The organism is Vreelandella neptunia (assembly GCF_000712975.1).
In the GTDB taxonomy this organism is placed as follows: domain Bacteria; phylum Pseudomonadota; class Gammaproteobacteria; order Pseudomonadales; family Halomonadaceae; genus Vreelandella; species Vreelandella qaidamensis.
On record NZ_JHQL01000001.1, the window covers coordinates 352,625 to 1,013,351 of the forward strand.

A 660,727-nucleotide genomic window follows, 5' to 3' on the forward strand; every position below is an offset into this window, starting at 1 on the left:
ACAGCGCTCTAAACTGTGCTCGATAATTTTGACCTGATGGCTGTGCTCCAGGTGTTCGGCCAAGCGTTCACCGATATTGCCCCCACCGGCAATCACCACCCGCCGAAAATCCCGTTCAACGCGGCGTAGTTCGCTCATTACCGCGCGAATATCGCGCCGTGCCGCCAGGAAAAACACTTCGTCGTCGGCTTCAATCACCGTATCGCCACGGGGAATGATCGGCCGATTGCGGCGGTAAATCGCGGCGACGCGTGTTTCCACATTGGGCATGTGCTTGGCTAAAAAGGCTAAATCTTGTCCCACCAGTGGGCCACCGTAGAACGCCTTGACCGCCACCAATTGCACCAAACCACCGGCAAACTCCAACACCTGCAGCGCACCGGGGTGCTCAATCAGGCGGCGCACATGATCCGTGACCACTTGTTCAGGGCTGATCAGTACATCAATAGGAATCGCTTCGTGGGCGAATAATCCTTTACGGGTGAGGTAGGCGGTTGAACGTACGCGGGCAATTTTGGTGGGGGTACGAAATAGCGTGTGGGCGACTTGGCAGGCAATCATATTGACTTCGTCGGTGTTGGTCACCGCAATCAACATATCGGCATCTTCACAGCCTGCTTGGCGCAGCACCATAGGATAAGACCCCGCTCCGGTAACGGTGCGTATATCCAGCTTGGTGTGTAATTCGCGTAGCCTAGCTCCGTCAGTATCGACGACGGTAATATCGTTTTCCTCGCGAGCAAGATGCTCCGCTAAGGTGCCGCCGACCTGGCCGGCGCCGAGAATGATGATTTTCATTGCTGAGCATCGGTTCCGTTGTAAGCGCCAGCGCGTTCTCGGCAAGAGATATGTGCGCTGCAATAAAGACGGCGGCCAGTGTAAACCAGCCGCCGTTAAAAAGCAGGTCGGGATTACTCGAGTGTAAAACCGACTTTTATCGTGACCTGCCAGTGAGCTACACGGCCGTCTTCAATATGGCCGCGGGTATCAGTTACTTCGAGCCAGCGCATATGTTTGACGGTTTCAGAGGCTTTGGCGAGGGCATTTTGCACGGCTTCCTCAATACCTTTCTCGGAAGAACCGGTTAGCTCGATATGCTTATAAGTATGATGACTCATATTGCCTCCATCTTTTCGATAAATTCACTGCGTCGCTAGTCAACAAGGCTTAACGAGCAGTAAGTTACGCAACGTGCTTCTCTAGTCTGGCATAAAAAAAGCCATCATGGCCGCTTTGCGCGGGAAACAGTTGGCGGCCTTGGCCACTGGGTTCCCCCCAGGCGACATCGCTTGGGGTGGTAATTTTTGCATCCGGCGTGCGGGCAAGAAACGCATCAATCTGCTCTGCGTTTTCTTCAGGCAGTACCGAACAGGTGGCGTAAAGCAGGGTGCCGCCCGGGCGAAGTAATGTCCAAAGATTATCCAGTAACTGACGCTGCAACTTGGCAAGCTGGCGAATATCCTCTTTACGGCGCAGCTTTTTAATATCGGGATGGCGACGAATAACGCCAGTGCCGGAGCAGGGAGCATCAAGCAAGATAGCGTCAAAAGGTGTGCCGCTCCACCACGCTTGCTGAGTGGCATCGGCGTGCTGGAGCTCTGCTGTTAGCCCTAGGCGGCTCAGCGTATCTTCAACCCGTGCTAAACGTTGGTTGTCACTGTCGATGGCGGTGAGCGCAATATCGAACTGTTCTAACAGATGTGCTGTTTTACCGCCCGGGGCGCAGCAAGCATCCAGTACGTGGGCACCAGGGCGTGGTGCTAGCGCGGGGCCAAGTAGCGCGGCTGAGAGCTGAGCAGCTTCGTCTTGAACGCTGACATGACCCTCTGCAAAGCCGGGAAGTATGGTGACATCACAGGGTGTGTCCAGGGTGATACCATCTGGCGCATGTAAGCATAGGTGTCCACTTAATCCCTGTTCAGTGAGCTGCTGTAAATAGCTTTCACGGTCATTGTGGCGCTGATTAACTCTCAGCGTCATGGGGCCTGGTTCGTTATTCGCTTCCGCAATCGCTCGCCACTGTTCAGGCCAGGCGCTGCGCAACGCGTTGAGTAGCCATGGCGGGTGCTCCAGAGCAACGTTTTCATCGCGGTCGACGATGGCTTGAAGCTCCTCGGCTTCACGCTGGAGGCGACGCAGGCAGCCATTAAGCACCCGGGTGGCCCACTCTTTGCCCAGCAGGCGAGCAGCGCCTGCGGTTTCACCCACCGCGGCGTGGGCGGGAATACGCATGTACAGGAGCTGGTAAATTCCCACCAGTAGCAGTGCATGAACATCACTATCGCGCTTCTTAAAAGGCTGCTTGAGCAGTGCGTGAGCCAATGCTTCCAGGCGCGGGAGGCGTCGGCAGGTGCCGTAGCAAAGCTCTTTTAATAAGCTGCGGTCGCGGGCGATAACGCTATGCTCATCTAACCCAGCGAGTGAGCCTTGATCAGTTAATATCGGCACTAGCGCACGGGCGGCTGCAGCGCGTACTTCCTGGCCACTGCCGCCTTTGGGTGGGCGATTCTGGCTCATTCACTAACTCCTTGATGAGCGGCGGCGTGCCCAAGGCGAGCGCCGACGGTAAGCGGGGTTTGACGGGCGTTAAGCAGGTCGCGCACAGCCATTGCTTTACCACCAGGCAGTTGGGCGCGGCTAACGCACAGCACTTCTTGGCCTTGCTCGCCACAGGCGATGCGCAGGTGATCTTCGCCATGTTCCAGCAGCGTGCCTGGCGGCGAAGCGGGCTGTTCGCCGGGTTCAACGCTGGCCATCAACAAACGTAAGCGATCATTACCTAGCGTGCACCACGCCACAGGCCAGGGGTTAAAGGCGCGGATTTTGCGTGCCAGCCGTTCAGCGGGCTGGTAAAAATCCAGCTCGGCTTCAGCCTTACTGAGTTTGGCAGCGTAGGTAACTCCCTCGTCAGGCTGCGGCGTTGCTGCTAGGTCGTCGCTGTCTAACATGTCGAGCACGTTCACCAGCGCATTCGCCCCTTGAATGGCTAGCCGGTCATGCAAGTCACCGCCCGTGGTGCGGGGAGTGATCGGCGTGCGAACTTCATACAGCATAGCGCCGGTATCTAGGCCCGCATCCATCTGCATAATGGTAACGCCTGATGCGCTATCACCAGCTTCAATGGCCCGCTGGATGGGAGCAGCACCTCGCCAGCGTGGTAGCAGCGACGCGTGCACGTTGATGCAGCCTAAACGGGGAGTATCGAGTACCGCCTGAGGTAGCAGTAACCCATAAGCCACCACGACCATTACGTCGGCATTTAATGCTGCCAGCTCCGCTTGGGCATCAGTGTCTTTTAAACTGACGGGCTGATAGACCGGTAGCCCATGCTCAAGCGCAAGCTGCTTGACGGGGCTGGGGGTGAGTTTGCGCCCGCGGCCTGCGGGGCGGTCTGGTTGGGTATATACCGCTACTACCTGATGCTGACTTTCGAGTACGGCAGCAAGGCTTGAAGCGGCGAAATCAGGCGTGCCAGCAAAAACAACGCGCAACTGTGACATGGTGATGCCTACCTAGCATTGAGTGGAAAAGTGAGGGTGTGGCGCGTAAAAAAATAAAGGCCGACAGCGTCACTCCACACGGTAGTCATTTTCCGTGTGGTCGCAACGTGTCGGCTTGGCCAGCTATTGACACGGCGTAGGTCGGTTTATGCGTCGTGTAATAGTTTGTGGCGTTTCTGCATCTTTTTCATCACACGGTCACGTTTCAAAGGTGATAAATAGTCAACAAATAGCACGCCTTCCAGGTGGTCATACTCATGCTGGATGCAGTGAGCTAATAAACCGTCGGCTTCCAGTTCATAAGGTTCACCGTTACGATCTAGTGCGTTCAGCGTTACTTTTAAATAACGCGGTACTTCCGCGTAGTATTCCGGAATTGATAGGCAACCTTCAGAAAGGGGTTCTTTTTCATCACCAATGGGTTCGTAGCGCGGATTAATAAGCACCAGCGGCTGCGAGTTATCGTCGCTGACATCCATTACTACGACGCGACGATGTACATCGATCTGTGTCGCTGCAAGGCCGATGCCGCGCGCGTCGTACATGGTCTCCAACATATCGTCGACGAGCTGGCGGACCTCATCGTCAACGGTTTCCACCGGTGCGGCCTTGGTGCGCAGACGCTCGTCGGGGAATTCGAGAATAGGAAGTTTGGCCATGGCGTTACAATCACCGTTATGCTGAGTCTTTAATATGAGCAGGCTTTGCCATCTGTGTTGGCAAGCCTAAGTGCTTTACTATCGGCCACTATATCATGCTGTAAGCGTTCCTGGGCACGCACAACGCCATGCAGCTCCCCTCAACGGCTTCACCCATCACTGGCAAGGGAGAACAGGATAGTGGCGAAAAAAATCGTTGCGAAAAGGCTTCTTTATTATAGCGTGTCGTTGGCAAGTTTGACGCTCATGATAACCGCTGCGTTTGCCTGGGAAACACCGCAACGGGTGGTAAAGCTTTCACCTCAGATGCGTACCGTTCCCCAACAAGAGACGATGGCGCCGCTTCCTATGGAGGCAGTCCGGGCATTTTTGCGTGAACACCGAGTAATAGAGCCAGGTGAACCCCCGCAAGAACTGGCTTACGTTGTGGGAGGGGAAAATCAACGATTGATGAGTGGTGCCGGCGATACGTTATATGCGCGGGGAGAGCTGCCTGCCAGAGCACGTTTGGGGGTTTATCGGATGGGTGAGGCGTATGTTTCTGCTACTGGTGCGCCGTTGGGTACGGAGTTAATTAATATTGGTGAAGTGCGCCAGCTCAGCAGTGAAGGCGGAATTGCACGCTTAGAAGTACTCAGTGCTTACCAGGAAGTACGTAACAACGATATTTTGCTACCGCTAGACTCCCTGTGGCCTGACGCTCAGTCGTCAGAAGTTAGCTTTCAGCCTCGTTTACCGTTGAACAATATCGCTGGCCAGATTATTGCGGTACCTGGCGGAGTACGCTTTATTGGACGCTTACAAATAGTGGCACTGGATATCGGTACTCAGAATGGTTTGCAGCCCGGACATGTGCTGCACGTTGGGCAGCAGGGGGAGCTTGTTAATGACCCGCGTACTCAAGAGTTGCTGCAGCTACCCACGACTGATGCAGGCAAGGTAATGATCGTTAAACCCTATAGCCAGATGAGCTATGCCTTGGTGATGCAGGCTTCCAGGGTGCTAGCTGTTGGTGACAAGGTGGGCACGCCAACGCCATAAACGCCACATAATTAAACACCACTCAATTAACAGGAGATGCGAATGGATGCCAAGGAGTGGTTAGTGGTGAATGAGCTTCCTGGTATGGGGGCGCTTCGCACCGCAGCGCTGGTCGCCAAACAGCCGCAATGGCCCCATGGCTGGCTTGCTGGGCTGCCCAGCAACGCCGCTACTGCCCTGAGGCTTTGGTTAACGCAGCCAGATCGCAGCCCGCTGCAGCAGGCAGTCGACCACTCCTTCGCATGGTTAAACGCCGCGCCTAATCGGCATTTACTTCATCGTAATCATCCAGCATGGCCAGAGCTGCTCAACCAATTGCCAGACCCACCTGTAGTGCTGTGGGCACAAGGTGATCTTAGCGCACTAGAGGGCCCAAAGCTTGCCATGGTGGGAACACGACGCCCCACGTCTGAAGGTAGCGGTAATGCTCAGGCGTTTGCTCGAGAACTGGTTAATCGCGGCTGGTGTATTGTCAGTGGCATGGCGCTAGGGGTGGATGGCGTTGCACAGCGCGCCGCGTTAGCGGCCGGTGGGCAATCGATTGCAGTACTTGGCTGCGGCGTTGATGTGATTTACCCGCCAAGCCATCGTGAGTTACATGAACAGCTAAGCAATGTGCCGGGAGGCTTGCTGTTATCAGAACATCCGCCGGGGACTGGCGCTCGACCAGCTTTTTTCCCTCGTCGGAACCGAATTGTGACGGGGCTTGCATTAGGTACGTTAGTGGTCGAAGCGACGGAGAAGAGTGGCTCGTTGGTCAGTGCAAGACTAACGCTGGAGCAAGATCGGGAACTGTTTGCACTACCCGGCTCGTTGCATAATGTACAGGCTCGCGGTTGTCTGCAGTTATTGCGCAGTGGCGCGACGTTGGTACGTCATGTGGACGATATTGTAGACGAATTGCAGCATTGGTCTGAACGCTATATGCCTAGCAGTCCGCGTGCTATCGCTGAAAACACAAGTCTTGACTTGCCTATCGATAACGATGAGCTCAAAGACAATGTACTAAGCGCGCTGGGAGCAACGCCAACGCCCATTGATCTATTGGTTCAGAGTGCGGGCATCACGGTCAGTGAATGTCAGCAGCGATTACTCATGCTGGAGCTTGATGGCAAAGTGGCGCAGCAAGCGGGCGGCTGGGTGCGTTTGACACGCTCATGGTAGGATATAAGTAACCGTTTTTTATATTTTATAGCACTATAAAAGCCAAAGTGATGAGGGGCCGCGTTTGTGACGAGGAGCATCTATGAAATCGGCTGTTGACGTTAAAGAAGCGGTACGTGCTTTGAAAGCGGGTGGCGTTATCGCCTGCCCCACCGAAGCAGTCTGGGGGCTGAGCTGTGACCCCGATAACGATGAAGCGCTAGCGCACCTGATGCGGATGAAGGAGCGTGACCCAGCCAAAGGCGTCATTATCGTTGCTGCAAGTATTCAGCAATTTCAGCCCTGGCTAAACCAACTGCCGCTAGCTTTGCATGCACCCTTAGCCGCCAGTTGGCCCGGCCCTAATACTTGGCTAGTGCCTGACAATGGCCGCAGCCATGGGTTAGTACGCGGAGCCCATCAGAGTGTGGCATTGCGGGTGACCGATCACCCGCTGATGAAGGCTCTCTGTGAGGCCTTTGGTGGCCCGCTCGTCTCTACCTCTGCTAATCGTGCGGGCGATCCTCCCGCCATGAGCGCCGAGGAGGTGTCGACTATTTTTGGTGAAGAGGTTGCCGCGATTGTCGCAGGTGAGCTTGGGGGCAACGCAAAGCCCAGCACCATTAGAGACTTGCTAACCGGCAAAATAATGCGTTCTTAGCGCAGCCTCTTACACTTATCTTTGACCTCTTTGGAGTTACTGTGGCCCACGAGCACCTAGACGACGTTAAACATTACCTTCTGGACCTGCAAGAAAGGTTGTGCGCAGGGCTTGCCGCTGCTGACGGAAAAGCGGCGTTTAAAGAAGATAGCTGGCAGCGTGAAGAAGGCGGCGGCGGGCGTTCGAGAGTCATCGAAGAAGGAGCTGTTTTCGAGAAAGGCGGTGTTAACTTCTCCCATGTTTATGGTGCCCAGCTGCCACCCTCGGCGACAGCGGCACGGCCAGAGCTTGCCGGGCGCAGTTTTCATGCGGTTGGTGTTTCCTGGGTACTCCATCCTGAAAACCCTAATGTGCCGACAAGCCACGGAAATGTGCGTTTTTTTATCGCTGAAAAACAGGGTGAACCACCGGTATGGTGGTTCGGTGGCGGCTTTGATTTAACACCTTATTACCCGGTGTTTGAAGATGTTGTGCATTGGCATCGGGCTGCCCAGGCTGCTTGCCTGCCATTTGGCGAAGACGTTTATCCGCGTTACAAAGCGTGGTGCGACGAGTACTTCTATCTTAAGCATCGCGAAGAAACACGTGGTGTGGGCGGGCTGTTTTTCGATGACTTGAATGAGGGCGGCTTCGACAACTGTTTTGCGTTTCAGCGTGCGATAGGCGACAGCTTTCTAGATGCCTACGTGCCGATTGTGGAACGCCGTAAGGGTGATGCATGGAGCGAAAAAGAGCGTGATTTTCAGTTATATCGTCGTGGTCGGTATGTGGAATTTAACCTAGTGTGGGACAGGGGAACGCTGTTTGGCCTGCAAAGTGGCGGGCGCACTGAGTCTATCTTAATGTCGATGCCGCCGCTGGCCCGCTGGGAGTACGCATTTACACCCCTTGAAGGTAGTCGCGAGGCGCAATTGCATGACTACCTCGTGCCCCGTGACTGGCTTGCTGAGGCCGCTCAGCAAGGTACTGCATAAGGAGCCTGTATGACCGACCGTTACTGTGTGTTTGGTAATCCGATTAAGCACTCTAAGTCGCCGTTAATTCACGAAGAGTTTGCCAACCAAACTCACCAACCCATAACGTACACCGCTGAGCTTGCTCCAGTGGAGGGCTTTGCTAGCGCCTGGCGGGAATTTATGGCAACGGGTGGTCGCGGGGCAAATGTGACCGTACCGTTTAAAGGCGGTGCCTTTGCGCTGTGCGACACCCTAAGCCACCGCGCAAAGCGTGCTCAAGCGGTGAATACGCTGATTGTCGGTGGCAACGGCCGCACTTACGGTGACACCACGGATGGCATTGGGCTGGTGCGTGACCTTGGATACCATCACGTACCTATTAAGGGTAAACGCGTGCTGGTGATCGGTGCAGGTGGTGCAGTGCGAGGCGTGCTTGAACCGCTGCTTGCTGAGCAGCCGCGTGAGGTCGTTATCGTCAACCGAACGGCGGAAAAAGCCGCTCAATTAGCAGAAGCGTTTACCGACTTAGGTACCCTTCATGGCGGTGGGCTTGACACGCTAGAAGGCCAGTTTGATTTGGTGATTAATGGCACCAGCGCCAGTCTTGCTGGTGATTTGCCGCCGTTGCCGGATAGCTTATTTAACCAAGGCGCTTGGGCCTATGACATGATGTATGGCCCGGAGCCCACGGTGTTTTTGCAGTGGGCGGGCCCACGCGGTGCCAAGTTGCTCGATGGCCTGGGTATGCTGGTTGAGCAAGCTGCTGAATCTTTCTTCTTATGGCGTAACGTGCGGCCCGAAACAGCTCCGGTGCGCACACTGTTAAGGCAATCGTTGAACGTCGCCAGCGACTAGCTAGCGTTCGTTTTCATTTGTTCTGAACAGAAGTCAGCAAAAGGCAGCCCTTGCGGCTGCCTTTATTGGTTAATGCTGGTTGTTCTCTCGTGTTTAGCGAGATTTGGTGTAAAAGCCAATCATGCACATCACGAGACCGACTACTGAGAGCAGCATGCCGCCGTTGACCAGTAGCGGAGATCGCTCAAGCCACGACACAAAGGGCTGGGGCGACTCGCTGCATGCACTTGCTAGGTAGTCCCAATGTCCACCTTCAAGCTGACAAGCGCGTACATCACCCAGCTCCCAGAAATAGACGCCGAGTAATACCAGAATCGGCAGGACAAGCAGCAATAAACCAAATCGAATCATTTAAACCTCAATAGTAAGTTGCCTAGGGGCGTGGGCAATTGGGGGTGCGGCCACTGTTACGTGCCTGTTCGTAACTTGCTATGGCGTCATTCATATTGGCTTGTAGCCCTTCAATGCGCTGACCTTCGCTTGGGTGGGTTGACATCCACGCGGGTGGTGAGCCACCACTGGAAGCCCTCTGCATATTTTCCCAAACGGTCACACTTTCACGTGGATCAAAGCCTGCCTGGGCCATTAACTGAAGGCCGATAACGTCAGCCTCACTTTCATGGCGGCGTGAGAAGGGCAGCGCAATGCCATATTGAGCGCCCATGCCCAGCACGCCCATCAGCTGTTGGCCACCTGGGGTTTGCATTCCTGAGGTGCTGGAAAGCACTGATAGGCCAAGTGACGTAGCGCTTTGGGTTGAGGCGCGTTCATTAGCATGATTCGCAATGACGTGACCAATTTCATGGCCGACAACCGAAGCTAGCTGATTTTGATTAGTTGCGATATCAAGCATGCCCGTATTGACGCCCATGTAGCCACCGGGCAAGGCAAAGGCATTAGGTTGCTCAGATTCAAAGACGCGAATTTGCCAATCAAGGTTACGCTGTTCCGCTGGCAACACTTCTACAATGGCATCCGTAATGCACTGTACATAGCGATGACTTGCCTCACCTGCGGTGGGGATATCTTGTTGATACTGCGCAAAGGCTTGCTGACCCATTTGATTGAGCTGATCATCAGAGAGCAGGAGCAGCTGCGAGCGACCGGTAGGAGACGTGGAGCATGCTGCAATAGAAGCACACAGTGCAGTAACAGCCAGTGGGCGAAGCCAACGCATAGACGGTTTCCTTATAGACGAGTAGGGATCCTTGCACACAAGATAACCACTGTCAGTGGTAAATCAATACCTATCATAACGTACTCTGAGGACAATCATGGATGCTGAATTGAGCCAACGCTTAACGCGGTTACTGGACCACGTAGAACATTGGTTACCCCCTGCGCCAATCCAGGTGGATTGGGAAAAGCATGTAGCCGCTATTTGGCAGCGTCATCCATTAGGCGGGCGCTTGGTTCCCGTACCACCGCGAGACATGATGACGCTGGATGACCTGCTAGGCATTGAGCGTCAAAAACTAGCGCTAGTCGATAACACACGTGCTTTTTTACAGGGGTTGCCTGCTAATCATGGCTTGCTATGGGGTTCTCGGGGCAGCGGAAAGTCATCGGTGATTCGCGCGCTGCTTAACTCTTTGGCCAACGATGGACTGCGCTTGATCCAAGTAGATCGCCACGATCTGAGCAGTCTGCCGATGTTAGTCGAACAGTTGCGCAATACACCGCATCGTTTTGTGGTGTATTGCGATGATCTTTCGTTTGAAGGCAATGATGATGCCTACAAAGCGCTAAAAAGCGTGTTAGATGGCGCATTAACAGGGCCACCAGAAAACGTCTTGCTCTACGCTACCTCTAACCGCCGCCATTTATTGCCCGAGTCCATGGACGACAATAGCGGTACGCGTCTTGTGGGTGAAGAACTGCATCACGGTGACGCGGTTGAGGAGAAAATATCATTATCGGATCGCTTTGGCTTATGGTTAGGCTTTCATCCTTTTAGCCAAGCGACTTACTTAGAGGTCTGTGAGCACTGGGTTGCCCGTATTGGTGACAAGCAGGATTGGAGTGATGCCGCACGCGCAGAAGCGGTTCGTTTTGCCACGCTAAGAGGAGGCCGCAGTGGCCGAACGGCTTGGCAGTTTGCAGCCCAGTGGGTGGGCCGCAAACGGCTTCACGAAGGTGGAAGTCGTCAGGCTTAACGCACAGGTGTTAACTGGCCGTCGGCGCCTACGTTCAGGCGAATGGTCGGTGTTAAAAGCCCAGCGGGTAATGTCATGCCCAAGCCGCGCAGGTCTCCCGGTGTGATAGCAAGCTCACTGCCAGGCGGTAGTGAGCCTTGGGTGGCTAACTGACTAGCGAGTTCTAGCATGGGCATCATGCGCTGGGTATCGGTAGTTAGAATGTCAAACGATACCGGTAGACGTAAAGTTGAATCCTGCCCAGATGTGAGCGTTACTTCTTCTTGATATTGGCCCTGTACCGGGTCAATGCCCGGCATGTCTAACATCCAGCGAAAACCTGACATCTCAACCGCAGGCATGCCAGTGGGTAAGCCCAAGCCCATCGCAAGGGTTGCCTGAACGGGTAAGCTGCCAGCGCCTAGGCTAGACGCGAGCAAGCTTGTTAAGTCACTGGTATCAAGCCCTGCTTGAACGCTATAAGGGCCAATGCGCACCTCTTCAATACCCAGTGATGTTACCGCCAAGCGAAAGGCAAATAAGCCTGTTTGGGGTAGGGCAAGACAGCCTGCCAGTAAGCTGGCCAAGAGCAGTAAGAGCAAACCGCGCCCGTGTTTAATTGCGTAGTGCATTAATATCCCTCCTAAGAAGGGCAATAGGTAAGAGAGGCGATTGTCGAAAAGCGCGGCTATTTGAGGGCTCGTGCGGATAACTGTCAAGTTAATTTGTTAGTGGATGGAGCTATCAAACAAAACGCCTGCTGAGGTTAATCAGCAGGCGTTGGGTATAGCATAGTAAGTTGGTATTAACGGCGGCTTTTACGCGCTTCTTTGGTACGGTTAAGTTCGCGTTTTTTGGCTTTCTCTTTATCGCTAGCCCCTGCCATGTGGTCAAACGGGTTACTACCAGAGCGGAATTCAAAGCGCATCGGCGTACCGCGAACCTTTAACACTTTACGGAACGTGTTGGTTAGGTAACGGCGGTAGGCTTCCGGCAGTGATTCAGTCTGGTTGCCGTGCACTACGATGATAGGGGGATTGCTGCCACCTTGGTGAGCCATACGTAGTTTGATACGTCGGCCGTTGACCATGGGCGGTGGGTGTTGGCTGACTGCATCTTGAAGTAGCGTGGTTAACCGGTTGGTCGACCAGTGAGCGTTCGCGGCATCGAAAGCTCGTTCGATCGAAGGATAAAGATCACCCACAGCGGTGCCATGCAGCGCGGAAATAAAATGCATCTCTGCATAGTCGGCAAAGCCCAGGCGGCGCTTAATCTCTGAACGCATTTTCTCCTTCGCGTCGCTTTCCAAGCCATCCCACTTATTGATAGCCAATACTAGTGCTCGGCCAGTGGTCAGCACGTAGTCAAGCAGGTGCATATCTTGCTCAACTAAACCGGTGCGAGCATCAAGCACCATAATCGCCACATGACACTCTTTAATCGCGTCAAGGGTTTTGATGATTGAGAACTTCTCAGCGATTTCGCTCACATTCTTACGTCGCCGAACCCCCGCCGTATCAATTAATACGTAGGGCTTACCACGACGCTCGAAAGGTATTTCAATCGCATCGCGAGTAGTGCCTGCCTCATCAAATACGACAACGCGCTCTTCGCCTAACAGCCGATTAACCAATGTGGACTTACCCACATTGGGACGGCCAATAACACCTATACGAATACCTTTGGTGCCGGTATCCCCAGGAATGCTGGGATCGCGTTCGGGAAATGGCTCCAACACTGTGTCAATGAGCAGTGAAACATTGCGGCCGTGGGCGGCAGCAATCGGCCATGGGTCGCCAAGCCCTAAGGTCCAGAAGTCAGCCATGGCCGAATGCTCTTCCAAACCATCGGTTTTGTTGACCACTAGCCAGGTTTTTTTCTGATTAACGCGCAGATGGTTAGCAATGGCTTCATCGGCCACGTTAAGCCCTGCGCGAGCGTCTACCAGAAACAGTACAATATCGGCTTCATCAATCGCGGCCAGGGACTGCTCGGCCATTGCCGCATCAATCCCTTCTTCGTCACCGCTGATGCCGCCGGTATCAATCACCGTATACGCTTTGCCGCCTAGCATTCCGTTCCCGTATTTACGGTCACGGGTAAGGCCAGGAAAGTCCGCTACGAGCGCATCGCGTGAGCGGGTAAGGCGGTTAAACAACGTCGATTTGCCCACATTGGGCCGACCGACTAAAGCAATGACGGGTGTCATGGAGTTACTTCCAGGGTTTCCAGGCGACCATTATTGGCCTGAACATGAATGGTGCTGCCTTCAGTAGCGGGACGCACGCTGATGCCAGACTTATGTACGCGGGTACGACCGACTAGCGTGCCTTCGCGGGCGTCAAGCAAATGAACATAGCCTTCGAAGTCGCCGACGACCACGCGGCCATCAGCAAACGCGGGTGCTGTTAACCAGCGGTCTTCTAGATCATCGTTACGCCACACTTCCTGGCCGCTGTCGGCATCTAGGCCCACAACGTGGCTATCGTCGGTGACCACAAGCAGAATGTTACCCACCAAAATAGGGGTGTGACGGCTAGATAAATTGCTTTCCCATAGAACGCCACCGCGTGTTGCTTCCAAAGCTACGACGTTGCCGTTGTAACTGGTAACGAAGAGTCGACCATCAGGGGTGACAACAGGCTGACCGGCAAGGTCAACTAACCTATCGACGTCGCTCCGCCCACGGGGAGTGGCAATCTGCAATTCCCACAGCGGCTGGCCATTGCGGTTATCTAACGTGGCGAGTTGCCCGTTAGCAAATCCAACAAAACTCACTGGATCAATGACCATTGGCGTGCCGGTACCGCGCAGGGTAAGCGAAGGCTGCGAGCTGGTATATACCCAGCGCTCTTCGCCACTGGCACGGTCGAGAGCGGTGATTTGTCCGTCAACGCTTTGAACGAGTAGTAACTGTTGATTCGCTTGTGGTGCTGCCAGCACTTCACTGGAAACGCGTGAGCGCCAATTGACACTGCCATCACGCTGATCCAAGGCGATTACTTCACCGTTGCGAGTACCTAAATAAAGCTGACCTGCAATGGCGTTCAGGGCGCTTGAGATAGGCGTATCCAGTTCGATTTCCCATTCGCGATTGCCGTTATCAGCGTTAAACGCGGCTACCACGCCATCAGCATCCGCGGCAAATATGGTCTCGCCTTCGCGAGCCGGGGCTATGGGGTAACGGGCACGACCAAGGCCATCGCCTACGTTTCTACTCCATACGCTTTCAAGCGAAGAGGTTTCTGCAAAACTACGCAGCTCTTTCGGCGTATACGCAGGTTCGCCTTTGCTGGCACAACCTACTAGCAAGGCCAGCGCCACGGCACCAACGGTAAGACGCACCGTTGGCTTAGAAAATAGCAGTTTAGGAAAGCGGGTTGTGATCATTGTGTCACCTCTTCGACGCCGAGATCGTCAAGCTTGAACTGTACGCCGTAGAGTGGCTGGTTCTGGGTTTGAGCCAGTTCTAGCGCAGTTTGCCAAGCGTCTCGCGCTTGCTCTGTTTGGCCTAACGCCGCATAGGCATCACCACGCACATTGGCCTGCTGAGCTGCTAGGGCATCGGTAATCGACTCATCTAATAAACTCAGGGCTGCTTCTGGATTGTCGTTTGCAATCTCAATACGCGCCAACCTCAGCCATGCGAGACTTTGCACATAGCGGCGGGAAGAGTCGCTAGCAACATTCTCAAGCGCACTTTTCGCTGCATCAAGATCGCCCTCTTGAACAGCTAAACGCGCTTCCAGCAGCTGTGCTAATTCTGCGTAGAGGGTGTTGCCATGGTCACTGGTGATTTCATCAATGAGCTCACGGGCATTGGCTAACTGGTCATCTGCCAAAGTGTTACCAGTGGTCATATTGACAAGTTGCTGATAGCGCACGGAGGCGGCTTCTGCTTGGCCTTCTTGATAGTTTTGCCATGCATTCCAGCCAAGTACACCCGCCGCCGCAAGAACAGCCCCTGCTATGAGAGAGGTTCCGTTCTCTTTCCACCAGCGTTTAATTACTTCTAGCTGTTCTTCTTCGCTTCTCAGCTCCGCCACGGGCGGCCTCCTGTTCTTTAGCTCAGCCGCTAAGGCGGCTGGCGAGTGTTCGTCTGCCAACTATATCGACAGTAAGGTTAATGGGACACTAGGTGTTGCAGTGTCGCGGCGAGCTCAGCCTGAGAGACGCGCAACTGTGCGCGATCTTCACGCAGGAACTTAAGCGTTACGGCTTGCTCTGCTAGCTCATCTTCACCCAATAAGACTGCAATAGGTGCGTTGCTTTTATCGGCTTTTTTCATACGGCTTTTGAAACTGCCGCCACCACAGTGCAGCTGCAGCCTAAGGGTTGGCAGCTCACTACGCAGTTCTTCGGCCAGCGTAAGGGCTACAATAGTAGCGTTATCATCCATCGGAAGCAGATAAACATCACAGCCACCTAGCGCTTCTTCTGGCACCAGGTCTAGCGTTTCTAGCAACAATATTAAACGCTCAATACCCATGGCAAAACCAACGGCTGGCGTGGGTTTTCCGCCGAGTTGCTCGACTAGGCCATCGTAGCGACCGCCTGCACATACCGTGCCCTGGCTGCCTAGGGCGGTGGTGGTCCACTCAAATACCGTGCGGCAGTAGTAATCAAGACCCCGTACCAAGCGTGGGTTAACAACATAGCCAATGCCAGCTGCATCCAGCATGGCTTTGAGTTGCTCGAAATGCGTGCGCGACTCCTCGTCCAAATGATCCATTAACTGTGGAGCATTGTTAAGCATGTCCGCCATTGCTGGATTTTTGGAATCCAAAATGCGCAGCGGGTTGCTTGTCAGGCGACGCTTTGAGTCGTCATCAAGAACATCGTGATGCTGTTCAAAATACGCAACGAGTTTATCGCGATAGGCCGCGCGTGCCTCTGAAGAGCCTAGGGAGTTAAGCTCTAGCGTCACGTGTTCTAGCAGGCCAAGCTCTTGCCAAAGACGCGCAGAGAGCAGAATGACTTCGGCATCGATATCCGGTCCATCAAAGCCGTACGTTTCTACGCCTACCTGATGAAATTGGCGATAGCGGCCTTTCTGAGGGCGCTCATGGCGAAACATAGGGCCTTGATACCACAGTCGTTGGGTTTGGTTATGTAGCAAGCCATGTTCCATCGCCGCCCGTACGCAGCTCGCGGTACCTTCAGGGCGCAGCGTTAGGCTGTCACCGTTGCGGTCGTCGAACGTGTACATCTCTTTTTCGACAATATCGGTGACTTCGCCAATTGAGCGAGCAAATAGCGCCGTTTGTTCAACAATGGGCGTACGGATTTCATCAAAGCCGTAACGGTGCATTAGCTGACGCACTTTGGCTTCAAAAAATTGCCAGCGTGGACTCTCGCTAGGCAATAAATCGTTCATACCACGGATAGCCTGGATCTTTTTTGCGACGGACTTGCTCAATGAAAACTCCTTGTATGGGAGACAACGCTGGGGCGGGAAAAGAAAAGTTATGCCCGCCTCCAGGTTGGGTATCGCTTGCTCGGCTTTTTTAAACGCTGCGGGCAATCATGTCGTCTTCTTGCTGCTGTTTTTGGCGCACTTTCTCGCGGATAAGCTTTTCCAGATCATCCACTAAGTGATCATTACGTAGTTTGCTAGCAGGCTTTCCATCGATATATACCAAGTTGGCCGGTGAGCCGCCGGTTAGGCCGATATCGGTTTCTTTCGCTTCACCTGGGCCATTGACGACGCAGCCAATGACTGAGACGTCCAGGGGCGTCATGACGTCTTCCAGCCGTTCTTCTAGCTGGTTCATGGTGCTGATGACATCGAAATTTTGCCGTGAGCAGCTGGGGCAAGCAATAAAGTTAATACCCTTTGCCCGCAGCCTTAGGCTTTTGAGCATGTCAAAGCCAACTTTAATTTCTTCTACCGGATCGGCCGCTAGCGATACGCGAATCGTGTCGCCAATGCCATCCATTAACAGCATGCCAAGACCAATCGACGACTTCACCGTACCAGAGCGTAGGCCGCCTGCTTCGGTAATGCCCAAATGAAGCGGCTGCTCGATACGCGTAGCCAGGTCGCGGTACGCTGCTACTGCCATAAATACATCTGAGGCTTTCACGCTGACTTTAAATTCTTGAAAATCGAGGCGATCCAGGTAATCGATATGGCGCATAGCCGATTCCACCAACGCGGCGGGGGTTGGCTCGCCATACTTTTTCTGTAGATCTTTTTCTAGGGACCCGGCATTGACACCAATACGAATCGGTATGCCATTATCGCGGGCAGCATTAACCACCGCGCGTACTCGATCTTCGCGGCCAATGTTACCTGGGTTAATACGCAAGCAGTCGACACCGAGTTCGGCTACACGTAGGGCAATTTTGTAGTCAAAATGGATGTCTGCCACTAGCGGAACATCGACACGTTGCTTGATTTTGCCGAAGCTTTCAGCGGCATCCATATCAGGTACAGAAACGCGAACGATGTCGGCACCGGCTTTTTCCAACTGCTGAATTTGTGCCACGGTGGCATCAACATCCAGCGTATTCGTGTTGGTCATGCTCTGTACAGCAATCGGCGCATCACCACCGACGGCGACATTGCCAACGTGGATCTGGCGCGAAAAACGGCGTTTAATCGGAGAAGGGGCGTGCATAAGACGGGTCACTCTCCCAGGGTAAAGCGGGCAACATTATTAGCACCGGCGTGTTGGACAAGGTTAACGTCCTCGCCTGCATAGCGCAGTTCTACACCGGTTGCGTTGCCGATAGTTAAACGAAAAGGCGGCTCGCCCTCAACACTTGCTGTGGTGCCAGGGGTTTGCAGTCCGACGAACACCCGCTGGTTATTTGCATCAAAAATTTCAGTCCACGATTGTTCGTTAAACGACAGTTCAAGTAAGTTGAGGTTCGTTGCTGGCGCTGCATCGGACGTATTGTTTTCACTGTCAGCGGCGGCATCCGTTGCTTCTGCTGTTTCGTCTGTAGCGGCAAACTCTGTATCTTCGCTAGGCGCCGGAGTCGATGATTCAGTTTCTGCTGATGGCTCAACAGCTGCCGATACGGCGCTAGCCACTTCCTCATCAATGCCCTCGGAAGAGCTAGTCTGTTCTGCAGGCGTATTATTAGGAAGCTGTGGTGTGGCAACCAGGGGTTGTTCAGGTGTTGCCGTTGCATTGTTAGCTGGCGTGCTCGCGGTGTTACTCCCTTCCTCTAACCCGGGGTTGCTTCCCATGCTGGGTGGTTCACTGCCGCCACGGCTTTGCCACCACATAACGGTGACGGCAATTAAGGCCACAATGACTAATAAAGTAACAAGCTTGAAAAGCCACGCACCAAGACGAGACGGTGGCCGAGTGACTGAAACCGGCGTTACCCGGCGGTCTGGCTCTTTACTACCATGGTTGGCCTGATAGGCCTCAAGCACTAAACCGTCATCCATACCGAGATACTTCGCGTAAGCACGCAAGTAACCCCGGCGGTAAGCAGCGACAGGTATCTCTTCGTAGTTATCTTGCTCTAAACCGTCAACCACCGCTGGGCGCAAATTCAGTGCCCTTGCGGCATCCGTAAGCGGTACGCCAAGTGCTTCACGTTGGCGCGAGAGAAGCTCGCCAGGAGTAGCAGTTGGACTGGCGGTCGTAACATTCTCGTATGACTGTGTATCGCTCATAGCTGAGCATCCTTCAATAATTAGGTGAACAGGGCACCGTTAGTCAATATTCAATAAGCGCTGGTAGTTGGCAGCCGCAGCATGATCACCGCGGGCATGGGCGATATCAATCGCCATTTCCAGCGCTACTGGATCTTGCCCGGCCAGCTGTAAATAGCTCTGCAGCGGCTCCCAAGCTTGACCATAATTGCCCTGTGAAACTTCAAGTTCGGCTAATAATAAATATCCACGCGGGCTACGTGGATCAATGCTGACTGCACGCAGTAAGCGTTTGCGCGCTTCATTAATGTTCTCGGTTGCCAAATAGCACTGTCCTAAATTGGTAAACAGCTGAGCGCGATTGGCATACTGGGCATCCTGAGATGCGGTTTCTAACTGTTCGCAGGCGGCGGTGAACTGCCCCTGCTGATACAAAAACGCCGCATAGTTGTTACGCGCGCGAGTGAAAGAGGGGGCTGACTTAATTGCTTGCTGGAAATAGTGACTCGCAAGCTCATTCTCGTTCTGCTGTTGATAGACCAGTGCAAGCGCCTGAAGTGCCTCGGCATTACGTGGGTTAATTTCAAGTGCACGATCAAGCGCACTGAGCGCGCGGGTAAGATTGTCACGTTCTAGATAAGCTACCCCTAATTGGGTGTAAGCATCTGCCGCGCCATCGTCAGAGGTTGAGAGTGCGTTATCAGTCGTGGCACAGCCAACTAGCAACATACTGCTGGCTAGCACGCACAGCATACAAACCCTAGATGGGTAAAAGCGCCAGCAGTGACTGATCATGTACACCCTCTTGTAGCAACCATTTTGCAGTGAACATCAGACGCGTAGTTATGTGGCAACATTTTTGCGTGTGGCGGTTCGAAAACGTGTCCATCAAAGCGCCGCACTCGACGGAAGTCAAGATAACAACGGTTTAGTCTGCGTCAAGCTGTACGGACTGAATATAGCGTGCACTACGCTTAGTGCGGTCTTTCACACGCCCTACCAACTGGCCACAGGCAGCGTCGATGTCTTCGCCCCTTGTGACACGTACAGTGGCGTTATAACCCAGGTCATATAACCATTGCTGAAAGCGCATCACTTGGTTGCGTGAGGGCTTTTCGTAGCCTGAGTTAGGAAATGGGTTGAATGGTATCAGGTTAATTTTGCAGGGCAGTTCTTTTAACAATGCCGCCAGTTGCTCAGCATGTTCCTGCTGGTCATTTACATCTCTAATGAGCGTGTATTCAATGGTCACCTGGCGATTATCCGGGCATTTCGATAAGTAACGATGACAGGCGTCCAGGAGTGCACGGATATTATATTTACGGTTAATCGGTACCAGCTCGTTGCGTAGCTCGTCGGTGGATGCGTGCAACGAAATGGCTAAGCTAACGTCGATCTCATCGCCAAGCTTATCGATCATCGGCACCACGCCAGATGTGGATAGCGTAACGCGGCGTTTGGAAAGGCCATAGCCGTTGTCGTCTAGCATCAGCTTCATTGCTGGAACGACATTGTCAAAGTTGAGCAGCGGCTCACCCATGCCCATCATGACTACATTCGTCACCGGGCGATTAGCGGTATCGCGGCGCGGGCCAACACTGCGCTGGGCGACCCATACTTGGCCGATAATCTCGGCGGCGGTCAGGTTGCGCTGGAAGCCTTGCTTGCCGGTCGAGCAAAAGCTGCAGTCTAACGAACAGCCTACCTGGGAAGAGACGCATAGCGTCCGGCGCTTGCCATTTTCTGCAGGAATCAGCACCGTTTCTACGTAACTGCCATCTTCGACTTCCAAGACCCACTTGCGTGTGCCGTCGCTGGAAGTGCCTTCGTAAACAACTCCAGGACCACGAATCTCTGCCAACCGAGCTAGTTTTTCACGCAACGGTTTGGAAAGATTCGTCATGGCAGCAAAATCGTCGCTACCTTCCTGATGAATCCACTTCATTAGCTGGGCAGCACGAAACTTCTTTTCGCCGATTGACAAAAAGAAGGCCTCCATCTGCTCACGAGACATGCCCAGCAGATTCTGGCGTTCTGGCGCGTTAGTGGCGGCAGGTTCGCTTTCGGTCGAAGAGAGAGAGGTAGGCGTATGTTGAGCTACGGTAGTGGTCATGGCGGTCAGCGTTCAGAGAAAAGGCGGGGGCTTAGCCCCCGCGAAAATGGCCGGCAACGGATGTTGAATCGGCGGCACGCTTGGTTTAGCGCGGGCAAATTTCGTCGTTACCGAAGAAGTAGCTAATTTCGCGCGCAGCGCTTTCCGGCGAATCAGAACCATGGACAGCGTTTGCGTCGATTGTTTCCGCAAAGTCAGCACGAATAGTGCCCGGTGCTGCTTCTTTCGGGTTAGTCGCACCCATCAAATCGCGGTTTTTAGCAATAGCGCCTTCGCCTTCCAGTACCTGAACAACGACTGGGCCAGACGTCATGAAGCCAACCAGGTCTTTAAAGAAAGGACGCTCTTTATGTTCGGCGTAAAAACCGCCTGCTTTTTCTTCAGAAAGATGAACCATCTTCGCAGCAACAACTTTCAGGCCTGCTTTTTCAAAGCGAGCAATAATGTCGCCAATTGCATTTTTAGCAACGGCATCAGGCTTGATAATAGAAAGAGTACGTTCAATTGCCATGGTGGAATCTCCTTAAGAGGCATAAAGCAGAAGTGCCGCCCCGGAGAGCCGAGGCGGCGCAGGAAAAATGAGTCGGCAGGGCGTTTGCATCACCAATTGCCGAGTGGCCGCGATTATAGCGCCTCAAGGGGGGGATGAATACCGGTGATGCAGCGCTAAACGCTTAGACTGTGAAGCTTTCGCCACAGCCACACTCATCTTTAACGTTGGGATTGTTGAAGCGGAAAAAGCGATTCAGCCCTTCGCTTACATAGTCCACTTCACTGCCGTTGAGTATTTCTAGCGCGTCTGGCGCGATATATACGCAAGCGCCATGCTCTTCAAAGCGAATTTCGTCATCGCTGACGTCATCGGCAAAGTCGAGTACGTAACTATAGCCTGAACAACCGCTAGGTTTAACGGAAACGCGCAGCCCCAGTCCCTGGCCACGCTCATCGAGAACATGGCGAATTTGCTGAGCTGCAGCGGGCGTAATATTGAGAGTTGCCATAGGGGCGTTCTCCTTCAAGAAGTCGGTAGGTTGATTGCCAAGTGTGGCATCAGCCATTTAACGCGTGGATGAGCGAAGACCACTCAATGCATGGCGCAGTAATGTCAGTGCATGATCAATGTCGGCGTCGGTAGTGAAACGCCCGAAACTGAAGCGTAGCGAGGACAGCGCCAGGGCGCGCGGTATACCAATTCCCAATAAAACATAGGATGGGTCGACGCTAGCAGAGTTACAGGCTGACCCAGTTGATACGGCAACATCGCGCAGTGCCATCAGTAGCGATTCACCGTCTACCCCTTTAAATGCCAGATTTAAAATATTGGGAACGGCATTTTCCAGTGGAGAGTTAGCGAAGACACCATCAACGTCCTCTAGCCCTGTCAGGAAGCGCGCCCGTAGCTGGGCAATATGCGCTTGATCCTCCTGATGGTGGTGTTGCATCAGTGCAAACGCTTCACCCATCCCGGCAATTTGATGGGTAGGTAGAGTTCCAGAGCGCATGCCTCGCTCGTGACCGCCACCATGAATAAGGGCTTCTAGGCGTATATCTGGGTGGCGTTTGACATAAAGCGCACCAACCCCTTTAGGACCGTAAGCCTTGTGGGCAGACAGAGACATTAAATCAATCTGCTGCGCTACAACATCTAAAGGAATACGGCCAACAGCTTGGGCCGCATCGGTATGGAAAACAGCGCCAAACTCATGAGTAATCTCTGCCAGCGCAGCAATATCGTTAATGCTACCCAGTTCGTTGTTAACTGCCATTAACGATACCAGTGCCGTATCGTCTCGCATAGCGGCACGCAGCTGCTCAGGCGTTGTACGACCATCGCGCCCTGGCGTAATCCACGTCACCTCAAAACCTTCGATTTCTAAGGCCTTGGCGGTATCAACAACTGCTTTATGCTCAATGGTGGACGTTACCAAGTGCATGCCGCGCTCACGATTGGCACGCATATAGCCAATTAGCGCGAGATTGTTGGCCTCAGTGGCGCCGCTGGTCCAAACGATTTCGCGTGGGTCTGCGCCAACGGTATCCGCGACTTGACGGCGGGCCTGCTCTACTACCTGTTCCGCCTGCCAGCCTAGCATGTGGCTGCGCGAGGCAGGATTGGCGAACAGCTGGTCAACCGTTAAGTAGCGCTGCATGATGTTAGCGACGCGCGTATCGACCGGCGTGGTCGCGGCATAGTCCAAATAAATCGGCAGCGAAGGTGAAGAGGTCATCGTCATAAAGTCCAACGTGCGGTGAAAGCCGTTAAGGGGATGAGGCGAGAATGCCTGCTTCTACGCGCTGCTGTTGCCGAGAGGCAATACGCATAACATCGGGGCGCTGCATCAGCTGTGCAAGGCTTGTGTCATCAAGGAAATTACGAATCTGACTAGACAGCTCACACCATAGGTGGTGAGTGAGGCAGGTGTCGCCTTGTTGGCAGTCTGAAAGCCCTTGGCAGCGTGTTGCATCCACGGTCTCATTAACCGCATCAATCACTTGAGAAACACTGATATCTTCAGGCGGTTTCGCTAGTAAATAGCCGCCACCCGGGCCACGCACGCTGCTGACTAGGCCAGCTCTTCGCAGGCGTGCAAACAGCTGCTCAAGGTAAGAGAGCGAAATTTCCTGACGCTGAGAAATGTCCCCCAAGCTGGTAGGCCCTTGGGGGGTATTTATCGCCAAATCAAGCATGGCGGTAACGGCGTAACGGCCTTTAGTGGTCAAGCGCATGACAGGCACCTCGACGCTGAACCTCAGCGCACTTACGGCAAATGTAGCGCTATTATGGAAATCCTGAGTGCTTTGGTCAACTATTGCGCGATGTCGTTGACTCAGGTGTCGACTCTGATGCTGTGTCAGCCGCTAAAGTGGAGGGTGAGTCCGTAGGTGGATGCGCCGCAGTTTGCTGCGCATTGGCTGTGTCTGTCTCGGTCGTCCTGGTGTTGGTTTGTGGGCTATGGCTATGTTTGCCAACCCCTGGGCAGCCTGTATCGTTTTCATCCAGAATGTCGGCAAAATCTTCATCCCGCAGGGCAGGTAGCTGGCCGTCGCGATAGTTAGCATCGAGTTTGCGCAGTGTTGAACACATGCGCTCAATGCGTTCATCCACAGCGTGCATATGGTCGAGCATGGCCTGCATCGAACGTGCCACAGGGTCGGGCATATCCTGGCTAACACCATAGGCATCAAAGCCAAATTTTTGGCAAATCGCTTCACGGCGAGCAGGATCGATGTCTAATACTTCTTCGCTATCGGGGTCGGCGCGTTTAACGATCTTGCCTGGAATACCAACCACCGTAGCGCCGGATGGAACTTCTTTAGTAACGACAGCATTAGAGCCAATTTTTGCGCCTGCACCAACGGTAAATGGTCCTAGAATCTTCGCACCAGCGCCGACAATCACACCATCTTCCAGCGTAGGGTGACGCTTGCCCTTATTCCAACTGGTGCCACCTAAGGTAACGCCCTGGTAAAGGGTCACGTTGTCGCCAACTAACGCCGTTTCACCAATTACTACGCCCATGCCGTGATCGATAAAGAAGCGGCGGCCAATGGTGGCACCTGGATGAATCTCGATGCCGGTCAGCCAGCGGGAAAATGTCGATAGCGTTCGTGCCAGCCATTTAAGGTTTTTCTTCCACAGCCAGTGGCTGCAGCGATGAAGCAGCAGGGCATGTAGGCCTGGATAGTTGGTCAGCACCTCAAGAAAGTTACGTGCCGCTGGGTCGCGGTCGAATACGCTATTAATGTCTTCACGCAGGCGTTGAAACATGGGTGATCCTTGGGCGTTAAAGGGCGGCAGTCATAAGTTCTTGGAATATGGTTCTTGGAATATGGTTAGCGCAATGCCACGTTTAAAAAACGATGTTGGGGCGCGCTGGGGCGACTTCAAGTTTCGGCAACTCAGGCTGCAGCAGTAGTCAGCGTTATGGCCGATGTTTGTCTGCTGTTTTTTCAGTTGCCGAAAGAATCCCACGTAGAATGTTCATTTCCATTTTTTCTGGACGAGCACGCAGGTAGAGACGACGCAGTCTAGCCATCAGTTGGCGCGGCTGTGCGGGGTCATGAAACTCAATGGCAATTAGCGTGCGTTCTAGGTGTTCAAAGTAGCGTTCTAGTTCGGCATGGGTGACCAACGCATCATCCGGTTCTTCAGTGGTGCTGGCGGTATCCTGTTGGCTTAGCCATGCCATACGGCACTCATAGGCAATCACCTGAACAGCGGCGGCTAGGTTTAGCGAGCTGAAGTCTGCGTTGGTGGGAATATGCACATGGGCGTGGCAACGCTGCAGCTCAGCATTTGTTAAACCGCTGTCCTCGCGGCCAAACACCAGGGCAACGCGAGCGCTATCAGGCTGACATTCATCGGGCAAACGTTCGGCCAACTCACGAGGAGAGATCATTGGCCAGGGCAGCGTGCGCGAGCGGGCGCTAGCACCCACGGCAAGCGTGCAGTCAGCAACGGCGTCTTCTAGGGTAGAGTGAACCGTTGCCTGATGGAGCAGGTGGTCAGCTCCCGAGGCGCGGGAAATGCTGTCTTGGGTAATTACTTCGCAGCGCGGCGCGACCAGGGCTAAATCGGCTAAGCCCATGTTGTGCATGGCGCGGGCGACGCCGCCAATATTACCAGGATGGCTAGTGCCAATAAGAACAATACGAATGCGCTCAAGCATAATGGGCTCGGTAATCAAGTGCGGAAAACGCGCAGTTTAGCATGAGTCGATAGCATGCCCGAGGGGGCTCTGTTAGAATTACGCGCCAAAGCAGTCCTGCCACTGCCTCCGTTCTTTAACATCACTGTGACAAGGCCCGATCATGAATCCTATGGTCCAATTTACGCTGCGCGCTGCGCGTGGCGCTGTTGAACACTTTTTACGTGTTCGTGAACGCATTGAAAATGCTCACGATGAATTTAACCTCGACCGCTTGCTAGAAGATACTGCTCGCAAAGCAGAGGCTACCATTGTTCAGCAGCTGCAGCGCGGGTATCCCCTGCATGGCGTCAGTGGCCGCTATACGCCCCATAAAGCGGGCGAAGGCGAAGGCGCTGATATCGTCTGGAAGATTGAACCAATGCACGGCTATTCCAATTTAGCGGTGGCAGGTAAGGGCTTTGCTCTCTCAGTGGTGTGCCTCGTAAAAGGTCGTCCTGAGCATGCGGTCATTATTTGCCCGTTCGCCGACGATGAATATATTGCTAGCCGCGGTCGCGGTGCGCAGCATAACGATAAGCGCATGCGTGTTAGCAAGCCTACCGCTATTAGCGGTACGCGAATCGCCATGAGCCTGCCGGAAACCTGGTTACGCCCTAGCCATTTGCCAGCTTACCTGACCATTACTCAGCAATTAGCGCCTCAAGTAGAAGCCATATTGGCATCTGGTAGTGGCCTGCTGGATATTTGCGAACTCGCCTGTGGCCGAGTGGACAGTGTGTTTGTGTTGGGCCTTGAAGAGCAGGATATGCAGGTAGGAACGCTATTGCTGAAAGAAGCCGGAGCGCTGATAGGGTCGCCTGATGGCAAACCGACAGTGAATGCTGAAGGTCAGCTGATGGCCGCTGGCCCGCGCCTGTACAAAGCCTTGATTAAACAATTGGCACCGCATTTTTAAGCGTTAAAAAGCGATGTAGTTAATAAATGATGTAGTTAATAAATGATGTAGTTAAAAAGCCCCGCTGGTTTTTCGCCAGCGGGGCTTTTTTGCTTGCCACTTAACGTATTGGCGCGATCAAGCTGCCGTTTAGGGCAGCTCTTCTTCCTCTTCATCCAGCTCTTTCTTAGTGGGTATAAGGTCTTCCCGAGAAAGCTTAAGCGGAATCAGTAGTGCGCCTGAGATATAAATTGATGAGAACGTGCCTACTACGATGCCAATCAGCAGCGCAATGGCGAAGTTCTTAATCATATCGCCGCCCAATAACAGCAGCGCCAGTAGCACCAGCACAGTCGTGCCAGAAGTAGCCAGCGTACGGGACAGCGTGGCATTGATCGCTTCGTTGAAGATTTGCGGCATATCATCAATACGTGATGTGCGAATAGCCTCGCGGATACGGTCATAAACAACAATCGTGTCGTTTAGCGAGTAGCCGATTACCGCCAAAATCGCTGCCAGTACTGTTAAGTCGAAGTCCAGCTGAAACAGCGCAAAGATGCCAACAACGATGATGACATCGTGCAGCAGGGCTAGCAGGGCGCCAATGGCAAACTTGTATTGGAAGCGAAAGGCAACGTAGAGCATCACCACGCCCAGGGCTACCAGCAGGCCTAAGCCGCTCTGGTCACGTAACTGGTCACCCACCTGTGCGCCAACAAACTCGGCCCTTACTAGATTAACGCTATCGCCATTGGCACGAAGCAAGCTGACAACCTCATTGCCGACATCAGCATCGAATGCCTGCTGGAGTCGGATAAGCACTTCGGTTGATGCACCAAACGTTTGTACTGACACATCCTGGAAGCCGCTGTCTTCAAGCAGTTGGCGAATCGCATCTAATGACGGTGCGGCACCATAACGTACTTCCACCAGCGTACCGCCCGTGAAGTCCAGCCCGAGGTTTAATTGCTGAAAAATAATGGCGCCAATTGAGATAATTAGCAGCACGGCAGAGACGACAAACGCAAAGTTGCGCCGCCCCATAAAGTCGATTTGCAGTTGTGATAGGGGTTTCATTACCACCTCTTAAATTCTGGGCTAAGCACGTGGTTCAGATCCATGCTTTTCAAATCTATGCCATTTAGATCCATGTTAAATCCACAGCTTTTTGACGGGCTTGCTGCCATAGGTCAGGTTGACCATGGCGCGCGTTACCAGTAAAGCAGTGAACATGGATGTCAAGATGCCAATAGAGAGCGTAACGGCAAAGCCTTTTACCGGTCCGGTACCAATCGAGAACAGAATTACCGCCACCAGTAGTGTGGTGATATTGGCATCCACGATAGAGGTGAAAGCGCGCTCGTAGCCCGCATGGATTGCCTGCTGTATCGACATGCCATTGCGTAACTCTTCGCGTATGCGCTCGAAGATTAGAACATTGGCATCCACCGCCATCCCCAAGGTAAGCACAATCCCGGCGATACCTGGCAGTGTAAGTGTGGCACCGAGCATCGACATCACCGCAATTAGCAGCGTCAGGTTAAGCGCCAGAGCGATATTGGCGAATATGCCAAACACTTTGTAACGTGCCAGCATAAACAGAACGACCAGCAACAGGCCGATTTGAACCGAGAGCAGACCGCGCTCAATATTTTCAGCACCCAAGCTTGGGCCGATAGTACGTTCTTGTACAAAGTAGATAGGGGCGGCTAGTGAACCAGAGCGCAGCAGAAGAGCAAGCTCAGCAGCTTCAGTCGGCGAGTCTAAACCGGTGATTCGGAAGCTATTGCCCAACGCACTTTGGATGGTTGCAAGGCTGATCAAGCCGCGTTCGGTATAAGGCTCGCGGACAGTGGTTTCTTCGCCCGTTTCGGGGTCGATTTCTACCCGATCTTCGCTTTTATGTTCAATGAATAACACCGCCATATTACGGCCGATATTCGTACGCGTAGCGCGGTTCATAAGCGTACCGCCGGTGCCGTCTAGGTTGATGTTGACCTGGGGGCGGCCATTTTCATCAAAGCTGTTGCTGGCACTGGATACGCTGTCGCCGGTAATAATGACGTCGCGCATCAGCTCCGCTGAGCGTGCTGGGTCGTTACGGAATTCGAAACGCTCGGTTTCTGTATCTGGTGTGTCGTTACGTGCTTCCAGGCGAAACTCTAGATTTGCCGTTGCGCCGACAATGCGCTTGGCAGCGACGGTATCTTGAACGCCGGGCAGCTCAACCACAATTTGGCTAGGGCCTTGGCGTTGAACCATCGGTTCAGCTACGCCCAGTTCATTCACGCGGTTACGTAGCGTGGTGAGGTTTTGATTGATCGCATAGTCTTGAATCTCGCTAACGGTTTGGTCGCTTAGCGTCATAACAAGGCTAGAAGCGCGGCCATCGCCTTCGTTACTATATTCAAAATTAGGGAAGTCGCGACTAATCAAGCGTCGAGCAGTATCACGATCATCTGTACTGCCGAAATCGATTGAGAGTGACCGATCGTTGATGGTGGTATTGCGATAGCGAATACGCTCACCACGCAGCAGCTCACGCATGGCACTAGCATTCACTTCCATACGCTGGGTAAGGGCGGCGTCCATGTCTACTTCAAGTAAGAAGTGCACACCTCCGCGTAAATCGAGGCCCAGCGTCATGGGAGATGCGGAAAAGGCTTGCAGCCAACCAGGGGTGGCGTCAGCAAGGTTGAGTGCAACAGTGGCATCGTTGCCCAATACATCGGAGGCGATATCACGGGCATCTAGCTGGTCATCATCACTCTGTAAACGAATTAGCCATTGGCCATTCGTTTCTTCGATCGCTTTAATGGCGATATTGCTGTCGATGAGTGCTTCTTCAACGCGGGATATTTGCCGTTCATCCAGCGAGTCGCCCTGGGCATCACTAACTTGGATAGCGGGATCTGCGGGGAATAAGTTGGGAAGCGAATAGATAAGGCCAACCACCAGGACGACCAGTATCAGCAGATACTTCCACAGGGGGTAACGGTTGAGCATGCAAGCCCTGCCTTCAATTACAAACGGAATTGCTGTGCACGGACACACCGCGCACAGCAAAGTTCACCATCGTGGCTACCATGTCACCCCTGCCGGGGTGGCTGGCACTGGATCGGCAGGGGGGAATGCAGGCGTTAGATGGACTTAATAGTGCCTTTAGGAAGTACGGCAGCAACGGCATTTTTCTGCACGTTAACTTCGGTGCCTTCAGAAACTTCCAGCGTTAGGAACTCATCATTAACTTTGGTAACACGACCAACAAGACCGCCACCGATGACAACTTCGTCGCCTTTAGCCAAGCCAGAAACCAACTGCTTATGCTGCTTTGCGCGCTTTGCTTGGGGACGCCACAGCAAGAAATAAAAGATCAGTACAAAACCAACCAGCATAACAATTTGCGCGATGCCACCGCCGGCAGCGGCTTCTTGGGCATGGGCTGGTGAGATGAAGAAATCCAGCATTGCAGAGAACTCCTGGGTTAGAAAACTCAATGGGTGAACCGATTAAACCACCCGCCAACGGCGGATGGCGATTAATTCGCTAGGGGAGGCACTGACAGGCCGCGCTGGGCGTAAAAGCCTTCCACAAAGGTCGTCAATGTACCCGCTTCGATTGCCGCGCGCAAATCAGCCATTACCCGCTGGTAGTAGCGTAAGTTATGGATGGTATTGAGCATGGAGCCGAGCATCTCGTTACAACGATCAAGGTGGTGTAAGTAGCCGCGTGAGAAATTCTGACAGGTATAGCAGTCACACTCTTCATCAAGCGGTCGAGTATCAAAGCGGTGTTTGGCATTACGGATCTTAACTGTACCGTCTGAGGTGAACAGGTGGCCGTTGCGCGCATTACGAGTGGGCATCACGCAATCAAACATGTCGACGCCACGTCGCACACCTTCTACCAAGTCCTCTGGCTTGCCAACGCCCATTAGGTAGCGTGGGGTATCGTCTGGCATCCAGGTGGGTAGATAATCGAGTACTTTGATCATCTCTTCTTTGGGCTCGCCCACCGATAGGCCACCAATGGCTAAGCCATCGAAGCCAATATCGAGCAGCCCTTTTAGTGAGCGTTCGCGAAGTTCAGGGTGCATGCCACCTTGAATAATACCGAACAACGCCGAAGGCGAATCACCATGGGCATCGCGGGAGCGTTTTGCCCAGCGCAGCGAAAGCTCCATGGATTTTTCGGCTTCTTCAAAGGTCGCGGGGTATGGGGTGCACTCGTCGAAGATCATCACCACGTCAGAGCCCAACGAGCGCTGCACGGCCATGGACTCTTCCGGCCCCATAAACACCTTGCTACCATCGACTGGTGAGCGGAAATGCACACCCTGCTCGGTGATTTTGCGCATTTCACCCAAGGAAAATACCTGAAAACCGCCTGAGTCGGTCAGGATGGGTTTGTCCCATTGGGCAAAGTCATGCAAATCGCCATGAGCTTCAATGACATCGGTGCCAGGGCGCAGCCATAGGTGAAAGGTATTGCCGAGAATGATTTCTGCGCCAATCTCTTTCACGGAGTCTGGTGTCATGCCCTTCACTGTGCCGTAGGTGCCCACCGGCATAAAGGCGGGAGTTTCCACGGTGCCACGAGGAAAGTGCAGGCGTCCCCGGCGCGCACGGCCATCTTCAGCAAGGCGCTCAAAGCGCATAAAGCATTCGTTTCGCATCTAAAATAACTCGTCAATAATCGGTTAAGGCGCGGGTGTGTGGTGCTTAGCGGGTCAGTAGCATGGCATCGCCGTAGCTAAAAAAGGCGTAGCGCTCGTCTACTGCCGCGCGGTATGCGCGCATCATGTGGTCATAGCCTGCAAACGCGGAGACCAGCATTAGCAGCGTCGACTCAGGTAGATGGAAGTTGGTAATCAAAGCATCCACACAGCGCCATTCGTAGCCAGGGTAGATAAAGATGTCGGTGTCGCCGCTGAACGGAGCGATCTGGCCATCGCTACTTTTCAGGCAAGCGCTTTCTAAGCAGCGCACGCTGGTCGTGCCGACAGCAATGACTCGTTTTCCAGCGGCCTGAGTGTCGCGAAATTGTTGGCAAGCAGCCTCAGAAACCTCAATCCACTCACTATGCATATGGTGTTCGAGAATGTTGTCGACGCGCACTGGCTGAAAGGTGCCTGCGCCAACGTGCAAAGTCACAAACGCGCTGTTAATACCTTTTTCGGCCAAAGCATCCAATAAGGGCTGATCAAAATGAAGCCCTGCGGTGGGCGCCGCAACGGCACCATCGCGACGAGCATATACAGTTTGATAGCGCTCTCGATCACTCAGCTCATCTTCACGGGTAATATACGGCGGTAGCGGCATATGGCCGTGCTTCTCAAGTAGCGCAATCATCGGCGTATCGCCTAGAAAGCGTAGCTCAAACAGCGCATCGCGGCGGCCTTCAACAATGGCATGAATATCGCCTTCAAAGATCAGTTCGGTGCCTGGTTTTGGCGATTTACTCGAACGGATATGCGCTAAACCACGATGGCTGTCCAACGGACGCTCCAGCAGCATTTCTACTTTTCCGCCGCTCGCCTTATGGCCGTGCAAGCGCGCTGGAATGACACGCGTGTCATTGAAGACCAGCAAGTCGCCTGGTTCGAGTAGCTCAAGCAAATCAGGAAACCGGCGATGCTCAAGCGCACCGCTTTTGCCATCCACGCATAGCAAACGACAGTCGCTGCGCTGCTCAGAGGGGTAGCGAGCAATTAGCTCATCAGGTAACTCGAAATGAAAGTCCGCGCGCTGCATGGGAATGGCTCTTTTCAGTGGTCAAACAGGCGGCATAGGATAGCGCTTTAGATAGATAAAGTCAGTCAATGTGATTGACCTGCGAGGTTATCTCCGTATAATGCGCATCCATTGCCGGTGTGGCGGAATTGGTAGACGCAGCGGATTCAAAATCCGCCGCCTTTACGGGTGTGCCAGTTCGAGTCTGGCCACCGGCACCAAATTTTAAGGGCTTAGCGTTTTATCGCTAGGCCCTTTTTTGTGCCTGCTTGTTTGTGCCTGCTTGCGTCGTTTTTCAATCCTCTTTTGCCAGCTTTCAGCTCCCCGTTTTTCAGCTCCCCGTTTTTTCAAGTGTCCACTTTTTGTCCATTGATCTTGTTGCTCGCTACTACGTTTTGTTAATGATGATGTGTCTAATGCTCTGTTACCGCACTTTAACCGGCCTTTTTCAGGGTTTGGTTAACACTTCTTTGTGAAATACTTAAGCCTATTTTTCTAATGCGCTTGATAAGCACGGTGTCTGCAGGCGCGTGGGCGATGAACGCCAACCGGATATAAAAACGATTAGGCGCCAAGCGCCTGCGAACTTTCAGTGGAGAAGTGCTCAATGGCGATACCATCAGCCGATATTCTTAAGTCGACCCAGCCTGGTGTGATGAACGGCCACTTGCTTAATGGCGTCAGGGTGAGTGCGGTTAGCTCTCAGGGCGACTGGGAGGCGTTCGCTGATACCCAGGAGGGTGTGGCACGGATAGAAATACCGGCTGATCCGCAGGCACGTCTTGCTTTCGTTCGGCGTTGGATGGCGAAAAACCAGAAAGTGTTGAAGCGTGGCGGCATGGCGGCAACGCTCGTACTGCCGTTGATGGCTCAGCAGGCGTTGGCTGATGATATGGTCGCCATTAACGACCTGCAAGGGGTGGCTGAGGTGATACGCCAGCCCAATGGCAGCCTGACATTGGTAATGGATAACGGCCAGCGTATTTATCTAGCGGCTGCGGATGTTGCGCTAGAAGGTGGCCGTGTGGTGGTCGAGATCACCGCACTTATGGAAAAATTAGATGCCGACAGCGGCCTTCTTGTGCCGTTAAGCCAGCTGCCCAATGTGCAGACCTGGGAGCTGTTGCCCGATGGCAATGTGATGATTACCCGCGCTGACGGCTCGCTGTTGCTGGTGGAGCGGGGCGCGGTTGTGCAGCAGGGCGATCTTTTACTGATTAGCCCGAGTAGTGCGTTACAGCAAGGTGTTGCAGAAAGTACAGATTTTGGCGCACTGCTATTTGTGCCGAGCGCCTCTTTCTCACCTAGTATGAGCAGCAGTGAAACTACCTCGAGCAGCATAGGCGGTTCAAGCGCTAGCAACACACCGGTTAGCTCGTTTGGTGATATTCCACCTTGGCTGTATCTCGGCGGCGGTGCGCTTGCGTTAGGGGCGGCCGCAGCAGGCGGCGGTGGGGGAGGTGGCGGTGGTTCCAGCCCACAACCAGCGCCAGAGCCTCAGCCAGAACCAGAACCCCAGCCGCCGACCATTAGCGGTTATGTGATTGATGGCTATATTGCCGGTGCCACCGTTACCCGCGCAGTTAATGCCAATCAAGTGGAAACCAATAGCAACGGTTTCTTCAGTGGCCTGCAGGGCAGCGGTATTCTGACTGCCACAGGTGGGGTCGATATTGCCACGGGCCTGCCCTTCAATGGGGTGCTGCGCGCGCCAGAAAACGCCACGGTAATCACGCCGTTGACCACCATGATGGTCCAGCTATCGGCGCAGTTTGATGTCAATGACGCTAACGCCCAGAGCATGATTAAAACCGCGTTAGGCCTGGACGAACGCCTGAACATACTGACCACCGACCCCTTGGCTGAAGCGTCTTCTAGCGTCGATTTGCTTATCGCAGGCATCAAAGTGGCTAGCTTGCTGGCGATGGCTGACAGCGCCGGGATTAGCAGTAGCGATGCGCTGTCACGCTTGGCGAATGCGTTCAATCAAGCCAATGAAACAGGTCGCGAACTCACCAATCAGCAAATGGCCGATGTATTAGGGCTACCTTCTATCACAGGCCAAGTAAAGCAAGCGTTGGATGCTATTGATAACGCGGGCGCAGATGTCAGCCTTGATGCCTATCGAAACGGGGACAACAATCCACTGCGCGATGCTCAGCAGGCCGCCCAAAATCCCAACAGTGATCTTTCTAATACGATTGATGTTCGCGCTGATCTTCCTTATCTCACGCTTCAAACCGCGGTTAATCTTGCGCAACAAGGAGACTTGCCATCGCAGTACTTGGTCAATCCTGGTCAGCCGTTCTCTGCGGGCACCCTAGGACTGACCGTCGCCGCTGACCGTTTAGCATTGGTAGAGAAGATTTTAGCGGGTGATTACGATGTTGGAACGGCGCCTATCGAGCTTTCCGACATTTACACATGGTCAATTCGCGCCAGCGTCGAAGATGTGCTGGTTACCGGTGGTTTGGAGCGTCCTGCCGTTTTAGGCGCGGAACGCGTCACGTTGACGGATGAAACGATTCGACCGGACCAGTTTGCAGACCTGAATACGCTGGATAATTTCGTACTTGGTAACACCGTCGTGCCTTACACGCTAGAACAGGCACTGGAAACGGCAGAAATGCCCGCCAACTACACGTTAGACCCAGCGGTGCCGCTAAATAAAAATGCCCTAAGCCTGCGTGAAGCTGCAGAGCTTATTGATGAAACCCGACTGTTAACGGACCGCGCCCTTAATACCGGTGAGGATGGCTTAAACCGCGAGATGTTGTTGGACTGGACCATTCTCGATAGCTTTGAAAACGTGATTGGCGCTTCCAGCGCCGACCCGCAGCTTAACGAAGCCCGTCGTGTCAGCGTTACGGAAACCGTGATTACCCCTGCGCAATTTAAGCAGCTTGATGCGTTGGACAATTTTGAGTTAGGCGCTACAGCCGTTGGTTATACGTTAGAGGAAGCTCTTGAAGCAGCGCCACTGGCCAGCAACTACCTTATTGATCTTGATGTTCCTCTCGATGTAGGCACCGTGACCGTCGCCCAGGCCGCCTCAGCGTTTGCCGATGTTTCACGGATGTTGGAAGGTGCCAATAATCAGCCGCCGCTGTCGCTATTTCAATGGGCCGTGAGTGATAGCGCCACTGCCATCATTGCGGATCTCAACGATGCCCATGTGACGGGTGCCAACCCCATCACGATCAGTGATCGCTCTCTCACCGTCGATGAGTTTGACCAGCTAAATACGTTGGACAACTTTCAGCTAGGCGACACCGTTGTCGGTTACACCTTGGCGCAAGCTGTCGCGGCCGAGGTGATTGCCGACAACTATGATATTGCCCTTGCGCCGCCCCTTAATGCAGGCAGTGTCAGCGTGTTGGAAGCACAAGAGACGCTTGCCACGGTAGAAAACATTCTGGCTAACGCGCTTAACTCAGACTCGCTTAATGCCGATCAGCTTTTTAACTGGACGGTGCTGGATAGCGCCGATGCGGTTCTTGGCGCGGGCGATGTTGCCCATTTGCTGCGCGCTAATGCCGTCAACGTTAACGACGACATGATTAGCCTGGCGCAGTATAAAGCCCTAACAGGGCTTCAGAGCAGCTACGTACGCACTGGTGAAACCGTCGAGTACACCTTGTCGGAAGCCATTGACGCCGAAGACGTTGGCACGCTGCTCACCAATTACGCGATTAATCCAGAGGTGGTTCGTCTGGGTAGCGAACTCACTGTGGCAGCTGCACGGGAAGACTATGCCCAGATCGAAGGGTTAGTGGCTAACGCTGAAAATAGCGCGGAGCTGCGCGAAGATCTGCCGTTTAGCTGGGAAGTGGTCGATAACGCCAACACCATCATTGGCGATATTGCTGAAGACCACGTAACGCTGGCGGATCAGGTGCGTGTTGCCAATGCAGGGATTAATCAAGCCCAGTACGAACGTTTGGCGGTGCTAGAGAACTTTGAGTTGGCCGACACCGTTGTTCTCTATACCTTAGAAGGTGCTGTTAGTACCGACATCGAGCTGGCGAGCAATTATCAACTTGAGCTAGACGTTTATAACCCTGGAGAGCGTAGCGTTACTGAGGCCAGCGTAGAACTCGCCCGTGTGGAAAATATTATTAGCGGTGCCAATAACGCCGGTGGGCTAGACGCTGACGTGCTGTACAACTGGGTGATTAACGATACCGCTGAGGCGATTTTAGCCGCTGCACAAGGCGCACCGCATATCGCTCGCGCCGATGTGGTTCGTGTTACTGATCAAACGATTACGCTTGACGACTACACGGCGCTGTTATCCATTGAAAGCGATAACGCTGGGTATCAGCGCGGCGACGAGCAGGTGGAATACACGCTAGCGCAGGCATTTAGTGTGGGTGCCGATGATGTCGTGGCGAACTATCTGATCAGCACAGCGTTATTTGCGCCGCAGTCACTGACCGTCGAATCTGCCATTAATGATTTAGCCGCTGTGCGCCAGCTGCTGGATAATGCCGAAAACACGCCGACTCTTACCAATGTCTATACGTGGAGCGTGCTGGATAGCTATGACAATATCCAGTCCCAGCTAAGGGCTGAGTTGCCCGATGGTCTACGCCTTGCTAAAGAAATAAAGGTAATCGATAACGGTGATCCCCTTTCTGCAGAGCAGTATGAAAGTTTGTTGAATAGATTAGATAATTTTGAGTTGGGTGAAATTGTCACTGTCTCTTATGACGATATTAGCGATGCGTTGCGTGCCGAAGAGGCCGATTTACTCGCGCCAGCAGGGCGTTTTAGCCTGAAAGGTCTTGAGCCCTTTACCGCAACGTTAACTGTCGATAAAGCTGCCGTCACTTTAGCAGATATCCGCACGGTGCTGGAAGCCGCTAACGGCCTGGTCAATGATAACCAAACCGTGCAGGCCCTGTTTGACTGGACGGTAAGCGACACGGCTGACAACGTTATTCAAGCGATCAACCAAGACCACGTCACCCTCGCTGACACTGTGGTGATCACCGATGATCACATCACTTATGGGCAATATCAGTCGCTAATAACGCTAGGCAACTATCAGTACGCCAATGGCCCTGTTGAAGTGCGGTACAGCCTGGAAGAAGCACTCCAGGTGATCGACGAAGAGGGTGTTGAAAGCCTTAATAAAGACCCGAATAATAACAGTGTGGGCTATCGCATTGTCGATGATGCCGATGAGGAGCTGTCGGTTGGCACCTTCACCGCGGCAGACGTTAAACCGCTGGTAGATAAGGCGGTATCTGCGCTGGCAAATGCCAATAATGCCCCCACGCCTGATGTAAACACGCTACTGAAGTGGACGGTGGTTGATACGTCAGCGGCCTTGCTTGAAACCCAGGTTGGTACTGCGTTCCCACTGCACATTACCGGTGCAGAGCAGGTGTCGGTGAACAACGATATTCTAACACTTGCCGATTTAAATGATTTATTAGAGCTAGATAATTTTGAACTTGGCGATACGCCGGTGCGGTTTATTTTAACCAGCAACTTAACGCTCAATCAGATTGAAAGCATTGCCAATAGCTACGAAATTACCCCAAGCGGTGTTGAGCTACCAAATTTCTCGCTGGCAACCGTTGAAGATGCACAAGCCCGCTATCAGTCGGTTCAAGCAATTATTGATGGGGCGCTAAACAGCCGCGATGTCAACGTGGAAACTCTTCAGACCTGGAGCATCACCAATGCCCAGGCGACTAATCTATTGGCAGCCAGTGAAGAGGCATGGGTACTGGGTGCGGATACTATTAGCTTGCAGCTGGGAGCCAATGAGCTGCTGACCGCCGAGCAGTACGAAGCGTTCGTTGCGCTAGGCAACGTGACGCTCGATAGCATCGAAGTAGGCTACTCTCTGCAAGATGCGGTTGCCGTCATCAATACGGGAGAGGTACTGCCTGCCAGCACGGAGGAGCGTCCTGGCAGCTATCAAATTTTGGCTGACCAGCCGTTTAATGTCACCCCGTTAACTGTCGCGGAAGGTGAGCAGCTGCTCGCCACTGTTGCTCCTATACTGGCAGATGCCAACAATGCCGCTGAGCTGGAGCGCGACACGCTGCTGAACTGGATCATTGAAGATGATGCCCAGCGGCTTATTGATGCTATCGATAGTGACGTGCTGTTAGCGGCGAACAGTGTGCGCGTTAATACGGATGAGATCAGCTCTCAAGATTTTGAAGTGCTCAGTGAGTTAGACAACTTTGACCAAACAGGGTTAACGGTTTCGTACGCCCTGGGCGATCTGGTGCAGCGCTTCGTCAGCGGAAGAATCATCCCCGAAAATTACGCGTTAGATACCGATCAAACGGCCTTTTTTGATGCAGGGTTGTTAGATGTCCGTGCGGCAGAGCAACTGTTTGACGCCGCCAGCACGCTGCTGGAGGGTGCGGTCAATAGCGATGTGCCGCTCTCTTCGCTCACCACATGGGTAGTCCAGGACACCTACCACAATATCTACACCCTGAATGTGGTGGGCAATGGGGATGAGCCTGCTGAGTTTCTGGTCGATGATGCCGCCAGCATTGTCGTAATTGATGACCCGCTCGAACGTGCTGCCGAGCAGGAGCTAGATATTGCCTTCAAATTTAATGGTAATGGCTACGAGCACCAGCCGGGTGCTGAAGCGGGTGGTAGCGTTGAGCAACTCGCCCAAACCTTTACGGTAGATGGCCAGCCTGGTGGCGAGGTGATGAGCATTACTGACTTCCGTGTTGGTGATGTGCCGGGTGCTGATGAGCTGCGCGTTGAACTGACCGCCGAGGAGTTTGCTGCGCTGCGTGGTGATGGCTCGGGGTTGGTCATCAGCGGTGAAGTGCAGGCGTTAGATATCAACGACGCCTTTGCTGTGTTCACTACCGCTGAGTTCGAAAACGGCGTTGATTGGTTTGATCAGCTAGGCCTTGAAACTGGCGACGTGGTGTATCTCTTAGCGGGCGACGGCAGTACCCAAGATATTGATGACGATGCCCTGCTACAGCGTGTTGAAGCCCTTTCAAACAGTATGTTTGACACTGATACGCTGGCAACGTTTGAAAATATTAATTTGGGTGACTTTGACGACGTTAACTGGAATACCAACTACAACACGTTTGCTTAGGCTGTGTAAGGGCAATATTGGCGTGTGTAGCCACTATTGCCCTCCATCGGTGATGTGTATTGTTTGTACAGCCGTTTTTTCCTGCAAAGAAAGCGTCGGTGCTTTCCTCGCTTTTATAGTGGCAGCCGTTTTATAGTGATCTTGTTAACGTAACGCCGAACGGTACGTCCATGGTTCAGTTTGAGCTGCATAACCGCAATTTAGCCCCGGAGCAGGTGTCCCACGCCCACGACTTTCACCAGTTAATTCTGGCAACGTGTGGCGTGACGGAGCTTGCGATGGAAGGGCAGAGCGAGCGCGTGACGGCGCGTCGTGGCTGTTTGATCCCATCGTCCCGGCACCACGAATACCAAGGTGATGGCAGCAACCGCACGTTGGTGCTGGATATTCCGGTGAAGCACTTGGCGGTTTTAGAAAAAGGTAGTGAAATCGAGCGGCTGTTCGATAAGCCGCGCTTTTTTACCGTGCCCCCGGCGCTTAATCAGCTTACCCATGCGTTGGCGCATCAGTTGGAGCAGTGCCCCGCGCTGCAAAATGAAATTGCTGTGCTGCTGCTTCGGGCGTTGTACATGTACCTTCAAGATGAGCCGAAGCAGGTCGCTGATAAAATTGGCGCTCGCTGTATCAGTGAACGGCTGGATCTAGAACGCTTGGATGCGTGGTTGGATCAGCACTTAGCGGACGATATTCGGGTTGAGCAGTTAGCCGCACTATGTGCGCTAAGCCCTGGTCATTTTCATGCCTGCTTTCGCGAACTAACCGGGGTGACGCCTTTGGCGTATGTACAGCGCAGGCGGCTTGAACATGCCCGTACCCTGGTGCGCCACAGTGCGCTGAGCCTAGGTCATATAGCTATGCTGGTTGGCTTCCGTGATCAAGGCAGTTTTTCACGTGCCTACCGGCGCTACTTTGAAATTGCCCCCTCCTCAGACCGTTAGCCGTCGTTGCAACGTCCACCGCCTACGTATTCATTCTTGCGGAATTTCAGCACTTGCGGGCAAATGTTGCAGAGTTTCGGGCAAGCACATTGCGCATCGTCGTCGTAGTCTCAAGAGGAACCTTACCTTCCTTGGAGAGACCTCATGAGTGTTACCTATCAAGACAGCAATGCCCGTATGAGCCAAGTAGCGATTCATAACGGCACCGTGTATCTCGCCGGCCAAGTACCGAGCGATGCGACCGCTGATATGCGTGGCCAGACCGAGCAAGTACTTGCGCGTATCGATCAGCTGTTAGCCCAAGCAGGTACCTCGAAAGAGCATCTGGTCTCGGCCCAGATTTGGGTCACCAGCATGGCTGAGTTTGATCAAATGAACGCCGCTTGGGATGCTTGGGTAGTGCCTGGCCGTCCGCCGGTGCGTGCAGCCCTCGAAGCGAAGCTTGCTAAGCCGGAATGGAAAGTAGAAATCATGGTCGTTGCTGCGCTGCCGGAGGCTTAATATGCAGGTTGTATCAGCGGCGGAGGTGGAACGCCATCTTGCCTGGAAAGGCTTGATTAAGCGGCTACATACGACCTTTGTGAACGGTGTTGAATCTCCGCCACGCCACCATCACGCCATGCATCGCCCCGACGGTGAAGCCACTATGCTGCTAATGCCTGCTTGGGAAACAGCAGGCTATATTGGCGTCAAAATGGTCAACGTATTTCCACAAAATGCCCAGCATAATATTCCTGCTATTTCAGGTCTTTATTTGCTTAGCGAAGGCAAACATGGGCAGCCGCTGGCCTGTATTGATGGCAGTGAACTAACGCGCCGTCGCACGGCAGCTGCTTCCGCTTTGGCCGCGCAGGCATTAGCTAACGAAGCAGCCGAAACGCTTCTGGTAGTGGGTACTGGCAAGTTAGCCCCTATGGTCATTGAAGCCCATGCCAGCGTGAGGCCTATCAAACGCGTTTTAGTGTGGGGTAGAAACCCTGATAAAGCCTCTGCTATTGCTGAGGAGTATGCCGACCGTTTCGTTACCCAAGCCGTGGGCGATTTGCAAGACGCTGTTGCCCAAGCTGATATCATCAGTTGTGTCACGCTTTCCACCACACCTTTGATTAAAGGCGAGTGGTTAACGCCAGGCACCCATGTTGACCTTATCGGTGCTTTCCGCCCTCAGATGCGCGAAACCGATGCTGAATGCCTGCGCCGCGCTGATGTGTTTGTGGATACCTACGCAGGCGCTAAGGGTGAAGCTGGCGATATTCTTCAAGCGATTGACGAAGGCGTATTCCGTTTTGATGAGATCAAGGCAGAGCTTGCTGAGGTGCTTTCGGGAACTAAGCCGGGTCGTTGCTCTGTAGATGCGATCACGCTGTTTAAATCAGTGGGCGCATCACTTGAAGACTTAGCGGCGGCGATTGAAGTATGGGAGGCTATGACAACAGCATGATTCCCAAGATAAAAAGGCAGGGCTGCGACACATGAAGTGCTTTTACCACCCTGATCAAGACCACCATGCGCCGCCGACCTTTCTGCTGCGCGGTCAGCCGGCACCTTCACCTGAAGGGCCGGTTCGCGCTGAGCTGCTTAGCAAAGGGCTAGCGGCGGCTGGTTTGAGCCTAACGGCACCTAGTGAAACCGACTCGCCGACGCTGCGTAAACGCCTTGAGCAGATTCATACGCCGCGCTATTTACGCTTCTTGGAAACGATTTATGCGCGTTGGCAAGCGCTGCCTAATGCAGCGGCGCTGGTAGCACCTAACGTTCACCCTTGTGGGGGGGCGAGCCACTATCCACGTCACCCTGTTGGCCAGGCGGGCTGGCATTTACACGATATGGCCTGCCCGTTAAGCGACACCAGCTTTAAAGGGGCACTCGCTTCGGCGGCGACTGCCGTGGCGGCAACTGAGGAAGTGATGAGTGGAGCATCGCTCGACTCCCCCTCTCGTGCTTATGCCCTGTGTCGGCCACCAGGACATCATGCAGGGCCAGACAACGCGGGCGGTTTCTGCTTGCTGAATAACGCTGCCTTGGCTGCCAGCGTGCTGCGTGAAAAGTTCGCTAAAGTAGCGATCATTGATGTGGACTTACACCACGGCAATGGCACTCAGGATATTTTCTATTCGCGCGGGGATGTCTGGACCGGCTCTGTACACGTCAATCCCAGTGATTTTTACCCTTTCTTCTGGGGGGGAGTGGATGAAGCCGGTAACGAAGAGGGCAAAGGTGCCAACGTTAATCTACCTTTGCCGTTGGGCAGTGATGGCGAGACCTATCTGAACGCCGTGGCCACTCTGATTGAGCAGCTCAACCGTTACCAGCCTGAAGCGGTGGTGGTGTCCTTGGGGTTGGATGCCCATAAGGATGACCCACTGGCGGGGTTTAACGTCGAAACGGAAGCCTTTGTGGCTCTGGGTGAGCTGTTGAGCGGTTTATCACAGCCCACCGTGGTCATTCAGGAGGGGGGCTATCCAACCGAACATCTCAGCGCTAACCTAGCCGCTTTTATGCGCGGTTATCAGAGAAGTTGAGAGAAGCTCAATGAGTAACACAGGGTTTTACTGGCACGAACGCTGCTTTTGGCACGACCAGGGTGCGATTGGCGTTTTTTCCGCTCCTGGCGAATTTCTGCAGCCGCAGCCTGCATCGGAAAGTCCCGAAAGCAAGCGTCGGCTGAAAAACCTGCTTGAAGTCAGCGGCCTGATAGATGAACTGAAGGTAGTTAAGCCACCCGCTGTTGCACAGGAAGACCTGCTGCGCTTTCACACCCCGCGTTACCTGAAAATGCTGGCGGAAGCCGATGCGAATGGCGGTGGCAACGGCGGTGACTGCGCGCCCTTTACGCCTGGCAGCTGGGCCGCTGCAAAGCATTCAGCGGGGCTTGCTGTGGCAGCGGTAGAAGACGTGGCGCTTGGGCATGTCAATAACGCTTATGCGCTTTGCCGCCCGCCGGGGCATCACGCCGAGGCGGATCAGGGGCGCGGGTTTTGCTTGCTGGGTAATATCCCGGTAGCGGTGATGCGTGCCCGGGCCTTAGGGCAAGTGAAGCGTGTAGCGATTCTTGATTGGGACGTGCACCACGGTAACAGCCAGCAGTCGGCGTTCTACGCTGAGCCTGAGGTGTTTACCATTTCCGTTCATCAAGCCGCGAACTATCCGCTTGATACCGGTAGTTTTGAAGAGCAGGGAGACGGCGAGGGGCTAGGGGCAAATCTCAACCTTCCGCTGCCGCCGGGCTGTGGTTTGGGCGCTTATCGCTATGCGATGGAGTCGCTGGTGTTGCCAGCCCTGGAAGCGTTTAACCCCGATTTAATCGTGGTGGCCTGTGGCTATGATGCTTGTGCCAAAGACCCGCTAGGCACGATGCTGCTCAACAGTGCGGCGTTTGCCGAAATGACCGCACAGCTAAAGGCGCTTGCCGCCCGTTGCTGTCAGGGGAAGCTAGTCTTCGTCCATGAAGGCGGCTACTCAGAAGGCTATGTGCCGCTATGTGGGCACAGCGTTATCCAAACCTTAGCCGGTAGCAGTATTAGTGTACCTGACCCGCAAAACGATGAAATTGCTGCCTGGGGGTATCAGGCCTTACAACCGCACCAGCAGGCGCTTATCGACGGCTGGCGCCAACAGTGGGAGCAATGCACGCAATGACACCGCTTTATGATCGCGATGGTTGGATTTGGCAGGATGGTGAATGGCTGGCTTGGCGGGAGGCCAAGGTTCATGTGTTTACCCATACGCTGCACTACGGAATGGGTTGCTTTGAGGGCGTGCGTGCCTATGAAGGTGAGCAGGGAACGGCGCTGTTTCGGGTAGCTGAGCATACCCGCCGCTTGGCAGAGAGCGCCCACTCCTTAGATATTCCGCTCGCTTTTAGCGAAGAGGCGCTTATCGAGGCCCAGCAGGAGTGCCTGCGTAAAAATCAGCTAACTAACGCTTATCTTAAACCAACAGTGTTTCTTGGCGCGGAAGGCCTTGGCCTGCGAGCCAAAGGATTAAGCACCCATGTGATGATTGCTGCCTGGGATCTTGGGCCGTATCTATCGCCGGAGGCAACCCGCTGTGGGTTACGTGCGCTGACCTCTTCTTGGGCGCGTCACCACGTCAATATCAGTCTGTGTCGTGCCAAGACCAGCGGTCATTATGTGAATTCGATGCTGGCGCTGAATACCGCCGTGAAAGCAGGGTTTGATGAAACCATCATGCTCGATCCGGAAGGCTATGTGGCTGAAGCATCCGCTGCTAATGTGTTCTTATTGCGCGATGGCGTACTGCACACGCCCGAAGTGACGTCCTGCTTGCAGGGCATCACCCGCGACAGTGTGATTCAGTTAGCCCGCGAAGCGCTGGGCATAGAAGTGCGTGAGCGACGCATCACCCGCGATGAGCTGTATACCGCCGATGAGGCATTTTTAACCGGTACCGCTGCGGAAATTCTTCCTCTGCGTGAACTGGATGGCCGCCGCATCGGGGTAAGGGCGGGTGCGCCGGCAGTCGACGCACCGATACCGGACGACAGTGTGACCGCGCGCTTGCAGCGCCTGTATCGCCAAGCAGTACGCGGCGAGCTGGCCGCATTCAAGCACTGGTTAACACCCGCCTAGGTTCGTTCTACCTAACCCGCCCAGTGTTTAAATAATGCCTGACAGCTAGTGCTGTCAGGCATTCTCTTTAATGGCCTGCTCAAGAATCGCCAGCTGCCCTGGTTCCAGAGCATCCGCGACGGCGGTAATGCGTAAGACATGACCAAGTGCTGGGTGAGCGGGGCGTGCGATTAAACGGCCTGCTTCCAGTAGCTCGCGGTTTACCCGCTCGGCCAGTTCGGCAGTTGGTAAGCGAATGCCGATAAAGTTGGTGGCGCTAGGCAGTACGTCGGCACCCAGTGCCTGGAAATAAGCTGCTAACTGTTCCCGCCGTGCTTTCACTTCCGCAACATGCTGGTTAACTTCATCAGGGTGGTCGAGCACGACTTCTGCGGCTGCCTGGGTAAAGGTGGATACCGCGTAGTGAATGCGTACCTTCATCATCAAGGCAAGCACATCAGGGTCAGCAATCGCATAGCCAATGCGTAAGCCTGCTAAGCCGTGGGCTTTTGACAGAGTGCGTAGGCGAATGACACCAGGAAGTGCCTTGGCCGCGAAGTCACTGTTGGCGTCATCACGAAAATCGCCATACGCCTCATCCAGCAGCAGCCAGCAGGTATCCGGCAGTGCGTCGCGCAGCTTGAGAATGGCACTGTCGCTATGCAGGTGGCCGCTAGGGTTATCCGGGTTGGCTAAATAGACCAGCTGGGCATTTTCCTGGTGTGCTGCCGCCGCTAACGCTTCCAAATCAGGGGCCAGTAGGCCAGGGGCTTCAACATAGCTAGGTTCTACTAAGTGGCAACCCTGGCCTTTCGCAAAGTAACCAAAGGTTGGGTAAGTGCCCGCCGTACTAACCACGGTGTCGCCCGGTGTGCAGGTGGTGCGCAGTGCTAACGCAATCAAGCTGTCGGCACCGGCATCCACCAGCAAGTGGTCAAGCGGTATACCTTGCTGGGCGCTTAGTCGCTGACGCACGCCGAGAGCTTCTGCATCGCCGTAGCAATAAACATGCTCGACGACAGCATCGCCAAAATGCTCACGTAGCGCACGATGGGGCATGTCCAGCCCTTCATTAGAGCCCAATCGATGAGGGATCTCGCGGCCAATGCGGCGCTCCAAAACTTTAATCCCAGGAAACGGATTAAGGGGACCGTCACCAGTAAGATGATGGGGGTAGGAGGGCATATTGGTATCCTAAGAGAATAGTGAATATTGTTAGCTCAAAATCTTACCGCGATTAAGCAGCTGGTGCGGGTCAAACGCCTGCTTGAGTGTGTGCATTAATTCAATTTCCGCCTGAGAGCGGCAGGTGCTAAGCCAGGGGCGTTTTTCTAAACCAATGCCATGCTCCGCTGAAACAGAGCCTCCTAGTGCTTTAAGTGGCTCGTAAACCAGTGTTTCTACCGCATGGCGCTCTTCTGGTGCATCGCTGCCAACGCTAACAGAAATATGCAGGTTGCCATCGCCAAGGTGGCCAAATACCACCAAGCGGCCATCTGGCCAGCGTTGTACCAGTTGCTTCTCTAAGGCATCGGTATAGCGCTGCATATCGGCAATGGGCAGGCTGACATCAAAGGTAAAGATGGGTGCCAGCCCCTTGATGAGCCCTTCAATATCTTCTCGTATCGCCCAGAGACCATCGCTTTGTGCGCTTGATTGGGCAATCACCGCATCGACGACTAAGTCTTGTTCAAATGCCTGTTCAAGCGCTGCCCGGAATTGCTCTGCATGGTGGGTTTCATCGTTGCCGAGTGATTCGATAATCACATAAAAGGGGTGTTCTGCTGGGATCGGGGGCGTGTGCCTCGCCAGGGTTTCAGTGAGCAGGCGATAGTGGTTTTGCCACATTACCTCAAACGCACCCAGGCCACCCCCAAGCGCTTTGCCCATATGGCTTAATAGCCCGGTGAGCGCGTCAAACGAGGGGCAGGCCACCAGCGCCGTTTGCTCGCTAGGAGTAGGCGGCTGTAGCCGCAGCACGGCGCGTGTAATAATCCCAAGGGTGCCTTCACTGCCAATAAATAGCTGCTTTAAATCAAACCCTGCATTGTTTTTCAGCATGCGGTTCATGGAGCTGACAACACGCCCGTCGGCCATCACTGCTTCCAGCCCCAGTACTTGCTGGCGCATCATGCCGTAGCGAATCACCCTCACACCGCCAGCATTGGTGGCGATATTGCCGCCAATCGTACAGCTTCCGCGTGCGCCTAAATCCAGCGGGAACTGAAGGCCAACCTCGTTAGCAGCTTCCTGTACCCGCTGAAGTGGCGCTCCGGCTTGCACGGTAATGGTGCCACCGACTTGGTCAATTTCTTCAATAGCGGTCATGCGCTCCAGGGAAATGACCAGCTCCCCTGGGCTAGCCTCCGCGCCATGCACTAAACCGGTTAAGCCGCCGTGGGTTACCACTGGCTGTTTAAGCGCGTGGCATGCCTGCATAACAGCCGCTAACTGTTCGGTATCTGCCGGGCGCACAATGGCGCCTGCCTGGCAGGGCGCACCGGTCATCCAGTCAACACGGCGACTAGTGACATCATTGCCCGTGAGCACATGGGCAGCACCAACAAGTTTACGCAGCGCCTCCAGGGTTATCTGCATGGGTGTTCCTTGGTAAAGAGGTTAACGATTCAGTGATTAGGCGGTAGCCGCCACCGGCGCTTGACGACCAGGAATCGCATCAAGCAGCGACTGGGTATAGGCTTCTTTTGGCTGAAGGAATATTTGTTCAGCGCTGCCTTGCTCAACAATACGGCCATGCTGCATTACCACGATGCGATCGCAAATTTGCGCAGCTACCCGTAAATCGTGGGTAATAAACAGTAGTGAAAGCGAAAGCCGTTGCTTCAGTTCTTCAAGCAGCTCAAGCACCTGGGCTTGAATAGACACATCCAGTGCTGAGACTGCTTCATCTGCCACAATAAGCTCTGGATTTAACGCTAACGCACGGGCAATGCCAATGCGCTGGCGCTGCCCGCCGGAAAACTCATGGGGGTAGCGCTCCACGGCGCTTGCGCCAAGACCCACTAGGTCAAGCAATTCCCCCGCTTGTTTCAGGGCAGTGGCTTTGGGGGTGCCATTGGCCATAGGCCCTTGTGCGATCGCCATGCCGACCCGAGTACGTGGGTTAAGCGAGGCGTAGGGGTCCTGAAAAATCATCTGCACGCGGTGGCGTTCACGACGCAATGCATCGCCCTTTAGCTGTGAAAGATTAACACCATCGAGCAGCAGTTCACCGCTATCTGGATGTTCAAGACGCACCACACAGCGGCCAAGGGTAGATTTCCCCGACCCCGATTCGCCAACAATGCCGATAGTTTCGCCGCGCGCCAAGGTTAGCGAGATATCATCCAGCGCGCGAACTTCGCGGGCCGTTTTAAACCATCCCCCGCGTGAACGAAAGACTTTATTTAGCTGTTTGATCTCTAGCAGTGGGGCCACCTGGCTTGTCTCACGGTGGGGTGGCACAGCATTGCTGGGAATGGCGGCAATCAGTGCTTGTGTATAAGCATTTTGTGGATTTTCCAGCACCTCTTTTGCTTCACCGATTTCGACAATTTTACCATGGCGCATAACACAAACGCGGTTGGCAATTTCAGCCACGACCCCAAAATCATGGGTAATAAACATCACCGCCATACCACGGCGGCGCTGCAGATCACGAATAAGCTCAAGGATTTGGGCCTGGGTAGTCACATCCAGCGCGGTGGTGGGCTCGTCGGCGATTAACAGTACGGGCTCAAGGGCCAATGCCATGGCGATCATGACGCGTTGCCGCTGGCCGCCTGAAAGCTCAAAAGGATAAGCGCTAATGGCTTTTTCTGGCTGCGGGATACCGACTTCAATCAGCAGCTCCAGAGCGCGCGCTTGCCGTTGTTTGGGGGTTAATTGACCGTGTGCTTCGAACACCTCAGCAATTTGGGCACCGACCCGCATTAACGGATTAAGCGCAGTCATCGGTTCCTGAAAAATCATGCCGATTTTAAGGCCGCGCAGGGCGCGATGCTGCTTCTCGGTGAGGGAGATAACGTCTTGTCCCAGAAAGTTGACCTCACCTTGAACGGGGCGAACGCCTTTAGGCAGCAGTCCCATCACAGTGTTAGCAGCCATGGATTTACCTGAGCCGGACTCCCCGACCACGCACATGATTTCGCCGCGATTAACGTCGTAGCTAACGTTTTCCACCGCCAAGGCTCGGTCGGCCCCTTTGGGTAGCGCCACACTTAAGTCACGAATGCTAAGTACTGTTTCAGCTGATGGATGCTCTTTTTTAGAATCGGTAGTGACCGTCATGAAGGGGCTCCTAGCGCTCGCGGGAAAGTTTGGGGTTAAGCGCATCGTCTAGCCCTTCACCGACTAAGTTCAATGCTAGAACGGTGAGCAGAATCGCTACACCAGGAAAGAAGCTCAGCCACCACGCTTGGCGAATAACCGTACGCGCTGCGCCAATCATGTAGCCCCAGGACATCACATTGGGGTCGCCCAAGCCTAAAAACGACAGCGCTGATTCCAGCAAAATAGCGGTAGCGACCATCAACGACGCCAACACAATAATTGGCGACAGCGTGTTAGGCAGAATCTGACGCAAGATAATGGTGCTATTGGTTTGGCCAACCAAGCGAGCCGCTTCAACGTATTCACGGTGCCGCAACGACATAAACTCAGCCCTTACCAAACGGGCAACCGGGGGCCAACTGACCAGCGCAATTGCCAGCACAATGGAGGTGATGCTGGGTTGCATAATTGCCACTAGCACAATTGCCAGGGCAAAGTTGGGGATGGTTTGAAAGAACTCGGTAAAGCGCATGAGTACGTCGTCAATCAGCCCCCCGTAGTAGCCCGCAATCGCTCCCAGCGGCACGCCAATTAGTAGGGCAACGCTAGTGGATACCAAACCAATCAGCAGCGACACCCAGGCTCCATGCATTAACCCTGCAGCCACGTTGCGTCCCATGGTATCGGTGCCCAGCAGAAAACCGTCCTGGGAAAGCGGCGGCAAAAAGGGACGCTGAACCATGCGCCAGGGAGACTCAGGAAATAGCAGCGGAGCAAGAATCGCCATGGCGATAATCAATAGCAGAATGATCAGCCCTACCAGGGCACCACGGTTTTGCGCAAAGCGTGCGAAAAAGCTCATGAGGCCCCCTTAATGCGCGGATCAGCCAGGCGGTAAACCAAGTCGGTAAGAATATTGAAGACAATCACCAACGCCGCTGAGAAGAAGAAAATACCCAGCAACAGGTTGTAGTCACGCTGCTGTAGCGCTTCAAACATCAGTCGCCCAATACCCGGCCAAGCAAATACGGTTTCCGTCAGAATAGCGCCACCAACCATCTGCCCAGCCTGCAAGCCTGCCAGGGTGATAATCGGCAGTAAGGCATTGCGCAGAATGTGTCGGCGCTGAATGACGCTAGGCTTTAAACCCTTCGCACGGGCGGTTTTAACGAAGTCCTGCTGGGCTGCATCGAGCATTGAGGTGCGCGTCATACGGGTATAAATCGCCATAAAAAATAGCGCCAGCGTGGTGGCAGGCAGTATTAAATGCTTGGCGACATCCAGCACAAGCGCAAAGCCAGTGTGGCCCGCGCCAACCGTGTAAAGACCATAAGCGGGCAGCCAACCAAGATAAACAGAAAACACCACCACCGACATCAGTGCTACCCAAAACAAGGGCGTGGCATAAAACACTAAGGCCAGCGCCATAATTAGCGAGCCAGAGGGCTTTTTAACCCGCGCCGCTGCCATGGAACCTGCCACTATGCCGAGCACCAGCGAGAGCACAAACGCCGTGCCGGTTAGCAACAGCGTGGCGGGTAAGCGATCCATAATCAGATCAAAAACAGGTACACCAAGCCGATAGGAGTAACCAAAATCGAGCATGGCAATGCCTGATACGTAACGCCACAGTTGCACATATATCGGCTGATCAAGTCCGAAGCGTTCACGTAACTGGTTGAGAAACTCCTGGTCAGCCGCGCCCGCCTCACCGGCTAAAATCGCCGCAGGGTCTCCGGGGGCCATCTGAATAAGAAAGAAGTTAAAAATAACGATTAAGAACAATACGATAACGGCCTTCAATAGCCGCATCACTATCAAGCGAGCGTAAACCATAGACACCTTCCTGACCGACACCTTCATGACATGGCTGAAGCACCCAGGCAGCTGGCGCTACCTGGGTGGGGCTGTGGCTAAAACTAGCGGTCTAGCCAAGCATCTTTGAAGCCGTCGTTAACACCCACGCCGGAGGTCACGAGGTCTTTTACGTCACAGCGGTAAAGGGTAGGGAAGCCAAGCTCCATCAACCAACCGACAGGCACGTCTTCGTGGAGAATCTCCTGCACTTCACGGTATAGCGCTTCACGCTCTTCATCAGGGAAGGCCGTGGCCGCAGCGTTAAACAGCTCGTCGACCCGCTCGTTTTCGTAGCCTTCTACGTTATTCCAGGGTGAGCCTTTGGCAATATTGTCGGAAAGGTAGGTGCGCGAAATGCCCAGCGCTGGGTCGCCATACTGGAACAGGTAGGTAAAGGCGAGATCGTAATCCCAGTCGCCCAGGCGCTGGTTCCAGCCGCCTACGTCGGTGGCTTGGGTTCTTACGTTAATACCCACTTCACGCAGGTTCTGTTGTACAGCTTCAGCCCAGCGGGTCCACGTTTCGCCGTAAGGAAGTGGCAGAATGGTAATTTCTTCGCCGTCATACTCCATTTCTTCCAACAGCTCACGGGCACGGTCTGGATTGTGATCGTAAGGCTCTAAACCGTCATGTTGGAAACGCGCATTGGAGCCAAAGGCTGAGAGCGGCACATTGCCTAAGCCATTCCACAGCACATCTTTGGCAAATTCACGATCCATGGCATACATCACCGCTTGGCGGAAGCGTTTGTCGGCGGTGGGGCCTTCACGGTTGTTCATCCACAGCATGGCGAAGGGACTGAAATATTCGTGGCCTTCTTCCGTCATGCAGACGTTATCCATGGCGGATAAGCGCGGAATATCGAAGTTCTCAACGGTGCCGCTTGGCAGGACATCGATGGAGCCATTCTCGAAGGCGACAGCGCGGGAGCCGCCGTCTGGAATGATGTGCCAGTTGACGCCGTCTAGATAGGGGAGCCCGTCTTCGTAGTAGTCATCGTTTTTAACCAGCTCAATGACGGTGCCGCGTTCCCAATTAGCAAACTTGAAAGGGCCTGTGCCAATCGGGTGGTCGTTGTGTTCGTTGTTGCGGAAGTCTGTATCCGCGTAAAGGTGTTCAGGCACCATAGTGAAGGTGCCTGCTTCAAAGGAGATCAGGAACGGGCCGAAGGGCTCGATTAAGGTAAATACAACGGTGTGGTCATCCGTTGCTTCGATGCTTTCCACATGTTGTAAAACGGCCCGCGCACTGGGGTTCAGCTCGCGGTGGAAAACATCGGCAGAAAATACCACGTCGTCAGCGGTGAAGGGCTCACCGTCGTGCCAGGTGACGTCTTCACGCAGATGAAAAGTATAGGTGCGGCCATCGTCGCTGACTTCCCATGACTCTGCGAGCTGCGGCATGGGTTCCAGGTCTGTGGTGTAGCGCAGCAGCCCTTCATAGATATTGCCTGCCACGGTGCGTGTAGGGGCGTTTTGCACCATCCCCAACACTAAGCCTGGCGGTTCTGGTTGAATAATGGTGTTAACAGTGCCGCCCTGTTTCGGGTCGTCTGATAGAGCGGCCGACGAAAAAGCGAATGCTGCAGCGGAAATTGCCAAAGCCAGTGGTGTCTTCATGTTTCCTGCTCCTCGGTTATTAGCACGTAATAGATTTACGTTGTCGTTAGGCGAGCGAGGCGTGATACAAAACAGCCCAGTTGTGATTGTTGTGATAGAGCGTTGTTATGAGTTGCCGTTATAAATCGTTGTTGTGGTCGTTAGGCGAGACCTTTTTGAACATAGCAGTGGTTTGTAAAACTGTCGACAGTCGGCAATCGGCCGTCGACAGAATGCTTTTTTGCGTCATACTAAAAATACGTAATACTTAATAAGAGTAGACTCTATGGTCTCTTCCTCAGTGGCTCCCGGTGGCTTTATTCAACAGCAAAACCTTGTTGAGCAGGTGGCTGACTATTTGACGCAAGCGATTATCCAGCAACACTTTTTGCCCGGTGAGCGGCTGTCAGAAGTGCAGCTATCCCGGGATTTAGGCGTCAGCCGCGCACCGGTTCGTGAGGCTGCGCGCTTACTGGAAAGTCGTGGGCTTTTGGTCTCAAAACCAAGGCGAGGTTTTTTTGTCAGAGCGTTGAATGCCGTTGAATTGGAGGATGTCTTCGATCTGCGGCTATGCCTTGAGCGCCATGCTATCCAGCGCTTGTCAGAGCGCTATAGCAGCGAGGCTGAGCGCGCCTTAAAACAGCAGGTAGACACGTTGTGCGAAGCGGCCGCCAGCAATGATGGAACACGTCGCATTGAAGAAGACCTGCAGTTTCATCGGTTAATGCTTCATCATGCAGGCAACGAGCGGCTGCTGAGGGCCTTTGATGGTTTAACCCACGAACTTCGTCTGTGCATTACGCTGATTACCAAAACCCACGAAGCCCCCGATACCATTGCCACTAGCCATTTCCAGCTGCTCGATGCATTGGGTAGCGGCAGCGCCGAGGCTTGCCGTGAGGCGATTGATTACCATATCGGTGTCGCCAGAGACTTCGTAGTGCGCAGTGTGGGCGATTGAACGGCGAAGAAGTAATTGAAGAAGTAATTGAAAAAGTAATTGAAGAAAAAGCTGGAGACGTGTCCGACGTTGATAAATCCTGTGAATGAATAGTTCACATGTGAACAGATGCCGCTTTGCGCTAGGTCTGGCAAGATAGCGTTTTCGGACGTTTGACGATCAAGGACACGGCATGGCGCATTTGCTACGCATCGTTATGATTCACGGCCACTTGTCGGGAGTGGTTGAACTCAATGTGGATGGCCACACCAATATTTGTGGCACCAACGCGTCAGGCAAAACCACGCTTCAGCGGTTAGTGCCGGTGTTTTACGGCGAGCTGCCCAACAAGGTGGTGCCGAAAACCCGCATGAAGTTTGATGCCTTCTATTTGCCCACTCGTCAAAGCTATCTCGTTTACGAATACCGCCGCGAAGCAGGCAATGTTTGCCAAGTAGTTCTGACGCGCAAGCAAGAAGGTGGCGTGGAGTACCGTTTTGTCGGTGCCCCTTATCGGCCAGAAGACTATCTGATCGACACTGAAAAAGGCCCCTTGGCGCTGGAGTACCCACAGTGGTCTAGCGGGCTGCGTAGCAGCGGGATTCCTGTCTCTTCCAAGCTGGGAGCTACCTCCGAGTTTCGCTCGGTGATCCAAAACGACTTCACCCAGCTTCACGGTAATAGCCGCGATGGCTTAAAGCTGCGCCAAATCGCAGCGCAATTTAGCCTAGTTAACCCTGAACGGCGTATCCGTCATATCGAAAAGCTGGTCTCTGCGGTGCATGCGAAAGAGGGCAAGATGGACACCCTCAAAACCATGCTGGCGGCAATTTTCGAAGAGGATGGCGTGGAGCTGCCGGTCACCCGCATTCGCAGTGCCAAAGCGCGGGAGTGGATTGCCCAGATGCGCCAATCCATGCGCCTGGAGCCACTGCAGGCCGCGTTGACCAAACTTGGCGGCATCGACCGCGAACTGGCCCAGCTAGAGACCACGCTTTGGCAGTTGAAGCCCCAGCTAAGCGCCGATCATCAGCAGGCGGAGCAGCGCATTGCGGACCTGGATGGTGAGTTAAACCGCCACCAGCGAGAGTTCCAACAGCGTGAACATGCCTATACCCAGCAGCGCGATGAGCTGAACGACCGCCGCAGTGAAGTCGCAAGCGACTTGCAGCACACTCAGCGCCGCCTGAATGATCTGCAAACTCAGTTCGAGCACTACGCCGATGCTGACATGGCCGGGCTGGAGCGCGATATCAACGCCTTGCCCCAGTGGCGTGAACAGCGTGATCAGCTCCAGCAGCATCTGCATTTTATGCAAGAGGCGATAAAAGAGAGCCAGGCGCGCTTAGATGGCCGGTTACGCGAGCTTTCCGAAATACTTGCCCGCCAAACTCAAGAAAATCAGGAATTGATAGATGCCCTGGTCGAGGAAAAAGCCCAGCGCCGAGAGCGACAGTGGCAAGCCGAACAGCAGCATAACGAGCGCTATCAGCAAGAGCGCCAACGGCTAGAAGGTGAGTATCAAGCGCAGTTAGAACTGGGTGTTGAGCAGCTAGCCGAATTAAAAGCGCAGCTGGCGATGCCCACCCAAACTGCTGAAGAAGTTCAAGAAGCCGAGCTTGCCCAAGCGCGTTTAGACCAAACACAGCAGGAACGCAGCGTCGCCGCCGCCACGTTGGAAGCTCTGCGCCGCGAGCTTGAAAGCCACAAGCGTGAGCGCGATGCCGCCGAGCAGCAGCTGGTGCAGTGTCGTCAGCAGCGCGAGCGGGCCGAACAGCACTGCTACGTGCTCTATCAACAGCGCGACCCAGAGCAGGGCAGCTTGCGCCACTTTTTGCGTTACCACCGGCCTGGCTGGGAACAGCAGCTTGGCAAGGTCATTGCGCCAGAACTGCTTGAACGCCGAGACCTCGCCCCGCAGCTTGCTGAAAGCGCTAGCGGCGACTTGTTCGGGCTAGTGCTGGACCTAAGTGCCATTGCACTGCCGGATTACGCCCAGGACGAAGCCAGTTTGCTGGCGGCGATTGAAGAGGCAGATAGTGTCAAAAAGCGCGCCCAAACGGAGTGTACCGCTGCCGAAAAAGCCCTAAAGCAGCACAACGAACGGGTTCAGCAGGCGGATGAGGCGCAAGATCAGGCGCGGTTGGTCTATCAACGGGCCGAACAGGAAGTGGAGTATGCCCTGGAGGCTCGCCGTCAGCAGCAAGAGCGCCATACCCAGTGCCAGCAGGCACGCCGGGCGGAGCACCAAGCGGCGTTGGCTCGCCAGGAGCAGGCCCAGGCCGGACTGCGCGAAGAGAAACGCCAGTCGCTTGCCGAGCTTGCCGAAACCCATCAGAGCCAGCTGCTGGAGTTAAAAGCCGATGCGCAACACCAGCTGGATAGCCTGGAGGCGCAGCTACGCCAGTACAAGCAGCAGCTCAACGATGCCAACGAGGAACATCAGCGCCAACGCACGGAACTGGAAGAAGCCTTTAGTCAGGAGCTGGCCGACCAGGGCGTAGACCCCGCCAAGCTAAAAGAGACTAAAGAGCGCCTGGCGAACCAGGACGAACGCATTCGTAAGGTCGCCGCTCGCCAGGAAGAGCTCACCGAGTACCAACGTTTTATGCGTGTAGAGTGGAGCCAGCACAAGCCCCAACTGGTGGCTCAGGAAGCGGAGCTTGTGCAGCTTGACCAGCAGTTGAAACGTGAAAAAGCGCGCTTTAAAAACGACTTCCATGCCGCACGCGACGCGCATCAATCAGCGGTTAATGAGCTTAAAATTCAGCGCGCAAATGCCCACAGCAGCGTAGAAGCCCTTAAGCCGCTGCTGACCCAGTTGGAAAGTTTGGACATTGTTTCAGAGGGTGCGCCCTTAGCAGATGTCGTAGGTGACATGGAGGAGCGCATTGAGCGTGCGCGCCAAGCGCTAACCAGTCGCCATCAGCAGCTTGAGCAGCTGCGTCGGGGCTGCCTGGAGGTAGAAAGCCAACTGATTAAAGATGCCAGCAGTGGCTTTGCCGATGCACTGCAAAGCGAACGCGAGAAGCTGCCAAATGACAGCCCGCGACTGGTGTTACCGCTGCTGCGCGACATGCTAAAACTGTTAGAAGATCAACAGCAGCAGCTGATTCAGGAAGGGCGCAACCTAAGCGATGACCTGGATAAATTCTTTATTGTCTTCCGCGACTTAAACCGCCGAATCAGCGCCCAGAGCCGTCGGCTTTCCGACGAAGTGGCGGATGACCTGCGCCTAGAAGGCATCAGCAAAGCGGAAGTGCGCATTCAATCGACGATTGATGAACTGGGCTTTTGGGAGCCTTTAAAGCTGTTCGCCCAGCGCTACAAAGCATGGCGGGAATCCGGCCAGGAGCTGCCCAGTGACGATTACCTTAATGCACTGGCCGATGTGGTTGACCTACTGCGCAGTGACCAGCAGTACAGCTTCGAAAGTCTGCTGCGACTTGAACTGCACCTAAACGAAGGTGGCACTGATCTGGTGATCAAAAACGACCGCCAGCTGTTGGAGTCTTCCAGCCATGGCATGGCTTACCTGATTTTGTGTAAGTTTCTGCTGGCGTTTACGCGGCTGCTGCGGGGGGATGCGCAAATCGCTATCCATTGGCCGATTGATGAAATCGGCACGCTGGCTTATCACAATGTCGAAAAGTTATTTGACGCCTGTGACAGCAACCGCATCCATATTGTCGGTGCTTTCCCCAACCCAGAGTCGGATGTGCTGCTGTTGTTCGCTAATCGCTACCTGATTGAGCGGGACCCTAACCAGCCCAACCAGCGCCTGCTAAAACGTATTGAGCCGCGCCTTAGTCCGCTTGCACAGCGGATCAAGGAGCGTCAGCAAGAGGTGACCGCATGATCGAACACGGCCCGCTACTGGAACGCTTGCTGGCTGGCGAGTTTGTCTGCGCCGTCAGTGATGACAACGCCTTCCGCCATTTGGCAAATGAAGAGACCCGCGACGCGATTGATGACTACCTGCGACCGCTCAACCGCAGGCTGGCGAGCAATGATGAAGGCAGTGTCTACTTTTTAGCCTGGCGACAGCTTAATGAAACCGCTCGGGAGCAGCTATCGCGCCAGCTGAGTGACACGGTCAACAGCCTGTTGCCATTGTTGGAATGGCTGCAGCTAGTTCAAGAAGCGCTAGGCCGTGACACCTTGGCGGCCCCTAGCGATGTGCTCAAGCCCGCTGAGTTCAGCGCTAAGTGCGAAGATAACCAAAGCCTGCGCGAGCGCCTGGAACGGCTAGCCACGGACAGCTTCTTTGGCTCCCAGAGCGACCAGTTAGATGCCCAGGTAAAGCAGCTATTTAAGCGCTTGAAAGAGCATGGCTACTTGCTTCAGCCCCACGCAGAGCGTCAGGTGTTTGTGGTCACCGGTAAAATTGATTACCTGATCGAGGTGGTGCGCTTTATCCGCGATGAGGAAAACTTGCCCATCGACGCGGAGCGGGAAGAGGGTGCCCAGGAGACGCTGCTGTGAGCGAACTGGAAAGCCGCCTACTGAAAACCGGTGCTGAACGGCTGGCGCTGTTGGGCAAGCACGCCGAACGGCTGATGCAGGGCTACACCCGCGATGACGTGCCGTTAGACGGCCTCAACGACAGTGCGCTGCGCAAGCTGTTGGCCGCTCGGGTGTTATGGCGGCCAGATGAGCAGAGCGGGGTAAAGCTCTCTCCCAAGGTGCGCGACCTGATCGCTGAAATGCTCGCCGACGAAACCCGCCGCCATGTAAATGCCGATGTCGCGGAAACTCTTGAGCTAGTGCGCTCGTTGGTGCACAGCTACCGTGAGGCCCGCAGCCAAGGTGAGCATTGGCGACAGGAGCAGCAGCTGCTACGCCTGCGTCAGGAAGTGGACGATCTAAACGGGCGCTTTGCCGATGCTATTGATAGCCTCTGGCAACGACTCAACAGCGATTTCGGCTTTGTTAGCCAGTTGAGCGATAAGATCCGCGAAAACGACCGCGCCCAAAAACAAATTGTTAGGTTGCTGGATGGCCTGGCACTGATTGATTTCGACGAGCTGATTGCGTTAGTTGGTAGCGATGGCAGCCTGCGCAAGCTACTGATCAGCCAGCTACAGCAGCGCTTAAGCCACCATTACACCAGCCTGCGGGAAGTGCAGCGGCGGTTAATTGAGCTAATGGCACGCTTTCGCAAACAGCAGGCACGCAGCCGCCTGATCAGCGGCATGGTCGCGTTTATGCGCGAACATCCAGGCTTTGTGCCGAGTAATTACGCTAAACGCAGCGACGTACCTGCATTATTCAACCACGCTGCGCCGTTACATGCCGCCGCTGCGCCAGCACTAGACCGGGCGCTAGAAAGCCGCGTGCTGGCAGAACTGCTGCATGAATTGCCAACCCCGCGCCATGCTACGCACACCGTCGAGTCGGCAGTGGCTGCGCTCACGCCGGAAGATGACCTTGCCGCTGCTCGCCAGCAGGCGCTTAAACAAGATGTGGAACGCTTTTACCTCGCGGTGTTAGATCAGCCCCCCGCCGAGCCGATTAGCGCCCTCGCTTATCTGTATGACAGTCACCTCGACTGGCCCGATGAAATTTGGCTGTTTCAGGTGATCTCCGAATACCAGGGCTTGCCGCGTAGCGAGCAGCAAGCGTTTCGTCTACACCAAGACGAATCACCGGCCAGCCCATTTAACGATCTGCGCCTGATTCATGACGTCGCACTAGCGGTGGCGATATGACGTTATCAGGCCGCGCCCGTGCCGGGCTCAACAGTGTTGTTCGAGAGCTTAACCGCCAGCCCGTGGTAGAAAAATCCCGAGGCAAATGGGTCGAAGATGTGGTGGCGTGGTGCCGCCAACAAGATATAGATCTGACCAAGCGAATTTCCAATCAAACGCTGCGCTTTGACGCCACCCTAATGGCGCAAATCAACAATATACTGGAGAGTGACCGTTTGGCACCGCTAGGGCGCTCGTTAAGTGGTTTAAGCAGTGCCGCCCAGGCGGCAGAAGGCGTTGAGGAGGATAAAAGCCGCCGCGAAGGCCCACGCGCAAAACGCGTGCTGATCAACTTGTCACCGCAGCCCTCGGCGTGGCTTGCGCCAGAGCCGCGCAGCATTCGCGATGTTGATGTAAGCGGCTTGAAGCTGGCGGTGTTTGGCGCGCTCGTCCAAGTGGAAAACTTGGATAGCTTCTACGTGTTTTCGCCAGAGATAGCAGCGCTTAGCGGTTACGCTAACCCGCTGGTGGTTTACCGGGGCGACAGCCATTACGGTGGCGGCTTTGCCGAACTGAAAAAAGCATGGCGAAAAACCAACCGGCCACACCTCTACGCCGGTGACTTCGACGCCAAAGGCGTGACCCTAGCCCTAGACAGCGACGCGACGCATTTACTACTACCTGGTATCGAATGGCTCGCCCAAAACGTCACGCCACTGCACCAACCCGCTGAACAGCTGCCTTTCCAACGCCGCCTACGCCAGCTGCATCTCACGTTGCCTGACCACCACCCACTACGCCCGTACTTAGCCCTGTTGGAAAAACAGCGCGGGCTAAAACAGCAGTGGTTTGGAGGGGAGTTGGTGTGTGTATCGCTCAGTTAAGGCTGACTGGCATTAACCGATGGGCTGGGTTTTTTGTGTAATAAATGCCTGAAGATGACTCTACCCCAGCCCTCCGAGCCGCCCTCGTCATTCCTGCAGGCCCTCCGAGCCGCCCTCGTCATTCCCGCAGGCCCTTAGCGGGAATCCATGTTGACCTGGGATTTCGAGCTGCTGCAGGTCAAGGTCAAGGTCAAGGTGGATTCCCGATAACCCCACTCGGGAATGACAGTGCGGTGACTCGGAATGAAAGTGCGGTGACTCGGGAATGATGTACGGTGACTAAAAACCATCGGTGTGCTCTGTGCTAGCTGCTACAACTGACATGTTCATCATATTGTACATGTTAAGGTCTAAGGCTATACTTGTCCTGTAAAGCGTACAAGTGGAGGCTCTATGAAAATTGTATCTTTTACAGAGGCAAGAAATAGTTTGAAAGCAGTATTAGATTCCGTTGTTAATGACGCGGATACAGCGGTGATTACTCGCCGTGATTCGGAAGATGCTGTTGTTATGTCGCTAGACTACTACAACAGTCTGATGGAAACGGTGCACTTACTGCGCTCACCGGCGAATGCTGAACATTTGAATCGCTCAATTGAACAGTTCAAAGCAGGTAAGGTAACCCATAGAGACTTAATGGATGAGTAGTCGTTTACTGTCATGGACTGACGAATCCTGGAGCGATTACCTGTATTGGCAAACCCAGGACAAAAAAACGCTGAAACGAATAAACAAGCTTATAAACGACGCTAGACGCTCACCCTTTGAAGGTATTGGTAAACCAGAGCCGTTAAAGGAAAACTTAGCTGGTTTTTGGTCGCGACGTATAGATGATACGAATCGATTAGTCTACGCAGTTGATGATAATGCGATTACGATCATTTCGTGTCGTTATCACTATTAGTTTCGGCCCTTCCACAGGGCAGCTAACAAGTTAGTTACTGCACCGGAAAAATAACTCGCTGGCGCCCATCATTTTCCGGTGAGTAAAGCGTTAGCGCTACTCCAAATCCCGAAAGGGTAAGTTGTTGGCTCAGGCTCGGGTAACTCAAATAATATAGATCTGCTTGTTGCGTGATGCGCAACGCGCTATGATGTGCTGATGATTAAATCATTCCGCCACAAGGGACTCAAGCGGTTCTACGCTAGTGGCAGCACCGCTGGTATACAAGCGGATCATGCCAAGAAATTGCGTATGCAGCTTGCTGCTCTGGACACGGCCGTGTCAGTAGAAGATATGGATATCCCCGGTTTTAGGCTCCACCCGTTGAAGGGGAGAGACAAAGCGCGGTGGTCAATTTGGGTCAACGGAAATTGGCGCATGACGTTCGAATTTCGAGATGGTAATGCGTACATTCTTGATTATGAGGATTATCACTAATGACGATGCATAATCCGCCGCATCCTGGCGAATTTATTCGGGAAGTTTACCTAGAGCCTTTTGGTATTAGCTCCCGTCAGCTTGCTTCCAACTTGGGTGTTTCACCATCCACCTTGTCACGGTTGCTCAAAGGGGATAGTGGCATTAGCCCTGAAATGTCTTTGCGCTTGTCGAAGGTTCTCGGACGTACCCCAGAGAGCTGGCTATTAATGCAGGATATGTATGACCTATGGATGGCTCGCAGCACAATTAATTTGGACGACCTGCAGCCATTGGATTTTGAGGCCGCTTAACGATTGCTACTGTTGTCGTTGGCATCCTGTTGTAAAAAGCTGAGCAACCAAACTTATTGGAAATCTGTATGCCGCCAGACTAGGTTCAGGTTTCTAATAGAGAAAGCACGGACGCGATATGAACCTACTTTTCCTCGGCACCTCCGCAGGCGTGCTCACCAAGCAACGCAACGTCTCCGGCATCGCCTTGCGCGAGAGCAAAGGGAAAGGTTGGTATCTGATCGATTGCGGTGAGGGCACCCAGCATCAGGTGTTGCACACCAAGCTGTCGTTTCATTAACTTTTTTTATGCTGGCTCAGGTGTATAATCTTACCCAATTGCTCGGAGGTGCTCATGAACACAAAGATAGAAGCGTACGGCGTTAAGGCTGTTAAACGTCCTAAAATTGTGGCCAGCAAGAAACTTGATCTCTCCGGTGAGTCTGGCCAGCAAATTGTTAAGTCTGAAACCAAGCTGGTTCTCAGAACGCATAAGCGAACTTTCAAAAAGCTAGCTGATATGTGATGAACCTTATTTTCTTTCCTTTCGAGCGTGTTCTGGAGATAAATATCTTCATCCTTGAGCATGAGCCAGGTATGAAAGGGGCTGCCGATATAAATAAGCTTCAAGGCGCGTTAGGTAGAGTAGACAATGCTATTGCATACTCTGGCTTGGATGACGTTTTCGAGATTGCGGCAAAATATGTAGCATCCATTGCTCTTTCCCACTCTTTACCAGATGCAAACAAGCGAACTGGTTTGGCAGTTGGCCTGGAATATTTGTCTCTTAATGATTTCGAACTTACCGCTGATAATGAGTTATTTGCTGACGCAGTCAAAGACCTGGTGATCGGTGCCATTGATGAGTCCGATTTTGCTGATTTACTCTACGCTCAATATGCTGCAGAGCAAGATAATAAACTATAATAACGGCACCCATTTACCCGCAAGTGGATGACCTGTATCACCGCTACCGGTTTGAGCAACACATGAACCTACTCTTTCTCGGCACCTCCGCCGGTGTGCCCACTAAACAAAGAAACGTCTCTGGGATCGCTTTGCGTGAAAGCAAAGGGAAGGGCTGGTATCTGGTTGATTGTGGTGAGAGCACTCAGCATCAGGTCTTACATACCAAGCTGTCGTTCCATTCGTTGAAAGCCATCTTGATTACCCATGTGCACGGCGACCACTGCTATGGGCTGCCGGGCATTCTGGCGAGTGCCGCCATGGGTGGCCGGAAAGCGCCGCTGACTATTGTTGCGCCCGCAGGTATCCAAACGTGGTTTGAGGCAACCTGTGAGGTGACGCAGCTATGCTTACCTTTCGCCCTGGAGTTTATCGCCTCAGACGATCTGCCAAGCGTTGAGTTTGAGAGCATCGCGGTTGAGACCTTCGGACTTTCACATCGGGTGGCGTCTTATGCCTATGCATTTACGGAGCGAAAGGTTGATGCTGCCCTGGACGTGGATAAGCTAGCGCAAAAGGGGATTCCAAGAGGGCCGTTGTGGGGGCAGTTGAAGCAAGGGGTTGATAGTGAGTTTGCAGGTGAGCAGTTAAAAAGCAATGATTACTTAATTTTTAAGAATAAGCCCAGGAAAGTAGTGATCGCTGGAGACAATGACCAGCCTGACTTATTGAACGAGGCGTGTGCAGAGGCGCAGGTGTTGGTGCATGAGGCCACCTATACCGAAGGGATGGCTGAGAAGGCTGGCGATGTGGGACATAGCTACGCCAAACTTGTTGCTGCTTTTGCCGAATCGATAAAGCTACCTAATTTGGTGCTGACGCACTTCAGCCCTCGTTATCAGCTTAACCCCAGTGCGTCGCCGTCTATCGAGGACATCCGCAAAGAAGCACAAAGCGTCTATTCAGGCTCGCTTTTCTTGGCGCGGGATTTTAGCGAATACACCTTGGAAAAAACGGGCCACTTTTCTGAAATAAAGGGCGAGTAGTGTTTTCTGCGCGTGGTCGTCTGGGCTGGTTACGTTTAGGGGTTTCGTGTTACAAGCCAGTGCTCGGCGCTGTTTGAGCCCCGATGACCGAACCCAGCAAGGAGAGTCCTCATGCAGAAGTTGAGAGTCGATTTGGTGTCCGATGTAGCATGCCCGTGGTGCGCGATCGGCTATCGGCGCTTCGAACAAGCGTTAGAGATACTTGATGGTGAGATCGATGTAGAACTCTTCTGGCAGCCCTTTGAGCTCAACCGGGATATGCCGCCCGAGGGCGAGCCGATCCTAGAGCACTTATGCCGCAAGTATGGCAAGGACGCGGCCAGCATGGAGCAGTCCCAGCGGGAGATTATGGCCGTGGCCGAAGAACTTGGGCTGAATTTCCGTGGTGCACTGGAGCGCCGGGCGAATAATACCTTCGATGCCCATCGTGTGCTTGCATGGGCCGCAACGCAGAACCGAGAGACGGCGCTGCAGTTGGCATTATTTGAGGCCTACTTTGGTGATGCCAAGCGTCCTTCGGATCCAGAGGTGCTACGAGAGAAGGCTATTGAAGTTGGGCTTGATGGTGACGTTGCCGAGGCCATCGCCCGGTCTGATCAGTACGCGGACGACGTTCGAGAGGCAGAGCAGAAATTCATGGAGGCAGGGGTCACTGCCGTGCCGGGGTTTATACTCGATGGACGCTACCTGATTTCTGGCGCCCAGCCAGCCGATGTGCTTGTCGATGCGCTTCGTCAGGTGGCTGAGGAAAACGCGAGCCGTTAATGCCCTACAGCCTCTGGGGCGACTCTAGTAGTGCATCATCATACGCTGGGTGAATGCTCTTCGCTTCCCAGCATTTTTGTCGCTGGCGTGTGGCTAGTCAAACGATTTCAAAACGCTATTTCTTAAGCGCGGGCTCTCAATAAGCCCGCGCGTTACTCACTATTTCAAAAGCTATTTTAAAAGCTATTTCAAAAACTCTCGCAGCGTTTTGCTGGCTTGGTCGATGGCGACGACGCCATCTAAATGGCCGCGGTTGCCTTCCAGGGTTTTAAGCGTTACTTCGGTGCCGTCGGCTTCTATCAGCTCGGCAGTGCGGCGTACGCCTTCGGGGGCGAAGACGAGGTCGTTTTCGCTGTACAGCATCAGCGTTGGGGCGTCGATGGCGGCCAGTCCTTCTTCTAGTGAATCACCGTGGCCCGCCATAAAGAGTTGGTTGGCGCGGACCAGGTAGAGCAGGTGGTTGGCATCGGAAAGTTCAGCGCGGGCGGCGGCGACGTCATCCAGCGTTTGTTCAATGGCGTAGCGGGCGTTGATATCTTGAGCAGGATCGCGCTCTTCGTCAGCCCAGTCGCGGTTGAAGGTTTCGTTGGCCCACTGCCAGTGATTGGCATTGAGGGTGACGAGCTTGAGCGCTTCTTTTAGCCCATCGGTGGGTGGCTCGCCATCGTAGTAATTGCCTTCATTCCAGTTGGCGTCTAAGCGAATGGGCGCTGCCCAGGCGCTAAGCGTTGCCAGTAACCAGGGGTCGGCAACGCCGCCGCCAATAACAGGAATCAGCCTGTCCACTTTGTCAGGGTACGCGCTGGCCCATTCAAACGCTTGAAGCGCCCCCATCGAGGCACCCATGACCGCGTGGAGTGATTCAATGCCCTGGCTCTCTAACAACGCACGCTGTACCTCGACAAAGTCACGGATTGTTACCACAGGAAAGTCCATTCCCCACGGTTCGCCGGTGTCTGGATTAATAGAGGCGGGGCCAGTGGTGGTGACATTGGGGTCGTGGGCGTTGAGGTTCACCAGCGTATCGGACGCAATAATGTAGTACTCGTCGGTATCCAGTGGTTTGCCGGGGCCGATGATGGCATCCCAGTAGCCGGTTGGCTCGCCATCCGGGTCATAACGACCTGCTGCGTGGCTGGTGCCAGAGAAAAAATGGGTAATTAAAATGGCATTGTCACGGGCGTCGTTTAATTCACCGTAGGCTTCCCAACCCACCGCAAGCTCGGGAATTGTTTCGCCGCCTTGAGTGGTGAAGTCTTGCATCTCGAAGGTTTGTTTTTCGACGACGCCATCCCAGGCCAGTAGCGGTGATGCTGCAAGTAACCCGAGGCTAGTGAACGTCACCACGGTCAATAAAGAGTGTCGTTGCTTGAGGGGCATACGCCTTCCTTAAATGAGGGATTGTTATGATTATTGTTGGCAACGGCTGCGTTGCCACCCTCTTAGCGTAGACGGCTTTAGCGCATTTTAAATGGGTTTAGCCCGTTAGCTTGTTGCATCATCATACGTTTGGCGAGCGGTACGCGTTCGGCAAGGTGCAGGCTGAGATCACCCAGCTGGCGTAGCGGTTTTGCGCCGGTAAACAAGTGATGGAAGCTGTCAGTGGCAGCAATCATGGCTTGGTTGGCTAAGCGGCGCTGGCACTCGAAGCGATGCAGGCTAATGTGGTCACCAGGGTCGCGGCCTTTGATGATTAGCTCTGCCAGTGTGTCGGCATCATGCAGGCCAATATTCAGCCCTTGTCCTGCCAGCGGATGCACCACGTGGGCGGCATCGCCAATCAAGGCTAAGCGCTTGCCGATATAGCGTTTAGCGTGCTGGCGTCTAATGGGAAAGCTCGCTTTTGCCACGACTCTTGTTAGCTTGCCAAGCCGCTTAGGAAAGGCGGTTTCAATGGCCGTTTTTAGAGCGTCATTGGATAGCTGTTCACGGGCTTTGGTGGCTTCGTCGCTGTCATACCACACCAGCGATGCACGTTGGCCGGGTAAGGGCAGCATGGCAATCGGGCCAGTGGGGGTGAAACACTGCCAACTAATATCTTGCTGGGGCAGCTCGGTCTCCACGTTAATAATCATCGCCCGCTGATGGTAGTCGTAACTGCTAACGCTAATGCCGGCGAGTTCTCGTAGCGTTGAATGCGCGCCATCAGCGCCCACTATTAATCGGGCGCTTAAGGTTTTGCCATTATCTAGCTCCAGCATGCGGCCGGTGCTGGCGGCCATGGTGCTCAGCGGCGCGCACTGGGTGTAGCAGGTCACGCTGGGAAGATTCTCTAAGCGCTGCCATAACGCATATTGCAGGGTGCGGTTTTCGATAAAAATACCGAAGTCATCCATGCCACTGTCCTGGGCAGAAAATAGCGAATGGCCGGAGCCATCCTGGTTGGCGACATCAATATGGCGAAATGGGCAGCAGCGCTCTTCCGGTAGCTCGGTGCCGCTTGCTTTTACAAACGACAGCGAGCGGGCATTAAGTGAGGAGATACGCAGGTCATAATCGCCGCTGGGCGGGGTGGGGGCGCTGCCGCGTTCTACCAAGCCAACCGATATACCGGCATGGCCTAACCGAGCCGCCAGTGCAGCTCCCACCATGCCACCGCCGACAATGATAATCTCGTGATCCCACTGCATGAGGCACTCCTTACGTTGAATAACGAGGGCATATTGCATGACCCTTTATTGTCATACAGTATCGTTTACTTGTCGCAGTGTTGCATAGGGTGATCCATTGACGCAGGCCGTGGAAATGACAAATAGCATCGCGCAGGCAGGGGAAGCGCTGGCGAGTTTTATTGAGCGCCATCCTAAACTGTGGGTGATTACTGGCGCAGGAGTCAGCACCGACAGCGGCATTCCTGATTACCGTGATGCGGACGGGCAGTGGAAGCGACCGCCGCCGGTACAGCATGGCGATTTTATGGCCTCACTGGCGGTGCGCCAGCGCTATTGGGCGCGGGCGCTTATTGGTTTTAAGGCCATGCGTGAAGCCCAGGTGAGCGGTGCGCATCGTGCACTAGCGGCGCTTGAAACCATGGGCTACGTGGAACTGCTGGTGACACAGAACGTGGACCGTCTGCATCAGCGGGCAGGTTCTAGCAAGGTGATTGATTTGCACGGGCGAGCAGACATGGTGGCGTGCATGACCTGCGGTTACCAACTTATGCGCCATGCTATGCACAGCGAAATGGCTAACATGAATCCCCGTTTTGCAGCGTTAGATGCCCGCCATGCCCCCGACGGCGATGCAGATTTAGAAACCGATTTTTCGACGTTTAAGGTGCTGGACTGCCCACGTTGCCAAGGCATCTTAAAGCCCCAGGTCGTTTATTACGGCGATGTGGTGCCGCCAGCGCGGCGCTTGGCTGCTCAAGCAGGGCTGCAAAACGCCGATGCTGTATTGGCTGTGGGCACCTCGTTGATGGTGTATTCCGGTTACCGCTACTGCCGTGATGCCCACGCCATGGGCTTGCCAGTTGCCTCGCTGTCGTTGGGCGTTACTCGCGCCGATGCGCTCTTAACCCATCAGTGGCGCGCTCCGTTAACGCCAGTGCTAGAGCACGCGGTGGCGTGTTTGAAGCGTGACTAACGCGTTTTCGAGACCCAGGGATTGCCCTCACTCCACAGCCGCCAAGGGGCATCGCGGTCGGTGGGCTGGGCATAATCGATACCCACGCGAGGGCCAGAGGCAACGGCATCGGGAGGAGTGCCCGCTGTTATCCATAGCGCGTTCGGCTGGGTCATATCATGACCATATAGCGTTTTATCAATACGCAGCGCGCGGGTTAGCTTACCGGGGCCATTGGTGAGATTGCGGCCCTTTACATCACGTAGCGCGCGCATGGCCGCTTCGCCTGACACTGGCTCCACCGCACGAATAAGCACCGCGCACGGGTTGCCTTCTGGCTGTGTCACCACGTTCAGCAGCCAGTGCATGCCATACACCAGATACACGTAGGCGTGCCCTGGTGGCCCAAACATGGCCTCCGTTCTCGGCGTTTTGCGCCGATGCGCATGGCAGGCCGAATCTTCAGACCCCCGATAGGCCTCTGTTTCGACAATCTTCGCGATCATCAGCTCACCTTCGTAGTAACGAACCAGTCGGCAACCCAATAGATCCCGAGCGACGGCGAGGGTGTCGCGGTGATAAAAGTCGAGCGGAAGAGGAGGTAACGCCGCTGTGTTAGCGAGTCGATTAACGTCAATTAATGGGTCAGTATGCGCCATGATATCGCCAATTACTTGAGTAAGCTGCTAGGGTATTCGTTAGTCCTTTCTTTTAAAAGCGGAGTCGCCCGTGCTGTCATTTGAACACCAGTTTGCCACGCTTCCCGAGCCACTGTGGATGGCCTGTCAGCCAACGCCAGTGAACCAGCCGACGCTGATTGTATTTAATCAGCGGTTGGCAGAAACGCTAGGAATGGAAGTTAAGCCTGATGATGCCACCCTTGCCCAATGGTTTAGTGGCAACCAACTGCCACCAGGCGCAGAATCGCGGGCGCTAGGTTACGCTGGGCACCAGTTTGGTAACTTTGTGCCGCAACTAGGTGATGGCCGCGCGCTGTTGTTAGGGGAAGTCATCGACCAGCACGGCATACGGCGCGATGTTCAGCTCAAGGGCAGCGGCCGCACGCCCTTTTCCCGCGGTGGTGATGGTCGTTCGCCGTTAGGCCCGGTATTACGTGAGTATTTGGTCAGTGAATTTATGGCTGCAATGGGCGTGCCCACCACCCGTGCGTTAGCCGCTGTTTCGACTGGCGAACGAGTGGTGCGCCAACTGCCTGAACCTGGCGCGGTCTTTACCCGCGTTGCCAGCAGCCATCTTCGTGTAGGCACCTTCCAATTCGCTGCGGTGCGCAGAGATGAAGCTGCCCTGAAGGCGTTGGCCGACCATGTGATTGCTCGCCACTACCCTGAAGCCGCCAGTGCAGACGATCCTTATTTAGCCTTGTTAGAGGCAGTCGTTGCTCGCCAAGCGGCGCTGGTGGCGCGTTGGATGAGCCTTGGCTTTATTCATGGTGTGATGAATACCGATAACTGCAGCATTGCCGGAGAAACCATCGATTACGGCCCCTGTGCCTTTATGGAGCAGTTTGACCCGCAAAAGGTCTTCAGCTCGATTGACCAAGGCAAGCGCTATGCCTTCGACAACCAGCCCGCGATTGCCCAATGGAACCTAGCCCGCTTTGCCGAAACGTTACTGCCGCTGATGCGCGAAGAGGGCGATACCGTGGTAGAGCAGGCCACTGACGCCATTCGTCATTTTGAGTACCTGTTTGATGTGGAGCAGTGCCGTCTGCATGCAGATAAACTCGGCCTTGCTCCAGAAAGCGATCAAGCAGATCCGCTGATGAAAGCGCTAAAGAGCCAGATGCACCAGGGACGGATGGATATGACCGCCACCTTTGATGCGCTGACACATTACGCCAGCACCTCAAGCGAGCTGCATAAAGAGGCACTGTTAGCGCTGACCACCCAGCCCAATGAACTGGCGGCATGGTTGGATCAGTGGCAAGCCGCACAGCTGGCCAGCCAAGGCAGCGAGCGTTTAGACGCCATGCGGCGTGCTAATCCAGTGGTCATTCCCCGCAACCACCGCATTCAGGAAGTTATCGATGCGGCTTACGAGGGCGATTTTGCGCCGTTTCACACCTTGCTTGCTGCGGTCACCCAGCCCTTTGATGAATCCGCAGAAGCACGCCGCCTTGCAGCCCCTGCAACAGAAAACGAACAAGTACTGAGAACGTTTTGTGGCACCTAGTAGCGGCTTTTCCTGTGGTAAACTGTGATTATTTACAGGTAAGGGCGGAGGCAAGGGCAATCTGTGCGCAAAATTATTCATTGCGACTGTGACTGCTTCTACGCAGCGGTTGAAATGCGTGACAACCCGGTGCTTAACGATGTGCCTATTGCGATAGGTGGCAGCGTTGAGCAGCGCGGGGTTGTCGCCACCTGTAACTACCCCGCCCGCGAATTTGGCATCCACTCGGCCATGCCCATGGCCCAGGCGCTCAAACGCTGCCCGCATTTGACCGTGATTCGTGGTGACATGGCCAAATACAAAGCGGTGGCACGCCAGGTGTTTGCGATCTATCGCGATGTGACCGAACTGATCGAGCCGCTCTCGCTAGACGAAGCCTTTTTAGACGTGACCAATGTCACTCTTTGCAACGGTAGCGCCACCCGCATGGCCGAAGCGATTCGTCAGCGGGTGAAGAGCGAAATAGGCATTACCGTCTCGGCAGGTGTCGCACCCAATAAGTTTCTTGCCAAAATTGCCAGTGACTGGCGCAAGCCGGACGGCCTGTTTGTGATCACACCAAACGACATTGATAGCTTTGTGCAGCAACTGCCAGTCAAGAAAATCCACGGGGTAGGGCCGCGCACCGCTGAAAAACTGGCGGGGTTGGGTATCCAAACCTGTGCGGATTTGCGGGCTCGCTCGCTTACCGAGCTGGTCGAACAGTTTGGCCGCTTCGGGCATCGGCTGTTCGAGCTAAGCCATGGGCGCGACGAGCGGCCAGTGAAAACCCATCGCGAGCGAAAATCGATCAGCACTGAGCAAACCTACTCCCAAGACTTGCCGACGCTGGAAGCCTGTCGCCAGCAGTTGCCTGACCTGCTCAGTGACTTAGAGCAGCGCTATGCCAGACTAGACCCAGCGCCCGCCGTGCGCGGGCTAATGGTAAAGGTGAAATTCAACGACTTTACCCAAACCACCGTGGAACACGCCGACCCAGCGCCCAGCCTAGATCAGTTCGAATCCCTGTTAACTATTGGCTGGTTACGAGGGGAGAGGCCGGTTCGGCTCTTAGGCGTGGGCTATCGCTTGGCAGAAGAAGTTACCGCTCAGCAACTCTCACTGTTTTAATTAGCCTGTTAATACTTATGTCGATTGACGCTCATTTAAAGGCGAGTTAAAACAGACGTATGATAGTTTTGTCTACTTGCTAGCTAGTTAGCGTGGATGCTGTTGCCACGCTGCTTTCCTGTCTTCTTACCCTGCGAGCGAACCATGTCTGCCCATGCCACCCAACGCCCTCGTTTAGTGTTCGCCCATGCGAATGGCTTTCCTGGCTTAAGCTATCGCACGCTGCTGGAACCGCTGGCAGAGTCGTTTGACCTTCATCCGCTGGATCGATTGGGTCATCACCCGGATTACCCGGTGAACCATAACTGGGGCAATTTAGTTGATGAACTGCTGAGCTATTTACCTGAAACAGACGCGCCGCTATTGGGCGTTGGTCACTCGTTAGGCGGCACGCTGATGGCGATGGCGGCAGATAAACAGCCAGAACGCTTTTGTGGTGTGATTATGCTTGACCCGCCGTTGATGCTGGGGCCGGATGCCTGGGTGATGAAAGCGGCGAAACGATTCGGTTTTATGGACCGCATCACGCCCGCTGGCAAAACCCAGGGGCGGCGCAGCTTGTGGCCTAGCCGAGAAGCCATGGCTAACTCGCTACGCCGCCGTGGATTATTTCGCCGCTTTACCCCAGAGGCGTTGAACGACTACATTGAAGCAGGCACGCGCTTGCTGGATGACGGTAGTGCTGAGCTAACCTTCGATCCGCGTATTGAGGTGGAGATTTTTCGCCATCTGCCGGATCACCTTTCTGGGTTGCCACGTCGAGTCGGTGTGCCGATCCAGCTAGTGGCAGGGCAAGAGTCGCACTTACTCACCCCCACACGGGTTAAGCGGCTTCAGCGTCGTGGGTTAGCTATCAGCGAGGTTCCTGGTACCCATATGTTCCCTATGGAGCATCCAGATGAAACGCGGGCGGCCATATTAGCGGCGTGGCAGCGTTTTTCACAGGGAGCCAGTAAGCGCGCATAAAGCGCATAAGGAGGCAGAATGTATCTTTCCGTACAGCTAAGCTATTACCCGCTGGCCGATGATTTTAAGCCAGTAGTAAAAGACGTAGTAAAACGTTTGGAAGCCACAGGGTTAGAAGTTCACCCTAATCGAATGAGTACCCAGGTGTTCGGGGAATTCGATGCGGTGATGGCCGCTTTAAGCGATGTCATGAAATGGTCGTTTGAGACTCATGGAAAAGCGGTTTTTACAGCTAATTTCCTTGAAGGCGATCGACGCCCTCGGTAAGTAGAGAGCTGGCATGGCCGAAACAGCTCTAGGCGGGGGCGCTGTAAACCCATCCCTGGGCGCTACTTTTGCCATCCATGGCAAAAGGCCCCCGCTACGAGCTGTTATAGGCCTTTTGAATCAGAGCCCCTTAAACCAGCGATTCCAGGCAGGATTCAATAATATCCAGCCCTTCGTTGAGGACGCTGTCTTCAATCGTGACCGGCATTAAGAAGCGAATCGTATTGCCGTACATGCCGCAAGAGAGCAAGATCAAACCTTCCTCACGGGCTTTTTTACACAGCGCGGCAGCAAGCTCAGCATTGGGCGTGCGATCGGTTTTATTTGAGACTAGCTCGAATGCTGCCATAGCGCTCATGTTGCGCACATGGTCAATGCAATCGAACTTGGTTTGCCACTCACTAAAACGCGCCGCTAGCTTTTCACCCAGCGCTTGGCTTTTTTCAAGAATATTCTCCTCTTCGAACACTTCCATCACGGCCAGCGCTGCGGCACAGGCCGTGGGGCTGCCGGTATAGGTGCCACCCAGAGAGTTGGGGCCAGAAGCATCCATGACCTTGTCGGTGCCAACAATCGCAGAAATGGGCATGCCGTCAGCCATGCTCTTCGCCATGGTCATTATGTCTGGCTCAACGCCGCTGTGCTCAATGGCGAACATTTTACCGGTACGGCCAAAGCCAGACTGCACTTCGTCGATGATCATTAGCATGCCATGCTCATCGCAAATTGCGCGGATTTTCTCAAGAAAGCTCTTGGGCGCGGGATAGAAGCCGCCTTCGCCTAGCACGGGCTCTAAAATAATAGCGGCGGTATCTTTTGGATTGGCGTCAGTTTTTAGGGTCATTTTTAGACCACGAATGGCTTCGTCTTCGCTGACACCGTGGTAGGGCACCGGGTAAGGGGCGCGGAATACCGTGCCAGGCATCGGGCCGAAATCGGTTTGATACGGTGCGACTTTGCCGTTCATGGCCATGGTGTAAAACGTACGTCCGTGATAACCACCATCGAAACAAATAACGTTAGAACGGCCGGTGGCCGCGCGGGCAATTTTAACCGCATTTTCCAGCGCTTCTGCGCCGGAGTTAGCTAGCATGACTTTTGCGTGGCCGCGTACCGGTACAATATGGCTAAGTTTTTCAGCAACCTTCACATAACCTTCATAAGGCATGACGGTCTGGCAGGTGTGCATGACCTTATCCAGCTGGGCTTTCACAGCAGCAACGACTTTCGGGTGACGATGCCCTACGTTCAAAACGCCAATGCCACCTGCGAAGTCGATAAAGCGGTTGCCGTCGGCGTCCCAGATCTCAGCATTTTCAGCACGATCCGCAAAAGCGGTAGCAGGGCTGGCAGCGCCCGCCGCAACGTACTTCTGCTTTAGTTCGTTTAGCTCGGCATTGCTCATGGCTCAACTCCTTTGGGTGTTGGATATTGCTTATAAAAAGTCTGCAGTGACACTGTTCATATGACAGGTTCGGTCTTCATTGTTTCATATTCGTTATATAGACGATAAAACGGGTGTTATGGGTAGTAAATAAAAGACAGTAGGTAGTAGACAGAAGGTTGGTGTTCAGTAGATTGATGTTTCTAAGCCTACACACACCTCTTCTCTTAAGTCTAATAATCGAGAGGTGAGGTCTGGGCCCAAGCAATTAATGGCGGGTTTTGCGTAAAAAAATCCCTGCTGGCGAACAATGCCTGTCCGCGCTAACCACAGGGCTTCTGCATGGGTTTCCACTCCCTCAGCAATCAGTGTCATATTTAATTCTTTGGCTAACAAAACAATCGAGTTAAGCAACGCTTGGCGGCGTGAGTCATGGTCACAGTTCATAACCAGTTCACGGTCAATTTTAAGCTTGTCCGGCGTTAGGTCAGTCAATAAATCAAGATTGGCATAGCCGTTACCAAAGTCATCTAAGGCCGTTTTAAAGCCCATTTCGCGGTACGCTTCGATAATGTTGCGTAGATGTTGGCGATCACGTACGCGCTCGGTTTCGGTGATTTCAAAAACGAGGCGTTCCATTGGCCACCCAACGCGTTGTGAAACTTCGAGGGTCGCTTGAATACAGGCTTCCGGCTCGTAAACAGCATTGGGTAAAAAATTGATTGATAAGTCTGTTTGCATATTTAGTGCGCTTGCCATTTCAATCGCTTTTACTCGGCAAGCTTGGTCAAAGCGGTACATCAAATCATCGGTTACCTGAGAAATAACGCTCCAAGCCGATTCGCCATTAATACCCCGTACGAGCGCTTCATGGGTCGTAACCCGCGCAAGTGATACGTCGACGATCGGCTGGAAAGCCATCGTGAACTCAAAAGGAAGGTCTCCTTCGCAGCGTTTACAACTACCCTCTACCCATGCGCAGTGACCCATGAAATTCCCCCTATCGCCGTGCGCTTAATTATCAGCCTGCCGATCTTTTGAGCTGTCGTCGGTTAATTTGAAACTTTATTTAATTATCTAATTATAGACGAAATCAGTTTAGTCGCTTGTGAACTTTTCGTATAGGTTTTGTATAAAGATTATAGTGAAGCATGCTTAAAGGGCAAAAAAGCGCCTTGTTAGGCGCTTCGATGAGTTATCTGCCGTGCAAACGTGCAAGATTAAATAATGCCTGCTTGGCGCAATGCATGACGTTGTTCGCGAGTAATGCCAAGCTCGTCGAGCACCTGATGGGTGTGCTCTCCCAGAGAAGGAGGGGCCGTTTGGGCACTAATCGATTCACCGTTTATGCGGATTGGGTTCGCTACCAAATCAACCTGGCCTGCTTGGTGGTGAGGGAGCGTTTGCTTTAGGCCGCGGGCTTTAACATGGGGGTCGTCAAAGACGCGATCTAGCGTATTGATAGGGCCACAGGGCACCCCGACATTTTCAAAAGCGGTTAACCACGTATCTGTTTTCTGAGTAGCTAACGCGGCGGCGATAGCAGGAAGCAATTCCTCGCGATGTTTTACACGCGCGCCATTGGTGGCAAATCGCGCGTCTAGCGGTAGGTTTGGCTGGTCAATCACGTGGCAAAAACGCTTAAACTGTTCGTCGTTGCCGACGGCCACGATCATGTGACCATCTGCGGTGGCAAACGCTTGATAAGGCACAATATTGGGGTGCGCATTGCCCATTCGCTCGGGCACGTGACCGGACGTTAAGTAATTGAGAGCTTGGTTTGCCAGTACGCCTACCTGCACATCCATCAGCGCCATGTCAATATGGCATCCAACGTTGCTATCGCGGCGCTGGTAAAGCGCGGCTAGCACTGCATTGGCGGCATATAAGCCAGTGAATATATCGGTAAAAGCCACACCGCTCTTCACGGGGCCACCACCGGGTTCATGGTCAGGTTTGCCGGTTAGGCTCATAATGCCGCCCATGGCTTGAATCATGAAATCATAACCGGCGCGGTGCGCATAAGGGCTTTCCTGGCCAAAGCCGGTGATCGAGCAGTAAATAAGCCGCGGATTCAGCGTCTTTAGGCTGGCGTAATCAAGGCCGTAGCGTTTTAAGCCGCCGACTTTAAAGTTTTCCAGCAGCACGTCAGACTGAGCGGCCAACTGTTTAATAAGCGCTTGCCCTTCGGCCGTTGCCATATCCACGGTAACCGAGCGCTTGCCTCGATTGGCGCACAGGTAGTACGCCGACTCTGAGCTACCAGAGAGCCATGGAGGCCCCCAGTGGCGAGTGTCGTCACCGCTGACAGGGCGCTCTACCTTAATCACGTCGGCCCCCATGTCCGCGAGCATCTGCCCGCACCACGGGCCAGCCAGTACGCGGGAAATGTCGAGTACCTTAATGCCTGCAAGTGGTTTGGTTGCTGTGCTCATCGGGTGCCTCGTTTGCCGTTAGAAAAACGCTTGAATACCGGTTTGGGCGCGGCCAAGAATCAAGGCATGGACATCATGTGTGCCTTCGTAGGTGTTTACTGATTCCAGGTTCACCATATGGCGAATAACGCCATACTCGTCGGAAACGCCGTTACCTCCGTGCATATCCCGTGCGACGCGGGCGATATCCAACGCTTTACCGCAGTTGTTGCGTTTAATCAGCGAGATCATTTCAGGCGCCCAGTTGCCGCTGTCCATCAGGCGGCCTACCTGCAAGGCGGCTTGCAGGCCCAAGGTGATCTCGGTTTGCATATCCGCGAGCTTTTTCTGGATCAGCTGATTAGAGGCTAACGGACGGCCAAACTGTTTGCGGTCTAGCGTGTATTGGCGAGCGGCATGCCAACAGAACTCGGCGGTGCCTAATACGCCCCAGGAAATCCCGTAGCGGGCTTTATTCAAGCAGCCGAAGGGGCCTTTTAAGCCGCTAACGTTAGGCAATAAGTTTTCGTCAGGAATAAAGGCGTTATCCAGTACGATTTCACCGGTAATAGAGGCGCGCAGTGACACTTTGCCTTCAATTTTGGGTGTGCTGAAGCCGTCGGTGCCGCGCTCAACAATAAAGCCTTTAATTTGGTTGTCGTGGGCAGCGGACTTCGCCCACACCACTGCAATGTCAGCAATCGGACTGTTGGTAATCCACATTTTAGCGCCGGTTAAGCGATAGCCACCGTCAACTTTTTCTGCCCGGGTAATCATGGAGCCGGGGTCTGAACCATGGTCTGGTTCGGTTAGACCAAAGCAGCCGACCATTTCACCGCTGGCAAGCTTAGGCAAATATTTGTGCTTCTGCTCTTCAGAGCCATAGGCTTCAATGGGGTACATCACGAGCGATGACTGCACGCTCATAGCCGAACGGTAGCCAGAATCGACGCGCTCTACTTCGCGGGCAATCAAACCGTAGGCTACATGGTTAACGCCTGCGCCGCCGTACTCTGGGGAGACGGTCGCACCCAACAAACCAAGCTCGCCCATCTCATTCATAATCTGACGGTCAAAGCGCTCCTCGCGAAAAGCACTCAGCACACGTGGCTGCAGGTTTTCCTGGCAGTAGTCGTGGGCGGCATCGCGAATTTGGCGCTCTTCGTCGGTAAGCTGGTGCTCAAGGTGTAGCGGGTCATCCCAATTGAAGCGTGTCATGGCGTGAACTCCTCAGGCATTATCATATTGAGTTCAATGTATCGTCGTTCTTATAAAATTTCTACATTTTTTTAAAACGGCGAATTTATTGAATGCCTCGAGCTGTTAGTACGCGGGTAATGATTGGCACTGGGGTCATTAAGTGGTCGCGCATCAGGTTAGCTGCTTGCTCTGTGTCACGGGCTAGGATGACGTCGACTAGGGCAGCATGCTCTTGGCGTTTGGTTTCCAGCGCTTGGGGAGACATCACGGTTTCCTGCAGCCACAGGTGGCGATAGCGCTCAACCTGATTAAACAGCGTATCGCGCATTTGTAGTAGGTGGGGCGAGTTGCAACCGCTGGCAATGGCGGTATGAAACGCTTTATGGCGTGAGTCCCAGCCATCAAGCAGCTCATCAGGTGAGCTCACTTCAGTCACTTTGGAAAGCCTGTGAGCAGTCGCCAACACGTTAGCTTCCCAGTCGTCGTCGCCGCGCTCGATGGCTAAGCGCAAAATCAGGCCCTCTAACTGTGCGCGGGCGTCGTAGATGTCATTGAGTTCAGCCAGTGACATCGGCGCAACACGATAGCCGCGCTGGCTAATCGCAATCACCAAACGGTCGGCGACTAGTTGGGAAAGCGCTTCTCGGAGTGGGCCGGTGCTGACGCCGTAATACTCCTTTAGACGGCTCATCAATAGCTTCTCTTCCGGCGCATAGCGGCCGCGAATAATGTCGTGCTTTAGCGCACCATAAGCGCTGATAGCGAGGTTTGGGCGCGGCGCATCGTGCTCCATGGTATCTCCCTAGGCGAGTGTACCGGGTCAGTATGTTAGACCAATGTAGGGACGTGGCGATCAACGTCGATTAACGGCTATTATCAATAAATTTTGAAAATTTGGCACAGGTAACGTCATTCATGTGGGATTTCATCATTATTGGTGGCGGTATTTTGGGGTTTTCGACCGCTATGCAGCTGCAAAAAGCGTATCCAGAGAAACGTATGCTGGTGCTCGAAAAAGAGTCTGGCCCCGCGCAGCACCAAACGGGTCACAATAGTGGAGTCATTCATGCCGGGGTGTATTACACACCGGGTAGTCTGAAGGCTAAGTTTTGTCTTGAGGGCAACCGCGCGACCCGTGAATTTTGCGATCAGCACAACGTAAAATACGATATCTGCGGCAAATTGTTAGTCGCTACTAATGCCGTTGAGAAACAGCGTATGGAAGCGCTATGGGAGCGAACCGCTGCCAATGGTTTGGAGCGAGAATGGCTAGAGGCTGATGCGCTAAAAGAGCGCGAGCCTAATATCTCTGGGGTAGCGGGTATTTTTGTACCTTCAAGTGGCATCGTCAATTATGCCGAGGTTACTCAAGCGATGGCCGCTGAATTCGAGCGTTTAGGGGGTGAAGTTCATTATGGCAGCTGCGTCACTGGTCTTGATGAGCGTACCAACGATGTCGTGGTGACCACGCAAAATGACACGTTCACCAGCCGTTACTTGGTGTCTTGTTCAGGACTGATGGCTGATCGGGTGATCCGCATGCTGGGGCAAGACCCTGGCTTTACGATTTGTCCGTTTCGCGGCGAATATTACTTGCTGCCAGAGCGCCATAACCGAATTGTTAATCATCTGATTTATCCCATTCCGGATCCTACCATGCCGTTTTTGGGCGTACACCTGACGCGCATGATTGATGGCACGGTGACGGTTGGCCCCAATGCGGTGCTGGCGTTGAAGCGCGAAGGCTACCGTAAACAGGATATGTCGCTGACCGACATGGGTCAGATGTTCACCCATCCGGGCATCTTGAAAGTGTTAGGCAAGCACCTAAAGCCTGGGTTGCTTGAGATGAAAAACTCGCTCTACAAGCGCGGTTATTTGTCTTTAGTGCGCAAGTATTGCCCCAGCCTAACGGCAGAAGACTTAACACCTTATCCTGCGGGGGTGCGGGCTCAGGCGGTGTCGAATGATGGCAAACTGGTGGATGATTTTCTATTTGTTAATACGCGGCGCACCGTCAACGTAGGCAATGCGCCTTCTCCTGCGGCGACCTCGGCGTTACCAATAGGAGCGCATATTGTGGAACAGGTAAAAGGGCTGCTGAGTGAGTAGTGTTGTATGAGTAGTGTTGTATTAGCATCTCACGCTAAAGCCGTGCTAACTTCTTTGCACCGTTTCTACTTGCCGTTTACGGTAACCAGAAGCAGAGGGGCTTGACGCCCCCTTATCGTCAACCCTACTTAATAAGTCCAAAAAGGACGTAGGAAATGCTCATGAGAACTCTAAAATATACAGTGGCAGCATCTATGTTAGCCGTCGCACTGCCCGCCAGTGCGCAGCAGCTCTCTATTGCGACTGGTGGTACCGGCGGGGTTTATTATCCAATCGGCGGTGGCTTTGCTGAAATGATTAATAACCATATTGAAGGCGCTCAGGCGACCGCTGAGGTTACCGGTGCCTCCGTCGAAAATATGGGCCTAATTATGCGTGGCGATGCCGATTTGGCACTCGCGCTCGCGGATACGGTTTATCAGGCTTATAACGGCAGCGGCGACTTTGAAAGTCGCCAGATTGAAAATACCCGCGCGCTGGCGTCTGTTTACCCCAATGCAGTACAGCTAGTGACGCTAGCCGAGTCGGATATCCAAACGATTGCTGATCTTGCCGGTAAGCGCGTTTCTGTTGGTGCGCCGGGTAGTGGTACCGAACTCAATGCGCGTGCCGTACTGGAAGCCAATGGCATTAGCTACGACGACTTTACTCCTCAGCGCCTCAACTTTAACGAAACTGCTGATGCCATTCGTGATGGCGATATCGATGCCGGTTTCTGGAGTGTTGGGCCGCCTACCAGCTCTATCCTAAACCTTGCGGCTACTCGTGATATCCGTCTCATCGGTCTTTCTGATGAAGAAGTTGCCAATGCACAGGAAGCAGAAGCAGTGTTCGCGCCCTATCAGCTGGCAGCGGGTATGTATGACGGCATGGATGAGGCCATTCAGACCATTGGTATTCCCAATGTCTTGGTGGTGAATTCTGATATGGATGAAGAGCTTGCCTATCAGTTGACTCAGCTGCTGTTCGAGAATACTGACGAGCTGATCGCTGTTCATCCTGCTGCCAACGACACCACGATCGAGTTCACCATGAACTCTACGCCAGTGCCGTTACACCCGGGTGCCATCCGCTATTTTGAAGAAGTTGGTGCTGATATTCCCGATCGTCTGCGCCCTTAACGGTTAACGAGTCACGTCGTAAGACATTGCCATAAGGATATTGCCATGCAGTGGCAACAACGACTGATGGTGCTCCTTGTTGCATGTTTAGCGTTCGCCGAAGTGGGGGCTTCCCCCGCTTCGGCGATTGCGTCTATGCGCCTAGTCATTGCGACCGAAGAGGGCGCTACTCTGGTGAATCAAGCAGTGCCTAATGGCGGTCGCTGGTGCCTTCAATGGAAGCACTCTGTTGAGCACTTTACGGTACTTGACTGCTATCGCAATGTGGCTGGCGTGATGCAGCTAGAGCGAAGCCATCAACCGGATTTTGCCGCCGGGCTTGGGCATATCTTTGGCCGTGGGGTGCAGGTGTCAGACGGTGAGGGCGGTTACTGGATTAACGCCATTAATGAGCCAGTTGCCAACAACCGCTATGTGTTAAGAGTGGGCTCCCCTGCGGTTAACCATCAAGTGGTGTGGCCAGGTGATGAACGCTCATCGGTGAGTTTAAGTGAGGTCGCCGCTGGGCAACGTGTCATCCTTCAATTAATTGCCCCCGACGCCGCCCCAAGTGAATAAAAACGACATTAGTTAACGCTTCCGAGGACTTCATGAACGATTCCACTCCACCGCCGGTTGTGATGCCCGGCGCGAATGCGATGCAGCCCCGCATTGTACTGTGGTGTATCACCGCGGTTGCGGTGGGCCTTTCTCTGTTTCAGCTTTACTCTGCGGGAATCCAGCCCCTGGGGCTTTTCTACCAGCGCAGCATCCACTTAGCACTGATTATGCTATTGGCCTTTTTGATGTTTCCAGCGTTTGGGCCGAAGCGGAAGCGCGGTGTTTTAGGTTGGGGGATCGATTGTCTATTTTTAGCCGGCGCGATGATCACCGGTGGTTACTTAGTATTTAATCTAGATGCGATTTTTAGCCGTGCCGGCTTTTGGAACGATACCGATATATTAGTGGCTTGCATTGCCACGGTGACGGTACTTGAGGCAAGCCGTCGTGCCGTTGGGTGTGGTATGACAGTGATTGGCCTGCTTGCCATTATCTACGCGTTTGCAGGACCTCGTGGCGAGCTGCCATGGCTAGGTGAATGGATGCCCGGCATTTTAGAGCATCGCGGCTATACCTTGGAGCGCATTGCAGGACAGCTCTATTTAGGGCAAGAGGGTATCTTTGGTTTGCCGCTGGGTGTTGCGGCAACCTATATTTTTATATTCGTGCTATTTGGGGCTTTTTTAGAAAGCACTGGTGCGGGTAAGTTTTTTATCGATATGGCGTATGCCGCCACGGGTCGCCAACGGGGTGGCCCCGCAAAAGCTGCTGTGCTGGCGTCTGCGGGAATGGGCTCCATTTCAGGTAGTGCGATTGCCAACGTGGTGACCACTGGGGCATTTACCATTCCGCTGATGAAAAAGCTGGGCTATCAGCCGAAGCAGGCGGGTGGGATTGAAGCCGCAGCATCGACCGGTGGGCAAATTATGCCGCCGCTGATGGGCGCAGGTGCCTTCTTAATTGCCGAGTACACCAATACGCCTTATTTAGAAATCGTCAAAATCAGCATTTTGCCAGCGATAATGTACTTTGCGACGGTGTATCTGTTTGTGCATATTATTGCTTTGAAGCAGGGCATGCAGGGGTTAGCAAAAAGTGAGCTGCCGCAGATGCGTCAGGTGATGAAAGATGGCTGGCACTTCCTGCTGCCACTGGCAGTATTGGTGTGGCTGCTGGCAATGAGCATGTCGCCAATGCGCGTGGGTTATTACGCAGTGGTCACCATTATCGCCGTGGCCGTTCTCCGTTATGCACTGTGGTACTTCTTTATTGCCCCCAAGCAAGGGCAGCCAGTCACCGTTAGCCGCACTAAAGGCGTGGTGTGGGCAGGGCTAGTTAAACTGGTTCAAGGCTTAGAGCTTGGCGCGCGTAATGCCGTTGCTGTTTCCATGGCGTGTGCCGTAGCAGGGATTATTGTTGGCGTAGTGGGCCTGACAGGGCTTGGCCTTAAATTCTCCTCCATGATGCTGGCTTTCTCTGGCGGCAACCTAGTGTTGGCGCTAGTGATGGTACTGCTGGCAAGCTTAATTTTGGGGATGGGGTTGCCGGTTACCGCCAGCTATATTGTCTTGATTGTGCTGGTGGGCCCAGCGCTGACCGCTGAATTTGGGGTGCCGCTATTGATCGCCCACTTAGTGGTGTTCTGGTATTCCCAAGATTCTAATGTGACTCCACCTATCGCCCTGGCAGGCTTTGCAGGGGCAGCGATTGCAGGTAGTAAGCCGATGGAGACTGGCTTCCAAGCTTGGAAGTTTGCTAAAGGGCTCTACCTGATTCCGCTGTTTATGGTCTTCAACCCAGAGATCATTGTGGGTGGGCCAGTGTTGGTGGTGGTGTGGAATGCACTGATTGCTATCTTGGCACTGTGCGCGTTTGCTGCAGCACTGGAGGGCTACTTATTCACTAAAATGTCCTTGCTGCCGCGTTTGGCGATTGGTGGCGCTATTGTTGGGGTCTTCTACCCTAGTCTGTTAACTGAAATTGCTGGGGTGGCAATAATGATGGTCGCGATTGGTGCCAATTGGGTCGCCTGCAAGCAAGAGTCTCAGCCAGTGAACGGTTAATCCAATAGCTTTAATACTCACCATGAAAAAGCCCGGCGACCATTAGGCCGCCGGGCTTTAACATTGAGAAGGCTGAGATTAGAAAATTGACTCAGCAGTACCAGATCCCTGAGAACCACTGACTTCTTCTAGTTCACGACTGATACGACGTTGCTGAAAGCCAGGAAGGTGGTCGCGGTGGAAGAGTTCCGAAATGCCTCCCGATTGACCATCCTGCAAGCGGCGGCCAGTGGTTGGGTCGATACGGGCACTGACGATAGTTTCTGGACGTTCGGGTAACGCTGAAGGCGTACCTTCTAATGCATCACCCATAAAATCTACCCAGATAGGAAGAGCGGCATTGGCGCCATACTCAGCAATAGTTTCATTGCTGTCTTTGCCTACCCACACAGTGGTCACTAAGTCGCTGTTAAAGCCAGCGAACCATGCATCACGCTGGCTATTGGTGGTGCCTGTTTTGCCAACAATATCATCGCGGTTCAAGCTTAGTGCGCCTCGTCCTGTGCCCGAGGTAATAACGTCGCGCAGCATGTCGCGCAGAATATAGACAGCCGCAGGATCGGCTACTCGAGGAGCAACAGGGTACTCTTTGCCGTTGATTTCAACAGTTTCTTGCCCTTCAGCACAGCTAGGGCAAGCAACCTGGGGCGTTGCCTCATCCACTAGTTCCTCATCATCGTTACGCGTGACGCGTTCAATGAACCATGGTGCGACCTGGAAGCCGCCGTTGGCAATTACGGAGTAGGCGTTGGTCATTTCCATGGGGGTTAAGGTAGCACTGCCTAAAGCAAGTGACAGCCCACGTGGCAAGCGGCTGGGAGAGAAACCAAACCCTTCTAAATAGCTAATAGTATGGTCTAGACCCATGGCTTGTAGTACACGAATCGTGACTAGGTTGCGCGAACGAGCAAGCGCGGGGCGCAAGCGCATTGGACCTTGGAAATCCCGGCTTGAATTGACCGGACGCCATAAGGAATTACTGCCGTCATCGAGTACAACTGGGGAATCATTAACCACGCTTGCCGCATTCATTTCGCCATTTTCTAGGGCAGCAAGATAGATAAACGGCTTAAAAATAGAGCCTGATTGGCGCTGGGCTTGAACGGCGCGATTGAACTTACTGGCGTTGAAATCAAACCCACCCTGTAAGGCCAAAATAGCGCCGGTGCGAGGATCTTGGGCAACCAAAGAACCTTCGGCATCGGGCCGTTGCGATAGGCGAAGTGTTTCGTCCTGGTTTTCAACCACTCGGATCAGGTCACCACGAACAGCAATCTGCTCTGCGCTACTTGGTTCTGCACCGCGACTGCGTGGGCTTAAATAGGGGCGTGCCCAGCTTAGGCCGCTCCATTCGATTGTACGCAGCTCTCCGCCACGGGTAAGTACCTGCATCTCACGACCACTGCTCTCAACCACAATGGCTGGCTGGAGGAGGCCATAGTTGGGCGTGCGCTCTAACACCTGTAACCAGTTACTAACGTCACCATCCACCCCTTCAACTTGTGTTTGGCTGCGCTCGGCGGCTTGGCGGGCGGTTTCGCGAATTTCGGGTGATTCTGATAATTCTTCCTCTAGCCCGAGGGTAGCGGTTTGCTCTTGAGCTTCAACCAAGCTGGCAGCGATATCCTGCTGTTCTGGCCCACGCCAGCCGTGGCGTAGATCGTATGCCAATAAGCCGTTTGCCAGAGCTTGGTGCGCATAGGGCTGTAGCGTGCTATCAATCGTGGTGTAAATACGATAGCCACCGGTATATGCCGCATCGCCAAAGCGTTCCATAGCAAATTGACGGGCCATTTCTGAAACATAAGCCGCATCTACTTCGGTTTGGGTGTAATGGCGACGTGCAGTAACAGGCTCTTGCACCGCTGCTAGATAAATATCGTTTTCAATAAGACCAAGCTCGCGCATACGGAATAAAATCCAGTTGCGACGAATGAGCGAACGCTCGGAATTAGCTAGCGGGTTAAAAGCGGAAGGCGCTTTAGGAAGACCGGCAATCATGGCCGTTTGAGCTAGCGTTAGCTCTGCCAGCGGCTTGTCGTAATATGTTTCAGAGGCTGCAGCGATGCCATAAGCGCGATTACCGAGGAAGATCTTGTTGACGTAAAGCTCGAAAATCTCCTCTTTATCAAGAATCTGCTCCATTTGCAGAGCCAGAAGAATCTCGCGAATTTTGCGAGTAAACGTCTGGTCAAGCGTCAACATATAGTTGCGCGCAACCTGCATCGTGATGGTCGAGCCGCCGGATTGGATAGTACCGCCACTCTGGGCTAACTCTACCGCCGCCCTTGCAATGCCGCGAGGGTCAACGCCAGCATGATCAAAGTAATTGGCATCTTCCGCTGCGATCAGTGCGTTAATCATGTCCTGGGGAATATCAGCAAAGTCGACAGGCATGCGGCGTTCTTCGCCAAATTCACCAATGAGCTTGCCGTCATTGGTGAAGATGCGAAGCGGTGTATGTAGTTCAAAATCCTGCAGCTGGCGCACATCAGGTAGGCCAGGTGAGAAATAAATAGCAGCACCCACCACTGCCAATACGGTAGCACCAATAAGCGCAACGATCAGTGAAAACAGTGACAGGATGAGGGTTCGAAAAAACGTCATGAACAGAGTACACCCGTGGAAATGAGAATAGACACGGTATCCAAACGACCGTATCACGCAATTGGCTGCCATTATAGGAAGGGGAAGCAGCGGTCACCAGTGTTGATATGCCGTAATGCCATTCGCGTGTGACTGAGGTGAAAATCATGTAATCTCGAAACTTGCACGTTAGGCAGGCGGAGCCGAACCCAAGATGCGCTTACTCACACCCCGTAAAGGGTTGATTGGCGTCGATATTACATCGGCGACCGTCAAGCTGTTAGAGCTCAAACAGTATAACGATAACTATCAAGTAGAAAGCTACGCTGTTCGTCCATTGCCAGAAGGCGCGGTGGTTGAAAGACGCATCCGCGACATTAATGATGTGGCAAATGTGCTTAGGCGTGCTGTGGAGCACGCAAAGCCCTCTACGCGAAAAGCGGCGGTGGCTGTACCAGCGAGTGCCGCTATTACTAAAACACTGACCTTTCCTGCTTCGCTAAGCGAAGAAGAAATTGAAGAGCGAATAATCGCCGAATCTGACCGCCATATTCCTTTTCCGTTCAGCGAAGTGGCATTTGATTTTCAATGCCTCGGTCCCGCTCCTTTTGATGAGGACAAGCAAGAGGTTATTTTAGTGGCGTGTCGCCAACAAGATGTGACCCAGCTTACCGAAACATTAGAACGTGCTGGGCTGGAACCTGCTGCAGTCGACGTAGAAACATTTGCGATGGAGCGTGCGTTGGCCGAGTTACGCCGGCAACTAAACGTCGCAAACGATCCAACTGCGTGTGTGGGGTTAGTTGATATCGGGGCGAATATGAACGCTTTTCACGTGGTACGGGGCGGGCACATTGTGTATAGCCGCGATACCGTGTTTGGTGGACGTCAGTTAACCGATACGATTCGTGAGTATTACCACATGAGCATAGAAGAGGCTGGTTTTGCTAAAAAGCGTGGCGGGCTACCTAGTGATTACCAAGAGAAAGTGCTCACTCCATTTTTAGAGACGGTTGTGCAACAGGTAGGACGGTCATTGCAGCTTTATTATACCGCTGGTCGTCAGCATGAGGTTCAACATATTGTGTTAGCAGGTGGTTGTAGTGTTATTCCGGGCCTTGCAGAGCGTATCGCTGACGATAGTGGTATGTCGGTAACTATCGCTAACCCGTTTCAGCGTATGCGCATCAATAAACGGATTAATAAAGAAGCGTTAAGCAATGACGCACCTGCGATGCTAACGGCGGGCGGATTGGCAATGCGAGTTAGCCAATGAGTATTAATATCAACCTTTTGCCATGGCGTGAAGTACAGCGAGAAAGGCGCACGAAGAAGTTTTACGGCGTTATGTTATTGATGCTAGTGGCAGGTGCAGCGTGTGGGCTAGGCATCTTGCACATATATCAGCAGCAATTGGCTGCTCAGCAACAGCGTAATGCTTATATTTCTACCTATATTGAGCAGCTCAACATTGAAATTTCCGATGTGCAGCGCTATCAGGGTGATACAGAACGTTTAGGCGAGCAGTTAGCGTTGTTTCAAACGCTTAATTCCGAACGTATGAGTACAGTAAGGCTGTTTAATGATATTGCCGCTAGCGTTGCCGATGGTGTGGTGTATCAACGTATGACACGCAGCGGAGAGCTCGTTAGCCTTTCAGCGGTCGCCAGTAATGAGCGTCAAATTTCTGAGCAGTTACGACAAATTGCAGATATGCCTGGGTTGGGTGTACCGCTATTTTCTGAGGTTGCCAGCGGCCAAGATGACACACGGCGTGTTTTTCAGTTTGAAGTGATGCAGCAGCCTCTTAGTGACGCTGTTTCCTTGGAGGCTGCACCATGATGGTTAACCGTGGACAGATTAACCGAGAGTGGCAACGTCTGCGCAATCTTGATTGGCAGACGTTGGATGTTAAAGAAGCCGGCGAGTGGCCCGGGCTGCTGAAAGCTCTACTAGGACTATTTGTTTTTTTAATTTCTTTTTTAGCTATTAATTGGTGGTTCGTGGGCGAGTCGCGTGACTTACTTGCCGCGGAACAGCGTCAAGAAGAGCGACTGTTAGTCGAGTATCGACGCAAAGCCTCTGAAGCTGCCTTTTTGCCAGATATACGTAGTCAGTTGTCGATTCTTGAAGAACAGATGGTGCAGATGCAGGCAATGTTGCCTACCAGCGCAGAAATACCTTCTTTATTAGACAGCATCAGCGACGCTGCCATTGAGAACCGGTTGACCATTGAGACTATTCGTTTAAGGCCTCCGGTGAGCAATACCCACTATATTGAGCACCCTTTCGATATCCAGGTGCGAGGGGGTTACCATGCGTTGGCGCAATTTGTCTCGGATATTAGCGATCTAGCGCGAATTATTACTCAACACGACTTAACACTCTTGCCTGTTGATCAGAGCGGTGACACGCTACGAATGACGCTACTTGCACGCACATATAGCTACAAGACAGTATCGGCAGAAGGGGGCAGCACGCCATGAAGCGCTTGTTATGCCTGCTGCTGTGTAGTGTCGGCTTATCTGGTTGCAGCGATCCTCAATTAGGCCAGCTAGACCAAACACTTTCAGAAATACGCCGTGCTCCTGGTGGGCAAGCGCCGGAGATAGTTAAGAAATTACCAGAGTACCAGTCGCTTGATTACCGTTTTAGCGATGCACGCAGTCCTTTTTTAGCGCCTGAGGGCGTTCGCAAAAATGCGTTGCAGGTGGAGCAGGTCATGAGTGAACTTGCCCCCGATCAACAGCGCACCCAAGAGCCGTTGGAACGTTTTCAGCTTCAGACATTACGCTTAGTCGGTACGCTGCGTATGGGAGGGCAGCAAGTCGCATTAATTGCCCCTCCTGAGGGAGACATTGTTAGCGTACGAGAAGGTAATTATCTAGGCACCAACCATGGTCTTATTAACCAGATTGGCCCACAGGAAATCAGTATTGTTGAACGCGTTTTCAGCCCTCAGCACGGGTGGCAAGAGCGGCAGGCAACGCTCACCCTCGAGGAATAATTTTTTACTTGTTACCGGATATCCCCCTATGGTCGTCACATTTCGCCAAATTTTACTGTTATTGATAGCCTTCGTGCCGTCGCTCGGCATGGCTTCAGTACTTACCGATTTAGATGTGCGCCAAACCAATAACGGTAATGTAGAGTTAGTGTTGCAGTTCAGTGGCGGCGTTGCCCAGCTAAGAGGCTATCGGTTAGACGCACCTCCTCGTCTAGCGCTTGATTTAGCCGATACACAGAGTGCCGTTGCCCAACGCCGTATTGCCGTTAGCCGTGGTGGTGTTGAGCAGGTGACCGTGTTGGAGGGCAGTGGGCGAACGCGTCTCGTGGTTGATTTGAATGAATCCCTTGATTACACCTCTCGTGTAGTCGGAGATCAGCTAAGAGTCACCCTCTCAGGAAACTCCGCGTCTATGCCAGCATCGCAGGCTACTCAGCCGCCCAACCAAGGGCCCCGTGTTGAAAATATTGATTTTCAGCGTGGCGAGAATGGCGCGGGACGTGTTTTGGTGACATTTAATCGCGATGGTGTAGTGACTAACCTGCGTGAAGGGAGCGGAGGCAGTGTATTGGTAGAACTGAGGGACATTGACCTGCCCGGTGCGCTTAACCAAGTTTATGATGTCACCGATTTCGCGACACCCGTTACTCGTATTACTCCCTTTGTTGGGCAGCGTGATGTGCGACTTGAACTGCAAACGAATGGCCCTTACGCGATGATTTCATCGCAAAATGGACGTACGCTGGCAGTTGAGATTCAGCCAGTCAGTCAAGCATCACAGCAGGAGCGAGAGCAACAAGGGGAGTCGTTTACTGGAGAGCGATTAAGCCTTAATTTTCAAGATATTGAAGTACGTGCAGTACTGGCTACCTTGGCAGAGTTTACTGGTCTCAATCTAGTGGCCAGCGATAGCGTTGCTGGTCGTATTACGCTTAATTTGAACGATGTTCCCTGGGATCAAGCATTAGCGCTGATCTTGCAAAGCCAAGGGCTTGCAAGCCGTGAACAGGGTAATGTGATCGTAGTAGCGCCAGCTAGTGAACTGGCGGCGCTTGAACGACAAGAGATAGAAACACGCAACCAGCGCCAAACGTTGGCACCCTTAGTCACTGAATTTATCGAAGTAAAATACGCGCGCGCTGAAGACCTTGCCCAACTGTTGCGTGGTGGTGATGGCTTTGGTCTGTTAACCGATCGAGGGCGAGTTAGTATCGATCAGCGTACCAACACGCTACTGGTACAAGATACCGCAGACCAGGTGCGCGATATTATTCGCACGTTAGATCGCTTGGATGTGGCCGTGAGGCAGGTGCAAATTGAAGCAAGAATTGTTATTGCTCGAGATACCGCCTCACGGGAGCTGGGTATTAACTGGGGGGCGTCAACTACGGGAGGCTTCCAGCAAGATAGCAACGGCGTTTTTGAAAGACGTAATGTAAACCCTAACAGTCTCAATCGAGCCCAAGCGGGTCTGGCGGTTGATTTAGGATCCACGGCAGCGTCCAATACAGGGTTTAGCTTTGGCTATCTTTCTGGTGATATTTTACTGGATTTAGAGCTAAGAGCGCTGGAAAGTGAAGGTAAAAGCCAAACAATTTCTCAGCCCCGAGTGATCACTGCCAACCAACGTACTGCTATTATCCGTCAAGGTGAAGAACGTGCTTTCCAGAGCGTAGATGCTCAGGGAAATCCTGATACAGAGTTTAAGGAGGCCGAGCTTTCCTTGGAAGTAACGCCACAAATCACTCCGGATAACCGCATCATTATGGATTTAGTGATTAAAAACGATAGTTTCCGGGAAAGTGAATTTGGTGGTGAGCCGCCAATTGATACGAACCAAATAGAAACCCAAGTGCTGGTTGATAATGGGCAAACGGTAGTGCTGGGCGGTATTTTGACAACAGAACAGTTGAGCCAAATAGCTAAAACACCGCTGCTTGGGGATATCCCTTTGCTTGGGCGACTGTTTCGCTATACCGAAGAGAGCAATGAAAAGGTAGAGTTATTGGTCTTTATTACTCCACGACTACTTGATGATGGTTTGGCGGTTCGCTGATGCAAGAATTACCCAATATTTTTTTAATTGGCCCCATGGGGGCTGGCAAGAGCACGATAGGTCGCTTGCTCGCGGCTGAATTATCGCGCTCGTTTTTTGACAGCGATCACGCCATACAAGACCGCTGCGGCGCGGATATACCTTGGATTTTTGACGTTGAAGGTGAGCCTGGCTTTCGGCTGCGTGAAAGCCAGATGATTGACGAGCTGACTCAGTTGCCGAACGTGGTGGTAGCGACCGGCGGTGGAGCGGTGCTACGTGAAGAAAATCGCCGTGCTTTACGTGAACGCGGTACCGTCGTTTATTTACTGACCACCGTTGACCAGCAGCTGAAGCGGACTGCCAAAGATCGCAACCGCCCTTTATTACAGTGTGATAATCGTGAGCAAGTACTGAACGATATGTTTGCCACACGGGATCCGCTGTATCGAGCGACCTCCGATATTACGGTGCGAACTGATCGGCGCAGTCCACGTGCGGTGGTCAACGAAATTCTGCGTCGTGTCCATCGTATGGTGGACCCTTTGGAAATTGCGCGGGCCCAAAGCAAAAAGGTATCACAATGACTGAAACAATAAACGCCCAGCGCACACTCACCGTCGCGCTAGGCGAACGTAGCTACCCAATACATATTGGCGTTGGGCTGCTTAAACGTGCCAACGTCTTAGTGCCTTATCTTGCTGGTCAGCAGGTGATGGTTGTGACCAATGAGGCTATCGCACCGCTTTATTTAGAATCGCTTTGCGCCAGCCTACCGGATCATTTAGATGTTCATACCGTGGTGTTACCTGACGGCGAACAGTACAAAAGCATTGAGCAGGTAAGCCGGATTTGGGATGCGCTGTTAGAGGCGGGTTTCAACCGTCGCTGTACGCTGATTGCCTTAGGTGGTGGTGTGATTGGCGATATGGTCGGTTATGCAGCAGCTGCTTATCAGCGTGGCGTTGCTTTTATTCAGGTGCCTACCACGCTACTTTCTCAGGTTGACTCCTCGGTAGGTGGGAAGACCGGCGTTAATCACCCGTTGGGTAAGAATATGATTGGCGCGTTTTGGCAGCCGAAAGCAGTCATCGTTGATATCAATACTTTGACCACACTGCCTAGTCGTGAGCTTTCTGCAGGCTTGGCAGAGGTAATCAAGTACGGGTTAATCCGTGATGAGCGTTTCTTGGGCTGGCTAGAAGAGAATATGCAGGCGCTACGTGGTGTTGAGCCTTCGGTAATTGCTGAAGCGATTGCCCAAAGTTGCCAAATTAAAGCTGACATTGTGGCGGAAGATGAAACTGAGCAGGGCGTTCGTGCGCTGCTAAACCTGGGGCATACCTTTGGGCACGCCATCGAAGCGCATCAGGGTTACGGTAACTGGCTACATGGTGAAGCTGTGGGAGCGGGCATGGCGATGGCGGCAACGCTCTCTCATCAGCTTGGTTGGATTGATAGCAATGCCCTCGCGCGTGCTAAGGCAGTTATTGAAAGCGCCGGATTACCACTGGCGGCACCTGCCGGAATGACAGTAGATGACTTTTTAGCTCGTATGAAGCTGGATAAGAAGAATATTGATTCCCGGCTACGTTTGGTGCTACTCAATGCCCTAGGAGACGCCTGTGTAAGTGATGCCACGCCGCCTGATATGCTGCGTGAGCTACTTCACCACTTTCCGCGCAACTAAATATTAAAGCGTATTGTTAAACGCTATAGGCTGGCAGTATTGATAACTGACATTACTGGTCAAAGGCAGTATTAATAAAAAAAGCTATACGGAAAACCCACCTTCGCGTGGGTTTTTTGTTGCCTGGCTGTCAAGTGAGGATCATTTTGTATGTAATCCGCATGCCTTATGCGCTATCGGCATGGGGTTTTTGAGCGATTTGATACTAAAGTTTAATATTGTGTTGGCATCGTTGAAATAACGTTTTGCTGCATTGCAAGTGGTTGAAGTTAATATATTTTTCCATTAAGTGCGAATGCAAATGCAGGATTTGACGAGGTTTTTTGAAGATTTGCGGGTTCTGGGTGATTGCGCTACACACCGGCAAATCGCTATGCTGGGCGACCATTTCTTAAAGCAGTGAAGGCGAGAAGTGCCTGTTTTCAAGCAGGCAGTGGAATACTAAAAAAAGAAAAACTCGTCAATATATCATCAAAACACTGCTAAAAAAACACACGCTGACTAGAGGCACGCCCATGAATAGAGGTCTTCACCAGCCTGGCGAGTTTCGCGATAACTGCGGCTTTGGCCTTATTGCTCATATGGAAGGGCAGGCCAGCCACGACTTGCTGAAAACGGCTATTGAATCACTTACCTGTATGACCCATCGCGGCGGTATTGCGGCAGATGGCAAAACCGGTGACGGTTGCGGCTTACTGCTGAAAATGCCGGTGCAATTCATGCGTGCTGCCGCGAAGAAGGCGCTTGATGCGGAGCTTGGTGAGCGTTTTGCCGTGGGCGTCATTTTTTTACCAGATGACGATACGCGTGCAGCTCATGCTAAAGAAATCCTTGAGCGCGAGCTAAACAGCCGCGGCTTGGAGATACTGGGCTGGCGCGTAGTGCCCACCGACTCTAGCGTGTGTGGTCCTATGGCGCTGGACTGTCTGCCGCGTATTGAGCAGCTGTTTGTTCAGCCAGCTAGTAGTGGAAATTTAGGCAGTGAACGCTTCGATGTTGATCTGTTTATGGCGCGACGCTATGCAGAGCAAGCGCTACGTAGCGATGAAGACTTTTATGTTGCTTCACTCTCATCAGAGGTTGTTTCCTATAAAGGCCTCGTCATGCCGGAAGATTTGCCGGCGTTCTACAAAGACTTAAATGACCCGAGCCTGGAAACCGCTATTTGCGTGTTCCATCAGCGTTTCTCTACTAACACCGCACCGCGCTGGCCGCTGGCCCAGCCATTCCGCCTGCTAGCGCACAATGGTGAGATCAATACGATTGAAGCCAACCGCGGCTGGGCGAATTCCCGCAAAGCCAATTTCGTTAATGAACGTCTGCCTGATATTGCTGAGCTTGACGAAATCGTCAATACCACTGGCTCAGACTCCTCAAGCATGGATAACATGCTGGAAGTGCTGCTGACTGGTGGTATGGAGCTGCATCGTGCGGTGCGCATGATGGTACCGCCTGCTTGGCAAAACGTTGAGACCATGGACGCTGAACTGCGCGCGTTTTATGAGTATAACTCCATGCACATGGAGCCTTGGGATGGCCCGGCGGGCGTGGTGATGACTGACGGCCGTCAAGCTGTTTGTATGCTCGACCGTAACGGCCTTCGCCCCGCACGTTGGGTGATCACCAAGAATGGTTACATTACGCTAGCGTCTGAAATTGGTACATACGGTTATCGTCCTGAGGATGTTGTCGCTAAAGGCCGCGTTGGCCCAGGCCAAATGCTAGCGGTAGACACTGAAACAGGCGAAGTGTTGCACACCCAGGATATCGATAACCGTCTGAAATCAGCATATCCCTATAAGCGTTGGCTTAAGCAGGAAGCTAATTACCTAGAGTCGGCGCTGACCGAGCTTGCGCGTTTCCAGACGATGGATACCGACGCCCTTAATGTTCAGCAGAAAATGTTCCAGGTGAGCTTTGAAGAGCGTGATCAGGTACTGCGTCCGCTGGCAGAAAGTGGTCAGGAAGCAGTCGGCTCAATGGGTGATGATACGCCTATGGCGGTATTGTCTAGCCGTCCGCGCCTGCTGACGGATTTCTTCCGTCAAAAGTTTGCCCAGGTAACAAACCCGCCGATTGATCCGCTTCGTGAAGCGATTGTTATGTCGCTGGAGACCTGCTGTGGTGCAGAGCTAAATGTCTTTAAGGCAACACCTGAGCATGCTCACCGTTTGATTCTAACGACACCAGTACTGTCGCCGCGTAAGTTCACTGCACTTATTAATCAAGATGACCCTGCTTTTGCCAGCCATACGTTGTCACTTGGCTATGACCCCGAAAGTAGTAGCCTTCAGCAGGCAGTCACTTTGCTTTGCCAAGAGGCAGAAGCGCAGGTAAATGCGGGCAAAGTGATTTTGGTGTTGACCGATGCTGACCTTCCCAAAGGGCAGTTGCCCATCCAGGCGGCTTTAGCGGTAGGAGCCGTTCACTCTCACCTTGGTCGTTTGGCGCTACGTCCCAATGCCAATATCGTGGTGGAAACCGGCTATGCAAGGGATGCCCACCAAATGGCAGTGCTGTTTGGCGTAGGTGCAACGGCGGTCTACCCCTGGCTTGCTTACCAAGTGATGGCTGACATGCACCGCACCGGTGAGCTAACGGGCAACCCAGCTGATTCACGGGAGAATTATCGTAAAGGCCTGCAGAAAGGGCTGTTCAAAATTCTTTCTAAAATGGGAATCTCAACGCTGGCTTCCTATCGTGGCTCTATGTTGTTTGAAGCGGTGGGGCTATCCGATGAGGTTATGAATACCTGCTTTGTCGGTATGGCATCGCGCATTCAAGGTGCTGGTTTTGCTGAGCTTCAGATGCAGCAAGAGCTGCTAGCGAAAGATGCCTGGATTGCCCGCAAAGGCATTTCTCAAGGCGGCATGCTGAAGTATGTCCATGGTTATGAGTACCACGCTTACAATCCAGATGTGGTGAAGTCGCTTCAGGCTGCGGTGCAAGAAGGCAGCTACGCGAAGTGGAAGCAGTTCGCCCGGTTGGTAAATGAACGTCCGGTCGCGACGATTCGTGATTTATTGACACTAAAACCTGCTGCGACGCCTCTTCCATTAGAGGAAGTTGAGCCAGTTGAAGCGCTTATTCCGCGCTTTGACAGTGCAGGTATGTCGTTAGGTGCACTTTCGCCGGAAGCCCATGAAGCGTTAGCCCAAGCAATGAACGAGGCGGGAGGGCGCTCCAACTCAGGCGAAGGCGGCGAAGATCCTGCTCGCTACGGCACTATTCGCAGCTCGAAAATTAAGCAGATTGCGTCTGGCCGCTTTGGTGTTACCCCGGCCTATTTGGTCAATGCAGACGTGTTGCAGATCAAAGTCGCCCAGGGTGCTAAGCCCGGCGAAGGTGGTCAGCTGCCTGGTGGCAAGGTCAACCAGTTAATTGCTCGGCTGCGTTATTCAGTGCCCGGTGTGACGCTTATTTCGCCACCGCCTCACCACGATATCTACTCGATTGAAGATTTGGCGCAGCTGATTTTTGATCTTAAGCAGGTCAACCCAGAGGCACAGGTGTCGGTAAAGCTGGTTTCTGAGCCGGGTATTGGCACCATAGCTACCGGTGTGGCGAAGGCCTATGCGGATCTGATCACCGTTTCCGGTTATGACGGTGGTACTGCGGCAAGCCCCCTAACCTCTATTAAACACGCGGGATCGCCCTGGGAGCTGGGTCTACCCGAGGTTCATCAGGCGCTGCGTATTAACGGTCTGCGTGACAAGATCCGTCTACAGACCGATGGCGGTCTCAAAACCGGTCTTGACGTGGTAAAAGCGGCGATTCTTGGTGCTGAGAGCTTTGGCTTTGGTACTGCGCCGATGGTGGCATTGGGCTGTAAGTACCTGCGTATTTGCCACCTGAATAACTGTGCCACCGGTGTCGCAACACAGGATGACTTTCTGCGCGGCGAGCATTTCCGTGGCACTGTCGATATGGTCAAAAACTACTTCCGCTTTATTGCTGAAGAAGTGCGTGAACTGATGGCAATGCTGGGTGTGCGTCAGTTGACTGATCTGATTGGTCGTACTGACCTGCTGGAAGTGTTAGAAGGCAATACTGCGGCTCAGCGTAAGTTGGATCTAACTCCGCTGCTATCAAACGATTTTGTGCCCGCAGAGGCGCCGCAGTTCTGCACCGTGAGCCGTAATGTGCCCCACGATCCAGGCGCCAAGAACCAGGAAGTGCTGGCCGCGCTAAAAGCAGCCATTGAAAGCCAGTCGGGGGGTGAGTTTGATTTCACTATTACCAACTGTGACCGCAGCGTGGGCGCGTTAACCTCTGGTGCGATTGCTAAACGTTACGGTGAAGATGGCTTGGAGGCAGCGCCAGTCACTGCCCGCTTTACTGGGGTGGCTGGGCAAAGTTTTGGGGTGTGGAATGCTCGTGGCTTAAACCTCTATCTCGAAGGCGATGCCAACGACTACGTCGGCAAAGGCATGAACGGCGGCAGTATTGTGATTGTGCCACCCAAGGTAAGTCAGTTTGAGAGCCACAAAACCGCCATTATTGGCAACACCTGTCTGTATGGCGCGACAGGCGGCACGCTGTTTGCCGCAGGAACTGCCGGTGAGCGTTTTGCGGTGCGTAACTCAGGGGCGACTGCGGTGATTGAAGGCGCAGGTGACCACTGTTGTGAATATATGACTGGTGGGTTGGTCTGCGTACTGGGTGAAACTGGCGTTAACTTTGGCGCGGGCATGACCGGTGGGTTTGCCTATGTATTGGATGAAGACCGTACTTTTGTGGATAAGTACAACCACGAGCTGGTCGAAATCCATCGGGTCAATACTGAAGCGATGGAAGCGTATCGTCGTCATCTACGTGAAATGATTGAAGCCTACGTTGCGGCAACAGGCTCCGCGCGAGGCGCGGCGATTCTGGAAGATTTTGGTGACTACGCGCGCCACTTCTGGCTAGTGAAGCCAAAAGCGGCAAGTTTGGGTAGTTTGCTGAATCAATCTCGGCGTCAGCCGGAATAACCGCCAGAGCCTACGCTTCGAGGAGAGAGATCATGGCTAACCGTTTAAACAACGATTTTCAGTTTGTAGATGTGGGTCGTAAAGACCCACAGAAAAAAGCCGCACATACTCGGTCAAAAGAGTTCGCTGAAATTTACGAACCTTTTAAACCCACTGATGCGGCGAGCCAAGCGCACCGTTGCCTGCACTGTGGCAATCCGTACTGTGAATGGAAGTGCCCAGTACATAACTATATTCCCAACTGGCTTCAGCTGGTGGTGGAAGGCAACATTATTGAAGCGGCTGAGCTGTCACACAAAACCAATTCGCTGCCGGAAGTCTGTGGCCGCGTATGCCCACAAGACCGTCTGTGTGAAGGCGACTGTACGCTGAACGATGGCTTTGGTGCGGTTACTATCGGTTCGGTGGAGAAGTACATTACCGACACGGCGTTTGCGATGGGCTGGCGTCCGGATATGTCTAAGGTGGAGTGGACCGATAAGAAGGTCGCTATCGTCGGTGCGGGGCCCGCAGGTCTTGGTTGCGCTGATATTCTGGCACGCAATGGCGTCAAGCCGGTGGTGTTTGATAAATACCCCGAGATTGGCGGCCTGCTTACTTTCGGTATTCCAGAGTTCAAACTGGAAAAGAACGTGATGGAACGTCGCCGCGCTGTCTTTGAAGAGATGGGTGTCGAGTTTCGTTTGAATACTGAGATTGGCACCGACATCGAATTCGACACGCTGCTGCAGGAATACGATGCTGTTTTTCTAGGGATGGGCACCTATAAGTACATGGAAGGGGGCTTCCCCGGCGAAGATTTGCCTGGCGTGTACAAAGCGCTCGATTTCCTGATCGCTAACGTTAATCGCCGGTTAGGCTTTGAAAAAGATCCTAACGATTTTATCTCGATGGAAGGTAAGCGTGTGGTGGTGCTGGGTGGTGGTGATACTGCCATGGATTGTAATCGCACCTCCATTCGCCAGCGCGCTGATAGCGTGATCTGCGCTTATCGCCGCGATGAAGAGAATATGCCGGGTTCACGCCGTGAAGTTGCCAATGCGCGTGAAGAGGGCGTTGAGTTTCTGTTCAACCGTCAGCCGGTTGCGGTGGTGGGCGAAGAGCAGGTCGAAGGGGTTAAGGTTGTGCGCACCCGTTTGGGTGAGCCCGATGAGAATGGCCGTCGTCGTCCTGAAGTGGTGCCTGGGTCTGAAGAGATCATTGCTGCTGACGCTGTCGTGGTAGCGTTTGGTTTCCAGGCAAGTCCAGCGCCTTGGTTTGATGGTGCCAACATCCAGGTCGATGAGCGTGATCGCGTAAAAGCGCCAGAACACGGCCAGTACGCCTACCAAACCAGCAATGAGAAAATTTTTGCCGGTGGCGATATGGTGCGCGGCTCTGACTTAGTCGTGACCGCAATTTATGAAGGCCGCCAAGCTGCTGAGGGGATTTTGGATTACCTGGGGGTTTGATAGTGAGACTGGGGAAGTAAGTCTTAATAGGGCGACTTTCCCGACTTCAGGCCTTCGCGAGGGCGCTGTGAACCCATCCATGGGCGCTACTTTTGTCATCTGACCGCCATGGATGGCGGAAATGCCGGAGGGGAACATTTTCCGGCCATGACAAAAGACCCTCGCTTAGGTCTGACCTCGGTGTCGCCCATCGAGAGCAGTTCAAATTGAGCCTTTAGGCGTACTCTGCTATTCTGTCATCCCATCCTGGTGTGGCTTTCTGTTACGCCTTTTGATCACGTTTCGACAGGTTTTCCATGACACGATATATCTTCGTGACCGGCGGCGTTGTGTCCTCTCTTGGCAAGGGCATCGCGTCGGCCTCGCTGGCGGCGATTCTAGAGGCCCGCGGCCTTAAGGTCACCATGCTCAAGCTCGACCCCTACATCAACGTGGACCCGGGCACCATGAGTCCTTTCCAGCACGGCGAGGTGTTCGTCACCGAAGATGGCGCCGAGACGGACTTGGACTTAGGGCACTACGAGCGCTTTATTCGCACCAAAATGACCCAAGGTAATAATTTCACCACTGGCCGTGTGTACGAGAGTGTGCTGCGCAAAGAGCGTCGTGGTGATTACCTGGGTGGCACCGTTCAGGTCATCCCGCACATTACCGATGAGATCAAGCAGCGTGTCTATGCCGGCGGTGAAGGCTTTGACGTGGCGCTGGTGGAAATCGGTGGTACGGTAGGTGATATCGAATCGCTACCGTTTCTTGAGTCAATTCGCCAGATTCGCAGTGAGCTTGGCGCCAGCCGGGCGATTTACATGCACCTCACGCTGGTGCCGTATATCAAGACGGCAGGCGAGACTAAGACCAAGCCGACTCAGCACAGCGTTAAAGAGCTACGTTCGATTGGTATCCAGCCGGATATTCTGATCTGCCGTAGTGAAGTAGAGTTGGAAGAGAGCGAGCGCCGCAAAATTGCTCTGTTTACTAACGTAGAAGAGCGTGCGGTGGTACCGCTGCAGGATGCCGATACCATATATCGCATTCCGTTGATGCTGCACGAGCACGGCCTGGACGACATTGTTTGCGACAAGCTGCGTTTGGAAGCCGAGCCTGCGGACCTTTCTGAGTGGGTTAAGGTGCTGGACTCCAAGCTGAACCCGCTGAAGTCGGTAAGCATTGCCATGGTCGGCAAGTACATGGAGCTATTGGATGCTTACAAGTCACTTAACGAAGCGCTCATTCATGCGGGTATTCAAGGGCGTATCAAGGTTAATGTCGACTATATCGACTCTGAAGATATTGAGCACCACGGAACCGAACGGCTCGCTGGCAAAGATGCCATCTTAGTGCCTGGTGGCTTCGGCGAGCGCGGCGTGGAAGGCAAAATTCTTACCGCCCAGTTTGCCCGTGAGAACAACATTCCCTACTTGGGGATTTGTCTGGGCATGCAGGTGGCAGTCATTGAGTTTGCCCGCAACGTAGCTGGCTGGAAAGACGCTAACTCTACCGAATTTACCCACGACACCAAGCACCCCGTAGTGGGCTTGATTACTGAGTGGATTAACGCCGAAGGCAAGATCGAGCTGCGCGATGCTGCCTCTGACTTGGGCGGTACGATGCGTCTAGGTGGGCAGATCTGTCATTTGAAAGCAGGCAGCAAAGCCCGCGAAGCCTATGGCGCTGATGAGATTGTCGAGCGTCACCGCCACCGCTTTGAAGTCAATAACCAGTTTATTGATGAGTTGGAGCAGGCGGGCTTGGTTATTTCAGGCAAGAGCGTTGATCAATCCTTAGTAGAGGTGGTCGAGCTGGCTGATCATCCTTGGTACGTGGCGTGCCAATTCCATCCGGAATTTACTTCAACACCGCGCGATGGGCATCCGCTGTTCTCTGGGTTTGTTAACGCTGCTTTAGAGCACAAAACGGCACGCACGCGCGCCCATACAACGACTCAGGAATAAGGGAGAGCGAATGTCTTCCAAGAGCATGTCTTCGGCGTCTCAATCAGCCCTTCCAGAGCGTCATATTAACGTTGCCGGCCTAACCGCCGGCAATTCTTTGCCGCTAATGTTATTAGGCGGCATGAATGTGCTGGAGTCGGCGGCGCTTGCCGATGAAGTGGCGCAGGCCTATGTGAAGGTGACGCAAAAGCTCGGGATGCCTTATGTTTTTAAGGCAAGCTTTGATAAAGCAAACCGTAGTTCGATCCACTCTTATCGTGGACCAGGCCTAGAAAAAGGTTTGCAGATTTTAGCGGATATTAAAGCGCGCTATAACGTGCCCATTATAACCGACGTTCATGAACCCTGGCAGGCAGCACCTGCGGCGGAAGTTGCTGATATTATTCAGCTGCCAGCGTTTCTTGCCCGTCAGACCGATTTAGTGGTGGCGATGGCCAACACCGGCGCGGCGATTAATATCAAAAAACCGCAGTTTCTAGCACCTCACGAAATGCGCCATATCCTTACCAAATTCCAAGAAGCCGGTAACGATCGCCTGATGCTATGCGAGCGTGGCACTAGCTTCGGCTATAACAATCTTGTAGTGGATATGCTGGGTGTTGGTGATATGAAGCAGACCGGCTATCCGGTGTTTTTCGATGTTACCCATGCCTTACAGCGTCCAGGTGGCCGTGCGGACAGTGCCGATGGCCGCCGTGCCCAAGTAGCCGAACTTGCCCGTGCGGGCGTCGCAGTTGGCTTAGCGGGAATTTTCTTAGAAGCGCATCCAGACCCAGATAACGCTAAGTGCGACGGGCCCTGTGCACTGCCATTGGATCAATTAGAGCCATTTTTGACTCAGCTTTCGCAGTTAGATGCCCTGGTGAAAGGGTTTGCGCCTCTTACCATCCGTTAACCGCGGTAGCAAACTTGGTGTACATTGAACCCCAATCATCCATTAGACTGACAACCAAAGGATACTGTTATGACCAAAATTGTTGAAATCAGCGCGCTAGAAGTGCTTGATTCCCGCGGCAACCCCACAGTTCAGGCTATGGTGCGTCTGGAAAGTGGCGCCGTAGGTGAAGCATGTGCGCCCAGCGGTGCTTCTACTGGCTCCCGCGAAGCGCTTGAGCTGCGCGATGGCGACAAGACACGTTACCTTGGCAAAGGTGTTTTAAAAGCCGTTGAGGCCGTGAATGGCAAAATCAGTGGTGCGTTGTTAGGAATGGATGCGCGTGATCAGCGTGGGCTGGATGACGCAATGTTAGCCCTGGATGGCACTGAAAACAAAGCTAATCTGGGCGCAAATGCCATCCTAGCGGTGTCACTGGCTGCCGCTAAAGCTGCTGCTAACGCTAAAGGTGTGCCGCTTTATGCGCACATTGCCGAACTTTATGGCCAGCCGGGCCAGTACAGCATGCCGGTACCGATGATGAACATTCTTAACGGCGGCGAGCATGCGGATAATAACGTTGATATCCAAGAGTTCATGGTACAGCCAGTAGGTGCGGCAAACTTCCGTGAAGGCCTACGAATGGGCGCGGAAATTTTCCACGCGCTGAAAAAAGTGCTGTCTGCTAAAGGCCTTTCTACGTCTGTGGGTGACGAAGGCGGTTTTGCTCCTAACTTGGCATCTAACGCAGACGCCCTGGCGATCATTAAGCAAGCTGTTGCAGACGCGGGTTATGCCCTGGGTAAAGACGTCACCTTGGCGCTTGATTGTGCTTCTTCTGAGTTCTACAAAGATGGCCAGTACAACTTAAGTGGTGAAGGTAAAAGTTACAATGCCGAAGGTTTTGCCGAGTACCTGGCGGGGCTTTGTGCGGACTATCCGATTGTTTCCATCGAAGATGGTATGGATGAGTCAGACTGGGCGGGCTGGAAAGCACTGACTGACAAGCTGGGCGAGAAAGTACAGCTGGTTGGCGATGATTTATTTGTTACCAATACTAAAATACTCAAACGTGGCATCGACGAACAAATTGGTAACTCAATTCTGATCAAATTCAATCAAATTGGCTCGCTGTCTGAAACACTGGATGCGATCAAAATGGCCCAGGATGCTGGCTTTACAGCCGTCATTTCTCATCGCAGCGGTGAAACTGAAGATACTACGATTGCTGATTTAGCAGTGGGCACTTGTGCAGGCCAAATTAAAACGGGCTCACTATGCCGTTCCGACCGCGTAGCGAAATATAACCGTCTGCTCGTCATCGAAGCCGAATTGGGCAATGTGGTCTACCCTGGCTTGAAAGCTATTAAAGGGCAGTAGGTGGAAATGGGCGTCGGCGTGTAAGAGATATCTCAAAATTTTGTAAGAGATGTCTTACAAATGCCGACGCTAACGACTCAAATGCCTTTTGTGATTTGGGTTTATGTTTTTGATTTTTTTGGTATTTTTAATAACAGGTGAGCCGCAGCGGCTTGCCTGTTGTCGTTTTTGCCCGCTTGAGTTGTGATGGCTTTCTGCCACACTGTATCTAGGACAGGGGAGGCAAGGATGCTTCAGGCAGGATGCAACGGGATGCAGGTCAGATACGCCGGGTGATACAGTGAGGTGAGCCCTGGCAAGGATAGTGTCTGAGGAGTTTGACACAAGGAGTGGTCAGAGGAAGTGCTTGGAGCGGGCGGCCTACGGGCCGCCTTTTTTTGTAGCCTGCTCTTTTTATAGCGCACTTTTTTGTAGTCTATTGTTGCTTGATATACCACCAAAATAAAAAACCAGCGCGAACGCTGGTTTGAAAAGCTGATTTGAAAAAATAGCGCTTGGGGTTAGCGCTCTAGTTTCTCGAGCTTACCCGTTTTGCCATCCCACTCTTCTGCATCAGGCAGCGGATCTTTTTTCTCGGCAATATTTGGCCATACATCGGCCAGTTCCGCATTGATTTCTATAAACTGCTCTTGGCCATCCGGCAGCTCGTCCTCAGAGAAGATAGCTTCGGCGGGGCACTCCGGTTCACACAGGGCGCAGTCAATACACTCGTCTGGATGAATGACCAGGAAGTTGGGGCCTTCGTAGAAGCAGTCGACCGGACAGACTTCCACACAGTCGGTGTATTTGCACTGGATGCAGTTCTCGGTAACGACAAACGTCATCTTGCTATCCCTCTTGCGGGACCGGGTGTGTCCCGGTCGTGGTCAATAGTTAATGGTTATAAATCGATCGTTTTTTATAAGATAAAACAGTATGGGCGACATTCTAGTGGTGCCCTTACGCGGCGGCAAGCGCTCATGACTTTCTGGTCACTCCATCACAGTAGTTCTCGCCACTGATAGAGCAGCGCTAGCGCTTCGCGAGGTGTTAAATCGTCTATATCGGCCTTACCCAGCGCTTCTACCACTGGGTGTGGGGCGCTAGCAAACAGGTCGTTTTGTTGCGGGGTCGTGGGCTTCCCGTTAGGGCGCTGCAATTCAACCACTTCCTTTTTTTCCAAGGCCACTAGCTTTTCACGCGCCCTGTGGATCACATGACTAGGAACCCCCGCCAGCTGTGCCACCTGTAGGCCATAGCTCTGACTGGCTGGGCCAGCCTCAATGCGGTGCATAAATACGATACTGTCGCCATGCTCGGTAGCGGTCAGGTGAATGTTAGCCACGCCTTCGGCCTGTTCCGGTAGCGCGGTCATTTCAAAGTAGTGAGTGGCAAACAGTGTTAGTGCCCGCGCATCAGCTAAGTACTCGGCACTTGCCCAGGCGAGTGAAAGGCCATCAAAGGTGCTGGTGCCACGGCCAATTTCGTCCATTAATACCAGGCTATGTTCAGTCGCGTTGTGCAGAATATTAGCGGTTTCGGTCATTTCGACCATAAACGTAGAGCGACCGCCTGCCAGGTCATCTGACGAGCCAATACGGGTAAAAATACGATCCACAGGTCCTATTTCAGCGCTATCGGCTGGTACAAAGCTGCCGCTATGAGCCAGCAGCGCGATGAGCGCGGTTTGGCGCATATAGGTGGATTTACCGCCCATGTTGGGACCGGTGATAATCAACATGTGCTGCTCAGGCGTTAGTGTGACATCGTTAGGTACAAACGGTGTGTCGCTAACGTGTTCGACGACGGGGTGTCGTCCAGCAGTAATTTTTAGGCCAGTGGCATCGCTGAGCTGGGGCCTTACCCAGTTGAGTGCCTCGGCACGCTCGGCAAAGGCGCAGAGTACGTCAAGTTCAGCTAACGCCCGCGAGGTGTTTTGCAACGCATGAAGCACCGCGTTGAGCTCTCCCATTAAGCGCTCATAAAGCCACTTTTCACGCGTGAGTGCTCTGGACTTGGCCGAGAGTGCTTTGTCTTCAAACTCTTTAAGTTCTGGAATGATAAAGCGTTCAGCGTTTTTCAGCGTTTGACGACGGATATAGTCGGCGGGTGCCTGCTGGGCTTGAGAGCGAGGGAGTTCAATAAAGTAGCCATGAACTCGGTTATAGCCGACTTTTAAATTGGCCAGGCCAGTGCGTTCACGCTCACGCAATTCCAACTGCACTAGGTAATCACCGGCATTTTCAGCCATACCACGGTGTTCATCTAGTTCGGCGTCAAAGCTGTTTGCAATCACGCCGCCATCGCGAATCACCACCGGCGGATTCTCAACCAATGCGCGAGTTAACGTATCCGCTATCTCAGGGTAGGGGCAAATGTGCGGTTTAAGAGCATCTATGGCGCTACCGCTATCAATATCACTTAGTAGTTGCTCAAGTGTGGGTAGAGTTACTAGGGCGTCGCGTAGGCGCGCTAGATCTCGTGGGCGGGCGCTATACAACGCGACGCGGGCTAGGATACGTTCAACATCGCCTACGTCGCTTAATGTCTCACGAAGTGCCATATAGGCGACGTCTATCGAAAGTAACGCCACGCCAGCGTGACGGTTTTCCACGACGTCACGCTGGCGCAGCGGGCGGTTCAGCCAGCGCTTTAATAAACGTGATCCCATCGCGGTGGTGCAGGTGTCTAGCACACTGGCCAGCGTGTTATCGCTGTTGCCACCGAGATTAATATCAATTTCTAGGTTGCGCCGACTGGCCGCGTCAATAACTACGGCTTCATCGCGGTTTTCGACACTAATGGCCGTGACGTGAGGCAGGCGTGAGCGCTGAGTGTCGCGGGCGTAATCGATCAGCACACCCGCAGCGATTAGTGCGGTGGTTAGGTGTGCACAGCCAAAGCCGCGTAAATCCTGAACTTCAAACTGATCGCACAGGCTGCGAGTGGCGCTGTCTAAGTCAAACAACCATTCGCCTTGACGGCGTAGACTGCGCTTTTGAGACCATGCGTCGGGCAGGGTCAAACTTTCGGGTACTAACAGTTCGGCAGGCGATAGGCGGGTTAGCTCTGCCTGCATTTCTGCTTCACTTTCTACTTCAAGGATATTGAAGCGACCGCTGGAAAGTTCCAGCCACGCAAGGCCCCAGCTCTCTTTGCCGGGCGCAACGGCGACCAGCACATTATCGCGGCGGGCATCTAGCAGAGCTTCATCGTGAAGCGTTCCAGGGGTGACGATGCGAACTACTTGCCGGTCAACTGGGCCTTTGCTGGTGGCAGGGTCACCGACTTGCTCGCAGATGGCAACAGACTCACCAGCTGACACTAGACGAGCTAAATAGCCTTCAGCACTATGGTAGGGCACACCTGCCATAGGAATGGGCTTACCACCTGACTGGCCGCGCTGGGTAAGCGTGATATCCAGCAGCATCGAAGCGCGTTTGGCATCATCGAAAAATAGCTCGTAAAAATCCCCCATTCGGTAAAATAGCAGTACCTCAGGGTGATCGCGTTTGATCTTCAGATATTGCGCCATCATGGGCGTGTGAGCGGGGCTGGCCTGTGACATGGGCGTCCTGGTTAAGCGTTGCGCAAGCAGTGTTGGCTTGCGGCATGTTCTTTGGCAGTTACTTTAAGCGATTTCTTTGAGCAATTTCTTTGAGCAATTTCTTTGAGCAATTTCTTTGAGAAAGTTAAACACGGTATTCTACGCTGAACTAAGGTCTCACATGAAGGAGTCACCATGGCACCTAGCGTTTCAAGCCTCAAGAATCTTGACCTATCACTGCTTGCTCAGCGGTTGGGAAAGCTGTGCCAGCAGCTTGGGGTTGACGTTTCCACGGCAGAGTCCTGCACCGGCGGTGGGATTGCCAGCGCGATTACCTCTGTAGCGGGTAGCTCAGCGTATTTTACAGCGGGCTACGTGACCTACTCCAATGCCGCTAAAACGCGTATGTTGAAAGTGCCTGAGGCTGTTATTGAAGCCCATGGCGCAGTCAGCGAACAGGTAGTAAATGCGATGGTTAAAGGCGCTTGTATAGACAGTGGCGCTAGCTTAGCTGTTGCAGTCAGTGGAGTGGCAGGCCCCGATGGTGGTAGCCCAGAGAAGCCTGTGGGTACCGTATGGCTTTCTTGGGGTAGTGCGGAAAGTCAGCAAGCAGCATGCTTCCACTTTTATGGTGATCGGCAGGCCGTGCGCGAGCAGGCCGTGCGTGAAGCATTGGCAGGGCTGGTTGCTCGCTTGATGGCTCAGGCGAAAGACAAGGAAAAGAAATAAACATTAAATATAGTGCTGAGGATTTGTTTAACCGCTAATCTTTGGCATACTACTGGCTAATTATACAGTTTGTAATGAGGAATTTCTGCATGGCTCAGGATGACAACCGCACCAAAGCGCTAAATGCTGCACTTAGCCAAATTGATCGCCAGTTTGGTAAAGGAACTGTTATGCGCCTTGGCGATGCACCGCGCGTGGTGATGCCGTCTGTCTCCACTGGTTCATTGGGGCTTGATATTGCACTTGGCATTGGTGGCCTGCCGTATGGACGCGTATGCGAAATTTTTGGCCCAGAGTCATCAGGTAAAACAACCTTGACCCTGTCAGTTATTGCGCAAGCGCAAAAGCAGGGCAAAGTATGTGCGTTTGTCGATGCAGAGCATGCTCTGGACCCAAGCTATGCAGAAAAGCTCGGTGTTAATCTGGACGACTTGCTGGTTTCCCAGCCTGATACCGGTGAGCAAGCGCTGGAAATTACCGATATGTTGGTACGGTCCGGCGGTGTTGATGTGATTGTGATTGACTCCGTGGCGGCATTAACCCCGCGTGCTGAAATAGAAGGCGAGATGGGCGACTCCCACGTTGGTCTTCAAGCACGCTTAATGTCTCAAGCATTGCGCAAAATTACCGGTAATATTAAAAACGCCAACTGCTTAGTGGTGTTTATTAACCAGATTCGCATGAAAATCGGCGTGATGTTCGGTTCGCCCGAAACGACGACCGGCGGTAACGCGCTTAAATTCTATGCAAGCGTACGTTTAGACATCCGTCGTACCGGCTCTGTAAAATCGGGTGATGAAGTCACGGGTAACGAAACCCGTGTCAAAGTAGTTAAAAACAAGGTTGCCCCCCCCTTCCGTCAGGCGGAGTTCCAGATTCTTTACGGCAAAGGTATTTACCATGCCGGCGAGGTAATCGACCTGGGCGTTCAGTGTGGCTTGGTAGATAAAGCGGGCGCGTGGTACAGCTACAAAGGTAAGAAAATTGGCCAGGGTAAGGCAAACTCGGCGCTATATCTGGAAGAGCATCCTGATATTATGCTTGAGATTGAAACCCAAATTCGCGAACAGTTGTTGGCGAAGCCTGATCCTAAAAAAGAAGAGACAGCGCCCGCGGCAGACGCAGTTGCTGATAGTGATGACGACTTGCTATAAGCTGTTTTAGGATGCTGTTCTCTACACTGAGTGAGCGATATGTTTTCTTCCAGTGGTGAGTTAACGCCACGTGAAGTTGCCGTTCAACTATTAGCTCGGCGCGAGTACTCTCGCGCTGAGCTAACGCGTAAATTGCAGCAAAGATCCTTTCAAGCGGATGCTATTGCTGCTTGTCTAGACGCGTTGCAAGAGCAGAGTTTGCAGTCTGATGAGCGCTTTGCCGAAAGCTTTATACGTTCGCGTATTCTTCGCGGACAAGGTCTTATTCGTATTAAAGGCGAGCTGCGTCAGCGTGGCGTAGATAAAGAAACGTCAGTGACGGCTTTGGAAAACGTAGAAGAGCAAGAAGCTGTGGACTGGTTTGAGTTAGCCCGTGATACCTTGGCTCGACGTTTTACTACACTAGGCGAAACGCCCAAGGATCGTGCTAAGCGTGAGCGCTTTCTTGCCACTCGTGGCTTTGATTTTGAGCAGATACGCTACGCGCTATCCTGCTTGTAATTTCTTTTGGTCAGTCCTTTCTGTCAGTCACTTCCCATTGCTATTTCGCCATCTGTTTTCGTTCTGCCACTAACTGCGGCTTTAGTCGTTTGACAACTGCGTTATAATGCTCCCTTTGCGACCCCAGCGGGTGGCGGCGACAGCGCCCTGGGGCATCATGCTTTCTTGTCACGGATACCCTATGAAAAGCGCAGAGATCAGACAGGCCTTTTTATCTTTTTTTGAAAAGCAGGGGCATACGGTTGTGCCCACTAGCTCTCTTGTGCCGGGCAACGACCCGACACTGCTCTTCACCAATGCAGGCATGGTGCCCTTTAAAGACGTTTTTCTTGGCCGCGACCCGCGTTCCTATGTGCGTGCTACCTCTGCTCAGCGTTGTGTGCGCGCTGGCGGTAAGCACAACGATCTAGATAACGTTGGTTACACCGCGCGTCACCATACGTTTTTCGAAATGTTGGGTAATTTTAGTTTTGGTGATTACTTCAAGCGTGAAGCGATTCGCTTTGCCTGGACATTCCTAACGGAAACGCTAGGCCTGCCCAAAGAGAAACTTTGGGTAACAGTGCATATTAGTGACGACGAAGCAGAGCGCATTTGGAAAGATGAAATCGGCATTGATCCTGAGCGTTTCTCAAAGCTTGATGAAGATAATTTCTGGCAAATGGGTGACACTGGTCCTTGTGGTCCTAGCTCTGAAATCTTTTTCGATCATGGTCCCGACGTATGGGGTGGACCGCCTGGTAGTCCTGAAGAAGATGGCGATCGCTATATCGAAATCTGGAACCTTGTGTTCATGCAGTTCGACCGTGATGCCGCTGGAACATTGAATCCGCTGCCCAAACCTTCCATTGATACGGGGATGGGGCTGGAGCGAGTGGCTGCCGTTATGCAGGGCGTTCACTCCAACTACGAGATTGATCTGTTCCAAAACCTGCTTAAAGCGGCTGCCGAAGCGACCGGTCATGGGGACACTACAACGCCGTCGCTACGCGTTATTGCGGACCATATTCGCTCTTGTGCCTTTTTGATCGCAGACGGCGTATTGCCTTCTAACGAAGGGCGTGGCTATGTGTTGCGCCGTATTATCCGCCGAGCAATTCGCCACGGGCATAAGCTTGGCGCTTCTGAGCCGTTTTTCCATAAGTTGGTAACCGCGCTGGATGCCGAAATGGGTGATGCCTATCCTGAGCTGCGCGATGCCAGCGATCAGATAGGCCGCGTGCTGCTTAAAGAAGAAGAGCAGTTTGCACGCACGCTCGATCACGGTATGGGTTTATTGAATCAAGCGCTTGAAGAGCTGCAAGGTGGCGTGCTGCCAGGCGAAACCGTCTTCAAACTTTACGATACCTACGGTTTCCCCTTCGACTTGACCGCGGATGTTTGTCGCGAGCGCGAAGTTACCTTAGATGAAGCCGGTTTCCAGCGTGAGTTAGAAGCGCAGCGCGAGCGGGCGCGAGCGGCTAGCCAGTTTGGTGCAGACTACAGCGCTGCTATCGAACTGGAAGGCGAAACCCAGTTCACTGGCTACGAGCTCCTGGCTGACCAAGCGACAGTCACTGCCATCGTGGACAGCGAAGGCAATGCATTAGCTGCCTTGGAAGCGGGGCAGAAAGGCACTGTTGTACTGGATCGTACTCCTTTCTATGGCGAATCGGGTGGGCAGGTAGGCGATACTGGTTACTTATACGTTGAGGGCGGTCGCTTCCAGGTCACCGACACACAGAAGCAGCGTGGTCACCACCTTCACCAAGGGATTATGGTAGAGGGCGCGCTGAGCGTTGGCGCAAACGTCCGGGGTGAGGTGGATGCAAGCTTGCGTGGCGCCACCATCCGTAATCACTCAGCGACTCACTTGCTACACAAAGCACTGCGCATGGTGCTGGGTGACCACGTTCAGCAGAAAGGCTCGCTAGTTAATGCTGAGCGTCTGCGCTTCGACTTTAGCCACTTCGAGCCAATGACTGCTGAGCAGTTGGCAGAAGTAGAACGACTGGTAAATGAGCAAATCTTAGCGAATGCTCCGACCAAAACAGAGCAGATGAGCCTAGCAGAAGCGAAAGCTAAAGGGGCGGCTGCGTTGTTTGAGGCAAAATATGCCGATAACGTTCGAGTATTGACCATTGGAGCTGATGACTTCTCTATCGAGCTATGTGGTGGTACCCACGTAAAACGTAGTGGCGATATTGGGTGTTGCCATGTGGTGAGCGAAGTCGGTATCGCTTCCGGCGTGCGTCGTATTGAAGCGATTACCGGTGAGAATGCGCTAACTTATTTCCGTGAGCAGGAGGCCCGTGTTCAACGGTTAGGTGAGCGACTAAAAACCAAACCCGAGCAAGTCGAAGCACGGGTCGAATCACTGGTTGAGCGTAACCGCGCACTGGAAAAAGAGCTTGAGCAACTGAAAGCAAAGCTGGTAAGCGCTGCGGGCAGTGACATGCTTAACCAAGTGCAGGAAATTAATGGTGTTAATTTACTGGTCACCCAGCTTGAGGGTGTTTCCGGTAAAGATTTACGTGGCGTACTTGATCAGTTGAAAAACAAGCTTGGCTCTGGCGTCATCTTGCTTGGAGTTGCGGATGCAGCGGCAGGTAAAGTGAGCCTAATTGCCGGTGTTACCCAAGACTTAGTAGGCCGCGTTAAGGCAGGTGAATTAGTCAATCATGTCGCTTCGCAGGTGGGCGGTAAAGGTGGTGGCCGTCCCGATATGGCTCAAGCGGGGGGCAGTTTACCCGATGCCTTGCCGGCGGCATTAAGCAGTGTGCCGGCTTGGTTGGAAAATACGCTTAGCTAATTAAAAAGGCCGGTGGCACTATCTGTGCTACCGGCCTTTTTGTTAAATAGCAATAACAACACTCACCCTCCATTCCCGAACCTATAGGAAAAAACGGCATATGGCATTATACGTACAGAAGTTCGGCGGCACCTCGGTGGGCTCTGTCGACCGTATCAAGGCCGTGGCGGAAAAGGTTAAAGGCTTTCGCGATCAAGGCCACCAAGTTGTCGTGGTGGTATCAGCGATGAGCGGAGAGACCAACCGCCTGACCGATATGGCAAACGCAATCAATGAAGACCCAGCACCGCGCGAAATGGACATGCTGCTCTCGACCGGTGAGCAGGTGACGATTTCATTGTTGGCAATGGCGCTTCAGCAAATTGGTGTTTCTGCCACTTCCCATACGGGTGCCCAAGTCGGCATTCACACCGATAGCGCTTATACCAAAGCGCGTATTCAGCGCATTGAAACCGATGACCTTAAAGCTGACCTTGATGAAGGTAAAGTGGTAGTAGTCGCTGGGTTCCAAGGCGTTGATGAAGACGGCAATATTACAACGCTTGGGCGTGGTGGCTCAGATACAACAGGTGTTGCGCTTGCTGCAGCGCTAGGTGCTGATGAGTGTCAGATATACACCGACGTGGATGGTGTTTACACCACTGACCCTCGCGTGTGTTCCAAAGCTCAGCGTCTTGAGAGCATTACCGTAGAAGAAATGCTTGAGCTAGCAAGCCTAGGCTCCAAAGTTCTACAGATTCGCGCCGTCGAATTTGCTGGTAAGTACAACGTACCACTTCGCGTGCTGTCGAGCTTTGAAGATGGCCCCGGCACCCTAATTGTTGCAGACGCAGACCAAGACGAGGACTCTATGGAAGAACCGCTAATCTCCGGTATCGCTTTTACTAAAAATGAAGCTAAATTAACCCTGTTGAATACGCCTGATGTGCCGGGTGTGGCGTCGCGTATCCTGGGACCTATCGCCGATGCCAACATCGAAGTCGATATGATTGTTCAAAACGTGGCACCTGCTGGTGATTACACCGACTTCACCTTTACTGTTGCCAAAGGCGATTACAAAGCAACCAAGAAATTGCTTGAAGAAACCGTAATTCCTGATTTGGGTGGCGGCGAGCTACGCGGCGATGACAATATTGCCAAAGTATCGCTTGTAGGGGTTGGTATGCGTTCACATGCCGGTGTTGCCTCTAAAATGTTCCGCGTGCTGGCCGATGAGAACGTCAATATTCGTATGGTTTCTACGTCGGAAATTAAAATTTCCGTCGTTATTGATGAAAAGCATATGGAGCTAGCAGTTAACGCCTTACACAAAGCATTCGGTTTGGATAAGTCTGATATCGAATCTGAATAACAATTAAGCATCAAACCTTCTACGCTGAAGAGTACTTACTGCCGTGTGGTGGTGAGCTTTCTTTCAACGGGAGGTTAAGGTGTCATAGGGGCTTGAGCCATTGGTGGCGGCGACACCATGCCGCATAATAGTGTGGTGTCGCTTTAAGCGGACACATCCCGTTGTATAAAACGTCTGAGAAGGAGATCAGCCATGCTCATCCTAACCCGCCGTGTTGGCGAAACGCTTATGATCGGTGATGAGATCACCGTCACAGTGTTAGGTGTGAAAGGTAATCAAGTCCGTATTGGTGTTAATGCACCAAAAGATGTTTCGGTTCATCGCGAAGAGATCTATCAGCGCATTCAGCGTGAGCGCAATAGCGAAAGCGAATCGGAATAAGTGGCCGTCTGTGTCACGCCCATTACAGGGCGTTTAAGCGGTAGTTGCGGGGCGGTGCGAAAAAAATCTGCATAGGGCTGGACAGCAGTCATTAAAATCGGTAATATTCGCGCCGTGCCGTTGAGGAGAGGTGGCCGAGTGGCTGAAGGCGCTCCCCTGCTAAGGGAGTATAGGGTTTATAGCCCTATCGAGGGTTCGAATCCCTCTCTCTCCGCCAACTGCATATAGCAACATCAATAGATAGCAGTACCAATTTGGATAAGCGCCCGTAGCTCAGCTGGATAGAGTACCTGACTACGAATCAGGGGGTCGGAGGTTCGAATCCTCCCGGGCGCGCCAACTTGCACACCGAAGTTATTGATGTTACTATGTTTTTGCTCACATTGTGTGAAGTTAAAAACTGTTAAGCGCCCGTAGCTCAGCTGGATAGAGTACCTGACTACGAATCAGGGGGTCGGAGGTTCGAATCCTCCCGGGCGCGCCAGATTCGAAAAACCCGCTTTCAATAGAAAGCGGGTTTTCTTGTTTCTAGCCTGACCTTAGTGGCTCGTGCTTGGGTCTTGTGATCGTTTAAAGCGCCCCCGCACACAAGCAGCGGTAGGGCGCTTTTTTTTATGCGCTGGGCGCGCAGTGCAGGATTTATGCGGGCTCGCAGCAGAGAGGTGTGTCGAGAACTAGGCTATTGAGTAGCGTATCAAGTTCCGTAAGACGCTTTAAGCGTTGAAAGTGCTGATTAGCTTCAGTATTGCCTTGGCGCATTTGTGCCAGCCATTGTTTGACTAATGAAACCACCACGCGCTCTGGTAAGTGCTGCCGCTGTAAGTTGGCGTATTGCCTTAGTACGCTGGCGCGCATGGCCCAGGTAGTGTCGGGTAGGCGCTCACCGGTGCGTTGCCAGTGGCGTATCCGAGCAGCAAGCCATGGGTCTGAAAGCGCGCTACGGCCAAGCATGACGTCTTGGCAGCCAGATAATGTACGAGCCTTCCAGTAGTCTTCCAGCGTCCAGATATCGCCATTTGCAACGACAGGAATCGATACATGGCGGCGAACGTTGCCAATCCACTCCCAGTGCGCGGGTGGGCGATAGCCTTCGTCACGCGTACGGCCATGCACAACTAGCTGCGCAGCACCGCCAGCTTCTGTCGCTTGGGCACAGGCCACTGCTAAGCGTCGATCAGAAAAGCCAAGGCGAATTTTAGCCGTGACTGGGATGGCGCCGTCTAGTGCTTCGGCCACTGCCTTAACGGCGGCATAGACGCGCTCTGGCCGGCGTAGCAGTGAGGCACCACCATCATGGCGGTTGACCAATTTGGCAGGGCAGCCAAAGTTTAAGTCAACGCTAATGGCTCCCAGCGATAGCGCTTGCTGCGCATTGCTGGCAAGCGCTGCGGGGTCAGACCCTAAAAGCTGTAAATGCACGGGAACGCCGCTAGGTGTTGCGACGCGGTCTGCTGTCAGTTCTGGGCAGTGTTTATAAAACACGCGGGGAGGGAGGCGTGCATCAACCACCCGGACAAATTCAGTCACTGCCCAATCAAAACCTGACTGTTGAGTCAGCAGATCACGCGTTAGGGCGTCGATGACGCCTTCCATAGGCGCTAGGCCTATCTTGCCTTTATGTAGTAAATTAACAACCATGACTTCCACTATGGCGCGATTGCAATCTATCTTGGATGTGGCAGGTTAGTGTATTAGCCTCACTGCGCCAAGCGCCTTTAGAGGCCATTGGTGTGCCGATAAGCATTTGAAACAAGGGGAATGCGGTATGCAAGAGTCAGAATTGCTCCAAGAAGGGCTAGCTCTTATGGGGTTAGGGATGGGGTTTGTTTTTGTTTTTCTTACGGTTTTGGTAATTAGCGTTACGCTGATGTCAAAACTGATTGGCCGTTTTCAGCCTGCTCCTGTTGCGGCACCAAGCGGTAGAGGTAGCGTAAAATCTTCTGCACAGAATGGTCAGAATGATGAAGTGATGGCAGTGATTAGTGCTGCGGTGCATCGTTATCGTTCTTCACGCCGTAAATAAGCCCCAACTTTTGTAGCTATCCTACCGCTTAGCTAACTATTATTTTGTTAAATTTACTACAAATCCATAACGTAAAAACTGTGAGCCACGACCATGAATGAAACCAAACGTCCTCTGGGAATCACTGATGTTGTCCTTCGCGATGCCCACCAATCGCTGTTTGCTACTCGTTTGCGTCTTGATGACATGCTGCCGATTGCCGAAAAACTCGACAACGTTGGCTACTGGTCATTAGAGACCTGGGGTGGAGCAACGTTTGATTCATGCATTCGCTATTTGGGTGAAGACCCTTGGGAACGTATTCGGGCATTAAAAGAAGCTATGCCGAATACCCCTCAAGCAATGTTGTTGCGCGGCCAAAACTTATTGGGCTATCGCCACTATGCTGATGACGTGGTTGATAAATTTGTAGAGCGCGCTAAGACTAACGGGGTTGATGTGTTCCGCGTGTTTGACGCGATGAATGACCCGCGCAATCTTGAGCGTGCTATTAAAGCGGTTCGCCAAGTAGGTGGACATGCACAAGGCACTATCTCCTATACGGTTAGCCCGGTACATACCCTGGATAGCTGGGTAGAGCTCGCTAAAACCATTGCTGCAATGGGCGCAGATTCACTGGCTATCAAGGATATGGCGGGGCTATTAACGCCGTACGTTGCCTATGATCTTGTAACGCGTTTGAAAAAAGAACTGTCGATTCCTGTGCATTTGCACTGTCACGCTACCACTGGCCTATCCACGTCGACCATTTTGAAGGCAGTAGAAGCAGGTATTGATAACGTCGATACGGCTATCTCTTCTATGTCCATGACATATGGCCACAGCCCGACAGAGTCTGTGGTCGCCATGCTTAAAGATACTGATCGCGATACAGGGCTTGACTTGGAATTATTGGAAGACATCGCCAGCTATTTCCGCGAAGTGCGCAAAAAGTACGCAGCATTCGAGGGCTCGCTGCGCGGTATCGACTCTCGCATTCTGATTGCCCAGGTGCCAGGCGGCATGCTTACCAACATGGAAGGCCAGCTTAAGGAGCAGGGCGCTGGCGATAAGCTTGATGATGTATTGAGTGAAATTCCCCGTGTGCGTGAAGACCTTGGATTTATCCCGCTGGTAACGCCAACTTCACAGATTGTCGGTACCCAAGCGGTAATGAATGTGATGATGGGCGAGCGTTACAAGTCGATCTCCAAAGAAGTGCAGGCACTATTAAAAGGTGAGTATGGCTCCGCGCCCGCGCCGTTTAATGCTGAGCTGCAAAAACGTGTGCTTGAAGGCGGCGAGCCGATCACCTGCCGTCCTGCAGATAACTTGTCGCCAGAAATGGATCGACTAGCTGCTGAGCTTAAGGAGAAGGCCAGTGCAGACAGCATTCGTATTGCTAGCGGCGAGCAGGAAATAGACGACGTATTGACGTACGCATTGTTCCCACAAATTGGTCTGAAATTCCTTAAGAATCGTGACAATCCTGATGCTTTCGAGCCTGTTCCTCAGGCAGCTGAATCGAAAAGCGCTAATGTGCCAGCAAAAGCCGAAAGCAAAGCGCCAGTAGTGTCGAGTGGGCCGGAAACCTACACCGTTAAGCTTAATGGCAAAGCGTTCGTTGTAGAGGTGTCTGAGGGTGGCGAAATAGGCGATGTCCAAGAGCAAGTCGCTACGCCCTCTAAAGAAGCAGAGCCTGTGGCAAGTGGCGAAAGCATCGATGCACCGCTCGCTGGCAATATCTTCAAAGTCAACGTGCGTCCTGGTGACCAAGTGGCGGAAGGCGATGTGGTGATTATTTTGGAAGCCATGAAAATGGAAACCGAAGTGCGCGCCAGCAGTGCCGGTACCGTATCGAAAGTTAACGTCAGCGAGGGTGACAGTGTCGCCGTCGGTGATTCGCTGATCGAGCTTTAAGGGCATTCGGCAATGGATAAGTTAATCACCTTATGGGAAGGCTCAGGGCTTTATAACCTTGAGTTTGGCCAAGCCGTTATGATTTTCGTGGGGCTTGGTCTGCTCTATTTGGCTATTTATAAGAAGTTTGAACCGCTGCTACTGGTGCCAATTGGGTTTGGTGGCATTCTTGCCAATATTCCTGAGGCTGGCTTGGCAATTTCAGCGCTCGATCAGGCGATTGAGGTGGCTAAGCCAGCAGTGCTGCAACAAATGGCCTCTGTGTTAGGCGCCACTCTTGATCCATTGAGCAGTGTGGAAGCCTGGCGGGAATCGCTGAAAACAATTGCCCACGATGCTGCCGCTCCGGATCAGTTGCGTGCAGCAAAAGATATCGCCATGAATGTTGGTTATGGCGATGGCATGCTTTACAGCTTCTATAACGTAGCCATTGCCTCTGGCATTGCCCCGCTGATTATCTTTATGGGCGTAGGGGCAATGACCGACTTTGGGCCATTATTAGCCAATCCGCGTACGCTCTTTTTGGGGGCGGCTGCTCAGTTTGGTATTTTTGCCACATTGTTTGGTGCGGTGGCACTGTCGTCGATCGGAGTGATGGACTTCTCGCTGAATCAAGCGGCGGCAATTGGCATCATCGGTGGTGCAGATGGCCCAACGTCTATTTACGTGTCGAGTGTGTTAGCCCCTGAGCTGCTTGGCGCTATTGCCGTAGCCGCCTATGCCTACATGGCTCTTGTGCCACTGATTCAGCCGCCAATTATGCGCCTGTTGACCACCCAGAAAGAGCGGCAAATCACCATGACGCAGCTGCGTCCGGTATCTAAGCTGGAAAAGATCGTTTTCCCGCTGATGCTGTTAATCTTGGTCGCACTCTTTTTGCCGGATGCAGCGCCACTGTTAGGGATGTTCTGCTTTGGTAATTTGATGCGCGAATGTGGTGTGGTTGAGCGTTTATCGGATACAGCACAAAACGCACTGATCAACATTGTGACCATTATCCTAGGGCTGTCGGTAGGCTCGAAGCTGATGGCCGAAAGCTTTTTAACGTTTGAAACGTTAGGGATCTTAGGCCTGGGTATTGTTGCATTTGGCATTGGTACCGCCGCAGGCGTGTTGATGGCGAAGCTAATGAACCTAGTTAGCAAAATGCCGATTAACCCGCTGATTGGTGCCGCGGGTGTCTCCGCAGTTCCGATGGCTGCGCGAGTGGCTAATAAGGTTGGGTTGGAGTCTAACCCACACAACTTCCTGCTAATGCACGCCATGGGGCCTAATGTGGCAGGTGTTATCGGTTCTGCTGTCGCGGCGGGTGTGATGATTAAATATTTAGGCTAAGACCCGCTAACAGGCATTACGCAGCTATTGTTACGTGATGGTTGGTGACTAAAACGCGGCTTACCGAGCAATTGCTCGCGTAAGCCGCGTTTTTTTGTCGGGTATATCAAGGGCTTTATTAAAGCGTTACTTTTTGAATATCGAGAGCAGTTTTAAGTCGGTTTTCAAGCGTTGCGAGATTGAGGATCTCATCCCTTGGCCAGCCAATCGTGAGGCATACACCAACGCTATCGTACTCTGCTTGTTGAACGGGAACTTTTTGCTCGTCACACCAGGCGCGCGCTACTGCCTCGTGAGCAAAACTAATGCGGAGCTGATAATTATCTCGTTCGACAACTTCGCGTGTGGGTAACGTTTCAATCCCTGCGTTAACCGACTGTGCGTAAGCCCTTGCAAGCCCGCCAGTCCCTAATTTAGTGCCGCCAAAATAGCGGATAACGACGCAGCCTATTTCGCCTATATGGCTACCCTGTAAGGCTTGAAACATGGGCCTGCCCGCAGTACCACCAGGCTCGCCATCATCAGAGAAACCTATATGCGTTTGTTCGCCAGGAGGGCCGGCAATAAAGGCAGTACAGTGATGACTTGCATTGGGATGAGCAGTTCTTGCCTCCTGCAGCAATGCATGAAAATCAGCCGTATTGGGTGCATGACATAGCCAAGTGAGAAAGCGACTTTTTTCAACTTCAATCTCGGCGGTATGCCATGTTCCGGCTGCTAAATCTGGGATCCGATAACGCAAACGTTACTCCTATGGAGATAGCGGCGAAGAATCAGTGGTGCTGAGATTGGTTGGTGTGACGTTCCACGCCCATCACCATCCCTAGCGCTTGAATGTCACCGTTACGTAGAAAGACATCAGGAATAGTCGTATCTGCAGGCCATAAATGAACGCCAAGGCGACTAATAGAAAGTTGTTTTAAGACAATTTCTTGTTGATTAATTATCGCGATGGCGGTTTCTTGGTGGCTTCCTTGCTGATGACAACGAATAATAACGATATCACCATCAAAAAGATTATAGCTATGCATTCTGTTGCCCTGCACGCGAAGTGCATACGTATTGCGTCGTGTAGTGCGGGGAGTGGGAAAAGGTTGGCTAGGCGCGTTTGCCGTTTTTTGAAACAGCGATGGTTGAGTTGTGTTCGAGGGTGTTGGCATTGACATCGTCATGCTGTTCTCTCCAATGCAGCGCCCGCTCCCTAAGCGTATAACTGAGCAGATGGCTGTTTGTTTGAATGGTGTTTTTCCATACAGTGGTTAGAGTATACGCCTGTTTTTGCATACAGTGCTAGTGGTCTGCATTCTCTACTGTTTTTAAGTAAGCGCTATTGGTGATGCGCTGCGACCCCAGGCCGCAGAGACTGACTGGCGAGAAGTGGTCTTTCCGTGTAGAGTTCGACCCAAAATTACTGTGCTTGGAGATATCCTTGAGCCTCTGCCTGCAAGCCCGACAGCTAGCCTGTGAGCGTGATGATCGCTGGCTTTTTGAGGGGCTAGATCTTGATATTAAAAGTGGTGAAATTGTTCGTATCGAAGGCCCGAATGGGAGCGGTAAAACCACATTATTGAAAATTCTTTCAGGCCAGTTAAGCGACTACCATGGCGAGATTTATTGGAATGGCGCTTCAATGCGCGAGGTGCGTGAACATTTTCTCGCCAATCTACTCTATTTAGGACACGCACCGGGCGTAAAAGCGGGCCTTTCTCCGCTAGAAAACTTGGCCTGGTACCAGGCGCTTAGTGGCGATAATGGCAGTGAGACTCAGCGCGAAAAAGCATTAGCTGACGTTGGGTTAGCTGGTTTTGAAGATGTGCCAGCCGGACAGTTATCTGCCGGACAACAACGGCGTGTCGCGTTGGCAAGATTAACGCTAACGAAGCGTGCGCTCTGGGTGCTAGATGAACCTTTTACAGCAATTGATCGCCATGGAGTGGCAGCGCTTGAAGCTCAGCTGGTTGCCCACGCCCAGGCGGGAGGCTGTGTATTAGTGACGACGCATCATGAGTTAACCGCATCATCCGTGCTTAGACGCATTCAACTGGGATAAAAAAGGAGACAGTGTTGTCCAGCTTACACGCTACGACAGGCATCCCAGATATGACGATGCATGCACCAGCCGGCGGTCTAATGGTGGCTATCAGAGCTACCTTTAAGCGTGACTTAACACTTTTACTTCGCCGCCGTGGTGAAGTGCTTAATCCGTTGGTGTTCTTTGCGTTAGTGATTACGCTGTTTCCGATCGGTATTTCACCTGATCCTCAGCTATTGGCAGAAATAGCACCTGGATTGCTGTGGGTCGCGGCGCTGCTGGCAGCCCTGCTGTCTCTGGATAGTCTGTTCAGAAGCGATTACGACGACGGCAGTTTAGAGCAGCTACTGTTAGCCCCTCAGCCACTAGCGGCCCTTAGTCTTGCAAAAGTTGCCGTTCATTGGTTGCTGACCGGTTTGCCTCTCGCACTGATGGCACCAGTTTTAGGCATTATGTTGGCCCTTCCTGCGGGTAGCTACGTGGTTTTGGCGCTATCGCTTGCATTGGGTACCGCAAGCCTCAGCTTGATTGGTGCGATTGGCGCGGCACTGACGGTGGGATTGGCTAGGGGCGGCGTGCTGCTATCACTGCTGGTACTGCCGCTTTATATTCCGGTGCTTATTTTTGGCGCAGGTGCTGTACAGGCCGCTATTGTAGGTGATGGTCTAGCGGCCCATCTTGCTATTTTAGGCGCACTTTTAGCGATTTCGTTAATGCTAGCACCTTGGGCTATTGCCGCCTCGCTACGCATCAGTATCAACGGTTAAAGGACGAAAACACCATGTGGGCCTTTATTAATAAACTGAGATCACCCAAGTGGTTCTACTCGATTAGCGCCAAGCTTCAGCCCTGGTTCTGGGCAGCAGCGTTGCTCCTGTTGGTGGTGGGAACCGTTTGGGGGTTAGTATTCGCTCCTGCAGATTACCAGCAGGGTAATAGCTTTCGGATTATTTATGTGCACGTTCCAGCCGCGTTCTTAGCCCAGTCTATTTTTGTCTCAATGGCAATCTCTGGGCTGGTGTTCATGGTCTGGAAAATCAAAGTAGCCGATATGGCCGCTACCGTCATGGCGCCCTTGGGGGCAGCGATGACATTTGTGTCACTTTTTTCAGGTGCTGTGTGGGGAGTGCCGACTTGGGGCACATGGTGGATGTGGGATGCCCGCTTAACATCCATGCTAATTTTACTGTTTTTGTATTTAGGGGTGATCGCACTTCGCGGTGCTTTTAACAGTCGAGATAGCGGTTCACGGGCAGCTTCAGTATTGGCAATGGTCGGGGTGATTAATATTCCGATTATTAAATATTCAGTTGACTGGTGGTACACCCTGCACCAGCCAGCAACGTTCACGATTACCGGACGCTCAGCAATGCCTATGGAAATGTGGGCACCCTTGCTCATCATGGTACTGGGTTTCTATTGCTTTTTTATTGCGTTGACCCTCATGCGTACCCGTAACGAAATACTGCGTAGAGAGACCAATAAGCGCTGGGTGCAAGCGTTAGTAGAGGAGGTGAAATAATGGCTTTTTCCTCACTCAATGAATTTTTTGCCATGGGCGGCCACGGGCCTTATGTGTGGTCTGCCTGGGGCATTACTGCGTTGTTAATGCTGGTGATAGTTTGGCATGCGCGCCAAGAGCGTAGCCAACTCTTAAAAGGGGTAAAACGCCGTGTACGACGCGAAAACGCCCATCTTAAGGCTGAGCAAGGAAACACCGACACTCACTCCCAGCCTGCGCAAGTACCAGTTAACTCTGCTCAAGGGGACGTCCACAATGACGCCTAAACGTAAACAAAAGCTGTTTGTTATTTTAGGGTTAGTATCATTAACCGCGATTGCCGTGGGTCTAACGCTTTATGCGCTGCGCTCAAATATCAATTTATTTTTTAGCCCAGTACAAATCGCCCAAGGTGATGCTCCCATGGAGCGTCAGATTCGAGCGGGAGGCATGGTGAAAGAAGGGTCTGTTTCTCGCGATTCGGAAAGTCTGGATGTCGAGTTTACCGTGACTGATTACGTCGATGACTTAGAGGTTTATTACAGCGGTATTTTGCCTGATCTTTTCCGCGAGGGGCAGGGCGTGGTCGTGGTGGGTGAACTCCAGGCAGATGGACGTCTATACGCCGATAAAGTCTTAGCCCGCCATGATGAAAACTATATGCCCCCCGAAGTAGCGCAAGCGCTGGAAGAGGCTGGCTACTCCCCGGCGGATTTCCAGGCAAAAGCGGCCGAAGTGGGTAAGCGTCTAGAGCAGCAAGGCACCCCCCAAGCAAGCGACTATTAATGGCTAACGCCAGCATAATACGCTGATGCCCAATGCGAATTCGGAGCGCTTATGTTCATCAAAATGATTCCTGAAATTGGCCACTTTGCTTTAGTCATTGCCCTATTAATGGCAGTGGTTCAGGCGGTGATGCCGCTTGCAGGTGCAGCCACTCGCCGCCCGTTATGGATGGCTTATGGTAAACCTATGGCAACAGGGCAGTTCTTCTTCGTTGCTATTGCTTATTTATGTTTAACCGCTAGTTACATGCTGGATGATTTCAGCGTGGCGAATGTTGCCAATAATTCAAATTCGCTGTTGCCTTGGTATTACAAGTTCAGTGCCGTGTGGGGTAACCATGAGGGGTCGGTGTTGCTATGGAGCTTAATGCTGGCTGGTTGGGGGTATGCTGCGTCGATATTTTCTGGCGATTTGCCCCGCGATATGGTGGCGCGAGTTCAAGGCATCATGGGGATGGTTTGCGTTGGCTTCCTGCTGTTTATCTTAATGACCTCCAATCCCTTCGAACGGCTATTACCGAATATGCCTCAAGACGGGGCAGATCTTAATCCGCTGCTGCAGGACTTCGGTTTGGTGGTGCATCCTCCTATGCTCTATATGGGGTATGTAGGATTCTCGGTGGTATTTGCCTTTGCGATTGCCGCGCTGCTAGGTGGGCGTTTAGACGCTGCCTGGACCCGCTGGGCACGCCCCTGGACCAATGTTGCTTGGGCATTTCTTACTGTAGGCATTGCGCTAGGTAGTTGGTGGGCTTATTACGAGCTTGGCTGGGGCGGCTGGTGGTTCTGGGATCCAGTTGAAAACGCCTCATTGCTGCCCTGGTTAACGGGAACGGCGCTGGTGCACTCGTTGGCGGTCACTGAAAAACGCGGCTCGTTTAAAAGCTGGACGGTGCTGCTGGCTATTTCGACATTCTCACTGTCTCTCATGGGTACGTTCCTGGTGCGCTCTGGCGTGCTGACCTCCGTGCATGCGTTTGCTAACGACCCCTCTCGCGGCTTTTTTATCTTGATGCTGCTGGCAATTACGGTGACGTTATCACTACTGGTGTTTGCGCTGCGTGCTCCCCGAGTGAGCCATAAAGTTGGGTTTAATTGGTTATCTCGTGATTCGTTGTTGTTAGTTAATAATATTTTGCTGGTCATTATGACGGTTACCGTGCTGTTAGGGACGGTCTATCCGCTAATCCTGGACTCGCTTGGATTAGGCAAAATCAGCGTTGGCCCACCGTACTTTAATGCGCTTTTTGTGCCGCTGACGGTACTTATGTGCATGTTCATGGGGCTTGGTCCCATTGCACGCTGGAAAAGCATGAACGCCAATGAGCTGTGGCGTAAGCTGTGGCTGTCTGGTGCGGCAGCATTGCTACTGGGCGTTGCTATGCCTTTGTTATATGGCGGCGAATGGAATCTTTGGGTTTCTTTAGGAATTGTTTCGGCACTTTGGATAGTTCTACCTATCGTACGCGACCTATTCGATAAAACCCGCCATGCTAGCTCCTTTATGGCTGGGCTGCGTAAGCTGTCATTAGCGTATTGGGGCATGATACTTGGGCATGTGGGTATTGCAGTCACCATCGTTGGCGTGGCAGTTGTTTCAAACTACAACATCGAGCGCAATGTGCGTATGTCGCCGGGCACTACGGTTGAGGTGGCAGGCTATCAGTTCACCATGAAGGAATTGACAAGTCGCCGAGGCCCTAACTTCTTGGCTGATACCTCCATCATACAAGTTCAGCGTGGTGAGTCAGGGCGCAGTTTTGTCATGCGTCCAGAAAAGCGGCTTTACTTGGCCACCGGAATGCCAATGACCCAGGTGGCGTTGCGTCCAGGGCTATTCCGTGACCTTTATGTCGCCATGGGAGAAGACCTAGGCGACGGTAGCTACGCCATGCGTGTCCAATATAAACCATTTGTACGTTGGTTATGGTTAGGTGGGTTGTTGATGGCTTTCGGCGGCATCTTGGCGGTACTTGATAAGCGCTACCGTCGCATCGTTGCCCGTAAGGCAGCGACGACAGAGACTGCTGTAACACCAAAGGAAGCTACGGTATGAAGCGTCGGCTGTTGCTTTTACTACTGCCCATTAGCTTTTTGGGAATCGCACTCTTTCTTTACCAGGGGTTGGGGCAAGACCCGTCGCACCGTGATTCAGCGTTAATGGCTAGACCGTTTCCTGCGTTTGAGGCAACGACACTGCGCGATGAGAATCGCCAAGTCGATCAAACGCTGTTGACTGGTGACGTTACCTTGGTAAATGTATGGGGCGAATGGTGTCCTGCTTGTAAACAGGAAATGCCGCAGCTGCTGGAGCTAGCCGACCAAGGAATCCGCATGATCGGCATTAACTATCGGGATACCCGCGAAAAAGGGTTGGAATTCTTGAGCGAGTTCGGAGATCCCTTTGACGTTAATGTGTTTGATCCTGACGGCAGCCTTGGCTTTGATTTGGGGGTTTACGGCGCGCCTGAAACCTTCTTGGTTGATGCTGACGGTATCATTCGCTACCACCACAAAGGTTACGTGTCACCGGAAGATGTTCGTGAACGCATTCTGCCCGAGGTGGAAAAATGGCGCTAATACGCTTAATGCTTACCGTTGCACTGCTGGCACTGACTAGCAGTGCTATGGCTGCTGGCATAGAGATACGTGAGTTTGACGATCCTGTTATGGAGCAGCGTTACCGCGACTTAACGGCTTCAATGCGCTGTCCTTTGTGCGAGAACCAAGCCATTGATGACTCTGATGCGCCAATTTCTGGTGATATGCGTGAACGTGTCTACCAACTGCTCCAAGATGGTCAGTCAGATATCGAGATTGTTAATCACATGGTGCAGCGGTTTGGAGAATACATTCTCTATAACCCGCGTTTAGAAAACCGGACTTATCTGCTGTGGGGGTTGCCGATAGGATTAGTGCTGCTCGGCGCGATTGTCGTCGTGATGATGGTTCGCGCTCGTCGAAACGCCTCAGCAAAAGCGCTTAGCGCCGAAGAACGAGCCCGCCTGGATGCCCTGATTAACCGCGAGAGGTCTTCATGACACCGCTGTGGATTGCAATTGCCTTACTACTTCTTCCTGCTCTTTGGTTATTAGTAGCGCCCATGCGTGAAGCCCGTGCGCTGCGCGACAAGCTCAGTCACTTTGAAGCCAACGATACCGCTGATGAGCAAAACGTCGCAATTTTTAAGCGCCGTTTGGCTTCCTTAGAAGCAGCCCACGAACGTGGTGATATCGATGAAGAGCGCTTTAAAGAAGATCGTTTGGAGCTAGAGCGTAGCCTGTTAGAAGACACCGCTACCCGCACTAAGCGCCCCTTGAAAACGGCAACAGCTGGCAGATTGGTGGTTCCCCTGGTCATGGTGGCCGTCGTGGGTGCGAGCACGTTTTGGTATCAACAAAAGGGTGCGGAAGGAGACTTGACGCTTTACGCTATTCAGCAAGAGGTGCAAAACGACCCTGAAGGCTCACTGGCCATGTACCTTGAACGTATGGAAGCTGAAGCCGAGCGTCAGCCAAATAACCCTAATGTGTGGAGTTCACTGTTCCCACTTTACCGTGAAACCGGTCAGGCTGATAAAGCCGCCGATGCCTTAGAGCGATTAATTGCTATTGAAGGGCGCATTCCTCCATTGCTAGCACAACTTGCTCAGCTTCGCTTTTTTATGGCAGAACGGGAACTGACTCCGGAGGTGCAGTCGTTAGTCGATGAGACGCTAGCGCAAGATCCACGCCAGCCCACAGTGCTCGGTTTGCTTGGTATTCATGCATTTGATAGTGGCAACTACGAAACCGCGATAGACCGCTGGCGTCGCGCTGTAGCCAATATCGAAGACCCTGACACAGCCTCCTCATTGCGTGAAGGTATCCGCGTTGCTCAAGAGCGTTTAGGGATCGCGCCAGAAACGGCCGCCGTTGACGCTGCCCAAAGCCAAGGCGTGCGAGTTACTGTTTCGTTAGACGAAGCACTGGCCGATAATATAAGTGATGATGCCACCGTGTTTATTACCGCCCGGGATACGGAAGGCGAACTGCCGCCACTTGCGGTTATTCGTGGTCAAGTATCTGAACTGCCGATGACGGTTGTGTTGGATGATACTGCGGCTATGTCGCCTGACGCACAGATTTCTCAAGTGCGCGAAGTGCGTCTAATAGTGCGTGTATCATCTTCTGGCCAAGCAACGCCTCAGCCAGGTGATCTTTTCGGAGATGTAGAGAGCGTTAGCGTTGGGCCTATTAGTGAAAATGATGCAACAGCGGTTACTGTTAATCGCATTTTTGAATAAATATCACCACGCAAGCAGTCGTCATAAAGGGTCGCAATGCGCTTAACCTCTATTCGTCTTGTTGGGTTCAAGTCTTTTGTTGATCCGGTGACCGTGCCCTTCGATGGCAACATGACGGCCATCGTTGGGCCAAATGGCTGCGGCAAGTCCAATATCATCGACGCGGTGCGTTGGGTAATGGGGGAGTCTTCCGCCAAAACTCTGCGCGGTGAGTCGATGGCCGATGTTATTTTCAATGGTTCCACCGGCCGTAAGCCGATCAGCCAAGCCTCAATCGAACTCAAATTTGATAACCGTGATGGTGGCATGGGCGGTGTTTACGCCCAGTACGCAGAAATCGCGGTAAAACGCTTAGTCACTCGCGATGGCCAGTCCAATTACTTCTTTAACGGACAAAAGTGTCGTCGGCGAGATATCGCTGATCTGTTTATGGGCACCGGTTTAGGGCCACGCTCTTACGCTATTATCGGCCAGGGGATGATTTCACGGTTAATTGAAGCGCGCCCAGACGATTTGCGTGCCACCCTGGAAGAAGCTGCGGGTATTTCAAAATACAAAGAGCGCCGTAGGGAAACTGAAAATCGCATGCGCCGTACCCAGGAAAATTTGGAACGCCTGGATGATATCCGTGAAGAATTGGACAAACAGCTCGAACGCCTTAAGCGTCAGGCAGAAGCAGCGAAGCGCTACCAAGAGTTAAAACAGCAAGAGTACCGGCTAAAAGGCGAGTTGGCGTTAGTGCGTGGACGCACATTGCGCGCTGAGCAATCTCACCAAGAAAGCCGAGTGCGCGAGCTGGAAATTGCGGTTGAGAAAGACGTATTTGGCGTACGACAGTGTGAAACACGTCTAGAGCAAGCGCGCGAGCAGCACGATGAGCTCGCTGATGTTCTTGATCGCCACCAGCAGCAGTTTTTTGAAACCACTACCCGGATTGCCCGTCTGGAGCAGGATCAGGCGCACCGCCGCAGTCGTGAGGCCCAATTGGCGAGCGATTTAGCAACGGCGCGGCGCGACCTTGATGAGCAGCGCAGAATCAGTGAAGGGGATCAAGAACGACTTGTCGCTATAGAGACCCGTTTAGATGACTTACTTCCAGAGCATGAAGCCCTTGAAGAGCAGTTAGAAGGGCTTGAGCAAACGCTAGCGGATGCCACTCCCGCGCTAGAAGCTGCTGAGCAGCAATGGGCTGATGCAGAAAATCACTGGCGTGATGCCAGTCGAGAAGCAGACCGTAGCCAAGACCAGTTGCGCGATTTAGAGCAACGCATAGCGCGTATGCAGGCAGAAAATCAGCGTCGACGCCAGCAGCGCGGTGAATTAGCAGATATCACTGACCTTCGCAACGAACACGCTGAATGCCAAGCCCTGCGTGAAGAAGCCGAACAGCGCGCTAAAGCGTTTCAAACCGAGCGAGACCAATGGCAGCATCGCTATAGCGATGCCAAAGCCGCTTATCAGCAGGCCACCCATGCTCGTGATCAACAGCGTGCCGTGCTCAGCCAACATCAAGGCGAACTCGCGTCATTAAAGGCGTTAATTGATGCCGCCCTGACAGATCACGACCCTGATCTAGGCGTTGCGTTAGCGGCGCACGGCTTAGCTGATGCGCCACGGCTTGGCGAGGCGATCAGTGTGGCATCTGGCTGGGAGCGAGTAATCTCCTGGTTGCTTGCGCCATGGCTAAACGCCCGCTTAGTACCTGAGAATCAATTAACTGCACTACCTAACGCTCTTGCTACCGACTGGTGCTTAATTGATCAAACTGAGCGGCCTATTTCATCAACACAGCGCTTGAATTCACTGGTGACGGGAGCAGGTGCATTAAGCGAATGGTTAGCAAGTATTCACTTCGTAGAAACGAGCGAAGATGCTGAGGCGCTGTTAGCTAATTTAGCGCTCGGAGAGAGTGTTGTCAGCCGAGAAGGTGTATGGCGTGGGCGGGGCTGGCTGCATCAACAGGCCAATGGTGACGGCGTTGATGCATTGTTGGTTACACGCCGTCGTTTTGATGAATTAGACGCCCGCCTTACACAGGATGAAGACGCGTTAACGTTGCTGGATGAGCAGTGTGAGGCTGCCAGTGAAGCCATTGAAGCGCTAGAGCAAGCCCGCGAACAGCAGGCCGAGCAAGAGCGAGCCCACGCGGCTTCGCTTCAACAGCTGGCGGTAAAAGAGCAGCGACTAGCTCAACGCTTGGAGCATTTAGAGAGTCGTGCCACTGAGCTGGATGATGAGCTCGCCCAGCTACAAGAGGATGAGGCGGAGTTAACACTCACCTTAGAAGAACAGCGTGCCCGTTGGCATACCGCCATGGAGCAGTTGGAAGCCGCTGCCGAAGCCCGTGAAACTAGCGCCGAACATCGCAACTACCAGCGAGAGCAGCGCGACCGGCTAAATCAACAGCACGCTCCTATGAAGGTGCGGCAACAGTCGTTAGCGCTAGAGAGAGAGCGGTTAAAGGCTGAACGGGATAGTCTACGTGCCCAGCAAAATCGCAGTAGCGATAGTGAAGAACGTCTATCGCTACGTATTGCTGAGTTAGAAGAAGCACGGGAAATGCTAGTAGAACCAGACGAATTGGCTGCTGAAGAGTTAGAAGAGTTGCTACACCAGCGCGAGCAGCAGGAGCGGCGTCTTAATGATACCCGTCAGCAGGCTCAGACATTAGCTGAGCAGCTGCGCAACGACGAGCTGGCTCGCCAGCAGCATGAGCGCAACTTAGAACAGAGTCGTGAGCAGTTGCAGCAGCGTCGAATGGATGTTCAAGCGCTGGCGCTTAAAGCGGCTACCCAGGATGAGCAATTGGCAGAGCTAGGCCATGATCCTAATGTGTTGGCCGAGCACTTGCCTAGCGATGCCAGCGAAACTGCTTGGCAAGAGCGATTGGAAAACACGTCAGATAAGATTCGCCGTTTAGGCGCCATTAACCTTGCGGCGATCGAAGAATACGACCAACAGGCGGAGCGGCGTAATTATTTGGAAGCGCAGCATGCTGAGCTTACGGAAGCATTAGAAACCTTAGAGCGGGCGATTAAGCGTATTGACCAGGAAACGCGAGTGCGCTTCCGTGAAACCTTCGAACAAGTTAATACCGGTTTGCAAACGCTTTTCCCTCGGGTATTTGGCGGGGGAGCAGCCTGGTTAACGCTAACCGGGGATGATTTGCTGGAAACCGGTGTAGCCATTATGGCAAGGCCGCCAGGCAAGAAAAATAGCACCATCCACCTGCTGTCGGGCGGTGAAAAGGCGCTAACGGCACTGTCGTTGGTTTTCGCCATTTTTCAGCTCAACCCTGCACCTTTTTGTATGTTGGATGAGGTAGACGCACCGCTAGACGATGCTAACGTTGGCCGCTACGCCAAACTTGTTAAAGAAATGTCGGAAAGCGTTCAGTTTATCTATATCACCCATAACAAAATTGCTATGGAAGCAGCCGAGCGCTTAATGGGGGTTACTATGCAGGAGCCTGGTGTGTCGAGGCTTGTGTCAGTGGGTATAGATGAGGCTGCAGCACTAGTTGATTAAGCGCAGGTCTTGAATGAAGCTTGCTTCTGCTCCTGTTTTTGAAACCTATCCTTGAAAACGGGTGTAGTAACCGCTCCTCTTACAAAATATGAACTTATATTACCTTTAGCCCATGGCTTGTTAAGAATTAAAAGCAATATGCTATAGTCTATTGGTTATTAAATGCTTTTATGATGTTCCACGCTTTTTAGAAATCGATCTTTAGAAATCGTGTTTTAGGAAGCATCATGAAGAGAGCTGTCAGCAGAAATGTGTCGTTTTATTGCGGAAAGTTAAAAAAATAGCCTGCTCTGTATCTGTCGCCTTCATACGCGTAGGTTAAGGGAGGCGTATGCATCGAAAGCACGTGTTAAAAAGTGCACGCAATAAGAAGAATAGCCCTCAGCGAAACGTAAATGATGGCATGATGAAACGTAAATGATGGCATGATAATGCAGATATCGGGACAAATTAGCGTTAAAATGGCACTTTTTACAGGTAATCCAGTCCAAAATTACGCTTGAAGCCAACCAAACGGCATGAATGCGTGAAAATCCACAAAAAGTGGCCCCTTTTGTAGCAACCGCGCTATGCTTGATAGTAGTTAGCTAACATTGGACATGTTACGCCTTCAGGCATCGCACTTTTGCAACCGGTATATTGACCCATGGAATGCTCGACATGGAACTAAGAGAGTGGTTAATCATTCTAGGACTGGCACTGGTATCGCTAATTGTGGTTGATGGTGTGCGCAGGCTCCAGCGCCAACGTCGTGTGCCCCGTCTGGATCAAGCAGTCAACGATTTACCAGCAGCTAAGATCGAAGAATTTAATGATGAGATCAAAGAAGCTGAAATAAACTGGGAGCTGCCCAACGGCGGAGCCCGAGTTATTAAGCCTGCTGATTATAGTAATCTTGGTCAAAAACCCAAGCTAGAGCGCCAGGAGCATCCAGGGCCATCCAGGGTGCTGTCTGATTTTCGCCGTTCTTTTTCAAATTCTGCCAGCTCAGCTAAGTCAAAAGCTAATGCACATTTCTCTTGGTCTCGTAAAAACGAGCCGCGCAAAAATGAGCCTCTCAAACACGAGCAGCCGTCTACTGTCGGGCACTCCACGTCGGCGAAACATTCATCTGTTCAGTTAGATAACGCTTCGGTCGAGCACACGCTGGGCTTGTCTGCTGTTGCTGAACCTGAACGCCGGGAGCCGAGCGTATTTATGGCCGACGAAACCCCTAATGTTAATGTCGAGCCTCAGAAAGCACACACATCAGCTTTCACGGACGCTTCTAATTCTGATAGCTCTGGTTCGGGTATCTCTAGCGCCGATAATGTCTCTAGCGCCGATAATGATAATAGTGAAACGCAGCCAATATCTGAACGGGCCGAGAATTCGCCGCTGGATGCCGGTGACCAAGTGGCTAATGCTGAGAAAAAACAGGCAGCGTCCCCACAAGAAACAGTAACTACTGATCCTCAAATGTCTGAAGAGACGGTGTCAGAGGAAGTAAACAACTCCTCGATGAGTTCGATGAGTGCTGAAGAAACAGCAGTAAAAACCGCGCCAACGGCGGAGCTAAGCGAAGAGCAAGCAGAGCCAACGCTAAGAGTCGAACCGGAAGATGCAGCACATCATGCGTCTGGCGTGCCTAAGCGACGCCAGCTCCGTTCAGACACTGCCGGTGAAGAGAGAGAGTTAGACGATGATGAGGTTGATGAATACCGCTTAGTCGACTTCGAAGGCATTGGACGCTCCTTTAAACGTCGCTTAATTGAGCGCCGTAAAGAAAAAGCGCGTAAGAAAGCCGAAAAAGCTAAACGTGCGGAAGCTCTCGCTAAGCAAAAAGCTGAACGCAAAGCGCTTGAAGCTGAACGTAAGGCGCTTGAAGCGCAACAGCGTCGTGAAGCCAAAGAAGCGGCAGACGCCGAAAAAGCCCGTATTGCCCAAGAGCAAGCAGAAGCGCGAGAGGCGGCTGCGATCGCTGCCGCTGCGGAACGTGAAGCGGCACAACATAGTGAACCGACAGTCTCTACTCGCGACGTTTACGACGATAGTTACGATGATAGTTACCACGATGGTGATAACTATGAAGTTGGCTACGACGATGACGCACCTGAAATAGGGTATCGGGATAATGTTGTTCGTACGCATCCCACATTAGAAAAAGCGTTACGTCACGATGTTAATAGCGAGCGAGCCCGAGATACGCTAACTGACGCTGCTGAAATGGTCGTAATTAGTGTGCTTTCGCGGGAACCTGAAGGGTTTGATGGCGGAAAGCTGCTTGAGCTAATCATGGCCTGTGGCCTTCGTTATAGCCGTGAAATGGGGGTTTTCCATCGTTTTGAAACTGAAAGTTTCGACAGCGAACTACAGTTTTCAATGGTGAATGTCCTTAAACCAGGTACGTTCCCGATTGAAGAAATGGATGAGTTTGTAACCCCTGGTATTACGTTCCTGATGCCACTGCCGGGTGCTGAAGATAGCTCAGCAGCGTTTGAAGCCATGGTTGAAACGGCGATGGTGGTCGTACGCCATATGGGTGGCGAGCTTAAAGATGAGAACCGTAGCGTAATGACGGCACAAACCATTGAATTCGCAAGACAGCGTGTTCATGAGTTTGAGCGTCGTCATCGTCTGCATCGTCAACTTCAAGCGCGTTAAGCAGCACATTACGTTAACACCCGCCTTCCCTAAGAAGGCGGGTGTTTTTGTTACTAAACACCTGTTTTTGTATGCCGGAACAATTGAATGAGTCAGCCTGAAACCATACTGCTAGAAGAGATTAGTCAGCTGCGCGCTGACCTGGATGATGCAAACTACCGCTACTACGTGTTGGACGAGCCAAAGCTGACCGATGCAGATTATGACCGCAAGCTGCAGCGGTTGAAGCAGCTGGAATCTGAATACCCTGAGGTAGTGTCACCTGATTCCCCTACTCAGCGGGTAGGGGCCGCGCCAGCAGAAGGGTTTCCTGAAGTTGCTCATGCGATTCCGATGCTGTCGTTAGATAACGCTTTTAGCCGTGACGACATTACGGCGTTTGCCGAGCGTGTTGCTGAACGCTTGGAGTGTGAGGCTGGGGAGATTGAATTTAGCTGTGAGCCGAAGCTCGACGGTGCTGCAGTCTCGCTAGTGTACGAGCAGGGCGTACTGGTTAGTGGCGCGACCCGTGGCGATGGCCGTACGGGGGAAGGTATTACATCGAATTTGCGAACCTTACGGTCTGTTCCGTTAAAGCTAATGGGTGACAGCATTCCAGCGCTGTTAGAAGTACGTGGCGAAGTCATTATGCGCCACGCGGGTTTTGAAGCGCTCAATGATCGAGCCAGGGAAGAAGGCAGCAAGGTATTCGCTAACCCGCGTAATGCGGCGGCTGGCAGCCTACGTCAGCTTGATCCGCGAATTACCGCAACTCGCCCATTAGAGTTTCATGCTTATCAAGTTGCCCGCATCGATATGATGCATTTGGGTGACGGCGCGCTTAGCAATGACGCAATGACAACCCATAGCCAGCAAATGGAAAAGCTCAAAGCGTGGGGCTTTCGCGCAAGCGCCGAACTTCGGACTGTCAATGGCCCTGAGTTGGTGGCCGATTACTGCGAGCGGCTGGGTGAAAAGCGCGACCAGTTGGGTTACGACATTGATGGCGTCGTGATTAAAGTAAACGACCTACGCCAGCAGCGAGAACTTGGCTTTGTCGCGCGCGCGCCACGCTGGGCGGTAGCGTTTAAGTTTCCTGCCCAGGAAGAAGTCACAACGCTAAACGATGTGGAATTTCAGGTAGGCCGTACCGGTGCAATTACCCCGGTTGCTAGGCTAGCGCCGGTCACTGTTGCCGGTGTGACGGTATCGAACGCTACGCTGCATAATGCCGATGAGATCACTCGCTTAGGTGTGATGATTGGCGATACGGTGGCCATCCGGCGTGCAGGTGACGTGATTCCGCAGGTGGTGCGGGTAGATATCGAAAAGCGTCCGGCCGAGGCGCGAGAAATTATTTTTCCCGACCACTGCCCGGTGTGCGGTTCAGATATTGAACGGCTGGCAGGTGAGGCGGTCGCTCGCTGCTCGGGTGGGCTTTATTGTGCCGCACAGCGCAAAGAGGCCCTGAAGCATTTCGCCAGTCGTAAAGCGTTAGATGTGGATGGATTGGGTGAAAAGCTGATTGAGCAGTTGGTGGATCTGGACTGGGTGAAAACACCGGCGGACTTATTTCACCTATCGGCTGAGCAGCTTCAGGGGCTGCCACGCATGGGTGAAAAGTCCTCGGCCAACTTAGTAAATGCCTTGGGTAAGGCCAAGCACACCACGCTGGCACGCTTCATTTACGCCTTGGGTATTCGGGAAGTAGGTGAAGCCACAGCAGCAAACTTAGCCAGCCACTTTGGCACTCTGCAGACCCTGCAAGAAGCTGATCAAACAGCGCTGGAGGCGGTTAATGATGTTGGCCCGATTGTCGCCGCTCATGTTCACACCTTTTTCCGTCAGCCCCATAACCTAGAAACGCTGAAAGCCTTACTTGATGCAGGTATCACTTGGCAGGAGAGTGAAGTAACGCAAGGCCCAACGCCCTTAGCAGGTCAAACCTGGGTGCTCACTGGTACGATGGACAGTATGACCCGCGATGAAGGAAAAGCGCGGTTACAAGCACTAGGCGCTAAAGTGGCAGGCAGTGTTTCCAAGAAAACCACCTGTCTTGTGGCAGGCGAGGCCGCAGGCAGTAAGTTAACCAAAGCAGAGCAACTGGGCGTTGAAGTGATCGATGAAGCCACCTTTATCGAGCGTCTAGCTGCCTGGGAGCAGAGTGAATGAGCCGTTTTATATGAGCCGTTTTATAGAAGTGCCCGCGCGACTACTACCGCCGGAAACGCTGGATGCGTTGCTTGAAGCATTTGTGACTCGTCAGGGGTATGACACCACTGATACTGGCGCAGGTATGAATGGCTGGGTAGCCGAGCTTAAACAGCAGCTTGAGCGTCACGAGTTGATTATTGCTCACGACCTAGAATTGGAAATGACCGAAGTGATGACCCTCGCCCAGTGGCGCTCCTTTGGGCGAGATCTTGCCGACGATGAGGAAGAGGGCGATTACTGAGCGCGTATTAGTGCACTGATAATTCGTCGTCCTGGATGTAAATGGTCCACTAACGTTAGCTCTAGCGGCATAGGGTCATCACATAGTCGTGAGGCAATGACTTCGGCGCAGAGCGGAGCACTGGAAAGTCCCCGAGAGCCGTGAGCGGTCGATATCCACAGCCCTGAATGGTGCTCACCTTGGGTATCAGGCACGTTAGAAGCATCTTTTTGCAGCGCCACGTAATCCTGTTGCCATGCGTCGGCATGGGGTACTGGCCCGGCGTAGGGGCTTTTGTCAGGGCTGGCTGCCCTTACTGCAGCACGACCTGCTAGCGTGTCAGGGCTCAGCGCCACGCCCGCAGTCTCAAGTGTTGCGACCCATTCAGGCAGTGTTTGGCGTAATTCATCAATATTGCGCTGATGATCTGCTGTTGTAACGTCGCTCGTGGCGTTATTAGGCATAAAGCTGGCCCCAAACGTCAGCACGCCTTCCACTGGCGGCGACACATAGCCGCCCGCGCATACCACACGTTGCGGGCCTTGAACTCCCTCAGGAAGCTTCATTTCGCTTACCTGGCCGCGAACTTGTTGTAATGGAAGCGCTGCCGTTTGTTCAAAGCGGTTAGCTAACGACGCATTGGCCACCACAACGTGATCAGCGGTCAGCGTTTCACTGCTGGCCAATTCAACCTGCCATGCGCTGTCGTGGGGCTGTAGATTGGCTACTTCCCCGTGGTGCAAGGTGATATTCGCATGCTGTAGCAGGTGTTTGCAGAGTAGTTTGGGGCGCACCCAGCCTGCCTGGGGATAAAACAGTCCATGACCCGCAGTGATGGGAAGACCCACCAGCTCACTAAGTGTCTCGCTTTGCGCAGATACCACCGCTTCTGGCAGTGGGTGGCGTGCCATAAAGCGCTGCTGGCGAGTAGCCTCCTTGTCACTTAACGCCAGTTGTACCACGCCACACGGCTGCCACAGCGGCGTTTCCTGTGGTGAGGTGAACGCCTGCTGGCTAAGCCAGCGCTGGCTGTAGAGAAGCCCTGATAAATAGAACCGACTCTGGTGATTCGTTTCCGCTGCTAGCTTTACATACAGCGCTCCCTGGCGATTACCGGAGCCACCTGCGCCAGGAGCATCGCGTTCAATGACCGTTACCTTAATCCCGCGCTTGGCCAACGCCGCTGCTACGCTGCAACCGGCCATGCCCGCCCCAATAACGACCACATGGTTAGCAGGCTTGTCCGTAGGTGGCATAAACCAAGGCGTTGATTGGCGGCGAGTGTCTTTAGGCGGTGTGTCGATATAGCCTGCTAACATTTCCCGCTTCCGCCCAAATCCAGGCACCTTTTGCCAGCTAAACCCCGCTGCTTTTAATCCTCGTTTAACGACACCTGCGCAGGTAAATGTGGCAAAGGTGGCCCCAGGGCGAGAGCGCGCGGCCATAGCGTCGAATAGTTCAGGCTGCCACATTGCTGGGTTTTTAGCAGGCGCGAAGCCATCTAAAAACCAGGCGTCGACTTGGCCGTCTAACAGGTTCAACCGTTCGGTTGTATCGCCAAAGTGCAGGTCGAGGGTTACTCGGTCGCTGAGATGAAGACGATGAATACCGCTGACTGGTTCTGGCCACTGGGCGCATAGCACCTGTGCGTAGTGCGCCAAAGAAGGCCAGGCGTTTAACGCGCGCTCAAGAGACGTCCGATCAAGAGGGTATTTCTCGGTGGATAACAAATGCAGGCGCGCAGTACTCTGTGCGTGCTGTTCAAAACAGGCCCATGCGCACAGCATATTAAGTCCGGTGCCAAAGCCTGTTTCGCCAATCACAAACGCGCGGTGGTGTTGCCAATTCGCAAAGCGCTCGGGGAGGTGATTCGCCCCCAGGAAAACGTGCTCGGTTTCAGCCCGGCCATCTTCCCTAGAAAAATACACATCGTCGAAAGCGTCTGAATGGGGCGACGTCTCGTCCCAAGTGAGTGAAGGGGCGCTTAATGCCAAGAGCGGAGGCAGGTCAGTGGAGCGTTGGGTCACGCGGATATCCCATGGTGTGAAAATGAGTGATATAAATTGGTTAAAAAATGATCAACTTGTTGATGCGGGCATTATCTCTGGCCTAGAGAAAAGCGTCCGCCGAGTTTTCACAGAGTTTTCCACAGGCTCTGTGAAAAAGAAGGCGGACTCTTCACACTCGCCTCAATCGGTCAAGGCATAACTTTTTTAAACGGCTTAACAATTACCTTGGCATAGACCCCTGCAATGATGTATGGATCCGCGTCTGCCCATGCTTGCGCGGCATCAAGGCTTTCAAATTCGGCAACGACCAAGCTGCCGCTAAAGCCCGCATCGCCTGGGTTATCGGTATCTATAGCCGGGTGAGGCCCTGCCAGAACCAAGCGGCCTTCATCACGCAGCTTTTCCAGACGAGCAAGGTGATCCGGGCGTGCCGCCAATCGGCGCTCCAAGCTGTTGGATACATCTTCACTGATAATAGCGTAAAGCATGGGGATAACTCCTTGAGTGCTGGGGCGGTTGTCCAGTGTCGAATTGACCGCGCCCTTGTAAGCGCGCACCATGGCGAGCGCCTGTAGACCGTGAAAGGGAAACAGGATGCCTGTTTGTTCACACCATTTTTATTCACACCTTCCTATTCTGACAAACTCGCCACATGGCGTCATGCTTATGCCCTTACTTCCTGCGAACTATCTTCCTGCAAACGCTCTGCCTCCGGTGTTTGATGTCGACCAGCGATACTCGGTGGATTTACACATGCACTCTACCGCGTCAGACGGCGCGCTAACCCCTACTGAGCTAGTAAAGCTATGTGCTGAGCGTGGCCTTACCCACATGTCGCTGACTGACCATGACACTATGGATGGTGTTGACGAGGCAAGTGCGGCAGCAGAGCAGGCAGGCTTATGCTTGATACCTGGCTGCGAGTTATCTACGCGTTGGCAAGGGATCAATATTCACGTTGTGGCGCTTATGCCCGGCGGCTTGCAAGGGCCTCTGGTAGAGGGGCTTAAGCAGCAGCGCGAAGCACGTATCCAACGCGCTGAGGTGATCGCTGAGCGATTAGAAAAAATGGGCTTACCAAACGCGCTAGAAAAGGCACGCGCCCAGGCAGGCAGCGACCGCCCATTAGGCAGACCCGATTTTGCCCGCGCGCTGGTCGCCGAAGGTGTGGTTGCTGACTGGGCTGGCGCGTTTAAGCGCTATTTAGGCAGTGGTAAAAAAGGCGATGTAAAAGCCCACTGGCCAGAAATCAGTGAAGCAGTGGCCTGGGTGGTTGCCTCTGGCGGCGTGGCGGTGCTGGCGCACCCGTTGCGCTATGGGCTTACCCGGCGCAAGCGAGGTTTGCTGATGGATGCCTTTCAAGCTGCAGGCGGGCAAAGCGCTGAGCTGGTGAGCGGACAGCAAAACCCTGATAGCACCCGTGATCTGGCTCGGCAATTGGTCGAACGCAACTTATACGCCTCTATGGGCAGCGATTTTCATTTTCCTGGCAGCCATGCCGCCCCCGGCAGTATGAGTGTCATACCACGCACTGCTGCGCCGCCAATTTGGCAGCATTCGCGCTTAATTCATTTACGCGATGCACCCAGTGGCATGTTAGGCCCTGGGTCTTAAAGCGCATATCGGCTAACCTTGAAACTAAATGGACAACGATGTGCCCACGGGCAGGAGCAAGTGATGAGTCAATATTTTCAGATTCACCCCGAAAACCCACAGAAACGCTTGATTGATCAAGCCATCGATATCATCCGTAAAGGTGGAGTGGTCGCGTACCCAACGGATTCAGGCTATGCACTGGGCTGTCACTTGGGTGAAAAAAAGGCCATTGAAAAGATCAAGTGGCTGCGCTCGTTAGACGATAAACACAATTTCACACTGATGTGTTCGGATCTTTCCGAGATTGGCACTTACGCTAAAGTGGATAACGCCGTATTTAGGTTGCTCAAGGCTCACACCCCAGGGCCTTATACCTTTATTTTAGATGCCACCACCGAAGTGCCGCGGCTGTTACTGCACCCGAAGCGCCGTTCTATTGGCGTACGCGTGCCCGACCACCGCATTACCCATGCGTTGCTTGCTGCGCTGGGTGAGCCTCTGATGAGCGTGACGTTGATTCCAGTAGGCGATACCTTGCCAATGAGCGACCCTGAAGAGATCCGCGACCGCTTTGGGGCACATCTTGATGCCATTATCGATGGCGGAGCCTGTCACCTTGATCCCACCAGTGTAATTGATCTACGTGAACTGCCACCCAAAATCATACGGGAAGGGCGTGGCGATATTTCGCCGTTTGAGTCTTAACGCTGTTTAGAACCCCGGTCATGAAAGTGGCTTCAACATGCATAAAGAAATCGCTTTAGCCAGTTAATAGACGTTTTCTAGCTAAAGCGATGTTTGCTTCGTGTAAGTGCTTTGCTGTTTGTAAGTGCTTTGTTGTTTGTAAGCGCTTTGCAGCTTGTAAGTGCTTTACTGTTTTAGGCTTTCGTCGTCTTCCCCCGTTTTCGCTGATTTCTTGCGTGGGTCTTCTGTTTCTTCATCCAGCCATGTGCCACAGCGTAGACAATAGCGGGCGCGTTTTTCATGGTGGTCGTGGCCACAGCCGGGGCAAGCTTCTTCTGAGTAGCGGTCTTCGCGGATAGAGCGGATAACCTGGGCGGAAAATACTCCGGTCGGCACTGCAATAATCGAGTACCCGAGCAGCATCAAGATCACCGTGATGGTCTTGCCGACTGAGGTGGCAGGCACAATGTCGCCATAGCCCACCGTGGTCATGCTGACGATTGCCCAGTACATTGACATCGGTATGCTGGTAAAGCCTGCTTCCGGCGACTCGATGGTGTACATCAGCGCCGCAAATAGCATCACCACCATCATAATGCTGCTAAAAAACAACAAAATTTGGCGTAGGCTGCGTTTGAGTGCACTGATGAGCAGATGTGCTTCCCCAACAAACTCCATTAAACGCAGAATACGAAAGATGCGTAAGACACGCAGAATACGAACAATGACGAGCCCGTGAGCGCCGGGTACAAGCAGTACGAGCCAAGTAGGCAAAATGGCTAGCAGGTCAACAATGCCGTAAAAGCTCTTCAAGTATAAGAAAGGGCGCTCTAGGCAGTAAATCCTCACCGCTAGTTCAATCGTAAATAGCAGCGTAAATACCCACTCTACATAGAGAAAAATGTGTCCGTAACGCTCGGAATAACTGTCTACGCTGTCTAGCAAAATGACAGCCACGCTCATTAAAATGGCGATAATTAGCGCAATATCAAAGGCTTTGGCCCCCGGCGTATCGGACTCAAAAATAATATGAAAAAGTCGCGTGCGAAGTCCTTCTGCACCGGGAGTTAATTGAAAACTCATCGCGTCATCCTGAAGTGGGCTAAATGTTTCTAGCGTAGCGTGGTTTGATAGGCGAAGCGATGCGCCAACGTTAACGCAGCAACGCCGTAAGCGGGCGTTGGTTGCCCGTTGTCAGTCAGTGCCGTGGTCAGGGTATGAGCATCGCAGCGGGCGTTTTCATCCAGCTGTGGGTGGGCGGCCAGCGTGGCTAGCGCCTGTTGTGTGATGGTTAGATGCTGTGCAAGCCCACTGTCGTGATAGGCATCCAGCGCCATCGTGGCCCTGTGCAGCCACTGAGCCGGTGTGTCAGCCTCGGGTAGTAACCACTGCTGCGCGCCTAACGCATTTCCACGCGCCGCTTTGCTGGTATCCGAAGGACGCAGCGGCACGCTTTCTGCAAGCACCAAGGCCAGCGACCAAAGCGCCTCTGGTACCCCCGCTTTTAATTCCAGCTCAACTTCACAAATAGTGGCTTGAGCGCCACCGCTGACAATCTCCCCTTCGTCTAGCACTAGCTCGATGTGGCTGTCTAGCCAGTCGATTTGCCAGCTGCGCCGAGTAAAGTCGGTGCGCAGCGCAGGGCGTAGCGCTGATATCGCTGTGCTTAATGAACCTTCAAAAGGCGGCAGGGCAGCCAAACCACGTTGGTCAAGCTGCGCACCAGGGACTTGCCACTCCCACTCTTGTCGGGTGGAAAGGCCACCGCCACCTTTGCCAGCGGTTTTTACCGTTTGTAGCACGCGATCATCTATTTGGCGTAGGCGCACAGCAATTCGTGCTTTTGCCATATCCCCTGCTGGTGTATCGAAATAGGTGTTCGCAAGGTGCTGCTGTTGGGGTGATGTGGCTAGCACGTAGTGACTCAGCAACGCGTTCCGCTGGGCGGGGGCAAGGGCAAGTTTAAGCTCGATTTCTGTTGGTTCAGAAATAGGCGATGAAAAAGCAGTTGAATTTTTCATGACATTAGCCACCTTTTTATCGTGACGTTTCAGTTAAATTTTGATGACATTATGAACTTTTCATGACGGCGGCTGGCGCACTCTTTATACTGGCGCCCGCCATTTCCAGGCTCCCCGAAAACAGGCTAAAGGCTATATGGTTACCCCCAATCCTTTTTCTGCGATGTTTGGCCGCTCGCCATTCCAGCCATTGCTGGCCCACATCGTCAAGGCCAATGAATGTGCCGACCAATTGTTGCCGTTTTTTGAAGCATCGCTTGCTGGCGACTGGGACACTGCATCTGAACTGCGTGAAAACGTCACTCGCTTAGAGCATGACGCCGACACGCTAAAAACAGAGCTACGGCTTAATCTGCCTAACACGATGTTCCTTCCCGTCTCGCGTTCTGATTTGCTCGACCTTATCAGTGTGCAAGACAAGATCGCCAATAAGGTGCGCGACATTACTGGCATTATGCTTGGCCGTAAAATGCGCGTGCCCGATGAGCTGGCTGACCCCATGCGCGATTATATGCGAACCAGCGTAGCTTGCGTGGCTCAGGCGCGTCAGGCGTTAGAAGAGCTGAAAGACCTACTTGAGTCCGGTTTTGGGCGCAATGTGTCTGATGTCATGCAAAAGATGATCCGCGAGCTGCACACCCTTGAACACCAAGCTGACGATCAACAGATCACCATTCGGCGACAGTTGTTTGCGCTTGAGAATCAGCTTCCACCGGTCGACGTGATCTTTCTTTACAAGATTATCGATTGGGTTGGTGAGCTATCCGATCGCGCCGAACGCGTGGGCAGCCGCCTACAGATTTTGACCGCCCGCTAAGGAAATTCCATGCAGATTATTGTCCAGAACAGTGAAATCTTCATTATCCTGGCCTGTGTGTTTGGCTTTTTTATGGCTTGGGGCGTTGGTGCTAACGATGTAGCCAATGCGATGGGGACTTCGGTAGGGTCGAAGGCTATCACCATCAAACAAGCCATTATTATTGCGGTTGTCTTTGAGTTTTTAGGTGCTTGGTTAGCGGGTGGCGAAGTGACCGCAACCATTCGAGGCGGGATGCTTGACCCCGTATTGTTAGCAGATAACCCTCAGCTATTGGTTTACGGCATGCTTTCCGCGCTGCTGGCAGCTGCTATCTGGCTAATGATTGCATCGGCGCGTGGCTGGCCAGTGTCTACTACCCACTCTATCGTAGGCGCTATTGTTGGTTTTGGCGCGGTAGGCCTTGGTGTAGAAGCGGTTGCCTGGGGCAAGGTAGGTCAAATTGCATCTAGCTGGCTTATTTCACCGCTGCTTGCAGGTACGATCGGCTTTGTACTGTTTAAGTCGGTGCATCATCTTATTTTTGAAAATAAAGACCCCTTCAGCGCTGCAAAGCGTTATGTACCAGGGTATATCTTTTTGGTCGGCTTTATCGTTGCGATGGTCACCCTGACCAAGGGCTTAAAGCACATTGGTTTGGACCTAAGCTTTGGTCAAAGCCTGCTGCTTTCTGTTGTCATTGGTATCATCATTATGGCGCTCGGTGTGATCATGGAACGCCGTGTTAAATACGTTCAGAACACCAGCGATCACTTTGGCTACGCCAACGTTGAACGGGTGTTCGGCGTACTAATGATCTTTACGGCCTGTGCGATGGCGTTCGCCCATGGTTCTAACGATGTTGCCAACGCTGTAGGCCCACTGGCAGCAGTCATTAGCGTTGTGCGTAGTGAAGGCGTTATTGATAGCGCGGCGCTTGTGCCTTGGTGGGTGCTGGTGCTGGGTGGCGGCGGCATTGTGGTCGGCCTTGTTACTTACGGCCATAAAGTGATTGCCACCGTAGGTACTGGCATTACTGAGCTTACGCCAAGCCGTGGCTTTGCCGCTACACTGGCTGCCGCGACTACGGTAGTACTGGCATCGGGTACTGGCTTGCCGATTTCAACCACCCATACGCTGGTAGGGGCGATCTTGGGTGTGGGGCTAGCACGCGGTATGGCGGCACTTAATCTGCGTGTTATCGGTACGATTGCGATGTCATGGTTGATCACTTTGCCTGCAGGCGCTGGCTTGGCTATCCTGTTCTTCTTTATGTTTAAAGGCATGTTTGGTTAATGCGGAAGTAAATCCGCCATAGTACGCCCTTGCTCGATGCTAGTTTAGGTCGATAACGCAGCGGCACCTTCACGCAAATTAGCCTGTTTCCGGGTTGATTTGCACAAGAAGGTGCCGCTGTTTTTTGCGCTCTGTTAAAGTAAACGCGGATATTTTCATTTACCTGCTGCCGGAGAGCGGCCCTTGGACACACGCTTCCCTTTTGTTGATTGGTTTCGTAACGCTTCCCCTTACATTAATGCCCACCGGGGACGAACCTTTGTCATCTTAATTGAGGGCGAAGCCATGGCGTCTGGCCGAGGAGAGCAGCTGATACAGGACTTAGCGCTGCTACACACCTTGGGCGTGCGGTTAGTCGTGGTGTTTGGTATTCGACCGCAGGTACACGAAGCGTTGACGACTGCTGGTGTCGAGCCAACACGGGTGGATGGTCGCTGGGTAGCTGACCGAGCGGTGATGGCCCATGTGGAGCAGGTGGCAGCACATCAGCGGCTATGGTTAGAAGCACGGCTTTCTTTAGGCCTGCCTAGCACGCCGCTGCACGGGGTGGAGCTAAGCGTAATTTCTGGCAACTTGGTGACCGCCAAGCCCCTTGGTGTACGTGAAGGCGTCGATTTTGACCACAGCGGTGAAGTGCGTCGTGTGCGCGCGAGTGCCATTGAAGGGCTGCTGGAAAAAGGCTCTCTGGTGTTGCTGCCACCGCTTGGCTTTTCCAGTACGGGTGAAGTGTTTGATTTAGATGCCTCAGAAGTGGCGCAACATGCTGCCGTCGCGTTGAAAGCGGATAAGCTCATTCTATTAGGCGAATCAGAAGGGCTTGAAGACGAGCAGGGCGCACTATTACGCCAGCTTTCTCCGGCAGAAGCCGAACCGCGACTGCAACAGGCGTTGCCGGGTAGTGAGCTGGCCCGCCACTTGAACGCCGCCTGCACAGCGGCCCGAGAAGGGGTGGCGCGCACCCACCTGCTTTCTTGGCGTAACCACGATGCCCTGTTAGGGGAGTTATTCACTCGCGACGGCGTTGGGACCATGATCACCCAGCACCGCTACGAGCAGCTGCGCCCGGCCACATTAAACGATGTCGCTGGTCTGCTAGAGCTGCTGGAGCCGCTTGAGCGACGGGGCATGTTGGTAGCTCGTTCGCGGGAGCGGTTAGAGCACGAAATTGACGATTACATGGTCATTGAACGTGATGGCATGGTGATTGGCTGTGCCGCGCTGCATGTTTTCCCTGACACCACGGTGGGGGAAATGGCCTGTGTCGCCGTGCACGGCAACTATCGCGGCGGTGAGCGCGGCGAGCGCTTGGTGGAAGCATTAGAGCGACGCGCCCGCCAGCGTGGGCTGACCGAAATGTTTGTACTGACGACGCACACGGCCCATTGGTTTGTCGAACATGGTTTCCACTCGGCAAGCTTAGATGACCTACCGCCGTTAAAACGTGAAGCCTATAACCACGCCCGAAAATCCAAGGTGCTGGTCAAGACGCTAACGCGATAGCAAAATGTGGATAGTAGTGTAGTTGTCGCACATGGTTACTACTTAAGTAGAAAGCTAAGAAGGGCGGCTTGGCCGCCCTTTTGATAACTAATGTCTCAGGTATTCAAAATAACGCCGCCGTTTAAGTGCAGCGTCTGACCGCTCATATAAGACGACTCTTCACTGGCAAGATACACATACGCTGGGCCAATTTCACTCGGTTGGCCGGGGCGCTTCATAGGCACTTGCCCGCCAAAATTGGCGACCTTCTCTTCATCAAAGCTGGCGGGAATTAGCGGTGTCCAGATAGGCCCAGGAGCCACGGCATTAACTCGAATACCTCTATCCATTAACGACATCGCCATGGACCGCACAAATCCCTGAATGGCGCCCTTCGTGGCGGTGTAATCAATCAGCGTGTCGTTGCCTTTAAAAGCGTTGATTGAGGAGGTGGAGATAATGGTATCGCCATTGTTTAGGTGAGGCAGCGCCGCTTTAGTGAGGTAAAAATGACTGAACACATTGGTTTGAAACGTGCGCAGTAGCTGGTCATCAGGAATATCCGTGACATCGTCCCAGTCATACTGCTCAGCGGCGTTATGAACCACCACATTGAACTTGCCAAATGCTTGTAGGGTGCGTTCAACAATGTCGCGACAAAAAGCCGGTTCTGCCACATCACCTTGCAGTACCAGGCAGCGTCGTCCTTCTGCTTCTACTAAGCGTTTGGTGTCTTCGGCATCTTTAGGCTCTTTAAGGTGCACGATAACACTATCAGCACCTTCACGGGCGTAATGCACCGCCACAGCTCTACCAATACCGCTGTCGCCACCAGTAATAATGGCAATTTTATCTAACAACTTATCGGCACCGCGATAGCTTTCGCGAATATACTCCGGCGTTGGTTGCATTGCATGTTCAGCGCCAGGCTGTTGATTCTGATGCTGCGGGGGTTGCTGTTGATCGCTCATGTGCGTCCACTCCTTTGTTGGCACAGATGGGTTGGTATTGCTTTTAAAGCTAGCCTATTAAAAAGCTGCGAAATTGAAAGAGCATAAGGGATTACTTATATGTATTTACATTTGCGTGTTTACATTTACGCATTTACATTTTTAAGAGTTTGATGGCTCACCTATAAGGGCTTAATCACGCCATTACTAACGTAGACCAATGACGCAAGGATGGGCAAATGATAGCCAAGAGGTTAGGTAATTAGGTGGTTGGATCGTTAGATAAAAATGCGGATAGTAAACGTTAATAAACTCAGTTTAAATTTTAAATCAGGCATTGTTAATGATGCGCTGCTGTCACAAGTGGCTGTTTTGACGGTTTTATAAACTGAGGCGTGGCGAGATCGGTTGGGGAGAGTAGTGCTGGGCTGTGGCAAGTAAACGACAAGCGACTATAGTGTATAAACCTATTCACATCCCTTGGCACGCAAGGCTGTAGGGCGACTACCAAGCAGGGCTGCCAAGTAGTAGGAGGTAATATGCAACAACCTGATAAAGACGATCAGAAGAAAGATCAGCGCGACGATCACCACGATGATGCCAACCCAATGCCCGACACGCACCATGTCAATCCTGATGGCGATGATAAGCCGTCTCCCAAGAAGTCTACTTCCTAATTGATTGTTTTTACCTATAAAAAGGGTGCTACTAATAAGTGGCACCCTTTTTTATAGGAATAGGTTGTTAATTAATGTCTGTATTTTTAAAAAGTTTTTATTTTAATTTAAATTGCAGGGTTGATTGATATTTGTTTGGTTTTTCAGGTTTATTTGATAATCCGGCTGCTTTAAATTGAAAGCTAAAGGTAGCCCGCTATAGTTTTGGAGGATAGATCATTTTCGAAGAGAGTAAACGACACGGAGGATGTCATTATGACCGAACAAGGAAAGCATCACCCTTCACATGATTACGATTCGCTTAAACAAAAAGGCCAAGAGAGCGCTGCAGAGATAAAAGATGCCGCAGAGCAGCAGGCGGAAAATGCGTTTGCTCAACAGCGCGAGAGCGCAGCCGAACAAACCAAAATAGTAAGTGCTGTGTTCCAGAAGGCTGCGGACGAATTTGATCGCCAGAAACAGCCATTTTGCTCACAGCAGACAAGAAGGCTTGCCCAAAAAGTAGACCGCTTTTCGCAAACGATGCGCGACAAGGATCTGCATGGGCTATGTAAAGAAGCAGAAAACTACGGAAGAAAAGAGCCAGCCCTATTTATCGGTGGCGCTATTGCCGCGGGTTTTTTGGTCACGCGTTTTCTGCGCAGCTCTTCAACCCATTCTGATACAGCTAATTCACATGCTGCTAATAACGGCTCTCAGCATCAAGCCGGCGAACACAATGCTGTGCAGTCAAACCGCGTTTAACGCAGAGCCATAGGCTAAAAATTGTATGCGGGAGATACAGAATGGATTCAGATAGCAAAACGACCGGTTCAGTCGGTTCGCTACTCTCAACGCTACTCAATGAGATAACCGCTTTAGTGCGTGGCGAAGCGGAACTAGCCAAAGCCGAAATGTCTGAAAAGACCCATCAAGCCATGGCGGGTGTTGCGGCAATAGCACTCGCTGGTGCAGTGCTACTTGGTGGTTTTTTAACCCTGCTGGCGGCGGTAGTGCTGCTTTTAAATGAGGTACTGCCTCCGGAAACTAGCCCGTGGATTTCTGCCGTTATTGTAGGTGCTGTTGTTACGCTGATCGGTGCATTAATGCTGAAGGCGGGGCTAAGCAAGGTGAGTGTCCAAGGGCTAATGCCTAATCGCACCATTAATAGTCTGCGTAATGACAAAGCGCTTTCTAAAGAACATCAGCGTCACGTCAAGGAGGAGGTGAAATGAGCGACCATAATCAGCATCGACATCCCGATGATATTGAAAAAGATATTCATCAATCGCGCGAACGGCTTGATTCTACGCTGCATAAAATTGAAGAGCGATTTTCGCCCGATCAACTGCTACACACCACTTATGACTATCTCCGCCAAGGCGGTGCCAACGAGTTTTTTTCCAACCTGGGAACGACCATTAAGCAAAACCCTGTGCCGGTACTGCTCACCGGAGCTGGGCTTGGCTGGTTAATGTTGCGCCAAAGTAACCCACAGGCTGAAACACCGCGCTACGCAACTAATGTTCATGCTACCTCGGAGTCTTTAGAGCAGCCTGCTGCAGTGGCTCAACACTCGTATTCTTCTCAGCCCCCTTATTCTCAGAACCCTTACCCTCAAGGCCCTGAGACTAATCAGGGAGTGGGACACAATCATAATAATGGTGAGCAGGATAATGGCAGCCGAATGCAGCAGGCGAAAGAGAGCGCCCAGCATATTGGCCATAGTGCTAAAGGCGCAGCGCACCATCTAAGCGAAAAAGCCCAACAGAAGGGAGGTCGTATGCACGATTCCATCTCTCATGCCCAACAAGGGGCTCATGAACGCTTTGACCATATAAAGGAGCGTGCCCATCAAGCTAGCAACACCTCATCGGACTTTATTCAAGAGCACCCGGTGGTAGTGGCAGCGCTAGGGTTTGCACTGGGGGCAGCGTTGGCAGGCATTTGCCCATCCACCCGTAAAGAAGATGAATACTTAGGTAAGTATCGCGACCAAGTGGTGAAAAAAGCAGCTGATGCAGGCGAAGAGCAAGTGGATAACGCCCAGCAAGCGATTCATGAAAAAACCGAATCAATAAAGCAGCCTGCCGAAAAGCAAGAGTCGCCATATAGCACGCCTACTGCTGATGAAAGTGCTTCAACCATCAGTGCCTCAAGTACAGGTGCTTTAAATAGCAGTCCTTCAACGGCGAACCCTTCAACGGCGAACCCTTCAACGACGAACCCTTCAACGACAGATGTTACTAGTGGACATACGCCTAGCAAACCTTCTGTGAATGAAGGCGTGGCTACCAATAGGCCAAAGGTGCCAAGCACGCAGCCGGGGCTAGCAGGTTCTAATACGCCTTCTGGGAATATCCAAGGTAATGACACTAACCTACCACCGCGGCCATAACGAAACGCCGCAGACGCGGTAAGCGTGCTGGTTAGAAGCGGCGCTACTTTTTGTAGCGCCGTTTTACTTCCACGTTTAGCCTGCCTTCACCCAGCCGTAGCGAGAGCTTCTGGCCTGGCACGGTGTCTTCTGCCCGACGGATAACATGGCCCTTTTCATCCTGGGCAATGGCATAGCCGCGCCCCAATACTGCAAGCGGGCTGATGGCATTTAGCTCACGGGCAGCACTACTCAAGCGTGCCTGACGTACTTCCAACGCTCGCTGCATAGCGCTGGCTAAACGGCGCTGAAGCTGGCTAATATGCTCTTGTTCTGCACGGTGCAGGCGCGCCATATCTTGGCTGGCTAAGCGCTTGCTTAACTGCGTGACCCGCGCTTGCTGCTGCTGAACGCTTTGCTGCATGGCGCGCTGCAGCCGTTGATAAAGGGCGGTAACGTGTTGCCGCTGGCGGTCAAGCTGTTCGCCAGGATGGCGAAGCCGGGCACGCAAGGTATCCAGCCGTTGGCTATCGCGCTCTAAGCGTGCCTGCATGGCACGACGTAAGCGGTTTTCTAGCTGAGACAATTGGTGCTTTAGCGCTTTTTGGTCAGGCACTAAACGCTCGGCCGCCGCTGACGGGGTAGGGGCACGCATATCCGCAGCGAAATCCGCTAGGGTGACATCCACTTCGTGACCCACCGCTGACATCACCGGCAAACGGGAGTGAAAAATCGCCCGTGCTAGATGCTCGTTATTAAACGCCCACAAATCCTCTAAGCTACCGCCGCCACGGGTGATTAGCACCACGTCCTGGTCAGGGTCTAAGCGTGCCTGTCGGTTTAATAACCCCAGTGCAGAAATCATTGCAGGGGCGGCCTCGGCACCTTGTACGGGCACCGGAATCAACGTGACATCCGCCAGGGGCCAGCGCGCCGCCAGCACCGCCAACACATCGCGAATGGCCGCGCCGCTGGTAGAGCTTAAAATCAAAATCTTGCGGGGCGGAAAGGGCAGTGAACGAGCATTGGCAAACATGCCTTCGCTTTCCAATTGCACTTTTAGGCGCTCATATGCCGCCAGTAGCTCCCCTAAGCCTGCCGCCTGCACGGCCTCGGCAATCAGCTGATAGTCGCCGCGCGGTTCGAACAGCGAGACGCGCCCGCGTAGTTTTACCTGATCGCCATCGCGCATGGGGGCGGCAACAAACCTCGCCCGCTGGCGAAATAGTGCACAGCGAATTTGCGCGCGGTCATCCTTCAACGTGAAGTAAATATGCCCAGAGGCCGGGCGAGAAACGTTCGAAAGCTCGCCTTCCACCCATACCTCACCCATGTTTCGCTCTAGCGCTTTGCGAGCCTTGAGATTGAGTTCGCTGACTGAGAAGATGGCGGTGTTTGAGGCGGTCATGGAGGCAGGTGTCGTCCAACGCTTGCGGTGCGATAGTCAGTGTTAGGGTGCAACCATTAGACAATACGCTAACCTGTCTCAGCAAACGTATTCGCCAGGGTGCTTAGGTTTGCAGCCGTGAGGCGAATGTTCACCGTTTTGTTTTGCATTCGTCATCAAAGTGTCACATAACCGTGCTAAGTTGCTCGCCGACACAAAACTGTCATCAAAACGTCATACATAGATTGTCCACCAACACGGCAGACCACTTATGTCGAATCTCGGACCTTCCACCGATCGTCCTGCTCTTGCTCGCGAGGTGCCGCGTGAGGTGCCCGCGTGGTTACGCGGTATTTATGCCGGCCTGTGCCTGTACCTGTTCCTGGCCGCACTTAACGTGCTGGGCGCGGGCCTGGGTACCTTTGGTAGCGACAGCGACCTTCTGACCCGCGCCTTCGCTTTTGGCGCGAACCCCTTTATTGCCTTGATGGCAGGGGTGTTGGTTACCATGGTCGTGCAGAGCTCGTCGTTCACCTCGGCGCTGATCGTCACCCTGGTGGCTAGCGGCGAGATGACCCTGGGCACTGCTGTTTTTGCCATTATGGGCGCCAATATCGGCACCGCCGTTACCGGTGTCATCGTGGCCCTGGCGAACGTGCGGATCAAGCGCAACTTCCGCCGCTCGTTCACCGCGGCGCTGATGCACGACTTATTCAATATTCTCACGGTTCTGCTGATCTTCCCGGTGGAGTGGCTGACGGGAATGTTCCATGAGAATGGTTACGGCATCTTTACACGGCTAGCCGGTTGGGTAGCGGAGCTGATTGGCTTGGAGGAAGTTGCCAAGCCCAGTAGTCCGATTAAGGTAATCACTGCTCCCATTGTTGATGTCGCTAATTGGCTGGGGGCCTCCCTGATGCCCAGCGTGGCGGCTGCTGGCCTGTTCGTCGCGGGCTTAGGCCTGCTGCTGATGTTCGCAGCGCTGGTCTTTATGGTGAAGAATCTGCGCGGTGCGCTGCTGCGCCATATGGATGGCCTCTTCCGCACCTATTTCTTCCGTACCGATGCGCGGGCCTACGGGGTCGGGGTGGTGTCTACGGTGCTGGTGCAATCGAGTTCTATTACCAGCAGCCTGATGGTGCCCTTGGCGGGAGCGGGCGTGGTGCGCCTACGCCGAGTGCTACCCTTTATGATGGGGGCCAACCTGGGTACCACGATTACCAGCGTACTGGCGGCTACTGCTAATCCTATCGCTGCGGCGATGACGGTGGCGCTGTTTCACGTTATTTTTAACTTAACCGGTACCGCCATCTGGTGGCCGCTACGGGTGATTCCACTGCGCATTGCCACGTGGTATGGCCGCTTGGCTGGTAAGCAGATCCGCTACGCTTTTATGTTCCTGATTGGCGTATTCCTGGTGGTGCCGGTGGTCGGCATTACATTGACCGAATTATTCATGCGCCTGCGCTAAGCGCGGCCAACCGAGGGGTTTCCCATGTTTAAACAGCTTTATAGTGCGCTTACCTCGGAAACCAGCATCGATCAGGCCTACGCAGACCTGACCAAGATGCTGGAGCATGGTGCTTGGATGTTCGCACGTGCCAACGAGGTGCTTTACAGCACAGTGCCTGCCGAAGACGTGCGGCAGCCGCTTTATCAGCGTGATGTGGCGGTCAACGAGCTTGAGCGCTCTATCCGCCGCAAGGTGTTGCGCCATCTGACCGTTAATCCCGGCCACGATGTGGCTATCTGCTTAGCGCTGATGAGTGTTGCAAAAGATGCCGAGCGCATTGGCGATTACTGTAAAAACGTCTTTGAAGTTGGCGCTTTTTACAGTGAAGGCTTTCACGTAGATCATTATCAAAAGCCCTTGGATAAGATCTCCGAGCGTTTATCTGGGCTGTTCAAAGAGCTCATCGCGGCTACACGAGACTCAAACGAAGCCCAAGCTCACCGTATTATCACAGCTACCCGCGACATCGGCGGAATCTGCGATGACCTCATCGAAGCGCTGCTGGGTGAAGAAGAGGCGGTTGAGTTTCATGAGGCCGTGGCGTATTCGCTGTTGGCGCGCCACTACAAGCGGGTTTCTTCCCACTTGGCCAATATTGCCACAGCGGTGACTGGGCGTTTGGAGGATCTGGACTTTCCCAGCGAGGCCGATGACCGCGCGCTAGATTAACGTCGCCTAGGTTGAAAAAGACAAGCAGCTCCCTTTAGTGGTGCTGCTTGTTTTGTATATGCTCCCATCGCATTGCTGGCACACCCCTCCAAACGTTATAATAGCGGATTAACTTTCCACGCCCCACTTCCTCTTCAATCAGGGTGTTGCCGCTATGCTACGTATGGCCCAAGAAGCACTTACGTTCGATGACGTACTCCTCGTTCCCGGCTTCTCCGATGTTCTGCCCAAGGATGTCAGCCTCAAAACCCGCCTGACCCGCAATATTTCACTCAATATCCCGCTGCTTTCCGCTGCAATGGATACCGTTACCGAAGCGCGTCTAGCAATTGCGATGGCTCAGGAAGGCGGCATCGGCATTATCCATAAGAGCATGACCATGAGCCAGCAAGCCGCTGAAGTGCGCAAGGTTAAAAAGCACGAAAGCGTGATTGTAAAAGACCCGGTTACCGTTAGCCCTAAGGCGAAGCTGGATGACCTGCTGGCGATGGCGCGCGAGAACGGCTTCTCTGGCTTCCCCGTCGTAGAAGGCGAAACCCTGGTGGGTATTGTGACCGAGCGTGATATGCGCTTCCAGCCCAACCACGGCGACAGCGTTGCGGACATCATGACTCCCCGCGAGCGGTTGGTGACCGTTAAAGAAGGCACCGACCTTGAAACCAGCAAAGCCAAAATGCGCGAACACCGCATTGAGAAAATGCTGATCGTCGATGACGAGTTCCACCTGCGCGGTTTGGTTACCTTCCAGGATATCGAAAAAGCCCGTACTTACCCGATGGCTGCCAAAGATAGCGATGGTCGCCTGTTGGTGGGTGCTGCCGTTGGTACTGGCCCCGAAACGCCTGATCGCGTTGCTGCCCTGGCCGAAGCCGGTGTGGATGTGATCATTGTTGATACCGCCCACGGTCACTCTAAAGGCGTTATCGATCGCGTGCGCTGGATCAAAGAACACTTCCCGAACATCCAAGTCATTGGCGGCAATATCGCCACCGCCGCTGCCGCCAAAGCGCTGGCCGAAGCGGGCGCAGACGCCGTTAAAGTCGGCATTGGCCCCGGTTCTATCTGCACCACGCGTATTGTGGCAGGCGTTGGCGTTCCGCAAATCACCGCGGTGTCTAACGTGGCAGAAGCGCTGAAAGAGTTTGATATTCCGCTGATCGCCGATGGTGGCATTCGCTTCTCTGGCGACTTAGCCAAAGCCATCGCTGCTGGCGCAAGCGCCGTGATGGTCGGTGGCCTGCTAGCCGGTACCGAAGAAGCGCCGGGTGAAGTCGAGCTTTACCAAGGCCGTACCTATAAAGCCTACCGTGGTATGGGCTCCATGGGTGCCATGTCTCAGAACCAGGGCAGCGCCGACCGCTACTTCCAAGATAAAGCCGAAGGTGCCGAGAAGTTGGTGCCGGAAGGCATTGAAGGCCGCGTACCCTATAAAGGCATGATGGGCGCTATTGTTCACCAGCTGATGGGTGGCCTGCGCGCTTCCATGGGCTACACCGGCTGCCGCGATATTCAAGAAATGCGCACCAAGCCGGAATTTGTACAAATTACCAGCGCTGGCTTTAACGAATCCCACGTTCACAACGTGCAGATCACCAAAGAAGCTCCCAACTACCGGGTGAGCTAACCAGCACGTTTAGTAAAATGGCGCGGCGAGCATTGCAGCTCGCCGCTTGCTTTTTGGCCTTACCAGCGACCCCACACCGCTTAACCGAGACCCCGCCATGAGTGACATTCACGCCCATAAGATCCTGATTCTTGACTTCGGCTCACAGTACACCCAGCTGATCGCCCGCCGTGTACGTGAGATCGGTGTATTCTCCGAAATCCGCGCCTTCGATATCACCGAAGAAGAAATTCGCGAATACAACCCTAACGGCATCATCCTGGCCGGTGGCCCGGAATCCGTGACCGAGTTGGATTCCCCGCGAGCACCGGCGTGCGTGTTCGAAATGGGCCTGCCGGTGTTTGGCATCTGCTACGGCATGCAGACCATGGCCGAGCAGCTTGGCGGCAAAGTGGAAGGTTCCAACCAGCGCGAATTTGGCTACGCCCAGATTCAAATAGATGCTGAAAACGCGCTGTTCAAAGACATTAAAGACCACGTCGACGCCAGCACTGGCAAAGCATTACTTGATGTGTGGATGAGCCACGGCGATAAAGTAGCCCAAGTGCCTGACACCTTCACCGTGACCGCTTCCACGCCGAGCTGCCCAATTGCCGCCATGGCCTGGGAAGAGAAACAGTTCTACGGCGTACAGTTCCACCCGGAAGTAACCCACACCCTGCAAGGCCAGCGCATTCTTGAGCACTTCGTACTGGATATTTGCGGTGCCGAAAAACTCTGGACGCCTGCACAAATCATCGAAGACCAAGTGCAGCGCGTGCGCGAGCAAGTAGGCGACCGCCATGTATTGCTTGGCCTTTCCGGGGGTGTCGACTCCTCGGTTGTGGCGGCGCTGCTGCACAAAGCCATTGGCGACCAGCTGACCTGTGTATTCGTCGATAACGGCCTGCTACGCAAAAACGAAGGCGACCAAGTCATGGAAACCTTCGCCAAGCACATGGGCGTGAAGGTGATTCGTGTCGACGCCGAAGAGCTGTTCCTCGGCAAGCTTGCGAGCGAGAAAGACCCGGAAGCCAAGCGCAAAATTATCGGCAACACCTTTATCGACGTGTTCGATGAAGAAGCCAGCAAAATCGACGGCGTCGACTTCCTGGCCCAGGGCACCATCTACCCGGACGTGATCGAATCCGCGGCCTCTAAAACCGGCAAAGCCCACGTGATCAAATCCCACCACAACGTTGGTGGTCTGCCGGAAACCATGAAGCTCAAGCTGGTCGAGCCGCTGCGCGAACTGTTTAAAGACGAAGTGCGCAAACTCGGCCTCGAACTCGGCCTGCCTTACGATATGGTCTACCGCCACCCGTTCCCTGGCCCCGGCCTGGGCGTGCGTATTCTGGGTGAAGTGAAGAAAGAGTACGCCGATATCCTGCGTGATGCCGACGCCATCTACATCGAAGAACTGCGCGCCGCCGGTTGGTACGAAAAAACCAGCCAAGCCTTCGCCGTGTTCCTACCGGTGAAATCGGTAGGCGTCGTCGGCGACGGCCGCCGCTACGAATGGGTCATCGCGCTACGCGCCGTCGAAACCATCGACTTCATGACCGCCCGCTGGGCGCACCTGCCCTACGAGCTGCTGGAGAAGGTCTCCAACCGTATTATCAATGAGTTGGAAGGCGTCTCGCGGGTGACCTATGATGTGAGTAGTAAGCCGCCTGCTACGATTGAGTGGGAATGATCACACGTTAGGCACTAGCTGGTACTAACTGGCATTAATTTACACTTAAGCCCATGTTTTCATGGGCTTTTTTGTTTTTATGTCTGGCAGTGTTTGGCAACTGATGGCAGCGGGAAGCACCGCTTGAGCGTGGTATCCAAGGTGGTATTATCGAGTCATGATGCCATGAGTGATAGCCGATACCATGCTGCTTGATCCTGTGTGTTCATGGTATCGAAATTATTTAACTATCTGTTTTTATTGATTTAATGGCCTGGTTCTCGGGTGATCTTCCAGCATGGTATTGGAATCGAAGAAGGATAAGACTCTTGCTGACCGATACCAAGCTGCGCAACCTCAAGCCGAGGGATAAACTCTACAAGGTGAATGACCGGGATGGCCTCTACGTGGCCGTCACTCCTGCCGGTTCTATCTCATTCCGTTACAACTACTCGATCAATGGCAGGCAAGAGACAATCACTTTTGGCCGCTATGGCGTTGGGGGTATCACTCTGGCAGAAGCCCGTGAGCGACTTGGTGAAGCCAAGCGTATGGTCGCCGATGGAAAGTCGCCAGCGAAGGAGAAGGCCCGAGACAAGGCGCGTGTTAAAGGGGCTGAAACCTTTGGTGCCTGGGCGGAAAAGTGGCTACGCGGATACCAGATGGCCGACTCTACCCGTGATATGCGCCGCTCGGTTTATACGAGAGAGCTGGAAACGAAATTCGGCAATCAGAAGCTGACCGAAATCACCCACGAGGACTTGCGAGCACTGACCGACGCCATCGTAGAGCGCGGTGCGCCTGCTACGGCGGTTCATGCGCGTGAGATTGTACTCCAGGTATACCGCTGGGCGACTGAGCGAGGCCAGAAGGTTGAGAACCCGGCAGACCTGGTGAGGCCTGCAAGCATTGCCAGGTTTGAGCCGAGAGATCGAACCCTGACGCCCGAAGAAATCAGGATCATGTACCAGTACATGGGGCGTATTGGTACATCACCATCGATCCGGGCAGCGGTAAAGCTGCTGTTGTTGACGATGGTGCGTAAAAGCGAGCTGACGAATGCCACCTGGAGTGAGATCAACTTCAGCGAAGCGCTCTGGACGATCCCCAAAGAACGGATGAAGCGGCGAAACCCTCACCTGGTGTTTCTATCCAGGCAGGCCATGGATATCCTCATCGCTTTGAAGACGTTCTCTGGAGGATCGGAGTATGTTCTGCCGTCACGCTACGATTCTGATGTCCCCATGAGCAGTGCCACGCTGAACCGGGTGATGACGATGACTTACAAGCTGGCTCAGAAAGAAGGGCAGTCCCTTGCCAAGTTTGGGCCCCACGATCTGAGACGTACAGCGAGTACTTTACTCCATGAAGCCGGTTACAACACCGACTGGATAGAGAAATGCCTAGCACATGAGCAAAAAGGCGTAAGGGCAATCTATAACAAAGCCGAATATCGTGAGCAGCGTACAGGCATGTTGCAGGACTGGGCGGATATGATCGACGAATGGACATTATAGCGCTCGAAAGGTCAGCAGGTCGAAACGGGAGGGAGATAAGAATGAATATGGAAGAAGAACGAAAGAAGGCTGCTGCTTCTTTATTGAAGGATATGGAATCCATTGCTGACCGAATGCGTGAGTTGATTGTCAAAATGCCTCCGCATGATTTGCTCGGTTACATCTACGCTCAGCACATGATGAAAACAATGGGAAACCAAATTGGGGGCGAAAAGCAAGGCCAAGAGGATGGCCCAGATGACGTGGTTAATGAAAACCAGTTTTTACTGGAGTATGTTCACGCGGTTCTGGCATCTGATGCCGCACCTGCGGATATGGAATTCGACGAAGCACTGTGCGCTGAGCTGTTTGAACTTGGCCGAAAACTTAGAGAGCAGGCCATGTTCTTTGCTATGGCCACCTCTGCTGATACCAAAGATGGCATCTTCGGTCCTAACACGGCCGACATTGAATTCCGTGCGAAATCCACTTGGGTCATGATACGCGGGAATCGTTATCAAGTTTTGGAGGGCGAGTTCTATCGCTACGTTCTGGCGCCTCACAATGATGTTTTGGAGGAGGTGTACGGCATTGGTGCCACCGATATTGCGGAAGGCTTTCAGGCTATGGCCGACGCCACTCGTTCCGGGCACGCCAACGCAATCATTGAGATGATGAAGCAGTTTGAGGCGGCAAAGGCCTTTTCTATAGAGCAAGGTAAGTCTATGGAAGACGCCATGGAGGCATGGGTTGCAGAAAATGCGGAGCAGTCCAAAGCGGCCCGGGGGGCGATGGAGGATATGTTTCGCGGTGGTATTGCCAATGTAAGCCGTCACACGAAGTTGCCACCGACATTGCTAGCGGACTTATCATACCAGCGTGGAGAAGATACTGAGTTCTTCGCTGCGGGCGATTTTAAGGGGACACCCTTTCGGACACTACCAGCACGTAAGAAACCTCTAATTCAGCTTGGGTCGGACTACTACGCCGTCGACCCCTGTTTTGCTCGCGATGCGGGGTATCGTGCGCTCCTCTTTAACCTCCTTCAGCGAAAGCCGGATTACAAGAAGGCCGTTAAAGATCGGCAGAAAATGATGAGCGAAGCAGCCTTTGCCGACATTCTAGATGCCCAGCTTCCGGGAGCCACAGTTCTCCAAGAGGTTTACTACAAGGATCCTGACAGCAAGCAGTGGTCCGAAAACGACACTCTAATCCTGGTCGATGATGTGCTGTTACTAGTTGAGGCCAAGGCTGGTGCAGCTGCCACCATCGCATCGCCAGCGCTTGATTTTGGTCGCCATGCTCAATCAGTACAGGACTTGGTACTCAAGGCATATAAACAATGTGCGCGCTTCTTCAATTATGTGAATTCGGCGGATGAAGTGTCCCTCTATCACCTCGTGGATGGCAAATACGAAGAGTGTAGCCGTGTGCGTCGCTCTGACTACCGGGTAATGGTGCCGATTGGGTTGACAGTCGAGTCGTTCTCGCCCTTTTCCACGTGCTGTAAAGAATTACCGCAGGTTGAGCCTTTACTTGGAAAGCATGCTTTCATTTCACTGTCCATCGACGATTTGTTTGTGCTCAAGCGACTCTTGCCCACACCCGGGGAGTTCGCCCATTACTTGGAGGTGCGGCAAGCTGTGGCCGGGATACGCGGGGCACATCTCTTCGACGAGTTCGATCACTTGGGTGCTTACCTGAAGAAGAACCGGTTCGATCAGGATATTGTCGAGCAGCTGAAGGAAGAGAAAGCGAACATGCTTATCTGGGATGGCATGAGTGACATCGTCGACAGGAGCTTCGAGGGTGAAGAGTGGGAAAGCAAACCGTTCCCAAGTCAGAAGTTCCCAGAGGAGGTGCTGAAGCTGCTTGGAGCACTCGATAGCACCCGAGCTAGCGGTTGGCTTTCAGCGGAGAGTCATATCCGTGACCTAGGAGAGGAAGGCCGGAATAATCTGGCCAAGATGCTGTCCGACCTTCGAAAAACACTGCTTCAGCATCCCGCTCGTTACTTTGTTCTGGGCGGGGATGGTGTGCCGCTCTTCGTTTGGCTTCAACGGCATGGCCACCCAATTGACTGGACTAAGGTGAACAATAAGGCCAGCGCAGGTGCGTTGAGTGTCAAGGCTACTAACGTCATTGGCGTCGTGGCTGAAGTTAGTGCTGAAGGCACGTATCTCCAGGCGCAGCCTTTCGAAGTCTACATACCGACAGAACGTACGGAAGAAAACGCCCACATTTACGAAGACGCGGCGAGAATGGCTAACCCTGCACGTACAGTCAATCTCAACCGGGAAAAACAACTCTCCCCTAGTCGCAAGAGCAAAAAAATTGGACGTAATGTCCCTTGTCCATGCGGCAGTGGCATGAAATACAAGAGGTGTCATGGTCGGTAAAATGTGCTTTCACGGCTGACTAGAATCAGCTCAGGAGTCCAGATTTTTTAGCGGCTAAAATTCCTGTTGGTATCCCTCTAGCCTCCCAACAGGAATTCTTTACGTATTGTAGCCAACGCTTTAGATACTGCTTGAGGTGTCAGTGGTTGTTGTTTTCTGCTTAGTAGCTTTTTGCCAATTTGAGCTTGAGTGTAGCCATAATGCTGAAGTACCAGCATTTTCTTCTTATTATCTGAGAGCTTAGAGTCGACCATCTTTCGAGCCAGATTGCGAAGCTCCGCTACGTCTGCTGGCTGTAATGTTAAATTCAACATGAATAGGAAGAAATAGTCATCGATTAGTTTGTCTCCTGACATAGCATGAGGCTTAGAACGATGTGCAGACTGATGAGTTAACCTGGAAAGTTCGATATTGAATTGCGCAAGGGAGCGCTTTGCTTGTTTGTAACTTGGGTTCCACTCGTCATTGGTAAGTTTAGGGCGATGTTCTTTGCAGTAATTGTGGCTAAGCTCTAGTTTCTTGTGGTCTATAAGTTCAACCTCGTTTGTTTGTTTCTGCTCGACTGCGAGCATGAATTTTGAGTACTCCGTAAGGCTCCCACAGAATTCACAAAAATTATGTTTTCGTTGTACGTTCAGGTTGACGCCTTTGGTCGCTGTTGATTTCTTCGGAAGCTTACAGGCGCAATCCCAGGTTAATTCGATTAACGATTCAATGGTTGCGACGAAGCACTGATCTCTTTGGGTTTGTTTATCACTTGTCTTTATGAACTGGCGTAGCAGTTGGCGCTGCATGCGCACCATTGCTTCCAGCCCTATCAGCCGGATGATTTCGCTAAATCCAACCCCTGAACCACTGCCCGCAACATAGTTTTTATAACTGTTTGGGAGGGAATCCATGTATTCAGCTATGGCAGGATCGATCAGTTCTTGTATCAGGCGAAGAATGGGGTAGCGCCGAGAGAAGGCAGAGTAAGGTCCCCAACACGTTCTGAATTTGGCGATAGCAAGAGAAACAGGCTGGGCGCAGCCTGGAAGGATGGCTATGTAGTCTCGTCCTAGGTCTAGCCTAGCTTGGTGTTCTGTATCCATAACAACCTTATAGTCCAAAAATAAAGCTTAATCAAGTTGCATTGCTTGGCACGATGAAGCCTCAACAGGTAAATGGAGGTTCAAACGTGAAAACAATGGCAAATAAAGTGCTCATCAATAGGAAACAACTCCTGGAGATGATCCCACTTTCAACCCGCACAATTTATAACCTAGAGCAGCGTGGGGAGTTTCCGAAGCGTATAGCGCTTACAAGCAGAAATGTTGCTTGGGATTTATCGGAAGTTGAAGAATGGATAGAAACGCGTAAAGCGTCTGGAATCCAAGCTACTCGACCTGGCAACACCATAGGGGCCTAACAGCATGGCCATCGAAATTTCATGGCTCGATTTAAGAAGTGCTGTTGAGAACGAGCCGGAACCTCTTGATTTTGTATTTCCTGGTTTCAAAACGGGAACAGTTGGAGCATTGGTAAGTCCTGGTGGAACAGGTAAAACCATGCTTGCTCTACAAGTTGCCGTAACGGTTGCTACCGGTGCGGATCTCCTGAATTTAGCTGATATGGACAGTGCGTGGCGGCTGGTTACTGGTCCAGTGGTATTTTTAACCGGAGAAGATCCTGCAGACGTGTTAGATGGGCGTTTTCACGCTATAGGCCGACACCTCAACACCAGCCAGCGTGAGGCCATGTATAACAACCTAGCGGTTGCTCCTCTGGTCGGTTTTAGTGCCGATATGATGAGCGGAGAGTGGCGGCATTGGATTGAGAACGTGACTCGAGGTGCTCGCCTGGTAGTTATTGATACGTTACGCCGGTTTCATCAGTTGGACGAAAATGACGGGGGCCATATGGCAGGGTTGTTGGCCTACATGGAGCAACTTTGCCGAGCAAATAGAACCAGCGTTTTATTCCTGCACCATACAAATAAAGCCGGTGCGTTTAACAGTGGCGACGCTCAGCAGGCTAGCCGAGGCAGTTCTGTACTCACAGATAACGCCCGCTTTCAAGCGAATTTAATTGGCATGGGGGCGGCAGAAGCCGAAACATGGGGTGTAGACGAAGAATGCCGCCGCCATTTTGTCCGATGGTCCTTCCCTAAGCTTAATTACTCTGCCCCGATCTCTGACCGGTGGTATAGGCGCCACGAGGGCGGTGTGCTCAAACCTGCCGTGTTGGAGAGGCAGCCTAAGGCCAAAGGAGTATTACCGTTCAAGAAATCTAAAGCTGTTATGGAAGGCGCTGATGACAACTGGTAACAAGGTCACTCCAACTAGTACCAGTGCACAGGCAAGAGTGATGCTTTACCAGGCCAGCCAGCGCCCAAGCCTGATGGAGGCCGACTGGATGGAAACATCTTTTGGTCGCTGTCGCATTAAGGGGAGGCTTGGCCAGCGGCACGCAGATGTTGTTGAGGCGATTTTGCACTGTGCCGAACGTCGCCGTGATGTGTCAGATGGTGGTGTGGAGCTTTTGGTAGACCCTGCCAAAGTACGGAAAACCTTGTCAGACAGCCGGTATAGTTCCTCCCAGCTTGAGAAGCTGCTGGCAGAGCTGCGAGCAGCAACCGTAACCATTGAAACGCCACAGTTCGATTTTCCGATAATCGGCGGCTTGATCGATCATGTTATCCCTTCACCTAAGACGCGCCCTGATCCCTTGACGGGAGGAGAGCGGAATCTGTGGAGAGTTCGGCTTGGTATCGCCTTGGTCATGCTATTGGAGCATGACCTTAGTCTGTACTATGATCCCGCCCCCATTGCTCGCTTGCGGCACGGGATTAGTCAGGCGGTCGCTCGACACATATTGACCCACAAGAATGACCCAGCCGGAGGGTGGCATGTTGATACTCTCATTCGAGCAGTCTGTGGTGAAAACATCAATAGTAAGAAGATGCGAAATGGGCGTTCCAGGCTTAGGGAAGATGCGGAAAAATTGCATGAAGTTGGGATAACGATAGATGCTGAGAATAGGATAAAGCGCCTCACACCCGCCCGATAGCGCCTCACACCCGCCCGATGGCGACTCACACCCGCCCGGTAGTGACTCACACCCGCCCGATTTTTTGCTGTTTTGGCAGGATATTCAGGATATCTCAGGATATCCAGCAACCTCCAGCTGGGTGCTGGAGGTTGAATATCTATCGGCCTCCGGCCGATGTTTTAACGCCAAGAGGATGGTCGATTCTGCTTACTCTCCAAGGACGATCACCTTTCCTTGGCGTTCAATCCGTCCGAAGGACGGTCAAAGCCGCCTCACAAGCCCTAGGAACGTCGATCAGAGACTGACAATGGTATCCGAGGAGGGTAGTGCCTGAAGCGCCTCTCTGGGGCGCTCAGGGAGCCGTATCCCATGAGCCAAGATGAGTAGCAACTTAAGCCGGTAGCAGTCTGTAAATGTGTGCAGTTTGTTGTATGTAGTATGTAGTAGCACCATACAACATACTACAACGCTACATTTCCTATTCGCATATACATGTGCTCGAAACCTGTCTGAAGGTGGGCGCGCGGCGCAACAAGAATGCCTCAACTAATACCGACCCCAAACAGTCAATGAAATGGCCGCCAAGTGGGTGGAGTGTTAGGGAAGTCTTTGTAAAGAAAGGCAATGTGTCAGGTGTCCATGTGTTTCATTGACATTTGAGGGGCGGGATTTCAAGCAAGGTAGCCACATGAGGGAACTCACAGGAAAGCTGTGTTTTTGTGTGTAGTGAATGGCGAGGAAAGTAGTCATCTCAAAACGCTGCTAGACCGCTATTTTAGCGCTGTTGAATCGCTATAAGTGCGCTGTCATACCGCTGTAAGTGTCGGTTTACTCGGAAAAACACGGTTTGCACAGGAATAAACAGGTTACAGCACAGAAATGCACATACCGTACGCGCAAGAATCAACGCTGTGGTGCGGGCAAGATAGGTGAAGTAGGCCCACCGACAAGTCGGCGGTTCCTATTTCACTCGCCCTTATTCGCACCGGAGGTGCTCAACGGGAATCTTGTTCTGCGAGGCTACCGGCTGCCGCCGTAGTAGTTATTGACGTAAATATCTCCATGTCAACTTTTATGTCCAATTATTGAGCTTATACGTTATGCATTGAAAGGCACGATAAAGCATTCATTGGTAATGGAGATCAACGTATGCAAAAAGTTAGAAGAAAAAATTTAGCCGCTAAAATTGCTCTGGCCGTCGCTATGACGACCTGCACTTTGCAGCCCGTCTACGCCGGTATTCCAGTAGTTGATGGCACCAACCTATCGCAGAACATCATGTCCGCGATGGAAGCCGTTGCGCAGACGCTAAAGCAGATTCAGGAATATCAAACTCAACTCCAGCAGTACGAAAACCAACTGCAAAACACGATGGCCCCGGCTGCCCATATTTGGGACCAGGCACAGCGCACCATCAACGATCTGAACCAGGCGACCAACACACTCGCCTATTACCAAAATCAGCTTGGCAGCCTCGATGCCTACTTGGGCAAGTTCCAAGACGTGGCCTATTACCGCAGCTCGCCTTGCTTCTCGTCGGCGGGGTGCAGCGATGCCGAACGGGCCGCGATGGCCGAGAACCGCCGCCTGGCGTCTGAATCGCAGAAGAAGGCCAACGATGCACTGTTTAAGGGTTTGGAACAGCAGCAAGACAACTTGGAAGCTGATGCCCGTCAGCTCACCCGCCTGCAATCTGCCGCCCAAGGTGCAGACGGACAACTGGCCGCCATTGGTTACGCCAACCAGCTCGCCAGCCATCAGGCCAACCAGCTCCTGCAAATCCGTAGCTTGCTGATTGCCCAGCAGAATGCCGAAGCGACACGCCTGGCATCTGAACTGGATGACAGTGCCAGAGGGGAGGCCCGGGAAAAGCAGCTTCGCACTTGGGAATACCAACCCAGCTCAGCAGACCGCTACTAAGGAGAGCCGCAATGAAGAAGATTGTCCCACTTGTGGCTGTTGCTGCTGTTTTGCTGACCGGGTGCGAGGACACACCACCGGAACCCAATAAAGCGACCTGCACCGGCAATGCCTATGAACAGGCCCTTTCCGAGATCAGCAGTGAAGCGAAACGCCAGGCGTTTGCTGCCGAGTGCGAATCTTTCCACAAAGCTCAGCAGATGGGTGAATGGGAGTTCAAGCCCAGCTCCCCCGACAGATATTGAGGGAGGGCATCATGAAACGATTTGTCTTTGGCGGATTGGGTGTGATGGCCGCCGTCATGCTGTCCGATACGGCAATGGCTCAGGAGCTGTCCAGCAGCAATATCATGGATGATGTGCTAGACCGTTTCCACGCCGCTGCATCAACATGGGGACCGATCATTGAAGCGGCTGCCACCCGTCTGTTCTGGACGCTGGTTGTAATTTCGATGGTCTGGACGTTCGGCATGATGGCACTGCGCAAGGCCGACATTGGCGAGTTCTTTGCCGAGTTAGTCCGCTTCATCATGTTCACCGGCTTTTTCTGGTGGCTGCTTTCCAATGCCACCCATGGCATGAATATCGCCGGAACCATCATTGCTTCATTGCAGCAACTTGGTGCCGAGGCCGGGGGGCTGGGTAGTAGCACTCTTGGACCATCGAGCATCCTGGATATGGGGTTCGAACTTTACAATAAGACTGTCGAGGCCACTTCAGAGCTAAGCTGGCGACAGTTTCCGACCGCGTTAGTGATGGAACTGATGGCTCTAGCCGTGTTGGTGGTTCTCGCTCTTATTGCCGTTAACCTGCTGCTGCTTTTGGCGGCCAGTTGGATACTTCTTTATGCCGGGGTGTTCTTCCTGGGCTTTGGTGGCTCGCGTTGGACCTCGGACATGGCAATCAACTATTACAAAGCCATTCTTGGTTTGGCGGCACAACTGCTGGCAATGGTGCTGATCGTTGCTATCGGCAGGCAGTTTCTCGTGGACTACCACAGCCAAATGCGGGCGGAGAACATGGCAAGCCAGGAGCTGGCCGTCATGTTCGTTATATCCCTGATCTTGCTGTTCCTGGTGAACAAGATTCCCTCAATGATTTCCGGCCTAGTGACTGGCGGTAGCGTCGGCTCTATGGGGGTTGGCTCCTTTGGTGCCGGTGCTGCCATGGGGGCTGCTATGACAGCGGCCAGTATGGGAGTGGCCGGGGCCAAAATGGCCGGTGCGGCGATGCTGGGAGGTGCGGCGAACACCGTTGGTGGGGCGAGTGCCATCAAAGCCGCCTTTACCAAGGCGCAGTCCAATATGTCCGGGGGAGACATGCCGAGTTTCGGCGGCGGAGGCTCCGGTGATACCGGCGGCGGCTGGGGTGGTAGCGACACTGGCAGCGATAACGTGAGCACAGGTGACACCCCGTTTGCTCAGGCGGCGGGCTTTACCAGTTCTTCACCGTCTGGCGGCTCTGGCTCTTCAGGTGGTGGCTTTGGCCGGACTGCTTCCTTGGTAGCTGGTACGGCGGGTGAGCTGGCTAAAGGGGCTGGGTCCAAGATGGCCGGTAAGTTTCAGGACAAAGTAAACCAGACTGCCGGCGGTCGTTTGGCGTCTTCCATCCGCGAAAGCATGGAGCCGAAAGGCGATAACGATGCCGGGGCGGACAGCACTTCACCGTCGTTCGATAGCGATAGCTTGAGCGGTGGAAACGGCGGCGGCTGGGTAAACCAATCAGGCGGCTTTGATGCTCTGTCCAGCGATGACCAGGACAAGGCCCGCCAATCACACGCTGAGTGGCAAGCACGCGACCCGGATAAGCACACCTTCGACGTTGGGGACTACGTTTCGTATGCCCAGGAACGCCAGCAGGAGCGCAACGAAGAGGTTGCCAGCTTTGTGAACCGAGGCCAGCAGGCCACGTAAGGAGATACCACGATGACACAACGTAATTTCATGGCTGCCCTGGATATGATCGACGAGACCCGGGAGGCCTCCACAGAGACGGCTTTTGTGCCGGTTGTCGAACCAACGACCGAGGGAGAGAAAGACGCTGAGGCGGAGATTACAGCCTTTGTAAACCGCCCGGACCCTACAGGCCGGGTGGAAGCATCGAGCAGCACACGCATTAGCAACGATGCAGGGGCTGGAACTGGGAAAACACCGTTTTCAGAAGCTGCCGGGTTTTCCAGTACCGGGCTTTAAAAGCACACGGGCCGGTGATGCTGCACCGGCCCGCATTTCCACATACCACCTGTCAGAGAGGTGACACATGACAACCACACATAATATCGAAGTTCAGCAAGCAATTCATCAGGCAGCGACCAAGCTGGCCGCCCTGGAGTTCATCGACCAGGAAGCCGCCCGGCAGATTTCGCCCGTTGCGGAGGCGGTCGCCAATATGTTCATGATCCTTTACTACCAGGCTGAAACTGGTCGAGCGACGCCGGAGGACTTCCAGGAGGCATTAGCAACCATCCGGCAGGCGACAAGGAACTAAGGCAAAAGGTGATGAACGATAAGACGAAACGAATAACGAGGAAGAGTAGTACACCTATCAAGGTGTACTGCTTACCCGAGGAAAAAGAACATATCGAGGCGCAAGCAAAGCGAGCAGGAATGAGCGCTGCGCGTTATCTGCGTGAGGTTGGCCAGGGCTATAAGATCAAGGGTGTCGTCGATTGTGAGCAGGTCCGGGAGTTGGCTCGAATCAACGGAGACCTTGGCCGCTTGGGCGGCCTACTGAAGCTATGGCTTACCGATGACGTGCGAACTGCGCAATTCGGCCAGGCAACAATCCTTGCTGTTCTCAGCAAGATCGAGGCAACGCAGGAGGAAATGGGTAAGGTCATGACCAAGGTTGTTATGCCGAGGTCTGAGCCATGACAAGGCTATGATCGCTCCCCTTGTTTTTACGTCGGCGGGCCAGTTCTTCTTTTGCCCAAGCTGAAGACTCCATCATATCCCGCCGAAGTTCCAATTTCTCCTGGTCTGTCAGTCTCTGAACGCCCCGGCTGGCAGCGTCAGCTTCGAGTGGCAAAGCTTCCTTGGTGTAATTACTTGATTCTTCTGGGCTCTTCTTGCTCATTCTTCGCTCCTCTATCCGTCTCTTGATGTATCAATCATAGCGCCTATGAATTAGGAGCAGGTTACTCCGCGATGCTCTCAACTTCCGCTCGCCTGAGCTAGCGAAGGCTGTTAATATTTCCGTTAACTTTTCAATGTTCTGGTTGTGTCAATGAATCAACGCATAGGATACATCCGAGTATCGCCGGATAACCAGCACCTAGACCTCCAGCGTGAGGCCCTCAAGAAGGCAGGGTGTCGCGCGATCTATGAAGAAGCTTTCAGCGGTAATAGTAGAGAGCGCCCAAAGCTTGAACAGTGCCTTAGGGAGTTGCGTGCGGGGGATTCCCTAGTAGTTTGGCGGTTGGATGATCTAGGGCGAAGTTTGTCCGACTTAGTAATGACAGTGGAAAGTCTAGAGCAGCAAGGGGTGGGGTTTGAGAGCATTACCGAGCAGATCGAAACTACCGGTGCAGCAGGAAAAGTAGTTATTCATGTATTTGCTGCACTAGCTGAATTTCGACGTAGCTTGATTCGCAAACAAACGCAGCCTGGTCTTGCTGCAGCACGTGCTAGGGGCCGGGCGGGAGGGCGGAAGCCTAAGCTTGATGATCAGCAAGTTCGGGAGATTGAAGAACTTCTAAGCAACCCTGATATGCGTGTTGCAGACGTAGCTCGTCGTTATGGAGTCTCTCGCACAACGATTTATAAGTATGTTGGAGTCGTTGTGCCTCAGCATTGAAGGGGAGTCCAGTTTCGCTAATGAGTCTCATGGTGCTGTATTTAAATATGTTGAGGCTGTAACGGAGCGCACCACTAGATTCGGGCCTAATTAGTAAAAATTTTATAGGTGGCATTAGTGACAATAATAGAGCGGACCTTTAAAGATATCCCTGATGGGAAGGTTAATGATGCCGACCAACAGTCTTTCTTGGTCAGCCTGGGCTGGTCGCGAGGATATACATGGGATGATTTACTACATTCAAAACGTGTACTGATAATTTCCGAGGCAGGGGCAGGAAAAACCTACGAATGCCGTAAACAGTCGGAGCGCCTTTGGGCCTCGGGAGAATCTGCATTCTTCGTTGAATTGGCCGCGTTGGCAACAGAAGACCTTCGCAGTCTGTTAGATGCAGATGAAGAAGCCCGGCTGGATGGGTGGCTTGCCTCACAGTCTGAGGTGGCGACATTTTTTCTGGACTCGATTGACGAGCTAAAATTGACGATGGGGTCGTTTGAGCGCGCGCTCAAACGACTGAAAAAGTGTATCGGAGGTCAGCTTCATCGGGCGCGCGTCGTCATCACGACACGGCCGATCCCCTTCGACGAACAGCTGGTCCGAAACGTACTGCCTGTTCCTATGTCGCCGTCTTCGGACTCCGATGAAGAAGCATTTGCGAAGATCGCAATGCGTGAGCATCGGGAGCAACACGACAACAGAAGCAAAAATCAATCGCCCGATTGGCGGTCTGTAGCTTTAATGCCGTTGTCGGACGAACAGATCGTCGATTTTTGTCGACACCAGGGAGTGAGCGATCCTGATCTTCTTTTTGAAGACTTACGGCGTCGCAATGCCCTAGAGTTTGCACGTAGGCCTCAGGACCTCATTGAGTTATGCGCGGACTGGCGTGAGCATAAACGCATCCGAACACATCGCGATCAGGTTGCCACGAATGTTCGCGTGAAGTTGCTTCCTCGCGAAGACAGACCTGAACCGGCGGAATTATCTGTCGACAAGGCGATCGAAGGAGCTAGCCGACTCGCGCTTGCAGTTCAGATGACACGTCGTATAACCATTCGTCATAGTGCAGCGTCCGACGCTGTTGACGAGGAGGCAGCTCTTGATCCCGCGATCATCCTATCCGATTGGCAGCCGAACGAACGAAAAGCACTGCTGGAGCGTCCGTTATTTGGCTTCGCTTCTTATGGCCGAGTGCGCTTCCATCATCGCTCTGTTGCCGAGTACCTTGCTGCGGAGCGGCTAATAGCTTTTCGAAGACAAGGCATGCCGTTTCGAGCCCTCAAACGTCTTCTCTTCGCGGAGACAAAAGGTAACACAATCGTTCGCCCGTCCAAGCGACCAGTGGCGGGGTGGCTAGCCTTGCAAGAAGACGGGATATTTGAACTCTTGCGGGACAATGAGCCTGCTGTGCTTCTGGATGAAGGCGACCCAGAGTCGCTAACGCAGGCGCAGCGAAATCAAGCTCTTCACGCCTACGCTAAGCGCTACGGCCCTGGTGGGTGGAGAGGCCTTCAGGTGCCTCACATTCAGGTCCACCGATTTGCATCGAACGAGTTGGCAGAAGAAATCGACAGGATTTGGCGCAGTGGAGTAGAGAATCCGGATGTACGAGAAGTCCTCATCAGCCTTATAGAGGCGGGTCGCATAGAAGCTTGTGCAGACATCGTATTCGATATCACTCAGGACATTGCTGCAACTGCGGTCGAGCGCATAATGGCTATTGACGCTTTAGTAGCCCTTGGTGACGAGAGATTAGGGATAGTTTCTGCCAGGATAGCTGAGGCTGATGATCGCTGGCCTGACAGAGTAGTACGCGGTGCCATACTACGCCTTTTCCCAAAATACATGTCGGTTGAGCAGCTTTGTCGGACCCTTAAATGGATAAAGCGAGAGAAGCGCAATGTAGGCGATCTTAGTTGGCAACTACCACGCCTGATAGCAGGAGCGTCTCTTGATCTCCCTGTCCTTGAGGAACTTCGTGATGGTCTCCTCGCGCTAGTATCAGAGGGGCTTAAATGGCGAAAAGAGTGGCCGCATATTATGAGTGATCGGCCACATCTCAGTGGAGCACTCGCAGCAACATGTGAACGCGGCCTCGATATAAGCCTAGACGACCAGTGGCTGCATGGTGGTGTAATCGCATTGCGATTACACCACCGAGACCATTGCGACGATGAGCCGATCAAATCACTTCGCGAACGGCTGATCAATCTGAAAGCAGTGGACAATGAGCGTCTTTTCTGGGTTGAGGACGCTTTGCTGCAGTCGCTTCATGAAATCAAAGATCCTTGGAGACGGCTCGCAGAGATCACTATTCATGATGGACCAGTTCAGCTAAGACCGGACCGGGATCTGACTTGGGTGAGAGAAGCGCTTGGTGACACGACCCGGGATGCGGGTGAACGCGCAATGCTCTTGGAGGCAGCCATCCGTCTGTCGCCGGATCGTGATACATGGAAAAAACACGTTGAAGGACTTAGGCCTCTAATAGTGGATGAACCTTCATTCGTGCAAAGACTTGACGACTCGCTGAAGCCATCGAAGCACGACAAAGAGCATCGTCGTTGGGAAAAGAAGCAGGCTGAACGAAAGAAGCAAGAAGAGCGGCGAAAGGCCAAGAACCGCGCGAGCTGGGTTCAGTTCTGGCGAGAAGTTGCCAATCAGCCTGAAAACGCATTTTCGACGGAGCAAAGCTGGAACACTGCTTGGAACTTGTGGCGCGCCATGAGTCATGATGGTGAAGACAGTCGATCGTCAGGCTGGAACCGGCGATTCATTGAAGAGCAATTCAATCAAGAAACGGCCGACAAGCTTCGCCGGGTGCTGATGAAGATCTGGCGTGATGACCACCCAACTTTTCCCAGCGAAAGGCCCGAAGGCGAGCGCAATACATTTCTTGTGCGTTGGCAACTTGGTCTGGCCGCGATCTACGCCGAAGCGGAGGCCCCCGACTGGGCAGCTAAACTCGGCGATGCCGAAGCCGAGCTAGCCGCGCGGTACGCTCTGATTGAACTGAACGGCCTGCCTCAGTGGATAGAAGGTCTCGTAGACACGCACCCAAACGCTGTGGACCGGACGCTTGGAAATGAATTGTCGTGGGAGCTGAACCGGCCGTCAGGTGAGCGTGGACATTCGAGCCTACTTCAAGGAATTGATTATGCGCCTGAGAGGGTAGCCAGTTTATTTTTACCACGACTGGAATCCTGGCTAGATGACGGTGGGGACTGGATTAATGGCGCCGATAACACGACCGGAATCACCGAAAGGGTTCGGCAAGTCACACGGGTTATCTTGAAGCATGGCGATGCTGCGGAAATTAAGAGACTTCAAGAACGGGCACTACAAAGATTGGAACAACAATTGCCGTTTTCGCTGCGCCTTGTTTGGTTGTCGACCTTAATGCGAATTGATCCGCAGACGAGTGTCGAAAAGCTGGCGGATCAGATTGAGATAGTTGAACCATCTGAGCGATCAGACGCTGTGACATGGCTGGCCAGCCTCTTTGGTGATCGCCAAGACGGAATTGGTTTGGGTGATGAACGATTCACGCCGCAACTACTGCTGAGGCTTCTTCGTTTGGCCTATCGCCACGTTCGAATCCAAGACGATGCGCACCACGAAGGGTCCTATTCACCGGATACTCGAGACAACGCGGAACAGGCACGCAATAGCATTGTAACGGCATTACTCAACGCGAAAGGCGAGGAGGGCTTTGCTACCAAGCTCGAGATGGCCGCAGACCCTTTGTGCGCTCATTTCAAGGATCGCATTTTGGCTGTGGCAGAAGAGAGTTGGGCGCAAGAGATTGATGCTGAGGTATTTGATGAGGCTCAAGCGGTAGCGCTTGATCGAAGCGGGGAAGCGCCTGCCTCAACGAATGAAGCCATGTTTGCGATTTTGAAGGATAGGCTGTCTGACCTAAACGACCTTCTTCTCCGTGACGCGTCACCGCGAGAGGCTTGGGCAGGGATATCAGATGAGAGGGTCATGCGTCGAGAAATTTCGCGCGAGCTGAGCCATGCCGCGAACTCGATCTACACTGTGGACCAAGAGGCTGTTACAGCTGACGAAAAGGAAACTGATATACGTTTGCGCTCTGTTCTTTCTAAGCATGAAGCTGTGATTGAACTAAAACTTGGTGATGGGCGCACAGCGACAGACTTGCGAGATACAATAGAAAATCAGCTTGTTAGGAAATACATGGCAGCAGAATACAGTAAAGCTGGAGCTTTGCTGGTGACTCTTGCAAAAGACCGTCAATGGCAACATCCAGATGAAAAGCGCATGATCAAAGCGGATGAGTTATTGTCGCTGCTGACTGCAGAGGCTGACAGAGTGCAACAGGCTTTGGGAGGCGGAGCCTATATACATGTACACCTTCTTGATTTGCGTCCTAGGTTGCCTATTGAGTCTCAGGCTAAGCCTTGAATGCTAAGATAGGCTCCGAGTATCGACTTTGTTGCTTAAGTTGGTGATTTCTCGGCGTGGTATTTTTCATGGTCTTTTGATTTTTGTGGTTAGTATCATATTGAAAAATAAACATTTTTTATTTCTATTGATAATCGAGTGGGAGTGATTATTAGATATTGGTTTTTTCAAAAGCCCATCATATGATGGGCTTTTTTAGGGCTAGTAATAATGCTTTTGGGGAAGGTTATGGATAATAGCTGGTTTTTTTATGATGGCAAAGATGAGTATAAAGATCTCACAATAATTAAAGAGGCGAAAGAGTTTTCGCATGTTCATGAACTACAGTTATACGTAATAAATCGTCCTCTGAATGATTCTAAATACTATTATGATTATGATGGTGGTGTTGTTTTTTTGATGCCAGGTTACAGTATAGTCTTTTTAGACTGTGCGGTTAATGCAGAAGATTTTGACTATTTTTATGAAGACTTTATCGAGGATGTTGGTTCGTTAGCAGATAAATATAGACACAGGAAAGCTATAGGACGGCCTCGAGATTGGAAACGGACTGGATTGATTAAGAAAACTACATTGAATGAAATAGATAGTTTTGAAAATCTTTTAGGATTTTCGAGAATTGAAGATAGTGGGGAGGCAAGAAAGTGTGAGCTATTAATCTCCCTTATTACAGGTAGTGTGAATGATATTGATAAAGTAGGTGTTGAACAGCCTCAGTCTACACTTGAAAAAGTTAAGAGAAAGATACTTTTATTTGATGGAGAGCAAACTAGGTTTGTTTACCAGCCGCCTAAAAGTAAAGTGGTTAGAATACAAGGGATGTCTGGTGCAGGTAAAACTGAACTCTTGCTACATAAATTAAAAGAAATTTACGGTTCAGAGGATGAGCCTAAGGTTATGTTTACTTGCCATAATAAAATATTAGCTTCTAGCCTCCGAAATAGGATACCTGAGTTTTTTGACTTTATGAGAGTTGATCAGCAAATTGCTTGGCATGAGCGACTGTGGTGCGTACATGCTTGGGGAAGTCGGAATGATATACATAGTGGTGCATACCGATACATTTGCGCTCATTATGGAGTTGAGTTCTTTCCATTTTCTCCTAGATTTAGCTTTGAGGATGCTTGTGCTCACGCCCTGGAAGCTATCGGTGATAAACCAACAGATGAAAACAAATATGCTTTTGATTTTATGCTAATTGATGAGAGTCAAGATTTTCCAGAGGTTTTTTTTAAATTAGCTGAAAAAGTGACCAAGAAACGAGTATACGTTGCTGGTGATATCTTCCAAAGCATATTTGATAATTATTTAGCTGGCCCTGTAAGGCCTGATTTTCTTCTGAGAAAGTGCTACCGCACAGATCCTCGAACGCTAATGTTTTCCCACGGTCTAGGCACTGGTATGTTTGAAGTCCCTAAGCTGACATGGTTAGAAAAAGATGAATGGGAAGCCTGTGGTTATCAGGTGCAAGAGCTGGAAGGTAAATATCTTTTAAAGAGAGAGCCTGTGCGAAGGTTTGAAGATATAAACGACCAATCAATGCCTAGTGTTGAAATAGTTGAGTGTGGTAGTACTTCAGAATTCCCTGATATGGCTTTGGAAATTGTAAAAATAATTAAAGGAGATCACCCAACAGTAGAGGCAGATGATATAGGCACAATGTTTTATCAACCATCTCAGTATGGTTATAGTGTGGCAGATAGGTTGTCCATGCTATTGTCACGCGAGTTTGAGTGGAAGGTTAATAAAGCATACGAAACTAAGTCTAGGGGGAAGGGGGATTTTTTTATAAGCAATCAAAATAATGTGAAAGGGCTTGAGTTTCCATTTGTAATATGTTTTTTAAGTAATTTTTCTAGAGAGGCTCGTTATAGAAATGCCTTGTATATGATGCTGACTAGATCATTTATTAAGACTTATATAGTCGTTAAAAAGCCTGGAAATGAAGATATTCTTAAAATACTAAAGAGTACACTTTTAGAAATAAATACTCAAGGCCATATGACTGTTTCTATGCCTTCTGATAATGATGAAATGTCCTACGTTAATCCAATAGAGTATGATGCTGACAGCAGTCTCAGTCTTCAAGATATGGTTGAAGATGTTTGCAATAGTCAAGGGATTACAGATAGGTTTACAGTTATGGAGATTAATAAGGTTGCATCTGTACTTTTGCAAGATGACTATGACAGACAGGCAGTCGAGGAAGTAATTGAATCAAATATAAGATTTTTGAGAAAGCAATGAAAAAGAAAGTATACTACTTAGACGAAATGCAAACTAAGTTTTTATTTTCGCCTATCAGGAATAAGAAAGACCTTATCGATGTGTTGTTGCAGGCTGTTAAAGTTATGTTGATCGGTAATGACGCACCTGAAGATAAAGCTGTATCCAAGATGGTGCTAGTTGTTGATAAAATGAGTAGGCTCTTTTTCTGCAGCGATGAGAAGATTTTTTCCATTAATTTTCCTTTTTTGGTTGACTTGAGTAAAGATGGAAGTGCCTGCTTCTATAGTAAGCAAGGTTTTCCTGTAGATAGTCGTGCTACATCTTTATTTATGTCCGTATTTAATGAGCACATATATGGTGTCAGTGATGTTGAAGAATTTGCCTATAGTGTAATAGATGTTAATGAAGAATATAGTGGGCAGTTAAATGATTTTTGGATTTTTTTTAAAGAGGTCGTTTTGTTTGAGGATGGCTATCTGAGATTTGATTATGACACTGAAAGACAGGATGAAAGATTACACCCTTTGTCACATGTTGATGTTTATTACTCAAACTCGAATACTTTTAAGATAGGTTTGTATTCTAGAATCGATTTCGATGGTTTTTTCGATATCATAAACGTTGGCAGTGAAGTTTACTATATGTCTCCTTTTAAGAGTTAATTATCCATATATGGTTTAGATAATGCATAAGCTATGTGGAAAATGGGTGGATGAGTGTCCAAGAGTCCGTGTGGCTATTTACTCAGCAGCAAGTGACTGTCACTAATCTTAGCTGTCTATGTTGTCGATTAAGGCATCCATCGAAAAATCACCCACGAATTCGCCCGCTCGGCCTACCTTGCATTTTGAAGCGCCGCCCCGTGGGTAGTTGGAAACTGAGCTGGATGCCTTTATTACTTGGTTCAACCAGTCGCCTCAGGGGCTCGATGGGCTGGTTCGCTCTGGTATAACCCATCTATGGGTGATTACCTTGCACCCCTTTGATGATGGCAATGGGCGCGTTACCCGCGCGGTGACAGATCGTGCGCTTGCGCATGCAGAGCGTCAATCCGTGCGGTTCTATTCCTTGAGCGCGGCCATTATGGCGCGCCGCCACGCTTACTACGATCATCTCGAAAGCACCCAGAAAGGCGGTCTCGATATTACGCCTTGGCTGTTGTGGTTTCTCGATACGCTAAAAGAGGCGCTTGAGCAGGCGCTGTTAAGAATCGACCGGGTATTAGTTAAGGCTACCTTTTGGCAGCGCCATGCCACCACCGTGCTAAACGAACGGAAAATCAAGGTGCTGAACCGTTTTTTGGATACCGCAGGAGAGGAATTCGCGCAGGGTATCAATGCCCGCAAGTACCAATCGTTGGCTAAGGTGAGCAAAGCCACTGCCACGCGGGATTTGGCAGAACTGGTGGAGAAAGGCTGCCTTTCCAAGCTACCCGGCGGTGGGCGCAGCACGCGCTATACGGTGTTACTTGGGTAAGCTTATGAAGGTACGCAGTAGGTGGTGGGCTTGGTCAGTGAGGCCATGTCGCTTGCAATGAAAATCGACCTATAACAAGTGAATGCCTTTGCCTCACAACACTTTGGATGCTGGTGATTTTTCCGCTGTTGGGAATTGATGCGTTTGAAGCAGCCAGCAGCCAAGCTGCTGCGGCATCTTCAGAGCAAGAAGAGCCGCCACTTACGCTTTATCTCAACGAACGCGGGGTCGAAGATGTTGGCAGAGAAGTCGCCGATGGCTTTGTGGTACTAAAAGGCTCATTAGCTCGTGCTGAAGAGACGGTGTCTATTCACGACTACATGCGCGAGCAGCGTCAGCTTCTACAAGAGCGCGGTGTGATCTCGCCGCTAGATGGAAAGCTGGTATTTACCCAAGATTTCCGCTTTTCATCTCCCTCAACAGCGGCAGGCGTGTTGGTGGGCGGCAGCGCCAACGGTCGACTCGCCTGGAAGGATGCTGATGGCAAAACGCTGAAGGCTATTCAGGACGTACGCTTGGCAAACATTTAAGTATTGGTGGTGCCCATCGGTCAAGCACTCGGCATCTTGGTTGTTGAGTTCAATGATTCTTAAATAAGCTCACTAATAGTGATCAAAATTTATTTCAGGTAAACCTCGTGTTCACTGGACAAGGTTACCCAAAGCCGTAATATGTTCACTATGAGTGAACAAAAACCATCGAAGATAAACCATCTGTTAGCTAGCCTGGAAGATACGGATTTAGTCTCCAGTCGCTGGCTGCAGGCGTATGGCTATTCGAGAAGCCTTGTGGCGCGCTATGTCTCCAGCGGTTGGCTGGTGTCACCAGCGCGTGGCGTCTATCTGAGAAAAGGTGGGCGGCTACAGTGGCAGGGCGTACTGCGAAGCCTGCAAGAGCGTGAGGGCTTGGCGTTATACGTTGGTGGGCGCTTCGCGCTGGCAATGCATGGGTACGAACACTATCTGCGGCTGGGCGAAGCTGCCACGATAACGCTTTACGGGACTACTCGGCCACCAGGTTGGCTGAGCCAGTTGGCTCTGCCTGAGAGATTTGTATTCTGCGGCAAGCCTCCCTTTGTTTGGCCGTTTACTGCAGATTCTCAAAAGGATCACTTACTCGAGCAGGGGCTGAAACGGCAAGAGATGCTTTCTGGTGCGGGAACCATCGTTTGTTCGACACCGGAGCGCGCGATACTGGAACTGTGCGATAGCCCCACCTGCGCGGCGATGGTCTATGAAGCCGATGCGCTTATGCAGAGCTTGGCAACACTGAGCCCAAAGCGCATGACGGCGTTGCTGCGCCATTGCAACAGTATCAAGGCCAAACGCCTGTTTCTCGCCTTGGCGGATCGATACCAGCATGCGTGGTTGCGTCGCCTATCGTTGGATGAGGTGGATCTCGGCAGTGGCAAACGCGTGCTGATACCCGGAGGACGTTTGCACCCGATTTATCAGATCACGCTACCGAGGGACTTGGATGAGCACTTGGGATAAACGCTACACCGACCGCTTACAGCTGCTGGTAGATATTCTCCCGGTGCTGTCACTAGAGCCGCGCTTTGCATTGAAAGGCGGAACGGCGATCAATCTGTTCGAGCATGATCTACCTCGGTTGTCGGTGGATATCGATCTTACCTGGTTGCCGGCCCACGGTTTCGCCGAGGATGCCGCTGCGATTGATAAGGCGCTGACAGCGCTGGCTGATACATTCATTTAAGCAGGGCAGTCGTTAAACTATTTTGGCTCATTCAGGCAGAAAATAAGAAACGATATCCATCTCTTTGTGAGGAATACCAATGATTTCAATACATTCCTGGCCGATTAGATAAAAGATAACGTGCTGGCCCTGAGGGTAGCTGTAATAACCCTCGCTAACATCCGAGCGGTGCTTTCCCAGCTTGGGATTTTTTGTGAGCCAGTGAAACCGTTTTTCAAAATTCTTCAAATAGGTATTTCGTTGGTTCTTGCCCCATTGCCACTCTGTATAGCGGCCGATATTTTTTAAATCGTCTCTTGCTCTCAGCGTGATATGGAAAGTGGGCATCAAGCCTCGCTATCCAAGTCGTTGATTAGGCCATCCATCGAAAAATCATCCACGAATTCACCTGCTCTCGCTTGCTCTGCACCTTGGGCTAAGTGAGTGCGAAGCGCTTCAAGTTTGCTTTTGCGCTCTTCCATTGCACGTAACGCATCACGCACAACCTCACTGGCGGAGCCATAGCGGCCGCTGGCGACCTCGTTTCTGATAAAGACTTCCCAGTGCTCCCCTAGGCTGAGGCTGGTCGTGGCCATTATGGTGTCCTTATTCATAAGTAATAAATATGAATATAGGTACGGTTGGCAAGGTTAGCAAGAGAGGTAATCTCTGTCTGTCAGGCTTGCTGTTCATTTTTACACTTTGGCTCGGGTGAAGCTTTGCATTGTTAGCCCATGAGCCGAATATAAACCGTAATCGGCTCATAATATGATCTGAATAGGCAGGGCAATCGGCTCATTTACCTCTGGGAGCAGCAATATTGACCGCTTTTGGCGTAGGGAGTACACAGGCCGCTATGCGATGACTGATGCCCGAGGTTATCGCCATGGAATATGGTTGGTTGATGGCTTTTAGGGTGCCAGCCTATAGCGACAAAGCTTTAACTATCCGGAAATTCCGGATAGTTCGCCAAGAGGGTAGGCACCAAGTTCAGCGGGAGATTGATCACTACACTCTGGACATGATTATCTCGGTTGGTTATCGGGTGAAACCTCAGCGTGGCGTCCAATTTCGCAAACGGGCCACCCAGGTTCTCAAAGACGGTCTGGTGTAGGGCTATCCCCTCAATCAACGCCGTCTAACCGAAAGTGGTAGATGCGCGGTAGCTCATTTACTTCCAGAAGGCGTATTCCCAATCGCTGCGCGGTACCATGTAGACACTTCCACGCCCGTCTTGCGAGGCTGGCGTTTCACTCCCTGCCTAGGCCTATTTGTCATGACACGTGTTGCTATTTTTGTGGATACCCAGAACGTCTACTACACCGTGCGCGAAGCCTACGGCAAGCACTTTGATTATCGCCGGTTTTGGGCGAAGGTGACGGCGGACCGTGAAGTACTCACTGCCCGCTGCTATGCCATTGATAAGGGCGATGCCAAGCAGCGTGAGTTCCAGAATATCCTCCGCTCGATTGGGTTTGAGGTCAGGCTCAAGCCGTTCATCCAGCGCTCGGATGGTTCTGCCAAGGGCGACTGGGACGTGGGGATCACGCTGGATGCTATCGAGTACGCGGCGAAAGCGGATGTGGTGGTGCTGGTCTCCGGCGATGGCGATTTCGATCTTCTGGCCCAGAAAATCCGTGAAGTACATGGCAAGCGTGTCGAGGTCTATGGCGTGCCCCAGCTCAGCGCAGCCTCTCTCATCAATGCCGCGAGCGAGTTTATTCCCATCGAGCGGGGATTGCTGTTGGGGTGAATGAGAGGGCTGAGCCGAATAAACTTCACGCCTTTTCGATACCATCTACCAAAAAGACGCGGTAATCGGCACCCTGGAAACGGTGCTTACGGGCTTCCTGATAGGCGGGGCTTTCGTACCAGGCGCGGGCGGCGGCCATATCGGGGAAGCGTAGAATCACCGCACCTTCCATGGCGCTACCTTCGAGCACCTCAAACTCACCATAGAAGGCGAGCGGCTGTGGGTCGTGGCCTTCACGGGCGGCTTTGGCCTTTTCGCTGTAGCGTTTCATTTCTTCGTTATCGTGGGTGTGCTCACGGGTCAGTACGATGTAGGCGGGCATGCGGTTCTCCTCGTTGGTATAAAATGCGCTATGCAATCATACCTTTTATTGGTCAGGGGCTGTCCACTTGCTCTCAAAACCTTGCTCTCAAAGCCTTACTCCCGCTCTTACTCCCAAAGCCCCATTAGCAAGCCACCTACCTATTCGATTGCCTTGATAGCATCTGTCGGTATGATGCTTTGGATGTTGTCCATCATTATGCCCCTTTACCATGAGCTTCTATGACTCAATCTAAAACACCTTTCATTGTGGTGCTGAGCTTGGCAATGACCATGATGCTGGGCCCGTTTTCCATGGATACGTACCTGCCAGCCTTTCCGATTATCGGTGAATCACTGGGGGTTTCTCAGCAGGCGGTGTCACTGAGTGTTTCGGTGTATGTCTTCGCGATGGCGTTTGGTCAGTTAATCGGCGGTGCGCTTTCAGACCGTTTCGGGCGCCAGCGGGTGCTGATGAGTGGGCTGGCGATTTTTGCGCTCTCAAGCATTGTGATTGGTATGGCGGATTCCTTAAATACGCTGCTCTGGGGGCGCGCAGTGCAGGCCCTTGGTGCTGGTTCTACCCTGGTATCTGTACCGGCGCTGGTGCGTGACCGGGTGGCGGGCCGTGATGCCGCGAAACTGTTTTCGATGATGGGCTTTATCATGGTGCTGGCGCCAGGTATTGCGCCAAGTGTAGGCAGCGCGATTCTGACGCTAGGCTCCTGGCACACTATCTTTTTCGCTTTGGCGGTCTACGCGTTGCTGCTGGTGCCATTGCTGGTACGGGTACTCTTTACCGGTACGGGCAAGGTGTCTCGCATGAAAAGCCCTAAGATGAGCCTGCTGGCGCGTTATAAATTGGTTCTGTCGACAAAGCCGGCTCTGCCGTTCATCGTTTGGCAGGCTGCCTCATTTTCTACTCTGATGATGTTTATCACCTATGCCTCATTTATTTATCAGGGGCATTTCGGCCAGTCGCCTTCGGCGTTTTCGATGCTGTTTGCAGCGAATATCGTCGCGATGCTTATCTTCAATATTCTCAATCGAATCCTGCTTTCCAGGTTGCCGTCGCTGCGTATTTTGCAGTTGGCAACGGGCTGTCAGGGTATCGGCATACTGCTGCTGGTGATGGCTGCCTTTATGGAGTGGCCGCTGTACGCTTTCCTACCCGCCATGATGTTGACCATCGGCTCGATAGGGGCGATCTCGCCGAATATCCAGGCCTGCTTTTTGGAGTTCTTTCCCACCAGTGGCGGGACGGCCGCAGCACTTTTGGGTGCTGCCCAGTTCGGGGTCGCCGGGCTGCTCAGCGCACTGTCCGCTATGTTGCCGCATACGCTTGAAGCGGTCATTCTAGCCATGGCCGCCTGTGGGCTGGTGGCGTATGTGATGCTTGCCCGTTCTATTATTAAAGGGCGTGCCACTACTGAGGCGCCCTAGGTCAGGCGGCGCGCCCTTGGTAAACGCCTCGTGTTATCCAAAACATAATGACCATGACGTTAGAAAAGGCTGGCTGTAATGAATATAGATCTTTACCAAGTCGATGCGTTTGCCTCTAAACCGTTTGAAGGTAACCCTGCGGCGGTTTGTCCGTTGGAAACGTGGCTAGATGATGGGTTATTGCAGGCGATAGCCACAGAGAACAACCTCTCTGAAACCGCCTTTTTTGTGCCGACTGAATCTGGCTATCAGCTGCGCTGGTTTACCCCTGCGGTAGAAGTGGATTTGTGTGGTCATGCCACGCTGGCGGCGGCGTGGGTGATTTTTAATATGCTGGGCGATAGTGCTGAACTGCTGCAGTTCGAGACCCGCAGCGGCCAGCTTTTAGTGCAGCGTGACGGCTACGAACTGGCAATGGATTTTCCCGCAAAGGTCGTCGAACCTTTAACGATGGAAGCTGAGGTAAAGGCAGCGCTAGGGATTAACGAGATCGAAGAACTGCTGATATCTGACGATATCGTGGTGGTGGTTAACGATGCGCAGTTGATTGAATCGCTAACGCCGGATATGCAGCAATTGAAGCGCCTTCCAGGCCGCGGCATTGTCGTTACTGCGAAAGGCAGCGATGTAGACGTTGTCTCTCGCTGGTTCGGCCCCAACGTAGGTGTGGAAGAAGATCCTGTTACTGGCTCGGCGCATACCTCGCTTGCGCCTTATTGGGCGAAACGGCTGGGTAAGCAGCAGCTTACCGCACGCCAGGGTGGTGCCCGCAAAGGTGCGCTGAGCTGCGAGATAGAAGGCGACCGCGTCATTATCAAAGGCCGCGTTGCGCCTTACTTGAAAGGGGTGATTACGCTGCCACCACAGTGACGTGGCAGGGTAGGCGTCGTCGGTCATTTGCTAATGGGGATTAGCGGGGTCGTCGGCTGGTATAAAGGTCGCAGGCTCAGCCACGGGAGGTAGCTGCTTGTTTTCCAGGGTAGCCAAGGCAATCTTGTAACAATCCTCAATATGGCTGTTGCCCATGTACTTCATGGCAGTAAAGCTAATAGTGCCAGCCACAGCGCTGCCAATGAAGGGAACAAACTTAGTAACCCCTTTGGCGGCGACCTTAACGCCCATCTTGTTCAGCAGCGTTATAATTAGTTTCTTGGTGATGTATTTTCCGGCTAACTTGCTTCCCGTATTGGAAATGGCGGTCATCACAAAGAGTTTGGTTTCGGTATCCAGGCTTTCGATTTGTTCAGGCGACAACCCAAACTGAGCGTTAATTTTGGGAATTATGCGCATTAAGATAGCTACGTCTGAACCGATATCTAGCCCAGGTATAGGAATGACAGCGGTGCCCGCCGAGATTCCCGCGCTTTTGGTCACCATCGAATAGCATGACTTTTTAATAGCGTCGAGTTCTTCCCTTGTCTCAATCATGCGGCATTCCTTTTTTACGATGCTGATATAACCGTAGCCGACGGCTGCGCGAAATTCGATGTTGTGGGGGATGTTGCCAGGTGAGCCCTTATGCTTTCACTGCCCCACATCCCCGTTCAGTGCAGGCGGGTTGGTGGTCATATAGCGTTTGAATGATCTGGCAGTTGGCAGTTTTTCCGCCTCGGCATTGGTGAACCACTTGGCGCAGTTCGCCTGCCAGGGCTTGTAAAGCGGCGATACGCTCTTCTAAGTGTTCTAGGTGGCGGCTGGCGATATCATCGGCGGCGGTGCAGTCGGTATCAGGGTTGTCGGAAAGCGCTAGCAATTCCTGAATGCTGTGCAGGTCTAACCCTAGGCTACGACCATGGCGAATGAAGCCAATGCGTTCTAGCGCGGCCTGATCATACAATCGATAGCCTTGTTCTCCCCGCTGTGGCGGTGCCAGTAATCCCAACTTTTCATAATGGCGAATGCTTTCCGGCGAGCATCCGGTTCGGCTGGCAACTTCCCCAATACGATAGTGGCGTTTCATCGGCTTGACCCTGTAACGATGACAGGGTTTAGGCTAGTCGTTACTTTGATAGTTAACAAGCAGGTAACTGACGATGAAGCTGATCAACGAGCTGTTGAGTATTGCCTTAACCGCTGCCCCTTGGCTGTTACTGGGGTTGGTGATTGCGGGGCTGATTAAGGCGTTGATGCCAGAGCATTTGCTACAGCGTTGGATGGGTGGGCGTGGGCTGGGAAGTATTACCCGAGCGGCGGTGATTGGGATGCCGTTGCCGCTGTGTTCGTGTGGGGCGATTCCTACCGCGCTGGCGCTGCATCGGGGCGGGGCGGGCCGTGGGCCAACCACGTCTTTTTTGATCAGCACCCCAGGCGTGGGGGTAGATTCAATGCTCATCACCAGTGTGCTGTTAGGCCCCCTAATGGCGCTTGCTCGGGTGCTGGGAGCGTTGGTAACCGCGATAGTGACGGGTATTTTAGTGGGCTTTACTGGCCAAACAGGGCTGCCGAAAAACACCCCTGTTAGCAGCTGCTGTGCATCAAAAGGCTGTGACGCTGACGGCGCCAACGCACATGCCTCTGATTCGACGGGGGTGATCGCAGGGTTGAAGTATGCCTTCAGTGATTTATTGGATGATATCAGTCGCTGGATGTTTGCCGGTTTATTGCTAGCAGGGGTGCTGGTGACCTTTGTGCCGCCAGAAACCCTGGTGGGATTTTCAGGTGGTTTGTGGGCGTTACTCCTTATGGCGGTCATCGGCATTCCTTTGTATATCTGTGCTACCGCAGCCACCCCCGTTGCTGCAGGTTTACTATTGGCGGGCATTTCACCAGGAATGGCGCTAGTCTTTCTGCTTGCTGGCCCTGTAACGAGCCTAGCCACCCTGGCTATTCTGCGGCGTGAGTTTGGCAGCCAAGCGTTAGCGGTTTATCTCGTCAGCATTCTGCTGGTGACGGTGTTGATCGGTTGGGTGTTTGATCAAGGACTGGCGATGACAGGGTGGGACCCCGTTCAACAGGCGAGCCAAGTTCAGGAGCTGCTGCCGGTGTGGCTAGAATGGCTGGCTTTAGCAGCACTGGTAGTATTTGCTATTCGCCCTGTTCGTAAGCGGTTGTTCGGGTTTTAGATCGCTGCATTCACTAATAAGTCTTTTGAAGAAATGATCATAAATAGAGCTGAGCTTTACCGGTAGTTAGCCTTAGAAACGCACCTGCGGCAGGGGTTGTCGACCATTAATAGAGTCGTCTGCGTACTGATTTTGCTGGCATCGCTGGTGGCTATTTTGGAAACGGAGCCAATGCTGCGGGCACTTTCACCACGCCTTTTTCTTACCCTAGAAACCGTGTTTGTGGTGATCTTTATCGGCGAGTATTTACTGCGTCTGTATGTTGTCGGTGAAGATCCTCGTTACCGCGGGATAAAAGGCCGGTTGCGCTATGTATTTTCGTTTTGGGCCATGGTGGATTTACTGGCGATTTTGCCGTATTTCCTGGGGTTTATGGTTCAAAACAACGGCTTCTTACTACATATGTTGCGTTTGGCGCTAATGTTGCGACTAACCCGTTTAGGCCGATTCAGCCAGGCTTGGGTAGCGCTGGCAGAGGCGCTGAAATCTCGTTCTCATGAGCTGTGGTTGAGTGCGGGTCTAGCGATGCTATTGCTGTTACTTTCCTCTTTCTGCCTGTATTTAGCAGAAGCCTCTGCCCAACCGGAAGTGTTTGGCAGCGTGCTCCGTGTGCTGTGGTGGAGTGTTACTACGCTGACGACGGTGGGGTATGGCGATATGGTTCCTATCACTGGGTTAGGTAAGTTTTTTGCGGGATTAACGGCGGTGGCGGGCATCGGGATTATCGCGATGCCCACGGGGATTTTGGCGGCGGTATTAAGTGATGCGTTTCAGAAAAATCGCTAGTCTCCGGTGGGAAGTCATCCGCTGAGGCTTTTAGGTGCTATTCCCACGACGAGCGGGGCGTCATGTCGTGGAAAACGTGTTACTAAAACATCCAGGTTGCGCCTAGTAGTGGGCCACTCATCGACACATCAACGCGGGTGCCGTTTTCATCGCGGTCTACTGCTAAGTGCCGAAAGCCTGCTGAAAGGTGAAAAGCATCATTTACCTGGTAGTTCGCCGTGGCGACCGCTTGCCATGTGCTACTGGCATCTATGCCGAAGCCGCCCCCATCAACATGCACTAACGTTGACCACTTAGGTGTCCACGTTGAGCGCAGCCGGGCGGCTAAAAGTGGATCGACCCAGCGTTCCGTGTGACTGGCGCTAATGCCTAAGGCGGGCACGCTCACGTCAGCTTCTATTCGCCAAGCCCGTGCACCCGCTAATAGATCTAGGTATTGGGTCGGGGTGTTGAGCACTTGATAGCCTGCTGCTGCGGTTATCGAACGCTGACGTAGGTTGCCTTCTATCGCAACGCCGGGCTGCAACGTGCTCTCATGGCTCAGTGATGCCCAGGTAATATCTCCAAACAAAACCCAGCGGTCTTTACGGGCGCTACCGGCCATAAAAAAAGCACCTTCTAGGTCACTCAATACATCACTAAAAGAGCGTGAGGTGCTGATGGTTGGGGCGTTGGAGAGTGGCCGGACATCGCCAGCCAGCGCTGTCATCCACACATAGGGGGTTAGCTGGAAACGCCAAGAGTCGTCTTGTGCGTGGGTGTTGGCGGCGAAGCCAGCAGCCATAAAGCCAACTGAGGCAATAAGTAAGCGGGCGTTGGGCATCGTCATTGTCCTAATGAGAGTGTCCTAATGAGAGTGTCTTAATGTTAGCCGTGCCGTTTAACTTTTACCGAGATATGTTCACCGACTCAATCGGTAGCGCAGTTTTGGTAGTGTGCGAGCGACGGGCGGCAGGCGGGTTGCCATGACTAATGCGGCAATGGCGGCATACATGGCCCACTCTTGCATGTCGGCACGTACTACCCAGAAAAAGTGCAGTAACACTAAGCCTAAAATGACATAAGAAAATTTGTGTAGCGGTTTCCAGCGTTTGCCTAAGCGGCGAATTGACCAGCGGTTAGAGGTAGCACCTAATACGGCAAGGCCGATCAGTGCGATCATGCCAACAATGATATAGGGCCGTTTGATCAACTCGCTACCTAGTAGTGCCCAGTTAAGCCCCAGAATAAACAGCGCGTAGCTGAGCATATGCAGGGTGGCATAGGCGAGTGTCCACAGACCAAGTTGACGGCGGATCAATGCAAAGCCTTTCCAGCGGGTGAACTTAGTGAGCGGCGTAAGACTCAGCGTGAGGAGCAGCATACATAGCCCGCCAATGCCGATGTTCAGCAGCAGGTAATTCCCTGGCTCGGGGCCAGCGGCGTTACTGGCTACCTGCCAGCCCCAGAACACCAGCGGCGCGAGCGCCGCCAGGAAAACGCCTATCCGCCACAGTAACCATACCCGTGGTGCTGCCATTAGTAGTACTTCCTTAAATCCATGCCAGCATAGAGCTCGGCGACCTCGTCGGCATAGCCGTTAAACATCTGCGTATCAATGGTATTAGAATTAAACAGGCTGTTGGGTAGACGTCGCTCGGTGGCTTGGCTCCAACGCGGATGGTCAACTTCTGGGTTAACATTGGCATAAAAGCCGTACTCATCAGCGGCGATTTGCTGCCAGGAGTTGACCGGCTGCTCTTCCACCAGTGAGATACGCACAATGGATTTAATGCTCTTGAAGCCATATTTCCAAGGCACTACCAGCCGCAAGGGCGCGCCGTTCTGGTTGGGCAATTCACGGCCATACATGCCCATGGCGAGCAGTGTCAGCGGATTCATGGCCTCATCTAAGCGCAAACCTTCCACGTAAGGCCAATCGATGATCGAGAATGAAGAGCGTTGGCCACGCATCTGCTCTGGGTCGACTAGGGTTTCAAAGCGCACGTACTTGGCTTTGCTGGTGGGGTCGGCACGTCGAATTACCTCCGCAAGGGGGATGCCAAGCCAGGGAATCACCATTGACCACGCCTCTACGCAGCGCAAACGGTAAATACGCTCTTCAAACTGCGAAGGCTTAGCGAAGTCTTCTAGGGCAAAGCGCCCGCCGTTATTCACTTCACCGTCGACTACCACGCTCCATGGCTGGGTTTCCAGGCTGCCTGCATGGCGGGCAGGGTCGCGTTTATCGGTGCCAAACTCAAAAAAGTTGTTGTAGCCGCTGGCATCGTCAAAAGGGGCGATTTTATCTTTATCAGGGTCGTTTGGGGTGATAGCTCGCCACTGGGTGTTGCTAATTTTCTCCCTCAGCCAGACTGGAGCATCGCCTTCCGGCACATCAGAATAATCTTCGTTGGCGCGGACGTGGCCGGAGAGGGCAAGCCCCGCGCCTAGACCCGCCATGCCGCCCATAAAGCGCCGTCGGGAGAGGTAAATAGATTCCGGTGTTACATCGGATTCGTGTAAATCACTCGGTTTGGCAATCTTTATAAGCATGTGGTGTCTCCACTCGCTATGGGGAAGGGGTGTGATGACTCTAGCCAGTTTGCACCAGATTTATCACAACCAGCTCTCTAGGTTATTACGTATTTATAACGTTAGAGTGCGAGGGGCGGTGGGTAACCGTATGCAGAAGGATGCACCGCCAGTGTCCAGGTTCTCGACACTGATATCACCGCCCTGAAGCGTCATGATTCTGCGTGCAATGGCCAGCCCTAATCCTGCATGGCCAGCGCCATCAGAGGTCTCACCACGATAAAACGGGTCAAAGATATGCGGCAGGTCCTGTTCCGAGATGCCTGAGCCGCTGTCTTGTACGCAAACCTGTGGTTTGCCGTCCGTTTGACTAAGCACAACGTCGATGTTGCCGCCAGCGGGGCTGTAGGCAATGGCGTTGCTGATCAAGTTGTCGAGTACGCGTTCGGTCATAGCAAGATCGGCGTAGGCTCTGGGTAACGCTGGATTACCGCTCAACGTTAGCGCTAATTGGTTATCTCTTGCAGTTTGATCGTGCTTCTGCACTACGTCATGTACCAGTTCTGCTAGCGGGAAGGGTTCAGGTACTGGCTGTTTCTCTCTTGCCTCAAGGGCGGCAAGCTCGAAGAGCTCATCCACTAAGCGGCTTAACCGACGGCCTTCTTTGAGGGCAATGTCGAGAAAGCGATCCTGTTCTTGGGGGCTGAGACGATCACGCCTTAATTTCAGGCTTTCGATATAGCCTTGCATGGAGGCAAGCGGGGTTCGCAGGTCGTGGGATACTTGGGCGATCAAGCGACGGCGTTGGGTATCCTTTTCTGTCAGCTGTTCGATCTGGGTGGCAATTCGATGGGCCATGTCGTCGAAGGTAGCGTCCAAATAATCGATCTCATCGCGCACCACGGACTGTTTGTCGTGCCATCTGCTATCGAGCCGGGGCTGGCTCATGTCGCTGTTTTCAAACGCTTCCACTCGGCGTGTTAATGATCTCAGGCGGCGAGTCAGCAGGCGGAAAATAGTCAGCCCTGCGAGCATCGTCACCGTTAGGCTGACTAGCAACGCCCAGGCGCTCATTTCCAGTAGTTTGCCACCACGGGCCATGGTTTCCGCCGTGTCGTACTCTTCACCCCGTAAAACGACATAGAGGTACCCTTCGGGGTTGTCTGCTGTTGGCACCGGGGTAACGGAAAAGACTTTCTGCCGATCGTGACTGCGGGGGGCATCACCAAGTATCGGATAAAGGCTCATGTCATCCACTAGCCTGCGTATGGGAGCCATCGAGACTTGCTTGCGTTTAATCTTCGCTGGGTCTGCTGAATAAGACAGGATGGTGCCATCCAGCCCTAGCAGGTAGATCTCGATGCTGGGATTAATTGCCATGTACAGTGCGAATAGTTCTTCTAGAGCGCTACTATCAAGTTGCCCGTTGCTGACCAGATTTCTGTCTGATACTAGATTTTTGGCTAGATTCTGGTGTAACGCTTGATTGACCGAAGCATTGTATTCGCGCAGCGAATAGAGGCTGATGAAGGTATATAGCAGGCCGACGGCGAGCAATAACAGAAATAAGCCTAAGGCTAGCCGAGTATAGAGTGTTTTCAGCATAACTTATTCGCGGAAGCGATAGCCCACCCCCCAAACGGTTTGGATAAACGCCGGGGCAGCGGGGTCCGCTTCGATCTTGCCCCGTAAGCGATTGATATGGGTATTGACGGTATGTTCGTAACCTTCGTGGCTGTAGCCCCACACGGTATCAAGCAGTTGGGCACGGCTAAATACCCGCCCGGGATGCGTGGCAAAGTGCCATAACAGGTCAAATTCTCGGGCAGTGAGTTCAACAGGCTGGTCTTTTATAAATACCCGCCGACGCAGCGGGTCAATGCGCAGCCTATCGGTGATTAATTCTTGCTGGCTGGGTTCCGCGGCTGAGGAAGATGCCATGGCATCTACGCGTCGGAACAAGGCTTTCACCCTTGCCGATAGTTCAGCCACACTGAAGGGCTTGGTGAGGTAATCATCCGCCCCCATTTCCAGGCCTAGAACCCGATCCAGCTCCGTACTTTTAGCGGTTAGCATCAGTACCGGAACGTAACCTGGGCCAGCGCGGATTTCGCGGCAAATTGACAGCCCGTCCAGGCCGGGCAGCATCAGGTCGAGAACCACAAGGTCGATTCCCCCTTCACGAAAACGCGCAAGCCCGGAATCACCGCGCTCGCAAAGAATAGGGTTCATGCCAAGCTCGGCCACATGCATGCGGACGAGCTCACCAATACCCGGGTTATCTTCAATAATCAATACGTTTCGTGTCATAGGTAGTCGCATTATCTTCTTTTGTGCTTTCGCCTTATGGCTCTAGGCGCTTGGGTACTCGTGATATTTTCCTACTCATTGTTCGGAAGATTCGAGACTATCTTCGATGTACACCATTACGGGGGTGTCACGGGGTGATATAGAGTGTATCGCGCAAAGTTCACAAATGTGTCACGGGGACTCTAACGATAGGGCGATGTCTGCATTAACGCCTCCCCTTATTTCAATAAGTGTGTTTCAGCAAGGAGAGCGCCCATGACGACTACACGCCGTAAACTCATGTCGTTGATTGGGCAGGGGGTGATACCTCCTGAACAAGTGCCGTTAGCGGTTAAAGTGGCAGAACTGCATCCGTCGCCCCACGCTTGGGCGCTATTGATTGATCGACTGCTGCTGTGGCTGGGTAGCTTGGCGCTGGCCTGCGCGGTGCTGTTCTTCGTGGCTTTCAATTGGTCGGACATGGGCCGCCTGCCACGCTTTGCATTAGTGCAGGCCGCATTGGTGTTGGCGGCAGGCGTCGCGGTGTGGGGCAGCACAAGCGTAATGCTTTTTCGCGTGGCGTTAACCGCGGCGTTTCTATTGATAGGAGTACTACTAGCGCTGGTGGGCCAGGTTTACCAAACCGGTGCTGACCCATGGCAGTTGTTTTTCATCTGGGCGCTGCTTACCTTGCCGCTGGTGTGGATAGCACGTTTTGATCCACTTTGGGTGGCGTGGCTAGGGCTTTTAAACCTATCAGTGTGGCTATATAGCAGCACCTGGGGCGGTATTTTAGGCAGTGTGTTCTTTACTGATAACGCCGGCTTATGGGGGCTGGCGCTTATCAACTTAGTGGCACAAACAGTGTGGGAGTGGGGCGTGCAGCGGCGTAAATGGTCAGGCCGCTGGGCGATTTGCTTGCTGGCGCTGGGTAGCGGCGTGCCGCTGACGTTATTGATGATGGCGTGGGTGAGCGGGGAAACGCATTCATTGACACCGATTGTGGCGATATACCCCGTTTGGTTGGCAGTGCTATATGGCGTTTATCGCCAGTGGCGGCTTGAGCTTTTTATGTTGGCCGGTGGCTGCGTATCGGTGATTGCGGTAGTTATATGGCTGCTCGCACGTTACGTACTATGGGAAAGCCAGTGGAGTGAAGGCAGCTTTCTATTGCTGGCAGGCGCTGTCTTTGCCATGGGGGCGGCAGCGGTGGCGTGGTTAAAACGCTTAAACGCTGAGGAGGCGTTATGAGTCAGCCTAGGAGTACGTTAACGCAGCGATTAACTCGGGCTGGCATTTCACTAAATGAGACTTCATCAACAACGCCGCTGGAATCACCCTGGTTTGTGAGGGTTCTGCAGGCGTTTTCCGGCTGGTTAGCAGCGCTATTTCTGTTGGGCTTTATTGCCACGGCAGTAGTGTTTGTACTGGAAAGCACAGGGGCTTCCCTTATTGCAGGCAGCCTGTTGATTGGCGGGGCATTTGCACTACTGTGCGCAGCGCGAAGCGATGTGTTGGAACACATGGCGCTGGCGTTTAGTTTAGCTGGGCAATTATTAGTGGCTTGGCCAGCGGTCGAGATGTGGGGCGTTTCTGCAACTCTATGGTGGGGTTTGCTGGCGCTACAGTGCGCGATGGCGTTGATTATGCCTAGCCAAGTTCACCGCAGTATGTCGGCGTTTTTAGCAAGTTTAGCGTTGACGTTGGCGCTGGCGACCAATGGGTTGGCACCGGTGGCGATTGGCTTAGTGGTGCTGGTGCTGGCACTGCTCTGGTTGAATGAGTATCGTTGGCCTAGGCACATAGGCGCTGTTCAGGCATGGGGGGCTGGCCTGTTAGTGGGACTGTTGGTGCTTCAGGGGGTGGCGTACGCTAACCAATTTAACTGGATCTACGATTCAGACGCTCTCTGGCTCGGCCCATGGCTCGCCAGCTGGCTGGGCACTGCGTTGGTGGCGTTGGCCTTGGTGAGCGTTATTCATCAGGCATTTTGTCAGCATTCTCAGCCTGCCATTGCACAACGCCTGGCGATTTATGTCGCGGTTGCGCTAGTCGCGGTGGTGACTGTTTATGTGCCAGGGCTTGGCGCTGGAGTGGCGGTGCTACTGCTCGGGTTTGCGATAGGCCATCGACCGCTGATGGGAAGCGGTGTGTTGCTGTTACTGATGGCGATTAGCAGTTATTACTATTGGTTGGACGTGACGCTGTTGGTGAAATCACTCATGTTGCTGGCAATGGGGGCGTTTCTGTTAATCATTCGCTGGATATTGAAGCATTGGTTGCTAAACCGCTGGCTAACAGTGCATAAGCCTGCGCCGCTAGGAGATGCTAATGAGCAGTAGCGTTAAGCGAAACCGCTGGATAGTCATTGTTGCCACTGCTGTTGTGCTAGCAGTGGTTAACTGGGCCATTTGGCAAAAAGAGCATCACTTAGCTGAAGGTGAGATTGTTTATTTGGAGCTTGCCCCCGTTGATCCGCGTTCGTTAATGCAGGGCGACTACATGGCGCTCAGCTTTGCGTTGGCTAATCGTATTCGCGTGCAGCGCGCAATTGACCGCCACAAAGAGGTGGCTGAAAACCCTATACAAACGGCAGCCAATGACAGCGTGGTAGTTCGTTTGGATGAATTCTCCATTGCCCACTTCCAGCGTTTGGATGATGGCTCGCCGCTAGGCGATGACGAAAGGCGTTTACGCTATCGACTGCGTCATGGAGATGTACGTTTTGCTACGGATGCGTTTTTTTTCCAAGAAGGGCACGCCGATCGTTTTGAGTCCGCCCGCTACGGTCAGTTCCGAGCCAACGATCACGGCGAGCTGCTGTTAGTAGCACTGTATGATGAGTCGCTAAATCGCTTAGGAGAGATGGAAAGGTGAGACCTGTATTGGCAAAACATCACCTTTCGCAATTAAAAACACCACCTTTCGCAATGAATAGCGAAGACGATCAGGCTGGCATCTGGCCAAAGCGGCCACGATTAACGTCTTCGATTGCTTCAATAATTTCACGTTCGCTGTTCATGACAAACGGGCCGTGACCAACCACTGGCTCATTAAGCGGTTCTCCGCTTAACAGCAATAAGGTGGCATCACTACTGGCGTCAAGCGTAAAGGTTTCACCATCGCGGGATAGTTGGGCTACTTGTGCTTCGCCCACTGCACCTTCGCCATTGATTTGCAGCGTGCCTTTTAGCACGACCAGCAGGGTTGTCCACCCACTTGGCTGTGTTAGCGTGGTTTTACTGCCCTCTTTTAACTGCACATCCCACACGTTCATCGGCGAAAACGTCTGTGCTGGCCCCGAATGGGCGGCGCGGTTGCCATCAATATAGTTACCGGCGATCACGCGCACGCTACCTGCGTGATCAGGTAATGCTGCTACAGGAATCTGGGCATTAAAAATTGCCTGATAGCCTGGCGTAGCCATTTTGTTTTTGGCAGGCAAGTTTACCCATAGCTGCACCATCTCAAGTGTGCCGCCTTGCTCTGTAAACGCGGGCGAATGAAACTCATCGTGCAGAATGCCCGCTCCCGCCGTCATCCACTGTACGTCGCCTGGGCCAATTACGCCGCCTTTGCCCGTCGAGTCTCGGTGCGCCACTTCCCCTTGGTAGACAATCGTGACCGTTTCAAACCCTCGGTGCGGGTGTTGCCCGACACCGCGTGGCCGCGTGGTGGGAGTAAAGTCGGCGGGGCCAGCATAGTCTAGTAGCAAAAAAGGACTTAACTGCTCGGAACGAGGGCCATAGGAGAACAGCGAACGCGCCGGAAAGCCGTCACCAACCCAATGAGGGTGCGGTGCGTTGGTAACACCTACTAACTTTTTCATTGTTTCTCCTCACAGAGTGCGTTGTTGGTTAATAAGGGTACGCGTTAAGGGAAGCAACTAATATTAGGGGAAGCAACTAATAGATAGTGAATCTGAGACGCAGAGTTGCAGTGCTGGAACACTAGGTGCTTGCTTGATTGAAGAACGTAGTCTGTACTTTGGTCAACCACTGACATGGAGGCACTGTGTTCAACGCAGGGCTGGCGGTTTTTGCGCCAGTTGGTGGCTGGTTGTTTGGCTCACTTATTTTAATGACAAGGTTGGTATGAAAAAAAACAGCTCGTGGCCTGTGTGGGCTGTGTTGGTTGTCACTTTGGTGCTTTCCAGCGTCTGCACAGCGCAAACTCAAGGAGATGAGAGCGAGGATAAGCGATGGTTCGCCATTGATTCGCTTAACACAGGGCTAGGCGATGTGCCTGAGGATGTTGGGCGGATGTCGCCACGGGAAATGGTTCGCAGCTTTTTAGCGTTCACCGAAAGCGAGGATTACGCCGCAGCCGCGCATTTGCTTAACCTCAACGATATTGATCCAGGCGAACAGCAGGCTCAGGGCGCCGAGCTTGCTAAACAATTGTCTGAGGTATTAAAACGTGGTGAGTGGTTGGATGCATCTAATATGTCCGGCCGTCAAGACGCGGTGATAGAAGACCCTTCCGGGCAGAACCCCCAGGCAGGAGAGCCGCAGCGCAATATTGAACTAGCAGCCCTAACCGCAGACGACCAAGCCTACGATGTTCGGCTGGGGCGCTACCGCGTGGGTGAAGAAGATCCAGTGTGGTTAGTCATGCCAGAGAGCGTGACGTTTATTCCGACTCTCTACGAAGAGTACGGACCTTCAATGCTGGAACGCTATATTCCCGAACGATTAAAAGCATCGTTTGGCATGCTAAAAATCTGGGAGTGGTTAGCAATCCCGATTTTTTTAATCGCCATTGGTACGGTGGGAGTGGTCACTTATTACTTCGTTGGGCTAGTAGCTCGCATCCTGCCTTCTGGCGTGTCTACTATTTTTGCCGATCAAATTGGCGTGCCCATGGCGATGATTGTTATGTCGCTGGTAACGCAGATGCTGCTGGACTACGTGGTGTCGTTTTCCGCTATTGCGACGACAACGTTCCGCGTGCTGTTGATCTCTATTATGGCCTGGGGTGCAGGTACTATTGCGTTGCGTTTTGTCGATACGATTATGCTGCGTTTAACGCGACGCTTGGTGGGGGAAATTGATGACACGAAGCCCAAAGATCAGCGACGGCTGCTAACCTCGCTATATGCATTGCGCCGCGCCATTATTCTGATCACTGTAACCGGTGTATCTATCTACATCCTAGGCCAAGTTCAGCTTTTCGAAACTCTTGGCTTGTCTATTCTAGCATCTGCCAGCGTATTGGCAGTATTAGTGGGTGTGGCGGGGCAAACGGTTCTTGGCAATATTCTTTCCTCGTTTCAGTTATCGCTTGCCAAGCCTATCCGTATCGGCGACTTGGTGGTCTTTGAAGGAGAGTGGTGTTATGTCGAAGGGATCTTTTATACCTATATTCGACTGAGATCATGGGACGAACGACGCTTGATTGTGCCTGTCACCTACTTCACTTCTAAGCCTTTCGATAACTTGTCAGTGAAGAGCACCAAGCTGTACCGATCCTTGGTGCTGACGCTTCACCTAAGTGCTGATATAGGATTGCTAAGAGATAAATTCCTCGAATTTGCCAAAGAGGAGGAGAACGTTGTTGAACACCATAAGCTGCTCTGTTACGTGACGGCACAAACGGGAACGGCCCAAACCATCACCTGCTATTTAATGACATCTGACCCCATGGCAGGCTGGACCGCTGAGATGAACCTGCGCGAGAAGCTGCTAGCCTTTATCCGCGATAACCATCCAGAGTGGTGGCCAAGAGAAATCATGGTTATCAGCCATGAAGATATTGCACGCGGAGAAGGGCACGGTAAGCGTTCGCGGGAAGCGGATAGTTCTGCTGAAAAACCGTCTGAATAATAGACATTAAGCAGCGGCAAGTGCCGCTGCTTTTATCAGTTCTATCGCTCAGTGTTTAGTTACAAAGTGTCAAAAATCCATCTTCGTCGATAAACCCTTTATCGCCGGTGACGAACCAACGTTGACCGTCGAGTTCTTTAATGGCGGCGGCGGTGCGTTTCGAGTCTTTTAGGTAGCCCTGCGTCAATTGGGGGCCGCTGATCAAAATCATGCCTGCTTCTCCGGTAGGCTGTTCTGCAAAGCTTTCCGGCTCAACGATCTTAACGCTGGTGCCGGGGAGTGGCATGCCCACAGTGCCTGCTTTACTGCCTTGCTGTATTTTCTGGTAATGAGCGCCCAACGAATCCGGCAGGTTGACCGATGCCACCGGAGCGGTTTCAGTTGCCCCATAGCCTGTATATATAGGCTTATGGAATTTATGCGCAAACTCCTTACATGCATTTTCATTTAGGGTATCAGCACTAATAACTACTGCTCGTAGGCTTTCCAGCATGAGTGGGTGCACGTTAGGGTTGTGATTTAAGCGCTGTAGAAAGTCTGATGTACCGAACATCAGGGTGGCTCTGTGCTTGGCGACAGCGCTGGCAATGCCAGGAGTGTCGTTCGGGTCAGCGTGGCAGACCAGCGGCAGGCCTTCGATAAGTGGCATCAACTGGGTAACGGTGAGCCCAAAGGCATGAAACAGAGGCAGCGAGCCCAACACCACATCATCATGTTGGGTGTTAAGCACATCGGAGGTCTGCTTGATATTGGCCATCAGGTTGCGGTGGCTCAGCATGACGCCTTTAGGTTGCCCTTCACTTTTGCCTGAAAACACAATGGCGGCGGTGGTATCGGCATCTCTACTACGGCAGTAAAGGCGCTGAAGTAGCCACGCAGGCAGCAGGCGAACGGCAAGCCAAGTGCTGACGCGTTCATGGCGGTGGATACCGGCTTGCAGGTCTTCCAGGTAAATCGTCTGAGTATTTGCCAGCTGTGAACTGACGTTTAGCCCTTGCTGCTGGAGTTTTTCGACAAAGTGGCGCGAGGTAAACACGGTGTCGATGTTGGCTTGGGTGAGTGCCGCAGACAATAGAGTGTTGTTCGAGGCGTTATTCTGGCTGTCGTTAGGAGTGTCATTGAAACTGTCGTTAACATGATAGTTGAGGTTGATCAGCGTTTTTCCAGCGAGAAGGGTTGCCATAGTGGCCAGTGCACCCACGCTGCTATTGGGCAGCAGTAGGCCCACGTTTTGCTCTGGGGTTAGCGTGTGAATACGCTTTGCAATAAGCAGGCTGGCGGTAAGCGCTTGGCCTGTCGTTAGCGGAGGGCTAAGGGTGTCGGTGAGTGCTTGTGCGCCGAGGTTACGCTTCACGCTACGAATCCAGGCGTCGGGCAGCGAGGGCAGTTCATCAATAGCATGTTGCCACGAGTTGGTGGCTTGTTCGAAGATGCGCCGTTTAAGCACGTCCGCAGGGGTGTCTTTAGGCAGCGGCTTGCCAAATGCAACGACGACTGAACGATGGAGAGGCGCGTTACGCAGCTCTTTGAGTTTGCTAGATGAGCGTGAAAACTGACTGCCCCACAGCCCGCGCAGGTAAAACGGCACAATACGTACCTCTGGGTTTGCCAGCTTACAGGCACGTTCGTAGCCTCGGCGCAGCTCACCTAACTGGCCGTTGCGACTAATCGCGCCTTCGGGGAACAGGCATACCACTTCACCGCTATTCAGCTGTTCGGCAACGGCGGCTAAGGCATTATCGGCACCAGCCCCCCGTTCGATTGGAATACAGCCCAGCGCCTTAAAAAACCAACGTAAGTACCAGCGCTGATAAATATCTTTCAGCATGACAAAGCGCACGGGGCGGGGGCTAGCAATTTGCACCATTGCCCAGTCTACCCAACTGATATGGTTGCCGAGCAGTAGCACGCCGCCTTGAGCGGGTAAATTTTCGAGCCCATGTACATCGACACGGTAGCGGCGGGTTAGCAGAAAACTGAGTAGAAAGCGCACCAGGCTTTGGGGCAGTTTGAAAATGGTGTAACCACCGCCCACCATGGCAACGCTTGCCACGATCAGTAACAGGTAGTGGCTATCCACACCTGCTAAGGCGAACAGCGCAGTGAGCGCCAGAAAGCCCAGCATGGAGAGGTTCTGAATCCAGTTGTTGGCAGCCAGCACAGTGCCTAGCTCATGGTCTGCCGCGTGAAATTGAATCAGTGCATTGAGCGGTACAATGAATAGCCCGCCCATCATGCCAATCAACACAAAGTTCATCGCTTGGCTAATGGGTGTGGTGAGCAGTGGCAGGCACCACAGGCCAACCGCAACGCCGACAGCACCTAATGGAATTAAACCGGTTTCAATGCGGTTACGAGACAGCTTGCTGGCCAGTAATGACCCCAGGGCAATCCCAATACCGCTAGCGGCAAGAATCCCTTGTAGCACTAAGGTGTTATCAATGCTGAGTGCGTCTTTGGCATAGGCGGGAAATGCGGCGAGCAGCACTTGGCCCACCGACCAGAAGGTCGCAAGGCCGATGATTGACAGCCGTAGCACCGGCTGGCGGCCAAGAATGCTCAAATTGTCTTTCAGTGCGCTGCCTTTGATATAGCGTTGCCAAGTGAGCGGGGTCGTCGAGGGCTGCGTGTTATCCAGCTTCAGGCGATAAAGTGCCATCACTTGGATGACGCTGTTCAATACCAGCAGCCAGCCCAGCGGTGCAATGCTGCGCAATAGCTCGCCGGGTGTTTGGGCGCTGGGTAAAATCCAGCTTTCAAACAAGGCGGTAAAGGCCACGGTGCCCGCCAAAATGGCACCAATGGTGATGGCCTGGATAAGCCCATTAGCTTCTGCCAAGCGAGGCTTGCCAAACAGTCCTTTCACCAAGCCATATTTGGCAGGGGAGTAAAAGGCCGACTGAATCGCCAGCACCAGCGTCATGGCAAACGCCAGCCAAAACCAGCCTTGGTAGTAAGCGGCGGTGATGCCCAGTGAAACAGCAACGGCGGCCCAGGCGGAAACCCGTAGAATACGCACTTTGGGGTAGCTATCTGCCACATGGCCTGCTGGGCTAAAGAGTAAAATAAACGGCAAAAGGATAAGCCCGTTGACCAGTGCCGTGAGTACCACCTGGGTTTCACCGTCGTAGCTTTTAAAAATCGTGTTTTGAATAACAATTTTATGCCCTAAATCCACAAAGGCATTTAAGAAAATGGCAATCAGATAGGGCCAGACGCCCGCGATGCGTAGTAAAGGTTGCATGAAATGACGCCTTGTAAACCAGAAGTTAGGGCACTTTCGGTAAATGGAGCTAATGTTGCAACTCTGGTGGTTAAAGTTGTGTTATTTGGGCTTTAAGGTATCGTTATACGCTACTTTATGTGTCTGGAGGTCATGTGTCTCAGACAAGAGCACTTATCGATACCTTAAAGCGTCAGCTGCGTTCCCAGGGTAAAACCTATGCGGATGTGGCGATATGGCTTGAGTTAAGCGAGGCCTCGGTCAAGCGACTGTTCGCTGAACAGCACATCACCTTAGAGCGGTTAGAGTGCATTTGCGACCAGCTTAACCTGGAATTTTCCGAGCTGGTGCAAGCCATGCAAGAAGAAGCGCATCGTTTACAGGAGCTAACCCAGGCGCAAGAGCAGAGCATTGTCGATGACCGTGAGCTGTTTTTGGTCGCTGTGTGTGTGATTAACGGCTATCGGTTTGATGAAATTCATCATCAGTACCAGCTCAGCGAGGCGCAGTGTACTCGCCAGCTGCTGGCGCTAGAGCGACTAAAGTTGATTGACCTGTTGCCGGGTAATCGAATCCGGCGGCGTGTGGCCGCGAATTTTCGCTGGCGCCCTGGGGGGCCTATTCAACGTTTTTTCCAGCAATATATTGCCACGGAGTTTTTTCACTCCCATTTCGATAGTGACGGCGAAAAGCTGATGGTACTGAATGGCTTGCTTTCCCATGCGGGCAATGCGGAATGGCAGCAAACGATGCAGCGGCTGGCGAAAGAATTTCACGCCCTGTGTGAACGGGAAAGCGGGTTGCCCATTCATCAGCGCTTTGGCACTACCTCGGTACTGGCTGTTCGGCAATGGCAGTCAACGCTGTTTAAAGATGTTGCTCGCGGGTCGTACCAGCAAACTAAAAGTCTATAAAAACTGTTTTTATTACCGAATACCTTAAAAGTACACATCTTATGAGCTTACATTGTTATGAATAGCACTCCTTTTCAAGCGCTGGCCTGTCCGCTAGATGGTGAGCCGCTTCATCTGGCAGGCAGTGCTTGGCGCTGCGCTGCTGGGCACAGCTTTGATGTTGCCAAGCAAGGTTACGTCAACTTGCTTCCAGTGCAGCAAAAGCGTTCCACCGACCCCGGCGACAGTAAGCCGATGGTGGCGGCAAGGCAGCGTTTTCTTGAGGCTGGTTATTATCAGCCTATTGCTCAGGCCGTAAGCAAACATCTGTTAAGCCATGCTGAGGTTCGGTCTGCCAGCTCGTTTGGCTGCCTGGATGCTGGCTGCGGTGAAGGCTATTACTTGCGTGAGCTATCCCGTGCTGCATTGAATTCGCGGCCACTGTCACTGGTGGGATTAGATATTTCCAAATGGGCAGTGCTGGCGGCAGCCAAGCAAGACGATAAAAAAATGCCGCATTGTAGTTGGGTCGTTGGTAGTAATGCTCACTTGCCAGTGCAAACGGCAACGCTCGATAGTGTGCTATGTATGTTTGGCTTTCCAGTGCATCACGAATTTGCGCGGGTATTAAAGCCGGGTGGCCTGTTGGTACAGGTTGAAGCATGGGCAGGGCACTTGCGTGAGCTGCGAGAGGTGATTTATCCCACGCTTAAGCCAGACGCGACAAGCGAACGGAAGGTGCCGGAGGGCTTTGTTCAGTTGCAGACGGAATCACTTAGCTATCAAATAGCGTTGGAAGGGCAAGATTCGATTGGTGATTTATTAGCGATGACGCCACATCTATACCGCGCCAGTCAGGAAGGCCGAGCACGTGCAGCGGCGCTGGAGGCGTTAACGCTGACGGTGGATGCCAGGCTAATGATATATGAGCGGTCATAAGGGGCGGGCATAAGAAGGGTAGCAAAAAAGAGAGTGTAAAAAATCTAATCGCACTCTCTCAATTACTCTTTCAATTACATTCTCAAGTACTTTTTCAAGTACTTTTTCAAGTACTTTTTCAAGTACTGTCTCAATGTCACTCTCTTTTATTCTTAACCCATGAACGCAACAAGGCCCGCATAAGCGGGCCTTGTTATCTGAACCGGTTAAGGTTCGAGCAAATTCTTAAACCGTTAAGGCTTAGGACATTTGCTTGATGTTAGAAGCCTGAAGGCCTTTCTTACCCTGGGTAACGTCAAAAGAAACGTTAGCACCTTCTTGAAGGGTTTTGAAACCGTCAGACTGAATTTCAGAGAAATGAGCAAAAAGGTCGTCGCCGCCGTCAGAAGGAGCGATGAAACCAAAACCTTTAGTGTCGTTAAACCATTTAACTGTGCCAGTTGCCATGATGTAGATCCTTTCGCGCTAATGCGCCGTAATAAAATTCCTGGTATTACCCAGATGAAAAGTAGCGGGTGAAACAAGGAATACAATATCAGGCTGCCGAAATAGATCGTACACTTCTGAAACCATGCTGCTTGCTAACCAACTGACGCTACAGTGACATGATTTTTCCTTCGGGTCAAAGCCTTTTATGAATATTTTCTAGAAGCGGTGTCATGGTACGGGCTACTTCCACCCCATTTTCCATGTGCTAGCGTCTTTTAAATCTTGCCATGCAAGAATGATCTCACGGTTGGAATGAATAGCTTCAATGACTACTTCCACAACCTGCTCTTCTTCATTGCGCAGGAGTTTTGTGACGATAAAGTGTTTCTCTTTATGGCGAGGCTGAGTGGCAGTCCATTTGCTGTTGAGAAGTTTGCTAGGGTTGAGGCTATTCACGATGATGCTCCTGTGAGTTGGGGGCTATATGGCGAGTCAGTCTAATATTTATTATTAAAAGTAGTATCTTTAGCAGGGCGTCGTTGAAGCGGTAATTCTGGTGCTACGGCACATTATCAATACAAGGAGAATCCTATGGTTGCCGACTATGAACTGGCCTACCTAAAGCGCGCTGTGGCCTTGGCAGAAGAGGCTTTAAACGCGGGGGATGAGCCATTTGGTAGCGTGCTGGTAAGTGATGAAGGCAAGATACTGGCCGAGGATCGAAATCGCATTGCCGATGGAGATTCTACTCAGCACCCAGAGTTTGCCCTGGCCCGCTGGGCAGCGAATCATATGACGCCTGAAGAGCGTATGAAAGCAACTGTTTACACTTCAGGAGAGCATTGCCCAATGTGTGCGGCGGCCCATGGCTGGGTAGGGCTAGGTCGTATCGTTTATGTCAGTTCTTCTGAACAGTTGGGTGCATGGCTGGCTGAACTTGGCGTAGCGCCACCGCCTGTCGCTCCGCTATCGATTAATGAGGTGGTGCCCGATTTGGCTGTTGATGGCCCAGTGCCTGGGCTGGATGAGCAAGTCCATGCCTTGCATCGCCGTTTGCATGCATAACGTCAGAGCCGAGTTTTGAAGGACAGGGTTTTTATTGGCTGGCAAGGTTCGGTGATAAACGTATGGCCAATAAAGACAAACACCGCCTTGTGCTCGACAAGGCGGTGTTTGTTAAATCGGTGCAAAAAAGAGCACCAGGGTTTCAATGTGTCTAATGTTTCAATATGTCTAATGTTTCAATATGACATAGAAGGCGTGGATGATGCCGGGTACAAAGCCAAACAGCGTCAGAATAATGTTCAGCCAGAAATGTCCTTTGAAACCGACCTCAAAAAACACCCCTAGTGGGGGCAGAATAACGGCAAAGATCATCTTGATCGGGTCAGTTGCGGTAAACGCCATGCAGCCTCCTTTGCTTACACAGTTTATGTATTAACAGAAACATGTTAGTGCTTATATATCAAGCATATAGATATCAACAGCATAGATATCAATCACGGTTTCAATACGGGTTGTTAGCACAGATTCTTTAATATGGGATCTTTAACAACAGTGTCTTGCAACTGCTGGTTCTAGCGTAGTCACAATAATTAGATTTAGCGAATCAATACGATCTAGGTGCAACTTCACCTAGGTACGACTCCATGGTTGCGCTATCGTTCATGTACTTAAGATATATTTACTTAATGTATAGAGCTAGAAAGCCCATCGACTTCAGTTTAGAAGGGACGCCATGAGTTATTATTTAACGCCGTCACTGCTACTTATGAGCGCTGTTTTAGCGCCACCTGTTTGGGCGCAATTACCCGCAGGGGAGGACGCAGTGCTGCCTACCGTAGAAGTAAGTGCCCCGCGTTTAGCCCGCGAGCTATATGCCACGCCTGCGGCAGTTTCTACTTTAGAGGGCGAAGAGATTGCCCAAGGTCAGCAGCGTGTGAGGTTGGATGAGGCGCTTAACCGCGTGCCAGGAGTGTTTTTGCAAAACCGCGATAATTTCGCTCAAGGGCAGCGAATTGCTATTCGCGGCTTTGGCGCGCGTGCGCCCTTTGGGGTGCGTGGGATAACCATCATGGTGGATGGTATTCCTTATACGCTTCCGGATGGACAGGCACAGTTGGATGCCATTGATTTAGATAGTGCCGAGCGCATTGAGGTGATCCGCGGGCCGTCTTCAGTGCTTTATGGCAACGCGGCTGGCGGAGTGATTGATGTGACTACTGCCGATGGGCGTGATAATCCTGGTACACGGCTGCGGATGGGTGCAGGTAGCGATGGCTATCAAAAAGTGGCGCTGCAAAATGGTGGTGTCCAGGGCGATTGGTCGCACCATATTAGTCTGACGGCGCTTAATGTTGATGGCTATCGCGAACAAAGCTCAACCGAGAAGTATTTGCTGAATGCCAAAATACGTCGAGAATTAGGCAGTGAGCGTGCGGTTACCGCGATTATTAATTTACTGGAGAACCCCCGTTCGGAAGATCCCGGTGCACTTAATGCCCGTGAAGTCGCCGCTGGGCGTGATCAAGCAGCGCCCAATTCAATCGCGCTGGATGCAGGACAAAGCGTTGATCAGCAGATGCTTGGCTTGCAGTACGAAGACTTAGCTGCAGGTGATGGCGAACTGTATCTTAAAAGCTTTATTGCTCAGCGTGACTTTGAACAGCAGCTCCCATTTGTGGGCAGTAGTCGTTTGGGTTATCAGCGTGACTATATGGGCGCAAGCGCTGAATACCATCAGGAGGTAGCGTTAGGGAGCCTGCCGCTTAGCTATATTGTAGGCGTTGATGTGGCTCGCCAAGAAGATGAACGTTTTCGTAATGATGTCGATGCCCAGGGGGTTGTTGGCGAGCAGTTAGCGGATGAAACTCAAACTGCGACGTCCGCTGGCGTGTTTGCCCAAGGAGATTTAGCGCTCTCGGAACAGGTCACGCTCTCATTGGGTGCGCGTTTTGATCAGGTGGCGCTAGATGTTGACGATACGTTTCTTGCTGACGGCGATCAAAGTGGAAAACGTACCTTTAACGAATGGAGTGGCTCGGCGGGATTAAGCTACCGTTACCGCCCGCAGCACCAAGCGTATATTGATACTAGTACCGCGTTCGAGACACCTACGTTTGCTGAGTTTGCCAACCCGTCTGGCGGTGGTTTTAATCCTGCCGTTGAACCGCAGAAAGCATGGAACCGCGAAATAGGCTTGCGTGGCTATATTGAGCCATTGGCAATGGATTACGATCTTGCGCTATTTTCGGTCCGCGTTCGTGATGAGCTGGTGCCCTATGATGAAGGTGGCCGTACTTTCTATCAGAATGCAGCTGACACCCAGCGCGATGGTCTTGAGCTAGCGCTGGGTTGGCAGCTTGCCGACCAATGGCGTCTGGATAGCGCTTTAACTCTCGCGCGTTATGAATTCGATAAGTTTGCAACACCTAGCGAGCGTTTTGATGGCAACCGGATCCCTGGGCTGCCAGAGCAGACGTGGGTCAATCAATTAACCTGGGAAAACCTTGATCAGCGTTTTGCCACGTTGGAAACCGAATACATCGGTGATTTAGTGGCGGATAACGCTAATGCGACGGAAGTAGATAGCTATTGGCTGCTTAACCTACGGGTAGGCGATGGCTGGCAGCTAAGCGAGGATACGCGGCTAAGCGCTTATCTTGGTCTGCGCAATCTACTTGATAAAGAACACTACGCCAATGTGCGCTTAAACGGCACGTTTGGCCGCTTTTACGAGCCAGCGCCAGGGCGAAGTGTGTATGGCGGCGTTGAGCTGAGTTTTTAATCAGAGGCTGCCTAGCAAAAAAACGGGCGGCTCATTGAGTCGCCCGTTCTCGTTCGTCATCACGCTAAGTGATGGCTATTCCGGCAAAGCATAGCCAATCACATAGTCACCCACTTTAGTGCCGAAGGTGCCGTGACCACCAGCGGTAACGACCACATACTGGCGGCCGTCTGCACCGGTGTAGGTCATCGGCGTTGCTTGGCCACCAGCGGGCAATCGCGCTTTATAAAGCTCTTCGCCAGTGGTGATGTCGTAGCCGCGCAGATATTGATCCAGGGTGCCGCTTAAGAATGAGACGCCCCCCGCTGTGGTCAGTGGGCCGCCTAAAGCGGGTACCCCGACATTTAATGCGATGGGTAGGTCAAAGGGCATGCTGTCGCGGGTGGTGCCATTGCGGTGCTTCCACACAACCTCGTTACTTTGCAGGTCGATTCCTGCTACATCACCCCAAGAGGGCGCTTGGCAGGGAAGGCCGAGTACTGACAGTAGTGGGCCGAGTTCGACGGCATAAGGTGCGCCTGTGTTGGGCTGTAAGCCTTGCTCGCTAGCTGATCCTTGGCTCTCTTCAACTTCATCGCGTGGGATCAGTTTGGAAACAAACGCCAAGTACTTCGCGCCGGTAAATAGTGCTTGGCGTTCGGGGTCTACCGCTACGCCTCCCCAGTTCATCACGCCAACGTTGCCAGGATAGACAATGCTGCCTTGCAGTGAAGGCGGTGTGTACTGGCCTTCATAGCGCAGCGAGCGGAACTGGATGCGACACATCATCTGATCAAAGGGTGATGCGCCCCACATGTCGCGCTCGGTAAGTGGCGGTGGCAGTAAATTCAGCGCTGAGCGAGGCTGAGTTTCGGCTGTCCAATCGCCTTCAACAGCTCCCTGTGGGGCGGGCACTTCTTCGATGGGCACAATCGGCTCGCCGGTTTCACGGTTTAACACGTACAGGCTGCCCTGCTTAGTTGGTTGAATGACGGCTGGTTGGGTGCCGTTTGTCGTCGCTAAGTCAATCAATACGGGTTGTGCGGGCGTGTCCATGTCCCATAAGTCGTGATGCACAAACTGGTACACCCAGGCCACTTGGCCGTCGTCCAGGTTAAGCGCCACTAGCCCGGCACTATAGGTCTCATCATTTTCAGAGCGGTTAGCCCCGTACTGGTCGGGTGTGGCATTACCCATGGGGAGATAAACGAGGCCGAGCGCTTCATCAGCGCTGATCGGCGCCCATACGTTGGGTGAGCCGCGGGTATAAGTTTCTCCCTCTTCTAGCGGGGTGGTGTCTTCAGGGTTTCCACTGTCCCAGTTCCATACCAGCTCACCAGTATGCACATCAAACGCTCGTATAACGCCAGAGGGTTCGTCGGTTGAGCTGTTGTCGGTAACATGACCACCTAAAATTACCAAATTTTCAGTGACCGTAGCAGGCGATGTCGAGTAGTAGCCTCCTGGGCTGAATTCGCCAATATTATTAGTCAGGTCGATTTCACCATTTACGCCAAAACTTTCACAACGCTCGCCGGTATCAGCGTTAAGCGCAATTAGGCGGGCATCCGCGGTGGGCAGATAAAGCCTGCGCGGGCACATGACGTCGGTGACGCTCAGTAGCTCAGAAGTGGGCTCTTCTTCAGAGGTGAGCGAGAAGGTTAGGTCGAGTTCAAACTGACTGCCATCGGCATACAGTGCTGCTTTATCGATGGTGGAATCTTCAGCACTGCTGGAATAGTTAGCCGCATCGTAATACGCCAAGCCCCGGCAGGTCATATGCGCCCATCCGGAAAAGTCCTCTGCGCCCATGGTGCTAATATTAGGATCAAACTCCCATAGGGTTTCGCCAGTTTCGGGCGACAATGCCATCGCACGGCTGTGTGATGTACAAATATAAAGGCTATCGTTGACCTTTAGCGGCGTGTTTTGGTTGGTGATTTCAGGCGGTGCATTAGGGCCGGGTTCATCACCGGTTTGAATTCGCCATACCTCTTCCAGTTCGCCTATATTGTCGGGAGTAATCTGGCTTAGCGAGGAATAATGCGTGCCTGCATTGGTGCCGCCGTAAGCGGGCCAGTCACTGTCTGCAACCTGTGCGGGATTTGCTTCGGCAGCGTTATTGGCCGATTCAATTGTGCCTTTTATCGTGCCTGGATAGCTAAATTGGCTAGCAATGGCCACAATAATCGATGCTGCAATGCTTGCCGCCAGCGCTAGGCTGCCGCCGCGTGAATGTAGCGGTTTTCGCCACCAGGGAAGCAGTAAAATAATGCCAATTAAACAGACAATGGCAACCCTGGGAACCAGCTGCCACCAGTCGAGTCCCACCTCCCAAAGCGCCCAAACGAGCGTGGCGAAAAGAGTCAGCGCATACAGCCATAGCGCAGCACCTTTGCGCATAGCCAGCAGTACACCAACAATAAAAACACTCACCCCAGCGATGATATAGTAAGCACTACCGCCCAGGCTAAGCAGCCTGGCGCCGCCGATGGTTAATGCAATACCAGCTATCGCGAATAATAGGCCGAGCAGTAGCGCTGGCCACTTATTGCGGGCACGCGTGTATTCATCCATGAGAAAGCCTCTATTAACAGTGCATTGAGGTCGCTTGGTGACATTAGCAAAGCGACGAATTTACTGCGTGCCCTAACCCATTGGCAGTAATAATGGGTTAAAACACGCGCCACTTATTAGCAATATTAATAGTCAATTCGCTTTTGGTCTAATTGTTTGCTGGCTAAGGACTGGCATGAACTAACAAGCCGCGCTAGTTACCATAGCGCGGCTTGTTGATGGAGAGGGGAGAATGGAAGTATTTTAACTTAACGCAAGTATTGGCTAATCAGTGAGTTTAACCAGCATTTTGCCGGTGTTTCCGCCTTCAAAAAGTGCTAGGAAGGCATCGGGTGTGCTTTCCAACCCCTCTTTGACAGTTTCTTTATAAACGATTTTACCCTGTGCTACCTGGGGAGCGACTTCGTTGAGGAAATAGCGGTAGCTGGACCAGTGGTCGGCGACAATAAAGCCCTGCATTTTCGCTTTACGTACGACCAGCTGTGAAAGGTTGCTTGGCCCTGGCGCTGGTTTTTCGGCGTTATAGCTGTCGATCATGCCACATACAGCAATGCGCGCACCGTCATTAAGCTGACTTAATGCGGCTTCTAGGCAGACACCACCAACATTCTCAAAATACACATCAATGCCATTAGGGCTAGCAAGCTTAATCGCGTCGCTTAGCTCCTGGGCGCTACGGTCTTTATAGCTAACCGGCTCAACACCCAGTGATTCAAGCCACGCAAGCTTATGAGCAGCCCCAGCAATGCCAACTACGTGGCAACCTTTTGCTTTAGCCAGCTGTACAGCAAGCGAACCCACGGCACCGCTGGCAGCGCTTACTAGTACGTTATCGCTAGGTTTGCATTCGGCAATAAGGTTCAAACCTGTCCATGCGGTCATTCCTGGCATGCCTAACACGCCTAAATAGGCTTGTTCAGGCACGTCACTGTTAGGAAGCGCGGTGACACTATCACCCGGCACCTGTGCGATATCACGCCAACCGCCCATGTGGCTGACTTTTTCGCCTGCCTTAATTTTTGGGTGGTTAGACGCAATGACCTCGCCAATTGCGCCGCCCTCCATTGGTTTGCCCAATTCGAAAGGTGCTACATAGGTGCGCAACCCTGTCATCCGACCGCGCATGTAAGGGTCAACGGATAGCCAGCGATTGCGAATTCTCACTTCACCTTCGCCAAGGTCAGGGAGTTCCTGGCTTTCTAGCGAAAAAAATTCGCGCTTAGGTAAGCCAGTGGGGTAATGGGTTAACGTAAAAAAGCGAGATTGCATGGGCGCCTCCTGCATGTGTGATTTAGAAAATCTCCTTGCAGCATAGAGACCGTTAGCGTGCTTTCAAGTTCGCTAAAAGATAATTTTTCAGCGCAATAAAAAGAGCGGCTCTTGTGAGCCGCTCTCAATTACTCCAATTCTTCTACACTGTTTGTTTAAGGGGTATCACACGCTTGCGGGTGTGTTATCCGTTAATCGACCAGGGTAATCATGACGGGCGCAACGCCACGTCGAATCATGCCGAGTTGACGAGCTGCCCGTTTTGAAAGATCAATAATTCTGCCTTTAACAAAGGGGCCGCGATCATTAATCAAGACTTCAACTTCCTGGCCGGTATCAGGGCGAGTTACCAGCACTTTGGTGCCAAAAGGAAGCGTTGGATGGGCTGCCGTCAGGGCCTGTTGGTCGAATGGTTCACCACTGGCGGTGGGAGAACCCTGAAAACGGTCACTATAGAAGGAAGCAACTCCTTCACGAATTTCGATATCAATGGCAAATGCATGACTAGCAGTAAAGAAGATGAGTAATGCCGCGGCACAACTCGTTCGGATGAAACGTTTAGATGCTCCCATTGGAGTGCCTCAGTTTACCTAGTGCAAATTCTGTCCATGTCGGTGTGTTACCGAACATATCTTTTGATAGTAACGTGCTCCTTTTGATACGGCAAGCTTTACGAAGATCGGCGCAATTGGCTTCTAAATTATGAATTTTTGCAACTTTATTTAGTATCGTTGCAATTCAGCAAGTTAACAAAGTGTGTCTGTTATAACTAGGCAGTATTTTAGGTCTAATGTAAATTTCAGATAAACGCTCACTTTAATCAGGTAAGCACCATATAATTAGCACACGCTCAGTTTTAAATTTTAGCCAATGAACAAGGATGCACCTATGGCCAAGTCCTCTTCTCTAACGCTGATTTTGGTTGCTGCAGGCGGGGTTGCTGCTGGTTTTTTAGCTGCCCAGACAGCGCCCTTTTTTACAGCAACGGCAGTCGCTGAAGAATCTACTAGCGCGGAACAGGGACAGGTTTCCCAAGCATTAGCTGGTCTCGATAGCATCACGCTAGGCGAGCGCACACGGGGGGAACTTACCTCGTCAGGTGAGCTAAATGGTAATGATGGTAGCCGCTATTTACGCTATGCCATTAGCCTTGAAGAGGACACATTAGTTGAAATTTCTCTTAGCGGAGCGTTGCAGGGGTTAGTGGCTCTTTATGACGACCAGCTGCAACTGCTAGAGAGCGCAGAAGCCGTGCGCCACCATGTTGAGGAAGGTGGTGAATACGTGGTGATCGTCAGCGGTGCAGATGCGCGTAGCTATGGTCCATTCACTATTAATAGCCGCACGATTGAACTGAGCGACTCTGACACGCTGGTTGTTGGTACGCCGGTGGATAGCTGGTTAGATGGCTCGTCGCGGGAAGTAACGTTCACTGTCGAAGAAGCTGGCATGTATCAAATCGAGATGCGTGCTGATGAATTTGACGCGTATTTAGAGTTATCTGGCCCTAACAACTACTACCGAGAAGATGATGACGGCGCTGGCAACTTAAACGCACGGATTTCAGATTTTCTTGCTCCTGGTGATTACACCATCATCGCACGTTCGGCCTTCGGTGAAGGCAGTGGCCTATTTACGTTGACTGCCGAACCGCGCGAATTACCAGGTGATGGCGAGCTACGCAACGATGGTACCGTTATGCCCAATGATACATTGAGCGGTTGGTTTAGTGGGCAGGAGCTGAGTTATCAGCTTGAAATCGAAGACGCCGGTATGTATCAAATCGATATGCGTTCAAGCGATATTGATGCTTACCTAGTGTTGGAAGGGCCTAATGGTTATTTCCGCGAAGATGACGACAGTGCCGGTAACCTGGACGCCAGTATTGCCGATTTCTTAGCGCCAGGTAGTTATCAGTTAACAGCCCGTACGGCATATGGCTCTGATAGCGGTTTGTTCACGCTTTCGGTAGAACCACGTGAACTACCGGACGGTGTAGAGTTACGTAATGAAGGTGAGTTAACGCCGAATGAAACGCTTAATGGCTGGTATAGCGGCGAGCCTTTGACTTATGAACTCACCTTAGAAGAAAGCTCGCTAGTGACGCTAAATATGCGTTCAACTGATTTTGATACGTACTTGGAGCTTTATGGTGAAAGCGATTCTTATAGTGATGATGACGGTGGTAGTGGTACTGACTCACGCATAGAGCAAGCGCTTTTACCAGGTACCTACACCGTTATTGCACGTGGCTTCGCTGTTAGCGGCAGTGGTATGTTTGAGCTGCAGGTCAGCGCCGAGCCGACAGAAATGCAGCCTGACGCTTAATTCAGCTCACGTTATCTGGTAAACAACGCCCTTGTTGATTGCAGCAAGGGCGTTGTTGGTTGTTACTCTGCCATTAGCTCTCAACGGCTGGCTTTTAGGCAGCCCACGACGACCAAAAAAGCTGCCGTTGGCAGTCGCCAGTCGAATACGCTGACGCCTGCCAGTACCAGCAGTAGTGCCGCTAAGATCGGCACACCATAAGCAAGGCTACCTACGAGGCTGGCTTGGCCAAAACGTAGTGCCTTGTCCCACGCCACCATAGCAATGCCATAAGGCCCAAGTCCGAGGGCAATGCCTGCTAACAGCGCCTCACCTTGGGGTAGTGTGAAGCTTCCTTCCATTATCAAGCTGGCGCAGGTGGCAACCGCACAAGCAATCATTAATAACCGCGGGAGTAGTGGTGTCAGTGATAGGGGGGCGACTTGCCCCAACCATGAGTAGAGCGCCCAGCAGCAAGCAGCCAGTAGTGCTAACCCATACCCTGAAGCAGCCCCACCAAAGCCACCATTTAAAGCTTGAGGAAGTAATAAAATAGCCGCGCCAGAAAAAGCGATTAGCGCGCCTGTTACGCTTGCGATATGCAGGCGGCCAAGCCGACTCCATTGGCTTAACAGCACAAACAGCACAGGCCAGGTGTAAGTGATTAACGCAGCTTCTGCAGCGGGTGCTAAGCGCATACCGATGTAGTAGCTGCTAACAGCGCCGACAATCAACAGTGGCAGCCCAAGCCATACGCTCATTTGCCAACGAAGTCGGCAAGCCGCGATATTGACTCGACGGCTTAGTGGCAATGTTGCAAGTGCACCTGCCAACAAGGTCAGGGCGGTGAGCTGAAGCGGAGAGGTATCTCGCGCCAATTCTGCTAATAGCGGCGCTATGCTCCATAAAATCACCGCTACCAGCGCTGCACACACGCTGTACCTTGGTGATATGACAACGTGGGAATGAGCGGGATACATGGCGTCTCTCCTTGCGTTAAACCTGAGACGCGCAGCATACTCAGAAAACATTCATCACAATATCAATCTTATATGATGATTCTTATCAATAATGGTGATGTATGCGTGCACCGACGTTTGACTTAACGCTATTGCGTACGCTAGTGACAATTGCCGATACCGGTAGCGTTACGGCGGCGGCAAAACGGTTGGCGTACACTCAGTCAACGGTGAGTATGCAGTTACAGCGCTTAGAAACGCAGCTTGAGGTGAGTTTGCATGAGCGAGCGGGGCGGCGACTACGTTTTACACCTGAAGGAGATCGCTTACTGGCGCATGCACGCCGCCTATTAGCGCTCAACGATGAGGCGTGGAGCGATATGCAGGCGCGCCAGATAACGGGTGATTTAACATTGGGTATTCCCGAAGACTATGCGTCGCTGTTGCCATCAGTATTTGCGTACTTTCATCAGCTTTATCCTGCAGTGGGGCTAACTGTAAAGTGTGGCACCAGTGCTCACTTGGTCGAACAGGTTAAAGCGGCGGAGTTGGACTTGGCGCTAGTGACCCGCCAACGAAATTCTCCGGGCGGTGATGTGATTCGTCGTGAGCCGCTGTTATGGGCGGTGGGTGTCCATCAACAGCCGTCACTGAGCGACCCTATTCCGCTGGCGCTCTATTCGCCCGGTGCTGACGTCTTTCGTGAAGTGGCTGAGCAGGCGTTACAGGGAGCTGGACGTGATTGGCGCGTTGCCTACACCAGCCAGTCAATGGCGGGTCTTGCGCCTATCGTAACAGCGGGGTTAGCTGTCGTGGTGGTAACGCGCAGCATGTTGAACCCATCGCTACGCCCGCTGGATGAAAGCAGTGGCCTGCCTGCTTTACCAATGATTGAACTAGCGCTCCATCGTGCTCCACACCGACCTTCTGAACCTGCGCGGCGGTTAGCAGAATTGATTCGCGAACAGCTAGCGGCACCTAGTGAAGCGTTATAAGGTGTTGCTTTGATGTATTTGTTGACAGGAAGCTATAGCTCCTCAGTGAGGGAGTAGATAATTAGTTTTTCTAACCGAACCTGACTGAACTAAGCTAACTACCATGACGCTATTGGGCTAGGAGTTTTGAATGCACGAGTTAGATCACTATATTTATCCACACCGAGTATTGCACTGGCTGGTGGCAGTCGCCGTACTATTGTCATTGGCCAGTGGCTTGACGCTTGGCTTCCTGGGCTATGAGCGCACTGTTGCCTTGTTTGGGAATACACTTACCAATGTGCTTTACACCAGCCATAAAACGTTGGGCGTGGCGATACTGCTACTGATGACCTTAAGGATCATTACGCGGCTGGCTTTTGTTGTGCCTGATCATGAGCCGCCCCTCAATGCCTTCGAGCGGATTGTTAGCACTAGCGTGCATCACTTGCTGTATGCGGGGTTAGTGGTTATGCCACTGATTGGTTGGGCAGCCACCGCTACTGGCGGCTTTCCTGTTGAGTTTTTCCACTGGCATTTGCCAGGCTTGTTAGGCAAAAACGAAGCGCTTTCGCAAACGCTGTTTGTTTGGCATGAGCGTTTAGGGTGGGCCTTAGTCGTGCTTATTACGTTGCATGTTGCGGGTGCGCTATTTCATTGGCGTATCAAGCGCGATAACGTTATGAAACGTATGAGCTTGTTTGACTAATATAGCTTAATGTCCATCACTATTATGCCGAACCATAGCCATAATAACGGGTGGTTTGGCTGGTTTTGACGGCATACATCTGGGTATCTGCATCGCGAAGCAGGCTGGCTAACGTATCGTTATCTTTATTGCTCAAGCTAATCCCTACGCTGACACCGACGTGAACTAGCCTGCCGCAAGGCAATTTGATGGGTGAGCGAATGGCCTGTTCGATGCGGTTACGCATTTCCTCTAATGCGGTTTGGTCAGTAATTCCTTCTAGCAAGAGGATAAACTCATCGCCGCCAAAGCGTGCACAATGGTCACTTTCTCGCGCAACGTGCGCTAGCCGTTTAGCCACTTTCTGAAGAACAAAGTCGCCTACCTCATGCCCATACTGGTCGTTAATAGGTTTAAAGCAGTCAAGATCACACATGACCAGTGCCAAAGGCGTCTGTGTTTGTTTACATCGTTCAAGGGCCTCTTCGGCACAACGTGCTAGGCCGTTGCGGTTAAGCAAACCAGTGAGCATATCGTGATTGGCAAGCTTTTCTAGTGCTTGAGTACGCGCAGCTACTTTGGCTTCTAGAACCGCTTCCTGCTTTTTTAGCATTGCGACCGTTTCTGCTTGAGCGCGCTCTTTTTGCCATTTTAATTTATTAAAACGGGCAGCTAGCGCGAAAGATAGCAATAACATCTCAATAGCAGAGCCGATTTGTATTCCATGAAGTGTAATGAAATTAGCGGGCAGAATACTAAGATTTCGTAGCGCAAAGACGGCGGCACCTAATAGAAATATCGACCAAGCAAGTACAAAAATACGAGCGCTAGGCACGCGGTGCCAGCTGCAATAAATACCGCAGGCTAGCATTAACAATGAAGCTGTAAACCCTGTGATATCCATTAAGCGCAGGGCGGGTTGAATAGGCAAAAATATCACCGCTATTAGCGCTAAATAGCAGTAGCCGCGAAATAGCGTGATGGTGTGGTGCCAGCGTGGGCAGTAAGTAGCTGTGTTGAGAAAGCTTTGAGTGAACAGGGTTGCCATTGTAGAAGCAAACGTAAAGCCAATCGCAACTAGGCGTGCAGTGTTATCGCCCAGAAAGCTCCAAAACATCAGTGTGCCAATCCCATTGAATGTCAAGATCGCCAGCGTAAACCCGAAGGCAAAGAGAGCATAGTAGAGAAATACCCGTTCTTTTAACCCAAAAAATAGCAGTAGGTTATAAACACTTAGCGCTAGCAGCATGCCAAAGTAGGTGGCTAGCCAGAAGTTGTGACGATCATTCTGGGTGTAAAAAGCATCTGGTGTCATCAGGCTATAGCTTAGGAACTTACTACCTGTGGCATTCACTTTGGTATAAAGCGTTACGGTCTCACCGCCGGCCAGTAGTAGTGGAAAAACAGCCTGACGATGGGCAATTGATCGCTCATCAATTGGCACAGCGCTCCCGCTGTGCTGAACATCTCTCGAGCCATCGCGCAGCGTATAGAGTGTTACATGGTCTAAAAATGGGTACTCAAACTTAACCATCCAAGTAGTGGGGAGTGGGGACGAATTATGAAGCTGTGTTTTTAGCCACGTGTCGTTTTGGGTATAGCCGAAATGTAAGTCAGAGGTCTGACGGACAGGTTGGAATGAGGGGGATAACGCTAAAACGTCATCCAGATTTAACGGTTCTGAAGTATGCCAGTAACCGCTTACTTCATTTAAATCGTAACGCGCCTGCTCAGACGAGACGACCACTGTGGCGGCCGCACTACTCTGAGTATGCCAGCTAATAATAAGCACTAACAAACCTGCCGGAAGGCGCTTTAGCCAACAATAAGCATCCATAAATATCGCTATGTTATTTTTTTTGCGTTGGGTTTTATTTCTGCTAGGTCTTAACGCCTAGGTTCCCTTGCCAGCCTTGGACAGAATTTCCTCCTAAGCCAAGTGTAGACGCCTTTCAGAGCGACAGTCTGACAATGAGGCTAAAGCATGAGGCAGTTCAGACTTTCGGTTAGTCGCTGAACTAACAGGCCACTGTGCCGCCAAAAATGCCAATAAAGCGGCACCGTAAGCGAATGCCCCTGCGCAATACTGACAAGTTGACCACTTTGTAGCTGTTCAGCGGCCTGGAGCGAGGGCACCATACCGTAGCCAATGCCCGCTGAGGCAAGGCGTACAAATCCTTCAGATGAAGGACAAAGGTGATAGGGGAAGTGACCGTGATAGCCACACTGGGCCAAAAAACGGTGCTGAAGCTGATCATGTGGGCCGAAGACAATCGCAGGAGCCCGTTGAAATGCTCCAGCGGAGGGCCCTTCCGGAAAGTAGCGCGCCACGTAGCCAGGAGAAGCTAGAGGTTGATAATGCATTTCGCCCACTTTAATACATCGCGCACCTGCAATAGGTGTTGGAGTGGAACAAAGACAGGCAGCCACATCACCATCACGCAGACGTTTAAGCCCAACCTCTTGATCTTCAATCACTAAATCGAGCAATACGCCCTCGGTCTGGCAAATGTCTGTCACGGCGGATGCCCACCATGTCACCACACTGTCAGCATTGATCGCGATTCGTAATCGGGCTGCTGCGTTATCTAGGGTAGGTAACGTCTGATGTAGGTCGCGCTCCAACAGCTGTACTTGCTGGTAGTGGGTAAGTAGCCGCTGGCCCGCAGGGGTGGGCGAAAGCTTAGGATGGCGCATTAATACAGGCTGGCCCAGGCGTACTTCTAGTGCTTTTATACGTTGAGAGACGGCTGATTGAGAAAGCCCTAATACATCGCCTGCTCGTTCGAAACCACCGCACTCTACCACAGTGGCCAAGGCATGGAGGAGCTTGTAGTCAAACATGTAGTAACCCGTTTATGCGCAATCATAAACGTTAATCAAAACTAAAGAATTAAGCAAAATAGCAGTCGCTCAATAGAGACACATAGTTAGGGCGATGGCATGCCTTTAGTTGCTCATCGATGGCGGGCAACGCGATCACAGCCTTCTAAGGGGCAGTTGCTACACACCTCAAAATCATTCAATAGATAGCGCAGGCAGCATAGCTTACGTACCCGTTTTAACGCTTCGCTGTCTTTAGGCTGATAGGTGCGCACCGGCTCAAATAGTGGGTTGCGTTGGCCGTTCAAAGTGCGTGACGTTAGCAGTGTGCGGGTGGCGGTTAGGGCGCCTTGATTCACTAACGGGTGAGTAGCTAAGGCGTTAACATAGTAATCTACATAGCCTCCGGCGTTACTCCAGAAGACGCGAGGAGCTGCTCCTGAGATGGCTGATAGGCGTTCGATGAGCGGCTCCCAATGTTGGTTTATCAGCGTAGCAAAGCGTTCATTGGTATCCAGCGTGCAGAACTTTTTGCCCTCATGGGGGAGCCACAGCCCTTGGGTACAGCCGTGGTCGTTTACGATCACCTGCACGTCATCCAAGCCAACGGGTAAGTCACGATTAAGCAGCAAATGAGCGGCGAGGGTGGGGATAGCCATTGCGCTAAAATGCCATTTCGACCACAGCGAGGTAATAGCGCGCAGATCGCCACCAGGATAGCGCTCGGCATGCCGTGCTATATCTTGTTCAAGTAGCTCAGCACTTTGCCATCGTGATGCTTTGATAGCCCGAGAAGGCGCTACATCTCCAATGAAGGGTGGCGTGAAATGTGCTAATGGCCCCTGATAACAGTCTTTTAGTGTTAACGGCAAGGTTCTGTCATGTTGGCGCAGGGCTTGGGTCATTGCTAGCCTCCTCCGCGTGAAAAAAGAGATATTCGCCAATAAGCAAAGTGAAACGTCGTGTTCATTATTAAAATGGAGTAAGCAATGCTGCTTGGTGAGTAATCACTGCGCCACGGCAATAGGGTGGTTGCCGTTTGGGTGTGTCATAACATGCATCGGCAGCCCGTAAATGGCTTCTAATGTTGAGCTGTGCATTAACTCATCGGGCGTTCCATGAGCAAGCAGACGGCCACTGTGCAGCGCCATGAGCTCATCGCAATAGCGCGATGCCATGTTGATATCATGCAGAACAATAACAACGCCTAGATTTAGCTCGTTGCACAGCTTGCGGATTAACGCTAATACGTCCATTTGATGGGCGATATCCAGTGCTGCCAGCGGTTCGTCAAGCAGCAAAAAACGACTTCCTTGTGCGATGAGCATGGCCAGCCACACCCGCTGCCGCTCGCCACCAGAAAGGGTATCCACTAATCGGTCGGCAAGCGCCTCGGTGTGGGTTAATGCGATGGCGCGTTCAATGGCGTCCTTATCTTTTTGATTGTGTCGCCCTAATAAGCCGTGCCAAGGATAGCGGCCAAAAGCAATTAGCTCGCGTCCGGTCAAATTTTCAGCACTTGGCAAATGTTGCGGCAGATAGGCGACATGGCGCGCAAACTCGCGGTTGCCCCATGTATTCAACGGGCGTTGATTAAAATGAATGTCGCCTTGGCTGACTGGATATTGTTGCGCCAGCAGCTTTATAAGCGTTGATTTGCCAGATCCGTTATGACCAATAAGACCATATACCTTGCCTTCTTGGAAAGTGTGGTGAATGGGCTGCAAAAGGTGTTTGCCATCGATAGCAAATGACGCGCCCTGAACATCAAACATGCACCGCTCCTAACAGGTCAGATAAGTCTATCCTTTAATTGTAGTGTTAATACTTATCATTTAGAATCGCATTTTTGATTTATTATTCAAATTCTTCTCGCCCCTAGGTCTCCTTCATGATGAAGCCTGCCGATATCAATCGTGTAGCTGCGCACGGGTTAGTACTGACATGCTAGCCCGCCTGTACGGTATATCACCCGCCAAAACGTGTTTTTTACTTAGCCTGCCGCTGATGGTGCTATGGGTAATGGCCTTGCAGCAACAGGGAGGCATAGGGCTTGGGTTGCAGGCATTGCTATCACCCACACTAGAAAATTTCGATGAATTAATGCTGCATTTTGCTTGGTGGCCGCGTTTTATGATTGCGCTACTGGCAGGAGGTGGATTAGCGCTAGCCGGAGTGCTGATGCAGCAAGTTCTGCGTAACCCGTTGGCATCGCCGACAACATTAGGCGTGGCTTCGGGAGCGAATCTTGCCCTGATGGCGGCAACCCTGATGGCACCGGGATTGTTGGTGGTTGGCCGTGAATGGATTGCTTTAATAGGTGGAGGCGCAGCCGTTGGTTTGGTCTTTGCATTGGCGTGGCGCAGAGCTTTAGCCCCTATCGTTGTGGTGCTAGCAGGCTTGGTGGTTAATTTGTACGTTGGCGCGCTTTCAACGGCCTTACTGCTATTTAACCATGAAACCCTTGCTGGATTACTGATTTGGGGGGCTGGTTCGCTTGCCCAAAATGGATGGGATGGTGTTTCGTCGTTAGCGCCGCGCCTAGCGTTAAGCGCAATAGCCGCCTGGATATTGCTCCGGCCGCTGGCTGTATTGGAGTTGGATGATGCCAGTGCAAAGAGTCTAGGAGTCTCGCTGAAATATTTGCGCTTTGCAGGCCTGGGGTTGGCGGTCTTTATTACTGGTAGCGTGGTTAGCGTCGTCGGTATGATAGGGTTTATCGGTTTAGCAGCGCCCAATATTGTGCGTATGGCGGGAGCGCGTAAATTAGGTACTCGCTTGTTGTGGTCAACACTTCTTGGTGCTGTGTTACTGGCAACTACGGACTTGTTGTTGCAACGTATTTCCGGCTTGGCGGCAACGTTGATCCCTACCGGAGCCGTTACTGGAGCGCTGGGCGCGCCATTGCTGCTTTGGCTCATTCCGCGTCTTAAACTGCAGGGCGACCGGCCACCAAGTGGTCCGGGCGTCTATCTTCCTCGTCACGCCAGGCCACAACGGTTGGTGTGCGGGCTATTCATGGCTCTGCTAGTTGTTATCGGTCTTGGGTTATTCGTGGGGCAGGGCGCGAATGGCTGGAGTATTGTTGCGCCTTCCCAGTGGAGCGTATTGGAGTGGCGGTTACCCCGTGTCGTTGCTGCCGCTGCCAGTGGTTTAATGCTGGCCATTGCAGGGACCCTTCTGCAGCGCCTTTCTGCTAACCCGATGGCAAGCCCGGAAGTGTTGGGGATTAGTGGCGGCTGCGCGATTGCACTGATTCTTGGTATTTATCTGCTACCAGCCCCCAATAACGCCCTGTTGATAGGCGTTGGAACGTTAGGTGCACTGGCGACATTGCTGGTGTTAGTAGGTTTAAATCGTAAAAGTGGCTTTGTTCCTGAACGTTTATTACTTAGTGGAGTGGCGATAAGTGCGCTTTTTGATGCAGTACGCAGCGTGTTATTGGCGGGTGGGGACCCGCGAGGGCAGCAAGTCATCGCTTGGCTAGCAGGCTCTACTTATTATGTTGATGTCACTAGCGCAATAGTGGTGGGGGGAATTGCTGCTGGTTTGGTGCTAATGACGCTGCCATTGGTTCGCTGGCTAGATATTTTACCCCTTGGGGAGCCGTCGGCGCGGGCACTTGGTGTTGACTTAAAGCGGGCGCGGCCAGCGCTCTTGCTACTAGTGGCGCTGTTAACGGCCTGCGCTACATTGGTCGTGGGGCCGCTTTCATTTGTTGGTCTTTTGGCTCCCCACATGGCACGGTTAGTAGGCTTTTCACGCGCTCGCCATCATCTGATTGGTGCCGCATTGATGGGTATGCTCCTGATGGTATTGGCTGACTGGGTTGGACGGCAAATCATATTTCCGTATGAAATACCCGCGGGCCTAGTCGCCTCCTTGATAGGTGGTGCTTACTTCATGTGGGGTTTGCGCCGACTATAAGTTTTTCTAATGCAGCATTAGCAGGATGATTTTTTGTTATGTGAGCTGTGACTTACGCTATTGCCTTGTTTCACTCTTTATTAATCACAAGGAACGGCGGCAATGTGGGAAAGTTACATAACGGGCTTAGTGGTGTGTGGCGGCATTATCATGGCAATCGGCGCGCAAAATGCTTATGTATTGGGGCTGGCGGTGCGCCGCGAATATCATTGGTGGTCAGCGGGTTTGTGCATGAGTGCTGATATTATTCTGCTAACTGCAGGTATGTTTGGGGCTAGCGCGTTTCTGTTAACTATACCGAATGCGATGGAAGCCATGCGCTGGGTGGGGGTGGTGTTTTTAAGCTGGTTAGCCGCGCAAGCCTTACTCCGGGCTGTTAGCGGGCGGGAAGGATTGCAGGCCGGTAGTGTAAAGGTTCGCAGCTTGCGCGGCGTGCTGTTGGCAACTTTAGCCGTCACCGTATTGAACCCCCAAGTGTATCTAGACACACTACTGTTAATTCCGGCTATTGGTGCCCAACAGGAAAGCGCTGGTGTATTCGTTGCAGGTGCGTCGACTGCCTCTGTTTTATGGTTTAGCTTGCTGGCGTGGGGCGGGTCGGCGCTTTCGCCTTGGCTTTCCCGCCCGGGTGCGTGGCGTACCATTGATGGGCTAATTGGCCTGATGATGGCGGTCATTGCTGTACACCTAGCGCTGGGTTCTACCTTGCTTTGAGAGGCCCCAGGCTGATTAGTGACGGCTGAAATAGCTCTCCATAACGGCAATTACTTTATCGATATCAGCATCATCAATATCCCGATGAACGACAAAACGCGTGGCGTAAAGTAGTTCAATTAAAATGCCATGCTCTTTTAGCCATGAGGAGAGCGGCTTAACATGTTCGTCAGGAAAGTGCGCGAACACCATATTGGTCGCCTGAGCGGTGATTTTGACGCCAGGCAGCTTTACTAAGCCTTCTGCCAAGCGTGCAGCACGATGGTGGTCATCGGCTAAGTCGGCGACATGATGCTCCAGAGCATACTGGCAGGCGGCGGCGATAATGCCTGATTGACGCATACCACCGCCAACCATTTTACGCCAGCGCCGTGCGCGGTCGATGAATGTTTGCGAGCCCACTAAGGCAGAGCCGATAGGAGCGCCCAGGCCTTTCGAAAAGCAGAGTGACACACTATCAAACGGTAAGCAGAGCTGCTTAAGTGAGGTGTCTGTGGCCACTGCTGCATTAAACAACCGTGCACCATCTAAGTGCGTTGCCAGGCCGCGTTCGTAAGCTAGTTCGGTGGCTTTTAACACATAGTCCGCAGGCAGCACTTTGCCACCAATAGTGTTTTCTAGCGCCAGCAGCTTTGTGCGCGCAAAATGGAAATCATCGGCTTTGATGGCAGCGCTTATTTTCTCTAGAGGCAGGCTGCCATCGGCAGAGTTTTCAATTGGTTGTGGCTGGATGCTGCCTAACACCGCTGCGCCACCGCCTTCATAACGGTAGGTATGGGCTGATTGCCCTACAATATACTCATCGCCTCGCTCGCAGTGTGCCATTAGCGCCACTAGGTTACTTTGTGTTCCGCTTGGAAATAACAGTGCCGCCTCTTTGCCTATTTGCTCGGCTAGCTTTTCTTGAAACGCGTTGACCGTTGGGTCATCACCCCACACGTCATCGCCTACTGGAGCGGCCATCATGGCATCTTTCATGGCAGCGGTGGGACGGGTCACCGTGTCACTGCGTAAGTCAATCATGCAGAACTCCTTTTTGAGTAAGCCACTTTAAGAGACGCTTTACCGAGCAAGTTGCCAGGAACCAACTATGGTTAACAGCATATGACTATCATCCATAGCATACTCTAGAGCAACTGGGCATAGGCAAGCAGATGGATCTGAAAAGTGGCTACCCTTTTTGGGCCGTGAAAAACGGCCTGTTGAAAACTTTCCCACAACTTACTCGTGACCATCAGAGTGAAGTAGTGGTGATCGGCGGCGGAATTACCGGGGCCCTGATTGCGGATGAGCTTAGCCGCAATGGCCATCATGTGGTGGTGCTTGAGCGTCGTGACGTAGGCTGGGGCAGCTCGGCCGCCAGCACAGCATTACTACAGTACGAAATTGATACGCATATGGCTGAGCTAGCCAAGCGCTATGGAGAAGCCGATGCAGTGCTTGCCTACCGCGCCTGCGCAGAGGCCATTGGCGAGCTTGAAACCTTAGCCGCTGGGTTAGGCGATGTAGATTTTGAGCGGCAACAGAGTCTCTATTACGCCAGCATGGAAGAGGACGTAGCACTTTTAAAAGAAGAGTTAGCGCTGCGCCTAAAGCATGACTTTGCTGCTGACTGGCTTGAAAGTGAGACGGTTTTGGAAGAATACGGTTTTGTGGCGCCAGGCGCTATTCTTACCCAGTTAGCCGCCGCTGTTGACCCATATCGAATGGCATATCAACTGTTTTCCAGGGTTGTAGAGCGTGGCGGGGAGGTATATGACCGCACGCAGATGCAGACGATGTCGCCGGATGAGCAGGGCGTCACGCTAACGCTGGCAAATGGTGCCAAGTTGCGCTGCCAATACGTAGTGATGGCCGCCGGATATGAGTCGCAAGCGTGGTTGCCCGACCCAGTAGCCATCAATCGCAGCAGCTACGCGTTTATCACTGATCCACTACCGCCGGAGGCATTAGGCAAGTTACGCCATACTATGGTGTGGGAGTCGGCGCGCCCCTACCTTTATATGCGTACTACCGGAGACGGACGGCTACTTGTGGGTGGCGACGATGACGATGAAGATATTCCTAAACGCCGTGACGCGCGGGTAGAGGAAAAAGCCAGAGGTCTGGCACTCAAGATAGAAACACTATGGCCCAAACTTGATATTAACCCGACGTTTTCTTGGGGCGGTACTTTTGCAGAAACTGACGACGGACTACCATTTTTCGGCCCCCATGAAGAACATGGATCACGAGTGCATTTTGCGATGGCCTATGGCGGCAATGGGATCAGCTATAGCATGATAGGGGCCAAACTGCTGCGAGCGCTTATTGAAGGAAAACACCACCCCTTGGCAGAGCTTTTTTCGTTCCAGCGATTAAAAAGATAGCGCATAACCAGTGATTCGAACAACGATGCATAAGAGTAGGCGGTAATGGATAAACACCTTTATTTACGTGCCTTAGAGCGTAATGATCTGCGTTTTGTTCACGAGTTAAATAATAACCAGAGCATCATGTCGTATTGGTTTGAAGAGCCTTACGAATCATTCGATGAGCTGGAGGAGCTTTATAATAAACATATTCATGACAACGCCGAACGGCGATTCGTCGCCGAAGATAGCAATGGGAGTGCCATTGGTTTAGTTGAACTGATTGAGATTGACTACATTCACCGCAGCGGTGAATTTCAGATCATCATCACGCCTGACCACCAGGGTAAGGGGTTTGCCAGGTCATTGATTCGTCAAGCACTGCACTACTCGTTTACGATTTTAAACTTACACAAAATATATTTGATTGTGGCAGTGGAGAACGTTAAAGCGATTCATCTCTACGAGGAGAGTGGCTTCATTGAGGAAGGGCACTTAGTGCAAGAGTTTTTTATCAATGGTAAATATCGTGACGTAAAACGGATGTATATTTTACAAGATACTTATTTAGCACAGTTGGCTTGATAATTAAGTAAGGGAATAATTGCTGTGTTGCATAGACATTTTTCGATGGAATATTAATCAAATATGATAACGCCTCAGTCCGAAAATTAATTCACGACTGAGGCGTTGTAGGCTACTGCTGGCGCATATAAGCAACGATAGCGTCGAAGGCTGCACGTTGCTGTTGGGCACGATTAGCCCAGACTTGCATCACATCCACTTCTACTGTCTGATCTTGAGCAGCAAAAGATGACATAGCGAATACTCCTAATTCAGATGGTGAGGGACGGTTCAGCCAAAAGGGACTCGGTTGTACCCGATGTTGTTGTACATGGTTTGCGTTTTACGTCGAAGCAAATTAGCTACAGGTCAAGTTTATGCGCATTTTAACCCTTAAAGCTAGTCCTAAAGATGTAAGTAAATTGCCATGGTGCGTAAGAGATTGCTTACAAAAATGGCAGGTGTACACCTATGCTTTTGAATGGAAAAGGTTTTCATAATTCAAAAAAGCCGACTAGACGCGTCGGCTTATGTAGTTATCTTTTCGTCTATAAGGGAAGATAGCGGTAAAAATCGCTGCTTTTAGCCGAAATAAGCCGCTAACGCTTCATTGGCAGCGTGTTGCCACTTGGCTTGTAGGCGCCAAAAAGCAAACACTTCATCATCTAGCGTAGAAAATGCAAAAGTAGAAATCATTCGGTGGTCCTCCTAAGTGGGACACACCTAGAGTATAGACTAGTTTTGTTGCATTGCAGCATTTGGCCATGGTTAATAAAAGCAGTTCATAACGATAGTTCATAAAAACGAGTAGTATCATTATGTTATCTGAAACCACTTTCCATGATCGCAGAATAAACGCCTCTATTGGCCATCTCTTTGTTCGTACCTGGGAACCGTCTCAGCTGCGTTCAGAGGTTCCTATTGTGCTGTTTCATGACTCCTTAGGCTGTGTGGATTTATGGCGTAGCTTTCCATCAGCACTATGTGTGGCCACTCAACGGCGAATAATTGCCTATGACCGGCTAGGTTTTGGACGCTCTGATGCATGTTTAGCACCGCCGCCACTGAGCTTTATTGAAGACGAACCAACGACTAGCTTTGCGGCACTCCACAGCGCGCTTCAGTTAACGCATTTTATTGCCCTGGGGCATAGCGTAGGCGGTTGCATGGCAGTGCACTGTGCAGGACAGTATGTAGAGCAGTGCCAAGGAGTGATTACTATTGCAGCGCAGGCGTTAAACGAGGCGCTCACACGACAAGGTATTGAAGAAGCGAAGATCGCTTTTCAAGTACCGGAACAGTTCGCCAAATTAGAAAAATATCATAGCGATAAAGCTCGCTGGGTATTGAATGGCTGGACAGATACTTGGTTGCATCCCGAGTTTGAACACTGGTCACTTATTCCGGCCCTTAGGCGGGTTATTTGCCCAACGCTAGTGCTTCATGGTGAAAACGATGAATATGGTTCTCACCGCCAACCTGACTGCATCGCTCGCTATACCAGTGGTTCTGCGCACAGTGAAATACTGCCGGGCATTGGGCATGTGCCACACCGTGAAGCGGAAGCAGTAGTTGTTAACTATGTTAAAGAGTTTACTGAACGGCTTACGCCATAAAAAGACCGTTACACAGGGAAAAGTGAGGAACGCTATGCGCTTGCGAATTTTATCCGACCTTCATTTAGAGTTTTTTGATGGAGATCGAGAATTGCCAGAGGTGGAGGCCGATCTCATCATTTTGGCAGGCGATATTCATCAGAAAACGGAAGGACTCGCCTGGGCCAGGCAGCGGTTTCCAACATTACCTATCTTATATGTGCCAGGAAACCACGAGTTTTATGGCACTTGCATGCCGTTACTCCGCGAAGAGCTCGCCAGTGAGGCCAGCCGCTATAAGATTGAGCTGCTGGATAATAGAGCGGTGACTATCGGTGGGGTGCGTTTTTATGGCACCACGCTATGGACTGATTTCTTGCTCTATGCTGATGACCCAACGCGCCTCCCAGAAGAAACGGAAGCCAAAGCACTGCGCTACATGCCCGATTTTCGCATTGTGACCACGGCTCCAGGCCAGGTCTTTACCCCTCAGACTAGCCAAGTATTACACGCGGAAGCGCTTGACTGGCTGGGCAACGAGCTTGAGCAACCGTTTGATGGCCCCCGCGTTGTTATTAGCCATCACGCACCGTTACACAGCTGCATTCCTGAGCAGTATCTTGGTGATGCGCTGTCACCAGCTTTTGCCTCCCACCTGCCTCAATTGATGGGCAAGATGGATTTATGGGTACATGGTCATGTCCATGAACCAGTCGATAGTTTATCTAATGGAACGCGCGTTATCGCTAACCCAGGCGGCTATCCCTATGAGTTCACTCCAGCTTTATTTAAGCCGGACTTGGTCGTTGAGGTGGGTAGTTAAGATAATCAGTTGAGGTCAGCAGTTGAGATTAATTAGCACGTAATTAAGTGTGCTTCTTTACTAGCTGCCCGCAGGAAGGCGCTGCCCAGCGATTATCTTCGGTGAAGACCACATCGCAAACAACAGGCGAGTAAACGCGGCGTACTTCCTCATCAATTTGCTGGCGTAGTGTGTCTTGATGGGCCAGCGTAGCGTCATGAAATGCTTTGGGTAGCACCACGTGGACGATGATGTATAGCAGGCGACCAGGGCGTACCATACGCACCCGCACTTCCTGGGTGTCGATATCCGCAAGACCGCGAGCAACTGCTTGACGCACTGGCTCGGCGATTGCTTCGTCCGGTGTTTTATTCAGCAGCTCGCGCAGGGCTTGAGAGGCCATGCGTACCGGTACGCCAAGGCATAGCAACACAACGGCCATCACCAGCACGGAGTCGACATAAGGCACGATTCCCCGCCAGTCTAAGCGCTCAAACAGCATCACCAAGCAGAACGCTGCTAACACGGCAGCCGAGATAATGCTGTTCACCAGCCAGTTAAGCTTGTCAGCAGCCACCAGCGGGCTACTTACATGGCGCTGACTGCGGTGCATCATCCAAGCAGTGAGCGAGCAAGCGGCGGTGGCAAACAGCGCATAGATAACAGCAAGTCCCGCGGAGATCTCCCGCCCTCCGGTCAGTAACGCAGCCACGGCATCTACCAGCGCAAAGATGGAAACGCCTAATATTAACAAGCCTTTGCATAGGTTAACCAACGACTCGAAATAGCTGTAGCCAAACGGGTAAGAGGCGCTATCGGGTCGGCTGGCTAACTTGCTGACCTTAATAGTGACCAGCGCGACGCTAAAGTAGATAAGGTTAAATAACCCATCCAGCAAAATAGCCTGGGAGTTAGACGCCAACGTTGCCGTGATTCCTGCACAACCAATCAGCAGTGCCATGAAGGCGGAAAATGCTAAGGTGCTGGATTCTGTTTTCACGAACGGTTGCTCCGAGATTACCTAGCCAAAAGGCTAGCAAGGATAGCAACATCAGTGGTCACAATGTCAGTGATTTGTTTAAAGTGAACATCGCCGCCTGATGTAGGCGGCGATGTTATTAACAGCTTGTCCTGGAGTAGGTTGGCTAGGTGGAAACCTGCACCAGGGGCAGGAGTATCTACGTGGTAAGCGAAAATAGCGTTGGCATTTTTTGCGCTTCTTTTTGAATGTTGTCGTCGAGCGGTGTGTCGTAAGTCTTGAGCAGATAGCCCAACACCGAATAAAACCCCACCATAGCAATGAGGTCGATAACGGCCTTACGCCCGATGGCATCTGCTAACTCTGCTTCTTGCTCGGGGGGCAGCATTCGCTGATCAAACAATGCATCCACCGCGTCGACGATAAGACCATCAACGCCTTCGGGGCGAGTTCTAATGGCTTCGATTCGTGCAGTGGAGAATCCTAGAGCGAGTGCTCGGCTAACATGGTGAGCCCATTCGTAGCGTGACCCCATGCGCAGGCCAGCGCGAAGAATCACCACCTCGGTTAATTCTGGCCCTAAGGCATTTTCCTTAACAACATGCTGGCGTAAAGGTGCCCAGGCCTTGAGTAAATCCGGGTGATGAGCCATGGTGCGATAGACATTGAGCGCACCGGCAAAGTCTTCGCGTAATTCAGCGATGTCGTTTGGCCAATCGGCATCAGCAATAGGCGGGCAGGGAGAGGTCGTCATGGGTGAGCTCCAGTCAGATAGGATACGTGTCATCACTCGGCGATGGCGGCGTTGATGGCGTCGGCAATGCGCTCAATGATTAGGTCGACATCATCGGCTTCAATAATATAGGGCGGTGCCAGCAGGATATGATCACCGTGAATACCATCAATCGTGCCGCCCATGGGATAGCTGATCAGCCCACGAGCCATGGCGTGACGCTTAATTTTGGCGTGAATTTTTCGGCTCGGATCGAAAGGTGTTTTCGTGTCCCGGTCCGCCACTAGTTCGATACCGCGAAACAGCCCTCTTCCCCGGATATCGCCGACATAAGGGGATGCACCGAGAACGGCTTCCAAACCGTTTTGTAATCTCGCGCCCATGGCGTTTACATTGGCAAGTGTCTCGGGGCGCGCAATGATTTCAACCACTTTGTTAGCAGTTGCCGCGGCAACAGGGTGGCCGATGTAAGTATGCCCGTGCTGGAACAGGCCAGAACCGTTGGCGAAGCTGTCGTAAATTTTGCCGGACAGCATCACCGCGCCGATCGGCTGATAACCCCCGCCCAAGCCTTTGGCTATTGTGACGATATCCGGTATGACGTCGTCTTGCTCGCAGGCGAAGACCGTGCCGGTGCGCCCCATGCCGCACATCACTTCGTCGAGGATCAGTAGTACGCCATATTTGTCGCAAATCGCACGCACACGTTTAAAGTAATCCGCGACAGAGGCGACAGCGCCGAGGGTGGCACCTACGACGGGTTCGGCAACAAACGCCATGACTTCTTCAGGGCCGAGTTCCAGAATTTTGGCTTCGAGCTCGTCTGCCAGACGAATAGCGTACGCCTCAGGCGACTCATCAGCGCCTTTTTCGCGATAGGCGTAGCAGGGGGAGACATGATGAGTTTCTGGCAGGATGGGCTGAAACTGCTTACGCCGCATTGCATTGCCACCGGTTGCCAATGCACCAATGGTGTTGCCGTGGTAACTCTGCCGCCTGGCAATAATATGCCTGCGCTGGGGGGCGCCAATTTCCACGAAGTACTGCCGTGCCATCTTCAGCGCCGCTTCAACGGCCTCTGATCCACCTGACACAAGGTAGACGTAATTCAACCCTTCAGGTGCCAAATTGACGAGCTTCTCGGCCAGCGCCTCGGCAGCGTCGGTGGTGAAAAACGAGGTGTGTGCGTAGCAAAGGTTATCAATTTGAGCGCGCATCGCCGCCAGCACTTCTGGATGAGCGTGCCCCACACTGGTGACCGCAGCGCCTCCTGAGGCATCTAAGTATCGGCGCCCAGCAGTGTCTGTAATGTAGACACCTTGCGCCGACGCGGCATGAGGGAGGGTTGGGCCGATACTGCGATGAAGAATACGAGTCATGGAGACGGTTCCTTATGGTCACTAAGCGATGTGAGCACGCCATAAGGAGAAGATTGGCACAACTTGGTCAAGGTTTGCAACAGTTGAATCATTTTTGTTTTTTATAAAACATGTAGATCATTGTTTTTTTAAGACAGTAACGTTTAAATCGGCGGCTGTTTTAATAAGCCCGTATAAGAGGCAATACCCATGCCGCAGCGCGACCCTTTAAGGGAACAGATTATCGCCCAGTACGATGCCATGTCGCCGCAGCTCCAGCAGGCAGCTCGCTACGTATTGGAACACCCAGATGAGGTGGCATTGGTTTCTATGCGCGAATTGGCGCGCCATGCGGCCGTGCAGCCTGCCACCATGACACGGCTGGCTAAGTTTCTGGGAAAGCAAGGATACGATGATATTCGCGAGCACTATGTGGCAGCGCTACGGCGGGGTAATGATGGCTTTGCCGCTAAGGTCCGCCAGCGAACCGAGGGTGCGACAGCCGCGGCCAACGACACTATCGCCGCGCATATGTTACATGGGCTGAGTGCTCAGATTTCTCAGCTCTGTGAACCGGACTCGCTGCAACGGTTGGAAGCCATCGCTAATACGCTGAAATCAGCGAGAAAAGTGTATGTGCTAGGCTTGCGTTCATGCCATTCCGTGGCGTGGCACTTCCACTACGTGATGTCACTGTTAGGCGATCGTTCGGTTCATCTAGAGGGGCCGGCGGGCACCGGCGGCGATAGACTAATTCGCGCCATGCCCGACGATGTTATGCTGGTGGTCTCTGTCAAACCCTATGCAGTCGCGACACTGGAACTGACGCAGTTGGCAAAAGACAAGGGGCTTACGATTCTATCGATTACCGATAGTGAAGTATCGCCCTTGGTTGGGCTGTCAGATCAGACCATTTTTTGCCCTACGGAAAGCGACAGCTTTTTCCATACGTTAACGCCCGCGTTAGCTATCTCAGAAGTGCTGTGCACCTTATTAGCAGAAGATGACCGACCACAGGCACTCGATGCGTTGCAGCGGGCGGATGAGCATTTCTTGAGCCTGAATACCTATGCGAGCGCTATTCCTCGACGGGAGTGACGTCATCGCAAAGCCGCTGTCAGTTATCCCTGTACCCATACCTCTTCGCCTTTGAACGCGACTTTCCAGGTGCGTAGTTTGACGTTCTCATCCTCTAAACACTGGCCATCTTCAAGGCGAAAGCACTGCTTATAGAGTGGTGAGGCAACCACCGGGCTGCCTTTTACATCACCGATAATGCCGCGGGCAATGACGTTAGCGTTAGAAAACGGATCAAAGTGGTCGAGGGCGTAGAGTTCTTTCTCCTCTCCTTGGGAACGCTGCCCCGGTAAGTAGAAAATGGCTACTTGGGCAGGGCCTTCTGGGGTGTCCAACCAAGCAGCGACGCCGGAAAATGCCACTAGGTCAGCTTTTGTACACAGTGGTTGCCAGGTGTCGGTGCTCACGGTGTGTTTGAGTGCGGCCGCAGTCATCAGTTACCTCATTCGTGTTGTCTAGTTTGCGATTATTTCGTGTTTAAGCAGGACGTAGCTGACCGCGCTCGGAGGTCATAATGATGGACGGGTCGGGGCGCGCATCGTTGACGAAGCTACGGAAGCGCTTGAGTTTCTCTGGGTCGCTGATGGCGTTGGCCCATTCGCACTGGTAGCTATCAACGACGTGCTGCATTTGCCGCTCAAGCTCGCTGTTAATGCCTAAGCTGTCTTCCAGAATGACCTCTTTAAGGTACTCAAGCCCACCGTCGAGATTTTCCCGCCACACGGAGGTGCGCTGTAGGCGGTCGGCGGTGCGTACATAAAACATCAAGAAGCGGTCAATGGTGCGGTAGAGCTGCTCGTCATCAAGATCTGTTGCGAACAGTTCAGCGTGGCGTGGGCGCATGCCGCCGTTGCCGCACACGTATAAATTCCAGCCGTTTTCGGTGGCGATAATACCGATATCCTTGCTTTGAGCCTCGGCGCACTCCCGGGTACAGCCTGACACACCAAACTTAATCTTGTGGGGCGCGCGCAGGCCCTTGTAGCGGTTTTCAAGTTTAATCGCCATGCCCACGCTGTCCTGCACGCCGTAGCGACACCACGTGCTGCCAACACAGGACTTCACCGTGCGCAGTGACTTGCCATAGGCGTGGCCGGTTTCAAATCCTGCCTCAATGAGCTCGCCCCAGATAGCGGGGAGGTCTTCTAAACGTGCGCCGAAAAGATCGATGCGCTGGCCGCCGGTGACTTTGGTGTAAAGCTGGTACTTCTGGGCCACTTGCCCCAGCACGACTAACTTATCGGGGGTGATTTCGCCGCCTGCAATGCGCGGCACCACCGAGTAGGTGCCGTTTTTCTGCATATTAGCCATAAAGGTGTCATTGGTATCTTGCAGCGGCACGTGAGCAGCATCGGTGATTGGTTCGTTAAAGCAGGACGCCAGAATAGAGGCGACGGCAGGCTTGCAAATAGCGCAGCCAAGGCAGTGAGACTCGGGGTTGCCATGCTTTTTAATTAACGCACTGAAGGTTTTGATGCCTTCAACGCGCACAATGTCGTAAAGCGCTTGGCGGGTATAGGCGAAGTGCTCGCAGAGTGATTTATCGACTTCCACACCGCGCGCTTCCAGCTCATGGTCAACCACGCTTTTGAGCAGTGCGGTGCAGCCACCACAGCCCGTGCTGGCTTTGGTCGCCCCTTTGACGTTGCCAAGGTCAGCGGCCCCGCCATCAATGGCGGTGCAAATATCGCCTTTAGTAACGTTATGGCATGAACAAATCATTGCGGTTTCAGGCAGCGCGTCTGGGCCTAGTGCTGGGGCGGCTCCACTTTGCTGGGGAAGAATCAACGAAGCGGGCTCTTTGGGCAGCTCAATGCCGTTGGCGTAGTACTGTAAGAGGGTGTCGTACGCGCTGTTATCGCCTACCAACATTGCGCCCAGCAGCTTTCTACCATCGCTGGTTACCACCATCTTGCGATACACCTGGGTGAGTGGGTCGAGATAGCGAAACATGCGCGCACCGGGGTTTTGAGTACCATGGGCATCGCCGATAGAACCCACATCCACACCCAGTAACTTCAGCTTGGTGCTCATATCGGCACCGCTAAAGTGTGTGTTGCCGCCCGTCAGGGTGGACAGCGCTGCCTTGGCCATTTGGTAGCCTGGGGCGACTAAACCAAAAATACTCTCATTCCATAGCGCGACTTCGCCAATGGCGAGAATGGCAGGATCGCTGGTGTAGCATTGGTCATCAATAACCACGCCGCCGCGCTCGCCAATGCTCAAACCACATTCGCGCGCCAAGGTGTCTTGTGGACGAATGCCCGCTGAAAACACTATCAGGTCGGTTTCCAGCACTTTGTCATCCTGGAATACCATGCGCAGGCGGCTGGTTTCGCCGGGTTCGATACGCTGGGTAGCGCGCTCGGTAAGCACTTGGACGCCCAGCGCTTCAATTTTTTCCTTGAGTAGTTCACCACCTTCGTTATCTACCTGCATGGGCATTAGGCGTGGGGCAAACTCCACCACAGCGGTATCCAGATTAAGATCGCGTAGCGCATTGGCGGCTTCCAGCCCAAGTAACCCACCACCGACGACCACCCCATTTGTTGCGTTTTCTGCGGCTGCTTGAATGGCGTCGAGGTCATCCAGCGTGCGATACACCAAACAACCTTCGCTGTCGTTGCCGGGAATGGGCGGCACAAACGGGAAGGAGCCGGTGGCCAGAACCAGCTGGTCATACGGGTAGCTGCCCTGGGCAGTGATAACGGTTTGCTGTTCACGATCAATGCGAGTGACCGCCTCACCGCTGCGCAAACTAATGCCATGGGTGGTGTAGTAATCTGCCTCGCATAGCGCCAGCGACTCTGCGTCGCGTCCGCTAAAGTACTCTGAAAGATGCACGCGGTCGTAGGCACGGTGGCGCTCTTCGCCAAACACGGTTACTTGAAAACGTCCCGGTGCCTCGCTCTCAACCAGCTGTTCGACCAAGTGGTGGCCGACCATGCCGTTACCAATAATGATCAGTTTTGTTGGGGTTGCCATGGTTATGCCGCCTCTGACGTCGGTGGGTGAGATGAGGATGAAGAAGACGATGATGAAGAAGCCGGGCTGGGCGCGTTATCAGCGTGCTGTGTTTGCAATGCCTCGACATCGGCTGGGCCAAACAGTAGTGCTTGGCGGCAAGCCGTCAGGTCAATGCTTGCCAAGGCCTGCTCGAAATACCAAGGGCCGTGGCGGGTGTCGCCATACAGCACTGCCCCTTCAAGCTGGCCATCGCGCAGCAGCAGGCGGCGGTAGTCGCCGTTTTCTGGATCGCGATAGCACAACACATCATGTTCGGGGGCTGCTTCGGTAGGGCCAAACGCGAACAGTGCTACGCCGCTAACTTTCAACTTGGTAGCGGTAGGAGCCTCTTGATAGCCATCGGGTGCTTCGCCGCACAGCACGGCTGCCAATACGTCAACCTGGCGCCAAATCGGCTCCACTAGCCCATAGGTGTGCTGCTCAAATTGGCAGCACTCGCCTAGGGCAGAAATATGTGGGTCAGACGTGGAAAGGTGCGCGTCAACCACAATGGCTCGTTCGCAGCTAAGTCCCGCCTGTTGCCCCAGCGCTACATTGGGCGTAATGCCCGCCGCGACAATCACACTATCGGCGGGTAAGTGGCGGCCATCGCTCAGTATGACCGCCTTGACGTGCCCGTTACCGTTATCTTCCAGTGCAGCAAGCGAAGCGTTTGTTTCGATATGGATGCCGCGCTGGCTCAGGGTGTTTTCGAGCAGCCAGGCGGCGGTTTCATCCAGCTGGCGATTCATTAAACGCGTGCTGCGTTGAAGTACGCTAACCGTGAGTGTTTGGCCTCCGCGCTTGCGCAGACCTTCGGCGGCTTCCAGGCCAAGCAGGCCACCGCCGATAATGACCGCCTTACCACCACGCTGTGCGATAGTGGCTAGGGTGGTGGCGTCTTGCACGTCGCGAAAGCCATGAACGCCCGCAAGCGCAATGCCGGGAATCTTTGGCATCGTTGGTCGTGAGCCTGTCGCAATCACTAAGCGGCCGTAACGCAAGCGGCGGTTGCTATCCGTAGTAAGGCGGTGGTTGTTGCGATCAATGGTGGCGACTTTTTCGCCGAGCAGCAGGGTAATGCCCTGTTCGGCGTACCATGCTTGGTCACGGAAAGTAAGCGCATCGGTGGCGAGCTCACCCGCCAATAAGGGGGAAAGCAGTATTCGGTTATAGGCAGGCACGGGCTCTTCACCAATAACGGTGATACACGTTGGGCGCCGTGGATGGCGCACCAGCGCTTCAATCAAGCGGTGGCTGGCCATGCCGTTACCAATGATAATGAGGTGGTCGATAGGTGAGCACCGGGAAGTGATTTCCATAGGTGGCTCCTTCAATTCAACATGTGTGTCAGGCAACAAAAAAACGCCCCTGACACAGCCTTTCATTAAGAAAGGTGCATCAGGGGCGTCGTTGCCCGTTAGCGTCGTTAAGTCACGTCATTGAGTACGCTGTGCAGCCGCCGTTGGCTGCCAAGTTGTCTCTTATGCTCAATAAGCAGCAAAAAATTAGCCAGTTCCTTCCTTGGTATGAATTAATCCTTTTTAATCAGTTGTTTGATTTTTGAGGTACCCACAAGCCCGCACCTGAGTAACTGAGTAAGCGCACACTATTAGTGCGTTTGGCGAGCACTGCGCACGGTCATAGGTCGCTCATCCCAATAAAAGGCACTGTAAGGGCTGCCAAATGGCTGCGTGAGTTATTTTAAATTTATGTTTTTTAAGATTATTTAATTTTTTTAAGCGGTTTGGGCTTATTGTTTGCAGAAATATTGGTAACAAGTAATAACGGCTCATTGCAGTGTATTAGCCAAATAAAACACAACGACTAAGCGCAACGAACAACACTAACTGCAGCAAACCACTGATGAGTATGGCACCCAGGGTGGTGCCCCTGAGACAACGGCGTCCAGGCAGGCTTCTTTTGAGAGGCTCGCTTGGGCGCTTTTTGCTTTTTAACGCCGGAGGAAAACGCAATGCCAAAGGCTGAACGGCTCGCTGAAGGTGATATCCGCACCACGTGCCCCTACTGCGGTGTTGGCTGCGGAGTAAAAGCGACATTAGACAGTGGCAGCGTCATTGCAGTGGAAGGGGATCGTGAACACCCTGCTAACTACGGGCGCCTGTGTGTTAAAGGCACGGCGCTGCATGAAACGCTGGGAGCGCACGGCCGCTTGGGATCCCCGCGGGTGGGTGGAAAAGACGTTTCCTGGGAGCAGGCGTTAACCGAAACGGCACGGCGTTTACAGGCGCAGCGTAACGCGCATGGCAATCATACGGTTGCCGCCTATCTTTCGGGGCAGCTGTTAACGGAAGATTACTATGTGGCTAATAAGCTGTTTAAAGGCTTTTTAGGCACGCCGCATCTGGATACCAATTCGCGGCTGTGTATGGCGTCGGCAGTGGCGGGCTATAAGCGCGCATTTGGCGCTGACGCGGTACCCTGTAACTATGAAGATTTAGAAGAAGCGGAGCTGGTGGTGTTGGTCGGCTCGAATCTGGCCTGGAACCATCCAGTGTTGTATCAGCGCCTGAAAGTTGCCAAAGAGCGCAATCCACTGATGCGCGTGGTGGTCATCGACCCAAGAGTGACCGATAGCTGCGAAATTGCCGACCTGTATCTGGGCATTCGGCCGGGCAGCGATGCTTACTTGTTCAACGGGCTATTGGCGTGGATGTCAGCACACCAGCGGCTAGACAGCGTCTATCTTGAAGGTCATACCGAAGGGTTTGACGAGGCATTAAGCGCCGCTCAGCAAAGCGCTGGCAGCGTGCATGATGTTGCAGTAGCCTGTGACGTTGACCCTGAACGTTTAGAAACCTTTTACTACTGGTTTGCCAGCCAACTGCATGTCGTCACGCTCTATTCCCAAGGCGTCAATCAGTCCACCAGTGGCACCGATAAGTGTAATGCCATCATTAATTGCCATTTGGCGGGCGGTAAACTTGGCCTGCCGGGGGCTGGGCCGTTTTCAATTACTGGCCAACCCAATGCCATGGGCGGTCGAGAAGTGGGTGGGCTTGCTAATCAGTTGGCAGCGCACATGGACTACCACACCCCCGGTGCGCTTGATCTGGTCAGTCGCTTTTGGGCCACAAAACACTTAACACCCGTGTTGCCAGATGCCCCTGGCCATAAGGCGGTTGAACTGTTTGATGCCATTGACCGCGGTGAGGTGACGGCGCTATGGGTAATGGCAACCAACCCGGCCGTTAGCCTGCCGGATGGCGCAAAGGTACGCCGTGCGCTGGCAAGGTGTCCGTTAGTGATTGTCTCGGAATGCGTTGCCAACACTGATCTACTGCCCTACGCCGATATTGTGCTACCCGCGTCTGGTTGGGCAGAAAAAGATGGGACGGTCACCAATTCCGAACGACGTATTTCCCGCCAGCGCGGCATGCTGACTCCCCCTGGCGAAGCCCAGCACGACTGGTGGATTATTTGCGAAGTTGCCAAGCGCCTGGGTTTTGCAGAAGCGTTTAGCTACTCCCACCCGTGGGAAATTTTCGACGAGCACGCTAGGCTATCCGGCTTTGAAAACAGCGGTACGAGCAAGCGGCTGTTTGATATCTCGGGACTGGCAGGCAAAGGGCAGGACGCTTATGATGCGCTCTCGCCGATTCAGTGGCCGGTTAATCACGCTGCGCCTCGGGGCACGCCAAGGCTGTTTGAAAAGGGGGTGTTTGCCACGGCCAATGGTAGAGCTAAGCTACTGCCGATTACGCCGCGATTGCCCGAACAGAGGCTTAGTACCACCTATCCGCTGCGGCTGAATACTGGGCGTGTGCGCGATCAGTGGCACACTATGACCCGCACCGCCAGAGCACCGCGGCTGATGAATCATCGGGCAGAACCATTTATTGAGCTGCACCCTGTGGATGCGGCCAATGCGGGCGTCTCTGACCAAGGGCTTGCGATGCTGTCGGCAACTGAAGGTGAGTACCGTGGGCGAGTGCGTATTTCAAACGCCCAGCGGCAAGGGGAAGTGTTCGTGCCCATGCACTGGACCGACTGTTTTACCAAGCAGGGGCGCAGCGGTGCACTGCTCACCGGCTATACCGACCCCGTGTCTGGCCAGCCGGAAAGTAAGCAGGGCGCGGTGGCATTAACGAAGCTTGACATGGCTTGGCAAGCAACGCTGCTGGTGGCAAATGAGCAAACCAACACGGGTAGCCCCCGTTGGTGTAAGAGCGCTTATTGGTCGCGTATTCCCATGGGCAGCTGCGAGCGCTGGCAGCTTGCCGATACGGCACCGGTCAGTAACTGGTTAGCAACAGTAGAAGCGTGGCTGGGTGTACCTGCATCGCTGTGGTGCGAGGATAGCACGAGTGCCAGGCTGCGCGCGGCAGGGGTAGTGAAGGGCCAGTTGCGCTGGTGGCTAATGGTAGGGCCACCGCAAGAGTTGCCTGGGTTAGCCTGGCTTGAGGCGCGCTTTAACGACGTTACGCTAGACACTGCTCATCGCCAGCGGCTACTGGCAGGTTGCGATGGTGGCGCGGTAGATGCAGGCCCCGTGGTGTGTAGCTGTCATCAGGTAGGACAAGCCACTATTGTTAAGGCTATCCGCAGTGGCGACACCAGCGTGGAAGCCCTTGGTGCGCGGCTGGCCTGCGGCACCCAGTGTGGCAGCTGTATTCCAGAACTAAAATCATTACTTGAAGAGGAGCGGCCAAATGCGTGCGCTAAGCAAACAACTAACCCAGAAATGGCCTGAGGCCTTTATGCGCCTGAGCCAGCGGGTGTTAGCGCCCTTTGGCCGCGAATCAGCCACGCGCTTACGCCTTCCGCTTAGCGGCGAATGCCGTTCTGGAACGGTCTATTTAGTCGGTGCAGGAAGCGGCGATATGGAACTGCTCACCCTAAAGGCAGCGCGACTATTAATGCAGGCCGATGCGGTAGTCTATGACCGATTAGTGGGGGACGATGTGCTGGGGCTGATACCGCCAGGCACCGAACGCTATTACGTGGGAAAAGCCCGCGGGCATCATAGTGTGCCTCAGGATGAGATAGGCGCGCTGATCGTCTCGCTTGCTCGGGCGGGCAAGTCGGTTGTGCGTTTGAAAGGTGGCGACCCAGGCGTGTTTGGGCGCATGGGTGAGGAGCTGGGAGCATTAGCAAATGCCGCAATATCCGCTGAAATAGTGCCAGGCATTACCGCTGCATCGGCAGCCGCTGCTGGCATGGGAATTCCGTTAACAGACCGTGGCCACGCCCAACAGCTGCGCTTTATCACAGCGCAACTGTGTCGGGAGGGCGGCACGCCGGACTGGGCAAATCTTGCCCGTCAGGATGAAACCCTGGTGTTTTATATGGGGCTTTCCAAAGTAGACGCTATTTGCCACGGCCTACGCCAAGCGGGTCTGCCGGATACGTGGCCCATTATGTTGGTGGCCAATGCTAGCCAGCCCGAACAGCAATCATTGGTGGGCACGTTAGCGGACATGCCCGCGCGACTCGCTGCTCAACCGTTACCCTCGCCATGCCTGATTATGGTGGGCAGCGTGGTGAGCATGGTGGCAGACAGTCCTGCCGCGAGCACGTTAGCCACTTATAGTGATCAAACGTCATCGTAAGACATTGGGAACTTGATCAATCTCATTGGGTCATAGGAGCGGCGAAACAAATAGGAATGGCGGCAACAGTCAGGGCAGGACAAACGATTGCGTCGCCAGATAAGCGTTTGTTAATGTCTATTGGTAAAGACTGTTTTTTCAAAGACTAAGCTTTCAAAGACTAAATTTTCAAAAACTAAGTTTTCAAAAGACTGAGGAGTACACCGTGAAAAAAGGCAAAATACGCGATAACGCACTGAAAGCGCAGCTGCGAACGCCCATGTTCAAAATGCAGCAGCAAACACCGAAAAAAGGTAAGGGTAGCTACTCCCGCAAAGGCAAAGCCTCAGAGCGAGGGCATCGCCAAGTCGCTTGAACAGGCGTTTTGGCGATGCCTTCCCCTGGCACCTTACTGCTCGGCCTGTTTACCGAGCAGCTCCCATCAGCTTGGCCGACTTACTGTGTCGGCTTTTTCAATGGCCGTTTGCGACATTTCCATTCGATATCCTGACTGGTAAATGCTGCGAAGACGAAGCCCATGGCGACCATCTAACTCTAGCTTGCGTCGTAGCCGACTGACATGGGTATCAACCGTGCGAGTAGAAACACTGCCTTTTATTCCCCATACCAATTCAAGTAAGTGGGCACGCGTTAACAGTTTGTCAACTTTGGAGAAAAACAGCGTTGCCAGACAGTATTCCCGCTCGGTTAGTACCACTGATTTACCTGCTACGCTAATAGTATGCTCTTCTGAATTAATGGAAAAAACATCAGGGCAGCTCATGGCCGATTTAGGCGGCTCGTAGCCAGCGCGGCGGCCAAGCGCATTCACCCGTGCGATTAACTCTCTTGGCCGTAAAGGCTTAGCTAAAAAATCATCAGCCCCTTGCTCTAACGCTTGTACAACATCTTCCTCGTTTTGGCTGGCAGTAATAAACAGAATGGGGCCTAGCCACCCATCGTTTTGGCGTAAATGACCTACCATATCCATACCGCAACCATCCGGCAGCCGCCAATCGATAATAAGAAAATCAAAGAGCGTTTCTTGGGTCGCTCGACGGAGTTCGCTGGCACGGCCAAACAGTGAAACTTGATGATCTGCAGATATAAGGCATTGTTCTATAAAAGATTGTTGGTCGAGGTCGTCCTCAAGCACACCGACATGCATAACGCGTTACCCACAATATACAGCGTGATAAGTTCCACACCGTTGAAATGATTGGCGATGGGGTCAATTCTAGTTTAATTAGTATGTCTGACACAAAGATTTACATTTAACGCTTGGTTCTGAGGGGTATACTGACCAAAAAATGAGGAGGGTAATAATGGCTAGGCAATTAAATAAAAAGCTACGCTGGTATGTCGCTAGTGTATGCATGGGGTTTGCAACAATAGTTTTTGCAACAACGGCAAGTGCTTTCAATGCGCCAACCGGGCGAGTGGTTCTAGAAGTTGGTGGGAATATTGAGATAACCAATGTGGGTGACGAAGCGCATTTTGATAAAGCGATGCTTGAGGCATTGAGTCAACACACGACCATTACCAGTACCCCTTGGCACGATGGCGTTGTGAGTTTTGAAGGCCCGCTAGGGCGCGCCATCTTAGAAGCTGTTGATGCAGATGGTGACCAGGTTAAGGTCATTGCGCTAAATGACTATGCATCGTCTATTCCAGTGAGCGATTTTTACGATCACGATGTGATTTTGGCTATGAGTGCCGATGGAAAGCCTCTGCGCGTTAGAGACCACGGGCCGTTGTTTGTGATTTATCCTTTTGATGAAACGCCGTCTTTATTAAATGAAGAAATATTGACGCGCTCTGTGTGGCAAGTAAAACGTGTCGTCATAGAGTGATGGCGACAGCATAAAAGAGGCGTTCAATAAGCTACTGCGGTCGGATAACTGTTATGTTGCCAATCTTTAAGCACTATCTCTCACGCCGCGTCAGGGTCGCTACTTTCTCAGCGATCCTTTTTTTTCTATCGGCGATTATTACCGGCGGCGTTATCTTTCAACGACAGCATGCTATTGAAAATAGGTTGTTAGAAAATTTAGTGTGGGCAGGGTATCAGTTTGATAGAGAAGTACGGGAGTTTCATTTAACGCTAGTAGATAGTCAGGTTGGCAATGTATCTGTTGATGATCTTTTACTTCGCTTTGAGATTTTATACAGTCGAAAAATGCTGTTCCAACAAGGAGAAATAAGTCTAGCTGTTGCAGAAATAGAGGGAGTCGATAGGTTGCTGGAGCAGGCTACTCTTCTTATTAATGACATGGACGACTTGCTAGAGCCCCAAAGAGATGCTTCAGAAGCAATTATCGAATCGGTCATGGTAGAAATGCTTGCTAAAACCGTCGAGCTACAGGGTTTGACGAGCAATGTGTTAATAGAAACTAATGCTAATGTAGCAAGTATGCGTAACCTTGAACGTGAAAGAATGATACAGCTTTATGGGCTTGCCTTAATGCTATTGCTTCTTCTCATGTTTTCGGGTGGGATGTTGGTGAACGCATTAATTAGAGAAGGGCGCATCAGTTTAGGAAAAGCCCACGCATTAGAAGTAAAAAGCCGTGAACTTAGAGAAACGGCTAAGAAAGCTGAAATAGCGAGCCAAGCTAAATCGGAGTTTATGGCAGTGATGAGCCATGAAATACGTACGCCGCTAAACGGCGTCGTGGGTATGGCGGATTTATTAAATTATGAAATTAACGAGCCAAAAGCTAAAGCCTATTTGTCTACGTTAAAACGCAGTGCAGAAAGTTTGCGTGCTGTGATCAACGATATACTAGATTACACTAAAATTGAAAGTGGACGTTTAGACTTAGATGAGCGCGCCTTTGATGTAAAAGCCTGCATTATTGAGCTTTGTACAGGCTATCAGCTGCAGGACAAAAATAAAAAGGTGACCTTCAGTTATTCTATTGACCCAGCACTGCCGCAATTTATGTGTGGAGACATTGCACGGCTGCGGCAGGTAATGATGAATTTGATTAATAATGCGCTGAAATTTACGGATGAGGGGTTTGTCAAATTTCATGCGGCCCTTAAGGGTAACGATCAGCTATTTATAGAGATACGTGATACTGGTTGTGGTATTGCCACGGCTGATCAAGGGCGATTGTTTTCCGCTTTTTCGCAGGTAGATACCTCTATAGCGCGTCGACATGAAGGTACTGGCTTGGGGCTGGCAATCTGTAAACGGCTGGTGGAAGCGATGGGTGGTGAAATAGGGGTCACCAGTGAAGCTGGACTTGGTAGCCGATTTTGGTTTGTAGTGACGATGCCCTTAGCAGAGGGTGTGGAGGTTCTTCATCATAAAGAACCGCGACTAGAGCTGGCTGAAGACCACCATATTCTTATCGTAGAGGACAACCCGGTTAACCAAACAGTGGCAAATGTTATGCTCGAGCAGTTAGGGCAGCGGAGTACGGTGGTAGAAAATGGCTTTGCAGCACTTGAGTATTTGAAAGAACATGCTGCCCAGTTAGATTTAGTATTAATGGATATGCAGATGCCTATACTTGACGGTGTCGAAACCACTAAACGCTGGCGAGCCTTTGAAGCTGCCAATCAGTTACCACGCCTGCCAATTATCGCAATGACAGCGAATGTTATGGTTGAACACCGTGAACGCTGTATTGAAAGCGGCATGGATTGTATGATCCATAAACCTTTTACCCGGTCTGAGCTGTATCAAACGATTAGTCGCTATATCGTGGCGGGGACGGTTGAAGTGCCCCCTCACGAGTACTCAAGTCAACCGGCACAACAGGTATTACACTGCCAAAACGAAGTGCTTAACGATGAGCAAATTTTGGACCCTTATATTTGCAATGAATTGAGAGAGACGTTCGAGTCAACGCCACTTAATACGTTGTTAGCCGCTTTTTTTACCCGCTTAAATGAACGTCTGGAGAAGCTCTCTCGCTATTGTGAGAGCGAACAAAGAGAAGCACTACGCGATGAAGCGCACTCTTTAAAAGGAGCTGCAGCGTCTTTGGGCTGTCTTGCCATTGCAGAACAAGCTAGGCAACTAGAAGAGTCCGCTTTCAATGCAGCAACATCCGAATTAGCTAAAAACGTTAATGCTCTCGTGCAGTTACGCGAAAAATCGCAACGGGCCTTAGCTGATGCAGGCTTGTTAGCTCTTTAGTTGTGGGTAAGTTTCGTGAGTGTTTTAGCCATCCAGTCGTTGAATGCCTGAGCGGTTAAAGGACGGGAAATAAAATAGCCTTGCCCAACTGGGCAGCCAGCGTCTATTAGCAGTGCTTGCTGGGCTTCATTTTCAATGCCTTCAGCGACGACGGTCATACCTAGTTGTTTGCCGAGATCAACAACCGACAGGGTAATTGCCAGTGCACGGCTATCATGATCAATGAGCGATACGAAACTACGGTCAACTTTTAATTCATTAAATGGTAGCCGATACAGTTGTATGAGTGATGAGTAACCCGTGCCAAAGTCATCAAGTGCTAACCTGCAACCGCGCTGGCGTAGAGCTTCTAGAATATGGCGCGCATAGCCAAGACATTCAACACCTACCGACTCTGTTAGCTCCAGGGTAAGGTAGTGAAGCGAAGCAGTACGGTGTTTGGTCAGCTCATCAAATTTTTCTAGCATATGCTCAGATTGTAAAAATGCGGCTGGCACATTGACCGCAATTTGGAGATCCCAGCCGCGCGCCTGCCACCGTTCTTGCTGAGCAAAAGCAAGTTTAAGAATGCACCACGTGAGAGGCCCCATTAGCCCACTCTTTTCTGCTAATGGAATAAAGGTATCTGGGTATAGCATACCGCGCTGGGGGTCTTCCCAGCGCACAAGCGCTTCTACGCCGATGATGTGCCCAGTCTGTAAGTTTTTCTTAGGCTGGAAGACTAAATAGAGATGCCCTGCTTGAATAGCATTTGCCAGCTCATCACGGGTAGGGGGCTTAGGTAATGCCTGTAGCTGCTCAAGAAATGGTGAGAGACCCGTAAGAAGTTTGGCTTTAGGCAGAAAACCAAGCATTTTCAAACCTCTGGCTCTACCCGCAGCAATAGCATGAGACGCTGTTTCTTCCGAACAACTGCTAAGTAAGAGAATAGCCGCGTTCAGGCGTAAATCATAAAGATAATCAAGAATATCCAGCCCGGTAAATTCGCCCAGACCAAAATCAAGTAAAATTAGTTCAGCATCCAGTAACGCAGGTCTTCTAGCCAACTCGCCCAAACTGCCAGCTGTTACTACCTCGTATCCACGCTTACAGAGCAACATCTTACCCAGTAGCTGCACATCACTGTCATCATCAATGACCAACGCACTCAACGGCATAACTCTTCCTTCAACCACTCACCACGCAACGACTTCTGAGCATAGGCATTTTTATTTTCTAGTGTGCACCGCTATTGAAAACGGCATCAGTCATTTACCAGCTATTGGGTACTTCTCTAGGGAATATGACGTATCTTGTTCCTCTAGAATAGACAAATGTTAATAAACAATAACTAGAAAGTGAGCGAGGGTCGATAGGGAAGGCTTTTATGTAACCTTTTTTAACCTTTTGGTCTCGATAATGGTGTGAAATTGCCCTTAATAGTAATAATTGTTATTACTTTTTTATTGATAGCCTTCTGCCTGCAGATGAAATAATGAAGCATACCGACCATTCACTGCTAGCAGTTCTTCATGGGTGCCACGCTCAATAATCGCCCCTTGATCGATCACAATGATCTGGTCGGCACTGCGCACCGTCGAAAAACGGTGAGAAATTAAAATCGTCATTTTATCGCGGCTGTGCTCACGAAAACGCGCAAAGACTTCTGCTTCTGCGGCGGCATCCATCGCGGCGGTAGGCTCATCCAGCACTAAAATATCGGCATTTTTCCGCATGTAGGCGCGCGATAGCGCTACTTTTTGCCACTGGCCACCTGACAGCTCCTGGCCATTTTTAAACCAGCGCCCTAACTGGGTTTGGTAGCCATCAGGCATGCGGTCAATAAAGCCATCGGCCATGCCTTCATGGGCCGCCTGGTGCCAGCGCTGTTCATCGCTAAAGGCCTGGGTGTCCCCCACGCCTAAGTTTTCCCCCACGGTCAGCTGGTAACGTACAAAATCCTGAAAAATCACGCCCACCCGTTCCCGTAATGCTTGGGTATTCCAATGGTTGAGGTCGCTACCATCCAGCAGAATACGCCCTTTGGTGGGGTGGTAAAGCCGTGTTAATAGCTTAATCAGCGTGGTTTTTCCTGAACCGTTTTCGCCAACGAGTGCAATGCTGTTGCCTGGGGCTAAGTGCAAGGAAATATCGTGCAGTACCTCGCTGCCACCTGGGTAGGAAAAGCTGACGTGCTCAAAGCGAAGCCCGTCGCCAGGTATTGCGCCCTGGGTGAGTTGACCGGCTTCCGCTTCCGTTGGCTGCTCTAGGTATTCGTAAAGGTTCGATAAGTAGAGGTTATCTTCGTACATGCCGCTAATGGCCGTCAGGCTTGCCGATAACGCTCCCTGGCCTTGTTTAAATACCATTAAGTACATGGTCATTTGGCCAAGTGTCAGCGCCCCGGCCACCGTTTCGACCACCACCCAGCCGTAAGCGGCGTAAAACGTCAGTGTGCCTAATAAGCCGAGAATAAACCCCCAGCTTTCCCTGCGTAACGTGAGGCGGCGGTCTTCGGCAAACAGTCGGGTGAATATATCCCGGTAGCGCTGCAGAAACAGGCCTTCAAGGCCGAAGAGTTTGACTTCTTTAATGCTGTCTTCCCGGGCCAGCACGGTTTCCAGGTACATCTGCATGCGGGTTTGCGGTGAACGCCAGCGAAATAGCCGGAAGGCATCGCCAGAGAACTTTGCCTCCGAGAGAAACACCGGCAGAGCGCCTGCTACTAAGATGAGCAGCGCCCAGGGCGAAAACTGGACGAGTAAAAAACCAAAACTAGCCAATGAAATAGCGTTTTGCAGCAATCCGAAGGTTTTATTCACCAGCGCGAGCGGTCGGGTGGATGCTTCGCGGCGCGCACGGGTGAGCTTGTCGTAAAGCTCGGAATCTTCAAATTGGCTAAGCGAAAGCGTGCCCGCTTTCTCAAGAATCATCACATTGACTTTCTGGCCTAGTAGCGCACGCAGCAGCGATTGCTGGGCCGACAGGCCGCGCTGAGCCAGCGCGATCAGCGCAATAATAAGGCCTTCCAAAGCCACCAAGCCCAATACTGGGGTTAACGTTTCCCATAAGCTGGCAGTGCTTGAAGATTGGTGGCTTTCCATTGCTGTCACCACACCATCAACAATCAGCTGGCCAACCCAGGCGGCCACGGCAGGCAGCACGCCTGCCACCAGGGTACACAGTGCTAAGCCAAGCATCATCCAGCGCGAGGTTTCCCACACCAGCGCAAGTGCTTGGCGGCTATAGCGGAACACGCTAAAGAAACCGCTGAACGGGGAGTGAGCAGGAACAGAGGGGGGTGGCGTCATTAGTTAGCAACATAGCTTTTAAAGAAGAGTGCCATGATGCGACGCTTTGGCGTTGATAGCCAGCCTACTGGCGTGCAGTGGGTCAACTGCACGCCAGTAGGTGGTGAAGGTAGGTGTTGAAAGCTCTTGGCAAAAGCTCGTGATAAACGTAAAGAGGGAACGCTTAAAGCGGTAAAACAGCGCCATCGGTACGCGGTTCGGTACCGCCTTGTAAAACGCCGCTGTCAGGGTCGCGCAGGATAATCTGGCCGCGGCCAAAGCTGATTGAATCAGCTACTTTAACAATGTGATGCCCGCGACGTGCCAGCGCCAGGGCAAGGTGGTTGGGAAAGTCGGCTTCAACTTCAACGGTGGTGCCTTTGGTCCACTTCCAGCGTGGCATATCCAGCGCTGCCTGGGGGTTTAAGTGGTCTTCCAACATGGCGGTCACCACCTGTAACTGTCCTTGTGGCTGCATATAACCGCCCATCACGCCAAACGGCCCAACGGCTTGGTTATCCTTGGTAATAAACCCAGGAATAATGGTGTGATAGGTGCGTTTGCCGGGGGCTAATGCATTGGCATGTTCAGGGTCTAGGGAGAATGACCAGCCGCGGTTTTGCAGGCTAATGCCTGTGCCTGGCACCACCATGCCAGAGCCGAAACCTTTAAAATTACTCTGGATAAACGACACCATATTGCCGTCGCTGTCGGCGGTTGCAAGATACACGGTGCCGCCTTGTAAGGGGTTACCGTGGACAGGATCAACTGCCTGCTCGCCAATCAGCGCGGCTCGCGTTTTCAAATAGTTGTCATCAAGCATCTGCTCGGTGGTAGGTGCCATATCAGCACGCTCAGTAATATGTTTGAAACCATCCATGTAGGCCAGTTTCGTTGCTTCAATGCGACGGTGGAGAGTTTCTAAGGTGTCACCTGGGCAGGCTTCTAAACGTTCTAACATACCGAGCGCCTGGAGCACGATCATACCGCTGCCGTTGGGGGGGATCTCCCAAATATCGTGTCCTTTATAGCGAACGCTAATGGGGTCTACCCATTCAGGCTGGTAAGCGGCAAGGTCTTCTTTTCGCAGCAAACCACCATTCTCGCGGGAAAAGGCGTCAATTGTTTCTGCCAGTTCGCCTTGGTAGAAAGCCTTGGCGTTTGTGTTCGCAATGGCGTGTAAGCTTTTGGCGTGATCAGGTGATGACCATAGCTCGCCAGGACGAGGCGCATGACCCTTTGGCGCGAAGGTCGCAAACCAAGGTTGGAAAGACGCCTCATGATAAGCCGAGTAGGTATCGAAGGCTTCTTGCCACATTTGATGAATAACCGGGGTGACGGCAAAGCCTTCTTCTGCCAAAGCAATGGCTGGGGCTAATAGCTGTGCAAATGGCAGCTTGCCAAAGCGTTCGGAAAGCGCAGCCCACGCGGCGGGTGCTCCAGGTACGGTAACTGGCAACATACCGTGGTTGGGTATCGTGTCATGGCCGAGTGCTTTCAGGGCGTCGATAGTCGCTGCTTGAGGGGCTGGGCCACTGGCGTTAAGGCCGTGCAGCTTGCCATCCACCCACACAATGGCGAAGGCATCGCTGCCAATGCCGTTGGAGGTCGGTTCTACCACGGTGAGCGCTGCGGCGGTGGCAATGGCCGCATCAATAGCATTGCCTCCCTGCTGTAAAATGCTAATACCTACCTGGGCAGCTAATGGCTGTGAGGTTGCCACCATGCCGCGTTTGCCAAAAGTGGCCATGCGGCGAGAGGCGCTTGGGTAGTAAAGGGCATTGTGTTGCATCATAAAATCCTTTGCAGCGGCATAAGAAAAACTATTTATGGCGATGGAGTGGCTTGTTGAAGGCGTTTAACTTTGCGGTCTTGGTAAAGTGAGAACACCACCGAGGCAACGGCTAGTGCCAAAAACAGGGCAGAAAGCGGCCGTGTTAAAAAAGTCAGCCAGTTGGGGTCGAGTTCCAAGGCGCGGAATAACTGGCGCTCTAGATTATTGCCTAGCACAACCCCCAGAATTAACGGGGTAAGCGGCACGCCTGCTTTCCACAGCAGATAGCCAATCACGCCAAAAATAAACAGTACCCAAATATCGAATACATTGTTGTTTAATGCATAAGCACCGATGGCACACAGCATCAGTACAACCGGTACCAGGATTTGCTGAGGGATAAGGGATATTTTGGCGAACCAGCGCACCAGCAGAAGGTTGCATAGCACCATTGCAATGGCGCCAATTAATAGGCTGGCGTAAATAGCTCCCACCAGAACCGGGTTTTGTTCAAACATCATCGGCCCTGGGGTAATGCCGTGAAGAATGAGCACACCCATCATAATAGCCATTGGCAGGTCGCCAGGAATGCCCAGCGCCAGTGTGGGAACGAATGCACCACCGGCAACGGCACTGTTTGAGGCTTCCGAGGCGACAATACCGCTAGGTGTGCCTTTACCAAATTCTTCAGGATGGCGTGAAAACTTTTTAGCTTGATCGTAGCTTACAAAATTAGCCACGGTGCCGCCGGTGCCGGGTAGCGCACCAATTAAGCTACCGATCAGTGAGGAGCGCAGCGTATTGAGCTTTTGGCCGGCCATATCCTTCATAATCAAACGATAAGGAATAGTGACGTTAGTATCGACGCTTTTTCCATTAGTGCCCTCATCGCGCATCTTTTCGATATTGCCGAGCAGCTGTGAAAAGGCGAATACGCCAATCATTACAGGCAGCATTTCGAAACCCGAACTTAGCGCGGGTAGGTCGAAGTCAAAGCGCAAATTGCTGTTACGATCGTAACCGACTGTGGTGATGAGTAGCCCGATGGCCGCCGCCAGTAGCCCTTTTAACAGAGCCCCGTTGGAAAGCCCTGCGACCAGCGTTAATGCAAAAACAATCAGCGCAGTAATTTCCCATGGGCGAAAGTTCATACTGAAGCTGGCGATTAAAGGGCCAAAAAAGACCAGTACAGCAACGCTAATCAGCGTGCCAAGAAACGATGCCATCACGCCAATGCCTAAAGCACGGCCCGGTTCTCCACGTTGCGCCATGGGGTAGCCGTCATAAACGGTGGTAATTGAGGAAGGCGTTCCAGGTATCCCCAGCATTACGCCAGATACAATACCGCCTGAGTAACCGCCGACAAAAACCCCAACCATTAGCGATACACCGCTGATAGGGTCCATAGCGAAGGTAAAGGGAAACACCACCAGAATCGCCATTGTCACGGTAAAGCCAGGAATGCTGCCTCCAACAATACCGAAAAGAACGCCAAGAATGATTAACCCCATAACAGCAGGACTGCCCACTTCTGTCAGCGCTTGAAGAAAAAAGTCGCTCATTTGTGATTCCTCACCATTAGGGCAGCCAAACATTTAAGCCGAAGCGAAAAATTACAAATACCAGCGGCACGAATATGCAGCTGATTCCTAAATTGATGGCCCACTTTCGTTTTGTATCGATTCCCAATAGCAGGGCAAAGGACGCGATCAAGAAACTCATGGTGGCGACGATATACCCCAGTACTGGTAGCAGGGCAGCATAAAGCCCAAAGAGGAAGAATAAGGCGACAATGGTTTTACGACGTAGAAACCATTCGGTGATCGCCCTTCCCCAAGAAGGCTGAGGCGTTACCTTAGTAAACAACGAACGTAATAAGATAATGATGGAAAGTAGCGCAATAGTGACAAGCAAAATACGTGGGAAGAGCGCTGATCCATAAGGCTGCCAGCTAGTAGGAGGACGGATAGTGCCAGACTCTACCCACATGACAGCCACTATTAAAAGCAGCGCCAGCGCCAGAGCGCGGTCTTTCGTAAGGGTTAGCATTCGCGATGCCTCCAGACGCTCCCAGGAGAAATAACGCTGGGAGCGTTTGCTTGGAAATGTGGGCGTTAGTTCTGAAAATCAATGTTTTCAGCAGCTGCTGAAAGTGCCGCTTCGTTTTCAGTTAAAAATGCCTGATAGTCATCTCCGGCCAGGAAGCGCACCACAGAGCCAAACTCATTTTCGATGCGGCTTTTCACCTGCTCATTTTCCAGGGCTTGGCCGTAAGCCTGGGCCACGGTATCAAGAACCTCTTGGGGAGTGCCCTTGGGCGCAAAAACACCTCGGCTGGTCGAATGATCCATGTTAATACCCTGTTCACGCAGGGTGGCCACTTCCGGCAGACTGTCTAATCGTTCTGGGTGGGCAATACCTAATGGCTTGAAGGTGCCATCTTCATAGAACGCTCCCCCTGACGGTAGGTTAAACATTGCAAAGTCGACTTCTTCAGCCATTAGCGCTGACACCTGCTGGCCTGTGTCGGGATAGCCAACAAGGCGTACATCGGCCATATCAATACCCGCTTCTTCAAAGAATTGTGCCCAGAAGAAGTGGTCGGTAGAGCTGGGGATCATGCTAAAGCGCACTTGGCCGGGATTCTCGCTGACGTAATCGGCTATTTCATCAGCGCTGTTAACGGCGTGCCCTGCATAGGTAGAGGGGATATTAATCGTTTGGGTAAGCAGGGCGATGGGCTCAAAGGCATCGAAAGAGTAATCAACGGTGCCAGCGAGTTTTGACAGCGCAATCGTGTCGTGGCTGCCCAGTAGCGTATAGCCATCTGGAGAAGCGTCTTTTACATTGCGCGACCCTAGCGTTGCACCGGCGCCTGCCATATTGACAGGGACGATTGACTCACCGAGATATTGCTCTGCTTCTTGTGATATTAAGCGAAAAATAATATCCGTTGCGCCACCAGGGCCGTAAGGAATAATTAAACGGATATCTTGCTCAGGATAGTCGGCCTGAGCGGCGGATACGAAGGCCATGCTGGAGGTCAGTCCAATGGCGGCGAGAGTGGTACTTAGAGCAAGTTTTGAACGCGTCATTCTGCTACACCTTTTTTGATTGAGTTGGTGTGGTGATGCGCTGCTGTAAAGCAGCGGGGTGGTGAGCGCGTGATCCCATAGTGGGTTCTTATTGTCTGCAGTGAAAACAGGTTAGCCCAGGAAGAGCCCTCCATAAATCAATGCGCCGATAACAACAAATGCGGGATGAGTGTTAAAACGCACAAGAGCAATAGCCGCAATAACGCCCAGGACAACGGTATGTAGTGCACCGCTGGTAGTAATACTTTCCAGGAAAAAACCGAGAGTGAGCCAGGCCATCATTATCGCGATAACTGGCCGGACCCACTGGCTCATACGCTTTACACGGGGAGAGTCGCGGTGCCGATAAAGCAGCCCCAGCGCGCCCAACATCAGCAGTAGAGAAGGGATCACCGTTGCGCATACTGCCACCACCGCACCGCCAACGCCCGCTACGTCATAGCCCACATAGCCGGCCATTTTGGTGGCAATAGGGCTAGGTAGAGCGTTACCTAAGGCCAGCGTTTCGGCAAACCCTTGAGAGGTCATCCAGCCGTAGCGACCAACCACTTCCGCTTCAATAAGAGGGATAATTGCCGGGCCGCCGCCGTAGCCAATAATGTTAGGGATAAAAAACGCTAAGAAAAGCTCCCAATAAATCATACAGAGCCCTCCGCGCGCTTTTTACCTGTGGGGCGCAATAAGGCCGTTAGCAGGATGGCTCCAATCACCCAGCCAGGATGCACGCCTAACCAGTAAATGAGCCCACCGGCGACGATTGCCATGGCTGCACTGGCTAGCCAGCCAAGCGCGGCTTGGGATTTGTCGAAGAAGTCCCAGGCTAATTGCCCCATCATCACCATAACGACAGGTATAACGGCTTGCCCCATACCGCGTATCCAGGCAACGTCGCGATAACGGCTGAAGATGCCTAACATAACAATCATCGCCACGATCATCGGCAGAATGACGGCAATCACCGCCGCGATGCAGCCGCTAATACCGGCTACTCGGTAGCCAATATAGCCAGGCATTTTTGTCGCAATGGGCCCAGGCAGCGTATTGCCAATGGCAAGCACATCGGCAAACTCTTCATCGGTTAACCATTTGTGGCGAGTGACGACTTCAGCGCGTACCAGCGGTATCATGGCGGGGCCGCCGCCAAAACCAAAAATGCCAACGCGGAAGAAAGCCCAAAAAAGTGCTGATTGTTTCATGTGCCCATTGCCAGTAGAGAGGGCATTGCAATCAAAAGCATAAGGCCTGCCTATTTATCGTTTGTATGGTAAAAAATCGATTATTTTGTCTAAAATAGAATATAGGTGAGCTTGTTGTGAGGCGTCAACACCTAGCCATAGAATCTCCGTTAACAGACGCGTTCGCGAAGATACGCAAAAGGATCACGGAATGAACAAACACATCCCCCTTCCCGCTGGTACAGCCTCAAGCCCTATTTACGACGCACTTCGTAGGGATTTAGTCGGTGGTCGCTTTGCTGCCGGAGAAAAGCTGGCGATTAACGCCCTGAAAGAGCACTACCAAGTAGGGTTAAGTCCGCTGCGTGAAGCGTTAAATAAGCTGGCGGCCTATGGATTATTAATCCAAGAAAATCAACGCGGCTTTAGGGTGCCAAAGCTATCTCGGGAAGAGCTTGATGATATTGCCAGGCTGCGTACGGAGCTTGAGGGCATGGCGCTTGAACGCGCGATTGCCCACGGTGATGCGGTGTGGGAGGCTGACCTGTTAGCGGCAGCGCATCGCTTAAAACGAGCGGATATATCGCTCGATAAAGGGGAGGAGTGGGAACGACTGCATACCCAATTTCACCGCACGCTGGTCGCGCCTTGTGGATCGGTGTGGTTGCTGCGCTTTATTGAGCAGCTTCACGACCAGTTTGATCGTTATCGTCGTTTGGGACCCAAAATGCCTTCCATTCGCCAAGAGTTGGATGAACAACACCATGAGCTGGTTGAGTTGGCGCTACATCGAGATGGCAAAGCGGCCCGTGCGCTAATGGATGATCATATACATAAATCTTATGAGGTGGCGTTGGCGCGCTACCAGGCCCACGCCTGAAGCATTTGTGGGTGCTTGCAGGTACACTGTTTCTTACAGATACACGGGCAGTCCTAACCGTGGTGGCAGCCACTTTAATGTAAGGTAGCAGGCACGATGCAAGAGGCAGATAAGCAAGTAGCGGAACAGACAGAGGCATGGGTACGCAGCTTTATCGTCGAGCACAATATATGCCCGTTTGCTAAGCGGGAACTTGACGGTGGTAAGGTTCGGATTGAGGTGGTGCGCTCGAAAAAAATCGACGTGGCGCTGGAAGAACTAATAGCCGAAGTGGAGTGGTTGAACGAGCACCCAGAAACGGAAACCACGCTGCTGGTATTTCCTACGCTGTTTAAAAGCTTCGACCACTACCTGGATTATGTCGAACTGGCCGAAAGCCTGTTAGCAGACCTAGGGTATGAAGGTGTTTATCAGCTAGCAACTTTCCACCCTGATTACTGCTTTGCTGATGCTGAGCCTGGGGACGCGGCTAATTACACCAACCGCTCGCCCTACGCGATGGTTCATCTACTGCGCGAGGCTAGTGTTGAAAAGGCCATTGATTTCTATGGTGATACGGAACAAATCCCTGAGCGAAATATTGCCCACTTAACCGAATTAGGCAGCGCTGCAGCTGAAGAGCTTCTACAACGCTGCCTTAAATAACCAGACCCTTTAAACGGATGTCCTATTTATAAAGCGCTGCCCTTTTATCAAGCGGCCACTAAAGCGCTTTATACATTACGTAGCTATCGACAAAACCAAGGGACGCATGCCGGTAGGCGTTAGGAATGGTGCCGACAATCGCAAACCCTAGCCGTTGCCAAAGGGCGACGGCCACCTCGTTAGTGGACACTACCGCATTAAATTGCATCGCTTCAAAGCCATACTGGCGCGCGATATGCTGCGAGTGTTCGCACATCTGGCGGGCAACACCTTTCCCCCTGGCGGCAGGCGAGACCATGTAGCCGCAGTTACAAACGTGCTGGCCAGGGCCAGCGGCGTTAGCTTTTAAATAGTAAGTGCCCAGTAACTCGCCCTGATCATCTTTTACTGCAAATGATGCCTTAGGCTGCTCGCACCACAATGTATACGCCGTTTTAAAGGTGATCTCAGGGTCAATCGCATAGGTTTCTTGTGCCGTGACAATCGACTGAAAATGTGTCCAGAAAGCCGCAAAGTCATCGTCGGTCATGGGCGTAAAGCGCAGTGGGGTCATCGGTTATAAGTCATCGTAGTGAGCGTTTTAGTTAAGTGGTGATCGAACAACGTCTGCGACAATTTCATAACTACGCAAGCGGTCGGCATGGTCATAAAAATCGCTGTTAATCATTAGTTCATCAGCGCCAGTACGCGCTTGAAAAGCCTCTAGTTCAGCTTTGACCGTAGCGGGTCCGCCAATAATAGCGGCACCTAGAAATTGGCTCACCTGAGAGCGCTCCATAGGTGTCCAGTCCATTTGCTCAACCGGTGGCTGTGATTGAGTCGGCTTACCGCGAATCAGGCTAAGAAACTTCTGTTGAGAGGTCGTTGCCAAGTAGTGGGCCATGGCATCACTTTCGGCAGCGATAACGGGCAATCCTACCATGGCATGGGGTTTGTCTAAGTGCTCCGACGGCCGAAAGTTATCACGATAAAGCCGCAGCGCTTCAAATAAGTAACCCGGTGCAAACTGGGCTGCAAAGGCAAAGGGGAGCCCAAGTTTAGCGGCTAGCTGCGCACTATAACCGCTAGAGCCAAGTAGCCAGATAGGCACGTGGGTGCCTTGCCCAGGTACAGCTTTGACGCGCTGCTGTGGATCAGCATCCGCTAAGTAGCTTCGCAATTCATTAAGTAGTTGTGGGAAGTCATCGACGCCCGCCTGAGCGTTACGGCGCATAGCCTGCATGGTGGCACCGTCTGAGCCAGGCGCACGGCCGAGTCCTAAATCAATCCGGCCAGGGTAGAGCGTTTCTAAGGTGCCAAACTGCTCGGCAATCACCAGCGGCGGATGGTTGGGCAGCATGATGCCACCACTGCCCACGCGGATAGTGGTCGTTTGCCCTGCCACATAGCCAATCAAGACCGCGGTTGCTGCGCTGGCAATGCCAGCAATGTTGTGGTGTTCCGCCAGCCAGTATCGGGTGTAGCCAAGCTGTTCTGCCTTCTGCGCTAGAGACACACTATTGCGAAATGTTTCGGCAGCGCTACCGCCTTGGCGAATCGGTGCTAAATCCAGTACGGAAATAGCAGTATTGGCGAGTTGGCTCATAAGACACCTGGGTAGAAGAACAAATGGTCAGCTAGATTTATTCGCACTTTTTATTAGCACGCTAGGTATCTCAATGTTATGTGGGCACGTAAGAAGAAATGCAAGGTGTCGCTAGTGCCAGTTAGCAACGTCAACTAGTCGGTGGAGGTGTCGGTCGTATTAAAATCTCGTTCACATCGACATGCGCGGGTTGAGAAAGTGCATAAATCACAGCGTTAGCAATATCACGATCTTCAAGTGCGTGTTCTGGCGGTTCATCAAAGAAGGGAGTATCGACCATGCCAGGCTCGATTAAGGTAACGCGCATACCTGTTCCGCGTAGTTCTTCACGCAGGTTGTAACCGATCCCCGTCACCGCCCACTTTGTGGCGCTATACATCGAGCCTGGAATCGTGGTTCGACCAGCGGCTGAACCGGTTAACAACACATGCCCTTTGCTTCGCTTTAGCGCAGGAAGGCAGGCCTGAAGCGTTAATCCTACGCCATAAATATTGGTCAGGATCATCTCACGCCAAGCATCGTGATCTGCACCGCTAAAGCCGCCGGGGGAGCCACCACGCCCAGCGTTTGCAAAGACTGCATCTATACGACCAAATGTTTCAATTGCTTGATCGACCATGGCTTGCTGTTGTGTCATGTCGGTGACATCCAACGCACATGTCAGCACATTTTCCGGGCCAAGCTCTTGGGCGAGTGCGGTAAGTTTGTTGGTAGAGCGAGCGGCCAGCACTAACTTATAACCTTCACGTGAGGCTGCTCGTGCGGTGGCCGCACCAATTCCGCTTGATGCGCCAGTAATCATTAGGACACGGTGCTGCATAGCGTGTGCTCCTAGCTCATTTATAAAAGGGGAGCTATTAGAATGGCTAATTGGTCACCGTGTTGCAAATGGGCTGTTTAAGCTAGTGTGTGTGCTTTTCTTCTTTGCGTTTCAGCATAGAAGATAGGTCGAGTATCGATTGCGCCATATCGGCCATGCTTTTGCTTTGATCCATCGATGTCTTACGCAAAAATCGGTAGGCTTCTTCTTCGGTCATTGCCTGGTACGCCATGATAAGCCCTTTAGCACGTTCAATCAGCTTACGTTCACGCAATGCTTTGCGGGTACTTTCCAGCTCATCACTAAGGCCTTGAAGGTGGCTTGATTGGGCGTGGGCAAGCTCAATCAATGAACGCCCTAATGGTGATGTTAAGGCGCTGGCGGTTAACTCACCTAGTGGTTGACTGTCGCTTAAGGCTAGGAGTTGTTCACACGGAGCGAGTGGGGATTTCCCTTGAGGTGTTTCAGCTTGCTCTAAGGCTGATTGGACCTGTGTAATTTTTTGATGGCATAACGCCGTTAATTGACTATTTAGGGTGTCCTCAACGGTTTTAATACTATCGATACGTAACGTTGTCAGTTCGTACCATGTTTCGCCCAGCGCTTTGTCTGTGTGTGCTTTGTCTGTGTATGTGTCGTCTATGGAGGCTTTTTGTTGGGGGTGGCGGTGAGGATGGTGGCAAGTATGATAAGCAGTGTTACGCAGTTGTTGAATCCCTGCGAGTGTCCTCGGCGAGAGAGCCTGTTCCCAAGCGCGCAGAGCCTCAGCAGAGGCAAACTCTTCAAAAGTAGCAAAGCAGCGCTGTTGATCGCGGACTAATCGGCTCAGCAGTTCGCGGTGAGCGTCGTCAAAATGCCCTTGGGTAAAGCCAAAGGCACCGCAGGCACGTTCTTGTCCAGCCAGTTCTTTACCTTGCATCAAATGAAAAATAGCCACCAGTGCGCGAGTGATATCCGGGTCTGCCGAGGTATCTGCTGCTTCAAAGACAATGGCAAGAAGGCCACTAATGAGGTGATTAAGTGCTTGTGTTGCCGCATCAGGTGAAACAGCAAACGAATGGATCGCTTGCCGCAGCGTGTCCAGGTCGTCCAGGGCAAGCCAAACCGCAGCGACTCTTCTGATTAAGCGTGCTGCTGCCTGTGGCCGCGCTTCTTTGGTTAATGCTTCTAATCGCTGGCGCATAACCGCTTCGGCTACTTGGCTACGCTCTACATACTCCTTGCGCCGAGTGGCAAACCGCTTACCTTTAGAGACAAGGTAAATCGTTGATGCCCCTCGCTCACGTTGGAGCGCATGAATAAAACCACTAATGTCGCCAACGATCTCTGAGGTGGTGGCTAAATGGTGCAGACTGTCGATATCGCATCGAAGGGCAGTTAAGAGTAGCTGTTGGGCTGAAGACATAATCGTTTCCTTTAACTCCCCGCCTGAGATGAAAGCCCCTCTATGGTGTGAAGCGCCTACAGAGGGGTAAGTAGACATTAGCGTAGTGAAAGTGCGCCTGCGTTCGTATCATCGCCGACTGCATCACGATAGGCTGTTGCTTCTTCGGTTTCTGTTGCATCGCTAAAACGGACTACCAGCACGCACGAAGCGAGTACTAAGACGGTAATGCCAAGATAAAAAAGCCCTTCTTGGTAACTAAGGCTTTCACTACGGAATAAAAAAGCGGCAGAGACAGCACCGACATTGCCACCTGCTCCCACGATACCGGCGACTGCCCCCAGTGCTTTTTTATTGATGAAGGGCACCACGCCAAAGGTTGCCCCTTCGGCCATCTGCACAAATAGACTAAATACCAGCATGATGCCGATTGCGAGGCTTAAAATATGCATTTGTGAGAAGGCAATAAGCGCGATGCCTTCACACAGCAGGGCGATAAATAGCCAGCGTACGCGCCCCTTTAAACCGCCTTGCTTGGCGAATAGGTCTGAAAAGACACCGCCAAGAGTACGGGCGAAAATATTCATCAGGCCAAATAAACCTGCGATTAACCCAGCGGTTGCCAGGGTCAGGTCAAACTTGTCGAAGAAGTAAATAGCGGCAATATTGTTGATGGTTAGCTCAACGCCAAAGCAGAGACCATAAACAATAAACAGCGCCCATACGCGAATATCTTTTGCTGCGGCTAGAAAGCTTTGTACTGCGCTATTTTCACCTGTGGCTTCGGGTAGTTCACCGCGGGCACGCAGCTCGCTAAAGTTGCCATCGGGGGCGTCTTGGGTAAACAGCCAATAGCCAATCCCAGTAAAAAACAGCACCACACCAGGTACCACCATGGCAAGACGCCACCCCAGCGTTTCACTGACGCCAAGCATTAGCAAACCCGAAAAAATTAACGGCATTAGGATTTGTGTTGTTCCACCGCCCAAGTTTCCCCAGCCAGCACTGGTGGCGTTGGCGGTGCCAACCACATTCGGCGCAAACATCATCGTGGTGTGATATTGGGTAATTACAAAAGACGCGCCGATGGCACCGATGGCTAAACGAGCGAGTAAGAAAGTTTCAAAGCTATTGGCAAAACCTATACCCATGACCGGCACGGCCCCCAGCATCAACAAACCGGTATAGGTTTTACGAGGTCCAATTTTGTCGCACAGCACGCCAATGAGCAGGCGGACAATAACGGTAATAGCAACGGAGGCAATAATGGTATTGCCGATCTGGGTTTGAGTGAGTGATAAATCTTCACGGACCACTGCCATCAAGGGAGCGATACCAAACCAGCCAAAAAAGCAGATATGGAACGCGAACCATGAGAAGTGGAAAGCACGCATTTGAGGAGTAGAAAAATTTAGTAGCCGGATGCGGTTAGCTTTATTGCGAATGTCCATGGATGGCCTCACAGAGCAAGCATAATACGAGTGGGTCAAAACAGGCGCTTTTAAAAAAGCACTATGTTGTTGACGAGAACATGCCTTCGCCATTGAAGGGCAGGTTCGACGCACTCGTACCCGTTGGGCCTGGTCCACGCCTACCATCATTTAGTAAGAGTGAAGCAATTAGTTCGCCATAAGACAGTTTTGCAAATAAAGTCAGGGAGTTATTTTACGTGTGATGGATAGGAAGTTTGCTATGTACGTTGCTGATGCACCACAGTGATACAGTTATGGCACAGATGTGCGACATGTGGGTGCCGGTTAGTCGTGTAAATAAACAGCATCAATATCCAGCGTTGAACGCTCACCAATCGCGTCAAAGTGCGTTTCTAACCAGCGCTCGGCAGCAGCGCGACCTTGTTCAAACAGATAACATAGAAATGCCCACTCTGAGTTCATTTTGCTCGATACTGAGAGATCCTCCAGCGCCTGTTCACCACTAATGCGGTGGAAGAGCGCTTGCTGATAGCAGTTTTCTATTCCTTGCTCATCTAGTGTGCGTTTGAGCAGTGCAATCATGCGTATTTCTTTAATCAGGGCTGAATTAAAGGTGATTTCGTTGAGGCGGTTCATGATGGCTGAGGCAGAGGTAGGTACTTCTTCCCTGCTAATAGGGTTAATTTGTACCAGCAGAATGTCTCGGGCACTACACTCCTCCATTAACGGAAATAGCGCAGGGTTGCCCATATAGCCGCCATCCCAATACGCCTCGCCTTCTATCTCAACAGCTTGAAATACAAAAGGCAGGCAAGCAGAGGCCATGACCGCATCTACACTCATTTCTTCGCGGCGAAAAACGCGCTGTTTTCCGGTGCGAACGTTAGTAGCTGTCACAAATAGCTTAAGCTGCTCACAGCGCCTGACACGTTCAAAATCAATATGTTCGGCGACAATATCGCGTAATGGATTAATATTAAGAGGGTTCAGTTGGTAGGGGGAGACTAGGCGGCTTAAAAGATCCATGGCCACATAACCTGGTGAATGATCGAGAGACCAGTTACCGGTCAGCACGTCTAGTGGTGAGCGACGAATTGGACTTGCCATACCCGCTCGGCTAACCGCTTTCCAAAACTGGTGCAGCGCTTGGCGAGCTGTCTCTTTGTTACCGCGGGTAAGGGCATCTGCCATGACCACACCGTTCATCGCACCAGCGCTTGTGCCACTGATGCCTTCAATGTCGATACGGTCGTCTTCAAGCAATCGATCGATAACCCCCCAAGTGTAAGCGCCGTGGGCACCTCCGCCCTGTAAGGCAAGGTCTATCTTTTTGATCTGCGACATCACTTTTCCCTGCTGAGTGGGTGATTAAATGCGGTAACCCACCCAGCATGGCATAAAAGCATGTGTTTAGTGTATGCCAGTTAAAAAGGTGTACATCACCAAAAGACCCTAGAGCGCGATGTTAAGGAGAATCTGCTAAGGGTGAGGAGTGGCCTATGGCAAGAGGGGTCTCATAAACGGCATGCTCCATCAATTTATCAAGCTGTAGTGCTAGCTGACTGCTGGCCTCTTCCATCATGGCTAGCGCTGCAAGCTGACCATTATGGTCACCTTGGCGGGCAAACGTGAGGGCATCCAAACCGCTTTCATGAAAACGCTTATGGGGAGCAGCTAATGCCTTATAAGCTTGCGTGTACTGGTAGCGACGACCATCCCCTGTAAGGCACCAGTGACTAAGTGAGCAGTGCTGGTGATCCTCTAGGCTCTCTTCAAAGTGGGCTGAAAGTAGCTGCTTATAAAGGCGGCTTTTCCATACTGCATGCTCAAGTTTGGCGGCGTGCAAGTAAGCAGTGGTTGTACTGTGGTGGATGACTTTATACATGTGGCGTGATTGGTCTATCAACTGCTCAATGACATGTTCTGCTGATTGGGCGGCACTGGTTAAAGCCTTTATTTCCTGCTGCTGATAGTCACGGATCTTGGCATCTTCGATAACGTGTGATGCGGTGCGCTCAATCCATTGCGCTAGCTGGTGTGCTAATTGTTGGGAGTGTTCAGATAGCTCTTGCAAATCCTTAACAATCGCTGGCATGCCTGCCGGTTGTTCATGGAAGTGGGCGACTTCCAAGGCCGCAGTGATAGCTAATGCTTTTGTATGGCCTGCGTTATGCGCTAATTCACTACTTAGCTGACGTATATCGTGAAAGGCTTGTTCCGTCACTAACGAAGATGATAAGTACGCGTCTGTTTGCTGGCAGCGTTGCCGGTGTTGTTGCAATGTTTGTGCGGTTTGCTCGGCTATGTGGAGACGGCTAAAGGTGTCGGTGAGAGTGGATTGTTCGGTGGCAAGATGCTGAGCGTGGACTTCTACGCCTTTGCTCAACGAGCAAAGCATATCTGCACCTCTGGCCTGAAGCATGCTGAGTGACTCAATCGGCGTCATCAAGCTGATTGCACGGCAACCTTGACGTTTTTTTTCAGCTTCTAGCTGGGCATTCAACGCTGCCACTTCTTGTTCAAGGCGATGGATGGTTTGATAAGGGTGCATAAAAGCAAACATGGCTAGTACCTGCGAACGAGTCAATAGCATTGTGATGTTTTGTCACAAAGTATTGCAGGTGGTTGCCATGAGCGCCGTACTTACGGTCTATTAATGATAAAAACCAGTCTCTTGCGATTTTTGGGTATAGGTTTCTTAATGTCTGTGGTTCAGACTTAAAGCCCAGCCTTTCTGAGCAGTTGGCGTGTCCTTTCTGACATTGCGCCAATATCCACTATCAGCGTTGAGCCAAGTGATGAGCCCTATCGTTTGGACAACGTAGAAACTGTGATGTCGCTAACCACTCTTCATCAGGGTAGTAGGCAAACACATACTGGTTCTCTTTCAAGCTATCAATAAGCGGATACGTGATATCTTCACGCACGGCTGGGCAGCCGTGGCTACGTCCTAGCCTACCGGTTTGGGTAATAAAATCGTCGCTAACGTAGTCAGCGCCATGGATCACGATCGCTCGTTCGAATGCGAGGTCATTCACCGCAGGCTCTAAGCCATCCAAGCGCAGCGAATAGCCATTACGCCCATAGTAACTATTCATTGTGCGAAAGAGACCGATACTGGATTGATGGCTTTCAGGAATATTGGAAAACACCTCAGCCACCGCATCCCCAGAACCTTGTCCATGGGAAACAAGCTCTTCAAATAGCAGTGTATGCTGATGTAGATCGAAAACCCACATACGTGGCTCGGTGGAGGGTAGCGAGTAGTCAATGACGGCTAAACGCTCAGCGTCAGGATCGGCGCAACTAAGTGACTGAGCAGCGAGCCGAAGTGCTTCTGGCGTCGCCGTTGGCGCTAGTTGCAGTAATTGATGATGTAAAGGAGAAACGCCGGGAGGCGCTGCAGAAGCGACCTGAGCAAAAAAGCTAGCAGCCTGTAAAGGAAGGCTCAATAACACCAGTGGAAGCGATAAAACGATGGTAGAGGCGCGTAAGCAAAAAGACATAGAGAGCAACCCTGCAATAGATATCGACGAAGGAGACATGTAAACGGCTATGATAAACAAAGACAGCGAACAGCGATGAATAGTAACGCAAGGAGGAGCGATGAACGAGACAACGTTAATAAGACGATGGGCGATAGGGATGGCCCTATGTCTGACGCTGACCCAAGCGCCTCATCTGGTTAATAGCGCACAAGCAGAGACAGGTTCGCTTGAGCAGGTGTTAGCTCAACAAACAAAGGCGCAAACGAATGCGTTACTGCCGATTAAGGATTTTTACCAGCAGCTAAATCAGCAGCCCGCCTGGCAAGATGTTACACATGTTGAAGCGCTGGTGAAGGCGTTAAACAGTCTTGAAGACGATGGCTTAAACCCTGAGGATTACGACGCTGACAGCCTGTTAGATGCCTTTCAAGCTAGCCAACAAGCGGGGAAATTAGCGCAAGCTGATTTTGATATTCAGGCCACGACAGCCTTGCTTTTAGCGCTTGAACATCTTTCGCGGGGCAAGGTAAATCCAAACGAGGTCGAGCCTAAATGGGATATCCCTAGGCCTGAACGTCGCTACTCGCTGTTACGCATCACCCATGCGCTGGAAAATAATGATATTCAGGGCGCACTTGACTATGTGAGGCCCTCATCATCGGAGTATGCTCAGCTACGCGAGGCACTACGTCATTACCGCACGCTGGCTGAAAAAGGTAGCGTCCCCTATTTGGCGGGCCGAGAGGAGGCGCTTCGACCAGGTGATACCCACGAAGATGTGCAGATACTGCGACAGCGCTTGGCTTATTGGGGCGATGCTAACCTACTGGCCGCGGATAGCAATGCTTACCCAATGATTGGCGTGCAATCAGCCATTAGTGACCAGCGCACCTACGATGCGGAGTTGGAAAGGGCAGTTAGACGTTTTCAGCGTCGTCATCAGCTGCAAGAAGATGGTGTTGTGGGTGAGCGCACGCGACTTGCATTGAACACGCCACTCTCTTCGCGTATCGATCAGCTTCGTGTCAACTTAGAACGGGCTCGGTGGATTAAACCTACGCAAACTGATGAGCCACGAGTTTGGGTTGATATTGCCGGTTATCGATTGCACTACACTCGGCCTAATGGTGAGCACTGGGATGCTCGCGTTGTGGTTGGCACACCACGGCGCGAAACGCCGATTATCCATTCGGCGATTAGCCACTTAACCGTAAACCCTTCATGGACGATCCCGCCGACTATTATGCGTGAGGACGTGCTGCCTCAGGTAAGGCGAGACCCTGGCTATTTAGCACGGCGCAATATTCAAGTGTTAAGTTCTTCCGGTGAGCGGCTTGACGCTGATGCTATTGACTGGCAACGGCCTGGTGCTGTGATGCTGCGTCAAGTATCCGGTGGCGGTAATCCGCTAGGCCGTGTAGTGGTGCGTTTTCCCAATAGTGAAATGATCTATCTACACGATACGCCAGCAAGAGGGTTGTTTCAGCGTGACCAGCGAGCACTAAGCTCTGGTTGTGTCCGCGTTGAAGGCGTCATGGAGTTTGCGCAGCTACTGCTTCAGGATAGTGGTAGTCGCTATCAGCTATCTTCGTTACTTAGCAGCAGTGGAAGTGATCGTAATGTTAATCTGCCTCAGCGCATTCCTGTGGCACTGCACTACTTAACTGCCTGGCCGAATGCCCAAGGGGAGGTTGAGTTTCGCGATGATATTTATCGCCGTGATGCCCGTTTGTTGGCTGCTCTATCACAAGCCGTCTAACGTGATAAGTGGTTGATACATTCAAACCAATAACGCCGCCCAAAAAAGGGCGGCGTTATTGTTTAATGCAAAGCGAGTAGCTTACTGCTCTTCTTGGCGCTCGTAGTTGGCAACGCTGATAGTGCCTGTTTCACCGCTATCTAATGCTGCCAGCATTGGCTCAGCTTGGCGCTGGAAAGCAATTAACGTGTCGCCGCTAAGGCTGGTATTTTCAGGCAGTTCTACGTTCATTGCGTTTACTGGGGTGTTATTAACGATGACTTCGTAATGCAAATGAGGTCCCGTACTACGCCCTGTATTGCCTGAGAGTGCAATGCGCTTGCCCATTTCAATGCGCTCGCCTTGAGTCACTAGGGGGCGTGAAAGGTGTAAATAGCGGGTGCGGTAACCGTTGTCATGGCGAACGACAATGTAGCGTCCAGCGGCATGATGATTGCCTACCCGTTCCACTCGGCCATTGGCCGGAGCCACAATGGGAGTACCAATGGGCATTGCAAAGTCGGTGCCGTTATGGGGGCTGATACGGCCAGTCACAGGGTGTTTGCGGCGCGGGTTGAAATGGGAGCTCAGACGATAGCTGCCTTCAAAGGGATAGCGCGAAAAAGCAGGGTCTAAGCTGCTTCCTTCGGGTGTATAAAAGTTGCTATCGGTGGCATTGCGAAGGAGCGTTAAATCCATGCGTTCGCCGTCATACTTAACCGCTAGAACACGAGAGTCGAGCGCTTCTCCGTCAATCATGTCTGATTCAACTAACACCTGGAAGCGATCCCCTCGACGACTGTCGCGGCGAAAGTCGAGCTTCTTTTCAAGTAGTCGGGTTAGTTCGGTAACGGCACCGCTGCTTAAGCCCGTTGCCTGGGCAGAGCGTGCAAAGCTACCGCTTACGCTACCTGCATAAAGGCGCTGTACTGCTTCACCTTGGCGCTCAATAATAGTGGCGGCAAAGTGCTCTTCATCCCGCTCAAGTAAGATGCCGTCGCGGGTGTTTTTCATCATACGCAGAGACAGTAAGCGACCATTTTCATCTAACTGATAGTCGAAGCTATGACCGGCGCGCCAATGAGTGAACATGCGCGGATCTTCTAGGCCCTCTAGCAGTGTCAGCACTTCGCTGTAGCCAAGGCCCAACTTCTCCTGTCCTAGCAGTGCAAATGTTTCACCAGACTCGACAATATGCGTCTTCCACTTAGGAACGTAGGGTTCGTCTGTGGCAAGTTCCAGTTCAAGAAACGAGACATCATCAAATAGCTCAATGCCATAGTCTTCATACGAAGTAGCATCGGCAATTTCGACAGAGGATGTATTGTCGACATCAAGCATGCCACTTGAAAGCGTCCCTAATACCACGGCCATGTGAAGCGCACCTTCATCAAGCTGAGTACTAGCATGGGGGGCATTTGTTACGACGCTAGCCATGGAGGCTTCTGCGCTGGTAATCACATCCAGGTCGACAATTTCCGTTGGAGTGAGATCGTCCAGCGGGATATGGTCGCGCGTAGCATCAATGGCGCGTGAGGCTCTATCAATGGCTTCAGCAACGGGAGTGCGCTCTTGGCGCAACGAAGGAACCCCAGGAGCAGAATCGCTGGGAAGCGGTACAAGCACGCTCTCCAGCGGTGTGTGAGTTTGGTTTAGATCGTGATAGGTCGTGATTAACTTTTGTGTGCCCAGCACAGTGACCATAGTAGCCACAGGTAACAGTAACAATTTATGCGTGCGGGGCAGCGAATAAAGAATTCGCAACATGGGTAAATGGGCCGCCGAGTTCGTGATAAATAAGTAACATGAAAGAAAGTGAACCCAGGAACCATACCCCATGACAGCAAGAGTGAACAGACTGTATGCCTATACACTAAATGCTCTTTTACTGGAATGAGGAAACAATAAGATAAGGAGCGCTGTTTTTGAACACTGTTCGCTAAAAAAATTATTTTTTTGAAAAGCCGAGGAAATAAATTAATACGCTAATTAACCATAGGGAAGTGGTGATAGGCAATAATTTTCACTCACTATTAAAAGTAAAATTAAGGATATGGTGGAGTTGTAGTGGTCTTGTGATAGGTCTGTATAAGTTGTAGGTGTTTGAAAGCCCGCCGCACACCAGAAACTGATTGCTAAGCACAATCTTTAGATTGCAAGGCGCTTTCTGTGAAAGGCACGTGGTATAGAATTTCTTTTTTTGTAATAAATTGATTTTTTCTGTATCTGGCAAAGTTAGCCTCAACAAGCAGCTGTTAACAAGCAGTTGTTGAAGGTGCTGTCGTGCTTAGTAAGCCGGCTAGGGCAGTCTGCTGAATAGGAATAATTGTTTATAAGCAAGTACTCAGCGCTTTTTCCTGGCATCCTAGAAAGGTTTTCGAAGATTAAGCGGATTATTTCGCTGTTTAGCGTCGAGGGAATCGAAATGTCTCGAGTAACTCTTGCACAGTGGCAGATGCTGGCAGCCGTTGTTGACCATGGTGGGTTTGCGCGGGCGGCGGAGGCTATTCATAAAAGCCCATCTACGCTTAACCATGCTGTGCACAAGCTAGAAGAGCAGTTGGGTGTTCAGGTATTGGAGCCGGTAGGCCGGCAGGTGCGTTTAACTGAAGCAGGCGAGCTATTGCTGCGCCGAGCACGCCAGTTAATTGAAAGTGCCGCCTCATTAGAAGACGTGGCGACACGTTTGGCAGCAGGGCTGGAAGCGGAAGTGGTGGTGGCGATTGATCAAATTTTTCCAGCCGCCGCCCAAGCGAAAGCACTTGAGCGTTTCTCGGAAACTTATCCTCAAGTCAGAGTGCAGCTACATGAAAGTGTGCTTAATGGCGGTACGGAAATGCTTCACGATGGCCGTGCTGACCTGGTGGTCTCAGGTATTGAAGCGCAAGGCTTTTTAGGGGAGCCATTGGTTAATGTGCGATTTATTGCGGTGGCACATCCGGGGCATATTTTACATCAGCTTGGACGTTCGTTGGATTTGCGTGATCTTGCCCAACACCGGCAACTGGTGGTGCGTGACTCAGCGCTACGCCAGTCTACCAATGCGGGATGGCTTAAAGCAGAGCAGCGTTGGACAGTGAGTCACTTACATACCTCGTTGGATATGCTGACGCGTGGGTTAGGGTTTGCCTGGATGCCAGAAACTCGGATTGCTGATGAACTTGCCTCTGGGCAGCTAAAGCCTTTACCGCTAAGCGCTGGTGGGATTCGTGAGGTGCCAATGCAACTGATATTTAGAGACCGAGACCGAGCGGGTCCTGCAGCCCATGCCATGGCGCAAGCATTGAAGCAGGGAGTAACAGAACTCTGCCCTCAGGATTCGATTTCCTCGAATGAATCACCGTAAAACATCCGCTTGAGCATCTGGTAGGCGGGCGTATGCTGAATGTAATCAGTACGAATAATGCGTTTGTTGCATTTTCTTATTACAACAGGAGGCGCCCCGATGGGACTGCTTGTTAATGGCGAATGGGTTGATCAGTGGTACGACACTAAAAAGCATGGCGGTGAATTTGTCCGCGAGTCTGCTCAGCTGCGTGATTGGATTGGTGAAGCAGCTGAGACAGGGGCTGAAACAGATGGGCGAAGCTATCCCGCGCAATCAGATCGTTACCACCTTTACGTATCGCTTGCCTGTCCTTGGGCGCATCGAATCCTCATTATGCGCAAACTAAAAGGGCTGGAATCTCTCATTGGCGCCTCACACGTCAGTCCATTAATGCTAGATAAGGGCTGGACATACGATCAAAGCGAAGGTGCCAGCGGGGATCCTATCAATCACGTCGATTATCATCATCAACTCTATACCATGACTGACCCCGCTTATACGGGGCGGGTCACAGTGCCGGTACTTTGGGATAAACAACGCAGTGCAATAATTAATAATGAGTCAGCTGATTTGATGCGCATTTTTAATCGCGCGTTTGATGAGTTAACCGGTAATGATTTAGATTTTTATCCTGAAGACTTGCGTAGCATTATTGATGACGTCAATGATGATGTGTACGACCATATTAATAACGGTGTTTACAAGTCGGGCTTTGCAACAGAGCAGCAGGTGTACGAAAAACACGTACAGGCCCTATTCGATGCCTTGGATCGCATGGAAAAACGCTTGAGTGAGCAGCGTTATTTAGCGGGAGAATGGTTAACGGAGGCGGATATTCGTCTGTTCACTACGCTGATCCGTTTTGATGCTGTCTACTATGGTCATTTTAAATGTAATTTTAAGCGCATCGAAGATTACCCAAATCTCGCCCATTACGTTCGCGAGCTATATCAGTGGCCAGGTATAGCAGAGACGGTCAACATGGATCATATAAAGCGCCACTATTACTACAGTCACGACACGATTAATCCAACCCGCATCGTGCCTGCCGGGCCGCTATTAGGTTTAGAACGTCCTCATGACCGTGAACGCTTACCAGGGCAGGGCATTCGCCGCCGAGCATCATAGGCTATAAACAACTACTGCTAAGAGTCATTGTTAATAGAAAGGGCCACCCAGAAATTGGGTGGCCCTTTTTGCTAATTAACCGCTAGATTGAATGATTTAAGCTAAACCGCTTACTCGTTATCATTAACGGCTTCGCGAGTAGACTGCCAAGCGCTTTGAGCGCCTTCTTTGGTGGTTTGCCATGCATCACGCGCATTGTTTTTGGTCTGCTCCCACCAATCACGATCATAGGTGGGGAACGACTCAACCTCTTCTTGAGAGGCATCAAGCATAATGCGGTGTTCGGTATCGCCGTCACTTTCTGTATGGGTTTCCAATGTAAATTGGTCAGAATTGACGACAATTTCGCGACCACCCAGGCCTAGCACCGCGCCGCTCTCGATCACCAACGCCGAAATTCGCATCTCTTCATCAAAGAGTATGTCTTCGACTTCCCCGATTTCTTCGCCAGAACCGCCGTTAAAGAACACCTCTGCATCCAGGATATCGTCAGCAGAGTACATTCCTTGAGGTTCGGTAGACGCCTGAACACCAAACGCTAAACTGCTTAGAAAGGCAGCACTGATCGCGGTCGTGAATAGTGATTTACGCATAGCATCTCTCCATGGGGCTATCAATGTGCGATGTAAAGTACGCAGTTACTCGGCCAATCTTATAAGCCGTTCGCCCAATCATCAGCACGCCGCTCGGCTTCTTCCTGCTCCAAACCATATTTTTGCTGTAACTTGCCGACAAGTTGATCTTTTTTGCCGCCAATTTGGGTAAGCTCATCGTCAGTTAGTTCGCCCCAGCTGGCGCGCGCTTTTCCCTTCATCTCTTTCCAGTTGCCTTCTATCTGATCCCAGTTCATAGCATCACTCCTTGAAGTTAGTGAACATTAGTTAATAAATATCAGTAGGCATCTCTCAGGTTAGACGAACAGCGAGTATGTGCAAGTCTGAATGTTGATAGCGGTAAATGTAAAAAAACTAGTCATAAGCTATTTGCGATGTTAGGATGCGCCCTCCTCGCATGTGTTGACCCCTCCATCACGACGATAAGCAGTTTCCAATGTAGCTTTGACTACAAAGCGAAATGCTTGCGGGAACATCTTGCCAACTGCAGATGTTCATTGCTGTGAAGATGGCGCGCCTCCAGCATTTCACCAAACGGGTGAAATCGGCGCAGAAGGTCGCCACAGCGGTTGGCCCGCTAACGCGAGTTTGCTAACCGAATGCTAGGTGCGACCGGCGTCTCCGACTCCACTGATGATGATATCCGCTTTGCGGATCCTTGCTTATTAATATGCACGGTTACGCGTATTAACAAGCAGAGTCAGAGACGCTTACGATGTTTTTTGCCGGAAAAACCGGCCTACCAAGGTGTGATTAATGACCTCGACTTCTGTCGCTTCGCCGAGCTTCGGCGATCTTGCTCTGTTGCCTGCCGTTCTCTCTGCTGTTGAAGCACAAGGCTACGAAATTCCTTCGCCGATCCAGGCGCAGACTATTCCTGCGTTGTTGGAAGGCCGCGATATGCTGGGCCAAGCACAAACCGGCACCGGCAAAACTGCTGCGTTTGCATTGCCATTGTTATCGCGTTTAGAACTTACCCGTCGCGAGCCTCAAGTACTGGTTATGGCTCCGACCCGTGAACTTGCTCAGCAGGTTGCGGCTTCGTTCAGTAAATATGGCCAAAACCTTAAGGGTCTTGAAGTAGCGATCCTTTGTGGTGGTCAAGAATACCGTGAACAGTTAGGCGCGCTAAAGCGCGGTGCCCAAGTCATTGTTGGCACCCCCGGCCGTATTATCGATCACCTAGATCGCGGTAGTCTGAAACTCGACGGTCTTTCAGCACTGGTGCTGGATGAAGCTGACGAAATGCTGCGCATGGGCTTTATCGACGACGTAAAACGCGTGGTTGCCGATACCCCTAAAGATGCTCAGCGTGTGTTTTTCTCGGCAACGCTGCCGACTGAAATCGAGCGCATTGTTAACCGCTACTTGGTTAATCCGGTGAAAGTCGCGATTGAGTCGCGCACCACAACCGGCGAAAACATTGAGCAGCGCATTGTGCGTGTTGATGGTGGTGCTAAGCTCGAAGCCCTGGCACGTATTCTGGAAGTTGAGCCAGTCGATGGGGCCATCGTCTTTGTGCGTACTCGTGCTGCTTGTACCACGCTGGTTGAACAGCTGACAGCGCGTGGTGTTAACGCGGCCGGTCTGTCTGGCGATCTGGACCAAAGCCTGCGTGAACGCACCATTACACGTTTGAAGCGCGGCAAAGTTGATGTGTTGATTGCGACAGACGTCGCTGCGCGCGGTCTTGACGTGTCGCGTATTACTCACGTTATTAACTACGATCTGCCCCAAGACGCAGAAGCGTATACCCACCGTATCGGTCGTACCGGTCGTGCTGGGCGTAGCGGTATCGCGATTACGTTCGCAGGTTTCCGTGAAGGCCGTAAAGTGGGCTGGATGGAGCAGGCGACCGGTCAGAAAATGACCGAAATGCCGCTGCCAGACGAAGCAGCTATTCGCGCTCACCGTGATGAAGTGTTCCATCATCGCGTTGTGGCGGCACTGACCAAAGGTGCTGAAGAACAGCGTGCGTTGGTTGAGCGCCTGGTAGAAGAAGGCCATGACGCCGTTGAGCTAGCCTGTGCCTTTGCCGCTATGGCGCGTGCTGACGAAGCACCGATTGGTCGCTTGCAGGCACCGCGTAAAGAGAAGCCGATGCGTGATGGCGCGCCTGGTGCCAAGCCAGGTGGCCGTCGCGAGCGTTCCAGCGCACCTAGCGAAGGTATGATTCGTTACCGTGTTTCCGTTGGCCATAAAGATGGCGTTAAGCCTGGCCAACTGGTTGGCGCACTGGCGAACGAAGGTGGTATCGAAGGCGCTCGTATCGGTCGTATCGATATTCGTAACGCTTTCTCGGTCGTTGAGCTGCCCAGTGGTTTGCCTTCCACAATTCTGGCGAAAATGGCACGTGCCCGTGTTGCTGGCCGCCCGCTAGAAATCAGTGAAGACAGCGCTCCTGAGCGTGCGCCACGTCGTCGCCGTGATGATGGTGATGCGCCAGTTCGTCGCCGCGAACGCGCTTAAGTTAATGTGTAGCGCCCTATAGTGGTGCTTCAAAACGACGTTTAACGATCGTTCTATCCCCTTACGCTTAACGGCGTAAGGGGATTTTTTTTGCCTGTTATTGTCGCCGGAAAGTTGAGCTACGCTAGTACGGTCATCAATCAACAAAAGGGACATGCATGGACGCGTCACTACATGAATGGAATCTAGCTCCAAAAGAGGCGATAGCACTGCAAAAAACGTTGGCAAAACGACTCGAAACTGCTGATCGTATCGACTCTGTACAGCACATCGCAGGGGTGGATATTGGGTTTGAAGCAGGCGGTGATATTACTCGGGCAGCGGTCGTTGTTTTAATGTGGCAGCCTGACAGCACACAGCATTTGGCTGTGGTAGAGCAGGTGGTTCATCGTGAACCAACGCGTATGCCCTATATTCCTGGCCTGCTCTCTTTTCGTGAAATTCCAGCCGCTCTGGAAGCGTTCGCTAAGCTTACGATCAGACCTGAGCTGGTAATGGTCGACGGTCAGGGAATTGCCCATCCTCGACGGCTTGGCGTAGCTGCTCACCTGGGGCTATGGCTAAATTTACCGACGGTCGGCATCGCTAAATCCCGATTAACGGGTCAGTATGAAGAGGTGGGAAATATGCGTGGTGATTGGGTGCCTCTAACATCAGGTAAAGACGTTATTGGTGCCGTGCTACGCTCGAGGGAAAATGTGAAGCCGGTATTCGTATCACCTGGACATCGATTATCCCTTGAAACATCGCTTGACTGGGTGGTGCGCTGTTTAGGGCGCACCAAGTTACCAGAACCCACGCGACTAGCGGATCGGCTTGCGTCAAGACGCGACCAAAAGCGGCTTATATAAAACGTAGGAAATGGCGCAACAGGCCAGAGGCTGCTTGAGTATCGGTGATGGCATGAATAAGTGCGTCAGGATTTTCACCTTGATCGCGCAATGCGGCCTTCTGGCGCTCGATATAAGCATGCATGACTGCGGGGGTAAACTCCGGGTGAAACTGAACACTCCACTGACGCGGGCCATAACGCAACGCTTGATGAGCATCGTGGCTGTTATGCGCTAACACGGTGGTGTTAGGGGGCAATTGCATGACGGCTTGCGCATGGGTCAGGTGGGCAGGAAAGTGTGAAGGTAGCATGCTAAAGAGAGGGTCTTGATTGCCCGCTTGGGTAAGCCGTACGTTGCGCGTTCCTGATTCTCTTCCTGCAGGGTGGTAATCGCTAATGCCACCGAAGGCCGATGCCATTAGCTGGTGGCCATAGCACACGCCAAGCATAGGGACGTTCTCGTCTAGCGCTTGCACAAGCCAAGGTTTTAGCGCCTCGCTCCACGGCTCCTGTTCGCTCACCATGCTATGGGACCCCGTGAGCATAATGCCTGCGAATGAGGTAGGAGAAGAGGGAACGCCTTGTTTGCGTGCATCCCAAACGCTTAGCGACACGTGTTCTGGCAGTGCAGTCGTCAGTTGATTAATAAAGAGCTGTTCGAAATCACCGTATTGATCGACCACTTCAGGAAAAGCGTCACCGGTTTTGATAATGACTAAAGAGGTCATGGCGTTCCCGTCGTTGTTTGAGATGGATCGTGAAATATGGATCGTGTGAGATGCGTTGTGTCAGAGGAAAGGTTAGCCCAATCAGGGTATTACCCTGTAAGCTGATACGTCTCACCATACACCTTTTTCGCTTTATATTAGGAGCCTTATATGCAAAAGATAACCCGTGCTGGCGAGCCTATGGATGTTGCGGGCACGCTGCCTGCTCCAGGTGATGTTGCTCCTCTGATGACGCTTACCAATACTGATCTGGAGGATGTCACGCTTGACACCTACTCGGGCAAGCGCAAAGTGTTGAATATTATCCCAAGTGTGGATACACCCACGTGTGCGGTGTCTACACGGCGGTTTAATGAGCTGGCCTCGCAACTGGATAATACCGTTGTGCTGGTTGTGTCTGCTGATCTGCCGTTTGCAGCTAAGCGTTTTTGTGGCGCAGAGGGATTGGATAATGTGGAAACCTTGTCCACCTTCCGCCATCGAGAGTTCCAAGAGGCCTGGGGTGTCGCGCTTGCTAATAGTGCAATGGAAGGATTGTGCGCTCGTGCCGTGGTAGTGCTCGACGCAGATAACCGCGTGTTGCACAGTGAACTGGTGAGTGAGCTGAAAAATGAGCCAAATTACGATGCAGCGCTAGCGTCACTAAAGCGCTAATGTTGAAGCACTGATCAGCGCAATGCGTGCCGGTCTAGCGCGCATCTTATCAGCGTCTGTTCTTAGCGTTCATGCTTTGCCGCCGCCACTAGTGCGCTGATTAAGCGCTGTTGGGGGCGGTTAAATATAAGCCACTCTGGATGCCACTGAACGCCGATTAAAAAGTCATGGTTTGTGGACTCAATTCCCTGCACTAGCCCATCCCGGTCGCGGGCAACAATATTAATGCCGTCACCAGCTTTATTAACCGCCTGATGGTGCAGGCTATTCACGCGACACCACGTGACGCCTAGTAGCTGATAAAGCTTGCTACCTCCGACAATATCTACGGTTTTGCGTGGTAAAACCGTACGCCGTCGCTTAAGCCCTTCATGGGTGGTGTAGATGTCAGGGTCGAGAGTGCCGCCCAAATGGACGTTGATTAGTTGAGCCCCGCGGCAAATTCCCAGCACAGGGGTGTTTTGCGGAATAAAACGGCCGAGTAGATTGAGTTCCAGTTCATCGCGGGCCGGATCCAGCCGTACGTCTAGCTGTACTTCGCCGCCGTAAAGATGTGCTTGAATATCATCGCCACCACCAATAATTAGACCGTCTAAGTACTCAGGCAAGGGGCGTGAAGGAGATAAGCGCAGCGGCTTTCCCCCATGGCGCCATACGGCGAACCAGTCAAACCACCAGGCTAGATGACTTTTTTGATCAGAGGTTGTAATCCCAATAAGCGGTCGAGACATGCTGGCAAGTTCTCACTAAGGCAGTGTATTTAGGATGACTTAAATAGGCCAAGCAGCTTCGTTTTACAGCGTCTCCACCAAGGCTGGCTGTGTTCGGCAATATATTCATCGCAGCGCGCACGCAGTACGTTACTGTTTGCGGCTAACTTTTCTACCTCGACCCAGCGATTCCATTCCACTACCGATCCCCAGCCAGGATGCGAGAGCTGCGCGTTCGGTAGTCGGTAGTGAAAGGTGGGACGTGGTTTGGTGAGCTGTCCATGCAGCAGTTCATGGGGGTGATCTGGGCGTAGATGGGCAAATAACGGTAACAAATCTAGCTCCCGATTCCGCGTAGGGTTGTAGTGTAGATAGTCATTAATAAACGTATCTAGGTCGGGCTGATAGCCAGAGTCGAGAATTTTTAGCGCGTACTCTTTATGAAATGGGTTCGCGTGTGGCAGTACTTCACGGGTAATGTCGACTTTTATTTCATCACGTAGCCAGCTGGCTAGTAGCAAATAGGCCTGCATCATCGATAAAAGGTAATCAACGTCAAAACGCTCTACTTCAGGATTTAAATGCAGTCCAAATCCATAGAGTAAGCTGGCATCTGTTCCTTTTGCGCCTTTATCACGAAGGGCATCAAATAGTTGGTCTAGTTCGTTTAGCTCATCCCAAGGAATAGGTGGGCAGACAATTTCTGTAGGCACTAAGCCAGTGACCATGTCGCCAATCAGTTCGCGGGTCTTTTGATGGAACTCGATTCGCCGCTGATGCTGCTGGCGTGCCCATTCACTATCGCTTTCATGGTGGTCTTCCAGTAGCGTCTTGTCAGGATGGGCATACTGGGTATCTAGCTCGATACCGAACTCCCCCCATCGTGTTGCTTCTACCAGTAGCCGATGGGGACTTACCACGTTAAGCTCACCTCCAAATAGCTCGCGTACCAGTTCAGCGGTATCACGCGGCGGCAGTCCGGCGAATTCAATTTCTACACCGACGCGCCTTGTTTTTCCGTTACTGTTAGTACGGTTAGGAGGAGCTTGCAGCGTCATCTCGGTATCCTTGAGGTGAACGTTTAGGCAACCAGCCTATCATAGTCACGCGTTAAGGCTGAGGGTATTAAATTAAGTAAACGCTAATTAACCGACGGGTCAGGTCGGTCTATTTCCGGGAGTCAAATGTGCGACAGCACTGGATAATTAATATCGTGTTAAGCGTTTTTTTAACGCTGTTCATAAGTCTGGCAACCCAGGCTCAAGCACAAGGTGTCTCTCTGCCTAGCCTGGGCGGCAGCAATAATGCATCAGAAGAGCAGAGCGTTAGTGATGAAAGTTTCCAAAGCTCGCTTAATGATGTGATCTCAATGTTGGAGAACGAAGAGCAGCGTAAAGCGTTGCTGGACTCCCTGCGTGAATTACAGCTCACCACCGATGCAACCCAAGAGGACAAAATCGTCCATCAAGGTCTATTAGGTGCGTTAGCCGATACCCTGTCTGATATTGGTGAGCAGGCTCAGGCTGGTGATTCACCGATTGACGAATGGTCACGACAATTAGTCCAAGGGGCTGCCGATTTACGCGCATTAAATGATGGAGCCGACCAGGGTGAAGCGGTGCGTGCAGTGGCAGACGGTGCCGTTCTTGCGTTTGTTTGGGTGGTGCTGTTGGTCGTTATGATTGCGTTTGGTCGCTTAATCGCCACGCGGCGGGAATGGCCGCTGGACTTACCGCGAGACCCAAAAGCATGGCTACTGGCAATGCACTTTTTACGCCGTATGCTGCCTTGGGCGCTGTCATTCGCGATTACGTTGGGGATTGGGCAGATATTACCTTACAGCCCAGGGCGTACGGTTGTATTGGTTATCGCTTATGTGTGTGTCTGTGGTCGTGCGTTATCGGTAGTGATTGAAACGGTCATCGCGTTTTTCAGCCGAGGCCACCGTTTTACAGCGGTACAGGTGCTGCAACAAAAAGCCTTGCGCGGCCTGTTTGTGATTGGCGCATTAATTGCTTTGGGCGACGCAGTAAATTCCACTCGTTTGGTTGAGTTGTTGGGTAGTGAGCTTTCCAGTTTGGTTTCGGTCCTTGCGAATATGCTGGCGGCGCTGCTTTCGGCGCGCTTCATATTTAAGTTTAAACGACCTGTCCGCCATTTGATCTGTAACCGCCCTTACAAGCAGCGCCGAGATGCTAGCGCCGCCGTTGAAATGATTCGTGCACTGGGCGGCCTCTGGCATATTCCTGCGCTATTGCTGGTAGGCGGCTCATTATTGGCCATCTTTATTACCGTAGGAGATGTGGGTACAGCGCTTGCACGCTCGATTATTTCAGCAAGTTTATTGGTATTGACGTTAGTGGTGACGGGCTTGCTGAGACGTCAATCTGAGCGCTTAGGTAAACGCCGTCATCGTCGCCGTTACAGTCAGTATCGTAAGCGCTTAGAGCGCTTTGGCTTTGTACTTGCTCACCTTTGCGCCTGGATGGTGTTCGCTGAACTGTTTATGCAGGTTTGGGGCGGTTCGCTTTTTGGCCTTGGTCAACAAGCGGTAGCTAGTGCCCGCATTGGTCAAGCGTTGGTAAGCCTAGGGTCAACTATTTTACTGGCTTGGTTGGTATGGATATTTGCTGATACGGCGATTCAGCGGGCGCTAACGTCATCTGCGCGCTCTCGTGGTAGGCGAGTGAATCAAGCTAGGGCGCAAACCATTACGCCGATGATTCGTAATGTGATTTTTGTCACGATTTTGATTATCGCAGTCATTGCCGGGCTAGCAAATCTTGGGGTTAACGTTACGCCACTACTTGCGGGTGCGGGTGTTATCGGCTTGGCGATTGGTTTTGGTGCCCAAACGTTGGTGCAGGATTTAATCACCGGGATCTTTATTCTGATTGAAGATTCACTAGCCGTGGACGATTTCGTTCAGATTAATGGCCACATGGGGACTGTTGAGGGCTTAACGCTACGCACAGTGAAGCTGCGTGATTTGGATGGTGTTGTCCATATCATTACCTTTAGCCGTATTGAGTCGATTCATAACATGTCGCGCCAGTTCGGGATTGCGCTGATGCGGATTCGTATCCCATATGCGATGAAAATTGATGATGCGATTACGCTGATGCAAGAAACAGCGCAAGAGCTTCGCAAAGATCCTATGATGCGCCACTATATTTGGTCACCCTTAGAAATGCAGGGTATCCAAGGGTTTGAGGATGGATGCCCCATTCTGCGAATGCGTTTTCGCACAGCGCCCGAAATGCAGTGGGATGTATCGCGTGCCTTTAATCTTCTATTGAAGCAGCGTATGGAAGCGCAGGAGATCGATCTGGGCGTACCACGTCTCAGTGTCAGCATGGAAGCACGCTCGGAAGATAGTAGGCAAGATCGTATGCCCGAAGAGAGCACGAAAACAGAGAGCATGAAAACAGAGAGCATGAAAACAGAGAGCACTGGCACCGATTTCACGCTTGACGAGCCGGGTGACCAGAGCGGGGGAGACAAGAGCTTGAGGGGAAAGACCAGCGATGAGGGCGGCGACAATAGCCCCCATAAGCGACCTACGCCACCAAAACCCGCTCCGCGTCCGACAGAAGCAGAAATGCGCCGAGATGACCGAGAGCGGGCCGGATTATCATCCCATACCAAGCCCAAGGCCCAAGGTGAGCCCAAGGGCGAGTCCTATGCCAACGCCAAGGGTGAACAGGGTGATGAGTAACCATGGGCCTTTAAAACGTCTCCAGCGGTTATAAAGCGATACCGCTAGGCTAACGCGGTCAATCAGCTCATCATGGCGTGAGATGGCGTTATCGGGGGGCAGGGAAAAGTCATTGGCTACATTACCTTGCCAATGCGCTCCGTGGGTTAGCCCAAGCCTAGCCCGTAACTGGCCTATATCACTGACCGTTTTGTGGAGCTTGTTGTAAGCGTCGCGATGCTCTGCAACGCCCAGCACGGTTTCAGCATCTTGGCGCAGTGCGCTGTTTGGGCAGTGCGCCACCGCGTTTTCGATGTCTTGATCGCTCGCATCGGGTGTCAGAGCCAGTCGTTGATACAAGTCGCGCATAATGTTCGAGTTGATACTCGCCGTCGGTGTGGGCACTGAGCCCGTTAGTGTTAACACTAATCTGGTTAGGTGTTTTGCATTAAATAGTCATAGGCACTTTTGATCCGCTGAAAGCGCGTTGAGGCCATTGCGACTTGGTGTTCACTCGCCGAATAGAACCGGTCAGGATGGTGCAACTGTGCCATGCGTCGATAGGCGCGGCGTATATCGGCACGGTTCGCGCCAGGCGTCAGCCCTAATACCGCCAGCGCCCTAGTGGTTCTATCAGGGGACGGTGAGTGGCGTTCTCCCTGTTGTTGTCGATGTTGTTGTCGCTGTTGGCGACGTGTTTCTTCCTGCTGAGTCTGCTCTTGTTGCCAGCGCTGACGCTCTTGCTGTTGGCTGTGTTCTTGTTGCTTGCGGCGCTCTTTTTGCTTGTTTTTTTCTTGCTTGGCCTGCTCCTTTTGGGCCTTTTCTCGGCGGGCTTCGTTTTGTTGGTGCTGTTTATTTTGCCGCTTTTGTTGCTGTTGTTCCGTTTTAGCACGTTGGCCCTGTTCTGCTTTTTCCTGAGCCTCTTTTGCCTTCTGCTCCGCAGCATGTGCATCGCGTGCTTTGCGCGCGTGATAGTCTGGATCATGCACTTGCCAATAAGCGTCTCGACTTGGATCCTCTGCCGGTGGTAGTGGCTTACCCATTAGCTCATGAAAAAGAGTGTTGAACGTGGCAGGCGTGACGTTTAGCAAGTCCGCTAGGAAACCTAGAATATAATGATTATTTAAGGATAAGTCGCCATCGTCGGTAGCAACAGTAATCGCTTGGTGAAGTATGCTTAGACTACGCTCGTTGGAACACTCTTTGCGCACCACCTCAGCCGCAAGCTGAATAGCTTGAAGGTCTTGGCTATGGGCAATACCCATCACTGGCCCAAGTTCGTGCCCGTGGCGAAATTGCGCGGTGACCTGGGCTAGACGGCGTCGCCGCTGGCCTTCGGTCACCTGTTGGCGATGCACAAGCACCCAAGCTAGCAATAGTAGTGTTGCCGTATCCACTTGGCTGCGGCTTTTTAGCAGCAACAGCTCAAAGGGTGAAAAACGGGCAATGGACATTCCCTGGCTCCAAGGCAAAGACGGTGACCGCAGCGGTGTTTAAACAGGCCAGCCTGATAATGATTGGCCATGGTATATCATCGCGTTACGCAATGAAGTAGGAGATTCGTTAGGTGATCAATGTTGAGCGTAAAAACAGCTTTCAGCTGAGGCTCACTCGACGGCTCAAGGAAGAAACGTCGCACACGCTCGATGTTTACCTATTTGTGCCCAAAGAGCTTGGGCTTAGCACCCATGTTATTTCCGAAGAAGCGTTTTATCACGGCGCGATCAACGTTTCACGTACTTACTATAGTGATGAGTACCATTTGCCGCTGGTTCACAGCCGGTTAGCGAGCCGCAATCAGCTAGGCAGCGATTCTTATCGGCTAAGCTTAAGTTTATACGCTTACCAATACGTTGGTGCGTTAGAACGAACGACACAGGCAATGCTGGTTCGGGCTCGAAAACTGCGTCATGCCCCCAGCGATCAGCGCCAAGAGAGTGGTGAGTTCCAAGAACTCGCCGATGCTCTCCGTGATCAACTCTATGAAATGAGCGATTTGAGCGAAGGCATTCTTAAACGGTTGCGTCGCAATTCGCCTACAGATGAGCGGCTCTATAAATACTTTGCCAATATCGATAATTACCTTTCTTGGTTTACTGAGCAGCAGCTGTTGGCATTAGTAGCGCATATGCCTCGTGGTGGAGAATTTAGTGAGATTAAGCGCCGCTTTATCATTGTCTGCCAACGGGAAAGTGATTACCGAAAAGAGCAGGAGTATAACGCTGAGCGGGTAATGGACGACCCTACCCGTATGTCGAATAAAATGCGCTTGTTACGACGACTTATTGAGCATCCAATTACGTTGAAACAGCGCGCCTTAGAGCTTGGCAGCGGCGAACAAAAAGCCGTAAAAGCATTGGCTACAGCAGTAGTAATGACCTTTGTATCACTGGGTGTGCTCCATTTACGCAGCGTGCTGGGTGATGTTACGGCGCTGTTTGTGCTAGCAATGGCACTGCTTTATGCGATGCGGGAAGTATTTAAAGACGATCTACGTAATACGTTATGGCGCTGGCTTCGACGTGGAAGGCCGAAATGGCGTCGTCAATATATTGACCCCACCCGTAATCAATCGGTCGGACGGCAGTTAGAGTGGTTCGACTATAAACGCTATGCTGCACTGGATGAAGATATTCAGCAAATGCGTCGCCGCACAGTCGCTCAACGTGAGGAAGAGGTGCTTCATTACCGTTCCAGCTCACGTATGTCACCCACCCGGTTTTTAAGCGGCTACGAACATACCCGTGAAACGTTGCATTTTGACCTTTCCATGCTGACGCGCCTAATGAGCAAAGAGAAGCACTTCATTTACCGTTTGAAAGAAGGGCAGGCTGTTAGAGAGAGTGTTGAAAGGCGCCACCTGTTTAACTTGGTTATTCGTGAAACCGGGAGTGAAGACACAACCTACCTCGCTCGGTGGAAAGTGGTGGTGAGTCGTTCAGGTATTGTTGATGTCGAAAAAGTCGCTGAAGAAAATGTGGCTAAAGCCAACAAATAAACTGCGTTGGATCAATAGATTGCCACTGATGCTAGGCTCGCATAGCGAAATCTCCGGTTGCACACTAGTCTCAAAAGGTGAGCAATATAATTTGCGGCTGTAACCTTGCCGCCTGGAGGATGATACCGTGCAAGCTATCGACATTATGACACCCAACGTGGTGTGTGTAGGCCCTGACGCAAATGTGCGCGATATCGCACAGATGCTACTTGAACATCGCATTAGTGCCGTGCCTGTGGTCGATGACGAGCGCAGGGTGTTAGGAATTGTAAGTGAAGGCGATTTGATGCGTCGCGTGAAGGATGAGACGGGTGATAACCGCTCTTGGTGGCTATCCCTTTTCAGTGCTGGCAAAGACGCAGGGGCATATATTAAATCTCATGGTCGCAAGGCGCATGAAATAATGACCCCTAATCCATTAACCGTCGAAGAGAATGCACCGCTGCATACCATTGCTCGCCTATTAGAAAAGCACCATATAAAACGTGTGCCAGTGGTAAGAGATGGAAAGTTAGTGGGTATCGTCAGTCGCGCAAACTTACTACAAGGAATTGCCAACGCGGTTGTTGCGCCGACCCAGTCGCCCGCGGACGATCGTTCTATTCGTGAAGCGATTCTCAAAGAGATCGACAGTAACACCGGCGTACGAACCGAAAGTTTCAGTGTGATTGTCGATGGTGGAGCCGTAGAAATTTGGGGGCTAGTCGAGTCTGCAGAACAGAAGCAAGCGGTGACTGTCGCGGCGGAAAATACACAGGGTGTAAAGAGTGTTGAAAATCACCTTGGTATGATGCCACGCGGGGCGGGCTATTTCTAATACGTTGTGTTTCTTATCTAAACAGCCCGTTGCCTTTGTGCAGCGGGCTTTTTTGTGGGCGCTAATGCGTAAAGCCAGTTAGTTAATGCTGACTGGCATTATCCTCTAGCCCATATAACAAAGCGGCCACCTCCCAAAGCGAGCACCGCACGTCATTCCCGAGTCACCGCGCCGTCATTCCCGAGTGGGGTTATCGGGAATCCACCTTGGCCTGCAGCAGCCCGAAACCCCAGGTCAACATGGATTCCCGCTAAGGGCATGCGGGAATGACGAAGTGGCAGGGCATGCGGGAATGACAAGGACGGCTCGGAGGGCTGGGGTGGAGTCATCGTCAGGCACTTATTAAATTAAACAAAAAAACCAGTCCATCGGCTAATGCGCACTCTTTTTGCTCGTAAAAAGCGACTAAAGTTGTACTTAAGTAAACGTTTACTCTTTGCAGGTAAACGTTTACTTTAAGCCTCGAAGGTCATTTTTGAAGATGTTTTATTTCGCAAGGAGAATCTATGAGCATTAACGTGACCGTATGGGGAGAAAACGTCCACGAGCAAACCAATGATGTCGTGGCGCGTATTTACCCTAAGGGCATGCACCAGTGCATCGCCGAAGGTTTAAACGAAGCGGAAGGCATAAATGCCTCTGCCGTGACGCTGCAGGATCCTGAGCAAGGCTTGAGCGAAGCAACGCTTGAAAGCACGGATGTACTGCTATGGTGGGGCCACGCCGCCCATGGCGATGTATTGGAGGAGACGGTTGATCGCGTTCAAAAGCGCGTGCTCCAGGGCATGGGCTTGATTGTGCTGCATTCTGGGCACTACTCGAAAATCTTTAAGCGCTTAATGGGAACTACGTGTTCACTAAAGTGGCGTGAAGCGGGTGAGCGGGAACGGCTTTGGGTGGTGAACCCAGGTCACCCGATTGTTCAAGGGCTGGGGGACTATATCGAGCTGCCCCATACCGAAATGTACGGCGAACCGTTTGCGGTGCCCAATCCTGATGAAGTGATCTTTATCAGTGCCTTTGAGGGGGGGGAAGTATTCCGCTCTGGTCTGACCTATAAACGTGGCAACGGTAAGATTTTCTACTTCCGTCCCGGCCACGAAACTTACCCGATTTATTACGATGCTCAAGTGAAAACTGTGTTGAAAAACGCCGTGACTTGGGCGCGCCCAGAAGGCTCACTGTGGGTCGACAGCTGCCCTAATGTTCCCGCTGACCAAGCGCCTAATCCGGTCGAAATTAAAGGTGAAAGCCTGCATAAACCCGGCGAGGAGGGTTTTAAATGATCCGTTTAGCGATAATTGGTGCAGGCAGCATGGCTGGCGAGCACGCCAAGCATTTTGGCCGTCTTGAAGGCATCGAGGTAGTTGCCGTGTGCGACCGAGACCTGGCTAAAGCCCAGGCGTTTGCCGAGTATCACGGCATTGCCGACGTGTATCAAGACCTTGAGGCCATGCTGGCTCGGGATGATATTCATGCGGTAAGTAACGTCACTCCAGATGGTGTTCACAAAGCCACGTCGCTGGCCGCTATTGCCGCTGGCAAGCATATCCTGTGTGAAAAACCGCTGGCGACAAATGCACAAGATGCTCATGAAATGGCGGTTGCTGCCCAGGCTGCTAACGTGATCAACATGGTTAACTTAAGCTACCGTGATGCTCCGGCTATTCAGCATGCGCGTGCGCTGATTGCGGGAGGCGCGATTGGCCAAGTTCGTCATGTAGACGCCAGTTATCGGCAAAGCTGGCTGGTGAGTAACGCCTGGGGGCGCTGGAATGAAGATAGCCAGTGGTTGTGGCGGCTTTCCGAGTCCCACGGCAGCAAAGGCGTATTAGGCGATGTCGGCGTGCACATTGTCGACTTTGCCAGCTTCCCTGTGGGCGACATTACCCGCGTTAACTGTGAGCTAACCTGCTTTGAAAAAGCGCCAGACAATCGCATTGGTGAGTATGTGCTGGATGCCAATGATACGGCGCTGATGAGAGTGTCATTTGCCAATGGCGCAAAGGGCACTATTCAGGCTACTCGTTGGGCAACCGGGCATCACAACTCGCTGGCGCTGAGTGTACACGGCGATAAAGGAGCGATTCGTATTGACCTGGACGCCTCAAAAGAGGATGTGCAGGTATGTCTCGATGATGACGTACATCCCGCTCGCTGGAGCACCGTGAAAGCACCGCCCACGCCGAGTATTTACCAGCGCTTTATCGAAAGCATTCGCAGCGGGGATAACGATCAGCCAGATTTTGCGCGCGGCGCGGCGATTCAAACCGTACTCGATGCCTGTTTTGTATCAAGTCAGGAAGATCGCAGCCTAGCAATTGCCAGCTAGGCGGTTGGCTCTTCAAATAACAAAATACTAACCCGATTAAGTTAACGAGCACCCTATCTACTAATAACAATCCTAACTACCAATAACAATCGAGGTGAATGCTATGCGTCATTACCTGCGCTCATCAGCGGTGCTGCTTGCCTTGCTGCCCGCAACGCTGCCTGCCATGGCGGCTGAAATTACCATTGCCTGTGGCGATGGTGGGGCAGCAGACTTCTGCCCTGTGTTAGCTCAGCGCTGGGCAGAAGCTAACGGCCACCACGTCAATATTGTCACCACGCCAGCATCGGCCACTGAGAAGTTGTCGCTTTATCAGCAGCTATTAGGCAGCCAATCCCAAGATGTGGATGTGCTGATGGTGGATATTGTGTGGCCAGGGCTACTTGCCGACCACTTGGTTGACCTGAATAAGCACTTGCCGGAAGGCGCGGCTGACGGCTTTATTCCCTCGCTGATGGACAATAATACCGTGCAGGGCAAGCTGGTGGCATTGCCGTGGTTTACGGATGCAGGGTTACTCTATTACCGCCATGACTTGTTGGACAAATACGACGCCGACGTGCCAGAAACTTGGCAAGCGTTGACTGACACTGCGCGGCATATCCAGCAGTCTGAACGCGACGCAGGTAATGCGCGCATGCATGGGTTTGTGTTTCAAGGGCGTGCCTATGAAGGGCTGACCACGAATGCGTTGGAGTGGATAGCCAGCTACGGTGGCGGCACCTTTGTGAATGCTGATGGGCAAGTCACCATCAATAACCCCCACGCCATCGAGGCGATCGTACTAGCAGCCTCTTGGATTGGGGATATTAGCCCGGAAGGCGTGCGCAACTATATGGAAGAAGAAGCACGTGGGGTGTTCCAGGCGGGTAATGCCGTGTTTATGCGCAACTGGCCTTATGTCTGGTCGTTAGGGCAGGCTGATGGCACACCCATTCAAGGTAAGTTTGGCGTCGCGCCGTTACCCAGTGGGCCCGAAGGGCAGTCTGTCGCGACGCTTGGCGGCTGGAACTGGGCGGTTTCGCGCTACTCAGAGCACCCTGATATCGCCGCTGACCTAGTGGCTTATCTCACGGCTGAGGAGCAGCAGAAAGCTCACGCCATTGAGTTTGGTCGCAACCCGACGCGGCCCGTGCTCTATGAAAATGCCGAGGTATTAGAAGCTCACCCGTTTATTGGCGAACTTTATGAAACCGTCATGAACGGTGTACCACGTCCAGCGAGCGTGACAGGCGAGTCGTATCCGCGGGTGTCGAATGCGGTATTCAACCGCGTGCATGATGCCCTATCCGGTGACATCTCCCCCGAACAAGCCATTCAGCAGCTCGACAGCGAGCTTTCCCGAATCGGGAGGCGCGGTTGGTAAGGCAATAAGTTGGTAACACTATTTGTCATCATGCCTGACGTTTTCCAGCGCAATTTTTGGCACAATCAACAGCCAAATCGCTGAGGCATGGCATGAAACAGACCAAACAGGGCGCCCAAACGGCAACCATACGTGAAATAGCCCGACGGGCCGATGTTTCTATTGCATCGGTCAGTCGGGCGCTTAATGGTAAGCCTGGGCTAAGCGACGCGTTGCGGGAAAAAATTCTCACCATTAGCCGCGAGGTGGCGTACCAGCCTAGCGCGGCGGCTAGGCAACTGATTAGTGGTAAAGCGGCGGTGGTCGGTATTTCCTTGGGGCGTCAGGATATCGAGCTGCGCCCCTACTATATTTTGTTGTATCAACACTTAACCGTGGCACTGCACCAGCAGGGCATGGTGCCGATCTTTTTCCACCATGCGCAAACTGCCGAGCTTCCCGAACGGGCGGGCGCGGCTATTCTGCTGGGTGAAACCTCTGAGGATGCGCGCCCCAGCTTGCTAGAAAATGCCGGCGTGCCTTTTGTACGTATTGGCAACCCAGGGCAAGGATTTTCGGTTGCACCGGATGATGCTCAAGGGTTTTATGAAATGACGCACCACCTCATCGCGCAAGGGCGTCGCCGGCTCGCCTTTGTCGGCGGTGAACTGGAAATGCCGCATCCTCATAGCCGTTTAGAGGGCTACCGACGGGCGCTTGATACAGCAGGACTTTCTGAGCAGTTGATTAGCCTGCCGCACCGCTTTAGCTCAGATTCACTAACCAGCTATCGCTATTTAAATCGGTTGTTGGCGGATATGCCAAGCGGCCAAGCACTGCCATTTGATGCGCTACTGTGCGCCACCGATGAGCTGGCGCTAGGCTGCGTTGCTGTATTGGAAGACAGGGGAGTCGACGTGCCTCGCCATGTCGCAGTGACCGGCTTTGATGACCTGCCAACCCTTGCCACTGGGCTAACGACCATTCGCCAAGATATTGCGGCGATTGCGGCAATGAGTGTCGAGCTGTTGGGTGAAGCGCTAGCAGGTAAAGCGCCCCGGCATGTATCGCTGCCGGTGACGCTAGTCATGCGGGAAACTGGGTGAACACTTAGCGCGGTGGTAGTTGCTCGGGCCCGAAGGCGTCAGGCAGTAGTGTTTCCATGGTGTAGGTTTTCAGCACGTCGCCCTGGTGGGAAAGCACCATGATTTGCGTTTCTGGGGTGGCAAATTCACGGATGCGCTGGCGGCAGTCGCCGCAGGGGGTGCACAGGTGCTCACCTGGCCCCATCACGTACACCTTGGCAAGCTCGCGCTGACCAGCGGTAATCATGGCGGAAATCGCCGAGGCTTCCGCACACAGCCCCTTATAGTGCGCCACTTCCACGTTGGCGCCCGCGAACTGCTGACCATCCGGGCACTCCATTACCGCGGCCACCGGGTGATTGGAGTAGGGCGCATAAGCATTGCCCAAGGTGGTCAGCAGCGTGTCAACCAGTGCCTTATCCGCTTGGCTCATGGCATTATCCTCATAAATGGCGATTAGGCCTTAGCGGCATCGTCGCGCAGTACTGTGTCTAGCGCAATCGTCATCATATCGTTGAAGGTGGTCTGGCGGTCGGCGCTGGAGAGCGAGTCACCTTTCAGAATATGGTCAGATACCGTGCAGATGGTTAGCGCGCGAGCGCCAAACTCTGCCGCCACGCCGTAAAGGCCTGCCGCTTCCATTTCCACACCCACGATGCCGTAGCGCTTGAGCAGTTCAGCCATTTCGGTTTGCGGGTTGTAGAACAGATCCGCTGAGAAGATATTGCCGACTTTTACCGGCACATTCTGCGCCTTGGCAGCTGCTACCGCGTGGCTGGTCAGCTCAAAGTCAGCGATGGCCGAGAAATCGTGGTCGTTAAAGCGCATACGGTTCACTTTGGAATCGGTGCAGGCACCCATGCCAATGACCACGTCACGCACGTTGACGTCGTCGCGCACCGCGCCGCAGGAACCCACACGAATAATCGACTTAACGCCGTAGTCGGTAATCAGTTCTTTGGCATAAATAGACACTGACGGTATGCCCATGCCGTGGCCCATGACCGAAATTTCACGGCCCTGGTAAGTGCCGGTATAACCGAGCATGCTGCGTACATCGTTGACCTGACGAACATTTTCCAGGTAAGTGTCGGCGATGTACTTGGCGCGTAGCGGGTCGCCGGGCATCAGAACGGTATCCGCGAAATCGCCCATCTCAGCATTGATATGTGGTGTTGCCATAAAACGCTCCTATCTAAAAAATGATTGGCCCTAACAACCCTAGGCGGGGGCGCTGTAAACCCTTCCCTGGGCGCTACTTTCGCCATCTGACCGCCATGGATGGCGGAAATGCCGGAATTGTTGGGAACATTTTCCGGCCTTGGCGAAAGACCCCCGCTACGGGTTGATACTGGCCTTGCACAATAGTGTGTAATGATTTGTCATCGGCCTTTAAGCCGCTTTAGGTAAAAAGCTCTTGCCGTCTTCCATCGCTTCAACGGCGAAGAAGGCGGCTAATGTCTGGCCGATATCGGCAAAGGTGTCGCGCTCGCCTAGCGGGCCGGGGGCAAACCCTGCGCCATGCACCATCACTGGCACATATTCGCGGGTGTGTTCGGTGCCTTCCCAGCTGGGGTCGCAACCGTGGTCGGCGGTGAGTAGCAGCAGGTCGTCATCGTTCAGTGCGGCAAGCAGTTCCGGCAGGCGGGCATCGAAATGCTCAAGCGCGGCGGCGTAGCCCGGCACGTCACGGCGGTGGCCGTACACCGAATCAAAATCAACAAAATTGGTCATGATCATGGTCGGGCGGTCGCTGGATTCTTGAGCGGTGCGTGCTACTTCACTAAGCGTGGCTTCCATCAGCGCATCGTGACCGCTGGCTTTGATCTTATGGGTAATGCCGCAATGGGCGTAGATATCCGCGATCTTGCCAATCGAGACGACCTCACCGCCCGCATCTGCCAGTTTCTGCAGCACGGTGGGGCTGGGTGGCTCGACGCTGTAGTCGCGGCGGTTGCCGGTGCGGGCAAAGCTTTTGCTGTCATCGCCAATAAACGGGCGGGCAATCACGCGGCCAATGTTGTAGGGCGCAAGCAGTTCGCGCACGGTTTCGCATAGGGCGTAGAGACGCTCTAAACCAAAGTGTTCCTCATGGGCGGCAATCTGAAACACGGAATCTGCTGAGGTATACACAATCGGCTTGCCGCTTTGGACGTGCTCTTCACCCAGGCGGGCGATGATCTCGGTGCCAGAGGCGTGGCAGTTGCCAATCACACCAGGCAGATCGGCTTGTTGCACGATTTTTTCCAACAGCTCGGCGGGGAAGCTGTTGGTTTTATCGAGAAAATAGCCCCAGTCAAAGCGTACTGGTACGCCAGCAATTTCCCAATGGCCGGAAGGGGTGTCTTTGCCGCTAGAAATCTCTTTGGCGTGGGCGTACGCGCCTTTTAATTGGGTCGGTAGGCTAACGCCTTCAGCCACGCTTCCTGTTGCATCGCGATGGGCGTGGAACAACCCAAGCGCCGCCATATTCGGCAGTTTCAGAGGACCTGAGCGTTCAGCGGTATCGGCGTCACCGCGGGCGCAGGCGGCCGCGATGTGGCCCAGGGTGTCAGCTCCCTGGTCGCCAAACTTGTCAGCGTCGGGAGCGCTACCAATTCCAAACGAATCAAGGACGACTACAATCGCACGACGCATTAGGCTTCTCCTCGGAAGGTGTCTTGAAGCAGGGTGTCCGCTACGGCAACGTCTTCGCCAAGGATCATGGCGGCACGTAGCTGAGCAGCGGCGCGGTTGGCTGCGTCTTCACTACGGGCGTGGACCATGGCGAGCGGTCGTTGGCTATCGACGCGATCGCCAATCTCGACAATATCGCTAAAACCGACGCTGTGATCGACGCTAGCGTCGTTGCGCAGGCGGCCACCGCCTAGCTCGACGACGCTCATACCGACGGCGCGGGTGTCGATGCGCTGTACGATGCCACTCTGCTCGGGATACACCGGCTGAATGACCGGTGCAGTAGCTAGGTAGCTATCCGAGCGTTCCATAAAGTCGGCGGGGCCGCCCAGCTCGCGCACCATCCGGGCGAAGACTTCCGCGGCCGCACCTGATGTGAGCGCTTTTTCCAGCTTAGTCAGGGCTTCTTCACGGTTAGCGGCCAACTTACCCGCCATCAGCATTTCTACCGCAAGTTCACGAGTAACCTGCATCACACGGCTATCAGAACGTTCGCCGCGCAGCAGGGCTAGGGTCTCGACGATTTCGACCGCGTTGCCAGCGCAGGGGGCCAGCGGCTGGCTCATGTCGGTGAGTAGGGCCGTGGTCGGCGTGCCGGCCTGGGTCGCCACGTTGGCGATGCTCTTGGCAAGCTCGCGGGATTTTTCCGGCGTGGGCATAAAGGCGCCGCTGCCAACCTTAACGTCCATCACTAAGGCGTCTAAACCGGAGGCCAGCTTTTTACCTAGAATAGAGGCGGTAATTAGTGGAATGGATTCCACGGTGGCGGTCACATCACGTACGCCGTAAATGCGTTTATCGGCGGGGGCCAGGTTGCCGGTTTGGCCGATAATCGCTACACCGGTGGATTTCACCACGCTGCTAAAGCGTTCTGGCGCAGGGTAGGGGTCGTAACCGGGGATCGATTCCAGCTTGTCCAGGGTGCCGCCAGTGTGGCCAAGGCCACGACCTGAAATCATCGGCACAAACGCGCCGCAGGCGGCGACCCAGGGGCCGAGTACCAACGACACTAGATCACCAACGCCGCCAGTGGAGTGTTTATCGACAACGGGGCCTGGGAGGTTGAGGGAATCCCACTGCATGACATGGCCGGAGTCTCTGGTCGCTGTGGTCAGTGCAACGACTTCTTCACGGCTCATGCCATTTAAGAACACCGCCATGGTGAAGGCACCAATCTGGGCATCGCTGATGCGATCATCGGCAATACCCTGCACGAAGGCTTTGATCTCTTCCGCTGGAAGCGGCTGTTGATCGCGCTTCAGGCGAATCAGTTCCTGAGGCAGGAGAGCGTGATGGGAAGCGGTAGACGACATTAATAACCTCCTTCAGTCGTGGAGAGTGAGACGCCACTTAACGTATTCAATAAATTACCCAGCAGGCTGGAAGCACCAAACCGGAAGTGCTCAGGCGTTACCCACTGTGGGCCCATAATATTAGTAGCAAGTGCTAGATACTCGGCTGCTTCTTCAGCGGTGCGCACGCCGCCAGCGGCTTTAAAGCCAACATCTTTTCCGCTGGCTTTAATCACGTTGAGCATGATCTCAGCGGCTTCCAGGGTGGCGTTTGTTTCAACCTTACCCGTCGATGTTTTAATAAAGTCTGCGCCACCTTCAATAGCCAGTTCACTGGCACGCTTGATAAGCGCAGGATCTTTGAGTTCGCCCGATTCAATGATGACTTTTAGCTTTGCTTGGCCGGCGCAGGCGGCTTTGCACATTTCGACCAGCTCAAGGCCGGTGGCTTCATCGCCTGCCATTAGCGCACGGTAGGGAAATACCACATCCACTTCATGGGCACCGGAAGCGACGGCGTCGCGGGTTTCACGGGCGGCGCCCATGATGTCGTCACCACCGTTAGGAAAATTAGTAACCGTGGCAATTTTAACCTGGTCATTGAGCTTATGAGCGGTTAACGCACGCTGCGCGGTAACCACAAATTGGGGATAAACGCATACCGCTGCTGGGTTGCCAAAGGGTGTTTTAACTTGCTGGCACAGCGCTTCAATCGTGCTATCGGTGTCACTGTCGTTCAGGCTCGTTAGATCCATGAGGGTGAGTGCTTGGCGGGCAGCTTGGGTAAGTTGGGCTTGAGTGTGCTGAGGAGAGGCAGTCGCAGTCATGGAGTTCTCACAGATAAATAAAAGACAAAACGGGCACTGCGTAAAAACAGCAGCGCCCGTTGCAAAGGGTCGTACACGCTGCGTTAAGCTGTGGCGCTACTCAACGCAATAAAGAAGCCAGCAATAGAAGCTGACATTAGATTAGAGAGTGTACCGGCTAATACGGCCTTCACGCCAAAACGGGCAATCTCTTTGCGGCGAGTAGGAGCAATACTGCCTAAACCGCCCAGCAAAATGGCAATGGATGACAGGTTGGCAAAACCACATAATGCAAAGGAAAGAATTGCCATGGTGTGCGGTGTCATCATTTGACCTGTGGCGGCTACCACCTGTTCCCCATCAATGTAGGGAGCCAAGTTGATAAAGGCTACAAACTCATTCACCACCAGTTTTTGACCTATGAACGAGCCCGCCAGCGTGGCCTCTTCCCAAGGGACGCCAAGTAGAAAGGCAAGCGGTGCAAACAGCCAGCCGAGAATCAGTTCAAGGCTGAGTGATTCAAAGCCAAACCAACCGCCAATGCCACCTAAAATGCCGTTAATAAGGGCAATTAGCGCAATAAATGCGAGCAGCATGGCACCGACGTTGGCGGCAAGTTTCATGCCTGACGTGGCGCCTGCTGCCGCTGCATCCAATACGTTGGCCGGTTTATCTTCCTGCTCTTTAAGCTCTTCTTCTACCCTAGAAACGCTGTCGCTATCGGTCGCGTCTTGAGTTTCAGGCATGATCAGCTTGGCAAACAGTAGGCCACCCGGTGCCGCCATAAACGAAGCGGCGACCAAGTATTCCATGGGTATACCCAATGCTGCGTAGCCCGCCAGTACCGAGCCGGCCACCGATGCCAGGCCACCGCACATCACCGCAAACAGCTGAGAAGGTGTCATACGGGCAATAAACGGACGTACTACTAGAGGCGCTTCGGTTTGGCCAACAAAGATGTTTGCCGTGGCAGAAAGCGATTCGGTGCGTGAAGTGCCAAGGGCTTTTTGCAGTGCGCCGCCTAAAATCCGGATCACCCACTGCATGATGCCTACATAATAAAGTACCGCGATGAGTGATGAGAAAAAGATAATCACGGGGAGTACTTTAATAGCGAAAACAAAGCCGACGTTGTCGACATCGGCTAAGCCGCCAAACAGAAAGCCAATACCGTCATTGGCGTAGACCAATACTTGGCTAACGCCGGACGAAATAGCTTGTAAAACTGCTTGGCCAAAGGGCACATACAGCACAAATGCACCAATACCCGCCTGAATGGCAAAGGCGCCGAGCACGGTGCGTAGCCGAATCGATTTACGGTCGTAAGAGAAGATAAGTGCAATGATTACCAGCGTAACCATACCTACCAGGCTCATGATGAGGGTCATGTGGGTACCTTCCGAGCGTGTGAAGTGGAGCGATTACAGCAAGTTTAGCTTGATGGAGTAAATCATCGCGTTTTGATAAGCGTTCGGGGTACCCAGTTTGTTCTCTGAGTAGCGATACTGCACGCCAGTGGTAATTAAGTCAGAAGGATGCCACCACAAGCTAAGCGCGCCGTTGGTGCCCACACTACCTGCGGTGCCGTTTACGTAGTTTTGTTCCAGGTACTCATTGTCACGACCAAAGGTCTGTTCATGCCAATTGGTAACGCTGAAGTTCTGGTTTAATGCGGTAAAGTCGTAACCTGCTACCCAGCCTGCCATGTAGCCGTTCATGCCGGTATAGCCATCGCTTTGTACCCGAGCGGCACCAATAAACGGTTTGAACCATAGGCCATTGTCGAACGTCGTGCGGTAGCCAAGGCCGAGAATTTGATCCTGCTCGCGGGCGTTGAAACCATAATCGCGGAAATCGTACAGGTGGGCGTAGATCGATAGCGGGCTGTCGCCTAAATAGATATGCGAGGTGACTTTTCCTGCGGTACGAAAGTTGTCTTTACCACCGCTCGATTCGTCAAACTGGTCATTAGTCGGATTCTCGAAATCGAAGAAGCCGTAAAATTCACCCCAGCTAAAGCCAACGCCGCCTTCGATTTCAACGAAGGTAAAATCGCTTTTTGCTGCATTATTCGCGGTGCGTGCCTCAGTGCCATTCGACCAGTCTAGGTAATTGACTGACACGTTGGCAAACGACCACAGGCGGTCAAGGGGTTGCGGCTGACTATCGCCTGCGAATACCGGGGTTGCCAGTATAGAGCTTGCTAGTAAAACGCCAGCGCCAAGCGTGACGAAAGGGAAACGTGAAGGGGTTTGAGCAGTCATGAAAGCCTCAACAGGGTTTGTTATGGGTCGTGTGGGCTGGCGGTGATGTTAAAATTATAACATTGAGTGTTATTTTTTTAACGTTGATTTGCAAGTATTACGACATCAACGCTATGTATATGTGATATGAATCTCACATGGCCGCAAGGCAGTGTATGGCAGTGGAAATATCATGAGGGCTGGCCCAGCATAGGTTTTGAATAGCCGCTAAGCGCTGATAGCAAATAACATCTGAACTTGAGATTAAAGGAGAGGTTTGCCATGAATGACCGAAGCGCTCAGCGTTTGGCAAGGTTGCAAGAAGCGCTTGCCAGTGGGGGAACATTGCATCTACGCGATGCTGCTGAGCTGTGTGGTGTTTCTGAAATGACGATCCGTCGGGACGTTACTACGCAACCTTCGACGATTAGCTTATTGGGCGGTCGGTTAGTCATGGCAAGCTACCCTGGCGTAACGCCGGTGTACGATCTGACTGAACAGCAGGCGAGCCACTATCAAATTAAGCACCGCCTTTGTCAGCGAGTTGCTAGCTTGATTGAAGAGGGCGATACACTTTTTATCGACTGCGGTTCAACGCTAATTCCGTTGCTTAGCCAGCTTAGCCATTTCCGCGAGCTGACTGTGGTGACGTATGCCCTTAACGTGGCAAATGCAGTAGCCGCGTTGCCGAATGTGCGGTTAGTGCTGCTAGGGGGGCTGTTTTATGCTTCGTCGCAATCGTTTGGCAGTGATGGTATGCGTACTGCTATTGAGCGTTTAGGCATTAATAAAGCACTGATCTCTGCGGCGGGGGTAGATTGCGAAAGGGGGGTTAGCTGTTTCCATTTTCACGAAGTGGCGCCAAAACAGGCCGCCATTGCGACTGCTATGCAGCGCCTATTGATTGTCGATGCCAGTAAATTTGGTTTAGTGCGTCCTGCCTATTTTGCCGCGTTATCCGATTTCGACATTGTCGTAACCGACGATGAGCATGCACCTAAATTGCTTGATTGCCTTCCTCGGGCATCACTAAGCGTGACGGTTGCCTAACCTCTTACGATAGCAGCGTTAAATCGTAAGTCGCCGGACTTCTGCTATCTTTAGTGCTAACCGTGATGGCGTTTAGTGAACGGTCAAACAGATGCCCGCCAGTTGGCGGCCATTATTGCTGTATCGCTGCGCTTCAGATGTTGGCTCAGCTGATAACGCATACGCACAAAAACAACAAAGCGGACGAAGGTTGAGACTTGGCATCCTTCGTCTTAATTCTGGCGATACTCGTCCTGGTGGTAGGGGGCTCGTTATGGATCATGCAGCATCCGCATCTCAACATGATGATCGATTAGTTGTGGCGCCCAGCCGTTGGCGCGACCTGCTGGCGCTAACCAAGCCAGGGATCATTGGTGGCAATTTGATCGCAACGCTCGGCGGCTATTTTTTAGCCGCTCATGGAACATTCGATTGGATAACGTTTGCTGCTGTTATGGTGGGCATTGCCCTGGTCATCGCGTCTGGCTGTGCCTGCAATAATGTTATAGACCGCGATATTGATGCGCTAATGGCGCGCACTCGCCATCGCCCTCTGGCTAAAGGACGTGTCTCTATTACCCAAGCGCTAGGTGTGTCGGCGCTGCTTGGGGTAGCGGGTGTGGTGTGTTTGGCTTTGGGTACCAATGGCTTGACGGTGGCATTAGCGGTGATCGGCTGGGGGGTTTACGTAGGGCTGTATAGCCTCTATATGAAACGGCACTCTGAATACGGCACGCTGGTGGGTAGTCTTTCTGGGGCAATGCCGCCGGTCGTGGGTTACTGTGCGGTGACAGGGCAGTTTGATAGCGGTGCTTTCATGCTACTGGTCATCTTTTGTCTGTGGCAGATGCCGCACTCTTATGCGATTGCGATTTTTCGTTATGCGGACTACCGGCGTGCCTCGATCCCTGTTCTACCGGTAGTGCATGGTATTAAACGAGCCAAGCATCATATTCTTGGCTATATCATTGCGTTTATTCCTGCCTCACTGGCACTGGTACTGGCAAGCCAAGCGGGCGCCGGCTACCTGTTCGTGGCCTTGGCAATGGGGGGCTACTGGCTTTACTTAGCATTATGTGGCTTTCGACTGGGTGATGACGTGCGCTGGGCTAAAAAGGTGTTTGGCGTGTCCATCCTGACTATTACCGCCATGAGCCTAGTCATGGTGTTGGAAGCCATGGTGCCGATGTGGGCGTGATACTTCGCCGCTCATTGAACGATAAATTCTGACGCTGAACCTAAAACGCCCCGAACAGCTCATTATCTGTTCGGGGCGTTTTAGTAGTGCGTACAAAGAGTGGCTAGTGGCCTAGCTTTCCCGCTGGCTCGCCTGAATCGCGGTGAGTGCAATGGTGTAAACGATATCGTCGACCATGGCGCCGCGGGAAAGATCGTTAACCGGCTTGTTCAAGCCTTGCAGCATCGGGCCTACACTGACCACACGAGCGCTACGCTGTACGGCTTTATAGGTGGTGTTACCTGTGTTCAGGTCGGGGAAAACAAACACCGTTGCTTTGCCCGCAACAGGGGAGTCTGGGGCTTTTTGCTTGCCAACACTCTCAATAGCGGCTGCATCGTATTGCAAAGGACCGTCGATCGCGAGATGTGGAGCGCGCTCTTTGGCAATGCGGGTAGCTTCGCGCACTTTATCAACATCGGCACCTGTGCCGGAATCACCGGTGGAGTAGCTGATCATGGCGACACGCGGTTCAATACCAAACGCTTCTGCCGAACGAGCGCTTTGAATAGCGATTTCTGCCAGTGTTTCTGCGTCTGGATCAGGATTAACCGCGCAATCTCCGTAGACCACAACTTGTTCCGGCAATAACATAAAGAAGATCGATGATACTTGATTATATTCCGGTGCAGTTTTGATCAACTGGAAGGCTGGGCGCACGGTATTGGCAGTGGTGTGTACCGCACCGGATACAAGGCCATCGACTTCATCTAACTGCAGCATCATGGTGCCAAGTACCACGTTGTCCTGCAGCTGACCTTCAGCAGTGAGTTCATTTAGCTTGCCGCGCCGGCGTTCGACCATAGGGCTAATATATTTTGCTCGGGTACTTTCAGGGTCGATAATAGTTAGCGTATCTGGCAGCGTCAGGCCGCGATGACGGGCAACGTTTTCGATATCGTCGCGCTTGCCGAGCAGCACGCAGTCGGCAATACCACGGCGCTGACACACAATCGCGGCTTCAATGGTGCGTGGCTCATCGCCTTCAGGCAACACAATGCGCTTCTTGGCCTGCTGGGCAAGCTTAACGAGCTGGTGACGAAACGCTGACGGCGACAGGCGGTGAATGTAGCCACGGCTGAGCTTCGCTTTTAGCCACTCTAAATCCATGTGGGCAGCCACATAACGTGCCACCTGTTCGGCACGCTCGAAATCATCCATAGGGATTTCGCGGCTGAGTTGGCTGAGGTTCTGGGCAGTGGTTAGGCTGTCAGTCTCTACTACCAGAACCGGAAGTCCGGTTTTAAGCGCCGGGCGGCACATTTCAATCATGTTGTCGTTAGGCAGGAAGCCATTAGTTAACAGTACGCCTGCTAGCTGGGTGCCGTTCATGGTGGCCAACGCGGATGCTAGTATCACATCATCACGGTCACCAGAGGCGACGACCAAGCTGCCCGGTTTGAAAATATGCAGTGCGTTGGCGGCACTGCGCGCGCACAGGCTGGTAGAAAGCACGCGGCGGCTAATGGCTTCCCCTTCATTGAGCATGGTGGCATTCAGCGCCCGCGCAACATCTAAAGTGCGCGGTGCGCTCAGGGTATTGCTGTAAGGCACCACGCCAATCAGATGAAAACTGTCGGTTGCTAGCGCTGGTGAATAGCGGCGCAGTTCATTGAGTATTGGCTCTTCAAGGTGGGGTTTAATTGTGCCAGGTGCTGCAGAAAGATCGTCTTCCTGCCCATAGGGCAGGTTTTTCATGCGCATTAAAATGCCGCCCAGCGTGCGACTGGAACTAACACCGCCAAAGCTTCTGGCATGCATATCCAGCTCTTCGGCAAGCTGTTGCGGTTCGTTTAAATCACCAGTACCGACCAGGATGATACGTGCATTCAGGGCGTCGGCGAGTTGGGCATTGGTTTGGGTCGCATAGGTGGTGTGTTGGGTAGGAACAACGCCCTCCACCACGACTAAGTCTAAGGCGCTGCCGTCTCGGTAGGCCTGTTGGGTGACCTGCTCAAAGAGCTCAACGACGTTTTCCATCAGCTCATCGGTTTGATCATCGCGTAGTAAACGTTCAAGCCGTGCCTGGGAAATAGGTGAGGGCGGGCGTTGATTCAGCGTACGCGACACCAGCGCCGTTGAACGGTCCAGTCCTGGGCCGTTTAGCTCATTTTGCATAAATGGCTTTAAAAAGCCGGCTTTCAGGCCGATGGTATCCAGCGCTTGAATTAACCCTAGGCAAGCGGAGGTTAACCCAGCTCCCATGCTAGTAGGCACCAGTAAGATAGCCTGGGGCTGCTCGGTAGCGTTGTTCATTCAGAGGTCTCCACGCAGTGGCGGGTTTCCATGGCGATACGTCCCTCTTCATCAGTGGGAATGACCCATACTTCGGGACCATGGTGATCGGCGTTATCCACCTTGCCTTCTTTGCCGCGAATGGTGGCTTCGTTAGCCACATCATCGACACTGAAACGAAAGTGAGGTAATAGTGCCAATACGTTACGACGAACGGTGGGTGAGTTTTCACCAATGCCGCCGGTAAAAATAATGCCATCGAGTTGTGGCAGGGCACAGGAGAGGGCCGCTAGCGATTTAGCAATCCGATAGCAAAATACGTCTAGCGCGAGTTTGGCACCTTTATGACCAGCCAGCGCTTGGTCTTCGACCTCACGCATATCATTGGTCAGGCCGGAAAGGCCTAATAAGCCACTTTGCTTGTTAAGTACGTTGTCAATCTCATCCAGTGACCAATTTAGTTGGCGGTGAAGATGAGCATGCAAGCCAGGGTCGACATCGCCGCTGCGGGTTCCCATCACTAAGCCTTCCAGCGGCGTAAGCCCCATGCTGGTATCCAGGCTTTGGTTATTCCAGATGGCGCTAGTAGAACAGCCATTACCTAGGTGAGCGGTCAGCCAGCCGCCTGCACCGCGGTTGCTTAATGTGGCGGCACGCTGGCTGACATATGCATGGCTAGTGCCATGAAATCCGTAGCGACGGATTCCGTATTCGGTATACAACGCTTCAGGTAGTGCGTAGCGGTAGGCCCGTGGGGGCAGTGTTTGGTGAAAAGCAGTATCAAACACGGCTACCTGAGGCAGGTCAGGAAACACATCTTGGGTAGCGGCAATGCCCGCTAAGTTAGCCGGGTTATGCAGTGGCGCAAGCGCTGCAGTGGCTTCAATTGCATCAATAACATGATCGTCAATCATTGCCGCCTGGGTAAAGTGCTCGCCGCCGTGAACAATACGGTGCCCAACTGCACCGGGTACTCGACCTTCTAGTCGCTCAAGAATGGCCTTCAGCGCTTCAGCGTGATCAGCATTGGGTAGTGTCTGAGTGAAGCGTTTACCTGAGCTAGTATTGCCCTTTAAACAGGCTTCGCTACTGCCTAGTCGCTCTGCTAAACCCGCTAACCGTGATGCATTAGGGTCTGAATCAATCAACGCATATTTAATAGAAGATGAGCCGCAGTTAATGACCAGCACCGATGTGTTCATAACAACCTTTATAAAGTAGTTAGCATAAAATTGGGGTAGACCTTAGTTTAGCATGCTGCGTTGCATGATATTAGCGGGCTATTGGGTTAGCCTTAACCTTAAAATGTCGGCACTCTGACGACATACCCACTGAAAATGAGCCGTTTTTTTCTTATGTCTTCTTCGCCGTTACCCGTGCTGCTGCCGCGTCACTTAGCCATTCTTTTGATGATGTCAGTAGCGACGATGTTTGCTGCCAACCACGTTTCCGCGCGGTTAGCGTTTGATAACGGCACTGGCTTGCTGCTTGCGGTATTAATGCGCTCAGGCGTGGCGTGTTTGATTTTGCTGACGTTGGTACTAGTTCAGAAGAAGCGACTCTGGCTACCTCCCAGCACCTGGCCATGGCAATTAGCGGTAGGGCTGCTTATTGCTATTCAAAGCGTGAGTCTTTATTCAGCGGTTGCACGCTTGCCGGTGGTTATTGCGCTCCTGCTGGTCAATACCTTTCCTATTCAACTAGCGCTGTTAAGTTGGGCACTAGGCGGGTCTCGGCCTTCACTGCGTAGCTGTCTGATTATGGGCACGATCTTAATTGGGCTGTTAGTGGTGCTCGATATACCGAGTTGGTTTGCGGATGCTAATGCCATGGGGCCTGAATGGTTAGCCGGTATTGGATTTGGGTTAACTGCCGCTTTTGCGTTTGCTTGTGCGCTCTGGGTTACTGAGCATCGACTGGCAGGGGTTGGCAGCACGTTCCGTAGCTTGTTGACCATGCAAACGGTATTTATTGTCATGATTGTTGGCGGGTTGCTGGGCGCAGTGCCTGGGGGAATGAGCTTGCCGGATAACAGCGCAGGCTGGACAGGACTAGCCTTATTGGCTTTGCTCTATGGCAGTGCTTTTTCCCTACTATTTATTTTCGTGCCTCGCCTGGATATGGCGCGCAATGCCCCGGTGATGAACTTCGAGCCAGTAGCGTCTTTATTACTTGGTTATATCGTTCTAGGACAGATGCTTAGCCCAAGCCAACTGGTTGGCGGAGCAGTGGTGGTTGGTGGCATTGTTGTGCTCAGCCTTTCTAAAGGTCGTTAAGCTGGAGCGGAAAAAGGAAATTAAATGCAAGTTGAGCTGTTAAATTGCGTTCTCGATAGGGTTGAGCCACAATTAAAAAGTGTAAGGAAACACTGTTTTTTAACTGAGGTTTAACTTATGAAGATGACCGTATTATCACTTACCTCCGCCGCGCTTTTCGTTGGTGCGAGTACTTTCGCGGCATCGGCTCAAGCGCAACAGCCCTTCCAGTACCCACAAGGATATGTGGGCGGTGATGCCATGTTTTGGAGCCTGAACCCAGAAAGAGGCTCTTCCCGCGATGACGTTGGCTTACGTCTCCGCGGTGGGGCACAGTTCAATGACTATTTTGCCCTGGAAGCGCATTTAGGGTCTGGCGGTTCTGATGGCGGCGCCGAGCTAGATCATGTCGCCGGTGCCTATGCGAAAGGTATTGTACCCATTGCACCTGAAGTGCGTTTATACGGCTTAGCGGGCTTCACTGAGGTAGATATTAACAACGACCGTGAAACCGGTTTCTCCTACGGTGCAGGCGCGGAAATGGATATCGCCCCGAATGTCTCTGTAGGTGCGGACTATATGCGTTACTTGGATAAATCTGCCTATGATTTCGATGCTGCCAGCGTGGGTCTAAAGTACCGTTTTTAAGACTGTCACTTTAAAACAGTAACCATGCGCTGATCGAGGTGTATCGTTACAAAGATTACCTAGTACGGGCGTATCTATTCAGGCATCACCATGTAGCCCCTATCACGTAGTTAAGTGGTAGGGGCTTTTTGGTGGGTTCTCGATTTTGAGAGAGGAGCATTGATTAGTTTGGTAGATATTGGTTTTCCCCTTGACTAAGGCTGTGAAAAAGGCTGAGAGCAAAATTAGCCCGTATTTCTGAGGATGAGCATATTTTTGCAGAGTTTGGGCCAAATGCTGCGTTTGCGAAGCTGATAGTGTTGAAAATTAATAACTATTACAGGTAGCCAGCGAACAACCTCATAACGCTCTACAAAGGGAAACTACCATGTATAAAATTAGTAAAATCGCCTTGGCAGTAGGACTAAGTGTCGGCCTTGCAACTGCTGCAAGTGCCGCTGAAATCGAGTGGCGTATGGCAACACCGTGGAGCGGTGGCCCGTGGCTTGAGCGTGATGCACAGATGTTTGCAGATCGCGTTAATGAGTTGACTAACGGAAAAATCGCTATCGAGGTCTATCCTGGCGGCACGCTGGGCAGCGCACTGCGAGTTACCAACAGTGTTAAATCGGGGGTTGCCCAGGTAAGTCATAACTACATTAACTATGATTATGGCACTGACCCAACCACCGCTCTATTGGCAGGTCACTCAAGCGGCCTAACGCCTGAAGAGTTTATGCTATGGATGTACGAGGGTGGTGGTGCAGATCTTTACGAAGAGTATCGTCGTGAAGTGTTCGATGTTGTAGCGTTCCCGTGTGCCATCCTCGGCACCGAAATTTTCCTCCACTCTAATAAGCCTGTCAGGACGCTTGAAGATTTCCAGGGGCTGCGACTGCGGACTTCTGGCGCATGGGCAGAAATTGCTTCTCGCCTAGGGGCTTCTACGGTAGTTATGGCAGGTAGTGATATCTACAGCGCCCTGGAACGTGGCGTTATTGATGCTGCCGAGTGGGGAAGTCCTGAAATGAACCGTCCAACAGGCTTCCAAGAAGTTGCGCAATACGTTATTACGCCTGGTGTACACCAGTCGGGTGGCTTTCTTGAGTGCCAAGTCAATAGTGATACATGGGAAGAGCTGAGCGAAGAAGATCAGCGTATGCTGCGTCTTGCAGGTAAGTTATCGGTGTTTGATACGTGGCTAGCTAGCTCGTTTGCTGACTTAGAAGCTTATCAAGAACTCGTGGACGGTCCTAACGAGATAGTAGAATTGGATCAATCCTTCATCGACGCCATTTATGAAGAAACGACTAAGTGGGAAGATGAATACGCCGCTGAAAACGAGTGGTTTGCCCGTGTTCTTGAATCTCAGCGCTCCTTTAAAAATGATATGAATAGCTGGTCGGAATATCGTCTACCGATTGGTGTTATGGGTCGCTAACAGCGATTAGGTAAATGATCAGAGAGGCCTTAGTGGGCCTCTCTTTTGTTGGCGTCTGCTTCCTGTCCCCCTTATACGCTGAGATTCCGTCATGAAACTAATCCGATCCATAGAGGCGCTGACCCGCTTTGCTGGCTGGTTGGGCGCTCTTCTTGTACTTCCTTTAATTGGCGCATTAATCATTGAAGTGCTCAGCCGTTACGTTGCCGGCCGCCCTACGTTATGGGCTTTTGAAGTCAGCTATATGGTAATGGGAGCAATGTTTATGCTGGGGATGGCCAATGCGTTGCGTATCGGCCAACACGTCAGCGTGGACATTGTGTCTTTACAGCTGAGCGAAAAGGCCAATGCCGCTATACGGGCAATTGGCTATGTGTTGTTCCTGCCGGTGTTAGTGTGGCTGGTATGGGAGCTTTCCAAGTACGCTCTCTCTGCGTTTGAAACCAACGAACGCTCGGGACGCTCAGCCTGGAACCCAGTCGTATGGCCGATTTTTACGGTATGGTTTGTTGGCTTTGCGCTACTAGCCCTTCAGGTAATTGCCGAGTTGTTGAAATCAGTGTGTTTGATAACTGGTAAACATCACGTTAAGGAGCTAGCCGAATGAGTAGCTATCTTGCGTTGCTGATGTTTCCTGCTTTGATGACACTAATTATTGCTGGTTTTCCCATTGCCTTTTCAATGATTCTGGTAGCAACCGGATTTGGTATTATTCAGTTTGGCGATGTGGCGGCTTATCAGCTGTTGACCAAAATTGAAGACACGGCATCTAACTCCATTCTTGCGGCAGTACCGCTGTTTATTTTTATGGGCGCGATGCTTGAGCGTTCAGGCATTGCCGAGCGCTTGTTCGAAGCAATTCACATGTGGACGCGTCGTTTACCCGGTGGGCTAGGCATCGGTGCGATTATTTTAGGAACATTGTTTGCTGCTTCCAGCGGTGTTGTGGGGGCGACAGAAGCGGTGATTGGCATGCTGGCTATTCCGGTGATGCTTAAGCATCACTACAGTAAAAGTCTGATGTCAGGCACCATCTGTGCCAGTGGGTCATTAGGTACTGCGATACCGCCTTCTATTACCGTAGTGGTTCTTGGTCCTGTCGCTGGGGTCTCGGTTGGATCGCTGTTTAGCGGTTTGCTAATACCCGGTTTCTTAATGGCAGTCATGTTCCTGGTCTACATCATTGGGATTGCTTATCTTAAACCTGAGATGGCACCACGCATTGAAGAGCAGACGCCGGATATTGCGCTAGGTGAAAAGATACGTATTACGCTAGTCGCGTTGGTGCCTACCATGCTGCTGATTTTTACTGTGCTTGGCACCATTCTTATGGGCTTGGCTACACCAACAGAGGCTGCAGCATGTGGTGCTTTGGGTGCGATCATTTTGGCCGCTGCATACCGTAACTTAAAGGTAACGGTACTTTGGGCATCGGCCGTGAAGACCGTCAATATTTCAGCCATGATTCTGCTCATTGTGATGGGGGGGAGTATGTTCGCTGGAGTATTTTTTGCCTCAGGAGGAATGGCGACGGTGCAAGCCTTACTAATGGACACAGGCTTGAGCCCTTGGATGATTCTAGGCCTTATTCTGCTGATCGCTTTTATCGCAGGTTTTGTACTGGATTTGATCTCCGTGGTACTTATCATTATCCCTGTGGCAATGCCCATTGTAAGAATGCTGGGCTTCGATGAAATCTGGTTCTGTGTCGCCTTCTTAGTGGTACTGCAAACCAGTTATCTGACGCCTCCTTTGGCACCTGCTATTTTCTACCTCCGGGCAATTACTCCTCCTGAAGTAACGCTGAAGCATATGTACAAAGGGGTTGTACCCTTTATTTTAGCGCAGCTTGTAGTATTAGCCTTGGTATTAGCGTTTCCAGAAATTGCACTATGGTTACCGGATGTAATGGGTGGTCCTTCCTGGCGCTAGTTGAACGTAAGCAACCCCCCTTTCTGTTGGCCGCCCTTAAAAAGGCGGCTTTTTTTGGCTCCATCTAGAAGAAAAGAAATTTTTTAGCATGCTGTGGTAAGTCGTTAGTCGTGGGAAAAATGTCAGAGCTAGAGTATGTTGCCTGTCATGCCTCTACCCCTTGAATATTTTGCGCCAGCACCTGTGGGTAGCAAAGGCAGGTTCGCTAACCTTAATTTAGCTAATTCACGAATGAAAATTTAACGAAAGTAATTGAGGTAACGTTACTAACAAGGGCTACGCTAATAAAGGAGCCGCGACGCGATACACAAATTCATTTAGCGTGCGGTGTCTTCTCCACTAACGGATTAGAGGTGTAAGTCATGGAAAATGGCAAAGAAGATAAAATGAAAGGCTCGGCTAATAAAGCTGCTGGCAATGTTAAGGAAGCAGTAGGAAAGGCGACGGGAAGCGAAAAAACCGAAGCCAAGGGCAAGGTTCAGCAAGCAGAAGGCGAGCTTCAAAAAGGCAAAGGTGATGCCAAGGAAAAGGCTAAGAAATAACGTCTAACCAAGTTATCCCACTACCAACAGAGGCCAATGGCCTCTGTTGGTTTTTAGGTAGCCACTGCTTTGAGAGGCTACTCAGTAGTGGCCAAGAAGTTTCCACCATAAGCCACCGACGACTACCCAAATGAGCAGATTGACCACGCTCATAATAAAACCAGCTTTCCACCACTCTCCCAGCGTCAGGTAGCCTGAGCCAAAGATCACAGGCGAAGTGCCGGTGGCGTAATGGGTTAACGTCATCATGATGGAAGACGTAGCCGCCATAATCAGCACAAAAGGCATGGGTGGAGCACCGAGGCTTAAGCCAACGGTGAGAAATGCCGCCATCATTGCGGTGATATGTGCGGTAGTGCTGGCAAAAAAGTAGTGGGTATAAAGGAACGTTAGCACCAGCAGTGCAGAGGCACCTGCCCAGCCAATTCCCATCATGGTAATCCAGTCCTGCATATTTGCAGAAAACCAAGTAATGAGGCCTGTTTCGTTAAGCTGGCTGGCCATCATGATAAGTGCGCCAAACCACAACAGCGTATCCCAGGCATTTTTCTCTTTTAGCACATCTTCCCAGGTTAATACCCCTGTCAGCAGCAGCATGGAAAGGCCAATAAACGCAGACGTTGTAGTATTAAGCGTTACTGCATCCCCCAAGAAAATCGCTGGGATATCCGCCCAAAGTAACAGCAGCACGAAGAAAACGAACAGCATAATGCCCTCATTTCGACTCAGCTTACCCAGCTCGGCTAGCTTGTCTTTTGCTAATTGCGTGGCATTCGGCGTTTCTTTAATTTCAGGCGGATAAAGCAAGTACAGAATGTACGGCATCGCCAGGATGGCGACCAAGCCCGGGAGCAGCATGGCGATGGCCCAGGTTAGCCAGCTCAGCTGTATTTCGGCTCCGGTAGCGGATGAGATAAGTTGAACAGTCAATGGATTCGGAGCGGTGGCAGTGATGAACATAGCCGATGTGATCGGATTGCTATGGTAATTCACCAGTGCTAAATATTTGCCGATTTTGCCCGAGGTATTGTCTTCAGGATGTGAATCAAAACTATGGGCAATCGAGCGCATAATAGGGTGAATAATACCGCCGCCCCGAGCTGTATTGCTTGGGGTAACGGGCGCAATTGACAGCTCTGAAAAGGCGAGGCCATAACCAATCCCCAGCGTACGTTTGCCGAAAATAGAGATGAAATAGTAGCCAATGCGCGCGCCTAAACCGGTTTTGATCAACCCTCGTGAAATCATAATCGCAATCGCAATTAACCAGATAAGCGGGTTGGCATAACTGCTTAAGGCGACATTAATGGCTTCGCCTGGTGTATCGCCGGTAACACCGCTTGCCGCGACAATAGAAATTGCAATCACAGATATCGCGCCAATGGGCATGGCCTTGCCAATAATCGCGGCAATGGTGCCGACAAAAATTGCCAACATGAGCCAAGCATTTGGCGTTAACCCTTCAGGCAAAGGAATCACCAGCCAAATAAAGAGGGTGATCGCCACAGCGATTGCGGTCGACCAGGGTTTGAAAGGAAGAGTTGGCATCATAGAAGTCCATATCAATGAAATAAGTATAAGTGACACGTCCACCAGCAGTAAGAGAAGAGGACGCCTAGTCTCTACTTTAGTCTATTCCAAGCAGGTGCAAGACGATTTGCCCTACGTCAAAGATGGGTCAATGGATGTTTTCCCTAAAAGAGATTATGTGCCTGACTAGTAGCATATTCTTTAAATAGATTAATTTATATTAAAGCGTTATTAATTGTCTTTTGGCACTACAAGGGGCCGCTTACACGGATGTCAGCGCCTATCCACTGGATGTGCTAGGAGCAGAAACGGAAGGCATGAGCGGTTACATGATTGAGCAGGAGCTTGGCAATCTGCTGCCGGTTGAGGTTCCGTTGGCTACTTTATTAACACAGGTGGAAGTTGACCTTGATGACCCTGCGTTTCAGCACCCCAGCAAGCCGATAGGCCCGGTTTATACAGAGGATGAAGCCGAGCGCCTGGCTAAGGAAAAAGGCACTATCGTCATTTGTGCTGGCGGGGGAGGGCTCCCTACTGCGTACGACGAAAATAATAAGCTCCATGGCGTAGAGGCGGTGATCGATAAGGATCTCTGTTCAGCTCTTCTCGCTGAGCAGTTGCAGGCTGATTTGCTGATCATTGCGACGGATGTAGATGCCGCTTATGTCGACTGGAAAGGGCCAAACCAGAAGGCGATCGCCAGTGCTCATCCGGATGTACTAGATGATATGCAGTTTGCGGCGGGTTCCATGGGACTAAAAATAGAAGCGGCATGCCGCTACAGCAGAAATACCGGCAAAGAAGCGGTTATTGGCGCATTGGCGGATATCGAAGAAATTCTTCAGGGAATAGCAGGCACCCGCGTTAGCACCAGCCTACAAGACATTAATCTTTATTAGGTGCTGTTGCTGAGAAGCTTTATGTAAGGAGCCTCGCATCAGCTTTTTTTAAAGGCGCTCTTGTCATGGCTTTTTATTACAAACAATAAGCTGCTCACCTAGCAGCCTAAAACTTGATATAGCGCAGTTTTAGTGGCCATCAGCTAGCGCTTAATAGCCTACGCTTAATGGTGAAGTGCCATGACTACCCTCTGTGAGGAATTGTCCTATGCCTACCATGATGAAAGCGGCTATTTTTGTTGAGCCTGGCCGGATTGAAATTGACGATAAACCCATTCCCGAGATTGGCCCCAATGATGCGCTGATGCGTGTGACCACCACGACGATTTGCGGCACCGACGTGCACATTCTAAAAGGCGAATACCCCGTTGAGCGCGGCTTAACCATCGGCCATGAGCCGGTGGGGGTAATTGAAAAGCTGGGTGCCAACGTGAAGGGGTACCAAGAGGGCCAGCGGGTTATCGCCGGGGCGATTTGCCCCAGTTTTACCTCCTATGCTTGCCAGGATGATTGCTGCTCGCAGGATGGCGGCCACCACAGCCATGGGTATAAGCCGATGGGTGGCTGGCGCTTTGGTAACACCATCGACGGTGCCCAGGCGGAATACCTATTGGTGCCGGATGCCCAGGCCAACCTTTCTCCCGTGCCAGATGGCCTAACCGACGAACAAGTGCTGATGTGCCCTGACATCATGTCGACCGGCTTTGCGGGGGCCGAAAAAGCAGGTATCAAAATTGGCGATACCGTGGTGGTGTTCGCCCAAGGCCCAATTGGGCTATGTGCGACAGCAGGCGCGCGGTTACGCGGGGCGGGGATGATTATCGCGGTAGATGGTGTCGATGAGCGGTTGGCAATGGCCAAGCAAATGGGCGCTGACGTGGCGCTGGATTTTCGTAAGGTGGATGTCGTTGAAGAAATTCTTAAGCTCACCGGTGGACGCGGTGTGGATTCGGCGATTGAGGCACTCGGCCTGCAGCAAACCTTTGAATCTGCCTTGCGGGTGTTAAAGCCTGGCGGCACGCTATCGAGCTTAGGCGTTTACTCTGAAGACTTGACGATTCCGCTAGGCGCTTTCTGTGCTGGCCTTGGAGACCACAAGATCATTACGTCACTTTGCCCTGGCGGCAAAGAGCGCATGCGCAGGTTGATGAGCATTATTGCCGCCGGGCGGATAGATCTTGGCCCGATGGTTACCCACCGCTACGCTCTGGAGAATATTGTCGAGGCTTACGATCTATTTTCTCACCAGCGCGACGGCGTGTTGAAAGTGGCTCTTGAGGTCTCATAGTGCTCAAGTAAGCTCAAGAGCCACCCACCTAGCAGCGGGACTATCTAGGGATTGCTGTTTTAAACCTCCTGATACAGCTCGCTGCCTTCACGGCGGAACTTCTCCGCTTGCTCCTGCATGCCACGCTTGACCGCCTCGGCGTCGCTTTCAGCGGCATTTTCCGGTGCGCGGTCACGATAGGTATCGCGCACTTCCTGGCTGATCTTCATCGAACAGAACTTCGGCCCGCACATCGAGCAGAAATGCGCTACCTTGGCGGAATCTTTCGGCAGGGTTTCGTCGTGAAATTCACGGGCGGTGTCTGGGTCTAGCCCTAGGTTGAACTGATCTTCCCAGCGGAATTCAAAACGGGCCTTGGAAAGCGCGTTATCGCGACGCTGTGCTGCCGGGTGGCCCTTGGCCAAATCTGCTGCGTGGGCCGCAATCTTATAGGTGATGATGCCGGTTTTGACGTCATCTTTATTCGGCAGGCCCAAGTGCTCTTTCGGCGTTACATAGCAGAGCATTGCACAGCCAAACCAGCCAATCATGGCCGCACCTATGCCCGAGGTAATGTGGTCGTAGCCGGGAGCGATATCGGTAGTCAGTGGGCCAAGCGTATAGAAAGGTGCCTCATGACACGCCTCTAGCTGCTTATCCATGTTCTCTTTAATCAAGTGCATGGGCACATGACCAGGGCCTTCGATCATCACCTGAACGTCGTGTTTCCAGGCGATCTTGGTTAGTTCGCCCAGTGTTTCCAGCTCAGCGAACTGCGCTTCGTCGTTGGCATCGGCGACTGAGCCGGGGCGCAGGCCATCGCCCAACGAAAACGCTACGTCGTACTGCTTGCAGATTTCGCAGATCTCTTCGAAGTGGGTATACAGGAAGCTTTCCTGGTGATGGTACAAGCACCATTTAGCCATAATGGAACCGCCACGGCTGACAATGCCGGTCACCCGGTTAGCAGTCATGGGCACATAGCGCAGCAGCACGCCCGCGTGAATGGTGAAGTAATCCACGCCCTGCTCGGCCTGTTCGATCAAGGTGTCGCGGAACACTTCCCAGGTCAGGTCTTCAGCCACGCCGTTGACCTTCTCAAGCGCCTGATAGATCGGCACGGTACCAATCGGCACCGGCGAGTTGCGGATGATCCACTCGCGGGTTTCGTGGATATTCTGGCCGGTGGAAAGATCCATAATGGTGTCCGATCCCCAGCGGATACCCCAGGTCATTTTGTCGACTTCTTCTTCAATCGACGAGGTAACGGCCGAGTTACCCAGGTTGCCATTAATCTTCACCAGGAAGTTACGGCCAATAATCATCGGCTCGGATTCTGGGTGATTGATATTGTTGGGGATAATTGCGCGCCCGCGGGCGACTTCGTCGCGCACAAATTCCGGCGTGATCTCTTCCGGCAATTTTGCACCAAAGCTTTGGCCTGGATGTTGGTGACCAAGAATACGTTCCACTTCAGCGGTGCCTAATGCTTGGCGGCGCTGGTTTTCGCGAATGGCAATAAATTCCATTTCAGGGGTAATAATGCCCTGGCGCGCATAGTGCAGTTGGGTGACATTCTTGCCTGGTTTTGCCCGGCGCGGGGTGCGAGTTAAATCAAAACGCAACTGAGCAAGCGTGGGGTCGTTAGCGCGGCGGTTGCCGTACTCACTAGTGGGGCCGTCAAGGAACTCGGTATCGTTGCGCTCTTCAATCCAGGCGCGGCGCAGGGCGGGTAAGCCTTTGCGTAAATCATTGTTGGCGGCCGGGTCGGTGTAAGGGCCAGAGGTGTCGTACACCAGCAGTGGCGGGTTCTCTTCATCAATGCTGCTGGTTTTAGTCGGCGATAGGGTGATTTCCCGAAACGGCACGCGGATATCGGGTCGTGAGCCTTCAACGTACACCTTGCGCGAGGCGGGCAGCGGCTGAATGGCAGCGGCATCGACCTGGGCGGTTTCCGCTAAAAAGTGGCTGGTTTTACTTTTTGAGGCCTTAGTTTTTAACGTTTTAGTGTTTAAAGTCTTCGTCATGACGGTCGTCGTCCTTCAGTGTTGATTGTGGTTGTTGTATTGACTTAATGAGCGAGGCTCTGGCCTTCAAGATCGGCGTCTATCAGGTGCAGGCCCATCTGCCAGAAGTCGATTTCCAGACGCGTGGCATCGCGGAAGATCTTGCTCAGTTCGGCAAAGCGGGCAGGGGTAACATCAGCAAGGCGGGCGTTGAGCCATTCAAGCTCTGCCTGCATGGCGGCCTGAAATTCCTCGCTTTCGTACATCGCTATCCAGGCATCAAAGGGGTTTTTCGCGCCGCGAAGGGTAGAAGGCTGAGTGTTCAGCCAGTTGGCGATTTCGCCGTAGCCCACCAGGCAAGGGGCCAGCGCCACATGCAAATCGAGCAGGTCGCCGCGGTTGCCGGTGTCTAATACGTAGCGGGTATACGCCAAGGTGGCTCTGGCTTCTGGAAGCTCCGCCAGCTCTTGTTCGGAAATCTCCCACTCCTGGCAAAAGCCCACGTGCAGGCCCAGCTCCACATCCACAATGGCTTTTAAACCTTCATGGGCTTGGCGCAGATCAGCCAGCGTAGGGCTTTTATAGGCAGCCAACGCGTAGGCGCGGGCGAAGTGAATCAAAAACAGGTAGTCCTGCTTCAGGTAGTGGCGAAACGCGGGTTCAGGAAGCGTGGCACTGCCCAGTTGGCGAACAAAATCGTGCTCAATATAGGCGCGCCAGTCGTTATGGCAGGCATTAGTAAGATCAGCAAAGCGGTAGCCCATGGTGCCTCCGGTAGTAATGATCCGGAGGGCGGGCGGTTGAGATCGAGGAAATGGCGCAGAAGGTGGCGTGAAACTAAGCCGGGCCATCGCTTGATCCCTACGCCGGTACCCGCGCGCTCGTCAGGAGCAGCGCATTAGCCGGATCAGGTTCAGCGGGACCAGCGCTTTGGCAGTATCAAAGTGATACGCCCTGCGCCATCTCAGCCGGATTCACCGGCACCCCGTCAAGCAGTTAGTGCCAAGCAGTCTAGGAGGAGGAGAGAAGAGATGCAAGGGGGCACGCGCAAGCACGCGAATTTTGGATAGGCGGCCAAAATTGGCTTTGCTCTCTTGGGAATCAATGGGGTAGAGTCAAATTGGGTGGTTATAAAACCCCAATGAATGTGCCGTCGCGTTTATTGGGGGTTTGTAGCGAGGCGTATAATCACTGTTACGTGGTATCCGATTCTTAAGGCAACTCTTTGAGTTAGGAGATAACGATGGAAGGAATAAAGTCTTTGGAGAGTCTTCCGGAACAGGTGAAAGACAGTATTGGAAAAGAGTTTGGGTCGCTCAACGATCTCTACCGGCGCATATTCGATATCAATCACAGTGAGCGTATGGCACATAGGCAACGAGACCAAAAAGCCATATCTGCATGCGAGCAAGAACTTCTGGATATTGAAGACAAACTGGAAGAGTTGGGCGCTGAAGATGGGCGTGATATAACAACTGCTATTGCTTCTGATTACGGTGATCTAGTCGTCAAAGAAACCATTGATAACTTAAATAAGCACCTCGCTCGCCAGGGCACAGATTTTGAGAGCATGAGGAAATACCTCAGGAGCTTCGGTGCATAAAGTACCCCAAACCACGTAACAAGGTGGTCAACGGGACACCAACTCTGCTGCGCTCCGTTGGCGCCCGTTACCACCGGCGTTATGCAAGCTGAGATGAGCATGGATTCTACACCGCAATATTCAGGAAAGCCGACACTATACTTAGATCAAAACATACTCGATCTTTTCGTTAAAAATAGCGTGGGTAGTTTCGGACGAGAGCTTATGGACAAGTTCCAGATTGTTTATTCTGACGAAACTCTCAAAGAGATAAGACGATCTGCCGGCTATGAAAACGACTTTCTTAATGTTCTAAAAAACCTTGGTTCATATCATTTAAAAATCGTTGTTGAGCAGCCTGGCTTCATTGTAACTGACAAAGCGACCATCACTAGTAGGGATGTATTTGAAGCATTCGAAGAACACTGTAGCAATGATAATGAATATGGAAGCATTGAAAATTCAATGCAACAGTGGTTGTTTAAGTTCTCTGGCGGAAGATCGGGTGATAGCATTTCTGATATTCATGAAGAACAGTTGGCTGCTTTTGCACAGCTTATGGGCGGTATGCTCGAAAACGCTGATGAACTTCCTGTTGAAATGAGGGCGCAGATTAAAGAGTATTCCGAACTAATGATGGAGCAATATAAATCTAAGCTTCATGAGCTTGAAAATACGATGTCAAAAGACATTCCTGATACGAAGGACTGGAATGGAATAAAGTCCTACAGAGAGTCAGTGGGTATAGGCCCAAAGGAATTAAATAATATAGAGCCACCAAATGTGATCGAAAAAATATGGGATGTTTTCAAAGTTAAGCTTCCAAAAAACGATCAAATCAACAGCTTAGAAGACTTTTTCCAGATCCGCATAAACCCTATCTACCCTGACAGACCTTACCATCTGCACCAGAAGGTAACTGGTATGTATAACATGCTTAACACTCTTGGCTACTTCCCTGACTCCAAAGTACATAAGGAAAGACGATTTATTGCCGCTATGAGTGATAATAGTCACGCATCAATGGCTTCATTCTGTAATTTATTATTATCGAGAGATGAGAACTTTGTAAGAAAGGTACGGGCGGTATATGAGTATCTTGGAGTGCAAACAGAAGTAAGGCTGGTTACGGTAAGTAATGCATAACAAAGCGCTGCTGCCGGACAAATTTTCCGCTGCGCTCCAAATTTGCCGCAGAGCGCGGCGTCAACCCGCGAGCCTATCTCTGTAGGCTGGTTTACCACCCCCCTTCTAAGAGTTTGCGCTTGTTCACACCATCATTAAACCCTGTTTACGTACTGGTGGCGCGTAAGCGGCGTCGATCTGTGCCAGGTCATCTTCGTCGAGCCGAATGCTATCTGCGTTGGCGTTCTGTTTGAGGTGGTTCAGGCTCACGGCTTTCGGGATGGCAATCACCCCAGGGTGGCGCAGTGCCCAGGTAAGGGCGATTTGCGCAGGGGTGGCGCTGTGTTTGTCGGCGATGCGTTGCAGGGCGGCGCTATGCAGCAGCGCGCCGCCTTGCCCAATGGGGCAGTAAGCCATCAGCGGCATGTTGTGTTGCGCCTGCCAGGGCAGCAAGTCGTATTCAATGCCGCGTGCTTCGGGGTTATAGAGCACTTGGTTGGTGGCGCACGCTGGCGCGTCTAGCTCCGCTAGGTCGTCAACGTCAAAGTTCGATACGCCCCAACGCAGAATCTTGCCTTGCTCGCGCAGCCGCTCAAACGCTTTCACGGTTTCGCTTAACGGGTACTGGCCGCGCCAGTGCAGCAGGTAGAGATCAATCGTCTCAGTGCCCAATCGGCGCAGGCTGCGCTCGCAGGCAGCTTGAACACCCTTAGCGCTGGCGTTGTGCGGGTAGACTTTGCTGACCAGATACACCTCGTCGCGTCGCTCGCGGATCGCTTGGCCAACCACCTCTTCAGCGCCGCCTTCGGCATACATCTCGGCGGTATCAATCAGTGTCATGCCCAGGTCCAGGCCTTCACGCAGCGCCCTGATTTCAGCTTGGCGCTGCCCGGTATCTTCGCCCATATGCCAGGTGCCCTGGCCGATACGGGGTATGCTGTCTCCGCCTAGCTCAATCGTCTGCATGTCTATCTCCTGTGGTCATACTGTTTAGAATGCTCGCTGCAATTGCAATGATGGGTCAATCTTAGAAGATTCGTATCGAACGTCGCCTCCCTTTATGCCCGCTGGGATGTGCCTGCTAAACTCAATGCCATCGTTTTCCCTTACTGTTTAGGAATCCAGACAATGAACCACCGCCCACCACGCTGGATGCGTGCTGCGTTATCGATGTGCTTATTACTCGCCTCTGCGTCTGTTATGGCACAGGAAGATAGCATTACCGCTGAACTTGGGCGCATTGAACACGCCTTGGACGCGCGTATTGGCTTTGCGGCCCACCATTTAGCCACGGGTCAGCGCTGGGAAGTGAATGCGAATGAGCGCTTTGCCATGTCCAGCACCTTTAAAACCCTGGCCTGCGGCGCACTGCTGGCGCAGGTGGATGAAGGGCAGCTAGCGCTGGACACCGAGGTTAGTTTTGAAGAATCTGAGCTGGTGACTTACTCGCCAGTCACTGAGCAGTACGCAGGCCACCAACCGATGACGCTGTTTGAGCTGTGCGATGCCACCATGACCACCAGTGATAACACCGCCGCTAACCTAGTGCTGCAAGCCCTTGGTGGGCCGGAATCCATCACGGCGTTTGCGCGCAGCATGGATGATCCCGTTACCCGGCTAGACCGCTTTGAGACCGAGCTGAACGAAGCCACGCCAGGGGATGAGCGCGACACTACCACGCCCAACGCCATGCTCGCCACGCTAGAAAAGCTGGTGCTTGGGGAGGTGTTGTCGGGTGAATCCCGTCAGCAGTTGGAAGACTGGATGAAAGGCAATGCGGTGGCTGATAGTTTGTTTCGCGCCGCCATGCCGTTTGATTGGGTGATAGCAGACAGAACCGGTGCGGGCGGTTACGGCTCTCGCTCGATTACCGCGATTATTTGGCCGCCAGAGCAAGTGCCGATGGTAGTGGTGTTTTATATCACCGAAACCGAGGCGTCGTTTGACGCGCGCAATGCGGCTATTGCGTCTCTAGGGAAAGTGATTCAAGAGATGTTAGCGGAAAACTAATAAAAATGGGTGGCGAATAAGCCACCCATTTTTATATCGCGATACTTAAAGAGAGCAAATAATATTGCTGTTCGTTCATTGCCACTTTTTTTAAGCAGCACTTACGCATGGCCGCGTTATGATAAAAAGATCGTATGCTCCACCACCACTATTACGCCAATCCCAATCAATACAACGCCACCTGCGAGTTCTGCCCAGTGGCCTACGTATTTGCCAAATTTATGGCCTAGCAGGGTTCCCATGGAAGCCATCACCGTAGTAGCAAGGCCAATGGCGAGACTGGTGGTAATGATGTTCACATCAATAAACGCAAGGCTTGCGCCCACGGCCATGGCGTCTAGGCTTGTGGCAATGGCGGTTAGTACCAGCAGCCACAGGGTTTGTTTGCGATGCGCTACTTTTTCTTCTTTCTTCAGCCCTTCGACCATCATGTGCAGGCCGATGATGGTCAGTAGCGTAAACGCGACCCAGTGGTCCCAGGTTTCTACATACTGCTGAGAAGCCTTGCCAGCCACCCAGCCCAGTACCGGGGTGGTGGCCTCGATAATGCCAAATATTAAACCAATGCCTACCGCGTGTCGGAAGCGGGGCTTGCGCAGCTCTGCCCCCTTGCTGATGGACGCCGCAAACGCATCCGCCGACATGGAAACCGCTAAAAAAAGCAGGGCAACAGGTGTCATGATAGTAGTGCTCGTTTAATGAGGCTAGATGTGTGGAACAACATACTCGAGTGTTAAAGTAGGATTTTAATAGCGCTGAATCCTATCAGGTTTTACTTTGATAACAAGTTGGTCAACAAAAAATAAAGTTTGTTATAGCGAACAAATATAGCTTTGGCTAACAATGTGGCTACTGGCTTATTTTGTTGTATTTCTGAAATTAAATAAACTTAAAGTGATTGTTGGTTTATTGATTTTTATGTTGATGATGTTTAGCTATAAAAATAGTTGTTTTCTAAGGAAAGACGGTGGGTTGATAGTTTGTTTCGTGCCGCCATGCCATTTGATTGGGTGATAGCAGACAGAACTGGTGCGGGCGGTTACGGCTCTCGCTTAATTACCGCGATTATTTGGCCGCCCCAGCAAGTGCCTATGGTAGTGGTGTTTTATATCACCGAAACCGAGGCGTCGTTTGACGCGCGCAATGCGGCTATTGCGTCTCTAGGGGAAGTGATTCAGCAGATGTTACAAGGCCAGTAATAAAAAGCGGCGGTTCAGGCGCTAATGCCGCAGTAGTTCTCGCTATATTGAGGACCCGGTGGCAGGCAATGCCGCTAACGACCCAATATCACTGTCTGCCTATCAGGCGGTAGCTGAGTATGTGATGGAGAATACCCAGCCCTAAAATGCGCCCTTAAAAAAAACAGCCCTAGGTGGGCTGTTCAGTTAACCGAGAGGCGCTTATACCAGCTCGCGCTTCTCGCGCTTGGCAACGCGTATGTCTTTGATGGTGGCAATGCCGATAACCGCGAAAATAGCCAGTGAGATCAACGGCCAGATAAGGACATATAACGCTAATATAAAGGTTTGCATGTGCTTTCCTGTTAGTTGGCTGGTGCGCGATGGCACACCAGCCTTTGAGGTGACGCTAACGCCACGCTGGGCTTAGCGTTGCGCGGCAGGCTTGGCTGGGTCGTAGTTGATCACTTTCTGATCGATTTGCGAGAAGTCGAACTTGCTCGAACTCATCAGGCTGACTGCGATGCAAACAAGAGTGCTAACGCCGTATGCCATTAATGAGGCTAGCAGTACCGTGTACTCCCGTAGGAAACCAATGCTGAAGTAGGCCAGCACAATGGCGCTGAGTACACCGACGATCACACCGATCCTACGCCCGCAGAAGCCAAATGCCATTAGGCCGAGCACCACGCCGCCGCCCACGGCAGCGAGTAACTCAAACAGCCCCGCGACCATATTGACCATAGGCACTAACTCGAAGCGTGCGATACAGAACATTACTAGGCCTGCAATTACAGCCGAGGTAAAGGCCGTGTTGGTGACTCGATCCCAGAAGCAGCTGGCGATGACCGGGAACACAATGGCCCCCCAAAGTGCGCCAACGAAGACCAGCATAATCAGAATATCCATCGAGAAACTAGCGAGAATCACCCCGATCAGCGTTGCGACAATCATCGTCAACCTACCAATAAATAGCATTTTGGTCGGGTCAGGTTTGTTTTTAGCGATGTTCTTACCATACACATCGGCCATCACAATCGCGGACATAGCGGAAAGGTCTGAGTCAGCGGTAGAGGAGAGCGAGCCAATGACCAGGATAAAGAACAGCCCTATAAATACCGGTGAGAGGTACATCGACACCATTTGCGGTATCAGGTTGTTCATGTCACCACCGATGGGCTCCATACCGGTCATCAGCGCCATCAAGCCAATCATGCCTAGGCCAATAACAATCGCACCGTAACCAATGGTCGCGGTGATAAAGGTCGGTTTGATATGGTCTTCACGCACAGCGAATAGCCGCTGGGAGATGGTCTGGTTGCCAATCGCGTAGGCCAGCACCGCAACAAAGAAAGGTGCACCTTGATTGAGGATCGCATCCATCGAGAACAGATTTGCCTGCTCTGGGGTGAGTAGGCTCATGCCATCCGATAGTGTCTGTGGGCCGCCGAGGGCAAACATTACCGCTGGAATAATCAGAATGGCGACTGCCATCATTGCCATCAGTTGGGCAAAGTCGGTGAGTACCGACGCGCGGAAGCCCGACCACAGCGTATAAGAGAGCACCCCGACCCCAGCGATCACGACGCCAGCTTGGAAAGAGAGTGGCGAGAGTACTGAGACCAGCGCACCAGACGCTGTGAAGTTAACCATCAGGCTAATGATGCTGCCCAGAATGTTGGAGGAGGCAAGAATCAGCTGGCTAGAAGAGCCATGGCGGGCATGGATAAGTTCACCCAGGGTGTGTGCGTTCGGGGCCAATTTTCGAAAGCGACGGCCAAAGGGGTAGATGAACAGAATCATCAGCGCGCCCCACAACCCGTAGTGTAAAGGGCCGGAAATGCCGTAGGTGTAACCCGAGGTGGCGGCACCGTAGAACGAGGCTGCCCAGATCCAGGTGGCGGTCATGCTGGCAGCGCCCAAGCCAAAGCCAATCTGGTGATTGGACACCATAAAGGCGTCAGTATTTTCCTTTTTCTTTTTGATCAGCAGTGTCAGCAGGTACGTGCCGCCGTAAAAGGCTAACAGCAAGGCAATAACCGTCAGCGTAGAGAATTGATAGAAATTTTCTTCGTTCATTAAATACCCATAGGCTTTGCAGCCCTAGCATCCTAAATGGCAACCACAGTTCCCTTAACGGGGCGGCCGCGACAGGACGTAAGCAAAAAACAGAACATCTTTCTAGGTATGTCTGTAGCGAGAAGTGGCAGCGATTGGCAGCCTGGTCGTGCACGTGTCAGGCGTTGGTTGGAAACGCCTTAAATAGAGGGGCCGAATTAACGCAAACAGTGAGCTGAAATAAAGCGCACGTGGGGTCGATCCGGATAGCTACCCTACTCCCTTAAGCGCGAACAGTACAGGTTGAAGCCCGGCATGAGGCCAATGGATGGCGGGAAATGGTCTTGATAGAGCAATTAATGGTGCTGTTTAAACAGCCACCACACATCAAAGCCAAATGAGTAGATGAGTGTGATTAATGCGCTCAGTGCAAGCAGGCTGGCAGCAAGAGGAGAGGTGAGTGGCGTTAACGCCAGCAGCAGGGCAACGACCTGCCATACGCACACTGCTTTACGGCGGAAACTTTCAAATAACGGTGCTTTTAACCACGGAAAAAACCAGCTAGCGGCGATGAATAAGTAACGCATGCCGCCAATGAGTAGTACCCAAGCGCCTAGATTTTCGCTCTGCAATAAGCCTATACAAAGTATCAGGATTAATACCGCATCCAGTTCCATATCAAAGCGCGCGCCAAACGTGGTATGGGTTTTAGTGCGTCTAGCAATCCATCCGTCCACACCATCCAGTAATAGCGCGATAACAGCGACCGCTAGCCATAGCCAAATCGCGTTGGTAAAAGCATTCGCTGCCAGCGCCCCTGCCACGATGGCGACGAGTACGCCGCGCCCAAGCGTTACCCGGTTTGCCCAACCGAGCGGGCCATGGGGCCAAAAACAAACCACCAGTGCGCCCATCACAATGTAGAAGCCAGCCGCTAACCACCAATTTGCAGCGCTGGCGACTAATGCCGGTAACATCGCACCCAAGCCTACGAGCAATAAGCTGGCCAATGCTATCTCAGCCAAGGTGTAAACACGCTTGGGCAAAGAGACGCTGGAGGTGTTAGAGAAAGAAGACATGCTGACTCACAGAGCGGTGCACTGGCCCGCGGTTGAATTAAAGTGTGCAAATATTTTCCTATGTACCATTCTTGTATAAGAAGGTAAGGTTGTCCATGATGTGAGTACATTTGTTTTAAATCATCCTCGCGTTCACATGGGTTAAGCAACCGTTTCCCTTTCTACGCTACGCTGTAGGGAAGTCGTGAAATGTGAACAAGTCTTAATAAGGCTATGCTGTAAGGATGGATGAAGCGCTTAAACCATAAGGAAATGTCATGTTGCCGCCTGATACTGCTACGGCTTTTTGGGTGACTCGCCCCATGCATGGTGAGCTTAAACAGGAGCCACTAGCGCCTCCCGACGAAAATGAGGTGCGGATCCGTACCCTTTATAGCGGCGTGAGCCGCGGCACCGAATCGCTCGTATTTAACGCGCGGGTGCCTGAGAGTGAATACTCACGGATGCGCGCGCCCTTTCAGACAGGCGCATTTCCCACCCCTGTGAAATATGGCTACTGCAGTATTGGCCATGTGGAGCAAGGGCCACGTCATCTCGTCGATAAGACCGTCTTTTGCCTTTTTCCGCATCAGGATCATTACGTGGTACCTGTTGATGCTGTTTTGCCGCTTCCCGACGATGTGCCCGCTTATCGTGCTGTGCTAACCGCCAATATGGAAACCGCCATTAACGGTGTGTGGGATGCTAACCCTATGCTTGGCGAGCGCGTTTGTGTGGTGGGTGCTGGCGTCGTTGGTGCACTTGTGGCGTATCTGTGTGCGCAAATTCCGGGGGTAGAAGTACGCTTGATCGACATTAATCCCGAGCGAGAAGCACTGGCAGCGCATTTGGGTATTCCCTTCTGTACACCAGAACAGGCACCCACCGACCAAGATTGCGTGATCCATGCTAGTGGACAGCCGGATGGCCTGAGACTGGCTATGGGCTTGCTGGGCAATGAAGGCCGCGTGATTGAAATGAGCTGGTTTGGCGAAGGCGACGTATCGCTGCCACTTGGTGGCGCTTTTCACTCCCAGCGCTTAACGCTTAGCGCCAGCCAGGTTGGGCAATTGCCTGCCAAGTTGCAGCCGCGCTGGAATTATCGCCGCCGTTTAGCCCTCGCTTTACGCTTACTCGCCGATCAGCGGTTAGATGCGCTGATCAGCGGTGAGAGCGATTTTGCCGATTTCCCAACGCTGGCACCTGCTCTGTTTGGGCCAAGGAGCACAGCGCTATGCCATCGAATTCGTTATCCATTGCCCGCTTAATTAATGCGGCTTAATTAAGTGCGAATTAGTTAGAACGACCTGGCTAAAAAAGGTCCAGTTAATACGACAGGAGTGTCTATGTACCGTTTATGCGTTCGTGACCATTTTATGATTGCCCATAGTTTTAATGGCGAAATATTCGGCCCTGCCCAACGCACCCACGGTGCCACCTATGTGGTGGACGTGGTGTTTCAGCGCCCTGAACTTGACCAAGATGGTCTAGTGATTGATATCGGTTTAGCCAGTGAAACGGTTAAAGAGGTGCTGGCGGATTACAACTATCGCAACCTTGATGAGGTGAGCGAGTTTAGCGGTAAAAACACCACCACAGAATTTATGGCCAAGGTGATTTTTGACCAGCTAGCGGCTGCCATCAAAGCAGGAAAAATGGGTACCACCGCCCAGGGGCTGACGCATATGGAGATCAAACTGCACGAATCTCATGTGGCGTGGGCAAGCTATGAAGGGGCACTATGAGTCAGCCATTTACCTTGATAGTGGCTGGCGATCCAGACCAGCGTACCGGTGGGTATATTTATGATGCCCATATTGTTGCTGCGCTGCGCGAGCGTGGGCTATCTATCAATGTGGTGGGGTTAGCCGGGCGTTTTCCTGATGCCGATGATGAAGCAGCTCAAGCGCTAGCCAATACGCTTTCCGCCTTGCAGGACCATGCGCAGGTCATTATCGACGGACTAGCCATGGGGGCATTGCCCGATGTGGTGGCTAACCACGCTGAGCGCCTGGATATCACTGCGTTACTGCATCATCCGTTGGGCGATGAGCAGGGCTTAAATGAGATAGATCAGCAGCGTTTTCACCGAAGCGAGCTGTGTGGCCTGGCCCATGTAAATAGGGTAATTGTGACCAGTCGCTTTACTGAGCGTCGTGTAAAAGCATTGGCGGAGCAGTATGAGCTGCCATTTAGTGCCCCTATCACTGTGGTGGAACCTGGGGTTGAATGTGCTCCAGTCAGCCCTGCGGCACAACCTAGCGAACCTATTCGTCTGCTATGCGTGGCAACACTGACTCCACGTAAAGGGCAGGACATTTTAGTTCAAGCCTTGGCGAATGTTGAGCGTGGGCACTGGCGATGTGACTGCTTTGGCGGTGCTCGTGATGTTGCATTTACGAATCGCGTTCAAACACTGATCGACAGCCACCAGCTTGGTGATCGGGTAACGCTCCACGGCGAATGTGATGCCGCAACCCTGGAAGCCGCTTATCAGAACGCTCATGCATTGGTGTTGCCTTCTTGGTATGAAGGTTACGGCATGGTGGTCACTGAAGCGCTAGCCCATGGCTTACCCGTTATCACCACCACCGGCGGTGCGCTGCGGGATACCTTGCCCAAAGGGGCGGGCATTAGTGTTGCGCCTGGGGATGTGAAGGCGCTGACGAGCGCGCTGGTGGCTTTCTGCCACGATGAGACACTACGCACTGAACTACGTGCAGGTGCCGCCGCTGTGCGCGACCGTTTGGGCGACTGGCAGGCTGCAGGAAAGGCGTTTGCCGAGGCGCTGCAGCAATCTTCGACATTGTCGGCGGGAAGCCAATTTGCAGCGGATTGGCTGTCGCTGCGTGAAGGCGTCGATGCCAGTTCGCGTAGCCAAGCGTTGGTGGATGCGTTAGCAAGCTGGTTATCAGAAAAACAGCAAAGAGCAGAATCTGCACTGCTGACAGAAGCTTCATCGCCAATAACACTGGCGGATTTAGGCTGTGGACGCGGAAGTAATAGCCAGTTTCTTGCGCCTCGCTTGCACCATGCCCAGCGCTGGATGCTGATTGACCATGATCCCGCCTTACTTAATGAAGCCTACTCACGAACCAGCCAATTGAACACGGGTAAAGGTGAACCGCTACAGGTGGAAACCCACTGTATTTCCCTTAAACAGCTTGACCACCCAGCACTTACGCACTGCGACGTAGTAACGGCATCTGCGCTGATCGATTTAGTATCTCAAGCGTGGATTGATGCCTTGGCGGCACAGTGTGCTAAACATCGGCAAGCGCTTCTTATCACTCTAAGCATTACCGGCGAATGGTACTTTACCAATGCCCAGCAGCAACCTCTGAACGACCTTGACGATCGCTGGATCAGTGAGCTGTTCAACGCACATCAACGTCGCGATAAAGGCTTAGGCGGTGCATTAGGCGGCGATGCTCACAGCGCGTTAGTTAAAGCGATGGCTGACCACGGTTATCGGATTAACGAGGCTGAAACCCCGTGGCGCTTAGCGGCGGGCAAGTCAGCGCAGTACCCCTTAATGTGCTCATTAGTTGAAGGATGGGCGAACGCTGCTACCGAACAGGCTCCAGAGGCGGCGTCACGGATTGCCCAATGGCGCGATGAACGCTTACGTCGTGTGGTCGAAGGTGAGATCGGTATTTGGGTGGGCCACCGCGACTTACTGGCGCTGCCAGCGGACGAGGGCTAACCCCATGAGACGCTGGCGCTGGCTGAGAACCCCGTGGGTGCAAAAAGGGCTAGTGAGCTTAGGGCTGCTGGCCGCTGTAGCCCTGTGGGTAGAGCCAGACGCGGTGATGGCCGAAGTGCAGCGCTTTGCGCCGGGTTGGATGGCTCTGGCGCTGTTGATCAGCGTTCTGCAAGTGATGCTGAGCGCGTGGCGTTGGCAGTTGACGGCAGGATTAATCGACGTGCCGTTGCGCTACCGTTATGCACTGCGGGAGTACTACTTAGCATTATTGGTTAACCAACTTTTACCAGGTGGCGTGTTGGGTGATGCAGGTCGTGCCCATCGCCATGCTCGTCAGTCTTCTTCAAAGGGTAGTGCTTGGCGTGCGGTGGTGATTGAGCGTGCTTCTGGGCAATTGGCGATTGCACTTTACACACTAATCGCCTTGTTCACGTCACCACTCTGGCTAACGGCGCTGGGTTTCAGTGGCTTGATGGTAGTGGCGGGCGTAGCGGTTATCGTGATAGTGGCCGGTGTGACGCTGATGGTCTGGTTGCGGCGCTCGGCGGTAACGCTACCCGCTTGGTGTGCTGCATTAGGGCAGGATATGCGCCGCGGGCTATTGCAGCGTGACGTATGGCCACGGCAACTGATCTCTTCGCTTTTGATCGTGCTTAGCTATGGCCTAGTAATGGTCTGTGCGGCTCGGGCAATCGGCATTGAACTGGCGACATTAGATATTTTGGCGTTGGCTCCAGTGTTACTGCTTGCCATGCTGGTACCCCTTTCGATCGCTGGGTGGGGGTTACGGGAAGGCGCCGCCGCAGGTATTTGGATGTTTGTTGGCTTGCCTTCGGCGCAAGGTGTGGCGATATCACTGGCTTATGGTGTGTTGGTGCTGATGGGTAGTCTGCCAGGCATTTGGGCAGCGCTGGCTTCACGAACACGCGCTACGCCGTCCAGTTCTCCGCCATCCAGTTCTTCGCCATCCAGTTCTCCGTCAGGCAGTGCGCCCACTCAGCACTACGTCGAAGAGTGTGTCGTCCCCGCAGCGGAAAGAGCGCATCGTCGGGCGCAGGGCGCTCTCAAGGGTGTCGATGGGCGTCATCTGCAGCCCAGGTCGGCCGGAACCGATGAGCAGTGGCGCGACCAGCAAATGCAGACGGTCAACCGCGTCCGCCTCAATGAATTGCGAAACAGTAACGCCGCCGCCTTCTACCAATACCCGCGTAAGGCCACGATCTGCCAGCCAGGTAATAACGTCGGCGGGGCGGAACTGACCATTGGTATCCAACGGCAGCACGCAGTGTTCGGCGGACGTTGGCCCCACCGTTGCCTCTGGCCCGGTGAGATGCAGCGTGGGTGCGGTAGACGTGGTGAACAGCGCCAAATCAGTCGGCACGCGGCCACGTGGGTCAATCACCACTCGGGTAGGGTGCTTGCCCGTTACGTGGCGTACTGTGAGCTGGGGATTATCAGCGCTCGCCGTACCCGCGCCAATCACTACGGCATCTGCCAGCGCCCGCAGACGGTGCAGATGTACCAAACTTTCAACGCCATTGATGTAGTGGGAGTGACCGCTTTCCGTAGCGATGCGCCCATCCAGGCTCTGCCCCAGTTGCGCAACCACCCAGCTCGAATGACGCACCAGTGGCAGCAAACACGTCAACAGCTCCTGCGCGGCGCTTGTAACAGGGATAGAAGAGTGCCAGCCGCCATGGGTATCAAGCGTCATTGTGGCGTCACTTCTGATGCCCTGTTGAACGTCCAGCAACCATGCCCACGCTTGGTCGATATCGATCATCTTTTCATTGGTACTAGGCATGGTATCTCCATTCAGAAAACAGCAACTCATCATGCGGGGCCATGTTGCCCGACGCAAGCAAACGTTGTCCGCCCCAACAGGCAACTTGGAGGCCTACATGTATCACATTGAACGCGCTATTTTCGATATTCGCCGTGGATTGCCCGTGGTGATTAATACCGGAGAGCAACGCCTGTTGGTACAGGCACTTGAAGGCAGTGTGTCGGTCGATTCACTGGCGAAACTCTCCGGCTCTCGGCCAGCGTTGGTATTAACGCGTCATCGTTTGGAGGCAATGGGCATGTCGCTGAAAGCGGATGCGGCTTGCTTACCGCTCACCGAACAAATCAGTGAGCGTGATTTGCATCACCTTGCTGTATCCAATGAAGCGTCGGAGGCCCATTCACTGTTAAGCGGCCTGAAGCCTGCAGGCGTAGGGGAGCGAGGTGCTGTGGCGCTTATGCGTCGTGCGCTGTTGATACCGGCGGCGCTGTGCGCTGAGGTCAGTGCGGCATCCGCCGAGCATATTGCTCAGCAGCTATCAAAAGGTGAGCTGTTAGAAGTTAATGCCTGGGATGCAGAGAAGTGTTTAGCTGGCGCACCGGGGATGCTAAAGCGTGTAAGCGAGGCGCGTATTCCCCTGGAAGAAGCGCCTGAAAGCCGCTTTGTGCTGTTCCGTGAGCCTGACGGGTTACGTGAGCATGTGGCTGTAGTGATTGGTGATTTGGCTACTATCCCTGGGGCAGTTCCTTTGCGTATGCACTCGGCTTGCCTCACTGGTGATCTGTTCGGCAGCCTGCGCTGTGACTGTGGCGAACAGTTGCGTAATGCAGTGGCCGATATTCAAGCCATGGGTGGCGGCGTGCTGCTTTATTTAGCACAAGAGGGGCGGGGGATTGGTCTAGCGAATAAACTGCGCGCCTACACCTTGCAAGATGGCGGTTTAGACACCGTCGATGCCGACCAAGTACTAGGGTTTGGCGACGACGAGCGTCAATACGCCGTCGCGGTGGATATGCTCAATGCGCTAGAGATCGATAAAGTTCAGTTGTTAACCAACAACCCGCTAAAAATGGCAGCGTTGCGTGAAGGCGGTGTTGAAGTCGTCTCACGTCAAGCGCTCTACGGCAGTGTAACGGATCACAATCACCGCTACCTAAGCGCCAAAGCCAATCGAGCAGGGCATTTCTTAGACGAGGTACTTGAAGGGCGTGGGCGTTAATCTGACGTTTTCCGCGTGATAAGCGGTGGCAGGTGGGCGGTTTCAGCCACCACCTGCGCCAACTGAGTGGCGTAGTGCTTCACTAGCCGTTCACCTAATGCTTGATGAGCATCCGTTGCATCACCGGCAACGCCGAACGTACTCAGGTCCTCGGCAAGCCAGGCAAACGCGGCGCTACCCTCTGGGCTGACCATTGCGTCACCTTTAGGCATTGCCGGTGGGGTAGGTTGGTAGTTATCGAGCTGCACAAGCTCAGGCGCTAAATGCAGCATGATGGCGGTTTCCAGCAGGCCGCCATGCAATCCGTAGCGCAGCTCATCGGCATTAATAGCGCCTTCCAACGGCGGTAGCCGCGTATAAGTGGCTTTCACTACGCGCATTTCAAATTGCTTGCGTAGGGTTAATGCGGCAAGGTCCATCACGGCTTTATTGCCGCCGTGGCTATTAATCAACACCAGCTTTTTTATCCCTGTACTCGCAATGCTTTTGCCATAAGCTTCTAATGTCGCGATGGCAAGTGGAGCTGGTAGGCTCAGTGTTCCAGCAAAATTGGCATGTTCGTCGCTCGCACCGACGGCAATTGATGGCAGGCATAACACATCAAGCGCTGGGTCAATCATGGTTAACATGGCAGCTTGTAAGCCTTCTCCAATGATCAGGTCGGTACCTAATGGCAGGTGCGTACCGTGCTGCTCAATGGCCCCCAGGGTGATCACTGCAACTGGATCACCTTCGGCAATCGAGGCGAGTTGGGGAGCGGTGAGGGTTTGCCAGTGATAAATCATGTAGGTTCTCTTATTCTAAAAGCAGTGTTTTAAAGCTCGTGTTTTAAAGCCCGTGTTTTAAAATCGTTTTTGAAGAATTATGTGGACGCGCTTAACAGCGGATGGTCGGCACGGCAGGCGTAGAGATCCCCAGAGGCCAAGCCGTCGACGCCATCGTTGAGCCACTGGGTAATGGTTTCAGGGGATTGCCAGGTTGCCCAGCGGAAGTGGCGCTGCTCACCGGCAATTGCATTGAAGCGGTAGTCGCCAAGGCGGGACAGCTGTTCAACGCAGGCATGGCTGACCTCTAACACGCCCGCAACAAACTCTACCGAAAGCGCTGCTACCGCGTGGTTAAGCCCCATCAGTACCTCTGCTTCAAACCCTTCAACATCAATTTTTATAAAGCTAGGCTCGCCGTAAGTGGCAATGAGCTGATCCAGAGTAGTGACTTCCACTCTTAGCTGCTGTTCCCATTGTACGTGTTGAAAGCCGGGGTTTCGTTCGCCCACCTGGTGTCGCCATTCGGTCGCTAGGGTAGAGAGGGTCGGGTTGCTAACACTGATAGCGATATCCGCATAGCCGGGTTGCGGTCCAGCGGCCAGTGGTAAGAGCGTAATGTTCGGTCGATTGAGTATCCGTTTAAACCATTTGGCCAGTGCTGGCTGTGGCTCTAATGCCACTACTTTAGCACCTAGCGCGTGGAAGGCGGCACTACGGTCGCCTAAGTGAGCGCCAATATCAAAAGCGATATCGCCTGGTTGAATAAACGGACGATATAACTGCTTTAGGCTCCTTTGCCTTCCTGGCCGCCAGTAAATAAACAGTGAACGCGCCATACCGCTGGTACTGCGGAGCCGATGGAAAAAAGCAGAAGGCATTAGTAAGGCTCCTTAACGGGTGGGGCATGTTTGGTTGCTGTTTGAATGTGATAGCGAAATGACTGGCAGGGCATATCGCCTGGCTGTTCCTGGGGAAGCGCTAGAGAAAGTGTTAGCGACGGGCGAGATAAAGTAGCACTGGTTTGATGGCTGCGGCTTTCTAACGCGGCAAACTCCTCCAAAAGTGGTGGTTGTTGTGCTGAACTGGGTGTTTGCAGTAAGCCGAATTTTTGGCTAACGAGGCTTCCCCAAGTGGCACTGCTGGAATATTTCACCAGTGGAGCGGCTCCAATAAGCCCCAGCCATGCGGGAGTTAGCCAACCAAACGCAGAGGGTGAAAAAAGCATCATCGTGCCTGCCCAAGCTATACCACACAGCGTCATCCACCCAGTGTGGTGCCATGTTTCTCGCCAGCTTAGCGAACGCTCTCCCCGGTGTTGGGTTTGCCAGTCAATGGCCCGGCCAATCAATACGTTGACAATAAATAAGCTATGCCACGCCATCATCAGCGGTGCAATTAGAGCAGCAAACAGAATTTCTAATAACGTGCTGGTGACAAGCTTGAGTCGCCCGCCATACGCATGGGGGCATTGCCAGAACGTTAATAATAGACCCAGCAGTTTGGGGGCGAGCAGCATACCCAGCGTTACGCTTAACAGCCCCAGCGAGAGGGCTTCAGGCAACGGCGGGTTTGACGTGGACTCAATGGCTTGATAACCCACCATGAGGCTGGTGCAGAGTAGAAGCCCAAGCCAAACAAGCGAAGAAAGGTAGGCAAACGCGCCGAATAAAAAGTGGAGTCGACTAATCGGGTGAAACCCTGCGCCGGTGAGTAAGCGTAAGTGCTGCAGATTGCCCTGTAGCCAGCGGCGGTCACGCTTGGCAAAGTCGAGCATGTTGCTCGGCATGGCTTCAAAGCTGTTGTGTGACGCGCTGGCGTAAGGGTTATGTCGGGATACGGCGGTGGTCGCAGAGGTATCCAGTAACACCTGCCAGCCGCCCCGTTTAAGAAGTGCCGCTTCGACGAAGTCGTGGCTTAATAGCTCCCCGCCCAACGGTGGCTTACCTGAGAGTATAGGTAGCCCCGCATGGGCCATAAAGGCGCGTGTGCGAATGATCGCATTGTGGCCCCAGTAATTTGCCGCATCACCTTGCCAGAAGCTTTGGCCCGCTGCCAGCATCGGGCTGTAAAGTGCTGAGGCTAGCTGGGTAAAACGGCCAAATAGAGTACGTTGGCCAACGGGAATAGGGACCGTTTGAATAAGGCCTACGCTGGGTTGGCGCTGCATCCGGTGTACTAAGTGCAGCAGCGTAGCGCCACTCATTAGGCTGTCGGCATCTAGCACCACCAAGTAGTCATAGCGGCGGCCCCAGCGGCGACAAAACTCTGCAATATTGCCTGCTTTTCGGCCGTCATTATTAGGGCGTCGCCGATAATGAACGGCTATTTGTCCGGCAAGGCGCTGTTGCAAAGCAGCCACATGAGCCGCTTCGATATCTGCCATGGCCGGCTCTTGGGTATCGCTTAGCACAAACACTTCAAAGTATTTGTTGATAGCACTGGGAGTCCCTGCACCATACGCTTCTGCTTGCTGGAGAAGTGAACGACACGTTGCTTCTATTCCTGCAATGGTAGGGATGGGAGGCTCTGCATAAATAGGCATTACGAGTGCGGTGCGGCTGACTAGCAGGCTGGCATTAGGGTTCACAATAGCTTGGCGACGTAAGCTGAGTGGATCGCGGCGTAGCGCACAAAGCACAAACCCACATAGTGCCCCCCAAAATGCCAATGCTATCCAACTAAACGTAAATGCAAACAGTATTAGCATAGTGAGCTGCCAACCAATGGCCAGATTAGCAACTACCTTTGCCATTACGAGGCAGCCACCGATGCTTGTAGCTAACACCGCAAAAGCAAGGAAGGCTCGGCGACTGTTAAGCCAGGGGATTGAAGGCCGCAATGCGTGGAGATCAGGCATCGGGGTACCACACGTAATTCCAGGTTTCAGTAATGGGTTCTCCTTCAACCATCAGCCGTAGCCGGATATCTCTGGGCTCGCTGCTAGGGGGCAATCGGAAAGTGGCCCGTTGTCCGTTGTTGGGTAGCGTTTTGACTTGAGGTAGCAATACCTCGCCATTTTGCACGTTAATGTCCAGCTCGATTGGCTCGCTTGATGTCAGGTCATCCAGTTTGCCGCCCTGGAAGTCGACAATGAATTGGCGCTGATCAGCAGAGGGCGAGTCGGTCTCGCCTGGAACCGCTGCGCTTCCATGGCGGGTACGTACAACCTTGCCCAGTGAGTTAGTTTCGGGCTGTTTATTGAGCGTAAACGTTCGATAGTGAAGGTGGCGAGACTCGCCAGCAGTGAGCGCTTCCTCAGCCACCCAGTAAGCCACTATATTGTCGTGAGTTTCATCTGGCGTGGGAATCTCGACTAGCTCTACATGCCCTGGCCCCCAGTCAGTAAGGGGTTCTACCCACTGGCTGGGGCGGCGGTGATAGTGTGCTTCAAGATCCAGGTAGCGACCAAAGTCTCGCTCCCGTTGCATTAGACCAAACCCGGAGGGGCCATCGTCCATAAACGCTGATACGCGAACCGATGAGGGATTTTGCAACGGCCGCCAAATCCACTCGTCGGCCCCTGTGTGTATTAGTAAGCCATCAGAATCATGTACCTGGGGGCGAAAGTCATCTGGTCGTTCGGTGCTGGCTTCCCCAAAGGTGAACATGCTGGTGAGCGGCGCTATCCCAAGCTTTTCTATGTCAGAGCGTGCAAAGAGCGTTGCTTCTACCTCAGCCTCAGTGTTCTCGCCTGGCGTTAACATAATGCGGTAGGCACCGCTTAGCGATGGGCTATCCATAAGTGCGAGAAGCGTAATGCTGTCAGAATTTTCATCAGGCTTATAGAGCCAAAATTCGCGAAATTCAGGAAATTCCTCACCACTGGCTAGCGCAGTGTCAATAGCAAGTCCGCGGGTAGAAAGGCCATAGGCTTGATCACGCCCTACTAGACGGAAGTAACTTGCGCCAAGGAAAACAGCAAATTCATCGGCGTAATCCTCATTATTGATAGGATAGTGCAGCCTAAAGCCTGCGTGTCCGCTGCCCGTTAAGTCATTCTCCAACAAGCGGTTAGCATTACCGTCGTACTGGAAGTCATCGGCCGAGAAAGAGAGTGGTACAACGTCACCATTTTCGACCACATTAATTGTGACGGGTGTTTGAAATATAAATCCGCTATGAAATAGCTGCATACTGAAAGGGCTTTCATCGCGCCAGTAGGCGCGCTCGGGATTAAAACGGATTTGTCGATACAGGTCGTAATCTAACGACTTCAAAGCGCTGGGAAGCGTCTCATCTGGAGCTTGATAAGGCGTATCTGCTAAGGTTTGAGCGCGCTCGATAACGTGGTCAAAAATAACGTCATTGTTGGCAACTGCAGAAAAGGCGATCAAGCAGTTGAATGACAACATCCATTTTGCTGCAGTACGAACACTCATGGGCGAGTTCCTTTCGATTGCATGCCAACGTGGTAACCATAAAATCAGTATATGAAATATTTCAACAAAAGTTATACCATTAATCCTATTGGTATATGATTTATATGGTTGTGTGCAAGCTTTAAACTCCATTAAGCGTATAAAATCTAGGTGATTGCTATGCTGTTGAAGCGCTGATGATTCGTCTTCTACTTACGTGTGTAACGCTCAACTTTCTATTGGTAGTGCCGCTTTGGTGGCGTTTCGGTGAGATTGGCTCTCCTCTAATTGCTTGGGAAGCTTGGTTAATAGCGCCAATGATGCTGCTTATTCGCCCGGGCAATTTACGCCGCTGGATGGCTATTTTGTTGGTAGGTTGGCTCGCTTTGATAACAGCGGCCAATTTAGGCGATGCAGCCACACACACCGCGTTTGGGCGATCACTTAACCTCTATCTGGACGTGCCCTTGGTGCGCTCTATCTACCATTTGCTAGTAGGTAATGTAGGCCAAGTGGCAGCAACTTTCCTGATGTTGTTTGGCAGTGCGGCCCTGCTAGGTAGTTTATGGGTGATGCAGCGCTTACTCTTACCTGTTAAACATTTAGCTCTATGGCGGGCTACAGGGGTATCAGCCATCCTGTTAATGATTACAGCAGCGGGTTTTGCGATTTTCGAGGCTAACGGCAAGCGATTAGTCGCTAAATCAGCGTTACCTGCTGTGAACACCACGCGTTTCCAGTGGCAGCAGGTGGTGGCGACCCATCGGGCAAGAGTAGCGTTTACCGAACAGTTGCAGGATACACCGTTGGAGCCTAGACCCTTACCTGGTCTGTTAGGGCGCAACGTCTTATTAACGTTTATTGAATCTTATGGTGTATCGGCCATTAATGATTCTCGCTACAGCAATGTCGTACTTCCTACGCTAGATGACATACAGCAACGTTTGGGGCAGCGTGATCTACACGCTGTTTCGGGGTTGCTAGAAGCGCCTATTCGAGGAGGTCAGTCTTGGCTTGCCCATGCCACGGCATTAAGCGGTCGCTGGATTGATAATCAGCTATGGTATCGGCTGATGCTGGAGAGCGATCATTCAACGCTTATTAGTGATTTTAGTAGCACTGGGCAGCGGACGCTCAGTGTCATGCCAGCCATTACATTGGCTTGGCCGGAAGGGCTGGCCTACGGGTTTGATGAGATTGCAGCAGCGAAAGATTTACCCTATGCAGGCCCACCGCTGAACTGGGTCACGATGCCCGATCAGTTCACTCTGGATTACACCCAACGACATTTGTTAGGTGAGACGCCGGTGTTCGCGCAACTTGCGCTTATTTCTAGCCATGCGCCATGGACGCCAATTTTGCCTGTTTTAGAAGACTGGTCGATGATAGGCGATGGTCGTGTTTTCGCCCCCTGGGAGGAGGCCGGCGATCCGCCAGAAGTACTTTGGCAGGATATTGAGCGCATCCGTGACCATTACGCGTGGTCAATAGACTACGCTGTGAAGGTCACAGGGCGCTGGGCTGAGCGAGTGGTTGACGACAACACTCTATTGATTGTACTTGGAGACCATCAGGCGGCACCACTGATTACCGGCGACAATGCCAGTGCGGCGGTACCTGTGCATGTGATTAGCGGTGACCCACGACTCCTAGAGCCTTTTAAAGCACGTGGTTTTATTGATGGCATGCTGCCATCACTGGAAAGCCCTGAGGAGGCCGCGAAAATGAGCCAGCTGCGCCATTGGTTACAGCAAGACTTTGGCACGCCAGCATTAACCTCTTCTTTGTCAACGACAGGGACGACACCATGATCCAGCCTGTCATCCTTAGTGGTGGTAGTGGTACGCGGCTTTGGCCACTCTCTCGTGAGCAGATGCCAAAGCAGTTCTTACGCTTAACGTCTTCTCAAAGCCTACTGCAGCAAACGCTTACGCGGTTGTCCGGGTTAGATGCCCAGCCGCCGATGTTGATGGGACATCATGCTCATCGGTTCTTAATGGCGGAACAGTTGCGGGAGAGCGGGCTGCCGGGAACGTTGGTATTAGAGCCAGAAGGGCGTAACACGGCACCGGCAATTGCCTGCGCTGCCCTATTAGGGCGTCAAACGGGCGAGGATCCACTGCTACTTGTGCTTCCAGCAGACCACGTTATCGGCAATGTAGCAGCGTTCACTCACAGTGTCGCTTGCGCAGAACCGCTTGCTGCCCAAGGGTATCTCGTTACATTTGGCGTAGTCCCTACCTATCCAGAAACAGGCTATGGCTATATTGCATGTGGCAGCCCTGTGGGCGGTGGTCACCAGGTCTCGTCATTTATCGAGAAACCTAGCGCAGAGCGTGCTCAGCATCTTTTAGAGGCAGGCAATACCCTGTGGAATAGCGGTATGTTTTTACTGCAAGCATCCACTTACCTGTCTCAACTTGAACGGCTGCAGCCAGCCATGCTGGCAGCCTGCCAACAGGCTGTTAACGATGCTCATCGTGACTTGGATTTTTTACGTTTAGGTGAAGACGCATTTTGCTCATCACCGGCGGAGTCAATCGACTACGCTGTAATGGAGCATTGTGACCGAGCGGCCGTTGTCCCGTTGGATGCCCAATGGAGTGATATTGGCAGTTTTGATGCGCTGTGGGCAGCGCAAACGCCCGACCAAGCTGGCAATGTGGTTAACGGTGACGGGGTCCTGACCAACACGCAACGCTCGCTTGTTATTGCTAAGCACCGACTGGTGGCAACGCTCGGTGTTGAAGATCTGATCGTAGTGGAAACATCCGACAGCGTGCTCGTTGCACACCGCGATCAGGCTCAGCAGGTCAAACAGCTGGTGGCATCACTCACTCAAGCGGGTCGACGTGAACCCCACGCTGCGCCGTTAGTTCATCGCCCTTGGGGAAGCTTCCAGGCTATGGATAGTGGCGAGCGTTATCAAGTGAAGCACATCACGGTGAAACCTGGAGGGCGGCTTTCACTGCAGCGTCATCACCACCGTGCTGAACACTGGGTCGTCGTGAGTGGTACCGCCCAAGTCACTGTCGACGAGCGGACCTTTCTTGTCAGTGAGAACCAGTCCACCTATATCCCTATTGGTGCGCTGCACCGGTTGGAGAACCCAGGGAAAATTCCGTTGGAGTTGATCGAAGTCCAGTCGGGCAGCTATTTAGGAGAAGATGATATCGAGCGATTAGATGATGTATATGCTCGGCACAGTGATGAATAGGGAGAGTGGATACTTATTACCAGAGCCAGCTGCCAGGGCGGGCAGGTGGCTCTCCTTTTCGTACTGCAACCCAGCCAATAATACAGCGCACACCAAGCCACACGACTAATAACGGCCATAGCAAGGTGCCTACTAGCATTAAGCTAAGGGTGAAAGTGACGATAAAGTAGAGGCAGCCTATCCAAAACGTACGAATTAAATAGCGGTAGTGGGCTTGCAGCCACGGTGCCGCTTCCTTGCGATATACGTAAGCGACTATAACGCCAATCAACAGCGTAATATTGGCGGTTACTAAGCCCGCTAAGTAGAGCGCGTAAATGATTTGTGGTGGGCGCGTTTCCTCTTTGGGACTATAACGCTGGGACATATCTACCTCGTTACCCGTTAGTAAATCCGAAATTTTTTGGCGTTTGCCAGCCCTTGTTGCTGCTCTATGACTTTACGATAGCGCTTGTACTCCCACTGGTACTGCGCAGGATCAAGCGCAATTGACGCTTCGACGCTGGCATTAACACCGGTGGCTGAGACTACATCATCGGCGCTGTAAACCCGCTCATCGGCGTCAAGGAAATGAATCTCAAACCCCTTGCCAGGCACCCGTAAGGCAACGCCGGTGACTACCCTTGCCTGAGTACGGGCGACCAGTTTCGGTAGTAGCGTTGCCGTATAAGCATCGCGCCCATAAAAAGGAGCGAATACACCGCTGCCCCAGTTCGGTTCTTGGTCCGGTAAGATACCAATGGCTTCACTGCGCTTGAGTGCTTTGAGAAGGGCAGCAACGCCTCTAGCGTTGGTGGGTACCAAGCTTGCTCCCATGCGCTCGCGGCCATGGCGAATAATAGGCTCAAGGTCAGCAATTTTGGGTGGCTCGTACATGGCGGTGAAAGGGAAGTGGCTTGAGAGCCAAAAATTAAGCACTTCCCAGTTACCAAAGTGTGGAGCAAGTACAATGACGCCGCGGCCATCGGCACGGGCGTTGTCGAGTTTATCTCGGCCATGAACCGATAAAATGCTGGCCTCTACTTTTTCGGGAACAGCCATCCACGCATGGCCAAGTTCCAGCATAGTCGCTGCCGAGTGGCGCAGGCTTTGTACGGCAAGCGCTTTGCGCTGGCTGGCAGTGGCTTCTGGGTTGACCACTTCCAGATTGATTTCCGTCACCTGGCGCTCTCGTTTGCTAAAGCGATAGACCAGCGGGCCTAACAGCACGGCAATACGCCATAGCGCGGCTAGCGGCCAACGCGCTAGTAGCTTCCAAAGGGTCGTGATGGCACGTGCTTGGAAAAGTGATTTTTTAGAAGGTAGCTGTTCTGTCATAAATTACAGGAACCAGCTATCAACGTTGGTTGGCGCACGCTTCTCCTGCAAGCCCTTAAAGCCTTTCACACAGCGAACAATAAACCATACGGCCAACGCCAACAGCATAGGAATGCCAATCAGGATAAACGTTAACAGAGAGGCAATGCTGCCGTAGAGCAGCCCAATCCAAAACGTGCGAATCTGGTAGCGGTAGTGTTCATCAAGCCATTCAGGGCCTTTGCCTCGATAGACATAGGCGATGACGATGCCGATCAACGAAGTAAACCCTACCAAAAAGCTTGCCAAGTAAAGCGCGTAAATCACCATTGCCATGGTGGTATCTGGCTGTTCTGTGGACTTACTTTCGTTAATTACTTCACCTTCCAAAGGTGCTTTGTTGGCATCGTCGCGCATAACCGATCCTTTTTGCTATTCGCTATGAGACGCCCTAAAGGGCGCCGTTAAAGCTCACTATGATAGCGCGGCTGGCGCGGCTTATCATTAGCGAGTAGCAGGTCGGCAAATTTCCAGTAAATTACCGTCAGGGTCGCGTAAGTAAATCGACTCAATCGCGCCGTTAGCGCCTTGGCGTGCAACCGGGCCAAGCTCTACGTCAATAGCCAGCGCATCCAAGTGCTGTTTGAACTCATCCAGCGGCAATTGGCAGCGTAGGCACAAGTCCAGGCTGCCAGGGGTAGGGGTAGCAGAAACAGGCGCAATATCGGTATCGGTTTGATGCAGACGCAGGGCTGTATCGCCTAGCATAAGATCTACCCGCTGTGCGTCTCGGTAGCGCACATCTAGTCCCAGCACACGGGAGTAAAAATCCACGGCGCGACCCATATCAGTCACCGTAACAACAAGATGGTCCAAACCTGAGAGCATGCCACTTTCCTTAAAAACAAACGTAAAACATGAGAATACGATGATGCGACGCTGCCCGCTATGCAATATGCCTAAACCTGCGTTTTATCACCAAGACCGTCGCCGCGATTACTACCAGTGTGCCACGTGCGCTTTGGTGTTTATGCCTGCCGAGCAGCATTTAGATTCACGTCAAGAAAAAGCAGAGTACGACCAACATCAGAATTCGCCGCATGATACGGGATATCGGCAATTTCTGGGGCGTTTATTTGACCCGCTAGTGGCTAAGCTACCGCAAAGTGCCCAAGGGCTGGACTTTGGCTGTGGCCCAGGGCCGACGCTGTCAGTGATGTTTGAAGAGGCGGGGTTTGTAATGGCAGTTTACGATATTTTTTACGCCGCTGATGCTGAGGTGCTCAATCGGCAATATGACTTTATTACTGCCACCGAAGTGGTAGAGCACCTCGCGAGGCCAGGGGAGGAGCTTAGCCAATTGGTCGAAAAATTAGTCCCTGGTGGCTATCTTGGGATAATGACAAAGCGTGTCAGTACCCCAGAGGCGTTTGCCCGCTGGCACTATATTAATGACCTAACCCATGTGTGTTTTTTCAGTGAAGCGACGTTTTGTTGGTGGGCTGAGCAGCACGGGTTATCAGTGGAATTTCCTGGTAATGACACAGCAATATTTAAAAAACACTAATTTACATCCCATCGCTATGAAAAAGCATTGACTTTGTGGCATTCAAAGCAATAATTGCGCGCCCGTTTTCTGCCTGCCTAATGTAATGGCGTGCTTGAGATAGGCGAGCTAACGGCTAACTGCTCTTTATTCAGGCAAGGTGAGGTATACATGTCGCGGCAACTGCTAGCTATGGCGCTAGCGCCCTTATTAGGGCTGTTTATTCTTGGGATTGGCAATGGCTTTCTCGCCACGCTGATTACCGTGCGGCTAGATGCAGCGGGCGAGTCGGCAACGATGATTGGTATTGTCTCCTCGGCTTACTTCATTGGCTTAGCTTTGGGGGCGCTATTCAACGACCGCTTGCTACTGCGCATAGGCCACATTCGTGCTTATGGTAGCTTTGCCTCGTTGGTCGCTGTCACGGTGCTGCTGCAGGGGCTGTTTTTCGACCCTTGGGCCTGGTTTGTGCTGCGCTTGATTGGCGGCTGGGCAACCGTGGGTGTTTACTTAGTCATTGAAAGTTGGCTGCTGACTTCAGGCGATCAAAAAGTACGTGGCCGTTTGCTAGCGATGTATATGATCTCGCTATATGCCGCAGGTGTGCTGGGGCAGCTGCTATTGGGTGTGACCAGTGCCATGGGGGTGACGGCTCCCTTTATGGTGATTGGCTTGTTGGCGTCGTTATCAGTGTTGCCCATGGCCATGATTCCTCGGGTGTCGCCGATTATGGAACACGCTGAACCGCTACCCCCGCACCGCTTGATTACGATGACGCCAACAGGGGTAATGGGGAGTTTGGGGTCTGGTATGGTGGTGGCTGCCGCTTACACCTTGCTGCCATTGTATTTGCAGCGCATTGGTATGAGCGTTAATCAGGTGGGCCAAATGATGGCCGTCGTGATTCTTGGCGCCATGCTGCTTCAGTACCCCATTGGTCGCTGGTCTGATCGCCACGACCGCCAAATCGTATTGATCGCCATCAGCGCTTTCTGTGTGGTTATTTCTGTGGCCATGATATGGCTGCCGCTATCGACCCCTTTACTGGCGGCGCTACTGTTTTTACTGGGCGGCGGTGTGTTTGCGCTTTATCCAGTGGCAGTGAGCCATGCGGCTGATCGTGCCCCGGCAGGCGCGCTGGTACGCATGAGCCAGGGCTTGCTATTGATCAACTCTATAGGGGCTACCATCAGCCCGCTCATGATATCCCCGGTAATGACCGCCATGGGCGATGCTGGGCTGTTCTGGGCGTTTGGCTCACTGAGCCTGTTTTTTGTTTTGTTTTTCAGCTGGCGGCGTAGTGTGCGGCCAGCGCCAGTTCCTGTGGCTCCCTTTACACCGACAACACCAATGACAGCAGCAGGTGCAGAGCTAGTGGTGACTGAGGAACTGATGCAAGGCGCACTTGAGCACGAGCACCTGGAAGACCTTTCTGATGTTGTACCTGACGTGGATGCTGTTGAACCCATCGTTGGCCCACCCTCAGAAGATCAAACCCATATTGTTTATTACGATGATGTGGAAACTGATGCACGTCGATAACCAGTGCTGAGAGTGGGTGAAACGTAGCTAAAAACGTAGACAAAAACGCAGCTAGCAGGCTGATATTAATTCAGCAGGTGAGACCTTGGGCTAATGGTGTGATGAAAGTAGTGAAACTACTATTCGTGATAGTGTTTTTACTAGTTGCTATTTATCACCGATTTCCGCTGAGGTTTTGCCATGAATTATTATGCCGCGCCGGTACGCGATCTGCGCTTTGTACTCGAAGAGTTACTCGCGCACCGCTCGCTTGCACTGCCAGGCTTTGAAGAAGCCACGCCCGACTTGGTTGAGGCGGTGCTGGAAGAGGCAGCAAAACTCGCAGGTGACGTGTGGGGGCCGCTAAATAGTGTTGGTGACCGTCAAGGTGCTAAGCGACATACCGATGGTAGTGTGACCACCTCTGAGGGTTTTGCTGCTGCCTATCAGGCGTATGTGGAAGGCGGCTGGAACGGCATTGGTGTTTCTGAAGCGTTAGGCGGACAAAACCTACCTGAGGTGGTCGCCAGCGCCGTTCAAGAAATGCTTCACGGTGCCAATATGGCCCTGGGTCTTTGCCCTATGTTGACAGCAGGTGCGATTGAAGCGCTGGCGCATCATGGCAGCGAAGCGCTAAAAACGACCTATCTCCCCAAGTTAGTCGAAGGTACCTGGACAGGTACTATGAATCTAACGGAGCCTCAGGCAGGCTCCGACCTTTCTAAAGTACGCACCAAAGCCGTCCCCGAAGGCGACTACTACCGCATTAGCGGCCAAAAAATCTATATCACCTGGGGCGAACACGACGCTGCCGAAAATATCATTCACCTTGTGCTGGCGCGTAAACCCGATGCGCCCGAAGGCAACAAGGGCATTTCACTGTTCCTAGTGCCGAAGTTCCTGGTTAATGCAGACGGCTCGTTGGGCGAGCGCAACGACGTCACCTGTGCCTCTATCGAACACAAGCTGGGCATTCATGGTTCGCCTACCTGTACCTTGAGCTTTGGCGAAAATGGCGGTGCTATCGGGTATCTAGTGGGTGAAGAAGGGCGTGGCCTTAACCACATGTTCACCATGATGAACGAAGCGCGTCACAAAGTAGGTATTCAAGGTATTGGTGTAGCAGAGCGTGCCTGTCAGCATGCGTTTGCCTACGCCTTGGATCGCACCCAGGGGCGTTCGCCTAAATCTCGCGGTGGTAACGAATGCACGATCAGCGACCACTTAGATGTACGCCGGATGCTGCTTTCGATGCGGGCCCGTACCGATGCCCTTCGTGCCCTGGCGCTTTACTGTGCTGGCCAGCTTGACCTTGCCCGACACAGTGAAAGTGACACCGAGCGGCAAACTGCCCAGGCGTGTGCCGATGTGCTGATCCCTATTGTTAAAAGCTTTTCGACCGACCAAGCCGTGGATATCGCCTCGATGGGTATTCAGGTACATGGCGGGATGGGCTATGTGGAAGAAACGGGGGCCGCCCAGCTACTTCGAGACGCACGAATTGCGCCTATCTATGAAGGCACGAATGGCATTCAGGCCCTCGATCTGGCAGGCCGTAAGTTACAGCGTGACGGTGGTGCCGCGTTATCTGCATTAATTGACGAAGTGCAAAAAACCGCTGAAACAATGCGTTCAGAGCCTAGCTTAGCGGGGATGGGCAGCGCGTTAGCGGTTGGTGCTGACGATCTGCGGGCCGCCATGCAGCTTGTGCTTGAGCAAGGCAGTGACCCGGAAACGGGCCCAGACGCAGTGCAGGCCTATGCAACGCCGTTGCTCAGTCTCGCAGGCCACGTGCTATGCGCTTGGCAAATGGGCAATGCCGCACTGCACGCGACCAGTGCGCTGCAAAAAGGTAGTGACGAGCCGTTTTATCGTGCCAAGCTGTGTAGTGCCAATTTTGTTATTACTCAGTGGTTGCCTGCTGGCCGGGCACAACGTGCGGTTATTGAAGCGGGTATGCAGTGCTTAAATGATTTTGAATTAACGCCATAAACGATGGTGGGAAGCAGGATGGCTTCATTCGTTAATTTCCGCCGGCCCTCTGGGTCGGCGGCTTACGTTTAGCTGTCTTTAAACGGTCGTTTTAATGTGCGTATTAACCAATAACATAAAGGTGATTTATGAATGCTTCTATTTTTGAGCAAGGCATGCCCACCACAATTGCTAACCATGTACCGCTCTCTCCGCTGACCTTTATTGAGCGTTCGGCGGCGGTGTACCCCGATTACCCGGCGGTGGTGCATGGCACAACCCGCCGCACTTGGGGAGAAACGTGGACCCGCTGCCGCCAGTTGGCGTCGGCGCTTGAAAAGCGTGGTATTCAGCCAGGCCAAACGGTGGCGGCAATGCTGCCGAACATTCCGGCGATGTTTGAAGCTCATTTTGGGGTGCCTCTGGCAGGCTGCGTGCTCAATACCTTAAATATTCGCCTGGATGCCGAAGCAATTAGCTATATGCTGGCCCATGGTGAGGCGAAAGCTATTCTGGTTGACCCGGAATTTGCACAGGTTATTAACGAAGCTGTTGCCCTATTAGACGATAAACCGCTGATTATTGACGTTTTCGATCTAGAGTTTTTAGGCGAAACCCAAGGCATCGGTGACGTTGAGTACGAAGCATTGCTCGCAGAGGGTGATGCTGACTATGCCTACAAGCTGCCTGACAATGAGTGGCAAGCGATTTCACTGAACTACACCTCGGGCACCACGGGCAAGCCAAAAGGAGTCGTTTACCATCACCGTGGCGCTTACTTAAACGCGGTCAGTAATATCCTAGAGTGGGCGATGCCGCACCATCCAGTCTACCTTTGGACGCTGCCGATGTTTCACTGCAACGGCTGGTGTTTCCCCTGGACGATTGCCGCCAACGCCGGTGTTAGCGTGTGTCTGCGCAAAGTTGATCCAAAGCGGATTAATGACCTTATTGTCGATGAGAAGGTCACGCACTTCAGCGGTGCGCCGATTGTACTGAACGGCCTTGTGAACCTACCGGCTGACCAGAAGCGTGAATTTGATCATCCGGTTAAAGTGACCACCGCGGGTGCCGCACCGCCTGCGTCCGTGATTGCTGGGGTTGAGAAACTCGGCATTGAGGTGACCCATGTGTATGGGTTAACCGAGGTTTATGGCCCGGTGACGGTTTGTGCCTGGCGTGAAGCGTGGAATGAGCTGCCGCTGGAATCCCGTGCCAAAATCAAGGCGCGCCAAGGGGTGCGCTACCACATGCTCGAAGCGCTGTGTGTCGCTGACCCGCTAACCCTTGAGCCTGTCGCGAAGGATGGCGAGACCATCGGTGAAATTTTGATGCGTGGCAACAACGTGATGAAAGGCTATCTGAAAAATGCCGAAGCCACTGAGAAAGCACTAGAAGGTGGCTGGTATCACACTGGTGATCTCGCGGTTTGGCACGCCGATGGCTACATCGAGATTAAAGACCGCTCTAAAGACATCATTATTTCCGGCGGTGAAAATATCTCCACCATCGAAGTGGAAGATGCCATTTATAGCCATCCAGCAGTAGAAGAAGCCGCCGTTGTTGCCAAGCCCGATGAAAAATGGGGCGAGACGCCTTGTGCGTTTGTTAAATTAAAAATCGGTTATGGTGAAATTACTGAAGCCGACATTATTGCTCACTGCCGAGAGCATTTAGCGAGTTTCAAAGTACCCAAGACAATCATTTTTAGTGAGCTGCCAAAAACGTCCACGGGCAAAATTCAAAAATTTGTGCTGCGCGAAGAAGCCAAACAGCACTGATTCAGGGGAAACAAACGATGAGTGAACAACCAGTCGGTGTAGTGGGAGCAGGCACCATGGGGCAGGGGATCGCCCAGGTGGTCGCCGCCAGTGGTTTTACGGTTCGCCTTTATGACGTTGCCGATGAGCAGCTTACCCGTGCCCAGGGCAACATCGATAAAGGCCTTGGCAAGCTAGTCGCGAAAGAAAAAATCAGCGAGTCAGCTAAGCAGGAGGCTTTAGCGCGGCTTTCCACGACTACTGATCTCGAAGCGTTGAGTGACTGCGGCATTATTATTGAGGCTGCACCAGAGCAGCCCGCGCTGAAAGAGAAACTGTTTCGTGACCTTAGTCATTTAAGCAGCGACGCGATTCTTGCTTCGAACACCTCATCACTCTCGCTAACGCGGCTGGCGGCGGTGTGCGAACGCCCCGAGCGGGTTGTGGGCATGCACTTTTTTAACCCAGTGCCGGTGCTCAAGTTAGTGGAAGTAATTCGTGCTGAGCAAACCTCTGATGCCACCGTTGAGCGTATAGAGGCGCTGGCCAAAGCACTGGGTAAAACGGCGGTGCCCATTGGTGATGCGCCGGGCTTTGCGGTGAATCGTTTGTTGGTGCCGATGATCAATGAAGCCGCCTTTATTGTGCAAGAAGGAACCGCAACGCCAGAGGCCATCGATGAAGCGATGAAGCTGGGCGCTGCGCACCCAATGGGGCCGTTGGCGCTGGCGGATTTAATTGGTCTCGATGTTTGTTTGGCCATTATGGAAGTGCTGCAGGACGGATTTGGCGATCCTAAATATCGCCCCTGCCCACTATTAAAGCGTATGGTGGATGCGGGCTACCTGGGACGTAAGAGCGGTCGAGGCTTTCATATCTACGAGTGAGCATGGGTAAGTACGGGTAAGCGGATCAGGACAGTCAAGCGCGACAAAAGAAGTGATTGCCTACCAACCAAGCGTTCGCTAGGGTTGGTAGGTGTTCACTTTTAATGCGTAATAACAATTAAGGAGCCTGTATGAGCGATGCAGTGATTGAAAAAGTTGATAACGATGGCATGGTGCGGTTGACGATTAACCGCCCTAAAGCATTGAATGCACTGAATAGCGAGGTGCTCAGTGCGTTAGAATCACACCTTGTGGAGCTTGAAACGCACCCTCATTTACGCGCCGTTATTATTACCGGTGCCGGTGAAAAGTCGTTTGTTGCCGGTGCTGATATCACCGAAATGCGTGATAAAACCCCGGAAGAAGCGCGCGCTTTTGCCATTCAAGCGCTGCGTACTATTAAACGCCTAGAAACATTGCCCGTGCCGGTGGTCGCGCTAGTGAACGGGTTTTGCCTTGGCGGCGGCTGCGAATTGGCGCTGGCCTGCGACTGGGCGGTAGCTAGCGACAACGCTGTTTTTGGTCAGCCTGAAGTGTTGCTAGGTGTGATTCCTGGCTTTGGCGGCACCCAGCGTTTGCCGCGCCGTGTTGGCCCCGCCATGGCAATTGACTTGGTCACTACCGGCCGCAAAATCGATGCCCAAGAAGCGCTGCGCATCGGGCTAGTTAACCGTGTGATGCCCCAGGCCGAGCTTGAAAGCTATGTGGAAGAGCTGACTAAACAGCTCAAAGGTAACGGCCCTCAGTCGGTGCGTGGTGCAAAGCAAGCCGTTCACGATGGGTTAGACCAAGATCTTGATAGCGCCCTAGCGCTGGAAACTAGCCTGTTTGCGTTCTGCTTTGCTGGCGAAGAGCAGAAAGAGGGCATGAGCGCGTTCGTTGAGAAGCGTAAACCTAATTTCTAACCTGCGTTAAACTACGTTTTGCTCATTTAAGGGGTGGCGGCTACGTCACCCCTCTTTTATGCTCGATAGTTATATAATCAATACTACATGATCAATACTTAGCTTGACTGCTGTCGGCATTCACAAGGAGCGTTTATGTTTGATTTGTACATCGCCAACAAGAATTACTCATCTTGGTCGCTGCGCCCTTGGGTGCTGATGAAAGTGCTGAGCATTCCCTTCAATGAACACGTTATGCCGTTTGAGGGTGGCATGGGAGAAAGTCATGCCACCTTTACACGTTTTTCTCCTACCGGCTTAGTGCCATGCTTGGTAGATTCTGATGCCGAGGTGGCAGTCTGGGACTCGTTGGCTATTGTTGAGTACCTGGCTGACACCTATCCTGAAGTGTGGCCCCACGAAAAAACGGCGCGTGCCTGGGCACGGTGTGCCAGTGCCGAAATGCACAGTGGGTTTGGTGCACTGCGCAATGAGTGTTCAATGAATTGCGGCGTGCGTGTTGTGCTCAACAATCGTTCAGCAGGGTTAAACAATGATGTGGCACGGCTAGATACACTATGGCAGGAAGGCCTTCAGCGCTTCGGTGGCCCCTTTTTGGCAGGTGAGCAGTTTACCGCAGTGGATGCGTTTTACGCGCCTGTCGCGTTTCGCATACAGACATTTAACCTGCAGCTGAGCGAGGCATCACTGGCTTATGTGCAACGGCTACTCACTCATCCTGCGATGGAGGAGTGGTACCAGGCAGCGCTGGCAGAAACTTGGCGTGAGCCAATGCATGAGCATGAGACGCTGAAAAACGCCACGTTATTAAACGATTACCGCGCGTTGTAGCGCGCCTGTTGCCCGGTGTTTCGATAATTCCGCTACACTGGCGCAAATTTATGATGGATATTTCTAATGGCGTTGAGTGCTACCCCTTACAAAGTTGATGTCAACCTGACGGACCTTGATCGCAATGTTTACGAGACGCTGCGTTTTACGGTGGCCCGTCACCCTTCTGAAACTGAAGACCGGATGTGCGCACGCCTGATCGCCTACCTACTATGGTACAGCGAAGCACTCGCTTTTGGTCGTGGCCTTTCCGATGTGGACGAGCCAGCCCTTTGGGAGAAAAGTCTAGATGGCCGCGTGCTACATTGGATAGAAGTCGGCCTACCAGATGCTGAGCGTCTTACCTGGTGTTCACGCCGTGCGGAGCGTGTTTCGCTGTTGGCTTATGGGCGAGTGGATCTGTGGGAAAATAAAGTGTTGCCAGCGGTAGCGGCGCTCAAGAATGTGCACGTGGCGGGACTACCCCAAGAGGCGCTTGCGACTATCGCAGAGGGGCTGCCGCGGTCTATTAACTGGGCGGTTATGATCAGTGATGGCTCACTGTTTATTACCGATGAAAACGGCCAGCATGAAGTGACACCGCAGTGGCTGCTCCGAGACCGTTAGATGGTTAAGCACGTAGTGCTACCCACATTATGTTGACACTATCCAAGACAGGAAGTCGTGATAGCCAGTGAGTTAGCGAATAGATAGCAAGAAAGTACGCTTGCTATCTATTCATGCTATTACTTACAATCATTCATGATTGTTAATAGTTGATCACCCTCGCATACCACCAATACTCAAGGATTGAGCTATGAATACTACCTCTGCTCTGTGCAGGAAGGTAATGCCTTTTATTTTGCCGTTAAGCGTGTTGCCTTCGGTGGCTATGGCTAGCGACAGTGCCCTGTCTGTTAAGCTTGAAAATGATGGTCTTGCTAGTAGCGATGATGGCCACTTCACCAGTGGTTTCGAGCTTAACTGGACGTTTACGCCGCAAGAGCAAAGTTGGTTACAACGCCTTTCGACAGCGCTACCCGATAGTCTTATCGGTCAAGCGGATAGAGCGTCTTATCGTTTGATTCATCAGATTTATACGCCGAACGATATTGAACAGCGCGCTTTGATCGAAGACGATCGCCCCTATGCAGGTCTGGTCTACGGCGGTCTGTCGCTTTATGAAGACGTACCGAAGGGGCAATGGACGCAAGCCACCGATTTACATCTTGATGTTGGTGTTGTGGGGCCTTCCTCTCTTGCTGACAGTATTCAGCGTGAAGTACACCGCGTTACTGATAGTGACCGCCCTCGTGGCTGGAAAAACCAGCTGGGCGATGAGGCGTTGGTGAATTTAACCCTTCGGCGGCAGTGGTGGAATGACGTACCGCTGGCCGGTAAACAATTTTCACACGGCCCCAGTGTAGGTGCCGCGTTAGGTAACATGTACACCTATGCAAGTGCTGGTTATAGCGTTCGCTGGGGTGATGATGCTGAAGGCATTCCTACACTTACCCCTAACCCGGGTAGCCGCCATTTAATGAATGGTCATCGTGGGTGGCAGTGGTATCTGTTTGCGAATGTAGAAGGCTACTACATGGCGCAGAACCTAACACTTGATGGTAATACGTTCAGGGATAGTCATTCTGTTGACCGTGAGGAGTGGCTAGCAGAAGCCTCCGCAGGCCTTGCGATAGCCTGGGAAGATTGGCAAGTAACCTATGCTGCTGTTCAGCGTACCCGTGAGTTTGATGGACAAGATGAGCAGGACAAATTCGGGTCAATGACGCTAACGAAACGCTTTTAATAAGGCTACAAGCGAAGGGGAGCGGTATGGCCAATAAGTATCCACATACGCCGGATAGCCGCTATTTTGTGGCTAAAAACCGGCTATGGCGCTGTACCGATCCACGCTTGAGCGATGACGAAAAACGTACCCACATAAAAGCACTGATGAAAGCCCGCCGAGCGGTGCGCAGCGCTCAGCAACAAAACGACGAAATAGCGCTACGTCAAGCACGTGAGGCGGTGCAGTCTGCCAAGGAACTGTTGGGGGAGCGTGGGCCGGTTTGGTGGCAAGATGGCGCCCCCGATGAAAGCGGCCTTGCACCCCACAATAGCTCGTACGCGGAGTGGTGGGCATCGCACTCCTAAGTGGTGGTTGCTATCCTGAATATAAGGAGGTGTCAGCTATTCCTCCATTAATAGCTATTTAGGAGGTGATTCATATGGATATGGTCTTTTATAGCGGTTGGGAAAGTTTGCTGCGCACGTTAATCGTCGGCGTATTGGCGTATGCCGTCCTAATCGTGTTTTTGCGTATTTCAGGAAATCGTACGCTGTCTAAAATGAATGCCTTTGACTTAATTGTAACCGTCGCGCTGGGGTCTACGTTGGCCACCGTGCTGCTTTCAAAAGACATTGCTTTAGCCGAAGGAGCGCTAGCACTAGCCTTGCTGATTTCGCTTCAGTTTGTGATTACATGGCTTAGCGTACGCGTTAGTTGGGTAAAGCGTTTGGTGACGGGCGAACCATTGATGCTGTTGTATCAGGGAGAGTTTTTAACGACCTCGTTGCGCAAGGCTCGGGTCACCAAAGATGAAGTGCGCTCTGCTGTTCGCAGCAGTGGCCTTGCAAGCCTAGAAGCAGCGCAAGCAGTCGTACTTGAAACAGACGGCTCGCTTAGTGTTGTTAAGCGGGAAGACGAAGGTACAGGTTCAAGCCTGAACGGCGTTCGCGGACTTCGCTAAACTATTAAAAATAATAAATTTATAGCCATAGCGGCAATTTTCCATTCACGCTTACACAAGCGAGTGGTAATCTGCGCCACTTTGTTTCTCAACGTTTAAGGGCGCACTATGAATATTAAAGCGAATCTCTCTATTCTCGATATTATTGGGCACTTACTGATTTGGCTGATACTCACCATTATTACCTTTGGAATTGCACTTTTTTTCTTTCCCTATTCGTTTGCCCGCTTTGTCATTAATCGTACCTCTGTGGTAGATAGTGCAACCGGCGTAGAACGTAAAATGGTCTGCGATATCAATATTTTTAGCAATATTGGACATATCATTTTGTGGATGATTATCTCAATTTTAACGTTTGGACTTGGGTATATTTTTTACTTTTATCGCGTGTGGAATTATGCGCTGAATAATGCTCGCGTCCAGTAATTAATCGCTAGTTAGAATAAAAGGCAACTGTTCTCGCGTTACACCTTTAGCTGCATTTTTGACGTTTGAGTTTGCAACTTAAGAGACGCAGCATTGGTATTTTCCTTCCGTACATAATGGCATATGTTAATTTTCTCCTGCAGGTAACCCTGCAGGTAACCCTGCAGGTAACCCTGCAGGAAAACTCCTCCCTCGTTCGTTTGCTGTCCTGCGACTGATTTTTACATCAGCACATTGACATCGTTTGAGCAGGTCTCTATATTTTTGCGAATAAAAATTACTATCATTAATATTAATATTCGCTCTGGGATCTTTCACGATGACATCTGCACCTATTTTTCGATTACGTCGGCTAAGCGTTGCTGTGGCGCTTGCGTCGACGGCGGCTATTTCAAGCGTTCAAGCGCAAGACAGCACACCGAATGACAGCGTCGACCTTGGAACCGTAGAAGTAACTGCTGACGCAGCAGGTCGCTTCGGTTATATCGATGCTGAGCGAGAGCCTAGTGTCGGCAAACTCGATGTGCCGCTGGCAGAGCAGCCATTTTCTATGTCGGTGATTGACCGAGAGTTTATACAAGATAGCGGTGCTAAAAATATCCAAGATACATTGCTCTATACTCCCGGTGTTTACGCCGGTAACTTTGGCTTTGATACCCGTGGCGATAGCGCCAAAGTGCGCGGGTTAGATGCTGGACGCTACTTGGATGGCCTGCGCCAGTTTTATGGTTCTTACAATACAACGCGAACCAATGTTTATGCGCTGGAAAGTGTTGAAGTGCTGCGCGGGCCGTCTTCTATGCTGTATGGCCAAGCTGACCTAGGCGGCATTATTAACGGTGTTTCTAAGCTGCCCCAAGAAGAGCGCAGCGGGGAAGTTTGGGCTCAGTACGGCTCTTTCGATCGCAAACAGCTGGCGTTTGATTTCACCGGTGCTGCAAATGAAGAGGGCACGTTCTTGTATCGGGTTGTTGGTTTGACTCGAGATAGTGATACCCAGGTGAATCATGTTGCCGATGACGGTTACTTAATTGCACCTTCGTTTACTTGGCGTCCCAGTGACGATACCAGTATCACGCTACTGTTCAATCGCCAGGAAGATAAAAGCCAGGTATCTGCTCAGTTTTTGCCCCAGGTAGGCACGTTAGAACCGGGTTCCAAGGGCTTTATTGGCTCTGAGCGCTTTGTTGGTGAGCCGGGCTGGGATCGTTACGATAGTGAAAAAACGGAGACAACGCTGTTTGTTGATCACCAGTTAAATGAGAACTGGGCTTTTTCAGCTACCGCGCGCTACACCGATTCCCGCACTGAAACCCGCGAGCATTGGGTGGATATTCCTAGTGTTCCTGATGCTAATGGTGATGTGAATCGCACGATCTTCACAGCAGATGCTGAAACGCGCATTTTGAATATGGATGCGCGCATGCAAGGAGAGTTTGAGCTAGGAGGCACACAGCATACGCTGATCGCCGGTATTGACCGTCAGGATGCCCGCTGGTCTCAGGATAACTACTATTACGGGTATGGCGAGGGCGGCCGTTTTAATGTGTATAACCCCCAATATGGCAACCTGCAGCTAGATACGCTCAATCCAACCGATCGTCCCGATAATGAAATTGAGCAGGTCGGGGTGTACCTGGCCGACCACATTGAAATTGGCCCGGTCGTTGTATCTGCAGGATTACGCAGGGATTGGGCTGAAAACCGCACCCTAGCGCTGTCAGGACCCGATACAGTTAGCGATGAAGGCGAAACAACCGGGCGGCTAGGTTTGATGTACCGTTTCGATAATGGCTTTTCGCCTTATGTGAGCTATGCAGAAGCATTTTCGATGAATTTGGGTAGCGATGGAACGGCGAACCCTAGCCCATTGAAACCCACCACTGGCGATCAAGAAGAGATTGGCTTTAAGTATGTTTCGTCAGATCAGTCGCTGGCTATTAGCGCAGCTTACTTTGATATTACCCAAAATAATCGAGTTAGCGATGGTGCAACTCCAGGGGGTGTTGAGCAAGTGGGTGCGGTGGTAGACGGTTGGGAACTGCAAGTTAATAAACGCTGGCAGCAGTTCGAGACACAGCTGGCGTACACCAACTTAAACGCGACCAACGATAGTACCGGTGCCCGACTACCTTTTGTTGCTGAAGAGCAAGCTTCCTGGTGGAACCGCCTTTATGTCGGAAGCAACTGGCGTATTGGTGCTGGGGTGCGTTATGTGGGTGATAACGTTGGTTCTGGCGATGCCCCTATTGTGCCGTCCAGCACACTGTATGACGCCATGGTGGGTTATACGATGGGCGAGTGGGACTTTTCGGTTGATGTGAAAAATGCCACAGATGAAGAAACTATCTCTTGGTGTCGCTACGAAGGTGGTGATTGTGGGTATGGAGACCGCCGTAGCATTACAGGCAATGTTCGCTACCAGTTTTAAGTAGCGTTATAACGCGGCATCTACCTTGACACCGGGCCTGCAAAACAGGCCCGGTGTTATTGGTGCTGCTTAAGCTAAGTTCTTGGGCTAAGTTCTTAGGCTAAGTTCTTAGTCTGTTAGTTTGATATAAACGGTTAGTGTGGAGGCTTAATAAGTACTTTAACCAATCGTCGCACAACAGGAGAGACTAGGTTAATGACTGGGAGGGCTACTACAAAAGCAAATAGCCACGCCTTCAGCCAAATAAAGACAATGCCATCAATAAAGCCGACATTGTAGAGCGTAATCACCAGCGACATAATGCACGACATAAACAGTGCCATTAAGAAAGAAAATATTAGCTGGGCGTATTTTGGATCAAACATGGACTGCCTCTGACAACGGCTCTATTAATGATGAATTAAAGGTTGATAGTGAAACTCAGACACATCGCCCTCCTTGGCAATCGCTAACTGATGCAGAAGCATCGATTAACATACTGCTTGCGGACTTAACGCTTGTCTTCGGTCTTGTGATCAAAATCACTGGCATTGTGGCGTTCGTGGAGCTGTTCGCTAGGCTCTCCCCAGGTGCGATTAACCATCCGTCCACGTTGAACGGCAGGGCGTGCGTCAATCTCCTCTGTCCAGCGTAAAACGTTCTGATAGGTATGGGCTTCTAAAAACTCAGCTGCTTCATACACGCGGTTTTTGACCAGTGCTCCATACCATGGATGAATCGCCATATCTGCGATGGTGTACTCATCACCTGCCATAAAGCGGTTATCCGCTAAGTGGCGATCCAGTACATCCAGCTGACGTTTCACTTCCATGGTATAGCGATCAATCGGGTACTGGTATTTTTCAGGTGCGTAAGCATAAAAGTGACCAAAGCCGCCGCCAAGCATAGGCGCGCTGCCCATTTGCCAAAATAACCAGGATAGGCACTCGGTGCGCTTAGCCGGGTCGTTGGGTAAGAACGCGCCAAATTTCTCGGCCAGGTAAAGCAGAATCGCACCTGACTCAAAAACCCGCTGGGGCGGGGTGGTGCTGTGATCCATTAGCGCTGGAATCTTAGAGTTGGGGTTAACCTCAACAAAGCCGCTGCCAAACTGATCACCTTCGCCTATTCGTATCAGGTGAGCGTCGTATTCCGCTTGTTTAATGCCCTGTTCTAGCAGCTCTTCGAGCATTACGGTGACTTTTACGCCGTTTGGGGTTGCAAGAGAGTACAGCTGCAGCGGATGCTTACCCACGGGCAGTACTTTCTCGTGGGTCGCACCAGCAATGGGGCGATTGATGTTAGCAAACTCTCCGCCGTTACCAGCTTCCCATTTCCAAACGCGCGGTGGGGTATAGGTTGTGTTGTCGCTCATGTTTTCCTCTATCTTAATCAAGTAAAAAGGGGCGGTGCAGCGACTCACCCGATGTTGTGTACCTGCCTAATCGTTATGGTCAGTCTTTATGCGGGCTGTATAACGCTGCTAAAAGGATAGCGGGTTATTAGCCTGATAATAAATAGTTAGTTACCATGGAGAAGTTTTATGCGGACTATTGGCATATTAGGCGGTATGAGTTGGGAGTCGACCCAAAGCTATTATCAGGCGCTAAACCAAGGGATTAATAAGGCTCTTGGCGGTTTTCACTCAGCGCAGATTGTGATGATAAGTGTTGATTTTGCTGAAGCTGAAATAGAAACGCTGCAACAACAGGGCGATTGGCAAACTGCTGGCCAGTTACTCGCAAGCGCTTCCAAACGCATTGAAAAAGCTGGGGCAGAATGTTTACTGTTGGCTACCAATACCATGCACAACGTCGCGCCTGCGATTGAGTCCGCTATTCAGATTCCTTTTTTACATATTGCCGATGCTACCGGGGAAAAATGTCAGCGTGATGGCGTAACTCGGGTTGGGTTAATAGGCACCCGTTTTACGATGGAGCAAGCGTTTTACAAGGCACGCCTAAAAGAGCGCTTTGGGATTGATGTCGTTATCCCTAACGAACAAGAACGTGCCGAGGTGCACCAGATCATTTTCGATGAGCTTTGCCATGGCCTAATTCACGACGCATCGCGTGCGCGTTATCTAGATATTATCACGTCGCTACATCAGCAGGGCGCACAGGCGGTGATACTCGGTTGTACAGAGATAGCGCTGTTGGTTGAGCAACATCACACCCAAATACCCCTTTATGACACCACCGCTCTGCACGCAAGCAAAGCGGTGGAGTGGGCGCTAGGTAATTAAACCAGCGTCAGTGTGACATCGATATTTCCGCGGGTAGCGTTGGAGTAGGGGCAAACAATATGGGCTTTGTCGACGAGTGTTTGGGCAACGTCTTTTTCCAAACCAGGCAAGCTAATTTTTAGTTCAACTTCAATGCCGAAACCAGTAGGAATAGCGCCGATACCTACACTGCCATCAATCTGGGTATCGTCGGGAAGTTTGACTTTTTCCTGGCTGGCGACGTGCTTAAGTGCGCCTAGGAAGCAAGCAGAGTAGCCTGCAGCAAACAGCTGTTCGGGATTAGTGCCTTCGCCACCTGCGCCACCAAGCTCTTTAGGTGTGCTGAGCGTCACATCTAGTGCGCCGTCAGAGGATTTAGCGTGACCCTCACGGCCACCAGTAGCGTGGGCGTGTGCGCGGTAAGCAACAGTTTCAATAGACATAAATCATTTCCTATAAGTGGTTGTTATGGGCCAAGCTTGTGCTTGGTGTTTTAATTTAGTGCAGCTTTATTTTGTGCGCAAGTAAATAGCCTTAAAACAGGCAGTGGTAAACAGGCAGTGGTAAACAAGTAGTGGTTTGCTAGGTTCAGCGGGTTACTTGACCTTTTGTAAGCTTTCGCGCAGTTGAACTAAATCCTCTTTTAACTGGTTGAGGGTTTCTACTGATTTTTCGCTGGCGTTGACGACGCAGCTGGGAATGTGGCGCGCCTGTTCACGAAGCGAGCGGCCTTTATCTGTCAGAAATAATTCAACGACACGTTCATCGTGAAGGCTACGTTGCCGGATAAGTAGCTGATCACTTTCAAGCCGTTTTAGTAGCGGCGTTAACGAGCCAGGATCTGTTAGTAAGCGCTTGCTTAGGGCGCCTACTGTAAGGCCATCTTCTTGCCAGAGTACCAGCATGGCGAGGTATTGCGGGTAAGTGAGTCCTAGCTCTTTGAGCAGAGGTTTATACACTTTGGTCATCATCAGCGATGTTGAATAGAGCGCAAAGCAGAGCTGGTGATCTAGCTCTAATTCGCTACAAGGGGCTAACGCTGGCATGTCGACTCCAGAACAAGATGCATAACGTGTAATGTAGCGTGCGAGGCAATGTGAGGCCATCCCTAGACGTTGGTCGTAAGTTAGACGTTTTGTTTTGACACCACGTGCTGCGATAGCTAGCCTTCACCTATCGAATGTTACCGGTAACAATTTATTGGAACACAAATCACAAGCCTGATGGCCGATATCGATTCGATAGCCTTACAGTAAATAGCCAACCAACAACAACGACTCTTTTGGAGATAACGTCATGACAACAATCTGGCGCAGCACGCTTACTCTGGTCGGTGCGACCACCCTGACTTTCGGCATGGCACACGCTCAAAGCCCAGAACTTTCTGACCCGCCCGCCATTGAAGGCGACGTCGTGGCTGACCACGGAAGCCACACCCTGCGTATGGGCATCGGCCTATCCGAAACATCGCCGCAGTTTCTCTCTAGCCAGTACTTCGGTGAAATTCTTGAGCAGCGCACCGATGGCCGTATTACAGTTAATGTTTTCCCCAACAGTCAGTTGGGCGACGATGTCCAAATGATGGAAATGCTGCAAACCGGTACGCTGGATATGACCTACCCTTCAAGCTCGGCAACGACTGGATACGTTGAAGCGCTCTCTGCGTTTGACCTTCCTTTCTTGCTACCGAGCCGTGAAGCAGCGATCGCTGTTATGCAAAGTGATGTGGCGCAGGAAATGCTAGATGCGTTTGAAGGCACAGGCTTGAAGGCGCTAACGTTCTCTGAAAACGGCTACCGCCAGCTATCTAACAGCGCGCGGCCCGTTGAATCACCTGAAGATGTGGCTGGCTTGGATGTTCGCGGCTTAAGCGTACGTACCATGCAGAATCCGGTTCACTTGGCAATTTGGGAAGCGTTAGGTGCCAACCCAACACCAATGGCCTTCGGCGAGCTATTTTCGGCGCTTGAGCAAGGCGTGGTAGATGGCCAGGAAAACCCATGGAGCACCATCCTGACTTCTAACTTCAACGAAGTGCAGGATTACGGCACCGAAACCCGCCACGTTTATACGCCATTTATCATGATGCTTTCCGAACGCACCTGGGACCGCATGGCGCCTGAGTATCAAGCACTGGTGCAGGAAGCCGCTCGCCAATCGGCTGAGTACGAAATCCAGCTTTCTGCCGAGTATGACGATTGGTCGCGTGATCAGTTAGAAGCACGCGGTATGCAAATTACCCGCTTAGATGATGAGCAGTTAGCCGCTTTTCAAGACGCCGTGCAGCCTGTTTATGAAGAGTGGGCACCGCGCATCGGTGAAGACTTGATTGCTGAAATCCAGCAAATCGTGGAAGACAGCAGCAACTAATCTGCAACGTATAGCGCTCCATCGGGCAGGCACACACGCCTGCCCGACTTGTCAGTGCCCCTCGGAGTTTTTATGACTACCTCCTCTACTCCCCCAAACGCGGTGACCTCGAAAGCGGCAGTGTTGGAAGACCCGTCGGTTTATTTGAATGATCCTAATCGCAAACTACTTGAGCTTGATACTGAGACTCGCCAGGGGCCTGCGCTGTTCCGCTGGTTAACCCTTGCGATGGAGTATTTGATTGGCGCTATTTTAGCGGCGCTGATTGTCGCAGTTTCCAGTAATGTCGTCGGCCGCTCTGTGTTCAACCATTCACTGCCCTGGGTCGATGAGTTGGCGCGCATGCTGTTTATTTGGCTGGTCTTTATCGGTGCCGCGGCGGCGTTTGCTCGCTATGAGCATATTGCTGTCGATGCGCTGGTGAGGCGTTTACCGTTGCGTGTCGCGCACATGCTCTATTTCTTACAACACCTAATTATTGCTGGGCTCATGCTGGTGATGATTTGGGGCGGTTATCAGGTGCTCACGCGCTCAAGCGGTCGCTCCGCCATCATGGGGGTGCCGTTAAGTTTGGTAAGCCTGTCGTTGGTGTTGTGCGTCATTTTTATCGCGGCGGTATCGCTCTGGCGTATGTGGGTCAGCGTGGGGGTTATCCGTCAACCACATCGCCAATCGGCTGACTTACCAGGGGAGCGTTAATCATGCTGTGGATTTTTCTAGCCATCTTATTGGCATCTATTGTGATTGGTTTGCCGATTGCATTTGGCCTAGGGGTAGCAGCCTTAGTCATGGCGGTGCTCTCTGATATCCCACTATCGATTATGATTGAGCAGTCAATTCGTGGTGTGAATAGCTTTCCGCTGCTGGCGATTCCGTTCTTTATTCTTGTCGGCGAAGTGATGAGCAACGGGGGCATTGCACGACGCTTGATGGAGCTTGCTGGCGCGTTGGTGGGCTTTATGCGCGGCGGGCTTGGCCAGGTAGCCATTACCGGTTCGATGTTTTTTGGCGGAATTAGCGGCTCGGCGGTTGCGGATACCGCAGCGACCGGCGCGATGATGATCCCCTCGATGAAACAGCAAGGTTACACCGCCGCAAATGCCACGGCGATTAACACCGTGTCATCGGTGATCGGCATTATTATTCCGCCATCTATACCGCTTATTTTATATGGCATTGTGACCGAGACTTCGATCAGTCGCCTATTTATCGCGGGGATTGTGCCTGGCCTGTTAATTGGTGCCGCGCTAATGGTGACCACCTTTATTCTGGCGAGCAAGCAGGGTGGCGGCGTGCGCCAATTCCGCTGGGATCGGTTATGGAAAGCCTTTAAAGATGCCTGGTTAGCGCTGGTGCTACCGGTGATCGTGATTGGCGGTATTATTGGCGGCGTGTTTACTGCCACCGAAGCTGCCGTTGCAGCGCTGCTCTACTCGCTGGCTATTTCTCTGCTGGTATACCGTGAATTTAAGCTCAGTGAGTTAGGTGGAATGTTAATTCGCACCGCAAGGCTCACTGGCATGGTGATGATGTTATTGGCATTTGCCACCGTAATTGCTTGGTTTCTAACCATTAATATGGTGCCGCAAACCTTAGTGCGCCAAGTACAGGCGATTACCCAGGAGCCGTTTTTGCTGCTGCTGATTGTAGCGGGGCTACTGCTGTTGGTGGGGTTTGTAATGGACCTAACACCAGCCATGGTGATTATGGCACCAATGCTTGCGCCAATCGTGACATCAGTAGGCGTCGATGCCGCTTATTTTGGTGTTCTAATGGCCTTTATTTTAGGCATTGGGCTGTTAACTCCGCCGGTGGGCACCTGTCTGTACGTTGGGTGTGGTGTCGGCAAGGTGTCTATGGAATCTCTGGTAAAAGCCATGCTGCCTTACTACGCCGCCTTGATCGTTGTTCTGGTAGTGCTAATTGCGTTCCCTGGCATCGTTACTTGGCTGCCTGATCTCACCGCCGTGCGCGGCAATTGATAGGAGTATCGAGTGAATAAGCCATCACATCGTATTCTTGTCATGGGCGTTTCTGGATCAGGGAAGTCTCATATCGGACAACAGTTAGCAGCAGAACTGGGCGCAACATTCATTGACGGTGACGACCATCATTCACCGGCGAATGTGGCTAAAATGGCCAGCGGCACGCCGCTTAATGACGATGATCGTCGTGACTGGTTGGCAACGCTTGCTGACTTGTTCGCCGCGTATAAAGCGCGTAATGAATCTGTGGTCATCGCCTGTTCAGGCCTTAAAAAACGCTATCGTGACCGGCTGCGCGAAGGTGACCCTGCGCTGAGTGTTTTGTATCTAGAGGGCAGCCATGCACTTCTTCGTCAACGCTTAGAAACCAGGCCGGGGCACTTCTTTAAAGGTGATAATATGCTGGCGAGTCAGCTTGCCGATTTAGAGCCGCCAAGCAGTGATGAAGCGGTATCCGTCTCCATTGCGCTATCGCCTCGCGAGATTGTCGAGCACTTTACGGTAATGCTAGCGCCCCAAACACGCGTTCATTAGGCTTAAGATTAGGATGGGGCCGCACTATTCGCTATGGTGTGGCCTCTGTGCCGTTAAGAAAGCCGTGTCGTTAAGAGAGAGTTAACAGACTTACGTGTTTAACAGAACAAGTAGTGACGCCATTGAAGAAAAAACGCCCGACATTACAAGATATTGCTGATCGCGTTGACGCGACAAAAATGACCGTCAGCCGCTGTTTGCGGGCTCCTGATACGGTATCGGAAGGGCTTCGCGAACGTATTTTCAACGTTGCTGAACAGCTTGGCTATATTCCCAACCGGGCACCAGATCTGCTTTCTCGGGCTACTAGCCACTCTATTGGCGTGTTAGTGCCATCGCTAACCAACCAAGTATTTGCCGATGTCATTGTGGGTATCGAAGCGTACACCGAACCCGCAGGCTATCACTTGATGCTTTCTCACTATGGTTACAGCCCTGAGCTGGAAGAGCGCAGCTTGGCTTCGTTACTCTCTTACAATGTGGATGGCGTTATCTTATCTGATCGCGATCACACGCCGCGTAGCCTGCGGATGTTGGAGACAGCGGGTATTCCTATTGTGGAAATTATGGATACCCGTCGCCCGCCACTGCAGCAAGCGGTAGGTTACGATAACGTGCAGGCCGCTTACGAGATGGTGAGTGAGATGATTCGCCGTGGCAGGCGCCAGGTGATTTATCTGGCTGTGCGTCTAGATGAGCGGACACGCCAGCGTGAACAAGGCTACCGCCAAGCCATGGAGGAGCAGGGGTTAACGCCGATAACGCTACAGAGCAGTCAGCGCTCTTCCTATAGTGTCGGGGCAGCACTCATGCAGGAAATTCAGCGTGATCATCCCAGCGCTGACAGTATTTTCTGCACCAACGACGATGTTGCGGTGGGCGCTTACTTTGAGTGTTTACGCCATGGCGTTAAGGTCCCCGAACAGATGGCAATTGCCGGGTTTCATGGTCACGATGTTGGTCAAGCAATGACACCGCGTCTTGCCAGCGTTATTACCCCTCGGCAAGCTATTGGTGAAGCGGCTGCGAAAACGCTACTGTCACGTATTCGTGGCGAATCAGTTGAACACCAAGTGATGGACTTGGGGTATCGGATTGAGGTGGGTAAAACGCTTTAGTCGCTGAGTCGCTAGCGGCGAACTGGCAAACTGGATAGGCTAGTGGTTAAAGCTTGGCCATGAAAAATCCATCAAAAGAAAAGCCATATTGAGTGCGAAACTGCCATGAAAATTACCCAGATCACCGTCTATCCGGTTAAATCTCTGAAGGGAATTAATGTTGCTCAAAGTAAACTCCATGGCCATGGGTTGGCTTGGGATCGCCGGTGGATGTTAGTGGATGCTCAGCAGCGTTTTGTCACCCAGCGCCAGCTACCAGAGCTTGCCACCATCGCGGTTGAATTAACCGATCAAGCACTGGTGCTCTCTCACCCTAAGGTAGAACCGATTGCGATTCCCCTTGAAGACCCCCAGGGTAATTTGCGGCTTGTGAAAGTGTGGAACGACCACTGTAAAGCACTGCCAGAAAGCGAAGACGTATCGCACTGGCTGATGGCGGCGTTAGGTGAGCAAGCGCAAGGCATCAGCTTGGTGCGCTTCGCTACTGAATTTACCCGTGCTGTTGAAGAGGATTTTCTGGCGGGAGGCGAGGCCCATACTTACTTTTCTGATGGTTACCCTTTCCTGATAGCCACCACCGGCTCTCTGGACGCCTTGAATCAAGCGCTGGTTGCCAGTGGACAATCCCCTGTGCCGATGAATCGTTTTCGGCCGAATATTGTAATTGATTGTGATGATGCTTGGGCGGAAGACCAGTGGGCCACACTCGCAAGTCAAGGTAGCTATGAGCTGACGCTACGCAAACCCTGTCAGCGCTGCAAAGTTACCACGGTTGACCAGCAAACCGGTACCGTACCGGTGCAGGCAGAACCACTGAAAACACTGCTTTCTCTGAATACTCAGCCTCACCTTAAAGGCGCGCATTTTGGCCAAAACGCCACGTTAACCGCAGGGCAAGAGGGTACTATTCGTGTGGGGGACGAGGTGGTGTCAACACACCGCGAGACCTAAACCTTAATAGTCGGGTAGCAATGGCGGTGCCTGCTAGGGTAATGACCATGCCAGTCACCACTTGAAGGCTAAGCGTTTCATTAAGCAGCAAGTACCCCCACAACAGCGCGCTAACAGGAATCAAAAAGGTAACGGTTGACGTAGCGGTAGCGCCTGCGCTGGCTAATAGCCCAAAGTAAAGCAGGAACGCTAGTGTGGTGCTTAGCATCGCCAGCGCCAGTGCGTTGCCCCAGGCGAGCATGCTGACAGGCTCGCTAGGCCAGAGCAGCAGACCGGGTATTAATAACACCAATGCTGACATTGCGCTGCTGCCAGCCGCTAATACTCGGCTGGGGAGATGACTCAAGCGGGTTTTCGAGTAGTTACCGGCAATTCCATAACAGAACGTCGCACCCAGTACGGCAACAATAAACCAGCCGTCGCCCCCTAGAGTGAAATCTAGCCGATTAGCCGACAACACATAGACACCAAGCAGTGCCAGGGCTAGCCCTAGATATTGTTGGCGTTGGATGGGGGTGGCAAAAAAGGCAGCGCCTAATAACGCGGTAAAAATTGGTGTAGTGGCGTTAATAAGAGAGGTGAACCCTGCTTCTAGGCGAGTGGTGGCTAACGCTAGCAACGAGAAAGGCAGCACATGATTAACGATGCCAAGTATCAATAACGATCCTTTATGCTGCCAAATAAGCGTTAGATAGCGAAGGCTTAGCAGTAGCGGCACTAAGAGTAATGCGCCCACTCCCATTCTTATTAATACGAGTGGAATAGGCCCAAATTCCGGTGCAGCCACGCGCATAAATATGAACGATAGCCCCCATAGGGAAGAAAGTAGCAGCAAACGCAGTGCATCGGCCAACGACATGAAGTGTCCTTAAATGGGCAGTGACAGTTTTTGTAGTAATGGGCATGACAGAGAGAATGAAACTGAAGCGCTTAGCTTAGCGAGAATTTTTAAGAAAGCGAATGTAAACGGCTACTTGCATACCAGTTTTTGCTAAAAAAGCAGAGTGAGAAATTGTCAATCTTTGTAATGTTATAGATTTGACGTTGACGCTAATGCAATGAAACTCTACTGTCTCGGCAAATTGTACGTTAGCATTTATTTACATTCTTGAGGAAAGGCCGTGGATCTCGCGACGCTAATAGGTTTGGTAGGGGCTGCTGTTTTAGTGGGGGCCTCTGTAATCCTGGGCACCTCTCCAGAGGTGTTTATGAACCCCACTGGGCTGCTGCTGGTAGTTGGGGGAAGCCTGTTTGTGGTGCTGGCAAAGTTTAGTATTACCCAATTTAAATTTGCCTTCAAAGCGGCGGCGCGGGCATTTAAATTTCAGCTACCTAGCGTTAAAGATAGTATTGAAGAGCTCGTTGAACTGGCAAAAGTAGCCCGACGCGAGGGTATGATTGCCTTGGAAAACAAAGAGGTAAATTCCCCGTTTCTCAAGAAAGGCCTACAAATGCTAGCCGACGGCTATAGCGCCGAAATGATTAAGGACATGACCGAAAAGGAGCGCTTGCTCACCTTGGAACGTAATGAGGCTGGCGGCCAAGTGTTTTCAGCGTTAGGAGAAGTGTCGCCTGCAATGGGGATGATTGGCACACTGGTTGGCTTGGTACAAATGCTTTCCAATATGGGCGATCCCTCGTTGATCGGACCTGCCATGGCCGTTGCCTTATTAACCACACTATACGGCGCCATGATTGCAACGATGATTGCCAATCCTATTGCCGAGAAACTATGGGTGCGGATGAAGCAGGAAGCAAAAATGCAGCAGCTATGGATTGACGCTCTGATTGCTATCAAAAACGATAAGAATCCGCGTGTACTTGAACAAATGCTGACTATTTATCTACCACCTGAGCATCGCAGTGTGAAAAGCTCGAACGATACCAACGCTGCTGCTGAGCGAACGTAGTCCATGGCTCAAAAGAAGACAAACATTCCTGCATGGATGGTGACATACGCGGATTTAATGTCGCTGTTGTTATGCTTCTTTGTGTTGCTATTGTCGTTTGCAGAAATCGATGCTGAAAAATTTCGTCGTGTTGCCGAAGAGTTATCAAAAGCCTTTGGCGTACAGCGCGAAGTGGAGGCAACGCAGATACCCATGGGTACTAGCGCGGTGTTTCAACAGTTCTCTCCCGCTGTACCGGACCGTACCTTACTAGATGAAGTACGTCAGCGGACTACCCAGCAGCAGCCGCAGCTGGAGTCTATGCGCAGTATGCTTGAGGCGCAGCGACAGCAACGTACTCTACAGTTAGCCGCTAGCTTGGAAGAGCTATTGAAAACATCGTCGTTAGAAGGTGTCACCGATATAGAAGTTGATAGATTTCGTGTGGTGGTCAGAATTGCTGAGCAGGGCACCTTCGGGTCAGGTAATGCTGAGGTTACGCCTGCGTTTGCTGAACTGTTAGAGGAGCTGGCAACGGTATTAGCTGCCGTCACTGGAACGATTTCGATTGAGGGACATACGGACAACGTGCCAATTAGCACTTCTCGTTTTCGAAGCAATTGGGATCTAGCTGCTCTGCGTGCATCTTCCGTTGCCAACATACTCGTATCTACTGAAACACTTTCTGCTGAGCGGTTGATGATACAAGGCTTTGCTGATACGAAGCCTCTTGCGTCAAATCTGACGCCTGAGGGACGCGCAGTTAATCGTCGTGTTGAGCTAAAAATTGATATTAATGACCCGATTGAAGAGCGGGAAGAACGCTCAATTCGCTCAATGGAAAGCAGCTTAAGCGACGTGGCTGCCATACAGCCTGCCCCTTAATTCAGTCTGGCTAAGGGCTGAATTCGGCATCAGTGATAGAATCAGCTACGCTGAGTGTGTTAATGGTCACAGTGTATGTGGCCTGAAAACGAGTTGACGCTAACTATCAAAGGAAAGGAGAACGTAATGGATAGTAAAGCAAGTGCACGCTGGGAAGGTGGCCTTAAAGAAGGACAGGGTAATGTAGCGACGGAAAGTGGAGCATTGGATGCTGGCTATTCGTTCAAACAGCGCTTTGAAGGTGCGCCCGGCACCAACCCAGAAGAGTTAATTGGCGCTGCCCATGCAAGCTGTTTTTCAATGGCGCTTTCGATGATTCTTGGAGAGAAAGGCTTTACCGCTGAGGCTATTGATACTAATGCTCGCGTAACGCTTTCCCAAAGTGCTGAAGGCTTCGATATTTCCAGTATTCATTTGGACGTTGTTGCCAGCGTAAGCGGTGCCGATGATGCTGCTTTTCAAGAAGCCGCTGAAACGGCTAAAGCGAACTGCCCTGTTTCCAAAGTATTAAATGCTGACATAACCATGGAAGCAACATTAAAGGGATGATTTGAACGCCAGATAACACCAAAAAGCGCTGCTAGTAGGCAGCGCTTTTTTACGGTTTTTTTAAAATATATAGCGTTCAGGACATCGCTCATGACAAGGGCCTTGTTGTTAGCAAGGCCCTTTAGAGCACCGCGGTCCATTACCTTGGCGAACGATGCTTAAATAACGAGTATTACTCGTCGTCATTCTCGCTGTTGTTTAGCTCTGTATCACGCTCTGTTTCAAGGTCATTGTCACGATCACGATCATATTCTTCGGCATCTTGCAGCGCTTCTTCGGATGCATTTACCGTAATAATGTAATCTTCGTTATCTTCATCTTTGGTAAGTTCAAGCGAATCCCACTCAATGGCGATATCTTTTTCGCCCATACCAAGGAAACCACCTACGCCCACCACAACGGCATTAATTTGCCCATCTTCATCAATGATTAAATCATTGATGGTGCCGATGTCTTCATCGTTTTCAACGCTACTTTTTACTTGATTACCGGTCAGGGAATCTGCGTGAAAAGTGCCTTCCGGCGCATGGGTCAGATAAGAGGCTTCCATACCAGTCTGATTGTCATCACTCGCCTGGGCAACGCCAGCGACAGCAATAAAAGTAGGGATAATCAGCGTGCTGAGAAACGTCGTTTTCATCGTTTTGCTCCTTGCATTTTTATAAAGGTGTTAACAGGTAATCTGTTAATGCCTAAGTAACATCGTAGCGGTAAGGTAGTTGGTACTCTTCATGCTCCTTGCTAACCAACTCTACCCGGTAGGTTCCTTTTATCGGGTGGCGCTACTATTCCTGTTGGTGATGAGTAAGCCCTGCATATTGCTGATTGCTGTATGCAGGCACTTATAAAGGTAGGTGCTGTGCACTGTATTGCAATGGGAATGAAGAACTCTTAATTAATATCAACTCAAAAGCTCGTCAGCGTTAAACCAGGACGTGTTAGTTTTATTGATAAACGTTAAAATCACATACAACGATACGCGCACTTATAGTGGGCGTTGAGATGATAGTGGTCGTTGAGATTGTCGTAGGCATTTAGATTGCTGCGACAGTCTGTCGAGTTGACCCAATGAGACCCCTTGTCCATATTCTTAGCCACCTTGCCCTACAGGAGAGAGTGCCTTGGGGTTATATAAAAAAGGAAATCCCATGACGCTTATCACGCGATATCAAACGCTTCGGCAGGTTAAAAAATTGTGGGCTAGCAGTGTAGCTTTCGGCGCTTGGCTGTTTGCATCCAGTGCTGTTGCCAGTGAGAGTGAGTTACCCAAAGGCCATTTTTCTCTCCCCGATGAGGGTAATATGGTGGGTGAGATGTATACTGTTATGGCGAAAAAAGAGGATACCCTGCTCGATATTGCCCGTGAGCATAACGTTGGTTATGAAGAAATTCGCATGGCTAACCCTGATACCAGTATTTGGGTTCCTGGCGAGGGTACTGAAGTGACAATCCCCGGCCAATATATTTTGCCGGATGAGCCGCGTACTGGCATTGTGATTAATGTCGCCGAGCTACGCCTTTATTACTATCCAGAAGTGGAAGAGGGTAAAGAGCCACGGGTAGAAACCTATCCCATTGGCATCGGCCGCGATGCATTCAATACGCCGCTAGGCATTACTAAAACTACCATGCGTTTAGAAAATCCTGCATGGTATCCACCTGAATCTATTCGCCGAGAAGCCGCGGAACGCGGTGATCCTGCGCCATCGGTTGTTCCACCAGGTGAGGATAATCCATTAGGGCAATACGCCATTTTGCTGGATATACCTGGTTACCTAATCCACGGCACTAATCAGCCTGACGGTATTGGTATGCGCGCTAGTCGGGGATGTATTCGTATGCACCCAGAAGACATTGAATCTGTGTTCTGGCGTGTTCCAGTTGGCACACAGGTGAATATTGTCGACACGCCAGTTAAGGTGGGTTGGGGAAGTGACGGTAATGCCTATGTACAAGCTTTTTCGCCCACGGATGAGCAGAGCTTTGGTATGGAGACGCTATTGGAAGTGGTTAGCCTAATTGAGGCCCATGAGGGTGATGAGCACAGCATGGATTACGAACAAGTGCGTAATGTGCTGGAAAAAGCGAATGGCCAACTTGTTCCGCTTAGTTAGGCCTTGCCATCAAAATAAGTGGCGCTGAGCGGAGAAACGAGTTCTAGCGCCACCGCTTGTCGAACGAGCTCTGCTAAATTTGCAGCGTGCATGGCCTTCATCGCTCTCAGCCGATAGACTTCGACGGTTTTGCCGCTAATCTGCATATGCTCGGCAATTTCACGACTGGTCATTCCTTCTGCCACGTGAATCACAATGCGTTGCTCTTTTGGGCGTAGAGATTGGTAGCGTGTTCGCAACAGGGTGAGCTGTTGCTTAGCGCGTTGCTGTTGATGAGCGCTGCCTAATGCTTGCTGTACGCTGTCAATCAGCTGCTGGTGATTAAACGGCTTTTCGATAAAATCAAACGCGCCGTTTTTCAGTGCAGCCACCGCCATAGGGACATCGCCATGCCCCGTCATCATAATGACCGGCAGAGTAGTGCCTTGATCCACCAACTGCTGTTGCACTTGCAGTCCACTCATTCCCGGCATGCGAACATCAAGCAGTAGTGCGCCTAATTCATCATGCTGGCTAGCTAGAAATTGCTCGCCATCATGAAATGCTTGAGCGGTTAAACCAACTGATTCGAGCAGCCAAACCAGCGATTCACGCAGTGCCTGATCATCATCAACAACCGCAATGGTGGCGATGGATTTATGTTCAACACTGCTAGTCATCATTGGTTCCTGGTGATGCACCGATGGCGCGTTCATGTTGTTTCTGTACGAAGTATTATGTCAAAGCATGCGCCTTTCGAGCTTTGCTGAGGGCGCAGAGTAAGGGCACCCCCCATGCTTTCCATGAGTGAACGACTAATCGCTAAGCCCATTCCCAACCCTTCATCGCGGGTGGTGAAAAAGGCATCAAAAATTGACCCTTGATGGGCTGGCGCGACGCCTGGGCCCAGGTCTTTAACGCTAAGGGTAAGCTGCCGATTACCGCTTTTTTGCGCAGCAACGATGACTCTGTCAGCACCAGAAACGTCACGGCTAGCGGTGAGTGCATTGAGTAATAGGTTAACGATAACTTGCTCAAGGGCAATAGGATCCGCATAAATACGTGGCAACCCAAGGGATAATTGTTGGGTAAGTTGAATAGAAGCCTGTTGATATTGCCAGTTGCACAGTTGAAAAGCGGCGTTAATAACATGTTCAAGTGCCAGGGGCCTGACGCAGTGGCTGCGTTTACGCACAAAGCTGCGCATATGTCGGAGTCGCTGGGCAAGGCGTTGTACTTGCTCATCAATGCGGGCCAGAGGCAACTGTAGCTCGCTGGCGGGCAGATTGGGCGTATGCTTAGCTTTCAGCAGGGCGCCGCTGGTATAGTTGGCGATGGCCCCTAAGGGCTGATTGAGCTCATGGGCAATATTAGACGCAAGCTCTCCGGCAGCGGCTAATCGATTGGCATGGGCAATTTGTTCTTGGTGCCGACGTGCCTGGGATTCGGCCGCTTTACGCACGCTAATATCGCGGTTAATCAGCGCAAAGTGCCCAGGTTCTGCCCCGCGGCTGCGATGGGTAAGCACAACACTAAGTACCGGCACTGTCCCGTTTGCACTCAGCATTTCTAGTTCGCCACTCCAGGAACCATAGCGTTCAACGGCTGGGAAGACGACTTGCTCTAAAAGAGCCAGCGAGTCAGCATGGTAGAGCGCTGCCAGGGCAACTTGCATGGCATCACGTGGGAGTGAGAAACAGCGCCGGGCGGCTTCGTTGGCGCTAAAAATATGTTGGTTAGGTCCTAAAAAAAGCACGTAGTCAGTGGTGGATTCGACCACTTGCGCTAAACGCTCTCTGGTGGCTTCGGCATGGACGCGGCGACTCACATCCCGCGACACACATAAAATATCAATCAACTCGCCTGTGGCAGTGTCTCGGCGGGTTCGACTGGTAGTTTCAAACCAGATGTAGTGGCCTGCTTTGGCCCGAAACCGATACGTTTGCTGATAAAAACCGTCGTGATAGTAGACCCGGGGTGATTTGTTTAATAGATCACTTAAATCAGCGGGATGAAACAGCTGATAGGCTGACACGCCAATCAGTTCTTCTGGCTCGTACCCTAGTAAGTCGCGCGCTGCTTGAGAGGCATATAAAAACGTACCGTCGCGGGCATGGCGAGATATCAAGTCAGTGGTACTTTCTGCCAGCCACTGATAATGACGTTTCTCTTCTTCCAGCGCTGCATTTTGTGCTTCTAGCGCTTTGATCCTGGCACTTAATGTGGCTTCGTTAACGGTGCTCATCGCGTGTCAGTGCGCCGGGTCGAGCACGCCACCCAGCGAGGCGTTGCGCCTAAACCAGCCAGCAATACTGGCACGTGGATGCTGCGTGGGCACTACCTCGTGAGGAATGGTTTCGGATAAAAAACAGGCGAACGTGCCGGCTTCGGGCACCACGCGGGCGACTTCCTGAGAGGGGGCATCAGGGTGATAAATGACCATCTCTCCGCCACCATCTAATGGCCACTGAGGGTTCAAGTAACCGACGGTTGAAATAACTCGGTTAGCTCGCCCACGAAAGCTATCGACATGGCGTTGATAAAATGCGCCTGGGGGGTAATGGGCAAAGTGAGCCTCGTACTCAAATAACCCCAGGAAAAGCGCCTGATTGAGGGATTGCTGGAGTTCTGCCATGGCATCAAGGTAGCGGCGTTGGGCTTCGCTTTCTCTATCCAACCAGTGAATGGCATCGCCACGAATATCTTTGCGAAGGAGATGTTCTTTGCCACGACCAATGCCTGCCTCGGCAAGCACGTCGTGTTCAGCCATATGGTGCAGCTCACGGTGCAGCGCTTGGCAAAGATCGAGGTCTATCACGTTTTTACCCACGTACCAACCGTGCTCAACAAGCGCATCCACCAGCGCAACATGGGCGATAGGATTGATCGCTGGTGGGCTATTACTATTGCTATTGGGTAAGGTGTTTGGCGCTGCAGAGGCAATCATTTCATGGTTCTCTTCGTTGGCATGCGAGTTGCTTTGGGTAGGCGACTGCTTCTCTCAGGATAGTGACGTAACGCTCCTGGCGGGCGCTGGTAGAGATCAATAGCCATACCAAAACCTTCTGCCAGCAGTTCTACCAGCATCATGGCAGAAAGCCCCCAAATCACGTAGCCATCCACGTGGTAGCTGGGCACATAGTGGGCAACCCCGTCTACTGTAATCACATCGGTGTGGGTGCGCCTGTCGTCTAAAAAATGGCTGAGTGGCACTTCAAAAATAGTGTCTAGTTCTGAGGGGTCTGCTACCAGCGGTAAATCTGGCGGAATAATACCTACCCACGGCGTGACGCGGATGCCATGTAGTGAAATAACATCTGATAACCTTCCCAAGGGTTGTACAAAGGAGGGCGCTAGCGCAATCTCTTCTTCTGCCTCGCGAAGTGCCGTGGCGTAGAGATCGGCATCACAGGCCTCGCGTTTGCCACCGGGAAACGCCACTTGGCCACTGTGAGTGCTTAGATGGCTAGCCCGCCGTGTAAATAGCAGCGTGGGCGAAGGTCGCTCAACAATCGGCATTAGCACGGCAGCCTCGGGCATTACAACGTGGTCTAGCCGTTGAGGAGAGTGCTGTTGCAGCTGTTTGCGCAGTTTCTCTAACATAGGGTTTCCCTTTGCTTTGTTCTCTTTTACCCAGCAGCGGTGTTTGACGTCAAGTACGTCAAAGCCTTACCCCATCAGCCGTAGAGAAAACGCGATGAATTTTTGTAGTCAGTGTGGTGAAAAAGTCCGTTTTGCTGTTCCTGAAGGCGATGACCGTTCACGCTATTTATGCGATGCCTGTGGCGCTATTCATTATCAAAATCCACGTATTGTGGCGGGTACGTTGCCGGTAATTGGCGATAAAATATTGCTGTGTAAGCGGGCGATTTCTCCTCGTAAAGGGTACTGGACACTTCCAGCGGGCTATATGGAAAATGCCGAAACCACTCAGCAGGCCGCCGCAAGAGAGACCTGGGAAGAGGCCTTTGCAGAGGTCAAGCTGGAAGGGTTATACACACTCATTGATCTACCTCATATCAATCAAGTGTATATGATTTTCCGTGCAGAGCTTCTCGGTGGTTTTAGTGCTGGCCCTGAAAGCCTAGAGGTAGCGCTGTTCGAAGAGCATGAGATCCCCTGGGATGAACTTGCCTTTCCCACCATTGAGCGCACGCTGCAGCACTTTTATGAAGATCGAAAAAGCGCCCACTACCCGCTACACATCAGCGCAATTACCCCTGAAGACAGGGAGCGTTATTTTGGCAGCGCCTAAGCTCTTTTAGTGCCTAAGCTCTTTTAATGCAGGGCATCGCTGAATTACAGATCGGCTAATTGCCAAACATCATAGGCCACCTCTTCATAGGGGTGGGCTAATTTCAAAGCGGCAATGGCGGCCTGAATGTGCTCATCTTGGCAGACAAGCTCCACCTTTACCTCTTCAACAGTTTCAAGCGTGCCCACTTTGCCTAGGTGTGGCTCTGCGCCTTCTAGCGGACGAAACTGCCCGATGCCGCGGGTTTGAAAACAGCAGGCCTCGTAATCACCAATTCGCCCAGCGCCTGTTTCAAACACCGCTTCTTTAACGCTCTCTGCATCTTCAATGGGAACAAAAAAAGCCAGCTTGTACATAGTAATCAGGCTCCAAAATTAGCGCAGGCAAGGTAACGCTGCTTTCAGAATGATCACCTAGCCAGAGGGATTGCCCAGCAGCGGTACGACCTTGTAACGTTCAAAGTGTATAAAAACAAACAAAGAATAGCTTACAGAAACAGAATAGTTAGAAACAGGTTGGTTAGAAATAGAGTATCTAAAAACTAAGTATCTAAAAACTAAGCATCTAAAAACTAAGCATCTAGAAGTGAGTAGGAAAAAGCTAAGCGAATGATCGCTACGTCAACGGTTCAGAGTGAGCGTTATGGATAACAATCTGAGTAACTTGCTGGATACGCTGGGATTAATCCCCACTGATAAGCTTCAGCCACTCAGTGGTGGTGACATAGCTGCTGTTTACGCCTTAATGACTCGCCAGGGGCAAGTCGTTATCAAACACGATAACCCTGCGCGATTACTTGGTGAAGCCGAAGGGCTTCGCACGCTCAAGGGGGCGGGCACTTCATTAGTGATCCCTGAGGTGCTAGGTGAGTCAATGGGGTGGCTGGTGATAGAGTCGCTCGATACCAAACCTGCAAACACCCAGAGTAGCATCGCTTTGGGCGAGGAGCTACGTGAGTTGCATGGAGTGATAGGTGATGCCCATGGCTGGCATCAGGACAATGCCTGTGGGCGTACGCCCCAGCCCAACGCCCCATTGTCAGATGGTCGTGCGTTTCAGCGCGAACGACGTTTACTGCCTCTTAGTCAAGCCTGCTATCAGAAGGGGCTGCTGGATGAGGCCTTGCGCAGCCGTGTGGAACACCAAGCAGGCCAATTAGAAACATGGTTGCCAGATTCGCCTGCCAGCCTTATTCATGGGGACCTATGGGCGGGCAATGTGCTGACGACCACAAGAGGGCCGGCACTGATCGACCCTTCTGTTTATCGCCATTATCCCGATGTTGATGTGGCTATGCTGACTCTATTTGGATCGCCAGGCACACCTTTTTTTGATGCTTACTGGGACGGCAATAAGCCAATCGACTGGCCAAGACGAGAAGCGCTTTTCCAGCTTTATCCGTTGCTTAATCATCTGTTGATGTTTGGTTCCGGCTATCGCAGCGCCGTTGAACGTTGTGTGGCAGTGCTGGAGGCTTTTGAAGAGTAATATGGAAGCACTAACAGCTTGTGATTACCGTTCACAGTGGCACTGATGGTTCAGCTGTTGGGCCTGTTAAAGGTCGTGCTAAAAAACTGCCAGCTCAGTGCGCTTTGAACTAAGGTAAAAGAGAGTCTTGTGCAGTGCGGCTATTTATAAGTAACACTGTCCACACATTTAGGTTAAGTTCAAGCCTAGCATACATACATGAATGTAACTATAATGCCATCTTTTAGAATGGCTATCCGACTCGCCACCCTACGTTGACACCTAGAGGCAATCCCATGCGACTGGCACACTGGGCAGTCAATGCCCCTTTTCGTCCCCTGCTATTAGCAGTCCTTACATCATCTTTCATGCTGCCAGCTCACGCGGCAGATCTAATCAATATCACCCGCGACGCGCTTAATAATAATGCTGCCTTGGCGTCGGCACGTGCTGAGTTTTCAAGTGTTGAAGCGGCAAGTGACGTGGCAAGTGGAGCATTGTTGCCCCAGGTAAATGCCTCTGGAAACGTTGTTCATAATCAGCAGTATGAAAGCCAGTCCTTCGCGAGGAGTGCAGGGCAGGGAGCCGAACAGAGTGCTGGTACAGCAGGGGTGGGAGGCAGTGACGATCGATTCAACACGATGTCGTTAAGCCTTGAAGCGACGCAAGCGCTCTTTAACGAAGTGGCGCGTCAGGAAGTGAATCAGGCTGAGCGTCAGATTGATCAACAAGTGTATCTCTTGGCTGCCACTGAACAGCAGTTGCTGATTGACGTTGCCAGCGCATATTTCGATATTTTACGTGCCCATGAAGTGTTAGAGGCGCGCTTAGCCCAAGAGCGTGCGATTGGTCGCCAGCTTGAACAAGCGCGAGAGCAGTTTGAAGTTGGTCTCATTGCGATTACTGAGGTTGAAGAAGCGCGGGCGAGTTTTGATCAATCTCGTGCGGATCGTATCGCTGCAGAAAGTAATCTTCAGGTGGCATTTGAAGTGCTTGAACAGTTAACAGGGCAGCGTTACGCCAGTATTGATGCCTTGGGCGACGCAATGCCGATTGCCTTGCCAACGCCTTCGGATCGCAATTACTGGGTAGAGCAAGCCATTGAACGTAACCCGCAGGTGCTGGCCCAGCAGGCAGGCATTGAGCTTTCTCGCGTAGGCGTTGAGCTTGCGCGTGCAGGACGCATGCCCACAGTGCAGGCGTTCGCTAACTATCAATACGCAGATAGTGATAGAGATCAGGTCAGTGGTTACGACACGTCAAGCCAGGTGGGCGTTTCAGCGAACTTGCCTATTTATACGGGTGGCAGCACCAGTGCTCGTATCCGCCAAGGTACCTTCCTGCTTGAAAGTAGCCAGTACGATTTTGAGTCCCAGCGCCGTACTACTATCCAACAGGTGCGTTCGCTTTATACCCAGGTCAGTAACAACGTCGATACCGTTGAGGCGCGACAGCAGGCAATTGTCTCTAACCGAAGTGCTTTAGAAGCAACTCGCGCTGGTTATGAAGTAGGCACGCGTAATATTGTTGATGTGCTAAACGCTGAACAGAACCTTTATAACGCCATTGCTAACTACGCAGAGGCACGCTACGACTACGTAGTGAACTTACTGTCATTGCGTCAACAGGCTGGTTTGCTGGACGTTGAGGCGATCGAAGAAGTCAATGCATGGCTAACGGGCGATCAGGTGAATTTCACGCTGCCTGAGGGTGGTAGCCCTGACACCTACCAGCGGGCTATGGAGATTGGCGCGCCGCCCACGCCAGGTGCATAAGTTAGCAAAACGTTCGTTTTCTAACACGTTAAATCAATCGAGCGCTGTGCTGCTATCCGTCAATGTTGAAAAGAAGAATGGGAAACCGATGTATGAAGAAGACGATTCACTCAGGTCGAGCGAGTCTAGTGACGCTGATAGCTGCACTGGCGCTAGCCGCATGCGGTCAGGAGCAGCCTCAGGAACAGCAGGCTGGTCAGCAGGAAGCGCCGCCTTATGCGGTAGAAGTTGCTGAAATTGCACGTCAGGATATTCCGCTAGATAAATCGTATCCGTCGCTGCTGCGCAGCGATAGTGAAGTCACGTTGGTGGCGCGGGTAAACGGGTTCCTGGAAGAGCGCCATTTTGAGCCTGGACAATTGGTAGAACAGGGTGATCGGCTCTATACCATTGAGCCAGATCTCTACCAAGCAACGGTTAATCAGCGTGAGGCTGACTTACAAAGTGCGCGCGCTGAGTTGGCACGTGCCCAGCGCGATGCGCAGCGCTTTGAGCAGCTGTTAAGCCAAAACTCGGTGAGTCGTCAGCAGTATGATCAAGCACTGGCTGACCAGCGGGTTGCCCAAGCCAGTGTAGCTCAAGCAGAAGCTGCCTTAACCAGCGCTAACCTTGATTTAGGCTATTCAAACGTCACTGCTCCCGTGTCTGGCATGATCAGCTTAAGCCAAATAAATGTAGGTAACTTAGTGACGCCAGGGACTGAACTGGCCACTATCACGCCGCTTGATCCCCTTGAAGTACGTTTTCAGCTACCCCAGCGGGATGCCTTTGAACTGCGTCGTCAACTGGGAGAGCGCGGGAGCGCATCAGACATTACCGCCCGGTTGAGTGTGCCAGGGCAAACTAACGGCGATAACACAGAGCTTGAAGGCCGCCTGAACTTTCTTGGTTCCCGAGTTGATACCGGCACCAGCACGGTGCAAGCGTCAGCAACGTTTGCCAACCCCGATGGCGCGGTGTTGCCTGGTCAGTTCGTGCGGGTTCGTATTGAAGGCTTGAAGCGCTTTGATGTGTTGGCCGTGCCAGAAATTGCCGTTACTCAGGGTTTAATGGGGCCGCAGGTCTTTATTGTTGATGATGACAATAAAGCTCGCGAGCGTACGGTTCAGCTCGGAGAAGTGGCTGGCCCATGGCAGATCATTCGTGATGGTCTTTCTGCTGGCGAGCGCGTTGTTGTTGGTGACCCTGCTGGTTTAGAGCCAGGCAGGGCAATTGACCCTCAGCCGTTTGAGGGTAGCGCTGGCGCTATTGTCGAAGAAGCAGAGCAGGAAGAGGCTCAGCAAGAAGCCGAGCAGGCAGAGGCAATGCAGGAAGGGGAGGCTGACGCACAGCCTGCAGAAGGGGAAGAGGGCGCGCAATAATGAACTTTTCCAACTTCTTTATCAGCCGACCGATCTTCGCTACCGTTTTGGCGATTATCTTGACGCTGGTAGGTACGATGGCAATGCGAATATTGCCGATTGAGCAGTATCCCAGCGTTGTACCTCCCACGGTGTCGGTGCAGGCTCAGTTCCCTGGGGCAGATGCTGAAACAGTGGCGCAGACCGTCGCAGCACCACTTGCTGAGGCCATCAATGGTGTTGAGGACATGTTGTATATGACCTCAAACAGCGCTGATAACGGCACCATGAGTCTGAGTGTCGCCTTTAATATCGGCACGGATGGTGACATCAACACCATCAACGTGAACAACCGAGTGCAGGGCGCACTTTCACAGCTACCCGAGGCGGTACAATCGCAAGGGGTAACGGTCGAGTTACGCTCCGACTCTATTTTGATGCTTGTTGCCTTGACGTCACCCAGCGGTGACTACAGCAAGATCTACATGCAGAACTATGCCACATTAAATATCTTAGATGAGCTACGCCAAGTGCCCGGTGTAGGTAATGCCGAAGTGTTAGGCGGCGGTGAGTTTGCGATGCGGGTGTGGATGGATCCCGACAAGCTCGCTCAGTACGACCTGACGCCCAGTGAAGTGGCCAGCGCTATTCGCGCGCAGAATACCGAGATCCCTGCGGGTAACTTAGCGGCAACGCCACAAAGCGAACCGCGCGCTTATACCTACACGATTACCGCCGGTGGTCGTTTGTCGGGCACCGATGATTTTCGCAATATCTTTCTGCGCACCAATCCAGACGGCTCTTCGCTACGTTTAGAAGATGTGGCGCGGATTGAGCTGGGTGCGTCGTTTTATGGCGTGGATGCTCGTTTAAACGGCGCCACGATGACGCCCATTATTATTAACCAGCAGCCGGGTGCCAACGCGTTGGAAACCGCTGATGCGGTACGCACTACCATGGAAGAGCTTGCCGGGCGCTTCCCGCCAGGGCTTGAATATGTAACGCCTTACGACACCACGTTGTTTATTGATGCCTCTGTAGAAACCGTATTAAAGACCTTTATCGAAGCGTTTCTGATCGTTATCGTTATTCTGTTTATCTTCTTGCAGAACTGGCGTTTTACAGTCATTGCTATGTCAGTCGTGCCGGTGTCGGTTATCGGCACCTTTGCAGGCTTCTACTTGTTTGGCTTCTCCATCAACCTGCTTACGTTGTTTGCCTTGGTGCTGTCGATAGGCATCGTAGTGGATGACGCGATACTGGTGGTTGAAAACGTCGAACGGGTACTGAGCGAAGAAGATGATATTTCGGTGCGTGATGCGACCATTCGTGCGATGAAAGAAGTGGGCGGCCCGGTTATTGCCACGTCGCTGATTATGGCGGCGGTATTTGTGCCGGTGGCATTTCTGGGTGGTTTTACCGGCCAAATTTATCAGCAGTTTGCGATTACCGTGGCGATATCAGTGGCGCTTTCAGCGCTAATGGCACTGACCTTTACCCCCGCGCTCTCGGCTATCTTCATTAAGCATAACCTGCATAAAACGAAACAGTCTGCGTTCCGGCGAGCGATTACCACGCCGCTGCGCCTATTTGACCGTTTCTTCGCTGGTTTTACCGCCGCGTATATGTGGTTCGTGAAAAAGCTGGTGCGCTTCTGGGTGTTAGCGCTCGCGCTAACCGTGGCGGTCGGTGCTGGTTCTTACTGGCTCTACGCGAATACGCCTTCCACGCTTGTACCTGAAACTGACCAAGGTATCGTACTGGTCAGTGTTTCATTGCCCGATGCCGCGTCACTTAGCCGAACCCAAGCCTATATGGCTGAACTTAGTTCACAGATAGAAGATATTCCTGGCGTTGAGTACTCTTCTGCGGTCGCAGGCTATGACATTTTGTCGAGCGCGGTTAATACCGCTCGTGGCATCATGTTTATCAACATGAAAACCTGGGCTGAGCGAGAGCTAACAGCAAATGAGCTGGTCGGCCGTATTATGCAGCTGGGCGCGAGTATTGATGGTGGTTCGGCGATGGCGTTTAACGTGCCGCCGATAATGGGGCTTTCTACAACGGGTGGTTTCACTGGCTACTTGCAATCATTTGAGGGCGCTTCCACGCGTGAGCTTTATCAAGCGTCCTTGCAAATTATGCAGGCAGCGAACCAACACCCAGCATTAAGTCGCGTATTCACGACGTTTAATGTCAATGTGCCTTCTTACCGTGCGGAGATTGACCAGCAAAAAGCACTCAGTTATGGCGTTGCGCTTGAGAATATCAACTCAGCGCTTGCCAATACCTTCGGTAATGGGTTTGTTAACTTCTTTAGTTACCAAAACCGCAATTTCCAGGTCTACTTACAGAACGAAGATGAATTCCGTAAAACACCGGATGATGTCAGCAGCGTTTATGTGCGTAGTGGCAATGGCGATCGCATACCGCTTTCCGAGTTCGTCACGCTTGAACGCCAAACGGGTCCGGCGGTTGTATCCCGCTTCGGTGTTTATGCAGGTGCTCAGTTCCAAGGTAACCCAGCTCCAGGCTACAGTTCTGCCCAGGCGATTGAAGCCATGGAAGAAGTGGTTCAGGAAACGTTAGGCAGAAACTGGGGCATGGGCTGGACAGGAACAGCGTACCAAGAGTCTAACCTTGGCAATACCGCCGTACTTGCCATCGTGTTTGGTATCCTGATGGTGTTCTTAATCCTGGCGGCTCAGTACGAAAGCTGGTCGCTACCGCTCGCAGTGTTGACGGCTACGCCATTCGCTTTCCTAGGGGGGATCGGCGGCATTGTGCTACGAGGGTTAGATACCAGTGTGTACGTACAGATTGGGATGTTGGTGGTGGTCGGCTTGGCTGCCAAAAACGCGATATTAATCGTTGAGTTTGCTGAGCTACAGCGCAAAGAGCAGGGTAAGTCGATTCGTGAAGCAGCGATTACTGCTGCGGAGCTTCGCTTCCGCCCTATTGTGATGACGTCACTTGCCTTTATCTTCGGCACCTTGCCGTTGGCACTGGCTACTGGCGCGAGTGATGTGAGTAGTCACCACATAGGCACCACCGTTGCAGTGGGTATGGCGTCTGTCGCAATCCTGGGAAGCCTGTTTATTCCCAGCTTCTACGCCATGATTGCCACGGTTTCCGACTGGCTCTATCGTAAACGCCATCCTGACCAAGAGCGAGATAGCCGCAACGGACAGGCAGCGGTAGGTCACGATCAGCCGTAACGCTGTTTAGTCATTGGCGAACGGGCACCATGTGAACATGGTGCCCGTTTTTTTATAGTGGCCATTTTGTTGTCGACCTAAATGGCTTAATTGCCGGTAGCGCTAGTGGGAATAATTAATATTGCTAATTTTTCGAATTTTTACATTAGTTATTTATGGTTTTTTAGAGGCTGTTAGGTTTTTTAAACTACACTTTATTGATAGTAATTGCCCAGAAAAGGATAGCTATCAATGAGCAACTCTAACCCTTCAAAAATATCTGGTTCAAAGCTGATAGCTCATATTGACGCCCTTGAGAAGCAGCCTCTCGATATTACGCCAGACGCCTCATCAAGACACTTGCATAACGGTATCGACACGCCATTTCCACCCGCCGATCTGCATGGCAGCTATACCAACAACCGGCCACTTCCGACCGAGGGTATTGAGCAGCGTCACGCCTGGATCGTTGGTGGCGGTATTGCTGGGTTGTCTGCTGCTTTCTTCCTGATTCGTGACGGTCATATGCCCGCTGGCAATATCACTTTCCTAGAGGAGCAGAGCATAGAGGGCGGCTCGTTGGATGGTGCTGGTAACGCGGAAGAAGGCTATATCGTGCGCGGAGGCCGTGAAATGGAGATGACCTACCAGAATTTCTGGGACGTCTTCTCGGAAATACCGGCGCTTGAGTTGCCGCCGCCTTTTACTGTGCTAGATGAGTACCGCATTGTAAATGACGCTGACAAAAACTGGTCAAAAGCGCGCCTGTTGGAAAAGCAAGGCCAGATCAAAGATTTTTCCACCATGAACCTCACCAAACGCCAGCAGCTGGAAGTCATCAAGCTACTGCTAGCGCGTAAAGAGGATCTGGATGATGTCACTGTAGAGCAGTGGTTTAGTGAAGGTTTTCTAGACACTAATTTCTATACCTTCTGGCGCACCATGTTTGCCTTCCAAAACTGGCATTCAGTGCTCGAAATGAAGCTATATATGCATCGCTTCCTGCACCTGATGGATGGCCTTAACGACATGACGTCATTGGTATTTCCAAAGTACAACCAGTACGACAGTTTTGTTCGACCACTGATGAGTTGGCTGAAGGATCAGGGTGTAAAGATTGAGTACGATACGGTTGTCGAAAACCTAGGCATGGAGACTCAGGAAGGCGGCAGTAGAACCGTCACCACCATTCAGTGTCACGGTAGTAACGGCGGTAAAGCCATCACGGTCGGTCCCCGCGACTTGGTGTTCGTCACCACGGGTTCGATGACCGAAGATACTGCTTATGGCGATGATGACACCGTTCCACAGCTGAAAGATAAAGGGCAGGCTGGCGTGGGATCAGGTTGGCAACTGTGGAAGAATCTCGCAGAAAAATCTGACATTTTTGGGAAGCCAGAAAAGTTCTGCGGGGACGTTCTTCGTTCTACCTGGGAGTCTGTAACGCTTACCTGTAAACCTTCGCCTTTGATGGATAAGCTTAAGGAATTGTCGGTTAACGATCCTTATTCAGGGTTCACAGCCACCGGTGGGATTATTACCTTTACAGACTCTTCCTGGTTAATGAGCTTTACCTGCAATCGCCAGCCGCACTTCCCCGACCAGCCCGACGATGTGATTGTGCTGTGGACATACGCCTTGTTGATGGACAAGCCCGGCGACTATGTCAAAAAGCCAATGCCAGCGTGCACCGGTAAAGAAGTGTTGACTGAAATGTGCTACCACCTTGGTTTGATTGATCAGGTTGATGCCATAGTAGCCGCTACCAAAACCCGTATCGCGCTAATGCCCTATATCACCGCTCAATTTATGCCAAGAGCTAAGGGAGATCGCCCCGAGGTGGTTCCTGAAGGCTGCACCAACCTGGCCTGTATGGGTCAGTTTGTAGAAACCCATAACGATGTTGTGTTCACGCTGGAAAGTTCGGTGAGAACAGCCCGTATTGGCGTCTACAGCTTACTTGGGCTTAAAAAACAGGTGCCTGATATCTATCCTGGTCAATACGACGTGCGTCGTTTGCTGCGAGCTACCCGCACCTTGAACAGCGACGACGCGTTTATAGGCGAAGGTGTATTACGCCGTCTACTGGGTGGGACCTACTTTGAAAATGTACTGCCGCTTGGTGCAGATGAAACCCCCGATGATCTTCACCACCATGGACGATTGGATCACCAGCTTCAGGCTATTCGTAGCTTAATAGGCGACAATCATACTCTTGACGACGTTAAAAGCCGGCTTCAGGAGCTAAGGGATAAGCTGCGCGGGCGTCGCTGATTTACGCTCGTTTATATTAATTATTTACTATTCCCCGCTCTCCGCCATCGCGCGGTGAGTAGGGGATGCCTTTCGCATAAAGCCCACGGCTGAACTTTCGACTATTAAGTGATGGGCATCAAGTTAGCTAAACACATAAACGCGTAAGGTGGTCTACGCTAAAAGAGATCGCTGTTTTTAGCTTGTACTAATAAAGATAACATCAAGCGAAAACATCACCAGGCTTTGTCTGGAGGAGAATACGCCATGATTCACTCGCTTGTTTCCGCTGCACTGCAATTTCCTACGATCGTTTTTACCCTCTTATTGGCTTTGACAGCACTCTACTGGTTACTGGTGTTAATTAGGCTTGCACCGCTTGAGCTGTTTGAGCGCGATAGCCTGCGCGACGACCACATGGCCAGCACACTTGTGTCGTTAGGCTTTGCAGGTGTACCCGCCACGCTTGCGCTAAGTATTTTGGTACTTTTTGCGGGGGTAATTTCGCTCGCTATTGAGCTACTGGCCCTGCGCTGGTTATCGCTGGGTATGTTGAGAGTGCCTGTCGGCGTGCTTGTACTGTGGGTATCATTTGCGGTTGCGTCGCCGATTGCGGCGGCCGTGTGCCACTCAGTGCAACGCGCGCTTCATCGCTATCAGCCGTTCAATCGTCGCTGTTTATTAGGCGCTACTGTCGTTGTTTCTGAACGCCAGAATGATGAATACGCCTCGGCTCAGCTGGAAAATGAACCCAGCAGTGCTGTTAGGTTGCACTGTAAAGCAGGAGACTGCCCACAAACGGGCGAGCGCCGGGTGCTAGTGAAATATCTTGCCGACGAAGGCGCATACCGTAGTGTGATTGAGCAGCAATATCTCGATACGCGCGTTCGTGTGAATAAGCTGCGCTTGCACCGCAAACATCATTCAAATGGCTATTCCACCTAGTGGGTGTTGTTTAGCCAAATAGCCGCCGCCACTGTTTAACAATCCACTGTGCAATAGGAAGCGACGTAGAAGGAGCACTTGCTGGTTTGCTGGAGGTGAAAGCGCTCAGTGGCGTATCGAGAAACTGACGAAGCGGTGTGACTTGTTCGGGATGATTCAGCATAGGAGCATGGCCGCAGCCTGGGGCGGTGAAGGTGACCAAGCCAGGTTGTACCTCTTTCATTCTAGGCAGCGTTTCGGCATCCAGTAGCGTTGATTCAGCACCTCGAATTACCATCACAGGGCAGTGAATGTTCGCCCAATCTGCCCATGTGTCTCGTGGTGTGTCATGGATAAACTGCTCACCAATGCGTGGATCAAAGTGGTAAGTCCAACACCCATCTGGTAGCCGCCGAGCGCTGCCAAGTGCTAATGCCCGCCACTCAGCGTCACTGGTGATCCCAAAGCTTGCGTAGTGCTGCATCAGTTCTTTTTGTAGATCCACAAAGCTCGTAAAGCGATGGGTTAGGCTGAAATAGCTGGAGAGTGCGATGAGTCCCTCTTTATTCAGTTCAGGCCCAACATCATTGAGGATAAGTCTAGAAATCCGTTGGCTATGCGTTTTATCGGCAGCGAGCAGCATGCCCAGTAGCCCTCCCATGGACGTGCCCAGCCAGTCGACTTGCTTTAACTGGAAATGATCTAAAATAGCGATCGCCACCGTCATATAGTGGCTGTAAAGATAGTCGTGGGCAGGAAACAGTGACCAGCTGGAAAGACCGCGACCAGGCGTATCCGGCGCAAGAATACGCCAGTCGCTGCCTAGCTGGTGTGCAAGTGCCTCGAAGTCGCCGCCGTGACGCGCAAGGCCATGCCACGCAATCAGCGTGCGCGGTGCGCTGGGGTTCCAAATACGAACAGCAATATCAAGTTCGCGGACACGAACAAATTCCAATGCATCCATAACATAATCCTATGCTGACAATGCGCTCAGTATAGGTGTATTGCTGCATTGCAGCGAGATGGTTAGCGCTGCATCATGGTGATTAAGGTATCGATAAGTTCACCGCCACGCTCACGTAGCGAGAAAGACTCAGGATTACGCAGCCAGTCGTGGAACAAACCACCCAGTGCTGCTTGCATCAGCCGGGTTGCCACCTCTGGGGACAGATCATCGCGTAGTAACTGCTGCTGCTGGGCCAGTTGAAAGACCAACAGCATTTCGTCGAAACACTCATCAGCGATTTCATCTTGCATCTGAATCGGATTAATATCGCTAAAGAATTCGCAGCGATGCAGAAGAATCGACAAAATGCGCTGATGAGATGGCTGTTCCAAACGGTTAAGCCCAGCATGGCAAGCAAGCTGAATAGCGGTAAGTGGCGAGAGGGTAGGGTCAGCGTTGTTGACCTCTTCCATTAAGGATTGGAAAGGCATGCGGACACGCTCCACCAACGCCATAAATAAGTCGCCTTTATTTTTAAAATGCCAATAAACGGCACCCCGCGTCAGATTAGCATGACGGGCAATTTGCTCCAGCGATGTGCGAGCTACGCCTTTTGCGAAAAACACTTCTTCAGCCGCATCCAACAGCGCTTCGCGAGTTGCAGCAGCCTCCGCTTTGGTTTTTCTTGCCATAAAAACGTAACCTCAATAAGTGACACGGGATAGTCACATTTTACCGTATGTGCATCACTTTTTACATTCAAAACTGTATGGTTAATTGTTTTAGCTCATAACCTAGGTTAGTAAAGTCGTTATTTCAGTGAAAGACGTATAAGATTTGTTTGGAAACGCTGTTTCGAAATGAAACCGTCATTACCCACGTTATAGGGATTTCAGCATGGCGCGAGCACCTTTTATTTTGGCAGGGCACACTGTAATGCCTGGCCAACGCTTACAAATAGATGTGCCTGTGGCACGCCTATACACCCACACACAGCTGCATATTCCGGTTGAGGTCGTGCATGGGCGTAAAGATGGCCCGGTCATGTTGGTGTGTGGTGGCATTCATGGTGATGAAATTAATGGGGTAGAGATTGTTCGTCGTTTGCTGCGTTCCAAGGCAATTAACAGCTTGCGCGGTACGTTAATTGCGGTACCCGTGGTGAATGTCTTCGGTTTTTTACAGCAAACGCGCTATTTGCCAGACCGCCGCGATTTGAACCGCTGTTTCCCGGGCAGTGAAAAGGGCTCGTTAGGTGGGCGCATTGCGGCGCTATTCCGCGATGAAATTGTCGATCACGCCACGCATATTATCGACTTGCATACCGGTGCTATTCACCGTACCAACCTTCCGCAGATTCGTGCCCAGCTCCAGCCAGGCAGTGAAACGGAGCGCATGGCCGATGCATTTGGCGCGCCCGTTGTGCTTAATGCAGAGCTCCGTGAAGGTAGTTTGCGCCACTATGCGCAAAACCGTGGTATCCCTGTGCTGACTTATGAAGCGGGTGAGGCGCTACGTTTTGATGAGTGGGCAATTGCCCCCGGCGTGCGTGGTGTTTTACGAGTTATGCGACGTTTAGGCATGCTAGCGGGCGAGCAGCGTCGCCGCTCGCCAATGCCTGCGGAACTTGCCAATGGCTCTAGCTGGGCGCGGGCACCTATCGACGGCATCTTACGACCCAAAGTGCGCCTAGGTGCCCGGGTGGCAAAAGGCGAAGTGCTCGGTAAAGTGGCTGACCCGTTTGGTAACGATGAGGGCGAAGTGCTCTCCATGGCCGACGGTATTGTGATTGGTATGAGTCGCTTGCCACTAGCGAATGAAGGTGAAGCGCTTTATCACATTGCCCGCTTTGATGAGATTGAGGAAGCTGAGACAGCCATTGAGAATTTTCAATCAAGCCTAACGCCTCAGCCTGATGCGATGTATTGATACGATGTATTGATACGTGTTTTTGGTGCGAGATTAAAGTTATTGATTCAACATTATAGTTAAAAACTATTAACTCAATAGCAAAAGAAGCCGGATCACAAATGGCGTGATGCAGATGAGTTGGCTATACTTGTGGGGTAGCCGCTTTAGCTTAGATTAATATAGATCGTTAAAGGCGGCTTTTTCCAGTGGTACAGATCGTGCCATGTCGAATGTGACAAGGAGGAAGTGTTATGAGCCGTGATAGCCAGCACCCCACTACGAACGAATCAGGTATTCCGGTTTCAAGCGACGAGCATGCGCTTTCGGTAGGGCCTGATGGCCCCATTGTTATGCACGATCACTATTTGATGGAGCAAATGGCGGCGTTTAACCGTGAAATGATTCCTGACCGCCAGCCACACGCAAAGGGGAGTGGTGCCTTTGGACACTTTGAGGTAACTAACGATGTTAGCTCCTACACCAAAGCCAAGTTTCTACAACCGGGCACCAAGACTGACGTATTGATCCGCTTTTCAACTGTAGCAGGGGAGAGCGGCAGCCCTGACACATGGCGCGACCCCCGGGGTTTCTCGATTAAGTTTTATACCGAAGAAGGTAACTTCGACATGGTGGGTAACAATACCCCTGTGTTTTTTGTCCGCGATCCGATGAAATTCCAGCACTTTATCCATTCGCAAAAACGCCGTGCGGATAATGGCCTGCGCGACCATGATATGCAGTGGGATTTCTGGACACTAGCGCCTGAGTCAGCTCACCAAGTGGCATGGTTGATGGGTGATCGAGGTGTGCCAGCCACATGGCGGCATATGAACGGTTACTCCAGCCACACCTATATGTGGGTAAATGCTGAAGGTGAACGGTTTTGGGTGAAGTATCACTTCAAAACTGATCAAGGCATTAAATGCATGACCCAAGAGCAGGCGGATCAAATGGCCGGCAGTGATGCGGATTATCATCGTCGTGACTTGTTCGAGGCCATAAAGCGGGGCGACTATCCTACGTGGACGCTCAAGATGCAGATTATGCCGTTTGAGGATGCCAAAACGTATCGCGTTAACCCCTTCGATCTGACCAAGGTGTGGTCTCATAAGGACTACCCATTAATCGAAGTCGGTAAGCTGACGCTTGATCGTAATCCTACGGATTTTCATAGCGAAATTGAGCAAGCGGCATTTGAGCCTAATAACATGGTGCCAGGTACCGGTTTATCACCGGACAAGATGCTATTGGCACGCTCTATCTCTTATGCTGACGCGCACCGTGCCCGCTTGGGTGTGAACTACAGGCATATCCCCGTGAATACCCCAAAGTGCCCCGTACATAGCTATAGCCAAGGTGGCGCGATGCGTATTCGACACGCTACCGATCCGGTGTATACGCCCAATAGCAAAGGCGGGCCGAAAGCCGATGCTCAGCGTTACCCAGAAGATGCGGTGTGGTCGACTGACGGAAAGTTTGTGCGCGCGGCCTATACGCTGAGAAAAGATGATGACGACTGGAGCCAAGCTCATGCGCTAGTGCGTGAAGTAATGGATGATACCCAGCGTGATCGCTTAGTATCGAACGTGGTAGGGCACTTATCCGGTGGCGTTACTGAGCCTGTATTAGCACGTGCCTTTGAATATTGGCGCAATATTGATCAAGAAATCGGCGAGCGCATTGAGCAGGGCGTTCGCAATCCATAGCGGTGTTTGACGCCTAGCGCGCTCAACGCCGCTAGGCGTCGTCTCAACTGTCGCTAACTGCAGCCCATAGCCGAACTAGGTCGTGGGCTGTAGTGCTTCCGGGGTCTCTGTTTCGGGTTCGCGAACTAAACTAAGCGCTTCATCGAAAAGCCGCAGGCCTGCGTCCTCTTTATGGGCATGTTCAGATAAGTGGCGTCGGAAACGCCTACCCCCTGGGCAGCCCTGAAATAACCCCAGCAAATGGCGGGTAATGTGATTCAACTTGGCCCCTTCATCCAACCGCTGCTGAATATAGGGGCGAAATGCGTTAGCCGCTTCCAGGCGCGTGCGTGCTGGTCCTGCTTCACCAAACAGCTGCTCATCCACCCCGGCGAGTAGCCACGGGTTTTGGTATGCCTCGCGGCCCACCATCACACTGTCTACGTGCTCAAGCTGTGCTTTGCACTCGGCAAGGGTTTTGATCCCCCCGTTAATGCCAATATGCAGCTCTGGATGGCTTTGCTTCAAACGGTGCACGCGGGGATAGTTAAGGGGCGGCACATCCCGGTTCTGCTTAGGTGACAAACCCTGCAGCCACGCCTTTCGCGCGTGAACGGTAAAGACGTTGCAACCTGCCGCCGCCACGATCTCAATAAACCGCGCCAGGTCAGCATCTTCATCCTGATCGTCAATCCCGATACGGCACTTCACCGTGACCGGAATCGACACTACCGCTTGCATAGCTTTCACCGCTGCCGCTACTTTTTCAGGGTAGCCCATCAAACAAGCGCCAATCATATTGTTCTGCACTCGGTCGCTGGGGCAGCCGACATTCAGATTGACCTCGTCGTACCCCCACGCCTCGGCAATCGCCGCGCACTCAGCAAGCTCGCCCGCATCGCTGCCACCCAACTGCAACGCAATCGGATGCTCTACATCGCTATAGCCTAAAAAACGCTCACGTGGCGTTCCATGCAAAATGGCACCAGTGGTCACCATCTCGGTGTACAGCAATGTTCGCTTGGTTAACGTGCGTGCAAACGCGCGATAATCGCGAGTTGTCCAATCCATCATGGGGGCCACAGAAAACAGACGGGCAGCATCTGCTGGGCTTGTTTTAGTCATATCAATCACTTGCATCATGCGATGCGGTATAAGCCTGTCGTAATTGCTTAGCAGCAAGGGGAGTAGTTGGCGAGCGATTGTACGCAAAAAGCGGGTTTGAGTACAAAGCAAGTCCCCGAAACCACCGTCATTCAGTTTATGTATGACGCTAGGTAGGTGGTCTCGTGTCGCTGGCTAGCGTTAGCGGTGTTTCTGGCAGTCGGTCGGTGCAGTGTTTTATTCTGATATTTCAGGCAGATTAGCGACGAAATGATGAGGTGTTTTTCGTTTGCCGTGCTATTCGTGTTTAGTTTTTGTATAACTCTTGTGAGCCTTGCAGCACTTTGCTTCTTTTGCGGTCTAATTCAATGTGATGAGGGCTAGGCAGTGGTAAGCTGATATTTCGTTGTTGAGGAGTCTCTATGCATAAGACACTAGGTGGTATCAGTTTTGTGTTGGTGAGTGTGTTACTGCTGGCTGGCTGTGGTAGTCAGGAAGAAGAGTCGCCCTCAGAGCCGGTCGTTGAAACGCCTAGCCCACAGGAAAGCGCCGAACCAAAAGAGGTGGTTGATCCTCTTGTCGTAGCTATTTCGACTAAGGCCTCTCTGCGCTCTGATCGTCGTTTAATGGTAGAAGGCGAAACCAATCTGCCGGAAGGTGCCCTTATCCAGGTAACCATTGAGCGTGAGATAAGTCGTGTTCGTTGGCAGGCGCGCACCAATGTTTTGGACGGGAAGTTTAATGCTGGCCCCTTTGGCTCTGGCAGCGGGTTGCCAGATGGAAGATATATGGTGAGGGTTCAGCTTTCAGAAGCATCTGTGCAGCCTAGTTCGGTGCAGGCGCGCATTGGCAATGAAGGAGAGCACTTAGCTGGCGAGCTGGTTACCCAGACTCGCCATGGACTAGGGCAGGTGGCCACCTATTCGCGCAGCTTCTTAGTGGGCAGTGAACCAAGGCGTACGCGCGATCAGGTGGACGTGGTTGAAGAAATGTAGGATGTGGGGAGATAAGATGCTTTAGGCAGGAGACCAGTGTGCTAGCAGTACCGCATGTATGGTGGTATCACTGGGCGCTTTAGCAAAGTGCTCAATAACATAACCTTGTTCACGCTGGATCAGATAATGGCCAGCTTTATGAAATACATGGGTAGGGCCTAATAGCACTAAGTCGCCTACTGACACCGGAGAGAAATCCGTTTCTTGGCCGGGAGTTGCCAGTACGCAGGGGGCTTTCCAGTCAATCTTTAGCGGCAGATGATGTGGTACCGTCATTGTGGTTGCCTGAACCTGTTCCCAGGGGAGGGGGCCGGTATGTGTCAGGGTTAGCAATGGGGGAGCACTGTCACCTTCTAAAAGAGTCGCTAAAGAGCAATCAAGGGCATCAGCGAGCGCAACAAGACGTTCATGGCCGATTTGTTTGATAGCTCCGGATTCCCAATAAGAAATGGTGACATCTGATACGCCTACTTTACGTGCAAGGGCAGCTTTGTTGAGCTTGGCCCGAAGCCGCAGTTGCTTGATACGTGAGCCTAGCGATTCCATTTTATATTCCTATCAATGAGCCAAATAAGCTCGTTTAATGTACTTCCACCTTACTCGGCGGCGTTCTTTACATACTGAAATCGCGAAGCGTTTTCAAGTATGAACACGAATCATAGGTACTTCGCCATACTAAGTGATTGTGCTTTAACGCGCATCTTCCTATCTGTGAGCTTTTTCCTATCCGTGAGCTTTCAGCTTTCGATCAGACGCTTTTAAGTCAAACTCGTTCCCTGCAAGATACTGTTGGTTGCACTAAGGGTGCGTATAATGCCGTGACGCTTTATTGCCAAAAGGACATCTTGATGACCGTACGTACTCGTATCGCGCCTTCTCCGACGGGTGACCCGCATGTAGGAACTGCCTATATTGCGCTATTTAATCTCTGTTTTGCGCGCCAACATGGCGGCCAGTTCATTCTGCGTATTGAAGACACCGATCGGGTTCGCTCTACCGCTGAATCAGAACAGATGATTTTAGATTCTTTACGTTGGCTTGGCCTAGAGTGGGATGAAGGCCCTGATGTGGGTGGCCCGCATGGTCCGTATCGGCAAAGCGAGCGTGGTGATATCTACGCTCAGTACGCTCAGCAGCTTATGGATTCAGGGCATGCCTTTAAGTGTTACCGCACCAGTGAAGAGTTGGATGAACTGAGAGAAGCGCGCAAAGCGGCCGGTATGCACTTGGCCTTGAAGCCAGTTGACCTAGCGTTGGCCCCAGATGAGCAAGCTCGTCGTGAGCAGGAAGGCTGGCCTTATGTCGTTCGTATGAAGGTGCCGAGTACAGGCGTTTGTGTGGTGAACGATATGTTGCGCGGCACAATCGAAGTTGAATGGGCGCAAGTTGATGCTCAAATTCTGCTGAAGTCAGATGGCATGCCTACCTATCACTTGGCCAACGTGGTTGATGATCACTTGATGAACATTACCCATGTGTTGCGCGGCGAAGAGTGGATTAACTCAGCGCCGAAGCATCAGCTGCTTTATGAATACTTCGGTTGGGATATGCCGCAGCTGTGCCACATGCCGCTTCTGCGTAATCCTGATAAGTCTAAGCTTTCCAAGCGGAAAAACCCGACGTCGATTAACTACTATCGTCGGATGGGCTTTTTGCCTCAGGCCGTCACCAATTATTTGGGCCGCATGGGCTGGTCGATGCCGGATGAGCGCGAGAAATTTAGCCTGTCAGAGATGATGGCTGAGTTTGATGTTCAACGGGTATCGTTGGGTGGGCCGGTATTTGATCTTGAAAAGCTGACGTGGTTGAACGGCGTCTATATTCGTGAAGATTTAGATGACGACGCGCTGCTTCGTGCACTTCGCGAGTGGGCATTCAATGAGGAGTATGTGAAGCAAATATTGCCTCAGGTACGCCCTCGTGTGGAAACGCTTTCCCAAGTGATTCCGCTAGCTGGGCACTTTTTCTCTGGCCTGCCTGCGCTAACGGAAGACGACTTTGATAGCGTGAAGCTTGAAAAAGAAGAACTCGTCAAATTACTGCAGTTCTTAGTGTGGCGCTTTGAAGCGGTGCCTGCTTGGCATAAAGAGGCGTTATTGGCTGAGGTCAAAGTGCTGGCTGAGCATTTTGATATTAAAATGAAGGGCTTCCTTGCCCCTGTCTTTATTGCTATTACAGGCAGTACGTCAAGCACGTCGGTAATGGATGCCATGGCGATCTTGGGGTCAGACGTAACACGAGCACGGCTGCGCAGTGCGATTGAGGTATTGGGTGGCGTTTCCAAGAAGCAGGCCAAGCGCTTCGAAAAAGAGTTTCGTGAGCTGTAGACGGTAACGCGAGATGCGGATGGTAACGACAGGGATAGTGAGAGCATAAGAAATAAAGAAGGTGCGATCTGCATGTTACTGCTATGTTTTTGCACCGCTGGTATCGAATAGGCTTGACGAAGGCGGGCGTAATCAGTATTATACGCTCCGTCTTCAAGACATGTGGGGCCTTAGCTCAGCTGGGAGAGCGCAACACTGGCAGTGTTGAGGTCAGCGGTTCGATCCCGCTAGGCTCCACCAATATTGAAAACTCCGATTGTCAGTCCTTATGAAGAGATTTTCTATATAGCGTCTAAAGGCCGTATTGTTATTAGGTTAATAACGTCCCATTCGTCTAGTGGTCTAGGACACCGCCCTTTCACGGCGGTAACAGGGGTTCGAACCCCCTATGGGACGCCACCTCCTACTTCCCTCGTTATTTTTTTCAAATCTGCTTTTAGAAAAAAATTCTTAAAATACGCATTTTAATTAAAGGCAATGGCGCAGCCCATCTGTCGGTTTTTGCGTTCCTATCGCTAACGTCGCTACCTGAAATCGCGTCTATTTCGATCGTTTTTTGATGATTTTGTGCTTGACTTGTCCACTTTTGCAGGTTTGTGAAAGGGGTTGTGCACAACCTCGTATTATCACTTCAAAAAATCAGTGATTTAGCATAAACCATTTTAAATCAACAAGTTATGTTAGGTTAAAAAATGACCAATTTAAGGCTAGGTCACTGTTCATGGCGATTGTGGGACGTTTTGTAGTGGTTGTGAACAGGGTTATCCACAGATAGTGTGGAAAACCCTTTTCAAGATCGAGGAGTTTAAATGTCAAGCGTTATTCTGGCTTTTGTAGGCGCTTTAATAGCGACGAAGTGTCCCAACGGCCGCCATCCATGCGTTGTACATCTGCATAAAATTGATCAACAAGGGCGGTAACAGGCAGCGTGGCATTCAATCGGCGAGCTTGTTCTAAACATATCCCTAAATCTTTACGCATCCAGTCCACAGCGAAACCATGATTGTACTCGTTGGCAATCATTGTTTTGTGGCGGTTTTCCATTTGCCATGAACCGGCAGCACCCTTAGAAACCACATCGATTACTTGTTGCTGATCAAGACCTGCTTGTTCGGCGAAGTGCAAGCCTTCAGCAAGCCCCTGCACCAAGCCAGCAATGCAGATTTGGTTGACCATCTTGGTCAGTTGGCCGCTGCTGGCACTGCCCATCAGTGTGACGGCGCGAGCATAGTGGTTGAGAATCGGCTGCACGGCATCAAAATGTGCTTGCTCGCCACCGCACATAATTGTCAGGGCGCCATTTTCAGCCCCTTGCTGTCCGCCGGACACAGGAGCGTCTAAAAAGCCAACGCCTTGTTCACGGCAGGCGGTATCTAGTTCTAGGGCTAGGTCTGCAGAAGCAGTGGTGTGGTCGATGAGGAAGGAGCCGGTTGTCATGCTGCTCAAAACGCCGTCGATGCCGGTCGTTACTTGCCTGACGTCATCGTCATTCCCAACGCATACCAATACAAGGTCGGCGCCTTCGGCGGCTTCTCTAGGGGTGGCGTGGGCGGTGCCGCCATGCTCTTTTGCCCAGGCATCGGCTTTGCTGCTGGTGCGGTTGTAAACACGCGTTGTTAAGCCTTGTTGGGCGAGGTGGCCTGCCATGGGGTAGCCCATAACGCCGAGGCCAATAAAGGCAACCGTGGTGATTGTTCGCATAGAGCACCTTGTTAGTGAAGGGTGTAACAAAGAAAAGTGGATTTACGATAAGCAAAAGGCCACCCATGGGGTGGCCTTTTATTATCCTAGTGACGCTGCGTTGTTATTGCAGCGTTATTTTTTAGGATAGTCGCGCATATCGTGGCCGATATACAGCTGGCGCGGACGGCCGATTTTATAGCTTTCGCTAAGCATTTCATGCCAGTGAGAGATCCAGCCGATGGTGCGAGATACCGCGAAAATCACGGTAAACATGTTGGTCGGAATGCCCATGGCTTTAAGGATGATGCCAGAGTAGAAATCGACGTTTGGATACAGCTTGCGCTCGATGAAGTACTCATCTTCCAGGGCGATTTGCTCAAGGCGCTTGGCGATTTTGAGCTGCGGATCGTCGGCTAGGCCAAGCTCGGCTAGTACTTCGTCGCAGGTCTCTTTCATTACTTTGGCGCGCGGGTCAAAGTTGCGATACACGCGGTGGCCAAAGCCCATTAGCTTGAAGGGGTCGTCTTTATCTTTTGCCTTATCGACAAAGCGCTGAATATTCTCTTCTGAGTCATCGCCAATTTCGTCCAGCATGTTTAGTACGGCTTCATTCGCGCCGCCATGTGCTGGGCCCCACAACGCTGCAATACCTGCGCTGATACATGCAAAGGGGTTAGCGCCGGTTGAGCCTGCTAGACGTACGGTAGAGGTAGAGGCGTTTTGCTCATGGTCCGCATGAAGCATAAAAATGCGGTCCATAGCTTTCGCGTATACCGGATTGATTTTGTACTCTTCGCACGGGTTGCTGAACATCATGTAGAGGAAGTTCTCTGCATAACTCAGGTCGTTGCGCGGGTAGTTGAAGGGCTGGCCAACGTTATATTTATGCGACATTGCCGCCAGGGTAGGCATTTTTGCAATGAGGCGAATAGCGCTGATCACACGATCTTCTTCTTGGGTGATGTCCATGTGGTCGTGATAGAAGGCAGCTAAGCCACCAACAACACCGCACAAGATAGACATTGGGTGCGCATCGCGGCGGAACCCTTTGAAGAAGTTGTTGATTTGGTCGTGAACCATGGTGTGATTACGAATGCGTGATTCAAAATCAGCGTACTGTTCATCGTTGGGCAATTCGCCGAACAGCAGGGTGTAACAAACTTCTACAAAATTGGACTCTTTAGCGAGCTGATCAATAGGGTAGCCACGGTGTAGCAGTATCCCTTTTCCGCCATCGATATACGTAATGGCTGATTGGCAAGAAGAAGTGGCCATGAAGCCGGGGTCGTAGGTAAACAGGCCTTCGGCACCCAGGCTGCGTACGTCGATGACGTCGGGGCCAAGTGTGCCGGAATACATGGGTAGTTCGATCGATTTTTCTAGACCGTCTACCGTCAATGTTGCTTTCCTGTCAGCCATGCTGGCCTCCTTTCGAATTCGGTTTGGGACGTAAGGTCGTTGTTTCGCATACCGCGCCGGCAAAAAGGCTCGCCCACTATAGAAGTGTGCGCCATTTTGTCAATTAGCCTAAACGCTAGGTATCCTTGTACAAATATTGTTGTTGTGGATAGTTTTTGTATATGATGAAAAAGGAGTTCATAGTAACGAAGTGTCAGGGGATTGGCGACACGTCAACAGGCTTATCAAATCCTCAATCTACTGTCACTATAACCATGCTGCATCGCAAAATCGACTCGGGTTGGCTGCATTTTTCTTGCACCATAGTCGAGTTAAGCCTGAGTTCGGTTTGTCAGCAGGGGCGAAGGTTCTTATAATCCACGGCGCGCGACCGGCAGGTAGGTGGTCGTGCCCGACTTGGCAACGGCCGAGCCCCTTCCAGCAACCACTGCCCGCTCGGGCCATGCCCGACCTGTCGCAGAGCGGGCCAAGAGAGTGTGTATAACGCCGTGAATAGTAAACGACCCGTAAACCTAGACCTTACTACGATACATTTCCCACTACCGGCGCTAACGTCGATTACACACCGTATTACGGGTGTCATCCTCTTCGTTGGCCTGATTTTCGCTTTTTGGGCGCTGGGTAAATCGCTATCGTCTCCTGCTGGCTTTGATAGTGTCAGCAACGCACTGGCCACTAACTTCCTAGCCAAACTCATTGCTTGGGGTTTGTTATCGGCATTGGCATTCCATTTTGTGGCAGGTGTTAAACACTTGCTAATGGATGCTGATATCGGTGTGACCCTTGAAGGTGGTGTGAAAAAAGCACAGATCACAGTTGTGGTCAGCGCCGTTCTGATTATTTTGGCAGGAGTTTGGGTATGGTAACCAACATCACAAGTTTTGGCCGTAGCGGGTTATCCGATTGGCTGATGCAGCGCGTTTCAGCGGTAATTCTGGCTTTATATACCATTTTTATCGTTGCTTACCTGCTGTTCAATCCTAATTTGGATTATTACGCCTGGAGCGGATTGTTCGAGCAAACATGGATGCGTATTTTTTCGCTGCTAGCGTTTGTTTCCATTGCAGCGCACGCCTGGATCGGTTTGTGGACGGTCACCACCGATTACCTCAAGTCCACTCGCCAGCGCGTAGGTGCCCAGACCCTGATTATTCTGGCCATCTTCGTGTACCTGGTATGGGGCATTCAAATTCTGTGGGGAGCTTGATACATGTCTAACCTTCGTAGCTTGACGTTTGATGCCATTATCATCGGTGGCGGTGGCTCTGGCTTGCGTGCCGCTCTTGAACTGGCTAAGTCCGGTAAAAAGACAGCAGTACTGTCCAAAGTGTTCCCGACGCGCTCTCACACGGTTTCTGCTCAAGGTGGCATCACTTGCGCAATCGCCTCTTCAGATCCGAATGATGATTGGCGTTGGCACATGTATGACACCGTTAAAGGCGGCGACTATATCGCTGACCAGGATGCGGCTGAATACATGTGTTCAGAAGGCCCGAAGGCAGTCTTTGAGCTTGAGCACATGGGGTTGCCGTTCTCACGTTTCGATAATGGCCGTATTTATCAGCGTCCGTTTGGTGGGCAGTCGAAAAACTTCGGCGAAGGCGGTCAAGCGGCTCGTACTTGCGCAGCCGCAGACCGTACAGGCCACGCATTGCTACACACGCTTTACCAAAACAACCTCAAGAACAACACCACATTCTTAAATGAGTGGTATGCGGTTGATTTGGTGAAAAACAGCAACGGTGACGTAGTGGGCTGTATCGCTATGTGCATCGAGACAGGCGAAGTCGTCCACGTTAAATCGAAAGCCACGGTGCTAGCCACTGGTGGTGCCGGCCGTATTTATGCTTCTACGACTAATGCCTTGATCAATACGGGTGACGGTATTGGCATGGCATTACGTGCTGGCTTCCCGATGCAGGATATGGAAATGTGGCAGTTCCACCCGACCGGTATCTACGGTGCGGGTACCCTGGTAACTGAAGGTTGCCGTGGTGAAGGTGGTTACCTGATCAATAAAGACGGTGAGCGCTTTATGGAGCGTTATGCGCCGAACGCCAAAGACTTGGCCGGCCGTGACGTTGTTGCACGCTCTATGGTCATGGAAATTCTTGAAGGCCGAGGCTGTGGCGAGAAGGGTGATCACGTCTTCTTGAAGCTTGACCATCTGGGCGAAGAGGTGCTTGGTAAGCGTCTGCCGGGTATCGTTGAACTGTCGAAAACGTTCGCTCACGTCGATCCTGCCAAAGACCCGATTCCTGTCGTGCCTACTTGCCACTACATGATGGGTGGTATTCCGACCAATATTCATGGCCAGGCAATTACCCAGGACGAAAGCGGCAACGATCATATCATTAACGGTCTGTTCGCTTGTGGTGAAGCGGCGTGTGTATCGGTTCACGGTGCCAACCGCTTGGGTGGTAACTCTCTGCTAGACTTGGTGGTATTCGGTCGTGCGGCGGGTATGTTTATTGAAGGCGCGCTTAACGAAGGTATTGAATACCTAGATGCTTCTGAGTCTGATATTGAGTCAGCGATGAAGCGTATTACGCGCTGGAATGAGTCAGAAGGTGGCGAAAGCATTCCTGAGCTTAAAGCAGAGCTTCAAGACATCATGCAGACCTCTTTTGGTGTATTCCGAGAAGAGAAAAACATGCAGGAAGGTGTCAAAAAGCTAGCGGATCTGCGCAGCCGTATTGCCAATGCCCACCTGCCGGACAAGTCCAATGCTTTCAACACGGCGCGTGTTGAAGCGTTAGAGCTTGATAACCTCATGGAAGTGGCAGAAGCAACGGCGATTGCTGCCCTTGAGCGTAATGAAAGCCGCGGCGCGCATTCGCGCTACGACTATCCTGACCGTGATGATGTCAACTGGCTGAAGCACTCGCTCTACTTCCCGGCCACGAAAGAGCTGAAGAAGCGCGACGTCAACTTCAAGCCTAAAACTGTTGATACGTTCGAGCCTAAGGTTCGCACCTACTAATCTCTGCACTGATGAGAGGGAGTCACCATGTCTAACCTTCAGGTATCCGTATATCGCTACAATCCGGAAACCGACTCCGCGCCCTATATGCAGGAGTTCCAGGTCGATACGAAAGGCCGCGATTTGATGGTGCTAGATGTCCTGCACCTGATGAAAGTGCAGGATAGCGGGCTTGCTTTCCGTCGCAGCTGCCGCGAAGGTGTGTGCGGTTCCGACGGTATGAATATGAATGGTAAGAACGGTTTGGCGTGTATTACGCCGCTGTCAGACGTCGTTAAAGGCAATAAGCTGACCTTGCGCCCGCTGCCTGGTTTGCCGGTTATCCGCGATATGGTCGTTGATATGGGGCTATTCTATAAGCAGTACGAGCGTATTCAGCCGTACCTGCAAAATGATACCCCAGCACCAGCGATTGAGCGTCTGCAATCGCCAGAAGAGCGCGACAAGCTAGATGGTCTGTACGAATGTATCCTGTGTGCATGCTGTTCTACGTCTTGCCCATCTTTCTGGTGGAATCCGGATAAATTTGTTGGTCCGGCTGGTTTGCTCCAGTCATACCGCTTCCTTGCAGATACGCGCGACACGGCTACCCGTGAACGTCTTACAAGCTTGGAAGATCCGTTCTCTGTTTTCCGCTGCCGCGGGATCATGAATTGCGTTGCGGTATGTCCAAAAGGGCTAAATCCGACCCGCGCAATTGGTAAAATTCGTGAAATGTTGCTGGCCGATGCGACGTAAACGCCTAATCCTATGAAAAAAATGCGAGCGCCGCGTAAGTTGCTGCATAAAGCTACTTAAATCGTGGCGCTTCGCTTGTTATCATAGGGAGGTTTGGTGGTGCGGCGACGCGTCGCACTACCTTATCAGCCAAGTTTAAAAGCCGGTGCCGCAAGTACCGGCTTTTGAGCATGAACTGATTGAGTATGACCAAATAAAGAAACGCGTCGTGCAGTAAATGCTAAGCGATATTAGTTCGTAATGAAATTCGTAGCGTAGTTCGTTACGAAAATGCAGTATGAACAGGGCTTCCGGCCTACGGTCGGCGCCGCCGGCAAATGTCCCGCCCCGCCGGCAGGGCAATAGCGATGTCGTTGCGCGATTGCAGCGATACCGATACCACCCCATCAGTGCAGGGTGACCGAGAGATGCAACAAGGCATAATGGAGTTGATGTGGCGTTCCTCTCACGTTAGTGGTGGCAATGTCCACTACGTGGAAGCGCTTTATGAGCAGTACCTCGCCGATCCTGATTCTGTCTCAGACGAATGGCGCAGCTATTTTGATCAGCTGCCACGTTCTGAAGGCAGTGCCTCCCACGATGTTCCACTAAGCCCCACTCGTGATCAGTTCTACCAACTGGGTCGTGAAAGTCGCCCAGGTCGGGTAGCCGCCGCTGCGGATAGCGGTGAGAATAAGAAGCAGGTGAAAGTCCTGCAGCTGATTAACGCATACCGCTTTCGTGGCCATCAGAAGGCCAATATCGACCCGCTAGGACTGCGTAATCCCACCCCCGTCCCAGACCTCGATCTGTCATTTCATCAGCTTTCTAAGGCTGATCTTGACACCGAGTTCCAGACTGGCTCGTTTTTTCTAGGTATCGATAAAGCACCGTTGCGTGAGATCGTTGACGCACTGGAGCAGACCTATTGTCGCTCCATCGGCTGCGAAATTATGCACATCGTCGATACCGAAGAAAAACGCTGGTTGCAGCGGCGTTTTGAATCGGTGCGAAGTGCGCCGAAATTCAGCGATGACGTGCGTAAGCACGTGCTGGAGCGCCTCACCGCTGCTGAAGGCCTGGAAAATTACCTAGCGTCTAAGTACCCAGGTACAAAGCGCTTTGGTTTGGAAGGCGGTGAATCATTTGTTCCAATGATGGACGAGTTGATTCAGCGCTCCGGCGGTTATGGCACCAAAGAAGTCGTTATTGGCATGGCTCACCGTGGTCGTCTCAACTTACTGGTCAATATTTTGGGTAAAAATCCCGCTGAATTGATCGATGAGTTCGACGGTAAAAAGGTGATCGAACGTGGTTCTGGTGACGTAAAATATCACCAAGGCTTTAGCTCTAACGTCATGTCGCCTGGTGGTGAAGTTCACTTGGCCATGTCCTTTAACCCGTCGCATTTGGAAATTGTTGCGCCAGTGGTTGAAGGCTCAGTGCGGGCACGTCAAGATCGCCGTAATGACGAAGAGGGCAGTAAAGTACTGCCAATCAACGTCCATGGTGATGCCGCATTTGCTGGTCAAGGCGTGGTCATGGAGACATTCCAGATGTCTCAAACCCGTGCCTATAAGACCGGCGGTACAGTACATATCGTGATTAACAACCAAGTGGGTTTCACAACTTCGAACCCCTTGGATGCACGTTCTACTGAGTACTGTACCGATATTGCTAAGATGGTTCAGGCGCCGATTTTCCATGTTAACGGCGACGATCCCGATGCAGTGATCCATGCAACCCAGGTGGCATTGGATTACCGTCAGCAGTTCAAAAAAGATGTTGTTATTGATTTGGTGTGCTACCGCCGTCGCGGCCATAACGAGGCCGACGAGCCATCGGGCACCCAGCCAATGATGTACGCCAAAATTAAAGATCATCCTTCTTCGCGTTCTCTCTATGCTCAGCGCTTAGTAGAACAGGGCGTACTATCAGAAGAAGATGCTAAGGCAATGGTTGAAACCTACCGCGATGATCTTGTGGCAGGTAACCACGTAGCAAATGCCTTGGTGCAAGAGCCGAATACCTCACTGTTTGTGGACTGGGCGCCTTACCTGGGACACGAGTGGACTGGCGATGCAGACACCACCTTCGATATGAAGCGTCTGCAACAGTTGGCAGCACGAATGTGCGATATCCCTGACGGGGTCGAAGTTCAGCGCCAGGTCGCTAAGATCTATGAAGACCGTCGCAAAATGCAGGCGGGCGGCATGGGGCTTAACTGGGGCTTCGCTGAAACGCTAGCGTATGCCACGCTGCTTGATCAGGGCCACCCGATCCGGATTACCGGTCAGGATGTTGGTCGTGGGACGTTCTCTCACCGCCATGCGGTTGTCCACAACCAGAAAGACGGTTCTACTTATGTGCCGTTGCAGAACATGTCTGATGGTCAGCCGCGCTTTACGATTCATGACTCTTTCTTGTCAGAAGAAGCGGTGTTGGCCTTTGAATATGGCTACTCTACAACAGCGCCAAACGACTTAGTCATTTGGGAAGCCCAGTTTGGTGACTTCTTCAATGGCGCCCAGGTGGTGGTTGACCAGTTTATATCCTCTGGTGAAACCAAATGGGGCCGGCTGTGTGGCCTAACCATGCTGTTGCCGCACGGCTATGAAGGGCAAGGCCCTGAGCACTCATCTGCTCGATTAGAGCGTTTCTTGCAGCTGTGCGCTGAGCACAATATGCAAGTATGTGTGCCGACGACACCTGCACAGATTTATCACCTGTTGCGACGTCAGGTCATTCGCCCGCTGCGTAAGCCGTTGGTAGTGATGTCGCCGAAGTCGCTGTTGCGTCATAAAGAAGCAGTATCTAGCCTAGAAGATCTCGCTCATGGCAAGTTCCACATGGTCTTGCCAGATCAAGCGAATCTTGAGGCAGAGAAAGTGACTCGCGTTATTATGTGTGCTGGCAAGGTGTACTACGACCTAGCCAACTGGCGTGCAGAAAACGAGCGTGATGATACGGCGATTATTCGTCTTGAGCAGCTCTACCCCTTCCCGAAAGAAGAGCTTCTGGAAGTGCTCCAGGCGTATGCCAATGTGGAAGACATCGTGTGGTGCCAGGAAGAGCCGCTGAACCAGGGCGCTTGGTACTCAAGTCAGCACCACATGCGCGCCGTGGCCGATATGCTGAAAGATGGCTTCGGACGTGATTTGAAATTTGCAGGACGTCCTGCCTCTGCCGCACCGGCAGCTGGCTATATGTCCGTCCACACTGAACAGCAGCGCCAGCTGGTGGAAGACGCTTTTAACCTATAAGCGCCCACCGGGTTTAGAGAACATATAAGGGAAACGACATGGCTACTGAGATCAAAGCGCCAACCTTTCCGGAATCCGTTGCCGAAGGCACTGTGGCTGCGTGGCATAAAAAGCCGGGTGACAGCGTCGAACGCGACGAGCTGATTGTTGAAATCGAAACCGACAAAGTGGTGCTCGAAGTCGTCGCACCGGAAGCGGGTACCCTGACTGACGTAATGGCCGAAGAAGGCGATACCGTTGAGTCAGAGCAGGTGCTGGGCAAAATTGGTGAAGGCAGCGCGTCTAGCAGCAAAGAAGAATCATCTTCTGATGCTAAAAAAGACGAAAAGAAAGACGATAAGCAAGAAGAGAAAAAAACCAGCGGCGGTAACAGCGGTGGTAAGCAGCATGACGTAAAAGCCCCAAGCTTCCCTGAGTCTATTCAGGAAGGCACCGTGGCAACATGGCACAAGAAGGTAGGTGAGGCGGTTAAGCGCGATGAGGTGCTGGCCGATATCGAAACCGACAAGGTTGTGCTAGAAGTTGTTGCACCGGCTGATGGCGCACTGGCTGAAATTAAAGCCGAAGAAGGCAGCCAAGTTGAATCCGAAGCGATTCTAGCCGTCTTCACTGAAGGTGCTGGTGGTGCAAGTGAAGAGAGCAGTAGTGCCTCTTCTTCCAGCGCTGCGGGTACCGATGACGAAGGCTCTGATGAGAAAGTTGGTGATAAAATCTTAGCCCCTGCTGCCCGCAAAATGGTCGCTGAGCATGATCTGGATGTTTCTAAGATTGAGGGCACCGGCAAAGGTGGCCGCATCTTAAAAGAAGACGTGCAAAAAGCAGTGAAAGACGGCTCTGCCAAAAAAGCATCGAAATCTTCAGCCCCAGCGAAAGCTGCTGCCGCACCGGCAGTAGAAGGGGATCGCGTTGAGAAGCGCGTTCCGATGACGCGTCTGCGTCAAACCATTGCTAAGCGCCTGGTTCAGGCACAGCAAACCGCTGCCATGCTGACCACGTACAACGAAGTGGACATGACTGAAATCATGGCCCTGCGTGCTCAGTACAAAGATACGTTCCAGAAAACCCATGATATTAAACTGGGCTTTATGGGCTTCTTTGTGAAAGCGGCTTCTGAAGCACTCAAGCGCTTCCCGGATGTTAATGCCTCCATTGACGGTACCGATATCGTTTACCACGGTTATCAAGATATTGGCGTCGCGGTATCAACGGATCGTGGCCTAGTTGTACCGGTACTGCGTGACACTGACAGCATGAAGATTGCTGACGTTGAGCGCACCATTGTTGATTTCGGTAAGCGTGGTCGTGACGGCAAGCTGGGCATGGATGACATGATCGGTGGCACCTTCACTATTACTAACGGCGGTACGTTTGGTTCGTTGATGTCGACCCCGATTATCAATCCGCCTCAGACCGCTATCCTGGGCATGCACAAAATCCAGGATCGTCCCATGGCTGTGAATGGTAAGGTCGAGATTCGCCCGATGATGTATCTAGCGCTTTCTTACGACCACCGCATGATTGATGGTAAAGATGCGGTACGATTCCTGGTTACTATTAAAGAGCTGCTGGAAGACCCGGCTCGCTTGCTGCTGGACGTATAACGGAGCGCGTTGATCCGCCTCCGCTGCTGTATTAGCGTTCTAATGCAATCGCACCTTGCCTCCTGCCCGATTTAGATTCAAACGGGAGGAGGCAACCAAGCTAAAGGAGCCAACATGGCTGACAAGTTTGATGTGATCGTTATCGGTGCAGGCCCTGGTGGCTACGTAGCGGCTATCCGCGCTGCGCAGCTGGGCCTGAAAGCCGCTTGTGTTGAAAAATGGATTGGTAAAGAAGGCAATGTCGTTCACGGCGGAACGTGCTTGAACGTCGGTTGTATCCCGTCTAAAGCGTTGCTTGAAGCCTCGCATAAGTACGTTGAAGCCAAGCACGATTTCGACGATATGGGTATCAATGCCGGTGACGTCACCATGGACGTCAAAAAGATGATGGCTCGCAAGGACAAGATCGTTAAGAACTTGACTGGCGGCATCTCAGGCTTGTTTAAGGCTAACGGCGTTACCGCTATCGAAGGTACCGGTAAAGTGGTTTCCGGTAAGCAAGTTGAAGTCACTGATCTAGACGGCAACACCACCACGTACGACGCTGATAACATCGTCATTGCCGCAGGTTCCGTGCCGGTTGAAATCCCACCGACGCCGCTAACCGAAGGCTTGATTGTTGACTCTACCGGCGCACTGGAATTCCAGGAAACACCGAAGCGTTTGGGTGTTATCGGTGCTGGTGTTATTGGCCTGGAACTGGGTAGCGTTTGGAGCCGTTTGGGTTCTGAAGTTACCGTTCTGGAAGCGATGGATAGTTTCTTACCGATGGTCGATACGGCAATCGCTAAAGAAACACAAAAACTGCTCAAGAAGCAGGGTTTGGATATTAAACTGGGCGCCCGCGTCACTGGTTCTGAAACCAATGGCGATGAAGTCATCGTTAAGTACACCGATGCCAACGGCGAACAGGAAATGACCTTCGACAAACTGATTGTTTGCGTTGGTCGTCGCCCTTACACCAAAGGCGTCATTGCCGATGGCGTTAGCGTTGAGCTGGACGAGCGTGGCTTTATCTTTGTTGATGACCAGTGCCGCACTAACGTACCGGGTGTTTATGCCATTGGTGACTGTGTGCGTGGCCCCATGCTGGCGCACAAGGCATCTGAAGAAGGCATCATGGTTGCTGATATTATCGCTGGCCATAAAGCCGAGATGAACTACGACACGATTCCGAACGTGATTTACACGTTCCCGGAAGTCGCGTGGGTCGGTATGACCGAGCAAGATGCCAAAGCTAAAGGCATTGAAGTTAAGACCGGCAGCTTCCCATTTGCGGCAAGTGGTCGTGCGATGGCGAACAATGCCACCGAAGGCAGCGCTAAGATTATTGCCGATGCGGAAACTGACCGTATTCTTGGTATGCATATTGTTGGTCAACACGCGGGCGAAATGATTGCTCAAGGCGTGATTGCAATGGAATTTGGTTCCAGTGCCGAAGACCTAGCGTTGACTTGCTATGCACACCCGACCATGTCGGAAGCCGTACACGAAGCAGCACTTGCGGTAGAAGGCCATGCCATTCATATGGCTAACCGTAAGAAGCGTAAGTAATTCGCTAAGCAACAACCAAGCGCCACCGACAGGTGGCGCAACACTTTCGGCTCTGTGAGGCTAGTCATCAGAGTCGAAAGTACGGGGATGTCCCGCTTTTAAAGTAGCGGGGCATCGTTCGAGTCACATGCAACCAATGGCATGAATCGATGAACCTTCACGAGTATCAAGGCAAACAGCTGTTTGCTGATTATGGTCTACCAGTGTCTAAAGGCTTTGCCGTGGACACTCCCGAAGAAGCCGAAGAAGCGTGCAAAAAGATCGGCGGTGACATGTGGGTAGTTAAAGCCCAGGTTCACGCTGGTGGCCGCGGTAAAGCGGGCGGCGTTAAGCTGATTAAAGATCCGGCCGAAGCAAAAGCTTTCGCCGAGCAGTGGTTAGGCAAGAACCTAGTAACCTTCCAAACTGACGAAAAAGGTCAGCCGGTTGCTAAGATTTTGGTTGAGACCTGCACCGATATCGCTGATGAGCTGTATCTTGGCGCCGTTGTTGACCGCACTACCCGTCGCGTGGTCTTCATGGCCTCTACCGAAGGCGGTGTTGAAATCGAGACCGTTGCTGAAGAAACGCCGGAAAAGATTCTGAAAGCTGAGATCGATCCGCTGGTCGGCGCACAACCCTACCAAGCGCGTGAGTTGGCCTTTGCTCTGGGCCTTAAAGGCGACCAGATCAAGCAGTTCACCAAGATTTTCCTGGGCCTTTCTAAGCTGTTCCATGATAAGGATCTGGCGCTGTTAGAAATTAACCCGCTAGTGATTACCGACGAAGGCAATCTGCACTGCCTCGACGCAAAACTGGGACTCGACAGCAACGCGCTATACCGTCACCCAGATCTTCAGGCGATGCGCGATCCTTCCCAGGAAGATCAGCGTGAAGCGGATGCGGCGAAGTGGGAACTGAACTATGTAGCACTTGATGGCAACATCGGCTGCATGGTTAACGGTGCTGGCCTGGCCATGGGTACCATGGACATCGTCAACCTGAGCGGCGGCAAGCCTGCTAACTTCTTGGACGTTGGCGGCGGCGCGACCAAAGAGCGCGTTGCAGAAGCGTTCAAGATCATCTTGTCTGACGACAACGTCAAAGCGGTTCTGGTGAACATCTTCGGCGGTATTGTTCGTTGCGACATGATTGCTGAAGGCATCATCGGTGCTGTTGAACAAGTCGGTGTTAACGTTCCGGTAGTTGTACGCCTGGAAGGTAACAACGCTGAATTGGGCGCTGAAAAACTGGCGTCTAGCGGTCTGAACATCATCGCTGCTACCAGTCTGACCGACGCGGCTCAGCAGGTTGTAAAAGCAGCGGAGGGCAAGTAATGAGCATCCTGATCGATAAGAACACCAAGGTCATCTGCCAAGGTTTCACCGGTGGCCAGGGCACGTTCCACTCCGAACAGGCGATTGCCTACGGCACGCAAATGGTCGGTGGTGTTACACCGGGCAAAGGCGGCCAGACTCACCTGGGCCTGCCCGTTTTCAACACCGTGAAAGAAGCGGTTGAGAAAACCGGTGCTGAAGCCAGCGTGATCTACGTTCCGGCACCGTTCTGTAAAGACTCGATTCTTGAAGCCGCTAACGCGGGTATCAAGCTAATCGTGTGCATCACCGAAGGCATCGCGACGCTAGACATGCTCGAAGCAAAAGTAAAATGCGACGAGCTGGGCGTACGTCTGATCGGCCCGAACTGCCCAGGTGTTATCACACCCGGTGAATGTAAAATCGGCATCATGCCGGGCCACATTCACCAGCCGGGTAAAGTCGGTATCGTGTCGCGTTCAGGCACCCTGACCTATGAAGCCGTTAAGCAGACAACTGACCATGGTTTCGGCCAGTCTACCTGTGTCGGTATCGGTGGTGACCCGATTCCAGGCTCTAACTTCATCGACATTCTAGAAATGTTCGAAAAAGACCCGAAAACCGAAGCGATCGTCATGATCGGTGAAATCGGTGGTACGGCTGAAGAAGAAGCAGCGGCTTACATCAAAGCCAACGTTTCTAAGCCTGTGGTTTCCTACATTGCCGGTGTGACTGCACCTCCTGGCAAGCGCATGGGCCACGCGGGCGCGATTATCTCTGGTGGTAAAGGTACTGCCGATGAGAAGTTTGCTGCTCTGGAAGATGCTGGTGTTAAAACCGTGCGTTCTTTGGCTGAGATCGGCGATGCACTGAAAGAAGTTACTGGCTGGTAAGCCAACTGACCTCTCGAAGCACGCGATAAGGGCGCCTTTCAAGGCGCCCTTATTCATTGGTGCATGGTTAACTTTTTGATGTTTTAGTGTCGGTTTTTTGGCGCAGCATTCGGTAACTGTAAAGAATAAAGAGAGGCGCCCCTACTGCCAAATAAAGGTGATAGCTCACCAGTCGCCACACTAAGACGGCTGCTGCGGCCTGCTCACGCTCCATTAAGGGTAGCAACAAACTGCCAACCCCCACTTCAGCAGCTCCTGCGCCGCCGGGAAGAAAGCTAAGCTGGCTAGCCGCCATGGCCAGCATTTGGGTTAAAAATGTCCACATCCAATCGGCATGGCCACCCACGCCTAGCACCGCTATATAGAGCAAGCTATAGCGCATTAACCAATGCGCTGTGGTCAGCAGCATCATCGCGAGTAGTGTTGTGCGTGGAAGTGCGAGGGTGGCTTTGAGTGCATGTCGGCATCGTAATAAACGGCGTGTTAGCCAGCGCCGTCGATAACGGCTTGGCCAGAGTGTTATAACGCCGCCTGCACGCAGCAGGCTTGGCAAATAGTACATAACAACACTGACCAGCGTAGCCATGAATGCTAAACCGACGAGCGCCCACTGTACTAGGGACTGATGCGGCCACTGGGTGTCGCTAACCAGTGAAAAAAGCACCAAGCCGCTCAGCATGGCGAGAAAGAACAGCAAGTCGCAGCCCTGGTCAATCAAGAACACTGCCGCCCCTTTGGCGGGAGGGAAGCCGCGCTGTGCGAGTAGTAACAGCAGAGTAGCTGCGCCGCCACTCCCTCCTGGTGTAGCGCATAGTGCAAACTTAGACGCTAGCTCGATCCCCAGTGCGCCACGTTGGCCGAGTTGACCCGCTCGGCCGTCTAGCATTAGTCGCAGTCTTGTTGCATTCAGGTTCCAACACAGAAACGCCAGTAGCAGCATTAACAGCACTAACTCGAAAGGAAACTGTTTAATACGCTGCAGCGCCTCAACGCCGCCTAGCCAAGTGGTAAGCACTAGTGGGATTAAGAGCGCCCCAGCCAGCATAAAACCATGCAGCGGGCGAAAACGTAGCAGCCGTTGAGGCTTAGTGGTGGTGGGCGAGGGCATTGGGCCGTTCAATATTGCAAAGGTCGATGTAGTGCTCAAGTAGTGACTGGATAACGTTATCCCAACTGAACAGACGTTCGACATAATGACGGGCATAACGGCCGCTGGCGACAATATCGTTGCTGAACAGGGCTGTGCAAGCTTCAGCCATGGCGCTTGGGTCGAGGGGTTGGCACAGTATGCCTGCGCCTAGCGGCACATTTTCAGCCAGCGCACCGGCTCTTGCTCCTACAACAGGGATACCGCATGCCATCGCTTCTTGAGCGATTAGACCAAATGTTTCGCGGGTGCCTGCATGCAGCAGGGCATCGCTACTGGCCAGTGCTTTCGCCACCTCGTGCGCGCCACAGCAGCGATCCACGACAGTGACATTGTTGGGTACCTGATGGGGCATGCCAGGCCCCATCAGCAATAAATGATAATGGCTGCCGAGTTGGCGCATCGTTGCAAGTAGCACATCAATATTTTTCTCGCGGGAATTACGTCCCACAAAGATCAGCAGTTTTTTATCACTGGGTATACCCATGCCTTGACGGAAAGAGGGGTCACGCTGCTGGGGGTGGAAATGGTTTAAATCGACCCCTAATGGCTGTACGCGAACGTTATCGACTCCCCACTCTCTTAAGCGATTCGCCATAGCGTTACAGGGGGCTAGCACGCTATCAAATTGGCAGTAGAGGTCTTTGACATAGCGCTTTAAGCGTTTCTCAACGTAGCGGCCAAAGCGATCCCCCATTAAGCGCGGAAGATCTGAGTGATAAAACCCTACCACCGGCACCCCAAGCTTTTGTCCCGCCGCGAGAGCCGCCCACGCCGTTACATAGGGGTCACCCGCCTCGATAAGGTCTGGCTTAAGATCAATCAACGCATCACGCCAGTGTGACCCTCTCAGTGGGAACCGATACCCCTGACCCAAGGGGAGGTGCAATGCGGGTAAGGTGTGGTGATCGCCAAGACTATCTCGCTCCGATCCTGGCACCAGCAAGCTGGTACGCAGGTGGGGAGTTCCAGATAAAACACGGTGCTTGGCTTGTAAATAGGTGCGTACACCGCCGCTAGCGGGGGCATAAAACATCGTCACATCTGCGATGTGCAAGCGAACCTCCAAATCCAAAAAGCGTCACTGTTTCACCATAAGGGAGAAATAAGTCAATTCAGCGACAGCTTAGCTAGGTAGTTGATTACCCGCTCATCTGTGTTAACTCCCCATCAAACTACATGCTGTTGAAACGCTTTCGCTCGTCTCATTGCTTGACACATGTCGTGGGAAGATTAATATACCATCCATATGGATGGTATATGGAGTTATATTGGATGTATTTGCAGGTATTTTAAAATGGTTTTGAGCTACTCTTGCCTGGAGAGTGGGCGCAACGAGGAATGACACATGAGCGTGCATGAACTACGCCGTAAGTCCGGCGATTCCAGCGAAAAAATCACCATTAACCTTGGGGTGGTCGACCTGGGGCAAATCGACTTGTTGGTTCAAGAGGGGTTTTATTCAAACCGTACTGACCTAATACGCACGGCCATTCGTAACCAATTGGCGACACATGCTGAAGTGGTTAAGCAAACCATAACCCGCAAGGCGTTCGTGCTAGGGCTTGAACACTACACTCGAGGGGACTTGGAGGCGCTGCAGTCGGCAGGCGAAAAGCTGCAGATTCAAGTGCTGGGGATGGCCAGCATTGCTGACGATGTAACGCCAGAGCTTGCCCGTGCCACAATTGAATCGGTGGTAGTGCTAGGTGCCCTACATGCTAGCAAAGCGGTGAAGGCCGCGTTGGCAGACCGAACTCACTGAATGACTTTTAACCGCTAAGCGGAAGTAGGATGTTAACCATGATTGGCGCCACCATGAATAAGCGAATGGAAGAAGCGACGCGGCTGACGCGCGCAGGCAAGTTGCATGAAGCCATGGCACTTCTCCAGGGCGCAATACCTGAGTCGAATGGGGAAGAAGCGCCAGTCAAGCCCTACCAGGGTGGCAATATCTTTGAGGGAACCTGTGAGGTTGTCGACGAAAACGGTACTGTATCGAAATCAAGGCCAACATCGAGAGCCTCATCGTCTGCATGTGGTCACGGCCGGAAAGCCAGCGCGGGCGCGTTTACGGCTGGGCGTTTTTCTAATCATGTTGGCTCGCGTGATTACAAGCTGTATATCCCCAGTGGCTATAAGGGGCAGGCATTACCGCTAGTGGTTATGCTGCACGGCTGCACACAGAATCCCGATGACTTTGCGGCTGGAACCAGCATGAATCAGCTGGCTGATACGCAGCAATTCTGCGTGCTCTATCCTGCTCAGCCGATCAGTGCTAATCACTCGAAATGCTGGAACTGGTTCAAAGCAGAAGACCAGCAGCGCGAAGGAGGAGAGCCTTCGATTCTAGCGGGTATGGCTCGCTACGTTATTGATACGCATGGGCTCGATGCGAGCCGAGTTTACGTGGCAGGGCTCTCGGCGGGGGCGGCCATGGCGACGACGCTGGCGATGACCTATCCGGATCTGTTTGCAGCGGTAGGTGTTCACTCTGGGCTGCCCCACGGTGTCGCAAAAAGCCTTCCCGACGCGCTGAGTGTTATGCAAGGAGGCACAGGGCCACTTGGTAATAGGGGTAAAAAGCCAGAGGCCGAATGGGCATCAGATGTGCCCGCTATTATCTTTCATGGCGACCGCGACACCACCGTGCACCCCAATAATGCGGATCGTGTTGCCGCCCAATACGGTGCATTGCGTCCAGCAGAGGGTGCCTATAAGCCAACGGTAGAGAAGGGAAAAGCCGCCACTGGTCATTCCTACACGCGTACCACGCATTATGATTCAGCGGGCAAGCCACGCCTGGAGCAGTGGAAGATCCATGGAGCAGGCCACGCCTGGTCCGGGGGGAGCGTGAAGGGTAGCTATACAGATCCTAAAGGCCCTAATGCCACGCAGGAAATGCTGCGCTTTTTCGTGCAGCATCAGCAGCCTAGCTAAAGGTAATGGGTTTTTATTGCCTGGAAAAAACAACAACGGCACCTTTAGGGCGCCGTTGTTATTGTTTACCTAACCAGTTATCTAGCTGGTTTTCTAACAAGTTTCTATAGTTAGTTTATATAGAAGGTTTATATATAGAAGGTTTTACGCCGTCGGCTTTGCTACCAGCGAACGGGTTTCTTCGCGGGCTTCTGTTAGCGCAACGCGCACGTTGTCACCTAACTTGTAGCGCTCTTCGCCTTCAATCTGAATGCGGCCCTCTTTATCATCAATGACCACTTTGGTTCGATCACTGTGCATCAATGGAGCGGGTACAAAGGCGGTGGCACCGTTTTCCAGCAGGCGTACTCGCATGCCGCCACGGTTGATCGCCATGATCTCCGCATCGAAGGCGTCCTGGTTCTGAGCGGCCGGCGTTAAGTAGCGTACGTAGAGCCAATCTTTTACGTCGCGCTCTGCCATACGGTTCAGGCGGCGACGCTCAGTGAGCTGCTCAGTGAGCTGCTGGCTGGCTTCTGCAGGTGCTTGTTCACCTTTAAGCACGCGCTTAATCAAACGGTGATTGACCATATCGCCATACTTACGAATCGGAGACGTCCAGGTGGCGTAAGCCGGTAACCCTAGGCCGAAGTGCGGGCCAGGTTGAGCCGACATGCTGGTGAAGCCTTGGAAGCGACGCAGACGTGCGTCCAGCCAGGCATCATCACGGCTTTCAAGGGCACGCTTTAGCTCTTTGTAGTGAGCCAGTTCAGTCAGTGCTTCCTGGGCGACCTCGATTTCCTGAGTTGCCAAGAATTCTTGGGCAGATTCGGCTTTTTCAGGCTCAAAGGCGCGGTGTACATTAAAGATACCGTGGCCGATATGCTTGGCGAGGAAATCCGCACAGCACGCGTTGGCGGCAATCATCGACTCTTCAATCATACGGTTGGCGATGCGGCGATCTTCGGTGCGAATGCCCAGTACGTTGCCTGCCTCGTCCAGGTCGAAAACGTAGTCCGGACGATCTTTAAATACCAGGGCATGCTCGTTGCGCCAAGCGGTCCGTGCCTCAGTCAAATCACGCAGTGCTTTCAGCTGCTCAGCGATATTATCGGCGGGAGCCCAGTCACCTTGACCTTCAATCCAGTCGGAAACGCGGTCATAAACTAGTTTGGCGTGAGATTTTACGTTAGCCGCAAAAAAGCGGTAATCACCCAGGCTGCCGTCGGCATTAATATCTAACGAGCAAGCAAGGGCAGGGCGTTCTTGGCCTTCCCATAGCGAGCAAAGGTCGTCCGCCAGCTGTTCCGGTAGCATCGTTACGTTCTGGCCGGGTAGATAGACCGTGAAAGCACGGGTACGCGCTTCAAGGTCGGCCGCATGGCCTTCTTCAACGTAGGCCGTTGGGTCAGCGATGGCAACGCTCAGTCGCCAACCGCCGCTTTCCAGCGCTTCTACGTGTAGCGCGTCGTCCATATCGCGAGTTTTTTCACCATCGATGGTGAAGAAGGGCTGCGCGGTGAGGTCTTCACGGGTTAAACCCTCATCATGCAGTGGCCATTCGGTGCCGGCGTCTGGGCACTCCTGTTCCAGCGCATGGCGGGCGAGAGTGACGCGCCACGGAACGGTGGGATCATCGGACTTAGCCACCAGTTCGTCAATTTGTGTGAAAAAGCCGCGATCATTCTCTTTCAGCGGGTGGCGTACCAGCCGCGCGACAACCCAGTCGCCATCAGCAATGGTCGTTTCATCCAGGCTGTTCTTGATGCGCGCCTTCAGCACGTTGCGAATCGACGGATGGTCGGGCACAACAGCTAAACGGTCTTCGCGCTTCTGAACACGGGCAACAAAGCGGTCAAGCCCAGCTTCAATCAGCTTTTCAGGCTCAACGGACTTTTTATCGCCGTTTTCATGAATCACTGCCTCGACGCGGTCGCCGTGCAGTACCTGCTTCATGGCGGGGGGCGGCACGAAATAGGATTCACCGCTATCGGTTTCGAGAAAACCGAATCCTTTTTCGGTGGCTTTAATCACCCCTTCAGCGCGTGGGGTGGTGTCACGGATCTGTTGCTTAAGCTGGGCAAGCAATGAGTTGTTTTGCAGCATGTGTTCAATCAGTTGGCGAGAGTAGCCTGCCACTATACGGATTCCTAAAGGCTGCGCCAATTATCCCCTGAAGGAAGTCGGGCCACCATTGGCAGGTCAATGACTTACCCGTGCCTAGCTAAATCGGTTAAGCTCGAAAATAAACATAAAATCCCACTTCTTCCTAGCCTCTCTACTTTTTAAAAAGGAGTGCACCATGACATCACGCCTTATCGTTTCCGACCTTGACGGTACGCTGTTAGGCAGCGACCACCGGCTGCATGAAAGCACGATTGAGGTGTTGAGGGCGCTTGTAATGCAAGGCCATCATGTTGCGCTGGCTTCTGGCCGCCACTATCACGATATGCGGGTGTTTCGCGATCAGTTGGATATCCCGATCCATTTGATCAGTACCAACGGGGCGTATACTCATGACCCTGCTGGCACGCTGTTGAGCGCGACGCATCTTGAACCAGCCCATGCCGAAACACTTATTCAGTTGCCGCGCCCGCCCCAGGTGCGGCTCAGCCTTTACCGCGAAAACGGTTGGCATGTCGATGCCGAGGCACCACATCTACTGTCATTACATGCGTCGACTGGCTTTACTTATGAGGTCGTGCCGCCGGAAGAGATGGATGCCAAGGGGGTTGGTAAAGTGCTCTATCTGGGTGACCCAGATTCATTAGCGCAACTGGAAGTTCAGGCCCATCAAGCACATGGGCAGGGGTTGCATATTACTTACTCCACTGCGGACGCTCTGGAAATTATGGCCGGTGGCGTCAATAAAGGCGTGGCCTTAACGGCGCTGCTGGAAACGTTAAAGCTGACACCAGCAGAGTGTTTGGCCTTTGGCGATAACCTAAACGACATTGAAATGCTTAACCTGGCAGGTGAGGCTCAGGTAATGGCCAATGCCCACCCGGCGCTATTTGATCGTATAAAGGGGGCTGAACGTATCGGCCACCATGGCGAAGCAGCCGTTGCCGAGTGGCTGAAGCAGCGCTTTGGGCTGTAACAAACGCTTCGCGCTGCCACCTTGGTCGATGGCCGCTTGCGATAGGGTGGCCACTCCACCATCATCTAGCCCCGACAACGATAATAACGAGTGATAATAACCCAGGGGCGCTTTGCTACCATGACTACCACGCCTGCTACCTTGATGGTCGTTGATGACGACTTGGAAATCCGCGAACTACTGGCAGACTATTTAGGGCGTCACGGTTATCACGTGTTGACCGCCGACGGGGCGGATTCGCTGTATCAGCAACTGGCCAAGCAAACGCCAGATTTGTTGATTGTTGACGTTATGATGCCGGGAGATGATGGTTTTACCATCTGCCGAGAGCTGCGCAAAACCAGCGACATACCGATTATTATGCTCACTGCCAGTGCCGATGATACCGACCGTGTGTTGGGGCTCGAATTAGGCGCTGATGACTATATGGCTAAGCCTTTCAATCCTCGTGAGTTGCTGGCGCGGATTAAAGCGGTACTGCGCCGTGCTAGGCCTGTCGCAACTGTTGCGTCAGCCCAAGAGGCCCGCTGGGTGCGCTTTGGTGACTGGCAGCTTGACCGCATGACCCGCGAACTGATCGACCGAGAAGGCATTCGTACGGCACTTTCTGGCGCAGATTACCAACTTCTGCAGGTGTTTTTGGAACGGCCAGCCACGGTTATTACCCGCGATGATCTCTACACATTGACCCGTGGCCGTGAAGCACCACCACTGGATCGATCAATTGACGTACACGTATGCCGTTTGCGCCAACGCCTGGGGGAAGATGCGCAGCACTCTCAGCTGATTCGTACCGTGCGTGGAGCTGGCTATGTGCTGACCGCCAGGGTTGAACCCGCTTCGTGAAAGGCGTAAAGCGCAAACTCGCACGCTGGTTACCCAGCAGTCTACGCGGGCGCTTTGTCATCATCATGATTGCAGGTGTTCTGGCCGCTCAAGCGGCCAGCTATGCGCTATGGACTTCCCAGGTGCGGGCCAGCCAGCTGGAACAGTTAGATGAGCTTTCTAGCAATATGGCTTTTAGTATTGCCTCGACCATGCGGTTTTTCCGTTCGCTGCCGGTAGATTACCGGCACATTGTACTGGATCAGCTGCGTAGCATGGGCGGCACGCGCTTCTTCGTCAGCGTGAATGAGCGGCGTATTCCCGTCGAAGATATTGGCAGCGGCCCGGAAAAAGAGGTCGTGGTCGACAATGTACGCGCTATCTTGACCCAGCAACTCTACATCGACGATGTAGTGGTGGAGTTTTCCCGCCCAGAAACCTTGCGTGTCTTCAATAACGAAGTGCTGCTTTATGATTTACCACCCCGTTGGGGGCAGCACAGTTTGTTAATGGAGCCACTGTCTCCACCGATCTTAGTGGTGCAACTGGAGCTGGCCCCTGACACCTGGCTTTACGTGGCCACACTGCTGGGCGTACCGGATATTTTTAGCGGCTATCGCTGGCTGTCTGAAGAGCGTTTATTAGTTGGCGTGTTGGTGCTGCTCAGCGTGTTAGCGCTTTCCCTACTGGGCATTACCAGTGTGACCCGACCGTTGGCAAGGCTCTCAAAAGCGGCACGCCAGTTGGGCGATGACTTGGATAGTCCGCCACTCAAAGAGAGTGGCCCTAAAGAAGTGGCCGCCACTGCGGCGGCCTTTAACCGGATGCAGCAGCGTATTCGCGAACAGATTGATGAGCGCGAGCGGCTGTTTTCGGCGATTTCCCATGATCTTAAAACCCCCATTACACGGTTGCGGCTGCGGGCTGAAATGCTCGATGACCCCGTCCAGCGTGTACGTTTTTGTGCCTCGCTTGATGAATTAAGCGAGCTGGTCAAAGGCGCACTGGCCTCGGTAAAAGGACTGGACCTGCATGAAGAGCCACAACCCACAGATCTTAACGCGCTGCTGTTGGAGATTGCCGAAGAGCTGCGTATACATGGTGGAGAGGTATCTCTCTGTGGCAGCGTAGTACCACTGACCGTTAAGCCGCTGGCGCTAAAACGCTGCTTGGCAAACCTGCTTGAGAACGCGGTGTTTTATGGCCAGAAAGCAACCGTCACGCTGGAAGAGCAGGCGGGGATTGTGACGTTGCGCATTCATGATAATGGGCCAGGTATTGCTGATACGCAGCTTTCCCGAGTGTTTTCGCCTTTTGTGCGCCTGGAAGCCTCGCGAAGCCGCTACACCGGTGGCAGCGGCCTAGGGCTTGGCATTGCCAGGCATATTGCCCGCGCCCATGGGGGCGATATTGTCTTATCTAACCATTCAAAAGGGGGGCTGGTGGCCACGTTAACGCTACCACGCCAAACAAGTATTACAGGTTTGTAATAAACCACTAACACTAGTAACAAACTGCCAAGACTATGCAGGACTCGGTAACTCCCGTTGTGTGCCTGGGTGGCGTACTCTGCTGTGAGTCGTTTGATCGGCCATCAGTCGATACCACAGCGTATCAACACAATAAAAACAGCAGGAGCGAGCCATGCCCACTATTAATATGTCCGTTGTTGACCTGTCCACGTTTAAGAAGTCTGCGTTGGCGTTAGCCCTGGCGGCTGGCACCAGCATGGTGGCCAGCACTACCCATGCTAACGAAGTGGAAGTGCTGCACTGGTGGACCTCCGGCGGTGAAGCCCGGGCAGCTAATGTTCTTAAAGACTTAATGGAAGCCGAAGGCTATGGCTGGCAGGATTTTGCCGTGGCCGGTGGTGGGGGTGAAACCGCCATGACGGTACTTAAATCCCGAGCCATGTCCGGCAACCCGCCTTCCGCCGCGCAAATTAAAGGCCCTGAAATTCAGGAGTGGGGCGAGCTTGGTTTGCTGGGGGATTTAGACGACGTCGCCACCGCTGAAGGTTGGAACGACCTACTGCCCGAGAGTGTTGCCGATATTATGCGCTACGACAGCCACTATGTTGCCGTACCCGCGAACGTTCACCGCGTTAACTGGCTGTGGGCAAATCCTGAAGTGTTAGAAGCGGCAGGTGTTGAAATGCCTACTACGCTTGAGGAGCTATTTACCGCAGGTGAAGCCATTCGCGAGGCTGGTTTTGTACCGCTAGCCCATGGTGGCCAAGCGTGGCAAGACGCCACGGTGTTTGAAAGTGTCGTGCTGGGTAGTCAAGGCGCCGAATTTTATCAGCAAGCGCTGGTGGAGCTAGACCCTGAAGCTCTTGGTGGAGAGCAGATGATCGCCGCGCTAGAAGATTTTAAGCGCCTGCGCGAGCTGATGGATGAGGGCATGTCCGGCCGCGATTGGAACATTGCCACCGCCATGGTGATTGAAGGTGTTGCAGGTTTTCAGCTAATGGGCGACTGGGCAAAAGGGGAGTTCACTGCCGCAGGTCTCACCGCCGGTGAAGACTATCTGTGCGCTGCAGCTCCCGGCACTGAAGATGCGTTCACATTTAATATCGATAGCTTGGCTATGTTTCGTGTAACTGACGACGCCGAGCGCGATGCCCAGCAAACCCTGGCACGCTTAGTGTTAGAGCCGACCTTCCAAGAAGCCTTTAACCTTGCCAAAGGCTCCATTCCTGCCCGCCCCGATCTAGATATGAGTGAGTTCGATAGCTGTGCCCAACAGTCGCTTGCTGATTTCCAACGCACTGCTGATGAGGGTGGCCTGGTGCCCAGCATGGCTCACGGGATGGCGGTACGCGCGGATGTTCAGGGAGCGATCTTTGATGTCGTAACTAACTACTTCAACGATACCACTATGCCTGCCGATGAAGCCGCCCAACGGTTGGTGAGTGCGGCTGAAACCGCCTCTTTTTAAGCCCCACGTACTTTTAATAAGTGACGTAACAGCGCCGCCGCAACGGCGGCGCTAGCGGCTGACTGGCGAGGAATTATCTCATGAGCGAATCCACAACGCGTATACACGCGAGGCCAACGGCGTCTGGCTGGCTGCAAGCCTGGCTACCCCGTTTGGTGCTTGCACCCTCTGTTGCGGTGTCTCTGTTTTTTGTTTACGGCTTTATGCTGTGGACTTTTGTGTTGTCGCTAACTAGCTCGCGCATGCTACCAAGCTACGACTTTGTTGGTTTTGGCCAGTATTCGCGGCTGATGGCCAATGAACGTTGGTGGGTAGCCTCTACCAACCTAATGCTGTTTGGCGTGCTGTTTATTGTGATCTGTTTGGTGATTGGCGCGCTACTGGCAATTTTGCTGGATCAAAAAATTCGCCAAGAAGGCGCGCTGCGTACCATTTATCTCTACCCCATGGCGCTGTCGTTTATCGTCACCGGGGTGGTGTGGAAGTGGCTGCTGAATCCCCAGCTGGGTATCCAGGCGATGGTGCAAAGCTGGGGGTTTGAGTCATTTCGTTTTGATTGGATTGTTAACCCGGACATGGCCATCTACACCCTGGTAATTGCCGCGGTTTGGCAGGCATCAGGGTTTGTGATGGCGCTCTTTTTGGCGGGGCTGCGCGGTATCGATGACAGTATCGTCAAAGCCGCTCAGTTAGATGGTGCCAGCTTGCCGCGCATCTACTGGCGAGTAGTTATGCCTTGCCTGCGCCCAGTGGTGTTCAGCGCGGTGATGATTCTGGCCCATATTGCGATTAAGAGCTTTGATTTAGTGGTAGCGCTCACCGGTGGCGGGCCTGGCTACGCCACTGACCTACCGGCCACCTTTATGTACACCCATGCCTTTAATCGTGCCCAGATTGGGCTTGGCTCTGCCAGCGCCATGTTAATGCTCGGCGGTGTGCTGGCCATCCTGATTCCTTATCTTTATTCCGAATTAAGGAGCCGCAAACATGGCTAACGTGATTCGTCGGCAAACGCCTGCCGCACGGCTGTTGCGTGCTGTGCTTTATGGCGTACTTATCGTGGCGGGGCTGTTTTATATCCTGCCGCTGGTGGTCATGCTGATGACCTCTATCAAACCATTGAGTGAAATCAGCGCGGGGACGCTCCTGTCGCTGCCACAAAACCCAACCCTTGAACCCTGGGCAAAGGCTTGGGGAGAAGCGTGTACCGGTATGCGCTGTGAAGGTGTCGGCGGTTATTTTTGGAACTCCTTTGCGATTGTGATTCCTGCGGTGTTGATCTCCACCACGGTCGGGGCGCTAAACGGCTATGCGTTGACTAAATGGCGTTTTAAAGGCTCTGAGTTGGTCTTCGCCTTGATGCTATTTGGCTGCTTTATTCCGTTTCAGGTGGTGCTGCTACCCATGGCACAAACCCTGGGCTGGTTGGGGCTATCAAGCTCCCGTGCAGGGCTGATTTTGGTGCATGTGGTCTTTGGCATCGCCTTTACTACGCTGTTTTTTCGCAACTTCTATGTTGGTATTCCTAACGAACTGGTCTCGGCGGCGAAGCTGGATGGCGCGGGGTTCTTCCGCATTTTCTGGCGCATTTTATTGCCGGTTTCCGCGCCGATTATTGTGGTGTCGGTGATTTGGCAGTTCACCCAGATTTGGAACGACTTTCTGTTCGGCGTGGCGTTTTCTGCCCATAACACCCAGCCGGTGACGGTAGCGCTTAACAATCTGGTGAATACGTCCACCGGTGTGCGTGAGTACAACGTCGATATGGCCGCCGCAATGATTGCAGCACTGCCAACGCTGGTGGTGTATGTGCTGGCCGGAAAGTATTTCGTGCGCGGGCTGACGGCAGGCTCCGTGAAAGGCTAATAACAACTAAGTGAATGGCAGCAACCATTTCTAGACGGTCAGAAGCAGCCCTCGGCGGGGGCGCTGTGAACCCATCCATGGGGGCTACTTTCGCCATCCATGGCGAAAGACCCCCGCTACGGGCGGCTTTTGACCGATCCAACTAAGTGGAGTTTGTCAGTCGCTTTACAATGGGATTTTCATTATGGCAGCGTTAGAAATTCACAACGTGCGCAAAGAGTTCGGCAGCGAGCGGGTGCTGAAAGATGTCAGTATTTCGATTGATTCCGGTGAATTCCTTATTTTGGTGGGGCCATCTGGCTGTGGTAAGTCCACGCTGATGAACGCCATCGCCGGGCTGGAGCCGGTGACGAGCGGCAATATCTATATCGACGGCGAAGACGTCACTTGGCGCACACCTGCTGAGCGGGATATTGCCATGGTGTTTCAGTCCTACGCGCTGTACCCGAGTATGACCGTGCGGCAAAACATCAGCTTTGGCCTGGAAATGCGCAAGGTGCCCAAAGCCGAGCGTGTCGGTGCCGTAGAACGCGTGGCCGATCTACTGCAAATCTCCCACCTGTTGGAACGCAAGCCTGCCCAGCTTTCCGGTGGTCAACGTCAGCGGGTAGCGATGGGGCGGGCGCTGGCCCGTGAACCCAAGGTGTATCTGTTTGATGAGCCGCTATCCAACCTGGACGCAAAACTACGGGTGGATATGCGCACCGAGATTAAAAAGCTCCACCAGCGCTTAGGCACCACGATTGTTTACGTCACCCACGACCAAGTTGAAGCAATGACCCTGGCCGACTGCATTGCGGTAATGCGCGATGGCCATATCTTACAGCTTGGCAGTCCCGATGAGGTGTATAACAACCCGGTCGATATGTTCGTCGCGGGCTTTATGGGATCACCATCGATGAACTTTATTCGCGCGACGCTTGAAGGGGCGGGAGATGGCTATGCATTGCGGATTGCCACGCCTGACGAAGACGATGTCCTGCTACCATGGCCCTCTGAACGCAACGCAGCGGGGCTCGTGGAGCAGCTGAATAAGCCGATTATCCTCGGGCTGCGACCAGAACACTTCAGCGAAGAAGATGTGCGGCTAAGTGAGCCGGCGGAAGGGACGTTAATGGAGGCCAAGGTAAGCGTCGTTGAGCCGACCGGTGCCGATATTTTGCTACGCCTGCCGCTGGGTGAGCAGGAAATCACTGCCAGGGTAGGGCCTAAGTGCGCCATTGCACCCGGCGAACGCTTGTCGCTGCGCGTCGATATGGCTCGTGCTGTGCTATTTGATGCCGAGACTGAACAGCGTTTGGCGTAACTAAAACGCCCTCCCACAAAGGCATTAAGCATTACTTGATGGGAGGGTGCTTAGCTTACGAAATGTGCTTACTTTTGAGGGCGTGTGGTGGGAGCGGCATCTTTATCGAGCCGTTTGATTTGCCGCCACAGATCTTGGCGGAGATCGGCCAGCTTGGGTTGTTCTTCATCGGTAAAGGCCACCGGGCGGCATAGGCGCTGGGCGCGTAGCCCTAAACGGGCGCTCAGTAGGCCTGTGGCCAAGCCTTGGCCCGCGCGGGTGGAAAGCCTACCTGCCAAATCCAGTGAAAGCATATCCATGCTGGCGTCAGTGGCGAGTTCACTGGCCCCGGCAAAGGCCATGTTATGCAGCACATTACGGAAAAGCCTTAGTCGGCTGGCGTAACCAAGCTCAAGCCCGTAAAGACGGCAGAGCCTGTCGACCATGGCAAGGCTGCGCCAAGCCACCAGAGCCATATCCACCAATGTAAGCGGGCTGATAGCCACCATAATGGCTGTTTCGCCGGACATACGGGTAATCAGGCGTTGGGCTTCACGGTCACTAGGTGCCAGTAGGTGGTAGCGCAGCAGTGTTTGTATCTCTTCACCGCTGTGGTGGGGCTGGCAGGCGCGTTGAAATGCCTGCCAATGAGGATCATCGTCGCCCAGTTTTAGCTGGCGCTTCAGCTGCTCTGCCATGGATTGGGCTTGCTTAGTAGAGCGCTGTGGCAGTTCGGCAAGGTCATGGCGTAATTGGTCGTGGCGCTTTAAGCGGCGCAGACGGCCAAGCTCTTTCAACAACGACAGACCACCTAAACCGATCAAGCTAATGCCAAACAGCTGCCAGGCCATGGACATCCACTGTGACTGGGCAACGGCGTCTGGAATGCCGGTGGCCAGTTCTACGCTGCCCAAAGTGGCACCGCCGACCAGGGCAAACATCAGCCCCCAACGGCGCTTTCGGGGCGTGCTCAGGCTCGCTTCCGGAAGTGCTTTGACGTCTGCCTGGGTCGTCAGCGGCTGATGCGATTCAGTCGCGGCAAAACTTTCACGCTGACGCAACTGCTCGGGGCCAGGGACGGATGCTTCTTCTGTCTGGAAATCTCGGCGCGGCTGAGGGTTGCTCATATCAGTTTATCTCCAATCAGCCAGTCGATAGCGGCGTCCATACGGATGTGTGAAAGCGCTTCGCTGTCAACAGACATTGGGCGAAAGCTAGGAAAGTCGAAGCCCTGTTGCTGCCAAAAGTCGGGTTTTGGAAGGCGGTTGGGCACATCACCTGGGTAGACCAGCACATCTTCGCCTTCCAGGGTGGTGCCTTTTAGTGCGGGGGTGCGTTTACCTTCGTGGAGCACTTCACGGGCCTCAGTGGCGCGTATGGCTGCCAGTGACAATGCTTTCACCGGGATGTCGGCAAAACGCAGATCTTTAAGCGGTTCAGCAAGTAACGCCTCCAGCAGTTGCACAACATGGGCGTGCTGATCGGGCGTCACGTGATCAGCTTTGGTGGCGGCAATGGCGAGGCGGTCAATCTTCGGTGCAAACAGGCGCGTCAGCAGGCTGCGCTTGCCGTAATCGAAGCTTTGCATCAGTTGGCGCAACGCACGGGAAAGGTCTTCAAAGCGTTCCGGCCCTGCATTAAGCGCACCAAGCACATCGACCAACACAATCTGACGGTCGAAACGACGGAAATGGTCACGATAAAAGGGCCGCACCACTTGCTGTTGGTAGTAGCGAAAGCGTGCTGCCAAGGTGGCGTAAATACTAGTATCGGGTAGTGCTTCCAAGGTTTCTTTCGATGCATTTAATTCAGGTAGCGGGAAGAATTGCAGTACTGGCGCGCCATCTAGCTCGCCTGGAAGCAAAAAACGTCCTGGCTGAAGATCTGAAAATCCTGCCTGTTTGGCCCGGCGAAGGCCTTGGGCATAGGCATCTGCGAGCGCTGCCAGTTTAGCTTCATCGGCCTCGGCGGCAGGGTCTAGTTGTTCCGCCTCCGCTAACCATTCGTTGAATAACACCTTCCGGTGCGGTCCTTCATGCAATGACTGCGCCTGGCACCAGCTGTAAAAGTCGTGCTGTAACAGAGGTAAATCCAGCAGCCACTCGCCTGGGTAGTCGAATAAGTCGAGGGTTAAGTGGGCAATATCTGGGGTGAACCAGCCTTGTTGGGCAGGGCGGTAACGCAGCTGTAAGCGCAGTTCACTGATGCCACGGGTGGGCTCTGGCCAGCGCGGTGGGGTGTCGCGCAGCGCCGCCATGCCAGGGTCATAGGGGAAGCGTGGCACACCAAGGTCGGGTTGGTTAAGACGTTGTGCACCAAGCAAACGGCCCTCTCGGGCAGCAGGCAGTAAATCTAACTGAGCTTCCACTCCCGCGTGGCGTAGCTGGTTAACTAACGATGTTAGAAACGCAGTTTTTCCTGCTTGAGACAGGCCCGTCACGGCCAGCCTTAATTGCCGGTCACGGCCTCGCTCTAATAAATTGCTCAGTTCGCGACTTAACGGCTGGCGCATCCTATCAATTCCTTATTAATACAACCTGGGAAAGCATGGGTAAGGTGGCGATAATAAACCCCACCACTGCGAGGCTATACCCTGGCCAGCGGCGCTTCATTTTCTGAGCAAGTGTTAAACCAATTAAGCATACCACCATGCCGATGAGGTTAAAGGCAAGCGTGGCAGCCTCCAGCCATTGCTGTGGATCCATCGTGTCTCCCGTGAAAATATTTGGTTGCCTTGATCATAACAAAGCGTTGATGAACCGAGGGTTAACCGCGGCTTAATGTCGTACCTAGCAGGTGTTGTGCACCGGGGACTAGCCATACTGGGTCTAGGCGGGTGTTAGCAGCTTCGACGCACAAAAAATGACGTGCCGCGTCGGCAGGCGTATCGGTGGGCAAATCGCTGTCTGGGTGCCACACTACGGTTGAATCGCTGGATTGTTTGGCAATACGAAGAGTGCGCTTTCCATCGTTCAACAGTACGGTCTCGTTGGTGTGATAAATACGGTCGACGGCGCCGCGAACGGCCAGTGTGCCCTGCTGTTGGTCTTCTGCAAAGCCGCGCAGCTTGTCTAGGTAACGTGCGCCAGCCAACCCTTCTATACGGCACTGGTGTACATCATGGACAGCCACATAGGTATGAAGTGCACCGCTGGTTTTGACCGGTGCTTCACCAATATTTTCGCTGATCAATTCGACGTTCAAGCGTTGGGCGTTAGCCTGAATGATGACGCGCGCGGTTAGCTGGCTATGTAAGGAGTCAACAGGAGAGAGGTGAACTTCAATACCTTCAGCATGATCATCAACCGCATCTAAGCGCCACTGAGCGTGACGAGCAAGCCCGTGGAAAGGGCCGTTACGGTCAGGACTTTCATCGGCATAACGCTCATCGCCAAACCAGGGCCAGCACAACGGAATACCACCACGAATCGCGCCAGGAAGCGCCTGTGGCGTGGGTGTAACCCAAAGCCAGCCAGTGTCACCGTCGGGTTGAAAGTGCAATACTTGTGCGCCCTGTAGACTCACCGCCATTTCTCCCCAAGCCATCTTGAAAAGCACTATGTCGCGCCCCTGCCAAGTTACCTGTTGGTGGCCGTCTATATCAGACAGTAATTGCTTGAGAGAATCGGGAATCATAGGGTTTCCTTATAAGAGCGGGCATCAAGTAGGCAGAACAGTTGCGCCGTGTGCTATGGTAGGACAAGCAATAGTTATACGTAAAACACTGCGGATAAAACGTTGCAGTTAAGATGTTATAGGTAAAACCCTGACGAAAGTGAACATCAAGGAGGCACTATGGGCTTTATTGCGTGGTTGATTATTGGTGGTTTGGCTGGCTGGATCGCTGGCAACATCATGCGTGGCGGTGGTTTTGGCATTTTAGGCAATATTGGTGTCGGTATTGTTGGCGCACTGCTCGGCGGGTTTTTATTTAGCTTGTTAGGTCTGCAAGCGGGTGGCTTTATCGGCTCGTTGGTGACCGCAACTGTCGGTGCAGTTGTGTTGTTATGGATAATCAGTAAAGTTAAAAGCGCTTAGCGTAGCCAACCTAGTGCATTATTTGCTGCCCGGCCCTGTGCCGGGCAGCGCTGTTTTGAGCGCTTGGTTTTAGCCTCGTTTTAACGCTTCTTCTCTATCGGCCTTAGCGCCACTTTCCGTTACACTATGTCCTTTTGGCGATGTCCTTTTAGCGATGCCCTTTTGACGATGTCGCTATAGCGACGTCTCTTTTTTTTTAAGTGGCCTCTCCTAGTAGGCTACTCCCCTTTTTTATAGCGTTTATTAATAGCTTCCTGTTTCTTAGAGGTGTCTTTTGGCCGATGCACTGAATGCCTGGTGGGCTCAACAGCTTGTGCTGTGCGATTGGGCCTTTACGCCGCATCCACTAACGGTGGATGCGGGAGCAGCCGAACAACGTCTGCTACAGCTAGGTATTGCACACCGTGGCGAGCTGGCTGATCAACTCTTTTTCGCCCTCGATGCCCCAGCCAGTGAGGCTGATCGACTATTGGGGGCGCTAGAGTGGACAGCGCTAGCAGGCGCAGCAGGCTGGCTGACACAATCTCAGGCGCAAACGTGGGCACACCATATTACCCGCCGTATTACGTCTGATTACAGTGACCTGCGTGCTTGGCTTTCCGATCTGCGCCGTGCGCTTGGCGTGAAAGGGTGGGAAACAGGTGCAGATGACCGGTTTATTGATGCCTGCCAAGCATTAGCGCATTTAGAAAGTGAAGGCGAAGGCATTACGTGGGAAGCCCTTGTAACCGCCTTGGCTCAGTTGCCTGAACCGCAGGCGCTATGGCCGGAAGACCCGTCAGCACAGCCGTGGCGACTATGTGCACTATTTCGTTCTATAGTCAGCTATCCAGCAAGTACTGCTGACTGGCCTGATGCCACCCAGTGGCTGGCGCGCATTTGGCAAGTTCACGACCGGGATCAGTTGCTTGAAGTAATGCTGTGGCTAAGCGCCCAGGGAGAGCGGCAGAGTTGGGACATCGAGGCCCGTGAACTGCTCACGATGGATCATGCTCAACGCCAAGAGTGGCAGCGGAGTGCTGTTGCAGATGCCCCTTATGCACCTGTGTTGACCACATTTGTTAGTCAAGGGGAGCCATTGGAGTGGGCCGCGTGGGATTGGCTACGACTGGTGGAGTTGGCATGGGCAGGCGCTTGCTGTGGCTGGTTAAGCCAAGCGGAGGCTGATGATCTCGCAGCGCATGCGGCTGACTTAATAAGTCGGCGCTACCATGATTGGTATGCGGTGCTGAAAGCTTACATGCGCGGCCAAAGCCTATTTGAAGGAGTAGACCGGCGTGGTATGACGCCTAGTACTCGACATAAGCTGCTGACGCAGGCGCTTCACAGTCCGTGGAAATGTCCGCTAGGAGCATTGTTGAATGAGCCAACGCTGAGCGCTTCTCGCGAACGTATTAAACAGTGGAGAAATACTTCTCATCATTGGTTATTGGCCCTGGCTAGCGTGCGAGAGCCTGATGTGATGCTACGTCAGTTGAATCCATCAGCGCCTATTTCAGAGCAGCGCCGTGCTGAGGCGGCGGTCTATCTTCAGGATTCGTTAGGTCTGCATGCTGACGAGGGGCACCAAGCACTAGCGCGCTACTGGCTGCCTGCCCAGGCCCACCATCTTAATCAGCTTGCCGCAGATGCCGTTCATGGCGTAATGCCGCCGTCGCAGACACCTTTTGGTCAACCTACGCCTGACGAGCTAAAGCAACGTAACGCCGTAAAAGGGGTTAGCCGTCACGCTGCTACTATCCATATGGCAGAGAAGTTTGCGTTCTACCTACACATGGCGCTGGATAGTAGCCTGTTTGAGCGTGAACCACTGATGACGCATGCCAGTGCGTTGCGGAGTTGCCTGTGTCGCTTTTATGCCACGCCAAAGCGTTTGCTAGAAGCATGGTTTGCCTGGGAAAGCTGCCTACCAGAGCCGGAGCACGATTCATTAATCAACGAAATTGCCTGGCACTTAGAAGACCCCGGTAGTCTTTTTCATTGGTTGAATTGGCGTCCTGATGCATGGTGTGAACCTGGCGAGCGGCCAACGCTTAGTCATTTTACGGCCATGTCGTTGGTTGGGCCTCTCAATAGTGCCGTGTGGAGCGAGCCTCAAGTGGAGAGTCCCAGAGAGTGTGCTGATATCCGTGAGTGGGTAGAAAGCCATTATCATCTGACGAGTGCTGATGACATGCAGGACTTTTTGACCTTCATGCTGGAATCTGGGGATCGTCAGGAGTACCAGATTAACTATGCGCCTTACACACTTAACCCTGAACGTTTAGATGCCGAAATCGCTATTTTAGAGTCGGGTGAGTGTGCCGAGGAGGAGCGTCATCATCTGCTTCGTTTACGCAGGGTACAAAGTAATGAAGATGGTTGTAATGATGTTGATATGGCTGCTTGGGACATTGCTCAATTAGTTGATCTCGCAATTGCCGCGCGCCAGCTGGGTTGGTTAGACCGCCAAGCGTTTGCTGACGTGTTGGATCGGGCTTATAAGTTGGCGGCTGACCACTATTCTGGCTGGCAAGAGTATTCAGCGGGAATGTACGCTGGTTTTTCATTTTTTATGGGCGACACACCTGAGCGAGAAAGTTTTCTGGCGGGGTTTCGACAGGCATTAGTCGCGTGGTTATGTGGTGCGCCTATATTGGCTGGCCCTTGGGCGAGTCTTGATTTTCCAGGTAATAAACCGCGTCATTTTGCACCGCTGCATATTGATACGCTGCCAGGCGATCAGCGAATCTTGCATTGAGGCTCGCCAAACATAGAGTAATTAGCTTATAGTCCTGGGTTTGAAAAAATGAGTTTTTTCATCCTTTTTTTTGTTTAAACAATTTTACTTTTACGAGGTTAATCACATGGTTGCGTCGCCACACCCCGCTGTGACCGCTGTCCGTGTTGTAAGTGTTTGTGCTGTTGTCGCTGTTTTAGCTGGTTGTGCGGGCTCTGCCTCACGCCAGGGCATGGAGCCACCCGAGAATTATTTCTCAATGGCGCTGCCGGGATTGGCAAAAGGTGAAAACCTCGCAATGTCTCCGGTCAGTAACGCCACTGGCCAACTGCGTAGCCTTCAGACGCCGCCACCTACGATCATTCGTCAAGCACTGTTAGAACAGCACCAGCGCTGGGCTGGGACGCCATACCGTATTGGTGGAACCTCGGAGCAAGGCATTGATTGTTCTGCTTTGGTCAGAAATGTTTTTCGTGACACATTCAATTTAGAGTTGCCACGCTCAACCTATGATCAAGTACATGAGGGACGCCCGATCGACCGCCAAGAGCTGCAGGCGGGCGATCTGGTCTTCTTCCGCCCCCCAGGTCAATATAATCATGTGGGCATTTATGTAGGAGATGGCCGTTTTCTACATGCCTCTTCTTCCAAGGGAGTAATGATTTCCCGTCTGGATAATAGCTACTGGCAGCGCTACTATTGGCAGTCTCGCCGCGCGCTAGAGCCGACCAACCTTGCCCAGCTAGGTAGTCGCTACACGCCATAAATGTCTGCTATCAGTGCTGCATAACGTGGACATCGCATGATTGAAGCTAAAACGCGCGCCTGGTGGCGCGCGACAGCGGCCCTTTGTTTGGGGTCGTTTCTTGTTTTTATTAACTTATATGTCCCGCAACCGCTGCTGCCCGGGCTAAAGGATACCTATGGGGTATCTACTTTGGGTGTCAGTTTTTTGATGTCTGTTTCTACACTTTCCCTTGCCTTTGCGCTGCTCATATTTGGTCCCCTTTCTGATGCGATTGGCCGTGAAACTATTATGCGCATTACGCTGCTAATGGCAGGCGGCCTCTCTATTGCGTTAGCGTTTGCGCCTACCTTTGAAAGTTTATTACTGCTGCGTTTACTGCAAGGCTTTGTGTTGGGCGGGCTGCCTGCCGTTGCTATTGCCTGGATGGGGGATGAGTTTGAACAACATGCCTTACTCAGTGCGGTTGGCTTGTACATAGGTGCTAACTCGTTGGGCGGTATTAGCGGTCGTATCGTGGGAGGGGGCGCGGCTGCCTTAGGTGGTCCCTCAGCAGCGTTTTTAGCTGTAGGTATTATGACGGTAGTAGGGTGCGCGGTCTTTTGGCGCCTGTTACCCAATAGCCGAGCTTTTACGCCCAAGCGTTTCAAATTTCGCCAAGCAGCTGGTGATCTGCTCGGGCATCTGCGCACGCCGGTGCTGCTAGCGGCTTATTGCCTGGGCGGTATTAATTTTTTAATTTTCATTAATCAGTACAGCTATATTACCTTTCGTTTGGCTGGCGAGCCTTATCAATTGGCGGCTAGCAGTTTGGGGCTAATTTTTCTTACGTATCTGGGAGGGACATTCGGGTCCACGGTATCAGGCCGGTTGGCCGGACGTTTTTCACCTGCGAGTTGTATGAGCATAGGCATCATTATTTTGATGCTTGGGACAGCGGTAACGCTGGTCGATTCACTGCCGCTGATTATTGTTGGTCTCACCATTAACGCGTTTGGGTTTTTCTTAGCGCATTCGCTGGCCTCTAGCTGGGTGGGCCGCTATGCCCAAGGTGCTAGGGGCAGTGCCTCAGCGCTTTACCTGGTCTTTTACTACCTTGGGGCAAGTGTTGGCGGGTTCTGGCTAGAGCCATTTTGGCGCTGGGCGCAGTGGCAGGGCGTCGCGATAGGGTCTTGGCTACTGCTTTGCGTCACGTTAATCATTAGCGTTGGTTTATGGCGCTTCGAGCATCGTGAACGGTACTAAGCGTACCTTGGGCTAAATGGAAGCGTTTAGAACACAATCGCCCTAGCAGCGCCGCGTCATGGCTAATTACTAACACGCCAAGTCGCTGGCGTTCTGCAACCTTTCTTACCGCCTGCCATAGTTCTACTTGGGTGATAGGGTCGAGCATAGTCGAGATTTCATCAGCGATCAGATAGCGCACGCCTGGGGCTAAGGCCCGCAATACGCATACCCGCTGTAATTCTCCGCCAGATAAGGTGCTTGGAAAACGAGATAGCCAATCAGGTTGGATGCCAAAGTCCTGCATCAGCGACTTAGGAGGGCACCATGCTTCGCAGAGTAATTTCTTTACTCGCCAACGTGGGTTGGCCGCAAGTTCTGGTGATTGCGGCAGCCACTGTACCGGCCGCAGCCCACGAGAGAGCAATGGTTTATCGTCGGCATAAATCTCACCCTGTTGTGGCCGCAGTAAGCCAGCTAAGAGTTTTCCTAGCGTAGATTTGCCTGCTCCTGAGTCACCGCTTAGTCCCAGCCACTCTCCCCGTTCAAGCGATAGCGAAAGTTGCGTTAACAGAGGTGCTTGTGAATGGAAGCCAAAGGTGATGTTTCGTGCATCAAGCAACGGTTAGCTCCTTAGGCAGGTCGATGGCATCAGCATGGGTGGTGCTTTCGTCAGCACGTACCTGAGTACTAAAGGTGTTGTCGGGTAGAGCGTTCCATAGCGCGCTGGCATAGGCGCTTTTAAGCTGCTCCCCAGTGCCTTGAAAGGCACTGGCAGGGGTGGTTTCAATGCACTGTCCCTTGCGCAGTATGGTTACGTGGTCGGCAACGGGTAACGCATGGCGCAAATCATGGGTAATTAGCATGATTGCCTTACCCTCAAGCGCTAGCGCCTTAAGAGAAGCCAATACACGATCGCGCTGCTGAGGATCCAAGCCTACGCTAGGTTCGTCGGCAATAATCAGGCTAGCGTTACCTATTTGAGCCATGGCGGCTAAAACACGCCGCGCCATACCGCCTGAAAGCTGGTAGGGGTATGCCCGTTGGGCGTGCTGATTTAGCTGATAATGATTTAGTGCACGCTCTGCGCTGAGCCAAGCGGCTGTTTTGCTTTGCCCTGCTCGACGAGCTGCCCAGCTGACTTGCCGTTGGCTGCTAGCGAGAGGGTCTAGAGCATTTAGCGATTGCGGAATGAGGGCCAGTTGGCGGCCTCTTAGCTGGCGCTGGCGCTCAGTAGTCAACCGTGTATTTTTAAAAAATAGCTGCCCGCTAGTTTTTGCCCCTTCCGGCAGTAACCCCATAATCGTATAGGCTAGCAGGCTTTTTCCTGCGCCCGATGCGCCGATCACCGCATGTATTTCACCGGGTTGTAGGCTTAATGACAGGTTATCAATGCAGGTGGACCACTCTCTTCTCCACCAGTGCTTGTAGTAGGGCAATTGCAGCGTCAGGTTTTCTAACCGCAGCATGCTAATTTCCTCCCGTTATAGGGCACGACGCAATTGCGCCGCTAAACGATCAATCGATAGCACCATCAGCAGTAACCCTAGGCCCGGGAAGACCCCTAACCACCAAAACCCCCCGGTTAAGTAGCGCATGGCATCGGCTAGTAATACCCCAATAGCGGGTTGGGTAGGGTCTAAACCCACGCCCAGAAAAGTCAGTGCGGCTTCATGCAAAATGGCGTGAGGAAATAACAACAGCGCGCCAACAATGCACTGGGGGAGTACATGGGGGAGTAAGTGGTGTACTAAAATAAAGCGGCGGCTTTTTCCTAGTGCCTGGGAAATGGCGATATAGGGGGCTTGTCGTAGGGAAAAGAGTTCCGCCCGCAGTATCCTGGCTAACCCTGGCCAGTGAGTAAGTGCCACCGCAATAATCACCGCCTGTGTGCCGCCGCCCAGCGCAAACGCCACCAACAGTAGCAGTATAAGGTGTGGGACACTTAACAGCGTGTCAATCAGCAGGCTAACGAGAGCGTCTAACGTGGTTGAGAGTGTAGCCAGTGTGGCGAGCGTTAACGCAATGAGTGTGCCGAGTAGGGCAGCGCTTAGCCCGACCCAGAAGCTGAGCCTTAACCCAGCCAGAGTTCGCGCCCACAGCTCACGCCCAAGAGCATCGGTGCCCAGCCAGTGATCGGTGCTCGGCGGCATAAGGCGCGCATCAAACTGCATGTGTGCTGAGCTATGACCTGCCCACCATTGGCTACTTATTAGCCACATCAGCAATATCAGTAGAAGACCAATATAGCCAGCGGCAGCTAAGCGTGGCTGGTTCATCCTCATGGCTGTTCCTTTGCCATGCGCGGGTCGATAAGTGGGTACAGGCTATCTGCGATCAGGTTTCCGACACTTACAAACAGCGCGGTAAACAGTGCTATCCCAAGAAGTAGGGGAACATCGCTGCGAAGTCCTGCTTCAATGGTGGCTTGACCAAGGCCTGGGTAGGCAAATACCTGCTCAATTAATAGGGAGCCGCCAAACAACTCACCCAGTGATGCGAAAGCGAGTGTTAGTGCTGGGAGGCTGGCATGACGTAGGCCATGACGCCAGGCGATATCAGATCGGCTGGCCCCTTGAGCGAAAGCGTGGAGGGCAATGTCGGAGTTCATCAGCGCTATCATGCGTGCGCGGGTATGAAGGGTGATGGTGGCAATACCTAGCAGAGCCAGTGTCGTTATCGGTAGTACTAAATGGTGTAATCGCGTCAGCGTGCTAACGTCTTGGTTGAGTACGCCTACAGGCCCGGCGCAGCAGGTTGGGGTCCAGCCGAGATAAACGGAGAACAGCATTACTGCCAGCATGCCAAGCCAAAAAGCAGGTGTTGAGGCGATTATATAGGCGTAGCCACTAATCAGCCGGTCAAGTAATGAACCTTCTTTCGCACCCGCGATGATGCCCAGCGCAAAGCCGACAGCCAACGACATTAGCCAAGCGCTACCCAGCAAGAGAAACGAGCGTTGGAAACGCTGAGTGATAACCTCGCTAACCGGTTGATTGTAGATATGGCTCCAACCTAACTCGCCACTTAGCAATTGGCTTAGCCAATGACCAAATTGAACGGCAGGCGAGGCATCAAAGCCCCACTTTTCAGCGATCAAGTCGCGCTGCTCAGGGCTGACCTGTGCCATTTGTGGGCCAAGGTAGGCATCCACAGGGTTAATTGGTGAGAGCATGACTAACCCAAATGACACTGCAGCGACGCATAGCAATACCAACGCTAGCCGTAGTAGGCGGCTTGCTAGTGTCTGAATCAACCGCACGTCCATCGCCACTCAAGCAGGTTGGCGGTAATCGGCCAGCCGTGGCCGTGAGGAGCAATGCCTAACTCTCCAAGATCCAGACAGGTGTTGGCGGCATACACATGGGTGAGGTTAACCAACCATGCCCAACTAGCATCACCTCTAAATCCATAGCCTGTATTGCCATCCCACTGGGCGGCTTGCCAGTGACGGTTAGCTTCCTCTGCTCCCGCGGCTGCTTGAGCAGCCTCTAAGTGACTATCCACTATTGGGTTTGTGTAGTAACCACTGTTATAGAAGCCAAACCCCGCGTGCTGGCTATGAAACAGGTAGTACACTTCTTGTGGGCTGTGACTACCAAAGCCAAATACAATGGCGTCTTGGTGCAATGCTTCACGCTGTATTTCGTCCCAGTGAAGGCCAGTCGGCTGCATCTCAATGCCCAGGGGGCGTACCATCTCGGCGCTTACCTGAGCGAGTAGTTGGCGAGTGGTGTCACTGGCGGAGTAGGTCAGCCGAAAACGGGCGGGCTGGCCGTTTTTATAGCGTAGCCCGTCGGAACGGCGCTCCCAGCCAGCTGCATCAAGTATTGTATTGGCACGATCACTGTCAGGTGCTGTAAAGGCTTCGTCATCAAGGCTCCAGGGTAGCCCATCGGCAGGGCCAAACGCGGGACGGCCAAAACCGTTCAGAGCAACATCTACTAGCGTTTCGCGATCCAGTGCCAGGTTGATAGCTTGGCGAATGGCGAGATCAGACGTTACATCGTTACCGATAGGAGCGCCAGACGCGGCCTGCTCGCCTGTGGCAGGCTGCATAGGAAATAAAATACCTCGATTATCAACGCTTTCCATGACGATGCGCTGCATATGACTTGGCAGGTTGGTGGCAAGCGCTGGTGGTACCGCAGCAAGGTCAAGCTGCCCGGCATGGGCCGCACTTAACGTAGACTCGTCGCCAGTAAATACAAACACTAGTCGTTCAAAGGCCGGTAAGGGGCCATAGAAATAGGGATTCCGCTCAACGATTAGTTGCTCACCCTCTTGCCATTCGACTAGGCGATAAGGGCCTGAGCCAAGCGGTCGTCTGCCGTAATCTTCTCGATAACCGTTGTCTCTACTAGCGTTAGGAACGATGCCGAGCGTCATTAGCTGATCAATAAAGGTAATACGCGGCGCGTTTAAAGAGATTTCTACGGTTGTGTTATCAATGGCGCTGGCTTTGTTTAGAGCGCTTAAATCGGCTCGGCCGCCAGCTTGCTTAGCGGCATTAAAGGTGTAGACAACATCTTTGGCAGTCAGCGGTGTGCCGTCACCAAAGCGGGCATCATCGCGAAGAGTGAGCGTCCAGGTGAGTCGATCTTCTGACAGTGCCCATGCGGTTGCTAAGCCGGCTTCCGGAGAATGATCATGGTTACGTGTCAGCAGCGTCGATTGAAAAAGCGGGCTACCGTATTGGCCCCAGCCCAACAGTGGGTCGAAGCCCTGTTCGGGTTCACCACCTATCGCCAAAATTAATTGATCTTTGCTGAAGGCGGGGGAGCTAAGCGCTACGCACGTAGCCGCCAGACCCAGTAAGATAGTGCGACGCATTAGGCACCCCAGAAACCGACTGTATGATGTTTTTACAATAACATCATACTTTGAGGGCTGGAAGTCACGGCGGCGCCGCACTTGGGAAGTGTAGTGGCATAGTGAGTTGAGGAGAGAGTATGCAACGAGTAACGGTAACGCTGGATGAAGACCTGCTGAGCGAGGTTGATGCATTGATGCATGCACGCGGCTACCAAAACCGCTCAGAGACGATACGCGATTTAACACGGAGTGGGTTAAAGCAAGCCAAAGAGGAGGTTGCGCCCGAAGCGCCGTGCATGGGGGCGCTCGTTTATGTTTACGATCATGCAGCGCGGGATTTATCGAAACGCTTAACCCGACACTCTCATGATCATCATGATCTAACGCTATCGACGCTTCATGTGCATATTAATCAGGATAGCTGTCTGGAAGTGGCGCTATTAAAGGGACAGGGTAGCGCTTTAAAGCAGTTTTCTGATGAAGTGACATCGTCACGTAGCGTGCGCTATGGTCAGTTAGTGATTATCCCAGAGGAGTAAAGAGGAAAAGTGGAGGAGCGCCCATTAAAAAGGGCGGCCCTAGGCCGCCCTTTAAGCACGCGATCAGCAACTTAGTGCTCTACGCCGCCTTCGCCGTGCACGTGACCGTGCTCGACTTCTTCCTGGCTTGCTTCACGAACGGTCGCAATCTCAACGTCAAAGTTAAGGTGCTGACCAGCCAGTGGGTGGTTGCCATCAACCACAACTGTGTCGCCTTCTACTTTCTTGACGGTAACCATCAGCGGGCCGCCTTGAGTCTGAGCTTGGAACTGCATGCCTGGCTCAATGCTTTCAACACCTTGGAACGCATCGCGAGGTACTTCTTGCATCAGCTGTTCTTGAACTTCACCGTAGCCCTCTTCTGGGGTTACTTTTACGTTCAGCTTATCGCCTTCGGCACGGCCTTCGAGTTCTTTTTCCAGACCCGGAATAATATTGCCAGCGCCGTGTAGATACGTCAGCGGCTCACGGCCTTCGGAACTGTCTAGCACTTCACCTGCATCATTGGTCAGGGTGTAGTGGAACGCGACAACCGAGTTTTGCGCAATTTGCATTTAATAACCTTTCGGTGAGTGCATGTCCCAACATGGTAACGCGTGAGAGCTTGCTTGTCAGGGGGTAAGCAGGCTTTTTCCACCTACCACACCTTTGGCGCTATTGCGCCACGGGGTAACCGGGGATACCCTACGACAATCTTTTTTCCCCCTAAGACAACCTTCACTGGAGTTGGTTATGACGATCTTATTGATTTGGGTTATTGCTTTTGTGCTAATTGCCTACTTTGCGAATAAACGCTGGGATAATGGTGTAAGCCAGGGATTGGATAAAATGCTACCTGGCGTATTAAAAACCCATGGGGAGAACCGCTATCTGTGGGTAATAGCATTAGCTGTACTGGGGGCAACTACCTTGATTCGCCCTGTCGACATCCTTCTTGTCGTTATCTTGCTGGCCATCATCGGCTTGATTATTGCTAAACTTGCCAACTGGGCCAGCAATAAAGTGACCCACTAATGCATTCAAGTGATCTACTAAGTTTTCAAGTGACTGACTAAAACATGCCTTGTTAATCGTCAACAAAGGCGAAAAAATGCCCGGCCAAATTGATTTGGCCGGGCATTTTTCTGTTACAGCGCTAACTACATTATTGAATGGGAGTGCTTGGTCAAGTGTGCTTAGTAGGGAGCTACGCTTAAGTTAGCGCCACTACCAATCAAGCGAACACGTTGCCCGGCTTGATACTGACGGTCAGCGCTCTGTACTACGATGACGTCGGTGCCATCATCACGACGGATTTCCATTTCTAATGCATTAATACGGTTTGCGCGGTCTTCTGCCGCAGTACCAGCAATGGCACCACCCAATGCGCCCGCGACGGTGGCTAACTGACGACCAGAGCCGCCACCTACTTGGCTACCCAACAGGCCGCCGATGACAGCGCCGCCGCCGCCGCCCAACAAGTTGCCTGTACGGCTGTCAGCCTGGATTTGTACAGGACGAACCGCAACGATGGTGCCATAGGTGACGCTTTGGCCTGTTTGCGCTTGATTGCCACGATATACATCACCTGAATAAGGCGCAGTGTTTGCACAGCCTGCCAGCGTGAGAATGCTCAATGCTGCAATCGGTAGTAAACGTTTCATTCAAACCTCCAGTGTGTCTTGACCCGCATGGCTGCAGGGCAGCTGCGATGGCGATGCGTTGGTTAGTTATAGAACAGTGTTCGCTAAAGATAACCTAAGCGATTAGATTTGACTAGCTAACCAGAAAAAAGATCACTTGTTAAAGTGTAGACAAGTATTAAGAAAGCAATGTGTAAAAACCGGCACGATGCTTAATGGAAGGAGTTTAGGAAGGTAAGGGAAGAGTGTTCTTGATATAAAACGACAAAAAACAGGGGGCTTTAGCCCCCTGTTGTGTTCTGCAAACTTAACGTTGCGTTTAGCCGAACTGGTTCATGGTGTTGTCTTTACCGCCGGCTTTAAGGGCTGCATCACCGTGGAAAAACTCTTTATGATCGTCGCCAATGTTAGAGCCAGCCATGTCCTGGTGCCGTACAGTAGCGATGCCCTGACGAATTTCCTGGCGCTGTACTCCTGCAACGTAGGCCAGCATGCCTTCGTCGCCAAAGTAACCTTTTGCCAAGTTGTCAGTGGAGAGTGCGGCCGTGTGGTAGGTCGGCAGCGTGATCAGGTGGTGGAAGATACCTGCTTCACGAGCGCCGTCACGCTGGAAGTTACGTGTCCACTCATCTGCTAGCTGACCAAGCTCGGTGTTGTCGTACTCAACACCCATCAGCTTGTCACGCTGGTAAGCAGACACATCTTTGCCTTCTTTTTCCCAGGCATCGAATACTTGCTGGCGGAAGTTCAGCGTCCAGTTAAACGAGGGTGAGTTGTTGTAAACCAGCTTCGCATCAGGCACAACATCGCGGATACGATTAACCATGCTGGCGATTTGGCCAACGTGGGGCTTCTCAGTTTCAATCCACAGCAGGTCGGCACCGTTTTGCAGGCTGGTGATACAGTCAAGCACAACGCGGTCTTCGCCGGTACCTGGTTTGAACTGGTAGAGGCCTGATGCCAACCGTTTTGGCTTAACTAGCTTGCCATTTTGCTTGATGACTACGTCGCCGTTATTGATATCGCTAGCATTTTCGATGACATCGCCATCCAAGAAGCTGTTGTACTGGTCGCCCAGATCGCCGGGTTCATTGGTGACTGCAATTTTCTGAGTAAGACCTGCGCCTAGCGAGTCGGTACGCGCCACGATAACGCCATCTTCAATGCCAAGCTCAAGGAAGGCGTAACGCACTGCATTGATTTTAGCCAGGAAGTCTTCGTGGGGAACGGTGACTTTGCCATCTTGGTGGCCGCACTGCTTCTCATCGGAAACCTGGTTTTCAAGCTGGATACAGCAAGCACCCGCCTGGATGAATTTTTTGGCCAGCAGGTACGTTGCTTCGGCATTACCAAAGCCAGCATCGATGTCAGCAATGATCGGTACGATATGCGTCTCGTAGTTGTCGATTTTGCTGATCAGCTCTTGTTCTTTAGCGCTATCGCCTGCTTCTTTAGCATCATCCAGGGCACGGAAAAGGTGGTTAAGTTCCCATGCGTCTGCTTGCTTCAAGAAGGTGTAAAGCTCTTCAATTAGATTAGCGACCGACGTTTTTTCATGCATTGACTGATCGGGCAGCGGGCCAAATTCAGAGCGCAGGGCAGCAACCATCCAGCCTGAAAGGTAAAGGTAGCTACGCTTGGTAGTACCAAAATGTTTTTTAATGGAAATCATTTTTTGCTGGCCAATAAAACCATGCCAGCACCCCAGAGACTGCGTGTACTTAGACGTATCAGCATCGTAGGCTGCCATGTCTTCACGCATAATTTTTGCCGTGTAACGTGCAATGTCCAAACCGGTATGGAAACGGTTCTGAGCACGCATGCGTGCAGCGTATTCAGGTTTGATCGCTTCCCATTTGCCGCCTTGAGCTTCGCGCAGTTGGGCCATTGCTTTGATATCGTCGAGCAGTCCTGACATAAGCTGTTTCCTCCGGGGTCGTGATAGCTATTCGCAAGTTAGCTTATTCTTATGCTGCACCTGCGAAGATGTGTTCAGCATTATCGAAATTCACCGCGCTGTCTCTACGCCAATTGTCTCAGAGCAAAACGTCTCTTAGCCAAACGTCGCATCAAAGAGTAACTGTTGTTGAGGCGCTTCTTTAAACGTCGATTACAGCGTTTTCAGTTTGGCGACGTTAAAGTTTTCGCCATAACGCTGCGGTGCAATAACTATCAACGAGAACGGCAGGTTCAACAATTGTCACTTGGGGGCAGAAGGGGTTGTAGCTCGACTACAGGAGCGTAGTAAAACGCACTGTTTGTGTAGTCGTTTTTCGTCAGATGAGCTGTAAATAGGGCAAAAAAAGCGCCACATGGTTAATAGCGCTTTCATTGTTTGATTGCAACGGTGGTGAAAAAGGAAGATTACAGCGTTAGTGACATCTCCCGATGAGGTATTCCAGCATCCATAAAGATGTCGCCATGCGCTATAAAACCTAAGCGCTGATAAAAGGCCAGGGCGTGTAACTGAGCGCTCAGTGCTACATGGTGATGGCCAGCTTCTTGGGCAGCCTGTATGGCAGCTTCCATGAGTTGATAGCCAATGCCAGCGCCACGCGCGCCATCTACTACCGCAACACGCCCAATATGGCCGTCGGGTAGCAGTCGTGCCGTTCCCACTGGCTGACCCTCAAGATAGGCGATGAAATGGCGACACTCTTCGTCACGGCCATCCCATTCTTCCTCTTGCGGTACGCATTGCTCTTCGATAAACACCACGCGGCGTATTTCGGAGGCTTCGTCCTTTAGCGTACTCCAATCACCGTTAATGATTGTTATCGTCGTCACCGCTACTCCTCGTCATCCTCTTCGCCCATAAAGCCTAAGCTTCCAGTGTTTACTAACTGTGTTATCAGGGCTGCCGCCCCATCAATGGCGAGTACGTCTTCATACATGGGTGACGGGTCGGCAAGCCGCTTGGCAAGTTCTTTTGAACAAGGATGTCCGTCGCCGTCTACAAAGAGCGTGGTGCCGTTGGCATCGCTTCGCCAAGCAAAGCGGGAACCTGGCATATGAAACAGTGGTTCACCGTGTTGTAGTTGAGCAACAAGGTCAGCTTCAGTCATTGGCACTTCAAGGGGCGCTACTTGGTCAATATATTTCGGTTGGGTCATGACGCGACCGAACCACTGAGCTATTTGCTCAGGATTATCCAAAGTGGAAAGTACGAACTGGCGCATACGCTCAACGGCAGCATCATCGAACTCACCGACTTGGCTGGCAGGTGCCATGCCTGCATCGCTATAGCGGTGAGAGTCAGAAAGCTGCTCTCCGAGATAGTCTGCGTAGGATGTAATGGCTTCATCCGCTGATGGTGCCCTAAACCCTACCGAGATAGTCATGCAGTCGTCGGTTTGGCTAACGCCATGGTGCGCCCAACCAGGGGGAAGGTAGAGCATATCGCCTGGTGCTAACGTCCAGTCAGAGTCAGCTTCAATCTCAAAGGTTTCAAGAATACGTAGATCGATACCTTGGATAATGGGCGCATTGTCTGGCTGCTTGCCGCCTAGTTGCCAGCGTCGGTGGCCGCTAGCCTGCAATAGGAAAACATCGTATTGGTCGATATGTGGGCCGACGCTACCGCCAGGCGGCGCATAACTGACCATGATGTCGTCCAATCGCCAGCGGGGAAGGAAATCAAATTCATCCATTAGTGCAGCGATAGATGGTACGTAGTGATCAACGGCTTGAACCAGGAGACTCCAGTTGCCTTCCGGCAACCGCTCAAAGGTTGCGTCGTCAAACGGGCCGTGTGAAACCTGCCAGGGGCCATCAGGCCCTTTTTCTTCCACAAGACGTGCTTCTACACCGGGTTCGCAGGCAAGCCCGGCTAGCTCATCGGGGTCGATGGGGCTAATAAAGTCGGGGATAGCGCCACGAATCAGCAGCGGCTTCTGCTGCCAGTAATTGGCCAAGAAGTCTTCGGGCGTTAAATCGCCCAACAATGTGAGTGGCTTATCGTGTTGGCTCATGGCGTTATCCTAGTTCAAATGAGCGCTGCGTCTTACTAAGGGCGCAGTGCGTCGTTTAGAGTGCAGCAAGCCGCTGGTTAAGTGCTTCGGCTTGAGCCTTCGCATTACCAATATAGCTGGCAGGAGAGAGGGCTTTTAACTCATTTTTAACCGACTCGGGTAGCTCAAGCGTATCAATAAAAGCAGCAAAGCCTGCTTGATCAATACGTTTGCCGCGGGTTAATTCTTTAAGCTTTTCGTAGGGCTTTTCGATGCCATAGCGACGCATAACCGTTTGAATTGGCTCGGCCAGTACTTCCCAGCTGTTATCCAGGTCTTCGGCTAGGCGCTCAGGATTCGCTTCCAGTTTGCTGATCCCCTTGAGGCTGGCATGATAGCCAATCAGACCGTAGGCCAAACCAACGCCTAAGTTACGCAGCACCGTGGAGTCTGTCAGGTCGCGTTGCCAGCGTGAAATCGGTAGCTTTTGAGCTAGGTGGCTTAGCACCGCGTTAGCCAGGCCCAGGTTGCCTTCCGAGTTCTCAAAGTCAATCGGGTTAACTTTATGCGGCATGGTTGATGAGCCAATTTCGCCTTCAACAGTGCGCTGCTTGAAGTAGCCCAGCGAAATATAGCCCCATACGTCGCGATCAAAGTCGATCAAAATGGTGTTGAAGCGGCAAATTGCATCGAAAAGCTCGGCAATGTAGTCGTGGGGCTCAATCTGTGTGGTGTAGGGGTTGAAGCTTAGTCCTAAGCCTTCCACAAAGGTGCGTGCGTTGGCTTCCCAGTCAATGTCTGGGTAGGTTGTCAGGTGGGCGTTGTAATTACCCACAGCACCGTTAATTTTACCTAGTATTTCTACACGTTCGATTTGTTTGAGCTGGCGCTTAAGCCGATAGGCCACATTGGCCATTTCCTTGCCTAGCGTTGTGGGGCTGGCAGTTTGTCCATGGGTGCGCGAAAGCATCGGTTGAGCCGCGTGCGCAATGGCCAATTTAGCAATCTCATCGGCGACTTCATGCAGGGTGGGCAGAGTGGCTTTTAGGCCATCCGCCAGCATAACGCCGTAGGAAAGATTGTTGATGTCTTCGCTGGTGCAAGCGAAGTGAATAAATTCAGTGACCGCGTTGAGCTCGGGTTGCCCCGCAATCTTCTCTTTCAAGAAATACTCAACCGCTTTGACATCGTGGTTGGTGGTGCGCTCTATTTCTTTAATGCGTTCGGCATCTTCGACAGAAAAGTCACGAATCAACTGCTCAAGAAAAGCCGTCGCTTCGACTGATAGCGGCGGTACTTCGACAATTTGGCTGTGGTCTGCAAGGCGCTGCAGCCAGCGCACTTCCACAATCACGCGAGCACGGATAAGACCGAATTCGCTGAAGTGCTCCCGTAGGGCGGCGGCTTTTGCGCCGTAGCGTCCGTCAACGGGGGAGAGGGCGGTCAAAGCAGAGAGTTGCATGGCTTGGTTTCCAAGGTGGTCTGAAGACAGTGGTTCTAAAGGCAAGAGTTCGAACATAATGGTTCGAAAACAATGATTCGAAAACAATGGTCCGAAAACAATAGTTCAAAAAAATGGCTCGAAGTGCCTAGATGAGCGGTGGGCGCGTTAGCCAAGGCTATCAAGCGCCCGCCTCAACGCTTTACGCTGGAAAACAAGCTTCCAGCGACGGCCGCCTTGCTGATGCCATAACAGCGCAAAACGAATGCCGGCCATCAAGCAGGCGCGCACCCTTTCAGGCATCATACGAGTCTGCAGTAAAGAGGGATCGCCCTGAACCACGATGCGGGTTTTAAACGTCGAAATGGTCTCTTGGTAGGCATCACCGAGGCTTGCAATCACATTTTCATGGGTGCTGCCAAAGTGCTCTGCCTGTCCCTGTACATGGGAAAGCTTTTGACCAAGTAACTCCATCATATGGCGGTCGGTGCGCAGTTTATTCATTAAAAGTAGCAGCGAAAAACCGTAACGGAGAACCACAGGATTAGCTTGTTTACGGCCAACCAGGGCTTCGAGTGTTTCTAATCCGCGGCGTAAATTGTTGGGGTGGCCGCCATAAATAGCCTCAAAGCTTGCTGGGTTGGTGTCCACGGTTGCATTGATGAGTGTTTCCCAGGCACGGGGATCGACTTGCCCGGTGCGCGCGAGTTCATCTACTAAACTAGCGGATTGAAAGACACCGGCCAGCGCTAGTGCTTGACGCGTGGCTTGAGAATCTGGTGCGCGATGAATAGGGGTAGCGCTCATGCAGCGGTCTCCGTGGTGTTCCAAATGGCGCGAATAACGCCGCCGCCTAAGCAAATATCATCATCATAAAGTACCAATGACTGGCCAGGTGTTACCGCCCACTGAGGATCATCAAACACCACTTCAACAGTGCCGTCGGGCAACGTATGGACTTCACACGGGCAATCACTTTGACGATAGCGGGTTTTGGCGGTGTAACGGCCATGTGCGGCTGGCGGTTCACCTGCTACCCAGTCCATGGCTTCAGTGGCCAATGCATTGGTAAACAGCAGGGGGTGATGCTTGCCTTGGACGGCAATCAATACATTGCGCTCAAGGTCTTTGGCCGCCACGTACCATGGGTCTTCCGAATAGTTGGCTAAGCCACCAATGCCTAGCCCTTGACGCTGTCCCAGGGTGTAGTACATCAGTCCCATATGCTTGCCAATGACATCGCCTTCGGGCGTTTCAATGTTGCCGGGTTGTGCGGGCAGGTATTGCTGCAAAAAGTCGCGGAAGCGGCGCTCACCGATAAAGCAAATACCAGTAGAGTCTTTTTTCTTGGCGGTAATAAGATCGTGCTGTTCTGCCAAGGCTCTAACGACAGGTTTTTCCAGCTCACCAACAGGAAACAGAGTACGGGCAATTGCCGCTTCAGGCACAGCGTGTAGGAAATAGCTTTGATCTTTATTGCTATCCACACCTTTTAGCAGGCGTGGACGCCCTTCGCGAACTCCTTGTCGAACATAGTGCCCGGTTGCGATTTTATCGGCGCCTAACATTTCAGCGTAGTCTAGAAAGACCTTAAATTTGATCTCTCGGTTACATAGAATATCGGGATTGGGCGTTCTGCCCGCTTTATATTCGGCCAAAAAGTGCTCGAAGACGTTATCCCAATACTCGGATGCGAAATTGGCCGTATGCAACTTGATGCCCAGCTTCTCACACACGGCCTCTGCATCGGCAAGGTCTTCTTTTGCCGTGCAGTATTCGGTGCCGTCGTCTTCATCCCAATTCTTCATAAACAGGCCCTCAACCTCGTACCCTTGTTGGAGTAGAAGGAGAGCAGAAACCGATGAGTCAACGCCGCCCGACATACCAACGATTACTTTTTGGGTCTCGGGCGCTTCAGGAATAGACGTGCCATGGGTGGATGTCATTGGCATCCTCAGTTGAAGTAGTGTGCAATTGGGCGCTGATTATACACGATGGAGGCTTGGTGCTTCGAGTGCTTCACTCATGAATCACAGCCAGAGGGTAACAGTGGCCCTTAATGGCGTTTTCGATTCGTTTAAGCACTAGGGGGCTGCGCAGCCGACCGGCATCGCCGAGGACTTTAATGTCATCCAATGTGAGCCAGTGAGTGGCGGTGATATCGCTATCAATGGGTGACGAGAGCATGACGTCTGGTGTCGCTATAAAACCATGACTATGAAAGGTAAGGCCTTCTGGCGTGTGGAATACGTAAAGACCTAAATAGTCGGTTAGCGTCACCTGCCAAGCGGTCTCTTCCTGCACTTCGCGCAAAATGGCTGCCATCGGCCCTTCGCCAGGCTCTACATGCCCAGCCGGTTGGTTAAAAACGGTTTGCCTACCGCCGCGGGCTTCTTCCACCATCAAAAAACGGTCGTCGCGCTGAATCACGCAGGCAACGGTGCTTCTGATGATGGCGTTTTTGATTGTCTTACTGCTCATTTTGAGTGCCTGTGCCGAGGAGTGCCGCTGCGCTTTGGTGCTTTAGTGGGGCGTGGGGCGTGTAGTGTTTCTTTGCGCCACTCGCCAGGGGCCAGATCGCCAAGTTGCCATGGGCCAATGGCTGCGCGTACTAACCTCAGCGTGGGAAAGCCCACGTGGGCGGTCATGCGACGAACTTGGCGGTTGCGGCCTTCAGTAATGGTTAACTCTATCCAACTGGTGGTTGGGTGGCGCTTAGGGTCAATCCTTGGGTCGCGTTGGGCGATGGCAGGTGGCTCAATGCGCCGCGCTTTTGCTGGCTGGGTGGGGCCATCTTTTAACGTGATGCCGTTTTTCAGGGCACTCATTGCCTCATCATCAATCTGCCCTTCGAGCTGCACCCAGTAAGTTTTGGGCTGTTTGTGTCGCGGGTGGGCAATACGGTGGATAAGGCTTCCATCATCGCTTAATAGCAAAAGGCCTTCCGAGTCGTAGTCAAGCCTGCCTGCGGCGTAAACGCCAGGCATATCGATAACATTGGCTAATGTGTCTCGGCCTTGCTTATCAGTAAACTGGGAAAGCATGCGATAGGGTTTATGCAATAAATATAGGGTGCTCATAATTTCGTTTAGGGGTCGCCCTTGATTTGTCGACAATCTCTCATGCGATTAAAATGCAGCGCTGGTATACTTCGGGCTAGCTCTCAAACAGCGGTCAAATCGCGCTGGAGTTGCCATTATTATCACTGCAAAACTATAGAAAGAACTGCCGTAAGAACCACCGATTGATAACCGGGAAAGCCAATTATATGGCCCCGCCTGCTTCGCGGCATGGTCTCTCGTTCAATGAGTCGCGTCGCTCAGGATCTTTATAATCACAGCGATAGAAAAAAGAGGTTAACGCAAAATGTCTAAAACGCCGAAGATCATCTACACGCTCACCGACGAGGCACCTGCGCTCGCGACATACTCTTTGCTACCGATTATTGATGCATTCACCGACGCTGCTGGTATCGAGGTGGAAACCCGTGATATCTCCCTGGCGGCTCGCGTTCTCTCTCTGTTCCCAGACTACTTGACCGAAGAGCAGCGTATCGAAGATCACTTGGCTGAATTGGGTGCTCTGGCTAAGGTTCCCGAAGCCAATATCATCAAGTTACCAAATATTAGTGCCTCTATGCCGCAGCTGCGTGCTGTGATCAAAGAGCTGCAAGAACAGGGTTACAAACTACCCGAATATCCGGACGACCCAAGCAGCGACGAAGAGAAAGATATCAAAGCGCGCTATGACAAAGTGAAAGGCAGCGCAGTTAACCCCGTATTGCGTGAAGGTAATTCCGACCGTCGCGCACCAAAGGCCGTGAAAGAGTACGCACGCAAGTATCCGCACTCGATGGGAGAGTGGAGCCAAGCATCGCGTACCCATGTTTCGCACATGCATAGCGGCGACTTCTACCATGGTGAGAAGTCGATGACCCTGGATCGCGCCCGCAACGTCAAAATGGAGCTGATCACCGCCAGCGGTGAAACCAAGGTGCTCAAGCCACGAGTCGAGCTGCTTGACGGCGAAATCATCGACAGCATGTTTATGAGCAAGAAAGCACTGCTGGATTTTTACGAGCGTGAAATCGAAGATGCGCGTAAGACCGGTGTGATGTTCTCACTGCACGTTAAAGCAACCATGATGAAGGTCTCGCACCCCATCGTGTTTGGGCACTGCGTTAAAATTTTCTACAAGGACGCCTTTGAAAAGCACGGTGAGCTGTTCAAAGAGCTAGGGGTCGATGTTAACAACGGTATCGCTAATCTTTACGACAAGATTGCGACCTTGCCGGAATCTCAGCGTGATGAGGTCATTAGTGACTTGCATGCGTGCCATGACAAGCGCCCAGAGCTGGCAATGGTTGATTCGGCTCGTGGCATCACCAACTTCCACTCGCCCAGCGATGTGATTGTAGACGCTTCTATGCCAGCGATGATTCGTGCTGGCGGCAAGATGTACGGTGCCGATGGTCGTCTCAAGGACGTCAAAGCCGTCATGCCTGAGTCGACCTTCGCGCGTATCTATCAGGAAATGATTAATTTCTGTAAATGGCACGGTGCGTTTGACCCAGCCACTATGGGTACCGTACCTAATGTTGGTCTGATGGCGCAGAAAGCTGAAGAATACGGCTCTCATGATAAGACCTTCGAAGTGCCAGAAGATGGCGTGGCGAACATCACTGACCTAGATACCGGCGAAGTGCTGTTATCGCAGAACGTAGAGCAGGGCGATATCTGGCGTATGTGTCAGGTTAAAGACGCGCCGATTCGCGACTGGGTTAAGCTGGCCGTGGAGCGCTGCCGTGACTCTGGTATGCCCACCGTCTTCTGGCTCGACCCTTACCGTCCGCACGAAAACGAGTTGATCAAGAAGGTCAAAACGTATCTCAAGGATCACGACACTGATGGGCTTGAAATCCACATCATGTCCCAAGTTCGGGCGATGCGTTACACCCTTGAGCGTGTGATTCGTGGTCTCGACACGATCTCGGTGACAGGCAACATTCTCCGCGATTACCTGACCGACTTATTCCCGATTCTTGAGTTGGGTACGAGCGCCAAAATGCTTTCTATCGTGCCGTTGATGGATGGCGGTGGTCTGTTTGAAACAGGCGCTGGTGGTTCCGCACCTAAGCACGTTCAGCAGTTGCTTGAAGAGAACCACCTGCGTTGGGACAGCCTGGGTGAGTTCTTGGCGCTAGTTGCTTCTTTGGAGCACCTTGCCAAACGGTTTGGCAATGACCGTGCTAAGCTGCTGGCGAAAGCGTTGGATGAAGCTAACGGCAAGTTCCTAGAAAGCAACAAGTCACCTTCACGCAAAGTGGGTGAGCTTGATAACCGTGGCAGCCATTTCTATCTGGCGCTGTATTGGGCAGAAGCATTGGCAAACCAGGATCAAGATGCTGAGCTGAAAACACGCTTTGCTCGCTTGGTAGAAACGCTGAAAGCAAATGAAGCTACGATCATTGACGAGCTGAATAGCGTGCAAGGCCAGCCTGTTGACCTTAAAGGCTATTACCACCCGAATGGGGAAGTAGCGAGCCAAGTCATGCGCCCGAGCAAGACGCTCAACGAAGCCCTTGCAATGGTCGCTAACGGTTAAGGTCTTAAATCACAAGCAATCTGCGCTGCCGCTGAGCAACGCGTATGAAAACGCTGTGATATCCCTCGCCCGCCTTAGTGGGCGAGGGTTTTTTGTCTTATGTAATATGCTAATTTTATATTTTCCATGAACCCTTGCTGGGATTGGGCGTCTTACTGTGGTAAGCCAAGCTGGAGTAATGAGATTTCGAGTCATTGAAGCCTAGGATGGATGACTCAAGCGCCGTAAGACACCACCCGCCAGCTAAGAGACGATAAACCTTGCTGCTTATGCCTATTACAGACAGCCCATACATCGTGGCTACCCTGCATGCAGGGATGACTCGGCCTGATGCGCCTGATTATGATGATGACTTAGCCGTTCAACCGGCTGATCCTGAACTAGCTCGGCCACCCTTGTACAAAGTGATACTTCATAACGATGATTACACGCCGATGGAATTCGTTGTTGAGGTATTACAAGGGTTTTTTAATATGGATAGCGAGCAAGCGGTACAAGTGATGCTTGCAGTGCATACCCAAGGCAAAGCGACATGCGGTATCTTTACACGGGATATTGCTGAAACGAAAAGTTACCAGGTAAACGAATATGCCCGCGAATGCGAGCATCCTTTAATGAGCGATATCGAAGCTGCCGACTGAAAGCGTTGAAAAAAATTAGCGATGGGCCTTGCAAGTGCGCCGTTTGTACCCGATGTTGAAAGTGCCGGTCGATTAAACTGATCCGACGCAAGCCCTAGGTGGCGACACGCCCTAGGTAGTAGCGAAAAGGGGACTGCCATGCTGAGCAAAGAACTTGAACTTACCCTGAACACGGCCTTCACCGTGGCTCGCTCAAAGCGCCACGAGTTTATGACCGTTGAGCACCTGCTTCTGGCGTTGCTGGATAATGCGTCAGCAGTTGACGTGTTGAAGGCGTGTGGGGCGAATCTCGATAAGCTGCGGTCCGATCTGCAGGATTTTATTAATTCGACCACACCATTGATTCCTGAAAGCCAAGCGGACCGCGAAACACAACCAACGCTTGGATTCCAGCGCGTACTGCAACGTGCGGTATTCCACGTGCAGTCATCTGGCAAGAGCGAAGTTACCGGTGCTAATGTACTGGTCGCTATTTTCTCTGAACAGGAAAGCCAAGCGGTTTACTTCCTAAAACAGCAAAGCGTTGCGCGCGTAGATGCGGTTAACTACATCGCTCATGGTATTTCTAAAGTCTCCGGTCATGGTCCTGCGCCTTCGCCATCTTCCCAAGAGAGTGAAGATGCTGAAGAGGGTAGTGCAGAAGGCGCTGCGCATCCGTTAACCGGTTACGCTACCAATCTGAATGAGCAGGCGCGTCAAGGCAAAATAGACCCATTGATTGGCCGTGACCATGAGCTTGAGCGTGTGGTGCAAATTCTTGCCCGCCGTCGTAAGAATAACCCACTTCTAGTTGGTGAAGCTGGCGTTGGTAAAACTGCCATTGCAGAAGGCTTGGCGAAACGTATAGTTGAAGAAGATGTGCCTGACGTTATCGCCGATGCAGTGGTTTACTCGCTGGATATGGGTGCGCTATTGGCGGGTACCAAATACCGCGGTGATTTTGAAAAGCGTCTGAAAAGTCTGCTTAGTGAATTACGCAAGCAGCCTAATGCCGTGCTCTTTATCGATGAAATCCATACCGTAATAGGAGCTGGTGCAGCGTCTGGCGGTGTAATGGATGCCTCTAACCTGTTGAAGCCATTGCTTTCATCCGGCGAGTTGCGCTGTATTGGTTCAACAACATTCCAGGAGTTCCGCGGCATTTTTGAGAAAGATCGTGCTCTGGCTCGTCGATTCCAAAAAGTGGATGTGCTGGCACCTTCGGTGGATGACACCATCAAAATCCTTAAAGGATTGCGGTCTCGCTTTGAAGAGCACCATGAGCTTAAGTACACCGATGGCGCCTTAGAAAGTGCCGCACGCTTAGCTGATCGCTACATTAATGACCGTTACCTACCCGATAAAGCTATCGATGTGATTGACGAGGCGGGCGCGCATCAGCGTATGCTGCCGCCAGAAGTACGGGCGAATACAATTGATGTTGAGCAGGTAGAAGCGGTAGTGGCGTCTATTGCGCGTATTCCGCCCAAAAGTGTTTCAAGTTCGGACCGTAAGTTGCTTGAAAAGCTTGATCGCGACCTGAAAATGTTGGTGTTCGGACAAGATGAAGCCATCGATACCCTGTCGGCTGCTATCAAACTTTCCCGTGCAGGTTTGAAATCGCCAGATAAGCCGGTGGGGAGTTTCTTGTTTGCTGGTCCAACTGGTGTTGGTAAGACCGAAGTGGCTAAGCAGTTGGCGCATATCATGGGTATTGAGCTAGTACGCTTTGATATGTCGGAGTACATGGAGCGCCATACGGTTTCGCGTTTGATTGGTGCCCCGCCAGGCTACGTAGGCTATGACCAGGGTGGGCTGCTAACTGAAGCTGTCACCAAGCAGCCGCATTGTGTATTGCTGCTAGATGAGATTGAGAAGGCGCATCCTGAAGTGTTCAACCTGCTGCTGCAGGTCATGGATCACGGTCGTTTGACAGATAACAATGGCCGCGAAGCGGATTTCCGTCACGTTATCCTAATCATGACTTCCAATGCTGGGGCAGAGCAGGCATCACGGCGCTCTATCGGTTTCCAGAACCAGGATCACTCAACGGATGCGATGGAAGTGATTCGCCGCACCTTCTCGCCTGAGTTCCGCAATCGTTTGGATGGCATTATTCAATTCCATGCGCTGCAAACGTCGGTTGTGCGTAACGTTGTCGATAAATTCCTAATCGAGTTGCAGGCACAGTTAGACGAAAAGCGTGTGCAGCTTGAAGTCGATGATATGGCGAGAGACTGGCTGGCAGAGAAGGGGTATGACCCCGATATGGGGGCACGCCCAATGGCCCGCTTGATCCAGGAGAAACTGAAAAAGCCGTTGGCTGAGATGATTCTATTTGGCGAGCTGGCTGATCAAGGCGGTATTGTGCATGTTAACCTTGAAGAAGGTGAGCTGCATTTATCAACGGAGTCGGAGATGGCGGATGCGCCCTGAAAAGGGCGCTAAGGCTGACTAAGTTTTACACCTAAAACCTCACGCTCTTACTTCACTAAAGCACAGCGCCCTGTCATCGACGGGGCGTTGTCGTTTCCAGAGAGCGGCGCCGTACTTACGCTATGTTTGCACTGCATTTAAAAACGGGATGCGTGCATGCGCGGGCAGTGTTTGCTTGAAAGCGTTACCAAGTCTTAGCGCGAGCGATAAACAATACGGCCTTTTGACAGATCGTAGGGCGTCAGCTCTACTTTTACCTTGTCGCCTGTCAGGATACGGATGTAGTTTTTGCGCATCTTGCCTGAAATATGAGCGGTAACGACGTGGCCGTTTTCCAGCTCAACACGGAACATGGTGTTGGGAAGGGTATCAACAATAACGCCTTCCATTTCAATATGATCTTCGCGTGCCATATAGGCAGATCCTCACTTATTTAACGTAATGGTTTGGTCTAATCAGTCACTTCAATGGGCGTCGTCAGGTGACGGTTACCCAGTAAGCAGCGCTATATTGTGCCGTAAGCCTGCCAGCAAGGCAAAAAAGCTGGCAAGTTTAGTAAATTAAAGGCCGCCAATGGCGTCCGTCGAGTACTTCAATAGGGGTGAACGCCCGCTTATAGCGCATTTTTCGGCACTCCTCAATCCAATACCCAAGGTACAAGTGAGGTAGCGATTTTTCACCGCAAAGTTCTATTAGCTTGAGAATAGCAAAGGTTCCCAAGGATCGCTTTTCCAAGCCCTCATCAACACTGAAAAACGTATAAATAGCTGATAGTCCATGCTCAAGCTGATCAAAGGCTGCTACTGCGACGAGCTTTCCTTCTAGACGCATTTCTAAAAGATGCGCATAGGGTTCTTCAAGCGTTAAAAAAGTACGATACTGCTCTCTGCTCGGAGGATACATGTCGCCATCAGCATGACGTAAACGAATATAGTCTGCATAAAGCGTGTAATGATCAGCCTCATAGCGGGCAGGTACTATGCGCGTAACAATATCGGCATTGATGCGACGAATTTTGCGTTGGGTACGATTAGCGCTAAAGTCGCTGACGGGAATGCGTACCGAGCGACAAGCATTACACCCCTCACAGTGGGGGCGGTATAAATGGCGTCCGCTACGGCGAAAGCCTAGTAACGAAAGCGAGTCATAAACGCCGGGAACGGGAGATTCCTGGGGATCCAGAAACAGGGTGGTTGCCTCTTTGCCTGGAAGGTAGCTGCAAGCATGAGGAACGGTTAGGAAGAAGCGCAAATCCCGCACAGGGCGGCGAGGAGCGTTACTACTCACGGCTTGCCTCCTTGGTTAATCTGAATACGTTTACCATTCTGGGTGATGAGTCGAAGCGATGGCGTCGAGCCACGGCGATCCAGGTACAGTAGGCGCTTCATTGGTCATAGTCGTTAAGTTAAATGCCTTGTCAGGCAACCACTTTTCAAGATAGTTGATGAACGACGTGCGGGCGACTGTTGTCGCACCAAGGCTTGCCAAGTGGGGGGTATGCATCTGACAGTCGATAAGTTTACCCTCATGGTGCTGCATCGCATGGGCTAAGTGGGCGAGAGCAATTTTAGAAGCATCGGGCACTCGCGAAAACATCGATTCACCAAAGAAGACAGGCCCCATTGCTACGCCATAAAGCCCTCCCACTAGCTGGCCTTCAAGATGTACTTCAATGCTATGTGCGATACCTAGCTCGTGCAGGCGTTGGTAGGCGTCACGCATATCTTGATTGATCCAGGTGCCGGGCTCACCAGGGCGTGGCGCAGCGCATGCTTTAACAATGTTTTCAAACTGTTGATCCAAGGTGACAATAAAACCACCATGACGCAATCGCTTCACAAGGCTACGACGTCGCTTAAACTGTTCTGGTTGCAATACCATGCGTGGGTTGGGGCTCCACCATAGAATAGGCTCATCGTCGCTATACCATGGGAAAATACCTTTCTGGTAAGCACTGATTAGCCAGCATGGAGAAAGCTCTCCGCCGGCGGCAAGAAGGCCGTTAGGGGAGTCGAGAGCTAGGTCGGTAGAAGGAAAGATAGGCTGTGGCGATGAAAGCCAGGGTAACATTGATTGCTCCTGTTACTAGACACTTCGATAGAAGCTCTGTGACGGCGAAAGGATGCTCGGTATGATGCAAACTCGCAAGTGGATTAAAGACACCATTAAGGTGTAAAGGGAGAATCGCTTGAAAGTAAATAAGGCGGTAGACAAGCGAACGCAACGTAACTCGCGTCAACCATCATCAAAGGCCACTACTGGGCGAGTGACGGCGGCAAAGGAGAAAGCTCGCCGGTTTGGCCTGCGCTTGCAGGGGGCGGCGCGCGAAGGCGTAGTCGTGGTGCTGCTTGCGCTATGTGTATTTTTGTTATTAGCACTGTTTAGTTATGACCCAGCTGACCCAGGTTGGTCTTATCAAGGGCCAGAAACGGATGTTCAGAACTGGATGGGCCCTGTAGGGGCCTGGCTTGCGGATGTGCTTTATTCACTGCTGGGTGCCAGCGCTTTATGGTGGCCGGGCATGTTTGGTTATGCTGCTTGGTGGTTAATGAGGTCGCGCCAGGTACGATTTGAAATCGACCCAGTGGCGATTGCCGTGCACTCTGCTGGGTTGGTACTGCTTATGTTCGGCACCACTATGCTGGGAGCGCTCCATTTTTACCATCCTGACAGTCTGTTGCCCTACGCATCAGGGGGGATATTAGGCGAGGGGTTGGTAAATACTTTAAAACCACTAGTCAGCAGTGGTGGCGTGGGCCTTATTTCTGCTGCGCTAATATTGATCGGTTTTCCGCTGTTTAGCGGCATGTCGTGGTTACAGGTGGCTGATGAGCTTGGTCGTCGTCTATGTAAAGTAGGGGGCTGGTTCAGCGCTCGGCGCGCTAAAGGGCGTGAAAAGCGTGCACAACGTGCCGCTGTGCGAGCTGCCGCAAAGGCTGCCTCTCAAAAAGTAAAAGAGAAGCCGCTCACCGAGTTTAAAACAACAAAGCAAGAAAGTAATACGCAGCGCTCTAACCTAGAAGACGAACATCGCCAGCCGGAGCCTGCACGAGAAAACCGCCAAACACGTCGTGAGCCTAGTTTTTCTGCCACGACAGATACGTCTATTCCATGGGAAGCGGCTGCATTTTCGGGAGCGTTGCCAGCCCAAGCAATGCCTAAGCGTGAACAGCCAACGCCTGATATAAACGCTTCTCAAGATATTTCGGTTGAGGCTGGACAGTCTTCAGCATTCGCTGAAGTACAGCCTTCAGCTAAAACAGACACTAAAAAGGAGCCCGTTGCCGAACATAGAGCTGAGAGTAATGGAGATCATAAGGACGAAAAAGACCTAGAAAAAGACCTAGAAAAAGAGGTGGAAAAAGAAAAAGAGATAGAACGCACTTTGGCAAGGCCGGACAGCGCGCCACGTGAAGATGCTTTTGCGGTGCGCATCAACGATGAAGACAGCGAGCCAACGCCTTCGATACCGCTGTCCACTCAAGAGTCTGAGCCTGAACGTGAGCCGAGTGAGCCTGCGTTTAAAGAGCCTGCTTTCGATGAGCTCGCAGATCAACAGCCAGCGTCACGACCTGCTCCTGGCTTACCCGGAGAAGAAGAGCTTTCATTGCACTCACCTTCAGACGTTTCAGGCGATGACACAGAGCATCAGTCACCGCCGATGTCTCAGTCAGCGCATGAAATACAGCAGCGCGATGCAAGTACACCTCAGTGGAACGATGACCATGAGTGCGATGATATAGCACCCGTTTCCACGCGCTTGCCTGAACGCGAACAAGCACCTGCTATAACGCCTCCAGGTGATGACGTTCGCCCTTCGCCGTCCGTTGAACCACGCTCTGAAAGAGTGCCCGAAGTCGTGCCTGAGCCAGTATGGAATGATGAGGAAGACGACGACGCCCCGTCGGCAGTAACACCAGCCAGCACCGCGACACGCCGAGAGCCAACGCTCTCTGCACAATCGCCCGAGGCTGGCTCACCAGGCTTGAGGGCTTCTGAGGAAAAAGAGCCAGACAGTACTCCTACCCTATGGACTGTTGAGCATCTGCAGAGCCAGCGTCCAGCATTTGAAACGCTCGATGAGCCAGAAGGGGATGTGCCTAGTCTTCAGTTGTTGACACCTCCTGAGCCGCATGAGCCTAACTATACGGAGCAGCAGCTGGCTGATATGGCAGAGCTGTTAGAAGTGCGGCTACGTGAGTATGGGGTTAAGGCAGAAGTCGTTGATACATGGCCTGGTCCGGTTATCACCCGATTTGAAATTAAACCGGCGGCTGGGGTGAAAGTTTCTAAAATCAGTAACCTTGCCAAAGACCTTGCGCGCTCATTAATGGTTAAGAGTGTGCGTGTGGTTGAAGTCATTCCAGGACGCCCAACGGTCGGCATTGAAATACCTAACCCTCATCGGGCAATGATCCGTCTGCGTGAGGTGATCGACTCTGACCGCTATCAACAGGAAAGCTCGCCGCTGACCATGGCGTTGGGGCAAGACATTGGTGGAGGGCCCGTTGTCGCCAATCTCGGTAAGATGCCCCATCTGCTGGTGGCGGGTACAACAGGGTCAGGCAAGTCAGTCGGTGTTAACGCCATGCTGATTTCCATGCTGCTAAAAGCGACCCCTGATGAGCTTAAGCTGATCATGGTTGACCCAAAAATGCTGGAGTTGTCGGTTTACGATGGCATTCCGCACCTTTTGGCGCCAGTGGTCACTGATATGAAAGAAGCTGCTAATAGTCTGCGTTGGTGTGTTGCGGAAATGGAGCGCCGCTACAAGCTAATGGCGGCGATGGGGGTGCGTAACATTGCAGGTTTTAATGGGCGTTTAGATGAGGCTAAAAACGCAGGCGCCCAGGTGGCTGACCCGCTTTGGGAGCCGCAGCCTTGGGAAATGCATCAAACGCCGCCGATTCTTGAAAAGCTGCCCTACATTGTAGTGGTGATCGACGAATTCGCCGACATGTTTATGATCGTCGGGAAAAAAGTTGAAGAACTAATTGCTCGCTTAGCACAAAAAGCGCGTGCAGCGGGAATTCACTTGATTTTGGCTACCCAGCGCCCATCGGTTGATGTGGTAACAGGGTTAATTAAAGCGAATATTCCGTCGCGTATGGCCTTCCAGGTATCGTCACGGATTGATTCGCGTACCATTCTGGATCAGGGTGGCGCAGAGAGCCTGCTTGGCCATGGCGATATGCTGTACTTACCCGCTGGCTCAGGGCCGCCTAACCGGATACATGGTGCTTTTGTAGACGATGACGAAGTGCATCGGGTCGTAGATGATTGGAAACGACGTGGTGCGCCTGAGTACATCGAAGAAATTCTGTCAGGTGGTGTGACTGCAGATGCGCTGGCGGGTCTTGAGGCTGAGGGCGTAGATGGTGATGATGCAGAGCAGGATGCGCTTTACGATGAAGCCGTTCAGTTCGTTACTGAAACGCGCAAAGCTTCTATTTCTGCCGTGCAACGTCGCTTTAAAATCGGCTATAACCGCGCTGCACGCTTGGTAGAAGCAATGGAAAGTGCTGGCGTGGTTACTTCTATGGGGTCTAACGGTGCCCGCGAAGTGCTGGCGCCGCCACCGATAGGCCACTGACTTATCTTTTAACAAGTGTCTGGCGTTTGCTTCAATAATGCAATAAGCGTGAAAATCGCGCCGTAGGTGAAACCCTGCGGCGCGTTTTGCGTCTGAGAGGCTACACGGATCGTCTTCACGCTCCTTGCCTCGTCCGCTATCCGGCAATGACTGCCTAGGGAGAAAATAATGCGCGATACCCATATTCGACGCTCATCATCGTTAGCGTTAGCAGCCAGCGCGCTAGGGCTAGCCTTTGCAGCGCCTATGGCGTGGGCCAATGACGCCGCAGAGCGTCTTACTGAGCGGCTTGACCCGCTAGAAAACTATCAAGCGACGTTTGAACAGCAGATTTTAGACGGTGGTGGCGAGCGCTTACAAAGCGCCCGTGGGGAAATGTGGCTCTCGCGTCCTGGCATGCTGCGCTGGGAAGTGGAAGCGCCTTACTCCCAAGTGGTAGTTTCTGATGGAGAAGATGTTTATCTTTACGATCCGGATCTTGAGCAGGTCACCGTTCAAGCGATGGATGACCGAGTCACACATACCCCAGCGCTGTTGCTTTCAGGCAGTGCAAACGATCTAACTGCTAGCTATGACGTATTTCATGAACAGCAGGACGGTGACGACGTGTTTACGCTGATTCCTATCTCAGCGGATACGCTATTTGAAGAGCTAAGCATGGTCTTTGACGATCAGACTTTAACTGAACTGTGGATGATGGATAGTACCGGCCAGCGTACTGCAATTACGTTCAGCGATATTACCCGTAACGGTAGTATTGACCGTAGCTTATTCAATTTTGATATTCCTGATGGCACTGATGTTATCCGTGAAGAGCTGTAAAAAAAGCTGTGAGAAAAGTAATACACTGCTTGCAATAATGTACTCTGCACAATGATTGGACCAGGCACCCTAGGGTGCCTGATCAGCTTCCTGATCACGCTGTTCCCGCCACGCCATTATCTCGCCAAAGCGCTTTTCTTGACCAAATTCGCTCGGTTCATAAAAGCGCATTTTGGGCAATTCGTCTGGCCAACAGTCATGGGCGCTGCCAGCAGGATAGCCATAGGGTTCGTTATGCGCGTAGCGGTACCCTTGGCCGTGCCCCAACTGCTCCATCAATTTGGTCGGGGCGTTACGAAGGTAGTTGGGAACTTCCAGTTGGGGTTGCTGCTGCACAAACTGCTGTGCAGCCTTCCAGGCACGGTCAATACGATTGCTTTTTGGCGCAACCGCTAGATGAACGGCGGCGTGGGCAATCGCACGCTGGCCCTCGTAGTCGCCTAAACGTAAATAGGCATCCCAAGCAGCAATGACCAGGGGCAGTGCTCGTGGGTCAGCATTTCCTACATCTTCTGAGGCAATCGCCGTTAAGCGGCGCACAATATCAAGCGGGTCGCCGCCGCCCTGTAAAAAACGTGCCATGTAAAGTAGCGCTGAATCAGGACGTGATGAACGAATCGATTTATGAATTGCTGATAATAAATCGTAATAAGCATCACCCTGCTTATCAAAGGCGCTTGATTGATGACCTACAACATCGGCTAATACCGCTTTATGTAGTACCTCTTTATCACCATGTTGCACAGTAAAGTCACAAGCCGTTTCTAGCAGTCCCAGCGCGCGACGTGCGTCGCCTGCACTAGCATGAGCAAGCGCCTCTAATACTCCCTCTTCCACCTCAATGCTGCGTTTTCCTAGCCCATGCTCCGGGTCGTTTAACGCCTGGGATAGCACCTGGATAAGTTCGTCATGGCTCAGTGGTTTAAGTACATAGACCCGAGCCCGGGAGAGTAGCGCCGAGTTAACTTCAAAAGAGGGGTTTTCTGTCGTTGCGCCGATCAATGTTAGCAGGCCAGACTCCACATGGGGCAGCAACGCGTCTTGTTGACTCTTGTTTAGACGGTGGATTTCATCTAAGAATAGAAGTGTAGGCGATGTGCGTTGTTGGGCTCGCTCTACTGCTGAACGAATTTCTTTCACGCCGGCCATGACAGCACTTAAATGCTCAAGATGAGCGCCAGAAGCACGTGCTAGTAACTCTGCTAGCGTGGTTTTCCCCACGCCGGGTGGCCCCCATAAAATCATTGAGCGTACGACCCCGGATTCTGCCATTCGACGTAGGGGTTTTTCAGGCCCCACTAATGCCTGCTGGCCGACAAAATCGTCAAGGGTCAGTGGGCGCATACGGTAGGCAAGGGGAGCTTCTTCACCCACAGTGGTCGCAGTAGAGGGCGTGCGGTCAAACAAATCCATATAAACGTTCCCTAATAAACAAACCACCTAAACTTCCAGCGTAAGTGTCGTTGTTGAACAACCAACGATTCACACGTATCTGTGGTAAATAATGTAACGTCAGGCTACCTTTGGGCATAACCGATTGATAATCGTCTGCTTGCCTTGGTGATGGCAAAGGGCGCATGGTAAAGATTAACACCAGTGTAGTTGAACCCAGCTCATGCTCACGTGCCTAAGCGTTGGTAAGGTATGGGCGAAAGGTAAGGCACTTACAAAGGAGACGGCAAGATGTTAAACCAACTGCGTCTAGATCATGCCAACATGGCGCGAATGCTCCATGTGTTACAGCTTAAACACAAAACGCTAGCGAGCGGTGAGCGTCCCGATTTTCAGCTGATGCGGGAAGTAGTGGACTACATTTTGTCCTATATGGATGGCTTTGCGTCACCGCTGGAAAAAATTTGCGTTGAGCGCCTGCAGGAGCAAGCGCCAGAACACCTTCCATTGATGGAGCAAATGGCCAGCGACTATCGTAAATTAAAGCCGCGCCTTTCCCGCTTATCCGATGATATCGACATGATCTTAATGGATAACGTGTTGCCAATGGATCGCTTTGCTGAGGCGTTGAAAGCGTATCTTGATGCACACCGTGCCTACCTCCGTCATGAAAGAGAGGGGCTGTTCCCTCTGATTGACAAACATTTTAGCGAAGAGGATATGGAAGAATTGCGTCAAGCATTGCCCGAGGGTGCCGAAAAGGAATTAGAGCGCTTACAGCAAGCCTACCCAGAGCTATATGCCGAATTACGGGGTGCTGAAGTGCCATCGTTATAGCGTGTAAGGCAAACAGTCAAAGTGGAACGGGGCATGCTAAACTAGCGCCCCGTTTTTATTGGCGGTTTGAGAGGTTAGACGTGCCTATAGCATATGAAATGGGTAAACAGTGATGTTGGGACCTGTACTGCTGTTTGATTCAGGTGTGGGCGGGCTTTCCGTTGCTCAGGCGCTTCGCCGACACTACCCCCATTTAGCAATGTGTTATGCCTGTGATAACGCTTGGCTGCCTTACGGTCTTCGCGATGATGTGACGCTTTCTAAACGTATTGTGGCGGTGTGCAAAGCAGCGGTAGACGCCTGCCAGGCAAGTGTCTTGGTGGTTGCTTGTAATACTGCCAGTACGTTGGCGTTAGAGGGGTTGCGAAAAACGCTGGATATTCCGGTTGTTGGTACGGTGCCTGCGATCAAGCCTGCCGCGCTAAGTAGTCAAACGCGTCATATCGGGTTGCTCGCCACAACGGCGACCGTCAACAGGCCGTATACTCAGGCGTTGATTAACAGCTTCGCAAGTGACTGCTTAGTCACTAAGGTGGCGGCAGATGCGCTGGTTACGGAAGCAGAAGCGTGGCTATCAGAGGCGCCGATAAATGAGCAGCGATTAAACCAAGCACTGATGCCTTTATGGCAAGCTACCCAGGCTAACCCAGCGCTCGATACTGTGGTGCTGGGCTGCACTCATTTCCCGTTGTTGAAGCCCAAGTTAATTAGCCTGTCGCCGGTACCGCTGGTGTGGGTAGACTCTGGCGACGCCATTGCCCGTCGAGTAGGCCAAGTGGCAACTATTTTAGATAACCACACCCACGATGGGCGTTGCTTTACAACAGCGCCAGCAGAGCAGCTTACTAACGGACTGGCACGCTTTGGCTTTCAAGCGCCACAACGATTAACAATTCCTAATGTAGTGTAGTCACCCTGTTAGATTGTTTATTTTTATTCATGTTATTGACTTCAAAGAGGAGCCACCTTGGCGATCCCCACTGTAGAACCCGAACGTTATGCTGAACAGCTTGCTGAAAAGCAAGCCTACGTGGAGAAGACCTTTGCGGCGTTCACCACACCTACGCTTGAAGTTTACCCTTCGCCGCCCAGTCACTACCGGCAGCGCTGTGAGTTTCGCATCTGGCATGAAGATGATGACCTTTTTTACGCTATGTTTGAGGTCGATCCGGACAATCCCAAAAGTAAGCGGGTTGTGCGCTTGGATCAGTTTCCTGTCGCCAGTGAGCATATCAATGCGCTGATGCCGCGTCTGCGAGAAGCGTTTCTTGCCAGCGATGAACTTCGCCGCCGCTTATTTCAGGTTGAGTTTTTAACCACATTGTCTGGTGAGGCGTTGGTCACGCTGATTTACCATCGCCCACTAAGTGATACCTGGGAAGCTGAGGCCCGCGCACTGGAAGAAGCGCTTGGCATCATGATTATTGGTCGTTCTCGCAAACAGCGCCTAGTGCTAACCCGTGATCACGTGTGGGAACGCTTAACCGTTGATGGCCGCGAGCTGGTTTACCAGCAGGTCGAAAACAGCTTTACTCAGCCAAACGCGCATATCTGCCAGACCATGCTTAGCTGGGCCAGAGAGGCTACCGCCGGACGACAAGATGAAGACCTGGTGGAGCTTTACTGTGGTAACGGTAATTTTACCATTGCGTTAGCAGAGAACTTCCGACGCGTACTGGCAACGGAAATTTCCCGCACCTCGGTAGCCAGTGCTAACGTCAACCTGGAGGCTAACGGCGTGACCAATGCCCAGGTGGCAAGAATGTCCGCTGAGGAGTTCGCGCTGGCGCTAAAAGGCGAGAAAACAGGCCGCCGAGTGACGGAGATGGCGTTGGATGCGTATGAGTTTTCAACCGTACTAGTCGACCCACCAAGAGCGGGACTGGACGCGGAAAGTTGCCATCAAATCAGCGAATACGCCCAAATCGTCTATATTTCATGCAATCCAGCGACGCTTGCTGAAAACTTAACCATACTGACTAAAACACACCATATTGAACGGTTTGCGTTATTTGATCAGTTTCCGTTCACAGAACATTGTGAATGCGGTGTATTACTCACGCGCAAAAACAGTGGGCAATAAAAGCTTGTCAATAGTACTTATGATGCACAAGCGGCATACACCATGAATAACCTGTCAGATGGTTAGGGGGACGAGCATCGGTAGCGTAAGCTAATGGATAGTTTGGCCTAAAGGCCTATTGTCCTTCGTTTTTTGGCCTAAATAGTGGCCCCAGGCAGTCGAGGTGATGGATGCATTACGTTGCGATCGAAGAGAGTCGGCGAGACCTTTTAAAGCAGCTACAAGAGCGATTGGATGCGCGACTGGAGCCGGAGCGCTCAGCAGAGATTGAAGCGTTTGCTCGCCATTTTTATGCCACCGTTCCCGTGGAAGATTTGGTAGATCGACGCTTAGACGACCTGTATGGGGCCACACTATCGATTTGGCAGTTTCTGCAGCACCATGACTTAAAAAGTCCCAAAGTACGCATCTTTAACCCTGACTTTGAAGAGCATGGCTGGCAGTCAACTCACACCTTTGTTGCTGTTTTACACGAAGACATGCCATTTCTGGTTGATTCGGTTCGAATCGAACTCAATCGTCGTGGCCTAACGGTTCACGCTATTCAAAATGCCGTCTTCGCTGTCGCTCGTGATGATCAGCACCAGCTCAAAAAACTCGCTTCACCAAGAGATGAAAACGCGCCTGAAGCGCGCGAATCATTGATGGTCATTGAAGTTGATCGCCATTCTGATGCTGAGTCATTGACCAAGATCGAGCATAACCTTCACGAAGTATTGCGTGATGTGAGAACGGCGGTTAGTGACTTTGATGGCATGTGTGGACAAATTACTGAGGCTATTCAAGAGCTAGAGAAAAACTGTCCGCCGCAAATTGACCCTGATGATCATGAAGAAGCTATTGCGTTTTTAGAGTGGTTACTTAAAGACAACTTTACCTTCCTGGGTTATGACGAGTATCTGCTAGAAGGCAAAGAGCTGCAGCGTGACCCCAACAGTGTGTTAGGTGTTTTCCGCCTTGACCAGCCACGCTACCGTGAGCGTATCCGCACTGAAGAAGGCATTGGTGAGAATGACGATTACGTGCTAGTGCCTCAGCTACTGTCGTTTGCTAAAAGCGCGCATCACTCCCGGGTGCATCGCCCCACGTATCCTGATTACATTACCGTCGACCGCTATGACGATGACGGCAATGTGATTGGCGAGCGGCGCTTCTTTGGCTTGTTCACTGCCACGGTTTATAACGAATCGCCACGTAATATTCCGCTGCTGCGTCGCAAGTTAAAAGCCGTGATGGATATTGCTGGATTTAACCCTCAGGGGCACAACGGCAAACAGCTGCTGCAAGTGTTGGAAGTGTATCCTCGTGATGACCTGTTCCAGATCAGCACGGAATCCTTGGCCAGCACTGCGCTTGGTATCCTCAATATTCGTGAACGCCGCCAGGTGCGCTTATTTATTCGCGCGGACGTCAGCGGTAAGTTTTACTCTTGCTTAGTATTTGTACCAAGAGACGTTTTCTCTACTGACCTGCGTCAGCGTATACAAGCAATGCTGTGTGATGAGTTAGACGCTCGCTTTGGTGATTTCAATACCTACTTGTCAGAGTCGGTGCTAGCTCGTATTCAGCTTATTCTGCGCTTTAATGGGGAAGGGCCAAGCCAATACGATCTTAAGCGCTTAGAGAGCAAAGTGGCACGTTTGGCGCGCAGCTGGCGCGATGAGCTTCAAGAAGCAATGATAGAAGGCTTTGGTGAAGAGCGCGCTAATCACCAAATGGACCATTTCCATAATGCCTTCTCGGCCAGTTATCGAGAAGATTTCAATGCTCGCACCGCGGTGTTTGATGTTCAGCATTTACTGACCCTAGATAGTGGTGATGACCTCTCGCTGTCGCTTTATCGCCCCCTGGAAGAGCAAGCAGGTGGCATGAACCTTAAGCTTTTCCATCGTGAAACACAGATTCCGCTGTCTGACGTGCTACCAATGATGGAAAACTTGGGACTGCGCGTTATTGGTGAACGTCCCTACGACATTAATGCCCCGCAGCAACGTTACTGGATTCATGATTTCGAGCTAGAGCATAGTCGTGAAGGTGTGAATTTAAGCGAAATGCGTGACACCTTCAGCGAAGCATTTAAGCGAATATGGGCAGGAGAGGCCGATAACGACGCCTTTAACCGTCTGATTATTGGTGCTGGTCTTGATTGGCGCGAAGTGGCCATGCTGCGCGGTTACGCCCGTTACCTTAAGCAAATTCGCTTTGGTATGTCGCAGGACTATATCGCAGCCACTTTGGCTAGTTACCCGGCTATTACCCAAGCGCTCGTTGAGCTTTTCCGGCTACGTTTCGATCCCGCGCGTCAGCCAAGCAGTTTAGATGACTGCCTTGCGCGCTTAAACGAGCACCTAGAAGGTGTTGCTAGCCTAAACGACGATCAGTTGCTGCGCCGTTTTATGGAGCTTATTCAAGCGACCTTGCGCACTAACTATTACCAGAAAGCTGATGGCGGTCGTTTCAAAGATTACATCGCCTATAAATTGGAGCCGTCGAAAGTCACCGGCATGCCCAAGCCTCGCCCGGCGTTTGAGATCTTTGTTTGCTCGCCACGTGTAGAAGGTGTCCACCTGCGTGGCGGCAAAGTAGCTCGCGGTGGCTTACGTTGGTCAGATCGTCACGAAGACTTCCGCACCGAAGTGCTAGGCCTAGTGAAAGCCCAGCAGGTGAAAAACGCAGTCATCGTGCCGGTGGGTGCTAAAGGCGGCTTCGTATGCAAACGCATGCCAGAAAATGCTGATCGTGAAACCCAACAGAAAGAAGGCATCGCTTGTTACAAAATCTTTATTCGCGCACTGCTGGATGTCACTGACAACCTGGTGGGTGGAGAGGTTGTGCCACCGCAAAATGTGGTGCGCCATGATGGCGACGATAGCTACCTCGTGGTAGCTGCCGATAAAGGGACCGCAACTTTCTCGGACATCGCAAACGAGATATCCATAGAGTATGGCCACTGGCTCGGTGATGCTTTTGCCTCTGGCGGTGCTAACGGTTACGACCACAAGAAAATGGCGATTACCGCGCGTGGTGCCTGGGAGTCCGTCAAGCGTCATTTCAAAAATCTCGACGTAAACACCCAGCAAGATTTGTTCACTGTGGTTGGCATTGGCGATATGGCTGGCGACGTTTTCGGCAACGGTATGTTGTTGTCGGACAAAATCCAGCTAGTAGGCGCATTCAACCATCTGCATATTTTTGTCGATCCAAACCCTGACGCAGAAGCTGCCTTCGCTGAGCGTAAGCGTATGTTTAACCTCCCTCGCTCCAGCTGGGAAGACTACAGTGCTGAACTGATCTCCCAGGGTGGCGGTGTCTTTAGCCGCAGTGCTAAATCCATTCCAATATCTCCGGAAATGCAGCAGGTGTTTGGTATCGAAGAGACGCGCCTTTCACCCAATGACCTGATCCGTGCCATGCTGATGGCTAAGGTCGATCTGTTGTGGAATGGTGGTATCGGTACCTATGTGAAGAGCTCCGATGAAACCGACGCAGACGTAGGTGACAAAGCCAATGACGCGCTGCGCATTAATGGCGCCGAGTTGAACTGCCGCGTTGTTGGTGAGGGCGGCAACTTGGGCTTGACCCAGCGTGGTCGTATGGAAGCGGCTGCAAAAGGGGTGCGCGTTTATACTGACTTTATCGATAATGCCGGTGGCGTTAACTGTTCTGACCATGAGGTCAATATCAAGATATTGATCGATGAAGTGGTTAAACGTGGCGATATGACCGACAAGCAGCGTAATCAGCTGTTAGCCGATATGACCGAAGAAGTCGCCAACCTGGTAATTCTCGATAACTATCGTCAAACCCAAGCGCTGGATCTGTCAGAAATACTGTCTCACCAAGGCATGGGGCCATACCGTCGCTTTATTAGTGAGCTTGAGTCAGCCGGCCAAATTGATCGTGAACTAGAATTTTTGCCTGCCGATGACGTGCTTAAAGAGCGTGCCAGTCACGACCAAGGCATGCGGCTGCCTGAGCTCTCGGTGCTGATTTCTTACGCTAAGAGCACTCTTAAAGGCGATCTGATCAACTCTGAGGTGCCGGATGATCTCTACATTCACCGTCACCTAGAGCGCTTGTTCCCTGACGTATTGACGCAGCGCTATCAGACAGAAATGTATGACCACCGCCTAAAGCGTGAAATAGTGGCTACTCAGGTAGCCAACGACTTAGTCGATCATATGGGCATTGTGTTTGTTCGTCGCCTAATGGACTCAACTGGCGCAGGGCGTGCTGATATTGCTCGCGCTTATGTGGTCGCTCGAGATGCGTTTAACCTCACGTCTCTGTGGGAGCAAATCGAGGCGCTGGATAACCAAGTGCCGAACCGTGTTCAGTACTCGATGATGCTTGACCTAATGCGCATGATTCGCCGTGCAACGCGCTGGTTCCTGCGTCAGCATTTGGGGCTGTCCACTCAAGATACAATTGAGTATTTCGGTCCTCGTCTTGCTCAACTGCAAGAAGGTATTGGTGAACTGCTTAGCGGAGAAGAGCAGTCTGCATGGCGTAAGCGGTGTGACGAGCTGCTAGAGGCCGGGGTGCCGGAAGCGCTGGCCTCTACCGTAGCTGCGGCGCCCAGTCTCTACGCAGGTTTGGGAATTATTCACGCAGCGCGGGTTGCCAATGAGAAGCCTCAGCGTGTGGCTGAAGTATTCTATGAAATCGGTAGTCGTCTAGAGCTACCCTGGATGATCCAGCAGGTGACCCAGCTTGAAGTGCGCGATGCATGGCAGGCACAAGCGCGAGAAACCTTCCGTGATGACATTGACCGTCAGCAGCTTGCCCTAACCACCAGTGTCTTGAAGTTGGAAGCGGGTAGCCGCGACACCCAAGAGCGGGTCGCCCAGTGGCTTGAACAGCACGCAGAGCTACACCGTCGTTGGTGTCGTTTGATTGATGAAGTGCGCGGTGGTAGTGAAGTTGGCTTTGCACTATTTGCCGTTGCCGTGCGTGAATTGGTCGATCTTGCTGAAAGTGATAGCGAAGCGTAAGTCACAAGCTCGCTATCCACTTGCTCGATGAGTAACACCACCTACCGCGCCCCTAATCAGGGCGCGGTTTTTTGTGACTGTTCTTGATACTGTTCTTGGGACTGTTCTTGAGATCGCTCTTGAGACCGCTCTTGAGACCGCTTTTCCACTGCATCGCCTTTCTCGCTGCTCAACGCTGCGAAGATAACTTGATTTACGCTATACTCTGCGCGCCGCGCGCTATGCTGTCTATTTGTTCACAAGTAGCGTGCTCGTTCGCCTGCTTCATGCCCACTGCTCTGGAGAACCTCGCTGATGTATAACTTCGCCCGTTCGCTGCTATTTCGACTCGACCCTGAAACATCTCATGGGTTGGCGCTGGGTGCGTTAGATACTCTGCATCGGGTTGGCGGTGTGCAGCGGGTATATGGTGAGCCTGTGAGTGACCCTGTTGAGCTAATGGGGCTGCGTTTTAGTAATCGGGTAGGGTTAGCCGCAGGGCTAGATAAAAACGCCGATCATTTGGATGCGTTGGGCGCGTTGGGCTTTGGGTTTGTAGAAGTAGGTACCGTTACCCCCAAAGCGCAGCCAGGAAACCCAAAACCGCGCCTGTTCCGGCTTGCAGGTCACGAGGCGATCATTAACCGCTTTGGGTTCAATAACAAAGGGGTTGAGCACCTTGTCGCCCAGGTGAAAAAGCGCCACTACAAGGGCGTGGTGGGCATTAATATTGGTAAAAACTTAGCCACCTCTGTGGAAAACGCGCTTGATGATTACCTGCTTTGCTTAGATGCGGTGCACGGTGTGGCTGATTATATTGCAGTGAATATTTCCTCGCCTAACACACCAGGGCTGCGAACGTTGCAGTTCGGTGAGCAGCTGGATGCACTGCTAGGTCCTATTCGTTCGCGCAGCCAAGCGCTGGATGATGCGTTAGGCCGCAAGGTGCCGCTACTGGTTAAAATCGCCCCAGATATGAGCGAAGAAGAGGTGGCGTTGGTGGCGGGTAGTATCGCGCGTAACGGGTTGGATGGTGTGATTGCGACCAATACCACGATATCTCGCGAGGCGGTAAAAAGTGATCCACAGGCAGCAGAGGCAGGTGGATTGTCTGGAAAACCCGTTTTTGAAGCGTCAAATACGGTCATTCGTCTGCTGCGTGCACAGCTGCCAACGTTACCTATTATAGGTGTCGGAGGGATTGATAGTGGTGAGACCGCCGCTGCAAAAATTGCTGCTGGTGCAGATCTGGTGCAGCTCTACTCGGGGTTGATCTACCAAGGGCCTGGGTTAGTAAAAACGTGCGCCTTGGCGCTTAAGCAGCATCGTTAAGGTGATAGGTCAGCCAGTGCTCGCAAGGGGCGCGATGGCAATAAAAAAGCCCGCTTGTCAGCGGGCTCCGTACTCCGAATGTCATGTTTGAAAGGTAAAATAACTAGGTCATTACCAAGGGATTTTTATGGATACCGGAGACGCCGGTCATCCCATCCCACTGATCACCGCGACCTTCACGCCAACCACTCATCCAATACTCGCGTAAATTAACATCTTGACTGGGGCAGTCATCTCGGGAGCGACCCGTAATGCCCGCTTTATAGCCGTGAACATAAGCCCGTTGGAAGCGATCACGTTTTTGTCGTTTCATTGGCTAACCTCTTTTCACGAAAGCCTTTGATAAGAAAAGCAAACTGGGCAAAAATGTCGTCTTTGCATCAGCGCTATTTCGATAGATAACTTCAGCAAGCCGCCACTCAACGCTAGTGCCTAGCACTCACGTGCTGAACGGGCAAAGCGGCAGACTCGACAAGCTAGAGATCTTGAAAGCAAGTTTGCTAATAGACCCCTGACAAACAACGCATGCGTTTTTCAGTAGCTACACTCCTATTGTTAGCTCATTATGGGGTCACTTGTCGACCATCAAATTGTCATAAGACGTAAACTCATTTGCCATATATAGGAATATCGCGCTCTTACGCGCGGCGATAAACATGACCGAGTCGAGCCAAACTGCCCCTTTAAACCTCCTTGCCACCTGTCCTAAAGGCATTGAAAGCCTTTTAGCTGATGAGCTGTCAGCGCTAGGAGCCGAGCCAGGTAAAACGACCGTGGCGGGCGTTTATTTTTCCGCTAATCTAGAAACCGCCTATCGCATATGCCTGTGGTCACGGTTAGCTAACCGCATTATTTTGCTGTTGGCTCGGGAGTCGATGATCGATACTGCCGAGCAGGTACGTGACGTGGTTGCCCGACTGCCCTGGACACAGCATTTAACGCCAGGCAAAACGTTGGCGGTCGATTTCCATGGTCGTAGCGATCACATTCGCCATACTCGCTTTGGTGCCCAAACGGTGAAAGATGGCGTTGTTGATTCGCTACAGTTAGCAGGTCAGGAGCGTCCCAATGTTGATACCAAAACGCCCGATTTGCGCATCTATGCCCACTTACACCGTGCTAATTTAAGCCTGGGAATTGATCTTTCAGGCGAAAGTTTGCACCGTCGTGGCTACCGCCGCGATGTGGGCCATGCGCCGCTGAAAGAGAATTTGGCAGCGGCATTGCTAGTACGTGCTGGCTGGCCTGAGCGCGCAAAAGCCGGTGAGCCGCTGTTAGACCCACTGTGTGGCGCAGGCACACTATTGATTGAAGCGGCGCTAATGGCCGCTGATCAAGCGCCCAATCTCAATCGGGAGCGCTTCGGTTTTCAAGGCTGGGCAGGGCACGAAGAGCCAGTGTGGAAAGAGCTAAAGCGCGAAGCCGAGGCGCGGGCTTCGATAGGCCGTAAACGCTGTAAAACGGCGCTAGTGGGCTTTGATCAGAGCCCGGCGGCACTGACGGCGGCAAAAGCCAACGCCATGCGTGCTGGCATTCCTGCGCTAATTACCTTGCATGGGCAGAGCCTTAGCCAGCTAACTAGGCCAGAGACTATTACTGCTGAACGTGGGTTATTAATTACTAACCCGCCTTATGGCGAGCGCTTAGGCGAATTACCTGAGCTGGTGCGTTTGTATGCCCAGCTGGGTGAAAAGGCAAAAGCACTGTTTCCTGGCTGGACGTTGGCGCTTTTTACCGGCAATCCCGATTTGGGCCATCGCCTGGGGCTACGGGCTCATAAGCAGTATGCGCTGAAAAACGGTGCGCTGGATGCCAAACTGCTACTGATGGAGATTGCCCATCACACAGCAAGCTCGGCCAGCCAAGCAGACAGTGAAAGCGCCTCATCTGCTTCAGACAGCGGTGAAATGGTGTCGGCAGTAACCGCCAGTGCCAAGCCTGCAGTGTCGGAAAATGCCCAGATGTTTGCCAATCGTTTGGCAAAAAATCAAAAACGTCTGAAAAAGTGGCTAAAGAAGAGCGGTGAGACCTGCTATCGCGTTTATGACGCCGATATGCCGGAGTATGCGCTGGCCGTCGACCGTTATGGTGACAGAGTGCACGTTCAAGAGTACGCAGCGCCTAGTTCCATTAACCCTGCTCAGGCTCAAAAGCGCCTGTTTGACGCCTTGGAAGTGATGCCTGAGGCCCTCGACGTTGACCCAAGTAAGATTTATATCAAGCGTCGTGAGCGCCAAACTGGCACTGCTCAGTACCAAAAGCGCGATGCCAGCGGCGAACGATTTGAAGTGCGCGAAGGCGATGCGCGGCTATGGGTAAACCTGCGTGATTACTTAGACACCGGTTTGTTTTTGGATCATCGTCCCGTACGTCGCATGCTTAACGAGATGGCTAGCGGTAAGCGCTTCTTGAATCTATTTTGCTATACCGCCACAGCCACTGTGCAGGCAGCCTTAGGGGGGGCAAGCGACAGCGTCAGCGTCGATATGTCCAATACCTACCTTGAGTGGGCGAAAGATAACTTTGCGTTGAATAAACTCGACCCGAGGCTGCATCGCGTGGTGCGGGATGACTGTTTCCGCTGGCTTGAAACTGCGAATGCCGAATTTGATCTGATCTTTATGGACCCGCCGACGTTCTCTAACTCCAAGAAAATGCGCGACACCCTAGACGTGCAGCGTGACCATCCTCGGTTAGTGGAGCTTGCCATGGCGCGCCTAGCGCCGGGCGGTACTTTAGTCTTCTCAAACAACCAACGGCGTTTTAAGCTGGCCGAAGAACTCAGTGAGCGTTACGCAGTGGAGGACATAACGTCGCGCACCTTTGACCCGGATTTTCAGCGTCGAACCAACCTGCACCATGTGTTTGTATTACGGCATAAACAGTAGAGAGAAATAACGCACCGGTTATGATTCAGCTATCGATTTACACAACTTTAGGCTGCCACTTATGCGCCCAGCTAGAATCACTGCTGGTGACGATGGCTAACCAAGAAGTGTCGCTTCATCGCATCGAAATTAGCGACGACGACGCCCTGGTAAAGCGTTATGGCGTACGCATTCCGGTCTTGATGGATGGTAACGGAGAAGAGCTGGACAGAGGCTTTGATATCGAACGACTGAGCGCATGGTTACAAGCGCGCGGTTGGCTGGACGAGGCGTCTCTTGCAGCGCTCACCACCCCGCCCGAAAGTGCGCCACCCATTGGGGCGCACCAGCGCAGCGGGCGGCGTTATTTAGGTTAAACGTAATGGCTCAGGCAGGAAGCGTGCATTACAGTGCATCAAGTAGTGACAGCTGCCGCATAGCTTCCTGTCCTTCAGGCGTATGATCGGCTGCTTCTAGCACCTTGCGAAATCCTCGCGAGGTCTGGATAGTGGCCTCATCTTCCATCCACATTTGCGCTTGTTCCAGAGTATCTGCCAACTGGTGCTTTAGTCCGCCAAACTGGGTGCCGATTTGCCCCCAGGCGCGGCTGAAAATCCAGTCGCCAAACATATCCTGGTGAATATGAACCAACACATAGTCATGGTCGGTTTCCCAGCGTACGATCACACCCATCTCCTTAACTGCTTATTGATCACGCCTGCACAGCAAGCCGTTGCGGGCGTATTGTAAAGCCCGGATACGAAAACGCCTATGAAACTTGTTATCGATGCGAATATCCCCGCTGCTGATCAGTGTTTTGAACCGTTTGGCACACTGCAGCGTCTGTCTGGGCGTGAGATTCGTCCTGTCGATGTAGCCGATGCCGACGCGCTGATCGTACGCTCGATTACTCAGGTAAATCAGGCGCTGCTGGCAAAAAGCCCTGTTCGTTTCGTGGGTACCTGCACCATTGGCACTGACCATATCGACCATGCGCTATTAAACGAGCGTGGTATTGGTTTTGCTAGCGCTCCTGGCTGCAATGCCGATGCCGTGGTGGATTATGTGCTTAGCAGCCTGTTGCTGGTGAGTGAACGTGAAGGGTGGTCGTTGCTGACGCGCACGGTGGGGATTGTGGGTGCTGGCAATGTAGGTGGGCGCCTACAGCAGCGCTTACAAGCACTGGGTGTGGCTACTTTAGTGTGTGATCCACCGAAGGAAGAAGCAACAGGTGCGCTGGGCGAGTTTTTCTCACTTGATACTCTAATCGAGCGCTGTGATGTGCTATGTCTGCATACGCCACTAGTAAAAGATGGTCCCCATACTACCTATCAGCTGCTTAACGCCGAGCGCATTAACGACCTAGCCCCAGGGGCTGTGTTGCTGAACGCTGGACGTGGCGACTGTATTGACGGCTTAGCGCTACGTAGTCGTTTGGCGGGTAAAGGTGATATCACGGCTATTCTCGATGTTTGGGAAGATGAGCCGGAGATAGATGCTGGGTTGCGTGATTTAGTCGCGTTGGCGACCCCCCATATTGCAGGGCATAGCCTTGATGGCAAATTGCGCGGAACGTGGATGATTCAACAAGCGTTCGCTGAGCATATAGGTCAGCCCAGTCCGTTACGTTTTAGTGAACTTTGCCCGCTACCAGCGCTTGCTGAGCTAACGTTGCAGCAGGCTTTGCCAGTAGAAGATGCGCTGCGGCTTTGTGTGCGAGCGGTATACGATGTGCGCCGTGACCACGATATGCTGCAGCGGCACGTGTTTCATCAGGGAATCAAAAAGGGCTTTGATGATTGTCGATCAAACTATCCCCTGCGTCGAGAGTTTGCCACGCTGCGCGTGTTGCTAGAAAACGATGCAACGGTGCTGGAAGCGCCATTGCTAGCGGCTGGTTTTCAAGTCCAGTGCGCATAGGTGTGCGGTGGCGGTGGTATTGGTAGTGAGGTGATTTAGAAAGCACAAGGCCCGCATTTGCGGGCCTTGTGGGTTATGCGGCGAATATGTGTTACTGACGGTAAGCCGCTTCTTTTAAAGCACGAATGCGATCATCTAGCGGCGGGTGGCTGGCAAATAGCTGCTCTAACAGAGAGCGCGTCTGGCCTTTGGTAATAGCCATTGCGCGCAGCGTGTCAGGCATTTGGTCAGGCATTTCAGTTTCCGCTTTCAGGCGTGCCAGCGCATTCACCATTGCACCGGTGCCTGCCAAGCGTGCACCTGCTTCATCGGCACGGTATTCGCGATAGCGCGAGAACCAAGCAACGATTGCAGAAGCGACAATACCAAAGACAATTTCTGCCACGATCACTACGGCAAAGTAACCGATAAAACCAAGGCCACCTTCGCCGTCGCTGCGGCTTTTTAAGAAGTTGTCAACTAACTGTGCCACCACACGGGCAAAGAACATCACAAAGGTGTTCACAACGCCTTGAATCAGCGCCAGTGTCACCATGTCGCCGTTGGCTACGTGGCCAATTTCGTGGGCCAGCACCGCGCGCACTTCTTCAGGACGCATACGGTTTAGTAGTCCAGCAGATACAGCGACTAGTGCATCGTTTTTATTCCAGCCGGTGGCAAATGCATTGGACTGCTGAGCCGGAAAAATACCCACTTCTGGCGTTTTAATACCCGCTTCGCGGGAAAGTTCGGCCACCGTATCCAACAGCCACTGCTCAGTTGAATTGGACGGTGTTTCAATAATTACGGTGCCAGTTGAACGCTTTGCCATCCACTTGGAAATAAACAGCGATATCAGCGAGCCGACCATGCCGAAGATAAAGCAGAAAATCAGCAGGCTAGTAAAGTTGATGCCCTGACTGCTTAGGTAACTTTCCACCCCAAACAGGCGCAGCGTTAAGCTGGCAACCAGCAACACCGCTAAGTTAGTGGCTAAAAACAGCACAATTCGCATCATGGTGCAGGTTCTCCCTCAAAGGTCATTAAAAAAGCGTTAGTGGAATGACAGTTTAGATACGTGCTGTTAACGTCAGTTTCAAGACGCCGTTTTTATTGGCGGCTGTTTTTATCGACGGCTGTTTTATTGACGATAACGGGACAAGAAATTGGCAAAACGGTCAAGTGCATCACCAAGCTGATCTGCCCACGGTAAGGTGACGATGCGCACGTGATCCGGTTCTGGCCAGTTAAACGCGGTGCCCTGCACCAGCAGTATTTTCTCCTGGAGCAGTAAGTCCAGCACTAGCTGTTGGTCATCTTTTATATTGAACACTTTCGGGTCCAGGCGGGGAAAGGCATAAAGCGCGCCTTTAGGTGTCACGCAGGAAACCCCGGGTATGGCGTTGAGCTTTTCTACCGTGATATCCCGCTGAGCCAGTAGCCGCCCGCCTGGAAGAATTAAGTCGTTAATTGACTGGTAGCCACCCAGCGCGGTTTGGATAGCATGTTGGGCGGGCACGTTGGCACACAGGCGCATCGAAGCCAGCATGGTTAGCCCTTGAATGTAATCGTGCGCGCGCTGCTTTGCTAACGTGCCGGAAATGGTCATCCAGCCAGAGCGGAAGCCTGCACAGCGGTAGCTTTTCGATAGGCCATTCATAGTGATGACTAACTGGTCATCATCCGCTAATGCGCCGGTGGCGGTGTGCTCTACGCCGTCATAAAGAATCTTGTCGTAGATTTCATCGGAGAACACCACCAGGTTATGCTCTTTGGCAATCTCCAGCACTTCCCGTACTACCTCTGGCGGGTAAACCGCGCCAGTGGGATTATTGGGATTAATAATCACAATGGCCCGGGTGCGGCTGGTAACTTTTGCGCGAATATCTGCCATGTCTGGCGCCCAGTCAGCTTGTTCATCGCACAGATAGTGAACGCCGTGACCACCAGATAAATGCGCTGCAGCGGTCCACAACGGATAGTCGGGCGCAGGGATAAGCACCTCATCGCCATCGTTGAGCAGCGCCTGCATAGCCATCACAATTAACTCAGAGACACCATTGCCGATATAGATATCTTCGATGCCGACGTTGGGTATCTGTTTACGCTGGCACTCTTGCATGATCGCCTTTCGCGCAGAGTACAAGCCTTTAGAATCACAGTAGCCCTGGGCAGTGGGCAGGTTGCGCATCACGTCTTGCAGGATTTCTTCCGGCGCTTCAAAGCCAAACGGTGCAGGGTTGCCAATATTCAGCTTTAAAATCCGTTGGCCTTCTTCTTCCAGGCGCTTGGCATGGTCGAGTACTGGGCCACGAATGTCATAGCAGACGTTATGCAGTTTGTGTGATTTTTTAAGTGTGTGCGATTCTTTAGGCTGCGGGGTGTCCATGGGGTTTATTATCCAAAATTTCCTGTGGCCGTTAGTGTTACCAATAATTTGCCCATTATGCGTCGGATGGTAGGTGGCTGTCTTCGTCGATTTGTATCGGCGGCGGTGGAATATCGTCTGGGGTTTCTAGGGTAAGCCGACCGAGCTTTCCATCGCGTAGTTCATGAAGCAAAACCTCGGCACCGCGGTGTATGTCAACCTCGCCGCCAGGGCGTAAGCCGCCGCGTTTGCCAGCAATTTCTTTCAAAATGGCATGGCCGTCAAAACCGGCAATGGCTAAGAAATCCGGTTTTTGTGGGCCATCAGCATCTATCTCTTGGGTGATGGGGGCTTCGTAGCTGGGCAACGCTTTCAGTTTATAGCGAGCGGTTAGCTCTGCTGGATAGCGCTTGGCAAGCTCGGCACTGGTAACGATGGCCACATCGGTATACTCAATTGCGGTATCACGAATGGCACCACTGGCAGCTAGACGGTAGGCGCTGGCCTGGTCTTCGATTTTTGGCCACAGCACTCCTGGGGTATCGATCAGCGCGACGCGACCATCAATGCGCACCTTTTGCTGGCGCTTAGTGACGGCGGGTTCATTCCCCGTCTTGGCAATTTTGCGGCCTGCCAGTCCGTTAATTAGCGTCGATTTTCCGACGTTGGGAATACCCATAACCATCACGCGTACATCCCTGTCAGCACGCACTGCACCTGCCAGCTCGTGGCACAGTTTAGGAATTTTCTTTAGTTCGCGGACATTAGTAGTAGTGATTGCCAGTGCGCGAGTATCCTCTTGAGCATCAAAAAACGCTACCCACTCTGCGGTACGTTCAGGGTCGGCAAGATCTGCCCGCGACAAAATCTTCAAGACGGGCTTATGACGCGTTAACTCGGCCAGCATCGGATTGGCGCTGGAGTAGGGCAGACGCGCGTCAAGAACCTCAATGACGACATCAATTTCGGGCAGCGCGTCCTTAATCTGGCGGCGGGCCTTGTTCATATGTCCGGGGAACCAGCCGAGCATGAGTCTCTCCTAATGAGCGCAAAACAAATACAAGCAAAAATGGGCATAAAAAAGCGGGCTGCCATTCTAGCAGATGGCGCCCGCCTTGCTGGGGTTGATCGAGGATTTAGTGATAATTACTCGTCAGGATGAAATTCTAGCGACACTGAATTAATGCAGTAACGCAACCCGGTGGTATCTGGTGGGCCATCAGGAAATACGTGGCCTAGATGGGCATCGCAGTGCGAACACACTACTTCAGTGCGCCGCATACCGTGAGAGGTGTCGCTGTGCTCTTCAACACAACGTGTTCCCAGTGGGCGGTCAAAGCTTGGCCAGCCGCAGCCCGCATCGAATTTATGCTCGTTTTCAAATAGCGGGGCATGGCAGCACACACAGTGGTAGATACCTTGGGAGTCGCTGACTTGATAATCACCGGTAAAGGGGCGTTCGGTGCCTTTTTCACGCGCTACACGGTACTGTTCTGGAGTGAGTTGCTTGCGCCATTCGTCGGGGGATTTTTCTATTTTCGCCATGGGGGTCTCCTCTCCCTCTGGTTACCGTTAAACAGAGGCTTACTAAGCAGGCTAGCGTATCACTAGGTAGAGTGACAATAACGTAACGAATCGATAGCCTGCCTAGATTCAGCATGTGTGAACAGTAAGAAAACCGCCAGTTGGTTGTTTACACGCTAGCCGCGCCGCCGTTGCTGCGAGGATCGTGGGCGCTTTCAATTAAGCCGTCTGGGTGCCGAACAATGCCTCCTGCATGGCCCATGGTGTCGCTAAATGAGTCAGGTAATACTTCGACATCGTGCCCAGCCGTCGCAAGTGCAGCGACTAAACGGTCATCAAAGCGGTCTTCAAGTTTAAGGTTGGTGCTAGAGTCTCCCCAGGTACGGCCCAGTAGCCAGCGCGGAGCAGTTACCGCTTGCTGTAGCGGCATGCCATGCAGGGCATAGCGAGAGAAAACCGCCGCCTGGGTTTGTGGCTGTCCTTCGCCGCCCATGGTGCCGTACACCATGGTGCGGCCATCATTAAAGGTGGCAAGTGCCGGGTTAAGGGTATGGAAGGGCTTGCGGCCTGGGGCAAGGCCACGTAAATCATCTTGGTTAAGTGAAAAGCTAATCCCGCGGTTTTGCCACAATACGCCGCTTTCTGGTAGCACCACGCCGCTGCCAAACTCCCAATAGATGCTTTGGATAAAACTGACCGAGCGACCTTCGCTATCGACGGTGCCCATCCAAATAGTATCGCCAGGTGCGGGTTCATGGGGCCAGGGTAGCGCCTGTTCGGCACTGATTTCAGCGGCCTCTGCGCTAATGCGCTCCTCACTCAACAACTGTTGCAAGGGAACCGGCACACGACGAGGGTCGGTTACGTAGCGGTCACGCAACATAAAGGCACGCTTGGTAGCTTCAATAAGGCCATGCAGGTGGTCAAAGCCGTTTGGCTCAGCCGCTTTAATACGTTCGTAAATACCTAAAATCATCAGCGACGCCATACCCTGGGTAGGGGCGGGCAGGTTATACAGCGTAGCGTCTTGCAGGCGTACGTGAAGAGGTGTGACTTGCTGAGCATGGTAGGCGTGGAAATCGTCTAAGCGCAGTGGACTGCCAAGTGTTTCTAAATCCCGTGCCATGCTGGTGGCCAGCTCACCGCGGTAGAAATCATCCAGCCCCGCGCTTGCCAACCGTTTTAGCGTGGCGGCAAGACGTGGCTGTCGAAGACGCTGGCCTTCACGGGGGACCTGGCCGTCAATCAACAGAGCATCGCTAAAGCCAGGGCTTTGGCTTAGGCGCTCCAGGTGCTTGGCAGTCAGTGTTTCCTGGCTCTGGGTGACGGCCACACCCTCATCTGCATGACGAATGGCATCGCCGAGCAGCGTGGAAAGGGGGAGCGACTCTCCCCAACTAGCCGCTACTTTTAGCGCCTCTTGCCATCCACTAATAGTACCCGCCATGGTTAGCGCGGCCTTTGGGCCACGTTCAGGAATACTTGCTTCGCCAGCATAAAAATCGCTATTAGCAAGCCCCGCAGCGGGGCCGCAGGCATCAATAGCGATAGGGGCTTTACCGGGTTCGTGAATCAGCCAGAAACCATCACCCCCTAGCGCATTCATATGCGGGTACACCACGGCAATCGCAGCCGCTGCGGCGACCATCGCCTCTACTGCGTTGCCGCCTTGTTTCAACACATCACGCCCTGCGCTTGCAGCAAGATGGTGGGGGGCAACACAGCTGCCGCCATAACTACGTTGAGTGTGGAGCATCGTCCTTCCTTTGTTATTGATTAGGATTACCAGCCAATGGCGTCAGGTAGCCAAGTGGCAATGCTTGGAAATAGAAATACCAGTGCAACGGCTAAAAACTGCAGAGCGATAAAGGGGAGTGCGCCCTTATAAATATCCAGCGTAGAGACTTCTTTGGGTGCGACGCCCTTCAAAAAGAAGAGTGACCAGCCAAACGGCGGGGTAAGAAACGACGTTTGCAGTACCAAGCCCACCAATATGCCCAGCCACACCATATCGACTCCCATTTGTACAAAAAAGGGAAGAAAAAGAGGTAGGGCAATATAGCTAATTTCGATCCATTCCAGGAAAAAACCAAGCACGAACATCAATAGCAGCATAAACAGTAGTGCGCCTAGCTCGCCGCCGGGTACCCAATCAAACATACGCGCAACTAGGTGCTCTCCGCCCAAGCCGCGAAAGGCGAGACCAAACACTTGTGCGCTGATCAAAATAAAGAACACCATGGCAGAGATAACCAGGGTTGCCTTAGCGACATCGGTGAGCAATGTTAACGTCAAGCGGCCTGAACAGGCCACGAACAGTAAAGCACCAAGTGCACCCATGGCGGCGGCTTCGGTCGGTGCTGCAATACCACCAATAATCGAACCAAGCACGGCAAATACCAGACCAACCGGCGGACCCACAACGGTGACTACTTTAATGAGCAGCTGTTTTTTACTCAGCTGGGCGCGCTCTTCCGCAGGAATCGGAGGCATCATGCCAGGGTACAGCTGAGCAACCACTAAAATAGCAATAATATAAATACCTGCCAGTGCTAACCCCGGCACCATGGCTGCAGCAAACATAGTACCCACTGACTCACCTAAAATTTCCGCTAACAAAATCAGCACTAGGCTGGGCGGAATAATTTGCCCCAATGTCCCTGAGGCACAGATCATGCCGGTGGCCAACGTCTTAGGGTACCCGCGTCGCAGTAGGGTGGGCAGCGTGAGCAGGCCAAGCGTTACAATGGTTGCTCCAACAATGCCGGTTGCGGCTCCCAGTAGTACGCCGACAAAAATAATCGCCACACCCATGCCGCCGGAAAGTCCTCCAAACAGATGGCCGATCACATCAATCAACTCTTCAGCAAGCTTCGACTTTTCAAGCATCACTCCCATAAACACAAACAGCGGTATCGCCATAAAGGTGTAGTTGGTTACCACGCCGTAGATTCGTGAAGGCAGTAGGTTAAACAGCATCGGGCCAAAGCCTATATAGCCAAATATAAAGGCGGTGACGGCAATGCTGATAGCGACGGGAATACCGATTAAGAGCAGTAAAAAAAAGGCAGCGATCATGCCGATCGCAAGCCATTCGTTAGGAGACATGTATTATTCACCTCGGCTAGGAAGGGCAAACCCTTGTCGTAGCGCATGGGCTAGGCCTTGTAGCGCAAGCAAAAGAAAACCAAACGGGATAAGGGCTTTAAGCAGCCAGCGTAGTGGCAGGCCTCCAGGGTTGGGCGAGGCTTCGCCGCGTAAGAAAGATTGCTCTACCCAGGGCAGTGTTAACCAAGCAATATAAAGCCCCATCATGAGCAGCAACAGGCCGCCAATCACTTCAATGACTCGCTGCAAAATGATAGGGAAGCGCTCGTAAAAGACATCCACACGTACTTGTTCACCAACAAACAGCAGATATGACATACCAAACAGCGCAATGGGCGAAATTAAATGCCACTGAAGTTCTTGCAGCCATACTGCGCCAACGCTGAACAAATAGCGCATCACCACATCGCCAGCCACTAACGCAACCAGCACCACGCAGAGCCAGGCAGCGATCCCGCCAAATAGCCGGACCACCGCCTCGATCCCGTGGACAATACGTTCCACGGTTTGCATATCAGACTCCAATGATGTCGTTTAACCAAGCGCGCTCACTAGCACCTGCCCAGCGATCATGGTTCGCTTTGAATGCCATGTAGCTATCGTGCACTTTGCGCACCATTGGGTCGGCATTAGCCTCGCTAGCTAACGTATCCATGGTGGCTTCCCGCAGCGCGTTGACGACTGGCTCAGGCAGCATGCTGGCGGTTACTCCATGGTTATCAACCAAGTCGGTCATGGCTTCGCCGTTAACGGCTTCTGACCACGTCACGCTCTCTAAACATGCAGCCATGCAGGCGCTTTTTACAATCATCTTCAGGTCGTCTGGCAAGGTGTCCCAGTGCTGTTTGGAGATTAGCAACTCACCGGTAGTGGAAGGTTCGTGCCAGCCAGTGGTGTGGTAGAACTTGGCCGCATTTTGTAACCCCATGCGTCGGTCTTGGTAAGGGCCAACAAATTCAGCGGCATCGATAACTCCACGCTCTAACGCAGGGAAAATCTCGCCACCGGGTAGTACCCGTGCATCCACGCCAAGAGCCGAGTACACCTTGCCAGCTAGCCCCGGCACGCGCATGCGAAGACCGTTTAGCTGGCCAATATCTTCAATAGGTTCTCTAAACCAGCCGGTCATCTGCACACCGGTATTGTTTAGGGGAAGGGCGATCATGCCGTAAGGCTCGTAGACTTCTTCCCATAGCTCTAAGCCACCGCCGTGATACAGCCATGCCATATGGCCCATAAAGCTCATGCCAAATGGCACTGTAGTGAAGTATTGCGCAGCAAAGGTGGTGCCAGACCAGAAATAGCTGTTGGCAGCGTTCATCTGAATAGTGCCGCTCTGTACGGCTTCAAAGCCTTCCAGTGCGGGAATCAGCTCGCCCGCAGAGAAGTGCTGAATCGTTAAGCGTCCGCCGGACATAGCATTAATTTTGGCGATGACATCGGTGGGGCTGCCAGGGCCTTCCACATAAAACGGCGAGCCTGGGCTGTAAGCATTCGTCATACGCCAGTTAAAACGCTCTGCGGGCTGTGCCTTAGCGATAGCAGGCGCACCCAGCACCAAGCCAGCAGTGGAAGAGAGGGCGGCGGTGGTAAGAAACTTTCGACGGGTAAAGGACATATAACACCTCATAGCTAGGGGAAGAGACTAGGAGAAAGAAACCGTGAGATCAGTTATGAGGTAGCAAAGGGTATGCCAGAAAATCGATTTTATAGTAAATAAAAGATTTTTAGACGGTTTGTCGGTCTCCGTAATGGCAGAACAACTACTCACACCGCATTAGTAAGCCGTGAAGTATGTATTTATATGCACCTAAAAGAGGCGTATTGCACAAACGAAGCACTCTCTTTGAGCGTTTTTTGAGCGTGCAAAGGGTGTTAAGAAAGTGCTGTTGATGGCAGGTAAAAACGTTTCGATTTCAGAGTGCTTGACAGCACATTAAGGGCTGAGTAATATACGCGCCACCTCGACGAGGCAATGAAACGTCCCATTCGTCTAGTGGTCTAGGACACCGCCCTTTCACGGCGGTAACAGGGGTTCGAACCCCCTATGGGACGCCACTTGTTTTTTTAGATAGAAAGTCGTTAAGGTATCGGAATTGCGGGAATAGCTCAGTGGTAGAGCATCGCCTTGCCAAGGCGAGGGTCGAGAGTTCGAATCTCTTTTCCCGCTCCAAGCATTCAATATGCTTACAGCGTCCCATTCGTCTAGTGGTCTAGGACACCGCCCTTTCACGGCGGTAACAGGGGTTCGAACCCCCTATGGGACGCCAATCCGATTTGCGAGTAACACAGGTTAAGCGGGAATAGCTCAGTGGTAGAGCATCGCCTTGCCAAGGCGAGGGTCGAGAGTTCGAATCTCTTTTCCCGCTCCAAAACGTCCCATTCGTCTAGTGGTCTAGGACACCGCCCTTTCACGGCGGTAACAGGGGTTCGAACCCCCTATGGGACGCCATCTCGCACTCTTGTAGTATGGTTCGTTAATAGTACTGTTTGTTATAAGCGGGAATAGCTCAGTGGTAGAGCATCGCCTTGCCAAGGCGAGGGTCGAGAGTTCGAATCTCTTTTCCCGCTCCAAACAAACATCTTGTTCATCCCTCCCTTGCTGTTTAAACACCGCATCGCACCTGAAGTGGCGATATTTCTGCGTGTCTGTCTTTCAAGCGGCTTGAAAAAATATACGATTGCCCCGATATCCTCCTATCTAGCTCGTTTCTCATGCTTCCCATTTGCTGACAGGACATATTCATGGCCGAACCGGCACTGTCTATCCGTGGCCTTACAAAAGTGTATGGCAACGGCTTTCAGGCGTTAAAAGGTATTAATTTAGACGTCCAGCAGGGCGATTTTTTTGCCTTGTTAGGACCCAACGGTGCGGGTAAGTCGACCACCCTGGGGGTGGTCTGCTCGCTAGTGCAGAAGTCGGCGGGTAAGGTATCGATTTTTGGCATCGATATTGATAAAGACTTCGCCAAAGCCAAGTACCAGCTTGGCGTGGTGCCCCAGGAATTCAATTTCAATCAGTTTGAAAAGGTCATTGATATCATTCTGGCCCAGGCGGGCTACTACGGAATGACCCGCAAAGAAGCCTTGCCCCGTGCTAAACAACTGCTCACTGACCTTGGGTTATGGGACAAGCGCAACGGCAGTGCGCGTATGCTTTCTGGCGGTATGAAGCGTCGTTTGATGATCGCCCGTGCGCTAATGCACCGCCCAAAACTGCTGATTCTTGATGAGCCTACGGCAGGCGTGGATATCGAACTGCGCCGCAGTATGTGGGAATACATGCGGCGTATTAATCGCGATGAAGGCACCACCATTATTCTCACGACGCACTACCTCGAAGAAGCTGAGAGCCTGTGCCGCAATATTGCCATCATTAATCACGGCGAAATTGTGCGCAACACCAGCGTGCGCAAGCTGCTGGCAGAGCTAAATACTGAAACCTTCTTGCTCGACCTTGCAGCGCCGGTTGCGCAAGCTCCCGTTATTGAAGGGTTTGAAATTCAGCAGATCGAGCCTTCCCAGCTGGCGTTAGTGATTCATCGTGGTCAGCAGCTTAATGATGTGTTCAGTGCCTTAAGTGAGCAGGGACTAACCGTGGTTTCCATGCGCAACCGCGCCAACCGCTTAGAGGAGATGTTTGTTTCCATGGTGGAAAGCAGTCAGCAAGCCATTGACCAGCGCGAGCGGCAGGAGGCGCGGGCATGAATGCAACGCAAACCCTCATCGCGCTGTGGACCCTAGTACTTAAAGAGATTAAGCGCTTTACGCGGATTTGGCCGCAAACCTTGCTACCGCCGTCAATCACCATGGCGATGTATTTCATCATCTTCGGTAACTTAATTGGTTCGCGCATTGGCGATATGGACGGCTTCAGCTACATGGACTTCATCGTGCCAGGGCTGATTATGATGTCGGTGATCACCAACAGCTACTCCAACGTGGCGTCGAGCTTCTTTTCGAACAAGTTTCAGCGCTCTATTGAAGAGATGATGGTCTCACCCATGCCCAACTGGGTAATCTTATTGGGCTTTATTTTGGGTGGTATGGCCCGAGGCTTGGGCGTGGGGTTAATTGTCACGCTGGTATCGCTGTTCTTTACCCGTTTAACAGTTGAACATCCGCTACTCACGGTGTTGGTGGTAGTGCTTACTTCGGCGCTGTTTTCCATTGGCGGTTTTATTAATGCGTTATTTGCTAATAAATTCGATGATATTTCCATTGTGCCAACGTTTATTCTGACGCCACTAACGTATTTAGGCGGGGTGTTTTACTCGATTTCAATGCTGCCCGATTTCTGGCAGGGCGTCTCTATGCTTAACCCGATACTGTATATGGTGAACGTTTTCCGCTATGGCTTTTTGGGCGTTTCCGATATTCCAGTAGGCTGGGCACTGGCCGCCATTGTTGCCTTTATTACTGCTTTGTTTATGGTGGCGCTCGCTATGCTAGAGCGCGGCAAAGGCATACGCAGCTAATGATATAACGGCGCCTATTAAAAGGGCGCTGAGTAGACGCTATTAATCAAGAGAGCAACACGTCATGGCAAATCGCCCCGATACCTTAGAACACGCGCCCCTGGGGCGCGATTCCGCTTACCCAGAGCAGTATGACGCTGGGCTGTTGTATCCTATTCCCCGTGCGGCGAACCGTGCACCATTGGGCATTGAGGATAATAATCTGCCGTTTGTAGGGGAAGATGAGTGGCACGCGTTTGAGGTTTCTTGGCTGAACAGCCGTGGTAAACCCATTGTGGCGGTTGCCCGCTTTCGCCTGCCTGCTGATTCACCCAATCTGATTGAGTCCAAATCCTGGAAGCTCTATCTCAATAGCCTTAACCAAACGCGCTTTGAAAGCCAAGAAGCGGTGCAACGTGTGCTTGTTCGCGACTTAGCTGCCGCGGCGGGTGCCGCCGTGAGCGTAGCGCTATTGGGTGTAGACGACAGCGAGCTTAACCCGCAGCGTTTACCGGGCGAATGCCTGGATGACCTGGATATCGACATCAGCGACTACACCCCCAGCGCCGCGCATTTGGTGGTAGGCGAAGAGATCGTCGAAGAGACGCTGTACTCCCATCTGCTTAAATCTAACTGCCCGGTGACCGGTCAGCCCGACTGGGGCAGCGTATTAATTCGCTACAAAGGCCCTAAAATTGACCGGGAAGGGCTGCTGCGCTATCTCATCGGTTATCGACAGCACCAAGACTTTCACGAGCACTGTGTCGAGCATATTTTTACCGACCTGATGCAGCTCAAGCCTGAAAAGCTGCTGGTGTTGGCCCGCTATGTACGCCGTGGTGGGCTTGATATCAGCCCATGGCGTGCAACGCCTGGGTTAACGCCGCCCAGCCCTTTACGCCTAGCAAGGCAGTAACCCATTGCGCTAAAGTAACGCCCAACCATCAACACCAGGGGAGTCTAATGGACGCACTCACGCTGCTTCACGAACGTAGCTCTATGGGGAAACTCACCGAGCCTGCGCCCACTGCTGACCAGCTCAGCGCCCTCTACCAAGCTGCGCTGCGCGCCCCAGACCATAAAGAGCTGCGCCCCTGGCGGTTTATTGAATTTAGCGGCGAAGGGCGCGAACGCTTGGGCGAGCTGTTCGCGGAAGCGGAGTTTCAAGAAGACCCCAGTGCTAGCGACGACACGCTCAATTCCGCGCGTAAAAAGCCGCTGCGTGCGCCGATGATTATTGCCGTGATTGCCAAGGTCACCCCAGATATTCCGAAAGTGCCGAAAATCGAGCAGGTGATTTCTGCCGGATGCGCCGCCCACGGCATTCTGCTGGCCGCCCACGCCTTAGGGTTGGGTGCCATGTGGCGCAGCGGCAAGTATGCCTTTGACCCTGTGGTGCGAAAAGGCCTATCGCTAGATGAAGATGACGAGGTAGTTGCTTTTATCTATCTGGGCAGCCTGGCAGGTCGCCATAAGCCGCTACCTCACCATAAGGTGGACGACTTTGTAGAGCGTTGGGATTAATGAGGAGCGCGTGATGGCCCAGCCACGTCAGCCGGGAGTGCCTTACCCCCGTTTGCCACTCCCTGAGACCCAGGAAGACCTTGTCGCTTTTCAGCAGTGGCTAGGGGAAGCGATTCCCATGGTGGGCGCGCTGGGGATTCAAAGCGTGACCCAAAGCGCCGCCCAAGAGGGCGGGGCTTTGACGTGGCTGCTGGCGCTTAGCCCGAACCTAAACGACAAAGGCACAGGCTTTGGCGGTGCGCTAACGGCACAAACCACGCTGCAGGGCTGGTGTTGGGTAACGTTATGGTTGCGTGCCCAGGGGCGGGCGCAAGATGTGGTGGTAGCCGAAGCCAGCCAGCGCTTTCTTGCGCCAGTCACTAGTGACTACCGCATCATTTGCACCCCCAGTGACCCCCAAGGCCCAGAACAGCTAGCAGAAAAGTTGCACACGCGGGGGAAGGGCAGCATTGCACTCACCCAGCAGCTCTACTGTGGCGACACGCTCTGCTTGGAAGCCAGCGGGCGCTACGCCGTGCTACCTGTTGCTTAAATCTTTACCTGGTGCTTAAATCTTTAAAAGGCTTGCTATTTTAGGCCTTAGACCATAGAATATGCGCCGTTCTGTTGGGAAAGGCAACGCCTTCACAACCGAGCAAAAAAGTGGAGAGGTGTCCGAGTGGTCGAAGGAGCACGCCTGGAAAGTGTGTAAGTCGAAAGGCTTCGAGGGTTCGAATCCCTCCCTCTCCGCCACAGAATATAGAAAAAGCCCGCTGAGCAATGAGCGGGCTTTTTTGTACCTACCATTTAAGTTAACCACATGCGGTTTGCTGTAAGCCCTGTTTTTGCCTATGCAAGGTGACAAGTGTAGTGTGCTTCGCTATTGTCATCTTAAGAATGGTGAGCAAAGATGAAGCCAAAACGAAAAAGCTATCACCTATCGCCGTGATTGGACTTATTAGAAGGCCTATTGATTCATATTTTCTTCTCAGCACGATAGGGCTCAAGATATAAAGCTAAAAGCCACGTAAATATATACTCTCAGCGCATATATCTACTCTGGATAAAAAGCCGCCCGAGTTACTAAAAGCTGTGCGTTTTGACAGTTTTAAACACTCAAGAAGGAAAGTCTCATGGATGCCGAGCAAAAGGATACAACACAGTTTTTCTTAAATAGTTGGCTTGCAGAAGCAGTTCATCGGTGTAGCTCTTTTTTGCATAGCGCTAATAAGCCATTTTCATTTGATGATGATTTCCATCGGCGGCGAATGTTTGAGGAACACTACGCTCTCACGGCTACTGTCATGAGTGTTCGCTTTGCAAAGCAGCTAGTCCATCACACTCCAAAAGAATTAAAGGAAAGCCTGGAGTCATTTATTATCGCAACCCAAGATGCGGTTGATGTTCGTGACATGCGTGAACACTCAGATGAATATTTTTTAGGCAGGGGGCGTAAGAAAGAAGATTTCTTCAAGGGTAGTGGGCAAGGCGTCCAATGTGACATGTCCTCGTCAATTCAGAACGAAAATGGCTACATGCTTGGCAATCTAATAGCCATAGAGACAGTTCGAGATGAGTGTCAGGCTCTACTCCAATACATCCGCGACAATGCTTAACAAATCATTCCATTTTGCTCCGGTCTTAACGGGGCTCTCCTGGACAGCTTTTCTCCGCTTCGCTACTTAAAAGGCTGTCGCTAAGTAATGGCGTTATACCACAGTGATCTAACGCCCGTTCGTGTCAGTTGCATTCTTTAGCAACCCACCCACCGCGCGCTCTCAATCACCCCTTACTCGGCGATGAGGTGGCCGCGGTGGGCTGGTGTCAGTTCCCTTTAAAAGGGTAGTATGCCGCTGAAACCTATCCCAGCGACGGCGACGATCACAACAATGATAACGACAATGGTAGTAGTCGATGGCATTGTTCTCTTCCTTTGAGAAATGAGTGTTATTGAAGCGTGGCTGTCATTGGCGTGTTTCGCACATTGGGCATTTTACGAACGGGCTTTTGCCGAATGGTAGACTCATCACTGCCGTGACTGCGGGCAGGAGGGGGCTTCGTTAGTGCTTGAGAAGCCTAAATGGGTAAACCAGGCGGTTGCATTCACACCTGCATTATCGCCGTCGCTCATTAACGCAAGGCCATCAATATGACTAGGGGCGCTGCCGAACAGGGCAGTGAAGTCTGCGCGTACATCGCGCACCTCTGCGACCCAGTCACCCACACGCTCTTCACCACTCTGTAGCGCCATCAGCTGTGCCCGCTGTGTAAAGGCATTTGGCCATGTGGCACCTTTGGGCTGGGCAGAGGCCCATACATAGTTCACAGACTCTACTTGCCAAGGCAGCAGCCCAGTTTTATAGGCGACATACACGCGCGCAGGGTAGTCATCGCCTGACTTGGTGGTTTCGTTAAGACCAGGGTAGGTGTTGCTCACTTGCCAGCACCAGTGCAGGTAGGGGGTTTCAGTCAGGTCAATGTCACGTTCAAGGTAGCGCGCTGATGCTTGCCCTTGAGATTCCGCTTCTAGCACCCGACGCCCTGACTTTTCAACAACCGCATAGCGAGTGTCGCCTTCAAAGCTGCGAGTCGCCCAGGTCATGATTTGATTGGGGGTGAAATGTATTTCCTGACCCAGTGCCGTGCCCGCTAATAGCGGCGCGCTGCATAGGCTAACGACGATCGCTGATACCGCCTTGAAACGGTTAATGCGAGCCATGATGGTCACCCTTTTCAGTCGCGTCGTTTGGTAAGGAGGGGTGGTGACTAGCAATGTTGTGTAAAAGGCCGAATTGGCGCATGCAGGCGCGGCAGGCACCGCACATTGAAAGATGAAACCGTAGGGCGGTGTTCTCACGAAAGGTGAGCGTTCTATCTTGCTTGAGTGACATTAAGCGTGTTGCTTCGCGGCACATAATCATAAGGTGGCCCTTTCACAGCGATGGGTAGGCGTCCACTCTACTGATGGGAGAAATGCCCATAGAGGCTATATCGCCTTACTCGTTGGTGCGGTTTACCTTCATTTCCTTACAAACGGCGTGAAGACGACGTTCGATATTGGTTAGTAACTAACCCTAGTGCGTGGTTTGTCGGCTACGTTAGCCAGCCTTTTTCAATACAGGCACGAAGTCGCAAGCGCGCACGGTGTAAGATCACCCAGCAGTTGGCTTCGCTAAGGGTAAGCGCTTCGCAAATTTCTTGGGTGTTTAGCCCCATAAATTCACGCATTGTGAAGACCCGTGCAGTGTTATCGGGTAGCACGAGTAAACAGGTGTCGAGCACACGCCAAAACGCGGCATTTTCGAGTATTTGGCCGGGGTCGCCCCAGTGTGCGGGTTTACTCGCTGCTTGCCATCGGCCGTTCTCTTGAAACAGTTTTTCAAACGAATCTTCATCGCTTAGCTCATCTTCCTGCCAAGAGAAGTAGCGCCGCTCATGGCGGAATCGCTCAAGTATTTTATTTTTTAAAATGCCAAACACCCACGTTTCAAACGCCGAGCGCCCCGAGAAGGTTGGGTGCTTCTCTAGGGCGATGACCAGCGTATCTTGCACCGTGTCTTCAGCGGCGGCGTTGTCGCGCAATTGTAAGCGCGCGAAGGCGATAAGCTTGGGCCGCAGTGAAGCGATATGCTGTTCAGTTGAATGCGTAGCGTCCGTCACGGCAGCGTCCTTATGGGCAACATTGAGTAGCCATCATATCCATTCATTGGTGTTAAACGAACAACGCAGGCTTCAAGTGGCGCATATCCTGCGTGGTTTACGCTAAGCCTGATAATAAATGGCAGACTGGCTATTTGCTGTTTATACTTTTTAACGCATCGTCACGGATGCAGATCTACACGGACGTTACCACGACTGAACCCATTAACTCCCTTGTGGTAGGAGGTCAGCGTGCGACATATCATGATCAGCCCGACAGTGCGTGGTGTGGATATTATCTGCCGACATTGTGGTAATGCAGAGTTCTCGACAACACCCTACTTAAAACGGTTTCGCCTGGAAGGCACTGGAAAAGATAGCGCTATGCTGCGTTGCTTAACTTGTCAAACGGCGGTATCTACCCCGATGAGCAAGCTCAGCGCACTGTTTTATCATCACGCTTGTTAGAAAGACGTGGCAGTTGTCCATAAAAAAACCCCGTCCATCTCTGGTCGGGGTTTTATCAGGTCCTCCTTAATCCTACTTCACGAACATCCTGTTCATGCGTCCTTGTGCACCACAAGCACTCCTTGCCTGCACTTCCTTGTAACGCTTTCCCTGCGCTATGTGCACACAGTGCGCCCTATAGCCGCTGAGTTATCTAACCTGGGATATGAAACAGAAAAAAGTTTCGTGCAATGGGGCACAGTGGCTCCTTATTCGCTTGCAGTGGCTTGATTCAAAAACATACAATCACGCACGTTTGCTATATAAAAGGATGCCTTCTGTGACAATACTCCCTGCTCGTGCTACTTCACGTTTTTCTACCCGCAAGCGCCTTACCCCATTGTTGGGGGCTGCTTTCTGCATCGTATTAACCACACCAGCCTTGGCAGACAGTTGGGAAGGTAGCATAGGTGCAGGCGTCACCTACTCGCCTGATTACTTAGGCAGCGACGACTACGATACACAAGCGTGGCCGGTTGTTAACTTGACCTATGGCGACCAGCTCTCGATCAACGTCCGCAACGGTATTGAGTGGCACGCTATCCGCAACGGTAATTGGACCGCTTCTCCATTTATTGGTTATACCTTTGGGCGAGATAATGAAGGTGATATCAGCCAATTTGAAAAAGTAGATGGTGGGGCAACGTTAGGTCTGCGGGTTAGCTATCAGCAAGGCTTCTGGCGTTACAGCGTCGCAGGTAGCACGCCGGTGAGCGGCGATGTAGAAGGCGCTAAATTTTCGGCTAACGCTGCCTTGCGCATGCCGATTAGCGAACGCACGCTCTTCACGCTAACGCCCAGTGTTACCTATTCAAATGAAAAGTGGACCGAATCGCTGTTTGGTGTTTCAGTGCAGGACAGTGCGCAAAGTGGTGTGGCTGCCTACACACCCGATGGTGGTTATTGGCGAATGGGGGTGAATGCCAGCCTTAGTTACTCCTTAACGCCTGAATGGACAGCCACCGGTTTCGTGGGCACAACGCACCTAACGGGCAGTGCTGCGGATAGCCCAATTGTTGATGAGCTGGGCAGCGACTGGCAAACGCTCACAGGCGTTTCGCTAAGCTATCGTTTTTGATTAAAAAAACGGCGGGCAATATGCCCGCCGCGTTGATTGTTTACGTTAAATGATGTCTTACGTTGAACAAACGCTCTGCTTAGCGTGCCAGCCATGTCATCAGTGCTTCAGCGGTCGCCGCAGAGGAAGGCGGGTTTTGGCCGGTAATTAACTGGCCGTCTTCACGCACGTACGGTGTGAAGTCATCAGCTTTGCTGTAAATGCCGCCACACTGCTGCAGCGCATCTTCTACCAAATGCGGCACGATATCGGTTAGCCCAACTGCATCCTCTTCACCATTGGTAAAGCCTGTCACTTGACGCCCTTTTACCAGTGGTTCACCACTGCTGTTTTTTGCGTTAATCAATACGATCGGCGCATGGCACACTGACGCTACTGGCTTACCTTGGGCAATAAAGTTTTCAATCAGTTGGATAGAGTCTTTATCGTCGACTAAGTCCCATAGTGGGCCATGACCACCGGGATAGAACACCGCATCAAAATCATCAGCACTCATGTCGCTAAGGCGATGCGTTGCGGCTAGCGCTGCGTTCGCTTCATCGTCTTGCTTAAAGCGCCGCGTTTCGTCGGTTTGGCTATCGTCTACGTCACTTTTTGGGTCAAGCGGCGGCTGGCCACCGTTTGGCGAGGCAAGCGTGACCTCAGCACCCGCATCTTTAAAAACATAATACGGCGCGGCTAGCTCTTCTAACCAAAAACCGGTTTTTTCGCCGGTATCTCCTAGCTGATCGTGTGATGTCAGCACAACCAAAATACGCTTGCTCATCTTCTTACTCCTAATCGTGAAGAGTGCGATAGCTTCTTGCGTTACTTACTTTACCTTGGGGCGTGCTTTTCGGGTTACAAGGCGCGCTTGTATGTCTATCTGTCTGCATTGATATCCTTTCGCGTTATAGCAAACTCTTCAGCGGCATCCATAGCCCCATGGCGACCATCACAAGGTTTTCTGTCAGCGACACAAAGCCCAGTGGCACATTGCTATTACCACCTGCACAGGCACACTTGAGTTCTCGCTTATCGATATAAACCGCTTTAATCACCGATACGGCCCCTACCGTACCGATGAACAGCGCCAGCGGTGCTGCTAGCCAAATTAACGCACCTGCCAGCATCAAGATCCCTGCCAGGGTTTCCGCATAGGGGTAAACATACCCATACGGTACATAGCGTTTGGCCAGCAAGTCGTAGTTGAGAAACATGGTGCTGAAGCTTTCCACGTCTTGAAGCTTCTGTAATCCAAGCAACACCATGGCCGTGGCCACTGCATATTCAGGCAACCGTGTGGCGAATAACGTGCCATGAGCTAGCCAACTAACTGCTAAGCCTATTAATAACGCGGTGATAAAAATGGCAATAACCGGCCGATAAGACGTTTCTTTAGCGCTAGGCACGCTTAAGCCTAAATGTTCGCGTACCTCTTCATAGCCACCGATACGCTCATCGTCAATATAGGTTTGCGGCGTTGTATCAACCTGTTCTTTCGCTTTAAAGGCATCCGTTTCTTCGCGGGACGTTAACGGGTGATCGTGTACCTCGTAGCCCTTACGCTGCAGCAATGAAACGGTTTTCAACCCAAAGGGACACTGGTGTGCATCCGTTTTCATACGATAAACATGTGCCGTCGCCATATTTCCTCCCTGTTGTGCAACCGGTGTGCAATAAAGTACAACTGAACTTTTACTGCTTATGTATCAGGGTAGACACCTTAGATAAACTTGCCGAATAGCCTTTGGCGCTTGTTCTTTGCCTTCGATAAAATAGTGCGGTGAACTTCATTTTTAGGTTAGCGAGCACGCCGTGAGCATTGACGCACGAGAGTTTTACCGCCAAGGGCCAATGCATCGCCGCGAGGGTGCGAGCAGCTTTGCACTGATTCGCCGCCAGTTCGATTTTCGTTCAATTGAGATAGGTCGTTGGGTGTCCCGCTCCGAACGCGACCGTGCCGCAGAGCTTTTTCACGATGCGCTGTGCGATTTAATGCTGATATTGCACGGCAATGAAGCGTTGATTTCGCTGCGTGGCTCGTTAGCACTACAGTACGGCAGCGGCGGCAGGCCTGGCGTTTCTGCGCATTACGATCCCAGTCAGCGCAGCTTTTCGCTCGCCAAGAATGCCGGGCCTGGTAGTATTGCTCATGAATGGTTTCACGCGTTTGATCACTATATTGCCCAGAAGTGTTTTAACAATGTGTCTGCTAGTACCTTTGCCTCGGTGGCATGGCTAGCGAATGCAGCGCCGCTTAATCACCCACTTAATCAACGTCTACTAGCCTGTTTCCACGCTATTCTGCTACATCCCGACGGTCAGCAGCCTAGCGCGCTTTTCAATGATTCAGCAGCCATGGATAAAGCGCATGGCCAGCTTTATTACAGCAAGCCAGAAGAGCTATGCGCTCGGGCGTTTGAAGCCTTCGTGCAAGACGCCAGCATAAAAAACCATTTTCTAGTCAAAGGCACCAAAGCCTCACCGGAAGCAGCACGCGGTCTGTATCCGCAAGGCGAACAGCGCGAACGCATTAATGCGCGTTTCAGTGACTATTTTGCCAGTTTAGGGAAAGCGCTCAGCAAAGAGGACCCATTATAAAATGTTGGATGTGCGAAATACGCCAATGACGACTACGCTTTAACGACACTCAATTCTCAAAGGAAGAGAAAAATGCCATCGACTACTACTATTGTTGTTATCGTTGTTGTGATTGTTGCCGTCGCAGGAATAGGCTTCAGTGGCGTATTCCCTTTTTAATTATCGTGTTTACTAAACGATTAGTTTCTCTGTACTGGCGAGTAAAAAATTAACAAAATATGGCTTTTTTATCCTAGGTTAATGATTCTGTCATATATAAAGTTCATGGTAAGCGATAACACAAGGAAAGGTGTAAGGAGCAGGAGTAAGCAAGGAAGGCTTTTAATACCAGGGATGCACAAACAAGGAGGTTTGTGGAGAAGGATTACGGAGGAAATACTGCTACCCCGGCCATTATTGGCCGGGGTTTTTTTATATTACTTTTCTTGAACCTACTTCTTCTTGGTCTTTTTTGACTTCGCGTGTTTTTTGTCTTCGCTGCTTTCAGGCTTGTCGCTTTCAGGCTTGTCACTGCCTTGGTGGCTAAGCGGGTTAGCTTGGTCAAGCCGTGGGTGGTTGTCCAGGAATTCGCGCTCCAGATCAGGTAGGGCATCCAGCGCTTTGAGCGTGTGGGTCAAAGCATGGATCGCAGCGAGCACATCCTGGGTGTTGCCGGTTTCGGAAATGGTATGCATGTTGCGAATCGGAAAGCCAATCGAGGTCGCTGCGCTATCAATAGAGGCCAGCACGCCCGCCATGCCGTCAGTGCCGGTATCAACGCCGACGATATCCCGCTGTAGGGGAATATCCTGCTCTTTGGCGGCACTGGCAATAATGCGATTGAGCTGTTCGCTGGCAATAGAGCCGACCGCCATGGTGAAGCCTTTGCCCATTTCCAACGGCTGCATACGCTTGTCGCCAATGCCTGGGGCGGCCACGTAGTCGTGGTTAACGTCTACGCCAATCAGTGCGTCTGGCTTGAGTTCGCCTGCTAATACGCGGCTGCCGAAACGGCCAATCTCTTCGTAGCTAGCAATGGCAAAGAGCACGCGTACTTTTTTGGTGCCGCCCATTTCTGCGATTAACTTCGCCACTTCTGCGGTGACAAAACAGCCTAAGCCATTATCCAGGTAAGCGCCGTAGAACGTGTTGGGGCTAAAGCCAGGGCGAATAGGGCGGTCGAAAATAATCGAATCGCCGGGGCGAACGCCAAGGTTTAATACCTGCTGCTTTTTATTTTCGCCATGAATCTGCAAGTCTAAGTAGATCTGCTCTTTTTTGATGCCTTTACTGCCATCGCGCTGGGCGGGGTCAGAAAAGTGAATAGCGCCCAGGGCTTCTACCGTGCCGCCCTGGATGCAGCGGTAGCTGCCGGGGGCGTTGGGGTCTTCGCTAAACAGCTTCACTTCATGGCCGATAAGTACAGTAGGCAAGAAGGAGTCGGTGTTGATCCAGATCTTGCCGTCGTCGCCAATCGAGCGAACTTGCATGCGGATTTTATCTGCATGGCCGATGATCATGACTTTGAACATGTCATCGCGGCCAGGATGTGTGTCCAGCACCACGCCAGCATTGCCTTTAAATTGATGAAGATGCCAGTCACTTGGCGCGAAGCTTTCAAAGTAAGGCTTTAGAACGCCGTAAGTCATTGCGCCTTCCAGGCCTACTGGGCTAGGGGCGGCAAGAATGTCACGCATAATATTGAACTGCGCGTCGGGCATTGGCTGCGTCCAGGGTTTGGCGCTGTTACTCATGTTAAGCACTCTCCGTTGGGTGGTGTTTACCGCTTACTAGTCTGCCAGATTCTTGAAGCAGATGCGCTGCTTGGGCATGCCACGTTTGGGCGATGGTGCCATGGACGTTTCGGCGTATGATTGATTCATTAAAAATGAATATAACAACGACGACGATAAAAACGAAAGTACCTTGACGGGGGAGTGTTCATGAGTACCGCTAGCCTTAAATCGCAGCGCTTTAAAGTGCTGTTGGCGGGCATTTTTAGCCAAATTTTATGTATTGGTATTGCGCGCTTTGCCTATACCCCACTACTGCCGGTAATGCAGCAGCAGAGCTGGATTAACGACGCCGACGGTGGTTGGCTGGCTGCGCTTAATTATGCGGGCTACATGTTAGGCGCGGTGCTGGCAGCATCAATTCGCTCGGTGTATCTCAAAGACACGCTGTTTCGAATTGGCCTGGTGCTTGCGGTGTTAACCACTGCCGGTATGGCGCTGACCGATCACTTCTGGCTATGGGCGGGGCTTCGCTTTCTTGCGGGGCTATCGAGTAGCGGTTCTATGCTGCTGGCTTCGGGATTGATTTTGCACTGGCTGATTCAGCACCGACAGCGGGGTGAATTAGGCATTCATTTTGCTGGGGTGGGTATTGGTATTGTGGTGGCGGCGCTGGCGGTTGAGCTAATGCTCGCACTGTCGCTTAACTGGCAGGCCCAGTGGTGGGGGTTTAGTGGTTTAGCCGCAGTGCTGTTAGTGCCTGCTTGGCGATGGCTGCCACGGCCTGTTAAGCCGGTACTTGGTAGCGCGGCTCATCATGATGCACCGGCCAAGCCACCCAGTCGTACCTTTATGCGGCTTATGCTACCGGCCTATTTCTGTGCTGGTTATGGCTATGTGATTAGTGCGACGTTTATTGTGACGATTGTCGAGCGTGAACCGCTACTGGCTGGCGCAGGAAACTGGACATTTGCCCTGGTAGGGTTGGCCGCGGCTCCTGCGGTGATGCTATGGGACCTAGTGGCGCGACGTATTGGTTATTTAGGCGCACTCATTGTGGCCATGCTGGTTCAGGTGGTGGGCATTGTATTGCCTGCGATGACATCAAGCTTAATAGGTGTGCTGTTAAGTGCAGTGCTTTATGGAGGTACCTTCTTGGGCTGTGTCAGTTTGGTGCTCACCATGGCGGGTAGGCTATACCCATCAAGCCCTGCCCGATTAATGGGGCAGATGACACTGGCTTATGGTGCCGCCCAAATTGTTGCCCCTGCGCTGACCGGCATGTTGGCGGAGTCTTTTGGCAATTACTACTTGGGCTTATGGCTGGCGGGCGGCTTTGTCACGTTAGGGGCGCTGCTTTTAGTTTGGCTACGTCAGGTAGACCAAACCGCCCAGCGGCTAGATGCCCAGGCCAAAGCGCTATCGGTGGCGTAATAGTTGGTTGATGGCTGCAAGAGTTTTGGGCTTTGTCGACAAAATCCTCTAGGATAGGCGCTTTTTTCTGACAAGGTGGAAGGTCATGGCGTCTTCTGGGCAACCTCGCATTCAGTGGCTGGGCCGCTGGGGCTTTATGCTGGCAGCCACCGGTTCGGCGGTGGGGCTGGGCAATATTTGGAAATTTCCCTATATCACCGGGGAGTATGGCGGCGGAGCTTTTGTGCTGGTGTATCTGGCGTGCATTCTAGCCGTCGGCGTACCGGTGATGATGACCGAGATTGCCTTTGGTCGCCGTGGGCGCGGCAGCCCTATCGATGCGATACGGCGTGTCGTCAATGAGTCTGGTCGCTCTTCTGTTTGGTCGCTGATTGGTTGGATGGCGATGCTTTGCGGCTTTATGATTCTGTCGTTTTATGTCGTGGTCGCAGGTTGGTCGTTCTCCTATTTATGGAAAATGCTCACCGGCGGACTGGCTGGCAGCAGCGTTGACGATATGGCCGCCGTATTTAGCGCGAATAACGCCAACCCGTTCATCCTGGGTGGTTGGAGTACCCTGGTGGCAGTATTGACCATGGTAATTGTGGGCAAAGGCGTTCAGGAAGGTATCGAGAAAAATGTCAGTTGGATGATGCCCGGGCTAGTGCTCATGCTCGTTCTACTGATTATCTTCGGGGTGTTTTCTGGTGGGTTTGGCGAGGCCGTGAGCTTCTTGTTCTCGTTTAACGCAGGAAGTCTCTCGAGTGAAGGGATGCTCGCGGCGTTGGGCCATGCCTTTTTCACACTGTCGTTGGCATCCGGTGCGATTCTTACCTACGGTAGCTACTTGCCCAAAGGTGCTTCGATTGGGCGTACCACGGTAAGCGTGGCCATTGCTGACACCGTGGTTGCACTCATGGCGGGGTTGGCAATCTTCCCGGTCATTTTTGCTAACGGTATGAATCCTGGTGAAGGGCCTGGGCTTATTTTTATGAGCTTGCCGCTGGCTTTCCAGGCGATGCCAATGGGCACGCTATTTGGCATTCTGTTTTTCTTAATGCTCTCAATGGCAGCGCTGACCTCGTCTATTTCGATGGTGGAAGCTACGGTGTCGTGGTTATGCGATAACAAAGGCATGACCCGTAAGTCGGCCTCTTGGGCGACGGGCATCGTGCTATGGCTGATCAGCACGCTGGCGATGCTGTCGTTTAACCTGGGCGCTGATTGGACGCTCGCGGGTAAACACTTCTTTGACTGGCTGGATTATTTGACCTCGCGCTGGATGATGCCGCTGGGAGGTTTGGGCATGGTGCTGCTGGCGGGGTTTGTGCTGAAAAGTGAAACCTTCCGCGACGAGCTGGGCCTTGCGCCGTTGCCTTATGCACTGTGGCTAGCCATGGTGCGTTACGTGAGTCCGCTGGGTATCTTGGTCATTTTTGTCGATGCGCTGGGCCTTTACCCAGTGTCGTTTGCTGTTCACTGGCCGATACTGCTGGCGATCTTAGTGATATTTGCGCTGATCGGAGAGGCATTAAGCCCGCGGCTGCGCCAAGCGCTGCGCTCGCGCTAGCTGCTGTTGTTCACGCTTCACCCTGGCGGCCGCAATGGCGCCAGGGTGAGTGCCTGCCTCCATGAGTTCGTCCCAGCAGGTGGTGTAACGGTTGGAGCGGTGCGCACAGCGCAACTGCCACGGTGCTTCCGCCTCTGTCATTCCAAAACGAATGGTGCCTTGCCCCATACGCTGATTAATGGCGTCAACGGTGTTCATCAAGTGCGGGTGCGCCTTGGGTGAGGGCTGTAACAGTGAAAGTTGATACTGCTGCGCATCCACTAAGTCCAATAACATGACGCCGGCTTTCATAAACTGAAAACCTGGCCGGTACATCTGTTCAAGCCCTTCGCGTACGGCTTCTAAAATGACGCGGGTATCGTCGCTTGGTGACGTTAGGGGAATCATCGCGCTAGGCGAAAGTTGAGGCTGGTCTTTACGATGGCGGTTGGTGTTCAGAAACAGCAGCACGGCGCGGGTAAGGCTTTTCTGCTGGCGCAGTTTTTCGGCACTACGCTGGGCATGGCGGCGCAGTGCTGCGTGTAATTCCGCTTTTACGCCGGTTGCTTGACCAAAAGAGCGCGACGTCATAATACGCTGACGCGGCTGCTCGACTGCGTTCATTTCCAAGCAGGAGATACCACGTAGCTCTAGTGCTGTACGCGCAAGCACCACTGAAAATCGTTTGCGAAGTTGCTTTGGATCGCACTCCCGCAGTTGCCACGCCGTGCGAATACCACCCACCGCAAGCCGTTCTGCTAGGCGTCTACCGATGCCCCATACGTCATTCACCGGCAGCTGTTTAAGCAGCGCAGCCGTGGTTGGGCTATTGGCGGTGAGCAGGCAGATGCCCTGGTAGTGAGGCTGCTTTTTGGCAACGTGATTAGCGAGCTTGGCTAGCGTATGGGTAGGTGCTAGCCCTACACAGACAGGCAGCCCTAAATAGCGGCGAATGCGGCGGCGTAAGACTTCCCCGAGCGTTTGGCATTGAGCGTCGCTGAAACCATCCAGGTAAATAAACATTTCATCAATAGAGTAAGGCGCGACCTCGGGGCAGGCATCCCGCAGTAGCTGGGCGAGTCGTGCGGACATGTCGCCATACAGCTCGTAGTTAGAGGACAGCAGGTGAATTACGCCCCGCCGGCGCAAACCTTCTAGTTGGAAAGAGGGTGTGCCCATGGGGATGTTCAGCGCTTTCATTTCGGCCGAACGGGCAATCACACAGCCATCGTTATTCGACATCACGCCAACGGGCTTGCCTTCAAGCGCAGGATTAAACACCCGCTCGCATGACACGTAGAAGTTGTTGGCATCAACAAGGCCAATCATGGCAAATACTCATGCACCACAGCGCGTACCACGCCCCATAGCTGGCAGTCCGTCTCTGCTAGGGGGAGTGGTGGGTAGTGAGGATGTGCCGAACAAAGATGTGGCGTGCCTTGATAGAGCGCATAACGCTTTATCAGTACTTCCTCTTCAAACATGGCGACCAGGATATGCCCTAAACGGGGCGGTATGCTGCGATCTACCACCAGCAAATCACCTTCGAATATCCCCCAGCCTTCCATGCTGTCGCCTGTGGCGGTGAGGTAGAACGTGTGGTTGGGGTGTTTAATCAACCGCTCATTGAGATCTAGTGTGCGTGGCTCGTAATCCTGGGCAGGTGAAGGGAAGCCGCTAAACCCAGCGCGGCCGTAGAGCATTGGAAAGGGCAGCGGTTGAGAGGTTAACGGCAGGGCTGTCGCAACCATGGTTGTTGCACAATAAGTGGGTTGAGACGGCATCGACGGCATCCTCATGAATAAATAGTGTTTTTATATACAGTATATAGGCAGTATTTATTCATGGGGAAAAAATTGCAAGCGACGCTCAGCGCAGGGTACCAGGGGAATATTGGTTTGCGGGTGCTATTGGCTTAGCGAGCGAGCCACATGCCAACCACCAGTGCACTTATCACGGTAATTAAGAACACAAGATTGCGAGCACGGGTATCACGACGTGGTTTCATAGCCATTTTCCTGTTGGTCATCGTTATTCAACACATTACGAAGTAGTAGCAAGCAGCGAACCCCCCATAAAAGCGGCAGATGCGCTGCGCTTAGCATGGTAACGTTTACGCCTTAGAGCGTCATCTGACGAATATGACATTGCTTGGTTATCCGGCTTTAAAGAGATCCTGTTTATGAATGAATCGACTCATGTCGGTACCGCTGCGCAGCCGCTTTCCCTGGCGAATGGGCGGCTGGCAGCACTTAGCTGGGGGCGTAGCACTGCGCCTACTTGGGTGGCACTGCACGGTTGGTTAGACAACGCTGCAAGCTTTACACGGTTAGCGCCGCTGTTAGTAAAAGCATTGGATATTCGTATTGTTGCGATCGACTTTCGTGGTCACGGGCATTCGGCCCATGCACCTGTAGGAAGCGACTATGCACTATGGGACTACACTCACGATGTGCTGGATACCTTGGAAGCATTAGCGCTCGAAAAGACAACGCTACTTGCTCACTCGATGGGGGCAGCCGTGGCTTGCCTCATATCCGCAGCGTTCCCCGAGCGGGTGAATAAGCTTATTTTGCTAGATGGTTTAGGTGCGTTAAACACACCGGCTGAAGAGACAGCCAGCCAACTGCGTAAAGGGTTGATAGCCTATCGGCGGCCGCTTTCCCGGCCCCCTCGTTATCCGGATATTGAGAGCGCAGTCGCTGCGCGGGTAGCCGGAGGCGTCACGCCGCTGGACAGCATCACCGCTACGCCACTTGTCGAACGTAACACGCAAGCTACCGCCGATGGGCATGTGCAAATGCGCACTGATAGCCGTTTGTTAAAGCCTTCTTTGGTGCGCTTTACACCCCAGCAGGTGTTGGCACTACTGGCGGAGATTCAAGCCTCGGTGCTATTGATAGAAGGGGAGCGGGGTATTTTAGGCGAGCGGGACTGGGCGGAAAAAGCACGCCAAGCGGTGCCCCAGTTAACGCGCCATGTACTAGCGGGTGGCCATCATCTGCACCTTGAACCCCAGGCGGTTGAGCACGTGGCTGAGATAATCCGGCAACAAGTGTAACGGTTATCTGTTGTTCAGCATTAGGAAGATGACAATGAAAAAAGTGACGCAAACTGCTGATACACCTTTGGGAAACCTTCCTTTAAATAATGGCAATAAGGTTGCGTTGGTATTGGGGAGTGGAGGAGCTAGGGGCTACGCCCATATCGGTGTTATCGAAGCATTAGAAGCACGTGGCTTCGAGATTATCTCGATTGCGGGTTGTTCCATGGGCGCGCTTATTGGCGGTATCTATGCGGCTGGAAAACTGCCTGAGTACCGCGAGTGGGTGTGTACGCTGGATTATTTAGACGTGCTAAAGCTGGTCGATGTGACCTGGAGTCCGATGGGGGCCATGCGGGCTAATAAGGTCATGAACAAGTTAGAAGAGCTGGTTGGCGAAAGATTGATTGAAGAGCTGCCTATTCCGGTAACGACCGTCGCGACGGATCTGGTTCGTCAGCGTGAAGTGTGGTTTCAAAACGGCTCCTTGCTTCAGGCAATTCGAGCCTCTATTGCCGTGCCTGGCGTTATTACCCCAGTGCATGTGGGGGACCAGGTGCTCGTTGATGGCGGCTTACTGAACCCACTGCCGATGATGCCGATATTAGCCGCCCATGAAGCGGACTTTGTTGTAGCGGTTAACGTGACGGCGCACAGTCCGCAACCCATCACGTTAGAGGAGCTGTTACCCCACGAAGATAAGAGCGATAGCCGCACCGCGTTAGAACGCGATCGCGATGCTAATATTGGCGGTTGGATGGATGACGTTCGTGCCACCACACGGCGGCTGTGGGACGGGCTGGGGGGTAGCAATGGTGAAGAGAGTGACGTTGATGAAACCGTTGACCTGCGTGGTAAGCGTGAATGGGGCAAGCTCGATATGATTTTAGAGTCGTTTGATATCACCCAGGCGGCGCTCGCGAAGTATAAAATCGCAGGCTATCCGCCAGATGTATTGATTGAAATTCCCAAAACTGTTTGCAGCACTTATGAGTTTCACCGAGCCAACGAATTAATTCGGCTGGGTCGGCATCTTGCCGATGAAGCACTGGAGCGACGGATGCCTGGTATTGCCTCTGATGCCACCGAGTAAGCGTAGTGAAATAGCTGCTTACTGCCCGCGCTTGCGCAGCAGAATATACACCGCCCCTGTGCCGCCATCGATATCGATGGCGGAGCAGAACGCCAAGACGCCGGGCCACTCTCTTAACCATGCGTTGGTATGGCTTTTAAGTACCGGAAAGTCCGATGTGGTACCCCAGGCCTTACCGTGAACTACCAGAACGCAGCGCATGCCTTGTGCAGCAGCGTCGCGTAAAAAACTTTCAAGCTCAATCCGAGCTTCTTCTAGGGTATAGCCGTGTAAATCCAGCCCAGCCTGCCAAGCGGTTTGGCCGCGCTTTAGCTGGCTAAAGGTGCGCCAGGGCAGGTCCGGAACGCTAAATTCCAGATACTCTGAAGGGCGTACTGCCTCTACTCGGCCGTCAGATGTGCGACCGCTGGTTTGTAGCGTGTTGCTTTCTACCGCAGCTCGCCGGCGTGCCTGTTGGGCATCATCGTTACGTTTGGGCTTGCCTGGGTTGGCTTGGTTGCTGGCAATACGGCGTACGCCTGCTGCCTGCAGCGCTTGGCGAAAGGCACTGATATCGTCGTCGTTGGGCAGGTGTCGCGTCATGATTAGCTCAAATCGAGAAGTTAAATGTTAAGAAAAGTGTCAATAAACAAGCATAATTGAGAAACACACAGGATAGCGAGCTGAATGTTGTTGTGAAACGCACGCTTGTGAACCGCGTGCTGTGAACCAGACGGCGTCAAAGGTACAATCTTTTCATCAATCTTTATACGCCAGGAGCCGCTGTGACCACGCACCTTAATGATGAGACCTCCCACTCAATGCTTTCGCTGCCGGAGTCGGTAGTAGTGAGCGAGCTTTTTACATTACGCGATTATTTACGCTGGGTGTCCAGTGAGTTTTATCTGGCGGGATTGCATTATGGGCATGGCACCGAATCGCCTTGGGACGAAGCCGTTGCGCTGTGTTTAGGCGCACTGCACCTTCCGTGGAACGTCGATCCTGCTGTGCTAGACGCACGCCTGTTGCCAATAGAGCGCGAGCGCATTATTCGTTTAGCGCGAGAGCGGGTAACTACTCGCCGCCCGCTGCCTTATTTACTGGGTGAAGCTTTTTTTGCCGGGTTCCCGTTCAGCGTTGACGAACGCGTATTAATTCCGCGCTCGCCTATTGCCGAGCTGATTGAAGATGGTTTTGCAGCATGGTTCCCAGAAGAACCGCCTGCCCGAGTATTGGACTTATGTACCGGTTCTGGCTGTATCGGCATTGCCACCGCGTTGGTGCTGCCGACCAGTGAGGTCGCCCTGGCGGATATTAGCCAGGATGCCTTAGCGGTTGCGCGTCAAAATATCACGCGTCATGACGTTGGTGATCGCGTACGGGCCGTCGAGTCCGACGTGTTTGATGGTTTGAAAGGCCAGCGCTTTGATCTGATCGTATCAAACCCGCCTTATGTCGATGCACGTGATCTGGCCACCATGCCCGCCGAGTTTCGCCACGAGCCTGCCTTGGCGCTGGGGGCTGGTAACGATGGGTTAGATATCGTGAGACGCATTCTGTGCGAGGCGCGCCAGCACTTAACCGACGAGGGATGGCTGATTGTTGAAGTTGGCAATTCCGACCGCCATGTAGAGGCTGCTTTTCCTGAAGTGCCTTTTATCTGGCTTGAATTCGAGCGTGGCGGCCAGGGTGTTTTTGCCTTGAGCGCCGCTGAACTCGACGCCCATGCGGCGTCTTTTGCGTGAGGAACTAACGCCCATGTCTGGCAATACCTTTGGTAAGCTATTTACCGTTACTACATTTGGTGAGAGCCACGGCCCTGCTTTAGGCGCGATTGTTGACGGCTGCCCGCCTGGCATACCGATCAGTGAAGAGGACCTTCAGCACGATTTAGATCGCCGCCGCCCAGGCAGTTCTCGGCATACCACCCAGCGTAAAGAGCCGGATCAGGTGCGGATTCTTTCTGGTGTGTTTGAAGGTAAAACCACTGGTTCGTCCATTGGTCTGCTAATTGAGAACACCGACCAGCGCTCCAAAGACTACTCTAAAATCAAAGATCAATTCCGGCCTGCCCACGCAGACTACACCTACCATCACAAGTATGGTCATCGCGATTATCGGGGCGGCGGTCGTTCTAGCGCACGGGAAACCGCGATGCGCGTTGCCGCTGGCGCGATCGCTAAGAAGGTGCTGGCCGCAAAAGGGATACAAGTTCGTGGTTATATGAGCCAGTTGGGGCCAATTAAAATCGACTTCAAAACCTGGGATGCAGTGAGCGAAAATGCCTTTTTCTGCCCCGATCCGGACAAAGTGGCTGAGCTTGAAGCCTATATGGATCAGCTGCGTCGTGACCAAGACTCGGTGGGCGCGGAAGTTACCGTGATTGCCGACGGTGTGCCGGTTGGGCTGGGTGAGCCGGTTTTTGACCGCTTAGATGCTGATCTGGCGCATGGCTTAATGAGCATCAATGCGGTAAAAGGGATAGAGATTGGTGCAGGGTTTGGCTGCATTGCCCAGCGGGGTAGTGAACACCGTGACGAGATGACCCCAGAGGGCTTCTTGTCAAACCATGCTGGTGGCGTGTTAGGCGGAATTTCCAGTGGGCAGCCGATCGTTGCCCGCCTAGCGTTGAAACCAACGTCAAGTATTACTACGCCCGGGCGTTCAATTGATGTACATGGCCAACCAGTTGAGGTAATAACAAAGGGTCGCCATGACCCCTGTGTCGGTATTCGCGCGACGCCTATCGCTGAAGCAATGATGGCAATTACGCTGCTAGACCATTGGTTACGTCATCGTGGACAGAATGGCGATGTTAGCGTTGATACACCGCGTTTAGAACAACAATAACAGCACGGTGCGCTTAGCGTAACGCTGCTACACTCTAGGAAGATGGTTAAGGAGTCGCCTATGAAAATTAACGTTGAATTTGACCTGACACCGGATGAGTTTCGCCAATCATTAGGGCTGCCGGATGTTGAGGCGTTTCAGCAAAGCCTGCTGGAAAATATTCAGCGGCAAATGGAATCTGGGGTGGATGGCTATGACCCTATGAGTCTAATGCGTCCTTTCCTGCAGCAGCCGATGATGCAACAAGGACTTTCTCAGGGGCTAGCTAATTTCGGTACGTATCAGCAGATGATGTTGGATATGTTGCGTAAAGCAGGAACCTCAGGTGGCAGTGCCGACCAGGCTGGCGACACGAATCAGGATGACTCCCAAGAGGCTGCCAATGCAGCGTCAGGTAAAAGCGCATCAAGTGCGAGAAGTTCCAAAGCGAAAGCAACAGCTTCTTCGCGCTCTCGCGCTAAAGGGTAGAACTGTCGTGTGAAATGTGTAGCGTTGTCGAGCGTGCTGCTAGGAATGTTGCAAAGCAGCAATGCAGCGTTTACTCTTTTTGCAGTGCAGCAATTTGCCGTGTGATGAGCCACTCCAGGCTCATGCCAAGGAATGAGAGATAGGAGCAGACACTATGCAAGATAAAATGATGGACGCCTTTAGTACCCAAACGCGCCAAATGTTCGAGCCAATGCGCAAGATGAACTCGCTGATGCTCAACAATATGGAAAAAATGACCCAGTATCAGCTGGAAGCAATGAAACGCTACAGCCAGATGGGCACCGAGCGCATTCGCAGTGCGACGGAAATTAACGATGCTGAAAGCCTGCGTGATTTTGGTACGAAACAAGCCGAAATGATGAATGAGCTTTCTCAGCAGATGCAGGAAGATGCCCGCGTCATGGGTGAGATGAGCATGCAGTTCAAATCCGAAATGGAAAAGCTGTTCAGCGAAGCTGGGCAGAAAATGAGCGAGCAAGCCACCTCTGCTGCGAAAAGTGAACAGCCTGCGAAATCGACTAGCCAATCTTCACGTAAAAGCTAAACGTAACGATGTTCGCGGCGCCTTGAAGGCGCCGCGTTCTTTTGGATGATGTGCCTGGGCAGACAATGCCAAGCAGGTGAGGGGAGAGTGAGTATGCTGTCAGGGTGGAAAATGCCGTCTCAAGGTGTTTCTCAAGAAGAGCTTGAAGCATGGAAAGTGCAGCTAAGCGATGTTGGTGAACAGTACAAAGGCCTGCTTGAGGATTTACTGTCACGGATAGCACCCAGCGAAGCTGCTGACTCCGTTTACAGTGATATGCGTGAAAGCTTTGAAGCCGCCGCACAGTCGCTCATGAGTAACCCTAACCTGCTGTGGCAAACTCAGTCCCGCCTACTGCAAGATCAGTGGCTACTTTGGCAGCAGGGTGTGCGGGCGATGTCTGGTGAGCAAGTGACGCCATTGATAACGCCTGCAAAAGGCGACCGCCGCTTTAAAGATGAAGCATGGACACAAGAGCCTTACTACTTAGCGATTATGCAGCAATATTTACTGTTTTCGCAGATGTTAGAGGAGCTTATTGAAAATCTGGATGGCTTAGACCCGACACAGAAACGCAATCTAGCGTTTTATGCTCGGCAATTAGTAAGCGCCATGTCGCCTACTAATTTTGTATCGACTAACCCCGAAGTCATGCGTCGTACAATTGAGACGCGTGGACAAAACCTAGTAGATGGCCTGACGCGCCTGCGAGAAGACCTGGCGAATTCCGCCGAGGGTATTAACGTACGCATGACCGATCGAAGTGCCTTTGGTGTTGGCGATAACATTGCTGTCACCCCAGGTGCCGTGGTGTATGAAAATGAGCTGATTCAGTTAATTCAATACACCCCCACCACGGAAAAAACCTTTAAAACGCCACTGTTGATCGTGCCCCCATGGATCAATAAGTACTACATTCTCGACCTGCGAGAAGATAATTCGCTGGTTAAGTGGATGGTGGACCAAGGGCACACGGTATTTCTGATTTCTTGGCGTAACCCTGGCCCAGAACAGCGCGATATTACCTGGGCTGATTACATGCAAATGGGCCCCGTCAGCGCGATGGAGGCCATTGAGCAAGCCTGTGGTGAGAAGTCAGTCAATCTGTTGAGTTACTGTGTGGGCGGCACACTAACTGCTTCTACGGTGGCCTATCTGACAAGCACTCGGCGTGGTCGAAAAGTGAAGTCAGTGACCTATATGGCGACGCTGCAGGACTTTCGTGATCCTGGTGATATTGGCGTATTCCTTAACGAACGGGTGGTTGAGGGAATTGAAAATACGCTGGAAATGAAAGGATATTTAGACGGCCGCTCGATGGCCTACACCTTTAATTTATTGCGTGAGAATGATCTTTTCTGGTCGTTCTACATCAATAATTATCTGAAAGGCGAAACGCCCGCCGCGTTTGACCTGCTGTACTGGAATACTGATGGGACTAACCTGCCTGCTGGTACCCATGCCTGGTATCTGCGCCATATGTACTTGGAAAACCGTTTAGTAGAACCAGGTGGTATCGAGCTGGACGAGGTGAAGATTGACCTTCGTAAAATCTCGACGCCGTGCTACTTCGTTTCGACGAAAGAAGATCATATCGCTAAGTGGAACAGTACGTATTATGGCGCGCTGTTACCCAAAGGGCCGGTGACGTTTGTATTGGGTGGTTCTGGCCATATCGCGGGCATTGTGAACCCTCCCCACAAGAATAAATACGGCTACTGGACCAACGATGCGCTGCCCGACACCCATGAAGCATGGCAAGAAGGCTCCACCTTTAACGAAGGCTCCTGGTGGCCACACTGGCAGGCATGGGTAACGGAGAACGGCTATGCTGATCCTGACCCGGAAAAAATGGTGCCCGCGCGTCAGCCTGGAGAAGGTGAACTAAGCGTGATTGAAAGCGCGCCCGGGCGCTATGTGAAAATGACGATTCCTGAGGTGTTGGGCGAAATTCCCGCCGCAGAATGATTTGCCACCATGGCATGATAGGCTAACGAACAAACGTTGCGTTTGTCGTTAACAGTTAGAGCAGTAGAAAATGGCGGTGATGTCCTATTTGGAGTGATCTAATAAGGCATCACCGCCATTTGCGTTATTACCTTTCAAGCTACCTTTCAAACCACCCTTTCAGCAATGTGACTGCTTGCGTTGGTGCCAAGCGAGCCAGCAAAGCCATCCGCCATACAGAATACATAATCCAATCAGTACGCTAATTTCGCGCCCAATGCTGAGAAGCGGGGCACCCATTTGATTCATCGCTAAAAAACCTTGTATGCCAGGTTTAACTGGAATCAGTAGGGTTAGGATATCTAGCCATTTGGGTAGACTTTCGGCAGGCCAGGCAAAACCAGCGGTAAAGACAATCGGTAGTGACGAAAGAAGAACCAGCACAGTGGGCAGTTCTGGTCGCGGAAGCAGATAACCAAGCCAAATGGCGAATAACGTGGCGCTTATGAAAAATAGCACGCTGAAGGCGAGTAATTCACTAGGCGCAGCCGCATGGGGAACACCATAAAGCTGGAAGAAAAAGCCAAAGTAGAGCATGGCAAATAATAGGTAGATAAGCAGAAAGGTGAAGAGGCGAAGCGGCAGCGCTAATGCGAGCGATGGCGCGGTTTGCCCCAGACGCCTGCGCGCGCGATCTTTGATGGTTACGCTACCTGCGGCAATGAGTAGCGTTTGGTGCAGAATTAATACAAAGACAGCGGGCACAATGTAATTAATGTAGCCCGACGTGGGGTTAAACGCGGGCTTAGTGATGAGCCGCATCGGCATAATTTGTCCAGGGATCTGTGCAGGACTTTCTCCCTTCATTAAGCTACCAACGAGTTGGGTTTGCACACTGAGTGTCGTCGCGGCTGTCAGCAAGCCCTCAACCACATTGCCGTAAATTAGAAAATAGCTGGCGTCCCCAGCAAAAGAGAGGCTGGTTGGGCGTCCTAAATAAATATCACGCTCGAAACCGGAAGGAATAATTAATAGCCCATGAACAGCATCGCTGGCCAGTAAGGCTTCTGCTTCTGCCATGCTGGACGGCTGGGCGGCGACTCGAATTTGAGGGGCTGCATCTGCCATGCGGATAAGTTGCCGGGCCAGATGAGTGTGATCATGATTCACCACCGCCACTGCTTGTTCTCCCGGCACGCTCTTATGATAGGGAAGAGGGTAAAGAACGGCATAAAATAGTAAGCCGCCGACAATTACGAGCAGCACGGCCCGATCAGCAAATATATTCGCAATCTCTACCTGCCACGCTTGCCAACACCGTTGCCAGGCATTCATGAGGACACCTGTTCAGCAGGGTTGATGTTTAATTGTTTTGGCAAGGCATGAATGGCGAAGGGTAAAGGCAGCAGGAACAGCAGCAATATTAATAAGGGCGGTAGCAGAGTAGCCAGCGGTGCCCCATGGTCAGCCACCGCTACCTGGAGTTCAATATAGTGGGTGGAGGGCATTAAGTTGCCCCAGGTTCGCGCCAGTATATTCATATCGCCTCTTGGGAAAGTAATTCCCATAAAGGCAAAGGCTGGTGCTAGATAAGCAGCACATAAGCTTAGCGCGCGGATTTTGTTAGCAACGGTAGCTAGAATCAACGTCGCCATACTTTGAACGGCAAGTACCATTAGCGCCATACCAACCATTAGCCAAGCCACGCTGCCCTCTGGTGACCAGCCAAGAAAATAGTAAAACATGCCAAGCAGGATGACGCCTTGCAGCCATAGCAGCAGCGAAATGGGTGTTAGTAGTTGCCAGAGTGAAACACTTCTGGCGGAGAAAGTGGTGGGTAGCGGCGCTTTTTCGAGCCGCCAGCAAAGCGTCAGCAGCGTTGCAACGACGATTACAATTTGCCATAGGGCGGGTGTGATTGTTGTCACCAAGAAACGCGCATAGCTCATTCCCGCGTTATAAAGGGAGGTGATTTGTGGCCGCACAGGGGCCGCCGCTGCTACTGCTTGTGGTAATGCATAGCCTTGACCAAGCCGTAATACAACGCCCGCTTCGGCGGCAAAACTCATGCTTGATTGGGTTAGTGCGGAGGAAATGAATTTTCCGGCTAGCAGGTATTGGCTATTGTAAAAAGCCACGGCCTCGGGACTGAGAGAAAGACGCAAGTCGCGGCCAAAGTTACGTGGGATGATCAATAGTGCTAAGACTTCACCACGTTGTAGCGCTTCGGCCCCTTCGCTTGCCGAAGGGTAAGGGTGAAGCATATCTAATGCTGGGCTGGCATCTAAATAACGCTGCAGTGAACGAGACTCAGAGGTATGGTCTAAATCGACAACGCCTACGGGAAGTGATCGTGGAGTGCCTGTTTCAAACACGGCAATAAATAGCAGAGCCAGCAGAGGGGGCAGCCATCCTACCAGAGCGAGCAGCCACGGCTGGCTGCGTAGCGCCTGCCAGCCATTCAGTCTAGTCGGTTCCATGCTGGCTACCTGTCGGCGCTTCCTCAGAAGGTAAATCAAGCAATACGCTCATGCCTGCCCTTAGGCCAGGTACTGGCTCAATGGGGTGCATTTCCACTTCAAACGTGCGCATATCAAAGCCACGACCGGGCACCGTGGCACGCCAAGTGGCAAAGTCGCCAAGCGCTGCGATGTGGCTGACTTTAAAGCGTGCCTGATGACCAAGAGAGGGAATATCGAGGTCGATCTCTGTACCTGGCGAAAAGTGCCGTAGCAGATCTTCACGAACATTAAACAGAGCCCATGCTTCGTCTAGGTCGGTGATCATCACCACTGGGAAACCTTGGGGGACGAGCTCACCTGGGTTTAGTAATACATTACTGACAATGCCCTTATGAGGTGCAATTGCTAGCGAGTCCTCAAGTAGTTCAGTGATTTCATCACGTAGACTAGTCGTTATATCTTCGCCAGCGCGGCTGGCGGTACGTGCTTCTTCACGAGGGCCTGCCTCTGCTAATCTAAGCACCTCTGCGGCGGTTACCCGCGTCTGCTCCGCTACCCGTAGCAGTGTAAAAGCCTCATCAAGCCGTTGACGGGCCACAACGCCTTGTTCGGCTAATACGCGGGTACGTTCATAGGTGGTTCTTGCCATGGTCTCAGCCGCCTGAGCTTTCTGAAATTCGCTGCGTGCTGCGGCTATTTTCTCCTCACGGGTGCCGCCTTCAACCGCCTGCGCCAGTGAGCGGCTAATCGTATCGAGTGCATCGACTTGCGTCAGTTTAGCTTCAAGTTCAGGACTATCGATTCGAAATACGACATCTCCGGCATTGACACTATCACCGCGGCGAAACTCAATTTCGGCAAGCCGTCCTGGGACTTTTGAAGACACCATATATTGTCGGGCTTCTATCTGGCCCTGTAGGCGAAGAGGAGGCGTGCTATAGGTGCGCCAGAAAACAACAGATACTGCGATGGCGACCCCTGCCAATATGGCCAGGATGAGAAATCTGCGCGTGGTCACGGGATGGGGTCCCCTTCGCTAAGATAAGCAAATAGTGATTCTTGCTGACCTGTAATACTGAGTAATTGGGCAAACGACATGACGAACCGGAAAGCGGCAGCATCACGGCGTGTATGGGTCGTGGATAGAAAGGTTTGGGCATCAATCACATCAAGCGCTCGCCCAATTCCTTCTGAGAAAGCCAGCGTTTGCAGGCGTAGGCTCTCTTCTGCCAGCGCCACTGTACTTGCGAGGTCGCTATACTCTTCAAGCGCTTGATTGGCATCGCGATACTGCTGGTCAAGCAACAGCTCTAGCTTGCGGGAAGCGGCCTGCTGGCGATACCGTAATTCCGATACTGTGCTCACCGCTGCCTGTACCTTGCCACTCCGTCCGCTGCGATCTACCAGTGGCATACTGACACCAACGCCAACCAACCAGTCGGGTGTGAGATCGCTAGCTAACGAGTCATCTTCATAGAGGTTGTAACTGCCAAACATAAAGACATTCGGATGGTAAAGCCCACGGCTTGCATCAACGACGCTTTCCGCCTGAGCCTGTTTATTTGCTAATAATCTAAGGACAGGGTGGTCGGCTAGCCCTGGTTGAAAATGCCCAATCGGTGGCAGCGATGCGAGCGTAAACAGGGGAGATGTAGGCGTAGGGCCTGATGAATGACCGCCAGACCCTGGCGCATTGGAAGGCGTATAGTGAACCAAAGAGGCTAATGCTTGTTGGGCGCTATCACGCTGCTCGCGGATGGCGCGCGTAGTGATACGTGAACGGTCATAGGCTGCTTCAGCGGCTAAGCGCTCCACCCGCGCAATTTGATATTGGTCTTCAAGCGCTTGGGCAGAGTGGTAATGGTGGGCAAGGGTGTTTTCAGCTTGTTGTTGAGTAGTAAGCGCTCGCTCAGCCATTACTAGCCCGTAATAAGCGGTTACTAAATCCATAAAACGGGCTCGGTAAACGTCTTCAAGCAGTAGCGATGCTGCCCTCTCTTCTAATGTTAATAGTTCCCGTGCAGAGCTGATTTTTCCACCTGTATAGAGCGGCCAAAACATCGCTAACGAGCTTCGGGCAACGTTGCGGTTAGTGACCGGTGTACGAAAGGCATTAGGGCCGCCAATAAGATCGACTAATCGCTGGCCTGGCAGGGAGTCAGCGACGCTACTAAGCGGGTTGAGAGCAAGTGCATCCACTTCAATTGGGTTATCTAGGTGGGTATAAGAGCCAATTAGATCTATTTGAGGGAGTAGTAAATTATTGCGGTTAGAAAGAAGCGCAACCGCGCGCTGCTGGGCAGCTTGGCCTGCTGCAACGTCATCGTCTTGGCTGCGGAGTTGTTGCCAAGCATCTTCCAGAGCTAGTGGCTGCGCGTGAACGTGCTGGCTAGGTAACGCTATGGCTACCATAAGTAATGATGCCCATAAAAACATGCTTGAGCTTTTCACAACTCACCACCTCTTTTTATTTATTATAAGGGTTAAACCATAGTTTAGGTGTTAAGTGCAATAAGCCAAAAATGGTTTGTAGATAATTTATTGGGTGGGTGGTTCGTTGTGCCGGCTTTGGAATAATCGTTTTTATATTAGCGAGCTAAATTTTATTGCGGTTTTTCGATAAAGAGACTGTTATGTAATTGCTCGTTAATCAGTTTGGTATATATTAATCACTGCTAACTGATGGTGAGTCGACTTAGAGTAATAAAGTTGCTTGTCCTTTTACTGTTAATTACTGTTAACCGAGGCTCTAGCCATGCCACCTAACGCTCGTTCTTTATTTTCGCCGATGCTGACAGAGCCTCATACGCATCATAGTCATGGTGCTTGTTGCTGTGGGTCTCCGATTTTACAACGCTTCCATGAACGCGTTATGGCAGAAATAACCCGTCGACAAATGATTGGAGGAACGGCGGCGGTGATGGCTCTATTTGCAGGACTGCATGTGCCCTTTGCTGTTGGGCAGCAGCCGAAAGCGCATGATGGGCCGTTACTATTAACGAATTTAAGGCTATTCGATGGGAGCGGTGGCCCACTGCGTGATGGCGTATCAATCAGAGTAGAAAGTGGTCGTATCGACGCTATTCTTGATGGCAGTGGCGAGATAGAAGGTGTTGATGTCATTGATTGTGGCGGTCGTGTACTGATGCCTGGTTTGATTGATGCCCATTGGCACACCACCTTAGCGGCTATCTCCCAAATGGAAGCCATGACCGCTGATATTGGCTACGTGCATTTGGTGGCAGCACGGGAAGCAGAGCGAACCTTAATGCGTGGTGTTACCTCAGTTAGGGACGTGGGTGGGCCATCGTTTGCGTTAAAGCGTGCTATTGATGAAGGCATTGTTAACGGCCCTAGAGTGTTTCCCGCAGGCGCAATGATTTCCCAGACGTCGGGACATGGTGACTTCAGAATGCGTCACGACATTCCACGGGGCAGCACAACACCGCTAAGTGAAGCAGAGCGTCAGGGGGTTGCAGTGATTGCGGATGGCGAAGCTGAAGTGCTCAGACGCACACGTGAGCAGCTAATGCTAGGTGCTTCACAGATCAAACTGATGGCGGGTGGAGGCGTAGCGTCGCTTTATGACCCTTTAGATAGCACCCAATTTACGGAGCGAGAATTACGCGCCGCGGTCGAGGCTGCTGATGATTGGGGCACTTATGTGATGGTGCATGTCTATACGCCGCGAGGTATACAGCGCGCTTTGCGGGCTGGTGTTAAGTCTATTGAGCATGGCCAATTGGCTGATGAAGAATCGGTAAGAATGATGGCTGGGGAGGGCGCGTGGTGGAGTCTACAGCCTTTCCTGCAAGATGAAGATGCCAACGTTTATCCTGATGCGGCACGCCGAGAGTCTCAGCGCCAAGTGGCTGAAGGTACTGTTCGCGCCTACGAAATGGCACAGCGGTTTAATGTGAAAACTGCTTGGGGCACTGACATACTCTTTAGCCCTAAAAACACCCCGAACCAACTTCGGCATTTGGCAAAGTTAACGCGCTTTTATGATCCGCTAACAGTGCTGGCAATGGCAACGGGACATAACGGTGATTTATTGTCACTTTCAGGACCGCGTAATCCCTATCCTGGTGTTCTTGGGCGCATTGAGCCAGGAGCCCTAGCTGACCTCCTAGTCGTAGATGGTGATCCAAGCAGTGACCTTGACTTTCTGAATGATCCAGAGAGCAACTTGCGTATGATTATGAAAGGTGGTCGTGTTTATAAGGATCAGCTATAAAAACACCATAGATAATACTTAAAACTTCTGCTTTCTGTTGGAGGAAACTTTAGCTCGCGATAATTTTACTGATGAGTAAGGGCGGCTATGTCGACATCGCTTGCTAAAAGCTGCCTCCTTGTCTTTAACGCCTGCGTATCAAGCCCGGTAACAGGAGTAGGCCAGCGAATAGCCACGCAGGCCAGCTGCCAGTGCGGTTAAACGGTGTTAGCCCTTCCATGGCGTAAAATTCGCCAATGAGGTAGGTGGTTTCAAATTGCGCTGCGCTATCTACTAGCTCGCCACGAGGATTAATAATCGCGGTAATGCCGTTACTGGTAGCGCGCACAACATAGCGACCATTCTCTAGCGCGCGCAGACGGGCCATTTGCAAGTGTTGATGAGGGCCAATGGACGCGCCAAACCAAGTGTCATTAGATACCGTCACAATCACGTCGCTGTCTGCTGCGCGGCGTGCCACCAACTGTGGGTAGATAATCTCATAACAAATAGCGTTGCCAATCGTGACGCCAGCTGCCTGCATTGGCGTTTGTTCGGAGGCGCCTTTAGAAAAACTCGACATCGGTAGATCGAAGAAGTCGATAGCGCCACGCAACACGCTTTCAAGCGGCAGGTATTCACCAAACGGCACTAGGTGCTCTTTTTGGTAGCTGCCCTCGACGTTGCCAACACCAATTACGCTATTGAAATAACGGTCGTCTTCATCAAGTTGGACAATGCCGGTTAATAGCGCGGTGCTGGGCGGTAAGCTGGCTTGTACGCGTTCCAACACCGGGCGAGCTTGGTTATCTATCATTGGCAGAGCGGTTTCGGGCCATAAAATAAGATCTGCCTCATCAGCGACGCGGCGGGTTAAATCGCTGTATGTATTTGCTGCTACGCGCTGGCCTTCAGGGGTCCACTTTAATAGCTGGGGCAAATTACCTTGAAGTAGCGCAACGCGGGTAGGCTCGCTCGCTGGCGTTGTCCAAAGTGTTGGCAGTGCCAAAGGGAGCAGCCAAATGACGGCTAATGGTAGTGCTGCCCACCATTGGCGTCGTAGCAGTTCAGCGCCTAAGGTGCCAGTGAGCACGACCAGTAGAGAAAGCAGGTAAACGCCGCCTACTGGTGCCCAGTTGGCGAGTGGCGAGTCAACATAGCTGGAACCGACCAGCAGCCAAGGAAAGCCGGTAAACAGGTAAGTGCGCAGCACTTCGCCCAGCACCCAAGCACCCACGAAGGTGAGAAAGGCCAAGCGCGGGCTACAAAAACGTCGATAAAGCCAAAAAGTGCCAGCGAAAAAGAGCGCCAATACCGTGACAAACAGAGCGGTGAGGAAGACAGCGAGAGGAACACCAGTGTAGCCATAATCATGGATGGATACATATACCCAAGATGTGCCGCTGGCGAATAGCGCTATGCCGTATAGCCAGCCTTTTAGCGCCGCTTGCGAAGGAGTTAATGAATGCAAACCAGCATAAAGAAGCCCGATGGCGACTGGGCCTAGCCACCATAATTCAAATGGTGAAGCGGTAAGCGTGGTAAAACCGCCGGCTACGAGTGCAGCCAGCAGTTGAAGTGCAAAGGTGGGCGTCAACCCCATGGTGATATCCTATCAGCAGGTTGAAGTAGTCAGTTGGCTAGCTGTCGTCGTTATCATCGCCATCGGTGGCCTTATTGCTCTCATCGTCGCGATAAGCTTCCAACAATCGAATACGCCGATTATCAGCATTAAGGATGATGAAGCGCCAGCCACCTAAACTCGTATGTTCACCACGTCCGGGTAAGTGACCAAACTGTTGCATCACAAGGCCGCCCACAGTATCGAATTCATCATCAGAAAATTCGGTACCGAAGCGCTCGTTGAAGTCCTCAATCGGGGTAAGAGCACGAATCGCAAAGTGGCCGTTTTCCAGCGTGCGAATATCGTCCTCTTCATCGGTATCATGTTCATCTTCGATATCCCCAACAATCTGTTCCAGAATATCTTCAATGGTAATAATACCGGCTGTGCCGCCGTACTCATCTACCACAATTGCCATGTGGTTATGGGTATCACGGAACTCCTTCAGCAAGCTGTTTAAGCGTTTGGACTCTGGAATAAACATTGCTGGACGCAGTACGTCTTCTAGCTTAAAGGCATCGCGGCTTTCTTGCGTTTGCGAGAGCAGGGGGAGCAGGTCTTTAACAAGTAGGATGCCTTTTACATCGTCAAGGTTTTCGCCAATGACCGGGTAGCGGGAGTGCCCTGTTTCCTGAATTAATGGCAGGTAGCCATCGCTGGTTTGATCAAGGGTAATGGCTGAGACTTGTGAACGTGGGATCAATATTTCACGCACCTGTTGGTCACTGATTTCAAGCGCACCTTCGATAATCATAATGGCGTCTTGATCGAGCTTCAGTTTCCCTGCGGTGTGGCGTAAAAATGTCATCAGCTCATCGCGCGAGCTAGGTTCGTCACTGTCTCCGGAAAGGGCGCCAAAGAGTTTCTCGAGCCAGGATTTTTGATTTGAGTTGCTCGATCGGTCTTCGCTCATTGCGTCTAATCTCTCTATTACGTGCGAACAGTTATATGCAAATCGTTGTGTGCAAACAGTACGTCAATGCAGCACTTAAAAATAGCTATGTGAAGATGGCAGCGACTAAACAGTCTGTCGTTTTATCACTGAGTGAAGGGTTACACCACCCTAAAAGCAATTTATCGGCCAGGGTAACAGCTTACTCATGATAAGGATCAGGAATATCGAGAGTAGCTAGAAGCTCACGCTCTAATTGCTCCATTTCTTCTGCTTCCTGCTCTTCAATATGGTCATAGCCCATTAAGTGCAGCGTGCCGTGTACCACCATGTGCGCGTAATGATGTTCAATAGGCTTCTGCTGCTCGCTGGCCTCATGGGCAACAACGGCATGGCAAATAATCAAGTCGCCCAGTAATGGTAAAGAGACACCGGGTGGGTTCTCAAAAGGAAATGAGAGCACGTTGGTTGATTTATCTTTACCACGGTAATCTCTGTTGAGAGCTTGGCTTTCTGCTTCATCCACAAAGCGAATTGTCAGTTCTAGACGCTCGTCATCAGGATGTCGTGAAAAGACACAGCCCACCCAGTGGGTGAGCTGTTCTAAGGAAGGAAGTAGCGGTTCGTTGATGGCCGCCTGGCGATCAATCACGATGTCACTCATCGTGGTGCCTCTCCTGCGCGTTCAAGCGCTTGCATGCGGGCCTCACGCTCCTGCTGGCGCGCTTCACGCCGAGCGCGTTCCTGCACTTCCTGCTCCGATTCAAACTCATCATAGGCTTCGATGATGCGCTGAACCAGCGGGTGACGCACGACGTCTTTTGCAGCAAAGTGAGTGACGCCGATGCCAGGGGTTTCTTTAAGAACATCCAGCACCTGCGAAAGACCAGAGCGCTGTCCGCGTGGAAGGTCCACTTGGGTAATATCGCCGGTGATCACCGCCGTTGAGCCAAAGCCAATTCGCGTCAGGAACATCTTCATCTGCTCCGGCGTGGTGTTTTGGCTTTCATCCAAAATGATGTAAGAGTTATTCAGCGTACGCCCACGCATATAGGCGAGCGGGGCAATCTCGATTACTTGGCGCTCAATGAGTTTGGCGACCTGCTCAAAACCGATCATCTCGTACAGTGCGTCGTAAAGTGGGCGCAGGTAAGGGTCAATTTTTTGGGCAAGGTCGCCGGGTAAGAAGCCAAGCTTTTCACCGGCTTCTACCGCTGGGCGTACCAACAGAATACGTCGCACTTCCTGTTGATTTAGCGCTTCTACCGCCGCGGCAACCGCCAAGTACGTTTTGCCCGTACCCGCAGGCCCAATACCGAAATTGATATCGTGTTCGCGAATGCTTTGTACGTAGCGCTGCTGATTAAGACCACGGGGCTTAATCATTGTGCGCGGAGTACGCATGATCACGTCGTCGCTGCTGCCTTCGCTATCATCATCTTCTTCTAGCGCTTCTAAGCCAGATTCCTGAAGGAATAAGTGAACCGTGTCTGCGTCAAGCTCTTCTGCCGCTGTTTCACGGTAAAGATGCTCAAGCACATTGGCGGCAGCTTTGATGCGGTTAGCGGCCCCGGCCAGCTGAAACACATTGCCGCGATTGCGCAAGGTCACGTCCAGGCGGCTTTCAATCAGCTTTAGGTGCTCGTCCTGCTGGCCGCACAGGCTAGCTAGTCGCTGCGGGTCATTGGGTTCAAGGCTTAGTGTGATAATGCGATTGGCCTGAGGTGATGGCTGGCTCAAGAGTAAAAAACCCGTTAGTTGATGTGTGTGAGACTCAGCTTACTGCCCCGGCCTCGCCGGGGCAATTACCTAGGATAAGCGAGCAGTTAATAACGCTCGGGAGAAGCGAGTTCGCCACGCAACGAGTTGGGCAGCGCTTCGGTGATCTCCACGTCAACAAAGTAGCCGATCAGCTCTGTAGGGTTGGCTGCACGGAAGTTAACCACACGGTTATTTTCGGTGCGCCCTGAAAGTTGGCCGGGGTCTCTCGGTGAGAAACCGGATACCAAAACGCGCTGAGTAGTGCCTACCATGCGTCGGCTGATCTGCGCTGCTTGTTGAAGAATTCGCTCCTGCAAAATGGCAAGCCGCTGTTTTTTGACACTTTCTGGCGTTTCGTCCGGTAGGCCAGACGCTGGCGTGCCTGGGCGTGCCGAGTAAACAAAGCTGAACGAGTGATCAAAGCCAATGCGATGAATCAGGTCCATCGTTGCTTCGAAATCCTCTTCCGTCTCGCCAGGGAAGCCGATGATAAAGTCAGAAGAGAAGCTAATGTCCGGGCGATTGGCACGAATACGCTCCATCTTCTCGATATACTCTTCAGCGGTATGGCCACGCTTCATGGCACTTAAAATACGATCAGAGCCAGATTGTACCGGTAGATGTAAATGGCTCACCAACTCCGGGATATCGGCAAAGGCGTCTACGAGACTATCGGTGAACTCGACCGGATGAGAGGTCGTAAACCTGACGCGATCAATGCCATCCACTGCGGCAACGCAGGCGATCAGCTCTGCGAGGTCGATCTCATCGCCATCGTCGTTTTCACCACGGTAAGCGTTCACGTTTTGACCAAGTAGGTTAATTTCTCGCACCCCTTGATCGGCCAAGTGAATCACTTCATCAATAACTGATTCAAAGGGACGGGAGACTTCTTCACCGCGGGTATAAGGCACGACACAGAATGTGCAGTATTTCGAGCAGCCTTCCATGACAGAAACGAAGGCGGTTGCGCCATCAGATTTGGGCTGCGGCAGGTGATCAAACTTTTCGATTTCTGGAAAAGTGACATCGACCGCAGCAATCTGATTGTTATTGCGTGCGTCCAACATTTTTGGCACGCGGTGAAGCGTTTGTGGGCCAAAAATCATATCGACAAAAGGCGCGCGCTTACGTAGCGCTTCACCTTCTTGGCTTGCTACACAGCCGCCAACACCAATCACGAGGTCTGGATTGGCGTCTTTGAGCTTTTTCCAGCGACCCAATTGATGAAATACCTTGTCCTGCGCTTTTTCGCGAATAGAACAAGTATTTAACAAGATAACGTCAGCTTCTTTTTCGTTATCAGTCAATTCCAGCTGGTGAGATTCGCCGAGCAGATCTGCCATACGCGAGGAGTCGTACTCGTTCATTTGGCAGCCGTGCGTTTTGATAAAGAGCTTCTTCGCCATCGGTACCTGTCATCTATGAGTCGTCGGGGGACGAGGGATGAATGAAAACATGGGTGCAGCTTAGCGCAGTGTAACGCGTCGCCGTTGAATGACCGCATTATACGGATACAAGAAACCTGGGGCTAGCGTTCACCTATAATCGATACTTGACCCGAGCGTTTCTATCAGTATACTACGCACCGTGTTTGAGCAGTTCCTCGATAGCTCAGTTGGTAGAGCAAATGACTGTTAATCATTGGGTCGCAGGTTCGAGTCCTGCTCGAGGAGCCAAATTGCTGTTCTGCTGTCACTGCCGTTTGCGGTAAACGTTCCCCGATAGCTCAGTTGGTAGAGCAAATGACTGTTAATCATTGGGTCGCAGGTTCGAGTCCTGCTCGAGGAGCCAACATACTGAAGCAGGTTTTATTCTGATTTCAGTGGCTCCGCTCTAAACACAGCAGCAAATCATAATGTTCCTCGATAGCTCAGTTGGTAGAGCAAATGACTGTTAATCATTGGGTCGCAGGTTCGAGTCCTGCTCGGGGAGCCATTTAGTTTTTCTATTCTCTTTATTCCCTCTATTTATCTTCCGTATGCTTCGCTTATTGCATAAGATTTCTCGCGCAATTTATAGTTGAAGTCTTACAGCTGAAGTCGACAGCCTCATCTTTTCGTTATCCGTTGATAATACCTTGTAGGTGATAATACTCAGTGTGCCATGGCATTTTGGGTGATTTTTTGTGCCTAACGGTTAGAGGCATATAGACTGTGTCGGATACTTACTATTTGGGAAGGTGCCCGTGGGAAAAGCTGCCAGTTTGCATGCGCTACAGGTCTTTAAGTGTCTAAGCGACGAAACGCGTTTAATGCTGGTGCTCTTGGTTGCGAAAGAGCAATCGCTGTGTGTGTGCGAAATGACCTATGCGCTGGAAGAGTCGCAGCCTAAAGTATCGCGTCATTTAGCACAGCTTCGCCAATGTGGGTTGCTTGTCGATCAGCGGGAAGGGCAGTGGGTTTACTACCGTTTGTCGCCTAGGCTGCCTGGGTGGGCGCAGGCTATTATTGACGCTGGTGCTGAAGGCAGTGCCACGCGCCTTCAGGCGTTAGTTCTGCGGCTAGCTAAAATGGGCGACCGACCGGCGCGGCGAGCTGCATTGTGCTAATTGTTAGCCAATAAAAAAACGCCGACCCAAAAGTCGGCGTTTTTAGTAATGACAGCTTAGCGCTTAGCCGTTCGCTTAACGTTTAGCCATCCGCTGTGTGCCTTGAAGATGGGCATAGTCGAGTAAGATTTCAGCAGCTTCTAGCACATGGGCGCGATCAGCTGGCATATCTTCCTCTTTATCATCTTCGTTAGCCTCGTCTGCTTCGCTACCCTCGGACTGAGAGTTATCGCCGCGGGCATCCATCCACTCTTCTAGCTCAGGTAAGTTTAAAGCGCGGCGGCGTTGGTTTTCGAGAGAAAGCTGCTCTGCTTCTTGAGCTTCCAGCTCTCGTTGACGCTGATCACGGTTCAAGCTAACGCTGGTGTGCTGTTCGCGTAGCTGTCGGGCTAAGGCAGACTGGCGCTCTAGGTAGCGAAAGTTAGGGTTCTCCTTGGCGCGCTCTTCGTGTTGGGAGGAGAGTGCGGCTAGCGCGTTCTCAGGAGAGCCATAGCGGCGGTACTGTACGTTCTGCACGGTGTCCCAAGCAAGGGCGTTATCGAGGCTACTTTCGCCGATGCGTTCAGGGTCGATCAGGCTAGGGAAAATAATATCTGGCTCAACGCCGCGGTTTTGGGTGCTGTCACCCGAAATACGGTAGAACTTAGCGCGGGTCAGTTTGATTTGACCATGGCTAAGATCGTTCAGCGTTTGCACGGTGCCTTTGCCAAAGGTGGGGGTGCCAACCACAATGCCGCGGCCATAGTCTTGAATAGCGCCTGCAAAGATTTCTGATGCTGAGGCAGAGAGGCGGTTGACCAGTACGGTCAGTGGCCCATCATAAACTGTGCCTGCTTCAGTGTCGCCATAGAGCTGGATGCGCCCTTGGGCGTCGCGAACCTGGACGGTGGGGCCGCGATCAATAAATAGGCCGATGAGTGAATTGGCTTCTTGCAGTGCGCCACCACCATTGTTGCGTAGATCCAGAACGATACCTTCCACGCCTTCTTTCTTGAGATTTTCAATTTCTCTAGCAACATCTCGGGTGGTGCTGCGGTACTCATCTTCGCCTGCCTGCCAGGCATCGAAGTCAACGTAGAACGTTGGAATATCAATCACCCCGATACGATGAGGTTTTCCGTCTCGCTCAATATTAATCACCTCGCTGCTGGCTGCCTGATCTTCTAGACTAACCGTATCGCGGGTTATCTCGACGATTTGTGAGCGAGTCATGTCTACAGCTTGAGCCGGCACCACATCTAGGCGAACAACAGAGCCTTTCGGGCCGCGAATCAGGTCAACGACGTTGTCTAGGCGCATTCCTACTACGTTGACCATTTCACCGTCTTCTTGGCCTACAGCGATAATGCGATCGGCAGGTTCAAGCACGCCGGCACGGTCAGCTGGCCCGCCGGGAACTAAGCTAGAAACTTTGACGTACTCACTGTCGGCTTGAAGCAGTGCGCCGATACCCTCAAGTGAAAGGCTCATTTGAATATCAAATGATTCACTTTGGCGAGGAGAGAGGTAGCCGGTGTGAGGGTCGATAGTGCTGGAGACGGCTGCCATAATTAGTCCGAACACGTCTTCAGACTCTGATTGGCGCAGACGGGAAAGTTGACCTTCGTAGCGCTGGCGCAGATTGTCTTCGATCTGCTCGTCATCTTGGTCAGTCAGGGCAAGTGTTAGCGCATCGTTTTTAAGCCGTTTGCGCCACAGTTCGTCCAATTCACTTTCCCGAGTTGCCCATGGGGCCTCTTCGCGATCGACCTCTAAGCGTTCGTCGCTATCGAACTCGAATGAAAGTCCTTCATCAAGACGTTCTAGTAACCACTCAAGGCGTGCGGTATGGCGTTCGCTTAGGCGATTATAAAGTGCAAACGCATCGTCAAGGTCGCCATCGAACAGCGCTTGCGCCATATCGCGCTCTAAATGGCGATAAGGCTCTATATCGCGGTGCAATAGGTAGGAGCGCTGGCCGTCCAGAATATCTAGATAGCGTTGGAAAGCTTCCGCTGACCACTGCTCGTCGAAGTTAATATCGGCATAATGCCCGTAGCGAAGTGAATCAGCTATTTCCACTGCCGCTTGGCGTTGTTCGTCGGTCGGCTCAAGTTGCGCCAGCGCTGCTGGGCTGGCAACTACCAGCATCACAGCAAAGGCGACCGAGCGCGAAAGCGTTGCAAACAAGCTCATCAGTCAAGCTCTCCCGGATTTGTGTACACTCATTCTTCCCTAGACCCGCAGATAGCCTATGAGTTGCGTAGGCCGAGGGAGCATTGTAGCAGGTCATTTACCCTGTGATACTCAATCATTACTGTTATGAGGATTTCTATGTCCGAAGCTTTCAACGCGGATCGTGTAACGCGGCTATGTGATTTTCTGCACCAGTCGCCCACGCCATGGCATGCGACACGCTGCATGGCGGAGCGTTTGGAGCAGGCGGGCTTTATGCGCCTTGAAGAGACGGCAAGCTGGCAGCTTGAGCCAGGTAAGCGCTATTACGTGACACGCAATGATTCGTCACTCATTGCCTTTCAACTGCCGGCTAAAACGTTAACCAGCCTGCGTATGTTAGGTGCTCATACGGATAGCCCGGGGCTACGATTAAAGCCCAATGCTACTCAATACGCAGCAGGCTGGTTACAGTTTGGGGTGCAGGTGTATGGGGGGGTGCTATTGGCTCCTTGGTTTGATCGCGACCTGGGATTGGCAGGTCGCGTGCATGTGCGCCATGCCGATGGTCGTTTAGAAAGCGTGCTACTAAACGTCAATCGGCCGATTGCTATAGTGCCTAGTCTGGCGATTCATCTAGACCGTGACGTGAATGCTGGTCGGGAGATTAACCCGCAAACGCAAATGTCGCCCGTCGTGATGCAGAGCGACAGTGCACAGCTAAGCGACGTGTTGGCTGAGTGGTTAGAAGAGCAGCACGGCTTGCGCGCTGTGGAGGTGGTCGACTTTGAGCTGGGATTTTACGATGTACAACCGCCATCGTTGGTAGGTCTACGTCAGGAGTTGGTTGCTAGTGCGCGGCTAGACAATCTGTTGTCATGCTTTGTCGGTCTTGAAGCACTGCTAGCCTGCGATGCGAGCCAAGGTGCCTTGCTAGTCGCCAATGATCATGAGGAAGTAGGTAGTGCCAGCGCCTGTGGTGCGCAGGGGCCATTTTTGGGCGATGTGCTGAAACGTTTGAATGTTCAGGTGGGTGGCGCTACTGAAGAGTCGCTGATTCAGTTGATTCAATCGTCGCTTATGATTTCCTGTGATAATGCTCACGCGTTACACCCTAATTTCCAGGATAAACACGATGAGCGTCATGGTCCTACGATTAATGGTGGCCCGGTTATTAAGGTGAATGCCAATCAGCGCTATGCCACTAATAGTGTGACGGGGGCGCTGTTTCGAGATGTATGCCGCGAGGCAGAGGTTCCCGTGCAGTCGTTTGTTACTCGTGCAGACATGGGCTGTGGTAGCACTATTGGGCCGATTACTGCTACTGAGGTGGGCGTGCCGACAATTGATGTGGGCCTCCCTCAGTGGGCAATGCATTCTGTGCGTGAAACAGCAGGTTCCCGAGACGTGGATTATTTGACTCGGGCTTTGACGGTGTTTTTGAACCGTGCTGAGTTGCGCTGAGCATGGCTGCTTACTAACAAAAAAGGCCCGTTAACGAAAAAGGCCCGCTGACTGTGTCAGCGGGCCTTTAATATTCGTGTGGTGGCTACGCCCTGATTTGAACAGGGGACCCCATCATTATGAGTGATGTGCTCTAACCAGCTGAGCTACGTAGCCATTCAACGGGGGCGAATATTACTCAGTGACTCGCCACCCGTCAAGTGTTTCTTTCGTTTGTGTCAAACGATTGCTTAATCAGACGTTAAAACGGAAGTGGATAACATCGCCATCTTTCACGATGTAATCCTTGCCTTCTAAGCGCCATTTGCCTGCGTCTTTAGCCCCTTGTTCGCCATTGAGTGAGACAAAGTCTTCGTAAGCAATCACCTCGGCGCGGATAAAACCTTTCTGGAAATCGGTGTGAATTACGCCTGCCGCTTCTGGTGCGCTGGCGCCTTCTTTTACTGTCCAAGCGCGGACTTCTTTAACACCCGCGGTGAAATATGTCTGTAGACCAAGCAGGGCATAGCCTGCGCGAATGACGCGATCAAGCCCTGGCTCTTCCATACCCATTTCAGCGAGGAACATGCTGCGTTCTTCGTCATCCAGCTCGGCAATTTCAGCTTCTAGCTGGTTACATACCGGCACGACGGCGGCACCTTCTTCTGCCGCAATCTCGTTTACGATGTCCAGGTAAGGGTTGTTTTCAAAGCCGTCTTCATTAACGTTGGCAATGTACATGGTGGGCTTGAGCGTTAAGAAGCCGAAGCTCTTGATCTGGCGCTTCTCGTCTTCATCAAGACCAAAGCTGCGCAGCGGCATCCCTTCAGCGAGGTGTGGCTGGATACGGTCAAGAATTGCCTTGGTAGCAGTGGCGTCTTTGTCGCCGCCTTTCACTGAGCGAACAAGACGTTGGCTGGCCTTTTCGACAGTATCCAGGTCGGCAAGCGCCAATTCCAGGTTGATCGTTTCAATATCCGCCCGTGGGTCTACCTGGTTGGCAACGTGGATTACGTTGTCGTTATCAAAGCAGCGCACCACATGGGCGATCGCCTGGGTTTCGCGAATATTGGCCAAGAATTTGTTGCCCAAACCTTCGCCTTTGGAGGCGCCTGCAACCAAGCCTGCGATATCGACAAATTCCATTGTTGTCGGCAGCACTTTTTGCGGCTTAACAATCTCTGCAAGTTTATCAAGACGCGGGTCAGGCATCGGTACAATGCCTACATTCGGCTCAATGGTGCAGAACGGGAAGTTTTCTGCATCAATACCAGATTTTGTTAGCGCATTAAAAAGTGTGGATTTGCCTACATTAGGTAGGCCGACGATACCGCAGTTAAAACCCATAAATTACTTCCTGGCCGCTAGGGCAGCGCAACAAGGGAAGCGCCTGCCAATATTGAAAAAGGGCGTGCTAGAACGCCTGATTTTAAGGTTGCTTATAAAGTGTGCTGCTATTTTACGCTATGAAGGCGGTTCATGGCTTTAGCCCAGTCGCCAGAGAGTACAAGTGGCAACGTGGCCTGACACTCATCCAAGGCGCTTTCAATGGCTTCCCGTTCAGCTTTGCCGGGTCGGCCAAGCACATAGTTAACGACCTGATGTGCTTCACCAGGGTGGCCAATGCCAATTCTTGCCCGATGAAACTGTTTCTGGTTGCCTAACGCGCTAATAATGTCCCGCAGGCCGTTATGGCCGCCATGGCCACCGCCGGTCTTGTAGCGTGCCTGTCCTGGCGGAAGGTCTAGCTCATCATGAGCGACCAGTAAATTGTCAGGCGTTAGTTTAAAAAACTGTGTGAGCGCTGCGACAGCAGCGCCGCTGCGATTCATAAACGTAGTGGGGTTGAGAAGGTGCAGTTCATGGTCGCCAACCCGCGCTTTGGCGTATAGGCCCAAAAACTTCTTTTCCGGACGAAGCTCTGTATGTGCGCTGCGTGCAATAGCATCTACCAGCCAGAAGCCTGCATTATGGCGAGTTGCATCGTATTCTGCACCGGGGTTGCCCAGGCCAATAATGGCCGTTACCTGGCTCATTGTCCCACCTCATAAAAAATTTCTAGACGAAATTTTCGACGTATGTCTGACTGCAAAAAAAAATCAAGCGCCGAAGCGCTTGATTTTATCATCCCTGGGCCATGCAGGCATGGCCCAGACGGTGCTGAAAAGCATCAGCTAGCAACACCGTGACTAACGCTTACTCAGCGCTTGGCTCTTCTTCGCCTTCGCCTTCGCTATCTTCGTCATCACCACCACGTACTTTCACTTTGGTGATGCTCAGAACAGCGTTGTCATGCTCTTCACCATGAGACAGGTCAACAGACGTAACGCCTGCTGGCAAGGTCAGGTCAGATAGGTGAAGGGTAGTGCCTAGCTCGACGTTGCTGATGTCAACTTCCAGGTAGTCCGGAAGATCTTTCGGCAAGCAGCTGATCGCGACTTCGTTGGCCAGGGTATGCAGTTCGCCACCTTGATCTTTGATACCAACACACTTCTCTTCACCAATGACGTGCAGCGGCACGTTGATGGTGATTTCGTGAGTGGCGTCAACACGCAAGAAGTCAGCGTGAGTTAGCAACGGCTTGAAGGGGTGGCGCTGTAGGTCACGAACAACCACTTGCTCTTCAGTACCGTCGATGACCAGTTTGATCACCGAAGAGAAGAAGGACTCGTCTTCAATCGCTTTGTAGAAAGCAGTTTTTTCTACAGAGATAGACTGAGCGCCTTTCTCACCGCCATAAACAACGGCCGGTACTTGTTGGTTCGCACGACGCAGGCGGCGGCTCGCACCTTTCCCCAGGTCGTTACGAACGCTGGCTTTTAGGATAAAATCAGACATTTAATTTGCCTCTTGGTTTAAGTAAGGAAACGCCGCCGTCCGCGACCAGACGACGACGTCTCCAGGGCCCCAGTAGGGGGCTATGACGTTAGGCGATTAATGGAACATCGCGCTAACGGATTCTTCGTTGCTGACCCGGCGAATAGCTTCCGCAATGAGTCCAGCAACGCTCAGCTGGCGAATTTTTCCGCTACGACGGGCAGTGTCGGAAAGCGGAATGGTGTCGGTCACGACAACCTCGTCCAGCACCGAGTTGGTAATATTGTCGACTGCAGGGCCAGACAATATCGGGTGTGTTGCATAAGCGACAACGCGTGCTGCGCCGTGATCTTTCAGCGCTTCGCCAGCTTTGCAGAGCGTGCCAGCGGTATCAATCATGTCATCAACAACCACACAGGTGCGGCCTTCGATTTCACCGATGATGTGCATCACCTGGGCCTGATTGGCCTGGGGGCGACGCTTATCAATAATGGCAAGATCAGCGTTGAGTTGTTTGGCGATAGCTCGGGCGCGCACAACGCCGCCTACATCAGGGGAAACGACAACAAGGTCGTCATAGTTCTGACGCTCAATGTCATCCAGCAAGATGGGCGAGCCGTAAACGTTATCAACCGGCACGTCGAAGAAACCTTGAATTTGGTCAGCGTGTAGGTCCATCGTCATGACGCGATCAACGCCTGCCTTTACCATCATATCAGCGACTACTTTTGCTGAGATGGGAACGCGAGCAGAGCGGACACGACGATCCTGGCGTGCATAGCCAAAATAGGGAACGACTGCCGTAATACGGGCAGCTGAGGCGCGACGCAGGGCGTCCACCATCAGAATCAGTTCCATCAGGTTATCGTTCGTGGGGGCACAGGTGGATTGCAGGATGAATACATCCTTACCACGCACGTTCTCATTGATCTCGACCGCGATTTCGCCGTCGCTAAATTGACCGACCGTAGCATTACCCATACGGCTGTCTAAGCTCTCGGCAATCTTTTGAGCGAGTTCGGGATTGGCATTCCCGGTGAAAACCATCAATTTTGACACGCGCAGCCACCTTTGCAGTGTTGGGGATCAGGGGAGAAAACGCAGATCATAATTAGGTTGGCTGGGGTACCAGGATTCGAACCTGGGAATGCCGATACCAAAAACCGGTGCCTTACCACTTGGCGATACCCCAGCAATAAACCTAATGCGATGACCGGGCGCTTTCAGCGGCCCAGAGCATCTTGTAGGGGAGAGGTGTTGAGTCCGCGCGCTACCCATGAATGCCAATGTTGACTTGCCATATGTGCGACGGTTTGCGCGGCTTGTTGTGAATCAAAAGCCGCAAACAAACAGGCGCCGGTACCGGTCAACCGACTAGGTGCATGCTGCGTGAGCCAGTCTAGTGCTTCCGCAATTGGCGGATAGCGTTTTCTGACGATAGCTTCGCAGTCGTTACGCCACTCCGGCGCTCCCCCCTGCAGTGCGCGCGCCATAGTAATGGGGAGGCTGTCGCGTGTCAATTCTGGGTCTTGGAAGATTGCAGGTGTTGAGACGCTAACAGCTGGATGGATTACTACAAACCAGGGCATATCTAGTGTGACAGGAGTAAGCTTTTCGCCAACCCCTTCCGCCCAAGCGCTATGGCCGTGAATAAACACCGGGACGTCGGCACCTAGCGTCAACCCCAGCTCCGCAAGTGTTTCTTTACTTAGCCCGAGCTGCCACAGATGATTTAAACCGACTAAGGTAGTCGCTGCGTTGGAGCTTCCACCACCAAGGCCGCCTCCCATCGGTAGCTTTTTTTCAATGGCAACAGAGACTCCTTGCTGAACGCCACTTGCCTGTTGCAGTAATTGTGCTGCTCGTACAATTAAATTATCGTCATGGGCAACGCCACTAAGCGCATTTGAAAGCGTAATCACGCTGTCAGCGCGTGGCGTGAAGGTAAGGTAATCGCATAAATCGATAAACTGAAAAAGCGTTTGCAGCTCGTGGTAGCCGTCTTGGCGACGGCCCACGATATGTAGCATACGGTTTAGCTTAGCGGGCGCAGGCAGGGTCAGCGACGAGATTTTTGCAGGCATGTGATCTCTCTGCTGGCCTAGTTATCCTGGTCAGTGGACTGCCACTGATTTACGACTAACGTAATCCGTAGGTCGCCGTAGTTCATTACTAGTCGACGAGGTAGCCATATGCCCTCTACTTGCTCCCAGTCACGGTAATCAATCTCCCAGCCGTCTTGCTGCAAGTGGTTAGGGAAGCCGAGTTCGTCTGTTTCCAACTGATAGCTGGCGTGCTTGCCTGGCAGGCCGCGTACCCAATCAGGCATAGCGCGAACTGGCAGTGCCCAGCCGAGTTGCTCTTCCATTAATGCTTCCGGCGTTTCTGCTTCAAAGCGGCCATCACTAGTGGTTAGCGAAAAACGTCCTTCGCGTCCTTCGAGTACACTGCGTCCGCCGCCGAAGGGGCCACTGATCAGCATGCGGAAATAGTGAGGATGTTGATTCCAATCGAGGTTAGCACTGGTGTTTTCCTGGGGGGTGCGGAGCCCTGCTTTGCCCACCAGTGTCCAGGTGTCGAAGGCTTCAACGTCTGGCTGTTGGCGTTCCCATTGCCCAGCCTGGCGTCCGCCATCATCTACAGGCGCTTGAGTGGCGCAGCCTGCAAGCGCAAACAGAGCAATACTGGCCATTAGCAAACGGGTTGAGCGACGGTATATGGCTAAGCGGCTCGCGGGCAGAGAATTGATCAACATAAACTGGCTCCATGTCAGTACTGCGTAAACTGTCTTTATATAAGAATGTCGTATTAGGGCGTGCTTAACGGCGTTAGTTCAGGATGACGCTTAAGTAAGTCATCGATTTGCGGGTGATATCTTGCCTGCTGAAGAAATCGTTCAATGAGTTGGCGCGCTTCTTCACTGCGCCCTAGTGCGTGAAGTACTTCCGCTAAATGAGCAGCAATTTCTTGGTCTGGCATTTGCGCATAGGCGCTTTCTAGCCAGGCAAGTGCATCGTTTGGTTTACCAAGCCGAAAATAAACCCAGCCCATACTATCGAGAACTGCTGGGTTGTTAGGGTCTGCTTCATAAGCGCGCTCTATTAACTCACGGGCTTCTTCAAGACGCCCTTGGAGGTTAAGGTCGGCTAGCGTATAGCCCAACGCATTTAATGCTTCGGCGTTATCAGGCTCAGTACGCAATATTTGACGTAGATCGTTCTCCATGGCCTGTACATCGCCCCTTTCCCATGCACGCATTGCCCTTAAATAAAGCAGGCTAGTGTCGTCTGGTGTACGGGTAATTTCTCTATCGAGCAATGCCGTTGCTTCTTCTTGCAGATTAAGTTCATCGAGTAGCTGTACTTCTAGCATTACCAGATCGCCGAAGTAGTTGTCATAGCGCATTCGCTCAATGCGCAGCATAGCGCGAGCATCTAGCAGGCGATCATTTTCAATCAGCATGCGTGCGGCAGTGGCCCTGGCCGGTAGAAACTCGTTGCCACCTTGTACTTGCCGATAATAAAGCAGCGCGTTATCAACTTCACCTTGGGATTGAGCGATAGCTCCCAGTAAAAAGTAGGCTATGTCGGGCACGCGGTCCTGGCCAATAAGGGGCTGTAGTAGCCGATACGCGGGCTCGCTATGACCTTCTTCCAGGTAAAGTTGGGCGAGAGCAATGCGCAACTCTTCATTACCACCATGTGTTTCTAGCAGGGTGTTGGTTTGTGTTTCTGCAGCAGCAATATTGTTCAGACGAATTTCGGCCTGGGCGAGCATTAATATAAAACGGACATCATCAGGTGCTAAATCTAACCCTTGTTGAGCGGCTCGTTTAGCATCGCGATGATCGCCTGTCTCTAGTGCCAGACGTGCCTTAGCCAGCCACAGAGCGGCAGAAGCGGGTGAGTGCAGGGTTACTTGATCTAGATACTGTTGCGCTTGACGCGTTTGCCCCAGGGCGGACTCGATCAATGCAGCGCCAAGCAAAACATCACTATGGAATTCATTTTGCTGAGCGCCAGGCTTAGCAAGATAATCGCGCAGTGGCTGAACTAACAGGTCCAGCGGTGCCTCTTCAGCCACGGCAGCCTCAGAAAAAGCGGCTATTTCGCCGTTGCCTCCTGCTTGAGTAATTGCTAAGCGTTGCTCTAGGCTATCCAGCCAATCGCCTCGTTGTAACGAGAGCGTTGCCAGCAATCTGTTTGGAAGTTCTGCTTGGGGTGCTAGTTCACGCCAGCGTATCGCTGAGGCTTCCATTAATGCCACATCATTACCAAAGCGTGCGGCAAAGGTAGCACGTTCGGCCAGTGCGGCATTGCTATAGCGCCTAGCAGCTTCCAAGTAGCCTTGGCTGGCATAGCGATAATCACCCCGCTGTCCGGCAAGTTCTGCTGCCAGCAGCGAGCCGAGTCCTTCAGCGTCCAGCCCACGTGTAATTGGCGGTGCGGAGTGCATGGGATCGTAAGCACTATCCTGAAACCCGTTCTCCTGAGAAGAGGGTGACAGCTGGCAGCCGCTCAATAATAGCGTTGCGGCCAAAGGCAGTAGGGGTAAACCCAGTAATGATAGGGGGTGACCCAGTAGTGTCGCGCGAAGGGGCATGCGTCTCTCGATCAGGTGGCCGAATGCTCAGCATAGCGGCTTGGTTGCCTGCGGCAAAGTGGTGTGCGCCAGAACATGCTGTGCTGTGATAGAATATTTCACTTTGAAAACGAAGTAGGGTGGTGCAATCCATGGTACCTGTTCATAGTATCTATCCTAGTATTTACCCTAGTATTTACCCACTCCTCAAACTTGCTTGAGCAAGTTTCGGACCTTTAGACCGATAAGTGACGTGACGACCGATCCACTAGCGAAGACGCATAACGCATGACGCTTCTTGCCCTGGGAATAAATCATCGTACTGCCAGTGTGGCCGTACGTGAGCAGGTGGCTTTTACGCCAACGCAGCTAGAAAGCGCGTTGACGGAACTGCGCAACCTGCCACAAATTAGCGAAGCGGCAGTGCTTTCGACGTGTAACCGTACCGAACTTTATTGTGTGACGGATGCCGCTGGTGAGCACGCCGTGCTGGATTGGCTTGGGCGCTTTCATAACTTGCGCGTCGAAGACCTCACCCGCTGCGCTTACCATTATCTTGACAACGATGCTGCGCGCCATCTAATGCGTGTTGCCGTTGGCCTGGACTCTATGGTGCTGGGTGAACCACAGATACTTGGCCAGTTAAAGGATGCTTATCAGCAGGCCCGCCAAGCCAACGGGCTGGGGGGCGAACTAGAGCGGTTATTCCAGCACACGTTTGCGGTGGCCAAGCAAGTACGCACGGAAACGGGTATCGGTAAAAACCCGGTCTCAGTCGCGTATGCGGCTGTCAGTATGGCGAGCCGTATTTTTGATGACTTTAGCCGTGCCAAAGCGCTTTTGATCGGCGCAGGAGAGACCATTGAACTGGTCGCGCGCCATCTTCATGAATCGGGCGTGCGACATCTTACGGTAGCCAATCGGACCCGTGAGCGCGCTGAGCAAGTATCTTCCCCACTTGGGGGGACCGCTATTACGCTGCCAGAAATACCAGAGGCGTTAGAGCAGGCGGACATCGTCATTTCTTCTACTGCCTCGCCACTGCCTATTCTTGGAAAGGGGATGGTGGAGCGTGCGCTGAAGAAGCGCCGCCATCGCCCGGTCTTTATGGTCGATATTGCAGTACCTCGTGATATTGAGCCCGAAGTGGGTGAACTGGCAGATGTTTTTCTTTATACCGTTGATGACTTACAAGAGGTCATTGAGGAGAACCGTCGTCACCGTCAGGTCGCCGCCGATCAGGCCGAATCACTCATAGAGCATGGGGTGGGCAGCTGGCAGCACGAACGACGAATTCGTAATGGCGGTGAAATCATTCGCGACTATCGACGTCACGGTGAGGCCATTCGTGACCATTCTCGCGAGCAAGCCCTTGAGCGGTTAGCAAAGGGCGAAGATCCTGCCAAGGTGATTGAACGCTTAGCCCACCAGCTGGCGAACCGTTTGATGCACCAGCCTACACTTGCCCTGCGCGACGCTGCATCCCAAGAAAATAACGAATTGCTGAATGCCGCGCCCAATCTACTACTGCCTGCTAAGCCTGCTTTTGAGCAACCAGTGGCCGCGGTAAAACGCCAGAAGGATGATACACCCGCATGAAAGAAACTTTGCGCCAACGCCTAGATAGCTTTGCCGACCGCTTCGAAGAGCTGGCAATGCTGCTGTCTGATCCTGAGGTGATTAATAACCAGCAGCGTTTTCGCGACTACTCCCGAGAGTACGCTGAATTAGAAGAACTGGTGGCCGCCTGGCAGCGTTACGGTGCGGTGGAAAAAAGCATCGAAGAAGCCGTGCAGTTAAGCCGCGATAGCGACCCAGATATGCGCGAGCTAGCGGAAATGGAAATCAGTGACGGGCGAGAGCAGCTAGAAGCGCTGGACACCGAGCTGAAGCGCTTGCTGGTACCTAAAGACCCCGATGATGGCCGCGGCGTTTTCTTAGAAGTGCGTGCAGGAACGGGGGGAGATGAAGCGGCTATTTTTGCTGGCGATTTGTTTCGTATGTACTCCCGCTATGCTGAAAAGCGCGGCTGGCGCGTTGAGGTGGTCAGCGCAAGCCACGGTGAGCAGGGCGGCTACAAAGAAGTTATTTCTCGGGTGAAAGGCGATGGAGTTTATGCACGCTTGAAGTTTGAGTCTGGCGCGCACCGCGTACAGCGGGTGCCTGCGACAGAATCGCAAGGCCGGATACACACGTCTGCCTGCACGGTAGCCGTGATGCCTGAAGTGGACGACGTGGGGGATATTGATATTAACCCTTCAGACCTGCGCGTTGATACCTACCGTTCAAGCGGCGCGGGGGGGCAGCACGTTAACACTACAGACTCCGCTATCCGTATTACTCACCTACCTACCGGCGTGGTGGTGGAGTGTCAGGAGGAGCGCAGTCAGCACAAAAACCGCGCAAAGGCGATGTCGTTGCTGGCAGCGAAGCTAAAACGTAATGCGGTTGACTCACAGCGCCAAGAGCAAGCCGACGCTCGCCGCTCCTTAGTAGGCTCAGGAGATCGTAGTGAGCGCATTCGTACCTACAATTTCCCCCAAGGTCGTATTACCGATCACCGTATTAATCTGACGCTTTATAAGCTAACGGAAGTCATTACCGGTGAGCAGCTTGATGATGTGATTGAACCGCTGATTCATGAATACCAAGCAGAACAGTTGTCGGCCCTTCAGGACGCTTAATGAGCTTTGATGTGCTGACTTTCGATGTGCTTTTGCGACAAGCGACGACTCGACTGCAGGCGGTAGGTTCGCCTTCCCCTAGAATTGATGCCGAAGTGCTGCTCAGCCACGTTACGGGCCATGACCGTACGTGGCTATATACTTGGGGTGACCGCCATTGCCCTGTCTGGGAGCATGCAAGATTCGCTGCATTAGTAGCTGCACGTGCTCAGGGAATGCCGATTGCTTATTTGACCGGCGAGCGTGAGTTTTGGGGGCTGCGATTGGCAACATCGCCAGATACGCTGATTCCACGGCCTGATACAGAAACTCTGGTAGAAGCGGTGTTAGCGCGTGCCCAGGCATCAGAGGGAAGGTTTCTTGATCTGGGCACCGGTACGGGTGCTATTGCACTTGCCTTTGCCAGTGAAAAACCCAACTGGCAGGTAATGGGAGTAGATATTCGCCCAGAAGCGGTGGCGCTTGCCACACGCAACGCACAAGCACTTAAAATCGTTAATACTCAGTTCAAGGTTAGCGATTGGTTTAGTGAGCTTGCACCGTCTACTCAAATGACTGTATTTGACATTATTGTGAGTAATCCACCCTATATTGCTGCTGACGACCCGCATTTGTGTCAGGGGGATGTGCGGTTTGAGCCACGATCTGCGCTGGTGGCGGGTGCTGATGGCATGGCTGATTTACTGCACTTGATTACCACGGCCCGCGAGTACCTTTCTCAAGGCGGCTGGCTAGCTCTAGAGCACGGGTATACACAAGCGGCCAGCGTGCGTCATGCGTTAGCGTGTGCAGGCTTTCAAAACGTTGAAAGTATGCAAGACGTTGGAGGTCATGAACGGGTTACTCTAGGGCACCTTTAATAACTGCCTGATTCATCAGTATTGGATCCTGCCATGAAACCAAAAAATAGAACGCTGGACCGAATCGATCTTAAAATTTTGCGCTGTTTGCAGGAAAACGCGCGAATTTCCTATGTCGATCTTGCCGCTGAAGTCGGCTTATCCACTACCCCTTGTTTAGAGCGTGTTAAACGCCTTGAACGTGCGGGCATCATTCGCGGCTATCAAGCTATACTTGATCCACAAGCACTGAAAGCCAATTTGTTGGTGTTTGTGGAGATTAGCCTGGAAACTCAGTCACCTGCTGTATTTGATGAGTTTCGTCGGGCGGTTGAGAAACTGCCGCAAATCCAAGAGTGTCACTTGGTGTCCGGCCAATTTGACTACATTTTAAAATGTAGAATTCCTGAGATGTCGGCATATCGACAGTTACTAGGCGACGTAGTACTGACATTGCCGGGAGTAAAAGAGTCTAAAAGTTACGTGGTAATGGAGGAAGTGAAAGAGAGCTTCAGCTTACACGTACCTGATTTCGAGGAATTTGAGGATAAGTAGCCTAATGATGGATGATCAGGCGCTGCTACGCTATAGCCGCCAAATTATGCTGCCTGAGGTTGATATTGAGGGGCAGGAACGCCTTAGAAGCGCTCATGCTCTCATTATTGGTGCGGGTGGGCTTGGTTCCCCAGTGGCTCTTTACTTAGCGGCCGCTGGCGTTGGCAAGATAACCATTGCGGATGCCGACACTGTAGAGGTGTCAAACCTGCAGCGCCAGATTGCTCACCAACAGGCAAGTATCGGCTCTAATAAAGCGCGTTCAGCAAAAGCGAGCATGCAGGCGCTTAACTCTGAGTGCCATGTTATCGCTTTGGAACAGCACGTTGATGGCCAGGCGCTTGAGGCGCTGGTCGCAGCGGTAGATGTGGTGTTGGATTGCACGGATCGTTTTTCGAGCCGCTATGCGATTAACGCTGCCGCTCATCAGGCCGGCGTACCACTGGTCTCTGGAGCGGCCATTCGTTTTTCTGGGCAGTTAGCGGTTTTTGATCCTCGTAACCCTACATGCCCCTGCTATGCGTGCCTATACCCGCCAGGGGACAGCGAAGATGAAGCCTTGAGCTGTGCTGAAAGCGGGGTAATGGCACCACTGGTTGGATTGATCGGCTGTTTTCAAGCGATAGAGGCTTTTAAGCTGTTGAGCGGCACAGGGAAGCCGCACCAAGGCCTTTCCACTTTTGAAGGCCTGAGTGGTCAGTGGCGCCACTTCCAAGTGCCTCGCGATCCTGCTTGCCCCGTGTGTGGTCGCGCTGGTTAGCCATACGGGTAAAAAAACGCCCGCTGAGCAGCGGGCGTGACGTCACGGTCTTTACGTCAAAGGAACAACCTAAAGGGCGGTAGGGGATCCGCCCAGCAGGCTAGCTAATGTCGAATCAGGTTAGTGGCGAATCAAGTAGTCAAACGCACCAAGTGATGCTTTTGCACCTTCACCCATGGCGATAATAATTTGCTTGTACGGCACGGTGGTAACGTCACCTGCGGCAAATACGCCAGGTACTGATGTCATGCCATGAGCATCGACAATGATTTCGCCGCGCGGTGTCATTTCAATAGGGGAGCCTTTCAGCCACTCGGTATTAGGCACGAGACCAATCTGTACAAAGATGCCCTCCAGAGCGATGGTCTTAAGCTCGTCAGTGTTGCGATCTTTGTACGTTAAGCCGTTAACACGGCTACCGTCCCCCGTCACTTCTGTGGTTTCAGCGTTTAAAATAATGTCTACGTTGGGCAGGCTCTTAAGCTTTTTCTGCAGCACGGCGTCTGCACGCATTTCACCCATAAACTCGACAAGAGTGACGTGGCCCACAATGCCGGCCAAATCGATCGCCGCTTCAACACCAGAGTTGCCGCCACCAATCACTGCTACGCGTTTACCCTTGAAGAGCGGGCCATCGCAGTGGGGGCAGTAAGCAACGCCTTTGTTGCGATACGTTTGCTCGCCGGGTACGTTCATTTCGCGCCAGCGCGCACCGGTCGCCAGCACGAGCGTTTTACTCTTTAATTTAGCGCCTGACTCGAAGATTACTTCGTGTAAACCACCTTCGGTTTCAGCTGCTTTAAATGTCGTCGCGCGCTGAAGATTCATTACGTCAACCTCATACTCTTTGACGTGTTCTTCCAGGGCGCTAACTAGCTTGGGACCTTCGGTATGGCTGACTGAAATAAAGTTTTCAATGCCCATGGTGTCTGCTACTTGGCCACCGAAACGCTCAGCAGCGACACCGGTGTTGATGCCTTTACGAGCTGAGTAAATCGCAGCGGATGCACCCGCCGGGCCACCACCAATCACTAGCGTATCAAAAGCCGCTTTTTCACTTAGCTTTTTGGCTTCACGCTCAGCAGCGCCTGTATCCACTTTAGCGAGAATCTGTTCTAGGGTCATGCGGCCCTGGTCAAATGGCTTACCATTTAAGTAGATGCTGGGAACCGACATGATTTCCCTGGCTTCGACTTCATCCTGGAACAGCGCGCCGTCGATGGCGACGTGGCGAACGTTCGGATTGAAAATTGCCATCAAGTTGAGCGCTTGAACAACATCTGGGCAGTTCTGGCAGGAGAGTGAGTAATACGTCTCGAACAGCATTTCACCGTCGAGTGCCTTGATTTGATTTAGCAGTTCTTCGGACGTTTTGGGGGGGTGTCCACCCACTTGTAGCAGTGCCAGCACCAACGAGGTGAACTCATGCCCCATCGGGATGCCCGCAAATACCACGCCGGTTTCTTCGCCGGGGCGGTTAATGGCAAATGACGGCGTGCGATTATCCTGGCCGTCAGTTTGCAGTGTAATCTTGTCGCTTAGGCTGCTGATGTCTTCGAGCAAGCCTAGCAACTCACGTGACTTGGCGCCGTCATCGAGGGACGCAACGATCTCGAACGGTTGAGTCACTTTTTCTAAATAAGCTTTCAACTGATTTTTTAAATTGGCGTCCAGCATGACAGTGGCTTCCTCGCAGTCAGCAGTAATGAGTTCTCAACCTAAAACGCTCGCTGCTGTTGAAATGAAAGACAGCATCATGAGAAAGAGCGATAGGGAAAACGATGGTTGCGTTAACACGGGTACTCAAAGAAAGACACCCGGGGTCGCCCGGGTGTCGCGCTGCCTTAAGGGCTACCCTGTATCGGCAGCAGTAGGCGGTTTAGATTTTGCCTACGAGATCTAGAGAAGGAGCAAGTGTCTCTTCACCTTCTTTCCATTTAGCCGGACATACTTCGTTCGGATTCTCACGAACGTATTGAGCGGCCTTCACTTTGCGCAGCAACTCTTCAGCGTTACGACCGATGTTACCAGCGTTGATTTCGACGATCTGGATTTTACCGTCAGGATCAACAACAAAGGTGCCGCGCTCAGCAAGACCCGCTTCTTCGATCAATACGTCGAAATTGCGAGAAATTTGCAAGGTCGGGTCGGCGATCATCGGGTACTGCAGTTTACCGATGGTTTCAGAGCTGTCATGCCAAGCTTTGTGAGTAAAGTGGGTGTCAGTAGACACGCTGTAGATCTCAACACCTAGCTTTTTAAATTCAGCGTAGTTGTCAGCCAGATCGCCAAGCTCTGTCGGGCAAACAAAGGTGAAATCAGCTGGGTAGAAAAAGAAAATAGACCACTGACCTTTCATGTCTGCTTCAGTAACGTCGATAAATTCGCCGTTCAGATAAGCAGTCGCTTTAAACGGTTTTACTTCAGTATTGATCAAGGACATCTATAACGTCTCCAAAATAAGTGAATGACAGTGGAAAATATTGAGTTTTATTTTAACCAACTACGACTAATAGCTAAAATTGTAAAAATAAATATATGCAATAGCTTAAGGCTATGTGTGTGCATTATTAATATTTAGCTACCTTACAAGTGGGGGTGCAGTGAGCCGATCACAAGAATTTTTCACATGGACTTGCGATAGGCGTCGCTGCACCGCAGAATTCGCTCGTCTGGCATAGTCGCCATAGCTGTTTAGGCGTTTTGGCATAAGCTGAACATCTGAACGATGTGGCAATCCACAACTATTTTTATGATATCGGTTTTTATAAGGAGTAGTGAGATGGGGAATATTCACAAACTTTCAGTGGCCGTTACGGCCCTCTCTTTTGCCGTAGCGGCTGCCAGTGCCCAAGCGAATGAAGTGCGAGTTTATAATTGGTCTGACTATATCGCCCCTGAAACGCTTGAAACGTTTACCGAGCGCACCGGTATTGAGGTGATCTACGATGTGTATGACAGCAATGAAATCCTAGATGCGGCACTTTTATCGGGTCGTTCTGGCTATGATGTAGTGGTTCCTTCTACACATTATTTTACGCGTCAGTTAAAAGCTGGCGTTTATCAGCCGCTGAACCATGAGCTGTTACCCAACCTGGACAACCTTAATCCTGAGTTAATGGGTAACCTGGAAGGTATCGACAGCGGTAGCGAGTACTCTGTGCCTTATATGTGGGGCACCAATGGCCTTGGTTACAATGTTGATCGTGTCACCGACATTTTAGGTGATGATGCGCCCGTGGATAGCTGGGCACTGTTATTCGATCCAGACATTACTAAACAGCTTAGCGATGCTGGCTGTGGATTAGCCATGCTAGACTCTGGTGATGAAATGCTTTCTCCCGCTATGGCATACCTTGGCCTTAGCCCACTGAGTGAAAACATTGAAGATCTTGAAGCGGCTGGCGAACTAATCGCTAACATCCGCGACAACATTACGTATTTCCACTCGTCTCGTTATGTTTCCGACCTAGCAAATGGCGATATCTGCGTAGCAGCAGGTTATTCTGGCGATATTTTCCAGGCGGCCGACCGTGCTGAAGAAGCGGGACGTGATTTCACCATTGCTTACAGCATTCCCAAAGAAGGCGCTGCGCTGTGGTTTGATATGATGGCCGTTCCAGCAGATGCGCCGAATACTGAAAATGCCCACGCGTTTATCAACTTTATTTTAGAGCCAGAAATTGCGGCTGAAATTAGTGAATATGTGCGCTATGCCAACCCTAATGCAGCGGCAAATGAGTACCTGTCTGACGAGTTGCTAAATGATCCTGCCGTATATCCTGAAACGGATGTCATGCAGAACCTCTACGTTGCGGTAGAGAAGCCTCAAGACGTTCAGCGCGCGCGTACGCGTATCTGGAACCGCGTCAAATCAGGCCGTTAATTTAGCCAGCATCTAACAGCGAGCCAAGCGTCTGCGAGGCTCGCTGTCACTTTTTAACGCCCGGTTTCCGGGCCCTTTGATGGGAGTGGCGAATGGTCACTACGCCCCTGTCGAACGAGTCGTCATCTTCTCCTTCGGTGATTCCTGCTGCCGCTCAGCGTGCCCAGGGAAAAACACCACGGTTTGCAGAAGATATCGTGCTTGAGGTAAAGCGTTTAAGTAAGCGCTTCGACGATTCGCTTGCAGTCGATGATGTTAATTTGCAGGTAAAGCGCGGTGAAATTTTCGCCTTGCTAGGTGGGTCTGGGTCAGGTAAATCGACGTTGTTGCGTATGCTCGCGGGGTTTGAAACGCCCAGCGAAGGGCGGATTCTGCTAGGTGGTGAAGAGATCACTTCTATGCCGCCACATAAGCGTCAAATCAATATGATGTTCCAATCCTACGCGTTATTTCCTCATATGACGGTAGCCCAAAATATCGCGTTTGGACTCAAGCAGGACAAGCTAACCGCTTCAGAAGTCGACGCACGTGTGGCGCAAATGCTCAAGCTGGTGCATATGGAGCGCTTCGCTAAGCGCAAGCCGCACCAGCTGTCTGGCGGCCAGCGTCAACGGGTAGCGCTCGCACGCTCGCTGGCCAAACGTCCCAAATTACTGTTGCTGGATGAACCGATGGGGGCGCTTGATAAAAAGCTACGCACTGAAATGCAGCTCGAGGTCGTCGAGATTATTGAGCAAGTGGGTGTTACCTGCATCATGGTGACTCACGATCAGGAAGAGGCCATGACCATGGCTGATCGAGTCGCCATTATGGCTGACGGCTGGATAGAGCAGGTGGGTTCACCGGTCGATATTTATGAAAGTCCGGCGAGTCGAATGGTGGCGGAATTTGTCGGTACGGTAAATATCTTCGAAGGTGAGATCGTCGAAGACGCTGCGGATCACTGTCGTATTGCATCACCCGCCTTGTCTCGTCCGATCTACATTGATCATGGCATTACAACGCAGGCGGTAGATCGACGCGTATGGGCTGCACTGCGCCCAGAGAAAATCTGGCTAACCCGTGAGCAGCCATCCGCTGCGTACAACTGGGAAGCAGGTAAAGTGGATGATATTGCTTACTTGGGAGGTTACTCGCTTTACTACGTGCGTACCGCTTCTGGGCAAATGATAAAAGTGAGTATGGCCAATACGGAGCGACGTGGTGATCGCCCAACCTGGGAGGATAGCGTTTATGTCTATTGGGAAGACCACAGCGCTATTGTGCTGAATCGCTAATGTCTCAGTGGCTGACAGGAGATTGCCTATCATGATGCCAGCTCGCATTACAGGCTTCGTAAAGCGGCTGCAACTAGGACGCCGTGCCGTTATCGCGCTGCCTCTTTTGTGGCTTACGCTGTTCTTTTTACTGCCGTTTGCGCTAGTCCTCAAGATAAGCCTTTCAGAAGCGGCAATTGCTATCCCTCCCTATGGGCCGCTCGTTGAGTATGCTGACCAAACGCTCAATATCTTTTTGAATCTGGGCAACTATCTGTTTTTGTTGTCAGATTCTCTCTATGTGGCGGCCTACTGGGGGTCGATAAAAACCGCGTTTGTAGCAACAGTCGCCTGTTTGCTGATTGGTTACCCGATGGCGTACGCGATGGCGCGTGCTCCTGGGCGCTGGCAGCTTATTTTGTTGCTGTTAGTGATGCTGCCGTCGTGGACCTCGTTTTTGATTCGCGTCTATGCATGGATGGGTATTTTAAGTAATAGCGGATTGATTAATAACCTATTAATGGGAATAGGGGTGATTGACTCACCATTACGCATGATGAACACCCAGTTTGCTGTCATCATCGGCATTGTGTATGCCTACTTGCCGTTTATGGTACTACCGCTTTATGCCCATCTAACGCGGTTGGATAACTCACTGTTAGAAGCCGCTTCTGATTTAGGGTCGCGTAAGTTGAATACCTTTATTAAGGTCACACTGCCGCTCTCTATGGGCGGAATTATTGCAGGCTCTATGCTGGTGTTTATTCCTGCAGTGGGAGAGTTCGTTATCCCTGAGCTGCTAGGGGGGCCCGATACGTTGATGATCGGCAAAGTGCTGTGGGAAGAGTTCTTCTTAAATCGCGATTGGCCTGTGGCTTCGGCGTTAGCCATGGTGATGCTATTGCTATTGTTAATTCCCATTGTTTGGTTCCATCGCTATCAATCACGGGAGCTTGAATAATGATGAGACTGCGTCGACGCCCAAGCTTCTCTTCCGTGATGTTGGTGTTGGGCCTGTTGTTTCTTTATTTGCCGATGGTTGTGTTAGTGGTTTACTCCTTCAATTCCTCACGGTTAGTGACGGTATGGGCTGGGTTTTCCGCGCAATGGTATGGCGAATTATTCCGTGATAAGCAGATCCTTTCTGCCGTATGGACGAGCCTAAAAATTGCCTTCTTCGCGGCCAGTATGGCGGTATGTTTGGGGACGGTAGCCGCGTTTGTAATGACGCGTTATGGCCGTTTCAGGGGAAAGACGGCACTGTCGAGTATGGTGACTGCGCCGCTTGTAATGCCGGAAGTTATTACGGGGCTATCGCTATTATTGTTATTCGTGCAGATGGCACAATTGATTGGCTGGCCGGCGGATCGCGGTATGGCGACTATCTGGATCGCGCATACGACGTTTTGTAGTGCTTATGTGGCGGTGGTTGTGGCAGCGCGGTTGCGTGAAATTGATCGCTCAATTGAAGAGGCCGCTATGGACTTAGGCTCGCCGCCGGTGAAGACTTTCTTCTTTATTACGCTGCCGGTTATTTCACCTGCATTAGCAGCAGGATGGTTATTGGCATTTACCCTTTCATTAGATGATCTAGTAATTGCCAGCTTTGTGTCAGGCCCAGGAGCGAATACGTTACCAATGGTGGTGTTTTCATCGGTGCGCATGGGGGTATCGCCTAAGATCAATGCGCTGGCAACACTGATTATTCTGGCGGTATCGCTTGCGACATTTATTGCGTGGTACTTCATGCGCCGTGGTGAAGCAAAACGTAAAGCGCTACTGCGCCAAGCCGATAGCGCTTAGGTACTAGCGTTAGAGTATTCAAACTAAAGCACATCGTCGTCTCGACCGATGAGTACTGCTTCTAGCTCACCGGTCATCAGCGAAACAATAATGTGTAATTGAATCGGTGCGCAGCATTGATGACAGTCTTCCCACGTGTCATGACTACCTTGAGAGGTGTCAATCACAAACGTCAGGGGTGTGTCGCAGTAGGGGCAGTAAAAGTCATGATTTACAAGCGCGTCATCTTGCATGGCTATTTCCCCTTGATGTGATCGTTAATGCTTAGTCTATGAAAGGTTCAGTCTGTGTCTATGAAAGGTTCAGTCTGTGTCTATGAAAGGTTCAGTCTGTGAAAAGCGCTGAAGTGAAATAGTAATGGGTTGGTTCAAGCGCCATTGTCCTGGGCGTGGCGGTTGGCAGCGTGCAGTGACGAGTATTCGGGGCCTGAGAATAACCTTCCCGACAATAATAAGTCATAAGGTAATAGTGTAGCAGCGTGCCTGCTCGGTAGGGCATGTGAGTAATGAATCAGGTAGGATAATAACGTATTCCTTAAAGCCACCTAGAGATGAGTGCGATGATGAAACGATACATGGCAGTAGCGGCCTTTTTGGCCTTCCCGATGGTTGCTCAGGCAGAAACCCCTAACGTCACGCCTGGCGAGTGGGAGTTTGTCAGCGTGACCAGCATGAGTGGCGACATGCAAATCCCAGATCAAACAGAGACCGAGCGTCAGTGCATCACCCAAGAAGAGCTAGACAGCGCTGAGTTTGGCTTCATTGAAGAGGAAGAGGGCTGCGAGCTGCTCAACCAGGATATGAATGCCGATGGTCTTTCCTACAGCATGGTATGCCGTGCCGATGGCGGTGAAGCGACTATCGATGGCGAAATGCGTTTTATGGGTGAGCAGATTGAAGGCAATGTGGATATATTCACACAGTCGCCAATGGGTGAGCTGAGCATGAAGACCGTCATTGAGGGTGAGCGTATTGGTGACTGTGACTAATACGTCAGTTAGCTTATCTTCATGATCTAAAAAGGCGCCTGTGTGGCGCCTTTTGTGTGTTGAGGGTAGGCGAGGGAGCTTGCCATCTTGGCATGGTCTTGCGTTAACGCTCGGGAGTATCAAGCGGCCTATGATGAGCAGTGGGGGCGCTGGCTATCTCTTCTTCTAGCTGGCGTTTAACTGCCCCTGGAGAGCCTGAGTAGCGTGCAAGAAGGTCATAAGCGACGGGGACTACAAACAGAGTAAACACGGTCGCAGAGCCGACACCTGCCATAATAACTGTGCCGATAACCAACCGTGATTCTGCGCCAGGGCCGCTTGATAATATCAGCGGTATTGCGCCTGCCATGGTGGTTACCGCTGTCATTAGGATTGGCCTTAGGCGTGTTACTGATGCCTCAATTAAGGCAGAGCGAAACGCCTGTCCTTCATCGCGTAGCTGGTTGGCAAACTCAACAATTAAGATGCCATTTTTAGCGGCAAGGCCAATGAGCAGTACTAAGCCTACCTGACTATATATATTAAGTGACTGCCCGCTAAGCAGCAGCGCAAGCAGCGCACCACTCATAGCGAGTGGAACAGTCAGCATAATGACAAAGGGGTGAATTAAGCTTTCAAACTGAGCAGCGAGTACCAGAAAAACCACCACAGCACCGAGCACTAATAAAAACATAGTGGCACCACTGGCCTGTTGGAAGTCGCGGGAAGGGCCTGCAAGATTTGTTTGTACCTCTTCAGGCAGTACGCTCTCAGAAGTTTGCTGTAAGTACTCAAGCGCTTCACCTAGCGGGTAACCATCCGCTAAGTTGGCTTCAATGGTAATGGCGCGAACACGATCAAAGCGATTCAATGTGCTAGCACCAGCGAAGTCAGACAGGCTTACTAGGCTTGCCAGTGGAATCAGTTCTCCTGAACGCGCTGAGCGCACTTGAATGTTGTTCAGCGCACTTGGGCTGTTTTGGCCACTGCGGTCGCCCTCAAGAATGACATCATACTCCTCGCCGTCATCCACGTAGCGAGTAACGTTACGCCCTCCTAGCAGTACTTCAAGCGTGCGGCCTATTTCAGTGACAGTAACGCCTAACGCTGCAGCGCGTTCGTAGTTGATATCTACGCGTAACTGAGGTTGTGTTTCATCGTAATTACTTTCGATCGCGGTAATGCGTGGGTTGTTTTCACGAACGTGGGTAATCAATGTGTCTCGCCAGCGTGCTAAATCTTCGTAAGTGCCACCTCCAAGTACGAATTGCACAGGTTTTTGTGTGCGTTGTCCAAAGCCTTGACGCATAACGGGAAAGGCTTGGACACCCGGTAGTGAACGTAGTTGTTGGCGAATATCGGCCATGATTTCCCAAGCGCTACGTCGGCTGCCCCAGTCGGCCATGTTAACGATAATAAAACCGCTGTTAAAATTTTCGATATTACCAAAACCGCGTGGTGCACGAACCACGATTCGTTCAAGCTCACCACTTTCTACAAAGGGGGTCAGCCTAGTCTCTATTTCATCCATGTAGTCCATCATGTAGTCGAATGTTGCACCTTCAGGACCGTTGACAAGAACAATGAAATTGCCACGATCTTCTTGTGGGGTATATTCATTAGGCAGCTCGGTTGCTAGCCAAGCAGTGGCTGCTATTAATAGGAAAAATAGTGCGACGACTAGCCACTTAAGTGTTAGTACGATTTCTAATGCGCGCTGGTACCGACGCTGGGTGCCCGCTAGCAACCACTGAACGGCTTTACCAATGCGGCTATCGTGCATGCCTGGCTTGAGTATTTTAGAAGCCATCATTGGCGTAAGGGTAAGGGCTAACAGTGTTGAGACAACAACTGCTGCCGCCATGGTAAGTGCGAACTCTGAAAATAGCCGACCAATATCCCCCTGCAGCATGCTGAGGGGGACAAAAACGGCCACTAGAACTAGCGTGGTAGCGATAACCGCGAAGGCGATCTGGCGTGTGCCTCTAAATGCGGCGACTAGGGGAGTTTCTCCATAGTCGTGCATCCGCCGATTGATGTTTTCAAGCACTACAATGGCATCATCAACAATCAGTCCAATCGCCAGCACCAACGCCAATAGCGTGAGTAGATTAATCGAAAAATTCATGGCTGCCAGGGCGGTAAAAGCCCCAATGACAGCAATAGGCACTGTCACGGCAGGGACCAACGTGGTGCGTAGATTTCCTAAGAACATAAACATCACCACAACGACCAGGCCCATGGCGATAAACAGCGTCATTACTACCTGCTCGATGGCACCGGAAACAAACACTGAGGCATCGAAGTTGAGACTTAATGACATGCCTTCAGGCAACGTACCTTGGAGCCGTTCAAGCTCTTGTTGTACAGCTTCAGATAACTCCACTACATTTGCGGTTGATTGCATGATCATGCCCAATCCCACCATAGGGACTCCATTGGCACGAAATACAGACCGATCCTCTACCGAGCCTATCTCGACGCGAGCGACATCGCCCAATCGTACTAGGTAGCCATCGGCACCCTCATTTAACGCAATCTGCTGAAAATCATCAGCGGTCGCAAAGCTACGTGGCAAGCGTACGATAAATTGGCGATCTTCAGACTCAATTGACCCTGCGGGTAGCTCAACATTTTCAGCACGTAGAGCATCTTCGATATCTCCGACGGTCAGTCCTCGAGCTGCTAGCGCGTTGCGGTCCAGCCAAACGCGCATTGCGTAATCACGTCCGCCGCCGACACGTACCCTTGCCACGCCGGGCTGCACCGATAGGCTGTCTACCAGAAAGCGATTTGCATAATCTGTCAGTTCGGTAATGGAGTAATCCGCTCCGGAGAGACTGAGCCAAATAACAATCGTTTCGCTACTGTCAGCTTTGGTGACTTCAGGATTATCAGCATCATCTGGCAGGTTGCGCAGCGCCCCTGAGATACGGTCGCGGATATCATTGGCAGCAGCGTTGATATCCATAGTGATAGCGAATTCAATTTCAATTCGCGAACGACCATCCTCGCTTTGCGAAGTAATCAACTCAATGCCTTCTACCCCGGCAATACGGTCCTCTAACACTTGAGTAATGCGTGTTTCAACAACGCTTGCTGATGCGCCAGGGTAACGGGTATCAATACTAACGATGGGAGGATCAACCGTTGGATATTCTTGTAGCGGCAGCCGGTTCAGTGCCAGTAAACCAAACGCGATAATCAGAGCAGCAATCACCATTGCCAGCACTGGGCGTTGAACTGAAATGTCGGATAAACGCATTAGCGGTCAGCCTCTAACAGCGAGCGAATACCCGTTTCTTCATCGGCGATGCCTAATAAACGGACTTCTTGGCCATCTCGAGCGAGCTGTAACCCATGAATCACTATCAAATCGCCTGCGCTAATACCCTCAAGTATTTCTACGTCACCGCTTCTTCGCTCACCGATCATGACTTCTCGACGCTCTAGCCGGGGCACATCGTCAGGTCGCTCGATTAACATAACAAAGTGACGGTTGCCACTGGGTTCGATCGCTGCTTCAGGTAGAACAAGCGTATCGCGAATACGCTGTTGAACCACGACTTCCATTAACATACCAGGCCGCAGACGAAGCCCTGGATTTACCATTTCAGCACGAACGCTAACGCTGCGGGTTATGGGATCAATACGAGTGCCAATGCTGGAAATTTCACCGCTAAAGATTTCTTCAGGGAATGCTGCCGTCGTAGCACTTAGCTTGAGGCCAGTGGACAAACGTCCCAAAAATACTTCAGGCACTGTAAAGTCGAGTTTCATGACATCTAATTTATCAAGTGTGACAAGCGCCGTACCGGGTGTCACTAACGCACCGACACTAACGTTGCGAAAGCCAACACGCCCGCTAAACGGGGCATGTAAGCGATAATTTGACAACCTGGCTTCTAACGCTTGTGCGTCGGCTTGCGATTGGCGTAAACGAGCCTGGGTATCTTCTACATCAGCACGAGGGGCAAGGTTACGTTGTTGCAGTTGGGTTGCTCGGCCCAATGCATTGCGACGTTCATCATTAAGCGCTTGGGCAGCCCTTAATTGAGCCTGCTCTTCAGCATCTTCCAGACGAATTAACAGCCTTCCGCGTTCTACTTGCTCACCATCTTCAAAATTTATTTCAGCAATCGTGTCAGTCACCGTAGCGGAAAGTGTCACGCTTTCATCAGCATTTAGAGTGCCTAACGCTTCAAGTGGATCAGACCAGGTGGTTATGGCGGCGTAGTGACCGATAACGCTGGGGGGGGATTGTGCCAATAAAGGGCTAGTCCCTAACAAGGTAACTAATAAAACAGAAAAGATACGTTTACAAACAAACATAGGCGTCTCAGCATTATCAAAAGTGCGTAGTAGTATCACTTAGAACTCTGCCGCGTCAGAGCATAAAAGGGCAGGCGATGCTATTTTCTTAAATAAATGTACGTTATCTGTACATCTACTTTTTAATGTACAGCAATTGAGCGCTATTTACCTGTTAAGATGCCTCTCTTTTTTATCCTGGGAGCCTAATATATGGTCTACGACGTCGTCGTTATTGGTGCAGGTGCCGCTGGTTTAATGTGTGCTGCTCAAGCAGGGTATTCAGGGCGTCGTGTGCTGGTCGTGGATCATGCCAATAAGCCAGGCAAGAAAATTTTGATGTCTGGGGGCGGTCGCTGTAATTTTACCAATCTGGATACCACGCCTCAGCACTTTTACTCTTCAAACCCCTATTTTTGCATTTCCGCATTAAAACGTTATCGCCCTGAGCATTTTGTATCGCTGGTGGAGCGACATGGCGTCGAGTATGTGGAAAAAGCCCCAGGGCAGCTTTTTTGTGAGAACTCTGCTAAAGAAATAGTTCGCGTCCTCCTCACCGAATGTGAATGGGCAGGCGTTAAAGTGTCGCTTAGTACCTCAATCTCTAAAGTAGAAAGGGTTGGGGATAGCATGCGCTTAACTAGCTCGATGGGAAGTATTGATGCGGGTACGGTAGTGGTAGCTACCGGGGGGTTGTCGATACCCACGATGGGGGCGACAGGGTTCGGTTATGAGATCGCCCGTCAGTTTGGATTAGAGATTTTGCCTACTCGCCCTGGATTGGTGCCGTTTACCTTGAGCGATAGTTGGAAAGAGCGAGCGGCAATCCTTTCTGGCGTTAGTGTGCCGTGCGAGGTTAGCTGTAACGGGAGACGCTTTAATGAACCAATGCTATTTACTCACCGTGGTTTGTCAGGCCCTTCGATGCTGCAAATTTCCAGCGTTTGGGAACCAGGCGATGCTATCGATATTAATTTACTGCCCAGTGAAGAGGCGGCTGACGCATTGCGCTACGCACGCCGTACGGCGCCTAAACGCCAGCTGTCCACTTGGCTGGGGGAGCGTTTTCCAAAGCGTTTTGCACAAGCGCTGTTGGAATGGTACCCGGATGCCAATCTTGCCAACCCTTTAGCAGAGTACAGCAACGATGCGCTTGATAGTTGGGCACAGCGATTAAACCGATGGCAGTTAAAACCATCCGGCACGGAAGGTTGGCGTACAGCAGAGGTGACCATGGGAGGGGTAAGTACGGAAACCATTTCATCAAAAACGTTTGAAGTAAAAGACCTTCCACAACTTAGGTTTATCGGTGAAGTGCTAGATGTAACGGGGGAGCTGGGAGGATATAACTTTCAGTGGGCTTGGGCGAGCGGTGTCGCTTGTGGGCAATCATGCTAATAAGCAAAGAAAACTGGGCCGTGACTGAATAGCGTATAAAAAAACGCTTATAAAACGGCCCAGCTTAACGCCTTTCAACGAGCTAATAGCGGAGTGTGTTGACAGTAAATAGCTAGCTCGCCACTTTGGCTAATAACTTCAGCTTACGTACCAGCATATAGCTTGCTAGGGCTTTTCTGCCAACGGCCATTGCGCCACCAGGATGGCGAAAAATACGCACGGCAGCAACGCCACCGATTATATACAAGGGCAGCTTGAGCCTACGCCAGTTACTGTCTAAGGGTGAAGCAGCGTTCGTCAGCGTATCGCTATCCACTAAAATATCGATACGTTGCTGTTCTAATTCAGCTAACAGCAAAGCTTTACGTTCTGCTCGGCTAAGAGGTTTATTGACGGTGTTGGGACGAGTCATCCTCATTAACCTCCAGCAGAGCACGGTCAGCGGCAAGTTGCTTAAGTGTTTCTTTTAGTAGCGTATGCTGCTTCGCTTGACGCATGGCTGCTACTGCCAACAAAAAACTGATGGCAATAAGCACGCCTGCGCTAACGCCGATCGCAGTAAGCCGATAGGTATCCCAAAACAGCACTACCACCAGCGCAGTGAGTGTCGCGACGCCTAATAGCAGTAACAATAAGCTAGCCCCTGCCAGCAAGAGCAGGGTGAGTAAACGAGCACGTTCTTCTTCTAATTCTAGAACCGCCAAACGGAGCCGAGTTTCACCATTGGCAATTAATGATTTCAGCAGGCGTTTGGCAGCAGAGAAGACGCGTTGTGTAGGCCCTAACGCCATTAGCGACGACCGAGAAGCATACCCACTACTAAGCCCGCGGCAGCACCAATACCAATGCTAGCCCATGGGTTTTCATGTACGTAACGATCACAGCAGTCAACTTGCTGAGATAATGTTTCACGGGTGTCCTCATAAAGTCGTTCACCACGTGCTTCTAGGCGCGCTCGTGTATCTTTCAAGCGCTTTTCAGCACGCTCTCGAAGGTCGCGCATTTCGCCACTGGCATCTTTGGACGTAGCGTTCATCAACTCTTCGACAGTTTCACTCAGGTGGCGGAGGTCTTCCTTCAGCTGGTCAGCACGAGCAGAAGTATCAGTATTACGTTTGGCCATGATGTCATCCTTTGACGAGTGAATATAAATAAGTACAGCTCAAGCATAGCAGCCGTTAACTATAAGACAACCTCAAGCGCTAACGGTTCAGCCCAGTCGCACTGAACAAGGGATTCAAACTAAAGCCGATGCTAAGGCGATGGACGCGATTGTTGTAATCAATCATGCTTTCTCCATAACCGTAGTAATACTGCACATGAGCACGGACATTGTTGAACGCAGGCCAGCTGTAGTCTATCTGGGTGCCGTAATTGCCAGCGCTCGGGTTGCCACGCAGTTGTCCAGCTACTTCGTGGTTACGATTAAGTCGTTTTGCCAAACGTAGGTCGCCATAGCCAACAAAGCGATCAATGTCTGGGTTGTCATCGTCGCTTTCAGACTCAGGGACACGCCAATGTGGCGCTAATGAAAGTGCCCAATCACCGCGCTGAAACGTACTTTCCAAATAGACTCTATTCCAGCTGCGTGAAAGCGGGTCTGAACGGCCATTGGATTGATGGATAAAGGACAAGCGATTACGTGTATTGACCCAGCCCAACGCGCTCCACGCGTTATCAAAATCAATAAAAATTTCAGGTTCGTAATTGGTTTCCCGGAAGGGGGAGGAGGCATCGGTGTTATAGGCTTGCCACCAGCTACGCTGTGTGTAAGCAAAATAGACGTCGCCAATATCACCAAACACATCCTGAGCTAGGTTGAACTTGGCACTAAACTGAAATTTCACTTCGACATCATTAGGTGCGGAGTCTTCAGAAATGCTGCGAAAGTTTTCGGTATTCTGATTGGTGTTATAGCTAACGGGCAAAAGATAGTTGGTACGGTGAGTCGTAATCGCAAACGGGTTGCGTGATGATTCCTGCTCCAGCTGACGGCGATCACTGAGGTCCTCAAGTGCCTCTTCTTCGGGAAGTAGCTGGGGGCGGAAAGTGAACTCGTTTGCTGTTGGTTCTTCAACGTGTTGTAGCTGCTGGCGCAGCTGATAAAGCTCGGTATTGAGTGCGCGGATGCGCGCTTCAATTTCCTCGCGTGACTCTGCAAAGGCATTTTCAGTGCCTAGCAGTACAATTAAACTAGCTAACAGCAGTTTTCGAATGACCATCAACATGGCTCGCAAAAAATAGAAGGCAATTATCACAGTCTCTTCTAACACGCCCATCGTGTAAGTCAATATATCCTGTTCAGCAAGCGCGTTAGATTGCGTAAGACGCCAGAACGCCTGACAATGATCACCTTACAAATGGTCTTCGTGGTTAGGCTTCTTAGTTGGGGTAGTATTCATGTCGATGAGGCATAGGTAACGTGGTTATAAACGCGCTGAAGGTACTCTCTAAGCACCTCTCTAAGCTTTTCTGTGTTTATTTATTGTTAATATTTACTGGTGCCGGATACGCGCAAACACCGCTGCTTGAGCAAGTCCCCTCTGAGGCACAGTTATCTGAACGATTAGCTGAGCTTGAGTCTCAAGAAAGTGAGCTGACCACAGAGCAGAACCAGGTTAAAGAAGCCTTGTCTGCTGCATTACAAAGCTACGAGCGTCTCCACGCGGTTGAAGAACGCCTTAGCGCGTTAGAAGAGCGGGTTGCTCAGGCACCTGAAATACTGCTCCGCCTAGAACGCGAGCTAAATGCCGCTGAAGAGGAAAGCCAGCAGTTGTCGCTAGGTAACCTTAGTGACATGCCGCTGGAGGAGCTAGAAGCACAGCAAGCAGAAGCTGTGGTAGAGCTTCAGCAGTTGCAAAGCCAATTGGCTGAAGTTAACTCGCAGCTATTGGCAGCACAAACGCTGCCTGAGCGTGCTCAGCAAGCCATTTCAGATGCGCTGCAACGCGCTGAAAGTTTACGGCGCCAAGCGGATGAGCGAGAAGCGCTGCTAGGCGATCGGCAGCTGTCAGCGCGCAACGATGCACAATTAATTCAGTGGCGCATTGAGCGTGCCCTTGCTGAGCAGGAAGTTAGCCTCAATCAACGCGAACTGAGTGCTAATAGTCGGTTACGTGAGCTGGCACAAGAGCGGCGGGAGCTTATTGAACTACAAATAGATCAGCAGGAGCAGCAGCTTAACTTATTGCAAGGTGTCATTGACCGCCAGCGGCGGCTGCTTTCTGAGCAGGCCATTGCGGATGCAGCAAAAAATGATCCGCTGATCGCAGAAGGGCATCCAGTGGTGCTCAATGCCCAGCAAACTAACCAAGCACTGAGTCTTGAATTGCTGCGGGCCACGGATCGAGCGAATGGCATTATACGTGAAAATATTGAGGCCCAGCGCCAGTTAGATCATGTGCGGCAACTTCAGCGCAGCCTTAATGAGCAAATTGACGCTATTCGTGGTAGCCAGCTGTTATCACGTATTCTAAGAGAGCAGCGACAGTCATTACCTCTGGTTGCGCCAAAGCGTAATTTGCAGGATGAGATTGCCGATCTGCGTCTCAAGCAATTTGACTTGATTCGACAGCGTGATCAGCTACGCCAAAGCGATCGTTTGGCGGCTCAGCGCTTGCAGGAAGCAGGGGTAGATGTCACGCCAGGGCTAGTGGACTCCCTAACGCGGCTTTATCAGTCGCGCCGTGAATTAGTAGAGCAGCTTGAACAGTCCTATGGCAGCCTGCTCAGTGCCGCGATTGAGCTACAGCTAAATCAACAACAGTTATTAACAACAACGCGAGATTTACGGGCAACTATCGATGAGCAGCTATTCTGGGTAGCGAATAGCCGTCCTCTGGATTTCAATTGGTTACGACAAATTCCCCATAACCTTCAACTGGAGTGGCGAGAAGGTGAGTGGCGGGCAATTTTGCCCTCTCAATGGCAAGGCTTCTCTTGGCAAATGCTAAGTGGCGCGCCGGTTGTTTTACTTGGCGTAATGCTGATTGGGCTGCGCCGACGAATTAAGTCACGGCTTGAGCTAATTCATTCACAAATAGGCCGGCTGAAAAGTGATACTCAGTTACATACAACAAAGGCTGTGCTTTTAAACGTGCTATTGGCATCGCCAGGCCCACTGGGTTTGGCAGGGATTGGTGTTGCTCTAAGTGAAGCTGAAGGAGCATTAGCAAGTAGCGTTTCACCCGCGCTAATGCAGCTGGCGCTAAGCTGGGCGGTTGTGGCTTTAGGGCGTCGTCTTCTTGTCCACGATGGTGTTGCAGAGCGTCATTTTACTTGGGCGCCAGCTTATACATCGCGGTTGCGTAAACTGCTGGGTGGATTGGGGGTAGCGTTAGTTCCGGTGGTTGCTATTGCTGCGCTTTCAGGGCAAATGGAAACTCCGCTAGCGTTACGCCCGGTGGCGATCGGTCTCTTTGCCGCAGGTTTAATAGCCATGAGCTGGTGGCTGGCACTGTTAATCCTAGCTCATGTACCGTTTTTCGGTGTGCGACTCTTTCGGTTGGTGTTAGGGCTTGCCATGGCGTCGGTACCGCTTGTGCTGCTAGGGCTGGTGCTCTGGGGCTATGAGTATACGGCTTTGCAACTGGTGGCTCGCTTTGCGATAACGCTTTATCTGTTGGGCTTGTGGGTCGTGGTTGAGGCTACCGTTGTTCGTAGCCTAGCAGTGGCGGCCCGCCGGTTAGCGTATCGACGTGCGCTTGCCAGGCGTCGTGCTCAAGTGCAAGAGGGGGCAGAAGGTGGGTTGGAGGTCGTTGAAGAGCCACCTTTAGATATGGAAAAGATCAACTCGCAATCCTTACGCTTATCAAAGTTGATTTTGTTAATCGGCTTCAGTGCCCTGCTGTATCTTGTGTGGTCAGACCTGCTGGCCGTGTTGGGGTATTTGGATCAAGTAGCCATATGGGATGCGGAAGAGGGTGATTTAGTCGGTGACGCGCTATCGCTTTCCGATGTATTTACGGCGCTGCTGGTAGTTGCTATTACCTTTATTATGGCGCGTAACTTGCCTGGTTTGTTGGAAGTGATGGTGCTTTCACGCCTGTCATTAAAGCAGGGCAGCGCTTATGCCATCAGTTCACTACTCTCTTATACCATTGTGGGTACGGGGGTTGTGATGGCGTTGGCGACGCTGGGCGTTTCGTGGAATAAATTGCAGTGGCTGGTGGCTGCACTAAGTGTCGGCTTAGGCTTTGGGCTTCAAGAGATATTTGCCAACTTTATTTCCGGCTTGATTATTCTATTTGAACGCCCAATTCGCATTGGCGACACTATCACGCTCGGTAATCTTCATGGCACAGTGAGCCGAATTCGCATACGGGCCACTACCGTGACTGACTTTGACCGAAAAGAAATCATCATTCCAAATAAAACGTTTGTAACGGATCAGCTCATCAATTGGTCGTTGTCAGATAATGTGACCCGCGTGGTGCTAACTTATGGGGTTGCTCATGGCTCTGATTTGCCTTTAGTGCACGCACTACTGCGTCAAGCTGCGGATGAAAACCCTCGCGTGCTAGAAGATCCAGAGCCTCAGGTTTTCTGTCTGAACTACGGTCCGCACAGCTTGAATTTTGAGGTGCGTATTTTCGTTAACGATTTGCTTGACCGCCTGTTTGCTGCTGACGAAGTTAACTGCCGAGTTGACGAGCTGTTCCGTGAAGCAGGGGTACGGGTGGCCTTCGAACAAATGGACGTGTGGCTGCACCGTGACCCAGGTGAGTCTGTTAAAGTGCAGTCAGCTAACCAACTGCCTTCTGCTAACCGCTAATTACCATTAATCGATAGGTTTAAGGTTAGCATCAGCGTTGGTGTTAAGCGCTTGGTTTTTCATGTTTACTCGCGAGCAGTAAAAACTCCCGATTACCATCGCTGCCGGTAATCGGGCTTTCCTGCCAGTGGCTAATGACTAAGCCGCACTCAGTACAAGCATCGCGTATCTTTTGCTCTACGTCGCTATAACGGCTAGCGTCACGCACAATGCCGCGCTTATCTAGTGCGCCTGGTTCTAACTCAAACTGTGGTTTTACCAATGAAAGCAGTTGCCCCCCAGTGGGAAGAAGGGAGGCAATCTCTGGCAAAATCAGTGTCTGAGAAATGAACGAAACGTCCATTACGGCGATGTCGATAGGATGTTTAGCCACGGTTTGTTGAAGCTCTGTCGAGGACGTCATATAACGGGCATTTAAGCCTTCAAGACAAGTGACCCTCGGGTCGTCACGTAAGCGCTCGGCTAGCTGGGCATGACCAACGTCTACGCCAATCACATGACGGGCACCAAACTGCAATGCGCAGTCGGTAAACCCCCCCGTTGATTGGCCAACGTCTAACACAATAAGCTCTTCCAGGCGCCTATCCAGTGCGTTAAGGACGCCCTCTAATTTCAAACCAGCACGGGAAACATAGCGCTCTTCAGGGTCTTCATCGATATGCAATAAAGTATCTTGCGGCCATTTTTCAGACGGTTTAGCGAGTAGCGTGCCATCTTGAAGCGACACACGTCCGTTACGAATTAATCGCTGCGCACGGGTGCGAGAACTGACCAGCCCTTGGCTGACCAGTAGTTGGTCTAATCGTGTCAATTGAGTCATTGTCGTCAATGTGGCAGTTATTCAGCGCGTCTGGCGAGTCCTTGCTACGGTGTGTGTGGCCCTTCGTCTGCCTGAAGCTCTGTCGGCGGCAAGCGGCTAGCTCCCCAGCTGCGATGCAGGTAGCTTTTTACAGACTCAAGTTCATCATCCGTTACGGTAGCCAGTTCGCCTCGCTCTAATGGGTCATAATGGTAGATATATAGCCGAGAGGTAAATTGTTCAAAGGGTAAAGAAGCCTCGCCAAAGCGCTCTCCGTTACCAGACGTACTTACCTTAACGCCATCTCCCCAATCTTGGCCGCTGTCGTTGTTGGGATTATAAAAATAGATCCTCATGACATCGTTTGGATCTAAAGACGCGCGTAAAATCGTTATTGCATGCCAACCAATAAACCGAGCGGCACTGTCAGTGACGGCGATGCCTGCTGGCTGAGGATGAATCAGCGGTTGGTTACCATTGTAATAGGGATGATAGCTGGCATAAAAGTGACGAATAAAGTTATCTACGCCACTTAGTTGGCCGGTGGCAACGTCAACGTTAATGCTAAATCCACGGCCTGACCACCAACCATGGAACTCTGGGTTGACCCAGCGGTGAGGGTCGCCTTCACGGCCAATGCAGCGTCTACCCATCTCTGCATAGATGCGATCCAAATGGGGCACAACAATCAACGAAGCAGGGTCTAGATCCATCGGCAGTTCAGATGCAACGCCAGATGCACTCTCCATTGAAGAGATTGCCTGACCTTCAAAATGCATAATGATTTCGTCATCCCGTGCTGCCCAGGCGACCATTTGTAACAAATAGTCCGGATCATTGTAGGCCCACATGGAGAGCGCTCTTGCTGACTGGCAAGTTGGGTTGTTGCCTTGCCCTACACCTAACGGCAGCCCCAGCATGCATAGCACACCTTCAATGAGGCGTGCGCGAGGTGATGCGTCGACTCCATAGGCAAGGTTCAATCGCGCTTCTGACCATTCTGAAAGTTTTAAATTTAGCTGTCGCCACATCGCTGGGGCAACCGGAGGCTGATAGAGAATGCCCCGCTCAAGTAGCAGTGCCAAGCCATAGACCGCCTGCGCAGTAGCTGGGTAAACACCGCTGCGAATCAGGGCATGTACCAACTCACGATAGCACAGAAGGCAATCTCGTCCTGTTGATGAGAGGCCTAGGGCTTCTGATAGCAGGTGGTCTCCCTCTTCCAACAAATAACGCATAAGAACCGTATGGTAGGGTGATACTAACCCTGTGTCGTGCATGGCTCGGGCGAAGCCGGTAGATTCTGCTTGTAAAGCAGCATTATCCATACGTTCCAGTCGTTCACGATAAAGAGCTACGCCAGGGTCTTCACGGCAAGCTTGCGTTGGCCCAAAAAGTGAACTGACCAGTCTATCAGCCCCTTGGCCACTTGCGCCTAAATCAATTTCTGGATTGACTTGGCACAGCGCAATTTGAGTAATCATCTGTTTGATGGCATCAACTTGAATTGGGCGCTGCTTTAAAATGCGCCATATTTCATCAATAAGTTGATCAATCACATGTTCGTAACCAATGCGCTCGGCTAAATGTTTGAACAATTGCCTAGGGATAGTTGCTAAGCGTCCCTGAGTTTCTCGTTCGGCCTCACTTGGTGCGTTAAATAACAGCCATAAATTAATGGCCATTACTTGGGTTAAATAGTGGTGAGCGTGCTCTTGAGATACCAGTGCGTGAAGGTAATCACCTTTGGCAACTGCTAAAAGCCTCAATTCACTCAGAGCTTCAATTACCACCACGTTAGGGTCAGCACTTCTAAGTGAAAAAGTAGTTAGTGTAGGTACTAGAAACTGCGGTGTTTCCCAGTCTGAACCTGCAAACACTCCGGCGGATTCAAAATCCGCCGCGCGAGATTCGAGGGCGGCGCAGCCACCCTCTTGCATCAAGATTCTGCGCGCAGTATCCATTACGCGAGGCAGCTTTGCCGGTTTAGAAAAAGCAGGAGCCTGCATAAGCAGGCGCACCGCCTCATCAAATTTTTTCAAAAGTCCGTTAAGCTTGCCATCTTCATAAGAAGATGCCTCTTGATTGGTCGTCACGTTGACTCCTTATCCCAGCCGTAACGGGGATTATACATAGAAGTCGAGGTCTTCTTGGCGTTTAAGAAGATCGCGTAGTGTGTGCGCATCTTCACCTTTAAAGTAGACCAAGCCCCAATGGGTACCAAACGCTGTACGTTTAGTGACGGTTTCTTCAACCGGTGATGTCAGTTCGTGAGATTCAAAGTACGGGTGATCCTCTGTTTCTTCAGGGATCTCTAAGCGGCTAACAACCCGACGGCGGGGATACACGCCAAAGCAGCCCGCGAACCCATCTGCGTCCACCACTTCTTTGGGAAAGAAAGCCGCAACTTCCTCTTTGGTGCTTTTGGGGTCGAAGACCAGCATCGAAGCTTGGTAGGCGTTAAAGCCATACACCCGCTCAAGAAGTTCAAATACTTTAAAGCCGGGTGGACGATAGGCCACTTCGCCAAAGTACATTTCACCATCGCTGGTCACAAAGTACTCGGGGTGAATAAGGCCGAACTCAATATCAAACGCTTTGATCAGTTTTTCAATTTGCGCTGTAATCTGCTCGCGGTATTTTTCAAGTTCAGGAGATGCGGGCACAAATACCGAGTAGCCAAGTGTCACGTACTCTGAGATATTCAGAAAAGCGATCTTACCGTCATGGATCCACGCTTCAACGGCAAATTCCCAACCATCCAAGTGTGATTCCATCAACACCGGGAACTCTTCATCGGGAATCGTATCAACTTCATCCGGTGTACGAATCACCCGGTGACCAAGACACCCTGCCTTATCAAACGCTTTGAGGTGGATAGGGTCGTTAGGATCGCCATCCAGCTTGAGTAGCGTTTGGTTAACACGTTTAAGGAAGCGGACAACGTCATCTTTATCGTGGGCTTCTTCGAAAATGCCTACGCGAATGCCGCCAAGCTGTGCGCGGCGTTTCATTAGCGCTTTATCGCGAAGTAGTAACGACTGGCCATAAATGCGCGGATTATCGAGCAAGACAGAGTTAATTGCGCCCGCCCACTCTACGGTCTCTTCATAAAGTGGGATTGCAACATCGACGCCTTTCTCTTTTAACGTTTCAGCAATTTCGATAGAACGATCGTTGAGACGCTCAAAATTCCAGGGAACGTAGGGAATATCATGTTTTTGGCAGTAATCCTCGGCCCAGTCGGGTGCAACCACGATGTAGCGGCGGTCAAAATTCTCTGCCGCTTCGATCGCATTGAGGCTCCAACCTAGTAGGGCGATATAGCCCTTATTGGGATCCTTTTGCATGATGGTGACTCCTGTGGGTGAGTGAATAAAGTTGCCATACCACTTACTTCACCATACACGATAGGGCCTCCCGACGGCTAATTAGCAGCCTCTGAAGGTGAAAATGGCTAAAAATAAGTGCTTTTCATAGTGTGTAGTAAAGAGCAAACCCCTGAGTATGTTAGGCTAGGCGCCTCAACATTATGTTCAAGTGGCAAGAGGAATAGGCCAAGATGGCGGCCAAGCCGATCTACCGTGTGGTGGTTCACCAGCAGGGTGAAATCTGGGATTTATACGTCAGAGAAATTTTTCAAAGCGAACTCTGGGGCTTTATTGAAGTCGAGGAGTTTGTCTTTGACGATGCGTCGCGGGTTGTTGTCGATCCAGGGGCAGAAAAATTACAGCGCACCTTTGAAGGTGTTAAGCGCAGTTACCTGCCGCTTAACGCTATTGTGCGCATTGATGAAGTTGAACGTGAAGGCCCTTTAAAAGCTGTCAAGAGTGATGCCCGCGTCGCAGAGTTTCCTCGTCCCTTCCCGTTACCGCCTCGTGGGGAAGGGTAAGCGCCTAAGACAAGCGCACCGCTTTGAGCGATACGCGCGATTGGCTTCGTCGGCTACGCGCGTTTTATGATCAGGACATGACGTCATGCAAGTAAATAAACTTCGTAATAGTTGTTACGCCGCCGCCGTTGGTGTGTTGCTGAGCGCTGGGATAGCCCCTGCATTTGCCCAGTCTGATAGCCAGGCCTGGGTCAGCGATGAGTTAAGCACCTACGTGCGTAGCGGCCCAACGGATGGTTACCGCATTGTTGGCACGCTGAATGCGGGCGAGCAAGTTGAAGTTCTTGAAAGGAGCGGGGATTATACTCGCGTCCGTGGCGACGGCGGCGATGCTGTATGGGTGCTGAGCAGTGAGTTACAACAAACTCCCAGCGCCCGTGAGCAGCTGCCTGTATTGCAAACGCAAGTAGATCAACTGACACAAGAGCTGGACGGAATCAACAATACGTGGGAGCAGCGTGTCTCTTCAATGACAGAAACGCTCGAAGTACGTGAGCAGCGTATCGTTGATTTAGAAGCGCGTAATCGCGAGCTAGATAACGAAGCTGAGCAATCTCGCCAGCAGGTGCGCGCATTGCAGGCGCGTTTAGATACGCAAGAAGAAGATTTATTGATGCGCTATTTCATGTACGGCGGTGGGGTGGCCGGTGCTGGTTTGTTAGTCGGCCTGATTGTTCCCCATTTACCACGTCGTCGTAAAAAGAGAGACCGCTGGTTTTAAAGTGGTTTCTACAGCAAGCGTTACGGGTAAATTTTGAGTGTGAGGTAGGTCCAATGGAAAATCCCTGGCGTCAACGTTGGCAGGAAGGACGTATCGGATTTCATTTGTCTGATACGCATCCAGCGTTGGTGCAGCATTGGCCCGCGCTTAACGTAACGCCTAGGGCCAAAGTGCTTGTGCCGTTATGTGGTAAAAGCCTTGATATGCGTTGGTTAGCAGATGAAGGCCACCCCGTTCTAGGTATTGAGTTGGCACCGGAAGCCATAGAGCAGTTTCTGGCGCAGCGAAACGCAGGCGTCTCACGCTATACCCAAGCAGGGTTCAATGTCTCACGCCAGGGTAGCGTTGAATTGTGGTGCGGTGATTTTTTTCATTTGCACATCAAACAGGCGGCAGAAGTGGGTGCGTTTTATGACCGAGCCTCACTGATTGCGCTGCCTCCCGCCACCCGAGAACGCTATGCCTTTCATCTTGCTCAGTTAGTGCCCCCAGGAGCCCGGGGGCTGCTAGTTGGGTTAACCCATGATGATGGTAATGCCGGCCCACCTTACAGCGTGCCTAATAGTGAAATTGAGCGTTTGTTTGTGCCCAACTTTCGCATTGAGCTGGTTGAGAACAAACCGGCAGACGAGCGGGGGCGCAGTGAAAGCGTTTGGGCGCTAGAGCGTCGTGGGCCACGCATATGAATCTGCCCGCCAAGCGGGCAGTTTTTCTCAGTATAAACCGTCGGTATGAACTGTTTAACGGGCGAGCAAGCGACCAAGCTCAGGGTCACTAAACGCACGGTTTAAACCATCGCTTAACAAGTCGTTTAACATACGTGTATTAGCATCTTCACCGGGTTTAATGGCATAGCCCTGGGTGCGGCGTGATGTGTACGTGCCCGTATAGGTTGTGCCCTTATTCTGAGCAATTGCCCGGAAAACCCCTTCAAGGCGCGCTTCGTCAATCAACGGCTGGCCGCTATCACCTTTGGCATAGTTAAGGTTTGCCAGCTCAAGCGTAATACTTGGACGACCTTGAGCAGCCTCGCGTGTGGGATTAAAGCCCATATCACGCACAGCGCGTTCTGCTTCAGCTTGGAGCTGTGGAATTAACTCATGACTACTCACGGTAATCTGCGAAGTAGACATACTGCCACCCGCGCGGGTCCCAATCACTTCGCTTTCCCGAGCATCGGTAGCGATGACAGTGACCTGTTGGCCAGCGCCTGTTTGCGGGACACTGGCGCTACGCTCTGGGCTTAGCTGAAGGTATTGAGGGCTAGCGCAGCCCGCTAGCAAAATGCTGGTAAGCAACGCACCAGTGAGGTGTAAAAAATGGCGCCGACGCATACAATTCTCCGCTGTAACCGAAAATAGGTGACAAACTAGTAGGTATCAAAACGCTGAGCCTACGCTCAGTATTTTACAAGCATGCCCTTGACTGACCGAATACGACAGCCAAACAAAAGGCTTAGTTAACTGCCAGTATAGCGCTGCGTTTGCGTAAGGTGCTACCAACGCTTAGGCCGCGCGGGTCTGCTGCTTCGGCTTTTCCGTTTCTTCTTTAAAACGGTGCCACTGACGTGGATGCGCGAACAAGCGTTGTCCACGGCGCATCTGAAGCTGCTCAAAATCAGCATGGCGCACTGTTGCAAGCCATGGCTTAGCTAGCCAGTCGGCTTCTAGCTCAACACGTACTTCAGCACCTACCGGTGAAATGGCAGTAATCGTTACCGGTAAGTGGCTCTCTGCACTAGGCTGCTGGGCAAGGCGCACTTCATGAGGGCGTAGCAATAACTCTTCGTTACCATCAGGTAAGTCAACATTGAGATGAGCGTCGCCACAGGTAAGTATACCTTGGTGTACTTTGCCTTCTAAGTGATTAACGTCGCCAAGGAATTCAAATACAAAACGGTTTTTGGGGGACCGATAGAGCGTTTCAGGCGTATCAATTTGCTCAATGCGCCCGTTGCTCATTACCACCACCCGGTCAGAAAGCTCAAGCGCTTCTTCTTGGTCGTGGGTCACAAATACGCTGGTAAAGTTAAGTTCTTCATGCAGTCGACGCAGCCAGCGTCGCAGATCCTGGCGTACCTTAGCATCCAGCGCACCAAACGGCTCATCCAATAGCAATACGTCAGGCTCAACGGCCAGGGCGCGGGCTAGTGATACGCGCTGCTGTTGGCCACCTGAAAGTTGCGCAGGTAAGCGGTTAGCTAAATGCTGCAGCTGAACCATTTCCAGCAGCCTAAATACGCGAGCGCGTATCTCACCGTTGGAAGGACGGCGCTTTTTAGGCATTACGGTTAAGCCAAAGGCCACATTGTCGTAAACGCTCATATGGCGAAATAGCGCGTAGTGCTGGAAGACAAACCCAATGCGACGATCGCGCACGTGAACGTTAGTTACATCGCGATCGCCGAACAATATTTTACCGGGTTGAGGAGAGCGATCAGCGCTCTCCAAACCGGCAATAATACGTAGAAGTGTCGTCTTTCCTGAGCCAGACGGTCCAAGTAGGCCGACTAGTTCGCCTTCATGGATATCCAGATTGATCGGCTCAAGCGCTTGGGTGTTGGCAAAGTGCTTGGCGATGTTCTGTAGGCGAATACTCATAAATATGCCTCCTGGCGCGCTGCGCGCCATTCCAGGCCTGCCTTGGCCGCAAGGGTTAACAGGGCAATAAGGGCCAGCAGCGCGGCGCTAGCAAATGCGCCCACCGCGTTGTAATCCTGATAAAGCTGCTCTAGGTGCAGCGGTAAGGTGTTTGTCTTCCCACGAATAGCCCCGGCGACCACCGACACAGCGCCAAATTCACCCACCGCACGCGCGTTGGTGAGGATGATCCCGTAGAGCAGCGCCCAGCGAATGTTAGGTAGCGTGACACGCCGAAAGGTAGTCCAACCACCCGCGCCGAGGGTCACGGCGGCTTCCTCTTCACGGGAGCCTTGGGCCTGCATGAGCGGAATTAGTTCACGTGCCACAAACGGGCAGGTCACGAAAATAGTCACCATTAAAATACCGGGCCAAGCGAACATCAGTTGAATATCGTGGGTGTCTAGCCAGCCACCAATCCAACCATTGCGGCCATAAAGTAATAGGTAAATAAGCCCGGCCACTACGGGTGATACGGCAAAGGGAATATCGATCAGCGTTTGCAAAATACGCCGACCTGGGAAACTAAAGCGGGTCACTAGCCACGCTAGAGCGACACCAAACACCAGGCATACCGGTATGGTCAATAACGCAATAACAAGCGTTAGGCCAATCGCATGTAGGGTGAACGTATTGCTAACGTTGGCCCAAAAGACCATCACACCTTGGGAAAACGCCTGGGCAAAAATGGCCACTAGCGGAAGCAGTAAAAACAACGCTGATAGCAACAGGGCGGTGCCAATGAGTAAACGCCGCACAGCGGGTGCATCACCAATCCGGCGCATTAGCCTTTTCCTCCATGCAAGCGGCGTACAAAGCGACCTTGCCAAATGTTGATCGCCAATAGCAGCGCCAGTGACACAAAGAGCACAACGGAGGCAATTGCAGAAGCGCCAGCGTAGTCATACTCCTGCAATTTGACGAAAATCATCAGCGCAGTGATTTCGGTTTCGTAGGGCATATTACCTGCGATAAAAATAATCGCCCCGAACTCACCTAGTGAGCGTACAAAGGCTAGCCCGGTGCCAGTAACGAGAGCTGGCCACAGGTGCGGCATAATCACTCGTCGAAACGCTACGCCATCGGTTGCGCCAAGAGACATCGCTGCTTCATCAACTTCTGCGGGTAAATCTTCCAGCACCGGTTGCACAGTGCGTACCACAAACGGAATGCTGGTAAACGTCATGGCCAGTGCAATGCCTACCCAGGTGTAGGCTACTTGGAACCCTAGCGGCTCTAATAAGCTGCCCATCCAGCCGTTACCCGCATACAGTGTGGCTAGAGTAATACCTGCTACCGCTGTGGGGAGCGCAAAAGGTAAATCCATTAAGGCATCTAGAAGACGCTTGCCAGGAAACTCATAACGAACCAGTACCCAAGCAAGTAGTAAGCCAAATACTGCATTAACCAGCGCCGCGACAGCCGCTGCTCCTATGGTGACCATGTAACTGGCCACCACACGACCTTCGGTAATAATGGCCCAGTATTCGGCAAGGCTCAGCCCTGCTAACTGACCAAATAGACCAGTGATCGGGAGAAGGAGTACCAGCGAAATGAAGAGGACGCTGATCCCCATAGACAGGCCAAAGCCCGGCAGCACGCGAGCACTGCCGGACCGCCATATTGCTAGCTGGCTCATGAGATTCCGTTAACGACGTTGCAGTTGATCAAGTAGGGCTCCGCCTTCAAAGTGGTTTTCCATTGCTTCTTCCCAGCTGCCAAACACATCTTCAACTTCAAAGAGTTCGGTATCGGGGAATTGGTCAGCAAATTCAGCCACAACCGTTTCGTCGTGAACGCGATAGTTAAAGCCTGCCAGCAAGCGCTGAGTATCTTCACGGTAGAGGTATTCAAGATAGCTCTGAGCAAGATCGCTATTGCCATTACGCTCAGCATTTTCACCCACCACCGCAACGGGGAACTCTGCCAGAATACTGACCGGCGGCACGATGACTTCGTAGTCGTCGCTGCCGTATTCGCTGCGGATATTGTTCACTTCTGATTCAAAGCTGATTAATACGTCGCCAATGCCGCGTTCGATAAAGCTTGTGGTGGCACCACGGCCGCCGGTATCAAACACCGCAACATTGCGCAGGAAGGTGCGCATAAAGTCCTGGATTTTTTCTTCATCACCGTCAAATTGGTTATCGGCGAAGCCCCAGGCAGCTAAGTAGGTGTAGCGACCGTTACCGGACGTTTTAGGGTTCGGGAAGACCATTTGCACGTCTTCTTTCACTAAGTCGTCCCAACTTTCGATGCCTTTTGGATTGTCTTTACGGACCAAAAACGCAGTAGTGGAGTAGTAGGGAGATGCATTATTGTCGAATGCGTCTTGCCAGTCTTCTGCTACTAAGCCCGCATCCGCAAGCACTTGAACATCAGTTACCTGGTTGAAAGTAACTACATCCGCACGCATTCCTTGCATAATCGCGCGCGCTTGCGCTGAAGAGCCGCCGTGAGACTGACTAATGGCAATCTCTTCACCGTGCTCTTCTTGCCACCACGCTTGGAATTCCGGATTGATAGCTGAAAACAGTTCACGGGCAATATCGTAAGAGGAGTTCAGTAACTCGCGCTCTTGAGCCATCGCAGTGTTAGAAACAGCGGTGGCAGCCATAGTAGCGCCAACAGCGGTGGCTATTAGGCTGCGGCGCAGGCCAGTACGGAAAAAAGTAGATCGCGTCATTACAACAGGCTCCTTACATCTGGGGGCGATTTAATCGCAATGATGCTAAGGTTAAACCTGTGATTGTGGAATTACAATTATGTTTTATATTCTATTTGGGAATATGTATTTAAAGATATTCATTCTTTGACGGCTGAGCTTTAACGACAGGGCGGTGGGCTTCCTAGGTGGCTCTGGTAAGATATATCTTCTTTTTCCCCTGTTAACCTAGGAACGCATTATGAGCGCCGAGCAGGACTTTCTGATTGCCCCTTCGATTCTTTCCGCTAATTTCGCGCGACTTGGTGAAGAGGTCGACAATGTGTTGGCTGCTGGGGCCGATATTGTCCATTTCGATGTCATGGATAATCACTATGTGCCGAATCTGACCATCGGGCCGATGGTGTGCAAAGCGCTGCGCGACCATGGCGTGACAGCGCCCATCGATGTGCATCTAATGGTCAAACCCGTAGATCGTATGATTAGCGACTTTAGTGCGGCTGGGGCGAGTTATATTACTTTCCATCCAGAAGCCTCTGAGCATGTTGATCGCTCGCTACAGCTGATTCGTGATAGTGGATGCAAAGCAGGGCTGGTCTTCAATCCAGCGACGCCGCTTTCGTACCTCGATTATGTCATGGACAAAATCGATATGGTGCTGTTGATGAGCGTTAACCCAGGTTTTGGCGGCCAGTCGTTTATCCCCGGTACGCTAGATAAATTGCGCGAAGCGCGGGCACGTATTGATGCGTCGGGTCGCCCGATCCGATTAGAAATCGACGGTGGCGTTAAAGTAGAGAATATCGCTGACATTGCCGCTGCGGGTGCCGATACCTTTGTAGCTGGTTCGGCTATCTTCAACACTCACCAAACAAGTGACCCGCACGGTTACAACACGGTTATTCAACAAATGCGCGCTGAGTTGGCAAAGGTTAATGGCTAAGCGTACAACTTAATGCAATTTCATACGGGGCTTTAAGTAGCGATTTAGCTTATCAACCAGCCACGCGAGTCCCGTTTTGGGTGCGCCATGAATAGACAGCTGATGCATTCGATAAAGCGATGCATAGGCTTGGCGCGCCAACCAGCCTTCCAAAAATAGTCCACGAGACGCAGAGCTGCGCATTAGGTTTCCCACCGCATCGTAACGGGCAAGCGACACTAGCGAGCCGTGGTCGCGATAGACAAAGTCGTTAAGTGGTTTGTCATCCAATAACCGAACTAAGTTTTTAGCAAGCACCTTGGCTTGTTGATGAGCTGCCTGGGCCCTGGGTGGAACGGAGCCCTCTTCGCCTTGAGGGCAGTTAGCGCAATCACCCATGGCAAAAATATGCGGGTCATCCACGCTTTGCAGCGTCTGATGAACGCTAAGCTGATGCTTTTTATTAGTTGTCAGGCCAAGTTCTGCCAGAAATGGCGGCGCTTTGATGCCCGCCGCCCACACGTTTAGGTCAGTTTCGATAATCTCGCCATCGCCTGTCACTAAGCGATACTCCTCAGCCTCCTGAATAGCGGTGCCGACATGGACGTTTACGCCCATATTTTCGAGCTCTTGTTGCACGGTTTCGCTAATACGTTCTGATAAGCCAGGCAGCAGGCGTGGCGCCGCTTCGATGAGGTGTACGCTAATCGTTTGGTGGTCTATCGCGGTTACGCCGTAGGCGTTAAGCAAGCGCGAAGCATCTAGAAGTTCTGCGGAAAGCTCGACGCCTGTTGCGCCGCCGCCGACTATGCCAATGGTCAGCTCTTTATGCTGGCGCAGTTCTGGATCGGTATAGCGCAAAAAGGTATTGATCATATCGCGCTGAAACGCCTTGGCCTGCTGGGGTGAATCAATAAAATGGCAGTGCTCAGCAACGCCTGTGGTGCCAAAGTCATTGGAAACACTGCCCAGCGCTAATACGAGGTAGTCATAACTAAGCTCCCTGGCTGGAAGTACTTCAATGCCGTCCTCATCTTTAATTGGCGCTAGGTGAATGATTTTTTGTGCGTGATCAAGGCCATTTAAAGAACCACGCTGGTAGCGGTAATGGTGTGCGGAAGAGTGGCCGCGATAATCCACTTCATCCATGCTGGAGTTCAGCACGCCGGTAGCGAGTTCATGTAACAGTGGTTTCCATACATGAGTAGCATTGCGGTCGAGCAGCACAATCTCGGCGCGCCTTTTTTTGCCGAGCGTGCGCCCTAAGCGTGTTGCTAGGGCAAGTCCACCGGCACCGCCGCCCACAATCACAATTCGAGGAATGGCCATTACTTTCTCCTTGCCTAAGATAGCAACAGCATAGAACTTTCTCGCGTGTCTGACGACGCGCTAAGCAGGTAAGATAATAAAAGTTAACAGCGGATGCGTCTGATCTGTATTGGAATATTCTAATGGCAATAGTTTAGGGAGAGAGCCACGTGCACGCCATTTTGCAGGGTAAGCGATTAATTGCGTTTGATTTAGATGGCACGTTGATTGATTCAGTGCCAGACCTGGCGGTAGCGGTTCAGCATGCGCTTGGTGATGTTGGACTGCCTCTACCTGGTGAAGAGCGCGTGCGAGACTGGGTGGGTAATGGTGCTCAGGTGCTAGTCGAAAGAGCGCTGACCTGGGCGTTAGCAGAAGCGCCAGGGCAGGTATTGCAAACCACCGCCTATGAAGCTTTTATGCGCCATTATGGTGCTGCTCCTAATGCGCTAACTCAGCTCTATCCAGGCGTGCAAACAGCGCTACACGATTTGCATAAGGCAGGCTATCCACTGGTACTGATTACTAACAAGCCAGAGCGCTTTATTGCGCCAATTTTGAGCCATTTTGGTCTGTTAACACTTTTTACATATTGCATTGGCGGCGACACGCTTGCCGAGAAAAAACCCAGCCCGCTACCGCTACTTCATGTGGCCCAACAGCTGGATATTCCATCTTCAGCATGTGTCATGGTAGGAGATTCACGCCACGATATTGCTGCTGGCAAGGCTGCTGGCTTTGCCACCGTGGCGCTACCTTACGGCTATAACCATGGCGAACCAATTGAGCATAGCCAGCCGGATCTGATTATTGACTCATTGCTAGCGCTAACGGAATAAGTTAAGCGGTGCTAGGGCTACTCTTCAGCCCGTGCACCGCCTAAATATTCATGTAGTAACTCTGTGTTATGGCGCAACATAGCAGGGTAGTTATAGGCAGGCCCATCGGCATCACTTAAAGTATCTATATATAAAGGCCCTGCCAGCGCAAGCTCAGTTTCTCGGGCAAGCGCATCCATGTGGATGTAGGGCGATGTACTTTCATAGAAAAGTGCAGGAGGGCGCTTTTGTGAAAGTCGCATACTCATGGCTTCCATTGCTTGTGCGCTGCCAATCGTCTCACTGCCAATGCCCCAAATGGCCGCGTACTCAAAGTCGTACGCGCGGGCAAAATAGGCCATAGAGGCCTCGCTAGTGGTGAGCATACGATTTGTGTGCGGAATGCCTTCCAAGCGTTCACTAAGTTGATGATCGAGCTGCGCTAGTGCTTCACGAGTTTCATCGGCACGCGTGGTAAACGCATCAGCTTGCTCGGGATAGTGTTCAATAAGCGTTTTTTCTATCACATCAACATAAGCGGCCGCCCCTTTCGGGTCCATCCACATATGCGGATCAGTGCTGTCCTTATAGTGGCCTACTGGGATTGCTAGCGTCTCGTAATTGGCGCTTTCTGCAAGGGCTATCAGCGTTAGTGAATCATTTGCCATGGCTTCGATATGGCGTATCCATGGTTCTAATCCATATCCGTTATAGAAAACAATGTCAGCTTTTTCAACGGCCAAGGCATTTGGCGGTTGAAGCTCCCAGCGGTGCACATCCTCACCTGTTGGCACAATAGTGGTAATGTTGATGCTGTCGCCCGCCACACGCTTCACTAAATCTTTAATGACTGAAAACGAAGCGATAACGTTAAACGAGGTGTCGCCCAGCGCGTGAGTGCTGTTGACAGTCGTCATCAATACGAGCGTGATTATCCAAGGTGCTCGATTGTCCATGTCACGCTCCTAACGCATTAAAAAGTCGGCAGATAATAAAGATAGTACAGGCACGTTGCCAGTTTCATTCTGTTGCCAGGCCGTTTGACTTCTCGGCACCGTAGCGTTGATGCAACAACGGGTTTCGTCCTGTGGGGTTAGCCTCTATGCTGTTAAAACAGGCTGCAAAATACGCAAAATAAACATGGTCGATAATAGGGTTAGTTACTTTGTATATTCAGCCAAAGCTTAGCCATTATATGGCCTAGCCCAGCGTTTATAGACAGCTCCTTTGGATAGTGTGTAATGACTTCACAAACTGGTATGACTTCACGCCGACGTCGTGGTTTCCCTCAGGGGCGCGCTGTGGCACCTGTGGCGCTAGTAGCGCTACGCGACCTCTTGGGAGATGAGCGCTGCAACCCCACGCTTAAACGCCGCGACCTATTAATAGAACACTTGCACGCTATTCAGGATGCTCACGGTTATTTATCACTGGTCGAGCTACGCGCCTTAGCCTCCTACATGAACCTGCCGATGGCAGCGGTGTACGAGACAGCGACGTTTTACGCTCACTTTGATGTGGTACACGACCACCAAGCGCCACCGCCTGCTACGACTATTCGCGTGTGTGATTCGCTCTCCTGCCAGCTGGCAGGCGCCAGTGCGTTACAACAAGCGCTTGAGGAGCGCGTCGACCCTGACGGCGTGCGGATCATACGTGCGCCCTGCATGGGCCGCTGTAACCACGCCCCAGTAGCTGAAGTTGGCCATCACCACGTGCTGTACGCCACGGCAGATGGCGTCGAGGCGGTGGTTGATACCGGCCACTTTCATCCAGAAGCGATTGTGTGGCAGCGTCTAACGGCTTATCAGCAAGCCGGCGGCTTTCAACTGCTGGCCCAGTGCCGCAGCGGCCAAGTAAGCGTCGATGCACTGAGCACACTCTTAGAGCAATCTCAGCTGCGTGGACTTGGCGGCGCGGGTTTCCCCACTTTTAAGAAGTGGCAGGCGGTGCGCCAAGGGGCAGGGCCGCGTTACTGTGTGATTAACGCTGATGAGGGTGAACCCGGCACTTTTAAAGATCGCTTCTACCTTGAAAAAGCCCCCCACCAATTTCTGGAAGGTGCGCTGGTTAGCGCCTGGGCGGTAGATGCCGAGCGACTCTATATTTACCTGCGCGATGAATACCCTGGACTTCACCGCGTGCTGCATGAAGCGATTGCCGAGCTTGAAGAAGCCAAGCTCGTACAGCCAGGGCTTATCGTCATGCGCCGTGGTGCAGGGGCTTATATATGTGGGGAAGAGTCGGCGCTGATTGAGTCTCTAGAAGGTAAACCTGGCAAGCCTCGCCATCGGCCGCCCTATGTGGCTCAGCAAGGGCTGTTCAACCGCCCGACGCTGGTCAATAACGTTGAAACGGTTTACTGGATACCACGCATTTGGAAAAAGGGGGCAGCATGGTTTGCTGAGCACGGGCGCAATGGGCGAAGTGGCTTGCGCAGTTTTTCCGTTTCCGGTCGAGTCAACAAGCCGGGTGTGTATCTCGCGCCTGCTGGAATCACTCTGCGTGAACTGATTGATGAGTATTGCGGTGGCATGGCAGAAGGGCACACCCTTGCCGCTTACCTTCCCGGCGGCGCATCTGGGGGGATTTTGCCCGCCAGCAAGGCGGATATTCCGTTGGATTTCGATACCCTGCATGCTCACGGCTGCTTTATTGGCTCAGCAGCGATTATCGTGCTCTCCGAGTACGATAACTTACAGGCCGTTGCGACTAATTTATTGGCCTTTTTCGCTGATGAATCCTGTGGTCAGTGTACTCCCTGTCGGGTAGGCACTGAAAAGATGTTGAGCCTGCTTGAAAGCGAGCGTTGGGATGTACAGGCGCTGACTCGGCTGGCCCAAGTAATGCAGGACGCGTCGATCTGCGGGTTAGGCCAGGCTGCACCGAATCCTGTGCTTGGGCTGCTAAAAGATTTTCGACCGGCGCTTGCCCAGCAGCAGGTTATTGTCAGCGATGCGGTGGAAGGGGGCGCGCCATGAGTACTGAATTTGCGCTAACGCTGGATGGCCACGAAGTGACTGCTTATGCCGGTGAAACCCTATGGCAGGTGGCCAAGCGCGCAGGAGAAACCATCCCCCATCTCTGTTTCAAAGAGGCTCCAGGTTACCGTGCCGATGGTAACTGCCGTGTTTGCATGGTCGAGATTGACGGCGAGCGCACCTTGGCGGCCAGCTGTATACGTGAAGCAGCGCCGGGCATGGTGGTGCGCAGCGCAAGCTCTCACCGCGCGGTGCAGGCCCGTGAAACCGTGCTGGAGCTGTTCATGGCGGATCAGCCCAGTCGAGCGGAAAGCCCCGACCGTTCCAGCCATTTTTGGAAGACTGCCGAGCAGCTTTCAGTGGATGAACATGCTGTTAAGGCATGGCTGCCACCGCGCCGGAAAACCCCTGTTAGCCACGCGGTGGTGGCGCCGTCAGTTCAACAGCCAGATACCAGCCATCCCGCCATGCAGGTTAATTTAAACGCTTGTATTACCTGCAACCTGTGCGTACGCGCCTGCCGTGAGGTGCAAAGCAACGACGTGATTGGTCTGGCTCAGCGCGGCGCGGCAGCCACGGTGGTGTTTGATTTTAACGACCCGATGGGCGATAGCACCTGTGTTGGCTGTGGCGAGTGTGTTCAGGCGTGCCCGACGGGAGCGCTGATGCCTGCCTCGTTGGTGAGTTCGGCTGGCCACGGCGATTCACACAGTCAGCGACAGGTTGATTCCGTTTGCCCTTACTGCGGCGTGGGCTGCCAGCTTACCTACCATATGAATAACGACGCCCTGGCGTATGTAGAAGGGCGCAACGGCCCTGCTAACCAGGGTCGTCTGTGCGTGAAAGGGCGCTTTGGGTTTGACTACGTTAGCCATCCGGCACGGCTAACCAAGCCGCTGCTGCGCAAACCGGGGGTGGCTAAAGGTCTCGACCCAAGCTTTGACCCTGCCAAGCCGCTCAGTCATTTCCGCGAGGCCAGTTGGGAAGAAGCACTCGACGTGGCCGCCAGCGGCTTAAGGAACCTCAAGGCCGCCCATGGCCCAGAAGCCTTGGCGGGCTTTGGCAGCGCTAAATGCTCCAATGAAGAAGCTTGGCTATTTCAAAAGCTGGTGCGTACGGGGTTTGGCAGCAATAATGTTGATCACTGCACCCGGCTGTGTCACGCCAGTTCTGTCGCTGCGCTGATGGAGTGCCTGGGGTCTGGGGCGGTAACGGCATCGTTTATGCAGGCTCTGGAAGCAGATGTGGTGATCCTGACGGGTTGTAACCCAGCGGTAAACCATCCTGTTGCGGCCACCTTCTTCAAGCAAGCTGCCAAACGCGGCACTGAGATTATTATTCTCGATCCTCGCGGGCAGGCATTAGATGCTTACGCTAGCCTGAGCGTTCGCTTTACGCCAGGCGGCGATGTCTCGTTATTCAACGCGCTGCTCCACGTCATTATTGCCGAAGAGCTTTATGACAACGCCTATATTCAAGCGCATACCGAAGGCTTTGAGGCATTGAAAAACAGCGTTGCTCATAGCACTCCTGAAGCTATGAGCGTGCTGTGTGGCGTCGCGCCAGAGACTCTTCGAGAGGTGGCGCGGGGCTACGCCAACGCCGAGAAAGCGATGATTTTCTGGGGTATGGGCATTTCTCAGCATACCCATGGCACCGACAACGCGCGCTGTCTGATCTCATTGGCGCTGGCGTGCGGTCATACAGGCCGTCCAGGCACTGGTCTGCACCCGCTGCGCGGACAAAATAATGTGCAGGGCGCATCCGATGCGGGGCTTATTCCCATGGTGTTGCCCGACTATCAGCCGGTGGGTGATCGCCAATTGCGGGCTGCCTTTGAAGAGCTGTGGAATACTCCGCTCAGTGCCGAACCAGGGCTGACGGTGGTCGAAGTCATGGATGCTATCCACGCGGGGAGTGTGCGCGGTATGTACATCCTGGGTGAGAACCCCGCTATGTCTGACCCAGACCTGACTCATGCCAGAGCCGCCCTTGGCAAACTTGAACATCTGGTGGTGCAAGATTTGTTCGTCACTGAAACCGCCCAGTTTGCCGATGTCATTCTGCCAGCTTCCGCCTGGCCTGAGAAAGACGGCACTGTGACCAACACCAACCGCCAGGTGCAGTTAGGCCGCGCGGCGCTGCCGCTACCGGGAAACGCCAAGCCCGATTGGTGGATTATCCAGGAGATTGCCAAGCGCTTTGGGCTTAGCTGGAATTACGCCCACCCCCAGGAAGTGTTCGTAGAGATGCAGCAAGGTATGGCGTCGTTTAATCACATCAGCTGGGCGCGGCTGGCGCGGGAAGGCTCGGTAACGTACCCCTGCCCAGCGGAAGATTTACCTGGCCAGGATGTGGTGTTCAGCGACGCCTTTCCACGCAAAGGTGGGTTAGCTAAATTTTCCCCTACGCGCCCGTTACCGCCAGACGAACCGGTAGATGACGCTTACCCCACGGTATTAACCACTGGTCGGCAACTAGAGCATTGGCACACCGGCTCCATGACTCGGCGCAGCCACGTATTAGATGCCCTGGAGCCAGACGCCGTGGCCAGTCTTTCCCCAGGCGAGTTAAATCGCCTAGGCGTTGCACCAGGAGAAAAGCTGACGATCACAACGCGACGCGGCACGATTACGCTCACCGCCAGAATGGACTCAAAAATTCCTGATGGCATGGTGTTTGTGCCGTTCGCTTATGCAGAGGCGGCAGCCAACCTGCTGACCAACCCAGCGCTTGATCCCTACGGCAAAATACCGGAGTTCAAATACGCGGCGTGTCGGTTAGCACCTCTAGTGAGCTCCTAGTTAGTACCCTCTAAATAAAATGTGAATGCGTCATACGCCCCTTGTCACTGCAAGTGGTGCCTGGGTTGGGGTATCATCTTTGCAAAGTGGTTTGATTCATGTGATGGAGTAAGCGGGGCGATGGCACAAGTGCAGGCAGTGCAACGTGTGTTGATGATCGATAATTACGACAGCTTCACGTTCAATATCGTCCAGTACCTCGGCGAGCTGGGAGCCGAGGTGGTGACCTACCGTAATGATGAGCTTACCCTTGAACAAATTGACGCCTTAGCGCCTACCCATTTAGTTATTTCACCAGGGCCATGCACCCCTAATGAAGCGGGAGTATCGCTGGCAGCGATTGCTCACTTTGCGGGTAAGTTGCCTATTTTGGGCGTTTGTCTTGGGCATCAGGCGATTGGCCAGGTTTACGGTGGTAGGGTAGTGCGTGCACCCCAAGTGATGCATGGCAAAACGTCTGCTGTCGTGCACGGTGGGCAAGGGGTATTTAATGGGCTTGAAAACCCGCTAGAAGTGACCCGTTACCACTCGTTAGTGGTAGATAAAGCAAGCTTGCCGGAGTGTTTTGAAGTCACCGCTTGGACCGCAGACGATGATGTTACGCCAGGGCTGATAATGGGCTTTCGTCATCGTATCCTCGATGTTGAAGGGGTACAGTTTCATCCTGAGTCGATTCTCACGCGCCAAGGCCATGCGTTATTGGCCAACTTTTTAACACGCGGCTAACTGCCAAATTTATACGCTTTAGGGGCTTTTCTGTTCATGCAAATGCGAGATGCAATTAATGCGGTAATGCGCCGCGAAGACCTCTCTTTCGATGCAATGCACGCGCTAATGCGCCAGATCATGACCGGCGAAGCCTCCGATGCGCAAATTGGTGGCCTGCTGGTGGGGCTGGCCATGAAAGGCGAGAGCGCCGAGGAAATTAGCGCGGCGGCCCAGGTTATGCGCGAGCTAATGAAGCGGGTAGAGCTACACACCGATAACGTAGTAGATATTGTCGGTACCGGCGGTGATGGTGCGAACCTGTTTAACGTTTCTACGGCGGCTAGCTTTGTGGCGGCCGCTGGGGGCGCTCATGTGGCTAAGCATGGTAACCGCAGCGTTTCTTCATCCTCAGGCAGTGCAGACCTTTTCGATATCGCCGGTATTTACCTTGATCTCAAACCTGAACAGGTGGCGCGCTGTATTGAGCAGGTCGGTGTGGGCTTTATGTTTGCCCCCAACCATCACCCGGCCATGCGCTACGCTATTGGTCCGCGCCGGGAGATGGGCGTGCGCACGCTGTTTAACATCCTTGGCCCTTTAACTAATCCTGCCGGTGCACCTAATCAAGTGCTGGGCGTGTACTCGCTTGAGCTAGTGCCGTTAATGGCGGAAGTGCTTCGAAAGCTTGGCAGTCGTCACGTGCTGGTGGTGCACTCTGAAGATGGTTTAGATGAAATTTCGTTGGCTGCACCCACGCGGGTGGCTGAACTGAAAGATGGCAACATTACTGAATACACCATTACCCCAGAAGAGTTGGGTATTGAGCGCCAAAGCCTTGCCGCGCTAAAAGCGACCAGTGCAGAAGACAGCCTGCGGTTAGTAAAATCTGCGCTAAGTGGTGAAGGAGCGGCTGCTGATATGGTGGCGCTCAATGCTGGCGCGGCGCTTTATTGCGCAGGCGTAGCGGATAACTTAAAAGAGGGCGTATTAGTCGCGCAGGATGCTCAAGCTTCTAAACTGCCGCTTGAAAAGCTAAAAGAGCTTTCGCACTTTACTAGCGTCTTTAAAGGATAAAAATCCAATGACTGACCAGGCAACGCCAACTATTTTAACGCGCATTTTGGCCCGAAAGGACGAAGAAGTCGCCGAGCGCCTGCAGGCGGTAACCGAGGCAGACCTGCTGGCGCTGGCTGAAAAGCAGAGTGCTCCCCGTGGTTTTATTGACGCGCTGAATGCCCGCATTATCGCAGGCGACGCAGCAGTCATCGCTGAAATTAAAAAAGCCTCGCCTTCTAAAGGCGTCATGCGTGAAGATTTTCATCCTGCGGATATTGCTAAAAGCTATGCCGAAGGCGGCGCAGCATGCCTATCCGTATTGACCGATGCAGACTTTTTTCAGGGCCATGAAGACTTTCTGATCGCCGCCCGCGATGCGTGCGATCTGCCCGTGATTCGTAAAGATTTTATTACCCATGGCTACCAGGTGACCGAGGCGCGAGCTATCGGTGCAGACTGCATCTTGCTGATTGTCGCTGCCCTAGACGACGCCCAGCTGCGTGATCTGCATCAGCAAGCCAATGCGTTAGGCATGGATGTACTCGTCGAGGTGCACGACGCTGTTGAGCTTGAGCGAGCCCTGGCGCTGGATTTAAAGCTGGTGGGTATTAACAACCGCAATTTGCATACCTTTGATACCAGCCTTAACACCACCTTAGATCTTCTGCCGCGAATCCCTGAAGGCGTCACGATCATCACGGAATCCGGCATCCAAACTCGGGATGACGTGGAACTTATGCGTGACCATGACGTGAATGGTTTCCTCGTCGGTGAAGCCTTCATGCGCGAAGAGGACCCGGGTCAGGCCCTTAAGCGTCTCTTCTTTTAACTGACATTGTTTGAAACGTTAGTTGTTTGAAACGTTAATAGCATGCACTAGCCTGCCCGCTTTAAGCACCCAAGCAGCGCTTGAAGCGGGTGGTGCAACGTTTGTGCTGAGTAGCGTTTCACCTGGCTACGACAGGAGTAGCCGGTGGCGAGAAGCTTGCCCGCGTTTTCCTCGGCTTCCACCTGGGGCTGCCAGGATTGGGCGTAGATCGTCTTAGAAGTGTCGACATTACGGGTTTCATGTCCGTAGGTGCCGGACATACCGCAACAGCCCGTGGTGGCTAACTCCAGCTCTAAACCAAACGCCGCAAACACCTGTTGCCAGGCTTTGGGGCTGCCTGGTGCGTTGGTCTTTTCGGTGCAGTGGGAAAGCAGCTTAAAGCCTGGGTCGGTTAAGTTCAGTTGGCTAGGCGCTAGCGTGTTAATACGGGTGGCTAGCCACTCTTGTAGCATCAGCACGTTAGGCACTTGCTCTACCCCTAGCGCTTTGATGTACTCCTGGCGGTAGGTCAGCGTCATGGCAGGGTCGATACCCACCATCGGCACTTCAAACTCTGCCAACGCCCGCAGGCGCTTGGCCTGTTTTTCTGCCGTTCGCTCAAAGGCACCTAAAAAGCCCTGCACGTGCAGCGGTTTGCCGTTAGCAGAAAACGGCATCACAAACACCCGCAGACTCAACCGCGACAGTAGTTCCACCACGTCCATCACCAGCTTGGCTTCGAAGTGGCTGGTGAAGGCGTCCTGGACAATAATCACGCTGTTGGCGCGCTGCTGCTCGGTAAGCAGCACCAGCGAGGTGGGAGTGGCTTCCGCAACGCCCCAAGCCCTTAGCTGTTTCTTTACGCTGGCACGGGAAAGCTGCGGGGAGTCGCTCATTCCCAACCCTTTGCGCATCAGACTGTCTACCCAGCGCTGGTTGAGTAGGGCGTTATATAGCGGCGCGACCTTGGCGAGGGTGGGCAACATGAATTCGGTGCCACCGATGATGTAATCGCGCAGCGGGCGTAGATAGCGGCCGTGGTAGACCTCTAAAAACTGCGAACGGAACTGCGGCACGTTGACCTTAATCGGGCACTGGCCCGCACAGGATTTACACGCCAAGCAGCCCGCCATGGCATCGTAAACTTCGTGAGAGTAGTCGTGGTGTTGCTGTTTGCTAACGGTGTTCATCACCCGACGGGGAAAGCTTTTAACAAAGCCCCAGCCGTTTTCGGCTTTCTTCTTGCGCGACTCTTCCACCACATCGATGCCCGCCTGAGACTGCAGGCGTAGCCACTCACGTATCAAGCTGGCACGGCCTTTGGGCGAATGACGGCGGTCGCGGGTGGCCTTCCAGGAAGGGCACATGGGGTCATCAACATCGTAGTTGTAACAGGCACCATTGCCGTTGCAGTACACCGCAGCGTCATAGGCCTGCCAGGCGCGTTCGTCGATGGTGCGATCCAACTGGCCGCGCAGGGTAACGCCATCGACCTTTAACAGTTCAGGGTCGCTGTCTTTGGCGATCAGGTCATGATCTTCTGCGGGGGACGCAATTTTGCCGGGGTTTAGCTGATTATGTGGATCAAACGCGGCTTTGACGCGCTGCAGGCTGGGGTAGAGTTCACCAAAGAACTTAGGGCCATACTCAGAACGCACGCCTTTGCCGTGTTCGCCCCACAACAGCCCACCGTACTTCTGAGTTAGAGCCGCCACTTCATCGGAAATCTCACGAATCAGTTTTTCCTGTTGGGGATCTTTCATATCCAGTGCCGGGCGCACGTGCAGCACTCCCGCATCCACATGGCCAAACATCCCGTAGGAAAGTTGCCGAGCATCCAGCGCGGCGCGGAACTCGCTGATAAAGTCAGCTAGGTGTTCCGGCGGGACGGCGGTGTCTTCCACAAACGCAATCGGGCGCTTTTCGCCCTGCACGTTACCCAGCAAACCCACCGAGCGTTTACGCATAGCGTAGACTTTTTGAATCTGCGGGCGGCCTTCGGCCAGGGTGTAGCCTAAGCGCTCGACGGTCACATCGCGGCCAAGGTGCTCGGTAAAGGAGCGAACCCGTTCCGCCAAACGCTCAGGATCATCGTCATTAAACTCGATCAGGTTAATGCCCCGAATTGGCGTGTGGCCGGTAGCGGGGAAAAACTCAGCTACGCTGTCCCAGACAAAGTCTTCCATGGCCAGCTGCAGCACGGTGTCATCGATGGTTTCAATCGAGGTGGGCCGAGCGCTGGCGGTCATGAGGGCTTTGGCATCGCGCAGTGCCTCCATAAAGCTGGCATAGCGCACATTCACTAGCGTTGAGTGCTTCGGGATCGGCAGTACGTTCAATACTGCTTCATTCAAAAAGCCTAACGAGCCTTCCGAGCCACACAGCAGGCTGTTCAGGTTCAGTTGGCCTTGCGTCTCTCGCAGGTGAGCTAAATCGTAGCCGGTTAAACAGCGGTTGAGTGGCGGAAATTTTGCCTCAATCAAATCGCGCTGTTGGTCGATAATCTCAGCAGCGGTGGTATGCACACGGCCGAGAATGCCTTCTTGTTGGCGCTCAGCCTGCTCTTCTTCAGTACTAAGCGCACGGCTGTGCAAGTGCTGGCCACCCAGCAGCACCGTATCGAGCGCTAGCACGTGGTCACGGGTTTTACCGTATTCACAACTGCCCTGGCCGCTGGCATCGGTGGAAATCATGCCGCCGATGGTGGCGCGATTAGAAGTGGATAACTCCGGTGCAAAAAACAGCCCGTGGGGCTTCAATGCCGCGTTGAGCTGATCTTTCACCACGCCCGCCTGAACGCGTACCCGGCGTGCCTCTACATTGATCTCTAAAATCTGGTTCATATGGCGGGACACATCCACCACGATACCGTCGGTCAACGACTGGCCGTTAGTGCCGGTGCCGCCGCCCCGGGGGGTGAGCACGATATCGCGGTGGGGCAGCTCAGCAGCCAGCTTGGCAAGGCGCTCAAGGTCTTCGGCATGCTTAGGAAACACCGCAGCCTGGGGCAAGCGCTGGTAAATCGAGTTATCCGTTGCCAGCACCGTGCGGTTGGCATAGTCCGGGGCAATTTCGCCTTCAAAGCCACGAGCGCGCAAGGCGTCTAGAAAACGCACGTAATGCGTGCTCAGGCGTTTAAACGGGGCCGTACGCGAATCCAAAGATGCAATCATAGTTGATCAAGCCGTCACTGCTGGGAGCGGATAGGGGATTGCGCTACTTTACCGCAGCTACCACGGCTCTGCATCCTGGAGGTGAGGTTTATGCATCGCCCAGCGCTTCTTTTACCAGCGCAGCACAGGGCTCGTTCATAGGCAGCGCCAAGGCAAGTGTATGTGCCTGAGGAGACATCTTGCCCCAGGTTTTTTGCACAATGCGCACCATGTGCTGTTGGTCAATCTTGCGCGAGAAATCTGCAAAGTAGTTTTCTAAAAATACCAGGCAGGCGCAGTCCTCCAGTGCTTGCACATCGGCGTCGCGACCTAGGCCTTTCTTACGGATAATGGTTGCGGTTCGTTCGGCGTCTGCAACGCTGTAACCAGCGTCGCGCATCAGTTGGGCAGTAGTGTTGCCAGCGCGCTCGCTCTGATCGCGACGCCAGGACAAATAGCCAATGCGCCCTTCAGGGTAATCGCTGCGCGGCACCAACCAGCGTTGGAGATGCTGGGCGCGTACCGCCAAACGCAGCAGTTCATTGGGGTTGTTTTGCAGCGGATCAAGCCAATGGCTCATACGCTGGGCGTAGGCAAGTTCCTGGGGCAGGGTAGTGTCATCGACAAGAGTGGTTTGGCGCGGATCTTGAGCGTGAAGCGCATCAATGGCCGTTAGGGTTTGTTCAAAGGCAGTTGGCATAAGGGTTCGCATGGTGAGTGGGTATTGCCAACATGCTAACAGGATAGTAGCAGGCCATAAAAAAAGCGCCTGCCGCACAAAAGAACGCAGGCGCTAAGTAATATTGATAGTGAGTCTATGCGCGGCTGTTGTTATAAACCTCTTCGTTTAGTTCACCTTCGCTTTTGCCCACGAGAGTTGTGACCATCAAATCACCCGCCACGTTTACGCTGGTGCGGGCCATATCTAGAATTCGGTCAATACCGGCAACCACTGCAATGGCTTCCAGGGGCAGGCCAATTTGTGCCATTACAATCGACAGCATTATCAGGCCTGCGCCAGGAACGCCCGCGGTACCAATCGAGGCCAACGTACCGGTGGCCACAATCATGCCGTAATCCATCATGGTTAAATCGGTGCCGGTCATTTGGGCAATAAACAGCACTACTACGCCTTGGTAAAGGGCGGTGCCGTCCATGTTAATCGTTGCGCCCACTGGCAGCACAAAGCCAGATACCCCTTCTGAAATCCCTAAGTTTTTTTGCGCACAGCGAATCGACACCGGCAGCGTGCCTGCAGACGAGGCAGAGGAGAATGCCACCACAATGGCGTCCAAGCTGCCTTGCAAATAGCGCACCGGGTTTAAGCGGCCAAGGAGTGAAATAAAGCCAGAATAAACCACTAGCACATGCAGAATGCTGGCGAGATACACCACACCGATCAGTTTAGCCAGTGGCAACAGAATTTCTAAGCCGTACTGGCCTGAAACGTGAGCGATTAAGCCAAATACACCAAAAGGCGCAAAGGCCATGACAATCCCGGTAAGCTTGTACATAGCTTCAGCAAAGCTATCGAAAACCTTCATAACCGGCTCGCCTTTTTCGCCAATCAGCGTTAGCGAAATACCTAAGCCAATGGCAAATACAATGATCTGCATAATGTTGCCATTAGCCAGGGCGTCGAGAGGGTTGCGTGGCACCAAGTTAACTAAAATAGAGATTAGGGAGGGAGCTTCGTTTGCAGCCACTTCTGTATCAAAGCTTAAATTGACGCCAACCCCTGGCTGTAACAGGGTGGAAAGCAGTAGACCAATGCTGATAGCAAAGGCGGTGGTGATCAAATACAGCGTAATGGTACGCGCACCAATGCGTCCCATTTTTTGCGGGTCACGCATTGAGGTAATGCCCACTACCAGCGTCGAGAACACTAGGGGGACAATCAGCATCATTATGGCATTAATGAAAATATCGCCGAGTGGCTTAAAGATGCTAGCGGTTTCACCTAGTAGTGCCCCAGCTAATACCCCTAGTGCCAACCCCACCAAAATTTTTTTCCACAGCGCGATTCTACGCCACCAAGCAAATTTTCCCTTTTTCGCTGTTTCTTGCACTATGTTTCTCCTGTTTAACGTCCATTATCAGTGTTTCGCGCTACAGATTGGCGGGCACTCTATCAGTTTTGACTAGTGAACCAATGTTTTTATGCCGATTGGTAATAGCACATACAGTGTGGTGAGGGGGAGCATATGTCCTAGAAGATGCTTTTATTGAGCAAACTAACCCTTGGTATCGTTTTCCAATCTACTTTTTGTAATGTGCTGTTTCAGTTAATAACTCCCCGGTATTCTCCCCATAGCCGTGCCTTGTGCTTTTGCCTACAATAGTCGTCTTACATCACGGGCGGTGCTGCCGTGTTCCACTGATTTCAGGCCAAGGGATAACTCATGCTCGATCCGAAACTGCTGCGCGGTGATCTTGATGCGACTGCGCAACAACTGGCCCGGCGGGGCTTCGAACTCGATAAAGCGGCATTACAAGCGCTGGAATCGCGCCGTCGTGAGTTGCAGACCCAGACCGAGCAGCTGCAAAACGAGCGTAATATGCGCTCAAAAGCGATTGGTAAGGCGAAGGCTAACGGTGAAGATATTCAGCCGTTGCTGGATGAAGTGAGCGATTTAGGCGAGCGTTTAGATAACGCCAAGAAAGAACTGGCCGAAGTGCAGGAAGAGTGGGACGACGCGATTAGCGGCATTCCTAACCTTCCCCATGAGAGTGTGCCGGAAGGCAAGAACGAAGACGATAATGTTGAACTTCACCGCTGGGGCACACCGCGTGAATTTGATTTTGAGGTGCTGGACCATGTGGATCTTGGTAAGAGGTCCGGCTATCTCGATTTTGAGCTAGCGGCTAAGTTGACCGGAGCGCGCTTTGCAGTGATGCGTGGGCCGATTGCGCGCCTGCACCGCGCGCTGGCGCAGTTCATGCTGGATACTCAAACCGAGCAGCATGGTTACGAAGAGTGTTACGTGCCGTATATGGTGAATCGTGATTCGCTGATGGGCACTGGGCAGTTGCCGAAGTTTGGCGAAGACTTATTTAAGCTTAATGACGAGCGGGAATATCATCTTATTCCGACCTCGGAAGTGCCGTTAACCAACTTCGTGCGTGATGAAATTGTCGATCAGACAGCCTTGCCAATGAAGCTGACTGCCCATACACCGTGCTTTCGCAGTGAAGCAGGCTCTCACGGGCGCGATACCCGAGGCATGATCCGCCAGCACCAGTTCGATAAAGTAGAAATGGTGCAGATCGTCGAGCCAGAAAAGAGTTATGAAGCGCTGGAAGAGATGCGCGGCCATGCTGAAGCAATTTTGCAGGCGCTGGAATTACCTTACCGCGTAGTTACGCTGTGTACCGGCGATATGGGCTTTGGTGCGGCGAAGACCTACGATTTGGAAGTGTGGTTGCCTAGTCAAGAAACGTACCGGGAAATTTCTTCTATTTCTAACTGTGAAGATTTCCAGGCACGACGTATGCAAGCGCGCTTCCGTCATCCTGATGTCAAAAAGCCACAGTTACTGCATACATTGAACGGCTCTGGGTTGGCGGTGGGGCGTTGCCTGCTGGCGGTACTTGAAAACCACCAGCAGGCAGATGGCTCTATTGCTGTTCCTGCTCCCCTGCGATCCTACCTGGGCGGGCTCGAGCGTCTTGCCCTCTAAGCGTCCATTCGACGTTGACCCCGGCATCAATGCGAATGGTGCCGGGGCGGTAGTCGCTAGCTGAACCACTACCCATCGAATCGCTCTCGGCGCGCATGGCCATCATGCGGGGCTGGAAGATGGGGGCTTGGGTTTCTTCAATGCGCTGTACTTGACCAAGTCTTACGCCCAGTGTGCTGGCCATCAAATCTGCTTTATGGCGGGCTTTTTCAAGTGCTTTTGTAAGCGCTTCATCGGTAGCCGCATCGCGGTCTTGCAGGTCAAACTGAACGCCATCCAGTGTGTTTACACCGGCACCTATCAGGGCGTCAAATACCTCGCCTAACTGGCCTATATTGGTAAGCTCAACACTGAAAGGACGCTCTAAACGGGTGCGTATTAACGTTTCTTGTTCGTCGTTATTATTGCGCGGGCCTGCGACATGTTCAGGGTAGATGTTAAGCGACCCAGCGTTGATAGCACGCTGTTCAATGCCGATCTCCTCCATAGCTTTAATTAGCTCGCTGGCACGCTTTTCAAGTCGTTCGCGGGCATTGCTTAGCTCGTCACTGTCGGTGTCTTCCAGAGTAGAGACCGCTGGGGTGTTTTCCCACAATCGTGCCGAGAGAGTGGCTTTGTCGGGCTCTACTTCCACCCATGACTGGGCCTGAACATTTAAGCTGGGCGGTGTGGCAGGAGCAGCATTAGCTGTAGATGTTGCTAATAGCGCGAAAAGGGCACTGCCAATCACGCCATAGCGCAAACGTTTGAGAGAGTGGGGAACTGAAGACATAGGTCACTTCCTTGCTGAGAGAGCCAATGATTAGAGTTAACTAACTTATGTTATGACGATGCTTGGAAGGGTGAAGTGCAATAAAGTTCAGTGACTAAGAGTAGACGAAAAACAGTTGCTTAATGTTGTCATGGTTTGTGCAATATTGCCCAAGCAGCCATGATGTAGGGATAACATGCTAAGGAAAAGGCTATGTCGAAGTTGTCGGACGAGGATTATCGCAGTATTCCCTTAAATGCGACCTTGGCGCTTGCCGCGCTGGTGGTGATTGTTGCGGGTATGAAAGCAGGGGCTGATCTGTTGGTGCCTCTTTTGCTGGCAGTATTTATTGCCGTTGTATGTACGTCACCTGTCCAGTGGCTTCACCGTGTTGGCCTAAGCATGCGGGCCTCTGCTTTTTTGACTTTGATGGTGCTGTTGGGCTTTATTTCTTTAATTGGCCTGCTGGTAGTGAACAGCTTTAGCACCTTTGTAGAGGCATTGCCGGATATTGAGTCGCGTCTGTATGAGCACTATTGGGATTTGTTGAATGCGCTCTCTAGTCGTGGGCTCGCTATTGATCCTGATCAGCTCAGTAATATGTTTGCAATGGAAGACGATGGGTCATGGGTGACCGCATTATTAGGCGAGATTGGCAACCTATTTATGCAGGGTAGTATTATTGGGTTGTTGGTAATTTTCATGCTGTTTGAAACGCTGAACTTTCGAGATAAAGTATCGCGCGCGCTTGAGAATCCTGCCCCAAGCCTAAAGCGATTTAGCGAGTTTAGCTTAACGCTGAAGCGCTACTTGGCGGTGAAAACAGTGATTAGCTTAGCCACTGGGGTGTTGGTGTGGCTCTCTTGCTTAATGGTGGGGGTAGAGTTCCCGCTGTTGTGGGGGGTGCTGGCTTTTGCGCTCAACTTTATCCCCAATATCGGTTCAGCCTTGGCGGCGATTCCTCCCGTACTACTATTGCTGGTATCTCAAGATGGTGGAGCATTGCAGGCAATTTTACTCGCTTCGGCTTATCTGGTAATTAACTTTGTTTTAGGTAACTTGATTGAACCAAGAGTGATGGGGCAAGCGTTGGGGTTGTCGACGTTTGTTGCGTTTCTTTCGTTGGTTGTATGGGGATGGATCTTTGGGGCTGCGGGGATGCTGTTGTCGGTAGTATTGACGATGACGTTGAAAATTGCTTTAGATAGCCACCCCCAAACTCGCTGGATTGCCCATTTATTGGGGCCGGGAGGGCAGCGCCGAAAACGTTTTGGTGATGCGCGACTCCCACCTTGGAAGCGGCGACAGGAGTAGCCACTAGTAAGCAGTAATGCTGTTTAAATACCTGCTGAAAAAGCGTTTGCCCCTGCCAATGCGCAGAAAATAAAAAGTACGCAACAAATGGGCTGTGTTTATGATAGGGATACGAGAATTGATAGGGATATAAGAATTGATAGGGATATAAGAATTGATAGGGATACAAAAGGGTTACCGCTGGCTGTGCCAGCGGTAACCTTAGCGCGGGTTAGGCGTTTTGATCGATAAACTGGGTTAGCTGAGATTTAGATTGGGCGCCTACTAGCGAAGCTACTTTCGTGCCGGACTTAAATAGCATCACGGTAGGAACGCCGCGCACGCCTTGTTCTGCTGCAATTTCAGGCGCATCGTCAACGTTCACGCTAACCACTTTTAAGTTATCACCACGTTCTGCAGCAACTTCATCAACCACAGGTGCCATTACTTTACAGGGACCGCACCAGGGGGCCCAAAACTTCAGCAGGACTGGCTGTTCGGCGTTGAGGACTTCTTGCTCAAAATTGGCGTTGGTGACATCAACATTGTTAGCCATGTGTTTCTCCTGTTTGCGTTGCTCTTACTGTTTCGTTGCCTCAAATGGAGCAACGGTCATTACGCGTTTTACTAGCGCACTTTCACCGCGCCAAGTTGGCAGATGTTAGCGGGCGCGGAGAGTGCTGGCAAATTTCCTATGCCGTTTTGACAACAATGATTAAAAATTAAGGGGTGTTCGTAACGTCTATTTTTTATACTATAAGTGAATTATAAGAAGATTTTTTATTCAAAATTGTATGCATGAGGCGTGTTATCCAAAATACTTTTTGGGTGAGGCAAATCGACAGTAGCGTGAGGATGCGCGTCAATGTGCTTCCTGCATAGATAATAAGGTGAGGGATATGAAGCTACAGCAACTTCGCTATATCTGGGAAGTCAATCGACATAATCTGAATGTGTCAGCCACCGCGCAGAGTTTGTTTACCTCGCAGCCTGGAATTTCTAAGCAAATACGCTTGTTAGAAGATGAGCTAGGCGTCGAGATTTTTGCACGCAGTGGAAAGCACCTTACTCGTGTCACCCCTGCGGGGCTTTCAATCATCGAGTTGGCCGGGCAGGTGTTAAAGCTGACCGAGAATATCAAACAAGTTGCCCAAGAACACAGTGACGAGCGGCGGGGCAGTTTGTCGATTGCTACCACCCATACCCAGGCACGTTATGCGCTGCCCCCCATCATCAGTGAATTCACGCTTAAGTATCCTGATGTGGCGTTACATATGCAGCAGGGTACGCCGAAGCAAATTGCCCAAATGGTCAGTGAAGGCCAAGCCGATTTTGCTATTGCTACAGAATCACTAGAGCTATTTACTGATCTGATACTGCTGCCTTGCTATCGTTGGAATCGCTGTGTACTGGTGCCCAAAAATCATCCACTTGCATCAATTGATAAGCCGCTGACGCTCCAAGCGTTGGCTGAACACCCGCTGGTAACCTATGTGTTTGGGTTTACCGGTCGTTCGCAGTTAGATGATGCGTTTAAAGCACAGGGGTTAACGCCTAATGTGGTATTAACCGCCGCCGATGCTGACGTGATTAAAACCTATGTGCGCCTGGGGATGGGCGTTGGCATTGTCGCCCACATGGCAGTTGACCCAGTGCTAGATGAAGACTTGGTAGCGCTGGATGCAAGTCATCTGTTTGCTAGCTCAACGACTAAAATTGGAATCCGTCGTGGCACTTTCATGCGCGGCTATATGTACGACTTCCTAACCCGCTTTGCGCCTCACCTTACCCGTGATTTAGTCGATGAAGCGCTGCTAGCAGGCCCACGTTTTGAACATGAGCTGTTTAAAGAGATCGATCTTCCTGAGCACTAAGAATACCAAAAGCACCAACAAGAGCATTAGATGATGAGATGGATAGCACGCCAGCTGCAAGAAGCTTGCGCGCTATTCACCATTTACCACCTACCTTTCATTTTCAGTGTTGTAAATGCAAGCCGCATTCGCGCTTATCTTCCACTTTGGTGGGGTCGAAGTAGTCAAAGTTGTTAGGCAGGCCGTGAGCTTCAAGGTAGTAGTACATTTCTTTTGCTGTCCATTGTAATAGCGGGGCGATTTTTAAAAGGCCATCGCTATTACGGCTGGCAGGCTGCATTTTGGCCCGTTCTGGGGTGTCTTCTGCTCGGAGTGCAGTAAACCAGACGTCAGGTCGCATTTCTCTCAGCGCTCGCTCAAACGGCTCAATTTTTACTTCTTGGGTAAAAGCCGCGTGGCGTGGATCGTCAATACTTGGCATTGGCCCTTCAAGTGCTTCTCGGTGAGCACGGGTTCTCTTGGGAATAAAGCTCACCATGTTTAAATTGAGGCGCTGAATGAGTGCATCGGCAAACTGATAGGTGGCCGCTGTGTTGTAACCGCTATCCATCCATACGATCGGTATATCTGGGCGTACCTGAGTCACCATATGCAGAATTACCGCTTCAAACGGACGAAAGTTGGTGGTGCAAATAGGGCGTTTGCCTTGGTTAAACGCCCATTCAATAAGGTCTTGGGGGTTATTGGCAAAATCACGGTTAATGCCATCAAGCGCTGAAGACATGCTGCCTCCTGTCATAAGGTCAAGTATGACACTAGGCTATCAAAGAGAGGGTGCTTAGCCCCAATACCGTTTGGTTTGGCTTTTATATTTCTTTTTGATTTAAAAAATTTGCTGGTTATTCCAATGCGCTAATGAGATGACGAATCTTATCCAGTGTTTCGATGTACTCTTCTTCTGCTTTTGAGTCGGCGACCAGGCCCCCGCCGCCCCAAACATGCAGCGTACCTGCATCAGCTACCATGGTTCGTATTGCAATCGATGTATCCATACTGCCCCGGATATCTATGTAGCCTAGGCTTCCGCAATAGACACTGCGCTGGCAGGGTTCAAGCTCGTCGATAATTTGCATGGCGCGTATTTTAGGTGCGCCAGTAATAGAGCCACCGGGGAAAGCAGCAGTGAGCAGTGAGAGCGGCGAGCGATGCTTGGCAAGCTGCCCTTGGACCACGCTAACCAAGTGATGCACGTTAGGATAGCTCTCTAGCTGACATAGCTGTGGCACACGAATAGACCCTGGTGCACATACCCGGCCTAAATCATTGCGCAGTAAGTCAACAATCATGACATTTTCCGCACGGTCTTTGGTGCTGTTCAATAACTGCTCGGCAAGCGTCTGGTCTTCTTCCGGTGTTTGCCCCCTTGGTCGTGTGCCTTTGATCGGGCGCGTTTCCACCACGCCTTCTCTGCACTGAAGAAAGCGTTCGGGAGAAAGCGACAGCACAGCTTGGTTTTTCCATGCCATAAAGCCTGAGAAAGGCGTTGGCGTTGCCTTACGCAGGCGCAGGTAGGCCTGCCATTCATCGCCTTGATAGCGCGCTGTAAAGCGCTGGGCAAGGTTGATTTGATAACAATCCCCTGCACGAATATAGCGTTGAACAGCATTAAAGCGTTCGGTGTAATCCGCTTGGCTAAGTTCGGCCTGAAATGGCTGGGTGAGTATGAAATCTTCACCGGTAGTTGAAGGAGGACATGCCAACCACTCTAGCACCTGCTGCTGACGAGTAGCGCAAGCAACGAGCCAGGCGGTTTGGGTTTGGTGATCAATGGTAATGCACCAGTCGTAAAGCCCTAGGCGTGCCAACGGTAGTTGGGTAACGCTTGGATGACGGCTGGGAATTGCAAGATGGTTGCGACCCAGGTCATAGCTCCAGTAACCCATTAGGCCGCCTAAAAATGGCAGATCGCAGCTCATATCAGTGCGCGGCAGTTGTTCAAGCATCCATTGCTGCTGTGCCGCCATATCACCTGTCAGCACTTCAGGAAGTCGCATGTGGGCTGAATGAAACTCGGTCTTGCCGTTAGGCAACACTTCTAGCGTGGCTAGTGGGTCGCTGCTAATAATGTCATAGCGTCCGCTTGCTTTAGGACGGCCGCTATCAAGTAGTACCGCCCCAGGGCGTTGTCGCAGACAAGAAAAAGTCTCCAAGGGGTTAGGAGAGTAGGGCAGGGCTTTAATGGTCAACGCCGATGTCATGAAGCAATCGCCTGGCCAGTGAAAGGCAGTGCATTTTAGAGGTCGTTAATCGATGACACCAGCAGAACACGCCGACGCATTTCTCACGATGGGTAAAATTTGATTAACGAAGCAGGGGTGATTGTTGACATTAAGGTGGTTGTGAAATGCTGGGTTACACGAAAGATGAATAAAATCGAGCATTTTGACTAGTTGACGGCACAAATAGGGCAGGCTAAAGTTCTCCTACCCCATAATTGTCGACAATTAGCCATGACCTCACTGACTACGCTTTCTCGATCAACCGCTGATACGCCCAATGATCAGGTCTCGCCAGAAGTTCGAACGCTGGCTGAGCGGGTATTTCATCAGTTGCAAGACGCTATTGTACGTGGAGAACTGGCGCCAGGCAGCAAAATTACTGAGCCGGGGCTTTCTAAAACATATGGTATTTCTCGCGGCCCACTGCGGGAAGCTATGCGGCGTTTAGAAGCACATCGTCTTATTGAACGTGTTCCCCACGTCGGCGCTCGCGTTGTCAAACTCTCTATGAAAGAGCTGCTTGAGCTTTTCGATGTGCGTGAAGCATTGGAGAGCATGGCTGCACGTTTGGCGGCGGAACATATGTCTGCCGACGAGATCAAGGGGCTGCGAGAAGTGCTTGCGCTCCATGAGGGACAGGCAGATCTCAAGCGTGGTGAAGCCTACTACCAGCGTGAAGGCGATCTCGATTTTCACTACCGCATTGTTCAAGGCAGCCACAATAAAATGCTGATGAACCTGCTGTGTGATGATCTTTACTATTTAGTACGTCTTTACCGCACCCAGTTTAGTGCTAGTGGTTCACGCCCTCAGCGCGCTTTTGTAGAGCACCATCGCATCGTCGATGCGATTGAGGCCGGGGATGCCGAACTCGCTGAGCTGCTGATGCGTCGTCACGTCAGTGCTTCTCGCGCAAACGTCGCCGACCGCTATGCCGCTATTCTTGAACAACAAACAACGTCATCAGCGGATTAGTTCGATACGCCTATCCGCCAGGCTTTTCAAAGGAGCAACGTCAATGTCCACTTCATCTATTCTCACGCCAGGTGCTCGCTTTCGTGCTGCGCTAGAAGCGAACCGCCCTCTACCAATTTTAGGCACGATTAACGCATACACTGCGATGATGGCCGAGCGGGTAGGGCATCAAGCGATATATCTGTCTGGTGGTGGCGTGGCTAACGCGTCTTTTGGCTTGCCGGACTTGGGTATGACCAGTATGAACGACGTGGTGGAAGATGCGCATCGTATCTGCGGTGCCACTGATGTTCCTTTGCTGGTAGATATTGATACAGGCTGGGGCGGCGCGTTTAATATTTCGCGTACCGTTAAAGAGATGCAGCGCGCAGGCGTTGCTGCCGTTCACCTTGAAGACCAAGTGGCTCAAAAGCGCTGCGGACATCGCCCGAATAAGGCCATTGTGTCCCAGCAGGAGATGGTCGACCGTATTAAAGCCGCAGCGGATGCCAAGTTAGATCCTGATTTTTATCTGATTGCGCGTACCGATGCATTCCAGAAAGAGGGCCTAGACGCGGCCATCGAACGTGCTAATGCCTGCGTGGAAGCAGGTGCTGATGCGATCTTTGCTGAGGCGGTGCACACGTTAGATGACTATCGCGCATTCTGCACGCGCGTAAACGCCCCGATTCTGGCTAACATTACTGAATTTGGTGCGACGCCGCTGTTCTCTCAGCAGGAGTTAGGTGAGGTGGGCTGCCGTATGGTGCTCTATCCGCTTTCTGCCTTCCGTGCAATGAACGCCGCCGCCCTGAAGGTGTATCAAAGCATTCTGGATAACGGTCATCAAAAAGAGGTCGTGGACATTATGCAGACCCGCGATGAGCTGTACGACTTTTTGAATTATCACGATTTCGAGCAAAAGCTGGACGCGCTATTCGTTGAGCAAAAAGACGCTTAATGACTGCTTACCCATTTAGATAATTAAAACCTATAAAAAGAGCTAACAGGAGACACATCATGGCTGACAAACCGCAAAACAGCGCAGGACTTCGTGGGCAAAGCGCCGGGAGCACTGCCCTGTGTACCGTAGGTAAAACGGGTTCTGGTCTAACCTACCGTGGTTTTGATATTAAAGAGCTGGCTGAGAAGGCCAAGTTTGAAGAAGTTGCTTACTTGTTGCTGAAGGGCAAACTGCCCAACCAAGCTGAGCTTGATAGCTATATTGCTAAGCTGAAAGGGCTGCGTGGCTTACCTGATGCATTGAAAACTGTGCTGGAGCAAATTCCGAAAGATGCGCATCCAATGGATGTGATGCGTACTGGTACCTCCATGCTAGGTAACCTAGAAACAGAGGAGAGCTTTGACCAGCAGCAAGATGTATCTGATCGTTTGCTGGCAGTGCTCCCCTCGATTATTTGCTACTGGTACCGTTTCAGCCACGACGGCGTTCGTATTGATACTGAAACCGACGATGCCTCGGTAGGCGGCCACTTCCTGCATATGCTGCGTGGCGAGCCTGCTTCTGAGTTGCATGCGCGCGTCATGAACGTATCGCTGATTCTGTACGCCGAGCATGAGTTCAATGCGTCAACGTTTACGGCGCGCGTTTGTGCCTCGACGCTTTCCGATATGCACTCCTGTGTTACCGGCGCGATTGGTTCGCTGCGTGGTCCGCTGCACGGCGGTGCTAACGAAGCAGCCATGGCGATGATTGAGAATTGGACGTCGCCAGAAGAAGCTGAGCGTGAAATGCTCGGTATGCTTGAGCGCAAAGAGAAAATCATGGGCTTTGGTCATGCGATTTACCGCGAGTCCGACCCGCGTAATGAAATTATCAAAGAGTGGTCGAAGAAGCTTTCTGAAGACGTGGGCGACAGCGTGCTTTACCCCGTGTCTGTGCGCTGTGAAGAAGTCATGTGGCGCGAAAAGAAGCTGTTCTGTAACGCGGACTTTTTCCATGCCAGTGCTTACCACTTCATGGATATTCCGACCAAGCTGTTTACGCCGATCTTCGTCATGTCCCGCCTGACAGGGTGGGCAGCCCACGTGTTTGAGCAGCGTGCCAATAACCGCATTATTCGCCCCAGCGCCGACTACACTGGCCCTGAGAAGAGCGAGTGGGTGCCCATCGAAGCGCGTGACTAAGCCTTAACGGGCCGTGATTAAGTGAGAGGCATTATGAACACGAATTATCGCAAGCCGCTGCCAGGCGTAACGGCAGAAGGTGCGCCGGTAGATTTCTTCGATGCGCAGCAAGCCGTTGAGGATATCCAGCCTGGCGCCTACGCGACGCTACCCTATACGTCCAGGGTGTTGGCCGAGCAGTTGGTTCGTCGCTGCGACCCAGCGTTGCTAACCGATGCCCTAAAGCAGCTCATTGAACGTAAACAAGACTTGGACTTCCCCTGGTACCCGGCGCGGGTGGTATGTCACGACATTCTTGGGCAAACCGCGTTGGTAGACCTTGCAGGCCTACGCGATGCGATTGCTGAAAAGGGTGGTGACCCAGCGAAAGTAAACCCTGTGGTGCCCACGCAGCTGATCGTTGACCACTCATTGGCCGTTGAGCACGCAGGGTTTGAGAAAGACGCGTTCGAAAAAAACCGCCAGGTAGAAGATCGCCGTAATGATGACCGCTTCCATTTTATTAATTGGACCAAAGTGGCTTTTGAGAACGTCGATGTTATTCCTCCGGGTAACGGCATTATGCACCAGATTAATCTGGAAAAAATGTCACCGGTGGTGCAGTGCCGCCCTGATGAACAAGGCGTGCATATTGCTTACCCGGATACCTGTGTAGGTACCGATAGCCACACGCCAATGGTCGATGCGCTGGGCGTCATTTCCGTCGGCGTTGGCGGTCTTGAAGCTGAAAGTGTGATGCTGGGTCGCGCGTCGATGATGCGCCTGCCGGATATCGTCGGTGTAGAACTCTCCGGCAAGCTGCAGCCGGGCATCACCAGCACCGATATGGTGCTGGCGATTACCGAGTTTCTACGCAAAGAGCGCGTGGTGGGTGCCTACCTGGAGTTTTACGGAGAAGGCGCTGACGCGTTAACCGTTGGTGACCGGGCGACCATTTCCAACATGACGCCAGAGTACGGTGCTACGGCGGCGATGTTCTACATCGACAACCAAACCATTGACTACCTCAAACTCACAGGTCGTGAAGATGAGCAGGTGGCCTTGGTGGAAGCCTATGCCAAGCACACAGGGCTGTGGGCCGATAGTTTAAAAACTGCTGAGTATGAGCGGATACTGCGCTTTGATCTTTCCAGCGTTACCCGCACCTTGGCAGGGCCTTCCAACCCCCATGCGCATTTGCCCACTTCGGAGCTTGCCCAGCGCGGTATAGCGATTGACCTGGATAAAGCGCGGGCCGACGAGCAAGCGGGCAGAATGCCGGATGGCGCGGTCATTATCGCCGCTATTACCAGCTGCACCAATACCTCTAACCCGCGTAACATGGTGGCAGCAGGCTTAATTGCCCGTAATGCTAACCGCTTAGGGTTAACCCGCAAGCCGTGGGTAAAGTCGTCGCTGGCGCCGGGTTCGAAAACCGTCAAGATGTACTTAGAAGACGCTGGCTTGATGGATGAGCTGGAAGGACTTGGCTTTGGTGTCGTGGCATACGCCTGTACTACCTGTAACGGTATGTCCGGTGCGTTAGATCCGGTGATCCAGAAAGAAATTATTGATCGTGACCTATATGCCACGGCAGTACTTTCCGGTAACCGTAACTTCGATGGGCGCATTCACCCCTATGCGAAGCAGGCATTTTTGGCATCGCCGCCCTTAGTGGTTGCTTACGCAATTGCGGGTACGATTCGCTTTGATATCGAGAAAGACGTACTGGGCACCGACCAAGACGGTAACCCAGTAACGCTGAAAGATATCTGGCCCGACGATAGCGAAATCGATGCGATTGTGAAGGCTTCCGTGAAGCCGGAACAGTTCCGTCAAACCTATATCCCAATGTTTGACCTCGACAAGAGCGCACGCACCCAGGTGAGCCCGCTTTACGAATGGCGGCCCCAGAGCACCTATATTCGTCGCCCGCCCTATTGGGAAGGCAACATGGCTGCCGAGCGTGGCTTGAAAGGCATGCGTCCGCTGGCGATCTTGCCGGACAATATCACCACTGACCATCTGTCGCCCTCTAACGCGATCATGATGGACAGTGCGGCTGGCGAGTATCTGCACAAGATGGGCTTGCCTGAGGAGGACTTTAACTCCTACGCGACCCATCGCGGCGACCATTTGACGGCTCAGCGGGCGACCTTGGCCAACCCCAAGCTGTTTAATGAAATGGTGCACGACGAGCAGGGTAAAGTGTTGCAGGGGTCGCTGGCACGGGTTGAGCCAGAAGGCACTGTGACGCGGATGTGGGAAGCCATTGAAACGTATATGGCACGTAAACAGCCGCTGATCATTATTGCTGGTGCGGATTATGGTCAGGGTTCCTCGCGTGACTGGGCGGCGAAAGGTGTTGCGCTAGCGGGTGTTGAGGCGATTGTAGCTGAAGGGTTTGAGCGTATTCACCGCACCAACTTAATTGGTATGGGTGTGATGCCGCTGCAGTTTGAAGAAGGCACCACACGGAAAACCCTAGCGCTGGACGGTACGGAAGTCTTCGACGTAGAAGGTGTTCCTCAGCCTCGCGCAGAGCTGACGTTGGTTATTCATCGTCAAAGTGGTACCACTGAACGTGTGCCAGTGATCTGCCGCATTGATACTGCTGAAGAGGTCACGATCTACTCTGCCGGTGGGGTATTGCAGCGTTTCGCCCAGGATTTTCTTGAATCCACCACGGCGTAGCCAAGCAGGCGTGTAACGTGTAGCGCCAAGGCGATTAATGAAAGAGCCCGTCGCTAAGCGTCGGGCTCTTTTTTCGGCATGCGGTTAGTGAACATGGTCATTGGAAAACGACATTGAGCATGGTCATTAGGCATCGTCATCGAAAATGGTTAGGGAGCGTTGTTTATGTCTCATGTTGCGCAAATTAGTATTCCCGCCACTTATATGCGAGGCGGCACCAGTAAAGGGGTGTTTTTTACCCTAAACGACTTGCCCGAGGCAGCGAGAGTGCCAGGAGAGGCGCGGGATAAGCTGCTCCTGAGGGTGATTGGAAGCCCCGACCCCTATGAAAAACAGATTGATGGGATGGGTGGGGCGACATCCAGCACGAGTAAAACGGTTATTCTTTCCAAGAGCGAGTCCGTGGATCACGATGTGGATTATCTATTTGGGCAAGTGTCTATTGATAAGCCGTTTGTAGATTGGAGCGGTAACTGTGGCAACTTGTCAGCAGCTGTCGGCCCCTATGCAATTGCTAATGGGTTAATTGATCCCGCCAAGGTGCCGGAAAATGGTGTGGCTGAAGTGCGTATTTGGCAGGTCAATATTGGTAAAACCATTGTGTCTCAAGTGCCTATTGTGAATGGTCAGGTGCAAGAGACCGGCGATTTTGAGCTGGATGGCGTGACCTTTCCTGCTGCAGAAATCCCCGTGGCTTTTATGGACCCTGCTGACGGTGAGGGGGCCATTTTCCCCACTGGCAACTTGGTAGATGAGTTGGAAGTGCCTGGGGTTGGCGTTTTAAAAGCGACGCTGATTAATGCAGGTATTCCCACCGTGTTTGTTAACGCCCAGGACATCGGCTATACCGGCTGTGAGTTACAAGAAGCGATTAACAGCGATGCCAAGGCGCTTGCTATGTTCGAGACTATTCGTGCCCACGGCGCGGTGCGTATGGGATTGATTAAGCACGTTGATGAAGCGGCCAGCCGACAGCATACGCCGAAGGTGGCTTTTGTTGCCCCACCGGCTAGCTATACCGCCTCCAGTGGTAAAGCGGTGAGTGCAGAAAATATCGATTTGGTGGTGAGAGCGCTTTCAATGGGTAAGCTGCATCATGCGATGATGGGCACTGCAGCGGTGGCGATTGGTGCAGCTGCCGCTATTCAAGGCACGCTGGTGAACTTAGCCGCAGGCGGAGATGAGCGGGAAGCGGTTACCTTTGGCCATCCTTCTGGCTCCTTGCGAGTCGGGGCCAAGGCAAGCCTAACGGACGGGCGTTGGCAGATAGATCAAGCGGTGATGAGCCGTAGCGCACGGGTATTGATGGAAGGAGCGGTACGAATACCAGGCGATAGTTTTTAATATCGCTTTTAAGCAGTGCTTAAGCACTAGTAATGTGTTGGCATGATGTAGTGGTTAAGAAATAGCAGTTAAGAGATAGCAGTTAAGAGATAGTGGCTATGCAGCCTTGATGATAAAAGCCGCTTGGGTCTCCCAAGCGGCTTCAACCATTGCTTATAATAGCTATTACGTTAATTACTCGTACGTTAATTACTCGGTAACTGTCACTTGATCACGCATGCGGTCAACGGTGGCAGGGCCAATACCGCTAACCCGGGTGAGGTCATCTGCATCTGCAAACGCTCCATTGTTCTCGCGTTCTTCTATAATGGCTGCCGCACGGCTCGGGCCAATACCAGGTAGTTCAGCCAGCAGCTCCGCATCTGCCGTGTTCACATTAATGGGCGTTATATCCTGTGCTAAAGCAAGGCTTGATATGCCTAAGCTTAAGCTCAAAAATAGAGCAGCGAATAGTCCTTTGAGAGTTATTGGCATTATTAGTATCCTCTTGTTTTCCCTGGAGTCGCCTTACCATAGGTAATTATGTTAGGCAGTGAAATGTTGCGGTGGTTTGCATACGCAAAACATTCCCTGTTGCTTCTATTCCCTATCCCATCTATTCCCTATCCCATCTATTCCCTGTTACTTCTAGTTCTCTTTGCCTTGACTAAATTAATACGTTTATAGGATGAGTGCTGTAAGACATTAACGATGATTTTTGTAAGATTTTTGCTATCTGATAATGGTCAATCGCCTACACAGCAAGGTGAAATTGGCTGTTATAATGTTGGGAAATGAAAAATGGAGTTAAACGCAGTGTCTACTGATTCCCCTTTGATTATTGCTTTGGATTACTGCTCTCTTGACGCGGCTTTGTGCATGGCAGATCAGCTTGATCCTAAGCGCTGCCGGGTGAAGGTCGGTAAAGAGCTGTTTACGCGTAGTGGCCCTGCGGTGTTAGAAGCCTTGCATGGCCGTGGTTTTGAAATTTTCCTAGACTTAAAATTTCATGATATTCCGAATACCGTAGCAGGTGCGGTACAGGCAGCGGCAGAGCAAGGTGTCTGGATGGTTAACGTGCATGCGTCCGGTGGCCGTAAAATGATGGAGGCGGCCGCTAAGCGCTTAGATGACCATGGCTTAAACACGCATCTTATTGCCGTTACTGTGCTTACCAGTATGCAAGCTGAGGATTTAAGTGAGACGGGCATCGATGATACGCCAGAAGAGCATGTCTTACGTTTAGCATCCTTAACGCAGCAGAGCGGATTAGGTGGGGTAGTGTGTTCAGCTCAAGAGGCGGCGCAAATTAAGTCGCTTTGTGGTAACGATTTCTTGAAAGTAACGCCAGGTATTCGGCCTAGCTTTGCTGCGGCTAATGATCAACAGCGAATTATGACACCCAGTGATGCAATGCGCGTTGGCAGTACTCACTTAGTGATTGGACGGCCAGTCACTCAAGCAGAAGAACCTATGGTGGCGCTTGCAGCTATAGAAGCTGAGCTGGAGGGCTGATTCATTACTCGCCATCGACACCTGTAATAGGTTTAATGGTGCCCCAGCGTCGGCAGCTCGGGCACTGCCAAGCCAAGTTATCGCTTGCAAAGCCACATCGGCGGCAACGATGGCGAGGCTTGCCCTCTAAAAGAGCGTCGGTATGGTGCTTTAAAAGCAATAAGCGGGTGTCTGGCGGTGTTTTTCCACTTAGACGTTGGCTTTCATGATAAAGGTCGATTAAGTAATCGAGCCCTCCTAGACTGGGTGCCTCCCTTAACCATTCGCCCGTTCGTTCAATAGCGCTATCTACGCCATCTCGTTGATGAACGAGTTCTCCTAAAGCGATAATGATGCTGGTGTACGGTGCTTGCCACAGCAGCCGATAAAGATGCGTTTCAAAGCCCTGAATGTCGTTATTACGCTCATAGGCATGCTGAAGGGCGGGTAGCATGGTGGGAATGTGAGCAATATCCTGTTGGGGAATATGGCTCAGTCGTTCAATGGCACGCGTGTAATGCCCATTATCCATCTCTAGCTCGGCAAGCAGTAATGTTGCGCGGACGCATCGCTCATCGAGTTGTAGTGCTTTTTTTAAGTGTTTGCGGGCGAGCGCTCTACTTGCTTGTTGTATCTCTTCCTGAGCGAGCTCACATAGCCAGTGAGCAGCCGGGCGACGCATGCCAGGTTGTTGCTTTATCAATGATTGCGCCACGTCGAAGGCTTCTTGCCACTCTTTTTCGCGCTCAAGTAAATCAATCAATAATCGTTTGGCTTCCTGACGATAGAGGTCACTGAGTGATTTGTCGAGAAGCGCTCTCAGCAGTCGCTGGGCACGGTCATGAACGCCTAACGCCATAAAATCGCGCGCTAGTTCAAGCTGCACATGTTCGTTCGTTATAGTGGAAAGGGCAGGGCGAGCCAGAAGGTTTTGATGAATCCTTACGGCTTTGTCGGCTTCACCACGTGCACGAAACAGCTTGCCTAGCGCGATATGGGTTTCTACCGTGTCGCTGTTGACATCTAGTGCGTTGATGAACGTGTTGATCGCTTCGTCGGGCTGCTCGTTAAGCAGATAGTTAAGCCCGACGAAGTACTCTTTCGATAAGCCTATCGTGCGCGAGGAAGGGGGGCGCAAGCGGCGGGATGTATAACGAACACCCAGGCCAAAACCGATGGCGATGGCTGCCAATAGAACGCTTAGCAGCACGACATCGAACATTTATGCCAGTTCCTTAAGCTCCTGGGTACGCAAGCGATCCAGCTCTTTTTGCTGCTGCTTATTATGGCGCTCGCTTCGAGCTAATTGCGCTTTAAGCCGTATATAAACGCCTAGCATGGCGAGCATGCCTAAAATGACGCCAAGAGCTAACGTAGCCAGTAACCAAACCGAGAGGGACACAGGCGGTAGTTCTGCCCAGATCAGGTTTAAGGCGATAGTTTGTTGGTTGTTGACGGCAAATAAAATACCTACCAGCAGAACAACCAGCAATATGATGGCCAGAATCAGCCCTTTGATCCAACGCATGAGAGTTTCCTAGTCAGTGACATTCATAATGGCTCTATTGTGTATTAGTCGTGGCGTGGCGTCATCCCGCATAAAGTAGGATAGCCCGATCATATCAACACTCTTGCTATTGACGACGCCAACGTTGCATAACCTTGGTAAGCTTACTAATAGCCTAGTGCTCGGCTAGCATCTACCTGCTCACGAAGCTCCTTGCCAGGTTTAAAGTGCGGCACGTACTTACCATCCAAGTCGACTGGGTCTCCCGTTTTTGGGTTGCGCCCAGTACGCGGCTCTCGGTAGTGTAATGAAAAGCTGCCGAACCCTCGGATTTCAACACGCCCTCCACTTGCAAGCGCATCGGTCATGTCGTCTAAAATAATACGCACCGCCGTTTCCACTTCTTTGGCGGATAGCTCCGGTTGACGCATCGCAATTTGTTCGATTAATTCAGATTTGGTCATCGGTTGGCTCCCTGCGAACTTTAAAGGCCGTGACGCACGTGCGACCTCGATAACAGCAAGGTCAGCATACTGCGCATGGCAGCATAAAACAATTCAGATAAAACAAGGTACTAGAATGAATATCAGCATAGGCGAAGCAAGGCGCTGGCGCGACCCCGTGGCTTAGGTATACTGACAACTCATTTTGTAACTGGAGAGGCTGACGTTGAACGACGATACTTCCCCTGCAGCCATACTGCGCAAGCGCCTTTATTGGCATTCCCGTCGTGGCATGTGGGAGCTAGATTTATTGCTGATTCCTTTTCTCGAGCACCGTTTTGATGGGCTGAGTGAGGACGAACAGCTAGCCTATCAGCGTTTAATTGAAGAAGAGGATCAAGACCTCTTTGGATGGCTGATGCGTCGTGAGTGGCCCGAGGAGCCATCGTTAAAGCGCATCGTGAAGATGATTGTGGACCATGCAGAAACTACCGATAACTCTGCTTATCGCACGCTCTAAAATACAGAGCGCTTTCCACGCTTTGCTGGCTGTTGGGTTATGTGCAATGGCGGCATGGCTGATAGGCTTATGGGTCGCGATACTATCGGCTTTAGTCGCCTTGCTGTTGCTAAGCCGAGAGTATCGCTATCAACCTACGGGCGAGCTGAGGGTTGTAAAAAGCGACTATCAACTTAGTGCTCAGTGGTTGTCAGAAGAAGGTGAGCTTGAAAACGAACAACCGGTTAATGCGGACTACGTAGGACCTTGGTTAATCGGACTTCGAGTTGGGCCACAGAGACTTTGGCTATGGCCTGATAGCTTGCCAGCCCATAGCCAACGAGCGCTGAGGCGCTTATGCCATCGTCCTGGGCGATAGTTGCTTAAGTGACGACTCGGATGCCATGGTGTCTTGTTGGTGTTTAGGCCAGTCAATTGAGTAATGCAACCCACGTGATTCATGCCTTTGAAGCGCTGCTAATACCGTTAACTGCGCTAGCCAGAGCGCTTGTTGCAAGCGCACACTTTCCGGATGTCTGCGCTTTTCATCTATATCGTCAAGCTGCATTTCAAGGTCGCTTAGCTTATCGTAAGCGATACTTAAACCGTGATTGCTACGAACAATTGAAACATATTGGCTCATAATGGCGCGCATCTCGCTGCGTAAAGCAGTGAGTGCTGGCATTGGAATTGCGATCTCTTGCTGGTCTGGCAACTGCTCTGATCGTTGTGATGCATCAGTGTGATCGCCTGGCAAATTTTTGCACTGAGTTTTCTGTGGCTGTGTTTTCTGTATCTGTGTTTTCTGTGACTGTGCTAGCAAGTGCTTTGCACAGCTTCTTGCGTACACCAGGCATTCTAGTAATGAATTACTGGCCATACGATTGGCGCCATGCAGTCCCGTATAAGCAATTTCACCAACAGCATAGAGATTGGTGACGTGAGTTGCGCCGTGATGATCGGTAGCAACACCACCACAGCTGTAATGAGCAGCAGGGACGACTGGAATGGGCTGGCAGGTAATATCAATTCCCCGAGAGGCGCAATGAGCCAAAATGGTAGGAAAGTGATGACGGATAGCCGTTTCTCCAAGGTGGCTGATGTCTAGCCAGACATGCCCTTGGTGACTTTGTTGAATTTGTGAATCGATAGCTCGGGCAACCACGTCTCTAGGGGCTAGCTCGGCGCGAGAATCGATATCGGGCATAAACCGATGCCCAGCTTCATTTAGCAAACGCCCACCCTCTCCTCGAACGGCTTCGCTAATCAAAAAAGCAGGCCCTTCTGGATCAAACAGGCAAGTAGGATGAAACTGCTGAAACTCAAGATTCATTAGTTTCGCGCCCAACTCAGCCGCCATTACCATACCTTCTCCACTACTTGGCGAGGGGGTAGTGGTATGGCGATAAAGGCCGCTTGCACCACCGGTTGCCAGAGCAACGTGCTTAGCAAACAGCATCTGTTGGTGCTGCTGTCGATCGACGCCTTCCGCGCCAATGCAGCGTCCTTCGGTATCGCTAATCAAATGCAAGATGGTCAAGTCACTGCGCTGAATAATGTTGGGATGTGCAGCTACTTTTTCGTATAACGTATCGACTACCGCGCGACCAGTCGCGTCATCCGCATGAATAATGCGGCGTGCGTTATGGCCTCCCTCGCGGGTTAAATGGAAGGGGTAGCGAGCGCTGGGGTCTGGGTCTGGAGTAAAGGGTACGCCGTTGTTGATTAGCCACTGAATGGCGTCTGGGCCATGAGTGACAGTAAAGCGGACTGCATCTTCATCGCACAGGCCATCGCCAGCAATGAGTGTATCTCGTATATGTGCCTCTAGGTCGTCATCCGGTGAGAGAACGGCGGCTATTCCCCCTTGCGCCCAGCGGCTGGCTCCTTGGTCGTCCAGGGCGGGTCTCACTAACGTCACCGAGAGATGATCGGCAACTTCAAGTGCTAGGGTTAGGCCGGCGACGCCGCCGCCGATAATAAGTACGTCGGATGTTGGCGTGCTCATGGGACCCGATCCTCTTTTCACATTCATAACGCGGTAGGTGCTAAACGCTAAACGCCTTTTACGCGATAGATAACAGAAGTGGCATCATAGCGTGACTGCTTTCGCTTGGCGATGAGTGGGCGCGAAAAATTGCTTTCAGTGCATATAGATAGAGGCGAAAGACTGGCATGCAATAGATAGGGGGATGGGCTTATGAGGCAGAGCTACCAGCCTGGCTAACAGATGCTAAAAAGTGACCAATAGAAGCTACTGGATACGTTCTTTATAGGCTAAGACAACTGATAGTTTGCTATCGCCTAATAGGCTGACCAAACGTGCGATGAATAAATAAACTGGAAACAAGTAGGAAGGGGTGTTGCAGTATATGGTGCCCGGAGCCGGACTTGAACCGGCACGGAGTTACCTCCGAGAGATTTTAAGTCTCTTGCGTCTACCAATTTCGCCATCCGGGCAGTGTATCGATGAAAGATTGCTATTCGTCGTCACACTTAAAATGGAGGCTGGAGTCGGAATCGAACCGGCGTACACGGAGTTGCAGTCCGCTGCATAACCACTCTGCCATCCAGCCTTACAAGTCATTGGAGCGGAAAAGTAGATTTGATCGGACTGGCGTTCCAGCTCACGACCCTCTCTTGCTTTACCACATTATCCAAGTTGGAGCGGGAAAGGAGATTCGAACTCCCGACCCTCGCCTTGGCAAGGCGATGCTCTACCACTGAGCTATTCCCGCTTGACTCGAGGGCGAATTATACGCATTGCTGCGCACTTGTCAATTAATGAATTTATCTGAAGCCTCTGTTATGCAACAAGTCATTACATAGAGCGACTCAAGTGTGGCCAGGCTGCTTTGAGGTATTGGGCCATTGACCAAAGCGTAAGAATGGCGGCGGCGTAGAGAACAACAACGCCAATGAGTGCAAGCTCATGCCCTGGTGGGAAGGCCAATAGTATGAGGAGAGCAACCATCTGTAGCGTTGTTTTAAGCTTGCCGATCCAAGAAACCGCGACCATTCCGCGCTTGCCCATTTCCGCCATCCACTCGCGAAGTGCTGAAATGACGATTTCACGACCAATAATGACCAGCGCGGGTAGAGTTAATACCAGAGTGTCAAAGCGCTCGATAAGCAGCGCTAAGGCAACCGCGACCATTAACTTATCAGCCACGGGATCGAGAAACGCGCCAAATGGCGTGGATTGATTCCAGCGGCGGGCTAGGTAGCCATCCAGCCAGTCAGTTACGGAGGCTAGCGCAAATAGGCCTGCAGCCACAGGCATGCTCCAGCTAAAAGGTAAGTAAAAAAGTACTACCAGTAGTGGAATGAAGGCGATTCTTGCCAGAGTCAGTATGTTAGGTATATTCATCGCAGGGCGCGATCCTTGCCGGAGAATCATAGAAGACGAAGTAGTGGAGAACATTCTATCCCCCTTAGTGCCTAGCATCCACGTTAACAACAGGTTTATCCGTTGAGAGATTGGTAAATAGTCTCGGCAAGCGAGGCATTAATGCCGGGTACACGTGCTAGTTCATCGCGACTGGCCTTTTGAACGCCCTGTAAGCCACCGAAGAAGCGTAGCAGTTCGCGCCGTCTTTTAGGGCCGATGCCGGGTATATCCTGAAGTGTTGAGGTGCGTCGTGCCTTGTCACGTTGGGCCCGATGGCCGGCAATAGCAAAGCGGTGTGACTCGTCACGAATATGCTGAATCAGGTGCAGTGCCGGCGAAGCTGGGTCAAGGGGGAGTGGGTTGTCGGTGGTTTCCAGAAAGAGCGTTTCAAGGCCTGCTTTACGAGTAGTGCCTTTGGCAACGCCGAGCAAAATGACATTGGTAACCGCTAGGTCGGTTAGTACGCCGCGGGCCATGTTGAGCTGACCTTTGCCCCCATCAACGATTAAAATGTCAGGTGCCACGGCTTCGCCACTTTTCACACGTTTGAGTCGACGTGTTAAGGCTTGCTGCATGGCTGCATAGTCATCGCCTGCGGCAACGCCCTCTATGCGGAAATGACGGTAATCGCTCTTGCGTGGACCCTGATGGTCAAACACTACACAGGAAGCCACGGTTGCTTCCCCATGGCTGTGGCTGATGTCAAAGCACTCTAGGCGCTCGGGTATTTTGTCTAGTGAGAGAGCTTTCTGAAGGGCTTCAAATCGCTGAGTAAGTTGGGTTTTATTAGCCAGCTGCGAAGAAAGCTGTTGCTCAGCATTAGTCATTGCTAGGTGCTGCCACTGAGCGCGATGGCCCCTAACTTGGCTGGTAACGCGAACGCGTTTTCCTGCTTGCTGAGAAAGGGCTTCAGCAATCAGTGTGCTGTCTTCAAGTGGATGACTGGTAATAACTTCACTTGGTACGTTATGAGGCTGTCCGAAGTAGTACTGGCTAACGACCTCTGTCAACAGCATGTCAGGCGGCAAATCTAGGTCGTTTTTGGGCGTATGATGGCGAGCGCCCAGTAAACGTCCATCGCGTACGCTAAGGATTGATATGCCAAGCGCGCCAGGACGTTGGGCAAGTGCAAAAACGTCGGCATCGCCATGTTCATTATCGACAAACTGCCGTTGCTGCAGCTGGCGCAGCTGCTGTATCTGATCACGTAACCTTGCTGCTTCTTCAAAATTTAAGGCACGGCTGGCTGTTTCCATCTCCTCGCTAAGTAGTTGGGTGACATGTTCGCTTTTGCCTTCAAGGCACATAACGGCATGCTCTACATCGCGTCGGTAATCCGCTTCCGAAATGTAGTCGACACAAGGCGCGCTACAGCGCTGAATTTGGTATTGCAGGCAAGGGCGAGAGCGGTGGGCAAATACGCTGTCTTCGCAGTTGCGGATGCGGAAGATTTTCTGCATGAGCGCTAGGCTTTCTTTCACTGCCCCACTACTTGGATAGGGCCCTAAATAGCGTCCATCTCCCTTGCGCTGCCGTGCTCGCTTGTATTCAAGTGCGGGGTAGGCGTGCCGATCAGTAACAAAGATGAAAGGGTATGACTTATCGTCTCTTAACAGGATGTTATACGGTGGGCGTAGTTCCTTTATGAGCGTCTGCTCTAGAAGCAATGCTTCGGTTTCGCTGCGAGTAACAGTGATTTGGATATCAGCAATGCGTGCCACCATTGCCTGAGTTTTGGCGTTAAGCTGGCCGCGAAAATAGCTAGCAAGGCGCGCTTTTAGGCGCTTAGCTTTACCAACGTATAAGGTGTTGGTGTGCTCATCCAGCATTCTATAAACACCTGGGGAGGTGCTAACAGAACTTAAAAACTGCTTAGCATCAAAAGTCATAGCTGGCATCGGCGCTTCTAATCAACAGAAGTTGCGATGGTAGGACTATCCCATGATGGCGTCAAAGCCCTCGACTAAACCATAGCGCAGTGCCAAGTGGGTAAGCTCTACATCAGTGGCTACCTGTAGTTTGTCAAATAGCCGATAGCGGTAAGTGTTAACCGTTTTGGGGCTAAGGTGCAAACGGTCAGAAATATCCTGAACGCGCTGACAATTTACAATCATAAGGGCAATTTGTAGCTCTCGGTGCGACAAGTGCTGAAAGGGGTTGTCCTCATCAGTAAAATGGGAAAGCGCCAGTCGCTGAGCGATCTCTTTACTAACATAGCGCCTTCCGTGAAAGACTTGACGAATAGCATCGGTCATTTCAGTTGCGTCAGCGCCTTTGCTAAGGAAGCCGATTGCTCCTGCTTCTAGCATAAGTCGTAATGCGCTATCTTCCATATGCGCGGTTAAGATCAGTACCCTAACGTCTTCCATTGTTCTATGAATACGTCGAGTTGCTTCAAGGCCTCCGATGCCAGGCATGCGAATATCCATCACAACAATGTCAGGTTTTAAGCGACGGCATTCAGTGACTGCGCTTTCACCATCGTCAACTTCGCCTACGATCTTGATATCGCACTCTTCGTTAAGCAGGTGAGCAATACTGGTTCTCACCAGGTGATGATCATCGGCGATTAAAACTTTGATCAAGGTGCTGGCTCCTGCATAAAATCATCGTAGTGGTGGGCGAAAGCCACGGTTGCAAGGTATAGAGTGCCACAGCTCTTATCAAAGGAGAATTTAGTTGATCGTTGTTCATCATTAGCTTGACGTTAAGCGATCTGTCAGCGTACTATTTTTCGCCGTTATAAGAAGCGATTTGAAAACGTCGCTTAAAAGTATGTGGGGCCTTAGCTCAGCTGGGAGAGCGCAACACTGGCAGTGTTGAGGTCAGCGGTTCGATCCCGCTAGGCTCCACCAATTTGTTATTGTTAATAATATTGTTGGCATTACTGACATTGTTGATAGAATCCAAAAAAGCGCCCATGGTAATGGGCGCTTTTTTTTAACTATTTATTCGTCAAATGAACGTTTGGGTTTTCTGGCTATTCGTCAGTAATTTTACCGAGCAGTAAAAACTCAATCAGGGCTTTTTGAGCGTGCAGACGGTTGCCTGCTTCTTGCCATACGACAGCGCGCGGGTCATCTAGCAGAGTGGTGCTAATCTCTTCACCGCGGTGAGCAGGTAAGCAGTGTAGGAAAAGCACGTCAGGTTGTGCGCTGTCGAGCATCGCTTCGGTGACTTGGAATCCGGCAAAATCGGTTTCACGCTTAGCCTGTTCTTCTTCCTGCCCCATGGATGCCCACACATCTGTAGTAATCAAGTCGGCCCCTTTGACGGCTTCTTGTGGGTCGTGCAGCAGTGTGATGCAGTCGCTGGCCGCTTCCATGATGTCAGCGCGAGGTTCATACCCTTTCGGGCAGCAAATGCGCAGATGGAAGCCAAATTGGCGAGCAGCATTAATCCAAGAGTGGCACATGTTATTGCCATCCCCCACCCAAACCGCCGTGCGCCCTTTTACACTGCCGCGTAGTTCGGTCCAGGTCATCACATCCGCCAATAGTTGGCAGGGGTGATAGTCGTCACTCAAGGCATTAATGACAGGCACGCTGCTGGCGCTTGCGTAAGCCTCTAGTCCCGCGTGGGAGAAGGTGCGGATCATTACCGCATCGACCATTTCAGACAGCACTCGGGCAGTATCTTCGATAGGCTCGCCGCGCCCTAACTGTGTGTCGCGGGGGGAGAGAAAGAGCGCATGGCCGCCGAACTGTGCCATGCCGGTTTCAAACGATACGCGGGTGCGGGTGGATGATTTTTCAAAAATCATCGCCAGCGTGCGGTTAGGCAGCGGTGTGTACACCGGGCCGTTAGCCTTTAGCTCGGTTTTGATCTTAATCGCACGCTGAATCAGGTACGCCAGCTCATCTGGGGTTAAATCCAGCAAGGTTAAGAAATGGCGTGTCGCCATGATGGTATCTCTCCGCGCAAAAACACTATCCTAGCGATGCTAGGGGGGATGCGCAACGCGCCTGGCATGCGTAGAATGAGTCGCTATATGTAAGGCCGAGTAGTTTGCTCAAGTATTAACTTGCACAGCAATAAAAGGTAATCTTCGGCTAAAGGGTTAAAGCCAGTTAACGAATTGCGTAAACTGGCGCCATAACATTCCTTGTTTCTAGGAGCACATCATGAGCACGACTGCCGAAAATATTCAGCGCCAAATTAGCGAAAACCCTATCCTCATCTACATGAAGGGCACGCCACAACTACCGCAGTGCGGTTTTTCCGCGCAAACAGTACAGGCGCTGATGAGCTGCGGCGAACGTTTTGCCTTTGTTAACGTGTTGGATAATCCAGACGTTCGCGCTGAACTGCCGAAAATTGCTAACTGGCCAACCTTTCCGCAACTATGGGTCGAAGGCGAGCTGGTAGGCGGTTGCGACATCGTAGTCGAGATGCATCAAAGCGGTGAACTTGAGAAGCTGATTAAAGAAGCTGCCCAACGCGTTGGCGCTGCTGAGAGCGGCGACAACGCTTAACGATTAGTGCCCCATGTCGCTCAGTCGTTAGAGCTGCTAGTCTATGAGACTGTTGGTTTACCAGTCTATAAGCTGGGCGGTTGGCGGGCTGCAGCGCAGCCGCTAGAATGGTGCTCTTTTCGCATCGACAGTTAGCCCGCCAAAGGAAGTAGTGCTCAATGAGCTATCAGGTTCTGGCCCGCAAATGGCGGCCGCGTACATTCCACGAGCTCGTGGGCCAGGCCCATGTTCAACGCGCCTTAGTCAATGCCCTTGACCAGGGCCGTCTTCACCACGCTTATCTATTTACCGGCACCCGAGGTGTGGGTAAAACAACCCTTGCGCGTATTCTTGCTAAATGCCTCAACTGCACCGCTAATGGTCGCGGCGATGAAGGCATTACCTCGACGCCCTGCGGTCAGTGCGACAGCTGCCAGGCGATAGATGAAGGTCGGTTTGTTGACTTGATTGAGGTTGACGCTGCTTCGCGAACAAAAGTTGAAGATACCCGCGAGTTGCTTGATAACGTGCAGTATGCGCCAACTCAAGGGCGCTACAAGGTGTACCTGATTGACGAGGTACACATGCTGTCGACCAGTAGTTTTAACGCGCTGTTAAAAACGTTGGAAGAGCCGCCGCCCCATGTGAAGTTCTTGCTGGCCACTACTGATCCGCAGAAGTTGCCTGCCACCGTACTCTCACGCTGCCTTCAATTCACCTTGAAACATATGCCCCCAGAGCGGGTGGTGGAACACCTAACCTATGTTCTGGGTGAGGAAGGCGTTGAGTATGACGAAAGTGCTTTGTGGCTGTTAGGTAAAGCCGCAGAAGGTTCAATGCGCGATGCCATGAGCTTAACCGATCAGGCTATTGCCTTTGGCCAAGGTGCGATTCGCCATGCAGATGTTGCTGCCATGCTGGGTACCTTGGATCATCGCCACGTATTGGCACTGGTGGAAGCCTTGGCAGATGTGGATGTTCAGCGACTGCTAGCTGAGGTTGCGCAGTTATCGGAGCAAGGGCCTGATTTTGCAGCCGTATTGGATGAGTTAAGCGCGGTATTGCATCGTTTGGCGGTAGCGCAGATGGTGCCTGATGCCGTGGATAATAGCCACGGTGATCGAGCGCTTATTCAACAGTTAGCAAACCGTTTTACCGCTGAAGATATTCAGCTTTACTACCAGATTGGTATTCAGGGGCGTGGCGATATGGTGCATGCGCCTGATCTACGTAGTGCCTTGGAGATGACCTTACTGCGTATGTTGGCATTTCGTCCTCAGGGAGTGCCAAAACCGCCTACCACACCGCTACCGCTGCGTCGCGAGCCGCCAGCGTCTGACGTGTCGGATGTCCCTCCTGCGACACAGGCAAGTGCTGCTGCAGAGCCTGTGGCAAAAAAGTTTGAGCCTGCGTCGCCAATGGGTCAGGTTAACGCACCTGACCCCGCTGCTGCGCAGGCGAATGCTGAATCAGACATTGATAAGCCAGCCACTGATGAGGCATCCAGCGCGCTAGATGCTCTTTCGTCAGACCAGGCGCCGCCATGGTCGCTTGATGAGGTAGAGAGTGCGGCTATGCTTGCGCCAGAGCCAGAGCCAGAGCCAGAGCCAGAGCCAGAGCCAGAGCCAGAGCCAGAGCCAGTTTCCTCTGATGTACCTGTTAATGCTGCCAATTCCCAGGATACGGATGGTGATTGTCTCGATCATGCTGGGTGGCTGGCATGCTTTAGTGCGCTTGGGTTGGGCGGTCTTACGCGTAATTTGGCAGCACACTGTCAGCTTGAAAGTGATGATGGTCAGAAGGTAGTGCTACGGCTTGATCCCAGTCAGTCTGCTATGCAAGCTGATGTACACAATAGCCGTATTGAGCGCGCGCTAAGCAGCTATGGGTTACCGCGGCGTGTCGAATTTACAGTGGCTGATTTGGCGCCAGAGCTTGAAACGCCACGTCAGCAGGAAGAGCGTCAGCAGAAAGAGCGTCACTTATTAGCAGTTGATCTATTACACCGCGACCCCAATATACAGAAGCTACAGCAGGCATTTGGGGCTACGCTCATTGAGTCAACCGTTAAACCTGCGTCTGACAAACGTGCTTAGCCGCGATGGTTGACTCGCAATGTTCATATTTTTGTTCCTTAAGGAGATAAGCGCATGTTTAAAGGTGGAATGGGCAACATAATGAAGCAAGCCCAAGAAATGCAGGAGAAGATGCAGCAGGTTCAAGAAGAAGCTGCGAAAGCAGAAGTACATGGCGAAGCGGGCGCGGGTATGGTGAAAATCACCATGAATGGTCGCCATGATGTCATCGATGTCAACATTGACCCCAGTGTTCTTGAAGAAGATAAAGAGCTTCTGGAAGATTTGCTTGCCGCGGCCGTGAATGACGCTGTTCGCAAAGTAGAAGCAAATTCCAAGGCGAAGATGGAAGAAGCAACGGCAGGCTTAAACTTGCCACCCGGCTTTAAGATGCCGTTCTAAACCATGCGTTTTTCCCCGCTTGTTGAGCAACTGATGGACGCTTTTCGCGTATTGCCAGGCGTTGGGCCGAAAACGGCTCAACGTATGGCTATGCATTTACTAGAGCGCGAACGCCCAGGTGGACAGCGGTTGGCGGCGGTAATTCAGCAGGCCATTGAAGAAGTAGGTTATTGTCAGCGCTGCCGTACATTGACCGAAGCGGATATCTGCGTGCTGTGCGAAAGTAGCCGTCGTGATGATTCACTCTTGTGCGTTGTGGAGTCACCTGCTGATCAACTTGCTATTGAGGAGGCGGGCGGCTTTCATGGTCGTTATTTTGTGTTACATGGCCATCTCTCTCCTCTGGATGGTATTGGCCCTGATGCCATCGGCTTAGATTTATTGGAAAGCCTCATCGCAGAGGGCAACATCCGTGAAGTAGTGCTTGCCACCAATCCCACTGTGGAAGGCGAGGCGACAGCACACTTTATTGCTGCCCAACTTTCTCATTACGGTGTCTCTTTCTCTCGGCTCGCCTATGGTGTGCCCATGGGGGGGGAACTTGAGTATGTCGACGGTGGTACGCTAAGCCGCGCCTTTAATGGTCGCCAGCCTTTTGCCAGCGATTGACCCTTACAAAAAACGCAAACGCTTATGCGCTTGTGCCAACCCGGAAGTGTGCTTTGTCCTCTTTAGCCCCCCCGTTGTATCAATGGATTGATAGTGCTGACGCCTTAGATGCTGCTTGCGAGCAAGTCGCCGGTGCCAGTGTCATTGCCCTCGACACTGAATTTTTCCGCGAAAATACATTTTTTCCGGTGCCAGCGCTTGTTCAATTCACCACGGGTGATACGGCTTATTTAGTCGATCCGTTGAGCACGCCCTGTACTGCTGCCTTTCGTGACTTGCTGCAAAATAGCGCCATTAAACTACTGCACGCGTGCAGTGAAGATTTAGAGGTTTTCCAGCATTGGGCAGGCGTATTACCAACACCACTTATCGATACACAGGTTGCGCAGGCTTTTTTAGGTGAAACCCCCGGCATGGGCTATCAAAAACTGGTAGAGCATTGGATGGGAGAAACGCTGCCTAAAGAAGAAACGCGTTCCAACTGGTTAGAACGTCCCTTGACGCCCTCTCAGTGTGAATACGCGGCGTTAGATGTTATTTATTTGCTGAAAGTGTGGAGATTACAAGCTGAAAAGCTTGAGCAACTAGGTCGACGTGAATGGCTTGACGATGAGTGTGCCAGCCTGATTGAGCAGGCGGGACGCAGTGTTGAAAGCGACGGCCAGTGGTATACGCGCCAGCGGCAGTTATGGCGTCTTGATCCCCATCAGCTTGAGGCCTACCGTTTAATGACCATTTGGCGGGAAGGGGAAACCCGGCGCCGTGATTTACCGCGTAACTGGTTAGTCAGCGATAAACTATTGTTTGCGGTAGCGGAAAAAATGCCCAAAAACCGCTATGAGTTGGCCGAGATTGAGGGAGTCAAACCGCCGCTGATTAAAAAAGAGGGCGACACGTTGTTAGCGCTGGTGAAGCAGGCTCAGCACTGCCCTGAAGATAATCTGCCTGCGCGTTGGCCAGATCCAATGCATCCTGCGTTTAAGCGGCGCTTTAAAGCACTAAAAAAAGTGGTGGTTGATAAGGCGGCTGAATTGCAAATAGCGCCGGAAATGCTATTGCGGCGGCGAGATATTGAGGGGCTGGTGATGCAGCGGCTCGCTAATCAGCCGCTAACGCCTCCTGGTGGCTGGCGTCATACTTACCTAACTCAAGAAATTTATCAGGCGCTTGAGGAGTCATCGCAATGAGCGAGAAACTGCTTTGTGAAATTTTAAAAAGCTCACGTAAAGACGAGATGTACCTCTATATAGACAAGCAGAAAGGGTTGTCATCCGTACCCGAGGCGCTAATGGAAACCTTTGGTAAGCCAGTGCCGGTACTGACAATGATATTGACCGCCGACAAAAAGCTGGCTCGGGTGAACGCAGCCGATGTGATGTCCGCCATCCAAGAGCAAGGCTTTTATCTACAAATGCCGCCTGCGAAAGAAGCCTATTTGCTGGATGTTCACCGTGCGCAAGCGGCTAACCGCGAATGAATGTTTTGCTATGAACGTTTTGTTATGAACCTTTTGTTATGAACTTTCTTGCCCATGCTTGGCTTGCCCATTCTGGAAGTGATGAGTTCCTTTACGGAAATCTGATTGCTGACGGTGTGAAGGGGCAAGACCTCACGGCTTGGTCGCCAGAGGTTGCTAGTGGCATACGTCATCATCGCCGCGTGGATGCTTGGATTGACCGGCACCCAAACGTTTTAAAGGCAAAGCGGCGCGCGCCACGCGCTCAGCGGCGTTATGTTGGTATTGCGTTAGATATCGTGTGGGATCATTTTCTTGCTCGTCAACAGGCGGGAGAGCAGCAGCATCAGTTAATTGAGCGCTGCTATCAGCTGTTACAGGCTTGGCCTGCGCCGCAACGCCTGTCTACCATGATGCCACTCATGATTAAGCATGACTGGTTGCACCGATACGCTGATTTTGACTTTACCTGTCGTGCAGTAGCAGGCGTTGGCCAACGGCTATCGGGGCCTAACCGTTTAGCAGAGTTAGTGCCTTGGCTTTACGAAGACTACCCATGCTTAGCAGCCGACTTCTCAGTGTTATGGCAAGAGTGCCGTGCCACGCTAACCAGCAGTGGTGGTACTACGGAGGGTGGAGATTATTTAAAGATGGTGAAAGTAAAGGGAATCAATGATGGTGGCGGCTATGCGTGAGCGCTTCTGGGAAAGATACTCGCTAGAAGAATTAACGCCCCAAGAGTGGGAGGCGTTATGCGATGGCTGTGGCCAATGTTGCTTGTTGAAGCTCCACGACGATGAAACGCAAGAATTGGCAGTGCTTAACGTTGCCTGTCGGTTACTGGATATTCACAGCTGTCAGTGCAGTGACTATGAAAATCGCTTCGATAGCGTACCCGACTGTACGCAACTGACGCCTGAACTTGTCAAAGAGTTTACTTGGCTGCCGCACACATGTGGCTATCGGCGTGTTGCTGAAGGGCGCAAACTAGCAGGATGGCATCCATTACTTAGTAATGATGCGGAGCGCGTTCACAGAAAAGGCGTTAGCGTAAGAAGCTTTGCGGTTTCCCAGGACGATGTACCTGAGCGCCAACTAGAAGATCATATTATCGCAGTATTGCCGATGACTTAAATCCATAAGTCGCCCTCCCTGGCACGTGTCTGACCGCTGGCTAACCAACATGTTAGCTGGCGGTTTTGGTTTTTGTGCTATCCCAAATGGTTAAAAATGCTTCTTTAAACGGCAAAGGCTGTGGTGCTTTTGCTGTTTTTAACGTAGCCAGCTGCTGTGTAGACGCGCGTGTTTTTGGCGAAGTATCCCAAATCGTTGGAAACTGTTCTTTATAGTTCATGGTGTTCTCCTAATTACGTGTTAGATCAAATTGTGCATTAGACATTTGTCTAATGAGTATATGAGTAGTATGGCGTAAAAATTATTTTATGGAAAGTATTTCCATAAAATAATTTGCTGACAAAAAAGCAGCGCCTAAGCGCTGCTTTACACGTTATCTAGGTTAAGTCTTGATATTTTTCTAGTGCTAAAGGCCTCCGCTAGGTCAAATATCTGTGGCGCTTTGGAACAGCGTTAGGGTTGCTGGTGTGTCGTATCCACAGAGACTAATCCAAGAGCCCAGAGAATAAACGCGTCTTGGCGGGCAGTATCTCGCCAAGCTTTGAACCTACCCGATGCACCGCCGTGGCCGCTGGTCATGTCGGTATGTAGCAATACAGGCGAGCTGCCTTGCTGTGCCTCGGTAACGCGGGCATAAAATTTAGCGGGCTCCCAGTAACTGACGCGAGTATCAAACCAACTGCCCTCTATCCACAGCGCTGGGTAGTGCTGAGAGCGAATGTTGTCGACAGGCGAGTAGCCACGGATACGTTCGGCTACTTCTGGGTCTTCAGGGTTACCCCACTCACTATATTCGGCGGTAGTTAGGGGTAATTCTGGGTTCTGCATGGTGCGTAATACATCTAAAAATGGCACCTCTAACACCGCTGCGCAAAACGCCTCAGGCCTGCGATTGATGCAGGTGCCAACTAACAAGCCGCCTGCACTTGCTCCGCAGGCCACGATCCTTTCTGGCTGACTAAATCCTGCGTTTACTAACGCATCGCGGGCCGCTAAAAAGTCATTAAAACTGTTCTCTTTGTGGGCCATTTTGCCGTTGAGATACCACGGTTCGCCTCGCTCACCGCCGCCGCGTACGTGGGCTACTGCAAATGCTGCGCCACGTTCGAGTAGTTCAAGCCGGGCAATTGAGAACCAGGGGTCAAGCGCTTCACCATAAGCGCCGTAACCATACAGCAGCGTTGGGAGTGGTTGGCCAATTAAGTCAGCACGCATAACGATGGATACCGGTACGCGTTCGCCGTCAGCGCTGGTTGCCCATATGCGCTGGCTGACTAGTTGTTCAGGCAGCAGTTGGCCGTAAACAGGGACTTGCTTTAGCAGCGTGCGTTCACCGCTATCAAGGTTTAGCGCATACCAGCTGGGGGGGCGAGTGAATGACTCTTCACGTAGATGTAATGTATTTGCATTGAAGTGTGGCGAATCTTCTAGCAGCTGCGAGCAGGGTGTTTCAGGTAGTTCTATATGCTTATCCAGTGAGAGGTTGTGATCTTTATCTAGCACTAAGCGACGTAACATGACCTGGGCATCTTGATGGCTTCGCTCGGCGATGATTAAACCCCACTCAAACGCATCGATTCCTTCTAAGGTGGTAGCTGCACGGTGGGCTATCAGTGGCTGCCACTCAGGAGCATCGGCACTGTGCTGGGTAATATGCATGAAGTCGAGCTGAAAATGAGGGCCTGCAAGGTTTTGTAAGCGATAAAACGTACCAGGGCGATGTTCAATGCTTACTTCAACACCTGCTTGGCGGGCGTGTAGGCATAGTGGTGAAGCCTGGGGTTGGTTTGCAGGCACCGCATGAATTTCTGTTGTATCTTTTGAACCGCTTTCAATCAGAAGCCATGCTTTCGAACGCGTTTTGCCAATCCCAATCCAGAATTCTGGATCGTTTTCTCGCATGATTAAGGTTGGTTCGGCAAGGCGCTCTGGCGTTGAAAACGGTATCCATACACGCCAGATAGAGTCTGGTCGCTGAGTATCGTCAAAACGGGTAAATAGCAATGTTGCACCATTAGCCGCCTGGTCTTCAGCCCAGCAAACACTTGCGCCGATGTCACTAAGTAACTGTTGTGGTTTTCCGTTTGGCAATGCTTTTAGCCACAGGGTAAAGCGCTCATCTCCTTGAGTGTCTTCTGTCCAGGCGAGCCATTGCTCATCAGGAGAAAGCGCCATATCGCCCATATCATAAAACGGCTGGTCAGCGGCACGATCGCGCACGTCAAGAAAGCACTCGTGTGCATCAGGCTGGCCGTTAGGATGTCGCCACCAGCAAGGGTAATCATCCTCGGCGGCAGTGTTGTTCCAGAACGTAAAATGGTCCAGCGCTGTCTTAAGACTGGTGATCGCCAGCTCGCGGCGCGCTAAGTGGCTTTGATAAAGTGTTTCAGCAAGCGGCCGTAAAGGAGCAAACCATTCAGCATGCTGATGGTTTGCAGCGTCCAAAAAAAGTCTTACATCGGGCGTTTCACGCTCTTCAAGCCAGTGCCATTCTGGAGAATTAGCGCGATAATAATGTGCGACAGGCGAGCCTTCGTGCATACCAGGCTGTGCTTTCATAAATTGATAGGTACCATAGCGGGAAATCAACGTCGGGTGTCTCCACCCACATGAGGGGTATTATGCTGTTTGAAGACTCAATGTCACTGTTGTGGTTAAGTTATTACGTCCTTTCACTGCTAGTGCTAGTCGCTGTTTACTTTGCGATGGCGTTCTTGCCTCGTCTACCACGCTTGCTCATCACCTGGTGTGTGGCGGGGGCGATGTGGATACCAGCAGGATATCGGTTGCCATTGATAGAAGAGGGTGAGTTTTATACCGGCTGGGCGCCGGCAGCCATGGTGTCTGCAGTTGCCTTTTTAGAGGGTAGCATGAGTGCGTTACGCGGTGGTTTGCTTTGGTTAATTCTGGGTGTTGGTTTAGGTGGATGTGTGGGGGTTGCTCTGTGGTGGTGGCGTAGGCCCCAGTTAGTTGAAGAGGCCAATTCACGTCGCGATGTAGAAGAAGATCCGCAACCGACTCGCCGCCGAGAACCAGTCATTAACTAATGCGTGTTCAAGGCGCGATGGTGGAGCCAGCCGATGTGTGAGTTACTGGGCATGAGCGCCAATGTGCCTACCGATATTTGTTTCAGCTTTTCCGGCTTTTTGCATCGTGGTGGGGGTACAGGCCCCCATCGCGATGGGTGGGGTATTGCGTTTTATGAAGAGGGAGGTTACCGGGAATTTCGTGATCCTCATCCTTCTGTTGACTCTCCAATTGCCCGCTTAATCTGTGAATATCCTATCAAATCTAATGTAGTGATCAGCCATATTCGCCAAGCGAATGTAGGTGGTGTGCGGCTGGCAAATACGCATCCGTTCACTCGTGAAATGTGGGGGCGGCCCTGGTGTTACGCTCATAATGGCCAGTTAAGTGATTGGCAACAGCTGCCGCTAGGCGTGTATACCCCGGTAGGTACTACTGACAGTGAGCACGCTTTTTGCTGGCTAATGGGGGAGCTACGTCGCTGCTTTCCCACACCGCCAGCGTCTCCACAACTATTATGGTCGCGGCTGCACGAGTTGTGCGAAGAGTTGCGCGGGTTAGGTGTTTTTAACCTACTGTTATCTGATGGGGTTTACCTATACAGCTATTGCTCAACCAAACTGGCACACATTACCCGCCGCGCGCCCTTTGGTGAGGCAGAGCTATCTGATGCGGAGTTGACGGTTAACTTTATCGAACATACGACGCCTAACGATATTGTCTCTGTGATCGCCACTGAGCCGCTTACTCAAAATGAAGCGTGGCAGCGTATGGTGCCTGGTGAATTATTGGTATGGCGTGAAGGAGAAATCTACGCGCGTTATGGTCATAGCAAATAGGAGGTCGACACAGCGTGAGCGACAGTAGCGAAGGTACGTTTTAAGCTAAAGTTGAAACGCCAGTTTCAATCGATCGTTTTACAGCATGCTGCCTGTCGTATATGGTTGGCTTTTTTAGGCTTGCCACTTTGTCACGTAACAATAACAAGTCGGTCAAATATCGACACGGATAGCGGAGATTGCCCATGAGCGAACACGCCAATGCCCACGTACTACGTGGTCCAGCGCTTGAAGGCTTGGAACAGTACAATTCAGTTACGGATGTCTTTCACTCAGCGGTTAAACGTTTTGCCAGCAAACCAGCCTTTAGCTGCATGGGAAAAACCTTAACATTTGCCGATCTTGATCGACTTTCTGCCAATTTTGCAGCTTGGTTGCAGCATGAAACCGATCTGGTTCCTGGGGATCGGATAGCTATTCAACTGCCTAATGTGCTGCAGTTTCCAGTGGCGGTGTTTGGTGCATTAAGAGCGGGCCTAGTGGTTGTCAATACCAACCCGCTTTACACTGAGCGTGAGATGGCGCACCAGTTTAAAGACTCAAATGCCAAGGCCATTGTGATTTTAGCCAACATGGCAGATAAACTTGAGAAAGTGTTGGATAGAACAGATATCCAACACGTATTGGTGACTCAACTTGCCGATCTGCACGACGTGCCGAAGCGTTGGCTAATCAACGCCGTTGTTAAACACGTCAAAAAAATGGTGCCTGCCTATTCGTTACCTAGCGCTGTTGGCTTTCGTGATGCACTGAAAAAAGGCGCGTCGTTACACCATACCGAGGTGCAACGCACCATGGATGATGTAGCAGCACTGCAATACACTGGTGGCACCACCGGCATGCCTAAAGGCGCTATGCTGACCCACTGTAACTTAGTGGCCAATATGCTTCAGGCCCGTGCCGCCATTGGTGAACACTTAACTGACGGTGAAGAACTCGTAGTTGCACCATTGCCGGTTTATCACATCTATACGTTTACCGTTAACTGTTTGTTCCTCATGGAAACAGGCAATCACTCGCTATTGATTACTAACCCTCGCGATTTACCGAGCTTTGTTAAAGAGCTTAAGGGGTTGCCATTTACCGGTTTTATTGGTCTGAATACGCTGTTTAATGCGCTGTGTAACCGAGATGACTTTAAACAGCTCGATTTTTCAAAGCTAAAGCTGACCATTTCAGGCGGCATGGCGCTTACCAAAGCGGCTGCTAAACGCTGGGAAGAAACGACAGGTTGTCCAATTGCGGAAGGCTACGGGCTAACGGAAACATCGCCCATTGTTAGCTTTAATCCGACCAACGCTATCCAGCTTGGCACCATCGGTAAGCCTGTTGCAGGTACTGCTGTTAAAGTGGTTGATGCGGATGGAAATGATGTGTTGGCGTTAGGTGAACCCGGTGAGCTCTGCGTGAAAGGGCCGCAGGTGATGAAAGGCTATTGGCAGCGGGAAGATGAAACGCGTAACTCCATTGATGAAGATGGCTGGTTTCACACAGGTGATATCGCCATATTGCAAGACGACGGCTACATCAAAATTGTTGATCGCAAAAAAGATATGATTCTGGTATCTGGTTTTAATGTATACCCAAATGAAGTAGAAGATGTGGTCGCTGCTCACCCTGACATTCTGGAATCTGCGGCAGTTGGCGTGCCGGATGAAGATTCAGGAGAAGCGATTAAACTGTTTGTTGTTTCCAAAAACAGTGAGTTAGACGCCGAGACGTTGCGTAAGTGGTGTAAAAAAGAGCTGACCGGCTACAAAGTGCCGAAGTTTGTCGAGTTTCGTGATGAGCTTCCTAAAACCAACGTTGGTAAGGTGCTGCGTCGCCAGCTCCGCGATCAGGAAACTAACGACGCTTAAGCACCTGTTGCACTGGCTAATCGCTGCGGTTAGGTGTCCTGTTAGTGAAAGCGTTACAATGGTCGGCCCACTCATGCAGTGGGCCGATTTTATTCTGAGATGGAAGCCGAGCCTAACGTGACCACCGACACGCACTCTCCCCACGCAGAAACCCAACAACATGCTGAAAGACAAGCAGTTCCACCACTTAATGTTTTAGAAAAAGCGCTAAGCGACGTGATGCTGCGTGACGCTCAGCGGTTAGCACGCCGTGTGGATGGCCTTAAAAGGCGTCAGCGGGATAACAAGCCGATTGACCGCGGCGTACAGGAGATTCAGCGTGACCTAGAGAAAGCTAAACGTCTGCTGGCTAATCGTGAAGCATTGAAGGTGGCGCTGGATTATCCTGCAGAACTGCCCGTGGTAGAGCGGCGTGAGGATATCTTAACGGCCATTCGCGACCATCAGGTAGTGGTCGTGGCGGGGGAAACGGGTTCAGGGAAAACCACTCAGCTGCCTAAGATGTGCCTAGAGCTTGGACGTGGTCGAAAAGGCATTATTGGACATACTCAGCCCCGGCGCTTGGCGGCACGCAGTGTGGCCGGACGGTTAGCGGAAGAAATGAGCGTAGCGCTTGGTGAGCAGGTGGGCTACCAAGTGCGCTTTAATGACCAAAGCTCTCCTAATACGCTCGTCAAGTTAATGACGGATGGGATCTTGCTAGCAGAAACCCAGCATGATCCCTTGCTGCTGCGTTATGACACGCTGATTATTGATGAAGCGCATGAGCGCAGTCTTAATATCGATTTTTTGTTAGGTTATCTAAAGCGCCTGCTGCCGAAACGTCCAGATTTAAAAGTCATTATTACCTCTGCCACCATTGATGTGAACCGCTTCGCTGCCCACTTTGGCAGTATTAAGACGCCTGCGCCAGTGGTAGAAGTGTCTGGGCGTACCTTTCCTGTAGAGGTTCACTACCGCCCGCTGGCGCGCAGCGAAGAGGATGAAGAGGATCGCACGTTGCAAGAGGGCATTTTGCATGCAGTGCGTGAAATCGAATCCATCGAACGTGAAAAAGGCTGGCTGCATGGCCCACGGGACGTGCTGGTGTTTCTACCAGGGGAGCGGGAAATTCGTGAGACGGCCGATACTCTGCGACGGGCTGACTTAACCGGTACTGAAATTCTGCCGCTATACGCTCGGCTCTCTAATGAAGAGCAAAATCGCATCTTCGCTTCCCATCGTGGGCGGCGCATTGTGTTGGCTACTAATGTGGCTGAAACGTCACTCACTGTGCCGGGGATTCGCTATGTGATTGACCCAGGCTTGGTGCGTATCAGCCGCTATAGCTACCGTGCAAAAATACAGCGCTTGCCGATTGAGCCGATTAGCCAGGCCAGTGCCAATCAGCGTAAAGGGCGCTGCGGCCGTGTTGCGGAAGGAGTGTGCATTCGTCTTTATGATGAAGAAGACTTCTTGTCGCGGCCAGGGTTTACCGACCCAGAAATTCAGCGCACCAATTTAGCGTCGGTCATTCTTTCTATGCTGGCGCTGAAGCTTGGTAGTATTGAAGCATTCCCCTTTGTTGACCCACCCGACAGCCGGTTCGTAAAAGATGGCTTTCGTTTGCTGTTTGAACTAGGGGCGGTAGACAACCAGCAGCGCCTGAGCCCGCTGGGGCGCAAGCTAGCTAAGCTACCCATTGACCCACGCCTAGCGCGCATGGTGCTGGCGGGTGCTGAGCGGGGTAGCCTGCGGGATGTGCTGATTGTGGTCTCAGCCCTGGCGATACAAGATCCTAGGGATCGACCGGCCGACAAACGCCAAGCGGCAGATCAGGCGCATCAGCGCTGGCATGACCCGGATTCTGATTTTGTCGCGCTACTCAATCTGTGGCACGGCATCGAAAATGCCCGCGAGACGCTTTCGGGTAACCAACTGCGTCGCTGGTGCCGTGAGCACTATATTAACTACCTGCGTATGCGCGAATGGCATGATACGTTCCGTCAGTTGCGACAGCTGCTGCGCGATATGGAGATTGTGGTACCTGCTCCGCCACCCAAAGATGAAGACGAAAGTGAAGAGCAGGCCAAGCAAGTGCGTCGCAAAACGTCTGGCAAGCTGCACCAAGCACTGCTATCTGGGCTGCTGTCTAACCTGGGTACGCTGCTGGAAAACCGCGAGTACTTGGGGGCGCGTAATCGTAAGTTTATGATTCACCCCGGTTCAGGGCTGGCGAAAAAAACGCCTAAGTGGATAATGGCGTTTGAACTGATTGAAACTACTAAATTGTTCGCCCGTACAGTGGCGAAAATTGACCCCCAGTGGATTGAGCCTCAAGCCCAACACTTAGTGAAAAGCAGCTACAGCGAGCCTCACTGGGAAATGAAACGTGCCCAGGTAGTTGCGTTCGAGCAAGTAACGCTGTTCGGCCTACCCATTGTTGCTCGCCGCCGGGTGCATTACGGCCCTATTGCGCCTCAAGAGTCGCGGGAGCTGTTTATTCGCCGAGCGCTAGTGGAGGGCGAATTTCAGACAAAGGGAGAGTTTTTTGCCCATAACCGAGCGCTGGTTGAAGAAGTTGAGGCGCTTGAGAATCGTGCACGTCGGCGCGATATTCTGGTCGATGAAGAGACGTTGTTTGCTTTTTATGACGAACGCATTCCTCACGATATCGTTAATGGCAAAGGGTTTGAACACTGGCGTAAGCAGGCAGAGCGTGAGTCTCCAGATTTACTAAAATTTGATATCGAGGCGCTGAAAGCGCGCGATGCTAACGACGTTACTCAGGCGCAATATCCCGATCATCTAACACTGGCAGGTGTTGCCTACCCAGTCAGCTATCACTTTGATCCTGATGCAGAAGATGACGGGGTGACGCTGACAGTGCCCGCTGCCATGTTGCCGCAGTTGCCTGTGTATGCCCTTGAATGGTTAGTGCCCGGGCTGCTGCGCGAAAAGTGTATTGCACTACTTAAATCACTGCCAAAAAGCATCCGTCGGCAGGTGGTGCCTATTCCCGATTGGGTGGATGCTGCGCTGGAGACGCTGACACCGGACCAGCGCCCGCTAACTGAGGCATTGGGTGAGTTTATTCGGCGTCGAACGGGCACACGGGTACACCCTGATGACTGGCGCTTAGACCTGCTAGCACCCCATTTAATCATGAATGTGCGCGTTGTCGATCACGCTGGTAAAACGCTAGGCCAGGGGCGTGACGTGCGCGCCCTGGAAAGACGCTTTGAAGAAGCCGCCAGTATGGGGGCCCAGGCGTTAGCAGAGCAGGCTAATCAGGCCCCGACGCTTGAAGGTTTGCCTAGTGAGCCGCTGCCTGAATCTCGAGTGACGACCCAGGCGGGTATACGTGTTGAAGCTTACCCGGCGCTGGTGGCTGAAGAGTCGCGTTTCAAAGTAGCGCTTTTTGACCATCCTGCGAAAGCTGCGGCGGCCCATCAAATGGGTGTGGCACGTTTAGCGATCGCACAACAGCCGGATCAGGTTAAAGCGATTAAACGCTTGCCTGGCGTGGAAAAATGCGCATTGTTGTTTGCCAAGGTAGGAAGCAAGAACGCGTTGGTTGATGATCTTCTGCTAGCAGTGTTTACTCAAGTAGTGGCTCAACATCCCCTGCCACGTTCTGAGAGAGCTCTTAAAGAACGTATGCAAGCTTCAGAAGCAAGTTTGCTAGCGCATGCGCAGATATTGTTGACCCATGTCGAGGCAGCGCTTAAAGGGCATCTGGCAGTAACTAAAATTTTAAAAGGCAAGCTCAACTTTGCGTTGGCGCTTGTTTACAGTGATGTCAGCGCGCAGATGCAGCGCTTGGTTTACCCTGGTTTTATTCGCGATGCAGGCGAGTGGTTAACGGAGTATCCTCGCTATACCGAGGCTGCGTTGATCCGGCTTGAAAAAGCAGCACGAGAGCGAGGGCGCGACCAAATGTTAATGCATGATGTCCAAGCATTAGAAACACGCTTTGATGCGCGCCGTAAAAGCGAACGTCGAGGCGATGCGGAAGACCCTGAGTTAGTGGCCTTCGGCTGGTGGATTCAGGAGTTAAGAGTGTCTCTATTTGCTCAGCAGTTAGGCACTAAAATGCCGGTATCGGTAAAACGCCTTGAAAAGCGTTGGGAAGAGATTGTTAGCGTTTAACGCCTGCCGTAATACGATAATAGGGCTGTGCATTAAGCTGATGTACCAAGATAGCAATATTGTTTGACAGCCAGCGACTCTCAGCAAGCTGCTAAAAGGAGAAAGGCATGACACATGTGGTGATTACCGGTACTGGACTCTACACACCGGAACACGCCATTGATAACGCGTCGTTGGTGAAAGCATTTAACGCGTGGGTGGACAGCCAGAATGCTCATTATGCTGATGCAATTGCACGTGGTGAACGAGAGCCGTTGTCACATTCAAGCAGCGAGTTTATTGAAAAAGCTTCCGGTATAAAAAGCCGTTACGTGTTGGACGCCTCGGGAATTCTTGACCCAGTGCGTATGCGGCCTAAACTGCCACAGCGTAGTAATGACGAGCCGTCTCTCCAGTGTGACATGGCGATTCAAGCGGCACGTCAAGCGTTGGCCGCAGCCAAAGTTGATGCTGCTGATATTGAGCTTGTTATTGTGGCGTGTTCAAACCTGGAGCGTGCCTATCCAGCCGTAGCCGTCGAAGTACAGCAAGCGCTTGGTGCCGGTGGTTATGGTTTTGATATGAACGTAGCATGTAGTTCTGCCACCTTTGCACTGGAAACAGCGGCCAATGCCATTGCATCAGGTAGCGTTAAGCGGGCACTCATTGTAAACCCAGAAATTTGTTCAGCCCATCTCAACTTTACAGATCGAGACAGCCACTTTATTTTTGGTGATGCTTGTACAGCTATGGTGCTAGAAAGTAGTGACTGTGCGGTGGCAAATGAGCAGTATGAAATATTGGGTACGCGTTTGGTGACTAAGTTCTCTAACGCGATCCGTAACAACGCGGGCTTTTTGAATCGCGTTACTGACAGCGATCCGCTGGCGCTAGATAAGCTGTTTGTACAAGAAGGGCGACGGGTTTTCCGCGAAGTGTGCCCTATGGTAGCTCAATTGATTTCAAGTCATTTAGCTTCTTTAGAGTTGTCTGGAAGCGATTTGAAACGCATGTGGCTACACCAAGCTAACCGTCATATGAATGACCTAATTGCGCGTAAAGTATTGGGCGTTGAACCCAGTGAAGCACAAGCGCCGATTATTCTGGATCGCTATGCTAATACCAGCTCAGCGGGGTCAATTATTGCCTTTCACCTGCATCGTGATCAGTTTGAAAGCGGTGATATTGGGGTGATTTGTTCGTTTGGCGCCGGCTACAGTGCCGGTAGCGTTGTGTTACGTCGTCACTGATAGTGGTGTTTTATTCATTGTTTTAAGCGTGAATCGCTACCAACAACACGCTCCATATGCTGAAAGAGGAATTGTCATGCTTGGGTTATTAGCAAAGCATAAACGCGCACTTAGTTGGCGCTACAAGGGATTGCCTGTCTTGCTACTAGCCATATTAAGCATGAGCGGATGCGCCAGTTCAGGACCTAATGTTAGTGAACAAGCTCATCCCGAAGATCCTTGGGAAGGGTTTAACCGTCGGGTGTTTGTTTTTAACGACGTTTTAGATCGTTATACGCTCAAGCCGTTAGCACAAGGTTATCAAACGGTTACTCCTGGCCCTATACAAACTGGTGTCGGTAATTTTTTCTCTAACCTAAGTGAAGTACGCACTGCATTAAACAGTTTGCTCCAGGGCAAGCCTGCTAATGCAGGTTTAGCTACTTCACGCTTTTTAATTAACTCGACCGTTGGTATAGGCGGGCTGTTAGATTACGCTACGTTGATGGAAATCAACGCTGATAAAGAAGATTTTGGTCAAACGCTGGCGGTATGGGGCTGGGAGGACTCGCGCTATTTAGTGCTGCCACTGCTAGGTCCTCGCACATTAAGAGACACCACCGGATTGCCGTTTGATATTGCTGCCCATCCTATTACCTATATGGATGACCATACGCTTAGAGCTGGCTTGACGGCACTGGATATTATCCATATTCGTGCTGGGTTGCTTGACCAAGAAGCATTGATTAGTGGCGACCGTTACCGCTTTATTCGCGATGCCTTCTTACAACGCCGTCAATTTGAAATTAATGATGGTGAACTTGGGGATGACCCATTTGCCATGGACGATTTTGAATTCGATGATACCGATTTTGGTGACGACGATTTCGCCGATTGAGGCTTAATATGGATCATTCTAAGCAGTTGATCGCGGTGATCGATGAGCCGGGGCAAGAGCGTGATGCGTTAGCGGAAGCGATCACATGTGATGGCCTATGGGTATTTGCAGCGGAGAATATTGATAATTTGCCCGCTGATACTGCACTGATTGTTGCTCATGCAAGGGCAGTGCCGCGCCAACACTGGTCGCAGCTTACCAATCGCTTGCCCACTCTGGTTGTTAGCGATTCTCGTCAAGATGCTGATTTGATTAAGGCAGTTGACGTTGGTTTAGTGGATTATATTGTTCATCCACTACGTCACGCGGAACTGTTGCGTCGGATGATTCGCAAAGCCATTGAGCTTCACACTCTGGCTCAGGAGCGAGATCGAGACCGAGAGCGGTTGGCGGAACTAAACGAAAGCCTGGAAACGCACTTGGCCTTGCTGCGAATGGATCAGCAGAGCGGCGGACATATTCAGCGGCGTTTACTGCCGATTCATCCCAAAGTCATCAACGGAGTGTATTACGATTATTGGTTTGCGCCTTCGCTGTATTTATCAGGTGATTTCCTTGACTATCAGCGTTATAACGACCGCTACAGCGCGTTTTATTTTGCCGATGTGTCAGGCCATGGCGCGTCATCTGCGTTCGTTACTGTGCTGCTCAAATATCTGTGTAACCGTTGGTTGAATGAGTGGGATGGGCAATCGCCAGAACAGCTGGCGCCAAATTGGTTGGCGGCATTAAACCGAGAATTGCAGGACACGGATATTGGTAAACACGCGACCTTATTTGTTGGTGTTATTGACCATGAGGCTCGTAAGCTTCACTATTCGCTTGGCGCGCAGCTTCCTATGCCGTTGCTGGTATCGGGTGGTAAACTAGCGCGTCTGGAAGGTGAGGGAATGCCAGTAGGTCTTTTTCCAGATGTAGAGTATCCTTCGCTCAGCTGTGCTTTACCGGCCGATTTTCATTTATGGCTGTGTTCAGATGGTGTATTGGAATGCTTGCCGGGTAAGACGCTCGACACGCGGCTCAAGGAACTTGAGCAATTAGTAAGCGAAAGTGTCACGCTTGAGCAGTTGCGCGATCGGTTAGCTAATACCAACTCGCTTCTTATAGAAGGCGATGCGGATGATGAGGCGAACCAGGACCGCGATGCTTTACCCGATGACCTGACAATCATGATGGTGAGCGGATTTGGTCATGCTGATTGAAGAAGGCCGCATTAAAGCGGCGTTCGATTCCGGTGTTTTTGTTTTAAAATTATGCGGTGATGTACGCTTAACGCTGTGCGCTACCCTTGATACCCAAGCTCAACGCCTTGCGGAAACGCCAGGGCTGACGGCGGTGCTAATTGACCTGCGAGAAGCAACGAATGTTGATTCGACAGCGTTGGGTTTTCTTGCCAAAGTGGCAATGGCAGTAAAAGGGCGTTTAGAGCAACCTCCCACCATCATTGCTGATAACCCTGACGTGCGGCAAATGCTGGATGTGATGGGGTTTGCACGCTTTTTTACGTTGATGGAAGCACCTTTGCAGCAAGCGTCAAAATTAACGTTGGCACTCGAAGACTTACCTGCTGAGCCAGCTGATGAGGAAGGATTGCGTGAGCGTATTTTAGAGGCCCATCGAATTTTGATGCATATGAACGAGCACAACCGCGAACAGTTTCAACCGCTTGTGGAAATGCTCGAAGCGCAAAACACCACAGCCCATTAACACGTCATCAGCGTACATATTGCAAAAAACTCGATCTTTATTAAGGAAGTGCCCTCTAAGAAAACATTCCTAGAGGGCCTTTTTGATTGTGTTGCCTTCTGTTTTGTCTCAGTAGCCTATTTCTGTATCAGTAGCTTCTAGTTCCACAAGGCAAAAAGTAGATAAATTAGCTATTACGAAGTGTGCTAAGCAGCTCTTCAAGTTTTCGCTGGTCAGCCATAAATTTGCGTATGCCTTCTGCCAGTTTGTCCGTCGCCATCTCATCTTCATTCATTGCCCAACGAAAATCCTGCTGAGATAACGCCTCGCTCGGTACGCTGCTAGCAGCTTGGGGGGGAATAAGCTGTTGCGGCAAATCGCCTTTAAGTTCGTCTAGCTCGTTGAGTAATGCAGGGGATATCGTTAAACGATCACAGCCGGCCAATGCTTGAATCTCACCTACGTTTCTGAAGCTTGCGCCCATCACGATGGTAGGGTAGCCATGGTCTTTGTAGTACTCGTAAATACGCTTGACAGACTGCACGCCCGGATCATTGGCTCCACTAAAATCTGTGTCAGGATTTTTGGCTTTATGCCAGTCGAGAATACGGCCCACGAACGGTGAAATAAGCGTTGCACCAGCATCTGCACAGGCTTGCGCCTGGGCAAAGCCAAATAACAAGGTCAAGTTTGTACGAATACCATCACGCTCAAGTTGACGAGCGGCTTGGATGCCCTCCCAGGTCGAGGCCATTTTGATCAAAATACGCTCAGGTCCCACACCATGCTGTGCATAGCGCTCAATCAGTGAGTGCGCCTTGGCAATAGTGGCATCACGATCAAACGATAGTCGGGCACTGACTTCAGTTGATACATAGCCGGGTACCAGCTCGCTGATTTCGCTACCGATATCAACAGCGACACGATCTACTGCATCTTCGAGATTGATGCTTTCTTTAGCAATGCTAGCCAGGCGTGCGCGTCGATCTTCTTGTTGAGCCGCTTGCAGGATAAGTGATGGATTGGTGGTGGCATCTTGCGGCTGAAAACGGCGGATAGCCTCAAGGTCGCCGGTGTCAGCGACCACCGTAGTCATCTTTTTTAATTGAGTTAGTAGGCTAGTAGCCATGCACCGCTCCTTAGTTGTCTTTTAGATAGCTGTCGTTGAGATCGTAATGGTTGAGATAGTAATGGTTGAGATCGTAATCATCGGACTACTTTAGCAAGGCCATTGCGCAGCGAACAGAGACCGACAAACGAATTGAAATCGATTATAATTAGCGTCCTATCTATTCAGCGGCATTCTCTGCTGTTTAGTGCCCACTTCAAGGATATTTATGGAACTTGATCCTCGTCGGGTGGCGCTGTTGGTGGCGGCCAATACAGCGCTTGCGCCGTTTGCAATTGATGCTTATTTACCTGCCATGGGGATACTGGCTGAAAATATCAATGCGAGTATTCATCATACTGAACTCTCTATCAGTATGTTCTTATTTGGTTTTGCAATAGGTCAGCTGTGCTTTGGACCACTGTCAGATCGGATTGGGCGTAAGCCTGTTTTACTCAGCGGTTTGGTGGTGTTTATGCTTGCAAGCCTAATGATCACTACCGTGGATAGTTTGTCTTCCTTGTTGGCATGGCGATTCATTCAAGCGCTGGGCGGAGGTGCCTGTGTGGTTAACTCGGCAGCGATTGTGCGCGACTGCTTTAGCGGACGTGAAGCCGCTAAGGTCATGTCAACAATGGCGATGATTATGATGCTAGCACCATTGGTCGCTCCTGCGGTGGGCAGTCTCTTGCTACACGTTGCCGGGTGGTGGTTGATCTTTGTATTTTTGGCCGCTTATGCAGGATTTTTGCTTTGGCTGTTAGGCACGCGTTTACCCGAGACGCGAGATACGAACCTGCCCGCTGCTTCGCCGCGCCAAGTTATACGTAACTACGCTAGCGTGCTGCGTCATAAAGAGGGGATGGGCTATATATGCGCCGTCGCAGCCTCATTCGCTGGGCTGTTTGCTTTTGTAACGGCTTCTCCATTTTTATACTTAGACTACTTCTCGTTATCGCCTAGCGTTTACCCACTAGTATTTGGCGTCAATGTCCTTGTGATTGCGTTATCTAATCGCGTCAATATTCATTTGCTGCGTAAGCGCTCGCCTCAGCAGAATTTAAGACTTGGGTTAACCATTCAGCTCATTGCAGCGCTAGGGCTGGTAACAGTGACAGCCCTTAATCTCGCGTCGCTTTATGTAGTGGTTCCGCTGATCATGCTGTTTACCGGCATGATTGGCTTGATCACGCCAAATGCCATCTCTGCGCTACTCGATCATTTTGGACATATTAGTGCCACAGCAACTGCCTTGCTGGGCGGCATCCAGTTTAGCTGTGGGGCTATTGCTGGGGTGATGGTGGGTTTATTCCAAGTAGAGCACCTGTGGCCAATGGTGCTCACAATGTTAGTAGCCGCGCTGCTAGGTAATATCGGCGTTAGAAAACTGACAAGTAAGCCTACGTACGATGTTTCGTACTAATGTTGTTCTGTTGAATGATTCTAGCGTAAGGGCAAGATGGTCGATTTAATGAATAACCTGTTGTCATGGATGGATATGCCGCTTGATATATGGCTTTCTTGCTCAGCCGTATTGATGCTGGGAGCTTTCGTACAGCGTGCCACAGGCTTCGGTTTAGCAGTGGTAGGGGCGCCGCTACTACTAATGCTAGAGCCACGCTTGGTGCCGGTTGTTTTAGTGCTGTTTGGATTCACCGTTTCATTACTAATGGTGCGCCACTATTGGCAAGAAGTACGCCTTGATGCGATAGGCGTTGCATTAATTGGCCGCTTGCCGGGGAACGCATTGGGTATTTGGTTATTGTTGGCTGCTCCGTTAGTAATATTGGAAAAGCTGATCGCTGCTATCGTGCTGTTTGCTGTAGCAGTAACACTGTTTCGTTTCCATCCCCCTGTGAACCGTGTGACGCTGTTCCTAGCTGGCGTTCTATCAGGTATCTTCGGCACGGTGGCTGCCATCGGTGGCCCTCCTATTGTCCTGCTAATGCATGGCTTCCCAGCGGATCGTCTACGCGGCAATTTAGCTGCTTTCTTTATTTTGACGTCTCTTTTAACGCTGGCAACGCTAGGGTTAGCAGGTCAGGTGTCTGCTTGGCATTTTAAATTGGCTTTAACATTTCTACCTGCAGTGCTAGTTGGTAACGCGTTGGCAGATACGATTGCTCATCGGTTGGATAGGCGATTGTTGCAGGGAGCTTCGCTTGGACTATGCACGCTAGCGGCGTTGGGGCTGTTAATTTAGTACGGGGTATGCGGTATTTCGGACTAAAATTTTTCTGTTAAGTCATGCTGTGTCACAAAGTTGTCATCGAAGCGGTGCAAAGTACGACCTGCGAAGGCCAAAACCTTACATCGACAGGAGTATTTCGCATGAACCGTATTCTAAAAACGACCGTGATCGCGGCTGCCGTAATGAGCGTTGCCGGTGTTGCCCAGGCACGTGATCAGATCCGTATCGTAGGTTCCAGTACCGTTTACCCGTTTGCCAGCTACGTTACTGAAGAGTTCGGTGCCACTACCGGTAACCCTACCCCTGTTATTGAATCAACAGGGTCGGGTGGTGGTTTGCGTCTGTTCTGTAATGGTGTTGGCGAAGGCACGCCCGATATCACCAATGCGTCACGCCGCATGAAATTGGGCGAATTTGAGCGCTGTGAAGAGAATGGCGTTACCGACATCACCGAAGCTAAAATTGGTTCTGACGGTATCGTACTGGGTCAGTCCAACACAAATGATGTTGTTGACCTGACGCTTGAGCAGATTTTCATGGCAGTTGCCGCTCAGGTGCCGGTTGATGGCGAGCTAGTCGACAACCCCTACACTAACTGGAGCGAGATTGACTCATCGCTGCCAGACCGTGAAATCTCTATCTATGGTCCGCCCACGACTTCTGGTACCCGTGACGCTTTTGAAGAGCTTGTCATGGAAGTGGCTTCCGAAGAGATGGACGAGTATGAAGAAGCCTACACTGAAATTCGTTCTGACGGTGTTTATATCGACGCTGGTGAGAACGATAACCTGATCGTTCAGCGCTTAAGCGAAGACACCGGCGCAATGGGCATCTTTGGCTACTCTTTCCTTGAAGAGAATACCGATACGCTGAACGGTGCCACCATTGGCGGCGTTGAGCCAACGCCAGAGGCTATTAGCTCGGGTGATTATCCTGTTTCGCGTTCAATGTGGTTCTACGTCAAGAACCAGCACGCTGAAGAAGTACCGCCGATGTACGACTACGCCGACATGTTTATGAGCGAAATGATGATTGGCAGTGACGGCTATCTTCGCGATATCGGCTTGATCGTACTGCCGGAAGAAGAGCGTGAAGAGTGGCGTCAAGCGGTTGCTGATCGCACTACAATGTCAGCAGACGTTCTTAAGTAAGTCGCTGAGTTAGAAATGAAAATGGTCGGCAGCGAAAGCTGTCGGCCTTTCGTTTTATGACGGCGAATATTGGCCTCTGTCACATTGTTGTAATGTTTTTACCCCAAAGTAGTCGTCAATACGATTTCATTAAGTAATGCGAGAGAAATTCGATGCAGACTAACCAGCTTCTTCTGATTTTTTGCGGTGCGTTACTACTGCTGGGGCTGCTAGCGTTTTTTGCTGGCCGTTCAAAAGCCACCCGGTTACGCAGTGCGGGTACGGCGATGTTTGCTCAGCCAGATCAATACGCCTGGTTTACCGTGCTCTCAACTGCCGGTCCAGCTGTACTAGTGAGTACGTTGGGGGCTTTTGTACTGCTTTTAATGGGCGCTGATATTCCTACGCTCTATTTATTGTCCGCGAGTTTGGTGATTGCAGCCATAGGGCTGATGGTAAGTCTTAACCAAGTTAAACCTGATTTTCACGCCCGGCAGGCCATTGAGCGGGTCATTCGCATGGTCTTGGCCGGAGCAGCGTTAATCTCGATTTTCACTACGTTTGGTATTTTGTTCTCGATTATTTCCGAGGCGCTGCGTTTTTTCCAAATGCACAGCTTTTGGGAATTCATTACCGGCACTACTTGGAATCCAGGCGCGAGCTTTTTAGCGTCAGCGGGTCGTGGCGATGGTAGTGGGGCTGAGTTTGGCTCGATACCGCTATTTGCCGGTACCTTTATGATTACCGCTATCGCTATGCTGGTCGCTGTTCCTATCGGCCTGCTCTCCGCGATTTACATGTCGGAGTTCGCCCCTCAGCGCGTGCGCACTGTCGCTAAACCAGTACTGGAAGTGCTCGCGGGAATTCCTACCGTGGTTTACGGCTTTTTTGCCGCGATTACGGTAGCGCCCATTATTGTCAATATCGCCGGATTTTTTGGGCTCGATGCTTCTTACAATAACGCAGTCGCCCCAGGTGTCGTAATGGGTATCATGATTATCCCGTTTATCTCGTCGCTGTCTGACGATGTGATTAATTCTGTGCCCGATAGTATGCGCCAAGGGTCGCTGGCATTAGGCATGACCAAAGGTGAAACCATTCGAGACGTGGTCATTCCTGCTGCTCTGCCCGGGATTATTTCGGCGGCACTCTTGGGTATGTCACGAGCGCTAGGCGAAACCATGATTGTGGTGATGGCAGCAGGTATGCGGCCCAATCTCACCGCTAATCCGCTGGAAGATATGACCACGGTGACCGTGCGAATTGTGGCGGCTTTAACAGGGGACCAAGAGTTTGAAAGCGCTGAAACCTTGTCGGCCTTTGCCCTTGGGCTTGTGCTGTTTGCGGTAACGCTCGCGCTGAACCTGGTGTCCGTACTAATGATCCGTCGTTTCCGCGAAAAATACCGCGTGAATAACCTGTAACGCTGAGGAACTGTTTCGATGAGCCATACTTTTGACGAAATCAGCCAGCAGCTAAAGCGGCGTCACCGTAAGTCTGCCCGCCTTAAATGGATCTCGATGGGATCGTTGGGCTTGGCAGGCCTGTTTCTGGTGCTCTTCTTTGCTGACATGCTGAGCAAAGGCTTACCAGCCTTTCAACAGGCGTACGTTCTGACCGAGTTGAATTATACAGAAGAGGCTTCCACCGATGCCCGTCAGGCTATTGCCGAAGACCTAGTGCCATTGGTAAGTCGTACTGAATTGCGCACTATCCCTCTTCAGATGCGCAATGATCCAAGCATGCTCGGTACCACCGAAGAAAGATGGCTATTAATTAATAGTGAAGCTGATCAGTATATTAAAGGGCATCGCCACCGTCTAAACGAAGAGGAACAGGCCGCTATAGACGAGCGACTGGAGTCGGGCCAAGTGAGCTTGCGCTTCAATACCACCTTTTTTGGATCCGGTGATTCAAAAATCGCTGAGAACGCAGGTATCCTTTCAGCCGTGGTCGGCACCGTAATGACGATGATCGTAACGCTATTAATCTCGTTTCCTATCGGGGTAATGACCGCCGTTTATTTAGAAGAGTTTGCGCCGGATAACCGCTTCACCCAGGCAATTGAAATCAACATCAATAACCTGGCCGCAATCCCGTCGATCCTATTTGGTTTGCTGGGCTTAGCGATCTTTATCAACTTTTTCGGGGTTCCGCGTTCGTCGCCGTTGGCCGGTGGTATGACGCTAGCACTGATGACGTTGCCAGTTATTATTATCTCGACGCGAACCGCGTTGCGTAGCGTACCAGATTCTATTCGCCATGCTGCCTTTGGGGTGGGGTGTTCGCGCTGGCAAGTCGTACGCGATCACGTTTTGCCTTTGGCAATGCCGGGCATTATGACCGGCTCCATCATCGGGCTTGCTCAGGCGATGGGTGAAACAGCACCGCTGATTATTGTCGGTATGGTGGCATTTATTCCTGATGTCGGTGCGTCCTTTACTGAAGCGGCCACCGTTATGCCTGCGCAAATATTTACTTGGTCAGGTGAGCCTGAGCAGGCGTTTGTGGAAAAAACAGCCGGCGGTATTTTGGTGCTACTCACCATACTCATCTCACTCAACGCCTTTGCCGTTGTGTTACGTAAGAAATTTGAGCGTCGCTGGTAGGCCAGCGCGATAGAGGACATGACTATGAATAGCCAAGCACCCGTTATGAATCAGCAGCATGCACCAGACGTTGGTCAGCCCTATACACGTAACGAGCAAGCGTGCCACGACCTCAGTATTCGCGTTCGCGACCTCAACCTGTGGTACGGCAAGAGCCAAGCCCTGAAAGGTCTAAACATCGACCTGTTCCAGAAGAACGTGACCGCGCTGATTGGCCCTTCGGGATGCGGTAAGTCGACCTTTTTGCGCTGCTTAAACCGCATGAATGACTTGATCCCTAGCGTCCATACAGAAGGCTTGGTCGAAATGGACGGCCGTGATGTGAACGCTGCAAAAATGGATGAAGTGGCGCTACGCCGCCGGGTAGGGATGGTGTTCCAGAAGCCGAATCCTTTTCCTAAGTCGATCTACGAAAATATTGCTTACGCACCGCGCATGCATGACTTAGTAAGTCGTAAAGCAGATCAAGATGAGCTTGTTGAGAAAGCGTTGCGCGATGCAGGCCTATGGAATGAAGTGAAGGATAAGCTACAGGAACCAGGTACTTCCTTGTCCGGTGGTCAGCAACAGCGCCTGTGTATTGCACGAGCAATTGCGGTTCAGCCGGATGTCATTTTAATGGATGAACCTACTTCTGCGTTAGATCCGATCTCTACAGCAACGATTGAAGATCTGATGGATAAACTGAAAGAGCAGTTCACCATCGTGACAGTCACGCATAATATGCAGCAGGCTGCACGGGTAGCTGACTACACGGCGTTTTTCCATTTAGGGGAAATCATCGAGTACAACGATACCAAAGTAATGTTCTCAACCCCTGCACAGAAGAAAACCGAAGACTATATCTCTGGTCGCTACGGTTAACTAAGTACTGCCTGCAAGCTAGCGCTAAGCTAACCTGCAGGCATTTTTTTAGTTTTTTATATATGTTTTTTCGTATGTTTGCATTACGATTTTTGTACTGTTCACCTATTCGCTTATCTAGCCATTCATCCATATGTTTAACTAAACAGGAGGCCTCATGGCATTACGTATTGGTATTAACGGGTTTGGTCGTATTGGTCGGCTGGCGCTGCGCAGTCTCTGGGCTGGGGTTGAAACTGGGGCGGTAGAACTTATCCGTATTAATGACCCGGGTGGCGATGCGGCAACGTTTGCCCACCTGCTTGAATTTGACTCGGTACATGGTCACTGGTCGCCTGGTAATGGGATCACCACCTCTAACAATACGATTGTTTTAGATGGTAAATCTGTTTCATTTAGTGCCAATAAAATGATTGCTGACAGTGACTGGTCAGCGTGTGACGTGGTCATTGAGTGCTCGGGTAAAATGAAAGAAACCGCCACACTTCAAGCATACCTTGACCAAGGGGTTGCGCGGGTGGTGGTGAGTGCACCAATTAAAGATGCTAGCGTGCTGAACGTGGTGGTAGGCGTTAATGATCACCTTTACGATCCTGCTCAGCATCGAATTGTGACCGCCGCTAGTTGTACCACTAACTGCTTGGCACCGGTGGTGAAAGTGATTCAGGAAACCTTTGGCATTCGCCATGGCTCGATGACCACGGTACACGACATTACCAACACTCAAACCATTCTGGATGCGCCGCATAGAGACCTGCGTCGTGCTCGCGCTTGTGGCATGAGTCTGATTCCGACAACGACCGGCTCTGCGAAAGCGATCACCGCAATTTTCCCCGAGCTGGAAGGCAAGCTAAATGGTCATGCCATTCGCGTGCCGCTGGCCAACGCATCGCTCACTGATATGGTGTTTGAGCTTGAGCGCGCGGTCACGGCGGAAGAAGTTAATCTAGCGCTGAAGACGGCCGCGGAGGGAGAGCTTGTCGGTATTTTGGGTTATGAAGAACGCCCGCTGGTATCGATTGATTATCGCACTGACCCACGCAGCTCCATTATCGATGCGCTTTCCACCATGGTCGTCAACGGCACCCAGCTTAAGCTTTACGCCTGGTATGACAACGAGTGGGGTTATGCCAACCGTACCGCTGAACTCGCTATGAAAGTGGGTGGAGCCGATGGGGGTGAGTGATTCCCTGCTGAGCCGGGTTCGAGCGCTGCCTTTCGAGGTGCGCCAATACATGCTAATCACCGGTAACTACTGGGCATTTACCATTACCGATGGCGCGCTGCGCATGTTGGTAGTGATGTATTTTCACCAGTTGGGCTACTCGCCGCTGCAAATTGCCATGCTGTTTCTGTTCTACGAAGCCTTTGGCGTAGTGACCAACTTGGTGGGCGGCTGGCTGGGTGCGCGGTTAGGCTTGAACCGCACGATGAATGTGGGGCTTGGGTTGCAAATTATCGCCCTTGCTATGCTGATGGTGCCCGCAGGAATGCTTACGGTTGTTTGGGTCATGGCGGCTCAGGCGTTGTCTGGGATCGCCAAAGACCTAAACAAAATGAGCGCTAAAAGTGCGGTTAAAGTGCTGGTACCTAAAGAGAGTGCCAATGCCAATAGCGCGCTTTACCGTTGGGTAGCGATGCTGACCGGCTCTAAAAATGCATTGAAAGGTCTCGGCTTTTTTATTGGCGGGGTGTTGCTAACGCTGATTGGTTTCCGTGGTGCGGTGATTGCCATGGCGGTGATGCTTAGTGGGGTGCTCTTACTCTCTTTTTGGCGCTTGAAGGCTGATTTAGGGCGCCAGAAGGTAAAGCCTAAGTTTTCGGAAATTTTCTCCAAGTCCCGCGCGATTAATGTGCTTTCAGCGGCGCGTTTTTGCCTGTTTGCATCAAGGGATGTCTGGTTCGTAGTGGCGTTGCCGGTGTTTTTATATGACCAGCACGGCTGGACCCACTGGACGGTGGGGGGATTACTGGCAGCATGGATTATTGGCTACGGCGGGGTCCAAACCCAGGCACCTAAGCTAACTCGGCTGATTAAGGGGGATGCTCGCGCGCTAACCGCAGGCTGGGCAGCTGCTCTAGCAGTGTTGGCAATTTTATTGGCGTTGCTACCGCTAGAGCAGGTGGCTTGGCTAGTGGTCGGGCTTTTAGCGTTTGGTGTGCTGTTTGCGATTAATTCCAGCTGGCACAGTTACCTGATCGTTCATTATGCCCGTGCCGATGGCGTCTCGATGGACGTTGGCTTCTACTATATGGCCAATGCCATGGGGCGGTTGGTGGGAACCTTGCTATCAGGCTGGCTATATATGGCGTATGGGCTGAGTGCCTGTCTTTGGGTATCGGCGGCCTTAGTGGCAGCCAGTTCATTGATGGCACTGGCGTTGCCTAAACAAACCGCATGATTCGCTCGCCCAGGGTTGGTTTAACGCTCACATTAGGCAGTGCGCAAACCCTCGCCTGGGCTTCCAGCTATTATCTGCCCGCTATTCTTGCAGTCCCAATAGCAAAAGAGTTAGGTGTCTCAACTAGCTGGGTATTTGGCGCTTTTTCAGCAGCCTTACTGCTGACGGCAGTGCTCGGGCCTTCCGTTGGCCGATGGATCGATAGGCAAGGCGGGCGAGGCGTGTTGATGGCCTCTAATGGGGTATTGGCACTGGGTCTTGGCATAATGGCCGTGTCCCAGGGTTTACCCTCGCTAATACTTGCTTGGTTGGTGACGGGGATTGGGATGGCGATGGGGCTATACGATGCTGCCTTTGCCACCTTAGGCCGATTATTAGGGCGTCAAGCGAGGGCATCGATTACCGGTGTTACGCTGGTTGCTGGTTTTGCCAGCACGGTGGGGTGGCCGCTTACCGCATGGTTGGAAAACGAATGGGGCTGGCGCGTGGCCTGCGCTAGCTGGGCATTAGCGCATGTGTTGATCGGTATGCCCTTGAATTTCAGCCTGCCTAAAGTGGCTAGCAACGCCGTTTTTAGTGAGGCCGATCAACGAGCGCCAAGGCCAGACCGTCCCCGCTTAACTATGCTGCTACTAGCCTATGTGTTTGCGGCTGGGTGGTTTGTGTCGACGGCGATGGCGGCGCATCTTCCAAGGCTTCTGCAGGAGAGTGGTGCGTCACTTTCAGTCGCAATTGCTGCTTCCGCGCTTGTGGGGCCTGCGCAGGTAGCAGCGCGCATGGGAGAGTTTATACTGCTCAGGCACTGCCATCCGTTAGTGGCGGCACGCGTGGCAACAACGCTGCATCCGTTAGGTGCCGCACTGTTAACAGCCGTTGGTATGCCTGCTGCCGGTTTTGCGTTACTGCATGGTGCGGGCAACGGTATGATGACCATTGCTTCCGGCACGTTGCCGCTAGCGTTATTTGGCCCTAAAGGGTTCGGTCGGCGGCAAGGGCTTATTATTGCCCCCGCACGTGCGTCTCAAGCACTCGCACCACTGCTATTTGGCCTGCTGATTGAGCACAGTGGTGCCAGTGCGCTGTGGCTGACGGCACTGTTAATGCTCGGAGCGACGCTAGTGTTACTGCTTATCCGTGTGCCTAGTCAGTAGGATTGTATCATCGACACATTATGATGCTTTGAGCAGTTTCTGAATATCTTCTGCGCTGGCTACTTTACCCTCAATGACGATATCGTCCTCGATGCTTAGCGCAGGCGTGCGCATAATGCCTTCGTCAATAATGGCGTTCACATCAGTAATTTTCTCGATATCCACCGTTAAGCCGAGGGCATTGGCCGCTTCCTGTGCGTTGTCGGTCAGTTGTTGGCACTTTTTGCAGCCGCTACCGTATATCTTGAGTTTCATGACATCACTCCTGTCAGTTTGAGCGTTTTCTTACCACAACATCGTTGCGGTAGTACTTGTTAGTTAAGGCCAAAACTGGCCATATAAATAGCCTGATAGTGTTGCCATTACGACAACCAGTGTGCAGTAAACCAGGGTTTTTTGCGTACCTATGATGGTGCGAATCACTAGCATGTTGGGTAACGACAGGGCAGGCCCTGCCAGCAACAGGGCTAACGCTGGGCCCTTGCCCATCCCGTTACCAATCAGGCCTTGAACGATGGGCACTTCGGTAAGGGTCGAGAAATACATAAAGCCGCCCAGTAACGAGGCAAGGAAGGTAGAGCGCAAGCCGTTATCTCCTACTGCCAGTACCACCCACTCTGAAGGGATGAGGCCTTCCTCACCGGGGCGGCCTAACAGCAGACCAGCTACGAATACCCCAACCAGTAGCAGTGGCATGATCAGTTTGGTGAATTCCCAGCTCTGCTCTGCCCATTCACGGTCTTCGTCACGCAGAGTGGCAATCAGCATAAGGCCGATAATACCGACCGCGAACGCCAGTTCAGGTACGCTGGGAACTAGTACGGCGGCGATGGCGACGGCACTTGCCAGCACCGCTACTTGATGAAGCGGCCAGTTCCAGCGGCGAATCAGTAGCAGTGCGAAAAGCCCGGAAAGTACGGCAGTGATATGCCATTTATAGGCATGAAGGGTCATCCAGACAGCGCTGTCGGCTGCCGCCCAGTTAGCGAAGACCAGGATGCCCACCATCAAACCAAAAAAAAACCCGATTTGGCTTAAAGGGCGAGAGAGCTCACCACTGAAGCCACGGCTATTTTTAGTGGCACGGGCCTGCTCCTCGCGGCGGTAGATTAGGTGCATGATGACGCCAATTACCACGGCAAATACAATCGCGCCGATAGCTCTGGCTAACCCCAGCTCCAAGCCAAGTACTTTGGCGGTTACCACAATCGCCATAATATTGATGGCGGGACCTGAATAAAGAAAGGCAATGGCAGGCCCCAGACCTGCGCCCCGACGATAAATGCCGCCGAAAAGCGGTAGTACGGTGCAAGAACAAACGGCCAGCAGCGTGCCAGAAACCGAAGCCATGCCAAAAGCGACAGGCTTTGAGGCGTTAGGCCCTAGGTAGCGCATCACGGCGCCTTCGTTTAGATAGGCAGCCATAGCGCCAGCGATCAGAAAGGCTGGCAGTAGGCAGAGAATGACGTGTTCCTGTGCGTACCAGTGTGTCAATCGAATGCCTTCCAACACGGCGTTGTCGAAGCGCGCTGTTCCAGCGGGCAGGAAATAGATCAGCAGAAAAATTCCCACTACGGCAGCGAGCCAGCGTACTTGGTTGGGGTTCTCCTTGGCGAGATAAAGCAAGCGACCGGCAAAGGAGGAAGTTGAGGTAGGACTAGATTCCGTCACGGGATACCTCGCATAGGTCTAAATGAAATATGATTATAACAATATATGTTTATGCGTATATTATCTAGTCAATGCTTTCGTTAAGGCAATCCTGCCTTTATGTTTTGTGTCATCTATTTTGATTGAATAACGGTGCCATCCACATAAAGATGGCGAAATTTCCACCAGCCTTCAACGCCAATGCGCAGCCCTTGATGAGCCAGTTCAGGGGCAATGTAGATCGAAATATTCTCTTGAACATGATGTTGGTAGTGTTGGGTGGCATTTGGGGATTGCGCTTCGGCTACCGCTAGGTTGGCAAGCCCTCCGCAGCAGCCGTGGCGAGGGGAAAGACGAACAGTGACGGCGCTGCCTTGTTGTTTGATGAAGTCGATGGCGTCGCTGTCTATTTCAATCACATGCTTCATCGCTCACTCCGTAGGTGCATTGCGCTGAGCGGGCGACGTATTAAACGTAGGCGATAGCGTTGCAGGATCTTGCTCGGCTTTTTGCGCTTTGGCTGCCTCTGCCCACCAGGTTAATTGGCCTAACGTACGGCCAAAATAGCTTTCCCAGCGCTCCTGTTCCTGTACAAATTGCCCATCGTCGCTCAGCGCTTCCTGGGCTTTGGGTATATGAATCATGGCGGACACTGGCAGGCACCCCAACTCAGAGAGAAATGCGCGCATGCTAACCGCAGCACGCGCGCCTCCCCATTGTCCCATGGAGTAAGTCACGATGGCGCTGGGCTTAAAGGCAAACAGTGACGCGCCAAAATGATTCAGCAAATGGCTTAGTGCCGGGCTCATGGTGTGGTTGTATTCAGGACTGACCATCACGTAGCCATCGGCGTGCTCAATTTTACCCGCAAGGGCGTCAAGGTCTGTGGGAACCGCTTTTTTTGCGTAAGCAAAATGCGGCTTAAAAGGGCCGTTAAGATCTAACGTTAGCGGGTCTATGACCTCTGCCGTTGTATCGGGTAGCGAGCTAAGTAGACGTTTGCACGCCTTGGATACCCGCTCGCCTAAGCGGGCGGGGGCGGGCGGTGTGGAGGTTCTTGTTGAACCAAGGAAAATTAAGTAATGGGCCATTCAAGTGCCTCTTTACGGTGCGTTTTCAGGAAAATGCTGACGCGTTTTGTTAGCAATGCGCACTAGCGCGAGCATAAGTGGTACTTCTACTAGAACACCCACCACCGTAGCGAGCGCGGCACCTGACTGTAAGCCAAACAGGGCAATGGCCGCTGCGACCGCCAGTTCAAAAAAGTTGCTGGCACCAATCATTGCACCAGGAGCTGCGATGTTGTGTGGCACACGCCACGCTTTAGCCCAGCCATAGGCAATAAAGAAGATCAAAAATGTTTGGATAATCAGCGGAATGGCGATCAATATGATATGCAGCGGATTATTCAGAATGACGTCGCCTTGGAAGGCGAATAGCAGCACCAGGGTAATGATTAGCCCGATGGGCGTGATAGGGCCGACACGCTTCATAAACACGTTGTCGTACCACTCGGTGCCATACTTGGTGATCAGTGTTTTACGGGTGAAATAGCCCGCTGCAAGTGGAATCACAATGTACAGCACCACGGATAAAATAACCGTATCCCACGGTACCTGGATATTCGAGATGCCGAGTAAAAAAACCACCAGCGGTGCAAAGGCAAACAGCATGATCAGATCATTCAAAGCCACCTGAACGAGGGTGTAGGCCGCATCACCACGGGTGAGGTAGCTCCATACAAATACCATCGCGGTGCAAGGTGCTGCGCCTAATAATATGGCACCCGCTAGATATTGACTGGCCAGTTCTTCAGGAATAAAGGGCCGAAATATCACCATGAAAAACAGCCAAGCTAAGGCGAACATGGTGAAAGGCTTAATTAGCCAGTTGACCGTGGTGGTAATGGTCAAGCCCTTTGGCTGGCGACGCACCCCTGCAATCGCGCTGAAGTCAATTTGTGCCATCATGGGGAAAATCATCGCCCAGATTAATACCGCAATCGGAATTGATACCTGGGCATACTCAAACCGCGATAACACCTCTGGCACGGCAGGAGCGAACTGCCCAAGTGCAATCCCAGCGACAATGGCAATCGCTACCCATACAGAAAGGTAGCGTTCAAACAGTCCCATATCAGCAATAGTGGGGGAAGCATTGCTCTGAGTTGTCATAAGATCACTCCTTTCTTAAATGGCGCGCTGGTTGACGCGTTTAGAGACTTCTTCGGCGCTCTCTTTGCGTTCAGAGTAGCGGTCGGTTAGCAGGTCGCTACGCTCATGAACCAGCAGGGTGAATTTCACCAGCTCTTCCATGACATCAACAATGCGGTCATAAAACGGCGAAGGTTTCATACGGTCATTGTCATCAAATTCCATAAAGGCCTTAGGCACTGATGACTGATTGGGGATCGTCACCATGCGCATCCAGCGACCTAAAATGCGCAACTGATTTACCGTGTTGAATGACTGGGAGCCGCCGCATACTTGCATCACGGCAAGGGTTTTACCCTGGGTAGGGCGAACGCCGCCTAGCGCAAGCGGGATCCAGTCAATTTGTGCTTTCATAATGCCAGTCATTGCGCCGTGGCGCTCAGGCGAGCACCACACCATTCCGTCAGACCACTGTGCCAGTGTCCTCAGCTCATCCACTTTCGGGTGGCTTGCATCTTCCGCATCCGGCAAGGGTAAGCCACGAGGATCAAAAATTTTTGCATTAGCCCCCATTGCAGTGAGTAGCCGAGCGGCTTCTTCAACCACCAATCGGCTGAATGAACGCGCTCGCAGTGAACCGTAGAGCAATAAGATGTTAGGCGTAGGCTGGTCGCTAGGAGGGAGCATCAATGTTTCAGGAGTAGGCGCTTTAAACATACTGCTGTCCACGTTTGGTAAGTCATCAAGCAATGCCATTAGTGGTGTTCCTTTTACATCGTAAGAGTGATTATTAATACTTATGATATATGTTTTTTCGTATATTTGTACTAGTAACCAGTAGACTGCAATAAATGCGTCATCTTGAGAGCGTAAATTGCTGAAATTAAACTCATCAAGAGGTCTTTTATTTATGCCAAAGCGTCGCGTGCTGTTTCTTTGTAATGCCAATTCTGCACGGTCTTTGATGGGGGAGGCGCTGCTTCGCCAGATGGCAAGTGATCATTTTGATGCTTTTAGTGCAGGTTCCGAGCCAGACGAACCCCATGCGCTAACGTTAGAGGCGCTACGTAAACAAGGGCTTTCTACGGAAGGGTTGCGTAGTAAGTCACTGGATGAGTTTGAGGATGAGTACTTTGATTTTGTTATTGTGCTTTGCGACAAGGCGCAACAGGTGTGTAGAGATTGGCAGGGGCATGCGGAAGAAGTGCTCTTCTGGGATATTCGTGATCCAAGGTTAATTAGTAAATTAGATGCATATGAACAAGCGCTATTAGAGATCCGTCGACGTCTGCAGCTTTGGTTGCCACTGCACGCTAACCGCCAATCACGTGGTTAAAAGCCTTAGTTGGAAAGCTTTTGTTGAGAGCCTTATATGCGCATGATCAATAATCTAAGCGTTAAAGCGAGCTGGGCGCTGGTATTAGTTACCTTTAGCTTTTTAGTGCTAGCAATCGGTAGCTTAGGCCTATTTGCCAATCATTTCGGCCGAGAGGCATTCACATCATTACAGCAGCGAGATATGGCGCAGGTGCGCGAGCTGAACGGTGCCTATACTCAGCTGCTGCGTGCTCGCATACAAATGAACCGAGCTGCAGAACTAATTCGCACCCCATCGTTTGATCGTCCAGAACCTTTACTAGAAGAAGCAGAAAGTTTATTGAGTGCGGCTTCAGCCCGGTTTAATGCTTTCCACTCGAGTTTTTCTGAGGAAGAGCGACTTGAGCTAGTGGATCAGTTAGCGAATGATTTCCGCTCATTGGTTAATAATAATTTAAGTTTGCAAATGATGATGTTGGAAGAGCGCGATGTTCGTGGCTTCCTTTCTGGTGAATCCCGAGTGGATGAGAGCAGCCAGAAATTCGTGAGTACTGCCGATGCTTTTTATGATTATTCCGTTGCCCGTGGTGCTGGGTTGCTCAATCGTTTTCAAAAAGTATCATCACTACTTTTTTGGGGAGTGCTTGGGGTTGTTTGTTTGGCGCTACTAACCGTTGCGTTTGTGGTGTGGGGCGTACGTAAAAACGTTCTTCGGCCTCTAAATACCATAACGCAACATTTTAGGCGTATCGCTAAGGGCGACCTATCAACGCCAGTAGAGGCTCATGCTGCGAATGAAATCGGCCGCCTGTTTAGCGAATTGGCAAGTATGCAGAATGCGTTGAAGACGACAGTTAACCACCTCAACAACAGCAGTCAGCAGGTTTATACCGATAGCCAGGTAATGAAGGCCCAAAGTCTGCAATTGGCAGGGCAAACTGATTCCCAGGCGGCTGCGCTTATACAAATGGCGGCAAGTCTTGAGCAGTTAACCGCCACGGTAAGCCAGAATGCAGAGAGTGCTGCGCATGTGAATCACGCAACCACTGATGTTTCATACAAAGCACAGCAGGGTGACCAGATAATCGCCCAGTTTATTGCTACGATGCAGGCCATCAATGACCATTCTGAAGAAATACAAAGCATTATTTCAATGATTGAAAGCATCGCTTTCCAAACGAATATTCTTGCTTTGAACGCTTCAGTTGAAGCAGCGCGTGCGGGTGAGCACGGACGAGGTTTTGCGGTAGTCGCCAGTGAAGTGCGGGCGCTAGCAACGCGCAGTGCGAATGCTGCACATGAGATCCGGTCACGTATTGAAGCATCACGTCAAAGCGTCGAAAAGGGTAGCAAGCTGTCCCATCAAGCGGGCGAGCATACGCGCGATATTATGCAGGCGGCCACTCAGGTAGAGCAGTTAATGGCGCAAATGGCCCGTGCTTCTGAAGAGCAGCGACGGGGTATCGACGAGGTAAATAGTGCTGTGGCGCAAATTGATATGACGACCCAAGATACGTTAAGGCTTGTTAATCAGGCAGCACAAAGCGCCGAAGGGCTAGCGCAGGAAGCCTTGCAGATGCGTGAATATGCCGGTCAGTTCCGTATGGCTGAAGAGCTTAAAAAAGAAGCAGAGGCTTTGGTGACGGTAAAATCACCAGATTGGGAGACCTTGGCAACTTTAGACGCGCGTGAAGTACAGAATGAGTATCGCGCCTTGGCATGATTAGTGCGCCAAGACGCGGGTAGATTGGTAAGTCGTATTAGTCGATAAGCTCAACTGCTACTGCGGTGGCTTCGCCGCCACCAATACAAAGACTAGCAATACCGCGTTTGCCGCCTTTGGTACGTAGGGCATGAATAAGTGTTGCAATTACCCGTGAACCGGTCGAACCAATCGGATGCCCTTGGGCGCAGGCGCCGCCAAACACGTTAACCTTTTCATGGGGTAAGCCAAGGTCATCCATTGCCATTAACGTAACGACCGCAAACGCTTCGTTAATCTCGAAGAGATCCACGTCGTTAACGCCCCAGCCAAGCTTTTTCATCAGCTTTTCAATGGCCCCTACTGGCGCAATAGTGAATTCGCTGGGATGACGAGAATGGGTGGTATGGCCAAGCATTTTCGCAAGCGGCTTTACGCCGTGCCGTTTAGCGGCTTTATTACTGGCCAAAATAAGCGCCGAGGCGCCGTCGGAAATGGAGCTGGCGTTGGCAGCAGTAATAGTACCGTCTTTGGCAAACGCTGGGCGCAGCTGGCGAATTTTATCCAGTTTGGCTTGGAAAGGCTGTTCGTCATGCTCGACCAGCGTTTCACCTTGGCGGGTAGTCACTGTTACGGGAGCCATTTCAGCCGCTAAGTGGCCTTTATTGGTGGCGTCCATGGCGCGCTCTAAAGACGCAATGGCAAAATCGTCTAGACGTTCGCGGGTGTAGCCACGTTCTGACGCAACATCCTGGGCGAAAACGCCCATCAACTTGCCCGTTTCGGCATCTTCTAGGCCGTCAAGGAACATGTGGTCTTTCAGTTCACCATGACCTAAACGGTAGCCGCCGCGTGCTTTAGTGAGTACGTGAGGGGCATTAGACATCGACTCCATGCCACCCGCGAGCAGGATTTCGCCGGTACCTGCTTTGATCAAATCATGGGCCAGCATGGTAGCTTTCATGCCAGAACCGCACAGTTTATTGATGGTGGTGGCACCATTGGCATCGGGAATGCCTGCCTGGCGCATAGCTTGGCGGGCTGGTCCTTGTTTTACCCCAGCAGGTAGTACACAGCCGATGATGCCTTCTTCAACAGTCTCTGGCTCGATACCGGCGCGCTCTATGGCTGCGCGGATTGCAACGGCTGCAAGCTCTGGGGCGGTCATGCTGGAAAGGCTACCCATCATTCCGCCCATAGGCGTGCGGGTCGCGGATAAAAATACAACGTCGGTGGCATTACTCATTGGTACGTCTCCTGACAGATTTATTGTGATTATCTTGCAGAGTGGCTAGGGATGCGTTGACCCGTTGGCAGGGCTGTGGTCTTCTCCTAAGTAACCAAGCAAGCGCTAGTGTAAATAATATGAATGTAATGAATGCATCTCCTCGCCGCAAGGAATTGACACGTTTAGCCGCTCAGCTATTCGTCCAAGAAGGCTTTGACCGCACCACAGTGCGTATGCTGGCGCAAGAAATGGGCATTAAGTCTGGCAGCCTGTTTCATCACTTTAAAGATAAGCAGGAGATATTGGCTGCGGTGATAGAGGAGGGCACTCAGAATGCGCTTAGCATTGCCAAAGCAGCGCTTCAGAAATGCGACGATGATCCTGAGGCGCGCCTGCATGCTATGGCACGAGCGCATTTGGAAACGCTGTTTGCTGATCGCAATGCCCATGTGGTCGCATTATTTGAATGGCGGCGATTAGATCCTGATGCGAGTGCCCACCTAAGCCACCTGCGGGATGCCTACGAAGCACTCTGGGTAGACGTTATTGACGATGCGCTGGCAGCAGAGCTTATTCACGGTGACCGCTTTCTGGTGTCGCGGTTTATCTTGGGGGCGCTGAACTGGACGGTGCGTTGGTACGACCCCAGCGGGCCGCGAACCCCCGACGATTTAGCCGATGAACTGGTCGCTATGATTATGGCGCGTTAACCCTTTCGATCGACCAACGTCTAATCTATTTAGAACGCTGATTGCTTGCGCTCCCGCGTAAATGCTTTTAGCGTTAGCTCAACTGCAAGGTTTCCGTTAACGTAAACGGACAATAATAATGCGTAAGCTCGGAACCCTGGCCTGTCTGTTTGCGTACCACTGCTCACGACTAACAACATAAGAGAGCCATCATGACAGCAACATCAGCCTCATTACCCACCTATTCGACCTTCCTGGAAAGCTTTACGGTTGACAGTATGATTGCCAGGCTAGATGACCATCAAGATGGTTACCTTAATGCCTTTGAAGCATGCTGTGGCCGTCATGTGCGCCAGGGGCGAGGAGATGTGCTTGCGCTGGTACAGGAAGATATCAATGGGGAAACGCATACCCTGACTTACGCAGAGCTAGACGAGCAGAGTGGCAAGCTTGCTGGCTGGTTTAAGACGCAGGGGCTTGGCGAGGGCGATCGCATAGCCTGTATGCTGCCGCGCTCACCAGCGCTGCTAGTAGCTGTGCTTGCTACTTGGCGAATTGGTGCGGTCTACCAGCCGTTGTTTACCGCGTTTGGCCCCGATGCGGTGGATTATCGCTTGGGGCGCGCTGATACCAAGCTGGTGATTACTGATCACGCTAACCGCTATAAGTTTGACGGGCTAAGTCAGTGCCCACCTGTTTTGGCGGTAGGTGGTTCTACCAGCGAACACCCTAATGACCATGACTGGCAGGCTGCATTGACGCATACGTCAATGAGCGAAAAGCCACCCCGGCTTGCCCCTGAAAAACCTTTTCTTCAGATGTTTACCTCAGGCACAGTGGGCAAGCCAAAAGGCGTGGCAGTGCCGCTTTCCGGGATGACAGCGTTTGCTCTCTATATGGAGCTGGCAGTCGATCTTCGTGACGATGACCGCTTTTGGAATATGGCGGATCCTGGTTGGGCATACGGGCTTTATTATGCGATTGCCGGACCGCTGCTGCTCGGTGTTACCACGCACTTCTGCGAGGCGGGCTTCAGTGCAGAAGGTGCATTGGCGTTTATGAAGCGCCACCATATTACTAATTTCGCGGCAGCTCCTACGGCATACCGTTTAATGAAAGCATCAGGGCTGTTCGATGATGCCCACCAAACGCTTGAGCTTCGCGCGGCAAGCTCAGCAGGCGAGCCGCTCAATACGGAAGTAGTGACCTGGGTGGAGAAGTCGTTGGGTTGTCCGGTCATGGATCACTATGGCCAAACAGAAACCGGCATGACCTGTAATAACCATCACTCCCTTGATCACCCCAAGCATGTAGGCGCTATGGGTGTGCCGATGCCGGGTTACCGTCTAGCCATTTTGGACGCAGAGTATAACGAGCTGCCACCTGGTGAGCCGGGTGTGCTTGCGGTTGACATTAAAAACTCACCAGCCCACTTCTTCCAGGGTTATACCTGGCAAGAAAAAGACCCCTTTGTAAATGGTTACTACCTAACTGGTGATGTGGTTATTCGCAATGAAGACGGCTCATTCCAATTTGCCGGACGTGATGACGACATTATCACCACTGCAGGCTATCGGGTCGGCCCCACGGACGTTGAAAACAGCGTGATGACACACCCAGCGGTTGCAGAGTCTGCGGCGGTTGGGCAGCCGGACGAGATTCGCGGTGAGGTGATTAAATCTTACATCGTGCTGCGTGATGGGTATGAAGCTAGCGAGGCGCTTGCCGATGAAATCCGCCAGCAGGTGCGTGAGCGTCTTTCCACCCATGCGTTCCCTAGGGTAATTGAGTTTGTCGATGAGCTGCCAAAAACGCCTAGTGGTAAAATTCAGCGCTTTAAACTTCGTGCCCAAGCCACTGAGCAAGCACGCAACGACAAATAATTAAAGGAAAGTTGAAATGCAGGTAAAGGATTGTACGTTTTTAATTACAGGGGCTGCTTCAGGTTTAGGTGCGGCAACTGCAGAGCGTTTAGTGGCTGCCGGTGGGAAGGTTGTACTTTGCGATATGAACAACAGCGTGGTGGATCACGCCAAGCGCTTAGGTGATCGTGCAAAGGCCTGCATGGCTGATATTACTTCTGCTGATGAAATGCAGCAGGCGATTGACGAAGCGGTTGCAATGGGTGGTGAAAGCGGTCTTTCTGGCGTTATTCACTGTGCTGGCGTGGTAAGTGTAGCCAAGCTTGTGGATCGTAATGGTAATCCTGCAGACCTGGAAAGCTATGCAAAAACGATCAACATCAATCTAATCGGCACGTTTAATGTGATGCGATTAGCGGCCGCAGCCATGGCTAAAAATGCCCCTAATGAAAGCGGCGAGAGGGGCGTAATTATTAATACGGCTTCTATAGCCGCATTCGATGGGCAGGTTGGCCAGTGTGCTTACAGTGCTTCCAAGGCTGGCGTAGTGGGCATGAGTTTGCCTGCGGCCAGAGAGCTTTCCCGTCATGCTATTCGCGTTATGGCGATTGCGCCGGGTGTGTTTGAAACCCCTATGATGAGTGAGATTCCTGATGACGCGGCCCAAGCGTTAGCCGCTGCGGTGCCTTTTCCCAAGCGATTGGGTAAGCCTGGTGAATTTGCCCAGCTGGCCGAACATATTATTACTAACCCAATGTTGAACGGTGAAGTGATTCGGTTGGATGGAGGCATTCGAATGCAGTAACTGGAATTGGGACATAAGCGTCGTTTATTAACCTGTCAGCATTTTTGCTGGCAGGTTTTTTTATTTTATAAATCAGAAAGCTACTATGTGGTCGACCAAAGTTGTAGCTGTTTTAAGGGGTGTATTAAAACGACCGCTTGACTATAGGCGGTGCGCGCGCTAACTTTCAAACATGTGTTTGAAAGTGGTTGTTAAAACTCAATGTGATTGACGCTTATGACTGCTTTCAGCCCCTTGTTTAGGAGAAGTGACATGCCCAGCTATCAAGCCCCTCTACGTGACATGCGTTTCGTTATGGACGAAATGTTTGACTACCCCGGCCATTACGCCGCGCTACCCAATGGCGATGATGCATCTCCAGACGTTGTGAATGCGATTTTGGAAGAGGGCGCGCGTTTTGCCCGCGACGTGTTATTGCCGATTAACCAAAGCGGTGACAAAGAGGGGTGTTTGCTCGAAGGTGGTGACGTTAAAGCACCGAAGGGCTTTAAAGAAGCCTATCAGCAATATGTAGAAGGTGGCTGGCCAAGCTTGGCGGCAGACCCTGAGCAGGGTGGGCAGGGTTTGCCTCATTCGTTGGCGATGATGCTCTCTGAAATGATTTGCGCAACTAACTTAGCGTGGGGTATGTATCCAGGGCTTTCTCATGGTGCTGCCGATGCGCTTAGGCATCACGGTACCGATGAGCAGAAAGAAACTTACCTTACCAAACTGGTAGAGGGTGTTTGGACAGGCACGATGTGTCTCACCGAACCACACTGTGGTACTGACCTTGGGTTGATTAAGACACGTGCAGTGCCTGATGAAAGCGGCGCTTATTCAATCACTGGTACCAAAATCTTTATCTCTGCCGGTGACCATGATCTAGCGGAGAACATCGTACACCTTGTGTTGGCTAAACTGCCTGACGCTCCTGAAGGCTCGAAGGGTATTTCTCTATTCGTCGTGCCCAAATTTATGCCCGATGCCCAAGGTAACCCAGGCGAGCGTAATGGCGTAACGTGCGGTTCGCTTGAGCACAAGATGGGCATCCATGGCAATGCTACCTGCGTGATGAACTTTGACGCTGCGACGGGCTATTTGGTTGGTGCGCCCAATAAAGGTTTGGCGTGTATGTTCACGATGATGAACGCAGCGCGCCTTGGGGTAGGTATTCAAGGGCTAGGTTTAATTGAAGCCAGTTTCCAAAACTCGCTGAGTTACGCCCGAGACCGATTGCAAATGCGTGCGCTTTCTGGAGCCCAGGCCCCTGAGAAGCCAGCAGACCCGATTATTGTGCATCCGGATGTACGCCGTATGCTGCTGACCCAGAAGGCATTCGCCGAGGGTGGCCGCATGTTAGTGCTTTACACCGCTCAGATGCTCGACATTGTTGAGCATGGTAAGCCTGGCGAAGAGAAAGAGCAGGCTGAAACCTTGCTCGGCCTATTAACACCTATTGTGAAAGCGTTTCTCACTGAAGTCGGTTTTGAGTGCACCAATGAAGGCGTGCAGATTTTTGGTGGGCACGGCTTCATTAAAGAGTGGGGGATGGAACAGTTGGTGCGTGATGCGCGTATTACCCGTCTCTATGAGGGTACCACTGGTATTCAGGCGCTAGACCTGCTTGGTCGCAAGGTGTTGATGAGTCAGGGTGAGTCGCTAAAAGTGTTCACCAAAGAAATCCATAAGTTCTGTAAGACGGAAGCTGATAACCCTGCGTTAAAAGAGTTTGTTGAGCCGCTAGCGAAGCTAAACGCTGAGTGGGGCGAGTTGACCATGGGTGTGGGCATGAAAGCGATGCAGGATCGCGAAGAGGTTGGGGCGGCAAGCGTCGATTACCTAATGTACTCCGGTTATGTCACGTTGGCTTACCTTTTTGCCCGTGCAGCTAAGCAAGCATCGGTGGCATTAGAGGGTGATGACAAAGCGTTTTATGCCGCTAAATTGAACACTGCCCGCTTTTACTATCAGCGCTTGCTGCCGCGTACAAAGGCTCACGCGCAAATGATCCAGTCCGGTGCGGGAAGTCTTATGGCGATGTCGAGTGAAGATTTTGGCTTAGGATTTGAAATTTAGGTTTCGAAGTACGCAGTGAGAAATACGGCTTTTGAAATTCCAGTGACACAGATAAATCTGTATGGGTAACCGAGCACTCTCTGGTCAGGCGTTCTGATCGGTGGTTTGCGGCAGGATTGTTCTATGAACAACGCCTGCCGCTTTTTTTATGTTTTTTTGATAAACCCTCTTGCCAAGACGGCAGCGAATCCGTAAAGTACGCATCCGCTGCCGGGGACGCACAGCGTTACCAGCGGTGATAGAAGGTGAAAACCTTCGGTTTGTCAGGAAGTTAGCGCAATAAAAGAGAAGGCATCGTTATCTCGCTTTCTTAACCCGCTCGCTTCACTCACTGAAAACAGTGATTGACAAACACCAGGAAATGCGTAGAATACGCCTTCCTCGCTGAGGCAAACCAGTTCATCGGTTAGCCGGCTGATAAGACAGCCTCGCAGCGAAACAGCTCTTTAACAATTTGATCAGGTAATTCATGTGGGCGCTTGCCGATGAGGGTGATAAATCACCAAATATCAAGGCAAGCGGTCATGACAATGTAAATTGAAATGAATTCGTTTGAACCTTGAGCCAAGTTTGATGCGCTTTTGTTGTTCGTCAACATTATGTTGTTGGATGACGAGTAAGCATCACAATGATTTTAAACTGAAGAGTTTGATCATGGCTCAGATTGAACGCTGGCGGCAGGCCTAACACATGCAAGTCGAGCGGTAACAGATCTAGCTTGCTAGATGCTGACGAGCGGCGGACGGGTGAGTAATGCATAGGAATCTACCCGGTAGTGGGGGATAACCTGGGGAAACCCAGGCTAATACCGCATACGTCCTACGGGAGAAAGGGGGCTCCGGCTCCCGCTATCGGATGAGCCTATGTCGGATTAGCTAGTTGGTGAGGTAATGGCTCACCAAGGCAACGATCCGTAGCTGGTCTGAGAGGATGATCAGCCACATCGGGACTGAGACACGGCCCGAACTCCTACGGGAGGCAGCAGTGGGGAATATTGGACAATGGGGGGAACCCTGATCCAGCCATGCCGCGTGTGTGAAGAAGGCCTTCGGGTTGTAAAGCACTTTCAGCGAGGAAGAACGCCTAGTGGTTAATACCCATTAGGAAAGACATCACTCGCAGAAGAAGCACCGGCTAACTCCGTGCCAGCAGCCGCGGTAATACGGAGGGTGCAAGCGTTAATCGGAATTACTGGGCGTAAAGCGCGCGTAGGTGGCTTGATAAGCCGGTTGTGAAAGCCCCGGGCTCAACCTGGGAACGGCATCCGGAACTGTCAAGCTAGAGTGCAGGAGAGGAAGGTAGAATTCCCGGTGTAGCGGTGAAATGCGTAGAGATCGGGAGGAATACCAGTGGCGAAGGCGGCCTTCTGGACTGACACTGACACTGAGGTGCGAAAGCGTGGGTAGCAAACAGGATTAGATACCCTGGTAGTCCACGCCGTAAACGATGTCGACCAGCCGTTGGGTGCCTAGCGCACTTTGTGGCGAAGTTAACGCGATAAGTCGACCGCCTGGGGAGTACGGCCGCAAGGTTAAAACTCAAATGAATTGACGGGGGCCCGCACAAGCGGTGGAGCATGTGGTTTAATTCGATGCAACGCGAAGAACCTTACCTACTCTTGACATCCTGCGAACTTGTGAGAGATCACTTGGTGCCTTCGGGAACGCAGAGACAGGTGCTGCATGGCTGTCGTCAGCTCGTGTTGTGAAATGTTGGGTTAAGTCCCGTAACGAGCGCAACCCTTGTCCTTATTTGCCAGCGGGTAATGCCGGGAACTCTAAGGAGACTGCCGGTGACAAACCGGAGGAAGGTGGGGACGACGTCAAGTCATCATGGCCCTTACGAGTAGGGCTACACACGTGCTACAATGGCCGGTACAAAGGGTTGCGAGCTCGCGAGAGTCAGCTAATCCCGAAAAGCCGGTCTCAGTCCGGATCGGAGTCTGCAACTCGACTCCGTGAAGTCGGAATCGCTAGTAATCGTGAATCAGAATGTCACGGTGAATACGTTCCCGGGCCTTGTACACACCGCCCGTCACACCATGGGAGTGGACTGCACCAGAAGTGGTTAGCCTAACGCAAGAGGGCGATCACCACGGTGTGGTTCATGACTGGGGTGAAGTCGTAACAAGGTAGCCGTAGGGGAACCTGCGGCTGGATCACCTCCTTAAACGATGCATCATCCCTCGCGGTAAGCGCTCACAATGAATTACCTGATCAGAATGCTGTTGATACGCATTGATAAGCGTTTTCTTCTTATTGAAAAAATAAAAAAGACCTTTCTTTTAAAAACCTTTTTTTTCTTTTATTAATGTGAAAATGCACCCACTTATCCCTGCGCATATCACTCGCTCTTTAACAATGTATATCATGCTGACATAAACGCTTCTTTGAAGTGTTTATACGTAATTGTTTTGTGATACGTCTCAAGCGTATCCGGCAATCGTTATCATTGCGAACCCCAGACTCCTTCGGGTTATAGGGTCAAGCAATGAAGCGCACACGGTGGATGCCTAGGCAGCCAGAGGCGATGAAAGACGTGGTAGCCTGCGATAAGGCTCGGCGAGGTGGCAAACAACCTGTGACCCGGGCATCTCTGAATGGGGAAACCCACTCATCATAAGATGAGTATCTTACGCTGAATATATAGGCGTAAGAGGCGAACCAGGGGAACTGAAACATCTAAGTACCCTGAGGAAAAGAAATCAACCGAGATTCCCCTAGTAGCGGCGAGCGAACGGGGACCAGCCCTTAAGCATGTGACTGATTAGACGAACGAGCTGGGAAGCTCGGCCGCAGCGGGTGATAGCCCCGTAGTCGAAAATCTGATCATGTGAAATCGAGTAGGTCGGGGCACGAGAAACCTTGACTGAAGACGGGGGGACCATCCTCCAAGGCTAAATACTCCTGGCTGACCGATAGTGAACCAGTACCGTGAGGGAAAGGCGAAAAGAACCCCGGAGAGGGGAGTGAAATAGATCCTGAAACCGTGTGCGTACAAGCAGTAGGAGCAGACTTGTTCTGTGACTGCGTACCTTTTGTATAATGGGTCAGCGACTTATATTCAGTGGCGAGGTTAACCGTTTAGGGGAGCCGTAGGGAAACCGAGTCTTAACTGGGCGACACAGTCGCTGGATATAGACCCGAAACCGAGCGATCTATCCATGAGCAGGGTGAAGGTTGAGTAACATCAACTGGAGGCCCGAACCAGGATCTGTTGAAAAAGATTTGGATGACTTGTGGATCGGAGTGAAAGGCTAATCAAGCTCGGAGATAGCTGGTTCTCCTCGAAAGCTATTTAGGTAGCGCCTCACGTATCACCACCGGGGGTAGAGCACTGTTTCGGCTAGGGGGTCATCCCGACTTACCAACCCGAGGCAAACTCCGAATACCGGTGAGTGCAAGCGTGGGAGACACACGGCGGGTGCTAACGTCCGTCGTGAAAAGGGAAACAACCCAGACCGTCAGCTAAGGTCCCGAAATCCTGGTTAAGTGGGAAACGATGTGGGAAGGCTCAGACAGCTAGGAGGTTGGCTTAGAAGCAGCCATCCTTTAAAGAAAGCGTAATAGCTCACTAGTCGAGTCGGCCTGCGCGGAAGATGTAACGGGGCTAAACCAGGTACCGAAGCTACGGGTTCATCCTCTGGATGAGCGGTAGAGGAGCGTCGTGTAAGCCAATGAAGGTGAATTGAGAAGTTCGCTGGAGGTATCACGAGTGCGAATGCTGACATGAGTAACGATAAAGGGAGTGAAAAACTCCCTCGCCGGAAGACCAAGGGTTTCTGTTCGACGCTAATCGGAGCAGAGTGAGTCGGCCCCTAAGGCGAGGCCGAAAGGCGTAGTCGATGGGAAACGGGTCAATATTCCCGTACCGGACATGATTGCGATGGGGGGACGGAGAAGGCTAGGTGAGCCAGGCGTTGGTTGTCCTGGTGAAAGTGAGTAGGCTTGTGTCCTAGGTAAATCCGGGATGCTCTAAGGCCGAGACACGAAACGAACTGACCACGGTCAGGAAGTCATTGATGCCACGCTTCCAGGAAAAGCCTCTAAGCTTCAGATCATGTGCGACCGTACCCCAAACCGACACAGGTGGTCAGGGTGAGAATCCCAAGGCGCTTGAGAGAACTCGGGTGAAGGAACTAGGCAAAATGGTGCCGTAACTTCGGGAGAAGGCACGCCGGCGTAAGGTGACGAGACTTGCTCTCCAAGCCCGAACCGGTCGAAGATACCAGGTGGCTGCAACTGTTTAGTAAAAACACAGCACTCTGCTAACGCGCAAGCGGACGTATAGGGTGTGACGCCTGCCCGGTGCCGGAAGGTTAAATGATGGTGTTAGGCTTCGGCCGAAGCTCTTGATTGAAGCCCCGGTAAACGGCGGCCGTAACTATAACGGTCCTAAGGTAGCGAAATTCCTTGTCGGGTAAGTTCCGACCTGCACGAATGGCGTAATGATGGCCACGCTGTCTCCACCCGAGACTCAGTGAAATTGAAATCGCCGTGAAGATGCGGTGTACCCGCGGCTAGACGGAAAGACCCCGTGAACCTTTACTATAGCTTCACACTGGACGCTGATGTTGCCTGTGTAGGATAGCTGGGAGGCTTTGAACCTCGGACGCCAGTTCGAGCGGAGCCAACCTTGAAATACCAGCCTGGCATCATTGGCGTTCTCACTCAGGTCCGTTATCCGGATCGAGGACAGTGTGTGGTGGGTAGTTTGACTGGGGCGGTCTCCTCCCAAAGAGTAACGGAGGAGCACGAAGGTACCCTCAGCACGGTCGGACATCGTGCAGTGAGTGCAAGAGCATAAGGGTGCTTGACTGCGAGACAGACACGTCGAGCAGGTGCGAAAGCAGGTTCTAGTGATCCGGTGGTTCTGTATGGAAGGGCCATCGCTCAACGGATAAAAGGTACTCCGGGGATAACAGGCTGATACCGCCCAAGAGTTCACATCGACGGCGGTGTTTGGCACCTCGATGTCGGCTCATCACATCCTGGGGCTGAAGTCGGTCCCAAGGGTATGGCTGTTCGCCATTTAAAGTGGTACGCGAGCTGGGTTTAGAACGTCGTGAGACAGTTCGGTCCCTATCTGCCGTGGGCGTTGGATGTTTGAGAAGGGCTGCTCCTAGTACGAGAGGACCGGAGTGGACGCACCTCTGGTGTTCCGGTTGTCACGCCAGTGGCATTGCCGGGTAGCTATGTGCGGACGGGATAACCGCTGAAAGCATCTAAGCGGGAAGCCCCCTTCAAGATGAGACATCCCTGAGGCCTAGAGCCTCCTGAAGGGCCCAGCGAGACCAGCTGGTTGATAGGCACGGTGTGGAAGCGCTGCAAGGCGTTGAGCTAACGTGTACTAATGGCCCGTGAGGCTTGACCCTATAACACCCAAGGGGTCTGGTCGCAGTGATAACGAAACGAGTGT

583 protein-coding genes, 22 tRNA genes, 2 rRNA genes, 3 pseudogenes and 1 riboswitch are annotated in these 660,727 nt (G+C 52.2%); of the genes and pseudogenes, 344 read left to right on the forward strand and 266 right to left on the reverse strand.

Annotated elements, in window-relative coordinates; genetic code table 11:
• From trkA to def, 5 genes are all read right to left on the reverse strand, one after another.
• Window positions 1–798, reverse strand: a 798-nt coding sequence (gene trkA, locus CR46_RS17685) for a Trk system potassium transporter TrkA (protein ID WP_030069488.1), incomplete at its 3' end; no start/stop codon positions are given.
• A 113-nt stretch (window positions 799–911) separates the two neighbouring features.
• Window positions 912–1,118, reverse strand: a complete 207-nt coding sequence (locus tag CR46_RS0101600) for a dodecin (protein ID WP_030069490.1) — start codon at window positions 1,116–1,118, stop codon at window positions 912–914.
• 64 nt (window positions 1,119–1,182) lie between these two features.
• Window positions 1,183–2,517, reverse strand: coding sequence for a 16S rRNA (cytosine(967)-C(5))-methyltransferase RsmB (gene rsmB / locus CR46_RS0101605; RefSeq protein ID WP_030069492.1), 1,335 nt, complete (start codon window positions 2,515–2,517; stop codon window positions 1,183–1,185).
• Window positions 2,514–3,500, reverse strand: a complete 987-nt coding sequence (gene fmt, locus CR46_RS0101610) for a methionyl-tRNA formyltransferase (protein ID WP_030069494.1) — start codon at window positions 3,498–3,500, stop codon at window positions 2,514–2,516. Before fmt ends, rsmB begins: the two co-directional genes overlap by 4 nt.
• A 146-nt stretch (window positions 3,501–3,646) precedes the next feature.
• A complete protein-coding gene (gene def / locus CR46_RS0101615) occupies window positions 3,647–4,159 on the reverse strand; it encodes a peptide deformylase (protein ID WP_030069496.1) in 513 nt (170 codons plus the stop codon).
• A 222-nt stretch (window positions 4,160–4,381) separates the two neighbouring features.
• Between def and CR46_RS0101620 the strand changes: the two genes are divergently transcribed.
• The 5 genes from CR46_RS0101620 to aroE all read left to right on the forward strand — a co-directional run bounded on the left by CR46_RS0101620 (window position 4,382) and on the right by aroE (window position 8,815).
• Window positions 4,382–5,200, forward strand: coding sequence for a peptidoglycan-binding protein (locus tag CR46_RS0101620; RefSeq protein ID WP_420038465.1), 819 nt, complete (start codon window positions 4,382–4,384; stop codon window positions 5,198–5,200).
• A gap of 42 nt (window positions 5,201–5,242) precedes the next feature.
• A complete protein-coding gene (gene dprA, locus CR46_RS0101625; RefSeq protein WP_030069500.1) occupies window positions 5,243–6,364 on the forward strand; it encodes a DNA-processing protein DprA in 1,122 nt (373 codons plus the stop codon).
• Window positions 6,365–6,446: 82 nt separating this feature from the next.
• Entirely contained in the window at window positions 6,447–7,004 is a 558-nt protein-coding gene (gene tsaC, locus CR46_RS0101630) for an L-threonylcarbamoyladenylate synthase type 1 TsaC (protein ID WP_030069502.1), read from the forward strand.
• Window positions 7,005–7,045: 41 nt separating this feature from the next.
• Window positions 7,046–7,978 carry an oxygen-dependent coproporphyrinogen oxidase gene (hemF, locus tag CR46_RS0101635; protein ID WP_030069505.1) on the forward strand — a complete coding sequence of 311 codons (933 nt, stop codon included), beginning with the start codon at window positions 7,046–7,048 and terminating at the stop codon, window positions 7,976–7,978.
• A gap of 9 nt (window positions 7,979–7,987) precedes the next feature.
• Window positions 7,988–8,815: a shikimate dehydrogenase gene (gene aroE, locus CR46_RS0101640; RefSeq protein ID WP_030069506.1), complete on the forward strand. Its 828-nt coding sequence runs from the start codon at window positions 7,988–7,990 to the stop codon at window positions 8,813–8,815.
• A 93-nt stretch (window positions 8,816–8,908) separates the two neighbouring features.
• Here aroE and CR46_RS0101645 read toward each other — a convergent pair whose 3' ends face one another.
• Together CR46_RS0101645 and CR46_RS0101650 are read right to left on the reverse strand one after the other, a co-directional pair.
• On the reverse strand, window positions 8,909–9,166 hold the full coding sequence (locus CR46_RS0101645) for a hypothetical protein (RefSeq protein ID WP_030069507.1): 258 nt from the start codon (window positions 9,164–9,166) through the stop codon (window positions 8,909–8,911).
• A 22-nt stretch (window positions 9,167–9,188) separates the two neighbouring features.
• Window positions 9,189–9,992 carry a M48 family metallopeptidase gene (locus tag CR46_RS0101650; protein ID WP_030069508.1) on the reverse strand — a complete coding sequence of 268 codons (804 nt, stop codon included), beginning with the start codon at window positions 9,990–9,992 and terminating at the stop codon, window positions 9,189–9,191.
• Between the two features lie 97 nt (window positions 9,993–10,089).
• Between CR46_RS0101650 and CR46_RS0101655 the strand changes: the two genes are divergently transcribed.
• Window positions 10,090–10,971, forward strand: a complete 882-nt coding sequence (locus CR46_RS0101655; protein WP_030069510.1) for an ATP-binding protein — start codon at window positions 10,090–10,092, stop codon at window positions 10,969–10,971.
• Here the strand turns inward: CR46_RS0101655 and CR46_RS0101660 are convergent.
• The 15 genes from CR46_RS0101660 to trmJ all read right to left on the reverse strand — a co-directional run bounded on the left by CR46_RS0101660 (window position 10,968) and on the right by trmJ (window position 25,351).
• Window positions 10,968–11,582: a hypothetical protein gene (locus CR46_RS0101660; RefSeq protein ID WP_030069512.1), complete on the reverse strand. Its 615-nt coding sequence runs from the start codon at window positions 11,580–11,582 to the stop codon at window positions 10,968–10,970. The two genes, CR46_RS0101655 and CR46_RS0101660, sit on opposite strands and share 4 nt — an antisense overlap.
• Before the next feature lie 173 nt (window positions 11,583–11,755).
• Window positions 11,756–13,159, reverse strand: coding sequence for a ribosome biogenesis GTPase Der (gene der, locus CR46_RS0101665; protein WP_030069514.1), 1,404 nt, complete (start codon window positions 13,157–13,159; stop codon window positions 11,756–11,758).
• Window positions 13,156–14,340, reverse strand: coding sequence for an outer membrane protein assembly factor BamB (gene bamB / locus CR46_RS0101670; protein WP_030069516.1), 1,185 nt, complete (start codon window positions 14,338–14,340; stop codon window positions 13,156–13,158). Before bamB ends, der begins: the two co-directional genes overlap by 4 nt.
• Window positions 14,337–14,996, reverse strand: a complete 660-nt coding sequence (locus CR46_RS0101675; protein ID WP_030069518.1) for a YfgM family protein — start codon at window positions 14,994–14,996, stop codon at window positions 14,337–14,339. Before CR46_RS0101675 ends, bamB begins: the two co-directional genes overlap by 4 nt.
• Before the next feature lie 77 nt (window positions 14,997–15,073).
• Window positions 15,074–16,369, reverse strand: coding sequence for a histidine--tRNA ligase (hisS, locus tag CR46_RS0101680; RefSeq protein ID WP_030069520.1), 1,296 nt, complete (start codon window positions 16,367–16,369; stop codon window positions 15,074–15,076).
• An 88-nt stretch (window positions 16,370–16,457) separates the two neighbouring features.
• Window positions 16,458–17,573 carry a flavodoxin-dependent (E)-4-hydroxy-3-methylbut-2-enyl-diphosphate synthase gene (ispG, locus tag CR46_RS0101685; RefSeq protein WP_030069523.1) on the reverse strand — a complete coding sequence of 372 codons (1,116 nt, stop codon included), beginning with the start codon at window positions 17,571–17,573 and terminating at the stop codon, window positions 16,458–16,460.
• An 8-nt stretch (window positions 17,574–17,581) separates the two neighbouring features.
• Window positions 17,582–18,589: a RodZ domain-containing protein gene (locus CR46_RS0101690; RefSeq protein ID WP_030069526.1), complete on the reverse strand. Its 1,008-nt coding sequence runs from the start codon at window positions 18,587–18,589 to the stop codon at window positions 17,582–17,584.
• A gap of 39 nt (window positions 18,590–18,628) precedes the next feature.
• Window positions 18,629–19,363 carry a type IV pilus biogenesis/stability protein PilW gene (pilW, locus tag CR46_RS0101695; protein WP_030069527.1) on the reverse strand — a complete coding sequence of 245 codons (735 nt, stop codon included), beginning with the start codon at window positions 19,361–19,363 and terminating at the stop codon, window positions 18,629–18,631.
• A gap of 133 nt (window positions 19,364–19,496) precedes the next feature.
• Window positions 19,497–20,681 carry a dual-specificity RNA methyltransferase RlmN gene (gene rlmN / locus CR46_RS0101700; protein ID WP_030069529.1) on the reverse strand — a complete coding sequence of 395 codons (1,185 nt, stop codon included), beginning with the start codon at window positions 20,679–20,681 and terminating at the stop codon, window positions 19,497–19,499.
• A gap of 85 nt (window positions 20,682–20,766) precedes the next feature.
• Entirely contained in the window at window positions 20,767–21,192 is a 426-nt protein-coding gene (ndk, locus tag CR46_RS0101705; RefSeq protein WP_030069531.1) for a nucleoside-diphosphate kinase, read from the reverse strand.
• Window positions 21,193–21,355: 163 nt separating this feature from the next.
• A complete protein-coding gene (locus tag CR46_RS0101710; RefSeq protein ID WP_030069533.1) occupies window positions 21,356–21,682 on the reverse strand; it encodes a HesB/IscA family protein in 327 nt (108 codons plus the stop codon).
• Between the two features lie 57 nt (window positions 21,683–21,739).
• A complete protein-coding gene (locus tag CR46_RS0101715) occupies window positions 21,740–22,909 on the reverse strand; it encodes an aminotransferase class V-fold PLP-dependent enzyme (RefSeq protein ID WP_030069535.1) in 1,170 nt (389 codons plus the stop codon).
• A gap of 31 nt (window positions 22,910–22,940) precedes the next feature.
• Window positions 22,941–23,408, reverse strand: a complete 468-nt coding sequence (gene iscR / locus CR46_RS0101720) for a Fe-S cluster assembly transcriptional regulator IscR (RefSeq protein ID WP_030069537.1) — start codon at window positions 23,406–23,408, stop codon at window positions 22,941–22,943.
• Between the two features lie 76 nt (window positions 23,409–23,484).
• The gene (gene cysE / locus CR46_RS0101725) at window positions 23,485–24,450 is read right to left on the reverse strand and encodes a serine O-acetyltransferase (RefSeq protein ID WP_030069539.1); all 966 of its coding nucleotides are present in this window, start codon (window positions 24,448–24,450) and stop codon (window positions 23,485–23,487) included.
• Window positions 24,451–24,604: 154 nt separating this feature from the next.
• On the reverse strand, window positions 24,605–25,351 hold the full coding sequence (gene trmJ, locus CR46_RS0101735) for a tRNA (cytosine(32)/uridine(32)-2'-O)-methyltransferase TrmJ (protein ID WP_030069541.1): 747 nt from the start codon (window positions 25,349–25,351) through the stop codon (window positions 24,605–24,607).
• 142 nt (window positions 25,352–25,493) lie between these two features.
• On the opposite strand from trmJ, the gene CR46_RS0101740 reads away from it, so the two are divergent.
• Entirely contained in the window at window positions 25,494–26,288 is a 795-nt protein-coding gene (locus tag CR46_RS0101740) for an inositol monophosphatase family protein (protein WP_030069543.1), read from the forward strand.
• A gap of 129 nt (window positions 26,289–26,417) precedes the next feature.
• On the opposite strand, the gene secF is transcribed toward CR46_RS0101740, so the two are convergent.
• From secF to queA, 5 genes are all read right to left on the reverse strand, one after another.
• The gene (gene secF, locus CR46_RS0101745) at window positions 26,418–27,344 is read right to left on the reverse strand and encodes a protein translocase subunit SecF (RefSeq protein ID WP_030069545.1); all 927 of its coding nucleotides are present in this window, start codon (window positions 27,342–27,344) and stop codon (window positions 26,418–26,420) included.
• A 75-nt stretch (window positions 27,345–27,419) separates the two neighbouring features.
• On the reverse strand, window positions 27,420–29,273 hold the full coding sequence (secD, locus tag CR46_RS0101750) for a protein translocase subunit SecD (RefSeq protein ID WP_030069546.1): 1,854 nt from the start codon (window positions 29,271–29,273) through the stop codon (window positions 27,420–27,422).
• A gap of 134 nt (window positions 29,274–29,407) precedes the next feature.
• Window positions 29,408–29,734 (reverse strand): preprotein translocase subunit YajC, encoded by a 327-nt coding sequence (gene yajC, locus CR46_RS0101755; RefSeq protein WP_030069547.1) that lies wholly within the window; start codon window positions 29,732–29,734, stop codon window positions 29,408–29,410.
• Window positions 29,735–29,805: 71 nt separating this feature from the next.
• Entirely contained in the window at window positions 29,806–30,924 is a 1,119-nt protein-coding gene (tgt, locus tag CR46_RS0101760) for a tRNA guanosine(34) transglycosylase Tgt (RefSeq protein WP_030069548.1), read from the reverse strand.
• A gap of 64 nt (window positions 30,925–30,988) precedes the next feature.
• Entirely contained in the window at window positions 30,989–32,020 is a 1,032-nt protein-coding gene (queA, locus tag CR46_RS0101765) for a tRNA preQ1(34) S-adenosylmethionine ribosyltransferase-isomerase QueA (RefSeq protein WP_030069550.1), read from the reverse strand.
• Between the two features lie 113 nt (window positions 32,021–32,133).
• Between queA and CR46_RS0101770 the strand changes: the two genes are divergently transcribed.
• The 8 genes from CR46_RS0101770 (at window position 32,134) to CR46_RS0101805 (ending at window position 44,631) form a co-directional block, all read left to right on the forward strand.
• Window positions 32,134–32,220 (forward strand) — tRNA-Leu (locus CR46_RS0101770).
• A gap of 386 nt (window positions 32,221–32,606) precedes the next feature.
• Entirely contained in the window at window positions 32,607–39,101 is a 6,495-nt protein-coding gene (locus tag CR46_RS0101775; RefSeq protein ID WP_030069552.1) for a hypothetical protein, read from the forward strand.
• Window positions 39,102–39,271: 170 nt separating this feature from the next.
• Window positions 39,272–40,039 (forward strand): helix-turn-helix transcriptional regulator, encoded by a 768-nt coding sequence (locus CR46_RS0101780; RefSeq protein WP_030069554.1) that lies wholly within the window; start codon window positions 39,272–39,274, stop codon window positions 40,037–40,039.
• Between the two features lie 144 nt (window positions 40,040–40,183).
• A complete protein-coding gene (locus CR46_RS0101785; protein WP_030069556.1) occupies window positions 40,184–40,540 on the forward strand; it encodes a RidA family protein in 357 nt (118 codons plus the stop codon).
• Window position 40,541: 1 nt separating this feature from the next.
• Window positions 40,542–41,480, forward strand: coding sequence for a bifunctional Delta(1)-pyrroline-2-carboxylate/Delta(1)-piperideine-2-carboxylate reductase (gene lhpI, locus CR46_RS0101790; protein ID WP_030069558.1), 939 nt, complete (start codon window positions 40,542–40,544; stop codon window positions 41,478–41,480).
• A gap of 31 nt (window positions 41,481–41,511) precedes the next feature.
• Entirely contained in the window at window positions 41,512–42,561 is a 1,050-nt protein-coding gene (locus tag CR46_RS0101795) for a histone deacetylase family protein (RefSeq protein WP_030069560.1), read from the forward strand.
• A 10-nt stretch (window positions 42,562–42,571) separates the two neighbouring features.
• Window positions 42,572–43,678 carry a class II histone deacetylase gene (locus tag CR46_RS0101800; RefSeq protein ID WP_030069562.1) on the forward strand — a complete coding sequence of 369 codons (1,107 nt, stop codon included), beginning with the start codon at window positions 42,572–42,574 and terminating at the stop codon, window positions 43,676–43,678.
• A complete protein-coding gene (locus CR46_RS0101805; protein ID WP_030069565.1) occupies window positions 43,675–44,631 on the forward strand; it encodes a branched-chain amino acid transaminase in 957 nt (318 codons plus the stop codon). The genes CR46_RS0101800 and CR46_RS0101805 overlap by 4 nt, the downstream gene beginning before the upstream one ends.
• 54 nt (window positions 44,632–44,685) lie before the next feature.
• Here CR46_RS0101805 and CR46_RS0101810 read toward each other — a convergent pair whose 3' ends face one another.
• From CR46_RS0101810 to CR46_RS0101835, 6 genes are all read right to left on the reverse strand, one after another.
• Window positions 44,686–45,795 (reverse strand): pyridoxal phosphate-dependent aminotransferase, encoded by a 1,110-nt coding sequence (locus CR46_RS0101810; RefSeq protein WP_030069567.1) that lies wholly within the window; start codon window positions 45,793–45,795, stop codon window positions 44,686–44,688.
• Window positions 45,796–45,825: 30 nt separating this feature from the next.
• Entirely contained in the window at window positions 45,826–47,208 is a 1,383-nt protein-coding gene (locus tag CR46_RS0101815) for an FAD-binding oxidoreductase (RefSeq protein WP_030069570.1), read from the reverse strand.
• A 36-nt stretch (window positions 47,209–47,244) separates the two neighbouring features.
• Window positions 47,245–48,900: an ABC transporter ATP-binding protein gene (locus CR46_RS0101820; RefSeq protein WP_030069572.1), complete on the reverse strand. Its 1,656-nt coding sequence runs from the start codon at window positions 48,898–48,900 to the stop codon at window positions 47,245–47,247.
• Between the two features lie 10 nt (window positions 48,901–48,910).
• Window positions 48,911–49,744, reverse strand: coding sequence for an ABC transporter permease (locus tag CR46_RS0101825; RefSeq protein ID WP_030069574.1), 834 nt, complete (start codon window positions 49,742–49,744; stop codon window positions 48,911–48,913).
• The gene (locus CR46_RS0101830; protein WP_030069576.1) at window positions 49,741–50,718 is read right to left on the reverse strand and encodes an ABC transporter permease; all 978 of its coding nucleotides are present in this window, start codon (window positions 50,716–50,718) and stop codon (window positions 49,741–49,743) included. Before CR46_RS0101830 ends, CR46_RS0101825 begins: the two co-directional genes overlap by 4 nt.
• Before the next feature lie 83 nt (window positions 50,719–50,801).
• Entirely contained in the window at window positions 50,802–52,358 is a 1,557-nt protein-coding gene (locus CR46_RS0101835; RefSeq protein WP_030069583.1) for an ABC transporter substrate-binding protein, read from the reverse strand.
• 265 nt (window positions 52,359–52,623) lie between these two features.
• On the opposite strand from CR46_RS0101835, the gene CR46_RS0101840 reads away from it, so the two are divergent.
• From CR46_RS0101840 to CR46_RS0101910, 14 genes and pseudogenes are all read left to right on the forward strand, one after another.
• Window positions 52,624–53,298 carry a GntR family transcriptional regulator gene (locus tag CR46_RS0101840; protein ID WP_030069585.1) on the forward strand — a complete coding sequence of 225 codons (675 nt, stop codon included), beginning with the start codon at window positions 52,624–52,626 and terminating at the stop codon, window positions 53,296–53,298.
• Between the two features lie 172 nt (window positions 53,299–53,470).
• Window positions 53,471–57,136: an ATP-binding protein gene (locus CR46_RS0101850; RefSeq protein WP_030069587.1), complete on the forward strand. Its 3,666-nt coding sequence runs from the start codon at window positions 53,471–53,473 to the stop codon at window positions 57,134–57,136.
• Window positions 57,133–57,762 (forward strand): condensin complex protein MksE, encoded by a 630-nt coding sequence (locus CR46_RS0101855; RefSeq protein WP_030069589.1) that lies wholly within the window; start codon window positions 57,133–57,135, stop codon window positions 57,760–57,762. Before CR46_RS0101850 ends, CR46_RS0101855 begins: the two co-directional genes overlap by 4 nt.
• Window positions 57,759–58,988 carry a hypothetical protein gene (locus CR46_RS0101860; protein ID WP_030069590.1) on the forward strand — a complete coding sequence of 410 codons (1,230 nt, stop codon included), beginning with the start codon at window positions 57,759–57,761 and terminating at the stop codon, window positions 58,986–58,988. The genes CR46_RS0101855 and CR46_RS0101860 overlap by 4 nt, the downstream gene beginning before the upstream one ends.
• The gene (locus CR46_RS0101865) at window positions 58,985–59,851 is read left to right on the forward strand and encodes a DUF7281 domain-containing protein (protein ID WP_030069592.1); all 867 of its coding nucleotides are present in this window, start codon (window positions 58,985–58,987) and stop codon (window positions 59,849–59,851) included. The genes CR46_RS0101860 and CR46_RS0101865 overlap by 4 nt, the downstream gene beginning before the upstream one ends.
• A gap of 393 nt (window positions 59,852–60,244) precedes the next feature.
• Window positions 60,245–60,499 (forward strand): type II toxin-antitoxin system Phd/YefM family antitoxin, encoded by a 255-nt coding sequence (locus tag CR46_RS0101870; RefSeq protein ID WP_030069594.1) that lies wholly within the window; start codon window positions 60,245–60,247, stop codon window positions 60,497–60,499.
• Window positions 60,492–60,755: a Txe/YoeB family addiction module toxin gene (locus CR46_RS0101875; protein WP_030069596.1), complete on the forward strand. Its 264-nt coding sequence runs from the start codon at window positions 60,492–60,494 to the stop codon at window positions 60,753–60,755. The genes CR46_RS0101870 and CR46_RS0101875 overlap by 8 nt, the downstream gene beginning before the upstream one ends.
• A 198-nt stretch (window positions 60,756–60,953) precedes the next feature.
• The gene (locus CR46_RS0101880) at window positions 60,954–61,232 is read left to right on the forward strand and encodes a type II toxin-antitoxin system RelE/ParE family toxin (protein ID WP_030069598.1); all 279 of its coding nucleotides are present in this window, start codon (window positions 60,954–60,956) and stop codon (window positions 61,230–61,232) included.
• Window positions 61,232–61,525 carry a HigA family addiction module antitoxin gene (locus CR46_RS0101885; protein WP_030069600.1) on the forward strand — a complete coding sequence of 98 codons (294 nt, stop codon included), beginning with the start codon at window positions 61,232–61,234 and terminating at the stop codon, window positions 61,523–61,525. Before CR46_RS0101880 ends, CR46_RS0101885 begins: the two co-directional genes overlap by 1 nt.
• Window positions 61,526–61,643: 118 nt before the next feature.
• Window positions 61,644–61,802: pseudogene (locus CR46_RS18280) on the forward strand (MBL fold metallo-hydrolase); the annotation flags it as partial.
• 57 nt (window positions 61,803–61,859) lie between these two features.
• Window positions 61,860–62,030 (forward strand): hypothetical protein, encoded by a 171-nt coding sequence (locus CR46_RS0101895; RefSeq protein ID WP_030069602.1) that lies wholly within the window; start codon window positions 61,860–61,862, stop codon window positions 62,028–62,030.
• Window positions 62,030–62,431, forward strand: a complete 402-nt coding sequence (locus CR46_RS0101900) for a type II toxin-antitoxin system death-on-curing family toxin (RefSeq protein ID WP_030069604.1) — start codon at window positions 62,030–62,032, stop codon at window positions 62,429–62,431. The genes CR46_RS0101895 and CR46_RS0101900 overlap by 1 nt, the downstream gene beginning before the upstream one ends.
• Before the next feature lie 62 nt (window positions 62,432–62,493).
• Window positions 62,494–63,456, forward strand: a complete 963-nt coding sequence (locus CR46_RS0101905; RefSeq protein ID WP_030069606.1) for a ribonuclease Z — start codon at window positions 62,494–62,496, stop codon at window positions 63,454–63,456.
• A gap of 111 nt (window positions 63,457–63,567) precedes the next feature.
• Window positions 63,568–64,221, forward strand: coding sequence for a DsbA family oxidoreductase (locus CR46_RS0101910; protein WP_030069608.1), 654 nt, complete (start codon window positions 63,568–63,570; stop codon window positions 64,219–64,221).
• A gap of 183 nt (window positions 64,222–64,404) precedes the next feature.
• Here the strand turns inward: CR46_RS0101910 and CR46_RS0101915 are convergent, their stop codons facing one another.
• Both CR46_RS0101915 and CR46_RS0101920 read right to left on the reverse strand, forming a co-directional pair.
• Window positions 64,405–65,601, reverse strand: coding sequence for an E22 family MetX-like putative esterase (locus tag CR46_RS0101915; RefSeq protein ID WP_030069610.1), 1,197 nt, complete (start codon window positions 65,599–65,601; stop codon window positions 64,405–64,407).
• A 77-nt stretch (window positions 65,602–65,678) separates the two neighbouring features.
• A complete protein-coding gene (locus tag CR46_RS0101920; RefSeq protein ID WP_030069612.1) occupies window positions 65,679–66,851 on the reverse strand; it encodes a UbiH/UbiF/VisC/COQ6 family ubiquinone biosynthesis hydroxylase in 1,173 nt (390 codons plus the stop codon).
• Window positions 66,852–66,966: 115 nt separating this feature from the next.
• Here CR46_RS0101920 and CR46_RS0101925 point away from each other — a divergent pair, with 115 nt between their 5' ends.
• Window positions 66,967–67,806, forward strand: a complete 840-nt coding sequence (locus CR46_RS0101925; RefSeq protein WP_035536194.1) for an NAD-dependent protein deacetylase — start codon at window positions 66,967–66,969, stop codon at window positions 67,804–67,806.
• Here CR46_RS0101925 and CR46_RS0101930 read toward each other — a convergent pair.
• Window positions 67,803–68,444, reverse strand: coding sequence for a DNA-3-methyladenine glycosylase (locus CR46_RS0101930; protein WP_030069617.1), 642 nt, complete (start codon window positions 68,442–68,444; stop codon window positions 67,803–67,805). The genes CR46_RS0101925 and CR46_RS0101930 overlap by 4 nt on opposite strands.
• A gap of 70 nt (window positions 68,445–68,514) precedes the next feature.
• Here CR46_RS0101930 and CR46_RS0101935 point away from each other — a divergent pair, with 70 nt between their 5' ends.
• From CR46_RS0101935 to CR46_RS0101950, 4 genes are all read left to right on the forward strand, one after another.
• The gene (locus CR46_RS0101935) at window positions 68,515–69,978 is read left to right on the forward strand and encodes a protein adenylyltransferase SelO (RefSeq protein WP_030069619.1); all 1,464 of its coding nucleotides are present in this window, start codon (window positions 68,515–68,517) and stop codon (window positions 69,976–69,978) included.
• 63 nt (window positions 69,979–70,041) lie between these two features.
• A complete protein-coding gene (gene dinB / locus CR46_RS0101940; protein ID WP_030069621.1) occupies window positions 70,042–71,088 on the forward strand; it encodes a DNA polymerase IV in 1,047 nt (348 codons plus the stop codon).
• A gap of 144 nt (window positions 71,089–71,232) precedes the next feature.
• Window positions 71,233–72,054 carry an alpha/beta fold hydrolase gene (locus CR46_RS0101945; RefSeq protein ID WP_030069623.1) on the forward strand — a complete coding sequence of 274 codons (822 nt, stop codon included), beginning with the start codon at window positions 71,233–71,235 and terminating at the stop codon, window positions 72,052–72,054.
• Between the two features lie 18 nt (window positions 72,055–72,072).
• A complete protein-coding gene (locus tag CR46_RS0101950; RefSeq protein ID WP_030069625.1) occupies window positions 72,073–72,321 on the forward strand; it encodes a YkoF family thiamine/hydroxymethylpyrimidine-binding protein in 249 nt (82 codons plus the stop codon).
• 130 nt (window positions 72,322–72,451) lie between these two features.
• Here CR46_RS0101950 and gabT read toward each other — a convergent pair whose 3' ends face one another.
• The 5 genes from gabT to csiR form a co-directional block, all read right to left on the reverse strand.
• The gene (gabT, locus tag CR46_RS0101955; RefSeq protein WP_030069627.1) at window positions 72,452–73,726 is read right to left on the reverse strand and encodes a 4-aminobutyrate--2-oxoglutarate transaminase; all 1,275 of its coding nucleotides are present in this window, start codon (window positions 73,724–73,726) and stop codon (window positions 72,452–72,454) included.
• 165 nt (window positions 73,727–73,891) lie between these two features.
• The gene (locus CR46_RS0101960; protein ID WP_035536126.1) at window positions 73,892–74,695 is read right to left on the reverse strand and encodes an EAL domain-containing protein; all 804 of its coding nucleotides are present in this window, start codon (window positions 74,693–74,695) and stop codon (window positions 73,892–73,894) included.
• 230 nt (window positions 74,696–74,925) lie between these two features.
• Window positions 74,926–76,140 (reverse strand): CaiB/BaiF CoA transferase family protein, encoded by a 1,215-nt coding sequence (locus CR46_RS0101965; RefSeq protein WP_030069631.1) that lies wholly within the window; start codon window positions 76,138–76,140, stop codon window positions 74,926–74,928.
• Between the two features lie 18 nt (window positions 76,141–76,158).
• The gene (locus tag CR46_RS0101970) at window positions 76,159–77,337 is read right to left on the reverse strand and encodes an acyl-CoA dehydrogenase (RefSeq protein WP_030069633.1); all 1,179 of its coding nucleotides are present in this window, start codon (window positions 77,335–77,337) and stop codon (window positions 76,159–76,161) included.
• Window positions 77,338–77,422: 85 nt separating this feature from the next.
• On the reverse strand, window positions 77,423–78,112 hold the full coding sequence (gene csiR, locus CR46_RS0101975) for a DNA-binding transcriptional regulator CsiR (RefSeq protein WP_030069635.1): 690 nt from the start codon (window positions 78,110–78,112) through the stop codon (window positions 77,423–77,425).
• A gap of 122 nt (window positions 78,113–78,234) precedes the next feature.
• Here csiR and lhgO point away from each other — a divergent pair, with 122 nt between their 5' ends.
• The 4 genes from lhgO (at window position 78,235) to CR46_RS0101995 (ending at window position 83,155) form a co-directional block, all read left to right on the forward strand.
• The gene (gene lhgO, locus CR46_RS0101980; protein WP_030069637.1) at window positions 78,235–79,431 is read left to right on the forward strand and encodes an L-2-hydroxyglutarate oxidase; all 1,197 of its coding nucleotides are present in this window, start codon (window positions 78,235–78,237) and stop codon (window positions 79,429–79,431) included.
• Between the two features lie 161 nt (window positions 79,432–79,592).
• Window positions 79,593–80,552 carry a TAXI family TRAP transporter solute-binding subunit gene (locus CR46_RS0101985; protein WP_030069639.1) on the forward strand — a complete coding sequence of 320 codons (960 nt, stop codon included), beginning with the start codon at window positions 79,593–79,595 and terminating at the stop codon, window positions 80,550–80,552.
• A gap of 45 nt (window positions 80,553–80,597) precedes the next feature.
• Entirely contained in the window at window positions 80,598–81,110 is a 513-nt protein-coding gene (locus CR46_RS0101990; RefSeq protein ID WP_030069640.1) for a DUF1850 domain-containing protein, read from the forward strand.
• 32 nt (window positions 81,111–81,142) lie between these two features.
• Window positions 81,143–83,155: a TRAP transporter permease gene (locus tag CR46_RS0101995; protein ID WP_030069641.1), complete on the forward strand. Its 2,013-nt coding sequence runs from the start codon at window positions 81,143–81,145 to the stop codon at window positions 83,153–83,155.
• A gap of 78 nt (window positions 83,156–83,233) precedes the next feature.
• Here CR46_RS0101995 and CR46_RS0102000 read toward each other — a convergent pair whose 3' ends face one another.
• Entirely contained in the window at window positions 83,234–85,762 is a 2,529-nt protein-coding gene (locus CR46_RS0102000; protein ID WP_030069642.1) for a penicillin-binding protein 1A, read from the reverse strand.
• A 193-nt stretch (window positions 85,763–85,955) separates the two neighbouring features.
• On the opposite strand from CR46_RS0102000, the gene pilM reads away from it, so the two are divergent.
• The 12 genes from pilM (at window position 85,956) to eno (ending at window position 103,103) form a co-directional block, all read left to right on the forward strand.
• Window positions 85,956–87,017 carry a type IV pilus assembly protein PilM gene (gene pilM, locus CR46_RS0102005; RefSeq protein ID WP_030069643.1) on the forward strand — a complete coding sequence of 354 codons (1,062 nt, stop codon included), beginning with the start codon at window positions 85,956–85,958 and terminating at the stop codon, window positions 87,015–87,017.
• The gene (locus CR46_RS0102010) at window positions 87,014–87,583 is read left to right on the forward strand and encodes a PilN domain-containing protein (RefSeq protein ID WP_030069645.1); all 570 of its coding nucleotides are present in this window, start codon (window positions 87,014–87,016) and stop codon (window positions 87,581–87,583) included. Before pilM ends, CR46_RS0102010 begins: the two co-directional genes overlap by 4 nt.
• Entirely contained in the window at window positions 87,580–88,227 is a 648-nt protein-coding gene (locus tag CR46_RS0102015) for a type IV pilus inner membrane component PilO (protein ID WP_030069647.1), read from the forward strand. The genes CR46_RS0102010 and CR46_RS0102015 overlap by 4 nt, the downstream gene beginning before the upstream one ends.
• Window positions 88,224–88,748, forward strand: coding sequence for a pilus assembly protein PilP (locus tag CR46_RS0102020; protein WP_030069649.1), 525 nt, complete (start codon window positions 88,224–88,226; stop codon window positions 88,746–88,748). Before CR46_RS0102015 ends, CR46_RS0102020 begins: the two co-directional genes overlap by 4 nt.
• Window positions 88,749–88,776: 28 nt before the next feature.
• Window positions 88,777–90,804 carry a type IV pilus secretin PilQ gene (locus CR46_RS0102025; protein WP_030069650.1) on the forward strand — a complete coding sequence of 676 codons (2,028 nt, stop codon included), beginning with the start codon at window positions 88,777–88,779 and terminating at the stop codon, window positions 90,802–90,804.
• Entirely contained in the window at window positions 90,804–91,370 is a 567-nt protein-coding gene (aroK, locus tag CR46_RS0102030; RefSeq protein WP_030069653.1) for a shikimate kinase AroK, read from the forward strand. Before CR46_RS0102025 ends, aroK begins: the two co-directional genes overlap by 1 nt.
• Window positions 91,367–92,473, forward strand: coding sequence for a 3-dehydroquinate synthase (aroB, locus tag CR46_RS0102035; RefSeq protein ID WP_030069655.1), 1,107 nt, complete (start codon window positions 91,367–91,369; stop codon window positions 92,471–92,473). The genes aroK and aroB overlap by 4 nt, the downstream gene beginning before the upstream one ends.
• 515 nt (window positions 92,474–92,988) lie before the next feature.
• Window positions 92,989–97,446, forward strand: coding sequence for a glutamate synthase large subunit (gene gltB, locus CR46_RS0102040; RefSeq protein WP_030069658.1), 4,458 nt, complete (start codon window positions 92,989–92,991; stop codon window positions 97,444–97,446).
• 32 nt (window positions 97,447–97,478) lie between these two features.
• Window positions 97,479–98,897: an FAD-dependent oxidoreductase gene (locus CR46_RS0102045; RefSeq protein WP_030069660.1), complete on the forward strand. Its 1,419-nt coding sequence runs from the start codon at window positions 97,479–97,481 to the stop codon at window positions 98,895–98,897.
• 296 nt (window positions 98,898–99,193) lie between these two features.
• Complete coding sequence (locus tag CR46_RS0102050) at window positions 99,194–100,849, forward strand: CTP synthase (protein WP_030069662.1); 1,656 nt, start codon at window positions 99,194–99,196, stop codon at window positions 100,847–100,849.
• A gap of 10 nt (window positions 100,850–100,859) precedes the next feature.
• Window positions 100,860–101,744 (forward strand): 3-deoxy-8-phosphooctulonate synthase, encoded by an 885-nt coding sequence (gene kdsA / locus CR46_RS0102055; RefSeq protein WP_404813844.1) that lies wholly within the window; start codon window positions 100,860–100,862, stop codon window positions 101,742–101,744.
• A gap of 69 nt (window positions 101,745–101,813) precedes the next feature.
• Window positions 101,814–103,103 (forward strand): phosphopyruvate hydratase, encoded by a 1,290-nt coding sequence (gene eno, locus CR46_RS0102060; RefSeq protein WP_030069665.1) that lies wholly within the window; start codon window positions 101,814–101,816, stop codon window positions 103,101–103,103.
• A 500-nt stretch (window positions 103,104–103,603) separates the two neighbouring features.
• On the opposite strand, the gene fdxA is transcribed toward eno, so the two are convergent.
• Window positions 103,604–103,927 carry a ferredoxin FdxA gene (gene fdxA / locus CR46_RS0102065; protein ID WP_009722190.1) on the reverse strand — a complete coding sequence of 108 codons (324 nt, stop codon included), beginning with the start codon at window positions 103,925–103,927 and terminating at the stop codon, window positions 103,604–103,606.
• A gap of 155 nt (window positions 103,928–104,082) precedes the next feature.
• Window positions 104,083–106,650 (reverse strand): DNA mismatch repair protein MutS, encoded by a 2,568-nt coding sequence (gene mutS, locus CR46_RS0102070; RefSeq protein WP_030069666.1) that lies wholly within the window; start codon window positions 106,648–106,650, stop codon window positions 104,083–104,085.
• Between the two features lie 174 nt (window positions 106,651–106,824).
• Between mutS and CR46_RS0102075 the strand changes: the two genes are divergently transcribed.
• From CR46_RS0102075 to CR46_RS0102115, 9 genes are all read left to right on the forward strand, one after another.
• Window positions 106,825–107,358 (forward strand): CinA family protein, encoded by a 534-nt coding sequence (locus tag CR46_RS0102075; protein ID WP_030069667.1) that lies wholly within the window; start codon window positions 106,825–106,827, stop codon window positions 107,356–107,358.
• Between the two features lie 89 nt (window positions 107,359–107,447).
• Window positions 107,448–108,512: a recombinase RecA gene (recA, locus tag CR46_RS0102080; protein WP_030069669.1), complete on the forward strand. Its 1,065-nt coding sequence runs from the start codon at window positions 107,448–107,450 to the stop codon at window positions 108,510–108,512.
• A gap of 39 nt (window positions 108,513–108,551) precedes the next feature.
• Window positions 108,552–109,013 (forward strand): regulatory protein RecX, encoded by a 462-nt coding sequence (locus CR46_RS0102085; RefSeq protein ID WP_030069671.1) that lies wholly within the window; start codon window positions 108,552–108,554, stop codon window positions 109,011–109,013.
• Between the two features lie 181 nt (window positions 109,014–109,194).
• On the forward strand, window positions 109,195–111,804 hold the full coding sequence (gene alaS / locus CR46_RS0102090; RefSeq protein ID WP_030069673.1) for an alanine--tRNA ligase: 2,610 nt from the start codon (window positions 109,195–109,197) through the stop codon (window positions 111,802–111,804).
• 100 nt (window positions 111,805–111,904) lie between these two features.
• A complete protein-coding gene (locus CR46_RS0102095; protein WP_030069675.1) occupies window positions 111,905–113,155 on the forward strand; it encodes an aspartate kinase in 1,251 nt (416 codons plus the stop codon).
• 192 nt (window positions 113,156–113,347) lie between these two features.
• Window positions 113,348–113,536: a carbon storage regulator CsrA gene (gene csrA / locus CR46_RS0102100; RefSeq protein WP_030069677.1), complete on the forward strand. Its 189-nt coding sequence runs from the start codon at window positions 113,348–113,350 to the stop codon at window positions 113,534–113,536.
• 124 nt (window positions 113,537–113,660) lie between these two features.
• Window positions 113,661–113,753: transfer RNA gene (locus CR46_RS0102105), tRNA-Ser, on the forward strand.
• A 45-nt stretch (window positions 113,754–113,798) separates the two neighbouring features.
• Window positions 113,799–113,875 (forward strand) — tRNA-Arg (locus tag CR46_RS0102110).
• A gap of 68 nt (window positions 113,876–113,943) precedes the next feature.
• Window positions 113,944–114,020 (forward strand) — tRNA-Arg (locus tag CR46_RS0102115).
• Between the two features lie 155 nt (window positions 114,021–114,175).
• Here CR46_RS0102115 and CR46_RS0102120 read toward each other — a convergent pair.
• Entirely contained in the window at window positions 114,176–115,174 is a 999-nt protein-coding gene (locus CR46_RS0102120) for a tRNA dihydrouridine synthase (protein WP_232222327.1), read from the reverse strand.
• A 127-nt stretch (window positions 115,175–115,301) separates the two neighbouring features.
• On the opposite strand from CR46_RS0102120, the gene CR46_RS0102125 reads away from it, so the two are divergent.
• From CR46_RS0102125 to CR46_RS0102135, 3 genes are all read left to right on the forward strand, one after another.
• Window positions 115,302–115,559: an OadG family protein gene (locus tag CR46_RS0102125; RefSeq protein ID WP_030069681.1), complete on the forward strand. Its 258-nt coding sequence runs from the start codon at window positions 115,302–115,304 to the stop codon at window positions 115,557–115,559.
• A gap of 93 nt (window positions 115,560–115,652) precedes the next feature.
• Window positions 115,653–117,458 (forward strand): sodium-extruding oxaloacetate decarboxylase subunit alpha, encoded by a 1,806-nt coding sequence (gene oadA / locus CR46_RS0102130; protein ID WP_030069683.1) that lies wholly within the window; start codon window positions 115,653–115,655, stop codon window positions 117,456–117,458.
• Between the two features lie 12 nt (window positions 117,459–117,470).
• Window positions 117,471–118,793: a sodium ion-translocating decarboxylase subunit beta gene (locus CR46_RS0102135; RefSeq protein WP_030069684.1), complete on the forward strand. Its 1,323-nt coding sequence runs from the start codon at window positions 117,471–117,473 to the stop codon at window positions 118,791–118,793.
• Between the two features lie 118 nt (window positions 118,794–118,911).
• On the opposite strand, the gene CR46_RS0102140 is transcribed toward CR46_RS0102135, so the two are convergent.
• The gene (locus CR46_RS0102140) at window positions 118,912–119,535 is read right to left on the reverse strand and encodes an IMPACT family protein (RefSeq protein ID WP_030069686.1); all 624 of its coding nucleotides are present in this window, start codon (window positions 119,533–119,535) and stop codon (window positions 118,912–118,914) included.
• Window positions 119,536–119,566: 31 nt separating this feature from the next.
• Window positions 119,567–119,965, reverse strand: a complete 399-nt coding sequence (locus CR46_RS18510) for a LexA family protein (RefSeq protein WP_030069687.1) — start codon at window positions 119,963–119,965, stop codon at window positions 119,567–119,569.
• 257 nt (window positions 119,966–120,222) lie between these two features.
• On the opposite strand from CR46_RS18510, the gene ccmA reads away from it, so the two are divergent.
• From ccmA to CR46_RS0102210, 13 genes are all read left to right on the forward strand, one after another.
• Complete coding sequence (ccmA, locus tag CR46_RS0102150; RefSeq protein WP_030069688.1) at window positions 120,223–120,843, forward strand: cytochrome c biogenesis heme-transporting ATPase CcmA; 621 nt, start codon at window positions 120,223–120,225, stop codon at window positions 120,841–120,843.
• 50 nt (window positions 120,844–120,893) lie between these two features.
• Complete coding sequence (ccmB, locus tag CR46_RS0102155) at window positions 120,894–121,592, forward strand: heme exporter protein CcmB (protein WP_030069690.1); 699 nt, start codon at window positions 120,894–120,896, stop codon at window positions 121,590–121,592.
• Window positions 121,593–121,606: 14 nt separating this feature from the next.
• Window positions 121,607–122,347 carry a heme ABC transporter permease gene (locus CR46_RS0102160; protein WP_030069692.1) on the forward strand — a complete coding sequence of 247 codons (741 nt, stop codon included), beginning with the start codon at window positions 121,607–121,609 and terminating at the stop codon, window positions 122,345–122,347.
• Window positions 122,347–122,613 carry a heme exporter protein CcmD gene (gene ccmD / locus CR46_RS0102165; RefSeq protein WP_030069694.1) on the forward strand — a complete coding sequence of 89 codons (267 nt, stop codon included), beginning with the start codon at window positions 122,347–122,349 and terminating at the stop codon, window positions 122,611–122,613. The genes CR46_RS0102160 and ccmD overlap by 1 nt, the downstream gene beginning before the upstream one ends.
• On the forward strand, window positions 122,603–123,112 hold the full coding sequence (ccmE, locus tag CR46_RS0102170; RefSeq protein WP_030069696.1) for a cytochrome c maturation protein CcmE: 510 nt from the start codon (window positions 122,603–122,605) through the stop codon (window positions 123,110–123,112). The genes ccmD and ccmE overlap by 11 nt, the downstream gene beginning before the upstream one ends.
• A 51-nt stretch (window positions 123,113–123,163) precedes the next feature.
• Window positions 123,164–125,167, forward strand: a complete 2,004-nt coding sequence (locus CR46_RS0102175) for a heme lyase CcmF/NrfE family subunit (RefSeq protein WP_030069699.1) — start codon at window positions 123,164–123,166, stop codon at window positions 125,165–125,167.
• Window positions 125,164–125,691, forward strand: coding sequence for a DsbE family thiol:disulfide interchange protein (locus tag CR46_RS0102180; RefSeq protein WP_030069701.1), 528 nt, complete (start codon window positions 125,164–125,166; stop codon window positions 125,689–125,691). Before CR46_RS0102175 ends, CR46_RS0102180 begins: the two co-directional genes overlap by 4 nt.
• The gene (locus CR46_RS0102185; protein ID WP_030069703.1) at window positions 125,682–126,152 is read left to right on the forward strand and encodes a cytochrome c-type biogenesis protein; all 471 of its coding nucleotides are present in this window, start codon (window positions 125,682–125,684) and stop codon (window positions 126,150–126,152) included. The genes CR46_RS0102180 and CR46_RS0102185 overlap by 10 nt, the downstream gene beginning before the upstream one ends.
• The gene (gene ccmI, locus CR46_RS0102190; RefSeq protein WP_030069705.1) at window positions 126,149–127,396 is read left to right on the forward strand and encodes a c-type cytochrome biogenesis protein CcmI; all 1,248 of its coding nucleotides are present in this window, start codon (window positions 126,149–126,151) and stop codon (window positions 127,394–127,396) included. Before CR46_RS0102185 ends, ccmI begins: the two co-directional genes overlap by 4 nt.
• 36 nt (window positions 127,397–127,432) lie before the next feature.
• Entirely contained in the window at window positions 127,433–130,924 is a 3,492-nt protein-coding gene (gene smc / locus CR46_RS0102195; protein ID WP_030069708.1) for a chromosome segregation protein SMC, read from the forward strand.
• Window positions 130,925–131,584: 660 nt separating this feature from the next.
• Window positions 131,585–133,567, forward strand: coding sequence for a cell division protein ZipA (locus CR46_RS0102200; RefSeq protein ID WP_030069710.1), 1,983 nt, complete (start codon window positions 131,585–131,587; stop codon window positions 133,565–133,567).
• An 87-nt stretch (window positions 133,568–133,654) separates the two neighbouring features.
• Entirely contained in the window at window positions 133,655–135,718 is a 2,064-nt protein-coding gene (ligA, locus tag CR46_RS0102205) for an NAD-dependent DNA ligase LigA (RefSeq protein WP_030069712.1), read from the forward strand.
• A gap of 10 nt (window positions 135,719–135,728) precedes the next feature.
• The gene (locus CR46_RS0102210) at window positions 135,729–136,001 is read left to right on the forward strand and encodes a YheU family protein (RefSeq protein WP_030069715.1); all 273 of its coding nucleotides are present in this window, start codon (window positions 135,729–135,731) and stop codon (window positions 135,999–136,001) included.
• Here the strand turns inward: CR46_RS0102210 and mnmC are convergent.
• Together mnmC and CR46_RS0102220 are read right to left on the reverse strand one after the other, a co-directional pair.
• Window positions 135,995–138,007: a bifunctional tRNA (5-methylaminomethyl-2-thiouridine)(34)-methyltransferase MnmC2/FAD-dependent 5-carboxymethylaminomethyl-2-thiouridine(34) oxidoreductase MnmC1 gene (gene mnmC / locus CR46_RS0102215; RefSeq protein ID WP_030069717.1), complete on the reverse strand. Its 2,013-nt coding sequence runs from the start codon at window positions 138,005–138,007 to the stop codon at window positions 135,995–135,997. The genes CR46_RS0102210 and mnmC overlap by 7 nt on opposite strands.
• Before the next feature lie 170 nt (window positions 138,008–138,177).
• Complete coding sequence (locus CR46_RS0102220; RefSeq protein WP_030069719.1) at window positions 138,178–138,477, reverse strand: YciI family protein; 300 nt, start codon at window positions 138,475–138,477, stop codon at window positions 138,178–138,180.
• 178 nt (window positions 138,478–138,655) lie between these two features.
• On the opposite strand from CR46_RS0102220, the gene CR46_RS0102225 reads away from it, so the two are divergent.
• Complete coding sequence (locus tag CR46_RS0102225; RefSeq protein WP_035536198.1) at window positions 138,656–139,603, forward strand: PHP domain-containing protein; 948 nt, start codon at window positions 138,656–138,658, stop codon at window positions 139,601–139,603.
• 63 nt (window positions 139,604–139,666) lie between these two features.
• Window positions 139,667–140,290, forward strand: coding sequence for an L-threonylcarbamoyladenylate synthase (locus CR46_RS0102230; RefSeq protein ID WP_030069723.1), 624 nt, complete (start codon window positions 139,667–139,669; stop codon window positions 140,288–140,290).
• Window positions 140,291–140,455: 165 nt separating this feature from the next.
• Here the strand turns inward: CR46_RS0102230 and CR46_RS0102235 are convergent, their stop codons facing one another.
• Both CR46_RS0102235 and CR46_RS0102240 read right to left on the reverse strand, forming a co-directional pair.
• Window positions 140,456–141,352, reverse strand: coding sequence for an ion transporter (locus CR46_RS0102235; protein ID WP_030069725.1), 897 nt, complete (start codon window positions 141,350–141,352; stop codon window positions 140,456–140,458).
• 29 nt (window positions 141,353–141,381) lie between these two features.
• Complete coding sequence (locus CR46_RS0102240) at window positions 141,382–142,290, reverse strand: CYTH domain-containing protein (protein WP_030069727.1); 909 nt, start codon at window positions 142,288–142,290, stop codon at window positions 141,382–141,384.
• 136 nt (window positions 142,291–142,426) lie between these two features.
• Between CR46_RS0102240 and CR46_RS0102245 the strand changes: the two genes are divergently transcribed.
• From CR46_RS0102245 to argA, 3 genes are all read left to right on the forward strand, one after another.
• On the forward strand, window positions 142,427–143,107 hold the full coding sequence (locus CR46_RS0102245) for a TIGR00153 family protein (RefSeq protein ID WP_030069729.1): 681 nt from the start codon (window positions 142,427–142,429) through the stop codon (window positions 143,105–143,107).
• A 9-nt stretch (window positions 143,108–143,116) separates the two neighbouring features.
• Window positions 143,117–144,382 carry an inorganic phosphate transporter gene (locus CR46_RS0102250; protein ID WP_030069731.1) on the forward strand — a complete coding sequence of 422 codons (1,266 nt, stop codon included), beginning with the start codon at window positions 143,117–143,119 and terminating at the stop codon, window positions 144,380–144,382.
• A 183-nt stretch (window positions 144,383–144,565) separates the two neighbouring features.
• The gene (gene argA, locus CR46_RS0102255) at window positions 144,566–145,882 is read left to right on the forward strand and encodes an amino-acid N-acetyltransferase (RefSeq protein ID WP_030069732.1); all 1,317 of its coding nucleotides are present in this window, start codon (window positions 144,566–144,568) and stop codon (window positions 145,880–145,882) included.
• A gap of 95 nt (window positions 145,883–145,977) precedes the next feature.
• Here the strand turns inward: argA and CR46_RS0102260 are convergent, their stop codons facing one another.
• Complete coding sequence (locus CR46_RS0102260; RefSeq protein ID WP_030069733.1) at window positions 145,978–146,832, reverse strand: SDR family oxidoreductase; 855 nt, start codon at window positions 146,830–146,832, stop codon at window positions 145,978–145,980.
• Between the two features lie 518 nt (window positions 146,833–147,350).
• Here CR46_RS0102260 and CR46_RS18385 point away from each other — a divergent pair.
• The 4 genes from CR46_RS18385 (at window position 147,351) to CR46_RS0102280 (ending at window position 149,865) form a co-directional block, all read left to right on the forward strand.
• On the forward strand, window positions 147,351–147,488 hold the full coding sequence (locus CR46_RS18385) for a hypothetical protein (RefSeq protein WP_198023685.1): 138 nt from the start codon (window positions 147,351–147,353) through the stop codon (window positions 147,486–147,488).
• A 255-nt stretch (window positions 147,489–147,743) separates the two neighbouring features.
• On the forward strand, window positions 147,744–148,232 hold the full coding sequence (locus tag CR46_RS0102270; protein ID WP_051690100.1) for a hypothetical protein: 489 nt from the start codon (window positions 147,744–147,746) through the stop codon (window positions 148,230–148,232).
• Between the two features lie 41 nt (window positions 148,233–148,273).
• Complete coding sequence (locus CR46_RS0102275; protein ID WP_030069738.1) at window positions 148,274–148,702, forward strand: phage holin family protein; 429 nt, start codon at window positions 148,274–148,276, stop codon at window positions 148,700–148,702.
• Complete coding sequence (locus CR46_RS0102280; RefSeq protein ID WP_030069740.1) at window positions 148,699–149,865, forward strand: DUF3618 domain-containing protein; 1,167 nt, start codon at window positions 148,699–148,701, stop codon at window positions 149,863–149,865. Before CR46_RS0102275 ends, CR46_RS0102280 begins: the two co-directional genes overlap by 4 nt.
• A 43-nt stretch (window positions 149,866–149,908) precedes the next feature.
• Here the strand turns inward: CR46_RS0102280 and xseA are convergent, their stop codons facing one another.
• Window positions 149,909–151,252 carry an exodeoxyribonuclease VII large subunit gene (xseA, locus tag CR46_RS0102285; RefSeq protein ID WP_030069742.1) on the reverse strand — a complete coding sequence of 448 codons (1,344 nt, stop codon included), beginning with the start codon at window positions 151,250–151,252 and terminating at the stop codon, window positions 149,909–149,911.
• Window positions 151,253–151,502: 250 nt separating this feature from the next.
• On the opposite strand from xseA, the gene CR46_RS0102290 reads away from it, so the two are divergent.
• The 6 genes from CR46_RS0102290 (at window position 151,503) to CR46_RS0102315 (ending at window position 160,586) form a co-directional block, all read left to right on the forward strand.
• On the forward strand, window positions 151,503–152,702 hold the full coding sequence (locus tag CR46_RS0102290) for a Na/Pi symporter (protein ID WP_030069744.1): 1,200 nt from the start codon (window positions 151,503–151,505) through the stop codon (window positions 152,700–152,702).
• Between the two features lie 24 nt (window positions 152,703–152,726).
• A complete protein-coding gene (locus CR46_RS0102295) occupies window positions 152,727–153,413 on the forward strand; it encodes a PhoU domain-containing protein (RefSeq protein WP_030069746.1) in 687 nt (228 codons plus the stop codon).
• Between the two features lie 154 nt (window positions 153,414–153,567).
• A complete protein-coding gene (guaB, locus tag CR46_RS0102300; RefSeq protein ID WP_030069748.1) occupies window positions 153,568–155,037 on the forward strand; it encodes an IMP dehydrogenase in 1,470 nt (489 codons plus the stop codon).
• A gap of 97 nt (window positions 155,038–155,134) precedes the next feature.
• Window positions 155,135–156,712: a glutamine-hydrolyzing GMP synthase gene (gene guaA / locus CR46_RS0102305; RefSeq protein ID WP_030069751.1), complete on the forward strand. Its 1,578-nt coding sequence runs from the start codon at window positions 155,135–155,137 to the stop codon at window positions 156,710–156,712.
• 308 nt (window positions 156,713–157,020) lie between these two features.
• Window positions 157,021–158,208: a tyrosine-type recombinase/integrase gene (locus CR46_RS0102310; protein WP_030069753.1), complete on the forward strand. Its 1,188-nt coding sequence runs from the start codon at window positions 157,021–157,023 to the stop codon at window positions 158,206–158,208.
• Between the two features lie 41 nt (window positions 158,209–158,249).
• Entirely contained in the window at window positions 158,250–160,586 is a 2,337-nt protein-coding gene (locus CR46_RS0102315; protein ID WP_035536136.1) for a YecA family protein, read from the forward strand.
• A 77-nt stretch (window positions 160,587–160,663) separates the two neighbouring features.
• Here the strand turns inward: CR46_RS0102315 and CR46_RS0102320 are convergent, their stop codons facing one another.
• On the reverse strand, window positions 160,664–161,677 hold the full coding sequence (locus CR46_RS0102320; protein ID WP_030069757.1) for a hypothetical protein: 1,014 nt from the start codon (window positions 161,675–161,677) through the stop codon (window positions 160,664–160,666).
• Between the two features lie 95 nt (window positions 161,678–161,772).
• Between CR46_RS0102320 and CR46_RS0102325 the strand changes: the two genes are divergently transcribed.
• The 9 genes from CR46_RS0102325 (at window position 161,773) to traJ (ending at window position 168,408) form a co-directional block, all read left to right on the forward strand.
• Window positions 161,773–161,994 carry a helix-turn-helix transcriptional regulator gene (locus CR46_RS0102325; RefSeq protein WP_030069759.1) on the forward strand — a complete coding sequence of 74 codons (222 nt, stop codon included), beginning with the start codon at window positions 161,773–161,775 and terminating at the stop codon, window positions 161,992–161,994.
• Window positions 161,995–161,998: 4 nt separating this feature from the next.
• Window positions 161,999–162,892, forward strand: coding sequence for a helicase RepA family protein (locus tag CR46_RS0102330; protein ID WP_030069761.1), 894 nt, complete (start codon window positions 161,999–162,001; stop codon window positions 162,890–162,892).
• Window positions 162,879–163,634 (forward strand): hypothetical protein, encoded by a 756-nt coding sequence (locus tag CR46_RS0102335; protein WP_035536138.1) that lies wholly within the window; start codon window positions 162,879–162,881, stop codon window positions 163,632–163,634. Before CR46_RS0102330 ends, CR46_RS0102335 begins: the two co-directional genes overlap by 14 nt.
• Window positions 163,635–164,765: 1,131 nt before the next feature.
• Window positions 164,766–165,536: a P-type conjugative transfer protein TrbJ gene (trbJ, locus tag CR46_RS0102340; RefSeq protein WP_030069765.1), complete on the forward strand. Its 771-nt coding sequence runs from the start codon at window positions 164,766–164,768 to the stop codon at window positions 165,534–165,536.
• Between the two features lie 11 nt (window positions 165,537–165,547).
• Window positions 165,548–165,781, forward strand: coding sequence for an entry exclusion lipoprotein TrbK (trbK, locus tag CR46_RS0102345; protein ID WP_030069767.1), 234 nt, complete (start codon window positions 165,548–165,550; stop codon window positions 165,779–165,781).
• 11 nt (window positions 165,782–165,792) lie between these two features.
• The gene (trbL, locus tag CR46_RS0102350) at window positions 165,793–167,448 is read left to right on the forward strand and encodes a P-type conjugative transfer protein TrbL (RefSeq protein ID WP_030069769.1); all 1,656 of its coding nucleotides are present in this window, start codon (window positions 165,793–165,795) and stop codon (window positions 167,446–167,448) included.
• A 12-nt stretch (window positions 167,449–167,460) separates the two neighbouring features.
• The gene (locus CR46_RS0102355; protein ID WP_030069771.1) at window positions 167,461–167,727 is read left to right on the forward strand and encodes a hypothetical protein; all 267 of its coding nucleotides are present in this window, start codon (window positions 167,461–167,463) and stop codon (window positions 167,725–167,727) included.
• A gap of 67 nt (window positions 167,728–167,794) precedes the next feature.
• Entirely contained in the window at window positions 167,795–168,022 is a 228-nt protein-coding gene (locus CR46_RS0102360; RefSeq protein ID WP_030069773.1) for a type I toxin-antitoxin system ptaRNA1 family toxin, read from the forward strand.
• 11 nt (window positions 168,023–168,033) lie between these two features.
• Window positions 168,034–168,408 (forward strand): conjugal transfer transcriptional regulator TraJ, encoded by a 375-nt coding sequence (gene traJ, locus CR46_RS0102365; protein WP_030069775.1) that lies wholly within the window; start codon window positions 168,034–168,036, stop codon window positions 168,406–168,408.
• On the opposite strand, the gene CR46_RS0102370 is transcribed toward traJ, so the two are convergent.
• A complete protein-coding gene (locus tag CR46_RS0102370; protein ID WP_030069777.1) occupies window positions 168,386–168,610 on the reverse strand; it encodes a hypothetical protein in 225 nt (74 codons plus the stop codon). The genes traJ and CR46_RS0102370 overlap by 23 nt on opposite strands.
• Before the next feature lie 150 nt (window positions 168,611–168,760).
• On the opposite strand from CR46_RS0102370, the gene CR46_RS0102375 reads away from it, so the two are divergent.
• The 8 genes from CR46_RS0102375 to CR46_RS0102410 all read left to right on the forward strand — a co-directional run bounded on the left by CR46_RS0102375 (window position 168,761) and on the right by CR46_RS0102410 (window position 179,179).
• Window positions 168,761–169,330: a recombinase family protein gene (locus CR46_RS0102375; RefSeq protein ID WP_030069779.1), complete on the forward strand. Its 570-nt coding sequence runs from the start codon at window positions 168,761–168,763 to the stop codon at window positions 169,328–169,330.
• Window positions 169,331–169,447: 117 nt separating this feature from the next.
• A complete protein-coding gene (locus tag CR46_RS0102380; RefSeq protein ID WP_232222329.1) occupies window positions 169,448–173,758 on the forward strand; it encodes an NACHT domain-containing protein in 4,311 nt (1,436 codons plus the stop codon).
• 228 nt (window positions 173,759–173,986) lie between these two features.
• Window positions 173,987–176,005: an STM2767 family DEAD/DEAH box helicase gene (locus CR46_RS0102385; protein ID WP_035536205.1), complete on the forward strand. Its 2,019-nt coding sequence runs from the start codon at window positions 173,987–173,989 to the stop codon at window positions 176,003–176,005.
• Window positions 176,002–176,649 (forward strand): STM2766 family helicase-associated protein, encoded by a 648-nt coding sequence (locus tag CR46_RS17935; protein WP_051690102.1) that lies wholly within the window; start codon window positions 176,002–176,004, stop codon window positions 176,647–176,649. The genes CR46_RS0102385 and CR46_RS17935 overlap by 4 nt, the downstream gene beginning before the upstream one ends.
• Window positions 176,650–176,857: 208 nt before the next feature.
• Window positions 176,858–177,463, forward strand: coding sequence for a Fic family protein (locus tag CR46_RS17690; protein WP_084180348.1), 606 nt, complete (start codon window positions 176,858–176,860; stop codon window positions 177,461–177,463).
• Between the two features lie 107 nt (window positions 177,464–177,570).
• Window positions 177,571–177,993 carry a DUF4357 domain-containing protein gene (locus CR46_RS0102400; protein ID WP_030069788.1) on the forward strand — a complete coding sequence of 141 codons (423 nt, stop codon included), beginning with the start codon at window positions 177,571–177,573 and terminating at the stop codon, window positions 177,991–177,993.
• 150 nt (window positions 177,994–178,143) lie between these two features.
• Entirely contained in the window at window positions 178,144–178,956 is an 813-nt protein-coding gene (locus CR46_RS0102405) for a type IV toxin-antitoxin system AbiEi family antitoxin domain-containing protein (RefSeq protein ID WP_030069790.1), read from the forward strand.
• Window positions 178,940–179,179: a nucleotidyl transferase AbiEii/AbiGii toxin family protein gene (locus tag CR46_RS0102410; RefSeq protein WP_030069792.1), complete on the forward strand. Its 240-nt coding sequence runs from the start codon at window positions 178,940–178,942 to the stop codon at window positions 179,177–179,179. The genes CR46_RS0102405 and CR46_RS0102410 overlap by 17 nt, the downstream gene beginning before the upstream one ends.
• Window positions 179,180–179,206: 27 nt before the next feature.
• Here CR46_RS0102410 and CR46_RS0102415 read toward each other — a convergent pair whose 3' ends face one another.
• Window positions 179,207–179,506 (reverse strand): type II toxin-antitoxin system RelE/ParE family toxin, encoded by a 300-nt coding sequence (locus CR46_RS0102415; protein ID WP_030069793.1) that lies wholly within the window; start codon window positions 179,504–179,506, stop codon window positions 179,207–179,209.
• Window positions 179,506–179,754 (reverse strand): type II toxin-antitoxin system ParD family antitoxin, encoded by a 249-nt coding sequence (locus CR46_RS0102420; protein WP_030069795.1) that lies wholly within the window; start codon window positions 179,752–179,754, stop codon window positions 179,506–179,508. The genes CR46_RS0102415 and CR46_RS0102420 overlap by 1 nt, the downstream gene beginning before the upstream one ends.
• Before the next feature lie 308 nt (window positions 179,755–180,062).
• Between CR46_RS0102420 and rhuM the strand changes: the two genes are divergently transcribed.
• A complete protein-coding gene (gene rhuM, locus CR46_RS0102425; RefSeq protein WP_232222338.1) occupies window positions 180,063–180,272 on the forward strand; it encodes a RhuM family protein in 210 nt (69 codons plus the stop codon).
• A 162-nt stretch (window positions 180,273–180,434) separates the two neighbouring features.
• Complete coding sequence (locus tag CR46_RS0102430) at window positions 180,435–180,911, forward strand: NYN domain-containing protein (protein WP_030069799.1); 477 nt, start codon at window positions 180,435–180,437, stop codon at window positions 180,909–180,911.
• A 25-nt stretch (window positions 180,912–180,936) separates the two neighbouring features.
• Here the strand turns inward: CR46_RS0102430 and CR46_RS0102435 are convergent, their stop codons facing one another.
• A complete protein-coding gene (locus CR46_RS0102435; RefSeq protein ID WP_030069802.1) occupies window positions 180,937–181,233 on the reverse strand; it encodes a DUF1330 domain-containing protein in 297 nt (98 codons plus the stop codon).
• A 221-nt stretch (window positions 181,234–181,454) separates the two neighbouring features.
• Here CR46_RS0102435 and CR46_RS0102440 point away from each other — a divergent pair, with 221 nt between their 5' ends.
• Both CR46_RS0102440 and CR46_RS0102445 read left to right on the forward strand, forming a co-directional pair.
• Complete coding sequence (locus CR46_RS0102440) at window positions 181,455–182,654, forward strand: multidrug effflux MFS transporter (RefSeq protein ID WP_030069804.1); 1,200 nt, start codon at window positions 181,455–181,457, stop codon at window positions 182,652–182,654.
• A gap of 78 nt (window positions 182,655–182,732) precedes the next feature.
• Entirely contained in the window at window positions 182,733–183,524 is a 792-nt protein-coding gene (locus CR46_RS0102445) for a PhzF family phenazine biosynthesis protein (protein ID WP_030069806.1), read from the forward strand.
• 30 nt (window positions 183,525–183,554) lie between these two features.
• Here the strand turns inward: CR46_RS0102445 and CR46_RS0102450 are convergent, their stop codons facing one another.
• Together CR46_RS0102450 and CR46_RS0102455 are read right to left on the reverse strand one after the other, a co-directional pair.
• Complete coding sequence (locus tag CR46_RS0102450; protein ID WP_030069808.1) at window positions 183,555–184,082, reverse strand: hypothetical protein; 528 nt, start codon at window positions 184,080–184,082, stop codon at window positions 183,555–183,557.
• An 88-nt stretch (window positions 184,083–184,170) separates the two neighbouring features.
• Window positions 184,171–184,614, reverse strand: a complete 444-nt coding sequence (locus CR46_RS0102455) for a MerR family transcriptional regulator (RefSeq protein WP_030069810.1) — start codon at window positions 184,612–184,614, stop codon at window positions 184,171–184,173.
• Between the two features lie 73 nt (window positions 184,615–184,687).
• On the opposite strand from CR46_RS0102455, the gene CR46_RS0102460 reads away from it, so the two are divergent.
• The gene (locus CR46_RS0102460; protein WP_030069813.1) at window positions 184,688–185,716 is read left to right on the forward strand and encodes an SO_0444 family Cu/Zn efflux transporter; all 1,029 of its coding nucleotides are present in this window, start codon (window positions 184,688–184,690) and stop codon (window positions 185,714–185,716) included.
• A gap of 96 nt (window positions 185,717–185,812) precedes the next feature.
• Window positions 185,813–186,502, forward strand: coding sequence for a potassium channel family protein (locus tag CR46_RS0102465; RefSeq protein ID WP_232222330.1), 690 nt, complete (start codon window positions 185,813–185,815; stop codon window positions 186,500–186,502).
• 82 nt (window positions 186,503–186,584) lie between these two features.
• On the opposite strand, the gene CR46_RS0102470 is transcribed toward CR46_RS0102465, so the two are convergent.
• From CR46_RS0102470 to CR46_RS0102490, 5 genes are all read right to left on the reverse strand, one after another.
• Window positions 186,585–187,325, reverse strand: a complete 741-nt coding sequence (locus CR46_RS0102470; RefSeq protein WP_030069817.1) for a hypothetical protein — start codon at window positions 187,323–187,325, stop codon at window positions 186,585–186,587.
• 78 nt (window positions 187,326–187,403) lie between these two features.
• On the reverse strand, window positions 187,404–188,021 hold the full coding sequence (msrQ, locus tag CR46_RS0102475) for a protein-methionine-sulfoxide reductase heme-binding subunit MsrQ (RefSeq protein WP_030069818.1): 618 nt from the start codon (window positions 188,019–188,021) through the stop codon (window positions 187,404–187,406).
• Window positions 188,021–189,037, reverse strand: a complete 1,017-nt coding sequence (msrP, locus tag CR46_RS0102480; RefSeq protein WP_030069820.1) for a protein-methionine-sulfoxide reductase catalytic subunit MsrP — start codon at window positions 189,035–189,037, stop codon at window positions 188,021–188,023. Before msrP ends, msrQ begins: the two co-directional genes overlap by 1 nt.
• Before the next feature lie 93 nt (window positions 189,038–189,130).
• Complete coding sequence (locus CR46_RS0102485; protein WP_030069822.1) at window positions 189,131–190,621, reverse strand: sensor histidine kinase; 1,491 nt, start codon at window positions 190,619–190,621, stop codon at window positions 189,131–189,133.
• A 3-nt stretch (window positions 190,622–190,624) separates the two neighbouring features.
• Window positions 190,625–191,326: a response regulator transcription factor gene (locus CR46_RS0102490; RefSeq protein ID WP_030069824.1), complete on the reverse strand. Its 702-nt coding sequence runs from the start codon at window positions 191,324–191,326 to the stop codon at window positions 190,625–190,627.
• Between the two features lie 255 nt (window positions 191,327–191,581).
• Between CR46_RS0102490 and CR46_RS0102495 the strand changes: the two genes are divergently transcribed.
• Genes CR46_RS0102495 through CR46_RS0102505 form a run of 3 tightly spaced genes read left to right on the forward strand, consistent with a single transcriptional unit; the run spans window position 191,582 to window position 194,182 of the window.
• Window positions 191,582–192,556 (forward strand): DUF2157 domain-containing protein, encoded by a 975-nt coding sequence (locus CR46_RS0102495; protein ID WP_030069826.1) that lies wholly within the window; start codon window positions 191,582–191,584, stop codon window positions 192,554–192,556.
• Window positions 192,553–193,647 carry a DUF4401 domain-containing protein gene (locus CR46_RS0102500; protein ID WP_030069828.1) on the forward strand — a complete coding sequence of 365 codons (1,095 nt, stop codon included), beginning with the start codon at window positions 192,553–192,555 and terminating at the stop codon, window positions 193,645–193,647. The genes CR46_RS0102495 and CR46_RS0102500 overlap by 4 nt, the downstream gene beginning before the upstream one ends.
• On the forward strand, window positions 193,637–194,182 hold the full coding sequence (locus tag CR46_RS0102505; protein WP_030069831.1) for a GDYXXLXY domain-containing protein: 546 nt from the start codon (window positions 193,637–193,639) through the stop codon (window positions 194,180–194,182). Before CR46_RS0102500 ends, CR46_RS0102505 begins: the two co-directional genes overlap by 11 nt.
• A 70-nt stretch (window positions 194,183–194,252) precedes the next feature.
• On the opposite strand, the gene CR46_RS0102510 is transcribed toward CR46_RS0102505, so the two are convergent.
• A complete protein-coding gene (locus CR46_RS0102510) occupies window positions 194,253–195,134 on the reverse strand; it encodes a pirin family protein (RefSeq protein WP_030069833.1) in 882 nt (293 codons plus the stop codon).
• Window positions 195,135–195,399: 265 nt separating this feature from the next.
• Here CR46_RS0102510 and CR46_RS0102520 point away from each other — a divergent pair, with 265 nt between their 5' ends.
• On the forward strand, window positions 195,400–197,130 hold the full coding sequence (locus tag CR46_RS0102520) for a mechanosensitive ion channel family protein (RefSeq protein WP_030069835.1): 1,731 nt from the start codon (window positions 195,400–195,402) through the stop codon (window positions 197,128–197,130).
• A gap of 55 nt (window positions 197,131–197,185) precedes the next feature.
• Here the strand turns inward: CR46_RS0102520 and CR46_RS0102525 are convergent, their stop codons facing one another.
• Window positions 197,186–200,374 carry an acyl-[ACP]--phospholipid O-acyltransferase gene (locus CR46_RS0102525; RefSeq protein WP_030069837.1) on the reverse strand — a complete coding sequence of 1,063 codons (3,189 nt, stop codon included), beginning with the start codon at window positions 200,372–200,374 and terminating at the stop codon, window positions 197,186–197,188.
• A gap of 134 nt (window positions 200,375–200,508) precedes the next feature.
• On the opposite strand from CR46_RS0102525, the gene CR46_RS0102530 reads away from it, so the two are divergent.
• Both CR46_RS0102530 and CR46_RS0102535 read left to right on the forward strand, forming a co-directional pair.
• Window positions 200,509–201,267: a helix-turn-helix domain-containing protein gene (locus CR46_RS0102530; protein ID WP_030069839.1), complete on the forward strand. Its 759-nt coding sequence runs from the start codon at window positions 200,509–200,511 to the stop codon at window positions 201,265–201,267.
• Between the two features lie 57 nt (window positions 201,268–201,324).
• Window positions 201,325–202,185 carry a putative RNA methyltransferase gene (locus CR46_RS0102535; protein WP_030069842.1) on the forward strand — a complete coding sequence of 287 codons (861 nt, stop codon included), beginning with the start codon at window positions 201,325–201,327 and terminating at the stop codon, window positions 202,183–202,185.
• A gap of 240 nt (window positions 202,186–202,425) precedes the next feature.
• Here the strand turns inward: CR46_RS0102535 and CR46_RS0102540 are convergent, their stop codons facing one another.
• Together CR46_RS0102540 and CR46_RS0102545 are read right to left on the reverse strand one after the other, a co-directional pair.
• Window positions 202,426–202,632 (reverse strand): cold-shock protein, encoded by a 207-nt coding sequence (locus CR46_RS0102540; RefSeq protein WP_009722287.1) that lies wholly within the window; start codon window positions 202,630–202,632, stop codon window positions 202,426–202,428.
• Between the two features lie 222 nt (window positions 202,633–202,854).
• On the reverse strand, window positions 202,855–203,070 hold the full coding sequence (locus CR46_RS0102545) for a TIGR02450 family Trp-rich protein (RefSeq protein ID WP_030069843.1): 216 nt from the start codon (window positions 203,068–203,070) through the stop codon (window positions 202,855–202,857).
• Window positions 203,071–203,205: 135 nt separating this feature from the next.
• Here CR46_RS0102545 and CR46_RS0102550 point away from each other — a divergent pair, with 135 nt between their 5' ends.
• Window positions 203,206–203,679 (forward strand): nucleoside deaminase, encoded by a 474-nt coding sequence (locus CR46_RS0102550; RefSeq protein WP_030069844.1) that lies wholly within the window; start codon window positions 203,206–203,208, stop codon window positions 203,677–203,679.
• Between the two features lie 168 nt (window positions 203,680–203,847).
• On the opposite strand, the gene CR46_RS18060 is transcribed toward CR46_RS0102550, so the two are convergent.
• Window positions 203,848–204,021 carry a YqaE/Pmp3 family membrane protein gene (locus tag CR46_RS18060; RefSeq protein ID WP_009722289.1) on the reverse strand — a complete coding sequence of 58 codons (174 nt, stop codon included), beginning with the start codon at window positions 204,019–204,021 and terminating at the stop codon, window positions 203,848–203,850.
• A 331-nt stretch (window positions 204,022–204,352) separates the two neighbouring features.
• Here CR46_RS18060 and CR46_RS0102560 point away from each other — a divergent pair, with 331 nt between their 5' ends.
• Window positions 204,353–206,401 carry a TonB-dependent receptor family protein gene (locus CR46_RS0102560; RefSeq protein ID WP_030069846.1) on the forward strand — a complete coding sequence of 683 codons (2,049 nt, stop codon included), beginning with the start codon at window positions 204,353–204,355 and terminating at the stop codon, window positions 206,399–206,401.
• A gap of 75 nt (window positions 206,402–206,476) precedes the next feature.
• On the opposite strand, the gene CR46_RS0102565 is transcribed toward CR46_RS0102560, so the two are convergent.
• The 3 genes from CR46_RS0102565 to CR46_RS0102575 all read right to left on the reverse strand — a co-directional run bounded on the left by CR46_RS0102565 (window position 206,477) and on the right by CR46_RS0102575 (window position 210,798).
• Window positions 206,477–208,957: a glucose/quinate/shikimate family membrane-bound PQQ-dependent dehydrogenase gene (locus CR46_RS0102565; RefSeq protein ID WP_030069848.1), complete on the reverse strand. Its 2,481-nt coding sequence runs from the start codon at window positions 208,955–208,957 to the stop codon at window positions 206,477–206,479.
• 264 nt (window positions 208,958–209,221) lie between these two features.
• Window positions 209,222–210,226: an NADP-dependent oxidoreductase gene (locus CR46_RS0102570; RefSeq protein WP_030069850.1), complete on the reverse strand. Its 1,005-nt coding sequence runs from the start codon at window positions 210,224–210,226 to the stop codon at window positions 209,222–209,224.
• A 191-nt stretch (window positions 210,227–210,417) separates the two neighbouring features.
• A complete protein-coding gene (locus CR46_RS0102575) occupies window positions 210,418–210,798 on the reverse strand; it encodes a septal ring lytic transglycosylase RlpA family protein (protein WP_009722293.1) in 381 nt (126 codons plus the stop codon).
• A gap of 316 nt (window positions 210,799–211,114) precedes the next feature.
• On the opposite strand from CR46_RS0102575, the gene CR46_RS0102580 reads away from it, so the two are divergent.
• A complete protein-coding gene (locus CR46_RS0102580; RefSeq protein WP_030069852.1) occupies window positions 211,115–212,554 on the forward strand; it encodes a hypothetical protein in 1,440 nt (479 codons plus the stop codon).
• Window positions 212,555–212,634: 80 nt separating this feature from the next.
• Here the strand turns inward: CR46_RS0102580 and CR46_RS0102585 are convergent, their stop codons facing one another.
• Complete coding sequence (locus CR46_RS0102585) at window positions 212,635–213,513, reverse strand: DMT family transporter (protein ID WP_030069854.1); 879 nt, start codon at window positions 213,511–213,513, stop codon at window positions 212,635–212,637.
• A 101-nt stretch (window positions 213,514–213,614) separates the two neighbouring features.
• Here CR46_RS0102585 and CR46_RS0102590 point away from each other — a divergent pair, with 101 nt between their 5' ends.
• Window positions 213,615–214,487: a LysR substrate-binding domain-containing protein gene (locus CR46_RS0102590; RefSeq protein WP_030069856.1), complete on the forward strand. Its 873-nt coding sequence runs from the start codon at window positions 213,615–213,617 to the stop codon at window positions 214,485–214,487.
• Between the two features lie 130 nt (window positions 214,488–214,617).
• Window positions 214,618–215,175 carry a cytochrome b gene (locus tag CR46_RS0102595; RefSeq protein ID WP_030069859.1) on the forward strand — a complete coding sequence of 186 codons (558 nt, stop codon included), beginning with the start codon at window positions 214,618–214,620 and terminating at the stop codon, window positions 215,173–215,175.
• A 22-nt stretch (window positions 215,176–215,197) separates the two neighbouring features.
• Here CR46_RS0102595 and CR46_RS0102600 read toward each other — a convergent pair whose 3' ends face one another.
• The 4 genes from CR46_RS0102600 to CR46_RS0102615 all read right to left on the reverse strand — a co-directional run bounded on the left by CR46_RS0102600 (window position 215,198) and on the right by CR46_RS0102615 (window position 219,752).
• Window positions 215,198–216,991: a diguanylate cyclase gene (locus CR46_RS0102600; protein ID WP_030069860.1), complete on the reverse strand. Its 1,794-nt coding sequence runs from the start codon at window positions 216,989–216,991 to the stop codon at window positions 215,198–215,200.
• A 140-nt stretch (window positions 216,992–217,131) separates the two neighbouring features.
• On the reverse strand, window positions 217,132–217,998 hold the full coding sequence (locus CR46_RS0102605; RefSeq protein WP_030069862.1) for a LysR family transcriptional regulator ArgP: 867 nt from the start codon (window positions 217,996–217,998) through the stop codon (window positions 217,132–217,134).
• A gap of 113 nt (window positions 217,999–218,111) precedes the next feature.
• Window positions 218,112–218,882 (reverse strand): siderophore-iron reductase FhuF, encoded by a 771-nt coding sequence (fhuF, locus tag CR46_RS0102610; RefSeq protein WP_030069864.1) that lies wholly within the window; start codon window positions 218,880–218,882, stop codon window positions 218,112–218,114.
• 102 nt (window positions 218,883–218,984) lie between these two features.
• Window positions 218,985–219,752, reverse strand: a complete 768-nt coding sequence (locus CR46_RS0102615; RefSeq protein ID WP_030069866.1) for an ATP-binding cassette domain-containing protein — start codon at window positions 219,750–219,752, stop codon at window positions 218,985–218,987.
• Between the two features lie 169 nt (window positions 219,753–219,921).
• Here CR46_RS0102615 and fhuB point away from each other — a divergent pair, with 169 nt between their 5' ends.
• Both fhuB and CR46_RS0102625 read left to right on the forward strand, forming a co-directional pair.
• The gene (fhuB, locus tag CR46_RS0102620; protein ID WP_030069868.1) at window positions 219,922–221,904 is read left to right on the forward strand and encodes a Fe(3+)-hydroxamate ABC transporter permease FhuB; all 1,983 of its coding nucleotides are present in this window, start codon (window positions 219,922–219,924) and stop codon (window positions 221,902–221,904) included.
• A 102-nt stretch (window positions 221,905–222,006) separates the two neighbouring features.
• Window positions 222,007–222,618, forward strand: coding sequence for a LysE/ArgO family amino acid transporter (locus tag CR46_RS0102625; protein ID WP_030069870.1), 612 nt, complete (start codon window positions 222,007–222,009; stop codon window positions 222,616–222,618).
• 15 nt (window positions 222,619–222,633) lie between these two features.
• Here CR46_RS0102625 and ltaE read toward each other — a convergent pair whose 3' ends face one another.
• Entirely contained in the window at window positions 222,634–223,641 is a 1,008-nt protein-coding gene (gene ltaE / locus CR46_RS0102630; RefSeq protein ID WP_030069872.1) for a low-specificity L-threonine aldolase, read from the reverse strand.
• Window positions 223,642–223,772: 131 nt separating this feature from the next.
• Between ltaE and CR46_RS0102635 the strand changes: the two genes are divergently transcribed.
• Window positions 223,773–224,987 carry an NAD(P)/FAD-dependent oxidoreductase gene (locus tag CR46_RS0102635; protein WP_030069874.1) on the forward strand — a complete coding sequence of 405 codons (1,215 nt, stop codon included), beginning with the start codon at window positions 223,773–223,775 and terminating at the stop codon, window positions 224,985–224,987.
• Window positions 224,988–225,032: 45 nt separating this feature from the next.
• Window positions 225,033–225,554, forward strand: a complete 522-nt coding sequence (gene speG / locus CR46_RS0102640) for a spermidine N1-acetyltransferase (protein WP_030069876.1) — start codon at window positions 225,033–225,035, stop codon at window positions 225,552–225,554.
• A gap of 112 nt (window positions 225,555–225,666) precedes the next feature.
• Here speG and CR46_RS18605 read toward each other — a convergent pair whose 3' ends face one another.
• A complete protein-coding gene (locus CR46_RS18605) occupies window positions 225,667–225,789 on the reverse strand; it encodes a hypothetical protein (protein WP_264018709.1) in 123 nt (40 codons plus the stop codon).
• A gap of 562 nt (window positions 225,790–226,351) precedes the next feature.
• Here CR46_RS18605 and CR46_RS0102655 point away from each other — a divergent pair.
• Together CR46_RS0102655 and CR46_RS0102660 are read left to right on the forward strand one after the other, a co-directional pair.
• Window positions 226,352–227,149, forward strand: a complete 798-nt coding sequence (locus CR46_RS0102655) for an alpha/beta fold hydrolase (protein ID WP_030069877.1) — start codon at window positions 226,352–226,354, stop codon at window positions 227,147–227,149.
• 34 nt (window positions 227,150–227,183) lie between these two features.
• The gene (locus tag CR46_RS0102660; RefSeq protein ID WP_030069878.1) at window positions 227,184–227,951 is read left to right on the forward strand and encodes a metallophosphoesterase; all 768 of its coding nucleotides are present in this window, start codon (window positions 227,184–227,186) and stop codon (window positions 227,949–227,951) included.
• A 43-nt stretch (window positions 227,952–227,994) separates the two neighbouring features.
• Here the strand turns inward: CR46_RS0102660 and CR46_RS0102665 are convergent, their stop codons facing one another.
• The 3 genes from CR46_RS0102665 to CR46_RS0102675 all read right to left on the reverse strand — a co-directional run bounded on the left by CR46_RS0102665 (window position 227,995) and on the right by CR46_RS0102675 (window position 231,021).
• Window positions 227,995–228,930, reverse strand: a complete 936-nt coding sequence (locus CR46_RS0102665) for a cation diffusion facilitator family transporter (protein ID WP_030069879.1) — start codon at window positions 228,928–228,930, stop codon at window positions 227,995–227,997.
• A gap of 178 nt (window positions 228,931–229,108) precedes the next feature.
• Window positions 229,109–229,663, reverse strand: coding sequence for a carboxymuconolactone decarboxylase family protein (locus CR46_RS0102670; RefSeq protein ID WP_030069880.1), 555 nt, complete (start codon window positions 229,661–229,663; stop codon window positions 229,109–229,111).
• A 32-nt stretch (window positions 229,664–229,695) separates the two neighbouring features.
• Window positions 229,696–231,021, reverse strand: a complete 1,326-nt coding sequence (locus tag CR46_RS0102675; protein WP_030069881.1) for an aspartate aminotransferase family protein — start codon at window positions 231,019–231,021, stop codon at window positions 229,696–229,698.
• 189 nt (window positions 231,022–231,210) lie between these two features.
• Here CR46_RS0102675 and CR46_RS0102680 point away from each other — a divergent pair, with 189 nt between their 5' ends.
• A complete protein-coding gene (locus CR46_RS0102680) occupies window positions 231,211–232,098 on the forward strand; it encodes a MurR/RpiR family transcriptional regulator (protein ID WP_030069882.1) in 888 nt (295 codons plus the stop codon).
• A 23-nt stretch (window positions 232,099–232,121) separates the two neighbouring features.
• Here CR46_RS0102680 and nirD read toward each other — a convergent pair whose 3' ends face one another.
• From nirD to CR46_RS0102695, 3 genes are read right to left on the reverse strand one after another with little or no spacing between them, the layout of a single operon-like run.
• Complete coding sequence (nirD, locus tag CR46_RS0102685) at window positions 232,122–232,511, reverse strand: nitrite reductase small subunit NirD (protein ID WP_030069883.1); 390 nt, start codon at window positions 232,509–232,511, stop codon at window positions 232,122–232,124.
• A 43-nt stretch (window positions 232,512–232,554) separates the two neighbouring features.
• On the reverse strand, window positions 232,555–235,062 hold the full coding sequence (nirB, locus tag CR46_RS0102690; protein ID WP_030069884.1) for a nitrite reductase large subunit NirB: 2,508 nt from the start codon (window positions 235,060–235,062) through the stop codon (window positions 232,555–232,557).
• A gap of 2 nt (window positions 235,063–235,064) precedes the next feature.
• The gene (locus CR46_RS0102695; RefSeq protein WP_030069885.1) at window positions 235,065–236,405 is read right to left on the reverse strand and encodes an NAD(P)/FAD-dependent oxidoreductase; all 1,341 of its coding nucleotides are present in this window, start codon (window positions 236,403–236,405) and stop codon (window positions 235,065–235,067) included.
• Between the two features lie 653 nt (window positions 236,406–237,058).
• Here CR46_RS0102695 and CR46_RS0102705 point away from each other — a divergent pair.
• The 3 genes from CR46_RS0102705 to arfA all read left to right on the forward strand — a co-directional run bounded on the left by CR46_RS0102705 (window position 237,059) and on the right by arfA (window position 241,011).
• Window positions 237,059–239,797, forward strand: coding sequence for a nitrate reductase (locus CR46_RS0102705; RefSeq protein WP_030069886.1), 2,739 nt, complete (start codon window positions 237,059–237,061; stop codon window positions 239,795–239,797).
• The gene (cobA, locus tag CR46_RS0102710) at window positions 239,757–240,656 is read left to right on the forward strand and encodes a uroporphyrinogen-III C-methyltransferase (protein WP_030069887.1); all 900 of its coding nucleotides are present in this window, start codon (window positions 239,757–239,759) and stop codon (window positions 240,654–240,656) included. Before CR46_RS0102705 ends, cobA begins: the two co-directional genes overlap by 41 nt.
• Before the next feature lie 205 nt (window positions 240,657–240,861).
• Window positions 240,862–241,011, forward strand: coding sequence for an alternative ribosome rescue factor ArfA (gene arfA, locus CR46_RS18065; protein ID WP_084180349.1), 150 nt, complete (start codon window positions 240,862–240,864; stop codon window positions 241,009–241,011).
• A 66-nt stretch (window positions 241,012–241,077) separates the two neighbouring features.
• Here the strand turns inward: arfA and CR46_RS0102720 are convergent, their stop codons facing one another.
• Window positions 241,078–241,803, reverse strand: a complete 726-nt coding sequence (locus tag CR46_RS0102720) for a response regulator transcription factor (protein ID WP_030069888.1) — start codon at window positions 241,801–241,803, stop codon at window positions 241,078–241,080.
• 157 nt (window positions 241,804–241,960) lie between these two features.
• On the opposite strand from CR46_RS0102720, the gene CR46_RS0102725 reads away from it, so the two are divergent.
• Window positions 241,961–242,488 carry a putative pterin-binding protein gene (locus tag CR46_RS0102725; protein ID WP_030069889.1) on the forward strand — a complete coding sequence of 176 codons (528 nt, stop codon included), beginning with the start codon at window positions 241,961–241,963 and terminating at the stop codon, window positions 242,486–242,488.
• A 53-nt stretch (window positions 242,489–242,541) separates the two neighbouring features.
• A complete protein-coding gene (locus tag CR46_RS0102730) occupies window positions 242,542–244,788 on the forward strand; it encodes an ATP-binding protein (protein WP_030069890.1) in 2,247 nt (748 codons plus the stop codon).
• Here the strand turns inward: CR46_RS0102730 and CR46_RS0102735 are convergent.
• From CR46_RS0102735 to CR46_RS0102775, 8 genes are all read right to left on the reverse strand, one after another.
• The gene (locus CR46_RS0102735) at window positions 244,785–245,945 is read right to left on the reverse strand and encodes an EAL domain-containing response regulator (RefSeq protein WP_030069891.1); all 1,161 of its coding nucleotides are present in this window, start codon (window positions 245,943–245,945) and stop codon (window positions 244,785–244,787) included. The genes CR46_RS0102730 and CR46_RS0102735 overlap by 4 nt on opposite strands.
• Window positions 245,946–246,230: 285 nt before the next feature.
• Window positions 246,231–248,078 carry an ABC transporter ATP-binding protein gene (locus CR46_RS0102740; protein ID WP_030069892.1) on the reverse strand — a complete coding sequence of 616 codons (1,848 nt, stop codon included), beginning with the start codon at window positions 248,076–248,078 and terminating at the stop codon, window positions 246,231–246,233.
• 163 nt (window positions 248,079–248,241) lie between these two features.
• Window positions 248,242–249,849, reverse strand: a complete 1,608-nt coding sequence (locus tag CR46_RS0102750) for a gamma-glutamyltransferase family protein (protein WP_030069893.1) — start codon at window positions 249,847–249,849, stop codon at window positions 248,242–248,244.
• Window positions 249,850–249,884: 35 nt separating this feature from the next.
• The gene (locus tag CR46_RS0102755) at window positions 249,885–251,393 is read right to left on the reverse strand and encodes a tripartite tricarboxylate transporter permease (protein WP_030069894.1); all 1,509 of its coding nucleotides are present in this window, start codon (window positions 251,391–251,393) and stop codon (window positions 249,885–249,887) included.
• A 16-nt stretch (window positions 251,394–251,409) separates the two neighbouring features.
• Window positions 251,410–251,880, reverse strand: coding sequence for a tripartite tricarboxylate transporter TctB family protein (locus CR46_RS0102760; protein ID WP_030069895.1), 471 nt, complete (start codon window positions 251,878–251,880; stop codon window positions 251,410–251,412).
• 65 nt (window positions 251,881–251,945) lie between these two features.
• Window positions 251,946–252,926, reverse strand: a complete 981-nt coding sequence (locus CR46_RS0102765) for a Bug family tripartite tricarboxylate transporter substrate binding protein (protein WP_030069896.1) — start codon at window positions 252,924–252,926, stop codon at window positions 251,946–251,948.
• 111 nt (window positions 252,927–253,037) lie between these two features.
• Window positions 253,038–253,568, reverse strand: a complete 531-nt coding sequence (locus CR46_RS0102770; protein WP_030069897.1) for a chromate transporter — start codon at window positions 253,566–253,568, stop codon at window positions 253,038–253,040.
• A complete protein-coding gene (locus tag CR46_RS0102775; protein WP_030069898.1) occupies window positions 253,565–254,122 on the reverse strand; it encodes a chromate transporter in 558 nt (185 codons plus the stop codon). The genes CR46_RS0102770 and CR46_RS0102775 overlap by 4 nt, the downstream gene beginning before the upstream one ends.
• Window positions 254,123–254,312: 190 nt before the next feature.
• Between CR46_RS0102775 and CR46_RS0102780 the strand changes: the two genes are divergently transcribed.
• Entirely contained in the window at window positions 254,313–254,981 is a 669-nt protein-coding gene (locus CR46_RS0102780; protein WP_030069899.1) for a GntR family transcriptional regulator, read from the forward strand.
• 96 nt (window positions 254,982–255,077) lie between these two features.
• Window positions 255,078–255,626: a DUF1415 domain-containing protein gene (locus CR46_RS0102785; RefSeq protein ID WP_030069900.1), complete on the forward strand. Its 549-nt coding sequence runs from the start codon at window positions 255,078–255,080 to the stop codon at window positions 255,624–255,626.
• A gap of 58 nt (window positions 255,627–255,684) precedes the next feature.
• On the opposite strand, the gene CR46_RS0102790 is transcribed toward CR46_RS0102785, so the two are convergent.
• From CR46_RS0102790 to CR46_RS0102825, 8 genes are all read right to left on the reverse strand, one after another.
• Complete coding sequence (locus CR46_RS0102790; RefSeq protein ID WP_030069901.1) at window positions 255,685–256,179, reverse strand: GNAT family N-acetyltransferase; 495 nt, start codon at window positions 256,177–256,179, stop codon at window positions 255,685–255,687.
• Between the two features lie 27 nt (window positions 256,180–256,206).
• Window positions 256,207–257,211, reverse strand: coding sequence for an LLM class flavin-dependent oxidoreductase (locus tag CR46_RS0102795; protein ID WP_030069902.1), 1,005 nt, complete (start codon window positions 257,209–257,211; stop codon window positions 256,207–256,209).
• A gap of 130 nt (window positions 257,212–257,341) precedes the next feature.
• Window positions 257,342–258,031: an SDR family oxidoreductase gene (locus tag CR46_RS0102800; RefSeq protein ID WP_030069903.1), complete on the reverse strand. Its 690-nt coding sequence runs from the start codon at window positions 258,029–258,031 to the stop codon at window positions 257,342–257,344.
• Between the two features lie 82 nt (window positions 258,032–258,113).
• Complete coding sequence (locus CR46_RS0102805; protein WP_030069904.1) at window positions 258,114–259,436, reverse strand: nitrate regulatory protein; 1,323 nt, start codon at window positions 259,434–259,436, stop codon at window positions 258,114–258,116.
• 77 nt (window positions 259,437–259,513) lie between these two features.
• Window positions 259,514–260,866, reverse strand: coding sequence for a NarK family nitrate/nitrite MFS transporter (locus tag CR46_RS0102810; RefSeq protein ID WP_030069905.1), 1,353 nt, complete (start codon window positions 260,864–260,866; stop codon window positions 259,514–259,516).
• Between the two features lie 306 nt (window positions 260,867–261,172).
• Window positions 261,173–262,192: a patatin-like phospholipase family protein gene (locus CR46_RS0102815; protein WP_030069906.1), complete on the reverse strand. Its 1,020-nt coding sequence runs from the start codon at window positions 262,190–262,192 to the stop codon at window positions 261,173–261,175.
• Between the two features lie 121 nt (window positions 262,193–262,313).
• Window positions 262,314–263,411 (reverse strand): CZB domain-containing protein, encoded by a 1,098-nt coding sequence (locus CR46_RS0102820; RefSeq protein ID WP_030069907.1) that lies wholly within the window; start codon window positions 263,409–263,411, stop codon window positions 262,314–262,316.
• A 217-nt stretch (window positions 263,412–263,628) separates the two neighbouring features.
• The gene (locus CR46_RS0102825) at window positions 263,629–264,354 is read right to left on the reverse strand and encodes a murein L,D-transpeptidase catalytic domain family protein (protein WP_030069908.1); all 726 of its coding nucleotides are present in this window, start codon (window positions 264,352–264,354) and stop codon (window positions 263,629–263,631) included.
• Window positions 264,355–264,454: 100 nt separating this feature from the next.
• Between CR46_RS0102825 and CR46_RS0102830 the strand changes: the two genes are divergently transcribed.
• A complete protein-coding gene (locus CR46_RS0102830; protein WP_030069909.1) occupies window positions 264,455–266,095 on the forward strand; it encodes a L,D-transpeptidase family protein in 1,641 nt (546 codons plus the stop codon).
• Window positions 266,096–266,176: 81 nt separating this feature from the next.
• Here CR46_RS0102830 and CR46_RS0102835 read toward each other — a convergent pair whose 3' ends face one another.
• On the reverse strand, window positions 266,177–267,841 hold the full coding sequence (locus CR46_RS0102835; protein ID WP_030069910.1) for a peptidoglycan DD-metalloendopeptidase family protein: 1,665 nt from the start codon (window positions 267,839–267,841) through the stop codon (window positions 266,177–266,179).
• 658 nt (window positions 267,842–268,499) lie between these two features.
• On the opposite strand from CR46_RS0102835, the gene CR46_RS0102840 reads away from it, so the two are divergent.
• Window positions 268,500–269,420 (forward strand): LysR family transcriptional regulator, encoded by a 921-nt coding sequence (locus CR46_RS0102840; RefSeq protein ID WP_030069911.1) that lies wholly within the window; start codon window positions 268,500–268,502, stop codon window positions 269,418–269,420.
• A 99-nt stretch (window positions 269,421–269,519) separates the two neighbouring features.
• Entirely contained in the window at window positions 269,520–270,530 is a 1,011-nt protein-coding gene (locus CR46_RS0102845; RefSeq protein WP_030069912.1) for a glutathione S-transferase family protein, read from the forward strand.
• A 110-nt stretch (window positions 270,531–270,640) separates the two neighbouring features.
• Here CR46_RS0102845 and CR46_RS0102850 read toward each other — a convergent pair whose 3' ends face one another.
• A complete protein-coding gene (locus CR46_RS0102850) occupies window positions 270,641–271,123 on the reverse strand; it encodes a PRC-barrel domain-containing protein (RefSeq protein WP_030069913.1) in 483 nt (160 codons plus the stop codon).
• Between the two features lie 59 nt (window positions 271,124–271,182).
• On the reverse strand, window positions 271,183–271,380 hold the full coding sequence (locus CR46_RS0102855) for a CsbD family protein (RefSeq protein WP_030069930.1): 198 nt from the start codon (window positions 271,378–271,380) through the stop codon (window positions 271,183–271,185).
• A 520-nt stretch (window positions 271,381–271,900) separates the two neighbouring features.
• On the opposite strand from CR46_RS0102855, the gene CR46_RS0102860 reads away from it, so the two are divergent.
• Complete coding sequence (locus tag CR46_RS0102860) at window positions 271,901–273,613, forward strand: DEAD/DEAH box helicase (RefSeq protein WP_030069932.1); 1,713 nt, start codon at window positions 271,901–271,903, stop codon at window positions 273,611–273,613.
• 158 nt (window positions 273,614–273,771) lie between these two features.
• Window positions 273,772–274,464 (forward strand): deoxyribonuclease V, encoded by a 693-nt coding sequence (gene nfi / locus CR46_RS0102865; RefSeq protein ID WP_030069934.1) that lies wholly within the window; start codon window positions 273,772–273,774, stop codon window positions 274,462–274,464.
• Here nfi and CR46_RS0102870 read toward each other — a convergent pair.
• The gene (locus CR46_RS0102870) at window positions 274,457–275,173 is read right to left on the reverse strand and encodes a glutamine amidotransferase (RefSeq protein ID WP_030069936.1); all 717 of its coding nucleotides are present in this window, start codon (window positions 275,171–275,173) and stop codon (window positions 274,457–274,459) included. The two genes, nfi and CR46_RS0102870, sit on opposite strands and share 8 nt — an antisense overlap.
• 150 nt (window positions 275,174–275,323) lie before the next feature.
• Between CR46_RS0102870 and tpx the strand changes: the two genes are divergently transcribed.
• Window positions 275,324–275,827, forward strand: a complete 504-nt coding sequence (gene tpx / locus CR46_RS0102875) for a thiol peroxidase (protein ID WP_030069939.1) — start codon at window positions 275,324–275,326, stop codon at window positions 275,825–275,827.
• 62 nt (window positions 275,828–275,889) lie between these two features.
• Here the strand turns inward: tpx and CR46_RS0102880 are convergent, their stop codons facing one another.
• Both CR46_RS0102880 and CR46_RS0102885 read right to left on the reverse strand, forming a co-directional pair.
• Window positions 275,890–276,558, reverse strand: coding sequence for a gamma-glutamyl-gamma-aminobutyrate hydrolase family protein (locus CR46_RS0102880; protein ID WP_030069941.1), 669 nt, complete (start codon window positions 276,556–276,558; stop codon window positions 275,890–275,892).
• Between the two features lie 29 nt (window positions 276,559–276,587).
• Window positions 276,588–277,595 (reverse strand): amidoligase family protein, encoded by a 1,008-nt coding sequence (locus CR46_RS0102885; RefSeq protein WP_030069943.1) that lies wholly within the window; start codon window positions 277,593–277,595, stop codon window positions 276,588–276,590.
• Window positions 277,596–277,723: 128 nt separating this feature from the next.
• Here CR46_RS0102885 and CR46_RS0102890 point away from each other — a divergent pair, with 128 nt between their 5' ends.
• The gene (locus CR46_RS0102890) at window positions 277,724–280,255 is read left to right on the forward strand and encodes a mechanosensitive ion channel domain-containing protein (RefSeq protein ID WP_030069945.1); all 2,532 of its coding nucleotides are present in this window, start codon (window positions 277,724–277,726) and stop codon (window positions 280,253–280,255) included.
• Here the strand turns inward: CR46_RS0102890 and CR46_RS0102895 are convergent.
• A complete protein-coding gene (locus CR46_RS0102895; RefSeq protein ID WP_232222331.1) occupies window positions 280,172–280,639 on the reverse strand; it encodes a hypothetical protein in 468 nt (155 codons plus the stop codon). The two genes, CR46_RS0102890 and CR46_RS0102895, sit on opposite strands and share 84 nt — an antisense overlap.
• Before the next feature lie 29 nt (window positions 280,640–280,668).
• Entirely contained in the window at window positions 280,669–281,688 is a 1,020-nt protein-coding gene (locus CR46_RS0102900; RefSeq protein ID WP_030069949.1) for a J domain-containing protein, read from the reverse strand.
• Between the two features lie 113 nt (window positions 281,689–281,801).
• On the opposite strand from CR46_RS0102900, the gene CR46_RS0102905 reads away from it, so the two are divergent.
• From CR46_RS0102905 to CR46_RS0102930, 6 genes are all read left to right on the forward strand, one after another.
• The gene (locus CR46_RS0102905; protein WP_030069951.1) at window positions 281,802–283,232 is read left to right on the forward strand and encodes a hypothetical protein; all 1,431 of its coding nucleotides are present in this window, start codon (window positions 281,802–281,804) and stop codon (window positions 283,230–283,232) included.
• A 127-nt stretch (window positions 283,233–283,359) separates the two neighbouring features.
• The gene (locus CR46_RS0102910) at window positions 283,360–284,049 is read left to right on the forward strand and encodes a CBS domain-containing protein (protein ID WP_030069953.1); all 690 of its coding nucleotides are present in this window, start codon (window positions 283,360–283,362) and stop codon (window positions 284,047–284,049) included.
• Between the two features lie 506 nt (window positions 284,050–284,555).
• Window positions 284,556–285,335, forward strand: a complete 780-nt coding sequence (locus CR46_RS0102915; protein WP_030069956.1) for a ThuA domain-containing protein — start codon at window positions 284,556–284,558, stop codon at window positions 285,333–285,335.
• Complete coding sequence (locus CR46_RS0102920; RefSeq protein WP_030069958.1) at window positions 285,332–286,381, forward strand: Gfo/Idh/MocA family protein; 1,050 nt, start codon at window positions 285,332–285,334, stop codon at window positions 286,379–286,381. The genes CR46_RS0102915 and CR46_RS0102920 overlap by 4 nt, the downstream gene beginning before the upstream one ends.
• A gap of 103 nt (window positions 286,382–286,484) precedes the next feature.
• Window positions 286,485–287,747, forward strand: coding sequence for an ABC transporter substrate-binding protein (locus CR46_RS0102925; RefSeq protein WP_030069960.1), 1,263 nt, complete (start codon window positions 286,485–286,487; stop codon window positions 287,745–287,747).
• A gap of 92 nt (window positions 287,748–287,839) precedes the next feature.
• Window positions 287,840–288,832, forward strand: coding sequence for a LacI family DNA-binding transcriptional regulator (locus tag CR46_RS0102930; RefSeq protein ID WP_030069961.1), 993 nt, complete (start codon window positions 287,840–287,842; stop codon window positions 288,830–288,832).
• Window positions 288,833–288,836: 4 nt separating this feature from the next.
• On the opposite strand, the gene cdd is transcribed toward CR46_RS0102930, so the two are convergent.
• The 7 genes from cdd to CR46_RS0102965 form a co-directional block, all read right to left on the reverse strand.
• Window positions 288,837–289,244 carry a cytidine deaminase gene (gene cdd, locus CR46_RS0102935; protein ID WP_030069964.1) on the reverse strand — a complete coding sequence of 136 codons (408 nt, stop codon included), beginning with the start codon at window positions 289,242–289,244 and terminating at the stop codon, window positions 288,837–288,839.
• A gap of 23 nt (window positions 289,245–289,267) precedes the next feature.
• Window positions 289,268–289,993, reverse strand: coding sequence for a purine-nucleoside phosphorylase (deoD, locus tag CR46_RS0102940; RefSeq protein ID WP_030069966.1), 726 nt, complete (start codon window positions 289,991–289,993; stop codon window positions 289,268–289,270).
• Window positions 289,994–290,203: 210 nt separating this feature from the next.
• Window positions 290,204–291,448, reverse strand: a complete 1,245-nt coding sequence (locus CR46_RS0102945; RefSeq protein WP_030069968.1) for a phosphopentomutase — start codon at window positions 291,446–291,448, stop codon at window positions 290,204–290,206.
• Window positions 291,448–292,800 carry a thymidine phosphorylase gene (gene deoA / locus CR46_RS0102950; RefSeq protein WP_030069970.1) on the reverse strand — a complete coding sequence of 451 codons (1,353 nt, stop codon included), beginning with the start codon at window positions 292,798–292,800 and terminating at the stop codon, window positions 291,448–291,450. The genes CR46_RS0102945 and deoA overlap by 1 nt, the downstream gene beginning before the upstream one ends.
• Complete coding sequence (gene deoC, locus CR46_RS0102955) at window positions 292,800–293,606, reverse strand: deoxyribose-phosphate aldolase (protein WP_030069972.1); 807 nt, start codon at window positions 293,604–293,606, stop codon at window positions 292,800–292,802. The genes deoA and deoC overlap by 1 nt, the downstream gene beginning before the upstream one ends.
• A gap of 83 nt (window positions 293,607–293,689) precedes the next feature.
• Window positions 293,690–294,973, reverse strand: a complete 1,284-nt coding sequence (locus tag CR46_RS0102960; RefSeq protein ID WP_030069974.1) for a NupC/NupG family nucleoside CNT transporter — start codon at window positions 294,971–294,973, stop codon at window positions 293,690–293,692.
• A gap of 33 nt (window positions 294,974–295,006) precedes the next feature.
• Window positions 295,007–295,849: an outer membrane protein OmpK gene (locus CR46_RS0102965; RefSeq protein ID WP_030069975.1), complete on the reverse strand. Its 843-nt coding sequence runs from the start codon at window positions 295,847–295,849 to the stop codon at window positions 295,007–295,009.
• Between the two features lie 261 nt (window positions 295,850–296,110).
• Here CR46_RS0102965 and CR46_RS0102970 point away from each other — a divergent pair, with 261 nt between their 5' ends.
• Both CR46_RS0102970 and cyoE read left to right on the forward strand, forming a co-directional pair.
• The gene (locus tag CR46_RS0102970; protein WP_030069978.1) at window positions 296,111–296,878 is read left to right on the forward strand and encodes a DeoR/GlpR family DNA-binding transcription regulator; all 768 of its coding nucleotides are present in this window, start codon (window positions 296,111–296,113) and stop codon (window positions 296,876–296,878) included.
• 253 nt (window positions 296,879–297,131) lie between these two features.
• The gene (gene cyoE / locus CR46_RS0102975; RefSeq protein ID WP_030069980.1) at window positions 297,132–298,055 is read left to right on the forward strand and encodes a heme o synthase; all 924 of its coding nucleotides are present in this window, start codon (window positions 297,132–297,134) and stop codon (window positions 298,053–298,055) included.
• Window positions 298,056–298,166: 111 nt separating this feature from the next.
• On the opposite strand, the gene pta is transcribed toward cyoE, so the two are convergent.
• The gene (gene pta / locus CR46_RS0102980) at window positions 298,167–300,350 is read right to left on the reverse strand and encodes a phosphate acetyltransferase (protein WP_030069982.1); all 2,184 of its coding nucleotides are present in this window, start codon (window positions 300,348–300,350) and stop codon (window positions 298,167–298,169) included.
• The gene (locus tag CR46_RS0102985; RefSeq protein WP_030069984.1) at window positions 300,347–301,531 is read right to left on the reverse strand and encodes an acetate/propionate family kinase; all 1,185 of its coding nucleotides are present in this window, start codon (window positions 301,529–301,531) and stop codon (window positions 300,347–300,349) included. The genes pta and CR46_RS0102985 overlap by 4 nt, the downstream gene beginning before the upstream one ends.
• A 153-nt stretch (window positions 301,532–301,684) precedes the next feature.
• Here CR46_RS0102985 and CR46_RS0102990 point away from each other — a divergent pair, with 153 nt between their 5' ends.
• The 6 genes from CR46_RS0102990 (at window position 301,685) to CR46_RS0103015 (ending at window position 307,126) form a co-directional block, all read left to right on the forward strand.
• Window positions 301,685–302,605, forward strand: a complete 921-nt coding sequence (locus tag CR46_RS0102990) for an EamA family transporter (protein WP_030069986.1) — start codon at window positions 301,685–301,687, stop codon at window positions 302,603–302,605.
• A 117-nt stretch (window positions 302,606–302,722) separates the two neighbouring features.
• A complete protein-coding gene (locus tag CR46_RS0102995) occupies window positions 302,723–303,232 on the forward strand; it encodes a porin family protein (protein WP_030069988.1) in 510 nt (169 codons plus the stop codon).
• A gap of 367 nt (window positions 303,233–303,599) precedes the next feature.
• Entirely contained in the window at window positions 303,600–304,652 is a 1,053-nt protein-coding gene (locus CR46_RS0103000) for a type 2 periplasmic-binding domain-containing protein (RefSeq protein WP_030069990.1), read from the forward strand.
• 91 nt (window positions 304,653–304,743) lie between these two features.
• Window positions 304,744–305,259 carry a TRAP transporter small permease subunit gene (locus CR46_RS0103005; protein WP_030069991.1) on the forward strand — a complete coding sequence of 172 codons (516 nt, stop codon included), beginning with the start codon at window positions 304,744–304,746 and terminating at the stop codon, window positions 305,257–305,259.
• A complete protein-coding gene (locus CR46_RS0103010; protein WP_030069993.1) occupies window positions 305,256–306,584 on the forward strand; it encodes a TRAP transporter large permease in 1,329 nt (442 codons plus the stop codon). Before CR46_RS0103005 ends, CR46_RS0103010 begins: the two co-directional genes overlap by 4 nt.
• A 362-nt stretch (window positions 306,585–306,946) precedes the next feature.
• On the forward strand, window positions 306,947–307,126 hold the full coding sequence (locus CR46_RS0103015; RefSeq protein ID WP_030069995.1) for a CsbD family protein: 180 nt from the start codon (window positions 306,947–306,949) through the stop codon (window positions 307,124–307,126).
• An 81-nt stretch (window positions 307,127–307,207) separates the two neighbouring features.
• Here the strand turns inward: CR46_RS0103015 and CR46_RS0103020 are convergent, their stop codons facing one another.
• The gene (locus CR46_RS0103020; protein ID WP_030069998.1) at window positions 307,208–308,674 is read right to left on the reverse strand and encodes a DASS family sodium-coupled anion symporter; all 1,467 of its coding nucleotides are present in this window, start codon (window positions 308,672–308,674) and stop codon (window positions 307,208–307,210) included.
• Window positions 308,675–308,898: 224 nt separating this feature from the next.
• Between CR46_RS0103020 and CR46_RS0103025 the strand changes: the two genes are divergently transcribed.
• Both CR46_RS0103025 and CR46_RS0103030 read left to right on the forward strand, forming a co-directional pair.
• Window positions 308,899–309,555 (forward strand): amino acid kinase family protein, encoded by a 657-nt coding sequence (locus tag CR46_RS0103025; protein ID WP_232222332.1) that lies wholly within the window; start codon window positions 308,899–308,901, stop codon window positions 309,553–309,555.
• A gap of 208 nt (window positions 309,556–309,763) precedes the next feature.
• Complete coding sequence (locus tag CR46_RS0103030) at window positions 309,764–310,843, forward strand: NAD(P)-dependent alcohol dehydrogenase (protein WP_030070002.1); 1,080 nt, start codon at window positions 309,764–309,766, stop codon at window positions 310,841–310,843.
• Between the two features lie 59 nt (window positions 310,844–310,902).
• Here the strand turns inward: CR46_RS0103030 and thiC are convergent, their stop codons facing one another.
• Window positions 310,903–312,849 (reverse strand): phosphomethylpyrimidine synthase ThiC, encoded by a 1,947-nt coding sequence (thiC, locus tag CR46_RS0103035; RefSeq protein WP_030070005.1) that lies wholly within the window; start codon window positions 312,847–312,849, stop codon window positions 310,903–310,905.
• A 44-nt stretch (window positions 312,850–312,893) separates the two neighbouring features.
• Window positions 312,894–313,592 carry a thiaminase II gene (gene tenA, locus CR46_RS0103040; protein ID WP_030070007.1) on the reverse strand — a complete coding sequence of 233 codons (699 nt, stop codon included), beginning with the start codon at window positions 313,590–313,592 and terminating at the stop codon, window positions 312,894–312,896.
• A gap of 77 nt (window positions 313,593–313,669) precedes the next feature.
• A riboswitch (TPP riboswitch) is annotated at window positions 313,670–313,826 on the reverse strand.
• A gap of 245 nt (window positions 313,827–314,071) precedes the next feature.
• On the opposite strand from tenA, the gene CR46_RS0103045 reads away from it, so the two are divergent.
• Together CR46_RS0103045 and CR46_RS0103050 are read left to right on the forward strand one after the other, a co-directional pair.
• Complete coding sequence (locus CR46_RS0103045; protein WP_030070009.1) at window positions 314,072–314,431, forward strand: hypothetical protein; 360 nt, start codon at window positions 314,072–314,074, stop codon at window positions 314,429–314,431.
• Between the two features lie 99 nt (window positions 314,432–314,530).
• Complete coding sequence (locus CR46_RS0103050; protein WP_030070011.1) at window positions 314,531–315,556, forward strand: hypothetical protein; 1,026 nt, start codon at window positions 314,531–314,533, stop codon at window positions 315,554–315,556.
• Between the two features lie 123 nt (window positions 315,557–315,679).
• On the opposite strand, the gene CR46_RS0103055 is transcribed toward CR46_RS0103050, so the two are convergent.
• Window positions 315,680–316,501 carry an aldo/keto reductase gene (locus CR46_RS0103055; protein WP_030070013.1) on the reverse strand — a complete coding sequence of 274 codons (822 nt, stop codon included), beginning with the start codon at window positions 316,499–316,501 and terminating at the stop codon, window positions 315,680–315,682.
• A 153-nt stretch (window positions 316,502–316,654) separates the two neighbouring features.
• Between CR46_RS0103055 and bla the strand changes: the two genes are divergently transcribed.
• On the forward strand, window positions 316,655–317,545 hold the full coding sequence (gene bla, locus CR46_RS0103060; RefSeq protein ID WP_420038466.1) for a class A beta-lactamase: 891 nt from the start codon (window positions 316,655–316,657) through the stop codon (window positions 317,543–317,545).
• A 116-nt stretch (window positions 317,546–317,661) separates the two neighbouring features.
• On the opposite strand, the gene CR46_RS0103065 is transcribed toward bla, so the two are convergent.
• The gene (locus CR46_RS0103065; RefSeq protein ID WP_030070017.1) at window positions 317,662–318,225 is read right to left on the reverse strand and encodes a manganese efflux pump MntP; all 564 of its coding nucleotides are present in this window, start codon (window positions 318,223–318,225) and stop codon (window positions 317,662–317,664) included.
• 294 nt (window positions 318,226–318,519) lie between these two features.
• Here CR46_RS0103065 and CR46_RS0103070 point away from each other — a divergent pair.
• Window positions 318,520–318,744, forward strand: a pseudogene (locus CR46_RS0103070) (class A beta-lactamase); the annotation flags it as partial.
• Between the two features lie 201 nt (window positions 318,745–318,945).
• On the opposite strand, the gene CR46_RS18515 reads toward CR46_RS0103070, so the two are convergent.
• The 3 genes from CR46_RS18515 to CR46_RS0103085 form a co-directional block, all read right to left on the reverse strand.
• Entirely contained in the window at window positions 318,946–319,077 is a 132-nt protein-coding gene (locus tag CR46_RS18515; protein ID WP_009722425.1) for a putative transporter small subunit, read from the reverse strand.
• Between the two features lie 72 nt (window positions 319,078–319,149).
• The gene (locus CR46_RS0103080; RefSeq protein WP_030070022.1) at window positions 319,150–320,802 is read right to left on the reverse strand and encodes a sodium:solute symporter family protein; all 1,653 of its coding nucleotides are present in this window, start codon (window positions 320,800–320,802) and stop codon (window positions 319,150–319,152) included.
• Window positions 320,803–321,137: 335 nt separating this feature from the next.
• Complete coding sequence (locus CR46_RS0103085) at window positions 321,138–321,860, reverse strand: CDP-alcohol phosphatidyltransferase family protein (protein WP_030070024.1); 723 nt, start codon at window positions 321,858–321,860, stop codon at window positions 321,138–321,140.
• A gap of 257 nt (window positions 321,861–322,117) precedes the next feature.
• On the opposite strand from CR46_RS0103085, the gene CR46_RS0103090 reads away from it, so the two are divergent.
• From CR46_RS0103090 to CR46_RS18520, 4 genes and pseudogenes are all read left to right on the forward strand, one after another.
• Entirely contained in the window at window positions 322,118–323,107 is a 990-nt protein-coding gene (locus CR46_RS0103090) for a zinc-dependent alcohol dehydrogenase (RefSeq protein WP_030070026.1), read from the forward strand.
• Between the two features lie 78 nt (window positions 323,108–323,185).
• On the forward strand, window positions 323,186–323,584 hold the full coding sequence (locus CR46_RS0103095; protein WP_009722429.1) for a 6-pyruvoyl trahydropterin synthase family protein: 399 nt from the start codon (window positions 323,186–323,188) through the stop codon (window positions 323,582–323,584).
• Window positions 323,581–325,545 (forward strand): glycosyltransferase, encoded by a 1,965-nt coding sequence (locus CR46_RS0103100; RefSeq protein WP_030070028.1) that lies wholly within the window; start codon window positions 323,581–323,583, stop codon window positions 325,543–325,545. The genes CR46_RS0103095 and CR46_RS0103100 overlap by 4 nt, the downstream gene beginning before the upstream one ends.
• A 4-nt stretch (window positions 325,546–325,549) precedes the next feature.
• Window positions 325,550–326,428, forward strand: a pseudogene (locus tag CR46_RS18520) (lysylphosphatidylglycerol synthase transmembrane domain-containing protein); the annotation flags it as partial.
• 96 nt (window positions 326,429–326,524) lie between these two features.
• On the opposite strand, the gene CR46_RS18525 reads toward CR46_RS18520, so the two are convergent.
• Window positions 326,525–327,382 carry a RibD family protein gene (locus CR46_RS18525; RefSeq protein WP_332245060.1) on the reverse strand — a complete coding sequence of 286 codons (858 nt, stop codon included), beginning with the start codon at window positions 327,380–327,382 and terminating at the stop codon, window positions 326,525–326,527.
• 64 nt (window positions 327,383–327,446) lie between these two features.
• On the opposite strand from CR46_RS18525, the gene ribA reads away from it, so the two are divergent.
• Window positions 327,447–328,550, forward strand: a complete 1,104-nt coding sequence (ribA, locus tag CR46_RS0103110; protein WP_030070033.1) for a GTP cyclohydrolase II RibA — start codon at window positions 327,447–327,449, stop codon at window positions 328,548–328,550.
• On the opposite strand, the gene CR46_RS0103115 is transcribed toward ribA, so the two are convergent.
• The 4 genes from CR46_RS0103115 to CR46_RS0103130 form a co-directional block, all read right to left on the reverse strand.
• Window positions 328,547–329,335 (reverse strand): creatininase family protein, encoded by a 789-nt coding sequence (locus tag CR46_RS0103115; protein ID WP_030070035.1) that lies wholly within the window; start codon window positions 329,333–329,335, stop codon window positions 328,547–328,549. The genes ribA and CR46_RS0103115 overlap by 4 nt on opposite strands.
• Before the next feature lie 77 nt (window positions 329,336–329,412).
• Window positions 329,413–330,195, reverse strand: coding sequence for an FkbM family methyltransferase (locus CR46_RS0103120; RefSeq protein ID WP_030070037.1), 783 nt, complete (start codon window positions 330,193–330,195; stop codon window positions 329,413–329,415).
• Complete coding sequence (gene mdoH, locus CR46_RS0103125; protein WP_030070039.1) at window positions 330,195–332,174, reverse strand: glucans biosynthesis glucosyltransferase MdoH; 1,980 nt, start codon at window positions 332,172–332,174, stop codon at window positions 330,195–330,197. Before mdoH ends, CR46_RS0103120 begins: the two co-directional genes overlap by 1 nt.
• Entirely contained in the window at window positions 332,167–333,696 is a 1,530-nt protein-coding gene (locus tag CR46_RS0103130; RefSeq protein ID WP_030070041.1) for an OpgD/OpgG family glucan biosynthesis protein, read from the reverse strand. Before CR46_RS0103130 ends, mdoH begins: the two co-directional genes overlap by 8 nt.
• A 176-nt stretch (window positions 333,697–333,872) precedes the next feature.
• Between CR46_RS0103130 and CR46_RS0103135 the strand changes: the two genes are divergently transcribed.
• Window positions 333,873–335,486 (forward strand): alkaline phosphatase family protein, encoded by a 1,614-nt coding sequence (locus tag CR46_RS0103135; RefSeq protein WP_051690105.1) that lies wholly within the window; start codon window positions 333,873–333,875, stop codon window positions 335,484–335,486.
• Window positions 335,483–336,892 (forward strand): mannose-1-phosphate guanylyltransferase/mannose-6-phosphate isomerase, encoded by a 1,410-nt coding sequence (locus CR46_RS0103140; RefSeq protein WP_030070046.1) that lies wholly within the window; start codon window positions 335,483–335,485, stop codon window positions 336,890–336,892. Before CR46_RS0103135 ends, CR46_RS0103140 begins: the two co-directional genes overlap by 4 nt.
• Before the next feature lie 16 nt (window positions 336,893–336,908).
• Here the strand turns inward: CR46_RS0103140 and CR46_RS0103145 are convergent, their stop codons facing one another.
• The 4 genes from CR46_RS0103145 to CR46_RS0103160 form a co-directional block, all read right to left on the reverse strand.
• Window positions 336,909–337,259 (reverse strand): DUF4870 family protein, encoded by a 351-nt coding sequence (locus CR46_RS0103145; protein WP_030070048.1) that lies wholly within the window; start codon window positions 337,257–337,259, stop codon window positions 336,909–336,911.
• A 17-nt stretch (window positions 337,260–337,276) separates the two neighbouring features.
• Complete coding sequence (locus CR46_RS0103150) at window positions 337,277–338,209, reverse strand: lysophospholipid acyltransferase family protein (RefSeq protein WP_030070050.1); 933 nt, start codon at window positions 338,207–338,209, stop codon at window positions 337,277–337,279.
• Between the two features lie 3 nt (window positions 338,210–338,212).
• Window positions 338,213–338,605, reverse strand: coding sequence for a DUF4870 family protein (locus CR46_RS0103155; RefSeq protein WP_030070052.1), 393 nt, complete (start codon window positions 338,603–338,605; stop codon window positions 338,213–338,215).
• Window positions 338,606–338,692: 87 nt separating this feature from the next.
• A complete protein-coding gene (locus CR46_RS0103160; RefSeq protein WP_030070054.1) occupies window positions 338,693–339,076 on the reverse strand; it encodes a VOC family protein in 384 nt (127 codons plus the stop codon).
• Window positions 339,077–339,116: 40 nt separating this feature from the next.
• On the opposite strand from CR46_RS0103160, the gene CR46_RS0103165 reads away from it, so the two are divergent.
• The 13 genes from CR46_RS0103165 to CR46_RS0103225 all read left to right on the forward strand — a co-directional run bounded on the left by CR46_RS0103165 (window position 339,117) and on the right by CR46_RS0103225 (window position 353,195).
• Window positions 339,117–339,755 carry a class I SAM-dependent methyltransferase gene (locus CR46_RS0103165; protein ID WP_030070056.1) on the forward strand — a complete coding sequence of 213 codons (639 nt, stop codon included), beginning with the start codon at window positions 339,117–339,119 and terminating at the stop codon, window positions 339,753–339,755.
• Window positions 339,756–339,905: 150 nt separating this feature from the next.
• Window positions 339,906–341,276, forward strand: a complete 1,371-nt coding sequence (locus tag CR46_RS0103170; RefSeq protein WP_030070058.1) for an MFS transporter — start codon at window positions 339,906–339,908, stop codon at window positions 341,274–341,276.
• Between the two features lie 180 nt (window positions 341,277–341,456).
• On the forward strand, window positions 341,457–343,247 hold the full coding sequence (locus CR46_RS0103175; RefSeq protein ID WP_030070059.1) for an acyl-CoA dehydrogenase: 1,791 nt from the start codon (window positions 341,457–341,459) through the stop codon (window positions 343,245–343,247).
• A gap of 128 nt (window positions 343,248–343,375) precedes the next feature.
• On the forward strand, window positions 343,376–345,007 hold the full coding sequence (locus CR46_RS0103180; RefSeq protein WP_030070060.1) for an acyl-CoA synthetase: 1,632 nt from the start codon (window positions 343,376–343,378) through the stop codon (window positions 345,005–345,007).
• A gap of 17 nt (window positions 345,008–345,024) precedes the next feature.
• Window positions 345,025–345,873: a 3-hydroxybutyryl-CoA dehydrogenase gene (locus tag CR46_RS0103185; RefSeq protein WP_030070061.1), complete on the forward strand. Its 849-nt coding sequence runs from the start codon at window positions 345,025–345,027 to the stop codon at window positions 345,871–345,873.
• A 131-nt stretch (window positions 345,874–346,004) separates the two neighbouring features.
• Complete coding sequence (locus tag CR46_RS0103190; protein WP_030070062.1) at window positions 346,005–346,778, forward strand: enoyl-CoA hydratase-related protein; 774 nt, start codon at window positions 346,005–346,007, stop codon at window positions 346,776–346,778.
• Window positions 346,779–346,913: 135 nt separating this feature from the next.
• On the forward strand, window positions 346,914–347,609 hold the full coding sequence (locus tag CR46_RS0103195; protein ID WP_030070063.1) for a glutathione S-transferase family protein: 696 nt from the start codon (window positions 346,914–346,916) through the stop codon (window positions 347,607–347,609).
• Window positions 347,610–347,675: 66 nt separating this feature from the next.
• Window positions 347,676–348,215 carry a YaeQ family protein gene (locus tag CR46_RS0103200; protein ID WP_030070065.1) on the forward strand — a complete coding sequence of 180 codons (540 nt, stop codon included), beginning with the start codon at window positions 347,676–347,678 and terminating at the stop codon, window positions 348,213–348,215.
• Between the two features lie 190 nt (window positions 348,216–348,405).
• Window positions 348,406–349,395: a lipid A deacylase LpxR family protein gene (locus CR46_RS0103205; protein WP_030070067.1), complete on the forward strand. Its 990-nt coding sequence runs from the start codon at window positions 348,406–348,408 to the stop codon at window positions 349,393–349,395.
• Window positions 349,396–349,421: 26 nt separating this feature from the next.
• The gene (locus CR46_RS0103210; RefSeq protein ID WP_030070069.1) at window positions 349,422–349,742 is read left to right on the forward strand and encodes a hypothetical protein; all 321 of its coding nucleotides are present in this window, start codon (window positions 349,422–349,424) and stop codon (window positions 349,740–349,742) included.
• A gap of 74 nt (window positions 349,743–349,816) precedes the next feature.
• Complete coding sequence (locus tag CR46_RS0103215; protein ID WP_030070071.1) at window positions 349,817–350,338, forward strand: DUF421 domain-containing protein; 522 nt, start codon at window positions 349,817–349,819, stop codon at window positions 350,336–350,338.
• Between the two features lie 108 nt (window positions 350,339–350,446).
• Complete coding sequence (locus CR46_RS0103220; protein ID WP_030070073.1) at window positions 350,447–350,764, forward strand: DUF6693 family protein; 318 nt, start codon at window positions 350,447–350,449, stop codon at window positions 350,762–350,764.
• A 319-nt stretch (window positions 350,765–351,083) separates the two neighbouring features.
• Entirely contained in the window at window positions 351,084–353,195 is a 2,112-nt protein-coding gene (locus CR46_RS0103225) for a TonB-dependent siderophore receptor (RefSeq protein ID WP_030070076.1), read from the forward strand.
• A 134-nt stretch (window positions 353,196–353,329) separates the two neighbouring features.
• Here CR46_RS0103225 and CR46_RS0103230 read toward each other — a convergent pair whose 3' ends face one another.
• Both CR46_RS0103230 and yghU read right to left on the reverse strand, forming a co-directional pair.
• Window positions 353,330–353,560: a DUF2798 domain-containing protein gene (locus CR46_RS0103230; RefSeq protein WP_030070077.1), complete on the reverse strand. Its 231-nt coding sequence runs from the start codon at window positions 353,558–353,560 to the stop codon at window positions 353,330–353,332.
• A 125-nt stretch (window positions 353,561–353,685) separates the two neighbouring features.
• Complete coding sequence (gene yghU / locus CR46_RS0103235) at window positions 353,686–354,549, reverse strand: glutathione-dependent disulfide-bond oxidoreductase (RefSeq protein WP_030070079.1); 864 nt, start codon at window positions 354,547–354,549, stop codon at window positions 353,686–353,688.
• 168 nt (window positions 354,550–354,717) lie between these two features.
• Between yghU and CR46_RS0103240 the strand changes: the two genes are divergently transcribed.
• The gene (locus tag CR46_RS0103240) at window positions 354,718–355,419 is read left to right on the forward strand and encodes an aspartate/glutamate racemase family protein (protein ID WP_030070081.1); all 702 of its coding nucleotides are present in this window, start codon (window positions 354,718–354,720) and stop codon (window positions 355,417–355,419) included.
• Here CR46_RS0103240 and CR46_RS0103245 read toward each other — a convergent pair.
• Both CR46_RS0103245 and CR46_RS0103250 read right to left on the reverse strand, forming a co-directional pair.
• On the reverse strand, window positions 355,416–355,841 hold the full coding sequence (locus tag CR46_RS0103245) for an organic hydroperoxide resistance protein (protein WP_030070083.1): 426 nt from the start codon (window positions 355,839–355,841) through the stop codon (window positions 355,416–355,418). The two genes, CR46_RS0103240 and CR46_RS0103245, sit on opposite strands and share 4 nt — an antisense overlap.
• Before the next feature lie 153 nt (window positions 355,842–355,994).
• Window positions 355,995–356,444 (reverse strand): MarR family winged helix-turn-helix transcriptional regulator, encoded by a 450-nt coding sequence (locus tag CR46_RS0103250; protein WP_030070085.1) that lies wholly within the window; start codon window positions 356,442–356,444, stop codon window positions 355,995–355,997.
• A 250-nt stretch (window positions 356,445–356,694) separates the two neighbouring features.
• Between CR46_RS0103250 and CR46_RS0103255 the strand changes: the two genes are divergently transcribed.
• From CR46_RS0103255 to CR46_RS0103280, 6 genes are all read left to right on the forward strand, one after another.
• On the forward strand, window positions 356,695–357,768 hold the full coding sequence (locus tag CR46_RS0103255; RefSeq protein ID WP_030070087.1) for a TRAP transporter substrate-binding protein: 1,074 nt from the start codon (window positions 356,695–356,697) through the stop codon (window positions 357,766–357,768).
• A 72-nt stretch (window positions 357,769–357,840) separates the two neighbouring features.
• On the forward strand, window positions 357,841–358,467 hold the full coding sequence (locus CR46_RS0103260) for a TRAP transporter small permease (protein ID WP_030070089.1): 627 nt from the start codon (window positions 357,841–357,843) through the stop codon (window positions 358,465–358,467).
• 2 nt (window positions 358,468–358,469) lie between these two features.
• Window positions 358,470–359,750, forward strand: coding sequence for a TRAP transporter large permease (locus CR46_RS0103265; protein ID WP_009722466.1), 1,281 nt, complete (start codon window positions 358,470–358,472; stop codon window positions 359,748–359,750).
• A gap of 12 nt (window positions 359,751–359,762) precedes the next feature.
• Window positions 359,763–360,287, forward strand: a complete 525-nt coding sequence (locus CR46_RS0103270) for a gluconokinase (protein ID WP_030070094.1) — start codon at window positions 359,763–359,765, stop codon at window positions 360,285–360,287.
• 122 nt (window positions 360,288–360,409) lie between these two features.
• Complete coding sequence (gene gntR / locus CR46_RS0103275) at window positions 360,410–361,405, forward strand: gluconate operon transcriptional repressor GntR (protein ID WP_030070095.1); 996 nt, start codon at window positions 360,410–360,412, stop codon at window positions 361,403–361,405.
• Between the two features lie 105 nt (window positions 361,406–361,510).
• Window positions 361,511–362,356 carry an MOSC domain-containing protein gene (locus CR46_RS0103280; protein ID WP_030070097.1) on the forward strand — a complete coding sequence of 282 codons (846 nt, stop codon included), beginning with the start codon at window positions 361,511–361,513 and terminating at the stop codon, window positions 362,354–362,356.
• Here CR46_RS0103280 and CR46_RS0103285 read toward each other — a convergent pair.
• Window positions 362,310–363,215, reverse strand: a complete 906-nt coding sequence (locus tag CR46_RS0103285; RefSeq protein WP_030070098.1) for a DMT family transporter — start codon at window positions 363,213–363,215, stop codon at window positions 362,310–362,312. The genes CR46_RS0103280 and CR46_RS0103285 overlap by 47 nt on opposite strands.
• Before the next feature lie 262 nt (window positions 363,216–363,477).
• Between CR46_RS0103285 and CR46_RS0103290 the strand changes: the two genes are divergently transcribed.
• From CR46_RS0103290 to CR46_RS0103300, 3 genes are all read left to right on the forward strand, one after another.
• On the forward strand, window positions 363,478–364,266 hold the full coding sequence (locus CR46_RS0103290; RefSeq protein ID WP_030070099.1) for a MotA/TolQ/ExbB proton channel family protein: 789 nt from the start codon (window positions 363,478–363,480) through the stop codon (window positions 364,264–364,266).
• A gap of 3 nt (window positions 364,267–364,269) precedes the next feature.
• Window positions 364,270–365,130: a flagellar motor protein MotB gene (locus CR46_RS0103295; protein ID WP_030070100.1), complete on the forward strand. Its 861-nt coding sequence runs from the start codon at window positions 364,270–364,272 to the stop codon at window positions 365,128–365,130.
• A gap of 126 nt (window positions 365,131–365,256) precedes the next feature.
• Window positions 365,257–365,679, forward strand: a complete 423-nt coding sequence (locus CR46_RS0103300) for an OsmC family protein (protein WP_030070101.1) — start codon at window positions 365,257–365,259, stop codon at window positions 365,677–365,679.
• 172 nt (window positions 365,680–365,851) lie between these two features.
• On the opposite strand, the gene CR46_RS0103305 is transcribed toward CR46_RS0103300, so the two are convergent.
• Window positions 365,852–366,319: a PRC-barrel domain-containing protein gene (locus CR46_RS0103305; protein ID WP_030070103.1), complete on the reverse strand. Its 468-nt coding sequence runs from the start codon at window positions 366,317–366,319 to the stop codon at window positions 365,852–365,854.
• 508 nt (window positions 366,320–366,827) lie between these two features.
• Between CR46_RS0103305 and CR46_RS0103310 the strand changes: the two genes are divergently transcribed.
• On the forward strand, window positions 366,828–367,793 hold the full coding sequence (locus tag CR46_RS0103310; RefSeq protein WP_030070104.1) for a L,D-transpeptidase family protein: 966 nt from the start codon (window positions 366,828–366,830) through the stop codon (window positions 367,791–367,793).
• On the opposite strand, the gene CR46_RS0103315 is transcribed toward CR46_RS0103310, so the two are convergent.
• The 4 genes from CR46_RS0103315 to CR46_RS0103330 are packed head-to-tail and all read right to left on the reverse strand — an operon-like array spanning window position 367,790 to window position 371,375.
• Window positions 367,790–368,452: a response regulator transcription factor gene (locus CR46_RS0103315; RefSeq protein ID WP_030070105.1), complete on the reverse strand. Its 663-nt coding sequence runs from the start codon at window positions 368,450–368,452 to the stop codon at window positions 367,790–367,792. The genes CR46_RS0103310 and CR46_RS0103315 overlap by 4 nt on opposite strands.
• Window positions 368,453–368,484: 32 nt before the next feature.
• Window positions 368,485–370,017, reverse strand: a complete 1,533-nt coding sequence (locus CR46_RS0103320; protein ID WP_030070106.1) for a PAS domain-containing sensor histidine kinase — start codon at window positions 370,015–370,017, stop codon at window positions 368,485–368,487.
• Window positions 370,018–370,023: 6 nt separating this feature from the next.
• Window positions 370,024–370,719, reverse strand: coding sequence for a 2OG-Fe(II) oxygenase (locus CR46_RS0103325; RefSeq protein WP_051690107.1), 696 nt, complete (start codon window positions 370,717–370,719; stop codon window positions 370,024–370,026).
• Window positions 370,716–371,375 (reverse strand): CoA pyrophosphatase, encoded by a 660-nt coding sequence (locus CR46_RS0103330; RefSeq protein ID WP_030070108.1) that lies wholly within the window; start codon window positions 371,373–371,375, stop codon window positions 370,716–370,718. Before CR46_RS0103330 ends, CR46_RS0103325 begins: the two co-directional genes overlap by 4 nt.
• 94 nt (window positions 371,376–371,469) lie before the next feature.
• Here CR46_RS0103330 and CR46_RS0103335 point away from each other — a divergent pair, with 94 nt between their 5' ends.
• A complete protein-coding gene (locus CR46_RS0103335; protein WP_030070109.1) occupies window positions 371,470–372,027 on the forward strand; it encodes an NUDIX hydrolase in 558 nt (185 codons plus the stop codon).
• Window positions 372,028–372,071: 44 nt separating this feature from the next.
• On the opposite strand, the gene CR46_RS0103340 is transcribed toward CR46_RS0103335, so the two are convergent.
• The gene (locus CR46_RS0103340) at window positions 372,072–372,383 is read right to left on the reverse strand and encodes a YqfO family protein (RefSeq protein WP_030070110.1); all 312 of its coding nucleotides are present in this window, start codon (window positions 372,381–372,383) and stop codon (window positions 372,072–372,074) included.
• A 286-nt stretch (window positions 372,384–372,669) separates the two neighbouring features.
• Between CR46_RS0103340 and CR46_RS0103345 the strand changes: the two genes are divergently transcribed.
• From CR46_RS0103345 to CR46_RS0103370, 6 genes are all read left to right on the forward strand, one after another.
• Window positions 372,670–373,515: a fructosamine kinase family protein gene (locus CR46_RS0103345; protein WP_030070111.1), complete on the forward strand. Its 846-nt coding sequence runs from the start codon at window positions 372,670–372,672 to the stop codon at window positions 373,513–373,515.
• Between the two features lie 275 nt (window positions 373,516–373,790).
• Entirely contained in the window at window positions 373,791–375,269 is a 1,479-nt protein-coding gene (locus CR46_RS0103350) for a TolC family outer membrane protein (protein ID WP_030070112.1), read from the forward strand.
• Window positions 375,270–375,361: 92 nt separating this feature from the next.
• Window positions 375,362–376,630, forward strand: a complete 1,269-nt coding sequence (locus tag CR46_RS0103355; protein WP_030070113.1) for an efflux RND transporter periplasmic adaptor subunit — start codon at window positions 375,362–375,364, stop codon at window positions 376,628–376,630.
• The gene (locus CR46_RS0103360) at window positions 376,630–379,827 is read left to right on the forward strand and encodes an efflux RND transporter permease subunit (RefSeq protein ID WP_030070114.1); all 3,198 of its coding nucleotides are present in this window, start codon (window positions 376,630–376,632) and stop codon (window positions 379,825–379,827) included. Before CR46_RS0103355 ends, CR46_RS0103360 begins: the two co-directional genes overlap by 1 nt.
• Before the next feature lie 231 nt (window positions 379,828–380,058).
• Window positions 380,059–382,080, forward strand: coding sequence for an oleate hydratase (locus CR46_RS0103365; protein WP_030070115.1), 2,022 nt, complete (start codon window positions 380,059–380,061; stop codon window positions 382,078–382,080).
• Between the two features lie 246 nt (window positions 382,081–382,326).
• Window positions 382,327–383,004 (forward strand): hypothetical protein, encoded by a 678-nt coding sequence (locus CR46_RS0103370; RefSeq protein ID WP_404813842.1) that lies wholly within the window; start codon window positions 382,327–382,329, stop codon window positions 383,002–383,004.
• 10 nt (window positions 383,005–383,014) lie between these two features.
• Here the strand turns inward: CR46_RS0103370 and CR46_RS0103375 are convergent, their stop codons facing one another.
• Both CR46_RS0103375 and CR46_RS0103380 read right to left on the reverse strand, forming a co-directional pair.
• Complete coding sequence (locus tag CR46_RS0103375) at window positions 383,015–383,947, reverse strand: alpha/beta fold hydrolase (protein WP_030070117.1); 933 nt, start codon at window positions 383,945–383,947, stop codon at window positions 383,015–383,017.
• A 62-nt stretch (window positions 383,948–384,009) separates the two neighbouring features.
• Window positions 384,010–384,621, reverse strand: coding sequence for a TetR family transcriptional regulator (locus CR46_RS0103380; protein WP_030070118.1), 612 nt, complete (start codon window positions 384,619–384,621; stop codon window positions 384,010–384,012).
• 205 nt (window positions 384,622–384,826) lie between these two features.
• On the opposite strand from CR46_RS0103380, the gene CR46_RS0103385 reads away from it, so the two are divergent.
• On the forward strand, window positions 384,827–385,858 hold the full coding sequence (locus tag CR46_RS0103385; RefSeq protein ID WP_030070119.1) for a succinylglutamate desuccinylase/aspartoacylase family protein: 1,032 nt from the start codon (window positions 384,827–384,829) through the stop codon (window positions 385,856–385,858).
• Window positions 385,859–386,091: 233 nt separating this feature from the next.
• Complete coding sequence (locus CR46_RS0103390) at window positions 386,092–387,546, forward strand: catalase (protein ID WP_030070120.1); 1,455 nt, start codon at window positions 386,092–386,094, stop codon at window positions 387,544–387,546.
• Between the two features lie 75 nt (window positions 387,547–387,621).
• On the opposite strand, the gene dusA is transcribed toward CR46_RS0103390, so the two are convergent.
• Entirely contained in the window at window positions 387,622–388,650 is a 1,029-nt protein-coding gene (gene dusA, locus CR46_RS0103395; protein ID WP_030070121.1) for a tRNA dihydrouridine(20/20a) synthase DusA, read from the reverse strand.
• A gap of 401 nt (window positions 388,651–389,051) precedes the next feature.
• Between dusA and CR46_RS0103400 the strand changes: the two genes are divergently transcribed.
• Window positions 389,052–389,624, forward strand: coding sequence for a hypothetical protein (locus CR46_RS0103400; protein WP_030070122.1), 573 nt, complete (start codon window positions 389,052–389,054; stop codon window positions 389,622–389,624).
• Window positions 389,625–389,645: 21 nt separating this feature from the next.
• On the opposite strand, the gene CR46_RS0103405 is transcribed toward CR46_RS0103400, so the two are convergent.
• On the reverse strand, window positions 389,646–390,170 hold the full coding sequence (locus CR46_RS0103405; protein ID WP_030070123.1) for a helix-turn-helix domain-containing protein: 525 nt from the start codon (window positions 390,168–390,170) through the stop codon (window positions 389,646–389,648).
• A 302-nt stretch (window positions 390,171–390,472) separates the two neighbouring features.
• On the opposite strand from CR46_RS0103405, the gene gltX reads away from it, so the two are divergent.
• The 3 genes from gltX to CR46_RS0103420 all read left to right on the forward strand — a co-directional run bounded on the left by gltX (window position 390,473) and on the right by CR46_RS0103420 (window position 392,350).
• Window positions 390,473–391,951, forward strand: coding sequence for a glutamate--tRNA ligase (gene gltX / locus CR46_RS0103410; protein ID WP_030070124.1), 1,479 nt, complete (start codon window positions 390,473–390,475; stop codon window positions 391,949–391,951).
• A 164-nt stretch (window positions 391,952–392,115) separates the two neighbouring features.
• Window positions 392,116–392,191: transfer RNA gene (locus CR46_RS0103415), tRNA-Ala, on the forward strand.
• A gap of 83 nt (window positions 392,192–392,274) precedes the next feature.
• Window positions 392,275–392,350 (forward strand) — tRNA-Glu (locus CR46_RS0103420).
• Window positions 392,351–392,770: 420 nt separating this feature from the next.
• Here CR46_RS0103420 and CR46_RS0103425 read toward each other — a convergent pair.
• Together CR46_RS0103425 and gltA are read right to left on the reverse strand one after the other, a co-directional pair.
• Complete coding sequence (locus CR46_RS0103425) at window positions 392,771–393,652, reverse strand: NAD(P)-dependent oxidoreductase (protein WP_030070125.1); 882 nt, start codon at window positions 393,650–393,652, stop codon at window positions 392,771–392,773.
• 114 nt (window positions 393,653–393,766) lie between these two features.
• Window positions 393,767–395,053: a citrate synthase gene (gene gltA / locus CR46_RS0103430; RefSeq protein ID WP_030070126.1), complete on the reverse strand. Its 1,287-nt coding sequence runs from the start codon at window positions 395,051–395,053 to the stop codon at window positions 393,767–393,769.
• A gap of 488 nt (window positions 395,054–395,541) precedes the next feature.
• On the opposite strand from gltA, the gene sdhC reads away from it, so the two are divergent.
• The 9 genes from sdhC to sucD all read left to right on the forward strand — a co-directional run bounded on the left by sdhC (window position 395,542) and on the right by sucD (window position 407,359).
• Window positions 395,542–395,919, forward strand: a complete 378-nt coding sequence (gene sdhC / locus CR46_RS0103435; RefSeq protein ID WP_198023687.1) for a succinate dehydrogenase, cytochrome b556 subunit — start codon at window positions 395,542–395,544, stop codon at window positions 395,917–395,919.
• Window positions 395,913–396,260, forward strand: coding sequence for a succinate dehydrogenase, hydrophobic membrane anchor protein (gene sdhD, locus CR46_RS0103440; protein ID WP_030070128.1), 348 nt, complete (start codon window positions 395,913–395,915; stop codon window positions 396,258–396,260). The genes sdhC and sdhD overlap by 7 nt, the downstream gene beginning before the upstream one ends.
• Window positions 396,261–396,263: 3 nt before the next feature.
• Window positions 396,264–398,036 (forward strand): succinate dehydrogenase flavoprotein subunit, encoded by a 1,773-nt coding sequence (gene sdhA / locus CR46_RS0103445; protein ID WP_030070129.1) that lies wholly within the window; start codon window positions 396,264–396,266, stop codon window positions 398,034–398,036.
• Between the two features lie 27 nt (window positions 398,037–398,063).
• On the forward strand, window positions 398,064–398,774 hold the full coding sequence (locus CR46_RS0103450; RefSeq protein WP_030070130.1) for a succinate dehydrogenase iron-sulfur subunit: 711 nt from the start codon (window positions 398,064–398,066) through the stop codon (window positions 398,772–398,774).
• A 407-nt stretch (window positions 398,775–399,181) separates the two neighbouring features.
• Window positions 399,182–402,016 (forward strand): 2-oxoglutarate dehydrogenase E1 component, encoded by a 2,835-nt coding sequence (locus CR46_RS0103455; RefSeq protein ID WP_030070131.1) that lies wholly within the window; start codon window positions 399,182–399,184, stop codon window positions 402,014–402,016.
• Between the two features lie 38 nt (window positions 402,017–402,054).
• Window positions 402,055–403,617, forward strand: coding sequence for a 2-oxoglutarate dehydrogenase complex dihydrolipoyllysine-residue succinyltransferase (gene odhB, locus CR46_RS0103460; protein ID WP_030070132.1), 1,563 nt, complete (start codon window positions 402,055–402,057; stop codon window positions 403,615–403,617).
• 114 nt (window positions 403,618–403,731) lie between these two features.
• Window positions 403,732–405,171 carry a dihydrolipoyl dehydrogenase gene (gene lpdA, locus CR46_RS0103465; protein ID WP_030070133.1) on the forward strand — a complete coding sequence of 480 codons (1,440 nt, stop codon included), beginning with the start codon at window positions 403,732–403,734 and terminating at the stop codon, window positions 405,169–405,171.
• A gap of 149 nt (window positions 405,172–405,320) precedes the next feature.
• A complete protein-coding gene (gene sucC, locus CR46_RS0103470) occupies window positions 405,321–406,487 on the forward strand; it encodes an ADP-forming succinate--CoA ligase subunit beta (protein ID WP_009722517.1) in 1,167 nt (388 codons plus the stop codon).
• Window positions 406,487–407,359, forward strand: coding sequence for a succinate--CoA ligase subunit alpha (gene sucD, locus CR46_RS0103475; protein ID WP_009722518.1), 873 nt, complete (start codon window positions 406,487–406,489; stop codon window positions 407,357–407,359). The genes sucC and sucD overlap by 1 nt, the downstream gene beginning before the upstream one ends.
• A 67-nt stretch (window positions 407,360–407,426) precedes the next feature.
• On the opposite strand, the gene CR46_RS0103480 is transcribed toward sucD, so the two are convergent.
• Window positions 407,427–408,467, reverse strand: a complete 1,041-nt coding sequence (locus CR46_RS0103480) for a glucosaminyl phosphatidylglycerol flippase (protein WP_030070134.1) — start codon at window positions 408,465–408,467, stop codon at window positions 407,427–407,429.
• Window positions 408,445–409,563 (reverse strand): N-acetylglucosaminyl phosphatidylglycerol synthase, encoded by a 1,119-nt coding sequence (locus CR46_RS0103485; RefSeq protein ID WP_030070135.1) that lies wholly within the window; start codon window positions 409,561–409,563, stop codon window positions 408,445–408,447. The genes CR46_RS0103480 and CR46_RS0103485 overlap by 23 nt, the downstream gene beginning before the upstream one ends.
• 291 nt (window positions 409,564–409,854) lie before the next feature.
• Here CR46_RS0103485 and CR46_RS0103490 point away from each other — a divergent pair, with 291 nt between their 5' ends.
• Both CR46_RS0103490 and CR46_RS0103495 read left to right on the forward strand, forming a co-directional pair.
• A complete protein-coding gene (locus CR46_RS0103490; RefSeq protein WP_030070136.1) occupies window positions 409,855–410,271 on the forward strand; it encodes a CopG family transcriptional regulator in 417 nt (138 codons plus the stop codon).
• 38 nt (window positions 410,272–410,309) lie between these two features.
• Window positions 410,310–411,446 carry an extracellular catalytic domain type 1 short-chain-length polyhydroxyalkanoate depolymerase gene (locus tag CR46_RS0103495; protein WP_030070137.1) on the forward strand — a complete coding sequence of 379 codons (1,137 nt, stop codon included), beginning with the start codon at window positions 410,310–410,312 and terminating at the stop codon, window positions 411,444–411,446.
• A 144-nt stretch (window positions 411,447–411,590) separates the two neighbouring features.
• Here the strand turns inward: CR46_RS0103495 and CR46_RS0103500 are convergent, their stop codons facing one another.
• Complete coding sequence (locus tag CR46_RS0103500) at window positions 411,591–413,531, reverse strand: exoribonuclease II (protein WP_030070138.1); 1,941 nt, start codon at window positions 413,529–413,531, stop codon at window positions 411,591–411,593.
• Between the two features lie 196 nt (window positions 413,532–413,727).
• On the opposite strand from CR46_RS0103500, the gene CR46_RS0103510 reads away from it, so the two are divergent.
• From CR46_RS0103510 to CR46_RS0103540, 7 genes are all read left to right on the forward strand, one after another.
• The gene (locus tag CR46_RS0103510; RefSeq protein WP_030070139.1) at window positions 413,728–414,525 is read left to right on the forward strand and encodes a Cof-type HAD-IIB family hydrolase; all 798 of its coding nucleotides are present in this window, start codon (window positions 413,728–413,730) and stop codon (window positions 414,523–414,525) included.
• A 120-nt stretch (window positions 414,526–414,645) separates the two neighbouring features.
• Window positions 414,646–415,371: a response regulator gene (locus CR46_RS0103515; protein WP_030070140.1), complete on the forward strand. Its 726-nt coding sequence runs from the start codon at window positions 414,646–414,648 to the stop codon at window positions 415,369–415,371.
• Window positions 415,368–416,840 carry an ATP-binding protein gene (locus CR46_RS0103520; protein WP_030070141.1) on the forward strand — a complete coding sequence of 491 codons (1,473 nt, stop codon included), beginning with the start codon at window positions 415,368–415,370 and terminating at the stop codon, window positions 416,838–416,840. The genes CR46_RS0103515 and CR46_RS0103520 overlap by 4 nt, the downstream gene beginning before the upstream one ends.
• 154 nt (window positions 416,841–416,994) lie before the next feature.
• Complete coding sequence (locus CR46_RS0103525; RefSeq protein WP_030070142.1) at window positions 416,995–418,290, forward strand: ABC transporter substrate-binding protein; 1,296 nt, start codon at window positions 416,995–416,997, stop codon at window positions 418,288–418,290.
• An 80-nt stretch (window positions 418,291–418,370) separates the two neighbouring features.
• Window positions 418,371–419,285, forward strand: a complete 915-nt coding sequence (locus CR46_RS0103530; RefSeq protein ID WP_030070143.1) for a carbohydrate ABC transporter permease — start codon at window positions 418,371–418,373, stop codon at window positions 419,283–419,285.
• On the forward strand, window positions 419,278–420,156 hold the full coding sequence (locus CR46_RS0103535; RefSeq protein ID WP_030070144.1) for a carbohydrate ABC transporter permease: 879 nt from the start codon (window positions 419,278–419,280) through the stop codon (window positions 420,154–420,156). Before CR46_RS0103530 ends, CR46_RS0103535 begins: the two co-directional genes overlap by 8 nt.
• A 184-nt stretch (window positions 420,157–420,340) precedes the next feature.
• On the forward strand, window positions 420,341–421,462 hold the full coding sequence (locus tag CR46_RS0103540; RefSeq protein ID WP_030070145.1) for an ABC transporter ATP-binding protein: 1,122 nt from the start codon (window positions 420,341–420,343) through the stop codon (window positions 421,460–421,462).
• Window positions 421,463–421,530: 68 nt separating this feature from the next.
• Here CR46_RS0103540 and CR46_RS0103545 read toward each other — a convergent pair whose 3' ends face one another.
• The 4 genes from CR46_RS0103545 to CR46_RS0103560 form a co-directional block, all read right to left on the reverse strand.
• A complete protein-coding gene (locus tag CR46_RS0103545; protein ID WP_030070146.1) occupies window positions 421,531–422,568 on the reverse strand; it encodes a YcjF family protein in 1,038 nt (345 codons plus the stop codon).
• The gene (locus CR46_RS0103550; RefSeq protein WP_030070147.1) at window positions 422,565–423,953 is read right to left on the reverse strand and encodes a YcjX family GTP-binding protein; all 1,389 of its coding nucleotides are present in this window, start codon (window positions 423,951–423,953) and stop codon (window positions 422,565–422,567) included. The genes CR46_RS0103545 and CR46_RS0103550 overlap by 4 nt, the downstream gene beginning before the upstream one ends.
• A 4-nt stretch (window positions 423,954–423,957) precedes the next feature.
• Entirely contained in the window at window positions 423,958–424,146 is a 189-nt protein-coding gene (locus tag CR46_RS0103555) for a hypothetical protein (protein ID WP_030070148.1), read from the reverse strand.
• A 61-nt stretch (window positions 424,147–424,207) separates the two neighbouring features.
• On the reverse strand, window positions 424,208–425,077 hold the full coding sequence (locus CR46_RS0103560; protein ID WP_030070149.1) for a D-hexose-6-phosphate mutarotase: 870 nt from the start codon (window positions 425,075–425,077) through the stop codon (window positions 424,208–424,210).
• Between the two features lie 159 nt (window positions 425,078–425,236).
• On the opposite strand from CR46_RS0103560, the gene CR46_RS0103565 reads away from it, so the two are divergent.
• The 4 genes from CR46_RS0103565 (at window position 425,237) to CR46_RS0103580 (ending at window position 430,188) form a co-directional block, all read left to right on the forward strand.
• Window positions 425,237–425,479 carry a GlsB/YeaQ/YmgE family stress response membrane protein gene (locus tag CR46_RS0103565; protein ID WP_030070150.1) on the forward strand — a complete coding sequence of 81 codons (243 nt, stop codon included), beginning with the start codon at window positions 425,237–425,239 and terminating at the stop codon, window positions 425,477–425,479.
• A 274-nt stretch (window positions 425,480–425,753) separates the two neighbouring features.
• The gene (locus tag CR46_RS0103570) at window positions 425,754–428,219 is read left to right on the forward strand and encodes a DUF1266 domain-containing protein (protein ID WP_030070151.1); all 2,466 of its coding nucleotides are present in this window, start codon (window positions 425,754–425,756) and stop codon (window positions 428,217–428,219) included.
• A 106-nt stretch (window positions 428,220–428,325) separates the two neighbouring features.
• Window positions 428,326–428,964, forward strand: coding sequence for a C40 family peptidase (locus tag CR46_RS0103575; RefSeq protein ID WP_030070152.1), 639 nt, complete (start codon window positions 428,326–428,328; stop codon window positions 428,962–428,964).
• A gap of 36 nt (window positions 428,965–429,000) precedes the next feature.
• Complete coding sequence (locus tag CR46_RS0103580) at window positions 429,001–430,188, forward strand: MFS transporter (protein WP_030070153.1); 1,188 nt, start codon at window positions 429,001–429,003, stop codon at window positions 430,186–430,188.
• Here CR46_RS0103580 and CR46_RS0103585 read toward each other — a convergent pair.
• From CR46_RS0103585 to CR46_RS0103605, 5 genes are read right to left on the reverse strand one after another with little or no spacing between them, the layout of a single operon-like run.
• Complete coding sequence (locus CR46_RS0103585; protein ID WP_030070154.1) at window positions 430,145–430,789, reverse strand: ABC transporter ATP-binding protein; 645 nt, start codon at window positions 430,787–430,789, stop codon at window positions 430,145–430,147. The two genes, CR46_RS0103580 and CR46_RS0103585, sit on opposite strands and share 44 nt — an antisense overlap.
• The gene (locus CR46_RS0103590) at window positions 430,782–431,636 is read right to left on the reverse strand and encodes an ATP-binding cassette domain-containing protein (RefSeq protein WP_030070155.1); all 855 of its coding nucleotides are present in this window, start codon (window positions 431,634–431,636) and stop codon (window positions 430,782–430,784) included. Before CR46_RS0103590 ends, CR46_RS0103585 begins: the two co-directional genes overlap by 8 nt.
• A 15-nt stretch (window positions 431,637–431,651) precedes the next feature.
• The gene (locus tag CR46_RS0103595) at window positions 431,652–432,452 is read right to left on the reverse strand and encodes an ABC transporter permease (RefSeq protein WP_030070156.1); all 801 of its coding nucleotides are present in this window, start codon (window positions 432,450–432,452) and stop codon (window positions 431,652–431,654) included.
• Window positions 432,449–433,429: an ABC transporter permease gene (locus CR46_RS0103600; RefSeq protein WP_030070157.1), complete on the reverse strand. Its 981-nt coding sequence runs from the start codon at window positions 433,427–433,429 to the stop codon at window positions 432,449–432,451. The genes CR46_RS0103595 and CR46_RS0103600 overlap by 4 nt, the downstream gene beginning before the upstream one ends.
• Window positions 433,420–435,000 (reverse strand): ABC transporter substrate-binding protein, encoded by a 1,581-nt coding sequence (locus tag CR46_RS0103605; RefSeq protein ID WP_030070158.1) that lies wholly within the window; start codon window positions 434,998–435,000, stop codon window positions 433,420–433,422. The genes CR46_RS0103600 and CR46_RS0103605 overlap by 10 nt, the downstream gene beginning before the upstream one ends.
• A 119-nt stretch (window positions 435,001–435,119) precedes the next feature.
• Between CR46_RS0103605 and nikR the strand changes: the two genes are divergently transcribed.
• Window positions 435,120–435,521, forward strand: a complete 402-nt coding sequence (gene nikR / locus CR46_RS0103610; protein ID WP_030070159.1) for a nickel-responsive transcriptional regulator NikR — start codon at window positions 435,120–435,122, stop codon at window positions 435,519–435,521.
• 71 nt (window positions 435,522–435,592) lie between these two features.
• On the opposite strand, the gene CR46_RS0103615 is transcribed toward nikR, so the two are convergent.
• Window positions 435,593–436,075 carry an FKBP-type peptidyl-prolyl cis-trans isomerase gene (locus CR46_RS0103615; RefSeq protein ID WP_009722554.1) on the reverse strand — a complete coding sequence of 161 codons (483 nt, stop codon included), beginning with the start codon at window positions 436,073–436,075 and terminating at the stop codon, window positions 435,593–435,595.
• 178 nt (window positions 436,076–436,253) lie between these two features.
• Here CR46_RS0103615 and CR46_RS0103620 point away from each other — a divergent pair, with 178 nt between their 5' ends.
• A complete protein-coding gene (locus CR46_RS0103620; RefSeq protein WP_030070160.1) occupies window positions 436,254–436,535 on the forward strand; it encodes a hypothetical protein in 282 nt (93 codons plus the stop codon).
• A 161-nt stretch (window positions 436,536–436,696) separates the two neighbouring features.
• On the opposite strand, the gene CR46_RS0103625 is transcribed toward CR46_RS0103620, so the two are convergent.
• The 9 genes from CR46_RS0103625 to CR46_RS0103665 form a co-directional block, all read right to left on the reverse strand.
• Window positions 436,697–437,164, reverse strand: a complete 468-nt coding sequence (locus tag CR46_RS0103625) for an outer membrane lipoprotein (protein ID WP_030070161.1) — start codon at window positions 437,162–437,164, stop codon at window positions 436,697–436,699.
• Window positions 437,165–437,462: 298 nt separating this feature from the next.
• On the reverse strand, window positions 437,463–439,061 hold the full coding sequence (locus CR46_RS0103630) for an isocitrate lyase (protein WP_030070162.1): 1,599 nt from the start codon (window positions 439,059–439,061) through the stop codon (window positions 437,463–437,465).
• 446 nt (window positions 439,062–439,507) lie between these two features.
• Window positions 439,508–439,930 (reverse strand): GNAT family N-acetyltransferase, encoded by a 423-nt coding sequence (locus tag CR46_RS0103635; protein WP_030070163.1) that lies wholly within the window; start codon window positions 439,928–439,930, stop codon window positions 439,508–439,510.
• A 2-nt stretch (window positions 439,931–439,932) separates the two neighbouring features.
• Window positions 439,933–441,114: a cupin domain-containing protein gene (locus CR46_RS0103640; RefSeq protein WP_030070164.1), complete on the reverse strand. Its 1,182-nt coding sequence runs from the start codon at window positions 441,112–441,114 to the stop codon at window positions 439,933–439,935.
• A 55-nt stretch (window positions 441,115–441,169) separates the two neighbouring features.
• Window positions 441,170–442,555: an adenylosuccinate lyase gene (purB, locus tag CR46_RS0103645; RefSeq protein WP_030070165.1), complete on the reverse strand. Its 1,386-nt coding sequence runs from the start codon at window positions 442,553–442,555 to the stop codon at window positions 441,170–441,172.
• A 147-nt stretch (window positions 442,556–442,702) separates the two neighbouring features.
• Entirely contained in the window at window positions 442,703–443,341 is a 639-nt protein-coding gene (gene hflD, locus CR46_RS0103650) for a high frequency lysogenization protein HflD (protein WP_030070166.1), read from the reverse strand.
• Window positions 443,338–444,480, reverse strand: coding sequence for a tRNA 2-thiouridine(34) synthase MnmA (gene mnmA, locus CR46_RS0103655; protein ID WP_030070167.1), 1,143 nt, complete (start codon window positions 444,478–444,480; stop codon window positions 443,338–443,340). Before mnmA ends, hflD begins: the two co-directional genes overlap by 4 nt.
• A 73-nt stretch (window positions 444,481–444,553) precedes the next feature.
• Window positions 444,554–445,015, reverse strand: a complete 462-nt coding sequence (locus CR46_RS0103660; protein ID WP_030070168.1) for an NUDIX hydrolase — start codon at window positions 445,013–445,015, stop codon at window positions 444,554–444,556.
• Window positions 445,012–445,614, reverse strand: a complete 603-nt coding sequence (locus CR46_RS0103665; RefSeq protein WP_030070169.1) for a pseudouridine synthase — start codon at window positions 445,612–445,614, stop codon at window positions 445,012–445,014. The genes CR46_RS0103660 and CR46_RS0103665 overlap by 4 nt, the downstream gene beginning before the upstream one ends.
• A 286-nt stretch (window positions 445,615–445,900) precedes the next feature.
• Between CR46_RS0103665 and CR46_RS0103670 the strand changes: the two genes are divergently transcribed.
• The 3 genes from CR46_RS0103670 (at window position 445,901) to clpA (ending at window position 451,194) form a co-directional block, all read left to right on the forward strand.
• Complete coding sequence (locus CR46_RS0103670) at window positions 445,901–448,138, forward strand: NADP-dependent isocitrate dehydrogenase (RefSeq protein WP_030070170.1); 2,238 nt, start codon at window positions 445,901–445,903, stop codon at window positions 448,136–448,138.
• A 317-nt stretch (window positions 448,139–448,455) separates the two neighbouring features.
• Window positions 448,456–448,779, forward strand: a complete 324-nt coding sequence (gene clpS / locus CR46_RS0103675) for an ATP-dependent Clp protease adapter ClpS (RefSeq protein WP_035536235.1) — start codon at window positions 448,456–448,458, stop codon at window positions 448,777–448,779.
• A 138-nt stretch (window positions 448,780–448,917) separates the two neighbouring features.
• Window positions 448,918–451,194: an ATP-dependent Clp protease ATP-binding subunit ClpA gene (gene clpA / locus CR46_RS0103680; protein WP_030070172.1), complete on the forward strand. Its 2,277-nt coding sequence runs from the start codon at window positions 448,918–448,920 to the stop codon at window positions 451,192–451,194.
• Window positions 451,195–451,388: 194 nt separating this feature from the next.
• Here clpA and infA read toward each other — a convergent pair whose 3' ends face one another.
• The 3 genes from infA to aat form a co-directional block, all read right to left on the reverse strand.
• Window positions 451,389–451,607, reverse strand: a complete 219-nt coding sequence (gene infA / locus CR46_RS0103685) for a translation initiation factor IF-1 (RefSeq protein ID WP_007111068.1) — start codon at window positions 451,605–451,607, stop codon at window positions 451,389–451,391.
• Between the two features lie 139 nt (window positions 451,608–451,746).
• Window positions 451,747–452,481 (reverse strand): arginyltransferase, encoded by a 735-nt coding sequence (locus tag CR46_RS0103690; protein ID WP_030070173.1) that lies wholly within the window; start codon window positions 452,479–452,481, stop codon window positions 451,747–451,749.
• 30 nt (window positions 452,482–452,511) lie between these two features.
• Window positions 452,512–453,264, reverse strand: a complete 753-nt coding sequence (aat, locus tag CR46_RS0103695; protein WP_030070174.1) for a leucyl/phenylalanyl-tRNA--protein transferase — start codon at window positions 453,262–453,264, stop codon at window positions 452,512–452,514.
• Between the two features lie 118 nt (window positions 453,265–453,382).
• On the opposite strand from aat, the gene CR46_RS0103700 reads away from it, so the two are divergent.
• Together CR46_RS0103700 and lolA are read left to right on the forward strand one after the other, a co-directional pair.
• The gene (locus CR46_RS0103700; protein WP_030070175.1) at window positions 453,383–456,787 is read left to right on the forward strand and encodes a DNA translocase FtsK; all 3,405 of its coding nucleotides are present in this window, start codon (window positions 453,383–453,385) and stop codon (window positions 456,785–456,787) included.
• A gap of 168 nt (window positions 456,788–456,955) precedes the next feature.
• Window positions 456,956–457,609: an outer membrane lipoprotein periplasmic chaperone LolA gene (lolA, locus tag CR46_RS0103705; protein WP_030070176.1), complete on the forward strand. Its 654-nt coding sequence runs from the start codon at window positions 456,956–456,958 to the stop codon at window positions 457,607–457,609.
• A gap of 69 nt (window positions 457,610–457,678) precedes the next feature.
• Here the strand turns inward: lolA and CR46_RS0103710 are convergent, their stop codons facing one another.
• Window positions 457,679–459,022, reverse strand: a complete 1,344-nt coding sequence (locus CR46_RS0103710; RefSeq protein WP_030070177.1) for a replication-associated recombination protein A — start codon at window positions 459,020–459,022, stop codon at window positions 457,679–457,681.
• A gap of 270 nt (window positions 459,023–459,292) precedes the next feature.
• Between CR46_RS0103710 and CR46_RS0103715 the strand changes: the two genes are divergently transcribed.
• The 5 genes from CR46_RS0103715 (at window position 459,293) to CR46_RS0103735 (ending at window position 468,226) form a co-directional block, all read left to right on the forward strand.
• A complete protein-coding gene (locus CR46_RS0103715) occupies window positions 459,293–459,838 on the forward strand; it encodes a hemerythrin domain-containing protein (RefSeq protein ID WP_030070178.1) in 546 nt (181 codons plus the stop codon).
• Between the two features lie 112 nt (window positions 459,839–459,950).
• Window positions 459,951–460,748 (forward strand): glutamate racemase, encoded by a 798-nt coding sequence (gene murI, locus CR46_RS0103720; protein ID WP_030070179.1) that lies wholly within the window; start codon window positions 459,951–459,953, stop codon window positions 460,746–460,748.
• A 57-nt stretch (window positions 460,749–460,805) separates the two neighbouring features.
• Window positions 460,806–461,921 (forward strand): tRNA (uridine(54)-C5)-methyltransferase TrmA, encoded by a 1,116-nt coding sequence (gene trmA, locus CR46_RS0103725; protein WP_030070180.1) that lies wholly within the window; start codon window positions 460,806–460,808, stop codon window positions 461,919–461,921.
• Between the two features lie 170 nt (window positions 461,922–462,091).
• Window positions 462,092–466,915: an NAD-glutamate dehydrogenase gene (locus CR46_RS0103730; protein ID WP_030070181.1), complete on the forward strand. Its 4,824-nt coding sequence runs from the start codon at window positions 462,092–462,094 to the stop codon at window positions 466,913–466,915.
• Between the two features lie 294 nt (window positions 466,916–467,209).
• Complete coding sequence (locus CR46_RS0103735) at window positions 467,210–468,226, forward strand: quinone-dependent dihydroorotate dehydrogenase (RefSeq protein WP_030070182.1); 1,017 nt, start codon at window positions 467,210–467,212, stop codon at window positions 468,224–468,226.
• 103 nt (window positions 468,227–468,329) lie between these two features.
• Here the strand turns inward: CR46_RS0103735 and rmf are convergent, their stop codons facing one another.
• Window positions 468,330–468,539 (reverse strand): ribosome modulation factor, encoded by a 210-nt coding sequence (gene rmf, locus CR46_RS0103740; protein ID WP_030070183.1) that lies wholly within the window; start codon window positions 468,537–468,539, stop codon window positions 468,330–468,332.
• 343 nt (window positions 468,540–468,882) lie between these two features.
• Between rmf and rlmKL the strand changes: the two genes are divergently transcribed.
• On the forward strand, window positions 468,883–471,114 hold the full coding sequence (rlmKL, locus tag CR46_RS0103750; protein ID WP_030070184.1) for a bifunctional 23S rRNA (guanine(2069)-N(7))-methyltransferase RlmK/23S rRNA (guanine(2445)-N(2))-methyltransferase RlmL: 2,232 nt from the start codon (window positions 468,883–468,885) through the stop codon (window positions 471,112–471,114).
• Window positions 471,115–471,134: 20 nt separating this feature from the next.
• On the forward strand, window positions 471,135–471,470 hold the full coding sequence (locus CR46_RS0103755; RefSeq protein WP_030070185.1) for a glutaredoxin family protein: 336 nt from the start codon (window positions 471,135–471,137) through the stop codon (window positions 471,468–471,470).
• Between the two features lie 28 nt (window positions 471,471–471,498).
• Here CR46_RS0103755 and CR46_RS0103760 read toward each other — a convergent pair whose 3' ends face one another.
• On the reverse strand, window positions 471,499–471,780 hold the full coding sequence (locus tag CR46_RS0103760) for a WGR domain-containing protein (protein ID WP_030070186.1): 282 nt from the start codon (window positions 471,778–471,780) through the stop codon (window positions 471,499–471,501).
• A gap of 84 nt (window positions 471,781–471,864) precedes the next feature.
• Here CR46_RS0103760 and pdxB point away from each other — a divergent pair, with 84 nt between their 5' ends.
• Window positions 471,865–473,013, forward strand: coding sequence for a 4-phosphoerythronate dehydrogenase PdxB (gene pdxB / locus CR46_RS0103765; protein ID WP_030070187.1), 1,149 nt, complete (start codon window positions 471,865–471,867; stop codon window positions 473,011–473,013).
• A gap of 91 nt (window positions 473,014–473,104) precedes the next feature.
• Here pdxB and htpX read toward each other — a convergent pair whose 3' ends face one another.
• From htpX to CR46_RS0103805, 8 genes are all read right to left on the reverse strand, one after another.
• Window positions 473,105–474,010 carry a protease HtpX gene (gene htpX / locus CR46_RS0103770; protein ID WP_009722583.1) on the reverse strand — a complete coding sequence of 302 codons (906 nt, stop codon included), beginning with the start codon at window positions 474,008–474,010 and terminating at the stop codon, window positions 473,105–473,107.
• A 123-nt stretch (window positions 474,011–474,133) separates the two neighbouring features.
• Window positions 474,134–475,381 carry a pyridoxal phosphate-dependent aminotransferase gene (locus CR46_RS0103775; protein ID WP_030070188.1) on the reverse strand — a complete coding sequence of 416 codons (1,248 nt, stop codon included), beginning with the start codon at window positions 475,379–475,381 and terminating at the stop codon, window positions 474,134–474,136.
• Window positions 475,382–475,436: 55 nt separating this feature from the next.
• Window positions 475,437–476,390, reverse strand: a complete 954-nt coding sequence (gene ylqF, locus CR46_RS0103780) for a ribosome biogenesis GTPase YlqF (RefSeq protein ID WP_030070189.1) — start codon at window positions 476,388–476,390, stop codon at window positions 475,437–475,439.
• A gap of 116 nt (window positions 476,391–476,506) precedes the next feature.
• Entirely contained in the window at window positions 476,507–476,905 is a 399-nt protein-coding gene (gene msrB / locus CR46_RS0103785; RefSeq protein WP_030070190.1) for a peptide-methionine (R)-S-oxide reductase MsrB, read from the reverse strand.
• 148 nt (window positions 476,906–477,053) lie between these two features.
• Window positions 477,054–478,640: a gamma-glutamyltransferase family protein gene (locus CR46_RS0103790; RefSeq protein ID WP_030070191.1), complete on the reverse strand. Its 1,587-nt coding sequence runs from the start codon at window positions 478,638–478,640 to the stop codon at window positions 477,054–477,056.
• 26 nt (window positions 478,641–478,666) lie between these two features.
• Window positions 478,667–479,992, reverse strand: a complete 1,326-nt coding sequence (locus tag CR46_RS0103795) for a TRAP transporter large permease (protein WP_030070192.1) — start codon at window positions 479,990–479,992, stop codon at window positions 478,667–478,669.
• Between the two features lie 3 nt (window positions 479,993–479,995).
• Complete coding sequence (locus CR46_RS0103800; protein ID WP_030070193.1) at window positions 479,996–480,505, reverse strand: TRAP transporter small permease subunit; 510 nt, start codon at window positions 480,503–480,505, stop codon at window positions 479,996–479,998.
• 1 nt (window position 480,506) lies between these two features.
• Window positions 480,507–481,610: a TRAP transporter substrate-binding protein gene (locus CR46_RS0103805; RefSeq protein WP_030070194.1), complete on the reverse strand. Its 1,104-nt coding sequence runs from the start codon at window positions 481,608–481,610 to the stop codon at window positions 480,507–480,509.
• Between the two features lie 364 nt (window positions 481,611–481,974).
• Between CR46_RS0103805 and CR46_RS0103810 the strand changes: the two genes are divergently transcribed.
• The 13 genes from CR46_RS0103810 to CR46_RS0103870 all read left to right on the forward strand — a co-directional run bounded on the left by CR46_RS0103810 (window position 481,975) and on the right by CR46_RS0103870 (window position 487,568).
• A tRNA-Glu gene (locus CR46_RS0103810) sits at window positions 481,975–482,050 on the forward strand.
• Between the two features lie 40 nt (window positions 482,051–482,090).
• Window positions 482,091–482,165, forward strand: a tRNA-Gly gene (locus tag CR46_RS0103815).
• Window positions 482,166–482,186: 21 nt separating this feature from the next.
• Window positions 482,187–482,262: transfer RNA gene (locus tag CR46_RS0103820), tRNA-Glu, on the forward strand.
• A gap of 27 nt (window positions 482,263–482,289) precedes the next feature.
• Window positions 482,290–482,364: transfer RNA gene (locus tag CR46_RS0103825), tRNA-Gly, on the forward strand.
• Between the two features lie 4 nt (window positions 482,365–482,368).
• A tRNA-Glu gene (locus CR46_RS0103830) sits at window positions 482,369–482,444 on the forward strand.
• A gap of 47 nt (window positions 482,445–482,491) precedes the next feature.
• Window positions 482,492–482,566 (forward strand) — tRNA-Gly (locus tag CR46_RS0103835).
• 171 nt (window positions 482,567–482,737) lie between these two features.
• On the forward strand, window positions 482,738–483,700 hold the full coding sequence (locus CR46_RS0103840; protein ID WP_030070195.1) for an ABC transporter ATP-binding protein: 963 nt from the start codon (window positions 482,738–482,740) through the stop codon (window positions 483,698–483,700).
• Entirely contained in the window at window positions 483,697–484,470 is a 774-nt protein-coding gene (locus CR46_RS0103845; protein ID WP_030070196.1) for an ABC transporter permease, read from the forward strand. The genes CR46_RS0103840 and CR46_RS0103845 overlap by 4 nt, the downstream gene beginning before the upstream one ends.
• Before the next feature lie 64 nt (window positions 484,471–484,534).
• Window positions 484,535–485,365 (forward strand): NADPH-dependent 7-cyano-7-deazaguanine reductase QueF, encoded by an 831-nt coding sequence (queF, locus tag CR46_RS0103850; RefSeq protein WP_030070197.1) that lies wholly within the window; start codon window positions 484,535–484,537, stop codon window positions 485,363–485,365.
• A gap of 47 nt (window positions 485,366–485,412) precedes the next feature.
• The gene (locus CR46_RS0103855; RefSeq protein WP_030070198.1) at window positions 485,413–485,973 is read left to right on the forward strand and encodes a nitroreductase family protein; all 561 of its coding nucleotides are present in this window, start codon (window positions 485,413–485,415) and stop codon (window positions 485,971–485,973) included.
• A gap of 13 nt (window positions 485,974–485,986) precedes the next feature.
• Window positions 485,987–486,505, forward strand: coding sequence for a YiiD C-terminal domain-containing protein (locus CR46_RS0103860; protein WP_030070199.1), 519 nt, complete (start codon window positions 485,987–485,989; stop codon window positions 486,503–486,505).
• 112 nt (window positions 486,506–486,617) lie between these two features.
• A tRNA-Ser gene (locus tag CR46_RS0103865) sits at window positions 486,618–486,705 on the forward strand.
• Between the two features lie 380 nt (window positions 486,706–487,085).
• The gene (locus CR46_RS0103870; protein ID WP_030070200.1) at window positions 487,086–487,568 is read left to right on the forward strand and encodes a hypothetical protein; all 483 of its coding nucleotides are present in this window, start codon (window positions 487,086–487,088) and stop codon (window positions 487,566–487,568) included.
• Window positions 487,569–487,978: 410 nt separating this feature from the next.
• On the opposite strand, the gene CR46_RS0103880 is transcribed toward CR46_RS0103870, so the two are convergent.
• From CR46_RS0103880 to CR46_RS0103885, 3 genes are all read right to left on the reverse strand, one after another.
• A complete protein-coding gene (locus tag CR46_RS0103880) occupies window positions 487,979–488,671 on the reverse strand; it encodes a DUF3047 domain-containing protein (protein WP_030070201.1) in 693 nt (230 codons plus the stop codon).
• Window positions 488,658–488,873, reverse strand: coding sequence for a zf-HC2 domain-containing protein (locus CR46_RS18610; protein WP_084180351.1), 216 nt, complete (start codon window positions 488,871–488,873; stop codon window positions 488,658–488,660). Before CR46_RS18610 ends, CR46_RS0103880 begins: the two co-directional genes overlap by 14 nt.
• 172 nt (window positions 488,874–489,045) lie before the next feature.
• Window positions 489,046–489,612 (reverse strand): sigma-70 family RNA polymerase sigma factor, encoded by a 567-nt coding sequence (locus CR46_RS0103885; protein WP_030070202.1) that lies wholly within the window; start codon window positions 489,610–489,612, stop codon window positions 489,046–489,048.
• 231 nt (window positions 489,613–489,843) lie between these two features.
• On the opposite strand from CR46_RS0103885, the gene CR46_RS18285 reads away from it, so the two are divergent.
• Window positions 489,844–490,059, forward strand: a complete 216-nt coding sequence (locus CR46_RS18285) for a hypothetical protein (RefSeq protein ID WP_156963039.1) — start codon at window positions 489,844–489,846, stop codon at window positions 490,057–490,059.
• 310 nt (window positions 490,060–490,369) lie between these two features.
• Window positions 490,370–491,176: a MipA/OmpV family protein gene (locus CR46_RS0103890; RefSeq protein WP_232222333.1), complete on the forward strand. Its 807-nt coding sequence runs from the start codon at window positions 490,370–490,372 to the stop codon at window positions 491,174–491,176.
• A 79-nt stretch (window positions 491,177–491,255) separates the two neighbouring features.
• Here CR46_RS0103890 and CR46_RS0103895 read toward each other — a convergent pair whose 3' ends face one another.
• Together CR46_RS0103895 and CR46_RS0103900 are read right to left on the reverse strand one after the other, a co-directional pair.
• Window positions 491,256–491,942 (reverse strand): type 1 glutamine amidotransferase domain-containing protein, encoded by a 687-nt coding sequence (locus CR46_RS0103895; RefSeq protein ID WP_030070204.1) that lies wholly within the window; start codon window positions 491,940–491,942, stop codon window positions 491,256–491,258.
• Between the two features lie 124 nt (window positions 491,943–492,066).
• Window positions 492,067–492,804 (reverse strand): MauE/DoxX family redox-associated membrane protein, encoded by a 738-nt coding sequence (locus CR46_RS0103900; protein WP_030070205.1) that lies wholly within the window; start codon window positions 492,802–492,804, stop codon window positions 492,067–492,069.
• A gap of 169 nt (window positions 492,805–492,973) precedes the next feature.
• Between CR46_RS0103900 and CR46_RS0103905 the strand changes: the two genes are divergently transcribed.
• A complete protein-coding gene (locus tag CR46_RS0103905) occupies window positions 492,974–493,759 on the forward strand; it encodes a CLCA_X family protein (protein WP_030070206.1) in 786 nt (261 codons plus the stop codon).
• 431 nt (window positions 493,760–494,190) lie between these two features.
• Here CR46_RS0103905 and CR46_RS0103910 read toward each other — a convergent pair whose 3' ends face one another.
• Window positions 494,191–495,492, reverse strand: a complete 1,302-nt coding sequence (locus CR46_RS0103910) for a M20/M25/M40 family metallo-hydrolase (RefSeq protein ID WP_030070207.1) — start codon at window positions 495,490–495,492, stop codon at window positions 494,191–494,193.
• A gap of 189 nt (window positions 495,493–495,681) precedes the next feature.
• Here CR46_RS0103910 and CR46_RS0103915 point away from each other — a divergent pair, with 189 nt between their 5' ends.
• Both CR46_RS0103915 and CR46_RS0103920 read left to right on the forward strand, forming a co-directional pair.
• Window positions 495,682–496,905 carry a YbfB/YjiJ family MFS transporter gene (locus CR46_RS0103915; RefSeq protein ID WP_030070208.1) on the forward strand — a complete coding sequence of 408 codons (1,224 nt, stop codon included), beginning with the start codon at window positions 495,682–495,684 and terminating at the stop codon, window positions 496,903–496,905.
• Between the two features lie 85 nt (window positions 496,906–496,990).
• A complete protein-coding gene (locus CR46_RS0103920; protein WP_030070209.1) occupies window positions 496,991–498,454 on the forward strand; it encodes a sodium-dependent transporter in 1,464 nt (487 codons plus the stop codon).
• Here the strand turns inward: CR46_RS0103920 and CR46_RS0103925 are convergent.
• Entirely contained in the window at window positions 498,416–499,762 is a 1,347-nt protein-coding gene (locus CR46_RS0103925; RefSeq protein WP_030070210.1) for a Y-family DNA polymerase, read from the reverse strand. The two genes, CR46_RS0103920 and CR46_RS0103925, sit on opposite strands and share 39 nt — an antisense overlap.
• Window positions 499,759–500,217, reverse strand: coding sequence for a LexA family protein (locus CR46_RS0103930; protein WP_030070211.1), 459 nt, complete (start codon window positions 500,215–500,217; stop codon window positions 499,759–499,761). Before CR46_RS0103930 ends, CR46_RS0103925 begins: the two co-directional genes overlap by 4 nt.
• A 398-nt stretch (window positions 500,218–500,615) precedes the next feature.
• Between CR46_RS0103930 and CR46_RS0103945 the strand changes: the two genes are divergently transcribed.
• Both CR46_RS0103945 and CR46_RS0103950 read left to right on the forward strand, forming a co-directional pair.
• A complete protein-coding gene (locus CR46_RS0103945; protein WP_030070212.1) occupies window positions 500,616–501,494 on the forward strand; it encodes an alpha/beta fold hydrolase in 879 nt (292 codons plus the stop codon).
• Window positions 501,495–501,528: 34 nt separating this feature from the next.
• Window positions 501,529–502,569, forward strand: coding sequence for a patatin-like phospholipase family protein (locus CR46_RS0103950; RefSeq protein WP_051690108.1), 1,041 nt, complete (start codon window positions 501,529–501,531; stop codon window positions 502,567–502,569).
• Window positions 502,570–502,587: 18 nt separating this feature from the next.
• On the opposite strand, the gene CR46_RS0103955 is transcribed toward CR46_RS0103950, so the two are convergent.
• Window positions 502,588–503,151: a Smr/MutS family protein gene (locus CR46_RS0103955; protein ID WP_030070214.1), complete on the reverse strand. Its 564-nt coding sequence runs from the start codon at window positions 503,149–503,151 to the stop codon at window positions 502,588–502,590.
• Window positions 503,152–503,333: 182 nt separating this feature from the next.
• Between CR46_RS0103955 and prmB the strand changes: the two genes are divergently transcribed.
• The 5 genes from prmB (at window position 503,334) to phaC (ending at window position 508,378) form a co-directional block, all read left to right on the forward strand.
• A complete protein-coding gene (gene prmB / locus CR46_RS0103960) occupies window positions 503,334–504,293 on the forward strand; it encodes a 50S ribosomal protein L3 N(5)-glutamine methyltransferase (RefSeq protein WP_030070215.1) in 960 nt (319 codons plus the stop codon).
• A 13-nt stretch (window positions 504,294–504,306) separates the two neighbouring features.
• Complete coding sequence (aroC, locus tag CR46_RS0103965; RefSeq protein ID WP_030070216.1) at window positions 504,307–505,398, forward strand: chorismate synthase; 1,092 nt, start codon at window positions 504,307–504,309, stop codon at window positions 505,396–505,398.
• Between the two features lie 60 nt (window positions 505,399–505,458).
• Window positions 505,459–505,866 carry a hypothetical protein gene (locus CR46_RS0103970; RefSeq protein WP_030070217.1) on the forward strand — a complete coding sequence of 136 codons (408 nt, stop codon included), beginning with the start codon at window positions 505,459–505,461 and terminating at the stop codon, window positions 505,864–505,866.
• A gap of 154 nt (window positions 505,867–506,020) precedes the next feature.
• Window positions 506,021–506,431: a phasin family protein gene (locus CR46_RS0103975; protein WP_030070218.1), complete on the forward strand. Its 411-nt coding sequence runs from the start codon at window positions 506,021–506,023 to the stop codon at window positions 506,429–506,431.
• A gap of 93 nt (window positions 506,432–506,524) precedes the next feature.
• Window positions 506,525–508,378 (forward strand): class I poly(R)-hydroxyalkanoic acid synthase, encoded by a 1,854-nt coding sequence (gene phaC, locus CR46_RS0103980; protein WP_030070219.1) that lies wholly within the window; start codon window positions 506,525–506,527, stop codon window positions 508,376–508,378.
• Between the two features lie 159 nt (window positions 508,379–508,537).
• Here phaC and CR46_RS0103985 read toward each other — a convergent pair whose 3' ends face one another.
• The 4 genes from CR46_RS0103985 to CR46_RS0104000 are packed head-to-tail and all read right to left on the reverse strand — an operon-like array spanning window position 508,538 to window position 513,270.
• Window positions 508,538–509,692: an ABC transporter permease gene (locus CR46_RS0103985; RefSeq protein WP_030070220.1), complete on the reverse strand. Its 1,155-nt coding sequence runs from the start codon at window positions 509,690–509,692 to the stop codon at window positions 508,538–508,540.
• Window positions 509,689–510,837, reverse strand: coding sequence for an ABC transporter permease (locus CR46_RS0103990; RefSeq protein WP_051690109.1), 1,149 nt, complete (start codon window positions 510,835–510,837; stop codon window positions 509,689–509,691). The genes CR46_RS0103985 and CR46_RS0103990 overlap by 4 nt, the downstream gene beginning before the upstream one ends.
• Window positions 510,824–511,837 (reverse strand): HlyD family secretion protein, encoded by a 1,014-nt coding sequence (locus CR46_RS0103995; protein ID WP_030070222.1) that lies wholly within the window; start codon window positions 511,835–511,837, stop codon window positions 510,824–510,826. The genes CR46_RS0103990 and CR46_RS0103995 overlap by 14 nt, the downstream gene beginning before the upstream one ends.
• Window positions 511,834–513,270: a TolC family protein gene (locus tag CR46_RS0104000; RefSeq protein WP_156963040.1), complete on the reverse strand. Its 1,437-nt coding sequence runs from the start codon at window positions 513,268–513,270 to the stop codon at window positions 511,834–511,836. The genes CR46_RS0103995 and CR46_RS0104000 overlap by 4 nt, the downstream gene beginning before the upstream one ends.
• 421 nt (window positions 513,271–513,691) lie before the next feature.
• Between CR46_RS0104000 and CR46_RS0104005 the strand changes: the two genes are divergently transcribed.
• Window positions 513,692–515,056: a metal-dependent hydrolase family protein gene (locus CR46_RS0104005; RefSeq protein WP_156963041.1), complete on the forward strand. Its 1,365-nt coding sequence runs from the start codon at window positions 513,692–513,694 to the stop codon at window positions 515,054–515,056.
• Between the two features lie 124 nt (window positions 515,057–515,180).
• On the opposite strand, the gene lnt is transcribed toward CR46_RS0104005, so the two are convergent.
• From lnt to miaB, 5 genes are all read right to left on the reverse strand, one after another.
• Window positions 515,181–516,638: an apolipoprotein N-acyltransferase gene (gene lnt, locus CR46_RS0104010; RefSeq protein ID WP_030070225.1), complete on the reverse strand. Its 1,458-nt coding sequence runs from the start codon at window positions 516,636–516,638 to the stop codon at window positions 515,181–515,183.
• A gap of 37 nt (window positions 516,639–516,675) precedes the next feature.
• Window positions 516,676–517,572, reverse strand: coding sequence for an HlyC/CorC family transporter (locus CR46_RS0104015; RefSeq protein WP_030070226.1), 897 nt, complete (start codon window positions 517,570–517,572; stop codon window positions 516,676–516,678).
• 181 nt (window positions 517,573–517,753) lie between these two features.
• Window positions 517,754–518,215 carry an rRNA maturation RNase YbeY gene (gene ybeY / locus CR46_RS0104020; protein ID WP_030070227.1) on the reverse strand — a complete coding sequence of 154 codons (462 nt, stop codon included), beginning with the start codon at window positions 518,213–518,215 and terminating at the stop codon, window positions 517,754–517,756.
• Window positions 518,212–519,291: a PhoH family protein gene (locus tag CR46_RS0104025; protein ID WP_030070228.1), complete on the reverse strand. Its 1,080-nt coding sequence runs from the start codon at window positions 519,289–519,291 to the stop codon at window positions 518,212–518,214. The genes ybeY and CR46_RS0104025 overlap by 4 nt, the downstream gene beginning before the upstream one ends.
• Window positions 519,292–519,377: 86 nt before the next feature.
• Window positions 519,378–520,721: a tRNA (N6-isopentenyl adenosine(37)-C2)-methylthiotransferase MiaB gene (gene miaB, locus CR46_RS0104030; protein ID WP_030070229.1), complete on the reverse strand. Its 1,344-nt coding sequence runs from the start codon at window positions 520,719–520,721 to the stop codon at window positions 519,378–519,380.
• A gap of 194 nt (window positions 520,722–520,915) precedes the next feature.
• Between miaB and CR46_RS0104035 the strand changes: the two genes are divergently transcribed.
• From CR46_RS0104035 to CR46_RS0104050, 4 genes are all read left to right on the forward strand, one after another.
• Window positions 520,916–520,991: transfer RNA gene (locus tag CR46_RS0104035), tRNA-Asn, on the forward strand.
• 39 nt (window positions 520,992–521,030) lie between these two features.
• A tRNA-Asn gene (locus tag CR46_RS0104040) sits at window positions 521,031–521,106 on the forward strand.
• A 68-nt stretch (window positions 521,107–521,174) separates the two neighbouring features.
• Window positions 521,175–521,250 (forward strand) — tRNA-Asn (locus CR46_RS0104045).
• Window positions 521,251–521,500: 250 nt separating this feature from the next.
• A complete protein-coding gene (locus tag CR46_RS0104050) occupies window positions 521,501–521,863 on the forward strand; it encodes a metalloregulator ArsR/SmtB family transcription factor (RefSeq protein WP_030070230.1) in 363 nt (120 codons plus the stop codon).
• A 75-nt stretch (window positions 521,864–521,938) separates the two neighbouring features.
• Here CR46_RS0104050 and CR46_RS0104055 read toward each other — a convergent pair whose 3' ends face one another.
• Window positions 521,939–524,038 carry a carboxy terminal-processing peptidase gene (locus CR46_RS0104055; RefSeq protein WP_030070231.1) on the reverse strand — a complete coding sequence of 700 codons (2,100 nt, stop codon included), beginning with the start codon at window positions 524,036–524,038 and terminating at the stop codon, window positions 521,939–521,941.
• Window positions 524,039–524,176: 138 nt separating this feature from the next.
• Between CR46_RS0104055 and CR46_RS0104060 the strand changes: the two genes are divergently transcribed.
• Entirely contained in the window at window positions 524,177–525,481 is a 1,305-nt protein-coding gene (locus CR46_RS0104060; RefSeq protein ID WP_030070232.1) for a M18 family aminopeptidase, read from the forward strand.
• 79 nt (window positions 525,482–525,560) lie between these two features.
• Here CR46_RS0104060 and CR46_RS0104065 read toward each other — a convergent pair.
• The 9 genes from CR46_RS0104065 to CR46_RS0104105 all read right to left on the reverse strand — a co-directional run bounded on the left by CR46_RS0104065 (window position 525,561) and on the right by CR46_RS0104105 (window position 532,879).
• Window positions 525,561–525,637 (reverse strand) — tRNA-Met (locus CR46_RS0104065).
• Between the two features lie 78 nt (window positions 525,638–525,715).
• Window positions 525,716–526,807, reverse strand: a complete 1,092-nt coding sequence (ychF, locus tag CR46_RS0104070; protein ID WP_030070233.1) for a redox-regulated ATPase YchF — start codon at window positions 526,805–526,807, stop codon at window positions 525,716–525,718.
• A 107-nt stretch (window positions 526,808–526,914) separates the two neighbouring features.
• Window positions 526,915–527,496: an aminoacyl-tRNA hydrolase gene (gene pth, locus CR46_RS0104075; protein WP_030070234.1), complete on the reverse strand. Its 582-nt coding sequence runs from the start codon at window positions 527,494–527,496 to the stop codon at window positions 526,915–526,917.
• 160 nt (window positions 527,497–527,656) lie between these two features.
• Window positions 527,657–528,298, reverse strand: a complete 642-nt coding sequence (locus CR46_RS0104080) for a 50S ribosomal protein L25/general stress protein Ctc (protein WP_030070235.1) — start codon at window positions 528,296–528,298, stop codon at window positions 527,657–527,659.
• Window positions 528,299–528,394: 96 nt separating this feature from the next.
• Window positions 528,395–529,336: a ribose-phosphate pyrophosphokinase gene (locus CR46_RS0104085; protein ID WP_009722639.1), complete on the reverse strand. Its 942-nt coding sequence runs from the start codon at window positions 529,334–529,336 to the stop codon at window positions 528,395–528,397.
• 58 nt (window positions 529,337–529,394) lie between these two features.
• Window positions 529,395–529,469 (reverse strand) — tRNA-Gln (locus tag CR46_RS0104090).
• Window positions 529,470–529,500: 31 nt separating this feature from the next.
• Window positions 529,501–530,361: a 4-(cytidine 5'-diphospho)-2-C-methyl-D-erythritol kinase gene (gene ispE, locus CR46_RS0104095; RefSeq protein ID WP_030070236.1), complete on the reverse strand. Its 861-nt coding sequence runs from the start codon at window positions 530,359–530,361 to the stop codon at window positions 529,501–529,503.
• Window positions 530,362–530,378: 17 nt separating this feature from the next.
• Window positions 530,379–531,032 (reverse strand): lipoprotein insertase outer membrane protein LolB, encoded by a 654-nt coding sequence (gene lolB, locus CR46_RS0104100; RefSeq protein WP_030070237.1) that lies wholly within the window; start codon window positions 531,030–531,032, stop codon window positions 530,379–530,381.
• 53 nt (window positions 531,033–531,085) lie between these two features.
• Window positions 531,086–532,879: a tetratricopeptide repeat protein gene (locus tag CR46_RS0104105; protein WP_030070238.1), complete on the reverse strand. Its 1,794-nt coding sequence runs from the start codon at window positions 532,877–532,879 to the stop codon at window positions 531,086–531,088.
• Window positions 532,880–533,146: 267 nt separating this feature from the next.
• On the opposite strand from CR46_RS0104105, the gene hemA reads away from it, so the two are divergent.
• Genes hemA through CR46_RS0104130 form a run of 5 tightly spaced genes read left to right on the forward strand, consistent with a single transcriptional unit; the run spans window position 533,147 to window position 537,696 of the window.
• Window positions 533,147–534,457: a glutamyl-tRNA reductase gene (gene hemA / locus CR46_RS0104110; RefSeq protein WP_030070239.1), complete on the forward strand. Its 1,311-nt coding sequence runs from the start codon at window positions 533,147–533,149 to the stop codon at window positions 534,455–534,457.
• Window positions 534,454–535,542, forward strand: a complete 1,089-nt coding sequence (prfA, locus tag CR46_RS0104115; RefSeq protein ID WP_030070240.1) for a peptide chain release factor 1 — start codon at window positions 534,454–534,456, stop codon at window positions 535,540–535,542. The genes hemA and prfA overlap by 4 nt, the downstream gene beginning before the upstream one ends.
• 14 nt (window positions 535,543–535,556) lie before the next feature.
• Complete coding sequence (prmC, locus tag CR46_RS0104120) at window positions 535,557–536,402, forward strand: peptide chain release factor N(5)-glutamine methyltransferase (RefSeq protein ID WP_030070241.1); 846 nt, start codon at window positions 535,557–535,559, stop codon at window positions 536,400–536,402.
• A gap of 33 nt (window positions 536,403–536,435) precedes the next feature.
• Entirely contained in the window at window positions 536,436–536,936 is a 501-nt protein-coding gene (locus CR46_RS0104125) for an Lrp/AsnC ligand binding domain-containing protein (RefSeq protein WP_030070242.1), read from the forward strand.
• 4 nt (window positions 536,937–536,940) lie between these two features.
• Window positions 536,941–537,696, forward strand: a complete 756-nt coding sequence (locus CR46_RS0104130; protein ID WP_030070243.1) for a HesA/MoeB/ThiF family protein — start codon at window positions 536,941–536,943, stop codon at window positions 537,694–537,696.
• Window positions 537,697–537,816: 120 nt separating this feature from the next.
• On the opposite strand, the gene ahpF is transcribed toward CR46_RS0104130, so the two are convergent.
• Both ahpF and ahpC read right to left on the reverse strand, forming a co-directional pair.
• On the reverse strand, window positions 537,817–539,373 hold the full coding sequence (gene ahpF / locus CR46_RS0104135; protein WP_030070244.1) for an alkyl hydroperoxide reductase subunit F: 1,557 nt from the start codon (window positions 539,371–539,373) through the stop codon (window positions 537,817–537,819).
• 202 nt (window positions 539,374–539,575) lie between these two features.
• On the reverse strand, window positions 539,576–540,139 hold the full coding sequence (gene ahpC / locus CR46_RS0104140) for an alkyl hydroperoxide reductase subunit C (RefSeq protein ID WP_030070245.1): 564 nt from the start codon (window positions 540,137–540,139) through the stop codon (window positions 539,576–539,578).
• A 339-nt stretch (window positions 540,140–540,478) separates the two neighbouring features.
• On the opposite strand from ahpC, the gene CR46_RS0104145 reads away from it, so the two are divergent.
• The 4 genes from CR46_RS0104145 (at window position 540,479) to CR46_RS0104160 (ending at window position 544,641) form a co-directional block, all read left to right on the forward strand.
• The gene (locus CR46_RS0104145) at window positions 540,479–541,582 is read left to right on the forward strand and encodes a polyamine ABC transporter substrate-binding protein (RefSeq protein WP_030070246.1); all 1,104 of its coding nucleotides are present in this window, start codon (window positions 540,479–540,481) and stop codon (window positions 541,580–541,582) included.
• 92 nt (window positions 541,583–541,674) lie between these two features.
• Window positions 541,675–542,859 carry an ABC transporter ATP-binding protein gene (locus tag CR46_RS0104150; protein ID WP_030070247.1) on the forward strand — a complete coding sequence of 395 codons (1,185 nt, stop codon included), beginning with the start codon at window positions 541,675–541,677 and terminating at the stop codon, window positions 542,857–542,859.
• Window positions 542,860–542,890: 31 nt separating this feature from the next.
• Window positions 542,891–543,799, forward strand: a complete 909-nt coding sequence (locus CR46_RS0104155) for an ABC transporter permease subunit (protein WP_030070248.1) — start codon at window positions 542,891–542,893, stop codon at window positions 543,797–543,799.
• Window positions 543,799–544,641 carry an ABC transporter permease subunit gene (locus CR46_RS0104160; protein ID WP_030070249.1) on the forward strand — a complete coding sequence of 281 codons (843 nt, stop codon included), beginning with the start codon at window positions 543,799–543,801 and terminating at the stop codon, window positions 544,639–544,641. The genes CR46_RS0104155 and CR46_RS0104160 overlap by 1 nt, the downstream gene beginning before the upstream one ends.
• A 23-nt stretch (window positions 544,642–544,664) precedes the next feature.
• On the opposite strand, the gene CR46_RS0104165 is transcribed toward CR46_RS0104160, so the two are convergent.
• The gene (locus CR46_RS0104165; protein WP_030070250.1) at window positions 544,665–544,874 is read right to left on the reverse strand and encodes a zinc ribbon domain-containing protein; all 210 of its coding nucleotides are present in this window, start codon (window positions 544,872–544,874) and stop codon (window positions 544,665–544,667) included.
• A gap of 326 nt (window positions 544,875–545,200) precedes the next feature.
• Between CR46_RS0104165 and CR46_RS0104170 the strand changes: the two genes are divergently transcribed.
• Window positions 545,201–545,629, forward strand: a complete 429-nt coding sequence (locus CR46_RS0104170; RefSeq protein WP_030070251.1) for a DUF3617 domain-containing protein — start codon at window positions 545,201–545,203, stop codon at window positions 545,627–545,629.
• Window positions 545,630–545,732: 103 nt separating this feature from the next.
• On the opposite strand, the gene CR46_RS0104175 is transcribed toward CR46_RS0104170, so the two are convergent.
• Both CR46_RS0104175 and CR46_RS0104180 read right to left on the reverse strand, forming a co-directional pair.
• Window positions 545,733–548,873, reverse strand: a complete 3,141-nt coding sequence (locus CR46_RS0104175) for an efflux RND transporter permease subunit (protein WP_030070252.1) — start codon at window positions 548,871–548,873, stop codon at window positions 545,733–545,735.
• On the reverse strand, window positions 548,873–549,940 hold the full coding sequence (locus CR46_RS0104180; protein WP_030070253.1) for an efflux RND transporter periplasmic adaptor subunit: 1,068 nt from the start codon (window positions 549,938–549,940) through the stop codon (window positions 548,873–548,875). Before CR46_RS0104180 ends, CR46_RS0104175 begins: the two co-directional genes overlap by 1 nt.
• Before the next feature lie 192 nt (window positions 549,941–550,132).
• On the opposite strand from CR46_RS0104180, the gene CR46_RS0104185 reads away from it, so the two are divergent.
• Window positions 550,133–551,317 (forward strand): BaiN/RdsA family NAD(P)/FAD-dependent oxidoreductase, encoded by a 1,185-nt coding sequence (locus tag CR46_RS0104185; protein ID WP_030070254.1) that lies wholly within the window; start codon window positions 550,133–550,135, stop codon window positions 551,315–551,317.
• A 112-nt stretch (window positions 551,318–551,429) separates the two neighbouring features.
• Here CR46_RS0104185 and CR46_RS0104190 read toward each other — a convergent pair whose 3' ends face one another.
• The 4 genes from CR46_RS0104190 to CR46_RS0104205 form a co-directional block, all read right to left on the reverse strand.
• A complete protein-coding gene (locus CR46_RS0104190; RefSeq protein WP_030070255.1) occupies window positions 551,430–551,729 on the reverse strand; it encodes a YqjK family protein in 300 nt (99 codons plus the stop codon).
• Window positions 551,704–552,108 carry a phage holin family protein gene (locus tag CR46_RS0104195; protein WP_030070256.1) on the reverse strand — a complete coding sequence of 135 codons (405 nt, stop codon included), beginning with the start codon at window positions 552,106–552,108 and terminating at the stop codon, window positions 551,704–551,706. The genes CR46_RS0104190 and CR46_RS0104195 overlap by 26 nt, the downstream gene beginning before the upstream one ends.
• The gene (locus CR46_RS0104200; RefSeq protein ID WP_030070257.1) at window positions 552,108–552,440 is read right to left on the reverse strand and encodes an ElaB/YgaM/YqjD family protein; all 333 of its coding nucleotides are present in this window, start codon (window positions 552,438–552,440) and stop codon (window positions 552,108–552,110) included. Before CR46_RS0104200 ends, CR46_RS0104195 begins: the two co-directional genes overlap by 1 nt.
• Window positions 552,441–552,519: 79 nt before the next feature.
• Complete coding sequence (locus CR46_RS0104205) at window positions 552,520–553,539, reverse strand: phospholipase A (protein WP_030070258.1); 1,020 nt, start codon at window positions 553,537–553,539, stop codon at window positions 552,520–552,522.
• Between the two features lie 200 nt (window positions 553,540–553,739).
• Between CR46_RS0104205 and mscK the strand changes: the two genes are divergently transcribed.
• On the forward strand, window positions 553,740–557,090 hold the full coding sequence (gene mscK, locus CR46_RS0104210) for a mechanosensitive channel MscK (RefSeq protein ID WP_030070259.1): 3,351 nt from the start codon (window positions 553,740–553,742) through the stop codon (window positions 557,088–557,090).
• A 43-nt stretch (window positions 557,091–557,133) separates the two neighbouring features.
• Here the strand turns inward: mscK and CR46_RS0104215 are convergent, their stop codons facing one another.
• Genes CR46_RS0104215 through CR46_RS0104225 form a run of 3 tightly spaced genes read right to left on the reverse strand, consistent with a single transcriptional unit; the run spans window position 557,134 to window position 561,239 of the window.
• The gene (locus tag CR46_RS0104215) at window positions 557,134–557,901 is read right to left on the reverse strand and encodes a TlyA family RNA methyltransferase (RefSeq protein ID WP_030070260.1); all 768 of its coding nucleotides are present in this window, start codon (window positions 557,899–557,901) and stop codon (window positions 557,134–557,136) included.
• A 53-nt stretch (window positions 557,902–557,954) separates the two neighbouring features.
• Window positions 557,955–559,985 carry a hypothetical protein gene (locus CR46_RS0104220; protein ID WP_030070261.1) on the reverse strand — a complete coding sequence of 677 codons (2,031 nt, stop codon included), beginning with the start codon at window positions 559,983–559,985 and terminating at the stop codon, window positions 557,955–557,957.
• Window positions 559,986–560,015: 30 nt separating this feature from the next.
• A complete protein-coding gene (locus CR46_RS0104225; RefSeq protein WP_030070262.1) occupies window positions 560,016–561,239 on the reverse strand; it encodes an ATP-grasp domain-containing protein in 1,224 nt (407 codons plus the stop codon).
• Between the two features lie 212 nt (window positions 561,240–561,451).
• Between CR46_RS0104225 and CR46_RS0104230 the strand changes: the two genes are divergently transcribed.
• From CR46_RS0104230 to CR46_RS0104240, 3 genes are all read left to right on the forward strand, one after another.
• Window positions 561,452–561,781: a DUF1820 family protein gene (locus CR46_RS0104230; RefSeq protein WP_009100748.1), complete on the forward strand. Its 330-nt coding sequence runs from the start codon at window positions 561,452–561,454 to the stop codon at window positions 561,779–561,781.
• Between the two features lie 85 nt (window positions 561,782–561,866).
• Entirely contained in the window at window positions 561,867–562,502 is a 636-nt protein-coding gene (locus CR46_RS0104235; protein ID WP_030070263.1) for a TIGR04211 family SH3 domain-containing protein, read from the forward strand.
• Window positions 562,503–562,555: 53 nt separating this feature from the next.
• The gene (locus CR46_RS0104240; protein WP_030070264.1) at window positions 562,556–563,188 is read left to right on the forward strand and encodes a thiopurine S-methyltransferase; all 633 of its coding nucleotides are present in this window, start codon (window positions 562,556–562,558) and stop codon (window positions 563,186–563,188) included.
• Window positions 563,189–563,242: 54 nt separating this feature from the next.
• Here the strand turns inward: CR46_RS0104240 and CR46_RS0104245 are convergent, their stop codons facing one another.
• The 5 genes from CR46_RS0104245 to cysP form a co-directional block, all read right to left on the reverse strand.
• Complete coding sequence (locus CR46_RS0104245) at window positions 563,243–563,836, reverse strand: YajG family lipoprotein (protein WP_030070265.1); 594 nt, start codon at window positions 563,834–563,836, stop codon at window positions 563,243–563,245.
• 171 nt (window positions 563,837–564,007) lie between these two features.
• The gene (locus tag CR46_RS0104250) at window positions 564,008–565,102 is read right to left on the reverse strand and encodes a sulfate/molybdate ABC transporter ATP-binding protein (protein ID WP_030070266.1); all 1,095 of its coding nucleotides are present in this window, start codon (window positions 565,100–565,102) and stop codon (window positions 564,008–564,010) included.
• The gene (gene cysW, locus CR46_RS0104255) at window positions 565,099–565,926 is read right to left on the reverse strand and encodes a sulfate ABC transporter permease subunit CysW (RefSeq protein ID WP_030070267.1); all 828 of its coding nucleotides are present in this window, start codon (window positions 565,924–565,926) and stop codon (window positions 565,099–565,101) included. The genes CR46_RS0104250 and cysW overlap by 4 nt, the downstream gene beginning before the upstream one ends.
• Window positions 565,926–566,780 (reverse strand): sulfate ABC transporter permease subunit CysT, encoded by an 855-nt coding sequence (cysT, locus tag CR46_RS0104260; RefSeq protein WP_030070268.1) that lies wholly within the window; start codon window positions 566,778–566,780, stop codon window positions 565,926–565,928. The genes cysW and cysT overlap by 1 nt, the downstream gene beginning before the upstream one ends.
• 9 nt (window positions 566,781–566,789) lie before the next feature.
• Entirely contained in the window at window positions 566,790–567,827 is a 1,038-nt protein-coding gene (gene cysP, locus CR46_RS0104265; protein WP_030070269.1) for a thiosulfate ABC transporter substrate-binding protein CysP, read from the reverse strand.
• 220 nt (window positions 567,828–568,047) lie between these two features.
• Between cysP and rpe the strand changes: the two genes are divergently transcribed.
• A complete protein-coding gene (rpe, locus tag CR46_RS0104270) occupies window positions 568,048–568,749 on the forward strand; it encodes a ribulose-phosphate 3-epimerase (RefSeq protein ID WP_030070270.1) in 702 nt (233 codons plus the stop codon).
• 9 nt (window positions 568,750–568,758) lie between these two features.
• Here rpe and CR46_RS0104275 read toward each other — a convergent pair whose 3' ends face one another.
• Entirely contained in the window at window positions 568,759–570,057 is a 1,299-nt protein-coding gene (locus CR46_RS0104275) for an NAD(P)/FAD-dependent oxidoreductase (RefSeq protein ID WP_030070271.1), read from the reverse strand.
• A 149-nt stretch (window positions 570,058–570,206) separates the two neighbouring features.
• On the opposite strand from CR46_RS0104275, the gene CR46_RS0104280 reads away from it, so the two are divergent.
• Entirely contained in the window at window positions 570,207–570,875 is a 669-nt protein-coding gene (locus CR46_RS0104280; RefSeq protein WP_030070272.1) for a phosphoglycolate phosphatase, read from the forward strand.
• A gap of 17 nt (window positions 570,876–570,892) precedes the next feature.
• On the opposite strand, the gene CR46_RS0104285 is transcribed toward CR46_RS0104280, so the two are convergent.
• Window positions 570,893–571,810: a metal ABC transporter solute-binding protein, Zn/Mn family gene (locus tag CR46_RS0104285; protein WP_030070273.1), complete on the reverse strand. Its 918-nt coding sequence runs from the start codon at window positions 571,808–571,810 to the stop codon at window positions 570,893–570,895.
• A 285-nt stretch (window positions 571,811–572,095) separates the two neighbouring features.
• On the opposite strand from CR46_RS0104285, the gene CR46_RS0104290 reads away from it, so the two are divergent.
• The 5 genes from CR46_RS0104290 (at window position 572,096) to trpC (ending at window position 579,232) form a co-directional block, all read left to right on the forward strand.
• Entirely contained in the window at window positions 572,096–573,835 is a 1,740-nt protein-coding gene (locus CR46_RS0104290; RefSeq protein ID WP_030070274.1) for an NADH-ubiquinone oxidoreductase-F iron-sulfur binding region domain-containing protein, read from the forward strand.
• Window positions 573,832–576,639 carry a formate dehydrogenase subunit alpha gene (fdhF, locus tag CR46_RS0104295; protein ID WP_030070275.1) on the forward strand — a complete coding sequence of 936 codons (2,808 nt, stop codon included), beginning with the start codon at window positions 573,832–573,834 and terminating at the stop codon, window positions 576,637–576,639. The genes CR46_RS0104290 and fdhF overlap by 4 nt, the downstream gene beginning before the upstream one ends.
• Window positions 576,640–576,759: 120 nt before the next feature.
• A complete protein-coding gene (locus CR46_RS0104300; protein ID WP_030070276.1) occupies window positions 576,760–577,365 on the forward strand; it encodes an anthranilate synthase component II in 606 nt (201 codons plus the stop codon).
• Between the two features lie 36 nt (window positions 577,366–577,401).
• On the forward strand, window positions 577,402–578,421 hold the full coding sequence (gene trpD / locus CR46_RS0104305; protein WP_030070277.1) for an anthranilate phosphoribosyltransferase: 1,020 nt from the start codon (window positions 577,402–577,404) through the stop codon (window positions 578,419–578,421).
• 7 nt (window positions 578,422–578,428) lie between these two features.
• Window positions 578,429–579,232, forward strand: coding sequence for an indole-3-glycerol phosphate synthase TrpC (gene trpC, locus CR46_RS0104310; RefSeq protein WP_030070278.1), 804 nt, complete (start codon window positions 578,429–578,431; stop codon window positions 579,230–579,232).
• Window positions 579,233–579,279: 47 nt separating this feature from the next.
• Here trpC and ydiJ read toward each other — a convergent pair whose 3' ends face one another.
• The 3 genes from ydiJ to CR46_RS0104325 all read right to left on the reverse strand — a co-directional run bounded on the left by ydiJ (window position 579,280) and on the right by CR46_RS0104325 (window position 584,432).
• On the reverse strand, window positions 579,280–582,384 hold the full coding sequence (gene ydiJ / locus CR46_RS0104315; protein ID WP_030070279.1) for a D-2-hydroxyglutarate dehydrogenase YdiJ: 3,105 nt from the start codon (window positions 582,382–582,384) through the stop codon (window positions 579,280–579,282).
• A gap of 88 nt (window positions 582,385–582,472) precedes the next feature.
• Entirely contained in the window at window positions 582,473–583,063 is a 591-nt protein-coding gene (locus CR46_RS0104320) for a DUF4202 domain-containing protein (RefSeq protein WP_030070280.1), read from the reverse strand.
• A gap of 115 nt (window positions 583,064–583,178) precedes the next feature.
• Window positions 583,179–584,432, reverse strand: a complete 1,254-nt coding sequence (locus tag CR46_RS0104325; protein ID WP_030070281.1) for a dicarboxylate/amino acid:cation symporter — start codon at window positions 584,430–584,432, stop codon at window positions 583,179–583,181.
• A gap of 333 nt (window positions 584,433–584,765) precedes the next feature.
• Here CR46_RS0104325 and serS point away from each other — a divergent pair, with 333 nt between their 5' ends.
• A complete protein-coding gene (serS, locus tag CR46_RS0104330; RefSeq protein WP_030070282.1) occupies window positions 584,766–586,043 on the forward strand; it encodes a serine--tRNA ligase in 1,278 nt (425 codons plus the stop codon).
• On the opposite strand, the gene CR46_RS0104335 is transcribed toward serS, so the two are convergent.
• Window positions 585,982–586,815 carry an SIMPL domain-containing protein gene (locus tag CR46_RS0104335; RefSeq protein ID WP_030070283.1) on the reverse strand — a complete coding sequence of 278 codons (834 nt, stop codon included), beginning with the start codon at window positions 586,813–586,815 and terminating at the stop codon, window positions 585,982–585,984. The genes serS and CR46_RS0104335 overlap by 62 nt on opposite strands.
• Before the next feature lie 192 nt (window positions 586,816–587,007).
• On the opposite strand from CR46_RS0104335, the gene CR46_RS0104340 reads away from it, so the two are divergent.
• Window positions 587,008–588,108: an AI-2E family transporter gene (locus tag CR46_RS0104340; RefSeq protein ID WP_030070284.1), complete on the forward strand. Its 1,101-nt coding sequence runs from the start codon at window positions 587,008–587,010 to the stop codon at window positions 588,106–588,108.
• Window positions 588,109–588,319: 211 nt separating this feature from the next.
• Here CR46_RS0104340 and trxA read toward each other — a convergent pair whose 3' ends face one another.
• On the reverse strand, window positions 588,320–588,643 hold the full coding sequence (trxA, locus tag CR46_RS0104345; RefSeq protein WP_016914369.1) for a thioredoxin: 324 nt from the start codon (window positions 588,641–588,643) through the stop codon (window positions 588,320–588,322).
• Window positions 588,644–588,986: 343 nt separating this feature from the next.
• Here trxA and cysB point away from each other — a divergent pair, with 343 nt between their 5' ends.
• The gene (gene cysB, locus CR46_RS0104350; protein WP_030070285.1) at window positions 588,987–589,961 is read left to right on the forward strand and encodes an HTH-type transcriptional regulator CysB; all 975 of its coding nucleotides are present in this window, start codon (window positions 588,987–588,989) and stop codon (window positions 589,959–589,961) included.
• Between the two features lie 103 nt (window positions 589,962–590,064).
• Here cysB and CR46_RS0104355 read toward each other — a convergent pair whose 3' ends face one another.
• Both CR46_RS0104355 and pabB read right to left on the reverse strand, forming a co-directional pair.
• Entirely contained in the window at window positions 590,065–590,685 is a 621-nt protein-coding gene (locus CR46_RS0104355; protein ID WP_030070286.1) for a phosphoadenosine phosphosulfate reductase domain-containing protein, read from the reverse strand.
• Between the two features lie 115 nt (window positions 590,686–590,800).
• Entirely contained in the window at window positions 590,801–592,159 is a 1,359-nt protein-coding gene (pabB, locus tag CR46_RS0104360) for an aminodeoxychorismate synthase component I (RefSeq protein ID WP_030070287.1), read from the reverse strand.
• 252 nt (window positions 592,160–592,411) lie between these two features.
• Here pabB and CR46_RS0104365 point away from each other — a divergent pair, with 252 nt between their 5' ends.
• The 5 genes from CR46_RS0104365 (at window position 592,412) to prpF (ending at window position 599,299) form a co-directional block, all read left to right on the forward strand.
• A complete protein-coding gene (locus tag CR46_RS0104365) occupies window positions 592,412–593,155 on the forward strand; it encodes a GntR family transcriptional regulator (protein ID WP_030070288.1) in 744 nt (247 codons plus the stop codon).
• A gap of 43 nt (window positions 593,156–593,198) precedes the next feature.
• Window positions 593,199–594,095, forward strand: a complete 897-nt coding sequence (gene prpB, locus CR46_RS0104370) for a methylisocitrate lyase (protein WP_030070289.1) — start codon at window positions 593,199–593,201, stop codon at window positions 594,093–594,095.
• A gap of 59 nt (window positions 594,096–594,154) precedes the next feature.
• Window positions 594,155–595,282, forward strand: a complete 1,128-nt coding sequence (gene prpC, locus CR46_RS0104375) for a bifunctional 2-methylcitrate synthase/citrate synthase (RefSeq protein ID WP_030070290.1) — start codon at window positions 594,155–594,157, stop codon at window positions 595,280–595,282.
• Between the two features lie 33 nt (window positions 595,283–595,315).
• On the forward strand, window positions 595,316–597,955 hold the full coding sequence (gene acnD / locus CR46_RS0104380) for a Fe/S-dependent 2-methylisocitrate dehydratase AcnD (RefSeq protein ID WP_030070291.1): 2,640 nt from the start codon (window positions 595,316–595,318) through the stop codon (window positions 597,953–597,955).
• A gap of 165 nt (window positions 597,956–598,120) precedes the next feature.
• Complete coding sequence (gene prpF, locus CR46_RS0104385) at window positions 598,121–599,299, forward strand: 2-methylaconitate cis-trans isomerase PrpF (RefSeq protein WP_030070292.1); 1,179 nt, start codon at window positions 598,121–598,123, stop codon at window positions 599,297–599,299.
• Window positions 599,300–599,488: 189 nt separating this feature from the next.
• Here prpF and CR46_RS0104390 read toward each other — a convergent pair whose 3' ends face one another.
• A complete protein-coding gene (locus CR46_RS0104390) occupies window positions 599,489–599,773 on the reverse strand; it encodes a ComEA family DNA-binding protein (protein ID WP_030070293.1) in 285 nt (94 codons plus the stop codon).
• A gap of 321 nt (window positions 599,774–600,094) precedes the next feature.
• Here CR46_RS0104390 and pyrF point away from each other — a divergent pair, with 321 nt between their 5' ends.
• Window positions 600,095–600,793: an orotidine-5'-phosphate decarboxylase gene (gene pyrF / locus CR46_RS0104395; RefSeq protein WP_030070294.1), complete on the forward strand. Its 699-nt coding sequence runs from the start codon at window positions 600,095–600,097 to the stop codon at window positions 600,791–600,793.
• A 4-nt stretch (window positions 600,794–600,797) separates the two neighbouring features.
• Here the strand turns inward: pyrF and lapB are convergent, their stop codons facing one another.
• The 3 genes from lapB to CR46_RS0104410 all read right to left on the reverse strand — a co-directional run bounded on the left by lapB (window position 600,798) and on the right by CR46_RS0104410 (window position 602,743).
• Window positions 600,798–601,994 carry a lipopolysaccharide assembly protein LapB gene (lapB, locus tag CR46_RS0104400; protein ID WP_030070295.1) on the reverse strand — a complete coding sequence of 399 codons (1,197 nt, stop codon included), beginning with the start codon at window positions 601,992–601,994 and terminating at the stop codon, window positions 600,798–600,800.
• Window positions 601,995–602,300 carry a LapA family protein gene (locus tag CR46_RS0104405; RefSeq protein WP_030070296.1) on the reverse strand — a complete coding sequence of 102 codons (306 nt, stop codon included), beginning with the start codon at window positions 602,298–602,300 and terminating at the stop codon, window positions 601,995–601,997.
• A 146-nt stretch (window positions 602,301–602,446) separates the two neighbouring features.
• Window positions 602,447–602,743 carry an integration host factor subunit beta gene (locus tag CR46_RS0104410; RefSeq protein ID WP_030070297.1) on the reverse strand — a complete coding sequence of 99 codons (297 nt, stop codon included), beginning with the start codon at window positions 602,741–602,743 and terminating at the stop codon, window positions 602,447–602,449.
• Window positions 602,744–602,948: 205 nt separating this feature from the next.
• Between CR46_RS0104410 and CR46_RS0104415 the strand changes: the two genes are divergently transcribed.
• The gene (locus tag CR46_RS0104415; RefSeq protein WP_030070298.1) at window positions 602,949–603,242 is read left to right on the forward strand and encodes an FAD assembly factor SdhE; all 294 of its coding nucleotides are present in this window, start codon (window positions 602,949–602,951) and stop codon (window positions 603,240–603,242) included.
• A complete protein-coding gene (locus tag CR46_RS0104420; protein WP_232222334.1) occupies window positions 603,202–603,600 on the forward strand; it encodes a hypothetical protein in 399 nt (132 codons plus the stop codon). Before CR46_RS0104415 ends, CR46_RS0104420 begins: the two co-directional genes overlap by 41 nt.
• Here the strand turns inward: CR46_RS0104420 and nadB are convergent.
• The 7 genes from nadB to uvrY all read right to left on the reverse strand — a co-directional run bounded on the left by nadB (window position 603,577) and on the right by uvrY (window position 609,197).
• Window positions 603,577–605,229 carry an L-aspartate oxidase gene (nadB, locus tag CR46_RS0104425; protein WP_030070300.1) on the reverse strand — a complete coding sequence of 551 codons (1,653 nt, stop codon included), beginning with the start codon at window positions 605,227–605,229 and terminating at the stop codon, window positions 603,577–603,579. The genes CR46_RS0104420 and nadB overlap by 24 nt on opposite strands.
• Window positions 605,230–605,594: 365 nt before the next feature.
• Window positions 605,595–605,681: transfer RNA gene (locus CR46_RS0104430), tRNA-Leu, on the reverse strand.
• A 42-nt stretch (window positions 605,682–605,723) separates the two neighbouring features.
• Window positions 605,724–605,797, reverse strand: a tRNA-Cys gene (locus tag CR46_RS0104435).
• 87 nt (window positions 605,798–605,884) lie between these two features.
• A tRNA-Gly gene (locus tag CR46_RS0104440) sits at window positions 605,885–605,959 on the reverse strand.
• Window positions 605,960–606,042: 83 nt separating this feature from the next.
• Window positions 606,043–606,591, reverse strand: coding sequence for a CDP-diacylglycerol--glycerol-3-phosphate 3-phosphatidyltransferase (gene pgsA / locus CR46_RS0104445; RefSeq protein WP_030070301.1), 549 nt, complete (start codon window positions 606,589–606,591; stop codon window positions 606,043–606,045).
• Between the two features lie 95 nt (window positions 606,592–606,686).
• Window positions 606,687–608,501, reverse strand: a complete 1,815-nt coding sequence (gene uvrC / locus CR46_RS0104450; protein ID WP_030070302.1) for an excinuclease ABC subunit UvrC — start codon at window positions 608,499–608,501, stop codon at window positions 606,687–606,689.
• A gap of 45 nt (window positions 608,502–608,546) precedes the next feature.
• The gene (gene uvrY / locus CR46_RS0104455) at window positions 608,547–609,197 is read right to left on the reverse strand and encodes a UvrY/SirA/GacA family response regulator transcription factor (RefSeq protein WP_030070303.1); all 651 of its coding nucleotides are present in this window, start codon (window positions 609,195–609,197) and stop codon (window positions 608,547–608,549) included.
• 194 nt (window positions 609,198–609,391) lie between these two features.
• On the opposite strand from uvrY, the gene CR46_RS0104460 reads away from it, so the two are divergent.
• Window positions 609,392–609,467 (forward strand) — tRNA-Ala (locus CR46_RS0104460).
• Between the two features lie 125 nt (window positions 609,468–609,592).
• Here CR46_RS0104460 and argF read toward each other — a convergent pair.
• On the reverse strand, window positions 609,593–610,516 hold the full coding sequence (gene argF / locus CR46_RS0104465) for an ornithine carbamoyltransferase (RefSeq protein ID WP_030070304.1): 924 nt from the start codon (window positions 610,514–610,516) through the stop codon (window positions 609,593–609,595).
• Between the two features lie 220 nt (window positions 610,517–610,736).
• On the opposite strand from argF, the gene grxD reads away from it, so the two are divergent.
• The 8 genes from grxD to CR46_RS0104505 all read left to right on the forward strand — a co-directional run bounded on the left by grxD (window position 610,737) and on the right by CR46_RS0104505 (window position 616,742).
• Window positions 610,737–611,087, forward strand: coding sequence for a Grx4 family monothiol glutaredoxin (gene grxD, locus CR46_RS0104470; RefSeq protein WP_030070305.1), 351 nt, complete (start codon window positions 610,737–610,739; stop codon window positions 611,085–611,087).
• A 158-nt stretch (window positions 611,088–611,245) separates the two neighbouring features.
• A complete protein-coding gene (gene dnaX / locus CR46_RS0104475) occupies window positions 611,246–613,162 on the forward strand; it encodes a DNA polymerase III subunit gamma/tau (protein ID WP_030070306.1) in 1,917 nt (638 codons plus the stop codon).
• A gap of 54 nt (window positions 613,163–613,216) precedes the next feature.
• On the forward strand, window positions 613,217–613,543 hold the full coding sequence (locus CR46_RS0104480; RefSeq protein ID WP_030070307.1) for a YbaB/EbfC family nucleoid-associated protein: 327 nt from the start codon (window positions 613,217–613,219) through the stop codon (window positions 613,541–613,543).
• 3 nt (window positions 613,544–613,546) lie between these two features.
• Window positions 613,547–614,152, forward strand: a complete 606-nt coding sequence (recR, locus tag CR46_RS0104485; RefSeq protein WP_030070308.1) for a recombination mediator RecR — start codon at window positions 613,547–613,549, stop codon at window positions 614,150–614,152.
• A 53-nt stretch (window positions 614,153–614,205) separates the two neighbouring features.
• Complete coding sequence (gene rnd / locus CR46_RS0104490; RefSeq protein WP_030070309.1) at window positions 614,206–615,339, forward strand: ribonuclease D; 1,134 nt, start codon at window positions 614,206–614,208, stop codon at window positions 615,337–615,339.
• A complete protein-coding gene (locus CR46_RS0104495) occupies window positions 615,336–615,629 on the forward strand; it encodes a YcgL domain-containing protein (protein ID WP_030070310.1) in 294 nt (97 codons plus the stop codon). The genes rnd and CR46_RS0104495 overlap by 4 nt, the downstream gene beginning before the upstream one ends.
• Window positions 615,630–615,667: 38 nt before the next feature.
• Window positions 615,668–616,303, forward strand: a complete 636-nt coding sequence (locus CR46_RS0104500; RefSeq protein ID WP_051690111.1) for an acyl carrier protein phosphodiesterase — start codon at window positions 615,668–615,670, stop codon at window positions 616,301–616,303.
• Complete coding sequence (locus CR46_RS0104505; protein WP_030070312.1) at window positions 616,284–616,742, forward strand: YcgN family cysteine cluster protein; 459 nt, start codon at window positions 616,284–616,286, stop codon at window positions 616,740–616,742. Before CR46_RS0104500 ends, CR46_RS0104505 begins: the two co-directional genes overlap by 20 nt.
• Before the next feature lie 52 nt (window positions 616,743–616,794).
• Here CR46_RS0104505 and CR46_RS18390 read toward each other — a convergent pair whose 3' ends face one another.
• Together CR46_RS18390 and CR46_RS0104515 are read right to left on the reverse strand one after the other, a co-directional pair.
• Window positions 616,795–616,962 (reverse strand): hypothetical protein, encoded by a 168-nt coding sequence (locus CR46_RS18390; protein ID WP_198023690.1) that lies wholly within the window; start codon window positions 616,960–616,962, stop codon window positions 616,795–616,797.
• A gap of 233 nt (window positions 616,963–617,195) precedes the next feature.
• On the reverse strand, window positions 617,196–619,301 hold the full coding sequence (locus tag CR46_RS0104515; protein WP_035536251.1) for a S9 family peptidase: 2,106 nt from the start codon (window positions 619,299–619,301) through the stop codon (window positions 617,196–617,198).
• Window positions 619,302–619,363: 62 nt separating this feature from the next.
• On the opposite strand from CR46_RS0104515, the gene CR46_RS0104520 reads away from it, so the two are divergent.
• The 8 genes from CR46_RS0104520 to CR46_RS0104555 all read left to right on the forward strand — a co-directional run bounded on the left by CR46_RS0104520 (window position 619,364) and on the right by CR46_RS0104555 (window position 630,411).
• A complete protein-coding gene (locus tag CR46_RS0104520) occupies window positions 619,364–619,789 on the forward strand; it encodes a hypothetical protein (RefSeq protein WP_030070314.1) in 426 nt (141 codons plus the stop codon).
• Between the two features lie 33 nt (window positions 619,790–619,822).
• Complete coding sequence (locus CR46_RS0104525) at window positions 619,823–620,608, forward strand: class II glutamine amidotransferase (protein ID WP_030070315.1); 786 nt, start codon at window positions 619,823–619,825, stop codon at window positions 620,606–620,608.
• 185 nt (window positions 620,609–620,793) lie between these two features.
• Window positions 620,794–622,467, forward strand: a complete 1,674-nt coding sequence (locus CR46_RS0104530) for an AMP-binding protein (protein WP_030070316.1) — start codon at window positions 620,794–620,796, stop codon at window positions 622,465–622,467.
• 99 nt (window positions 622,468–622,566) lie between these two features.
• Window positions 622,567–626,598 carry an ATP-dependent RNA helicase HrpA gene (hrpA, locus tag CR46_RS0104535; RefSeq protein ID WP_030070317.1) on the forward strand — a complete coding sequence of 1,344 codons (4,032 nt, stop codon included), beginning with the start codon at window positions 622,567–622,569 and terminating at the stop codon, window positions 626,596–626,598.
• Window positions 626,599–626,705: 107 nt separating this feature from the next.
• The gene (locus CR46_RS0104540) at window positions 626,706–627,827 is read left to right on the forward strand and encodes a beta-ketoacyl-ACP synthase III (protein WP_030070318.1); all 1,122 of its coding nucleotides are present in this window, start codon (window positions 626,706–626,708) and stop codon (window positions 627,825–627,827) included.
• A gap of 76 nt (window positions 627,828–627,903) precedes the next feature.
• A complete protein-coding gene (locus CR46_RS0104545; RefSeq protein WP_030070319.1) occupies window positions 627,904–628,704 on the forward strand; it encodes an MlaA family lipoprotein in 801 nt (266 codons plus the stop codon).
• An 8-nt stretch (window positions 628,705–628,712) separates the two neighbouring features.
• A complete protein-coding gene (locus CR46_RS0104550) occupies window positions 628,713–629,906 on the forward strand; it encodes a PP2C family protein-serine/threonine phosphatase (RefSeq protein ID WP_030070320.1) in 1,194 nt (397 codons plus the stop codon).
• The gene (locus CR46_RS0104555; RefSeq protein ID WP_030070321.1) at window positions 629,896–630,411 is read left to right on the forward strand and encodes an STAS domain-containing protein; all 516 of its coding nucleotides are present in this window, start codon (window positions 629,896–629,898) and stop codon (window positions 630,409–630,411) included. Before CR46_RS0104550 ends, CR46_RS0104555 begins: the two co-directional genes overlap by 11 nt.
• A gap of 166 nt (window positions 630,412–630,577) precedes the next feature.
• On the opposite strand, the gene tal is transcribed toward CR46_RS0104555, so the two are convergent.
• Complete coding sequence (tal, locus tag CR46_RS0104560; RefSeq protein WP_030070322.1) at window positions 630,578–631,519, reverse strand: transaldolase; 942 nt, start codon at window positions 631,517–631,519, stop codon at window positions 630,578–630,580.
• A 208-nt stretch (window positions 631,520–631,727) separates the two neighbouring features.
• Here tal and CR46_RS0104565 point away from each other — a divergent pair, with 208 nt between their 5' ends.
• From CR46_RS0104565 to CR46_RS0104605, 9 genes are all read left to right on the forward strand, one after another.
• Window positions 631,728–632,921 carry a Bcr/CflA family multidrug efflux MFS transporter gene (locus CR46_RS0104565; RefSeq protein ID WP_030070323.1) on the forward strand — a complete coding sequence of 398 codons (1,194 nt, stop codon included), beginning with the start codon at window positions 631,728–631,730 and terminating at the stop codon, window positions 632,919–632,921.
• A gap of 48 nt (window positions 632,922–632,969) precedes the next feature.
• On the forward strand, window positions 632,970–633,701 hold the full coding sequence (locus tag CR46_RS0104570; protein WP_030070324.1) for a sulfite exporter TauE/SafE family protein: 732 nt from the start codon (window positions 632,970–632,972) through the stop codon (window positions 633,699–633,701).
• Window positions 633,702–633,829: 128 nt separating this feature from the next.
• Window positions 633,830–634,840, forward strand: a complete 1,011-nt coding sequence (locus tag CR46_RS0104575; RefSeq protein WP_030070325.1) for a substrate-binding domain-containing protein — start codon at window positions 633,830–633,832, stop codon at window positions 634,838–634,840.
• A gap of 152 nt (window positions 634,841–634,992) precedes the next feature.
• Window positions 634,993–636,243 carry a phosphate ABC transporter permease subunit PstC gene (pstC, locus tag CR46_RS0104580; RefSeq protein ID WP_030070326.1) on the forward strand — a complete coding sequence of 417 codons (1,251 nt, stop codon included), beginning with the start codon at window positions 634,993–634,995 and terminating at the stop codon, window positions 636,241–636,243.
• An 18-nt stretch (window positions 636,244–636,261) separates the two neighbouring features.
• Window positions 636,262–637,428: a phosphate ABC transporter permease PstA gene (gene pstA, locus CR46_RS0104585; RefSeq protein WP_030070327.1), complete on the forward strand. Its 1,167-nt coding sequence runs from the start codon at window positions 636,262–636,264 to the stop codon at window positions 637,426–637,428.
• 24 nt (window positions 637,429–637,452) lie between these two features.
• The gene (gene pstB / locus CR46_RS0104590; protein ID WP_030070328.1) at window positions 637,453–638,292 is read left to right on the forward strand and encodes a phosphate ABC transporter ATP-binding protein PstB; all 840 of its coding nucleotides are present in this window, start codon (window positions 637,453–637,455) and stop codon (window positions 638,290–638,292) included.
• A gap of 157 nt (window positions 638,293–638,449) precedes the next feature.
• The gene (locus CR46_RS0104595) at window positions 638,450–639,478 is read left to right on the forward strand and encodes an ArsJ-associated glyceraldehyde-3-phosphate dehydrogenase (RefSeq protein ID WP_030070329.1); all 1,029 of its coding nucleotides are present in this window, start codon (window positions 638,450–638,452) and stop codon (window positions 639,476–639,478) included.
• Between the two features lie 49 nt (window positions 639,479–639,527).
• On the forward strand, window positions 639,528–640,694 hold the full coding sequence (arsJ, locus tag CR46_RS0104600) for an organoarsenical effux MFS transporter ArsJ (protein WP_264019188.1): 1,167 nt from the start codon (window positions 639,528–639,530) through the stop codon (window positions 640,692–640,694).
• The gene (locus CR46_RS0104605) at window positions 640,691–641,845 is read left to right on the forward strand and encodes an MFS transporter (protein WP_030070331.1); all 1,155 of its coding nucleotides are present in this window, start codon (window positions 640,691–640,693) and stop codon (window positions 641,843–641,845) included. Before arsJ ends, CR46_RS0104605 begins: the two co-directional genes overlap by 4 nt.
• Window positions 641,846–641,863: 18 nt before the next feature.
• On the opposite strand, the gene CR46_RS0104610 is transcribed toward CR46_RS0104605, so the two are convergent.
• From CR46_RS0104610 to arsH, 6 genes are all read right to left on the reverse strand, one after another.
• Window positions 641,864–642,100: a thioredoxin family protein gene (locus CR46_RS0104610; RefSeq protein ID WP_030070332.1), complete on the reverse strand. Its 237-nt coding sequence runs from the start codon at window positions 642,098–642,100 to the stop codon at window positions 641,864–641,866.
• 63 nt (window positions 642,101–642,163) lie between these two features.
• Window positions 642,164–643,516: a permease gene (locus CR46_RS0104615; RefSeq protein ID WP_030070333.1), complete on the reverse strand. Its 1,353-nt coding sequence runs from the start codon at window positions 643,514–643,516 to the stop codon at window positions 642,164–642,166.
• Window positions 643,517–643,629: 113 nt separating this feature from the next.
• Window positions 643,630–643,923, reverse strand: coding sequence for a CC/Se motif family (seleno)protein (locus CR46_RS0104620; protein WP_030070334.1), 294 nt, complete (start codon window positions 643,921–643,923; stop codon window positions 643,630–643,632).
• A gap of 3 nt (window positions 643,924–643,926) precedes the next feature.
• The gene (locus tag CR46_RS0104625) at window positions 643,927–644,586 is read right to left on the reverse strand and encodes an NADPH-dependent FMN reductase (protein WP_030070335.1); all 660 of its coding nucleotides are present in this window, start codon (window positions 644,584–644,586) and stop codon (window positions 643,927–643,929) included.
• A gap of 12 nt (window positions 644,587–644,598) precedes the next feature.
• A complete protein-coding gene (arsB, locus tag CR46_RS0104630; protein WP_030070336.1) occupies window positions 644,599–645,669 on the reverse strand; it encodes an ACR3 family arsenite efflux transporter in 1,071 nt (356 codons plus the stop codon).
• Window positions 645,670–645,684: 15 nt separating this feature from the next.
• Entirely contained in the window at window positions 645,685–646,404 is a 720-nt protein-coding gene (gene arsH, locus CR46_RS0104635) for an arsenical resistance protein ArsH (protein WP_030070337.1), read from the reverse strand.
• A gap of 154 nt (window positions 646,405–646,558) precedes the next feature.
• On the opposite strand from arsH, the gene CR46_RS0104640 reads away from it, so the two are divergent.
• Together CR46_RS0104640 and CR46_RS0104645 are read left to right on the forward strand one after the other, a co-directional pair.
• Window positions 646,559–646,984, forward strand: coding sequence for an arsenate reductase ArsC (locus CR46_RS0104640; protein WP_030070338.1), 426 nt, complete (start codon window positions 646,559–646,561; stop codon window positions 646,982–646,984).
• Between the two features lie 36 nt (window positions 646,985–647,020).
• A complete protein-coding gene (locus CR46_RS0104645; protein WP_030070339.1) occupies window positions 647,021–648,688 on the forward strand; it encodes a methyl-accepting chemotaxis protein in 1,668 nt (555 codons plus the stop codon).
• Window positions 648,689–648,725: 37 nt separating this feature from the next.
• On the opposite strand, the gene CR46_RS0104650 is transcribed toward CR46_RS0104645, so the two are convergent.
• Window positions 648,726–649,913, reverse strand: coding sequence for an acetyl-CoA C-acyltransferase (locus CR46_RS0104650; protein WP_030070340.1), 1,188 nt, complete (start codon window positions 649,911–649,913; stop codon window positions 648,726–648,728).
• Window positions 649,914–650,041: 128 nt separating this feature from the next.
• On the opposite strand from CR46_RS0104650, the gene CR46_RS0104655 reads away from it, so the two are divergent.
• From CR46_RS0104655 to CR46_RS0104685, 6 genes are all read left to right on the forward strand, one after another.
• Window positions 650,042–650,605 (forward strand): TetR/AcrR family transcriptional regulator, encoded by a 564-nt coding sequence (locus tag CR46_RS0104655; RefSeq protein ID WP_030070341.1) that lies wholly within the window; start codon window positions 650,042–650,044, stop codon window positions 650,603–650,605.
• A 191-nt stretch (window positions 650,606–650,796) separates the two neighbouring features.
• On the forward strand, window positions 650,797–652,467 hold the full coding sequence (locus CR46_RS0104660; protein ID WP_030070342.1) for an AMP-binding protein: 1,671 nt from the start codon (window positions 650,797–650,799) through the stop codon (window positions 652,465–652,467).
• A gap of 16 nt (window positions 652,468–652,483) precedes the next feature.
• Window positions 652,484–653,251 (forward strand): SDR family NAD(P)-dependent oxidoreductase, encoded by a 768-nt coding sequence (locus CR46_RS0104665; RefSeq protein WP_030070343.1) that lies wholly within the window; start codon window positions 652,484–652,486, stop codon window positions 653,249–653,251.
• A 252-nt stretch (window positions 653,252–653,503) separates the two neighbouring features.
• Window positions 653,504–655,309, forward strand: coding sequence for an acyl-CoA dehydrogenase C-terminal domain-containing protein (locus CR46_RS0104670; RefSeq protein WP_030070344.1), 1,806 nt, complete (start codon window positions 653,504–653,506; stop codon window positions 655,307–655,309).
• Between the two features lie 636 nt (window positions 655,310–655,945).
• Window positions 655,946–657,478 (forward strand): 16S ribosomal RNA (locus tag CR46_RS0104675).
• A 312-nt stretch (window positions 657,479–657,790) separates the two neighbouring features.
• A 23S ribosomal RNA gene (locus CR46_RS0104685) occupies window positions 657,791–660,683 on the forward strand.
• The 16S and 23S rRNA genes sit together here, the layout of an rRNA operon.
• Window positions 660,684–660,727 lie beyond the last annotated feature (44 nt).

What these genes read in the sequence shown, in the direction of transcription:
- CR46_RS0101600 (WP_030069490.1), bottom strand. Translation starts at nt 1,118, where the DNA reads ATGAGTCATCATACTTATAAGCATATCGAGCTAACCGGTTCTTCCGAG.
- rsmB (WP_030069492.1), bottom strand. Translation starts at nt 2,517, where the DNA reads ATGAGCCAGAATCGCCCACCCAAAGGCGGCAGTGGCCAGGAAGTACGC.
- fmt (WP_030069494.1), bottom strand. Translation starts at nt 3,500, where the DNA reads ATGTCACAGTTGCGCGTTGTTTTTGCTGGCACGCCTGATTTCGCCGCT.
- def (WP_030069496.1), bottom strand. Translation starts at nt 4,159, where the DNA reads ATGGCCAAACTTCCTATTCTCGAATTCCCCGACGAGCGTCTGCGCACC.
- dprA (WP_030069500.1), top strand. Translation starts at nt 5,243, where the DNA reads ATGGATGCCAAGGAGTGGTTAGTGGTGAATGAGCTTCCTGGTATGGGG.
- tsaC (WP_030069502.1), top strand. Translation starts at nt 6,447, where the DNA reads ATGAAATCGGCTGTTGACGTTAAAGAAGCGGTACGTGCTTTGAAAGCG.
- aroE (WP_030069506.1), top strand. Translation starts at nt 7,988, where the DNA reads ATGACCGACCGTTACTGTGTGTTTGGTAATCCGATTAAGCACTCTAAG.
- CR46_RS0101645 (WP_030069507.1), bottom strand. Translation starts at nt 9,166, where the DNA reads ATGATTCGATTTGGTTTATTGCTGCTTGTCCTGCCGATTCTGGTATTA.
- CR46_RS0101650 (WP_030069508.1), bottom strand. Translation starts at nt 9,992, where the DNA reads ATGCGTTGGCTTCGCCCACTGGCTGTTACTGCACTGTGTGCTTCTATT.
- CR46_RS0101655 (WP_030069510.1), top strand. Translation starts at nt 10,090, where the DNA reads ATGGATGCTGAATTGAGCCAACGCTTAACGCGGTTACTGGACCACGTA.
- CR46_RS0101660 (WP_030069512.1), bottom strand. Translation starts at nt 11,582, where the DNA reads ATGCACTACGCAATTAAACACGGGCGCGGTTTGCTCTTACTGCTCTTG.
- der (WP_030069514.1), bottom strand. Translation starts at nt 13,159, where the DNA reads ATGACACCCGTCATTGCTTTAGTCGGTCGGCCCAATGTGGGCAAATCG.
- bamB (WP_030069516.1), bottom strand. Translation starts at nt 14,340, where the DNA reads ATGATCACAACCCGCTTTCCTAAACTGCTATTTTCTAAGCCAACGGTG.
- ispG (WP_030069523.1), bottom strand. Translation starts at nt 17,573, where the DNA reads ATGCACGCCCCTTCTCCGATTAAACGCCGTTTTTCGCGCCAGATCCAC.
- CR46_RS0101690 (WP_030069526.1), bottom strand. Translation starts at nt 18,589, where the DNA reads ATGAGCGATACACAGTCATACGAGAATGTTACGACCGCCAGTCCAACT.
- pilW (WP_030069527.1), bottom strand. Translation starts at nt 19,363, where the DNA reads ATGATCAGTCACTGCTGGCGCTTTTACCCATCTAGGGTTTGTATGCTG.
- rlmN (WP_030069529.1), bottom strand. Translation starts at nt 20,681, where the DNA reads ATGACCACTACCGTAGCTCAACATACGCCTACCTCTCTCTCTTCGACC.
- ndk (WP_030069531.1), bottom strand. Translation starts at nt 21,192, where the DNA reads ATGGCAATTGAACGTACTCTTTCTATTATCAAGCCTGATGCCGTTGCT.
- CR46_RS0101710 (WP_030069533.1), bottom strand. Translation starts at nt 21,682, where the DNA reads ATGGCAACTCTCAATATTACGCCCGCTGCAGCTCAGCAAATTCGCCAT.
- CR46_RS0101715 (WP_030069535.1), bottom strand. Translation starts at nt 22,909, where the DNA reads ATGACCTCTTCACCTTCGCTGCCGATTTATTTGGACTATGCCGCGACC.
- iscR (WP_030069537.1), bottom strand. Translation starts at nt 23,408, where the DNA reads ATGCGCTTGACCACTAAAGGCCGTTACGCCGTTACCGCCATGCTTGAT.
- cysE (WP_030069539.1), bottom strand. Translation starts at nt 24,450, where the DNA reads ATGTTTCAACGCCTGCGTGAAGACATTAATAGCGTATTCGACCGCGAC.
- trmJ (WP_030069541.1), bottom strand. Translation starts at nt 25,351, where the DNA reads ATGCTTGAGCGCATTCGTATTGTTCTTATTGGCACTAGCCATCCTGGT.
- CR46_RS0101740 (WP_030069543.1), top strand. Translation starts at nt 25,494, where the DNA reads ATGAATCCTATGGTCCAATTTACGCTGCGCGCTGCGCGTGGCGCTGTT.
- secF (WP_030069545.1), bottom strand. Translation starts at nt 27,344, where the DNA reads ATGAAACCCCTATCACAACTGCAAATCGACTTTATGGGGCGGCGCAAC.
- secD (WP_030069546.1), bottom strand. Translation starts at nt 29,273, where the DNA reads ATGCTCAACCGTTACCCCCTGTGGAAGTATCTGCTGATACTGGTCGTC.
- yajC (WP_030069547.1), bottom strand. Translation starts at nt 29,734, where the DNA reads ATGCTGGATTTCTTCATCTCACCAGCCCATGCCCAAGAAGCCGCTGCC.
- tgt (WP_030069548.1), bottom strand. Translation starts at nt 30,924, where the DNA reads ATGCGCTTTGAGCGCCTTGCTGAAGATGGCCGTGCGCGCCGGGGACGC.
- queA (WP_030069550.1), bottom strand. Translation starts at nt 32,020, where the DNA reads ATGCAGCGCGCGGACTTTCATTTCGAGTTACCTGATGAGCTAATTGCT.
- CR46_RS0101775 (WP_030069552.1), top strand. Translation starts at nt 32,607, where the DNA reads ATGGCGATACCATCAGCCGATATTCTTAAGTCGACCCAGCCTGGTGTG.
- CR46_RS0101780 (WP_030069554.1), top strand. Translation starts at nt 39,272, where the DNA reads ATGGTTCAGTTTGAGCTGCATAACCGCAATTTAGCCCCGGAGCAGGTG.
- CR46_RS0101785 (WP_030069556.1), top strand. Translation starts at nt 40,184, where the DNA reads ATGAGTGTTACCTATCAAGACAGCAATGCCCGTATGAGCCAAGTAGCG.
- lhpI (WP_030069558.1), top strand. Translation starts at nt 40,542, where the DNA reads ATGCAGGTTGTATCAGCGGCGGAGGTGGAACGCCATCTTGCCTGGAAA.
- CR46_RS0101795 (WP_030069560.1), top strand. Translation starts at nt 41,512, where the DNA reads ATGAAGTGCTTTTACCACCCTGATCAAGACCACCATGCGCCGCCGACC.
- CR46_RS0101800 (WP_030069562.1), top strand. Translation starts at nt 42,572, where the DNA reads ATGAGTAACACAGGGTTTTACTGGCACGAACGCTGCTTTTGGCACGAC.
- CR46_RS0101805 (WP_030069565.1), top strand. Translation starts at nt 43,675, where the DNA reads ATGACACCGCTTTATGATCGCGATGGTTGGATTTGGCAGGATGGTGAA.
- CR46_RS0101810 (WP_030069567.1), bottom strand. Translation starts at nt 45,795, where the DNA reads ATGCCCTCCTACCCCCATCATCTTACTGGTGACGGTCCCCTTAATCCG.
- CR46_RS0101815 (WP_030069570.1), bottom strand. Translation starts at nt 47,208, where the DNA reads ATGCAGATAACCCTGGAGGCGCTGCGTAAACTTGTTGGTGCTGCCCAT.
- CR46_RS0101820 (WP_030069572.1), bottom strand. Translation starts at nt 48,900, where the DNA reads ATGACGGTCACTACCGATTCTAAAAAAGAGCATCCATCAGCTGAAACA.
- CR46_RS0101825 (WP_030069574.1), bottom strand. Translation starts at nt 49,744, where the DNA reads ATGAGCTTTTTCGCACGCTTTGCGCAAAACCGTGGTGCCCTGGTAGGG.
- CR46_RS0101830 (WP_030069576.1), bottom strand. Translation starts at nt 50,718, where the DNA reads ATGGTTTACGCTCGCTTGATAGTGATGCGGCTATTGAAGGCCGTTATC.
- CR46_RS0101835 (WP_030069583.1), bottom strand. Translation starts at nt 52,358, where the DNA reads ATGAAGACACCACTGGCTTTGGCAATTTCCGCTGCAGCATTCGCTTTT.
- CR46_RS0101840 (WP_030069585.1), top strand. Translation starts at nt 52,624, where the DNA reads ATGGTCTCTTCCTCAGTGGCTCCCGGTGGCTTTATTCAACAGCAAAAC.
- CR46_RS0101850 (WP_030069587.1), top strand. Translation starts at nt 53,471, where the DNA reads ATGGCGCATTTGCTACGCATCGTTATGATTCACGGCCACTTGTCGGGA.
- CR46_RS0101855 (WP_030069589.1), top strand. Translation starts at nt 57,133, where the DNA reads ATGATCGAACACGGCCCGCTACTGGAACGCTTGCTGGCTGGCGAGTTT.
- CR46_RS0101865 (WP_030069592.1), top strand. Translation starts at nt 58,985, where the DNA reads ATGACGTTATCAGGCCGCGCCCGTGCCGGGCTCAACAGTGTTGTTCGA.
- CR46_RS0101870 (WP_030069594.1), top strand. Translation starts at nt 60,245, where the DNA reads ATGAAAATTGTATCTTTTACAGAGGCAAGAAATAGTTTGAAAGCAGTA.
- CR46_RS0101875 (WP_030069596.1), top strand. Translation starts at nt 60,492, where the DNA reads ATGAGTAGTCGTTTACTGTCATGGACTGACGAATCCTGGAGCGATTAC.
- CR46_RS0101880 (WP_030069598.1), top strand. Translation starts at nt 60,954, where the DNA reads ATGATTAAATCATTCCGCCACAAGGGACTCAAGCGGTTCTACGCTAGT.
- CR46_RS0101885 (WP_030069600.1), top strand. Translation starts at nt 61,232, where the DNA reads ATGACGATGCATAATCCGCCGCATCCTGGCGAATTTATTCGGGAAGTT.
- CR46_RS0101895 (WP_030069602.1), top strand. Translation starts at nt 61,860, where the DNA reads ATGAACACAAAGATAGAAGCGTACGGCGTTAAGGCTGTTAAACGTCCT.
- CR46_RS0101900 (WP_030069604.1), top strand. Translation starts at nt 62,030, where the DNA reads ATGAACCTTATTTTCTTTCCTTTCGAGCGTGTTCTGGAGATAAATATC.
- CR46_RS0101905 (WP_030069606.1), top strand. Translation starts at nt 62,494, where the DNA reads ATGAACCTACTCTTTCTCGGCACCTCCGCCGGTGTGCCCACTAAACAA.
- CR46_RS0101910 (WP_030069608.1), top strand. Translation starts at nt 63,568, where the DNA reads ATGCAGAAGTTGAGAGTCGATTTGGTGTCCGATGTAGCATGCCCGTGG.
- CR46_RS0101915 (WP_030069610.1), bottom strand. Translation starts at nt 65,601, where the DNA reads ATGCCCCTCAAGCAACGACACTCTTTATTGACCGTGGTGACGTTCACT.
- CR46_RS0101920 (WP_030069612.1), bottom strand. Translation starts at nt 66,851, where the DNA reads ATGCAGTGGGATCACGAGATTATCATTGTCGGCGGTGGCATGGTGGGA.
- CR46_RS0101925 (WP_035536194.1), top strand. Translation starts at nt 66,967, where the DNA reads ATGACAAATAGCATCGCGCAGGCAGGGGAAGCGCTGGCGAGTTTTATT.
- CR46_RS0101930 (WP_030069617.1), bottom strand. Translation starts at nt 68,444, where the DNA reads ATGGCGCATACTGACCCATTAATTGACGTTAATCGACTCGCTAACACA.
- CR46_RS0101945 (WP_030069623.1), top strand. Translation starts at nt 71,233, where the DNA reads ATGTCTGCCCATGCCACCCAACGCCCTCGTTTAGTGTTCGCCCATGCG.
- CR46_RS0101950 (WP_030069625.1), top strand. Translation starts at nt 72,073, where the DNA reads ATGTATCTTTCCGTACAGCTAAGCTATTACCCGCTGGCCGATGATTTT.
- gabT (WP_030069627.1), bottom strand. Translation starts at nt 73,726, where the DNA reads ATGAGCAATGCCGAGCTAAACGAACTAAAGCAGAAGTACGTTGCGGCG.
- CR46_RS0101960 (WP_035536126.1), bottom strand. Translation starts at nt 74,695, where the DNA reads ATGGGTCACTGCGCATGGGTAGAGGGTAGTTGTAAACGCTGCGAAGGA.
- CR46_RS0101965 (WP_030069631.1), bottom strand. Translation starts at nt 76,140, where the DNA reads ATGAGCACAGCAACCAAACCACTTGCAGGCATTAAGGTACTCGACATT.
- CR46_RS0101970 (WP_030069633.1), bottom strand. Translation starts at nt 77,337, where the DNA reads ATGACACGCTTCAATTGGGATGACCCGCTACACCTTGAGCACCAGCTT.
- csiR (WP_030069635.1), bottom strand. Translation starts at nt 78,112, where the DNA reads ATGGAGCACGATGCGCCGCGCCCAAACCTCGCTATCAGCGCTTATGGT.
- lhgO (WP_030069637.1), top strand. Translation starts at nt 78,235, where the DNA reads ATGTGGGATTTCATCATTATTGGTGGCGGTATTTTGGGGTTTTCGACC.
- CR46_RS0101985 (WP_030069639.1), top strand. Translation starts at nt 79,593, where the DNA reads ATGAGAACTCTAAAATATACAGTGGCAGCATCTATGTTAGCCGTCGCA.
- CR46_RS0101990 (WP_030069640.1), top strand. Translation starts at nt 80,598, where the DNA reads ATGCAGTGGCAACAACGACTGATGGTGCTCCTTGTTGCATGTTTAGCG.
- CR46_RS0101995 (WP_030069641.1), top strand. Translation starts at nt 81,143, where the DNA reads ATGAACGATTCCACTCCACCGCCGGTTGTGATGCCCGGCGCGAATGCG.
- CR46_RS0102000 (WP_030069642.1), bottom strand. Translation starts at nt 85,762, where the DNA reads ATGACGTTTTTTCGAACCCTCATCCTGTCACTGTTTTCACTGATCGTT.
- pilM (WP_030069643.1), top strand. Translation starts at nt 85,956, where the DNA reads ATGCGCTTACTCACACCCCGTAAAGGGTTGATTGGCGTCGATATTACA.
- CR46_RS0102010 (WP_030069645.1), top strand. Translation starts at nt 87,014, where the DNA reads ATGAGTATTAATATCAACCTTTTGCCATGGCGTGAAGTACAGCGAGAA.
- CR46_RS0102015 (WP_030069647.1), top strand. Translation starts at nt 87,580, where the DNA reads ATGATGGTTAACCGTGGACAGATTAACCGAGAGTGGCAACGTCTGCGC.
- CR46_RS0102020 (WP_030069649.1), top strand. Translation starts at nt 88,224, where the DNA reads ATGAAGCGCTTGTTATGCCTGCTGCTGTGTAGTGTCGGCTTATCTGGT.
- CR46_RS0102025 (WP_030069650.1), top strand. Translation starts at nt 88,777, where the DNA reads ATGGTCGTCACATTTCGCCAAATTTTACTGTTATTGATAGCCTTCGTG.
- aroK (WP_030069653.1), top strand. Translation starts at nt 90,804, where the DNA reads ATGCAAGAATTACCCAATATTTTTTTAATTGGCCCCATGGGGGCTGGC.
- aroB (WP_030069655.1), top strand. Translation starts at nt 91,367, where the DNA reads ATGACTGAAACAATAAACGCCCAGCGCACACTCACCGTCGCGCTAGGC.
- gltB (WP_030069658.1), top strand. Translation starts at nt 92,989, where the DNA reads ATGAATAGAGGTCTTCACCAGCCTGGCGAGTTTCGCGATAACTGCGGC.
- CR46_RS0102045 (WP_030069660.1), top strand. Translation starts at nt 97,479, where the DNA reads ATGGCTAACCGTTTAAACAACGATTTTCAGTTTGTAGATGTGGGTCGT.
- CR46_RS0102050 (WP_030069662.1), top strand. Translation starts at nt 99,194, where the DNA reads ATGACACGATATATCTTCGTGACCGGCGGCGTTGTGTCCTCTCTTGGC.
- kdsA (WP_404813844.1), top strand. Translation starts at nt 100,860, where the DNA reads ATGTCTTCCAAGAGCATGTCTTCGGCGTCTCAATCAGCCCTTCCAGAG.
- eno (WP_030069665.1), top strand. Translation starts at nt 101,814, where the DNA reads ATGACCAAAATTGTTGAAATCAGCGCGCTAGAAGTGCTTGATTCCCGC.
- fdxA (WP_009722190.1), bottom strand. Translation starts at nt 103,927, where the DNA reads ATGACGTTTGTCGTTACCGAGAACTGCATCCAGTGCAAATACACCGAC.
- mutS (WP_030069666.1), bottom strand. Translation starts at nt 106,650, where the DNA reads ATGTCACAGGCCAGCCCCGCTCACACGCCCATGATGGCGCAATATCTG.
- CR46_RS0102075 (WP_030069667.1), top strand. Translation starts at nt 106,825, where the DNA reads ATGGCACCTAGCGTTTCAAGCCTCAAGAATCTTGACCTATCACTGCTT.
- recA (WP_030069669.1), top strand. Translation starts at nt 107,448, where the DNA reads ATGGCTCAGGATGACAACCGCACCAAAGCGCTAAATGCTGCACTTAGC.
- CR46_RS0102085 (WP_030069671.1), top strand. Translation starts at nt 108,552, where the DNA reads ATGTTTTCTTCCAGTGGTGAGTTAACGCCACGTGAAGTTGCCGTTCAA.
- alaS (WP_030069673.1), top strand. Translation starts at nt 109,195, where the DNA reads ATGAAAAGCGCAGAGATCAGACAGGCCTTTTTATCTTTTTTTGAAAAG.
- CR46_RS0102095 (WP_030069675.1), top strand. Translation starts at nt 111,905, where the DNA reads ATGGCATTATACGTACAGAAGTTCGGCGGCACCTCGGTGGGCTCTGTC.
- csrA (WP_030069677.1), top strand. Translation starts at nt 113,348, where the DNA reads ATGCTCATCCTAACCCGCCGTGTTGGCGAAACGCTTATGATCGGTGAT.
- CR46_RS0102120 (WP_232222327.1), bottom strand. Translation starts at nt 115,174, where the DNA reads ATGGTTGTTAATTTACTACATAAAGGCAAGATAGGCCTAGCGCCTATG.
- CR46_RS0102125 (WP_030069681.1), top strand. Translation starts at nt 115,302, where the DNA reads ATGCAAGAGTCAGAATTGCTCCAAGAAGGGCTAGCTCTTATGGGGTTA.
- oadA (WP_030069683.1), top strand. Translation starts at nt 115,653, where the DNA reads ATGAATGAAACCAAACGTCCTCTGGGAATCACTGATGTTGTCCTTCGC.
- CR46_RS0102135 (WP_030069684.1), top strand. Translation starts at nt 117,471, where the DNA reads ATGGATAAGTTAATCACCTTATGGGAAGGCTCAGGGCTTTATAACCTT.
- CR46_RS18510 (WP_030069687.1), bottom strand. Translation starts at nt 119,965, where the DNA reads ATGACGATGTCAATGCCAACACCCTCGAACACAACTCAACCATCGCTG.
- ccmB (WP_030069690.1), top strand. Translation starts at nt 120,894, where the DNA reads ATGACGATGCATGCACCAGCCGGCGGTCTAATGGTGGCTATCAGAGCT.
- CR46_RS0102160 (WP_030069692.1), top strand. Translation starts at nt 121,607, where the DNA reads ATGTGGGCCTTTATTAATAAACTGAGATCACCCAAGTGGTTCTACTCG.
- ccmD (WP_030069694.1), top strand. Translation starts at nt 122,347, where the DNA reads ATGGCTTTTTCCTCACTCAATGAATTTTTTGCCATGGGCGGCCACGGG.
- ccmE (WP_030069696.1), top strand. Translation starts at nt 122,603, where the DNA reads ATGACGCCTAAACGTAAACAAAAGCTGTTTGTTATTTTAGGGTTAGTA.
- CR46_RS0102175 (WP_030069699.1), top strand. Translation starts at nt 123,164, where the DNA reads ATGTTCATCAAAATGATTCCTGAAATTGGCCACTTTGCTTTAGTCATT.
- CR46_RS0102180 (WP_030069701.1), top strand. Translation starts at nt 125,164, where the DNA reads ATGAAGCGTCGGCTGTTGCTTTTACTACTGCCCATTAGCTTTTTGGGA.
- CR46_RS0102185 (WP_030069703.1), top strand. Translation starts at nt 125,682, where the DNA reads ATGGCGCTAATACGCTTAATGCTTACCGTTGCACTGCTGGCACTGACT.
- ccmI (WP_030069705.1), top strand. Translation starts at nt 126,149, where the DNA reads ATGACACCGCTGTGGATTGCAATTGCCTTACTACTTCTTCCTGCTCTT.
- smc (WP_030069708.1), top strand. Translation starts at nt 127,433, where the DNA reads ATGCGCTTAACCTCTATTCGTCTTGTTGGGTTCAAGTCTTTTGTTGAT.
- CR46_RS0102200 (WP_030069710.1), top strand. Translation starts at nt 131,585, where the DNA reads ATGGAACTAAGAGAGTGGTTAATCATTCTAGGACTGGCACTGGTATCG.
- ligA (WP_030069712.1), top strand. Translation starts at nt 133,655, where the DNA reads ATGAGTCAGCCTGAAACCATACTGCTAGAAGAGATTAGTCAGCTGCGC.
- CR46_RS0102210 (WP_030069715.1), top strand. Translation starts at nt 135,729, where the DNA reads ATGAGCCGTTTTATAGAAGTGCCCGCGCGACTACTACCGCCGGAAACG.
- CR46_RS0102220 (WP_030069719.1), bottom strand. Translation starts at nt 138,477, where the DNA reads ATGCTTTACGCTATTATCAGTGAAGATGTATCCAACAGCTTGGAGCGC.
- CR46_RS0102225 (WP_035536198.1), top strand. Translation starts at nt 138,656, where the DNA reads ATGCCCTTACTTCCTGCGAACTATCTTCCTGCAAACGCTCTGCCTCCG.
- CR46_RS0102230 (WP_030069723.1), top strand. Translation starts at nt 139,667, where the DNA reads ATGAGTCAATATTTTCAGATTCACCCCGAAAACCCACAGAAACGCTTG.
- CR46_RS0102235 (WP_030069725.1), bottom strand. Translation starts at nt 141,352, where the DNA reads ATGAGTTTTCAATTAACTCCCGGTGCAGAAGGACTTCGCACGCGACTT.
- CR46_RS0102240 (WP_030069727.1), bottom strand. Translation starts at nt 142,290, where the DNA reads ATGAAAAATTCAACTGCTTTTTCATCGCCTATTTCTGAACCAACAGAA.
- CR46_RS0102245 (WP_030069729.1), top strand. Translation starts at nt 142,427, where the DNA reads ATGGTTACCCCCAATCCTTTTTCTGCGATGTTTGGCCGCTCGCCATTC.
- CR46_RS0102250 (WP_030069731.1), top strand. Translation starts at nt 143,117, where the DNA reads ATGCAGATTATTGTCCAGAACAGTGAAATCTTCATTATCCTGGCCTGT.
- CR46_RS0102260 (WP_030069733.1), bottom strand. Translation starts at nt 146,832, where the DNA reads ATGAGCGATCAACAGCAACCCCCGCAGCATCAGAATCAACAGCCTGGC.
- CR46_RS18385 (WP_198023685.1), top strand. Translation starts at nt 147,351, where the DNA reads ATGCAACAACCTGATAAAGACGATCAGAAGAAAGATCAGCGCGACGAT.
- CR46_RS0102270 (WP_051690100.1), top strand. Translation starts at nt 147,744, where the DNA reads ATGACCGAACAAGGAAAGCATCACCCTTCACATGATTACGATTCGCTT.
- CR46_RS0102275 (WP_030069738.1), top strand. Translation starts at nt 148,274, where the DNA reads ATGGATTCAGATAGCAAAACGACCGGTTCAGTCGGTTCGCTACTCTCA.
- CR46_RS0102280 (WP_030069740.1), top strand. Translation starts at nt 148,699, where the DNA reads ATGAGCGACCATAATCAGCATCGACATCCCGATGATATTGAAAAAGAT.
- xseA (WP_030069742.1), bottom strand. Translation starts at nt 151,252, where the DNA reads ATGACCGCCTCAAACACCGCCATCTTCTCAGTCAGCGAACTCAATCTC.
- CR46_RS0102290 (WP_030069744.1), top strand. Translation starts at nt 151,503, where the DNA reads ATGTCGAATCTCGGACCTTCCACCGATCGTCCTGCTCTTGCTCGCGAG.
- CR46_RS0102295 (WP_030069746.1), top strand. Translation starts at nt 152,727, where the DNA reads ATGTTTAAACAGCTTTATAGTGCGCTTACCTCGGAAACCAGCATCGAT.
- guaB (WP_030069748.1), top strand. Translation starts at nt 153,568, where the DNA reads ATGCTACGTATGGCCCAAGAAGCACTTACGTTCGATGACGTACTCCTC.
- guaA (WP_030069751.1), top strand. Translation starts at nt 155,135, where the DNA reads ATGAGTGACATTCACGCCCATAAGATCCTGATTCTTGACTTCGGCTCA.
- CR46_RS0102315 (WP_035536136.1), top strand. Translation starts at nt 158,250, where the DNA reads ATGAATATGGAAGAAGAACGAAAGAAGGCTGCTGCTTCTTTATTGAAG.
- CR46_RS0102320 (WP_030069757.1), bottom strand. Translation starts at nt 161,677, where the DNA reads ATGGATACAGAACACCAAGCTAGGCTAGACCTAGGACGAGACTACATA.
- CR46_RS0102325 (WP_030069759.1), top strand. Translation starts at nt 161,773, where the DNA reads ATGGCAAATAAAGTGCTCATCAATAGGAAACAACTCCTGGAGATGATC.
- CR46_RS0102330 (WP_030069761.1), top strand. Translation starts at nt 161,999, where the DNA reads ATGGCCATCGAAATTTCATGGCTCGATTTAAGAAGTGCTGTTGAGAAC.
- CR46_RS0102335 (WP_035536138.1), top strand. Translation starts at nt 162,879, where the DNA reads ATGACAACTGGTAACAAGGTCACTCCAACTAGTACCAGTGCACAGGCA.
- trbJ (WP_030069765.1), top strand. Translation starts at nt 164,766, where the DNA reads ATGCAAAAAGTTAGAAGAAAAAATTTAGCCGCTAAAATTGCTCTGGCC.
- trbK (WP_030069767.1), top strand. Translation starts at nt 165,548, where the DNA reads ATGAAGAAGATTGTCCCACTTGTGGCTGTTGCTGCTGTTTTGCTGACC.
- trbL (WP_030069769.1), top strand. Translation starts at nt 165,793, where the DNA reads ATGAAACGATTTGTCTTTGGCGGATTGGGTGTGATGGCCGCCGTCATG.
- CR46_RS0102355 (WP_030069771.1), top strand. Translation starts at nt 167,461, where the DNA reads ATGACACAACGTAATTTCATGGCTGCCCTGGATATGATCGACGAGACC.
- CR46_RS0102360 (WP_030069773.1), top strand. Translation starts at nt 167,795, where the DNA reads ATGACAACCACACATAATATCGAAGTTCAGCAAGCAATTCATCAGGCA.
- traJ (WP_030069775.1), top strand. Translation starts at nt 168,034, where the DNA reads ATGAACGATAAGACGAAACGAATAACGAGGAAGAGTAGTACACCTATC.
- CR46_RS0102370 (WP_030069777.1), bottom strand. Translation starts at nt 168,610, where the DNA reads ATGAGCAAGAAGAGCCCAGAAGAATCAAGTAATTACACCAAGGAAGCT.
- CR46_RS0102375 (WP_030069779.1), top strand. Translation starts at nt 168,761, where the DNA reads ATGAATCAACGCATAGGATACATCCGAGTATCGCCGGATAACCAGCAC.
- CR46_RS0102385 (WP_035536205.1), top strand. Translation starts at nt 173,987, where the DNA reads ATGGATAATAGCTGGTTTTTTTATGATGGCAAAGATGAGTATAAAGAT.
- CR46_RS17935 (WP_051690102.1), top strand. Translation starts at nt 176,002, where the DNA reads ATGAAAAAGAAAGTATACTACTTAGACGAAATGCAAACTAAGTTTTTA.
- CR46_RS0102400 (WP_030069788.1), top strand. Translation starts at nt 177,571, where the DNA reads ATGCTGGTGATTTTTCCGCTGTTGGGAATTGATGCGTTTGAAGCAGCC.
- CR46_RS0102405 (WP_030069790.1), top strand. Translation starts at nt 178,144, where the DNA reads ATGAGTGAACAAAAACCATCGAAGATAAACCATCTGTTAGCTAGCCTG.
- CR46_RS0102410 (WP_030069792.1), top strand. Translation starts at nt 178,940, where the DNA reads ATGAGCACTTGGGATAAACGCTACACCGACCGCTTACAGCTGCTGGTA.
- CR46_RS0102415 (WP_030069793.1), bottom strand. Translation starts at nt 179,506, where the DNA reads ATGCCCACTTTCCATATCACGCTGAGAGCAAGAGACGATTTAAAAAAT.
- CR46_RS0102420 (WP_030069795.1), bottom strand. Translation starts at nt 179,754, where the DNA reads ATGGCCACGACCAGCCTCAGCCTAGGGGAGCACTGGGAAGTCTTTATC.
- rhuM (WP_232222338.1), top strand. Translation starts at nt 180,063, where the DNA reads ATGGCTTTTAGGGTGCCAGCCTATAGCGACAAAGCTTTAACTATCCGG.
- CR46_RS0102430 (WP_030069799.1), top strand. Translation starts at nt 180,435, where the DNA reads ATGACACGTGTTGCTATTTTTGTGGATACCCAGAACGTCTACTACACC.
- CR46_RS0102435 (WP_030069802.1), bottom strand. Translation starts at nt 181,233, where the DNA reads ATGCCCGCCTACATCGTACTGACCCGTGAGCACACCCACGATAACGAA.
- CR46_RS0102440 (WP_030069804.1), top strand. Translation starts at nt 181,455, where the DNA reads ATGACTCAATCTAAAACACCTTTCATTGTGGTGCTGAGCTTGGCAATG.
- CR46_RS0102445 (WP_030069806.1), top strand. Translation starts at nt 182,733, where the DNA reads ATGAATATAGATCTTTACCAAGTCGATGCGTTTGCCTCTAAACCGTTT.
- CR46_RS0102450 (WP_030069808.1), bottom strand. Translation starts at nt 184,082, where the DNA reads ATGATTGAGACAAGGGAAGAACTCGACGCTATTAAAAAGTCATGCTAT.
- CR46_RS0102455 (WP_030069810.1), bottom strand. Translation starts at nt 184,614, where the DNA reads ATGAAACGCCACTATCGTATTGGGGAAGTTGCCAGCCGAACCGGATGC.
- CR46_RS0102460 (WP_030069813.1), top strand. Translation starts at nt 184,688, where the DNA reads ATGAAGCTGATCAACGAGCTGTTGAGTATTGCCTTAACCGCTGCCCCT.
- CR46_RS0102470 (WP_030069817.1), bottom strand. Translation starts at nt 187,325, where the DNA reads ATGCCCAACGCCCGCTTACTTATTGCCTCAGTTGGCTTTATGGCTGCT.
- msrQ (WP_030069818.1), bottom strand. Translation starts at nt 188,021, where the DNA reads ATGGCAGCACCACGGGTATGGTTACTGTGGCGGATAGGCGTTTTCCTG.
- msrP (WP_030069820.1), bottom strand. Translation starts at nt 189,037, where the DNA reads ATGCTTATAAAGATTGCCAAACCGAGTGATTTACACGAATCCGATGTA.
- CR46_RS0102485 (WP_030069822.1), bottom strand. Translation starts at nt 190,621, where the DNA reads ATGCTGAAAACACTCTATACTCGGCTAGCCTTAGGCTTATTTCTGTTA.
- CR46_RS0102490 (WP_030069824.1), bottom strand. Translation starts at nt 191,326, where the DNA reads ATGACACGAAACGTATTGATTATTGAAGATAACCCGGGTATTGGTGAG.
- CR46_RS0102495 (WP_030069826.1), top strand. Translation starts at nt 191,582, where the DNA reads ATGACGACTACACGCCGTAAACTCATGTCGTTGATTGGGCAGGGGGTG.
- CR46_RS0102500 (WP_030069828.1), top strand. Translation starts at nt 192,553, where the DNA reads ATGAGTCAGCCTAGGAGTACGTTAACGCAGCGATTAACTCGGGCTGGC.
- CR46_RS0102505 (WP_030069831.1), top strand. Translation starts at nt 193,637, where the DNA reads ATGAGCAGTAGCGTTAAGCGAAACCGCTGGATAGTCATTGTTGCCACT.
- CR46_RS0102510 (WP_030069833.1), bottom strand. Translation starts at nt 195,134, where the DNA reads ATGAAAAAGTTAGTAGGTGTTACCAACGCACCGCACCCTCATTGGGTT.
- CR46_RS0102520 (WP_030069835.1), top strand. Translation starts at nt 195,400, where the DNA reads ATGAAAAAAAACAGCTCGTGGCCTGTGTGGGCTGTGTTGGTTGTCACT.
- CR46_RS0102525 (WP_030069837.1), bottom strand. Translation starts at nt 200,374, where the DNA reads ATGCAACCTTTACTACGCATCGCGGGCGTCTGGCCCTATCTGATTGCC.
- CR46_RS0102535 (WP_030069842.1), top strand. Translation starts at nt 201,325, where the DNA reads ATGAATAGCACTCCTTTTCAAGCGCTGGCCTGTCCGCTAGATGGTGAG.
- CR46_RS0102540 (WP_009722287.1), bottom strand. Translation starts at nt 202,632, where the DNA reads ATGGCAACTGGCACAGTTAAATGGTTTAACGACACTAAAGGTTTTGGT.
- CR46_RS0102550 (WP_030069844.1), top strand. Translation starts at nt 203,206, where the DNA reads ATGGTTGCCGACTATGAACTGGCCTACCTAAAGCGCGCTGTGGCCTTG.
- CR46_RS18060 (WP_009722289.1), bottom strand. Translation starts at nt 204,021, where the DNA reads ATGGCGTTTACCGCAACTGACCCGATCAAGATGATCTTTGCCGTTATT.
- CR46_RS0102560 (WP_030069846.1), top strand. Translation starts at nt 204,353, where the DNA reads ATGAGTTATTATTTAACGCCGTCACTGCTACTTATGAGCGCTGTTTTA.
- CR46_RS0102565 (WP_030069848.1), bottom strand. Translation starts at nt 208,957, where the DNA reads ATGGATGAATACACGCGTGCCCGCAATAAGTGGCCAGCGCTACTGCTC.
- CR46_RS0102570 (WP_030069850.1), bottom strand. Translation starts at nt 210,226, where the DNA reads ATGCAATCTCGCTTTTTTACGTTAACCCATTACCCCACTGGCTTACCT.
- CR46_RS0102575 (WP_009722293.1), bottom strand. Translation starts at nt 210,798, where the DNA reads ATGGGAGCATCTAAACGTTTCATCCGAACGAGTTGTGCCGCGGCATTA.
- CR46_RS0102580 (WP_030069852.1), top strand. Translation starts at nt 211,115, where the DNA reads ATGGCCAAGTCCTCTTCTCTAACGCTGATTTTGGTTGCTGCAGGCGGG.
- CR46_RS0102585 (WP_030069854.1), bottom strand. Translation starts at nt 213,513, where the DNA reads ATGTATCCCGCTCATTCCCACGTTGTCATATCACCAAGGTACAGCGTG.
- CR46_RS0102590 (WP_030069856.1), top strand. Translation starts at nt 213,615, where the DNA reads ATGCGTGCACCGACGTTTGACTTAACGCTATTGCGTACGCTAGTGACA.
- CR46_RS0102595 (WP_030069859.1), top strand. Translation starts at nt 214,618, where the DNA reads ATGCACGAGTTAGATCACTATATTTATCCACACCGAGTATTGCACTGG.
- CR46_RS0102600 (WP_030069860.1), bottom strand. Translation starts at nt 216,991, where the DNA reads ATGGATGCTTATTGTTGGCTAAAGCGCCTTCCGGCAGGTTTGTTAGTG.
- CR46_RS0102605 (WP_030069862.1), bottom strand. Translation starts at nt 217,998, where the DNA reads ATGTTTGACTACAAGCTCCTCCATGCCTTGGCCACTGTGGTAGAGTGC.
- fhuF (WP_030069864.1), bottom strand. Translation starts at nt 218,882, where the DNA reads ATGACCCAAGCCCTGCGCCAACATGACAGAACCTTGCCGTTAACACTA.
- CR46_RS0102615 (WP_030069866.1), bottom strand. Translation starts at nt 219,752, where the DNA reads ATGTTTGATGTTCAGGGCGCGTCATTTGCTATCGATGGCAAACACCTT.
- fhuB (WP_030069868.1), top strand. Translation starts at nt 219,922, where the DNA reads ATGCTAGCCCGCCTGTACGGTATATCACCCGCCAAAACGTGTTTTTTA.
- CR46_RS0102625 (WP_030069870.1), top strand. Translation starts at nt 222,007, where the DNA reads ATGTGGGAAAGTTACATAACGGGCTTAGTGGTGTGTGGCGGCATTATC.
- ltaE (WP_030069872.1), bottom strand. Translation starts at nt 223,641, where the DNA reads ATGATTGACTTACGCAGTGACACGGTGACCCGTCCCACCGCTGCCATG.
- CR46_RS0102635 (WP_030069874.1), top strand. Translation starts at nt 223,773, where the DNA reads ATGGATCTGAAAAGTGGCTACCCTTTTTGGGCCGTGAAAAACGGCCTG.
- speG (WP_030069876.1), top strand. Translation starts at nt 225,033, where the DNA reads ATGGATAAACACCTTTATTTACGTGCCTTAGAGCGTAATGATCTGCGT.
- CR46_RS18605 (WP_264018709.1), bottom strand. Translation starts at nt 225,789, where the DNA reads ATGTCATCTTTTGCTGCTCAAGATCAGACAGTAGAAGTGGATGTGATG.
- CR46_RS0102655 (WP_030069877.1), top strand. Translation starts at nt 226,352, where the DNA reads ATGTTATCTGAAACCACTTTCCATGATCGCAGAATAAACGCCTCTATT.
- CR46_RS0102660 (WP_030069878.1), top strand. Translation starts at nt 227,184, where the DNA reads ATGCGCTTGCGAATTTTATCCGACCTTCATTTAGAGTTTTTTGATGGA.
- CR46_RS0102670 (WP_030069880.1), bottom strand. Translation starts at nt 229,663, where the DNA reads ATGACGACCTCTCCCTGCCCGCCTATTGCTGATGCCGATTGGCCAAAC.
- CR46_RS0102675 (WP_030069881.1), bottom strand. Translation starts at nt 231,021, where the DNA reads ATGACTCGTATTCTTCATCGCAGTATCGGCCCAACCCTCCCTCATGCC.
- CR46_RS0102680 (WP_030069882.1), top strand. Translation starts at nt 231,211, where the DNA reads ATGCCGCAGCGCGACCCTTTAAGGGAACAGATTATCGCCCAGTACGAT.
- nirD (WP_030069883.1), bottom strand. Translation starts at nt 232,511, where the DNA reads ATGACTGCGGCCGCACTCAAACACACCGTGAGCACCGACACCTGGCAA.
- nirB (WP_030069884.1), bottom strand. Translation starts at nt 235,062, where the DNA reads ATGGCAACCCCAACAAAACTGATCATTATTGGTAACGGCATGGTCGGC.
- CR46_RS0102695 (WP_030069885.1), bottom strand. Translation starts at nt 236,405, where the DNA reads ATGGAAATCACTTCCCGGTGCTCACCTATCGACCACCTCATTATCATT.
- CR46_RS0102705 (WP_030069886.1), top strand. Translation starts at nt 237,059, where the DNA reads ATGCCAAAGGCTGAACGGCTCGCTGAAGGTGATATCCGCACCACGTGC.
- cobA (WP_030069887.1), top strand. Translation starts at nt 239,757, where the DNA reads ATGCGTGCGCTAAGCAAACAACTAACCCAGAAATGGCCTGAGGCCTTT.
- CR46_RS0102720 (WP_030069888.1), bottom strand. Translation starts at nt 241,803, where the DNA reads ATGCATGTCGGTGTGCTTGAGGACGACCTCGACCAACAATCTTTTATA.
- CR46_RS0102725 (WP_030069889.1), top strand. Translation starts at nt 241,961, where the DNA reads ATGGCTAGGCAATTAAATAAAAAGCTACGCTGGTATGTCGCTAGTGTA.
- CR46_RS0102730 (WP_030069890.1), top strand. Translation starts at nt 242,542, where the DNA reads ATGTTGCCAATCTTTAAGCACTATCTCTCACGCCGCGTCAGGGTCGCT.
- CR46_RS0102735 (WP_030069891.1), bottom strand. Translation starts at nt 245,945, where the DNA reads ATGCCGTTGAGTGCGTTGGTCATTGATGATGACAGTGATGTGCAGCTA.
- CR46_RS0102740 (WP_030069892.1), bottom strand. Translation starts at nt 248,078, where the DNA reads ATGACGCCACCCCCCTCTGTTCCTGCTCACTCCCCGTTCAGCGGTTTC.
- CR46_RS0102750 (WP_030069893.1), bottom strand. Translation starts at nt 249,849, where the DNA reads ATGCAACACAATGCCCTTTACTACCCAAGCGCCTCTCGCCGCATGGCC.
- CR46_RS0102755 (WP_030069894.1), bottom strand. Translation starts at nt 251,393, where the DNA reads ATGAGCGACTTTTTTCTTCAAGCGCTGACAGAAGTGGGCAGTCCTGCT.
- CR46_RS0102760 (WP_030069895.1), bottom strand. Translation starts at nt 251,880, where the DNA reads ATGCTAACCCTTACGAAAGACCGCGCTCTGGCGCTGGCGCTGCTTTTA.
- CR46_RS0102765 (WP_030069896.1), bottom strand. Translation starts at nt 252,926, where the DNA reads ATGACGCGTTCAAAACTTGCTCTAAGTACCACTCTCGCCGCCATTGGA.
- CR46_RS0102770 (WP_030069897.1), bottom strand. Translation starts at nt 253,568, where the DNA reads ATGATTTATTGGGAGCTTTTCTTAGCGTTTTTTATCCCTAACATTATT.
- CR46_RS0102775 (WP_030069898.1), bottom strand. Translation starts at nt 254,122, where the DNA reads ATGAAACAATCAGCACTTTTTTGGGCTTTCTTCCGCGTTGGCATTTTT.
- CR46_RS0102780 (WP_030069899.1), top strand. Translation starts at nt 254,313, where the DNA reads ATGAACAAACACATCCCCCTTCCCGCTGGTACAGCCTCAAGCCCTATT.
- CR46_RS0102785 (WP_030069900.1), top strand. Translation starts at nt 255,078, where the DNA reads ATGCAAGAGGCAGATAAGCAAGTAGCGGAACAGACAGAGGCATGGGTA.
- CR46_RS0102790 (WP_030069901.1), bottom strand. Translation starts at nt 256,179, where the DNA reads ATGACCCCACTGCGCTTTACGCCCATGACCGACGATGACTTTGCGGCT.
- CR46_RS0102795 (WP_030069902.1), bottom strand. Translation starts at nt 257,211, where the DNA reads ATGAGCCAACTCGCCAATACTGCTATTTCCGTACTGGATTTAGCACCG.
- CR46_RS0102800 (WP_030069903.1), bottom strand. Translation starts at nt 258,031, where the DNA reads ATGCAGCACCGTGTCCTAATGATTACTGGCGCATCAAGCGGAATTGGT.
- CR46_RS0102805 (WP_030069904.1), bottom strand. Translation starts at nt 259,436, where the DNA reads ATGTCTTCAGCCCAACAGCTACTCTTAACTGCCCTTCGATGCGATATC.
- CR46_RS0102810 (WP_030069905.1), bottom strand. Translation starts at nt 260,866, where the DNA reads ATGGACATTCGCAATAAAGCTAACCGCATCCGGCTACTAAATTTTTCT.
- CR46_RS0102815 (WP_030069906.1), bottom strand. Translation starts at nt 262,192, where the DNA reads ATGTCGCAGATCAAAAAGATAGACCTTGCCTTACAGGGCGGAGGTGCC.
- CR46_RS0102820 (WP_030069907.1), bottom strand. Translation starts at nt 263,411, where the DNA reads ATGTTTGCTTTTATGCACCCTTATCAAACCATCCATCGCCTTGAACAA.
- CR46_RS0102825 (WP_030069908.1), bottom strand. Translation starts at nt 264,354, where the DNA reads ATGTCTTTTTGCTTACGCGCCTCTACCATCGTTTTATCGCTTCCACTG.
- CR46_RS0102830 (WP_030069909.1), top strand. Translation starts at nt 264,455, where the DNA reads ATGAACGAGACAACGTTAATAAGACGATGGGCGATAGGGATGGCCCTA.
- CR46_RS0102835 (WP_030069910.1), bottom strand. Translation starts at nt 267,841, where the DNA reads ATGTTGCGAATTCTTTATTCGCTGCCCCGCACGCATAAATTGTTACTG.
- CR46_RS0102840 (WP_030069911.1), top strand. Translation starts at nt 268,500, where the DNA reads ATGTCTCGAGTAACTCTTGCACAGTGGCAGATGCTGGCAGCCGTTGTT.
- CR46_RS0102845 (WP_030069912.1), top strand. Translation starts at nt 269,520, where the DNA reads ATGGGACTGCTTGTTAATGGCGAATGGGTTGATCAGTGGTACGACACT.
- CR46_RS0102850 (WP_030069913.1), bottom strand. Translation starts at nt 271,123, where the DNA reads ATGCGTAAATCACTATTCACGACCGCGATCAGTGCTGCCTTTCTAAGC.
- CR46_RS0102855 (WP_030069930.1), bottom strand. Translation starts at nt 271,380, where the DNA reads ATGAACTGGGATCAGATAGAAGGCAACTGGAAAGAGATGAAGGGAAAA.
- CR46_RS0102860 (WP_030069932.1), top strand. Translation starts at nt 271,901, where the DNA reads ATGACCTCGACTTCTGTCGCTTCGCCGAGCTTCGGCGATCTTGCTCTG.
- nfi (WP_030069934.1), top strand. Translation starts at nt 273,772, where the DNA reads ATGGACGCGTCACTACATGAATGGAATCTAGCTCCAAAAGAGGCGATA.
- CR46_RS0102870 (WP_030069936.1), bottom strand. Translation starts at nt 275,173, where the DNA reads ATGACCTCTTTAGTCATTATCAAAACCGGTGACGCTTTTCCTGAAGTG.
- tpx (WP_030069939.1), top strand. Translation starts at nt 275,324, where the DNA reads ATGCAAAAGATAACCCGTGCTGGCGAGCCTATGGATGTTGCGGGCACG.
- CR46_RS0102880 (WP_030069941.1), bottom strand. Translation starts at nt 276,558, where the DNA reads ATGTCTCGACCGCTTATTGGGATTACAACCTCTGATCAAAAAAGTCAT.
- CR46_RS0102885 (WP_030069943.1), bottom strand. Translation starts at nt 277,595, where the DNA reads ATGACGCTGCAAGCTCCTCCTAACCGTACTAACAGTAACGGAAAAACA.
- CR46_RS0102900 (WP_030069949.1), bottom strand. Translation starts at nt 281,688, where the DNA reads ATGTCCATTGCCCGTTTTTCACCCTTTGAGCTGTTGCTGCTAAAAAGC.
- CR46_RS0102915 (WP_030069956.1), top strand. Translation starts at nt 284,556, where the DNA reads ATGAGCATTAACGTGACCGTATGGGGAGAAAACGTCCACGAGCAAACC.
- CR46_RS0102920 (WP_030069958.1), top strand. Translation starts at nt 285,332, where the DNA reads ATGATCCGTTTAGCGATAATTGGTGCAGGCAGCATGGCTGGCGAGCAC.
- CR46_RS0102925 (WP_030069960.1), top strand. Translation starts at nt 286,485, where the DNA reads ATGCGTCATTACCTGCGCTCATCAGCGGTGCTGCTTGCCTTGCTGCCC.
- CR46_RS0102930 (WP_030069961.1), top strand. Translation starts at nt 287,840, where the DNA reads ATGAAACAGACCAAACAGGGCGCCCAAACGGCAACCATACGTGAAATA.
- cdd (WP_030069964.1), bottom strand. Translation starts at nt 289,244, where the DNA reads ATGAGCCAAGCGGATAAGGCACTGGTTGACACGCTGCTGACCACCTTG.
- deoD (WP_030069966.1), bottom strand. Translation starts at nt 289,993, where the DNA reads ATGGCAACACCACATATCAATGCTGAGATGGGCGATTTCGCGGATACC.
- CR46_RS0102945 (WP_030069968.1), bottom strand. Translation starts at nt 291,448, where the DNA reads ATGCGTCGTGCGATTGTAGTCGTCCTTGATTCGTTTGGAATTGGTAGC.
- deoA (WP_030069970.1), bottom strand. Translation starts at nt 292,800, where the DNA reads ATGTCGTCTACCGCTTCCCATCACGCTCTCCTGCCTCAGGAACTGATT.
- deoC (WP_030069972.1), bottom strand. Translation starts at nt 293,606, where the DNA reads ATGACTGCGACTGCCTCTCCTCAGCACACTCAAGCCCAACTTACCCAA.
- CR46_RS0102960 (WP_030069974.1), bottom strand. Translation starts at nt 294,973, where the DNA reads ATGACCCTCATCATGAGCCTGGTAGGTATGGTTACGCTGGTAATCATT.
- CR46_RS0102965 (WP_030069975.1), bottom strand. Translation starts at nt 295,849, where the DNA reads ATGACTGCTCAAACCCCTTCACGTTTCCCTTTCGTCACGCTTGGCGCT.
- CR46_RS0102970 (WP_030069978.1), top strand. Translation starts at nt 296,111, where the DNA reads ATGAATGACCGAAGCGCTCAGCGTTTGGCAAGGTTGCAAGAAGCGCTT.
- cyoE (WP_030069980.1), top strand. Translation starts at nt 297,132, where the DNA reads ATGGATCATGCAGCATCCGCATCTCAACATGATGATCGATTAGTTGTG.
- pta (WP_030069982.1), bottom strand. Translation starts at nt 300,350, where the DNA reads ATGAACAACGCTACCGAGCAGCCCCAGGCTATCTTACTGGTGCCTACT.
- CR46_RS0102985 (WP_030069984.1), bottom strand. Translation starts at nt 301,531, where the DNA reads ATGAACACATCGGTGCTGGTCATTAACTGCGGCTCATCTTCTATTAAA.
- CR46_RS0102990 (WP_030069986.1), top strand. Translation starts at nt 301,685, where the DNA reads ATGTCTTCTTCGCCGTTACCCGTGCTGCTGCCGCGTCACTTAGCCATT.
- CR46_RS0102995 (WP_030069988.1), top strand. Translation starts at nt 302,723, where the DNA reads ATGAAGATGACCGTATTATCACTTACCTCCGCCGCGCTTTTCGTTGGT.
- CR46_RS0103000 (WP_030069990.1), top strand. Translation starts at nt 303,600, where the DNA reads ATGTATAAAATTAGTAAAATCGCCTTGGCAGTAGGACTAAGTGTCGGC.
- CR46_RS0103005 (WP_030069991.1), top strand. Translation starts at nt 304,744, where the DNA reads ATGAAACTAATCCGATCCATAGAGGCGCTGACCCGCTTTGCTGGCTGG.
- CR46_RS0103010 (WP_030069993.1), top strand. Translation starts at nt 305,256, where the DNA reads ATGAGTAGCTATCTTGCGTTGCTGATGTTTCCTGCTTTGATGACACTA.
- CR46_RS0103015 (WP_030069995.1), top strand. Translation starts at nt 306,947, where the DNA reads ATGGAAAATGGCAAAGAAGATAAAATGAAAGGCTCGGCTAATAAAGCT.
- CR46_RS0103020 (WP_030069998.1), bottom strand. Translation starts at nt 308,674, where the DNA reads ATGCCAACTCTTCCTTTCAAACCCTGGTCGACCGCAATCGCTGTGGCG.
- CR46_RS0103030 (WP_030070002.1), top strand. Translation starts at nt 309,764, where the DNA reads ATGCCTACCATGATGAAAGCGGCTATTTTTGTTGAGCCTGGCCGGATT.
- thiC (WP_030070005.1), bottom strand. Translation starts at nt 312,849, where the DNA reads ATGACGAAGACTTTAAACACTAAAACGTTAAAAACTAAGGCCTCAAAA.
- tenA (WP_030070007.1), bottom strand. Translation starts at nt 313,592, where the DNA reads ATGGGCTACCGCTTTGCTGATCTTACTAATGCCTGCCATAACGACTGG.
- CR46_RS0103045 (WP_030070009.1), top strand. Translation starts at nt 314,072, where the DNA reads ATGGAAGGAATAAAGTCTTTGGAGAGTCTTCCGGAACAGGTGAAAGAC.
- CR46_RS0103050 (WP_030070011.1), top strand. Translation starts at nt 314,531, where the DNA reads ATGGATTCTACACCGCAATATTCAGGAAAGCCGACACTATACTTAGAT.
- CR46_RS0103055 (WP_030070013.1), bottom strand. Translation starts at nt 316,501, where the DNA reads ATGCAGACGATTGAGCTAGGCGGAGACAGCATACCCCGTATCGGCCAG.
- CR46_RS0103065 (WP_030070017.1), bottom strand. Translation starts at nt 318,225, where the DNA reads ATGACACCTGTTGCCCTGCTTTTTTTAGCGGTTTCCATGTCGGCGGAT.
- CR46_RS18515 (WP_009722425.1), bottom strand. Translation starts at nt 319,077, where the DNA reads ATGCAAACCTTTATATTAGCGTTATATGTCCTTATCTGGCCGTTGATC.
- CR46_RS0103080 (WP_030070022.1), bottom strand. Translation starts at nt 320,802, where the DNA reads ATGAACGAAGAAAATTTCTATCAATTCTCTACGCTGACGGTTATTGCC.
- CR46_RS0103085 (WP_030070024.1), bottom strand. Translation starts at nt 321,860, where the DNA reads ATGTCTTCTTTCTCTAACACCTCCAGCGTCTCTTTGCCCAAGCGTGTT.
- CR46_RS0103090 (WP_030070026.1), top strand. Translation starts at nt 322,118, where the DNA reads ATGTTGCCGCCTGATACTGCTACGGCTTTTTGGGTGACTCGCCCCATG.
- CR46_RS0103095 (WP_009722429.1), top strand. Translation starts at nt 323,186, where the DNA reads ATGTACCGTTTATGCGTTCGTGACCATTTTATGATTGCCCATAGTTTT.
- CR46_RS0103100 (WP_030070028.1), top strand. Translation starts at nt 323,581, where the DNA reads ATGAGTCAGCCATTTACCTTGATAGTGGCTGGCGATCCAGACCAGCGT.
- CR46_RS18525 (WP_332245060.1), bottom strand. Translation starts at nt 327,382, where the DNA reads ATGATGAGTTGCTGTTTTCTGAATGGAGATACCATGCCTAGTACCAAT.
- ribA (WP_030070033.1), top strand. Translation starts at nt 327,447, where the DNA reads ATGTATCACATTGAACGCGCTATTTTCGATATTCGCCGTGGATTGCCC.
- CR46_RS0103115 (WP_030070035.1), bottom strand. Translation starts at nt 329,335, where the DNA reads ATGATTTATCACTGGCAAACCCTCACCGCTCCCCAACTCGCCTCGATT.
- CR46_RS0103120 (WP_030070037.1), bottom strand. Translation starts at nt 330,195, where the DNA reads ATGCCTTCTGCTTTTTTCCATCGGCTCCGCAGTACCAGCGGTATGGCG.
- mdoH (WP_030070039.1), bottom strand. Translation starts at nt 332,174, where the DNA reads ATGCCTGATCTCCACGCATTGCGGCCTTCAATCCCCTGGCTTAACAGT.
- CR46_RS0103130 (WP_030070041.1), bottom strand. Translation starts at nt 333,696, where the DNA reads ATGAGTGTTCGTACTGCAGCAAAATGGATGTTGTCATTCAACTGCTTG.
- CR46_RS0103135 (WP_051690105.1), top strand. Translation starts at nt 333,873, where the DNA reads ATGATTCGTCTTCTACTTACGTGTGTAACGCTCAACTTTCTATTGGTA.
- CR46_RS0103140 (WP_030070046.1), top strand. Translation starts at nt 335,483, where the DNA reads ATGATCCAGCCTGTCATCCTTAGTGGTGGTAGTGGTACGCGGCTTTGG.
- CR46_RS0103145 (WP_030070048.1), bottom strand. Translation starts at nt 337,259, where the DNA reads ATGTCCCAGCGTTATAGTCCCAAAGAGGAAACGCGCCCACCACAAATC.
- CR46_RS0103150 (WP_030070050.1), bottom strand. Translation starts at nt 338,209, where the DNA reads ATGACAGAACAGCTACCTTCTAAAAAATCACTTTTCCAAGCACGTGCC.
- CR46_RS0103155 (WP_030070052.1), bottom strand. Translation starts at nt 338,605, where the DNA reads ATGCGCGACGATGCCAACAAAGCACCTTTGGAAGGTGAAGTAATTAAC.
- CR46_RS0103160 (WP_030070054.1), bottom strand. Translation starts at nt 339,076, where the DNA reads ATGCTCTCAGGTTTGGACCATCTTGTTGTTACGGTGACTGATATGGGT.
- CR46_RS0103165 (WP_030070056.1), top strand. Translation starts at nt 339,117, where the DNA reads ATGATGCGACGCTGCCCGCTATGCAATATGCCTAAACCTGCGTTTTAT.
- CR46_RS0103170 (WP_030070058.1), top strand. Translation starts at nt 339,906, where the DNA reads ATGTCGCGGCAACTGCTAGCTATGGCGCTAGCGCCCTTATTAGGGCTG.
- CR46_RS0103175 (WP_030070059.1), top strand. Translation starts at nt 341,457, where the DNA reads ATGAATTATTATGCCGCGCCGGTACGCGATCTGCGCTTTGTACTCGAA.
- CR46_RS0103180 (WP_030070060.1), top strand. Translation starts at nt 343,376, where the DNA reads ATGAATGCTTCTATTTTTGAGCAAGGCATGCCCACCACAATTGCTAAC.
- CR46_RS0103185 (WP_030070061.1), top strand. Translation starts at nt 345,025, where the DNA reads ATGAGTGAACAACCAGTCGGTGTAGTGGGAGCAGGCACCATGGGGCAG.
- CR46_RS0103190 (WP_030070062.1), top strand. Translation starts at nt 346,005, where the DNA reads ATGAGCGATGCAGTGATTGAAAAAGTTGATAACGATGGCATGGTGCGG.
- CR46_RS0103195 (WP_030070063.1), top strand. Translation starts at nt 346,914, where the DNA reads ATGTTTGATTTGTACATCGCCAACAAGAATTACTCATCTTGGTCGCTG.
- CR46_RS0103200 (WP_030070065.1), top strand. Translation starts at nt 347,676, where the DNA reads ATGGCGTTGAGTGCTACCCCTTACAAAGTTGATGTCAACCTGACGGAC.
- CR46_RS0103205 (WP_030070067.1), top strand. Translation starts at nt 348,406, where the DNA reads ATGAATACTACCTCTGCTCTGTGCAGGAAGGTAATGCCTTTTATTTTG.
- CR46_RS0103210 (WP_030070069.1), top strand. Translation starts at nt 349,422, where the DNA reads ATGGCCAATAAGTATCCACATACGCCGGATAGCCGCTATTTTGTGGCT.
- CR46_RS0103215 (WP_030070071.1), top strand. Translation starts at nt 349,817, where the DNA reads ATGGATATGGTCTTTTATAGCGGTTGGGAAAGTTTGCTGCGCACGTTA.
- CR46_RS0103220 (WP_030070073.1), top strand. Translation starts at nt 350,447, where the DNA reads ATGAATATTAAAGCGAATCTCTCTATTCTCGATATTATTGGGCACTTA.
- CR46_RS0103225 (WP_030070076.1), top strand. Translation starts at nt 351,084, where the DNA reads ATGACATCTGCACCTATTTTTCGATTACGTCGGCTAAGCGTTGCTGTG.
- CR46_RS0103230 (WP_030070077.1), bottom strand. Translation starts at nt 353,560, where the DNA reads ATGTTTGATCCAAAATACGCCCAGCTAATATTTTCTTTCTTAATGGCA.
- yghU (WP_030070079.1), bottom strand. Translation starts at nt 354,549, where the DNA reads ATGAGCGACAACACAACCTATACCCCACCGCGCGTTTGGAAATGGGAA.
- CR46_RS0103240 (WP_030070081.1), top strand. Translation starts at nt 354,718, where the DNA reads ATGCGGACTATTGGCATATTAGGCGGTATGAGTTGGGAGTCGACCCAA.
- CR46_RS0103245 (WP_030070083.1), bottom strand. Translation starts at nt 355,841, where the DNA reads ATGTCTATTGAAACTGTTGCTTACCGCGCACACGCCCACGCTACTGGT.
- CR46_RS0103250 (WP_030070085.1), bottom strand. Translation starts at nt 356,444, where the DNA reads ATGCCAGCGTTAGCCCCTTGTAGCGAATTAGAGCTAGATCACCAGCTC.
- CR46_RS0103255 (WP_030070087.1), top strand. Translation starts at nt 356,695, where the DNA reads ATGACAACAATCTGGCGCAGCACGCTTACTCTGGTCGGTGCGACCACC.
- CR46_RS0103260 (WP_030070089.1), top strand. Translation starts at nt 357,841, where the DNA reads ATGACTACCTCCTCTACTCCCCCAAACGCGGTGACCTCGAAAGCGGCA.
- CR46_RS0103265 (WP_009722466.1), top strand. Translation starts at nt 358,470, where the DNA reads ATGCTGTGGATTTTTCTAGCCATCTTATTGGCATCTATTGTGATTGGT.
- CR46_RS0103280 (WP_030070097.1), top strand. Translation starts at nt 361,511, where the DNA reads ATGAAAATTACCCAGATCACCGTCTATCCGGTTAAATCTCTGAAGGGA.
- CR46_RS0103285 (WP_030070098.1), bottom strand. Translation starts at nt 363,215, where the DNA reads ATGTCGTTGGCCGATGCACTGCGTTTGCTGCTACTTTCTTCCCTATGG.
- CR46_RS0103295 (WP_030070100.1), top strand. Translation starts at nt 364,270, where the DNA reads ATGGCTCAAAAGAAGACAAACATTCCTGCATGGATGGTGACATACGCG.
- CR46_RS0103300 (WP_030070101.1), top strand. Translation starts at nt 365,257, where the DNA reads ATGGATAGTAAAGCAAGTGCACGCTGGGAAGGTGGCCTTAAAGAAGGA.
- CR46_RS0103305 (WP_030070103.1), bottom strand. Translation starts at nt 366,319, where the DNA reads ATGAAAACGACGTTTCTCAGCACGCTGATTATCCCTACTTTTATTGCT.
- CR46_RS0103310 (WP_030070104.1), top strand. Translation starts at nt 366,828, where the DNA reads ATGACGCTTATCACGCGATATCAAACGCTTCGGCAGGTTAAAAAATTG.
- CR46_RS0103315 (WP_030070105.1), bottom strand. Translation starts at nt 368,452, where the DNA reads ATGACTAGCAGTGTTGAACATAAATCCATCGCCACCATTGCGGTTGTT.
- CR46_RS0103320 (WP_030070106.1), bottom strand. Translation starts at nt 370,017, where the DNA reads ATGAGCACCGTTAACGAAGCCACATTAAGTGCCAGGATCAAAGCGCTA.
- CR46_RS0103325 (WP_051690107.1), bottom strand. Translation starts at nt 370,719, where the DNA reads ATGATTGCCTCTGCAGCGCCAAACACCTTACCCAATAGCAATAGTAAT.
- CR46_RS0103330 (WP_030070108.1), bottom strand. Translation starts at nt 371,375, where the DNA reads ATGTTAGAGAAACTGCGCAAACAGCTGCAACAGCACTCTCCTCAACGG.
- CR46_RS0103335 (WP_030070109.1), top strand. Translation starts at nt 371,470, where the DNA reads ATGAATTTTTGTAGTCAGTGTGGTGAAAAAGTCCGTTTTGCTGTTCCT.
- CR46_RS0103340 (WP_030070110.1), bottom strand. Translation starts at nt 372,383, where the DNA reads ATGTACAAGCTGGCTTTTTTTGTTCCCATTGAAGATGCAGAGAGCGTT.
- CR46_RS0103345 (WP_030070111.1), top strand. Translation starts at nt 372,670, where the DNA reads ATGGATAACAATCTGAGTAACTTGCTGGATACGCTGGGATTAATCCCC.
- CR46_RS0103350 (WP_030070112.1), top strand. Translation starts at nt 373,791, where the DNA reads ATGCGACTGGCACACTGGGCAGTCAATGCCCCTTTTCGTCCCCTGCTA.
- CR46_RS0103355 (WP_030070113.1), top strand. Translation starts at nt 375,362, where the DNA reads ATGAAGAAGACGATTCACTCAGGTCGAGCGAGTCTAGTGACGCTGATA.
- CR46_RS0103360 (WP_030070114.1), top strand. Translation starts at nt 376,630, where the DNA reads ATGAACTTTTCCAACTTCTTTATCAGCCGACCGATCTTCGCTACCGTT.
- CR46_RS0103365 (WP_030070115.1), top strand. Translation starts at nt 380,059, where the DNA reads ATGAGCAACTCTAACCCTTCAAAAATATCTGGTTCAAAGCTGATAGCT.
- CR46_RS0103370 (WP_404813842.1), top strand. Translation starts at nt 382,327, where the DNA reads ATGATTCACTCGCTTGTTTCCGCTGCACTGCAATTTCCTACGATCGTT.
- CR46_RS0103375 (WP_030070117.1), bottom strand. Translation starts at nt 383,947, where the DNA reads ATGGATGCATTGGAATTTGTTCGTGTCCGCGAACTTGATATTGCTGTT.
- CR46_RS0103380 (WP_030070118.1), bottom strand. Translation starts at nt 384,621, where the DNA reads ATGGCAAGAAAAACCAAAGCGGAGGCTGCTGCAACTCGCGAAGCGCTG.
- CR46_RS0103385 (WP_030070119.1), top strand. Translation starts at nt 384,827, where the DNA reads ATGGCGCGAGCACCTTTTATTTTGGCAGGGCACACTGTAATGCCTGGC.
- CR46_RS0103390 (WP_030070120.1), top strand. Translation starts at nt 386,092, where the DNA reads ATGAGCCGTGATAGCCAGCACCCCACTACGAACGAATCAGGTATTCCG.
- dusA (WP_030070121.1), bottom strand. Translation starts at nt 388,650, where the DNA reads ATGACTAAAACAAGCCCAGCAGATGCTGCCCGTCTGTTTTCTGTGGCC.
- CR46_RS0103400 (WP_030070122.1), top strand. Translation starts at nt 389,052, where the DNA reads ATGCATAAGACACTAGGTGGTATCAGTTTTGTGTTGGTGAGTGTGTTA.
- CR46_RS0103405 (WP_030070123.1), bottom strand. Translation starts at nt 390,170, where the DNA reads ATGGAATCGCTAGGCTCACGTATCAAGCAACTGCGGCTTCGGGCCAAG.
- gltX (WP_030070124.1), top strand. Translation starts at nt 390,473, where the DNA reads ATGACCGTACGTACTCGTATCGCGCCTTCTCCGACGGGTGACCCGCAT.
- CR46_RS0103425 (WP_030070125.1), bottom strand. Translation starts at nt 393,652, where the DNA reads ATGCGAACAATCACCACGGTTGCCTTTATTGGCCTCGGCGTTATGGGC.
- gltA (WP_030070126.1), bottom strand. Translation starts at nt 395,053, where the DNA reads ATGGCTGACAGGAAAGCAACATTGACGGTAGACGGTCTAGAAAAATCG.
- sdhD (WP_030070128.1), top strand. Translation starts at nt 395,913, where the DNA reads ATGGTAACCAACATCACAAGTTTTGGCCGTAGCGGGTTATCCGATTGG.
- sdhA (WP_030070129.1), top strand. Translation starts at nt 396,264, where the DNA reads ATGTCTAACCTTCGTAGCTTGACGTTTGATGCCATTATCATCGGTGGC.
- CR46_RS0103450 (WP_030070130.1), top strand. Translation starts at nt 398,064, where the DNA reads ATGTCTAACCTTCAGGTATCCGTATATCGCTACAATCCGGAAACCGAC.
- CR46_RS0103455 (WP_030070131.1), top strand. Translation starts at nt 399,182, where the DNA reads ATGCAACAAGGCATAATGGAGTTGATGTGGCGTTCCTCTCACGTTAGT.
- odhB (WP_030070132.1), top strand. Translation starts at nt 402,055, where the DNA reads ATGGCTACTGAGATCAAAGCGCCAACCTTTCCGGAATCCGTTGCCGAA.
- lpdA (WP_030070133.1), top strand. Translation starts at nt 403,732, where the DNA reads ATGGCTGACAAGTTTGATGTGATCGTTATCGGTGCAGGCCCTGGTGGC.
- sucC (WP_009722517.1), top strand. Translation starts at nt 405,321, where the DNA reads ATGAACCTTCACGAGTATCAAGGCAAACAGCTGTTTGCTGATTATGGT.
- sucD (WP_009722518.1), top strand. Translation starts at nt 406,487, where the DNA reads ATGAGCATCCTGATCGATAAGAACACCAAGGTCATCTGCCAAGGTTTC.
- CR46_RS0103480 (WP_030070134.1), bottom strand. Translation starts at nt 408,467, where the DNA reads ATGCCCTCGCCCACCACCACTAAGCCTCAACGGCTGCTACGTTTTCGC.
- CR46_RS0103490 (WP_030070136.1), top strand. Translation starts at nt 409,855, where the DNA reads ATGAGCGTGCATGAACTACGCCGTAAGTCCGGCGATTCCAGCGAAAAA.
- CR46_RS0103495 (WP_030070137.1), top strand. Translation starts at nt 410,310, where the DNA reads ATGATTGGCGCCACCATGAATAAGCGAATGGAAGAAGCGACGCGGCTG.
- CR46_RS0103500 (WP_030070138.1), bottom strand. Translation starts at nt 413,531, where the DNA reads ATGCTGCAAAACAACTCATTGCTTGCCCAGCTTAAGCAACAGATCCGT.
- CR46_RS0103510 (WP_030070139.1), top strand. Translation starts at nt 413,728, where the DNA reads ATGACATCACGCCTTATCGTTTCCGACCTTGACGGTACGCTGTTAGGC.
- CR46_RS0103515 (WP_030070140.1), top strand. Translation starts at nt 414,646, where the DNA reads ATGACTACCACGCCTGCTACCTTGATGGTCGTTGATGACGACTTGGAA.
- CR46_RS0103525 (WP_030070142.1), top strand. Translation starts at nt 416,995, where the DNA reads ATGCCCACTATTAATATGTCCGTTGTTGACCTGTCCACGTTTAAGAAG.
- CR46_RS0103530 (WP_030070143.1), top strand. Translation starts at nt 418,371, where the DNA reads ATGAGCGAATCCACAACGCGTATACACGCGAGGCCAACGGCGTCTGGC.
- CR46_RS0103535 (WP_030070144.1), top strand. Translation starts at nt 419,278, where the DNA reads ATGGCTAACGTGATTCGTCGGCAAACGCCTGCCGCACGGCTGTTGCGT.
- CR46_RS0103540 (WP_030070145.1), top strand. Translation starts at nt 420,341, where the DNA reads ATGGCAGCGTTAGAAATTCACAACGTGCGCAAAGAGTTCGGCAGCGAG.
- CR46_RS0103545 (WP_030070146.1), bottom strand. Translation starts at nt 422,568, where the DNA reads ATGAGCAACCCTCAGCCGCGCCGAGATTTCCAGACAGAAGAAGCATCC.
- CR46_RS0103550 (WP_030070147.1), bottom strand. Translation starts at nt 423,953, where the DNA reads ATGCGCCAGCCGTTAAGTCGCGAACTGAGCAATTTATTAGAGCGAGGC.
- CR46_RS0103555 (WP_030070148.1), bottom strand. Translation starts at nt 424,146, where the DNA reads ATGGATCCACAGCAATGGCTGGAGGCTGCCACGCTTGCCTTTAACCTC.
- CR46_RS0103560 (WP_030070149.1), bottom strand. Translation starts at nt 425,077, where the DNA reads ATGATTCCCGATTCTCTCAAGCAATTACTGTCTGATATAGACGGCCAC.
- CR46_RS0103565 (WP_030070150.1), top strand. Translation starts at nt 425,237, where the DNA reads ATGGGCTTTATTGCGTGGTTGATTATTGGTGGTTTGGCTGGCTGGATC.
- CR46_RS0103575 (WP_030070152.1), top strand. Translation starts at nt 428,326, where the DNA reads ATGGTTGCGTCGCCACACCCCGCTGTGACCGCTGTCCGTGTTGTAAGT.
- CR46_RS0103580 (WP_030070153.1), top strand. Translation starts at nt 429,001, where the DNA reads ATGATTGAAGCTAAAACGCGCGCCTGGTGGCGCGCGACAGCGGCCCTT.
- CR46_RS0103590 (WP_030070155.1), bottom strand. Translation starts at nt 431,636, where the DNA reads ATGCTGCGGTTAGAAAACCTGACGCTGCAATTGCCCTACTACAAGCAC.
- CR46_RS0103595 (WP_030070156.1), bottom strand. Translation starts at nt 432,452, where the DNA reads ATGAGGATGAACCAGCCACGCTTAGCTGCCGCTGGCTATATTGGTCTT.
- CR46_RS0103605 (WP_030070158.1), bottom strand. Translation starts at nt 435,000, where the DNA reads ATGCGTCGCACTATCTTACTGGGTCTGGCGGCTACGTGCGTAGCGCTT.
- nikR (WP_030070159.1), top strand. Translation starts at nt 435,120, where the DNA reads ATGCAACGAGTAACGGTAACGCTGGATGAAGACCTGCTGAGCGAGGTT.
- CR46_RS0103615 (WP_009722554.1), bottom strand. Translation starts at nt 436,075, where the DNA reads ATGCAAATTGCGCAAAACTCGGTTGTCGCGTTCCACTACACCCTGACC.
- CR46_RS0103620 (WP_030070160.1), top strand. Translation starts at nt 436,254, where the DNA reads ATGACGATCTTATTGATTTGGGTTATTGCTTTTGTGCTAATTGCCTAC.
- CR46_RS0103625 (WP_030070161.1), bottom strand. Translation starts at nt 437,164, where the DNA reads ATGAAACGTTTACTACCGATTGCAGCATTGAGCATTCTCACGCTGGCA.
- CR46_RS0103630 (WP_030070162.1), bottom strand. Translation starts at nt 439,061, where the DNA reads ATGTCAGGACTGCTCGACGATATCAAAGCAATGGCCCAACTGCGCGAA.
- CR46_RS0103640 (WP_030070164.1), bottom strand. Translation starts at nt 441,114, where the DNA reads ATGAGCCAACACGATAAGCCACTCACATTGTTGGGCGATTTAACGCCC.
- purB (WP_030070165.1), bottom strand. Translation starts at nt 442,555, where the DNA reads ATGCAACTCTCTGCTTTGACCGCCCTCTCCCCCGTTGACGGACGCTAC.
- hflD (WP_030070166.1), bottom strand. Translation starts at nt 443,341, where the DNA reads ATGAGCGCTACCCCTATTCATCGCGCACCAGATTCTCAAGCCACGCGT.
- mnmA (WP_030070167.1), bottom strand. Translation starts at nt 444,480, where the DNA reads ATGACATCCACCCATGGCACGTCTATTCCTGAAGCGCCCGAGACCCAA.
- CR46_RS0103660 (WP_030070168.1), bottom strand. Translation starts at nt 445,015, where the DNA reads ATGAGCAGTAAGACAATCAAAAACGCCATCATCAGAAGCACCGTTGCC.
- CR46_RS0103665 (WP_030070169.1), bottom strand. Translation starts at nt 445,614, where the DNA reads ATGAGCACCCTATATTTATTGCATAAACCCTATCGCATGCTTTCCCAG.
- CR46_RS0103670 (WP_030070170.1), top strand. Translation starts at nt 445,901, where the DNA reads ATGTCTAAAACGCCGAAGATCATCTACACGCTCACCGACGAGGCACCT.
- clpS (WP_035536235.1), top strand. Translation starts at nt 448,456, where the DNA reads ATGACTCGGCCTGATGCGCCTGATTATGATGATGACTTAGCCGTTCAA.
- clpA (WP_030070172.1), top strand. Translation starts at nt 448,918, where the DNA reads ATGCTGAGCAAAGAACTTGAACTTACCCTGAACACGGCCTTCACCGTG.
- infA (WP_007111068.1), bottom strand. Translation starts at nt 451,607, where the DNA reads ATGGCACGCGAAGATCATATTGAAATGGAAGGCGTTATTGTTGATACC.
- aat (WP_030070174.1), bottom strand. Translation starts at nt 453,264, where the DNA reads ATGTTACCCTGGCTTTCATCGCCACAGCCTATCTTTCCTTCTACCGAC.
- lolA (WP_030070176.1), top strand. Translation starts at nt 456,956, where the DNA reads ATGCGCGATACCCATATTCGACGCTCATCATCGTTAGCGTTAGCAGCC.
- CR46_RS0103710 (WP_030070177.1), bottom strand. Translation starts at nt 459,022, where the DNA reads ATGGATTTGTTTGACCGCACGCCCTCTACTGCGACCACTGTGGGTGAA.
- CR46_RS0103715 (WP_030070178.1), top strand. Translation starts at nt 459,293, where the DNA reads ATGTTAAACCAACTGCGTCTAGATCATGCCAACATGGCGCGAATGCTC.
- murI (WP_030070179.1), top strand. Translation starts at nt 459,951, where the DNA reads ATGTTGGGACCTGTACTGCTGTTTGATTCAGGTGTGGGCGGGCTTTCC.
- CR46_RS0103730 (WP_030070181.1), top strand. Translation starts at nt 462,092, where the DNA reads ATGCATTACGTTGCGATCGAAGAGAGTCGGCGAGACCTTTTAAAGCAG.
- CR46_RS0103735 (WP_030070182.1), top strand. Translation starts at nt 467,210, where the DNA reads ATGTATAACTTCGCCCGTTCGCTGCTATTTCGACTCGACCCTGAAACA.
- rmf (WP_030070183.1), bottom strand. Translation starts at nt 468,539, where the DNA reads ATGAAACGACAAAAACGTGATCGCTTCCAACGGGCTTATGTTCACGGC.
- rlmKL (WP_030070184.1), top strand. Translation starts at nt 468,883, where the DNA reads ATGACCGAGTCGAGCCAAACTGCCCCTTTAAACCTCCTTGCCACCTGT.
- CR46_RS0103755 (WP_030070185.1), top strand. Translation starts at nt 471,135, where the DNA reads ATGATTCAGCTATCGATTTACACAACTTTAGGCTGCCACTTATGCGCC.
- pdxB (WP_030070187.1), top strand. Translation starts at nt 471,865, where the DNA reads ATGAAACTTGTTATCGATGCGAATATCCCCGCTGCTGATCAGTGTTTT.
- htpX (WP_009722583.1), bottom strand. Translation starts at nt 474,010, where the DNA reads ATGATGCGAATTGTGCTGTTTTTAGCCACTAACTTAGCGGTGTTGCTG.
- CR46_RS0103775 (WP_030070188.1), bottom strand. Translation starts at nt 475,381, where the DNA reads ATGGACACCCCGCAGCCTAAAGAATCGCACACACTTAAAAAATCACAC.
- ylqF (WP_030070189.1), bottom strand. Translation starts at nt 476,390, where the DNA reads ATGCTCGGCTGGTTCCCCGGACATATGAACAAGGCCCGCCGCCAGATT.
- msrB (WP_030070190.1), bottom strand. Translation starts at nt 476,905, where the DNA reads ATGGCGAAAATAGAAAAATCCCCCGACGAATGGCGCAAGCAACTCACT.
- CR46_RS0103790 (WP_030070191.1), bottom strand. Translation starts at nt 478,640, where the DNA reads ATGCTCCACACTCAACGTAGTTATGGCGGCAGCTGTGTTGCCCCCCAC.
- CR46_RS0103795 (WP_030070192.1), bottom strand. Translation starts at nt 479,992, where the DNA reads ATGTCTCCTAACGAATGGCTTGCGATCGGCATGATCGCTGCCTTTTTT.
- CR46_RS0103800 (WP_030070193.1), bottom strand. Translation starts at nt 480,505, where the DNA reads ATGCAAACCGTGGAACGTATTGTCCACGGGATCGAGGCGGTGGTCCGG.
- CR46_RS0103805 (WP_030070194.1), bottom strand. Translation starts at nt 481,610, where the DNA reads ATGTCCTTTACCCGTCGAAAGTTTCTTACCACCGCCGCCCTCTCTTCC.
- CR46_RS0103840 (WP_030070195.1), top strand. Translation starts at nt 482,738, where the DNA reads ATGGCCGAACCGGCACTGTCTATCCGTGGCCTTACAAAAGTGTATGGC.
- CR46_RS0103845 (WP_030070196.1), top strand. Translation starts at nt 483,697, where the DNA reads ATGAATGCAACGCAAACCCTCATCGCGCTGTGGACCCTAGTACTTAAA.
- queF (WP_030070197.1), top strand. Translation starts at nt 484,535, where the DNA reads ATGGCAAATCGCCCCGATACCTTAGAACACGCGCCCCTGGGGCGCGAT.
- CR46_RS0103855 (WP_030070198.1), top strand. Translation starts at nt 485,413, where the DNA reads ATGGACGCACTCACGCTGCTTCACGAACGTAGCTCTATGGGGAAACTC.
- CR46_RS0103860 (WP_030070199.1), top strand. Translation starts at nt 485,987, where the DNA reads ATGGCCCAGCCACGTCAGCCGGGAGTGCCTTACCCCCGTTTGCCACTC.
- CR46_RS0103870 (WP_030070200.1), top strand. Translation starts at nt 487,086, where the DNA reads ATGGATGCCGAGCAAAAGGATACAACACAGTTTTTCTTAAATAGTTGG.
- CR46_RS0103880 (WP_030070201.1), bottom strand. Translation starts at nt 488,671, where the DNA reads ATGGCTCGCATTAACCGTTTCAAGGCGGTATCAGCGATCGTCGTTAGC.
- CR46_RS18610 (WP_084180351.1), bottom strand. Translation starts at nt 488,873, where the DNA reads ATGATTATGTGCCGCGAAGCAACACGCTTAATGTCACTCAAGCAAGAT.
- CR46_RS0103890 (WP_232222333.1), top strand. Translation starts at nt 490,370, where the DNA reads ATGCCTTCTGTGACAATACTCCCTGCTCGTGCTACTTCACGTTTTTCT.
- CR46_RS0103895 (WP_030070204.1), bottom strand. Translation starts at nt 491,942, where the DNA reads ATGAGCAAGCGTATTTTGGTTGTGCTGACATCACACGATCAGCTAGGA.
- CR46_RS0103900 (WP_030070205.1), bottom strand. Translation starts at nt 492,804, where the DNA reads ATGGCGACGGCACATGTTTATCGTATGAAAACGGATGCACACCAGTGT.
- CR46_RS0103910 (WP_030070207.1), bottom strand. Translation starts at nt 495,492, where the DNA reads ATGAGTAACAGCGCCAAACCCTGGACGCAGCCAATGCCCGACGCGCAG.
- CR46_RS0103915 (WP_030070208.1), top strand. Translation starts at nt 495,682, where the DNA reads ATGAGTACCGCTAGCCTTAAATCGCAGCGCTTTAAAGTGCTGTTGGCG.
- CR46_RS0103920 (WP_030070209.1), top strand. Translation starts at nt 496,991, where the DNA reads ATGGCGTCTTCTGGGCAACCTCGCATTCAGTGGCTGGGCCGCTGGGGC.
- CR46_RS0103925 (WP_030070210.1), bottom strand. Translation starts at nt 499,762, where the DNA reads ATGATTGGCCTTGTTGATGCCAACAACTTCTACGTGTCATGCGAGCGG.
- CR46_RS0103930 (WP_030070211.1), bottom strand. Translation starts at nt 500,217, where the DNA reads ATGCCGTCTCAACCCACTTATTGTGCAACAACCATGGTTGCGACAGCC.
- CR46_RS0103945 (WP_030070212.1), top strand. Translation starts at nt 500,616, where the DNA reads ATGAATGAATCGACTCATGTCGGTACCGCTGCGCAGCCGCTTTCCCTG.
- CR46_RS0103950 (WP_051690108.1), top strand. Translation starts at nt 501,529, where the DNA reads ATGAAAAAAGTGACGCAAACTGCTGATACACCTTTGGGAAACCTTCCT.
- CR46_RS0103955 (WP_030070214.1), bottom strand. Translation starts at nt 503,151, where the DNA reads ATGACGCGACACCTGCCCAACGACGACGATATCAGTGCCTTTCGCCAA.
- aroC (WP_030070216.1), top strand. Translation starts at nt 504,307, where the DNA reads ATGTCTGGCAATACCTTTGGTAAGCTATTTACCGTTACTACATTTGGT.
- CR46_RS0103970 (WP_030070217.1), top strand. Translation starts at nt 505,459, where the DNA reads ATGAAAATTAACGTTGAATTTGACCTGACACCGGATGAGTTTCGCCAA.
- CR46_RS0103975 (WP_030070218.1), top strand. Translation starts at nt 506,021, where the DNA reads ATGCAAGATAAAATGATGGACGCCTTTAGTACCCAAACGCGCCAAATG.
- phaC (WP_030070219.1), top strand. Translation starts at nt 506,525, where the DNA reads ATGCTGTCAGGGTGGAAAATGCCGTCTCAAGGTGTTTCTCAAGAAGAG.
- CR46_RS0103985 (WP_030070220.1), bottom strand. Translation starts at nt 509,692, where the DNA reads ATGAATGCCTGGCAACGGTGTTGGCAAGCGTGGCAGGTAGAGATTGCG.
- CR46_RS0103990 (WP_051690109.1), bottom strand. Translation starts at nt 510,837, where the DNA reads ATGGAACCGACTAGACTGAATGGCTGGCAGGCGCTACGCAGCCAGCCG.
- CR46_RS0104005 (WP_156963041.1), top strand. Translation starts at nt 513,692, where the DNA reads ATGGCAGAAATAACCCGTCGACAAATGATTGGAGGAACGGCGGCGGTG.
- lnt (WP_030070225.1), bottom strand. Translation starts at nt 516,638, where the DNA reads ATGGGGTTGACGCCCACCTTTGCACTTCAACTGCTGGCTGCACTCGTA.
- CR46_RS0104015 (WP_030070226.1), bottom strand. Translation starts at nt 517,572, where the DNA reads ATGAGCGAAGACCGATCGAGCAACTCAAATCAAAAATCCTGGCTCGAG.
- ybeY (WP_030070227.1), bottom strand. Translation starts at nt 518,215, where the DNA reads ATGAGTGACATCGTGATTGATCGCCAGGCGGCCATCAACGAACCGCTA.
- miaB (WP_030070229.1), bottom strand. Translation starts at nt 520,721, where the DNA reads ATGGCGAAGAAGCTCTTTATCAAAACGCACGGCTGCCAAATGAACGAG.
- CR46_RS0104055 (WP_030070231.1), bottom strand. Translation starts at nt 524,038, where the DNA reads ATGAGCTTGTTTGCAACGCTTTCGCGCTCGGTCGCCTTTGCTGTGATG.
- CR46_RS0104060 (WP_030070232.1), top strand. Translation starts at nt 524,177, where the DNA reads ATGTCCGAAGCTTTCAACGCGGATCGTGTAACGCGGCTATGTGATTTT.
- ychF (WP_030070233.1), bottom strand. Translation starts at nt 526,807, where the DNA reads ATGGGTTTTAACTGCGGTATCGTCGGCCTACCTAATGTAGGCAAATCC.
- pth (WP_030070234.1), bottom strand. Translation starts at nt 527,496, where the DNA reads ATGAGCCAGGTAACGGCCATTATTGGCCTGGGCAACCCCGGTGCAGAA.
- CR46_RS0104080 (WP_030070235.1), bottom strand. Translation starts at nt 528,298, where the DNA reads ATGTCTGATTTTATCCTAAAAGCCAGCGTTCGTAACGACCTGGGGAAA.
- ispE (WP_030070236.1), bottom strand. Translation starts at nt 530,361, where the DNA reads ATGCCTGCAAAAATCTCGTCGCTGACCCTGCCTGCGCCCGCTAAGCTA.
- lolB (WP_030070237.1), bottom strand. Translation starts at nt 531,032, where the DNA reads ATGTTGATCAATTCTCTGCCCGCGAGCCGCTTAGCCATATACCGTCGC.
- CR46_RS0104105 (WP_030070238.1), bottom strand. Translation starts at nt 532,879, where the DNA reads ATGCCCCTTCGCGCGACACTACTGGGTCACCCCCTATCATTACTGGGT.
- hemA (WP_030070239.1), top strand. Translation starts at nt 533,147, where the DNA reads ATGACGCTTCTTGCCCTGGGAATAAATCATCGTACTGCCAGTGTGGCC.
- prfA (WP_030070240.1), top strand. Translation starts at nt 534,454, where the DNA reads ATGAAAGAAACTTTGCGCCAACGCCTAGATAGCTTTGCCGACCGCTTC.
- CR46_RS0104125 (WP_030070242.1), top strand. Translation starts at nt 536,436, where the DNA reads ATGAAACCAAAAAATAGAACGCTGGACCGAATCGATCTTAAAATTTTG.
- CR46_RS0104130 (WP_030070243.1), top strand. Translation starts at nt 536,941, where the DNA reads ATGATGGATGATCAGGCGCTGCTACGCTATAGCCGCCAAATTATGCTG.
- ahpF (WP_030070244.1), bottom strand. Translation starts at nt 539,373, where the DNA reads ATGCTGGACGCCAATTTAAAAAATCAGTTGAAAGCTTATTTAGAAAAA.
- ahpC (WP_030070245.1), bottom strand. Translation starts at nt 540,139, where the DNA reads ATGTCCTTGATCAATACTGAAGTAAAACCGTTTAAAGCGACTGCTTAT.
- CR46_RS0104145 (WP_030070246.1), top strand. Translation starts at nt 540,479, where the DNA reads ATGGGGAATATTCACAAACTTTCAGTGGCCGTTACGGCCCTCTCTTTT.
- CR46_RS0104150 (WP_030070247.1), top strand. Translation starts at nt 541,675, where the DNA reads ATGGTCACTACGCCCCTGTCGAACGAGTCGTCATCTTCTCCTTCGGTG.
- CR46_RS0104155 (WP_030070248.1), top strand. Translation starts at nt 542,891, where the DNA reads ATGATGCCAGCTCGCATTACAGGCTTCGTAAAGCGGCTGCAACTAGGA.
- CR46_RS0104160 (WP_030070249.1), top strand. Translation starts at nt 543,799, where the DNA reads ATGATGAGACTGCGTCGACGCCCAAGCTTCTCTTCCGTGATGTTGGTG.
- CR46_RS0104165 (WP_030070250.1), bottom strand. Translation starts at nt 544,874, where the DNA reads ATGCAAGATGACGCGCTTGTAAATCATGACTTTTACTGCCCCTACTGC.
- CR46_RS0104170 (WP_030070251.1), top strand. Translation starts at nt 545,201, where the DNA reads ATGATGAAACGATACATGGCAGTAGCGGCCTTTTTGGCCTTCCCGATG.
- CR46_RS0104175 (WP_030070252.1), bottom strand. Translation starts at nt 548,873, where the DNA reads ATGCGTTTATCCGACATTTCAGTTCAACGCCCAGTGCTGGCAATGGTG.
- CR46_RS0104180 (WP_030070253.1), bottom strand. Translation starts at nt 549,940, where the DNA reads ATGTTTGTTTGTAAACGTATCTTTTCTGTTTTATTAGTTACCTTGTTA.
- CR46_RS0104185 (WP_030070254.1), top strand. Translation starts at nt 550,133, where the DNA reads ATGGTCTACGACGTCGTCGTTATTGGTGCAGGTGCCGCTGGTTTAATG.
- CR46_RS0104190 (WP_030070255.1), bottom strand. Translation starts at nt 551,729, where the DNA reads ATGACTCGTCCCAACACCGTCAATAAACCTCTTAGCCGAGCAGAACGT.
- CR46_RS0104195 (WP_030070256.1), bottom strand. Translation starts at nt 552,108, where the DNA reads ATGGCGTTAGGGCCTACACAACGCGTCTTCTCTGCTGCCAAACGCCTG.
- CR46_RS0104200 (WP_030070257.1), bottom strand. Translation starts at nt 552,440, where the DNA reads ATGGCCAAACGTAATACTGATACTTCTGCTCGTGCTGACCAGCTGAAG.
- CR46_RS0104205 (WP_030070258.1), bottom strand. Translation starts at nt 553,539, where the DNA reads ATGGTCATTCGAAAACTGCTGTTAGCTAGTTTAATTGTACTGCTAGGC.
- CR46_RS0104225 (WP_030070262.1), bottom strand. Translation starts at nt 561,239, where the DNA reads ATGCAAAAGGATCCCAATAAGGGCTATATCGCCCTACTAGGTTGGAGC.
- CR46_RS0104230 (WP_009100748.1), top strand. Translation starts at nt 561,452, where the DNA reads ATGGCGGCCAAGCCGATCTACCGTGTGGTGGTTCACCAGCAGGGTGAA.
- CR46_RS0104235 (WP_030070263.1), top strand. Translation starts at nt 561,867, where the DNA reads ATGCAAGTAAATAAACTTCGTAATAGTTGTTACGCCGCCGCCGTTGGT.
- CR46_RS0104240 (WP_030070264.1), top strand. Translation starts at nt 562,556, where the DNA reads ATGGAAAATCCCTGGCGTCAACGTTGGCAGGAAGGACGTATCGGATTT.
- CR46_RS0104245 (WP_030070265.1), bottom strand. Translation starts at nt 563,836, where the DNA reads ATGCGTCGGCGCCATTTTTTACACCTCACTGGTGCGTTGCTTACCAGC.
- CR46_RS0104250 (WP_030070266.1), bottom strand. Translation starts at nt 565,102, where the DNA reads ATGAGTATTCGCCTACAGAACATCGCCAAGCACTTTGCCAACACCCAA.
- cysW (WP_030070267.1), bottom strand. Translation starts at nt 565,926, where the DNA reads ATGCGCCGGATTGGTGATGCACCCGCTGTGCGGCGTTTACTCATTGGC.
- cysT (WP_030070268.1), bottom strand. Translation starts at nt 566,780, where the DNA reads ATGAGCCAGCTAGCAATATGGCGGTCCGGCAGTGCTCGCGTGCTGCCG.
- cysP (WP_030070269.1), bottom strand. Translation starts at nt 567,827, where the DNA reads ATGACGCGATCTACTTTTTTCCGTACTGGCCTGCGCCGCAGCCTAATA.
- rpe (WP_030070270.1), top strand. Translation starts at nt 568,048, where the DNA reads ATGAGCGCCGAGCAGGACTTTCTGATTGCCCCTTCGATTCTTTCCGCT.
- CR46_RS0104275 (WP_030070271.1), bottom strand. Translation starts at nt 570,057, where the DNA reads ATGGCCATTCCTCGAATTGTGATTGTGGGCGGCGGTGCCGGTGGACTT.
- CR46_RS0104285 (WP_030070273.1), bottom strand. Translation starts at nt 571,810, where the DNA reads ATGGACAATCGAGCACCTTGGATAATCACGCTCGTATTGATGACGACT.
- CR46_RS0104290 (WP_030070274.1), top strand. Translation starts at nt 572,096, where the DNA reads ATGACTTCACAAACTGGTATGACTTCACGCCGACGTCGTGGTTTCCCT.
- fdhF (WP_030070275.1), top strand. Translation starts at nt 573,832, where the DNA reads ATGAGTACTGAATTTGCGCTAACGCTGGATGGCCACGAAGTGACTGCT.
- CR46_RS0104300 (WP_030070276.1), top strand. Translation starts at nt 576,760, where the DNA reads ATGGCACAAGTGCAGGCAGTGCAACGTGTGTTGATGATCGATAATTAC.
- trpD (WP_030070277.1), top strand. Translation starts at nt 577,402, where the DNA reads ATGCAAATGCGAGATGCAATTAATGCGGTAATGCGCCGCGAAGACCTC.
- trpC (WP_030070278.1), top strand. Translation starts at nt 578,429, where the DNA reads ATGACTGACCAGGCAACGCCAACTATTTTAACGCGCATTTTGGCCCGA.
- ydiJ (WP_030070279.1), bottom strand. Translation starts at nt 582,384, where the DNA reads ATGATTGCATCTTTGGATTCGCGTACGGCCCCGTTTAAACGCCTGAGC.
- CR46_RS0104320 (WP_030070280.1), bottom strand. Translation starts at nt 583,063, where the DNA reads ATGCCAACTGCCTTTGAACAAACCCTAACGGCCATTGATGCGCTTCAC.
- serS (WP_030070282.1), top strand. Translation starts at nt 584,766, where the DNA reads ATGCTCGATCCGAAACTGCTGCGCGGTGATCTTGATGCGACTGCGCAA.
- CR46_RS0104335 (WP_030070283.1), bottom strand. Translation starts at nt 586,815, where the DNA reads ATGTCTTCAGTTCCCCACTCTCTCAAACGTTTGCGCTATGGCGTGATT.
- CR46_RS0104340 (WP_030070284.1), top strand. Translation starts at nt 587,008, where the DNA reads ATGTCGAAGTTGTCGGACGAGGATTATCGCAGTATTCCCTTAAATGCG.
- trxA (WP_016914369.1), bottom strand. Translation starts at nt 588,643, where the DNA reads ATGGCTAACAATGTTGATGTCACCAACGCCAATTTTGAGCAAGAAGTC.
- cysB (WP_030070285.1), top strand. Translation starts at nt 588,987, where the DNA reads ATGAAGCTACAGCAACTTCGCTATATCTGGGAAGTCAATCGACATAAT.
- CR46_RS0104355 (WP_030070286.1), bottom strand. Translation starts at nt 590,685, where the DNA reads ATGTCTTCAGCGCTTGATGGCATTAACCGTGATTTTGCCAATAACCCC.
- pabB (WP_030070287.1), bottom strand. Translation starts at nt 592,159, where the DNA reads ATGACATCGGCGTTGACCATTAAAGCCCTGCCCTACTCTCCTAACCCC.
- CR46_RS0104365 (WP_030070288.1), top strand. Translation starts at nt 592,412, where the DNA reads ATGACCTCACTGACTACGCTTTCTCGATCAACCGCTGATACGCCCAAT.
- prpB (WP_030070289.1), top strand. Translation starts at nt 593,199, where the DNA reads ATGTCCACTTCATCTATTCTCACGCCAGGTGCTCGCTTTCGTGCTGCG.
- prpC (WP_030070290.1), top strand. Translation starts at nt 594,155, where the DNA reads ATGGCTGACAAACCGCAAAACAGCGCAGGACTTCGTGGGCAAAGCGCC.
- acnD (WP_030070291.1), top strand. Translation starts at nt 595,316, where the DNA reads ATGAACACGAATTATCGCAAGCCGCTGCCAGGCGTAACGGCAGAAGGT.
- prpF (WP_030070292.1), top strand. Translation starts at nt 598,121, where the DNA reads ATGTCTCATGTTGCGCAAATTAGTATTCCCGCCACTTATATGCGAGGC.
- CR46_RS0104390 (WP_030070293.1), bottom strand. Translation starts at nt 599,773, where the DNA reads ATGCCAATAACTCTCAAAGGACTATTCGCTGCTCTATTTTTGAGCTTA.
- lapB (WP_030070295.1), bottom strand. Translation starts at nt 601,994, where the DNA reads ATGTTCGATGTCGTGCTGCTAAGCGTTCTATTGGCAGCCATCGCCATC.
- CR46_RS0104405 (WP_030070296.1), bottom strand. Translation starts at nt 602,300, where the DNA reads ATGCGTTGGATCAAAGGGCTGATTCTGGCCATCATATTGCTGGTTGTT.
- CR46_RS0104410 (WP_030070297.1), bottom strand. Translation starts at nt 602,743, where the DNA reads ATGACCAAATCTGAATTAATCGAACAAATTGCGATGCGTCAACCGGAG.
- CR46_RS0104420 (WP_232222334.1), top strand. Translation starts at nt 603,202, where the DNA reads ATGCAGAAACTACCGATAACTCTGCTTATCGCACGCTCTAAAATACAG.
- nadB (WP_030070300.1), bottom strand. Translation starts at nt 605,229, where the DNA reads ATGAGCACGCCAACATCCGACGTACTTATTATCGGCGGCGGCGTCGCC.
- pgsA (WP_030070301.1), bottom strand. Translation starts at nt 606,591, where the DNA reads ATGAATATACCTAACATACTGACTCTGGCAAGAATCGCCTTCATTCCA.
- uvrC (WP_030070302.1), bottom strand. Translation starts at nt 608,501, where the DNA reads ATGACTTTTGATGCTAAGCAGTTTTTAAGTTCTGTTAGCACCTCCCCA.
- argF (WP_030070304.1), bottom strand. Translation starts at nt 610,516, where the DNA reads ATGGCGACACGCCATTTCTTAACCTTGCTGGATTTAACCCCAGATGAG.
- grxD (WP_030070305.1), top strand. Translation starts at nt 610,737, where the DNA reads ATGAGCACGACTGCCGAAAATATTCAGCGCCAAATTAGCGAAAACCCT.
- dnaX (WP_030070306.1), top strand. Translation starts at nt 611,246, where the DNA reads ATGAGCTATCAGGTTCTGGCCCGCAAATGGCGGCCGCGTACATTCCAC.
- CR46_RS0104480 (WP_030070307.1), top strand. Translation starts at nt 613,217, where the DNA reads ATGTTTAAAGGTGGAATGGGCAACATAATGAAGCAAGCCCAAGAAATG.
- recR (WP_030070308.1), top strand. Translation starts at nt 613,547, where the DNA reads ATGCGTTTTTCCCCGCTTGTTGAGCAACTGATGGACGCTTTTCGCGTA.
- CR46_RS0104495 (WP_030070310.1), top strand. Translation starts at nt 615,336, where the DNA reads ATGAGCGAGAAACTGCTTTGTGAAATTTTAAAAAGCTCACGTAAAGAC.
- CR46_RS0104500 (WP_051690111.1), top strand. Translation starts at nt 615,668, where the DNA reads ATGAACTTTCTTGCCCATGCTTGGCTTGCCCATTCTGGAAGTGATGAG.
- CR46_RS0104505 (WP_030070312.1), top strand. Translation starts at nt 616,284, where the DNA reads ATGGTGGCGGCTATGCGTGAGCGCTTCTGGGAAAGATACTCGCTAGAA.
- CR46_RS18390 (WP_198023690.1), bottom strand. Translation starts at nt 616,962, where the DNA reads ATGAACTATAAAGAACAGTTTCCAACGATTTGGGATACTTCGCCAAAA.
- CR46_RS0104515 (WP_035536251.1), bottom strand. Translation starts at nt 619,301, where the DNA reads ATGAAAGCACAGCCTGGTATGCACGAAGGCTCGCCTGTCGCACATTAT.
- CR46_RS0104520 (WP_030070314.1), top strand. Translation starts at nt 619,364, where the DNA reads ATGCTGTTTGAAGACTCAATGTCACTGTTGTGGTTAAGTTATTACGTC.
- CR46_RS0104525 (WP_030070315.1), top strand. Translation starts at nt 619,823, where the DNA reads ATGTGTGAGTTACTGGGCATGAGCGCCAATGTGCCTACCGATATTTGT.
- CR46_RS0104530 (WP_030070316.1), top strand. Translation starts at nt 620,794, where the DNA reads ATGAGCGAACACGCCAATGCCCACGTACTACGTGGTCCAGCGCTTGAA.
- hrpA (WP_030070317.1), top strand. Translation starts at nt 622,567, where the DNA reads ATGGAAGCCGAGCCTAACGTGACCACCGACACGCACTCTCCCCACGCA.
- CR46_RS0104540 (WP_030070318.1), top strand. Translation starts at nt 626,706, where the DNA reads ATGACACATGTGGTGATTACCGGTACTGGACTCTACACACCGGAACAC.
- CR46_RS0104545 (WP_030070319.1), top strand. Translation starts at nt 627,904, where the DNA reads ATGCTTGGGTTATTAGCAAAGCATAAACGCGCACTTAGTTGGCGCTAC.
- CR46_RS0104550 (WP_030070320.1), top strand. Translation starts at nt 628,713, where the DNA reads ATGGATCATTCTAAGCAGTTGATCGCGGTGATCGATGAGCCGGGGCAA.
- CR46_RS0104555 (WP_030070321.1), top strand. Translation starts at nt 629,896, where the DNA reads ATGCTGATTGAAGAAGGCCGCATTAAAGCGGCGTTCGATTCCGGTGTT.
- tal (WP_030070322.1), bottom strand. Translation starts at nt 631,519, where the DNA reads ATGGCTACTAGCCTACTAACTCAATTAAAAAAGATGACTACGGTGGTC.
- CR46_RS0104565 (WP_030070323.1), top strand. Translation starts at nt 631,728, where the DNA reads ATGGAACTTGATCCTCGTCGGGTGGCGCTGTTGGTGGCGGCCAATACA.
- CR46_RS0104570 (WP_030070324.1), top strand. Translation starts at nt 632,970, where the DNA reads ATGAATAACCTGTTGTCATGGATGGATATGCCGCTTGATATATGGCTT.
- CR46_RS0104575 (WP_030070325.1), top strand. Translation starts at nt 633,830, where the DNA reads ATGAACCGTATTCTAAAAACGACCGTGATCGCGGCTGCCGTAATGAGC.
- pstC (WP_030070326.1), top strand. Translation starts at nt 634,993, where the DNA reads ATGCAGACTAACCAGCTTCTTCTGATTTTTTGCGGTGCGTTACTACTG.
- pstA (WP_030070327.1), top strand. Translation starts at nt 636,262, where the DNA reads ATGAGCCATACTTTTGACGAAATCAGCCAGCAGCTAAAGCGGCGTCAC.
- pstB (WP_030070328.1), top strand. Translation starts at nt 637,453, where the DNA reads ATGAATAGCCAAGCACCCGTTATGAATCAGCAGCATGCACCAGACGTT.
- CR46_RS0104595 (WP_030070329.1), top strand. Translation starts at nt 638,450, where the DNA reads ATGGCATTACGTATTGGTATTAACGGGTTTGGTCGTATTGGTCGGCTG.
- arsJ (WP_264019188.1), top strand. Translation starts at nt 639,528, where the DNA reads ATGCTAATCACCGGTAACTACTGGGCATTTACCATTACCGATGGCGCG.
- CR46_RS0104605 (WP_030070331.1), top strand. Translation starts at nt 640,691, where the DNA reads ATGATTCGCTCGCCCAGGGTTGGTTTAACGCTCACATTAGGCAGTGCG.
- CR46_RS0104610 (WP_030070332.1), bottom strand. Translation starts at nt 642,100, where the DNA reads ATGAAACTCAAGATATACGGTAGCGGCTGCAAAAAGTGCCAACAACTG.
- CR46_RS0104620 (WP_030070334.1), bottom strand. Translation starts at nt 643,923, where the DNA reads ATGAAGCATGTGATTGAAATAGACAGCGACGCCATCGACTTCATCAAA.
- CR46_RS0104625 (WP_030070335.1), bottom strand. Translation starts at nt 644,586, where the DNA reads ATGGCCCATTACTTAATTTTCCTTGGTTCAACAAGAACCTCCACACCG.
- arsB (WP_030070336.1), bottom strand. Translation starts at nt 645,669, where the DNA reads ATGACAACTCAGAGCAATGCTTCCCCCACTATTGCTGATATGGGACTG.
- arsH (WP_030070337.1), bottom strand. Translation starts at nt 646,404, where the DNA reads ATGGCATTGCTTGATGACTTACCAAACGTGGACAGCAGTATGTTTAAA.
- CR46_RS0104640 (WP_030070338.1), top strand. Translation starts at nt 646,559, where the DNA reads ATGCCAAAGCGTCGCGTGCTGTTTCTTTGTAATGCCAATTCTGCACGG.
- CR46_RS0104645 (WP_030070339.1), top strand. Translation starts at nt 647,021, where the DNA reads ATGCGCATGATCAATAATCTAAGCGTTAAAGCGAGCTGGGCGCTGGTA.
- CR46_RS0104650 (WP_030070340.1), bottom strand. Translation starts at nt 649,913, where the DNA reads ATGAGTAATGCCACCGACGTTGTATTTTTATCCGCGACCCGCACGCCT.
- CR46_RS0104655 (WP_030070341.1), top strand. Translation starts at nt 650,042, where the DNA reads ATGAATGCATCTCCTCGCCGCAAGGAATTGACACGTTTAGCCGCTCAG.
- CR46_RS0104660 (WP_030070342.1), top strand. Translation starts at nt 650,797, where the DNA reads ATGACAGCAACATCAGCCTCATTACCCACCTATTCGACCTTCCTGGAA.
- CR46_RS0104665 (WP_030070343.1), top strand. Translation starts at nt 652,484, where the DNA reads ATGCAGGTAAAGGATTGTACGTTTTTAATTACAGGGGCTGCTTCAGGT.
- CR46_RS0104670 (WP_030070344.1), top strand. Translation starts at nt 653,504, where the DNA reads ATGCCCAGCTATCAAGCCCCTCTACGTGACATGCGTTTCGTTATGGAC.